Origin of the sequence: Lysinibacillus sp. FSL R7-0073, assembly GCF_038009065.1 — a bacterium.
Lineage (GTDB): Bacteria > Bacillota > Bacilli > Bacillales_A > Planococcaceae > Lysinibacillus > Lysinibacillus fusiformis.
On the sequence record NZ_JBBPAS010000001.1, the window covers coordinates 523,701 to 1,446,446 of the forward strand.

Sequence of the window (922,746 nt, forward strand, 5' to 3'; positions counted from 1 at the left end):
AAAAGGGACAATCCACAGGAAATGTTATTAACCTTCCGACATATGAGCAAGTTCAGAACATGCAAACAAACATCATTAACACTGGTGGTAAGATCGCTGGATCAAACGGTAAAATGTATAAAGCTAAGATGGAGGACTCATTTGTATTTGCAACGGCTGTTGGAAATGGTCAACCTGCTAACTTCTATGAAGATTTAAACGCTGAGTATGTTACCAAATATCCATCAGTAGCGCAATATCTCAGTATACTGAGTGCTATTAAACATCAGATAAACGGCAGTATATTTATGAGTATGAACGGTCCGTACATCGCTTTCTATGACTTAACAACACATAAAATAATCAATTGTGTATACTTGCCAAACTTTAATGATGTCAAATTAGTAACGACACAAGGTGATAATTATCTTGTCGATGATAAATATGTATACATTAGATGTCGTGACAATAATAACTTTACAGCACTTGCAGTATTTGATAAAAATACATGTCAATTTATTAAAAGTATAACTGGTACTGGTTCGTACACGAGTTGGGCTTTGGACTCATTGCTAACTTCGGGCTATCAAATACCGTGCTTAAATGGTGTATTCTTCACCACCCAAACTGCGTGGAGATTTACTGCGGCATATGAAATAATATATGATGCGTCGGGGGTTCCAACAGGATATACTGGTAATACTCAATCAGGCTTCCCAGGAGATTTTCGAGGAAGGGGCGTATTCACAGATGGAGAGTATATATATGACATTTATGTCGCTCATACATCATCTTGGACAATGAGAAAATTATCATACAATAAAAGTACCAAAGCGCTTACAGTAGTGAGTCAATATACTAACACAACCGCGGCTCCTAATGGGGATGCGTCCTTCTCGAAGATTTATAAAAAGATGGATATTAATTTTATGATAGTGCAGTGGGGAGTAAACGGTACTTTAATGGTTATGCGACTTGATCTAATGAGAGAGTATCAACAGTTATTCGTTGGCAGCTTCGGTCCTTATCCGATTTACGATTATGACGATTTATCCACCCTATATACTCAGTCCACTAATGATGGTGTTGGGCGAATTATGCTTAATGGTAATTCGTATGAGAACATGTACAGATTTGATCTAAGAGGTGATGGTACGTATGCTGTAAATACTATAAAAGTGCCAACACGCTTCCAACCACCAACTAATTCTAGTTGGGCAAGTCCACTTAGAGCATTCAGATTAAGTGGTGATGCTATATTCAGTAAGGGTGAGTTATATCTTAAAAAAGATGAACAACAAATGATGAAATTGCAATTGACAAACGTTATAGAATCATGGATGGAGGCATAATTATGGTGTGGATTTATGTTAACGAGGATAAGACATGCGTTGTATTTTATGTAAAGGAAGGGATTCCACAGTCTCTATTAAAAGATATTAAAGAGTTCCCAGAGCTACCACAAGGCGAAGGTATTCTGATGATGGACGATAATGGTGAACTATATTACAAGCCATATCCAGAGGGAACTGAACCGCCTGATATTGAACCACCTATAGAACAACCAACAGAAACCAAGCCACCTGAATTATCCGTAGGGGAAATACAAGCACAAATTTTACTTAACACTGAGTATTTGGTTTCAAGAGCAGAACTAGGATTAGGAGGAATATAAAATGTCAGTATATGAATTATGTAAATATTTAATTGACCGTAAGCGATATGAGTATGACGCAATGGTGAATAAGGTGAATGTCTTTTATGCTAATAATCAATTGAAAGATGATGAATACACACAACTATTCACTGATATGGACGCACAGAAAACGCAGGCATAAGCCTAGCGTTATTTTTTATGCCAAACATGCCTTCCGCAGATAATTGTGGAGGGCTTTTATTATGAAAAAAGGAAGTGTTATATGAAAACAGATACTTTATATACGTCATTTATTGGCGGATCAATGGCGTGGATAGCTTACTTAATGGGTGGTATTGACCATTTGGTTAAAGCGTTGGTTATATTTATGGTTATCGACTATTCATTAGGTTTTATGGTCAGTTTAGTTGTTAAAAACACTGATAGCAAAAAGATGTTTGTAGGATTACTCAAAAAGACAGCAATGGGGTTGATGGTCATTGCAGCAGTACAACTTGACTCAGCAACAGAGAGTGGAAATTTAATGCGTAATGCAATGATCCTCTTTCTAATTGGGATGGAAGGAATAAGCATGATTGAGAACCTAGGAAAGCTGGGTATTAAAGTTCCTAAGTTTTTAGCAAATGCGTTCAAGCAATTACAAAATGATAATGATGATCCTAGAAAGGATGACACTAAATGAGTAAGATTATAGACGTTTCGCACCACCAAGGTGATATTGATTGGTCTAAAGCAAGCAAAGAGGTTGACTTGGCTATTATCCGCACTCAGTATGGGACAAATACAATTGACCGTAAATATATAAGGAATATTGAAGAATGTAAAAAGTATAAAGTGCCGTTTGGAGTATACATTTATGTAACTTTCCGAAATGAAACAGAGGCATTGACGCAAGCAAAAGATTTCTACAACAGAGCGCAAGGGTACAAGCCGTTGTTTTATGTTGTAGATGTTGAAGAAAGTTTCGGTGCGAGTATACAAAATATAGTGAAAGGAACACAAGCGTTCATTGATTATTTGAAAATAAAAGGCGTTAAAGTTGGTTTATATACAGGACACCATTTTTACAAGCCTTACAAGATGGACACGGTGAAAAATTATGATTTTTTATGGATTCCACGTTATAGCGGTACAAGCGCACTAGGAAAGAAACCTGATTTCCCTTGTGACTTATGGCAATTCACAGACAAAGGAAGTGTTCAAGGTATTAAAGGGAATGTAGATTTAAACATACTAAACAGTAATAAGCCGTTGTCTTGGTTTACCAATGTAGTTAATGCAAACGAGGAGGGATTAACAATGGATCAATATAAGGAATTGAAAAAAGAGATGGAGAATTTACGAAAATTAGTTGAGGGAAAGGTTGATCTACAATCTGATTCAAATGTAGCTGCTACTCATAAAGATGCATGGGATTGGGCAATTAGAGAAGGGATTATAAAAGGCGATGGCAAAAATATGAATCCGACAGGGGCATTAACAAGACAACAGATGGCTACAATGCTCAAACGGTACTATGATAAATACTGTAATAACTAAGACTAAGCCTAGGTACTATTAAGTGCCTAGGCTTTTTTTATTTCCACAAATTAATACTTGTCAAAATACAAACAAATGTTCTAAAATAATACAAACAAATGTTCTTATCGAGGGGATGAAGTTGTATGCTGAAACCTGAACAAAGGCGGCTATTTCATAAATATTTAATTCTAGAAATGGCAATTCAATCATTACAACGTGATTTCCTTGTAATTGAAAATTTGAAAATGAGTAAAGTTTATTTATCAATCCTTGATAAGTTATTAAAAGACATAACCCATGATTACTACAATTCAAAAAGGTTATTGGCAAAAGACAAAATAAGATTAGTAAAAGTAGAAAAGATAGACGAGTATTTTAGTGACGTGCATATAGCTACAGCAGGAAATGATGTGGTTCTCCGATATGCAAATATGGCACTAAAAACGCAAGTAGAAAAATTATTAATGAGCCATATAAGTGATGAACAGGTACTTGAATAAGACCTGTTTTTTTATATAAATAAAAAGCCACTCATTTGAGTGACCATTAAACCTTAATTTAGTTTTGCTTGGAAAGTTAAAGTACCTTCCTCATTTTTTGCTCTATAAGCAAAAAGAATATCATTGAATTTATAAGTATCTGTATGATCTAACATCTTTTCATCACCAGTGATGCCGAGTTTATCAAATATTACTAATTGTTGTGTATCTGTGATACTTTCATCTACGCTTTTTATTAAAGCTTGGAATGCTGATTTTAGTAAAACATTATAATTATCAACCGCACTAGACATAGCAGCCAGATTAACCGTAGTTACTTCGCCCTTTTTATTTACGTCTGCAAAAAGCATAATATCCGAATTTAAAATTAAACTGTATCTTCCGTTATCTAATTTTTCCATCTTGCCAAGTGCAATATTTGAATCACCTTTAACTATGTTAAATGCATCAACAAAATTAGATTCATATTGTTCAATTGTGACCGTTGCAGGCTCTTTCTTTTCCTCTGTTTCTTTTACTTGAGCAACAACAGGTTTTTCCTCTTTAGGCTTTGCCTCGTCTTCGCCACAAGCAGCTAGTAGTAATGCTGACATAGCTCCTATATAAAATAATTTCTTCACACATAAAACCTCCCTTGATATTACCATTTTAGGAAACAATCCAATGAAAGTATACAAAAAAACAGACAACATTATTTGTCGTCTGTTCTTTAAGTTATTTTTTAAAATCAATTAATTGTCGTATATCTTCGATTTCTAATGCTTCTGCAATTTTACATAATGTACTTTTTGGTAAGCGTTCAATTTGATTATTTGTAAGCTCTGAAATGGTACGTTGAGTAAGTCCTGTTAAATTTGAAAGTTCAACTTGTTTCATATTTCTTTCAGACAAAAGCTGTTTTAGTTTAACTTCGATTTCCAAAAGTAATCACTCCTCAAAAATAAAACTTCCGATTAGCGGAATATTTATCTTCCGATTAGCGTAATATTTGACTAACAGATGCGATAACACACGAACTAACTACTTAAATACTACTCTATAACTTCTATTTGTTACATGTAAAATCCTTTAATATCAACGGTTTGAATAATGTTTTTAAAATAACAGATACGAGCAACTCTTACTAATGTAAGAGAACCGTGGCACTCATTATTTTTAGAAAGGATGGGAGATTGCTTTTCGAAATAATTACTACTGGTTTGATGGGTGAGATTGCTTTAAAAGCATACTCAAAACAAAAGGGTATGGCAGCAAATGAAAGTGGTAAGGTTCAACGGATTATGTCACTTGCAGGGCTAAATGTTCGTGATGGAAAAAACACATTAACAACTCAATTAGTAAAAAAGAAAAAGTGTGATTGGGGATGGGAATATAAATACAAAATTCCTCTAGGTCGTTGTTTCGAGGATTACTTAGCTAAAATAAATGTCCTACAAGACGGTTTAAATAATCGTAGAAAGCGAGTTACATTTGATGAACTAAAAGCGTTAGAGTGGCAAGGAAGTATTCTCAGTAATTTAAAGGAGTTATGGAAAACGAAGTTAACTGAACTAAAAGTACGCAACGTTAAAACATGTGGCAATAGCTAGTGCAGTACCTAGCATAACAGCTATTGGAGCTGGGTTATTTATGTATAACAATTTCAAAGCATCTTATTCTCCCTCACTTCTTCCTGTAAATGCACAAATTCCACAGCCAATAATTGAGCCTGTTGTAGCGCAAATACCTTCTGTTGTACCTGTTAATGCAGTAGCGCAGCCTGTAGGAATTATTGCTGATAAGTCACTAGAGATATTAGCTACTGCATTAGATCCAGTTGTACAGATATTAGTTGCGATTAGTTTTCCGATAGCCAGCGTCATCATGGTTGGTGCATGTTTCTTTTTTATGCTGGGTAATTCTGAAAAAGCTTGGTCAATGATTATGAATGCAGGCTAGGATATGTTTTGATAAACCTCAGTCCACTATTCCTACAAATTTTAAAGCAAGTAGGCGAGGCTATATAAAAAAGATAATGACCACTCTTTTTCGGAGTGGTCATTAATGAGAAGGTTAATAATTCTTAATTTCTGGGGGTTGGTCTACGTTCACCTTGTGGACGGCGAGTAGGGGTACTACCGCCTCCATTTCTTGGTGGAGGCATATCGCCTTCGTAAGTTCCCCATTCATTAGGTCCAGTACTAGGTCCAAAACCTCCAGTTGTACTAACTGGAGGGTCAACTGAATCGTCGTCTCTGCTATCATGGGTAGGAGAAGTATAATCAGTTGGATCTCTCCTAGTGTCTAGTCCTCCAGTAGCAAATGGATCTCCACTCGAATCTTCGTTCCTCATTTTGTTTTTCATTTTTTTCACTTCCTTTCTCTATATATTCTTCACAAAGTAAGTGTTATATACAAAAAATCAGTAAAAAGGGAAAAGAAAATGACCACCCTAAATAGAGTGGTCATAAATTTTAAATGTGTAAAAAATGTGTAAAACAAAACAGAAACTAAACTCAACTAAATCAAACTTAAATTTGTGCAAAAAGTTGTTAACTGTTGATAATGCTAGGTTTTCATTTTTAATGAAATTACTCAATGCAAGTAAGTTTAGCTCAATTTTTTCGTGGGATGGTTACGAACCACGGTGCTTTCACACAAGTCAATATTTTATTATACATATCTAGCAGAAGTCAAATGTCAGACTTTTTGTCTATATGACTAAATTCGCAAAATTGTCATAAATATTTTTTACTATTTTTTAAAAAGGAATCGAATAACAAAAATAGCGTAGTTTAGCGGTTTAAAGCGCCAAATTAATGGGAATGCTAAAATTTTTTGTGAAATACAAAAGTCAGAACATTCATAATGTTGTTGACGGAGCTCAATAATAACGATAATATAGCGATACATTCACACTTTGTTTGGATAAAGTGTGATAGATATTCCAGAACTTAATCGGGGGGATTAATGGTGAAGAGCAATGTCAAAAAGCTTTCATTCCTACTCTTTGGATTAGTATTACTACTTGCTGCTTGTGATAGTGGTGGGTCTAGTTCAACAGAATCAAAGGGGAATGAAACGAATAATGCAAGTGACAGCGGGAACGCAGATGATAAAACATATAAAATCGGAATTACGCAAATTGTGGAGCATCCATCGTTAAATGCAGCGACAGAAGGCTTTAAAAAGGCGATTGAAGATGCAGGTTTAAAAGTTGAGTATGATCCACAAATCGCACAAGGCGATAATAGTCTTAACACAACGATTGCTAACAATCTAGTAAGTGCAAACGTAGATTTAATATTTGCTAACTCTACACCTTCTGCACAGGCAGCGGCAACAGCAACAAGTGATATTCCAATTATCTTCACATCTGTAACAGATGCTGTAGGTGCTCAGCTCATAGAGTCAATGGAGAAGCCAGGGAAAAATGTTACAGGTACTATCGATTTACATCCTGAAACGATTTCTAAAACAGTGGCATTTTTAAAAGAGCTAGGTGCTAAAAACGTTGGTATGGTCTACAACGCTGGTGAGCAAAACTCCGTAGCACAGGTGAAAGAAGTAAAAAAAGTGATGGCTGAGCAAGGTCTTGAGGTTAAAGAGGCATCTGCAGCAACTTCTGCAGAGGTAAAGCAAGCCACTGAATCCTTAATTGGTAAGGTCGATGCATTCTATATTATTACGGACAATACAGTAGTCTCTGCTTTAGAGTCTGTCATCGATGTGGCGAATGCCAATAAATTGCCTTTAATAGTAGGGGAGCTTGACTCTGTGGCGCGAGGTGGTTTGGCTGCTTATGGTTTTGAATATTCCGATATCGGGTATGAGGCTGGGCAAATGGCAGTGAAAATTTTAAAAGGTGAAGCAACGCCTGCTGAAACACCAGCGCAATATCCACAAAATCTAAAGCTATTAATTAATAAAAAAGTTGCAGATGATTTAGGAATTGAAATTAAAGATTCTTGGGGTGCAGAACTTCTAGAAAAATAACTCGAAGCGGGGGAACCATCCCCGCTTTATCTTCATTTACCAGCAGTAGAATAATAAAGAGATTTAGGAGATGATTCAACGATGTTTTTAGCATTATTTGGCGCAGTGGAGCAAGGAATCATCTATGCAATTATGGCACTTGGTGTATATTTAACATTTCGGGTGTTAGATTTTCCGGATTTAACGGTTGATGGAAGCTTTGTAACAGGGGCGGCAACAGCAGCAACAATGGTTTTGCTTGGCTACCACCCAATCTTAGCGACTTTAGTGGCAATTGTTGCTGGATTTATTGCTGGATGTATGACAGGAATCCTTCACACAAAAGGGAAGATAAATCCACTATTATCAGGGATTTTAATGATGATTGCATTATATTCGATTAACCTACGGATCATGGGGTTAACTGCAGAAAATACGATAGGTCGTCCAAATATTCCATTACTGAACTCTGAAACGATATTTTCAAAGTTTCAAGCGTTTTGGAGTAATTTAGGGATAGATGATGCTCTCAACAGCCTATTAAAAGGTATGGGGATTCAGCAAGTACCAGGTACTTGGAGTGTACTAATTGTCATTGTAATTATTACAATTTTAATAAAATTAGTGGCAGATTGGTTCTTAAAAACAGAGGTTGGGCTTGCTATTCGGGCTACTGGTGATAATAAACGAATGATTCGCAGCTTCTCAGCCAATACAGATACACTCATTATTTTAGGGCTAGGACTTTCCAACGCACTTGTCGCATTTTCTGGAGCTTTAATCGCACAATATTCGAAGTTCGCTGATGTAAGTATGGGAATTGGTATGATTGTGATCGGGCTTGCATCTGTCATTATCGGGGAAGCTATTTTTGGTACAAAGACCATTATTCGTACCACTTTTGCAGTCATCGCTGGAGCTATTATTTATCGTATTATTTTAGCGTTAGCATTACGTGTAGACTTCCTGGATTCAGGAGATATGAAATTAATTACAGCTATCATCGTCATTTTGGCTTTGATCTTGCCTCAATTTATTAACAAGCGTAAGGAACGTAAGCGTAAGGCTAAACGGGCTGCCGAACTTACGCAAGTCAAACCAGTAGAGCAAGGAGGAAAAGGTCTTGCTTAAATTACACGGTATAAATAAGGTATTCAATGAAGGGACACCGGATGAAAAGATCGCTCTAGCAGAAATTAACTTACATTTAAAGCCTGGTGATTTTGTTACTATTATTGGGAGTAATGGGGCAGGTAAATCAACGATGATGAATATGATTTCTGGCGCCTTAACACCAGATTTCGGCACGGTTTCGATTGATGGTAACAATGTTACTCATTTGCCTGAGTATAAGCGCTCGCAATTTATAGGTCGTGTTTTCCAAGATCCAATGGCGGGAACAGCACCTGCTATGACGATTGAAGAGAATTTGGCACTAGCATATTCCCGCAATAAAAGTAGAGGATTGCGAAGAGGCGTTGACAAAAAACGTCGAGAATTCTTTATTGAATCATTAGAGATGCTGGGATTAAATTTAGAAAATCGCCTTTCTGCAAAGGTTGGCTTACTTTCAGGAGGGGAACGTCAAGCGTTGTCTCTGTTAATGGCCACTTTTACAAAACCATCCATATTATTGTTAGATGAGCATACGGCTGCGCTTGATCCATCACGTGCTGAATTGATCACCCGTATTACAAAGTATTTAGTAGAGAAAGATCATTTAACGACATTGATGGTTACGCATAATATGCAACAAGCTTTAGATTTAGGGAATCGCCTAATTATGATGGATAAAGGTCAAATTATTTTAGAAGTTGGAGAAGATCGTAAACATGAATTAACGATACCTGATTTAATGGCTGAATTTGAACGCATTCGTGGAGAGAAAATGAATTCGGACCGTGCTTTATTAGGATAAAGGTATATCGTTCATACATTCGTATGAGTACCAAACTGTAGGCAAACTCAATGACATTTGAGTTTGCCTACAGTTTTTTCTTTTACAATGATTTTGAGGGTCGAGCTGATTTCCTCATTCTATTGCTGCAGGCACCTACATAAATGGTTGAAAAAGATATTGTTGAGGTGATAAATGATGATGACGAAGTCTCTCAAATATTTAAACATAGAAAAAGCCTCACTTACTAGAAGTGAGACTCTTTCATTTACACGAGTAGGCCAAATAGCTGAATATCATTGTTAACTTCTTTATATTTGAAGCCAAATTCGTTCATTCTCGCTAGTAACCCCTCGTAATCTGATCGATCGCCAAGCTCGATGCCGACTAGAGCAGGACCGCTTTCCTTATTGTTTTTCTTAGTATATTCAAAGGTTGTAATATCATCATTAGGTCCAAGCACGCTAGTAAGGAATTGACGAAGAGCGCCTGCCCGTTGAGGGAAGCTGACGATGAAGTAGTAAAGTAAGCCTTCATGAATAAGAGACTTTTCTTTAATTTCCTGCATACGTCCAATATCGTTATTCCCACCACTAATGATAACGACAACAGACTTTCCTTTGATTTCTTCTTTATAAAAATCAAGAGCTGCGACTGACAATGCACCAGCAGGCTCAGCAATAATCGCATGTTTATTGTACAAATCTAAAATGGTTGTACATACTTTTCCCTCAGGTACAAGAATAATGTCGTCTAAATAACGGCGACAAACATCATAAGTATGATGGCCGACACACTTTACGGCAGCTCCATCGACGAATTTGTCAATCCAATCAAGAGCAACTGTGCCACCTTCAGCAAAAGCAGCCTTCATACTACCAGCACCTGCAGGCTCTACACCAATAATTTTGCTTGATGGGGAAAGGTTTTTAATATAGGCAGAAACACCAGACATTAAGCCACCACCACCGATACTGCCAAATACGTAGTCGATTGGTTCTTCCATATCATTCATGATTTCTACCGCCACAGTTCCTTGCCCAGCAATCACATCGAAATCATCAAATGGGTGAATGAAGATTTTACCTTGTTCTTCACAGAAACTTAGTGCACTTTCAGCAGAGTCATCGAACGTATCACCCGCTAAAATAATCTCCACATACTCACGACCAAACATACGCACTTGGTCTATTTTTTGCTTGGGTGTAGTTTGAGGCATAAAAATGCTAGCTTGAATTTTTAATTGGGCACAGGCATAAGCTACACCTTGTGCGTGGTTGCCTGCGCTGGCACAAACAACGCCAACATTACGCGCCTCTTCCTCGATTTTTTTAATTTTATAATAGGCGCCACGAAGCTTGAATGAGCGTACATGTTGTAAATCCTCACGTTTAAAATAAATATTTGCGCCATATTTTTCTGATAAATAGTCGTTTCTTTGTAGAGGTGTATGCACAACTACGTCTTTTAAAAAATGGTGTGCAATGAGGACATTCTCCACTTGCACGGTTCTAGTATCAGCAACTTCCATAGTATTCATCCTCCGTTTTACGTTTAAAACATTTATCTATGATAGCACACTTTTTTTGCTTTTTGGACTTAATTTTTAGTAAATTCTAAATTTTCCGTGTCCATTTCATTATGTAAGCGTTTTATCTTCATTCACCTTACTTTTTGTATGGAAAATGAGGCGTCAAACATAGTAAAGTCTCACTTTTATGGTCCTGTTCCTCCATCAAATAAGGCTTAAAGGAAAACATTTTTTAGAAGTCTATACACAATTATACGGAGGCATCTTTGATCAAAAAAATACAACTTTCATATCAAAATTGGTCAAGCATATACTAGATTAGCTTAGGACAAGTGGGAGGGTAAGCAGTGGAAATCATTCAAGGAATTCTATCTACATATAGCCAGTTTTTCGATTGGGCAATGTGGCAGGAAGTATTAGTGGATCCTGTATCCTGGGGACTAATATTTTCATTAATTATTATAGAAGGATTGTTGTCAGCAGATAATGCACTTGTATTAGCAGTACTTGTCAAACATTTGCCAGATAAGCAACGAAAACGGGCTTTAATGTATGGAATGTTAGGAGCCTATTTTTTCAGATTTTTATTTATTGGAATAGGGGTTTATCTTGTAGAGTTTTGGTTTATTAAAGTATTAGGTGCGTTGTATTTAGGATGGCTCTGTATCGCTCATTTCCTTCAAATCGGAAATGAGGATAGTGTGAAGGTGGTAAAAAAATCAGGCTTAATGGTTCGTTTCTTTGGGACCTTTTGGGCAACAGTTATTTCTGTAGAGCTGATGGATATTGCTTTTTCCATTGATTCAATATTTGCTGCCTTTGCTATTTCAGATCAAGTATGGGTGCTTCTAATTGGAGGTATGTTAGGAATCCTAATGATGAGAACTATTGCGGGTGTATTTTTAATTATGATCGAAAAAATTCCTGAGTTAGAAGCGACTGCTTTCATTATTATTGGGGTTATAGGGTTAAAAATGTTAGTAAGTGTTGTTAATATTCATATACCTCATTATTTTTTCTTCCTGTTTTTATTGATTGCCTTTTCGATCACGTTTATCGTGCATAAACTAAATAAAGTAAAATCTACCTAATTAAAAGAGGCTCTGTTCTCCAATCACGAGAGGACAGAACCTTTTATTTATTTTACATATTTATCAGGATCAACAATGTAGAATCTTTCAACATTTAGCCAGCTTTCGCTCATCGGTTCTCCATCATCAATGCGCTTTTCTGTTTCTTGCATCATCCAACCAGTTTGTGATGCATGTGCCTGTAATGCTTGTAATTTATCCATTCGCATTTCGCGAATATCATAGACCACATGAGGCTCGCCATTTTTTTCAATAGTATCGTTTGCGAAGGCACAGCCAAATACTTGCGGACGTGCAGCCTTAGGCATACGACGTACAGCCTCAACGACAGCACGTGCGGTTGCTTCATGGTCTGGATGTACCGCAAAACCAGGTAGGAACGTAATAATTAATGAAGGCATTAGCTCTTCAATTAAACCTTCTACCAGCTTTACCATTTTCTCATCGTCTTCAAATTCGATTGTTTTATCACGAAGACCCATCATACGTAAATCTTGAATACCCATTGCTTCTGCGGCTGCAATCAATTCTTTACGACGTATTTCTGGTAATGATTCGCGTGTAGCAAAGGGGGGATTACCTAAATTACGGCCCATTTCACCTAATGTTAAGCAGGCATATGTAACAGGTGTATTCATTTTTTTTGTATAGTAGGCAGTCGTGCCAGCAACTGAAAAAGCCTCATCATCTGGGTGAGGGTACACAATTAAAATATGACGTTGTGGTTGTAAATTCAAAGAGTCGTCCCCCTTAGTAAGTAAATGGCGTTTCGCTTATTTCAAGCGCAATCGCCAATTTTCCAGAGTAATCTAAACCAGCCATTAATAAACGGCCCAAATCATCTAATTCATAATGAGTAATGCCTTGTGCATAAACCCAGCCATGAGGTAATTTTAACCCAACACGATGAGGTGTCTTGTCTACAACTTTAGCAAGTTCATAATTAATTTTTGCGTTGCGTATAAAGGCACCTGCATTAAAGAACTTTTCATCATAGTGTGCTGCATAAGATCCGTTTGTCGTCTCAAGATGGATATAAACGTCTTTGTTGGCGAAAGAATTTAGTAATTCTTGCAACGTCTCTACTTGTACTTCTTGCATCTTAACACTCCTCTCGATCATTTCTCCTTTAAGTATAGTAAAAAAAATTAGCAAAGGGAAATTGATTGCTTCATACGTACAAATTAATGAATTGTAAAACTTATACTTTCACATAACGCCACCAAGGTTTTTAGCGTAATCGCCATGCGACTACTCAAAATCTGTGTCTTCCCACAGAGGCTTATCTAGATTCATCCACTACCTTCTAGAGTAGGAAATATTCTACTAAATCAGGGCAAGATGAATCATTAACTATCAATCTATGTCGACTTTCCGAGCAGTATTCTTGAAAAAATTATTGTAATGTATCAATATAAGGGGTGTGAAAATATATGTACAAAATGTGTCGTTTTGTATACGGTTTCACACCTGAAAAGATATTGTAACCATAGCTTCTTCCAAAATCGTGTGTAGACAGCACCATATGCTGAAGGATGGTAAAACTAGGTGAAAACGAATTCTATCTTGGTACAATAGATGACGTTCCTCCAGCATCTTACATCGTGCTGTGTGTAAAAGGGAGAAGAATGAAGCTCATTATCATAGTATAATAAAAAAACGCGTTTCTCTTTATGACGGAGAAGCGCGGTTTTTTATTGAGATTATGGATAGGCTATGTATTTGTTAGTATCGATTAAGCTTTCTTTCGATTGTTTCTAAACGATTATTGACACTTTGCAATTGTTTAAACATTTGTCTCATATAAAGATTTTGATCTTCATTTTCGGTCTTTTTTTCTTGTGCTAGTTCCTCTTCCTCCTGAAGTGCCATTATTGTGGCGAGGGTGGACAATGAGTAGCCGAGTGTTAAGACGATGGAAGCTAGTACTTCTACTTTTGAAGAGGTTATTTCTCCAGCTAATAAACCTGATTCCTCAGTTAAGCCCTCTGCCTTTTGTTTTTTCATCTTTTCCCCTCCCATCTAAAGCTAATATATGGGTGATGAAGTCCTAACGTATCTTGTCCATTTTTTATCTTTATGTTAGTGGAATTTCTAGAAATTAACGCATTATTAGAGGAGCAATGATGTGAACATGATTGAGGTGATTACGAAATTAACCTTTGCAGCATTGAATGAAAACAAGAAACCTCCGTTGGCTCCCCTTGTGAGAAATAGGGAAGTAGTTTTAGGTAAACTTATATCAATGTATGATCAAAAAAGGGATGTCTCCATAATCTTTGAGACATCCCTTTTCTGTGTTAAATTTCTGTAACTGTTATTTGTGGAGCACCAAAGCGAGATTTTGCTCCATGCATGACAGGACCAACATAGTCGTTAAGAGCCCAACCATGTGCAATGGCTGCGGATACAAATTCTTTTGCTTCAATAACAGAATCCATAACAGACAGTCCATTTGCAAGATTTGCAGTGACAGAAGCTGCAAAAGTACAGCCTGCACCGTGGTTATTAGTAGAAGCAACTTTTTCAGATTCTAATAAGTAAAAGGCTTCTCCATCGAAGAATAGGTCCGTTGCTTTTTCTGTAGCTAATGCTTTTCCACCTTTAATGACTACAGCTTTAGCTCCAAGTTCGTGGATTTTTCGTGCGGCTGTTTTCATCTCATCAATTGTTTTTGGCGTACCTGTACCAGCCAATTGACCAGCTTCAAATAGATTAGGTGTTGTGACTGCTGCTAATGGTAAAAGATGTTGTACCATAGCATCTGTATTGCCAGGGTTTAGTACTTCATCGTCCCCTTTACAAACCATAACAGGATCAATGACAACATTTGTAGTCCCTGATTTTGCAATAGCCTCTCCAGCAAGGCGAATAATTTCTTCCGTAGATAGCATGCCTGTTTTAATAGCATCAATTCCTGTTGAAAGGGCAGTATCAATTTGTTTTTGTAGAAGTTCAGTTGGTAATGGTGTGACATTATGTGTCCACCCATTCGGGTCCATTGTTACGACAACTGTTAAAGCCACCATGCCGTATGTACCGTGCTCTTGAAAAGTTTTAAGATCGGCTTGCATACCTGCGCCGCCGGATGTATCAGAACCAGCAATTGTTAATGTTTTTTTTAGAGTCATGAAAAGATCTCCTTTATTATTAAGAGTGTTAAAATTACCATTTAGTATAGACTTATTCTGATTGTATAAAAATAGTCAGAATTTGATATTTTTACAGGGTCAGTTTGAGCTGAGGCTTGAATTCATGGATTATTTTTTGTACCGTTGTAAGAAAAGAAAGGGGCTTAAAGGACGATGAAACAAGTATTCCCGAATGATTGGCAAGAAATACTTGCAGCAGAGTTAGAAAAACCATACTATCACACGTTACGTCAATTTATTGCTAATGAATATTCAATGCAAACTATTTATCCTCCTATGCAGGATGTGATGAATGCATTTTATACAACAGCTTATCAAAATGTGAAGGTCATTATTTTAGGACAGGACCCATATCATGGCCCTAACCAAGCACACGGCTTAAGCTTTTCTGTCAAGCCAGGTATTCCACATCCACCAAGCTTACGAAATATGCTACAAGAGCTAAAAGATGATCTCGGCTGTCCTATTCCCAAAGATGGGACTTTGACGAAGTGGGCAGAACAAGGTGTTATGCTTTTGAATACAGTTCTTACAGTGCGAGCTGGACAGGCGAATTCCCATAAAGATCAAGGTTGGGAGCAGTTCACTGATGCGGTTATCGATAAGCTAGCTAAAAGAGAGGAACCACTTATTTTTGTACTGTGGGGTAAGCCTGCGCAACGAAAAAAACAGTTGATACGTAAACATGACACGCCACATGTCATATTAGAAGCACCACATCCTAGCCCATTAAGTGCTTATCGAGGATTCTTTGGGAGTAAACCTTATTCAAAGATTAATCAACAATTAGTAGAATGGGGTAAACAACCAATAGATTGGTGTTTAGCATAGATTGGCACAAATCGTTTACTTTATACACTACATAAATCGTGATACAGTTAGGATATACGAAAGAGAGGGACAACGATGAAGGCGAATTGTTTTCAATGTCAATTTTTTAAAGTAACCTGGGACCCTCAAAATCCACGTGCCTGTGTCGCATATGGCTTTAAAACAAAGCAGATTCCATCCGTTGTCGTGAAACAATCCTCAGGTACGGAATGTTTAAAATTTGTATCAAAAGTAGAAAGTAGGAGAATGCAATGATTCCTTATCAAGCCGTTATACAACAACTTGAAAAACAATTATCTGGTGCAAAAAATGCAGGGAATGATCAGCAGATCCGCGAAGCTCTTTCAGCAATTCGAGCATTATGTGATGTGGTGTTAGATTCTCCTAGTAATACGCCATCTATCACACCACCTTCTAAGCATTTACCACAAATGCTTGTATCAGAGATGAAGCCATCTAGTTTATCTACATCCAAAATTGAAGAAGATGGAGCAAATGGTGATTCAATTTTTGATTTTTAAACAATATTAAAGGTAGGGTAACGAGCAATGAAAAAATTTATCGTGACAGGGGCTCTTCACGGCCTATTAGCAGTAGCTTTTGGTGCATTTGGTGCACATGCTTTAAAGGAAATTTTAGATGATTATAGTCGAGGTATTTGGGAGACGGCTGTTCAGTATCAAATGTTCCATGCTACTGGTTTGTTGGTAATCGGACTATTAATGAGTTCCAAATTATTTGGTGAAGTAAAGCAATTAAATTTGGCAGGAATTTTCTTTAATCTTGGGATTATCTTCTTTTCTGGTAGCTTATACGTATTAGCAATTAGTGGTATTAAAGTATTGGGCGCGATTACACCAATTGGTGGTGTACTATTTTTAATTGGATGGATACTTATTATTTTATCGGCTTTAAAACATGCTCGTTAATTTTATATTAGGACTCTCTTACATGATTTGTAGGAGAGTTTTTTCTTTATTTTGTAAGATTACGATTTAAATCCTATTCTTTTTGTAAGAATTTATAGTACACTACTACTATTACTTGCAATATTTCGAAAATACAAAAAGAGAGGTTGTGTAGGATGGAAAAGCTATTTACATTAATAGATGAGAATTATGAAGAGATGGTAGGGATTCGTCGTCACTTGCACGAATATCCTGAATTATCCTTTGAAGAAGTGGAGACACCAGCCTATATAGCTGCCTATCATAAAGAATTGGGTCATGAGGTTCGTGAAGGGGTAGGTGGAAGAGGTGTAGTTGCCGTTCTACGCGGTGCAAAGCCAGGAAAAACAGTGGCGTTAAGGGCTGATTTTGATGCATTAGCGATTCAGGAGGAAAATGATATACCTTATAAATCCAAGGTAGCTGGTAAAATGCATGCTTGTGGCCATGATGGTCATACAGCAACATTACTAGGATTAGCTAAGGCACTCAATAAAATGAAATCTGAAATTACAGGAAATATTATATTTATTCATCAGCACGCTGAAGAGGTGGCACCAGGTGGGGCCAAGCCGATGATAGAAGATGGGTGTTTAGATGGTGTAGATGTTATTTTTGGTACGCATCTCTGGGCTCCTACTCCGATAGGGGAAATTTTAGTGAGAGATGGCGCTATTATGGCAGCTGCCGACAAAGTAGAAATTGCCATTCAAGGGAAGGGTGGACATGGTGCAGAACCTCATCACTCCATTGATGCAGTTACCCTTGCATCGCAGTTTGTAATCAACGCACAACAACTTATCTCGCGACGTATTGATCCATTAAAGTCAGCTGTTTTAACAATTGGTCACTTCGAGGCGATTAATCCGTTTAATGTTATTGCTGATCGTGTTAAATTGGCAGGAACCATTCGCACCTTTGAGGAAAGTGTGCGCACACAGATGGAGCAGGAGCTAGAAGCCGTTCTAAACGCCACTTGTCTAGCCTTTGGAGCAAGCTATGAATACCGTTATACAAGAGGTTATCCACCTGTTTATAACCATCAAAAGGAAACGGAATTTGTGGCACAGTTAGCGTCAACTGTCCCAGGTGTAGAGCAAGTGAAAACTTGTCCACCATTTATGGTTGGAGAGGATTTTGCGTATTATTTAGAAAAAGTACCTGGTACATTCTTCTTCACAGGTGCGAAAAGTCCAGAATGGGAAACGGCTTATCCACATCATCACGCTCGCTTTAATTTTGATGAACGTGCAATGCTAATAGCTGCTAAAACTTTAGGAAAAGCTACATTGGAATATTTAAAAGAATATTAATCTAGCGCAAGTTAAAAATCCGCATACTCTCATCGACTGTTGTCAGTGAGAGTATTGCGGATTTTTAAGATACAATATAGCGATTATGGATTTTGATTAAAATAAGCCATTTCTTCATCATATTCAGCAAAATCGAAGTAAATCATTGGGAATAAGAAGCGGTGATTGGATTTGAGTTCACGAATGATAACATGATCTCGCCCAGCAGCCTCTACCACACCACGCACAGTTTTTGTGTTTTTTCCTTGTTCCACTGCATGCTCAAAAGAAAAATGGAAGGTAGCTGGTTTTCCGCGATTCAACCGTAAAATATTTTCTATATAGGACTCTTCACGACCTGGTGGTCGTCCGGTCGGGATTGTGACTGGAGGAGGAGTCATTTGTTGTTGCGTTGTTGGTGTCCAATAATAAGGCATCATCAATAATCAACCTACTTTCTTTTTAAATTTGCGGACAATCTTCTTCAGTTGGCGAGAAGAAGCAATGAGATTTGTATCTGCCTGTATTCCATTGGCCATACCATTGCGCAGGACAATCGCCCGCGGGCATGAAAAACCACAAGGATCGGTTAGCTGGATGAAATCTTTCGCCTTGAATCACCCTTTTGGCTAAACGGATATCTTGATCACGTGCTCGTTGATAAAAATAACTTTTTTGAGTTGCTTCAAAGCCACCTGGACGCTGATAAACCATCTGTTCAATTGTTCGAATATCACCAAAATCTAAACAATCACCCCTTACACGATTAACGCCAACATTCCCAACCATCAGCATGCCTAACTCACCTTCGCCTTCTGCCTCGGCACGCATAAGCCTTGCTAGCAGGGCTGTCTGGGCATCATTCGTCTTAATAACAGCGATTTTCATACCTCCTCGCTGTCAGTATATGCATGATGGTATTGTAGACATGTTCAATTTTGTGAAGAAAGAAATTCACACAACAAAGGTACTACGCATATAGTAGTAATAACGACAAGTCCGTAAAAAATAATCTAAAAGTCATTCATATTAGATAATTTTTATGAAAAATTGGGTAAATAGAAAAAAGATATAGGGAAATAGGAGATCAGTAAATTGCATGTGTAGGCCATACATGTGAGGTGATTACTTATGGAAATAGGGGTATGGTTTGGGATATTACTAAGTGCGGTGCTGGCCTTTTTACTAGGGGATTATTATGGACAGCCGCTCCATTGGTATCTATTTATTTTAATTATAGTGATTGGTTTTTTTATTCAAACGATCATTTTAATTTTACAAGTAAAGGATGAAAGCTCTTAAGGAAATATGAAAAAAATAAATTCAATGATTAAGGAAGTGTCATCGCAGAGGGATGGCACTTTCTTATTTTTATAGATAATTTTGCTTAGTCAGTATAGTAACGATATTCCGAGACATACTAAGGTTGAATTTATTTTTGCTTTCATGAAGGAGCGTTACAATGCGTATTTTTAGTATGTTTGTAGCAATAATTATTAGTGCCTTTATGGCAGTCGGGATAGCAGAATACTATCATCAGCCGTATAATTGGTATTTGGTCTTTCTGATGATTCTTACCGGGTTCTTTATTCATACAATCATCTTAATATTTGAATCCGAGCATGCGGAAGAAAACGAAATTTAAAATGCGAGTCCTCACTAGGGACTCGCATTTTTAAATGTAAGTATTAAACTGTTAAGAATGTCACTAATTTATCGTTATCAAGTAGGTTTCCGACGAAGAATGCACCAAACTCACCATAGCGAGCAGATACTTCATCAAAGCGCATTTCATACACTAACTTTTTGAATTGTAAAACGTCATCAGCAAATAATGTTACGCCCCATTCATGATCATCAAAGCCAACAGAGCCTGTAATAATTTGCTTTACTTTACCAGCATAACCGCGACCAATCATACCATGAGAACGCATTAATGATTTGCGTTCATCCATTGATAGCATGTACCAGTTATCATTCCCTTGACGGCGTTTATCCATAGGGTAGAAGCACACATATTTAGAACGAGGAAGCTCAGGGTATAGACGTGCACGTACATGTGGGTTTTGGTATGGATCTTCATTTGATTCACCAGCTAAATAGTTTGAAAGCTCAACAACAGATACATAAGAATATGTAGGAATTGTAAAATCAGCAATGGCTAATTTATTAAATTCTGCTTCAAGCTCTTGTAGCTCATCCATCGTTTCACGCAATGTCATAATCATAAAGTCAGCCTTTTGACCAACGATTGCATAGAAGGCATGAGCACCTGTTTTAGCGATATCTGCTTCATTTAATTTCCCTAAATAAGCAAGAAATTCTTCTACTGCTGCTTGACGTTCTTCAGCAGAAACGAGCTTCCATGAAGCCCAATCAATCGAGCGAAAATCATGTAAAGCGTACCATCCATCTAACGTAATTGCTGCTTCATTCATTATTGAAAACACTCCTTTATAAGTGAATACTATTCAAAATTAGTTTATCATAGTTTGTGCAAAATCCCTAAGTTCATGAATGGTTTTCACGAATTTGACACCAACTATAGATGATGTATTCTAAAGAGAAGAGATGGAATTAGAGGAGTACCAATATGAAAAGTATTTTACAGCAGCCAATTTGGCGTTATTATGATCAATCAATTAGCGCAAAGCAACGATCTCCGTTAGAATCCTTTGCAACTGATGATACGTTGTGCCAATTAGTTGGACAATTAGTATCACCACCAACTGTCCGTACATGGGTTCACGGGGCATCGGTTGTGCTTGGCATCCAAGATCATCGTTTACCTTATGTACAACAGGGAATGGATTTACTAGAGTCAAGAGGTTATCAACCTATCGTTCGAAATTCGGGTGGGTTAGCTGTTGTCCTTGATGAAGGGGTTCTAAACATTTCCATTATATTATCTGAACAAATGGATTCATTAAGCATAAATGATGGCTATGATGTGATGGTCGACCTCGTTAAAGGTTTGTTTCCAGAGGTGGCTGAGAAGATTGAAGCCTATGAAATAGTAGGCTCATATTGCCCAGGCTCGTATGATCTAAGTATTGAAGGAAAAAAATTTGCAGGAATTTCACAAAGACGTTTACGCCAAGGTGTAGCTGTACAAATCTATTTATGTATTGAAGGTAGCGGCTCGCAGCGTGCTGCACTCATTCGTGATTTTTACGAAGAAAGCTTACAGCAGGAGGAGACGAAATTTACTTATCCGCAAATCATTCCTGAAGTCATGGCATCATTATCGGAGCTTGTCGATCCACATTTAACTGTAGAGGCAGTTGTTATTCGTCTACAGCAATTACTTCATCACCTAGGTGGGGAAGTACATCCAGAATCTTTTCATGACGAAGAATTAACATTATACGGTTTCTATTTAAAGCGTGTTTTTGACCGAAATGCCAAAATGCTAGAACGACATGAATAGAGACTAATATTAACAAACATTAAAAAAAGGCGATGCTGCTAATTAAGCGCATCGCCATTTTCAGGCTGGAAATTAGAACTACTTACTACGAGATTTCCGTTTTTCTCCATTTTAAAAACAGGTGCAACACGTTCTTCCTCTTCATCTAATGTCACAAGTCGTCTAGCACGATTCATAATTTGAACGAATTGTTCATAATCTTTTCGGATTGCTCGGTTTTCTTCTTCTAGCTTTGTAATTGTTTTCTCTAGTTTTTTATTTTTCTCTGACGTTACATGAACAAGCTGTCTCCATTTTGAAGATTCATTGCCTACTTCACCAGAATGCTGTAAACGTAGTAAATAAGCTATAACAATATCAAGAGAAAGAGCAGATAGCGGAATTGATTTTCCTTCTGCAGCACTACTATTTACTGTAAACATACTAGAAGTGCGACGTCTTGCAGGAGCTCCTAACACTCGCATTCTTTCTTTTCTTTCTTTTTTAGCTTCTGCTAATTGTTCTTCATATTCTTTACGAACAACAGCATTCCAACGGAAACCACAGGCTGCAGCTGTACGATTTAACGCATCACCAGCTTCTTCAAAGGCGTTTAGCTGTGTGCTACCCTCCGTTACGTGACGAATTACTGCCTCTGCTAACAATTCATCATTTTCTTCTAACCAAGCATCTTGTCTTATTTTACTCATATTAAAAACCTCCACCTTTTTTGGAACTTGTTATTTAAGATTAGCATGACCAATCTTTTAACCTTTTATTCATCCATGTGAAAGGAATTATGCTTGAATAGAAGGGGAAAAGTACGATACAATACCCGTTGTAGGTTTGTACGTATGCTGCATACTTAAATATGTGAAGGTCATACGTTCCATAGAGCGAGCGATTTTTGTTTGAAAAATACTATATAGAAAGGGTTGTTGACAAAATGGCAAACGAATTTAAAGTTTGCGATGAATGTCAGGCCGTTAACTTAAAAACGTTAATTCCAAAATTAAAGGAAATCGATCCTGATGCAACCATCGAAATTGGCTGTCATTCTTATTGTGGTCCAGGACGCAAAAAAACATTTACCTTTGTAAATAGCCGCCCTGTTGCTGCATTAACCGAAGAAGAACTAATGGAAAAGGTTTTAACAAAATTAAAGAATAAGTAAAACAAAAAGCTGTCTCTACTTGTTGGGGAAAGCTTTTTGTTCATTTATTTATATTAGACCAATAGAAATTTAGAATAATTGTGAATATGATTGAAAAAGGTTGTTAGTATCTATAGAAAAAAGTGAATAAGTATGCTAGTCCTAGATTTATCGCATATAATAGAACTATAACAAAATGGGGGTGCTATACAAATGACATATGCAAACGCTAAATTACAAGAAGAAAAGGTATTTAAAGACCCTGTTCACCGTTATGTGCATGTTCGAGACCAAGTGATATGGGATTTAGTAGGTACAAGAGAATTTCAGCGTTTACGTAGAATTCGTCAGCTTGGTACCACATTTTTAGTCTTTCATGGAGCGGAACACAGCCGCTTTAGTCATTCACTTGGTGTATATGAAATTGTACGCCGTATAGTGGATGATATCTTTGTTGGCCGTCCAGATTGGGATGAGGGTGAACGACTATTAGTGCTATGTGCGGCGCTCCTACACGATTTAGGACATGGGCCATTCTCACATGCATTTGAAAATGTCTTTGAACTGGATCATGAATTCTATACGAGAGAAATTTTATTGGGTGATACGGAAGTGAATGCTGTGTTGAAAAAAGTGGCAGCTGATTTTCCTGAAAAGGTATCTCAAGTAATCGAAAAGACATATCCAAACAAACAAGTCATTAGCTTAATTTCAAGCCAAATTGATGCGGATCGTATGGATTACCTACAACGTGATGCTTATTTTACTGGCGTTAGTTATGGTCACTTTGATATGGAACGGATTTTAAGAGTAATGCGTCCTCGAAAAAACCAAGTGGTCATAAAAGCAACTGGTATGCATGCAGTAGAAGATTATATTATGAGTCGCTATCAAATGTACTTACAAATTTACTTCCATCCTGTGTCACGTAGTGCAGAGGTTATTTTAAATAAAATTTTAAAAAGAGTAAAACAGTTGAGCTTGGAAGGCTATACATTTAAGCATGAACCTACACACTTCCTAGCATTTTTCCGTAACGCAATTATACTCGAGGATTACCTTGCCTTAGATGAGAGTATTCTTTTTACATATTTTCAACTTTGGATGCAAGAGGAAGATACTATTCTAAGTGATTTAAGTCGTCGCTTTGTTAATCGTAAGCTATTCCAATACATTGATTTAGATCCTGGAGTAGAGCTTGATAAATATCAAAAACTACAGGAACTTTTCAAAGAGGCAGACTTGAACCCCGATTACTATCTTGTTCATGATACAACGGCAGATCTGCCCTATGATTTTTACAGACCTGGTGAAGAAGAAGTACGCGTGCCGATTTTCCTAGAAATGAAAAATGGTGAGCTACGCGAGCTTTCGCGTGAATCAATTATTGTTGATTCCATTTCAGGACGGATGAAGCGTGACCATAAAATATATTTCCCTTTAGATTTTTTAGAAGATGATTCTACGCATTCAACCATTAAACAGAGAATATTAACTTTGTTGAGAAGAGACGGAAAATAAAATATGAAATAGAAAGCAGTAAACACGTTCAAAAGAGCGATGTTTACTGCTTTTTTTGTATGTTTAGATAATTGTTTAGAATCTGTTCAGTATATATAGTTATAATGTATCAAAAACATAGAAAGGTGGTGATTGCATTCATTTTAGGCATCCTAAAAGTAATACTTTTAAAATGGGAAAAGGGAAAGGTTATAATTTGTTAATTCCTATGTCCTATGTTAGGATACAATTTGGCTTTTATTCACAAGAATGACAAGTTAATTTTAGGAAAGAGAGAGCGCCTATTGTATGTAGCATGCTTTTTCTAAAAATGGAAAGGGCGCTTCATAGCAAACAGAAAAGGTATCTCTCTATACTTAGAAAAGGAGAGAAGTATGAAGAAATTTAACCTAGCGATTATTATATTGCTACTTGTATTTCAAACAGTACTTTCACCAATTTCGGTGTTTGCAACAGAGAGCGAACCAATAGCATCAAGTGAGGGAAATGATGTTGATACAAGTTCTACAGATGAGACGACAGTAACTTCACCAGTTACATTAGAAAATGAGGAGACTGATAACAGTGAGCCGCCCCATATACCACCAACTACAACAGAAGAGGAAGCTACTAGAGATAACAGTGGTGAAGAACTTCCAAAAGATGGTGTAGAAGAGGGAGTGGATATTCCAGCTGAGGATGCAACAAATGCAGACGATCAAACTCCTCCAATGGTAAAACCATTAAATGAAACTCCAACGGATTTAACAGAATTAGCAAGATTAGATGTATTTGAATTAAAGATTAATGGTGACGCTGTCGTACCCCCAGAATTTACTACTGAACTAGCACAAAACCAACAGGCTCAAGGGAAATTTATATTTAAAGTTGATTTCCCAGATGATGTAAAGGCGGGCGATTTTTTTACTTATGCATTACCTGCTTCGTTAATTGATTTTAATAGTGCATTCAATGGTGAAAGAGGTGCAACTACCGATTCTCCAGCCTTTGAGTGGAATACCGTAGGGAATTTAGTAACAGTTACAATTACTGAGGATCCATCAGCGGACATTGCTGGCTCTATTGATGTTGGTTTTGAAATGAACTTCACATCAGGCTTTAATCTTGCTGGTAATAATTTAGAGCAGGAGTTAGTCATTCCAACAACAGGTAAGGGAACAGATAGTGTTAAGCTTACATTCCTTCCATCTACAAGTGGTGACAAGATGGTATCGAAACAATCTAAAGGTGTAACAATCAATAGTGGTGAGCGAACGATTGATTGGGAAGTATGGATGAATCGAGCGGGTAAAAATCTAACTAATGCAACAGTACATGATACACCAGGTGCAGGGCATGAAATTGTACCAAATTCAGTTACAGTTGAAACTTACGAGGTCGGGTTACATGGTGTAGCATCGACAGCTACTCAAGCTCCGCAAACGAATATTAATTTTGAGGATATTGCCCTTAATGGGAGATATGCTTATAAAATCACGTATCAAACAGTAGTGAACTTACCAATTAATGAGCAGGAAGGTCAAAAAACTTTTACAAACTCTATTACATTAATTGACCCCAATTTTGGAGATTCGGATAGTAAAACAGCATCTACTACGTACGGAAAGGCGTTAGAAAAAAGTAAGGATAGCTCAAAAAACAGTAATAACTATGTATCTTCATGGGAAGTTCGCTATAACTATAATCAAGCAGCTATTGAACAATCTGATGCTTGGATAGAAGATACATTGTCCGATGGTCATGTCATTGATCACGATACTATTAAAGTATATGAAATGACAGTGGATGATACGGGCAATGCAACAGGAGCTGGTACCTTAATCAATGCTACTAACTATACAGTCGATCCTGTAACAAAAGGCTTTAAATTAACATTTAATAATGATATTGCAAATGCATATCGTATCACCTATGATGCAAAGTTGACAGATGATTTTTATAGTGATTCTACTATAACAACGATGACAAACAAAGTTACTAGTGGTACTGTATCGCAAGCAAAAACAGACACACATACTTTAAAAGAGGACATTTTAACAAAGTCACGAACAGTAGATACAGATAAAAAAGAAATTACTTGGACGATTACTATAAAAGCAGATAATAAGTCTAATGATGGAACAGACATACAGGGATTAACAATTTCAGATACATTTACAGAAGGGTCTTATAATGCTCTACATAAATTAGTGGATGCAAATAACGACGGTCAAATAGATGTAGCTGATATTACTGTATCGAATATGGTAGATCAGACAATTGTTTTGGATGACAATGGCTTTACATTAACAGGTGGTACAGTGGCAAAGGGACAAACAGCGGTTATTACCTATAAAACAGCTTACGAAATTTTGCCAGATGGTTCGATCTATGAACAGGGCTATGGGAATACGGCTATAGCAAATTGGACAACTGATAAACTATATTCTATTACAAAGTCGGCTCACTACCGACCGGACAGTAACTCAGTTCATAATGGACGTAAACAAGGTGCATATGATTATATCGAACAAGTTTTCAATTGGGATATTAAGATTAACATTAATAAACAAACTATTAATAATGCTGTATTAGAGGATACAATTGGCGAAGGTCATGAAATCATACCAGGGACATTCTCGATAAAAGAATTTACATTAACAACGCCAAATAATGATGAAATTGGTACTGAAGGCGCCAATTTAGATCCTAGCTTATATACATTGGTTGTAGCTCCAAATAATAAAAGCTTTACAGTTACTTTTGCAAATGATTTGGGAGCAGCGAACAATAAAGTTTATATCATAAAATATCAAACAAAGGACTCTGACAATATCATTGGTATAGAGTCTGATACTAAAGATGATAAAACAAAAGCGTATACCAATACAGCCACCTTTACGACCAATGTAGGTGGAAGTTCTAAAACTTACAATTTACCTGCAACTTCTGTTACACCAGGGTACGTGAACCAGCTTATTACAAAAGGGGCGCCAAGTAGTAATTCATCTACAGAACAGTTAACTTGGACATTGAATATCAATCGTTCACTTTCTTCTTTAGGTGCTACTAAAGTAAGTGATGTACCATCAGAAAATCAACTATTGTTAAAAGATACAATTAAAGTAAAGAAATATAATGTGAGTGCAAGTACAGGAACGTCAGTCCCTAGTGGTATTTGGTTAGATCCAACTGCTTTAGGATTTACTGTAACATTCCCAGCAACAGGTGGCTTTGAAATTGACTTTGGCCAATTAAATAAAGAAGGCTATCAAGTTCAATATCGAACGTTAGTGCTTGGACAGGGAGGAGATCCTTATAGTAACAATGCTAAAATTGACTTTAGTTTTGAAACTGCCAACAATCAAGAAAAGGAAGATTCATATAACGGTAAATTCAGCTTCAGTGCATCTGATGCAGATTTCTCGTTAACTAAAGGGAATTTAAAATTTAATAAGGTTGGCTTAAATTCTTTAACAGGGGTTAAACAACCATTATCAGGCGTAGAGTTTGAATTAGTCAAAATGGTCAAAACAACGCCTTATATAGTTAAGACAGCAACATCTGATAAAGATGGTAATGTACTATTCGAAAATATTAACTATGCGAACTATATAGTTAAAGAAAAAAACGCACCACAAGGCTATATCCTCATGGATGACTATGCAATTAAATTAGATGCCAAGTCTGATACGAAGATAACTGAAAATGCTAAAAAAATTATTGAGCTAGTCAATAACGAGCAGATCGATACAGCAAATGTCTGCCCTGCATTTACATTAACAGTAAAAGATATTGACGGGCATGCATTAGAGAATGAAAGTATTAAATTAGTGAATAGCAATGGTGTAACCATCGATGTAGGAAGTACCGATAACTTAGGGCAAATTACAACGATTAAGCGTCCAGGGACAAATGGCCCAGGAACTACAGTTCAAGCTGGTACTTACACAGTGAAGGATGCACAGGATAACGAATTAGGTACGGTTATTGTGAAGTATGGTCAAAATGAATGTCATGGTGAAATCCAGCCGATCAATTCATGTCCGTTATTTACAATTAATGTGAAGGATAAAAATAATAATCCACGTCCTCACGTAACTGTTAAGCTAAAGGATACAACTAATATTGTTATTACTACAACAACAACTGACAGTAATGGGCAGTTTACGATTGGTAAAACAACACCAGCCGGTAAATATAAATTGTATGAAGGTACACAATATTTAGGTGAGGTTAATGTTACGTATCAAAATGGCAACTGTCAGGATGAAGTCATTCAAGCTCCAAAATGTGAAAAATTTGAGCTAATAATCAAAAATGCAGATGGAGAAGCAGTAGTTGATCATACGGACGTTATTATTAAAGATGTGAATAGTAAAACAATAGCTTCCTTACAAACAAAAGACGGTAAAGTAGAATTAAAAGATTTAGAGCCAGGTGTTTATAGTGTATTTGATAAAGATGGCAATAAAATTGGGGAATTCTCCAGCAATATTAATTGTCAAGCAGAAGTTCAACAAACACCAGCCTGCGAGCGCTTTACAGTAGAGTTAAAGGACGAAAATAATGTCCTAGTTAAGGCGGGGAAAGACGCTGTTATTAAAGATAAACAAGGTAACGTTATTTCAACAGTGATAGAAGCTGATGGAAGTATGACATTTGTTTCTAAAGATGTAGCCGCAGGTAAGTATGATGTTTATGACAATAAAGTTTATTTAGGAGAAATTGTAGTTTCTTATAAACAAATATGTAAGGTAGACTTATCAATTGTCCCTGCGTGTCCAAACTTCACATTAACTATTAACAATATGTATGGTCAGCCTCGTGAAGGTGTCAAAGTAACATTTACAGATGAAGCTGGTGTTGTAATAGAAGAGAATGGTTCAACAGAATTTACAACAAATAATATAGGTCAAATTACTATAAGTAATTCATTAATTAGGCCGGGTAAATATATTGTTAAAGAAAATGGTGCAACACTCCTTGGGACAGTCATGGTAGGTAATACTTGTGAGGCTAAAATTCAGCCTACACCACCTGTAACAAATCCTACAACTGATCCGGATAATCCAACATCAGAGCCAGGGCAGCCGGTTGATCCAAACAAACCAAATCCAGATCCCGAGAAGCCGGTTGATCCAAATAAGCCAAAGCCAGATCCAGAGAAACCAGTTGATCCAAATAAGCCGAATCCAGATCCCGAGAAGCCGGTTGATCCAAACAAACCAAATCCGGATCCGGGGAAACCAGTTGGTCCAAATAAACCAAATCCAGATCCAGAGAAACCAGTTGATCCAAACAAACCAGAACCAGGTACAAACAAACCTACAACTCCTGGCAATGGTGGCACATCAGCACAAAATGTTATTGATCAAGGGAAACAATTACCACCGTATAATCCATCCAACGTAACTAAAGATACGTTAGATGCTTATAAAGATTTCCTGAATAAATATAGTAAGCTATCAAAAGATGAGCAGACTGAGGTGGCTCAAGCTATTGATATTAATAAAATCAAGGCGGATGCAGAGCGCTTAGAAGCACAGCTGAGAGCACAAGGTAAATTACCACAAACAGATGGAGCCAATCAAACAGCTCTTGTATTTGTTGGTTTACTTCTTGTAGCTGGGTCAATATGGTTCATACGTCGCCGTACAACAGAGATATAATCAAAAAAGCGCCATCTTTTAGTGATGGCGCTTTTTGTGTGATTTAAAAGGTTCCTTTGGCATTTTCTAAAGAATAGCTTTGCACAAAATCTGCTTGTAAGGCCAGTCGTTTGGAGCCCTTTTCTGCGCAAGTAATTAAGGTTAACGTCGTCTGATTCGGGATATCATCCACAATGTAAACATCTGTTGCTGCAATAATTTTTTTAGTTGCTAATTTATACTCGTACACATTACTCATGTCTGTGACATAAATAATATCGCCAATTTGTGCTTGATAGAGGGGACTGAATAAAATATCTTTCTCTTCAAAATAATGACCTGCCAAAGCATAGTTTCCTTGACCGAGCTGCTGATTAGGCTTCATCGTACCCGCTCCAATAGCAAGAACAGCATTGCCTACTCCCTTTAAAATAGGAAGCTGCATATGGACACTAGGCACGGCAATACTGCCGATAACTGGCATTTTGCTAGCCTTTATTTGCGCTTGGAGTACTTCGGCGATGGACAGTGATTGCACGGCTTCGAACTCAAAATCCGCATCTAGTTGGTTGTTCTTTTTTATATCGTCAGTGCTGTACTCTATTGCGTTGAATTGGTCACTCATACGTGCAATCAACGCGTTTTGAATAGGTGTGATAAATATTAGTAACAAGCCGATGATAAGCACACATAGAAGTAAGGCAAGTTTAAGTTTATTCTTTTTCATTAATCTTTAATCACATCCTAGCAATAATAACGAAATACTGAAATGTTTAAAAATGGGTAGAGCGTTAGGCGGCTCTACCCAAGTTCAATTTATTTATCACTTAAACGAACGCCTGCAACGCCGTAATGGTTTTTAGACATTTCTTCAATAAAAACTGTTACATTTTCTGCAGGTGCATTCACTGTGCGAGAAACGGCTTCTGTTACTTCCTTTACAAGGGCACGTTTTTGTTCCTCTGTACGACCTTCAAGCATTTTAACTGTTACGTATGGCATAATATTGCCTCCTTTATAGAATAATGTTGTATAGTTAGTTTATAAGAAAGTAGTATAAACTTCTTACTTGCGTTGAGGCATACGTGCCATGATGATTGTGGCTATATGCTTCCTTTTATAATAGCAGAATGGAGGATATTTAAGTATGACAAATGAAGAAAAACCAAAACAAAAAATGGGCTTTACTATTATAAAAAATGATCCAACTGATGGACATAAGGGGTTTGGGATTGGTTCGCTTTCGTTAGAAAATGTATCGCCAGTCATTATAAATGTGGAAGAGGGAACAGCATCTGTTGAGATTGGTGCTATGCATGCACGTAGCGATGTGGAACGCGGAATTAAATTTACAACGGACCGTGCTGATTCTGAGGGTGGAAAGCCATATTGGCTAGTATGGGTGACAATCGATCATAAAGAAGATGGACCTTACTATGCGGGTATAACAGCTTGTGAAATGATAGTGAACCGTGAAAAACGCCGTGGCTATAAAATTTTGGCTGATCATGTGAATAAAATGGATAAATCCATGAAGCGTCATATTATCGTAGAGCATATGGATACACCGTCTAAAAAAGTGTTAGCTACTTTCCTAGAACAACTTAATCCAGACCTGTGGGAGCGAAGTAGTGAGCAATTGCGTCAAGACTTATTTGTCGAATAGCCCTTTAATGATTGAACAAACTGTGACATTTTGCAATCGTTTTCGATATTAGGTTGAAAGTGGGTTTGAAACAAAGTAAACTTGAGGCAGAGCTTACATTTTAGTAAGCTAGGACACTTGGTTTCGCGAAAGTGATGAGCGCTATGCGGCATTTGAACAACCCAAACCCAAGCCAAATGCCCCATGATGCTCATACTTCGCAAACCATAAAAAGAAAAGCTTTCTGTTCCCACGGACACGTCTCCGGGGAAGAGAAAGCTTTTCTTATTTTTCGTATATTTGTTACTTTGTCGAGAGCCTTCATAACTTAAAACGTATTAGGTTTAAAAAGGTTTCCGGATGATTGTTTGTTTATTTTTTAGTCTTTAAATATGGAGAACGGTAGCATATTCCAAAATTCTCCCCATGTATTACTGTCAAGAATGTCGAAGTTTGTACATTTCTCTGTTGGTACATCCTTAGATTCCATATATACAAGACGTTGTTTTGGGCATGCGTCAGTCGCTAATTTACCTGTTTCGATATCGATAACAACACCTTCAACAGCTTTTGGCTTTTTGAAATCTTCATTTTTTGTCCCTTTATGAACAGTCTCCATAAAGTCTATCCATATTTGCTTTGTCGCTGCAGTATCTTCTTTTGTCGTTAGGTTTTTCCCTTGGTCATAGCCGTTCCAGACACCAGCAGTTAGACTTGGTGTAAAACCGATAAGCCACTGGTCACTATTGGTAGACCCTGATTTTGCTGCATAAGTATGGGTCATGCGTGAGCGAATGCTTATTCCTGTTGCAGGTGAGTAATCGCTGAATACTGGGTCAAAAATACCTGTCATCATTTCTGTTAAGATAAATGCATTCTCTTTGGAAATAGCTGTCTCCGTTTTTTTCGTAACACCTTTGTTTTCATAAATGACGTCTCCATTAGCATTTTTTATGGATACAATTGCGGTCGGAGTTGTTTGCTGCCCTTGTGATGCTAAAACGTTGTAGGCATTTGTCATTTCATATAGCGTAGTTTCAATCGTGCCAAGTGCAATTGATAAATTATCCTTTGCGCCAATGCCTACATTAAAACGGTTTGCCATATCGTGAAATTCCTTGAAGCCAATGTCTTCTAAAGTCTTTACAGCATAAATATTATCTGAGATAGCAATAGCTTGCGCCATAGTCATATCGTGATCAGCAAACTGCCCATTCACATTTTTAGGTGCATACGTTCCTCGTCCATTATCATAGGTAAAAGTTGTTTCACCTACATCTAAAAAAGTAAGCGGAGTGTACCCATTTTCTAAAGCCGCCGCATATAAAATAGGCTTGATGGTAGACCCTGGCTGACGTTTTGCCTGTGTCACACGGTTAAATGAACTTACTGCATAGTCACGACCACCTACTAATGCTGTTACAGCACCTGTTTTAGATTCCATACTAACAAAGGCTGTTTGAAGATCATCAGCAGGCATGTTTTTGGCCACTGCTTCTTCGGCTGCTTTTTGATGTTCAAGATTCAAGGTCGTTTGAATCGTCCAGCCACCCTCACTAATATCCAGATTTTTTGATTTTAAAATTTCACTCGCTTCTTGCCAAGCAACATCTAGGAAATAAGGGGCAACAGATTTGGTTGCTACCCAACTGTCATTTTTCAAAACAAGTTGTTCATTTTCTGCACGTGTTTTTTCTTCTTGTGAAATAGCTCCTTGATCTGCCATAAGCTTTAAAATAACATGTTGGCGGTTTGTAGCCTTGTCCAAATTAGCAATTGGCGAATATATACTTGGACCTTTTGGTACTCCGGTTAACATGGCTGCCTCTGCGAGCGTTAAATCACGAGCAGACTTGCCAAAGTAAAATCGACTGGCCGCTTCCACCCCGTACATGCCATGACCGTAATAAACCGTATTTAAATAACCTTCTAATATTTCGTCCTTATCATAAAAAACTTCTAATCTATAAGCATACAGAGCTTCATTTAATTTACGTGTCCAAGATTTCTCATGAGAAAGATAAAGGTTACGCGCATACTGCTGGGTAATTGTACTAGCTCCTTGTACCTTTCCTCCGGCTTTAATATCCACTAAAATTGCACCAGCAATACGTGAATAGTCAAAGCCACCGTGTTTATAAAAATCTTTATCTTCAACAGCTACTACCGCTTCTTTTAAAAAAGGTGACATCTCATCGAGACCAACCCAATAACGTCTTTGATTTGTAAAGTGGTCTCCAATTTGGTTCTCATTTTCATCTAAGAAAATAGAGGCTTTTGGTACGGTTAAAGGCGGTGCACCAGCCACTTGAACATAGATGCGAAGTGCTACAAATGCTACGACAATTGCAGTTGCAAAGGCGACAAAATAAGTAAGTGATTTCCGTGTGCGCTTTACACGCTTTTGCTTTCGATGATAGCTTTTTCGTTTCATCCGACTTTCACCTCGTTTTCTCACAACTTCGAACTTAACGTTAGTATGTGTTCGAACATTCATCTTTAATCGAAATTCTACCTAAAAACTATTGCACTTTATTCAAAAACATCTATACTTTTTTTGTACTACTTGAAACGCTGGCATTCGACAAGAAAATCATACTTTGTAGATTTTAATCGAAATTTGCTAGACGTTCCAATAATGTATACGAGGATAAAAGGATACAGGTTTCATTACAATCCTGTAAGCCATAATAGACGGACTTTAAGATAAGTTGTTTTTCAAAATAATATTTTATTTATAACGGAGGTCTAGCAATGAGATTTGATGAGGCGTATTCAGGAAATGTATTTATAAAAAGTCATCCTACATATGAGGATGCTCAGGCAGTTATTTATGGTATGCCGATGGATTGGACAGTTAGTTACCGTCCAGGTTCACGATTCGGCCCACAACGTATCCGTGAGGTATCAATCGGTCTTGAAGAGTACAGCCCATATTTAGATCGTGAGCTTGAGGAAGTAAAGTATTTTGATGCAGGTGATATTCCACTACCATTTGGAAATGCACAACGTTCATTAGATGAAATTGAAAAATTTATTGAAAAATTACTAGCTGATGGCAAAATCCCTGTTGGTATGGGAGGAGAACATTTAGTGTCTTGGCCTGTCATGAAAGCAGTATCTGCTAAATATGATGACCTAGCTATCATTCACTTTGATGCTCACACAGATTTACGAGTAGAATATGAGGGAGAGCCACTTTCACACTCGACACCAATTCGTAAAATTGCCGAACATATAGGACCTAAAAATGTTTATTCATTTGGTATTCGTTCAGGAATGAAAGAGGAATTTGAATGGGCGAAGGAAAACGGTATGCATATTTCTAAATTTGAAGTACTAGAGCCGTTAAAGGAAGTTCTTCCAACGCTGGAGGGGCGTAATGTTTACGTAACGATCGATATCGACGTGTTAGATCCAGCTCATGCACCGGGAACTGGTACAGTTGATTGCGGTGGTATTACTGCGAAAGAATTATTAGCTTCCATTCATGCCATTGCAGCAAGCGGCGTAAATGTTGTAGGCTTTGATCTAGTGGAAGTAGCACCCATTTATGACACATCTGAAATGACAGCTAACACAGCTTCTAAGTTATTGCGTGAAATGATTTTAGGCTGGGTAAAATAATTTAAACATGATTAGATGGGGGTAGCTTTGGCTAGCCCTATTTTTAATTAGTCGTTTTAAAAAAGTAAAGGTATTATTTGACTCAATATTCCCAATACAAATATAATTTTTTGGAAAATTTCCTTTGGATGAATTTGGGCACAGTGGATATCGGGATTTCAATAATCGCTTGTGTTATCTACTTCATGCAAAGTTGGCTCTCGTTAGATAAAAATCAACCAATAAATATGAAGATTATGATGTTCATTAATCCTATCATGATCCTTATTTTTAGTTTGTTTAATCCAGCGATTATTCCAATATATTGGACCATAAGTGCTTTATTATTAACAGTTCAGTAATTAATAATTAAAAAATGGTATAGATAACTTGCAAAAATCCTCTCTTCATTAGAAGGGAGGGTTTTTTTATTGCTCAATTATCCGTAGTAGTTGCGCTCTAGTTGACTTCTATCTTGAAAAAACAATGGTATTCATCCTATAATAAAAAGGTTATAGTAAAAGACTAAAAAGGGAGCGTCCGTTATGGCGAACGAAGTAAGATCGCAAGTAAACATAAAGCTCATTTCTACGATTCGCCCAAGTGAGGGTGAATCCGAAAGTTATGAAATGCGGCTCAAAGGGCAGCTACTTGAAAAAGCAGGAAGCTTGTATTTGAAATATGATGAGGTGCAGGAGGATAGAACCATCCGCACGACTATGAAGTTAGGCCATGAGAAGGCGCTTATTATGCGTGCTGGAGCTGTCAGTATGCGTTTACCACTGAACATAATTGAACAGCAAAAAGGGCATTATGAAGGTGAGTTTGGCTCCATGCCACTCGTTATCGACACGAAGAAAATGTCGTTTACGAACAGGGTAGTAAGCGGAGATTTCCATGTACAGTACGATTTACTAATGGGTGGGCAATCTGTTGGCAATTATACATTAGATATTACATTTACGGAGGTACAATGATGAACGCAGTAGAACAAGTACAACAGGCTATAAAAGCAGCGTTGGCTCAAGCCGTGAAAAAAGCAGGCTTAGTGGAAGCTGATACAGAATTAACAATTCACCTGGAAACACCAAAAGATAAAGCAAATGGTGACTATGCAACAAACATTGCTATGCAATTAACAAAGTTAGCGAAGAAGCCACCTCGTGCAATTGCGGAAGCTATTTTAGAAAATCTGGATACTGCTGAAACAGATATTGAAAAAATTGATATTGCAGGTCCTGGTTTCATGAATATCACAGTGCGTAAAGATTTCCTAACAGGGGTAGTTACACAGGTTCTTGAGCAAGGCGCAGACTATGGTCGTTCAAATGCAGGCGCAGGGGAGAAGATTCAAATAGAGTTTGTTTCGGCTAACCCTACAGGAGATCTCCATTTAGGACATGCGCGTGGTGCATCTGTTGGAGATTCATTGTGTAATGTATTAGATATGGCAGGCTACAGTGTCTCTCGTGAGTACTATATTAATGATGCAGGGAACCAAATTAATAACCTTGCTTACTCATTAGAAGCACGTTATAAGCAGGCATTAGGATTGGATGCTGAAATGCCAGAAGATGGCTACCACGGCCCAGATATTATTGAAATTGCTGGCAAGCTAGCAAAAGAGCATGGTGATGCAATCCTAAATAAATCAGATGAAGAACGTTTTACATTCTTCCGTCAGCATGGTTTAGCGTTAGAATTAGATAAATTAAAAACAGACCTAGCAAACTTCCGTGTAAACTTTGATGTTTGGTATTCTGAAACGTCTCTATATGAAAACGGAAAAATTGAAGTGGCATTAGATAAATTAAAAGCAAATGGTCACGTGTTTGAAGAGGATGGCGCTACTTGGTTCCGCTCAACAACTTTTGGTGATGATAAAGACCGTGTATTAATTAAAAACGATGGTTCGTTCACATATTTAACGCCAGATATCGCTTATCATGAGGATAAAATTGTCCGTGGCTTTGATAAATTAATCAATATTTGGGGAGCGGACCACCACGGCTATATTCCACGTATGAAAGCAGCCATTCAAGCATTAGGCTATGATCGTGATACATTAGAAGTAGAAGTAATTCAAATGGTTCAGCTTTATAAAAACGGTGAAAAATTTAAAATGTCTAAACGTACAGGCAATGCAGTAACAATGCGCGAGCTTGTGGAAGAGGTTGGTTTAGATGCAGTTCGCTACTTCTTCGTAAAAACAGCAGGCGATTCTCATATGGACTTTGACCTTGACCTTGCCGTATCGCAATCTAATGAAAACCCAGTGTATTATGCACAATATGCACATGCACGTATTTCATCAATTTTACGTTCTGCCAATGAACAAGGTTTTGCTGCTACAAGTGAAAACCTAAACCTGTTAACAGCTGAAAAAGAAATTGATTTATTGAAAAAAATAGGCGATTTCCCACAAGTGGTAGCTGATGCGGCAAAACATCGTACACCACACCGTATCGCAAATTATATTCAAGAAACAGCGGCTGCTTTCCATAGTTTCTATAATGCAGAAAAAGTATTAGATGCTTCAAACAAAGAGCTAACAGAAGCTCGCTTAGCATTAATTACTGCTGTTCGTACAACAATTGCTAATGCGCTTCGTTTAATCGGCGTGTCAGCACCAGAAAAAATGTAATAGTCCATCTTAGCCCCTAACAGGAAAAGTGTTAGGGGCTTTTTTTATTGATAGAAAGCAGGTTAACACATTAAATAATTGGTAGTTAATGATACGAGAGTAATGGCTAATCATTAAAATTTTCTGCTTTGGACTATATTTTTCTGTTTATTTCGAAAATTTTGTTGAAGTTTACGTTAACGTCAATGGTATACTGTTGCCAATCAGGAAGGGGGAGACGATCATGAAGACGATTCAAGAGGTGGCTAAGGAGTTCGAAGTGTCCACACGCACAATTCGCTATTATGAGGAGCTTGGGCTTCTTTGTCCTCAACGTTCATCTACGAATCAACGAACCTTTTCGAAAAAAGAGTTAGCGAAGCTCAAGCTTATTTTCAGAGGGAAGCGTTACGGCTTTTCCCTGGAGGAAATCAAGGAAATGGTGTTACTTTTTGATTTTGACCGCTCTGGAATTCAGCAATTGGAGCGAACCGTTGAATACGGAGAGCAAAAGATTCAAGAGATTGATAGTAAAATAGCTGAGCTTACGCAAATGAGAAATGAATTACAACAAATGCACGGCATGTTTAATGAAAAATTAACGACTTTAAGGGGAGAGATGCACGATGAATAGTTCCAATTTATTAGCACGTAATGCCCGTAAGTATCCAACAAAGGAAGCCGTGATTTGTCATGGTAGGAGGGTGACCTATCATGATTTAGATGAGCAAGTGACCCGTTTTAGTCATGCCTTATTAGAACAGGGTGTAAGGCAGGGAGATAAAGTTCTGATTTTTATGCCTAACGTTGTAGAGTTTGTCGTGAGCTATTTTGCTCTTCAGCGAATGGGTGCTATTGTTGTACCGGTCAATGCTAAGTTTACATTACAAGAAGTAGAGTATGTGGCACAGCATGCTGAGGCAAAAGCGATTATTGCTCATGAAGCCATTTTTGCGGCAGTCCAGCATATTGCCGTAATACCGTTAAAAATTAAAACAGGACAACAATTAGCAGGCTGGCTTCATTATGAAACATTGATTCAAAGTGCCAGTGCCCAACCGATTGAATGTCAGTTAAACGAGGATGATGCTTCGACTATTCTGTACACATCAGGTACGACTGGGAAACCAAAGGGCGTATTGTTTAGCTATCGTAATATTTTAACAGTTGCGCAAATGATTGCAGTTGAAATGGAGGTCAAGCCTGAAAGCCGTATATTGCTAATGATGCCATTAACTCATTCGGCTCCATTGCATTTATTTTTAATGGCAGGTGTATTTGTAGGCTCTACAAATGTGTTAACGCCAACTTTTACACCAGACTTATTAATTGATTCCGTTGAACAGGAAAAAACGACGCATTTCTTTGGCGCACCTGTTGCTTATTTATTAACAGCTCAGATGCCAAGATTGCAATCTGCTGATTTGTCCTCCATGAAATGGTGGGTATATGGAGGTGCACCTTTATCCGAAAACGAAGTTCGTTTTATTCAACAGGCATTCCGCACAACTAATTTAACATGCGTATATGGATTAACAGAGGCGGGACCAAGTGGATCATTGCTATTTGGCAAGGAGCATGAAGGAAAGGCTGGGAGTATTGGACAGCGAGCACCTTTAGGTACAGAGATACGTATTGTTAACGACAGTGGCGAAGATGTACCAGCAGGAGAAGTAGGGGAAATCGTTTTATTTGGTGAGGGTAATATGCTTGGCTACTACAGAGATGAAGCGGCAACCAATGCGGCCTTTATAGACGGTTGGTTAAAAACAGGAGATCTAGCTCGTAAGGATGAAGACGGTTTTATTTGGATTGTTGATCGAAAAAAAGATGTGATTATTTCGGGTGGAGTCAATATTTATCCGAAAGAAATTGAAGATTGCCTTTTAAGCTTTGAGGGGATATTTGAAGCGGCAGTGGTTGGTGTTCCACATCCACAATGGGGAGAGACAGTGAAGGCTGTTTATTCCGCTAAACAGGATATTAATGAAGAGGCTCTAAAAGATCATTTAGAGGGGCAGCTTGCTAAGTATAAAATACCGCGTATTTTTGAAAAAGTGGAAGCGCTACCAAGGAATGCTTCGGGCAAAATTTTAAAACAATCTTTGAAAGGACAAGAGGTGAGATAGCATGAAAGTTTTACAACAGGAAATAGCAGGCACAAGCAATTTCTTTACAGATGATGATACGCTTCAAAAAGTGTTGGAAATGATGCTGGATAAAGAATTTTTATCTTATGCGCATCGGGAATTGATGGACTTTGGTGAGCTATGTGCGGGTGCTATAGACGTGAGAGCGAAACATACTGATCGACAAGGAGAGCCTCGCCTTCAAAGGTATAATGCCTATGGCGAAGAGGTTTCAGAGGTATGGGTCAATGACGGCTACAAAAAAACAATCGAGGAGACATATAATACGGGGATTGTTGGCTATGTACATAAAGATATTCCCCAACTAGGTCACAAAGGGAATTATGTCTATAGTTTTGCACAAGGTTATTTACTGTCACATGCGGAGCCCGGTTTTTATTGCCCTGTGACGTTAACGATGGCCACTGCCTATTTATTAGACCATTATGCAGAGGAAGAAGTTAAGCAGCGCTTCTTACCGCATGTTTGTGCAACAGGCGATATGGAGCTATATGAGGGAGCCACTTTTTTAACAGAGCGACAAGGAGGCTCGGATGTTGGTGCGAATGTAGTAGAAGCAAAACTTGTGGGGAATGAATACCGCCTCTATGGTGAAAAGTATTTTGCCTCCAATGCAGGGATGTGTGGGGTTGCAATGGTATTGGCACGAATAGAGGGTGCACAAGCAGGCTCTAAAGGATTAACTCTATTTGCAGTTCCTTGGCGTAATGAAGATGGATCGGCTAACCATCTTCGTATTCGACGACTAAAGGATAAATTAGGTGTGAAAGCCGTTCCATCTGCTGAGGTTGAGTTTGATGGAGCACTTGCTTATGTAGTTGGTGATCAAAATAAAGGGATTTATTATATGCTGGAGGCGCTTAATTTATCAAGAATTTGTAATGCTGTGGCATCCATTGGTATTATGCGCCGTGGCTTCTTAGAGGCGAAGCACTATGTGTCAAATCGATATGCCTTTGGTAAACCTTTAACACAGTATCCTATGATCCAGGATACATTGGGTAAATATGCCGCTAAGCTGCACGTAGAAGTAGCCACGATTTTTGATCTTATTCAATTATACGATAAAGTGACAAGTGGTCAGGGAACAGAACAAGACATCATCATGAACCGTTTATATATTGCCATTATGAAAAAGGAAACGGCAGAGCAGGCGGTCCATTATGCAAGTGAAGCAATTGAGCTACATGGCGGGAATGGCTATATTGAGGACTTTGTAACACCACGCTTACTGAGAGATGCGCAAGTGTTGACGGTATGGGAGGGTACGGCTAATATACTAGCTTTGGAGCTTATTCGCTTAGTGGATAAATACAGGGCACATGAATTGTTTGTTCAAGAGATGAGCGAGCGATTAGAAGTATTAACAGACCATTCATTAGTGAAAATCGTTCAAGAGCAATTAACTAAACTATCGGCAACCTTACAAGTTTTTAGTGCGCTCGATGAAGCAACAAAAACGTTTGAAGCAAAGGATATTGCCAAAAAAATGGCTCAATTATATGAAAGTATCATAGCAGTTGAGTGGGCACAAAAATTTGGTGGGAAATATGAAAAACTAGCAGATGTTTATTTAGAGCAGACTTGGTCATTACGAACAATTGGTGCTCCGATGAAAACCGTACAGTATTTTGCTGAAATTGTCTAACAACCTTTGGAGTCGCCTTGATATAGAGGCGACTTTTTTTAATTTCATGTATAATAAAATCAACTGAATATTATAAAGGTTCTTTACTTATGTAAAGTGAAAAGGGAAATCGGTGTAACTCCGATGCGGTCCCGCCACTGTAAGTGTGAGTTTTTTCAAATGATGCCACTGAAGCTTTCGGGAAGGCTTGAAAAAATGTAATGAGCACAAGCCAGGAGACCTGCCTTTATAGCATAGACATGACAGCCTACGAGGATAGGATGGTGGATTTTGTATCAGTTTTTTGGTGCGATTTTGACCCCTCATCATTCGAAGATGAGGGGTCTTATTTTGATGAAGAATACTTCTAATACAGGAGCGCACAAATCAACGAAGGAGGATTCACATGAAGAAATTTTGGAAAATAGGGGTATCGGCATTTTTAACGATAGGGTTGCTAGCAGCTTGTGGACAAGAGGCAAAAAAAGACAATTCCACAACTACAGAGGAGCAAACACAACAAGAAACATCTAAGGCGGAAGAAGCAACATTCCCTATGACTATAACGGATGCTATTGGGAAGGATATTACACTAGAGGCTCCTCCTGAGAAAATAGTGTCACTTATTCCAAGTAATACAGAAATATTGTTTGGCCTAGGTTTAAAGGATGAAATAGTAGGGGTTACAGACAACGACGATTATCCACCAGAGGTAGCTGAAAAGGATAAGGTTGGTGGCATGGAGTACAATATTGAACAAATTATTGCCTTAAAGCCAGATATCGTTTTTGCACATGAATCTAGCATGTCTCTTTCGGAATCAGCCATAGCACAGCTTGAATCGGCGGGCGTGAAAGTATTTGTTGTAAAAAATGCCCAAGATTTTAATGAAACCTATACAACGATTGAACAGCTTGGGCGTGCCACAGGGAAATTACCAGAAGCTGAAAAAATCATTGCTGACATGAAAGCGAAAGTGGAAGAGGTACAGGCGAAAGTGAAAGACGTTGAACCTAAGAACGTTTTTGTAGAAGCCTCTGATGAACCTAATATTTATACAGCTGGACAAGGCACATTTATGAACGCAATGCTGGAGATGATCCATGCAAAAAATGTAGCAGCAGACGGTGATAATTGGTATGAAATTGGTGCAGAACAAATTATCACAAAAAATCCAGATGTCATCGTGGTGACATATAGTTATGTACCTGATATTTTAACAAAAATACCGAAGCGTGCTGGTTTCGATACAATAAATGCAGTGAAAAATAATGCTATTGTGCAAGTAGATGAAAGCATAACAAGCCGTCAGGGACCACGTTTAGCGGATGGCCTTGAGGAATTAGCAAAAGCTATCTACCCTGAGGTATTTAAGTGAAAAAAGTAGCAACAGCCTATGTATTAACATGTACGCTTCTTATCATTAGCATCTGGTGTGGCGTCGCTATAGGCTCTGTTCATATTCCGATAGAAGTGCTGTGGAATCAGTCAGTTGATGAAACAGCTGCCAATATCTTTTGGAAAATTCGCCTTCCCCGTGTGCTTTTAGCGGGGCTAGTAGGAGCTTCTCTCGCCATTGCGGGAGCGGCTTTCCAAGGCTTGCTCAAAAATCCATTAGCAGATCCATATACATTAGGTATTTCATCTGGTGCTTCTGTCGGCGCAGTCATGACAATCTTTTTTAGTATTTCTATACCTGTTGTAGGCTTGTATGCCTTACCTACCTTTAGCATGATAGGCGCGATCATTACAATGGTGATAGTGATGAGCTTTGCTAGAGTAGTGGACCGTTCTTTAAAGATGGAAACACTGATTTTAACAGGTGTTATCTTTAGTTCATTTTTAGGGTCGTTAATCTCGTTAATGATTGCTTTATCGGGAGAGGAACTGCGCCAAGTAATCGGCTGGCTACTCGGTTCTGTTTCTATGCGTGGCTGGCCGTATGTTCAAATGATTATCCCATTTGTCATTGGTGGTTCCCTTATGCTGTGGACTCAGAGACGTGAGCTTAATGTTTTGTTATATGGGGAAGAAAGAGCGAAGCATTTAGGTGTCAATGTAAAGCGAAGTAAGTATTTGATTTTAGTAGGTGGCTCCATGCTAACTGGAGCAGCAGTTGCTGTTTCAGGCACAATTGGCTTTGTAGGGTTAGTTGTACCACATATGACAAGAATGATTTGGGGTTCTGATCACCGTCATTTACTTCCTTTATCATTTTTTAATGGGGCAACATTACTTATTATTTGTGATTTAGTTGCAAGAACCATCATCTTGCCAAGGGAACTGCCCATTGGTGTCATTACTGCATTTATTGGAGCGCCTGTTTTTTCCTATATTTTTTATAAGCAACGAAGAGGCAAGGGGGTACGGGCGTGATTGTTGTTGAACATCTATCAGGTGGTTATGAAGACGTACCGATCGTCAAGGATATAAGCTTTACAGTTGAAAAAGGAAAGATTCTTGGCATTTTAGGGCCAAATGGTAGTGGGAAATCCACATTATTAAAGGTAATGAGTGGTATTCTACCAGCAATTGAGGGCACTATTTCTATTGATGGACAAAGCATTCTTTCCTACAATGCCCGTGCTTTAGCAAAAAAAATGGCTGTTTTACCACAGCTCCATGCGAACGCTTTCTCAAACAGTGTAAGAGAGGCTATTTCGCTTGGACGTTATCCACATCAAACAGGCTTTTTTTCAAGTTGGTCTGAGCAAGATGAACAAGCAGTTCAACATGCAATGCTGCAAACAGGCATAAAACGTTATGAGCATACACCGATGGAATTCTTATCGGGTGGTGAACAGCAAAGAGTTTTTGTTGCACAGGCTCTTGCTCAAACTGCGGAAATTTTACTGCTAGATGAGCCGACAAATCATTTAGACATTGCCCATCAGCGGCAAATTTTAGATATGGTGCGGAAGGAAGCTGTGGAGTGTGGTTTAACGGTAGTGATGGTATTACATGATATGAATTTAGCCTCTCTCTATTGTGATGAATTATTGCTCATGGAAAGTGGACAAATGAGAGCTTTCGGGGCACCACATGAAGTATTAATTGCTTCTCAGATCGAAGAAATTTATCAAGCACGAGTAGCTACTTATGCTCATCCAGAAATTCCTAAACCACAAATTACGATGATGCCTGCAGCAAGCGACTATCAACAGCGAGCTGTAATAAAAAAAGAACATTTTATAATAACGGAACACTTTATTCAGCTCCAGTCAGAGATTCCTTTAAAAACGGTATCCTCTGCTGTCCATAACCCTGGAATTGGATGGCATAATTGCTTGTTAAACCGCTCTGTTCCTAGTGATTATGTGATTAGTGATGTAAAGAGAGAAGTTAATGAATTTTTGCAAAGAGGCCATTTTTCTCCTACGAATACAGTTGTCATGCTGACAGCAGTGCCAACAGCTCTTGTGGCGATCAATGAATTGGCTGCACCATTTGGCAGTGTGATAGTAGCTGTTACTGCTGGTGTAGGGAATGCAGTAGATGTATCCCGTGTGCATGAAAGGCAGGGTAAACCATATATTGGTACTATTAATACATGGGTAATTATTAACGGCTGTTTATCGGAGGAAGCATTTTTTCAGGCCATGATGACAGCAACAGAAGCGAAAACGAAGGCTCTGCAATCAGAAAATATTCGTGATGAGCGTAGTGGAACGATTGCTACTGGTACTGCTACAGATAGTCTTTTAATTGCAGCAACTCAAAAAGGGGAAGAAATGTTATATGGTGGTCCCATTACGGAAGTTGGTAAAATGATTGCAAAGGGTGTTTTTGAAACTACGGTTCAGGCTATCAGAAATTACAAAAATCAATTTTAGGAGATGAGCGAAATGAAGCTGTACACAAAAACAGGGGATACGGGTAAAACAAGTCTTATAGGAGGACGCGTTGATAAAGATAGTTTACGTGTTGAAACGTATGGGGCTATTGACGAATTGAATTCTTTTATTGGTAAAGCTGTAAGTGAATTAGATCAAGCGCTATTCAAGGATATTTTAACGGATTTAGAAACTATTCAACATGAACTGTTCGATGCCGGTGGTGATCTAGCAAACGTGATGAAAGAACGACATTATAAGCTTACTGAACAACCAATTGAGGTGCTAGAGGATCGTATTGATGCACTATCAGATGAAGCACCACCATTACAACGTTTTATTTTGCCAGGAGGGGCACCAGCAGCTGCAACTTTACACATTGCGCGTACAGTTGCTCGGCGAGCAGAGCGTGAAATGGTGACGCTTATGAAAGAAGTTGAAGATGTGCCAAAAGTTGTACAAAAATATTTAAATCGATTATCAGATTATTTATTTGCAGCTGCACGTGTAGTAAATGCTCGATTACATGTTGCGGATGTTGAATATATTCGCAGTGGTAATGTTTTTAAAAAATAAAATTTAGTTTTCTACAAAAAGTAAAAAATGCTACTTTGAAAAAATTCAGGGTGGCTTTTTTTCTTGTAAAATGTAAGAATATAAAATTATCAGAAATATTTCCGTTTTATGTTGACTGAATGCTCACTCATTTATTAGAATAGGAATATAATATCGAAGTGATGAACATTTCCGTATGAGCTAGCAAATTTATCACAAAGAGAGAAAAATTACGACAAACAAGGGGGGACCAACCATGAGTCCATTATTAATTGCTAACATTGTCTTAACAGTCGTGGTTGTACTTTATGCAGTAGGATTGTTCTTCTATCTGTTGAAAACACGCTATAAGTATGTGCAATTGGGGAAAAAGGTTGAGTTTGATGAAAGTGTAAAAGAACGTCTTCGCTATATTATGGTCAATGTATTTGGCCAAAATAAGCTATTAAAAGATCCAAAGAGTGGTTTAATCCATGTAATGTTTTTCTATGGATTTTTAATGGTACAGCTAGGGGCAATTGATTTAATTTGGAAAGGATTAGCACCAGGCTCACATTTACCGCTTGGTATTTTCTATGGTGTCTTTACATTCTTCCAAGAACTTGTGGTCTTAATGATTTTAGTAGCGGTTGTCTGGGCATTTTACCGCCGCTATGTTGAAAAGCTAGTACGTTTAAAACGTGGATGGAAAAACGGTCTTGTATTAATTTTCATTGGTGGCTTAATGGTATCGACGTTACTTGCTAATGGTATGGGATTAATTTGGCATGGAGAGGGATTAACCTATACGGAACCTGTAGCTTCTAGTATTGCTGCTATTTTTGGTTTCCTACCTGCGTCAGTAGCTGCTGGTGTGTTTTATGTCATGTGGTGGGCACATTTATTAATTCTTTTAACATTCCTTGTGTATGTACCACAATCTAAACATTTTCATTTAATTGTAAGTCCACTTAATGTTTACATGAATCGTTTAGACCGAACAGGAACTTTAACACCCATTGATTTTGAGGCATTAGAAAATGCTGAAAGTGAAGAAGATATGCCTTCTATTGGGGTGGGGCGCATACAGGACTTCACACAAAAACAAATGCTTGATCTCTATTCTTGTGTAGAATGTGGACGTTGTACAAACATGTGTCCAGCTACAGGGACAGGAAAAATGCTGTCTCCTATGGATTTAATCGTGAAATTACGAGATCATTTAACATTTACAGGAGCTGTTGTCACAAAGCAAAAGCCTTGGGTACCTTATCAATTCTTTGCCAGTACAAAGGGTAATCAGCTTGCGCTGGCAGCTGGTGCTGAAGGTGCAGTGATTGAAGATATCTACAGCCCTTCTTTAATTGGTGATGTGATTACAGAGGAAGAGATTTGGGCTTGTACGACTTGTCGTAACTGTGAAGATCAATGTCCAGTAATGAACGAGCATGTTGATAAAATTATTGATTTACGACGTTATTTAACAATGACAGAGGGGAAAGTAAATCCTGATGCGCAACGTGCGATGACGAATATCGAGAGACAAGGAAATCCTTGGGGATTAAACCGTAAAGAAAAAGAGAATTGGCGTGATTTAGACCCAACAATCCATATCCCAACAGTAAAAGAATTGAAAAAGTCTGGCGAGGAAATGGAATACCTTTTATGGGTTGGGTCAATGGGAGCATTTGATAACCGATCTCAAAAAATTGCATTAGCATTCTGTCGACTATTAAACGAAGCTGGTGTGAAGTTTGCAATTTTAGGAAATAAAGAGAAGAACTCTGGGGATACGCCACGTCGTTTAGGAAATGAGTTCTTATTCCAAGAGCTAGCTACGGCGAATATTGATGAGTTTGTTAAAAATGACGTGAAAAAAATTGTTACAATCGATCCTCATGCATACAATATCTTTAAAAATGAATATCAAGATTTTGGTTGGAAAGGCGAAGTATACCATCATACTGAATTATTAAATCAGTTAATTGAAGAGAATCGTCTAGCATTAAATTACGAGGTACATGAAACAATTGTTTTCCATGATTCATGTTATTTAGGTCGTTATAATGATGTCTATGATGCACCACGAGAAATCTTGCGTGGTATTCCAGGAGTGAAGTTAGTCGAAATGGAACGTAATCGAGAAACAGCAATGTGCTGTGGTGCCGGTGGCGGTCTCATGTGGATGGAAGAGCATGTCGGCAATCGCATTAACGTAGCTCGTACAGAACAGGCTTTAGCAACTAACGCATCAGTTATTTCATCTGGCTGTCCTTACTGCTTAACAATGCTGGAGGATGGTACAAAGGCTAAAGAAGTGGAAGATTCGATTGGCACATTCGATGTAGCAGAGTTATTGGAGCGTTCAGTATTTGGGGAAAAAGTAAAGGTTGTCGACAACTCTCCTGAGGAAGTAGAAGAAACTATGGAAGAAGTTGTGATGACCGTAGAAAATACAAATCAAAACGAGAATACTGAAATAAGCGCAGAAAAATGATTGCTATTGTAGAAATATTTTAGTTATCTGAAAAATATAAATTGCACAATAAAAAATTGTTTTGTAGAATAAGATTAAATGGAAATGGGAGTTGAAATGAAAACTCCCATTTTTCATCGATAGAAGTCGAGCGAGCGTTCAGTCAATAAAATGCTTCACTACTTCATCGAGAACGTAAAACAAAAGGGGTGTTTTACTTGAATAGAGCTGTAATTTTAGCAGGAGCAAGAACAGCATTTGGTAAATTTGGTGGTTCTTTATCGGCAGTACATGCAAGTGATTTAGGTGCCATTGCAATTAAGGGCGCATTAGAGAAAGCCAATATGGGACTTGATGAAGTCGATGAGGTAATTTTAGGCTCGGTTTTACAAGGGGGACAGGGACAAATTCCTTCTCGACAAGCAGCTATAAAGGCTAATTTGCCAATAGGGGTAAAAACAGAAACGATTAATAAAGTCTGTGCGTCGGGGATGCGTGCTGTGACATTAGCAGATCAACTGATTCGTTTAGGGGACGAAGAGGTGATTGTGGCTGGTGGAATGGAGTCTATGTCTAATGCACCATATTATTTGTTAAATGGTCGAACGGGCTTACGAATGGGTGATTCAACGATGGTTGATGGCATGCTTTATGACGGTCTAACATGTGCTTTCGATCCAGTGAGACCACATATGGGCAGCTATGGTAACTCGACAGCTAAAGAATTCTCGCTAAGTCGTGAGGAACAGGATGCTTGGTCAGTTCGTAGCCACGAACGTGCACTAACGGCTATGGATAAAGGATATTTTGCGGAAGAAATCGTTCCTGTTGAGATTCCTCAACGAAAAGGTGAACCACTTGTTGTGAATACGGATGAGGCGCCAAGAGCAGGCACTTCTTTAGAAATACTGGCAAAGCTTAAACCAGCCTTTGATAAGGACGGTACCATTACTGCAGGTAATGCACCTGGTGTAAATGACGGAGCATGTGCGCTCGTAATCATGAATGAGGAACGTGCAGCACGCGAAGGTAGAGAACCATTGGCAATAATTATAGGTCATGAAGAGCTAGCGATTGAGCCAGAAAATTTCCCTCAAACACCGGGACTAGTCATTAATAAACTACTGAAAAAGAAAAATAAATCATTAGCGGATATTGATTTGTTTGAAATCAATGAAGCCTTTGCAGCGGTAGCTTTAGTGAGTAAGCAGTTAGCTGATCTAGATGCAGAAAAGGTTAATGTTAATGGTGGCGCAGTTGCTTTAGGACATCCAATAGGAGCTTCTGGCGCACGAATTATTTTAACGCTTGCTCAGGAATTAAAGCGTCGAGGCGGTGGCGTCGGCATTGCAGCCATTTGTTCAGGTGGTGGGCAAGGCGATGCAATCATGATTGAAGTACCGAAAACAGGGGGACTGAACTGATGGGAATTCAAAAGGTAATGGTCATTGGTGCAGGGCAAATGGGCTCTGGCATTGCACAAGTTTGCGCACAAGCAGGCTTTGACGTGAAATTAAACGATATAAAACAAGAGTTTTACGAGCGTGGACTAGGTGTTATTACTAAAAATTTAGCACGCGATGTAGAAAAGGGTCGTAAAACAGAAGAAGAAAAGGCTGCAATTCTAGGTCGCATTACGATGTCGCTAGATTTACAGGATGCTAGTGATGTAGATATTATCATTGAGGTAGCTGTAGAAAATATGGAAGTGAAGCAATCCATTTTTAAACAGCTTGATCGTATTGCACAGGCACATGCTATTTTAGCTACGAATACATCTTCACTACCTATTACAGAAATTGCCGCTGTAACAAATCGACCAGAGCAAGTTATTGGCATGCACTTTATGAATCCTGTACCTGTCATGAAGCTTGTAGAAATTATCCGTGGTTTAGCTACAACTGATGAAGTGTACAAAGCGGTGGAAGAGATGACCGTCAAGTTAGCGAAAACGCCAGTTGAAGTGAATGACTTCCCAGGATTTATTTCAAACCGAATTTTACTTCCGATGATCAATGAAGCAATTTATGCTTTATATGAAGGGGTAGCGTCGAAAGAAGCGATTGACGATGTCATGAAGCTTGGTATGAACCATCCAATGGGACCGTTAACATTGGCGGATTTCATTGGTTTAGATACATGTCTCTCCATTATGGAGATTTTACATGAAGGTCTAGGAGATAGTAAATATCGACCTTGTCCACTGCTTCGCAAATATGTTGCAGCGGGTTGGCTAGGGAAGAAATCTGGAAGAGGCTTTTACATTTACGAATAATCCTATGGGGATGGGGTTATCGAAGTGCTACAGGACAACTTAGAGGGGTGACATAATAGATGCATTTGCAATTTACAGATGAGCAAATTATGATGCGCGATATGGTTCGTAATTTTGCTCAAGAAAAAATCCAACCATGGGTAGAACGAATGGAAGCGGGGGAGTTTCCACGTGAGCTGCTTCAGCAGATGGGTGAACTTGGTTTAATGGGTATCACAACACCTGAAGAGCTTGGAGGCTCTGGCATGGATTTTACATCGTATATTATTGCGATTCATGAATTATCAAAGGTAAGCGCTGTAATGGGAGTTATTTTATCGGTACATACCTCGGTTGGAACGAATCCAATCATTTACTTTGGGAATGAAGAACAAAAGAAACGTTATGTACCTAAACTTGCAGCCGGTGAATATTTAGGTGCCTTTTGTTTAACAGAACCAGGTGCCGGTTCAGATGCAGGCTCTCTTCAATCGAAGGCAGTCCGTGCTGGTGATGAATATGTCATTAATGGCTCCAAAGTATTTATTACTAATGGTGGGGAAGCGGATGTATATATTGTATTCGCATCAACGAATCCTGCTGAAAAAACAAGAGGCATTTCTGCCTTTATCGTGGAAAAAGGAACACCTGGTTTAATTATTGGAAAAGACGAGCATAAAATGGGCTTGCACGGCTCTCGTACTGTTCAGCTAACATTCGATAATTGCCGCATCCCAGCCGACAACCTTTTAGGGAAAGAGGGAGAAGGCTTTAAAATAGCGATGGCTAATTTAGATGTGGGACGCATTGGTATTGCTGCACAGTCTTTAGGAATAGCTGAAGCGGCACTTGAGGCAGCTACTGCTTATGCTAAAGAACGGGTTCAATTTGGCAAACCGATTGTTGCCCAACAAGGCGTTAGCTTTAAACTTGCCGACATGGCAACAGCTGTTGAATCATCGAAACTACTAGTCTACCGTGCTGCAGATTTACGTGCGAAAGGTTTACCGTGTGGCGCTGAGGCTTCAATGGCGAAAATTTTTGCATCACGAACAGCAGTCCAAACAGCAATAGAGGCTGTTCAAGTATTTGGTGGTTATGGTTATACAGAGGATTACCCAGTGGAGCGATATTTCCGCGATGCCAAGGTAACTGAAATATATGAAGGAACAAGTGAAATACAAAGACTAGTCATTAGTAAACATTTACTGAAATAAAACCTGGTGTAAGCTGATGGTTGTAGCTTATAGAAATGAATCAAACTGCTCCAAAGATGGGAATCGTTCAATATAGTAAGAAAATCACTTAATAAAACGCTAAATCCAACTTAACATTACACAGAACAGAGTCTAATAAAAAGGGGAAATGGACAATGAACTTTCAGTTAACAGAAGAGCATGAGCAATTACGTGAAATGATTCGAGATTTCGCTATCAATGAAGTAGCTCCAACAGCGGCAGAACGTGATGAAAATGAAGAATTTGACCGTGCCATTTTCGATAAAATGGCGGAGCTTGGCTTAACAGGTATTCCATGGCCAGAGGAATATGGTGGAGCAGGATTTGATTATCTTGCATATGTCATTGCTGTTGAGGAATTATCACGCGTGTGTGCATCAACAGGAGTAACATTATCTGCACATACATCACTGGCAGGCTGGCCGCTGTATAAGTTCGGTACAGAAGAACAGAAACAAAAGTATCTACGTCCAATGGCTGAAGGAAAGCATATAGGTGCTTACGGTTTAACAGAACCAGGATCAGGTTCTGATGCGGGTGGCATGAAAACTTACGCAAAACTTGATGGCGATGATTATATTTTAAATGGCTCAAAAATCTTCATTACAAATGGTGGAGTAGCAGATACATATATTGTATTTGCAGTAACAGATCCTGAAGCCAAAAACGGTACATCAGCATTTATCGTTGAAGCTGGATATGAAGGTTTTTCTGTAGGTAAAAAGGAGAAGAAATTAGGGATTCGTTCATCTCCTACGACAGAAATTATTTTCGACAACTGTCGTGTTCCAAAAGAAAACTTGCTTGGAGCTGAAGGGGAAGGCTTTAAGATTGCGATGACGACACTAGATGGTGGACGAAATGGTATTGCGGCCCAAGCTGTAGGAATTGCACAAGGAGCACTTGATGCAGCAGTTGACTATGCAAAAGAACGTGTACAATTTGGTAAACCAATTACTGCAAATCAAGGTGTATCCTTTAAGCTAGCGGATATGGCCACTCAAATTGAGGCATCTCGACTTCTTACATATCAAGCGGCTTGGTTAGAATCTAATAACCTACCATATGGTAAGGCATCGGCAATGGCGAAATTAATGGCTGGCGATACGGCGATGAGTGTAACAACGGAGGCGGTTCAAGTATTTGGTGGTTACGGTTATACAAAAGATTATCCGGTAGAACGCTTTATGCGTGATGCGAAAATTACTCAAATTTATGAAGGTACGCAAGAGATTCAACGTCTAGTTATCTCGCGTATGTTAACTAAATAATTGATGACAGAAAAAGATAAAAGGCCCCAAGTACAGTCAACTGTAAAAGATGAAAATTTAATCGCCATTCGTCGTGAGCAAATGATTCAGGGAGCTATTAAGTTATTCAAAGAAAAAGGCTACCATCGGGCCACAACGAGAGAAATCGCAAAAGCTGCAGGCTTTAGTATCGGTACTTTATATGAGTACATTCGAACAAAAGAAGATGTTCTTTACCTTGTATGTGATAGTATCTATCATCATGCAATGGAGCGACTTTCAAGTTACGAGATTAAAGCAGGGACAATCGAAGAGCTAAAGGAAATGATCCGAGAATATTTCCTGCAAATCGATAGCATGGTTGATGAGCTTACAATCATGTATCAAGAAACAAAATCATTGTCAAAAGAAGCGCAACGTTATGTCTTTAGTAAAGAGTTTGAAATGGTTGCTACGTTTGAAAGATTGCTAAAGCGCTGTGTACAATCTGGTGACATAACAATGACAGACAAGCAAATTCATTTAGCAGCTAATAATTTAGTGGTGTCTGGACAAAGTTGGGCATTCCGCAAATGGGCGTTGCATCGCCAACATTCAATTGATGAGTTTATTGACATGCAAATCACATTGTTCATTTCAGGCATAAAGGGGTTTTAATATTTCGTTAGGGGTTTGTCGGTAATTGCATAGAGCGACATTGCAATTGCCGGCTTTTTTTATTCATTAAAGGGAGAGAGTGGGGATTTCATATGACAAAGGTAGAAGTATATCGTCCAAAAAATCACGTACGTTTTGTGACAGCATCGAGTCTTTTTGATGGACATGATGCTTCGGTCAATATTATGCGACGCATTTTGCAATCGAGCGGTGTGGAAGTAATCCATTTAGGTCATAACCGTTCCGTTGAAGAAGTCGTAAATGCTGCGATACAAGAGGATGCGCAAGGTATTGCTGTTTCTTCTTATCAAGGCGGGCATATGGAATACTTTAAATATATGTATGATTTACTGCATGAAAAAGGGGCACCACATATAAAAATATATGGCGGTGGTGGTGGTGTAATTCTACCACGTGAAATAAAAGAGCTTCATTCTTACGGCATTGCGGGAATATTTTCACCGGAGGATGGTCGCGTTTTAGGGCTTCAGGGAATGATTAATGAGCAAATTAAAGGAACAGATTTTCCTACTGCAACTGGTAGCTATTTAGAAAAATTAGAGTCTTTAACAACAGAGACTCCTGAAATTTTAGCTAATTTAATTACAGCTGCCGAGTCAAATCAGGATGAAGACACAAAAAAAATGCTGGAGGAAGCACGGAAGCGTTCTAAAGGAACACCTGTTATGGGAATTACCGGAACAGGTGGAGCGGGTAAATCTTCGTTAACGGATGAACTAATCCGCCGTTTCTTGAAAGAATTCCCAGAAAAGCGTGTAGCCATTCTGTCCGTCGATCCAACAAAGCAAAAAACCGGTGGGGCATTACTTGGAGATCGAATTCGTATGAATGCCATCTTTAATAACCGTGTCTATATGCGCAGTTTAGCTACACGAGGCTCTCGTACAGAATTAACCGCATCCATTGGGGACGTAATAGATGTAGTACGTGTAGCTGGCTATGATTTAATTATCGTTGAAACAAGTGGTATTGGACAGGGTGATGCCGAGATTACTAAATATACCGATTTATCAATGTATGTTATGACAAGTGAGTTTGGTGCACCAACACAGCTTGAAAAGATTGATATGATTGATTTTGCTGATGTTATTGCTATTAATAAGTTTGAGCGTAAAGGTTCTGAGGATGCACTACGTCAAGTCCAAAAACAATATCAGCGCTCGCGAGAACTTTGGGATGAATCACTTGATAATATGCCGGTATACGGTACAATCGCTAGCCAATTTAATGATAAAGGAACAAATGCTTTATTTGCGGCGTTAGTGCAAATCATTAACCAAAAAACTGGTAGCGATTGGGAAACGAGCTATGAGCAATTTGCTAAAACGCAAAAGCAAGATGTAATTATTCCAAATGATCGTCGTTATTATTTACGAGAGCTGACTGATACAGTTCGTGGCTATCATAAAAAAACAGAACAGCAGGTGGCATTTGCTCGTCGTCTATTCCAATTAGAAGGGGCTCTCGCTGCTGTTAAGGAAAAAGCACCGGATGATGCTCTTATCACATCGCTTAATTCTTTAGCAGAAGGTGTCCGAGACGAATTAACGGCAGAATCCAAGCGTATATTAGAGAATTGGCAAACTTTAAAGGAAGCGTATGCTGGGGATGAATTTGTGACGAAAGTTCGCGATAAAGAGATTCGCACAATTTTAAAGACAATAAGTCTTTCAGGTACAAAAATTCCAAAGGTTGTATTACCAAAATTTGAGGACTACGGTGAAATTTTGCGCTGGGTTTATAAAGAAAATGTGCCAGGCGAATTCCCATATACAGCGGGTGTTTTCCAATTCAAACGAGAGGGAGAAGATCCAAAGCGCCAATTTGCTGGTGAGGGGACGCCAGAGCGTACAAATAAACGCTTCCACTATTTATCGAAGGATGATGACGCGAAACGTTTATCTACAGCATTTGATTCCGTAACATTGTACGGGGAGGACCCAGATTACCGTCCAGATATATATGGTAAAGTTGGGGAATCGGGTGTATCTATCTGTACATTAGAAGATATGAAAAAACTGTATGCAGGCTTTGATTTATGTGCACCATCCACATCTGTATCTATGACTATAAATGGTCCAGCACCTATCATATTGGCTATGTTCATGAATACAGCGATTGATCAGCAAATAAAATTACGTGAGCAAGAGTTAGGACGTACTTTGACAGTTGAAGAATTTACAGAGACACGTGAGAAAACACTACAGGTCGTACGTGGAACAGTGCAAGCGGACATCCTGAAAGAAGACCAAGGTCAAAATACATGTATTTTCTCTACAGAATTTGCCCTACGTATGATGGGCGATATTCAGCAATATTTCATTGACCATAAGGTGCGTAACTACTACTCTGTTTCAATATCTGGCTATCATATTGCGGAGGCGGGAGCAAATCCTATTTCTCAATTAGCTTTCACATTAGCGAATGGCTTTACGTATGTAGAATATTATTTAAGCCGAGGCATGAATATTAATGACTTCGCGCCTAACTTATCATTCTTCTTCTCTAATGGACTTGATCCAGAATATACAGTAATCGGACGTGTTGCTCGTCGTATTTGGGCGATTGTGATGCGCGATAAATATGGTGCAAATGAGCGTGCCCAAAAACTAAAATATCATATTCAAACTTCAGGTCGTAGTCTACATGCGCAGGAGATTGATTTTAATGATATTCGTACAACATTACAGGCTTTAATGGCCTTACAGGATAACTGTAACTCCCTGCATACTAATGCCTATGATGAGGCGATTACAACACCTACTGAGGAATCTGTACGTCGTGCAATGGCTATTCAAATGATTATTACAAAAGAGCATGGCTTAGCGAAAAATGAAAATCCACTTCAAGGTGCATTTATTGTGGAGGAGCTGACAGATCTTGTGGAAGAAGCTGTCCTCGAAGAATTTGATCGTATCAATGATCGTGGTGGCGTGTTAGGAGCGATGGAGACACAATACCAACGAGGGAAAATTCAAGAGGAATCCATGCATTATGAAATGTTAAAACATTCAGGGGAGTTACCGATTATTGGTGTTAATACTTACCTGAACCCAAACCCAGCTTCTGATGCTGATATTGATAATATGGAGATTGCTCGTGCATCGACGGAAGAGAAGGAAACTCAAATTCACAATTTACAAGATTTCTGGAAGGCCAATGAAGCTAAAAGCGAGGCAGCTATTAACCGATTACAAGAGGTAGCTGTCCATAACGGAAATATCTTTGAGGAATTAATGGAAACTGTTAAAGTAGCTAGTTTGGGACAAATTACGAAGGCTTTATATGAAGTTGGTGGACAATATCGTCGTAATATGTAAACAGAGATAGACAATCTCACTAGTTGACCGGCATTTTTTTATGTAATAAGCTTCTCTAGTTTTTAGTGTCTAGTCTTAGGATTAGGCACTTCTTTTTTTTTTCGCTATAATAGAAATGTAAAAAAAAGGGGAGGCGCGGTAGAGGATGAAATCAGCTATTCACTACATAATTGTATTAGCTTTAGTATTGGGAGCCATTTTCCTGTATAATAAGCAAATTGGCGCTATTCCTTTACTACTATTATCTGTCTATTTGTTTTATCTTGGCATAAAAAAAATGCGTAATATAAAAAACAGTAATTGAAGCTAGCAAAGGGGCTAAAACTTTGTATATAATGGGTATTATGCTTATTGTATGGAAAGTACCTTTTGCGTGGCCATTTTTGCTGCGCTTGGAGAATAAAGCACCATGTAATTTTAAAACGTCCATTGTGATGAGGGAAAGGAAGTGCACGAATTGAATTTTCGTGAAATGACAAAGGAACAATTAACTGAAGAGTCGTTAATTAACTTAGCGTATGCAATTTTAAATGAAAAACGTGCCTCAGTAACTTTTAATGATTTGTTAAAAATAATTCAAGAGCTTGTAGGCTACAGTGATGAAGAAATTAAATCGCGCCTACTACAATTTTACACAGATCTTAATGTAGATGGCCGCTTCTTATATAACCAAGAAACAGGCTGGGGCTTACGTGAGTGGTTTAAAGTAGAGCAGATTGAGGAAGAAACAGCACCATCTGTTAAAACTCAAAAGAAAAAATCTAAAGCTTCTGTGGATGAAGATGATGATCTAGAAGAAGATATCGATTTGGATGAAGAAGATATAGACTTCGACGAGGACTATGAAGAATTCGTGGAAGAAGAAGAAATAGACGAAGAAGATGAAGATAAAGAAGATATTGATTTTGATGAAGACGAAGATTTAGAAGACATTGAAGAAATCGATGAAGAGTTTATTGATGAAGACGAAGATGAAGAAGAGTTCGAAGAAGAAGAGGAAGAAATCTAAAACCTTGCTCTTAGAATTTTCTTACTTTTACGCTTGATGTAAAAATTCTTGACTTCTATCACGGTTACGTTTAATCTTTTACTTGGGCTCCTTAAAAAAAGGAGAAAGACCGTGTATATAATACGCTCCCCCTGCAGACCTATGCAGGAGGAGCGTTTTTTTGTTTTTAACTTTATTCAGACCAGCTCTCCCATACTTTTTGTTCGGATATGAATATAAATGTTTTAAAGTATTCATGATGTATAGTAAACGGTGACTGAATAAATGTTAAAGTTTTAAGGTTTAAAGGAAAGTGGAAAAGAGATAGAAACGATGACAGCTTCGAATCGACTACAGTTTTGTAGACATTCTCGGCTTTTCTTTTTTTAGGGTGTTTGACTGTCAGATGTTCTAATCCCTAACAAAACAACTTATCTAGCAATTCTAAAGGAGGAATTTTTTCATGACGAAGTATATTTTTGTAACAGGTGGGGTTGTATCATCACTTGGAAAAGGGATTGTTGCAGCATCTCTAGGCCGTTTATTAAAAAACCGCGGTTTAGAAGTTACGATTCAAAAATTTGACCCATATATTAATATCGACCCAGGTACAATGAGTCCTTATCAACATGGTGAGGTTTTTGTAACAGATGATGGTGCTGAGGCTGACTTAGATTTAGGGCATTATGAACGTTTTATTGATATTAACCTAGGAAAGCATTCTACAGTAACTTCAGGTCGTGTGTATCAATCTGTATTACAGAAGGAACGTCGTGGCGATTACAACGGTGGTACAGTACAAGTTATTCCTCATATTACAAATGAAATTAAAGATCGTATCCAACGTGCTGGTCGTGAGACAAATGCAGACGTTGTTATTACAGAAGTAGGTGGAACAGTAGGGGATATTGAATCATTACCTTTCCTTGAAGCTATCCGTCAAATGAAAACTAATTTAGGTCATAACAATGTCATGTATATTCACTGTACATTAATTCCTTATATTAAAGCAGCTGGTGAACTTAAAACAAAACCAACACAGCATTCTGTAAAAGAGTTACGTTCTTTAGGTATTCAACCAAATATTATCGTTGTGCGTACTGAACAAGAGGTACCACAAGATATGAAAGAGAAATTAGCTTTATTCTGTGATGTTCAACCACATGAAATTATCGAATCTCGTGATGCGGAGCATTTATATGAAGTACCGTTAAACCTACATGCACAAGATATTGATGATATCGTTCTTGACCACTTTGGTATGGAAGCTCCAGAAGCGGATATGGAAGAATGGCGCGAGCTTGTAGATAAAGTGAAAAACTTACCAAACAAAAGAAAAGTAGCGTTAGTAGGGAAATATGTAGAACTACAAGATGCTTATATTTCTGTGGTAGAAGCTTTAAAGCATGCAGGCTATGTTTATAATTCTGATATTGAAATTAACTGGATTAATGCAGAACATGTCAATGCTGATAATGTAACTGCACTATTAAAAGATGCTGATGCGATTTTAGTACCAGGTGGCTTTGGTGATCGTGGTGTGGAAGGTAAAATTTTAGCTACGCAATTTGCGCGTGAAAATAATGTACCATTCTTAGGAATCTGTTTAGGTATGCAGCTTGCGACAATTGAATATGCACGTAATGTGTTAGGGTTAAAAGGTGCTCATTCTACAGAGCTTGATGCAAACACAGAGTACCCAATTATCGACTTCTTACCAGATCAAAATGATAGCGTAGATATTGGTGGAACATTACGTTTAGGGTTATACCCATGTAAATTAAAAGACGGTTCTAAGGCAAGTGAAGCATATGGCAAAGAGCTTGTTTATGAGCGTCATCGTCATCGTTATGAATTTAACAATGAATATCGTGAAGCAATGGAAGCAGCTGGACTTGTTTTCTCAGGCACAAGTCCTGATGGTAAGCTGGTTGAAATTATTGAGCTACCAGAGAATAATTTCTTTGTAGCATGTCAATTCCACCCAGAGTTAGTGTCACGACCAAATCGTCCACAACCACTGTTCCGTGACTTTATCGGCGCAACATTTAAATAAACAAAAAGAGTTGTCTCGAAAAATGAGACAACTCTTTTTAATAGGATTATTACAATTCTTCCTCATCAAAACCAAGCATATCATCATAGGCCATTTTGACAGCTTCATAAACAAAAAGCCCTGCAAGTGCATGTGGTACAACAACCCGTTGACCTAAATCATTTGGCAATAAACCACCTTTAATACGAGTAGAAATATACGTATAGGCTAAGTCTGCAAGAGGATTTTCTGCACCAGCCGGTTCACTTGCAACAGCAGCGAAGGGAATAAATTGAGTATTTAATTTCTGAGCTAAAGCTAGTGATTCTTCATCGTGCGCACTACGAGTAAAAATGCAAACTCGATCGGCTTCTGTTAAGCTTGTATCCGGAGTCCAAGGTGCTAACTTGCTAAATGGTTCTACTGCTTGAAGTGCATTTAATTCCACTGTCTGCATTTCTCCAAAGCAAGCGAAATACACATTACCTTCGCCAATTGCAGCTTGTGCCAATAGCCTTGCAGTCTCCTCGATAGCATCCTCTTCATTTTGTGTAATTCTTTGTAATAATCCACTTAATTGTGTTGTTAGAATTTTTGACATGATCCCACCTCTACCCATATTATAGGGGTGAAAAAGGTAGAAAGCAAAAGCAGATAATTTATAATACTAGAAGGTATTAAGCTGAAAAAGTAGAATTATACATAGTAAAGAATGTTTTTGTGTAAGAATAAAAAATAAAAAGGGCGGAATGGAATGTGAAACGATTACTAATTGTCGATGATCAGCAGGGAATTCGTTTGCTTTTAAATGAAGTGCTGAAAAAGGAAGGATATGTTACATATTTAGCAGCCAATGGTTTAGAGGCATTAAAGTATGCAGATGAACAAGACATGGATTGCGTATTACTAGATATGAAGATACCCGGAATGGATGGTATCGAAATTTTAAGACGTTTAAAAGAAAAGTTCCCAAAACTTCCTGTATTTATGATGACAGCGTATGGAGAGCTAGATGTTGTACAAGAAGCTTTAAATTTGGGAGCGATCCGTTACTTTACGAAGCCTTTTGATATTTTTGAAGTACGTGACGAAGTTAATAAAGTGTTACAAGTTTAAAGAACAGGCAGTAAATACACGGCCTGTTTTCTTTATGCTTAAAAAAGGAGTAAATATTTTCTTAGCGCCGCCGTTACGTTGCCCTACACTTTGGGGGACACTGCCGCTTCGTCCCATTACGCTTTCGTGTAGAAAATAATAGCCCCTGCTTTTCAGGGGCTATTATTTTTGCTATGATTGAGGAGCATATTTATGTAGAAAGAATAGTCCTAAGAGGAGGATTTTTAGTATGGCATTAGTATCTATGAAAGAGATGTTAATTAAAGCAAAAGCAGAGGGTTATGCTGTTGGTCAATTCAACATTAACAACCTAGAGTGGACACAAGCAATTTTACAAGCAGCTGAAGAAGAAAAATCTCCAGTGATTCTTGGTGTTTCTGAAGGTGCAGGTAAATATATGGGCGGATTTATTTCTGTTGTTCACATGGTAAAAGGTTTAATGGAATCTTACGGTACTACAGTTCCAGTTGCCATTCATCTTGACCATGGTTCTAGCTTTGCAAAATGTAAAGAGGCAATTGACGCAGGCTTTACTTCTGTGATGATTGATGCTTCACACCATCCATTTGAGGAAAATGTGAAAATTACTTCAGAAGTAGTAGAATACGCACATGCTAAAGGCGTTTCTGTAGAAGCGGAATTAGGAACAGTTGGCGGAGATGAAGATGGTGTAATCGGTGGTATTATTTACGCTGATCCAGAAGAATGCCGTAAAATGGTTGAGCTAACAGATATCGACTGCTTAGCGCCAGCACTTGGCTCTGTACACGGTCCTTACAAAGGAGAACCAAACCTAGGCTTCAAAGAAATGGAGGAAATCTCTAAATTGGCAGATCTTCCACTAGTATTACATGGTGGTACAGGTATCCCAACAAAAGATATCCAACGTTCTATTTCATTAGGTACTGCAAAAATTAACGTTAATACTGAAAATCAAATTGAAGCAACAAAAGCAATCCGTGAGATTCTTGACAACGACAAAGTTGTTTACGATCCTCGTAAATTCCTTGGTCCTGCACGTGAAGCGATTAAAGCAACTGTTGTTGGTAAAATTCGCGAATTTGGTAGTGCACAAAAAGCATAATTTTTGCATTTAATATGTTACAAAAGCATAGATAAATACACATAATAAGAGAAGTGTTGATGCTTTCAATCGACCTTCTCTTGTTTTTGAAATAAAGAAATTTTGGAAAATATTTAATAATATAAGAAAAATGATCAGGAGGAAATAATATGAAATTTTTTATTGATACAGCAAATTTTGAAGAGATTAAAGAGGCACATGCATGGGGGATATTATCAGGAGTTACAACAAACCCATCACTAGTGGCTAAAGAAGAAAATGTTTCTTTCCATGATCGTCTTCGTGAAATAGCAGAGCTTGTCGATGGCTCCGTAAGTGGAGAAGTTATTGCACTGGATGCAGAAGGAATGATTAAAGAAGGTTTGGAATTAGCTGCTATTGCTCCTAACATTACAGTGAAACTACCGATGACGCCAGCGGGATTAGAAGCTTGTCGTTTCTTTGCAAACAAAGGTATTAAAACAAACGTAACATTAATTTTTAGTGCAAACCAAGCATTAATGGCTGCGCGTGCAGGTGCTACATATGTATCACCATTTATCGGTCGTTTAGATGACATTGGTCAAAATGGTGTAGAACTAATTGAAACTATTGCAGACATTTTCACAATTCATAATATTGACACACAAATTATTGCTGCCTCTGTTCGTCACCCTCAGCACGTTACGGCTGCAGCTTTAGCTGGCGCACATATTTCAACAACTCCATTTAAAGTTTTAAAACAACTTTTCCACCATCCCTTAACGGAAAAAGGAATTGAAGGATTTTTAGCGGATTGGAATAAGAGAAAAGGCGAATAATAAGAACATACAGTGAGCCAATTGCAAAAAATACTACTTTCCAATCATGAGGGAGAACGCAAAATGGATGTTTATAAAATTACTGGCGAAAATCGTCTACAAGGTACAATTAAAGTTAGTGGTGCAAAAAATAGTGCAGTCGCCTTAATTCCTGCATCAATTTTGGCGAACTCTCCAGTGACAATTGGAGGGATACCAGAAATTTCAGATGCATGGACGTTAAAGGCTTTATTAGAGGAAATTGGTGGGGAAGTATCGTTTGACGATGGTAAGATGACAATTGATCCAACAGACATGATTGCATTACCATTACCAAACGGCAACGTTAAAAAGTTACGCGCTTCATATTATTTAATGGGGGCAATGCTAGGACGTTTCAAGAAAGCAGTCATTGGTTTACCAGGTGGCTGTTTCTTGGGTCCCCGACCAATTGATCAACATATAAAGGGCTTTGAAGCATTAGGCGCTAAAATTACGAATGAACATGGCGCTATTTATTTACGTGCAGATGAGCTAATTGGGGCTAAAATTTATTTAGATGTCGCAAGTGTCGGTGCGACGATTAACATTATGTTAGCTGCTGTCCTCGCGAAGGGTCGTACAGTGATAGAAAATGCAGCGAAGGAACCTGAAATTATTGATGTAGCTACACTTTTAACAAATATGGGTGCCAATATTAAAGGGGCAGGTACAAGTGTCATTCGTATTGAAGGGGTAGAAGAACTACATGGTACAGAACATACGATTATACCGGATCGTATTGAAGCTGCGACATTTATGATAATGGCTGCAGCAGTAGGTGATGGTATTACAATTGATAATGTAATTCCACTCCATTTAGAAGCAATTATAGCGAAGCTTCGTGAAATGGGTGTGAAAATTGAAATTGGTGAAGAAAGTATTTATGTACCAAAAACAGACCTCTCAACTTTGCAAGCTGTTGATGTAAAAACATTGGTGTATCCTGGTTTCCCAACCGATATTCAGCAACCACTTGCTGTGTTAATGTCACAGGCATTCGGTTCCTCAAAAGTAACAGATACAATTTATACAGCTCGATTTAAACATATTGATGAGCTTCGTCGTATGAATGCTGATGCTCGTGTAGAAGGCAACACGGCTATTATTAAAGGGCCTAGCAGATTACATGGTTCAACAGTAACAGCTACAGATCTACGCGCAGGTGCAGCTTTAGTTTTAGCTGGTCTACTAGCTGAGGGCGAAACGGAAGTCCAAGATATTTATCATATCGAACGTGGCTATAGCTCACTTATTGAGAAATTACGTGATTTAGGCGCTGATATTCGACGTGAAACAATCCTGGCACGCGTAGCTGAGACAAAGGAATAATGAGAGCTAAAAGTTTTCTCTCAATTATGTTACAATAGAGGTAATTTGAATGTTTCGGTATGAAAAATGGCCGATAACGGGAGGCAAAGCAACAATGGAACGTAGTTTATCGATGGAAGTAGTACGAGTAACAGAAGCAGCAGCAATCGCATCCGGGAAATGGATGGGACGCGGTTTAAAAATTGAGGCAGATGATGCAGCAACAACAGCGATGCGCAAAATGTTCGATACAATTCCAATGCATGCTACAGTAGTAATTGGTGAAGGTGAAATGGATGAAGCACCAATGCTTTATATTGGTGAAGAACTTGGCTTACGAAGTGGTGGTCCAAAAGTAGATATCGCTGTCGATCCATTAGAAGGTACAAATATTGTAGCAAAAGGTACGAATGGTGCAATGACAGTCCTTGCGATTGCAGACAAAGGTAATCTGTTAAATGCACCAGATATGTACATGGAGAAAATTGCTGTAGGGCCAGAAGCAGCTGGTAAAGTAGATATCAATGCATCTGTAACTTATAACTTATTACAAGTAGCAAAAGCAAAAAATAAAGATATTTCAGATGTAGTTGCTACTCTATTAGATAGACCGCGTCACCAAGCAATTGTTGATGAAATTCGTGAGGCTGGTGCACGCATTAAGTTTATCCAAGATGGCGATGTTGGTGCAGCGATTAATACTGCCTTTGATGAAACAGGTATTGATATTATGTTTGGAACAGGTGGAGCACCAGAGGGTGTTATTTCGGCTGTAGCTTTAAAATGCCTAGGTGGGGACTTCCAAGCAAAATTAGTACCAGAAGATGAAGAGCAATTAGAACGCTGCCATAAAATGGGCGTAGATGTTGACAAAGTTCTTTATTTAGATGATCTAGTAAAAGGTGACGATGCTATTTTTGCAGCAACAGCTGTGACAGATTGTGAGCTTTTAAAGGGTGTTCAATATAAAGGTGCTTACGCTTTAACACACTCGGTAGTTATGCGTGCTAAGTCTGGTACGGTTCGCTTTGTAGAAGGCCGTCACGCACTTGAGAAAAAACCTAGATATTAATGATATTTTCTTCTAAAATATACCTAGTACATCTATTGTGCTAGGTACCTTCTTCTTTAAATAAACCATCCCGTAATTTGTAAGGTAATGTTTCATCATATGGTGGACTATGTATTTGTAATTGACCTAATGAGGTAACCGTATAATGTGAACAGAGCCGTTCGTTCGTAAAAAATCTTCGATGATAACCCCAATAATTGTATTATATTTTGAAAAAGACTGGAGTTGTGCATATGTCTGCATTGACAATCGCTCAATTAGAAAACATGACGTTGAAAGAGCTTTACGCTCTTGCACGCCAATATAAAATTTCATATTATAGCAAGTTAACGAAAAAAGAATTAATATTTGCTATTTTGAAAACGCGTTCAGAGCAAGAAGGCTATTTCTTTATGGAAGGCGTACTTGAAATTGTTTCGCAAGAAGGCTTCGGCTTCCTTCGACCAATAAACTACTCTCCAAGTAAAGAAGATATTTATATTTCTGCATCTCAAATTCGTCGCTTTGATCTTCGTAATGGGGACAAGGTATCTGGGAAGGTGCGACCACCTAAGGAAAATGAACGTTATTACGGCTTATTACAAGTTGATGCCGTCAATGGCGAGGATCCTGAAGTTGCAAAGGAACGTGTGCATTTCCCTGCATTAACTCCACTATATCCAAACAGGCAAATTAAACTGGAAACAACTCAGCGTAATTTATCAACACGTATTATGGATTTAGTGGCACCTGTAGGTTTTGGTCAGCGTGGATTAATCGTTGCACCGCCGAAAGCCGGGAAAACATCTTTATTAAAAGAAATTGCAAACGCTATTACGACAAATCATCCAGAAGCAGAGCTAATTGTCTTACTGATAGATGAACGTCCTGAGGAAGTTACAGATATTGAGCGATCTGTAAATGCAGATGTTGTTAGCTCAACGTTTGATGAAGTTCCAGAGAATCATGTCAAGGTGGCAGAAATCGTTTTAGAGCGTGCACGCCGTTTAGTGGAACATAAACGTGATGTCATTATTTTAATGGATTCTATCACACGTTTGGCGCGTGCTTTTAACCTTGTCATTCCTCCAAGTGGACGCACGCTTTCAGGGGGGATCGATCCAGCTGCCTTCCATAGACCTAAGCGCTTCTTTGGATCAGCTCGAAATATTGAAGAAGGCGGTAGCTTAACGATATTAGCGACTGCTTTAGTAGATACTGGTTCACGTATGGACGAGGTTATTTACGAAGAATTTAAGGGGACAGGTAATTTAGAGCTTCATCTAGATCGCCAGTTGGCAGAGCGTCGAATTTTCCCTGCGCTTGATATTCGCCGTTCAGGTACACGTAAGGAAGAGTTATTACTTGAGCCTGAACAACTTGAAAAACTATGGGCGATTCGTAAAACATTCTCAGATGCGCCTGATTTTGCGGAACGCTTCTTGAAAAAACTTCGTACAACAAATTCCAACGAAGAATTTTTTGAAAAACTGAACGAAGATATGAAAAAAGCAACAAAAGGTAAAGGTTTATTATAGAACAGCCATCACCATTGACAAATAATTGTCAGTGGTGATTTTTTTGTATATTTTTAAATGAAGAAATGTTTATTGAAATTGATAATCATTATCAATATAATGAAGTTAATAAATATCTTTTTGAAGGAGATTCAGATGAATTATGATGCCTACATGCTGCTTTGGCAAAATGCCTATGTTCAAATGAAGCATCTCGATTACATAAATAAATCAAAAGTTCAAGTTTCAAAGGTATTAGCCAATAGTTCGTTTCTTATCATAACAGCAGGCGAGGCGCAAATTATCATTGATGAACAGCCTTATTATGTACAGCGTTTCAGTATTTTTCACATTGGTAAATCTCAATGTTTACAAATTACTGCACAACATAGTGTTAGCTACTTCCTCATACGTTATGAAGGAGATGTCATCTATAAAGATGCTTTTATGCAGCATTTACAGATGCAATATCAACCTTTTCAAATAAATTTCTCTTGTGTGCCTGCTAATCCAATAGCCATTCACAACATTCTTCAAGATATGTATAGCAAATGGATATCTGGTTCTATTCAAGAACATTTTTCAGTCAAAGCTTCTTTGTATGAATTTGTGTATCGTGTGTTTCAAGAATTAGTGGATGGGCAGGGGAACCCACATGAAATGGATAAGGCAGAAGTAGCACGCCTGTATATTCATCAGCATCTTCACCAACCATTATCTATACAATCATTGGCAGATACGCTTCATATTAGTCCACGTCATTTATTACGAATTTTTAAAGCGCGCTATGGGGTTGGGCCACAAATTTATTTACAGCAATTAAAAATTGAGCAGGCACAACAATATTTGGTGGAAAATCAATTTGGTATAAAGGAAATTGCTATTTCACTTGGATATGAAGATGAATACTATTTTAGTCGTGCCTTTAAAAAGGCTACAAATATGGCACCAAGTAATTTTAGGCTGAAATATACATCTTATATGTCCGAAATGGCCATTACAAATGAGAATCATTTTCAATACAATGAGAATCAGCTCGCGCAAGCAAACCGATTTGAGAATGGAGAAAATGAAATCATGATGCAAAAGATGATTCAACATATAAAACTGCCTTTTTTCCTGAGCCTGTTTGTTTTATTAGCTGCATGTAATGAAAATTCGGTCTCATCAAAGGTGGACGAACAAACTACTCCAGATACGATAGAGACGAGAATAGTGACAGATGACAGTGGCCGTGAAGTAGAAATTCCAGTGAGAGCCAAAAGAGTCATCACAGACTGGTATCTAGGACAAATTTTAGCGTTAGATGTTGTACCAGTAGGAGGCGTAACAGCTAACCTTGATTATGCTGCGTTTTTAAAACAACACTACAAGGATGGGGAAATTACGAATATTGGTACTGATGGTAAGGTATCGTTGGAAAAAATTATAGAGCTAAAGCCGGATTTAATCATTACATGGAATCCAGAAGATGTAGGCAAGTATGAGAAAATTGCACCTACAATTGTCTTTGCTGAAGATGCTCATTCATCAGTTATAGAGGAAATTAAGGTGATGGGGAATTATTTAGGAAGACAAAAAGAAGCTGAAACATTTGTAACTGAGTTTGAAGATCGAATAGCTAAAGCTAAGGAAAAAATTAACGTTGTGGTTCCAGACGGAGCAACATTTACTATTTATGAAATGTTTGAAAAAAATGCAACAATTGTTGGAAATTCAAGTGTATCGGGTGGTAGAGCACTCTACCAAATTTTGGGCCTGAAGCCTCAGAAAAAAGTGCAGGAGTTATATGATGCAAAAGAGGCGAGTGGTGGGCGTTATGAGATTTCTTATGAGGTAGTAGGCGATTATGTAGGTGACTATAACTTCATGATTAACTTCTTTAACAAAGATGGGAAGTTGCCAGGGACTTGGACAAACTTAGATGTCGTAAAAAATAATCAAATTATAGAGCTTCCATCTGAATATTATTTTGCCTCTGATCCACTTTCGGGTCTCCATCAAGCTGAAGAGCTGGCTGACAAAATAGTAGAGTTTACGAAGACTCAACAAAAATAAATTAGTAGATATGAAGATTGATATTGCAATAGGAGGCTACAACCATGTTATTACAGCGATTTTTCTCGTATTACAAACCATATAAACGCTTATTTATTTTAGATTTTAGCTGCGCCATTTTAGTAGCATTAATTGAATTAGCGTTTCCACTTGTTTTAAATAAAGTAATTGATGATATTTTGCCAGATGGCGAACTAAAGTGGATTATTATGGCGAGTTTATTGTTATTTGTCTTATATATTTTTAACTCCATTCTCCATTTCATCGTGTCGTATTGGGGACATATGCTAGGGATTAATATTGAAACGGATATGAGAAAGGAATCCTTTAGCCATGTACAAAAACTTTCTTTTAGATATTTTGATAATAATAAAACGGGACATCTTGTTTCCCGATTAACGAACGATTTAATGGATATCGGTGAGCTTGCCCACCACGGTCCTGAAGATATTTTTATTGCAGCAATGACCATTATAGGGACATTTGGTGTGATGTTCTACATAGATCCAACCTTTACAATTCTTATTTTCCTACTTGTGCCGATCATCCTAGTTCTGACGATTATTTTCGGAAAATTAATGTCCAAAGCCTTTCGTCAAATGTTTGGAGATATTGCTGATTTTAATGCTCGCGTTGAAAACAATGTCAGCGGTATTCGTGTTGTACAGGCATTTACAAATGAGGATCATGAAATTAAACGCTTTAAGGTAAACAATGAAAGATTCCGAATGACTAAATTGTTCTCTTATAAGGTCATGGCTTGGAATGAAGCCATTTCAGGTATTCTGACAAAGGTATTGTCATTATTTACATTATTTGTTGGAGCTTATTTTGTGTTAAATGGCGATCTATCTAATGGAGACTTTATCGCATTTATTTTACTTTCAGGGATTCTGCTTGGCCCTATTAATAAAATCAACATGTTTATAGAAAGCTATCCAAAAGGTATGGCAGGATTTAGACGCTATATTGAATTTCTTGAAACAGAGCCTGAGATAGCGGATCGACCAGAATCGAAAGATATCGATGAAATTGATGGCGAAATCACATTCACGGATGTATCGTTTGGCTACTCAGATGCGAATCGTGCTTTACATCACATTAATTTACAGGTTCGCCCTGGTGAAACAGTTGCACTAGTAGGTCCATCAGGAGCAGGAAAATCTACAATTTGCAGTTTGCTGCCACGTTTTTATGATGTCAATGAAGGCTCCATTAAAATTGATGGTGTGGATATAAGGGATTACAAATTGCAATCATTGCGTGGTCATATTGGGATTGTTCAACAAGATGTCTTTTTATTTGATGGCACTATTCGTGATAATATCGCTTACGGCAATCTGAATGCTAGCGAAGAAGATATTTGGTACGCAGCTCAGCGCGCACAGCTGACCGATGTCATTAAAGCACTCCCAGAGGGAATGGATACATTAATTGGTGAGCGAGGTGTGAAGTTATCAGGAGGTCAAAAACAAAGACTATCTATTGCACGGATTTTCCTGAAAAACCCAAAAATTTTAATACTTGATGAAGCAACATCGGCATTGGACACTGAAACGGAACAAGCTATTCAACAAGCATTAAACGAGCTTTCTATTGGTCGTACGACGTTGGTAATTGCCCATCGATTAGCAACGATCAAGGATGCAGATAGAATTGTTGTTGTATCGAAAAAAGGCATTATTGAAGAAGGAACACATGAGCAATTAATGGAACGAAAACATGCTTATTATGGGTTGTATACAGCTCAATTTGGTCTGCAAATATAAGGTTGGTTCAAAGCACTCTCAAAAATGAAAGGAAGTTAATTATGTCAGTACTAGAAATAGATCGTGTGGCGATTGGTTATTCCTCGACGCTCATAGTCAATGATTTAAGTGTGGAAATTCCAAAAGGGCAGATTTCCACAATTATCGGTCCAAATGGTTGCGGGAAGTCTACTTTATTAAAGGCAGTGGCCCGTGTACTTCAGACTCAAAATGGGGCGGTTTATTTAGATGGTAAAGCAATTCACCAATTGAAGACCAAGGAAGTAGCCAAAAGAATGGCTATTTTGCCTCAAACGGCAACAGCTCCAGGAGGCTTAACTGTTTTTGAGCTAGTATCATATGGTCGCTTTCCTCACCAAGTCGGATTTGGTACATTGCGCAAGGAAGACTATGAGTATATTCATTGGGCTATTGATGTAACGGGATTAAGGGAGTTTAGTGATCGACCGATTGAAGCATTGTCAGGTGGCCAACGCCAAAGGGTTTGGATTGCCATGGCATTAGCACAAGGCACTGATATTCTAGTACTGGATGAACCAACCACATATTTAGATTTAGCCCATCAGCTAGATATTTTATTGCTTTTACAAAAGTTAAATAAAGAAGAAGGTCGAACAATAATCATGGTATTACATGATTTAAATCATGCATCACGCTTCTCCCACTTTATCATGGCCATGAGAGACGGGAATTTAATGGTGGATGGAAGTCCAGAAGAAGTGATGACAAAGGAAAATTTACAAAGAGTTTTCAATATTGATGCTGAAATGGCTGTTTGTCCATATAGTAAAAATCCAATTTGCCTATCCTATCAGCTATACGATATGAAGAAGTAAAATCTAGTCTGTATGTTTATTGGGAAGTTTATAAGGAGGAAATAAAATGACTACATCGACAGGAGTAGGAGAGCTCAACGATTTAGAGGAGCTACAGAAACGATCTCATCCGATCCGTGGAGTAGTAGCTTTAATTGTAGGAGTTATTGGATTAATTTTAGCTATTGGCTTATCGATCTCTTTTGGTGCAGCAGATATTTCACTGGGTACTGTTTGGACAGCAGTTACCCATTTTTCACCAGAATTAACTACACATCAAATTATTCATGATATCCGCTTACCGCGAGTACTCGGGGCAGCTCTAGTAGGAGCAAGCTTTGCAGTAGCGGGGGCGATTATGCAAGGTATGACACGTAACCCATTAGCAGATTCGGGATTGTTAGGCTTGAACTCGGGAGCCGCATTTATGTTGGCGGTGTGCTTTGCCTTTTTCCCTGGTAAGCCTTACATGTTTTTAATTTTATGGTCCTTTATTGGAGCAGGTCTTGGGGTGGCCATTGTTTATGGTATTGGGTCGCTGTCTAAAGGTGGTTTAACACCTATGCGACTTGTTTTGGCTGGTGCTGCTGTTAGTGCATTGCTTGGAGCGCTAGGAGAAGGGATTGCTCTTTATTACCGTATTGGTCAGGATCTTGCCTTTTGGTATGCGGGCGGTGTTTCGGGAACAAAATGGAGCCATCTACAAATATTATCACCTTGGATACTTATTGCGATGATAGGAGCTCTTATTTTATCACGTTCAATCACTGTGCTGAGCTTAGGGGAGGAAATTGCTGTTGGGCTCGGACAACGTACGGGTGTTGTAAAAGTATGGGGAATGATCATTGTGTTAATTTTAGCGGGTGCGGCAGTTTCTGTTGTAGGAGCAGTTGGTTTTGTAGGCTTAATAATTCCCCATTTAACGAGATACATAGTTGGTCATGATTATCGTTGGATTATCGTTTGTTCGTTAGTATATGGAGGGTTGCTTGTGGTGTTAGCTGATTTAGTAGCACGCGTTATCAATCCTCCTTATGAAACGCCGATTGGTGCTTTAATTGCCTTTATTGGTGTTCCTTTCTTCCTGTATTTAGCACGTAAAGGAGGGAAAGAGCTATGAGTAACAGCTATTTAACGCCAAGTCAGCAGAAGACAAAAAAGAAAAATTTTATCATTATTGCTACATTGCTTGTGTTAATCTTCATTACCTTTGTGATTAGTATGAATACTGGGGTGATTAAGCTAACACCAATGGAGGTTTTTAAGACTCTTTTTGGACAAGGAGATGCACAACAACAATTAATCTTATTTGAATTTAGGCTTCCGCGAATTGTGATAGCTGTATTAGTGGGGATGGGCTTAGCTATATCAGGTGCTATTTTACAAGGTGTTTCCAAAAATGCTTTAGCAGACCCAGGTATTTTAGGGATTAACGCGGGTGCTGGTCTTGCAGTTATGCTGTATATTTCATTTTTTCCAACAACGAAGGCGGCACCTGTCTATTTACTGCCAGTACTTGCCTTTATAGGAGCAGGCTTAACTGCAGTTCTAATTTATTCACTTTCTTATAAACGACATGAAGGTATTACACCAATGCGTTTAATTTTAACAGGTGTAGCTGTAGCAGCAGGTATTAGCTCAGCAATGATTGTGCTAACACTACGCTTATCGCCTGAAAATTATCAGTTTGTGGCAACATGGCTGGCAGGGAGCATATGGGGTTCAAATTGGAGATTTGTTCTTTCATTGTTACCATGGTTAGTGATCTTGTTACCATTTGTTTATGCGAAATCGCGGGTATTAAATATTTTGAATTTAGGTGAATTAACAGCTGTCGGATTAGGTGCCTCGATTGAAAAAGAGCGCCGTTGGTTATTAGCCGCAGCTGTTGGTTTAGCAGGCGCTAGTGTTTCTGTAAGTGGTGGCATTGGCTTCGTAGGACTCATCGCCCCACATTTGGCTCGCCAGCTGGTTGGGGCAAAGCATCAATTTTTACTCCCTGCGGCGGCATTATTAGGTGGTTTTCTCGTATTAATGGCTGATACGATAGGTCGTTCTATTCTCGAGCCTTCAGAAATTCCAGCAGGGATCGTAGTAGCCGTTATAGGCGCTCCTTATTTCTTGTATTTATTAGCACGATTAAAGGAATAAATAGCAAAGGTATCTTAGTGAATAAAATAAGTGGATTAGCCGAGTGTATGTAATATTTATGGATAAAGATGAAGGGGATGGAATCTAAAAATGGAGAAAGAACTATATGATGTAACGATTGTTGGCGGTGGTCCAGCAGGTCTCTATACAGCCTTTTACAGTGGTATGCGAGATTTAAAAACGAAAATTATCGAGTATAGCTCTCAGCTCGGTGGTCGTATGTTAATTTATCCCGAAAAGATGATTTGGGACGTTGGTGGAGTTACACCTATTTTAGGTGGACAGCTTATCAAACAGCTTGTTGAACAAGCTCAAACTTTCGATCCGACAGTTGTTTTAAATCAAAAGGTGGAGGGATTAGAAAAACAACCGGATGGAACATTTATATTAACTTCTTCAACGGGAGAAAAGCATTATTCCAAAACAGTGATTTTGGCAGTTGGTTATGGCGTTCTGACGATGCAAAAGCTTGAAATAGAAGGAGCAGATCGTTATGAAGTGACTAATTTACACTACACTGTACAGGAATTAGAGATTTTCCGGAATAAACATGTCTTAATTTCAGGCGGTGGTAATTCAGCTGTTGATTGGGCGAATGAGTTAGAGCCAATTGCAGCGAGTGTTACAATCGTTCATCGCAGAGAAGACTTTGGTGGTCATGAAAAGAACGTTTTACGGATGAAGGAATCCTCCGTATGTGTAAAAACACCATATGAAGTAGTGCAATTACATAGTGATGGAGATTTAATACAGTCTGTATCGATTATGAATAAAGAGACGGATGAGATAGAGCGAGTTGAAGTAGATGCCGTTATTGTGAACCATGGCTTAAAATGTGATTATGGTGCACTAGAAGAATGGGGATTACATATAAAAGATGGAGTAGCACTCGTCAATGAAAAGAGGGAAACTAATATAGAAGGAATCTATGGTGCAGGTGATTTTATTGATCATCCAAGTAAAGTTAGGTTAATAGCAGGGGCCTTTACAGATGGCATATTAGCGTTAAATAGTGCAAAACTATTAATAGAACCTGATGCACCAAAAGTTGCTTATGTTTCTTCCCATAATATCCGTTTCAAAGAGCGAAATGAAAAAATAGGGTTACAAGACAATGATTATCGTGAAGTTCGTGGATAAAAACTATTGAAAACTTTCTTTTGATATTTTTTTCTTGAAAATAATAAAACGCCTATGCTATACTTCATAAGTATGCAACGTGTACATATATAGCTGATGGTTTCACTCATATTCGGGCTATGTAAGGTACAGTTCGATAATACTCTGTTCCAGATGGTTCAGGGCGAGAGGAGAAAACGAATATGAAACAAGGAATTCATCCAGACTACAAAGAAGCAACAGTAACTTGCTCTTGTGGGAACACTTTCAAAACTGGTTCAGTAAAAGAAAACATCGTTGTCGAGTTCTGCAACGAATGTCACCCATTCTATACTGGCCGTCAAAAATTCGCGTCTACTGATGGTCGCGTGGATCGTTTCAACAAAAAATACGGTCTTAAAAACTAATGTTAGTTTAATACCTGCCAAGCATGTGCTTGGCAGGTATTTTTTTCAGTAAATATGACACGTTGATGCAAGTCTTTTCAAAATACAGATCGACCAAAAGAAAGGGAGAAGACAGTATGGCGCAGCTATATTTTAAACATGGTGCAATGAATAGTGGAAAATCAATAGAGATTTTAAAAGTTGCCCATAATTATGAAGAACAACAGAAACCTGTAATGATGTTTACATCAGGTTTAGACACACGTGATGAGGTTGGCTTTGTTTCTAGTCGAGTAGGTTTAAGACAGCAAGCCATTCCTGTTTATGAAGATACAAATATTTTTGAACTTGTGCAAAACAATGTGGTTAAACCATATTGTGTACTTGTGGATGAAGTTCAATTTTTAAAAAAAGCTCATGTTTTACAATTAGCTAACATTGTGGATGAATTAGATATTCCGGTCATGGGCTTTGGCTTAAAAAATGATTTTCAAAATGAACTGTTCGAAGGCAGCCAATACATGCTTACATATGCAGATAAAATTGAAGAAATGAAAACCATTTGTTGGTTCTGCCATAAAAAAGCAACGATGAATTTACGAGTAGATGGAAATGGACAGCCTGTATATACGGGGGATCAAATTCAAATAGGTGGAAATGATTCGTATTATCCAGTATGCCGAAAATGTCATGCTCATCCTTCGCTATAATGGAAGATCCTAGTATGAAGCACTAAGAAAAAGTGGCGTATATGCGAAAAGTTTTTTATACTAAGTAGTGGACATAAACATTGTAAATAACCATTATGCTTTAGCGTAATTTTAATGGAGAGCTCTTGGAAAATAGGAGCAATTTAAGAAACTAAATAGAGGTGAAATCCATGTTTGATCGATTACAAGCAGTGGAGGATCGCTATGAAAGGCTGACAGAGCTTTTAAGCGACCCCGATATTGTTAATGACAGTAAGAAATTACGTGAATATTCGAAGGAACAATCAGATATCCAAGAAACTGTGGATACGTATCGTGAATATAAAAATGTCAAAGAACAATTAGTAGATACACGTGAAATGTTAGATAGCGAAAAAGATCCTGATATGCATGAAATGGTAAAGGAAGAATTTAACCTATTAAAAGCTCAGCAAGAAGAACTTGAAGAACGTTTACGTATTTTATTAATTCCCAAAGATCCTAATGATAATAAGAACGTTATTATGGAAATTCGTGGAGCAGCTGGTGGAGACGAGGCAAATATTTTTGCTGGTGATTTATTCCGCATGTATTCCCGTTATGCAGAAACACAAGGCTGGAAAATTGATATTATGGAAGCCACTCCAAACCCAATGGGCGGCTATAAAGAAGTGATCTTTATGATTAACGGACAAGGTGCTTATTCAAAGTTCAAATTTGAAAACGGCGCACACCGTGTACAACGTGTACCAGCTACCGAATCACAAGGACGTATCCATACATCTACAGCAACAGTAGCATGTTTACCTGAGGTAGAGGAAGTAGACGTTGAAATTCATGAAAAAGACATTCGTGTAGACACATTTGCATCTTCTGGTGCGGGTGGTCAATCCGTAAATACAACGATGTCTGCGGTTCGTATGACCCATTTACCAACTGGCGTTGTAGTTTCCATGCAGGATGAGCGTTCTCAAATTAAAAACCGTGAAAAGGCAATGAAAATTTTACGCGCTCGTGTAGCAGATATGTATATGCAAGAAGCGCAAAAAGAGATCGATGCCACACGTAAGTCAGCTGTGGGTTCTGGTGATCGCTCAGAGCGAATTCGCACATACAATTATCCACAAAACCGTGTAACAGACCACCGTATCGGTTTAACAATTCAGAAGCTAGATCAAATCGTCGAAGGTAGATTGGACGAAATTATCGATACTCTTATTTTAGAAGAACAAGCATCGAAGTTAGAGCGTTTAAATGATGACTTATAAAAATGTGATGGAGGCCCTTGAGTGGGCTTCTTCTTTTTTAATGGATAATGGTCGGGAGCAAACTGCGGCACGTATTGTTATGCAGCATATACTTGGTACAAGTTATTCAGAGGTTATGCTACATTTACAGGATACATTAACAGAAGAACAGCAAGTAAAATTTAAAGCCCTTATAGAGGAACATGTCAATGGCCGCCCAGTTCAGTATTGTGTGGGAAGTGAGGAGTTTTATGGTCGTTCATTTATAGTCGATGAATCAGTATTAATTCCTCGACCAGAAACGGAAGAACTGATTCTTGGCACTATTAATCGTATGACTAAACTATTTCAACATCATGCATTGAAGGTAGCTGATATAGGTACAGGTAGTGGTGCTATTGCCATTTCAATGAAGCTGGAATGTCCTGCGTTAACGGTAGTAGCTACTGATTTATCCGAAGATGCATTAGCAACAGCACAAAAAAATGCACAGAGATTAGAGGCCGATATTGATTTTAGGTTGGGAGATTTAACTGCTCCGCTCGCAGGTGAGAAATTTGATATTGTTTTATCGAATCCTCCATATATCGCTTTTAATGAGGTACATGCTATGTCAGATGTTGTACTAAAGCATGAGCCCCATAGCGCACTATTTGCGGAGGAAGACGGTCTTATTTTATATCGACAATTAGCAGAGCAATTGCCAACGTATATGAATAGACCCGCATTAATTGGGTTAGAAATCGGTTATACACAAGGTGAAAAAGTAGCAAAGTTCTTTCAAGATAGTTTTCCACAGGCTACGATTTCGATAGAAAAAGATATTAATGGGAAACCGCGAATGATTTTTTGTGAAATTCATGTATAAAGTGTCTTCATCTTGCCAACAATGTTGAGCAAGGAGGGATTTACATGTTAAATGAATACAAGATTATTAGATTGCCTAAACAAAATATCTTTCTAGCGTTTGCTAGATTAGTAGTAGTGGCCATTGCCTTACAGCTATGTGTTTTATATATTCCATCATTAGTAGGTTTTGCAAAAGAGGCTACTAATCAAGAACAAGAAAACGATTTTAGAATTCGGGTAATTGCTAATAGCAATACAGCACAAGATCAGCATGAGAAAGAGCAGCTTGTTGAAGAATTAAAGCCCTATTTTATGCAAGTAGTAACTGCAGGAGTTGCAGGGAATGAGCAAATTCAAACGTTAAAGCAACAAATTGAAGCGGAATTGAGCGAAAATTATCCACAGATCGATACACAGGTAGTGGTTGGGGATAACTTATTTCCGCCTAAAAGACAGGGAGCAGTATTATATCCACAAAATGTGTATCACTCCATTGTAGTTAAAATTGGTGATGCGCGTGGCGATAACTGGTGGTGCAGTATATTCCGATCCATTTGCGAGCCAGAAAAAGAAGAAGTAAAAGCAGAAGAGCCAGAAGAGGAAGAGCAAGTAACATTCTTTATTTGGGAATGGATTAAAGGGCTTTTTGCATGAATTGTTCACAAATTCAGATAACTTATGCACATTTTTTAAGAAGTTATAAACAATATGTGGATAATTCAGTAAGAATCAATAATTGAAGGTAGGTTTTAATCATGGAAACCGTTTGCAAGGTTGTGGACAGTAATGTGAATAGTCAAATTAATTATACACAAGCTGTGGATATCTTAAATGCGGGAGAGGTAGTAGCATTTCCGACAGAAACGGTTTATGGGCTAGGAGCTGTTGCAACAAATGATGTGGCAGTGAAGAAGATATTTGAAGCGAAGGGCCGCCCTTCAGATAACCCTTTAATTGTCCATGTTGGTACAAAAGAGGAAGTAACGAACTATATAGAACATATTTCTGAAATAGCCAAACAATGCATGGATTTATTTTGGCCAGGACCATTAACGCTTGTGATGCCTGCTAAACCAAATATGCTGGCTCAAAGTGTAACGGCTGGATTATCGACTGTCGGCATCCGGATGCCAGACCATCCAGTAGCGCTTGCCTTATTACAGCAGCTACAAAAACCACTTGCTGCACCAAGTGCTAATCGTAGTGGTAAGCCGAGTCCAACAGAAGCTATCCATGTTTTAGATGATTTGGGAGGGTACATACCTTATATTTTAGATGGGGGTTCCACAGGTATTGGGCTAGAGTCCACTGTATTAGATGTGACACATGAGCCTCCGGTAATTTTACGTCCAGGTGGCATTACGAAGGAGATGCTTGAGGCTAAAATTGGCCTGGTTATTCAACCAACAAAAATAGAGCAGAAACTAGAAGAGACACCAAAGGCTCCAGGCATGAAATATACACATTATGCACCAAATGCGCCGGTATACTTAATCAATTGTCATGACAGGGAAGTAAGTGAAGCTGTTCAACAATTACAGCAGCAAGGACATGCCGTAGCACTTCTTGCACCTGAAAATTTCCAACATATTAAAGCTGATTTTTACTTTTCAATAGGTGAAGAGGGAAGTAAAGAAGAAATGGGTGCTTCGTTATACCATGCACTCAGAGCATGTGATAAAACAACAGCTACCGTTATTTTAGCTACGACAACTTCGACGGAAGGCGTTGGGGCAGCTATTATGAATAGACTTGAAAAGGCCTCTGGGGGAAAATGGTATTCATTATAAATAAAGTTGAGTGACAAAAGACATTGAAAATTCACATGTCTTTTGTCCTTTTTTTATATGCATGGTCATATTAATAAAAAGGAAAATCTTATGTGGACAAATATGATAATAATGTATTTTCGAGCATAAAATGATAAAATATTAGGGAGAGAAGGAGTGCATTCTTGCAGGGAATTCTTGCAGGTATATTAACGTCTGTAGATGTTATTGGTCTATATGTATTGCTGCCGAATGTTAGATATCGCTTATTTTTATCATTATGGACGGCTGCGTTGCATATGATTTTTCCTTTATTGGGATTTGAATTAGGAAACTATTTAGTTCGTTTTCTATTAGAATGGGGACAGTGGATATCGAGTATTTTGTTATTTTGCATTGGCGTGCATTTACTATTATTCTCTCATCGGGATGAAAAAGTTACAATTTCCCCCGTACTTTTAGCCGTGACTGCAAGCCTAGATACCTTTTCAGTTAGTGTTTCTTTTGGTATGCTAAACTTAGAAAAAACAATTTTTATTATGAGTGCAGGCTTGAGTGCCTTGATTTGCGCCTATGGGTCATTAGTCATTGCACGTAGGAGCCAAGTCTTTTTTGGGAATAAAATTCAAATCGTTGCTGGCATTATTTTTATAATCATGAGTATCCTAGCTATTCAGCAATAATTCATATAAAAATGGAGAGTGATAAGTGTGAAAATATTATTTGTTTGTACAGGCAATACTTGTCGCAGTCCAATGGCAGAAGTCATATTAAAACATAAACAAATAGACAATTTAGAAGTACGTTCTGCAGGTATTTATGCTATGCCTAATGCCCAAATGTCAGCACATGCGCAACAAGTGTTAAATGATGCCGGAATGTCTCATCAGCATTCTGCAACACAATTATCCATGGTAGAAATGGACTGGGCAGATTTAGTCCTTACGATGACTACCGCCCACAAAGACACTGTCATTTCAAGTTTCCCAGGAACTGATCATAAAGTATTTACATTGAAAGAGTATACGAATGAAGGCAGCCTGGAGAATGTAGTAGATCCTTACGGTGGTAATAGAGCAATATACGAAGCAACATTTGCGGAATTACATGAATTGGTTGATCAATTAATAAAAAAACTAAAATAGAATTGAGGAGCCCTATGAAAAAACAATTTGGTTTACGACTAAAATTGGTGTTATTTGTGAGCGTGCTAGCATTAATTACTTACAGTATCAGTTTTATATTTATTGAATATTTACAACCGACCTTCTTCCCAAGTATTAATGGAAAAGTGTTTCAAGTGGTGACTTATGCATTAGGAATCACATGGTCAGGCATATTGGCTGCCATTTTTAGCGTAATTTTAATTAAACCTTTACAACAACTTGAGCATTCTGCAACTCTAGTAGCAGAGGGAAAAATTGGACAGGATGTTCAAATGCCTAAAACAAACGATGAGATTCGTTCGGTTGCAGAGGCATTCCAACAAATGGTGCTAAATTTACGTCAAATGGTGGAAAGTATTGATCAAAATTTCCAACAGACCAACCAATCGATCATTCAGCTCTCAGATGAAGCGGGAGTCGCAACTCGAAAAGCAGAAGGTATTGCGACAACAGTTAAGCATATTTCGGCAGGTGCTGAAGCATCTGCGACAGCTGTACAAGATACCGCTGAGGCAATTGAGGATGTACGAGCTCTTGCAACAGAAGTAAATAGTAGAGCAGAGGCATCAGCATCACAATCTACAGAGATATTACATAATTTATCGACAACAACAAACGCAATCGAAACATTAGTTAATAGTATTCAACAAATAGCTACTGGTAACAATGAGGCCTTAAAAAGCATCCATGCTTTAGAAGAAAATGCTGGACAAGTGGAGCGCATTATAGGCTTAGTTGGTGATATTGCGGCACAAACAAATTTACTAGCTTTAAATGCATCTATTGAAGCAGCTCGTGCAGGAGATCATGGAAAAGGCTTCGCTGTAGTTGCGGAGGAGGTTCGTGGTTTAGCAGATGAAAGTGCAAAAGCTGTCCAAGGGATTACAGCTCTGATCCAGTCTATGCAGCAAAACGTTGAGGTCGTAGTTAAACAAATGAATGAACAGGTAGCCTTTGCAACGAAGGAAGCAGATCGAGTATCTGAAACAACGACAGCTGTAGAAGGTATGTCATCTAATGTACATGAAATGGCAACAGCGATTGTAGAGATATCTTCACTAATTGAACAGCAAATGCATAATATTGAGACAACTGCACGTCAATCACAAGAAGTGGCTGCAATTGCAGAAGAAACATCAGCAGGTGCACAAGAAGTTCGTAGTGCGGCTGAAGAGCAAGCCTATGCTATTGAACAGGTAGAGCACCTAGCACAAAGTTTAAAAAAGCAATCAGAAGCTTTGCATAAAGTGATTCAACAATTTGATCGTCAGGCTTAGTCCTTAAAGGCTGTTTATAAATGCGATGAAAAATCGGATTTATAGACAGTTTTTTTATTTTTGGAAAAAATAATGCTATAGTTTGTCCACTGTATATAAAAAGTGAAAAAAACTTTAGTAGATAGAATATTACAACAAAAGACCGTTATCCGAATTTATTAACATGATATTCACACTATCCACAGAAAAAACAACTTAAAAGTGAATGATTTTTCACTAGTTAACAATAAATGTTCGTCTTTTAGGAGAAATCAGCATAAAAAAACAAGAAAAATCGTGTTATTCTTCAGAAAGAAGTGGTACACTAAGGTTGACTATAATTCGAAAAGAGGGAACCCAGTGAGAATAGCAATTTCTTCTGATCACGGAGGCAACAACCTACGTCGTGAGATCATGCAGCTACTAGATGAGCTTCATATTAACTACGAAGATTTTGGTCCACAATCTGCGGATTCAGTAGACTATCCGGATTACGCAAAGCCAGTTTCTGAGGGTGTAGCGAACGGAGAATTTGATAAAGGCATTTTAATTTGTGGCACGGGAATTGGTATGTCGATTGCTGCAAATAAGGTGAACGGTATTCGTTGTGCGCTAGTACATGATGTATTTAGTGCAAAGGCAACGCGATGCCATAATGACTCTAATGTTTTAGCAATGGGTGAACGTGTTATTGGCCCAGGTCTTGCACGTGAAATTGTCCAAACGTGGCTAGAAACTGAGTTTGAAGGTGGTCGTCATATACGACGCATCGAAAAAATTACTGAACTTGAGCAATAAATGATTGTTATTCCATCTATGGCATTCTTCAAGGATGTCATATATGGCATGATTTTAATGGATATAGATGAAGGAGCTGAGCTTAATGGTTGTAAAACAAATACGAACGCATTTGACTCAGTTACTCAGTGAATTTGAAGAGCAGGTAACATTACGACCTCATACTATTTTTGTCGTAGGTTGCTCTACATCTGAAGTGATTGGTCAGAAAATTGGCACAGCAGGTGCATTGGAGATAGGAGAAGCGATTTTCGAGCCGTTACAAGAATTTGCAATGAAACACCAGCTACATTTAGCGTTTCAAGGCTGTGAGCATATTAATCGTGCTATTACGATGGAGGCATCAACAGCTGAACGCTTTGGCTATGATCATGTGGCGGTAGTTCCAGTACGTACTGCGGGTGGCTCTATGTCCGCATACGCCTATACGCGTCTTGCTAATCCAGTGGTTGTTGAAACTATTCAGGCACATGCAGGTATTGATATTGGACAAACATTAATTGGTATGCATTTGAAAGCAGTAGCTGTCCCAGTTCGCACATCAGTGAAAATGGTGGGAGAAGCAGTTGTGACGATTGCAACAACACGTCCAAAGCTAATTGGCGGGGAACGTGCTGTATATAAATAATAGAGGATACTAGGAGGCTTTTTCTAACATGGCATATGAAAAATTAGCAGTACAAGACAAAGCAGTATTAGAAGGAATTCTTGCAGAAAAAAAACGTCAACAAGCAAATATTGAATTGATTGCATCTGAAAACTTTGTTTCTGAAGCAGTTATGGAAGCTCAAGGTTCTGTACTGACAAATAAATACGCAGAAGGTTATCCAGGCAAACGCTACTATGGTGGCTGTGAACATGTAGACGTAGTTGAAGATATCGCACGTGATCGTGTGAAAGAGATCTTCGGAGCAGAATACGCAAACGTGCAACCACACTCTGGTGCGCAAGCGAATATGGCTGTATACCACACAATTTTAGAACCAGGTGACACGGTTCTTGGTATGAACCTTTCACATGGTGGTCACTTAACGCATGGATCTCCTGTAAACTTCTCGGGTATTCTTTATAATTTTGTGGAATATGGTGTAACAAAAGACACACAAGTTATCGATTATGAAGATGTGCGTCAAAAAGCATTAGAGCATAAGCCAAAACTTATTGTTGCGGGTGCTTCTGCATACCCACGTGAAATCGATTTCTCTAAATTCCGTGAAATCGCAGATGAAGTAGGTGCATACTTCATGGTGGATATGGCACATATTGCTGGTCTTGTTGCTGTTGGCGAACATCAATCTCCAGTTCCATATGCAGACTTTGTTACATCAACTACACATAAAACATTACGTGGACCACGAGGTGGATTAATTCTTGCTTCGAAAGAATGGGAGCAAAAATTAAACAAATCTGTATTCCCAGGAATTCAAGGCGGACCATTAATGCATGTCATTGCTGCTAAAGCTGTTGCATTTGGCGAAGTGTTACAACCAGAATTTAAAGACTATGCAAAGCAAATAAAATTAAATGCAAAGGCTTTAGCTGAAGTACTTATTGAAGAGGGCGTTGAAATTGTATCTGGTGGTACAGATAACCACTTATTACTATTAAACGTTAAATCTCTTGGTCTAACAGGTAAAGTAGCAGAACATGCATTAGACGAAGTGGGCATTACAACTAACAAAAATACAATTCCTTACGATACGGAGTCTCCATTTGTTACTTCAGGTATTCGTATCGGTACACCAGCCGTTACATCTCGGGGCTTTAAAGAGAAAGATATGAAAGAAGTAGGTGCAATTATTGCAGCTGTTCTTAAAAACCCTGAAGATGAAGCGGTTAAAGCGGACGCAAAAGATCGCGTAAAAGCATTAACAGATAAACATCCATTATACGCTTAATAGCATTTATAGACTGTGTTTAGAGTGGAAATTTCACTTTAAACACAGTTTTTTATTTCAAAACAATAAAATACATATTTTTCTAATTAAGTAGAATAACCATCTTTATTTTGAATAAATTTACATATAATCGATAGAAAGGGATATATTATAGTAGGCTGAGGACGGATAGTGTCCAAGAAAAGAAGTTTTTTTTAATAAAAGTGAAAATTTAATTAAATATTATGTACAATGGAAATGGGATGAAGTGATAGAGACGGAGGGGTAGGATGGTCACTAAATCGATAGGTGTAGATAACGATGTTTTATTAAATAGTATTATTAAATTAGGGGATAATTCTAAGGAAAGCTATGTAATTTTTGATGCAACAAATCATCATATTATAGTAGAATGTAATGAATCTTTTTGTAACCTTACAAATGCTTCGAGGTCACAAATCCTAAAAACAAATTATTTTTCATGGCTATCAGATGAAAAGATGACAACCATTAAAATGATAAAAGAAAAAATACATAACGGTATCATGGTGCAAGCGAAGCTACATCATAAAGGTATCAATAAACCCCTATTTTGGGCAGAAATACAAGCACTACCATTTCGAAATGATGCAAATATTACGCAATATGTGTTAGTCCTTATGAAGGACGTTACATATTATCATACAGAAGATTTCTTAATGCGTTTAGAAAATGATATGTATAAGGCGATAGAGAGAGATAGCTCTTTTGAGCAAAAGATGCATATTATTTGTCGTGGACTTGATGAGTTTTTTATGCCGAATACTTCAAGTATGGTTCTCATCAAAACAGAGAGCAATCTATTACAAGTTTTTACAGATAATTGTAGATCAAAAGATGTACCGAGATGCTGTGAAAATAATGATTTTTTTACGAAGGTTATGCAATCAGAAACCTCTATTTTCATTGAAAACCTGAATGAGATCCATGTTCCGGATGAACATAAACAGTTTGCTGCCTCATCTCACAAACAGTATGGATTATTTATACCTATACGCAATCAACAGAGGCAAGTAATAGGGCTTTTTTCAATATATTATGAGCAAGCACATAATGACTCCGCATATTTCAAAAGTATGTTTCGTAAAATTAGTGCGCTTGTTGCCTTAGCATTTACGTATGCAAGAACACAAAGAAAAATATGGGATCTAGCCTATACTGACATTACAACAGGTTTACCTAATCGTCATAGCTTTGTGAATTTCCTCGAAAAAGAAGTTGAACGTGGACAAAATGGTTATATTAAAATTGTAAAGCCAAGTGAATTTCATCAAGTGGTTGAATTGTATGGGCGAGAATTTGGCGATGAATTATTAAGGCAGCTCGCCAAACGACTAGAGCAAGACAAACAAGCGGATCGCGAATATCTTGCTAGATTTACAAGCTCTAGTCTTATTCTATCCACCATGACTTTCGATGAAAATTTAAATAATTATGAGATGCGTATCAAAGACACGATTCGGCAGCCCTTTATAATTGGAGGAAAGCAAATCTACATCACGTTAAAAACAGGCATTGCTTCCTTTAACGATGACATAAAGATTAATGATGCAATTCGGTTTGCGGATAATGCGCTCTCCTTTGCTACCGATAAACCAGGTACACATACTGAGATTTTTACGACAGAAAAAAATGACGTTCTTGTACAGCAAATGACTGTTTTAAATCATTTGTCACAAGCAATCAAAAATAAAGAAATTACAGTTCATTTACAGCCAAAAGTAGATTTACGGAATGGAGAAATTCAAAGTATAGAGGCACTTGCACGGTGGATATCCCCCAAGCTTGGCTTTGTGTCACCAGCAATCTTTATTCCAGTAGCGGAAAGTGCGGGAAAGGTTAGAGAAATTGACGTTTTAGTTTTAGAAACTGTGCTTTCATGGCTGGCAGAGCGGCAAAAGTTAGGAAAGAAATTAGTGAAAATAGCAGTCAATATTTCACCAGATCATTTTTACTATACACATTTTGTTCAAGATACGCTAAAGCTCGTTCGGAAGTATGGTATAGATCCAAGTAATATTATATTAGAAGTAACAGAAAATATAGGTTTAGTAGATTTCCAATCTGCCTATAAAATTATTCAAGAATTAAAAAGCTATGGTTTCAATACATCCGTGGATGATTTCGGGACAGGCTTTTCTTCATTGAGTTATCTGCAACAATTACCATTCACTGAATTAAAGATTGATCGAAGCTTTATTAATGCCTTAGAGGATCCTGCAACGCTTGCTATTGTACGCTCGATTATACAATTGGCATTAAACTTAGGAATGATTTCTGTGGCAGAGGGAATTGAAACAAAAGAACAGGTTGAAATACTCCGTGCATTAGGTTGTACAGTTGGACAAGGATTTTTCTATTTTAAACCAATGGCAATAGAACAGTTAGATTTCATTCTTAATCAATAACTTACTTTGTTCAAAGAAAATATAATAAAAGGAGTTGCCTTAAATTTATTTTTGAGGCGGCTCCTTTTTTCTGTTATACTAGTTGAGATAAAAATGAAATCCGAACGGTTAGGAGAGAATCCCTTTGAGCAAAGTCTATGTATTTGATCATCCACTAATCCAACACAAATTAACTTATATTCGCGACAAGAATACAGGTACAAAAGAATTTCGTGAGCTAGTAGACGAAGTAGCAACACTTATGGCATTTGAAATTACACGTGATATGCCGGTGGAAGAAATTGAAATTGAAACACCTGTAACGATTGCGAAAACAAAAGTACTTTCTGGTAAAAAGCTAGCGATTGTACCGATCCTACGTGCAGGAATTGGTATGGTAGATGGCGTACTAAAGCTTATCCCAGCAGCAAAAGTTGGCCATATTGGTCTTTATCGAGACCCTGAAACATTAAAACCAGTTGAATATTATGCAAAGCTTCCAGCAGATGTGGAAGAACGTGATTTCATTATTGTAGATCCAATGTTAGCAACTGGTGGTTCAGCAGTGGAAGCTATCAACTCATTGAAAAAACGTGGAGCTAAAAACATTAAATTCATGTGCTTAATTGCTGCACCAGAGGGTGTCAAAGCTATTCAAGAAGAACATTCAGACGTAGATATTTACATTGCTGCTTTGGATGAGAAGCTAAACGATCATGGATATATTGTACCAGGTCTAGGTGATGCCGGAGACCGCCTATTCGGCACAAAATAAAAATGTTGTTATGAATTTCCTCATTTAGGAAACTAATAATTTGTGAAAGCGTCCTTCAAATTAGAAGGGCGTTTCATAGTATGTCTAGGTAAGTACTCCTCATGTTGGACTTCAACTGGTGTGGTGTCCTTTTCATACAATAACAAAAAGGACGGTGCAGATCGTTTTGATGAAAAAATGGAAAGTAATGACGATTTTTGGTACAAGACCAGAAGCAATTAAAATGGCTCCTCTTGTTTTGGAGTTACAAAAGTATCCTGAGCAAATAGAATCTATTGTAACAGTAACGGCACAACATCGCCAAATGCTAGATCAAGTACTTGAGACATTTGAAATAACACCGAACTATGATTTAAATATTATGAAAGATCGTCAAACATTAATTGATGTGACGACAAACGCATTGCAAGGTTTAGATCAAGTAATGAAAGAAGCGCAGCCAGATATCGTTTTGGTACACGGTGATACAGCGACGACTTTCATTGCAAGCTTGGCGGCGTTTTATAACCAAATCGCTATAGGCCATGTTGAAGCAGGACTGCGAACTTGGAACAAGTATTCGCCATACCCAGAGGAAATGAATCGCCAATTAACAGGTGTGATGGCTGATTTACATTTCGCACCAACAGAAGTATCTAAAAAGAATCTTTTAGATGAAAATAAAAACGCTGATACTATTTTTGTAACAGGAAATACAGCTATTGATGCATTGGCAACAACTGTTAGCGAACATTACACACATCCTGTATTAGACAAAATAGGCGAAGATCGCATGATTTTATTAACGGCACATCGACGCGAAAATCTTGGTGAGCCAATGCGTCATATGTTTAAAGCAATTACTAGAATTTTAGCTGAGCATGATGATGTTCAAGTAGTATATCCGGTGCATATGAATCCTGCAGTGAGAGAAATCGCGAATGAAATTTTAGGTGACAATGAACGAGTACATTTAATAGAGCCACTTGAAGTATTTGATTTCCATAACTTTGCAGCGAATTCTTACATGATTTTAACGGACTCAGGTGGCGTCCAAGAAGAGGCACCATCATTAGGGAAGCCAGTACTTGTCCTTAGAGACACAACAGAGCGCCCAGAAGGAATTGCAGCTGGAACGCTAAAGCTAGCAGGAACTGAAGAAGATACTATTTACACTTTAGCTAAAGAATTGTTAACGGATAAAAAGGCTTATGAGGCGATGGCACAAGCATCAAATCCATATGGTGATGGACATGCATCTAAACGAATTGTAGAGGCATTGCTAGGTTTTTTACAAAAAACTAATTAATGTACTATTATTAAATTAAAAAATAAGTCTAATGTACCTGTTGAATTGGGTAAGCTAATTTATGAGCATAATTATGTCGTAAATTAGCTTTTTCTATGAGCCAAGAAAATAAGAACATTTGAAACTATGAAATTTCATACACAAATTTGTCAACAATTTGACAAGAGTATATAGGTTGTGAAGTTTTTCTCTATTACCAATTGACTTCAAATATCACCTATTGTATGCTTACAAAGGGTAAGAATGATAAGGGTTTCAGTCATTATTAGGACGTTGAAACACTTGTTATATCAACTTTCTACTAAATTGACAGTTCAAAATAAAACTGTCGATTTGCAACGTTTTGTGCGTTTCGGTTTTTACCGAGTTGGTAAGGGGTGTAAGTTATTTTTTGGGTATTTACACCTGTAATTGAAATGACTCTCCCATTACTATTCCGCTGTGAGTAGTGCCTTTCACTGCTCTTTTCTGATTTCACATGGTGGTCAGCAAACGCTTTCAATACTCGAAAATTTGATTCAGGAGATTACAACCAATGCTAGATTTGCATCACATTTTTGCTGTGCAGAAGAGGGCGTTATTTTTTTTGCTTGCACTCTGCGCATTAGGCTGGGGATTCACTTCCTTTCAAACTGTATTTGCGGGCATCGCAGTCGGTGCATTCTTTGGTACGTATAATTTTTGGATTCTAGTTCGCCGTATGGAGAAGTTTGACAGGTCCATTAGTGAAGGGAAGAAAATAGGCTCACTTGGTACAGCACTTCGCTTTGGATCAGGTGTTGCGGCAGTCGCAATAGCCATTTCGTTGCCAAACTATTTTCACTTAATTAGCACGGTCATAGGGCTAATGATTCCGTACGTTTTTCTCTTTGTCGAGAGAATTGTGTCACATGTAAGGAACCGCTAATGTGCTTTAAATTAGAAAGAGAGGTGAAAAATAACAATGAATCATGAAGCTCCGTTACTAGAAGTCGGTTTTTTAACATTTAATAAATCGACAGTTATGATGTTACTAGTTGCTGCAATTATCGTATTTTTAATTGCCTTTATTTCAACTAGAAGCTTAAAACTAAAACCAACTGGTATGCAAAACTTCATGGAATGGATTATGGACTTCGTTAAGAATATCATCAAAAGCAACATGGATTGGAAAACTGGTGGTCGATTCCACATTCTCGGTATTACGTTAATTATGTTTATCGCAGTATCTAACTTATTAGGTCTTCCATTCTCGATCGCTTATGGTCATGAACTTTGGTGGAAATCACCAACGGCTGACCCAACTGTAACGATGACGTTAGCAACGATGATTTTAGTTTTATCGCATTTCTATGGTGTAAAAATGAAGGGTACAGGCCATTATGCTGGTACATTCTTTAAACCAATGTCTTTCATGTTCCCACTTAAAATAGTAGAGGAATTTGCAAATACATTAACGTTAGGTTTACGTCTTTACGGTAACATTTACGCGGGTGAGATTTTACTTGGCTTATTAGCCGGTTTAGCATCATCAGGTGCTGTGGGATTCATCGGAGCAATCGTTCCAATGATGGCATGGCAAGGTTTCTCAATTTTCATCGGCTTTATCCAAGCCTTTATCTTCACAATGTTAACAATGGTTTACATGGCTCATAAAGTGAGCGATGACCATTAATATAAAGCATATATCATATGCTTGAACCACAAAAAAAACAAACAATTCCAAGGAGGAAATTTTCAAATGACAGGTTCATTAGGTTTATTAGCAGCAGCAATCGCAATCGGTTTAGGTGCACTTGGTGCAGGTATCGGTAACGGTCTTATCGTATCAAAAACAGTAGAAGGTATCGCTCGTCAACCAGAAGCTCGTGGCGTTCTTCAAACTACAATGTTCATCGGGGTTGCATTAGTTGAAGCCCTACCGATCATCGCAGTAGTAGTAGCATTCATCGTAATGAACAAATAATTCAGTTGAACACTGAATTTTACTAGTGGCGAAGCAGGATTCTCCAGATGAAACTTCGCCCTTCATTTTGGAACGGATAAAAGCTATGTGTAAATATAGCTTTTTAAAATAGGTAGTTTTTTAAGTCCATAAATTATGTTGAAGTTAAAGCTCTTGAAGGGAGTGAAACAATCGTGTTTTTAGATAATCTTGTACTAGGTGCTGGCGCTGGTCAGTTCAACAGCGGAGACATCATCGCAACATTAGTTATCTTTTTAGTATTAATGTTCTTACTTAAGAAAGTCGCTTGGGGTCCACTTATGGGCATCATGCAACAACGTGAAGAGTTAGTAGCGAGTGAGATCGAAGCAGCTGAAAAAGCGCGTAAAGATTCGCACCAATTTTTAGAAGAACAAAAGAGCCTTCTTAAAGAAGCTCGTACGGAAGCACAATCGATTGTTGAAGGCGCTAAGAAGCAAGGCGAACTACAAAAAGATGAAATTCTTACTGCAGCTCGTAATGAAGCAAACCGCTTGAAAGAATCGGCTTTACGTGAAATTGAGTCTGAAAAAGAAAAAGCTATTGCAGCTGTACGTGATGAAGTCGTTTCATTATCTGTACTTGCAGCATCTAAAGTCCTTAGCAAAGAGATTTCTGAGGCAGACAACCGTGCTCTAATTGAAGAGACGATTGCGAAGGCAGGGGAAGCTCGATGAGTAATTCAGCTGTAGCAAAACGTTACGCTCAAGCGCTTTTTGAATTAGCGCAACAAAAAAATATTCTTGCTGAGGTTGGAGCAGACTTAAACGAGTTAACAAAGATTGTTAAAGAATCTCCGGATTTATTAACGCTTTTAAATGCTCCAAAGTTCTCTATCGAACGTAAGAAACAAATGGTAGCTGAAATCTTTGCAGGTGCAACTCCAGAGGTTTTACGCACAGTTCAACTATTAGTTGAGAAAAAGCGTGTAAACGAAGTGAAGCTTATTGCGAATGCATATGCTGAGCTTGCTGCAAAGGCACAAGGTACTGCAGATGCAACAGTATTCTCTACTCGTGCACTTTCTGCTGAAGAAAGCGCTAATATTTCTACAACATTTGCGAAGCTTGTAGGGAAACAATCATTAAACATTACAAACGAAATTGATCCATCACTACTTGGTGGTATTCGTGTTCAAATCGGTAATCATATTTACGATAGCTCAGTAGCGAACAAACTTGAGCGCCTAAAACGTGAATTAATCGGTTAATAATTTAGAAATGTGAGAGGTGACATACATGGGCATCAAGGCTGAAGAAATCAGCAGTCTGATTAAACAACAGATTGAGAATTATGAATCTGAACTTAAAGTAAGCGAAGTTGGTACAGTTATCCGTATTGGTGACGGTATCGCTCTTGCTCATGGCCTCGACAACGCCATGGCTGGAGAACTTCTTGAGTTCTCTAATGGTGTTATGGGTATGGCTCAAAACCTAGAAGAAGGTAACGTTGGTATCGTAATCTTAGGTCCATACACAGACATCAAAGAAGGCGATGAAGTTCGTCGTACAGGTCGTATCATGGAAGTACCAGTTGGTGAAGAACTAATTGGCCGTGTTGTAAACCCACTTGGTCAACCAGTGGATGGACAAGGTCCAATCAACACAACTAAATCTCGTCCAATCGAAAGTCCTGCTTTCGGTGTAATGGCTCGTAAATCAGTACATGAACCATTACAAACTGGTATCAAAGCAATTGACGCTTTAGTACCAATTGGTCGTGGTCAACGTGAGTTAATCATCGGTGACCGTCAAGTAGGTAAAACATCTGTAGCAATCGATACAATCTTAAACCAAGATGGCGAAAATATGATTTGTATCTATGTTGCAATCGGTCAAAAAGAATCAACTGTACGTGGTGTAGTTGAAACTTTCCGTAAGCATGGTGCATTAGATTATACAATCGTAGTAACTGCTGCTGCATCTCAACCAGCTCCATTACTATTCTTAGCACCATTTGCTGGTGTTTCTATGGCAGAAGAATTCATGTTACAAGGTAAGCACGTATTAATCGTGTATGATGATCTTTCTAAACAAGCATCAGCTTACCGTGAACTTTCACTTCTTCTACGCCGTCCTCCAGGTCGTGAAGCTTACCCTGGTGACGTTTTCTACTTACACAGCCGCTTACTTGAACGTGCTGCGAAGTTAAATGAAACATATCAAAATGGTTCTATTACAGCACTTCCATTCGTTGAGACACAAGCTGGGGATATCTCTGCATACATCCCAACTAACGTTATCTCAATTACTGATGGTCAAATATTCTTACAATCTGACTTATTCAACTCAGGTGTACGTCCAGCGATTAACGCCGGCCTTTCTGTATCACGTGTAGGTGGATCTGCTCAAATTAAAGCGATGAAAAAAGTTGCGGGTACACTACGTCTTGACTTAGCTGCATTCCGTGAGCTTGAATCATTTGCTCAATTTGGTTCAGATTTAGATAAAATTACACTAGCTAAACTTGAGCGTGGTAAACGTACGGTTGAAGTTCTTAAACAAGACCTAAACAAACCACTTAAAGTTGAAAAGCAAGTTGCAATCCTTTATGCATTAACTAAAGGTCACTTAGATGATATTCCAGTACAAGATATCGTTCGCTTTGAAAGTGAATTCTTAAGCTGGTTAGATTCAAACCACACAAACGTTTTAGATCACGTTCGTACTACAAAAGAGCTTGCTCCAGATGCGGATTACGTAGCAGCTTTAACGGAGTTCAAAAAAACTTTCGCTAAATCAGAATAAGTTCGAGCTAGTCACTTGATTAAAAAACAAAAGGTGGTGAAATACCAGTGGTAAACTTACGCGAAATAAAAGGTCGTATTAATTCTACAAAGAGTACGAAGCAAATTACGAAAGCGATGCAGATGGTTTCTTCTTCTAAGTTACGTCGTGCAGAGCAAAACGCTAAAGCGTACGTTCCTTACATGGAAAAAATTCAGGACGTAGTAGGCGCGATTGCTTCAGGAACAAAAGACAGTGGACACCCAATGTTAACTGCTCGTCCTGTTAAGAAAACAGCTTACTTAGTCATTGGTTCTGACCGTGGTCTTGCAGGTGCTTACAACTCAAGTATCCTACGTCAAGTACAACGTACAATTGACGAGCGTCATAAATCTAAAGACGAATACGTGATTTTAGCAATAGGTCGTGTTGTACGTGACTACTTTGTGAAACGTGATCATAATGTCATCAGTGATGTTGTCGGTCTTCCGGACCAACCTACATTTGCTGATATTAAAGAAATCGCTCGTAATGCTGTTGGTATGTTCATTGACGGTACGTATGATCAACTTTATATGTACTATAATCACTTTGTCAGCGCGATTGCTAACGAAGTGACAGAGAAAAAACTTCTTCCATTAACAGATCTTGCACCTGCTAGCAGCAATGCTTCTTACGAATTTGAGCCATCTGGTGAAGCAATTCTTGAAGTGTTACTTCCACAATACGCGGAAAGCTTAGTTTATGGCGCATTATTAGATGGAAAAGCAAGTGAACATGCTTCTCGTATGACGGCTATGAAAAATGCAACTGATAACGCATCTGATCTTATTTCAGACCTTTCATTGCAATATAACCGTGCGCGTCAAGCGGCGATTACACAAGAAATTACAGAAATCGTTGGTGGAGCTGCAGCCTTAGAATAGGCCAGCTTCCCAATGTCGTATAAGAATACGATAGGAGGATACACAGTAATGAATAAAGGACATGTTATTCAAGTAATGGGTCCAGTTGTTGACGTAAAATTTGACAATGGCCAATTACCAGCAATCTATAACTCACTAACAGTTAAGATTGAACGTCCTAATGAAGAACCAACAATTCTTGCATTAGAAGTTGCGCTTCATTTAGGTGATGATTCTGTTCGTACAATTGCAATGTCATCTACTGATGGCTTACAACGTGGAGCAGAAGTAACAGACTCAGGAAAAGCTATCTCAGTACCAGTTGGTGAAGTTACTTTAGGTCGTGTATTCAACGTACTAGGTGAAGTAATCGACTTAGGTGAAGAGATTCCAGCTGACGCTCGTCGTGATTCAATTCACCGCGAAGCACCAACATTCGAAGAACTTTCAACTACAGTTGAAATTCTTGAAACAGGTATCAAAGTAGTAGACTTATTAGCACCATATATCAAAGGTGGTAAAATCGGTCTCTTCGGTGGTGCCGGCGTAGGTAAAACAGTATTAATCCAAGAATTAATTAATAACATCGCACAAGAGCACTCTGGTATCTCTGTATTCGCTGGTGTAGGTGAGCGTACTCGTGAAGGGAACGACTTATTCTTCGAGATGAGCGATTCAGGCGTTATCAAGCAAACAGCGATGGTATTCGGTCAAATGAACGAGCCACCAGGTGCACGTATGCGTGTAGCTTTAACTGGTCTTACAATGGCAGAATACTTCCGTGATGAGCAAGGTGCTGACGTACTTTTATTCATCGACAATATCTTCCGTTTCACGCAAGCAGGTTCTGAGGTTTCTGCCCTATTAGGTCGTATGCCTTCAGCGGTAGGTTACCAACCAACACTTGCTACAGAAATGGGTAAACTACAAGAGCGTATTACATCTACGAACAAAGGATCTGTAACTTCTATCCAAGCGATCTATGTACCAGCCGATGACTATACTGACCCGGCTCCAGCTACAACTTTCGCCCACTTAGATGCAACTACTAACCTTGAGCGTAAATTATCAGAAATGGGTATCTACCCTGCGGTTGACCCATTAGCTTCGACTTCACGTGCATTATCACCTGAAATCGTAGGCGCTGAGCACTATGCAATTGCTACTGGTGTACAACGTACAATCCAACGTTACCGTGAATTACAAGATATCATTGCAATTTTAGGTATGGATGAGTTATCTGATGAAGATAAACAAACAGTAGAACGTGCTCGTCGTATTCAATTCTTCTTATCACAAAACTTCCACGTAGCGGAACAATTCACTGGTCAAAAAGGTTCTTATGTACCTGTAAAAGAAACTGTTCGTTCATTCAAGGAAATCCTTGATGGCAAATGGGATCACCTACCAGAAGATGCTTTCCGTCTAGTTGGTTCAATTGATGAAGTAGTTGAAAAAGCGAAAAGCATGGGCGTAGAGGTTTAATACTAGGGACGAGGAGGAAAAAATATGAAGACAGTTCTAGTCAATATTGTCACTCCCGACGGCCCGGTATACGATTCTGAAGTATCAATGGTAATCGCTAAAACAACTTCAGGAGAAATCGGTGTTCTTGCAGGCCATATTCCAATGGTTGCTCCACTTGCAATTGGTGCAGTGAAGCTGAAAAAAGCAGACGGTTCTACTGACATTGTTGCTGTTAGCGGTGGTTTCATTGAAGTTCGTCCAGAAAAGATCTCTATTTTAGCGCCTTCTGCTGAAGTTGCTGTAAATATTGATATTCAACGTGCAAAAGAAGCCGTTAAACGTGCTGAAGGACGTCTTCAAGGTAAACAAGACAACATTGATTTCAAACGTGCTGACCTAGCATTAAAACGTGCGTTGAATCGTATCAACGTTCATGAGGGTAATATCTAATTCATTTTTAACGGGCAGATATAGCATCTGCCCGTTTTTTAAAGTGCTTAAATTATAGGACAGTTGGAGGGGGAAAAATGGAGCTTTATGAAGCAATAGGACAAGAAGCTTTATTAGGCATATTATCGCATTTGTTTTTTATAGCTATTACATTTTACGCATTACAGGCTTTTATGACAGAAAAATTATTCAAGAAGAATAGAGTATTTCAGATTCAACTTATTTATATTTTATTGAGTATTGTAATTGGTTCTGCTGTATCCAATTTCTTTCTACAAATATCTAACTGGTCTGGCAAACTTCCATATTTATTTTAAAGCATCGACCATATCAATTCGAATCTTACACCTCAGCACTACATACTTCAAAGGACTTTATAATAACATTTATGTGGCCCTTTGAACTATGTATAAAAAAACTTCTAAAAGTTGTTTTTTGTTCATACATCTTTGGGTATGTATTAGAAGCGAACTGGTTATTGGTCATTCACAAAAAAAAATTGATAGCGTACAATAAATAAATAGCAAAATATCTAATAATGCCTTAAAATAGTGATTTGGACGCTTGAATGGGCGTTGAAAAAGTTGTACTATAGAGTTGTTTGTTTACTGATTATGACATTATACTTCTTTATTAAAATAAAAATTCGGTAGGTTAATAGATTGAATTCGGAGGGACATAGGGTGGATAAAATAATAGTGACTGGCGGCCAAAAACTACAGGGAAAAGTACGTGTAGAGGGCGCAAAAAATGCAGTGTTACCAATCCTTGCAGCAGCTTTACTTGCTTCAAAGGGAGAGAATGTAATTAAAGAAGTCCCTAACTTAGCAGACGTCTTTACAATAAACGAAGTACTTAAAAGTTTAAATGCAGCAGTTACATATATACCTGAAGATAATGCCGTATATATAGATGCAACAAAAGAACTTTCTAGTGAAGCACAATTTGAGTTTGTTAGTAAAATGCGTGCATCTATTTTAGTAATGGGATCGTTGCTTGCGCGTAATGGCTATGCTCGTGTTGCGTTACCAGGAGGATGTGCAATCGGTTCTCGCCCAATTGAATTACATTTAAAAGGTTTCGAAGCAATGGGGGCGAAGATTTCATTTGGTCATGGCTATGTAGAGGCAAAGACAGAGGGTCGCTTAAAAGGAGCAAATGTATATTTAGACTTCCCAAGTGTTGGGGCGACTGAAAATATTATGACAGCAGCATCTCTAGCAGAAGGGACAACTGTGATTGAAAATGCTGCGAAGGAGCCTGAAATCGTTGACCTTGCTAACTTCATTAATAGTATGGGCGGGCGTGTAATTGGTGCTGGTACAAATACGATTCGTATCGAAGGAGTCGATACATTATATGGAGTAGAGCATCATATTATTCCCGACCGCATTGAGGCTGGTACATTTATGGTAGCAGCAGCTATTACTAAGGGAGATGTGGTCATTGAAAACGCAGTTCCTGAGCATATGACAGCTTTGATTGCAAAGATGCGAGAAATGGGCGTAGAAATTATAGAATTGGATGAAGGTATTCGTGTACGTGTTCCTCAGACATTAAAAGCTGTGGATATAAAAACAATGCCACATCCAGGCTTCCCGACAGATATGCAATCACAAATGATGGCGTTAATGTTGACTGCAGAAGGTACGAGTATCATTACAGAGACAGTATTTGAAAATCGTTTTATGCATGTTGAGGAGTTCCGTCGCATGAATGCGGGTGCTAAAATAGAAGGACGCTCTGTGTTTATTGAGGGGCCAGTAGAACTTCAGGGTGCTGAAGTAATGGCAACGGATTTACGAGCTGCGGCTGCACTGATTTTAGCAGGACTAGTATCAGAAGGAATTACACGTGTTACAAAACTTCACCATTTAGATCGTGGATATGTTGATTTCCATGGTAAATTGGCTTCTCTTGGGGCAAATATTGAACGTATTACGGATGAAGAAGTTGTGACAACTGAAGACATTTCTGTTGAATTACCTGCAAACTAATTTGATGTTAAAACCCTTTGCTTACATAAGCAGAGGGTCTTTTATTTCTCATAACTAAATGGTATCTAGCATATTATTCCTTATGAAAAATTGGATGATTAGTATAGGTGTCCTTTGTTTAATGGGAGTATTATATGTGCTTCCTGTTTTAGGATTAAGCGAAAGACGGGAGGAAGTGCAACCTCCAACAGCGGATGAAAAAGCTTGTGAAATATTTATAGAAGTGGAGGGACAAAAGGAAAAAATCCCTTTAGAGACGTATATAACCGGGGTAGTTGCGGCAGAAATGCCTGTTTCTTTTAAAAAGGAGGCATTGAAGGCTCAGGCGATTGCTGCACGTACTTATGCGTTAAAAACGACAAATTACGGTAAAAAAGCAATTGCACCGACTGTAGCAAGGCAAGTTTTTTATGATGAGAGTCAAAGAAAAGCGAATTGGGCTAGCAATTTCCTGGGAAATGAAAAGAAAATTGTCGAAGCTATCAATGAAACGAAAGGACAAGTTCTTCTTTATAATAATGATTTAATTACAGCTATGTTCCATTCAACAAGCAATGGACAAACAGAAAGTGCCTACGGTTATAGTGGAAATAACATTCCATATTTGCAAAGTGTTGCAAGTATTTCAGATCAAAGCTCTCCGAAATTTGAGGCAGAGCAAGAGTGGTCGCTAGCACAATGGAATAAATTATGGCCAATACAATGGCAAGCTAGTGATTTTAATCGTATACAGCTATTTTACAATGACTCAGGGCGTGTGGAGCGTCTACAGTTAGGGAATAATGTTTGGACAGGGAGAGAGGTTCGAACGTTTCTTGGAATACCATCCACTGACTTTTCAATTGTCTATAATAGTAATACTAGAAAGGTTCATGTGAAAACTAAAGGATATGGTCATGGAGTAGGAATGAGTCAATACGGAGCAGAGGCTATGGCAAATGACGGGAAAACTGCTGCTGAAATTTTACACTATTATTATCAAGATATTGAAATAAAAAAAATAGATGCATGTTTAAAATAACTTCTAGTTGTTCACACTGCAACTAGAGGTGATGAAAATGAGAGAGGATAAAAATAATAAAGCTTCTCAAAACCAGAATCCAAATAAAAAGGAAAATGGTCAGTTACAAAAGAAACCATGGTTTTGGCCAGTAGTTTACACAGGTGGTGCACTAGTTCTAGCAGGATTGTTATTTGGTTACAATAGTCTCGTATCTAAAGTAGAAGAGGCTCCGTTACCAGATTTAGCAGAAGTTGATTCAGGTCCTGTAGTAGAAACAAATGCACGTACCGAAAACATGATGTATCCATTCAAAGAAGAGAGCCTTAGTAAAGTACAAATCTTACAAGAGTTTTATGAGCTAGAAGCGAATGAAGAGTCTCGTGAAAATGCACTAATGGTATTTAATCAAACATTTACAACGTCTTCTGGTATCTCTATTGCTATGAATGGTGAAGAATTTGAAGTACTAGCTGCTATGAGTGGTAAAGTACTAGAAGTAAAACTAGACGCATTTACAGGCAATAAAATTGTTATCGAGCATCCAAACGGCATGCAAAGTCATTATAGCTCTGTAAAAGATATCGCTGTAAAAGAAGGCGATGAGGTTACACAAGGTCAAGCTTTAGGAAAAGCGACTGATAACGAGTGGAATCAAGCAGCTGGCGTCCATATGCATTTCGAAGTAGTTGAAGACGGAAAATATATTAATCCGAAAAAATTACTAGCTTTTTAATTCTAAAAGCTAGTAACGCATAAAAAATCAGCATTTTATTAGGAAAATGCAGAACATGTTCTGAATAGCTTCGTCCTTACATAAGGTGAAGAAATGCGCAAATGTGCATCTGATTGCCAAAGCATTTTGTGAAATTGTGTGGAAAGGACGAAGAACGTGCATGAGCACATTCGGAAGCGCTGCATACGCCTCGGTGAATTACTGATTGAGACGCGTGAGACTGTGCGTGTCCTCGCGAAAATGACTGGTTATTCAAAAAGTACGGTGCACAAAGATTTAACAGAGCGATTACCAACAATTCATGAAGGATTAGCTGACCAAGTGAAGGAAATACTCGCCTACCATAAGGCCGTACGTCATATTCGCGGAGGAGAAGCAACGAAAAACAAGTGGAAAGAAAGAGCGAGTCAAGATTGATTCGTTCTTTTTTGTTGTGTGGACACGCATAAATTAAAATTTTTTAAGGTAAAGTAATACTATATTATTGCCGTCCAGAACATGAAAAGAAAACAGTCTTTATCATTAAATTCAGGGTGAAATTACCAATAGAATATGATAAAATATTCTAGATAAAGAGATAAAATGAACGTTATGTAGTTGGAACTGGCGGGAAGGAGAAATTATAAAATGTTTTCGAAAGATATCGGCATTGACTTAGGTACTGCGAACGTATTAATCCACGTTAAAGGTAAGGGGATCGTCCTTAATGAACCATCTGTAGTGGCTATTGATAAAAAGACAAATAAAGTATTAGCGGTAGGGGAAGAAGCTCGCCAAATGGTAGGGAGAACGCCAGGTAATATTACAGCAATTCGCCCACTTAGAGATGGAGTCATTGCAGATTTTGATGTGACTGAAGCGATGTTAAGACATTTCATCAATAAATTAAATGTCAAAGGATTTTTAGCAAAGCCACGTATTTTAATTTGTTGTCCAACGAATATTACAAGTGTTGAGCAAAAGGCAATCCGTGAAGCGGCAGAGAAATCAGGCGGTAAAAAAGTATATTTAGAGGAAGAACCAAAAGTAGCAGCGATTGGTGCAGGTATGGATATCTTCCAACCAAGCGGGAATATGGTAGTTGATATCGGCGGTGGAACAACAGATATTGCTGTTCTTTCAATGGGTGATATTGTCACAAGTGAATCCATTAAAGTGGCAGGAGATGTGTTTGATAACGATATTTTACAATATATTAAAAAAGAATATAAACTGCTAATTGGTGAACGCACAGCAGAAGCCATCAAAATGACAATCGGAACAGTTTTCAAAGGTAGTCGTAATGATACAATGGATATCCGAGGTCGTGACATGGTGACAGGTTTACCACGGACAATTTCTATTCATTCTGAAGAGATCGAACGTGCATTACACGAATCTGTAGCAATGATCGTTCAATCTGCAAAAAATGTTTTAGAAAAAACACCACCTGAGCTATCGGCTGATATCATTGATCGCGGTGTTATTATTACTGGTGGCGGAGCACTTTTACATGGTATGGATCAACTATTAATTGAAGAATTAAAAGTACCTGTCTTCATTGCTGAAAGACCTATGGATTGTGTAGCTATTGGTACAGGCATTATGCTCGAAAATATAGATCGTGTGCCAGCGTCCTTATAAAAATAAAATGAGGTGATCTCTTTGTTTAAAGGTTTTTATACAGTTGCAACCGGTATGATCACGCAACAAAGAAGAACAGAATTACTATCCAACAATCTAGCCAATGCGAATACACCAGGATTTAAGGCAGACCAATCAACGATTCGTTCATTTCCGGATATGTTGATGTCTAGCATCGGAAAAACAAATGCGCCTGCCAATCAACAAGCTGGTGCCGAATATATGAATCAAGTAGGCGCTTTAAATACTGGGACATATTTACAAGAAACATTACCAAATTACATACAGGGCCAAATCTATAGCACTGATTTTACAACAGATATGGCATTGATTGATGGAAATTTACCACAAAATGAAGAGGGGGTATCTGGCTCAATATTCTTCAGATTAGCACATCCAGATGGTGGAGAAGCCTACACACGTAATGGTAATTTTACTTTGGATGGCCAAGGTTATTTAGTAAATGGGCAAGGCCTTTACGTGTTAAATGATGTTGGACAACGAATCCAGTTACCTAATGATGATTTCCGCCTCGATGAAAGTGGCGCCATATACATTAATAATCAGCAAGTAGCGCGAGTAGGCGTATCATATGCTGCCAATCCGAATATGCTACAGAAACAAGATAACGGTCTTATTCGGACAGAAAATGGCGTAAACCTGCCATCAGCCTATGGCGCGAATGGTGTTTCCTTTACATTACGTCAAAACTTCTTAGAAGGCTCCAACGTAGATTCTGGTCGTGCCATGACAGATTTAATGACAGCGTACCGAGCATTTGAAGCCAATCAAAAAGTATTACAAGCTTATGATCGCAGCATGGAAAAGGCTGTTAATGAAATCGGTAAAATTTAACGCACGAACAGAACAGGAGGCTTTTTATAAATGCTACGTACAATGATTACAGCAACTAATACAATGGGCCAATTACAAAATAAACTTGATACGATTAGTAATAACATTGCCAATAGTAATACAACAGGCTTTAAAGCGAAGGAAGCATCTTTCAATGAGTTACTCTATCAACAGTATAATAATGACAAACTGGATCGTGCTGAACGACAAACACCTGTTGGTATTCGCTATGGATCAGGCGCAATGCTTGGTCAAATTAAATCCAACCAAAAGCAAGGTTCTTTGCAGACGACTAATCGAGATTTGGACTTAGCCTTTACAACAGCAAAGCAATATTTCAATATTTTAATGCCAAATGATGAAAATGGAACCGAAACAGTGTATACTCGACAAGGTGACTTTTATTTATCGCCGCTAAATAATGGAACAGTTATGCTAGTAACGGCTGAGGGATACCCAGTGGCAAATGCTGCTGGACAAGCTATTACATTACCAGATAATGTGCAAAGATTTTCAGTACGAGATGGTGGTATACTAGAAGCATCTTATCCAAATGGCGATATCATTCGTACGGATTTAGCGGTAACAGAATTCCAAAAACCGCAACTAATGGAACATGTTTCAGGTTCTTATGTTGGATTACCAGACAACCTTGCTGAACTTGGCTTTAGACAAGCTGAAGTTTTAACAGAGCTAGTAGGTGCAAACCGCCAGCAAATCGGCCTGCAAGGTGGTACTTTAGAAATGTCCAATGTTAACCTCTCAAAGGAAATGACAGAACTAATTCAAACACAACGTTCCTATCAATTCAATGCAAGAACGGTTACATTAGCAGATCAAATGCTTGGTCTAATCAATGGTATTCGATAGGAAGTCATCCTAAAAAGCAAGGAATGAAGAGGAGTACAATTTATGACAAACGATTCACGTCGACGTTCTGTGCCGACACAAGAAACCGATACGCAACCAGAAAATAAAGAACGCCGCTCAAATGGAGAGCAACGCGAGGTTCGATGGGTGCAAATCCGACTGATTCCGATTTGGTTACGCATTGTAATTGTTCTCATCTTAGTTGTTACTGCCGCAACATTAGGCGCAATGGTTGGCTTTAGTGTTATTGGAGAAGGAAATGCTATGGATATTTTCAAAAGAGAAACATGGCAACATATATTCGATATTATGCATGGTAAAGAATAATTTTATTCTTTACCTTACTTTGTGTATACATACTTTATTTTGAGGGGGAAATGAAATGTTAACAGCAGAGCAAATTCAAGCAATTTTACCACACCGCTATCCATTTCTATTTGTAGATCGTATTATTGAATTAGAAGAAGGAAAACGTGCAGTAGGCTTAAAAAATGTTTCTATGAATGAGGACTTCTTTAATGGGCACTTCCCAGGATATCCAGTAATGCCAGGTGTGCTAATTGTAGAGGCGTTAGCACAAGTAGGTGGAGTAGCTCTTTTAAATGCCGAAGAATTTAAAGGACGTTTGGCATTTTTAACGGGTGTTGATAACTGCCGTTTCAAACGTCAAGTAGTACCTGGGGACCAACTTAAATTAGAAGTGGAGTTTGTAAAACTTCGTGGTTCAATGGGTAAAGGACATGGCGTAGCAACTGTGGACGGGGAACTTGTATGTGAAGCGGATATTCTATTTGCAATTGGGCCGGAGCAGCCAAAGCAAGCATAATTTGCATTTATAGACCAAAAGATATAAAATAGATAAAGTCAAGTCAAAAATTGAGACTAGTAGGTTCTTAAATTGCGATGGCGATTATGCGATTGTGAATTGAAATAGATGTAATTTTAAGGTTTTACGAACGTAGGAGGATTATTAAGATGTATAAGGAATTGTCTTCAGGTATTAAAATTAGCATTACTCGTTCGATTTCAACATCTTTTGAAACATACTTAGCAAGTATTGGTTGGGATGAAGAGCGCTTTTCTATGGAAGACTTCATTGCAAGCTGGCAGACTTATTTCCAAGAGAATGCAGCATGGATCGAAAAAATTCCAGCCGAAACATTAATGAGTGCAGAGTTTCATGAAGAGATGGCACAAAAAATTGATGAGGTCATTGCCAAAATTTTAAATGAAGAACCAACAGCACAGCAAGTTGAAACAATCGAGGCATTGCAAAATGAGCTAGGCACAGACTATAGCTATGACTGTAAAGCAGAAGCAGCATATATTGAACAGTTGTTAAAAGAAAAACAAAAATAGTTTGAACAAAAATCGGATAGTTCCCTCCTTTCTCGGGCAATCTATGTTAGATCACAAATACACATGATGTATTTGATGACATAGTACCAAGAAAGGAGGTTTTTTACTATGTGGAAAATGTCATTTTTAACCATTATTCTGGCTACTGTATTCCTTGGAGGATGTAACTGGGGAAATCGTGCAGTTGAAGATCATCCTGTGAGAGACGCAGAGACTGACGTTCGTAATGGTGTGGATCGTGTCGAGGATGCATTAGATCCGAATAATCGAAACGATGCATACGATCGAAATGTAAATGGTGTTGAACGAGGTACTGTAAATGAAAATACAACATTACCTGAAGCGACAACACCTGGGTCAAATGCTGATATTAACAGCACAAATGGCTATGACAACGTACCAAACGCGAATGGCGTAAACGGTGTTGAACGTAATGACAACATGGTGGATGAAAAAGCCAACGACACTGAGAAGTATCGTGACGGTATGAACAACCGATAATATCAAAAGAGTGTTTCCTACATGGAAAACACTCTTTTTTTATGAGTCAGGGAAGCGAAGTAGTTATATAAATATAATATTTTACGCCATTCATGATCTTGTTCACTAAAAACTTGTGCTTACAAGCCCTCATCTCACAGAAAAATCTCCAAGATTGTGCAAACGTTTCTTATAAAAAAACGATGCAAAAATTTGCATCGTCAGTCATTCTTCAATTTTGGTCGCTGCTTCATATCTTTTGTAAAGCGTTCCAGTAAATGTTCTAAAGAAACACCTTCAGCTAGTAGTTCAGAAAGCAATTGTTCAGCATATTTAGAGCGTTTTATTTTCAGTGTACCTTTTAAAAGTACTGATACATGGTCACCGATTTCTTGAACAGTATGTACGATTACCTGGAAAGGAGCGGGTTCATTATCGGGAAATGAAATAACGGCACGTACATTAAAAATAGTAGCAGTCGCTAAGAGCTCATCAAAGGTTGAGCGATATTGTTTTTCCATAAACGATTCGAGTACCCAAGACTGATGGCTATTTTCCTGATTAATAATAATGCCATCGACTAAAGGGAATGGTTGCACGCCATCTTTTGTGACAAGGTCAAAGGAAAGCATTTTAAATGTTTTCATTATGTATATTCCTCCTAAGTCTGTCATTCTTTTAGTATAACACATAAGGCTACGGTTGTTGGCCATACGCACCTGCTTGTTAATTTCAATAAATGCGAAATTGCTGATTTCATGAAATAGCATTTGCCATTACTGCCTAAAGCATTCTGGTGAAAAAATAAGAAAAAAAAGAAAAATACAACAAGTAATTTACCTATTTTATGCTGAAGTATCGCAGTAAATTATCATTTTTCGGTTTTGCTAATATTGGAATCATTTTGTAAGATGAGAGCAATCCAAAGCAAAGGAGGTGAATGAATGAATCAAGTCGGACTGGTCGGAAGGTTTACGAAAGATCCAGTATTACGCTACTTATCTGGAAATCGTGTGCAGACTCATTTTTCAATCGCCATTAATCGCAATTTCAAAAATATTCATGGGGAAGTAGACACAGATTTCATATTCTGTACAGTTTGGGGAAGGCTTGCAGAACATATTGTCAAATATTGCGGTAAAGGCTCATTAATTGGTGCATATGGCCGTATTCAAACAAGGTCATTTGTAAATGAAGAAAACACTAAAATTTTTATGACAGAAGTAGTGGTCGAAGATGTTCGATTTTATCAGCTTAAACAAAGGGACAGTGACGAAGCTTCTATTGTGACGCCACCTCCTTCGAATGAACAGGAAGACTTAAAAGACTTTGTATTGCCATAGCATGCTACATACGGCGCAGGAAAAATTATTGTCTGATCCGCCATTCTCCTTAAACTTCTTGCACCGTTGTAACAGAAAGGAATGATGTGGACTAACTTTTACCGAAAAGTTGCTGTAGACCGCACAGCAATGAAATTTTTAACACAACTGAATATGAATATGAAGTAAGTAGGGAAGAGAAGAGAAGAGAAGTAAACATGGTTCCACTGAAAAAGCGCCAAGAACTTTTGTCCTTGGCGCTTGTCATTAATATATATCTAATGAAATAAGGTCACGAAGTTCTTGATCCTCCAATTCAGTCAACCACTGGCTTGATTGAATAAGTTCTTCTGATAGCGCTGATTTTTGCGCTAGCATTTTATCTATCTTTTCTTCAATTGTGCCAAGTGTTACAAATTTATGGACTTGCACAAATTGTGTTTGACCGATGCGATAAGCACGATCGGTTGCCTGATTTTCGACAGCTGGATTCCACCAGCGATCAGCATGTAAGACATGATTAGCAGCTGTTAAATTTAATCCTGTTCCACCTGCTTTTAAGGAGAGAATAAATATTGGGAAATCTCCTGCCTGAAACGCCTCTACTAAGCGGTCTCGTTGCTGCTTAGGCATGGCACCTGTTAAAAAAGGTGCATCTACATTGTATAATTCACTTAAACAATGCTGTAGCAATTGTCCCATTCCAATATACTGTGTAAAAATCAGACATTGCTCGCCATTGTCCACAATTTCAGCCGCCATTTGCACAATGCGCTCTAACTTTGCCGAACGTGCAAGCATTGTTTCGGCATCCTCGAAAGGTTCCTTTAAATATAGGGCAGGATGATTACATAGTTGTTTTAATTTACTGAGCATTTTTAAGACGCGTCCCTTTTTTTGAAAGCCTGTTAACTCTTCTAGCTGATCAAGGGTTTCTAAAATATAGCCTTCATAAAGAGAAGCTTGCTCGGCTGTTAATGGGCAATACTCATTTGATTCTAGCTTATCTGGCAAGTTCAGCTGCAAATGCGGATCTCGTTTTGTCCTACGTAATAAGAATGGTTGAATTTTCGTTCGTAGCTTTTGTTTATGGGATTCAGATTCATCTCGTTCTATGGGCAATATAAATTCTTCATTAAAGCGACCAAAGCTACCTAAATAGCCTTTATGAATAAAATCAAAGATAGCCCAAAGCTCAGATAGACGGTTTTCTACAGGAGTGCCAGTCAGGGCAATGTGATGATCACCCAGTAATTTACGAATGGCTTTTGATTGTAAGGTCTGCATGTTTTTAATATTTTGAGCTTCATCTAATACAACAGTTGCCCAGTCAATATTCTGTAAAAATTCAGTATCCTGTGACACAGTACCATAGGTTGATAAAATGACATGTGGCTTATCAATCGATATCATTTTTTGGAAATCATCATCTTTTGCACGGTTAGTTTGGTAATGAGTATGGACAATTAGTGAAGGAGCGAATCGAGCAAGCTCCTTCTGCCAGTTACCAAGCACTGAGGTAGGGCAAATAATAATGGATGGTTTTGTGTAATCAGCTACTGTTTCATATATATGAAGTAAATAGGATATCATCTGAACCGTTTTACCAAGCCCCATATCATCGGCTAGGCATGCACCAAAACCTTGCTGACGCATAAAGACTAGCCATTCAAAGCCATCAATTTGATAAGGACGTAATTCTGTTTGTAATGACTCTGGAATTGGTACAGCAGGTAAACCCTTTTTGTCTAAGAGCTGTTCCATATAAGCCTTTAACGATTGTTGTATCTCCAATGCAAAGATAGGATCATCCCGAAGAGCATCGTCAGCATCCTCTTCTTCAAGAGGTGCAGATAAATCTTCGGGCAATTCCCTGAATAGTAATTCTCGGACAGTCCAGCTCTCATCTTCTGCCTGCTGCATTAGAGCACGCATTTCTTGCATCCAGTTAGCGTCAACACGGAACCATTCTGTACCTATTCGAATAAATTCACGCTTTTCTTCCACCAACTTTTTAAATTGCTCAGGTGAAATCGTCTGTCCATTCATCGAAAATTGCCACTTGAACGTTAAAATATCATCTAATCCAGCGACTTTTTTTGTGGATGCATTGCTAGTTGTAACACGGACCCGGAATTTGGATTGTTTTAAATCCTTTAGCCATGCAGGAAGTACAACATCAAAGCCAAGTGCCTGTAATCTGGCAAGATCCTCACGTAAAAAAGATCGTACCTCCATGTCTTCAAGTGTCACACGAATAAAGGCTTCGCTACTGATAGCATCTTTAGATAGTAGATCGACTATTTGTTGTTGTTGCTGCTCAATTACAGTTGCAAACATTCGCCATTTTGTAGGCAGTGCATCTTCGATAAGTAATGACTGCTTACGAATGGCAGGTGTCCAGTAATTTTTTGTAGTAGCAGTACTAAGGACCGTTTCTAATAGCCAGACATCGGAATCTTCTTCTGGTTCACTTAATCGTAAAGACACTGTGATGGCACCGACTTGGCGAGTTTGATCTAATGGCCAGCCACCTCGTAAGAAAAAGGGCAATAGCTTTGGTAAATCAGAAAATAATAGTCCTACTTGTGAAAGTTTTTGCTGCACCGCCATTTCTAATAATGCAGAATCTATATCATCTATAGGAAAGGTTAGTGTAGAAAAATCTTCTGCAATGACAGCATGTGACCAAAGTGAGGGCTCCTGCCAATAATCTTGTAAAGCCAATACTTTACCTAGCCATTCTTTACTATCTTCATTTACACCAACCCAGCTGATAAAGGGATGTTGATAGCTTGATGAAAAAATATCAAGAAGCTCAGCAGTGGACACCTCAATTGTTAAATCTGCCTGATTTGTTAGTAAGCCATAGATATTTGCCTCATACGTAAAGAACAATGAAGATTTGAATGTTTCTACGTCGATTGTTGTACCATTTTCAGTAAAGCCTCGCAACGTAAAATATCCTTCCCGAGCTACATCAATACGAAGCTGTTGAGTTTTAGAAAAAGGGGAAGGAGAATTGGCATTTATTGTCATCATACTAAGTTTCCTTTCTCGATTTCTTCCTGTAACGCACGGAGTCGTTTATATTCTGAACGGATTGTTTGTATATACGTTTCAAAATAAGCTGTTTTACCAGCGCGTTTTGCGGCACTACGCATACTTTTCCAAATGCGCACTGCCTGTTTATAATTCATGCGTGATTTTTGGGCAATTTCCGCCATTGCATATACATGATATAAAGGTAAAACCGTAGCCGGTTCAACTTGTAACACATCCTTTAATCCACACATCTCTAAATAAGATAGTGAAGAAGGATTTAATTGATGAAGAGCTGCCCAATCTCGATAACGTCCTTTTTTAATTAAGAACGAAGAGAATGGCTGAAGGCCGTAGACTCCAAAGGCGCTGTATAGAATGGCTTCCTCTTCCTCGGTAAGCTGTATTTCATCAAATAAAAGCTGGAATTGACGAACATACTGAGCTCGTTGTACAACTGGCACGACTTCCTGTAAAAAGGCTTCTGTCATTGGCAGTATCGCTCGTAAAATAATAGCCAGCGCATCTGATTCGCCAGCACGTTGAGCAAAAGTAGCGAGTTCAAATAGATCCTGCATATGATGCAAATTAATATGTGTCAAACTTTCAAGCAGTAAGTCCTCTTTTTGTAAGAGTACATAAAATAATAATCTTAATGATTCTAAGGATATTTCTGCTGAAGGGTTTTCAAGATTATTTATATAATCTAATTCCTGCTCACGACGAGGCTTTTCATAAAAAAGCACCGCCCAAAGTAGCATGTATAGGCGAAGTCGATTTGGAAATAATCCATGTCGTTCTAATAAAAACTTTCGTACTTCCTCTTGGAGAGCATCATAAAACGGATCAGTCGCGAAAAGTCGAGAACGATTAGTCAGCTCTGTTAGTATGCTCTCGAAAGATTGACTACTTTGATCAATAAAGTATTTCATATAAGGAGAATCCAATGAATGACCAGGTGTTTCATTTAAATGTCGCCAGATAGAATTGAAAATGGCTAACTCCATATACAGTTTATAAAGAGGTTGCCATTCACGCTCAAAGGGCATATGTCTACGCAGACGGTCCAATGCATCGGTCCTTATAGCAGAAAGGCCATAGCCTTCTAAAACGCGACCCGGTGGCAATAATCGTTTCATTACTTCTTCAACCATCATTGACCAACTTTGAGGGCTACGTTCATCAGCTAATGATTTTAACTGGACAGATTTTTGAACACGCCAAGCACTAGACCAATTTTGAACTGAATCAAAGTACTGGTAGAGAGCAAGTAAAGTACCTACCTGATGTCGACACCATTTTGGCTGAGGACAGCTACAGCGTAACTCTTCCTTGGCGAAATCAATTTCAACAGAAGCGGGTCTGACATCCTGGACAGTTGCATATAATATAGAACTGGCTCCATTAAAACGGTCAAAAATAATGGACTTATTTCTAACCGAAAAGACAGCACGACGGACTAGTTCTTCATCTTCCGTAGAGGAAGGATGTAAATCATGTTCAGCTTCTTTTAATTTAGTTAACACGAATTCTTGATGCTCTTTAGCCAATTGCGATATTGACAATGCCATCACCTCACTCCTTTCTTCATATATGGCTATGTTTAATATGGATTAATTGTAGTAAAGGAAAAAAGACTGTCCTTCCATTATACGATTAAAATGCGGCAATGATAAGCTGAATGATCAGAAAGAAATAAATTGATTCAAAGATAGTTAACAAGACTTTTGATTTGTGTTAAAATCTGAATAATCAGATAATTAGGAGGGATGAAGGATGATGCAAGTTCAATACATGAAGCCGTTTTATACAAAAATTACTGGAGACAAATTACGTCTCGTATTTGCTTATCAATATTTCTCTATTTTAAAAGAGAATGAGATTTTCCATTTCATTCCCATAGAAGGTAAAGAGATGATTATCAACATGAAGACACAGCAAATTGAAAATTTATCTGAGGTGTTTGTTTTCCAAAAGGGCAATCGATTTATTCGATTACCACTTTATCAGCTATTACTTATTACCAACGTCCATGATCATCTGGCACCTATACTTGAAAGCGCTACACCAAAACAACAACTTCCGCTTGTTTCTACAGTGACTGTAGGTGAAATTGATCAACTTATTACAGAGATTGAAATTAGAAATCTAGATAACTTAATCGATCAAGCATTATTAGAGAACAATAAATCACTCTTTTTTAATCTATTACAGCAAAAGAACCATCAACTTGGAGGTTTCACAATTGAATAGATGGTATGCCCATTAAGCGCCCACTTTTCTTACTAGGAGAAGGGGTGCTTTTATTATCAAGGGTAGGTCAAAAGTTTAGGATTAAGAATATTTTTTCTACAAATAGTTAATAAATCCTGATATATTGGAAACTATTTCCGAACTAAGTATTAAAAAAATGGAGGATAGACCGATATAAGTGACAAGAGGGTGGTGAGTAAATGTTAGGTAATTGGTCGGCTACGGGGATGTCGATCCTGAATAATATGAATCGACATTACGGTGCCATGAGTAAGGCAATGCTACGAATTTCTACAGGTTACCGAATTAATAGTGCAGCAGATGATCCAGCTGGTCTTGCCATTTCTGAAAAAATGCGTGCTCAAATTCGTGGATTGAATATGGCGGCAAAAAATATACAGGATGGCATCTCATTAGTGCAGACAGCAGAGGGTGCATTAAATGAGACACATGCAATGATTCAGCGTATGCGAGAACTAGCAGTGGAGGCAGCCAATGATACATTAACGGATGAGGATCGGAAACAACTTGATTTGGAGTTCCAAGAGCTAAAAAAGGAAATTCAACGTATATCAACTGATACCGAATTTAATACAAAAACATTACTGAATGGCGATTATGAAACAAATGGGATTAAAATTCAGGCAGGTGCCAACGCAGGACAGAGCATTGAACTGTTGATCAATGGTGTCGGTTCAGAAGCACTTGGTTTGAAAGATGTTTCGATTGCTACTAGGGATGAGGCAGATAAGGCTATCTCTTCTATGGATGATGCTTTAAAACGCGTATCTAATGAACGCTCTCGTCTAGGTGCCTATCAAAACCGTTTGGAACACGCCTATAATGCCAATGTGAACACCGCAGAAAATTTACAAGCAGCCGAGTCACGAATTCGAGACGCTGATATTGCAAAAGAGATGATGAATATGATAAAAGCCCAGATTTTAATGCAGGCCAGTCAATATATCTTGGCGATGCATATGCAGCAGGCACAGTCCGTTTTAAAATTATTAGAAGTCGGAAAAAAATGATGAATTTCAATTAATATTGAAATTCATCATTTTTTTATGTTTATTTAGAGAAAGTCTCAATCGCTAATTTAGCCGTTGCCGTAGCTTCGTGCTGTAATGGTAGCACAGCCTGACGCATATTTTCTTGAACTGTCGTATACGATTCTAGAATGGCGATAGCTCGTTCGAACAATGTGACACCGTTCCAATCATCCTTCTCGACATGTCCAATAACCGGTTGATCAACAATATCAGCAAACGCATCAATTTTTGGATCATACGAAATGGCGATAAAAGGTGTAGCATAAATGGCTGAAAAGATTAGGGAATGTAGTCGCATCCCAATTAATAATTGTGATTGTCCAATTACAGCAATTTTTTCCTCAATGGATAAATCAGAAGGAGCAATTAAGCTTTTTTCCTGCATGAGTGCTGCCACTTCCTGAGAAGTTTTTAAATCGTGTTCACCATGCATTGGTAAGAAGACGATTTGCTCACCCTGACGTACTAATTGGTCTAAGCTATGTGCAATTTTTTCTTTATACGCTATTGTAGATGGCCAGTCACGAACACTAACAGAAATATAGCTTTCCGCTGTTAGGGATTCTTGATCTAACCATTCACAATGAAAGTCGCCACCATTTAGTCCCATAACAGGATCTGGCACAATTTTAGTCTCTTTACGTACACCAATCTCTGTTAAAAGAGTTTGGGAGGCTTTATCTCTAACCGTAATTTGCTCAACCTTGTTAAAGGTTTTCCGCACGATAAATTTACTAAGCGAGTTGTTGATTGGGCCCATACCTTGGGCGTAAACAAATACTGGCTTCTTCAGCCATTTTGCAATTTGAATCACGCCCGCATAGTAAGGAATAGTTTTCATGCCTGTTTGATCCTGCATTAAACTACCGCCGCCACTAATGAGTCCATCAGCTGTTTTTAGCAATTGACGGATTTCTTTCATTTTCCAACGATTGATGGCTTTAACGCCATACGTTTGCTCAGTAGCAGTTGGGTTATTGGATAATACAGTGATCTCTATATCACTTTGCCATTTCTTTAAAGCTTGAATAATGGACAGCAGAATAGCATCATCTCCGACATTATCGAATCCATAATAGCCAGATAAAACAATGTGCATTATGACCACCTCGCGATTGCCTTAGAAACCCAACGATAACCGAATTTAAAGATAAGGATAAATACTAGTCCTATAACAAAGCCAAGAGATACGCTGTAGAGAGTACGTAATACTGAAACAGCTACTGGGATGTGTAAGTGTGTGAAAGTATTGACGATCGATAAGAATCCTATTACACCTGGTACAAGTAGGATGCTACCCCATTTGCGGTTGATGCCCATTACATATAAAGCTAAAACAAAGAATGGGAAACCAATTAAGAATTCCTTCGTTCTTGGTCGTACATATAAGGTATTTTCTAGCCATTGTCTAAACGCTAATTCTAAATCACTAACTGAGCCAGAGTTACCAGTTCTGCTAATGTAAAATAAACCGATACCCGCCACGACAATTAGTAGGAGCACATGCCAATATTTTAATTCTTTATTTAACAATGTTACGGTATTAGATAAAGATTTTTTAATATTTTGATCAGCTAGTCGGTTCATCTCAATTAATGTAAATAGTAGGACGCCCATAATTGGAATCAGATAAACTAACTTCACGCCTTTGAACGTAGCAAAGCCTGTCATAAAGGCATTGCCATTTAATAAGCCAATGACAATAACAATACCGATAAGGCTAATCGCTACTGCCTTCAAGTATTGCACAAGTATTTTAGACATTTTCGTAGAACCTTGAGCCGATTTAATTACGGCATAGGTAGGTGCAAGAACTGCAATAATTAGTGCAAATGCCTGTAAGAATAGAGTGCTTTTCAGGATAAAGTACGCAATGGCTAGTACTGTCATAAATCCAGCTGCCGCAATTCGTAGAGGCATCCATTTGACTAATTCTGAAACGATAAAGGTAAATAAAATACCTGCTAATAATACTGCTGCTTTGACCCAGGCTGGTACAGCTACCTTATCAAACAGCTTTGGCTCGCCAGGTTGGAAATGATCTGGCATTGCGTCATGTACCCCATTTAAGTAGTCAATTGTTTGCTCCACATTTTCCTTGGCATTACCAGTTGTTTTAATATGGTAGAAGATAGAACGGATATTACGCTCTTTGACAGCTCTTGTTGTACGGTCAATACTTTCATTTAACTTTAATTTCGTTTGTCTGTTGATATTAATACTATGCAAACGAATCATATTGTAATCGGTTATTTGGGCGATTTTACTTTCGCCCTTCAATGGATTACTTTCGATTGTATAGAAGTAATAGCCCGCATCACTTAATTTTTCAACTAATTGATTGCCTTTTTTTTGTCCAAAGCCAATTGCTTCGTCACCTTGGCCAAGCAAGCGACCAGATGAACCATCTTTTAATGCTAGTAATTGATTCACCAATTTATTGTTAGCCAATTCATTATCTGCATTTTCCACTTTAAAGACATAGCCTAGATCATGCTTACTAATCATATCAATAGCAGGTTGATCATAGCCAATTGGCGTTTTTAAATCAAAGTTATGGTTAGAAGTAGGGAGAAAATAAAAAGCCTCTTCTCCTATTTGAACTTCCTCTGGTTCTACACTATCTTTAATCAGTTTTTGATAGTCTGTATTTTCAGGTACTCGAATATAAGAGCCACTCTTTGTAACATCAACAGCATCTTTATAAGGTGTAAATAATAATTGTGCTGCTAAGTCGTTTTCTTTATAGACAGTAATCAAATTTTGTTTTTCCATTTCCTTTAATGTTAAAGGCTCAAGACTAACGGTTGTCAGTCCAGCTTCTTTTAAGGAGGAAAGGATTTCATCCATTGTTAAATCACTGTTTTTATCTACAGTTTGTATTTCATCATAGGGAATCACGATTTCATAAGAATCATTCGATTGCTCCGCATTCCACCTCATCATGATACCTGTGGAGGAAACGACGAGTAAAAGAACAATGATCCCCCAAAGCCATTTCTGTTTCGACATAAGTGTCCTACCTCTCTTATTTATGAAAATCTTTTTCCGATAACAGGGATTTTCTTTAAATCTTGTTTATGAATAGCTTTCATTAGCCATAGTAAAAGGAAGTAAATAGCTCCTCCCACGATGATGGCAATAGTCAGATAGCCCATTGCCCACATACGAGACCAATGTGTAAAATCAAGCCAAAGCGTTGGTAAACCAACGGCTACTCCCATTACGATTGAAGAAACAATCATTTTCACCGTATCTTTTCCAAGAACAGTAAAGCGAATCATACGATATATAAAGACAGTATTCACAATAAATAACACAAAGTACACCAATAATGTTGCATAAGCAGCACCATCTAGACCGAATGCTTGAATGAAGAAGATGTTCGCAAACACCTTCAGAACAACGCCACTTAAAATAATAAGAGCGCCTGTTTTAGCAGCATTCATACCCTGTAAAACGCCTGTTCCGAGAAGAGTCAGAGATGTAAAGACAGAGCTAAGGTTAATCATGGCTAACATTAAGCTTCCCTCTAAGTCCTTGAAAAGAGCTAGATTTAAAGGCAAGGTTAAGGCTAGCAATCCAATAGCAGCTGGCCATGATATAAGATGGGTCATACGATGTGTTTGTTCAATAATACTGCGTGTTTCATCAATTTTACGTTCCGCAATTTTAGTAGTAATCAATGGCACAAGCGGTAAAATAATCGAAGACGCAAATACAGTCGTAATTTGAACTAATGTCAGCCCTCGACCGTATATACCGTAAAGGAAGCTAATTTCACTTGCGTCAGCCCCTGCATTTCTCAACCCATATGTGACGGTAAAGGAATCCACAAAGTTGAAAAGTGCCATTGTAACAGAACCAATTGCAATCGGAATGGAGATCTTTAGAATAGTCTTACTATATGTGGAGAAATCCTTACTCGAATATTTCTCCTTGCTCGTTACTTTTACCGAAGATCGGAAATATTTATAGAGTAAATAAACAAGTGAACCGAGTGCTCCAAGGACAGAACCAGCCATAATTCCACCAGCTACAATATCATTTGAATAATCCATCGCAACTAGGAAATACGCAACAATTAGAATTAATGCAACTCGAACTAACTGTTCAATTACTTGAGAGATGGCAGTAGGTCGCATATCTCCAAATCCTTGGAAAAAGCCACGATAGACGGCCATATAAGGAGCCACAAGTAATGTCAGTGCCACAATAATTAAGGCAATTTCTGTTGATGGTCCACCAAGTGCATTCGCTATCTGTGCTGAAAAACCGTAAATGATTGTAAAACTAATGACGCCAAAGGATAGGGCAAGGATTCTTGCGGTCACATAAATTTTCTTTATTTTGGCAGTATCCTTACTTGAGTTAGCCTCCGCAATCAATTTAGAAATAGCGATAGGGATACCCGCAACAGATAAATACAAAGCCACCATATAGACAGGATAGACAAGACTGAAAATACCAAGTACTTCATCACCAGCAATATTTTGAAGTGGTATACGGAAAATACTACCGATTACCTTAGAAAGTAATGTCGCAATTGTTAAGACGAGTGTACTTTTGACAAATGTTGATTGACTCATTTTGCTGTGCCCTGCCCTCTAAGCTTTAATGAGAAAACCTTTAAAGCAAAACGTGGAAGAACAAGCATTCTTATAAATCGACTTGGCTGACGTAGCAGTCGATAAAGCCACTCAAGATTTAACTTTTGCCAAATGACTGGTGCACGTTTCACGGTTCCCGCGATGACATCGAAGGAGCCTCCTACACCGATAAATACGCCCTTTGAAAACTTGTCCAGGTTTTCAGTGATCCATTTTTCCTGTCTTGGTACTCCTAAAGCGACAAACACCAAATCAGGTTGTAAGGCTGCGATATCGTCCGCGATGTGATTGTTATTCCAATCAAAGAATCCATCATGATAGCCCACGACTTCAACATGGGGATAATTCTTATGAATATTGGCAATGGTCTTTTCAATTGTTTCTTTTTGTGCGCCCAATAAATAAACTTTAAAGCGCTTTTGTTGACCAACCTCCAACAGTTTCACCATGGTATCATAGCCTGTCACACGCTCTGGTAGTGAATCGCCAAGGATTTGAGCAGCCTTAACCACACCGATGCCATCCGCACAAATGTAGGTCGCCTGATTTAAATATCCCTTCACAGTAGGATTTTCATTTGCCTGCATGACAACTTCAGGATTGGCCGTCACAACGAAAGTCTTTTCTTGCTGTTCAATACGATTAACAAGTAGATCTACAAACCCTTGCTGACTAATATGTAAAAAGGGTACGCCCATAATCGTTACATGCCTCATATAGTGTTCAAACCTTTCTGTAATTCCTTTTTCACTGCAATCTATCATACCATAAAAGCAATATTGACAGGAAATTTTCGATAATAGTTTACCTATTGTTGTAGGGTGTATAAACGGGAATTCATCTTCATAAAAAGGAGGATCCTATTGCAAAAAACAAACAAATCACACTTAAAGATGCACTGAATTTTAGAAGGAAACAGAGGTGCTCATAACTGGATAATTTGAGTTTCTTCTATTATATAGTGTTTTTTATTTGTGCAAGGAAGACAACAAAAAAGAGTGCGAAACAAAGTCGCACTCTTTTTTTAGATTATCGCATGAAATCATAATTTTACAATATAATCTCCATGCACCCAGCCGGTTTTGCCGTTATAGATAACCTGATACCAGGCACCATTTTTCACGAATTCACCATTATCATCTACAGCACCGATAATAAAGCCGTTTGGTTTTACTGTACCTAAAATAGCCGCTGTCGTAGACGGTTCACTTCGGACATTGAGCATGATGTTCATGTTGACAATCTGTAAACCATTTTCTAGCTGAACATAATCATCAAATACCCAGCCCTCTTGTCCATCGACGTTTATTTTGAACCAACCACCATTTTCTCCAAGTACTTTGAAGGATGTATCTTTTGGTAAATTTGTCATAATGGATGTAGCATCTGCAGTATTAGGATATGTTCTCATATTGAGATTAGTAGTAGCTTTTCCAGTTGCCCCAGCTATATATGGATCTAAAGCATATTGCTTCGAAGCGTTTGGTAACGATGGAGCGGAAGACTGACCTTGATAAGCAGGAATATCAAACACTAAATTCGTTGTTGTATGTGCACCAATTAATTCATAAATATCATAAATCTTTTTCGCCTGAATCACTGCCCACATAACATGTGTTGCATATTGATGGATGGTTGGATTCTCAGGGTTCCAGCGCATTTTATACAACGTATCTTGTCCTTTACTAATATACTGATCTTTTACAAATTGAGCCCCACCGATAATGGCATCCTGTACGGTAAACCAACCATTTGTATAAGCACGCTCAGCACCGTATTTATTGGCATCAGCATCAATAGCCCCAATACCATAAGTATTATAAGTCTTCTTAATATCCGTTAAACTGTCTCGATTTTCAGGAGTGACCATCACTGGTTTTCCACTCGAGTCTAAGCCAACCTCAATCCCTTTAATGAGGGCAGAGGCACCATTCGCTGTTTCATGTAAAGCATGTGATAACAGATAGATAGCATTTACATTATTATCGACACCCGCCTGAATAAAAGCATCAGCCATACCTGCTAAGCTTCCTTTATTAGCAAGTACCTTTTCATTCAGTTCCTTGGCACTCAAATTATTGACGACAGTTGATAATTTTAAAAATTGATAAAAAGATGGGCTATCCTGCATAACGCTCTTTGGATGTACATAGTATGACACTAGTGCGTCGCTAGCTGTAAAAATGCCAGCACCGTCGACCTTTGGATTATTGGCAGCTTGTTTTTTAACCACCGAAGAGTAGTCATATGAGTAATTCGTCGTTGTATATTGCTTGCCGCCAATTTCAGGTGCTTCCAAATGGATTAAGCGATAGAGCACGGTCGCTGCTTCAGCACGTGTTGTTTGTGCAAGAGGTGCAAATTGATTGTTTGGCTTCCCGACAAGTAGCCCTGATGTTACGACAGCTTGTACATCTGCGTAAGCCCATTTGGCGATACGGGCATTGTCACTAAAGTTAATAGGGGAGGAAGATGTGTTGATGTTTTGATAATTGAGGGCTCTTTTTAACATAGCCGCCATTTCCTGACGATTAATATGTGCGTTCGGGTTGAATTTGCCCTGCTCATCACCTTTAATCAATCCGTGATAGCTTGCTTGCTCGATCACTCCGTAATACCAGTCGCCTTTCTTTACATCTGAGAAGGTAGCTTGACTAGAAGAAGCAGGCAAGTTAAGTGTTCTAACTAGAAATGCTGCAAATTCAGCTCGCGTAACAGCATCATTTGGACGGTAATTGCCAAATTCATCACCCTTCATTAAATCGTTCGTAATCAGATAGTTCATTTCATGATAGGCCCAGTGCTTCGAAATATCTTCTGCTGAAGCGGTAGTAGGGGCAAGATATAGCATTCCTGCAAGCACTGCCCCGTAAAGAGGAAATTTTCGTTTCATTTTTCAAGCTCCCTTCAATAGCTGATAATTGTTCTATCAAACTAACAAAAGTGTAACATAAAAAAAGATAATCTATTATTACAACATAGGGACAGATAGACTTAGCTATTACTTAATAATGAAGAAACTCGAGAAAATGGAAGGATTGAGGCAAAATTCGCTAAAAAACTCTACCTATATTTCTGTTTCTTTACAAATATAACTAATATATTACGGGAGTCTTTAATTTTTGACAATTTAGTAACCATTCCAGAAAATGCTTGGTTATTATTGAGAGTCAGGTATAATAGGAAATGGAACTATATGTTACCAACCCATTCTAGGGGTAATTTAGTTGGTAGAGTAATGGTATCTATTAAATGCCATGGTAAAAAAATCTTCTACATCTAAATTTATGTCCCAATGCTTGAATTTAGGGAGAGATAGTGTTATATTATTGTAGAAAGTGAATAAACTTACTAGAATGGTATTCTACTACGCTTTTTCTAGTAAATTTACTAACAAATTTGCTTTAGTTTTGTATTATTCAAGAAAGCTATAATACATACATTTAGGTAACTAGGCGGTACTATAGTTTTCATTGGATTAATATCAATTTAAGGAATTTTAGGGAGGAATACATTAATGGCAAAGCAAAACAAAGGCCGTAAGTTTTTCGCGGCATCAGCAACAGCTGCATTAGTTGCATCTGCAATCGTACCTGTAGCATCTGCTGCGCAAGTAAACGACTACAACAAAATCTCTGGATACGCTAAAGAAGCAGTACAATCTTTAGTTGATAAAGGCGTAATCCAAGGTGACACTAACGGGAACTTCAACCCACTAAACACTGTGACTCGTGCACAAGCTGCAGAAATCTTCACAAAAGCTTTAGAATTAGAAGCTGACGGAGATGTAAACTTCTCAGACGTTAAAAAAGGTGCTTGGTACTACAACTCAATCGCAGCAGTAGTAGCTAACGGTATCTTCGAAGGTGTTAGTGCAAAAGAATTCGCACCAAACAAATCATTAACTCGTTCTGAAGCAGCTAAAGTTCTTGTAGATGCTTTCGGTTTAGAAGGTGAAGCAGATCTTAGCCAATTTGCTGACGCTTCTCAAGTAAAAGGTTGGGCTAAAGAATCTTTAGAAATCGCTGTAGCTAACGGTATCTTCGAAGGTTCTGATACTAAGAAACTTAACCCTAACGGAGCAATCACTCGTCAAGATTTCGCAGTAGTATTCAATCGTACTCTTAATCTAGGTGATACTGAAACACCAGTTGATGCAGCTATTAAAGCAATCAACAATACAACTGTTGAAGTAACATTCGACGCTGAAGTTGATAACGTTCAAGCTCTAGACTTCAAAATTGATGGTTTAGAAATTAAAAATGCTTCTGTAAAACAAACAAACAAAAAAGTTGTTGTTTTATCTACTGCAGCACAAGAAGCTGGTAAAGATTACACTGTAACTTTAGATGACGAAAAAATCGGTTCATTTAAAGGTGTAGCAGCTGTAATTCCAACTAAAGTTGAATTAGTATCTTCTGCTGTTCAAGGTAAACTTGGTCAAGAAGTTAAAGTTCAAGCTAAAGTAACTGTAGCTGATGGTCAATCTAAAGCTGGTATCCCTGTTACTTTCAACGTACCAGGTAACAACAATGATGGCGTTGTTCCAACATTAACTGGTGAAGCGTTAACAAACGAAGAGGGTATCGCAACTTACTCTTACACTCGTTATAAAGAAGGTACTGATGAAGTAACTGCTTATGCAACTGGTGACCGTTCTAAATTCTCACTTGGTTATGTATTCTGGGGCGTAGATACAATTCTATCAGTTGAAGAAGTAACTACAGGTGGTACAATTAACAACGGTGCTAACAAAACTTACAAAGTTACTTACAAAAACCCTAAAACTGGTAAAGCTGAATCTGGTAGAACATTCAATGTTGGCTTTATTGAAAACATGAATGTAACATCTGATAAAGTAGCAAATGCTACAGTTAACGGTGTTGCAGTAAAACAATTAAACAATTCTACTGCTCCATTAGCAGCTCAAGTTACAACTGATTCTAAAGGTGAAGCTACATTCACAGTTTCTGGTACAAATGCAGAAGTTACTCCTGTAATTTTCGCAGTAAATACTACTACTAATGAAAGTGCTAACCTTTACAAAACTTCTGCTTTACAAGCTACTGCTTCTAAAGTTAAATTTGCAGCAGTACAAGCAGACTACACTATCGAAGTAGCTCGTGATGGCGGCGAAGTAGCAGCAATTTATGCTGATAATGGTCGTGAATATAAAATCACTGTAAAAGATAAAGATGGTAAATTAGCGAAAAATGAAGTAGTTAATGTAGCATTCAACGAAGATTTAGACCGTGTAATTTCAACAGTTACAGATGCTAAATTTATCGATGCTGACAACAGTGTTTACTATCCAAACTCTGGCACAGGTAACACAGCTAAACAAATCTCTGTAAAAACAAATGATAAAGGTGAAGCTACATTTGTTATCGGTTCTGACAGAGTAGATGACTATGCAACACCTGTTGCTTGGATTGACATCAACACTTCTAATGCAAAAGAAGCTACTCTTGATGAAGGTGAACCAAAAGCAGTTGCACCAATTTCTTACTTCCAACGTGCTTACCTTGATGGAGCATCAGTTAAATCTTACGATGCTGCTGGTAAGAAACAAACTAAGTTTGAAGATACTCAAGTAGCAACATTTAGAGCAGAATTAGTAAACCAAAGTAATAGCGTAATCTCTGCTACTACTAAATCTGTATCTTATACAGTATTTAACACAGGTTCAAATGATATTGATGTAGCAGGAAGAACTGTTTCACCAAATCGTAGTATTACATTATCATACCCACGTGAGTTAGCTTCAGCAGATTTACAAGTAAAACTTGTTGATCCAAGTAAATCATCATCTGTACGTGTAATTGCTACTGGTGTTGCAATTAACCCTACTGATAGTAAAGATTTCGCATTTACTGCTAAAGAAGTAACTGCAACATTCACAGCTACAGCTGATGTAACTAACAATTATATTGGTCGAGTTGCGTCAGTAAATACTGCAGACAAAACTTTAACATTTGCTGGTAAAAAAGCAATTTCTTATAAAGATGCTAAATATGTAGCTGAAAATAACGCTTCACTTGAAGATGCAGATGCATTTGTTGCAGAATTGAAAAAATATACTACTAATGCAGCTGAAGTACAATACAGCAAAGATGCAGATGGTAAAGTAACATTTAAAATTGTTCGTACAGCAACTTCTGGTGGTCCAACAATTTTCGATGAATTCTCTTCTGTTTTAACTAAAGCTGTTGAAACTGTAGTTGGCAAAGTTGGTAAATATGCAACTGCAACTATTGACTCTGCTGTTATTGATGCTGCAGATAACAATACATTAGAAGTAGGCGGTGTTAAATTTACTCGTTATACTACGGGAACAGTGACACCTGAATCAAACTTCTATAGTTCTTTAAATGACTTAGCGTTCAAAATTAACAACCGTGTAACAGGTGTAACTGCTACAGTAAATGGTTCTGTATTAGAATTAAAAGCTGTGAAAAATGGTACATTTGATTATGTTGTTAATGGAACTAAATTAACTAGTGAAGCTGGTGAACTAGGTCAAGAACAACAAGTTACATTCACATTCTCTGAAGCATTAAACATTGCAAACGGAGATAAAGTTACAGTTAATAATACAACTGTTGGTACTGTAGCTGCTGTAAAAGATAGCAAGAAAACTGTCGTTGTGAACTTTGCAAGCCCAGGAATTACTGGTGCTGTTACTAAATTCACAGTTGATGATGCTGCTAAAAAGAATACAGTAACTATTGACCCTAAAGGTGTAACTGTTACTAAATAATCTATAATTAATTTTATGAAAAGACTTTGTGGAGCAATCTACAAAGTCTTTTCTGTTGTATGAGATCATGGCATTTTATTACTAAGCCTAATTTGAAAGCGAATACAGTTTTTTCATGCCTCCGGATACGATAGAGTATCAAAATAAAAGAAGGATTTTTTCAATAAGTAAAGTATCCCATTACATCCTCTTTTGCTGGTCACTTATCGGTGATTATCTTTTGTGATCCCCCCTTCAAGAGTTTAATAAGGCAATACTTATAAACTAAATTTGAATTTCACTTTAAACCTTCATCCTATCATTTTTATATTATTTCAAGAGGGTTGTATTCTCGAGAGATTTTATATTCTGTACAAGTAGGTAATCTACAATTTCTTTTATTTTAATTGAATAAAGTAATATCGTTCCAATTTTAATTGGCACTATATCCTATATATGACTGTAATTTTATAGTATAATGATTCTATGTGTAAAAATACATAATTCGAGGAAGGTAGACTTATAATGACATTCACGGAATCCATAAGAAAATATATTTTGTCAGGGATTGTCACATTTGTTGTAGTTGGATTAATAGTGGCGAGCATTTTAGCAAGCAAACAAGATGAAGAATTTTTGATGTCTGAGACTTTATATAATCAAGCTATACAATTACAAACAGATGGTGATTTAGAAGGTTCAATAGCAATGCTTTCAGAAGTATTAAAAAAACAGCCAAATTCAGAAGTTGGTAACTATGTAGCTGGTCTAATAAATGCCCAAAATGGTGATATGAAGCAAGCATCGATATATATGCAAAAAGTTTTAGATATTAATCCATATAAGGTAGAAGACCCGAAGTTTATGCTCCAAATGGGAGAAATATTTTTAGGTGCAGAAAAGTTTGAAGAAGCAAGAATCGTGTTATTACGTTGTCAGGAAGCGCAATGGACATTGGAAGATATTCCTGACTATCAAGAATATGTAACATCATTATTAGCACAGGTTGAAAATTCACAATCAAAGGAAGGTACGGATAATGAGTAAGTTTTACGAAAAAGTTGCCTATCATGATGTTGAGGAGGATATTCAATCACAAAAATCTGTGGATAAGTGGATTTTTGGGTTACTTCTTATTGTAATTGGATTTGTCCCACTAATTGTTTTGGGGAGTGTAATAGAGGTCCAGTCACCATTGATTACAAATATTAGTACATTAATGGGAGGAGAGAAAGGTGATCTTTTCACACACTACAAAGCACTAGTTGTTGTCATTATTACGGTGTTAGCAACATTACTATTAATGGTGAAAATTTTATTTATGAATGGCAGAATTCGAAAAACAAAACTAAATTATGCTATAGGAGCATTTGCTGTAATAATTGTGTTATCAACAATCTTTTCACCAAACATCACTATTGCATTACACGGTCAATATAACCGTTCAGATGGGGCTATTAGTTGGCTTTGCTATTTAGCATTATTTTTTATTGCGATGAATATTGAATATCCGAAAAAGGTAGTTAAATATGTAACTTATGCTTTTACACCATTAACAATCATTAATTTTATCATTATTAGTTTCAATTTTACAGATAATGATCTTTTACAACAAGCATGGATGAAAAAATTAGTAACTTTATTTCTTCCAAGTGATGTGAACCTTTCGGAAGGCTCTCATTTAGTAGGAACATTAAACCATGGTAACTATATGAGTGGAATGTTTGCAATTATAGCAGCTATGTTTTTAGTGAATAGCATAGTAGGTAAAAATATGCTCGATAAAATTTCTAGCTTTGTTTTATCAATTTTGTCAATATTGATTGTATTAATGTCTCTATCAACAAGTGGTTTCTTAACAATGATTGTTATGTTACCTATCATTTTATGGATAGCACTTAAGCATGACAAAAAAATGTTTGCTTTAGGGCAAGTAATTTTATTTTGTATAGCTTCTGTAGCAGGAGTTCATGTGCTTGCCAAGGAAAACGCTAAAGTATGGGATGAGTCATTTGGTTTCTTTATTTCAAGTAATCCATATCAAGAAGAATCAATATCTTTTAATAGTGACATATTTAATTGGGATAATCGTGTATATGCAGCCGATGCTCAATTTGAACTGCCAGCTCCTGCTGAGAGTGGAGTGGGTGCAGGTTCCGGACGTGTTTATATATGGTCTTATATAATGGATTTAGTAAAGGATCGACCAATGTTAGGTTATGGTTTAGACACATTAATTTATAATTTCCCTCACAATAATAAAGATGCAAGAGCGAATCTTGAAACTCAAGAAGTAATTGTAGATAAACCTCATAATATGTATCTGGGTATATTATATGGTACAGGAATTATTGGTTTTGTCGCATTTTTAGCATTGATTTTAATTGTAGTAGGAAGAAGTCTAAAGGCAGTTTTAAACGGTAAGACTAGCACTATTGTATTAGCCGTAGCCACGTTAGCATTTTTGTGTCAAGCCGTGTTTAATGATACATTGCCAGGAACAGCTGCACCGTTATTTATAATTTTAGGTATCATGCAAAAAAAAGGAAGCGAGGATTTAACTTCTGAGCATATCGATGAGGTATAAAAATTATGAGTAATATAAGATTATTAATAGATTTAACTTTAAAAGACTTTAAAAAGAAATATGTAGGTTCATATTTGGGTATACTATGGGCTTTTGTTACACCAATTATTACAATTGGTGTTTTCTGGTTTGTGTTTGAGGTAGGGTTTAAATCTGCTCCAGTAGATAATTTTCCTTTTATCTTATGGTTATCCTGTGGAATGATACCGTGGTTTTTTATAACTGATGTATTAAATAATGGAACAAATTCCGTTATTGAGAATGATTATTTGGTAAAAAAAGTAGTTTTTAAAGTTGAGTTATTACCTCTTGTTAAAGTAATTTCTGGATTAGTTATACATTTCGCTTTCATTATCTTTGTTATTGGGATTTTTCTCTCTTATGGGTATTCTTTGGATTTATATAGTTTGCAAATAATTTACTACTGTTTGGCAGTATGTGTTCTAGTAACGGGGATTATTTTTATTTCATCTGCTTTAATAATATTTTTGAAAGATATAGGTCAAATAATAAGTGTAATTTTACAGTTTGGTTTCTGGCTAACACCTATCTTTTGGTCCTTAGAACAAATTCCAGAGAAGTACAATTTTTATTTAAAATTGAATCCTTTTTATTATATTATTAATGGCTATAGAGAGGCACTTATATATAAAACTTGGTTTTGGGAACATCCTTATTTAACTATTTATTTTTGGACTATTACAATTATCATGTTGATAATAGGTGGAACTATTTTTAAAAGATTACGTCCGCATTTTGCTGATTCACTATAAGGAGCAAATAGAATGGAAAATGAAATTGTTATTAGTATAAAAAATCTTACAAAAGATTATAAATTATATGAAAATAAAATGGACCGTTTGAAAGAAGCTATCTTTATAAATAAAAAAAAATATTATAAAGAGTTCTCCGCTTTAAAAAACGTATCATTAGAAATAAAACGTGGGGAGACAATTGGGCTGATTGGTAAAAATGGTTCTGGAAAATCTACGCTTTTGAAAATACTTACAGGAATAATAACTCCAACAAGTGGAGAGTTAGAGGTTAAAGGTAAAATATCTGCGTTATTAGAGCTTGGGGCGGGGTTTAATCCAGAATACACAGGCCTTGAGAATATTTATTTAAATGCTACAATTCTTGGATTCTCAAAGAAGCAAATAGATGATAAGCTTCAGGAAATATTGGATTTTGCTGATATTGGTGATTTCATATATCATCCAGTAAAACTATATTCGAGTGGTATGTTTGTTAGATTAGCTTATGCAGTACAAGCATGCATAGATCCAGAGATTCTAATAGTTGACGAAGCATTAGCTGTAGGGGATGCGGCATTTTCACTAAAATGCATGAATCATATGAAAAAGTTAGTAGCGAAAGGTGTTACCGTGATTCTAGTAACACATGATGTTCAGGCTATTCGTAGTTTTTGTAGTAGAGTTATTTGGCTTCAATATGGAGAGATTATTAAAGAAGGAAGCCCAAGTGAAATAACATCAGAATATGTAAAAAGTTTATTTTTAGAAGAAAAAGCTGAAAACTTGGCGAATGTTAAAAAGGTAAAGCTCAAAGAAAAAGAGCCTAAAAAAGAACTAATCAGATGGGGAAATCATAAGGTTTTAATTAGGGATTTCAATATTTTTAATCAGTTAGACGAGGATACGGATATTCTATATTGGGGTGAAAGAATCTCAATCAAGCTTATAGCAGAAGTAATAGATACTGATATAGATTTTGAAAATTTAGGGTTTGCCTTTAGCTTTAGAAATAAACATGGGCTTGATTTAATTGTATCAACGACTTTTGATGAAGGAGTTAGTTTTGCAAACCATTCGAATAATAAGTTTGTTGAAGTGCAATTTGAACTTGAAAATATTTTGACACCTGGTGACTACTCACTTGTGTTATCAGCAGAAGATCGAAGCAACAATAATCCGAGTTATTACGATTTTATCGAAAATGCTGTTGTTTTTAAAGTCCTAGGGAATAAAAGGTTCTTTTCATTAGTACAACCTCAGATCAAACAACATGTGAACTTCAAATAGTAATTTATGAAGATGAGGGGGAAAAAATAATGAGTAAATTAGATATTAATAGTAATGAGTATTGGGATGAGAGATTTATTAATGATTGGGAAGAGATGGATGGTCATCAGCAAACAAATTTCTTCGTGGACATATTAATGAATAATTTACCAGAATGGATGAAAAATACGCTACAGGGTGTAACAGTGTGTGATGCAGGGTGTGCAGAAGGTCAAGGTGCCTATAAATTTAAACAGAAATATCAAACTATTGATATTGATGGCATTGATTTTTCAGAGGTTGCAATTGAAAAAGCAAAAGAATTATACCCTGATATCAGATTTTTCAAGGATGATATTTATAATTTGTCTAAATTTTACGATATCATTTTCACTTCCAATGTTTTAGAACACTTCAATAACCCATTTGAATTAGTTGAAAAATTGTTAGAGAAGACAAAACAGCATTTAATTATTATGGTTCCATTTCAAGAGGTAGAGCGCCTAAGTGAACATTTTTATACTTTCAATTATGATAGTTTTCCAATTGGAATAAATGAGTTTGTGGTTTCTTATTTTAAAGAGATTGATTGTCGTTTAATTCAAAACAGTTTATGGGATGGGAAGCAAGCTGTTGTTATTTATACTAAGCAAACCTTATTAACTGAAAAAAACAATATAAATTCTATTGTTACTTTGAGTTCTGATTTAGAGTATATGAAAAGTGTAAACGAGAGACTTCATGAGCAAAAAAGAGAAATTTTGCGATTAAGTGATTGGGGAAGCGAGCTTTCAAGGGAAGTTAAAGAGAAAGATAGTTTGATTGAGGAATTGAATGTGAAAGTTGAGAAGATATCAACATATGTTCAAAAACAACAAAGAGATCTAGAAGAGAAAGACCAATTAATTCTCGACCAAAATCAAAAAATTAATGAGGTTTCCTTGTGGGGGAAATCTTTATATGAACAAATACTCGAGAAAAACCAAATAATTGAAGAATTGAATAAAAAAATTGAAGAAGTTTCAACTTATATAAGAGAAAATATCAATGGCACTGATTAGAAAAGCGGTGAAAAAGTAATGACTAATAATGATAAAATAGATATCCAAGAATACTTAGAATTACACAAGAGGTTGAACGAGCATTATTATCAAAATTCTTTAGACTATAATAATAGACTTGAAGTAGTACAGTCTACTAAAGCCTGGAAATTAATGTGTTTAGTAAGAAGAATTAATGAGCAATTTTTAAAAGGAAATACTAGTGAAAAAAAACAATTTTTGCAGTGGTTGAAACTAAAAATAAAAAAGAGACCAGTGCCAAAAAATTTAGAATTAGCAAGATTTAGTCCCATACAATTACAAAAAATAGAAAATTACAAAATTCCGGATTATACTTTGGAACTTTCATCATCCAGTGAACTCTCTACTATAGATAATAGTGAATTATTTGCAGCATATCCTAAACAAATTGATTTATTTAGGTTTCCTGTAATTGAATGGGATTTTAGGTGGCAACGTCCTCAACAAATATCTGTGCAATTCGAAAAAAATGGACATAGGGTATTTTATTTTTCAATTGAAACCTATGGTTTAAAAAACACCCAGCCTACTATTGAAGAAATAGCTAAGCATACCATTATTAAAGAGTTACAGCCTAATATTTATTGGGTGAAATTATGTTCAAACAACCCTTTAAATGCATATAAGGATAAAATTGAAGGAGAAGACCTTCAAATTATTAATCAATCTATAGAGTATCTAAAGTTAAAATTCAATATTGGTGCAACATATTCAATTCTAGATTTGCCATTTTGGGCAAATGTCTCATTAAGTCTAGATAATAATATTACAATTTATGATTGTATGGATGACCATGAGGGATTTTCAACAAACTCAAGTGAAATGCTATCCAATGAAGAAAATTTGATTTATTCATCGGATATAGTATTAGCTTCATCTCAACGGTTATATGAAAAAATGATACAAAAAAACCCAAATACTCTTCTTGTCCGAAATGCAGGAGAATATAATCATTTTTCAAAAAAAACAACAGATTTTGCTGGTGAAGTGAGAGATTTAAAGGGACCAATTATTGGCTACTATGGGGCTATCTCAGAATGGTTTGACATTGAGCTAATTAGAAAATTAGCAAAACGAAATCCAAGTTGGACATTTGTTTTAGTAGGAAATACTTTTGGTTGTGATGTTTCTCATGTAGAGAAAATGCCAAATGTTATTTTAACAGGTGAGGTTACATATGAAAGCTTACCTAGTTACTTATATAAGTTCGATGTATGTTTAATTCCATTTTTAATAAATAATTTAACATTAGCTACGAACCCTGTGAAAGTATATGAATATTTGGCGGCAGGTAAACCTGTTGTTTCAACAAAACTACCTGAACTGGAATACATGAAAGAATTGGTATACTTAGCTGATACAGTAGAAGATTTTGAGACTAGTATTCAACAAAGTTTAAATGAAAATAATAAGCAATTAGTTGAGGAAAGAAAAAAATACGCTGCTAATAATACCTGGGAAACTAGATATCACGAAATAAAACAATATTTAATAAATCAACAGCCTAAGGTAAGTATAGTGATTGTTACATATAATAATTGGTCATATACGAAACAATGTTTAGAAAGTTTGATTCGTAACAATGAATATTCAAACTTTGAGATTATTATTGTGGATAATAATTCGACAGATGAGACTAAATTACAATTAGCTCGAATTGCAAATCCTAATATTAAGGTACTATTTTCACCAGTAAATTTAGGATTTGCAGGAGGAAATAAAGCAGGCTGTAATTTAGCTACGGGCGAATACATTATTTTATTAAATAATGATACAATCGTAACACAAAATTGGATTGAAAAACTAATTAAGCCTTTAGTAGAAAATCATCATATTGGTATGGCTGGCCCAGTTTCAAATTCTGTAGGAAATGATCAAATGTTAGATTTTTGTATAGCAAATCCTATTTCTGGCCCATCTAATTTATGGCTACAAGATTTTAATCGATTTAATAAGGGGAACTTTAGGTATACAGATTTATTAGGCTTTTATTGTGTAGCTATAAAAAAAGAAGTGTATGAAAAAGCTGGGGACTTAGATATAAATTATGGAATCGGAATGTTTGAAGATGATGATTACTGTGAGAAAGTAAAAAGTTTAGGTTATAAATTAGTAATTGTTGAAGATGTTTTTATTTATCATCATGGTAGTGTTAGTTTCAAAAAATTACAGTCAGAGCATTACAGGAATATTTGGGAAAAAAACAGAAGCTATTTTGAACAAAAATGGAATAAAAACTGGGCTATGCCTAAACCTCCAAATTCCTTATTCTTAAATTTAGTTGATTCAACATCCATTGCTACTAAGGTCAAAGAAATACAAAAAGATCTTATTGTAATTATCGGTGAATGGTCAAGTGACAATTTATTACTTAAACAATTTGTAGAAAATAAAATTGAAGATAATAAGTTAGTGATAGTTGTTACAAAACTATACAATGCTGAAGAGTATCACGGACTTAGAAAGGTGACAGAAAATCTATATATAACTAATACAATTGATCTTATATCAAAAGTTACCTTCCATGAAAAAATTCAATTTAATGATTTTATTGATGCAAGTAAATTGAATGCAATTAAGGAACAGGTTAAAGATATAAAGGATTTAATGTAGCCTAGAATATTTAAATAGAGGTAAAATCTTATGGAATTAATAGAGAGAATATCGAGAGTATTACAAAATAAACCAGAGATAATACAAAGAAAGATTATCAATAAATTGCCTCGTAGTGTTAAAGGAAAAGTTCTAAGATTTCCAAAAGAATCTGTTTTAAAAAACCAAATACTGAATGTTTTAGAGGGGAACAAGGGGAGAATATTTATTTTCCCTTCTCCATCTTGTCCATGGGGCTATATGTTTCAAAGACCTCAACAAATTGCTAGAGCCTTAGCAAAAGAAGGTCATCTTGTTTTTTATATGACAGATACATCATTTCCATATGAGCCAGATTGGTTTGTTCGGGGCTTATTAGAAGTAGAGCCTAATTTGTATTTATTCAATGATAACAATAATGGAACAACATTAATACAAAGTTGTGCAAACGAGCAAGTCTTTGTTTGGCAATATTGGCCACATCAATTAAAAACAATTAGTAATTGGGAAGTGCTATATTCGAATCTATATAAGATATATGATTGCATAGACTATATAGATACATTTGATACTTATGATAACATTTTTATAGATTTTGAGAAATCTGTTGTAGATTGTAATTGTCTATTAGCTACAGCAAAGTCAATAAAAAATGATTTATCTATATTCAATAAAGATGTTTTATACTTACCGAATGCTGTTATGATAGAAGATTTTATGAATTATGATTTATTTGATTGGCCAGAATTAGAAAAAATCAAAGCAGCAGATAAAAAAATTATTGGTTATTATGGTGCGATTGCTGAATGGTTTGATTTTAATACAGTTAAATATATAGCCAAATCTAATCCAGATTGGACTATTGTATTAGTGGGAGAGGTTTATCCTACAGTTGAAATGCAGGTAGAGGAATTAAAGCGAATAGGTAAAGTTAAGGTATTGAAAAGAGTTTCATATAATAAAATACCGCATTTATTAAGCCTGTTTGATGTAGCAATTTTACCGTTTTTAATTAATGAGATAACATTGAGTACTTCTCCAGTTAAAGTTTTTGAATATTTGGCAGGAGGAAAGTGTGTAGTTAGTACACCTTTGCCAGAAGTTTTAGAGATTGAAGGCGTCTTTATAGGAGACACAAAAGAAGAATTTGAAAGACAAATTAAAGTTGCCCTAGACATGGGAGAAGAAAAGAATCATATTGAAATGCATCGTAAAGTAGCAGAGCAACATACATGGCAAAAACGTGTAAAAAAAATAAATGAAATTATTTGAGAGGAAATATGAAAAAAAAAATATTAATTTTTGATCGAATAAATTCTTCAAAATTTCCTGGTGGAGATACCGTACAGATTAATGCTATAAAGGATTTTTTAATCAATCATAATTTTAGTGTAACAGTGAGTGACAATCCATTAGAAAATTTAAGTGGTTATGATTATATTTTTATCTTTAATTTAACAAATCCTTTAGAGGCGTATGCATGTATGAAAGCTTGTCAAAAATATAGCAAGCCATATATCTTGTTTCCAGTTTATTGGAACTTGGATTCGTTGAAAATGCCAGTTCAATTTAATATGAGAATGATAGCAAAAAAAATTATGCCTGATTTTTTAAAATCTTATATAAGGGCTTTTAAATTTTTAAAAAACAATAATGGAATTATAGACTTTTTTATGATTAAAGAAACAGAGTTATTTAAAATAAAACAGTGTATCAGTGATATTATAAAAAATGCATATTATGTTTGCCCTAATTCATATGCAGAATGGAATCATTTAAACGATAATTTTAAATTAGACCAATTAAATAAAAATGTAAAGGTGATTTATAATGGTATTGATTTAAATAAATTAGAGAACATTGAGAAAGATGATTTTATAAAAGAAAAATATAATTTACCTGAAAATTATATTTGCTGTGTGGGTGGTATTGGTCCAAGAAAGAATCAATTAAACTTAGTGAAAGCAGCTAACTTAGAAAATATCAATATTGTTTTAATTGGTAAAACATCTTATGGTTATGAAGATTATTTTAAAACTTTGAAATCTATATCTGGATCCAATATATATTTTTTAGAACACCTCCCTCAAGAAGAAGTTTTTAAAATATTGAAAGGTAGTCAAGGCCATATTCAACCTAGTTTTATAGAAACTCCTGGTTTGGCTTCTTTAGAAGCACTTACTTTAGGGCTACCGATAGCAGTATCGGATACAGAACCTACCAAAGAATACTTTTCGTGTTATGCAGAATACTGTAATCCTTTTTTTGCAGAAAGTATACATGAAAGTTTGAAATTGTTATTGCAAAGACCGTTAGAAAATAATATTGAATGGGTATCACAATATTGTTGGGAAAATGTATTAATAGAGCTTTTACCTATATTAAAAAATTCATGATATATATAAAGGAGTTAAATAAATAAATGAAACAAGCTTCATTGAAATATTTATTAAAAGGAAATATGGGAGATATTACTCTGATATTCATTTGTTACTTTTTGAGCCTTAGATATATTTTCCCGGGGTATTTCAATCCTGTTTTACCTCATCATTCAGATCAAATTGATTATTATAGAGATTTTCAAGGAAATACATTCTGGGATTTTTTTGTTTCATCTAGAGTGGTTGGAGATTTTTTATTAAGTTTAGTGGGTATGGTGAGCTACCAATCTATATTACTTTTCGGTATTGCAGTAACTATTCTTAATATTCTTTTAATATTTAAGATTTATCGAAATATTATTGGAAATAATATAAGTACATATTTGAAACTTATCTTTTTACTATTAATTTTTTCCCACCCAACATTTTACATAAATTATACATATGATATCTTTAGTACAATAGCACTTTTCTTTTTCTTAGTTGCTATTTTAATTTGGTATAAGTATGAAATTAATTTAAGGAAGTCAATATTCATAAGTTTATTTGTATTATTATCGCTATTGACAAAAGAAACTTATGGATTATCAATCATAGTATTTTTCATTTTCCAAGTTCTCATTAATAAAAATAAAAAAAGGAAATATGCTATTTACTTAACAATTTCAAGTAGCTTATTACTAATACTTACGTTAATTAGAAGTAAAATTATTGGAAGTGCATTTGTAAGTTTTAGTCCAGATAAAGACTCTCCTTACTTTGTTTCTTACGATATAATCTCCTTATTTAAAACATTTTTATATTATTTAAAAGGTGGGGTTAATTTCTATATTATTTCAATCATTTTTTTAGTGTTTATGTTATCTATAGTCAAGAAAAAATTTATTTTAGAAATTATAATGATGTTAGCAATAGGTTTATCAGCTTATATTCCTTATTCGGTATTACCTAACCATGTGGTACCTCATTATGTTTGGGTAGCAGTTCCATTAATAAGTTCGGTTATATTAGTTTTATCTTCTATTAATATTGATAAAAGAGTAGTAAATAGTATTTTAACATTGATTTTAATACTGAATTTTACAACTACATTAGGTTACAAAAATGATTATACTGATAACATGTGGGCAGTCTTTCCGGAAAATGTTAATAAAAATATATATAAAAGTTTAAATTTTGTAAAAGAGCATATTGAACCAGAAGATAAAGTATTGATTACAGGACTATATAATACTGAAGAAACTTGGTATAAATCTATGTATTTTGTAAAAGATACTTTCGATATTAAGGTGAATTTAACAGTGCTTAATACGGGGATAGAAGATGATACTAAGTATACAAAGTTGAAAAATATTGGGAATGTAAATATTGAAGAATATAATAAAATCTTTGTTTATGATACTGACGGTATTTTGAAAAAATATTATATCAATTCAAATTCTGAAGAACTAGAGATTATTAAGGAACATAGAGTGCAAATTTTATACCCTGAAATTAATACATTATTAAAGCAACTTGAGGAAAATGATGATTGGTACTTAAACATGGAGTTGGGGAAAAAATACTTAAATATAAAGGATTTTGCAAATGCGGAATCATTTTTACTTAAGGCAGTGGAAAAAGCAAAAGGTGAAAATCCTTATCCAAGTTATTTTATGGGACAGTTAAAAGAAAGTATGGGAGATTATACTATAGCTTTATCTTATTATGAACAGGCTATAAAAATTGATGATAGTAATAATTATTTTTTTGATAGCTTAGAGCGAGTGAAGGCATTATTAAATTAAAATAGTATGGTAATTAGGCTTAAGTTTATTTTTTATTCAAAATATTTGTTGTATAAAATTAAGTATTAAGCAGAGAGATATCAGGTTGCTAGCATAAAAATTCTAAAAAACGGAACTGTAATCTTAGATATTAGTAGGTGAGGGGGCATAGTGATGAACTTAAGTAAAATTTTAGAGATAGATATATTAGGAGACGATCGCGGAAACCTATCAGTTATAGAAAACCAAGTTCATGTACCTTTTGAAGTAAAAAGAATATTTTATATTTATAGTACAAAACAAGGAGTATGTAGAGGCTTTCATGCACATTATAAAACTAGACAAGCATTAATTAGCGTTTCAGGTTCATGTAAAGTATTTTTAGATAATACAATTAGAACAGATGAAGTACTTTTAGATGCACCCAATAAAGTCCTGATTTTGGAACCAAACGATTGGCATGAGATGTATGATTTCTCAGAAGATTGTGTGCTTTTAGTGCTTGCTTCAGAATTATATGATAGTGAGGATTATATTAGAGATTATAATAAATTTTTAGAAGTTTATTCTAAAAAAACACAGGAGGTATAATATGGGGGAATTTTATCAGCACTCCCACGCTTTAATCGAAACCAAAGAGATAGGTGATAATACTCGTGTGTGGGCTTTTGTACACATTTTAGAAGGAGCAAAAATTGGAGCTAATTGTAATATTTGTGATCATTGTTTTATCGAAAATGATGTAGAAATAGGAGACAACGTAACCATAAAATCAGGGATCTATATTTGGAATGGCGTTAAAATCGAAAATAATGCATTTTTAGGGCCTAATGTAGTTTTTACTAATGATTTAATGCCACGAAGTAAGCAATATCCTGAGTCATTTATGAAAACTTTAGTTGCAGAAGGAGCAAGTGTAGGTGCTAACAGTGTTATTATAGCTGGAAATACTATCGGCAAGTTTGCAATGGTAGGTGCAGGTTCAGTTGTAACAAAAGATGTTCCTGCGTACTCATTAGTATTTGGTAATCCAGCGAAATTTAAATATCATATTTGTGAATGTACAGAGAAACTACATTTTATTTCTGAAAAAGCTGAATGTAGTTGTGGCAAAATATATAAAAAAGCTCTTACTGGAGAAGTGATACATTTAAAATGAAGGGTGAATAGTAAATGATTCAATTTTTAGATTTAAAAAAAATGAATGAAAAACATTATGATGCCATTAGCCATGCATTAGATAAGGTTTTAAAATCTGGTTGGTATATTCTGGGTGATTCTGTGCGTGAATTTGAAAAGAAATTCGCAGACTTTTGTGGTACAAAATATTCTATTGGCGTAGCGAACGGATTAGATGCACTTTCTTTAATAGTAAAAGCCTACGATATTGGAGAAGGAGATGAAGTCTTAGTACCATCAAATACTTATATTGCTTCTATATTAGCTATTTCCTCTAATGGTGCTACACCTGTTTTAGTAGAGCCTACTTTAAGTACATATAATATTAATCCTGCTAATATTGAAAAGCATATTACCAATAAAACAAAAGCTATTATGGTTGTGCATTTATATGGACAAAGTTGTGACATGGTACCGATTATTGAAATTGCAAAAAAATATAATTTAAAAGTTATAGAAGATTGTGCTCAAGCGCACGGTGCAGTTTATAGAGGTGGAAAAGTAGGTAATCTTGGAGATGCAGCAGGTTTTAGTTTTTATCCAGGGAAAAATCTAGGTGCATTGGGGGACGGCGGTGCGATAACGACCAATGATGAAGCCCTATATACAAAACTGGTAGCTTTTAGAAATTACGGCTCCCATAAAAAATATGAAAACTTATATAAAGGCATTAATAGTAGACTTGATGAAATTCAAGCTGCTGTCCTTTCGGTAAAGTTAGATTTTTTAGTTAGCGAAAATAATGATAGACGAAAAATAGCAAAATATTATCTCGAAAATATTAAGAATAACAACATAATACTTCCATCAGTTGAAGTTGATACCCAGCATGTATGGCATGTTTTTGTTGTACGTACAAAAGAACGTGATAGACTTCAAAAATATTTGCTCGAAAACTCTATTCAAACAATTATCCATTATCCAATTCCACCTCATAAACAAGAGGCCTATAAAGAATGGAATCATTTAAGCTTTGAAATATCCGAGAAAATTCATAGTGAAATTTTAAGCTTACCAATAAGTCCTGTAATGACCATTGAAGAAGCCAAGAAGGTTGTAGAGGTAATTAATAGCTATGAGTAAAAAGATTTTTTCTATATTAGTTCCAATTTACTTTAATGAATTAAATATCCCATATACAGTACCAAGACTCCAATCACTAAAAGAACTATTCCCAAGTTACGATCTTGAATTTGTTTTTGTTGATGATGGCTCAAAAGATGACTCTTTAAAATTATTACTTGAAGAAAGGAAAAAAGATGCAAGTATTAAAGTAATAAAGTTAAGTAAAAATTATGGATCTATGCAAGCAATTCAGGCAGGATTAAATTACACTTCTGGAGATTGTGTAGGTATTATTTCAGCAGATCTACAAGATCCTCCAGAGTTATTTAAAGATATGATTAAGTGTTGGGAACGTGGCAAAAAAGTAGTAATGGCAACGCGTACTGATCGTGAAGAAAGCTTTTCTCAAAAACTTTTTTCAAACACTTATTACTATTTGATGGATAGATTTGCTATTAAAGGTTATCCAAAAGGTGGTTTTGATTTTGTTCTTATCGATAAACAAGTTGTTCAAGAATTAGTTTTAATTAGTGAAAAAAATACAAATATTATGAGCTTGATTTTTTCACTTGGTCATGATCAAGACTTCATTCCGTATGTTAGACAAGAAAGAAAACATGGTAAATCACGTTGGACTTTTTCAAAAAAAATAAAACTTTTTGTTGACTCATTTGTGAGTTTTTCTTATGCACCAATCCGCTTTATGACAGGGATTGGGTTTGTAGTTGCCTTATTGAGTTTTATCTATGCATTATTTACTATTGTTGCATACTTAGCTGGATATGTAGCCGTACAAGGTTGGACAACTATTATTGCACTAATTACTTTATTACAAGGAATTATTATGATGATGCTCGGGATAATTGGAGAATATTTATGGAGGATCTTAGATGAGACTCGGAAAAAACCAGGTTTCATTGTAGATGAAGTGTATGAATAAGGAATTTATTCGTTTTTTATGTGTTGGTGGTTTTAATACAGTAGCAACTTATTGCGTCTACCTAACGTTACTTTCATATATAGGATATAATTTTGCTTATGTCATTTCTTACATCAGTGGAATTGTTATCTCGTTTCTATTAAATGCAAAATATGTTTTTAATGTTAAACTAACGTTTAAAAAGGCTATTGGATATCCGATAGTGTATATCGTTCAATATATAATAAATGTTATTGTACTTAATTTATTAGTTAAAAATAATATTGTTAATGAGGTTATGGCACCTATCTTAGTTATAGTTATTTCTATACCTTTAACATTTATATTATCAAAATACATTTTGAAAAAATAAGTAATTGCAGGAGAGGAACATTTTGAAGGGAATTATTTTAGCGGGAGGAAGCGGCACACGCTTATACCCCTTAACTCGCTCAGTATCTAAACAATTATTACCAATTTATGATAAACCAATGATTTATTACCCTTTGTCAGTACTGATGCTAGCTGGCATTAAAGAAATTCTTATTATCTCAACACCTGAGGATACCCCGCGTTTTGAGCAATTATTAGGTAATGGGCAGGATTTGGGATTAAGCTTATCATATGCTGTCCAACCGTCACCAGATGGCTTAGCTCAAGCCTTTATCATTGGGGAAGAATTTATTGGATCGGAGTCTGTTGCTTTAATTTTAGGAGATAATATATTCTATGGACATAAATTTACTGCAATGTTAGAACGAGCTGCTTCACGAGAAAATGGAGCTACAGTTTTTGGCTATAATGTTAAAGACCCAGAACGATTTGGAGTTGTTGAGTTTGATAATGAGGGTAAAGCAATTTCCATAGAAGAAAAACCTGAATTACCTAAGTCTAGTTATGCTGTAACAGGATTATATTTCTATGATAATCGTGTAGTTGAAATTGCAAAGTCTATTAAACCATCTCCTCGTGGAGAACTTGAAATTACGGATATAAACAAGGCATATTTAGAGTCTGGAAATCTTCATGTGGAATTATTAGGTCGTGGTTTTGCATGGCTTGATACAGGAACGCATGAGTCTCTTTTAGAAGCATCCACTTTTATCGAAACGATAGAAAGAAGACAAAGTTTAAAGGTAGCATGTTTAGAGGAAATTGCTTTCCGTAAAGGGTATATTTCTAAAGAGCAGTTATTAGAGTTAGCCGAACCGTTAAAGAAAAATGGATATGGTCAATATCTTATTTCATTGGCGAATAAAAAATTATAAGGGGTCCTTTATTGTGGGATTTATTAAGACAAAATTATTAGATGCATATCTTTTTGAGCCAAAGGTATTTGGGGATAATCGAGGCTTCTTTATGGAAACTTATAACGCCCAACTATTTGAAGAAAATGGTTTCACATTTAACTTTATACAAGATAATCATGCGCTATCAAATGAGAGTGGTGTTCTACGTGGTTTACATTATCAATTAGAACCTTTTGCTCAAACGAAGCTTGTACGAGTTACAAGAGGTGCCGTTTATGATGTTATTGTGGATATTCGTCAAGGATCTCCGACGTATGGCCAATGGGAAGGGTTTATATTAAGTGAAGGAAATAAGAGGCAATTACTTATTCCGCAAGGCTTTGCCCACGGCTATTGCACTTTAGTCGAAAATACAGAGTTTCTTTATAAGGTAGATAATTATTATTCTCCAGAGCATGATCGTGGGATTGCTTGGGATGATCCAGATTTAAATATAGCTTGGCCAACGTCAAATCCAATATTATCTGACAAAGATACAAAGCATCCTTATTTAAAGGATTTAGAACGACAATTTATTTTTAAAGGTTAGGAATGATAATATGAAGATTCTAGTAACAGGTGGAGCAGGTTTTATTGGTAGTAACTTTGTTAACTACATGGTGGAAAAATATCCTGAGTATTCGATTGTTAATGTTGATGCTTTAACATATGCAGGTAACTTAGAAAATTTAAAGCCATCTGAAGGCAAGCCAAATTATCAATTTGTAAAGGCTGATATAACAGATACAGAGACGATGGATCAACTAATTGGTGATGGTGTAGATGCTATCATTAATTTTGCAGCAGAGTCACATGTTGACCGTAGTATTACAAACCCAGGAATATTTGTACAAACGAATATTCAAGGAACACAGGTATTACTTGACGCTGCAAAGAAATATAATGTGAAAAAATATTTACAAGTATCAACTGATGAAGTCTATGGCTCGTTGGGGGAAGATGGATATTTTACTGAACAAACACCACTAGCTCCAAATAGTCCTTATAGTGCAAGTAAAGCAGGAGCAGACCTTTTAGTGCTTGCTTATCATGAAACATTTGGTCTACCAGTAAATATTACACGTTGCTCTAACAATTACGGTCCCTTCCATTTCCCTGAAAAACTAATTCCTTTAATGATTATTAATGCTTTAAAGGATAAAAAACTTCCTGTATATGGCGATGGTAAGAATGTCAGGGATTGGTTACATGTAACAGATCATTGCAGTGCAATTGATTTAGTTTTACATAAAGGCATAAATGGCGAAGTGTATAATGTAGGTGGACATAATGAAAAAACGAACTTAGAGGTTGTTAAAGAACTGTTAAAGCAGCTTGATAAGCCAGAATCATTAATCCAATATGTAGAAGATCGTTTAGGTCATGATCGACGTTATGCCATCGATCCGACGAAGCTTCAAAAAGAGTTAGGCTGGGAGCCAAAGTATACATTTGAAACAGGGTTAAAAGAAACTGTACGGTGGTATTTAGATAATAAAGACTGGTGGGAAAACATCATTTCAGGTGATTATCAAAACTATTATGATGAACAATATGGCGGTAAGCTATAATGAAAATTATAGTAACAGGTGCAAATGGGCAGCTAGGACAAGAGTTGGTAAAACAATTAACTGATAGTGAGCACGATTTGTTTGTATTTACTAAAACTGATTTAGATATAACAGATACGGAGAGAGTACTAACCGTATGTAATGATATCAAACCCCAAATTATTATTAATGCTGCTGCCTATACAAATGTTGATGGAGCAGAAACTAATGAAGAGTTAGCTTTTCAAGTAAATGCTGTAGGGCAGCGAAATTTAACTGTTGCAGCAGAAAAAGTTGGAGCAAAAATTTGTTACATTAGTACTGACTATGTTTTCAATGGACAAGCAACTTCTCCATATAATGAGTATATGAATGTAGATCCATTAGGTGTGTATGGGCAATCAAAGTATGCAGGTGAGTTTTTAACACAAACGCTTAACACAAAATATTTTATTGTACGTACAGCATGGGTTTATGGAGAGTATGGTCCTAATTTTGTGAAGACCATGCTAAAATTAGCTGAGGAAAAATCCGAACTGGGTGTTGTTCATGACCAAGTCGGATCTCCTACCTATACAGTCGACCTAGCAGAGTTCATTATTGAATTAGTGCAAACGGAGAAATATGGTATCTACCATTGTACAAATAGTGGAACATGTTCCTGGTTTGAATTTGCTCAAGAAATATTTAAATTAGCTAATAAAGATATCAAAGTTAAACCATTAACTTCAGATCAATTCTCAAGACCTGCAAAGCGTCCTGCTTATTCTGTCTTAGGCGATTTGTCAGTTCGAATAAATGGCTTTATTCCTAGGAGAAGTTGGAAAGAAGCTTTAGATGAATATATAAACAAAAATAACAATCTCCATTAGATTGTTATTTTTGTTTATAAAGCTATAATTAAATTGTATTATAAAAGGAATAGAGGGGTAATTTGGCTAGTATAGCTGTTCAAATAGTTACATATAATAGTGCGGATTATATAGCAGATTGTTTAAATTCAGTGATTTTACAATCATATCCAGTTGAGAAGATAATAGTAATTGATAATGATTCAAATGATTGTATTAAAGACGTTGTTTCTCATTATTCAAATGTTTATTTCGTTCAAAATAGCATAAATAGTGGATTTGTAGGTGGTCATAACCAAGGTTTAAACTACGCTGAGACAGATTATGTTTTAGTATTGAATCCAGATGTGATATTAGATAAATATTATATAGAACATATTATAAAATTTATGCAGCTTAATGAAAAAGTTGGTGCTGCAACTGGTAAATTATATAGAGATTTAGATTCATATATTATTGACAGTACAGGGATTAATATTAAGAAAAGTCGTCGCGCAGTTGATCGGGGAAGTGGAGAAGTAGACCAAGGACAATATGATGATATGATAAATGTTTTTGGAGTTTCAGGTGCTGCAGCGGTTTATAAAAGAGAAATGATTGATATGATTTCAGAAGATGGGCGATTTTTTGATGAGAGTTTTTTTGCTTATAAAGAAGATGTTGATGTAAGTTGGAGAGCAAGGTTAGCAGGTTGGGAAATATGTTTTGTCCCTAAAGCCATAGCACAGCATGAACGTGGTTGGAAGGATAATAAATCAAGGAAGGATATCTCCCTTAAAACCAGAAAGCATTCCTATATCAATAGACATTTTTATATTATTAAAAATGATAACATATTTTACTTTTTATTGCATTTTCCTTTTATTTTTATATATGAAGCATCTTGTTTAGTTTATATTCTACTAAAAGAACGAAAGCTTTTCTATGCATATAAACTTCTTTTTATAGAGTATAAAAGTTTAAAAAATAAGAAAGTGTTTATACAATCCTATAGAAAGGCTCCTTCGAAAAAGATTTATCAATATTTTAAAGGAATATGGTAAAAATTAAAATGGATTTAAGTATAGTAATTGTAAATTATAATACTAAAAAGCTAACAATTGATTGTATTCAATCAGTTATAAAATCAAATATAAGTTTTCTATACGAGATTTTTGTAGTCGATAATGCTTCTTCAGATGGTTCTCTAGTACAAATTCAGAATCTATTTCCTCAAGTGCATACGATATCTAATAAAGAAAATGTCGGATTTTCCAAAGCAAATAACCAAGCAATAAGAGAGTGTAACGGACGTTATGTTTTATTATTAAATTCTGATACTATAGTGAATGAAAATACATTAGATAAAATTATTTGTTTCATGGATAGAGAAACGAATGTTGGTGTTGTTGGATGCGAAGTAAATTTAGCTGATGGTACATTGGATAAGGCTTGTCATAGAGGTTTTCCAACTCCAGAAGCTTCCTTCTATTATATGATGGGCTTAGCTCAAAAATATCCTACTAGCCCTAAATATAATAGCTATCATAAAAGCTACCTAAATATGAAAGAAATACATGACATTGATTGTTTAGTAGGTGCATTTATGATGGTAAGAAGGGAAGTTATTGAGCAAGTGGGGCTTTTAGATGAAGAATTTTTTATGTATGGAGAAGATATAGACTGGTGTTATAGAATTAAAGAAGCAGGATGGCGAATTGTTTATAATCCAACGGTATCTATTACTCACTATAAGGGTGCTAGTAGTAGAAAAAAACCATTTAAAATAGTGTATGAGTTCCATAGGGCCATGTATTTATTCCATAAAAAACATTATGCAAAAAGGTATAACTTTTTTGTTAACAGTGTCGTTTATACAGGAATTACATTAAAACTAACATCGGCTACAATAAGTAACCTTTTGAAAAGAGTACATTAAATTATAAAGTTAAATAGGTGATTAAAGTGATAAGAGGAAAAGAGCGCTTTATTACACAGCTATATATGACAACAGATTTCATCTTTATTCAATTAGCATTTGCTGTTGCATGGTATTTTCGCTTTGTAATTAATAAAGAGCAGCAAGGGTCTTATTTGCCACTAACGGATTATTTCATTTGGAACATTGTTTACTCGGTGGCATTTTTGGCTATAGGCTTTTTGATAGGCTTATACGTACCCAAAAGAAAAATGAAGTTTGCAAAAGAAATTTCTAAAATAATTCAAGTACAAATTTATAGTATGTTTGTTTTATTAAGTGCTTTATTTATTGTTAAAACGATCGATATTTCAAGGATGTTCTTAATCATCTATCTTCTTGTAGGATTTTTGGTAATCGTCGTATATCGATTTTTTGTTAAGCAACTATTAAGAGTGATGAGAAAAAAAGGCTTCAACCAACAGTTTGTTTTAATTTTAGGAGCGGGGTCAGTTGGAAATAGATATATAGAAAACTTAGATAACCACCCCGAATATGGGCTACAAGTAATTGGTTTTTTGGATGATTTTAAACAAATCAATAGTGAACAAAAAGTATTAGGAAAGATAGAAGATCTTCCAACAATACTAGAAAATAAAATAATTGACGAGGTAGTTATCGCATTGCCTTTAACAGTTTTTTCTAAATATCACCAAATTATAGTAGCCTGCGAAAAGGCAGGTGTACGAGTATCTATTGTTCCAGACTTCTATGATATCCTGCCTGCAACTCCATACTTTGAACGATTTGGTGATTTACCAGTTATCAATGTCCGGGATATACCATTAGATGAATATATAAATAGAGTACTGAAACGAATATTTGATATTGCTTTTTCGTTATGTGCAATACTTGTTATATCACCTTTGTTATTATTTATTGCTCTTGGCGTGAAATTAACCTCTCCGGGACCTATTTTATTCAAACAGGAGCGCGTGGGTCTTAATCGGAGAACGTTTTATATGTATAAATTTAGATCGATGAAACACATGACTGTAGAAGACTCTAATACACAATGGACGGTTGAAAATGACCCAAGAAGGACTAAATTTGGTACCTTCCTGCGAAAAACAAGTCTTGATGAATTTCCACAATTTTTTAATGTGCTGAAAGGTGACATGAGTATTGTTGGACCAAGACCTGAAAGACCTTATTTTGTGGATCAATTTAAAGAAGAAATTCCAAAATATATGGTAAAGCATCATGTGAGACCTGGAATAACAGGATGGGCACAAGTATGTGGATTGCGCGGAGATACTTCAATTGAAGACAGAATAGAGCACGATATTCAGTATATTGAAAATTGGACTTTACTATTTGATATTAAAATAATTATGAAGACAATTATCAATGGCTTTGTAAATAAAAATGCCTATTAAATTAAATTCAATAGTTTTCAAATTTGATAGTGTTGTATAACAATGATTTGAAATCATGTAAATTTCTTTAGGAAGTGACGCTCAATGAAAAAAATCCGTAAAGCAATTATTCCAGCAGCTGGACTCGGTACACGTTTCCTTCCTGCTACAAAAGCAATGCCTAAAGAAATGTTACCAATAGTAGATAAGCCTACGATTCAATATATTGTAGAGGAAGCAATTGCATCAGGGATTGAAGATATTATTATAGTTACAGGTAAAGGTAAACGAGCCATCGAGGATCATTTTGATAATGCGTTAGAGTTAGAAACAAATCTACTTGAAAAAGGTAAATTTGATATTCTTGAAAAGGTGCAGGAATCTGCCAATGTAGAGATTCACTACATAAGACAAAAAGAGCCACTTGGTTTAGGGCACGCCATTTGGTGCGCTCGTAAATTTATTGGTGATGAGCCTTTTGCTGTCCTGCTTGGTGATGATATTGTAAAAAGTGAAGAGCCTTGTTTAAAGCAACTCATGAATCAATATGAGAACATTTTATCAAGCGTCATTGGTGTACAAGAGGTGACCAATGAAGACGTTCATCGTTATGGTGTTATAGATCCGGTAAGCATTGACAGCAAATTAATGCAAGTCACTAAATTTGTTGAAAAGCCTGCATTAGAGGAAGCGCCCTCTAACTTTGCCATTATTGGACGCTATATATTGACTCCAGAAATATTCCACTTCTTAGATGAAAAGAAGAAGGGGAAAGGTGGAGAAATTCAATTAACTGATGCAATTGAATCTTTAAATGGTATCCAACGAGTTTTTGCCTATGCCTTTGAAGGAAGACGTTATGATGTTGGTGAGCAATTGGGGTTTATAGAAACAATTATTGATTTTGCATTAGAACGTGATGATTTAAGTGCGGGGATAAAAGAATTTATCTTAAAAAAAGCCAAACAGTTAAGTGGTGAAACGATATGATACTAGTTGTTGGTGGTGCTGGTTATATTGGTAGTCATTTTGTGAAAGAATTAGTGAAAACTCAGGATGTCGTTATACTGGATAATCTAAGCACTGGTCATGGTTGGGCAGTAGATGCAAGAGCTATTTTTATACAAGGTGATTTGGGAGATCCTGCTACTGTTCAACACATATTTGATACTTATAAAATAGAAGCAGTTTTACATTTTGCAGCATATAGCTTAGTCGGTGAGTCTGTAATAAATCCTCTTAAATACTATGAGAATAATGTTGTCGCTACATTAAATTTATTAAAAATGATGAAGCAAAATCAAATTAATAAGTTTATTTTCTCTTCTACTGCTGCAACTTATGGGATGCCGTCAGTTGATATCATTGATGAAGAAACGCCAACTTATCCAATCAACCCATATGGACAGTCGAAGTTAATGGTTGAACAAATACTAGCTGATTTCGCACAAAGCTATGGGATGAAATTTGTTGTTTTACGATATTTTAATGCGGCAGGGGCTTATGAAACTGCTGAAATTGGCGAATGCCATAATCCAGAAACACATTTAATTCCGATTATCCTTCAGCATTTAGGAGGACAAAGAGAATCAATTTCAGTTTTTGGCACTGACTATGATACACCTGATGGGACTTGTATTAGAGATTATATTCATGTCACTGATTTAGCTAACGCGCATTTATTGGCACTCGAGGCATTATTAGAAAATAAAATTGAAACAGCAACATATAATTTAGGTAATGGTCACGGTTATTCGGTGAAAGAAGTTATTGAAACGTGCGAGGGAATTACTGGGAAAAAGGCGAAAGTACAGTATGTTGAACGACGTTCGGGTGATCCTGCTAGGCTAGTCGCCGATGCGAATAAGATTTATTCTGAATTAGGATGGAAGGCCCGATTGGACATACAAGATATCATAAAAAGTGCATGGTTTTGGCATAAAAAACAATTCTAATTACCAATTCGACAGAGTTCGAGTTGGTTTTCTTTTTTTTATATGTCATAATATAGATATCAAAATTTACCTTTAGAAGAGAGGATTCTATAGTGTATACAGAAATTGTAAAAACAACATTGCTGAATTGTTCGCTAAATGATAGCGATCTTATTCAATATAAAGATCGTGTAAAAAAAATCCATAACACTTTGCCACAATTTCCTCTAACAGGCTGGATAGAGTCACCGCTAGAGAATCATGAAGGAATGCTTACTTCTATTGAAGGTGTAGCAAGTGAGATAAGAGCCTGTGCAGATGTTTTGGTTGTTGTAGGTGTTGGAGGCTCCTTCTTAGGTGCGCGTGCGATACAGGAAGCGTTGATGCCTTACTTCGGGCTAGCTAAGGGTGGTATCGAAGTTGTCTACGTAGGTCTTAATATGAGTGGAGCCTATATTAAAGAGCTTCTCGCTTATTTAAATACAAAACAAGTATATGTCAATGTAATTTCAAAGTCAGGTGGGACAATGGAACCTGCGCTCGCCTTTCGTGTCATGCGTTTATATATGGAAGAGCGGTATGGTGAAAAGGCAACAGAGCGCATTATCGTAACGACTGATGCAGATAAAGGTTTATTAAAAGGAATTGCTGATACAGCAGGCTATCGTCAATTTGTCATACCTGCTGATGTGGGTGGGCGTTATTCTGTTTTAACTCCTGTAGGTTTGCTACCTATAGCTGTTGCAGGCGTAGATATTCGTGCTTTAATGAATGGTGCTCGTCATGCTGCAACAGAGCTAGCCGAGGAAGATTTGGCACATAATGATGCCTACAAATATGCGGTGATGCGTCATATGCTCTATGAGCAAGGCTATACGATTGAATTACTGGCTTCGTTTGAGCCAGGTCTCAATAAATTTCATGAATGGTGGAAGCAATTATTTGGTGAAAGTGAAGGGAAAGAGTATAAAGGGCTTTATCCTTCTACTGTCAACTTCTCTACCGACTTACATGCAATTGGACAGTTTATTCAGGAAGGCAGTCGTGTCATGTTCGAAACATTATTACATTTCCATGAGATTGAGGGCGATTTAGCCGTACCTTTTGATGCACGGAATGAGGATGGCTTAAATTATTTGTCGACACGTACTTTTAATGAGATTAATGCTATTTCTAAGCAAGGAACAGCCCTGGCACATGCAGAAGGTCAGGTGCCTGTTATTCAACTAGAATTGCCAAAGCTAGATGCTTATCATCTTGGTTATTTGATTTACTTCTTCATGAAGGCATGTGCGATGAGTGCCTGCTTATTAGAGGTTAATCCATTTGATCAGCCGGGCGTAGAAGCCTATAAAAGTAAGATGCTAGAGTTGTTGCAAGAAGAAAAGGTGATAAGTAAATGATGAATGTCCAAGATTTATATTATCATTGGTTAGCTCAGCCACTTCCGAGTTATTTAGCAGAGGAGCTTATTACTATTGCTCATGATGAACAGGCTATAGAAGATCGATTTTATCAATATGTATCATTTGGGACAGGTGGCATGCGTGGTGTGCTAGGTGTTGGAACGAATCGTATGAACATTTATACGATTCGTCGTGTGGCAGAAGGTCTTGCTCGTTATATTGAGTCTAATGGGGAAGAAGCTAAACAGCGTGGCGTTGTACTTGCATATGATACACGTCATTTTTCCTATGAATTTGCTTGTGAGACTGCAAGTATACTTGGAGCACATGGAATTCGTTCATATGTTTATAAAGAAGCTAGACCAACACCTCAGTTGTCGTTTACAGTTCGTAAATTAAATGCTTATGCTGGTGTAGTGATTACTGCAAGTCATAACCCAAAACAATATAACGGCTTTAAAGTGTATGGTGAAGATGGTGCACAGCTAACGCCAAAGTTTGCAAACGATATTATTCACTATATGAATGACATAAGTGACATTTTTTCTATTAAGATAGAAGAACTTGCAATATTAGAACAGCAAGGGTATGTTACATGGCTTGCGAGTGATTTAGATGATGAGTACTTAAAATGTCTTTTAACTTTAAAAAATAATCAAGATGTAGCTTTACATATGAAGCTTGTTTATACCCCATTGCATGGAGCTGGTTTGGTGCCAGTTAGTGAAGGGTTAAGGGCATTCGGCTTTCAACAAGTGTACATTGTAGAACAGCAAGCTGTGCAAGATGGAGATTTTCCAACAGTTCCTTATCCAAACCCAGAGGAATCGAAAGCTTTTGAGTTAGCTATGAAACTTGGTGGACAGGTTGGGGCAGATCTATTGCTAGCGACCGATCCAGATGCTGACCGTTTGGGTGTAGCTGTAAGAGATGGCGATAATTACGAGCTTTTAACAGGGAATCAACTTGGTGCTTTATTGCTGCATTATATATTGTCGACAAAACAACAACACGGTACATTACCTCAAAACGGAGTTATGCTAAAAACGATTGTTACATCAGAATTAGGTACTCATATTGCTAAAAAATACGATGTAGCGACAGTAAATACTTTAACAGGCTTTAAGTATATTGCTGAAAAGATTGCTGAATACGAACAAACAGGTGAATACTCGTATTTATTTGGCTATGAGGAAAGCTATGGATATTTAATTGAAACATTTGTGCGAGATAAAGATGCAGTTCAAGTTGCATTGAAAGTGGCTGAAATGGCTGCTTTTTATGAGAAGCAGGGCTACACATTGCTGGATCAGCTAGAAAATTTGTATAAGGAATATGGTTACCACAAAGAAACTCTGCTTTCCCAACAATTTGAAGGCAAAAATGGACAAGAAGAAATGCAGGTCATTTTACGACGTTTACGTGAAAATAGGCCAAAGAAAATTGCTGGTTTGGTTGTGCTTCGTACGGAAGACTATTTGGTAGGACAAGCTATATTAGCAAACGGTACAACAGAGAGACTAACCCTTCCAAAAGAAAATGTAGTAAAGTTTATCCTTGAGGACGATTCGTGGATTGCTATTCGTCCGTCTGGCACAGAACCCAAATGCAAGTTTTATATTGGTATAGTAGGGGAAACAGCAGAACAGGCACAGCAAAAGATTGAGCAGGTGAAGCAAGCTGTGCTAGAGATCGTAAGGTAGAAAAACTTAAAAGCGCTCCTTTTTTAATTTGCAAATAAGTAATTAAAGAGGAGCGCTTTATCATTTTGAAATGAATTTTTAGAATAACCTATTAAGAGTCTATTAAATAATTATTGTTTCCCTAATATTTTTCATGTAGTTTAGTCCCTTTATTACCACAGTAGCATTATGAAAAGAGAATAATGCTACCTTATTCTCTACCCAAAACTAGCAAGCCTAGCCCCCTTTATTTTTCGTGCTACCACTATCCTTACAACCATCTGTTTATATCTATTTCAGAATCATAAAATTTAGATTTTTCATTAGTATGTATTTCTTTTTTAAAATAGTGTAAATGTAATGTAACTTTTTTATACGAAAACGAGTCTACTTAATGGAATAATTTGAGGTACTAGCATGAATAGAAACTATTTGTCCATATAGTCAAGGGAGTTTTACAGAAAATGCTCGTGTAAATTAGAAAAATACTTTGCTTATATGAAGCTTTTGAAGTAGAAGGCCTAGAACTCTAGTACCGAATTCTACTTTTTTCGATAAGAATCCCACATTTTGGGGTTTTTTCATGTTAAGATGTTAAAGACTATTGAATGTGAAAAAAAGGAGATTAGCATGTTTAAGAAACTAAGGAATACATGTATTGTATCAGCAGTTGCTTTGGCTACAATATTGCCTGGACAAGCGTCTGCATCAGCAGCTAGTAACAATGGAATTCAGATAAAAAACAATGTTTCGATTACGATTAATGGAGAGACGATTAGTGTCTATGACCCTATTTTAAATAAATCCGATTTCCTATTATTACCAATGCGTGCCTTGTATGAAGCGATTGGTGCGAGTGTTGACTGGAACAAGGAAACATTGACAGCTTCAGCTACTCGCAATGGAAAGATGGTAGATTTAACAATTGATTCAATGACGGCAATAGTAGATGGACAAGAAGTGGCGATGGATGTTGCACCATTTATGTATAAAGATCGTACATATATGCCATTGCGTTTTGTAAGTGAAAACTTTGATGGCAATGTCAATTGGGATCCGGTTACGCAATCAGTAGATATTACGCTATCAGATGAACAACCAGAAACGCCTCTGGAAGATCCTTATATTCTACATATCAATAACAAACGTATCGTGATGAAAGATCCTATTATTATGAAAGATTCAAGATCTTATTTACCAGCTAGCTATATCCATGATTATTTAGATGATTCTGCTGGCACATGGTTACCTGACAAATCCTTCGAACTACAGGTTGCAGGCATGAACTTTGTTTTCAAGGATAATAGTAATGAAGTTCTTGTAAATAACGAGACTGTAACATTAGTAGAAAAGCCATTTATTCAAAAAGGAAAAATGTATGTCCCTATTTCGTTCCTTGTGAATGCGTTAGGCGGGAATTTGCGTTATATCAGCGATAAAAAAGAAATGTATATTTACGTTTATCGCTATATGTTCACTAGCTCCTTCCTTGAAAAATCATATGGCACGACGTCATCACCAACAACTGTTCCTTCAGCTCGTTTAGAGGGGGACCGTGATCTATTTATTAGTGATAATCCAGAGACATTAACACGTAAGCTTGTACCAATGAACAATATGACGCTTGCACAATATGATGTGAAACCTACGGCAACGACGAATAAGCATCGTGTCTTTGGTTGGCATTACAACACGTTAGGCACAGATGTCAATATTGGGATTACGGTTCAAAACAAGTCTACGACAGAAAGCATTAAGGTCACTGATTCAAGAGGTATTAACCAAAAAACAGGTAATAGCTGGGTAGGTCACGATATTGGTTTGACGATTGCGGACGCTACGTTAAATAACAAGCTTAATAAATCGGACAGTAGTGGTATTGTCATTGCACCAGGAGAAACAAAGGTCATTGAAACATACGACCTACACCACGATTATATTATTGGTTTTTTACATGATTTAGATATTCAAGCGATGAATGGTGGAAAACCAGAGTATACGATTCGCACTGTGCTTACAAAGGATAATAGTGATTTAACAACGATTCAATCCGATCAGGTTGCGATTGATGAGTATGCGAAACATCCAAGAGGTGCTTGGCCAAGTGCTACGATTCTAGCAGAACTACCAGCTTATACAGTAGACTCACCTGAGGTAGGCTATAACATTTCTAATGGTCGTACAGATCATCTACAAACGGCTGAAAATTCATTATCACAAATTAATGGAGCAGTCGGAAATCCAGGCCATTTCGGTATGAACTACAAGGTTTCTATCCCAGTTGATAATCCAACAGGCTCAACAAAAACGATTAAGCTGAAACTTGCTGGTCGAGGGGGCTTATACAGTGGTGCTATTAAAGTCAATGGCAAAGTATATTTAGTACCTTCATTAAGAGTAGGGGCGGAGTATGTTGAATTACCTGATTACAAGATGAAGGGTTCAAAAGATACGATTGAATTAGAGCTGATCCATGCTGGTGGGGTCAATCTTCCAGTAGCAATTTATGTAGAAACAAAATAAAGAAGTCACTGGCACGGGTCATTTAGACATGACATCGTGCCATACTTTGATTAATTCGGAGTGAAGAAATTGGCAAGAAAATTAGTATCAATTGTTGTAGTCATGTTTGTGCTTATGTTAACAGTTAGTCCCATCGATGGACAAGCTGCTGGTTTTGGCAATAAGGTAAGTGAAGTGAAAACAGAGGTATCACCACAAGTAAATCACGTACAGCAAACCTATACGTCAGGTTCTATACGTCAGTTTGTAAATGTTTTAGATGTAAATTTAAATAATACATATACAAAACTAGAAATTGGGATGCCAAATCCTATTAATTCCCTCAAAACAACTTCAGCTATGGCAAAGCAAAACACATATGATGGCCATCGTGTTGTTGGAGCTGTTAATGCTTCATACTTTTTAGGAAATGGTATGCCTGCAAATTTATTGGCTGAAAAGAATGAAATTGTCAACTATGGAATTTTAGGAGATACGTTTGATAGCCCGACACAAAAGCCGGTTGCTTTTGGTTTATCTAAATCAGGGAAAGCGATAGCAGATTATTATACTACGAATCTAACTTTCCAAGTAAATGGAAAGAGCTATCCTATTGATCTGATTAATAGTGAACGAGGAACAAATAAAAACGTTTTATATACGTCAGAAAAAAGAACGACTGGAACGAATGCATGGGGTATAGAACTAGTAGTGTCTGGTGCTAGCCAAGATACAAAAACCTTACATTTTGGTGATCAGTTCTCAGGCACAGTTTCTCATGTAACGACGTATGGAGCAGAAGGAAATTCATCTGTACCAGCGGATGGTTTTGTTATTTCTGTACAAAATAAAGAATTAGCCACTGAATTAAGCAAAATCACTGCAGGTACAAATGTGGATGTCAGCTTGTCGATTGATCAAAAATGGATGGATGCTCAATTCATCTTAGCTGCAGGTCCAATGCTTGTGCGCAATGGTCAAGTTGATATTTCAATGCCAACAAATTCCGGTTTTGCTTCAACACGTAGCCCTCGTACAGCAGTAGCGGTAGATGCTACAGGTACGAAGGTATCACTTATTACAATTGATGGCCGATTAAGTGGGCATAGTAATGGTGTTAATTTATCCGATTTAGCTTCACATTTAATTTCAATGGGCGCAACTTCAGCTATTAACTTAGATGGTGGAGGTTCTACAGCGATGGTCGTGCGCAATCCAGGAGGGTATTTCGCCAACCTTGTAAATAAACCATCTGAGGGTAGTGAGCGTCGTGTATCAGCCATTTTACAGGTTGTTAACACAGCACCACCAGGGAACGCAAAATCCATTACCTTAAGTAGTGTTGGACAAGTCATGAAAGGTTCTTCTGTAGATATGCAGGTAACAACTGCTTATGACCAATATTTAAATCCGATGACCATCAACCCAGCGAATATGAACTGGTCAGTTGAAGGAAATATCGGCAAGATGGATGGTGCAACCTTTACAGCTACACAAAAGGGTGAAGGGAAGATTATAGGGGAATATGGTGGTATTCGTACGTCTACAGCTGTGAAAGTAATAGATTTAGCAGAAAAACCTATTGTACTAGATAGCTTTGATAATGCGTCTTCTTGGACTACGGAAGTAGCAAAAGCGAATGCTTCTTTAGCAAACTCTAAAGAGTATGCGAGACAGGGAACAGCAAGTATGCAATTAAACTATGATTTTACTGTAGCGGGCACAGGGACAAAGGCTGCCTATATGGTTGCTAAAACACCAATTGCTATATCAGGTCAGCCAAAAAATATTGGTGTTTGGGTGTTTGGCGATGCAGGTAAGCATTGGCTAAGAGGTGTTGTCGTAGATGGAGCAGGAGCTAAGCACACGATTGATTTTACAAGTCAGGGCGGCTTAGACTGGAGTGGTTGGAAATACGTAACGGCGGATATTCCAAGTAATCTAGCAACACCATTGAAATTCGAACGTCTATATGTTGCTCAACCGACAGCTTCTCTTCAAAAGAAAGGTCAGCTATACTTCGATCAATTACAGGCTGTCTACAAAGATAATCATGAAGAATTGGTTTATACGGATGTGAACCAAGGGCATTGGGCGTTTTCTGAAATCCAAAGCTTATACAATAAATCGCTGATTAAAGGTTACTCTAACGGTACATTTAAGCCAGAAGCGTCCATTACACGTGCAGAGGCAGCTACAATTATTGCCAGAGCACTGAATTTATCAACAACGAAGGATTCTAGCTTTAAAGATGTAAGTAAAGGTCATTATGCATATAGTGCCATTGCAGCAGTCGAGCAGGCTGGCATTATTAAAGGGCAAGAAGCAGGGAAGTTCAATCCAAACGGACAGCTTTCACGTGCAGAAATGGCTGCGATTTTAACAAGAGCATACAAATTAACAGGTACAAGTAAAGTTTCCTTCACAGATGTTAAATCAACGCACTGGGCATACAGCAATATCCAAGCACTTGTGGCGAATGATTTAACAGGAGGTTTCCCAGATAATACATTTAGACCTGATGCACAAATTACTCGTGCTCAATTTGCAAGCTTCTTAAATAGATGCTTATCATTAAAATAACGCACAAAATACCCTCTGTAAAAACTACAGGGGGTATTTTAGTAAAAAAAATCCGCCCGTCTCTAGAGAGAGTGAGGCGGATTTTGCATTTAGAAAACAATGTATTTTACATACTGTTTCCAAGTTAACTCTTTAAACTGCTTCCAGTGTAATTTGTCAATAGGTAAAGTACGGAAGGTATAGGCTTCCATATTGCGCTTCTCATTAGAGAGCATTGGTGTTCCTTCATCGAGATAGTCCGAGAAAATAGCTGATTGAGCCGTACTAAATTCGACATTAATATCTATCAGTTGGATTTTCCCATCCTGATTAATGATATGAAGCTTTTTATTTCCTCTTTTTGTTGTCGCTAACCACGATTTATCGACTTTATAAGAATCGAACGCTTCATTGACAATAATGGAGGCTTTGCCAGTTGTTGAAAACGGTACATCCTCTATTGGCTCATCTTGTTGCAGGACTATTTCATAATTTGTTGGTTGCGGGAGGACTGTTGTTTTGGCTAATTCATTTGCCCAAAATGTTTCATCATCTGTAGCAATCATTTGTTTTTCTAATACGATGCCAGATAATTCATCTTTGACATGTTTCACCTTAAAATCAGCCGTTTGGCCTTCCTGTACTTTTTGCCATTCTTTTTCTGATAAATAAGCATACATGGCTTTTTCATTAGAATAGATTTCAAAGGTTAAAGCACCAGCTTCTTCATTCACCGCTGACACGATACCGTCGATTGGACTGATAATACCTTGGCGAGACTCTATTTGTGTAATTTGCGCTTCAATGAGTGCAATTTGACGATTCGTTTCAGCAATATGTCGATTTAACAGTGCAACTGCTGTCGACAGTGAATTTTGTTGAGCAAGCTCTAATTTTAATGTAACAGACAATCTATCATTGATTTGATCGGTATTAATAGAGCTTTTTGGATTCGAGTCGTCGTAATCATCTTCAATTTGATCAAGTGCATCTAGTAAATCATTTAATTCTGTTTCATAGGCGGTACGTTCTGATTCAAGCTTTGTAAGCTCCTCGTCTACTTCATCTGTTTTAAAGGTAGCGAGTAAATCATTCATCTTTACTTCTTGACCACGCTTTACATTGACAGCGGATAACTTTGTTGCATCAGCTGTAATGGTATATGTTTCGGCAGGTGCAACAATAGTTTCCTTATTGACACGCTCTGTATTTGTGCCGATATAGGCTTTCTGAAATTCGTCAATAAAGTAGGATCGTGTCACGGTGCTATCTTCTTTGAAAACAAAATAAGCATTTATACCGATTATGAGCATCGCCAACACAATACCTATACTTGTCCATGGTTTTGTCTTGATAAATGCCATCATCCTAACCCCCTAGCAATCCATTCTTTAATGGGTAGTACACTAATCATGCCTACAAATAAGGCCATAAATAGTTGTACGCCAATCAATTTGACTACTAACATTTTTCTACTAGCTTCTTCCTCCCATTTCGACAGGAATAGATACTGCACAATAATGATTAAAACGGTCGTTACTGTCAATTGATTGATTGTAAATAATACGAAATCAGTTTCAATGACCTGTAGGGCAGCGGGTGCCAAAGAAAAGAATGAAAACATCGTTGTATAGCCAACGCTATAGAAGACAGCAAACAGGAATGCTTTTTCAATGAGCAGGAAGGCAACAACATAAAGCTGGACTCTTTTTATCCAAGTATAAGGAATGTCCGTTAATAGATGTAATAGATAGGTAACACCATAATAATGGAAGCAAAAATAAATAATCGCCCATAAAATGGCACCAAGCATGGAAAGTACGCGTGCTACATAGTATTCATTTTGTAAATCCATTGCAAATAAGGACGTTAGATTTTCTGTCCCCATTCCCCAATATTCGCGAGCAGCAAACAATAGGATGAAAAGGATGAACACCGTTAATGCACGTTTTTTATATCCAATGATCTCGCCTTTTTCTACGGTGTTTGTAAAGTAGGTAGGATTTTTTAAGCTATGCCAGAACTTATAATGGTAAAACATAAACAGCGTCCTTTCTTCCAAAATAGGATATCAAAGATGTAGTATACACCTTGTAAAGACATTATGACATATGAAAATAGCTGTTTTTTTCCAATAATTTCGTTGAAAAAACGTATTTTGTCATTACATGTCGATGGATGAAAAACATCCTAATACCAATTACACCTCGGCGGATTCGTGTCACATTTTTTCATATTTACTCGAAAGCTCATTTTCAAAAATCTGTATTATCTGCCAGAGGCTTTATTATGATTCTGTAGGCATTCGAAATCCGAAGAATCAAGTTAAATCTATTGTATAGTATAATTGAAATAACTTCCTGTTTTTCTAGCTAGTAATTTTGAAAAACTACTTTTGACGCCCATTATTTTGTAAATATAATAGAATGGCTTGAAAACATGCAATTTACACCGATACTAAAGTAATGATTAATTAATTACGTCACTGCGTAATTATGTCCAGATTTTTTCGGTTTTGCTCGAAATAAATCTCAATGATCTTCGGATGCTTTATCTTGATTGCGCACTTTCCTAAAAAGAGGATTCACATGCCATTTCAAGATAAATGAAAATGAACACAATCATTTTCCTATACATAAAAAATGAAAGGGTGGTTCGATTGAATCGAAAATTGACAGCAGGTGTTATAACAAGTCTATTATTAGCACCAACAGCTATAGCAAATGCACAGGAAAATAATGCACAATCTCATGTCATAGCACAAACGGAGCAAGTTTCCTATGTCAACCCTGTAGCGGCTGCAACGACAAAGGAACAGCTCATTGCCCAATTCGGTAAATTATCAGAGAATTCAACTGCTAATGAGATGGTTATAGCTGATGGTGATATCAAAATTGTACAAAATTCGAATGACCTTGGATTTGATAACAATGAAAAGGCGCTTATTCAAGCAAAATACGACTATGTAGTGGAGCAACGTCGCCTATTAAATGAACTCCAAGCAATTTGGAAGAAAATTAGTGCAGTCTCTTATACTAGTAAGACATTTATAGCCGATGTGAAAGCTGTAGAAACAGAATATGAAAGTTTTTTAGGTAATGAAACGACAAATCAATCATATTTATTTGTACAAAAACAATTTGAAGAAGCTGTCGATGCAGCATTTGCGAATAGTGCTAGCAGCATCACCAATACGGTTCGAGGAACAGTCTTACAATATGGCTATAAAGAGGCTGATCGCAATAACTATTTTAAGGGCAAAGGAGTAGATATTGCGAAATTAGTTAAACTAGTTGGCGATGCAGCAGCAGTAAAAACTACTGCTACAGAGCTTGATGCTTTAGTTGATGTATTTAAGCAAAACCCAACAGATTATCCAGCTATCTCTTCGGTACTAGATAAAGTTACAACAGCTTATAACTTACTAACAACAGATCAAAAGAAAGCGATAGAAGCTTATAATCCAAACAATGATACGGTAACACCTTTTAAAAAATATAAGGATGCTATAGCGGGTCTGTCATCCATAGATAAAGTTTCACAAAGTATTACTCAATTAATAGCTAAAAAACCAGCAGACTTTACTTCAGCAACAAGTTTCATTAGTGCCGTAACAGCTATTGAAAAATCCTACAACGCTTTAGATGAAACTTCACAAAAGTTAGTGGCGAACTATTCTACATTCGAACAATATAAAAAGGCTGCTGATATTTCTAAACGAATTTCAGCGCTGCGTGTATCCAATGAGACTGCTTATCGGACAGAAGTAAATTCGATTAAAGGTATGTATGATTTATTAACAATTGATAAAGAACTTGTAAAAAATACAGCTGATTTAAATATAGCAATAGCAAATATTGCTTCTGCTGAGAAAATTGAAGAACTTATTGTGGCAATTGCAAGTGCAAGTGCTCCAGATAAAGTGAAAGCGATAAAAGATGCTCGTACTGCTTATGATGTGCCACCAGCAACAACTGGCACAGCTATTAACGTGGCGAATGTCAAAAAAATTGTCAATAATCTTGCCGAGCTAACAAAGTGGGAGAAAGTTTACAATGCATCTTTAAGCGTGGATAAATTAATCGATAGTATTGATCCTAAAGCTTCTTCATTTGAGAGCAAAACATTTGCTGCTCAATCGGCTTTTGACAAATTAGCTGTGGAAGAACAGGTGTTTGTGCAAAAAAGTGATCGCTTAAAACTTTTATTCCAATATGCGACTTTATCGAAACAAGCGAATGCCCTAAAACCGACAATGCAAGATTACAAGACTCAAATTACGGACCTGCAATCAAAAGTGGCGGCGTTAAATGCTGGTAATGGTGATGACGCGGCTCCATTGGCGGCAATGAAAAGTAAAATTGAAGAGAAATTATCCAATCTATTAAATGAAGATTTAGTGATAGCAGGTGTAATTGAGCAAATATCAAAACTAAGTCAATCAAATGATATGATCACAGATATTTTAGCTACACGAGCTGCTTATGATGGCCTCCCATCTTCAGCGAAAAGCCGTGTAACGAATATTAAAGTCTTAACAGATTTAGAGAAATCATATAAAACCGTTGTGAGTGTCATCTCACAATTTGAAAAATTGGATCCATCCTCTAAGAGCTATATGTCAAAAGCCAAATCAGCTTATACAGCATACGCTAAGCTAGATGACAAAAATAAGACCTATGTCAAAAATTATAAGAATTTAAAAGATGTTGTACCTGTAATAGATGTAATTGTGAAAATTAATGCATTAAATCCTTCTAAAAAAACGTATAAGGATGATGTGAAAGCAGCGACAGATGCATACACTGCATTAGCAGATCAATCCCAGGTTATTAATTATCCTGATCTTACAAAAGCACAATCCTATATCGATATGGCAAAGGCATTCGATGAACGTGTTCTTGCATTAGCAAATGAGAATCCAGACACATTTGTACAAAAGGTAGCCGAGCTAACAGTAGCGTATAAAGCATTGGATAAAAATGCGCAGAAGCTTGTGGAGCAGGCAAAAACGTTAAGCAATTATGAGAAGAGCAATAAAGCTGTTATCAAGGTTATTCAGCTGATCACTGCCTTGGACCCATCAAGTAAGGATTATACAAAAAAGGTACTTGCCGCACGTAAGGCTTATAATGCCCTTGATGAAGTTTCGAAAAAGCATGTGACGAATTATGCGAATCTTACAGCTGTCGAGGATGTGGCTTCATTAATTGGCCTGATCGCTACGTTAAAGCCAACAAGTAAAACATTCTACCAAGATATGAAAACAGCACGTGAGCTTTACGATGCACTAACGGAAGAGAAGAAAACGGCCATTATCAACTATGATGCACTGGTAGCTGCTGAAAATGAACAGGGGTTAGCTGAGGGCGTAATTGAGCTAATTAAATTAACTGAAGTGCAAGATGCAGACTACTTAACGAAGTTGATGAATGCACGTGTTGCCTATGATAAGCTGTCATCTAATCAAAAGAAATTAGTGACGAATATTAAAGACTTAACAACACGTGAAAAAGAGGTTAAACCTATTTTAACTGTGATGGTACAAATTAATGAACTTGATCCAGAATCGAAAAGCTTTGTTAGTAAGGTCAACTCTGTCCGTAAGTCATATGACAAACTATCGAAAGATCAAAAGAAATACATCAACAATATTGATGTACTCTTAAAATATGAGCCTATATCCAATGTAGTGGAAGTGATTAGTAAACTAAAATCTTCAAGTAATACATTCCTTCAAGATACAGCTAGAGCGCGTTCACTATATGATGCACTACCTGCCGATTTGCAGCAATATGTGTCAAACTACTACTTATTGCAGGCTGCTGAGTCAAGTATCCTAGGTGCTGGCAATGTAATGCAAATGATTGATGCTTTACCATCTGTTGATCCGAAGCAGTATGTTAAACGCATTCAAGAAGTTCGTGCTGCTTATAACGCTTTACCAAAGGATCAGCAACGAGCTGTGCAAAACTACAGAGTATTACAAGACCAAGAAAAGCTGATTAAACCCGTTATAAGTATTGTGGAGGATATTGATCGACTTTTAACAGCCAAGGATATGGATAGTCAATATCAAAAGATTTTAAAAGCTTATGATAAGCTGAATGCAGATCAAAGACGCTATGTGTATAATGACCAATTATTACTATCCTTAGACAACGTGATAAAGGTTTATAATAACATTGCAAAATTGAATCCTAAGGATAAATTCTACTTTGGTATGGTTGAAGCCGTACGTAAAGAATATGATAGTTTGAATACGACAGATAAACAGCGTATCTCCAATTATTCAATTCTATTAGAAGCAGAGAAAAGTATGGCCGATGTCAAAAAGGTCGTTGAATTAATTGCGGGACTTTCTCCAAGCTCCCCAACATATATAGAAGATGTGGCCAATGCCGTGGCTGCTTTTAAGGCACTGGATTCTAAAGTACGGGGACAAGTCATCAATGAAGACTTACTCAAACAGGCTGAAAAAGATGTAGCTGCGGTTCTCAAGGTTGTTCAAGCGATTGGAAATATCGATCCAGATAGCTCATCATTTGAGAAAAAAGTGCTAGCAGCTCAAAAAGACTACAGCTCATTGTCGATAGAGCAACAGGGATTAGTGTATAACTACCGTATTTTAGAAGAATATCTTAAAATGATTCAATAGTATGAGAAAAAAGGAGTTTTCCCAACGAATAGTAAGGGAAAACTCCTTTTATAATGATAGATGATGAATCTATTTATTTTTTTCCAAAAAAAGTGAAACTATCTTATTTGGATTTCGTATCATATAGTATGTATGGTGATTTTTCGTTTCCTGACTTCAGTGATGAAAAAGCGCCGTTTGCTACATATTTGACAGATTGAGGAGGTAGCCCTGTTGAAAAAAATACTGAGTATCGTCGTCCTTTCAATAGCTGCAACCATAGGAAGTTTAACTAGTTTAAGTCAGGTAGAAGCGGCATCTGCCAATGTCGTGGATGTTTCGAATTCATATTGGGCAAACGCTTCAATACAACATATGCTTACAAAACAATATATGACTACATATAACGATAACAAATTTAAACCGGAGCAGGCAATTACAAGGGCAGAGGCTGCTGCTGCTATTGCTCGTTCTATTCAAAGCAATGTAGACATTGCAAATACTGTAAATTTTAAGGATGTACCAGTGACTCATCCTTATTACAAAGAGATTTGTCAGCTTGTTAAATTAGGGGTTATCCAAAAAGGGGAAGCTTTTCATCCTGAGGAGCCGTTAAAGCGAATGCAGGTGGCGAAAATGCTTGCATTAGCGTATCAATTTAAAGTTGACGGCAAAAATAATACCCAATTTGCGGATATACCTGACACGCATTGGGCCCATAATTATATTGAATCGCTTGCAGATATCGGTATTATAAGTGGGGTAGATGTTAAACATTTTGCACCTGATCAGCTAGTGACACGTGCTCAATTTGCGGTGTTTGTTGAACGAAGTATTTATTTTCAGCAAAAAATAAACAAATTGGAAGTGGCCTATGATTATTTGGCAAAGGATTATATTCCAACAGTCAACCTATCTACAGAGTGGTCGAAAAAGGTTATTGAGTTAATTAATGTTGAAAGACAAAAGAAAAAGCTAGAACCTGTTAATTATGATCCCAAATTGACACAAATCGCGATTATTAAAGCGCAGGATATGGTGAAGCGCCATTATTTTGAACATATTTCGCCGTTTTATGGTGCCCCATGGGATTTAGCAACTTTATTTGATTATGACTACACGAGCTTTGGAGAAAATATCGCGAGAAATATCCAAACTCCCGAGATTGCTGTAAAGGCATGGATGGCTTCACCTAGTCATCGGGATAATATTCTGAAAGAACACTATACGAATACAGGTGTTGCAATAGCTCAAGATAGCAAAGGAAATTACTATTGGGTCCAAATGTTTTCTAGTCAATAAGTTGTTATGTAACAAAGAATCTCTAATATTACAGGAATGTTACGAAAGCTCCAAAATATGATAAAAAAGTCTTTCATTTAACGCTGGAAATACCACCAAACGTTGGTATTACAGCGTTTTTTTGCTGTCTAAAACCGTTACACAAATGAAAAATAACAAGTGCTTCTTTTGTGATAGTCTATGTATAGGCAAAAAAGTTTTGAGAGGGGTATAACAAAAGTATGAATAAGAAATGGTTATTACCGATTTTTGCATCTTTTATGTTATTTTCAACAACTCATATAAATACTGCTGAAGCAGCGACAAAAGAAGATGTCACTGATACAGCATCTAAATATTTAGGTATTCCATATAAATACGGTGGTACAACGACAAGTGGTTTTGATTGCTCTGGATTCACTTCTAAAGTATTTTCAGACTTAGGCATTCAATTAAATCGTACATCAGGCTCTCAATATCAACAAGGTAATGCAGTAGCAAAGAGTGATCTACAAGTTGGCGATTTAGTATTTTTCAATACAAGTGGTAGTAGTATTTCACATGTGGGTATATACATAGGTGATGGTAATATGATCCACTCGCAAACGGGTCAAGGTGTTAGCTATTCGAATGTTAACGATCCATACTATTGGGGATCTCGTTATGTAGGGGCAAAGCGTGTGGCAACATTTGATTCACAACAACAAGCTGAAGTTAAAAAAGCTGCAATTGACTTTTCAGTATATGCTTCTCGTGCAGAAGTTGCCGTACAAATTGCAAAAGCTTTAAACTTAGATACTTCTAATACAACTACTAATTTTGTAGATGTAAAACCAACAAGCGCAAATGCAGGTGCTATTGCCGCTGTTGAAAAATTAGGTATCTTTGAAGGTGATGCGAACGGTAAGTTCAACCCGTCGTCACCGATTACACGTGCACAAATCGCTAAAGTTTTAGTACTAGCTTTCGGTCTTGAAAACCAAGGAGAAGCAGTAGCATTCAGCGATGTTCCTCAAAATAACTGGGCTAGTCATTATGTTTCTATCCTTGCTTCTAATGGTGTTACAAATGGCGATGGAGATGGAAGCTTCGGCTCTGATGAATTACTAAAAATCAACCAACTTAAAGTTTTTATTGAAAGAATTCAACAATAAATTTCACATGTAAATTTTGTCATAAATTGCAAGAATTGATCTTTTGAATAGCGTATAATGGAAGAAGGGTTTGCAATCGCAGACTCTTCTATTTTTATGATAACTACTTAGGAGAGGAAGTGATATGGAAAAAATAATTTAACAGTTCTATTGTATGATGCATTATTTAGCTAATTTTGTTAAAATGGACACGTTAAGAGAACAAGAAGGGAGGAAATAAGACATTGAACATCAAAAAAATTAGTCTTATCTTGTGCGTCTTATTCATTTCGGCTTCTATGTTTACGATACATAGTGCAAGTGTCAGTGCAGCTACCAACTCAAATATTACATTTGAAGATGTCACTAAAAATCACCCAGCCTATGAAGAAATTAATTATTTAGTAAGTTTGGGTGTTATCCAAGGCTATTTTGTGAATGGTAAAAGAGTTTTTGGCCCAAATAACAATGTAACGAGAGGACAAGCAGCCAAAATGGTTGTCGTTGCCTCCGGAAACAAACCATTAGTCGTAAATAAATCTAGCTTTTCAGATGTTACAGTAGGCACTGAAATGTCAGGTTATATAGAACGTGCTGTACAATTAGGTTTCTTTGACAAAAATATAAAAGGTGAATTCCTACCAAACAAAGCTCTATCTCGTGGAGAAATGAGTTATGTCTTAACAAAGGCATTTAATTTAGATACAAGTGAGTATGAGGGAATCGATTCACCATTTACAGATGTAGGGATCACACACGAATATGTGAAATATATCAATACAATCTATTATAATGGTATCACTAATGGAACAGGTAAAACGTATTTACCAAACAGTACGGTGACACGTTCACAATTCTCATTATTTGTGTCACGTGCAAAAAGTGAGAAATATCGTTTAGAATTGCCTGTAAAAGGTGTAACTGTACCTGATACATCTCAGGTTATTGGCTTAGTAAAAGTAACTACAGATGGTTTAAATATTCGTAAATCAACGGATAGCGCTTCAACTACGAACATTGTAGGTAAAGTCAATACAGGCGGTAAATTATCAGTATATGCAGTTGAAGGTAATTGGTTAAAAGTATCTTATAAAGGTGCTTATGCTTATATTTTTAAACAATATGCTGAATTTTTAGATGCAGATGGCAATGCGTTAGGAGCAGTCGAAAAAGAAGTAACGACAAAAAATGCTGTTAACTTATATGTGAAGCCAACTTCTTCAGCAAAAGTAATTTCAACGATTAAAGCAAATGTAAAATTACCAGTGTATAAAACAGTAGGTGGCTACTATTTAACACAAGTGAATGGTTTACCAGGGTATGTGGTAGCCAATAGTACAACGGATACGGTTGAAGAAGAGAAACCTAATCCAGATCCAGATCCAGGGACACCACCTGTTACTTCAGGAGATGTACTGGGAAGAGTAACGGTTGCTAATCTAAATGTGCGCAGTCAAAGTAATTCGACGTCAGCAGTACTTTTCAAGCTGAATAAAGGAGAGTATGTCCAAGTTAATAGCATCAGCGGTTACTGGGCAGAAATCTCTTATAATGGACAAACTGGTTATGTTCATAAATCTTATTTAAAACTATTAAATCAGACCGCTAAACCTTTGCAAAATCGCGTTATCATCTTAGACCCAGGTCACGGTGGTAAAGATCCAGGGACAGTAAAAGGTTCTGTTTCTGAAAAGAGCATTACATTAAAGGTCAGCACGCAAGTAAAGCAATTACTAGAGAATGCTGGTGCCAAAGTGTATATGACACGTACTGGTGATACGTACCCATCATTACAAGATCGAGTAGATTTCACGCAAGCAAACTACGGTGAGATTTTTGTTAGTGTCCATGTCAATTCCGCTGCCAATACGTCAGCACAAGGTACTGAAACATATTATGCTATATCTACAGGAGATATGTATCAGGAAGACATAGATTTAGCCACATTTGTAAATAACCAAATTGTTAACAATTTAAATATGAAAAATCGTGGTGTTAAACAAGAACAGTACTACGTAATTCGTAATATGGTCATTCCATCTATTCTAGTGGAGCTTGGTTTCTTAACAAACACTGAGGATCACAATAAAATGACAAATGATCAATACGTGAATCTATTTGCAGAATCTATTTATAATGGTATTTTGCAATACTATAAAAAACAATAAGAGTTGAAGAGGCGATGCCAAAGTTTACTAGCTTTGGGGTCGTTTTTTCTCTTTACTTTTAATAAGTACCCAGTTTTCCAAAAAATAAACAAGGCTACCTCCATTGTTTGATATGCTCCCTATTAGGTAGACAGATGAAAAAATAAAATCTGTTTATCTAAGGGGAGTATTTTTTATGGGGCGAAGCAAACATCCACTCGAGTTGAAACTATATATCCTTCAATTGTTCGAAGAAGGTCACTATTCTATCAATGAATTGTGTGAAAGGTTTTCAATAGATCATCAAACTTTTCATAGATGGAAAATGAAATTTGAGGCAGGTGGACGTGAAGGATTACAAGAAGCTACTTCATGTAAGTTCTATTCAAAAGAGTTAAAATTAGCGGCTGTGGAGGACTACATTCAACGAAATTATTCACAGATGGAGGTGTTGGCGAAATACGAGATTAGCAGTACCTCCGTTTTAAAAAGCTGGGTAAAAAAGTATACTAGTCATAGTGAAATAAAAGATTCAGGTAAAGGAATGAGTCAAGCTATGACAGAAGGAAGAAAGACAACTTTTGAAGAACGTATTGAGATTGTCGAGTACTGTTTGAAGCACCAGAAAAATTATCAGTTGGCAGCGCACACCTATGGTGTTTCGTATCAACAGGTATATCAATGGACGAAGAAATTTGAAACGAACGGTGAAGAGGGATTACGTGATCGTCGTGGTCGCACAAAAGATGAAGTCGAATTAACCGTTGAGGAGAAATTGAAATTAGAGATTCAGCGTATTGAACGTGAAAATGAACGTTTACGTGCAGAAAATTTATTTTTAAAAAAGTTAGAGGAAATCGAAAGGAGGCATCGTTAAGCCAAATACGTCTACAGCAACGCTATTTAGCGATTCAAGAATTACATCGAGAGGAAGAGCTTTCGATTCTTTTACTATGTGAAATAGCTGATGTTTCGCGTGCAGCTTACTATAAGTGGCTAAGTCGCAAGCCCTCTAACAGAGAAGTTGAAAATGAAGCAATTTTAAAGGACATTCATCTCCTTTACCAACAAGTAGATGGTATTTACGGCTATCGTCGTACAACGTTGACCATCAATCGCCAGCGAAAAGAACATAATCAAACGATGGTTAACGAAAAGCGTATTTATCGTCTAATGCAGATTAGTGGATTGAAGTCTGTTATTCGTAGAAAGCGCAAGCCTTATCGTAAATCCCCAGCACATCATGTGGCGGAGAACGTATTAAATAGAGCATTTACATCGAAAAAGCCCAATGAAAAATGGTGTACAGATGTCACAGAGTTTAAGTATGGAAATGGGAAAAAAGCTTATTTAAGTGCAATTATCGATTTATATGATGGTTCAATTGTGAGTTATGTGTTCAGTCATTCGAATAATAATTCCCTTGTTTTCAAAACAATAAAATCAGCTATTCAATCATTACAATCAGGCGAACAGCCATTAATACATAGTGATCGAGGTTTTCAATATACATCAAAGGAATTTAAGCGAATTGTGGAAACTGCCAATATGACACAGAGTATGTCCCGTATTGGTCGATGTATTGATAACGGACCAATTGAATCATTTTGGGGCACATTGAAGTGTGAGAAATATTATTTACATAAGTACGATTCATATGAAGAGTTAAAACTAGCGATTGGTGATTATATTCATTTTTATAATTACTATCGTTATCAGAAAAGATTAAGCGGCTTGAGTCCGTTAGAATTCAGGACTCAAGCCGCTTAATACATTTTTTATTATTTCCACTGTCTACTTGACGGGGTGCAGTTCAGTTAAGAGAGGTAGCCTTTTAGTTTTACTTTACGGTAGCGATGAATTTAATATAATCCTTACTAATAAAAGCGGGTTCTGAGTGCGATCTATCTGAAATAACTTGATACCAACCATTAGCACCTGTATCTGTGACGATAACAGGCATATTACTTTTATTAAAGGTGAATAATGGACTTTGTTGTGTGGATGCATCAGCACGAACATTTAGACCAGCTGTTGTTGTTAGTGCAATTTTATACGGGTTACTAGCATCTTTATAGCCTAATGTTTTTTCTGCACGATAGTAGTGTCCAGCAATTTTGGCACCCCAGAAAGGGTCAGAGGCGTATTTTACGTTAAATCCAATTGCTTTAGAGCCAACGACTGAACCATTTGTATAACGACCACCAGGCATAATGTAATTAGGTTGCAAGAACTTTTCGACAAGCTCATTAATGTTTGCGCCAACACTATCAAACTTTTTGTTTAGTGGATTTGTGTCATACACATATAAACCGAATAGGTTATTCAAATTTTGAGCATGATCACTCATCCCGTAGGCACTCTCATGCTGTGCCAGTGCTAAAATAAGCATGGCGTTAATATGGGCATTCGCTTCGACATCTTTTAACTCGGTGCCTAAACCAATTAGTTTACTTTTTGTCGTAGCGTCTTTGTAAATAGAAGCACCTGAGCTCTCAACTTCAGCTAGTTTTTGCATAATATATTGATCAATTTCTTCAGCTGTATATTGTGTCGTAGCACGAGCAGGTAAGAATTGATAGTAATTATAGCCTTCTCCCTTTGAAGAGCCGTTTACATTCGTAAAAGTAATACCATCCCAGCTAAAGTATTTCTCACCTTGCTTCATAAAGCTAGGTGCTTTGCCGTAGACGTAACTAGATGAGTACTTATTGGTTTTATAATCATATAAGGTATGTTTAATTTCACCATTTTCATTTGTATAATAAGCGCGTCCCTTTACTAAAGCGGAAGGGATCAAGGTAACATCTGCTTGTTTTAAAGAACCAACTTGTCCAGCTAAGCGTACCCTTACTTGAGTCGCATCACTACCTAGATACTCCATTTCTGTATTAGCAGCAACGGCAATTTGATCCTTAATTGTTTCGGAATTTAATGCGACATAATTATTTGTGACAATAATACCGGAAGACATTTTTATAATCTTATTATTTTGAGTAACCACTAATGAACTGTTTGTCATCGCTTTTTCAGCAGCCTCAAAACTAGCATAAGATTGCTTGTCTACGAGATTACCATTTGAGATTTCTTTAACGATAAATGCATTCGCATTATTATTGTTACCTGAGTTATTGTCGTTACCAGAGTTCCCATTATTATTGGAATTTCCATTATTACCATTGTTATCAGTATTCCCATTATTATTTTCAACAGTATCAGCAAGGAGAATTAAGCGAAGTATAAAAGTTGATGCTTCAGCAATTGTTGCATTGTCTCTAGGTAAAAACATGCCGTTAGAGCTTCCTTTAATAAGCCCTAATTGAGCACCTATGGCAATGTCCTGACGAAAATCTTTGAAAATTGTTGCATTGTCTTTAAATGTAATAGAGGAAGTACCTTTTGGGATTTTTAAATAATCCACCGCTCTAATTAACATAACGGCCATATGCTCTCTTGAAATACGTGCATCTGGCTTAAATGTCCCATCTGTGTAGCCGGTAATTATGCCAGCAGTAGCGGCAAGCTTGATTTCATTGGCAAATAAATATGTGTTAGAGACATCTGTAAACGTAATATTATCCTTTGTCTCTAAGTTTAAAGCCTTTGCTATGTATGTGGCGAATTCACCGCGTGTAACAGTATCATTCGGACGATAGCTGCCATTTGCATCTTTCAGCAAGGCTCCTTTGGAAATCAAATAACGCAGACCACTTTCATGCATATGTCCTGATAGCTCATCAGCATAGGCCTTTTGGGGTAGCGAAATGATTACGCTAATAAGCATCATGAGTAACATAAAAATTGATAGTTTTTTCATAGTTTTACCCTCCTAAACTGATATCATTTTAACAAAGTTACAGAATCAAGTTAAGGGGCAAATGTTAGAAATACCATAAAATATACCAGGTTATTATAGGAGAAAAGTATCCTTTTGGCTCATGTAGAGAAATTAAAAGTGGAATCTATGAGGGAAGTGAATCAAAATTCACATGAGTTTCTTCTATTATATATATGTTTGAGATAAACGATAAAAAAATGCCGTACATAAGAAACTATGTACGGTATTTATTATGGGAAATATTATAGCATTTCCGAAGTTGTTTTTGCTTGCATGTGAAGTTGTAGGTAGTCTGGGCCACCGGCTTTTGAGTCTGTACCTGACATGTTGAAACCACCGAATGGTTGGTAGCCAACAATCGCACCTGTACAGCCACGGTTGAAGTAAAGGTTTCCAACATGGAATTCTTCACGTGCTTTTTCTAAGTTCATGCGGTTTGTCGTAATGACAGCACCTGTTAAACCGTATTCTGTATCGTTAGCAATTTCAATCGCATGATCGAAATCTTTTGCTTTTGCAATCGCGACTACTGGTCCGAAGATTTCTTCTTTCATAATTCGTGCAGAAGGCTCTACGTCAGCGAATACGGTTGGTTGTACGAAATAACCTACTGAATCATCAGCTGTACCACCAGCTACTAGACGACCTTCGCCTTTACCGATTTCGATGTATTCCGTAATTTTATTGAATGCCGCTTGGTCAATAACCGTTGCCATGAAGTTGCTGAAATCTGTTGGATCTCCAACTGTTAAAGCATTTGTTAACTCTTCTACACGGTTCACCACTTGGTCATACACATCTTCTACGATAACAGCACGAGAACATGCTGAACATTTTTGACCTGAGAAACCAAATGCTGATTTCACGATCGATTGTGCAGCTAATTCAAGATCTGCTTCTTTATCGACAACGATTGTATCTTTACCGCCCATTTCAGCGATCACTCGTTTGATCCAAATTTGACCATCATTTAGGACAGACGCACGTTGGTTAATACGTAAGCCAACATCACGAGAACCTGTGAAGCTGATGAAACGAGTTTTTGGGTGATCAACTAAGTAGTCGCCCACTTCAGCACCAGAACCTGGTACAAAGTTAACAGCTCCTGCTGGAAGACCTGCTTCTTCTAATACTTCGATAAATTTATACGCCACTACTGGTGTTGTAGAAGCTGGTTTTAGTAATACTGTGTTACCTGTTACTAAAGCAGCTACTGTTGTACCAGCCATGATCGCAAATGGGAAGTTCCAAGGTGAGATAACGATACCAATTCCAAGTGGAATATAGTCATAACGGTTGTATTCACCTGGACGGCTTTCTACTGGTTGACCGTTTTTAATACGTAGCATTTGGCGACCATAGTATTCTAAGAAGTCGATTGCTTCTGCTGTATCTGCATCAGCCTCAGCCCATGGTTTCCCTGCTTCTTTTGTTAATAATGCTGAGAATTCGTGTTTACGACGACGAATAATAGCGGCTGCTTTGAAAAGAACATCAGCACGAATAGCTGGATCTACCTTTTTCCAAGTTTTGAATGTTTCATCTGCTGCTTGCATAGCTTTTTCAGCTAAATCTTTGCTCGCTTTTGACACACGGCCAATAACTTCTGTTTTCTTTGCAGGGTTATACGAAACGATTTTATCTTCAGTTGTAATACGCTCGCCACCAATAATAAGTGGGTAGTCTTGCCCTAAGTAACCTTCAACTTTATTTAAAGCCTCTACATAAGCATTGTAGTTTGCCTCTTGTGAAAAATCTGTGAATGGTTCGTGTTTGTATGGAATCATATCTGTTTCCTCCCCTGGATAAATGGTGCCAAATGATTATGCACCTTTAAAGATTTTGTTAATTATATAATGCAATATAATTTGGCATTAATCAACTCAAATTTTAAAACTTTTTTAATTTTTGCATCTGTTTTTCGTATTGGTGTTAGAATAAGCTTAATGGAATACAGGAGGACAAGATGGATAACAATGTACTACTAAGTATTTATAAATACGTCATTGAAAAAGGTGATATGGGAATTTGCGTTGTCGATACAGAAGGCAAGTTGCTCATATACAATAAAAAAATGAGAGAACTAGAAGGCGTGAATGAGGACGAATATGAGGAGAGGCGAGCGATAGAAATCATCGATTTCGAAATTGAAAAGAGCGATATCTTTAAAGTCCTGAGTTCTGAAACGCCAGTTCTACATGTCAAAAAAACGTATTGGAATAAAAAAAATCAAGAGGTGACCTACATAAGCAATATTTATCCGTTGCACTATGAGGGTGTGTTAGTAGGGGCTGTGGAATTTGCGCGAGATATTACGCAGCTTGAATATATGATGTATCAGCCATTAAGAAGATATGGTGCACCGCTAACATTTGATATTATTACGGCTGTTTCTGCAGTCATGAAGGATGTCATTGAAAAGGCAAAAATTGTTGCATTGAGCAGAATGCCTGTTGTGTTAATTGGTGAGTCAGGCACTGGAATCGATATGGTTGCTGAGGGTATTCATCATGATCTGAAGGTGCAAAATGACATGTTTATCGCTCTAATTTGTCGCCGGGATGAGCAAACAGTGTTGAATCAATTTGAAAAATACATTGTTGAAAAAGAGAGAATTACTTTTTTTGCTGAACGCATCGAATATTTATCACTCGAAGCACAAGAAAAGATTGTCGAGCTTTTCAACAATCATCCAAATCATCAGCATGTTTTAATTGCTAGTGTTGGCAAAGACCCTATAGATTTAATTCAAAAGCAGGAGCTTTCTAAAAAACTTTACCGCTTATTTTCTGGAATCACGATTTATGTACCACCTTTACGTGAAAGAAAAGAAGATATGATGCCATTTATTGATGATTATTTCAAAAGGCATCGTGATAGCTTTGGCTCAACAATCCAAGGTCTTTCGGAAGAAGTTCAAGAGACGTTTTTGAAATATGATTGGCCAGGTAATTTAAAGGAATTAGAAGTATTGCTGGACGAGATCACCTCGCTAATTACCAATGAGACTATCGTTGAATCCCATATGCTACCTGTTCATTTTAAATGGAAAATCCAAAGCACATGTGAGGAAGCAGAAAACGAAGTATCAACGAGTGATTTGTTTGTCATTAAAAATCAGCAAGACATTCGACCATTAGATGTCTACATGAAAGAGGTGGAGGAATATTATATTTCGAAGGCATTAGATTTTAACCAAGGTAATATTTCCAAAACCGCGGCGGCATTAGGAATACGTCGACAAAGTTTACAATATCGCGTAAAAAACTATAAGCTTAATAAAAAAAGCGAAAACATTGATTAACAATGTTTTCGCTTTTTTGCATAGCTTGTGTAGAGTAACTGATAGCAATTTCAAACCGCTAGGCCTCAACTATTATTTTCCTTTTTTTGAAAGGCGACCAAGGGCAAATGCTGCTGCGCCTAAGCCAATTGCTAGGTTTGTTTTTTTGTTAAACACTTGTTTTGTCACAAGTGCTACGTTTTGTGGGCGTTCTGCTAAACGGCGCATAAAGTAACCGTACCAGTCGTTACCAAATGGTAGATATGTGCAGAAATTATAGCCTTCACGTGCAAGGTCTAACTGCATTTCTTTACGGAAACCATAAAGCATTTGGAATTCAAATTTTTCATTTGGAACGTTATGTTGTTTAACGAATTGCTTCACATGATTAATTACATTATGGTCATGCGTAGCGATAGAAGTAAATTTACCATGTAGTAAATGATGTTCAATGAGCTTCAGATAGTTACGGTCGATATCACCTTTTGATTGGTATGCTACACTTTCTGGCTCTTTGTAGGCACCTTTTACAATACGCAAGCGGAAATTTTTGTACTTTTCAATATTTTCTTCCGACTCGAAGAAGTAAGCTTGAATAACTGTCCCCACATTATCAAATTGTTTGTGTAATTCCTCTAGTAATTCAAAAGAGCTGTGTAAACGTTCGTAATTTTCCATATCGAAATTCACGAAAATATTGTATTGATGTGCAAGTTCTACGATTTCTTTTAAGTTTTCATAGCAAAATGCGTAATCAATGTCTAAACCTAATTGGGAAGGCTTAAGGGAAATATGAGCATCTAGTTGCTCATCGTGAATGGCTTGTACAACAGCTAAAATATTATTTTTTGCAGCAGTTGCTTCTGATTTCTCATAAACGAACTCTCCAAGATTGTCGACTGTACAAGAAATATTTGCTTTGTTTAATTCTTTAATGGATTGTACAACTTCAGGTAAGCTAGTGCCTGCCACAACACTTTGAGCACCCATTTTTAAACCATATTTTTGAGCAGCGCTATTTAATATTTTGTTCTCTGATAAGTAAATGAAAAAATCACGTAGTACCATTTATATGCCTCCAAAATTGAAAATTTTAAATTCTTGGCGATTATAACACTTTTTTCGAAAAGTAAAATGGTTTGATTTTTAGAAAAATTTTTTTTGCACGGATGACTGAGGGGGTAAACTATTGGCACAATTGACTTTTCAAATTTAAAAATAGCCATAAAAAATATTTTTTCAAAAAGAAGGACTTTTCAAAATAGTAGTTTTGTTTTATGGTAAAATTTTTGTCTTAAAACAGAAGCTCTACTTTATTGGAAGGAGTTTTTTAATATAATTTTAGCAATCTATTGGAGGATAGAGTGAATGTTTAGGCCAATCTATAAGAGAAACGTAACAAGTGGAATGCTTTCTTGTGAAATATATTGATATAATTTTATAGTGTGGGTAATTGTGATTTTTTGGCAATTAGTTACGAAAAATATGCTTTTTTAGTATGATCATAAATCTATCATTTATAGTAAAAATTTAGAAGGTGTATTATAATACAATGGAGTATAATCATGAATAAAATATGTACTTGTTATGAAAATTTAGTTACTTTTGATTAAGAATAGTGTGTCTATTAATGATGCTAAGGGATTAGGGCGACTATAAACTAAGATAAGGTGGAAAGTATGGCAAGGGGAAGAAAATTTAATTCGAATGGGGAACGAAGCAAACAACTATTACTTGAAAAAGCGATAGAGCTATTTTCAGATAAAGGATATCACCATACAAAAATTAGTGATATTGTGAAGGCTGCTAATGTAACACAGCCTACTTTTTATTTATACTTTAAAAGCAAGGATGCACTTTATAATGATTTAAATGTACAATTTCAGAGTGGCTTTTTTGAAGTGATGAATAGTAAATCCTCTGATAGTGTGGCTAATGGATTAGAAGCATTTATTTCGATTTTAGAACAAAAACTGTCAAATTTATTCTTCTATATAATCGAAAATCCGAAGCTATCAAAAATCGGTTTTATAGAATCTAAGCAGGCTTTTTTAGTAAAATCACAGTTAACGCAACAATTGATCCATCTTATTTATCTTTATGATTGTGACAAGGACTTACAACGTTATTGTGTGGATATTAAAATTTTAATAGATTCTTTAGTTGGATCAATGGAGAGATTGATATTAACCAATTTACTGGAGCAAAAAAGATTGCCTGCAGAACTAGCGAACGATATTGTACAATTATATTTTTGGAAAACTGAAGAAATGATACAAAAATCCTCTCATCAATCGTAATGTAGATCGACGAGAGGATTTTTCTTAATTTTCAAATTTTATATGTTGATAATAGCCTTTTTGTGCCTTGCTTTGCTTTTTCGGATGAATGAGTAGCATATATTCCTGATCGAGTGATAAAGGACTTGTTGGAGTAACAATTAATGTTAGCCCTTCAACTTTAGTCGTTGCTACTACTTCATCAGCTCCTAAAGCGATAAGTTGAACATGCCCCTTATCAATTTGCGATACAAGTGTTGAAGGTAGTTTCATCGTTAAATTTCCTGTTTGAAAGGCCATTTTCCCAATTGAAAGCTTTTGATATTGAGGATATTGCTCCTTTATGGCATCAAAGTGTGCTTGGAAAATAGGCGCCGTTGTTGTTTGAATATTAGGTTTGACACCTACTTCATGAATAGTCTGCTGCGCAGGACCTGTAAATTTGCCTACAGTTAATTTTAAGTAGCTTCCATCATGGAGCATATAAAAACCTTGCATAGCTCCCTTCCCATAAGTGGTTTCACCGTATAAAATAGCGGCCTTCTGGTCTTTTAGTGATGCAGAAAGCATTTCAGAGGCACTAGCACTATAACGATTGACTAAAATACGTGTATTTACTGGAAACTTAGTATTTTGCTTAACGGCTGGTATAGTATAGGAGGAATGTGCTTCCTCTAATAGATACGCAACTTTTGCTGATGGAAATAGCCCTGTAAGTTCTTCCGCTGTTGTAACATAACCGCCACCATTATTTTGTAAATCTAAGATAAACGATTTGGCACCGCGCTTTTTTAAGTCAATCAGTGCTTTTTTGATAAGCTGAGCGCCATCTTCTGAAAATGAAGCAAGTGAAATATAGCCAACGTGTCCAAACAATAATTCAGATTGTACATTTGGCAATGTGAATTTTTTTCGTGTAATGGTTTTCGTAGTTGTCATTTCATTACTATGTTTAAGTGTTACTTTCACCTGACTACCTTCATGACCCGTTAAGAGAGAAGAGGTCTCCTGTGTAGAGCGACCAATAATAGACTCACCATTTACAGCAATGATGATATCTCCAGCCTGTAAGCCTGCATCAAACGCACCACTGCCTTCAATTACTTGTAAAATATGAATCCCATCTTCATGCTCTTCAATAACAACACCAATGCCGATGGTTGATAGATTGATGCTATTCATATAATCCTCGAATTCTTGTTTTGTAAAATAGGTGGAGTAAGGATCCAGCATATCAATAATTTCTGCGATGGATGTGGCCTTTTCTAAGTTCCCATTGATCGTCCCTACATACGTATTCTGAATAATTTCCTTTATTTCTCTTACTAACGATTGTTCCTGGCTAATTGCCTGAGTAGATGTAAGTGGTAGGAGAAAGAAGCCTAGAATAAATACGAACGAACATATTAATTTTTTCATTGGACACCTCTTTTCTAGCACTCAATAGAAATGTATGATCCTGTCAGGTAGTGGATGGATACATTTTACAATTGAGTATCTAGTTTTATTATACATGAACGATAGGAATAGTGGATGAGTTTAATGTAATAGAAAAAGAATCTGCTAGCAATACATGGCTAGCAGATTCCATGGAAGATGTAAGCTCTATTATGCTGAGGCTTGATTGTTAAATAGTTTGTAAATAATAAAGCCGATGAATGCGCCGACAATGGCCGGTGCAAGCCATCCTAAGTTTTGGTCATATAATGGCAAGGCTTGAAGAATATTTTCATATGATGTGATTTCAATTTTCATTTGTTTTAATCCATCATATAAGCTGACAAGGAAAGTAGGGATTAGCGCTAAAATATAAACAATTTGTCCACCTTTATAGAAATGATCCGCTAATGATAGTACCATCAATACCATAGCTATTGGATAAATGATTAACAGCACAGGTAGAGAAGCATTAATAATTGTTGAAAGTCCCACATTAGTAATGGCTGTACTAAAAATAGTAAAAACGATTAAGAATGTTTTGTAGGATATTTTTGGGAATAACTTATGGAAAAATTGTGCATTGGCAGTTAGTAAACCAACAGCTGTTGAAATACAAGCTAGTAAAATAGTCGCAGACAAAATAATACTTCCTAGACTTCCAAAAAGTACTTCTGCTGATTTTGCAATAATATCTCCACCATTAGCAGAAGTACCAATGGCAGTAATACTTGTATTCCCGATATGACCAAGTGAGATATAAACAAAAGATAATCCAATGGCTGCAACGACACCGGCAAATATAGTTGTATTCACTTGTTTTTTCTTATCTGTCATGCCCATATCGCGTAATGCTTGTAAAATAACGATACCGAAAACAAGTGCGCTCAGAACATCCATTGTTAAGTATCCCTGTACAAACCCTTCAGCAAATGGGGAATTAATATAGCTTCCGACCGCGACCCCTGGCTCTCCCATTGGAGAAATAAAGCTTTTGACAGCTAACAATAAAATCACAAGAAGCAGGGCAGGGGTTAAGATTTTTCCTACTCGATCGACAAGCTTCGAAGGGTTAATGGATAAATAAAGAATTAAGGCAAAAAACAAAATAGATGTAATGAAAAGTGGTGCCCAATGGTCCTTCATAACTTCTGGAAGAAAAGGGGCAATTCCAATTTCATAGGACACTGATCCAGTTCGTGGTACGGCAAAGAATGGTCCAATTGCTAAATATACAATAGATGTAAAGAGTATACCAAAAGCGGGACTCACACGATTGGCGAGTAGTTGTAAATCGCCTCCTGCTTTTGCGACAGCAACGATAGCTAATAGTGGTAAACCGACACCTGTTATAAGGAAACCAATCATGGCTACTGTGATATTTTCACCTGCCTGCTGACCTAATAACGGTGGAAAAATAATATTCCCAGCACCCAAGAATAAGGCAAATAGTAGTAATCCTACTGCTAAATTTCCTTTGATGAAATGCATGATGTTTTTCATAAGTATAAAAACTCCTTTAAGATTGAAAAGCTAAAACTTTCTAAAAATTTTAAATACAGATGTGTATGTTATCATAGGAACCAAAATCTTGCAATGAATATACTATTGTAATATAGTCGGATTTCGTCGTTTTCTATAAGTTTGATAAAATGTTTGAAAAATAGTCAGTATTTCCGATTTTTCATACTATAATTATCTAGTATGATAGACACACAAGGAAATATTCTAGCACGAACGGAGGCACTTTGGTATGCAAAAAACAAAAAAATGGAGAATTCTTGTTTTAAGCACTTTAGCCACTTCATTTTTAACTCTACAAACTGCAGAGGCTGCGACTTATACTGTACAAAAAGGCGATACTTTATCTAAAATCGCCCAAAATCATCAAGTAACGATTTCAGAGATTATGAAATGGAATAATCTATCGAAAGATACGATTTATGTAGCTCAACAGCTTGAAATTCAAAAGCAAGCAACGAGTGATAGTAAAAAGCCTTCAGTCCCATCAACATCCACAAAGCCAACAACTACTTCTCATACGGTAGCGAAAGGGGATACATTATCGAAAATTGCTAAGCAATATAATGTGACAATTAAGGATATTATGAATTGGAATAAGCTTGAGAAAGACACAATTTTTATTGGACAAGTGTTAAAAGTGTCTCCAGGCGCAGTCATTCCCGAGGGCGATTCGATACATAATAATGTGACTTCAGATGCGGGTACACCATCAAAAGTAACAACAAATGATCCTACAACTAATGGACAAGCTATTTATAAGAAAACAGTAGAAGTAGCCCAGACATTGGTTGGTACCCCATATCTATATGGAGGAAATACTCCTGTAGGCCTTGACTGCAGTGGCTTTATTTTCTATGCCTTTAATCAGGGCGGTTTAAAAATAGGCAGAGCAAGTAGTGAAGGATATTATAATGGCAATACTACATCTGTACAAATTCCAGTGCCTGGCGATTTAGTATTCTTCGAGAACACGTATAAAGAAGGCATTTCTCATATGGGTATTTACCTGGGGGATAATAAATTTGTCCATGCGGGTACAGATGGTGTAGAAATTTCAGATGTTACGTATCCATACTGGTCATCTAAACTAGTAGCCTATAAACGGTTTGAAAGTGTGAAATAAAAAACAAGCAATTTTTGCTAAGGCAGATCGCTTGTTTAGTGAGAAATTGAAAAAGCCCCCTCTTTTAGAGAAGGGGCTTTTTATTATTGGGTTACACGTGCTGTCCAACGGGAAAGATCCGCGCCTTTTGGATTTACTAACTCAGTGGGGAAAATAAATGTCCAAGGTTTTGTTGAATTAGGTTGGACGGTTAAAATAGGATCCATTTTAAAGGAACCTTTTGCGATTTGTTTTCCTCTAGCGTCAATAATTTCAAGAGGCAGTTGCTCCAAATTTATAGCTTTATTGTGTCCATTTCGAATAAAGATAGAGACGTTTAAACTACCATTATTCATAAATTTAGCTTGCAAACCAGTAAAGTTTACTTCTGTGTCGCCTAATTTCGGTAAAGTTTTAACGATCTTGGCAAGCTCTTCTTTTTGTTCGGCTGGTAGCTGTTCTTCCCATGTAGAATCAAGTTCTAACTGATGTTCGCGTAAGGATACAAGATTGAAAGCCAGTTTCCAGCCTTCTTCTGGTACTTCATCTACTTGAATAACTGATTTTTCAAATTCGAATACCCATGGACGAGCACTTTTAGCAGGGATTGTTCCAAGAGCTTTAAAGTCGAATTTTTTAGAAGCTACAAGCTTATCGTTTTTATCCATAATAAATAGTTCGATCTCTCCAAGCTCAATTGCTTCAGAAAGAGAAGACCGGAAAAATGCACGCACTTGCCATTTACCAGAGCGATCCTCTTCAATACTAATTGAAGAAAGTGATAGTTGATTGGGTTTCAACGGCTCTAGTTCATTTGCAAGAAAATTAAAAATGTATTGTTGCTCTTGAGGGACAACCCAATCTGGGTGGAACGAAAGTTTTGTTTCAACTATCTCAGCGTTGCCATTATTTGTAACCGTACTTCCTAGTAAATCTGCTGAATCGATTGTGTTTTCTTGAACTACTTTATCTGATTTTTTAAAGAACGAAAATAAGCCCATTATTTTTCCTCCTGTTGCTCTTCAATTGTTTTCATGTATCCTATTATTTCTATAATGATAGAACGACGTAAAGCTTGGAAGTTTTTAGCGAATAACTCTAAGCCTTCACGTTGATAAATACGCATAGGATCCTCTTGTTGATAATGACGAAGGCCAATACCTTCTTTTAGGTGGCTCATTGCTTCTAAATGTCTGATCCATCCGTTGTCTATGTTGCTTAGCATGATTTGTGGAATAATACTAATAACTTGATCATTCTCGGCAAAAATGTCCATTTTTGCTGTTAATGCATCCACAGGTTTCTGTAGTGAATCTAAGATAGGTATAACCTTTCCAACTTCTCTATCAACTGAAATAGGAGTTAGGAAGAGGCTATTTAGACTTGTCTCTATACCATCATAGTCCCACTCGAATGAAGGTATATCATCTGGAGTTGCGTCACGTACGGCAAAGTCCACTGTTTCATATAACATTTGTTTTAATTGTTCTAACAAATCTTCCCCAGCTAAAATTTTATCTCGCAGTCCGTAAAGCACAGTACGTTGATCATTAATGACATCATCTAACTTTAAGTTATATTCACGCATGCCATATTGAGATCCTTCGACAATACGCTGAGTACGGTCTATTAGCTCCTGCACCTCTTTATTTTGAATAATGCCTTGTTCATCCACAACCATTTTAGCAGAGAATTTTTCAACTTCTTCTTTTGCATAGCGGCGGAACATATCATCTTCAATAGAGAGAATGAAGCGGCTTTCGCCTACGTCTCCTTGGCGACCAGAACGACCACGAAGTTGATTATCTACACGACGACTTTCATGCTTTTCCGTACCAATGACATATAATCCACCAAGTTCGTGAACATCATCGCCTAGCATGATATCGGTACCACGACCGGCCATATTTGTCGCTACTGTAATACGCCCTTTTTGACCTGCTTGTGAAATAAGCTCAACCTCTTGCTCAACGGTTTTGGCATTTAATAATTGGAATGTTAACTTTTCCTTTTTCAAATGCTCAGCGACTGTTTCAGACTGTAAGATCGATGTTGTACCAATTAAGATGGGTTGTCCTTTATCATGACGTTTTTTAGCTTCAGCAGCCACATACTTATATTTTGCCTCTTGTGTGCTAAAAATAATATCAGGCTGATCGACGCGCTGACGAGGACGGTTGGTTGGGATTTGTATAACTTCCATGCCGTACACTTCTCGGATTTCTTTTTCCTGTGTTTTTGCTGTACCCGTCATCCCTGAAAGCTTCGGATACATACGGAAATAGTTCTGAATTGTGACCTGTGCCATTGATTTATTTTCATCCGTAATCGTAACGCCCTCTTTAGCTTCAATTGCTTGGTGTAAACCGTCAGAAAGTGAGCGGCCTTCTAATATACGACCTGTAAACATATCGACAAGCTCAATTTTGTCATCTTTGACAATATAATCTACATCGCGTTCGAACATTACATGTGCGCGAACAGCTTGGATGACGTAGTGGAAAAGTGTTTGATGTTCTAAATCATACAGATTATCAACATTGAAAGCAGCTTCAACCTTTTCAATACCTTTATCCGTAAGGGAAGTAGCTTTTGTTTCATCATCAAAATCATAATCTTCATCTTTCTTGAAACGTTTAGCTACCATTGCAGCGATGCGATGTAATTCATCATTTGAAGGCATCTTACCAGCAATAATTAATGGTGTTTTAGCTTCATCGATTAATACACTATCCACTTCATCAATAATAGCGAAATGATAAGGACGTTGTACTTTATCTGCTAAGCTATAGGCCATATTGTCACGTAGATAGTCGAAACCAAATTCAGTACCCACACCGTATGTGATATCTGCATTATAGGCTTCTTTTTTCTCATCAGCTTCCATCATCGGAATATTTAAACCAACAGTTAGGCCAAGGAAACGATGAATTTGACCAACAAGCTCAAAGTCACGTTTTGCTAGGTAATCATTGACGGTGATGACATGAACGCCTTTACCTTCTAATGCACGTACATAAGAGGGAAGGGAGGCAACTAGTGTTTTACCTTCACCTGTAGGCATTTCAGCAATATTGCCTTCTGTTAACACTAAACCACCGATAAGCTGCACATCAAAATGACGCATTCCTAATACACGCTTTGAGGCTTCGCGTACAACAGCAAATGCGTCTGGGATGATCGATGTAATAGGCTCACCTTGTTCCAATTGATTTTTGAAAATAAAAGTCATCTCTCTTAATTCAGCATCTGACTTATCAACATACTTTTCTTCAAGATTATTAATTTGATCTACTATTTTGTAGTAGCGTTTTAATTGACGAGCACTTGTTTGCTCTTTGTTACTTTTGAAAATTGAGAACATGAAATATACGCTCCTTTAATGTTGTCTAAATGCTAGACACACCATTATTCTATCAAATTTTACTTAAGGTGACTACAATTGACTATATAGGAATCTATTAATGCTAAAATGTACAAAATATTTGTGAAATCGTGGAAAATGTTTAGAAAAAGTATATTTCAATGCTTGTTCGTGCTATAATCAATTTGGATTTCAATGTAGATTATTTTTTTGAGGAGGAGAGACATGATTTACGTGTCTTTAATAGCAGCATTTGTTGCATCCATTTTGTTAACTCCATTAGTGAAACGTTTAGCGTTTAGAATAGGTGCAGTGGATGCACCAAACTATCGAAAAGTACATGCTCGAATTATGCCAAGACTCGGTGGTTTGGCGATTTTCCTTGCATTTATAATTGGTGTAACAATTTTATATTCTTATTTAATTCAAACTAAAAATGGCAATAGCGATTATTTAATAGCGATTATTATTGGTGCTTGTATTATAGTTGCGACAGGCGTTGTTGACGATATGCGTGAGATTTCTGCTAAAGCAAAAATGCTTGGTCAGCTAGGTGCGGCACTCATTATTGTTTTTGTAGGCGGCATTCAAATTGATATGGTAAACTTACCGTTTTTAGGGACATTAGATTTTGGTTTACTAAGTATCCCATTAACAATCATTTGGATTGTCGGAATAACAAATGCTGTAAATTTAATTGATGGCTTAGATGGTTTAGCGGCTGGTGTCTCCACGATAGCGCTGATTACATTAGCAGTCATGGCATTTATTATGAGTAATATGTTTGTTTTAGCTATAGCAGCCATTTTAGCTGTAGCTTCACTTGGCTTTTTATTTTATAACTTCCACCCAGCCAAAATTTTTATGGGTGATACAGGAGCATTATTCCTTGGATTTATGATTTCTGTGCTAGCGCTACTTGGTTTTAAAAATGTTACGTTCGTTTCTTTAATCATCCCAATTATTATTCTTGGTGTACCGATTTCTGATACGTTCTTTGCGATTGTTCGTCGTGTCCGTATGAAGAAGAAATGGTCTGATCCAGATAAATCCCACTTACACCATCGTTTACTGGATATGGGTTTCACACATCGTCAAACTGTACTTCTTATTTACGGAATTGCCGTGATGTTTGGATTAGCCGCTATTATTTTCTCGATGGCAAAAGTATGGGGAGCAATTTTACTTGTCGCTGTCATCCTAACAGCCATTGAAATATTTGTAGAAATTATCGGGCTTGCTGGTAAAAACTACAAACCATTATTAAATTTTGTACGGAGTTTCAGTAAATAAGGCTTTATGAAATAATACTAAATACTAAAGGCACACTTAATTTTTTGAGTGTGCCTTTAGTATTTTTTCTTTTAACAATGAAAATTTAAGCCTCAGTCCAGAACTTAGACTGGGAGCATAGCAGGTAGCTTAAAAGGACTATGGTTGAAGTTAATATTTGATTTGAGAGCCATATGAAAGAGACGAGAGAACTTCTCGATAGCTTTTGCCTGGGTAAACCGTTGATACGCAATGCATTTGGTGTTATGTTTTTCCATCATTGGCTTCTGAAATTTTATTATGGAGGTTTATTGATTATTAATACTTACTGATAGCTGTTTGAAGTAACGGATTAGAGGGAAAAGAAACAACAACGCTAAAGCTGCTCGTATGGTCGTTAGGGTGTATGGAAAAGAGCAGGAGACTTATACTAAAAATGGCCTTGGCTAGAAGTAAAAAAAGATCATAGACAAAATTTTGTCTATGATCTGAAGGGTCTTATTGTTATACGAACTGATTATTCTACAACTGAATTTTCATCGCTAGCAGCACTATCAGTTCCTGTATTGTTGCTACCACTTGATGTTAGGCTTGATGATTCTTCATTTCGGCCAAGGTGGTTTTTAAATATTTCCTTTGTTTCTTCCACAGAATCCTGATTTAGCTGATAATAATAAATACCAGTAGACATATCATCTGTACCTTCCAAATTTAAAGTGTCGATACGTGGGGCGCCTTTTGATAAGTATGACAAGAAGGATTTCATTTCAGTAAATGTCATATCTGTTTTCATATTATCACCAAGTGCTTTAATCACATCATCATACTTTGTGATGGAACCAACAGATGCTACTTTTTTAATTATAGCTGAAAGAATTTCCTGTTGACGTTTACCTCGTTCGATATCGCTATCTTGTTTACGTGTTCTTGCAAGGGCCAGTGCCTCACTACCATTTAAATGCTGTAGTCCTGGCTGTAAATTGATTGTAAACTTATCAAATTCGTCTAATTCGTGTAGGGCATACGGTACTTCTGCCTCAACACCGCCTAAAGCATCGACAACATCAATGAAGGCATTGAAGTTCATACGTACATAGTAGTCGATTGGGATATCGAATAATTGTTCTACTGTTTCTATAGTAGTAAGCGTTCCACCCATCGCGTGGGCATGAGTAATTTTATCTTTATAGCCTACTTTAGGAATATAAACGTAAGAATCACGAGGGATACTTAACATTTTAATGGTATGTGTTTTATTATTTAACGTTGCTAAAATAAGCGCATCCGAACGTGAATGATCTGAACCTTGTCCGCGATTATCACTATCATCAACTCCGACAAATAAAATAGAAACATTATCATGTACCGGTTCTACTTTTTCCTCACGGAGCTTAGAAACTTCCCGACCTTCTAATACTTCATGGGCTGAGTTTGCCGCATGCTCTACCTGTTTTGTAAGGTAAACACCATAAGCAGTAACACAAATCACTAAGCTAGCAACTAGGAGTAGTGTAACTTTTATAATTAAGGAAGCTTTAGAAGATCTCTTTTTGAACTTATTAACAGATCTTTTTTTCATAATGGATATATTCTCCTCTTATTATTAGGAATAATAATGCAATAAAGCTAAATTTTATTCAATTACTAAAGAAGTAAACGTGTGGTCCATAAAAATAGCCTAACAAAAAAATTATACTATGCATATTTAGTTTCGACAATTAAAACTATTTATTTGACAATAAATTCTATAAATTGAGCATCTTCGAATGTGATGGATGCTTGTCCATTCGTGATTTCTGTCATCCAGCTTCGGAACTGTTCCTCTTCTTCTTTTAGCACAGAGACGATGATTTCGACACCCTCTAAATAACGGATGTCCTCTAACGAATAGGACGAACCTCTTACTTCGTTTTCAACTTTCCCGAGCCATGTGTAATCAATGGCAACTTTCATGAAATGATGAAGCTTGCGCTCAACTACTTGCGCGGCAATAAGACCTTCTGTTGTTGCTTTTCCGTATGCACGTATAAGACCGCCACCGCCGAGTTTAATCCCTCCAAAATAGCGAGTCACAACGACGACCGTATCTTTTAGGCCTTGTTTTTTTAAGACCTCTAACATAGGGACGCCAGCCGTACCGCTAGGTTCCCCGTCATCATTCGCTTTTTGAATGTTATCATGTTCGCCGATTATATAGGCTGAGCAATTATGTGTTGCGTTGTGATGCATTTTTTTTATACGATCTATAAAAGAAATTGCATCCTCTTCCGTTTCTGCACGTTCTATATAAGTGAGAAAGCGGGATTTAGAAATAACAATTTCGCTTTCACCATATCCTTTTACTGTTAAATAGTTTTCTCTCATCCGTATCAATCTCCTTTTAACTAGAGTTCTATTCTATAATTTTCGTAAAGAAAAAGCATTAAATTTTAGCATGGTAATGCTATAATAGGTGTAGACTATGGAATATAAGAATTTGGTCTATTAAAATAGTAAGTAATCATAAGACATTAGACTGGGGAGTATAGTATGTTTTCAAATGATACCTTCGATTTAAAGTCGCTTGATGACATTTTTAATCGAATGTTAGATACAATCATGAGCTCGAAGGATGATATCTTTATTATAAGCGAACAAAGCCGTAGAAGCTTTGAAGATATGCAAAAAGAGCTAGAAATTGTTCGAAAACAAATATCAATTGTAATTGATGAAGGCGATGCATTGGAAAAAAGTACGCAGCTTGCTAAACAAAGACTTGTCTTAGTAAGTAAAGCTTTTGATAATTATACCGAAGAACAAGTTAGAGAAGCATATGAAACTGCACATGATTTTCAAGTAAAGCTCTCCGTTATTAGAACGCAAGAAAAACAGCTACGCGATAAAAGAGATGATCTAGAGAGAAGATTAAGAGGATTACTCGATACGATTGAACGTGCTGATCATATTGTCAATCAGGTAAATGTCGTTTTGAATTACTTAACTTCAGATTTAAAAAATGTTGGTTTAGCGCTTGAACAAGCAAAAATGAAGCAAGATTTTGGGATACGTATTATTGCAGCTCAAGAAGAGGAGCGTAAGCGTTTGTCTAGAGAGATTCATGATGGACCTGCTCAAATGCTTGCAAATGTACTAATGCGCACTGATTTAATAGATAGAACGTATCGTGAAAAAGGCATAGAAAATGCATTAGCAGAAATTGCTGATTTAAAGAAAACGGTGCGAAACGCATTATCTGAGGTGCGACGTATTATTTATGATCTACGACCAATGGCACTTGATGATTTGGGAATTATTCCGACATTAAAGAAGTATTTATCAACAGTCACTGAATATAATCCAGGTGTCGACATTCATTTCCAATCGAGAAGTACAGAAAAACGTATACCTTCCAATTATGAAGTATCCATTTTCCGTCTAGTGCAAGAGTGCGTAACAAATGCCATGAAGCATGGAAAATGTAAAGACATTTGGGTAAAGCTTGAGTGGTTAAAAGATGCTGTTAATATTGTTGTTAAAGATGATGGTATAGGCTTTGACCAACAAGTAGTGAAAGACCATTCCTTTGGGATTTTAGGAATGAAAGAACGAATTGAAATTTTAAATGGTACAATTACTATTACTAGTGAAATCAACCGAGGTACAACGGTGTTATTTAAAATTCCGTTAGAAGTAAAGTAACTGTTGCAGAAATTTAGGGGGTAAAGACAAATGACAAAGATTATTATTGTAGACGATCACCAGCTATTCCGCGAAGGAGTAAAACGTATTTTAGATTTTGAAGATACGTTTGACGTAGTAGCAGAAGGTGACGATGGTACAGATGTGGTGACGTTATATGCTGAAAACGAACCAGATGTAGTACTGATGGATATTAACATGCCAGGGAAAAATGGCGTAGAAGCAACATCGGAGTTAATTAATGAATTTCCAGATGCGAAGGTCATTATGCTGTCCATCCATGATGATGAAACATATGTGACACATGCATTAAAATCAGGCGCTCTTGGCTATATGTTAAAAGAAATGGATGCAGATGAAATCGTGGAGGCTATAAAAGTTGTTGCAAACGGCGGGTCTTACTTACATCCAAAAGTAACGAAAAATTTAGTGGCAGAGTTCAAAAGACTTTCAGAACATGAAAATAAAGGTAACTTCCACCAAACGGAAATTCGCCGTCCATTCCATTTATTAACGAAACGTGAATGTGAAGTATTACAGCTATTAACAGATGGTCAATCAAACCGTACAATTGGTGAGACACTGTTTATCTCAGAAAAAACAGTTAAAAACCATGTATCAAGCATCTTACAAAAAATGAATGTGAATGACCGTACACAAGCCGTTGTAACAGCCATTAAAAATGGTTGGGTTGAAGTACGATAATTGTTAAAACTGTTTTTAAAAGCTACTTTGTATAGAAGTAGTTTTTAAAACAGTTTTTTATTGTTTTTTAGTAACTATTTGAATTGCCTGTTGAAGGTAGTGATTCGCCTTTCACAAATTTGTAACATTGCTCTTTCGTCCTGTTACTAGGTATTAAATATGGAAACTGTCAGATCATGCAACATTTTACTGCCGAATGCGTCATAAGGAAGATGTAGCACCTAAATGTTGAGAAAGCACAACAAAATTCCTACGACAGCATTTATATGCTACAATATGCGCGGGAGGTTTTGTGATGTTAAAGAAAAGTTTTCTAGCAGTTTTAATTTTATTTGTATTCACTTTAACTGCATGTGGTAATAAAGAAGAAAAGATTAGTGACGACGATCGAGAAAAGGTAATAGAGGATGGTACCGTTGGCTTTGAGATGATGGGCGGTAATGTAGAAAAAGCAGAAAACGTACCAGCAACAGATGAAAAAGCTATTTTAGCTTCTTTCGAAGAGTATATTGCAGCCCTAAATGCGGAAGAAATCGACCGCTATATGAAAACAATTTCGAAAAATCCAAAGGGTTTTAAATACGATGAAGAAAAAACATATGCAACAGAAGTGTTCGATCAATTTGATATAAAGCGTGATGTCGAAAATGTAACGATTGCCAAATACGAGCCAGAAGAAGCTCAAGTATTTGCCAACATGAAAATGCATTCTCTTCAACTCGAAACAAATGTCGAGCATGAAAGCGCAGGACGACAGGTAACGGTCTTTGTCAAAGAAGATGATGATTGGAAAGTAACAAGCGTCTTTTATATTGGTGATGACTCACAGTCAAGTACAGGCAATTAAGAGGAGCGATCTTCATTCAATATATAATTGAGTGAAGATACGCCTACTATACATAGGAAATGAATGTGAAATGGAGGCTAGTTTGCTACTAGCTCATTGTCGAATGACCAAAACGTAAAATATACGTTCGTCCTTCATCACATTCATTTCTTTTTTGTTTTTATTCTAAATATGTGAGAAACCCAACAACAATTGCACCAAGATGAAATAGATTGTAAACTATGAATCATAGGAGAGTGGACATAGATGAGGACGGCAATCGTAACAGATAGTACTGCATATATTACGGCTGAGGAACGTGCACGCTTTAACATTCATATGATACCTTTAAGTGTTAATATCTCAGGCCAATTATTTGCAGAAGAAGTAGATATCACAGCATCGGAATTTTATGATAAGGTGCGTGGTGCCAAAGAATTCCCCAAAACAACACAGCCTCCAATTGGAGAATTTGTCGCTCTTTTCGATGAGCTAGCAAAGGATTATGATGAGGTTATTTCCATCCATTTATCGAGTGGAATTAGTGGAACATATCAAGGCGCAGTGCAGGCAGGGGAGATGGTGGAAGGTATTGATGTGTATGCCTTTGACAGTGAAATATCCTGTGCTGTTCAAGGCTTTTACGTTTTAAGAGCAGCTGAAATGGCGAAAGAGGGCTATTCAGCCAAAGAAATACTTGCAGCATTAGCGGACATGCAGCAGTATATTCGTGCTTACTTCATTGTAGACGACTTAGCACATTTACAACGTGGTGGGCGTTTATCTTCTGCGGCAGCCTTAATCGGTGGCCTTTTACAGGTGAAGCCAGTCCTTCATTTTGTGGACAAGGTAATAGTACCTTTTGAAAAAATCCGAACACGTAAAAAAGCTTTAAAGCGTGCGGAGGAACTGTTAGCTGAGGATGCTAAAAAGTATAATGCTATGGATGCTGTGGTCATTCACGGCAATTGCCCAGTAGAAGCGCAAGAATGGCTAGAACAATTAGCTGCAACTTACCCGCACGTCAACTTTAAATTAAGCTATTTTGGTCCTGTTATTGGTACTCATTTAGGAGAAGGATCAATGGGCTTAGGTTGGACAAAAAAATAAACGTAACCGATGAAAGTCTCTACTCAACAGTAGAGGCTTTTTTCCATGAAGGGAGAGTTCATCTTGAGATACAAAGGTTGGCTGTTGCCACCAGCTTTACGTGATTTTCATGAGGGGCGAATTTGGTTAAAAAACCATTCTCCATTTTTAACTGCAGATATCGAAGAAGCAATGAAGCGAAATTACCTCCATATAATAGAGGGAATTCAAATGAAGCCAATCATAAAATGCAATCGTTGCCACAATATAGACCCACATTTATTCACGATATTCGAATGTTCAAAATGTCAGCAGCAATGTTTATATTGTCGACATTGTATTCGAATGGGCAGGGTGAGTAGCTGTGCGCAGTTGATGATTTGGACAGGCCCTCAAGTAATCAAAATGAGAAAGCATACATTAAAGTGGGGAGGGCAGTTGACTAAACTCCAGCAGCAGGCTGCAAGTGAGATGCTAGCAAGTGTACAAGCGAAACGCTCCCATCTTATTCATGCTGTATGTGGGGCAGGAAAAACTGAGTTGCTTTTTCCAACTGTTCATGGTGCATTAAAGCGGGGTTTACGTGTTTGTATTGCTACACCACGCACTGATGTAGTATTAGAGCTATATCCACGCTTTCAACAAGTATTCCCTAAGACAGTTATTCATGCATTATATGGTGGTGTAACGAAGCAGAATGCTTATGCCCAGCTTATTATTGCCACAACTCATCAGCTCTACCGATTTGAGAGCGCCTTTGATGTTATGATCGTAGATGAGGCTGATGCTTTTCCGTATACTATTGATGAAACTCTACAAAGAGCAGTGGAAAAGGCCAAAAAGGAAGAGGCACCTATCGTATTTGTTACCGCAACGCCATCACACAAATTACGCAATGCTTTCCAACAAGAAAGCTATTCATTCATCCCCAAACGCTTTCACAATCATCCATTACCAGTCCCTCAGTTTCGTGCTTTATGGGGCTACAATAAAAGCTTCAAACAAGGAAAAATCCCTAAGAAGTTAATAAAATGGACAGAAGAACGCCTTGAACGAAAGGAACCATTCTTACTATTTTTCCCTACAATCGCCCTCATGCATAAAGCAGCGCCTCTATTTCAGCTAGTAAATGAAAACATACTAGCTGTGCATGCAGAAGATCCGGACCGGAAAGAGAAAGTAGGGATGCTCCGAAATAATGAAGTACCCGGACTTTTAACGACCACCATATTAGAGAGAGGTATTACCATTAGTAATGTGCAGGTGGCAGTTATTGGTGCAGAATCCTCTATATTTACCGCAAGCGCACTAATTCAAATTGCTGGACGGGTTGGACGAAATAGTCAATATCCTAATGGGGACATCGTATTCTTTCACCATGGCATCACGACAGAGATGGACGAGGCATGTGCAAAAATCCTCTTTTATAATAAGGAAGGATTTTCCGAATGAAAAAAACGGAATCGCATTGCTTATTGTGCTCACAGCTATTGAAAACTTCAGTTACTTGGAAAACGCTATTAATAAAGCAATTTACTCCAACTATATGTACAAGATGCACTGCTCGCTTTGAACATTCACAGTCAGCTACTGCACTCTATCAATATAATGTGGCCATGAAAGATTATTTACACCAGTTCAAATTCCTACAAGATGTAGCTCTGGCCAAAGTATTTCGGCAGGAGCTGTATGCTCGTTTCAATAAAGAAAAGGCGATCATTCTACCAATCCCCATGCATCCCATCAAACAACAAGAGCGCACTTTCTCGCATACTAATGAATTATTAAAGGTAGCTGATATACCATATATACAGCTGCTCGAAAAGACAACAACAGAAACACAAGGCTCCAAAAATAGAGAACAGCGCTTATGTGCAGCTCCTCTATTTCGCTTAAAAGCGGGCGCAAATGTAGAACATAAAGATTACCTTCTATTTGACGATATAAAAACTACAGGAACCACATTACAGCATGCTGCAGATGTTTTAATGCAAGCAGGTGCAAAAAATGTCCGATACTTCACATTAATTGAAGGATGAATTTTCCAATGTATTATGTATAATAGATATGAGTTTAGTATGCGTAGATAAGATATTTTGTTAGAGGAGGAAAAAATGGATGGCAGAGGTTCGAAATTGTCCAAAATGTAATGAATTTTTTAATTATACAGGGGTACGGGAAGTTTGTCATAAATGTGCACAATCAGAAGAAGAACTGTATCAGATCGTATATCGCTTCCTTCGTAAACGTGAAAACCGTGCTGCAACAGTGGAGCGAATTGTAGAGGCAACGGGAGCAGAAGAAGAGCTATTATACAGATGGGTTCGTAAAGGTCGCTTGCAACCAGCGATGTTTCCTAACTTAGGCTATCCATGTGATAACTGTGGGCATCTGACGACAATAGGCAAGCTTTGCACAAAATGCCAGGATGAATTAAAAGCCGATTTACGTACTTTTGAAGCGGCTAAGGAATTCCGGGATAGTGTTGAGCAACGCGACCGTGTCACATATCACGCAGACCGAAAACGTTAATAATTGAAGGTGTGTTAATTTTAAACAAAATTAGCACACTTTTTTATATGTGAAAACTTAACATTATGTGAGACAATCCGAAATAATAGTAAGATAAGATTTTTAGATGGGGGGTTTCAAAATGAAAATTACATCTTATGGAATTAATGCAGTGAACGCCTATAAAAACCAAGTACGCAATGTCAAATCCGATACAAACAAAACATCTTTTGCCGATAAAATTGAGATTTCCAAAGCTGCTCAAGACATGAAAAGCGTTTCAACATACAGTACAGAGCGAGCTGACCGCGTACAACAGCTGAAAAAAGACATTGATTCTGGCGAATACAAAGTAGATGCTCGTAAAGTAGCAGAGGATATGCTGAAATATTATCGTTTCTAGGGAATAGCAGAAAGGGTGTTTAGCGATATGTCTATAGAAGCGATTAATTCTACATTAACGATGCTAGAGAGAATGCATAAAAGCTTACTTGAACTAGCCTTAAAAAAAACAGAAATCATTAAAGCTGGCGATATCGAAGCGCTAGACCAATTGCTCAAGGATGAGCAGGCACACGTAGCGGCCATCGATAAGCTCGAACAACAGCGTCAGAAACAGGTAACGGACTACCTTGAAGCAAAGGGACTTGCTTCAACTGACAAAACGACTGTTGCGGATGTCATCGAGGCTGCTGAACAACAAACTGACAAAGCAACACTATCAGCAGTTCGCGAGCGTTTAATGCAAATTATCAACGACTTACGAAACCAAAACGACTTAAATCAAAAACTCGTTTTCCAATCACTACAAATCGTCAACCTAACATTAGATGCAGTAAGACCTCGCACAGAGCAAATGAACTACTCTAGCAAAGAGGTTCACGGCACAAATGATATAGCTAAAAAATCATATTTTGATTCACAAGCCTAATAAGGGAGGAAGAAACATGCGCTCAACATTTATGGGTCTAGAAGCAAGTAAACGAGGCCTCTTCACTCAACAAACAGCTTTATATACAACAGGACATAATATTTCTAATGCAAACACTTTAGGTTACTCTCGCCAACGAGTAAACATGCAGGCAACACCAGGTTTTCCAACAGCAGGCTTAAACCAACCTACTTATCCAGGACATCTTGGTACTGGGGTTGAAGCAAGTTCAATCCAACGTATTCGCAGTGAATTTATTGACCGTCAATATCGTCAAGAGACGAATAAGTTAGGTTATTGGGAATCTAGAACAAATGCTATTGCCCAAATGGAGGATGTTATGAATGAACCTTCAGAATTTGGTTTAGATAAAGCTTTCGAACAGTTCTGGAAGGGACTTCAAGATGTTGCGACAAAGCCTGCAGATGGTGCTTCACGTCGAGTAGCCATTAGTCGTGCGGAGCACTTAGCTGAATCTTTTAATTACCTTGATAAACAATTAAAAATGATTCAAGGCAATCTTGGGAATGAACTTAATGTTTCAACAACTCAAATTAATACCATCCTAAAACAGATTGCTGCTGTAAATAAGCAGATTCAAGAGGTTGAACCTAGTGGACATGTACCAAATGATTTATATGATGTTCGTGATACTCTAGTTGATAAATTAAATGAATATATACCAGTATCAATTGAACGTATCCCTTCTGGTGGTTTAGCATCAGAGGTTGCAGAGGGTAGCTTAAAAATTACATTTAAAGGCGCAGATGGTGTTGTCAGAGATCTAGTAAACGGTAAAGATTTCGCTCAATTTACAGCAATGGGTACAAATGGTACGAAGGTGACAGGCGACGATATTACAAATTCTTTCTCTGAATTACAATTAACAGGATTGGAATCTTTAGATGCGCACGAAGCAGGTGCTGTCACTAGTACACAAACAGCCATTAAACAGCAAGACTTTGAAGCATCAAAAGGGAAATTACTTTCACTTATTAATTCGTTTGGTTATCAAAGTACGGGTGGCGATATTAAAGGATACTACCCAGAAACCTTACAAAAATTAGATCAATTAGCCAATGCATTTATTAAAGAATTCAATGCGCAGCATGCAAAAGGTTATACCCTTGAAGAAAAAGATGCGAATGGAAACATCACCAATGCTTCGAAACCGGGCGGCGTTTTCTTTGAAGGAACTGGTGCTGGTGGAATTAAGGTTAATGAAGATATCTCTAAAAATCCTAACCTATTAGCTGCTTCATCTGACCCAACAGAAGAAGGAAATGGTAAAAATGCTTACGAGCTTGCCAATATGCAACATAAATTATATGCAGATATAGATAATGCAAGCTTACAATCATTCTATCAAGCGATTATCGGAAAAGTTGGTGTAGATGGTGAAGAAGCATTACGTATAGCAGCCTCGTCAGAATCCCAACTTCAAATGGTGTTCAAAAGCCGTGATTCTGTAAGCGCTGTTTCGTTAGATGAAGAAATGACAAATATGATTACTTTCCAACAGGCGTATAATGCAAATGCACGTATGATTACGGTTGTCGATGAAACATTGGATAAAATTATTAACGGTATGGGCCGTGTTGGTTTATAACGATAGAAAAGAATAATTAGTAGTTAAGTTATTGGAGACAACTTTCTCCAACTGATAAGAAGGAGGTTTTTTACAAGATGCGTGTAACACAATCAATGCTATCAAGTAACATGCTACGCAATTTAAATAACAGCTATGGTAAAATGTCCAAGCTCCAAGATCAAATCAATTCTGGTTCAAAGATCACTCGTCCATCTGATGACCCAGTTATAGCAGTAAAAGGTATGGGCTATCGTCGAGATTTAGCTAAAGTAGAACAATATACTCGCAATATGATTACGGCAGGAAGCTGGTTAGATTCGACAGATGAATCTCTAAATCAGGTTGGCGAACAAATGAAGCGAGTTCGCGAATTAGTTATTCAAGCAGCCACTGACACAAATACCCCTGAAGAACGTGAAAAAGTTAAAAGCGAAATTGACCAAATTCGCCAACAATTACAAGATGTAGGAAATACGAATATTGGTGGTAGTTACATATTTAGTGGAACTAGAACTAACGAGCCTTTATTTATAGGGGGTGCCATAAACCCAAATACTAATCAAGAGAGTGTAAAAGTAGAAATATATGATGGTATCCAGCTTTCTGTGAATACCCCAGGGAAAGATCTATTTAATAATATAGATGATATGATGGGGAAAATTTCGGATTTATTAGGCGATCCAACAAAAACAGGTGAAGAAATTGCTAGCATGCTAGGTGGAGTATCCTCATCTACTACAAATGATGATATTACAGCCATGCATAATAAAGTTTTAGAAGCACAGGCAGACATCGGGGCACGGCAAAATCGTGTAGAAATGATGGAAAATCGTTTGGGTGTACGTGAGGTTAACGTAACAAAGCAATTGAGAGATAATGAGTCTGTTGACTATGCAAAGGCCATTACTGAAATGGTGACACATGAATCTATTCATCAGGCTGCACTTTCAGTAGGTTCTAAAATAATTCAGCAAACATTAGTGGATTTTATCCGTTAATATAATTTAGGCGTTTGGACACCTTGTTCAAACGCTTTTCTTGAAAGGAGGGCTAGTATTGTGAGGCTACCACAAATACAAATTCGTACAATCGATGCCAAAATTGATCTTCATATTGGTAAACCTCAGCAGCATATTGAACAGCCAAAAGCGACACAGCATATTGAACAGCCAGCCGCTATTTTAGATATAAATACAACGAGAAGTGTTTTGAAGATTGACTCCTCACAGGCAAGAAGAGACATAGGAATGATCGGTCCTTTAGAATCAAGTGCAAATTACGCTGAAAAAGGGAAACAAGAGGCGCTAAAAGGAATGGCACGAAGAGCAAGAGAAGGACGACAAATTATGGAGAATTCAGGGAAAGATCAAGGGCGTGCAGTAATTCAAAATATCGCTCAACAAAACCACGGTCCCCACCGTGTGCAATTTAATGTTAAATTTGTACCATCAGTAGGATCCGTCAAAATTAATTTCACTCCAGGTACAACAGATATCAATATTCAACGAAGAGAACCAGTAATTGACGCCAAAGTGAACAAACCTATTCATGAATACACACCAGGAAAAGTAACTGGTACAATGATACAAAGACCAGATGTTGACATCGATGTCATCATTTAAAGGAGAGCGCGGAAAATATGAGAATTGCTACAAAGTTTTTAGGAGAAGTTGAAATTGCTAATCAAGATATATTGATGTTTGAACATGGCCTACTAGGCTTAGAGGAAGAAAGAGAATTTGTTTTGTTGCCAATCGATGCAGACCTTCCTCTTGCATTACTACAATCTGTTCAGCATGTCGAAATTGGCTTTGTTGTTGCCTATCCATTTGCATTCAAACAAGATTATAGCTTTGACATTAGCGAAGAAGATCGTGAGCAATTACAAATTGAGAAACAAGAAAATGTTCTTACATATGCCATTGTAACAATGAAGGAAACATTCCAAGATTCTACTATTAACTTGTTAGCACCAGTTATATTAAATATAGAAAAAAAACGTGGGAAGCAAATCGTTCTCCAAGATAGTAAAGCCTACCCGTTACGTTATCCAATGCTGCCATTGGAAGGAAGTGCGAAATAATGCTAGTACTTTCTCGTAAAAAAGATGAGTCTATTATGATAGGCGATCAAATCGAAATAAAAATATTAGCAGTTGATGGTGACCAAATCAAACTTGGTATTGTTGCTCCAAAAACTGTAAAAGTACATCGCTCAGAAGTTTTTGAAGCAATCCAAGCGCAAAATAAAGAAGCACTTTCTTCAAATTCAAGCTTTTTAGAACAGTTAAAAAGAAAATAGTAGTTATTTCTTAATGGTAAATACAAACTTCAAATCTATTACATAAAAAAATAAAAAAACTTTTAAAAAACTATTAAACTTTTCCAACCACTAACGATATATAGATTGTAGGGTAAGGGAAGTACATACATACAACCTAAACCGACAATATTCCACACGGACGTGGAATAAAAAAACACACATTCAAGGAGGAATTCCAAATGAGAATTCAACATAACATTTCAGCTTTAAACACACACCGTAACCTAGCTTACAACAACACTCAAGCTTCTAAAAACCTTGAGAAATTATCTTCAGGTTACAAAATCAACCGTGCTGGCGATGACGCTGCTGGTTTAGCTATCTCTGAAAAAATGCGCGGACAAATCCGTGGTCTTGACATGGCTTCTAAAAACGCTCAAGACGGTATCTCTTTAATTCAAACTGCTGAGGGTGCTCTTAATGAAACACACGCTATCTTACAACGTATGCGTGAATTAGCAGTACAATCTTCAACAGATACAAACGAGTCAACTGACCGTTCAAAATTACAAGATGAAATTACTCAATTAACAGCGGAAATTACTCGTATCGCTTCAACTACTCAGTTCAACAATATGAACGTATTAGATGGTTCATTCACTGGTAAGGTAATTCATATCGGTGCGAACGCAGGGCAAGTTCTAAATGTATCAATTGGTAATATGGACGCTGGTACAATTGGAGTAAGTGGTGTTAACATATCTACTCAAACAGGTGCAGATGCCGCTATTACAACAATTAACACTGCTTTAGAAAACGTTTCTGTACAACGTTCTCAACTTGGTGCATGGCAAAACCGTCTAGAGCACACTATCAACAACTTAGGTGCATCTAGCGAAAACTTAACAGCTGCAGAATCTCGTATCCGTGATACAGATATGGCGAAAGAGATGATGGGCTTCACGAAGAACAACATCTTAATGCAAGCTGCTCAATCTATGCTAGCGCAAGCTAACCAACAACCACAAGGCGTACTTCAATTATTACAATAATTGATAGCATAAAAAAACGACTTCCATTTGGAAGTCGTTTTTTTATAAACTCAGAATACGGTTCTATGAAATTGATTAGGAAAGGTATGTAGTTTGGGAGCATATAAAGGAAGTGTATCTAGAATTAATAAAAGAATGGAGGTTATATAATGAATATTCTAATTGAAGCGTCTAAAATGTCAGTAGCTACAATGAAAATTAATAATATATATGTACACAGTAAGTATAATCCCTTAAAAGAGGCAGACTCCTTTATAGAGAAACAATATGAAATAGGAAAGACATATATTATTTATGGGTTTGGGTTAGGCTATATTGTTGATAGGTTGAAGGAAAAAAGGAAAGCAGATGAAAAGATTGTTGTAATAGACCCTTTTATAAATATAGATCGAGAAGATAGTGCAAATGTTTTTTATTTAGATAAAAAGAGACAGCAACAATTAAAAGCTTACCTTACAGCTATATTAGATGATAAGGATAGTTCAAATATTAAAGTAGTTTGCTCTATCAACTATCAAAATGTGGATTTACTTATTCATGAAGAAACGATGGAGGTACTAGCAGAAACCATTAAAGCGATTATTATTAATTACAATACAATTATGGTGAATTCTTGGGGATGGTACAGAAATCTTATAGATAATTTAAAGTATGCGATGAATGATTTGTCAATTAAAGTATTATATGACAAGTATGCATGCCCGGTTGTAGTTGCAGCTGGGGGCCCTTCACTTAGTAAACAGCTCCCGTTGTTAAAGAAAATCGCGAACAAATGTATTATTATTTGCGCTGGTTCAACAATTGGTACATTATTGAAAAATGATATTAAACCAGATTATATTGTAAATGTAGACGGTGGACAAATGAATCTACAACATTATGAAAAATTAAAGGGTAGTCATATACATTATATATACGGTCTTCAATCTACAGAAGGTATCCGAAGTAATTTTAGCGGTTCATGTTTCTATTTCTCGGCGTATTCTGAGCCATTAAGCGAAGCGTTTAAAACTGAGGTTCTTCCAAATGTAGACAAGATTGAGGGTGGTGTCACAGTAGCTTCCTATGCGCTTATGATTGCTTCTTTGATTACTTCGGGACCAGTCGCATTGATTGGTCAGGATTTGGCTTATACGAATGGTTTATCCCATGCGGAAGGTAATGTACGTAATGAAAAAAAGGAATTAAATGAAGATTATTTTTATAAAAAAATTATAGGTTATGATGGAAATGAAATATTTTCTGATGTGAATTTAATTGCTATGAAACATAATATTGAACAAGTTTTACTAACCATTAAAGAAAAACAGCTAAATCAAATTTATAACTGTACAGAAGGTGGTGCAAAAATTCAATATGTTGAACAAGTAGCATTTGAAGCTTTTGTAGAGCAATTTTTAAAAGAAGATTTGGAAAAAAAACTAATTAATTTTGAAGCATCAAATAATAATTTTAGAGATTATCGGGGGTTTCTAAATTCAGGTATAGAAAAATTGAATATTAGAGTTAAAAATTTAAAGTCCTGGCAGTATAAAATGCGTTCCAATAATTACGACCTTACTAATTTGAAAAAGGAGATTTCGAAATGCAATAAATTGGTGTATGAGTTAAATTTACAAGTAATCGTGAATATGATTTCAGTTAATATGAACAAACAATTTCCTAAAAAAGTATTTGAATCAAAATTAGATGAGGCGCAGTATGTGTTAGATAAGAATAAATTCGTTGTGAACGAATTCATTAGTATGTTTGAAACAACTAGTTTATTATTTAATGAAAAAATAGAAGGGATTAACTGATTAAATTTCATAATATGAAACCTCCTGTTATTAAGGGAGATTTCAACAATTAAAAACAGCCCGATTTATTCAGTATAATTGTAGCGTCTAAAATGAAGTTCTAACCGATTCGGTGGAATGTCTCAAAACTATTTAAAAGTAGAGGTACTTTTTATAAAATATGTTTTGGTATGGCTTTATGTGAGCAGTTTAAGCTTTTGAACAATGTGATGGATGAAATTGTTTCAAAGCACTGTAAAATCAACCTGATTTAACCGATATTAAAAATAGTAGTATAAATATTTTTTAGCAGATAAGGGGTTAGGATAAGAATGCAAGAAGTTATTCAAGAGTCAATGGAAAGTTATAATGAATATATTCGAAATGTGATTCCAGGAACAGTGTCCATTGCAAATAAATTACGTATGGATGAAGCCAAAGAAGCACTAAGTATGATTTCTGATTTTACAGAAGGGGTCATTTGGATGAGTGATATTAATGAAAAACTGAAGGGGCTGGGCTATAGCGTAGAGCTAAATATTAACGATATTCAGGAGTATCTTGAAGAAATAAATGAAGGATTACAAAATCAAGATTTTATTTTAGTTGCAGATATGTTTGAATATGAAATTTCCACATTTTTCGAACAATTAGAGTTATATGAAGTAAAGTAAGACACTTTTTTTACAGGAGAGATATTGAATGAAGGTTTTAGCTATTATTCCTGCGCGCTCAGGCTCGAAAGGTTTGCCCCATAAAAATATAAAAGTATTAAATGGTCAACCATTACTTACATATTCTATTCAGCATGCACTAAATTCTCAATTAATCAATCGAGTAATTGTAAGTACTGATAGCGAGGAATATGCAAAAATTTCTAAGCAATATGGTGCTGAGGTTCCGTTCATTAGACCTGAAAAAATTGCAGGGGATTTTGCTTTAGATATTGAAACTTTCGAACATGCCTTGAACTATTTAGAGGAAACTGAAGGTTATGTTCCTGATATCGTGGTTCATCTCCGTCCAACTTTTCCTATCCGTAATATAGAAGATATTGATACAATGATAAGCATGTTAATTAATGATAAGCAGGCAGATTCAGTTAGATGCATAGCGCCGGTGAAAGAAACACCATATAAAATGTGGCGCAAAGATGAAGCAGGTGTGTTACAACCATTATTAAATGACATTGAAGAAGCCTATAATATGCCACGTCAAGGACTTCCTAAAGTGTATTATCAAAATGCTTGTGTTGATGTAATCCGTCCAGACATAATTAAAAATAAAAAATCGATGACAGGTGAAGTTATACTAGGGTACGAAATGACTGCTAACTATGATATTGATACAGAACAGGATTTTATTAAGGCTGAGCAGTATATAAAATTGACAAATCAAAAAAACCGCTTTGTTATTGATATTGATGGTGTAATTGCCCAATATCGTGCAGATTTAAACTATGAAAATGCTAGACCGAATTCAAAAATGATCGAAACAATCAATTACTTATATGAAAAAGGAAACGAAATCATCTTATTTACAGCGCGTGGATATGTGACAAACAAAGATTGGCGAGCCGTAACAGAAGCACATTTGAGCGAGTGGAATGTAAAATACCATGAGCTGCATTTTGGTAAACCAAATGCAGATTTTTATATTGATGATAAGATGTTCGACATGTTTGAACTATTGAGACAATTTTCTAAAGACGGGAATGAATAATTGTGAGTATTTTTAAAGACTTAATCATTTTTGAAATGGCAAATAGTCATCAAGGAAGTGTAGAGCATGGTATAAATATTATAAAAGAAATGGGTAAAATTGCTCGGAAATATAATATAAATGCAGCAGTGAAATTACAATATAGAGATATCGATAGTTTTATTCACCCTGATTTTAAACAGCGTAAAGATGTTAAGCATATTCCTCGTTTTATGGATACAAAACTTACATTTGAGCAATTTTGTGAGTTAGTTGAAGCTGTAAGAAAAGAAGGGCTTATTTCAATGAGTACACCTTTTGATGAACAAGGAGTAAAATGGTGTATTGAACAAGGGTTAGACGTTATTAAAATTGCAAGTTGTAGTGCGATGGACTGGCCTTTGTTAGAAGAGGTAGTGAAGTCTGGTAAACCACTAATTGTATCTACAGGTGGAAAAACGATTACTGATATTGATAAAATCTATAATTTTTTTACACATCGCCACTGTGAATTTTCATTACTACACTGTGTTGCAGAATATCCGGCGCCATTTGAACGTTTACAATTAGATTTTATTGATCGTATGAAAAAACGTTATCGTGATATTCCAATAGGTTATTCAGGACATGAAAATCCAGATGATAATATTGTCTCTATGCTTACAGTAGCAAAGGGTGCAACCATTTTTGAACGCCATGTTGGTTTGCCAACAGATACGATTTCATTAAATTCGTATTCCATGAATCCAGAACAAGCAGGTCGATGGGTAAAATCTATTGTAGAAGCAAAAGATATGTGTTCTTTAAAAAAGGAAAATACGAAATATATTAGTCAAGAAGAAATTGAATCACTAGATTCTCTTATGCGCGGCGTATATTTAAAGCATTCCATTCAAGAAGGGGACTCAATTAGTCTGGAGGATGTGTTTTTTGCGATGCCTATTCAAGAAGGACAAATGAGTAGTAGTGACTTTTTTGAGGGGCTTATTGCTACAAAAGATTATGAAGTCAACGCACCCTTGAAAGAAAAGAAATATGTTTCAGATGTCAAAAGTGCTCGGAGCGTCATTCACGATGCAAAAGGTATGCTTTTTGAGGCAGGTATTGCATTAGGAACTGATTTTGAGGTGGAATTATCGCACCATTATGGAATGAAAAATTTCCGGCAAACAGGCGCAATTATTATTAATATTGTAAACCGTGAGTATTGTAAAAAATTAATAATTGTTCTACCTGGGCAAAAGCATCCTCGTCATCTCCATAAAGTAAAAGAGGAAACATTCCAACTTTTATATGGTGACTTAGACGTTGAAATTAATGGTCAAAAAAATTCTATGAAGCCAGGAGATATGAAAACAGTGTTTCGTGGTCAAATTCATTCTTTCTCTTCAAAAGCAGGTGCCATTTTTGAAGAGATTTCAACAACGCATGTAAAAGGTGATTCATATTATCAGGATAAAATGATTGCTAAGTTAGATTTGATGGAACGAAAGACCATTATTAAAGAATGGTAAAGATAATTTTGTTATTGTGAGGCTAATTTAAATGAAAGTTATTATTGAAGAAATAACTGATTTAAAAAATTTATATAATGAAATTGGGCAATTAATCAAGCAAAATAAATTTCAGAACGCATTAGATAAACTTGTTGCTCAAGAAAATAAAACTGAAAAATACTTTGTTTTATTAAGTCAAATTTCAATTAAACAAAAAAAATACGCGGAAGCTAGACAAATCCTAGAGAATGGGTTAACAACATATATAAATTCTCACATATTGTATAAATTATTATACGAAGTTTTATGGGAGCTTCAAGAATATGAACAGGCGGTTTATGTATTAGCTCGTTCATATAGATTGAACTTTTCTGAAGAAGAAGGAAATAATATTGTCGAACTATTAAAGGGCTTAGTGGAGAGAGTATTTGATTTGTTAGGCGATAAGAAAGCTACTGAAATTATTAAAAAGTCACAACTAATTTTGGGTGAAGGCGACGAACGAGCATATCCAATAGATAAAAATTTTAAAAGTTGGATAAATAGATGCTTAATTGATAAGAATAAGCAGCAATATAAAGTTAATTTGTATAAAGGTTACAATGCTGAAAATGTATCTGAAGAGGGAAGGTTTTACCTTAAAACTGAAACAATTCGAGGGAAGAGTCACAGATATTGTAAGGTAAATCTAATAGAAAATTGCATTATTCCAATTTCTGCAGACCTAAATGAATCGTCGCTAGAAGTGATAAAAGATAAATCACAAAAGTTTGAACTGACTAAGCGACAATTGCAAAGACAGCGTATAAATTATTTAAACTTCAGTAAAGGCGAATATGTTATTAAGAGTAAAAATGATTTTTTTATGGGGATGCCTATACTAAAGTCTAACAAGCAAAAGAAAAAACATATTATCAATCTTTATATTGATGGTCTTTCACAAGTTTTTTTGGAAGAGAATGGGTTGGAAGTGTTGATGCCGAATACGGCCAGATTTTTTAAAGATGGTTACTACAATCAAAACTGTTATACGACGAGTGATTGGACTTATCCAAGTGTCACGAGTATTTATACAGGTAAAACATTAATGAATCATAAAGTATATCACCCTGATATTAATATAGAAATTAATAAAAAAGGGGATATGGCTACCAATTACTTCAAAGAGGCAGGTTTCTTTACTTGTCAAATTAATAATAATTGGCGTATTACACCGAGCAGTGGTTACATAGAGGGTTTTGATCGAACAGTCTATCAAAATTTCCGTGGTGGATTTGCGATAGCTGAAGTTATTGGGGAAACGATTGAACATATGTCTGCTTTTCCTGATAACGAACATTTTATCTGGGTGGGCATTGAGGACTTACATGATATTGCTGATGGATTCAATCATGATTTGTATCAACAAACGCATTTAACACTTGAGGAACGGCTGTTAAATGAAATGGCCGAAGTATCAGTGAATGCGGAATATGGAGAAGACAAATTAATTAAATATAAAAATCAACTTAACAGAATTGATATATATTTAGAGTCTCTTTATCACTATTTAAATGAGAATTATAAAAATGATGATGTATATGTTAGCATAATTTCAGACCATGGTCAGGGCTATATTGAAGAAACACCTGAATTCTTGAGTGAAGGAAGAAGAAGAGTCCCTTTTATGTTGAAAGGACCAAATGTTCCAAATAAAAATAGCCAGGAGTTAATGTCAATTACTGATTATTTCCCTAATATCTCAAAAGTCACTGGTTATGGCTATGATTTAAATGCGACGGATGCTGTAATTTTAAAAGATTTTGGCGGAGAAGGTCGAGAAATCGCAATTACAGAAACATTACATCCGAAAAATCCTTATCGAATTACGATTACAGATGATGAGCATATCTTTAGATTGAAAACAATAAAAGACACTGAAATGAATGGTTTGATTCATTTTGATGAAATAGAAGTACAATTACTCGATAAGCAAAGTATGAAAAATATTGTAGAAAATTATGAGAAAAAAACTCAGCAATATATAGATTTTGTGTTTAATCGTATAAGACATTATTTATCTATTTAAAGAACTGCCAGTAGACAATTTGTTTACTGGCAGTAATTCATAACTATATTTTTAGTTAAAGTGAAAAAGTAAATTATAAGAAATTAATTATACGAGAGAAATGAAAATTTTACATGAATTGAAAAAAATGTATTCAAATTCACAATAGAAGGGACATTAATATGAAGAAAACAACTCAACTTAAAAATATGTTACTTTCTAATAAAATAGAGTTCTTAATGGAAGCACATAACGGTCTTTCGGCAAAAATTGTCGAAAATGCAGGTTTTAAAGGAATATGGGCAAGTGGCTTATCTATTTCTGCTGCATTAGGCGTTCGTGATAACAATGAAGCTTCATGGACACAAGTATTAGAAGTTATTGAATTTATGAGTGATGCAACGTCGATTCCAATTTTATTAGACGGTGACACTGGCTACGGTAATTTCAATAATATGCGCCGTCTCGTAAAAAAATTAGAACAGCGTGGTATTGCGGGGGTTTGTATTGAGGATAAACTATTCCCGAAAACAAACTCATTTATTAATGGTGAAGCACAGCCATTAGCAGATATCGATGAATTTTGCGGTAAAATTCAGGCAGCCAAAGATGCAGCTACAGATCCAGACTTCGTTGTCGTTGCACGTGTAGAAGCGTTTATTGCGGGGTGGGGAGTAGAGGAAGCACTAAAACGTGCAGAGGCGTACCGTCAAGCGGGAGCAGATGCCATTTTAATGCATAGTAAGCGTTCTGATGCTATAGAAATTAAAGCATTTATGGAAGCTTGGAATAATCGTCACCCAGTAATTATTGTACCAACAAAATATTATTCTACACCAACAACACATTTTAGTGAGTGGGGTGTGAGTGCGGTTATTTGGGCGAACCATAACGTACGTGCAGCGATTACAGCAATGGAAGAAACGACAAAACGAATTTTTGAGGATCAAAGTTTGATAAACGTTGAAGGGAATGTCGCAACTGTAAGTCATATTTTTGATTTACAGGGAGCTAATGAGCTTAAAGAAGCGGAAAAACGTTATCTTCCAACTTACGGTCAAGATTTAAAGGCAATTATTTTAGCAGCTTCAAAAGGCGAAGGATTTGATGAGCTGACACGAGAAATTCCTAAAACATTACTAACTGTAAATAATAAGCCAATACTGAATCATTTAATTGAAGGATTTAATACAGCTGGTATAAAGGATATAACAGTTGTTCGTGGTTTTGGGAAAGATAAGTTCAAGCAGTCATCTATTCATTTTGTTGACAACGATCAGCATGAAATAACAAAGGAAGTATATTCTTTACAATTAGCATTAGAGAATAGTAGTGGCCACACGATTATTTCATATGGCGATATATTATTTAAACAATATGTGTTAAATGAACTATTAATATCTGATGCCGATGTAACGATTATTGTTGATGCAGATATCGAGGAAACTAATGATTATACAGACTTCGTTGTAACGACAGAAAATTATAATAGAAATAAATTTGAACAACGGGTAAATTTAATTAAAATGTCATCTGAATTACAGTCGCAAGAGGCACAAGGTGAATTTATCGGACTATGTAAATTATCTGAGATAGGTCTACAGAAGTTTAAAGAGACAATTCATGAACTTACAACAGAGACACCACTTGAGCAACTTCGATTGAATGAAGTATTCACTAAGCTAACTGAAAAAATTGATGTTAAAGTGAAGTATATTAAGGGTTCATGGACAGATGTAGATAATTTATTAGATTTACAAAAAGCAGGTGATATTTAATGCTATCGATGGAAGTGTTTGGTGATAAATTGGAGGAATTTGGATTTAATTTTTTTAGTGGTGTACCCTGCTCCTTTTTAAAGCCAATGATTAATTATGCGATTAATAAAAATCAATTTGTGATGGCAGCCAATGAGGGGGATGCGGTTGCAATTGCAGCCGGTGCTTATTTAGGTGGTCAAAAAAGTATTTTTCTATGCCAAAACTCAGGTTTAACAAATGCTGTTTCACCACTAACCTCTTTAAATTATACATTTGAAATTCCTGTTTTGGGCTTTGTTAGCTTGCGTGGAGAACCAGGTGTAGCCGATGAACCACAGCATGAACTGATGGGTACAATTACGGATAAGCTATTAGATGTTATGCAAGTAGAAAATACAGTTCTTTCTACTGAATTTGAGGAAGCGATTGAGCAATTAGCATATGCCAATAAAGTAATAGAAGCTGGCAAATCATTTTTCTTTATCGTGCGCAAAAATACATTTGATTCTTTAAAATTAACAGAACAAGCAACAGTTGAAAAATTAGTAACGAAAGTGAGTTTCAGCGCTACTAAGGAGCAAAGTATAAAGCGTTTAGATGTTTTAAACAATTTGCAACAGAAAATTGATAATGATACCCTGCTATTAGCAACTACAGGTGTGACTGGTCGTGAATTATTCGAACTTCAAGACCAAGACAACCAATTTTATATGGTTGGTTCAATGGGGTGTATTAGTTCTGTTGGTTTAGGGTTGGCAATGGTACAACCAAATAAAAAAGTTGTCGTTATTGATGGGGATGGTTCTTTACTGATGAGAATGGGTTCGTTAACTACTAACTCCTATTATGCACCGAATAATCTGTATCATTTACTATTAGATAACGGTGTTCATGAATCAACAGGGGGACAAAAGACAGTATCCTCTAAAGTAGATTTTATGAAAATTGTGGAAGGGGCAAACTATCCGCAAATTGATGAGTTAAAAGATGTAACAGATCTTCAAAATGCGCTAGATAAATGGTATGTTAACCCAAAATTATCGTTTGGCTATATGAAAATCGAAAAAGGGACAAAGGATAATTTAGGCAGACCAACTGTTACACCTGTGCAAGTGAAAGAGCGGGTAATGACATTATTAAAGGGGCAATAATATGAAAACAGCTGTGATTGTAGCGGCAGGTCTTTCGAGTCGCTTGTATCCATTAACTGAAACGACACCGAAATGTTTGTTGCCTATTACAAATGAAAAGATTTTAGAAAGAAATTTACGCCTACTAAAGGCAAATGGAATCGAAAATATTTTTATTGTGACCGGGTACTTAAAGCATATGATTGAAGAAGTAGCAGGTGAGATGGCAACAACGATTTATAATCCATATTTTAAATATTGTAATAATATGGGTTCTTTATATTGTATGAAGAACCTTCTTCAAGAGACACCCTTTATTTATTTACATGGAGATGTTGTATATAGTGAAAAGCTACTTCCGACATTTTTACAAGGGATGGAATCGTCAAATGCGATTGATTTAGCTATAGATTTTAATGAAGTTGATGAAGAAGCGATGAAGGTACGAATCAATGCCAATAATGAATTAATTGAATCAAATAAAGAAATCTCTTTAACTGAAAGTGCGGGTGAATGGATTGGCTTAGCTGCAATTCATAAGCCATATACGGTATTTAATTATATTGAAGAAGCACTAGTAGACGAAAAACTTACAGTATATGATACGTATGCCTTTACGAATATGGCAAGAGACGGTCATAAAATCAAGTGCCACTCAATTCAGGGAGAACCTTGGTCAGAAATTGATTTCATCAAAGATTATGAAAAAGCAAAGGAATTGTTTGCACATGAATCAATATAAGAATCCAGTTCAAATTGAATTTGGACGAGGTGCGATTGAGTTTTTACCTCGCTTTATTCAAAAACGCAGTGCATTACTTATAACGTCGCAAGGTTTTGTTAAACGTGGCGTAGTGGAGCGACTACAAAAGAATAATAGTGAAATAACCCAATTGATTGCAAATATTCAACCTAATCCAACGATTGAACAATTAAAGGATATTAGGACTACCCTAGATTATGAAAAATTTGATGTAATTGTTGCTTTAGGTGGTGGTAGTGTCATTGATGCTGCTAAAGCGATTGCCCCTTTTAAAAAGGAAGATAAGTTGGAATTATTATCATTATTGGAAAATGGTTTAACTTCAGATATAAATGTGAAGCCGATTATTGCAATTCCTACAACGGCAGGGACGGGATCAGAAGTTACTATGTGGGGAACTGTTTGGGATGATAAGAATAAAAAGAAGTATTCGATATCAGATGAACGCCTTTATTGTGAAGTAGCGATTTTGGATGTAGAACTTCATCTATCCATACCAGCCGAAATCACGCTTCAAACAGGATTAGATGCACTGTCCCATAGTCTTGAAGCAATTTGGAATAAAAATAGTAATCAGACTTCAAATTTATATGCGGTTCAAGCAGCGAAAACAATAATAGATGTATTACCTAAATTAATGAGTGATTTATCGAATTTAGAGTTTCGTGAACAAATGTTGATAGCTTCATATCGTGCAGGGCTGGCCTTTTCTAATACGCAAACAGCGATTGCCCATGCAATGTCCTATTATATGACTTTAGAAAAAGGAATTCCTCATGGGATTGCGGCAAGTTTTACGTTGCCGGCTATAACGAAGGTAGCAATGTCTAATCCGGCAATTTCGAATATTCTTGTGGGAATATTCGGTGATAATCCTAGTGAATTTCTTTATAAGTTATTAACACAATTAAAAATTACTTCGGTCTCTCAAGATTATCAACTTTCACAAGAGGATTGGGGAAAAATTTTAGCCTCACTAAGCTCTACAGTTCGATCTAAGAATAGCATGGTGGAGTCAAGCAGGGTTGTAAAACTTTTAATGCAAGAGAGTGTAATGAAAAGTAATAGAATTGGAAAGGCTACAATTAACTAAAACAATTCTTCTCAGGTTGATAATAAAATAAAGTATTACCAACCTGAAGGGCGTGTACCTTATCATTAAGAGATGATGATAAAAAATAGCCTTTATATAAACTATATGAATACGTACTATTTAGGGGCTAAAATAGCTGGTGCAGAATATTATGAGTCTAATAAAATCGCTTTTGATAATGTACCAACACAGGGGTTTAGTCATATTTTTTAACCACTAAAAGGTGGAATGAGCCACATTTATAGAGGGAGCGTTTATGGAAAAAAAAGAAGCATTATTTATATTTACTAAGAAAACTTCTAGTAAATTGAAAGCTGTAAAAAATCTAAAAAAGGGCTTTAAAGAAAATAATATTAAGTTTCACGAAATAGTTGACATTAAAAGGAATATAAATATTTTAACTCTTCAACAGGAGTTAGAGGATCAGGGAATCAATGTGCTAAATATTGATTTAATAACGGATAACTTAGAATTATTAATTTGTAGTTTTAGGATTTATAATAATCATTTTAGAAATTTCATTTATTTATTCAATTATGAAAAGAGCAATGAAGAGAGAGAGGCTATATTAGTTCATAAAGATCTTTTTGAATTTAAAGGAATTGAAAGTGAAAAGATAAATAAGAAGATTTATGTTAATTTAAATAGTGAAAACTATATTGATTTAATGGGAGAAATGATACCATATTTAGATTATATTTCATTTATTGGAAATTATAAAACTGAAGATTTTTTTGATAATGAAAAAATATCGAATAAATTATATTGGTTAAATGAAAAGGATAATATTTTTATCGATTTCGAAAAGGAACAAACCCAAGAAATCTATCTATATGAAAATAGAATAAATGAATTTGAAAGGTTGGGGAAATATAAGTTTGAAAGCGATATAGAAATTGCTTCATATTATGCGCTACATATCATCAATAAAAATGAAATTGAAAATTTTGTGAAAACGATGAAGGAGTTGCAGGGAACATTTAATGATGTTGGGTTTAAACAATTTTTACTAAACTTTATTGAGTTGCTAGATGAAAAAATATCTAACGCTGAAGTGAAAACAGTAATTTATCAATTATTATTTGATTATTCTAGCGACTTCCATGAAATTATATATAGGAAAATAATGCATTATATATATTCAGGGAAATTGAATTGGGATAAATGGAAAAGTTTAATTATAATGTTTTATGCATTTAATTTTGGTGGGAAGTTAAAATTAAGTGATGATGTTTATAAAACAACAAAAGAAGTTAATATTTCAATTGGTGAAATTATAGAAAAAAATCTTAATCTACCTAAAACTGTTAAATTAGAGAGCGATAGTAAAAAGGTTGTTATTTTAATAGATCAATTACTTAGCTTAAAACATTCACCAACACATGTTTTAAAAGTTATAGTAGAAATGCTATTAAATAAGTCTGATTATGAATATCATATTATTGTTGAAGAAAATATGATTCTTTCTAGGGAAGAATATGTATTAAGAATGATTAGCTATTTGGGGAACGAATCGACACATGCTATCGAGATATTTAAGCAATTAATTGATGAAGATCGAGTAAAAATACATTTAGCAAACAAAGAACTTAGTATAATACCAAGAGTTCAATGGATTGTTGAAAAGGTCTTTGAGATAAAGCCACAATTAGTCTTTTCTTTATCCTACTACTCTACTGCACAAAATATTTTGTATAATTATTATCCAGTTTTAAATTTTTCATTTGGTCATGAATATTTACCAGCAAAGGCGCACTTGTATTTATATAAAAATGAGCAGCGTGCTAAAACACTTGCTGAACAATTCAAAGATAGTGTCAATATAGATTATTATATTCAACCTCCAATTATTATTCCAAGAACGACAACCTATAAGAGAGAAGAATTTGGGTATAGGTCAGATGATTATATTATTATTACTTCAGGTAATCGAATTGAAAAAGAAATTGATAATGCTCTTATTGATGAAATGAAAGTAGTTTTAAAAGAAAATAGGAATTTTAAATGGTTATTAGTAGGATCAAATATACCCCCCTATATGTTAAAAACATTTGATGAAACTATGATGCTACAACAAGTTAAGCATATACCTTATGCAGAAGATTTAATTGCCATCAATGAAATTTGTGATATCAGTATAAATCCAAATCGCATAGGTGGCGGTTATTGTGTAGCAAGCTGTTTGGGAGTTGGAGTGCCGGTACTGATGTGTAAATTTGAATCGGATGGGTTAGTGTTTATTGGAGAGGAAAACTCTATAGACGGTAATTATAGTGACTTGGTAAAACAGTTGATATATTTATCTAATCAACCAAAAGAAAGAAAAGAGTTAGCTGATAGGCAGTTTCAAATTACAAAACAAATAAGTAATGTAGAGGATTCTGAAAAATTACTTGAGTATTTTGATGAAACGAAAAGAATTTTTCTGAGAAAATAGTGCTGTTATTAAAGGAATGCCTCCTACCTTAAAAGACATTTTTGAGATGATAATATGAAGGTCATTTTAGCTGGTGGAAGTGGCACACGTCTTTACCCATTAACCAAATCTATTACAAAACAAATTTCACCGATCTAAGATAAGCTGATGATTAACTACCCTTTATCAGTGTTAATGCTAGCAGATGAATCACGATGGGGACTTTCAATTCAATATTCGGTACAAGAACAACCTAGAGGGTTAGCCGATGCATTTATAGTTGGAGAGGATTTCATTGCAAAGGCCTCAGTTCGTTTAATATTGGGAGATAACATTTTCTATGGAAAAGGTTTTACCATTTTACCCAGTTCTACAGCAATAGAAGACGGTGCATTCGTTTTTGGTTATAGATGTAATGGTCCCGGCAGGATTTGGAGTGGTTGAATTTGATGAGAAAAATAAGGCTATTTCTATATAGAAGAAAACTGTATTTTTCCGATAATAATGTTGTATCAATTGCGAAAAATATCAAACCATCTATTCGAGAAGAATTAGAAATTACTGATATTAATAATGAATATTTAAAACGTGGGCAACTAAATGTTCAATTTTTAGGGCGTGGTTTCGATTGGTTGGATACAGGGACATTTGAAAGTTTATTAGATGCAGGTCAATTATTGCGCTAAATAATGGATGGATAACTAAAGTGGACTTAGTGGTGGAAACAGAAAATAATTCTTATCACCAATATGTAAAGCAATTAAAAAATAGTTAATTTGTATATTTAAAGGAAGTGAATAAAATGATTCAAGTAACACAGCCTTTTCTACCACCTAAAGCCGAATACGAAAAATATTTAGGTGATATTTGGCAGGACAAGTGGCTAACTAACAATGGTCAATATGTTCGAGCACTTGAAAAAGAGTTGATAAATCACTTAGATGTTACAAATCTAAAATATTTAACAAATGGTACACTTGCTCTACAATTGGCGATTAAAGCGTTAGATTTAAAAGGAGAAATCATTACAACACCATTCTCATTTGTGGCAACTACAACGTCAATTATTTGGGGAAATTGTACACCTGTATTTGTGGATATTGAACCTCTAACATTAACAATTGATGTTGAAAAAATTGAAGCAGCAATTACAGAAAAAACCACTGCGATAATGCCAACCCATGTGTATGGTATTCCATGCGATGTAGAAGCAATTGAGAAGATCGCAAAAAAACATAGCCTTAAAGTTATTTATGATGGGGCACATGCATTCGGTGTAAAATATAAAGGGCAATCCATTTTTAATTATGGAGATATTTCTACTTATAGCTTCCACGCGACGAAAGTATTTCATACGGTAGAAGGTGGCGGAATTACTTGTAATGGCGACCCAGAACTTATTAACAAGGTAGAATTGCTACGCAGTTATGGTTTTAGGGGAAATGACTTTTATTTGGCTGGTATTAATGCGAAAGGTACCGAATTTCATGCTGCAATGGGACTTTGTAATTTAAACTATATCGATTCAAATTTTAATAAGCGTAAAACGATTAGCGAATTATATAATTCACTTTTACCTAAGGAAATTCAGTTAATTAACATAAGACAATATGTTGAGTACAATTATGCATACTATCCAATTCTGTTGAAAAACGAGGAACAATTAACAGAAGTAATTGAGAGATTAGCTAAAGGTGATATACATACTAGGCGTTATTTTTACCCTTCTTTAAATAAATTACCTTATATTTTAGGTGAATATAAGTGTTCGATTTCAGAGGATATTTCAAAACGAGTACTATGTTTACCTATATATGCCGATTTAGAAATTGAAGAAGTAAAAAGAATAGCAGGTTTAGTAAATTCGATAGTTTCATATAAGATATCAAATAGTAGCTATGTAGGAGACTAAGAGATGAAAGATTTAATTATAGTCGGTGCTGGTGGTTTTGGTAGAGAGCTTTTGAGCTATGCTTTAGATATTGAAAGAGGAGGCATGGTAGAGTGGAAAGTTAAAGGGTTTATCAATGATATACTAGGTGCACTGGATAATTATGAGATAAACTATCCAATTTTAGGCCCTATTAATGGACATATCGTGCAAGAAAATGCTGTTTATATTTGTGCTATTGGAGATAGCAAAGCGAGGTTATCAATAGGGCGTGAACTTCAATTAAAAGGAGCCAAGTTCATTAATCTGATTCATTCAAGTGTAACAATAAGAGAACGCATTGAGATGGGAGTAGGAAATATATTTTGTCCTTACTCAGGGGTGAATCCAGATGTGAAGTTCGGGGATTTTGTTTTAGTTAATGGTGGTTCTTGGTTTGGACATGATTGCATAATAGAAGACGGTGTGACAGTAAGTAGTAATTGTGATATTACTGGAAACTGTATTTTAGAAGAAGGTGTATTTTTAGGTACAAGATCTGTAATAATACCTAAGCGAAAAATTGGTAAATATGCTAAAATAAGCGCAGGAGCCGTCGTTTTTACTCATGTGAAACCCGAAAGAACAATGATTGGAAATCCAGCTAAAATTTTGAAATAGCAGTATAGAATAGGAGAATAGAAAATGACAGAACTAGAAAAATTATCAATGTTAGAGGAAATGCTTGAAGTAGATGAAGGTTCTCTAACTCCAGAAACAATATTAGTGGATTTAGAGGAATGGGATAGTATCGCAATCATTTCATTTATTGCTTTACTTGATGATGAATTCGAAAAAGCAATCAAAGGTTCAGAAATTAAAGAATTTAAAACTGTTGCAGATGCACTAGTTACAATGGGAGCATAATAAGAAAGTAGAAGTGTACTTATTAACCTAAATAAGTGCACTTTTTTATAGTAAATAAACGAATTACAGTAGTATCGAAATTAAATCTAAAGGTAGGTTGATAGTTGTGGCGATAGCAACTTTTAATAATGTTCAAGTGAGTGGAATTGCAAGTGCAGTACCTCAAAATGTTAGATATATCATGGATTTTAAAGGAGAGTTAGAAGAAGCAGAGATAAAAAAATTCACGAAAACAACAGGGGTAGAAAAATATCATTATACGTCAGAAAAGCAGACAACTTCTGATTTATGTTATGTAGCTGCTGAAAAATTAATTGCACATAAACAAATTGAAAAGGACAGTATTGACGCCATTATATTTTTGTCGCAATCTCCAGATTATATTATGCCTGCAACTTCACATGTATTACATAAACGATTAGGTTTGACACAAAATTGTATTGCTTTTGATGTGAACTTAGGGTGTTCAGGTTATGTATATGGGTTGTATTTAGCTGCAACGCTATTACAAAAAGGATCAATAAAACGTGTACTTTTCCTAGCAGGTGACACAGGAGGATATAATCCCGAATTAAAGGCAAAGGATAAAATGTTATTTGGTGATGCGGGAACAGCTACTTTAATTGAGGCTGGTCAGGATGAAATTCAATGTTTATTAAAGTCAGATGGCGCGGGTTATGGCGCAATTATTTCGCCTAAAGGGTCACATAGAAATCCTATTAAGGAACCTCTAAATTATTTTGAAGACATTAAGGGAGAAATGCACGGCGATCAAGTATTTGAATTTACGATTTCAGAAATTCCGAAGGCATTTAAAGAGTTTTTTGAAATCTATGGTGGAGAAATTAATGATTATGATTATTGTGTATTCCATCAGGCAAATCGTTTCATGTTAAAGCATATTGCAAAGAAAATAAAGTTACCAACAGAAAAAATGCCAATTTCAATTGATCGTTATGGAAATACAAGTAGTGCATCTATTCCACTAGGGATTGCCGATATTTGTGAAACGCAGGAAGTGCCAGAAAGATTAAAATTAATTACTTCTGGATTTGGTATTGGACTATCGTGGGGAGTAATGAATTTTGAAGTGAACAAGTCAGATGTATTACCAATAATTTATACAGATGCCTATTATAAGGAGGCTTATAGTGGACAATAACGTAATTCTTAATCCTCTTGAACTTACAAATAAAAAAATCCTTGTAACAGGTGCTTCTTCAGGTATAGGCCGAGCAATTGCAAAATCATTAGCTGAATTGGGTGCGAAAATTGTGCTAATCGGAAGGGATGAGAGACGCTTAAACGAAACGTTAACATCTCTAAAGGGAGGGGATCATTTTATTATTTCGGGAGACTTATGTGATCAAGGAATAATTAAAATGATTTATGAAAAGGCAGTTGAAGATGGTATTAAGCTTGATGGATTAGTTCATAGTGCTGGTGTAATACCGACAATTCCATTGCAACAATTAAAGCGTGAGAAATTACGCCAAGTTATGGATGTTAACTATTATGCTTTTATTGAAATGGTTAAACATTATGAAAAGAAAAAGTATTCAAATGGCGGTAGTATTGTAGCGATTTCGTCTATAGCAAGTGTACAGCCTGAAAAGTGCCAAACGATTTACTCAGCGTCTAAAGCCGCCATGAATGCTTCAGTTCAAGCTCTGGCTCATGAGCTGGCAATGAAAAATATTAGAATAAATGCGTTATTACCTGGTATGACTGATACTGAAATTGTAGTTGGAGCCACAGAACAATTAATTAATCAACAATTTTTAGGCTTAATAAATCCCTCTGATGTTGGATTAGCAACAGCCTTTTTATTAAGTAACGCTTCAAAATATATGACTGGAAGAAATTTATATTATGATGCGGGTAGGTTTAGTTGAATCCAATTTTGAGGAGGCTATAAAACATGGCAACGGCTAACTTTAGTAATATTTGTATTTCTGGAATTGCTTGTGCAGTTCCAAAAAATGTTGTAGATAATGATACATACTCAAGTACACTCGGTGATTTAGAAGTGAAAAAATTTATTGAGAATACAGGTGTGAAAAAAAGATATGTATCTCATAGCAAACAGACAACATCAGATTTATGTTATGAAGCAGCAAGTAAGCTTTTAAAGCATAAAGAACATGATAGCGAAAGTATAGATGCGCTTATATTTATTTCTCAAACTCCAGATTATATTCAACCTGCAACATCCCATATACTTCAAAAAAGATTGGGGTTAGCTAAATCATGTATGTGCTTAGATGTGAATTTGGGATGCTCAGGTTATGTATACGGAATGTTTTTGGCATCAAGTTTAATTCAAAGTGGAGCTGTAGATAGAGTTTTATTATTAGTTGGAGATATTTTAAGAAAAAATCCAGTAACTGAAATTAAAGATCAAATGTTATTCGGTGATGCTGGATCAGCGACAATTGTTGAACGTGGTGAAAATACAGTTCAAGGTATTTTGAACGCGAATGGAGAAGGCTATACTAGTCTTATAACACCGGGAGCTGGGACAAGAAGGGTATTAAAAGAAGAAGAATCCTATTGGGAGATTACTAAACCTGAAATGGAAGGTTCAGAAGTTTTTGAGTTTACGATTAAAGAAATACCAAAAATCTTCAAGCAATTCTTCAATACTTTTGATAAACATATAGATGATTTTGACTATTGTATTTTGCATCAAGCAAATTTATTTATGCTGAAACATATAGGGAAAAAAATTAAAGTGCAACCAGAAAAATTACCAATCTCTATCGATCGATATGGTAATACTAATGGGGCCAGTATACCTATGACTATTGTTGATTTGTGTGATCTAGAAAATATTTCTAAAAACGTAAAATTAATATCATCAGGCTTTGGTATTGGTTTATCATGGGGAATAATTTCATTTGAGGTTGAAGGCAAAGATGTTTTACCGATGATTTATACAGATAACTATTATGAGGAGGCTTACCTTGGAAAATAATCAATTTAACCCATTAGATTTTTCAAACAAGAAAATACTAATTACTGGTGCCTCGTCCGGAATTGGTAGAGCAACAGCTATTTATTTGTCTAAACTAGGGGCACAATTAGTATTAAACGGACGCAATGAGAAAAGGCTGCAGGACACTGTATCAATGTTAAGTGGTCATTCACATAAAATAGTTGTGACAGATTTAGTTGAACAAGAAGATTTAACTGAAATGTTCAATGAAAGTAATAGTGATGGAATTAAACTAAATGGTTTAGTACATTGTGCAGGTATCCCGTCTGTAATGCCATTAAAAGGTCTAAGTAAAAAAAGGCTAGCAGAAGCAATGGAAACTAACTTTTTTACATTTATCGAGCTAGTAAGACAATATTCTAAAAAGAAGCATTCTAGTGGTGGGAGTATTGTAGGGATTTCATCTATTCTTTCTGTACAACCAAGAGCATACGAAACGGCGTATATTGGTTCAAAAGCGGCAGTGAATGCATCGATACATAGTTTAGCATTTGAATTAGCAAATAAAAATATTCGTATAAATGGCATAATTGCAGGTAACATTATGACTGAAATGGTACAAAAAACATTGGAAGAACACGGCAATGAAGAACATTTTCAAAATGTAGTAAATCGTTCTTTATTAGGAGTTGGACAACCAGATGATATCGCTAGTGTCTGTGCATTTTTATTAAGTGATATGTCTAAATTTATTACAGGAAGAAACCTTTATGCGGATGGAGGATTACTATGAAAAAAATTAAATTATTTAAAGATAATAATGGCATCTCGTATACAACAGAGGATATATTAAATAAATTAAAAGAAGTCGGTGCACATGAATGTGACTTATTATTTATTCATACAGATATTACATTCGGTACATTAGAATCAGGTATAAAGAGAAAAGAATATTTATCTTATTTATATGAAATATTAAAAGAGTTGAATGTAAAAACAATGGTATTTCCTACTTTTACATTTAGTTTTTGTAATAAGGAAATTTATGATGTGAATAATAGTAAAACGTATATGGGCGCCTTAAATGAGTATGTTCGTAAGCAGCCAGAGGCAATACGTTCTAAAGATCCATTGCTATCAATGATAGTTGTAGGCGAAAACAAACAGCTATTTGATAGTATCGGGAAAAGTTCTTTGGGAGTTAATAGTGGTTATGATATGGTACATAAACAGAAGAATGTAAAATTCTTGTTCTTTGGTGCCGAAATAGGCGAATGTTTCACTTATATTCACTATATGGAAGAAATTTTAAAAGTTCCATACAGATTTTCTATGCCTTTTGAAGGTGTAGTTGTAGATGCAGATGGGAATCAATATGAAGATCAGTATAGTTTATATGCATCTTGTGCGGGTGTAAAACCAGCGTGTTCATATTACTTTGGAGATTATTTATTTGAAAAAGGGATGTTAAAGAAGACTACTTTAGGAAATAATCCTATAACATGTATCTCAGAAGAAGATGCTTATAGAGAAATAAAAGAAAAAATAGAAAATAATGTTCATTATTTTTTGGAGCAACCATATAAGCAAGAAGATTTGATTTATGAATATACGAAAGGTAAAGATGGAGAGCGTATTATTTCTTGTTGATAATATGAAAATATACCAAGTGAATTTAGGAGATTATATTTTTATAGATTAAGGTGGAATGGAGAATGATTATTAATCTATTAGATTACTTTGAACGTGAAGTGGCGAAACAACCTAATAAAATAGCTATTAAAGAGGTAGAGCGTGAATTATCTTTCTATGAACTATCAGAACTTGCTAAAAAATACGCAACTCTTATTAAATATAGTTGTGATGGGGTTATTCGTAAGCCAGTAGCGGTTTTTTTAGATAAGCAAATTGAGTCAATAGTTGCTGATGTGGCGATTCTTTATGCAGGCAATGCTTATATGAATTTAGATGTTAAATCGCCTCAACAAAGAATAGCTAATATATTACAATTAATACAACCAGAACTCATCATAACAAATCAAAAATATATTGACCTATTAAATACTATTTGGCCAAATGAAAAAATCATTAATTTGGATGCCTTTGATTTTGATGAAATTCATTATTCCCAGAAACAAATTGATAAAACTTTGAGTGCAATTATTGACACAGATCCGTTATGTATTATTAATACATCTGGATCTACAGGAGTGCCTAAGGGTGTTGTACTAAACCACCGTAGCTTTATTGATTTTACAGAGTGGGCTATTGAAGAGACAGGGATAACTGAAAATGAAGTAATCGGAAGCTTGTCACCTCTAGTATTTGATATTTATAGCTTTGAATTATGTATGATGATGAGTTTAGGCAATCAGATTGTCATTGTACCGGAGGGGTTTTCTGCATTTCCTGTAAAGCTTTTGCAATTGCTTGAGCAGAACCTAGTATCATTTATCTTTTGGGTTCCTACGATAATGGTAAACATAGCTAATCTGAATTTATTAGAAAAAATACCTTTATCATATTTGAAATCCGTTTGGTTTGCAGGGGAAGTGTTCCCGACAAAACAATTGAATTATTGGCGAAAGTATCTTGGGAATGCAAAATTTATAAATTTATATGGTCCAATCGAAATCACATTAGACTGTACATACTATATTATTGATAGAGAACTACAGGATGATGAGCCTATACCAATTGGTCGAGCATGCAAAAATACAGATGTGTTTATACTCAATGAAGATAACAAACTGTGTGGAATCAATGAAGAAGGCGAACTTTGTGTAAGAGGGACTTCTCTAGCTATGGGGTATTATAATAATCCTGAAAAGACTGCTGTAGCATTTGTACAAAATCCATTAAATAATTCTTACCCAGAGCTTATTTATCGTACGGGAGATATTGCTTTAATAAATGAAAATGAAGAAATTATTTTTAAGGGCAGAAAAGACTCTTTAATTAAGCACTCAGGTTATCGCATTGAACTAGGAGAAATTGAACATGTAATTATTAATACATTAAATTTAGTGGAAAACGGTTGTGCTGTTTATGACTTTGACAAAAAGCAAATTAAATTTTATTTTGAATCTGATAAAACTATTACAGTTAAAGAATTTAGAGAAGCGTTAAGTAAAGTGTTCCCGAAATATATGTTCCCTAATAAATTTATCCAACTAGAAGAGCTGCCAAGAAATACAAATGGTAAAATTGATCGCTTAAAATTGAGGGAAGTTTATGATTAAAAGTGAGTTTGAACAAGTCGTTGTTATTGGGTCCGGAACAATGACTTCTGAATGTGTAAAAATTTTACAAAAAACAGGTCTACCAATAATAATGTATGACTCTAATTTTACTGAAATGTCTAAAATGAATAAATATTCAGGACTGAATGTGAGCTATATGGATGTAGATAAAGAAACTATATTTACCAAATTGTTAGAGACTACCAAAAAAAGTTTAGTTTGCTTAGTTGTCTGTAATTATTTGATTCCTACCGAAATAATTCGAAAAGAAAATTTATCTATAATAAATTATCATAATGCCCTTTTGCCAAATCATCGAGGGAGAAATGCGGAATCATGGGTATTGTACGAACAAGAGCCTTTAACTGGCGTTACTTGGCATTTTGTCGATAGAGGAATTGATACCGGCGATATAATTGCTCAAAAGGAAATAAAATTACATGAAACGATGACGGCACTTTCTTTATTAAAGTTACAAAATCAAATAGCATTAGATACGTTTAAAGCAATTATTGGCCCATTATTAGAAGAATGTGCTACACGATATAAGCAGCCGACTATTCATTCAAGTAAGCTACACTTATCAAAAAAAATCCCTAATGATGGATTTTTAGATTTTTCATGGGGCATCAATAAAATATGGGCTTTTATACGAGCCATGGATTATGGTGCTTTGCGTACTATGGGGCACCCTAAGGTAAAATATAATGAGAAGATTTACACATGGAGAAAAGCAACTTTACAAGATTATCATGAGGAATTACCGAATATCGTCTTTAATGAACAAGAAGACTATATTTTAATTAATAAAAATGGAAGAGCAATCAAATTAGATAGTATAAGGGAAGTAGGAGGTAATAGGAATAATGGATAAAATTTTATCGATTTTAGTAGATATTAAACCAGAATTTGATTTTAGCTCTAGTGAAGATTTTATTGTGGATGGGATGCTGGATTCTTTCGATATTGTGTCATTAGTAACCGAACTAGAAGAGAAATTTGATATTTTTATAGATGCATTGGACATACTACCAGAAAATTTCGGTAGCGTTGAGGCGATTACTAATGTAATACGTAAAAATGGAGGAACAGTATGAAAACCATTTTTAGAGGAAAGAAAATAACAGGCGTCTTAGGCATTCTTCCTCAAAATGGGATTAAATTTGAGGATGAAGTCCAAAATTATACTTTTCCTGAAAAACAAACTTTGCGCTTAAAAAAGATTATGGGCTATGACAAGCACCACACAGTAAAAAGCACTACATCTAGTTCGGATTTGTGTGTGTTTGGGTTGGAGTATCTGTTTGAAAATAATTTATTGACTAAAGAAGAGATTGGTGCGATTGTTGTGGTTACCTGCACACCAGATCACCTCATTCCACCTGTAAGTAATATTATTCAAGGACATTTTGATTTACCAAAGGATATTTTATGTATTGATATTAACCAAGGTTGTACAGCGTATTTATACGGATTAATGCAATCCTTTATGTTGCTAGAACATCTAGGTGATAAAAAAGTTGTCTTATTTACAACTGATACATTAAGTAAAAAGGTTTCTCCAAAGGATAGGAATAGCTATCCTTTAATTGGAGATGCTGCAGGTATTTCTATTCTCGAAAACGATAAAACTGCTAAAGATATTTATTTTCATTTCTACAATGATGGGAAAGGTAAAGATGCGTTAATTATTCCAGCAGGTGGCTCACGTTTAGCGTATTCGGCAGAAACAGCGTTTGAGAGAGACGAGGATCAAGACGGTAATTTACGAAGTTTAGATAATTTGAAGATGAACGGTTCAGAAGTTTTTACATTTGTGCAAACTGAGGTACCACCATTGATTGAAGAAATATTAGAAGTTAGTCAAAATACTAAAGATGATATTGATTGGTTTTTATTCCATCAACCCAATAAATTCATGTTAAAAAAACTAGCGGAGAAGTTAGAAATACCATATGGAAAAATGCCAATGAATATCGTTGAAAATTTTGGAAATTCTAGTGGTTCGACTATTCCTATTAATATGGTGTATAACTTAAATACAACGCTTCTTGAAAATAAATATAACTGTTGCTTATCTGCATTTGGATCTGGATTAACTTGGGGAGCTATGACAATAGAACTTGGAGGAATGGATTTTTGTGAAATGCTTGTTTCAGATTGCTAATAGTGAATTGTATAGTTATTCGTTTGCACCAATAGATTCTAAGATGTATATATGGCTTTCAGATACTCAAGTGATGGTTATAGATCCTGCTATTAACGACGAAGCAATGGAGTTATTAAATAAGTCTAATGTAGAAGAGCTTATAGTTATTTTAACACACGAGCACTATGATCATATTTCTGGTGTTAATTGGCTACGAAAGTCATTCAAATGTACTGTAATGGCAATTGAAGAGTGTGCAAATAATTTAGGTAATCCTAAAAAAAACGCTTCTGCCCATTTTACTACTTTGTTATCTTTTTCTTCTCAACAAATAAGAGAACAAGTTATTCATGTGGAGCCTTTTATATGCCAAGCTGATGAAATTTTTCAAGAGCCCTTTTATCTAGAATGGGGGAGGCATCGGATTGAAATCATTAAAACACCTGGGCATTCTGAAGGGAGTATTTGCCTGATTGTAGATAACAAATATGTTTTCACGGGTGATAGCTTAATAAAAGACAAACCTATCATTACAAGGCTTCCAGGTGGTAGCAAAAAGCAATACGAAGAAATTACATACCCTTTTTTAAAATCATTGTCGTCCAATATGATTATCTTCCCCGGGCATGGTGAGGCAGGATATTTACATGAATTTAAGTATTTGAGTAAGGATTGAATAGAGATGACAGCTATATTTTTATTGAAACATTCATCTAAAATATCATCCACACAATTTATTGAATATATTTTAAAATATAAATATGCAATGTCAGAAGAGCAAATACATATTCGAGTAGGTTCTTCAGGAAAGCCATTTCTACTAAATAATCAAGGTTTGCATTATAATGTTTCGCATACGAAAGGGGCAATTATTGCGATAGTTGCTTTGGAAAATGTAGGGATTGATATTGAGAGAGTGCGAAAATGGAATAGAAGAATTGTTGAAAAATTTTTTACGGAAAATGAGCAACGGTATATTTTATCCTCAGAAAGCGAGTATGTGCGTAATACTCGCTTTTTTGAAGTATGGACCAAAAAAGAAGCATTTTTGAAATGGTTAGGAACGGGTTTGGACGCTGAGTTAGATTCGTTCGATGTATTTGAACAGCCAAATATTGTTACATGGCATTATAGTGAATTTATCGTTAGCATATGTATGGAATCTAAGAATAGTATCAATGAAAATATAGTTACGATTGAAAATTTTGTTTAGAATGAAAGGGGAAATATGGGTAAAGTTACTATTATTTTTCCGGGCCGGATTATTACCTATTTCTGTAGCAGGAGTTGATACTGAAGCGTTTTTACGCGGATGGCTGCAAGTAGAAAACGATTTTTCAAGTGATGGGGTAACTAATAATGATGCTTATCAGTATGCTTTAGTACACTATTAGATATATAAACAGGGATACAGTGTAGAATTATTAGCCACCTTCCAACCATTCCTAAACAAGCTTCATTAATGGTGACGACTATTTGAAAAAAGTGATGGAAAAGAGCACAAAGGTTTATATCCTTCAACAGATTTACATGCGATTGGTTAGTTTATTCAAGATGGAGTTGTATCAAGATTCCAATTGTTTCGTATAATAAAGATGTCTGGAATTATTTAGTGGACGTTCTTTAGAGGAAGTTGAATGCAATATCCAAAGACGGTGTTGCACTTGCCCATGAAGAGGGAGGCGTGCCTGTTATTAAAATAGCATTGCCGAATCTTGATGCATATCAAGTTGGCTATTTGATGATGTTTTTTGTGGCGAGCTTACTTGAAATGAATCCATTTAATTAACCAAGGGTAGAGGCGTATAAAAAGAAAATGATTCAGTTATTGAAAGGCTCACGAGTACGATAAGATATATTCATTGATAGAATAAAAAGTGTATTTCAATTTAACTGACTCCTCTTTACCATACATAAGTAATCTTAAAAATAAGAATTTCAGTTTTTTTTTGATGATTCCCAGAAAAACTGAAATTCTTTTTTTTTAATCCGATATTATAAACAGAAAGCGCCTGTATTAGATTCAAGGAGGATGGAGAGCATGCGTATATCAAGCAATACGAATTTTGATGCTGCTACGGCAAAGCCAATCAACATGTCGAATTCACCTGTCACTGAGAACGTAGTGAAGCAAGGAAGTGAAACTACTAAAAAACAAATGACAGATGTAACCTCGACGATACAAGTTCAGCCTGCTGATAATATCGAAGAAACGAAGGCAAAGGTTCAAGAGGCAGTTAATAAGATGAATGAAATGCTGGAAGTGAATAATAGCGCCTCGAAATTTATGTATCATGAAGGCCTAGAACGTTATTATGTGACGGTAGTAAATCGTGATACAGATAAGGTAGTTAAAGAAATTCCGCCGAGAAAGCTTTTAGACGCATTTTATGAAATGCAAAAAATGCTTGGCATGATTGTAGATGAAAAAATTTAAAATGGTTTAATATAAGGAGGAAAATAGTATGGTAATGCGAATTGGTGGATTAGCGTCCGGAATGGACATCGATGAGTTAGTAAAAAAACTAATGTCTGCAGAGAAAGCCCCTTTAAATAAGTTATTTCAAAAGAAAACAACATATGAATGGCAACGAGACGCGTACCGTAGTGTCAACACAAAGCTAAAAACATTTGATACGTATATTGCAGATAATTTAGTTTTAAAAACTTTAAATTCAAAAACAGCTGCAAGCTCAAATTCAAGCTTCGTTTCTGCAACAGCAACAGGTAAAGCAACGGGAACATTATCTATTGATGGTGTTTCACAATTAGCAGAAGCAGGCCGTATTACGGGCGGTCAAGTTAATGCGACTGGCTCAACAAAAATGAAGGAATTAGCATCAGACACAATTGAATTTAGGGCAGTTCAAGCTGACGGAACGATGGCTAAAGAAACGACAAAAATCAAAATTACTGAAGATATGACAGTAGATGATTTCGTGAAAAAAGTGAATGAAAGCGGTGCTGGTGTATCCGCAGTGTTTGAAAATGGTCGCTTCTCATTTACTTCAAAAAATACAGGTAAAGGTAGTCTTGAGATTACTGGAGATACATCAGGGCTGAAGCTTACTGAAGGTGAAGGTGCATCAATTCGTGAAGGTAAAAACGCAATTTTCCAAGTAAACGGTATCGCAACAGAGCGTTCGACAAATACGGTTTCAATTAATGGCTATAACATCACGCTAAAATCAACGTTTAACGGTGCCCAATCAACTGCAGAACGCTATAATGCAGCTTATACAGAATGGAAAAATACAACTTCTGCCGAATATGCTCAAAAGATTGCTGATGCACTTGCAGCGAAAAATACTGCAATGGGTGCTTACGATACAGCAAAAGCAGATTATGATGCTGCAAAAAATGTTTTATTTGGTACAGTAGAGCTGTCAAATGCCGATAAAACAACATTTAATAAAATTGGTAACCCACAGTTTGCGCGCAGTTTAACAGAAGCGGAAGCACAAACAATTGCTGGTAAAGAGTTTGCTAATAAAGAAGAATTTGAAACTTGGTTAAATGATGATTCTACAGATACAGATTTAAAAGCTAAGTTAAAAGATACGAATATTAATTTCGATCAATTTAAAGCGATTGGCTCTCTTGATTATGAAAAATTACAAGGATTATCAGCTCAATCGATGTACAATACATTAGGTACATCATTCTTAAATGGTCTGACAGATACAGAAAAAGCTTTAGTAAAAGGTTTACCTACTTCTGAAGAAGACTTTAATAATAAAATTGCTGATTGGAAAGAAAACGGAACTGATGAGCAAAAAGCATTAGCGGAAAAGTTATCGAAATTAAACGATAATCAAAAATCGACTTTACGTCAGCTATCAGACAGTGATATTGATAACATGACGAATTTAGCATCAACTCAAGTGGATCATAATGCAAAGCTTGCAGCTAAAAACATTGCTGAAAATGAGCATACAACGCTTGTAAATCGCCAAACAAAAGCGGAAGAAGATTTTAAGGAGTCTTATAAAAAACAATTTGGAAATGACTATACATCTGGTGATCCAGGTAAAGTTACAGATATCCCAGGTGCTACAGAAAATCCGGTTATATTAACTTCTACTACAAACGTAGATGACATGATGACAAAGATTACAGATTTTGTGAAAACGTATAACGCTTTAGTGAAAGACTTTACAGATCAAACGAAAGAATCTAAATATCGAGACTATGCTCCATTAACAGACGAGCAAAAAGAGGACATGACAGAGAGCGAAATTAAACTTTGGGAAGAAAAAGCGAAGAGTGGGTTACTTCGAAGTGATACACTTATTCGACAAGGTTTAGCAGATATGCGTTCCTTAGTCTATCAATCAAATCCGGGAATGGAAGATTCCAAATATAAGACGTTATTTAGTATTGGTATTACCACATCAAAAAATTACAATGAAGGCGGCACATTGCAAATTGATGAGAAAAAATTACGTGAAGCAATAGAAGCAGATCCAGATGCAGTAGAAAAGCTATTTAAAAATAGCGATGGAAAAAAGGCCGATGTAGTAGATGGTAAAGAGGTCGATACGCGTGGCTATTTAGACAAATTACGTGATTCAATGAAATCGTTTGAAGTTTCTATTGAGAAAAAAGCTGGTCGCGCGACAATGACGGATTCGGAATATTCGATCGGAAAGAGCTTAATTGATGCAGGAAAGCGCATCGATACGTGGAAAATGAAGCTTAAAGACATCGAAGCACGATATTGGAAACAATTTACATCCATGGAGCAGGCTATAAACAAAGCCAATCAGCAATCTAGTATGTTCATGCAACAATAAACTAGAGTAGGAGAATTATATGCAACCAATAGAACAACTACTGCAAGTATCCGCTAATTTGTTTAAACTTCTGGGCGATATACCCAAAGGTGAAGATCGTGATGAATATATTGACAGTATCAATAGCATGTTGGACAAACGTGGACAAATGATTGGAAATTTAACTCAAGAAGGCTTCCGTTACGATAATCAAAATCGTGTTCATAATACCTTGCTCGAATTAGATAATGGTATTAAACAAAAATTGGCTGATGTCATGGAAGCTGTAAAGCAAGATATGGCAAACCTTCAAAAAACGAAAAAAAGCGAACAGCAATATTACAATCCTTACTCGAATGTTCGTGTGATGGATGGCATGTATTATGACAAAAAGAATTAACATTTTATCTCCATTCAGCGTGGTGGAAGCCACCATCTGAATGGAAGATAAAGCCCCAGCGGATGTCAGGGATTTTAAAAAGAGTGAATTGTGATCGCACAATTCGAAATCCCGTCACAATTACGCTTGGGAGTAATTGATCAAATAGCTTTTCTTCGGAAAATGGTTTAAACTAGTAAATAAGTAACCTTTCAAAGGAGTTGTCCTTTATTGGCAGCAAATTTAACAGCACAAAATGCGTACAAACAAAATAGTGTAACCACTGCTTCTCCAGGAGAGCTGACGTTAATGCTTTATAATGGATGTTTGAAATTCTTGAATAAGGCGAAACAAGCTATTCAAGAAAAAAATATCCAAGAAAAAAATACAAATCTTATTAAGGCACAGGCAATTATAAGTGAATTAATGGCAACGCTTAATATGGATATTGAGATTTCGAAACAAATGCTACCTCTTTACGAATATATGAATCATCGTTTAGTCGAAGCGAATATTCAAAATGATGTAGCCATTATTGAAGAAGTAGAAGTGTTAGTGACGGAATTCCGAGATACATGGAAGGAAGTTATTCGCATTAATCGACAACAGCAATTTGGTCAGGGAAACAGCGGACAAATTTAGACACTATTAGAGACCATCCACCAAGATGGTCTCTTTTCTTTAAGACAGAATCATCCGCTAAAAATTATCACTAAATAGTCATAAATTAGGCTGTTCAACGGTAAAATATGTTACTTATTCCCCTAGCTGTAAGATGGGCATCGTGTCATAATCAAAGCAATATAAATGTTTAACAATATACTGGGGTGGGAATATGATTTTTAAGCGTCAAGAAGGTTTCCGATTTAAATTTGAGGAGCCTGTTCAAATAACTTTTGCTGTTTACGAAAATGGGAGAGTTAATTATGGGCAGACGGCTATGGCTGAATTGCTGGATATTAGTCCGCGTGGGTTAAAGATGTATACGGAAGTCGATTTAGGTGTGAATCCTCCACCATTGGATATCCATTTTGTGCTTGATACTCAAGAGGTGCGGGCATATGGTGAAGTGATTTGGAGTCGTCCATTTGGTAGTGGTAAGCAATACGGCGTTTATTTTAATGATCAAGGACGAGTTGAAGAGTTGATTGTAGATGAATTAAAGCTAAGACGTAAAAAGGAAGCGGCAGAGGCGAAAAAGCAAAGCCAATATTAATTTTATAAAAGTTTTTTGTAAAATAAAGAATTATTTTAGAGGAATTTCACACACTTGTGTAGAAATAGATAGTATAGCAGTTATAAAGGAGGAGTTTACATGTTAAACTTTAACATTCGTGGTGAAAATATTGAGGTAACTCCAGCTATTCGAGAGTATGTTGAGAATAAAATCGAAAAAGTTGAGCGTTATTTTAACGAAGATGTTAACGCCAATGCTAACGTAAATTTAAAGGTTTATAATGACAAGCAAACAAAAGTGGAAGTCACAATTCCAATGAAGAACTTAACTCTTCGTGCTGAGGAGCGTCATAATGACATGTATGCTGCGGTTGATCTAATTGTTGATAAATTAGAGCGTCAGATTCGTAAGCATAAAACCAAAGTAAACCGTAAATTCCGTGAGCGTGAAGGTGCAGGCCTTTATTTTGCTGTTACTCAAGCAGTCGCAGATGCTTCTACAGAGGAAGAAGAATATTCCATTGTACGTACTAAGCAATTTGATTTAAAACCGATGGATCAGGAAGAGGCTGTATTACAAATGAATATGTTAGGACATGATTTCTATGTCTTTACAGATGCTGAATCAAACGGCACTAATATTGTGTATAAACGTAAAGACGGAAAGTATGGCTTAATTGAAACAACTTAAACTTCATGATGACAAAGGCTCTCGCGATGGCGAGAGTCTTTTTTGTATGGCTTTCTTATGCAAGTAGGGTGACTGTTTGCATGAAACTGTTACACAATGGTAAAATGAAAGTTGAATCTATATAGGAAGTGAAAAACATTCATGGCAAACCTATTAAATAAATTATTTGATTTCAATAAACGTGAGTTAAAAAAATTAGAAAAAATTGCTGACCAAGTTGAGGGATTCGCTTCTCAAATGGAACAGCTTTCAGATGAACAATTACAAGCGAAAACAGAAGAGTTTAAAAAGCGTTTTGCTGATGGAGAGAATTTAGAATCGATTCGTGCGGAGGCTTTTGCTGTTTGTCGCGAAGCGTCGAAACGTGTGTTAGAGATGTACCCATTCCGTGTTCAAATTATGGGGGCAGCTTCACTTGATGAAGGTAACATTTCTGAGATGAAAACGGGTGAAGGTAAAACGTTAACAGCTACGATGGCGGTTTATTTAAACGCGATTACTGGTAAAGGCGTGCATGTTGTCACAGTCAATGAATATTTGGCTAGCCGTGACGCTGCCGAGATGGGACAGCTGTACAATTTCCTAGGTCTTACAGTAGGTTTGAATTTAAACAGCCTATCAAAAGAAGAGAAGCGTGCGGCCTATGAAGCGGATATCACTTATAGTACAAACAATGAATTAGGGTTTGACTATTTACGTGACAATATGGTTCTTTATAAAGAAGAACGTGTTCAACGTCCACTTCACTACGCTGTCATCGATGAGGTTGACTCGATTTTAATTGATGAGGCGCGTACGCCATTAATTATTTCGGGTCAGGCTGGGAAATCAGCACAGTTGTACAAACAGTCTAATGCGTTTGTACGTATGTTAAGTGCAGAAACAGATTACACATATGAAGAGTCAACAAAAGGTGTTACATTAACGGATGCTGGTGTTGAAAAGGCTGAAAAAGCATTTGGCATTGACAACTTATTTGATTTAACACATGTCCGCTTAAATCATGCCATTAACCAATCGTTAAAGGCACATGTGAGCATGCATAATGATGTTGATTATGTTGTCCAAGAGGGCGAAATTGTGATTGTTGACGGCTTTACAGGTCGTTTAATGAAAGGGCGCCGATATTCGGATGGCCTTCATCAAGCTATTGAAGCTAAAGAAGGCGTTGAGATTCAAAATGAATCAATGACAATGGCTACCATTACGTTCCAAAACTATTTCCGTATGTACCAAAAGCTTGCGGGTATGACAGGTACAGCGAAAACAGAGGAAGAAGAGTTCCGCAATATTTACAATATGAGCGTAATTGCGATTCCTACGAATAAGCCAATTGCTCGTGATGACCGTCCAGATTTAATTTTTGCTTCTATGGAAGGAAAATATAAAGCAGTGGCGGCTGATATTGCAGAGCGCCATAAGGCAGGGCAACCTGTGCTTGTTGGTACGGTTGCAATTGAAACATCGGAAATTATTTCGCAATTGCTTGATAAACATAAAATCCCTCATAATGTACTGAATGCGAAAAACCATGAACGCGAAGCAGAAATTATTGCTAATGCTGGTTCAAAGGGTGCTGTAACGATTGCTACAAACATGGCAGGTCGTGGTACCGACATTAAACCTGGTGAAGGTGTATTGGAAATTGGCGGGTTAGCGGTAATTGGTACTGAGCGACATGAATCCCGTCGTATTGATAACCAGCTACGTGGACGTTCTGGTCGTCAAGGGAATCCAGGGGTGACACAATTCTATCTATCACTAGAAGATGATTTAATGCGTCGTTTCGGTTCAGATAATATGAAGTCTATGATGATGCGTTTAGGTATGGACGATACACAACCATTGCAATCAAAAGTTGTGTCGAGAGCTGTAGAATCAGCGCAGAAACGTGTTGAAGGTAATAACTTTGATGCTCGTAAGCGTTTATTACAATATGATGATGTTCTCCGTCAGCAACGTGAGATTATTTATAAAGAGCGTTATGATGTTCTAGAAACAGAAAATATGCGCGTGCTTGTGGAGTCGATGATTCAAGAGACAATCGACAATGTTGTCGGACTATATACACAAGGTGAGCAAAAAGATTGGAATCTAAAGGCTATTGATGACTTTGTGGCTGCTAATTTGCTAGAGGAAGGTCAACTAAAAGTAGCCGATTTCCAAGGCAAATCTGCTGAAGACATTAACCAAATGATTTCAGAAGCTGTCCATGCTCGATATGATGAAAAAGAAGCTGAGCTTACTCCAGAGCGTATGCGTGAGTTTGAAAAAGTTATTTTATTACGTTCTATTGATACAAAATGGATCGATCATATTGATGCTATGGACCAACTTCGTCAAGGTATCCATCTGCGAGCATATGGTCAAAATGACCCGCTACGTGAATATCAACAAGAAGGTTTTGCGATGTTCGAAGATATGGTCGCTTCCATTCGCGAGGATGTTGCGAAGTATGCGATGAAGGCTGAAATTCGCAGCAATCTTGAGCGTGAAGAGGTGGCGAAAGGTCAGGCAGTTAATCCAAAAGAAGAAGGCGGTCCTGCTCCAAAAAAGCAACCTGTTCGTAAAGCTGAAAATATTGGACGTAATGATTTATGTCCGTGTGGAAGCGGTAAGAAGTTTAAAAACTGTCATGGTGCAGCTCAATAATATAAATGGGAAAGATCATTTTAACTGTATGTTGAAATGATCTTTTTTTGTATAAAAAAATAAAATATTGTAATAAAAGTCATAATTTATAGACAATAGTAAAATATGGGTATACAATAGCTGTAATAATAGGAATTTAGTTTTAGAGAAATCTTCTATTATTATCCTAAATTATTAGGCGTGATGGAGTACTAAGGATTAAGTGACGAAAGATTTTGAGAAGCTGAGGTGTGAGAAATGTGGGGAGAAATAAAGTTTTCCAAGCAATTTCGACTTGTAGAAAAAAGCGGGAATGTACGGACCTTGGTATATTCCTTTTTTATTTAAGCTGAAAACATAAGTGCATAAAGGGGGAATAAGGATGCATAAAAAGGATATTATGAGTAGTGAAACTATGCTGTATATGCCTGTGTATGATTCCTTTGGAAATTTATGTACTCGGGTGATGGAAAAAAGGAACGAATATATTTCTAAATTACCACCAACGAAGTTAATGGACTATAATCTTCGTTATTATGGTTCTAGCTTAAGAGGGGCTTTCGATGGATCGAAAATGATTTTAGGGAAACTTAATAAAAATCCAATCGTTGTGGATGAGCGTGGTAATATTTTATGGTTTCCAAGCAAATCTCCTCTACATCCGGAATGTATATGGTTTGCAGTCCATCATATTGATGAGTATATCTCTGTGGATAAAAAAAGCACAAAGATAATCTTTACGAATGGTCAGGAAATTATTGTAGATGTTAGTGTCAAAACGATAGAGTATCGTATTCAGCGGGCATTTTTATTAAAATATAGATTAGAGAGAAGAACGAAGCATTTACTTGTTCAATATGATCGTGTGAAAGTATTTCAACGTTTTGCACTTGATATGCTTGAGGACGAGACGTAGGATCGTGTTTTTATGTATGTTTTCCTCTGTAAAAACGTTATAATAAACAGATACGGAGCTTTCACAATAGTCTCCATTACTAACGTTCGGAGGATTTTACAATGATTGAATTAGCAGATGTACGCAATGTGTTAGACACTACAGCCAAAAAATTGGTGGACTTCAGGGGGTCTCTTTGACTTAGAAAACAAAGAGGCACGTATACAAGAGCTAGATGAAATGATGCTAGAGCCAGGGTTCTGGGATGATCAACAAGGTGCACAAGTGATCATTAATGAGGGCAATGGTTTAAAAGCAATTGTTAATGAATATAAAGATTTAGAAGAAGTACATGAGAATTTAGATATGACACTGGAGCTTTTACGTGAAGAACCAGATGAAGAATTGCAGGAAGAGTTAGGGAAAGAGCTGGCGGAATTCCAACAAAAAATGGCTGATTTTGAGCTACAATTATTATTGAGCGGTCCATACGATCAGAATAATGCTATTTTAGAGTTGCATCCAGGAGCTGGCGGAACAGAGTCACAGGACTGGGGTTCTATGCTACTACGTATGTATACACGATGGGCTGAGAAGCGTGGCTTTAAAGTGGAAACAATGGATTATCTTCCTGGTGATGAAGCAGGCATTAAATCTGTTACCATTTCGATTAAAGGTCATAATGCTTTTGGTTATTTACAGGCCGAAAAAGGTGTCCATCGCCTAGTGCGTATTTCACCGTTTGATTCATCAGGCCGTCGTCATACTTCTTTCGTTTCTTGCGATGTCATGCCAGAATTTGATGAAAATATTGAAATTGATATTCGTACAGAGGATCTGAAAATTGATACGTATCGTGCGACAGGTGCGGGTGGTCAGCATATCAATACAACAGATTCAGCTGTTCGTATTACACACATCCCGACTGGTACGGTTGTACAATGCCAAGCAGAACGTTCACAAATTAAAAACCGTGAAAAAGCGATGGCCATGTTAAAAGGGAAATTATATCAATTAGAGTTAGAGAAGCAACAGGCACAGCTTGATGAGATCCGTGGTGAACAAAAGGACATTGGCTGGGGCTCACAAATTCGCTCGTATGTATTCCATCCATACTCAATGGTAAAAGATCACCGTACGAATGAAGAAACAGGGAATGTCGGAGCGGTAATGGACGGCGATTTAGATCCATTTATTAATGCTTACTTACGTTCAAAAATTAACTAATCCATCCCCCAAGAGTTGCTCTTGGGGGATTTTTTTAGTTAAAAGGGTGGATGATAGGGTGAGTCTTGACTAAGTTGTTTTCGTTCATTCATGTAATGTTTATAGAGCATAGATGCATTCACAAACTGTTTACTAATAGAAGCATATTGAATAGGTAGCTCAATCTTTTTATCGTTTTTTAATGTGACAACACATCCTGTTTTGCTCGGCGTAATATTGATAATCGCATGGAGCCCTATCCATATATTATGAATGGAATTCGGTGAATAGGTTGGTAGAAAGATGCAAGGAAAACCATAATCAAAGGCCACGACGATTGGTAGCTTATGTTGATTACCAAAAAAGCGTTTAGCAGATTGCTTTGCTGCTTCATAGGTGGAGCCTAATGAAATACAAGATTTTCTCAGTACATGCATCGGCTTCCGAGTAACAATTAGCTCATTATGTTTGTCAATAACATGAGTGAAAACTTTAGTATCATGCTGAACCGGTTGTAGCAAATAAGTGTTAAAGGAAATTAAATAACCATTTACAAATTTAGTAGTCATATTGAAAATGCCTCCCTTTTCTTTTGATAACCGTAGTGTAGTACATAATATGAATTTCAAAAAATATACAAAGTAACGAAACAAGGTTGATAAATGAATGAAATGCTTAGAGAGTTTGCTTTAAACTTTTAGAGTTTACTAGTTAACCCAAGTTATTTTCAAATCGTAAGCATTGCTTTTTAATTTCAATTTTCATATAATTTAGAAAAGGATCGGGGTGAGATCGTTGGATAAATATTATTCGTACACAGATTTTCTAAAAGCCGTTGGTCAGTCAAAAAAAGTTGATGAGGCAGAGAAATTATTAAACGAGATTTATTTAGATTTATTTTTAAATCGTATCCAGCGTATGCATCGACAAGAGCAGCTCATCGTTCTAATAGATAGGGCGCTCGATGAAAAAGATGAAAACGCATTTTATCAATACGCAACCGAACTCAATTCCTTGCAGCAAACAGAAGATGAATCATACTAATAATTCCGCTCTCCTCGACTATGGAGAGCGGGATTTTTGTTTTTGGGAACGATAGAGTGGATGTACTATGCACTTCATTTATGAAAAATGCTGCTCTAAAAATGAGAAAAGACAAGTGGCGACTATCATTCTACAATTGACGTCTCATTAATAGATAAAGCTTGAAAACCTGTCGAAACGGCTATTATGAGAGTAGAGGTTGAGTATTCATCTTCCATTTTAGGGGTAGAAAAAAATTTTACAAACATTCGTTCGTTAAATGTTCGAAATTTTAATATTGCTATGCTAAAATATATGTACAAATTGGAAAGAAAGGACGGGGACAGGTGTGCAAACTTTTGATTTACAAGCGCCATATCAGCCTAATGGGGATCAGCCACAGGCAATTGCGGAATTAGTGGAGGGTGTGAAAGCAGGCAAGCGTCATCAAACATTACTTGGTGCTACAGGAACTGGAAAAACGTTTACGATTTCAAATGTAATCCAGCAGGTTAAAAAACCGACACTCATTATGGCCCACAATAAAACATTAGCGGGCCAATTATATAGTGAGTTCAAAGAGTTCTTTCCAAATAACGCTGTAGAATACTTTGTTAGTTACTATGATTATTACCAACCAGAAGCCTATGTACCGCAGACAGATACTTATATAGAAAAGGATTCTAGCATTAACGATGAAATTGATAAGCTGCGCCACTCTGCAACTTCTGCATTATTTGAGCGTGATGATGTCATTATTATTGCATCTGTATCCTGTATTTACGGTCTTGGTTCTCCTGAAGAATATCGTGAAATGGTTGTATCGATCCGAACGGGTATGGAAATTGAACGTAATCAGCTATTGCGCAAACTTGTAGATGTTCAATATGAGCGTAATGATGTTAGTTTTACACGCGGGACGTTTCGGGTACGAGGAGATGTAGTTGAAATTTTCCCAGCCTCACGTGACGAGCATTGTATTCGTGTCGAGTTTTTTGGGGACGAAATTGATCGCATTCGTGAGGTAGATGCTTTAACTGGAGAAATATTATCAGATCGAGAGCATGTCGCTATTTTCCCAGCATCCCACTTCGTTACACGAGAAGAAAAAATGAGAAAAGCGATTGAAAATATTGAAAAAGAATTAGAGGATCGTCTGGCTTTACTGCGTGCCGAGGATAAATTATTAGAGGCTCAGCGTCTAGAGCAACGGACACGTTATGATTTAGAAATGATGCGTGAAATGGGCTTTTGCTCAGGGATTGAGAACTATTCACGTCACTTAACTTTACGTGAAGCAGGCGCGACTCCATATACTTTGCTTGATTATTTCCCCGAGGACTTTTTGCTTGTAGTAGATGAAAGTCACGTAACTCTTCCGCAGGTACGAGGGATGTACAACGGTGACCAAGCGCGTAAAGGGGTACTCGTAGAACATGGTTTCCGCCTGCCATCTGCGCTAGATAACCGTCCATTACGTTTTGAAGAATACGAAAATCGAGTACATCAAGCTATTTATGTATCTGCCACACCTGGACCCTATGAGTTGGAGCATACACCTGAAATGATCCAGCAAATTATTCGACCTACTGGTTTACTGGATCCATTAATTGATGTCCGCCCTATTGAAGGTCAAATAGATAACTTGATCGATGAAATTCAGGAACGAATTGCACGTGATGAGAGAGTGTTAGTAACAACACTAACAAAGAAAATGTCAGAGGATTTAACGGCCTATTTGAAGGAAATGGGCTTAAAGGTTGAGTATTTGCATTCTGAGATTAAAACATTAGAACGCATTGAGATTATTCGTGAGCTACGGAAGGGCACATATGATGTACTAATTGGAATTAACTTATTGCGAGAAGGACTTGATATTCCTGAAGTTTCACTTGTTGCCATTTTAGATGCTGATAAAGAAGGGTTTTTACGTTCAGAACGTTCCCTCATTCAAACGATTGGTCGAGCTGCGCGTAATGCGAACGGTCATGTCATCATGTATGCAGATCATGTAACAGACTCAATGAAAAAGGCGCTTGATGAAACAAAACGTCGTCGTGAATTACAAATGGCATATAACGAAGAGCATGGTATTACGCCTCAAACTATTAGTAAAAAAATACCAGAAGTAATTCGTGCTACACAAGTGGCAGAAGAGGAAGAATCCTATGTAACAAAGGCGACGAAGGGCAAAAAGCTAACAAAGGCAGAAAGAGAACAGCTCTTAGCTTCTCTAGAAATAGAAATGAAGGAAGCAGCAAAAGCACTAGATTTCGAACGTGCAGCTGAGCTTCGAGATACAATATTTGAATTGAAGGTAGAAGGGTGAATGACTTGTGAAAAATACTGAAATTGTCGTGCAAGGTGCACGTGCTCATAATTTAAAAAATATTAATGTCACAATTCCACGGGATCAATTAGTCGTTTTAACAGGATTATCAGGCTCAGGTAAATCTTCATTAGCGTTTGATACGATCTATGCGGAGGGACAACGACGTTATGTCGAGTCTCTTTCCGCCTATGCGCGTCAGTTTCTTGGGCAGATGGACAAACCAGATGTTGATGCAATCGAAGGATTATCGCCTGCTATTTCAATTGACCAAAAAACGACGAGTCGTAACCCACGCTCTACGGTCGGGACGGTTACAGAAATATATGATTACTTACGTTTACTTTATGCGCGTATTGGCAAGCCGATTTGCCCGAATCACGGGATAGAAATTACTTCCCAAACGATTGAGCAAATGGTTGACCGTTTATTAACTTATCCAGAAAGAACCAAAATGCAACTTCTTGCGCCAATGGTCTCGGGCCGTAAAGGAACACATGTTAAACTGCTAGAAGATTTAAAAAAGCAAGGCTTCGTTCGTGTGCGAATTGATGGAGATTTACGAGATTTAGATGATGCGATTGATCTTGATAAAAATAAAAAACACTCTATTGAGGTAGTGATCGACCGTGTTGTAATGAAGGAAGGTGTCGCTGCACGTTTAAGTGATTCTTTAGAGACAGCTCTTCGTTTAGCGGATGGTCGTGTGCTTGTAGATGTCATGGAGCATGAGGAATTACTGTTTAGTGAACATCATGCCTGTCCAATATGTGGCTTTTCCATAGGAGAGCTAGAGCCACGCATGTTTTCATTTAATAGTCCATTTGGTGCTTGTCCAAGCTGTGACGGCTTAGGCTCGACGCAAGAGGTGGACTTAGATTTAGTGGTGCCTGATTGGGATCGTTCTTTATTAGAGCATGCTATCGCACCTTGGGAGCCAACAAGTTCACAGTATTATCCTCAATTATTAAAAGCAGTTTGTGATCACTATAATATTCCAATGGATGTGCCTGTAAAAAATTTACCAAAAGACAAAATGGACAAAGTGTTATTTGGCTCAGGAAAAGAGAAGATTCACTTTCATTATGAAAATGAATTTGGCAATGTGCGAGACCAAATGATTGAATTTGAAGGTGTTGTCCGAAATGTAGAGCGTCGTTTTAAAGAGACAACTTCAGATTATGTTCGTGAGCAAATGGAAAAATATATGGCACAGCAGGCTTGCCCTTCTTGTAAGGGTTATCGTTTAAAGCCAGAAACATTAGCTGTGAAAGTTGCCGACAAACATATTGGTGAGGTGACACAATATTCAATTCAGGAAGCCGACACATTTTTCAAAGAGCTAGATCTCACAGAGAAGGATATGAAAATTGCTCGTCTAGTTTTACGGGAAATTGAAGAGCGACTGGGCTTCCTTGTTAATGTAGGTTTAGACTATTTAACTTTAAGTCGTGCGGCAGGTACATTATCAGGTGGGGAGGCACAACGTATTCGCCTTGCTACTCAAATAGGTTCACGATTAACGGGCGTTCTATATATTTTAGATGAACCATCGATTGGCTTACACCAAAGGGATAATGATCGCTTGATTAGCACCTTACAAAACATGCGAGACATTGGTAATACACTGATTGTGGTGGAGCATGATGAGGATACGATGCTAGCAGCTGATTATCTGATTGACGTTGGACCAGGTGCAGGTGTACATGGTGGCCAAATTGTTGCAGCTGGTACACCACAGGAAGTCATGGAAAATAATAAATCTTTAACAGGACAATATTTAAGCGGGAAAAAATTTATCCCATTGCCAATTGAAAGACGTCAACCGAATGGTCGTAAGCTTTCGATTAAGGGTGCCAAGGAGAATAATTTACACAATGTCAAAGTCGACGTTCCACTTGGCTTATTTGTCGCAGTGACAGGTGTATCTGGTTCAGGGAAATCCACGCTGATTAATGAAATTTTATATAAATCATTGGCACAGAAGCTGAATCGTTCCAAGGTTAAACCAGGAGAACATAAAGAGGTAACAGGGATGGACGAGCTTGAAAAAGTCATCGATATTGACCAATCTCCAATTGGTCGTACCCCACGCTCGAATCCAGCTACTTACACGGGAGTCTTTGATGATATACGCGATGTTTTTGCTACCACGAATGAAGCAAAGGTACGAGGCTATAAAAAAGGTCGTTTTAGTTTTAATGTCAAGGGTGGTCGCTGTGAAGCGTGCCGTGGAGATGGAATTATTAAAATAGAAATGCATTTCCTTCCTGATGTGTATGTTCCTTGTGAAGTATGTCACGGCAAACGCTATAATCGCGAAACACTTGAAGTGAAATATAAAGATAAAAGTATTGCAGATATTTTAGATATGACGATTGAAAATGCAGTAGTATTCTTCGAAAATATTCCAAAGATTCAACGTAAGCTTCAAACTATTGTTGATGTTGGCTTAGGTTATATGAAATTAGGTCAACCTGCTACAACATTGTCTGGAGGAGAGGCGCAGCGTGTAAAATTAGCATCTGAATTACATCGACGTTCAACAGGTAAATCATTCTATATTTTAGATGAACCAACGACAGGCTTACATGCAGACGATATTGCACGTTTACTTGTAGTGCTACAACGTCTTGTTGAAAATGGTGACTCCGTATTAGTTATTGAACATAATCTAGATGTTATCAAAACTGCTGATTATCTTATCGATTTAGGTCCAGAGGGTGGAGACAAAGGTGGTACGATTATTGCAACAGGTACACCTGAAGAAGTGGCAGAAGTGCCGGGTTCTTATACAGGGAAATATTTGAAACCAATTTTAGAACGTGACCGTATGAGAATGGAAGCAGTATTAGCAGAAGCTTCTAAATCTTAATCCCAGCCTTCAATCGGAATGCGAAAAGCGCAACTCAATCCATAGAATTAAAGAAGAATGGGAGCACATCTTTCGAGCTGACAAGAAGGAAAGCCTTCGTTGAAATAAAAAATCCATTTTATTTCAATTTTGCAGTGAAACTTTTCAAAAAAAGAATCGTATAAATAGTATAACGAACTGAGGGAGGCTATTTAGTTATGCAAAATGAACGTCAACGAATTTTAGAACTTGTAGAAAAAGGTACGATTTCAGCACAAGAGGCGATTACATTATTAGAAGCATTAGAGCAATCTGGCAAATCTACTCAAAATGTTATGGATGATGTGTCTAAAGAGTCACAGTCATTTTCATCTGACAAAGAGTCATTATTTGAAGAAAAGACTAAAGATGGCGACAAGAAAAAAGAAGATTTTATGAAACATTTCCAAGATGAGATGCAAGATTTTCGTAAAGATTTAACGCAGATTGGTTCTCTCTTTATGGATATGATGAATACTGCTGTCAAAAAGGTGAAGGAATTTGATGTAGCTTCTCCGTTTGGCGATAAATTTGAGTTTACCCATACAGAAGAAGTGGCTGCTGCCAATGTAGAAAGCATTATTGCTGAATTACCGAATGGTAACTTTTCATTGGAATCCAGTGAGGGAGATACAATTCAAGTTATTTGCAAGGTGAAGGCACCGCTTATGAATGATAGTGAAGAAGAAACACGCAATCACTTTTTAGAGCAATTTGTCGTGAAAGAAGATGAGCATTCACTACGAATTTTGAGTCAATTAAAGCTTGTTCAAGTCAATGCGAAGGTACTAGTTCCAAAGGATAAACTTGAAAAATTATCTGTTCGACTTATGAATGGTAGTGTTTCATTACAGGATACAGATGTTGAAGAATTAAAAGTGAAAACATTAAACGGTGCTATTAAAGGGACTAAGTTCAGTTTCGGCAAAGCGGAAGTAGATTCCTCTAATGGCTCCATTGAATTAACAAAGGTTCGCGGGAAAGATTTAGAAGCTGAAACATTAAATGGTCGTGTTTATTTAGATGGTGCGTTGGACGAAGTGGAAGCTAAATCTGTTAATGGACATGTTGTGGTGACGACTTGTTCAACAAATTCATCCAAAATAAAAGCTCAAACTGTTGCAGGAGCGGTTGAATTATATGTGCCTCGAACTATTTCATTAAGTGGTAAAGTGGTGACGAATTTTGGGAAAGTAGACGTCGGAATACATGATGTGTCCAAAATGGAGTCGCAGGATCAATTCCTCTCCAAAGTTGTTCGTTTTGATAAAGAAGTTGAACATGCAAATCGCTTATTTATCGAGGGAGAATCAAAAACAGGTGCTGTTTTAATTCGCTACACAACAACAGACGAGCAGCAAGTTTAATACAAAGCATTCAGGCGGATTGCCTGGATGCTTTTTTCTTGTGAAGCAGCAATCGACACTGTATGTCGTCGATTGCTGTTTTTATTTTATGTCATATTTTTAAGGATTATGGCAAGGAAAGAACGAAATAGAAGGAACTGCCACGGATTGAAATGAAACTGTAATAAAAAAACAGAAATAGAGTGCTATAATAGTAAATGAAATACCTCTTACATAGTGAGAGTTTTAGGTGGTTTAATCATGATAGAAATGAAAAATGTGACAAAGAAGTACCCCAATGGCGTTGTTGCGACAAATGGTATTTCTGTAAATATAAAGCAGGGCGAATTTGTGTATGTAGTAGGCCCAAGTGGTGCAGGTAAATCTACATTTATCAAATTGATGTACCGTGAAGAAAAAGCAACGTCAGGGCAGATTATTGTGAATGGTATCGATTTAGCAACGTTAAAGAATAAGAAAGTCCCATATTTGCGTCGTCAACTTGGAGTTGTTTTCCAAGATTTTAAATTATTACCTCGATTGAATGTCTATGAGAACGTAGCGTTTGCGCTAGAAGTAATCGAGGAACAACCTGATGAGATTAGACGTCGCGTTATGGAAGTTTTAGAGCTTGTAGGATTAAAGCATAAAGCTAGAATGTTTCCGAATGAGCTCTCAGGGGGAGAGCAACAACGTGTGTCCATTGCACGCTCTATCGTCAATGTACCAAAAGTTGTGATTGCGGATGAACCTACGGGGAACCTTGATCCTGAAACTTCATGGGAGATTATGAATTTATTTGAAGAAATTAATGCGCGGGGGACAACCATTGTAATGGCGACCCATAACCGTGAGATTGTTAATACGATTCGACGTCGAGTTATCGCTATTGAGGGCGGTTTAATTGTCCGTGATGAACACGGAGGTGAATACGGCTATGAAATTTAGTACTGTAAAGCGTCACTTCCGTGAAAGTATTAAGTCTCTTGGACGAAATAGCTGGATGACCATTGCGTCTGTCAGTGCAGTCACAGTTACACTTATCCTAGTTGGCGTTTTTGCGCTTATTATGATGAATTTAAATAAAGTGGCATCGGATTTAGAAAACGACGTTGAGATTAAAGTATTAATTGATGAAACAGCAGATGAGGCAGCAGAAAAAGCACTCATTGAGAAAATTAAAAAATTGCCTGGAATCTCAGAAATGAACTACTCAACCAAGGAAGATGAGTTAACCAAATTAGTCAAAGATTTTGGTGACGATTTTAAACTATTTGAGCAAAGTAACCCATTACGTAATGTAATTTATGTAAAAGCAACTGAGCCTCAGCAAACGGCAAAAGTGGCGAAGGCGATTGATAAATATGAGTATACATATGACGTTATGTATGGTGAAGGCAAAGTAGAAAAACTATTTAACTTCTTAAATATGAGTCGTAATGTAGGAATCGTGCTTATTTTAGGGTTATTATTCACAGCGATTTTCTTAATTTCAAATACTATTCGAATTACGATTATTGCGCGACGAGATGAAATTGAAATTATGAAACTAGTAGGTGCCACGAACTCATTCGTGCGTATCCCGTTCCTATTGGAAGGTATGTGGCTCGGAATTTTAGGTTCTATTATTCCGATTGCGGTTGTCACAACCCTTTACCACAATATATATAAGATTATTGCACCTCGTTTACAAGGTGAGCTCATTCAAGTATTAGATTTTTCTCCACTTGTGTATCAGGTGAGCGGTCTTCTGTTACTCATTGGTGTGTTGATCGGTATTTGGGGAAGCTTTATGTCAGTACGTAAGTTTTTAAAAATTTAGTTTAGCACTCACAGCGGATATTTGTGAGTGGGAAAATGAATAGTCGAAGGGAGTTCAATCGGTGAAAAGTAAGGCGAAAAATACATTGAAAACACTTGCAGTAGCATCTGCTCTAATTCTTTTTATCCAAACTCCATCAGCGTTTGCAACAAGTTTATCGGATTTAAAAGAAGAGAAAAAGCAAATTGAAACAAAGAAAAATGAATTAAATTCATCCATTTCAAACAAATCAAATGCCATTACAGCGAATCAAGAAAAACAACAAAAAATCATAGATCAAATTCAAGCATTAAACGCTGAAATCGACAAAACAAATAGTGATATAAAAAAAGTACAAGCCGAAATTCATGCAACGAATGAAGAAATAAAAAAACTAGAAGAGTCTATTAAAGAACTATTGCATAAAATTGAAGAGCGCGATGTTTTACTACAAGAGCGTGCTCGAGCAATTCAAGCAGGAGGCTCTGTTAGCTATTTAGACGTATTATTAGGTTCTAATAGTTTTGTAGACTTTATTGATCGATTCTCTGCGGTCAATGCCTTAATGGAAGCGGATCGTCAAATTATTCAAGATCAGAAAGATGATAAGCAAAAATTAGAAGAACAAAAGCAAATTGTAGAAGAAAAACGTAAAAAGTTGGAAGGTCAACGAGCGGAGCTTGAACGATTAAAGGCTTCCTTAAATAGCCAAAAGACTGAGAAAAATAAATTAGTTGACCAATTAGAAAAAGAGCAAGAAAAGCTAAAATCAGAAAAAGTATTACTTGAAAAAGAGTATTCAGAGGCTTTGGAAGTTAGCCAAGAATTACAGGATCAAATTATTTCTGAGCAAAAACGTTTAGCTGAAATTGCTCGTCAACAAGAAGCAAAACGTAAAGCAGCCGCAGCTGCAGCGGCTGCAGCAGCTGCCAACAATGGCGGTGGCGGCTCATCTGGTGGTACAGTCAATGCCCCACAATCGAACGGGACATGGATAAAACCAACGAATGGTCGTTTAACATCACCTTATGGATGGCGGAACCTTGGAGCAGGCCCTGAATTCCATTATGGTGTGGATCTTGCCAATTCAACAGGGACACCAATTTGGGCAGCAGCGGATGGTGTAGTTGCTTATGCTGCACCACTAAGTTCCTATGGAAATGTGGTCATTCTGACGCATTCGGTAGATGGGCAAATTTATACAACTGTATATGCACATTTAAATTCATTTAATGTGAGTGTAGGACAAGAAGTAACGCAAGGTCAGCAAATTGCTGCAATGGGTAGTACTGGTCGCTCTACTGGTCCACACTTACACTTCGAAGTGCACATCGGTCCTTGGAGAGGACAAGCAGTTGGTAGTGTAAACCCGCTAAAATATATACCATTGTAAAATATCAGCTATACATTAGAGCAATCTAGTGTGTAGCTTTTTTTGTCCTTCAGCCTTATGAAGGACCTAAGTATGTTTAGTGCTCAAGCAAAAAAATGAATTAATAGCTAGCCATAACTATTTGATAGACAGCAATATTGTTAGGATGTGATGAACTAGCGAAGCTCCTCACTTTTCCTATTATCAGATTCTATTTAATGTTATGATGAATATATACGTAGTGGGGTATATTTCTTAAGATTTTCTGAACACAGTGTGAAATTGGCTTATGTTGAAAAATTCTATGCTATGCTGTATGTATCTTTCGGAGGTGGATTAGAGAGTGATCAATACAAATTGGTACTCCATCCGAGCACTAACTTTACCAGCAACTGCAATTGCTCTACTTATTACATTTTTCATAGTTTGGCTTATTCTGCGCTTACAATTTTCAAAAAAGTGGTCTGAGGCATATAGTGATGCAGCCTTTACATTTATACTTGTGTGGAAATTTAGCCTGCTTGTCACTGACTTTAAATCAGTGGTGGCGCAGCCTATCTCCTTACTTTATTTCAATGGAGGCACAGTTGGCGTTTTTCTTGGTGCCATCGTTGCATCTTTTCAAATATGGCTGAAGAGACATAAGGTCCCATTACAAGGCCAAAATATAATGGCGTATAGTTGGGCGATCATCTTAACGCAATCCATTTATCAATGGCTGGTTGTGCTGTTTAACGACAACTCTACAACGAGTGAGGTCATTACATTAATGGTACTAAGTGTATTGACCGTCTTCATACTATGGAAAATACAGGAAGTAAAACAAGGCTTAATACTGTATACAACTGGTCTAATCATTGTTGCCTTCTTCCAGCCACTTGGTATATGGCAAACGGCTATAGGTATGAGTTTATTATTGCTTTGTCTTGGTATAGTTTTAGAACAAGTAAAACGAATCATAGTGGGAGGGTAAGAATGAAAAAAAATATTGGACTACTGATTGTCGTGCTTTTAGTAGTTGCGATGATTGGTACATATGTTAGACAGCAAATTAATGAAGACCGAGCTATTGAAAAATCTGCTCTAGGTAAGGATATAGAGGAGCGAAACTTTGGTTTAGGCAATGGAGATACACCGCCTGATTTTACATTAACAAGCTTAGATGGTGAAGACATCACGTTAAGTGATCTTCGTGGAAAGAAGGTTGTATTGAATTTCTGGGCGACATGGTGTCCACCATGTAAGGCAGAAATGCCCCATATGCAAAGCTTCTATGATAAATATGGCCAAGAAAAAAATGTTGAAATCATAGCTGTCAATTTAACATCGGCAGAGCGTGATGTGACAGCGGATGCGAAAGTGGATACGGTGATGACTTTTAGAGATAGCTTTGAGCTAACATTCCCAATTTTATTGGATCCTGAAAATTCAGCAGGCTCAGACTACCAAATTATCACCATTCCAACAACTTATTTTATTGATTCTAACGGCTATATACAGCGTGCCATCAAAGGACCAATGGACGTGGATATGTTAAAAGAATATGTAGATGCATTAGATTAATTCATAAAAAATCTGTTCAGTTTCTATCGTAGAAACGAGCAGATTTTTTTTACGGTGACACCTTGATGGGGAATCTCATCGTGCAGAGAAGTTTTCCACATTTCCACAGAGTAATGCCGATTGCTCGCAAAGTGAGAGAAAGTATCTCCCCAAATCATAATTTTGAAAACTAATCTTGTATGTTTGAAAAAATAGTGTCATACAGTAAAAGAGACGGAGGAGGGAAGATTTGCGCAAATTAACGGCCGGTGTCGGTGTCCTACTTAGTAGTTTAGTGGTAGGCAGTGGTATTTACTTTGATTGGTTTAATATTGGTGATAAAAAGGAGCCTGTTACGGAGGTTGACACAATTGGTGAGGCCATAACCCTCATTGAAGAAAAATCAGTGTACAATACAAAAAAAGATGCATTGGTGGAAGGAGCCCTTCGTGGTATGGCAGATGCCATTAAGGATCCTTACAGCACTTATTATTCCAAGGAAGAGGCTGAGCAACATCGACAAATGCTAGCTGAAGAAAGAGTAGGTATTGGGATTGAACTCTCAGAAAATAAAGGGAAATTTATCGTAGTTTCCCCTGTTCGCTCATCACCAGCAGAGAAGGCTGGAATGCGTTCACTCGATGAAATTGTACAAGTAGATGGTGTTCGTGTAGATGGTAAAACGATGAGCGAATTAATGCATTTAATTCAAGGAGAGAAGGGGACGAAGGTTACCATTGTTGTTTACCGTCCAAGTGAGGATAAGCATATTAAAATGACAATGGAACGGGCCGCGATCTCTAACAAGACTGTCTCAAGTGAAGTTGTAAAAGTAGAGGATACAGCAATTGGCTATGTTTCAATTTCACTGTTTGGTGAGAAGACGGCAAATGAATGGGTTGCTGAAACAAGTAAATTACTTCGGAAAGATGTTGAAGGAATTGTTATTGATGTTCGTGATAATCCAGGGGGGTATTTACATAGCGTCGCAGCGCTACTAAGCACAGTATTAGATAGTGGCAAGGTATTTGCATATATGCAAAATGCTGAAGGTGCTATGGAACCATTAAAAACACAAACAAAAGGTATTGATGAAAAATATTTAGAAAAGATGAACAAAATTCCGATTGTTGTTTTACAAAATCAAGGTAGTGCTTCTGCAAGTGAAGTATTGAGCGGAGCCTTAAAAAGCTGGGGGCGTGCTTCTCTTGTTGGGGTGAAGAGCTTTGGGAAAGGAACTGTACAGGAATCTTGGGAGCTTTCGAATGGTGGAGAGCTTAAATTATCCACAAATAAATGGCTAACACCGAAACGTGAATGGATTCATGGTCAAGGCATCGAGGCAAACTTAGTAATTGAGCAAAATGAATTATTCGCTTTTCAACTACATCCACTGACAGGGAAGTTTAAAGTAGGAGATATGAGCGAGGAAATTTCTTATTCACAAAATGCCTTACAGAAACTTGGCTATCAGATTGATCGCTTAGATGGTTATATGGATGATACAACGGCTGAAGCCGTCAACCTTTATCGTAAACAGAAAAAATTAAAACTAGCAGAAGATGAATTTTATATGGATACGACCTTCTTTAATAGTTTGAATGAAACATTAAAAAATTATAAAGTAGACCGTCAAAACGACCAACAATTCCAAATGGCAACTAGTTTTTTACTACACGCAATTGAACAATAAACTCGCTAGTAGAACAAAAATACCATAATACAGAGCTTTCTATGAGTTTGTACTACGCAAGAGTGTAGTCGTTTGATACAATAAATTCATAGTATTCAAGATAGAAACGGCGGGTGTTCGTATGGTTAGTGATATATTATTAGAAATTGTAACAGCGATTGGCCGCTTTTTACTCAACCCATTACTGTATGTAGCCATCATATTTGCTATTTTATTAGGTTATCGTCGCGTAAAGCAGGAGCGTAAATATTTTAATAGACGGATTATTTGGGGCTGGACAGAGTTAGTCGGACAATGGAAAGATGGATGGCTTTATGCATTGCTTATTTCGCTAATAAGTGTGGTGGCAGGGCTTACCGTTCCAAAAGTTTTTTTAATCATTGTAATAGCGGTCTCGATAGTAGGGATCGTATTGTATTTCCTGAATGTGTTGTCACCTATTTTAACAATGGGTATAGCAACGCTAGCAATATGGGCTATGTCTTACTACAACTGGTCCTTTACTTGGTGGAACATTTCCTTAGCAGGTGTCGATTTAGAGAATGGGGCTATCGTTACCATTTCTATTCTTGTAGGTCTTTGTGTGATTGCTGAAGGTCTTTTAATTCGACGTGCAGCAATGAAGGTCACAACACCTTGTGTGGAAAAAACAAAACGAGGTATGCAGGCGATTGTCTATCGTTCAAGAAATGTTTGGGTACTGCCTATTTTCTTTGTTATGCCTGGTGATGCGATTTCTGCTGTATTCCCGTACTGGCCACAGTTTACGATAGGGGATACTAGCTTTGCACTGGTCCTTTTCCCACTCGTAATTGGCTTTTCGAAGCTGATAAGAAGGGATTTACCTGCTCTAGTATTTCCTAAAATTGGGCGTTCTGTAGTTATACTTGGACAGCTTATTTTAATAGGGGGGCTGGCTGCATATCTTGAACCAATGATCGGTTATATTACGCTTGGGTTGGGAGCAATTATCCGTATCATCATTTCCATCTATTATGCTCAGCAGGATAAAACAGATCATTATGCGGTAGCACCTAGCACAAAGGGTGCAATTATTGCAGCAGTGTTTCCTGATTCGCCAGCTGAGAAAATGGGCTTACTTGCAGGGGAATGTATTCGGAAAGTAAATGGTGTTTCTATTTTTACAGAAAATGAATTATACGAGGCATTACAATTGAATGCCGCTCATTGTCGTCTTGAAGTGCTAGATCGAAACAATGAAATTCGTTTAACGCAGCATGTCATTTATAGTAATGATCATTACCGAATTGGATTACTACTTGCTGAGCCGAGGGATATATAATGGACGTTTTTGGGAAAATGATGTTGGCGCTCTTAATACCTGCTTTATTGGTGCTATTGTTCACAAGAATTACGTATAATCGCTATGTTGCTCTATTATTGGCCATTGCGCTTATCGCTGCATCAGTATATGCAGGATATACATCCCCACCAATTATTTTCGTTATAGATGCATTTTCATTAACAGTGGGCTTTTGGTTAGCAAGTAAAATGAAGAAATAAAAAAGGTCAGTCCTCGTGGGGACTGACCTTTTTACATGAAAAATCGCACAGCTGCCATTATGATAACTCCTGCAACGACAGTAATAGATAAACTTTTTGTAATAAGAGCAATAACTAGCGTTGGCACAAATGTAATAAAGACTGGCCAATCAAGAGTCACAACTTTGCCGCTTTCGGTATCGATTAAATTTTCGATGACAAGAGCACTTAAAATACAAACAGGAATAAAACTAAGCCACTTTAGGACCACATCTGGGAGTGTGACACTGCGTACAAAAATAAAGGGAATGACACGTGGTAGCCATGTGACAAGCGCACAGCCTATAATCAGCCATACCATATAAGCAGTTGTTGTCATTTGTCAGTCACCACCCCAATAGTTGCTACGATCACCGTTGCTAGCAAAACAGCCACATGTGAAGGTACTATATAAGAAAGACCATACATAATAACAGCCATATAGCCGATTAACTTAATATAATGCATGATTTTACTTTTGCCGACACTACTCAATTGTAAAACTAAAAGAGCGACAAACATAGCGACTAGGGCGAAATCTAGTCCCCATTGTTCAGGGTTTGCCACCCATTGCCCTAAGAAGGCACCCGTGACACAAGATAAAATCCAAAAAATATACGCAGTTAAGTTAAGCCCATCCATCCATTTACCGTATAATTTACCCGTTTGCATTTGCTTGGTCACAGCCACCCCAAAGGTTTCATCTGTTAATAAAGTACCGAAGCCTACATTTCTAAGCATCGAATAACGGGTAAAATGAGGTGCTAATGTTAAACTCATTAATAAATGGCGTAAATTGACGACAAAGATGGTTACAATGATAGCAGAAGCAGGACTACTTGTTAAAAGTAGTGCACAAAAGATAAATTGTGCTGAGCCTGCGTAAATCAATATGGTTAAAAGGGCGATTTCAAGTACTGATAGTCCTGAAGCGGAACCTACAACACCGAATGCAAGTCCTATACTAATATAACCGAGTAAAGTGGGTACACAATCCTTCACGCCCTGTATAAAGCTATCGTTGGGAGAGTTTGTTGCCGGTTCATGATGAAGCTCTGTTGTACTTGTCATAAATAGGTCATCCTTTCTTAAAAATTTCCATGTATACTGTTGATGGAATAGTTTGATAGTTCTTGATGTTTATTAAAGTATACATATGTCTGATAAAATAAACAATAGAAAATTGGTGATTAAAAATGGAACAAATGAGCCGAAATTTAGCCTTTCAATTAAAGAAAATTAGACAACAACGTCATTTAAGCTTAGATGATGTTGCTAAAGCAACGGGCGTTAGTAAAGCGCAACTTGCTCAAATAGAAAAGGGAGAAGCGAATCCTACTGTATCAACCATTTGGAAAATAGCTGCTGGAATGCGTATTTCATTTTCTTCTTTATTACAGCCGCCAACAGCTCATTACATGCGTTATAGCAGTAAGGATGTCCCACATGTTGATGAGGATGAGGGACGATATCGTGTCTATTCGATTATTCCGTATAATCCTGAACGAGGATGGGAATTCTACAAGGTTGAAATGGAGCCTGGAGCCATTAGTAGGAGTGAAGCCCACACAGAAGGGGTAGAGGAAACTGTCATGATTATCAAAGGACAAGCTGCTATTTCTGCTGGAGATATGCATGAATTACTGGATGAAGGGGATACACTAGTATTCTCGGGGCATCAACCCCATGAATATCGAAATACATCTGAAGGGTTAACAATTTTTCATTTAATTTTACAGTATAAATAGAGGTGTCGATAGTGAAAGAATGGTTTACAGTAGAAAATATTGAACTTGTTGCGGCGCAGTATCGAACACTCGGCCCCGTCATTGGTTTACTGCTACCTTTTCTAGAAGCGTTTTTACCATTCCTACCATTAGTAGTGTTCGTTGTAGCTAATGCAAGTGCATTTGGTTTATGGCTTGGATTTTTATTATCTTGGTTGGGTTCTGCGGCTGGATCATATGTGGTATTTTTGCTTGTCCGACATTTTGGTAAACATCCAAGGTTGCGATTTATAACTGGTAGTAAGAAAGTACAGAAGCTTATTAAGTGGGTGGATATGAATGGCATAAGCCCTCTTTTTGTCCTCCTATGTTTCCCTTTTACACCTTCTGTCATCGTGAACATTGTGGCGGGTTTATCCCATATTCATAAAAAGTTTTATTTCGTCGTTTTACTAGCAGGAAAGTTCGTTATGATTTTAGGTATGAGTGTATTGGGATATGATTTAAAATCGTTACTAACAAGCCCTGTGAAATTAATAATTGCAGCTGTTGCGATTGTTATTTTGTGGTTTATTGGTAAGCTGATTGAGAAGCGATTGAATGCCCGTGTAGAGAGAGATTTAAAACAAGCGCGAAATTTGACGAAAAATCAGGATCACCATGCAAGATAAAATAGTTGTAGCCTCTTTAATTTGTTGAAGAGGCTGTTTTTTTGTGAAATGAATCATTGGTTTTTATTGTCTATCGAAGGTTGATAGATAGTATTTGCTAGTTTTTTTCGATAGAATTTAAGATAGATGATCAGGGACGTAAATAGCGCAATCACTCTGGCAACGGAATCAGATTAAGTGATGGAAACGATGAAAAATAATCTATATATGTAGGTGAATAGAAGCGAACGCGCAATTAAAATTGTTAGACAGTAATCTATAGAGGAGGGGAAAGGATATGACATTGCAAATTGTTTCGGGACGTTCGGGAACAGGGAAATCAGTATTTATTCATCAAGAAATTGTTGAACAGCTAAAGACTGATCCACTAGGTCATCCTATTTTTGTAATTGTTCCTGACCAGATGTCTTATTCTACGGAATATGAGCTAACGAATAAGCATGGTTTGCAGGGCTTGATTCGTGCGCAAGTGATGACGTTTAAGCGTTTAGCATGGCTTGTTTTACAGGAGACAGGTGGTATTGCTCGTAAAGAAGTGAATGGCTATGGTTATCGGATGCTGATCCGTAAACTTTTGGAGGAACAAAAAAGTGAGTTCTCTTTATTCCGACAAGCTGCTGGAAAACGTGGTTTTACGGAGGAAATTGAAACACTTTTAAAAGAATTTAGTCGATATAGTGTCAATAGCTCTGTTTTAGCTGAGGTAACAGAATCTTTAAAGACCATTGACGCGCCAAATACCTTACAAGCGAAAACCAATGATTTACATGTCGTTTTGCAGGCTTTAGAAGAACGACTTGGTACGACATATGTCGATAGTGAGGGCTATTATCCGATATTAACGGAGCAATTGAAGTATGCTGAAACAATGAAGCAAGCAACCATCTATATTGATGGATTCACAGCCTTCACTGTGCGAGAGTTAGAGCTGGTACGAGAATTGCTTAAGGTAACTAAACAGGTAACAGTCGTTCTTCCGTTTGATCATATAGAAGAAGCTTTTGATGAACAGGCTCTTTTTCATGAAGCAGCGTTAACGAATCAGCGACTACATGATATGGCAAATGAAGAGGGAATAGACATCGAGGCACCTTTACATTTTTATTATACTCAAAGATTTCAATCTGAAGATTTACAACATGTGGAGGCAAATTTTGCTTATATGGTGCCGCAAACGAAAGAAACTTCTGGAGATGTAGTGGTGTTTGAAGCATCCAATCGACGAGCGGAGGTTCACGCGATTGCCCGGGAAATAACAAAGCTGACAAGGGAAGATGGCTATCGTTATCAAGATATTGTCCTTTTATATCGACAAGCAGAACTTTATGATCCATTGATTACAAGTATTTTTCAACAATATGAAATTCCTATTTTTACAAATACTAAAAAAACAATGCTCCATCATCCATTGATAGAGCTTAGTCGTTCGGCATTAGAAATCATGACGTCTAATTGGAAGTATGAACCTGTATTTCGAAGTGTAAAAACAGATTTGTTTTTCCCCTTACAAGCGGAGCTAACCATTTGGCGTGAGCGAGCTGATCGATTGGAAAACTTTTGCTTAGCGCAAGGAATCTATGGTGAACGTTGGTTTGAAGAGGCTCGTTGGTTTTATAAAAAGTATCGTGGGCTTGAATTTCATTCGCGTGTACAAACAGATGAAGAACGTGCCATGCAAGCAGAAATTGAGGCAATTCGTGACGAAATTCGTCAGCCGTTAAAGGTGTTTCAAGACAAACTGAGTATTGCGCCAACGGGTAAGGAGGTTGCCACTGCTTTATTTGAGCTTGTAGAGTCCCTACAAGTATATGAGAAGCTTCAAGCTATGAAAGATCGTGAGCTTGAGCGGGGGGATGCACTGGCAGCGAGTGAACATGAGCAAGCCTGGAATGAATGGATCAATGTATTGGATCAATTTGTCTATATGTTTGGCGAGCAGGAGATGACTGTGGAGGAAGCGGCTAAAATTCTTGATGAAGGTTTTGATACATTAGAATTTTCTCGCATTCCGCCAACATTAGATGAGGTTATGGTAGCGACGGTTGATTTAGCTCGTTTATCCAATGTTAAAGTGGCCTTCGTTTTAGGAATGAATGATGGTGTATATCCAACTCGAATGGAATATGAAGGTTTATTGTCAGATACAGAGCGTGAATGGTTTAGTCAAATTGGTTATGAGCTTGCACCAACCTCTTCTAACCGTTTATTACAGGAAAATTTCTTATTCTATCGTGCTGCTACAACACCCTCAGATAAGCTTTATTTGACGTATCCTACAGCAGATGAAGAAGGAAAGGCACTGTTATCGTCACTATATATAAAAAAATTCATCGGAAATGACAAAACAGCTGGTCTGTTAAGTGGTATTCAAGCGGAGCGGGTTGTAATGGATCCAATTGAATTATTAGATGGAAATGCTTTACCGTATTTACGCCATCCCCGAACAGCATTAGCCCATTTAATGGTGCAACTACGTCAGGCAGAACATAGCCGTGAACTGGCACCTGAATGGCTGGCGTTACAAAAATTTTATCAACAGGACCCTTACTGGGCACTTATCTTTGATCGAGTACATTATCCGATTACTCATAAAAATGAAGCAGAGCCATTGGAAACCTATATAACACAAGAGTTATATGGGCAAAAGCTCACATCTAGTGTATCTCGAATAGAGAAATATTTTAGATGTCCATTTTCTCATTTCACAACGTATGGTCTACGTTTAGAAGAACGTGCGGAGTACCGATTAGAAACGTTTGCAATGGGTGATTTATTCCATGAGGCTCTAAAGTGGATAACAGAGGAAACTCACCGACTGCAGCTATCTTGGATTCGTTTAACAAAACAGCAAATTAAACAGTTGGCACGTCAAGCAGTAGAACAAATTGTTCCTGTCTTCTCCCATCAAATTTTATTATCGAGTGCGCGTTATCGCTATATTCAGCGAAAGCTTATTCGAATTGTGGAGCGCACGATGATGGCATTGACACAGCATGCAAATGTGTCTCACTTTAAACCAATTGCGATAGAGGCTTCGTTTGGCCCAGGACAACATGAACAGCTTCCACCTCTTGAGATTGATTTGACTAGTGGTAAGAAAATGTTTATGCGAGGGCGTATAGATCGAATCGATAGTGCCACGATAGATGACCGTTCTTATTTACGGATTGTTGATTATAAATCATCAGCTAGAGATTTAGATTTAAATGAGGTTTATTATGGATTGTCTTTACAGGTTCTTACTTATTTAGATGTGGCAATGGAAAATAGCTCCTATTGGCTTCCTGGGGAAACGGAGCCAGCTGGGGTACTGTATGTCCATGTCCATAACCCCATGTTAAAACTAGATAAGGATATGACGGATAGTGAAATAGAAGAGGACCGTTTAAAGCAATATAAAATGAAGGGTCTGCTGTCTGAGAATGCTGAGTCCATTTTATCGATGGACGAGCAGTTAGAGGAAAGTAGTGGACACTCAAAAATTATCCCTGTCTATATGAAAAAAGATGGAACACCTTCTGAATCGCAATCTCGCATTGTGCCTGTGAATGATATGAAAAGACTCCAGCATTTCGTACGTCGTAAGCATCAGGAGGCAGGGAATGGGATTTTGTCTGGTGATACTGCCATCAGCCCGTATAAATTAAAATCCAAAACGGCCTGTGATTATTGTCAATTTGCCGCAGTTTGCCAATTTGATCCATCTGATGGTAAACAAAACTACCGTCAGTTGATGCAAGCGAAACCAAATGAAATTGTTGATAAAATTCGGAAGGAGGTAGAGTAGCATGGTCCAAACAATTCCTATAAAGCCGGCGGATGTCTCTTGGACAGACGATCAGTGGAAGGCCATTTACACTAGTGGTCAAGATACACTTGTGTCTGCTGCGGCAGGGTCTGGGAAAACAGCGGTACTGATTAATCGTATGATTGAAAAAGTTATTGCTACTGACAATCCCATCAATGTAGATGAGCTACTGGTGGTGACCTTTACGAATGCTTCAGCAGCTGAAATGCGCCATCGAATGTCAGAAGCTCTAGAAAAGGCTATAGTAGAAAATCCAACTTCCAATCATTTAAGACGACAACTGAGTCTTATTAATAAGGCGCAAATATCCACATTGCATTCTTTTTGTTTAGCAATTGTTAAACAATATGCTTATATGCTCGACATTGATCCTGGATTTCGTATTGCTAATGAGGCAGAGGTAGCCTTATTAAGAGATGATATAGTAGCGGATGTTCTAGAAGGAGCCTATGATTCTGAAGAAGAGACACAGGTACAAGCTATTTATCGACTTGTGGATAGCTTTACGTCGGATCGAGATGATCAGGCTATTGAGACGCTGATTAGTAAGCTTTATGATACTTCTCGTGTGCACGCAGAGCCTCACAGGTGGCTGTGGAGTTTACCGAAAGCTTATGAATTAGCAGAGGAAGTGACGATTGATGATTTAGAGCTATCCCACTATGTTAAATTGACTGTTCGACATAGTTTGGAGGAAGCCTTCGTACTAATTTCAGAAATGCGAGCAATCACCCTCCTACCGGATGGACCAGCCCCATATGCTGAAACGGCAGAAATTGATTTTGCTATGATTCAGGAAGGGATTCGAATAAGTCAGGAAGGGACATGGCAGGAACTCTTTGATTATTTTGCGACCGTCAAATGGTCTACATTAAAACGAGTATCCAAGGATGCTTTAGTAGACGAGGAGCTACAGGAGCTTGCAAAGAAAAAGCGGGAAGCAGCGAAAAAAATTATAAATAAAATGAAAGAAACCTATTTTATTCGCACACCCGCACGTTTGCTAGAAGAAATACGCTTAATGGCGCCAATCATTGGCACATTAGTGGAATTGACAAATATTTTTAGTGAGCAATTCCGACTTGCCAAATTAGAGCGAGGTATTATTGATTTTTCAGATTTAGAGCATTATGCACTGCAAATTTTAACAGTTGAGATAGATGGAGAGCTACAGCCTTCTCCCGTAGCACTGGATTTGAAAAAACGTTTTAAAGAAGTACTTGTGGATGAATATCAGGATACAAATATGCTACAGGAAACGATCTTACAACTTGTCAAATCAGGAGAAGAACAGGATGGTAATCTGTTTATGGTAGGGGACGTCAAGCAGAGTATTTATCGTTTCCGCTTAGCTGAACCTAAGCTCTTTATGAGGAAGTATAGTGAGTTTTTGGAAACGCCTGATGAAACGGGCATGCGTATTGATTTAAATGCCAACTTTCGTAGTCGTAAAGAGGTATTGAACGCGACGAACTATATTTTTGCACAAATTATGGGTGAGCGTGTTGGCGAAATTTTTTATGATGACAATGCGTCATTAAAGCCTGCAGCGCCCTATGATGAAAAAGAAGTACCTGTTGAGCTTGTCGTAATGCACCCTCCACGGGATGAGGAGACAGTAGACGAGCAAGAGGATAAGACTGAAGAAGCGACTGAGCTAGAGGAATTAAAAAAGTCACAATATGAAGCACGTTTTATTATTGATCGTATACGACAACTGATGGAAGATGGAACAACTGTTTATGATACGAAATCAATGACAGAAAGGCCCTTGAAATATAGTGATATTGTTATTTTAATGCGTTCTATGACATGGTCGACAGATTTAGTGGAGGAATTTAAGCTAGCAGGTATCCCACTCTATGCAGAATCATCCAAAGGCTATTTTGATGCACTGGAAGTCATGATTATGTTAAATGTCCTAAAGGTAGTAGATAACCCTTATCAGGACATCCCATTGGCTTCCGTACTGCGTGCACCGTTTGTTGGCTTAACTGAAAATGAATTAGCTAAAATCCGCTTAGCCGATTCAAAGGTGCCTTTCTATGATGCGCTACGACAATTTATTCGAAGTGAAGGACATGGGATACAGACAACTACGTTTGAAAAACTTCAACGCTTTATGCTAGCTTTTGAAAATTGGCGAGATTTAGCACGTCGTGGGTCACTATCAGATTTAATTTGGAAGATTTATTTAGATACACATTATTATGAAATGGTTGGCGCAATGCCCAATGGTAAGCAGCGTCAGGCCAATTTACGCATCTTACATGATCGTGCATTAATGTATGAGCAAACGGCCTTTCGGGGTCTCTTCCGCTTTTTACGCTTTATTGATCGGATGCGTACACGGGGGGATGATTTAGGTACTGCTAAATCAATTGGTGAAAAGGACGATGTAGTACGCCTTGTGACCATTCACTCCTCCAAGGGATTAGAATATCCTGTAGTCTTTGTGGCAGGAATGGGACGTCCGTTTAATAAAATGGATTTTCATAATCCTTATTTATTCGACCAAGATTTTGGACTAGCTGTAAAGGCTATTGACCCAGAAAATCGGATTACTTATACTTCGTTACCGTTTTTGGCGCTAAAAGAGAAGAAAGAGCTAGAAATGCGTGCAGAGGAAATGCGTGTTTTATATGTTGCTATGACACGTGCTAAGGAACGTCTGATTTTAGTGGGCTCCGTGAAAAATTGGGAGAAAACACGGGACAGCTGGCAGGATGCACAAAATATACCAAGTGATGCACCGCTTCAAGAATATTTGCGGGCTAGAGCTAATAGCTATCTAGACTGGGTTGGACCAGCCGTGGCAAGGCATGGTGACTTTGCCCCCCTATCTACCACTTCATATAAAGAATTGGACAGTCCATCCCATTGGTGGATACAGCCGGTTGATACGAGACATTATTCGTATGATATACAGGCATTTGATGATGAAATACAACAACTCCTTTCAACACAAGAGGACGAGGCGCTTTTATCCGAAATAACGACACGCTTTCAAGCGCAGTATACGTATCAAAAATCAACAAGAAAACGTTCTAAAACGTCGGTTAGTGAAATTAAGCGTATAGAAAACTTACAGCGTCAGGAGGAACCAGAATATTATTTTGCGACTCCGGCTAAGCAGACGTCAGCTTCTATTGCACCACGACCAACTTTTTTACAGGATCAACAGCTAACAGGTGCCGAAATAGGAACGGCTGTTCATACAGTGATGCAGCATATTCCACAGTTTGGCTTTGATGATATTGAAGCTGTAAAAAGCTTTGTAGCAGATTTAGTAGCAAAACAGCTACTAACAGAGGCAGAGGGAAAAGTGGTCCCGATAGCGAAAATTTTTCATTTCTTTCATACCGAAATTGGACAACGCTTTAAGCAAGCAAGACAGATACGTAGAGAAATGCCATTTACTATTAGTAGAGTAGATGAGGATGGGGATGCTCAAATCGTTCAAGGGATTATCGATTGCTTGTTTGAGGATGAATATGGCAACTGGGTTTTGCTAGATTATAAGACAGACCGTATTTTGCCTCATTTTGCAAAGGAGCCCTCCCTGACAAAAGAAATAATGGGGCGTTATGCTGTTCAGCTTTGTGTTTATAGTGAGGCTATTGAGTCGATTTTACAAATTAAAGTAAGCGATAAAGTGCTGTATTTATTCGATAATGAACAAACTGTACAGGCGTAAGTTTTTGTTATGGAAAAGCGGAGGAATGCAATTTTTTGCTTGCTCTGCTTAAACCATAGCTGCTATTTAAGAGGAGGCTATTTTGTGGATTTCAAACCGACAATGTTGCAGGATCGACTAGCAACATTAGATATTTTACGAGGTATTAGTTTATTAGGTATTTTGCTCGTAAATATGTATACCTTTTATTTGCCAATGCCGCATATTGATTTAGCATCTTGGTTTACAACACCATCCGATATCGTTTGGCAGAAAAATATAGATATTTATGTACAAAGTAGCTTCTACCCACTGTTTGCGATGCTATTTGGATATGGGCTTGCCATGCAGTGGCAAAAAGCACAAAGTCGTGAGCAAAATTTCTATACGCTAGGATTACGTAGACTTTCTGTATTATTTGCCTTTGGTTTCATACATGCCGTGCTAATATGGTGGGGCGATATTTTAATGATGTACGCATTTTGCGGGATATTTTTAGTGCTTTCACTACGTTTAAGCCCTATTTGGTTATTGGTTAGCGCAGTGATGATTAACGGTTTGATGCAAGTTTTTATGTTATTTGTCATAGGGATTATGCAGTTTACTACGAAGGTGGATGACTATTTAGATATTGTATCTGTAGAGAAGGCGATTACAGCTTACGGTACTGGAAACTGGCTAGATGCTTTTATGCAACGCTTAACAGACTTATCGACGCAAGCAGGTATAGGGATGTGGTTTGCGGCATTGTTTACTATTTTACCATATATGTTAATAGGCGCAGCTGCATCAAAATGGCGTCTAGTAGAGCGAGCAAAAGAATTAAAATGGCTATGGCTAGCACTTGCGATTACTGGGTTGATTATAGGTATAACGATTAAAAGTTTACCAATTATGTTTACACGGACGTATTTATTTGATTATTTCAAGGTATACATAGGTGGCCCCATTCTTTCAGTGGGCTATATCGCGATCATAGTGCTACTTTGCCTGTTACCAATTGTACCTAAGCTACTTAGTCCTTTTGGCAAAATCGGTCGGATGTCGTTAACGATGTATATTATGCAATCCATTATCGGCACGTGTTTATTCTATCAATTTGGCTTTGGCTGGTATGGGAAGGTAAGTGTAGAAACAGGCGTATTCATTGCCATTGGAATAATTGTTGTGCAAATGATCATAGCCGAAATTTGGTTATCAAAATGGAAGCAAGGTCCTTTAGAGGCTTTATGGCGTAAATTAACGTATAAGGAAAAAGTGGAAATACGATAATATATTCCGCTTCACATGCATAATTTATGAATATATAACAACTTATAAAATTATTGTCGCAAAAGTGAGGCAATTTCTATCATATTGTTGTATCATGTAGAAAAAAGAAGGAGCTCTTTCAATCATGAAAATTTTATCATTCAAATTAGGTGGACATGTAAGCTTTGGACCAAAAGTAAAAAAAGAAGAAGCGGTATGGGATGTACTCGCTATTCAAAATGAACTTCAAGTTCTCCCTTCTTTTTCAAGTTCTATTGTAGATGGTATTGCTCTAGGCTTTGATTTTGTTGAACAGATTCGTAAATTAGTAGAAGCAGCTGAAAAATCTGATCGTGCTAATAGTTTTAAACGTGAATTTACAGAAATCGAGTGGCTTTCACCAATTCCACGTACACCAAAAAATATTATGTGTATAGGTAAAAATTATAATGAACATGCCAAAGAAATGGGTGCAGAAGCAGCACCTACGGAATTAATGGTATTTACAAAATCGCCAACGGCTATTGCGGCAGATGGACAAACACTTTCCATTCACGCAGACCTTTCATCGAAAATGGATTATGAAGGGGAGCTTGCTATTGTAATTGGAAAACGTGGTAAAAACATTCCGAAAAACTTAGCATATGATTATGTTTTTGGTTATACAATTGCCAATGATATAACAGCTCGTGATTTACAAGAGAAGCATAAACAATTCTTTTTAGGTAAAAGCTTGGAGGGCACTTGTCCGCTTGGACCATATCTTGTGACAAAGGATGAAATTCCAAATCCTCAGGACTTAACAGTAGTCACAAAGGTAAACGATGAAGTGCGCCAGAATGGCTCGACGAAGGACATGATGTTCTCAGTTGAAACTTTAGTATCTATCCTATCTCAGCATGTAACACTTGAGCCAGGTGATGTTATTTTAACAGGTACACCAGCAGGAGTTGGAAAAGGCATGAACCCGCCACAATTCTTAAAGGCTGGAGATACGGTAAAAGTATCTATTCAAGGCATCGGTACTTTAGTCAACCATTTTGAATAATAATTGGGAATCCGCGTGAGTCTTTACTCCGCGGATTTTTTTATTACTTCACGTGTAAGTTGCTTTTTAGGGAGTTTCTACGTCATAAATGGTGTAAATTATGTGAACACTATTGTAATGTTTGAAACCCTTTCCATCGCATGGTAGGATAGAGTTTGATAGAAAAATGAATGAGGTGGGACAAACATGGGTTTTTTAACTAGCCAAACGCATTTGCATATTACTACGTGGGTAGTAGCTATTGTTATCTTTTTAATCGCTGCGCTAATGGGCAAGCAATCAAAAGGCTTACATATGACATTGCGTCTATTTTATGTACTAATTATCATTACAGGTGGGGCATTATTCATTGAAGGCATGAATTACAACATGGGCATGCTTTACGGCTTTAAATTCATAGGTGGTATTCTTGTAATTGGTATGATGGAAATGGTTTTAGTACGCCAAAAGAAAAACAAACCAACTGGCATGTTTTGGATTTTATTTGCAGTATTCTTATTGATTACATTGTTCCTAGGCTTCAAGCTACCAATGGGTCAAAACTTCTTAGCATAATATTTGGTGAAAGTCGTGAAGTATTTGCTTCGCGGCTTTTATTTTATTAAAAACTGCGATCATACTGAAATGGAAGGGAACGGACACCTTTTTGCCGTAATTCCTTCCGCATTTTCGTAAAATCTTTTGAAAAGATAGCGACGTGACAGTGATATTTGGTAAAATGACGATGGATTGGTTTGAAAGAGAGGGAATAACAGTGAAATTCAAGAAGTGGATAAGTGCGACAGCTGCATCACTTTTACTTGCTACTACATTTGTAAGTGCTACACCTGTAGCGCATGCTGATGAAAAAGCGACAACATCGATTGCAGAAGAGAGCATCTATGATTTACTCGTTGACCGTTTCTTTAATGGCTCGGGCGCTAACGATTTTGATACAAATACGCAAGACCCTTCGAAATTTGCAGGAGGGGATTTTACAGGTTTACAAGATAAATTAAAATTTATCAGTGAAATGGGCTATACGATTGTTTCCATTGGACCTATTTATTCCACAGAGAAATATGATGGATCCATGCTAACAAGCTATTCTACGATTGAACGCCATTTTGGAACAGCAGAAGAATTCCAAAGTGTTGTAGAGGCTTACAAAGCTAAAAATATGTCTATAATGGTGGATTTTCCACTCAATGATGTAAGTCCTAATCATGAATGGGCAAAGGATGCTGCGAAAGCAGACTGGATTGCTTCTACGAATAATGGACAAGTTCAATGGGATTTAACGAATACAGATGTGCAAGAAGCACTTATTCAATCAGCAATCGATTTTGTTTCTACATATGAAATTGGTGGAATTCGATTAACTCATATTTCAGATGCTGATACGGATTTTATCAATAAAATGATAGCAGCATTAAAAGAGACAAAATCATCTCTTTATGTCATTACAAATGAAGCGAGCGAGGCTGATTTTGATGCAACCTTCTCACCAGCGACAGCAGAAATTTATCGCAATATCTTTAAGAATGTTGATATGGACTCATCTAAATTAACAGAGCCGTTTTCAGGAGAAAAACCGACGCAAATTATGGTGGATTCTTTAGAAACCCACCGTTTTACATTCGATTCTGCGAATGAAAACATGTTCCCGCCTACACGTTTAAAAATGGCTATGGGTGCTTTATTTATGATGCCAGGAACTCCAGTTGTCCAATATGGTACAGAAATTGCAATGAACGGGGAAGCTAAACCTGATACACATCAACTTTATAACTTTAAAACAGATGAAGAATTAATTGACTATATTAAAAATGTTCAATCCTTACGAAATCAGTCTGCCACTTTACGTAATGGTGATTTTAACGTCATTACAAATGAAAATGGTCTACTTGTCTTTACGCGTACTTCGGATGAAGAGCAATGGGTAATTATGGTCAATAATACGAGCAAAACACAACGCGTGGACTTAACACCAGAACAACTGGGTGAAGGGAAAATGCTAAACGGGATTTTACATGAGGAAAAAGTTCGTATAAACGAAAAGCAAGTGTATCCAGTCATTTTAGACAGAGAAATGGTAGAGATTTATCAGGTTCGCAATGATGAGGGGCTAAACGTGCCGTATATGGTTGCCCTGGGCTTAGTTTGGGTTATCTTTATTGGCTTTGTTGTAATCATCATTAAACGAGGAAAAGTTCGTCGTCAAGAACAAGACGCTTCTTAATATCTAAAAAAAATAGCATGCTAGGAGTCATCCTAACATGCTATTTTTGTTTTAATTTAGTAATGCTCCAACAGCTCGGCAATTCCGAGCTATCAAGGTTTAGCCTTCATAGCTCTTATTTGTGAAGAAAATCGCGATAGTGCCTGGCCCTACATGCGAACCGATGGCTGAGCCAATCATCGTAATTTGCACAGCCTGAGGAGAAAAACGCTCCTGAATGGATGCTTTTGCTTCATTGGCAAAGGCCATATCATCACTATGACTAATACCAACAATTTTATTCGTAAAGTTACCTCCACGCTCCTGCATTAAATCCAGCATACGATTAAGTGCTTTTTTACGACCACGTGATTTTTCTATCGGTACAAGTTTGCCATCTTCTACATTTAAAATAGGTTTAATGCTTAGAAGGCCACCTAAAAAGGCACTAGCTTTTGAGACACGGCCACCTTTAGCAAGGTAGTCCAAATCTTCAACTGTAAATAAATGCTCTATTTGAGGAGCGAAAGCGCTAATTCTAGACGCTACATCTTCAAATGAGGTACCTAAATTTCTAAGCCGAACAGCTTCTTCCACAACAAGACCATGTCCTAGTGATGCACATTTAGAGTCGATAATGACTAACTTCAATGAAGGATATTGTTCTAATACTTGATTACGAATCATTTGAGCAGTACTATATGTGCCGGATAACTCTGATGAAAAGGCAATATAGATACCTTCTTCTTCATTTTTAGCTAAATCTTCAAAGTGCTTCAAAAAAAGCTCTGGCGACACTTGAGATGTTTTGGGTTGGGCACCTTGACGGATTCCATCATAAACCTCTTTGGAATCAATGGAAATGACATCTTCATATTCTTTGTTGTTCAATTGCACTCGTAAAGGGAGTAGCACGACATCATTTTCTTCATAGTAAGACTTTGGTAGATCACATCCACTATCCGTAAAAATCTTCATTCTCTTGTCCCCCTAATTTCAACTTACTTTTTAAAGCCTTTTTAGCTTTATTCAGTCGGTACTCACTTAAATCAACCGGAAGGGGTACCACTGAATAAAGTTAAACTGGTAAAAATGGTATGGTAACTTGAACTTACTACTTAACTATGATAATTTCAAGCGTTCGATGAGTATTTTTGCAATCCCATCATCATTATTTGTAGTAGTGATTTCATTGGCAATATTTTTAAGGCTTGATATACCATTCCCCATCGCTACGCCAAGTCCAGCATATTCGATCATCTCTAAATCATTGTCTTCATCACCAAATGCAATAATACGTTCACGTGGAAAACCTAAATCCTTCGCTACATGTGCAATGCCTACTGCTTTATTTAATCCACGTCGAACAATTTCTATAATATGAAGAGGTGCGCCCCAACGACGGTGTTCAATAACTTCAGCGTGCACTGCCTGTAAGTGATCGCGGATAATGACAGAATTGGCTTCATTTGCCTGTATCAGTAAACTTGTAGGATTATCTAAGAGATGTGTGTATAAATCCCCAAGTGTAATTTTGGGATTACCCATATTAAAAATATTTAAGATGCGATCATCCTCTGTGTGTACATAAATATCATCCTTTACCTCAGCGATAATATTTTCATACTCATAACTATTAATGGAATTAACGACATCATGGACAACACTTAAATCAATGGGAGTGTGCATATGCTGCCAAGAGGCATTTTTAGGGTGATGCACATAGGCGCCATTAAAGTTGACTATTGGTGTTGTAAGCCCAAGCTCATGATAATAAATATCACTGGCACGGTATGGACGGCCAGTTGCAATCATTACTTGATGTCCTTGTTCTTTAGCCTGCAATAATGATTTTTTTGTTTTTGCGGAAATTTGTTGTTGGTCTGTTAATAAAGTACCATCTAAATCCAATACGATTAAATGCGGTTTCATAGCTCGTTGCCCCTTTCCTATAGTTTGAATAGTATCTCTTTGTCTTTCATTCGTCAAAATTTTGTCACAGTGAAAAAAGTTTGCTAACATAAAGATGAGACAAGAGTTGGGAGTGACAAGAATGTTTGTAGAAAAAGAAATGTGGGGAAATATTCCTTTATTACATATACATACAGACAATATGAATGAAGATACCCCGGTAGTGATCTTTTTACATGGCTTTATGAGTGCAAAAGAACATAACTTACACTATGCATATCAATTGGTGCATAAAGGGGTGCGTGTCCTATTACCAGATGCAAAATTTCATGGTGACCGTAGCGAAGGCCTCTCAGAGATACAAATGAACTTGAAATTTTGGGACATTGTTATAAATTCTATTCATGAAGTGGAACAATTATATAATGAATTAAAGAATAAAAATTTATTAGCTCATCATAAAATTGGCATAGCAGGTACGTCCATGGGTGGTATTGTGACATCAGGCTGTCTTAAGCTTTATGATTGGATTCAAACGGCTGCAATATGTATGGGTGCGCCTGGTTTTATAAAATTGGGTGAATACCAATTGCAACAATTCACAAAAAGTGGTGTCAATTGGCCCATGACAGAGGAAGATATTCAAAAGATTAATGAAGTCCTAGCAACCTATGATGTCAGTCTAACTCCTGAAAAATTTGCGGGACGCCCGATTTTCTTTTGGCACGGTGAATTAGATAAAACCGTACCTTTCCATGAAACATATAAATTTTATGAAACATTACGGGAATACTATCGAGCAAACCCTGAAAATTTAACATTCATGGTGAATAAAAAGGCTGGACATGCTGTACCACGTGATGGAATGCTGGCAGCAACAGATTGGCTTGCAGAGCATTTGGCATAATATGATGCATCTGCTATGATAAGGTTAACACTATGATGGAAGGAGAAATGGGAATGGATCAAGATATGAAAGATAGCATGTTAGGTGCATTAGAAAACGTAATTGACCCTGAGCTTGGAATTGATATCGTCAACTTAGGTTTAGTATATGATGTAGAATTAGATGATGAAGGTGTAGCGACGGTTACAATGACGCTAACATCGATGGGGTGTCCCCTTGGCCCAGTAATTGTGGATCAAGTGAATACAGCATTAAATGAACTTCCAGAAGTGAAAAGTACAAATGTAAACATTGTATGGAATCCACCTTGGTCAAAAGATAAAATGTCACGCTATGCAAAAATGGCATTGGGTGTACGCTAATATTATCTATTAAAAATCCCTGCTTATTATAAATAAGCAGGGATTTAGCATGTAACGAATTAATCGATACGGCATACTTGTAATGGACAATTTTCGCAGGCAATCTCATTTTTTAAAAATTGTAAATCATGAATAGTAATAAAGCCTTTGTCAAAAGTCAAAATGTCATGTTTTTTTAAATCATTCAACATACGATTAATCATTTCACGACTAGTCGCACACAAATTAGCAATTTCCGTATTTGTTAGTTGAAACTCAATAAAAATGGAACCATCCTCTAAAGGTTTACCATACGTATTAGATAGACGAATGAGTGTTGAAAACAAGGCACCCTTTTTCCCATTTAACACTAAATCACGCAAACGACTTTGATGCTTTAAATTTTCTGTTTGTAGCCACTTCATATATTCCACCATGATCGTAGGCTGTTCTTCTAGTAAATGTTCTAATGATTTTCGACTTAAAACATACAGCGTAGCAGATTCTAAAACTTTTGCAGTCATGGAGTTATAGACAAGGTTACAAAATAATGAACCTTCTCCAATGATACTATCAGGACCACATATACGAATCGTCAATTCCTTGCCAGTTTCGGTTTCTTGACTAATCGATATAACACCTGACTTAATATAGTATATTTCCTTTGACCGTTCGCCCTCTAGAAAAATTTTATTCCCTTTAGTTACTTTGATAAAAACACCATGCTTTTGAAAAAGGTCCATAATTTTTTCAAACACATTATCCATTGAAACCATATCTCCAACACATCGCTTTCTTTTTGTAATAAATGGCGATTATTACAAAAGGACAGTGGACTTTTCGATACTAAAACATAGAAACATACAATTATTATAACGTAAATTTTCAAGAATAAGTGTAAAAATTTAGTGCTATTTCTTTGCGAAGAACTGTCGAGTGATGTAAAATAAAGTTAGTCAAAGAAGGTCAAACTTTTAAAAAGAACCACAATGGGTATAAAAATTATGCGAAATATTAAAGTAAAGGAGTGCTAGTTATGCAATTTCAACAAACAGATAATCAAAAGCCATTAGAGCAATTTGGACGTAATCTAATAGAAGAAGTGAAAAATGGCAAAATGGATCCTGTCATTGGGCGCGATGAGGAAATTCGAAATGTCATTCGTATTTTAACGCGTAAAACAAAAAATAATCCTGTATTAATTGGTGAGCCAGGAGTTGGTAAAACAGCGATTGTAGAAGGTTTAGCGCAACGTATTGTGAAGGGTGATGTACCAGAGGGCTTGAAAGAGTGCGTGCTATACGAGCTGGATATGAGTGCCTTAATCGCAGGTGCAAGCTACCGTGGCCAATTTGAAGAGCGTTTAAAAGGCGTGTTAAAAGAGGTTAAGGATTCAGAAGGCCAGATCATTTTATTTATTGATGAAATTCATACAATTGTAGGCGCAGGCAAAACGGATGGTGCAATGGATGCAGGAAATATGTTAAAGCCCATGCTAGCCCGGGGAGAATTACACTGTATCGGTGCCACTACATTAGATGAATATCGTATGTATATTGAAAAAGATCCTGCCTTAGAACGTCGGTTCCAGCAAGTTCTTGTACGCGAGCCTTCAATTGAAGATACTGTGTCTATTTTACGAGGCTTAAAAGAACGCTTTGAATTACATCATGCAGTACGTATTCATGACCGCGCGATTGTGGCTGCAGCAGAACTCTCCAATCGTTATATTACAGAGCGATTTTTACCAGATAAGGCGATTGATTTAATTGATGAGGCATGTGCAATGATCCGTACAGAAATTGATTCAATGCCACAGGAACTAGATGCCGTGACTCGTCGTATTATGCAACTAGAGATTGAAGAACAAGCGTTACGTAAGGAGAAGGACGAAGCGAGTAAAAAACGTCTTGAGCAATTACGAGAGGAATTGGCTAAGTTAAAAGAGTCCTCTGAGGGGATGCGGCAACAATGGGAAGCAGAGAAGGAAAAGCTACATGATATTCAGAAAAAACGGGAGACATTAGATAAATACCGCCGTGATTTAGATGAGGCGGAAAGTAAGTATGATTTAAATAAAGCTGCTGAATTACGTCATGGTAAGATTCCAACACTTGAAAAAGACATTCAGGTGCTCGAGAAAGAATTAGAAAGCGGTGCAGAGACCCGTATTTTACGTGAAGAAGTGACAGCTGAAGAAATTGCAGCAATTGTTTCTCGCTGGACTGGTATTCCTGTGACAAAACTAGTGGAGGGCGAGCGAGAAAAACTATTGCGTTTAAAAGAAACATTACATGAACGGGTAGTTGGACAAGATACAGCTGTTCAATTAGTAACAGAGGCTGTATGGCGTGCCCGTGCAGGTATTAAAGATCCGCATCGGCCAATTGGTAGTTTTTTATTCTTAGGTCCAACAGGTGTTGGTAAAACAGAGCTTGCTAAGGCACTAGCTGCTCAATTATTTGATTCAGAAGATCATTTTATTCGTATTGATATGAGCGAATATATGGAGAAGCATAGCGTGTCTCGTTTAGTTGGTGCTCCTCCAGGTTACATTGGCTATGAGGAAGGCGGTCAATTAACAGAAGCTGTACGTCGTAACCCTTATTCTGTAGTGTTATTAGATGAAATTGAAAAAGCACACCCAGATGTGGCTAATATTTTATTGCAAATTTTAGATGATGGTCGAATTACAGATAGTCAAGGGCGTATGGTCAATTTTACAAATACCGTCGTGATTTTAACATCGAATATCGGCTCTAGTTATTTAATGGAGGCTAAAGATGACGATCCAAGCGTTGAAGACTTGGTTATGACAGCTCTCAGACAGCATTTCAAACCAGAGTTATTAAACCGTATGGATGATATTATCTTTTTCCATGCCTTATCAAATAAGCACTTTACAGCAATTGCTTGGAAGTATGTGGAGCAGTTAATTAAACGTGTGGCAGAACAAGAAATTACATTAGTTGTCGACCAAGAAGTAATTGATTGGGTTGTCCTACAAGGAGCAGATGCTCAATTTGGGGCAAGACCACTAAAACGCTTTGTACAACGACATATCGAAACGGCTGTGGCTAAGGAACTGCTACGGGGCGAGGTATTGCCTGGAGAAACATTGCATGTAAAAATGCATGATGGCCATTGTATAGTGGAAAAATAGCAGAAAAAACCTGTTTCGCATAATGCGGAACAGGTTTTTTCTAGTTGAATTAATGATGGTCTGCAGCCTCTGGTGTAGGATCGTTTGGAATGATTGCTCCAATAATAAAAATTAAGATGGAGAATACAACTGAAACGATTGCCCCTGTCTTAAAATCAAATGGTGCACCAAGTACAGAGCTGACTACATAGTTTAACATAGAAACTAGTAGGAATGACCATACGAACGTTACGATATATTGCATTAATTTCACCTCAACCGAACTTTTTTCATCATAAGTTTTTACTCATATTCATTATCATATCATAACATAAATCGAAAAAAAATGAATCTTTTATGTGAAACATGGCGAATTTGTCACAACAAATACAAGGTTTTGCATTTTATTATTCTCATGTATTTTTTGAGGCATTCAATTTGCCAAAGTATGCAAACCTGAAAAAGGGTATTTGGAAACTCTATAGACTTCACGCTATACGCAGTATAAGCCTAAGCCTACTTTCAATAACAAGAAACGACTCGTTCAACGTACAATAATTTTAAATCATCTTGCGTCATTCCTTGACTATGCGTTATAATTATGACCAGTTACTAATAATTGATAGTAAGAAAGCTGAGGGGTTGCTATATGAACGCTGGTATTTTAGGAATAGGCAAATACGTTCCTGAGAAAGTCGTGACAAATTTTGATTTAGAAAAAATAATGGATACTTCGGATGAGTGGATTCGTACGCGAACAGGCATTGAAGAACGTCATTTTGCGGCAGATGATCAGGAAACTTCAGATTTAGCAGTAGCCGCTGCTAAAGAAGCTATTGCAAAAGCGGGTATTACGCCTGAGGAGATTGGGTTAGTACTTGTAGCAACTGTCACACAGGATCAAACTTTCCCCAGTGTAGCATGTATGGTTCAGGAACAACTCGGAGCAGTAAATGCTGCGGCGATGGATCAAGCAGCCGCATGTGCAGGATTTATATATAGTTTAGTGACAGCTAAACATTTTGTAGAGGCAAACACTTATAAATATGTCTTAGTAGTAGGTGTTGAAAAGCTGTCAAAAGTCATTGATTGGAATGATCGAAATACAGCAGTATTATTCGGTGATGGCGCGAGCGCAGCAGTTATAGGGCCAGTATCTGAAGGTAGAGGTATTTTATCATTTGAGCTTGGTGCAGATGGCACAGGCGGTAAAAATCTTTATTTAACAAAACAAGACACAATTGCCATGAATGGTCGTGAAGTATTTAAATTTGCTGTACGTCAAATGGGTGAATCGGCTGTCACTGTGTTAGATAAAGCAGGATTAACAAAAGAAGACGTAGATTTTTTAGTGCCGCATCAGGCAAATATACGTATTATGGAATCTGCTCGTGAGCGATTAGAGCTACCACCAGAAAAAATGTCAAAAACGATTCATAAATACGGAAATACTTCTGCAGCATCGATTGGTATTTCCTTGGTAGATGAGCTTGAAGCAGGTAAAATTAAAGAGGATGATTTATTAGTCCTTGTTGGTTTTGGTGGCGGCTTAACATGGGGTGCCGTAGCCATGAGATGGGGAAAATAAGTAGGAAAAATGCTTGAGGGGAGTAAGACAATGAGTAAAAGACGAGTAGTAATTACAGGAATTGGCGCAGTTACACCACTAGGGAATAGCATCGAAGAAACATGGGGGAACATTAAAGCTGGTAAATCTGGCATTGGTGAGCTAACACGTTTAAATAAAGATCTTTTTGCAGCCAAAATTGCAGCAGAAGTGAAAGATTTTGATATTGAAAAATATATTGATCGTAAAGAAGCTCGAAAGATGGACCGCTTTACACATTATGCGTTAGCTGCTTCAATCATGGCTATGGAAGATGCACAGCTAACAATTGATGAGGAGCTAGCTCCTCGTGCTGGTGTTTGGATTGGTTCGGGTATTGGTGGAATGGAAACATATGAGCAACAGTTTTTAACATTCCAAGAGCGCGGGGCAAGACGAGTTAGCCCATTCTTCATTCCAATGATGATTCCAGATATGGCGTCAGGTCAAGTGTCGATTCATTTTGGTGCAAAGGGAATTAACTCTTGCTCAGTAACTGCATGTGCTTCTGGCACAAACTCAATTGGAGACGCTTTTAAAGTTATTGAACGTGGGGATGCAGATGTTATGATTTCAGGTGGTGCGGAATCACCAATCGTAACGATGGCTGTGGCAGGTTTCTGTGCCAATACTGCATTATCTTTAAATCAAAATCCACAAGAAGCATGCCGTCCATTTGATAAAAACCGTGATGGATTTATTATTGGCGAAGGTGCAGGTATTGTCATCTTAGAAGAATACGAACATGCAAAAGCTCGTGGTGCTAAAATTTATGCGGAAGTTTTAGGTTATGGTGCAACAGGAGATGCTCATCATATTACTGCTCCAGCTCCAGAGGGTGAAGGTGCGGCACGTGCAATGATGCAAGCATTGACAGATGCTGGTGTAGAGGCATCTCAAGTTGATTATATTAATGCACACGGCACTAGTACGCCATATAATGACTTATTTGAAACACAAGCTGTTAAAACGGCTTTTGGTGACCATGCTTATAACCTAGCTATGAGTTCTACAAAGTCTATGACAGGACACTTATTAGGGGCAGCAGGGGGCGTAGAAGCTATTTTTACCGCTCTAGCACTAAAAGAAGGTATATTACCACCAACAATTAATTTAACAGATCCAGATCCTGATTGTGATTTAGATTATGTTCCAAATGAAGCGAGAGAAGCAAAGATTCAATATGCAATGAGTAATTCTCTTGGTTTTGGTGGTCATAATGCAAGTCTTCTATTTAAAAAATATGAAGCATAAATAGAACATCTAAACTCAAAAAACGTCAGCCAAATTTAAACGGCTGACGTCTTTTTTTATAGTTTTGTGAATAAATGATAAGTAAGAAGAAATAGAAAGGATGCCGTTACATTGTTCCGTCTCTTTTTATTTTTAGTAAGCTATGGTCTCATGATCCTCTCAGTAGGGAATCTTATATTGTATTTAAATTACCGTACGCTAGGTTATTCTTGGAAAGTTGTGTTCAAATTTATTTTTCAAACAACAGAATTTTATATGGCGGTTGGTGCTTGTATCATCATATGCGCTGTCGTTCTTGATATAGGTTTTGATCGAACGTCAGATAAGCTATAAATGATTAGCGGCGTGCACGACCTAGACCCATTGCCTCTTCCATACGTTTTAATGTAGCACTGGCAATTGCATTTGCTTTTTCAGCACCTTCATCAAGTATGAAGTCTAATTCAGAGGATTCTACTAAATGATAGAATTTGTCTTGAATTGGCGTTAGGTGATCGATTACAGCAGTAGCTACACCTTGCTTGAAGCCACCATAACCAATGCCTTCATATTTTTTAACTAGATCATTAATAGAAATACCTGAAATAGCCGATTCAATCGTTAATAAATTTGAAACACCTGGTTTATTTTCAACATCAAATGCTACGATACCATCAGAATCAGTAACAGCTGATTTAATTTTTTTCTCAATGTCTTTTGCTGTATCTAGCAATCTGATTGTCGCCTTTGTATTTGGATCAGATTTGCTCATTTTTTTTGTTGGCTCTTGTAAAGATTTAATACGAGCGCCGGCTTTTGGTAATTGAATTTCTGGAATTGTTAAAACGTCACCATAACGTTTATTAAAGCGTTCTGCTAGATCACGTGTTAACTCGATATGTTGTTTCTGATCATCACCTACTGGGACAATATTTGTGTTGTAAAGTAGAATGTCTGCAGCCATCAATGGTGGATATGTTAAAAGAGCAGCAGAGACGCTTTCTTTACCATGTGATTTATCTTTAAATTGTGTCATACGTTCAAGCTCACCAATAGATGCAACACATTGTAACATCCATCCTGCCTGAGCATGTGCTGGCACCTCTGATTGTATAAATAATGTAGATTTTTTAGGATTGATGCCAGTTGCAATATAAGTAGCAGCAAGCTTACGAATACTTTCACGTAATTCTTTTGGATCTTGAGCGACTGTAATAGCGTGTTGATCGACGATGCAATAAATAGCATCCCCTTCATCTTGAAGGGCAGGGAATTGCTTGAAGGCTCCTAAGTAGTTCCCTAAAGTTACAATTCCTGTAGGCTGTACACCAGAAAAGATGGTTGTCATGAAAATTTCCTCCTCGAATTCAAATAAAAAACATCACGCGTCCTCATTAGACTTTTTCTAATGAAGGGACGAATGATGTTTGAATCCGCGGTACCACCCAGCTTGCCTTAACGGCCACTCAGCTTCGTAACGTGAAGGGACGAGCCTTGCTAGTAGTTTCCATTCATGAAACGTTCACAAAGCTAACTCGGAAGTCCATTCCATATGCCCCACGATCTGTTTTCACCCACCACAGACTCTCTAAACGTGTAATTAACATATGTACTACTCTTCGTCAGCGTTTTTCTCAATTTAAGATTAAATTGATTTTATTGCATTGAATTATATTATAAAGATTTCATTGTGTAAAGTCAGACTTTTGGCGGTGTTTTTTTTAGAGAAAAAAATATATGCTTTTTTTGTTGTGTAAATTTGTTATAAAAAGAAACTTTTTATTAAAATTAACTTGTGGTGTACACGTCGAATTGACAATTTTCTCGTTTATTTTAGGTAAATGAGAACAGCAGAGTGACGTAAAAAGATGTTTAAAATACACTTAAAGTGGGAATAGTAGTAGTAGTTCGGAATGTTGTGAAAAAAGTATATACATTTAAAAGGTATATAAAAAGACAGAAAATTTAGCGAGACGCTCATTCTTTTTTTTATTGGAACTATATTCAAAAACAGCGGAGTGCTGTATAATGGTACTGTGTATTTTACATTACATTAATTCTAATTTAACACACTGGTTTATAGATATGATTACAAAATGAAAGGATGTGTCAGAACGAATGATCGTAACTCTATTTACATCACCAAGTTGTACCTCTTGCCGTAAAGCGAAAGCATGGCTTGAGGAGCACGAAATTCCCTATACAGAACGTAATATATTTTCTGAACCACTAAGTATTAGTGAAATTAAAAAAATCTTACGTATGACGGAAGATGGCACAGATGAAATTATTTCAACGCGTTCTAAAATATTCCAAAAATTAAATGTAGATGTGGAAAGTTTACCTTTACAACGTTTATATGAATTAATTCAGGAATATCCTGGTTTATTACGCCGACCAATCATTCTAGATGAAAAACGTCTACAAGTTGGCTATAACGAAGATGAAATTCGTCGTTTCTTACCTCGAAAAGTTCGAGCATATCAGTTGCAAGAAGCACAAAGAATGGTGAATTAATTTTATCTATTCTGAATAAAATAAGTAGTAGATGTTACAGATGTGAGATGCATATTGTGACATCTATTTTTTTATGTTTTACTTATGTAAAACCTTCTATATAAAGTATAATAATTAATAGGGCAAAGTCATATATTTCCGTTAAAGTATGTTAAACTTGATTTAAGTTAAATAGTTTACTACAATTTCAATAATTCAAATATCTTCTGTGAAACGGTGTATATCCTTTTCATTTTATGACAGAACAGCATACAATAGTGTTAGAGACAACTGTGAATAAAAAATTTTAATGTTTGCAGTTCCTCGTGTGGTTTTACTGGTGTGGTCAAAGGTTGAAAAACAAATGCAGTATGAAGGTTAAAAACAAAGAATAAAAGCATACTAATGAAACAAAACTGTTTTTCGACATATGACAGTGAAGGGAGATGAGGTCTAGTGGACATCGAACGTGTAAATGAAAATACACTTAAGCTCTTTATTACGTACAATGATATAGAGGATCGCGGCTATAGTCGTGAAGAAATCTGGTACAATCGAGCAAAGGGTGAACAGCTTTTTTGGGATATGATTGATGAAGTAAATACGGAGGATTATTTTGATGTAGAAGGTCCGATTTGGATTCATATCAATGCATCTGAAGTAGGCTTAGAAATCATTGTCACACGTGCACATATCTTAAAAGACGGTGAAACATTAGATGGTCATTCGAATTTTGATGAACACAAAGAGATGTTTGCACCATTCGATGAAGTTGGGGATGATCTTCTTAGCCAACTAACTCAATTTGGTGACATGGATGAATCAGAATTATTTATGGATACAGACATTTATGTATATAAATTTAAAGATATTGATGAGTTAATCCCTGTTGCAAAACGAATGACAGACGAATTAGTGGATTCCTCATTATTTAAATATGAAAATTGGTACTATTTAGTGGTTGATTTCGGTAATGCAGATGAAGAGTTAAACCGTCACGATCGAAATGCGGTCATCAAAGAATTTTTAACGCCATCTAATTTTACGATTCATCGTTTAGAGGAGTACGGCGAAAAAATTATGGAATTTAATTGCTTTGAGACAGTTCGAAAATACTTTGCTTAAGCATATGTTTACTTGATTTTTTAGACTGTAGTGAACTCGGTAATTTTATCGAGATTCACTACAGTTTTTTTATACGAAAAGCTCAATAGTGGCATTTCATAAATTTCAAGAAAAAACAGCTTTTAATTTGTGATAGCTACTAATTTTTACTATAGTTGGTCAAAAAGGAGCTGATTTTATGCTGATTGCCTATAATAATCTACAGCAGCTTTTTCACCCATATCAATATACGAGAAAGGTATTGCAGAAATATAGGCGCCATATGACATTTTTTTGTCCTCAATGTCTAGAACCAGTTCATTTAAAAATTGGTTCCTATAATATTCCACATTTTGCACATCATACGAAAAGTCAATGTCCGAAATTATTTGCAGAAGGTGAATCAAAACTTCATTTACAAGGTAAAATTCAATTGTTTGAATGGCTACAAAAACTAGGACATAAAGTGAAGTTGGAGCCCTATTTAACAGAACTTTCTCAGCGTCCAGATTTACTCATTGCTTCAGAGAATAACAACGTCGCACTGGAATTTCAATGTAGCCCAATTACTCATCATAAATGGCAGGAACGGACGACAGGCTATGAAAAAAATAACATTCAAGCAATTTGGCTCTTTTTAACTCCTCAAAGATACGAAGCAATCAATGGAATTCGAAAAATAAGCATTCCTCCATTACTACAAAAGTCATTCATGACCACTTCAACAGGCCTTCCTTATTTAATGACCTATAATGCCAAAACAGCCCATTTTGAATATTGGACGAATCTCCTTCATGTGCATGGGCATACTTTTATAGGTAAAGTCCAAAAAATCTCAATAGATAAGCAACGCTTTCCATTTTATTTACCAACTTGCATTTCCTTAGAAGAATTTCAACAGTATTGGCAGCTATATAAACATGCTTGCCAGGAATTTGCAAATAGGCGCCTCCTACATAGTAAACAAGGCGTGCAGGATTCATTTTTACGAAGTTGTTATGAGGTGAATTTTTCTATTTCGGCAATGCCCTCTTATGTCGGTATACCCGTAAAAGAAGGGACAGCAATTTCGCTATTTGCAAGTGAATGGCAAACGATGCTGTTGCATTTTAGTCAACAGTTAGGTTTAGAGCCATATGACTTAAAAAAACACCATATTCAAGATTTTCTAATACAATCTCATTTAGAATATACGGAACAGGCAGTAAAGGCTGTTCAGCAATATAGCCTAATATTGAAAGTGATAGACCAAGATCAGAAATTAGAGGATATTTGTGAGATAGTGTACGCACAATTATTTGCAATTGCCGCAATATACTGAGAAAATATGAGAGTATAGGGAAAAAAGCACATATAAAGGGGGCTGGCATGCACATGGCTAGTAACAGTAATCAAATTTTAGTACGAAATGAAGTACCTGAAGAATTAACATGGCGATTAGAGGATATTTTTGCATCCGATGCACTTTGGGAAGATGAGTTCAAGGAAGTTGCAGAGCTTGCTAAAAAAGCATCTAGTTTTGCAGACACTTTAAATAATGGAGCACAGGCATTATTAGCGGCTTTACAATATCACGATCATATTTATGAACGCGCGATGAAGCTCTACACATATGCTCATATGCGTTATGATCAGGATACGACAAATAGTTTTTATCAAGATATGAATAGCCGTATTCAAACATTGGCAACTAGTATTTCTGCTGGTCTATCATTTTTAACTCCAGAAATTTTGGCATTAAATGAAGAAACAATTAAAAGCTATTTAGCTGAAAATCAAGACCTACAATTGTATAAGCAATCGTTAAAAGAAATTACAATGGCACGTCCACATGTCTTACCAGCGGAACAGGAAGCATTACTCGCACAAATATCTGAGGTAACAGGCACTGCCTCTAATACATTCAGTATGTTAAATAATGCGGATTTGGAATTCCCTTATGTGAAAAATGAAGAAGGGGAAGATGTACAACTTACGCATGGTAACTATATCAAATTTTTAGAGAGCAAAGATCGCTCTGTTCGTGAAGGTGCGTTTAAAGCCATGTACGAAACATATGGCAAGTTTAAAAATACGTTCTCGTCAACGCTAACAGGGAATGTGAAAAAACATAATGTGAGTGCTCGTATTCGTCATTATGACTCTGCACGTGAGGCAGCAATGTCTAATAATTTCATTCCTGAAAATGTTTATGATCAACTAGTAGAAACCATCCATAAGCATTTACCTGCGATGCAGCGTTATATTTCGTTACGTAAGAAGCTTTTAGGTGTGGATGAATTGCATATGTGGGATTTATTTGCCCCCCTTGTAAAAGAAGTAGAAATGAAGGTTACTTACGACGAAGCTAAAGATATTTTAGTGAAGGCTTTAGCGCCATTAGGCGAGGAATATCAAAATATCGTTCAAAACGGATTAGATAACCGTTGGGTAGATGTTTTAGAGAATAAAGGGAAACGGAGTGGTGCATACTCATCCGGTGCCTATGGAACAAATCCTTATATTCTAATGAATTGGCAAGATAATGTGAATAATCTATTTACGTTAGCACATGAATTTGGTCATAGTGTTCATAGTTATTATTCAAGAAATAATCAGCCATTTGTTTACGGGGATTACTCTATTTTTGTCGCTGAGGTTGCTTCGACATGTAATGAAGAACTATTAAACGACTATTTACTTAAAACCATTGATGACCCTCAACAAAAAATCTACTTGCTAAATCATTGGTTAGACGGTTTCAGAAGTACAGTTTTCAGACAAACAATGTTTGCTGAATTCGAACACCTAATTCATCAAATGGATAAGAACGGTGAGTCTTTGACAGCCGATCGATTGACTGAAGTGTATTATGAACTTAATAAAAAATACTTCGGTGATGATATGGTTGTGGATGAGGAAATTGGTTTAGAGTGGGCACGTATTCCACACTTCTACTATAATTACTATGTTTATCAATATGCGACAGGCAAATCAGCAGCTACAGCATTGAGTAAACAGATTTTAGAGGAGGGTGAACCGGCTGTAGAACGTTATATTAATAACTTCTTAAAAGCAGGTTGCTCGGATTTCCCAATTGAAGTATTAAAGGCAGCAGGTGTTGATATGAACGTTGCTAAGCCAATAGAGGATGCTTGTAAAGTATTTGAAGAGCGTTTGAATGAATTAGAAAAATTATTGTTGAATAACTAATTAATTGGGCTATAGGAATGTTCCTATAGCCTGATTTTTTTTTTAGACAGCTTTAATTGAATGGAAAGAATAATGATTTTTTTTGATTTATAAATACTTTAAAAGAGTGCATCTTGGAAAAATACTGTTTGAAATCGCTTTCTATTTGACAAATTTGTGAATCTAGTATTGGATTCATTGCTAAATATATTATTCCATGATAGAGTAATTCTTGTGAAATAAATCACAAAACAAACATACACCCCTTTGTTTGAACGTGAACATTTCTCCCATCCCCTTTGTGAAAAAGAAGCGTCTCTATCGGTCGAGGATAGAGGCGTTTCTTTGTTTTTATGTAATAAAATAAGGACTCAACTAATGGTTATTAGTTAAGTCCTTAACGTGTATTATTTAAGACGCCATAATGTAGCGTGAGTTGTCTGGATTCGTTCAATCTTTTGTTGCAGCATACGTTTCTTTAGTTCACGTTCGGCTGCTTGTTCTGTTAATGAATAGATAAATGCTATTTCATTTGTAGAAAGTGTATGGAATTGTGAAAATAAGTCCTCTATTGATGGTAAAGGCTGACGTACAAGCTGCTCATTGAGCATTTCTTCTAAAATATGTTCATAAACTTCATAGGCATAGCTACCACTAACCTTTAGTCCCTCATCTTCTATACATTCATTGAAAAATACGATACTTGGGACTTCGTCAACTTCCATTTCACGTTTAATGTATAAATCACATTGGAAAGCTCGTGCTGCTTCCTTGGAGCCGAAGTCAACGGTAAATTCATTCATATCTAGTTGAATATCCTCTGCGATCTTTAAAAGAGTAGCATAGGAGTTTACATCTTGATGGCTTAGTAATACATATTCTTGTAATTTCGATAAATATCGTGCACCTGCGCGTTTGCCCTGTAATTCGGCCGCTTTAATAGCGATAGAAGGTAATACAGGGTGATTAATATCTAACTCTATGCCTGATATACAACCCTTTACACGTTTACTTAAGCAGTTTAAAGAAGTAAGCTCAGTGCTTAGAACAAAACGCCAAGTGAAGTAATGGTTGTATTCAAGCTGTAATTTACGAAGCACAGCTTGCATACTAAAAGCTTCAGGACAAAGTGGATCTACGAAAATATACAATTCAATAGGCTTATTGGCAGTAGAAATCGTTGGCGTTGGTTCTTGTAGCATTTGAATATTATTCACGTAACAATTCCCCCTCATCGTCATTAGGCGTATTAACCATGTGATGAGCTGTTAATACTAAACGTTGATAATAAGTTTCACGGAACTTCCCTTCCAAACCTACTTCATCCATAGCTTCTGACATACATTCCAGCCAAGCTTGTGCGCGGTCTGGTGTAATCGGAAAATTCATATGACGTGCACGCATCATTGGATGTCCATGTTCTTCAGTAAAGAGATTTGGTCCACCTAAATACTGTGTTTGAAATTGAATTTGCTTACGGGCTGTCTCTGTTAAATCCTTTGGAAAGATTGGAATAAGATCAGGATGCTGAGCAACTCTTTTATAGAATGCATGAATAAGCTCTGCCAGTTTTTCAGCCCCCAGCTCCTCATAAGGAACAGTGTATTTTCGACTCATAAGTTATATGCTCCTTTAATCTTTATATCGTAAAGTATCATTTATATACTCCGTCATCATTAAAATGTGAATTTCTTGTGACTACCTTCATTCTATCAACGTCTTTTCGTTTTCACAAATAAAGAGCTCTTTCGAATTGTTGTTCGCTATAAAAGCACAAATTTCACCACAGAGGGTGAAATTTGTTGGAAAAAAGATAGATAGTAAGAATAATGCGATTACACTGTGAAGTAATTCATCACTTTTTTGACATAATTCTGTGTTTCTTTAAAAGGAGGGATGCCTCCATATTTTGTGACACGAGAGGCGCCAGCATTATAGGCTGCCAATGCTAATGTAGGATCATTATTAAACTTATCTAGCATTTGGCGCAAATATTTTGCCCCAGCCATAATATTTTGCTCTGGATCAAAAGCATTGGTAACTCCTAGATACTGTGCTGTTTGAGGCATTAATTGCATCAAGCCCTGCGCTCCTGCATGACTAACTACGGATGGATTAAAATTAGATTCTTGTTTTATAACGGCTGCAATAAGCTTCTCAGGTACACCGTAGGTTACTGAGGCCTTTTCGATAATAGCAGCATATTGATCTGCTCCTGCCAAAGAGTTGGCATAGGCAGTTGAGCCAATAACATTATCTGAAACATAGGAATCGAGTTTTGTATGCCCATAAGAGCTTGCTAATGCCTGCTTAACGGATTCAGGAATGTACACAGCATTAGAACCTTTGTATAACAAAGATTCAAGCGTTCCTTCTGAAGTATTAGCTAACTGATTCAAGATATCAGCGTTCGCTGTGCCTAAACCTAGTAAGCTAGATAATTTGGCATTGCTGGCAGTTGAAGCGTCCCCTAATAATTCTTCCATCATGTCAGAGAAAATAGATTGATTGTCTGTCAAAGCGTTTGTGGATGAACTATCTGTCGATCCAAGTGTTTGTAATGCTTGAATCTCCATTAAAGATCTTAGTGATTGAATATCCAAGAAGTTAGTCACCTTTCTTTTTATACTATTATGAATTTTGCTGCTGTAAAGCCTTCATAAAGCGGGCGATTTTCTTATCAGTTTCTTGCTTTGGAATACCATATTGTTGTAAAAATTCGTCGAAGATTGCTTTTCCTTTAATGGCATCTTTTGCTTCATATTCTACCTCATAATCGTCGCACTGCAAATAGTAAGAATGATCAAAAACAAGAAGACCCTCTTTATACGGAATTTCGACACGATCTGTAGTAAGTGAGCCAAACACCCGTAATTGGTCTAAGGGAATGTTATGAATAGCAAGTTTTTTGGCGACCTCTTCAGCAAAAAAGCCTTCGCCCTCCAGCATTTTCTGAGCTTGAGCCGCTGTTAATTGAGCCGTAGTTTCAAGGTGAGCATGCTCAGCATTTTTTTCTTTAAGTGTACATTCATAATTTTCACCGATTTGCCTAATGCGTAGTCCACTTTGTAGCTTGCGAATTGCATGAGTAGGTGTGTCGAAATAATGATTTGTTTGACGATGAATAGCATTTTTACGAATGTGGAAATCTTGTAATAGTTGCTCGTATTGATGTTTAGTTAGGAGATTTTTAAACTCGATTTCAATTTCTTGTGTCATTTATATTCACCTATTTATTTTTTTATTTTTCATTCGCTGTTTCGCTTGATTTAACATTTACACACTGCAACTATTTACCCTCTGTGCTAAAATAAGAGGAAGAGTACAACGAAAAGGGGAACCGCACGTGCGTAAAATTTATACAATAGATACATCGAATTTTGAACAAGATCAACTTCATTTTAGTTTAAACGACAATGAAGTAAATTTACAGTTAAAACCTGCTGGACAACTTATTGCAGATTCAGATGATTTTGCATTTATTTATTTACTGGATGCAGGCGAAGACTATCATTACTTGCGTTTTCCACCGAGTAGTTGGGAGAATCTTGTACATATTTTACAAAAAAAGAAAGATCCAATACTGCGAATAAATGAAGAAGCAATCGAGCTTACAAATTTCTACGATGAATTGGAAATGCTCGTGTATAATATTGAAGGAAATTACAATTACGGGGCAGAATTTGTCCAAACAGTGGAACAACACTTCAAGGCAATTCTCGCTGAATAGAAAGACAAAACGAACAGACGGTGTTCGATACCGAATGTCGGGAGGTTTTTGTGATGGGACAATGGGAAATATTTTTAAGTCCTTATAAACAAGCAGTAGATGAACTAAAAGTAAAATTAAAGGGCATGCGTTCGCAATTCGGTATTGTTAATGCCAATTCACCTATAGAATTTGTAACAGGACGTGTAAAGCCCTTAGCAAGTATATATGATAAAACATTGGAAAAAGGGTTAGCTTTTGAGCCATCTAAACAACTTGGTGATGAACTCGGTGATATTGCCGGTCTTCGAATTATGTGTCAATTTGTTGATGATATTGCTACAGTAACGGAGCTTATTCGTCAACGAAAGGATATGCGTGTAGTGGAAGAACGCGATTATATTACACATAATAAGCCAAGTGGTTATCGCTCCTACCATATGATTGTTGAATACCCTGTTGAAACGATTCAGGGGAAAAAGGTAGTGTTAGCCGAAATCCAAATACGAACACTCGCTATGAATTTTTGGGCATCTATTGAGCACTCTTTAAATTATAAATATAAGGGCATGTTCCCAGAGGAAATAAAAAATCGCTTGCAAAGTGCGGCTGAGGCAGCATTTCGCTTAGATGAGGAAATGTCATCCATTCGTAGTGAAATTCAAGAAGCACAGGCGTATTTCAGCGAATACAAGGAAGCATCGAATCCTAATTTACTATCGGAGAAGGAGCGTGACTCACAATGAAATTTGCTATTCAATCACGTCGCGATGCACAATCCAATGAGCTAATGGAGCTAGCTAAAACCTACTTACAGGATTTTGGCTTGACTTATGATGAGGAAGCACCTGAAATCGTTGTCTCTATAGGTGGAGATGGGACGCTTTTACATGCCTTTCATCGATATTCTCATTTATTAGATCAAGTGGCATTTGTCGGCATCCATACAGGACACCTAGGTTTTTATGCAGATTGGAAGCCTTCAGAATTAGAAAAGTTAGTTTTGTCCATTGCTAAAAAGGATTTTAATGTGGTGGAATATCCACTGTTAGAAGTGAAGGTGGAGCATCATAATGCAGAATCAAATACGTATCTAGCTTTAAACGAGGCAACAGTTAAATCGCCAGATGTCACACTTGTAATGGACGTCGAGCTAAATGGCAATCAATTCGAACGTTTCAGAGGAGATGGTCTTTGTGTGTCAACTCCTTCTGGAAGTACAGCCTACAATAAAGCGCTTGGAGGAGCAATCATTCATCCAACTTTAGCAGCACTTCAAATTACAGAAATTGCATCCATTAATAATCGTGTATTCAGGACAGTTGGTTCTCCATTAATTTTACCCGCCCACCATCATTGCGTTTTACGTCCAGTAAATGAACAAAACTTTAATATGACTGTGGACCATTTACAAATTACACAGGGTGATGTAAAGGCAATTGTATTTAACGTGGCAAATGAAAGAGTACGTTTCGCACGTTTCCGTCCATTCCCATTTTGGGAACGTGTGCATGAATCATTCGTTGCAAATGAGTAAGATGGATACAAGATTTACATTGCGCTTTATGGCTAAGAAAGAAGGCCAATTATTACGAGAAGCTCTACAAGAATGGCGTATATCTAAGCGAGCATTAACAGCTATAAAGTTCGATGGAGGGTTATTAACGGTGAATGGGATCGAACGTAATGTGAGATATACCCTTCAAGTTGATGATTGTGTGGAGGTGACGTTTCCTCCTGAGGAAAAGAGTGAGGGGCTCACGATCGAGTATGGCGATTTGGCTATTGTATATGAAGATGATACAATCTTGGTGTTAAATAAACCGGCTCACCAAAGCACGATTCCCTCACGTGAACACCCAACCAATAGTATTGCCAATCTAGTTTGCGGCTACTTTGAGCAGCAAGGAATAGCGTCCACTGCTCATATTGTAACGAGACTTGACCGAGATACTTCAGGTTTACTCTGTATTGCCAAGCATGCACATATTCATCATTTAACGGGCTTGGCTCAGCGTAATGGGGAGATTTCAAGGCAATATGAGGCAATTGTCCAAGGACATGTTCACCAGGATAGACAATCAATCGTGGCACCTATTGGGCGGAAAGAAACGAGCATTATTGAGCGAGAAGTTCGTGAGGATGGGCAATATGCTCATACGGATGTAACCGTAATAAAACGTTTTTATTTAGGGACTGAACCGATGACACATATAGGCCTTAAATTGCATACAGGACGTACACATCAAATTCGTGTACATATGTCGTCGTTAGGTCATCCACTTGTTGGTGATGAACTTTATGGAGGAAGTCGACTTCATATGGACCGCCAGGCACTACATTGTGTGTCCTTAAATATGAGACATCCCTTAACATGTGAACATTTGCAGTTCACAAGTATACTTAATGAAGATATGCAAAATTTGCTTAAAGGATCTTCCGATTAATATTATGATAAGGAGATGTTCGCACAACGGGCATCTCCTTATCATTTTTGATAGTAAATAAAGGGTTCTTTACACCCTGTTCATTTGACAAGGACAAATATAGGGTATAGTAAAATAGAAAACGTCATGATTTTTTTAGGAAGGAATACCATTATATAGAAGGGCATGTAAATCCTCGTGGAAATAAACAAAAAAGGGTTTGCAGAAGGGGATAATTCGCTCTATTATATAGAAGGTAGATTTACGGTTTTGCCCGTAACAATGATGGATAGCTCGGAAGGAGGGGACAAGCATGATAGAGGATAGAAATGAAAAGGATGATGTGCAATTTGACGAAGCACATTTACGAGGCATGCTCGAAGCACATAATATTGACGCATTCCGTGATGAGTTTTTAGAACTTCATCCATATGATCAGGCAACGTTTTACGAAAAGGTGGAACCTGATATAAGGAAGATCATCTATTCGTTCTTGTCTCCGACAGAAATGGCTGATATTTTTGAGGCAATCGATATTGAAGATGATGAATATAAAGCATATCTAGCTGAAATGGATCCATCTTATGGGGCAGAAATGCTTTCTCATATGTATGCAGACGATGCAGCCGATGTTTTAAATGAACTGGATATGGAGCAACGTGAAAGTTATCTGGAAATGATGGATGAGGAAACGGCTGAAGAAATTAATGAGCTACTAAGCTATGATGAATATACAGCTGGGTCCATTATGACAACTGAATATGTCGCTATTCCAGAAAACTCTACAGTGCGTTCAGCAATGGCCATTTTACGTAAAGAGGCACCAGATGCTGAGACCATTTATTATATTTTCGTAGTAGATGAAGAGCACCGTTTGACGGGTGTTATTTCATTAAGAGATTTAATTATTGCTGAAGAGGATACACTTATTCGTTCAATTATGAATGAACGCGTCGTTATGGTACATGTAGGAGATGACCAAGAGGAAGTCGCACACATAATGAAAGACTATAATTTCTTAGCGACACCTGTTATTGATGACAAAGGTGAACTACTTGGGATTATCACCGTCGATGATATTATTGACGTTATTGATGAAGAGGCATCTGAGGATTACTCTAAGTTAGCCGGTATTTCTGATATGGATAAATTTGATGTCACACCACTCCAAGCTGCTAGAAAACGTTTACCATGGTTGGTGGTACTACTGTTTTTAGGTATGTTAACAGCCAATTTAATGGGGCAATTTGAGGATACTTTAGATAAGGTTGCCTTATTGGCAGTCTTTATTCCCTTGATTTCAGGAACATCAGGGAATAGTGGAACACAAGCTTTGGCCGTAGCTATTCGAGGGATTGCTACAGGTGATGTAGAAGAACATAGTAAATTAAAATTACTGCTACGAGAAGCTGGCACAGGCTTAATGTCGGGAATTGTTTGCGGCTTAATTGTCATTGGTATCGTTTATTTTTGGAAACAAGAACTAGTACTCGGGATGTTAGTAGGTGCTGCACTTTGTGGCTCGATTTTAGTTGCGACATTGGCTGGTTCATTTATACCTTTGTTAATGCATCGTTTAAAAATTGACCCAGCTGTTGCTTCCGGCCCGTTTATTACAACTTTAAATGATATTACAAGTATTTTAATTTATTTAGGTTTAGCAACAGTTTTCTTAAGTCAAATAGGCTAAGAACCAATTTACTTACTTTCGCATATTGTATGGAAAAAGGGGAAGTGAGTTTGTGGGTCAAGAACCACGATTGTTTATAAAATCACCATCGTATTTTTTAAATATTTCTAAGGTGTTGCATGAACTCGATTTAGATGAAAGTACATCTGTATACGTAAAGGACAATACTTATGTAGAGGATACGGTTGAAGAGGAAGATGAAGTTGTAAAAGATGTGGAAGTGGATCCGTATTTACTAAAACAACTTCAATTTTTAGAAAAGCCATTTCGTCAGCGTGCCTATCAGCCGCTTTTAGTTTGTTTAAAAGATGGTAGAAAATTAACTGGTTCTGCTTCAGATGTACAAAATGATTCTTTAATGCTTACCTCACTAGAATTAAAAACACAGGAAATTATTTATTTTGAAGATATAAAACAAGTCCTTTGGCGGGGAAGACAATTACCATCATTATAAAAAAAGTGTACAGCAGAGGATGCTGTACACTTTTTTTATGTGTGTGTGTCAAAGGTGAAAGAAATTAGTCACAAATCCCTAAGTCAACATCAGCGATACATTGTACAGCACAGAAGCAAGATAAGTCTACAGTAATACAGCTATCTGTTGAGTTCCAATCATCCACTTTACAGATCTTCTTCATATTTACGCAACAGCCGTCACGACTTAATAAATCTACTGTACTTTCGCTAGAATCGAATGTACATAGAGGTTCTAAAACGCGTAAAGTCGCACAACACTCATCAAACATATCTTCAACGCGGAAGAATACGGATGTGCAAATACAAGGATCTGCAGTTGGGGAATTAAAGAATGCTTTGAAAGGAGTACCATCTTTTGTAATTAACATAAATACACGTGTATCTGCTTGAGAGCGAGCAGGACTAACAATCCCGCCTAGTGGTTCTAAGAAACAGTTAGCTGTACATGGAGAACACTCATCTCGCACCGCTTGATTTTGAATATCTAAAATAGCGCGCACTACGTCACAAACGCAGCCTGCTGAATGGATTGGTCCAATAGGATTTGTTGGCTTACCACAACCCATATTGTCACCTCCTTTCCTTGTTACTACTTCTACAATATGTGCTTTTCAAATTTGGACTCGGGCTTTTGTATATATGAATAGTTTTTTTATGTGTGGAGAAACTTTAAAGAAAAGGAGGGTAAAACTTGAGGCTACTTGGAATGACGTTACCTCTCTTAGTCGTTTTGCTATTAAATGGTTGTGCTGAAAAAGAAAAATTTATCGTCTACGGTCCATCTCAAAATGGAAGTGAAGTCGAAGCCCTTATAAAAGAAGAGGACTATGTGGAACGTTCAACCGTTATCCATTATGACGATAGTATGCTTGTTGCAGTACAAATTAAACCATGGGAAAAGTGGAAGAAGACTAAGTTAGAGAAAAAGTTGCAAAAAAAATTTGATGAGAAATATCCAAATAAAGATGTTTTTGTCTCAGCTGATTATAAAATATTTTATGAAGCCAATAAAATAAAAAAGGATCAGATTGAAGATAATAAATTAAGCGATAAAATTAAAGAACTTAAAGAGCTTGCAAAGGAGAAGACATAAATGGAAAAAGAGCAATATCAGCAGTTGGAGCAAAATGTGACACCAAAGCCTCCATATTTAAAGAATGTAGCAAAGGCGTTTTTTGTCGGCGGTCTTATTTGTACAATTGGCCAAGCTGTGTCCCTTTTTTATATTATTTTCTTCAATTTTACAGAAGCGACAGCCGGTAATCCAACCGTAGCTACAATGGTGTTCTTTGCCATGTTGTTAACAGGGCTTGGTCTATATAAAAGAATGGGCCAATTTGCTGGGGCAGGCTCATCAGTGCCAGTAACTGGATTTGGTAATGCCGTTATTTCCGCAGCTATCGAGCATAGATCAGAGGGTTTAGTATTAGGAGTTGGCGGTAATTTATTTAAGCTAGCAGGGTCAGTGGTTTTATTTGGGGTAGTAGCAGCGTTTTTCGTAGCACTTATTAAATATATCTTCGTAATGATAGGAGTGGTTTCATGGTAATTGTTTTTCAATCGAAACCATCCCTATTAGCAGGTGGAGTGGTAGCAGGTCCATTAGAGAACCGAAGTATTTTTAGTCAGTATTTTGATGCAGTGTATGATGATGAACGTTGGCAAATGAAAACCAATGAACAGGGGCATCGTAAAATGATTGAAGAAGCCTGTGATGCAGCCATGAAGAAAATGAACGTACAAAGTGGAGATATTGATTATTTAATGGGCGGAGATTTGGTCAATCAAATGACCCCGACCAATTTTGCAGCAAGAGATTTAGAAATTCCATTTATTGGACTATTTTCAGCGTGTGCCACCTCTGTTTCTTCCGTCATTATTGCCTGTCTTTTAACAGAGTTAGGTGCTGCTAATTATTCATTAGCTGGTGCCTCAAGTCAGCATAATGCGATAGAACGTCAATTTCGTTATCCCATCAATTACGGTGCACAAAAGCCACAAACTGCTCAATGGACTGTAACGGCTGCTGGCTATGCGCTAATCGGTAAACACCGTGAAGAGTATCCTTCCATCGAAGCCGCCACAATTGGTAAGTCTGTTGATTACGGCATGGATGATCCTTTCCATATGGGTGCTGCAATGGCACCTGCCGCCTTTCAAACGATCCAATCTCATTTACAACAACGAAATCAAAAAATTTATCATTACGATTTAATTTTAACGGGCGATTTAGGTCAGCTTGGTTTAAAGCTTTTGAAGGGAATGCTTGTTGAAAATGGTGTGAAAAATGAGGAACTAACTCTTTTACGCGATGCAGGTGCTGAGTTTTATGGGCAAGACGAATCTTTTCAATCAGGTGCAAGTGGTGCAGGCTGTTCGGCAGCTGTTTTTTTTAGTTACGTTCTTCAGCAGATGCGAGCGGGTAGCTATAAGCATGTATTATTAGTGGCAACCGGGGCATTATTATCTCCATTATCGTTTCAACAGGGTGAGACGATTCCATGTACGGCACATGCGATCGAAATTACAATGAAATGAGGCATAAATTATGGTAATGACATTTGTATTTGCATTTATTGTTGGAGGCATTATTTGCGTCATCGGCCAATTATTAATGGATGTCGGTAATTTAACACCAGCCCATACATTAAGTACACTCGTTGTCCTTGGTGCTATATTGGATGGCATGGGGTTGTATGAGCCATTAATTAATTTCGCTGGCGCAGGAGCTACTGTACCCATTACCTCTTTTGGTAATTCCCTAACACATGGGGCAATGGCTGAAGCAGAAAAGCATGGACTGGTTGGCGTCTTAACAGGAATGTTTAAAGTAACAAGCTCAGGAATCAGTGCTGCTATTGTTTTTGCCTTTATTGGTGCATTAATTTTTAAGCCTAAAGGAAATATCGACTAGACGAATACCCCTCCCATTTCTACAACCAAAACATATTATAGGTTGTAGAAGGGAGGGGTGCTTTTATGGGATATCAAGGCTGGTCCTCACAACCGTATGGAAATAATGTTGGTGGGTGGAACAATAGCTATTGCGGAGGCAATAACTATAGTTATTGTGGAGGCAACAACTCTGGCTATGGTTCAACATTTGTTCTAATTGTTGTTCTATTTATTCTTTTGATAATTGTTGGCGCTACTTACATCTAATTTGATGAACATATTGTAAAGGCTTTAACTCTTATTTAGAGGGTTCACATACCTAAATAAAGTTAAGGCCTCCACCATTTGTGAATGCTTCGGGCAAGTCGCAAGGTCAAATTGAGTTTTAATGATAGGAGGGAAAACATGCATCGCTCGTTATTTAATTCAATTGAGCAAAAAACAGGTGTTTCGATGGATGAAATCTTCGCATTAGCCAATGCCATTCAACATGCGGATTTTACAAGTGAAAAACAAGTAAGAAAAATCGTACGACGTGTTGCTAAGATATCTAACAGAACGATTACACAAGAGTTAGAAGATAAATTAGTACAATCTATTATTCAAGATGGAGCATCACTAGATTTCGATAAAATCACTAGAATGATGAAGTAGCGCATGGCATATCTACTTGGCAAAGCAGCTTGTTACGATAGAGTAGATAAATGGTGGCAAGCGGATTTTGGTTTAAAAAAGGGTGTTACGACATTGAACAATATCGTAACACCCTTTCATTAAATTTTTTTCTCCATTGCTCGATGCGGAATACCAGCATCCAAAAATTCTGGAGAAGTTACCGCATAGCCAAGCTTTTCGTAAAAGGGAATAGCATGGCTTTGCGCGTGAAGCTTCAATGTTTCTTTAGGGATAGAAATGGCGTATTTCTCCATTTCCTTCATTAGTAAAGCCCCTAGTTTTTTACCACGTTGAGATTGTAAAATACAAACACGTTCAATTTTTGCTGTATTGCTTTCAATACTACGTAAACGCGCTGCTCCTACAGGCTCATCGTCATCATACATAATAAAATGCGTTGCAGTTGCATCTTCAGCATCACATTCCAAATGGAGTGGAACGCCTTGCTCTTCAACAAATACTTTTTTGCGTACAGTAAACGCATCATCATGTTCTTCCTTTGTTTCAACAATCTTAACGTTATACAATCATCACTCAGCTCCAGACAAACGGAATGTTTCGTATGTTGTCCATGAACCGTCTTCTAATTGATATAGAAGATGAATGCGATCAATTGTATCTTTTTCATCCACACCAGTCATACGTAATTGACCAAAGATGTCGTCATGCTCAGAATCCGACATTTTTTGAGCGATTGTAATATGAGGTACAAATACATGTTTCGATTCCCCATAAGAAATATTTTCTTGGATTTCATGTTGGAAAGCAGCTAATTGTTCAGTTGGTTCAATGCGGAAATAAATGGCATTGGTTGTAGGGAAAAACGAACTGATGCGTGATGCATGAATGTTTAAAGGCGCATATTTAGCAGCAAGTTCATCCAATTGCTTAACGATGGTTTTAATTTCTTCTTCAGACGCATCAAAGCTGTCTTTTAACGTCATATGCGGTGTAATCTTCGCAAAATGAGGATCATATCGTTTGCGATAAGTGTTCGCTAAATCTTGCAATTTTTTTGATGGAAATGCCACAATACCGTACTTCATAGTCCATTACCTCCCGTAAATAAACAAATTTTCTATTTAAGTATATCAGAAAATCCAATTTTCGTAATTTAATCACTCACATTAATTAAAATTTTCAATTAATGCACGTCGAAGGTCTGGTTTCCAATATTTCCATGTATGATTGCCATCAAACTCGTCATAAAATATAGAGAACCCTTTATGGATCATAAGATCATGAAGCTGACGATTAGGTGTTAAAAAATCCTTCACAGATTTATCCATAGTCACTACTTGGTCTTCACCCTTACCAACTATATGGTATATAGAAATGGCTGCTGGATCTTTGAAATTTTCGACTGCCTTCAAAACGTCATCATCCACGTATGGTGATTGAAGAATGACCTTGCCGAAAATACTTGGATACTTTAATGCGGCCATTAAGGAAGCTGTGGCAGCCATCGAATCTCCAATCACCCCGCGACTCATACCCATTTGATACGTGGAAAACTCATTATCTAAATAAGGTACTAGCTCATGTGCTAAAAAGCGGAGATAAGCTTCATGCTGCTCACCACTAGGAATATATTTATGACGTCGATCGTTAATATCTTTATATGGAACAAAAGCAATAATTAAATTTTCGATTTCATAGTCATCAATCAGTTCATCAGCTAGCTTTGTAATACCACCAAGCTGGAAATAGTCTTTACCATCTGATGCGATTAGAATGTTGTATTTGTATAGTGGAGAGTAATTTGCAGGAACATAAATATAGAGCTGTAATTCTTCCTGTAATGCCTCACTATAGAATGTTAAATCCTGTACTGTTCCCTTATCCAATGATGACACTCCTTCTTATGTTTGTAACAAAATTGTACCATATTACGAAAGTAAAGGTATAATAGGTTGGGCTAGCACTATACTAGCAATAAAATCGAAATGAGGGGTAGCTATGCATAATAAAAGTATTCGTGTGCACTCTGAGGAAGTAGCGAAGGCAGCACATGCCGCGTTAATTCGTAGAGGTGTGGCGATCGAGGATATCGCAAAAATTGTTTACGAAATGCAAAAAACCTATAATGAAGGTTTAACACTGGATCATTGTGTTCATTCGGTTGAGCGTGTACTGCGTAAACGAGAAGTGCAACACGCACTTTTAGTTGGAATTGAATTAGATGAGCTAGCTGAGAAAAAATTATTATCATCACCATTACAGCAAATTATAGAATCTGATGAAGGTTTATTTGGTGTGGACGAAACAATCGCACTAGGATCTGTTTTTACATATGGCAGCATTGCAGTAACCACATTTGGTCATTTAGACAAGCAAAAAATTGGCATTATTAAAAAATTAGATACAGAGCCTGGGCATCACGTTAATACGTTTTTAGATGATTTAGTTGGTAGTATCGCGGCTTCTGCAGCATCACGAATTGCTCATCGTATGCGTGATTTAGAGGAAGAGGGCGAGACATTTGCGGATATCGAGCCAGAAGAACTAGGACCAAAGCCAAAATCACATAATGAAATATAAAATGAGTTTCTACTATTAAAAGTGAACCTTCTCAAATACGGGGAAGGGTGGACAAAAGCCATCGAGAATTTACTCTCAATGGCTTTTGTCATTTTTTCTTTTTGAAAAATCCCTTAATTACTTTTTATCGTTATAGGCCTTTAAAAATTTTTTTACTTTTTCGCTATCGGCTTCAAGTTTTAACCCAGTGTCAATTAAAGGAGATACAGTTGATACGGCAGGTTTTTTATTGCCTTGGTAATAACTAATGAACTCGTCTTGGTTGATAGAATACAAAATCGCTTTACGTAAATCAGCTGAATCTGAAACTGCACGACCAGATGTATTCATTTGTAAGTAAGAAACGGCATTGCTATCGGCAGTATTTAATGTTAATTTATCGTCTGATTTCACAATATCCAGTTTTGTTTCTGGAACTGTTTGAAGAACGTGAATTTCTCCATTACGTAATGCTGATAAAGCACTGTCAACATCAGAGATGAAACGAACATTGATTTTCGAAATTTTTGGTTCATACTCACTACCAGCACGATAAGCAGGGTTTTTTACAAATTGTGCTTCATAATCATTTTTCTTTACTAAAATATAAGGACCACTTGCATAAAGCTGGTTGTTGAAAGTTGCAGATCCTTCAGTTATTGTAGCTTGATCACCATAGGCAATATCTTTGTCAGGATCATAGTTAGCTACATCATACGTATTTATACTCGTTACTTGTTTTTCAGATACAATACCACCAGATTGGTGTGCTAAATAGTTTAACACTTGTGGGAATGGTGTTGGTGTTGTAATTTTAACAACTTGGTATGAGCCGGAAGCATTGTTAACAGCCCCTTTGTCCTTTGCTAATTGCGCTACAGAGGCAGGGAGATTTTGTGATAATGCTTCGAGAACTGTTTGATCAGAGCCAGATACTTTTTTCTTTTGTAATTCAGCTAAATCTGAAACAATCTCTACAGTTTCAATATTTTCATGAATACTATAAGTTCGATGATCTGGTACTGAATTAGCGTCTTTAGCACGGTTTAATGAGAAGACCACATCTTCAGCAGACACTAAATCACCTGTATCAACAGCTGCGCCATCTTTCACTGCTGCGAAATGAATATCATCGCGTAAAATAAAGTAATAGTCTTGATTGCCTTCTGCCATTACATGGTTATAAGATAATGAACCATCTGAAACAACGTCATCAGTGTCTGTTAAATTAACAAGACGTACATACATATTTGTATTTAATGTATTGATGGAACCATCATTTCCTTTAATCGGATCTAGAGAAGTAAGAGAATTAATTGTTTGGTGTAAAATTAATGGGTCAGTTGCATTCTTAGCAGAATCATTATATTCGATTTTTTCCCATACTTGCGCACGAGATTTTGGTAAATGTACAGTTTTAGGATTTACTAACTCTGAGTAGATCCCTTGATACTTATTGGAAATATATAAAGGTGCAATATAAGCTTGATCGAATACTAATAATTGCTCTAAATCTTTATATTTAGCCGCTGCTTCTTCACCTGTTAAAGTACTAGCCTCATCGATTAGGGCATCTAATTTTGAATCTGCAACAACACTGTAATCTCCACCAGTTTTAAATAATCCACGAACAGCATAGTCCGGGTTACCTGTTACTGTCGTCCAGCTCGAAAGGGCAAGATCGTAGTTGCCTGCTTCTTTTTGGGCAGAGAATGAACCGTAATCTGGTTGAATATTAAGCTTTACATCAAAACCGTTTTTTACTAATTGGTCTCGAACAATATTCATATCTTCTTCTGAAGAGGCCATGCCTAATACTTCAATGGCTACTTTGCCATTGCTCTTGTCACTATCTTTTGAATCTTTACTTCCTTCTACGTCAGTTTTCGTCTGTACACAGCCAGCTAAAGCTAATACTGCGACGAATAAAAATACAAGTAATTTCTTCATAGGTACCTCCAATTAATTTGTTTTTGGATCTAAAGCATCTCGTAAACCATCTCCTAAGAAGTTAAAGGAGAGGACAAGAAGCATAATACAAAGACCTGGGAAAATCGCAACATAAGAATGAGTTTCCAGGTACGTACTACCAACCTTTAAAATATTGCCCCATTCGGGAATATGTGGCTCAATACCAAGCCCTAAAAAACTTAAACTACTTGTTGAAATAACAGCTCCACCAATCGTAAGTGTTGCTTTGACAATCATGGGTGCTAATGAATTAGGAACAATGTGCTTGAAAATAATAGCCGCATCAGATGCCCCCAAAGCTCGGGCAGATTCCACAAATTCAAAATTTGCTAGCTGCATGACATTTGCCCGCATTGTACGTGCATAGGTTGGGATTGCCCCAACACTAAGTGCAATAATGAGGTTGATCGTGTTAGCACCAAATGCAGCAATAATAGCAATGGCTAACAGAATACCTGGAATAGCATATAAAATATCTAGGCTTCGCATGATGACATTGTCAGTTGTTTTTCCGTAATACCCGGAAAATGCCCCTAACGCTCCTCCGACTAACGCAGGAATAATCGTTGAGAAAAATCCGACGATTAATGAAATGCGTGCCCCAAATACAATACGGGAAAATAAATCTCGCCCGTAATTATCTGTGCCTAGAGGATATTCTAATGATGGTGTTTGCAGCAGGGCACCGTAGTTATTTTCTGTAGCAAAGTCATAGTCAAAAGTCCAAGTGCTTGTGACAGACAATGAAAACATAAAGATAATGAAAAATAACCCGAATACAGCCATCGTATTACGTAAAATCTTTTCCCATATTTTTTGCCACTTTTCAATAGAAGAAGGGTTTGCCTTACGAGCCTTTTGAATAAGACTATAACCTAGTAATGAAGCAAATAGATTACCAGTGAAAGTAGCCAATAGTAATAAAACACCTGGGATAAACATCCATCTTGGAGCCGCTGTAGGTGTGACAAACTTAACGCATAAAATGGTTATCACGATATAAATAAGCGCAAGTATTAAGAAAATACCCATCGCCAGTAAAAAGGTATCTGTTACATAAGGCTTAAATAAGTTCAATGCTGCAATACCGATGATGAATAATTGTGTAATAAAGGCATAAGCAGCAAAAGTATATTCTGCAGTCTTTCTTGTGGACACAAGCATAAACGCAAATGATGTAGAAAAAATATTGCCAGAAAGAACTGTTAATAATAATGGATAGCCGAAAATACGAGTACCTTTTTGGATCTCCCCAAACTTTGCTAAATCTCTTTTTATTCGTAAATTTACAAAAGCCACATAGATCGTAGTAATGGCATAAATAACAAAGAGTAGAAGTACAATTGGCCGCCAGCTATGGGTAGAAAAATTATAGCTGTAGGCTAGAAACAATAAAGAAAACAGTAAGGAAAAGACAAAGGTAAAATGAGAATTGACATATTCCTGTGTAATCTTCAAGAGTAGTTTGACATGTAAGATGTTTTTCACAGGTGATCCTCCTTTAAGACTTCTTCATTTTCGAGCGAATGCGTGGATCAAAAAAGGCATACATGATATCAATCAATAAATTGACAATGGAGATCGTAATAGCGATATAAACAACGCCTCCAAGGATTGCGGGAATATCAGGAATAAATTGTTTATCAACAATATAGCTACCAATCCCACTAATATTGAATACCTTTTCTGTAACAGATGCGCCTCCCAACATACCTCCAAAAAGAAGTCCAATCACCGTAATAATCGGAATCATGGCATTACGAATGGCATGTTTTGAAATTACTTTAAATTCATTCAAGCCTTTTGCCTTAGCTGTAATAATGTAATCCTCGTGGATCACCTCAAGCATACTCGACCTTGTCATCCTAGCTATGGATGCTGTAATGGATGTTCCCAAGACGATAACTGGCATGATAAGGGATAACCAATTTTGGGGGTTATAGGTTGCTGGAAACCATTGTAGCTTTAATGCGAACGTTAAAATAAAAATTAAACCTTGCCAAAAGCTTGGAATGGATAAACCAATTAAAGCAATAAACATAAATGTATAATCCAAATACGAATTTGGACGAACCGCTGAAATAATACCGACTGGAATAGCAATAGCAATAGCCATTAACAGTGATAATACGGCTATTTCAAGTGTGACAGGAAATTTATTTGTAATGCTGTGAGTAATATCTTCTTTGCCTGCAAAGGATGTGCCTAAATCAAAAGTAAAGAGGCCGGATAGTGAATGCCATAATTGAGACAAATAAGGTTGATCTAAACCATGAATGCGATTAAAGTTGGCTATTTGCTCTGCTGTCGCCTCAACACCCAGTAAGTTTCTGGCTGGATCGAAAGGTGATAGATACAAAATTGTAAACACTAACGTTGCCACTCCAACAATGACAATGAAGCTTTGTAAAATTCTTTCAATGATAAATTGCAAAAACGGGTTCGCAAATAAAATTAGCACGACATAAAATAAAACAGCTGGTAGAAAGGTAAGAGCTACAAAATATTTGTTTTTCAGTTGCTGATTAAAAAATTGAACATAAGTTAATGGTTGTATACCTTCATTTTGTAAATCTTGATCTACTTGCTGTTGAAGCCTTTTATTGGCTAATTCATTAGCAGTTTGCTGTATTTGCGATGATGATACAGCCTCTTGAAAAAATGAAGCTTTTGCTATTTCTTGCTGTTCAAATGATTGCTGCCATTGGGCAAATAAACCATTCTTCAAGTAATACTGACTACGCAATTCAGAAGCCTGGTCATAAGTATTTGAACGTTTCTTTTTCCGATAGATAAAGTATGTAAATGGATGAACCAAAATACTTAAAAGAAAAAGTATTATATTGTAAGGCTTTTGGTGCATTAGTTTTTGATAAACCATAGAAAAGAACATAAATTCCTTAGGATTTAAATGATTTTTTGACGTAACCATGCATTTCCTCCAAGCGTTAATAAAATATTTAACACTATATTGTATAATTCCTATCAGTATTGTAAAGTATGGATTATACTTGAAAGTAAGTCAATCACAAATTTTAAAAAGGATGGGTCGAATGAGCGAAAAGCTTTTAGAAATCAATAATCTTAGTGTTTCCTTTATCACTGGGGAGACAGAGTTTGAAGCTGTAAAAGATGTAAGCTTCCATCTAAATAAAGGTGAAACACTCGGAATTGTAGGTGAATCTGGGAGCGGGAAAAGTGTAACGGCACGTTCCATTATGCGCTTATTACCATCTCCACCTTCATTTTTAAAATCTGGCACTATTAAGTTCAAAGGTCAGGAGTTAACGGAATTAGCGGAAAAACAAATGGAAACAATTCGTGGAAAAGATATTAGCATGATTTTTCAGGATCCTATGACATCTACAAACCCTACCATACGAATAGGAGATCAAGTGGCTGAAAGTTTAATCAAGCATCAATCCATGTCAAAGACGGAAGCCTATATGCAAACTATTGAATTATTAAAACTTGTTGGCATTCGGGATGCAGAAGAGCGTTATCGACAATATCCACATGAATTTTCAGGTGGTATGCGACAACGTGTAATGATCGCTATGGCACTTGCATGTAATCCGTCATTGCTGATTGCGGATGAGCCAACGACAGCATTGGATGTAACTATTCAAGCCCAAATTTTGAAATTGATGCGAGATATGCAAAAGAAAATGGGCACATCTATTATTTTAATTACACATGATTTAGGCGTCGTTGCTGGTATGTGTGATCGTCTCATTGTCATGAAAGAAGGAGAAATTGTTGAACAGGGTACGACGGAAGAGATTTTTGCGAATGCGCAGCATCCATACACCCAAAAATTATTGAATGCGCTACCAAAGCTACATGAAAAAAAACAGCCAAAAGAAATTTCCAATATCCAACCAGGTATTGATCCAAATAAACCTTTGATCGAGGTCACACATCTGTCTAAAGAATTTTCATTAGGAAAAGGCCAAACATTAAGAGCTGTCAATGATTTATCGTTCCATATACTCCCAGGGGAAACTTTAGGCTTAGTAGGCGAATCAGGTTCAGGTAAATCTACCACTGGCCGAACAATTCTACAGCTTCATCAACCTACTAATGGAGAAGTTTTATACCAAGGGATTCCTGTAACGAGACTAACGAAAAAGCAGTTGAAGGCGATGCGTCGCCATATGCAAATTATTTTCCAAGATCCCTATTCATCATTAAACCCTCGAAAAAAAATCTTAGATATTATTGGGGAAGCACTTGATATTCATGGTCTAGTGAAATCACATAGTGAAAGACTAGGACGGGTAGAGGAACTGCTTGAGCTTGTTGGTTTGAAGAAAGAACATGCAATGCGTTATCCACATGAATTCTCTGGAGGTCAACGACAACGTATTGGGATTGCTAGAGCATTAGCGGTTGAGCCTAATTTTATAGTTTGTGATGAACCTTTGTCGGCCTTAGATGTATCCATTCAAAAACAGATTGTGGATTTACTAAAGGAATTACAACAAAAGCTTGGGTTGACGTATTTATTTATTGCACATGATTTATCGATGGTGAAGCATATTAGTGATCGGGTAGCAGTTATGTATGCGGGGAAAATTGTAGAATTAGCTGAAAGTGAGGAGCTATATGCTAATCCTCAGCATCCCTATACACGTGCATTATTACAGTCCATACCAATTCCCGATCCAGCGATTGAAAAGCAGAAATATAGTGATGCGGAAAATACAGACGACGTGAAAGTTCACTACGAGGTAGAAAATAGCAAGCTTGTAGAGGTTTTTCCAAATCATTGGGTAGCTGTTTCAACATGATGGCTGTCATATTATAGTACAATAGAGACAGTTAGCAGGTTTCTACTGTAAACGAACAACCTTTAATTAAACTATATTAAAGCATAGGATGGAGTATCTACATTACATGTATATATTTATTTTGCATAAATAAAATGTAGTTGCATATAATGGAAATCTTTTAATACATTCAAAGAATTATAGAAAAATATACATTTGTTACAAGGAGATTATGTAGTTACTGTACATAATCTTTTTGTTTAGAATAATTTTGAATCTATATATAAAGGGCTAGGACATGTTATGATTAGTGTAAATAAATAGCTGAGGGAGATAAAAGTGAAACAATCAGATATTAAAACGCTAATAACTAGTGGAACAATTATTTTGGCTGTTGTTTTATATTTAATATTTAAATAAATATATGTATAAAAGTCTTCAGTTGTTACAATGACTGAAGGCTTTTCATTCGTTACAGGAGCAATCTTGCAATGGGAGAAGGAAACCATTTATGAAAAAATAATTAGTTAACTGCGGAGATTTTTAGTTGTAGGCGATATAAATTAGAAAGTAGTGTGTAAATTTGAAGAAAATTATTTTTGCTTTATTCATTTCTATATTGGTTCTGAGTGCATGCACAGAAGAAACTAGTACGAATATTATTAAGACAGAAGATATAGAAGGTCTAATATCTTCAACGATAGAAACTGCAGAGAAACACGATGTAAGTAAGTTTGAAGAATATGAACTAGAAAGTGTAATTGACGGCGACACAATAAGAATAAAATATAACGGTAGCTCTGAAAAAGTTCGTTTTTTACTTGTTGATACCCCGGAAACTAATCATGAGACATTAGGAGAGCAACCGTACGGACCAGAAGCTAAAGAATTTACTAAGCAACTATTAGCTGGTCAAGATACAGTCTATTTAGAATTTGACGTTTCTTATCGTGATAAATATAAAAGACTACTTGCCTATATTTATACGAAAGAAGGTATAAGTGTTCAGGAGCAGCTATTGAAAAATGGATTAGCACGTGTGGCCTATATATATGATCCAAATACGAAGCATGTAGATTGGTTTAAATCGATTCAAAAAACGGCACAACAGTCAGCTATCGGGATATGGTCAGTTGAAGACTATGTAACGAATCGTGGATACGATAAAAATGTATACTATGCTGCATTAAAAGAAGGAAATCAGTCTAACATAGTTGAGGATAAATCGAATACCAATAACAATAAGGGAAGGTGCGAAATCAAAGGAAATATTAACTCCAAAGGTAATAAAATTTATCATATACCAGGGCAACGGGACTATGATAATACAAAAGCTGAGGAGATGTTCTGTACGGAAGAAGAAGCAGAAGCTGCTGGGTTTATTCCAGCTAAGCAATAAAATCAAGCATTTAAATACTTATAACGGCATGTTCAGTGTTTACGCTAAGAAGTATGAACCAGCACCAGAGAAAACTTAAATGAAAAGAGGAAGATGGTTTCTATGTTGAGAGAAACCATCTTCCTTTGTTTTATATTATTTGTCTAGAGAATACAATTTTATAACCCGTCTGCAGTAATGGGTTTATCAAAAGGTAGAAAACGGCTATAAACTTCTATGAAATTAATATCACCTCAAATTTATCAAAGTTTCGAAGGTATCGAGAATTTCCACTAGACTCCAAGTGGTTTTTCCATCATCCGTATTTTTGTAGGTACTATCACATGTCAAAAAAAAATTTAAAAGAAAGGAATGGAAGATTGAGCTCTTGAAGAAGCGGTATATTTTCTAAATTTTAGGAGGGGTCAACTCATGTGATAGCATTTGGTGCATACAAGCAACCATAATCTAAGGTATTGACATACTAAGTATTGAAATTATATATTTATTCCAGTTAAATTTTTTGAATATTCATTATATACAAACTTGTACCTACAACGTGTTGACGTGTAGTCGTGTTGTTTTGGATAATTTATGTTTTTTTTGCAAGCGTTTACGAAATACAGAGGCACAAGGATGAAACGAGGGGGAAATAAAATGAAAAAAATACGAATAGGTGTTATTGGGGCTGGCTTAAGGGGGGGCTTGGCACAATACTGGCACAAACCTAATGGGGAATCAGAAATAGTGGCATTAGCCGATATTTCTCAAGAACGTTTAGAAAAATTTCAGGAAAAATTTGATACACCATTATTTTTAACAAAGGACTATAAAGAGTTATTAACAAGAGATGACATCGATGCAATCGCGGTTTTATCCCCAGATTATTTACATGAGGAACATATTATTACTTGTTTACAAGCGGGTAAGCATGTGTATGCGGAAAAACCATTAGCCATTACGGTGGAAGGTTGCGATCGAATATTAGATGCTTGGGAAAAATCAGGAAAGCATCTAATGGTTGGCTTTAATATGCGTTATATGAGTATGTATCAAACGATGAAAGGCATAATTGATTCAGGGGCCATTGGAGAATTAAAGGCAATATGGGTGCGTCATTTTGTTGGATTCGGTGGTTATTTTTACTACCACGATTGGCATGGTAATTCAAAAAATACAACCTCTTTACTACTTCAAAAAGGTTCACATGATTTAGATGTCATTCATTGGATTTCAGGGAAATATACACAGAAGGTATCTGCGTTTGGTAGCTTAGATTATTACGGCGGAAATCAGCCTAATACATTAACATGTCCAGCTTGTGATCAGAAAAAAACTTGTCCAGAATATGTTGCCCATACATTTACGGAATGTGCGTTCCGTGAAGAAATTGATGTAGAGGATAATAATATGGTCATGATGGAGTTGGAAGGTGGCATAAAGGCTTCATATTTACAATGTCACTTTACACCTGACTATTCGCGAAATTATACATTTATCGGTACGAAAGGGCGTATCGAAAATGATGATATCAATAATAAAATTTATTTAAAGACACGGAAATCAAATTCTTGGGAGGAATTGAGTGATGTTGTATACGAAATGAAGCCTGAGGAAGGTAGCCATGGCGGAGCTGATCCAAAGATTGCCCAAGATTTTGTAGAACTCATCCTCTACGATAAAAAACCTTTAACAACGCCATTTGCGGGACGTATGAGTGTCGCAGTGGGCTGTGCAGCAACAGAATCTATTCGTAACGGAGGTAAGGTTATTGAGATTAAGCAGGAATCTACCATTTTGCAACATTGATAAATAGGGGGTGTATTTATGACGCTTTTAGATAAAACAACTGTTGAGGAAAAACCATCTAAAACAAAACGTTTTTTCAAAAAGCAATCCAAGGTAAAGAAAAATCACCTGGTAGAGTGGAAAAAATCTATCAAAAAAAATTGGGAGCTCTATTTATTACTAGCCCCTGTTATACTTTACTTTTTGGTTTTCCATTATTACCCACTATATGGATTGCAAATTGCCTTTAAAGATTTTATTGCTACAAAGGGAATTATGGGGAGTCCGTGGGTAGGATTAAAGCATTTTGAACGTTTTTTTGATAGTTATTATTTTTGGCGTTTAATCAAAAATACAATTGGGATTGGCGTATTCACGTTACTTATTTCTTTTCCAATACCAATCATTATTGCATTGCTATTAAATGAAGTGAAAAGTCTTCGCTTTAAGAAATTTGTACAGACAGTCATTTATGCTCCACATTTTTTATCAACAGTAGTAGTAGTTGGGATGCTATTACTATTCTTAAAATCAGACGGGATGATTAACCAAATCATTATGTTGTTTGGGGGTATACCCATTGATTTTATTTCAGAGCCTGCATGGTTTAAATCCATATATGTACTGTCTGATGTCTGGCAAACGATGGGATGGAGTTCCATCATATATATTGCAGCTTTGGCTGCCGTAGATCCAGCACAGCATGAGGCGGCAATGATAGATGGGGCATCAAAATTTCAAAGGATTATTCATATTAATATTCCTGCGATTATGCCGACGATTATCATTTTATTCATCTTAAATGTTGGATCTGTCATGGCCATTGGATTTGAGAAAGTATTTTTAATGCAAAATGACTTAAATATGTCGGCATCAGATGTTATATCCACTTTCGTTTATCGTAGCGGAATTTTAGAAGCACAGTATAGCTTTTCAGCAGCAGTTGGCTTATTCAACTCTATCATTAATTTTATCCTCCTTATTATGGTTAATAGAATAGCCAAAAAAGTGAGTGATACAAGTTTATGGTAAAGGAGAGATTGACATGAAAGAATCAAAGGGCGATCGTGCATTTACTATCTTTAATTATATTTTTTTAGCAATCGTAGCAGTTGTTGTTTTGTATCCACTTATTTTTGTTTTAAGTGCTTCTCTTAGTAATCCGGAGTACGTCATTTCAGGGGATTTATGGTTATGGCCAAAGGAATTTACAGTGGAGGCTTATGAAAAAGTATTCCAAAATCCAGATATTATTAATGGATTTATCAACACTTTAAAATACACATTCTTTGGAACATTACTAAATATCGTGATGACCATTTGTGCAGCTTATCCTCTTTCACGTAGAAACTTAAAAGGGAAGGGCTTTATTATGGCATTTATGGTATTCACCATGTTTTTCAGTGGGGGACTAATTCCTACATATCTATTAATCCGTGATTTGGGAATGATAAATACATTTTGGGTCATGATTATTCCGAATGCGGTAGCTGTCTGGAACATCATTATTATGCGGACATTTTTCCAATCCATTCCTTATGAGTTAGAGGAATCAGCCATGATCGATGGTGCAGGGAACTTCCGTATTTTATGGAGTATCGTTCTACCACTGTCATTACCCGTTATGGCAGTCATGGTTTTATTTTACGCAGTAGGGCATTGGAACTCTTATTTCCAGGCATTGATCTACTTGCAAGACCAAGATAAGTTTCCACTACAACTTATTCTAAGGCAAATATTAATTCAAGGACAAGCTGACGATATGATTAAAGCGACGTCAGAAAGCTTTTTAGCTCAAAAACTTAGCGTTGAAGGGTTAAAATACGCAGTTTTAATCGTTGCTAACCTACCAATGTTAATGCTTTATCCATTCTTACAAAGATATTTTGTAAAAGGTGTCATGATTGGTTCATTAAAAGGTTAAAGAATAGGGGCGATTTTAAGTGAAAATGAAAAAAAAGCGTGTTTATGGTTTTGTAACAAGCCTAATGTTAGCTACAAGTTTGCTAGGAGCATGTTCGGGTGATAAAGAAACTGGTGGAGTGAAAAGTGATAATATCGAAAATTTGAATGCGACCGAGATGCCGATTGCAAAGGAGAAAATTGAAGTAGATGGTTTTGCAGCAAAGTTTTTTGCATCTCAGGATTGGAATCATCTAATGTTATGGGAAGAATACGAGAAATTGTCTAACATCCATATGAATTGGACAACTGTTCAAACGGAAGTATTAGCGGACAAAAAGAACTTACTTTTAGCTTCAGGAAATTATCCAGAAATATTTTTTGCATCAGCATTTTCAAAAACAGATTTAATCAAATACGGTCAACAAGGTGTATTTCTACCGTTGAATGATTACATCGATCAATATGCACCCAATTTTAAAAAGCTATTAGAAGAATACCCATCTGTCAAGCAAGGTGTGACGATGGCAGATGGGAATATTTATGGCTTCCCAACAATTTATGATCCGAAATTTTCATCACTTCGCGTGGGAGCGCCATGGATTAACCAAGAATGGCTTGATAATCTAGGTTTGCCATCACCAGAAACAACAGATGATTTGTACAAAGTACTAAAAGCATTTAAAGAAAATGATCCAAATGGTAATGGTTTACAAGATGAACAAGGCTGGGGAACAGGTTATGGTATTGAACAAATCATTTCTTACTTAAGAGGGTCGTTTGGCTTGAATAAACAAGGGACGATGAATCTGAATTTAGATTTTAAAGAAGGTACTGAGGAATTCCGATTCGTGCCAACGACCGACGAATATAAACAATTACTTGAGTATTTAAATAAGCTTTATAAAGAAGGTTTAATTAATAAGGATGTATTTACGACAGAGCCTCAAAAATTTGCAGCAGAAGCAGCTAAAGGAACGTTTGGCATGCTTAGTGAAGTAGATCCTAAAGAGTTATTTAAACTAGATGGTTATACAGGTGCACAAGTATTAGAAGGACCAAAAGGGGATCGTCAATATACTGCGATGTCTAATGGTCTTGGAAATCTAGGAATGTTTGTAGTAACAGATAAAGCAAAAAATCCTGAAGCAATGGTTCGCTGGATTGACCATTTATATGGTGATGAAGGGGCTAAAATGTTCTTTATGGGCTTTGAAGGTGTCACTTACGAAGAAAATGAGGATGGGACTATTCAATATATCGACAATATTACAAATAATCCAGATGGCAAAAACTTAGATCAAGCAATAAGTGATTATTTAACATGGCCTGGTGGTTATTACCCTGGGATTGTAACGCAAAAGTATTTCCAAGGGGCAGAGGCTAAGGAAAATTCTCTTAACAATGCTAAGCAAGTCATGCCGTATGCTTTGAAAGATGATGACATTATTCCAGGGTTGAATTACACAGTGGAAGAAAATGATCGTGTGTCCGCTGTTTTAACAGATATTCAAACATATGTAAATGAAATGACAGCAAGCTTTATTACAGGAAAAGAAAATTTCGATAAATGGAATGACTATAAGAAAACCATCGAGAAAATGGGCTTGCAAGACTATATGGAAGTAGCACAGGGGGCATATGACCGTTCCAAATAAGGAGGTTCAAATTCTCCAAACTTAACAAGTAGAAGGTCACATAAGCTAAAGATATTACCTTTCATAAATAGGCTTATGTGACGCTCACTTGTTGAACCTTCAATGATTGATGTTGCGAGTGTAAATGAAAAAAATTTATATATAGGAATATGTGAATCGTAGGGAGGTAATGGGCATGGAATTGGAAGGGTGGAAAGGTAAGCTATACTGGTTTGTAGAATGGATAACATTATTAGCAGTGCTACAGTTACTATGGACAGGCTTAACTTTACTTGGACTTTTGTTATTTGGAGTAGCCCCAGCGACTGTTGCCATGTTTACTACTTTACGTAAAAGATTACAAGGAGAAGATGACTTAAAACGATTAGTCAAAATCTATTGGAATACATATAAAGTTGAATTTATTCCATCTAATAAAATAGGTATGATCTTACTGAGTATTGGCTACTTTTTAACGATTAATTTTCAAATTGTTTCATCGTTACATGGCTTACTAGGGTTACTATTACTCACAGCGTTTATTTCGATTAGTATACTTTTCGGTATTATTGTCGTGAATATATTTCAGCTATACGCTCATTATGATCTACCAACACTGCGCTACTTTGCTGCTTCAATCATATTTAGTATAGCGTATCCATTACAAATGATAAGCAATATTGTTGGGCTTATGATTCTTTACAAAATATATAGCTGGTTTCCTGGTTTAATACCGTTTTTCGGTGTTAGTTTAGCTGCATTATTTTTAACGTGGATGTCATCCCATATATTTAAGCATGAAAGAGAGGCAGAGAAACATACTAATCTACCACATTACTCTGCTGGGAGAGAGATTACCTCATGAATAACAAATGGATTATTAATGCGAATATCGTAATGGAAGATCAAATTATTAATAACGGATTCCTAGAAATGTCGGAAGGGAAAATTACAGGAATTGATCAAATGGCAAATTGCCCTTCACTCGCTTTAAGAGAGAATGTAATAGACTGTCAGCAAAAAGGCTTTATCATCCCTGGAATGATCGATATCCATATACATGGTGCTATAGGTCATGATTTTATGGATGCGGACCATATCTGTTATTCGAAAATAGCCAAATATTTAGCTAGTGAAGGAGTCACTGCTTTTTTAGCTACAACGATGACAGGCCCAATGTCGGAGATCAAAGCTGCTGTTGAGGCACTTGCCTATTATTATAAAAATCAACCAACAGCAGTACCAGAGATGTTAGGAATTCATTTAGAAGGTCCATTTATTAGTCAAGCTAAAAAAGGGGCCCAATCCGAAGCGTTTATTTTAAAACCAAATGTTCAACAATTTAATGATTTGTATGATAAGTCTCATCATTCAATTCGTCTTGTCACATTAGCACCAGAGGAAGATAGTGATTTTGAATTACTACGCGAATTAACTAGCAAAGGGGTTATTGCATCTATTGGTCACTCTGATGCTGACTATCAAACAACACAACATGCAATAAAAGCTGGTATTACCCATGTAACACACCTATTTAATGGCATGAGTGGACTGCATCATCGTGATCCAGGTGTTGTGGGAGCAGTACTTTTAGCCGAAGATGTGTATGTGGAAATAATTCCAGATAATATCCATTTTCATAAAGATTTACTACCAATGGTTTACAAGATGACAGGCTTAAATCGTTTGCTCGTCATAACAGATGGTATGCGTGCAAAGGGGATGCCAGATGGTTTGTATCATTTAGGTGGTAATGAAGTAGAAGTATTGAATAAACAATGTGTTCAACGTAAAACAGGATCCTTAGCAGGAAGTGTGTTAAATATGAATACGGCAAGGAAAAACATAGAAGAGTGGCTTACACTTTCACTTGTTGAGCAAATACGTGTTGTTTCTTTAAATCAAGCAGAGCATTTAGGCATAGACAATCGTAAAGGGTCTATAGCACTAGGAAAAGACGCAGATATCGTTTGGTTGAATGAAGAAGGAGAAGTAGAGAAAACTTTTTGCTTAGGAAATCTTGCCTTTGAAAAGGATTGATATATCAATAGGCATCCTATTATATAGATGGTATATTGATTACAAAACCTAGAGAAGGAAGGAAAAAAGATGCATTTATTAGATCAATCTAGTGTAATCCCATTATATCATCAATTGAAACAAATTTTATTTGGAAAAATTCAATCAGGTGAGTGGAAACCAGGTGATAAAATTGACTCGGAAAATCAATTGATGGAGATGTTCCATGTTAGTCGAAATACAGTAAAAAAGGCAATCGAGGAATTAGTAAAGGAAGATAAATTATATCGTATTCAAGGAAAAGGAACATTTGTTTCCAAGCCAAGACTTGAACAATCTCTTGGTGGATTTTATAGCTTTAGTCGCATGATTCAAGAAAAAGGATTTAATCAAAAAGATGAAGTACTAGAAATACAGAAGGTGTATCCATCAACTAAGGTTAGATCCAATTTAGCATTAGAGGAAAATGAACAAGTTGTAGAAATGAAGCGTTTACGATTTGCTGATAATGAGCCGATTATTTTGGAATCATCTTTTTTACCTTTAAGCCTTATTAAGGATATTGAAATATTACGAGAAGTAACATCTTCATCTTTATACAGTTTATTAGCCGAACGTTTTAACATTATTGTTGTAAGGGCGAGAGAAGCCTTCGAACCTGTCCTTATTAATAAAGACGAAGCACCTTTATTGAAAACAGATGCTGGAAAACCAGCTTTGTTGCTAGAACGGACTGCGTTTGATACTTCAGGAAAACCAGTGGAATTCTGTATTTCGATTGTAAGAGGAGATCGTTGCCGTTTTTATACGGAATTAAATTAAAATCTAATAATTTGCTGCATTTATTTTTGTTATATATTATACCAACAACCCATTGAGGGAGGAATTCTATTATGCCATTAGTGACAACTAAAGATATGTTAGAAGACGCTTATAAAAATAATTATGCAATCGGTGCTTTTGGGGCACATAATTTAGAAGTGATTAAAGCTGTAATTGCTGGGGCAGAAAAAGTGGGTGCACCTGTAATTTTGCAAACAACTTCAAGCACTTATAAATATGTAGAGATGCCTTATCTAATTGCACTGGCAAAAACAGCAGCGGAACAGGCAAAAGTACCGGTGGCATTACATTTGGATCATGGCGAATCTTATCATACTGTAATGGAATGTTTACGAGCAGGCTACACCTCTGTGATGATTGATGGATCTTCCTTACCTTATGAGGAAAATATTTTATTAGTAAAAAAAGTAGTAGAAGCTGCAAGTGCGGTAAATGTGCCTGTTGAAGCAGAGCTCGGGACAATTGGTGGTGTCGAGGATAGTGTAAGCGTAAAGGAAGAGAATGCATTCTTTACTGACCCAAAGCAAGCTGAGCATTTTGTGAAGGTTACAGGAATTCAATCGTTTGCCCCTGCTTTCGGTACTGCACACGGTAAATATCAGCAAAAGCCAAAATTGCTATTTGAGCTTTTACAAGAAATCCATAGTTCCACTAATATTCCATTAGTCATGCATGGAGCCTCTGGGGTGCCAGAAGAGGATGTACGTGAATCTTTGAAATACGGAATTGCAAAAGTGAATTTTTCTACTGAGCTTAAAGACTTATTTGCTGAGGAATTAAGAGCTTATTTTAATGATCATCCAACAGAAAATGATCCAAGAAAGTATTTCCTTCCTGCACGTGAATCTTTAATTAAATTAGTAGAGCAAAAGATTGTGATGTTACAAAAATGATTACTACATTAACCTTAAACGCAGCCATTGACCAAGTATATGAGCTGGACTCTTTAATAATTGGTCAGACGAATCGTATATTACAGAAGTCACAACAAGGTGGTGGAAAAGGGGTTAACGTAGCTCGTGTTATTGCATCACTTGGTGGTGAAGTGAATATTGGCGGTTTCGTTGGTGGATTAAATGGCAGTAAAATAGTGCAGCTTTTACAGGAAGAAAATCTCCAAACAGAGTTCATACAAATAAAGGAAGAAAACCGCGTTTGTTTAACGATTATTAATCAGCAAACGAAGGAAATGAGCGAGCTGTTAGAGGCAGGGCCAACCATACATGAGCAAGAATGGATAAACATGTTAAAGTGGATTGAAACTAAAGCAGAACATGCTAGCTATTTTGTATTGTCAGGAAGCCTTCCTCAAGGCATACAAAAAACGGCATATGCAACGATTATCCATTTATTAAAGGAAAAAGGTATTAGAGTCGCACTTGATACAAGTGGCGATGCTTTGAAAAAAGGTATTACAGCAATACCTTTCATTATTAAGCCAAATGAGGATGAAATTACTCAATTAATCGGTAGGCCTGCTTTAACTCATGAAGACTTAGTTCAGGCTGGTATCAAATTTCAAAAATTAGGCATTGAGCATGTATGCTTTTCATTGGGCGAGCAAGGCGCTCTATTTGTTCATCCTTCAGGGGTTTACAAAGTGAATGCACCACGGATAAATGTGGTCAATACAGTAGGAAGTGGTGACGCCTTTTTAGGAGGACTTATTTATAAGCTCTCACATGGTGCAGACCATACAGAGGCATATAAATGGGCTGTTGCATGTGGATCAGCGAATGCAGCACATAAAGAGATTGCAAAAGTCCAAAGAGATACAGTCGAAAAACTCTTAGAGGAGATACAAATTACTAAAATAAATGAGAAGTAGGGGTTTGTTTATGTACACTTACAATGAGATTATGGCACAAGGACAAAAGTTAGAAAGAACAAAAGACATTGTGAAATTAATGACTTTCAATGATGATGCTGTAGATGTAGTGCTTTTCACAGGATGTGGAACATCCTATTATTTAGCGATTGCAGCAGCACGATATTATCAATCTGTTACTGGAGAGTTTGCCATTGCTGTACCCGCATCTGAGTTATTTTTACACACAGATACTTTTATTTTAACGAATAAACAGTATCTTATTATTGGAATTTCACGTTCGGGGACAACTTCGGAAATCATTATGTCCTTAGAGCATTTGAAAGATGCGAAAAATATACGTACTATGGCAGTAACTTGTAACGGTGACACGCCTATGGCTAGATTAACAGATGAATTGATTGCTTTAAATGATATATCAGAAAAAAGTGTGGTCATGACACAATCATTTTCTAATATGCTATACGCCTTGCAATTATATGCTGCGAAAATTAGTGGACGTGCGGATATGCTGGAACAGTTAGAGAAAATTCCCGCTCTTGTTCATTCAGCATTAGGCAATGGACAACAATTAACACAGGTGACAGAAGATGCTTCAAAAAAGCGCTTTATCTTTTTAGGGTCCGGTGCTTATAATGGGTTGGCTAAAGAAGCTACATTAAAGCTAAAAGAAATGACCCAAACGGAATGTGAAAGTTACTCAAATTTAGAATTCCGACATGGACCAATTTCTATTGTTGATAAGGAAACCGTTGTTATTTTATTTACACAAAATGAAACGAAGGAATATGATCTGGCATTAGTAAAGGATATTCAAAAGCTTGGAGGCTTCGTTGTTATTATCGGCATGGCTTCAGAAGAATTAGAAGCGGATTTAATTTTTAAGCTATCAGCAGAAGTAGAAGATTTAAATCGACTTGTTGAAGCAGTCCCTTACTTCCAACTTTTAGCTTATCACCATGCAATATTTAAAGGGCGTAACCCCGATAAACCACGTAATTTAACACAAGTCGTCAAACTTTCATAACAAAAACCTATTCAATAAGTAATAGACATAATTCTATTTTTTACTTTCTGATAATTTTGAATTTAGGTAAATCCTGTGGGGAGAACTGGTGATGTAAAGATGAGTCATATTTTAGTAGCAGATGTTGGTGGAACAAAATTAGCGACGGCTTTGTTCAACCAACATCAGCAGATTTTAATTAAAAGAGAGGTACCAAGTGATATTGCAACAAGAGAAGCTTTATTCCATTGTTTAATTGATAGCTTTGAACTGCTCTGTATGGAAAAGAAGCTCTCTTTTAATGAAGTTTCTAAGGTATGTATTGGTGTACCTGGTATTGTTGATGTTCAAAAAGGTCTAGCTGTCTATCAAAATAATATACCGTGGAGTAACTTTCCAATTTGTGAACGTTTAAATGATTTTTTTCCCCATGCGCAGATTATGATGGATAACGATGTGCATATGGCTACTTGGGGAGAGTATAATGCTAGAGGATTTCGGAAGGAAACGATGGTGTATGTAACATTAAGTACAGGGATATCTTGCTGTACCATTGTCAATGGCGAGTTTTTACGAGGAACAGGATTAGCTGGTGAAATAGGTTTTAATATTGTCGGTCATACTGGTGAAACTTTAGAAGAAAGTGTCTCAGGGCCAGCGATAGAAAAGCTAGGAAGAACATTATTGGGGAATTTGGATATCCGATTAAAAGATATGATGGAGCTCTATTATCAGGGTGACCCTATCATGGAGAAAGTATTGAAGCAAATCATTTATTGCATGGAAAAACAGTTACATCAAATGATTTTACTGCTTGATCCACACTGCATAGTATTAGGCGGAGGCTTTTTTAATCATCACCCGAAAATCATCGAGCAGATTAAAGAAGTAATTCAGCAGCGTCTGTTAAATACTCCTTTTGAAGGGAAACAGAAAATGATAGAGAGTAGTATTCGGAAAGGTGAGACGGGACTGTATGGTGCAGCATTGAAGTAATAAAAAGCAGTGGCGTGATGATTAAAATGGAAAATTATATCGATAAAAATTTCATACAAAAAGACCGACCCAACTTCTTTATATACCTTATATTAAGAAATTGGGTTTTTTCGTCACCATTTTAATTGACGTAAGATAGTGGAGGATAACTAACTGTTAGGAAGTTCTACATGAAAATGGGAGCAAAGCAGCTAGTTAACCAGTGTTTACTGTCAAAAGGGAAACAGACTTTTTATCTGAATCCCTATCAACAAAGCTTTTACTCTAACGAATGCGTTGCTCTGATTCTATGTCAAAGAAATGAGCACGTGACATATCAAATAGTAGGTTTGCTACCTGACCCTGAGTTATTCTAGTATCAGAGTTTACACGTGCAATATAGGGCTGTCCATTTAACTGTGCATGTAACATCAGCTCAGCACCTGTTAATTCGGATACATCGATATTTGCTTCAATGGCTGAAAAGAACGGCTCTGATTTGACAGAAGAATTTTCATAAATATGTTCAGGGCGAATGCCAAGGATCAGCTCTTTTTGTAAATAACCTTGCTCTAATAATAATTTAGATTTCTCTGTTGGAATGGTTAATGTAAGAGATCCTATTTGAATCCCTTCTTCATGGAAAATTCCTTTAAAAAAGTTCATCGATGGTGAGCCTATAAAACCACCAACGAATTTATTTTCAGGTAAACCGTATACTTCTTCAGGAGTACCTACTTGTTGAACAATCCCGTCTTTCATGACGACAAGACGTGTTGCCATTGTCATGGCTTCAGTTTGATCATGTGTTACGTAGATTGTTGTGGTTTTTAATCGTCGATGGAGCTTAGTAATTTCTGCACGCATTTGCACGCGTAGCTTTGCATCTAAATTAGACAAGGGTTCATCCATTAAGAAAATATTCGCATCTCGGACGATTGCTCGACCAAGGGCAACTCGTTGTCTCTGACCACCCGATAAAGCTTTAGGCTTACGATCTAAATACTTTTCTAAATCAAGTATGGCTGCTGCGTTGTGGACACGTTCCTTAATTTGTTGTTTTGAAAACTTTCGGAGCTTTAAGCCAAATGCCATGTTGTCATATACCGTCATATGCGGATAGAGTGCATAATTTTGAAAAACCATCGCAATATCACGTTCCTTAGATGGCACATCATTCATTTTCCTATTGTCAATTAAAAAATCGCCTTCCGAAATTTCCTCTAACCCAGCTATCATACGTAATGTTGTTGACTTTCCACAACCTGAAGGACCTACAAGTACAATAAACTCTCGATCCTGAACAGTTAAATTAAAATCAGATACAGCCGTTACACCGCCATCGTATATTTTATAAATATGATTAAGTACAATTTTCTCCATGTTTAGTCCCCTTTGTCCTTTTATTCAGTGTAAATAAAGTAATGAAGAAAACCAATGTCTAATGTGCATAATTTTCAGTTAATTATTTTTGTGCATTTTGTAAAAATGACCAAAGATAACTAGCAAAGTAAATAAGAATAACACCATCTAAATTTTTGATAGTAATATTGGTGATTTCTTGGAACTTGGATAATCGATAGGTAAGCGTATTACGATGCATATGTAATTTTTTTGATGTCAATGAAATATTGAAACCACATTCACAAAAGGTTTTAACCGTTTCCAGTAATTCCTTGTCAGACTTTAAAGGAATAATAATCTGCTCCTCGATAAATTTAAGAATAGAGGTGGGCAATTGTTCTGTTAGTAAAATAGGGAATATCGTTTGAAATGAATAATAAGGTTCAGCAAATCTTAAATGTAAGCATTCTTTAAACCATTGTGCTTCTCTTTGGAATTTAACTGAAAAATCTTGATTAATTGCATAAAATTCTCCCAAATATAAATGGATGCGAACATAAAAATCTGCTTCTATCGTACGGATAAGGGCAATAAAATCTTCCTTCTCAGTTATTGAACGTTTTTCAGGTTCGATAAGTAAAAAGTGATTTTTAGCAACTTGAAGGAATATCGTATCTTCCTGAAAAAAATTATAAAGCGCTTCTTTTAAAGCTTCTAAAGGAGGGTTTTCGTTTATAAAAGTTATTTGAATAACCCGTGCTTTGTTAAACGTTATTTCGGATGGCATGTCACCATTTGAATAAATAAATTCATACCATAGATCTGATGCCTGAAATAATGAAGAAGTAACTTCAGTATAAAAAACCGTTAACCATTCGTAGTCACGTTGTGAAACCTCATGCTTGGAAATAGAAAACCATTCCTTAGTTTCGTGATGATAAAAAATATGAGAGTCATAAGATAGTTGAGTTGGCTTTGAACGATAATAACGATAGGAAGGAAACAATGCTTTAAGATTTAAGTTCATGAAAGACTCCTTTTCTTTCGATATAAAGTAAAAAATTTAACTGAAAGGGCATTCGGGAAATAATTTCATAAAAGATGTATGATCAAACGTGCTTAAGTTTTTCTATCATTATTAGTAATAATAAATGTTGGGGTTAAAAAAGTTAAGATGTATAAATAAATTCATAGATATGAAGATAATATATTGTGGAGGCCAATAAGAGTAAAAAGAAAGTTTTTATTCATTAAAGCATAGGGTCCAAAATTAGAAACTAGTCTCAAGATGATCATTTCTAAAAGGGGATTCCAGTTAGAAGTAGTTAATGAAAAAGATCCATTTAGGTAGTGACCCCTTAAAGTTAGAGTTTTTATTATGCAGCTAATTGGCTGGCTTGAGTTCGGTATTTTACTGGACTCATGCCAGCCAGTTTTTGTTTAATACGTTCATTGTTATAGTAGTCGATATATCGTTTGATTTTCTTCTTCAATTCTTCATATGAGAATAATATCTCACCGTAATACATCTCTTGTTTGAGTATGCCAAAGAAGTTTTCCATCGCCGCATTGTCTGCACACGTCGCTTTGCGAGACATGCTTTGGAAAATTTTATTTTGCCGTAATGTTTTCACCCATGAATTATGTTGATAATGCCAGCCTTGATCCGAATGAATCGTTGTACGATATGTAGCTTGGTTCTGAATGATTGGAAGAACTTGGTATAGCGATTCTAATACGAAATCCAATGTTGGGCGTTTAGACATACTAAACCCAATAATTTCGCCATTATAGAGATCCATAATTGGACTTAAATAAAGTTTTTCATCTTCTGTACACTTGAATTCTGTTACGTCTGTCACCAGTTTTTGTAAAGTGTTTGGCGTATTGAAACGGCGGTTTAATCGATTATTTGCGACTTTGCCCACCTTGCCCTTGTACGATTTATAACGAGATTTACGAACGAATTTCACACACTTTAAGTCCAATTCCTTCATGATTCGCTGTACTTTTTTGTGATTGATGACGTATCCTTGCGCTTTTAATTCTGCATGGATTCGGCGATAACCATATCTACCTTCATGCTTCTCAAATAGCGCTAAAATCAACGTTTTCCATTCTTGATTGGGATCTTCATTTTTTAACTGTTGAATATGGTAATGATACGTTGCTTCTGGGATCTCAACGATTTTCAATACATCTTTCAATCGGAACCCTTCTTCTTTGAGTTCGAATGCCAACGCTGCTTGTGCTTTTCGAGGAAGGCATCCGGATTCGCCTCGAAAGCGTTTAACTTTTTTAAGTATGCAATCTCTAATCGGAGAAGCTCATTTTCACGTTCTAGCTGTTCTTCACGAGACAATGTGTTTGGTTGTTTGACAGGTTTATTTTTAGGATTATTAGACATAGGTGGCCGTCCCTTCGCTTTTTCTTGCAAGCCTTCTATACCTTCCTTCAAAAATTTACTGTTCCAGTTCGCTATTAACCCTGGATTATTCATGTTAAATTCAATCGCTGTATCTTGATAAGAAGCACCTGTTTGTTTCATAAAGTGTAATACATCGAGCTTGAATTGAACAGAGTAAGCCTGTTTTGTTACTTTTCTATGTAATCCAACTTCTCCAAATTCTTTGAAGGCATGTACCCACCGCTTTATTTGCGAATGATTTGGTATGTCATATTTTTTCGCTAATAATTTATAACCTAAAGGGCCTTTCATATATTCATTAACCACATGTATTTTGAATTCTTCGCTGTATTTCGCCATATAAAAACACCCCTAAAGTTTAGATTTTTGACTCTAACTTTAGGGGTGCAGGACTTTACTAATAATCAGTAAATGGATCTTTTTCATTTATGGTGTCTTTACATCTTTTGTCCATTCGGCTACTTTATCTTGATTATTGTTAATCCATTTTTTTGCAGCGTCTGTGGCACTCATACCTTCCATAATATCAAACATCACACTTTCAATATCTTCGGCAGTCCAATGGAAACGATTTAGGACATCATATGCCTCGGAAGCATCTTCCTTTAATCCTTTACGAGCAAATGTACCAATATATTCTTCCGTACCATATAAACCTTTTGGATCTTCTAAATATTTTAAATCGTAGGCATTAAAGATCCAGTGGGGTGACCAACCTGTAATGATGATTTCTTCATGATTCGAAATGGCTTGACTAAGGGCTGCGGTCATGGCACCAGCAGAAGAGGTTAGTACATTCCAGCCTTTTAGATTGTGATATTCCTTATAGGCATTTTCTGTTGTGGCCATCATATTAGCTCCTGGTTCAATACCTGTAATTGTTTTATTGGCTTGATTTGTTAAGTCTTCAATGGAATTAACGTCCATATAACTTGGAACGACTAAGCCAATTTTAGCACCAGTAAGGTTTTCACCTAAATGCTCAATTTTATCTTTGTATTTCTCTACTTGTGGAGCGTGTGTTTGGGGTAACCAGGCAGATACCATACCGTCAACCTCACCGTTCGCAAGTGCCTCCCACATAATGCCATTGTCTAATGGTGTGAGCGTCACATCATATCCTAAATTCTCTAATACTTGTCCTATTACATGGGTAGAAGCAACCTCTGTATCCCATTCAACATACGCCAAGTTAATTTCTTTTTTATCTTTTGTACCCGCATCAGCAGAACCACATGCAGCTAATACTAGTAGGCATGATAAAGCAAATCCTATCTTCCATACTTTTAAATATCTCATCAAATTCCCCTTTCAATAATTACTTACATCCTAGTGAATAATAAATATTAACAAGTAACAACTTAATTTTATATAGAAGTTGTTACTTTTGTCAAATTGACGATTCATGTAACTCATGCAATAAAATGGAGGATTCATTACGGAAAAGGTTCTGAACAGGGTTCTAAAATGCCCATAGATTTTTAACACGATTACATATGATAGGTGAAAATGGAGACTGGGTTTTGAGGAGGCTTAGTGTGCACTGGATTACTATTATTCTAATAGGAATTGCTGCGAATCTAGATAATTTGGGGATTGGCCTAGCCTATGGTGTCAAGCAAGTTAAAATTCCTATTTTATCGAATGCAGTGATCGCCGGTATGTCAATGATTGTCACATATGTAGCAGTAACAGCTGGCAGCACTGTTGTTGAATATATTTCACCGCATACTGCCAATTTATTAGGAAGTTTACTATTATGTGTTATTGGCATATGGACCTTGATGTCCAATAACTTTTCTAATCAACGAATAGCGGGTAACCCTGAACTATTTGATGAAGATAAAAATTTAGTCATCTCAACTCGAGAGGCAATGGCACTCGGATTTATATTGTCAGCCAATTGCTTAGCAGGAGGTATTGCCATTGGAGCAAATGGCATTTCTGCAATATGGACAGTAATTTCAATTGGTGTCTTTTCATTTGTTACGGTGGGGGTAGGCAGTCAATGTGGCGCATTGCTCTCCAAAACGTTTATTGGCAGGCATTCAACAGCCATTTCAGGATGGCTATTATTGTTGATCGGTATTTTAGAGATTTTTGCTAAATAAAATAAGAGCGAGAATATCACCAAATTTTGGTGATATTCTTTTTATTAGGAGGAAAATTTGACATATTGAGGACGAATTTGGATTAACGGTTGACAGTGACTGGCAGTAACGATTATTCTTGGGAGTAGAATCGTAATTGAGAATTATTTTCGTTTACATGAAAGTGCTTTCGTGGAAGTGAATCTATCAATTAGGATGTTTTATTATGACTAAGGGAGGCGTGCAACACATGAAGAAAATGCTCATGTTGATCATGCTTGTTAGTATTTTTGTCGTTAACTTCGGGTTAACTCAAGCATCTGCTCAACTGGCTGATGGCACTCATTCGATAAAATATCAGGTCAATAAACCTGAGAGTAATTCCGCATCAATTGCTAATGATTATTTTGTAAAACCTGCGAAGGTTACGGTGAAAAATGGCACTGCAGTAGTACAAATTACATTAAAAAACAGTGCATGGATTACTAAGTTTCAACCACCAGGTGGAGCAACTGTAGTAAGTGAAGATCAAGCAGCGGATACACGAACTGTACAATTCACCGTTAAAGACCTAACAAAACCTGTAGTAACAGCGATGAAAATTGATATTGATGACATCAATTATCATCATGAATACAGTGTATCACTTGTATTTGATGCTACATCAATTGCAAGCTCAGCAACTGCTTCTACTCAACAGACAGAATCCAGTAAATCACAACCAACTTCTTCAGCAACTACAACTGAAAGTCAAGTGCCCAATCCACAAACAGGTGATACAACACCTTATCTTTTAATCGTTGCATTAGTGGGGTCAGCATTTTTACTTTATAGAAAAAAACTACAAACAAAAACGGAGGGTCAATAAAATGGCAAAAAAACGTCAATCACGCGCAACTAAAATAGTACTAGCTTCATTGTTAGCAGCATCTCTTACAGTTCCTTCCTTTGCATCTGCGGCAGAATTAGTCACAACAAATACAGAAGTGAAAGCAGAAACAACGAAAGCTGCTAAAACAGATTCAGCTATTAATTTCCAAATTTTTAAAACAGGTACGACAGAAGCACAGCCTGCAATTAGTTCTCATTTAGTACCACAAGGAACAATCGTTGAAAAAGACGGTAAATTTGAAGCTCAATTAACAATTACAGCTAAATCTGCACCAATGATTGCAGGTCTACAAACAAAACAAGGCGATACATTTGTAGATGCTACAGAAGTAAAAAATAGCGATGGTACTATTACATACAGTTTCCCTATTGTTGTTGATGAAGTTAAATCAGCAAAAATCCATGTAGTCGTTCCTTCCGCAAATATGGATAAATGGTATGACTTTGATTTAAAAGCAGTGAAAGAAGTAAAAGAAGAAGTGAAAGTGGATGAAGTTGCTGTTACTGTTTACAAAGATGGTACAACAGAAGAATCAATGATGAAACAATACATCGCGCCAAAGGTAGGAGTTACTGCGAAAGACGGTAAAAATGTTGTGACAATGACATTCCCTCAAGGTCAATATGTAAAAGGTTTCACTGTAGAGGGGAAAGAAGCAACTTTAGTGAAACAAGATGATGCAACAAATTCACGCACATATTCATTTGAAGTTGCAGATTTAAAGAAACTGGTAAATGCTCAATTACACATCGTTGTAAATGAACCAGCACAAGGTGTGAAGTATGATTCGAATCATACAGTACAATTTAGCTTTGCTGTCGAAGGTGCAGTGAAACCGGTTATTAATCCATTTAAGGATATTAGTAAAGATGCGAATAAAGATGCCATCCTATCACTTTACGGCTTAGGAATTGTGAAGGCACAAGACAATTTCAGACCAAATGACAACATTACACGTTCTCAATTTGCTTTAATGGTGGCACGTTCATTGAACGTATCTTCTACAAAAGATGCTGGATTTAAAGATACAGGTAAGCTTAGTGCGGAAGCTGTTCAAGCTATTAATGCATTAGCTGAAGCAGGGATTGTTAAAAAAACTGCAAACTTCAATCCAAATGATACACTTACTCGCCAACAAGCAGCTGTAATGATTTATCGTACAGTAACACATGTAGCAGGAAAAGAAATGAGCTATGGTGACACAAGTCTTTCTTACTATGCTGATGGAGCAAAAGTGAAAGATGAAGAAGCAAAAAAAGCCTTTGCACTTCTGTATGCAGGCAAAGTAATGACTGGTTCTCCAACTGCTGATGGCAAAACAGTTATTGATGCAAATAGTCCATTAAAACGTTCACATATGGCGAAAATTTTAAATGGCTCATTGCAGTATATGAATAAATAATAAAAATTTTTACAGCAACTTCCTTTCTCATATTTTATGGGGGAGGAAGTTCCTATGTGTTTAAAATGGGAGGAAACTATGCAATGACAATCATAAAAAAGCATATTTGTATTTCGGCTGTTTTGGCAGTTCTATTGCTCGTTTTCTCTCCATCCATTTTTCTACAAGCAAAAGCTGAGGACCTTGTCATAATAGATGGTAATTATCAAGTTGAACTAAGTTTTTCTCCAATTGATGGCTTTGAAGAAAATCTTTTTAAACATAAAGCAACTCTTAAGGTTAAGGATGGACAGTATCAATTAACTTTGGTACTTGAACAGCCATATTCTGTACACGACATACATATCGAGCAGCATGGCACTGAGATTTTTTTGACTCAAGATACATTAGAAAATTTAGTTCAGTTTGATGTTTTGGGATTACAAGATCCGATTGTTATAAAGGGTCATGTAGAGCTTGCACCTGAAGAACCATATATTTCGTTCACTCAAGAGATACAAATAGAAATGGCGGGACTTACACCGACAGTTCCTCAGGAAGAAAACAAGACGGATGATGCTGAAAACTTAGTTGTTGAAGAAACAAAGGGACTAGAATGGGCAGTGGATTATGTATTATTAGCGGATGGTAAAAATGAACCTTCTATTATGAATAACTATGTGAATCCAACAGCAAAGGTTATAGAAAGAGATGGTAGATATTATACGCAAATGACCATTTTACAATCAGCTTGGGTGACAGGTCTACAGGTAGTTTATAAAGGGAATCAGATTGAGCCAAAGCAAGTTTCACTTCTAGATAATGTACGCATTGTGGAATTTGAGGTTGAGGATTTAACACAGCCGTTAAAAATCTGGGTGAAGATCGATATTCCTGACATTTCTTATCATCATCAATACTATGTTCAGCTAGCATTCAATCAAAAACAGATCGCATCACTTTTACAAAAATCCTTGAACGAAGAATCTACTAAGCAAGTCGTACATGACAAGCCGGTAGATACGGTTAAGGAGCAGGTACAAAAGCCACCAGTACAAATAAGTAAAGAGAATGTATCTAGCAAAGCCACACAGACATTACCAGCTATTCAATCACCATTGCTTATACCAAAGGAAGAAAAATTAACATTTGATCGTACTCTTGATGAACCTACTGATAAAACTTTAGAAGAATCAGAAGATAGCAAAACGATAGAGGAAACTACGGACAAAAAAGTAGTGAAAAAAACGACTGCAGAACAGCCCATTGAACCGTTAAACATCGTAAAAATTATTGGGCTGATCGTTGTATGTCTCGTATCAGGCTGGTTACTTATTAAGCGTATTAGAAAAAACAAAAATGAGACGACTGAGCAGAAATAAGTGGGGGATGACACAATGAAAAAAGATTGGAAACTGAAGTTACTGTTGTTGACATTACTATCACTAATTCTCGCTGCATGTAGTAGCAGTGATCAAACAGAAAAAAAAGAGACAGTTGCTGATAAAGAACAGGTAACAGAAGATAGTGAACAACGTATCATTGCGGGGACGGTAGTAATAGCAGATATCCTTGATAAGCTGGAACTTGATGCAATTGCTGTACCAGAAACAGAAAAGCAATTAGCAAAACGTTTTGACGGTCTGCCAACAATCGGCAATGCGATGGAGCCAGATATGGAAATTGTTAAGTCATTAAATCCAACAGAAGTATTATCTGTTTCAACTTTAGAATACGATTTACAGGATAAATTTAAACAACTTAATATTCCTGTTGATTTTCTTAATTTTCAAAGCGTTGATGCCATGCTAAAGGAAATTGCATCTCTAGGAGAACGCTATGATCGTGAAGTCCAAGCCGATGTATTAGTAAAAGATCTACAGAAAAATATCGAGGCAGTCCAAAGTGTAGCTGCAAATAAAGAAGGTCCTCGCGTATTAATTTTACTAGGTATACCTGGGAGTTATTTAGTGGCAACAGAAAATTCCTATGCCGGGGATCTTGTGAAACGAGCAGGAGGTATCAATGTAATGGAAGGACAAGATGCAGAATATCTATCTTCTAATACGGAATATCTCCATAATAGTAATCCGGATATTATTTTGCGCTTATCACATGGCATGCCTGATGAGGTTGTGAAAATGTTTGATGAAGAATTTAAAACAAATGATATTTGGAAACATTTCGATGCAGTGAAAAACGATAAAGTCTATGATTTAGAGGAAGAATTATTCGGGACGACATCCTCTTTGCAGGTACCTCAGGCTTTAGGACAGCTGATGGAAATTTTCTATCGTAAATAGTAACTTGAATGTCGCTCGTATGATCAGTATTTTTACTCGTCATAGAGCGTTTTTCTTATCCTATATGGAACAAAAAAAGAAAAAGGAAGTCCGATATGACAAAAAGAATCGTCAGTTTTTTACTTGTAATTTTTCTATTACTTGTGACTGTTATTTATTCAGCCACAACAGGTAGCATTAAAATGGGCTTTTTTGAGTTTATAGGGGCATTATTTGAGGAGGGGAACAGTCAAATGGATGCGATCCGTGATTTACGCTTCCCACGTATCATCGTCGCATTATTTGCAGGTGCCGCACTTTCAGTTTCTGGGGTGCTTTTACAATCGGTGATGCGTAATCCATTGGCAGATGCAGGGATCATCGGAATATCTTCGGGTGCAGCATTTGTTCAATTGTTTATTGTTGCCTTTTTCCCCACATTTTTTTTTATGACACCCGTTTTAGCATTTATGGGCGGAGCCTTAGCCTGTACGCTTGTCTTTGCACTATCTTGGAAATCTGGCTTAAGCCCTCTCAAATTGATTTTAGTAGGGATAGCGATTAACGCTATGTTTACGGGCTTAACCGAGGCTATGATTAGCTTAGGTGGCTCCTTAAATATGTCCGCATCTAGTGTGATTGGTTCTAATTTAACAATGCGAACATGGAAAGATGTTTCCACAATTGTGACATATGGTTCAATTGGATTAATAGGTGCTCTTGCTTTATATAGTTGGTGTAATTTACTCGTATTACAAGACAAAACTGTTAAAAGTTTAGGATTTCAAGTTGCGCGAGCACGGTTATTAATTGCAGCCGTGGCTGTTTTACTAGCAGCTGTTTCAGTTGTTGTTGCAGGTGTTATTTCATTTGTGGGACTATTAGTACCTCATATTGCTCGCAGATTGGTTGGTCATGATCATGCTGTGCTTATTCCGTTTACAGCACTGGCAGGAGCATTATTAATTTTAGTAGCAGATACAATTGGACGTACAATTGTTGCACCACTTGAAATTCCAGCGTCCACAATTATGGCAATTATCGGTGGACCCTTCCTCATATTCTTATTACGAAAAGAGTGACAAACATGGATATACAAAACATCATTGTATCGCATGATCATACACGTAACCATCTAAATGGCGTTTCAACATCCATTACAAAGGGCAAAATTACAACAATTATTGGCCCGAATGGCTGTGGAAAATCGACTTTATTAAGTGTTATCTCTCGTCTTCATTTACCTAAATCAGGGAATGTCCTGTTAGAAAATAAAGACCTACTAAACTATAAGCCTAAGGAATTCGCTAAAAAACTAGCGATAGTGTATCAGCAAAACGATATACCGAAAGATTTAACAATTGAAAAATTAGTCGGCTTTGGTCGTCTTCCCCATCAAACATTGCTGAAAAAAGACAATGAAGGAGATGCAAAAGCCATTGAATGGGCACTGGCTTGTACAAATTTACAACAAAAGAGTACAACAAATTTAGAGGCGTTATCAGGTGGGGAGCGCCAACGTGTCTGGATTGCTATGGCTTTGGCACAACAATCTGAAATACTATGCTTGGACGAGCCGACAACCTATTTGGATATTTATTATCAACTAGAATTATTAGAGCTTGTCAAAACATTAAACGAGCAGCACGGCTTAACGATTATTATGGTGCTTCATGATATTAATCAAGCTATTCGCTATAGTGACCATATTATTTTAATGAAGGATGGTCAACTATTCGCAGAAGGTGCTCCACGTGATGTGATCACGCGAGATGTTATTAAAGAGGTTTATGGGGTGGACGCGGTATTTAATGAAGATAAACAACTTGGCTATTATATGATGCCAATAGGGATATGATTGGTGATAGGATGAAAAAGAAGGCGTCAAAGTTAGTCACATTTCTATATTTAGCGATATTTTTATTTTCTGCATTTTCCCTGGCAAAGTACTTATATACGTACTATGAGACGTCAAAATCACTGAAGGAAGTGCAGGATATATATCAAGCTACATTAAGCACTATTGAGGATCGGCCAGTAAATCAAGAGGAAGAAACTCAAGCTCCTTCAACGATAAGACCTCAATTCCAAGATTTATTAGCAATGAACCGTCAAATTGTGGGATGGATTTCAGTGGATGGAACAAAGTTAAATAATCCAGTACTACAAGCTGACAATAATGAGTTTTATTTAAATCATAATTTTAGAGACGAGGAAAGTCGTGCAGGCAGTGTCTTTATGGATTATCGGAATAATATTCTTTCTATGAATCGAAATACAATTTTATATGGTCATGCTATGAAAAATAATACGATGTTTGGTAGTCTAAAAAATTATTTAAAGCAAGATTATGCGGATGACCATCCAATTATTTATTTAGATACCTTATATGAAGGGTATGATATCGAGGTATTTGCTGCATATGAGACAACTATTGATTTCTACTATATTGAAACGGACTTTACAAGTGACGGAGCTTATCAGCAATTTCTAGAGGACATTCAGAAGCGCTCATCCATACAAATGAATGTCGCTATAAGTCCCAGTGATAAAATACTGACATTGTCTACTTGTAAGGATTCCGTGATGAGTGACGATCATCGCTTTGTTGTGCAGGGTAAATTAGTAAAACGTGGAGAATAAGAATAGTAGGGAAGTACGAAAAATTCGACACCCTTTTATGGAGGAGAACCATTATTGTCAAGGTTCTCCATTTTTTTTTAGCCATAATGTCTACTCTCCATAAGCAGTTGTCTACGTTTAAATGCTACATTATTTCAGTTTCTTTTTATTTGATTTTCTCTCCCAGCTCTAAAATAATTCCCTCTGGACCACGAACGTAACATAATTTATAACTATCTTCATATTGCTGTATCTCACTAAAAATTTCTGTACCCCTTTTTTTCAATTTAGCTATAATACCTTCAATATCTTCAACATTAAAGCAAATATGTCGGATTCCTAGCGTATTGGCAAGAGGTTGCTGAATATCTTTGTCATCTGATGGCGAGTAAAATTTCACTAGCTCTATCCATGTCTGACCGTCAGGCATCCCCAATCCTACACATGCCGTTTTAGCATGATTAAGCCCAACTATTCGGCTTAACTGTTCCCCTTCCAATTCCCATTCTGCTTTTACTTCAAGTCCTAACTCAAGAAAAAATGCTTTAGCCTCTGGAAGATCATTTACGTTTATACTCACATGATCCATTTTATTGATTTTCATATCTTATACCTCCTTGAAATCAAGTTCTTTTAGCAGAATTATACAACTACCTTGATTTTCACAAACTATTTTAAGTATCTGTACAAACGAAGATTCTAAAAAATCTCTTTACCGTCATGCTTTATTTTTTGCTACTACGGCTTTGGATAAACGCATGCACGTTCAGTGGAATAGGATATTTCAGTTTTCAATATGAACTTTTAATAAAAAAATCATTTAATTACTTGACGTAATTTAATTATTAATATATAGTAAGTTACATAAAGTAATCAATTACTTTTTATAACTAAAGTAGTAAAAAAAGATAAGTAACTACAAATGTTTATCCTAAATAATGTTGGGTAACATAATTACTGTAGTTGCTTCATATTTTAAAATATATCTCGAAATCGAGATAAAATCAACTTATTGGAGGAATTTTAAAATGGCAAAATGGAATATTGATTTAGGGCACTCAGCAATTAACTTTCAAGTAAAACACATGATGGTATCAAAAGTGAAAGGTGTATTTGACAAATACACAGCGGACATTGAAGCGGCAGATCTTGCAGACTTAACTACTGCAAACATCAGCTTTACAATTGATCCAGCAAGCATTAATACACGTAGTGAGGATCGCGATAACCATTTAAAAGCAGCAGATTTCTTTGATGCTGAACAATATCCAACAATTACGTTTAAATCAACAGATATTACAAAAAAATCTAGCGATGAATATTCAGTAACAGGTGACTTAACAATTAAAGGTGTAACAAAATCAATAACATTTGATACAGAATTTAACGGCAAAGGTACAAATCCATGGGGTCAAGAAGTATATGGTTTTGAAGCTGAAACAACTATTAATCGAGAAGACTTTGGTTTAACTTGGAATGCTGCCTTAGAAACTGGTGGAGTTCTTGTAGGTAAAGATATTAAAGTATCTGTTGAGTTAGAAATTAACCCGGCTTAATAAAGTGATTTTTCATGCATGCTTGAAGTAATATTCGAGCATGCTTTTTATATGTCCAAAAATAGGCATGTGCTTATGATATATTCTAGTAATGATATTTTGTAAAAAAATCCCACTAAGTATGTTTCTTGCATATTTTTAGCAAATACTGCATATAAATCATCATATTGTTTTTGGGGGCGATAGGATGAATGTATTAGTGACAGGTGGCTATGGTTTTATTGGTAGTGCAGTAGGTAGGCGTTTTTTTGAAGAAGGAGCATCGGTTTATATTATTGATAATTTAAGTACGGGTCACTTACGGAATGTTGACTTTGAGCATAAATCTTATCTTTTAAATGTGGAGGATGAGGTTTGCGAGCATCTTTTTAAAGAGACACATTTCGATGTGGTGATTCATTGTGCAGCACAAACGAGTGTTCAACAATCCTTACAGGAGCCAGTAAAGGATATTTTGACGAATATTGTTGGGCTAAGTCAAATGCTCTTTTTATCATCTAAATATAAGGTAAAGCATTTCGTTTTTGCCTCCTCAGCTGCAGTGTATGGAAATAGTCACTATCCTCCACTAGAAGAGACAGATGTCTGTGAACCGATATCTATGTATGGATTAAACAAGAGCATTGGAGAAACCTATTGTGAGAAATGGCAAAAGGATTATCGGTTACCTATCCTTATTTACAGATTCGCCAATGTTTTCGGTCCAAGGCAACAAATGCAAGGTGAAGCTGCTGTCATCCCAAGTATGTTAAAAAGTAGTATGGAGGGAAAACCCTTTACAATTTACGGTGATGGTGAACAGACACGTGACTTTATTTACGTGGATGATATTGCAGATGCCATTTATGCCGGTGTCCATGCACGATTGCAAGGGATCTACAATGTGTCCACAAATGAAGCATGGTCACTTCATCAAGTTATTTTACTGCTTCAACATTTAAATCATCCACTTGAAATTCAATATGCACCCGTACGAGAAGGAGATATTGAACATTCATTTTTAAATAATGATAAATTAGCCAATGCAATTGGTTGGAGACCCAAAATTTCTTTTGCAGAGGGAATTGAACGTACGCTGAATGCTTTACAAGTTGATAAATTAGCGGAAATTTAACGATATAGAGGATTTGACATATTACACTGTGTAATATGTCTTTTTCTTTGTCTATAGTATAATAATTCATTAAAGAAATGGATGTGGACGGAGGCTTACAAATGCTTGTAGATTTTAGAGTAAACAATTGTTTAAGCTATAAAGAGGATACATTATTTTCAATGGTAGCAGGAAGTCGTCTGCGAAAGTGGAAGGATACCCATACCATGCAATTGGATGATTCACTTCGTATAGTGAAAAGTGCATTTATTTTTGGGCCAAATGGAAGTGGTAAATCTAATCTATTTACCGCAATTAAAGTTTTGCGGTCCTTACTTTTTAACTTTGAGAATTTAAACAATGTTAAACAATTACGTCTGCCTTATCAACCATTTAAGCTAGGAAGTAAGCAGGGCAAACCAACAGAATTTATGATTTCGCTATTTTTGGACGGAGCTTTGTATGATTATGAAATTCAGTACAATGCTTCCTTAGTTTTATATGAGCGTCTTCACAAGACAACTAATAATTTGAAGGAAGAGCTTTTTGTCCGACGATGGGATGGTGTGGACTATTCGTATGAAACAGCTCATTCGACGGCACAGGAATTAACAAAATATACACGTAATAATACAGCCTTTTTATCAGTGCTCCATGTTTTTAATGATTCAGATGCGTTAAAGGTATTCGATTGGTTTTTACATAAAATCCTGTTTCTAGATGAAGCGAATCGGTTATCAAGTCATCCCCTTATTCGTAAACTTGAAGAAGAGCCTTTTAAAAAAGAGGTCATCAAACTGCTGAAAATTGCCGATTTTTCGATTCAAGATGTCACAGCAAGACGTGTGGAACGCAGAGAAAAAAATACAGTTGACTACGAGTTCGACACTCCTGAGATTATTCAAGAAGTTGATATCGATCTGCATTATTTATCATTTGATGAAGCGGGTGCCCCTATCGGGACAGAGACGATCAATTGGACGATGGATTCTAAAGGTACAGTGCGCATGTTGCATTTAGCCTGTGTGATGGTAGATGCTTATAATAAAGGAAAAACTATTTTTATTGATGAATTTGATACAGCTTTTCATGTGTCTATTTGTGAATTTCTAATGGCAATCATGAATAGTAAACGCAATACGAGTAATCAATTTGTCGTGACGAGTCATGAAATAGAATTATTGGATCAGCCATTGCGGTCCGATCAAATTTGGTTTGTTAATAAAACCTTTAAAAATGAATCTGAGCTTTATTCTTTATTTGATTTTGCAGACTTGCAAAAAAAGCGTGGCGACCTTTCATATGCAAAACGTTATTTAAAAGGAGAATTTGGCGCAACGCCAGTTATTAATGAATATTTATCTGAACAATATTTAGAAGAAGCGGAGGTATCTGAGCAGTGAGAGTACGTCAACAAGGAAACCGAACACTGCGGAAAACTATTTTAATTTATTGTGAAGGTGAAACGGAACGTATTTATTTTGAGCAGCTACGTATTTTGAAGCGCTCTAAAATGGTGAGTGTTAAAATAAAAAACGTTAAACGTTCTGCAATTAAGCTTGCTCAACATGCTTATCGGGATTCTAGTTATCAATATTTTGATGAGGTCTGGATTGTTTTTGATAAGGATGATTTAACAGAAAAGCAATTGGAGGAAGTAAATCAATTTTGTGAGGAAAAAGGGATTCAAATTGCCTATTCAAATGAAGCTTTTGAATTATGGTTACTTTTGCATTTTGAGGAAGTAGATAGCTCGGAAAAATACCCCCGAGCAGTCTTAAATGACAAAATGGAACAACACCTTGGCGTGAATCGATATTTCCGTCATAAGGCTGATGAGTCTATTATTGCCCCCATTGCATTACGACATGAGGTAGCGATTAAAAATTGTACAGACATGATGGCTCTTCGTCGTACAGAGAGCCGTGACAACCCTTACTGTAACATACATGAAATGATACGATACATATTTTAAAATTGGTAGGTTCTTTATGTTAAATAGGCCTACTTTTTACTTTAACAGAGATAGATTGTCAAATAAGTGCATGTTTATTCCAAACAAACATATAGTGTCTATTGAGCGAAATCAGTAATAGTATGAAAGGGGATTGCGTGGATAAGCCAAATTCGAATCAACGCAAAAATATAGAGGATAATGCCAAGGATCAGCAACTAGAGCCATTTCGTGTTGATAATGAAGGCACAAAAATGACTACGAATCAGGGCCTTAGAGTGTCTAACGATGAGGATTCCTTAAAAGCAGGAGTCCGTGGTCCGACAATTATGGAGGATTTTCACCTTCGAGAAAAAATTACACATTTTGACCATGAACGAATTCCAGAAAGAGTCGTGCATGCTAGAGGTTTTGCAGCGCATGGTGAATTCGAATTATATGAGTCAATGAGAGAGTATACGAAGGCGAAATTTTTGCAAGACCCGAAAAAGAAAACGCCAGTGTTTGTTAGATTTTCGACAGTGGTAGGTAGTTTAGGCTCGATGGACACAGCTCGTGATGTACGAGGGTTTGCAACGAAATTTTACACGGATGAAGGAAATTATGATTTAGTAGGCAATAATATTCCAGTCTTTTTTATTCAGGATGCCATTAAGTTTCCAGATTTAATTCATGCTGTAAAGCCAGAGCCGCATAATGAGATGCCGCAAGCAGCCTCTGCCCATGATACGTTTTGGGATTTCGTTGCGAACAATCAGGAGATAGCACATATGATTATGTGGCATATGTCTGATCGAACAATACCTAGAAGCTTCCGTATGATGGAAGGTTTCGGGGTGCATACATTCCGTTTTGTTAATGACAGAGGACGATCGAGATTTGTGAAGTTTCATTGGAAGCCTGTACTAGGTGTGCATTCACTAGTTTGGGATGAAGCACAGATAATTGCAGGGAAAGACACTGATTTTCAGCGACGGGATTTATGGGAGGCCATCGAAATTGGAGATTATCCAGAGTTTGAGTTGGGGGTGCAAATACTTGAACCAGAAGATGAATTTAAATTTGATTTCGATATTTTAGATGCAACAAAGCTTTGGCCAGAAGAACTGATACCAGTAAAGAAAATTGGAAAAATGACCTTAAATCGCAATGTGGATAATGTATTTGCTGAAACGGAGCAAGTTGCCTTCCACCCAGGAAATGTAGTACCAGGCATTGATTTTACCAATGATCCACTGTTACAAGGTCGACTCTTCTCCTATTTAGATACACAGTTAATTCGTCTAGGGGGTCCAAATTTTGCGGAAATCCCTATTAATCGCCCTCTTTGTCCTGTGCATAATAATCAACGTAATGGCTTTAGTCGACAGGCAATTAATCTAGGTAGAGTTAGCTACCATAAAAATTCATTAGCCAATAATACGCCTGCAACATCTACAGCAAGGGAGGGAGGATACGTTCATTATGAAGAAAAGGTTGAAGGGCGAATCACAAGAGCGCGGAGTAAATCCTTTGATGATCACTTTTCACAAGCTAGGCTCTTCTGGAACAGTATGTCCCCGCCTGAAAAACAGCATATTATAGATGCTTTTAGCTTTGAGGTTGGAAAAGTAAAAAGTAAATCGGTGCGACAACAAGTTGTGGATATGTTTGTTCGTGTAGATAAAGCAATGGCTACAACTGTTGCAGAAAATGTTGGTGTTAACCCTCCTAGTGGGGAACAGTCCAAGGTAACAGCCTCTTCGCCCGCACTTAGTCAGGCCAATACCATTAAATTGCCCTATACACTTAAGGTAGGCGTTTTAATTGGTGATGGATTCGATGCCAATGAGGTAGGAGAAGTATTAAAATATTTAACAAGGCAAGGTGTGCGCTACAGTATTATTTCTGATCGTCTAGGCGTTGTGACAGGAAATAATGGTGTTCAATTAACGGCAAGCGACACGTTTATTACAACCGATGCCGTTTTATTTGACTCGTTATATGTGGTGGGGGTAAAGGCGAGTAATCAAGCTAAATTTAATACACATATCGTGAACTATATTAATGAGGCATACCGCCATTATAAACCTATTGGGTTTGCTGTTACAGGCACGACGTTTTTCAATATGTCAAATGCGAATGTAGGGCCAGGCATTGTTTTAGCAACCGGAAATAAGGATTTTGCGAAAAAATTTGTAGACGCCATTGCACAACAAAGATTTTGGCAACGAAATATATATTAAGCATAGGAAAAATATAAATGACGAGGCTCAGACTGTAAACATAAGCTATCGAGAAGTTCTTCTCTCGGTGGCTTTTGTTATTTCATTTTTTAAGTTTGGAAAAAAAGAAGTTCTACTTGTCGGGTAATTCTTTAAAGTGCATTTTCCTTTTTCTAAAGGAAACCTTTCTAAGACATTCCTGATCATATTGCATTCAATTTTTCCAAATGATAAGGTGTTACATGAGGTGAAAAATATGGAAAAATTTGATATAGCGATTATTGGTGCAGGACCAGGAGGTTATGTGGCGGCCATTCATGCTGCGAAAAATGGCAAAAAGGTTGCTTTGATTGAACGTGATAAATTAGGAGGAGCCTGTTATAATGTCGGCTGCATTCCATCTAAAATTTTATTGGAGCATAGTAAACTAGTACAGGCAATCAATCAAGGAAATAATTGGGGAATAGAAGCGGACAATGTGAAAATAAATTTTCCTCGATTGATGCAACGAAAAGATGCAATTATTCAAGAGCTTCTAACAAATATTGAGCACTATATCATCAACAACGATATAACTTTATATCGTGGTGAAGCCACATTAACTAAAGACTTGCTGATATCAGTTGGAAATGAAACTTTGACAGCGACGGATATTATATTGGCAACAGGCAGTTATCCATTTGTCCCACCATTTCAAGGTTTAGAGACTGCTACCTACTATACAACAGATACATTTTTTAATCTTAAAGAGCTACCAGCACAGTTAACGATTATTGGTGGTGGTGTCATTGCAGTAGAAATGGCCTTTAGTTTAGCACCTCTAGGAACGAAAGTTACAATGCTTAATCATAGTGAGGATATTTTACAAACGGAAGAACCAGAGGCAAGACCCCTTATTCGAGAAAAGATGATGAAGCTCGGTATTGAGCTTGTAACAGATTTTCAATTTGAAAAATTTGAAGGCCATACCATCCATACAACAAAAGGTACATATACATATGAAAATCTTCTGTTTGCGACAGGGCGTCGTCCTAATACAGAAATCGCTCAGCATTTAGAGTTAGCATTTGAAGGACGTTTAATTGCAGTCAATGAGCATTTACAGACGAGTCAGCCCCATCTTTATGCAATTGGTGATTTGGTCAGTGGTTATCAGCTAGCACATTCAGCAAGTGCAGAAGGAATCTATGCTGTGGATTATATTGTGGGTAATCAACCAACATCAATTGACCAAGCATCTATCCCACGTTGTGTCTATACACATCCTGAGATTGCCACATTTGGTTTACTAGAAGAACAGGTAAAAGTGCCTTACACGATGACAAAAATGCCTTTAAAGACAAATCCAAAGGGTTTAATGGAAGGGAATACAGAAGGATTTGTGAAGCTAATTACAGAAGAGGGTAGCGGTCAAATTCTAGGTGCTTGTGTTGTAGGGGATGGTGCAACAGAAATGCTGAATTCGATATTGGCGGCAAAAAATGCAGGTGGTACAGCTCTTTCATTAGCACAAATGATTTTTCCACATCCGACTGTATCTGAGCATATTGGAGATGCAGCCAAAGCCGTTTTTGGAAAAGCCATTCACCAATAATGAAAAGCTATTGACTTTAAAAAAATATATGTTAGATTAAATTTATAAGAATACTTGGTTTTGAAGTTGACTAGGCATCTAGAGGCTTCTATTTTACAAGGCGGTTTCCGTTTGATTGTAAAATAGGAGTTTTTTTTATGGCTTAAAAAATAAAAGGAGTGGGGAAATGACAAAAGCAGTAATCATTAATGGAAGTAACTCGAAAAGCTCTAGAGTTACGGCAATTCATGAAAAGGTTGTAAATCATCTAATGGCACTAGGAGTAGAAGTCCATTCCAATTATGTTCATGAGCTACCAGCAAAAGATTTAATGACAGCCAATTTTGCAAGTGAAAGTATCCAGTTAGAGAATAAATGGGTCGAGGAAGCACAAATAGTCGTAATTTTAACCCCAATATACAAAGCATCCTTTACAGGGATATTGAAGACTTATTTAGATTTACTACCCCAGAAAGCTCTGCATGAGAAGGTCATACTACCTATCGCTGTCGGAGGTTCTATTGGTCATTTATTAGCTTTAGAGTATGCTTTAAAGCCAGTTTTAGCTGTGCTAGGGGCAACCACAATATCACACTCAGTTTATATTGTGGATAAACAAATTATTCTTCTGGATGAAGGAGGCTTTGCCATAGAAGAAGAAGCGATCAATAGATTGGAAGCAGAGTTAAAGCAGTTACGAGGTGTATTAATTTCTAATTAAATATGATAAAAGCGCATTATAGGGGTATCCTATAATGCGCTTTCTTTTAATTTACTTCAAGATCTTCTTCTGTTTCTACCGGTGCTGTAGAAAGATATAAGAAAGCCTCATCTTGCAAAAGCAATAATTTTTCTTCACAAATCCCATGTGATAATGGTCCTGAAAAAATTGACTCCCACCATGTCGTTGTTGTCATTCATCTACGCCCCCGTTTCGATTAATATGTAGTTGTATATTTCCCGAGATAAAAAATCTAAAACATTTTACATACTCAAATTTCATCCTCCTTGATGTAGAAAGAGGATTTTTCCCTCCTGATGTTGTATCGTATAGACAATGATAGTTTGTTTCGAAATGAAAAAACTATGTATGCCATTTTTGAAAAAGGGGTGCTTTATTGATGAATTTTACGTCTCAAGATGTGGAAAATATGATAACAGAGCAGCGTCAATTTTATTTTTCTCGTGCCACTAAAAGTGTCAAATTTCGAAAAGAGCAATTAAAAAAATTAAAGAAATCCATTTTGAAATATGAAAAGGAAATACTGAACGCCCTATACTTAGACCTTCGGAAAAGTGAGTTTGAAGCTTATGCAACTGAAATTGGCATTGTCTTAGATAGTATTTCTTATATGGTGAAGCATGTGGAAGAATGGATGGAGCCAGAAGCTGTCAAAACACCTATTCAATATCAGATGGGGAAGAGCTTTATTGTTCGTGAACCGTATGGTGTTACATTAATAATTGGCCCGTTTAATTACCCTTTTCAGTTGGTCATGGAACCATTGATAGGTGCTATTGTTGGTGGTAATACAGCTATCGTCAAACCGTCAGAAACATCTGTACACACTGCAGCCATCGTAAAAAAGGTAATTGAAGAAACATTTCACCCATCCTATGTACGTGTAGTGGAAGGGGAAAAAGATGAGGTGACTGCCTTAATCCATGCTTCCTTTGACTATATCTTTTTTACAGGAAGTGTTGCAGTCGGCAAAGTGGTAGCTAAGGCAGCAGCAGAACGATTAACTCCTATTGCTTTAGAACTTGGAGGGAAAAGTCCAGCTATTGTCGATCAAACAGCGAACCTAGAAGTAGCAGCGAAGAGGATAGTATGGGGTAAATTTACAAATACTGGGCAGACATGTGTGGCACCAGATTATTTACTTATTCACAAAGATGTTTATGATCGCTTTATGAAAATTTTAAAAGAAACGATACGTTCTTTTTATGGGAAGAACCCATTAAAAAGCCCTGATTATGGACGCATCGTGAATCTTAGACAGTTTGATCGTTTACAGCAAATTATTAAGGAAGAGCGAGATGCTATAACATTTGGCGGGCGGATAGATCGAGATGATTTATATATTGAACCAACAATCATCGAATATGTAAAGTGGACAAGTCCATCGATGCAGGAAGAGCTTTTTGGTCCTATCCTACCTGTTATGATGTATAACGATTTACCACTAGCTATCCATCAAATTCGCCAATTGCCGAAACCACTAGCGGCATATTTCTTCTCAGAGCACGAAAAAGCGACTCAATACTTTTTGGAGGAATTGCCATTCGGTGGAGGATGTATTAATGATACTATTACACATGTTGGTAACTTACATTTACCATTTGGAGGTGTTGGTCCTTCAGGTGTGAAAGCCTATCATGGTAAAGCGAGCTTTGAAAACTTTACACATTCAAAATCCATTTTAAAGAAATCTTCTAAGCTTGAGACTAATGTACTTTTTCCACCCTATAATCAAAAGGTGAAAATTGTACGCTCTATTATGAAATAGTAAAATGGGGGTATCTTTTTTCAAATGAAGATACCCTCATTCAAAAAACCCCTCCTTTGTATAGAAAGATGTTCCCAAAAATCCCATCCTAGTCGTGTCGAAAAATGCCGATTCGTGATTATTTATGAAAATTTCGAAGAAAACGTGTTTTTTGTTCAAATGTAAGCGTTTTCGTTGAAAAAACAGCACAGAGACATTTTATTTATCACGAAATAAGTAGTAAAATAAGTTCAATAGATCGTGGGGGGATTCATATTGTCGTTTTTTGTCGAATAATCAAAAATGATGACGTGAGTGTAGAGATTGATTGGAGGACTATGAAATGTATGCAGAGGAATTGTTAAGTGCATTACCTTTGAAAAAAATAATTGGCATGCTGCCAGACCAAGTAACTGATATCGTAGTAGATTCAAGAAGTGTACAGCCAAATAGTATGTTTGTTTGTATTAAAGGATATACAGTGGATGGACATGACTATGCTCAAAAGGCTGTAGATAGTGGGGCTACAATTGTTGTAACGGAGCGAAAATTACCGCTAGGTGAGACTATTGCTCAAGTGATTGTGAAAGACACAGACCGTGCAGTAGGCTTATTAGCTGCTAAGTTTTTTGATTATCCTTCCAAAGATATAGCGATGATCGGGGTAACGGGAACGAATGGTAAAACATCTGTGACGGGTATTATTCAAAATATCATGCATGGTATGGGTGAAAAATCTGCCCTATCTGGCACAATTGGCTTTAATTTAAATGGAATTCTATATGAATCTGCCAATACAACGAGTGATGCATTATCCACTCAACAAATGATTTTTAGAGCAAAGATGGAAGGCTGTCGTTTAATGACGATGGAGGTTTCATCCCATGGCTTAGCACTTGGACGTTTAGCAGGTGTTGACTATGATGTTGCTATATTTACAAATCTAACGCACGATCATCTTGATTTCCATGGTACGATGGAGGAATATGGCCATGCTAAAGGTTTATTATTCTCCCAGCTTGGACAAGATTTAGAAAAAAATAAATTTGTTGTGCTAAATGCCGATGATGCATGGTCAGAGCGATACGCAGCTATGACACCATTTCCAGTATGGACATATGGTTTGAAAAATGAAACAGCAGATTTCCGTGCCATTAACTGTGAATATCACGATTATATGACATCCTTTGATGTGGAGATGTCAGAAGGAATTTATCGTGTGAAAATGAATTTATTAGGTGAATTTAACATTTATAATGTGCTAGCAGCAATGGTAGCATTTTATGGTCGTGGGTATTCTATGGAAGCTATTATTGAGCAAATCGAGCAACTCCCACCAGTTAAAGGTCGTATGGAAAAAGTTTGCTCTGACCTACCTGTTCAAATGTTTGTTGATTATGCACATACACCTGATGCCATTGAAAAAGCGATTGAAGCAGCACAACCATATAAAAAGGGCAAACTTATTTTCTTAGTTGGGACAGGTGGTAACCGCGATAAATCAAAACGTCCTGCAATGGCTGAGAAGGCGTCCGCAGCAGAGTATGTCATTCTGACAACAGATGACCCACGCTATGAGGACTATAATAGTATTACAGGTGATTTGGCCAAGGGGATGTTACATGACAATTTTGCTTGCATCGGGGATCGTGCAGAGGCAGTCCGACATGCCATAGAGGTTGCTGAACCAGGTGATATGATAATTTTTGCTGGTAAAGGCCATGAGGATTATCAAATTATTGAAAATACAAAATTTCCACATAGTGATGCAGAAATAGCAATAGAAGCTGGCCGATTGAAATTTGTTTGATGAAATATAAAATCTTAGGAAACCCTTTTAGAAAGTACTAAAGGGTTTTCTTTTTGGCGATTTCATGTAAAAAGGTTGTACGAAAGGCAAGTCTTCTTTTATTATTATTAAGTATGAAAAAAGGAGAATGACGAGATGAATTCAAATTTAGAAAAAGATATACAATCGCGTCGTACTTTTGCCATTATCAGTCACCCTGATGCTGGGAAAACGACGATTACAGAAAAGCTTTTACTTTTTGGTGGCGCCATTCGTGACGCAGGAACAGTAAAAGGGAAAAAAACAGGTAAGTTTGCAACATCTGATTGGATGGAGATCGAAAAACAACGTGGTATCTCTGTTACTTCTTCCGTGATGCAATTTGACTATAATGGCTCACGTGTAAACATCTTGGATACCCCTGGGCACCAAGACTTCTCAGAAGATACGTATCGTACACTAATGGCAGTAGATAGTGCTGTCATGGTAGTGGATGCCGCTAAAGGGATAGAGGCACAAACATTAAAGCTATTTAAGGTTTGTAAAATGCGCGGTATTCCGATTTTCACTTTTATTAATAAATTAGACCGCCAAGGGAAAGAGCCGCTTGAGCTAATTGAAGAGCTTGAGGAAGTACTAGGAATTAATGCGTATCCAATGAACTGGCCGATTGGTATGGGGAAAGAGTTTCTTGGTATTTATGATCGTTACAATAAGCGTATTGAGCAGTTCCGTACGGATGAGACAGAGCGCTTTCTACCAATAGATGAAAATGGTGAACTTGCTGTAGAACATCCAATGAAAGTCACTTCTTATTATTCTCAAGCAATGGACGATATTTTACTACTGGACGAGGCTGGTAATGAATATTCGGAGGAAAAAATTCGTCGTGGCGAATTAACACCAGTGTTCTTTGGTTCAGCTTTAACAAACTTTGGGGTACAAACATTCCTAGAAACTTACTTACAATTTGCACCAATACCACAGCCTAGAATTACGGAAGATGAGCAGTTTATAGATCCACTGGAACAAGAAGAATTTTCAGGATTCATATTCAAAATTCAAGCAAATATGAATCCTGCGCACCGTGATCGTATTGCCTTTGTACGTATTGTTTCGGGTAAATTTGAGCGTGGCATGAATATGACATTGTCTCGTACAGGCAAATCCTTTAAAGTTACGCAATCTACACAATTCCTAGCTGATGATCGGGAGACTGTAGATGAAGCTGTTGCTGGAGATATTATCGGGTTATATGATACGGGGACTTATCAAATTGGAGACACTGTTGTCGGTGGTAAAAAAACATTCCAATTTGAAAAATTACCACAGTTTACACCAGAATTATTTGTCCGTGTAACGGCTAAAAATGTAATGAAATCGAAGCAATTCCATAAAGGTATTTTACAATTAGTACAGGAAGGTGCTATACAATACTATAAAACACTGCACACAGAGGAAGTTATTCTTGGAGCAGTGGGTCAACTGCAATTTGAAGTATTCGAACATCGTATGAAAAATGAATACAATGTAGAAGTAAGAATGGAGCCAATTGGTTCAAAAATTGCACGTTGGATTGAAAATGAAGAGGATGTTAAAGAGTCCATGTCCTCTGGTCGTTCAATGCTGGTGAAAGACCGTTTTGACAACCTTGTGTTCTTATTCGAAAATGAATTTGCCATGCGTTGGTTTAACGATAAAAATGAGAACATTAAACTTTATAGCCTTCTTTAATAGTCAAACACGAATCGACAATTTTGCGATTCGTGTTTTTTTGCAAGGAAATTTGACACTGACTGTAGAATATATACAGTATTAGGAAATTTAAGATTGCCATCACTAGATGGTAGAAAATTAGCCTATTTATAAAATAATCCCCTTTTCGGCTATCATAGAAAGGAAGAGGTAGAAAAAGGAGTTTATAATATGAACATTAGTAATTTTTCAATTAAAAGACCGGTCTTTACAATTGTAACGATGCTTTTTGTCATTTTATTAGGCGGTGTATCGTTATTAAAAATACCAATTACTTTAATTCCGGAGTTAAATCCTCCGATAGGTGTAGTAGTCACCTTCTATCCTGGAGCAAGCCCAACAGAGGTGAATGAGAGAGTAACGAAGCCTTTAGAGGCAACACTAGCCACCTTACCAGGCATTAAGAAACTACAGTCAACCTCGCAAGAAGGAAGCAATTTAATCGTCCTTGAGTTCAATTGGTCCACCAACCTAGAAGATGTCCAACTTGATATTTTACAAAGAATTGATATGACGCCTCTTCCCAATGATGCGGGCAAGCCAAGCTTTTTAAAGTTTGATCCATCTCAATTTCCAATTATTCAGCTATCATTGCGCGCAGAAAATGAAAATGTTGAGGTGCGCTTATTAGCAGAGGATTTAGAAAAAGAGCTTCGACGGACAGAGGGTGTCGCAAGTGTGAATGTTTCGGGGAAGCTTATAGAGGAAATACAAATTACATTAGATGAGGGAAAGCTAGTCGAAAAAGGCTTAACACAGGCAGATATTATTCAAATCGTTCAAGCAAACAATGTATCACTTCCTGGTGATCCTGTTTTAACTGATGATGGAAAAATGTTAACAACACGTATTGTTAGTACATTAACTTCACCTGAAGATATAGCCAATTTAATCGTTTCTGTGAATCCTTTAACAGGTGAAGCGTTAACAGTTGGCAATCTCGCCTCTGTTCAAAGGGCAGAACAGCCATCTTTAACGACAACTCGCGCCAATGAGCATGCAGCAGTTCTTATGTCTGTCATACAGGAGTCGGGTGCGAATACTGCAGAAGTGTCAAAGGAGTTTCAACAAACCTTAAATGAATTGCTAGAGAAAGAGCAATACAGTGGAATAACAGCAGACATATTAGTAGATCAAGGCAACTACGTGGATGTTGCTATTAGTAATATCGGCTCTTCCTTAATTTTAGGAGGATTGTTTGCAATGTTCGTCCTTTTTGTGTTCTTACGCAGTGTAAAGAGCCCTATCATCATTGGTATCGCTATCCCCTATTCAGTTATAGTGACATTTGTATTGATGTTTTTTGCTGATTTTTCACTCAATATTATGACTTTAGGTGCTCTAGCTTTGGGTATTGGCATGCTAGTGGATAATGCAATCGTTGTTATTGAAAATATTGAAAGACACTTAGGGCTAGGAAAAGATCCTATTACAGCAGCACAGGAAGGGACAAGGGAAGTTGCTCTTGCTATCACAGCTTCGACACTAACAACAATAGCTGTCTTTATTCCTGTTATGTTCATCGAAGGATTGATTGGACAAATTTTCACAGAATTTGCTCTCACAATTTCATTTAGTTTAATTGCCTCTTTAGTAGTTGCCCTTACAGTAGTGCCGATGCTAGCGAGTCGTCTTTTAAAAATGAAAAGTATTAACTTTTACGAGCAGCGTAGTAAATCTCAATTTTATAAGCGATACAAGTCGTCTATTGTTTGGGTTCTGAAGCATCGTATGCTCATACTAATTTTCACAGTAGTTTGCTTTGGTCTATCATTATTCGGATTGACTAGAATTGGTACTGAATTTTTACCACCTACCGATGAAGGATTCACAACCATTAGCGTCAATCTTGAAAAGGGTGTAGCTGTATCTGAAACTGAAAAGGTTGTCAGGAAGATCGAGGAACGTTTAAAGCAGGAAAAAGATGTAGATGTTTATGTTAGTCTAATTGGTGGCACACAACAATCTCAATCACGTGGACAAACTAGCCCGAACCAAGCAGAAATATATGTAAAGCTAGTGCCTTTAGCGGATAGAGAACGTTCAATTTTTGAATTTGTTGAAGAGTTAGAGCAAGAATTACAGGGGGAGTTAGAAGATAAGACTGAACTGACATTTAACGTATCGACAGCAACTGGCTCATCACCACATACTTTAACGTTTAGATTAACTGACTCTGATGAAGGAAGGCTCCAACAGGCTGTTAATAAAGTACAACAAGAGCTACAAGCGATTGAAGAAGTGACGAAAGTCTCCACAGATTTAGATAATACGGTTCAAGAAATTCAAATTGAAGTCAATCGAGAGAATGCAAAAGATTATGGTTTTGTACCGGCCCAAATTGCACAGTCTGTCAATCAAATGACAAGAGGGCAATTAACGTCCCAATTAATAGCAGAGGATGGTGCTGTGTTACCTGTCTACACAGGTTTCGGACAGACCTTCAACGATAGTGTGAATTCACTAAAATCAATGCAACTTCGTTCACCTGCGGGCTTGTTTGTGAAATTAGAGGATGTTGCTACAGTTTCTATAGAAGAGGGTCCCGTCTCTATTCGACGTTCTGATCAGGCTGCAGCAGTGGCATTTTTTGTTGAATATGAAACGAAGGAATCTTTAGGCGGAATATCAGCAAAGGTAGATAAAGCAATAGAGAGTGCTCATTTATCACCTACTACGCAAATTGTATTTAGCGGTGATCGAGAGCTTTATGATAGTGCAATCGATGATATGCTACTAGCCGTTATTCTGGCAATTATATTAGTTTACATTGTGATGGCTGCCCAATTTGAATCATTCAAATATCCATTTGTCATTATGTTTACGGTGCCATTAATGATCATAGGGGTAGCGATTGCCATGTTTGCCACAAATACATTAATTGGTGTGACATCTGTAATTGGAATTTTAGTGCTTGTAGGGATTGTAGTAAATAACGGTATTGTGTTAGTTGATTATATTAACCAGCAAAAAGCGAATGGTATGTCAGCGTATGAATCCATTTTACTGGCCACTCAGGATCGTCTCCGTCCAATCTTAATGACCGCGTTAACGACTATTTTAGGATTGCTTCCACTTGCACTTGGCATTGGGGAAGGAACAGAGATGAATCAACCGATGGGAATTGCAGTGATTGGAGGACTTGTGACGTCCACTTTACTAACACTATATATTGTACCGATTGTTTATAGTTTAGTGGATAAGGAAACAAGAAAGATGCGTTAGAATCGAGGGGGAATGGGAGATGAAAGTTCATTTTTTTACTGGTTTTCCTGGTTTCATTTCAAGTCAATTAATTAGGACATTGTTCCAAAAAAAACAAACACAACAGGTTATAGCAATCGTATTAGCTGGCGAAACCATTAAAGCTCATCAAGAGAAAAATAAAATATTAAAGGAGTTTCCTAATGGATCGATTCGTATTGTTGAGGGTGATATTACCTTGCCGAACCTCGGTTTAGATAATCAAGTAATTGAAGAAATCGTACCTCAAATTGAAGTGTTCTGGCATTTGGCAGCTATATACGATTTAGCTGTACCCCGTGATATTGCTTGGAAAGTGAATGTACATGGGACAACAATGGTGAATGAATTTGTGCGCACTTTACCCCATTTAAAACGCTATATGTACTTTAGTACGGCATATGTGGCTGGTACACGTGAGGGGGTACTGCGTGAAAATGAACTGATTCGACCATTCACATTTAAAAATTATTATGAAGAGACAAAATATGAGGCTGAGCTCCGAGTAGAAGATTTAAAATCAAAAATTCCATTAACAATTATTAGACCTGGCATTGTGAGGGGACATTCGGAAACGGGTGAAACAATTAAGTTTGATGGCCCCTATTTCTTTTTAAATTTAATAGAACGATTAAAATGTTTACCTATAATTCCTTATATTGGACAATCTACATCTACGATCAATGTAGTACCAGTCGATTATATATTAAATGCCTCAATTTTTTTGGCATCAGAACAAGAGGCTGAAGGTAAGACCCTTCATTTAACAGATCCCAATCCTCACCCTGTACAGGAAGTATATCGTACTATGGTGAAACTAGTGACGAATGCTTATCCGAAGGGACGTTTACCGTTTGCATGGGCAAAGCTATCCTTGCAAATTCCTTTTATTCGGAGAAAGCTAGGGGTGGAACAGGAGACATTAGATTATTTAACATGGAATGCCACATTCGACACGACTGAAGCCCAGCAAATTTTGCAAAAGGGTGGAATTACATGCCCTGATTTTATTCAGACGATGCCGAGAATGATTGATTTTTATTTAGCACATAAAGAAGATAAGAGCTACCAGATACAAATTAAGTAATGAAAAAACAATATAGATATTTTTGTCAGCTGTAAATGATAGTGCTATAATGTTTGAAAGAAGATACCTTCGACACTTTGTCAAAGGGGAGTAGCTAACAGGTTTTGCAATTTTACCTGGTTTCACATTCGTCAAGACATGGTATTACCATCGGATGTGATAGTGAATAGCTCTATGCGTAAAAAGATGACTGATGACGTGTAGATTGATGTACCAATAAGGTACTAATTTACTTAGCGAGACCTTTGCCTACTTAAGGCAGGGGTTTTTTTCTTTTGTACTTTAGTGGAACTAGTCTTTGGGGTATTTAGAGCTTAGAGGAGGCACTAGCATAAATGGAAGCAATAATATTACAATACGGCTGGGTATTAATTGTCCTAGTTGTATTAGAGGGATTACTAGCAGCTGATAATGCAGTAGTAATGGCTGTAATGGTCAAACATTTACCGCAAGAACAACAAAAAAAGGCGCTATTTTATGGACTATTTGGCGCACTGATTTTTCGATTCGCTGCTCTTTTTGTCATTACAGTTTTAGTAAACTATTGGCAAATACAAGCAGTAGGTGCGGCTTATCTGCTATTTATGTCGGCGAAAAATATTTATGATTTACGTAAACATAAAGATGATGAGGAAGAAGAGACGAGTGAAAAGGCTGGGAAAAAGGGTTCTGGATTCTGGTTAACGGTACTCAAAGTAGAAGCTGCAGACATTGCATTTGCTATTGATTCAATGTTGGCAGCAGTGGCAATCGCTGTCACGTTGCCTCATTTGGGGAATTTTGATATCGGTGGCATTAATGGTGGACAATTCATCGTCATGCTCCTTGGTGGCTTTATCGGGGTTATAATGATGCGTTTTGCTGCCCAATGGTTTGTCAAAGTATTAAATGATTATCCTTCACTTGAAACAGCTGCATTTTTAATTGTAGGCTGGGTAGGTGTGAAGCTCGTTGTCTTAACATTAGCCCACGAAAAAGTAGGGATTTTGCCTGCAGAATTCCCACATTCTACTGCATGGGAGTTAACATTCTGGATTGTCTTACTCGGCATAGCATTTGTAGGTTATCTAGTAGGTGTTCGAAATAAAAAATAGCTTAGATTGATTATCCAGCTGTAGTCAAAAGCCATCGAAAGTTGATCTGACCCAAAAAAGTTAGACATATTTAGTTAAGCAACTGCTAAGACCTGAGTTCGGTACTCCACCGGGCTTAGGTCTTTTAATTTTTCTTTCATTCGTTTGTGATTGTAGTAGTGAATATAGTCGTTGAGTTCCTGTTCAAAATGTGCCATGGATTCAAATTCTTGTAGATACAGGAGTTCAGATTTTAATAAGCCAAAGAAATTTTCGATGACTGAGTTGTCCAAACAATTACCCTTACGGGACATACTCTGCGTAATACCATGTTGCTTTAATGTTTGTTGATACTTTTTCATTTGATAATGCCAACCTTGATCTGAATGAAGAATAACTTGATCACTTGATTCGAGGCGCTCCAATGCTTGTTCTAACATATTATGGACTAGTTTATACACTGGACGCTTCATAACCGTGTATGCAATGATTTCGCCATTACATAGATCAAGGACGGGTGATAAATAGCGTTTCTCACCAAATAGATGGAACTCTGTCACGTCTGTTACCCATTTCTCGTTCATTTTTTCCGCTGTAAAATCGCGTTGTAATATGTTTGGGGCAATTTTTCCGACGTTACCTTTATACGAACGATATTTCTTCATGCGGACTTCACACTTTATGCCAATGGCATTCATCAAGCAGTTAATCGTTTTCGGATCATGGTGAATACCAAATTTTTTTAGTTCTTTGGTGATCCGACGATAACCATAACGTCCCTTATGTTCATGATAAATGGACTGAATTGCGACTTTCACATCAGCGTATTTATCATGACGATTCAAACGCTTTTCCCAGTAATAATACGTACTACGTGGAATATCAGCGACTTTGATTAATTCCACTACTTCATAGATTTCCTTTAGTTCATAAATTACTTGCGCTTTGATTTGATTGGTAATTTTTCTTGCATTTGAACTAAAGTATTCAACTTTTTTAAGTACGCATTCTCCATTTCTAATTGTTTGATTCGTGCTTCTAACGCCTCAACAGATCCTTCAGCTGGTGTTGATTTCGTTGTTCTTTTTGTCTCTTTTTTCATAGATGGATGCCCCTTTTTCTTAGAAACAAGGGCATCATAACCACCAACTTCAAACTTCAACTTCCAATTCCGAATCATGCCAGGAGATGAAATATTGAATAGTGCAGCTGTGTCTCTCGAAGATGTACCTGTCTCGTTCATATAATTAAGTACACTCATTTTATAGTCAGCTGAATATTTTGTATAGGACTTTAAGAAAGTCTCTACACCATTTTTTTGATAACGGCGAACCCATTCACTGACAACCTGAACTGTCACACCGATATCTTTCGCAATTTCAAGCATGGTTTCATATCCATTCAAATATCGTTGAACGGCTTGAATACGTTGTTCAACACTTACTTTTGCCATAAAAAAAACCCCCGTAAAAGTTAGATTGATGTCCAACTTTTACGGGGCAGTTCAAGTATACTCTCGATGGCTTTTGTTATTTCCTTTCTCTATCCCTAAAATGCAAAAAAGCAACCCCCCCTAATTAGTAGCAATACTAATAATCCTCCGATTGTAAAAATAATTATACTCCAAGCCTTTAACCACTATTTAAAACTTCACCTCCAAAATAAAAAAGCGTTTTTTTAGATATCGTCTCATTTCCGAAAAGTATAGTATTAACTATTCCTCTTTCTTTTTTCTTGTATTTTTTCTATACTATAATCTATCTAGTTGGGCATCATATGTAGGAGGGGTTGTTAAAGTGCCTTGGAAAAAAACTTCCAATAGACTTGTCACACCATTTCAGGTACTTGTTTCTTATTATTTTATAGCAATAGCGATTTCCTTCCTGTTATTACGGCTTCCAGGCGTTCATCAAGAAGGAGTAAAGGTTTCCTTTTTAGATAGTCTATTTACGGCAGTAAGTGCAGTAAGTGTAACTGGTTTAACTACCATTAATATTTCTGAAACCTATACGAAATTTGGACTTGTGATGATTCTTGTTATTTTACAGTTAGGCGCAATTGGTATTATGTCATTGGGTACCTTTGTGTGGCTCTTAGTTGGGAAAAAAATAGGGATGCGAGAGCGTCAGTTAATTATGATTGACCACAACCAGTACAATTTGTCTGGTGTTGTGAAATTAATACGTGAAATCTTAAAAATCTTAATTGGTATCGAGGTAGCAGGTACGTTTATTTTAACGCTACATTTTACCAATTATTTTGATACATTAGAAGAAGCATTCTTACACGGAATATTTGCTTCAATTTCTGCTACAACCAATGGGGGATTTGATATTACGGGAATGAGCTTATTGCCATTCCATGATGATTATTTTGTTCAGCTGGTAACAATGGTACTTATTGTGTTAGGGGCAATCGGTTTCCCTGTCTTAATTGAACTAAAAACGTTCTTACTCAAACGTCATGCGAATTTTCGATTTAGCTTGTTTACAAAAATCACTACGTCTACTTATGCCATTTTATTTGTTGTTGGCGCTCTGGTCATTTTACTTCTCGAATCTTTCCATTCTTTCAAGGAAATGTCCTGGCATGAAGCGCTTTTTTCAGCGATGTTTCATTCTGTATCGACAAGATCTGCTGGGCTTACAACATACGATGTGACGACATTTAGTGAGGCGACAGATATTTTTATGAGCTTTCTCATGTTCATAGGTTCTTCTCCAAGTTCAGTGGGGGGAGGAATTCGAACAACTACTTTTGCCATAGCAATTTTATTTTTAATTACATTTGCAAGAGGGAGAGAGGATATCCAAGTATTTGGGCGAGAAATTCATTTAATTGATGTTTTCCGATCCTTCGTTGTAATCTTATTAGCCTTTTTCATGGTTTTAATTGCAACGATTATTTTGCTTATTACAGAGCCACATGCCTCCCTTATTCAAATTATTTTTGAAATCACCTCTGCGTTCGGTACTTGTGGTATGTCATTAGGGATAACTTCAGATTTATCAGTTATTGGCAAAATTATTATTATTATTTTAATGTTCATTGGTCGAGTTGGTTTAATATCCTTCCTGTATACACTAGGTGGCGGTGGTCGAGGAAAGAAATCGAAATTCCATTATCCAAAGGAACGCGTAATAATTGGGTAACACTCACAGAACTTTGATATATAAGGAATTATTGAGGGGGGTAATCATGAGATTGCCCCTTTTTTCTGTAAAAATGTTTAAAACAATCTTCTTTTCGATAACCAGAAATAGCATGAAAGAGTTATTGACTTTCTTCTATTATATAGGGGTAAAAAGAGATAAAATTGTCGAAAGTTGTCATTACAGCTGTATATACATTAAAAAGCAACTATACTAATTCTATACATTTTTTTAGAAAATGAAAATTATCTATTGAAATGGAATAGGTATTTCCAATACAATAAAAAATACATAAAAACACCACGCAAATAAACGTAAAAATTTTGAAGAGAATAAGATGTTTGATATAGGATAAGAGGACTCCATTTGATACCAAAACGCCTAAATGTGTAAGTTGTCACAAAATTTTCGGAAAATTTAAAAATTTATTTCCCGAGTGTGAAAATATTAAGTGGGTATATTTTCAACGTATAGATTGTCAGTCTTTAAGAAATTTGCCCTAAACTTTTTTAGAATTGCTATGATTACTTAACTAATAAATTCAGCATGCAGAAATGCTATAAATAGCTCAACCCTTTTTAGGGCATCTTTAAGAATTGTTTAAGACATTAAAAAAAGCTAGTCCTGATCGTTCTTTACAGGACTAGCGTTTCTTATTAAAGTGTGGGGATTGTTGCAAAGTAAGGAGCTTGACCATGACGGAAATAAGTTAAAAGATAGCCATCTTTTTGTACAATTTTGCCATTCAGGAAATCATCATAATTGAGAGCATGTGGGATTACCAAAGTATGCTTAAACAGCTCTTTCTCAGTAAGTTTGAAGTCTGCAAATGCCTCACCAGCGATAGCCGGATTTTCACGTAATGTCTGGTAGATTATTTTTTGTTGCTCTACTGTTGGACGTTCCTTCCACCATAGTTTACGTGGCTGGAATTGCTGAACCGTTAGATAATCTAGTTGCATTAAGCTCTGAATAATGTTTAAATTCGCGCCTTCCACAGTTTCTAAGAACATTAGTAAACGGCGGAATAAATCTTCTAATTGATGGCCAATACGGGACCATCCCTTAGTTTCCCAATACGTACCAAAGCTTTGGAAAAAGTCAAATGGTGTATCGAAGACCTCGGTTACTAAATATTCGATTGTATGATCCATACGATGATCATTCCAGTATTTCTCTAGAACATCCTCTGCATGTTTAATGCGAACAATATCATCAAATGTAAGGACATTATTAGAAAAGATTTCATAAGGCGCTAAATCGACGTAAGTATAACCAAACTTCTCAGCCTCCACTCGAAGCCCTGTACCACGTAAAAGCTTTAAAAAGCCAAGTTGAAGTTCTTCTGGTCGCATGGCAAAAACATCATTAAAGGTTTGACGGAAGCTTGCGTAATCCTCTTCAGGTAAACCTGCTATCAAGTCTAAATGTTGATCGATTTTTCCACCATCTTTAACCATTGTCACTGTTCGTTTTAGTTTTTCAAAGTTTTGGCGACGCTGTACAAGTGTATTGGTTAAATCGTTAGTGGACTGAACACCAATTTCGAAGCGGAACAAACCTCTCGGTGCATGGTCATTTAAAAATTGGATAACTTCCGGACGCATAATATCGGCAGTAATCTCAAACTGGAATACAACACCTGGTTTATGTTCATCAATTAAAAACTGGAACATTTCCATAGCGTAGCTACGGCTTATATTAAACGTTCGATCCACAAATTTTATAGTTCTAGCGCCATTATCCATTAAGAAACGAATATCTTCTTTAATTTTTTCGCGGTTAAAGTATCGAACACCAACCTCTATAGAAGATAAACAGAATTGGCAGCTAAACGGACAGCCTCTACTTGTTTCAATGTACTGAATACGTTTGCCAAGGTGGGGAAGATCCTCTTCGAAGCGAAACGGACTCGCTAATTCGCGCAAATCTATCTTAGGTGGTTGAGCGTGAATCTTAACTTTTCCATCCTCCAAATAGCAAATTCCAGGGACATCCTCCAGTAATATTTCACCGTGTAAATAACGTAACAATTGCTTAAAAGAAGTTTCTCCTTCACCCATCACTATGAAATCTACTTCGGGTATACGGCGTAGCCAATGGTGAGAATCATAAGAAACCTCAGGTCCTCCAAGCAAAATTTTAACATCTGGACAGACCGTTTTTAACATTTTAATAACATGAATTGTTTCTTCAATATTCCAAATATAACAGCTAAATCCAACTATATCAGGTTTTTTTTGGAACAAATCTGATACAATATTAAAAGCAGGGTCTTTAATTGTATATTCTGCTATAATTGGATTGAATTCGGGTGCAGCGGCACCTTTTAAATAGCGCAATGCTAGGTTTGTGTGTATATACTTTGCATTTAAAGTAGTTAAAATAGTATTCATACAATAATCTTCCTTTCAATATCTAATTGTATCAGTCAAGTATTTGACATACAATATAATTCTTTTTACCTATTTATTTTGTGAACAGTTCGTGAAATAATTTAAAATACTTAAATTTACTAAATTTTGTAATAATAGAATCGTGCTGTCATAATGTATAGTAAAGGCTCAAAATTCGATTTAGAGGTTTTTTACTCTTTTGAAAGGTTCGGTGAGAAAGTTGAAGCAAAATGATATTAATCAATGTTTTGGAAATCTTATGAAAAGTACTTCGTCACCAACACTTATACTCAATAAAGCAGGGAAAATTTTGAACGTCAATGAGGCTGCTATCCAACTATTTAATCTTAATTTAACGTATATTGGCAATTTGGCTATGGACGAGCCTTCTAAATTTAAATGGGCGAAGTTCGTCCAACAATTACAAAAGGATTTACGATCGGAAGAAATTTTTAACATTCGCACAATAGGAAATGAGTATGAAATGTTATCTTTTAAATGTTTCTACGACCCAAATGCTGAAGAAATTGTTGCGCAAATTTCCACATTACATGATGATGTTACCCATAAATTATACGTTAGTCAGGAGCATGAAAGATCCCAATCTTTTAATGCGTATGATTACTTACCGTATGCTGTTATAGTAAGTGACGCTAGCGGTATAATTCTTGGGCTTAATAAGTATGCAGAAATGTTTCTCAAAGTAGAAAGCTCGCAGCTACTCCATAAAGCTCATCAGCATATATTTGATCTATTTACATTGAAAAAAGGGCAAATTACATCCTACCTTTCTAAATTAATGGGTGAAAAACATGCATGTCTTCACGTTGTCGATGAAACACAAGTAAGTAGAACTTGCTACTATGAAATTTCCAGTATCTTTGATGAATACAATAATATTATTGTCACAGTTATTAATGATGAAACAGAGAAGAAGCAACTTCAACATAAAGTTGAGCATCAACAGGCTTTAAATGTTGTTGGACAAATGGCAGCGAGTATTGCGCATGAAATTCGTAATCCATTAACTTCTTTAAAGGGTTTTACTGATTTATTAAAGATAAATGCTGACGATGAATCACGCATGTATCTCTCTGTCATTGATAGCGAACTTCAACGAATGGAACAAATTTTATCAGAGCTTTTAGTTTTGTCCAAGCCATCAACTATGAAAGTAGAGTTATTGGAACTAGATCATATTGTGAAACAAGTTATTGAGTTCATGTTACCAGATGCACTCATGAAAAATATTATGATTCAGTACATTTCAATTCCAAATCAAGTTTATATTGGTGGAAATGAAAATCGATTAAAGCAAGTGTTAATGAATCTCATCAAAAACGCGATGGAATCCATGAATAATGGTGGTACGATTACTGTAGAAATGACAACAAATGACTGCGCGATTGTTGAACTTACAATTAAAGACGAAGGCGTTGGAATGGATAGCACAACCCTTCAAAACCTATTCCAGCCTTTTTACACGACAAAATCAACAGGGACAGGACTGGGCCTTGCTTTCGTGAAAAAAGTTATAGAAGAGCACGATGGAGTTATAGGTGTTAATAGTGAATTACAGAAGGGGACATGCTTCCATCTGCAGTTCCCAATCTATACATTTAACCAAGTGGATACAATGGAAGTATCCACAAAAGATTCTGCCTATTTGGTAACATAAAGAGAGTAAAAGTGATTGGATAACAACAATATAACCTTCTAAATCAGATAATGCTTTTGACAATGCTTTTCTAATATCGCTATAATGTCAAGTATAAAGAGCGAAGTGAGAGGAAAAGAATATGACGTCAGAAGACTTAAAACAATCTTTAAAATTATATATTGTATTGTCACGGGCACTTAAAGCTATCAATGAGACAACACATCAATTATTTCAGGATAATGGTTTAAACCCAACTGAATTTGCTGTTCTCGAGCTTCTTTATCATAAAGGTAGACAGCCATTACAGCAAATTGGCAATAAAATTTTACTTGCCAGTGGGTCTATTACGTATGTCATTGATAAGCTTGAAAAAAGAGGCTATTTATTGCGTGTATCCTGTCCTTCAGATCGTCGTGTGACATATGCAGAAATCACGGATGAAGGCGAAGCATTTATGGGAGAACTATTCCCAAAACACGAGCAGCATTTGCATGAAATAATGAGCGTATTATCTTCAGAAGAAAAAGAGCAAGCTATTACGTTATTAAAGAAAATGGGCCTTTCTATTAAAGATTTATCTTATTAAAAAAGTTGTCTCATTCATTTGAGACAACTTTTTTAGTGTAAAAGGATCTCAAACATACATAAAAAGGACGATAGACAATGCCTTGTCTATCGTCCTTTTTTTATTACGAATTATTATTTTTTAGAAATAGTTGCTGCCATGTTCATCATAGCATTCGTTAAATCTTGCTTATCATTATCGTGAATAGTTAATTTTGTAATGAGACCATCATTTTCAAAAACAACCCCAATTACTTTCTCTGTGTCAAAGTCTACAACATAACCTTCAATATTTTGTACATCCTTGAATACAGCTAATTCATCAGTAGTTAAAGCTACTGTATCACCTACAGCATTCATATAATCTTGCATAGCTGTTTTTACTTCAGTAAAGCTTGATTGTGATGTCTCAATTGTTTCAATACGCATAAACACTTCGTCATCATCATTAGATACTAGCATATCCTTACCTGGCTCTTCTTGCGTTAATGTGAATCCTGGAAGTTGTTGTAGTTTATAGCTTTGGTCAACACTTTTAGATTCAGTTGCCTTTTCTGTTTTATCTACACCATTTTGTTTGTAAGTCACATCATGCTGTGGCTGTTTAGAAGCATCCTCAGTATTTGTTTCATTTGATGCAGGTGTATCTGTACTTTCTTCCTCTTGTGCTTCACCTGCTGTTTCATCGCCAGATGGTTTTTGATCGGCAGCAGTATTGGACGGCTCATTTTGCTGAGCATCTGAATCCTCTGTTTTTTCAGAGGTATTACAACCTACAACTAGTACTGCTGTTAATAATAATGCAAGAATTGAAAATAATTTTTTTTGCATAAAAAACCCTCCTTTTCTAAATTAAACGTTAGTAAAGCTAAAATGTTTCCAAATAATAATGTTATGATGTTAAAGGTAACACTAAAAATAATAATAGTACAAAAACTACATGAGCTACAATAACAAGTGGCATACTTTTCCGCCATTCATACAAGAAGCCCCAAATAATACTTGTCACAAGTGCAGCAACCACGCCTAAAATAAAACCACTTAGGGCAATGGAGATTGCACATAAAACGGCCGTCACTAGGATAGCCAAAGTTGGGCGCATAAAGCGTTTTAATTGTTGCTGAACATAACCACGCCAAAATAATTCTTCGCCGATGGCAACAATAAAAACAAGTAATGCATAGTGCCAAATATTTTGTGGTCCATAATTTGTTAAAAATTTATGAACAGATTGTACTAAGTTATTATTAATAAATGGAGCAAGCCAATAACCGAAGCGAATAATACCATAAGTGATGGTACCGTATCCAATCCCAAAGAGTAAAAATTGCCATGTGGGTAATTGATCTTCAATAGAACCAGCTAATATGGCGATGGCAATACATACTAGTAAAGTAAATGCATACATGTACCAAAATACTGCTTGGTTAGCAAAGGTAAAGGCAAGCATGCCATAAACGAATAATAGAGAAAGGAGTAATAGTATTGTTTGTTTTGAATTTGTTAGCATATACGACCTCCATGCTTTAATTTTATCAAAAAAAAAGCCCCATATCATCTATAAAGACAAATAGGGACTATTCAGACTATTAAGCTTCATTCGTATATAAAATTTTGTAACGTTTATGATTGACGACCGTTTTCTCTTCAATTTCAAGGGAATCAAAATTCTCCATATATGTTAAGTTCACAATCACCGAATTTTCATTTACCTTTTCGACAATACCTTGGAGACCATTTTTAAACTCGATAATATTTCCAACTTCAGCTATTTTCACAGACAGTCAGCTCCTTCATCGACTAATAATATACAGTTTGCACGAAAAAATGGTAAACGTAAAGCTTTTTTTAAATAATTCATAATTTATTACACAAAAGAAGAAAAGAAAGGAATAAAACTAATGGAAAAATACGAAAATATGCTTAAACAATTACAAAATGGGGAAATAGGAAGTATTGAAATTCAAAAGGAAGATTTTTACGAATTTCGAGAAATTCTTGTAGGGCATCCTTTATTTAAACATTTCAGAGGTGAGGCCAAGCAAAATGGACGAATTATCTATACTTATAACGAAATACCTAGGAGTTAATTTGTCGAACATTGTCGTAAGTTAATGCTGTAAGAAATGAAATATAAATGTATAATAATGGTATGATTATTTGTGTGTGGAGGGTTGTATGAATGGTCAATCTACTCTTGAAACAAATGGAACAAACTCGTGAGTTGATGATTCGCTCTGGTGTTGAAAACGGGTTACAAAATGCAAAAACCATTCAACTGAGTCGCAGATTAGACCAGTTAATGAATACCTATTATAGACAGACAGCATTTGATGAAGAAAAAGACCAAGACGAATAAAAAGATTGTTCCAGTATTCAGAGTAATAACATTTTAAAAATAGATGTTTAAAATGCATTTTAATGGGGAATAACTTACTATGAACACAGCAACATTCTCATTTCCCCCTTTAGAGCAGTGATCCCCCAATCACTTGCTCTCTTTTTTTGCTTATTCGGTATATATGCAAGTTATCTATATATTAGTACAAGTTATAGGAAGAGTTTGAATTATTTTATTTATTCGCCTAAACTGAAAACATCAAGTCACTTAGGCGAAAGAAGCCTAACTATATGACAAAGGAGTATGTACATATGAAAAAGCAACGTATTGCATTTATCGGAACTGGCGTAATGGGGACAAGTATTATTAAACACTTATTGAAAAATGACCATGAGGTAACGGTGTATACTCGTACTAAAGAAAAAGCAGAGCCACTAGTAGCTTTAGGAGCATCATGGGCTAGTTCGCCAGCAGAAGCATTTAAACATCAAGACATTGCATTTACAATGGTTGGCTACCCCTCAGATGTTGAAGAGGTTTATTTTGGAGAAAATGGTCTTTTCAAAACAGCTGAACCCGGCAACCTTGTCATTGATATGACGACTTCAGAGCCATCTTTAGCCAAGAAAATATATGAGCATGCACAAACTATTGGTGTAAAGTCTTTAGATGCACCTGTTTCAGGTGGTGATATCGGTGCACAAAATGGTACATTGTCTATTATGATCGGTGGCGATTTAACAACTTACGATAATGTTTTACCGCTGATGAAGCATTTTGGAGAAAATATTGTTTATCAAGGTAAGGCAGGGGCTGGTCAGCATGCAAAGATGTGCAATCAAATTGCCATAGCTTCAGGGATGATTGGCGTATGCGAATCACTTGCTTACGGACTCAATGCAGGGCTAGATTTACCAACCGTATTGCAGTCCATTGCATCAGGTGCGGCAGGTTCTTGGTCTCTAAGTAATTTGGCACCACGCATGATCAAAGAAGACTTTGCACCAGGTTTTTATATCAAACATTTTGTGAAGGATATGAAAATAGCTTTGGATGAATCCGAGAAAATGGGAATTACTTTGCCAGGATTGGCGTTAGCCTATGAAATGTATGAAAAATTGATCGAAGAGGGCTATGGTGATAATGGGACACAGGCTCTTCTTCAGCGTTACAAATAATAAAAATCTTATATGGATAAAAAAGAACCTGAAGTTTCTTCATTTTGGAGAGACTTCAGGTTTTTTGTTACTCTTTCCCAAAAAGTTGGGCGTCTAGTGAAAAGCTAGAAGCACCGGCTAGCGTGAAGTAAAGAGCAATTGCACCCAAGGCTAAATCTAATTCGTATCCGGCTAAACCATCAGCCCCAATAAAGCCAATGCTTAGCTTAGCTGTAAAAATGGCCACAATCATAGTCATTGTTAGTAATGCGCCAAAAATTCTTGTTGCTAAACCTAAAATAAGGGCAATACCTCCCACTAATTCAATAATTGCAACGATATACGCCATAAATCCTGGTATACCTAAACTTTCAAAGAAGTCTGCCGTGTAGCTAATTCCTCCTTGAAACTTTTGAAAACCATGCACGGCAAAAATAGTACCGAGAACGACACGTAAAATAGTTGAACCAATGTTTTGCATTATAAAATATCTCCTTTTCATTTAACTTACAATTCGTAACTTAGTTTATTTTTAAAAACAACTTTTGTCAAGTAACTAAATGTGTTTTAAGAACTGAATGTTGGAAGAAGTGTTATACTGTTGTATATGAACTACTAACAATGGAGGCTTGTAACGTGGATCAAAAAAAAATTTGTCCTCGATTTGAAAAGGCACTAAAAGTATTAAATCATCGCTGGAATACTTTACTTATTTTCCAATTATTAGATGGCCCTCAGCGGTATTCAGTCATTAAAAATCAGTTAAATATAAGCAGCCGCGTATTAACTGAGCGATTAAAGGAGCTAGAGATTGAGGAAATTGTAATACGCACTGTCATTCCTTCTACTCCAGTCATCATTGAGTATGAACTTACGGAAAAGGGATACGCACTTGCACCGGTGCTAAAAGCAATCGAACAATGGTCTTCTGAATGGGTAGCAATAATCGAAGAATAATAAAAAAGATATTCAAGCGAGGGGGCTTGAATATCTTTTTTTTACATAGAAAAAGTTTGAGAAAGGCTGTATTTATCGAACTATTAGCAGTTATGTTTCAATGAATTTACTGTTATATTGTAAATAATATTAATTTTCTTTAAAAAAAGGAATTTTTTATAACGGGAAGAAATTAATTGATTATTATAGAGAATGTAAGGGAGGGTTTTATGAAAAAGAGTTCAGCAATAGATGTCCAGCATCGAAGTCAGTTAGCGATTTACTTATCATTGCCTATACTTTCATGGGCTTTCTATGATTTTGCTAATACAATTTTTTCTTCAAATATTAATACGATTTTTTTCCCGTTTTATATGGATGAGGTATTAGGAACAAATGAAGTCATGCAACAAGTAGCTAGTACATTTATTTCGTATGCGAATGCCATTGCTAGCTTATTACTTGTAGTATTTTCTCCACTTTTCGGAGTGTGGATTGATAATACTGGCTATAAAAAGAGATTTATTGTCTGGTTTGCTTCTATTTCCATTCTTTTTACTTTTATGATGGGGATATTTGCGGATCTACAGACAACCATTCATTACTCAGGCGTACCCCTTAGTTTATTTTTAGTCGTGGCAAGTTTTGTCATTGCAAAGTTCTTCTTTAATTCGAGTCTAGTATTCTATGATTCCATGATGGGAGATTTAGGAACGAAAGAAGAAATGCCACTTATATCTGGCTATGGCGTTGCAATCGGGTATTTGGGTACACTTTTTGGTCTTCTCGTTTATTTGTATGTTGGCAACAGTGGTTTTCATCGCGCATTTATTCCTACGGCCATTTTGTATTTATTATTTTCACTGCCTTTATTTTTGATCAATAAAGATACTCCGATCCCAAAAGCACAGAGGAAGTCTTTAAAATTTTTAGATGGCTATAAAGAAATTATTCAAACCTTTAAGGATATGAAGCAATATAAGGCGATTTTTACTTTTATGATTGCTTATTTCTTTTTGAATGATGCTATCGCTACTACGATTGCAATGATGGCAGTTTACGCGACGGCTATTGTCGGTTTTAGTTCGGGTCAATTTATCATTCTTTATTTAGTCTCTACTGTATCCACGATAATTGGGTCTTTGGCATTTGGTTATATTACAAAATCAGTAGGAGCTAAACGTGCTATTACTATGGTAGCCCTAATTATGATTGTCGCTTTAGTGTTTGCTGTATTTGCCACAGCACAATGGATGTTTTGGCTTGCAGGTAGTCTTTTTGGTATATCACTTGGCTCTATGTGGGTAACGTCTAGGACCTATATAATTGAATTGTCACCAAATGAGAAACGTGGGCAGTTCTTTGGCTTGTTTGCTTTCTCTGGGAAAGTATCATCCATTATTGGGCCAGCCGTATATGGAACAGTTACATTATGGATGAAGGATTACGGTACATTAGCTAGCCGTGTCGCACTATCGACGCTAATCGTAATGACAGTCATCGGCCTATTGGTACATCTAAAAGTTAATGATAAAAATGGAAATAGCAAGTAGGAGAAATGTATTGCCTATGATACAATTGAATTATAAATTGAAGTAGAGAAAGGAGCGGGGTTGCATTGGAACATAAAGGAATATTATTAGAAAGTGGCACAAATGAGCTAGAAATCGTTGAATTTGAAGTGGCTAACAATAAGTTTGGTATCAATGTAATTAAAGTAAAAGAAATCATTCAACCGATTCCAGTAACATTTATTCCACACGCGCACCCGCATGTAGAAGGAATCATTCAATTACGAGGTGAAGTATTACCAGTTGTGGATATGCTACGGGTACTAGGAATTCAGAGTACTGAGCGTAACCCGCAACAAAAATATATTGTTGCTGAATTTAATAAGCAACGTGTTGTGTTCCATGTGGATAACGTGACACAAATTCACCGTATATCGTGGAATCAAATTGAGAAGCCTTCAGATATGTATCAGGGCGGAACATCACAAGTTATAGGTGTTATTAAACAAAACGAGCAAATGATTCTACTACTCGATTTCGAAAGAATTATGGTGGATATTAATCCAGAATCGGGCATAAGTGTGGAATCTGTTAAAAAGCTGGGCAAACGTGAACGTACTGGAAAACGTATTTTAATTGCAGAGGATTCACCACTATTACGGAAGTTATTATTTGATACGATGAATGAAGCGGGCTATGACAATGTAGAGTTCTTTGAAAATGGCCGAGATGCTTATGAATACTTAGAAGGAATTGCGAAGAGCGGTAGTGATATCGCAGAACATATTCAATTAGTCGTAACAGATATTGAAATGCCACAAATGGATGGGCATCATTTGACAAGAAAAATCAAAGAGCATCCTGATCTTCAAAAACTTCCAGTTATCATATTCTCAAGTCTAATTACAGATGACCTTCGTCATAAAGGTGATCAGGTAGGAGCAGAAGATCAAATTAGTAAGCCAGAAATTGCAGAGCTCATCCTACGCGTAGACCAATTAATTCTGTAATAATTGTGCCTTACATGATACTTCACAATTTTAATAATGGGTATCCTGAAAGTATAAATAAATGAAAGTAAAGTCGGATGCCTTTAAAGGCATCCGACTTTTTTGTATAGGTCTACATATTGTGAACAAAATAAACTGAAGATGCTTGAGGGATGTGATTATTTGAATGAACTTAAAACAGCTATTATTGATATCGGCTCCAATACTATTCGCTTAGTGTTATATCAGTACAACAATGAAGAGGGGCTACATGAGCTAGGAAATATTAAAACGGTAGCACGTTTACGTACATATATACAACCCTCTGGTGAGATGTCTGAAGAAGGTATCCATGTGTTAGCCGAGACATTACAAACATTTAAAGCGATGTTAGAAGATTTTGAAGTGACAGATGTGAAAGCTGCGGCAACTGCTGCTATCCGCCAGGCTACTAACCGCGACCAAATAATTGCAGAAATGAAAGCACGAACGGGCATCCAAATTGAGCTTTTATCAGAAGAAGAAGAAGCTTATTTTGGCTTTGTAGCTGTTGCTTATTCCAGTGGAACAAAATCGGGAGTTACGATTGATATTGGTGGTGGTAGTACCGAAATTACGCTATTTAAAAATAAAGAAATTCAGCAATCACATAGTTTTCCATTCGGGACAGTTTCTTTAAAGCAACGTTTTGTGAAGGGGGACCTCATTAATAGCGGTGAAAAGAAGGAGCTTATTGCTTTTATAAAAGAGCAATTTCAAACATTATCATGGATTCAAAATAGTAGTTTACCAATTATTGCAATTGGGGGGAGTGCACGTAATATTGCACAAATTCATCAACAAAAACATGATTATCCTATTGCCAGTGTCCATGGATACGAAATGATAAAAGAAGATTTAGATGAATTAAGCTTATTTTTAGGTCAATTAAGCTTCCAAGAATTGAAGCAGCTGGATGGCCTGTCATCAGACCGTGCTGATATTATTTTACCTGCCTTAGAAGTATTTAAAGTGTTAATGGAGACTGTAGGGAGCAAGTCATTTCAGCTTACGAAGAAGGGATTACGAGAGGGACTGATTATTAAAAAGATCTTGCAAACAGATAGCAATGCCTTTGATAAATATAATGTGTTTGAAGGAAATGCCAGAAGGCTTGCAAGACAGTATGGTCGCACTGAAAAAGAGGTTGATTATTTGATGCATTTAGCTGATCAATTGTATCGCGAATGTTGTCATTTAGGCTATTTACCATATAATGCAGAAGATTTGCAGTTAATAAGAAAAGCAGCAAAGGTTTTTAATATCGGTGAATATATCGAATTAAGCTCTGCAAGCCAACACACCTTTTATTTGATTGCAAATCAATCTATTGATGGTCTAAATCACCTAGAAAGAGTCAAACTAGCCCTTCTAGCCTCTTATAAAAACAAAGATTATTTTGAACGATTTGCTGCCCCGTTCTCCACTTGGATGAATCGTGAGGAGTATCGAAAAATACGAGATTTTGGAGCGTTATTAAAATTTGTCTATGCTTTAAATGTCTCAAAGCGAAATGTTGTACATGCAATTGAGATGCATCCAGAGGAAGATTATGTACAGCTCAATATTTATGTAAAGAACAATGCAGCAGCTGAAAAGTATCAAGCTAATCGACATAAAAAACATTTAGAGCGAGCATTAAAAATCCCAATGACAATCAATTTTATTGAAGAAGGATGGAATACGGATGACAACTGAAATAACAAATAACGAGCTAAATGAGGAAGAGTTTTTAAAAAATCATAGTCGATTATTAGAGGAGATTGCGAAGCCTCAGTACTATAATAATCGAGAGTTAAGTTGGCTTGCTTTTAATGAGCGTGTATTAGAGGAAGCGGAGGATGTGAATAATCCTCTGCTCGAGCGTTTGAAATTTTTAGCTATATTTAGCTCAAATCTCGATGAGTTTTTTATGGTACGTGTCGCTGGCTTACAAGATCAAGTTCGAGCAGGGTTCCATAAAGCTGAGAATAAATCTGGGTTAACACCAAAGGAACAATTAGCTAAAATTGCAGAACGTACACAGGCTTTAGTGCGTCGACAAACTGAAGTATACCGCCATTTAATCTATGATTTATTACCACAGCATAATGTACATATTGCAGACATGAAAGATTTAAATAGCACACAAAAAGCTTTTATTAATGAAATGTTTGCAGAAACTATATTCCCAGTTCTAACACCTGTAGCAGTAGATGCTTATCGACCATTCCCTACATTGCTTGGGAAAACACTCAATTTACTAGTCCTTTTAGAGCAGGATGAATCGGATCTTGAAAGTCGTGAAAAAGTCGCAATCGTTCAGGTGCCATCTGTTTTAGATCGTTATATCAAAGTGCCTTCTGAAGAAGGTAAAACGGTCGTTGTATTATTGGAGGATGTCATTGTAGCGCATATTGAAAAATTATTTTATGGCTATAGTGTAAAATCAGCGCAAGCCTTCCGTTTAACAAGGAATGCAGATTTAACGATCCATGAAGAGGGCGCAAGGGATCTTCTCGTTGAAATTGAAAAAGAGTTGAAGAAACGTAAATGGGGAGTAGGAAGCCGTCTAGAAGTTCGAGTTGGTGAAATGAATGAAGAAGTGCTTCTCTACTTATTAGATGAATTTGAAATTGAAGAAAATGATGTTTTCCATATTGATGGACCTTTAGATTTAACCTTTATGTTCTCTTTTGTTAAAGGTATAGCTGTTGGTCGTGAACATTTGGAATATGAAAGCTTTATTCCACAGCCACCTTTAGATTTACAATCCGATGAAAATATTTTTGAAAAAGCATTAACACAAGATATCTTTTTCCATCACCCATATGAATCATTTGCGCCAATCGTTGATTTTATCTCGGAGGCAGCCACAAATCCGAATGTTTTAGCAATCAAACAAACATTATATCGAGTAAGTGGTAATTCACCGATTATTCAAGCACTGAAGCTGGCCGCAGAAAATGGTAAACAAGTAACAGTTTTAGTTGAACTAAAGGCCAGATTCGATGAAGAAAATAATGTGCATTGGGCAAAACAGCTAGAACAAGCAGGATGTCTTGTTATTTATGGGATGAACAATTTAAAAACACACTCCAAAATCACATTAGTCGTTAGTCGTCGAAATGGCAAAATTGAACGCTTTGTTCATCTTGGCACAGGAAATTATAATGATGCCACTGCAAAAATTTACACGGATATGGGCATAATAACGACAGATAAAGAATTTGGCATTGATGCGACAAACTTCTTTAACTATTTAAGTGGCTATACAGAAAAACCTACATTTAATCACTTAGTCGTAGCACCTTTTGATATTCGAGATGAATTTATTCGATTAATGGATGAAGAAATTGCTTGTCATAAAAAATACGGGAATGGTTTTATTCGAGCTAAAATGAATTCATTGACAGACAAGGATCTTATGATGAAGTTATATGAGGCTTCGATTGCTGGGGTAAAGGTAGAGCTTATAATACGTGGTATTTGCTGTATTAGACCTGGTATCCCTGGCATTAGTGAAAACATTACAGTAACAAGTATTGTAGGTCGTTTCCTTGAACACTCCCGAATTTATTGGTTCCACCATAATGGGGAGAATAGAGTATATTTATCTTCAGCTGACATGATGACACGCAATATGATTAAACGTGTAGAAATTTTATTCCCTGTATATGCAAATGAAGCAAAAACTCGTATTATTGACATAATGAATACACAATTAATGGATACTGCTAAGGCTCGTATTCAAGATTCCAATGGTAAGTATCATTATAAAGATTTTGATCGTAGTGAAGATCCATTGAATAGCCAGGAGATTTTCTTACAAGATGCATTAAAGCCTACGCTAGACGAAGAATAAAAGCAAACACGATACTTAGTGAGGGATAGAATGAAAAATTATAGAGAGAGTGTAGCGCCATTTGCAGATTATCAACAACTCATTCAAATGAATCCGTTTGATGCAGTCGTTTGTTTGATAAAAGTTGATAAAAAGGTGTTCGAAGTCGTTGATTTTAATGATAAGCTATTATCATTTATGGAGCTGCAAGATAAAGCAGCGACGAACGCTGAACGTTTTTTTACCAAGCAATGCTGGCTGCAGTTGTCGAATTTTCTAAACGAAGAAGACCATACACAGCATGTCCTGAAATTAGGTACCGGTTATTATGAACGAGCATTTGCTATTCATGTACAACACTTTTCTAAATCCATGGTTGCGGTTATTTTGAGAGAAACACAGTTAGAAAAAAAACCTTATTTACAATACGTGGAACAACATGTAAGTCCTGTACTAACGGTCGATTTACAAGGCCGAATTATTCATCAAAACATGGCTGTTACGTCAGCACTCTCTAGAGAGCAGCAGTGCCTAATAGGACGAGATATTTTTTCATTATTGGAAAGTAAATATATAAAAGAATTTAAATTATTATTTGCCAAAACAATTGAAGGTTCAGCTTTTGGTATGCCAAAATGCTTATTTAAGGACCAATTGCTAAGTAAAGAGACTTTTTACTTAAGAACGCACCCAACCTATTATAATGGTGAGGTTATAGGTGTCCATTTATTTGTAAAAGATGCAAATTCATTTATGAATGATCATGAGGCATTTTATTACTTAGCGCTAATGGATGAATTAACAGGCATTTGGAATCGTAAGGCATTCAAGGAACATTGGCTACATCATCTAAACGACAAAAAACAAGAGCATAAGCAAGCAGCCCTTATTTTAGTGGATATTGATCGTTTTAAAAAATTTAATGAATCCCTAGGTGAAAGTAAGGGAGATGAGCTTATGCGTATGTTTAGTCAAAGACTTAATGAACTGTGCTATTCAAAATGTACACTTTTTCGCTATAACAGTGATGAGTTTATCTTTGTGCTAAAAGATGCGACTATTCAAAAAATTGAACATACTGCTAATGCCATTTTGGATGTTTTAAAACAACCATTTATGATAGACGGGCAGGAATACTTTATTAGCGTTTCAATCGGTATCTCCCTAAGTCCAGCAGATGGCAAGGATTTAGAGACACTTGTAAGGAAAGCCGATAAAGCATTATTTTCTGTTAAAGAGCATGGACGATCTCACTATCGTTATTATCGTGAAGATATGACGGCAATTTTCCCAAATGAAGCTTTAATGGAGGCTCATTTACGACGTGCTATTGAATTTAATGAACTTAGTCTGCATCTCCAGCCACAGATGGACTTAACAAATAATAGCATCAATAGCTTTGAAGCTTTATTGCGATGGAATAACCGTAAATTTGGTTTTGTGTCACCTGCACAATTTATACCTATTGCGGAGGCTTCAGGATTAATTATTGAAATTGGTGATTGGATTATTGACGAGGTTTGTCGTCATCAAAAAGAATGGCAATCGAAAGGTTATCGTCCTGTACGCGTAGCTGTCAATATATCACCAAAACAGTTTAGAAAAGAAAATTTCGCGCGAAAAATAAAGGCAGCATTAAAGAAATATGAGGTGCCTCCAGAACTTCTGGAGGTAGAGATTACAGAAAGCTCTATGACAAATGTACATGAGACATTTTCGATTCTTACGGAACTGAAGCAATTAGGGGTTTATGTGTCAGTAGATGACTTTGGAACAGGCTATTCTTCATTAAGCTATCTAAAGCGTTATCCAATCGATATTATAAAAATCGATCAATCATTTATTCGAGATATCGCTAAAGATGATAAAAATGAGGCCATCATTAAAGCCATCATTTCGATGTCTCATAACCTAGGGCTAGAGGTAATTGCCGAAGGAATCGAAGAGCCCACACAAGTCGATTTTCTTAAACGCCATCGTTGTCAAAAGGGACAAGGTTATTTGTATAATAAACCTTTACCAGTTGAAACAATTGTACAGAAATATTTCGTCAGCTAGTTAAAAAGCAGCACTCATCATCATAGGATGGAGTGCTACTTTTTTTATTTGACGTTTTTGAGGCCGTTTAACACAATAGCTGTAAATTGATTCATCTCTGCGGCCAAGTTAAAGTCCTCACCGTGGATTAACCAATCATAAACATTGGCACGCATACAACGTTGTATGATGGCTTGCACTTCATTGGCTGATAGATCATGGCTTAGTTCACCTTGTTGTAGCCCTTCCTCAATATATGTATTCATTATTTGAAAAATCTTGCGTTCTGGATTAATTAAATAATGATCCTGTTTTACTTGATTTGTCATTGCAGCAGTATACACAGTGCGTAACAGGTCCTTTCCTACAACATTCGTTAAGTATTTCATTTGTTCTTGATACACTATTAAAATTTTTTCACTTGCTGGTAATGTACGGTCGATATTTTTTTCTACAGTGCTATAAAAATGATCCAGTTCTTTAAATTTTTCTAAAATAACATCATATTTGGATGGGAAATGTGTATAAAATGTACCCTTTGAGACATGACAAGCCTTTGTAATTTGTTCGACAGTAACATGTTCAAATCCGAATTTGTTGAAAAGATCTAATGATGTTTTTAATAATTTATCACGAGTTTCTAATGCCTTTTTTTGCCTGCTTGTTAGAGATTCCATAGTGGTAAATTACCTCCGATATTAAGTATTGTAAAATATTTTCTGGAGTGAAAATTCTGAAAATATAAAATTTTTAATTGACGAGATGGATTTATTTTGATTATGATTTAGTTGACCATAGTCACTGACCGAGGTCAGTGAAGATATCTCGTTATTAATGTTACGATAAAAAACTCTAGTTGGCTAGTAACCATCCAGCACTATTGATGAATTTTCAAGGATTGGGGGATATTCAAATGAATAGAAAATTAGGATTTATCGGGTTAGGAAATATGGGATTACCAATGTCTATTAACTTATTAAAGGCAAACTATGAGGTGTATGGCTTTGATACAAATGCAAAGGCAGTGGAGCTATTTACAGAAGCTGGCGGTATAGGTCTTGAATCAGCAAAGGATGTTGCAAAGCAATGTGATGTGGTAATGACTAGCTTACCAACACCTCAAATTGTAGAAATGGTGTATTTATCAGAAGAGGGCATAATACATCATGCTAAGAAAGGTGCCTTACTTATTGATTTCAGCACGATCAATCCTGACTTAAATGATTCGATACATAAAGAAGCAAATATGTTGGGATTACGATATTTAGGGGCACCTGTAAGTGGAGGGGTCATAGGAGCTGTTAATGCTAGCCTAACAATAATGGTCGGTGGAGACAAGGGCGATTATGATAGTGCAAGCAAAATATTCGGAATAGTCGGAAAAAATATCTATCATCTAGGTTTATCCTCAAGTGTAGGTACACGTCTTAAATTATTAAATAATCTAATGATCGGGTTTTACACAGAGGCTGTAGCTGAAACGATTGTACTTGGTGAAAAAATGGGGATAAATGCGGATACGCTGTATGAGGTATTAAGTAATAGCTACGGTCAAAGTCGGATTTATGAGCGTAACTATATGGAATATATGAAAAATAATAATTATGCACCAGGCTTTTCAACCAATCTATTATTGAAAGATTTAAAATTAGCAAAAGAAATGGCGGATGAAGCTGGTGTATCTCTTCGAATTGGCGAAAAATTGGTGGAACTTTATAGTGAGATTGCTCAGCAGGGCTATGGTGAAAATGATATGTCTGCAGCTTATTTAAGCTTAAAGGATACATGTAAAATAAAACAATTATAAGAGGAGGAAATGATGATGACGATAGCTCAAGAGGTTAAAACATTAACGCATTTTATTGGTGGACAGTTAGTTGAAGGGAGAAGTGGCAGATTTGGCTCTGTATACAATCCAACTACGGGTGATGTCATTGCTAAAGTGCCACTTGCAACAGTAGAGGAGACAAAAGAAGCAATCGAGCAGGCTCAAGCAGCCTTTCCATTATGGCGTGATACATCTGTGGCTAAACGTGCAGAAATCGTCTTAAAGTTCCGCAATCTTATGACAGAAAATATGGAGGAGCTACTACAAATTATTTGTAAGGAAAGCGGAAAAACGTTGGAAGATGCCAAAGGAGAAATTACACGAGGTCTTGAATCTGTAGATTTAGCCATCGGTGCCCCACATCTCATGAAAGGGGAATACTCTGTTAATGTTGGCGGTCAAATAAACGCTTATTCAGCAAAATATCCACTAGGTGTGGTAGCGGCTATTTCACCCTTTAACTTCCCAATCATGGTGCCTTTAGCTCAAACGAGTATGGCCATTGCGGTAGGAAATGCTGTGATTTTAAAAGCATCTGAACGTGTACCAATGACTGCTTTATATGTTAGTGAGCTATGGAAAAAAGCGGGCTTACCAGATGGAATTTGGACAGTGGTGAATGGTGATAAAGATGCAGTCAATGAACTTTTAGAGAATCCAACTGTGCAAGCGATTTCATTTGTGGGCTCAACACCAGTGGCCAAGTATATTTATGAAACCGGTTCTAAGCATGGAAAACGTGTAACGGCACTTGGCGGTGGAAAAAACAATATGGTTGTCATGCCAGATGCAGATCTTGAACAAGTTGCAAACGCCTTTATAGGGGCAGCCTATGGGGCAGCATCTCAGCGTTGTATGGCGATATCCACAATTATGACTGTAGGCAAAAATACTGCTGATCGTCTAGTGTCAATTTTAAAAGGGAAAATTACTAATCTAAAGGTAGGTCCATATACAAATCCAGATTCAGATTTTGGTCCAGTTATTTCTCAACAATCAAAAGAAGCAATACTCGCTGCCATTAATCGTGGAGAATCTGAGGGAGCGTCCATTATTTGTGATGGTCGTGAGTTGGATATTGTTAAAGAGTCAAAAGGTTTCTATGTAGGTCCTACACTATTAGATCATGTAAAGCCAGGTATGGAAATTTATGAGCAAGAAGTATTTGGACCTGTTCGTAATGTTGTGCGCATAGAATCTCTGGAGGAGGCTATTGATCTAATTAATAAGCATGAGCTAGGAAATGGTGTCACTATCTTTACAAATGATGGATTAGCTGCTCGTAAATTCACAACAGAAATAGACGTCGGCATGGTAGGAGTGAATGTACCAATTCCTATTCCAGTAGGCTACCATAATTTTGCTGGTTTTAAAGGGTCTCGTTTTGGTGAAGGGCATATGTTTGGTCCAGATCAGGCGCGATTTTTTACAAAGACAAAGACCGTTTCAGAACGCTGGATGGTAAGTGATACATCCACTGCATCAACATTTGCATTCCCAAGCAATAACGATTAGTACCAACAAAGAGCTGTAGCGATATACAGCTCTTTTTCCAAAAAATGGGGATAGGTGGGGTGTACATGTTGGCGTACATTGGTCTTTTTGGTAGTTTAGCATTATTAGTGTATTTAACAATGAGAGGCGTTAATTTACTTATTTCAGCACCGTTAACTTCACTGTTAGCTGCTTTAACTAATGGTCTTGCGTTTTTTCCACAAACCGCTAATGAAAATCAAGCTAATTTTCTAACGAGCTATATGGATGGATTTACTGGTTTCGTTGGTTCTTGGTATTTAATGTTTATGGCAGGTGCTATTTTTGGGAAAGTTATGGAGGATACGGGAGCAGCTGATAGTGTTTCTAAATGGATTGTTGAAAAAATCGGGGTGAAATATGCAACATATGCGGTTGTATTAGCCGCAGCGGTCCTCACATATGGGGGTGTTTCTGTTTTTATCGTTGCATTTTCTGTTTATCCGATGGCCATCAGTTTATTCAAACAAGCGAACTTTCCACGACGCTTTATCCCCGCTGCACTTGGTCTAGGCTCGGTCACTTTTACGATGACGTCAGCTGGCTCACCTGAAATTCAAAATTGGATTCCAATTCAATACCTTGGAACGACACCCTATGCAGGTTGGCAAGTTAGTATTGTTGTCGCTATTTTTATGGCTGTTGGTGGTTCACTTTGGCTGAATTGGATGATTAAACGAGCTGTGAACAATGGGGAAATATTTATTGAACGCTCAACAGATCCAGTAATTGATGAAACGCGGAAGCTTCCTAGCCCACTTCTTAGTCTAATACCATTACTAGTCGTTTTAGTGATTTCTTTTGCTTTCCATAATTCGCTTGGAACTTCTGCTTTAATTGTCGCTTTGACAAGTGGTTGTATTGTCGCCTATTTAGTGAGTTACAAGTATGCCAAATCCGTTGGAACGACATTAGCAGCGGGAGCAATGGGTGCCATTATTGCCATTGCTAATACAGCGGCTGTAGTAGGGTTTGGTGGTGTCGTAAAAGCAACGCCATCCTTTTTAGCTACGGTAGATGTCATGACAAATATTCCTGGCAGTCCATTAATTGGGGGAGCTCTAGCAATTGCTGTCATAGCAGGTTTAACAGGTTCAGCATCGGGTGGTCAAACAATTGCGATGCCTTTGCTTGCACCTCACTATATTGACATGGGGGTAGATACAGAGGCACTGCATCGGACAATTGCCATTGCATCAGGATCACTTGATTCTTTGCCACATGGTGGTTATGTTGTCACTACCATTAATTCAGTCTGTAATGAAAAGCATAAGGACGCCTATATGCCATTTGGAGCGTTGACGGTTATTATTCCAACCATCGGTACAATAATTGCCATTATATTATTTTCAATAGGGATGTAGGAGGAATGTTGTATGCAAGGAAAAACAGTGTTCATTACAGGAGCAGCCCGTGGTATTGGTCTTTCCATGGCACAAGCATTTACCGAGCAAGGAGCCAATGTCGTAATTACGGATAAAAATGAACAGCTTTTAAAAGAGGCTGTTGAAAACAATCCTTCCTTAATGGCTTATACATGTGATGTGACAGATGAAGAAGCCATACGAGAGGCAATTGAATGGACAATCGATCGCTTTACAACGTTAGATATTTTAATTAATAATGCAGGATTTCAACATGTCTCCCTTATTGAAGACTTTAAGACGGAAATTTTTGAAGACATGCAAAAAGTAATGGTCGTTGTACCATTTATTGCGATGAAATATGTATTACCTCATATGAAGAAAAATCAATTTGGTCGTATTATCAATATGGCCTCCATTAATGGTGTGATTGGATTTGCAGGAAAGGCAGGTTACAATGCGGCAAAGCATGGAGTCATTGGTTTAACGAAGGTAGCTGCGCTGGAAGTAGCAAAGGATGGAATTACGGTAAATGCGATTTGTCCAGGATATGTTGATACCGAACTAGTGCGCCATCAATTTAAAGATTTAGCGAAAACTAGAGGAATTCAAGTAGAAGAAGTACTTGAAGAGGTGCTCTATCCACTTGTACCTCAAAAACGCTTACTGGATGTATCGGAAGTTACAGGGCTTGCATTATATTTGGCGAGTGATATAGCTAAAGGATTAACGGGTCAAGCTATTCTTTTAGATGGTGGCTATACAGCTCAATAGTGTAGGAGGGAAAAAGATGATTCAAACAAAAACAAACTTTACCGTTCATTCACCTGGAACGATTGTGTATGGGCGTGATTCCTTTGAAGAGGTGGGCGAGTATGCGAAAAAACTCGGCACTAAAGCTCTTATTATTAGCGATCCAATTATGGACAGCTTAGGCTTTGTGAAGCAATGTAGAAGCTTGTTAAACACATATGGAATAGAAGCGGTTCAATACTTAGGAGTAGTAACTGAACCGGATGACACGTATGTGGAGGAAGGGCTACATCTTCTTCAGCAGGAAGGTTGTGATGTTATCATTTCTGTTGGAGGTGGAAGCTGTATTGACACAGCAAAGGCAATTGTAGTGGTGGCTACGAACGGTGGCTACATAGGAGATTATATGAAAATGGCAAAAGTGGCAGAGCAAGTGCCAATTCCACATATTGCTATTCCAACGACAGCTGGAACAGGTTCAGAGGCAACAGATGCCACTGTTATTACCAATACAAAGAGTGAAGTCAAAATGATGATTAAGCAGCCTGCCTTTATGCCAACGGTTGCCATTGTTGATCCTATTTTAACGATTACATCACCACCTGCGATTACTGCAGCTACAGGGATTGATGCCTTAAGCCATGCCATTGAAAGTTATTTGTCCCGTTTAGCCCATCCATATTCAAATGTACTTGCTCTTTCTGCCATGGATTTAATCGTCCATAATATTTTGAGAGTTTATGAGCAAGGGGATGATGTAGATGCGAGAGAAGCTATGTCATTAGGTTCCATGCAGGCAGGTCTATCTTTTTCTAATGCCTCGGTTGCATTAGTACATGGAATGTCTCGTCCAATAGGTGCGTTATTCCACGTACCCCATGGTATTTCCAATGCGATGCTTTTACCAGCGGTTTTAGAATTTTCTAAAGAAGCTTGTATAGATCGGTTAGCAGTTTTAGGCCAGTTCTTTCATGAAAAGAATGGAACACTATCACAAGAGGACCTTGCTCAGTTAGCGATTTCTTCCATTAAGGAAATGTGTAAACGAATGAATATTGGAAATTTAAAACAGTGGGGGATAGAGGAAGGAGCGTATTATAAGGCCATCCCTAAAATGGCTGAAGACGCAATTGCAAGTGGTAGTCCTAGCAATAATCCAAAGATACCAACAAAAGAGGAACTAATGGAGTTATATCATACAGCTTATACTTATGAATTCTAAAAAAATTTCCGAGCTATTCATTCATGTGGATGGCTCTTTTATATTTTTATAGAAAATATAAAAAGCAATTGGCAGAATTAATATGACATATTCGAGAAAATATAGTAAAATTTTAATGAATAACGATTCATTTTTAACAAAGGGGGAAATGGAATGTTGCAGGGGAAGACAATTATAATTACAGGTGGATCAAGTGGGATGGGTCTTTATATGGCGAAGCAATTTGTTGCTGAAGGTGCAAATGTTGTCATAACAGGGCGCAACGAAGAACGTTTAGCAGAGGCAAAAAAGTTTATTGCAGAGGCTGGTTCAACGATTGAAACTTTCCAAATGGATGTACGGGTACCAGAACATGCTGAGGCGATGCTAGCATTTGCTGTTGAAAAATTTGGACAGGTTGATGGTCTTGTTAATAACGCAGCTGGTAATTTCATTGTACATGCTGAGGATTTAACACCTAATGGTTGGAAGGCGGTAGTAGATATCGTGTTAAATGGTACGTTCTTCTGTTCTTCAGCAGTCGGTAAATATTGGATTAAAAACAATATTAAGGGCTCTATTTTGAATATGGTTGCTACTTATGCTTGGAATGCAGGAGCTGGGGTGGTCCATTCAGCTGCAGCAAAAGCGGGAGTATTATCATTGACGAGAACATTAGCAGTAGAATGGGGGAAACAGTATGGTATTCGCGTTAATGCGATAGCACCAGGGCCGATTGAACGAACAGGTGGTGCTGATAAGCTTTGGGAATCTGAAGCAGCTGCTGCGCGTACACTGGATTCTGTACCACTAGGACGTACGGGTACACCTGAGGAAATAGCTGATTTAGCTACATTTATGATGTCTAATAAGGCAAGCTATATGAATGGAGAATGTGTGACACTAGATGGTGGTCAGTGGCTCAATCAATATCCATTCTAAAAATGTTTGCATAATGAAGAGCTGGATTGACGCATACTAAGGGTAAAGAAAGGAGTTTTGACAATGGGTATGTGGTTAATACCAGCTCTAATTGCCATCGTAATTATTTCTGTTATTTCGTTTGTATCCACGTTGAAAATTGCAAAGATGACTTCTGAACGGGAGTCTGAAAAGGATACGCCGATTTCAGAAACGGTCGAAGAGTATGCAACGATGCTCAATCCGATCGTATGGGTATACGGAATATTTTTACTTTTTTTAGGGATTATGATTTTTTATTACTGGAGTAAGGTTGGCTATTAGAAATGACTCATCCTCAATCAGTGAAATACTGAACTGATTGAGGGTGTACTTAGTTTTTGTTGAATGGCTCCAAAAAATTCGTTATTCCTGAAAAACTCTTCCCGTCCTGATCATGGTCAGACATAGAAAAGTTGTGATATGATGAAAGGGAAGGACTGTTCTGCACAGCCAGGACAGAAAAGGAGAAGAAGTTCATGATTTCAACTAACAGCAAAGACTTATTAGCAATGCCAATTAGTGATTTTATCATTTCCTCTGAAAAAGTTGCGCATGTACAAAGTGGCAATAGTGCTGAACACGCACTACTTGTACTAACGCGAACAGGATATTCATCCATACCTGTATTAGATTTGAAATATCGACTTCAAGGTTTACTGAGCATGAAAATGATAACGGAATCGATTCTAGGACTCGAGCATATTGAGTATGAAAAGCTTCCTGATATTAAAGTTGACTCTATTATGGAAAAAGAGATCGCTGTATTAAAGTTGTCAGATACATTTCAGCGTGCTTTGGATTTAGTCATTAACCACGCATTTTTATGTGTAGTGGACGAAGATGGTACTTTTGCAGGGATATTAACAAGACGTGTTATTTTAAAGCAATTGAAAAAATATATTTATCAAAAAGAGTAGTAGTTTAAGAGGGAGCTCATATGAAAGTCATGAGGCCCTCTTTGCTTGTAATTGGAGGTTTACAGATTGATGGCAACAGAGGCAGAGATTTTAAAAATTTTAGCTGAGGAACGCAATATGCGAAAAGCAGCTGAACGTTTATTTCTATCCCAACCAGCCCTTTCTCAACGTTTACAAACCATTGAAAAGGACTGGGATGCACAATTATTTATTCGTTCACAAAAAGGTTTAACAGCAACACCTGCTGGTGAACAGGTTATTGCTTATGCAAAGGAAATGCTAGCCAAAAAGGAAGAAATATTTGAAACGATTCAATCCTTAACAACAAAGGTAAATGGTACCTTGAAAATTGCCTGTGCGTCCATTGTTGGTCAAAACTGGTTGCCTAAAATCCTGAAGGAATTTGTATCTAAATATCCCGATGCAAAAATATCTCTTATGACGGGCTGGAGTTCTGAAATTGTGAAAGCACTTTATGAGGGCGAGGCACATATTGGAATTGTACGAGGTCAGGTAGATTGGAAAGGGGAAAAGATTCACCTTTTCAGAGACACCCTTTATTTGGTGGATAAAGAGGTAAAGACAATTGAAGATGTGCTGACGACAGATCGTCCATTTATTCAATACAAAAGTGACTCGAACTATTATCAGGAAATTCAACAATGGTGGCAGCAGCACTTTGCCTCAAATCCAAGAAAACAAATTTTAGTAGATCAAATTGAAATATGTAAACAGATGGCTTTAAATGGAATAGGCTATGCTATACTACCGTCCATTACATTAAATGATCATGATGAAATTCATAAAATACCTTTAACAAACGATGAAAAGGAATTTGGGATTACACGCGATACATGGCTCATTGGCTATGAATCATCTTTTGAATTGCGACAGGTAGAAGCATTTGTAGAAGTAGTGCAAGACCATGCTCGTTGTTTGTTTGACTATACAAAATAAAAAATAAGGCAATTCCAGTCTATCAGGGGATTGCCTTTTCGTTTTGGCTCAGTGATTTCTTAAGAGTTTATGAATATTGATGAAGATATCATAAGAAATGGAACAAAATGCAATTTAAATCGTATAATTATGTAACCATCTACTTACATAAAAAGGGGTTGAGCTTTTGAAAAAGACAAAAATTACGGCACTGACCTTATTAGTTATGCTGATGATGAGCTTTCTGCTGCCTTCTACACAGGCACAAGCTGCTGCACCATTAGAGGTCAAAGCAACAGCTGGTATTTCAGGGAAAGCTAAATATCAATCAGTTGTGCCATTACAAGTGACAGTGAAAAATAACGGTGCAGATTTTTCAGGAGATATGGCAATAAATTCTTCCAATTCTTATGAAGCAGCATCCGCACTTGTCGTTCCAATTGATATAGCAGCAGGAGAAGAGAAGACATTTACCTTCTATCTAGATGGTTTAGCTGACAATGGATATTCGGACGCAGATTTATTTGCCTTTTATGAAGGGAATATTGAAAAGGGGAAAAAGATTGCCTATAAGGGGACCAAGCGCCTACAATCTAATTTTTTAGATCCTACATCAACATTTGTCTATACATTAACAGATAAAAGTGATCGACTATCAGCACTATTACGTTTATCCTCATTTGTTCCTCAAAACAATGTGGAAATATTTAATATTAATCAATTAAAGGATTATACATTCCCAGAGGATGAACAAGGACTTGCCATGGCAAACGTCATCGTCGTAGATGAAGTAGCAATAGCCGATTTGGCACAAAAACAACAAGAGGCATTGCTGAAATGGGTACAAGATGGGGGTACATTACTTTTAGGTGCTACTGATCAAGTAGATGCCACAGCAGGGGTACTTAAAGAATATTTACCAATGTCATTATCACAAGAGATGACAGCTATCTCTGCAGAAACATTAACAAAATTATCGGGCGGTGGTATTTTTACGCAGCCTATTTCGATTCATACAGCTACTAATCATGAAGGAAGTTTACCAGTATTAACGGAGAATAATATAGTACTAGCCTCAAAGAAAAAAGTTGGCAGTGGCGAAATCATTCAAACGGCCTTTTCTTTAGGAGATCAGCCGCTCGCATCAATGGATGGCTATGCAGCCCTTCTAGCAAAACTGATTGATATTCAAAGTATTTCACAGCAAGGAATGATGAGTCAGGGACAATCCCCACTCGATCAAATTTCTTATGAGCTTCGTAACATAAATGAATTATTCCCGTCCTTTGAAGTTTCAGTAAGCTATATGCTTATCGTCATTATTCTTTATATTATCATCATTGGCCCAGTTCTTTATTTTGTCCTGAAAAAGGTAGACAAACGTGAGCATGCATGGTGGATTATTCCAGTGTTCTCGATCATTCTTTCTATTGGTCTTTTCATTGTTGGAGCAAAAGATCGGATTGTTCAGCCACAAGTACAACAATCCGCATTTTATAAGGTCAATGAGGATAGTAGTTTGAATGGGTATTATGTTGAATCAATCTTAACAAATCGTAGCGGGGATTTTGTCGTCAATACGGATAAAAACACAACTGCTGTTGCGATGAGAAATTATAATAATTTCACCGGTACAGTGGGTGATTTACATGAATCTTCTTATATTAAAGAAAATGCCAACGGTTCAACGTTAACATTACGTGATTTAAATTATTGGTCTGTTCAATCATTTGGAGGGAAAACATCTGCTCAAAATATTGGCAAAATGGATGTTGATATAACGTTGAAAAATGAGAAGCTGACTGGAACAATAAAAAATAATTTCCCATTTGAATTAAAAGACGTCACTTTAATTTCTGGTGTGAAGGAAGTAAAACTGGGTGATATTAAAGCAAATGGAACTTTACAAGTAGACAAGGAAATGAAGACAACGGTACTTCAAAAGCCATCTGTTTTTAATAATTATAATTATAGTTACCCATCACAGAAGGATGAGGTAGATCCAATGCGTGTTGAAAGAATGAAAACATTAGCATTGCCACTTGTAGAGAATGATAGACAGCCAATACTTACAGCATGGACAGATCAAGCGATTGTAGGTGCTGAACTTGAAACAAGTGCAAATATGTCTCCAATTACAATGCTTGTTCAACCGTTTAAAGGGAAAGTGGAACTATCAGGACCATTTACAATGAAACGTAATAATTTCACGTACTCATTAAACTCACTATCGGCGAGTGGATACTTCGATAAAATTGATGAGGAATTAAATAACTGGTATCTATCTGATGGTTTATACGAATTAACAATGGCAATGCCTGATCAATTTATAGACGCTGTGGAATCACTTAATGAACTAACTATTTCTAATAAGGATATTAAGCGTATGCAGCTGTCGATATGGAATAATGCGACGAATATGTATGAACCATTAGTTGATACAAAGCAAGTATTTACAGATAACATTAAAAATTATATTAATCAAGATAGTGAAGTTCGACTTGAAATTAAATATGGTCCAGATCCAACTGGTGAACAAACGAAATTACCTGAAATAGAGCTGAAGGGAGTGGCAAAATAATGATTGAAATTCGTGACTTAACGAAAAGATATGGCTCCTTTACGGCATTGGATCATTTAAATTTGTCCTTAGAAGAAGGCATCGTGTTTGGCTTTGTTGGTGCTAATGGAGCAGGTAAATCAACAACATTTTCTATTTTAGCGACATTATTGTCACCGACATCGGGTGATGCGTTGATAAACGGTAAAAGTGTCGTCAAGGAACCGAAAGAAGTACGCAAGCAAATCGGTTATATGCCTGATTTCTTTGGTGTCTATGATCAGCTAAAAGTAGATGAATATTTAGATTTTTATGGGGCTAGCTATGGTATACAACTGGCAGAACGCCAAGTGCTGATTCCGCAGCTTTTAGAACTTGTAAATTTAACGAGCAAACGTTATGAATACGTAGATTTATTATCGCGTGGGATGAAGCAACGTTTATGTCTTGCCCGTGCACTTATCCATGATCCTAAAGTATTGATTTTAGATGAACCAGCATCAGGATTAGACCCTCGCGCTCGTGTGGAAATGCGAGATATTTTACGGAATTTAAAGTCCATGGGTAAAACCATTTTAATTTCTTCTCATATTTTGCCTGAGCTTGCTGAAATGTGTGATGAAATTGGCGTTATTGATAATGGCAAATTAATTGCACATGGAAATGTCGCAGCCATTCAGGCGCAGCTACAGGGAGAAAAGCGTATTGTAATGAAAGTAACAGATCGTATTAACGAAGTACGTGCTTATTTAGAAGAAGATCCCCATATTTCGTCTATTGATGTCCTTGAGCATCGTCTAGAAATAGCCTTTAATTATCGTGGAACAGATGCGGAGCAGGTAGCATTACTGAAAAAGGCCATCCTTGCCGATTTACCAATTTACGCGTTAAGTGAGGAAGAAAAAGATTTAGAGGATGTCTTTATGGCGATTACGAAGGGAGCGGACAGTCAATGATGGAAAGATTTTATAATCCAGTATTTGTGAAAGAGTTAAAGTTACGATTCCGTTCTTTTAAAAGCTTCTCAGGATTAATGTTTTATTTAGCGGTACTTTGTATTTTCATTGCAGGCTTTTTATTGCTTACGACTGAATTCACTGGCAAAGGATTCTTTAGACCAGAAACAAGTTTTATGATGTTTGCTGTATTAACGATTTTACAAATGGCATTAGTTCTATTCATTACACCAAGCTTAACAGCAGGAGCTATCAGTAGTGAGCGTGAAAAACAAACCTTAAATATTTTGCTAACAACGACACAAAGCTCCACACAAATTGTCATTGGAAAATTATTATCATCAGTGTCATTTCTAGTTTTAATGCTCGTAGCAGGATTACCATTATATAGTTTAGTGTTCCTATTTGGTGGGGTTTCACCTTCCCAGCTTGTTTCTATATTTTTATTCTATTTAGTTACTGTTGTAGCAATAGGTAGTATTGGTGTCATGTTTTCAACGATTACGAAAAAAACGATTGTTGCCATGATTGCCACATATGGGTCTATTATCTTTTTAGGCGGGATTACAGCATTCTTCTTCTTTTTAACAATGGCTTTCCATCAAATGGGTAATGCTGTTGGCGCAAGTACCTCCTTTATGACTTATTTTTGGGCTTCAATTAATCCGGGTGCCCTAATGCTGACGCTGATTTCACCTGAGATGGGCAATGCGTTAGCTGAGCTTTCAGGAGTGGAACTACCTGTGTGGATTACTTATTTAATCGCTTATGTATTGATTATTGTACTTTGTTTAACAATTGCGATAAAAAAATTACGTGCCAACATGAAAAGTAACCGATGAGGAGGAATTATTATGGAGCGGCGTAAGCAATTACGAAAATATATTCAGCGTGCAAAGTCGAGTTTAACACTTGAAAAAAGCATCCCTATTGCACAATATGGTCTGTTTTTGGCATTGCTTTCGAGTGCTTCTCTCGTTCTTATTTCAAGATTATTTGTCTGGCCCTATTATCGCCAAATTGCGTTGACTGTCTTTGTTATGCTTATGATTGCAACGATAGTTTATATCTGGTGGAGACGTGTCAAAGAGAAAGAAGCTATGCATACATTGGATCATTATTTTTCACATAATGAGTTGGTTACAGCTTTATCATTGAAAAACGATCAGGACCCACTTGTTCAAGCATTATTATTAAAGGCGATACAAAATGTTGAACAGGCTTTCATAAGCTTTAAGGCTCGGAAGAAAAATTTGTTTCGACCAAAGGCGTTTATTGGACTATTTGGCACTGCTGTCGTCCTAGCAATCCTTTATATGTTCCCAGCGGCGACTCAAATTGAAGCGATAGAAGTTGAAAAAGAGCAAGCTGTAATCGACGATATGAAGAAGGAAGTTGCAGAGCTAGAGAAAAAAGCACAGACAAAAGAAGTGAAAGAGCAATTGCAAGAGCTTCAGAACACGCTTAAGGAAGCAGAAACAGCTGAAGAAGCACTGCGCGAAGTGGTGAAGAAGCAAAAAGAACTTGCTCTTAAGGAGCAGCAACTAAAGGATAAGCAAACGGCAAGTCAAGACGGTGTTACCGACGAACAAGGCTTATCGAAAGCAGAAGTTGAACAATTGAAGGAACTTGCTCAAATGCAGCAAAATCTCACACAAAATGCAAATGCCACACAAACAGCTATGAGTAAACTTGGTAAACCAGCAAGTAATTCCTTACAAAATGCGATTGCTAGTGCTAATAATGCTGGCACTAACAATCAAAATAATAACCAACAACAAGGTAGTCAGCAGTCATCCGGGAATTCCCAGCCAAGCAATCAGCAAGGGCAGGCGAGCCAGTCTGGTCAAAATAATGCTCAAAGTGGTTCCCAACAACAAAATGGTAATAATCAAGGCCAAGGACAGGGTCAAGGTCAAGGCCAAGGCCAAGGACAGGGTCAAGGCCAAGGTCAAGGTCAAGGTCAAGGCCAAGGACAGGGTCAAGGCGCAGGCAGAGGTCAAGGTGGTCGCGATTTATTGACGACACCGAATCGGCTTGGTGGGTCAAACGAGACATCCGTGGATGGGGGCGCATTGGGAGATGGTTCCAATGTCTCTGAGCAACAGGGGAATGGTCCGATAACAAAGGGCACCATTCGACCGTATGAAGAAGTAATTGGCTCCTATAAAGAAAGCTATTTAGAAAGCTCAGAGCGTTTACAATTACCGAAGGATTTACAAAATGTCGTGCAATCTTATTTCACGTCAATTGAGTCGCAGTAGGAGGAAATGAAATGGCATTTACAGAGCAACAGTATGTAGAAATGAGTACAAAATTACAACAAGTAAAAGATGAAATCCATCGCTTTATCGTAGGGCAAGAGGATGCGATTGATTATACTTTATATGCTGTACTAGCAGATGGTCATGCATTATTAGAAGGTTTACCAGGTTTAGGGAAGACGATGTTAATCCGTACAATTTCTGAAGTTCTTGACTTGTCGTTTTCACGTATACAATTCACACCAGATCTTATGCCAGCTGATATAACTGGGACAAGTATGATTGAACGTACCCCAGATGGTAAGCAACAATTTACGTTTCAGCCTGGTCCGATCTTTAGTCAGATGGTGTTAGCAGATGAGATAAATCGTGCTACACCGAAGACTCAAAGTGCTTTGTTAGAGGCAATGGGAGAAAAAACGGTAACGATTTTGGGAGATACAAAAAAAATGGCGAGACCATTTTTCGTGTTAGCAACGCAAAATCCTATTGAAATGGAAGGGACATATCCGTTACCGGAAGCACAGATGGACCGTTTCCTTTGTAAAATTCTTGTCCCCTATCCGGAAAAAAATGAACTAATGGAAATTATGAAACGAACAACAGGTGCTCAGGAAATTGGCTTACAAAAACTGATGAATACTGAGGCTCTAATAGAAGCACAGCAAATGGTGAAAGAAGTGCTGGTTGCCGATGAAATGCTGGAATTTGCAACTGATTTAGTAGTGGCAACGCACCCAGAAAGAGCCGATGCTCTGGACGAGGTCAAGCAATATGCAATGTATGGCAGTGGACCTCGTGGTTTGCAAAGTTTAATAAAATTGGCTAAAGCTAGAGCGTTGATGAATGGTCGGTTCCACGTTTCAGTAGCGGATATTAAATCTGTTGCTAAGCCTGTATTACGTCATCGGATGCTGTTGAACTATGAAGGGGAGGCTTCAGGAAAGACAGCAGATGATGTCATTGATGTTATTTTAGAAAAAGTTCAGCAAGGTGTTAGCAAGTGACAGCCAACTACTTATTGCCCGAAGACTGGTTAGCGAAAATCAGTCGTTTTCAAATAGCGACTGCCTCCAAACTACGCGGGCAGCATAAAGGCTCGCATCGTTCACAGCGCTTTGGGGCTTCCCTCGATTTTTCGGATTTTCGAGAATATCATTTAGGTGATGATGTACGACAAGTGGATTGGAACGTCTTTGCCAGAACGGATAAATACTTTATTAAAAGATTTTTAGATGAACAAGAAATGCGCGTACACATTCTACTCGATACCACAAAATCTATGGGAACAGATGCAAAGTGGATTTTTGCTCGTCAAATTGTGGCATCCCTTGGTTTAATGGTCCTTGGACGAGACGATCGTTTATCTTTTTCATTTTTACAGGATGAAGCAAAGCCACCGTTTCGTCGGAAGGGCGCCATGTATCGCCGAGCATTTTTACAAATAGTGACAGATATAGAGGAAGCGAGTTATTCGAATCCTTTTGCACAGGGTGCCTTAAAAGCTTTACCAAAGGATAGTACAGTGTTATTTATTGTGACAGATGGACTGGAGTCAATCGTGGAATGGGAGCAACTTTTAAAAAGGCTACCACGCTATGCTGGTGATGTCCGTATTTTACAAATTGTGACGCAGGAAGAGCTATCACCAAACTATTCGGGGGATGTTCGTCTTCTTGATCGTGAAACAGGTAAGGAAGTCAATGTGACAATGTCCACTAAAGTTCTAGAAACCTATCATGCAAGACGTTTATTACATGAAGAAGAGTTTGAAGCCATTTGCCGTCGTTTCGGCATTCGGAAATTACAATTGAAGGTGGAAGATGGTTTGCAACAGGCAATCTTTCAGCAATTATTAAAAGCACATTGGATTAGGTGAGGTGAGCCGTATTGGGCTTTAGTCAAATTATATTTAGCTGGACGGCCATCATCCCGGTCATTGTCCTACTCTATTATTTCTTTCGAAAAAAATATACAGATCAGACGGTTTCTTCAACACTTTTCTGGTCTGAGATTATGCAGGAAACACGAGTATCTCCTTATTTAAAGCATTTGCAAAAGAACGCCCTACTTTATTTACAGTTACTAGCATTACTTTTCCTTGTGCTGGCACTTATGAATCCCTATATGAAAAAATCAACGATTGTTGGTGAGCAAACTATATTTATTGTTGATACTTCTGCAACAATGTTAGCTGGTAAAGGGCAATCTACCTTTGATACACATAAACAGGAAATGCTGACGCTTATAGATGAATTAGATGGGAGACCGGTCACGTTAATTACGACTGGTTCAGCACCAAAAGCGATTTTACAGCAAGAGACAAATGTTAAAGATATCGAAAAAGGTATTAAAGACTTACAAGTAACCTATGAAACGGCAGAAATGGATAAGGCGCTTGATGTGGCTCAAGCATTTGTTGGAGATACACCGACTTCAATCTATGTATTTACAGATACACTAGATAAAAAACAACTACCTATGAACAAGGACTCCGTTAAATGGCTAGTAAGAGGTGCTGCGAAAGACTTAACAAATATTGCTATTACTAGATTTGCTGCAACAACAGATGGACAGGCAACAATGGCGCTTGTGCAGCTTCATAATGATACAGACATTGAGCAAAAGGTCACACTAGCATTACAAAATGCAGAGGGTAAAGAGTTGATAGCTGAGAATATCGCTGTGCCTCCAAAGGAAGCAATAACGAAAACCTTCAAGGAATTACCTTTAGAAAAATCAATGACAGCGATTATTGATACGCAAGATGATTATGCAGTAGATAATCAACAAACCGTCTTACTACAAACAGCTACTTCAAAAATTGTGGTTGATCAGGGCATGCATCAAATGATTCAAAAAGGGTTTCAATCTGTAAGTACTGGTGTGAAAATCGTTCCGCCTTTACAAGTAGTAGACAATCAGGAGGCTACGGTGATCACTAATCAAGCTGAATTGCTGGAAAAGATGGATAAACCTCTTGTGTTATTTGGCCGTGATGATGCCGAAAAAGTAGAGGTAAGTGGCATAGTAAGTACTAAAAGTGATGCTTTATTTGCTTTTAGCGAGCTAAAGGATGTTTATGTTAGCGCCTTGTATCCTGGATTTGCAAATTATCAAACTATCGCTACTGTTGGAGAACAGCCTTTTATACAGCGCTCTCCTAAAGGTGATATCGTCGTCTTAGCAGATATTGCAGATACGGATTGGCCACTACATCCATCCTTCCCGTTATTCTTATGGAGTACTGAACAGCAGTTATCAGAATCCATTGGTTCACTCGGTATTTTCACACCAAATGAACAAAGAGTAGTAGCTTTAGCGCAGGAAGACTGGAGTGTATATTCACAAGAAGATGAATTTCTATCATTGGTTACGGATGGTATGCTAACTGCGCCAAAAAAACCAGGCATCTATTTTGTGCGTTCTAATAATGAAGAAAAACATTTTATTGTACAATTACAGGCACAAGAACGTGTCATTGAACAAGGAACAAGCTATACATTAGGGGATATTTCTGATAACGGAAAGGCTGAGATTTCGAAGGCTTCTTTTGTTCCTTGGCTAATTCTTATTATTTTAGTTTTACTTGTTTCAGAGTGGGAGGTGCAACGACGTCGTGGATTTACGAATTGATATGCCATTAGTATTGTTGCTATTACTTCCATTGCTCATCTATTTTGGTTGGACCTATTGGCGAGAACGACAGCGACTAAAAAAGAGTCCTGCTATCGTACTTATAATTCGCATGATAGCGGTAGGCTGTTTAGTTTTTGCATTGGCAGGGCCGTATCTTTTATTACCTATAAAAGAAGAACAAATTGTGTATCTAGTTGACCGCTCAGCTTCCATGAATGGGACTGAAGATGAGATGGTACAGTTTATACAGGAAAGTTTACAATCGAAAAAAGATGAACAGCTTGCAGGGCTGTATTCTTTCTCATCAACATTACAAACAGAAGCCATTATGACTAAAACATTAAAGGAAGTACCAAAGTTTACGGAAATAAAGGCTACTGATCAAACGAATATAGAACAAAGTCTGCAACTTGCAACAGGTATTATAGATCCGAAAAAAGCAACACGCTTTGTGCTTATAACAGATGGCAATGAGACAAAGGGAAATGCTTTAGATTTCGCCACGAAGTTTAAAGGCTCCAATATTAGTGTAGATGTTGTGCCTTTCAGTCAACCTGTTGTGAATGATGTTTCATTAAAAAGCTTTGTGTCTCCACAAGTGGCCTATGTAGGTGAACAGCAACAACTGATAACAGAAGTGCATGCAACTTCAGCTGGTCAAGGCGAGCTATTATTATATGAAAATGATGAACTAATTTATCGTGAGGCAGTTGAGCTAGCCGAAGGAACGAATATGTTTACCTATAAACACGCGGCGACTGGTGAAGGGCTGGTGAAATATGAAGCCGTTGTTCAAGTAGGACAAGACGCAATATTTGAAAACAATAAATTAACAAGTGTCACAATGGTACAAAGCGAACCACATTTACTTATTGTGAATGGCTATGAGACAGCTTCACCTATCGCGGCGGCACTTGGCCAGCAATCAATAGCCTATGATGTAAAGTCACCTGAAAGTTTACCAAATGAGCTCTCCAGTTATTTGCAATATAATGCCATTATTTTTGATAATGTACCAGGACATTTAGTCGGTGAGGCGAAAATGAGTGTGATAGAGCAAGCAGTCAAAAACTTTGGTGTTGGTTTTGCAATGGTCGGTGGAGAAAATAGCTTTGGTTTAGGTGGTTATTTTAAAACGCCAATCGAAACATTACTACCTGTTGAAATGGAGATTAAGGGGAAAGAACAATTACCTTCACTAGGACTTGTTATTGTACTAGATCGCTCTGGCAGTATGTCAGGATCCAAGCTAGAACTTGCAAAGGAAGCGGCAGCACGTTCAGTTGAAATGCTTCGTGATGAAGACACATTAGGATTTATAGCATTTGATGATCGCCCTTGGGAAATTATAGAGACTGGACCTTTGAACAATAAAGAAGAGGCAGTGGATACCATTTTATCTGTTACACCAGGAGGCGGAACAGAAATCTATGGTTCACTTGCAAAAGCATATGAAAACCTAGCAGATATAAAACTGCAACGTAAGCATATTATTCTTTTAACGGATGGACAATCACAGCCAGGAAATTATGAAGATTTAATTGAACAAGGAAAAGATAACGGAATAACCTTATCGACAGTGGCTATTGGTCAAGATGCGGATGCTAACTTATTGGAAGCTCTGAGTGAGATGGGAAGCGGACGCTTCTACAATGTTATCGATGAGCAAACTATTCCTTCCATTTTATCTCGTGAAACAGCTATGATTTCTCGTACGTACATTGAGGATAATCCATTCTATCCAATACTCTATAATGCTGGGGGATGGAATACGCTATTTGCCAATGGCGTTCCACAAATGAATGCTTATATCGGAACAACTGCAAAGCAGGGTGCTACCGTCGTGGCTGAAAGCGAAAAGGAAGATCCGGTGTTAGCACAATGGCAATATGGTCTTGGCAAAACATTTGCGTTTACTTCTGATTCAACAGGAAAGTGGGCAGGCGACTGGGCAAGATGGCAGGACTGGGGCACATTTTGGCAAACGCTTATTTCACAAATGCTCCCAAGTTATAATGATGTTGCCTATGATGTAAGAGTAGAATCAGATGGATCCTTTATGATTACAGATCCTACAAATGAAGCAGCATTTTTAGATATTGTTGCGGTTAATGAAGCGGGTGAAGAGCTAGACACACAGCTTGAAACTATATCAGCTTCTCAGGTGCGAGCTGTAGTACAAGCTGAGCCGGGATTAATCTTCTTCCGTATCGCTGATGAAAAGGAAACGATTTATCAGGCAGGATTAAGTGTTCCCTATAGTGCTGAGTATGAACTTCTTCCTGCTAATGATAAATTAATAGAAGAATTAACCGAACAAACTGGTGGTGCTGTTTTAAAAGAACCACAAGAAGTGTTCCGTGACTTTATAAAGCAAGGGGCGGATCGTCAAAACATTGCGACATGGCTTCTCCTTGTAGGTATGCTCTTATTCTTTATTGATATTACAATAAGACGCTTTGGCTGGAATTTCCTAACGAAGCCGAAGAAAAAGGAGCAACTTGTAGAGAATCACTCCGTACAGGCAGAAGACACGAATGTGGCACAATTATTAAAGGGTATGAAAAAACGTCAATAATTTAATTTAGATGAAAGCAGTGCGAATTATTTCGCACTGCTTTTTGTATATACATGGAGAGAGAAATCCTCTAAGAAATACCAACGACATTATTTAATAAAGAGAGTGGGATTAAAATATTTTTCTAGCACCGTTTTACGCAAACTGCTAGCTATTACAATACCTAAGATTGCTCCAGTTGTACTTGATATTAAAAAGGCGGGCATGAAAAATAAGGCCGCTACGGATGTACCCATAAGTAACATTGCATAGGGAACTGCTACAAGCGATGCGAGAAGACCCGTGCCAATCACTTCACCCACACCAGCTAACCACATTTTACTGCTATATTTATAGGCAAGCCCCGCGCATAATGCACCAATAATACTACCAGGAATGGCTAAGAGAGAGCCTGTTCCTGTAAGGATACGAATGATAGCCGTAATAAAGGCAACTACCACTGTAGGTACGGGTCCAAGTATAATGGCTCCTACTACGTTAATAGCATGCTGCACAGGGTAGGCACGAGCAATCCCAGTTGGAATGGAGATAAACGTAGAACCTGCAACGGCAATCGCTACTAATAAAGCCATAATTGTTAATTTACGAATAGACATGATAGTGCGCTCCTTTTCGTTTTAGCCACTAGAAACATGAAAAAAGCCGCTTCCTTCAAACGACAGGAAGCGGCCTTGCTTATACACTGAAAATAGCAAGAAGCGCCACTTCCCTCCGCTAGCATGAACTAGATCAGGTTCGAAGGGTCCGTATATAACCATATACGTCTCAGCCTTTAAAAGACTCCCCTAGTGGTAAGTATTTTTCTATTTTTTAGAAGTGTAACATACTACAATCAATAGTCAATAAGCTTTGACGATTAGTGTGAATCTGGATGCATAAGCTGTGGCGCCTTTTTCAATGTCCAAATTAGGGCAAGGAAGAAGCAAGCTAATAAGATAATTGCACCAAAAATATAAGGACTGTTCATATTCCAGTCAAATAAGAAACCAGCCAAAGCGGGTCCGATCATATTTCCAAGGCTCATATAGGCATTATTCAAGCCGGCTGCAAACCCTTGCTCTGTTCCAGCAAGTTTGGAGATGAGTGTATTAACAGCTGGACGAATTAACGTTGTTGCCGTAGAGAAGATGGTTGCTACAACTAATATTAGTGCAAAACCTGAAACAAATAATATTAAGAAAATAGCAACGGAAGCAATAAATAAATTGACCAAAACTACTTTCATTTCACCAAAGCGTTTAAAGAGTGGCGTTATGATAAACATCTGTACAATTACCCCAAATGCTCCACCAACCACTAGAATGGTGGCAATATCGCCAGGTGAGTAATTAAATTTTTCTGTCACAAATAGTGATAAGGTTGTTTGGAAGTTAGCAATCCCAAATGAGAATACCATCATAATAATTAACATAACAAAATAAGGCATATGTACAGAGCGAGCCATCTGTTTCACCAGATTATCTTGCTTTTGTCTATTTTGCGCAGTTATTGGCTTTGTAGATGGTAATAAAAAGTACGATAAAATAGACGCTAAAATGGCGGCAGCTCCCGCCATGAAAAATGGAAAATGTAAGCTAACCTTTGCGAGGAAACCACCAATTCCAGGGCCAATCATAAAGCCGAATGACATCGCAGCTCCTAACATACTCATTCCTTTTCCGCGTTCTTTATAAGTTGTCACGTCTGCTACAAAAGCCATAATAGGAGGTGCAACAAATGCAGAGCCAAGGCCACCTAAAAAGCGTGCCAAAAAGAGCATCCAAACATCTGTAGAAAGGCCAAAACCGATTTGTGCAAGTCCTGTTAGTATAAGACCGAAAATAATTAAATTTTTCCGCCCATACAGGTCAGAAAGATTCCCAGCAATTGGAGAAAATACGAATTGTGCCAAGGCGAACGTTGCAATAAGCATGCCTAGAACTTGTCCTGCTGCTCCAAATATTCTTAAATATTCCGGCATTACAGGAATAATAATTCCAATACTCCCCATTGCGATAAACATGTTAAACATTAAAATATACAAAGCCGCCTTATTGGACTTCTGCTGGGTCATCGAAAAACCCCCTTTATGTAATCAAATATAGTACAGTCTATCATAAAGAATTATGGCTGGCTAATAGTTGAGATTGCTGTAACTGGTTCGATCGTTAGAATGGTTTTTTAGAAAAGCTTTTTTCTTGGAAGGCTTCAGATCATTGTGTAATAAAAAAGAATAGTTAGGGGTGTAGAGTGAGGACGAATTGCTTTTTGCTAGAAACAACTATATTGAAATGAAATAGCGCGGGTAAGAGTGAATAATGTTACCACAGGCTACTAGTAGAAATGCTCTTTAAATATAGTAATACAAATGAATGCTTACATAAAAAGAGCGAATTGGTTTTAGACCAATTCGCTCTTATAAATTATCGAATACTCATTTTAAATTCTAAAAACAGTTCATTATATTTACCTAAGTAATCTGGGCCTAAGTTTTTGTAGACCTCTAATGTATCACGTTGCTCTTCAGAAGGGTAATAGCGTTCATCAGAAACTACTTCTGGGTCCATTAAGTCCATGGCAGCGATATTAGGCGTCGAATAGCCAACATAATCGGCATTTTGAGCACCAGATTCAGCGCTTAGCATAAAATTGATAAAGGCATGTGCACCATCAATATTTTTTGAGGTTTTTGGAATAACCATATTATCGAACCATAAATTGGAACCCTCTTCAGGAACAGCAAAGTCCAACTCTTCATTTTCAGACATCATGTCCGCTGCCTGACCAGACCAAGTGAGGGCCACTGTTGCTTCATTATTGATCATTAATGGCGTAATTTCATCCCCAATGATCGCTTTTACGTTTGGCGCAAGTGTGATCAACTTGTCAGTTGCTGCACGCAGTTCATCGTTATCCAATGAGTTCAAGGAGTGTCCAAGACTATTTAAACCCATTCCAATCACTTCGCGAGCACCGTCTACTAAAAATACTTTTCTTTTTAATGAAGGGTCCCATAAATCGTCCCAAGAGGAGAAATCTAAGTTCCCAACTAGCTTTGGATTATAAACAATTCCTACTGTTCCCCAGAAGTAAGGAACTGAATATTGATTGTTATCATCGAATGGTAAATCTAAAAAGTATGGATCTATATTTTTAAAATTCGGGATTTTCGCTTTGTCTAAAGGAATCAATAAATTATCTTCCTTCATTTTTTCAATCATATACTCAGAAGGGACAGCAATATCGTACGCTGTACCACCTTGCTGTATTTTAGTCATCATAGCTTCATTGGAGTCAAATGTTTCGTAAATGACATGAATACCTGTTTCTTTTTCAAACTCTTTCAATAGATCAGGATCAATATACTCTCCCCAGTTAAAGATGGTTAAAGTGTCTTTTCCACTCTTACCTCCACCAGCACTTAAGGCATCAGCAGCATAAAATAAAAGGGCAGAAACAACTAGTATAGCGATGGTCGCTTGAATTAATGACTTCATTGTTGTCCCTCCGTTCTTTTGCTTGTGCGACTTGTAATGAAGTAATAGCCAATCACAACGATAACTGTTACAAAGAATACTAAACCAGAAATAGCGTTAACTGTTAGAGATATTCCCGCGCGAGCCATCGAGTAGATTTCTACCGATAATGTACTGAAGCCATTGCCGGTTACGAAAAATGTCACAGCAAAATCATCTAAGGAATACGTAAGAGCTAGGAAGAAACCTGCAAAAATACCTGGCTGAATATATGGTAAAATGACACGCATCATAACATCCTTTTTGGTTGCTCCTAAATCTAATGCTGCATCAATTAGTGATTTATTCATTTCTAACAATTTAGGTAAAACCATTAACACTACAATTGGTACACTAAACGCTACGTGTGCTAATAATACTGAAGCAAAGCCTAATTTAATGCCCACCATTGTAAATAAGATTAAAAAGCTTGCACCAATGATGACATCTGGACTGACAATTAAAACATTGTTTAAGGACAATAATGTATTACGCATTTTTGAATCCTTGACTGTTACAATACCGATTGCTCCTAACGTTCCAATAATAGTAGAAATTAGAGCTGAAAGTAATGCTACGATAACGGTATTAATTAAAATAACAAGTAGCCTTGAATCTTCAAAAACAGCCTGATAATGCTCTAAAGTAAAGGACTCAAAGTTATTCATGGAGCCACCACTATTGAACGAGTAAAAGATTAAATAGAGAATGGGTGCATACAGAACGATAAAAACAATCGTTAAATAGACTTTGGCTGATGCAGAAAGTTTGTTCATCGCACGCGACCTCCTTTATCTTTTTGTCCCGTAATAAGCATAATGATTACCATAAATAAAATTAAGAACACGGCAATAGTTGAACCCATTCCCCAATTTTGTGTCACAAGGAATTGCTGCTCAATCGCTGTACCAAGGGTGATAACACGATTTCCTGCAATTAAGCGAGTAATCATGAAAAGTGATAGAGCAGGGATAAAGACAACCTGAATACCTGATTTAACACCATCCATTGTCAATGGTAAAACAACGCGACGGAATGTTGTAAAAGCAGATGCGCCTAAATCACGAGACGCATAAATAAGTGTTGGATTTAAACGATCTAAAGAGTTAAAGATCGGTAAAATCATAAACGGAATAAAAATATACACGGATACAAAAACAAAGCTAATATCTGTAAAGAGCATTTGCTTTGGGTCAAAGCCAAACACTTCGATAAATGCATTGATCGGCCCGTATAAACCAAAGATACCGATAAAGGCATATGTTTTTAACAATAAATTAATCCATGAAGGAATAATAATAAGCAATAACCAAAGCTGCTTGTGTTTCGTTTTTGTTAAAAAGTAAGCAGTTGGATATGAAATTAATAATGTAAAGAATGTAATTAAAAATGCATACCAAAACGAGCTTAATGTCATTTTTAAATAAACAGAAGTGAAGAACGCTTTATAATTATCGAGCGTGAAATTGCCATGTAAATCGAGTAGGGAATAATAAACCACGAGTGCAATAGGCGCGATAACAAAAAGAGCAATCCATAAAACATATGGAAATAACGCTGATTTTGATGTTTTAGCTTGCATCTTCGTCGTCTCCGTACGATTCTAATCGTTTATCAAACTCTTCCTCTGTTTCATTTAAGCGCATTACATGAATCGCCTCTGGATCAAAGTCTAAGCCAATTTCTGTCCCTACTTCAGCTTTTTTCAACGAATGGACTAGCCATTCATTGCCATCTTTATCATACGTAGATAGCTCATAATGGACGCCACGGAATAATTGTGTATCTACTTTAACCACAAGTTTACCTTTATCAATAGTCGTCATTTCTAAATCCTCAGGGCGTATAACGATATCAATTTTCTCATTGGGTTTCATACCTTGGTCAACACATTCGAAAATCTTACCCGCAAATTCAACCTTGAAATCTTCAATCATGACACCAGGCACTATATTGGATTCACCGATGAAATCTGCCACGAAGCGATTAATAGGTTCATCATAAATATCTACTGGTGTACCAGATTGTTGAATTTGTCCCTCACTTAAGACAAAAATTTCATCACTCATAGCAAGTGCTTCTTCCTGATCATGAGTAACGAAAACAAAAGTTTTGCCAAGACGTTGCTGTAATTCTCGCAATTCGTATTGCATTTCTGTACGTAATTTTAAGTCTAATGCTGAAAGTGGTTCATCCAGTAAAATTACTTCAGGGTCGTTAACAATAGCACGTGCAATCGCTACACGCTGACGTTGACCACCAGACATTTCGGAGATTTCACGATTGCCATAGCCTGCTAAATTGACAAATTTTAATGCCTCCGCAACTCGTTCTTTAATTTCCTTTTCAGGTAACTTCTTAATACGCAGTCCGAATGCGACATTTTCAAATACATTTAAATGAGGGAACAGCGCATAATCTTGAAAAACAGTATTCACCTGACGTTCATTGGCAGGAACAGAATTTATTTTTTTATCATGGAAAAACACATCTCCTGTTGTAGGTTCTGTGAAACCAGCAATAATTCGTAAAATAGTTGTTTTTCCACAACCAGATGGGCCAAGGAGAGTATAAAATTTGCCCTTTTCAAGCTCCAAGTTAATATTCTTTAAGACAACTGTTCCGTCACTATAAGACTTGGATACATTTTCAAAACGGATAATGGAATTCATTGTCATTGATGTGCCTCCTTAAGCTATAAATATGAATCCGTTGCAACGAGTAAAATTTTCGTTTCAGCAGCATGTGCATTAAAAATTTGATGATGGTCTGTCGCGTCAAAATAAAGAGCATTGCCTTCACTCGCGATATATTGTTCATTCCCTAAAACGAGACGAATACGCCCTTTCACTACATAAATAAATGTTTCCGAAAGTGATGGCTCAAATTGCTTGAATTCGCCATTGGCTTCAAATGTTAAGAAAATAGGCTCCATTTCTTTTTCGTTGGATGTAGGGATGAGCCATTGAATTTCGTATTTTTTTTCTTCATCCGTAAAGACGGACTGATCTTCCTCTGTATAAACAACCTTTTGTTCAGGTGATTCATCATCAAAAAATTCCTTAGGTGTTGATCCTAACACTTCTAATATTGAAAAAAGTGTTTCAATAGAAGGTGAATTTAAATCACGTTCTAATTGGGAAATATAGCCCTTACTTAAATCTGTACGTTCTCCAAGTTCCTCTTGGGTAAGACCTTTTTTTAAACGAAGCGCTTTAATTTTTGCCCCTATTTGCATCTTTTCCCTCCTAGAAGAAGTTTAGCAATCATAAACTTTTGAAATATGAAGTTTACTTTAACGAAACTTTTAGTTTACTAAAACCATTACAATTATACATAATAAATAAAAATTTGCAATCGTTTTTATGAAAAAAATCGCTGTAAAAAGTTAAAAAAAGGGTCATAAATGTAGTGGAGAAAAAAATTGTATAAAGGAGAATATAGTTGTCAAAAATAGCTAATAAATAGGATGTGGCAGAAAGTCCGATTTTGGATTTGACGATTTTTTGTCGACTCACTTCAATCGGATAATTGGGCGGAGCTTACTTGTTTGAAAAACTACGTTTACTCTGCTATCGTAGAAGACGAGTTCGCTTGTGCGAATGGAATATATAAACTACATATTTATTCGGAGGGATTTATTATGGCAGAACGCATGGTAGGTAAACAAGCACCTGACTTTACAATGGAAGCAGTACTTTCAGACAAATCATTTGGTAAAGTATCATTAGAAGATATTAAAGCACAAGATAAATGGACAGTACTTTTCTTCTATCCAATGGACTTCACATTTGTATGTCCAACAGAAATCACTGCAATGAGCGATCGTTATGACGAGTTCGAAGACTTAGATGCAGAAGTAATTGGTGTTTCTACTGATACAATCCACACTCACTTAGCGTGGATTAATACAGACCGCACTCAAAATGGCCTTGGTGAATTAAAATATCCATTAGCTGCGGATACAAACCACCAAGTATCTAAAGATTATGGTGTGTTAATTGAAGAAGAAGGTATCGCGCTACGTGGTTTATTCATCATTAATCCAGAAGGTGAATTAAAATACCAAACAGTATTCGATAATAACATCGGCCGTGATGTGGATGAAACGTTACGTGTACTTCAAGCATTACAAACTGGCGGTCTTTGCCCAGCAAACTGGCGTCCAGGTCAAGCAACTCTATAATAAAATAGAGTTGCGTCATGATGTAACAAATAAAGAGTCCCCACGACATGCTTGTGGGGACTTTTAAGTGAAGTGGCGAGTGCTAATTTACTTTATCTTAGATGGCAATAGAATTTTGGGAGTTTTACCCAACATTTAATGCCTCTAAAGAACAACGATTTAATAGAGGAGGATTTTTCATGAAACTTCGTGAACAAATGCCAGAACTAGTTGGCGCAACAACTTGGTTAAATGGTGAAGTAACAAAAGCAGAACTAGTAGGCAAAAAACCAACATTAATCCATTTCTGGTCAGTGAGCTGTCATTTATGTAAAGAAGCTATGCCAGATGTTAATAATTTCCGTGATCAATATAAAGATGAGCTAAATGTTGTAGCAGTACATATGCCACGTTCTGAAGCAGATACTGATTTAGAGACGATTAAGGCAGTAGCGGCTGAGCATGACATTGCGCAACCAATCTTTGTTGATAGCGAAATGAAGTTAACGGATGCTTTTGAAAACCAATATGTACCGGCTTATTTTGTGTTCGATAAAGATGGTCAGCTGCGTCATATGCAAGCTGGTGGTAGCGGTATGAAAATGTTAGAAAAACGTGTAAATCGCGTACTAGACGAAATGCGTAACGCTGAATAATTATAGTAAGTGATGACGGGGATTTAGGTCCTCGTCTTTTTTATGTTTGCAGCGTTGTCCAACAATGAAGAATAGCGTCTTGTTTTGACAATACATATCGATAAGAATACGCTACAATGATGGTATAGTAGTTTTCGGAGGGATTTTTTATGATGAAAAAAGAGTTTGCGGTCATTGGGCTTGGACGTTTTGGGGGAAGTATTGTTCGTGAATTAATGAGTCAGGGTGCTCAAGTGATGGCAATCGACCATTCCTCAGAGCGTGTAGACGAATTTGCTTCTATTGCTACACAAGCCGTCATTGCAGATTCAACAGATGAATCGGTTCTAAATTCATTAGGTATTCGTAATTTCGAACATGTGATTGTAGCAATTGGGGAAGATATTCAAGCAAGTATTTTAACAACCATTATTTTAAAAGAAATTGGTGTTGAGCAAATTACAGTAAAGGCTCAAAATGATTACCATGAGAAGGTATTGCGGAAAATTGGTGCCGACTTTGTAGTCCATCCTGAAAGAGATATGGGTATTCGTATTGCCAATAATATGCTATCGAATACAGTACTAGATTATTTAGAGCTTTCAGATGAACACTCTATTATGGAATTAAAGGCGAATGATGCTATTGCTGGATATTCGATTATGGATTTAGATATTCGAGCTAAATATGGAATTAACATCGTAGGGATTAAGCGTGGTGCTGATATTATCGTATCACCTCAAGCAAGTGATAAGATTTTATTGGGAGATATTATGCTTGTAATTGGTGCTGATGTTGATATAAATCGTTTCGTAAAAAAGGCATTGAATGGGTAATTGGCAATGACAAAACGAAGATGGAGACTAATTATATTTGCAGCTATTTTTCTGATCGGAATTTTTGTTATGCAATCTCGTGAAAAAAATGAGAAGGAAGCGATTTCTTTTATTTTAGATGAAGCTACAAATATTGATTCAATCGAATTATTCCAAGGGGAACAACCGGTATTTCGAGGGTCTGACGGCGAGGCGAAGAACTTTATTGAAAAATACCCTTTAAGTCATGTAAAGAAGCTTTCTAAAAAAGAACGAGCAATTTTTGAAGAAGAGCCCGCCTATCATATTGTTTATAAAATAAAGGACAAACCGATTTATGAAGTGGACATCTTAAAGGTAGCGATTAGCTCTGAGCTAAGCGAAGAATTGCAACAAATGGTTTTTCCAATCGGCGACGATCAATATATGATTTATTGGGCTCAAGAGAAAAAAGTTTTAGAACAATCAACCAATACTCAACGTTTACTTGAGCAATATCAACATTAATGAAGGTAGTGACACAGCACGTATGGCTGGTCACTATTTTTTTAGTTTATAGGAAAGTAATATTTGGAAAAAATGTTTGATTTCAGTATGGCAGTTCGATTAAACTTTGACATAAAGAAGGGGGTAAATACATGAAGTTTATGTCTAATCGATGTGTCATCGAACGTATACAACCAGAACATTACATGGATATTCAAGGGCTCTACACAAATGAAAGCGTCAGAGAGTATCTTGGAGGAATTCCACAAAAAAATTATATCGAAGCTTCCTTTAGAGGTATGCTAGAGGCACCATTTCCTAATACATATTTTTATATCTCATTAAAGAAAACGGGGGAATTTATAGGCCTTGTATCCATCGATGAGTATCATGAGCAAGAGCTATATGAACTTTCCTATCAATTTTTACCCGAGTATTGGGGGCGGGGGTTAGCATTTGAAGTTCTAACGCAAGTGGTTGAGGAGGGTTTGACGTATTTAAATATCTCCTCCATCGTGGCAGAGACACAAACTGCTAATCGTGCATCTTGTCGACTACTCGAAAAGCTAGGGATGAAAAAAGTACAGGTACTTGAAAGATTTGGTCGGGAGCAAGCGGTCTATGAATTAAAAAAACGAGTGCTGTCACTAGACAAATCGTTGCCATATCAGGCGGAGGATTTTCTCAGCAAATCCCCTCATTTATTGACCATTATATTTTGAGTCAAATTAAGACAACTGAACGCATCAAAATTTGTTTTATTCCAACAGCAAGTAATGATGCACAGGGGTATATCGATAAATTTTATTCAGCTTTTACACATTGTGACGCTACTCATATTTTGCAAGAGGACATGAATGACATACAAATTCGAGAAAAAATATTGGCACAGGATATTATTTATGTAGGCGGAGGAAATACCAAGCTTCTTTTAGATAAATGGCATGCCTATCAATTCGGGGAGCTATTGAAGGAAGCTTATAAAAGCGGTGTTATTTTAGCTGGCATGAGTGCTGGGGCAATGTGTTGGTTTGACAAATGCTTTAGTGAAAATCAACACAATCATTATGAGGAATACAACGGGCTAGGGATATTATCAGGAACATTTTGCCCACATTATGATGATCCTGAACGAAGCATGCTATTTAATAGCTGGCTAAAAAATAATGCAACATTGCAGGCATATACGCTGAATGATGCAGAGACGCTTCATTTTAACAATGAAAAATTAGTTGCTAAAATCCAATGCTATTAAAAGGGAATAAAATTATGCGTCAGGTCAAACATGCTAAAGCTTTAAAAGCAGAAATTGGGGGTTTTAGATAAACTTTTCTAATGGATAAAGACAAAAAATAGAAAGTGAGGTACTTTACATGCGAATACGAGAAGCAACAAGAAATGATAGTGTTCAAATTATAGCAGTTATGACAAATGCGGAGGCATCCAATCTGATGTTATTTGGTCCTGGCGAGCGAAAAATGGAGCCCGATACATTTGCAAGTTTTTTAGAAAAGCTTTATCATAGCCGTCATTCAGCCTTATTCGTAGCTGAAATAGATGACAAGGTGGTGGCTTATTTAATTGCACAAGGGAATGAAGCAACAAGAATTGCTCATCGTGCTTATCTTGTCATTGGCATCCATAGTCACTATAGAGGTAAAAAAATTGGAACAGCCTTATTTAATCATGTTGAAAAATGGGCAAAAGATCATAGTATCCATCGGCTCGAGTTAACGGTTATGGAAAATAATGAGGCTGGAGTTGCTTTATATAAGAAAATGGGCTTTGAGATAGAGGGAACGAAACGGGATTCCTTATATGTAGATGGACAATATATCAATGAGTTTTACATGTCAAAACTTGTATAAGAAAAGGAGTAAAAGATGACGACTATCGGTATTTTTTCACCCTCCTCTCCAGCGACGGTTTCTGCGTCGAAACGTTTTGAGCGTGCAAAAGCATTTCTAGAAGAGAAGAATTTTCATATTGTAGAAGGTTCCCTTACTGGCAAATCTGATTATTATCGCTCAGGCTCACCACAAAAACGAGCAGAGGAATTAAATGAATTACTCCGCAATCCTAGTGTGGATATTATTATCTCTACGATTGGAGGTACCAATTCCAATAGTATGCTGCCTTATATAGATTATGAGGCTTTCCAACGAAACCCTAAAATCATTATAGGTTACTCTGATGCATCAGCCATTCTACTGGCACTTTATGCGAAGACTGGTATTTCAACATTTTATGGTCCAGCGCTCGTGCCATCCTTTGGCGAGTTTGAGCCATTAGTCAACGATACATACAAATTTTTTGAGGAGTATTTCTTGCAGCCTCAAACACTCCCTTATGAAATACAGAAGCCTCCTTATTGGTCAGATGAACCAGTCAATTGGCTGGATAAAACAGTAGAGAAAAAGGTAATCAAGAATGAATGGAAAACCGTTCGAGAGGGAGTTATAGAGGGAAGGCTAATGGGGGGGAATGTTAATGCCATGTATGGTTTTATTGGGACACCTTATTTCCCTGCCATTACTGAAGGAGACATTTTATTAATGGAAGATTGTATGAAAAATGCAGCGATCGTGGAAAAGAATTTTGCGATGCTCAAATTGCACGGAATTTTTGACAAAATAAGTGGAATTATTTTGGGTAAGCATGAATGTTACGATGATCTAGGAACCGGACGCAAGCCATCTGATATTTTATTAGAACAATTGGACGGTATACACATACCTATTTTGGCGGAAGTGGATATTTGTCACACACAGCCTATGCATCCGATAGCAATCGGTAAACGAGTGAGGCTAGATGCTACAGCTAAAAAGATATACTGTATCGAACAATGGTTATAAGTACAAAGCCTTGCTAATTTGGCAAGGCTTTATTTATTATGAGTTCCCTAAGCTTTTGGATTCAGGTATGCAGCTGATAGTAGACATCGTAAATCATACCGAATATGAAAAGAGAGCGTTAACCTATATATTAGTAAGTTCGGTCAAACAATGATAAAGAATCCCACGAAAAAGCAAATTTGTCTGCTTTTCGTGGGATTCTGAGTTGTACGACTTATTTTTTATAAACAGTTTTTTAATGTAAGTACCATTTGGTTTATAAGCATGTCCGAAATTACATGTAGGACCAGTATCTACAGCATACTGAACTTTGTGGTGAGATGTGAAAAGTTCGAAGTAGACGCTTTCGTTTGATGCGACTGGTGTGTTACTTGTGAAATTAACAGTGTAATCTTGCTCCAACTTAAATCCGATTTTAGCTTCGAGACCAGCTTTAGAGGCACCAAAAGTTCCGTCAAAAGTTGATTTAAAACTTTTAGTTTCTGATATTTTAAAGGTATCCGGACCATCTATCATGAAGGTTTTATATGGGTAATTTTCGTTATACCAGCCAGACCCTAAGTCATTCACATAGCATATGTCGCCCTTCGCATACGGAGTAACTACTTGGTCTGATTTACTAAAATCTGTTTCTGAAGGTATATATTCATATTCAATTCTAACAGGAACTTCTTCTAAACCTTGTTCTACTGCAATTTTTTCCAATTCTGAATTATCTGTAATAGTTACAGATTCACCTTCTGGGGATTGTAATTGCGTTTGCATCTCTAGGCTAGAGGGTCTTTAGAAGTCATAGTATCTTCACTTTCAATCTTCATACCATCTAACTTACAATCGGATGAAGAGGTACTCGCAAAAGATGTTGGGACGATTGAAAAACAAAAAATTGACGCTAAAAATAATGAGACAAAAGCTTTTTTAAACATTTTATTACCTTCTTTTTGTATTTCGCTCATATTATAATACATATATTTATACTTTTAATGTAATATATGTAAATAATGAATTTATTAGGAAGGGTTTGGTGTTGATGAAAAAAATTCTACTCTCTATCTATTTTGTAATAATTTCCTACATTGGCATATTGTTCGTACCTGTATCATTAAAGTGGGGCCCTCAACTTGAATTTTATGATAAAAGGTATGTTCCTTTATGGCAATTACAATCTAAGGAACTCCAAGTTGATGATTATTATCTAATTTATGAGCTTGATATTGTGAGAATAGTATATGAAATTGGCATAGTAACTTTATTACTGTTTATAATATATTTAATATCAAAGGAAGTCTTTAAAGCTAAATAGATTGTGTACCAAAATTAAATCGAGTAAAATAAAATGTTTATAAAAACAGCCTGATTTTGAACTGCCACGTAAAAGTTAGACATCAATCTAACTTTTACGTGGTTTTTTTTTATGGGAAAAGTAAGTGTTGAACAACGTATTCAAGCAGTTCAACGATATTTAAATGGATATGAAACCATGCTTGAAATTGCGAAAGATATCGGTGTGACAGTTCAGGTTGTCAGTGAATGGGTTCGCCGTTATCAAAAAAATGGTGTAGAGACTTTCTTAAAGCCCTATATAAAATATAAGTGATCAAGTTATTCTTCATTCAGATCAAGGTTGGCATTATCAAATGAAAAAGTATCAACAAACATTAAAGTAACATGGTATTATGCAGAGTATGTCCCGTAAGGGTAATTGTTTGGACAACACAGTCATCGAAAATTTCTTCGGCTTATTAAAATCTGAACTCCTGTATCTATAAGAATCTGATCCATGGCACATTTTGAACAGGAACTCAAAGATTATATTCACTACTACAATCACAAACGAATGAAAGAAAAATTAAAAGACCTAAGCCCGGTGGAGTACCGAACTCAGGTCTTAGCAGTTGCTTAACTAAATATGTCTAACTTTTTTTGGTCAGATCAACAGGCAGATGAGGGAATATTTATCATCCGTGGCACATCCTCTAGGCAAAATTTCTCTTTACGGATAGCGCTTATCGGTTGCAGAGGAGTCCTTTGTTTTCGTTTTATGCTGTTCATCTTTGACTTTTTCATTTAGTTCTTCGACAGGTATAGGATCAACGGTTTTCATATCCTCATGTTTATCAAAAATACTTTCCTTCCCTGTATCCAACACATCGGGATTGTTTGTATAGCGCGTTTTGGATTGTTTTTTATTAGTCATTTATGATCACCTCTTACTATACACTTTCACCATTTTACTAGAGTTTAAACATAATTGTTTTTCATAGTCTACCCATGGATAAAAAACATAATAAAGGCAGTGAAACAGCCATGGCTGTCATCACTACCCTTTTTCTTAGGATACTATAGTGGCCTTCCCTTGAAGAGCACGTTCTTCCATCGTTACATCAAATTCTTTTTCGGATTTTGATACTACAACACATGCTACACCATTACCAATTAAATTTGTAACAGCACGAGCTTCAGACATAAAACGATCGACACCAATTAATAGTGCTATTCCCTCCACTGGTATCATTGGGAAGGCAGCTAAAGTTGCTGCTAATGTAATAAATCCTGACCCTGTTACACCCGCTGCACCTTTAGAAGTAATCATTAAAATTCCGAGTAGTGTAATGATTTGAATCCAAGTTAGGTCCATTCCGTATGCTTGTGCAATAAATAAGGCAGCCATTGATAGATAAATGGAAGTCCCATCTAGATTGAAGGAGTACCCAGTAGGAACGACTAAACCTACAACCTGCTTCGAGCAACCATAATTCTCAAGCTTTCGCATCATAGATGGTAGAGCTGATTCAGAAGAGGAAGTCCCAATTACTAAGAAAATCTCATCTTTAATGTAAGCAATAAATTTAAAGATATTAAATCCAAAGAACTTTGCAATGCCGCCTAAAATAAAGACAACAAATAAAAACATTGTAATATATACGGCAGCCATTAATAGACCTAGGTTACCTAAAGATTTTAATCCAAAATTCCCAATTGTATAGGCCATTGCACCAAAAGCTCCGATTGGTGATATTTTCATAACCATACTGACAATCTTGAAGAAAATTTCTGCTACTTGCTCAAAGAATGTGATGACTGGTTTTGCAGGTGCACCGATGGAGGCAGCTGCTAAGCCAAATAAAATAGCAGAAAATAGAACGGGTAATAGTTGACCAGTTGCCAATGCGCCAACTACATTTTCGGGAATAATACTAGAGATAAATGCACCTAAGCCCTGCTCAGATTCAGCTGCAGCAGTTGTATATTTCGAAATATCAGCATCAGATGCACCTGATGTATCTAAACCTGTACCAGGACTTACAATTAAAGCAACAGCAATGCCGATTGCTAAGGCAATTGTAGAAACGATTTCGAAGTAAAGTAATGCTTTACCTCCGATTTTCCCAACTTTTTTCATGTCTCCCATACTGCCAATTCCAATAACGACTGTAAGGAAGATAATTGGGGCAATTAACATTTTAATTAATTTAATGAATAGGTCTGCTAGGATTTTTAAACTAGCACCGAACTCAGGGAAAATGGCTCCGACAATAATACCAAGGATGATAGCCACTATAACCTGAACAGTCAAATTTTTCAGTAATTTCATTCTATGCTACCTCTTTTCTAAATTTTCTCTTTGATATCGCTTTCACTAGAATCATCATAGCGAATACATCTAAAAAAAAGAGATTTAGAAAATAAGAAACATAACGTTCATTAAGTACATTTCCTTACATTCCCATATAAATATAGTAATATCAATAACTATCTCTGTTATGGTACGCTATAGTTAATATATTATTGTTATAATACAAAAACATAGGGTAATAAAAAAGTTCATTTTATTTAATCAATTTATAATATTGTTCATTAAATTCAATATTTTCTGCTATTTATATAGACTAAAGGTGTTGTCAAAAGAATTTTTTGCAGATAATCTTAAAACCATATCGTAAAAATGTATGCCACTACTAATGAGAATGCGAATTGGAAAGGAAGGAACTATTGAATGATGAAAATGCCTGTGAACGGCAAAATACTGTTAGTGACATTTTTAATCATTGCACTCTCTTTTTTACTAGGTGGTATTTTTGTACTCGGTAACTTATTATCTGAACAGGAAAAAGATTACGGTCAGCGGGCAATGCTTGTTGCACGAACTGTATCGAATGTACCAGAGTTAAGTGTACATTTGAACAATAACAATATAAAAGAATCCGCAAAAAATATTAATAAAATTGTAGATGGCATTAGGGTGATTAATAAGGCAGAGTATATTGTTGTGATGAATATGGAACGTATTAAACTATCCCATCCAGTAAGTAAGGAATTAGGAGAGCGCAGTGAGTCTCAGGATTTAAATGCAGCATTTAGTGAGCATTATTATGTATCGAAGGCCCGTGGAGAATCAGGTGTTATGATACGCGCTTTTGTGCCCATTATAAATGATAAAAGGCAACAAGTGGGTATTGTAGTAGTTGGCTATTCATTACCAACTTTGCTAGAAATGCTACAAAGCTATGAGCGAGAAATAATGATAACCATTGTTATCTCGCTGATTTTTAGTATTTTTGGTGCATATACACTAGGACGGCATATAAAAAAACAAATGTTTGGGCTTGAACCACATGAAATTGCAAAGATGTATGTGGAAAGAACAGAAACCTTTAATGCCATGCATGAAGGAATTATAGCCGTTGATAAGGAAATGAATATAACGATTTTTAATGAGAAAGCGGCTGTTTTTCTAGGCGTTACTAGGAAAATAGAGGACTGTATTGGACAAAAAATCTATGATGTTTTGCCCGATACCCGTCTGCCTGAAATTGTTGAAACAGCAACCCCTGTTTATAATCAAGAGCTGTACATTAATCATCATAGTATCTTAAGTAATCGTGTACCCATAATTGTGAATGGCGAGTTAGTAGGTGCAGTTGCTATGTTTAAGGATTTAACAACTGTGAAAAAGCTTGCGGAGGAAGTAACAGGTGTAAAGGCCTTTGTTCAAGCATTACGTGTGCAAACCCATGAGCATAAAAATAAGATTCATACAATTGCTGGACTATTGCAATTGGGACATACAAAGCAAGCACTTGAATATGTTACAGTCACTACTGAAAATGAAGCATCCTTGACGAAATTTTTAAACGAACGCTTTCATAACGAAAATATTTCAGGTTTATTATTAAGTAAAGTAAGCTATGGAAAAGAGCTTGGTATCGAGGTTGAGATTGATCGAAAAAGCCATTTTAAACGCTTTCCTCCTCTATTAGATCACCATGATTTTGTTGTGTTACTCGGCAATTTAATCGAAAATGCTTTTGAGGCATTAAATGTCCTTTCGAAGGAAGATAAGTATGTAGCCATTTCTGTAGATGAGCATGATGGCGTCTTAGCGATAGCAGTTTCCGATAATGGAATTGGCATGTCCAAAGAGGTACAGGATCGTATGTTTGAAAATGGATTTTCGTCAAAGGCCAATGAAAATCGGGGCATTGGCTTGCATTTAGTCTATGAAATTGTAAGAAAAGGCAATGGAGATATTGAAGTAGTGAGTGAATTTATGAAAGGAACAAGTTTCTTAATTTTATTTGAGTTAGGAGAAGTATAGATGGATGTAATAAATGTCTTATTAATTGAAGATGATCCAATGGTACGTGAAGTGAACAGGCAATTTATTGAGCAAATCGAAGGTTTTTCATTAGTCGGCTATGCTAGCAATGGTATTGAGGGAATTCAAAAAATTAAGCAATTAACCCCTGAGCTTGTCTTTATGGACATTTTTATGCCAGAGCAAGATGGCATTATTACGTTAGGGAAAATCAGAGAGGAACATCTTCCTGTCGATGTTATCGCTGTAACTGCCGCGAACGATATGCCCACTGTGCAACGTATTTTACACTTAGGTGTATATGATTATATTATGAAGCCTTTTACATTTGAACGGATTGAGCAAACTTTAAAAAATTATCAAAGCTACAGGAAAAAAATAAGCGGTATGCAGGATTTAACCCAACATGATGTAGATCATCTCATGCAGCAACGTCTTCCAGAGCAAGTCGTAGTTACAACTACAGGAACAGAAGCAATGATTATAGCGGAGCTACCAAAAGGGTTTAATCGAGCTACCTTAGATAAGGTACTTGCCTATATTCAATCAAGTGAAGGGGCAGTGTCTGCCGAGGAGGTATCTACTTATATAGGTACAGCACGTGTTACAGCTAGACGCTATCTTGATTTTTTAGAAAAGCAAAATCTATTAAAAGTAGATATCCAATATGGAAGTGTAGGACGTCCTATTCATCGTTATTATATTTAATCATTAGTTATCTAGATTTATAGGCGGAAAAGTAATTCTCTTAACATGTATGTGACTCTGAAAAAATTAGAGCCCATATAGTCATTTTTATTTCTCTAATATATAGAGGGATGAAAATGGCCTTTTTTGATGTTGGCAAATTAGGAGCGTAACGTTGTGCATTAGTTTATTTATTAGTATGAATAGTAGTACCTTACTTTGACAATACATATAGCAAAGAAATACGTTACAATATGGAAATGGTCCGTTACCTTAAAAAGTTAAAATGATTTAGATAATAAAAAATCTTTAAGTTAGCTTATGGGAAGTAGGTTAGGCATATGTTTAACGTTCGAAAAGAGGCACTGTTGAAATTTTTGAAAATTTTATTTCCAGTAATACTTTTGGCGATAGCTATTTATGAAATTCAACAAACAGTGAGTGGGATAGATGTTCATTTACTACAAAAAGAAGTGAATGAGCTCCAGCTATGGGAGCTTTTATTGATTTTTCTAATCACCTTTGTCGCGATTACTCCAATGATATTTTACGATGTTATTTTAGTAAATATATTAGGTATCAATATCAATAAACGCAATTTGCTCAATCATTCATTTATTGTAAATACCTTTTCAAATCTTATTGGCTTTGGCGGGTTAGTAGGTATATTCTTACGTGATTACTTTTATTCTAAATATAAAGAAGATAAGGAAGGCATGATAAAAAGTATTGCTTCGGTAACACTGTTTTATTTAACAGGAATTTCTTTGTTAACGTGGGTTATGTATATATTCTTTTGGGATTTTCCGTTGCTCAAAGAAGAACGATGGTTATCAATAGCTGTTATTATTGTCAGCCTATATGTACTAGCTTTTTGGGCGACGTATCTAATTCGCTATAAAAAGGGTAGTTCTTTAAAACCAAAAATATCACTTCAATTGATGATTACTTCAGTAGCAGAGTGGCTAGCTGTATTTTTCGTGATCTGGGCTTTAACACTTATTTTGAAGATTCCAATTGAATTATCAGCTTTAATACCCATATTTTTAATTGCTTCTAGTGCAGGAATAGTCAGTATGATACCTGGCGGTGTTGGCTCCTTTGATCTCGTTTTTTTATGGGGAACACAAAGTATAGGAATTGCTGATGAAAAAGTGCTGTTTCTATTAATTTTGTACCGTGTAGGCTATTTTGTTCTACCATTTTTGGTTTCCGCACTCTTATTTATTAAAGAATATTGGATGCGTTGGAATGAATCTTGGGATGACCTACCTACTATTATTTTTCAGAAACTAAGCCATACGCTATTAACCATATTGGTGTTTATAGCTGGCATTATTTTATTACTATCTGCAGCTTTGCCAGGGGTGCTAAGTCGTCTAAAAATTGCTCAGGAATTTTTATCCTCACCCATTATGAATGTATCCCATCAATTGACCGTGGCAGCGGGCTTTATACTGTTAGGATTATGTAGGGGAATCAAATACAAAGTAAAAAGGGCATACCAGCTAGCTATTGTTGTGCTAAGTAGTTCAGCGCTATTTTCAATTTTTAAGGGTTTTGATTATGAGGAAGCCATTTTTTTAGTAATTGTCGCAGTGTTATTAATGGTGTCCAAAAAGCAGTTTTATCGAGAAAGTTATGTTTTGACGTGGGGGATTATCATAATTGATCTTGCTGTAGTAACAATTATTACAGCTATGTATGTGGTAATTGGCTATGTCAATTTACCCTCTGCTAAAATTCATTTTCCTAGTGCTCTACAAGACTATATGATAACTGATTATCAGGACCTCTTTAATAGTGCGATTATCGGTATTCTGATCGCCATCGTTATTTTTTATATAGGCTATTTTATACGTACACCTAAGAAAATGGTAAAGCTTTTATCTAAAGAGCAGGAGGAAGCTATTAAAGATCATTTGAAGTCCTATGAAGGAACGGAGTATTCACATTTGATTTTTTTGCATGATAAATTTGTACATTGGAATGAAAAAGGAACTGTTTTATTCTCTTATCAAATTTATGCAGATAAGATTATCGTTCTTGGAGATCCAGTTGGTAATGAATCTGATTTTTTATCTGCTATCCAGGAATTTTTGGAACTGGCTGATCGGCATGGCTACACTCCTGTCTTTTATGAAATTAACAATAAAATTTTCTCTGCATTACACGAGTATGGATATAGTTTCTTTAAGCTTGGCGAGGAAGCCTTTGTAGATTTAGAGAAATTTACATTCACGGGTAAAGAAATGAAGGGCAGTCGAGCGATAAGGAATAAGTTTGAACGAGAAAATTATAAAGTGGAAATAATGAGTCCTCCTTATTCTCAGGAAGTCATGAAGGAATTGAAAGAGGTCTCAACAAAATGGTTGCAGGGAAGGGCAGAAAAAGGTTTTTCACTTGGTTTTTTTGATGAACACTATTTAAGCACTTCCAATATTGCTGTTTTACGTGGCACGCAAGGAACGTTCGGCTTTGCTAGTATTATGCCTATGTATGATCAAGGAGAAAGGATTTCAGTAGATCTGATGCGTTTTAAGCCAGGATCACCATCTGGAACAATGGATTTCATTTTCCTATCACTATTTGAATGGGCAAAATCAGAAGGCTATCTTGTCTTTAATATGGGGATGTCGCCTTTATCCAATGTCGGACAGTCTAGATATTCCTTTTTAAGTGAAAAAATAGCTGCACAAATCTTTCTACACGGACAGCATTTTTATCATTTTAAAGGGTTAAAAAACTTCAAGTTAAAATATGCAGATTTTTGGGTACCCAAATATGTAGCCTATCGGAAAAAATCTTCATTACCATTCACGATGGCACAAATCACGTTATTAATCGGGCAAAAGAGGAAAAAGTAAGTCATGTAAACTTTATAATTTTTTAGCGCGGTATTGAAGCAAGTAAAGCACAAAAGAATTATTCTCTAGAAATGGATAGAGACGAAAAAGCCCTGCATAAAGCAGGGCTTTTTAGCGTCTAAAATATAAAAGCTAAGTTTTAATTATTTTTTATCAACAGCAATCATCTCTTATACGAAGTCTTCACTTTTTTTCTAGCGTTTCAACATCCATAGGCTCAGCAGTAGGTTTGCCAGCTTTTAATAAGACTTTACTGCCCAAAAGGAAAAATCCTTGGATAAATAAGAGGATTCCTGTACCGATAAGTAGCCACTCGATAGCAATAATATCTGCAATTGGACCGAAAATTAGCATACCTAAAGGCATCATAGAGGTAGATATCATACTAAGAATGCCAAATACTCTTCCCATATAATCACTATCCACTTTTTCTTGTAATAACACCGTTGCGGGTGTGTTAAAGATTGGCATAGCTATTCCAGTAACTGTCATGATCATGAGATACAGCCAAAAAACAGGTATGACTCCTAGAGCCATTGTACAAAGACCAAATAATAAAGCAGATAATGTCATCGTATGCACTTTATTTTTAAAGCCACCCCATGTTGCGATTGCAATACCACCAATTAACATCCCAATGGCAAAGGCCATCTCAATGGCAGTCAAACGCCAGACATCATTACCAAAGCTACGAGTAACCTGTAAAGGTGTTAAAAATGCAGCAGGTGCAGCGAGAAGCATGAAAAAGGCAAAGAACAAGAACAAATGTTTTAAGAAAGCATGCTCTTTAATGTAGATAAAGCCTTGTTTCATATCACTAAAATAGCTTGTTGTTTGTGGCTGATTAGCTTTCGCATGTGCAGGAATGTGCAGAAATATTAAGAAGATAGCGATGGCAATAGCAGCCGTCGTAACATCAATAAAGAAAATAGACTCGATTGAAGCCATCGTTAATAATGCTCCACTTGCCATAGGTGCAAGAATCATGATAAAAGCTTGAATACTACTATTTGCACCATTAACTTTCATTAAATGCTCTTCAGGCACAAACTGCGGTAAAATAGCGCCAACAGCAGGTGTTTGAATACCTGCACCAACTGCGCGTACCGCTGATATGACAAATAGTAGCCAGAGCTCATCATAGCCGATTAAAAATAAAATAGCTAAAATGAGCGTGGATAAGGCGATCATGCCATCTGCCAAGATAATAAGCCATTTTCGGTTATAGCGATCTGCCCAGACACCAGCAATAGGTGCTAAGAAGAAGGTTGGTAAAAAGCCACAAATAATCGAAATGGTCATCATGCTACCTGATTGTGTTGTAAGCGTGATATACCATGTAATGGCATATTGCACAAGAGCAGAGCCAAAAAGCGAAATCGTTTGACTACTTAAAAAAAGTATTGTATTACGTTTCCAATGTTCCAAATTCGTCATCCCTTTCTAACAGTAGTGCCTGTGTGGAAAGTAAAAAGACAACAAAAAAAGAAGGGAGTAGAAGTCCCCTCTTTTCTAGTATTCCTAAAACAGACTAGACCTAATTCCATTTTCCTTGCACAGCAGGCAAAGTGTACACATATTTAATTAGTAATGTGAAATCGTAGTCTAATCGAAGCTGTCATTTGGAATACCCTCCGTTCATTATAAGCTGTGTTGATTGTAGCATACAGTTCATGACTGGGTAAAGAAAGAATCAAACAAAAATTAGGTTGAATTTTAAAATAAGGAAAATGTAACAACAAACTTATAAAATTGGAATAATAATGTATATAGGCCCTCTATGTTTTTGAGGGGATTAAAATTATACATATTTTAGGATTATCTAGTTCGTTTATTAAACGAGCATCATGGAAAAGAATTATTTTGTTTCATGCTTCCTGTAAATCAGTGGGAGTAATTAAGATTACATGACTTGAACTATTTAGTGAAGAAGTTGCTTCGGGGACGTGCATATAGAGAGAACTTATCATATACTAAAATAGAAAAATAGCAAATGGAGGAAATATGAGAAAGAAAAATAGTAAATGGAAAATTATTGCTTTAGTCGCTATGATTTTGGTGTTAGGCCTATCGACAATCCCTGCTAATACAGTGAAGGCAAGCACGACACAGCCGAAAAGAGAAATGCGGGCTGTCTGGATTTCAACGGTTCTCAATCTTGATATGAAAGCAGGTATGAATAAAGAGCAGTACACGGCTTGGGCACGCCAAACATTGGATCAATTAAAAGCCAATAAATTCAATACTGTTATTTATCAAGTAAGACCAACAAATGATGCCATGTATGCGTCTGAGCTATCCCCATGGTCGTCCTACATAACAGGGAAAAAGCAAGGTACAAATCCCGGTTACGATCCTCTTGAGATAATAATAGAGGAGTCACATAAACGAGGGATGGAATTGCATGCTTGGATGAATCCTTATCGTGTAACAATGTCTGGACAAAAGCTAACTGATCTTGCTGCCGATAACGTAGCTATAACCCATCCAAACTGGGTTGTTAAATATGGCAAACAATATTATTTAAATCCTGGCTTACCGGAGGTCCAAGACTATTTAGTTCAAATAGTAAGTGAGCTAGTAGCCAATTATGATGTTGATGCCGTTCATATGGATGATTATTTTTATCCATATAAAATTGCTAATGAAGTTTTCCCGGATCAAGCAGCTTACAAAAAATATGGTGCTTCCTTTAAAAAAGTAGAGGATTGGCGAAGAGATAATGTGAACAAGCTCGTAGAAAATCTTTATACAGCCATTAAAGAAACAAAGCCATATGTACAATTTGGTATTTCACCATTTGGAGTATGGCGTAATAAATCATTGGATAACACAGGGAGTGACACACGTGCTGGTGTCAATAATTACGATGATTTATATGCAGACGTCAGAACATGGATTCAAAATGGCACGATTGATTACATTACCCCACAAATTTATTGGTCCAGAACATTATCTGTTGCGAAATATGGGACATTGCTAAATTGGTGGAGCCACGAAGTACAAACATATGCAAAAACGCACCCTGTTCATCTATACATTGGACTGGCTGATTACAAAGTTGGCAATGACAGTGATGCTGCATGGAAAAATAAAATGGAATTGCCAAGTCAGATACTAGAAAACCGTTCAGAAAAGGTAGCAGCCGATGGGCAAATGCACTTCTCGTTAAGAAGTTTTCAAAATAATAAATTAGGCTATGCATCAATTGTTAGTCAACAACTATATAATTATACGGCATTGACACCAGAAACAACTTGGAATGGTGACACAGTACCGAACAAGCCGACTTATGTAGAAGTGACAAAGGAAGCGGCAGGACGTAAGATTGAAATTATTGACGATATTGAAACTCAGCCACGTAAGTATGTTATTTATCGTTTTAAAGGGAACAAAGAAGGTTCTTACCATGACCCTCAACATATAGTTGATGTTGTTTATAATAAGGATGGCATCACTCAATTTGTGGACAAGTCAGCTCTTGCTAAGCAAAACTATACATACGGCATTACGGCTGTATCTGCTACAGGTGTGGAAAGCAAGGAAGCTTTTGTAGTGAAAGAAGATCAATAAATAACAAAACAGCTACTCAAGCGATAGAACCGCATGAGTAGCTGTTTTTAATTAATTTTCTTCCGTATCTTTACGGTTTTTCTTTAACATTTTTGAAAGCATTTCATACACAATTGGTACAACAACCAATGTTAATAGAGTGGAAGATAATAAACCACCAATTACAGTAATGGCTAAGTCTTTTGATATTAATCCACTACCACCTGAACCAAGTGCCATAGGAACCATCGCACCGATTGTTGCAATTGCTGTCATAAGAATTGGACGTAAACGTGTAGCACCAGCTTCTAGAATAGCTTCACGCATGACAAGACCATCATGTTCCATATGAATAATACGGTCAACTAATACGATGGCGTTCGTCACGACGATACCGATTAACATCAGTAGACCCATCATAACAGAAACAGAAATCGTTTGACCTGTTACGAATAAACCAACAAATGCACCGATTACGGCGAATGGAAGTGAGAATAGGATAGCGAACGGAGCTAAACCTTCACCGAACGTAACAACTAAAATGAAGTATACAATCGCTATTGCCGCTAGCATAGCAACACCCAACTTCGTGAATGTTTCTTGCATATCTGCAGCAACACCAGCAACACCTGTTGTTACACCTTTTGGTAAATCTAATTTATCAATTTTTTTATCGGCAGCAGAGGTTGCTTTTGAAATATCATCGCCGATAATCGTACCGGATACAGTTGCGAAGTATTCACCCTTTGAACGAGATAGTGAGTTAAGAGTCGTACCTTCTTCAACGTCTACTAGCTCACCAATAGTCATCGTTGTGCCTAATGCTGTTTTAATTTCAGTTGCTAAAACATCATCAAGCGAAGTTGCAGCTGCTTTGGCATCACGTTGAACAATGACATCAATGTCTTTTCCATCATTTTTTACCGTTGTTAAAACTTCTTGTGATGTATTTGCATTTAAAGCCATCACGATTTGAGCAGTTGTTAAACCATATTGAAGGACATTTTTCTGTTCTACTTTTAGTACATTTTCTACATATGGATCTTCATTATCAGATTTAATATCTTCTAGACCATCCACATCTTTTAAAGCACCTTCAACTTGATTTACAGCATCTCGTAGTTTATCTAAGTCATCACTGTATAGTGTGTAGCTTACTTCGTTTGAAGACATAGACATCGAAGAGAAATTCTGAGATTTCCATTCTCCTGATTGACCGATATTAAATACATAGTCTTCCACTTCTTCACGAGCTTTAGGGAAGTCTTTCATATCTGGATCAAAGATCAGGTACATTAAAGCACCGCCAGCGCCTCCGCCCATCATCATTGCCGATGGATCCACATTGTTCGCATCTGTAATGGAAACTTGTAAAATATCAACATCTTTACGTTTCATTAATTCTTTTTCTACTTTTTCAACATTAGCCGCAGTTTCATCTGCAAGCTCACCAGTTGAAGGGGTATATGTTAGGTACATAACTTTTTCTTCCTGTGATCCCATAAAGCTAAATCCTATTAAAGGAGTTAACGCTAGTGAACCGACAAGTAAGAAAATAGCAATTAGAGACGTAATAATTTTATGATTTAAAGTTTTTTCTAACACACCTTTGTACCATGTTGCTAGTTTACCAACTTCTTTATGCTGGCTTTCTTTTTTCTCACCGTATAATTTCTTACGGAATAAGAAATGAGATAATGCAGGTACAATTGTAATTGCTACTAATAATGATGCACCTAATGCAAACGTCATTGTCAGTGCAAATGGCATGAATAATTCACCAACCATACCACCTACAAAAATAAGTGGAGCAAATACAGCCACTGTCACTAATGTTGACGAAAGAATCGGTTTAAACATTTCAATTGTTGCTTCACGAATTAATGCTCGACCAGTTAATTTTTCTTGTTTTAAATGGATACGTCGATATATATTTTCAACAACTACAATCGAGTCATCGATAACACGTCCGATGGCAACGGTAATCGCACCAAGGGTCATAATGTTTAATGTAATATCCATCCAGTTTAGCAGTAGTAATGCCATGAAAACTGAAACTGGAATCGAAACAATTGAAATAATTGTTGATTTGAAATCTCGTAAGAATAACAAGATGATTAATACAGCAATTGCACCACCAAATACTGCTTTTTCAATCATAGTAAAGACAGAATCTTCAATTGGGGCACCTTGGTCAAGAGAGATATCTACGTTTAGGCCATCTAAACGCTTTTCTTCATCTTTCATAAGGTCTTTAACTGCATTGACAACAGTTACAGTGTTAGCATCTTGACCCTTAACGATTTGAATTGCAATAGCATCTTGACCGTTTGTACGGGACACAGATTGTACTTTACCTTCTACTTCAATCTTTGCAATATCACCTAGACGAACGAATGGTGAAGGATTTGTTGCTGAAGGTGTGACTGGAATTAATAAATCTTTTAATTCATCTACGGACTTTACTTTACCGTCTACGGAAACAGCTTGTTCGCCAACAGCAAATTGATATAAACCAAGTGACAATGACATATCACTTGCTTGAATCATTTGCTTGACTGATTCCTCTGTTAAACCTAATGCGGCCATTTTTTCTTCATCATATTTAAATGATACTTGTTCAATATGCTGACCTGTGATGGTTGCAGAGGCAACACCATCAATTTTTTCAATTTTAGGAAGTAAAACATCTTCTACTGTGGAAGTAAGATCGACAATATCTTCCTTAGAACTACTTACGGATAAAGCTACTACTGGCATCATATTCATGCTGATGGCCATAATAGTTGGCTCCTGAGCACCTTCAGGTAATTTTAAATTATCTAAAGCTGCTTCTAACTGACGCTTTTTTTCATCCATATCAATGCCATAGTCGTATTCAACTTGCACTTGTGCTACGTTGGAAGAGGATGTTGAGTAAACTGCCTTCACATCTTCTAAACTTTCTATAGATTTCTCGAATGGGATGGAAAGCTCATTCATGACTTGTTCAGGCGTTGCACCAGGATATACGCCCATGACAATTAAGTATGGGATCGAGATATCAGGTATAGATTCCATTTTCATTCTTGTACCGGAATAAATACCAGAGACAGTGATGATAATTGTTAATAACCACACTGCCAATTTGTTTTTCAATACGAAATTAACTAAACCTTTCACCTTCACACCTACCCTTTATTGACTAACTAAATTCAATTATTTATACTAATGACTAATCGGTCATTTGTCAACGAAATGCATTAGGAGAGAGTTAAAAATATGTTAAAAAAGCAATTAATTATGGAGAAAGCATTAGAATTATTTTCTGAACAAGGTTTTGAGGCTACATCTGTACAGCAAATAACAGAACGTTGTGGGATTTCTAAGGGTGCGTTTTACTTATCCTTCAAAACAAAAGATGAGCTTGTTATCTCAATGGTTGACTACTATTTACAACACTTCATTACAGATGTTGACCGCGTAGTCAGAGGGACGTATAACAAAGAAACGATGTTGGTTGAATTTTATAAAAGTATCTTCAAGGCATTCAAAGAACATTCTGCGTCTGCTAGGGTATTTTTTAACGAAAAGGTCTTTCTAACAAAAAAAGAGCTTTTTTATAAAATAACAGCGTATGAAGCAGAGATGTCTAAATCTATCATTTATATGCTGGAGCAACTGTATCAGGATAAATTACAAAAAACAAAATACGATGTCATGTATTGTATAAAAGGTTTTATGAAGAGCTATGCGGAACTGTTTATCTTTTCAGATATGCCTCTTGATTTAGATCAACTTGCGAAATCTTTAGCAGAGAAAACAGATATTATTGCACGTCATACGACGATACCATTTATTACAGAGGAACTTGTTACTTTTATTGCGAAGCCTTGCGAACAAGACATTTCACAGGAAATGTTACTGCAATTAATTGAACAAAATATTAATAATATAGAGGTTTCTATAGAAAAAGAATCATTGGAGCTGTTAAAACTCGAAATAGAAAAGCCGACATACAGTAAAGCCATCGTAAAGGGGCTAATAGAAAATTTACGACTTAACCCAGCGTATCATTGGATTGCTTATGTATGTGCAAAATACTTAAATATTTAAAGTAGGATAGAATTGTTCACTTTAGAGTGGTGAACAATTCTATTTTTTATTTTTCTTTCGAATGCATGGAAGATGTTAGTAAATGGGGCGTTGATCGCCACGCTTCTAATGCACTACTAAAAGGTTCTTGAATCCATAATAATCGTTCGAGAAAATCCTTCGTTTCAATTGGTAAATTCAATTCTTGTTGCCAAGAGTCCTCTTTCTTTTTACTTGGTTTAAAATCTGAATAAAGTAAGAACAATAGGAAATGGCCAACGAAATATAGATCGCTAATATGATTTTCAGCTCGCTTCGGGTTTTGTATGGAAGAAAGATCGACTGCCTTTTGTAATGTTGTTGCGAGTCCAAAATCAATAATGTGTAATTGTTGATCGACTAATAAGATATTAGGTATACGCAAATCCCGATGGACAATTCCATGATTGTGTAGCAGGATAATTTGTTCTAAAAGCTGTTTTGTTATTTCAAGTGACTGAGCCACGGTAAATTTAATACCTTCTTGAAAAATAAGCTGTTCAAAGGTTTGACCGTTTATATAGTCCATTATAAAATAAGGCACATCTTGAATAGTTCCAGTCGCATGGATTTTAGGTATATTCGGCAATGATAATTGTTGTAGAATTTGAATTTCCTGCCTGAATTTATGTATCGTTTTTTGGTGATGACGATGCTTAGGACGTAGGCATTTTAAGACGAACAGACCTTTTGATGAGCAATTTTCAATTAAGTACGCACGACCATATGAGCCAAAGCCCAGAAATTTTTTAAACGTGAAATCGGGATGCTCAGCTATGAAAAGCTCTACGGCATGATCAAAGTTGTTTTCTGAAAGTCGTTTCCACCACATTAGCTACTGAAAAAACTTAAAGAGCTGAAAAAACTACGTGAGCTTTTACGAGAACTACGTTTATAATGCTTATGACCATAATAGTTATGGCGTTTAGAATATTTGCGACGACTGCTTGAAGAAGAATAATGACGTTTGGATTTACCATTGAGTAAGGAATGAAGAATTTTATCTAGCATAAAAACGCTCCTTTTTGATGTTGTTATTACTATATACGCAAAAATAAAAAAAGAGGTTTCAAAAAAAGATGAAAATTAAGTAAATTTACAATTCACCTTTTTATGTCCAGCAAAAAGAAAGAAGCTATGTACATAGTACATAGCTTCTTTCCATGAGGCTAAACCTCCATAATAATCGGTAGAATCATTGGACGACGTTTCGTTTTTTCGAAGAGGTAAGGACCTAAAACGTCCGTAATTTCGTTTTTAAGCTCTGTCCATTGAGGAGTTTTGCCTTGAATGGTTTCATTCAGATGACGATTAAGCATTTTTTGAGCTTCATTGATCATCGTACCCGACTCGCGCATGTAGACAAAGCCACGGGAAATGATATCAGGACCTGAAACAATTTTTTGATTTTCCATATCGACACTTACGACTACGATAACTAGGCCTTCTTCAGAAAGAATGCGACGATCACGTAACACAATATTGCCGATATCTCCAATACCATTACCATCGATATAAACATCACCAGAAGGGATGCGACCAGCCACATGTGCCTCATTGGCACTTAATGCTAATACATCACCATTTTCCATAACAAATGTATTTTCAAGTGGTACATCGCAATCTTCCGCTAAGTGAGTATGCATTTTTAACATACGGTATTCGCCATGGATAGGCATAAAAAATTTAGGTTTCATTAAACGTAGCATCAATTTTTGTTCTTCTTGTGAGCCGTGACCAGAAGTATGGATATTGTTTAAAGCACCATGAATAACTTCTGCACCTGCACGGAACAATAAATTGATGATTTTATTGACACTCACAGTATTACCTGGAACCGGTGAAGAAGAGAAAATAACTGTATCACCAGGTTGTATTTGGATTTGACGATGCGTACCATTGGCAATACGTGATAATGCAGCCATTGGTTCACCCTGTGAGCCTGTACATAAAATCATTACTTCATTTGCTGGAAGTCGATTAATGCTTTGAGCATCAATAAATGTATCTTTTGGCGCGTTAATATAACCAAGCTCACGCCCAATTGTAATCGCATTATCCATTGAGCGACCAAAGACAGCAATTTTTCTTCCATATTTTATAGCAGCGTCTGTTGCTTGTTGTAAACGGTGAATATTTGACGCAAAAGTAGCAAAAATAATTCGGCTATCCACTTTACGGAAAATTTCATCGATACTTTTGCCGACTGTTCGCTCTGACATTGTAAAATTAGGCTTTTCAGCGTTTGTACTATCTGATAGTAAGCAAAGTACGCCATCTCGTCCAATTTCGGCCATCTTTGTTAGATTGGCCGGTTCGCCAACAGGTGTAAAGTCGAATTTAAAGTCACCTGTGTGAACGATATTACCAGGTGGTGTTTTAACAACAATTCCATAAGCATCAGGGATACTATGAGTTGTTCTAAAGAAGCTAACAGAAGTTTTTCTAAATTTAATGACATCATCTTCTTTAATTTCGATGAGTTTAGTTGTACGTAGCAAGCCATGTTCTTCTAATTTATTACGTAATAAGCCAAGTGCGAGCTTACCACCATAGACTGGGACATTCACTTGACGTAAAAGGTAAGGAATACCGCCAATATGGTCCTCATGTCCATGTGTAATAAATAGTCCTTTGATTTTATCGACGTTACGTACTAAATACGTATAGTCAGGAATAACATAGTCAATGCCGAGTAAGTCATCTTCTGGAAATTTAATGCCAGCGTCAATTAAAATAATTTCATCTTGAAATTGAACGCCATAAGTATTTTTGCCGATTTCGCCCAGTCCGCCGAGCGCGAAAACAGCTGCTTGGTCATTTTTAACAAACTTCATGTTTGTTAAATTTCCTCCAAGATGAAGTTCGGGCTTGCTTGTTCGTACTCTAAATAGTTACCTTCAAGCAGCTGAACGAACTCGATATTGTAGTTACGGTCTTTTAACTTTTGACGTACTTCTCGTTCTGAAGCAGCTTCAAGGTATAGACTTTTGGTATTTTCGCGAACTGGAATCTCATTTGCTTTTTCTTGATAATAAACTTTGTAAATCATAGTTTGCTCTCCTTTAATTGCGTACAATTTTATTGCACCTTTGACTACTACCACACACGTGCTACAAGAAAACAACGAATTTCTTACAAGAAGAAATGTACGTTTGTAGTCCTTGTATCTCAATACGTCGGTTGTGCACTATGTTATAAAATGAATAGGAAGTAGTGAGACAGTGGTTGCGTATAGCCAAATAAATGCATTTCCTTTATATTATCACGCAGTTCCTCTAAAATAAAGAAAAGCCCTTCAAATAATGAAGGGCAAATGTTAGGCAATTGATTTTTTTCCGAGTACGCCACGAAGTTGCTTCAACAATTTTCGTTTTAGTTTCTTCAGCATGGCACATCACTCCTTAGGATCATTATAATAAAAATTATTGTCTATGTAAAGTCATTCACCTTGATGGGTAATATTTATAGAAAGGGATTATAAAATGAATAAAATATTGTTTTTTGATGTTGATGGCACTCTCTATAACAGCGAAAAAAAATTACCTGAATCTGCAAAAAATGCTCTTTTGGAAGCACGCAGTAATGGCTATGAATTGGCGATTGCTACAGGTCGTGCGCCTTTTATGATTGAATCATTACTAGAAGAACTTGATATTAATACGTATGTGACTTTCAATGGGCAGTATGTTGTTTACAAGGGTGAGGTTGTCTATACGAATGGTATTGAAAAAGAAGAATTAGCTAAAATTATTGCTTTTGGTGACGCACGTAATGAACCAGTAGTGTTTTTAGATGACAAACGGATGATTGCATCTGTCAGTGATCATATGATGGTAGCAGAAAGCTTGGATACACTTAGATATCCTTATCCAGAATTGGATTCATCCTATTATATGCAGAACGATGTATATCAAACACTTATATTTATGGAAGAAAAAGATGAACCTTTATATTGTGAAATGTTTCCGAATGTCCAATTTGTCCGTTGGCATCCGTATTCTTGCGATATTTTGCCAAAGGGCGGCTCGAAGGCGGTAGGAATTGAAAAAGTATTGGATAAAATGGGGATCACATTAAAGGATGCAATTGCTTTTGGAGATGGCATTAATGATATAGAAATGCTGCAAGCGGTTGGGACAGGTGTTGCGATGGGAAATGGTCATGAACGAGTGAAGGCTATTGCACATCATATTGCCGATCATGTAGACGAAGATGGTCTCGCTAAAATAATGCGCAAGCTTGCCATCATATAATAAAGAAACAACTAGTTGTCAAACTTAGCAACTAGTTGTTTTTTTTGCTAAATTACTGGTGTTCTTCAGAAGCGTTCACTAGTTTTATTTCAATACCTTTATCTGAAAAATGTTGAATCGTTTTTTTAGACAGTGCGTTGTCTGTAATAATGACATCTACTTCTTCAAGGGGGCATACTTGAATGGCTACATCCTTGTTAAATTTTGAGGAATCAGTAGCAACATAGACCGTTTGAGAGATGGAAATAATTTTTTTTCTAGTAATAGCTTCTTCTAGATTAAAGTCAGAAATCCCCTTTTCAAGAGATACCCCACTAGCGCAAATAAAAGCCTTATTAATATTTAGGTGTTCGAAGTGGAATAGGAATTCATTCGATGTCACCGATTTTTCGGAGTGACGCACTTTTCCACCGAGCAGTATAACTTCAATATTAGAGCCGATTAGATCGAAAGCTACAGGCAATGAGTTTGTCACGACTGTTAATTTTTTCTTGTCCAATAAAAATGGTGTCATTTGATATGTAGTTGTTCCACTATCGATAAAAATACATTCTCCATCTTGAATAAGAGAAGCACTTGCTTTGGCGATTGCGATTTTTTCTGTTAGCTGTTCATGTAGTCGTTGATCAATTAGTCCCTCTACAGGTTCAATATATTTAATTCCCCCATAAAACTTCTCAATTTTCTTGTCTTGCATTAGCTGTTGAATATCGCGACGAATTGTTTCCATCGAGACATTGAATTCTTTTGTTAGTGTTACTAATTTTACAACCTTATGCTGTCTTACAAATTGTAATATTTGCTGTTGTCTTTCTATCATATACATTTCATCACCTCTATTAGATATTTACTCAAAGTATGCATGACTTTGTCAACAGTTGGTCATAATTTACTCAACATTTACACAAAAACGCATTTTCCTTTACAAATGGTCACTATACTAAAGCTAAGAACTGAGAGAGGTGACCAATTTGTTAGAACTAAAAAATATCTCAAAAAGCTATAAAAATAAGCAAGTTTTAGTAGATATCAATGTAACCATCGAATCAGGTGAAATCATATCTTTATTAGGGCCGAGTGGTTGCGGCAAAACTACTTTGCTTAATATCATCTTAGGTCTTGCAGAGCAAACGGGTGGTCAGCTGATCTACAATGGGCAAGATATATCGAAGCAATCCATGCAAGAAAGAGGCTTCAATATTGTTTTTCAGGATTTTGCGCTATTCCCTCATTTAAATGCCTACGACAACATTGTATATGGGTTGAAAAATAAAAATAGTCAAATGTCAAAAGAAGAGGTACAGGAATATATAGATTTTTTAGAACTGACTCCCCATCTGCATAAAAAGATTCACGAATTATCAGGCGGCCAAAAGCAACGTGTATCTATTGCTAGAACGCTTGTTATGCAGCCCAAAATACTTTTGCTAGATGAGCCGTTAAGTGCACTTGATGGAGTCATTAAGGAATCTATCAAGGAACGTATTAAGTCAATTGCTCATGAATTTAATTTGACGACGATTATTGTGACACATGATCCAGAAGAAGCGCTAACCTTATCGGATAAAGTTTTGATCATAAATGAAGGAACGGTCGCTCAATTCGGCACACCACATGAAATCGTAGAGGCACCAAAAAATTCATTTATTGAGGACTTTATTTTAAGACAGCTTCATATAAAGCGACACAATATCTATCAATTGTTTGGAGAAACATATGCTTAAAACGAATAACATGATGAAATTAATCTTTCTGCCAATTCTATTATTTCTCCTATTCTTTTTAATTGTGCCATTGATTTATATGTTTTGGCAGTCCTTTAAAGTAGGAAATGACATTTCCATTCAACATTATATAGATGCTTTAAAAAATGTAGAAATCCGTGATGCTTTCTTCAATAGCTTTAAAGTATCTTTTGTGGCATCGGTCATTACGACTATTTTAGCTTTTTTATTGGCCTACGCTATTCATTTTACAACGATGCATCGCCATACAAAAAAGCTAGTACAGATAGGTATTACGTTGCCTATGCTATTGCCAACTATCACCTATGGCTTCGTGTTGATTTATACATTTGGTAATCAAGGAATCCTAACAAGATTAGCTGGACAACCACTTTTCACGATTTATGGATATAACGGATTGGTGATAGGCTACATCTTATACACATTGCCAGTCGCTTTTATTCTCATGCAAAACTCTATGCAATATATCGATAAACGATTTTTGCTCGTGTCTATGTTAATGCATGATCGTCCGCTCCGTCGTTTTTATCATACGGTATTCCGTCCGATGCTTGGGACGATTGGTGGTGCATTTATTTTAACATTTATTTTAAGCTTTACAGATTTCGGAATCCCCGCATCAGTGGGCGGAAATTATAGGGTGATTGCCACTGAACTTTATCAAGCTATGCTAGGTTCTATCGTGCATTTTGAGCGTGGTGCAGTTATTTCAGTGTTAATGCTTGTCCCAGCTATACTGGGCGTCGTCATGTTAACGATCTTAGAACGCTTTAATTTTCATTATAAACAGGTGGGGAAAAGTGAACTTGTTAAACATCGTTTTCGTGACGCACTGTTTACGGCCTATTCAATTGCCTCTGTTGCAGTCGTATTGATCATTTTTTCAACCATGTTTATCGTTCCATTTACGAAGGGTTATCCCTATGATTTCAGCTTTACATTTGAACATGTTCAAAATGTGTTAGCGGAGAAAGATTTAACAAAGGTTTATGTTAATTCACTTATCGTGGCAGTTTTAACAGCTGTTTTAGGTGTAATCATCACATTTATGTCTGCCCTTCTTAATGCCAGGACGCCATTGAAAGGAAGAAAAAGCTTAGATCTTGCCTCAATGATCACTAACACAGTTCCAGGTATGGTGCTTGGTCTATCGTATTTGTTTTTCTTTAATGGAAGTTCATTAAAGGGTACATTTCTCATCATTATCGCTTGTAATATTGTGCATTTCTTTACAACTCCTTATTTAATGGCCAAAAATTCATTACAAAAGATGGACCCAACCTGGGAAGTGACAGCGGAGCTATTAAAGGATTCTTGGTTAAAAACAGTCATACGTATCATCTTGCCGAATATTAGACCAACCATTTATCAAATGTTTAGCTACTATTTTTTAAATGCAATGGTCACGGTCAGTGGCGTTATTTTCCTTGTCAGCACAAAGACTATGCTTGTATCGACAAGAATAAAAGAGCTTCAGCATTTCGCAAAATATACCGATATTTTCATACTATCGATATTCATTTTATGTACAAACCTCATTGTGAAATTAGGTTGTGATTATATAACAGCACATAAAGAAAAAGTGGAGGAGATCTCAAAATGAAAAAATCAAAGGTCATGATGTTAGGGACAGTTAGTGTGGCAGCAATAATTTTAACTGCATGTGGAGGGGTAGAAGCAGATTCGAAAGATGAAGTAATTATTTATTCTAATGCAGATGATGAGGCAATTGAAGTAATGGAATCTACATTAGATGAAAAAGGCTATAAAGGAAAATATTTAATTCAATCATTCGGTACTTCAGAGTTGGGTGGAAAAATGATGGCTGAAGGAACAGATATTGAAGCGGATATCGTAACGATGGCTTCTTATTTTATAGAAAGCGCACAAACTTCGAAATCCATGTTTGCGGATATTACTTCAGATTTAAAACCTCTTGAGGGCAATGTTACATATGCATTGCCGATTTTAGGAAATGTAGGATCCATTTTTATTAATACGGATGTTTTGCAACAAAAGGGCTTGCCTGTTCCAAAAACGATAAAAGATTTGACAGACCCTGCCTTTAAGGATTTAGTTTCATTCCCAAATATAATGGATTCCTCAACCGGTTGGCTATTAGTACAAGCAATCATTAAAGAATATGGTGAGCAAGAGGGGCAAAGGGTTTTGGCAGATTTAATTAAAAATGCTGGACCTCATTTTGAAAGCTCTGGGTCAGGTCCAATAAAAAAAGTGAAGACTGGTGAAGTAGCAGCTGGATTTGGTTTACGTATTCAAGCTATTGATGCCAAGAAAGAAGGATTACCAATAGAATATATTGACCCAAAAGAGGGGAACTTTACGCTAACAGAATCAGTAGCTGTTGTAGATAAAGAAGGAGATGAAACATTAGCCAAAGAAATGGCAAAGGTAATTGCAACAGAGGCTCGAAATGATTTATTAGAGCAATATCCGGTAGCACTTTATGAAGGAGAGCAGGTTAAGGCTGAGCATGTGCCAGCACACATTAAAAAGTGGGATACTACATTGACAGTGGACTTATTAGAAAAACATCAAGCTTTCTTTAAAGAAGCGCAAAAATAAGGAGCTATAGAAGATGAGCGACTATAAATTACTAACACCAGGACCATTAACAACTACTAAGACAGTCAAACAGGAAATGTTAAAAGATCGCTGTACATGGGATGACGACTATAAAAATGTGACACAAGTGATTCGGAGACAACTCTTAAATTTAGCGCAAGTCGATGAGTCTAATTTCACAGCAGTACTAATGCAAGGTAGTGGCAGTTTTGTTGTAGAGTCGGTGTTGACAACAGCTATTGGGGAAGATGATAAATTGCTAATTATAACGAATGGCGCTTATGGTGAAAGAATCGTAGAAATGGCTAAAGTGTTGAGGTTGGCACATGTCGTTTATAGTGTCCCTTATAATGAACAGCCATCATCATTAGAAGTTCGAGATTTACTTGAAAAAGATGCAAGCATTACACATGTGGCGGTTGTGCACTGTGAAACAACTACTGGTATTTTAAATCCAATTAAAGAAATTGGAGAAGTTGTTCATTCTTTCAACAAAACATTTATTGTGGATGCTATGAGTAGCTTTGGTGGTGTACCAATGGATGTATCCGACTTGCATATTGATTTTTGTATTAGTAGTGCGAATAAATGCATTCAAGGCGTTCCTGGGTTTGGGTTCGTCATTGCTAAAACAAGGGTATTAGAAAAATGCAAAGGACAAGCTCGCAGTGTAGCATTAGATTTATATAGTCAATGGGAAGTAATGAAAAAGGATGGGAAGTGGCGTTTTACTTCGCCGACACATGTAGTAGCGGCCTTTGCAAAAGCGCTAGAAGAGTTAGTGGAAGAAGGCGGAGTTAACGCACGTTACCAACGATATGCGGATAATAATCAATTACTGCGTTCTCGTTTATCAGTATTAGGGTTCGAAGCATATATTTCTGAAGAGCTACAATCACCGATTATTACAACTTATTTGTTCCCACATCAAGAGTTTTCTTTTGAACATTTTTATCTTGAAATGAAAAAGGAAGGATTTGTCATATATCCTGGTAAGCTGACAGATGTAGATACATTCCGTATTGGTAATATTGGTGATATATATGAAGAAGATATGCAGGCCTTATGTGAAGTCATTGAAAATTACATGGTGGTGAAAAATAATGAAAATTGAAACAGTAATTTTGGATTGGGCAGGTACGGCCGTTGATTTTGGTTGCTTTGCCCCTGTAAATGTATTTTTAACGATTTTTGAAGATGCTGGTGTAACAGTAACCCTTGAAGAAGCTCGTAAACCTATGGGCATGCTGAAAATTGATCATATTCGTAGGATGCTTGAAATGCCAAGGATTAATGAAGAATGGAAACGAGTTCATCATCAGCATTTTACGGAGGAAGATGTACATGTTCTATACAATCAATTTGAGTCGAAGTTAATGGAATCTTTGGCGACCTACACAAATCCTATTCAGCATGTGACAGCGACTGTACAGCAATTAAGAGAATCCGGTATTCGATTTGGTTCTACTACAGGCTACACAGATTCCATGATGGAAGTCGTAACAAAACATGCTGCTACGAAGGGCTATCAACCAGATTTTTTAGTAACTCCGACACAGGTGAGTGATAAGGGGCGACCATACCCATATATGATATTCAGAAATATGGAGGCATTAGGAGCGAAATCAGCCAAGCAAGTTGTAAAGGTCGGCGATACAACGTCAGATATAAAAGAAGCGTTGAATGCAGGTGTTTGGGCTGTGGGTGTTATTATTGGAAGTTCGGAAATGGGACTGGCTGAAGAAGAGTTCCTAGCTTTAACTGCTGAAGAACAACAACAAGTCATTGAAAAAACAAAACGTATTTTTGAGAAGACTGGTGCACACTATACCATTGAAACGATGAAAGACCTACCTATATTAATTAATAAGATAAATGAAGAGCTAGCAAATGAATCGAACGAATAAAAATTGAGAGCATAGAAAAAAACAAACCTCTGCATAAATGCTGAGGTTTGTTTTGTTGATTTGCTTTTAGTCACGCTCATAAGGAATTGACTCTGGAATATCAGCAAATGGATTTTTCTCATTAATACGGTCATAAAACATGACACCGTTCAAATGATCTAATTCATGCTGAAAGGCGATGGCAGGCAATCCTTTAAGGCGCATTTTCTTCTCTTCGCCATTTATGGTTTTAAATTTTACTGTAATGCGTGCATGACGTGGGACGTATCCAGGGACATTACGATCAACTGAAAGACAACCTTCACCAGCAGAAAGGTATGTGTTTTCAACTGAATGGCTGACAATTTTGGGGTTTATGGCTACAAAGCTTAATTGTTCACCAGCATCATCTTGCAAATGAAGTGCAAACATACGCTGTAGACTATTTACTTGATTGGCAGCTAAGCCGATGCCGCTGCGCAAATTATATTTTTCTGCCATTTCAGGATCTTGGCTGTTGATTAAGTACTGAAGCATATCCTCAGCAAGCTGTCTTGTTTCGTCAGATAAAGGGAATTTAACTTCCTCAGCTTTCGTGCGTAAAGTCGGATGACCTTCGCGGATAATATCATCCATTAAAATCATATAGTAATCTTCCTTTCATCTTTGTAGTGCTCTATTTACAAGTATACATCACGTCTAAAAACAATCACATGAAAAAAGACCTTATTTGAATATACTCAAAAAATTTTTCGAATGCTATTAGATTTTCTAGAATGGGGTATTCTACTATTGGAAAACCTGTTGGAAAACTTAACAATTACAAGGTGTAAATATGGTGTTCTAATACAGATTTTTGATATCGGTAATACAGTATAGGACAGGGATGATTAAATGTTATTTTAGAAAAAATCTTTGTTTATAGCCGTAATATATGATTGACCGACAGTATTTTATTCAGTATACTGAGTGTCAAGAATAAGTTGTACTAGTCAAAAAGGTGATTTATTTTAATACAGCTGAAAGGGAGATGTGACAAATGAGCAAGAAAAACAATAATATTTTTGATGCTAAACAAACGCTAACTGAAATCGAAGATAAGTTTGAAATGTTTCAAATTTTGAATGAAGAAGGCGAAATTATAAATAATGAGGCAGATCCTAAATTATCCGATGAAGAATTAGTTGAACTAATGACACGTATGGTTTATACACGTATTTTAGACCAACGTTCAATCTCACTGAACCGTCAAGGCCGTTTAGGTTTCTATGCACCAACGGCAGGTCAGGAAGCTTCTCAGCTTGCTTCACACTTTGCATTAGAACAAGAGGATTGGATTTTACCAGGGTATCGTGATGTTCCACAAATCGTGTGGCATGGCTTACCTTTAGATAAAGCGTTTTTATTCTCTCGTGGACATTTTATGGGGAACCAAGTTCCTGAGGGTGTAAATGTTCTAGCTCCTCAAATTATTATCGGTGCTCAATATATTCAAGCAGCAGGTGTTGCACTAGGTATTCAAAAGCGTGGGAAAAAAGCTGTTGCTGTAACATATACAGGTGATGGTGGTTCATCACAAGGGGACTTCTATGAAGGTATTAACTTTGCAGGTGCATTTAAATCTCCAGCAATCTTCATTGTACAAAATAACCAATATGCAATTTCTACACCGCGTGAACTACAAACTGCTGCAAAAACAATTGCTCAAAAAGGTGTGGCAGCAGGTTTACCAAGTATTTTAGTAGATGGAATGGATGCGCTTGCAGTTTACGTAGCAACTCGTGATGCACGTGAACGCGCTATTAATGGTGAAGGTCCAACGTTAATTGAAACAATGTGTTACCGTTATGGCCCACATACAATGGCTGGGGATGACCCAACGCGTTACCGTACTTCTGATACAGATAATGAATGGGCTCAAAAAGACCCACTTGTACGCTTCCGTAAATACCTAGAAGCAAAAGGATTATGGGATGAGAAGAAAGAAGAAGCAGTAATTGAGCGTGCGAAAGAAGAAATTAAAGAAGCCATCAAAAAAGCTGATGCTGCTCCAAAACAAAAAGTAACAGAGCTGATGGAAAACATGTATAAAGGCGAAATGCCATCTAATTTAAAAGAACAGTATGAAATCTATAAAGAGAAGGAGTCGAAATAACCTATGGCACAAATGACGATGATTCAAGCAATTACAGATGCACTTCGCACAGAATTAAAGAATGATGAAAACGTTCTTGTATTCGGGGAAGATGTAGGTGTCAACGGTGGGGTATTCCGCGCGACAGAAGGCCTACAAAAAGAATTCGGAGTTGACCGCGTTTTTGATACGCCGTTAGCAGAATCAGGTATTGGTGGCTTAGCTGTCGGTCTTTCTCTACAAGGATTCCGTCCAGTTCCTGAAATTCAATTCTTCGGCTTCGTTTATGAAGTAATGGATTCAATTAGTGGTCAATTAGCACGTATGAGCTACCGTAGTGGCGGCGTATATAACGCACCAGTAACAATTCGTTCACCATTCGGTGGTGGTGTGCATACTCCTGAGATGCACTCAGATAGCTTAGAAAGCTTAATGACTGCACAACCAGGTTTAACGGTAGTTGTACCATCAACACCTTACGATGCAAAAGGTTTACTTATTTCATCTATTCGCAACGACAACCCAGTTATTTTCTTAGAACATTTAAAACTTTACCGTTCATTCCGTGAAGAAGTACCAGAAGAAGCATACGAAATTCCACTAGGAAAAGCGGATGTAAAACGTGAAGGTAAAGATTTAACAATTGTTGCTTACGGTTTAATGGTTCATGAAAGCTTAAAGGCTGCAGAAGAACTTGAAAAAGAAGGCCATTCTGTTGAAGTAATTGATTTACGTACAATTCAACCAATTGATATCGAAACAATTATTGCATCTGTAGAAAAAACAGGTCGTGCAATCGTTGTACAGGAAGCACAAAAACAAGCAGGTATCGCGGCAAATGTAGTAGCAGAAATTACTGAGCGCGCAATTTTAAGCTTAGAAGCGCCTGTTCTGCGTGTGGCTGCACCAGATACTGTGTACCCATTCCCACAAGCTGAAGGTGTTTGGTTACCAAACTACAAAGATGTAATGGAAACAGCGAAAAAAGTTTTAACATTCTAATGAAGCTTCTAAACTTGAACATCAGTAAATAGAAAGGATGGGTACACATGGCATTTGAATTCAGATTACCGGATATTGGCGAGGGAATTCACGAAGGCGAAATCGTGAAATGGTTCGTCAAGGCTGGAGATACAGTAAAAGAAGACGATATTCTTTGTGAAGTACAAAATGATAAAGCAGTAGTAGAAATTCCTTCACCAGTTGAAGGAACAGTAGAGGAAGTTTTAGTAGGAGAAGGAACAGTTGCCGTTGTAGGCGATGTTTTAATCCGATTGGATGCACCTGGCTATGAAGACTTAAAGCTAAAAGGTGATAGTCACGCTGAAGAGAAAACTGAAGCACAAGTTCAAGCAACTGCTGAATCTGGTCAGAACGTAGAGAAAGCTCCTGCTAAAGAGGAAAAAGCACCAGAGAAAGCACCTGAAAAAACTGAAACAGATGTTGATGAAACAAAACGTGTTATTGCGATGCCTTCTGTCCGCAAATTTGCACGCGATAACGACGTAAACATCCGTGAAGTAAAAGGTTCAGGTAAAAATGGTCGTATTTTGAAAGAAGATATTACAAACTTCTTAAATGGTGAAGGTACTGTTGAGACAGAATCAGCAACTGGAGTGACAGTTGAAGAAGCGGTTCAACAAGAAACTACTTCAGCAGCACCAGTTGTTCTTGAAGGGGAATTCCCAGAAACTCGTGAGAAAATGTCTGGTATTCGAAAAGCGATTGCGAAAGCAATGGTACACTCGAAACAAACAGCTCCACATGTTACACTAATGGATGAAGTCGATGTAACAGCTCTTGTAGCGCATCGTAAAAAATTCAAAGATATCGCAGCTGAAAAAGGTGTTAAATTAACATACTTACCTTATGTAGTGAAAGCACTTATCTCAACATTACGCGAATTCCCAGAATTTAATCGCTCATTAGATGATGCAACACAAGAAATTATCCAAAAGCATTACTACAATATTGGTATTGCAGCGGATACTGAAAAAGGTTTACTTGTCCCAGTTATCAAGCATGCAGATCGCAAGTCTGTATTTGCAGTGTCAAATGAAATCAATGAGTTAGCGACTAAAGCCCGTGAAAGTAAACTTGCGCCACATGAAATGAAAGGTGCATCTATGTCTATTACGAATATTGGTTCTGCAGGAGGTCAATGGTTTACGCCAGTAATTAACCATCCTGAAGTAGCAATTCTAGGTATTGGTCGAATTTCAGAAAAACCTGTAATAAAAAATGGTGAAATTGTAGCCGCACCTGTGTTAGCATTATCATTGAGCTTTGATCATCGTATGATCGATGGAGCCACTGCGCAAAATGCTTTAAATCACTTGAAGCGTTTGTTAAGTGAGCCAGAATTATTATTAATGGAGGCGTAACAAAAATGGTAGTAGGAGATTTCCCAATCGAAACAGATACTCTTGTCATTGGTTCAGGTCCTGGAGGATATGTAGCAGCAATTCGTGCAGCTCAAACTGGCCAAAAAGTAACAATCGTTGAAAAAAATGTACTTGGTGGTGTGTGCTTAAACGTAGGTTGTATTCCATCAAAAGCATTAATTTCAGTAGGTCACCGTTTTGAGCAAGCAAAACATTCAGATGACATGGGAATCATCGCTTCTGATGTGAAATTAGACTTCTCAAAAGCACAAGCATTTAAAGACAGCGTTGTTAAAAAATTAACTGGCGGTGTTGAAGGCTTACTTAAAGGGAACAAAGTTGAAATTGTACAAGGTGAAGCTTATTTCGTTGACGCTCATTCAGTGCGTATCATCAATGGTGAATCTGCTCAAACTTACACATTTAACAATGTCATTATTGCAACAGGTTCTCGTCCAGTTGAAATTCCTACATTCAAATTCTCTGAGCGCGTACTAAATTCTACTGGTGCACTTTCTTTACAAGAAGTACCTGGTAAATTAGTAGTAATTGGTGGAGGTTACATTGGTACAGAGTTAGGATCTGCTTATGCAAACCTTGGCTCACAAGTAACAATTATTGAAGGCGGAAAAGATATTTTAGCTGGCTTCGAAAAACAAATGACTCAAATCGTGAAAAAAGGCCTTAAAAAGAAAGGCGTTGAAATCGAAGTAAACGCATCTGCAAAAGGCGTTGAAGAAACTGAAAACGGCGTAGTTGTAACTTATGAAGTTGGCGGAGAAGAGAAAAAAGTTGAAGCTGATTACGTATTAGTAACTGTAGGTCGTCGTCCAAATACTGATGAAATGGGCCTTGCTGAAATCGGTGTTGAATTCGGTGAACGCGGTCTAATCAATGTTGATAAACAATGTCGTACAAATATTTCAAATATCTATGCAATCGGTGATATTGTTGCTGGTCCTCAGCTTGCACATAAAGCTTCTTACGAAGGTAAAGTTGCTGCGGAAGCAATTGCTGGTGAAAAATCAGTTGTTGATTATCTTGCTGTACCTGCTGTATGTTTCACAGATCCAGAAATGGCGACAGTTGGTTACAACGAAGAACAAGCAAAAGCAGAAGGTATCGAATACACTGCAGCGAAATTCCCATTCGCAGCAAATGGTCGTGCTCTTGCATTAAACCAATCAGAAGGTTTCGTGAAGCTTGTTGCTCGTAAAGAAGATGGCTTATTAATCGGTGCTCAAATCGTAGGTGCTGGTGCATCTGATATGATCGCTGAAATGGGCTTAGCAATTGAAGGCGGAATGACTGCTGAAGATATCGCATTAACAATTCATGCTCACCCAACATTAGGGGAAATTACAATGGAAGCTGCTGAAGTATTACTTGGCAACCCAATTCACATTGTAGCAAAAAAATAATGTAAAACCGTTTAAACGGCTATAAAGCAAATGCTTTGTAGCCGTTTTTTGTATATTATCTATAATTTTGTTAAAGTAAATATATTGTTACGAATATTCGAAAATATTTGGGGTGATCATAATGGAACTAGGCTTAAAGGGGAAAATAGCAATTATAACAGGATCGAGTAAAGGTATTGGCTATTATACGGCCATGCAACTCGTTAAAGAGGGTGCACAGGTTGTACTTTGTGCACGTGGAGAAAAACAGCTACAGGTGGCCGCTGGATGTATTAAAAATGAAACAGGTGTAGATGTTTTAATTGTTCCAACAGATATTACTAAGGAAAAAGATTGTAAGAATCTAATTGAGCGTACGGTCGAACATTTTGGACACGTTGATATTCTCATTAATAATGCAGGGACGGCTTCAGCAAATCCTTTTGAATCGGTGAGTAGTGAGCTTTGGCAAGCAGATTTAGATTTAAAAGTATTTGGGGCTATACATTGCTCAAAATTTGCTGCACCATATATGCGTAAGGCTGGTGGCGGTGCAATCGTTAATGTGACTGCGGTGATGGCTAAAACGCCTCCTGCAAGCTCGCTTCCTACGACTGTCAGCCGTGCTGCGGGCCTTGCCTTGACAAAGGCGATGAGCAAGGATTTAGGAAAAGATAATATCCGCGTCAATTCCGTATGTATTGGGCTTATTCGAAGTGATCAAATCGAAAAGAAATGGAAAAAGGAAGATCCTAGTTTATCGTGGGAAGACTATTCGCGTAAAGTAGGGCAAGCTATTCCACTTGGCCGTGTAGGTGATACGCAAGAAGCAGCCAACGTCATAACATTTTTAGTATCTGATGCAGCAAGTTATGTTACGGGGTCTTCATTGAATATTGATGGTGGCTCGGGTCACGCATTATAGAGATAAAATCCACTATACTTCCATTGATAGAATGTGTAGTGGATTTTATTGATTATCCTTCTTCATTAATTAGAACATTTTTACCACGCATTTTCATGAACAGCGGTATAAGTAACCAAGAAATAGCAGCTACTAAAAATAGTAATGATAATGGCTTTGCTACAAAAATAGCAAAATCGCCATTAGAAATGGTTAATGCACGGCGCATATTATTTTCAATCATCGGTCCTAGTACAAGTGCAAGTACTAAAGGTGCTACTGGATAGTCATTTTTAGCAAATAGATAACCAAGCACACCACAAGCTAATAATAAAAATAAATCAAAAGTGGCGAATTGTACTGCATACACACCAAAAATTGAAATCGCAACAATAATGGGCAATAAATATTTTTTCGGTGTTTCTATGATTTTTGCAAAAATACGAACAAGAGGCATGTTTAAGGCTAATAACATAAAGTTTCCTATAAACATACTCGCAATTAATCCCCAAGCGACTTGAGGATGCTCATCAAATAATAATGGACCTGGCTGAATATTATACATAATAAGTGCACCCATTAAAATAGCAGTTGTACCTGAACCGGGAATACCTAATGTTAGCAATGGAATCATTGCGCCTCCTGATGCAGCATTGTTCGCTGATTCAGGTCCAGCAACACCGGCAATATGGCCTTTTCCAAACTTCTCAGGTGTCTTACTGAATTTCTTTTCGGTAATATAAGAAAAGAATGAGGCAAGTGTTGCGCCTGCACCAGGTAAAACGCCAATGAAAAATCCTAGTAGTGAACCGCGAGCAATAGGGATAGCGCTTTCTTTTAAATCCTGCTTTGTTGGTAATACACGATTAATTTTTGCTAATTGACCATCTTCTTCATCTCTTTCAAGAATCGTTTTAAATACTTCCCCTAACGCGAATAAACCAACGGCAATTGTTAAAAATTCAATACCTGAGAACAGCATAGGTTGACCAAATGTAAAGCGTTCGATTCCGGATACAGCATCAATACCAACTGTACCGAGCATCAGCCCTAAGGCAGTCATAATTAAAGCTTTTGTAATAGAGCGGCCTGCAAGTCCACTTACTGCAGCAAGCCCTAGTAACATTAATGAAAAGTATTCTGCTGGTCCAAATTTAAGTGCTAATTTTGATAATGGATTCGCTAATAGAATTAGACCAAGTAATGCTATAACACCAGCACAAAATGAACCAATGGCTGCAATAGAAAGAGCACTTCCAGCACGTCCTTGCTTAGCCATTTGGTAGCCATCCAATGTTGTAACAACTGATGAGGATTCACCAGGTGTATTTAATAGAATCGAAGTTGTTGAACCACCATACATGGCTCCATAATAAACGCCTGCAAGTAAGATAATTGAGCTTGTAGCGGCGGCCTCCGTAGGTAATCCCGCTGTAATGGTTGCTGTTACTGGGATTAATAAAGCAACGCCGCTCATTGGACCTATGCCAGGAAGGACACCAACTGCTGTTCCAATTATGACACCAACAAGAGCGAATAAAAGATTTTGCCATTGAAGGGCAATAGCAAATCCATCAGCTAAAAATTGCAATGTCGACATATGTTCACTCCTTTACATTAAAAAGTTGGGAAACTAGGCAATGAACCACCTAGTAAACTTGTAAATAAATAATAGACACCAAATGAAAATCCAGCGGCAATAATAATTGAATAAATAAGCTTAGCTCGTTCCATCGTTTGGAAGCTAATGCATAAAAATAAAAACGTTGTGATCACATAGCCTATTTTTTCTAGGAAGAATACATAGGCAATCGCACTACCAAAAATGATTAAAAATTTCTTGAGCTCAGTAGATGAGGTTTTAGAAGGTGCAGTTGGTCCTCCTGTAATTCTCTCCCTTACAGCATTTTTCCATGATTCATAAAATAGTTGAAGACTTAATAAACCTAAAATAATACCTAAACCTAGTGGAAATATTTTAGGACCGACTGTAGATCCATAAGCACTATCAGCAATTTGCGTTGCTTGAAAGATAAATAAAATGCTAACAGCTAAGAGAATAATGCTAAATGTTTTATCAAATGTGTAATTCAATCGTTATACACCTCCGTTGATAATAATTTAAGGTTGCACAAGTAAATCTTATTGGATGGAAATACTTGTGCTCTTTTTCGACACAGGCTATTCTTTACTTTTGCATACCAAGAGCTGTCAATAGTTCTACGATGATTTTATTCTGATTGTCTAGGTAAGTTGTAAAATCCTCAGCATTGCGGTATTCAGCTTGCCAGCCATTACGTGACACCTCAGCTTGCCATTCTTCTGATTCAGCCATTGCTTGTAATTTATCAGACCAGTAGGTAACCGCATCTTCACTCATATTTTTCGGACCAAAAATACCACGCCAAATAGTAAATTCTTCATCAATACCAGCCTCTTTAAATGTAGGAACTTCTGCTAACTCACCTTCTAATCGTTCAGAGGAACTTACGGCTAATACACGTACATCTCCTGATTTAACATAAGTAGCAATTGTCGAAGCATCTGTTGCAATGACATCAGCGTTGCCGCCTAGTAACGCGGTTACAGCTTCACCACCACCATCGTAAGAAACGTATTTAATTGTTTTTAAGTCTATGCCAGTTTTATAGGCAGGAATAATTCCTACTAGATGATCCATAGAGCCCGGTGCAGAGCCACCTGCTAAAGTAACATCTTTTGGCGAATCTTTTATAGCATTTAATACATCTTCAAGCGTTTGGAATGGCGAATCCTTCTTAACAACAATTGCACCATAGTCACGCGTTAATTGTGCTAAAGGTGTAGTGTCCTTGTAGCCAAATTTGCTATTTCCTTCAGCTTTTTCATGATTAATAAGAATTGGCGGTGATTTAACCATTAACATATAATCATTGCTTGCTTCCTTTGTAGCAAATGTTGCCATGAAGGCAGCACCACCGCCACCTGGCTTGTTTTCAACTTGAATTGATTTATTAATTAAACCTGTATCATTCATTGTTTTTGCTACTGCACGAGCTGTTAAATCCCAACCACCCCCCGCCCCTGATGGAGCAACAATGGTAATATTACTTTTCGGATAATTATTTGCTTTTTTTCCTTCTGCTGTTTCTCCATTTGATGATGAACAACCAACTAAACTAGTAAATAGTAAGCCAGCTATCATAACTTTTGAAATCTTCCTCCACATAAAAATCCCCCTTAAAAATAAAATGATAGCGCTATCATTCGAGCGCTATCATAACTATAACTTATATCAGAATTGTTAAAATATTGTGGTGATATTGTGGATTAACGTCATTTTGTTCATAAAGTTTATGAGAAAATAAAGTATCGCCGTTCAGGACGACCAACTGTGCCATAAGTTAGTTCGATATAGGCCTGCTTTTGTGTGACTAAAAATTCTAAATAGCGGCGAGCAGTGGAACGACTAACACCAATATTTTTTCCTAACAGTTCAGCTGTACTACCTCCTTTCATTGTACTTAAATAGTTGATGACATGATTCATCGTTGTTAAATCAATGCCTTTTGGTAATAGTAGCTGTGGATCTTCAGGGATGGAAGAAGCAGCTTTTGGCCAAAGGTATTGGATTTTTTCTTGTGTAAATTTCTCATTATTTTGGAGTAATAGATGCTTGAAACGGAATTTTTCTATACTTTCTTTTAGTTGATCAAATGTAAATGGCTTTAAAATATAGTCTGTAACATTTTTACGATAAGCTTTTTGGACAATGTGAGCCTCTGTGGCTGCGGTAATCAAAATAATGTTACTGGTTGGGCTAAGTGTATTGATTTTATCAATTAAATCAACGCCCAGTATATCTGGTAAAAATACATCGAGTAATATTAGCTGTGGTGAAAATGATTGAAGCCAATCTAAAGCTTCTTCTCCAGTGTTTGCACACGCAATTACTGTAAATCCTTCAATTTTCTCTAAAAAACGACGATGTACGTCCGCTACACGTACATCGTCTTCAATTATTAGTACTTCAATATTAGTCATTGTTAATAATCCCCCTTTTACTAATAGATACGATAAATAGGGCACCTCCTAAATCTCCTTCCCCAAGAGCGAGTGTGCCATTTAAATCTTGGATGCTGGAAATTACTTTTCTTAACCCATAGCCTCGATGCTTCCTATCTTTGGTTGAAATATTTTCTGAAAATAATACATCTAGTTTTTCTTGTGCTATGCCATTGCCAGAATCCTCGACCTCAAAAATGATTTCTTCTCCATTATCAAATATAAAAAGCCTTACAATAGGCCGTAGCTCTTTATTTCTTTCGACCTCTTCAAAAGCATTGGTTAGTAAATTACCCATAATCGAAATAATAAGACCTTTTTCGATATTTTCAGGAAAGATATCTAAATAACTATCTTCATCAAATATTAGCTGAATCTTTAATTCACGCGCACGATTAAAAAATCCGATAATTAAACCATTTAAGAATGGGTCTTTTACACGGTTTGTAATAAATTGGGTTAAAGAGGAATGTCCTTGTACCTCTTTATGAATAATTGTTAAAGCCTCATCGGATGCATTTAATTGAATAAGGCCAGAAATTGTATAAAGAATATTATTAAATTCATGTGTTTGTGCACGTAAAGCTTCTGTATATTGTTTTACTTGTGTTAATTCTATCGCCATCTGCTCAATTTCTGATTGTAGACGGAAACTTGCTACAGCACCAACAATTTTACCTTTTACCTTCATAGGAACACGGTTTACAATAATTTCATCACCGTTAACAATCATCAATTTATCAAGCTGTTTCTCACCATTTATTAATACATTAAGTAGATGTGTATTTGGAATATGTTGCTTAATATTATCACCAATAATAGAAGCAGAATCTGGTAAATTTAAGATATTGGCGGCCGCGTTGTTTAGCGTTGTAATTTCGCCTTTATCGTTGACCGTAATAATAGCTTCACGCACTGATTCTATTAAAGTATTTTTTTCTGTTAATAGATTGGCAATTTCATTGGGCTCCAAATTGAAAATTTGCTTTTTAATATTCCGGGATAAAATAATAGAGCCGATAATTCCGATGGTGAGCGCAATAATGATCATATAAAAAATATTATCCAAGTATAAAAAATATAAGTTATCTAATTCACTCGTTAAATAGCCAATGGACACAACGCCTAAGATGGAACCATTCGTATCAAAGATAGGCGCTTTCCCACGAATAGATTGTCCCATTGAACCATTGGCAATTGAAATATAAGATTCACCGTTGATCAATGCTTTGTCATTATCATCACCAACCATGGATTTGCCAATACGGTCGGCGAGAGGGTGGGTGTAGCGAATGCCATTTTTATCACCGATTACAACATACGTAGCTTTTGCAGCATCCATAATATCATCGCTAATTTTTTGCAGACTTTCTGATGGGTTGTCAGTGTGAAAGGCTTCTATAACGTCGCCCCTACTTGCAGTTGTTTCCGCCAAGTAAAGTGCTCGGTTACCAATTTGTGTTTGCAATGCATCAGAAATCGTTACGTAAAAGAGTAAACCAGCCAAAGTGACAATAAGAAAAATTAAAAAGCTACTGTAATAAGCAAAGCGAGTTTGGAGTTTCAATGTTTTAAGGATAATAGAAGATCCCACCTTATTGTGTATTATGGAAAATATTGCATTATTAGAAAAATGAGTATCTTTTGTAATTTCCGATTATATAGAAAATTTCTGAGATTTGCTAGCGAGTGATGAAATTTAAATAGATAGTGGATATTCGAAATAGGCAAAGACCGCTATTTGAATAGTCCGAGTGACAAATTACCCTAAATATCGATGAAAAAACTATATATGTATAAATGTGATTTTTGAGAAAATGGAACTTAGCTCTTTCTGATAATGATTATTATTTTTCTAAAATTACAATAGACAGAAAATTCATACAGATGTAGAATGAACGATATAGGGGGTGAAAAGTAGCGAAATGTTCAACGAAAATTTTACTGCGCTGTTGTTGCGAGTTGTTCGGATCATTGTTCAAATTGGCATACTGACCATTTTTTATTATATGGGGGTAGGAATTGTTACTTATTTACACATACCGCTTCCAGGGAGTGTCATTGGATTACTGTTATTAGTACTTTCACTCATTTTTAAAATCATTAAGGTTGAATATATTCAAGATGGTGCAAGTTTTTTAATTGGCGTTTTAACGTTGTTTTTCATACCAGCAACGGTGGGCGTTATTGATTACCCAGAACTCATGTCAATTACTGGCTTGCTTATAATTCTAGCCGTTATTGCTAGTACATTAATCTCTATTTATGTCACAGGTTTACTGACGCAAATAATTGAGAAGAAAGAATTAAAGAAAAAAGAAGAAACGCAGTCTATTGTTGAAGAAGGAAAGGGTGAGTTAACGGTTGATTGAAGCAATTGTTGTTCTGAGCACCATCATTATGTTCATATTATTTACGAAGCTTTATCAGCGATTTCCACATCCTATTATGATTCCTTTAGTCACGACTACTGTTGTTAGTGCAGTGATTTTACTAGTATTTAATATTCCATATTCTACATATATGGTGGGTGGAGAATGGCTTCAGAAAATGCTTGGGCCAGCTGTAGTCGCACTTGCCTATCCTCTTTATAATCAACGAGCTATTATTATCAAATATAAGTATTCTATTTTATCTGGACTTTTCATCGGCATGGTGACAGGATTAGTGACCATTTTCGTGCTGTTAAAATGGATTGGTGTAAAATCTAGCTGGATGCTGACAGCCTTGCCTAAATCCTTAACAACGCCAGTTGGGATGCAGGTCAGCGAAACGATTGGAGGTATTCCGCCACTAACAGCTGTTTTTGTCATGATAGCAGGGTTTGTAGGGGCTATTATAGGCCCATTAGTTATTAAATATGGCAAAATCGACTCGGCCGTTAGTAGAGGAGTGTCAGTGGGGAGTGCCTCTCATGGTGTAGGACTTGTGAAATTAAGGGAATATGGAGAACAGGAATTATCAGTTGGTTCATTATCGATGGGCCTAACAGCTATTATTGGGGCATTTTTCTGTCCATTATTTGTGTATTTATTTTTATGAAAAATTTCCACTTTAGGAGTTGTCTCAAATGCTTTGAGACAACTCATTTATTTTTTCTCAATAATGAATTGAATGGTATGGGCTAGTCCATTGTGTAACGTTCCTTCATAGCGTATTTGTTCACCTGTAAAAAAACGGATAATTTTATGAGGCTGACACCATTGCAGGACATCTTTTGGGTCATATAAAAAATCAAGTTGCTGTGGACCACCGGACGCGTAGGGGAGCTGATAAATGGAATATAACTCCATCATAATCCGTCCGCCTTGCTTCACTGAATCGATAATCTTTTGGATGACAGCCTGCTGTTGTTGCAATGGAAAATGACCAAAAATCATAATAGCCGCATCATAATTATCCACAGGAAGCTCATCTAGTAGTAAATCGGTTAGCCTAGTTTGAACTGACACATGATGTTTCTGTGCTAATTGTTCCGTTTTCACAAGACCACTTTGTGCATAATCATAGGCAGTGACAGTATGGCCCTTTGAGGCTAAAAAAACAGCATTGCGTCCTTCCCCCTCTGCATAGGCTGCGATATTAGGGCATTCTTTCAAAAAAGATACATAATCTTTAATAAAGGCATTTGGTTGTTCACCATAAACGTATTCAGATCCTAGAAAACGTTGATTCCATGTATTCATAAGTCCATTCCTCCTTTTCTCTATTGTAGATAATGTGTATTTGTTATTCTAACTTTTAGCTTATAAAAGCAACTAGCCGTTGCGAAAAAGCAAATAATAAATTCTCGTTTCATATTGAATTGCGATCTATTATGTTATTAATAATAATAATTGGGAGGTAAATAGTATGGATGATTTAGAAAACCGTTTAAAGAAATTAAGGGAACAGCATCACTTTACTCAGGACGAAGTGGCAGAGTATTTAAATATTTCACGGCAGGCTGTGTCAAAATGGGAATTAGGAAAAGGTTATCCTGATATAGATAATTTCATTAAGTTAGGTGAACTGTATCAAATTTCCTTAGATGAACTTATTACAGGGAAAGCGAAATTTTCTAAAGTAGCTACGGTTTCCGTTCCATCTAATCATAAAACAGTTGGAGATTTTTTATGGCATTATTGGTGGTTAGCTTTTCCGATTTTAGCGATACTAACCTCTGTTTTTTATAAATAATGAAAAAGCTAGCTCTTCGAGGAGAGCTAGCTTTTAAGATTAAATAATAGGTTTTCGTTCTTTTATAACACGAATCGTTTTTAATGTTGTATCCTCTGGTCCTTGAACTGGTAAACCCGCCTCAATATTCATTTGAATATAATGAATATTTTCTTGAGTAATTATTTCCCCGGGAATAAAAATTGGAATTCCAGGTGGATATACCATAATAAATTCTGCACAAATGCAGTTATCTGCTTCAGCAAGTGGAACTACCTCAGTATCAGCATAAAATGCATCACGAGGTGACATAGCTAGCGCTGGAATATCTGGGACATTAACTACGGCTTCTGTGATAGCCGCTTCCGAATCAAATGCTTTTGACATACGAGTTAATGCATTTACTAAAAGATTAATTTCTTTTTTCGTATCTCCTAATGTCACTAAACATAAAATATTATAAAGGTCAGACAATTCTACTTCGATATTGGCATTATAACGTAACCATTCCTCAGCTCTATGTCCAGAAATACCCAAATCCTTGACGCTAATAAGAAGTTTTAAAGGGTCCATATCATAAGTAGCAGATGAATGTAGTTTTTCCTTGCCTGCACATTTTAAATGTGGGATTTGGTTGATTCGTTTACGTGCATCCTTTGCTAAACGTAGTGCATCGTCAATTAAATCATATCCGTGAATCGCTAATTGACGTCGAGCTGTGTCAAGGGAAGCGAGCAATGGATAAGATGTGGATGTCGTTGTTAGCATAGAAAAAACAGCTTGTACACGTTTTGCCGAAACAAGTCCTTCTCGAACATTTAAAATGGACGTTTGTGTCATAGAACCACCAAGCTTATGAACACTTGTAGCAGCCATGTCGGCACCTGCCTCCATTGCTGAATAGGGAAGGTCATCATGGAATTTAATGTGTACACCATGTGCTTCATCTACTACTACAGGAATATCACGGCTATGAGTGATTTCGACAATGCGTTTTAAATCTGCTGTGAAGCCATAATAAGTTGGATTAATAACTAGCACAGCTTTTGTATCAGGATAAGCATTTAAAGCTTTTTCGACAGCCTCAGGGGATATGCCATGAGAAATCCCGTATTCACTATCGACTTCAGGATGAATAAAAATTGGAATTGCACCAGCGAAAACTATCGCCGACATAATAGATTTATGGACATTCCGCGGCACTAGAATCTTATCACCTGGACCAACGACGGTCAGAATCATCGTCATGATGGCGCCACTAGTACCTTGAACGGAAAAGAATGTATGATCAGCACCAAAAGCTTCTGCTGCAAGATTTTGCGCTTCTTTAATAGCACCCTTTGGTGAATGTAAATCGTCTAGTGGAGCAATATTAATTAAATCAATTGATAAAACGTTGTCGCCGACGAATTCTCGGAAAGCAGGGTCCATCCCTTGCCCTTTCTTATGGCCTGGAATATGGAACTGAATAGGATGTCTGTTCCGATGTTTAAGTAATACGTCGAACAATGGAGTCTCTAGTTGTGACAACGCAGGTACCACCTCACTTTAAATTATCTAAGAAAACAAATGAATTATAGCACCTAACGCCACGAAAAAATAGACTTTTCATAAAAAATAAAAGGATTTTTTAAGGATATCGAGAAATTAATACCGAATGAAAGGGGAGGTATTATGAGTTGGAATACACGGGTGACAGAGCTTTTACAAGTGAAATACCCAATTATTCAAGGTGGTTTAGCGTATTTAGCCTATGCTGATTTAGCGGCGGCTGTGTCGAATGCTGGAGGGTTAGGTCAAATCACAGCTATGAGTTTACGAAACCCTGACTTATTGCGAGCAGAGATTCATAAAGTACGAACATTAACAGATAAGCCTTTTGGCGTAAACTTTGCTATTGGTATGCATGGTACAGGCTATGAGGAAATGGTTCGCGTTGCAGTGGAAGAAGAAGTACCTGTTGTAACGATGACTGGAGGTAACCCTGCACCCATTTTTGATTTATTAGCAGGCACAGAAATTAAAAAATTGGTACTTGTAGCTGCACGTAGACAAGCGCAAAAAGCTGAACAGCTTGGAGCGGATGCTGTAATGGTTGTTGGGCAAGAGGGTGGCGGACATCTTGGAAGAGATGATGTAGGTACGATGGTGCTCGTCCCACAGGTTGTTGATAGTATAAAAATCCCAGTTATTGCTTCAGGGGGAATTGGCGATGGCCGAGGCTGGATGGCTGCCCATGCACTGGGAGCTGAAGGAATTGAAATGGGTACTCGTTTTATTGCAACAAAGGAATGTGTGGATGCTTCTGCTGCTTATAAAGAGGCACTACTAGCAAGCACAGAGGCTGATACGACGATCATAAAACGTTCTATCGGTGCACCTGCTCGTGCTTTACGTAATGAGTTTACGGCAAAAATTTTAGAGATTGAGGAAAAAGAGCCAACCTATGAAGCGTTAAAGGAATATATAAGTGGATCAGCGAATAAACGTTTTATTTATGATGGTGAACAAGAACACGGCTTTGGTTGGGCTGGACAAGTGACAGGGATGATTCATGATGTTCCAACCGTTGAGGAATTAATCAATCGAATGGTTGCAGAAGCGGAAAGTATCCGGGTAAAATGGGGGCAATAATGTAAAGGTGGTTTTGTCGAATGGAATATTCTTATCCGTTTTCAACAGATTGGTCTACAGAGGAAATTGTGGATGTTGTTCAATTCTTTGAAGGCATTGAACAAGCTCATGAAAAGGGCATCAAGCGTGAGGTCATGATGGCTAAATATCGTCGCTTTAAGGAAATTGTTCCTTCACAAGCGGAGGAAAAAACAATATTTCGTGAATTTGAAGAAGCGAGTGGCTATATTAGCTATCCTGTTGTTAAACAAACAAAAGAAGCCGCAGATGGTACAATGATAAAAATAGTCCCTAAAAAAAGTCGATAAAAAAAGTGGATGTGAGAACAACTCACATCCGCTTTTTATTTTTTTGTGTTAAAAAACGACATTTGGCATACACTACTTCAACAAATAACATGAGGTTAAAGCTTATTTTAGGTCCTTACCAACGATGACGTTGTAAAAAAGTAGTAAGCTGTTGAATGTTTGTTCCGTTAACTGGTGGAATTCACTGGCTGATAATTTGGTTGCTTGGTCTTTTGGAATATGACGACCAATTAAAAACTCACCTTTTTTTACATCTCGCAGGCGTAAAAGTAGTGCCTCAAGCTTGTCTTCTTTCGCTTCTTCAAGTGAAATGGCCTCAGGAGACATATGGTCACCTGACACAATAAAGTCACCAGGTAGCTGCTCAAATAAGGATTGGTGAGCGAGTAAACGTTCAGCCATTACATTTTTTTGAGGAGCTTCATAAATAATAGCTAAGACGATGAATAAATGTGAGTGCCATAGACCAATCTGAAAGTGAGGCAATGATTTATAACCTCTTTTATAGGGGGCGAAGGCAACCCAACTATCTTTTGGAGGGTTGACAGTTCTTCTAGCGTGTTTGGCAACATGAGGGAAGAATTCTTCACCTAGCTGGCTTGAGAAATAGGCAGCAAAATCATCACCAAGCTGATGGAATTTTGGGCGTACATGATCGTTTAATGCATCCATTCTTTGTTCTAAACCGTCTATTTTAAAAACATTAAAATCTTTGTTTGTCCACTTTATTTTCGGCAATTTAATTTTGCTCCTTTCGTTTTATAAGGTTTATTTTACGCTGATTTTGGGAAAAAATCTTATAACAAGAACTTTATCGAATTTGAAAAGTTTTTGTAAAAAAATTAAAAAAAGGAAGTGTTTTTATGAAACCAATCGTAAAAATTATACGTAAAGTTGACATTGAAAAGCAATATGAACACATTTTACAATTAGAATTAGATTATGAATTAGCTTCGCTTTTTGCAGCGATGAATGAAAAAAACGATATAGAAATTGAAAAAAGTAAAAAACGTCTTGGAGAAATCCAGATGGAACTTGAAAGCTTCCACGCCTATGCGTAATCAAAATCTTATACCCATTTAAAAAATCACTTGCTGAATATTCCGACAGCAGGTGATTTTTATTGTGACAAAGGGTAAAATAGATACTATATCATAGCGTAATGAATTTCAGTATTTCTTGAAGTTCATGTTGTATATCGCAATAAAGACAATGGACAAGGTAAAATTAATAAAGAGTGAGGAAAGTAAAGTCTTTTTCTTATATTCGAAGGGTGGGTTTTAATTGGATTTACAACAAATGGATGAATTTGCGAAAAGTATAATCTTTGAAGCTGGAAGACGTATTCGAAAAGCCTTTTCGTATAATTTAGTGATCGAGACAAAATCAGGTGCCAATGACCTGGTAACAAATATTGACCGAGAAACAGAGTTATTTTTTATCGACCAAATTAAAGCTTATAATCCAGCCCACAAAATTTTAGGCGAAGAAGGCATGGGGGAAAAGGTAGAGTCATTAGATGGTGTAGTTTGGATTATTGATCCTATAGATGGCACGATGAATTTTGTCAAACAACATCGTCACTTTATGATTTCTATTGGTATTTTTATTAATGGGGTAGGTAAGTTAGGGTACATATTTGATGTCATGCGTGAGGATTTATTTTATGCGATTGAAGGCCAAGGCGCGTGGTATAACGATTCTCCTCTTCGGAAACTTCAATCTGTTACGATGGAGGAATCAGTCATTGGTATCAATGCACATTGGGTAGCTCCTAATCGACATATTCATCACGAAAAGGTCATTGAAATGGTCCGCAAAGTTCGGGGCACACGTTCCTATGGCTCAGCTTGCATGGAAATCGCATTTGTTGTTAGTGGGAAGTTGGATGCTTATGTTTCCATGCGTTTATCACCGTGGGATATAGCAGGTGGTACCATTATTGCTCAAGAAGTTGGGGCCATCGCCACAAACTTGCACGGAGAAGGCTTTGACTTCATACATCAAGATACTTTTATAATCGCCAATCCTTCCATTCATAAAGAATTATTGGAAAAATATATTGTACCTTATGAATAAAAAGGAGCCGTCTAACTACTAGACAGCTCCTTTTTTAACTACAGTAACCCTTGCATACGTAGTTTACGCTTCATTTTAAAGGCTGTCATGAAAATGACACAAGTAGCCACAATACCTGCTATTGCACCAAATACACTACTAGCCGCCACTGAATAGCCAATTGAACACATTGCTAAAACAGCTGCTAATGCATAAATAGCCATTACGAATTTTGCACGATTCATAGCCTAGCCTCCTATATAAAAAATTTATCAATCAAATATATTTTTTAGAATGATGGAAATTCTAATAAGGACATTTCTATCCTTCTTGTGCTATAATATCACAGTTAAACATTCGAAAAAAGAATATGGAGTGGAATAATGACAAACTTACGTCAAGATCTTCGCAATATCGCAATAATCGCCCACGTTGACCATGGTAAAACTACCTTAGTCGACCAATTACTAAAACAATCAGGTACATTCCGTTCAAACGAACGTGTTGAAGAACGTGCAATGGACTCTAATGATATTGAACGCGAACGTGGTATTACGATTTTAGCTAAAAATACAGCAGTAAACTATGAAGGAACACGTATCAACATCCTTGATACGCCTGGACACGCTGACTTCGGTGGTGAGGTAGAACGTATTTTAAAAATGGTAGACGGCGTTTTACTAGTTGTCGATGCGTATGAAGGTTGTATGCCTCAAACACGTTTCGTATTGAAAAAAGCATTAGAACAACGTCTAACACCAATCGTAGTTGTAAATAAAGTAGACAAAGATTCAGCTCGTCCACTAGAAGTAGTAGATGAAGTACTTGAATTATTTATCGAGTTAGGAGCAGATGACGATCAATTAGACTTCCCTGTTGTCTATGCTTCAGGTGTAAATGGTACAGCTTCTTTGGACGCTGATCCATCTAAACAAGAAGAAAATATGAAATGTCTATTTGAAAAAGTTATTGAATCTATCCCAGCACCAGTTGATAACTCAGAAGACCCATTACAATTCCAAGTAGCTTTACTTGACTATAATGACTTCGTTGGTCGTATCGGAATAGGTCGCGTATTCCGTGGAACAATTTCTGTAGGTCAACAAGTTGCACTGATGAAGTTAGATGGTACAGTGAAAAACTTCCGTGTGACGAAAATCTTTGGTTTCTTCGGTTTAAAACGTGAAGAAGTAGAGACAGCAAAAGCTGGTGATTTAATCGCCGTTTCAGGCATGGAAGATATCAACGTAGGTGAAACAGTTTGTCCTGTTGAGCACCAAGAAGCACTTACACCATTACGTATCGATGAGCCAACTTTACAAATGACATTCTTAGTAAACAACTCTCCATTCGCTGGTCGTGAAGGGAAATGGGTTACTTCTCGTAAAGTAGAAGAGCGTTTACGTGCTCAATTACAAACGGACGTATCTTTACGTGTTGAAGATACTGATTCTCCAGACGCTTGGACAGTTTCAGGTCGTGGTGAGCTTCACCTATCAATCCTTATTGAAAATATGCGCCGCGAAGGTTTCGAATTACAAGTATCTAAACCTCAAGTAATCGTGCGTGAAATCGATGGCGTAAAATGTGAACCATTCGAACGCGTTCAAATCGATGTACCTGAAGAAAATGTTGGTTCAATTATTGAATCGATTGGTACTCGTAAAGGTGAAATGCTTGATATGGTGAATAACGGCAGTGGTCAAGTTCGTTTAACGTTCTTAGTTCCAGCTCGTGGTTTGATCGGTTATACGACTGAGTTCATGTCAATGACAAAAGGTTTTGGTATTATCAACCATACGTTTGATTGCTACCAACCATTACTACCAGGTAAAATTGGTGGACGTCACCAAGGTGTACTAGTTTCTATGGAAACTGGTAAATCAACAACTTATGGTATGATGCAAATTGAAGATCGTGGTACACTGTTCTTAGAGCCAGGTACAGATATTTACGAAGGTATGATCGTTGGAGAAAATACTCGTGACGCTGATATCACTGTAAACATCACAAAAATGAAACAAAAAACAAACATTCGTTCAGCAAATAAAGACCAAACGAATGTTATTAAAAAACCGCGTATTTTATCTTTAGAAGAAGCACTTGAATACCTAGGTGATGATGAGTATTTAGAAATCACACCAGAATCTATTCGTCTGCGTAAAAAAATTCTAGATAAAAATGAACGTGAGAAAGCAGCGAAAAAATTACGTAACGCAGAACAATAATTTTCGCTGACATGAAAGGAAGAGGATGAACGATGTTGAATTGGCTGTTACTCAACTCTATTCAAGCATCTAATATGAGAGAAGGAACAGAGGCTGAAGTATTAGAAGATTTAACAGGTATTAGCCGTTTCATTTATGAAAATGCACCGAATTATACAGTTGCAGGGTATATAGCTTTCTTCTCTGTATTTATTTTATCTGCAATAGTTTATCAACTAGGCTTTGCACGAAAATTAAATTTAAAGCAAAATATTGTTGTGTACCTCTGTTTATTTATTGGATGTATTTTTCTTACTTTCTTCGCCCTATCATTACCAATGATGGAGGGGTTAATTGTTGCAGCATTATTTTTGGGTATTTATAAAATTCGCTTGTCACGTGAAACTCGTGAGACTTAATTAACTATGAGAAGTATTTTATAGCTTTACTTAATTTAATAGCATTTTTAATTGTTTAACCTCGATTTTATAGACACTAACAAGTGGATATAATCGAGGTTTTTCTTTTTACTCCAAGTATATTTATTTATGTATTCCGAAGTCTCTAGAAGAATAACAGTACTTAAAAATCTTTGGTTTTCTCAAGTGTTTAAAACCTTAACCCAATTTCTATATAAATTTGATAAATCGATATTTATTTCTTAAAATTTGATCAAAAGAAAAGCACCTCCAGTTGTTAGATTTATCTAACGATAGAGGTGCAATAAAGACAATTTTGATTTTATCAAGGAGGGATAAATAGTGTTTTAATTGATTTTTTAATTCAATGAGATATTACCCGTTGCACTACATTTATTTACATCGCCAGCACAATATAAATTTAAAGCATGTTTTGTGTTACTTCTTGTATTAATCCAAATTCCCTTAGCTCCACCAGGTGGAATATTTGCAGGTGTATCCATTTCTGCCACATTATTTGGACCAACAACATACCACGCAATAGGTACTGAACCAGTATTTCTAAGCAATACATAAACCCTAGAAGAAGCATTAATATAATTTGATTGTGCAAAACCACTTGATCCTAAAAAAACTGATTCAGAGGTTGATGCAGAGGCATTTTCAGCATTATATCCATAAATGGTAAAAATAAGTACTAAAGGTGCTAGAAATCTAAGTATTTTTTTCAATTGAGTTCTCTCCATTCTAATTAACTTAAAATATATAAATAGAATATAGTAAATATAATAAAAAACAAAAATGTATATTTATCCCTCTATAAATAATTATATCATATTTTGTAAATAATTACTAAATAATTTCTTTTGTTAATATTCTTAATTAATGTAAATGCAAAAGTAAATTGAGGGATTTTCTTTGAATTCACCCTTTTTGTCAATTTAACATACGCTATTTAATGTAAATAGGATCTAGGAGGAGAGAAAAAATATGAATCGTTTAAAATCTGCATTTATATTTAGTCTTGTCAGTCTTTTATGTATATTACTTGTTGGATGTGGAGATAAAGTGATGTCGAAAGTCAAAGTTGGAGAAGTAACTCGTTCGATTTTTTATGCGCCTCAATATGTAGCACTTGAAAAAGGATTCTTCGAGGATGAAGGCCTTTCTGTAGAGCTACAAACGATAGCTGGTGGCGATAAAACCATGACGGCATTGCTGTCAGATGGCATTGATATTGCTTTAGTTGGGTCGGAAACTTCGATCTACGTCACATTACAAGGGGCGAATGATCCAATTCAGAATTTTGCTCAGTTAACTCAAACTGACGGTACTTTTTTAGTCGCAAGGGAAAAAATGGGTAATTTTTCATGGGATCAATTGAAGGGTTCTACATTTTTAGGTCAGCGTAAAGGTGGAATGCCGCAAATGGCAGGGGAATTTGTGTTGAAGAAGCACGGCATTGACCCTGTTCATGATTTAACCCTTATTCAAAATATTGATTTTGCAAATATAGCCACTGCCTTTGCTTCAGGTACTGGTGATTATGTACAGTTATTTGAACCAACAGCTAGCGTATTTGAAAAAGAGGGGAAAGGCTATATTGTGGCATCTTTCGGTACAGAGTCTGGTAATTTGCCTTACACGTCCTTTATGGCGAAAAGCAGTTATTTAAAGGATGATGAGAAGACAGTTCAAGCCTTTACAAATGCCTTACAACGGGCACAAGATTTTGTACAGAATGAAAGTGCCGCAGAAGTGGCAAAAATTATTCAACCTTATTTTGAAAATGTAGATGTTGCGGTTATCGAAACAGTAATCGAGCGTTATAAAGCACAAGGCTCCTATGCATCAGACCCTATTCTCGATGAGGGAGAGTGGGATAACTTGCAAACAATTATGGAGGAAGCAGGTGAACTTCCTCAACGTGTGGAGTATGAAAAACTTGTGAACACAACCTTTGCTAAAAAGGCTGCTGAGTAATATGGAATTTTTACAGCTAGAAAATATTCACCATAGTTATTTTTCAAGCATAAAGGCAAAGGAAGTATTACGTGATATTAGCTTGGCCATTCGTGAAGGAGAATTCGTGTCGTTTATCGGGCCCAGTGGCTGTGGGAAAACGACCTTATTATCAATAATCGCTGGTTTGTTTCCACCAACTGAAGGCAAGGTCTATATAGATGGTGATGAACTATCAGCACATAATCAATCAAGCATTGGCTATATGCTTCAGCAGGACTACTTATTTCCATGGAAAACCATTGAGGAAAACGTCACGATTGGTTTAAAAATTATGGAGCGGAGCAATAATTCACATAAAGTAACGGCCAATGCTCTTTTGCAAGAAGTAGGATTACCCCATGTGGGAAACAACTATCCACGAGAATTATCAGGAGGTATGAGACAACGTGTGGCACTTGCTCGTACTTTAGCAGTAAATCCTAAAATTTTATTGTTAGACGAACCATTTTCGGCTCTTGATTATCAATCGAAATTAAAGCTTGAGGATTTAGTTGTAGAAACATTAAAGACCTATAGAAAGACAGCAGTTCTTGTGACGCATGATATTGGAGAAGCAATAGCTATGAGTGAGCGTGTCTTTTTATTTTCAGCCAATCCAGGGACATTGCATAAAGTGTTTGAAATACCTGAGGCACTTCGTGAATTATCACCGTTTGATGTAAGACAGCATCCTACCTATGCAGATGTATTCCAAATCATTTGGAAGGAGCTGGAGAGCCTTGGATAACACATTATTTAAACAATATCAGCAAATGTTAAAAAAAGAAAAACGCTTTGTACGGCTATATCAGCTTATTATTCTGCTTCTGTTCTTTGGAGGATGGGAGCTGCTTTCTAGATTAGAATGGATCGACCGTTTAATTTTTAGTTCACCAACGCAAGTTTGGCATACATTTATCGAAAAAGTAACTGATGGAACTTTAACTTTGCATGTTGGTGTGACATTAATGGAAACGGTGATTGGCTTTATTGCTGGGACTTTACTAGGGACGTTCATAGCTATCCTATTGTGGTGGTCACCATTTCTGTCGAAGGTACTGGACCCTTATTTAGTTATTTTAAATGCGATGCCAAAAGTTGCATTAGGACCTATTCTTATTGTTGCGCTAGGGCCAGGTTATTTTTCCATCATTGCGATGGGAGCTTTAATTTCTATCATTATTACGACCATTGTGGTATATACGGCTTTTAAAGGTGTCGATCCGAATTATAGTAAGGTTTTACAAACATTTGGTGCTACTAGGTGGCAAATATTTCGGGAAGTCATCTTACCAGCATCTTTTCCGACCATAATTTCGACCTTGAAGGTGAATGTAGGATTATCGTGGGTTGGGGTTATTGTAGGTGAGTTTTTAGTTGCCTCGAAAGGTCTTGGCTATTTAATTATCTATGGCTTCCAAGTGTTTAATTTTAACCTCGTGCTCATGTCCTTGCTCATCATTGCATTTTTTGCAACAATCATGTATCAGGTGGTTGAGTTGATAGAAAAGTCGGTTATTAAAAATAACGGCTAATATAGAAAAGAGGTGTCTCCCGATGGAGGCACCTCTTTTTTGGTTCATCAAACATTAAAATTCTTTATCCATTTGTGGTGAAGTTCTATAAAAACGGAAATTCCCTGTTTCTAATCGTGCAACCGTGTTTTCTTTAATACGATCATGGCAATTGTCACACATATAAGTATGGATTGGACGATTACGTAATTTTTTTGCTAAAGGTAAATTATCGTCTATATTTTGAATCGTATCGCAAATTACGCATTTAACGCGCATTGCATTCCCCCCTATTCAGCGCGAATGGCTATTACGTTTTTAATAGGATTGTCAATATTTGAACCATCTCTCTTTAATACGTGGATGGGACCATCTTCTAAGAGTGGCTTGCCGTCTTGACTATATTTTAAAATAAGTGTAGATGCTTCTTCAATAGAAAAAGGATATTCTTGACCATTCTCACATTCAAAGATAATTTTTGTTGCTTCAGGTTTAATTTCAGCATTTTTCAAGAAATGGCCTAATTCGATACCAAATGTCCCTGTTTCCATTCCTTTACGGTCAAACTTACGCTCTGATTTTAATGTAGGTGGGAATGTAGCTCCCTCCATAATCTCACGAGACCAGTGAGCACCAACCTCACGCATATATTTGATGTCTGAATCTTCCTTAACATCTTGTGTCGTGAAATATGTTTTTAAATCTAATTTACGATCATCGAAAATCCAAACAGTGGGATCTAATGTTAATTGATATGTTACTGCGCCCTTGATAGGAATTATTGTTTCCATGATAGAAATCCTCCTCAAATCTTGTATATCCATGACATAGTATAACGCTAATGCCTAAAAATAATAAAGAAATAAAATTTGAATTCGGTATTTTCCAATGAAGACACTTGCAATTTTAACGACTAGAAGATAAACTTTATTAAGATAGAATCGAAGAAATATCAGATAATGGGGGCGTCCTCATGGATACGAAATCACAAACTTCTTTTCAAGAAAAGGCTTTGGAGCTTTTAGTTGCTGATGCAGATAAGATTGCTCGCCTTATTCGAGTACAAATGGATCATTTAACAATGCCACAATGCCCTTTATATGAGGAAGTATTAGATACACAAATGTTCGGCCTGTCTCGTGAAATTGATTTTGCTGTGAAGCTAGGTCTGATTGAACGTGAAAAAGGCAAGGAAATTCTCGATTCACTCGAGAAAGAACTTTCTGTACTGCACGATGCGTATACAGACAAATAAAAAGAAAAACTCAAACGCTTTTTTGCGCTTTGAGTTTTTTTACTAGAACGAGGTTTTTCAGATGAAACAATACTTAAAACGATATGCACAAAATTTTGATTACCCTTTATTTTTTACTGTCCTATTATTGAGCTTATTTGGATTAATCATGATTTATAGTTCAAGTATGATGGTCGCTATTGCACGAGAAGGAGAAGCACCTGATTATTTTTATCGAAAGCAAATCACCAATTTAATAGTGGCCTTTTTAGGCTTTATTGTTGCAGCATTTTTCCCGTATAAGCATTACGCGAATAAGAATATTATGATGATGCTAACCATCGTATTAGCTGTTCTATTTACTTGGCTAAAGATAGCAGGGCATGGTGCAGAAGATGTAGGGTCACAAAGTTGGATACATGTGCCTGGTTTAGGAAACTTTCAGCCATCTGAATATGCAAAACTATTTATAATTTTATATTTTGCAGCTGCATTTTATCGCAAATCACAAAAATATACATTTGAAAAACTTCAACCGACAGAAATTTTTTATCCGATTTTTCTGTGGATCCTAGTAGTTGCTGGTGTTGCTTTCGAAACAGATTTAGGGGCAGTAATTATTTTATGTGGAATTGCCGTATCTGTCGTTGCTTCTAGTGGCATTCCTTTTAAAACGTTTTGGAAATTTTTTGGTGTATTGGCGGCATTCGGTGCAGCAATTCTTGGTATACTTTTGTTATTCAAGGGAGAACTATTAACGGAGAACCGAAAAGGGCGGATTTTATCTTATTTAAATCCGTTCGAATATGAAAATGGTAGTGGTCATCAAGTGGCCAATAGTTATTATGCAATTGGCGGAGGCGGCTTAGAAGGAAGAGGGCTTGGTCAATCCATTCAAAAATTAGGATATTTACCTGAACCGCAAACAGATTTTATTATGGCTATAATTATGGAGGAATTAGGCATATGGGGAGTTATAATCGTCCTGACTGGTTTAGGATTTATTGTATATAAAGGCTTTTCTATTGCATTGCGAACGAAGGATCCAATGGCACGCATGATTGCGGCTGGTATTGCAAGCTGGATAGGCTGGCAATCGTTTATAAATCTTGGGGGTGTAACCGGGTTAATCCCGTTAACCGGTGTAACGTTACCTTTTATAAGCTATGGCGGTACATCTATAATCATCCTATCTTTAGCGATGGGAATATTAATCAATGTTTCTATGTTTGAAAAGGTAGAGAGGAAAAAAACAGAATCATAAAGGGGGATACCTATGGAATCAATCAACAAAATCCTTGTAGCCAATCGAGGAGAAATTGCAATTCGTATTTTCCGTGCTTGTACGGAGCTGAATATCCAAACTGTTGCTATCTATTCAAGAGAAGATAGTGGTGCTTTTCATCGCTTTAAAGCCGATGAAGCTTATTTAGTGGGAGCGGGCAAGAAACCAATTGATGCCTACTTAGATATTGAAGGTATTATTGCCATCGCAAAAGATGCAGATGTTGATGCGATTCATCCGGGGTATGGTTTTTTATCAGAAAACGTGGAGTTTGCACGTCGCTGTGAAGAAGAGGGTATTATCTTTATTGGACCAACTTCTCAGCATTTAGATATGTTTGGGGATAAGGTTAAAGCACGTTCGCAAGCGATTGCGGCTGACATTCCTGTTATTCCGGGTACAGATGGCCCTGTAGCCAATTTAGCAGAGGTAGAGGCGTTTGCTAGCACATTTGGCTATCCAGTTATGATTAAGGCAGCGCTCGGCGGTGGTGGTCGTGGCATGCGTCTAGTACATGCAGCTGAGGAGCTTGCATCTGCTTATGAACGCGCAAAATCAGAAGCAAAAGCTGCTTTTGGCTCTGATGAGGTGTATGTAGAAAAGGCCATTATTAAACCTAAGCATATTGAAGTGCAAATTATTGGTGACCAGCAAGGCAATATTGTGCATTTATATGAACGTGATTGTTCAATCCAACGTCGTCACCAAAAGGTAGTTGAGATTGCTCCTTCTCATTCGATTTCCGAAGAGTTAAGAAATCGTATTTGTGCTGCTGCTGTGAAAATAATGAAGAATGTCTCGTACATAAATGCAGGGACAGTGGAATTTTTAGTCGCAGGGAACGATTTTTATTTCATCGAGGTAAACCCTCGCATTCAAGTAGAACATACGATTACAGAAATGATTACAGGTGTAGATATTGTCCATACCCAAATTAAGGTAGCAGCAGGTTATGCTCTGTTTAGCGAAGAAATTCATATGCCAAAGCAAGAAGATATGCCAATGATTGGCTATGCGATTCAGGCACGTGTAACAACTGAGGACCCTGCTAACGACTTTATGCCTGATACAGGAAAGTTAATGGTTTACCGCTCTAGTGGTGGCTTTGGAGTCCGTTTAGATGCCGGCAATGGTTTCCAAGGTGCTGTTGTCACACCGTACTACGATTCCTTACTCGTAAAAATCTCTACATCTGGCATGAACTTTAAAGAAGCTGCTGCGAAAATGGACCGAAATTTAAAAGAATTCCGTATTCGCGGCGTCAAAACGAATATTCCGTTTTTAAATAATGTTGTGACACATGAGAAATTTTTATCTGGTGCTTTTGATACAAGCTTTATTGACACTACACCAGAGCTGTTCCATTTCCCAGTACGTCAGGACCGAGGAACAAAGCTATTAAGCTATATCGGTAATGTGACGTTAAACGGATTCCCTGGTGTGGAAAAGCAATCAAAGCCCATTTTTGTTCAACCGAATATTCCTAAAATAGACCGTTTAATTGTGCCACCAGCTGGTACGAAACAAATTTTAGATACCCAGGGTGCAGACGGCTTAGTGCAATGGATTTTAGCACAAGATGATGTGCTATTAACAGATACTACTTTCCGAGATGCTCACCAATCACTTCTCGCTACTCGTGTACGTTCGCATGATATGTATCAAATTGCAGATGCAACAGCTCGTATGATGCATCAGTTATTCTCTTTGGAAATGTGGGGCGGTGCAACGTTTGATGTGGCGTATCGTTTCCTAAAGGAGGACCCATGGGAGCGTTTAGCAAAACTACGTGAGCAAGTGCCAAATGTGTTATTCCAAATGCTTTTACGTGGTGCTAATGCTGTCGGTTACACGAACTATCCTGATAATTTAATCCGTGAATTTATCGCAGAATCAGCTGCATCAGGTATTGATGTATTCCGTATTTTCGATAGCTTGAACTGGATTAAGGGAATGGAAGTAGCTATAGATGCAGCCCGTCAATCAGGGAAAATTGCGGAAGCGGCAATCTGCTATACAGGCGACATTCTGGATGATACTCGTGCGAAATATTCTGTGCAATATTACAAAGACATGGCCAAAGAACTTGAGGCATCTGGTGCGCATATTCTAGCTATTAAAGATATGGCTGGTTTATTGAAGCCTGAAGCAGCGTATCGTTTAATTTCCGAGTTAAAAGAGACGACAAGTCTGCCAATCCACTTGCATACCCATGACACTAGTGGTAATGGTATTTACTTATATGCGAAAGCTATTGAGGCAGGTGTTGATATCATTGATACAGCATTAGGGTCCATGGCGGGTCTCACATCTCAACCAAGTGCGAATTCACTTTACTATGCCATGAAGGGTAGTAAACGTGAGTTATGTGCAGACATCAACGCATTGGAAAGATTGTCTTATTATTGGGAAGATGTGCGTAAATACTATAAGGATTTCGAAAGTGGCATGATCAGCCCGCATTCGGAAATTTATGTACATGAAATGCCTGGTGGGCAATATAGTAACCTACAACAACAAGCAAAAGCAGTAGGCCTTGGCGATCGCTGGGAAGAGGTCAAACGGATGTATTCCCGTGTGAACCTATTATTTGGGGACATTGTAAAAGTAACACCTTCCTCGAAGGTAGTAGGGGATATGGCACTCTTTATGGTGCAAAATGATTTAGATGAAAACACTGTATTAACAAGAGGCCAAACGATTGATTTCCCAGACTCTGTTATTGAATTATTCCAAGGCTATCTAGGACAGCCACACGGTGGATTCCCTGAGGCATTGCAACAAGTAGTGCTAAAAGACCGTAAAGCTATTACGGTTCGACCTGGTGAGTTATTAGAACCTATTCAGTTTGAACAATTGGAGGCAGTGCTAGAGGAAAAATTAAATCGTCCAGTGTCGAAAAAGGACGTATTGGCATATGCCCTTTATCCAAAAGTTTTTGAAGAGTATGCGAAAACAGCAGAATCCTTTGGCAATATTTCAGTTCTCGATACGCCGACATTCCTTTATGGCTTAAAGCTTGGCGAAATCATTGAAGTCGAAATAGAAAAAGGAAAAACGCTCATTATTAAACTGGTATCTATCGGCGAACCGCAACACAATGGAACGCGTGTCTTGTACTTTGAGCTAAATGGTCAATCCCGTGAATTGGTCATTCAAGATATGACCGTGGAGGTAGATGGCAATCTATCATTAAAGGCAGATCCAAGTAATCCAAATCAAATTGGTGCTACAATGCCTGGTACTGTATTGAAGGTCGTTGTGTCCAAAGGAAGCCCTGTTAAACGTGGTGATCATCTATTGATCACAGAGGCAATGAAAATGGAAACAACTGTTCAAGCACCAAAGGATGGTATTATAAAAGAGGTTTATGCTAGTGCAGGGGATGCTATTTCAACAGGTGATTTGCTGATTGAAATTGAATAACTGATAGTGAAAAAGAGGTATGTAGATGCATTTTGAACATCTACATACCTTTTTATTGTGGAAATAAGAAAAATTGTATAAAATTTGATTAACTAATCAAAAAAATGTTCGAGTAATTAAATGGAGAGTTTATGAAAACTAATAAAAGTACCTTTATACAGGAAGCAAGGAAACATCAAATTATTGATGCGACTATAAGGACTTTAAGTGATATTGGCTATGTGAAGTCGAGTTTAGCTCAAATTGCAAAACGTGCTTCTATCAGCACAGCTTTAATTTCGTATCATTTCGCAGATCGACAAGATTTAATTGAACAAAGTCTGCAAGCATTGATTGATCAATCAGCTACATATATTTTGACGAAAACGTATGCTGCGGATGAACCTGCTTCACAATTAGCTAATTTTATTGAGGCGAGTATTGCTTATCAAGCAACACACCCAGAAGAAAATATAGCGCTTCTAGAAATTATTTTTAATGCTCGTACTGCTGATGAGATTCCTTTTTATAAATTGCCAGATGATGGAGAAGATCCTTTATTAAAAGCCTTGAGCAACATATTATCTAAGGGAAAGGAACAAGGGAAATTTACTATCACTTCTGTCCATGTAATGGCAAAGATTATTCAAGGAGCTATTGGGGAGTACATGTTAATTGGGGGACCACTTTCTATAGAAGTAGAACAATACAGTGCAGAGGTCATCAACATCATCTGGACAGCCATGAAAGTAGAGGAAATTAACAATGCTTAAAGCTTTATTTAATTGGATGTTTGTCATTGGCTTAATACTATTAGGCGGCCGTCTTGTAACGGTAATTTGTCGATATTTTGACATTCCATTTACAACATTCTTTAAAGATTACGCCCTAGTATCTATGATTATTTTAATAGTAGGAATTATAGGAACTGAATCTATGAAGAAACAACGATAAGCATAAAAAAGATTCGTTACATCATTGTAACGAATCTTTTTTATTAGACTATTTCATTTTTTCATTGAAGTTACTACGAGCAACGAGCATGATCATGTAACATAATAGACCGAACAATAGAGAAATTAATAATGAATGCATTAAAGCGACTGTTAAGTTCAGCTTCGTTAGGACTACTAACATACCAGCGATCACTTGTAAAAATACTATAGTAAAAGCAATAATCCAACCATAGTAAACCACACGTTGGTTTTTATATTCTTTCACAGCGTGCCAAGTTATGTATGTAATCCAAATGAAAATAATAAGAACAGCTAAACGATGTCCCATTTGCACCCATTCGTACATGTTATTTGGTGATGCTAACGGTGTTTCGTTGTAGCAAAATGGCCAGTCTGGACAGATTAAGCTAGAATCGGTATGTCGAACTAACGCGCCAGTATAAACGACCAAATAAGAATAAATTGTGACAGCAATTGTATGCCAACGTAACTTTTTACCAATAAATACTTTATCGGCATCAAATTTCCGATCGACTTCAAATACAATCATAGAGAGAAGCAGAACCGCAGCAAAGGAAATAAGAGAAATACCAAAATGAAGTGCTAAGATGAAGTCACCTTGCCCCCATAATACTTGAGCAGCTCCAATAAGAGCCTGCGCAATTAAGAAAAACATTGCTAAGAAACCTAAAAGCTTTACTTCACGAATATGTCCGAGCTTACGCCATGTCCAAACTGTTAACACAAGAATTGAAATAGATACGACTCCAGTAACAAGACGATGTGAGAATTCAATAAGGACTTCCGGTGTAATCTCCTTTGGAATAAGAGATCCATTACAATCTGGCCAGTTTCGACCACAGCCTAAGCCACTATCTGTTTTCGTAACGAGAGCCCCACCTAGTAATATAAGGAGCATCCCTAGCGTAGCGGCAACAGCAAACCACTTCAAATATCTGTTGTGTTGCATAAAATGAGTCACCTACTTTATCTATCAACATTACAAGAAAGTAATGTTTCTGCTACTAGATAATATCGAAAATACGTTTAAAAAACAACTTGTAAAGGGAAGGGAGTACTAGATGTCGATTTCATTTCACAAATTGTTCATAATTTCGTGCTTTAACCTTCACAATTCATTTTAGAAAATGTTTTACTATAGATATGTTGTTTTTAATTATATTTCTAGACAAAACTAATTTTTACAACTTCATCTAAATTTCACTTAATGTCTAGAAATCAATCGCAAATTTCGCTATAGTTATTGTTAGCGGAATATGCTTACAAAAATGAAAGGAGAGGTAGAATGTCAAACGGTCGTACACTGGCGGCTACTAGAAATACTGGTCCAGAAACAACATCAGTTGTAAAAGATTTCTTAGCACTAATAAAAATTGGTATTGTAAACTCGAATCTTGTCACAACGTTTACAGGGATGTGGCTGGCTTTTCAATTTACTAGTAGACACTTCTTGCAAGAGCTGGATGTCATCTTATTCACCATGCTGGGTGCGGCATTAATCATTGGTGGCTCAGGTGCAATGAATAACTTTATTGATCAAGATATAGATCCGATCATGAAAAGAACGAAGGCAAGACCAACAGTGACTGGCAGATTCAAGCCAAATTTTGTATTGACCATTGCCCTCTCATTTTTAATTGTAGGTGAAATTTTGTTATTAGCGGCATCGTTTGCAGCCGGCATGTGGGGACTAGCAGGAATATTTGCTTATGTCGTTCTGTATTCAATGTGGTCAAAGAGAAAGCATGTTAGTAACACGGTTGTAGGAAGCATTTCAGGGGCTATTCCTCCTATTATTGGATTTGCAGCAGTTGAGCCTGCTTTAGGTCCAGGAGCACTTGCCTTATTCCTAATTATGTTTGCGTGGCAACCACCACATTTCTACGCGCTTGCTATGAAACGTACGGAGGAATATCGTGCAGCTAAAATACCAATGCTACCTGTTGTAAAGGGATTTAAACGTACAAAGTACTCAATGTTATTCTGGATTCTTTTATTATTACCGTTACCTTTCCTTTTACCGGAGCTTGGAATTGGCTTTTTAACTCTTGCTACTACATTGAACTTGGGTTGGTTAATACTAGCTCTGAAAGGCTTTACAGCAAAAGATGATATGAAATGGGCAAATAGAATGTTTATTTATTCATTGAATCATATGACCATACTATTTGTATCCATCATAATATTTGCGGTGTTTAGCTAAATTTAGGAATTCTTTCTTTTTCTAAAGAATTCATATAGACAGAACTAATGTCCTATGTACACATGAAAATACAACAAAGAAAGAGGGGTTTAATTAAGCTATGATGAAAGGGCTTAAAAAATGGCGTCTTTTTTCACTTCTAGCAGTGATGATGGTTTTCCTTTCAGGTTGTGGTGAAGAGTATCTTTCTACACTAAAACCATCTGGAGAAGTAGGTAAACAACAATTAAACTTATTACTGTTAACTACTGTAATTATGACGCTAGTAGTGGTAATAGTATCCGTTATTTATTTACTTGCATTCCTGAAATACCGTCGTTCACGCGTTGGTGAAAACGTTATCCCTAAGCAAGTAGAGGGTAGTCATACGTTAGAAGTGATTTGGACAGTTATACCAATTATTTTATTATTAATTATTGCTGTACCAGTTGTTACAACTACTTATAAATTTGCAGATGTTGCTGCAATGGATGAGGTAGATGAGGAGGGGAATAAAACTGCCCTAACAATCAATGTAACAGCCAAATTATACTGGTGGGAGTTCGAATATCCTAACCAAGGTATTATAACGGCTCAAGAGCTAGTAGTACCAACAGGTGAAAAGGTTTACTTTAATTTAAAAGCTGCCGATGTTAAGCACTCATTCTGGATTCCTGCTGTAGGCGGTAAAATGGATACAAACGTCGAAAACTTAAACAAATTCTACTTAGTATTTGATAAAGAATCGAAAGATCTAAAAGATGGCGTATTTTATGGTAAATGTGCTGAATTATGTGGACCATCACATGCTTTAATGGACTTTAAAGTAAAAGCTTTAAGCCCAGATGCATTTGACGCTTGGGTTGATGCAATGAAAGCAACTGAAGGACAAACAGCTGACAAAGCTTCAACAGATCTTGGCGAAGCAACTTTTGCTAACAGCTGCTTAGGCTGTCATGCTATCTCTGGTTCAGGAGCAGGCGGTACTCCAGGTCCAAACTTAACTACGTTTGGTGACCGTAACCGCGTTGCTGGTTTCTTAGAACACAATGAAGAAAACTTAAAAGCTTGGATTAAAAACCCTGAGGAATTTAAACCAGGTAACTTAATGATGAATGCTGAGGGTACTGCACCTATATACGGCGATTTATCTGACGAAGAAATTGAAGCTCTTGCAACTTATATCATGGGCTTATCAGTTGAAAAATAATTTCCGTTCTATGTAACAAATTTTTGAGGGAGGTAAAAGTTGTGAGCTCATACACACAGAAAAAGGGCTTTGGAGCAACTGTCTGGGATTACATTACTACTGTTGACCATAAAAAGTTAGCAGTCATGTATTTATTAGCCGGTACATTGTTCTTCGCTATCGCTGGTTTTGAAGCGTTATTAATGCGTATTCAGTTAATGAAACCAAATAACGATTTCGTGTCAGCTGGTTTTTTCAATGAATTATTAACAATGCACGGAACAACAATGTTATTCCTAGCTGCTACTCCATTACTATTCGCATTTATGAACATGCTTGTACCATTACAAATTGGTGCACGTGACGTTGCATTCCCGTTCCTTAACTCATTAGGGTTCTGGTTATTCTTCCTAGGTGCAGTATTCCTTCACCTGTCATTCTTTATGGGTGGCGCTCCTGATGCGGGCTGGACTTCTTATGCATCATTATCTTTATATTCTCCAGGGCATGGTATTGACTTCTATGTTCTTGGTTTACAAATTTCAGGGGCAGGTACTTTAATTTCGGGTCTTAACTTCATCGTTACGATTATCACGATGCGTGCTCCTGGTATGACATTCATGCGTATGCCATTATTCACATGGACAGCTCTTGTATCAAGTGCATTAATTTTATTCGCATTCCCTCCATTAACAATTGGTTTATTAATGATGTTATTTGACCGTATGTTCGGTGGTAACTTCTTTGACCATACAATGGGTGGTAACACAGTTATTTGGGAACACTTATTCTGGATCTTCGGACACCCAGAAGTTTATATCTTAGTATTACCTGCGTTCGGATTATTCTCTGAGATTATCCCAGCGTTCTCTCGTAAACGTTTATTCGGATATTCTTCAATGGTATTCGCAACAATTTTAATCGGTTTCTTAGGGTTTATGGTTTGGGCCCACCACATGTTTACAGTTGGTCTTGGACCAACAGCAAACGCTATCTTCGCTGTTGCAACAATGGCAATTGCGGTTCCAACAGGTATGAAGGTATTTAACTGGATCCTAACAATTTGGGGCGGATCTATTAAAGTTACAACGCCAATGCTTTATGCACTTGGTTTCATCCCGTCATTCGTTGCGGGTGGTGTTACAGGGGTTATGCAAGCATCTGCACCTCTTGACTACCAATTACATGATTCTTACTTTATCGTAGCTCACTTCCACTACGTAATCGTTGGTGGTATCGTTACTGCATTATTTGGTTCAGCACATTTCTACTGGCCAATTTTCTTCAACCGTATGTTAAACGAAACGCTTGGTAAAATTACTTTCTGGGTATTCTTTATCGGATTCCATTTAACGTTCTTCGTTCAACACTTCCTTGGTTTAATGGGGATGCCACGTCGTGTATTCACTTACATGGAAGGTCAAGGTTGGGATCAATTCAACTATATCTCTACAATCGGTGCATTAATGATGGGTGTAGGGGTTATCTTAATGGTAATCAACTGCTTAATGTCTATCAAAGGCAAACCAGCAGGTCGCGATCCATGGGGCGATGGACGTACATTAGAATGGTCAATTCCACAACCAATTCCATTCTACAACTTCCGTCAAACACCTCTTGTTCGTGGTTTAGATCCATGGTGGATTGAAAAACAAGAAGGTAACAAAGAAGTTACATTTGCTGAGCCACTAGGCGATATTCATATGCCAAATAACTCAGCGATTCCATTCGTTATTTCATTAGGTATGTTTATTGCAGCATTCGGTGCACTTTATAATCCTGATGCAGATAAACCTTGGTCAATCTATATTTTAATTGCTGGTCTTGCAATTACATTTGGTGCAATGATTGTCCGTTCTGTTAAAGATGATCACGGCTTCCATTTACACAAAGAAGAAATTCTTGAAATTGAAGAACAACTTTATGGCAAAGGGGGAAATAAATAATGGATTTCAATACTAAATTTACTCCTCATACTTGGCCAGATCATCCTGAACAAGCAACGCTGGAAGGTAAAAACAAAGTCGTTGGTTTCTGGATTTTCCTTGCCTGTGAAGTTGTACTTTTCGCAAGTTTATTCGCTACTTATTTAGCGCTTAAGAACAAAGGGCCAGCTGGCATGGAGTTCACAACTCAAGGGTTATTTGAATTACCATTAGCATTTGCTATGACGATGTTACTTTTAACATCTTCGCTAACATCTGTTTATGCAATTTACCATATGCGTAACTTTAACTTTAAAGGGATGCAAACTTGGTTAGCAATTACTTTAGCTTTAGGTCTTGGTTTCTTAGCTCTTGAAATTTATGAGTTCCAACACTATGTGCATCTTGGTTTTACATTTAACCAATCTGCATTCGCAACTGCATTCTATTCTTTAGTTGGTACACATGGTTTCCACGTAACTTTAGGACTTGTATGGATCGCAACTTTAATGATTCGTAATGCTAAACGTGGTTTAAACTTGTACAATGCACCTAAATTCTTCGTAGCTGCTTTATATTGGCACTTTATCGACGTTGTTTGGGTATTCATCTTTACAGTAGTTTACTTGATGGGAGTGATCGGATAATGTCTTCACACGATACACCTATAGTTGCTAAATCACAGGCACAATATGAGTATGATCGTCATCATAATGCCGTTCATATGCGTAAACAAGTACTCAACTTTGCGATTATGATTTTCTTTACTTTTATCGCATTCGCAGTAGTTGCAGCAGATTTTTCTAAATACTTAATTATGCCATTCGTTTTATTATTAGCGGGTGTTCAAGTTGTACTTCAACTGTATTCTTTCATGCACTTAGAAGACAAAAAAACACACTTCGGTGGAGTTATTGGATTCTTCATGTGGATGGGGATTTTAATTGCATTTACATTCTTCTTAGCATTCTTAACAATTATTTGGTGGTAATCACCAAAAAAAGCACGTTCGTCACTTTGTACGAACGTGCTTTTTGTATTTTAAATTTTAGTGATGGTTGCAAAAAGAAGCAAACACTGGCAAACTTAACATTTGTTCACCTTTCGTTCATTGCAGTATAGCTGTAAGCGTTTTATAATAGGAGTACTGAAGTTTAAAGGAGTGCGTTCTATATGCCACTTAGTATATTTGGTTTCCAAGCGTTATGGAGCCCATATTTAATAGGGGTTCTTGTTTTTATAACAATCGTCTATTTTTTAGTCACAGTAAAGTGGCGTCAGGATTTTAAAGAAAGCGAACCTTTAAAAAAGGGACAAGCAATTTATTTTGTATTAGCGATGATTACCATTTATATCATTAAAGGGTCTCCAGTTGATTTAATGGCTCATATTATGTTTACGATGCATATGGTTCAAATGGCTATTTTATTATTGCTTGTACCGATTTTCTTAATTAAAGGAATACCTTGGTGGGTTTGGAAGGTTGCGATTGAAGCACCAGTTGTTAGAACTATATTTAAAGTACTAACATTACCAGTAGTTGCAGTGTTTGTGTTTATTGGTCTATTTTCCTTCTATCACTTACCGGATGTATTGGATTATATTAAATTAAATGAAACACTACATGGTACCTATACATTTGTCTTATTTCTATCAGCGGTTTTCATGTACTGGCCTTTAATTCAAAATATGCCAGGTAAAGATCAAATGAAGCCCTTGCATAAATTAGGCTATATTATTGCCAATGCCGTTTTAATAACTCCTGCCTGTGGATTGATCATTTTTGCACCTAATGCTATGTATGAAACGTATACGAATGGTGATGCTTGGTTAAAGGCAATGGAGCTTTGTGTTCCGGCCTCTACGTTGTCGGGACTATCATTATCAGGACCTGAGTTATTTACGGATATGAAACCTGTTGCTGATCAGCAATTAGGTGGCGTCCTAATGAAAATCATTCAAGAGCTGATTTTTGGTATCTTATTAGGTGCCATCTTTACAAAATGGTATCGTGCTGAACAAAAAGATCCAGATAAAATTACTGCTGATGCATTAGCTGCCCATCAAAAAAAATGGGAGAGTCAACAGCAACATTAATTAAAAATAGAAATTTACTTTGTATAAGGGGTTTTGATAATGGAATTGCAAATTTTGCCTACTATTAGTACTTCATTTATCGTCATTAGTGCTGTACTAGTAGCAATAGGATGGGGCTTAATTATAAAAAGAAATGTAGAAGGGCATAAAAAGGTAATGCTTGCTGCAGGTGTTGCTGCACTGATCTTCTTTATTATTTATGCTTCCCGTACAGTGTTTATTGGAAATACTGCCTTTGGTGGTGGAGAACATTTAAAACCTTATTATACGTTTTTCTTGATTTTCCATATTATTTTGGCAACTTCTGGGGCCGTATTTGGGATTGTTAGTATAATTTCAGGTCTTAAAACAAATTTAAAATTACACCGTCGTATTGGACCGATTACAAGTATTATTTGGTTCTTCGTCGCTATAACAGGTGTCCTTGTTTATTTATTATTGTATATTTTATTTGAACCGGGCGAAACTACATCGGTTATTAAAGCCATTTTAGGCATATAACAAAAATCTCCCACCTTATTTTTCAGTAGGTGGGAGGTTTTTTGTCGTTGGCTGAATTAATGAGAGAACTACTACAAAAAGTAATGGTCCAATTAAAATACCTAAAAATCCAAAAATTTTAAATCCGATAAACATCGCAATAAAGGTTGAAAGAGGAGAAAGTCCAATTTTATCACCTATTATTTTTGGCTCAATCATACGACGAACTAAAAATTGACCTACTGTTAATACAATTAACACAGCGGCATAAATATAATCACCAGCAAAAACTTGATAGATTGCCCATGGGACTAATAAAATAAATGAGTCAAGAAAAGGAATAAAGTCTAAGACGACAAGCAACAATGCTAATAATAGAGGAAATGGCGTTTTGAGAAAATAAAAGGCTGCGATAGCTAAAGCAAAAATACCTAATCCTACAAGCAATTGTGCTTTCAAAAATCCAAATAAGGCTAGTTTAACTCGTTCACCAATAAACACAATTTTCTGGTGGTAGTGGAAAGGGACGGGCATTAGTATTTTTTGATTAATGGTTGGCAATTCCAAAAGCAACATATACAAGACAATCCAATAGACAAAAATATCAAATAATCGTGTAGGGATATACGTTAATAAGGCAGACCAGACATCGATGTTTGTTAAGGAAAGTGCAAATTTTTCAGTGGAAGCTAAAGCTCTTGCAATCATGGATTGAATTTGTGAAACTAGTTCTACAGGTAAATGATAGGTGTGGTTACTTAGTTTAGATTGCATTTGAATCCATAGTGCAGAAAGTTGATTCAAATAATCTGGAATATCTATAATGAAAGATGAAAATTGTTTCCAGCTTACATAAATAATAAGCGTACATAATAATAAAGAGATACTTAGGAAAAATAAAATAAAGATGGAGACCACTATTTTACGCTTTTTTCGAAAACGTTTGCTCATCCGAACTATAATAGGTTCTAAAAGTAAGGCAGTTAAGTAGGCAAGTAAGATTGGCAATGATATTGAAATAAACCAGAGGAGAAAAACCCCAATTGCGATAACGATAATGGGATGACGAAAAAAAGGACGATTAAAAAATGACAACAATTTTCTCACCTACATCTTGTTCTAGATATAGGTAGTATGAGAAGAAATCAAATTTTTACTCAAAATAAAAAAGACTGGATTACCAGTCTTTTCGTAACAATGAAGCTTTTTAATGCTTTTCTTGCCATCACTTTTCAATTAATAAAGATTAGCGTGCGTTAACAGGTTCAAAGTTATTTTTATTTGTAGGCTCGATTGAGAATTGATCTAATTCTAATTTAACCTTTTTTAAGATTTCTTCACATTTTTTCACAATATGTGCTGGGAAAACTTCATCTTCCCCATATTCAACACCATGTGGATAATAGTACTTACCAAGTGCTGGTTTCATTAATGTAAGGATGGCATCATGTGCACCAACATCACCAGAAATGGCATATGCGAAAACGCGTAGGTAATAACGACCTTCACGAGTATCGAAACGTTTATCGAATGTCATACGTTCATAATCCCAACCGCCATCACATTCTAAACCATGTTTTTTCATAATGCTGACAATTAGCTCTTGATCAGCTGTTAAATTTTCAAGGTTAGTATTTTCAAAATACATGTATAATCCTCCTTTAGGTTCTCGTACAAAGTATACGCTCATTTTTATAATAGAGCATATTCGACATTGTTGCAATGACAACATTGTGTCAACCCAATTACAATTGATATAATAACTTACAATAATGGTGATGAAAGGAGTCCTATATGAAAGCTTTATTCCGCATATTAATGGTTTGTGGTGCAATCGCATTAATCGGCTTTATGTTTTTTAATACCCCTAAGGAAAATGAACCACTAGAAGGCCCGAATACCAATTCAAATATAATCCCTCAAACGGAGCTAAAACAGCCCGATATAGGAGCAATGACACGTCCACAAACGGGTATTTCAACATTAATAGGAAAAGGCACACAAACCGTTTTGGAACAATATGGGGAACCAGGAAGAAAGGAACCCTCCTCGTTTGGGTATGAGTGGTGGGTCTATAATAAAGATGTTTCTACCTTTTTTATGATTGGCGTTGAAAATAACGTCGTCACGCAAGTGTACATAGCAGGGCAAGATATCAATGCATTTCCTTTTAAAGTTGGGCAAAAACGGGATGAAATTTACCGCATGACGATTATTGATTATGAGGTAGCCGCCAATGTTGGTGATAATATTTACATATTCTCGATGAATGAAGAAGATATGCAAACAAGATTATTGATCAAATTTGATGGACTATACGCGCAGCTCTATATTGACCGAGAAACGAGTGAATTACAGGGGATACGATATACTAACAGTAAAACACTTGTCCTTCATCAGCCATATGAAATGAGTTATCAAGGAGAGCTTGTTAGACGTACACCGCCTTCTTCATTTTTACAGCAAGAAATTGATAGGGCGAATGCCAAACAGCTCGATGATTTACTAAATGTAACCCGAGAGCATCATGGGTTGCTGCCTGTAGAGATGAATGAAACATTGGAAAATACAGCGAGAATGCATAGCGAAGATATGAAGGTGCAAAATTTTTTATCACATGAATCTCCCACTTATGGAGATCTTAAAAAGAGGTTACAAGCGCAGAGCATTGACTATAGCGATGCGAATGAAAATCTAGCAACTGCCTATTTTGATGCAATTGAGGCAATGCATGGCTGGACAAATTCCCCCGAACACCGAAAAGTTCTATTAAATGATAAATATTCACAAGTTGGTTCAGGTGTTTTCGTCGATTATTATACACAAATTTATATAGAACCTGCTTCACAGAAGGTGCATAATGAGGAATCAAATAATGAAGAATCTGAAGGTGAAGAACCTGGAGAGGAAGAGAAAACCGACCAAACGCCATAATATAATAAATTTACATGAAGACAAGCATTCGCTGAATGGACTTGTCTTCATTTTTTTGTGCTTCCAGTTGCCCCAAGTGGCTTCTACATTTTTCGTCACACCGTTACAAAGGCCGTCATATGATAGAGAACTGAAAGGGGGAAGAGGGTTGCAATTAGCTGAGTTATTGAAAGACTGGCCATGTAGCGTAACGGGAGGATCGATTCGAACAGAAATTACAGGCGTAGAGGATTATGCACAGGCAGTACAACCAGGCGACATTTTTATTGTACGTAAAGGCAAAAAAACTTCAGGAAGTCGTTTTGTCAAAGAAGCATTGGCCCATGGAGCAGCGGCAATTGTCTCTGAGGAAAGTATTTCCTTGCCAATTATTGATAAAGAAATTCCTTTTGTATGGGTTCCTAATACAGCCTTATTCCTATCGTATGCAAGCGCGAAGTTAGCAGCTTTTCCTGCAGAAGCATTAAGTGTTGTTGCAATAACGGGGACAAACGGGAAGACAACAGTGAGCCATTTTGTCAGTCAGCTTTTAAACGCTCTACATAAAAAAGCGGCAGTTATAGGAACGATTGGGTTTTATCTTGATGGAGAAAAGCAACAAACATCCTACGAGGAACTTACCACATTGCAGGCTAAAGAATTACATCCGATATTAAAACAATGTGTCCGCAAAGGTGTCTCACATGTAGTGTTAGAAGCATCTTCAATGGGGTTACAGCAACATAGACTCGATCATTGTGACATTGATTGCGGCGTATTTTTAAACTTATCTGAAGATCATTTAGAAGATCATGGAGGGTTAGAAGCCTATAAACGTGCGAAGAAAAGATTAGCTGATTTATCTAAAAAGCTAGTATTAAATGGCGATGATAACTTTTGCCGCTCTGTTGGAATTTATGATAAGAAAAAATCCTGCTCATTTGGCTTTGATAATCACAATGATTTACATATCCAAATTGTCAGTGAAACAGTTGGCAAAACAGTGCTTTGCTTACAAACATCCGCGAGTGAGCATATTGTAGAAATTCCTTTTGTAGGGAAGTATCATGTGCAAAATACGGTTGCAGCATTGATGGCAGTATGGCGTTTAGGAATTCCAATGGATGATATAGTCGAACATATGTGGTCCTTAAGGCTTCCGGAAGGTAGGCTCGAGAAGATTGATAACCCAGTAGGAATTGATGTGTATGTAGATTATGCCCATACTGCTGAAGCTCTCCAAGCAGTGTTACAAACATTCGATCGCTCGAAAACGATTTATCTTGTCTTTAGTTGTGGTGGAAATCGGGATAAAGCAAAACGTTTTGCTATGGGCGCTGTAGCAAGTAAATATGCAGATGTTATCTATTTAACAACGGATAATCCTCGAGATGAAGATCCGATCATTATTAACGAAAGTATTATTGCTGGTTTTACAGAGCAACAATACTATGAAATATATTTAGACCGTAAAGTTGCAATCCATCAAGCATTAGCGAAGGCGAAAAAAGGGGACATTGTCCTTGTTGCCGGAAAAGGGCATGAACAAACACAGCAAATTAAAAATCAAAAATTCCCTTTTTCCGATCAACAATGTATTAAGGACTATTTTACAGGTCTACTTACCGACGCTGAATAACAAAAAATGATCCTGTAGCAATGGCTAGCTTGCGTCCTGTCTCATCTTCGATATCACATTCCATTACTAGTGTTTGCCGCCCTTTATGGACAAAACGACCACGCGCAATTAATTCTTTATTCGTTGTTGTGGCAATATACGTGACATTCATATTTGTAGTTACTACATTAAATCCTTCTGGTACAGAACGGGAAGCAAGTCCCCCCATTGCCGCATCGGCTATCGTCGCAATGATGCCCCCGTGTGGCACCTTAATCGTGTTATGAATAACTGGTGTAATTGGAATACGAACCTCACTGACTTCAGGCTCAAACTTGCCAACCATATGTAAGGCAGCGTTAATATAGCGACGATGAATACCTTGCTGTTTTTCTCGGAGCCCGGTTAAAAGATGTAAAAGAACATCTTCATCTTCCTTCGTACTATCTTGTAAAATTGCCCCTAATAATAGATCGATTTGTTCTTTGGGTGTTGTCATCAATTGGAAAAACCTCTTTCATTAATAATCTCATTAATGTAAAATTACCATAAAATCTGTTATGATGGGTAAGAGATTGGGGGAATTAAAAATGATGATGACCTCTGACTGGGTATTCATTTTAGATGAGGCGGAAGCGCTTTGTGAGATGATTCTTTCCTCAGAACCAGCGATGGCGCTTCAGCAAGCGTATGATGCCGTTTATAGTGATACACAAATTGTAGAAGCTATTTACGCGTTTAATCGCATGAAAGAACAGTACGAAGATGTACAACGTTTCGGAAAATATCATCCGGACTACCATACAATTATGAAGTCGATTCGCCAACAGAAAAGGGCGCTCGACTTAAATGAAAAGGTTTCAGCTTTAAAAATTGCTGAAAACGATTTTCAGGACTTGCTTGATGAGATTAGCCTACTTGTAGGGAAAACAGTCTCTGAAGCGGTAAAAGTCCCAGTAAGCAATCCATTCTTTGCATCTGGATCATCTTGCGGAGGAGGATGTGGCTCGGGCGGTTCATGCTCTTGCTCAGCGTAAATTAAGATGTGTTAAAACACGCATCTCTACTAGACTGTACACAACTCAAAAGTAAAATTGAGTTTGTTTACAGTCTTTTTCTATACAATTATATAAGGAGTAAACATACATGAAAACATATCGGATTGCAGTCATACCAGGAGATGGGATAGGAAAAGAGGTAGTACCAGCTGCCATAGATGTACTCAATAAGGTGGCATTATTGGATGGTCGTTTTCAATTCGAATGGACATCCTTTCCATGGGGCAGTGATTATTATTTAGAGACGGGTAATATGATGCCTGAAAATGGGATAGAGATTTTAAAGCAATATGACCAAATTTTCTTAGGAGCGGTGGGCATGCCGGAATTGGTGCCAGACCATATATCCTTATGGGGGCTACTTATTAAAATTCGTCGAGAAATGCAGCAATCTATTAATGTACGACCTGCAAAGCTACTACAAGGTTTACCCTCACCTTTACGTCAACCTAATAAGTTTGATTTTATTGTTGTTAGAGAAAATTCTGAAGGGGAGTATGCGGAAAGTGGTGGGAGAATACATAGTGGGCAAGATGAAATTGCAATCCAAAATGCCATTTTTACTAGAAAGGGTACAGAACGTGCGATGCGGTATGCTTTTGAGCTTGCTAAAGCCCGTCGACAACATGTGACAAGTGCCACAAAATCAAATGGTATTACCTACAGTATGCCATTTTGGGATGAAATATTTTGTGAAATAGGGAAAGAGTATGAAGACGTAGAGAAAATATCCAATCATATTGATGCATTAGCGGCCTTTTTAGTCATGAAGCCGGACAACTTTGATGTTATTGTTGCCTCCAATCTATTTGGGGATATTTTAACAGATTTAGGGGGTGCCATTATGGGGAGTATTGGTATAGCGCCTGCAGCCAACATAAATACAGAGGGCGTGTTTCCTTCTATGTTTGAGCCTGTTCATGGTTCTGCCCCTGATATAGCAGGGCAAGGGATTGCAAATCCAATTGGGCAAATATGGACCGGAAAAATGATGCTTGATTTTCTTGGCTACGAAGAAGCAGGAACACAGATTTTGAACTCTATCGAATTAACATTAACGCAAGGTATAAAAACCCCTGATTTAGGCGGAACAGCAACATTACGAGAAGTAACTGATGCAGTATTACAATATTTAGAATCTGCTTATCAATGAAAGCAGGGTAGGTATTGCTTTCATATAACAAAAGCCATCGAGTAAATTCCCGATGGCTTTTGTCTATAGTAGGTGGGAAGGTACTTACTACTTACTTAGAGCAATAACCCTTCCATGGACTTACTTATTAAGACTCTTGAGTTTGAAATAGCTCTACGGCTATATCTGGACGATCAGTGATAATTCCTTTTGCGCCGTTATTAATTAATTTTTTCATTGTGTCTAAGTCATTGATTGTCCAATAATGAACAGGAATGTTGAGATTATTTAAAAACTGAATAAATTTTGGAGAATCTAAAGCGATGACCCCTGATTTAGGAGGAATTTGGAACACATCTACTTTTGGATGATATAAATGTCCGAATTGACTGGAGAATGAAGCAAATGCTTTTCTCACATCTGATTCTCCTGCACCAAGCGCTACCTGATTTTGGGCATATAAGTTAAAGCGATCTATTTGCTCCCCGTAAAAGCTTGTTACAACGACACGATCCTCTGCTCCTAGTTCTTCAATTAAACGCCAGAGCTTAGAAGGCATTAGACTTCCTTCATAAGTTTCAGGGGCATCTTTAATATCAATATTGATCAACATATGTGGATACGCCTCAAGTAGCTCTCGTAATGTTACAACTTGTAATTTATCCTCACGGTAAGGGAAGGCTCCATCCAAATCTTCAAATTGATAGCCGTGATTTAAGGCATTTATTTCTGCCAAAGTCATATCAGCTATAAGACCATAGCCGTCTGTTGTTCGTTCAACTGTATCATCGTGGAAAACAATAATTTCTTCGTCTTTTGTTAAACGTACGTCTATTTCAAATCCATCAACGCCTAGCTGCGCTGCTTTGTCAAAGGCGATCATAGTATGTTCAGGTGCTAAATGAGCTCCGCCTCGGTGTGCAAGAATGATTGTGCGATCAAATTGTAATGCTTGTTTACCTTCACGTTGCTGTGGTTTAGAAATAGCTTTACTACCTGCCCAAGCTGCCGCACTTGCAGCTGCGATTGCAATTGCTATTTTAGTTTTCTTCCCCATATTCGTCCTCCTTAACAATTTTTTACCTATTAAAGTAAATGGTGAATTCATTGTGCAATGACTAGCTCCCACATCCGTCCGAGAGCTTTATAAAACTAGTAATTAGTTAAGTGAATGATGATTCTTTCATGCTTCCTTGATGGAGGTATGAGGCATTATCATCCTTCAGCAAAATGTACATTCATTCCGTGGAAAAATAATCATGTAAGCTATTTAAAACAACTGATTCGAATTCCTACGATGTTTAACGTAGTATGCTTTTCCATTATAACGGAAAATCGAGTGTTCTGTCAGCTAAACTCTGTTGCTATCATTTTCTGGTCTATGGTATTCTTTTAGGTAAGAAATGAGGGAATCCATTATGAACGAACGACAAGGGCTAATCGTTTACGTCCATCAATTAAAACATGCGAAGTCTCTTCGGAAATATGGTCATGTTCTTTATATTTCTAGAAGACAAAAATACGTAGTGCTGTATTGTAATCGTGAGGACATTGAAATGTTGACAACAAAACTACAACGTCTTCCTTTTGTGAAAGACGTTGTGGAATCTTATCGTCCATTTGTCAAAACTGAATATGAAAATGCAAAGCCGGATAAAGCAAAGGAATATGACTATAAAGTAGGTCTATAATATTATGCTAATGAGGGTATATAGTTATTTAGTCTTAATATGCCAATTAAGTATTGATAAAATAGTTTTGATTCCGAAAATATAGATGAGTGCTTTATTTCTACAACAACTGCTTTTCGGTCTAGTTGTTCTATTTGTGCTTCAAACATTTTTTGTCGCTTAGTTGGTTCATCATCATGATAAGGGATGCCTTCGCGACAAATATATATTGGCATGAATTTACTCTCACCAACTGGTTTGAAGGCAACGGCTAAGGAGATTACCTTTTTATCTCCTTTTGTAGATGTTAGTATAAAGGCCTGATGAAAGCGTTCCTGATTGGTTTTAATAATTTCAAGTAGCTCGTATACATCACCATAGCCTTCTCCTAATTCTATAAATTGTTGTGGCATAATAACTGCACATCCTTTCCAATATCATAGTATCATGCTGCGGGAGGTCAAGCACATGAAATTTGCATTAAGCTTTTTTTCTATTTTAGTACTTATTATTTCAGGAACGTTATTTTTCCAGTATCATGCATACTCATCTGATTTAGAAACCGGCATAGGGGATTTTCATTACTCTCAGGAAATAGAGATTGTTTATCGTGAAAATAGCTTAGATATTCGTCAGCATTTTAAAAATTTACCCAATCAAAAGGTAAAAATTAAATGGCCAGAAAAGGCAACAAACCCTAGTTGCTTTATCGAAAATGAAAAAAGCTGTGATCGATTATCAGATGAGGTCTCTTATTTTGCAAAAGGAGAAACAAAATCACAATCTGTGTCATACATAATTCCGATTGAGGGTGGCTTGAAAAATAAGATGCTCCTTCAAGATGTTTTTGCTACACTAATAAATGGTGAAGCGTCCTATTCAATTGTTCATATTTCTACAGATAGTAAAATTAATGGACAATGGATTACAGGTTTACCATTAGTAGGTCAACAACAGCTATCACTTGTTAACTATACGATGTTTAGAGGCAACGGGACTGTTCATGACCTTTATTGGCAAGCAGGAAAACTCAAAGTACAAGAACAAACGCCTGTATTATCAATTTATGCACAACAGGCTATTCCTAATGATTTCCTAAAATCATTAGAGAATTTACAGTTTTTAAATGATGAACATATTGCAATTATTCAAGAAAAAAGTCCTGTCCCAGTTCATGATGAAAGATTGTTATTTTTACCAACACTTACAGCACAAGCTGTTGAACAGGAAGTCATTTTGTCCCAAATAAAATCGCAATATACATTTGTAGACTCCCCAGAATGGTTGCTTGAAGTTGTCGCATCCTATTTAGTAAACGATCCAATAGGTGGAGACAAAGCAAAGAAAATTGTGAAGACATTAAATGATTATATGACAGATAGCCAACAGCAGGCTTGGCAGGATAAGTTGAAAAAGCTTGGAGATGATCCTATATCTCCAAACACAATGGATGAGTATTTATCGCAAGTGTTAGATGCTAAGACTTCTTACTTTACGTTAAATGCAGCCCAGAAAGACGGAACGTATCCATTATTATTTGAGGATCCTCGAGATGTGTATGTAAATGATGTATTGAAGGAAGACGTTCATGTTATTCTATATGAAGGACAAGCGTTATATACGACAGATACGTTATTACCTTATCTAGGTTACACAGTTGGAGAAGGGAAGAACGGCTATTATGTAAATAGCGAGCATCGTACATTCCGATTCCCTAAAGAACCTGGTTTTTATGTATTTAATCAGCGGAGATATTCAACAATTTCAGAGCCAATTATTAAAATTGCTGATCAATATTATGTGGAAGAAGCTTGGTTACAACGTTTATTCTTAGTTGAATTACAAAAGAAAGAGGAACGTATTCAAGTATTAACACAAGAGCAATAATAACTTTTGCAGCGGAGGGCTTTCCTTTCGCTGCAAAAGTACTTTATATGGATGAAAGTACGGTGATAGATTATATGAGAGTTGTAGCAGGAGAGCGTAAAGGAATGCCGCTAAAGGCAATAGCTGGGAATACGACGAGGCCTACAACTGATAAAGTGAAGGAATCGATTTTTAATATTATTGGTCCTTTTTTTGATGGAGGTACTGCACTTGATTTGTTTGCAGGAAGCGGTGGTTTAGGTATTGAATCGCTAAGTCGTGGTGTAGAGCGTGCTATTTTTATTGAAAAAGATGCAAAAGCCTTTCAGGTGCTGCAAGAAAATATTAAAAAATGCCGTTACGAAGAACATACTGAGCTGTTTCGCATTGATGCAAAGCGTGCTGTGAAAGCGCTATTAAAGCGTGATATTACGTTTTCATTAGTTTTTTTAGATCCCCCTTATCATCAAAAGGAATACTATGACTTAGTACAATTACTCGTTGATAATGAAAAAATACAACAAAATGGTATTATTTTATGTGAACATGCAAAAGAAGTAACATTGCCTCAAAGTTTTGGTGAGTTTGTTTTAAAAAGACAAGAAACATATGGCGGAACAATTATTTCTGTTTATCGCTGTACAGAGGAAGAGGGAGAATAAGTTGTCAGAGAAAATTGCTGTAGTTCCTGGAAGTTTTGACCCTGTGACATTTGGCCATTTAGATATTATTAAACGTGCGGCGGATGTGTTCGATATCGTCTATGTAGCCGTATTAAACAATTCAGCAAAAAATCCGTTGTTTTCTGTAGAGGAGCGTATGGCTTTAATGGCTGAAGTAACAAAAGCGTTACCTAATGTTCGGATAGAAAGTTCTTCAGGACTTCTCATAGACTATGCTAAAGAAAAAAAAGCTAAGGCCATTGTACGTGGCTTACGAGCAGTTTCAGATTTTGAATATGAAATGCAAATTACTTCTATGAACCGTTTTCTAGATGAAACAATCGAAACATTCTTCATTATGACGAAGAATCAATACTCATTCCTAAGTTCCAGTATTGTAAAAGAGGTTGCGAAATATGGAAGTGATGTAAATGAGTTAGTTCCAAATTGTGTTGTACAAGCTTTAAAAGAAAAATATGGTTTTACCCAATAGTGGTTGAAGAGGATGTCGGTAATATACGCTGAACATCCTCTTTTTTATCGGTGAAAACTAATTATTTCAGAAAAAATAGAGCATAAATAGTTGGTACAATGATTATGCTAAGGAGGCGGAATTTTAGATAAGGTCTCACAGAAAGTTTGGCGGATTTAGCAATCACAAAAATTTGTAAATGAATACTTATACTTTGCATCGTTAACAAAATGACAACTAGTAAAGAGGTATACGGGAAATCCGGGAAGGCTGTGACGGTCATTTTAAGACCATTTGTCACTTCTAGGATAGCGGCTAAGGACAGTTCAATCGAATAAGGTAGCTTCGGTATTAGTTGATCTAAGCCCTGTTGCACGATAGTCTGAATGGTTGTGAAAAAGATAATGGTTGTACCCACTAATAAAATGGTTGGGGCAGTTTCTTTAATACTTTCCGAAAAGGGAGCTGTGTACAGTGTAGTGTTGTGTACTGTGATGGTTGGTGAATCCGTTTTGCGGTATAAAAAGTAACCAGTTACTAAGCAACAAATATTAAACGTATGTAGTAAACATAAAAACAACCATCCAAACGTATTACTGTGTAGTAAATCAAGGCTTACAAAACCTAACACGAATAATGGACTTGGTGCATGACAAACGGCTAGTAGAAAATTTGCTTCCTTAGGATGTAATTGTCCACTGTTTTTTAAGTAAACAACAGTAGTCGCTCCAGTAGGATAGCCTCCAAGTGCACTAATAATGTAGGCTTGTACGTATAAAGAAGCTCTTTTTGTTTTTGTACGCATAGGGGCTGTTAAACGCAGGAGCCATTGTGTTAACACCAAATAAGGTAGTAAATACGGAAATAGCGCCTCCATGAAAAGAGATAAGCCTAAATCAGTACCACTATGAGCAGTTTGTGGGAATAACAAGAGTAAGAGAATTAGAATTACGCAGAGCGCTATTTGAATTGTAGCAAACATATGATCATCTCGTTTCAACTTTTTGTCATTCACATAGGCAAATGCTAAAATTAATATATGTGTGAAAGGCAAAAACATGAACGTATGGTTTTGCAAGCGTCCTAGGAGGTGTATTCAAGTGAAGAGAAAAATTGGCATTTATGCGGTGTTAATAGTCGTGATTTGTTCTATGATGTTATACCGACTAGACGCGTATATTATGAAACCTGGTAGTGCCTATGATGTCAGTAAATTTGTTACGGTCGATAGCAAGGAGGCAGATAGTTTGGGGTCTATGAGTCTTATGACGGTCGCCATGCAACAAGCCACACCGCTTTCATATTTATGGGCTAAAACTCAAAAGTATCAAAAGCTTATGGATATTGAACAAGTCCGAAATCCATTAGAGGATGATGAGGAATATAATGTTCGACAGTTAAAATTAATGTCTGACTCCCAATTTAATGCAAAATATGTAGCTTTCCAAAGAGCGGGATTAGAGACAAAAGTTCATTTTAATGGTGTCTTTATCTTAAATGTATTGGATGGTGGCGCTTCAGATGGCATCTTAAAAGCCGGGGATGAAATAATTGAAGTAGATGGTCAAAAAATAACTAATCAGCAAATGCTTGTTGAGCTTTTACAGCCTAAACAGCTCGGGGATCAAGTATCCATTCAATTTATACGTAATGAAGAACAGCAGAAGGCAACGATCACATTGAAAGAAATACCAAATGCACAGGAGCATAGAGCCGGTTTAGGGATTTCTTATACAGAAAGCAAATCGATAGAAACCAATCCACAGGTGACAATGAAGACAGAGGATATTGGCGGTCCTTCTGCAGGATTGATGTTTACACTTGAAATATTAGATCAACTTCTGGATGAGGATTTAACGAAAGGTTATGCCATCGCTGGTACAGGAGAAATGCTAGTTGATGGATCTGTTGGTCGAATTGGGGGAATTGACTATAAGATTATAGCGGCTGATCGTGATGATATGGAAATCTTTTTTGCCCCTGATGATGAAATTTCTCCAGAAATGAAGGTAAAGTATCCAGAGTTAGAATCCAATTATACGACTGCTGTAAAAACAGCGAAGGAGATTGGGACAAAGATGAAAATTGTACCTGTGAAAAACGTGGACGATGCCATAAATTATTTAAAGCAGCTACAATCAAAATAAAAGACGATAAAGGGATGCTAGAACCCATCTAGCATCCCTTTTATGACTTTAATAACGGATTGGTGGTGTTTGATAATCTTTTGGAAGACTTACCGCTGTAACGCCTTGCTCTATACTTAAATTGTATAGCTCTGCAGCATGAATATCGATGGCCAGCATAGCATTATTTGTAGCTGCAACACGGCTTATTAAAGGTAATTCGATATCCTTTTTACGCTTTCCTAAATAAGCTTGGCCGGTTTCGCTCATGCCCAGTAAACGGATAAATGATGGGCCTTCAAAGCTGTGTAGCTGTTCCTTTGTAAATCCTGTATAAATATGTGTGATCATACGTTGAAGGCGGGTCCATGTATAACGTTTAGATTTTATTTTTTCCATAAAGCTGTTAAAGGATGAGCTGTTTTTAGCTGCTTTCATAATAGCATTCTCAATCCCCTCAGTTACTTCTGCATAACGTGTGAGCTCGGAAGGTGTGTGTCTCATAATAGTGAACTGTAATAGTGGCCAAAATGATTCCCAGCTAGCAAATTTTTTATAGTGTCTGTGCCAGTCTGCCAAATAATCAAAAGATTTCTCTGGAACAACCTTTTGAACACTCTGTAAAGAACTTGTAGTTGCTAGGGCTTTGCGTATTCCTGTAGCGCTTGCGATGGATGCATCCTCTTTAAGTGCATCATGATAACCTGCTGCAATACGAGGGATGGTAAGTGGCTGTATGTTACTGTCCAGCGTTCTCGCCGCCTCTAGATAATGAAAGCCAAGAATATTATTGGGTTGTGCAAGATCAATGTATGGAGCAGGGAACTTCTGAGTAAGCTGTTCATAGGCGTAATATAGGCTTTTAGGATAGCTAGCTCCTGTTTTAAGGCTGTCTTTAATAAGTGCGTCATACTCTGTACGGTTATTGTCGATCAACTCAACAGTGTTCAAGAACGGTTGGATAGAGCCATCCTCACTACCAAAAGCAAACGAGTCGCAGCCAACAGCAGTTAATAATGAAATCGCACCCTTTGCGAAATCAGTTGCAGGAGCTGTACTATAGACATAAGGTAGCTCAATGACAATGTCTACACCACCTGCGAGTGCCATTTTTGTACGTGTCCATTTATCAACCATAGCAGGCTCACCGCGTTGCAAAAAAGTTCCACTCATAACAGCGATGACAATATCTGCTTTCGCAACTTTTTTAGCCTGTGTTAAATGATAGGCATGTCCGTTGTGAAAAGGATTATATTCAACAACAATTCCAACTGCTTTCATGCTTTACCTCCTGATCATTTATGTTTTATGGTAAGCTGTTTAGAGAAATATACTTCTTATAGTATATAATTATAGGTAGGTTTTAAAGAGGTGACAAGAAATTATCTTGACATCTAATTTTACACATTATATAATCAACATTGTTGTCTCGAGGTGATTAAACGAATGAAATGGTCAATTCATCAATTATCTAAATACCGCCAAAACGGGATGCCAATCGATGCCTTTGTCCAACTGGACGAAGTGATGGAGCGAAACCAGGATATTCGAGCAATTTCGCCCGTTCATGTAAAAGGGCTATGTACTTTTGGTGCATCGCAAATGACATGTCAGTTAACTGTGACAGCGACGTTAACGCTACCATGTGCTCGCACTTGGGAGGATGTTGAGTTTCCTATCGATGTTGAGACAGTTGAAATTTTCAGCTGGATTGACGAAGAACAACGAGGAGACGATGACGGAGACATTCACTATATTGACGGTGAAGTCATCGACATGAAACCAGTTCTTGAAGAGCTAGTGCTGCTCGAGGTACCTATGCAAGTGTTCAAGGAAAATACCGAAGGACAAGTGCAAGGTGGTAAAAGCTGGTCTTATGCAACAGATGAAGACGTAAAGCTACACAAAAAAGCTGACGAACAAAAAGTGGATCCAAGACTAGCTTCTTTAGCTAAGTATTTTGATCAAACAGACGAATAGACGATCTGTAAGGAGGTGCCATCAATGGCTGTACCATTTAGAAGAACTTCTAAAACTGCAAAAAGAAAGCGTCGTACGCATTTCAAATTATCTGTACCTGGTATGGTAACTTGCCCTAACTGTGGTGAGGCTAAATTATCACACCGTGTTTGCAAAGCTTGCGGACAATACAAAGGTAAAGAAGTAGTAAGCAAATAATACAGTGTTTGCTCACTTAAAAGGCTAGTAGAGAGACCATGGCTCTATACTAGCCTTTTTTTGATGGATTAAAAACAGAATATTGCGTTGATTGTGAAGTTTAATATAATAGTGAAATAATTGTATGATACAATTTGTTCATGGAGACAAAGGGGGTAATAATATGAGTTATATGATCGACAATCTTGATGGTGTTATGACTTTTACAATTAATCGAGAAGAGAAGCGTAATGCTGTCAATGATGAGGTTATGAATGGTCTTCAGGAAGTCATTACGTATATTCGGAAACATGAGGATGTGCGTTTTTTAGTAGTGACAGGTGCTGGAGATAAATCATTTTGCTCTGGAGGGGATTTATCTGAGTTTCATTCGCTGGAGACAGAGGATGAGGCATTTGGTATGTTAAGTAAGATGGGGAAAATATTATATGACCTTGCTACACTCCCGGTGCCCACTATAGCGCTTATAAATGGTACCGCAGTTGGTGGAGGTTGTGAGATTGCCACAGCTTGTGATTTTCGTTTAGTGGCAAACCATGCAAAATGTGGTTTTATTCAAGGGACCTTAGCCATTACTAGTGGTTGGGGTGGTGGTACATATCTTTTTGAACGAGGTTTACGTCATGACCGAGCATTAAAAATGCTTGTGGATGCGAAGCCGTATCCTGCGCAGTTGCTCTATGAAATAGGGTGGGCAATGCGAGTTTTTGAAGGTTCAAAAGATGAGGCGTTAAATGATTTTATTGAACATATGCGAAAAATTCATCCTTCCGTTCATAAAGCTTATAAGGAAATCGAACTTCGTAAATGGCGAGAACGAAATATGTATGAGCGGGTGTTGGAGGAAGTTCGTACGTGTGCAAAATTGTGGGAAAGCGAAGCGCATCATCTGGCTGTTAATAATTTCTTAACAAAGAAGAATAATAAGTGATGTATAAAGGCAGTGATGAAAGAAAAACATAACCACTGTCTTTTTTCATGCAATGATTCTATTTTGCTCGCTACTGCATATAGTAGTAAAAAATGCGAGGGTGATAGATTATGGAATTGAAAAAAAGAAAAGATCAATGGACAAAGGAAGACGATGAAAGACTAGCAGAAATTGTCTTGCATAATGTGCAAAATGGCAAAACGCAGTTGGAGGCTTTTGAAATGGCGGCTGTGGAGCTGGGCCGTACAAAGCAGGCGTGTGGCTTCCGTTGGAATAAAACATTACGTGGTCAATATAGTCAGTCATTATTAGCGGTACGAAATCAACCCCAACAATCTATGCGAAGTCACTTGAAATTGGCATTGACAAGTTTTGATGAATTAACAGATGCTTATCAAACTCTTGAAATGAGACATCGCGAGTTGCAAAATGAACATGAGAAATTAGTGAAGTGGCTACAGCAAGGCTATTCGTTAATGAAAGATTAAACTTCAGTAACTATGAAGAGCATACAATATTTATCTTTCCTAGAGATAAAACCCTTTCTGTATATCGTCAATAATCAGCCAATCTTGTATAATAGAAGAACCTGTTTAGGGGTGCCTTAGAATTTATTCTGAGGCACCTTATTCTTATAGCTTCATAATGTGGAGAGGAAAGGGTGTAAAATGAAATGAAAGTAGCAGTTATTGGTGCGGGAGCGGTTGGTCAATTAACAGCAAGCTTTTTAGCAGAGTCAGGAATGTCAGTATCGTTAGTTACAAGAAAACAGGAGCAGGTAGAAAAGCTAACTACCGATCAATTAACGCGATTGAATGTTGATGGAACTAAAACTGTACAAAAAATTGTTTCTACAACAAAATTAACTGCATTACCACCTCAAGATTTAATTGTGATTGCTGTTAAGTATGTTCATTTACAAAATCTCTATGACCAATTAGCGTCACTATCAAATGAAATACCTTTGCTCTTTATGCAAAATGGCTTAGCTCATTTTGAGGAGGTACTAAGTTTACCTCAAAAAAATATCGCGTTTGGCTCTGTATCTTTTGGTACACAATTGCTGAATCAAACAACGGTTCAACATAGAGGGATTGGTCCTTGTAAAATAGCTATCGAACGTGGGGAACAACCTGTTTTTCTAAAGTTGTTACAATTACAAAATCCATTGTTTCCAGTTGAAATGGTTGATAATGCGGAGAAGATGCTATTTGAAAAAGCAATATTCAATAGCTTAATCAATCCATTAACTTGTGTATTACAAATAAAGAACGGGGAACTAGTGACTAATACACGAGCGTATGCACTTATGGAGAATATTTATCAGGAGTTAACGATTGCGTTCAAAGATCTTGAGCGCACTATATCTTTTGGAGATGTGGTAGACTTATGTAGGCAAACAGCCGAAAATACATCTTCCATGCTTGCAGATCGTATGCAGGGAAGAAAAAGTGAGATTGAAACAATTGTTGGTGCCATTTTGGATAAAGCTTTAACAAATGGTCATCATTTGCCTACTTTGCGTACTTTATATCTCCAAGTACTTGCGATAGAGGAGAGCGGTGAACAAAGTTGAAAGACCTTTTACATATTATTGTTAGTATCGTTATTTTTTGCCCAATTGTACTTTTTATTATAGTCTATCTAATTAGCCGGAAAGTTAAAATACGTGGCACCCATGCATTTGGTGCGGCCTCTGATGTGACAACCTTCTGTTTGTTCTTTTCAGTGCCCTTAAGTGTTGGAGTACTGTGGCAAGTAAATGTAGGGGGACTTTTAGTCATCCTTGCAATAATGATGGCTATGATTTTTACATATATTGATTGGCGGACAAAAAAGGAAATAGAAGTGAAGCCTTTATTAAAGAAAATTTGGCGTTTTTTATTTTTATTACTGAGTACCGCGTATATTGTGATCTGTATGATCGGCGTCATTCAGTCCCTTGTAGACTATTTACAGGTTGCCTAAGCATTTTCTTTTCATGTTGGAGCTATAAGGGTTAAAATAATAGCATTATAAAGTAGATATAAAAAATCATTCTTTATGGATGGGAAACTGATTAAATATTATAAAGCCTAGTGCTAGAAGAATAGTTCAGTAATATTGCACAGTGCTATGTTCATGGTAGGGCAAATGCAATATGGGCTAAAAACATTTACAGCATCATGTGCATAATATGTGAGGAATCAATTTCTCGTTATAAGTAAAATAATGATTGAGTGAGTAGAGGAGCTTATGTTAAATGAAACTGGAGTCTATCCAAGTACCTATAAAAAATAATGTGCTAGCCGATTACTGGTCGCCAAATACTGCCATTCATCAGTTTTTTGAATACAATTTCAATGATCAGGCTTTTGAGAAAAGAGCGAAGCATTTAGCACAACATGCCAGAGATCAAAAAGAGCTGACATCTATCATCCGTCAATTTATGGAGCCACTAGGGCTATCACAAAAAGCGAATGAACATTTGCAACAACTAGAACAAGGAGCTATGGTCATAATCGGTGGCCAACAAGCAGGTATCTTAACTGGCCCTCTTTACTCCGTTCATAAAGCGATTTCAGTCATTGTGTTAGCAAAAGAGCAAAGTGCGAAGCTTCGAAAATCTGTGGTACCTGTTTTTTGGATAGCTGGAGAAGATCATGATTTGGAAGAAATTAATCATACCTATACGGTGCATGGTGAATTATTAAAAAAACGAGCATACAGTGAGCGCTCTAGACGTAAAACAATGGCCTCGGCAACAATGCTAAATAAAGAGTCGATGACACAATTTATCAATACTATTGTTAGAGATATTGGGGAAACCGAGTATACAGAGGCGCTTATTAAACAATTAGTAGATGTGCTAAACGAAAGTGAGACATTTACTGATTTCTTTGCGCGGTTAATGAACCAATTATTTAAAGATGAAGGGTTACTGTTAATTGATGCAGCGGATTATAATTTCCGTCAATATGAAAGTAACAATTTTGCACATCTCATTCAGCATAGTGAAGAAATTGCTAGAGTTGTAACAGAAAAGGAAGAGCTGCTAGAGCAAACAGGCTACGGTAAGCCTATTTTGGCGACACGAGAAGCGGCTAATTTATTCTATGTAGAGGACGGAGAACGTCATCTGTTAGAAAGAAAAAATGATCTATTTATTAATTTAGCGGCAAACCTTAAGTTTACTCGAGAAGAGCTATTAGAGATTGCCAAGAAATATCCAGAGCGTTTGAGTAATAACGTAGTGTCCCGTCCATTAATGCAGGAAATGACGTTCCCTGTACTGGCATTCGTCGGTGGCCCAGGTGAATTAGCTTATTGGGCGACATTAAAAAGTGCATTTTCTATACTAGACCTACAAATGCCTATATTTGCCCCGCGCCTTCATATGACGATTGTGACACGCCATGTAGAGCAATTATTGCGTGAACATCAATTAACTGTTACGGATGTTTGGAATGGCAAAGCTTTAGAAATGAAAGAGCGTTTTATTGATGATGTGCAAGATAGTGAGGCTAAACGCCAAATTCAGGCTATGGAGCAGTTATTAGAAGAAAAGTACAGTGAGCTTGCATCATATTTAGAGGAACAGCATTTAACTTTAGATAAAATCATTGTTAAAAATCAAGAAAATCATGCAAAACAATTTGACTACCTTCAGCAAAAAATTGAGCAAACGGTACTCGACAAGCATGAAACTACTATCCGCAAATTTACGACGCTACAAAATGAGTTGTATCCAAACGAAGGTTTCCAGGAAAGAACTTATAATCCGTATCAATATTTTAATGAGTTTGGACCTATGTTGATTGCTGAAATGTTAAAGCAAAACTATAGTATTGGCAAACACCACTATTTACTTTATTTATAAACCTATGTACCAGGTTCTTTGTGCCTAGTTAATTATTTGATACAATATGGATTTGATGAATTATGTCTATAAAAATAGTATTTAAAGAGCTATCCTCCTAAGGGTAGCTCTTTCTTTGTGTCATTTAGCACATATCAAAAATCCCCATCAAGGTCTAATTGCACATTGAGAGATAAAATGTCAAGTTTTTTTTAAAAAAAGTGGAGGAAAGTGGGGGGATGTGGTACATTATTTAATAAAGTGGGGTGAGTAGTATGTTCATGGGAGAATATCAACACTCCGTTGATGCGAAAGGGCGATTAATCGTGCCGGCAAAATTTCGTGAAGCTTTAGGCGAAGCGTTTGTTGTCACAAGAGGTCTCGATAACTGCCTATTTGGCTATCCTATGAATGAATGGCGAAAACTCGAAGAAAAGTTAAAAGATTTACCGATGACCAAAAAGGATACACGTGCATTTGCAAGGTTTTTCTTTTCTGGAGCAACAGAGGTAGAAATAGACAAGCAGGGGCGAATTAATATTCCAGCTACTCTTATGCAACATGCACATCTTGTTAAGGAATGTGTAGTGTTGGGGGTTTCAAATCGAATTGAGATTTGGGCTAAAGATGCATGGGAAGCCTACTTCAGCGAGTCTGAACAATCTTTTAATGAAATTGCAGAAAATATGATTGGCTTTGATTTTTAACTTTTGATAAGCATGTCAATGCAAAGTTGACATGAGGTTAAGGCCTGAAAGGAGCGAGTGGTATGTTCGATCATACAACCGTGTTATTAAAAGAAACTGTTGATGGGTTGAACATCGATCCTGATGGTGTATATGTGGACTGTACTTTAGGTGGTGCAGGCCATAGTGAATATTTAGTACAGCAATTATCAGATAAAGGTCGTTTAATTTGTTTCGATCAAGACATGACGGCTATCGAAAATGCGAAAATTCGATTAGCGCCTTATATTGAGCGCGTCACGTTTATCCATTCGAATTTCCGGTATTTAAAAGAAGAATTATTGGCTCATGGTTTTGAACAAGTGGATGGTATTTTATATGACTTAGGCGTATCTTCACCTCAGTTAGATACACCTGAACGAGGCTTTAGCTATCACCATGATGCACCACTTGATATGCGCATGGATCAAACGGCAACACTTACAGCTTTTGAAGTTGTCAATCAATGGGCATATGAAGATTTAGTACGTATTTTTTTCCGTTATGGGGAAGAAAAGTTTTCAAAGCAAGTTGCCCGTAAAATTGAAGAGGCGCGTAAATCAGCCCCGATTGAAACAACTGGACAACTTGTAGAGCTTATTAAAGAGGGTATTCCAGCAGCGGCACGCCGAAAAGGTGGGCATCCAGCAAAGCGCATTTTCCAAGCAATTAGAATTGCTGTCAATGACGAGTTAGGCGCGGCAGAGGATTCATTAGTCGATGCGATTGATATGATAAACGTAGGTGGACGCATTAGTGTCATTACGTTCCATTCATTGGAGGACCGCCTATGCAAGACAATCTTTAAGGAAGCGTCATCATTACCGGAATTACCACCAAATTTACCTGTAATTCCTGATGACATGAAGCCAACTTTAAAGCTGATTTCACGAAAACCAATTGTTCCTTCAGATGAAGAATTAGAAGTGAATAATCGGGCGCGTTCCGCAAAGCTTAGAGTGGTGGAGAAAATTAACGACAAAGGGCGTGAGTAAATGGCAGCCGTACGTGTAAGGCAACAGCACCAACATCAACAAGTGCAACAACCGATAACACCACCTAGTCCACAACCCACTATCATACGTCGTAAAAAAACGAACCAGAGGTTTGAGAAGACAATGCTAATTGTTTTAGTTAGCATTATTGCTGTATTAGGAGTCCTAGTATTAAATAAACAAGCAGCTATTCAAACGACAAGCATGGACATTCAAAAGATCGAATCAGAAGCAGATGAGATTGCAAAACAGAATGTTGACTTAACGGTTCGTGTAAGTGAACTTTCTACATACGAAAACATATGGAAAAAAGGAAAAGAACTCGGTTTAACTCAAAATGAGAAAAATGTAAAGGTAGTGCCGGGAGAATGAAAAAAAAGAGATTTCGATTCCAATGGGGAGCCTTTCTATTATTGATTTTTTATGGAGGGCTCTTTTTTCTATTATTCACAAGAATGGTGAACATTCAGGCGACAGGGCAAGTAGAAGGACAGGAGCTTGCAGCAAGAGCAGCTGCTAAGTATGGTAAGGAAAGTGTTATCACAGCAAACCGAGGAAAGATTTATGACCAAAACGGTCAAGTGATTGCAGAAGATACGTTAAGCTATCGTCTAGTTGTTGTCGTAAGTGAAGCAGCTACTACAGATCCAAAGAAACCTAGGCATGTTGTAGATGCTGAAAAAACGGCTCAAGTTTTAGCAAAGTATATTCCGGCAATGCAAGGAAAAGAAGATGAAGTTCTTAAAAAGCTAAATAATCGCTATAGAAGCGATGGTAAACCATTATATCAAGTGGAGTTTGGGAGTTCTGGACGCGGTATTAGTCACGAGGTTATGAGTAAAATAAAGGAAGAAAAATTACCAGGGGTTCTATTTGTTAGTGATTTAAAACGTTATTATCCAAATGGTGTCTTTGCTTCACATTTAATTGGCTATGCATTGAAAAAAGATAACGAGGATGGGACTGTCACAACAAAAGGCGAAATGGGTCTAGAATATACGTATGACAAAGAACTGACAGGCGTTAATGGTAAAATTAAATACGAAACAGACGCTTTCAGTTATTTATTACCCAACAGCGAGAAGATGGTGACACCTGCTAAAGATGGGGATGATATTTATTTAACAATTGATAAAACCATCCAAAGTTTTTTAGAGGAAGCGATGTCATCGGTTGAAAAGGAATACAATCCGGAATCTATGACTGCGGTTGTAGCAGACCCGAAAACAGGGAAAATATTAGCGATGTCCCAGCGTCCTACATTTAACCCAGAAACACGTGATAGTCAAAATATGAAATGGCTGAACGAAGTAATTGAAGAAACGATTGAGCCTGGTTCGACGATGAAAACATTCACACTTGCTTCGGCTATTGATACAAATACGTGGCAACCGAACACTTTCTATCAATCAGGTTCTTATACAATACTTGACCGTACTATTCGAGACCATAATCAAGTCGGTTGGGGCCCTATCACCTATTTAGAAGGATTCCAACGATCTTCGAATACAGCTATGGCAAACTTATTAAAATTAATTGGTGAAGATGTCTTTATTGAGTATTTAGATCGCTTTGGCTTTGGGCATAAAACAGGGATTGATTTACCAAATGAGGCAGCAGGTACAATATTATCTAAATACCCAATCCAACGAGTGACAACAACATATGGACAAGGGTCAACCGTAACACCTATCCAAATGATCCAAGCCATGACTGCTATTGCGAATGATGGTAAGATGATGCAGCCTTATGTGATTGACCGTATTGTTGATTCATCAACAGGGAAGGTTATTCAAAACCATGAACCTGTTGAAAAAGGACAGCCAATCAAAGCAGATACAGCGAAACAAGTACGAGAAATCCTTGCCTCTACACTGACATCAAAATTTGGTACTGCGAAGGATTTTATTCTAGAGGATTATGAGGTTGCAGGGAAGACAGGGACAGCACAAATTCCGAGAGCAGATGGTACGTATGCTTGGGGTGCTAACCAATTCCTATATTCATTTTTAGGTATGGCTCCTGTCGATGATCCTCAGCTTATCATGTATGTCTCAGTGAAAAAACCCAAGTTAAATAATGAGCTTGGGTCAGTACCGGTATCTAAAGTGTTTAACCCTGTTATGTTAAATAGCTTAAAGCACCTTAATATTAATCCAGGTGATGTACAGTATGTGGATAAGGTAGATATTAAGGATTATACAGGTCAAAGTGCTGAGGCGATTGAGGTAGAACTAGGAAATGATGGATTACAGCCTGTTATTGTTGGAAGCGGGGGTAAAATCATAGATCAATATCCGAAAGATACAAAACAACTAGTTAAAGGTAGTTATGTATTTTTGAAGACGGATGGCGATATCATATTGCCAGACTTTACGAATTGGTCATTAAGAAATTTACTTGTTTTCAAATCTATGACAGGGGTAGAGATGGAGATTTTCGGTGAAGGCTTTGTAGCGAGTCAAAGTGTGTCCCCTGGGACTATTATAACGGATAGTTCACCGATTGTTGTTAAGCTCAAAACACCTGCTGAAAGCTTTGTGCAAGATGTAGAGGCAGCTTCTGAGGGTGAAATTGAACAAGTAGAAGATGAATAATACTGAATAGAAGTCCACTTTATTTCATACGTTGTAAAAAACAAGGTGTGATGTCGAATGAAGTGGATTTCTATCCATTCTAAAAAGCGTTTACGTATTTTATATGTGTTGTTTATGTGTGCGGCAGTGGCGATAGTGATTAGGCTTTTCTTTTTGCAAGTGTTGGATCAAAAGGAACTAACAACGAAGGCAGAAGAGAACTGGGACCGAGAAATACCATTTGCTAATGAACGAGGGCATATTACTGATCGAGATGGTGAGAGTATTGTAACCAATAAGCTTGCACCGACATTATATTTTATGCCTTCCCAGAGTAAAGATATTGAAGGGGCAGCTGAAAAAATTGCGCAAGTTCTGGAAGTGGACAAAGAGAAACTGCTAGAGAAGATGAAGAAAAAAGCCTATTTAGTAAAACTAGCGCCTGAGGGGAAAAATATCCCCTATGAAAAAGCAGTGGAATTACAAGGCTTACAAATTGAAGGACTATATAGTGGTGTCGACTACTCAAGAGACTATCCATATGGGACACTTTTATCTCGATTTTTAGGCTTTACAGGGTATGATGCACAAGGTTTAGCTGGTATTGAATATGAATATGATAAGTTTTTGCAGGCTAATTCATCCGCAATTCGCATTTTTACCGATGCGAAGGGCAATAATTTACCGAATGTCGCGAGTGCTTGGAAAGCTGGCGAGGATGGAGCAACTATTGAGCTAACGATTGATGTCGATGTCCAACAGGTCGTTGAACGTGAATTGTCACAGGCTATGAAGCGCTATGATGCGGACCAAGCATTGGCCATTGCTATGAATCCAAATAATGGAGAAATCTTAGCGTTAGCCTCTTATCCAACTTTTAATCCGGCTGAATACCAATTAGTCGAGCCTGCGATTTATAATCGGAATTTACCTGTGTGGATGACGTATGAACCGGGTTCTACTTTTAAAATTATTACTCTTAGCGCTGCATTGGAAGAAAATTTAGTGGATTTAGAGCATGATACTTTTTATGATCCAGGGTATACGATGGTTGCTGGGGCAAGGCTTCGTTGTTGGAAGCGTGAAGGGCATGGACATGAAACCTTCTTAGAAGTTGTGGAGAATTCCTGTAACCCAGGCTTTATTGAATTAGGGCAGCGGTTAGGTAATGAGCGATTATTGCAATATATTAAAGATTTTGGCTTTGGTCAAAAGACTGGTTCCAATATTGCTGGTGAAGCTTCAGGCATTTTATTTTCTAAGGAAGCCTTCGGACCTGTTGAACAGGCTACAACCTCATTTGGGCAAGGAGTAGCGGTAACTCCAATTCAGCAAGTTCAAGCGGTAGCAGCAGCAATAAATGGAGGCAAGCTTTATACGCCTTATGTTGTGAAAAAAGTATTTAATCCCAATACAGGGGAAGTCATACAAGAAACTAAACCGGTTGTCAAAAATCAGGTGATTCGTGAGGAGACTTCTTCAAAGGTTCGGGGCGCATTGGAGTCTGTTGTTGCGAATGGTTCTGGTCGACAAGCCTTCCGAGATGGTTTACGAATTGGCGGTAAAACAGGAACAGCACAAAAGGTTGAAAACGGACGTTACAAAAGTGGAGAATATATCGTATCATTTATTGGCTTTGCGCCAGCTGACAATCCGCAAATTGTCGTCTATGTAGCAGTCGACAACCCTAAAAAGACGACACAGTTTGGTGGCGTCGTAGCAGCACCTATTGTTGGGCAAATTATTGAGGATGTTGCACCGTTTGTAGGTATTGAAAAATCGAAGGAACAGCTTGAAAAGGATTATCGTTATGGTGATCCAATTACTGTGAAGGTACCAAATTTTATTGGTCAGACAAAGGATGATATTGCCAAGCAGTTTTATCCATTCCGTATAGAATGGCATGGAGAAGGGACAAAAATTGGTAACCAATTACCTGAAGTGGATAGTGTTATCAAACAAGATGGTACCATTCATTTATATTTGGAGAACTGAAATAACTTTACCTTTAAAAAATGGGAAAGAACCACTATTATTATGAAGGGTAGTAATAAATAAATGAAAGTTTATGCTTTTTTCCTAACGAAGAAAGTGAAACAAGATTTAAAGGAGATTTTTCAATGAAACTCGCAACAACACTTACCATTTTAGCTCTTGCTTTTATAGTAACAGTTATCCTGGCACCAATTAGTATTCCACTTCTTCGACGCCTAAAGTTTGGGCAAAGTATTCGTGAAGAGGGACCGAAATCACATATGAAAAAAGCTGGTACACCAACAATGGGCGGTATAATTTTCTTAATTTCTATCGTCCTAACAACTGTTGGTGTAGGAAGCTTTTTAGATTTATTAACGACACAGACCGTAGTACTTTTACTAGTATTAGCAGGATTTGGCTTAATAGGTTTACTGGATGATGGTTTGAAGGTTGTATTTAAAAGGAATTTAGGGTTAACTTCTCTTCAAAAATTAATTGGTCAAATTGTTATCGCCATCCTTGCATATTTTCTACTGCATGTTGGATCGTTTGATACAACGCTTGCTATTCCATTTACAGATTGGACAGTTGATCTTGGTGTCTTCTATGTTGCCTTTTTAATTTTTTGGTTAGTAGGCTTCTCCAATGCGGTAAATTTAACAGATGGTTTAGATGGACTAGTGGCAGGAACTGCATCGATTGCTTTTGCGGCATTTGGCGTTATTGCACTTTTCCAAAGCCAAGCTGATATTGCTTTATTTGCATTTGCTGTTACAGGAGCATTATTAGGGTTTTTATTATTTAATGCGAATCCAGCAAAAGTATTTATGGGTGATACTGGTTCATTAGCATTAGGTGGGGCATTAGCCATGGTATCGGTATTAGTAAAAGAAGAGTTTTTACTTTTACTGGTTGGCTTGGTATTTGTCATCGAAACATTATCCGTTATTTTACAGGTAGGAAGCTTTAAACTGCGTAAAAAGCGTATTTTTAAGATGAGCCCAATCCATCACCATTTTGAATTATCAGGTTGGTCAGAGTGGAAAGTAGTGCTTGTCTTCTGGTCAACTGCCCTAGCAGTAGCATTGATTGCAGTCTTATCGGAGGCGTTTTAATGAAAAACTATACAGATTTACAACATAAAAAAGTACTTGTGTTAGGCCTAGCGAAAAGTGGTGTGGCCGCTGCAGAAATTTTGCATGAGCTCGGCGCCTTTGTTACAGTCAATGATTCCAAACCATTTGATGAAAGCCCGGATGCACAGGGGTTATTACAAAAGGGGATTACCGTGATTTGTGGCCGCCATCCTGAGGACTTACTGGATGAAGGTTTTGAATTAGTCGTTAAAAACCCAGGTATTCCTTATAGTAATCGCATTGTAGCGGATGCACTACATCGCGATATTCCTGTGTGGACAGAGATTGAACTTGCTTATTTAATAAGCGATGCACCATTTATAGGTATTACAGGCTCGAATGGTAAAACAACAACGACCACTTTAATATTCGATATGTTAAACAACGGAAGTAAAAATCCATTGATTGCAGGGAATATCGGTACAGTTGCTTGTGGCGTCGCTAAAGAAGCTAGTGAAGAAGACATTATTGTAACGGAGTTGTCATCGTTCCAATTGATGGGGACTAAAACATTTAAACCTAAAATTTCTATTCTAACAAACCTTTATGATGCCCATCTTGACTATCATGGAACATTTGATAATTATGCTGAAGCGAAGTTTGCTGTGACGCGTAATCAAGATGAAAGTGATTACTTTATTTATAATGCTGATCAACCAATTGTAGTTGGATATGCAGCACAATCGAATGCGCAAAAAATCCCATTCAGTTCAAATGGCCGTACTGTCAACGGAATCAGCGCAGACGATACAACGATATATTGGCAAGGGGAACCTTATATGGACCGGGCAAATATCGCGCTACCTGGTAAGCATAATTTAGAGAACATCCTAGCAGCAGTGGCAGCCTGTATTTTAGTTGGCTGTGACAAAGGGAAGATGGAAGAGGTTTTAGCAACATTCGGCGGAGTGAGACACCGTACTCAATTCGTACGCGAATGGAATGGTCGGAAGATTTATAATGACTCCAAAGCTACAAACTGTTTAGCAACAAAAAGTGCTTTAGATGCATTCCAGGCGCCTGTTATTTTGCTAGCAGGTGGCTTAGATCGAGGCCACTCTTTTGAGGAGCTTCGATCAAGTATGAATCATGTCAAAGGCGTCGTCGCATTCGGAGAAACTGGATTACGTTTTGTTGAATTTGCAAAATCGTGTGGTGTCCAACAAACAGTTATCGCTCAAAATGTGGAAGACGCTGTACACTATGCAGCACCGATGTCAGCAGAGGGAGATATTATATTATTATCTCCAGCATGTGCAAGCTGGGATCAATATGACAGCTTTGAAATACGCGGAGATGTTTTTATTGATGCTGTAATGAAGCTGTAATGAGCCTGTAACTATTTTAGAATATACTTGACTTGGAAGGATGGCATTACTGAGAGGGAAAGAAAGTTACTTATTGCTCGTCACAACTTTGATGCTATCAGTAATCGGCATTATTTTCGTCTATTCTGCGGGGACTTATTGGAGTGCCATTCATTATAGTGGAAAAATGCCGTTTTATATGAAGCAAAGCGTATACTTTGTGGTAGCTATAATTGTATTTTTAATCACCATTCGATTAAATATTTTGAGAGAGCAGTCCTTTTGGAAAATGGCCTATATATTTTCGTTAATTTTACTTGTTCTAGTGTTAATACCTGGTATTGGGCTAGTGCGAAATGGTTCGCAAAGCTGGATAGGGGTCGGTCCATTGACAGTCCAGCCAGCGGAGCTAACGAAAATAACTGTCATTGTTTACCTGAGTCATATTTTAGCGCAGCATAAAACAGGGACACCGGTTGTTAATTGGCGCCATGCTTTAATCCTATTAATCCCTGTTGCTTTGATTATGTTGCAGCCCGACTTCGGTTCAGTATTTATACTTGTTGTTGCTGTATTTTTATTGTTTTTTGTCGCTGGGTACCCATTAAAGCTATATGCCATGATTATGTTGGTTGGTATAGCTGGACTAGTTGGATTAATTGCAACTGCACCATATCGACTAAAGCGAATAGAAGCATTCCTCGATCCATGGGCTGATCCCTTGGTAAGTGGGTTCCAAGCAGTGCAATCACTAATGGCAATTGGTCCTGCTGGAATTTTTGGTCATGGTTTTGGACAAAGTCGGCAAAAGTTTCTATATTTGCCTGAGCCACAAAATGACTTTATTTACGCTATTATTTTGGAAGAAGTCGGCTTGATCGGTGGTCTCGTTATTTTAGCACTATTCGTACTGACAATTTATGCGGGCTATAGATTTGCTGTACAGGCTAAAAACCGAACATCCTATTATGCGATTATAGGGCTAGTCACAATGCTGATGGTGCAAGCGTTTCTTAATATAGCTGTAGTAATAGGTTTAGTACCTGTAACCGGTGTTACATTGCCTTTTATTAGCTACGGAGGAACATCTTTAGTCACAATGTGGTTAATAATAGGTATTATTTATCAATTAGCGAAATAAATATAAAGGAGGAGTACTTTTTGGAGAAAGTAATTGATATAGAAGATCGTATACCTACGCTAAAAAAGCGACGAAAAAAGCGTACTAATCGTAAATTTATCGTGCTAATATTACTTTTCTTTATTGTGTTAGCGGTACTCCTTTATTTTCAATCTCCATACAGTAACATCAATAAAATAACAGTCAATGGTGCGAAGTTGGTAGATAATGAACATTATGTGGAGACAAGTACCCTTGCGCTAGGTAAATCAATGTGGGGGTTCAAAATAGAAGACGTGGAGAATCTTCTGTTAAAGGATAAATGGGTAAAAGAAGCACATGTTAAACGTAACTGGCTTCGAGGCGTAACGATTGATGTGAAAGAATGGAAAAAAGTTGCGTATTTAGCTGGGGACGGCACCTATTATCCGTTACTTGAAAATGGTGAACGTTTTGAGCAAAAGGGTAATGATACTCCAATTGATGCACCTGTTTTTATTGGTATTACTGGGGAAAAAACAATTAAAAAACTAGTTGAACAGTTAGCCCAATTAAAACCAGAAGTATTAGCTTTAATTTCTCAGGTTAACACGAATAGTAATGATACAAATCCGAACGCGGTAAAGCTTTATATGAATGATGGCTATGAGGTACGAGCTATTATTCAGACGCTTGCGGATAAGTTAAATTATTACCCCTCCATTGTTGCACAAATAGCAAATTTAGAAAAAGGCGTGATTGATTTAGAGGTCGGTTCCTATTATCGTCCTTTTAACGAGGAGTACAACAAAATAAGCATCGACATGGAAGCTAATGAAGATGGGGAAATGGTTGACCAGGAAGTGACAGAAGATGAACAACAAGAAGAAGAATAGCAAAGGGAGTTTTTTTTCTAGAAAACAATTTGAATTATTGATTGTTTGTGTGACAACAGGGTTTATCATCGGCTATTCATATAATCAAGCAAAAGATAACCGCGAAGCAGGTACAATTAATTCAGAGCTTTTTGAGCAAGAAGATTCTTATCGTGAGGAATTGATCACTCAGCAAGAACGCAATAAAGAGCTAACGGAAGAATTAAATAGCCTACAGGAACAAATTCGAAAGTATGAGAAATCATTTGCTTCTGATGAGAAGGACTATAAGAAGCTTGTTGAACAAGCGGAGGATTTGCGGCTCTTACTTGGTGAGTTGAAGAGTGATGGAAAAGGAATACGGATCACTCTGCAAGATGGCGACTATGATCCAAAATCTTTGAATCCGAATGATTATATCGTTCATGAAAGCCATGTTTTTAAATTGTTGAATGAATTGAAAATTTCGGGTGCTCAAGCAATTGCTATTAATGGGCAACGTGTCATGGCCAATTCCTATATAAGATGTAATGGTCCAGTAATAACTATTGATGGTACACAGCATCCCGCACCTTTTGTAATAGAAGCTGTAGGAGATTCCGATACTTTAATGGCTTCTTTAAATTTAAATGGCGGTGTCGTTGATCAATTATTAAATGACAATATTGTGGTGTCTTTAGAAGAACATCAAAAACTTACAATGCCAAGGGTAAAAGTAGAAAGTTAAGGACAAGTCCTAGTTCATGTTTAAAGTCTAATTTCAGCCTCAAGAGAAGTTTTACATTGATTTCTGAGGGGCATACGATACGTCTAGGAGGGGCTATTTTGCGAAGAAATATGTACACCCGAATAACGATCGTGCTATTTATTATCGGTTTGATGATAGCGGTACAATACAATACCATACAAAAACCAGCAGAGCGAGATACACGAGATATTTGGGCAATAAGAGAGGAATTAGCACAAGAAAAGCAAAGGCATTCCGCATTACTGGCAGAAATTCGCTCACTTCATGAAGTAGTGGATCGCTATGAGCAATCTGAAAAAGTAAATCAGCAAGCAGCTTTACATGAAACATTGAATCGTTTAAAGCAACAGGCTGGACTAACGGAAGTGATAGGGCCTGGTGTCATACTTCGTATTGAACCAGCACCGGAATTAATTGAGATGGGCTATGAAATTAAAGAAATATCGCCCGATTTGTTAACTCAATTATTAAATACGCTGTTTAAAAACGATGCAACTAGTGTTTCTATAGATGGCAATCGTGTTGTTCAAACAACAGCCATTCGGGACATTAATGGGAAGACAACGGTGAATAGTGTACCATTGACGTCACCTAAATTTGATATATATGTTGGGACAAGCGATTATAAAGCAGCACAAAAAATGTATAATTCGCTACAAGCCTCGACGTTTATAGATTCATTTTATTTAGATAATTATAATTTAGTAATTGAAGAGCCAATAGATCAATTACAAATTCCAGCATTTGATCAGCCATTGACAAATGATTACTTAACAGAGGTAAAAAAAGGAGATTAATTTATGTGGCTACCATTTTTAGGTTTGATATTTGGACTTGCCCTTGGCTTGTTAACAAATATACAAATCCCCTCTATGTATGAAAATTATCTGTCAATAGCAGTTTTAGCAGCTTTAGATACATTATTTGGTGGTATCCGTGCTCAATTACAGCAAGTGTACGACGATAAAGTTTTTGTATCAGGATTCTTTTTTAATATAGTTCTCGCAGCAGGGTTAGCTTTTATAGGTGTGAATTTAGGAATAGATTTGTATTTAGCGGCCATTTTCGCTTTCGGAGTACGTTTATTCCAAAATATTGCAATAATTAGGCGTATATTACTAACTCGCTTGGATGAGAAACGTCACAAGAAAGAAAAAACTTCCATAGATTAAGAGAAAAATTGACCAAAATACTCGATTTGCTTAGACATTATGCCAAATTTACAATAGAATGAAAATAAGAGCATTTTTCAAGGAGGTGCAGCGAATTGAATCAGCAAGATTTATACATTTCACTTGATATTGGATCCTCCTCTATCAAGGTATTAATAGGTGAAATGAGTGACGGACAATTACATGTAATTGGCGTCGGAAATGTAAAATCGAATGGGGTTCGAAAAGGAGCAATTGTTGACATCGATGCAACAGTTCAATCTATTCGAAAAGCAATAGAACAAGCCGAACGAATGACAGGTTATCAAATTCAAGAAGTCGTTCTAGGCGTTCCTGCTAACCAAACGATGTTACAGCTAGTTAAAGGTGTTGTCGCTGTAAATAGTGAAAACAGAGAAATTACAGATGATGATTTAGACAGAGTGGTAGAATCTGCACAAGTCATGTCAATACCTCCTGAACGTGAATTAGTTAACATCATTCCAAGACAGTTTATTGTGGACAACCTTGATGAAATTAAAGATCCCCGTGGTATGATTGGCATCCGTCTAGAAATGGATGCGACAATGATAACTACATCCAAAACGCTTTTACACAATGTTCTTCGCTGTGTTGAGCGTGCAGGTTTAAGTATACGAGAAATATATTTGCAACCATTAGCATCAGGCTACTTTGCATTAACTGAAGATGAAAAAAACCAAGGAACTGCCTTTGTAGACATAGGAGGCGGCTCTACTACAATCGCGGTATTTGAAGAGGGATTGTTAACGCATACAGGCGTCCTACCAGTTGGTGGTGATCATATAACGAAAGATATATCCATCGTTTTAAAGACACCAACAGAACAAGCTGAAAATATCAAACACCAATTTGGACATGCCTTTTATGATGATGCATCTGACGATGAAATCTTTGAAGTACCAATTGTAGGAACAGATTCTACTGATCAATATAGTCAACGCTATATCTCAGAAATTATTGGCGCTCGCCTAGAAGAATTACTAGAATTAGTGATTGACGAGTTAGCACGTCTAGGTGTTAGAGATTTACCTGGTGGCGTTGTTTTAACTGGTGGTGTCGCTAAACTTGAAGGTATCGCCCAGTTAGCACGTCAAATTCTACAAACGCGTGTAAGAATTTATACACCCGATTATATTGGCGTTAGAGAGCCTTCATTTGCAACAGCGGTTGGACTTATTCGTTACGCCTATTTAGAAGATGATTTTTACGGTAAAAGTACGAATACGCAACCTGTTGAATATGCAGCTGTAGGAGCTCAAGCAGCTATGCCTAAAAAGCAAGAGTATTCTGCACCTTCAGAACCAAAAGAAAGCGTAATCGGGAGAGCAAAAAAATTATTTGATAAGTTTTTTGATTAACTAGAATGCGTAATGATTGATACAGAGTCGAGTTACCGTGGGAGGAAAAAGAGATGTTAGAATTTGATACAAATGTAGATGAACTTGCAGTAATAAAGGTCATAGGTGTTGGTGGCGGCGGTAACAACGCTGTCAATCGAATGATAGAACATGGTGTACAAGGTGTTGACTTTATCGCAGTTAACACAGATTCACAAGCATTGAATTTATCAAAGGCAGAGGTTAGGCTTCAAATTGGTGCTAAACTGACGCGTGGATTAGGTGCAGGTGCTAATCCAGAAGTAGGAAAAAAGGCTGCTGAAGAGAGCCGTGAGCAATTAGAAGAGGTTCTACGTGGCGCAGACATGGTATTCGTCACTGCTGGTATGGGTGGAGGAACCGGTACTGGTGCAGCGCCAGTAATAGCACAAATTGCTCGTGAGTTAGGAGCACTAACAGTAGGTGTTGTGACACGTCCATTTACGTTTGAAGGACGTAAACGTCAAACACAGGCTATCGGCGGAATCGGTGGTATGAAAGAAGCTGTGGATACGCTAATTGTTATCCCGAACGACAAGCTATTACAAATTGTCGATAAATCAACACCAATGTTAGAAGCTTTCAGAGAAGCAGATAACGTACTTCGTCAAGGTGTCCAAGGTATTTCTGATTTAATCGCAACACCTGGTCTTATTAACTTAGACTTTGCAGACGTGAAAACAATTATGTCAAACAAAGGCTCAGCATTAATGGGTATCGGTATTGCTACTGGTGAAAACCGTGCTTCAGAAGCAGCAAAGAAAGCCATTTCGAGTCCTTTACTAGAATCGTCTATCGATGGTGCTAAAGGCGTTCTTATGAATATTACAGGGGGCTCTAATCTTAGCTTATTTGAAGTACAAGAAGCAGCAGATATCGTAGCTTCTGCATCTGATGAAGAAGTAAATATGATTTTCGGTTCTGTCATTAATGAAAACCTTAAAGATGAAATCATTGTGACAGTTATCGCAACAGGCTTCTCGGAAGAAGCGTTACAACAACAACGTCATACAGTAAAACCGTCACTCAATATAAATAGACAATCTGCTCCACAACAACAAGCACCAATTCGTGAACAACGACAAGAAATGCATGTTCAACAAGAGCAGCCACGTCAAAATCAGCAACATTATGCACAGGATGATATGCTTGAAGTCCCAGCATTTTTACGTAATCGCAAAAATCGTGGTTAATGAAATAAAACAACTTCTAAAAAGCTCGTATTTTACATATGTAAAATATGAGCTTTTTATATTTGTTGTCAAGATGTTCATTTGTGTAAGGAAACCATGTATTTTGTCAAAACATTTTAAGGAAATGATGCGATTGTTTGACAATTTTTGTGGGAGTAACATGCTAACTTTGTAAGTAGGAGGCGGCTGTTATGTATGGAGAATGGCTGGTGCTCATTAATACGCTTTTCAATCTAGCAATACTCACGTTTACGGCAAGAGTAACAAGGGTTTTGGTCAAGAATTCAAGATTATTAATGAGTTCGTTTTGTAGTAGTTTAGTAGCTATAATAGGCAGTCAAATGCTGTGGACAACGGTTCTTAGTTTTATATTACTCATAGGTATAGCTTTTCGCTTTAAGATTCGAAGCTTCCAAAAGCAAGGACCGATCGTTTTAACAGCAACGATCGTTATAGGGGGATTGTTAACAGCACTACAACCTTTTTTAAAAAATCTTTCTGCCACCCATTTTATAATGATTTGTTTTGTACTAGCAGTTTTAAATCTCGTTGCATTCTATAAGCAATGGGGGTTTGTTAAGCTAGAGCGTTTAAGTGGACAATTTGTGTTTGATACAACTTTAAAAATCTTTGGCGCACTAGTACCACTTTCAGCTTTTGTGGATACAGGTAACCAAGCAATTGAGCCACTTTCAGGAAAGCCAGTTCATTTCGTCTCATATACAGCTTTAAGTCCACATTTACCTGCGGATTTTCGCAAATCATTAGTAGAATGGCAAGAAACAGATCCGTACAATGTATCTATGTTTTCAGAAGATTATCAGCGTTTAATACGATTTATTCATATCAATACTGTACAGCAACAAACTGTTGTATTAGGTTTTCGCTTTGATGAATGGCTTATAAAGGGAGAGCCTTCGCAGGTGAAATCGAATGAATATATCGTTTTAACAAAAAAGGCTAAAAATTTTCCACATAGCACAGCAGCAATTTTACATTTTTCAGCGCTTTCAAATAACTCATAGAGGGGGAGAACTATTGCTTCTTAGGCTACTTGCTAGCTTGAAAAAATTTTGGAGTAAGTTTCGTAGTCGTGAAACGTACTATATAGGGGGAAATGATTCATTGCCAGTGCCACTAAGTCGAGAAGAAGAAGTTACAGTCATTGCATCCTTTATGAAAGGTGATTTACGTGCTAGAGACACACTAATTGAACGTAATTTACGTCTTGTTGTTTATATTGCTAGACGTTTTGACAATACGGGGACACCAATTGAAGATCTAATCAGCATTGGTTCTATCGGGTTAATAAAGGCGATTGAAACGTTCAATACAGATAAAAATATTAAGCTTGCAACATACGCATCACGATGCATTGAAAATGAAATTTTAATGCACTTACGAAAAACAAGTCGTATGAAGGGTGAGGTTTCATTAGACGAACCATTAAACTCTGATGCAGATGGAAATGAATTATTACTATCAGATATTTTAGGTACAGAAGAGCACATTATTCTTGATAATGTGGAGAAAAAAATTGAACGTCAACATATGTTCCATGCCATTAATTTATTAGGTGCACGTGAACGGTATATTATGGAATGCCGTTTTGGTCTCAATGGAAAAGTGGAAATGACGCAAAAAGAAGTTGCAGATCATTTAGGGATATCACAATCATATATTTCCCGCTTGGAAAAGAAAATTATTCAAGATTTACGTGAAAATTTAAATCAACCAATTTCTTAGAAAGGGAAAATTAGCCTACCTAAAATTGGTCATAGCTTTTGTGCATATTCTTGTTTCTCTCGGACAAACTGATGTCACGGTTTAGTCAGAGAATAACATCCGGAGGAATCGAATATGCGAACAAAAGTAGATCTTTGCGGCTTAGATACATCGACTTTGCCAATTTTAAAGCACGAGGAAATGAAGGAACTCTTCATTCGTTTACAAGCCGGTGAAACTGAAATCAGAGAAGAGCTTGTCATGTGCAATTTAAGGTTAGTGCTAAGTATTGTCGGTAGATTTGCCTATAGAGGTGAACAGGCAGATGATTTATTTCAAGTAGGCTGTATTGGCCTCATGAAAGCCATTGATCATTTTGATTTAAAGCATAATGTAAGATTTTCAACATATGCTGTCCCAATGATCATTGGTGAAATTCGTCGCCATCTGCGTGATCATCATGCATTACGAGTATCTCGTTCTTTAAGAGATATTGCGTATAAGGCAATGCAGGCAAAAGAACAGTGGATAACCGAAAATTTGCGCGAACCAACGATTGAAGAAATTGCTGACATGATCGAGATGAAAAAAGAAGATGTTTTATTTGCTTTAGATGCTATTCAAGACCCTATGTCATTACAAGAGCCCATATATTCAGATGGAGGGGATGCTGTTTATATGATGGACCAATTACGTGATGATGATGTATCAGAAGATCAATGGGTTGCCTACGTGTCGGTAAAGGAAAGCTTGCAAAAACTAGATGAACGTCAGCAAATGATCGTGGCAAAACGTTTTTATTACGGTGAAACACAAACTGAGATCGCTAAGGAATTAGGGATTTCACAAGCACAAATTTCACGTCTTGAAAAAAATGCAATTGAAACAATGCAAAAAGATTACAAATAAAAAATGCGCATCGAATTATTCGGTGCGCATTTTATCTTCATTCAATGAACGATTGATACATAAATATAAAGAGACAGCAAAGTTTGATGATAGAGAAAAATAATTTAGATGAAAGAGTAATGGATAGAGGAGGTTTTTCATTGCGGTTCTCATTGTTACAACAAAAAGAAGTAATTGAAGCAGGAAATGGACGATTTATAGGATTTGTGGTAGATGCTGAGGTATCGAAAGAAACGGGCTATGTAACAGCATTTTTAATTGCCGAGCCCCGAAAATATCTTGGTTTTTTTAAAGGAGAAGAATCTGTTAGAAAAGTGTATATGAAAGATGTGCTTGTTGTTGGCAAGGATGTCATTTTAGTAAAGGCACTTTCCTAAAAGGCTGACATAGGTCAGGCTATTCATTGATAAATCAAGCATTGCTTGTTACAATAAGAGAAACTAATGTTGTAAAGTTGGGAAAAACAGTGACAAAAATTTTAGCAAATTTAAACAAACTAAATGATTTAATAGCAGCAGCAGAAACAAGAGTCAATTGTGAAGCCAATAATGTCCAAATAATAGCTGTGACGAAAGAGGTTTCTGTAGAAAGAACGCAAGAAGCAATCGAAGCTGGATTGACTCATTTAGGAGAAAACCGACCTGAAGGTTTAAATCGTAAAATATCTTCGATTCAAGCTCATGTCAATTGGCATTATATCGGGTCCCTACAAACACGTAAAGTAAAACAAGTGATTAACAGCATTGATTATTTACATTCATTAGATCGTTTGAGTTTGGCAGAAGAAATTGAAAAAAGAGCAGTAAAACCTGTAAAATGTTTTATACAAGTAAATGTTTCAGGTGAAGAATCAAAACATGGTTTAAGCATGGAAGAAGTTTTACCTTTTGTAGAATCATTGAAAAGTTTTACAAAAGTCCAAGTTGTCGGTTTAATGACAATGGCACCAAATACAGAAGACGAAGCACTTATTCGTTCTGTTTTTAAGCAATTAAAACAATGTCAACAGCAAATAGCCGAGCAAGGATTCGCACACGCACCTTGTACCGAGTTATCAATGGGCATGTCTAATGACTTTGAAATTGCGGTAGAGGAAGGGGCTACTTTTGTTCGAGTCGGAACGGCTCTTGTTGGAAATGAAAGAGGGGAACAGGATGAGCATGAAAAATAAAATTAAAAACTTCTTTTACCTTGAAGAAGAACTAGAAGAAGAAATCACGCAAGCTCCTATTCAGCAGCAACAACCCGTACAACAACAACAGCAACCGATTCATTCAGTAAAGCCTAAAAAAACAATTAAAGAACGTAAGGCATCGATCCATGAAATTGTGCCACAAAGTACAGCTACTCCTAATAATATTGTCAGCTTACAAGCTGCGATGAGTTCCAAAGGAGCAAAAGTTGTCTTAATAGAGCCTAGAGTCTATGCAGAAGCACAAGATATCGCGGAACATTTAAAAAATAAACGTGCAGCTATCGTCAATTTACAACGTATTGAGCGAGAGCAAGGTAAACGCATTATTGATTTTTTAAGTGGCACAGTTTATGCCCTTGCAGGGGATATACAACGTATCGGAAAAGATATTTTCCTTTGCACTCCAGACAATGTAGAAGTGACTGGTGAAATTACAAACTTTATTTTAGACGATAATTAATAGCGAGGATTGTAGTTTATATGACTTTTTTTATAATACTTGGTTATGTATCATTAGCATTTAGGATCTATTCATTTATGCTAATTGCATATATCTTAATGTCTTGGGTGCCTGCCGCTCAAAATTCAGCCATTGGACGAATGCTTGAAAAAGTGTGTGAGCCTTATTTGGGGATATTCCGAAAGTTTATCCCACCGCTTGGTATGATTGATATTTCACCAATTGTGGCAATCTTTATGCTGAATTTTATTGAAAGAGGACTTGTGATAGTCATTCAGAAATTATTTCTTATGTTCGTATAAATATAAAATCCTCACGTTTTAGTGGGGGTTTTTTATTTATATAGAAAATAGAGGAAAAGCAGACGTCGCGAATTTTATAGTGACTATTCGACTGAACTCGAAAAAAATTTAATGCCATGATGTCAAAGTACCAATGATTGGGAATACTATGTTTATCCAATCAATGAAGCAAATAGGAACGATGAAAGAGGAGACAACGAGATGGAGCACTTGATTCAGCATTTTCGGAAAGATGAGCAACCTTTTATTGAACAGGTAATAAGCTGGCAGCGGGAGGTAGAGGATCGCTATGCACCTAAGCTGACTGATTTTCTTGATCCAAGACAGCGCTTTATAGTGACATCTATTATTGGACAGGATGACTCAATGAATACATTATGTGCGGGGCTATTTAATGAGGCGGAGAGACAACGTATGCTCATTTATCCAGCCTACTATGAGCCTACTGATAAAGACTTTCAACTGACAGCTTTTACACTTCAGTATCCCGTTAAATTTGTACAATTACGCCATCCAGATGTTTTAGGAGCCTTGTTATCATTAGGGTTACATCGAAGTAAATTCGGTGATATTCGCGTGAGTGAGCATCAAATCCAATTTGTCGTTGCACGAGAAGTGGCAGAATATGTCCGTTTACATTTAACGGGCATTGGTAAAGTAAAGGTACATATCGAATCCCTTAAAGAACAGGAGCCTCTTCTTATTAATGAAGATGAATGGCTGGAGGAATCTCACACGGTTACCTCCATGCGATTAGATGTTATTATTGCAACCGTTTTGAAAGTGTCTCGTCAAAAAGCACAAGCTTTAATTACTGGTAAAAAAGTGCGTGTAAATTGGACAGAGCGTGATGCCGTTGCTTTTGAATTACAAGAAGGGGATATTTTATCGATAAGAGGGAGCGGTCGTATGAAAATAATTATGACAGAAGGCCGTACAAAAAAAGATAAAATCCGTATACAAGTCGGTCGATTGGCCCAAAAAAGCTAAAAGAAAAGTAAATTTCATTAATTTATACTGCTAAGTTGTCGGAAGAATTGTATAATAGGAAATACGAATGTACACGAAAAGGAGAGAAGGATAGTATGCCATTATCACCTATTGATATACATAATAAGGAGTTTACAAAAGCTTTCAGAGGATATGCTGAAGATGAAGTAAATGAATTTTTAGATCAAATCATTAAAGACTATGAAATTTTGCTGCGCGAAAAAAAAGAGGTTGATAAGCAACTAGAAATGGCCTTAGAACAAGCGAGGCATTTTAGCTCTTTAGAAGAAACTTTACAAAAATCTATTGTGGTTGCACAAGAAGCTGCAGATGAAGTACGTAGAAATTCTCAAAAAGAGGCAAAGCTTATCGTCAAAGAAGCAGAGAAAAATGCTGATCGAATCGTTAATGATGCTTTAACGAAAGCACGTAAGGTTACAATTGAAATTGATGAGCTTAAAAAACAATCTAAGGTGTTCCGTAATCGTTTCAAAATGCTTGTTGAAGCCCAGCTTGATTTATTAAATGCAGACGATTGGGATCATTTGCTTCAGTATGATATCGATTTAACAGAAATTCAAGCATCTGTAGATGAAGCGCAAGAAGCAGAAGATATGTAACTCTCCTTTTCATGGAGAGGATCAAATTTAAATGAAGCTTGACGCGATTGTTTGAATTTCATATACTTTGTAATAGTAATTATTTTGTACAGACATATGCATAGAAGCAGAGACGAAGACAGTATTTGTTAGGCGTGGTGAAGCGATTTGGGGATAGTGGAAGCCCAAACAAGCAACTAACAATGAACATCACTTCTGAGCTAAATAACTGAAAAAAGTAAGTTATTTCGTGATGCACGACGTTAATGTGCTTGAAAGAGGTAGTGCAATCTATTGGATTGTGCTACAAGTAGGGTGGTACCGCGAGTAGAAGCTTCTCGTCCCTTAGTGGATGAGGGCTTTTTTTATTTGTCCGCGAATTGTTTCAGAAAAGTTAGCCCATAACTGTCGTATGAGAAGAGTGTCGATATGCTTGATGTAAAATAAAGGAGGATTTTTTTATGGTGGAATACAAAGATACTTTATTAATGCCAAAAACGGATTTCCCAATGCGTGGAAATTTACCAGCAAATGAACCAAAAATGCAAGATAAATGGAATGAGATGGATATTAACAAATTACAGATGGAGCGTACAGAAGGTCGTCCTGAATATGTACTTCATGATGGCCCTCCGTATGCAAATGGTGATATTCATATTGGACATGCATTGAATAAAGTATTAAAGGATATGATTACACGTCATCGTTCAATGACTGGTTACCATGTTAATTATATTCCTGGCTGGGATACGCATGGTCTACCTATCGAACAAGCATTGACAAATAAAGGTGTCAAACGTAAAGAAATGTCAGTAGCAGCTTTCCGTCAACTTTGTGAAGAATATGCATATGAGCAAATTGACAATCAACGAAATCAATTCCGTCGTTTAGGGATCCGTGGTAATTGGGAAAATCCTTATATTACATTGAAACCTGAGTTTGAAGCTCGTCAAATTGAAGTATTCGGAAAGATGGCGGAAAAAGGATATATTTATAAAGGTTTAAAACCAGTATATTGGTCACCGTCTTCTGAATCTGCTCTTGCTGAAGCAGAAATTGAATATAAAGATATTAAATCGCCTTCCATTTATGTAAGCTTTGCTATTAAAGATGCAAAAGGTGTTGTACCAGCAGATGCTAAATTTGTTATTTGGACAACAACTCCTTGGACATTACCAGCAAACTTAGGGATTTCTTTAAATCCTGAGTTCGTTTATGTTGTCGTTGCAGTAGCAAATAAAAAATTCATCATTGCAAAAGATTTATTAGAAACTGTGGCAACTGCTCTTGAATGGGAAGCATATGAAGTTGTTCAAGAAGTGAAGGGTGAAGCATTAGATCGTATTGTCGCTCAACATCCTTTCTATGATCGTGATTCACTTGTAATGGTAGGGGAACATGTTACTGCTGACGCAGGTACTGGCTGTGTTCACACGGCTCCAGGACACGGGGAAGACGATTATCATATTAGTAAGCAATATGGCTTAGACATTCTTAGCCCACTTGATAATAGTGGCTGCTATACGGATGAAGCACCTGGGTTTGAGGGCGTCTTTTATAATGATGCCAATAAACTAGTTACAGAAAAGCTAAAAGAAGTAGATGCATTAGAAAGTCTTGGTTTCATTTCACACTCATACCCACATGATTGGCGTACAAAAAAACCAGTTATTTATCGTGCCACACCGCAATGGTTTGCGTCTGTTGAAGCGTTCCGTGGAGAGCTATTAGAGGCTGTTAAAGCAACTGCATTTACACCAGCTTGGGGAGAAACACGTCTTTACAATATGATTCGTGACCGTGGAGATTGGGTAATTTCTCGTCAGCGTGCTTGGGGTGTACCAATTCCAATTTTCTACGCTGAAAATGGTGAACCAATTATTACATCTGAAACAATTAGCCATATCTCAGCACTATTCCGTGAACATGGCTCAAATATTTGGTTCCAAAAAACAGCAAAAGAGTTGTTACCAGAAGGCTTTACACATCCGGGTAGCCCGAACGGTGAATTTACAAAAGAAAATGATATTATGGACGTATGGTTCGACTCAGGTTCTTCACACCAAGGTGTACTTGTAGAACGTGGCATGAAATACCCTGCTGATCTATATTTAGAAGGCTCTGACCAACACCGTGGATGGTTTAACTCTTCTCTTATTACATCAGTAGCTATTAACGGCTTTGCACCATATAAAGGACTTTTAACGCATGGTTTCGTTCTTGATGGTGAAGGTCGTAAAATGAGTAAATCATTAGGGAATGTCATCATTCCACAAAAGGTAATGGATCAATATGGAGCAGATATTCTTCGTCTATGGGTTGCTTCTGTAGACTATACTGCTGACGTGCGAATTTCTATGGATATGTTGAAGCAAGTATCAGAAGTATATCGTAAAATTCGTAACACTTTCCGTTTCCTACACGGCAATATTGCTGATTTCGATCCAACAAAAGATCGTGTAGCCTACGCAGAGCTTCGTGAAATGGATCAATATGTGTATATGCGTTTACAGGATGTTTTAAAAACTGTACGTGCTGCATATGATCGTTATGATTTCGCTGCTGTTTATCATGTTGTGAATAATTTTGTAGCAGTAGAGTTATCTTCATTCTATTTAGATATTGCAAAAGATGTAGTTTACATCGAAGGTTCTGACAACAAAGATCGACGAGCAATGCAAACAGTTATTTATGATACATTAATGACTTTAGTTAAAATTATGACACCGATCATCCCTCATACTACAGATGAAATGTGGTCATACTTACATGCTCAAGGTATCGTAGAGGAAGCTTCTGTTCAATTAACGGACTTCCCAGTGGAAGATGTACAAGCTAATTTTGAAAATCTTCGTGCAAAATGGGAGAAAATCATTGATGTACGTGATGATATTTTAAAAGCGTTGGAAGAAGCTCGTAATGCTAAAACGATTGGTAAGTCTCTTGAAGCAAAAGTAACAGTATATGCAAAAGAAGATATTGTAGCATTATTGAACGATGCAAACATTGATTTTGCACAACTATCTATCGTTTCTGCTTTTGAGGTAGCTACAATTGAAGAAGCACCAGCAGATGCTTTGGTACTTGAACATGTATCCATTGTTGTTGAAAAGGCTACAGGTGAGAAGTGTGAACGTTGCTGGTCTATTTCGGAAACAGTTGGTGCGAATGAGGTACATCCGACAGTTTGTGCTCGCTGTGCAGAAGTAGTAGAAAAATATTACGCGTAAGTGGAATCAGTGAATAATAAGAATCTGCATTCTATGTAGCTTATAAGCAAGTCTCCTTTAGGGGGCTTGCTTTTTTCATGTGGTTTTTGCAGATTCTCGAAAAACTACATCCTATTTAAACAAAATTTCTTTCGTATTGCGGTAGTCTGTTGGCGATATTCCAACATATTTTTTAAAGGTTAGACTGTAATAATTCGGTGTATTGAACCCACAGGTAGAGGAAATTTTATCAACCGTATAATCAAACTTTCGTAAAAAGGGTAAAGTTTTGATAATACGTGTAAAGGCAACATAGTCAACAAAATTGCGACCCGTTTCTTTTTTAAATAGCCTGCTAAAATGTGTTGGGCTAAAGCTTATATATTTCGCAACTTCACTTATAGAAAGCTGTTCGTCAAAATGCTCTTCTATAAATTGAATGGCCTTTTGAAGCTGTTGGTGCTTCGTTAAATCTTCGTAATACCGTATATGAATGTTATCAATAGGCGGTTTTCTTCGAGCTTTTCGTGCCTGAGTATAGGACTCCTTCACTTGCATAGCATCCTGAAATACGCCCCCAACCCCTATAAAAAGGTGGATACAATGGTCCTTTTTTAGTGTCTCGATGACCTCTAATAAAGATGCTTTGCCCTCTGACCAATGCTTGAATGAGTTATAGTCTTTAGGAATTCGCAAAAGAAGAAGTAAATAGCGTTCAAAATGTAAAAAGGATAACGGCGCTTTATCTGCAAATTTCTGCTGAATAACAGTTGTGATAATGCTACATGCATCTTGTGGATGAGCTCTCTCTTCATTTACATCAATATAGCCTTGTATTAAGAACACCATATTAGGAATACAGTTAGTCGATAAAAAGGATGCAGATTGTATGATTTCCTGTTCATTATCAATCTCACCGCGTATAAGACGTTTTAAAAAAGCTTCTCGGAAAGGAGAAGTTTGATGTTGGGAAATTTGTTGTGTCAGGTCGAGCATGGTAAGTGTGCTACCCTTTTTCTCCTGATAGGAAGTGTGTAATTTTTTTACAATTCGTAAAAATTTTGATTTTTGTAATGGTTTGATGAGAAGTGCAGGTAAAACTAATTCAATTGCTATACCAGTCGAGTAGGTGAGGTGTTCTGTAACAATTGGGACAATTATACTATTAGGATAATTTCTTTTTAGTCGCTTAATCTTCACCCAATCAAATAACCGATTGACTTCATAGACAATAATGGTGTCATCTTCTGGTTTTGGCTCTTTACACTCCATTAAAGCGTTTGGTAAAACTTCTTCTAACCAATCTCTCATTTGTTGCTTATCCAATGAGCTTTCCATAAACCATACCACCTTTAAAATGCTACCAACCCCCAAGAATAAAAATGATAGAAATATTTTAACTTAAAATAGCATTTTTTTGTACTAATACAGCAATATTTTATATCTATATTGATGTTGAAATAGAATAAAATAATTGTAGTAAATAATAATTTGAAATTTCAGATAATTATTTACTGATACAAATAAAGGGGGAGTTGGCTATGGCAGAAGTAGGGAGTCATGATTATGAATACGTAGAGGCAGGCACCATTGATGTAAAGGATCTTCCACCTCTAGATGCGGAGACCAATAAAATTATGAAAGATGAATTTACAACGGGTTTAGGCTTATCGGTATTTTATTTTATATTAATTTTTAGTATCCCTGTTATGAATTGGTTTGCACCAGCATTTGCCTTTAAGAAAATGTGGGGTGGCATGACGGTAACCTGGTTTGTGACAACTGTTGTCATGATGGCCATGGCATTTATTATTGCTTATGTGCATACTGCCATGTACGAAAAACGCCTGAAAAAATATGATTTAGCCAATAAGTAGTTGAAACAAGGGGGATGAGTTGAATGATGGAAGCTCTTTTAGAACCAAAGATGTTAATGACCATTGCATTAATGGGAACGATTGTATACATTACGTATTTAACAAAAAGAAATGCAACAGCATCGGATTTCTTTGTAGGAGGAAGAAGCTTTGGCTGGTTTACAAATGGTTCAGCAATTGGTGGGGATTATTTAAGTGCAGCCACATTCCTCGGTATTGCTGGATTAACATTTCAACTCGGATATGACGGAGCTTATTATGCTTTTTGTTTCTCAATTGGTTTAACCTTATTAGCTATATTCGTAGCGGGTCCTTTGAGACGATTTGGTGCATTTACGGTAGCGGATTTCTTGGGCTATCGTTTTCATAGTAAACGAGCACGACTAGTAGCGGTTGCGGTAGTATTAGCGATTTCAGGCTTTTATGCGGCTCCGCAACTATTGGGTGCTGCTCAAATTTTAAGTATGTTTTTCGGCACTTCCTATGAATTTGGCATTATCTTTACATGTGTTGTCATGATTTTTTATGTAGGTATTGGTGGAATGAAAGGAACAACCATTAACCAAGCATTGGAGCTGTGGATTCGTCTTGGTGCATTTATTGTGATGCTAGTAGCAGCGGTATATAGTGGCTTACATTACGATAAAATTCTTGCAGCTATTAATTCCTTTAGTGGCCCTATTACAGGCACCTCCCCCTATGCTTTAGATGGGAATGATGTTAATTTTGATGGTGCTGCATGGACAGGGACAGGCTTTTATTTCCCAACGTTTTGGCAAACAATAAGCATGACGATTGGTTTAGCTTTAGGAACGATAGGACTTCCTCATATTTTATTGCGTTTTTATACGAATCCAAGTGCTAAAGCAGCTCGAAAATCAGCGCTAATGGCTATTGGGATTGCTAGTACGTTCTTTTTATTAGCGGTTTATTTGGGTGTTGTTGGTCGTTCAATTTTCATCTCGGGAACAGCTAGTGAAGAGGTTATGCGTGATCTTGTACTTGGCGGAAACAATATGGTGATACCGACTACAGCGCTAGCTCTAGGTGGTAAATGGTTGCTTGGCTTAGTTATAGCGGGGGCATTTGCAGCTATTTTCTCCAATCTTTCCGGGCTCTTTATTACAAGTTCTGGGGCACTCGCTCATGATTTATATGCTAACATTATGAAGAAGGACATTACGCAAAAACAGCGTGTCATTGCTGGAAAAGTAGCTATCGTCCTATTGGGTATTTTGTATGGAGCACTTGGGCTTCTTGTTAAGGATGCATCTATCGGTCATTTAGTGGCGCTCGCCTTTACAGTCGCAGCAAGTACATTTACGCCAATATTCATTTTAGGTATTTGGTGGAGAGGCATGACAGAAAAAGGAGCCATTGCAGGATTACTTATTGGGCTTGGGGTATCCATGTGGATGATTTTTTTACCAGGAACTTTACCGAGTTTCTTACAGTTTAAAATTCCTGGAATTGTGACGGTTCCTGTCGGTTTCTTATCAGTGATTATTGTGTCACTATTAGATCGAAAGGTACCTGCTGATGTCAATGATTTTATGAAGCGGGTCCATTCAAAAGAATCTGAAACAGTATAAAACAATAAGTTTGGCTATTTCTATTGCTCAAAAAGTGATAGAGATAGCTTTTTTGTATGTTCAAGAGATTTGGAATCCGCCATATTTTGATGTGATATTAGTTATTGTGAATGGTGTTGATATGGTAGAATAGGTTAGATGTTGAGCGAACGGAGGAATGTTTGTGTATAAATATTACGGATTGGCTGCCTTTGTCGTATTATTGGACCAATGGACAAAGTGGTTGATTGTGAAAAATATGGAGTATGGTGAACGGATTGCTGTATTAGACCCATGGTTTGGCATTTTATCTCATCGTAATAAAGGTGCAGCATGGGGGATGCTAGAAGGGCAAATGTGGTTGTTTAGTATCGTGACAGTTGCTGTTATCTGTGCCATTGTTTATTTTTATCATAAAGAAGCAAAAGGGAAGCCAATTTTTCAAGTGGGCTTAATGCTATTACTTGGTGGAGCAATAGGGAACTTTATCGATCGTTTATTTAGAGGAGAAGTGGTCGATTTTGTAGATGTTTTAATTCCGATTATTAAGTATGATTTCCCAATTTTTAATGTGGCAGATGCTGCATTGACGATTGCTGTTGTTATACTAATGATTGGCTTAATTATGGAAGATAAAAAAGAGAAGAAACAGGTGAAACAATGACTCAAGTAACATATACAATCGAAGAACAACAGCAAGGAGAGCGCATTGATAAAGCACTTTCAAGCTTACAATCTGAATGGTCGCGCACGCAGATTGGGAACTGGGTTAGTGACGGAAGTATCAAAGTAAATGGTGATGCTGTGAAACCAAAATATAAAGTAAAAGCGGGGGACGTTATTGCTATCGATGTACCAGAAGCTGAACCGCTTGATGTAATCGCAGAAAATCTAGCACTTGATATTGTTTATGAGGATGCTGATGTTCTTGTTGTGAACAAACCAAAGGGTATGGTCGTTCATCCAGCACCAGGGCATTTGACAGGCACGCTAGTAAATGGGTTAATGTATCAATGTAAAGATTTATCGGGTATCAATGGGATTATGCGTCCAGGTATAGTCCATCGTATTGATAAAGATACATCCGGCTTATTAATGGTTGCGAAAAATGATGTAGCTCATGAATCATTAGTGGATCAGCTAGTCAATAAAACGGTTACTCGTAAATATATTGCTCTTGTACATGGGCATATTGCACATGATAAAGGGACTATTGATGCGCCAATCGGTCGTGATCAGAAGGACCGTCAGAAGCAGGCTATTGTTGATAATGGTAAACATGCAGTTACTCATTTCCATGTGGTAGAGCGCTTTGGTGATTATACGCTTGTAGAGTGCCGTCTAGAAACAGGACGAACACATCAAATTCGTGTGCATATGAATTATATCGGCTTCCCGCTTGTTGGAGATCCAAAGTATGGACCGAAAAAGACAATTGATTTTGGTGGACAAGTTCTTCATGCAGCAACGCTAGGCTTCAATCATCCTACTTCAGGTGAATACTTAGAGTTTGAAACACCACTTCCTGCTGATTATGAGCAATTATTAAATGAATTACGAAATAAGCATTGACGTATACGCAAAGAAAGTCTATACTAACGACAGTGAATGAACAACCTAACTAAATATTCACCTTTAATAGCAGTCCAGAGAGGCTGAGAAGGGTCATGTGATAGTGTTGCAAAAAATTTGTGCTGCAAATTTTCCAACATGCTTTTTAAACACGTATACAACCCTCTCAGGCTATTCGCCTCGAGAGGTTTTTTTATGGACATATGGCCACATTAGATTGTAGAGAGGAGGAAACGAACTTGGCTCAAAATGAATTGTTAGATGGCCCTTCAATGGCACGAGCATTAACACGTATTGCTCATGAAATTATTGAACGTAACAAAGGAATTGATGAATGTATTTTAGTTGGCATTAAAACACGAGGTGCTTTTCTAGCCAAACGCTTGGCACAACGAATTGAAAAGATCGAAGGTAAACCGATTCGTACTGGCGAGCTTGATATTACACTTTATCGCGATGATTTAACAATGAAGCATGAAAATGAACAAGCACATGTTGAGCAAGTTGACATTGAGCATGAAGTGAAAAATCAAAAAATTATTTTAGTCGATGATGTTCTTTATACAGGGCGAACAGTTCGCGCAGCACTAGACGCTGTCATGGATTTAGGAAGACCTGGACAAATTCAACTAGCTGTTCTAGTTGATAGAGGTCATCGAGAGTTACCAATCAGAGCAGATTACGTAGGGAAAAATGTTCCGACTTCTGGCTCTGAGCGCATCATTGTCAATTTACAAGATGTGGATGGAGAAGATTGCGTTATTATTTATAAAGAAGACGAACAATAAAGTGAGGAAACAAAATGTCAAATGCAGTATTAGATATTAAGGATAAACCAACCCCACTTCAGCTAGTGACATTAAGTTTCCAGCATATGTTTGCAATGTTTGGTTCAACAATCTTAGTGCCACAGTTAGTAGGTCTTAGCCCTGCAATTGCCCTTTTAACAAGTGGGATTGCAACAATATTCTTCCTATTAATTACAAAATTTCAGGTACCGGCTTACTTAGGCTCCTCCTTTGCCTTTATTGCTCCCATATTATTGGCGGCAGGCGGTTTGAACGAGGATGGCTCCAGTGTAAACCCAGGAAATGCCATGATTGGCGCAATGGCTGTCGGAATCACGTACGGAATCGTATCTTTAATCATTTGGAAAAGTGGTTATAAGTGGATAATGAAAATTTTACCACCGATTGTAGTTGGACCAGTAATTATGGTTATTGGACTAGGCCTATCGGGTACGGCCGTGAATATGGCGATGAACGTCAATGGGGAGTATAGCTTTTTACACTTCTCAGCAGCTTTAGTCACAGTGTTTACAGCGATTATCTTCACGATTTTCTTTAAAGGAATTTTAAGTACAATGCCAATTTTGATGGGCTTAATCGTAGGCTATATTTACTCCATGATTGTCGACATTGTAGATTATACACCGATTGCCAACGCAAAATTCTTTGCTATGCCAGACTTCTTGCTACCTGGTGTGCATTATGAATTTGAAATCACAACAAAAATCCTACTTGTCATGGTACCAATCGTGATTGTAACGATTTCTGAACATATTGGTCATCAGCTTGTATTAGGAAAAGTAGTTAATCGTGATTACATTAAGGAACCTGGTTTGCACCGTTCCCTACTAGGTGATGGACTTGGCACATTTGTAAGTGCATTAATCGGTGGTCCACCTAAAACAACTTACGGTGAAAATATTGGGGTTCTAGCAATTACTCGTGTTTATAGTGTGTACGTTATCGCAGGTGCTGCAATAGTAGCCATATTACTATCATTCTTCGGGAAAGCAATGGCAGTGATTGCAACTATACCAACCGCAGTACTAGGTGGGGTATCCATCTTGCTCTTCGGTATTATCGCAGCTAGTGGTTTACGGATGCTAGTAGATAATCATATTGATTTTGGGAACAGTCGTAATCTGGTGATTGCTTCAGTGATTTTAGTCATCGGGATTGGCGGAGCGAAGTTCGTCATTTCAGAATCCTTGAGTATTGAAGGAATGGCACTAGCCGCTATCATCGGGGTGCTATTGAATGCTATATTACCAGGTAAGAAGGAAGCCGAAAAACCCGTACCATACAATCAAAATAAAAATTCATAGTAGTACCTTTTAATGAATTGTCCAGAGAGGCAAAAAAAGGGAAGTTGTGGATAGGCTAAAGTAAGGATGGTTCCCTGCTGTAGTTTGTCACGCCTCCTTATGCCTCGTTGATGACATCAACGGGGCTTTTACTTTATGAAAAGAACGTCATACATAGACGTTCATGACACACAACCTTATGGGGGTCACATGATGAAGAACTTATTATCGATGGAACATTTAACAACAGAAGAGATTAACCACATCCTAGATCTTGCGCAAGCGTTTGAAAATGGTGAAACATCATCGTTATCTCGGACTTACAACGTTGCCAACTTATTTTTTGAACCAAGTACACGGACAAAATCAAGCTTCGAAATGGCTGAGCATAAAATTGGCTGTCATATTATCCCTTTTGATGCAGGGTTTTCGAGTGTGACTAAAGGGGAGACATTGTACGATACGGTCAAAACTTTAGAAATGATTGGTTTAGATGCAGTCATTATTCGAGCATCAGAAGATGAATATTATAATGAGCTACTAAATGGTATTAATGTAGCTATCATCAATGCAGGGGACGGCGCAGGACAACATCCATCCCAATCATTATTGGATCTATATACAATAAAAAAAGAGTTTGGTTATTTTGAAGGGTTGAATATTACGATTGTTGGGGATATCTCACATAGTCGAGTAGCTAAATCAAATGCCCATGCATTGCAACGTTTAGGGGCAAATGTTCATTTCCTTTGTCCAGAAGAATGGTCAGGAGGATTTGAAGCTCATCATTCTTGGGATGATTTAATCGAAATTAGCGATGTCATTATGCTATTACGTGTGCAACATGAACGTCATAAAGTAAATAAAAGCTTTTCGAAAGAAGGCTACCATCAAGAATACGGCTTAACATTAGAACGAGAAAAGCAAATGAAAGAATCAGCTATTATTATGCATCCAGCACCAGTGAATCGTGATGTAGAAATTGCTTCTGAGCTTGTAGAGTGTGGACGCTCTCGGATTTTCGAGCAGGTGCGAAATGGAGTCTACACACGGATGGCCATTGTGGAAACAATTTTAAGGGGGAGAGAATAACATGACAAAAGTACTTCAAAATGTACAAATATTAAATGAACAAGGTGAGCTTCAAACAGTCAATATCGCCATGGCAGAAGGAAAAATTACAGCAATTGGCCAAGAGGTAACGGTAGTAGATGCAGAGGTCATTGAAGGTAATGGCTTTATTGTAGCACCAGGCTTTGTCGATGTGCATACACATTTACGAGAGCCAGGCTTTGAACATAAAGAAACAATCGCAACAGGGTCTGCCTCAGCAGCAAAAGGTGGCTTTACGACAATTTGCGCCATGCCAAATACAAAGCCAGTACCAGATTCAGTGGAAAACATGCAGCTTATTAATGGGCTGATTAAAGAAAGTGCTGTTATTCGAGTACTCCCATACGGTTCGCTAACAAAGGATATTTCTGGGGAAGTTCGAACAAATGTGGAGGAGTTAAAGGCACATGGAGCTGTAGCATTCTCAGATGATGGCGTAGGAATTCAGCTTGCTTCAACAATGTACGAGCAAATGAAGGAAGCTGCCCAGCACGATATGGTAGTTGTAGCGCATTGCGAGGACAATTCATTAATTTATGATGGGGTTATGCATGAAGGAAAGCGTAATAAGGAGCTTGATCTTCCGGGGATTCCTTCCATTTGCGAATCCGTTCAAATTGCAAGAGATGTACTGCTTGCTGAGGCTGCAGGTGCACGCTACCACGTTTGTCACGTATCAACAAAAGAATCTGTTCGTGCTGTAAGAGATGCAAAGGCAGCGGGAATTCGTGTAACAGCAGAGGTTTGTCCGCATCATTTATTACTAGAAGAAATGGATATTCCATCCGATGATGCGAACTGGAAAATGAATCCACCATTGCGTGGGGCTGATGACAAAGATTCGCTACATGCAGCACTACTTGATGGGACTATCGATTGTATCGCGACAGACCATGCGCCACATACAGTGGAAGAAAAATGCTGTGGTATGGTGGGGGCACCGTTTGGCATTGTAGGTTTCGAAACAGCCTTCCCACTACTGTATACACAATTTGTTGAAACAGGGAAATGGACTTTAAAACAATTAATAGACTGGATGTCCGTGAAAGCAGCTGAAATTTTTGATCTACCCTATGGCACATTAGCAGTTGGTGCTTCAGCGGATATGATTTTAATAGATATTCAAAAAGAACAAGCAATTGATGCGGAAGGCTTTGTATCAAAAGGACGTAATACACCATTTAACGGTTGGGTTGCAAAAGGTTGGCCGGTTCTAACAATTTTTGAAGGAAATATCGTATATCAGGAGGCAGAGTAATGAAAAAACGTTTACTAGTTTTAGAGGATGGCACAGTATTTACAGGTTCAGCATTTGGGAGTGATCGTGCTTCACAAGGTGAGGTTGTATTTACGACAGGTATGACAGGATATCAAGAAACAATTTCAGACCCTTCATTCTATGGTCAAATTGTTACATTGACATATCCAATGGTAGGAAACTACGGCATTAACCGAGATGATTTTGAATCCATTACGCCAGCTATACGTGGATTCGTTGTACGCGAATTAGCTAAAACGCCTTCTAACTTCCGTTGCGATTTAACATTAGATGACTATTTAACATCCAAAGATATCCCAGGTATTGAGGGAATTGATACGCGTAAATTAACACGTATTATTCGTAGTAAAGGATCAGTAAAGGCGATTTTGACAGCAGCCAATGAAGAAGTAAATGTGAGTGAGGTTGTTGCGCAACTGCAAGCGACACCAGCTATAACACACCATGTACGTGAAGTATCGCCAAAAGCGGCCTATCCATCACCTGGACGAGGTAAACGAGTGGTCTTAATTGACTATGGTATGAAACACGGCATCCTTCGTGAATTAAATAAACGAGATTGTGATGTACTAGTAGTTCCTTACAATACGTCAGCTGAAGAAATTTTAGCTTGGCATCCAGATGGCATCATGCTCTCAAACGGACCAGGAAATCCAGAAGATGTCCAAGAAGGTATCGAAACAGTACGTAACTTAATTGGAAAAGTGCCAATGTTCGGTATTTGCTTAGGTCATCAAATCTTTTCGTTAGCTAGTGGAGCCAAGGCCTTTAAACTACCATTTGGACACCGCGGTGGCAATCATCCAGTAAAAGATTTACGCACAGGTCGTACAGATTTAACATCTCAAAATCACGGCTACGCTATCGATATCGAATCATTACAAGATACTGATTTAGAATTGACACATATCGCCTTAAATGACGGTACATGTGAAGGTGTACGTCATAAAAAATATCCGATTTTCACAGTACAATACCACCCAGAAGCATCACCGGGACCAGAAGATTCAAACCACTTATTTGATGAGTTTATCGAAATGATGGAAGTAGAAGCAGGGAAGGGGAAACAACATGCCTAAACGTACAGATATTGAAACAATTTTAGTAATCGGCTCAGGCCCAATCGTCATCGGACAAGCAGCAGAATTTGACTACGCAGGAACACAAGCGTGTTTGTCATTAAAAGAAGAGGGCTACCGTGTTATCTTAATCAACTCAAACCCTGCCACAATTATGACAGATACAGAAATTGCGGATAAAGTTTATATCGAACCGATTTCTCTTGATTTTGTCTCTCGCATTTTACGAAAAGAACGCCCAGATGCTATTTTACCAACGCTTGGTGGTCAAACTGGCCTTAACATGGCGATTGAATTAGATAAATCAGGCATTTTAGATGAGCTTGGTATAGAAATCCTAGGAACAAAACTAGATGCTATTCATAAAGCAGAGGACCGAGATTTATTCCGTAACTTAATGTACGAATTGGGTGCTCCAGTACCTGAGTCTGATATTATCCATTCCTTAGACGAAGCGAAAAAATTTGTAGTCAAAATTGGCTACCCTGTTATTGTTCGTCCAGCCTTTACGCTAGGTGGTACAGGAGGCGGTATTTGCTACAATGATCAGGATTTAGAGGAAATCGTAACATCGGGCCTTAAATATTCACCCGTAACACAATGCTTACTAGAAAAATCAATTGCAGGCTATAAAGAGATAGAATATGAAGTAATGCGCGATGCAGTAGATAATGCCATTGTAGTATGTAACATGGAAAATGTTGACCCAGTAGGAATTCACACAGGTGATTCGATTGTAGTAGCACCAACTCAAACATTATCAGATCGTGAAAATCAAATGCTGCGTAATATTTCCTTAGATATTATCCGTGCGTTAAAAATCGAAGGTGGTTGTAACGTACAGCTAGCACTAGATCCATATAGCTTCAACTACTATGTAATTGAAGTAAATCCGCGTGTGTCACGTTCTTCTGCGTTAGCCTCTAAAGCAACAGGCTATCCAATTGCCAAGCTAGCAGCAAAAATTGCAGTTGGTTTAACATTAGATGAAATTAAAAACCCTGTAACAGGTTCAACATATGCTTGCTTTGAGCCTGCACTTGATTACATTGTCGCTAAAATTCCACGCTGGCCATTCGATAAATTCGAATCAGCAAAGCGTAATCTTGGCACGCAAATGAAGGCTACTGGTGAAGTGATGGCGCTAGGCCGTACATTCGAGGAAGCGATGTTAAAGGCGGTTCGTTCACTTGAAACAGGTCAAGTACACTTAGAGCTAAAGCATGCTGAAGAAAACTCTGACTCTTGGATTGAAAAACGTATCCGTAAGGCTGGAGATGAGCGTTTATTCTTCATCGGGGAAGCGTTACGCCGTGGTGTGACAATTGAACAAATCCATGAATGGTCAGCCATTGACCTATTCTTCTTAAATAAATTTAAAAACATTGTAGATATGGAACGAACGCTAGTTGACCATAAAGATGATCAAGAAGTGCTACGTACTGCAAAACGTTTAGGCTTTGCAGATAAGAAAATTGCTGAGCTTTGGAACACGACAGAAGAAGCAATCTCCGCATATCGTAAAGAGCATGGGATTATTCCTGTCTATAAAATGGTTGATACATGTGCAGCAGAGTTTGAATCTGAAACACCTTACTTCTACGGCACATATGAGGAAGAAAACGAATCGATTAAGTCAGAAAAGCCGTCTGTAGTAGTACTAGGTTCAGGACCTATCCGCATCGGGCAAGGGGTAGAATTCGACTATGCTACTGTCCATTCAGTATGGGCCATTCAAGAGGCAGGCTATGAAGCAATCATTATCAACTCAAATCCAGAAACAGTGTCTACGGACTTCTCAATTTCTGATAAATTATACTTCGAGCCATTAACAATCGAGGATGTTATGCATATTATCGACTTAGAGCAGCCAATTGGAGTTGTTGTTCAATTCGGTGGTCAAACTGCGATTAATCTTGCTGATAAGTTAGCTGCAAATGGTGTGAAAATCTTAGGAACTTCTCTAGAGGATATCGACCGTGCAGAGAACCGCGATAAATTCGAACAAGCTTTACGTGACTTAAATATTCCACAGCCACAGGGTGAAACAGCGGTTTCTACAGTGGAAGCAATTGCAATTGGTGAGCGTCTGGGCTTCCCAGTACTTGTTCGTCCTTCCTATGTTCTAGGTGGACGTGCGATGGAAATTGTTTACAACCAGGGAGAATTAAAGCACTACATGGAGAACGCGGTAGAAGCATCTCCAGATCATCCGGTATTAGTGGACCGTTACCTAACAGGTCAAGAAATTGAGGTAGATGCTATCTGTGATGGAGAAAATGTATTAATCCCAGGTATTATGGAACATATTGAACGCGCAGGGGTACACTCTGGTGACTCTATATCAGTTTACCCACCACAGAAATTAACACAGCATCAAAAAGATACATTAGTAGACTATACAACACGTCTTGCGAAAGGTCTTGGAATCGTTGGCTTAATGAACATTCAATATGTAATTTCCCAAGGGGAGGTATTTGTCATTGAGGTGAATCCACGTTCATCACGCACAGTACCATTCTTAAGTAAAATTACAAATATCCCTATGGCTAATATTGCAACGAAAGCAATTTTAGGGAAATCAATTGTCGAGCAGGGCTATCCAACAGGGTTAGCGCCTGAACAAAAAGGTGTATTTGTGAAAGTTCCGGTGTTCTCATTTGCCAAATTACGCCGTGTAGATATAACATTAGGCCCTGAAATGAAATCTACTGGGGAAGTAATGGGCAAAGATGCAACTTTAGAAAAAGCACTTTATAAAGGTTTAGTGGCAGCAGGCATGGAAATTCGCACAGAAGGAACAGTATTGTTTACAGTATCTGATAAGGATAAAGAAGAAGCAATCGCATTAGCAAAACGTTTCTCAACAGTGGGCTATCGTATTGTAGCAACTGAGGGAACAGCAAAAGCATTTGAAGCTGCTGGAGTGCGCACAGATGTTGTTGGCAAGATTGGGGCGAAGGGACAAACACTGATTGACCTGATCCAAAATGGTGAAGCTCAGCTTGTTGTGAATACATTAACAAAAGGTAAGCAACCAGCTCGAGATGGTTTCCGAATCCGTCGTGAGTCTGTAGAGAATGGCGTTCCTTGTCTCACATCATTAGATACAGCAGAAGCAATGGTACGTGTCATCGAATCTATGACATTTACAGCAGAAGAAATGCCAAAAGCGGAGGTAGTACACTAATATGATACGTCAAGAGAAAATGACGGTCGTCTCTCAAAAGCAAATTGCGACAAACATTTTCGAACTGACACTTCATGGTGAACTGGTTCAGGATATGACTCCTGGCCAGTTTGTCCATGTAAAGGTGTCGGATTCTTTGGAGCCGCTTTTACGTCGACCAATTAGTATTGCAAATATAGATAAAGACAACAATGAATTTACAATGATCTACCGAGCTGAGGGTCGTGGTACCAAAGTGTTAGCGACAAATCGTGAAGGTCAACAGGTCAATGTCCTTGGTCCAATTGGCAATGGTTTCCCAGTAGACGCAGTAAAAGATGGAGGAACAGCCCTGTTAGTTGGTGGAGGAATCGGAGTGCCTCCACTATACGAGCTTTCCAAGCAATTAAATGCTCGTGGTGTTAAAACAATACATGTGCTCGGCTTTCAAACGGAAGATGTATGCTTCTATGAGGAAGAATTCAGTGCCCTTGGAGAAACGCACTATGTAACGGTTGACGGCTCTAAAGGGACAAAAGGCTTTGTGACAAATGTGTTAGAGTCTCGAGCACCTGAATTCGAAGTCTTTTATTCTTGCGGTCCTCTACCAATGTTAAAAGCACTTGAAGGCTTCTATCCAGAAAAAGAAGGTTATTTATCATTTGAAGAGCGTATGGGCTGCGGTATAGGTGCTTGTTTTGCATGTGTATGCAAAACAACTGATGAAGTAGCAAAAGACTATGTCAAAGTATGCTCTGATGGTCCAGTTTTCCCGAAAGGTACGGTGGCATTATGAGTCGTTTAAACATTCAATTACCAGGTTTAGATTTAAAAAACCCTATTATGCCAGCTTCAGGTTGCTTTGGCTTTGGACGTGAATATGCACAGCTTTACGATCTATCCAAGCTAGGGGCAATAATGATTAAAGCAACAACAGTTGAAACTCGTGCAGGTAATCCAACACCGCGTGTGGCTGAAACAGCAGCAGGGATGTTAAATGCAATTGGGCTACAAAATCCAGGCATTGAAAAAGTGATGAACGAGGAATTAAAATTTTTAGCGGGCTATGATGTACCAATCATCGCCAATGTGGCTGGGACGGAGACTGCGGATTATGTAGAAGTAGCAAGACGTATTTCAGCAGCACCTAATGTCAAAGCTTTAGAGCTGAATATTTCATGTCCAAATGTTAAGTGTGGTGGCATTCAATTTGGGACAGACCCTGACACAGCATGTGAGCTTGTTAAGGCGGTTAAAGCTGAATCGAATGTTCCTGTTTATGTGAAGCTATCACCGAATGTAACCAATATCGTAGACATTGCTTTGGCTGTGGAAGCGGGTGGCGCAGATGGTATAACAATGATTAACACATTAGTAGGTATGCGTTTAGATGAGCGGACAGGGAAACCAGTCATCGCGAATGGCACAGGTGGCCTATCGGGTCCTGCTGTAAAGCCTGTAGCCATCCGAATGGTTTATGAAGTATACAAGGCTGTCAAAATTCCGATAATTGGCATGGGAGGTGTAACAGAAGCACAGGATGTCATTGATTTTATGTCCGCAGGTGCTTCGGCTGTAGCAGTAGGAACAGCAAATTTTGTAGACCACTTCGTTTGCCCAAATATTATTGATGAATTACCAGCCAAGCTTGACGCACTTGGGGTAGAACATATTACAGATATTATTGGAAGGAGCCATCGTTGATGAATACTAAACCTATACTAGCATTAGATTTTCCAGGAGAAAAAGAAGTATTCGATTTTTTAAAGCACTTCAATGAGCCTCTTTTCGTGAAAATTGGTATGGAATTATATATGCAAGAAGGGCCTGATATTGTTCACAAAGTAAAAGAATTAGGTCATGATATTTTCCTTGATTTAAAACTGCATGATATCCCGAATACAGTAGGCTCTGCTATGAAGGGCTTAGCAAAACTAGGAGTAAATCTAGTCAATGTCCATGCGGCAGGTGGTCGTCCAATGATGGAGGCTGCCCTAGAAGGTCTAGAAGCAGGAACATCTGCTGGCAAGGAACGTCCAGCATTAATTGCCGTAACACAATTAACTTCCACAACAGAGGAGCAAATGCAGGCGGAGCAAAGAATTGCTTTATCCTTACAGGAGTCTGTTCTACATTATGCGCGTCTAACAAAACAAGCTGGCTTACAAGGTGTCGTTTGTTCAGTACACGAGTCTAAGGCAATAGCTGAAGTGTGTGGAGATCAGTTTCTTCGTGTAACGCCTGGGATTCGTCTAGCAGGTGGCGCTGCACACGATCAAAAACGTATTGCCACACCAGATGGGGCAAAGCGTGATGGTTCGTCACTCATCGTTGTTGGACGTGCTGTAACAGGTGCACAGGATCCAGTAGCGGCATATAAAATCGTAAGTGAATTATGGGAGGCATAAATAATGACATTACAAAATGAAATTGCACACGCTATGCTAAAGGTGGGTGCTGTAGAATTAAATCCAACAGAATTATTTACATGGGCATCTGGAATTAAATCACCTATTTACTGTGATACACGTTTAACAATCTCTGACCCTGTTATTCGTAAGCAACTTGCGAATGGCTTAGCAGCTGTAATTAAAGAGAGTTTTGGTGCGACAGAAATAGTAGCAGGTACAGCAACAGCAGGTATCCCACATGCAGCATGGGTAAGTGATATTTTAGAATTACCAATGGTTTATGTACGCTCTAAAGCGAAAGAACATGGACGTGGTAATCAAATTGAAGGAAAATACGCAGCGGGTCAAAAAGTGGTTGTAGTGGAGGATATCGTCTCTACAGGTGGTTCTTCGATTACAGCAGTTGAAGCATTGCGTGCAGCAGGCTGTGAAGTACTAGGAGTTGTTTGTGTCTACACATACAATCTCCCACGAGCTGAACAAGCATTTGATGAAGCAGGCATCCAATATGTCTCATTAACTAACTTCGATTATCTGATTGAAGCAGCAAATGAATCAGGTGCTATTAAAGAAGAAGATATTCCATCCTTAAAAGAGTGGCATGCGAAATTAAAGGCTGGAGAGCTATAATGAGAAGCTGTTCTATAGGTTATTTGACCTGTAGAACAGCTTTTTTCTTCCTATTTAAATAGGGAGAGGTTATTTAAAATTGAATACTAAAACCATTAAAACGATGTATACCTGTCCCAAAACGTACTAGATTATTCTCTCGAAGTGTAATAACTGCCTTTTTTACCTCTAATAAAATAGAAGGGTCAAGACCTAATGTATGATGTGATCCGAAAATTTTCGTAAGCGAAGATAAGTTAGCTATTTTCTCTAAAGATTGGACTAAGTCCTCAGGGCTAGTAGTTGGAAAAAATGCATAAATAGGAGCTTGATCATATAGTAAGTCCCCTGTAAACAGATAACCATATTTATGATCCAAAAGAGCAATATGGCCAGGAGAGTGCCCTGGCGTGTGGAGAATAGATAATTTTCGGTTTCCTATATTTATAATATCACCATCTTCTAATATACCTGAAGGCTGTCCCTGAAAAGGCTTGTAGTTCGATGGATTAAACGTTTTAGGTGTAGGTAACGTAATATTACGTCCAACATCCGTTCTGATCTGTTCGATAGATAATTTAGGGATACCATGGATTAGCCAATCAACTTCATCCTTATGAACATAAATATCATCAAACGCTCCATGACTACCAATATGGTCCCAATGGACATGTGTTGTAATCACAGAAATGGGCAAAGAGGTTAATTGTTTACTAATTCTTTGAATATTATCGACCCCAAGACCTGTATCAATGAGAACAGCGCGTTTTTCCCCAAGCAATAAAAAAGAATGCACTTTTTCCCAATGACCATATTCACTTATAGCATACGTTTCATTATTGATTTCTTCTACTGTAAACCATGTATCATTAATTTTTGCCATCACAGACAACCTTTCCTTATACTGAAATTAAAAATAATATAATAAAACTTTGTCATTGGAAATTTTAACATAAAAACATGTAATTTCCTTTAAATATATTCTAAATAGTATTTCTATATTGAATATTATATAAAAATTCGTCAATTTGGATTAATTAAGAAGTATGGTAGGTAGCCAAAAACTAAAAGCTTTAAATTGTTTTCTCAAAGTAATTTGAAATATTAGCACTTCAACGCCCGAAATTATTCATTGAAAATAAAAATGTGTGAAATATAACTTTACCATAAAAGTTAACTTTTAATTTTTTGCTATAAATTACTTGTATCCTTGAGATTAAGAGCATTTTATTTGAGGATATAAATTTATGATGTATTTTTTTTATTATATTTACATAATTTTTATTTGTGAAAATTGTAACTTTGTAAAGAAAAAGTAAAATATTTCTTACAGTCAAAATTATTTTTTTGAGGGAGATGTCTGGTGGAAATTTATAAGCCGGATTGAAATAATTTGAAAAAGGGACTTGCGTTTATACATGTTTTCTAGCTAAAATAATAGCACAGTTTAATTTTCAGATAATTCTATTAGTGGATGACGAGTTGAAGGCGAAAAATTTATTAAAATCAAACTTGCCAAGATAAAAATGAGAGGAGAAGAGAGAAAAACTAAATATAATTCTGATATAAAAAGTATCGTTTGTATTTTCAGAATATTGAATTATAGAGGAGAGATTGTTTGAATACAGCAAAAGACTTACTAACAATAACAAATTTGACTACAAGTTTTCGCATAAAAGATACATACCACGCTGCTGTAGATGATGTCTCACTTTCGCTTCAAAAAAATGAGGTATTAGCAATAGTTGGAGAATCAGGTTGTGGTAAAAGTACGTTAGCGACTACTATTGTAGGTTTGCACAATGAAGTAAATACAAAGGTTACTGGTGATATTTTTTATAATAATCAAAATCTAGCTAAATTGAATGACCAACAATTTAATAACTTACGTGGTAATGACATAGGATTTATTTTTCAGGACCCACTTTCAGCACTTAACCCTTTAATGAGAATTAGCGAACAAATTGAGGAGGGGTTAATCTATCATACGAAGCTTTCAAAACAACAGCGAAGTGCAAGAGTATTAGAATTACTAAATCAAGTTGGGATTGCAAACCCAGAACGTGTAGCTAGACAATTTCCTCATCAGTTATCTGGGGGGATGCGTCAGCGTGTCATGATTGCAATCGCCCTATCATGTAAGCCGGCTATATTAATTGCTGATGAACCAACAACAGCTTTAGATGTTACAATTCAGGCTCAAATTTTGGACCTGCTAAAAGCCTTACAGACTGAGACAGAGACAGGCATTATTCTCATTACGCATGATTTAGGTGTTGTAGCAGAGATGGCTGACCGAGTTGTAGTTATGTACGCAGGTGAAGTCGTAGAAGAGGCGCCCGTTCAGGAGTTATTCAACAATCCAAGGCACCCTTACACTCGTTCACTATTAAATTCAATTCCACAAACACATAGCGAAAATGAAAGACTCGAGGTTATTCAAGGAATGGTACCATCCTTAATTAATTTACCTCGAGAAGGTTGTCGTTTTTCAGGACGTATTCCGTGGATTGATGCATCTTCACATGAAGCAAAACCACAATTACATGAAATTGCACCAGGACATTTTGTGAGATGTACCTGCTGGAAACACTTTCATTTCGAAGGTGAAGAAGGGGGCGGGACTGTATGAGCTTTATGCAAATTAAAGATTTAAGTGTTCACTATCCAATACGTGGTGGATTTTTTAATACCGTTGTTGATCGAGTATATGCAGTGGATGGCGTAACAATGGAGTTCGAAAAGGGCAAGACGTATGGGCTAGTCGGAGAATCAGGATCAGGTAAATCAACAACAGGAAAAGCAATCATCGGCTTAGAAAAAATCACCTCAGGTCAAATTTTTTATGAGGGCGAAAATGTGACAAATCAGCAGAGAAAACGGGATTCTGCCTATAACAGAGACATACAAATGATTTTCCAAGATTCTCATTCAAGTATGAATCCTAGAAAACGCGTTCTCGATATTTTAGCAGAGCCTATTCGTAATTTTATGAAGCTTAGTGATCAAGAGGAACGCAAGCGCATTAAAGAGTTGCTTGCTATTGTTGGAATGTCAGAAGATGTTTTATTAAAATATCCCCATGAATTTTCAGGTGGTCAAAAGCAACGCCTCGGTATTGCGCGAGCGGTTGCTTGTAACCCTAAAATGATTATTGCGGATGAGCCTGTTTCAGCGCTTGATCTATCAGTACAGGCACAAGTATTGAACTTTATGAAAGATATCCAAAATGAGTATGGTCTTACATACTTATTCATTTCCCATGATTTAGGTGTTGTTAAACATATGTGTGATCACATTTCTATTATGTATAAAGGACGCTTTGTGGAAACTGGCACAAGACATGATATTTATAAAAATCCGCAGCATATATACACGAACCGACTTTTATCAGCTATTCCAAATATCGAACCAGAGACTAGGAATGAGCGTAAATTAATTCGACAACAAGTAGAAGGAAATTATCAACAAGAGCAACATAAATACTATGATGAGCATGGAAAAGTCTATCCACTGAAATCCATTTCAGACACACATATGGTTGCAATGTCAGGAGGAATGTGAAATGTGGAAAACAATAGCTAGAAGAGTAATTTTAATGATTCCTCAAATGTTTGTGTTAAGCTTAATTATTTTTATTTTAGCAAAACAAATGCCGGGTGATCCTTTTACAGGGTTAATTACACCAGAAACAGACCCTGCACGTATTGAAGAACTTAGAATTCAAGCGGGTTATTATGATCCATGGTATGTACAATATTATCATTGGGTGATCAATGCCTTTCAGGGTGATTTTGGACAAAGCTATACATATAAACTTGCAGTGTCCTCATTGATTGGCGAGCGTGCATTAAACACATTTTGGCTTGCCCTACTTAGTACCATCCTTGTTTATTTAATAGCTATCCCTTTAGGAATGATAGCTGGACGTAAGCAGGATACTTTGTATGATAAGTCAATTACTCTGTATAGCTTTATAAGCTATGCAATACCAACCTTTGTATTGGGCTTAATTTTCTTATATATTTTTGGCTATCGTTTAATGTGGTTTCCAACGAGTGGAACAGTTGATGTAGGTGTAGAGCCTGGAACGCTCGAGTATTATTGGAATCGCTTGTATCATTTAATACTACCTGCAATGACGTATGCCATTTTAGCGACAACGACGATTATTCAATACTTACGTTCAGAAATTATTGATGCCAAAACACAGGATTATGTTAAAACCGCTCGTAGTAAAGGCGTACCGATGAAAAAAATCTATAGAAGACATATTTTCCGTAACTCTTTATTACCAATTGCGGCCTTCCTTGGCTTTACAATTACAGGTTTATTAGGCGGCTCGATTTTCATAGAGACAATTTTTGGCTTCCCGGGCATGGGTCAATTATTCATCCATTCCGTAACAAGTCGCGATTATAGTGTTATTACAGCTCTTGTTATGCTTTATGGCTTCTTAGCGTTATTAGGTAGTCTATTGTCAGATATCATTATGAGCATTGTTGATCCACGTATCCGCATAGACTAACAGTTACATTGAACGCATAAGGAGAGGTGAATAAAATGGAGCAAAAAAATGATGTAGTAAAAGTTGAAAGTATGCCACCAACAGGAATTCAAGTCGTGATCCGTGAATTCAGAAAAGATAAATTAGCGTTATTGTCATTTATTGGAATAACGTTGCTTATAATTGTAATACTGATTATGTCCGCCTTTATGAATCAGGATGAAATATTACGAATTAAATTATTAGAGCGTTTTACAGAGCCTGGTGTTAATGGATATATCCTTGGGGCTGATGAGGCTGGTCGTGATATGTATGGACAGCTAATTATCGGTGCGAAAAATTCTATATTAATTGCAGTTGCTATTACCCTTATTGCAAATGCCTTAGGGATCGCACTAGGTATTATAATGGGCTATTATGGCGGCTTTATCGATAATTTATTTATGCGTATCATTGATTTTCTTATGACCTTACCGACATTAATGATTATCATTGTGTTAGTTACAATTATACCGAAATATGGTGTTTTTGAATTAATTTTAATTTTAAGTGCCTTTCAATGGATAAGTACTGCGCGTCTCGTTCGAAGTAAAGCTTTATCTGAAGGACGTAGAGATTATGTAAGTGCCTCGAAAACAATGGGGACTAGTGATTTTGCCATTATGTTTAAAGGGATACTACCAAATTTAAGTTCGTTGCTAATAGTAGAGTTAACGTTAAACTTTGCAGGGAATGTTGGCATTGAAACGGGTCTATCTTTCTTAGGCTTTGGTTTACCACCATCTACACCTAGCTTAGGGACGTTAGTAAGCTATGCAACAAACCCGGTAGTATTATCTTCAAAATGGTGGATTTGGTTGCCCGCATCATTATTAATTTTAGTATTGATGCTTGGTATAAATTATGTCGGTCAAGCGCTAAGACGTGCAGCTGACGCAAAACAACGATTAGGATAAAGGGGAGGATTTACACATGAAGAAAAATTGGTTATTTTTGTCCATTTTATTTGCATTCATGCTAGTTTTAGCAGCCTGCAGTGGTGGAGGCAATGGGTCTGAAAAAGGCGGAGAAACTGATAACACAGAAAAGTCTGGTGAAACAGAAAAATCCGGCGAGTCTGAAGGAACTAGTGATTCATTATTACCAACGGAAGTAACAAATGAAGGAGACGCAATCCAAGGTGGTACATTACGCGTAGGACTTGTAACAAGCTCTCCGTTCCAAGGTATTTTCAACTGGGAACTATACGAAGATGCTTATGATTCAGAAATTTTAGCCTTTGCGTCTAATGTGCTTTTTGAACAAGATGGAAACTTCCTTGTTACAGACAAAGGTATTGCAAAGTTAGACGTTGATGCTGAGGCAAAAACTGCAACTGTCACAATTCAAGGTGATTATAAATGGTCAGATGGTACACCTTTAACAGCTGATGATCTAATTTTCCCATATGAGCTAATTGGTCATCCAGATTATACAGGTGTTCGTTATGATGATGATTTTAAAAACATTGTAGGTGCAGAAGAATATCATAGTGGTAAAGCAGATACAATTTCAGGTATTACAAAAGTTGATGACAAGAGCATTAAAATCCAACTTAAAAAAGTATCACCAGCTATTTACTCCATTGGTGATGGTTTATGGGCTTATGCTGAACCTAAACATCAATTAGAATCTATTCCAGTGAAAGATTTACTTGCTTCAGATGCAGTACGTAAAAATCCAGTAACACTTGGTGCATTTAAAATTGATAAAGTCGTAAATGGTGAGTCTGTACAGTTTGTAGCAAACGAACATTATTTTAAAGGCAAGCCAAAAGTGGATAAAGTAGTACTTGAGGTTGTTCCACCAACTTCAATTGGTGAAGCATTACGTACTGGAAAATATGATATTGCTACATCATACCCAACTAATCAGTATGATAGTATTAAGGATTTACAAAACATAGCATTATTAGGTCGTCCAGAATTATCATATTCGTATATCGGCTTTAAATTAGGAAAATACGATACAACAAATAAAGTAAACGTATTTGATGAAAAGTCAAAAATGAATAGTATTGAATTACGTCAGGCTGTTGCATTTGCAATGGATGTTGAAGGTGTTGCAGAAAAATTCTATCAAGGATTACGTGAGCGCGGAAATTCTTTAATTCCACCAGTATTTGCATCCTATTATGATGCATCATTAGAAGGCTATAATTATGATCCTGAAAAAGCAAAAGAATTATTAGATAAAGCTGGCTTTAAAGATGTTGATGGTGACGGTATTCGTGAAGATAAAGATGGTAAAAAATTCTCTATTCGCTTAGCTTCAATGGCTGGTTCAGAAACAGATGAAGCGATTGTTGAATACTTCCGTCAAAACTGGAAAGAAGTGGGGTTAGACGTACAATTAACAACAGGTCGTCTTATCGAATTCAATGCTTTCTATGATAAAGTTCAAGCAGATGATCCAGAAATCGATATGTATCAAGCTGCATGGGGAACTGGAACAAATCCATCTCCTAAAGGTTTATATGGTGAAGGTGCTGAATTTAACTTTAGCCGTTATGTATCTCCTGAATTAACAAAATTATTAGACGCTATTGACTCAGAAGAGGCTATGGATCAAGATACACGTACAAAGGCTTTCAGAGAGTGGCAAGAATATATGAGTGAAAAAGCAATGGTAGTACCAACTTTCTTCCGTACAGAAATAATTCCTGTTAATAAACGCGTGAAAAACTGGAATGCAACTTATGAAAATGATACTAATAGTAATCTCCAAACAATTGAATTATTAGCTGATCAACCTATTAAATAGTTTATTATTAATCAAAAAAGCAGCTTTTCTACAAAGAAGAAAAGCTGCTTTTTTAATAATACAATTCAAAAAATACTTAGATTATATTAGGAAATATTCAAAGTAAGGCAATATAGTGAGCTGTTATCTAAAATTGATAGTTAGTTAAGGTCTTTGTAGCAAGGCTTGAAGCCACACTAGAAGGGGAATACTGCTTTCTAAAGAAATACTTATAAGTTCCCACAAAAAGCAAATAAAAGTTTTGATATGTTTTATCATTCTTTTATTAATATCAATAATATATAACCTGATAAATGGAATATAAGTAATATTTTCAATGCTTCATACATATAAATTTATGTACAAACTTATTAGTTATAGAACAAAATGGACAAAGTTTAAAAAAAAACTCCCATCCCAGTATTAAAACTGTAGACAGGAGTTCAAGTTTTATCGACTATTAACCCAAGTTTTAACTAGATCAGCAGTGCCATATACATAGTGTTGGTCGCCTACTTCATGATACGATGCAGTTTCGTCAACTTCAGTATGCTTGTACGGAATACGTTGACGACGTTTCTCTGACATTGGATCAGGAAGTGGGATTGCTGATAATAAAGATTTAGTATACGGGTGGACAGGGTGATTGTAAATATCATCTGCTTTACCGATTTCCATGATTTTACCGCGGTACATTACAGCAATACGGTCACTGATGTATTTTACCATCGAAAGGTCATGGGCAATGAAAAGATATGTTAAGCCACGTTCTTTTTGAAGTTGTTTTAGTAAGTTAACAACCTGAGCTTGGATCGATACGTCAAGCGCAGAGATCGGCTCATCGGCAATGATAAACTTAGGATCTAAGCTTAGCGCACGGGCAATCCCAATACGTTGACGTTGACCACCAGAGAATTCATGTGCGTAACGATTCGCGTGCTCTTTGTTTAAACCAACAGCTTCAAGTAGCTCTTGAATTTTTGCACGACGTTCATTTTTCTCCTTGTAAAGGCCATGGATATCAAAGGCTTCACCAATGATTTCACCGGCTGTCATACGAGGATTTAAAGAAGCGTAAGGATCTTGGAAAATCATTTGCATTTGGCGGTTAAAATTCTTTAACTCACTTTTAGATTTTTTTCCATGAACATTTTCCCCATCGAAAACAATCTCGCCACCTGTAATATCATATAATCGAATGATTGAACGACCCGTTGTTGACTTTCCACAACCCGATTCGCCTACAAGACCAAGTGTTTCACCTTCATAAACATCGAAGCTAATACCATCTACGGCTTTGATTGGATTACTTGGTGATCCAAAATGCTGCTTTAAGTTTTTAATTTCAAGAATTTTTTTAGCACCAGTTTTAGTCATTTTCTTGTGCCTCCTTTGCTAAATACCCTTCAATACGTTTAGCAACTGCTTCAGGAAGAGGAATCTTTGGTGCATCAGGATGCAATAACCACGTTTTTGCAAAATGCGTTTCACTTACTTGGAACATTGGTGGTTCTTGTTCATAATCAATGGCCATTGCGAACTCGTTACGTGCTGCAAATGCATCCCCTTTAGGTGGGTTCGTAAGATCTGGTGGTGAACCAGGGATCGTGCGTAATAACTCATCTGTATCATTATCTAGATCAGGCATAGAACCTAGTAGACCCCATGTGTATGGGTGCTTTGGATTATAGAAAATATCATTAACAGTACCATACTCTACGATTTGTCCAGCGTACATTACGGCAACACGATCGGCAATGTTCGCCACAACACCTAAATCGTGTGTAATGAAAATGATAGATGTTTTCGAGTTCTTTTGAATTTCCTTCATTAGCTCTAAAATTTGTGCTTGAATGGTTACGTCTAGGGCTGTTGTTGGCTCATCGGCAATCAGTAGCTTAGGATCTGCTGCAAGGGCGATCGCAATAACAACACGTTGACGCATACCACCTGAAAATTCATGTGGATATTGATTATAACGTTTCTCAGGGAAGGGGATACCTACCTGTGTTAAAAGCTCAATAGCACGTTTTTTTGCATCTGCTTTAGAAACTTTTCTATGTTGCAAAATTACTTCAGTTATTTGACGTCCGACCTTCATAGTTGGATTCAAACTTGTCATTGGATCTTGGAAAATCATTGCAATTTCATTTCCGCGTACTTTAGACATTTCTTTATCAGTTAACGGAACTAAATCACGGCCATTAAATAAAATTTGTCCTGACTCATAAATACCAGGTGGCTGTGGAATTAGTTTCATTAATGCATTACTCGTAACACTTTTACCCGAACCTGATTCACCAACTATAGCTAGTGTTTCACCTTCCTTTAAATCAAAGTTAACACCACGTACAGCATGAACAAGCCCTGCATAAGTTTTAAAGTTAATTTTTAAATCTTTTACTTCAAGAATTGTTTTACTCATTTCGGCCACCTCCTTATTTACGTAGTTTTGGATCTAGAGCATCACGTAAGCCGTCACCAACAGCGTTAAACGCAAAGATTGTTAGTGAGATAAATACTGCTGGGAAAATCAAGCGCCATGGTGCATTAGCTATAGCCTTATTACCGTCAGAAGCCATTGTACCCCATGAAGCAGTTGGAGCAGGAACCCCAAGACCTAGGTAACTTAGGAATGACTCAGTGAAGATAGCAGATGGAATTGTTAAAGTCATCGTTACTAAAATGGCACCAAGAGCATTTGGAACTAAGTGTTTAATAATTAAATGTCCTGTACTTGCACCTAATGTGCGAGCAGCAAGAACATATTCTTGATTTTTAATAGATAATACTTCACCACGAACGATACGTGCCATATTAATCCATCCAGTGATAGACAAGGCAATAATCATAGGGATTAAACCAGGTTGCATAACAACTAAAAGTACGATTACTACTAAAAGGTAAGGTACAGCTGTTAAAACGTCAGCAATACGCATCATAATGTTATCAACACGACCGCCTGCTAAACCTGAAATACTTCCCCAAATAACACCGATAATTAAGTCAATAATCGCTGCAGCAATTCCAATAAATAAGGAAATACGAGCTCCTTCCCAAATACGAACGAAAATGTCACGGCCAAGATCATCCGTTCCAAACCAAAATTGTGCAGATGGAGGGGCATTGTAAACACCGAGCTGATCACTTGCTTTGTATTGAGATAAAATTGGTACGAAAGTAGCCATTAAAATAACAATGATTAAAATAATTATCCCAATAATGGCCAATTTATTATGAGAGAAACGGAGAAATACTTCTTTCCAAAAGGAGACTGATTTATCAGCTAATTTTTCCGTTGCTTCATGATTGCCACCAACAATTTTAAACTTATCTTTTTCAATTTGTTGCTGTGTCATTATTTTTTCGCTCCTTTCAGTTTAATACGCGGATCAATCACGCTATATAAAATATCAACGATTAATACCGCAAATAAAAGGATGATGGAATAGAACACTGTCGTACCCATAATTACCGTATAGTCACGGTTTGTAATACTTTGAACGAAGTGTTTACCAAGTCCAGGAATAGCGAAAATTTGCTCTACAATGAAACTACCTGTAACAACACCAGCTGTTAAAGGACCAATGTACGTTACAACTGGTAGTAGGGCATTTCGTAATGTATGGCGGAATACGATTGTCCATTTACCAATACCTTTCGCACGAGCCATTTTTACATATTCACTATTGTTTTGTTCAAGCATACTTGAACGAGTTAGCTTTGCAATAAAGCCCATGTGTGAGAGAGCAATTGCAAAGGCTGGTAATATACTATAAACAAAGCCTTTCCATCCACTGATTGGGAACCAACCTAGCTTAAAGGCCAAGAAATACTGCATTAAACCTGCCAAGATAAATGAAGGTACTGATATACCGAGCACCGCAAAGGACGTTGCCAAATAATCCGGGAACTTATTATGATATAGCGCGGAAACTACGCCAATTAAAACACCGAATCCAATTGCTAATAGCATAGCCTCAATCCCTAATGTTAAAGAAACAGGGAAACTTTCAGAAATCATATCATTTGTAGAACGCGCTTTATATTTCATTGACTCACCGAAATTGAAAGTGGCCGTATCGATTAAATAATCTTTATATTGTATATACCAAGGGTTATTTAATCCATACGTTTCGTTTAACTTCTCCTCGATTTGAGGTGGGAAATTACGTTCACTCGCAAAAGGACTACCAGGAGCGAGACGCATTAAGAAAAACGTAACAGTTACGATGACGAAAAGCGCGAGAAGTATATACATCAGCCTTTTCAAAATATATTTAATCACATAAAACTCCTCCTTCTATTTGTCAATTGTCTGACAAATATATGCCTTCGTATTTTAAAAAGAGCTGACTCGCGCCGTAGGGGCTACGAGGCAGCTCTTCGCTGTAGAGCTAAATAAGCGAAATGTTGTTGTTTATTTCTCTACTTTAACCTCTTTAAGAGAGATGTTACCAAGGATGTCTGCCTTCATGTCTTTCACATAATCTTGTACTACAGATAGGTTCGTGTAGTAGTAAATTGGAACAACTGGGAACTCAGAAACAGCAATTGCTTCAGCTTGTTTTAAAAGCTCAAGACGTTTCGCTGGATCTGCTTCCGTATTAGATTGTTCTAATAATTTTTTGTACTCTGCATTTTCCCAACCAGTATCGTTGTTACCGTTTGCAGCAGTGTCATACATTTCTAGGAATGTATAAGCATCGTTGTAGTCACCAACCCAGCCCATACGGCCAACTTGGTAGTCTAATTGGTTAAGTTTTTCTAAGTAAACTTGCCATTCAGAGTTATCTAGACCTACAGTAATTCCAAGGTTTTTAGTCCAGTTTTCTTGTACGAATTGTGCGATAGCAGCGTGTGCTTCACTAGTGTTGTAAGAAAGGTTAATTTTGATATCTGCTGGGTTTGTAATACCAAGTTCTTTCATACCAGCTTCAAGTGCAGCTTTAGCACCTTCGATATCGTTATCTTTGTAGTAACCACGGTCTTCTTCAAAGCCATGAACTGCGGTAGGAACCATACCTAATGCAGGTTTTTGCTCACCTTTAGTAACATTATCAATTAATGCTTGTCGATCTACTGCTAATGCTAATGCTTTACGGATGTTAGCGTTTCCAGTGATCTTATCTTTTGTATTTAGCTTGTACCAATATACAGAAGCTTGGTCATTGATATTTAAAGATTTATCAGCTTTAAATCCATCAATAGCATCAAGTGCTACAGATTGGAATGGTGCTCCAAGGTAGTCAATTTCTCCACCTTTGAACATTGTTACTGCTGTTGCTTCAGATTCAACCATACCAATATTAACAGTGTCTAAAGCCACTTTATCAGCATCCCAGTATTCTGGGTTTTTCTTTAATACGATTGTATCGTTGTGTCTCCACTCACCTAATGTGAATGGTCCGTTTGTTACAAAGTTTTCACCAGCATCTGTATACCACTCATCATTACCTTCAACTACTTTTTGGTTTAATGGTGCGTATGTTTTGAATGCTGTTAATTCTAAGAAGTAAGGTGTTGGGTTTTCTAAAGTTACTACTAATGTTTTATCATCTTCAGCTTTAACGCCTACGTCATCAGCAGAACCTTCACCATTGTTGTATGCTGTAGCACCTTTAATTGGGTAAAGGATTGAAGCATATTCAGAAAGATTGTCTGGGTTTAATGCCCATTTCCAAGCATATTCGAAGTCACCAGCAACTACTGGATCTCCGTTTGACCATTTAGCATCACGTAATTTGAACGTGTATGTTTTTAGATCTTCGCTAACTTCCCAGCTTTCAGCCGCAGCTGCAACTGGACGAGCGTCTGCATCAAGCGATGTTAATCCTTCAAAAGTATTTGTAAGAATAACTCCAGAAGTTGTATCTGTTGCTAATGCAGGATGAAGTGATGGTGGTTCAGAAGCTACTACTACATTTAATTCCCCACCTGAAGCAGCTGTTTCAGATGAACCAGAATCTTTTCCATCGTCTTTTGATTTTTCAGACGAATCTCCACCGAAGCCACATGCAGCAAGTACTAAAGAAAATACTGCAAGAACTGTTAGTAATAAAAACTTTTTGTTTTTATTCATGTGAATCCCCCTTATACAATTTTTAAGCCTTTTGTGAAGCTCCTATTTAATATACCAAAAAAATCATTGTGCACAAAATAAAAAAGATTCAAATTTATATAGTATTATCTGACAGTTAAGAGAATAATAAATTTTTCCGATTTACCACGCTAATGAAACAGAGTGTATGTGTGATAAAAATTTGATGTTTACCTATTCTGAATATCAAAAATAGAATAAAAATAAAAAAATGATTTACTATATAGAAAATTCCTATTTTTTCGATAATAATATCAATATTTGAAAAATGATACAAAAGTCATAGATGTAATACTTTGAGGATATTGTATAGATTTGTAGAAAATCTAAGTAAAACTCAGTTAATTAGATTCATTTGCAGGTGATTTCTTGTAATTTGTGATCTCGAAATATGAATATTTCTATCTATTAATGATATATAAGAAACTTATTTTGTAATTTTCTAGTATTACCCAATTGTGGAGTGTAAATAGAAATAGTAGAGTTAATCTATGAAAAAATGTACCCATACTAAGGAAAAAATGGATTTAATGGAAGGCTGGTTATGTTAAATATATTCTACTGAAATAATTTCCATAGAATATGGTTAGATATGTATATATGCAATCAGGTTAAGTTTTATTCATTAAAGATTAAGTATATAAAAACCTTGAATTCTGTACGCCCTTTGCTAATTTAATCCATTTTATTTGTAGTGTTTTTTTGAGGATGTCATTTGTCTTACTGGCGAGGATTGATTATGCAAATAATTACTAAAAATCTGATTTTTCAATGGTTAATTTCTTTGTCAAATATCTTAATTATGGTATTATGCTTTGTCCTTCAGAAAATTATATAACATAATGAATAAAAAAATAGTGCATTCCAATAAAAAGAATGCACCATTTGCTTCATTAAAGTTTAAACTGATTAATTTGATGCTGTAAATCTAAGGACTTTTCACTTAGATGTGCGGCAACTTGATTGATTTGTTGCATCGTGATTGTTTGTTCTTTGCTAGCGGCGGCCACTATTTGTGTACTATCTGAGCTAGTTGAAGCACCGTGAGCAATTTCTGCGACAGAAGCTGCTACTTGTTCTGCGCTAGCTGAAATTTCTTCAGAAGTAGCTGATATATCTTCTATTTGATCTGTCATTGTATTGATGGCTTTCACGATTGCTTCAAATGCTTGTCCTGCATGTCCAATGATTTTGACGCCGTCTGTAACCGAATGGAGGCCCTCTAAAACAGCTTTTTCTACATTTTGTGTATCTTCTTGAATCTCCTGCGTTAAGGCAACAATTTGATTAGCCGATTGTTTGGATTCCTCAGCTAACTTACGAACCTCATCCGCGACAACCGCAAATCCTTTTCCATGCTCTCCAGCTCGGGCTGCTTCAATGGCAGCGTTGAGTGCTAATAAATTAGTTTGATCCGTAATGGCTGTAATAACAGTAGTGATTTGGCTAATCTCTTCTGATTGTTTACTTAATTTTTGAACAAGATTATTAATTATTTGTGTTGAATCATGGATCACATTCATTTGTTGTTGAGCATTCTCTACGGTACTGTTCCCGTTTGTAGCTAATTCATTTGTTGTTACAGCACTGTGATGAAGTTGTTGCGTTGCTTCTGCTATACGTTGAACACCTACGGCTGTTTCATCCATTGCATGAGCACTTTCATTGGCAGCAACTGTGGCCGCTTTAGCAACATTGGCTGTTTCATTAATACGCACCGTTATCTCATCAGCGGAGGAAGTAATTTCCTCGGTAGAAGCCGAAAGTTCTTCTACTGATGCTGTTAAATGCTCAGCATTGTCTTGAATATGGGTTAGTAAGTCTTTTAGATTGCCTTTCATGGAATTAAAGGCCGTTGAAAGTTGACCAATTTCATCTTTAGAATGGTGAGTGATATCTTGATGGAATAATTCTCCGTTTGCAATTTGGTTTGCCGAATGGACTACCGATTTTAAAGGGCGAGAAATAGTTCGCTGTATATAAACCATCAGAATAATGCCAAGTACAACTCCAATAATGATGGCAATAATTGAAATGATTTGAGAGTTGAACACGGCTTGTTTAGATTCTTGTGTAACCGTTTCAAGTTGTCCCTTTTGATAGTTCGCAATTTTATTGGATATATCTTGGATGCCTTTATTAGCTTGCTGTACTTCACCATTAACCTTTTGCAAAGCTCCTTCTAGGTCGCCAGCTTCAAAAAGTGCGAGTGCCTCAGTAGCTGATTTATTAAAAGTATCATTAAACGTATTTAATTCGTTTGCATATGTATCCATTTCAGAGGAATTTGATTTTTCTTTGATTTCAGCTACTAGCTTATCGAGTAAATTTGCATGTTCTTTAAAACTTTCTTTATTCGCAGGATTGTCTTCGATAATAATGGCACGGATAAATAGACCTTGCATGGCCATTTCAAATTGAATATCATCTGCTAATTCCACAAGGGCTACGTGAACTTCTAATGCATTTTCAATCTTTTTTTCTATGTTTGAAAATAGCATAAACATAATCATTAATGAAATGATTAACGTGAGAATAATGGTAAAGAAACCGAAACTTAATTTTTTGCCTACAGACATATTGATACGCCCTTTCCAAAATGCTATTCAATCTTTTATATTTTGATTTTGCTTTGCTAAAAGGTAGAAGTCAATAACTGTAGTAAGAAACAGTTCAGATGATTCATATGTTTTTTTATTGTTATTATAATAAGGAAGATTGTCTGTAAGAATCAATCAAGATATGGCTGTTTTCATTGTTTTATAGTACGGATTACGTGCTTATCATTAAAAAAAAGAAAAAACCGAGAAAAATTATCTCGGTCTCTATCTTTACGACTGCTTTTTTAATTGTAATATGAGTGCCTCATTTGGATCGATATACAAAGTTTTTTGTTCGAAGTAAATCACAAAACCGGGTTTTGCCCCATTTGGTTTCTTGACCTGACGAATGTCTGTATAATCGACTGGAACAGAAGAAGACTCTCTTGCCTTTGAAAAATAAGCAGCTAATGTGGCTGCTTCACGTAGAGTTGTTTCATCGGGTTCACTAGAATGGATGACAACATGAGAGCCTGGGATATCCTTCGTGTGTAACCAGATATCTGTGCGTTTTGCAATTTTAAATGTCAACATATCATTTTGCTTGTTGTTCTTGCCGACAGAGATGGTAATACCTGTGGAAGAAATATAGCGTTCGGGTTCAGGTTTCACAGGCTTTTTCTTTTTCTTAGAATGGCGTAGCTTTAAGTAGCCCTGTTCGGCTAGTTCTTCGCGAATTTCTTCAATATCCCCTGGTGATGCTTGTTGCACTTGTTGTGCCAGCATTTCAAAGTAAGTAATTTCTTCTTTTGTTTTTTCAAGTTGTTGTTGCACCATAATTAATGCATTTTTGGCCTTAGTATACTTCGTATAATAGCCTTGAGCATTTTCTATAGGTGTTTTACGTTCACTGACGGGGATTGTAATCTCTTCGCTATTTTCGCTGTAGTAATTGATGACCGTTACTTCCTTGACGCCCTTTTCAAAGGAGTAGATATTAGCCATTAACAGTTCACCATATAACTGAAATTGATCGAGCTTTGAGGCGCGCTCAAAGTCCTTTGTTAGCTTTTTCGTTTTTAAAGCAAGTTTATCAATTTCATTTTGTAGCCATCTTTCTAAATCACCTGCTTGCTGCTTGACACGGTCCCGCTCCGCACGTGCAAAGAATACTCGATCAAGAAGTTCGTGTACATTCGGATAAACTGTCATATCTCCATGTAAGTGGGTTAATTCAATTGGTGAGAAGTAAGTTTTGTGATTAGCCAATACATACATTGGGCTCGTTCCACCATTAGCAAAGCTTGCTATAAATTGTTTAAAACATTGTACTCGATTTGATGTTGATGTCATGCGGTACAATAATTCCTCAGCATGAAGAGGTGAAAATCCAGTAAATTGTGTCACAACATCTTTGGCATTTTTAGTTTCCGCAAAAAATGTTGCTAGCTCTTCATCTGTAACTAATAGAGGATTCCATTTATTTTGTGTTGGTGGGGCTAAGTAAGGCTGACCAGGTAATACAGTACGAAAACTATTTACAGATGGTGGCAAGTGCTTTAAACTATCAACAATTTTACCTTGCTCTTTATCAATTAAAAGTAGATTACTATGTCTACCCATAATTTCAGCATGTAGTTGTCTAACAATAGGGTCGCCAATTTCATTTTTACTTTCGATTTCTACTATTATAATACGGTCAAAACCAAGCTGTTTAACGGAGGAAATAAAACCACCCTCTAAATGCTTGCGCAGCAGCATACAAAACATAGGAGGTTCTGCTGGATTTTCAATCGTTTGTTCCGTAAGATGCATTCGCGCATAAGAAGAATGAATAGAAAAAAGCAATTTATGATTTTTCCCATTTGCACGAACATGTAAAACCACCTCTTGAGCGTTAGGTTGATGTATTTTAGTAATTCGACCTGTAACAAGCTGTTGTAGGTCGGCTGTTATTGAATAAGTAAATAAGCCGTCAAATGCCATATGAATTCCTCTTCCCAATGATAACAAGCATCTTGGTACTTTCGTATTTTTTCTTGTTGCATTTGCATTTTGCTATTTCTAAGCTTCCGCAAAGCACTAATTGTATGTTTATCATAGCATTTTTTAGGCGAATATTAAAATATAGCTTCAATTGTGGTAGAATTAGCTCTTATTCGATCCAATTTTTTTTGGAGATTCGTCATATTCGATAAAGCTTATGTTATAATATTCCCAGTATGCAAAGAAAGGTGTGACGAACCTTGGTGCGTAGTATGACTGGTTTTGGCAGAGGTGTCACAACAACTAGAGACTTTCAATTAACCGTAGAAATGCGCTCGGTCAACCATCGCTTTTTAGAAATTAACGCTAAATTTCCGAAAGAATGGCTTGAAGCTGAAATTTTTGCAAAGAAATTTATTTCTCAAGCTTTGTCACGCGGCAAAATTGATGTGATGGTATATGTGAAGGATTTAGAAAATGTAGAGCAATCTATCGAGATTAATTGGTCATTAATTGAAGCGTATCGTAAGGCAAAAGAGCAATTAGCAAGTAAAGTACCACTAGAAGAAAAATGGACGATGCAGGAGCTTTTATCGTTAGAGCAAGCACTCGTACAGCAAAAACCACAATTAACACCTGAGGATTTGCTTAGTGCTGTTGAACAAGCGATTTCACAGGCGATAAAACAGCTCGTACTTATGCGTGAGCGTGAGGGGCAAGAATTGCAGGAAGTTGTTGTACAATATAGGGAACAGTTAAAAGAACAAGTGAACCAAATACGTTCATGTTCATCTCTAGCTGTTGAAAAATATCGTACACGATTAGTAGAACGGATTGCAGAAGTTGCAGATGGAACTTTGTTAGATGACCGTTTACTAGCAGAAGTAGCGATTTTTGCAGAACGCGTTGACATTTCCGAGGAATTAGACAGGTTGGATAGTCATTTTAATCAATTGGAAGAAACGTTACATGAAACGATTTCAGTCGGACGAAAATTAGACTTTTTAATGCAGGAGATTCATCGTGAAATCAATACGATTGGTTCAAAAAATCAATCTACAGAAGCAGCGGTTGCTGTTGTTCAGGCGAAAACAATTTTAGAAAAGATGCGTGAGCAAGTTCAAAATATCGAATAACTTGCACGTGTCTGTTATAAATTAAGGGAGATATAGAGAATAAATGATAAAAGAACGTGGATTATTAATTGTTCTGTCTGGCCCATCTGGTGTAGGTAAAGGGACAGTGCGAAAAGAATTATTTTCTCAGCCGAATACGAATTATGAGTATTCCATCTCGATGACGACACGAAATCCTCGCGAAGGTGAAATCGATGGTGTAGACTATTTTTTCAAGAAACGTGAAGACTTTGAAACGTTAATTGAACAGGGTGGCTTATTAGAGCATGCTGAATTTGTAGGAAACTACTATGGTACACCACTAGCCTACGTGAATGAAACACTGGATGCAGGTCGCGATGTGTTTTTAGAAATAGAAGTACAGGGTGCAGCGCAGATTCGTAAAAAAGCACCAGATGCCTTATTTATTTTCTTAGCCCCTCCAAGTTTAACTGAACTAAAAGATCGTTTAGTTGGACGTGGGACGGAAACAGAGGACATCATAGCAAAACGCATTGCTACAGCAAGTGAAGAGCTTGAAATGATGAGCTTATACGATTTTGTTGTAGAGAATGATGAAGTGACAAATGCCTGTGATCGTATTAATGCGATTATTAAAGCAGAGCATTGCCGTAGAGAACGTGTTGAAAAAAGATATTTGTCAATGTTGAGAGGAGAATAAACAATGTTATACCCATCAGTAGATGCTTTAAAAAAAGAAATCGATTCAAAATATTCACTAGTGAGCCTTGCTTCAAAACGTGCTCGTCAAATGCAAGAAGAGCAAAATACAGAACGTTTACACAAGTACGTATCTCATAAATATGTAGGAAAAGCACTTGAAGAAGTAGCGGCAGGTGTACTTACGAAAGTATCACAGGATGAGTCAACTGTGTACGAAGACGAAATCTAACTTCAAGTTAGTCAGCAGTTGATTTGATTATACAGAATGCCGAGAGCTCCCAGGGAATCATCCTTTGGGAGCTTATCATTTGAAGGGAAGACACCTAGCATGAATAAAAATATTTTACTATGTGTTTCAGGCGGGATTGCCGTATATAAAGCTGTTGCTCTAGTTAGCAAGCTATCACAAGCAGGGGCGAACGTAAAAGTGATAATGACTGCCTCTGCTAGACAGTTTGTGAATCCATTAAGCTTTCAAGTGATGTCCAAAAATGATGTTTATTTTGACACGTTTGATGAAAAAGATTCAAGTGTGATTGCCCATATTGATTTAGCGGATTGGGCTGATTTGATTTTAGTGGCGCCAGCAACTGCCAATATGATTGGGAAATTGGCCAATGGAATTGCGGATGATATGGTATCAACAACCTTACTTGCTACTACTGCGCCTGTGTGGATAGCCCCAGCTATGAATGTACATATGTATGACCATCCAGCAGTAAAGCGTAACTTAGATAGATTAGCAGCAGATGGCTACCAATTTATCGAGCCTTCAGAAGGATTTTTAGCATGTGGTTATGTAGGGAAGGGGCGCTTGGAGGAGCCTGAAAAAATAACAGCTATTGTACAGGATTTTTTTTCGGCGACAGTGACACCAAAACCACTTACAAATAAAACGGTTGTAGTAACAGTTGGTGCCTTGCATGTACCGTTAGATGAAAAGCATATGATTAGACCACAAGCGAATGGTGTCATTGGACAGGCATTGGCTAATGAGGCGAGGACCCTAGGCGCGCATGTGATTCAAATAGAAAATAGTAGTTTGAATGATTTTATGCAACAGCTTGAAAACTATAAAAATCAGGACCCAGAAGTTCTCTTCATTCATGCAGCTAATGTACCGACAATGGAGAAAACACCGCTTATTTCAGTAGAGGGTATCAAGGCTGTCACATTTGGACAAGAAGTGCTTGGCGAACCTATGCTTAACATTGAATCGGAGCGTTGGATTGACTTTAGTGAGGAAGCTCAAATAAATGAGCAGATCATAGCTACAACTAATCCACAGCACTTTGCCCGAACTTTATGGGCTCAAATACTAAAGGGTGAGGAACAATGAGCTTATTAATAGCGGAAGTCATTGTAGACGTCTCGACCTACCATGTTGATCGTCCTTTCGATTATCAAGTACCACCTGAATGGATAAATGTAATAGAAATGGGCTGTCGTGTAAAAGTGCAATTTGGTCCTAGAAATGTTTTAGGCTTTGTAGTGGGATTAAAAACTGAAACAGACGTGCCCCTCAATAAATTAAAATCAATCGCTCAAATTTTAGATATGGAGCCGGTACTAACTGATGAAATGCTACAAATGGCAAAGTGGTTGAAGAATCAAACGATTTGCTATGAAATAGATGCTTTACAAGTAATGTTACCTTCAGCATTACGTGCGAAATATGAAAAAATTATAAAGCTAACCGAAGATCAAAATATCCCGAGTGAAGTACAAGTGATTTTTGGTAAACGACAAAAAGCTAATTTTAAAGAATTTGAACGTGCAGGTTTACTGCCTTTATTAAAGCAATTAGTCGCACAAAATAAGGTGACTATTGATAATGTTGTGAAACAACAGGGTCATGTAAAAGAAATACGAATGGTGAAAATTATAGATGAGCCTAACGTTATTGAAAAAGCGTTAAAGCAATCAACTCGAGCTGTGAAACAACGTCTATTACTAGAATGGATGAGGCAGCATTTAGGTGAAGTTTTGTCACCTCAGCAAATTTGTGAGAAGGCAGGAGTCTCTTCTTCTGTTTTAGAGAGCGTTATTGACAAAGGTGCGGCACAGTTTATTCAAGAAGAAGTATACCGTGACCCATTTACGAAAGAAGTTTCACGTACGCAGGCCTTACAATTAACAGATGAACAGCAAATTGCTTTACAAGCCATTACCGTGGCTATGGAGGAGCAACAAGCGCAAACGTTTTTATTGCATGGTGTAACAGGGAGTGGCAAGACAGAGGTATATTTGCAGGCAATACAAAAAGTATTGAACGAAGGCAAAGAAGCTATTATGCTCGTACCTGAAATCTCTTTAACACCTCAAATGACAGAGCGATTCCGCAGTCGTTTTGGAGAGATGGTTGCGGTTATGCATAGCGGATTGTCTGTGGGCGAGAAGTATGATGAATGGCGCAAGATCCAACAAGGGAAAGTGAGAGTAGTCGTTGGTGCTCGTTCAGCAATATTTGCCCCCTTTACAAATATTGGCCTTATTATTTTAGATGAAGAGCATGAGTCAACGTATAAGCAAGAAGACTCACCACGTTACCATGCAAGAGATGTAGCTATTTGGCGTAGTGAATATTATAATTGCCCTGTTATTTTGGGTAGTGCTACACCAGGTTTAGAATCTTTTGCAAGAGCTAAAAAGGGTGTTTATACCTTACTTTCCTTAAAAATGAGAGCCTTACATCAGTCATTACCAACCGTTTTTATTTCAGATATGCGTGAGGAGCTTCGACAAGGAAATCGATCCATGTTTTCGCAATCCCTTATAGAAGCAATCCGTGTAAGATTAGAGAAAAAAGAGCAAATGGTGTTGTTTTTAAATCGTCGTGGCTACTCGTCTTTTGTCCTCTGTCGGGATTGTGGGACAGTTGTACAATGCCCCAACTGTGATATTTCTTTAACCTATCATCGTACAACTGAAAAATTGAAATGTCATTACTGCGGTTATGAGGAACATGTTCCTCAAATATGTCCACAATGTCAAAGTGATCATATTCGTTATTTTGGTACTGGTACACAAAAGGTGGAAGAAGAAATATATAAGCTGTTCCCAGAAGCAAGAGTATTACGTATGGATGTAGATACGACAAAGCATAAAGGTGCACATGAAGAAATATTAGCTGCTTTTGGAGAAGGGCACGCAGATATTTTACTTGGCACGCAGATGATTGCAAAAGGGCTGGATTTTCCGAATATTACGCTTGTAGGAGTACTTAGCGCCGACACCTCCTTACATTTACCAGATTATCGTGCAGCAGAACGTACATTTCAGCTATTAACACAGGTAAGTGGGAGGGCAGGAAGACATGATAAACCCGGAGAGGTAATTATTCAGACCTATACACCTGAGCATTATGCAATTGAATTAGCTAAAACGCAGGACTATGAGCCATTTTATGAGCGAGAGATGTTTTTACGTCGTCGTTCCAGTTACCCTCCATATTATTATGTGGCACTTGTTCAGATTTCTCACGAGGATGTTATGATGGCTGCTGAATATGCAGGACGTATGGCGGATTGGCTCCGTGGAAATTTATCGAATCAAGCAGCTATTATTGGCCCAACGACTGCAAGTATTGCTCGACTCCAAAATAGATATCGTTATCAATGTTTGATAAAATATAAAATTGAACCAAATCTTATTCCGGTATTACAGCGTCTGCTCGCCATGTATCGAGCAGATTGGATCAAACAAGGAATATTAATGACGGTAGATTTAGATCCGTCTACTATATAAGAGTATAAATACAGTTTTACGAGCATATGACCATATAATAAATAAAATGGTATGGTTCTAGCTAAAAGCAGAAATGAGGACATAAAAATGGCAATAAAAAAAGTAATCGAACACCCAGCACAAGTACTTTCAACACCATGTGCAGAAGTAACAGAAATAAACGATGAACTCATTACATTACTGGATGACTTATATGACACAATGGTGGAATATGATGGTGTCGGCATTGCAGCACCACAAATTGATATAGGGTTACGAGTAGCGATTGTAGAATTGGGTGAGGAACGCGATATTTTAGAAATGGTTAATCCAACTGTTATTGAAACGGATGGTGCAGAAATAGATATTGAAGGTTGCTTGAGTTTCCCAGGATTATATGGCGAGGTAGAACGTCCTAGCTATGTAAAAATTGAAGCATGTGACCGTGAAGGACGTGTCTATGAATTAGAAGCAGGGGGCTTTGATGCTAGAGCAATTTTACATGAAATTGATCATTTAGATGGCGTGCTATTTGATTCAAAAATTAAACGTGTTCTAACAGCAGAAGAACTTGAAGAAATGTACGCAGAAGAGGAGGAATAAAATGACTTCGATTATTTTTATGGGGACACCAGACTTCTCTGCACCCATTTTGCGTATGCTACATGAAGAAGGGTACGATATTAAAGCAGTGGTGACACAACCTGATCGACCAGTTGGACGTAAACGTGTATTGACACCACCACCTGTTAAGGCAGCAGCATTAGAGCTAGGATTACCTATTATCCAACCAGAAAAGCTACGTGGATCTGAGGAGCTACAACAAATTCTTTCGTTACAGCCAGATATAGTCATTACCGCTGCATTTGGACAAATATTACCGAAAGAACTTTTGGATGCTCCTTCACTTGGCTGTATTAATGTCCATGCTTCATTATTACCAAAATATCGTGGAGGCGCTCCTATACACCAATCTATTATAGATGGTGAAAAAGAAACTGGCGTCACAATCATGTATATGGCAGAAAAGCTTGATGCAGGTGATATTATTTCACAAAGAGCTATCCCTATTGAATTAGATGATCATACGGGTAGAGTTTTTGATAAGCTAAGTATGGTTGGTCGAGATTTACTAAAGGACACACTTCCATCTATTATTAATGGAACAAATAACCGTACAGTGCAAGATGAAACGCAAGTTACCTTTGCGAGCAATATTTCGAGAGAACAGGAACGTATTGATTGGACAAATGACGCCACAACTCTTTACAATCAAGTACGCGGGCTTCATCCATGGCCTGTAGCTTATACCACTTTTGAAGATGGTAATTTCAAATTATGGTGGGCGACTATAGGCAAAAGCAAGCATGATACTATTCCTGGTACTGTTGTTGCAATTGCGAAAGACCATTTTGAAGTGGCGGCAGGCAATGGGACAACACTAGCATTATATGATGTACAACCTGCAGGTAAAAAGCGCATGACAGCTGAGGAATATTTACGTGGTACAGGTTCTAAATTACAGATTGGGGACCAATTTAAATGAGTAAAAAAAGTGTAGTTATTTGGGATGGAAATGTGCGAGACGCCGCACTATCTATTCTGTTAGCCGTCGATAAAAATCAAGCCTATAGCAATTTACTTCTCAATGAAACCATTAAACGACATAAGATAGAGGCGAAGGATCGCGCTTTATTAACAGAATTAACATATGGTACATTGCAACATAAAATGACACTTGATTATTACTTAGAGCCTTTTATCCGTGGTTCTATAGATCATTGGGTTCGTTGGTTATTACGAATATCTTTATATCAAATGCAATATTTAACGCGTATCCCAGCGCATGCTGCTGTTAATGAGGCAGTAGAAATTGCGAAGCGCCGAGGGCATCGTGGTATTGCTTCGACGGTCAATGGTATTTTAAGATCTGTCTTGCGTCAAGGTGTACCTGCTATAACTGATATAGAAAATCCAATAGAGCGTCTGGCTATTGAAACAAGTCATCCGATTTGGCTAGTACAACGTTTTGTTGATAATTACGGTCTAGAGGTAGCTACAGGAATGTTACATGAAAATAATGTACCCCCTATGCAAACTGTACGTGTCAATAGAACAAAGGTAACTGTTGAGCAAGCGATAGCGGAACTTGAAGCGGAAGGTTTAACAGCAAAGCAAAGCGATGTAATCCCAGAATGTCTACACTTAACAAATGGTCAACCTGCTCGTACCCATGCATTTAAAGAGGGGCATATTACTATTCAAGATGAGAGTTCAATGATCCCAGCCAATGTTCTAAATCCATCTCCTGGTATGCGTGTCTTGGATATGTGTGCAGCACCAGGTGGTAAAACAACGCATTTAGCTGAAATTATGAAAAATGAAGGCTCTATTTTAGCAACAGACCTTCATCCACATAAATTAGATCTAATCGACCATAATACAGAACGTCTAGGGCTAGATATTATTGAAACAGCCCCAATTGACGGTCGCAAAGCACCTGAATTTTTACAAGCAGAGTCGTATGATGCCATTTTAGTGGATGCACCATGCAGTGGACTAGGGGTTATGCGACGTAAGCCAGATATTAAATATACGAAGCGAGAAGAAGATTTAGAAAATCTTCAAACAATCCAACTAGCATTATTAGATGCAGCGACAAAAGTATTGAAGATAGAGGGTAAGCTTGTGTACAGTACGTGTACAGTCGATAAACAAGAAAATGAAGGCACAGTAAAAGCCTTTTTAGCAACGCATCCAGAAATGGAAGCGATACAACTAGAATCTTTACCAACAAAATTAGCGGAAAAGCAAGCTAATGGCATGCTTCAAGTCTTTCCACAAGACTTTGGCAGTGACGGTTTCTTCGTTGCCGCCTTTCGTAAAAAAGGAGAATCCAACTAATGGTGGATCAAAAGAAATTTAATGAACGTATCAACGATTTAGTTGAAGAGGCAGAAGAAAAGCCAGTTCGACGTGCGAAAAAGGAAAAACCAAATTTAAAGGAATCGATTTATTCATTCCAGCCACATCAATTAGAAGATTGGTTAAAGGAAAATGGAGAAAAGCCTTTCCGTGCAGCGCAGATTTTTGACTGGTTATATAATAAACGTGTTAAGACATTTGAAGAAATGTCAAACCTGTCAAAGGGACTACGGGACAAGCTAACTGCAAATTTTGCATTATCTACCCTGTCAACAATTATCAAGCAAGAGTCTAAAGATGGTACTATTAAGTTTTTATTCCAATTGCAAGATGGTTACTCTATAGAAACAGTATTAATGCGCCATGAATATGGAAACTCTGTTTGTGTGACAACACAGGTGGGATGCCGTATTGGATGTACATTTTGTGCCTCAACTTTAGGTGGCTTGAAACGACATTTATTGGCTGGGGAAATTGTAGAGCAAGTTGTAAAAGTGCAGCAAACGTTGGATGAAGTAAGTGAACGAGTTTCACATATTGTTATTATGGGTATTGGAGAACCTTTCGATAATTATGATGCAATGATGAACTTCTTAAAAGTGATTAATCATGAAAAAGGATTAAATATTGGAGCGCGTCACATTACTGTATCCACATCAGGTATCGTTCCAAAAATTTATCAATTTGCTGATGAACAACTACAAATTAACTTTGCTGTATCTTTACATGCACCAAATCAAGAGGCTCGTCAAAAGCTTATGCCAATTGCGCGTGCCTATAAATTAGAAGAGTTAATGGAAGCCGTTCGTTACTATACTAAAAAGACGGGCAGACGTGTAAGTTTTGAATATGGATTAATGTCTGGCGAAAATGATTCAGTAGAAATTGCAGAAGAGCTTTCTGCTTTAATTAAAGGAATTAAATGTCACGTAAACTTAATTCCTGTTAACTACGTACCAGAACGTGACTATGTTCGTACGTCTCGTAGCCAAATTTTTGCGTTTGAAAAAACATTAAAGAAAAATGGGATAAACGTAACGATCCGCCGAGAGCAAGGTTCTGATATTGCAGCTGCGTGTGGTCAATTACGTGCGCAAGAGAGATCTGAAGAAACGAGGTGACCAGTGTTGGAATACACAGTCGAAAGTGATATTGGTTTAAAACGATCAATTAATGAAGACCGTGCTGCATTATTTAAACGTCCTGACGGGCTTGCACTAGCACTTGTGGCGGACGGCATGGGTGGTCATAATGCTGGAGATGTAGCAAGTGATATGGCAATAAAACAGATGGAGACCTTTTTTTTACAAGCAGACGCACATCATTTTGTATCAACAACATCAAAGAAAGAATGGTTATTACAAACAGTAAAGCAATTGAATAAAAATATTTATGACTATTCTTTATCACACGAAGACTGTAAAGGAATGGGCACGACGTTTATTGCAGTGTTAATAGAAGAACATCATTGTTTCATTGCACATGTTGGAGATAGTCGTGTGTATTATTTCTTTGAAGATGGTGCACAACAAATAACAAGAGATCATTCTTATGTTAATGTACTGGTTGAAAATGGAGAAATTAGTGAAGAGGAAGCTTTGACGCATCCAAAGAAAAATTTCATCTTAAAAGCTGTTGGTACAGAGGAAACAATAGAACCAGATTTCTATGAAGTAGAGTTGGCACCAAAATCGTATTTACTCATTTGTTCAGATGGATTAAGCAATAAACTAAATGTCTATGAAATGGCTTCAATCATTACGTATCCCGATCCTATATTGGAAAAAGGACGTAAACTTGTAGAATTAGCAAATGCCAGCGGGGGAGAAGATAATATCTCCCTCGTGCTACTAACTAAAAAGGATGAGGAGGTGTAAGAATGCTGGTAGGTAAAAGAATTAGTGACCGTTATAAGATTTTAGAACTCATTGGTGGCGGGGGTATGTCCAATGTTTATTTAGCTCATGATATGATTTTAAATCGTGATGTGGCCATAAAAATATTACGCTATGATTTTTCCAATGAGGATGAATTACATCGACGTTTTCAACGTGAGGCACTGTCTGCCACAAGTCTTACACATCCTAATATTGTTAGTGTTTATGATGTAGGTGACGATGGGGATCTACACTATATTGTGATGGAATATGTTCAAGGAAAAACGTTAAAGCAGTACATACAAGAATTTGCACCAATTTCTCCAGCTAGAAGTGTGCATATTATGAAGCAATTAACATCTGCTATTGCTAATGCCCATGAAAATCATATTATTCACCGTGATATTAAGCCACAAAATATTTTGATGGATGCAGAGGGAAATGTAAAAATAACTGATTTTGGAATTGCCATGACGTTAAGCGCTACATCCTTTACTCAAACGAATTCTGTGCTAGGAACAGTGCATTACTTATCACCAGAGCAGGCTCGGGGTGGTACGGCTACAAGTCAATCGGACATTTATGCACTGGGTATTGTATTGTATGAATTATTAACTGGTGAATTACCTTTTTCAGGGGAGTCAGCTGTTTCTATTGCACTTAAGCATTTACAAGCAGAAACACCTTCTGTTCGTGCCTTTGATGGAACCATTCCACAAAGCTTGGAAAATGTGGTGCTCAAGGCTACAGCAAAAGATGCATCTCATCGTTATAATACAGTGGAAGAAATGTATGATGATTTGGAAACCGTCTTATCATCTTCCCGAATAAATGAACCAAAGTTTGTTATTCCAGTGGATAATGATGTGACAAAGGCCATTCCAATTATTAAAGAGGAAGCTCTAAAGAAAGATGAAGATTTAACTAAAACAAGGGTTATTGAACCTATTGTGGAATATAAATCTCCAGCTCAGGCACCCTCTAAAAAAACTGTAGTAAAACCTACTCCTGTTAAAGCAAAGAAGAAAAAATGGCCTAAGTTTTTAGCTGGATTATTGATAGCGGTAATTATCATCTTCTTATTCTTCATATTTGCAGCAGATTTATTTAGCCCGAAAAAAGTGGCAGTCCCGGATGTAATAAATTTGACTGTAGAGGAAGCTACAAAAAAATTAGAAGCAGAGGGATTTGTTGTTGGTGAGGAGCATCAGGAGCGAAATCATGAAGACATTGAAAAGGGTCATGTCATTGAAACCGATCCAGAGAAAAACTCGATGCGAGCAAAAGGCTCAGAGATTGACCTAATTGTTAGTTTAGGTGTGGAAATGACGACTGTTGATAATTATGTTGGACAAAATTATAGTCAAGTAGAGGCTCTAATAAAAGGAAAGTATAAAGAGGTAAGAAAAGAGGAAGTTCCTTCTCGTGAACCTGAAGGCAGAATTATTGAGCAAAGTATTCCGGCAGATACGGAAGTGGTAGCGAAAGAGGAAACGATTACCTTTAAAGTAAGTCAAGGGGTTCGAATGGTCAGAGTAGAAAATGTTGAAAATTATTCGAAAGCGGATATGGATAACTATGTGAATAGAGTAGGTCTCAACTGGCGGGTATCTCGTGAAGACTATCATGAATCGATTCCTGCTGGTAGTGTAATTTCGCAATTGACAAAAGCAGGCACTATGGTGGAGGAAGGTTCTGTTATTTCGGTTATAATTAGTAAGGGACCAGCTAAAAAGCCTGAAAAACTTCTGCTTAAGCCCGTAGTCATTGAGTATAAACCTAAAGAAGAGGGTATACCTCAAAAAGTTCGAATTGAAATACAAGATAAAAATCATACATTTTCTGAACCAGTTACGGAGTTGGAAATTTTAAATGATACGCCTTACAATATACAGCTTGTTATTGAAGAAGGCAAAGATGCGAGTTATAGAATTATCCGTGACTCAGAAATCATCTTAGAAGAAAAAGTTAATTATAACGATGTCAATTAAGGAGGAATTGGATGGCGCAAGGCCAAATAAGAAAAGCGTTAAGCGGTTATTATTATGTTTATGATGGTCATCGACTTATTCAATGTCGAGGACGTGGGGTCTTTCGCAATCGCGGAGAATCCCCACTTGTAGGTGATATTGTAGAATATTCATTGGAAACAGAAGGATCAGATGGCACTATTCAAAAGATTTTAGAACGTCAAAATGAATTGGTTCGGCCGCCAATTGCCAATATTGATCAAGGTATTTTGGTTTTTTCTGTAAAAGAACCTAATTTCAATACTATATTACTCGATCGCTTTTTAGTTGTTTTAGAATCATTCCATGTACACCCTATTATTTGTCTAACAAAAATGGATTTATTAGAGAATGACGAACATGAGGAATTACAGCGTTATATCGCTGATTACGAAAATATGGGCTATACGGTTCTTCAAACTTACAAAGATGAAGAAGAATTAGTGGAAAGATTACAGCCTATTTTAAAGGGGAAAACAACTGTTCTAGCAGGTCAATCTGGTGTTGGAAAATCAACATTGCTAAATACATTAATTCCTGAATTGAATTTAAAAACAGGTATTATCTCACAGAGCCTAGGACGTGGAAAACATACGACACGTCACGTTGAGCTAATTGAGGTCTGTGATGGTTTATTGGCAGATACGCCTGGATTCAGTTCGTTTGATTTTGATGAAATCGAGAAAGAAGAATTAGGCGCTTGTTTTCCTGAAATGATTCGAGTGGCGGATCATTGTAAGTTCAGAGGCTGTTTACATATGAAAGAGCCCAAATGTGCAGTCAAGGCGTCCGTAGAGACAGGGGAAATTCGTGACTACCGCTACAAGCATTATGAACAATTTATGCAAGAAATTATGGATCGAAAGCCGAGGTATTAATGATGATACAAATAGCACCATCAATTTTAGCAGCGAATTTTGCAAAATTAGGAGAAGAAGTAAGAGAAGTAGAGCAAGCCGGTGCAAAACTAATTCATATTGATGTGATGGATGGTCATTTTGTGCCGAATATTTCATTTGGCTCAATCGTATTGGATGCTATCCGTCCATTAACGGATTTACCATTAGATGTGCATTTAATGATTGAAAACCCAGATCAGTATATTGAACAGTTTGCTCAAGCTGGAGCAGACTATATTACCGTACATGTTGAAGCTTGTCGTCACTTACATCGTACAATTCAATTAATCCGTTCGTATGGTATAAAGGCGGGTGTCGTATTAAATCCACATACACCGATAGAATCTATCCAGCATGTTCTTGAAGATATCGATATGGTATTATTAATGACTGTCAATCCAGGGTTCGGCGGACAAAAATTCATTCATTCGGTTGTGCCTAAAATCGAGACTTTATCTACATTGATTAAAGAGCGTGGGTTGGACATCGCCATTGAAATTGACGGTGGCATTACAGCTGAAACGATTGTTCCATGTGCACAGGCAGGGGCGACAATTTTTGTAGCAGGATCAGCCATCTATAGTAAAGAGGATCGAACAGCTGCGCTTCAAGAAATTTTAGCGGCTGGTGAGGCAGCGATTAACGGATGACGACAGTCGTTGTTTGTGCAGGTGGTCCAAAACAAGAGCTGTGTTCATTCACATCGTTTCAACAACAACAGGATGTAGTGTTTATTGGCGCAGATCGTGGTGCTTTATATTTAATAGAGCAGGGGATTACGCCACATGCAATTGTTGGAGATTTTGATTCTTTATCAGAAGAGGAATATCAGCTAGTGATGGCGCGGACAAATGATCAACAACGTTTTCAGGAAGAGAAAAATGAAACGGATACGGATTTAGCCTTACTTAAAGCATTTACGTATGCACCACAAGAAATTATTTTGACAGGTGTTACGGGAGGGCGTCTAGATCATTATGAGGCAGCTGTTCGATCTATATATCGTTTACAAAAAGAGCATCCACACATTGTATTGAAGATTATTAATCATACAAATATGTTACAATTTTTATTGCCAGGTACACATGCTATTTATGCAGATAACCGATACCGATATTTATCTTTCTTTGCTCATGAAGAGCCGATAAAAGATGTGACATTAAGGCAAGTAAAATATGAAACAACGAAAGAAGAAATTTCTTTAGGCACATCCCGATTTACAAGTAATGAAATAATAGGAACTTCAGGGTCTATATCTTTCTCAAGAGGCATATGTTTAATGATAAGAAGCATAGATTAGCGTAAGGGGGAGAGAGTCCTGAAAGTATATACGTTCCAATTGCCGAAATTCGTTAGTAGTATCACGCGCACGTGTATTAACCTATTTAAAAAAGATAAGAAAGTAAAAAAATCCGACTAAAAGTAGTCGGATTTTTTCATTCTTTGCTATATGTAGATTTTTACTGCTGTAATCATTCTATAACCAAAGAAAAAAATCGATTTACGCTCAAAGCGAAATCGATTTTTTAGAAGCGTCGATTAAACGCGCTCGATTTTACCTGATTTTAATGCACGAGCAGAAACCCATACACGTTTTGGTTTACCGTCAACTAAGATACGAACTTTTTGAAGGTTAGCACCCCAAGTACGTTTGTTAGCGTTCATAGCGTGGGAACGGTTGTTACCAGTACGAGCTTTACGTCCAGTGATTACACATTGTTTTGGCATGTTGTATTCCCTCCTTACTGTTGATGCTGAAAGATTATTATATTTCAGTTCGGTATTTCACATACCATAATAATTTAACATACGATGGCGTTCAGTGCAATAGTTTTCACATAACCTTTCAAGAAAAAAACCTTTACAGGCAAAATTGATGAACAAAATAGATTTGCTCTAAGGGAATCGGTTGTTCTAATCTTTTCCTCGATAACCAAGTTTCAGTGAGACGCGTTTACCGGTATTAACCAAACGTTCAATGAGTGTTTGAATGTGCTCTTGAGAAACATTAAAGCTGACGAAACCGATGCTTACTGCTCCTATTACTTCACCAAAACCATCTAAAACGGAAACGGCAATGGAAGAAGTACCAGCCGTTCGTTCTCCGTGACTAATCGCATAACCCTGTTGTCGAATTTGACGAAGTTGCTCCTCCAGTTCAGGCATTTCATCTTGCGTTACTAGCTGTTCTAATATTTCTTTCGATTGTGCGCCAGACATAGAGGCGAGAATGGCTTTATTGGCTGCTCCAATATGTAGCGGTATACGAATACCCAGCTGGTCATAAATACGAATTGGATTGGCAGCGCTATCTATTCTTTCAATAATAATCGTGTCTAAACCTGCTGGCTTACTTAAATAGACACTTTCCTCAACATCTCTTGCTAATCGCTCTAGCTCTGGTCGGATTTTGCTAATATAATCCATCGTATCATAGACTTGTAAACCGAGTTCCATCCAAATGGTCCCGAGCCGATAATGTTTAGTTTGTTCATCTTGCTCAATCATACCTTGATTAATCATCGCTTTTAAAATTCTATGTAAAGTACTTAGAGGTAAATCACATTTTGTTGAAAGCTCCGAAATGGACAAGCTACTTCCATTTGCTTCAGAAGCTAAAACCTTCGCAATAGTCATAGCCCGCTCTAGTAATTGCATTTGTCCTACCTCCTTTTCTCCTATTTTATTTTTATTCTCTACCTACGTCTAGTTCCAATCTTACTCAGACTATGAGTTCATTGAATAAATGATCTTAATACAAAAAGAAAGAGTATACCCATTTAGAAAAATTCAGACTTAATACAACAAGGCATACTAAGAGTAGTTTGAGAAGAAAATGAAAAATAAAAAGTTTTCTAAATATATTGACAGTATAACATAAAACGCATATATTTTTCATATAAACTTTCCTCTAAACGGAAACGTTTTCCACTAAACGGAAAAGGAGTGAAGGGAATGCATTATTGCTCGTCGATGTATACACCTTTAAAACACGTAATAGTAAAACATCCAAAAGATGCCTTCCGAAGTCAGAAACATCTTAGTGATGAATGGAAAACTTTTAACTACTTATCTGAGCCCAACTTTGAAGAAGCATTAAAGGAATATGCAGAATTTGTTGAGATTCTTAAGAAGTATGTTGACACAATTGATTATCTACCACTTTCAGATGAGGTAGGGTTGGACTCGCTTTATGCCCATGATCCAGTCAAATTTACGCCCAAGGGTGCCATTTTATTAAAGTCTGGAAAAAAATTAAGACAGCCAGAAGCTTCCATCTACAAAGAATTTTTAAAGGACAGGGGTATTTCCGTAATCGGAGAACTCACTGGAGATGCAGTAGCAGATGGTGGAGACATTGTTTGGTTAGATGATCGAACACTTGCTGTTGGGAGAGGTTATCGAACAAATGATGAGGCCATTCGTCAGCTAAAAGAAATGACAGCTGAAATGGTAGATGAATTTATAGTGGTACAGCTACCACATGATTTAGGTGAAGCTGAATGCTTACATCTTATGTCTTTCATTAGTATGGTTGATAAAGATTTAGCAGTTGTACATTCCCACTTAATGCCTGTATTTTTCCGCCAACTACTGGTGGAAAGAGGTATTCAGTTAGTGGAAGTGCCAAAGGATGAATACGATACACTTGGCTGTAATGTGTTAGCGCTTGCACCTAGAGTTTGTGTAATTCCTGAAGGAAACACGGTCACAAAACAGCAACTAATCGAAGCTGGTGCAACGGTATTTGAATATAAAGGTCATCAAATTTCTGTGTTAGGAACAGGCGGGCCTACATGTCTGACTTGTCCTGTAATAAGAGCATAAAAGGAGAGAAAAGAATATGTTTAAAAATGTTATTGTTAAAAATCCAGGAAATAGTTTTGTAAACGGTTTAACAACTAGTGATTTAGGAAAACCGATTTTAGAGAAATTATATGAGCAGCATGACAAGTATGTAGAAGCTTTAAAAAAGTGTGGGGTTGAAGTAACTCAATTACCAGCGAATGAGGCATTTCCTGACTCAACATTTGTAGAGGATACGGCTGTTTTAACACCAGAATTTGCTATTATTTCAAATCCAGGAGCTGCTGCTCGTAACCGTGAAATTGAAGATATCGAACCTGCTGTAAAGCAATTCTACGATAAAATTTATTATATTAAAGGATCTGGAACGCTTGATGGAGGTGACGTATTACAGGCTGAAAAGAAATTTTATGTAGGAATTTCAGACCGTACAAATAAAGAAGGGGCACAACAATTTAAGGAAATCGTTGAACAAGAGGGGTATGAGGCGACGATTATCCCATTAAAAGATTTCTTCCATTTAAAAACTGGTATTGCTTATGTAGGTGACAATCGTATGGTGCTAGCTGGTGAGTTCGTAGATCATCCGGCATTTGAAACCTATGAAAAAATTATTATTCCAAAGGAAGATGAATATTCTGCTAACTGTATTCAAGTCAATGATTATATTATTATTCCAGCAGGATACCCAGACACAAATCGTAAATTACTCGATCTAGGTTATCAAACGATTGAACTAGAAATGTCTGAATTTAGAAAACATGATGGTGGCTTAAGCTGCTTATCATTACGTTTTTAAGTAAAACTACTTGAACCCAATCAATTTAAAAAAGATAAATTGGTTGGGTGCTTTCGTTATTTGTATATCAGAATATTCGATATATTCACAATATATGGGAAGGATGGATGAATGTTGGATAAAGGGGATCAAGTTCACAATCAACAATTAAACCGTTCAATGAAAAGCCGTCACTTATTAATGCTTTCTCTTGGGGGAGTTATCGGAACAGGTTTATTTTTAAATGTAGGCTATACCATTAATCAAGCGGGTCCAGGTGGAGCACTTATTGGTTATTTATTTGGTGGGTTAATTTTATTTATGGTAATGAATTGTCTAGGGGAATTAGCTGTTTACATGCCTGTTACCGGTTCCTTTCAAACATATGCTACACGTTTCATCAGCCCTTCAGCCGGATTTTCATTAGGCTGGATGTACTTCGTCGGTTCAGCAGCGACAGCGGGCGTTGAGTTTACAGCCGCCGGAATTTTAATGCAACATTGGTTTCCAGATATCCCTATTTGGATATGGTGTGCAGTATTTATGGTTCTTTTATTTGTCTTAAATGCTTTAACTACAAAGGGGTTTGCTGAAGCAGAATTTTGGTTTGCGAGTATTAAAGTAGTCGCAGTTATTGCCTTTATCATAATAGGTGGGGCTGCTATTTTTGGTTTGGTACCGTTAGCAGATCGTCCAACACCTCATCTCACAAATTTAGCACCGTCTGGCTTATTCCCAGCAGGTATTTCCATTATATTTGTCACGATGATGAATGTTATTTTCTCTTATCAAGGGTCAGAGCTTGTGGGAATTGCAGCCGGTGAAACCGAAAATCCCGAAAAAAATATACCAAGAGCTATTCGGACAATACTTTTTAGAATTATTGTTTTTTATATTGCTTCTATTATTGTGTTGTCGGCCATCTTCCCATCATCAGAGCTTGGTCTTATGGAGAGTCCATTTGTGACGTTGATGAATTTAGCAGGTGTTCCCTATGCAGCTGGTATCATGAATTTTGTTATTTTAACCGCGATTCTATCCGTTGGTAATTCATGCTTGTATGCGTCAACTCGTTTATTGTTCTCGATGTCCCATGAGGGAATGGCACCAAAATTATTCGGTCGTCTTACTAAAAATAAAGTGCCTCTAAATGCACTGATCTTTACGATGGTTTTCTCCCTCTTATCATTACTAACAAGTGTGATGGAAGCAGATGCGGTATTTGTTTTATTAATGTCGGTTGCAGGAATATCTGTCACAATTTCATGGATGGGGATTTGTGCTTCTCAATTAATGTTCCGCTATCGTTATATTAAGTCGGGTGGAAATTTAGCTGATTTAAAGTTTAAGACACCTTTATTTCCATTAATACCAATATTTTGTATTTTCTTTTGTTTAGTGATTTTGATTTTTTTAGCATTTGATCCAACCCAAAGAATCGGCCTATTGTATGGCATTGGCTTCTTTATTGCGTGTATGATTTTTTATCGATTGAAATTAAAAAAAGCACCTATTGCTACTACAGATACCAAAAATGAAGAGTCATTAGATATTCGTTAAAAACCTTTAACGAATGAGATTTAAAGGAGAATTTTTATGGATAATTATATGTGGGATACACCAGAAAAACTGCGAACACTGCTATGTGAAATTGTCAGTTGGGACAGTAGAACATTGACAGAGGGTGAAAATGAATTTGCCTATAAATTGAAAAATAAATTGATGGCGCTTCCATATTTTAATAAGCATCCTGAGTTGATCGAATTGCATGAAGCAGGTCTAGGAAGAAACGCTGTAACGGCATTATATAAACATCCTACAGCAACCGACACAGTAGTGCTAATTAGTCACTTTGATACAGTGCATACTGAAGAATATGGAGAATTAGAGCCTCTAGCTGTTTTCCCTGAGGAATTGACTAAAAAGCTTATGGAGCCTAAGTACAAAAAGGATTTACCAGAAGCTGCTAGATTGGATTTGGAATCAGGCAATTATTTGTTTGGTCGTGGCACAATGGATATGAAAATGGGACTGGCATTACACATGCAGCTAATTGAAAAAGCAAGCTTCGAGCAATGGCCAATCAATCTGATTTTAACAGCGGTTCCCGATGAAGAAGTAAATTCAGCGGGAATGAGAGCTGCTGTAGTAGAGCTTGTAAGAATACGTGAACAATATGATTTAACGTATCAATTATTTTTAAATAGTGAACCATCTTTTTCACAAGGACCTTCTGATACGAATGAATATATTTATTCAGGTACAATCGGTAAGATAATGCCCGCTGCACTATTTTATGGGAAGGAAACACATGTCGGTGAACCTTTAAAGGGAATGACAGCCAATTTTATTGCTTCTTATATGACGCAGCATATGGAGTGGAATCCTCTTTTCCGCGAAACAGATTTAGGAGAGAGCACACCACTACCAGTCTCTTTACAGTTAAAAGATTTGAAAATGGAATACTCTACACAAACGCCATATCGAGCTGCGGCTCTTTACAATGTATTTTTATTAAAACGTACAGCAGCAGAAGTGATGGATATATTTGAACAGGTCGCATTCGAAGCAATGACGGCTTGTAATCAACAATATGTGCAAATTTGCAAACGAGAAAAAGTACAAGGTGTTGGGACAGTCAAAGTACTACGATATGAGGCTCTCTTAGAACATGCCATCCGGAAACTGGGAGCTGCCGAAGTCGATTCTATCAAATCTCAAGTTCTTCAGCATAGTTCGTGGGATGATCGTGAAAAGTCAATACGCATCGTTGATCAGCTTATGATACGTTGCCAGGAATTAGCACCAGCTACTGTCCTGTTATATGCCCCACCTTATTACCCAGCTATTAATTCATCCAATCATCCACTTATTATAAAATCGATTGAATTAATGAAGAAAACGGCGCAAACATTCGATGTTGAGGTGGAGCAAATCCATTATTTTAATGGAATTTGTGATTTAAGCTATGTGAACTATACAGATGAATCAGATGAATGGTTAGCCTTCGAACGCAATACACCTGTATGGGGGGATACGTATAGTATTCCATTTAAAGAAATGACCGCTTTACAAGGGCCGGTCTTAAATGTAGGACCATTTGGTAAGGATGCGCACCAAAAAACAGAAAGATTACATGTGGATAGTGCCTTTAAAGAAATGCCAGTTATGATCGATACCCTTATAAAAAGTTTAATTTAATGCAATAAAAAGTTGATGCTTTCATAGTATCAACTTTTTTATATCTAGAATTGACTGTGATGTTTAACATAAATAAAGAGAGGCCACGTAGGCATATGTCCTAATAAGATTTTTTAGGAAAGGGCATATATAAATGGGCTATGGGCTTGCTGACCAAGCGTTATACTTCATAATACAATTAGGCGGAAATAAATTTTATTGTAAGAACGTCATTTTTGGTGAATTTATAAATACGTCGATTTAAAGTCACAAAACGTTGCTACATAGCCTTTCTTTACCCCCTTAGGTTGCTTAAATTACAACGAAAGTGTTACAATATAGTTTAGTCAAAAAGAGCCAAGGGGGCATTTCTATGTCAATTGAATTAAACAGTGAATTCGGCCAAATTGATATTTCAACAGATGTACTTGCACAAATTGCTGGTGGTGCTGCTGTAGAATGCTACGGGATTGTTGGCATGGCATCTAAACATCAAATTCGTGATGGTCTAACTGATATTTTACGTAAAGAAAACTTCGCAAAAGGTGTTGTGATTCGACAACAAGACGACGATTTACATATTGATATGTACATTATTGTTAGTTACGGGACAAAAATTTCGGAAGTTGCTTACCAAGTACAGTCGAAAGTGAAATATACAGTAGATAAAACATTAGGTATGAGCGTAAAATCTGTCAATATCTTTGTACAGGGCGTTCGTGTAGCGAATTAAGAGGAGGAACTAAATCGAATGCAGTCTTTAGACGGTATAAAGTTTGCAGAAATGGTACAAATGGGTGCGCATCACCTATTCCAAAATGCAAATTATGTAGATTCATTAAATGTTTTCCCGGTTCCGGATGGTGACACAGGGACAAATATGAACTTATCGATGACATCTGGTGCAAAGGAAACGGAGCTTCATGCTTCAGAGCATATTGGTAAAACGGCACAGGCCTTATCAAAAGGTTTATTAATGGGTGCGCGTGGAAATTCAGGTGTAATCCTATCACAATTATTCCGTGGATTTGGAAAATTCATTGAAAAAGAAGCAACAATTGATGCGAAAGGCTTTGCAGGTGCCTTCCAAGCTGGGGTAGATACAGCATATAAAGCCGTTATGAAACCTGTCGAAGGAACTATTTTAACGGTTGCTCGGGAAGCAGCGAAAAAAGGCGTAGAAGTGGCAGAAACTGAAACCGATATCATTGCGGTTATGGAAGCTTTTACTGCAGAGGCAAAGGCATCGCTAGATCGAACACCTGATTTATTACCAGTTTTAAAAGAGGTAGGGGTTGTCGATAGTGGTGGCCAAGGTTTATTGTTTGTATATGAAGGATTTTTATCTTCTTTAAAAGGAGAGCCTCTCCCAGAGAAAAATGATGCGACATTAGATGATTTAATCAATGCAGAGCATCATAGAGCTCAAGACTTTATGAATACCGAAGATATTGAATTTGGCTATTGTACAGAAATAATGGTGCGTTTAGAAGATGGGAAAGAGCCATTTAATGAAGAGCAATTCCGTCAAGAATTAAGTCCTTTAGGTGATTCGTTACTTGTTATTTCGGATGAAGAAATTGCCAAGGTTCATATCCATTCTGAGCAACCAGGCTCTGTTTTATCAATTGGACAAAAATATGGTAGTCTTATGAAAATAAAAGTCGATAATATGCGTGAGCAACATTCAGCTATCGTCGGTGAAGAACATAAGGCACCTACGACAACGAAAAAATTAGAAAAACATCCATATGCTATTGTAACAATTGCGATGGGTGAGGGTGTTGCTGGATTATTGCGTTCGATCGGTGCATCTTATGTCATTGAAGGTGGTCAAACGATGAACCCTTCAACAGAAGATATCGTTAAAGCAGTACAAGAAATTGGTGCAGAGAAAGTTTTAATTCTACCTAATAATAAAAATATAGTGATGGCTGCAGAGCAAGCTGTAGAGCTTTTAGAAATTGAAGCAGCAGTTGTCCCAACGAAGACAATTCCGCAAGGTATGGCTGCGATTTTAGCGTTTAATCCTGAAGCGGCTGTTGACTTAAATAAAAAGACAATGACGGATGCATTTGCAAATGTAAAGACGGGTCAAGTAACTTATGCTGTGCGTGATACATCTATAGATGGTGTTGAAATCCATAAAGATGATTTTATGGCGTTAGCAGAAGGAAAAATTGTCCTTTCTACACCAGCTTTAAAAGATGCAGCTGAAAAAGTAATCGTTGATTTAGTTGATGAGGATGCTGAAATTGTAACAGTCATTTATGGAGAGGATACAACTGAACAAGATGCTACAGAGTTAGTAGCATTCATTGAGAAGAACTATCCAGACGTAGAAGTTGAATTATTTGATGGAAAACAAGGGTTATACCCATATATTATTTCGGTAGAATAATTACATGCTACTTTGCTATTCCGTAAAGAAAGCAGTGCACAAAATGTGTACTGCTTTTGTTTATGCTACAAAGAGAGTATTATCCATATTTAGTCGGAAACATACGTACTATTCATAGTTGAATGTACGTATGTAGAGGATATAAAAAATTGGAAATATTGGAATATCAACGGTTTTCATTATGTGTGCACATGGTATGGACAATGTATAACATATCTCGATTGGCTACAAATTATAGTAGTGGTAATTTTCTGAAAGCTGACAAATTAAATACTTTACTTTTGTGGTAACTATCAAGCATGATATAAGTAAATATAAATATTATTATAGGAATAGAATAGAGGGGTGTTTGTATGAAATTTACTTCGGTTTTTGATATTATTGGCCCCGTCATGATTGGGCCTTCCTCCTCTCATACGGCAGGGGCAGCTCGTATTGGACGAGTTGCAAGGGATTTATTTGGTAGACAACCTAAATGGGCGAAAATTCATTTATATGGTTCGTTCGCAGAAACGTATAGAGGGCATGGGACAGATGTTGCAATCGTTGGGGGCTTATTGAACTACGATACATTTGATGATCGTATTAAAACGGCATTTGAAGATGCAGAAAAGGCAGGGTTGGAATATGAATTTATTCCAGAAACAGCTAACACGGAGCATCCAAATACGGCACGTCTAGTTATTGGAGACGATGAAGGGGAAATGTCTGTCGTCGGTATTTCTATTGGTGGCGGTAAAATAGAAGTAAGTGAAGTAAATGGCTTTAAATTGCGTTTAACAGGTGGCATGCCAGCGATTCTTGTCGTACATGATGACCGTGCTGGCTGCATAGCGAACGTAGCCAATTGCTTAGCGATGCACGAAGTTAATATTGGACATATGGAAGTTTCACGTATAGAACGTGGTTTAACGGCTTTAATGGTTATTGAAGTCGATCAAAATATAGAAGAAAAAGTGCTACAGCAGATTTCATTAATCCCATATATTACAAAAGTATCAAAGATTAATAACTAAGGGGGTGTCCCAAGATGGACGTTTTATTTCATAATGTTCGGGAGCTTGTGGAACGAGCAGAGCAGGAAAATAAATTAATATCAGAAATTATGATTGAACAGGAAATGTTGATAACTGGTAGAACACGAGAAGAAATCATTCAACAAATGGATCGAAACCTAACGGTGATGGAAGAAGCGGTAGAACGCGGCTTACAAGGTGTACAGTCGGTTACAGGTTTAACTGGTGGGGACGCCGTATTACTTCAAAATTACATTGCACAAGGAAAATCACTATCAGGTGATTTATTATTAGATGCAGTAAGTAAAGCGGTTGCAACCAATGAAGTCAATGCAGCAATGGGAACAATTTGTGCAACGCCAACAGCGGGTTCGGCAGGGGTTGTACCAGGAACACTTTTTGCGGTAAAAAATAAACTAAATCCAACGCGTGAGCAAATGATCCGTTATTTATTTACATCAGGTGCATTTGGCTTTGTTGTGGCTAATAATGCTTCCATCTCAGGTGCTGAAGGTGGCTGCCAAGCAGAGGTTGGTTCAGCGGCAGGTATGGCAGCGGCAGCTATCGTTGAGATGGCTGGAGGAACACCGCAACAATGTTCAGAAGCATTTGCGATTACGTTAAAAAATATGCTTGGCCTTGTTTGTGATCCGGTAGCAGGCTTAGTGGAAGTACCTTGTGTTAAACGGAATGCTATGGGTGCTGCTAATTCTCTTGTAGCAGCAGATATGGCGCTTGCAGGTGTGACAAGTCGAATTCCATGTGATGAAGTAATTGGAGCGATGTATCGCATTGGACAATCTATGAGTCCAAACCTGAAAGAGACGGCACGCGGTGGTTTAGCCGCAACGCCAACAGGTAAGGCAATTAGTAAAGCCATTCTCGAAAATGGTGGATTACAAAGTATTAAAGCAATCCAATAAAACATGAAAAACATGCTATCTCATTAGGTGGCATGTTTTTATGTTGGTTCAGTTAAGTTTGTTTTTAGTATAATGAATTGGTAGAGATACAAATCAATAGGATGGGTTTTTAGGGGCATATTAAAGGAGTTTTTTCATGGATATCACTAATTTGAAATGTTTGACAGAACAAGCAATAGAAGATCGTCGTTATCTTCATCAATATCCAGAGCTGTCAGGCGAGGAATATGAAACATGTCAATTTATTCGCAAAAGATTAGAGCAACTTCAAATAAAAATTTTGGATTTTAATCCTCCAAGTGTAGTAGCTATGGTTGAAGGTACGAAAGGTACGAAAACAATCGCCTTACGAGCGGACATAGATGCTCTACCAATAGTAGAAGAAGGAGACAAGCCCTATATCTCTCAACGACCAGGTGTAGCGCATATGTGTGGGCATGATGGGCATACAGCTATCCTATTAGCGGTTGCTGAGTGGATTGCGATGAATAAGGAAAAAATAGAACCGAATGTCATGCTCATATTCCAATCAGCCGAGGAAATTACACCAAGTGGGGCAGATTTTTTAATTCAGAATGGTGTTCTAGAAGGTGTCGATGCAATTTTTGGTATTCATTTATGGCAAGGCTTAGAAAAAGGAAAAATAGGCTTAACATATGGTCCTATGATGGCTTCTGTCGATGATTTTGAAATAGAAATTCAAGGATATGGTGGGCATGGCTCCATGCCGCATGAAACTGTGGATCCTATTTATATTGCGAGCCATGTTATGCAATCTTTTCAAAGTATTATTAGTAGAAATTTAAATCCTATTGAGGCAGGCGTGATTACTGTAGGTAATATTCAAGCTGGTACGACGTATAACATCATTCCAGACTCTGCAAAATTAATTGGGACGATTCGTGCGTTGACACCTGAAACAGTCCATACCATCCAAACAAAGATGGTGAATTTAACAGAAGGAATATGTGGTGCCTTCGGTGCAAAAGGGAAAATCGACTTTATTTTAGGGACGCCTCCTCTTATTAATGATACTAAGGAATCTCACTTTGTAGAGTCTATTGTTCGGGAAAACTTTGGGGAGAATGTATTTAAACTTGTCGATCCTGTAATGGGGGGAGAGGATTTTGCTTACTATCTAAAACATAAACCTGGCGCGTTTATCTTTGTAGGCATGGGTGGAGAAAAAAGCAGATATCCACATCATCACCCGAGGTTTGATTTAGATGAAGATGTCTTCCCTGACGCGATTAAGCTTTTTATTGAAATTATTATGCATTATCAAGCGTAATGAACAGTCCATAAGCATAACCCTATCAGTCAGTGGTAGGGTTTTTGCTAATGATTGTTTATTTACGGCAACGAATGGATTTTATGATACATTGAATAGAGAGTTAGAAATGCTACATAGAAAAAATGTTAAGAATCAATGAAGGGAGTTGAGAGATAAGTGACTGATTTAAATAATCCTGTTACCGAATTAAAAGGTATTGGGAAAGAAACAGCAACGCATCTTGAAACACTAGGCATTGACACGATTGCTGATTTATTATGGACCTTTCCACATCGTCATGAAGATTTTCGTTTGAAGGATTTAGCACAAACACCGCACAATGAGCGTGTTACAGTCGAATGTAAAGTAGAACGTGAGCCTACCGTCTTATTTTTAGGCCGCAATAAATCACGTTTACAGGTAACAGTTTTGGCAGGCCGCCACTTAGTGAAAGTGGTGTTTTTCAATCAAGGCTACTTAAAACAAAAACTTATACCCGGCTCTATTATTACTGTGACTGGGAAATGGGATCGTGGGAGACAGGTCATCAATGGCACAACGGTCACATTTGGCCCTAAAACCGATCAAGTAGACTTTGAACCTGTCTATAGCCTGAAAGGTTTAATTCAACAAAAAAGATTTCGAAAATATATGCGACAAGTATTGGACGATTATGGCGCTAATTTGCCTGATGCTATTCCACAGCATTTGCAGGATTCCTATAAGCTTGTGCCTATACAGGAAGGCTTGGAGGGTATTCATTTTCCGCTAGATGCACAACATGCTAAACAAGCGAGAAGACGTTTTGCCTATGAAGAGCTATTAAATTTTCAACTACGTATGCAGGCGTTACGTAAGGTACGGAAGGAAAATGAACAAGGAACGGTCATTCAATATGATGTGCATCTGCTACGTGAATTTATCGCGGCATTACCGTATGAATTAACCAATGCTCAAAAACGTGTTGTCAATGAAATTTGTAAAGATTTGAAGGAGCCACATCGAATGAATCGCTTATTACAAGGTGATGTAGGTTCGGGGAAAACAGTGGTGGCAGCTATAGGCCTATACGCTGCAGTTTCAGCAGGTTATCAAGGGGCGTTAATGGCTCCAACAGAAATTTTAGCAGAGCAGCACTTGGAGAACTTGCTAGAATGGTTCCAACCATTTGGTGTTCGTGTAGCTTTATTATCTGGTTCAACTAAAACGAAGGAGCGCCGTGCTATACTAGCAGATTTGGCGAATGGAGAGCTCGATATTGTGATCGGTACACATGCCTTAATCCAGCCTGATGTTATTTTTAAAAATCTAGGTTTTGTTATTACCGATGAACAACATCGTTTTGGTGTTGAACAACGTCGCATACTGAGAGATAAAGGGGAAAACCCGGATGTGCTCTTTATGACAGCCACTCCAATTCCGAGAACACTTGCCATTACAGCATTTGGAGAAATGGATGTGTCGATGATTGATGAAATGCCGGCAGGGCGCAAGCAGATTGAAACCCATTGGATGAAAAAAGAACAATTCGGATCGGTTATATCAAAACTAGAAGGAGAGCTAGCCGCTGGAAGACAAGCCTATGCCATTTGTCCTCTTATTGAGGAATCAGATAAACTGGATGTTCAAAATGCAGTTGAAATCTATGAACAGCTAGCCACTTATTTTACAGGACGCTATCAAGTTGGCCTAATGCATGGACGTTTATCCGCTGATGAGAAGGATGCTGTTATGCGCGCTTTTAGTGATGGATCCATACAGGTTTTAGTTTCTACGACAGTCGTTGAGGTAGGGGTGAATGTACCGAATGCGACATTTATGATTGTCTATGACGCTGAACGCTTTGGTTTAGCACAATTGCACCAGCTACGAGGACGTGTTGGACGAGGTGAACATCAATCCTATTGTATTTTAATCGCTGATCCTAAGTCTGACGAGGGGAAAGAGCGGATGCAGTCTATGACAGAAACAAATGATGGTTTCCGCTTAGCTGAGAAAGACTTAGAGTTGCGAGGACCAGGGGATTTCTTTGGACGTAAGCAAAGTGGTCTACCAGATTTCAAAGTAGCTGATTTAGTACATGATTACCGGATTCTTGAGACCGCTCGAAAGGATGCTACTACAATGCTTGAAACCGATGACTTTTGGCATGGTGACGACTATCGGTACTTGAGGAAAATGTTAGAAGATTCTGGCGTTTTGCAAGGGGAGCGCTTTGATTAATAATTGTACGATGATTCATGCGGAGAATGCAGGACTTGATTTCAAAACAAGTCTTGCATTCTTTTTTTAACCTCTATATACTGATATTAGTACCAAGTGCTAATAACAACTCAAAAGGTGGCGAATGATGTTGAGACGAACAAAAAAAGAACGACAGCGGCTACTATCTGAAACGATAGCTGAAAATCCATTCGTCACAGATGAACAGCTAGCAACACAGTTTCAGGTAAGTGTTCAAACAATTCGTTTAGATCGTATGGAATTATCCATACCAGAATTACGAGAGCGTATTAAAGATGTCGCTTCAAAAAACTATGAAAATGAAGTAAAATCTCTACCGATTGATGAGATCATCGGAGAAATTGTTGATATTGAATTAGATAATCGAGCACTTTCGATTTTTGATGTGAAAGAAGAACATGTTTTCCAGCGCAACGGCATCGCACGTGGACATCATTTGTTCGCGCAAGCAAACTCCTTAGCGGTAGCCGTTATTAACGATGAACTAGCATTGACAGTCCATTCTACTATTACGTTTGTGAAACCTGTTCGTGCTGGAAATCGTGTTATTACAAAAGCGATTGTTGTCGGACGAGATGATAAAAATCATCGGACAAAAATCGAGGTAACATCTACTGTTAATGGTGAAACCGTTTTTGTTGGTGAATTTGATATGTACCGTACGAAAGGTAAGGGTGAGTAATAATGAAATTAGCGCTTGATGGAATGGGTGGAGACAATGCACCAAAATCAGTAATTGAAGGTGCACTCTTAGCATTAGAGCAAATTCCAAATTTAGAAATTCAATTATATGGACAGCAAGAGAAGCTCGAGCCATTTTTAAAACAACATGATCGATTAACGATCGTACATTGTGAGGAAGTCGTTGAAGGGACGGACGATCCAGCACGTGCTGTTCGTAGAAAAAAGGATTCTTCCATGGCGCGCATGATGGACGCAGTGGATGAGGGTAGAGCAGATGCTTGTCTGTCAGCAGGAAATACAGGTGCTTTAATGGCAGGTGGTTTGTTTAAAGTAGGTCGTATTGAGGGAATTGCCAGACCAGCTTTAGCTACGACATTACCAACACTTGATGGGAAGGGCTTTTTAATGCTTGATTTAGGTGCAAATGCAGATGCCCGACCAGAACATTTAGTGCAATATGCTATTATGGGCGATATTTATGCGAAGAAAGTTGGCGGCTTACAAAAACCTAGAATCGGCCTATTAAATATCGGTACAGAAGAAAAAAAAGGAAATGAATTAACAAAAGCAGCCTTTGATTTATTAAAGGAAGCGGATTTGAATTTTATTGGTAATGTAGAGGCACGTGATTTACTTGAAGGAGTAGCTGATGTCGTTGTTACGGATGGCTTTACAGGAAATATGGTGCTGAAGTCAATTGAAGGTACGGCAGGTGCTTTATTTTCCATGTTAAAAGAGGCGTTTATGTCTTCAACAAAAACGAAGATCTCAGCTGTTCTTATGAAAAATAATTTACGTGACTTAAAACATAAAATGGACTATACAGAATACGGTGGTGCTGGATTGTTTGGCTTACAAGCACCTGTTATAAAGGCGCACGGTTCATCTAATGCGAAAGCGATTTTTAGTGCTATCCGCCAAGCAAACACAATGGTTGAGCATACTGTTATTTCGACAATTACAGAGACAGTACGCCACATAGAAATTGATTAAACAAAGGGGACTATTCAAATGACGAAAATAGCATTTATTTTTCCAGGACAAGGTTCGCAAGTAGTAGGAATGGGGCAAGAGTTTGTTGAAAATGCTGCGGAAAGTAGAGACTTCTATGATCGTGCAGACCAAGCTCTCGATTTGGAGCTATCTAAGCTTATGTTAGAAGGTCCAGCGGAGGAATTAACATTAACATATCATGCTCAGCCAGCTCTGCTTACTACTGGTGTAATGGTAGCAGAAAAGCTACGTGCAGCAGGAATTCAACCTCATTATGCAGCAGGTCACTCTCTTGGAGAATACGGTGCATTGGTCATAGCGGGTGTCATGTCCTTTGAAGATGCAGTGAAGATTGTGCATAAACGTGGTCTATATATGAATGAAGCTGTACCAGCTGGACAAGGTGCTATGGCTGCCATTCTAGGCATGGAATTAGAAGCGTTAAATGAAGTAACTGAGCAAGTGTCAGCAACAGGGGAACCTGTGCAGGTAGCCAATGTTAATTGTCCTGGTCAAATTGTTATTTCAGGTACAAAAGAGGGTGTTGAGAAGGCATCAAGCGCGGCAAAAGAAGCAGGGGCTAAGCGTGCTATACCATTAGTTGTAAGTGGCCCATTCCATTCTGAGCTGATGCGACCATCGTCTGAGAAGTTGAAAGCGGCGTTGGCGGATGTTACTTTAGCTACTCCGCAAATCCCTGTTGTAGGGAACGTTATGGCGAAGGAGTTAACGGATGTTCCAGCCATTCAACAAGAGCTTGTTGAACAGGTTTATAGTGCAGTTCAATGGGAGGCCTCTATGCGAGAAATGATTGCACAAGGTGTGGATGTCTTTATTGAATGTGGCCCAGGTAAAGTATTAAGTGGTCTCTTGAAAAAAATCGATCGCTCTGTTGCTGCCTATTGTGTTTATGATGAGGCATCGTTAGAAGCGGTTTTAGAAGCGTCAAAGGAGTGGTCAATCAATGCGTAAACTTGATGGAAAAGTAGTTGTTGTAACAGGAGCTTCACGAGGGATTGGTCGTGCTATTGCATTAAAGCTTGCTGACGAGGGTGCAAAAGTTGTCGTGAACTATAGTGGTTCGCAAGCAAAAGCTGAAGAAGTTGTTGCTATGATTCAAGAAGGCGGTGGCGAGGCAATTGCTGTACAAGCTAGCGTCTCTCAAACAGAAGAAGTGACAGCATTAATGGATACAGCTGTGAAAACATTTGGCTCCCTTGATATTTTAGTGAATAATGCTGGTATTACAAGAGATAATTTACTTATGCGCATGAAGGAAGATGAATGGGATGATGTATTAGATACGAATCTTAAAGGTGTTTTCCTATGTACCAAAGCGGTAACACGCCAAATGATGAAGCAACGTGCCGGCCGTATTATCAATATTTCATCGATTGTTGGCGTAGCTGGAAATGCGGGTCAAGCAAACTATGTCGCAGCTAAAGCAGGTGTTATTGGGTTAACAAAAACAACTGCGAAGGAATTAGCGTCACGTAATATTTTAGTCAACGCTATTGCACCTGGCTTTATCGAAACAGAAATGACTGATCAGTTACCAGAAGATATTAAACAAGGGATGTTAACACAAATTCCACTTGCGAAACTAGGGCAACCGGAAGATATTGCAAAGGCAGTCGTTTTCCTTGCATCTGATGATGCTAACTATATGACAGGACAAACACTTCATATAGACGGTGGTATGGTCATGTAATTTGAATTAGGCATAGGCGCTAATTTTTTGTATAATCATTTGAGGGGAGGTGAATCATTTGTCTACAGTATTAGAACGCGTAACAAAAGTAATCGTGGACCGTTTAGGTGTTGAAGAAAGCGAAGTAACACTTGAAGCTTCTTTCCGTGATGATTTAGGTGCTGACTCATTAGACGTAGTTGAGCTTGTAATGGAGCTTGAAGACGAATTCGATATGGAAATTTCTGATGAAGATGCTGAAAAAATCTCAACAGTAGGTTCTGCAATTTCATACATCGAAAGTAAAATAAACTAATTTCGTTTATACTTTATTTAGCAGAAATTTATCACCCTTATAGGTGTAATGGTTATCGTAATTATACAAATGGTATTTATGGTTGGTTGAATAAAGGAGAAATAGTTTACTGCTTTTCTTTACAGATGAAGCAGATCTAATAGACAAGATGTATTCAAAGGGGACGAAATAGATCGGTTTACGATCTATAGACGTCCCCTTTTTGTTTCAATTTTACAGTGGATTTTTATTCCGAAGATCGATTCGGACGCAAATGTGCCAAGGCTTAATTGATTTTAGAAATAAATATTCTAATAATTTTCCAAAATATTGTGTTTACGCCGAAATACTTTTGCATAAACGCTTTGAAAAAGGTACACTAAAACGGTAGAAACTATTAGGAAGGCAGATTTGTTCAATGGCTATGAAAAGAAAAGGAACTATGCAGAAATCTGGCGTACTTCCTGAAAAAGTACGCAATCAATTCGAGCTGTTACAGCATGAATTAAATATCACATTTATTAATAAAAATTTATTGTATCAAGCATTCACGCATTCATCTTATGTGAATGAGCATCGCCGTAAGTTATTTACGGATAATGAGCGTCTTGAATTTTTAGGAGACGCAGTACTTGAACTGTCTGTTTCTAAATATCTTTTTGAGAAATACCCAAGTATGAGCGAGGGTGAGTTAACAAAGTTACGAGCATCCATTGTTTGTGAACCATCTCTAGTTATTTTCGCGAATGAACTAGGCTTTGGTCGCTTTGTTTTACTTGGAAAAGGTGAAGAATTAACAGGTGGACGGGAACGCCCAGCACTACTTGCAGATGTGTTTGAGTCATTTGTAGGTGCCCTATATTTAGATCAAGATTTACAAACGGTCGTGTCATTTTTAGAACGTATCGTGTTCCCAAAAGTAGAAGTCGGTGCTTTTTCGCATGTGATGGATTTTAAAAGCCAACTGCAAGAAATGGTACAGCAAACGAATAATGGACTTCTTCATTATGAAATCATTGATGAAAAAGGACCTGCACATAATCGTACCTTTGTATCAAGCGTCTTACTGAACGGACAAGAGCTTGGTATAGGTCGGGGAAAATCGAAAAAAGAAGCCGAGCAGCAAGCTGCACAATGTGCGATGCGTATGATGCGAGAAGAAGCTGCGAAAGAGGAGGCTTAATAGATGTTCCTAAAACGACTAGAAGTGATTGGCTTTAAATCATTTGCGGAGCGCATTGGTATTGATTTTGTACCCGGTGTTACAGCGGTTGTGGGACCAAATGGCAGTGGAAAAAGTAATGTCACAGATGCAATACGTTGGGTACTTGGTGAGCAATCGGCAAAGTCGTTACGTGGATCAAAGATGGAAGATGTAATTTTTGCAGGGAGTGACTCTCGGAAGCCACTCAACTTTGCAGAGGTAACACTAATATTAGATAATACCGACGAGCAACTTGCTTTTTCCTATACAGAAGTCAGCGTAACAAGACGCGTATACCGTTCAGGTGATAGTGAATATTTATTAAATAACCAGCAGTGTCGCCTGAAGGATATTACGGACTTGTTTATGGATTCAGGGCTTGGAAAAGAGGCATTTTCTATAATTTCACAAGGTCGTGTCGATGAAATTTTAAATAGCCGACCTGATGACCGTCGTTCGATTTTTGAAGAGGCAGCTGGCGTATTAAAGTATAAAATAAGAAAGAAAAAAGCAGAGCATAAGCTTGTTGAGACAGATGAGAATTTATATCGTGTATTAGATATTCTCCATGAATTAGACAGTCGACTTGGACCGCTTGAAATGCAAGCATCTAGTGCAAGAGACTATGTACAAATGTCTACTGAGCTAAAAGATTTTGATATTGCCATTCTTGTGCATGATTTTAATAATTGTGCACAGTCTTTGCGTGCGCTTAAAGAAGAGTACACAAACCTATCTGAGATAGAGCAAAAGCAAGCTCAAGATATTGCTACTTTCGATAAACAGACAACTAATATTCGCAAGCTATTAAAAGAACTTGATGAATATTTGGATGTTTCTCAAGCTGACCTAGTCAATGCAACAATGGAGGTAGAACGTTGGGATGGACGAAAGGCGCTAATGGCTGAAAAGCGTCAAAATGCGTCCAATCAATTACAGCAGCTGAATACGTCATTACAAGAAGCCAAAGCAGAAGTAGAGGCACTGTTTATGCAGGAGCAGGAGAAAAAAGACGTATTCTCTGAAAAACAACAAGCCGTGTCGGTGCTAAAACAAAGCATTAAACAGTTAGAGCAATCTTTAAATCGCTCCGTAACGGAAATCGAACAAGAAATTGAGGAGCAAAAAAACCGATATATCGATTCGTTGAATGAAGAAGCGACCATCAAAAATGAGTTGAAAAATATCGATCAGCAGTTGGCTCAACAAAAAGCTATGGCAACACGAATGTCCGACCAAACTGATGAAATTGGGCAAGAGCTTATGCAAATTGTTGCTGAAAAAGAACATCTAATAGCTGCACATACTTCAACAACAAATGACTTACAAGAAAAGCTAGAACAATATGAAGCTTTACAAATACAGTTGAAAAATGTTAATTCTACCTTTACTGAAAAGCAAGATATGCTATATAAGGCTTATCAGCATCAGCAGCAACTAAAAGCTAGAAAAGATACGTTAGCGGAGCTTGAAGCTGACTTTTCAGGGTTTTTCCAAGGGGTTAAAGAAGTACTGCTAGCACGAGATAAAGGTGAATTACAAGGTATTGAGGGTGCTGTAGCTGAATTAATTCAGGTTGAGGGGAAATACTCACAAGCAATAGAAACGGCTTTAGGAGCTGCCTCTCAGCATATTGTCACAACTAATGAACGCCATGCTCAACAGGCTATTCATTGGCTGAAGCAAAAGCGAGCTGGGCGTGCTACTTTTTTACCGAAAACGGTAATGAAATCACGTAAAATTAATTTAGCGACTATCCAATTAGCAACTGAGCACCCAGCATTTATTCGAATGGCGGATGCATTAGTGACTTTTAATGAAGATAATCGAACGATTGTTGAAAATCTTCTAGGCAATGTCATTGTGGCAGCAAATCTTGAAGGTGCAAGTCAAATTGCTAGATTATGTGGGTTCCGTTATCGAGTGGTTACACTTGATGGGGATATTGTTAATGCTGGGGGCTCATTAACGGGTGGTGCCCTGAAACAGCAATCTTCACTCTTTACAAGAAAAGCGGAATTAGATGGTTTAATTCTTAAGTTAGAGTCATTGCAAGCTTCTATTTATGGTGCAGAACAGGCTGTTGCAACGGAAAAAGAAAAGCTAGCAACACTTCGAGATCAAGTAGAGCTATTGAAGCTTGAAGGGGACCAATTACGAAAAGATGAGATGCAGCAGGCAGGTCGTTTACGTGAGCTAGAGGCTGTAGAAAAAAGCTTATCGGCTAGAGTAACCTTTGCTTCGACTGAAACACAGGATGTTAAAACACGAGAAGAATCATTATTGGCTCAAAAGCAAGAAGCAGAGGAACGTTTAAGTGCGCTTGCAGGAGAATTAATCGAAATCAATGAAACTGTTGAGCAATTAAGTAAAGTTAAGCTACAAAGTGAGACAGAGAAAGATGTATTACGTGAGCAATTGGCAGAAAAACGCTCACAATTAGCTGTTATGCAAGAACAAATGTCACAAGTTCAAATAGCTACAGCTGACTTAGCCCTACAATTAAACAAAGCTCAACAAAAAGTCGAAAATATTTCTCAGGAAATATCGTGGCTTCAATCTGATGAATCGACAAATTATTTAAGTGATGAAGAGGTCGATGAACAGGTGTTGTCATGGAAGACCAGAAGAGATGCGCTACAAGAGGTAATTTCTCAGAAAAAAGAGGAAAAAGTAGGGCAACAGGATGAACTTTCTTCGTTAGAGGTTCAGCTGAAGGAATTACAACGTATCCATAAAGGGTATCTTGAAGCGATACGTGCAAATGAATTGAAACGAAATCGTGTCGAATTTGAAATGGACAATTTCACAGCTCAGCTCGAGGAGAATTATCAGTTAACATTTGAAGAGGCAGAAGAAGAAGCACAAGCTATAGAAGATGAGGAATTTGTACGTCGACGTGTTAAACTGCTTAAAAAATCAATTGAAGAGCTAGGACCTGTTAATTTAAGCGCGATTGAAGAATATGATAGAGTGCTTGAACGACATACTTTCTTAACTGAACAGCGAGAGGATTTACTTGCGGCGCAAGAAACATTGCATGAAGCCATTAAAGAAATGGATGAAGAAATGACAATGCGTTTTAGCGAAACATTCTATGCGATCCGCGAACAATTTAGACGTGTATTCCGTGAATTGTTTGGTGGAGGGCAAGCCGATTTAGTGCTAATTGATCCGGAAAATTTACTAGAAACTGGAATTGACATTGTTGCTCAGCCTCCAGGGAAAAAATTACAAAACTTAAGTTTACTTTCTGGTGGTGAACGTGCGCTAACGGCGATTGCTTTATTATTCTCCATCTTAAATATAAGACCTGTCCCATTCTGTATTCTCGATGAAGTGGAGGCGGCCCTAGATGAAGCAAATGTTGTGCGATACAGCCAATATTTAAAGAAGTTTAGTGGTGAAACACAATTCATTGTCATTACACATCGTAAAGGAACGATGGAGGGAGCGGATGTCCTGTATGGTATAACAATGCAGGAGTCAGGCGTATCGAAACTTGTATCAGTAAAATTAGAAGACGAACCCGTACTTGCGGAGCAAAGGAGCAAATAAGGATGAGCTTTTTTAAACGTATAAAAGATAAATTGATGGGAAATCCAGCGGACGAAGAAAAACTAGAAGCCGCTGAACATGATTTAGCTTCTCATCCACAGGAATTAGAAGAAGGCAGTGAACCTGCCACTACTGAGACTGTTGTTGAAGAACCTTCTGAGCAATTCGAGCAATCCTCACCAATTGAAGATACTAAAGAATCCGAACAATCGACGGACATCGAAGGTACAAAGGATCTAGAGCTTTCTCCAATTGAGGAAGAAGAGCAGCTAGAGGTACAAGTTATTGAGGAACAACCAACTGAGGAGAAAAAACCTTCTGCTTGGTCTATTACGCAAAAATTTAAAGCGGGTCTTGAAAAAACACGTAATTCCTTTACATCGAAAGTCAACGACCTTGTTGCGCGTTATCGTAAAGTGGATGAGGATTTCTTTGAGGAATTAGAGGATCTTTTATTACAGGCCGATGTTGGTTTTGAAACAGTCATGGAACTTATGGATAAATTACGTTTCGAAGTACAACGTAAAAATATAAAAGATACAAATGGTATCCAAACTTTAATTTCTGAAAAGCTTGTAGAAATTTATGAGCAAGGTGAAGAAGATTTAATTGAATTAAATCTGCAACCTGATGGTGAACTGACAGTCATTCTATTTGTTGGGGTGAATGGTGTAGGGAAAACAACGACAATTGGTAAACTTGCTCGTCGTCTAAAATCTCAAGGCAAAACAGTCGTTTTAGCTGCGGGCGATACATTCCGTGCAGGTGCTATTGATCAATTACAAGTATGGGGAGATCGTGTAGGCTGTGAGGTTATTAAACAATCTGAGGGCTCTGATCCAGCAGCAGTTATGTATGATGCAATTCGTGCTGCGAAAAACAGAAAAGCAGATGTGTTAATTTGTGATACAGCTGGTCGCTTACAAAATAAAGTGAATTTAATGAACGAGCTTGAAAAAGTACATCGTGTCATTTCCCGTGAAATCCCAAGTGCTCCACATGAAGTGTTATTAGCGTTAGATGCTACAACTGGTCAAAATGCCCTTGTTCAAGCACAAACATTTAAAGAAGTAACGAATGTGACAGGTATCGTTTTAACAAAGCTGGACGGTACAGCTAAGGGCGGTATTGTGCTTGCAATCCGTAACAAATTACACATTCCTGTGAAATTTGTAGGTCTTGGGGAGAAAATGGACGATTTACAGCCATTTGATGCAGAGCGATATGTCTATGGATTATTTGCTGACGGTTTAGATAAAGAATTACAAAATAATGAAGAATAACAGTGAAATTGGCAGTGTCATTTTATCTTGATTTAGCATTCATCTCCTTCATGTATCGGAGGGGATGAATGTTTGTTTTGTTTTTTATGGATCTTTCATTTTAGGTTAGCCTCTCCATGCTTAATATTAAGAAATATGATACCAATCCACTGAGTGTTATGGAGTAGAAACGCTCGACTGTGATAAGTTGAATTGACTTGTTGGAAAGTGTCATACAAGCTACAGGCAAGAAATGCCCAAAAGTAAGTAAATTAGGCTTTTAGACAAGGAGATTACCTTGACACAGACGGGCGCTTTTCGTTATGATACAAATGACTAAATAGCGGGAGGAGAAACATTCGATGCTACTTGAAAAAACAACACGCATGAACTTTCTCTTCGACTTTTATCAAGCATTATTAACAGATAAGCAAAGAAGTTATATGGAACTATACTATTTGGACGATCACTCACTAGGTGAAATCGCTGAATCGTATGGTGTGTCACGCCAAGCTGTCTACGATAATATTCGTCGAACAGAAGCAATGCTTGAGGAATATGAAGAAAAATTATGTTTACTTGAAAAATTTCAACAACGTACCCAAATGCTTTCACAGCTAACTATGGGGATAACAGAACAAAGTATGACGGCTGAAGAGCAGTTAGCGCTTATCGAACAGCTGAAAGAATGGGATTAGGAGGCGAAAGCAATGGCTTTTGAAGGATTAGCGGAACGACTCCAAGGAACGATCCAGAAAATTAAGGGCAAAGGGAAAGTATCGGAGCAAGACGTCAAAGAAATGATGCGTGAAGTCCGATTTGCTTTAATTGAGGCGGATGTTAACTTAAAAGTAGTCAAGGAATTTGTAAAAAAGGTTAGTGAACGCGCTGTTGGCGTCGATGTTATGCAAAGCTTAACACCAGGTCAACAAGTTATTAAAATTGTACAAGACGAATTAACAGAATTAATGGGTGGCGAGCAAAGCCCAATTAAATTTAATACGAAGCCTCCAACTGTTATTATGATGGTCGGCCTCCAAGGGGCAGGGAAAACGACAACTTCAGGTAAATTGGCAAATGTTCTACGGAAAAAATATAATCGTAAACCATTGTTAGTGGCAGCCGACGTTTATCGTCCAGCAGCTGTTCAACAATTAGAAACATTAGGTAAACAACTTTCATTACCAGTTTTTTCGTTAGGCACTGATATTTCCCCTGTAGAGATTGCACGTCAGGCAATTGAAAAGGCAAAAGAAGAGCATCATGATGTCGTAATTATCGATACGGCCGGTCGTTTGCATATCGATGAGGATTTGATGCAAGAATTAAAAGATATTCGCGCATTAAAAGAGCCAGATGAGGTCTTCCTTGTTGTTGATGCAATGACAGGTCAAGATGCTGTAAACGTAGCAGAAAGCTTTAATGAGGCTATTGGTATTACAGGGGTTGTGTTAACGAAACTTGATGGTGATACTCGTGGTGGTGCGGCATTATCTATTCGTTCTGTAACGCAGAAACCAATTAAGTTTGTCGGTATGGGCGAGAAAATGGATGCGCTAGAACCTTTCCATCCTGAACGTATGGCGTCTCGTATTTTAGGTATGGGAGACGTTCTATCGCTGATCGAAAAGGCCCAAGCCAATGTAGATGAAGCAAAAGCCAAAGAGTTAGAAGAAAAATTCAAGACTCAAACCTTTACATTTGATGATTTCGTGGAGCAATTGCAGCAAGTTAAAAAAATGGGACCTCTAGATGAAATTTTAAAGATGCTCCCTGGTGCAAACAAAATCAAAGGCTTAGATAATGTCAAAGTTGACGATAAGCAAATGGGACGTGTAGAGGCTATTATTTACTCGATGACGCCTGCAGAAAAGACGAATCCTGAATTGATTAATGGTAGCCGTAAAAAGCGTATTGCTAAAGGTTCAGGGACTTCTATTCAAGAGGTGAATCGTCTGATTAAGCAATTTGATGAAATGAAAAAAATGATGAAGCAAATGACTGGAATGGCTAGTGGTAAGGGCAAGAAAAAAATGAAATTACCTGGCTTTGATTCATTGTTTAAATAATAATTTTTAGGTGTTAAGAAAAAACACTTTACAAACAACCTAAACATTGATAATATACTATCTTGTGTGAAACTTATTCGGAGGTGCTATTAAAATGGCAGTTAAAATTCGCTTAAAACGTATGGGAGCTAAAAAATCTCCTTTCTATCGTATCGTAGTTGCAGACGCTCGTTCACCACGTGACGGCCGTCAAATCGAAACAGTTGGTACTTACAACCCACTAACTCAACCAGCTACTGTAAACATTGATGAAGAGAAAGCTCTTAAATGGTTAGCTGACGGTGCAAAACCATCAGATACAGTACGTAACCTGTTCTCAGAACAAGGTATCATGGAAAAATTCCATAACCAAAAATTCAGTAAATAATCGGGGGCGACGTCTTTGAAGCAGCTGATTGAAGCAATCGTTTTACCGTTAGTCGATTATCCAGAAGAAGTTCGTATTGAGACGGATGAAAATGCAAATCGAATTGTTTATAAACTTTTTGTTCATCCAGAGGATCGAGGGAAAGTCATAGGCAAGCAAGGGCGAGTAGCGAAAGCGATTCGTACAATTGTTTATTCAGCGGCAGGTAGTCACCATCAAAAGAAGACCTACGTCGATATATTGGATTAATAGAAAAGATTTTCGCGCTCTTGCAACGAGTACAATTGAGTCCTGATAGGTGTGTTTACATGTCGCTTAGGAATTCGAAGTGGCCTTTAGCATGAAGCGTAATGTCTGGACTAAGAAGGAGGGAGCTTGTAGGTTCCTTCCTTTTTTCTTTATTTCACCTAGGGTTGTTCTTTTTATTTTGGACAAACAGGGCATATAGCTTTAACAAAGATTATAGCTATAGACAATTGATTATATTAATATGGACGAGACAATTGATTGTCTTAGGTGAACCTACATTCTTTCAAAGTGAATTTGCTTATTATTACGAGAAGAGTAAGAGAATAAATGCAATGGGAGAGAGTAGTACGTTTTGAATGAGGTGATAGTTGAATGGAATGGTTTAATGTAGGTCGAATTGTCAATACACACGGTATTCGAGGAGAAGTGCGTATATTATCGACAACAGACTTTGAAAAAGAACGTTTTGCGGTAGGGAATAAGCTTGCTGCCTTTAAAAAGGACGATAAAAAACCAACTTGGGTAACGATTCAATCTGTGCGTCGTCATAAAAACTTTATTTTATTAACATTTGAAGGTATGAATAACATCAATTTGGTCGAGCCATTTAAAGAAGGTTTGTTAAAAGTGACAAAAGATCAAATGACTGACGATCTCCTTGAAGAAAATGAATTCTTCTTCCATGAGATTATAGGTTGTACAGTTGTTTCTGAAGAAGGCGAAACAATAGGTGTTGTGAACGATATTCTACAAACAGGTGCTAATGATGTATGGGTGGTTAAAGGCTCGAAGAAAGAGCATTATATCCCTTATATAGAAGATATCGTGAAAGAAATTGATGTGGATGAAAAGAAAGTTGTCATTCACGTAATGGAAGGTTTATTATGATGAATATCCATGTGCTGAGCCTTTTTCCTGATATGTTCTCTGGTGTTTTTGGAGCTTCTATTTTAAAGAAAGCTCAAGAAAAAAATGCGGTCAAGCTGGAGGTAACGGACATCCGTACATTTTCGGGAAATAAGCACAATCAAGTTGACGACTATCCATATGGTGGAGGAGCAGGCATGGTTTTAAAGCCTGAGCCGATGTTTAGCGCTGTAGAGGCAATCAGTGCAGGAAAACAACCACGCATCATTTTAATGTGCCCTCAGGGAGAACGATTTACCCAAAAAAAAGCAGAAGAATTATCACAAGAGAAGGAATTAGTCTTTTTATGTGGTCACTATGAAGGCTATGATGAACGTATACGCCAACACCTTGTAACAGATGAAATTTCTATTGGAGATTTCGTTTTAACTGGTGGAGAACTAGGAGCAATGACGGTTATCGATAGTGTTGTACGCCTATTACCAGGTGTATTAGGGCAAGAAGATTCACATATACAAGATTCCTTTTCAACTGGTCTCTTAGAGCATCCTCATTATACTCGACCGGCAGAATTTCGAGGAATGAAGGTGCCAGATGTTTTATTATCGGGCAATCACGCAAAAATTGAGCAATGGCGTGAGGAACAATCGTTGAAAAGAACCTTTGAACGTCGTCCTGATTTACTTGATCAATATCCTTTAACTGACAAGCAAAAATTGTATTTAGAAAAACTTAAAAACAATCAACAAGATGCTTGATTGCCTAGTATATTTATGATAACATTTAATCTGTACTTCTATGTGAAGTACTGAATTACGGTGTTCCGCTGTGGCATAGATTGCGTGCAAGAGCATCTGTCTAAGGAGAGAAAACAATGTCAAACATTATTACAGAAATTACAAAATCTCAACTTCGCACTGATCTACCTGCTTTCCGTCCTGGTGATACTGTTAAGGTACACGTGAAAGTAGTAGAGGGTACTCGTGAACGTATCCAGCTTTTCGAAGGTGTAGTAATTAAACGTCGTGGTGGCGGTATTAGCGAAACTTTCACAGTTCGTAAAATTTCTTACGGTGTAGGTGTTGAGCGTACATTCCCTGTACACACACCAAAAATCGCTAACTTAGAAGTTATACGTCGTGGTAAAGTACGTCGTGCTAAACTTTACTACCTACGTAACCTACGTGGTAAAGCTGCTCGTATTAAAGAAATTCGATAATTATGACTTAAAAGTGAGGGGCTTGTACGCAAGCTCCTTTTCTTTTTGCTTGTCATCTTAATTCCCTATCAACTAAAATAGTGTTAGACAAGGGGGCATTTCTCAATGGAAAAACAGGTGAAAGAAAAGAATGAATTATGGGAATGGACAAAAGCGCTATTAATTGCATTTGCGATTGCTGCAATCATACGATATTTTTTATTTACACCAATTGCAGTTGATGGTGAGTCCATGATGCCAACCCTTGAAGATGGCGACCGCATGATTGTGAATAAAATTGGTTATAAAATAGGTGAACCAAAACGCTTTGATATTGTTGTATTTCATGCGCCTGAACAAAAAAATTACATTAAACGTGTAATTGGATTGCCAGGAGATTCACTGGAATATAAAGACGATCAATTATATATCAACGGTGAGCCAATTGATGAGCCCTATTTAGATGCTTATAAAGCTCAAATCACAGGGGGAACATTAACAGAAGACTTTACCTTAAAAGACATCGATGTTTCTTTAGATGAGATTCCAAAAGGGTATGTTTTTGTCATGGGGGATAATCGTCGAAATAGTAAAGACAGTCGACATATTGGTCTTGTAGATCAAAAGGAAATCATCGGCAACACAAGTTTGATTTTCTGGCCGTTTAATGACATAAAAATTGTAAAGTAATGCAAGAAAGGGAGCGTTCATGAACTCCCTTTTTCTTTTAGTTTAGGAGGCACAGCAGTGACAATTCAATGGTTTCCCGGGCATATGGCAAAGGCCCGACGTGAAGTAACAGAAAAATTAAAGCTTGTTGATATTATATTTGAGTTAATAGACGCACGTTTACCTTTATCGTCTCGTAATCCAATGATCGACGAAGTCATCAATCAAAAACCTCGTCTTTTAATTTTGAATAAGGCAGATATGGCAGACGAGCAAGAAACGCGCAAATGGGTAGATTATTTTGCGCAGCGTGGTCATAAAGCAGTAGCCATTAACTCACTTGAGGGTAAAGGCTTACAACAAGTAACGAAGGCAGCACAGGAAATATTAAAAGAAAAGTTTGATCGCATGAAAGCAAAAGGGATGAAGCCTAGAGCTATTCGTGCAATGATTGTTGGAATACCAAATGTTGGGAAATCAACACTGATTAATCGCTTGGCAAAAAAAAATATTGCTAAAACGGGAAATACACCGGGTGTAACAAAAGCACAGCAATGGATTAAGGTCGGGAAAGAACTTGAGCTATTAGATACACCAGGGATTTTATGGCCAAAATTCGAAGATCAAGAAGTGGGCTTTAAATTAGCTTTAACAGGAGCTATTAAAGACACCATTACAAACATGGAAGACTTAGCAGTATACGGCTTACGTTTCCTATCAGTTCATTATCCAAAGCGTATGGAGGAGCGTTACGGCTTTGAGTTGGTCCATGAAGATTTGGTTGAAACATTTGACCATATTGGAAAACTTCGACGCGTGTTTGGCACAGGTGGAGAAATTGATTATGATCAAGTAGCTCAACTAATCGTTCGAGATATTCGAGGCTTGCAATTAGGCAAATTAACATTTGATTTTGTTGATGAACAATTAGAAAAAGAATCAGAACAATAAAAAGTATTGGAAACTGTCACACCTTCTTTGTGGCAGTTTTTCTTTTAGGAATGAAATTTCCTACCGATAATAATTATATAGAGGAAAAATATGAAGCTACATAATTACTGGAATTGATATAGGTTTAATAAGTAGAGGCAAGAAGGAGTAAGAAATGAGAAGTATTAAAGAAATTACAGTTGCATTAAAAGATGCGGAAGAATGGCAAGAGTGGATGTCTGGTATTGTAGAAGATGAACGAATAGGTGTCCAAAAGGCTTGGCTTTCTTGGCAAAAGAAACAAGAAAAAAAGCACCAATTACTTCAGGAACATCAAGCAAAAGTGGCATTTGATTTAAGCTATGGGGGAATAGATGTATTAATTGCAGGTGTAGATGAAGCGGGGCGTGGTCCTCTAGCGGGGCCAGTCGTTACAGCAGCTGTAATTTTGCCAACAAATAGTGAGGCTCTTGTTGGTTTGAATGATTCTAAGCAATTATCGAAGGATAAACGAAATGCCTTTGCTGCTTTAATTAAAGAACATGCCATTAGCTATTTTATTCACTTCCAACCGGCTCAACAAATAGACGAACTTAATATTTATGAGGCGACCAAACAATCTATGAAGGCAAGTGTGGAATCATTATCGAGAAAACCTGATTACGTTTTAGTAGATGCCATGACATTACCTATGGCTATACCTCAGGATTCCATCATTAAAGGGGATGCCAAAAGCTTAGCAATAGCAGCAGCCTCCATTCTAGCTAAAACAGCCCGAGATGATTACATGGAACAATTAGATAAAGATTTTCCAATGTATGGTTTTGCACAACATGCAGGCTACGGTACAAAGCAGCATTTAAAAGCACTAGAAGAATACGGACCAACGATTCACCATCGTAAATCGTTCGAACCGATTAAATCCATGTTTGAATAATACGTTAGCACCAATTACCGAAGGAGTAATTGATGAAAGGAGTATATATATGACAGCCACATCATTTAATCCGATACAAATGCAACAAAACCCAATAACTGCAAATAATCAACCGCAGTCTTTAAAACAGGGACAAGTATTTCATGGAACGATTAAGAAATTATACCCTGATCAAATGGCAGAGATACAAGTAGGAAATCAAAAATTTATAGCTAAACTTGAAGTTCCATTAAAAGCTGGAGATGCCCATTTTTTTCAGGTAACAGGAACGGATCCACAAGCAGAATTGAAAGTGGTGTCAGGGCCTATGACGCCAACCACTTCACCAAGCCAACAAATTAATCAGCTATTAGAGTCTATGAATTTACCTAAATCTGCAGAGATGCAGCAATTATTAGGACATTTTATGAAGGCAGAGCTACCGATTTCAAAAGATCAACTTTTACAAGCTGAAATGTGGTTAAAGGCATTACCAGAGGGTATATCTAGAATAGATGCTTTGCAAACGATTCAAAAAATGATAGAGCTTAAAATGCCCATGACTAATGAAGTGTTTCAAGCGCTAATGAGTGGACAAAAGACTTCTGGTATGGCGGCTATTATGGAAAACTTTGCACAGCTTCTAGCAAAAGATACAGCCTTGCCTGAACAGCTTAAACAAAATCTAATGCAACAATTACAAGCAATTGCAAAGCCATTTGAAGTGGAAACGGGTAGCGTGGTTCTTGCAAAAGTTCTAGAAAGTTTAACAAATAATGCTGCTACAACTAGTGAAAAAATGCAAGCCTTGTCGATCTTAAAGGAGTCGGGGATAATTCCGAATCAGGCAACATTGCAAAATTGGTCGAGTATGAATGAGGGAAAAACTGCTCAGCAAATGCAGCAAGCGGGTCAAGTCGTTCAGTCTATCCTAACAACGAAGCCTGAAAATGCCGCTCAACTGATCGAACAGCTTAAATCTTGGACAACAAATCAACAATTTTTAACAAATGATCAAAAGCAACAGATTAATCAGTTGATTGATCGTTTTAATCAATTACCTGTCACAAAGCAAACAGTAGATATTTTTGCTAAACAAATGCAAGATCAATTATTAAAAGCCTTTTCTCAAAATACGTCCAATCATTTATTTACACAGGATATAAAAGGACTGGCAGTAAAAGATCATCTATTGTCCTTATTGAAGCAAGAGGTAGCTTCTCCCTTACAAAATGAAGCCTTTATGCGTAATCTTGTAAAAAATAGCATCGCTTCTTCACAGCCCTTCATTCAACAAATAGTGACACAAGCAGACGCTCTTGTACAAAATTCGATGGATAGTAAGGCAATGGAGCATGCGATGAAAACAGTATTAAAAAATTTAGGGATTAGCTATGAGGCGACACTCGGAAACAAATCAGCGGATTTACAAATGATTGCACATCAATTAAAACCGCAGCTTCATACATTATTGCAGGAAACTAATATGACACCGCAATTGAAGGAAGCGGCAGAAATGCTAATGACACGAATGAATGGGATGCAGCTATCATCAGGCGAAAATGGACACCAACATCAATTGATTATGCAAGTTCCGCTTGAATTTTTCGGTAAGAGAATGGATGCTACATTGCAATGGAATGGTCGCATGAAGGATGATGGTAAAATTGATGCCAACTATGCAAGGGTATTATTTTATTTACAAATGGCATCCATGCAAGAAACGGTCATTGATATGCAGGTTCAAAATCGAGTAGTTACAGTAACGGTCTTTAATGAACATCTGGAGATTCAATCGCTTGCAGAACCACTAAAAGCAGCATTAAAAATAGGGTTGGCAGAAAAAAATTATCAACTATCAGGCATTTTTATGAAACAATTTGACAAGGGGCAGGCGGTCAAAAATAGTCCTGTAGTAGAACAGCAAGAGGAACAGAGTGGGGTGGATATCCGCGTATGAGCGAAGAAAAATTTACCCGTAAAGAGGCAATTGCGCTAACTTATAAACTCGGTCAATTCGATAGTCCGACTGTTGTAGCAAAGGGAAAAGGGAAAATTGCCGAGAACATTTTGGCAAGAGCAAGTGAGCATAATGTGCCGATTTATGAGGATCCTAACCTTGTGCAGTTGCTTGGTCAATTAGATTTAAATGAGTCTATCCCTGAGGAATTATATCAGGCTGTGGCAGAGGTCTTTGCTTTTATTTATCGTTTAGATCAAGAACATGCTCGAAAATATAGAAAAAATGAAGTATTCTGATTATTTTACAAGCTGTTTTAGTACACAAAATAGAAGAATATGTCATAATAATAGAGAAAATTCGAACAAAAGACAAAGTGTAGACTTTATCAGAATGTTTCGTTAGAATAGACTATGTTAGTAAAACAATTTTATGCAAATGTTTGATGGGAGGATGTATTATGAATATCCATGAATATCAAGGGAAAGAGATTCTGAGAAAATATGGTGTAGCTGTACCAAACGGAAAAGTTGCTTTTTCCCCTGATGAAGCAGTGAAAGTAGCGAAGGAACTTGGCTCTAATGTAACTGTAGTCAAGGCGCAAATTCATGCAGGTGGACGCGGTAAAGCAGGTGGTGTAAAAATCGCTAAAAACCTTGACGAGGTACGTACGTACGCAAAAGAATTATTAGGGAAAATTTTAGTGACTCATCAAACAGGTCCTGAGGGAAAAGAAGTAAAACGCTTGTACATTGAAGAAGGTTCTGATATCCAAAAAGAATACTATTTAAGTTTAGTTTTAGACCGTGCAACTTCCCGCGTTACAATGATGGGATCTGAAGAAGGCGGTATGGATATTGAAGAAGTAGCGGAAACAAATCCGGAAAAAATCTTCAAAGAAGTAGTTGATCCAGTTGTTGGATTAACAAGTTTCCAAGCACGTCGTATGGCGTTTAATATGAATATTCCAGCAAACCTTGTAGGGAAAGCTGTTAAATTAATGTTAGGTTTATATCAAGCATTTATCGACAAAGATGCATCAATTGTTGAAATTAATCCACTTGTTGTTACTGGACAAGGCGAAGTAGTGGCACTAGATGCTAAGTTCAATTTTGATGCGAATGCATTATACCGACATAAAGATATTGTCGAATTACGCGATTTCGATGAAGAAGATCCAAAAGAAATTGAAGCGTCAAAATATGATTTAAGCTATATTTCTTTAGATGGTAACATTGGCTGTATGGTTAATGGTGCTGGTCTTGCTATGGCGACTATGGACACAATTAGCTACTACGGCGGTAGCCCGGCCAACTTCCTTGATGTAGGGGGCGGTGCAACAGCTGAAAAAGTAACAGAAGCTTTCAAAATTATCCTTTCTGATCCACACGTAAAAGGCATTTTTGTAAACATTTTTGGCGGAATTATGAAATGTAACATTATCGCTGAAGGCGTTGTGACAGCTGCAAAAGAAATCGGTTTAGCTGTGCCATTAGTTGTACGTTTAGAAGGTACAAATGTAGAACTTGGAAAAGAAATTTTAAATGCATCTGGTTTAAACATCGTTGCAGCGGATTCAATGGCTGACGGTGCACAAAAAATTGTGGGACTAGTAGGCTAAGGAAGGCAGGGAGAACAATGGCTGTATTTATTAACAAAGATACGAAGGTAATTGTACAAGGGATTACGGGCGAAACAGCTCTTTTCCATACGAAGCAAATGCTTGAGTATGGTACTAAAATCGTAGCAGGTGTAACACCAGGTAAAGGTGGACTTGAAATCGAAGGTGTTCCTGTTTTCAATACAGTGGCAGAAGCTGTAGCTGCAACAGGCGCGACAACTTCAGTTATCTATGTTCCTGCTCCATTTGCAGCAGATGCAATCTTAGAAGCTGTTGATTCTGAATTAGAATTAACAATTTGTATTACAGAACATATTCCTGTTCTTGATATGGTGAAGGTTAAACGTTACATGGAAGGCAAAAAGACTCGCCTTGTAGGTCCAAACTGTCCAGGTGTTATTACAGCTGATGAATGTAAAATCGGTATCATGCCTGGTTATATCCATACAAAAGGCCATGTAGGAGTTGTATCTCGTTCAGGTACATTAACTTATGAAGCAGTGCATCAATTAACACAAGCTGGTATTGGTCAAACAACAGCTGTTGGGATCGGTGGAGACCCTGTAAATGGTACAAACTTCATCGATGTTCTTGAAGCGTTTAATAATGACCCAGAAACTTATGCAGTAGTTATGATTGGTGAAATCGGTGGTACAGCTGAGGAAGAAGCAGCTGCATGGATTCAAGCGAATATGACGAAACCTGTCGTTGGCTTTATTGGTGGACAAACTGCACCTCCAGGCAAACGTATGGGGCATGCTGGTGCTATCATTTCTGGCGGTAAAGGAACAGCTGCTGAGAAAATTAAAGCTATGAATGCGGCAGGCATTGAAGTAGCAGAAACACCATCTGTTATTGGTGAAACACTGATTAAAGTAATTAAAGAAAAAGGGCTATACGAAAAGTGTAAAACCCATTAAAATGGAAGATGTAGCACATAGTGGCTACATCTTTTCCTTATTTATAGACTGTTTATCTTCCTTCATTAAACAAATTCCTATTTACTGTACTGGAAATTACATCACGAAGTTGTGTTCAAATCATCTTGCGGTCATTTACTTTCTTCTATTATAAAGGAGGTTTGTAGAATGATCCTTGCAGTAGATACACAGAGATTACTAGCTTTGCATTATGTATATCCTTTACCTCTTCAAAAACTTCAACGATTATTGTCCCCAGTGAACGTTTTAAACACTTTTGAAGAAGCTCATTATGATGAAATAGCAAATGTTTTACAAATATCGCCACATAAAGCATTGCAAATTTCTCAAAGCTTTCGACAAATTATGACAATCCCGTTTGAAGAAGCTTATGCACGGGCCGATATTTTCCCCATCCCTTTTTATCATCCCTATTTCCCGGCGCAATTATTTGAAATATCCAGTCCTCCTACTGTATTGTATGTGAAAGGTCAGTATTCCCTGTTAACAAACAAGAAACAGATAGCTATTATAGGCTCTAGGAAGGCTACAGCGTATTCGAAAAGAGCATTAGACCTAATTCTCCCATCACTTGTTCAATGTGGGTATACGGTCGTAAGCGGGCTAGCTAGAGGCGCTGATACAATGGCACATAGGGCAACAATCGATATGGGTGGGCACACAATGGCTGTGCTTGGGCATGGTTTTAATTATCTCTATCCAAGAGAAAACCAAATATTGGCGAAGGAAATGGCAAATCAACAGTTATTAATAACTGAGTATCCTCCGTATATGAAGCCCGAAAAATGGCATTTCCCTATGCGTAATCGAATCATTAGTGGTTTAGCTCAAGCGTTAGTTGTTACAGAAGCAGCGTTAAAAAGTGGTACGCTTATTACAACAGAGCTTGCGTTAGAGCAGGGGAAGGATGTATTTGTAGTACCGGGACCTATTGATGCAACACAGTCCAGGGGTACCAATCAATTACTTGTGGATGGAGCGATTCCAGTAATGAATGGTCATCAAATCGTTGAAACACTGGACCTGTTTTCTAACAAAAATTGAAAAAAAGTTGCATTATCTTAAAATCTGTTATACATTTTGCAACAGGTAACTTAAAAATTTAGTAAAAGACCTCGCTAAGGGGGAGACATAGATGGCGGATTATTTAGTGATTGTAGAATCACCAGCAAAAGCAAAAACAATTGAACGTTATTTGGGAAAAAAATATAAGGTGAAAGCATCAGTTGGACACGTACGAGATCTTCCACGTAGCCAAATGGGTGTGAGTGCTGAAAATAACTTTGAACCTAAATATATAACGATTCGTGGTAAAGGACCTGTTTTACAGGAATTAAAATCTGCGGCTAAAAAGGTTAAGAAAGTTTATCTAGCAGCCGATCCAGACCGAGAGGGAGAAGCGATTGCTTGGCACCTTGCGACTGCATTAAATATCGATATAAACTCGGATTGTCGAGTTGTATTTAACGAAATTACGAAAGATGCGATTATTGAGTCTTTTAAAAACCCACGTCCTATTAACATGGATTTAGTAGATGCACAGCAAACAAGACGTATATTAGATAGACTTGTTGGTTATAACATCAGCCCAATTCTTTGGAAAAAGGTGAAGAAGGGTTTATCAGCAGGTCGTGTACAATCTGTAGCGCTGCGTATGATTATTGATCGCGAAAATGAAATTAAAAACTTCCAACCAGAAGAATATTGGACGATTGAAGGTACTTTTGAAAAAGGTAAAAAATCGTTTGATGCACTTTACTATGGAAATGGCAAAGAGAAAATTAAGCTAACAAATGAGGAACAAGTAAAGACCATTTTAAAAGATGTCAAAGGGACAGACTTTAATGTTGTTAATGTTTCTAAAAAAGAGCGTAAACGAAATGCTGCACCAGCCTTTACAACATCTTCGTTACAACAAGAAGCAGCGCGAAAATTAAATTTCCGAGCAAAGAAGACGATGATGCTTGCACAGCAATTATATGAAGGTATTGATATTGGTAAAAAAGAGGGAACAGTCGGGTTAATCACTTATATGCGTACCGATTCCACACGTATTTCTGAAACGGCAAAAACAGAAGCAATTGCTTTCATCGAGTCAAAGTATGGAAAAGAGTATATTGCAACAGAAATAAAGCCGACGAAAAAGGCTTCAAATGCGCAGGACGCCCATGAGGCAATTCGTCCAACAAGTACGATGAGAACACCAGAGGAATTAAAGGCAGTCCTTAGTCGTGATCAGTTGCGTTTATATCGCTTGATTTGGGAGCGCTTTATTGCAAGTCAAATGGCCCCGGCTATACTTGATACTGTGGCGGTAGATCTTCAAAATGGAGATGTTTTATTCCGTGCGAACGGCTCACAAGTTAAATTTGCAGGGTTTATGAAGCTTTATATCGAAGGTACCGACGATCAAACGGAGGAAACGACAAAGCTTTTACCTGAGATGGAAATTGGTGATCAAGTAAAATCGCTTGAAATTGAACCTAAGCAGCATTTTACACAGCCACCACCACGCTATTCAGAGGCGCGACTTGTTAAAACGATGGAAGAATTAGGTATAGGTCGCCCGTCCACATATGCACCGACCCTCGATACAATTCAGCGCCGTGGCTATGTTGTGTTAGATGCAAAACGCTTTATGCCAACAGAGCTAGGCGAAATCGTACACCAACTCGTACTAGAATTTTTCCCAGATATCATAAATATCGAATTCACTGCACAAATGGAACAAGATTTAGATGATATTGAAGAAGGTAGTCGTCAGTGGAAGAATATTGTGGAAGAGTTTTATAAAGACTTTGAAGTCCATGTTAAATATGCAGATGAGGCTATGGAAAAAGTAGTAATAAAAGATGAGCCGGCTGGAGAAGATTGTGAGCTTTGTGGATCACCAATGGTCTATAAGCTAGGTAGATATGGTAAATTTATGGCTTGCTCAAATTTCCCAGATTGCAGAAATACAAAAGCTATTATGAAACCTATTGGTGTAAAATGTCCATCGTGTGAAACGGGCGAAATTGTGGAGCGTAAAAGTAAAACGAAGCGTCTATTCTACGGATGTAATCAATATCCGGAATGTGAATTTGTATCTTGGGACAAACCAATTAGTAGACCGTGTCCGAAATGTAGTGCATTATTAGTAGAGAAAAAGATTAAAAAAGGTGTCCAAATTCAATGTACAAAATGTGATTATGAAGAAGCACCAACACAATGATAGGAAGATGGTAAAATCATGACTGAACAAGTAGTAAATGTAATAGGAGCGGGTCTGGCAGGTAGTGAAGCAGCTTGGCAAATAGCAAAACGCGGTGTGAAAGTAAGACTTTATGAAATGCGTCCAGTAAAGCAAACGCCTGCCCACCATACAGATAAATTTGCAGAGCTTGTTTGTTCTAATTCGCTACGTGCAAATGGCTTAACAAATGCTGTAGGTGTTATTAAGGAAGAAATGCGTATTTTAGATTCTGTCATTTTAAAGGCAGCAGACCAATGTTCTGTACCTGCTGGAGGAGCATTAGCAGTAGACCGTCATGAGTTTGCAGGTTATGTGACAGAGGCAGTGAAAAATCATCCATTGGTGGAGGTTATTCATGAAGAAGTGACTGAAATTCCTGAAGGTATAACAGTTATTGCTACAGGCCCTTTAACTTCGAAGGCTTTGGCTGAAAAAATTCAAGGTTTAACAGGTCTGGATTATTTATACTTTTATGATGCTGCTGCACCAATTATTGAAAAAGATAGTATAGATATGGATAAGGTTTATTTAAAATCTCGTTATGATAAGGGAGAAGCGGCTTATTTAAACTGCCCAATGACGAAGGAAGAGTTTGATCGTTTCCGTCAAGCATTAATCGAAGCGGAAGTAGTACCTTTAAAAGAATTCGAGAAAGAAATCTACTTTGAGGGCTGTATGCCAATCGAAGTTATGGCAGCTCGTGGAGAGAAAACAATGTTATTTGGCCCAATGAAGCCAGTCGGACTTGAAGATCCGAAAACAGGGAAACGTCCATATGCCGTAGTACAACTTCGCCAGGATGATGCTGCTGGTACTCTTTATAATATTGTTGGTTTCCAAACACATCTTAAATGGGGCCCTCAAAAAGAAGTATTACAGCTAATCCCAGGATTAGAAAACGTGGAAATTGTACGTTATGGTGTTATGCACAGAAATACTTTTATTAATTCACCAAAAGTATTAGAGAAAACATATCAACTTCGTGAACAAAAGAATATTTTCTTTGCAGGTCAAATGACGGGTGTTGAAGGGTATGTTGAATCAGCTGGAAGTGGATTAATAGCCGGAATAAATGCAGCTCGTTTAGCATTGGGACAAGAGCCAATTACTTTCCCATTCGAAACGGCGTTAGGAAGTATGGCGCGTTATATAACAGAAGCGCAATCGAAAAACTTCCAACCAATGAACGTTAACTTTGGTATTTTCCCTGAATTACCACCAGGTCGCCGTTCAAAACCGGAGCGCGCTGAAATGCATGCAACACGCGCAATAAGCGTGATTCATAATTTTGTGAATTCACAAACAATTTAATTGCCAAAAGCCTCTAAAAGTTGTTATACTCTTAGAGGCTTTTTCTTTTTGTAGATAAAATGCTTGCTTAGACATGTTTTATTATTTTGTATGGAGATTTTCTCAAAATATAACTAATTACACTTGCTATCTTACAAAGATAGGTATAGTGTCAGTATGTATGTTTATTAATGATGGTTTACGATACAAACTTGTAAGAGATGACAAAGAATAATTTATCCGTTATATTACAAGTGTCAGTCATTTGAGAAAATTATTAATAAATTATTGGTGGTGAATCTTTCTATGTTAGTTTCGTCCCAAGATGCACTCGAACAGTTCATGCTTTACATCCAAGTTGAAAAGAACTTCTCTGTTCATACAGTGCGAGAATATGAATCAGACCTGCTGGATTTTTTGACCTTCTTGCAAGGGGAGGGAATTAATGATTTAGCGAGTGTTGAATATATACATGCACGTCTTTATGTAACAAAGTTGTATGACGAAAAAAGAGCAAGGGCTTCTATTTCTAGAAAAATATCCTCCATACGCTCCTTCTTCCGCTTTCTAAATAGACAGTATGGATTTGATGATGGGGCATTTCGTTCTCTTTATCATCCAAAAAAAGAATCTCGTTTACCTAATTTCTTCTATGAAGAAGAATTGATGCAGTTATTTAACGCGAATACCGGGGATGATTTGAAATCATTGAGAAATATGGCTATATTAGAGCTGTTATATGCGACAGGTATTCGTGTAAGTGAGCTAACTTCCATTCAGGTTAAGGATGTAGATTTTCATTATTCCATCATACGAGTTATGGGAAAAGGTCGGAAAGAACGAATTATCCCATTCGGTCAATTTGCGAGTTTAGCAATGCTGGACTACATAGAGCAGGCTCGTCCTAGATTGATGAAAAAGACTAATCATCAGCAATTGTTTGTCAATATGCGAGGTGGGGAACTTACTCCACGAGGGGTACGTCATGTTTTAAACGAAATGATTGACAAGGCCTCACTGCATACGAAAATTTACCCACACATGCTTCGCCATACTTTTGCCACACATTTATTAAACAATGGCGCGGATTTGCGAACAGTGCAGGAGTTATTAGGCCACTCGCATTTATCTTCTACACAGGTTTACACACATGTAACAAAAGAGCACCTACGTCAAACATATATGAATGCTCATCCAAGGGCATAATAGAGTTAAGGAGGAAAGCAGATGGGACAAATTCATGCGACTACGATATTTGCAGTTCATCATAACGGAGGCTGTGCCATGGCTGGTGATGGTCAAGTAACATTAGGAAATGCAGTTGTGATGAAAGGTACAGCGAAGAAGGTCAGACGTCTGTTTAATGGGCAGGTTCTGGCAGGCTTTGCAGGCTCTGTTGCAGATGCATTTACACTATTTGAGATGTTCGAAGGCAAGTTGAATGAATATAACGGTAATTTACAACGTGCTGCAGTAGAGGTTGCCAAGCAATGGCGCGGAGATAAAATGCTACGCCAACTAGAAGCAATGCTATTAGTCATGGATAAAACAACACTGCTACTTGTTTCTGGTACTGGTGAAGTCATTGAACCTGATGATGGAATTTTAGCTATTGGTTCTGGTGGAAATTATGCTTTATCAGCGGGTAGAGCATTAAAAAAATATGCAGGTGAAACGATGACTGCTCGTGAAATTGCTGAAGCAGCATTAGAAACAGCTGCTGAAATCTGTGTATTTACGAATCATAATATTATCGTGGAGGCGCTGAGCTAATGACGCAAAAAAATTTAACGCCAAGACAAATTACTGAGCATTTAGATCGTTATATTGTTGGGCAAAATGAAGCTAAGCGAGCTGTAGCCATTGCTTTGCGAAACCGCTATCGTCGTTCATTGTTAAATGAAGATATGAAGGCAGAGGTTATTCCTAAAAATATCTTGATGATTGGGCCAACTGGTGTCGGAAAAACGGAAATTGCCAGAAGAATTGCGAAGCTTACAAATGCACCTTTTGTAAAAGTGGAAGCGACAAAATTTACAGAAGTAGGTTATGTAGGTCGTGATGTTGAATCAATGGTACGTGACTTAGTAGAAGCTTCTCACCGTCTTGTAAAAGAAGAGATGATGGAATCTGTTAAGGAACAAGCAGAGCAATTAGCAAATGAAGCGATTGTGAAACTTTTAGTCCCGTCATTGCGTAAGAAACAGAGCATGCAAAATCCATTTGAAATGTTATTTGGTGGGAAAGAACAAACTTCAACGGACGATACGTCAACTGAGGAAACAGAAGTACGCTCTAAACGTGCACAAATTGCTATTGATTTACGAAATGGCAAATTAGAAAATGAATGGGTTACGGTAGAGGTAACAGAACAAACTCCATCCATTTTTGATGCGTTACAAGGCACGGGAATGGATATGTCAGCTAATAATGGTATGCAAGATATGCTATCTAGCTTAATGCCTAAAAAACAGAAAAAACGCCGTGTGCAGGTAAAGGATGCACGTCGTATTTTAACAATAGAAGAAGCAAATAAGTTGATAGATGCAGATGAAGTGGCACAGGAGTCAATTGTTAGAGCAGAGCAAACTGGTATTATTTTTATTGATGAAATCGATAAAATAGCTAGTAAAGAAGGAAATTCTTCTGCGAATGTATCTCGTGAGGGTGTACAACGAGACATTTTACCAATAGTAGAAGGTTCGACTGTAACTACGAAGTATGGCGCTGTGAAAACTGATTACATGCTATTTATAGCTGCAGGCGCGTTCCATATGTCGAAGCCTTCAGATTTGATTCCAGAATTGCAAGGGCGTTTCCCAATTCGTGTAGAGCTTGAAAAATTAACAAAACAAGATTTTGTCCGTATTTTACAAGAACCAGATCAATCGCTCATTTTACAGTATAAGGCATTGCTAGAAACGGAAGGTGTGGAAATCAATTTCACATCTGATGCCATAGAACGTATTGCGGAAATAGCCACAGAGGTTAATCAGGAAACAGATAATATCGGAGCTCGCCGTTTGCACACGATTTTAGAACGTTTACTAGAAGAGCTGTCGTTTGAAGCAGCTGAAATTGCACCAGCGAGTATACCGATCAACGCAGCCTATGTAGATCAAAAACTCGCAGGTATCGTAAAAAACAAAGATTTGTCACAGTTTATATTGTAAGATAAAGCTGATCAGTATCATTCAGTAGTAAAAAACTTTAGAATATTAAGTGAATACTCTTCGGATTATTTATAGGAGGAACATATAATGAATTTATTAGGAAAAACACGTAAAATTAACTCGATGCTTCAAGCTTCTGCAGGTAAGCCTGTAAACTTTAAGGAAATGGCTGATACACTAGGCGATATTATTGATAGTAATGTCTATATTTTAAGCCGTAAAGGTAAATTATTAGGTATTTCAATTCACCAACAAATTGAAAATGAGCGTATGAAAAAAATGTTTGAAGAGAGACAATTCCCTGAAGAATACACACATAGCTTATTTACAATCTCAGAAACATCGTCTAATTTAGATATCCATAACGAACATACTGCTTTCCCTGTGGAAAACAAAGATCTTTTCCAAAACGCATTAACAACAATTGTACCAATCGTTGGTGGTGGTGAACGTTTAGGCACATTAATCCTTGCACGTTTATCTTCTCAATTTGAAGATGATGATTTAATCCTTGCAGAGTATGGCGCAACAGTAGTAGGCATGGAGATTTTGCGCGAAAAGTCTGAAGAAATCGAAGAGGAAGCTCGTAGCAAAGCGGTTGTACAAATGGCCATTAACTCACTTTCTTACAGTGAATTAGAAGCCATTGAGCATATCTTTGAAGAGCTTGATGGTAACGAAGGTTTACTTGTTGCCTCTAAAATCGCAGACCGAGTGGGAATTACACGCTCAGTGATCGTCAATGCATTACGTAAACTGGAGTCAGCGGGTGTTATTGAGTCTCGCTCTCTAGGTATGAAAGGAACTTATATTAAAGTGTTAAATGATAAGTTCTTAAATGCATTAGCTGAAATTAAAATGAAATAATTCTTCTTGAAGAAGATAAAGAAGGCGTCTAGGTAAAACTAGATGCCTTTTTGTATGCATTTCACTAGACATTTAACGATACAATTGATCGTTGTTTTTTTGTATAAATACAAATTTGGAGAATATTGATGCTTTTTTGTTTCTTTTAACCTAATGTCGTTCATAAATTTGTCACTACAATTAGCATATAAAAATGAAATGTGTGTTACTTTAGAATAATGGTGAATAAACTGTTAATTGCCTATATTAGAATATTCAGCTATTTGTCGAACTAGTAAAATGGAACCTTAAATTAATTTCGTTTTAAAAGGCGATAAAGCTCATAAAAAGGCAAATTTAATACTAAAATCGTAAACACTGTCGAAATAGTGTAAAATAACTAGGTGGTAACCAACCTTTTATGAAGCCTAGAGCTACAAGGGATGCAGAAGTATTGTCCCGGTTGAGACGTTGAAAAAATAGGGCGTATATACTATTAAAAAGTGACAAAAGACAATAGACACTAGGTAGCATCTTAATTACAATTGTATTATTGAATATATTAACAAGTACATAGAATTTAATAAAATGAGGTGAACAGTTTTGAATTTATTTGGAGGAACTATTAGTAGCTTGGAAAATGGACTTTCCTATGCAACTTTGAATCATAAAACAATCGCAAACAATATTGCGAATGTCGATACACCTAATTATAAGGCGAAAAATGTTAGTTTTAAGGATATGTTGGCGGAACAAAAGGATATCTCTATTTCTGCCTATAGAACTGACAATAGACATTATGATTTCACAATTCGACAATCTACACCTGGTGTCAATAATATAGAAAATCTAAGATACCGAAATAATGGCAACGCAGTAGATATGGATGCTGAACAGGCAAAATTAGCAGAAAATCAAATTTACTACAATGCTTTAATTGATCGTGTAAACGGGAAATTAAACACATTAAACACAGTTATTAAAGGAGGTAAGTAATAGATGTCTATTTTCCATGGGATGAATACCACTGCCTCGGCTTTAACTGCACAACGCTTACGCATGGATGTCATTTCTTCTAATATGGCAAACATGGATACAACTCGAGCTCGTCAAGTTAATGGGGAGTGGGAGCCGTATCGACGGAAGTCCGTAACGTTTACAGCACAAGAAGGACAATTTTCAAAGTTTATGAATGTAGCACTTGGGAAAGACGCCAAAAGCGGTGTTGGAAATGGTGTGAAAGTTACTCGTATTTCAGAAGACCGAGAAACACCTTTCAAACTTGTTTATGACCCAACTCATCCAGATGCAAATGCAGATGGTTATGTCAATTTGCCGAATGTCGACCCATTAAAAGAAATGGTAGATTTAATGTCAGCCACTCGTTCTTACGAGGCAAACGTAACAGTATTTAACGCAAATAAATCTATGCTTACAAAGGCATTAGAGATTGGTAAATAAATAAGAAGAAAGGAAGATACATAATGACAATTTCGTCCGTTTCGCTAATGACACCTACTCAGGTTGTAAATGAAACAAATAAACTTAATACGACACCTTATGAAGCACAACAAAGCTTCGCGAACTCGTTAAAAGAGGCAATAGCCAAAGTTAATGACCAGCAAATCACATCCGATAATTTTACTCAAAAGCTAATTAAAGGTGAAAATGTGGAATTGCATGAGGTAATGATTGCTTCACAAAAGGCGAGCATTACATTAAACGCAACAATTGAAGTTCGCAATAAGGTGATTGAAGCTTACCAAGAAATAATGCGAATGAGCGTTTAATCTTTGATTGGGGGGGAGAGCCCCTCTCGATAAAAGATTAATGACCACTTAAATGGTGGGCTCTTGAAGTTCGCAAATTATTGATGGCTAGGTTATTCACTATAACCGGAGGATTCATAATGAATGAACGATTGACGAAAATAAAAAACGACACCAGTCAATTTTGGAAAAGTCGAAGTAAAAAGCAAAAAATAGTTATGATTGGCTCCTTGGTAGGTGTCATCGCTCTTGCGGCAATTGTAACGTTTTTCGCTTCAAAAACTACATATGTTCCACTTTATAAAGATTTATCAACAAGAGAAATTGGACAAGTAAAAGAAGCACTGGATTCACAAGGTGTAACATATCAAATTGCGCCAGGCGGAACATCTATTTTAGTGCCTGAGGAGCAAGTTGACTCCTTATTAGTGCAATTAGCATCAGAAGGATATCCACAAACGGGTACGATTGATTACTCATTTGCAAACAGTTCAGGGTTTGGGATGACAGATAATGAATTTAATCTATTAAAAAAAGCAGCTACTGAAACTGAAATCGCTAAGCTTTTTAGAAACCTGGAAGGCGTTAAAGATGCAAAGGTAATGATTACTGTTCCTGAAGAAGGGGTCTTCGTAACAGATGTGAAAGAGGATGCAACTGCATCTATCGTATTAAATACAGATCCAGGATATAAATTTACAGAACAGCAAATTACAACTATGTATAATTTGGTGTCAAAAAGTATTCCGAATTTAAAAACTGAAAACATCGTAATCTCTAACCAATTCTCAGAGTACTTTGACTTGAATGCAGCCACAACAGATGGAACATCTACAACAACGGCTGAAGGTCAATTGCAAATGAAAAAATTAGTCGAACGTGATCTACAACGTCAAGTGCAAAATATGCTTGGTACATTGATGGGACAAGATAAAGTGATGGTTTCTGTCACTACGGATATTGACTTCAAGAAGGAAAATCGTGAAGAAAACCTTGTGACACCTGTTGATGAAGAAAATATGGAAGGAATCGCCATTAGTGCTCAAAGAATTACTGAGCAATATTCTGGAACAGGGGCGGCAGCAGCTACTGGAACACCTGAAGCTGAAACAACTACTGATAACTTTACTACTTATAATGAAGGTACATCGGGTAACGGCGATTATGAACGTACGGAAGAAACTATTAACAATGATGTGAACCGTATACGTAAAGATATCCAAGAAGCTCCTTATAAGGTGCAAGATATTGGAATTCAAGTAATTGTTGAACCACCAACAGCAACAGATGCAGCGTCATTACCTGACGGTGTCCGCGAAGATATTGAGAAAATTTTAAGTACAATCGTTCGTACAACGATTTCAAAAGACGTGGCAGCTGAGCTTACTCAGGAGCAAATTGATGAGAAAGTAGCCGTATCTGTACAGCCTCTATATGGTAAGGCCACACAAGTTGCTGATGAAAAACCAATAATTCCTTGGTGGGTTTGGGTTATTGGCGGTATCTTATTAGCTGTTATTTTATTGTTAGCATTCTTCATTATCCGTTCTCGTAAGCGTGCGCAGGAAGAAGAAGAGCTAAGTATCCTAGAAGAACAAGAAGATTTAATGATTGACGATATTAATGAAGAAATTGAAACGGAAGCTACAATGCGTCGTAAGCAGCTAGAAAAAATGGCAAAAGATAAGCCAGACGATTTTGCGAAGTTACTGCGTAGTTGGATTGCTGAAGACTAACTAGGAGGTTCGGCTGTGTCCAAGAAAGATAAGGAATTAACCGGAAAACAAAAGGCCGCTCTCTTGTTAATTTCATTAGGACCTGAAGTTTCAGCTTCAGTCTATAAACATTTAACAGAGGAAGAAATTGAACGTTTAACATTAGAAATTTCAAGTGTTAAAAAAGTAGAATCAAACGTCAAGGAAGAGATTATAGAAGAATTCCACAATATTGCGCTAGCTCAAGACTATATCACGCAAGGTGGTATTGGTTATGCGAAAACAGTATTAGAAAAAGCACTTGGTGTAGAACAAGCTCAGACAATCATTAATCGTTTGACATCTTCGTTACAAGTGAGACCGTTTGATTTTGCACGGAGAGCTGATCCATCACAAATTTTCAACTTTATTCAAAATGAACATCCACAAACAATTGCCCTAATTCTTTCTTATTTAGAAGCGGGGCAAGCGGGAGTGATTTTATCTTCATTACCACAGGAAGTACAGGCTGACATTGCAAAACGTATAGCAGTTATGGAATCGACTTCACCAGAAGTAATTAGTGAAATTGAATCGGTGTTAGAGCGTAAATTATCATCTACAGTTACCCAAGATTACACTGAAACTGGTGGTATTGATGCGGTCGTTGAAGTACTGAATGGTGTTGATCGACAAACTGAGAAAACGATCCTTGATGCACTTGAAATTCAAGATCCAGAGCTTGCAGAAGAGATCAAAAAACGCATGTTTGTATTCGAAGATATCGTTACACTCGACAATCGTTCCATTCAACGTGTTATTCGCGATTGTGAAAACGAAGATTTACTGCTTTCAATGAAAGTGTCAAGCGAAGAGGTAAAAGATATTATTTTCCGCAATATGTCTCAACGTATGGCTGAAACATTTAAAGAAGAAATGGAAATTATGGGACCTGTACGTTTACGTGACGTAGAGGAGGCACAATCTCGAATAGTTGCTGTTATTCGTCGCCTAGAGGATGCTGGTGAGATCATTATTGCACGTGGTGGAGGAGATGACGTCATTGTCTAGAATCATCCGTTCAATTTACACTCAATCCACTAGCGATAATGTAAAAGAGATACAAATTCGTGATATGTTTGAAGGACTTGATTTGGAAAATGGTGATGATGCTTCATCCCAACATCAATTAACAATAGAAGAAATAATGGCTGAGCGAGATCGTTTACTTACAGAGGCTAGAGCTTCTTTACAAGCAGAGCGTGAAGCATTTGAGCAAGAAAAGCACATGCACTATCAAGAGATTGAGCATTTGAAGTTAAGTTGGGAAGAAGAAAGACCGAATCGAGTTCAAGAAGCCTATGACGAAGGCTTTGGACAAGGCTATGAAGACGGTGTGAACAAATCCACAGAAGCAATGGCCGAGTCACTTAAAATTGCGAATGAAGTCATTAATCAGGCAAAAGAAAATGCAAAAAAATATATTGATGATCAAGAAGCTGTGGTATTAGAGCTTGGCCTAACGACAGCGGAACGAATAATTGGCACATCTTTAGAACGTGATCCTGATCTATTTGTGTCGATTGTTCGTAGAGGCTTAAAAGAAGCGAGAGAGATGAAAGAAATTAAAATTTATGTGTCGCCAACCTATCACGCTTTAATTACTGCTAATCGTGATGAATTAGCGGAAATGTTCCCGGTTGATGTACCATTTATGATTTTTGTTAATGAAGATTTGAACAATGAAACAGATTGCTATATCGAAACAAATCATGGACGTATAGTAGTGAGCATTGATGAGCAATTGAACGAACTAAGATTAAAGCTTCATGAAATATTGGAAAGTAGGGAATGATCTAGATGAAGACGGCTCAATTAATCGAACATATTCCTCATATGCCAACTTTTAAAAAGTTTGGTAGAGTCACTAGAGTTGTCGGCTTGATGATTGAGTCGCAAGGTCCGGATAGTTCCATAGGTGATGTTTGTAAAATTCATGTGGAAACTGTAAACAATGGTCACCAAATCATTTTAGCTGAAGTTGTGGGCTTTAAAGATGAAATTGTTGTTTTAATGCCTTTCACTTCTTTAAGAGAAATATCTATTGGCTGTCTTGTTGAAGGGACGGGGGCTCCACTAGAAGTAAAAGTGGGCCCAGAGCTAATAGGAAAAGTGTTGGATTCAATGGGAAATCCTATTGATGGCACATTATTACCAAAAGGGCTAATGACGGTTCCGACAGAGCAAGATCCGCCAAATCCACTAACACGTCCGCCAATTAATGAAAGACTTGAGGTCGGCGTTAAAGCTATTGATGGAATGTTAACTGTTGGTAATGGCCAACGTGTCGGGATTTTCGCGGGTTCAGGGGTCGGAAAAAGTACACTTCTTGGAATGATTGCAAGAAATACGCAGGCAGATTTGAATGTTATTGCGCTGATCGGAGAACGTGGGCGTGAGGTTCGTGAATTTATTGAACGTGATTTAGGTACTGAAGGTCTAAGTCGCTCTATTGTTGTGGCTGCTACTTCTGACCAACCGGCATTAATGAGGATAAAAGGGGCGTTTACTGCAACAGCAATCGCCGAATATTTTAGAAATCGTGGTTTAAATGTCATGTTGATGATGGACTCTGTTACACGTGTTGCCATGGCTCAACGTGAAATTGGACTAGCCACAGGTGAGCCACCTGCACAGAAGGGGTATACACCGTCTGTATTTGCGATATTACCTAAATTATTAGAACGTACAGGTACTAATGAAAAGGGTTCTATCACTGCATTTTATACGGTCTTAGTAGATGGTGATGATATGAATGAACCAATCGCTGATACGGTGCGAGGGATATTAGATGGTCATATTGTGCTTGATCGAAATTTAGCTAATAAAGGTCAATACCCTGCTATAAACGTTTTAAAAAGTGTTAGTCGTTTGATGAATCATGTAGCAGAACCTGAGCATAAAAAAGCTGCAGAACGATTAAGAGAACTCTATTATACATACGACAAATCTGAGGATTTAATCAATATTGGCGCTTATAAACGAGGCACATCTAAAGAAATTGATGAAGCTATTCATTATGAACCGCTCATTACTGCTTATCTCAAGCAGGGCTATTTGGACAAAGTGACATTGGAAGAAAGTGTGAATGAGCTAATATCCTTATCGAACGGTGGTGTGAACTAGATGGTTAGCTATGTGTATCGTTTTGAAAATGTGTTAACAATTCGTGAGCAAGAAAAAAACGAAACTGAAATGGCCTACAAGGAATCTGTCCGTTCTTTTGAGGAAGTGGCTACGAAGTTATATGACTTGCTTAAAAAGAAGGAAGATTTAATTGCCTTCCAGCAGGATCGTTTAACTGTTGGTTCATCTATTGATGAAATTCATCACTACGCACGTTTTATTGATAGTCTTGAAAAAACAATTGCAGATGTTCAGCAGAAAGTGATACAAGCTCGTGCAAAAATGAATTGGCACGAAGATAAATTATTAGAAAAAAACTTGGAAGTACGTAAATTTGAAAAAATGAGAGAAAAGGATTTTAAGCTTTTCCAACAAGAGCAGGATCGTATAGAAAGCCTTTTTTTAGATGAAATTTCATTATTAACGTATAACAAGAGAGAAATCAGGTGATTTCATGGTGAGAAAAGATAATCGATTGAAAGCGGAATTAGTAGAACAGCCGCCTAAGAAAAAAACGGGAGGCTTTCTAAAGTTTTTTACTTGGATCGTACTGCCACTTATGTTTGTAGTAGCAGTTTTACTTGTTGTGGCTACATTAATGAATACAAATGTTTTTGACTTAGGAAAAAAGGCAATTGGCAATTTACCTTTTGTTCCGTCAGAAGAACAGCAAGCGAAAGATGCTGTCGTAAACAATGACTCGAAAATAGTTAATTTACAGGCAGAGATTCAAGAAAAAGAAGCAGAAATTACACAACTACAAAAAAAGTTGGATACAACAACAACTGAAAAAGAGAAGCTCATGACTGAAAAAGAGCAACTTCAATTTGAAATTGAAAAATTAAATCGAGAACAAGATGATGTAAAACGTGATTTCAACGATATATTATCAACTTTTGATAAAATGTCTCCAAAATCTGCTGCACCTGTATTAATCAATATGAGTGATACAGAAGCATTACGCATTTTAACCAATTTAAAACCTGATAAACTAGCAGCAATTTTAGAGAAAATGGATGCTAAAGATGCAGCGAAATATACGGAACTCATGGCTAAACAATAGAGTTCATGAAAGGAGGTGAAAAGAGTGGATATAGCGATGATGAAAATGATAACTCAATCAGTACCGACCAAAACTGCGGCAACGAAAGCTACAACAAGTAATAGCACTGATGGGAAGATCGAAGGAACATCGAAACAGGAGACTTTATCGAAATTCGGCTCTGTTTTTGGACAAGTACTTTCATCCTCAACCCAATCAAATCAATCTTCTCAAGCTACTCCAAATAATGAGCTGGCTGATTTACAGCAGGTTTTAAATGCTGATTCATTGGAAGAGGTACTTGATTTATTAGGAATCCCCCACGATGATGGTTTGTTAATCCTTCAACTTGGAGAAGACGGTAAAGCAGTGTCTATGGACGAAATGCTGGATCTGGACAATATACTAAATGCATTAGGTATTGAGGATGAACAGCTTCAAAAAATAGTCCAACAGCTATTAGGAGAAGAAAAAGAAGCTAGTGATGTTTGGGAGCTATTATCATTAGTAGATGCCCAAGCGCCAATTCTACAAGCGCAAATAGGTGCAGCGTTGCAAGGAGAAGGTCAAGTAACACCAAAAGAAGCGACGCAATTACTTCAAGTGTTAAAGCTAGCGCAGTTAGTAGGACAGAAATCGGACTTAACAGCTCCACAAGAAAACTTATTAACAACCGTTAAAAGTCTTTTAACGACATTACAAACGCAAGTCGAAACTATACAAGTAACAACAACCAAATCAACAGGAACATTTTCATTACAGGGCTTCCAGCAAGTCCAAATGACTAAGCAAAGTGAGACAAGTTCTAATGAAATGGTGACACCGCAAACGGTACAAACCAAACCGGATACGTTCCAGATAACATTACCTACTGCTAAGCCTGCGCAGTCAGAGGCTTTATTAAAAGAAATGCAAGCCATAATTAATAGAGCCCAAATTTCTAACGCACAAGGAATAACACGATTAACGATTAAATTGTATCCAGAAAATTTAGGAACAATTCGTATAGAGCTTGTGCAAAATGATGGCGTACTGACAGCACGTCTACTAGCTTCTACAGCGCATGGACGTGAGATGCTTGATAGTCAAGCTCATCAGCTAAAACAGGCGTTTGTTCAGCAAAACATTCAAGTAGATCGTCTTGATATTGCACAATCATTACAGGATGCAGATCGCCAGCAACGTGATCAAAACTTCTTTAATAATTTCTTTAGGCAACAACAGGATGAAGAACAGCACCAAAAAACTGAGGATGACGATGAAGAGATGTCATTTAGTGACTATTTATTAAGCGAGGAGGTATAAATGATGGCTGATTCAACGGCTAAAGTAGCCAATACATCCATAACGGACGATCTTTACTATTCGAATTATAGAAAACCAACCAAACAAACAGGGAATAGTGAACTAGGGAAAGATGCCTTTCTCCAACTGTTAATTACTCAATTACAGCATCAGGATCCAACAAATCCAATGGATGACCGAGAGTTTATTTCACAAATGGCGCAGTTTTCTTCTTTAGAACAAATGCAAAACATGACAAAGGCAATAGAATCATTACTAGCATCACAGCAACAAACACAAATGATGAATTATGCAACCTTTGTTGGTAAAGAAGTCAAATGGCATGAAATTACAGATAAAACAGATGAAAAAGGAGATCCAGTTGTAAATGAAGGAACAGGTGTGATTGAATCCTTGAAGTTTGTAGATGGTAGTGTTGTCTTCATATTAGCAGATGGGAAAGAAATAACGCCTGGTAATATTTCTGGAATCCTTGGCTCTGGAACAAGTTCAAATGGAAATAATCCTGTGCCAGAATCTCCACTTGTTCAGGCTAGTAAATTGATAGGTAAAAAAGTTACATATCAAGATGGCGAGCAGGAATTACAAGGGCGAATCGTCTCTGTTTCCAATAAAGATGGCGTTATTTATTACGTATTAGACAATGATAAAAAAATTACGGATAAAGATTTTACAGTTATTAGCGAATAAAGGTGGGGAAAAGTGATGGATAAGTTTTCAATTCATCGTGTACCCTTGCATCCATCTATTCGTGCAACTCAACCTACGCCCATTCATTCACAGCAATCCTTTAAAGCCCATTTACAGGAAGCATCAAAGCAAGAGCTAAAGGTGAGCAAACATGCACATGAACGAATCATGGAGCGTAAAATTGACATCTCTGAACAAGAATGGCAGGTTGTCTCGGATAAGGTATTTGAAGCTCACTCAAAAGGTGTTAAACAGCCATTAGTCTTGATGGATCAAGCAGCTTTAATTGTCAGTGCTAAAAACGCTACTGTCATTACAGCAATGGATCGCACGGAAGCAAAACAACAGTTATTTACAAATATTGATGGCACGATCGTGCTTTAAGGCTGGACCTTCTTATGAAAGGAAGCCTTCGTGATGCTGATTGATAGAAGCACACAAATAAAAAATGAAGGGAGAACGAAAACTTATGTTACGTTCTATGTATTCAGGTATTTCAGGTCTTAAAAACTTCCAAACAAAGCTAGATGTTATTGGTAATAATATTGCAAATGTTAATACTGTTGGCTTTAAAAAAGGGCGCGTTCTTTTTAAAGATTTAATGTCTCAAACACAAGCCGGTGCATCGGCAGCAACAGCTACACGAGGTGGTGTCAACCCACAACAAGTTGGTTTGGGTTCACAATTAGCTGCGATTGACACGATTCATGGGGGCGGTTCCTTACAGAGTACAGGTCGTGGACTTGATTTAGCTATTGAAGGCGATGGCTTTTTCATGGTAGCTGATGCAAATGGTGCTCCTGATCCAGATAGTGGTTTCATAGACGAAGAAGGCTTCAACAATACTCTATTTACTCGTAATGGTGTTTTCTACATGGATAGCAATGGCTATTTAGTGAATGCTGACGGTAAATATTTAGTAGGTGTTTCTGCTGGAGAGGATATCGTAATGGAAGCTGATGATGATGGTATCAATCCAGAGGATGCACCAATTGCTTCAGGGGATGAAGGCGCAAACTTATTTGATGATGATGGTGTACTAGATCCTGATGAGGGAGAAGTAGGTCCAATTCGTATCCCAACGACTGCTAAAGAGATTAGCATTGGACCTAATGGTACGGTTGAGTATGTAGACCTAAACGGTGAACGTAAATGGGCAGGGCAGCTGATTATGGCTAAATTCCCTAATGCTGGTGGTCTTGCTAAGAATGGTGGGAACTACTATCAACAAACAGCGAACTCTGGTGCTGCATATGCACAAGTGGCAACTGTTGCAGGGATGGGGAAAGTAGTGCCTGGAGCAGTAGAAATGTCCAACGTTGACTTATCAGAAGAGTTTACAGAGATGATTGTTGCACAACGTGGTTTCCAAGCGAATACTCGTATTATTACAACATCAGATGAAGTGTTACAAGAGCTAGTAAACTTAAAACGTTAATGATTGAATAGTCCTTTAATTCATAATGGACGTTTTAACAAACATATTTTCATATGAGGGAGGGTCGGGCCGGCTCTCATGCTAGACCCGGCCCTAATTCAATGATTGAACTAACACGTCTTAATGGCAAAGCATTTACATTAAATGCTTTATACATAGAAACAGTCGAATCATTTCCAGATACGACTATTACTTTAACAACTGGAACAAAATTAATTGTTTTAGAGAGTGAAGATGAGGTGCGACAAAAGGTAACTGCCTTTTATAACAATATACAAATACTATCCAACCCGCATCTACGAGGTGAAAAAGATGAAGAATAATAAAATGTTAACAATGATTATTATTTTGCTAGTAGCAGTCATACTGATCGGGGTTATCTTGTTTGTATTGCTAACACAATTTAATAAACCGACAGGAGCTATTGAACCAACCATTGATGAAATTGTAGAGGCAACAGTGGAGATTCCGGAAATCACAACGAATCTTGCAGATAAACGAGTAGTACGCTTGTCATTAAAAGTTCAAACGACAAGCAAAGATGCTGCTGCAGAATTAACAAAGCGTGTTTTCCAAGTGCAAAACATTGCTATACAAGAACTTTCTGAAATGGAGCAAAAAGATTTAGAAGGTAAACAAGGAAAGCAAATTTTCCAAAAATCATTAAAAACTAGAGTAAATGAATTGATGCAAGAGGGAGAAGTCCAGGAAGTATATTTTACCTCCTTCATCACTCAATAAAACAGAAACTGCTTGAAATGGAGGTGGGCAAATGGCAGGAGATGTGTTATCTCAATCCGAGATAGATGCGCTGCTTTCCGCTATATCGACTGGGGAAATGTCAGCAGATGACATAAAAAAGGAGGATGAGGGACGCAAGGTTAAAGTTTATGACTTTAAACGAGCGCTTCGATTCTCAAAAGATCAAATCCGAAGTTTGACCCGAATACACGAAAATTTTGCACGACTATTGACAACCTTCTTCTCTGCACAGCTTAGAAGCTATGTGCAAATTACGGTTGCGTCAGTAGACCAAATACCATTTGAAGAGTTCGTTCGTTCGATTCCGAATATGACGCTCATTAATGTGTTTGAAGTGCCACCATTAGATGGTAATATATTGATGGAAATAAATCCGAACATTGCCTATTCCATGCTAGATCGTTTAATGGGCGGTAGTGGGGCGAGTCATAGTAATGTAGATAATCTAACTGAAATTGAAACAAAAATTATGACAAACCTTTTTGAACGCTCATTCGACAATTTACGCGAGGCGTGGGAAAATGTAGCGGAAATTGATCCGATTTTAGTGGAGCTTGAAGTTAATCCACAATTTTTACAAATGATCTCACCTAATGAAACAGTAGTTGTCATTTCATTAAATACGATCATTGGTGAAACAAGCGGTATGATCAATATTTGTATTCCGCATGTTGTATTGGAGCCAATTGTTCCAAATCTTTCTGTTCGCTACTGGATGCAAACAAATACGAAAGAAATGTCTCCAGAGCAAACAAAAATGCTTGAAACACGCGTAAAACAAGCAAAATTACCTCTTTCGGTTGAATTAGGGCTAACGGATATCACTATCGAGGATTTCCTTACAATGCAAGTTGGTGATGTTATACAGTTAGAGCAAAAAATTAATGATCCGCTTCTATTAAAGGTAGGGACATTACCAAAATTCACTGTTCAACCAGGTAAGCAAGGCAAAAAATTAGCAATCCAGATTATCGACCCTTTGAAAGGAGGAGACGAAGATGAGTGATGAAATGCTCTCCCAAGAAGAAATTGAAGCGTTATTAAGGGGCGAGACGTTGGAAGATAAAAACAGCGGCACTGAAGCTTCTTCAATTGATGAAACAAATGATATACGAGTAGAGGATTACCTTGATTCGTTTGCACAAGATGCATTAGGTGAGGTAGGCAATATTTCCTTCGGGAGCTCTGCCACAGCACTTTCGGCATTATTAGGACAAAAAGTAGATATTACTACCCCAAGTATATCAATGATTAATCGAAACAAATTAGAAGAGGAGTTTCCACATCCTTATGTAGCTGTACAAGTGGAATATACGATTGGCTTAACAGGCATGAATTTACTTGTTATTAAACAATCTGATGCAGCAATTATTGCAGACCTAATGTTAGGTGGCGATGGATTAAATCCGAAACCTGACTTAGGAGAAATTCAGTTAAGTGCTGTTCAAGAGGCAATGAATCAAATGATGGGCTCAGCGGCTACATCTATGTCGACAGTATTCAACAAAAAAGTAGATATTTCGCCTCCCACAATTGATTTAATGAATATTTCTCAAAATGAAGGTCGAGAAAATATCCCTGAAGATGATTTGCTAGTCAAAGTATCTTTTAGATTAAGAATTGGTAATTTAATTGATTCGAATTTAATGCAATTATTACCGCTTAAATTTAGTCAAAACATCGTAAAATCTCTATTAGGTGAGACTGAATCAATTGAAGAACCTGTGGCTGCAACGATTGCACCTGAGGCACCGCCAATTGCAGCACCACCTGTTCAACAACAAGCGCCTGTTATGCCACCGCCTGCACAGCCTGTTTATCAGCAGCCGGAAGCAACTATGCAGCAACCTGTTTATCAGGAACCACAGCAGTTTGCGCAACCAGCGAGAGCTGCACAGCCAGTGAATGTTCAACAAGCACAATTTGCTAGCTTTGATTCAAATGTAATCTCTCAATCTGAAGCTAGAAATTTAAATATGCTACTTGATATTCCATTGCAAGTTACTGTAGAGTTAGGACGTACGAAACGTTCTGTTAAAGAGATTTTAGAACTATCAAGTGGTTCGATTATTGAGTTAGATAAATTAGCAGGGGAGCCTGTTGATATATTAGTTAATAGTCGTTTAATCGCTAAAGGTGAAGTCGTTGTTATTGATGAAAACTTTGGTGTACGTATTACAGATGTTTTAAGTCAAGCAGAGCGTTTAAATAATTTAAGATAGTTTCAATTGGAGGAGTTAACCATGTCTAAAAGAATTTTGATTGTAGACGACGCTGCATTTATGCGTATGATGATCAAGGATATTTTGTCGAAAAATGGATTTGAGGTTGTTGGAGAAGCGGCAGATGGATTACAAGCTGTTGAAAAGTACAATGAATTAAAACCAGATTTAGTAACAATGGATATCACAATGCCAGAAATGGATGGTATTGCGGCTCTTAAAGCAATTAAAGGATCAGATCCAAGTGCAACTGTAATCATGTGTTCAGCAATGGGACAACAAGCAATGGTAATCGATGCAATTCAAGCTGGTGCGAAAGACTTTATTGTAAAGCCTTTCCAAGCAGATCGAGTAATTGAAGCGATCCAAAAAGCGCTAGGATGATTGCATGAAAATGTTAAAATCATTTCGTTTCACGATGATTTTTGCATTTCTTGTATCCTTCCTGTTTTTGTACCCGACACCAACTTCGGTCTATGCAGACTCTGATACGAATAGTGTGACAGATTGCATTAAAGACCCAGAAGCTTGTTATGGAGATACTACCGATCCAGCTGCTAAACAAGAACCAAGTGTATCAGCAGCTGGAGATATATCTGCATGGGAATACATAAAAATGGTTTTAGCGCTTATTTTTGTTGTAGCTTTGTTTTATGGTTTAATGAAGTTTTTAAATAAACGTAATTTAAACTTTCAACGTAATCAAATGATACAAAATTTAGGCGGTTTATCGTTAGGTGCACAAAAATCAGTACAGCTTTTACAAGTAGGTAAAACAATGTATTTAGTGGGTGTCGGTGAAGACGTTCAGCTATTACGTGAAATTACTGATCCAGAAGAAATAGAAGCGCTGTTAGCACTTTATAACGAAAGGCAAGAACTTGCAGCAACATCACCGTATATTGCAGAAGTATTTTCTAAGTTTAAGAAAAAAGATAGAGTGAATTTGCAAAATGAACAAAAGCAAGAGACATTTGGCAAACTCTTTGAAAAAAAGATATCCGAAATTAAACAGGAGCGCAGTGAAGAGATTGAGAGATGGAAGCAAAAGGAGAAGGATGATAAATGAATGATTTAATCAATATTTTTTCCAATAGCGATCCAACAAACGTCTCCACTTCCGTTAAGCTCTTACTACTATTAACCGTTTTATCACTGGCACCAAGTATTTTAATTTTAATGACATCCTTTGCTCGTATTGTCATCGTTTTATCCTTTGTGCGTACGGCACTGGCTACACAACAAATGCCACCTAATCAGGTGATTGTTGGTTTAGCCTTATTTTTAACGTTCTTTATTATGGCCCCAACCTTTCAGGAGGTCAATAAAGAGGCTTTGCAACCATTATTTTCTGAAGAAATTGGTTTAGATGAAGCTTATGATCGGGCAAGCTTGCCATTTAAAGAATTTATGAGTAAGCATACAAGACAAAAAGATCTTGACTTGTTTTTATCGTACAATCAAGCAGAAAAACCAGCATCAGTGGAAGAAATCCCACTGACAATGCTTGTGCCAGCATTTGCTTTAAGTGAAATTAAAACAGCATTTCAAATAGGTTTTATGATTTTTATTCCATTCCTAGTGATCGATATGATTGTTGCGAGTACATTAATGTCGATGGGGATGATGATGTTACCGCCAGTAATGATTTCATTGCCATTCAAAATCTTATTGTTTGTTCTGGTCGATGGCTGGTATCTCGTCATGAAATCGCTACTACAAAGTTTTTAGGGGATGATACAGTATGACAGGTGAATTGGTTATTTCCGTTGCAGAACGTGCCATTATGATTATCCTTCTAACAAGCGGTCCGTTATTATTAGTAGCTTTAATCACTGGTTTGGCTGTAAGTATTTTTCAAGCTACCACTTCGATTCAAGAGCAAACATTAGCCTTTGTACCGAAAATTATCGCCGTCTTAGTGGCCATTGTATTCTTTGGCCCATGGATGTTATCTCAAGTTACTAGCTATGCGAGAGACATTTTTGAGAATTTAACACGTTATATAGGGTGAGTCCATGAATGAATTAATTCCGCATTTAACGGTTTTCTTATTGGTGCTTGTGCGTGTTTCAGCATTTTTTGTTACGGTTCCTTTTTTTTCCTATAGAACCATACCACCACAAGTCAAAATTACTCTCGCACTGGTTTTAGCTTGGATGATGTATTATACAATTGATGTTGAGCCATTTGCATTCAATGATGAATACATATTATTAGTGATGAAAGAAGCACTTGTTGGACTGTTACTCGGTCTAGTAGGTTATATAATCATGTCTGCCATTCAAATTGCAGGGAGCTTTATTGATTTTCAAATGGGTTTTGCCATTGCCAATATTATTGATCCGCAAACAGGAGCTCAAAGTCCATTAATCGGTCAATTTTTTAATATGTTAGCATTCCTTTTATTGTTAGCAATTAATGGCCATCATATGATTCTTGATGGAATATATTATAGTTATCAATTTTTGCCTATGGATCAATTCCCTAGTTTTACAAATGAAGGCTTTCCCAAATTTATCATCACAACATTTACAGCTGTTTTTGCTATTGCATTTCAGATGGCTGCACCTGTTGTGGCTACCTTATTTTTAGTCGATTTAGCTTTAGGAATAACTGCGAAAACAGTACCACAATTAAATATATTTGTTGTTGGTTTTCCTATTAAAATAGGAGTTAGTTTTTTAGTGTTATTTACAATGATGGCTGTAATGATTCAAGTCATTCAAAAGTTAATCACTATTATGATTTACGGCATGCGTGATTTAATGGCCATTTTAGGTGGTGGATAACATGAAACTACTACTGAATTTAGATATCCAGTTTTTTTCAGGAGAAAAAACTGAGAAGGCGACGCCAAAGAAACGTCAAGATGCTCGAAAAAAGGGACAAGTTATTAAGAGTCAAGATGTAACAAGTGCCATCGTTATGCTGATGGTCTTTATCTTCTTATTTTTCTTTGCAGGTTCTTTACGGGATGAGCTATTAGCGTTTTTTAGACAAACGTTTATCCATAACATACGCATCGAAACACTAACCATTGATAGTGTGATGCACTTATTTATAGAAACATTAATACAAATGGCTTTCATTATTGTACCGATTATGGCGATAGCAGTTGTTGGAGCACTTGCAGGTAACTTTTTGCAGTTTGGCTTTTTATTTACTTTGGAGCCAATGAAGTTTGATTTGAAAAAGATGGACCCTATAAAAGGGTTGAAAAGGATGTTTTCGGTTAAGGCAATTGTTGAGTTGCTGAAATCGGTTTTAAAGATTGGCTTTATCGGTAGTGTAACGACAATTATTATCTGGACAAACTTGCCAGAGGTTTTAGCTTTATCCTTTAAAAGTCCATGGATGACGCTCATTACAGTCGGAAAGCTAGTCGGCATTATGGGCATAGCAGCATCTTTAGTTTTACTTTGTGTATCCATTTTGGATTGGATGTATCAAAAATTTGATTATGAAAAAAATCTTAAAATGTCTAAGCAAGATATTAAAGATGAATATAAAAATAGTGAGGGTGACCCGCTGATTAAATCGAAAATCAAACAACGTCAGCGCGAAATGGCGATGCGTCGTATGATGTCAGAGATTCCAAGTGCAGATGTGGTGATTACCAACCCTACTCACTATGCGATTGCGCTCAAATATGACGAGGAAAGTATGGATGCACCCCGCGTAATTGCAAAGGGTACAGACTTTATCGCTCAAAAAATAAAGCTGATTGCCAAGGAGCATGACGTCATTATGGTGGAAAATAGACCATTAGCTCGTGCCATGTATGATCAAGTTGAAATTGGTGATCCCGTACCAGAAGAATTTTTCAAAGCAGTAGCAGAAATACTCGCTTATGTTTACCGTATTAAACGTAAAATTTAAAGCTTTTTAGTAGGAGGGACACAAATGAAAGTTCGCGATATTGGGGTTTTAGGTGCGGTTATTTTAATCGTTGCGATGCTCATCATCCCTCTTCCTCCGTGGATGTTAAGTTTCTTAATTGTCATTAATATTACATTAGGATTAATTGTACTGCTAACAGCAATGAGTATGAAGGAAGCTTTAGACTTTTCCATTTTTCCTTCGGTTATTTTACTTTTAACCTTATTCCGATTAGGGCTGAGTGTTTCCACAACACGTGCGATCTTAGCAAATGGAGATGCGGGCTCTGTTGTAGAAACGTTTGGTGATTTCGTAGTAGGTGGAAATATTCTCGTAGGTTTAGTTGTCTTTTTAATTCTAGTATTAATTCAGTTTATTGTTATTACAAAGGGTGCAGAGCGGGTAGCTGAAGTAGCAGCTCGTTTCACACTTGATGCGATGCCAGGTAAACAAATGAGTATTGATGCTGACTTAAATGCAGGAGTAATTTCCGAAAAGGAAGCACGCGAACGACGTGAAAAAGTAGCGGGGGAAGCGGACTTCTACGGAGCGATGGATGGTGCCACGAAATTCGTAAAAGGGGATGCCATTGCCTCAATGGTCATGGTTATTATCAACTTATTATTCGGAATCATCATCGGGGTAGTACAAATGGGTCTCCCATTTGCTGAAGCAGCAACTCATTTTTCTAAGCTAACCGTTGGAGATGGTATTGTTTCACAAATTCCTGCCTTGCTTATTTCAACAGCAACAGGGATTGTGGTAACTCGTGCCTCTTCTAAAGGAAGTCTTGGTCAAGATATAACAGGACAATTATTTGCTCAAGCAAAGTTACTCTATGTAGCTGGAGGTACCATTGTATTACTAGGGTTATTTACACCAATCCCTAACTGGGTAACACTCCCAATAGGTCTTTCCCTAATTGCTGGGGCTTATATGATGGAACGTAAGAAACCAGAGGATGAAGAGGAATTACTTGAAATTGAAGAAGAAGTGGCAACAGATGGCATGAAGAGCCCTGAAAATGTTGTGAATTTATTAAATGTGGACCCAATCGAATTTGAATTTGGTTATGGATTAATTCCGTTAGTAGATGCTGCTCAAGGTGGGGATTTATTAGATCGTGTCATTATGATTCGTCGACAGTTAGCACTAGAATTAGGAATTGTCATCCCGGTTGTTCGTATTCGAGATAATATTCAGCTTCAACCAAATGAATACCGAATTAAAATAAAAGGGAACGAAATGGCAAGAGGTGAGCTATTACTAGATCATTATTTAGCTATGAGCCCAGGTGATGATGATTCTATTGAAGGAATTGATACAGTGGAACCATCATTTGGATTACCAGCTAAATGGATTACTGAGCAAGTAAAAGAAGATGCTGAAATTTATGGCTACACTGTTGTAGACCCACCAAGTGTGGTATCCACGCATTTAACTGAAATAATTCGTGCAAATGCTCACGAATTATTAGGTCGTCAAGAGACGAAGCAGTTAATAGATCACTTACGTGAAACCCATCCTATTTTAGTAGAAGAGCTGACACCGGCACCTTTATCAACTGGAGAAATCCAAAAGGTTCTTGGTAAACTACTACGAGAAAATGTTTCTGTTCGTAATTTACCAATTATTTTTGAAACTTTAGCAGACTATGCAAAGGTAACTAGCGATACAGATATTTTAACTGAGTATGTTCGTCAATCATTGGCACGTCAAATTACTGCCCAATATGTGGGAGATAGTACGGCATTAAAAGTTATTACAGTTTCAGGTAAAGTAGAAAAAATGATTGCTGATAGTATTCAGCAAACAGATCACGGAAATTATTTAGCAATGGATCCTCAAGATTCCCAAACGGTACTAGAGACGATTGCAGCAGAAATAGAGCGTGTGTCCTTTATGGAACAATCCGCTATTATTTTATGTTCTCCGGCTGTGCGTATGTATTTAAGACAACTGACGGAGCGTTATTTCCCGCAAATTCCAGTTCTTTCTTATAATGAGTTGGATGCTTCTATTGAAATTCAAAGTGTTGGGGTGGTGAATGTTTAATGAAAATGAAAAAATATTATGCATCTTCCATACCAGAGGCTATGAAGCAAGTGCGTGCAGAACTAGGTGAGGACGCTGTTATTTTGAATTCTAAAGTAGTCATCACTAAAAAATTTTTCGGTATGATTAAACAGAAAAGTTTTGAGGTAGTTGCCGGAGTGGATGGAATGGAGCCAAATCAAGTGGCTCCAGTACCAACGCCTGCATCATTACCTATCACAACTAAGGAAAATGCGAGACTACAAGATATTACAAATGCAATTCAAGTAAAAATTCACCAAGATCAACCATCGCATGATGTAGTTAAGCCCGAGGACACTGGCATTTCTGAAGAATTGAGGAAGGAAATTGCAGATTTAAAATCTTTAATGCAATCGATGCATAAAAAGACTACCCAAGCTCAATATCCCGATGAACTCTTACCCTTCATTGAATACTTAAGACAGCAAGAGCTAAATGAAGAGCTCATCACAACGATAGGTGATGAGCTTTTTATGCATTTCAAAGAAGCGTCAGAAATAAATTTCTCACAATGTAAAATGGTGACGAAAAATTTACTACGTAAGAGATTAGAAAGCCTGCCTATCGGAGGAATGTCCTATGAAAGAAAATATATCAACGTATTAGGTCCTACAGGTGTGGGTAAAACAACGACCATCGCCAAAATGGCAGCTAGAGCAGTTTTAGAAAAGAAGAAGAAAATTGGATTTATTACGACAGATACGTACCGAATCGCAGCAATTGAACAGCTAAAAACGTATGCTGGTCTTTTACAGGCACCCGTTGAAATTGCTTATAACGCAACAGATTTCGAACAAGCTATCCAAAGATTATCGCATTTAGACTTAGTGTTTATCGATACAGCTGGTCGAAATTATAAAGAGGTAAAGTATGTAGATGATCTCCAACGTCTCATAAAATTTGATGATCAAGCAGAATCCTATTTAGTACTCGCGATGACTACAAAAGAAAAGGATATGGCGAACATTATCGACCAATTTAATCAGTTACCAATTGAAAAATTTATCTTCACAAAGATTGATGAAACAAATTCTATTGGCACAATGCTCAATTTAATGATTAAATATAATAAAGGACTTGCTTACTATACGAATGGTCAAGAAGTACCAGAAGATATTGAAGAAGCTGATTTAGAAGCAGTGCTTAATTTGTTTTTTCAAGGTGAAGAGAAATGAGAGACCAAGCTGAAACATTACGCTTGAAAATGATGAGACAGCAAGGCGATTTAGGTCGGGCAATTGCAGTGGTCAGTGGCAAAGGTGGGGTTGGAAAAAGTAACTTCACGATGAATTTTGCCTTGTCTTTGTCCCAAAAGGGAAAAAAGGTTGTCATTGTAGATATGGATATTGGGATGGGAAATATCAATATTTTAATTGGGAAAAATGCTTCCAATAGTTTGAAAGATTACTTAGAAGGAAATAAACTACTAGATGAGGTAATATTTGAGGGTCCCCATGGTTTAAGGTATATATCAGGTGGGTCGGGAATGACAAATATTTTTAATTGGTCAGAGATGATGTTTGAACAGCTTATTCATGCATTTGAACAGCTTCAGAAAAATTATGATTATATTTTATTTGATATGGGGGCGGGTGCGACAAATTGGTCGTTAGATTTACTCACATCAATAGACGAAATTATTGTTATTTCAACGGCAGAGCCGACCGCAATTACGGATGCCTATTCGATGATGAAATATATTCATATGCGGGATGCTGATAAGCAATTTTATGTCCTTTGTAACCGTGCATTTAGTAAAGAAGAAGGCATCGAAACAAACGAGCGTTTAAAGTTAGCCATGAAACGTTTTTTAGACAAAGAAGTCACGATACTCGGTTCATTACCCGAAGATTCGATTGTGCGAAAGGCTGTGCGTGAGCAAGTCCCATTTTCACTTGCTTATCCAGACGCACTGATTTCTAAAACATTACAACTCATAGTGATTCGTTTTATGGAGCATCGTGTGGAGGAAATACATGCACATGATCAGACAGCGAAGAAATTTTTAACGAAACTAAGAAGTATTTTTTCGAAAGGGCGTGATTAATTGGACTTTTTACATAAAAGCAAGCTATTAGTTGTGGATGATTCTGCTTTTATGAGAAAGCTAATTAGTGACTTTTTTGTTGGCAACTCGAAGGTGGAAGTAGTTGGAACTGCACGAAATGGAAAAGATGCAATCAAAAAGATACAATCTTTGAAGCCATCAGTTGTGACAATGGATATTGAGATGCCTGAAATGAATGGGCTAGATGCATTAAAAGAAATAATGATACAATGTCCAGTTCCTGTAATCATGCTCTCTAGCACCACTCAGCGTGGAACAGAAAATGCTATAGCAGCTATTGAAAGTGGCGCTGTAGATTTTGTCGCAAAGCCAAGCGGAACAATATCTCTTGATTTACATAAAATCCAAAGTGAGCTTGTTCATAAAGTAGAGCAAGCTGCAATGGTGCCAATATCCAAATTGAAAAAACCTTCTGGTAGCAAACGACAACAAGATTCAGTGACAAAAGTGAGTACCGTAAAAAAGGATTTACAACAACATGGTCAAATACCTATTCCTATGAATGCCACTGCTACTAAAGTAGCTGTAACGAAATCGCATGCTGAATGGAATAAAGCAGGTAAAAAGATTGTGCTAATAGGTACATCTACAGGAGGACCTCGTGCGCTTCAGGAGGTCATTACAAAAATTCCTAAGACTATTCAAGCCCCTATCCTCATCGTTCAGCATATGCCTGCTGGATTTACGAAATCACTTGCTACTCGTCTCGATCAGCTCAGTGAAATTGTTGTGAAGGAGGCTGAACAAGGCGATATTTTACAAAATGGGGTAGCCTATATTGCCCCAGGTGGCTATCACTTAAAGCTTAGGAAAGTAGGGACAACTTTTGGTATTGTTCTTGATAATCAAGAAGCACCAAGGTCAGGCCATAGACCATCTGTAGATGTGATGTTTGAAGATGTTAGTCAATATAAGGATTTTGATAAAGTAGCAGTTATTATGACAGGTATGGGGCATGATGGTTCAAATGGACTAAAAGCACTGAAAAAGACTGGTAATGTCATGGCAATTGCTGAGTCAGCAGAAACTTGCATTGTATATGGTATGCCAAAAGCAGCGGTAGAAACGCAACTAATTGATGAAGTTGCCGATGTAGATGATATAGCACTAACAATAATGAAATATTTGCCTTAAAAGGGGTGTCCTCTTATGGAAGTCAATCAATATTTAGAGATGTTTATCGAAGAAAGTAAAGAGCATTTACAAGCATGTAGTGAACATTTATTAGAATTAGAAAAAAATCCAGATGATTTGGCAATTGTTGGGGAAATATTCCGATCTGCCCATACTTTAAAAGGTATGTCTGCCACAATGGGTTTTGAAGATTTAGCTGATTTAACACATAAAATGGAAAATGTTTTAGATGCAATTCGTAATGAAAAAATCCATGTAACACCAGAAATTTTAGATGTGGTCTTTGAATCTGTTGACCATTTGGAAGAAATGGTCATGGATATTGCGAATGGTGGAGATGGGAAGCGTGATGTGTCAGCAACAGTTGCTCAACTTAAGCGCATAGAATTAGGTGAGGAAGCAGTACCAGAGGTGGCTGCAACCGTTGCAGGACCAGCAGCCGTGGAAAGTGTTTTAGAATATGATAGCTTTGAACAAACAGTTATCGCACAATCATCTGAACAAGGTTTCCATGCATATGAAATTTCAATAAAATTACGAGAAGATTGCCTTTTAAAGGCTGCACGTGTATTTATGGTCTTCGAGATTTTAGAAAAAGACGGAGAAGTTATTAAATCGAGCCCATCTGTTGAAAAGCTAGAAGACGAACAATTTGATCAACAGTTTTATGTAGCCTTTGTGACAAAGGAATCAGCAGAAGATATGCAGAAAAAGATCATGAAAGTTTCTGAGATTGAAGAAGTTGTTGTAACAACAATTGACCAAAAGAAATTTAGTGAAAGAGAATATAAATCACAACAAGAAGTAGCTGCAACTGCAACTGCATCGGCTGTAGCGGAAGTAGAATCTACACCTGCTACTGTACCTTCTAAACCTGAACCAGCCGCACAGTCTGCAAAAACAGCCACACCAGCAAAGGCTGAAAAAAATCACGCACCTGTTGGGAATAAAACGATTCGTGTCAATATTGAACGTCTTGATATTTTAATGAACTTGTTTGAAGAACTTGTTATTGACCGTGGACGATTACAATCTATAGCCACAGAAGTAAACCATGGTGAGCTAAACGAAACTGTGGAGCGAATGAGCCGTGTAATGGGTGACCTGCAAACAATTATTTTAACAATGCGCATGGTGCCAGTTGAAACAGTGTTCAACCGCTTCCCAAAAATGATTCGTCAGCTATCACGAGATTTAAATAAAAAAATTAATCTTGAAATCATTGGTGCTGAAACAGAACTAGATCGAACAGTTATCGATGAAATTGGTGATCCACTTGTTCACTTAATCCGAAATTCTGTGGACCATGGCATTGAGAATCCAACATCTCGTCGTGCAAAAGGCAAGCCAGAAGAAGGAACGGTTGTCCTACGTGCTTACCATAGTGGAAACTATGTCTTTATTGAAATTGAAGACGATGGTGCAGGAATTAATCGTGATAAAGTACTAGCGAAAGCTATTGCAAAAGGCATTGTGACACAAGAACAGTCTTATTCAATGTCTGATAATCAAATCAATGAGCTAATTTTAGCCTCAGGCTTCTCGACTGCAGATGTCATTTCGGATGTATCTGGCCGTGGAGTAGGATTAGATGTTGTTAAAACAACGATTGAATCACTTGGTGGTAATATTTCAATTGAATCCACACAAGATGTTGGTTCCATCTTTTCTATCCAACTACCACTAACATTATCGATTATTTCTGTCATGCTTGTGGAAATTGAAAAAGAAATTTATGCAATTCCATTATCATCTATTATTGAAACATCTATTATCCGTTCATCGGAGATTATGAATGCGCATAATCAAAAAGTAATCGACTTCCGTGGCAAGGTGGTACCATTGGTATTCTTAGAGGAAATCTTTGAAGTACCTCGTACAGAGCCACAAGATGAAGAATTCCATTCAGTAGTGATTGTTCGTAAAGGTGAAAAACTTGCTGGTTTAGTGGTGGATTCCTTCATTGGACAACAAGAAATTGTCTTGAAGTCTTTAGGAAATTACTTAACAAATATTTTTGCTATTTCAGGTGCAACTATTTTAGGAAATGGTAAAGTAGCCTTAATTGTAGATTGTAACGCATTAATAAAATAAGGTGAATGAATAAGAGAGGTGTAAAAGATGACAAACGCAGTGGAACAAGAAAGTATTAAAGTAATTGTATTTCAATTAGCGAATAAAGAATATGCTATTCCCGTATCCCATGTTCAAGGTATAGAAAAGCTAATGCATATTACGCGCGTACCGAAAACGGCGAAGTATGTAAAAGGTGTTATCAATCTTCGTGGTGTCGTAACGCCGATTGTAGATTTACGTGAACGCTTTGAATTACCTATTTCAGAACATGAGGAAACAACTCGCATTATCATTATCTCACTAGAAGATATGGAAGTAGGCTTTGTTGTTGATTCAGCAAACGATGTAATTGATATTCCTGCAAGTGCGATTGAACCACAACCAGAAGTTGTTGGCTCACTAGAGGAAGAATTTATTTCAGGTGTTGCTAAAGTAGAAAAACGATTATTAATCTTATTGCATTTAGAAAAAGTATTAAATCCACTAAAGTAGGGATCGATCATGACATTTAATCAAAAGATTACCTCGCTACATTTAGATGTATTAAAGGAAATTGGCAATATTGGTGCTGCGCATGCCGCGACAGCACTTTCCAATTTACTTGGGAAAAAAATTGATATGCGTGTCCCAAAGGTAGAAATGGTGTCCTTTAACGATATGATGGAATTGGCTGGCGGATCAGAAAATGTCGTTGTTGGTATTTACCTTCGCATTGAAGGTGATGCAGAAGGAAGTATGTTCTTTATACTACCTATTGAACAGGCAAACCGTTTTATCCGTCGTCTCATTCATGATGAAACATTTGATTTTAAAAAACGACCTGTTTCTGAACTGGGATTATCTGCTATGCAAGAAATGGGAAATATTTTATCAGGTTCTTATTTATCTGCCTTATCGGACTTTACCAATTTGAAAATTTATCCAACTGTACCAGGGCTAAGCGTTGATATGTTTGGTGCAATTATAAGTATTGGTTTAATAGAATTATCACATGTAAGTGATAATGTCATTGTTATAAATACATCCATTTTTGAAGAAGGTGTAGAAGACCATGAAACAGTGAGAGGTCATTTCTTCCTATTACCAGATCCTGACTCATTTGATGCTATTTTTAAAGCATTAGGGGTTTCCTAATGATGCTAAGCAGTAGTAGTGGGCAAGTGGTTAAAGTAGGAATTGCACAAATGGATGTAGTAAAGCTACCTAACACGATTCGAACTTCTGGTCTGGGTTCTTGTGTTGGCGTTATTTTATATGATGAGTCAAAAAAAATTGCTGGTTTAATCCATGTGATGTTACCAGATTCAAGCTTGGGAAGATCTGAGTCAATCAATGTGGCGAAATTTGCAGATTCTGGAATAGCAGCAATGATTGATCTATTAAAATTAGAGGGCGTTCAAAAGTTTAAACTAAAGGCAAAAATTGCTGGGGGCGCACAGATGTTTCAATTTACTTCGGACAAAGATTCGATGCGCATCGGTCCTCGTAATGTAGAAGCTGTCAAAAATGAATTGAAAAGGCATGGAATTCCTTTAGTAGCCGAGGATACTGGTGGAAACAGTGGTAGAACGATAGAATTTAATCCTGCCACATCGTCATTACATATTCGAACAGTTAACCAAGGAGTGAGCGAAATCTAATGTTTGGTTCCATATTTTATAATCTATGGGGAGCATTAATGGCTTTTACTATTTATTTTTTTAGTACATTTCTAAAGCCTTACACGCCCCTTCGAATCATTATCGGATCTTTTGTTACAGCAATCATTGTTTTCCTTGTAATGTATATTGTACGTTTTTTAATAGCATACATTTTGTATACGCCAGAGGTAGATGAGGAAGCAGTTGAAGGTGAACTAGCAGAAAATGAACAAACTACTCCTGAAGGCACGAATCAAGAAGCAGCTTCGGCTCATTCAACCGTTGAATTTCAAGATGAGAACTCAGAGGAGATTGCACAAGTGGTTCGGACGATGATGAATCGAGAAGAAGAGCAACAAGTGAATGCTTAAAACAGAGAGTCGCTAGGAGCGGCTCTTTTTTATTTGGCCATTCAAGAAACTTTATTATAGGGAAAACTTAAGTGAAATTTACTTTTTTTATATTATTCATATAGTATTCTTCGTGTTAGCATATTTGTATAAAGGAAAAGTAATGAAGGGACATTATTATATGAAATTGCAGCGGGAATCCTAGATTCATTATTTATGTCTCATAGAACTGATTTAAAAGACTGAATATTCTGCTTATGATATGGTGATTCCTAAAACACTAAGTCTATAGGATCGTAATGATCGTTGAAATAGCCTATTAGAGTAAAAGTTAGTATAGTCACAACTCCGGAAACGTTGGTTAAAAAGGATTTGGCTACTGGTCATCATTCATATCATTTTACAGGTATTAAAGTGATATATATCTGCTTTTACTAGGAGGAATAGAATATGAATCAACATGAATTTATGAGAAAAGCGCTTGATTTAGCAAATGAAAATGCACTCTCACAAAACGGTGCGCCATTTGGTGCGATTGTAGTAAAAAATGGGCAAATTATTGGTTCGGGTGTTAATGAGGTTGCCAAAACAAATGATTTGACGAATCACGCAGAAATTCAAGCGATTCGCCAAGCTTGCCATACTTTTCAAACAACTAATCTCGAAGGCTGTGAAATGTATGCAAGTACAGAACCTTGTCCGATGTGTTTAAGTGCCATCTATTATGCCAAATTAACAACAGTCTATTATTTTCATGCTAGTAATACTAGCCAAGACTATGTCTATCATCAACTGTCCTTACCACATATAGAGAGGAACATTCAGATGGTTCAGCTTGAAGAAAAATAAAGGAGGTTCAAATAATGAAACCATTAACATATTGGCTCATTAACGTACGACTAGAAACAGGTTTTCATTACAATCATACTACTGTAATTGGAACACAAACCGAGCTTTTTAATATACAAATCGAAAAGGGAAAAATACAGCAAATTAAACGTGGAAATCAACCACTAGAGACGGATTTACCTCAATTAGATGCACAAGGCTACCTCATGTTACCATCTTTTAGGGATATGCATATCCATCTTGATAAAACATATTTTGGTGGCCCATGGAAGGCACCTACCATTCCAACAGAGGGTCTTATAACTAGATTAAAAGAGGAAGAATTACTCCTCCCTAGTTTATTACCTGTGACAGAGGAAAGAGCAAAAAAACTAATAGACCTATTATTAAATGCAGGTTCCACACATATTCGTACACATTGTAATATTGACCCATTTATCGGTTTGAAAAATTTGGAAGCGATCTTAAGAGCAAAAGAGGCTTACAAAGATAAAGTTGCTATGGAGATTGTAGCATTCCCACAGCAGGGGTTATTACGTAGTGATTCGGTTTCTTTAGTAAGAGAAGCATTACGTAACGGGGCATCTCTTGTAGGAGGTGTTGATCCAGCAACAATCGATGAAAATATTGAGAAATCATTACAAACCGTGATGGAATTAGCGGTAGAAGCAAATGTAGATGTAGATCTTCATATTCATGATCCTGGCCATCTCGGCATTTTTACGTTTAAACGACTAGCAGCGTTAACAGAAGCAGCAGGTTGGCAAGGAAGAGTGACTATTAGTCATGCCATGGCTCTTGCAGATATTCCTACTAGTGAAGCGAGTGAAGTAGCAGAATTACTTGCGCATCTTGGCATAGCTATTACTTCTACTGTGCCAATTAAGCGCACTATCCCTATTCCTCTCTTAGATCATAAAGGGGTAAACATATCTCTTGGCGATGATAGTATTACCGACCATTGGTCACCATTCGGCCAAGGGGATAGTCTAGAAAAAGCAGGAACACTTGCAGAACGATTTGGTTTAAGTGATGAGCGTTCACTTGGTCAAAGCCTAAAATACATTACAGGCGGTATTACACCTCTAAATAAGGAAGGTCATCAAATATGGCCGAATGTCGGAGATGAAGCAAATATAGTTTTTGTTGAAGCAACTTGTTCGGCAGAAGCAGTGGCTAGAAGGGCGAAAAGAGTGGCAGTGCTCTTTAAAGGAAAAATAGTTTCTGGTGAACTTTAAAATTGAAAATAGAAAGGATTTATTTAAAATGCATGCTACTTTTTGGTTAACCAATGTACGACTTGAAACAGGCTATCATGTTGAAAATGGTATGGTTGCACAGACAAGAACGGCTTGCTCACATCTCCTCATTAAGGATGGGAAAATTGCAGATATTGTTTCAGCAGAAATGCAATTGAATGATCATTTCCCTAAAAAAGATATGAAGCAACTATTAGCGCTACCATCTTTCATTGAAAAACATTGTCATTTGGATAAAACACTTTTAGGTGATCAGTGGCGTGCTGTCACACCAGTGAACAATATTTTTGAACGTCTGGAAATAGAAAAAAAGGTACTTCCTACCTTACATACCACAACACAACAACGTGCGGAAGAGTTGCTTACACATTATGTACAGTCTGGCGTTACCCATGTTCGTACTCATGTAGATTTGTATCCCGAGGTGGGCTTAAAAAATTTGGAGGAAGTTCAAAAGGCTTTACAAACTTTTGAAGGAAAGTTGTCATATGAAATCGTAGCCTTTCCGCAGCACGGACTGTTGCAAACGATAGCGACAAATATAATAAGAGAGGCCCTTCGTATGGGCGTAGGCTTAGTAGGTGGTGTTGATCCAGCTACTGTGGATGGAGATATTGAGGCATCCTTACAACAAATGGTGGAACTTGCTGTGGAGGGGAATGCTGGGATTGATTTGCATTTACATGATCCAGATCAATTAGGTACCTTTACAATGAAAAGATTAGCCCAACTAACGAAGGAGGCTGGTCTGCAAGATAAGGTGGCGATAAGCCATGCATTCGGACTAGGGGATGTTTCGCGAGCTGAAGCAGAGGAAATGGCTGACATATTAAATGATGCAGGGATTACGATAGTGACTAGTGTACCCATTCGTAGAAAATTTCCTCCAGTTGGATTATTACATGGCAAAGGGGTACCCGTTGCAATTGGTTGCGATAATATTTTTGATGTTTGGTCTCCATTTGGAAACGGAGATCTTTTAGAAAGAGCCGGTCGTTTAGCTAATAGTTCTGGGTGGAGAGATGAATATTCATTAGCGCAAACTTTGCAATTTATTACAGGTGGGAAAACACCGCTTGATCAAGTAGGTGAACAAATCTGGCCAAAGGTTGGAGATAGTGCCAATATAGTTTTAGTGGATGCTTCTTGCGCTGCTGAAGCAATCGCCCGCAAAGCTCAACGTAAGGCAACCATCTTTAATGGTAATATCGTTTCTAGTTTGATTTAAAGCAATATTTTCGAAAGGGTGGTACTATTTCGCTTCGGTCAAATAGCCATCTTTTTTATGCTAAAAAGGTTGAGAAATTGAGGCAAGATTCGAAACAGTATCATTTAGTTCGATAGTAGATGATTAAAAAATTTCTGTGGACAAATGGTGAGAACGCTACTTTGTTGGGGGTATTTATACCTAGCGACCTTGGTGAAGAAAGAGCAAAAGCACGCTAAATGAGATTCATAACTCCTACAAAAAGAACTAACAAAATTAAAAAGTAAAAGCTTAATAATTTAGACATATTTTTAAACTGTATCCTAGGTTAATGTATAGCTAGGGTACAGTTTTAATTTGTTTGTACAAAATGAAGAGAGACTAACAGAAACAAATGAAATTATAGTCGATTTTTGTTATAATAGTAGGAAAGATGGCAATGATTTATCCATTTTTTTACTCTGTTGGGTTACAGTAAGAGTTCCCCAGATATAGATTTTAAAAAAATTATGGAGAAATCCTTATGAAAGAATAGTTTTATGAGCGCAAGTAGTCAGTAGCAAACGGGCGCGTAAAGGCGTTTTTAGAGAGGTGGATTTCATGACACAACCAATTCTGAACGATGAGCAAAAACTGTGGAATCGCTGGATACATGAGCGTGATCCAGATGCTGGTGATTTACTCATAAAAAAATATATTTCTTTAGTATCTTATCATGTTCAACGTATTAGTGCGGGATTACCAAAAAGTGTATCGCGAGATGATTTAACGAGCTTAGGTATGATAGGACTTTTTGATGCATTAAATAAATTTGATATTAATAGAGATTTGAAATTCGATACATATGCTTCATTTAGAGTAAGGGGAGCCATTATAGATGGGCTTCGAAAGGAAGACTGGCTACCACGCTCAGCGCGAGAAAAAGCCAAAAAATTAGATGCTCAGATTGAGCAATTAGAGCAAAAATATATGCGTCATGTGACACCTGAGGAACTTGCGAAGCATATGGAAGTACCCGTGGAGGATGTTTATCAGACAGTACAAGAGCATTTTTTTTCCAATGTTCTTTCCATTAATGAACAACAAGACCAAGAAGAGGTAGATGGAAAGTCGTTTGTCATTCGAGATGATACGACAAAAACTCCTGAACAGTCGGTGGTTAAATCTGAATTACTAGATGATTTAGCAGAAAATATTCAGAAGCTAAATGAAAAGGAACAGTTGGTTCTAAGTTTATTTTACACGGAGGAACTGACGTTGACTGAAATAGGTGAAATGCTTGAATTATCGACATCACGTATTTCTCAAATCCATTCCAAAGCGCTTTTAAAGTTACGTAAATTATTATCTAGCGAAATGATGAATGCGTAAATATCCTTGAGGGAGAGATTCCGATGAGTTTAAAAGGGGTTGAATTGCAAATTGCGATTCCTAAAACATTTGAAGCTGGGAAAATAGCTGATCAAGTACAGCAACAAGCTTTAGCTCAACAAGCACATGCCAATGAAGCGTTAAAAAAGGAAATAGAGCGCAAGCAAAAAATAGTAAATACATCAGAAGGTATGGATGAAATAAGTGAGGATGAAGATGCAGGTGGCGAATACTTAACGGATACTTACAAAAAGAAGAAAAAGCAACAAGATCAACAAGAAAAACAGGCACAACATCCGTTTAAAGGCAATTTCGTGGATTTTAGTGGATAGGAGTTTACAATGACAACCATACTAATAGCGGTACTATTCTTTTTACAGCTACTTACATTTTACTTCCTTATTATTTTAAATACTAAGTTAGCAAAATTTAAGGATTTAGAAAAGAAGCAAGAACGCTTAATGAGTGAAATGGACGATACCATTAGTGTCTATTTAACCGAAATGAAAGATGAAAACGACCGTCTTATTAAGGAGCTACAAAATGTCTCACCATCAGACATAGCAGCGACTAGTGTTCAACAAACCGTAAGCAATGAGTCACAGCAAGATCAGGTTTCTTCGCCCACAGAGCAAGTGCTGAAAAATGACAGTCCATTAAGTTTAGATAAAGATACTCGTATCTATGTACCTAAAAATATTGTAGCCAATGCTTACTCGCGTCAGCAACAGACAACGGCGACAGTAGCACCCTCACCAACGCCTTTAAATGTAGAGCAAAAGGAACAGGTTAACGAGCTTACAATAGAGCAACAGGCATTAAATTTAGCAAAGCAGGGTAAATCAACAGAAGAAATAGCGAAACAGCTGCAAAAGGGAAAAACAGAAATCGAGCTTTTACTGAAATTTCATCACTAAATTGTTGCTAACCAGGAAAAGCTATGATATAGTTGCAAATGGTGTTATTACTACACACGCATTTTGATGTAGTAAGTGGTGCTCTAAGATTAGGGTAGCTTGTTGCAGAAGATAAATGCGGAGGATAAAAACCAAACATACTAGGAGGAAATTCACATGTCAGTAATTTCTATGAAACAATTACTTGAAGCTGGTGTACATTTCGGTCACCAAACTCGTCGTTGGAACCCAAAAATGAAGAAATATATCTTCGTAGAACGTAACGGGATCTACATCATCGACTTACAAAAAACTGTTAAAAAATTAGAGGAAGCTTATGACTTCATGCGTCAAGTTGGTCAAGACGGTGGTAAAGTTCTTTTCGTTGGTACGAAAAAACAAGCACAAGAAGCGATCAAAGATGAAGCTGAACGTTCAGGCAACTACTACATCAACCAACGTTGGTTAGGTGGTACTCTTACTAACTTCGGTACAATTCAAAAACGTGTTGCACGTATGAAACAAATCGAAAAAATGGAAGAAGAAGGTACTTTCGAAGTTCTTCCTAAAAAAGAAGTAATCCAACTTAAAAAAGAACACGAGCGTCTAATCAAATTCTTAGGCGGTATCCGTGATATGCACGATCTTCCAGACGTAATGTTCGTGGTTGACCCACGTAAAGAACGTATTGCGGTTGCTGAAGCTCGTAAATTAAACATCCCTCTAGTAGGTATTGTTGATACAAACTGTGATCCAGATGAAATCGACTACGTAATCCCTGCTAATGATGATGCTATTCGCGCTGTTAAACTTTTAACTGCTAAAATGGCTGACGCTTTAATCGAGTCAAAACAAGGTGAAGAAGAAGCTCCAGCTGTAGAAGCTGCTGCTGAGTAATTCACGTTTACAAAAAGGTGATAAGTGGCTCAAAACCCTTATCACCTTTTTTAGAACCTATCATTAAAACTATGTTCAAACAATTTGAGGAGGAAACACTAAATGGCAAACATTACTGCACAATTAGTAAAAGAATTACGCGAAAAAACTGGCGCTGGTATGATGGATTGTAAAAAAGCGTTAGTACAAACTGATGGTGATCTAGAAGCTGCAATCGATTTCCTACGTGAAAAAGGTCTTTCTTCAGCTGCTAAAAAAGCTGACCGTATCGCTGCAGAAGGTACAACTTACATTTTAGAACAAGGTAACGAAGCAATCATCCTTGAAGTTAACGCTGAAACTGACTTCGTTGCAAAAAACGACAAATTCCAAGTATTAGTTTCATCTTTAGCAGAGCAATTACTTACTGCTAAACCAGCATCTGTTGAAGCTGCTCTAGAGCTTACAAATGCTGATGGTGTGAAAATTGAAGATCAAATTTCTACAGCTGTTGCAACAATTGGTGAAAAAATCACACTTCGTCGTTTTGAAATCAAAACAAAAACTGATGCAGATTCATTCGGCGCTTACTTACACATGGGCGGCCGCATTGGAGTATTAGTAACTTTAGAAGGTTCTACTGATGCATCAGCAGCGAAAGATGTTGCAATGCACATTGCTGCAATCAACCCAACTTATGTTTCTCGCGATGAAGTTTCGGCTGAAGAAGTTGAACGTGAGCGTAAAGTATTAACTGAGCAAGCTCTTAACGAAGGTAAACCAGAAAACATCGTTGCTAAAATGGTTGAAGGTCGTCTTGGTAAATATTTCGAAGATGTTTGCCTACTTGATCAATCATTCGTTAAAAACTCTGATCAAAAAGTACGTGATTTCGTAGCTTCTACTGGTGGTTCAGTAAACGGCTTTGTACGTTATGCTGTTGGTGAAGGTATCGAAAAACGTGAAGATAACTTTGCAGAAGAAGTAATGAGCCAAGTTAAAGGTAACTAATTTAGCGGGCATTTGATCCTAATCAAATAATATCTAGATTTTCTAGACAAAAAAATGGGGAACACAACATAGCGTGTTCCCTATTTTTCCGAAATGAACGAAAATAGCAATAGAATTTTCTATTCTGCCTTATTCACAACTAGCAATTATTGTTAGATATACTATAATGGAAAAGGGAATAGAGATTTTTTAAATAAAGTCTTACGGAGGTTTACAATGAGTGTACCGCAATATAAACGAGTAGTTATTAAACTAAGTGGTGAAGCGTTAGCTGGAGAAGCGGGCTTCGGTTTATCACCAAAAATAATCAAGTCTGTTGCAGAAGAAGTAAAAGAAGTAGTGGATCTTGATGTAGAAGTTGCTGTTGTTGTAGGTGGCGGTAATATATGGCGTGGAAAAATAGGTAGTGAAATGGGGATGGATCGTGCTGCAGCTGACTATATGGGCATGCTTGCAACAGTAATGAACTCCTTAGCTTTACAAGATGCTCTTGAAAAATTAGGCATTGAAACACGTGTTCAATCTTCTATCGTGATGACTCAAGTAGCGGAGCCATACATTCGTCGTAAAGCAGTTAGACATCTTGAGAAAAAGCGTGTCGTTATCTTTGCAGCAGGGACAGGTAATCCGTTCTTCTCAACTGATACGACAGCGGCATTACGTGCAGCAGAAATTGATGCAGATGCGATTTTAATGGCTAAAAACAATGTTGACGGCGTTTATTCAGCAGATCCAAAAGTGGATCAAACTGCCGTTAAATATGATACACTCACATACTTAGACGTTATCCAACAAGGCTTACAAGTAATGGATTCAACAGCTTCTACCCTATGTATGGATAACGATATTCCACTAATTGTTTTCTCAATTACGGAACCAGGCAACATTAAACGTGCTGTACTAGGCGAAAAAATCGGAACAGTTGTTAGGAGGAATGCATAATGGCAAAACAAGTATTAGAACAAGCAAAAGATAAAATGAACAAAACAATTGCAGCTTTCACACGTGAACTATCTTCAATTCGTGCAGGTCGTGCTAACGCATCATTATTAGATCGTATTATGGTTGATTATTATGGAGCTCCAACACCAATCAATCAACTTGCGGGTGTTTCTGTACCAGAAGCTCGCTTATTAGTGATTACACCTTACGATAAAACAATTTTAGGTGAAATTGAAAAAGCAATTATGAAATCTGATATCGGTATTACACCAACAAATGATGGCTCTATCATTCGCTTAATGATTCCTGCTCTTACTGAAGAGCGTCGTAAAGATTTAGTGAAGCAAGTGAAAAAAGAAGCAGAAGACGCAAAAATTGCTGTACGTAATGTACGTCGTGATGCGAATGATGATTTGAAAAAACTTGAAAAAGCTGGCGAAATCACAGAAGACGATCTACGTGGCTATGGTGATGATATTCAAAAATTAACAGATGAATTTATTGTCAAAGTTGATCAAGTAACGAAGGATAAAGAAAAAGAAATTTTAGAGGTGTAAAACAAACGTTTTATATGTCTATGATGGAACTTTTTGATGAGATGAAGGCGTCCTATACTTTACAGGACGTCTTTTCTCTTTACCGTTCGAATATGAGCTGAATCATAGAGAAAAGCATAGATGAAATATACAATGATATGCATCACATAAATATTGATTAATTTTTTAACAAACTTATTCTTTAAAAATGTGTATAGTTCTAAAATACGCTAGTACATACATAGTCAATTTAGAGGGGAAAAAAAAGACAAAAAGCGCTTTTGTTTGTTATGATAGGTTAGTATACGTCCGATTAGTTGTAGTGGGGGAGTTAGCATGTTTAAAAAGCTATTAGGTAAACAAATAAATATGGATACACTATCATTGGAGGAGCGTGTGGCCCTAACTAAAAGCGAGCCGATTCCTGCCCATGTAGCGATTATTATGGACGGAAATGGACGTTGGGCAAAAAAACGAGCTATGCCACGTGTTGCTGGTCATCATGAAGGAATGAAGACAGTACGTAAGGTCACGAGATTTGCGTCAGATTTAGGCATAAAGGTATTAACCGTATATGCATTTTCCACTGAAAACTGGAAACGCCCAAAACCCGAAGTAGATTTTCTGATGCGGCTACCAGTCGAGTTTTTAGGTTCCTTTTTACCCGAGATGATGGAACGTAATGTACGTGTCGAAATGATTGGAGATCCATCTTTATTACCTGCCCATACACAAAAAGCGTTGTATGAGGCAATGGAAGAAACGAAGCATAATACAGGCCTTATTTTAAATTTTGCGCTGAATTATGGAAGTCGTTCTGAGATGGTTAATGCCATGAAAATGATGCTTCAAAAAGTGCAGGACGGTCAATTAACAATGCAAGACCTAACAGAAGAATGCTTAACGTCTCATTTAATGACGGCCCATTTGCCTGAACCGGATTTATTAATTCGTACAAGTGGTGAAGTACGCTTAAGTAACTTTATGCTTTGGCAGCTTGCCTATACAGAATTTTGGTTTACAGATACATTGTGGCCAGATTTTAGTGAGGAAACCTTACTGGAAGCGGTGGAAAACTATCAAAAGCGTAATCGCCGTTATGGTGGGTTGAAGGGAGAAGAAACAACTTGAAACAACGAATTATTACCGCAATAATTGCAGCAGCACTTTTCATTCCATTTGTTATTTATGGAAAAGTACCATTTGCCATACTTGTGCTAGCAATGGCTGTTGTCGGTTTTTATGAAATATTAAAGATGAAAGGTATTTCGATTTTTTCTGTGCCTGGCTTCTTAGGGCTGGTCACTTTAATCTTACTTGTAATACCAAAGGACTGGAGTGAAAAGGTTGTAGAATTAATAGGCTATTCGTCTAATCTAATGGTAGTCTATGGTCTAATGATGTTACTCCTTATTTACGTGGTTTTAGTTAAAAATAAAATAACTTTTGATGAAGTTGGTTTTATTTTATTAGGTGCATTTTATGTGGGCTTAGGGTTCCATTACCTAATTGAAACAAGGAATGTAGGCTTAGAGTACGTTGTCTATTGTTTATTAGTCGTTTGGACAACGGATTCAGGTGCTTATTTTGTCGGAAGAAAATTTGGTAAGAATAAGTTATGGCCTGAAATCTCACCTAAGAAAACGATTGAAGGCTTCATCGGTGGAATTGTCATTGCCGTCATTTTCGCTGTCTGTATGCAACTCATTTACCCATTCGAAGATGGTTATATATCACTTGTAGTCGTAACAATTTTCGCCTCCATTATTGGTCAGATGGGCGACTTAGTAGAATCTGCTATTAAGCGTCATTTTGATGTAAAGGATTCAGGTAATATTTTACCAGGGCATGGCGGGATATTAGATCGTTTCGATAGTCTATTGTTCGTCGTGCCTTTGCTTCATTTTTTACATTTGTTTGGTAATTAATCCGAACTTTTAAGGACATCTATTCATACATTTGCTTAGATAGAAAAAGGGGACAATGTGTTGTGAAAAAGATTAGTTTATTAGGTGCAACTGGTTCAATCGGTTGGCAAACCTACGATATTTTAAAAGAACAACGTGAAGCTTTTCAATTAGTAGCTTTCTCTTCAGGGAAAAATATAGAGAAAACGCGAGAGATGATTGATAACTTAAAGCCCGAATTGGTTTCTGTGCAGCTAGAAGAAGATGCGCTGCTGCTTGCTAAGGAGTATCCGACAATTCACTTTACATTTGGCGCAAAAGGCTTAGTGGAGGTTGCTACACATCCAGATTCGACGATTCTTGTCAATGCAGTGCTCGGAAGTGTTGGGCTGGAATCTACTTTAGCAGCCATTCGAATGGGAAAAACAATTGCTATTGCTAATAAAGAAACACTTGTGACAGCCGGGCATTTAGTGATGGCTGAAGCGAAAAAATATAACGCAACTATTCTGCCTGTTGATAGTGAGCATTCAGCTATCTTCCAATCGATGAATGGTGAAGACCCAAAAAATATTGAACGTTTAATTATTACTGCTTCAGGTGGCAGCTTCCGTGATAAAACAAGGGACCAATTAAAACATGTGACTGTCGCTGACGCACTGAATCACCCGAATTGGTCTATGGGCGCAAAGATTACAATAGATTCTGCAACAATGATGAATAAAGGTTTAGAAGTGATTGAAGCGCATGTTTTATTTGATATGCCATATAAAAAAATTGATGTACTTTTGCATAGAGAAAGTATTATTCACTCTCTAGTTGAGTATCATGATACTAGTGTGATTGCTCAATTAGGTACACCAGATATGCGCGTTCCTATCCAATATGCTTTAAGTTATCCTGATCGAATCCCGTTACATAATGGTCAGCGACTGAATTTAGCGCAAATTGGTCAGTTACATTTTCAAGAAATGGACTTTGAACGTTATCCAGCATTGCGATTAGCATATGAGGCTGGCCGTACTGGTGGTACCATTTTAACAGCAATGAATGCAGCGAACGAAGCAGCAGTTGCAGCTTTTTTACAAGGGAAAATAACATTTCTTCAAATCGATGAGACGATTGAACGTGTGATGCAAGCACACCAAAACATTGCAATACCAGATTTACAAACGATTTTACAGGTGGACAGTGAAACAAGAAAAATAGTGTTAGACATGGTAAAATAACGAGAGCAATGTATCGTTAACTAATCGCTTTTAAAGGTGGGGTATTATGCAAACAGCCATTGCATTTATTTTAATATTTGGTTTGCTCGTCTTCTTCCATGAACTTGGACACTTCTTATTCGCCAAACGAGCAGGTATTCTAGTACGTGAATTTGCCATTGGAATGGGACCCAAAATTTATGGGAGAACACATGGAGAAACAATGTACACTGTTCGTTTATTGCCTATCGGGGGATATGTACGAATGGCTGGCGAAGATATGGATGGCACTGAATTACAGCCAGGATATCGAATAGGGCTTGTTGTCAATGAAGATAATGTTGTTAAAAAAATCATTTTCAATCAAAATAATAAGCAATTACCAGATTTATTATTTTTAGAAGTTGAACGTGCTGATTTAGAAAAAGATTTGTTTGTAGAGGGCTATGATGAAGAAGAACAATTAGTTCGTTATCAAGTAGCGAGAGATTGTGTCCTTGTGGAAAATGGACGAGAGCTTGTCATTGCACCTCATGATCGTCAATTTAATTCTAAAACGGTTGGCCAACGAGCGATGACTATTTTTGCAGGTCCATTTTTTAACTTTATTCTCGCTTTCGTGATTTATTTAGTTATTGGATTAATTCACGGAGTTCCAACATATGAGCCAGTTATCTCGGAAGTAGTAGAAAATAATCCAGCTGCGGAGGCTGGGATGCTTGCCGGTGATAGAGTTACAGCCATTGATGGACAAGCTGTTGAAAAGTGGCAGGATTTAGCTGCAATTATTCAGGATCATCCAAACGAAGAGATTATGGTGACCGTAGATCGAGATGGACAATCTATCAACTTAAATATGACTGTGAAGGAAGTCCAACAGGATGGAGAAAAGTATGGTCAAATTGGTGTGCTTTACGATAGCCCGAGAGAATTTAATCCACTAAAGGCTGTTGTCTATGGGGCACAAGAAACCTATAATATGACTGTTAAAATATTTGAGCTTCTAGGTATGCTGATTACTGGTAAGTTTACAATAGACGCGTTATCTGGTCCTGTAGGTATTTATAAAGCAACAGAGCAAGTAGCTCAGTATGGTATTATGAACTTAATGAATTGGGCTGCAATGTTAAGTATAAATCTAGGAATTATGAACTTACTTCCATTACCTGCTTTAGATGGTGGTCGCTTATTATTCTTTGGTTTTGAAGCTTTACGTGGAAAACCAATTGACCGTCAAAAAGAAGGAATTGTTCATTTTGTAGGAATCGTTCTACTAATGATTTTAATGGTAGTTGTCACATGGAATGATATACAGAGATTTTTCTTTTAATCAATGACTAGCAAATTCTAACTTTACAATTAAAAGGAATTTTATTTATAGCTTTGGGCGCAATTTCTACGAAACATTGCGCTCAAAGCTAAATTTGTTTATGCTATTGAGAGTATAAACTTATCTATTAAAAAAGGTGGAACACTGAATGAAGCAAAGTAAAACATTTATCCCAACATTACGTGAAGTACCTGCTGATGCTGAGGTAAAGTCACATAAGCAATTACTACGTGCAGGGTTTATTCGTCAAAATACAAGTGGGGTATACTCGTATTTACCGCTTGCAAAACGTGTGTTATCAAAAATTGAAACAATTATTCGAGAAGAGATGGAGGCCATCAATTCGATTGAGCTGTTAATGCCATCTCTACAATCTGCTGAGCTTTGGCAAGAGTCAGGTCGATGGGAAAAATACGGTCCAGAATTAATGCGCTTGAAAGACCGTCATGACCGTGATTTTGCATTGGGGCCAACACATGAAGAAGTAATTACAACATTAGTGCGTGATGAAATTAAATCATATAAAAAATTACCGTTAACACTTTATCAAATTCAAACGAAATTCCGTGATGAAAAACGTCCTCGCTTTGGTTTACTACGAGGAAGAGAATTTATTATGAAGGATGCATATTCCTTCCATGCATCTCGTGAAAGCTTAGATGAAACCTATGATGATATGTACCGTGCTTATTCTAATATTTTCTCACGTCTTGGCTTAAACTATCGCGCTGTTATCGCTGATGCAGGTTCTATCGGCGGAAAAGGTACACATGAGTTCATGGTACTTTCTGAAATTGGAGAAGATACAATTGCCTATTCAGATACATCTGACTATGCAGCAAATATTGAAATGGCTGAAGTCATTGCAGATTACCAGACATCGGATGAAGCATTAAAAGAAGTTGAAAAAGTAGCGACACCAGATCAAAAAACAATTGAGGAAGTTTCAGCATTCCTACAAGTAAAATCTGCCAATGTTATAAAGTCTCTTGTCTTTGATGTAGATGGAGAGCTCGTAGTTGTTCTTGCGCGTGGAGATCATGAAATTAATGATATTAAATTGAAAAATGCTCTTGAAGCAGGTTCTGTAGAGCTTGCAAGTGAAGCAGCGATTCGTGAGCTATTAGGCTGTGGTGTTGGTTCAATTGGGCCAGTGAAGTTACCTGTAGATGTAAAAGTAGTGGCTGATCATGCGATTAAATCTATTCATAATGGTATTGCAGGTGCGAATGAGGATGGATTCCATTTAGTAAATGTTAATCCTGAGCGTGACTTTGCTGTGAATGACTACTTAGATATTCGTTTTATTCAAGAGGGAGATCCTTCTCCAGATGGACAAGGTACTATTAAATTCGCGGAAGGCATCGAGGTTGGTCATATTTTCAAACTAGGTACTACATATTCTGCTAAAATGAATGGTACTTTTTTAGACGAGCAAGGGAAATCCCAACCATTTATTATGGGTTGCTATGGTATTGGTGTTTCTCGTATTCTAGCTGCGGTAGCTGAGCATTTCCAAGATGAAAATGGCTTTACATGGCCAACGCAATTAGCTCCGTACGATATCCATGTTGTTCCTGTAAATACTAAAGATGAAGCGCAAGTATCGTTAGCAGATGAGCTTTACGGCTTATTAAAATCATATCGCTATGATGTACTACTAGATGACCGAGCTGAGCGTGCTGGCGTTAAATTTGCGGATGCTGATTTAATTGGTTTACCTGTTCGCGTAACAGTTGGTAAAAAAGCAACAGAAGGTATTGTGGAAGTGAAATTCCGACAAACTGGAGAAACATTTGAATGGAAAAAAGAAGAAGTGATTGACCGCTTAAATGAATTTTTCCGTAAAAATTAATAACCTGTCATGATTGGTTTTAAATGGAAGTGAATACTTCTAATAGAGGCTTTCATGTAATTTTGATAAAATAGGAATAAATAAATTCGCGACAATTCTGCGGGACGGTGAGCCAAGCATAGAAAAACAGATAGTCTAGACTCTCTGTTAAGCTTGAAGAGCGCCCGCAGTGAGGGAGCGAATTTTTTTCTGGCATTCTTGTCCTATGTTGAAGATGAATAAGAATATGAGGCTTAAACAGACTGCCTCCTCCTGAAAGTAGGTGTCGATAGATTGGAACAGCAACAAGAGGCAAGAACGAGATTTCGAATGCTTTTGCAGCAATTAGAGTTAACAGATGATGTGTACATGTCATTTTTTGAAGAAGGTGAGTTATCACGGCTAACGGTCCATAAAAAAGATAGACTATGGCATTTTACTATTCAATTACGTGATATACTGCCATTTCCGCTTTACCAGCTTTTCCGTACCCATTTAACAGATAAATTCTCAGCAATCGCACAAGTTTATACAACCATTGAGACACAAGAGAAAAGTGTGACAGAGGAACTTGTCCAAGCTTATTGGCTAAATGTTGTTGAGCAAATTGATGAGATGGCACCAACATTGAAAAATTGCCTTATCTCACAAGTTCCGATGTGGAATGGTCAGAAAATAACATTAGCCTGTATGCAGGAAATGGAATTCATGATGTTAAAAACGAAGTATGCCGACAAGCTAGCAGAAAGCTATTGTCAATTCGGTTTTCCAAAAATGGCGATAGACTTTGTGCTTCAAGAACAAACGGAAGAAATGATTGCTGCTCAGGAAGCGTTTATGGAACAAAAGCGTATGGAAGAAGCAGCTTTATCTCAGCAAGCGATGCAGGATTTCCAAAAACGAGAACAAGAGAAGAAGGACAATCCAGCTATTGCGAACCTCGGTGATCGTCCATTCCAGCTTGGTATGCTTATTAAAGACGATGAAATAATGGAAATTAAACGCATTGTTGAAGAGGAACGCCGTGTGATTGTTGAGGGCTTTGTCTTTGATACGGAAATTAAAGTACTGAAAAGTGGACGTTCTTTATTACAAATTAAGATTACTGACTATACGGACTCTATCATCGTCAAAATGTTCTCACGTGATAATGACGATGCCGAATTGATGCAGCATCTAAAAAAGGGAATGTGGGTTAAAGTTCGAGGCTCCGTCCAAACAGACACATTTATTCGTGATTTAATCGTCATGGCAAATGATATTAATGAAATAAAAAAAGAAACACGTCAGGATCTGGCACCAGAGGGTGAAAAGCGAGTAGAGCTACATTTGCATACACCAATGAGCCAAATGGACGCTGTGACGCCTGTTGATCGTCTAGTTGCGCAGGCAGCAAAATGGGGTCATCCAGCAGTAGCTATTACAGATCATGCTGTTGTACAATCCTTCCCTGAAGCATATGCAGCAGGGAAAAAACATGGCATTAAAGTAATTTATGGCTTGGAGGCTAATTTAGTTGATGATGGTGTGCCTATAGCTTATGCACCAGAGCACCGCTTATTAGAAGAAGCCACTTATGTTGTCTTTGACGTGGAAACGACCGGGTTATCAACTGCTTACGATACAATTATTGAACTGGCGGCAGTAAAAATTAAAGATGGACAAGTCATCGATAAATATGAAAGCTTTGCAAACCCGCATCATCCGCTTTCAGCAACGACCATTGAATTAACAGGTATTACGGATGATATGGTTCGTCATGCACCAGAAGTAGAGCAAGTTATAAAAGAGTTTCATGCATTTATTGGTGATGGGATTGTTGTTGCTCATAATGCGTCATTTGATATTGGTTTCTTATATACGGGCTATAAAAAATTCGGTCTTGAAGGAACAACACATCCAGTCATCGATACATTAGAGCTAGCTAGATTGCTGTACCCAACAATGAAAAATCACCGTTTAAATACACTTTGTAAAAAATTCAATATTGAATTAACACAACATCACCGAGCGATATACGATACAGAGGCGACTGGCTATTTACTATTACAATTATTAAAAGATGCCGATGAATTAGTCATTAAATACCATGATGATTTTAATAAGCATATTGGTGGAGGGGACGCCTATAAAAAAGGGCGACCAATGCATTGTACTATTTTAGCTGTTGATAATGCGGGCTTAAAGAATTTATTTAAAATTGTTTCACATGCTCATACAAAGACATTCTATCGAGTTCCTCGTGTGACAAGAGCTGTTCTAGAGCAATATCGAGAAGGTTTACTAGTCGGTTCTGGTTGTAGTAATGGTGAATTATTTGAAACGATGATGAATAAATCACCTGAGGAAGCCGAACAAGTGGCTAAATTCTATGATTATATTGAGGTACAACCGAAAGCGGTATATGCACCATTAATTGAACGTAATGTCGTGCGTGATGAATGGACATTAGAGGATATCATTCGAAAGCTTGTTAAGTTAGGGAAGAAGCTCGATAAACCAGTTGTGGCAACAGGAAATGTTCACTATTTAGATCCGACAGATGCTATGTTTAGACAAATACTCGTTGGCTCTCAGGGTGGTGCAAACATCTTAAATCGATCCAAGCTACCTGAGGTGCATTTTAGAACAACAGATGAAATGCTAAAAGAATTTGATTTCTTAGGACCAGATCTGGCTAAAGAAGTTGTTGTGACGAATGCACAAAAAGTCGCTGATAGCATTGGGGATGTTAAGCCAATTAAGGATGACTTATATACGCCAAAAATTGAAGGCTCTGATGATGAAGTAACCAATTTAACGTATGAAATGGCTCATCGTATTTACGGTGAGGAGCTACCCGAAATTGTAAAAGCTCGAATTGAAAAAGAACTAAAATCTATATTAGGACATGGTTTTGGTGTAATTTATTTAATTTCGGCCAAGCTGGTGAAGAAATCTTTAGCTGATGGTTATTTAGTAGGTTCTCGTGGTTCCGTTGGTTCCTCATTAGTCGCAACCTTTATGGAAATTACGGAGGTTAACCCACTACCTCCGCATTATGTTTGTCCAAATTGTAAGCATTCCGAGTTTTTTGACGATGGTTCGGTTAGCTCAGGCTTTGACTTACCCAATAAAGACTGTTCAGAATGTGGAACACCTTATAAAAAAGATGGACAAGATATCCCATTTGAAACCTTCCTTGGCTTTAAAGGAGATAAGGTACCCGATATCGATTTAAACTTTTCTGGTGAATACCAGCCTAAAGCACATAATTATACAAAGGTATTATTTGGTGAGGATTATGTGTACCGTGCCGGAACAATCGGTACGGTGGCGGAGAAAACAGCATATGGTTATGTCAAAGGCTATGCGAATGATCACAATCTACATTTCCGCGGAGCTGAGGTGGATCGTTTAGTGCAAGGATGTACGGGGGTTAAGCGAACTACCGGACAACACCCTGGAGGAATTATCGTAGTACCTGATTATATGGATATTTTTGATTTCTCTCCAGTACAGTTCCCTGCTGATGCTCAGGATGCAGAATGGCGCACAACCCATTTCGACTTCCACTCGATTCATGACAATATTTTGAAGCTAGATATACTTGGACACGATGATCCGACGGTTATTAGAATGCTACAGGATTTATCAGGAATAGATCCGAAAACGATACCTACTGATGATCCTGTCGTGATGCAAATTTTTAGTTCACCTGAAACGTTAGGTGTCACAGAAAAGCAAATTGGCTGTAAGACGGGAACATTAGGTATTCCAGAATTTGGTACTCGCTTCGTACGGCAAATGTTAGAGGATACAAAGCCTTCTACATTCTCAGAGCTTGTGCAAATTTCCGGATTATCTCATGGGACAGACGTATGGTTGGGTAACGCACAAGAATTAATTCATAACGGGACATGTGTCCTGAAAGAAGTAATTGGTTGTCGTGACGATATTATGGTGTATTTAATTTACCAAGGTCTAGAGCCATCGTTAGCATTTAAAATCATGGAGTCTGTACGTAAAGGGAAAGGCTTATCAGAGGAATTTGAAGCAGAGATGCTCGCCAATAAAGTACCAGGCTGGTATATCGAGTCATGTAAAAAGATAAAATATATGTTCCCGAAAGCCCATGCTGCCGCATACGTGTTAATGGCGGTCCGTATTGCTTGGTTTAAGGTCCATTTCCCAATCCTGTACTATGCAGCATATTTCACAGTTCGGGCAGATGATTTTGATTTAATTGCTATGGTTCAAGGTTCACAAATGATTCGTGCACGTATTGACGAAATCAATTTAAAAGGTCTAGATGCCTCTACAAAAGAGAAAAACTTATTAACAGTAATGGAGCTAGCACTAGAAATGTGTGAGCGAGGCATGAGTTTCCAAAAAGTTGACTTGTATCGTTCGCAGGCAAGCGAATTTGTCATTGAAGGCAATACATTAATCCCACCTTTTGATGCTATCCCAGGACTTGGTACGAACGTGGCTAAAACAATAGTAGCTGCTCGAGAAGATGGGGAGTTTTTATCGAAGGAGGATTTACAGCAACGCGGCCGTGTTTCGAAAACACTGATTGAATACATGGATCAGCTGGGCTGTTTAGAGGGCATGCCTGATGCCAATCAGCTATCACTCTTTTAAGAATGAATGAGCTGCTGATTCATTCAAAGTTTAACCTGCAAAATCATGGTGATTTCAAAATCCTGTCACAATATGGTTATCCTTAATGAAGGAAATTTGCATTATACCAAGAACTATGCTATTCTAATGGTAATAATTTGTTGATATTTTTCCAGCAAAAGAGTGGGGCTTACCCGCTCTTTTCTGTTGTTATACCGTAGCAAACAAATTTTGACTAACAGCAGGTAAGACCGTAAAATTTCACCAAAGTAACTGGTGGAATTTCTGTTTTATTATGGTTCATTACACTACCAATACTGTAATGAATGATTAACACGCTAGCATAGATACAGGAGGAAATAATGAGCAAAGTACCATCTTTAATTGAAGAGCTCGCTAAACCAATAGTAGATGAGTTAAATCTGGAGTTAGTGGATATTGAGTTCGTAAAAGAAGGGCGTAACTGGTTTTTACGCGTCTATGTTGATACACCAGAAGGTAGCATCGACATTGACCAATGTGCTCAAGTAAGCGAACGACTAAGTTTGTTATTGGATGAAAAAGATCCAATTACACAAAACTATTATTTAGAAGTTTCATCACCTGGAGCGGAGCGTCCATTAAAAAAGGATGCTGATTTTGAAAAGGCAATTGGTAAGTTTATTTATGTAAAAACCTATAAGCCCATTAAGGACATGAAGGAATTCCAAGGCTACTTAACATCCTACGAGGAACATACATTAGTGATGGAAGTGCGCATTAAAACGCGTAAAATTACAGTAACAATAGAACAAGAGAAAATCGCATTGGCACGATTAGCCATCGATTTTTAAGCATAATGCATATTTAGGAGTGAAAACAAAATGAGTAGTGATTTGTTAGATGCGCTGAATGCGCTAGAAGAACAAAAAGGAATTTCAAGAGATGTGTTAATTGAAGCAATTGAAGCGGCATTAGTCACAGCTTACAAACGCAACTTTAACCAAGCACAAAATGTTCGAGTGGACTTAAATTTAGATAAGGGCTCTATTCGCGTGTTTTCACGTAAAGATGTAGTGGAAGAAGTAGAAGACGATCGTCTACAAATTTCTTTAGAGGACGCAAAGGTTATTAACCCTGCTTATCAATTAGAAGATATCGTGGAACAAGAAGTAACGCCACGTAACTTCGGCCGTATTGCTGCACAAACAGCTAAACAGGTAGTAACACAACGCGTACGTGAAGCGGAACGTGGTTTAATCTACGAGCAATATGTCGATCGTGAAGATGATATCGTAACAGGTGTTGTGGAACGTTTAGATGCGCGAAATATTTATGTAGGTTTAGGGAAAGTAGAGGCTGCATTGCCAGTCAATGAGCAAATCCAAGGCGAAACTTATCATCCACATGATCGCATCAAAGTATATATTACAAAAGTTGAACGTACAACACGCGGTCCACAAGTGATTGTATCTCGAACACATCCTGGCTTATTACGTCGATTATTTGAGATGGAAGTACCTGAAATTTACGAAGGAATTGTAGAGATTAAATCGATTGCTCGCGAAGCAGGAGATCGCTCAAAAATTTCCGTCTTTGCACACAACGAAGAAGTTGATCCAGTAGGTTCTTGTGTTGGTGCTAAAGGTGCTCGTGTACAAACAATTGTTAACGAATTAAACGGCGAAAAAATCGATATCGTAGAATGGTCGGAAGATCCTGTTGTATTCGTTGCTAATGCACTTAGCCCATCGAAAGTTTTAGATGTTCAAGTAAACGAAGAAGAAAAATCTACAACGGTTGTTGTACCAGATTATCAATTATCACTAGCTATTGGTAAACGTGGGCAAAATGCGCGTTTAGCTGCAAAACTTACTGGCTGGAAAATTGATATTAAGAGTGAGACAGATGCTCGTGAATTAGGTATCTATCCATCTGCTACAAGCACTTTCGTACCTGCTGAGGATGAAGAAAGTGATTTTGATGAAGTGGCAGTAGATTTATATCAAGACGACGAAGAATAAGTAAGAAAGCCCGTGTGACGAGTTACCTGACAGTATTCAGTGGGCCCCCTACGCCGACTGAATACTGTCAGAGCGTCAAGTAGAGCACGACTTGTCCACCTCTTACGACAAGCTTCAGAGAGGAATGGTGATTCTTATGGCTGTTAACAAAAAAATACCTCTTCGTAAATGCGTAGCAACTGGAGAAATGCTACCAAAGAAAGAAATGATACGTGTTGTTCGTTCAAAAGAGGGCGAAGTAAGTGTAGATATCTCCGGGAAAAAACCTGGGCGTGGTGCCTATGTCTCTAAATCAGAGAAGGCAATCGATATCGCTCGTAAGAAAAATGTATTGGGGCACCAACTTGATGTGAAAATTCCTGAAGAAATTTACGAGGAGCTTATTTTGCTAATTCGTAGGGAGTCAATTTTATGATTAATCAAGCAATATTTAATTTGCTTGGAATTGCGGCAAGAGCCCGTAAAGTGATTTCAGGAGAAGAGTTAGTAGTAAAGGAAGTCCGCAATGGCAATGCTAAGTTAGTACTGCTTGCAAACGATGCTTCTAAAAACTCAAGTAAGAAAATTCAAGATAAGTGCACGTACTACAACGTTGAGTATCATGTAATTGGAGATCGTTACGATCTAGGACATGCTACAGGTAAGGAGGCCCGAGTGGCTTTAGCGATTACCGATAAGGGTTTTGCAAGTAAATTGTCTAGTCTACTCAACGAAAAATAATCGGGGGTGAGCAGATGACCAAAATCAGAGTTCATGAATATGCGAAACAAGTGAATAAAACGAGTAAAGAGGTTATTGAAGCACTTAGTAAATTAAATGTGAGTGTAACTAATCATATGTCTATGTTAGAGAGAGACATCGTGTCAAAGTTAAACCAAACATTTAAAGCAACACCTGAGAAAAATGTAGGAAAACAAGCAACTCAAAACATATCACAAAAACCTCAATCGAATGGTCAACAAAACCATTCGGTGAAAAAGCAAGAAGGTCAAAGGCAGCAATCTGCTACTTCTAAGCCTAAAGCAAATAATCAGCAACACTCAAATTCGTCTAACGAAAAATCTAAGAATACAAAAGGTAATCAAAACAGAAATATGACACAAAATAATAATAATAATAACAATAATAATAATCGTAGAGGTGGCGGTGGTTACAACCAACGTCCAAAACCAGGGATTCATGGAGGCAAACGTCGCCATCCGAAAACGCATCAACCATCAATACCACTTAAACAAAAGGAACTTCCAGAAAAAATTACTTTTGTTGAATCATTATCAGTGGCAGAATTAGCAAAAAAATTACACCGTGAGCCATCTGAAATTATTAAAAAATTATTCATGCTTGGGGTAATGGCAACAATTAACCAAGAATTAGATAAGGATGCAATTGAATTAATTTGCACAGACTATGGTGTAGAAGTGGAAGAAGAGATTCGTGTAGATATTACGGACTTAGAAACACACTTCGAGCAGACAGAAGAAGTAAATGAAGCTGAATTATCAGAACGTCCGCCAGTTGTGACAATTATGGGTCACGTTGACCACGGTAAAACAACATTATTAGATTCAATTCGTAATACTAAAGTGACTGCAGGTGAAGCTGGGGGCATTACACAGCATATTGGTGCCTACCAAGTAACAGAAGGTGACAAGAAAATCACTTTTCTTGATACACCAGGACACGCTGCTTTCACAACAATGCGTGCACGTGGTGCAAAAGTAACAGATTTAACAATTTTAGTAGTAGCTGCTGATGATGGTGTAATGCCACAAACAGTAGAAGCAATCAATCACGCAAAAGCAGCAGAAGTACCAATTATTGTAGCTGTGAATAAAATGGATAAACCGTCTGCAAATCCAGATCGTGTGATGCAAGAATTAACTGAACATGGCTTAGTTCCTGAAGCATGGGGTGGCGAAACGATTTTCGTACCAATTTCTGCATTAAAAGGTGAAGGCATTGACACATTACTAGAAATGATTTTACTTGTTGCAGAAGTAGGAGAACTAAAAGCAAATCCTGACCGTTTAGCTCTTGGAACAGTAATTGAAGCTCAGCTAGACAAAGGACGTGGTTCAGTTGCTACGCTGTTAGTGCAAGATGGTACATTAAAAGTGGGTGACCCGATTGTTGTCGGTCATACATTTGGTCGAGTTCGTGCAATGGTGAATGATAAAGGCCGTCGTGTGAAAGAAGCTGGACCATCAACACCAGTAGAAATTACAGGTTTAAATGATGTACCTCAAGCAGGGGACCGTTTTGTTGTCTTTGAAGACGAAAAAACAGCTCGTCAAGTTGGGGAAACTCGTGCGATGTCAGCTATCCAAGCACAACGTTCTGAAAAACAACGTGTAACGCTTGATAACTTATTTGAGCAAATGAGCCAAGGCGAAATGAAAGAGCTGAACTTAATCGTTAAGGCAGACGTACAAGGTACTGTAGAAGCAATGGCTGCTTCATTAATGAAAATTGATGTAGAAGGCGTAAATGTGAAAATTATTCACACTGGTGCAGGTGCCATTACGGAATCTGATATTTCTCTTGCTGCCGCTTCCAATGCTATTGTTATTGGTTTCAATGTACGTCCAGATGTCAATGCAAAACGTGCTGCAGAAGAAGAAGGCGTAGATATTCGTTTACACCGTATCATTTACAAAGTAATTGAAGAGATTGAGCAAGCAATGAAAGGTATGCTTGATCCTGAATTTGAAGAAAAAATTATTGGGCAAGCAGAAGTTCGCCAAACAATTAAAGTATCAAAAGTTGGTACAATTGCTGGTTCGTATATAACTGAAGGAAAAGTAACACGCGATTCAGGCGTTCGTGTAATTCGCGATAACGTAGTTATTTTTGAAGGTGAATTAGATACGCTTAAGCGTTTCAAAGACGAAGTAAAAGAAGTAGCAAGAGGATACGAATGTGGTATTACGATTACAAACTTCAACGATATTAAAGAAGGCGACATTATTGAAGCCTACATTATGGAAGAAGTTAAACGAGTATAATGATTGTATACGCAGAGGTTGAATTTATCATTCAAACTGCCCATTCGTTAAAAGAAAAACGTGCTGTCTTACAGCGTATGATTACCCGCACTAAGCAGAAGTTTAATGTTTCTATTGCGGAAATTGACCATCAAAACGTATGGCAGCGCACAAAATTAGCACTTGTAGCTGTTTCTTCATCGAAAGAAGCAGCTGAACGGGAAATTAATCACGCGCTCCACTATTTAGAGTCAAATCCGTCATGGGAACAGCTTAATGTGTGGCGAGACTATTTATAAGGAATAGTAGGTAGTTGAGATAGCTAAGTAGCATGAAAAGATCAACTATCTGTACATCGAAATAGAGGTGACAAATTATGTCTCTACGTTCAAACCGTGTTGCTGAGCAAATGAAAAAAGAGCTTGGTGATATTCTTGGCCGTAAAATTAAAGATCCGCGTGTTGGTTTTGTTACTGTTACAGGTGTTGAGGTAACTGGTGATTTACAGCAAGCGACTATTTATATTACATCTTTAGGCAATGAACGTGAACGTGAGGAAACGCTTAAAGCTTTAGTAAAAGCTTCAGGTTTCATTCGATCAGAAATTGGTTCACGTATTCGTTTACGACGCACACCAGAATTAATCTTTGAATTCGATTCATCGATTGAGTACGGAAACCGTATTGATACATTGCTAAAAGGTTTACACAAAGAATAAGCTGATAAAAGTCTGCCACTTGCATGTTCATGCAGGCAGGCTTTTTATCTTCATAAAGAAGATTTTTGACTTGGTAATAATGCTAGGTATATTTTATTTTAAAGGCAATTTGGGAGGATTTATATGAACGGTATTTTACCGCTTTGGAAAGAAAGAGGCATGACAAGCCACGATTGTGTCTTTAAGCTACGCAAAATTTTACGTACAAAAAAGGTCGGACATACAGGGACACTGGATCCAGGTGTGGAGGGTGTACTACCAATTTGTATTGGCCAAGCTACTCGAATTGCAGAATATTTAACAGATGCAGGGAAAACCTATGAAGCTATTATTTCCATTGGTCGTACAACGACAACGGAGGATGCAGAGGGCGAAACGGTTTCACAGGATCCTTCAGTTAAAAAGGTTTCTCGTGAGCAATTGCAAGTGGTTTTAGCTTCATTAACAGGTGTTATTGAACAAACTCCACCAATGTTTTCGGCTGTCAAGGTAAATGGTAAACGTCTCTATGAATATGCTCGAAAAGGAGAAACAGTTGAAAGACCGACTCGTCAAGTTACCATTTATGCTTTAGAGCTTCTCGATGAAAAAGAATCCTACGAGGGGCAGGAGATAACATTCCCAGTTCGTATCGCTTGTAGTAAAGGAACTTATATCCGTACATTAGCTGTCCAAATTGGGGAGGCACTTGGTTATCCAGCACATATGAAAGAGCTCGTACGTACTGCTTCAGGTACCTTTACGCGTGATAACTGTTTTACGCTAGCACAGGTGGCGGAGCTTATGGATGCAGAGCAGGTGACTACTTGTATTTTACCTGTCGAGTATGCATTAACAGACTATCCATATATTGAGATTACTTCTGCCAATGAAAAAGAAATTTTCAATGGACAAGTGCTTCCCGCAGATACATTGTTAAAGATACATGATAAAATTGTCTTTGGAATCAGTGGAAAGGCAGTTGCGGTTTATCAAGCTCACCCTACAAAGGCAGGTTTGATGAAACCACACAAGATGTTTCCGACGATAGAGTAGGAGGATTTTTCAATGGAGGTCATTCATTTAAAATACCCACATCAATTACAGCAAAGAGAAAGCATGCAGCCCTATTCATTAGCGCTTGGCTTTTTCGATGGTGTACATAGAGGGCATCAGGCTGTTATTAAGGCGGCAAAGGAAGAGGGAGAAAAGCGTCAAATTCCAAGCGCAGTAATGACATTTGATCCGCATCCATCATTAGTCCTTGGAGGGCGTAACGAAAAGGTTTTTTATATTACACTCTTACAGCAGAAATTGCAGCTTTTTGAAGAACAAGGCGTAGATACAGTATTTGTTGTCCATTTCACTTCTGATTTTGCTAAGCTATCTCCAGCCGCATTTATTGATACATTTATTCGTGGATTAAATATTCAACATGTGACAGCTGGCTTCGATTATTCATTCGGGGCATTTGGTAAAGGGACAATGGAAGATATGCGTGCATTAAGCAATGGTGATTATGGTGTGACAATTGTTGAGAAGAGAACGGATGATGTGGAGAAAATCAGCTCAACCCGTATTCGCCAACTTTTACAAGAGGGTGATATGGAAGCAGCGAGAACATTATTAGGACGACCATTTGAAATTAACGGAATGGTTGTACATGGTGATAAACGTGGTCGAACAATTGGCTTCCCGACTGCAAATGTCCAAGCTTTAGAAGGTACTTTTATTCCGGCAAGTGGGGTCTATGCTGTTCGTCTGCTAGTCCAAAATGCTTGGTATGATGGTGTCTGCAATGTAGGCTACAAACCAACGTTTAAAGATCCAAACGATAAGCAATTGTCCATTGAGGTTCATATTTTAAATTTTGATAAAAATATTTATGGCGAAGAAGTACATGTAGCTTGGTATAAACGTATTCGAAGCGAAAGAAAATTTGACGGTATTGATGCTTTAAAAACGCAAATCGAAAAAGATAAACAAGAGGCTATACAATATTTTAATGATCTACAATAGAGTCAACTAAGTAACGGTTTTTACTTGCTTGACCCAATCATTTATGGTAACATTCATAAGTGCATAATGCTCAACCTTAGCTCGGTATATCGAAGACTCCAACGTTTACTGTGCTAATGGGGATAAATAATTTTTCTTAGGAGGTCCATACAAATGGCTATTACAAAAGAACGTAAAAACGAAATTATCGCTGAGTACCGTACTCACGAAAGTGACACTGGTTCACCAGAAGTACAAGTTGCAGTATTAACAGCAGAAATCAATGCTCTAAATACTCACTTACGTACACACAAAAAAGATTTCCACTCTGAGCGTGGTCTTCTTAAAATGGTAGGTCGTCGTCGTCACTTATTAAAATATCTTCGTGAAACTGACGTACAACGTTACCGTGAACTAATCAACCGTTTAGGCTTACGTCGCTAATTACAGCGGGCTGTAGACAAACTTATGTTTTGTCTACAGTCTTTTTTTATTGAAAAATAGAAATGACCTTCTAGGGTAGTTCACTTCTCGTCTCCATTTTTATTTTGTTCGATAATAAGCCATAACTTTTTTACGCTCCGGTGAACGAGCTAGAAAAAACATGTTCTAACCAATAAAAGGGTGATATATTCTAATCACATTTCGCAACCAAATTCAACCAGACTATGTGAATCTGGCTTTATTGACCATGCGACAAAAGAAATAGAGTCGAATCAATGAACTAATTGAATAGTAGTTGTTTTTATTTAGCCATGAATGGCCTATAACAGCTTACTTCAGCTTGTGAAATGTGAAAACAAAATTTTATGGTGAGAAGGTGCAGTTGGATGGTTAACAAAATATTAAGAGAGAATAATATTGTTGCAGGGATTTTGACAATTATTCGCATCTATCTAGGTTGGCATTGGCTAACAGCCGGTTGGGGAAAATTGATGAATGGATTTGATGCATCTGGTTTTTTAGCAAATGCGATAGCAAATCCAGTGACTAGCGGTGAGGATTTAGCATATCCACTATACGTAAAGTTTATTGAAACATTTGCTTTACCCAATGCTGAAATCATTAATTTTCTTATCCCTTGGGGAGAGTTTTTAGTCGGCCTAGGGTTAATACTTGGATGTTTAACAACATATGCTGCATTTTTTGGGATGGTCATGAACTTCGCATTTTTAATGGCAGGTACTATATCAAGTAACCCTTGGGATATTTTACTCGCTATCTTTATAGCAGCAGCTGGTTTCAATGCCGGTAAGTTTGGATTGGATCGTTTCGTCATACCAGCTATCAGCAATAAGATCCAAAACGTAAAAAACAAAGATAAAATAGCTAGACCGCTGTCTAAAACTACATAATTTACATAAAAATATTGAAATGCCCCGTGAATGCTAGTTTGATGGGGCATTTATTTTAATTTTTCCCTCTTGACACACTTAAACTTTACTACATACTTAACTTTCTTTATACTAGTAGGATGTTGTATGACAAGTACCGTGTTATAATAAATCTATTGTGTATAGCCTGCACTTGAAATAATAATGTGAAGAAGCTTATATCTATTTACATACATTACTTTTCGTCAGGAAGGAATCAATTTAAGTCAATTCCATATAACAAAAGTATAAAAATGTTTTTTCAATAAAATATAGAAATAAATCTTAAATAAATTGGCAATAACTGAATTTAAATGTATGATTATTTCAAGAAATATTTTTTAGCATAGAACAAGCATTTTTGGTACACTTACAATTAGTACATACAGACGAAGTAAGTGTTTTTATAATAGAGAGGGGTTCATTGAATGAACGAAAAGAAAGTCTATTCCTACGAATGGGCTGGCCGTCCACTTGTAATTGAAGTTGGACAGTTAGCAAAACAAGCAAACGGAGCTGTATTAGTACGCTATGGCGATACTTCTGTTTTATCTACAGCCACAATGTCAAAATCACCAAAACCACTTGATTTCTTCCCATTAACAGTAAACTATGAAGAACGTCTATATGCTGCAGGTAAAATTCCTGGCGGCTTTATTAAGCGTGAAGGGCGTCCATCTGAAAAAGCTATATTGGCGAGCCGTTTAATCGACCGTCCGATCCGTCCGATGTTCCCAGATGGTTTCCGTAACGAAGTTCAAGTAATCTCTATGGTTATGTCAAATGATTCTGACTGTACGTCTGAAATGGCAGCAATGGTTGGTTCTTCATTAGCATTAGCTATTTCTGATATTCCATTTGATGGGCCAATCGCAGGTGTACAAGTTGGTTATATTGACGGGGAGTTCATTGTTAATCCAACAGTGGACCAATCGAACCAATCTACAATTCATTTGTCTGTAGCTGGGAACAAGGACGCTATCAACATGGTTGAAGCTGGCGCACTTGAAGTTCCAGAAGAAGTGATGTTAGAAGCGATTATGTTTGGGCATGAGGAAATTAAAAAAATTATCGCATTCCAAGAGCAAATTGTGGCTGAGGTAGGAAAAGAAAAGAAACCAGTTACATTATTTGAAATTGATGAAGCAATCCAAGCGGATATAAAGGCTGCTTGTGAGACTGATATGCATGATGCTATTCAAACTGCCGAGAAACATGCTCGTGATGAAGCGATTCAAGCTGTAAAAGATCGTATTATTGCTTCCTATGAAGAGCAAGAAGCAGATGATGATACGATGAAGCAGGTTTATACAATACTTGATAAGATGGTAAAAGATGAAGTACGCCGTCAGATCACTGAAGATAAAATTCGTCCAGATGGTCGTAAACTAGACGAGATTCGACCACTTTCTTCTGAAACAGGAATATTACAACGTACACACGGTTCAGGTCTATTTACACGTGGACAAACTCAAGCACTTTCTATTTGTACGTTAGGTGCGCTAGGCGATGTGCAAATTATTGACGGTTTAGGTGTCGAAGAATCAAAACGCTTCATGCACCACTATAATTTCCCTCAATTCTCGGTTGGTGAGACAGGACCAATTCGTGGGCCAGGTCGTCGTGAAATTGGTCATGGAGCTTTAGGAGAACGTGCACTGGAAGCAGTCATTCCTGATGAATCTGTTTTCCCATATACAATTCGTTGTGTATCAGAAGTACTTGAATCAAATGGTTCAACATCTCAAGCTTCTATTTGTGCATCCACATTAGCTATGATGGATGCTGGTGTTCCATTAAAAGCACCAGTTGCAGGTATTGCAATGGGCCTTATTAAAAAAGGTGAACATTATTCTATTTTAACGGATATTCAAGGTATGGAAGATCATCTAGGTGATATGGACTTTAAAGTGGCTGGTACAGCTAAAGGTGTAACTGCTCTACAAATGGACATTAAAATCGATGGTCTATCACGCAATATTTTAGAAGAAGCATTGACACAAGCTAAAGTAGGTCGTATGCATATTTTAGAATCAATGCTTGCGACACTTGCAGAGCCACGTGAACAATTATCTGAATTTGCACCAAAAATCGTGATTGTTAAAATCAATCCAGATAAAATTCGCGATGTTATTGGACCTGGCGGAAAACAAATTAATAAAATTATTGAAGAAACGGGCGTTAAGATTGATACAGAACAAGATGGTACAATCTATATTTCTTCTGCCAATGAAGAAATGAATGCACGCGCAAAACAAATTATTGAAGATATCGTACGTGAAGCTAAAGTAGGGGAGTACTACTTATCGACAGTGAAGCGTATTGAAAAATTCGGTGCGTTTTGTGAAATCTTCCCAGGTAAAGATGGCTTGCTTCACATTTCTGAAATTCAAGAGGAACGTACAAAGCAAGTGGAAGACGTCTTAAAACTTGGCGATCAATTATTAGTAAAAGTAATTGAAATTGACAAACAAGGTCGTGTGAATTTATCTCGCAAAGTAGTACTACAAGAGGAAAAAGAACGCGCTGAACAACAAAAATAATAAAGATAAAAGGCTGCGTCGAATGCGCAGCCTTTTTAAATAGCTTATCCATATAAAGAAATATATAGTTGGGGGAGATTTTTTGGTTCAAGTACATACATGTCAGAATGGTGTTCGTATTGTGTCAGAGCAAATTAACCATGTAAGATCTGTTGCTTTAGGTATTTTTGTTAATGCGGGTTCACGCTATGAACTGCCTGAAGAGAACGGTATTACACATTTTATAGAGCATATGTTGTTTAAAGGAACAACAACTCGTTCTGCTCGTCAAATTGCGGAAGAATTTGATCGGATAGGTGGAGAATTAAATGCTTTTACATCTAAAGAAAATACGTGTTATTATGCAAAGGTTTTAGATCATCATGCAGAGCTAGCAGTCTCCATTTTGGCTGATATGTTTTTTAATTCTACATTTGCAGAAGAAGAATTAGAAAAAGAAAGACAAGTGGTATTAGAGGAAATTTTAATGAGCGAAGATGCTCCGGACGATGATGTGCATGAAAAGCTGTGGAGTGTCATGTATCCAAATGATGCACTGGGCCGTCCGATATTGGGTAGTGCAGCTACATTAAAGACATTTACTGCAGAGGCGATTCGCCATTATATGGCCAAACATTATGGTCCAGAGTCAGTTGTTATTTCGATTGCGGGCAATATTTCACCTCAACTCATGGCAACGATTGAACGGTTATTCGGACAATATCAGCCTTCCGCAGTTGCGATTGCGCCTGTGCTGACAAATCCTTCATTTCATCCTGGAGAAATCTCGAAAATCCGAGATACTGAGCAAGCTCATTTAGCTATATCCTATCCGGCTATTGGTGTAAAGGACCCTAATATGTATAGTTTTATTGCGTTAAATAATATTATTGGTGGCAATATGAGCTCACGACTGTTTCAAGAGGTGCGTGAAGAAAGAGGACTAGCTTATTCTATTTTCTCTTACCAATCCTGTTATGCAGATGTTGGGGCGTTCACCATTTATGGCAGTACTAGCCGTCAGCAATTATCACAACTACAACATACAATTGATGCTACTTTACTCGATATTGTCGCAGGTGGTGTCACAGAAGAAGAGCTTGATAATGCAAAAGAACAGCTGAAAGGTAGCTTTGTTCTAGGGTTAGAGGGAACTGGTGCACGTATGAATCGAAATGGTACAAGTGAACTTGTTCATCGTAGACATCGTACAGTAGACGAGGTATTAGCGTCTATAGATGCTGTATCCATGGACTCAGTGGATCGATTGATTGCTAAAATTTTGAAAGCAGAGCCGGCTATTTCAATTATTGGACCAAGTGAATAAAATACCTCATCGTATGGTCTTAAAGGAGGTGTCTCAAATGATTATTGAGACACCTCCTTTTTATTTGTATTATCAATTAGACATTGTAATTATCAATTAACTCTGTTAGTATGAGTGATATTGAAAATCATTTTCATTTAAGCGGAGGAAATAGTAGATATGAAAAAATGGCTATATGTTAGTACACTTGCATTATCACTAGCACTGGTTGGATGCGCAGAACAAGAAGAGAAAGGTGCAGGCAAAGAAATTCAAAAAGAAGAAGTAACAAAGCAAGAAGAAGCTGCAGGTACTTCGACTGTCAAAAAAGATGAATTTCAAGATGGTGTTGATGAAGAAGCCTTTCAGAAGGCATTAGCAAGCTTTCCTACAACAGTCCCAGAAAAAATTGTGACGACATCAGTTCCTTTAACAGAAATGCTACATCTTTTGGAGATCACACCAGTAGGAGTACCAACATCGACAAATCCGATACCGTCAGACTTTGATTCCATTACTAAAATTGGTTCGCCAATGTCACCAGATTTAGAAGTTATTTCGAGTTTACAAACAGATTTGATTCTTGGAGCTTCTTCTTTACAAAGCTCATTAGATCAAGCACTACAGGGAATGAATCTCCCAACAGCTTATTTACCAACAGATTCGTATGATGACTTAAAATTGAGTTTTAAGGTGCTAGGTACATACTTTGGTAAGGAAGACAAAGCAAATGAAATATTGCAAAATCTTGTAGCAAAAGAAAAAGAGCTGGAGGAGCAAGCACAAGGAAAAGAACTACCATCTGTTATGCTCGTTATCGGAACATCTGATTCCTTTATGGTAATGAACGACAAATCCTATTTAGGAAGCTTAGTCGAAAGATTGGGAGCAGATAATATTGCGAAATCAGTATTAAAAGCAGAATCTACTTATTCACCAATGAATTTAGAAGATATTGTTGTAGCAGATCCAGATATTGTGTTTGTCTTAGCGTCTGGCGATCATGGAGCGAATGAAGATAAATTTAAACAAGAAATTGGAAAAAATAGTGCTTGGCAACAATTATCAGCATACAAAAATGACAAAATCTATATGCTTGATTACAGTATTTTCGGTGTCACATCTATTACAAATGCTGAGACAGCACTAACAACAGTTGCAGATTATTTCTATAAATAAGTTCGTGAGGTAGAGGTATGATTCATACAGCAAGAAGTCGCATGATTATTATCACGACATTTGTGGTAACCATATTAGCCGCAGTAATAGCAATTGGATTAGGTAGTGTCCATATTTCTATACCTAATATTTTATCGACCCTTATCAATGGTCGTGGTCAAGAGGGGGTATATACAACAATTATATGGGATATCCGCCTTCCCCGCGTGTTACTAGCTTTAATTATTGGCGCAAGTATAGCTATATCAGGGGCATTACTGCAGGCAGTCATGGGAAATCCATTAGCAGATCCAGGTTTAACAGGGGTAACAAGTGGTGCTGCAGCATTTGTATTGCTTATCCTTTTAGCAAATCCAGAATTAACTCATTTGATTCCTATCGCAGCCTTTATTGGTGGTTTAATTGCCGCAGCAATTGTCTATGCACTTGCCTGGAGACGGACAGGTATTACCCCAATCACCATTATTTTATCAGGGGTTGCAGTAAATGCATTGTGCGGGGGCGTCATTGGATTTTTATCGATTCTATATAGTGATCGTCTACCATCGGCAGTACAATGGATGAATGGTAGTCTCGCTGCAAAAGGAAATGCATCGCTGCATATGATTTATTTGTACGCCATTATAGGCTGGATACTATCCATTTTTGCGATTCGTAAAGCTAACATTATCCGTTTGGGTGATCAGGTCGCTACTAATTTAGGGGAAAGTGTAACACGTATTCGTATTCTGCTATCAATTCTAGCTGTCTTTTTAGCAGCGATATCTGTTGCTGCAGTGGGGATGATCAGTTTTGTTGGATTAATTGTACCTCATATGGCGAGATTATTAGTTGGTTCTGATTATAAATACATGTTGCCTATGAGTATGGCCTTGGGGGCGATTGTTTTATTGGTTGCCGATACGGGCGGGCGGACATTATTTGCACCACTTGATATTCCGGCAGGTATTTTAATGGCGGTAATCGGTGGACCTTACTTCTTATACTTAATGAGAAAGAGGGCGTTTTAATGTTAAAAATTGAACAGCTATCCATCAGCTATGAACAAAAGGAAGTTGTCCATAATTTTTCATTTGAAGTGGAACAAGGCGAGATTCTATCGATTATTGGACCGAATGGCTCTGGAAAATCAACGATATTAAAGGCGATTGCACGGATGCAGCCGTACAGTGCTGGGAATATCCTATTTGAAGGAGAAAATATGCGTCGACTATCCTCAAAGGAAATCGCACGCAAAATGTGTATGCTGAGTCAGCAAAACCAAGCTCCGAGCGATATTTCTGTCAAAAGTTTAGTGGCCTATGGTCGATATCCGCATAAAAAGTGGTTTGAACGCCTGAATGCAGAGGATGAGGCAATTATTGATTGGGCATTAGAAAAAACCTATCTTTCCCATTATAAAGAAAAACCAATAGCCGCTTTGTCTGGTGGCGAGGCACAGCGAGCATGGATTGCCATGGCTTTGGCACAACGGCCACAAGTCTTATTATTGGATGAGCCCACGACCTTTTTAGATATTGCTCATCAGCATGAAGTGCTAGAATTAGTACGGGAGCTTAACCGTGATATGGGTATGACAGTTGTAATGGTGCTCCATGATTTGAACCAAGCCTCTAGTTACAGCGATAAAATCGTCGTTGTAAAGGATGGTAAGCGAGCACATATAGGGACACCGGATGAAGTTATGACTGAACAAATGATCCAACAAATATATCGTATGGAAGCTGAAATTCAATATGTATCTTGGGATAATGCTCCGAGAATTCAATTAAAAAATACGGTTAGAGTATAGGGGGAAATAATATGCCAAAAGCAATTGATATTGAACAAGTAAAACAAAATTATGAAAGCTTTATACAAAGTAAAAAAAACTGTGTGTTAAGCTTCGTGAATGGGGAAGGGAAGCCTTTTAGTAGTACTACGCCTTTTGTGCGACTCAACGGAAAGTTTTATGTTTATATTAGCCAAGTAGCAGAGCATTACCAACTCATGGATCAATCGGAAGTGGTTGATTTAATATGTGTAGCAGATGAGGCCGTAACAGCCAATCCATTTGCTCCAGAGCGAGCACGTTGGCAATGTGTACCGAAAAAATTAGGGAATGAAGGTCATGAGGATATATTTGCGACATTCGATCAACTGTTTAATGCAAAAATGATGGAGTTGTTGCGTTCACTTGATTTTTCATTATTCGAACTAACGCCAATAGAGGGGCGCTATGTTGTTGGATTTGGGAAAGCCTTTACGATTGATATTGCTAATGACACATTAATTCATGTAGTTGTAGATAAAAAATAGGTTGCCTTAAGGGCAGCCTATTTTTTTGAATGCTTAAAATATTTCTCGTGTCATCAATAAATGAAGACATTTTTGAAAAACTAACCAGCTACTAATGATACTTATAAGCGTTGGGATTAACAAGATGATAAGATTCCCTGCTACTAGTGATAAATAAAAATGAACAACCGAATTAAGAGTTATAATTAGCACTGTAGCTGTAAGCATCCGTAAAGATCGCATTTTCTCCGTTTCCTCGAGCTGTTGAATATAAAATTGACTAGAAAGAAGAAAAAAAGAGCTACTGATAAAACCAAAATACATGGCAAAATGGCCAATAAAATTTGTAGACGCTTCAGTCTGTGAAAAGTACAATGGTGCAATTAAAATATAGAGACTTAAAACAAAGGCATAGCAAAAAAGGAAATCCGACTGTAATTGGACTTTCTTTGAGAGAGGCAAGTTATTAACATAAACTTCCCATTTTACTTGACGATCCCCTTTATATAAATTTTCAACAAGGCTAGCGGAAACAATTACAACAAATAGACAAATGAATGGGCTATCTAAATAAGGCAAGCGTATGAAATAAAGAACGAAACAGATAGTGATTGCAAAAAGGATAGTCCATCTTTGTACGATAAGTCTTTGTACGAATAAGGCACGCATGGAATCCCCCCTAGAATTCTTTTCGTTTATAGATTTCTGTAGAAATGAGTGAGGAAAGCCACAGTAACAGAAGTCCAGCGAAAGGTGTAAAATAGATTAATTGCTTTAAATCTAAAAATGTCATAATTATTGTGGGTATAGCCCCTTTAAACATCCCCACTAAAAAGCCAGGGATAAAACAAAGTGCAATCAGAACCATTCTTCCTTTGAGAGAGCCATATTTAATATAAATAGGTAAAAAAACGGCTAACAGACAAAGGGCCGATGTTACAATCATCATAAACGTAAGGAAAAATTGAGCAGTCATCTCATTATTGCTCAATTGATGAATAAGAAAAATGATTGGTAGAGCAATGACAAGACCGATTAGCATTAATAACACACTTAGTAAGTATTTACTAAGCACAATATCAGCTTTTGTAATTGGAAATGTATTAGCGTATTTATCCCAGTTGCATTGTTCATCATACGCAAGGGCAGTGATGGCTTGAATGGTAACAATAAAAACAATAACAGCTAAAAGCATAGAAGTTTCTCGCATAAGAATAGCCATAATAAGGAGAAAAAGTATGACAAATAATTGTGACTTCATTTGACGCTGAATGGTCATAAAATCTTTTACTAGTAAACCAATCATAATTAAATACACCCTTTCACGAAAAATAGCATAATATCTTCGATAGAGGGTCTTTCAAGTTTAAAAATCTCATTTACTTCCTTTTTAAGTACTAATGCCTCGATTCCAAATACGCCATTGCGCTTTCTTATAATCGCATGCTCAGGTAATTCGTTTACCTCCTCAAGACTTCCTTTGAAAATGCCATACTCATATAAAAGGGCATCTTTACTTTCACTCAATAAAATTTCTCCATTATGAATAAGGGTGATATGGTCGGCTATTTTTTCTAAATCACTTGTAATATGGGAGGAAAAAAGAATACTGTGTGTTTCATCCTGCATAAATGCTAAAAATAAATCTAAAATTTCATCGCGAATAATGGGGTCCAGACCACTTGTTGGTTCATCTAAAATTAAGAGTTTCGGATGATGGGACAATGCTAAAGCAATTGATAGCTTCATTCTCATGCCTCGCGAAAGTTCCTTTATTTTTTTCTTCTTTGGCACGTTAAATTGAGCTAATCGTTCAAAGTAGTAATCTGTATCCCATGTTTTAAATACCTTTTTCATAATTTTGTCAAGCTGAGTCGCAGTCAACGTTTCGGGTACGTGTAATTCGTCAAAAACCACGCCAATGTCATTTTTTATCGATTGTTCATGTTCGACATGATCTTTATTAAAAAGTAATATATCGCCGTATTCTTTTTTTACTAAATTAAGCATGCACTTAATCGTTGTGGATTTTCCAGCACCATTTTCTCCAACAAAGCCCATTACTGTTCCTTGAGGTACTGAAAAACTTACATCTTTTAGTGAAAAACCTTCAAATCCTTTATGTAAGTCATGAATTTCAATGGCATTCATCTTAATGATCCCCCTCTAACATTAAAGTGACTAAATCTTGTAATTCTTCATTTGATAGACCAGCTGTTTTCGCTAATTTTACGGCTTTCAGCACATGTTCCTCTACTTGTCGCAAGAGCTCCTCACGAAGGAAATCCTGGTTACGTTCCGTTACAAAGCTTCCCTTCCCAGCGACTGTTTCAATAAAGCCATCCCGTTCTAAGTCGGCATAGGCACGTTTGGTAGTCATTACGCTTATTTTTAAATCTTTAGCTAAAGCACGAATGGATGGTAGGGCATCACCTGCTTGCAATTTATTAGCTAGAATGGCTTCTTTGAGCTGGATGGTGATTTGCTCATATATGGGCTTATCACTGGCATTGCTTAAATGGATATGCAAAATCCTCACCTCTTATAACTGTATATACACACTATATACAGATTGGGGCGGAAATGCAATATATTCCTACTTTTGGTAGGGGGCACGATTTACAAAAACTCGGCATATATTGAGGTAACGGCTCAAGGAGGGAGATGAGAAATGCTACTATCTGAGATGGTGGATAAAGAGTTAATTCAAATTGAGGGTGGTGTACATTTTGGCATCCTGGCTCATACAGAATGCCTATTAGATGTGCAAACAGGAAAAATACATGGTTTTGAGATTGTCAAAGATAAATTACCTTTCCAAAAAAAGAAAATGAAGGTTAGTGAAATGATACCTTGGCACGAAATTATATTAATTGGTGAAGATCGAATTTTATTTAACAAGACATCTACAGTACAGTCAGAATATTTACAGTGAGGTGAGCTTTTGGAAAACGAAAAATGGCTCGTTATCGGTGAGGACTCCAGATTAAAAGAACTAGCAACAATGTTAAGAAGTCCATCGAGAACAGTGTTTTATAAAAGAACGACAGTTTGGAACGAGGAGTTAAATAAACTTGTTTTAGAATTTCAACCAAATAAAATTATTCTACCTATCCTGCCTTTAAAAATAGAAGTAGAACAGCTATATGGTATATCACAGGTTAAATTCTATACAGGTCGTTTAACTATGCACTGGAAGCATCTGCTAGAAAAAAATGAATCCCTTTGCTATTTGCAACAAGAATCGTTTATTTGGCAAAATGCTAGATTAACAGCAGAGGGGTTTATCGCCACGTTTTACGGACTCGAGCAAAAATGTATTTACGGACAAAACTTTACAATTGCAGGTTTCGGACGTATCGCAAAAATGCTCGCTTCTTTACTAGTTAAAATGGGGGCAAATGTTCATATTGTTGCACGTTCGGTTGTACAAGTGAGTGAAGCTAAAGCATATGGCTATAAAGCTACGGACTTAGATGATCGTTTATGGTCAATTAATGAAGGTACATTTATTAATACCATTCCAGCTAAATGGATTACAGAATCGTTTAAAGATCATGTTCCAGCAGTTTTATATGATTTAGCCTCAGAGCCAGGCTGTTTGGATATAGATGCTGAGCAACTTCAAACATATGTACTGTTGCCATCATTGCCTGGGAAATACTTTGCACATGATGCTGCTGAAATTCTGTGCAAGGCCATAGAGGAGGAAGAAAATTGTTAACGGGGAAACGAATTGGCCTAGGTATTACAGCCTCTCATTGTACGTATGAAGATGTCATACCTAAAATTCAAAATTTTATGGATGTTGGTGCAACGGTTATACCAATCATTACCCATTCCGTTTTACATGCAGCTACACGCTTTGGTACAGGGGAGGAATGGATTGCAAAAATAGAAGCTTTAACTGGAGAAAAAGTTATTTCTTCTATAAAAGAAGCGGAGCCATTTGGTCCATCCAATCCACTGGATGCAATGGTAATCGCTCCAATGACAGGTAATAGTATTAGTAAGTTTGCCAATGCGGCTACAGATAGCCCTGTTCTTATGGCAGCAAAGGCAACTTTACGTAATGGATCACCTGTAGTGTTAGGAATTTCAACAAATGATGCACTCGGCTTAAATGGAATAAATATAATGAAGTTGTTAAATGCCAAAAATATTTACTTTATCCCATTTGGTCAGGACTCTCCTCACTCCAAACCAAATTCTCTAATTGCTGATTTTGACCAAATGGTAGATACTGTTCATGCAGCAATTACGCAGAAAAAGCAATTACAACCGCTGTTGATACAATATTTCAAATAAATCATAGATTACACACAATTTTCAGTATTTTTGTGATACAATAGCACACATTATGGAACTTGTATTCAAGGAGAGATGACAGATGACAAAGCAGTTAACAGTTGCGGTTGTTGGAGCAACAGGAGCAGTAGGATCAAAAATGATGGAGCAATTAATCAAACGAAAATTTCCAATAGGGAACATTAAATTTCTAGCATCTGCACGTTCAGCAGGAAAATCAATCGAGTTTAATGGTCAAACATATACAATTGAAGAAGCGACACCTGAAGCTTTTGAAGGCGTCAATGTCGCTTTATTCTCAGCTGGTGGTTCAGTATCAGCTGTGCTTGCACCCGAAGCAGCAAAGCGTGGTGCGGTAGTTATTGATAATACGAGCCATTTCCGAATGGATCCAGAGGTACCACTTGTTGTACCTGAAGTGAATCGAGGCGATCTGGCGAAGCATAAAGGGATTATTGCAAATCCAAACTGCTCGACAATTCAAATGGTAGCTGCACTTGAGCCAATTCGTAAAGCATTTGGATTAACAAAAGTGCTTGTTTCAACGTATCAGGCGGTTTCAGGTGCAGGTATTTCTGCTATTGAAGAATTAAAAACACAAAGCGCAAACTGGGAAGCAGGTAGGGATGTAGAAGCAAATATTTTACCATCTGGTAGTGATAAGCGCCATTACCCAATCGCTCGTAATGTCATTCCACAAATTGATAAATTCACAGATAACGGATTTACATACGAAGAAATGAAAATGATTAATGAGACGAAAAAAATTATGCATGCACCAGAGCTAAAAGTTGCTGCTACTTGCGTTCGTGTGCCGGTCGTTTCAGGTCACTCAGAGTCTGTTTATATTGAGGTAGAGAAAGAAACATCAATCCAAGAGATTTTTGACGTATTACGCAATGCACCAGGTATAGTATTACAAGATGATATTGCAACACAAACCTACCCAATGCCTATTTATGCAGAAGGGGAAGACGCTACTTTTGTAGGACGTATCCGTCAAGATTTAGACAACAAAAAAGGATTCCATCTATGGATCGTTTCTGACAATCTATTAAAAGGCGCTGCATTAAACTCTATCCAAATTGCAGAAGCAATGCTTGAGGATAACTTACTATAAGAGGGGTGTAAGGATGAATTTAGGTCGAATTGGAACGGCTATGATTACGCCGTTTAAAGATGATGGCACGATAAATTATCCAGAATTAGAACGTATTATTAATCATTTGATCGACAATGGTACAGATTGTATTGTTGCTTGTGGTACGACTTCTGAAAATCCAACAATGTCTACTGAAGAAAAAATAGAGGTTGTTCGTTTTACAGTAGAAAAGGTAGCTGGTCGTGTGCCAGTTATTGCTGGTACAGGGGACAATGAAACAGCATACTCTATAGCCATGACCCATAAAGCAGAAGAAAATGGAGCAGATGGCATAATGCTTGTAGCTCCTTACTACAATAAACCAAATCAACGTGGGATCTTTGCTCACTTTGAAACGATTGCTAAACAAACGAGTCTACCAGTTATGCTTTATAATGTCCCTGGGCGTACTGGTGTGAATGTGGCCTATGAAACTTCTGTTGCATTAAGTAAGATTCCTAACATCGCTTGGATTAAAGAAGCAAGCGGCAATTTGGATCAGATGGGTGATGTTATCGAAAATGTTGATCCAGATGATGATTTCTTAGTGTATAGCGGAGATGATGGCCTAACATTGCCACTAATGGCGATTGGCGGGGCAGGCGTTATTTCTGTTGCTGCTCATGTAGTAGGCAATGATATGCAATTAATGATTAAAGCGTTTGAAGAAGGAAATCATAAGCTAGCAGCCAAAATTCACCGAGCATTATTACCTCTTGTACGTGCGCTGTTCGCTCAACCGAACCCTTCACCTATTAAATATGCGATGACAAAACTAGGCTTTGATACACTCAATGTTCGTTTGCCAATGATGGAAATGACTGATGAAGAGAAGGTAAACTTTGACAACATTTGGGATACGTATCAAGAAAAAGCGAGAAGTTTTAGATAAATAAAAACGAGGCTGATCATTCAAATCAGCTTCGTTTTTTATTTCAGAAATCCATAACTTCTCATCCTCAAAAATACTCTAATGACTCTATTTATATAAGGAATCCAATATCTGCCTTTCCATCTACTAGGAATAATGAAAAGATAAGAAAATATATTTCTGATGTGAAACATGTATTTTTAATTTGTGCAAAAGCTTAGCAAACCGTATAATAAATGTTAAGTGGTTGCTGTTCGGGATATTTTTTAGGAGGAAATAAATTGACAAAAAAGAAAAATGAATTGATTCGAATCATCCCTCTTGGGGGTGTGGGCGAAATTGGAAAGGCAATGTACGTAGTAGAAATTGATGAAGAGCTATTTGTAGTAGATAGTGGATTAATGTTCCCAGAGGACGAGATGCTAGGCATAGATATCGTGATCCCTGACATTACGTACTTAGAAGAAAATAAAGAGCGTGTGAAAGGTATATTCTTAACACACGGACATGAAGATGCAATTGGCTCTATTGCCTATGTATTGCAAAAAATAAAGGCACCAGTGTACGGCTCAAAATTAACAATTGCTCTAGCAAAGGAACATTTGAAAGAATTACCTGCACCACATCAGGTAAAGTTTTTTGAAGTAACAAACCGTAGTCGTATGAATTTTAACTCAACGTATGTAACATTCTTCCACACAACACATAGTATTCCCGATTCGTTAGGGGTAGTGTTCCATACATCTGAAGGCGCGATTGTTCATACAGGAGAGTTCAAATTCGATCAATCGGCGACAGGTAAATTTAAACCTGATTTAGCGAAAATGGCCCAGTTAGGGGAAGACGGCGTCTTTATTCTATTATCTGAGTCTTGCGAAGCTGAGCGACCAGGTTATACGACATCGGAAATTGTTATTGAAGAACAATTATCAAAAACATTCCATTCAGCACCAGGTCGGATTTTAGTAGCTGTTTATGCATCGAATTTTATCAGAATTCAACAAGTATTTGCTCAAGCTCAAAAATCATTCCGTAAAGTAGTGATTGTCGGGAAGCCATTAGAAAAGGCTGTAGATTTAGGTGTACAGCTTGGCTATTTAACGGTCGAAGAAGATACCATTATTTCCATTTCAGAAATGCAAAAATATCAAGACGATGAAATTATCATTATTACAACTGGTAATAAAGGGGAGCCTTTAGATGCTCTAGAAAAAATCGTACGTAAGCATCATCGTGACATTAAAATTAAGCAAGGTGATACAGTTTTAGTTACATTTACGCCTTCTCCTGGTATGGAAGTGCAGATGGCTAATACGATGAACTCCATTTCTAAAGCTGGGGCTGAAATTCTAACTTCTAGCAAAAATGTGCACGTATCAGGTCATGGTAGCCAAGAAGATTTAAAGCTTATGTTAAATTTAATGCAGCCAAAGTATTTTATTCCTGTTCAAGGGGAATATCGTATGCTGATTGCTCACTCTAAGTTAGCTCAACAGCTGGGCATGCAAAAATCCCAAATATTTATCGCTGATAAAGGGGATATTGTTGAATATAAAAATAATAAAATGCGCATGAGTGGACGTGTACAAGCTGGTAACGTCTTAATTGATGGAATCGGTGTTGGCGATGTGGGGAATATTGTTCTTCGTGATCGTAAATTATTATCACAGGATGGTATTTTCATTGTGGTCGTGACATTAAATCGTGCTCAAAAGAAAATTGCGTCTGGTCCAGAAATTTTATCACGCGGCTTTGTATATGTTCGAGAATCAGAAGAGTTAATGGTCGAGGCATCGGACATCGCAAGAACTGTCATTGAAAAATATGTAGGGAAAGATACATTTGAATGGACGAATATTAAGCAAGAAATTCGTGATACTTTAAATACGTACCTATTCCAGAAAACAAAGCGTCGTCCAATGATTATCCCAATCATTATGGAATATTAATACAAATGACTCATCGTCAAGACTTTGAGGAAAAGTAAATGGAAAAGGATTTTCTCCCAATTGCGGTGGAAAATCCTTTTTTTGAAATGTTCGAGTTCTACATGGTATGATTCGCTACATATATAAAATGGATTGCAGAAGAAGGTGATAGAGATGGCGGTTAGTAAAAGAAAAAAGGTTACTAAAAGCAAAGCAACAACAGAAAAGAAAGAAATGTCTCCACTTATGTTTGAAATTCTAGGACTGCTCTTAATTGCGCTTGCGGTCATCATGATTTTTGAATACGGTATGATCGGGCGTACGCTACAAACTTTCGCAATGTTTCTTTTAGGAAATTTACATTTTGCGGTTCCATTTATGCTAATATTTGTTGCGTTATTAATGATGATTGGTCGTAAAAAAGTCGGTATGAAAGACCGCTTAATTCTAGGCATGCTCCTTATTATTATGAGCTTAACTATTTTTAGTCATGGCATATTATTTGAACAATTATCAAAATCAGGTGGCTTATTATCTGATTCGGTTCTCCGTGAATCATGGCGAATTCTCATCAATACCGAGGGGATTATTCATCGCAGTAATGCACTAGGTGGTGGAATGATTGGTGCCCTATTATTTAGTGGTCTTCACGTTCTATTTGAAGCATCAGGGGCGAGAGTCGTTGCATGGGTTATTTTCTTTATCGGCTTGATTTTGGTTACTGGAAAAGCATTAGTGCCATATTTGGCAGAGAAAATGCCAGATATTTTTGGTAAATGGAAAAAGAAACATCGTGATAAGAAGAAAAATGCACCTAAAAAGCCAAGCAATCGTCGTTCTAGAGCAGAAAGTGTGGACGAGATTGCAGCGGTCAATCAAACTACGGATATGTCTGAGCAAGAGGAAGAAATACATCATGAGCCGATAATTTCTGCATTTACTCAAAATGTGTCTCAGGAAAGAACTATATTTGATCAGGCAGATATAGTGGAAAATGAACACGATGAAGCCATGGATGAGGTCCATATTCAAGGGACAGATACTGTAGAAAATGCAGACTATCAGCTTCCATCTTATAATCTATTACAATTACCACCACAACATGACCAAAGTGGAGAATATTCCGTCATCCAGGCGAATGCCAAAAAGCTTGAACAAACATTGCAAAGCTTTGGTGTAAAGGCAAAGGTCACACAAGTTCATTTAGGACCAGCCGTTACGAAATACGAAATTTTACCTGATATTGGTGTCAAGGTAAGTAAAATTGTCAATTTGCAAGACGATCTAGCATTAGCGCTGGCTGCCAAGGATATCCGCATGGAGGCACCAATCCCTGGCAAATCTGCCATTGGTATTGAAGTGCCAAATAGTGAGGTAGCCATTGTCACTTTACGAGAGGTATTAGAATCGAAGGATGGCGCTAAGCCGGAAGCATTGTTGCAGGTAGCATTTGGACGAGATATTACGGGACAAGCTGTGCTAGCAGAGCTCAATAAAATGCCGCATTTGCTAGTAGCGGGTTCAACAGGTAGTGGGAAAAGTGTCTGTATAAATGGCATAGTAGTATCCATACTAATGCGTACAAAACCACATGAAGTAAAGCTCATGATGATCGACCCGAAGATGGTGGAGTTAAATGTTTATAACGGTATTCCTCATTTATTGGCGCCTGTTGTGACAGATGCACGAAAAGCTTCTCAAGCCTTGAAAAAAGTTGTTTCTGAAATGGAACGCCGTTATGACCTGTTTTCACATACTGGAACACGAAATATTGAGGGCTATAATAATCATGTACAAAAGGTCAATGAGCAGACAGATGAAAAGCATCCTAAGCTACCTTATATTGTAGTTATTGTAGATGAGTTAGCAGATTTGATGATGGTCGCATCTAGTGATGTGGAGGATTCAATTACCCGTTTAGCCCAAATGGCACGTGCAGCGGGAATCCATTTGATTATTGCAACGCAAAGACCAAGTGTAGATGTTTTAACAGGTGTCATTAAAGCTAATATTCCATCCAGAATTGCTTTTGCAGTTTCTTCAGCTATTGATTCGAGAACGATTTTAGATATGGGTGGAGCAGAACGATTACTTGGTCGTGGGGATATGTTATTTTTACCAGCCGGTGCATCAAAACCAAAACGGGTACAAGGAGCCTTTTTATCAGATCAAGAGGTTGAGGCTGTTGTGAATTTTGTTATAGAACAGCAAAAAGCACAGTATCAAGAGGAGATGATTCCTACTGAAGAAGAAACTATTTTAGAGGAAACCGATGAATTATATGACGAAGCAGTGCAATTAGTTGTTAGTATGCAAACAGCATCTGTCTCCATGCTTCAGCGTCGCTTCCGAATTGGATATTCAAGGGCTGCACGTATTGTTGATCAAATGGAACAACGAGGTATTGTCGGGCCTCCCGAGGGCAGTAAACCTCGTCAAGTGCTTATTCATCAATACGACAATTAAACATTAAATGGTTGTTCATTTCTGTATATTTGTCTATTTATTTGCAATGAATTTGAAGAAAGAATGAATTCTATAACAGATTTTATTTAAAACTGTTTATTTCATTCTGCAAAAATGTTATATTTATGAACGATTAGTAGGAATGTTGTACATCAGATGTCTGATCTCTGATTTTGGTGGTGATATATGTGACTATTAAAGCAGATCATCGTCATCTCTATCTTCAAGTAATCGATCGTTTAAAATCTGACATTGAGGCTGGCATTTTTAAAGAAAATGAAAAGCTGCCTTCAGAATTTGAATTATCGAAATCACTCGGAGTCAGTCGAGCAACACTTAGAGAAGCACTTCGACTGTTGGAAGAGGAAAATGTGATTGTGCGCCGACACGGGGTTGGGACTTTTGTCAACCCTAAGCCGTTGTTTACATCAGGCATCGAGCATTTATCGAGCATTTCTTCTATGATCGAGGCAGCGGGTATGGAGCCTGGTTCGCGTTTTTTAAAGGCGGCCGAGCACATCCCTTCTGAGGAAGATTTAAAACGCTTCCAATGTGATGGCGACGATAAAATACTCACAATTGAACGTGTCAGAACAGCGGACGGTGAGCCCGTAGTTTACTGTATAGACAAGCTACCCGCAAGCTTCCTGCCTACTGACTTTGTCGAAAAAAAAGAAGTTTCACTGTTCTCTGCTCTTGAGCAATCTGGAAAAATTCATGTGGCCTATGCGGTTACGTACATTGATCCAGTTGGGTATCATGAACAAGCTTCACCGATTTTAAACTGTGGACGTGAAACAGCTCTTTTAGTGTTAAAGCAGTTGCATTACGATGACCATGATCAAGTAGTGCTCTATTCAAAAAATTATTTCCGAGCTGATAAATTCAGCTTCCATGTAGTTCGTAAACGGGTGTAGAACATTTCTAAATTTTTTTCCTGCTAATTACAATACCTTTGGGGGGTTAATTAAATGAAAAAACGTAAATTTGGTTTAGTATTAACATCAGTATTAGCGGCAAGTGCAATTTTAGGTGCTTGTGGTACAAAAGACGAAAAACCTGCAAAAGAAAATGACAATGCTTCAGGTGGAGAAACATCAGAAGAATCATTTTCAGTAGCAATGGTTACTGACGTAGGTGGCGTTGATGACAAATCATTCAACCAATCTGCATGGGAAGGTGTTCAAGCTTACGGAAAAGAACACGGTCTTAAAAAAGGTGATGGTTTTGACTACCTACAATCAAAATCAGATGCAGACTATGATTCAAATTTAAATGCATTATTACGTCGTGACTTCAATTTAATTTTCGGTATTGGTTATATGATGGAAGATGCAATGGCTGCAATTTCTGAAGAAAATCCAGATGGCCAATTTGCAATCATTGATGCTGAAGTAAAAGCTGACAACGTAGTATCAGTATTGTTCAAAGAGCAAGAAGGTGCTTTCTTGGCAGGTGTTGCGGCAGCTAAAATGTCTAAATCAGGTAAAATCGGCTTTGTAGGTGGCGTAGATATTCCAGTTATTAATCGCTTTGAAGCTGGATTCATTGAAGGGGCAAAAACTGTTAACCCAGATATCGTCATCGAAAATAAATACACTGGCGCATTCGATAAAGCTGATGTTGGTAAAATTACAGCAAGTGGTATGTACTCTTCAGGTGTAGATGTAATCTTCCACGCTGCAGGTGCAACTGGTAACGGTGTATTCTCTGAAGCAAAAGAACGCAAGAAAAAAGATCCAGAGGCAAATATTTGGGTAATCGGTGTAGATGCTGACCAATACGATGAAGGTAAAGTAGATGATAAAACAAACGTAACTTTAACTTCAATGCTAAAAGGTGTTAACACAGCAGTAATAGATATTTCAAACAGAGCGAAAAACGGTGACTTCCCTGGTGGAGAAACACTAGTTTATGGTTTAGCTGAAGATGGGGTTAAACTTGCGGATTCTCGCGGTGCAATTCCAGAAGATGTACAAAAAGTAATCGAAGAATATAAAGAAAAAATTGCTAAGGGTGAAATCGAAGTTCCAGAAAAAGTGGAAAAATAATTCATCTTTTGATCATCATAAGGGACTTTTAAGAAGGACCTTATGATGATTTTTCAATCCATCGTTATATTTAGATTATTCGCAATTCTCTATTTAACTAGATTTATATGAACCTTTTAGAGGTAGTATTTAATGATTTTCATAATGATGGTAACAAGTTAATAGAAGAAAGGTTTCTAACGATGACCTTTCCTGTATTAATTTAGCAAAACACCTACCTCTATAGGTGGGATTAATCAGTAAATAAAAGATAGCCTTTGGTAACGAAAGCGGTCTAAAGAATTAGTGAACTGTAGCAAAAAAAGCTCTAACGGTCATCTAGTTTATGTACATTTCGAATACTGGATGTATTGCTAATCTGTGCCATCAGTCATAGTAGAGGCAGATACGAAACGCTAAGGCGGAATTACTTTATAAAAGTGCCTATTAAGGGAGTGACAATATTGGAATATGTGATTGAAATGCTAGGAATCCGGAAAGAATTCGGTAATTTCGTGGCGAATAATAATATCACCCTCCAACTGAAACAAGGCGAAATCCATGCATTGCTTGGAGAGAATGGTGCAGGTAAATCGACTTTGATGAACGTCCTTTTTGGTTTGTATCAACCAGAGGGTGGCGAAATTCGCGTTCGTGGGAATGCTGTAAAAATTACAAACCCAAATGTTGCCAATGATTTAGGGATTGGTATGGTGCATCAGCACTTTATGTTGGTAGAGAATTTTACAGTAACAGAAAATATTATTTTAGGCTCCGAGCCAACTAAAATGGGTATTGTCAATATAAAAGATGCATCTAAAAAAGTACAAGCCCTTTCTGAGAAATATGGCTTGGATGTTGATCCTAATGCCAAAATTGAAGACATCACTGTTGGTATGCAACAACGTGTTGAAATATTAAAAACATTATACCGTGGTGCTGAAATTTTAATTTTTGATGAACCAACAGCCTCTTTAACACCACAAGAGATTACGGAATTAATTCAAATAATGCGTCGTCTTATTGCTGAGGGGAAATCTATTATTTTGATTACCCACAAGCTAAAAGAAATTATGGAAGTGTCCGATCGTGTAACGATTATCCGTAAAGGTGAAGGAATTGGCACTGTTGTAACCGCTGACACAAATCCTGATCAGCTAGCTGAAATGATGGTTGGCCGACAAGTTGAATTTAAAACAGAAAAAACGGATGCGAATCCAACTGATGAAGTACTTGCTATCCATGACTTAGTCGTTACGGATTACCGTGATATTGATAAGGTAAAAGGTCTGAACTTAAAGGTTCGCAAGGGTGAAATCGTCGGTATAGCAGGTATTGATGGAAATGGTCAATCAGAATTGATCGAGGCGATTACAGGTCTTCGTAAAATTAAAAGTGGTACTGTTGAATTAAATGGTAAAAATATTACAAATTTGAAGCCTCGTAGTATTACAGAAGAAGGCGTTGGGCATATTCCGCAAGACCGTCATAAGCATGGTTTAGTACTAGATTTCCCGATCGGTCATAATATTGCGCTACAAACGTATTACCAATCTCCTATAGCTAAAGGCTTTGTCATGGACTATAAAAAAGTGTCGGAGAAAGCCAATCAAATTATTAAAGAATACGACGTACGTACAGGTAATGGTGAAATGACACCTGCCCGTGCATTATCTGGTGGTAACCAACAAAAGGCTATTATTGGTCGTGAAATTGATCGTAATCCAGATTTATTAATTGCCGCTCTACCAACACGAGGTCTTGACGTAGGGGCGATTGAATTTATTCACTCGCGTCTTATTGAGCAACGTGATAAAGGGAAAGCAGTTCTGTTAATTTCCTTTGAATTAGATGAGGTTATGAATGTATCGGATCGCATTGCCGTTATTTATGATGGTCAAATTGTGGACGAATTAAATCCTAAAGAAACAACAGAACAAGAGCTTGGATTATTAATGGCCGGTCAAAGTAAAAAAAATAACAAGCATGATGCGAAGGAGGGGAACGACTAATGTCAAATCGTGTCATTAATATACTCGTTCCTATCATCTCTATCATTATCGGTTTAATTGTAGGGGCTATCGTCATGGTAGTCAGTGGCTATGACCCAGTACAAGGTTATATCGCTCTTTGGACAGGTATTTTTGGAGATTCATATTCAATAGGGAACACAATTCGTCAAATTACACCGTATCTATTAGCAGGTCTTGCAGTAGCATTCGCCTTCCGTACAGGACTGTTTAATATTGGTGTTGAAGGTCAGCTTATTTTAGGTTGGTTAGCAGCAGCTTGGGTAGGTTATGCATTTGAGCTACCTAAAGTTATACACTTACCATTGGCATTACTTGCAGCCGCCGCCGCAGGTGCATTCTGGGCCTTTATTGCAGGTTTCTTAAAAGCGAAATTTAAAGTGCATGAAGTAATTGCGACAATTATGCTTAACTATACGGCGTTATATATTGCAAACGCGGTCATTAAAAAATTGTCAGATGGTAGCTTTAAAACAGAACGTATCCATGAATCCGCTTCATTACGTTCTCCGTTTTTAAGAGAGCTTACAGACAACTCAAGTCTTCACTATGGGATCATTGTTGCACTATTAATGGTTGTTGTTATGTGGTTTATTCTAGAAAAAACAACTCGTGGATATGAGCTGAAAGCTGTAGGGTTCAACAAAAACGCTGCAGATTATGCTGGTATGAGCGTTAACAAAAACATTATTTTAGCGATGACTATTTCAGGTATGTTTGCAGGTCTTGGAGGAGCGATGGAAGCTCTAGGTACGTTCCAAAACGCATCTATTAAACCTGGCTTCACTGGAATTGGTTTCGATGGTATAGCCGTAGCCTTACTTGGTGCAAATACACCGCTTGGCGTAGTATTCGGGGCATCACTCTTTGGTTCATTAAAATATGGTGCTTTAAATATGCCAAATGCTGCTGGTATACCGGAAGAAATTGTATCGATTATCATCGCGTTAATTATCTTCTTCGTAGCATCAGGCTATATTATTCGAGTAGGCTTACAGAAGCTGAGCAAGAAAAAGGAGGGACAATAACATGAGCTTTTTAGAAATGTTATATTTCATCATCCCTTCAGCGATTCTATATGCAACACCTTTGATTTTTACAGCCATCGGTGGGGTATTCTCTGAACGCTCTGGTGTTGTCAACATCGGGCTAGAGGGCTTAATGATTGTTGGTGCTTTTGTTGGTATATTTATCAATTTAGAATTTGCTTCATCATTAGGTGCGGCAACGATTTGGGTAGCGATGTTAGCAGCGATGATTATTGGTGGGATTTTCTCACTTTTCCATGCCATTGCGTCTATTTCTTTCCGTGCCGATCAAACAGTTTCAGGGGTAGCCATCAACTTACTTGGATTAGCAGCTACTGTATTCTTAGTTAAAATGATTTATGATAAAGGTCAAACGGATATGATTACCCGTCCAATCGACCGTTTTGGTATTCCTTATCTAGAGGATATTCCGTTTTTTGGTCGTTTATTGTTCCATGATGTATATAGCACATCTATTTTAGCGTTTGTAGTAGCATTTGGTGCTTGGTTTGTTATTTATAAAACACCATTCGGCTTACGCCTTCGCGCTGTAGGTGAACACCCAATGGCAGCAGATACAATGGGGATTAACGTCAATAAAATGCGTTATATTGCGGTTATGATTTCTGGGGCTCTAGGTGGACTTGGTGGTGCAGTCTATGCACAAACAATTACGCACGACTTCTCACATGCAACAATTGCTGGTCAAGGTTTCATGGCAATCGCTGCTATGATTTTCGGGAAATGGCATCCAATTGGTGCGCTAGGTGCAGCCTTATTCTTCGGTTTAGCGCAAACATTAAGTATTGCAGGGAGTCAAATTCCATTCATAGAAAATGTACCAGCTGTTTATTTGCAAATCTTACCGTATGTACTTACAATACTTGCTTTAGCAGGCTTTATTGGTAAAGCAAATGCTCCTAAGGCAAGTGGTCAACCATATATTAAAGGTAAGCGTTAAAATAAGTCATGATCAAAGACTGAGTGAAATATGCTCAGTCTTTTTTTCCATGTTGAATTCATACATTTTATAATTTTTCCCATACATACTTTGGATTCTTTTTGCAATTATAGACAGTAGACATGTATAGTATGTGTAGTACATCGTTATATTAAGAAGGATAGGAGGGTTTCATATGTTTAAAACTATACCTTTTGCCAAAGGTGTCAATTTGCATATCCGACAAACGACCCAATTTAAAACCGTAAATTTTTCAATTAAATGGAGAAGAGCATTAACGGCTAAAAGTGCATCGGAACGTACTGTGTTAACCAATGTACTGCAGCATAGTAATGCTAAATATAAAACAACTGCTGCTTTCAGAAGCTTCTTAGATGATCTATATGGCACTGTTTTATATTTTGATACGTCTAAACGAGGTAATGAACATACAGTGCTCATGAATGTGGAGACTGTAAATGATCATTATTTAGCAAATACAAGTGTATTAAATGACATGCTTGGTTTATTGCACACGGCTATTTTTGAGCCTAATTTAGAAAATGGGGTCTTTAAGGAATCCATTGTGGAACGTGAAAAGAAGACCGTTATACAACGGATTGAATCTATTTTTGATGATAAATCTCGTTTTGCTCAATTCCGCTTACAACAAATCCTAAGACCAAACGAACCAGCATCTATTTCGGCAAATGGTAGTGTCGAGGAAATTCAAAAAATTACCCCTTCCTCCTTATTTGAGGCTTATCAATCAATGCTAGCTAACGATAAAATAGATATTTATGTTGCTGGGGATATTAATGAAGAGGAAATTGTAGCGAAATTAAAAAAAGCGCTACCATTTAATGATCGTACACCTGAGGAAGTGCCAGCTGTTCTACCGCAACAGCATCCTCAAAACGATTATGTTCGAGAACAGCATGAGATGAAGCAAGGTAAGCTTCACATTGGCTTTAGTACGCCTGTAAGATTTGGTAGTCCAGACTTTGCTAAAATGCAGATTTTTAATGGTATTTTCGGCGGCTATCCACATGCTAAATTGTTTATGAATGTTCGTGAAAAAGAGAGTTTGGCTTATTATGCTTCTAGCTCCTATGCTTCTCATTATGGTCTTGTATTTGTAGTTTCTGGTATCGAGGCTAAAAATGAGGAAAAGGCGTTATCATTAATTAAAGAACAGCTTGCGACAATGCAGTCTGGTAACATTACTGATTTAGAGCTAGAACAAACAAAAGCAATGCTCACAAATCAATTAAAAGAGTCCTTGGATTCTGCTCGTGGACAAATTGAAATTTTTGATCAATATAAAGATTTACCAGAAGAGTTCTCTGTGGAATCTTGGGCTAATAAGTGGAAAGCTGTGACGAAGGAAGATGTTGTGGATATGGCGAAGCAAGTGCAGCTTGAAGCGGTCTATTTCTTAAGTGGAAAGGAGCAAGCCGCCCAATGAAAACAATTGAATTTAAGCAACTAGATGAAACCCTTTATTATGAAAAGCTTGAAAATGGATTAGATGTATATATCTTGCCGAAAAAAGGTTTTTCTAAAACATTTGTTACATTTACAACGAAGTACGGTTCTATTGATCGCACTTTTGTACCAATAGGTCAAACAGAAAGCATTACTGTGCCAGATGGAATCGCTCACTTCTTAGAGCATAAAATGTTCGAAAAAGAAGATGGCGACGTCTTCCAAAAGTTCAGTGAATATGGAGCCTCTGCTAACGCCTTTACATCATTTACGCGTACAGCATACTTATTCTCTTCAACTGATAATATTTATAAAAGTACCGAAACATTATTGAATTTTGTGCAGGAGCCTTACTTTACAGAAGCGACTGTCAACAAAGAAAAAGGAATTATTGGGCAAGAAATTACAATGTATGATGACCAACCAGATTGGCGCCTATATTTTGGCACGATTGAAAATATGTATCATCATCACCCTGTAAAAATTGATATTGCTGGTACTATTGAATCGATTGATGGCATTACGGCCGATCATTTATATACGTGCTACAATACGTTTTATCACCCATCTAATATGCTTTTATTTGTGATTGGTGCAGTGGACCCTGAGGAAATGATGACTTTTATTCGTGATAATCAAGGGAAAAAAGAGTTCTCAGAACCGGCATCCATTCAACGTTTCTTTGATGAAGAACCAACAGAGGTAGCGATAAACGAGCGGACATTAAACATGGATGTACAAAAGCCTAAAGTTTATGTTGGACTGAAGGCAAAAGAAACCAATTTGTCAGGTCGAGAAATGTTAAAGCATGAGCTATCTGTTCAAATTGCACTAGAACTTATTTTTGGACGTACATCTAATTTTTATGAACGTGTTTACGAGGAAGGTTTAATTGATGAAACGTATGCGTTTGATTTTACATTAGAAAATGGTTTTGGGTTTGCTATGATCGGTTCTGATTCTTCAGAGCCTGATAAATTAACATCTGCAATTAAAGAAGAGTTGGCTAAATTTGAAGGAAATTCACAATTTGAAAGTGCTGATTTAGAACGTATTAAACGTAAAAAAATTGGTTTCTTTTTACGCGCTTTGAATTCTATTGAGTTTATCGCCAACCAATTTACTCGTTACTCCTTTAATGATATGAATTTATTTGATGTTGTACCAGTTCTTGAGGAATTAACAATTGATGATTTATACAAAGCGTTTGCCTCAGTTCAAGGTGAATCTCAACAAACCGTGTTTAAAATTTTACCAAGTAAGCAGGATGCCTAGTGAAAAAGTTTGCTCTTGTACTAGGTGCTTCAGGTGAGATTGGTCACGCTATTTGTCATAGCTTGGCTGAAGAAGGTTGGTCCATCTATTTACATTATTCAACTAATAAAAATGCTGCAGAAACTTTATGTCATACACTTTCTAAAACTTTCCCTGCTCAAGAATTTATGCTTGTACAGGGGGATTTTTCAATTGAAACAGGAGCAGAAATGGTAGCCGCACAGATTTTTAATGTGCAGGCTATTATTTTCGCAAATGGACAAGCGCATTATTCGCTGCTAGAGGATACAACAGTAAAAGATATGGACGCATTATGGCGAGTGCATGTTCAAAATCCGATGAGGCTGACAGCTTTACTTTCTGAAAAGCTTCGTCAGCATGATGTCAGCTATGTTTTATTTATTGGCTCTATATGGGGCGAAGCTGGGTCAGCTGGTGAGGCGTTGTATGCAACTGTAAAAGGAGCACAACATGCATTTGTTAAATCATATGCAAAGGAAGCGGCATTATCTCGTATTCGAGTAAATGCCATTGCTCCAGGCTTCATTAATACATCCATGAACAGTCATTTAAGTAAAGAGGAGCTTAATTATATTTTGGAAGATATTCCTCTAGGCTCAATAGGGCAAACAACAGATGTGGCTGAAATGGTTCGCTTTTATTTGTCTGGGAAGGCTGATTATGTGACTGGACAAATCATTCGATTAAATGGTGGTTGGTACATATAATATTCTTTTTTACACATACTACATGTGTAAAGGAGGAGGAACATATGACCATTTTAGAAAACTGGCAAAAATGGACATCGTTTTTAGGACAAAACGTTATGCAAGCTGAATCAAGTGGTATGCCTAAGAAAATGATTCAAGCAGCTGCTGTCCAAATTGGTGAATATTTAGCTTCAAATGTAGATCCTAAAAACGAGCAAGAGCGAGTGCTGTCGGATTTATGGGGCGTTGCCTCAGAAGATGAAAAGCATGCATTGGCGAATTGTGTCGTTAAGCTTGTCCAAAATAAGCATGTGCAATAAAAAAAAGAGGAGAGCTTATCTCCTCTTTTTTCTATATAAAAAATTTATTTTTTAGTGAAAACGGGAACGTATGTAAGCCTTATTTCTATGCATTCAAAAAAATTAGTAAGTTTTTAAAAATAACGCCGTAATTCCATGTATTCTAACTTTCCATTACATAAAAAATCAGCTATGATGGAACTTATAAAGGATTTTTTACGTTAACTAATAGGAAGGGAACGAGTGTGTTGAGCGATTGGTACTTTGAATATGAAATTCAGGTGAATCGCCCTGGATTATTAGGAGATATTGCTTCACTTTTAGGGATGCTACGTGTCAATATTATTTCAATTAATGGTGTCGATGAGGGTCGACGTGGTATGTTAGTGCATACAGACAACGATGAGGCAATTGAACGTTTTCGTACAATTGTTTCGACAATGGAACATATTAACGTGACCAAATTTCGACAACCGAAACTTCGAGACCGCTTAGCTATTAGACACGGTCGTTATATTCCTCGAGATGCAGATGAAAAAAACACTTTCCACTTCGTAAGAGATGAACTTGGTATTTTAGTCGATTTTATGGCCGAACTCTTTAAAAAAGAGGGGCATAAGCTGATTGGTATTCGTGGCATGCCACGCGTTGGTAAAACGGAGTCTATAGTAGCAGCAAGTGTTTGTGCCAATAAAAAGTGGATTTTTCTATCGTCCACAATGATAAAACAAACAGTTCGTAATAAACTAGTGGGGGATGAATTTAGTCGTAATAATATTTTTATTTTAGATGGTATTGTGACTCGTCGCTCCTCTGATGAGCGACATCTACAATTAGTGCGTGAAATGATGAATATGCCATGCATTAAGGTTGTAGAGCATCCTGATATGTTTGTTCAGCATTCCGAATATAAAATAGAGGATTTTGATTATATTATTGAATTACGTCATCACACAGATGAAGAAATTACTTATGAAATAATGGAAAAAAATCATATGTCCGAATCCGATTCATTTGGTGGATTTAATTTTTAATTTGATGTTAAAGTAGGTGTTATTAGTGGCAGAATTAGGGACTCGACTGAAAGAGGCGAGACTGTCTAAAGGCTACAGCTTAGACGATTTACAAGAAATAACGAAAATTCAAAAGCGTTATTTAGTAGGAATTGAAGAGGGCAATTATTCCATTATGCCTGGCTCGTTTTATGTACGAGCTTTTATTAAACAATATGCAGATGCTGTTGGTTTAAACGCGGAAGAAATTTTAGAGACTTATAAAAAAGAGCTGCCAAGTACTCCGAATGATCAAGTAAGTCAATCCATAACGAATAGTCCAAGCAGAAGAAAGGTCACAAAAGGCCCTTCCAATAAAATGATGGAGGCAATGCCAAAAATCATTGTTGGGTTATTTATTGTTGTGATCATTGTGGTAATTTGGGTGCTATGGCAATCAAAAAACAGTCCAGGGACAAGCGAGGGCAACACAACATCCCCTGAAATTGAATATGATACAAATGCCAAGCCTATCGATAGTGCCAAAGATAAGAAAGAAAAAGAAGAAAAAGATGCTCTGAAAAATGACCAAAAAGATACAGACTCTAAAGAAGAAACACCAACTGATGAAGATCAAACTGATCAAACTGAAGAGATCAAGCAAACCATTTCCGCAGGTACTGTTGAAGCAGATGGAGCAACAACTTCTTACACGTTAACAGGTACAGATACACTGAAACTTAAAATCGAAGTTTCAGGTCCTACATTTGTTGGTATTCGTAATCAGCAGCAACAAGAATTATTAACGGATACTCGTGTTTATAATGCTGGTGAAGTGGTAGAATTCGACGCGACGACTGAAAATTATGTTCGTATCCGTCTTGGTAATTCTACGCAAGCTAAAATCTATATTAATGACGAGCTTCTCACGTATGCACAGCAAGTTGTAACTCAAAATATCGTCATCAATTTCAATAAAGAACAGTAGTCATCATGTGATGGCTACTTTCTTTCATCATGAAAGGTGTTAGAAAAATGAACATACCAAATAAAATTACCATCTCACGAATCTTGCTTATTCCATTTTTTGTCATTGTTATGATGTTTGATTTCGGCTGGGGAACATTGACTCTATTTGGGGCAGAGATGCCAATCCATCATTTTATAGGTGCACTTATTTTTATTTTAGCTTCGACAACTGATTGGGTAGATGGTTACTATGCACGTAAGTATAATCTTGTGACTACATTTGGGAAATTTTTAGATCCCTTAGCTGATAAATTACTTGTGTCAGCAGCTTTCATTTTAATGGTAGAGCTTGATATGGCACCAGCCTGGGTGATTATCATTATTATTAGCCGTGAATTCGCTGTTACGGGTTTACGCCTTATTTTGGCAGGTGGGGGAGAGGTCGTTGCGGCCAATCAGCTTGGAAAAATTAAGACTTGGGCACAAATTGTAGCAATCGCTGCCGCTCTTTTACACAACACAATTTTTACACTCATTGGTATTCCTTTTGATATGATTATGCTATACGTAGCATTGTTCTTTACGCTATGGTCTGGGTGGGATTACTTCTACCTTAATCGACGTGTTTTACTTGAGTCTAAATAAGAAAGGTCTTGTGAATCATGAATGCTGAAATTCTTGCGGTTGGCTCAGAGCTATTATTAGGCCAAATTACGAATACGAATGCGAGATTTATCTCGAACCAGTTATCCGAGCTAGGCATTAATGTTTTTTACCATACAGTAGTGGGTGATAATGCAAAACGATTAGAGCAAGCTATTGAAGTGGCAGAATCTCGTGCAGACTTAATTATATTTTCGGGAGGACTAGGACCTACGAAAGATGATTTAACAAAAGAAACGATTGCTCGCCATCTCGGTGTTTCTCTTGAATTTGATGAAGTTGCATTAACTTATATTGAGCAGTTTTTTGCCAAGCGAGGACGTCCTATGACGGAGAATAACCGAAAACAGGCTTTAATTCTAGCTGGAAGCGAAATACTAGCCAATCATCATGGAATGGCGCCTGGTATGATTTTCAAAAACAATAACCGTACGTATATCTTACTCCCAGGGCCACCTAAGGAGCTTGAGCCTATGTTTCAATTTGAGGCCAAACCTAAGCTTGCTTCGATGCTTAACGATGGAGGGATCATTGCCTCTCATGTGATGCGTTTTTATGGGATTGGTGAGGCCGAACTTGAAGTCCAGGTACAGGATATTTTAGATGCCCAAACAAATCCAACAGTCGCTCCACTTGCGTCGGATGGTGAGGTAACATTACGCGTAACAGCCAAAGCAGAAACCGAACAACAAGCCCAACAACTTATTGCCGCCAAAGTAGCACAGATACAAGCCCTTGTTGGTGACTATCAATATGGTGTGGATGATGACTCGCTTGTTTCAAAGACAGTTGAAATGCTAGTAGACAATAATCTAACTATTTCTGCTGCGGAAAGTTTAACGGCAGGGTTGTTTCAATCAGAGCTTGCGGAAATTCCAGGGGTAGGTAACGCACTTCTTGGTGGCGTAGTGACCTATGCGGCAGAAGCAAAAGTAAAGCATCTTGGTATTTCACAAGAATTAATAGATACACACGGCGTTGTTAGCGGTGAATGTGCTGCTGCAATGGCAAGTGCAATTCGAAAACAATTTGGGACAAATATCGGCATTGGATTAACAGGAGAAGCAGGGCCTACAGCACATGATCATCAGCCAGTAGGGACGGTTTGGATTGGTATTGCCATCAATGATGAGGAGCCACTTACATACTTACTTCATTTATCTGGTATGCGTAATACAAATCGACTCCGTGCAGTGAAATTTACATGCCATTATTTAATGCAGCGTTTGGAAGAACGCGGCTATACAAAACGATATTAATATAGAGTGAAAAATAGGAATTTGGGTAGAGGAAAACTATCCAAATTTTTATTTTGTAGAAAAAACGAATAAATGTTCGCTTTTTTCTTGCGTGTTTTCTCAAAAACAAGTATAGTAGAGATAGACAAAAACAGTGAACAGTTTTCGAAGGAGGAAAATGAATGAGTGATCGTAAAGCAGCCTTAGAACAGGCTTTAAAACAAATTGAAAAGAATTTTGGTAAAGGTTCAATCATGAAACTCGGTGAAAAAACCGACTTACAAATTGCGACATCTTCAAGTGGATCACTAGCACTTGACGCGGCCTTAGGCGTAGGTGGTTATCCACGTGGACGTATTATTGAAGTGTATGGTCCTGAATCATCAGGTAAAACAACAGTTGCTTTACATGCTATTGCTGAAGTACAAGCAAAAGGTGGACAAGCAGCATTTATCGATGCAGAACATGCATTAGATCCAATATATGCTCAAAAATTAGGTGTCAACATTGATGAGTTATTATTATCACAGCCAGATACAGGGGAACAAGCACTTGAAATCGCAGAAGCACTAGTTCGTAGTGGTGCAATTGATATCATCGTTATTGACTCCGTTGCTGCTTTAGTGCCAAAGGCTGAAATTGAAGGGGATATGGGTGATTCTCATGTCGGCTTACAAGCCCGCTTAATGTCACAAGCATTACGTAAACTTTCAGGTTCTATTAACAAATCAAAAACGATTGCTATTTTCATTAACCAAATTCGTGAAAAAATTGGGGTAATGTTCGGAAATCCAGAAACAACACCAGGTGGACGTGCCCTTAAATTCTACAGCTCTGTACGTTTAGAAGTTCGCCGTGCAGAAGCTATTAAGCAAGGTAATGATATTGTTGGTAACCGTACGAAAATTAAAATTGTGAAAAATAAAGTAGCGCCGCCTTTCCGTACAGCTGAAGTTGATATTATGTATGGAGAAGGTATTTCTAAAGAAGGCGAAACAGTTGATTTAGGTGTAGAATTAGACATCGTGCAAAAAAGTGGATCTTGGTATGCATATGGTGATGAGCGTCTAGGTCAAGGACGAGAAAATGCAAAGCAATATTTAAAAGAAAACTCTGCTGTTTTGGAAGAAATCTCAAACAAAATTCGATCTTCTTATGGTATTGCTGCTAATTCTTATACAATTGCTGCACATGAAGAAGACGAGATGGATGAAGAATTAATGTCACTTCTTGATGAAGAATAATCAAACGATTGCATTGTTCCCAATTTATTACGGGAACAATGCTTTTTTTGTCTATAATCTAAAATTTTTACACATAATAAGATAGAAGCTATATGCCTCGGAAATTATTTCTTATGTACTGGGTTAACGTAAAAGGTGTAAAAGGTGAATTTTTTACTAGTGTAAAAGTAATAGGGAAAAAATCCGCTGAATGGATAAGACTTACTTTTTTTCTTTTCAAAGGGCGAACAGGTGCCCGACTATCCTTGACAGAGCTGATGGCTAGCTATACAATTAAATATGTATAATTTCTGAATTATGACTTTAAATAGGCAGTACATTTTATCTTCATTTAGCAAAAGTTTTATAGTTACATGTCCTTTTCGAAGGATGTCAAAACGCCTACTGAATGCAGATAATACCTTTGGCCAATTAGACAAGTTTTGTGTGAAGACTAACAAAATATTGCGCGATTTGCCAAGGCGACATAGATGTATGCGCCGACTGAAACTGTAATACCCAAATAGCAAGAGGAGGTGTTCATATGGATGGAATTACTATCATCTCCGCTTTGCTTGGACTCATCGTTGGTGCCGCTGTTAGCTATATCTACATGAAAAAAGTGAATGACTCAAAAATCACTGGTGCTAAACATGTCGCTGAAACAATCGTTGAAGAAGGAAAACGAGAAGCGGAGGCATTAAAGAAAGAAGCACTACTTGAAGCCAAAGATGAAACTCACAAATTTCGTACTGAAGCCGAAAATGACATTCGTGAACGTCGTTTAGAACTTCAAAAACAAGAGAACCGTTTATTGCAAAGAGAAGAGAATCTTGATCGCAAGGATGATGCTCTAAATAAGAGAGAAGCAAGCTTAGAGCGTAAAGAACAAGCTCTAGCTGAAAGACAACAGCATATTGAACAGATGGAGAGCAAAGTGGACGAGCTCGTTGCATCACAAAAAACAGAGCTAGAACGTATTTCTGCATTAACTAGAGAAGAAGCGAAATCAATTATCTTAAATGAAGTAGAAAAAGAGCTAGCAACTGATATTGCTGTGATGACGAAGGAAGCTGAAACACGTGCAAAAGAAGACTCAGATAAAAAGGCGCGTGAAATCTTATCGTTGGCACTACAACGATTTGCTGCAGATCATGTAGCTGAAACAACCGTATCTGTTGTGAACTTGCCAAATGATGAAATGAAAGGTCGAATCATTGGTCGTGAAGGCCGTAATATTCGTACATTGGAAACGTTAACAGGCATTGATTTAATTATTGATGATACTCCAGAAGCGGTTATTTTATCAGGCTTTGATCCAATACGTCGTGAAACGGCTCGACTTGCACTTGAAAAACTTGTACAGGATGGCCGCATTCACCCAGCACGTATTGAAGAAATGGTGGAAAAATCTCGCCGTGAAGTGGACGAACAAATCCGCGAAACTGGTGAGCAAACTACATTTGAAATTGGCATTCATAACTTACATCCAGATTTAATGAAAATTTTAGGCCGCATGAAATATCGTACAAGCTATGGACAAAACGTCCTAAAACATTCAATTGAAGTCGCGCATTTGGCAGGTTTACTGGCAGCTGAATTAGGTGAAGATGTAGCATTAGCTCGTCGCGCAGGCTTATTACATGATATTGGTAAAGCCATTGACCATGAAGTAGAAGGTAGCCATGTTGAGATTGGCGTGGAATTAGCAACAAAATACAAGGAACATCCAGTCGTTATTAATAGTATTGCTTCACATCACGGTGATACAGAAGCAACATCTGTTATCGCGGTATTAGTCGCAGCAGCTGATGCTTTGTCAGCAGCTCGCCCAGGTGCACGAAGTGAAACACTTGAAAACTATATCCGCAGACTTGAAAAATTAGAGGAAATTTCAGAAAGCTATGATGGCGTAGAAAAATCTTATGCAATTCAAGCTGGACGTGAAATCCGAATAATCGTACAACCTGAAAAAATTGATGATTTAGCTTCTCATCGTCTTGCTCGTGATATTCGCAAACGTATTGAGGAAGAATTAGATTATCCAGGTCATATAAAAGTAACAGTCATTCGCGAGACTCGTGCAGTTGAGTACGCGAAATAATATTGAAAGTTAGAGGTTTCTCTAGATTCATATCTAGAGAGCCTCTTTTTTAATTTAGCAAGAGTCATGTTTAAGGAACATCCATCATAAAAAAGAAAAAGGCTAGAATTTCTGCAGATGGATTAAAGAGGAAAGATGTGATCAAAATGATAGATCTTCATGCTCATATATTATTTGATGTGGATGATGGCCCTAAAGATAGAACAGAATCCTTAAACATGTTGAAGCAAGCTGCACGGGAGGGGATAACAGATATTGTCTGTACCTCGCATGCTATGCATCCACAATATCATGTTCAATATAGCAAGGTACAAGCGCTAGTCCATGATCTACAACAGTTACTGCTGCATCACCAAATTCCAATCACCATCCACACAGGACACGAAGTTCGTTTAAATGATGAGCTTTTAGTACATCTTCAGCAGAAGCAACTCCATACATTAGCCCACACTGACTATATTCTATTAGAACTTCCTTCAAATACAATCCCTGCCTATACGAAAGAGATGATTAGACGTTTAAAATGTGCTGGATATACACCGATTTTGGCACACCCAGAACGAAATCTTGCCATTAGAGAAAATCCAAAAAGACTCGATGTCCTTATCCATGAAGGTGCGTTTACACAAATAACGACAGGTAGTTTAACGGGCTTGTTTGGTAAGGAGGTACAGCGTTTATCATTAGCTTTAGTAAGAGCAAATTACATTCATACAATAGGCTCTGATGCCCATAATGTAAGCACAAGAAAGTTCTGCTACCAAGAGGCACTCCAATATTTAGAGAAAAAAAATGAAATGGAGATGATTGAGCGGCTCCTCATGAATAATGCAAATGTTATAGCTAACAAGCCTATCATGCGATTTGAACTAGAGGATATTGTTGTGAAGAAGCGATGGCTTATATTTTAATCTCCTATGTAGAATTGAGTGTGAATATAATATGAAACTATTCATCACATTAGTGTTTAGCGCGCTTATTTTTATGAGCCTTATGCAGCCCGTCGATGGAATTTACCATAAATTATCTTTAGTTTTTAGCCTTTTCCTTATTATGATCTCTATACTTCAGCATAAAAAAATTATTATTCAAAATGTACAAGCTAGTGTTTTTTTTAGTATGTATACATTTTTTTGTGTCATTGCAGCAGGGGTAAACCAAGATATGAATTTATTGAAAAATAGTCTTCAATTATTTTGCATGTTTTTAGCAGTTTCTATTTTCTTTAATGATCTTGTGAAAGAGCATGTTATGGAGATTGTTGTAAATAGTGTTTTAATAGCCTATGTGCCATTTATATTTATATGTTTTCACCAAGCGCGCTATATGTTTGGGGGCTTTGCAGGTGTATTTGAAAATCCCAATACAATGGGGTTTTCTATGATTGGATTAATGGTTGTCGTACTTATAAGGCTATATCACCTTATCATGAAAATATTACATGAACGACAACAGCCAAAATTAATTTTATTATTTGTTTTTTATACGACCATATATTTAATATGCTTGTATATTATACTACTTTCAAATGCACGTACTTCATTGTTAACCGCTGCACTAGTGACGATTGTAGTGATTGTTTCTAGTATTAAAAGTTTGAATAAAACCTTCCTGCCATTCCTAAAGTTTAGTGCTCTTTTTGCGGGCACTGTTTTAGTTGTATTAATAGCTTTTATGAAAATGAATAGGATGCAAGATGCCGTACAAAGTATTTTATTAAAAATGGAAAAAAAATCCACTAATATAACAGATGGTCGTCTTGAAATTTGGCAATATGTTTTTGAGCATGTTCAATTTTGGGGACATGGTGTGGAATCATTATGGTCTATAGGTGTATCTCATGCACATAATACATTTATTAATATTTTACAGGAGGCAGGTCTACTGGCATTGATTAGCTATTGCTGTTTTCTGCTAGCCATTGCCAAAGGCTATCGTCAAATGAATGACCAGCTTGCCGTTCTAATGGCGTTAATTATAGTTGCGATGTTAGGGGTTTCCACGTTTGAAATTCTTTATTTTAACGTGCTTCATATTCTTGTGTTTGTTGTCAGTGGTAGCTTGAGAGATACGGACAAAAAGACAATATTGACCGAATAAGCGATAGGCTTGTTTAATATACTTTATTAGCATTGCAGTTATCTGCCTATATTAGGAGGGATCCATTTTGTGAATGAAGAAATGACAATCCAAAGTCTAGTAAAAGTATTGCAAAAGCGCTGGTTCTTCATCCTAATACTGATGATGCTGTCGATCGGCATTGCCGTGTTCATTAGCTATCTTCTTCAAACGCCTATTTATGAGGCCGAAACTCAATTATTGGTCAATCAAAAAAGCTATGAGAATCAGCAACTAATAGGGGCACAGAATGTTGATACGGACCTTCGTTTAATAAATACGTACAATGTTATTATCAAAAGCCCTGTTATTTTAACAAAGGTTATCGATGTCCTGGCACTAGATACAACTCCAGAAACTTTAATGAAGCAAATTGAGGTTTCAAGCGCCAATAATTCACAAGTAGTGAATATTCGTGTACAGGATGAGGATGAAGCAAGGGCGGTGAAGATTGCCAATACGATAGCGGAGATTTTTAAAGAGGAAATCCCTGTTTTAATGCATGTGGACAATATTAATATTCTCTTTATTGCCCAATCCAGTGAACATCCAGTACCGGTGAAACCAAATAAATTGCTGAACATCCTAATAGCAGCTATCAGTGGTTTCAGTTTAGCACTCGTACTCGCCTATTTTTTAGAAACGCTTGATAGGACTATTAAAACAGAGCAGGATATTGAGGAGATATTATCATTACCGGTGATTGGTGTAGTCAGTAATATAGAATTACTCAATAGTAAAAAATCAAGAGCTAGGGGGACCTCCTAATGCTATTCAAAAGAAGAACAAAAAGAATCCCGATGGCTCGCAAGCTGATTACCGTTTCCGATATGATGTCCATTCCTTCGGAGCAATATCGCACCATTCGCGCGAATATTAAATTTTCACAACCCAATCAAGATGTCAAAACTATTCTAGTAACCTCCTCTATCGCTGGTGAAGGAAAATCGACAAATGCCGCGAATATCGGTGTTGTATTTTCACAGGAAGGGAAACGTGTCCTCATTATTGATGCTGATATGCGTAAGCCTACACTTCATCATACATTTTATCTAGATAATATTTTTGGCTTATCTTCTGTGTTATCACGGCAAGCAACTTTACAAGAGGTGATTCAAGAAACCTTTGTAGAAGGTGTGGATATCATTTCGAGTGGCGCTATTCCTCCTAATCCAACAGAATTATTAGCCTCTGAAACAATGACCTTCTTATTGCACGAAGTGAAAGAGCGGTACGATATTGTGATGATTGATGCCCCACCGTTGCTTTTTTTATCGGACGCCCAAATTTTATCTAATAAATGTGATGGTACTCTTTTAGTTGTAAATACGGGGGCTGTAGGAAAAGCAGCTGTCGTAAAATCAAAATCCATCTTAACGATTTCCAAGGCCAATATATTAGGTGTCATCTTGAACAATTATAAAATGAAGGGCAGTACGTATGAGCAGTATTATGGAAAAGAATAAAGGTGGAGGATGACAGTGAAAAAGATTCTGCATATTATCCCTACTACTGATTTTGGTGGTATAACGACCATGATTGTAGATACTTGGATGAATGTTAATAAATCTTCGTACCATTTTGATTTTGTGTCATTTAATAAAGGTACTTACCATGATATTCTCTTACAGCAAGGTTCGAAAATATTTTACGAAACGTATATTACCGAGCAAGGCCCACTTTCTTATATGCGAAACGTTTATCGGATCATCAAACACTATCAATATGATGCCGTTCATGATCATACAGGCTACCGCGCAGTTTTTACCATGCTAGCAGCTCGTTTGGCCGGTGTATCATGCCGTGTATTACATAGCCATACGAATGTTGCTGAAGAATGGAACAATAAAGCCCTGTTAGCATTGTTGAAAAGGCTAAGTGTTGGAAATGCAACGAGACTGGTAGCGTGTAGTCAAAAAGCGGGTGAGTTTTGCTTTGATAAAAGATCCTATGAGGTTGTCGCTAATCCAATCGATATGCAGAAAATAGAGCATTTATCGCCAGAAGAAAAGAAGAGTTTAGCTGAAGGTCTAGGGATTCAAGATGGAGATTTAGTTATAGGGCATATTGGTCGTTTTGCACCTGTGAAAAATCATCCCTTTTTAATTGAGCTTGCTGCTACATTAAAGCAAGAAGGAATTCCATTCAAATTGCTTTTGATAGGGGATGGCCCCTTAGAGCAGGAAATTCGCCTTCTCGTCAAGCAACGAAAAGTAGAGAGTTATGTTCGATTTTTAGGCCCACGTGCGGATATTATTAAGCTCCTTCAGCTCATGGATAAATTTATTTTACCGTCTCATTTCGAGGGCTTTGGCATTGTATTATTAGAAGCTCAAATTTGTGGTACACCAGCTATCGTTTCTTCCACACTGCCAAAAGAGGTAGATCTTAATGTAGGATTATTACAATATTTAGATCTACATGGAGAGATTGATCATTGGCTGCGAGCTATTTTGGAAAATAATGTGAAGCTAGATCCGCAAATTATTAGGAAGAGTCTTAAAAATAAAGGTCTTGATGCAGAAGAAATAGCAACTAGATTATGCGCTCTTTATACTTAGCAAGTAAACTAATTCAAAGGATGAGACTATCCAAAAGAAAATTAAAATTACTCATATCATCACTACGATAGGTCTTGGCGGAGCAGAAGCAATGCTTTATCGTCTCTTACAAAACGTCGATAGGGACATGTATGAGATAGAGGTTATTTGTCTAACAGAGATGGGAACTTATGGTGAGTTTATAGAACAGCAATTAAACATCAACGTAACTATATGTGATATGCGACGGAATAGGGGCAGTGCCTTTATTCATTGTTATAAACAATGTCGAGAGAGTGATATTATTCAAACTTGGATGTATCATGCTAATCTTCTTGGATATATTCTTTCAAAATTACTTAAAAAGAAATTAATTTGGGGTATCCATCATAGTAATTTAAATAAGCATGACAATAAACGAAGGACAATTTTTATTGCAAAGCTTTGTGCTAAATTATCTAAACATGTGGATGCTATTATTTCTTGTGGTCCAAAGGTGAAAGAAATCCATGAAGCGATTGGGTACAAAAATATGCAGCACCGAATTATTGTAAATGGTGTAAACACTGATTTATATAAACCTAGTAAAAAGCGCCAATATTATATGGAACGATTCAACATCCTGAACCAACCTATTTTATTGCATGTTGGTAGATGGGATCCTTTAAAAGATTATGGAAATTTGCTGGAAAGTTTGAAGCGATTAAGGCAGAAACGACAAGATTTTTATATGTTTTTAGTTGGCTATGAGATAGATGGCTCCAATGAGGTATTGCGGCAAATGATTGAGAATGCGCAATTAGAGCATTTTACATTCCTAATAGGTAGTAGAGACGATATTCCACAATTAATGGCAGCAGCAGATCTATTCATTTTATCCTCTTCGGGGGAAGGGCTACCGAATGTGCTGGTAGAGGCACTTGCCAGTGGCACTTGCTGTGTGACTACAAATGTTGGGGATTGTGAATATTTAGTAGGAAATTACGGGGAGGTTGTACCAGCCAAAGATGCGGTAGCTTTATCGCAGGCCATCAATAGGGCATTAAATTACGATTCAAAGCAATATGAACATAAAGCTAATCTTGGTCGTGCACACGTTTTAGCAAATTTTGAAATTAAGCATGTTGTGGAGCAATATCAATCTCTATATCCAGCTATTATTGATAGGAAAGATGGAAAAGCTAATCCTTACTAACAGAAAGGTGTGCTCATGAAAGAAATTAAGATTGGAGCCATTCTTTCGTATCTGACAATCGGCTGCACGATGATTTCTTCCCTTCTTTTTACCCCCTTTATGATTTCGCTTCTTGGACAGAAAGAATTTGGATTATATTCCTTAATGATTGTCCTTGTTGGCTATCTTTCTATTTTAGATTTGGGGTTGGGCAATGCGATTGTACGCTATATTGCTAGAAATAGAGCAATAGCAGATAAGGCATTAGAGGCATCATTAAACGGATTTTTTTTGAAATTATTTATGGGTATTGGCTGTCTTACATTATTGATAGGCTTTTTCCTATTTTCACAAGTACATATTATTTTTGGACAAAGCTTATCTGGAGACCAATTAGCCAAAGCCAAAGTAATGGGCTATATCATGACGATTAGTGTAGCGGTTCAATTTCCACTAGGTGTATTTACTTCCATCTTACAAGCATATGAAAAATTTATTTTTATCAAATTAACAACATTACTACAGGTGATTGTACAGCCTTTGACAATGTTGTTTTTTCTGTTACAGGGAACCGATGCGGTGACATTAATCTATATTATCGCTATTTATAATATTCTCTTTTTAGTATTGGATGTCATTTATTGTATAAGAGTCCTATCCATCCGATTTACATTTACTTTAAAAAACATCAAGCTTATAAAGGAAATTTTTATCTATTCTTTTTTCATTTTCATTACAGTCATTGTCGATAAAATCTATTGGCAAACGGACCAAGTGTTATTAGGCATATTAAAAGGTACTGAGGATGTGGCAATTTATGCGGTAGCTATGCAAATAGTGCTCATATTTATGTCACTTGCGTTAGCCATAAGTGGACTATTTCTACCTCGTATTTCTATGCTTGTTACAAAAGAAGATGGCTTATTAGAAATTAACCAATTATTCATTAAAGTGGGCGCCATTCAGTTTTTAGTAGTTGGCTATATACTAGGCGGATTTTTTCTGTTTGGAAAAGAATTTTTATTACTGTGGTTAGGCAAGGATTTTATGGCCATCTATGCAATTGTCCTTATTATTATGGTGCCATTCAGTATTGATCTCATACAAAATTTGGGTATTAATGTGTTGAAGGCGAAGAATCTTTTTAAATTTAGAACCATTTTGTTAATGATAGTGGCGGTGGTCAATATAATTGTTTCCATACCGGCTATTTATTTTTATGGAAAAATGGGCACAGCGATTATTACGGCATGTTCATTATTGATAGGAAATGTAGTAATCATGAATATTTATTACTATAAAAAAATTGGTTTGGATATTTTGGGTTTTTGGCGGACAATTAGCAGGCTGGTTCTAGCATTTATATTGGCTATTTGCTGTAGTCAGCTTTTATGGGATTTATCGAAACCTCCCATTACTTGGATCTCTATCATCCTTTATATTTTTTATTATACAGTTCTGGCAGGTGGGAGCCTTTTCTTTATTGGCATGACAAAAGAGCAGAGAAGAAAGTGGATAGAGTTATTACGTAAAGGAGGGGCAAAATCTTGGTCTTAGTGAGTGTGATTGTCCCTGTCTATAATGCCGAGAACTATTTGAACAAATGTCTTACAAGTATTTGTCATCAAAGTTTAAAGGACATTGAAATTATTACGATTAATGATGGTAGCGAAGATCAATCATTGGCGATTTTACAAAATTTTGCACAGATGGACGCTCGTATAACTGTTTTAGATATAGACAATGGTGGTGTTAGTAAGGCAAGAAATTTAGGAATGGAACAGGCCAAAGGACAATATATTACTTTTGTTGATGCGGATGATTGGCTAGAGCTAACTATGCTGGAAGAAATGTTTCACGCCTGTAGGCTGACAGGTAGCAATATTGCCAAATGCGATTTATATTGGCAGGAGAAAATGGGAAATAGGCAGCTATATTATCCCTCAAAGACATACTTTACTTATAGCGCAACCGTTTGTTTAAATAAATTATTTACAGAAATAGGTGAAAAGCATTTTGGTTTTGCCAGCTGTAAACTATATAAAAAATCCTTTATAGATTTGCATAAACTAAAATTTGATGAAACGATGAATTTTGCAGAAGACACAGTGTTTCTAACGAGAGCTGTTATAAAAAATCAATCTATCTGCTATGTCCCAAGACAGCTTTATTACTATAATGTAGGCAATCTAAATTCCCTCACAAGTAGAGCTATGAGCAATGTAAGAAACAATTATGATTTGTTGTATAAAAAGCTTTTTGAGGAATTACAAAGTGGAGAGGTTTATGAGAAAGTAAAAAATAGCTTTTTAAATTACCAATTTGAAGGGCTCCTTGTTATTCTTCATCAATGTCCAGCTAAACCACAGGCCATTAAAAATGCCCTTCAATCCTTTTTACAAGCGTATCCAGACGTATTGAAGGTGAAGCTTATTAACCGTACACTAAAACAGTTTATTTTTTTAAAGCTCATAAAAATGAATTGGCTTACTTTATCCTCTACATTAATCTACATGAAGGTGAAAAGAGCACTATAATGGCAGATATTTATTTTATTTTGCTTAATCCTCCACCTAGCGTTACAATTAATGGTGTTATTCAAGGTACGTAAAGTCTGTTATTTAGAGACGTATTGGAAAGAAAGAGTGGTTGAAAAAATGAAAGTTTTATTTATCGGCGATATTGTTGGTTCAATTGGTCGGGATGCGGTAGAGAAATATTTACCTCGTTTAAAAAAGAAATATAATATTGATGTTGTCATTGCCAATGGTGAAAATGCTGCGGCAGGACGTGGAATTACACGTAATATTTATAATGACCTGCTACAAATGGGTGTAGACGTTATTACGATGGGTAATCATACATGGGATAATAAAGATATATTCGATTTTATTGATGATGCTGATTATTTAGTACGTCCAGCCAACTTCTCAGAAGAAGCGCCAGGTAAAGGTATGGTGCAAATTTCTAAAAATGGCGTGACATTATCTGTCATTAATTTACATGGTCGTGTGTTTTTACCACCACATGAGGATCCATTTGCGATGGCAGAAAAATTGATTGAAGAAGCTCGTCAAACGTCACCGCTTGTATTTGTAGATTTCCATGCGGAGGCAACTAGTGAAAAGATCGCTCTTGGCTGGCACTTAGATGGAAAGGCTTCTGCGGTTGTTGGGACGCATACACATGTGCAAACTGCGGATGCACGTATTTATCCAAATGGAACAGCTTATATTACGGATGTAGGTATGACAGGTCCGTATGATGAGATTTTAGGGATGACGAAGGAAAGTGTTATTTATAAATTCCAAACAAATATGCCTTCTCGTTTTGAAGTACCGAAAAAAGGCCGAGAAGTATTGAGTGGTTTCTTTGTAGAGATTGATAATCAAACAGGGAAGGCTAAATCCTGCGAACGCATTTATATAAATGAGGATTATCCATTTCAAGGATAAAAAAGTCGAAGAATGTTGATTTACAGCGCTTTTACCGAGGAAACAGGATTCTTTGTGAAACTAGTCTATTTCCGTCTTGCGGAGCATAAAATGTGCTACGGACAATAACTTGAGGTCCAAAAAGGGGGACATGAGTTGTTGAGCGTAAACACTATTCGCGAAACGGGGAGGAATAATTGTGGATTCATTAAAAGTATCATCACGCTCTAATCCAAATTCAGTTGCAGGTGCATTAGTCGCGGTAATCAGAGAAAAAGGGCAAGCAGAAATGCAAGCAGTTGGGGCAGGTGCACTTAACCAAGCCGTGAAAGCAGTGGCCATCGCACGCGGATTTGTAGCGCCAAGTGGCACAGATTTAATTTGCGCGCCGGCGTTTGCCGATATTTTAATTGCTGGTGAAGAACGAACAGCCTTGAAGCTGCTAGTGGAAAAACGTATTCGATAAAAAAGTAATAAGTAAAATGCCTTGTCACATAATAAAGTGACGGGCATTTTTTCGTTTTCCTATTTACATATGATAGATGTCACTTGAAATAGGTGCGTTATTTTGCTTAGTTTTGAAAATTACAACTTTATGAACATGATTTTCAGTCAAAGGTCTGATTTTCGCCTAAATCGTTGAGAAACAATAGTGCAGAAGGTTTCTTCGTGTTAAACTTATGAAGGAAAAATAATAGTACACATTGGATTTAAGGAGTTGTTGACATGTTACATCAGCTTTCATGGAAAGTCGGTGGGCAACAGGGTGAAGGGATTGAGAGTACAGGTGAAATCTTCTCAATGGCAATGAATCGTTTAGGGTATTTCCTATACGGTTACCGTCATTTCTCTTCTCGAATTAAAGGTGGCCATACGAATAATAAGATTACAGTTCGTCCAACAGAAGTACGTGCAATTGCGGATGATTTAGATATTCTAGTAGCATTCGATCAAGAAACAATCGATGTCAATTATAAAGAGCTTACAGAAAACGGTATTATTTTAGCGGATGCCAAATTTGATCCTGTTAAACCAGAAGATTCAAAAGCACCATTGTTTGCAGTACCATTTACAGAAGTGGCAGCAGAACTAGGCACTTCATTAATGAAAAATATGGTGGCAATTGGAGCAACAGCATCGTTACTAAATTTAGAGGACGCAGTGTTCCAAAATGTTGTCGATGATATCTTTGGTAAAAAAGGTGAAGAAGTCGTTCAAAAAAATATGGAAGCTATTACTCGCGGACGTCAAATTATGAATGAGCTTTTAGGTGATCGTATTGGCGAATGGGCGCTTGCGCCAGCAGATGGCAAACGCCGTATGTTTATGATTGGTAACGATGCTGTGGCGCTTGGTGCATTAGCAGCTGGGACACGCTTTATGGCTGCCTACCCAATTACACCGGCTTCTGAAATTATGGAGTATCTAATTAAAAAACTTCCAAAATTCGGTGGCACAGTCATCCAAACAGAAGATGAGATTGCCGCAGCAACAATGGCGATTGGCGCTAACTTTGGTGGTGTTCGATCCTTTACAGCATCGGCTGGTCCTGGTCTTTCATTGATGATGGAAGCAATCGGTCTTTCAGGTATGACAGAGCAACCATTAGTGGTCGTTGATACACAACGTGGAGGTCCATCAACTGGATTACCAACAAAACAGGAACAATCAGACTTAATGGCTATGCTTTATGGTACACATGGGGAAATCCCTAAAGTAGTCATTGCTCCTTCAACAATGGAGGAAGCATTCTTCGATACGATACAGGCGTTTAACATTGCAGAGGAACTACAATTACCGGTAATTTTAATGACGGATTTACAATTATCGCTAGGGAAACAGTCTGTTGAACCATTTGATTACAATAAAATTGAAATTCGTCGCGGTAAAATCGTCATGGACGATTTAGAAGAAGCGGCAGACAAAGCTTATTTCAAACGCTATGAAGATACTGAAGATGGTATTTCACCTCGTGTATTACCAGGGAAATTACATGGTATTCACCACGTTACTGGTGTGGAACATGACGAAACAGGTAAGCCATCTGAAGCTACGGGTAATCGTCAAGCTCAAATGGATAAACGTTTCCGTAAGTTAGAGAATTTGAAATTTGATAATCCCGTGTTTGTGAATGCTCCACATGAAGAGGCGGATATTTTATTAGTTGGCTTTAACTCAACTAGGGGTGCAATTGAAGAAGTTCAAGAACGACTAAATGCGCAAGGAATGAAAGTTAATCATGCGCATGTTCGCTTAATTCATCCATTCCCATCTGCGGAAATGGCACCACTTGTAGCGAAAGCGAAAAAAGTAGTCGTTGTGGAAAATAACTATACGGGTCAATTGGCAAATATTATGAAGATGAACATAGGTGGTCACGATAAAATCGCGACAATCACTAAATATAACGGTACACCATTCTTGCCAGGTGAATTAGAAAATCGTGTGAAGGAGTTGACTCACTAATGGCAACATTTAAGGATTTTCGTAATGCAGTAAAGCCAAACTGGTGCCCAGGTTGTGGAGACTTCTCTGTACAGGCAGCTATTCAACGTGCTGCTGCCAATGTTGGAATTGAACCAAATGAACTTGCAGTAATTTCTGGAATCGGTTGTTCAGGTCGTATATCAGGTTATATCAATTCTTATGGATTCCATGGTATTCATGGTCGTGCACTACCCATTGCACAAGGATTAAAAATGGCCAATCGTGATTTACATGTTATTGCTTCTGGCGGTGACGGTGATGGATTTGCGATCGGTATGGGGCATACGATTCATGCCATCCGTCGAAATATTGATATTACGTATATTGTCATGGATAACCAAATTTACGGCTTAACAAAGGGCCAAACATCTCCACGTTCTGCTGCTGGATTCATCACTAAATCCACACCAGGTGGAGCAATTGAGCCATCGTTAAAACCTTTAGAAGTTGCATTAACAAGCGGTGCTACATTTGTGGCACAAGGCTTCTCAACAGATATTAAAGAATTAACGGCTTTAATCGAAGCAGGGATCAACCATAAAGGCTTCTCATTCATCAATGTCTTTTCACCTTGTGTCACATATAACAAAGTGAACACTTACGATTGGTTTAAAGAGAACTTAACAAAATTAGCGGATGTTGAAGGTTATGATCACTCAGATCGTGGTATGGCGATGCGTACAGTGATGGAAAATGAGGGCTTAGTAACAGGAATTATTTATCATGATACAGAAACAACATCTTATCAAGAGAAAGTACCTGGCTACTCCGAGTTACCATTAACAGATATCGATATTAAAATGAGTGAAAATGATTTCAATGAGCTAGTAAAAGAATTTATGTAAAATGATAGAGTCAAAGCATTTGGACTGGTAATAGTCCAAATGCTTTTTTTGTTGTATGGATGAATAGCTTGTTAAGACAGTAAACGTAAGCACTGACACCTATATATGTGAAGAACAATTTAAAACCTTATAAAAACCTTATAATCATTTTTTACACTAAGGTCATCGAAAGGATGATGACTAATAATGAAAGATATGATATTGAAAACAGAAAGTCTTACTAAAACATTGAAAGGGCAAAAAATTGTAGACCAACTAGCGCTAGAAATTCAACGAAATACGGTTTATGGTTTGCTTGGACCTAACGGGGCAGGGAAATCAACAACATTAAAGATGATTACAGGTATGCTACGTCCCAATACTGGATCAATCATTTTTAATGGGCATACTTGGACACGAAATGATTTACAAGACATTGGTGTCTTAATCGAAACACCGCCACTATATGAAAATTTGACAGCTAAAGAAAATTTACAAGTCCGAACAATAGCCTTAGGTTTACCAAAGAGTCGTATCGAAGAAGTTTTAAAGGTTGTAGATTTAACGAATACAGGTAAAAAACGGGCAGGACAGTTTTCTTTAGGGATGAAACAAAGACTAGGGATAGCGATTGCACTGTTAAACAAACCAAAGCTATTAATTTTAGATGAGCCAACAAATGGGCTAGATCCAATTGGTATACAGGAGCTTCGTAAGCTTATTCGTTCTTTTCCAGAGCAAGGCATTTCGGTCATATTATCCAGTCATATTTTGTCTGAGGTGGAACAAGTCGTCGATGATATTGGAATTATCGCTGATGGGAGACTCGGTTATCAGGGCCCAGCACCACAGGGGCAGGAATTAGAATCATTATTTATGCAGGTTGTGTCTGCTAATAGAAAGGGAGGCCATTAACATGCTATCCATCCTGAAAGCAGAACAATTAAAATGGAAGAGGACTTTTATTCCAGCCTTACTTTGGCTTACTCCCTTAGTAACATGGCTTTTAAGTGCAGTACTTATGGGTGGTTCGTATTTTCAAACAGGTGCATATAACTGGTGGTATACGATGCTACTTCCAGGTGCTTTAACGATTTGCTGCGCATTAGTAGTGGAAACAGATAAGAAAATGAAATATCAAAGTATACTTGCACTGCCTCTTGATCTAAAAAAAATCTGGCTGGGCAAGATACTTTCATCCAGTGTGTGGCTACTTTTTATCTCTGTCATTTTCTTTATTGGAATTACGGTAGGGGGCTGGCTTTTCGGTCATAGTTTATCGCTATATAGCAGTATGATAAGTACTATAGTCATTTTCATAGCGTTTTTGTGGCAAATTCCTTTATGTCTTTTCCTAGCGGCGAAATTAGGCACATATTTAGCTATTTTATTCAATTTAGTTGCCAATATAGTAGGAATTGTTGTGTTTGCAGATGGGGAATTATGGTACAGCTATCCGTTTGCAATAGGAGCGCGTTTAATATGTTCCACAATAGGTATGTTACCGAATGGTTTACCAGTACCAGAGGGAAGCCCTTTATTGAATACAAATGTTATTTTCCCAGGCATTATTATGGCATTAGCTTGGTTTATAATAGTTTGTTTCCTTACTGCCAAGTGGTTTCAAAAAAGGGAGGCCAAATAGCGGATGGACATGTTACGATTATTGAGAGCAGACTGTTTAAAAATAAAACGAACACCATTTTTACTCACACATTTAGTTGTTCCCATTGTTATTTCAGCACTCTTTTTAGCCTACTATTCTTATTCACCATGGGATTTTAAAGGGAAAGTAATGGCGTATTTCCAGGGGATTGCATGTGGCTTACCCATTATTATTGGACTAGTGTGTGCTATGGCATCTGAACAGGAGGCAAACGCAGGTCAATTCCAGGTCATGTTAGCAACAACAAATAGGAAAATGAAGACATATGTTAGTAAGCTATTACTGTTATTGCTGTATAGCTTTGGGGCAATTTTCTTATCTATAGCCATCTTTAGTATTGGTTTTATCGAGCTATTACACGAAGAAGATTTTAGTTATTCATTTTATAGTATGGCTGCGTGTATTCTCTTTGGAAGTCATGTTTTTATATATATTTTACATTTATATGTGAGCTTACAATTTGGAAAAGGTGCTTCGATCGGGTTGGGTATAGTGGAGGCTCTTTTGGTTGCTCTATTGCTTACAGGCTTAGGGGATCATATTTGGCCCTTTTTACCTTATGGGTGGAGTGGACATTTTGTCTCTTTATGGATCATAAAGTCGACAGGAGTGAATATGGCTCTACTCGAAACAAGTATGCTTACAGGAATCGTTTGTTGTTTGGCAGGCAGTGTATTTGCCTTTATTTTGTCGTGTCTATGGTTTGGAAAATGGGAAGGTAGAAGAACGAAATAGTAGGAATAGATAGTTGAGGGTGAGTTATGGCAAACATATTAGTCGTTGATGATGAAGAAGATATTTTAATATTAGTCAAAAATGCACTGCGTAAAGATGACCATTTAGTAACCGTTGTTTCTGAATCTACAGAAGTTTATAAGATGAATCTTGGTTCCTTTGATTTGATTTTATTGGATGTTATGATGCCAGCTATTGATGGTTTCACATTATGTGGGCAAATTCGTCATGCTGTAGATTGCCCTATTCTCTTTCTCACTGCTAAGTCATTAGAGGAAGATGTGATGTATGGTCTAGGATTAGGAGCAGATGATTATTTGATTAAACCTTTTGGGATTGGGGAGTTACGTGCAAGGGTGAACGCTCATATTCGACGTGAACGAAGAGAGAAGCGGAGCATCCTTTATATCGATAAGGTTCATTTTAATCTATCTGGGAAAGAGCTTTTTGTGAGTGATGAGCGAGTCATGCTCACAAAAAGTGAGTATGAGATATGTGAATTTTTAGCACGACATCGAGGGCAGGTCTTTTCAAAAGAACAAATATACGAAACAATTTTTGGATTTGATGGCAAAAGTGACAGTACAGCTATAACAGAGCATATTAAAAATATTCGCTCGAAGCTACATGCTTGTGAAATAGATGCTATTGAAACGGTTTGGGGGATCGGCTATAAATGGAAACCATAAAACCGGGGAAGGGAACACGCCTTCATACATTTTTCCTTAGGTATTTATTATTTTTGTGCTTGGGAATTATTTTATTAGTAGCCATGCTTATGGGACTATTTATGTTTGCCTTTTCAGCAAATATTATTTTGCCAGCAAATTATGCGGAAACGCAGATTGCTTTAGCTAAGAATCAGATTATTTCTAGCAAGTCAGTTACTGCCGAAATGATCCCAGAGCTTGTGGACTATGCGGTGATTTCTAACAAGGGGGAATTCATATCAGGTAATTTAACAGAAAAAGAGGCTTTTGATGCGTGGCATTTGAAGCAAAAGGGAGAGACACAGGCTAATTCACGATTTTATGCGTTTATAGAGCGAGAACAAGAATTTTGTATTTTACGCTATAGTTTAGTGCCAGAATATAGCTCTGCTATCTTGAGAAAGTATATGCCAAATCCGCAATTATCTGTCTTACTATTATTTATTTTTGGGGTTATCATACAAGCTACGGTGCTGGCTATTCATTTTGGCAGAAGGCTCAAGCAAAAAATGAAAGGCTTACAAGACGCCATTGAGAAGATACAAAATCAAAATTTAGATTTTCATTTAAAACCATCAGGTATTCAAGAAATAGATGATATTGCAATTTCCTTTGAACATATGAAGGAAGCCTTAAATTCCTCATTGAAACAACAATGGGAGGCAGAAAAATCACGTAGAGAACAAATTTCTGCACTTGCCCATGATATAAAAACCCCTCTCACCATTATAAGGGGGAATGCAGACCTTTTACTGGACACCGTTCAGGATGAAACACAAAGAGAATATAACGATTATATATTGAAAAATACCCTTGAAATTGAAAAGTTCATCAAACAACTAATGGATATATCCAAAATGGAGCAAAGCGCTGCTAGTGAAAAAATAACTGTAGATATGTGTACTTTTATTCAGCAACTTGAACATCAAATGAGGGCCCTCTCTTTAGAAAAAAACCTTGAAGTAATGGTAGAAAAAAACGAATTGCCAAATTCAATTGTTGTAGAGAAAGAGCTTTTTTATCGGGCACTATTAAACCTGATTGTCAATGCTGTAGAGCATACACCCAATAACAGTAAAGTTATTTTGTCTGTTCAAGGAGAGAATAACGTTGTTCATTTTACTGTGACGGATAGTGGCACAGGTTTTTCACCGCAAGATTTAAAGGAAGCAACGAAACAGTTTTATCGAGGTGATCCAAGTAGAAATTCAGCGAATCATTATGGTATGGGGCTCTATATTGCTCAATCCATCATTCAAAAACATGGTGGCACATTGATACTAGATAATGATTCATTGACTGGAGGAGGAAAAGTGACCATCACTATTGTGACGTCTGGATGATCAGGCGTCTTTTTTGATTTCCGTTTATACGTCTTGTAAGTATATCAAGGGAAAATAGGAGGGGTTAGTAGGGGCATTAGCCCTTTAAAAAATGCTACAATAAAAGAAAAAAAGAGGCGATGCACGTGAATAACGTCATTGATTTTATTGCAAAGAAAAAAGAACGTGAAGAAAGGCAGCGTGCTCAGGATTTAGAGCGTTATGTTGCGACACACTGTAATTTCCAACAACCTGAAAATATTGACGCGCTAGTAGAGGGTAAACTGATAGAAGTCAAAGATCATACGTTATTTCTAGGCTTTCTGTCCATTTTAAAGGATGAGCAAATAGAGCCGATGACTATTTTTCAGGATGTCTTTACGTTAGAACCCGCTCGTTTTGAAATGTCTTACAATATGAGATGGTGGTCTGTTGTTCAACTAGCGTTTACATTTTTAACAATTTTAAAGGAAAATGAGCCGCATACATATGCTGATTTTTTAGGTCTCTCCAAATAATCTCAGTATGTGTACGTCTGGTCAAACACACGTACACATACAACATCCCTATGTTCTTCAATTAATTTTTAACTCTCTATCCATCATTCTATCCATTCATAGATATTTATAATTTCTCAATAATTTTTACTAAATATTTTAACGACCTCCATACTTGCTTAATGTTTGTTTTATACCATTACAGGTGTAAGCAAATAAAAATAAACAAAAACAAATGGAGGGTCCAACACATGGCAATTCAAAAGTTGTGGAAAAAAGGCTTAATTGGTGCATTAGCTATTTCCATGTTGGCAGCTTGTTCAGACAGTTCATCAGGTGCAAATGAGGTAAATGAAGATGTAACGCTTGAAGAAATTACAACAAAAGCAAAGGAAGAGGGAACTGTCAATTCTGTTGGTATGCCTGATACATGGGCGAACTGGGTGGAAACTTGGGAGGAGCTAGGAACTGAATATAGCATTAAACACAAAGATACAGATATGTCGAGTGCTGAAGAGCTAGCGAAGTTCGAAGCGGAGAAAGATGATGCTACAGCAGATATCGGTGATGTAGGGATTGCATTTGGTCCAATTGCCAAGGACAAGGGTCTAACATTACCATACAAAACTTCTTACTGGGATGAGATACCTGATTGGGCTAAAGACGATGAAGGCCATTGGATCGTTGGCTATACAGGAACTATTTCATTTTTAACAGATAAAAATAATGTAAAAGATGCCCCTAAATCGTGGGAGGATTTAAAAAATGGCAATTATACAGTCAGCATTGGGGATGCATTAACAGCTAACCAAGCACAGTTTGCTATTTTAGCAGCTGCTATGGCATTTGGTGGGGATGAATCCAATATTCAACCAGGGATTGATTTTTTTGCAGAGTTAGCGAAGCAAGGTAGATTACAGGGTGATCCATCGGTCGCAAGCTTAGAAAAAGGAGAAATTGATGTCGCTATCTTATGGGATTTCAATGCATTAGGCTATCGTCACCAAATTGATGAGGACCGTTTTGATGTAGTGATACCAAATGAGGGATCTGTTACTTCAGGCTATGCAACGATCATTAATAAGTATGCGAAAAACCCACATGCGGCCATGCTAGCACGTGAATATATTTTATCCGATGCAGGTCAAGAAAATTTAGCAAAAGGCTATGCAAGACCAATTCGAGACAAAGTGGACCTACCACAGGATGTAAAAGATTTATTATTACCAGCTGATATGTATAACAATGCTCAGCCAGTAAACGATCAAAAGAAATGGGAAGAAACAACGAAGCAAATTCCACAATTATATCAAGAGCAGGTGTTAATCCATGCAAAATAAGAAAATAGTTCTTATTGTCGTTGACGCACTACGCTTTGATACTGCTTGTAGTCATATGGGATTTTTACACCATTTAGTAGAGCGAAAGGTAGCAGCGCGCTATAAAATTTGTTCAGAGGTTCCAGCGTTATCCAGACCATTGTATGAAACCATTTTAACAGGGACACCCCCCATCGTTCATGGTGTCACAAGCAATATGACCGTCCGTTTATCGACTCAAAAAAGTGTCTTTCATGTTGCGAAGGAGCACGGATTGTCTACTGCAGCCTCAGCCTATTATTGGGTAAGTGAACTTTATAACAGAGCACCATTTAACCATATGGCTGACAGAATTCAACTGGATACATCCTTACCAATTGACAATGGATTGTTCTATTTTGAGGATCATTATCCGGATAGTCATGTATTTGCGGATGCAGCGTGGTTAATGGATGAAAAGCAGCCAGATTTCCTTTATATTCATCCGATGAATGTTGATGATGATGGTCATAAATTTACTGCAGATTCCGCACAATATCGCAATCGTGTTTTAGCGATGGATGCCTTATTATCATTATTCATCCCAAAATGTATGGCGCAAGGGTATGAGGTCATTGTTACAGCAGATCATGGCATGACGAGTGATGGCAATCATGGAGGAACAACGGATGAGGATCGTTATGTTCCACTGTTTGTGATAGCCGATTCTGTCAAGGCAGGGATAAATGAGGGTGTTGTTTCACAATTGCAAATTGCACCCCTATGCTGTCATTTATTGAATATGGAGCCTACTGATGAGATGGTGCCACTTTTGCTTGAAGGTGTGTATGCAGCAAAAGAGGTTTAACTAATAATAGTCGCTCCTTTTAGACTGGAGCGACTATTAACCCCATGAGCAGCAGTAATTAATAGAAAGAAGTGATTGTGTTGAAATCGAAGCGGCAATCCATTGCCTGGCTTTCTCCTTTTCTAGTATTACTAGTATTATTTTTCCTTGTCCCTTTATTGTATATGCTTCTAACTAGCTTTCAAAATAGTGATGGCTTTACGCTGACGCAATACAAGGCTGTCTTTACAAACGGCTATATTTTACAAGGTTTTAAAAATAGTATTACCTTATCCGTCATTTCAGCTATTATCGCGTTAATGGTTACATTGTTCGCGGTCTATGCCATGATGAAGTTTTCTGAGCCAGTAAGGGAGAAAATTTTAATACTAACAAATTTAACATCGAATTTTTCGGGTATTCCGTTAGCTTTTGCTTTTATCGTGTTACTTGGCAATAGTGGTTTATTTACCCTGTTATTTGAAAAATGGGACATCGATGCACTATCATCATTTTCACTTTATAGTTGGGGTGGCCTTTTATTAATATATATTTACTTTCAGCTTCCGTTATCGCTTATGCTGTTATATCCGATTTATGATGGAATCCAGCTGCAGTGGAAGGAGGCAGCAGCACTTTTAGGGGCATCCAGTTGTCAGTTTTGGATGAAAATTGGTCTACCAGTTATGCTACCAGGGATTGTCGGAACATTTAGTGTATTATTTGCTAATGCCATGGGGGCGTATGCCTCTGCCTATGCACTGACGAGCAGTAATTATAACTTAGTGGCGATTCGTATTGGCTCATTAATTAAGGGTGATATCTTTGCCCAACCAGAGCTAGCAAGTGCGATTGCGGTCATTTTAGCCGTATCAATGGTAACGGCTATGTTAATTAGTGAGTGGAGCATCTCAAAAACAAGGAGGAAACTTAAATGAAGAAGCGGGGCTTGGCCGATTTATTTTTCCTCCTGTTAGTTGGGTATCTTATATTGCCCGTTCTAGCAACGATGCTCTATGCTTTTGCATCAAAATGGAATAAAACTATATTACCCGAAGGATTTACATTAAAATGGTTTTTCACTTTGTTTCAGGATAGTGATTTTATTCAAGCATTTGGACGTTCAGTATTATTAGCAGGTGGTGCTGTTAGTATCGCACTCCTCGTTATTGTGCCAGCCATCTTCGTTATTGTCTTGTACTTTCCTAAGTATGAAAAATGGATACAGATGGCCGTTGTCATGGTCTATTCTTTCCCAGGAATCATTTTAGCGGTCGGACTTATCCGCGTTTATAGCCAAATAGGGATACCGATGATTTTCGTTGTTTTAGGGGCCTATGTTGTTGGAATTCTACCTTATATCTATCAGGGCACACGAAATAGTTTGCGAAATATAGATGCAAGGCAACTTCTTGATGCAGCTCAATTACTTGGCTCCTCTAAAAGGCAAGCATTCACAAAAATTTTACTGCCTACAGTTTATCCAGGCTTATTTGCAGGTGCGCTGTTATCTTTTTCTGTTTTATTTGGTGAATTTGTCTTAATTAATCTTGTTGTTGGCTCTCGCTTTGAAACAGTTCAAATTTATTTAATGAAAAAACTTAGTACAAGTGGACATATTGCTAGTGCAGTAGTTTTCATTTATATCGTGCTGATGGGTTTATTAACATTTGTCATTGCAATAGTAACGAAACGATCGAAAGGTGCTACAAATCTATGAGTTATCTTGTTATTGAAGGGCTTCATAAAAACTATGGGTCATCTACTGTTTTATCGAATATTAATATGAAAATTGGAAAAGGTGAATTTATTACTTTATTAGGACCAAGTGGCTGTGGAAAGAGTACGATTCTTCGTATTGTCGCAGGCTTAACGGATGCAACAGCAGGCCAAATTTCCATTGAAGGCAAAGATATGAATGGTGTACAACCGAAGGATCGCCTAGTAGGGATGGTTTTTCAATCCTATGCACTTTTTCCGAATATGACTGTGCAAGAAAATGTCGCCTTTGGTTTGCGTATGCAAAAAGAGAATTCAGTTGAGCTAGAACAGCGCGTTCAAGACATGTTGGAGCTTGTTCATTTAAGCGAAAAAGCGCACGCTTATCCGAAAGAACTATCGGGAGGTCAACAACAACGTGTTGCACTAGCGCGAGCGTTAATTGTCCGACCTAAAGTGTTGTTATTAGACGAGCCACTTAGTGCGCTAGATGCTCAAATACGTAAGAAGCTTCAGGCAGATTTACGGGCCATTCAACGGAAGCTCAATATGACGATGATTTTAGTAACGCATGATCAGGAAGAGGCCATGGCTGTTTCAGATAGAATATTTGTAATGAATAATGGCAGTATTGCGCAAAGTGGGACACCAACTGAGATTTATACAAGACCTGATAATGAATTTATTGCTAATTTTATCGGGCATTATAATGTTTTTTCCCGACAGGTATTACAGCAAATGCTCGGAGAACCTTTGCCAGAGCCATACCGTAAATTTGCGATTCGTCCTGAAGCTTTGCATTTCGATAAAAGAAACGGTGATCTGAGTTTAACAGGAATAGCGAAACAATCGTTAATGAGTGGTAATATCATTCGAACAACGTTTGAGGGGGAGGTCTTATTTACAATGGAGCAGCTGCATCAACAGGGCTATTCAATTGAAATGGGAACAACCTATAATTGTTATGTCTCAAAAGAAGATGTGATTGCATTATCATGACTTACGCAAAACTAGAAAGATTCGAATTTATATTAAAACAATTAGATTACGAAGGGAAAATAATTGTTACAAATATTGCTGATGCTCTTCAAGTAGCCCCTGAAACAATACGAAGAGATTTTGATGAATTAGAGCAACAGCGTTTATTAACAAGAGTTCATGGAGGAGCTATTAAATATACGAATGTACGGAATGAGCCTGCCTTTTTGCGTAAGCTACAAATGCAAAAAGAGGCTAAGCGTCAAATTGCTCGTATGGCCGCAAAACGCATTGGTGATGGAGATACGATAGCAATTGATACGGGGACGACAACGGTCCATATTGCAGATTTTCTACTAGCTGTTGACGATATAACAGTTGTTACGAACTCGATTGCAGCAGCTGTCCAGTTCAATTTAGCGATAGAGGAAAGACGCATGACTGGGAAGGTTATTTTACTAGGAGGTACTGCGAATCCTCGACAATCCTCTGTCGCAGGTGCCATGACTTTGGAAATGTTAGATAATATGAATTTTGATAAAGCATTTATCTCATGTGGTGGCATTAGTGATGGTGTCGTGTACGATTATGATTTGGATGAATCTCTCATTTCAAAAAAAATGCAAAAGCATAGTAAGGTTAATTATTTATTAGCGGATGCATCGAAAATTAATGGGAAATCATTTTTTCAAATCTGTCATCTTGAAGAATGTACGGAAATTTTTTGTGAAAATACTTGTCCATTAGAGTGGCAGGCTTATGAAGAAAAATGGACAGTATGTAATGGAGGGAAAAGTTGATGACAATTGATTATCATGTACATTTAGAAGAGGGACCTTATTCATCTCGCTGGCTAGAGCGTACATCACAGGCGCTTGAGTTTTTTCAACCTGTGGATGCTACTTCACAAGGTTCAAAGGAGGAGATGACCTTTCAGCTACAGAGGTTAACAGAGAGGGTTCAAAATGGCTGCTATAGTGAGGAATGGTTGGATTTATATCTTCAACAAGCAAAGCAGCTTGGTTTACGTGAGGTCGGCATTGTTGATCACTTATATCGTTTTAAGGAGACGCGCGCTTACTTCGAGCGCTTTATGAAATTGGACGATAGTGAGATTGGTCAATTACAGCGATATTGGCTAGATCGTGTCATGACAGAAAATATCGATACTTTTGTCTCTACCATTCAGCAGGCTAAAGAAAAATGGCACCGAGAAGGCATTGCCTTGAAGTTAGGTATAGAGGCAGATTATTTTATAAGTGGGGAGATGGAGCTGACTTCATTATTAGCAGACCACCCATGGGATTATGTAATCGGTTCAGTCCATTTTGTGGATGGCTGGGGCTTTGATAATCCCCAAACAGAACATCTATTTAAGCAAATGAATCCGCAAGCATTACAAGAAAACTATGAGCGCTTTTTTATGACTGTTGAAAACATGATTCAGTCCAAACTATTTGATGTTGTTGCACATCTTGACAACTTTAAAGTATTTAATTATCAGGTAGAGGATCAGGCATTTCTAAAAGTTTGGTATGAACGTATCGCACAAGCTTTAACGTCAACTCAAACTGCTACTGAGATCAATGCCGGGTTGTATTATCGTTATCCTGTAAAAGAAATGTGCCCTGGCCCTCGTTTTTTACAAACCTTACTTGACTATGGGGTTATTTTTACAATATCCTCAGATGCCCATTTCCCTGATGATTTAGGAAAGTATACATTTGCCAATACAGACTTACTCAAGAGCCATGGGGTTCAATCCATCGTCTCTTTTGAACAACGCATTAAAAAATTTATAGAAATATAGATACTGGAGAGGGCACTAAAGTTTTATATTAGTGTCTTTTATTCGTGCTACATATGTTCAATCTAATTTGCATACAAATGAATAAATTCATTTTTACTAGAGAGGCGATCGAATTGTCATACCTACATGAACAACCATTTTTGCCTATTGTTATACAGTCAGGACAGCATGCTTACGGGGTAGCCCGCTCTTTTTATGAGGCGTATAATATTAAGAGTTTTGTCATCGAGCCAGCTAGAAAACGAGGGAATTTCCGATCATTTTTATCCAGTGGTACGCAAGGAATCGCCACACAAAATAGTGGTATCCTTGACTTTCAATATGTAGAGCATTTAGATGATCCTAACCATTTTGTACAAGTGCTGCTGACGCTGGCAAAGCAGTTTCAGCATCAACGATTGATTTTATTAGTTTGCGACTGCTTCTACGCAGAGCAGATTATTAAAAATAAAGAGGAGCTAGAAAAATATTTTATTTTACCCTATATCGATCAAGTTTTGCTAAAGAAGGTTCAATCGAAGGAAAAATTTTATCAACTATGTGACTTGTATAAGTTAAAATACCCCCAAACAGTGACTGTCACAAAGGAACAACAGACAAACTGCGTCATACCATTCCATTACCCAATCATTATTAAACCTTCAAATTCTGTGGCGTACGCTAGCTGCTCCTTTCCTGAGAAGAAAAAAATTTATCTAGTCCATAATGACTGCGAGATGCAACAGATTGTTCGCAGTATTTATCGCTCAAGCTATCAAGATACCTTAATTTTACAAGAGTTTATCCCCGGTGATGATTCGTTCATTCGCGTATTAGACGTTTATGTAGGGAGAGATAAAAAAGTGAAATTGATGTGTTTAAGCAATAAGCTTTTTGAGGACCCCTCCCCGCAAAACAAAGGCATCTCTTTAGCTGTCATGATCGATTATGATGAGCCATTGATGGATACAATACGGCATCTGTTAGAGGACATCGGCTATACGGGCTTTGCCAATTTTGATATGAAATATGATCCGCGTGATGGGGAGTATAAGTTATTTGAGCTAAATTTACGAGCCGGTTCTTCCAGCTATTATGTAACAGCGAGCGGCCATAACTTCATGCAATATGTTGTGGATGATTATCTATTCCACATCCCCCTTGAACGAACGTATGTCCAAACTAAGCATTTGTGGTCACTACTGCCTCCAAAAACTTTATATAAATGTATGGGGAATGAAAAATTAAAAATTGAAGCAAAACGATTAGTGAAACAAGGCCAATATACAAATGCTTTATTTTATAAAGAGGATATGAGTATGAAGCGTTGGGTCAAGCTGAAATTATACAATGGATACTTATATATAAAGCATAGGAAGTATTTTATTGATCGTGACGTTTAGCTCTCTTATTAGATAAGATAAAACTTGAAATTGGGCGGATTAATCCTTTCAGCTACTTGTAATTAAGTCGAAACCACGACATTTGAAGCGCAAGCCTTGTAGGAAGTATCAACTATTCAGTATAATAGTAAGATGGAAATTCAAGTGCATGGATTTCGTTTGAAAGGAGTTACCTGATTGCGATGAATGAGGAACAACGCTTAGCTAATCAACAGGTCAATCAACCAAAAAAAGAAGACAAGCCTGAAAAGGATTACAGTAAATATTTTGAGAAGGTCTTTACGGCACCTTCCTTAAAAGATGCTAAAAAACGTGGTAAAGAAGATGTGAAATACCATAAGGATTTTAGCATTGACGAACAATTTGCAGGGATGGGTAAAGATCGTACTTTCTACATTCGTACTTATGGCTGCCAAATGAATGAGCATGACACAGAAGTAATGGCTGGTATTTTTATGCAGTTGGGTTACACACCAACTGAAATAATTGAAGAGGCTGATGTCGTCTTGCTGAATACATGTGCCATTCGAGAAAATGCAGAAAACAAAGTATTTGGAGAACTTGGTTTCCTGTTGAAATATAAACGAAAAAACCCAGAGATGCTAATCGGGGTTTGTGGCTGTATGTCGCAAGAGGAATCGGTTGTAAATAAAATTTTAAGAAGCTATCCACATGTCGATATGGTTTTTGGAACGCATAATATTCACCGTCTTCCAAACATTCTTAAAGAGGCTTATATGTCGAAAGAAATGGTCGTAGAGGTTTGGTCTAAAGAAGGCGATGTGATAGAAAATCTGCCGAAGAAACGTCTTGGTTCCATTAAAGCATGGGTTAATATTATGTATGGTTGCGATAAATTCTGTACGTATTGTATCGTACCGTATACACGTGGAAAAGAGCGGAGTCGTCGTCCAGAGGAGATCATTGCTGAGGTCCGAGAGCTAGCGGCAGCGGGCTATCAGGAGATTATGTTGCTTGGTCAAAATGTCAACGCTTACGGGAAAGACTTTGAGGATATCGAATATCGTCTTGGCGATTTAATGGATGCTTTAAGAAAAATTGATATTCCACGTATTCGTTTTACAACGAGTCATCCTCGAGATTTCGATGATCATCTAATCGAAGTACTTGCAAAACGTGGTAATTTAGTAGAACATATTCATTTGCCAGTGCAATCTGGCTCTAATGACATTTTAAAAATTATGGCTCGTAAATATACACGTGAGCATTTCCTGACATTAGTAGAAAAAATTAAAGCTGCCATTCCTGAAGTAACATTAACGACAGATATTATCGTTGGCTATCCAAATGAAACAGAGGAGCAATTTGAGGAAACGCTTTCCTTATACCGTGAAGTTGGCTTTGAGGCAGCATTTACGTATATTTATTCTCCTCGTGAAGGGACACCGGCTGCGAAAATGGTCGATAATGTACCTGAAGAGGTGAAAAAAGAGCGACTCAAACGTTTAAATGAAGTTGTGGGTGAGTATTCTCGCAAAGCCTTAGAACGTTTAAATGGTGAGGTTGTCGAAGTATTAGTTGAAGGAACAAGTAAACGACGAGATGATGTGCTAGCAGGCTATACGCGTAAAAATCGTCTTGTCAATTTTAAAGCACCAGCAGAAGTAATTGGTCAATTAGTAAAAGTTAAAATTATAGAGACTACATCTTATTCACTTACTGGTGAGTTTTTGGAAGTCGTAAAAAATGAAAAGGTGGAAGCGTAAATGACACAAATCTTATACACAAAAGAAGATTTAATTAAAAAATCACATGAAATTGCACATATGATTGCAAATACACCAGAGGTTGAGTTTTTCAAAAAGGCAGAAGCACAAATCAATGAAAATCAACAAGTACGTGAACGAATTGCTAGTCTAAAAAGTTTACAAAAACAAGCGGTTAATTTCCAACACTTAGGAAAAGAAAAAGCGCTAAAAATGATTGAAGATAAAATTGCTAAAATCGAAGAAGAAATTAATGACATCCCAGTTGTTCAACAATTTAAAGAATCACAAGGCGATGTAAATGATTTATTGCAATTAGTATCAAATACGATTGCTAATAATGTAACGAATGAAATTATCCGCTCAACAGGTGGCGATGTGCTACGTGGTGAAACGGGTTCATATGTAGATAATTCTCAACCAGGTAGCTGTTCTTAACAGATTATAGAAGTAAAGCTCGAATGACAGCATTCGAGCTTTTTTATGTTCATTTCTATGGAGGAATGCTCACGCTATAGCAGTCATCTTTCGAAAGGAGTTCTGGAGGAATCATTTAATTCTCTAAAATATATGTTCACCCAATGGGCGCTACCTGCATATGATGGAGTGAAAAGAGTCGAAGGAGGAATTGCGCTGAAACGTTTACGACAAATCGTGACGAAAGCAGTAGTTGCCAAAGGGAAGAAGAGAACGGAAGAGCGTGTAACATTATCACCAACAAATAAACCGACAAGTATTTTAGGATGCTGGGTAATTAACCATACTTGCTCTGCTAAAAGAGTCGGGAAATTTGTAGAAGTAACAGGGAAATTTGACGTCAATGTATGGTATGCCTATAGTAATCATTCGAAGACAGCTGTGTTTTCGGAAACAATTCACTATAAAGACAAAGTGAAGCTTCACTATCGAGAAGGAGAAATTAGCGTTGGTGATGATGTTCGTGTACGGGTAATACAAGAACCAAATTGTATTGAAGCAGTAATTTCTTCATGTGGTACGAAATTTGAAATTGTAGTAGAACGTGAAGTGATTGTGGAAGTAATGGGTGAAACAACAATTTGTATTAGTGTACATCCGCTAGATTATGAAGAAGACTGGAGCTTAAATGATGAGAGTTCATCATCATCATCATCATCTAGCTCGAGCTCAAGCTCATCTTCAAGCTCTGATGGAGAAGGTAGGTATGTATTAGAGTCATCATCGTTTCCTGATGAACGACCAAGATAATTTTAGAAACCATCATTTTTCGATACATGCGAAACGCTAGCATCTTAAAAAAGGTGAAGGAAGCGTTTCGCATGTATCTTTTGTTATAATAAAACTATCTATAGGTAAGAGCGAGGTAAATATTTATATGACAACATATACACCAATGATGCAACAGTATCTACAGGTTAAAGAAGATTACAAGGATGCCTTTTTATTTTTTAGATTAGGTGACTTTTATGAAATGTTTTTTGAGGATGCCATTAATGCCTCACAAATTCTAGAAATTACATTAACGAGCCGGGATGCTGGCGCAAAAGAACGAATTCCAATGTGTGGTGTGCCGCATCATTCGGCTAAAAATTATATTGAAACACTTGTGCAAAAAGGCTATAAAGTGGCTATTTGTGAACAAACAGAAGATCCAAAGCAAGCAAAAGGCGTGGTCAAACGTGAAGTGGTTCAACTCATCACACCCGGTACAATTATGGAAGGTAAGACACTTGAAGGGAAATCCAATCATTTTATTGGAGCAGCCGAACAACTGGATGACACAACATTTGGCTATGCATATCTAGATTTATCAACAGGTGAAGCCGTGGCTTCGTCCATTGAAGGTGATGGCAAAGCATTATTAATGCAAATGCAGGCTTATGGTATTCGGGAACTTATTGTAACGGATGGTTTACAGTTATTGTTAGCAGAACATGCTGCAAATGCCGCCATTGTACTGTCAGTGGAAGCCGATGAAATGACGGTGGATCAAGCAGCTAGCTATGTAGAAGCTGTTCCACCAGCCCTACAAATTTCATGCCTTCGATTATTGGCCTATATAGATAAAACACAAATGCGTTCGTTATCACATATTCAAGCATTTACGTTTAATGAAATGAAACATTATTTACGCATTGATTCTAGCTCAAAGCGAAATTTAGAGCTAATTCAATCCATTCGCGGTGGAGATCAAAAAGGGACACTGTTATGGTTGCTCGATGATACTGTCACAGCAATGGGTGGCCGTAAATTAAAACAATGGCTACATCAGCCGCTTGCCACACGCTCAGCTATTGAGTCTAGACTAGCGATTGTGACTGATTTATTAGAAGAATATTTTGTTCGAACAGAGTTACAAACTGCTTTAAAACAGGTATATGATTTAGAGCGGCTAGCTGGTCGCGTTGCTTTTGGCAATGTAGGTGGCCGTGATTTAGCGCAATTACGTGATTCGTTGCGCCAAGTGCCAGCTATTCAGCAGCAGTTAATAGGTGCGGGTAAGGAGACACTCCAACAATTAGGGGCAGCTCTCGATACATGTACAGCTGTTGAGGAGCTTTTAGCAAATGCCATAACGGATAATCCACCAATTACCATTAAAGAAGGGGATGTGATTCGAGATGGCTATCATGAACGATTAGACGAGCTTCGATATGCTGCTCGCAATGGTAAGGATTGGATTGCTCAGCTCGAGCAAGAAGAGCGTTTGAAAACAGGCATTAAAAACTTAAAAATTGGCTATAATCGCATCTTTGGTTATTATATTGAAATTACAAAATCTAATATCCATTTAGCAGATTTAACTCGTTATGAGCGCAAACAGACGCTAGCTAATGCAGAGCGCTATATTACACAGGAATTAAAAGAAAAAGAAGCATTGATTTTAAATGCTGAGGAAGAAAGCCTAACACTAGAGTACAACCTATTTGTAGAAATTCGAGATGCATTAAAGGAATTTATTCCACGTGTACAAGCACTAGCAGCGAGCATAAGTGAGTTAGATGTTTTACTAAGCTTTGCTAGCATCTCAGAAAAATATCGTTTTACAAAACCACAATTCCATAATGGACGAGCGCTTGAAATCATTGAAGGTCGCCATCCTGTTGTGGAAAAAATGTTGAACAAGCAAATGTATGTACCAAACGATTGTGTGCTAGAAGAACAGAATAATATGATGCTTATTACTGGGCCGAATATGTCTGGTAAAAGTACCTATATGCGTCAGGTAGCATTAATTGTCGTCATGGCACAAATGGGCTGCTATGTACCTGCTGAAAAGGCAAAGCTACCGATTACTGACCAAATTTTCACGCGCATCGGAGCAGCTGATGATTTAGCAGCAGGGCAATCTACATTTATGGTAGAAATGCTTGAATCTCAACACGCCATTATGCATGCCACAAAAAACAGTTTAATGTTATTTGATGAAATAGGCCGTGGAACCTCTACTTATGATGGGATGAGTTTAGCTCAATCCATGATGGAATATATTCATGACAAAATCGGTGCCAATACGTTGTTTTCTACGCATTATCATGAATTAACAGCTCTTGAAAAGGATTTACCACGCTTACAAAATGTACATGTCGCAGCGACCGAAAAAAATGGCATGGTTGTGTTCCTGCATAAGGTAAAAAAAGGTGCTGCTGATAAATCATACGGTATTCATGTGGCACAATTAGCGCAATTACCAGAAGAAATTTTGGCAAGAGCACGTGTGCTATTGGAAAACTTTGAGGCTGGGAACGAAGTAGTGGCTGAAACACAGAAAATAGCAGAACCGCCACTGCAAATGTCCTTATTTACTGAAGAAGAGCCAATTGCACCAGCTGGGGCAGAGGTGTTAAAAAAATTAGAGAAAGTTAATATTTTAGGAACTTCACCAATGCAGGCAATGAATATTTTATATGAGTTACAGCAAGAGTTATTAAACATGAAAAAATAAAGGAGTGATTCGTTAGTGGGAAACATACAAATTATGGACGAATGGCTCTCCAATAAAATAGCAGCAGGAGAAGTAGTTGAAAGACCAGCTTCAGTTGTCAAAGAGCTAGTAGAAAATGCGATTGATGCGGGAAGTACGTCCATTGATGTTTTTTTACTAGAAGCGGGTCTCACTTCCATTCAAGTAATTGATAATGGTAGCGGTATGGATGAAGAGGATGCCATCATGTCATTCTCTCGCCATGCAACGAGTAAAATCCATCAAGAGCATGATTTATTTCGTATTCGGACATTGGGCTTCCGTGGTGAGGCATTAGCATCTATAGCTTCTGTTTCAAAAATGACTTTAATTACATCGAACGGTGAATCCGGTACACATTTAGAGCTGGAGGGTGGTCATATGTTGACGCATAAGCCCGGCCCTTTACGTAAAGGGACAGATCTGACGGTATCACAATTATTCTTTAACACTCCTGCTCGCTTAAAATATATGAAAACTATTCAAACTGAACTTGGGCACACTATAGACTTAATGAATCGTCTTGCCCTTAGTAACCCACAAATTGCTTTTAGATTACTGCATAATGGTCAAATATTACTCCAAACAAATGGACGAGGAGATGTGCAACAAGTGCTTGCTGCCATCTATGGAGTACATAATGCCAAGAAAATGGTGTCTTTCCAAGGAGAATCACACGATTATCGCATTTCTGGCTATGTGACTCTACCAGAGGTGACGCGTGCTTCAAAAAATTATATGTCTCTATTCGTCAATGGTCGCTGGGTTAAGCATTATTTAGTACAAAAAGCTATTGTTGATGCCTACCATACGTATTTACCAATTGAACGTTTTCCTATTGTCGTTCTTTATATAGAGGGAGATCCATTTTTGACAGATGTCAATGTGCATCCTGCGAAACATCAAATTCGTTTAAGTAAGGAGCCAGAGCTTTTAAAATTAATCGAAGAAACTATCCGTGAAAGAATACGTAGCGTTATTCGCGTTCCACAAATGGAGAAAAAAGAAAAAATCGTCAAACCAGCTACAGAGCAATTAAATATTTGGAAGCCTACACCTAAGATAGATGTGGAGAAAATGAACGCAATTGTAGAGAAGTTATATGATGTGCAAACTGTTCAAGAAAACAATCGAGAAACTACAGTAGAGCCAGAGCCTGTTTCTACTATTGTGGAGGATTACGTGCAGCCAACTCCGCCATTAAAGATTGAAGAAATAGAAGAAGTACCTGTTATGGAGCAACATGAGGAATTAGCAGATAAGACGGCTAATGAGCCGTTCCCTGAGCTAGAAGTAGTAGGGCAAATCCATGGCACATACATTGTCGCCCAAATGGAGGATGGTTTTTATTTAATTGATCAACATGCTGCACAAGAGCGAATTAAATATGAATTTTTCCGAGAAAAGGTCGGTCAAGTTAATCCACATGAACGTCAGGCATTACTGCTTCCACTAACATTCCACTATGCGGCCGATGAGGCTCTTTTATTACGAGAACACAAACATGAATTAGAAGCAGTAGGCGTATTTTTAGAGGAATTTGGACAATCTTCCTTTGTTGTACGCGAGCACCCTAGTTGGTTCCCTAAAGGTGAGGAACAGGAAATCATTGAAGATTTAATTGAACAGGTGCTGACGACTAAAAAGGCAGATGTTAAAAAATTACGTGAAGCCGCCGCGATTATGATGAGCTGTAAAAAATCTATTAAGGCCAATTATTATTTAACGAAAGAACAAATGGAAATTTTGCTGAGAGATTTACGCAAAGCTGATAATCCATTTACATGTCCACACGGACGTCCAGTGCTCATTCATTTTACATCGTATGAAGTGGAAAAAATGTTCAAACGGGTCATGTAGTGAAAAGGGGGAAAATAATGGGCGAATTTATTTTAGCAATTGATCAAGGCACAACAAGCTCAAGAGCTATCTTATTCAATAAAAAAGGTGAAATTGTTCATGTAGCACAAAAGGAGTTTCAGCAAATTTTTCCGAGGGCTGGCTGGGTAGAACATAATGCCAATGAAATTTGGGGTTCGGTCCTTTCAGTAATTGCAACCGTCTTAACAGAAAGTGGGCATGATGCTAGTGCGGTCCATGCTATTGGAATAACGAATCAGCGAGAAACAACCGTAGTGTGGAATAAACATACAGGACAGCCTATTTACAACGCCATTGTCTGGCAGTCGCGTCAAACGCAGGAAATCGTGAATCACCTGAAAGAACAAGGGCATGAGAAGCTTTTTCAGCAAAAAACGGGATTACGTCTAGATGCTTATTTTTCAGCCACAAAAATTAAATGGATGTTAGATCATGTAGAGGGTGCACGTGAAATGGCTGACAATGGAGATTTATTATTTGGCACGATTGATTCTTGGATTGTTTGGCGATTATCAAAGGGAAAGGCTCATGTTACCGATTATTCAAATGCGGCTCGAACGTTACTATACAATATTCATGACTTACAATGGGATGCGGAACTTTGTCAGCTATTAGATATTCCGATGTCGATGCTTCCTGAAGTGAAAAATTCATCAGAAATTTACACTGAAACGGCAGCAAGTATTTTCTTTGGCGAAAAAATTCCGATTGCAGGTATTGCCGGTGATCAGCAGGCGGCACTTTTTGGTCAAACTTGTTTTACAAAGGGAATGGCTAAAAACACGTATGGTACTGGCTGCTTTATGTTATTGAATACAGGGCAACAGGCAGTAAAGTCGGAAAATGGGTTATTGACGACAATTGCTTGGGGAATAGATGGTAAGGTGACCTATGCATTAGAGGGAAGTGTTTTCGTAGCAGGCTCAGCGATCCAATGGCTACGAGACGGACTACGTATGATTCGGACTGCTGAGGATTCAGAAACCTATGCTAAAAAAGTAGCCAATACGGATGGTGTCTATGTTGTACCTGCCTTCGTTGGACTAGGTACACCTTATTGGGATACAGATGCTCGCGGTGCCATTTTTGGATTAACGCGTGGCACTTCTAAAGAACATTTCATCCGTGCGACACTTGAATCATTGGCCTATCAAACGAAGGATGTACTCGATGCTATGGAAGAAGCCGCGGAGGCACCTATTGAAGTACTCCGTGTAGATGGTGGTGCTGTAAAAAATGAGTTATTAATGCAATTCCAAAGTGATGTCTTACAGTTGCATGTAGAACTGGCAAAGCTCAATGAATCAACAGCACTAGGTGCAGCTTATTTAGCAGGACTTGCTACAAATTTTTGGCCAAATCAAGAGGTTTTATCAGCACTGTGGGTAAATGGTCAAACCTACCAGCCAAAAATGGAAAAAGACCAAGCGACAGCTCTTTATGCTGGCTGGCAAAGAGCTGTAGAGGCAACACGAATTTTTAAATCTTAGCTATTGGGGGAAAAAGGTATGTTTTCATATGAGCATCGTCCAAAAATTTTATATTATTTAGAGCACTATAGTTTTGACGTTTTAGTCATTGGTGGAGGCATTACGGGTGCAGGTATTGCCCTGGATGCTGCATCAAGGGGACTGTCCGTCGCTTGTATCGACATGCAGGATTTCTCTGCTGGAACATCGAGTCGATCAACTAAACTCATCCATGGTGGACTACGATATTTAAAGCAATTTGATGTAGGAGTTGTAGCAGAGGTGGGACGTGAACGTGAAATCGTCTATGACAATGCTGTTCATGTGACAACACCAGAAAAAATGCTTTTGCCTTTATATAAAAAGGGTTCCCTTAGCCCGATGACAACATCTCTAGCCTTAAAAGTTTATGACCGTTTAGCAGGTGTCAAAAAACAGGAACGTAGAACGATGCTAAATGCGCAAGAGACCTTAGCATTAGAACCTTTACTCAATCAAGAAGGACTTGTGGGTGGAGGATATTATGTTGAATATCGTACGGATGATGCGCGTCTTACAATTGAAGTATTAAAGAAGGCTATTGAATATGGGGCACTTTGTCTTAATTATGCGGAGATGAAGGAATTTATCTACGAGAAGAAAAAGCTTGTTGGAATTAAAGTAGAAGATCATTTAACAGGACGCATTTTAAATGTACATGCTGCACAAATTGTCAATGCTACAGGTCCTTGGGTGGATGATGTACGACAAAGGGATAAAGTAGCTGATAATAAGCAATTAAGATTGACGAAGGGTGTTCATATTGTCCTGAATCAAAAAGATTTTCCATTAAAGCAAGCAATTTATTTCGATATTGCTGATGGGCGTATGGCATTTGCTATTCCGCGTGATGGTAAAACCTATGTAGGTACAACCGATACTGTCTTTGAGGGCAATCCAGTACATCCTATTGCAACACAGCAAGATGTGGACTATTTAATAGAGGCAGCAAAGAAAGTCTTTCCTACAGCTAATATTACAAGAGCTACAGTTGAATCATCGTGGGCAGGCGTTCGTCCATTGATTTATGAAAAAGGAAAGAATCCTTCAGAAATTTCAAGGAAAGATGAAATTTGGACGGCTCCGAGTGGTTTAATGACGATAGCAGGTGGCAAGCTAACAGGCTACCGACAAATGGCAGAATCGATTGTAGATAAAATTGTAAAAACCCATCGTTATAAGCATGCGAGTGCATCCATAACTCGAGAATTATCACTGTCAGGTGCAAAGGGTATTAACGCTATCAATTTCCCTGATTATATTGCCTATAAAGCTCGAGAGGGTGTTCAGTATGGTTTAAATTATGATGAAGCCAAGCAACTTGTCCAAAAATATGGCACGAATGTGGATGCTTTATTTGATCGTGTAAAATACTTACATGAGCATGGTAGTACAATGCCACTTACTTTACATGCGATGCTATTATATGGCTTAGAAGCTGAGATGGTCTATACGCCAAGTGACTTCTTTATTCGTCGTACTGGCATGCTATATTTTGACATTGAAGCAGTCAAGCTCTATAAGCAACAAGTGCTTCAAGTGATGCAACAACACTTGAATTATACGGAGGAACAACGAGATGCTTATATGGCTGAATTAGATCAAGCCATCATGGATGCCACTATTTTCGTGAAAGAAGGGGAGTAAGCGATGGAGCGTTATATTCAAATGTCGGATGGACATTTTGTATTCACACGAACATTAGAATCTAAAAGGCCATGTATTGGACATATCCATATTTTACACGGCATGGCCGAGCATAGTGGTCGTTATTTAAAATTTGCTCACACTCTTCAAAATGCCGGCTATGTAGTGACGATGCACGATCATCGTGGACATGGTGAAACAGCTGCTTATAATGGAACTTTGGGCTTTTTTGCAGAAAATAACGGCTTTGAACGTGTTGTAGAAGATGCACATGAAGTCATTACTCAATTACATGCACCATTTGCCGACAAACCGTTCATTATTTTTGGTCATAGTATGGGCTCATTCATTACGAGACGCTATATCCAACGGTATGGGGAACAGGTTGACAATGTTGTGCTCTGTGGAACTGGCAATGTTACAGCTTTACATGCAATTGGTAATATCGTATCCAAGGCTTTAGCAAAAGGTCTTGGTAAAGAGACAGAAAGCCGGCTCCTCAATCAATTAAGTTTTGGTAGTTTTAATAAGCAGTTTCCAAACCCGAAGACTGCCTATGATTGGCTATGCTCCGTACAGGTAGAAGTTCAAAAGTATATAGATGATCCATATTGTGGCTTTATTCCAACCAATCAATTTTTTGTAGATTTGACAACAGGCTTTTCAACCTTGAACCGCAAAAAAGAAATTGCCAAAGTAAGAAAGGATCTTCCAATACTTTTGATAAGTGGCAGTAAAGATCCTGTCGGTGAAAAAGGACTAGGAGTGTACGCAGTGGCTGAACAATTAGCAACTGCTGGTGTAGAGGATGTCACTGTTTATTTATTTGAAGATAAGAGACATGAAATTTTAAATGAAGACAATCAAGAAGCAGTTTTTCAAGTATTATTACGGTGGTTAGAAAAATATGATAGAAAATAAATTACAGCAGGCAGAGGTCGTAGCAATAGTAGGACCAACTGCTTCTGGAAAAACAGCGTTAAGTATTGAACTTGCCAAAAAGTATAATGGAGAGATCATTAACGGTGACTCCATGCAAGTTTATAAAGGGCTAGATATAGGTACAGCGAAAATTACGGAAGAAGAGATGGAGGGAGTCCCTCATCATTTACTAAGTTTTCTGGAGCCGACAGAATCATTTTCAGTGGCCGATTATCAAAAGCTAGTAAGAGCAAAAATTGCTGACATACAAGCTCGTCATAAGCTACCAATTATAGTTGGTGGCTCAGGCTTATATGTACAAGCTGTTCTGTTTGATTTTCAATTTACTGATGAAAAAGTGGATGAGGCAGCACGTCAAGCCTATTATGATGAATTAGCGAAGCTTGGTCCTGAGGCAATGCACGATAAATTAAAACAACTAGACCCTCAAACTGCAGAGGCCATTCATCCAAATAATACACGTCGTGTCATTCGCGCATTAGAGATGCTAGAATTAAGCGGTGTATCGAAGGCAGCTGAAGCTCAAAATCGAGGCGAAGTGCCTCTCTATAATCACTTGATCTTAGGGCTAGGTCAAAATATGTCACGAGAGGTGCTTTATGACCGTATTAACCGCCGTGTCGATTTGATGATGGAGAATGGTCTTTTAGAAGAGGTCAAAGGGCTATGGCAACAAAATATCCGAGGTGTGCAGTCTATACAAGCCATTGGTTATAAGGAATTATATGATTATTTAGATGGTAAATGTTCGCTAGAAGGCGCTATTGACAGCTTAAAACAAAACTCTCGCCGCTATGCGAAAAGGCAACTTACTTATTTCCGCAATAAAATGGATGTCCATTTTGTGATGACAGGTGAGCAATTATAAAATTAAAGAAAAATTTCTAAAAATTACTAATTGATAAATTGGTAGAACGTGCTACTATAGGAATGAAGAGGTAGAAAGTTAGTAGGGAGGCTATTTGATGAAATCAATCAACTTGCAAGATACGTTCTTGAACCAACTACGTAAAAACAGTGTTTTTGTAACTGTATTTCTATTAAACGGATTTCAGTTAAAAGGGACTGTGAAATCATATGATAATTTTACAGTTTTATTATTGGATGCTGATAATAAACAGCACCTGATTTACAAGCACGCTATTTCTACATTCGTTCCAGCTAAACAAATAGAATTTTTAGAGACAGAAGCATAAAAAGATTGTTAAACAGTTAGTGTTCTCACACTGGCTGTTTTTTTTGCTTCAGGCTATAATGATAGAGGAAATAGATATTTGGAGGACGAGTTTGATGAAATCAATGGAAACAACACAATTATTAGAACTATTAGATGCAAATGAAGACCTATATATTATTGATGTACGTGAAGAGGATGAAGTAGCACATGGCATGATTCCTGGTGCTCAACATATTGCTCTTGGCACAATCCCAGAACGTCTAGAGGAATTAGATGAAACTAAGCCATATATTATCGTTTGTAAGGCTGGTGGCCGTTCAGCTAATGCTTGTTCTTATTTAGAGGCACAAGGATTTGATGTGACAAACCTTGAAGGCGGCATGTTAGCTTACGATGGCGAATTAGAATTTAAATAATGACATAATGAAAAAAGAAAGAGTATATACTCTTTCTTTTTTCATGTGCTTATTTTTGGAGTGAGTCCATGATGAGGCTAAAGTTTTTTTCAAAGTTCATGTACGGGTTCACGTTTTTTTGCCCACGAACCTTTGAAGCATAGCTGGCAAAATTTAAACCAGCACCGTATATTTGTAAAGCGCCATTCGCAAGATCTCCCTTTTGTAAAAGCTCAATGCCATCCTTTAAGAAATTTTCACTCTCATCGAAGTGACATTCCGCCATATATTTATCTCCACTATAAAATAATTTCAAATTTTCCATAATGACATACGCTGTTTCTGCACTGATGGAAGCATCAACATTTATTAATAACTGATTAATCGGTTTCACTAACTGAGCGTAATGACTATCATAATTTTCACAAGTATCCGCAATAGCGTTTCTTAATTCTCTTGCGTTCATTCTAACTCCTCCTTAAAGAAAATTTTAGGCTTACCTTATGAAGTAATTAGCCATTCCTTTTCCCTGTATCTATAAAACGTACTCTTTAATTTTCAGAAATATGTTACAATTATATCGATGAAGGAGGGATTTTGTATGTTTCGTTCAATAGCACCCCCAACAATGTCTTTACAGTAGAATCTACTGTTAAGGCATACGATAACAGTTTGCTCATTTTCAATAGATTCTACTGTATAGATTAAAACTTATACGTAGAAAGTAGGAATTGTAATGAGCGGAAAATTAGCGTTTATATTATCCATGATTATTTTTGGCGCAGTTGGTGTTTTCGCCAAGTATATACCTTTAACTTCAAGTGAAATCGCTTTTTGGATGAGTTTAATTGGTGCTTGTTTTTTGATAGTGATTTTTATTTATAAAAAGGAAAGCTTTACGAAAAGAAGTATTCTCAAAAATAAGTGGAAATTAGTACTTTCTAGTGTTGCCTTATGTGGGAATTGGATTTTCTTATTTCAGGCTTATAAAGAAACAACAATTGCTAATGCTGCACTTAGTTATTATTTTGCACCAGTACTTGTTATCAGCTTATCTCCAATTATCTTAAAGGAGAAGCTAGTTGGCAGAAAAATACTGTATATCTGTGTGGCCCTTATCGGACTATTTTTGATAGTCCAAAGTCAAGGCACTGGGGACAGTAAACATTTTATTGGTATTGTCTACGGTCTTATTGCTGCATGCTTTTACACAGCTCTAACATTTACAAATAAATGTATATGTGGTTTAAAAGAACCGGAAAATACAATAATTCAACTATCTTTAGCAGCATTTTTCCTTTGCTTTTATATATTTGGAACAACAGAATTTCAGGTCATGACAATCAGTTTTAAGTCAGTCCTATTATTAATTTCATTAGGTATTGTCCATGCAGGGGTTGGATTTTTATTGTTCTTTTGGGGCATGTCAAAGCTGAAAGGGCAAAGTATAGCCATTCTTAGCTATATAGATCCACTGACATCATTAGTCATTTCAACGATGATTATTGGAGAAAAAATGACACTTCTACAAATAATAGGAGCGGTACTATTATTAGGGTCAACATTGCTAAGCGAGCTAGAAAAAGAGCCAAAGAAATAGTACAAGTAACGCATTCAAATGTTGACAGAAAAAATATGCTGTCGTAGATTAAAAGTAGCTTAATACAAGCATTAGGTGCCCATTTAGGGAGAATAGGGAATAAAGTGAAAAGCTTTAGCGGACCCGCCACTGTAAAAGGGAGTTTAATAGTGAAGACCACTAGCAAATTGCTGGGAAGGTACTATGAAATGTTGAACTTAAGCCAGGAGACCTGCCTATTTGCTTTAAGAGGATATAGATGATGGAAAAGTCTGTAGTTTATTTGTCATGACAATAAACTACAGACTTTTTATTTTGTCTTCATGAAAAACGAGAGGAGAAGTGACAATGCAATTATTACAGGACACGATTCAAAACATTCAAGGCGCTGATAAGAATAGTATGGAGCAAGCGAGGCGTCGAATAGATATTCTTTGTAAGCCGCCAGGTAGCCTAGGTAAATTAGAGTCCATTGCTGTGCAACTTTCTGGGATTACAGGACAATTATATCCGGTGATTGATAAAAAGGTGATGATTGTCTGTGCAGCAGATCATGGAGTTTGTAAGGAAGGTGTGACGACGAACCCACAAGATGTTACTTTATTTCAAACATTAAATTTTCCAAAGGGAGGTACAGGCGTTTGTGCGATTGCAAGTGTGACTAATACGAAGGTTGTAACGGTAGATGTTGGAGTAAAGGAAGATATTCCTCTCGATGCGGGCGTAATTGTTCAAAAAGTAAAATATGGTACAGATAACATGGCACAAGGCCCTGCTATGTCTAGAAAGGAGGCCATTCAATCTATTGAAGTGGGGATTCGTGTGGCAACAGACGAAATCACAAATGGAGCTAATCTAATTGGAACAGGTGAGATGGGCATTGGTAATACAACGCCGAGTACTGCGATTTTAGCTGTTTTGACTGGCTATGACCCAATTGAAATAACAGGATTTGGAGCAGGCGTTGGTCAAGGAGGAATTGCTCATAAAGCAAGGGTCATTGAAAAAGCAATTACGCTCAACAAACCCAATCCTACCGATATCATTGATGTTCTAGCTAAAGTTGGAGGGCTAGAGATCGGGGCTATGGCTGGTATCATACTTGCTGCCGCAAGTCACCGAAAACCTGTTGTCATTGATGGATTTATTTCAACGATTGCTGCGCTTATTGCTTATCAAATTGAACCGAAAGTAAAGGACTTTATCATACCTTCTCATGCATCGGAGGAGCCAGGAGCTAAAATAGCCGCTGAATTACTCGGAGTGGAACCGATGCTGCACATGAATATGCGCCTAGGAGAAGGTTCTGGTGCAGCCCTAGTCTTTCCTCTATTAGATGCTGCTTGCTCGATGATGAAAAATATGGTGACGCTGGAAGAAGCAATGAATCTTTTGGCTAAATAGTTACTGAAAAACAATTAAGCGCAAATAGTTAAGGAACTATTTGCGCTTATTCATTTTTTTAATCTATGATAGACTCTATGCCCGATTCAACCTTCGCAAAGGTAAACGCCATTTCATCATATAGGAAAGAATGCGTAAGGATGTTATTACCGCAAATAAAATATAAAGGAAGATATCTCCTGTAAAAACTTCAAATCCAATAACAAGCCCTGCGAGAGCAGCCCAAACACCATAGACTTCGTCACGAAGAACAAGTGGTTTTCGTCTAGCTAATAAGTCACGCACGATACCACCACCTGACCCTGTTAAGACCGCAGCTACAATGACAGCGCTAATCGGCATATCTAGCTTTACGGCGTAGAGTGCGCCTTGAATAGCAAATGCTGATAAGCCAATTGCATCTGTGAAGTTGCCCCAACGATGCCAGTGTTGAATCAAATGATGAGGAAAAATAAAAAATATGGTAATGGCAGCAAGTGCAATTTGAAACATCATATCCTGTCCCCATAATGTTGTGACAGGTAGCCCGATAAGTAAATTTCGAATAGCCCCTCCACCAAAAGCAGTGACGATACCGAGTATATAAACACCGAATAAATCGTATTCCTCTTCCATTGCAATAATTGCCCCAGAAATAGCAAAGGCAATTGTACCGATAATACTAAAAACTTCCCAAGCCATCCCTTTCACCCCTTCTATAAATAAATGAATCTCATTCCTAAAGCTGAAAGATCCTGTAAGTAACAAAATCTATGAATTTAATAGCCAAAATTCATCATTAAATACTCTTCTTGAAATAAGTACGCACATTAGCTTAGCCTAAATTTCGCTGAGAAACAATAGGCAAGTTTTACAGGGGCCTATACAAATTGATAAGATGTTAATGAAATAAAGAAAAACATCTGTCATAAGCGTTCATTACAAGTAGACGATTAAGAAATTCAAGGATAATCGAGGTTCATTTAGATATTGAATAAAGTTTACGGAATAATATGCATGACAATTGTGAAATGGAGAAGAAAAAGAATGACGTTTACATCTAATTTATCAGCATCGACGCTATCTTTAGCGGCAACAATAGAAGAGAGAGTGAGACCTTTTCATGCTAAGGTGGAAGAGATGGCGTTTTATAACCAGCAAAAAGTGCTAGCGGCATTTCGAAAACATCAAGTTAGTGATTATCATTTACACCCATCCAATGGCTATGGCTATGACGATGAGGGACGCGATAATTTAGAGCGTGTCTATGCTGAGGTATTTGGAGCAGAGGCTGCCATTGTTCGACCGCAAATTATTTCAGGGACACATGCAATTACGCTTAGTCTATTCGGTGTGCTACGTCCCGGTGATGAGCTGCTTTATATTTCTGGTCAGCCATATGATACGTTACAATCCATTGTCGATGGTGGTGACAAAGATACAGGTTCCCTGAAGGATTATCAAATCGGTTATTCACATGTTGATTTGCTGGATAATCAAACCATCGATTGGGCCGGTGTGAAAGGAGCCATAACAACAAAGACGAAAATGATTGCCATTCAACGATCAAAGGGCTATGCAACACGCCCATCCTTTTCTATTGCAGAAATTGCTGACATGTGTGCAAAGATTCGTGAGTTAGCACCGGAGGCCATTATTTTTGTTGATAATTGTTATGGTGAATTTGTAGAAAAGCAAGAGCCTACAGAGATTGGTGCTGATTTAATGGCGGGCTCCCTCATTAAAAATCCAGGTGGAGGATTAGCGAAAATTGGAGGCTATATCGCAGGCCGAGCAGATTTAGTGGAGAAATGTGCGTATCGGATGACATCACCAGGAATCGGGGCAGAAGCAGGAGCGACATTAAATACATTAGGTGATTTTTATCAAGGGTTTTTCCTAGCTCCACATGTTGTATCACAAGCATTAAAGGGCGCCATTTTTACGGCAGCTATGCTGGAGGAAATCGGGATGAATACATCTCCAAGTTACCAGGCACATCGGACAGATTTAATACAATCGGTTTCTTTCCAAAGCGCACTGCAAATGATTGCCTTTTGTCGGGAAATACAAACCAACTCGCCAATTAATGCTCATTATGCACCAGAACCTGCCTATATGCCAGGCTATGAAGATGATGTCATTATGGCAGCGGGAACATTTATCCAAGGCTCCAGCATAGAACTTACAGCAGATGGTCCAATACGTCCGCCCTTTACAGCCTTTATACAGGGTGGACTAACATATGAGCATGTGAAATTTGCAATTTGTAGTGCGGTACAAGCTATTCAAAAATAGAGATGAGAAAATGGACAAACCGTAAATTTGAATAGTTTTTTACAATTTTCTCTCGGATTGAAAAAAATAGTACCAACCATGTTAGGAAACCTTACATGGCTGGTTGACAGTGAAAAAATTTCGTTATATGATAAGCGGGTATTGGAGGAGGACTTAAATGAGTCGTGAAATTAGACGAACTATGCCGTTATTATCAATGAGTATTGTAATGCAATTAACTGAGCTCTCGGCACGACAAATTCGTTACTATGAAGAACACCATTTAATTGAGCCGCACCGAACAGAAGGCAACCGTCGAATGTTTTCTTTAAATGACGTCGACACATTGCTTGAAATTAAAGACTACTTAGAACAGGGTATGAATATGGCGAAGATTAAAAAAATATTTGCTAAAAGGAAAGATCCTGTTGCTACAATTGAAGAACAAGATTTAAGTGATTCTGAATTACGTCAAATTATGCGTGAAGAAATGCGTCAAGCACAGCGCATGCAAAAATCATCCATCCGACGAGGGGATTTATCTCGATTCTATTAAAAATAGGGTAGGGTAAACATAAAAGCTAGACAAATTATAGGAGTGTGGAAAACTGTGGGTAAATACACAAAAGAGGACATTAAACGTCTCATCGAAGAAAAGAACGTAAGCTTTATTCGTTTACAATTTACAGATATTCTTGGCACAATCAAAAACGTTGAGATTCCTGTAAGTCAATTAGACAAAGCACTAGAAAATAAAATGATGTTTGATGGCTCATCTATTGAAGGCTTCGTTCGAATCGAAGAATCAGATATGTATTTATATCCTGATGTTGATACTTTCGTAGTATTCCCTTGGACTTCTGAAAAAGGGAAAGTAGCCCGTCTTATCTGTGATGTATACACTGCGAAAGGCGAACCGTTTGCTGGTGACCCACGTAACAACCTAAAACGTATTCTTAAAAAAATGGAAGATATGGGCTTCTCAAGCTTCAATTTAGGGCCAGAGCCTGAATTCTTCTTATTCAAATTAGATGCAAAAGGCGAACCAACATTAGAAGTAAATGACCATGGCGGTTACTTCGACTTAGCTCCAACAGATCTAGGTGAAAACTGCCGTCGTGATATCGTATTAGAGCTAGAAGAAATGGGCTTTGAAATCGAAGCTTCTCACCACGAGGTTGCTCCTGGACAACATGAAATCGACTTTAAATATGCGGACGCTGTTACAGCTTGTGATAACATCCAAACATTTAAATTAGTAGTGAAAACAATTGCTCGTAAACACGGTTTACACGCTACATTTATGCCAAAGCCATTATTTGGTGAAGCAGGTTCTGGTATGCACTTTAACGTGTCACTATTTAAAGGTAAAGAAAATGCATTTTATGATGAATCTACAGAATTAGGACTATCAAATACAGCTATGCAATTTATGGCTGGTGTCCTTGCACACGTACAAGGTTTCACGGCTGTTACAAATCCAACAGTTAACTCTTATAAACGTCTAGTACCAGGTTATGAGGCACCATGTTATGTAGCATGGTCAGCACAAAACCGCTCACCACTAATTCGTATTCCATCAGCACGTGGCCTTTCAACTCGTGTAGAAGTACGTTCAGTGGACCCTTCTGCAAACCCATATTTAGCAATGGCTGTTATTTTAGAGGCAGGTCTAGAAGGTATCCGTCAAAACTTGACGCCACCAGCAGCTATTAACCGCAACATCTATGTGATGTCGGAAGAAGAGCGCCAAGCAAATGGCATTGAAAACCTACCAGCGGCACTTGATGATGCTTTAACATTATTGGCTAAAGATCAAGTAGCACAAGCAGCTTTAGGTGAGCATATTTACGCTAACTTTAAAGAAGCAAAAGAAATCGAGTTTGATATGTATCGTACAACTGTACATCAATGGGAACGCGATCAATATTTAAAAATGTATTAATAACGCATAAAACCGAGTACCTCTGAGAGAGGCTACTCGGTTTTTTTGTTTAAAATAATAAAGGGGCATTACTCGCCCCCACATTATCTATTAATAGCCCATATGTTTATGGGGATGATGCGGCATATGACAAGGGTTAGGTGGCATACCGCACATTGTATGTGTTTCACAGCATTCATTAACAACTGACTCTGTGCATGGGAAGTAGTATTGATGATCAATCATATGTTTGTTCACTGTTGTGACATGTGCTGGTTGTACATGTGGAACAACTGTGTGGATATAATTTGTACGAACATATTGCTCTGGTGGTAAAAATTGTGGTGGATCAAATTGCATTGGCATTGTTTGTGGCGGACAGCAGTGTGGACCTTTTGCCGGATGGCGTCTTCGGTGAAACATGTTATAACCTCCTGTTTTGATAAGTTGTCGTTCATTATTAAGATATGAGATAGACGTCAATAGGGACTATTTATTTGCCTATTATTGAATAGGTAAATCTAACAAGTCGCTGAAATGGTAGAAAATCTAATGTTGATATGCCTACAAATTAGGTGAAAGAATGATCTACCAAAAGCTTTTTTCACATTCTACAGTTGTCACAATGATTGAATCGACCTAATGTTTAAATAATAATCCTCTACAGCTTGGCAGAATTGTGTCGGAATTTTTACAAGTAAATAAAAAACCTAATGCTTCTAAACTATAGATAATCGAGCTGGAAGCGAAGTGAGCATAAAAAATTAATAAAAAAGTATATTTTTTGAAAAAATAGATATTGTCAATAAAACAGTCATACAGTATACTCTTTAATTGATAATGATTATCGTTATTGATTATAACTTAGGAGGAAATGTATGTCGAAATTATCACTACGTAATAAAAATATTTTTATTCTTTTTGCTTTATTATCAATATTATCTCTCTTGATGGTTGGATGTGGAGATAAAGCAACCAACGCTAGTAGTTCACAAGAAACTGATAAAGCCGAAGAAGGTAATACCGAATCTTCTAGCCGTGAAATTACACACGCTATGGGCACTACGACAATTGAAGGAACACCTACAAAAATCGTTACTCTATACCAAGGGGCTACTGATGTAGCAGTAGCAATGGGCATTAAGCCAGTAGGTGCAGTAGAATCTTGGGCTGAAGCACCTTTTTATAATTATTTGAAAAAAGATTTAGATGGTGTTGCGGTTGTTGGACAAGAAACACAACCAAATCTTGAAGAAATTGCAAAGCTTAAACCAGATCTAATCATTGCATCGAAAGTTCGTCATGAGGAAATTTATGATCAGCTATCACAAATTGCACCAACTGTTGCTCATGAAACGGTATTTGATTTCAAAGGTACAGCTGAAATGATGGGTCAAGCAATGAATCAGGAAGAAAAGGTTAAGGAGTTATTTGGAGAATGGGATACGCGAGTTGCTGATTTCCAAACAAAAATTAAAGAGAAGCTTGGCGATAAATGGCCATTCCATGTTTCGGTTGTCAATTTCAGAGCAGACCATGCACGTATTTATGTAACTGGATATGCAGGTTCTATATTGTCGGAGCTTGGCTTCCAAGGTCCTAAAAATTTAACGGATGACTCATTGGAGATCGTCAAGCTAACGGATAAAGAAAGTATTACGCAAATGAATGCTGATGTCATTTATATGTTCATGGAAAATGATGAAGCAGTGAAAAAGAATTATGAAGAATGGACAAATCATCCGTTATGGAAAGAGCTTGATGCTGTGAAGGCAAATCAAGTTTATCAAGTAGATGAAATCAATTGGAATCTAGCTGGTGGATTTATTAGTGCTAATTTAATGCTAGATGATATTTATGACAAATTTGAATTAGATAAATAGAGAAAGTGATTAGGGCTGTTTAAAGAGTTTGAGAATGCTTGAAGGACAGCCCTCTCCTTGTAGTGTTTAACCTATAAAAACCTGCAACTTTTCTCATAAGTTAAAATGTGGATCAAGAAAGTTGGCGCAAAATGAGAATTTTTCTTTCTACTACCTTGATGAAACAAATAGGGTTGTTCATCAGTTGTTTGATCCTTTTGCTGACGTTTATGTTCAGCATAACTATTGGCCAAACATCCATTCCCTTCTCGTCAATCTATGATGCCATTTTTCATTATGATGCTGCTAATAAGGAGCATGTCATTATTCGAACATCTAGATTTACAAGAGCTGTGATCGCTACAGTAGTTGGCGCAAGCCTTGCTATATCGGGAGCATTAATGCGTGCATTAACAAGAAACCCTTTAGCAGCTCCTGATATTTTAGGTATTAATGCAGGAGCAATATTTTTTATTGTCAGTGCCATTACTCTTTTTTCTGTTAATTCCTTAATGAGTTATATGTGGATTGCCTTTTTAGGTGCTGGTGCAGCGGGAGCTATGGTGTTTTTCCTTGGATCATTAGGAAGAGATGGTTTAACACCTATTAAAATAGTGTTAGCTGGTGCAGCGATTACAGCTCTATTTGTCTCGTTTACGCAGGGGCTTTTAGTGATTGATGAGCAAGGTTTACAAAGTGTACTCTTTTGGTTAGCGGGGTCAGTATCTGGTCGAAGCATTGACATGCTTATACCTGTCCTACCATTTATTTTAGGAGGCACAGTCGTGGCAATAGGTATGGGGCGTTCAATAAATATTTTACAATCAGGTGATGATATTGCAAAAGGCTTAGGACAACGAACAATGTTGACGAAACTTACACTCGGTATCATCATTATTATTCTTGCAGGTAGCTCAGTTGCTGTAGCAGGTTCAATTGGCTTTATTGGTTTAATTGTCCCTCATATTGCGATTCATCTTGTAGGTATGGATTATCGTTGGATTATACCGTACAGTGCGGTATTAGGAGCTATCTTGCTGCTGCTTGCAGATATAGCAGCAAGATACGTAATTATGCCATTAGAAATGCCAATTGGTGTAATGACTGCATTAATTGGTGCTCCTTTCTTTATTTATATTGCACGAAAGGGGTTAGCGAAAAATGTCTAACTATAGGACGATTCGAACGAAATCCGATCGCATATCTTTTCAAATCGCCAAAAGAACTTGTTGGATTATACTACTATTAAGCTTATTATTAGTCATCATTACGATTATTGGCTTATCTGCAGGTAGTGATTTTATCCATCCTTTCATAGTAGTGAAGGAATTATTAGGCTACGGGAACGGAGAGTACGATTTTGTCTTACATACATTAAGGCTCCCACGTATATTGATGGCCTTATTAGTTGGTGCTGCGCTAGGAGTTGCTGGTTTAATTTTACAAGGGATCATACGCAACCCTCTAGCTGCTCCAGATATTATTGGTGTAACGAGTGGGGCGTCCATGGGTGCGATTATTTTTATCGTGTACTTTATGGGATCAGTAGGCATTCAATTTTTACCGTTAGCGGCCATTTTAGGTGCCGCTATTATCTCCTTTATCATTTACCTGCTGTCATGGAGAAAAGGTGTCACACCTATTCGCATGGTGCTTATTGGAATTGGGATTTCCGCATTAGCAAAGGCAGTTGTCACTATGCTGCTGGTCATCAGTGAGGTAGCCGCAACAACGAAGGCCTATCTATGGCTCACAGGTAGTTTGTATGGGGCGAATATGACAGATGTCTATTTGCTTTTACCATGGGTGGCTCTTTTATTACCTCTAACATTTGTTTTAGCGAGAACAGTCAATGTGAAGGAATTAGGAGATGATATTGCGATAGGGCTGGGCGTAAAAGTTCAAGTGTACCGTTTGCTTTTTTTACTCATTAGTGTCATGCTAGCTGGTTCTGCGGTTGCTTTTGCAGGTGGAATTGCCTTTGTTGGATTAGTAGCCCCTCATATGAGTAGACTGCTTGTAGGGCGTTCTTTTGCAGGGTTAATACCCGTTACTGCTATAATAGGTGGCATTATTGTCATTGTAGCTGACATAGTTGCACGAACAGCCTTTTTACCAAAGGATTTACCAACAGGTGTCTTTACGGCTGCTATTGGAGCACCATTCTTTATTTATTTACTATTTAGAACGCGCAATCAATAATGTCTAATGATAAATGAGTTAAAAGCGTGAGAGAAGAAGGTGAAGGAATTGTGAAAAACGTCTTAGAAGTACAAAATCTAGATGTTAGCTATGGTGAAAATCTTATTTTGGAAGATTTGAATCTTCAAATACCAAAGGGGAAAATTACGGTACTAGTAGGTGCCAATGGTTGTGGAAAATCCACGCTCCTAAGAACGTTTGCCCGACTGCAAAAACCAAGGTCGGGTGAAATTTTTTTAGAAGATCATCCACTAGATGCCATTTCAACTAAAGAGGTGGCAAAACGTTTAGCCATTCTCCCACAGGGACCTGTTGCGCCAGAAGGATTAACTGTTCAACAATTGATTAAACAAGGTCGTTATCCTCATCAAAGCTGGTTAAAGCAATGGTCTACAGAGGATGAAAGTATCGTGAACAATGCTCTTGAGGTGACACAGATGACCGAATTTGCAGATCGCCCAGTAGATGCTTTATCCGGAGGTCAGCGCCAGCGTGTGTGGATTGCTATGACATTGGCTCAAAAAACAGATCTTATTTTACTAGATGAACCTACAACCTATTTAGATATGGCTCATCAAGTAGAAATTTTAGATTTACTATTTGATTTAAATGAAAATGAAGGCCGTACAGTTGTTATGGTGTTACATGATTTAAACTTAGCCTGTCGTTATGCTCATCATATTGTAGCTGTGCGAAATAAACAGGTGTACACACAAGGTAAGCCAGAGGAAGTGGTAACACCTGAGATGGTACAAGCTGTCTTTCGGATGGACTGTACCATAATGAGGGACCCTCTATTTGGAACGCCATTATGTGTTCCGCATGGTAAGGGGCGTACAGTTCAGATGGAAGCATTTGAGGAGGTAGCGGCCACTTGAACAACAAGCTGTCAGCTGAAGAAATATCAATACTATTAAGCGATTATCGATTGACGTTTGAGCCGGCAATAGACGCTACTTACTCCATAAGTGCCGAAAATTTATTGGACTCTGAACAGGCTCTAGTCTATTTACAAACAATCGCGCCCTTTTTTCAATCTCCCTCTTTATTAGTGACGGCATCGTTATTTGGAAAACGCTATAGTGTCTTGACGATGGCTTCAGCATTCTATGCCATGTCGAGATATGATAAAGGGCTACAAGTTGCTATCGAAAATATTTGGGTGGAAGCAGAAGGTCATGCGAAACCGTGGCTGCCTAAGGTTCGGTACATTGATCATGCAGTGTCAGTACCAACAACAGATCGTAACGCATGGCGAGACGAGGTGCTCAAAGGGATTTTTGCAGATAATCTAGCAAAAGTGTGGCAATCATTAACGAAAATAAGTAAAATCCCAAAAACAATTTTATGGGAAAATACCGCTATTTATGTCAATTGGCTATACGAAACGAAAATTAGAGAAGGGGCCAATGAGCAAGAAATCATTCGCCTACAAGAGGATTATGACTATATTGTAAATCAGGCACCAGGTTCTCTCTTTGGCGAGAAGAAAAATCCTTTGACTAATTATTGTGGACCTAAAGTGACGATAAAGGAATCCGAGCAACCTATACGCTTAAGAAAAACATGTTGTTTCTATTATCATACATCTGACGAAACAAATGATTATTGTATCTCCTGTCCTAAAATCAAAAGGCTCGTCTAACCTCATAAACTATATAATTCCTCAAAGTGAATAAATGACGTGTTTATTCACTTTTTCTTACTTTAAAAATTTCTGTTTGTTATCTTATATAATTGTTATACTTGATTGAAGCATTTGTTGTCTGTATAAAAATTCAGAAAAATGTGAGATTGAACCAATGGTTTTATAGCATTTAAAATAGTTTTATAACACAGTAATGTTATAAAAACATGAATAATGTGAGTATTTTTCTGTTTAAAACTCAAAACCCTATTGTTTTTGTAATAGTACTATAACAGGTTGTGAGGGGAGGTTTTGAATGAACACAACATCTAGAGCTCATAGAACGGTAGATTGGGAAATAGATCAAGTTGCAATTTCATGCTTAATAGAAATGAGGTTTTAATCAAAAAATGAAAAAGTATGCTGTTTCTACATATGTTTATTTTATTATCCCTTCTTTAATTGGTATTTTTCTATTTATGACACCTGTCTTAACAGAAGAAGGCTGGAAGGTACCGATTGCGATTTTAGCAAATGTTTTAGCAACTATTGTTGCTCCTATCATTAGTTATTTTACAATTCTTATGTTTGTCATTTCAGCAATTGGTGCACTTATGGCTAAATTTATTCCTCGTAAAAACGTGAAAGAGCCAAGTATTTTAGATACATTGTTTTATGTTAATTGGTTTTGGACGATTACCCGCTGTATCGGCTTAGTTTTTGCTTCAATGGTTGTCTTTAACTTTGGTCCTTTTGCTATCAACAACGAAAATACTGGTGGACTACTGATGGATCCTACTGATGGATCCTACTGATGGTCTTGTGACATTTTTATTTACCATCTTCTTGTTTGCTGGATTCCTCTTGCCGTTTTTAACTAATTTCGGGCTTCTTGAATTTTTCGGTACAATGATGGTGAGAATTATGCGACCCTTATTTAAAAGTCCGGGACGTTCTTCCATTGATGCCCTTACATCATGGGTCGGTGATGGAACGATTGGTGTGTTAATGACAAGTAAACAATATGAAATGGGGAACTATACCAAAAAAGAAGCAGCTATTATTGCAACAAGCTTCTCGGTAGTATCTATTACATTTTGTATCGTAGTATTGGATACGGTTCATTTGGCACGCTATTTTATTCCATATTATTTAACAGTTGTCTTTTGTGGAATTGTACTAGCGATTATTATGCCCCGTATCTATCCACTTGCACAGAAAGAAGATACATATATAGATGGTACGCCTGTAGACTATTCACGTGAGGAATTACCAGAGGGCTATAATTTAGTCTCACATGGCTTAGAGAATGCACTTGCTGTTGCCCATGCCAATCGTGATCCACGCAAATTTATAAAAGATGGATCTAGAAATGTCATTGATTTATGGGTTGGTGTTGCGCCTATCGTAATGGCTTTTGGGACGATTGCCCTGATGCTAGCTGAATTTACTAGTATCTTTGTGATTTTAGGCAAACCCTTCGAGCCTATTCTAACAGTACTTGGCTTACCAGAAGCGGCAGAAGCTGCACAAACAATGGTTGTGGGCTTTGCAGATATGTTCCTGCCTTCTATTTTAGGTGCGGGTATTGAATCTGATACCACTAGATTCGTCATAGCAGTTGTTTCTGTCACGCAGTTAATTTATATGTCTGAGGTGGGTGGACTTATTTTAGGTACGAAAATTCCGTTGAAATTTTTCGATTTAGTGGTGATATTTATATTACGTACACTTATCTCACTTCCAATTGCTGCATTAGTGGGACACCTTTTATTCTAATCAAAATGCCAAGTCCTAGACGGACTTGGCATTTTTCATGAAATTAATAGCATAGGATTGCTTTACTTGCTTCCATAAAACAAGCGTATAGACAAATAACACTAAGATAATAAGATAACCACTAAGCGTAGGGCTCTCTACATTTCCCATAAAGTTAAAGAAATTATTTAAGCCATGGAAAAGAATCGTAATAATGATCGATTGCCCATCTAAAATAAGTAAAGAAAGAACAAGGCCCACTAAAAGGGCATAGACGATTTGAATAATAGTATCTTCAAGCGATTGCCCACCAAGTAATTGTAAAGCATGTGTAATGCCAAACAATAAACTAGAAATTAATACCGCTGTAAATGCACCTTTGGCAAGAAGCATCCGCAGCATAATGCCCCTAAATACGGTCTCTTCTATAAATGCTACAATAAACACTTGTATTAATAACATAAAAATAAGATCGCTAATTGATGTAAAATTTAATCCTTTTGTACTTACAATGATGATTCCTAAAACGAAAAGTAGCGGTAAAATCATTAATAAATGATTCTTTTTAATGGGATGAAAGAAATACATTTGCCAGTTTTTTTTCATGGCAATATAAAAGAAGAGTCCCAATGCTAGCGGAACTAACATAACAAACTGTAACAAAGGGCCTGATGGTTGTTTAATAGAAACAAAAGCTCCGTTACCAACATAGAAAAGTATGATAAGAAATTCTAAGCCAATTATTTTTGCAATCACTTTTTGTTTCATTTTGTTCATTTCCTCCTAATCATGCTAGCAGTAATTAATAGGAAGACACTTAAAAAGAGAGTGCTTCCGAAAAGAATAGGTAAATACATTCTAAAATGATGTTAAAATCCTCAACATGCAATAAACCGGAATCATTTGATGTGTACTCGGAATAATTAATGAACTATTATCCATTGTAGCAAGTTTTTACCTTAATCACGGATTGGCTTTTTTTGGTGAGATTTACCGATCAAATATGCACTAAAGGGAAGAAAGGAAATAATTTTTATGAGCAGCATACAGACGAGTAAAGTAGCTAGAAAAAGTGAAATAACTTGCAGTGAAGTAGTAGGGAGTAAGGCACTATAGGGTGCTAAATATTCTTGAATAAGCCAGTGAATTAAGAAGATACCAAAGGAATAACGGCTTATGCTATGAATGAAGGACAGCTTAGGCAAAATTTGAGCAAACGCTAAAATAAAAATCGTCATCGCCAACACAAATAGCATCATATCCATTCTTCGTGATGTAATTTGCTGGTCGCCCAAATAGTAATTTATATAGATAATGACTGTTGCAAGTATGACCGATAAAACGGTAAAAAATTTATATTTAACGACATAATACGTGAATCTTTCATAATGACGACCAATGAAATAGGCAAATACAAAATAAGGAAGCCAGCCTACGAAGAGCAGTCGCATAAAATGATCGTTTTCAACGAAATAATCTATATTTAATTTTGCTAATGTCATATAGAGAATCCCCAGTAAGAACATAATAGGAGCAAACCATGTACTGGATAGCTGATATTTTTTCACAATAAAGAAGAGAATATAGAGCTGAAAAATGGTCATGACAAACCATCCAGAAAAATCGCCCAAAATAATGTGGCGATACAAGGCATCCCAAAAATTTTCGTGATAATGAAAGGCTGCATTAGCCGCATATAAAATACCAGCAGCTATAAACGGCATGACGATAAACTGAAATCGATGCCATAAAAAATGGATAGGTAGTTGGTGTTGATAGCGATTAGCTAATATTAAAATGGATAATAAAATGAAAATGGGTGTGGCGGCACATAGCAAAAGTCTAAAAAATTGATAGAATGGTTGATCAATAAAGCCATTAATAATTTCAATATTTGTCGTTGCGTGCAATAGCACAATACTTAAACAAGCAATAGCTCTCAATGCGTTCCACTCGTACACCATCTCAATCACCCTCGATTTCAGTAAATTGGCGGGCATCTCCTGCCAGGATGCAACCTAACTAACTATATGAATTTGGCATTATGGTTACAACCACTCTGCCTTGTCGCTCGAAAATAGTTTAGTTCGCAAATTATTATTAAAAACACCTAGTAAACTTGTCAAAAGCTCCATTTTTGCATATGTGTCACATAACCTCCTTGCATATACTGGGGCAAGAGGGGGGGAGGTGAGCTTTTATGAGAATTAACTGGAAGGTTCGTCTTCAACATATACCATTTTTACTAGGGCTATTTTCATTGTTACTCTTACTCGCACAACAAGTAGGGGCGATTTTCGGCTTTGATTTGACAGCTGCAATGAGTGAGCAAATTGCATCTATTTTAAATACAGTTTTATCTATTCTTGTATTAATGGGTGTCATAGTGGACCCAACGACAAAAGGTACAAGTGATAGTGAAAAGGCATTAATGTATAGGAGACCACGATAAAGTGTTCGAAAAGTGTAATTTTACAATAAGGATAAATATGTTATAATGTTAGAAAATTGATACAGTGGGGAGGATGATTGAATGTCCCTTGAAATGGAACGAAGAGTGGCTAAACTTGAGGAGGAAATGGCGGATTTACGTCAGGAGTTAAGTGAATTAAGGCGAATTCAAAGCAACGAAAAAATAAATACTCTTGATGCTAGACAGTCAATGATTGAGCAATCGGTTCCAATAAAGCCAACACCAACACCAACACCAATACCAAAAGTAATGGTGGAGCAGAAGTCTACCCCAGTCAAAACAGCACAAAAAGAGGTGCAACCACAGCCATCGATGGAGGAACGTGTTATGTGGGCACTTCCAAAAGTATTCATGGTTATTTTAGTTATGGGGGTACTTTGGGGTCTCAAACTTGTTAGTGACTATGGTTATTTATCGAATGGCGTGAAAATCATCCTTGCCTATTCATTATCGGTAGGATTAGCGATTATCGCTTATATTCTGGAACGTAGAAAAGTAGGCTCACCCGCTATTACGGTGTCATTATATGGTGGAGCATTCATTGTTGGTATTTTAACGACTGCAGCTAGTGCCATTTTATACGAAATCATCCATCTCACACCTGCGCTTGGCATTACAATTCTTTATATTGGCTACGGTATTGCCATAAGTTACTTAAAGAAAAATGAGGCATTAACTATTTTTGTTGCTTTTACCTCGTTATTACTACCTTATTTATTAGAATATATGGACTTTAGTGCCGTCATTATTTTACTATTTGTTATCGTTTTATTTGCCATGCTGCAATTGGTTGTCCTACAGCACAAGCAAAAGCTTGCTCTTTATATTTCAACCTTTTTCTCAGTGCTGGCAATAGGTGTTGTAGCATTTATGAATCATGATAAGCAAGTTGTCTTTGCTTTTGGTTTACTTGCTATACTAGCAATCTTTTATGTAAGCTGGTGTCGATTATTTAATGCACAATCTAAATGGAAACCTCTTCATATTGGTCTCCAATTTTCGTTAGGGTCATTTAGTTTATTGCTGATGAACCTGATCATACGTTCACTGGAATATGGAGAAGCAGTGCTACTTATTTTCATTGGTTTATTAATAGCATTAGCGTTTTATAGTTATCGTCAAAAGTGGCAGGAAGTTTTTGATAGTGCTATAACACTCGCATTTATTGCCGTATGTAATACGATACTTATTATGAATATACCTGATAAAGTGGATGATTTACTGTATCCATTGATCGCATTTGCAGGTGTAATGATGAGCTTACGATTACGTGCCAGTATGATGAAGGTAGTCACATCATTTTTCCTTGTGATTACATTGTTGCTAAACTTCATTTTCCATGAACCGACACCATTTATCAGCTTTGATCATTTAAGTCTGTTCATGCCAATTGTTTATCTTGTAGTCATTTATTTGTATGCTAGACGCCCAAAAGAAACGTTATCACCTTTTGAGAAAGTCATGAAGGATTTATATGCTATTGATATTTTAGCAGTAATCGCCACAGGCTACTTCTTAGCTTATATTAGCAAACTAGATACAGCCTATTTCGCGGCAACAAATGGCATTCAGTATTTGATGTGTACCGCACTAGCTGCTTTGTTTGCAGGATCTCTGCTCGTGTCAGAGAAATTCAAAGGGCGTGCTCTAACACCTGTCCTTGGAGCATTCTTTATAGTATTTTCTTTGACGATCAGCACGAAGCCATCTATGATGGATAGCTTAAATATGATGACCAGATTAGTTTATATAGCAGTAATTATGGCGATTATTGTGGACGTTCTAGTAAAGGGTCGTATTTATCGGCTGTATGAAGAGCGAATGGGGAAATATATAGACGCTATTGTTAGCTCAGGTGTCGTTCTCACAATGATCTCGATGTGGGGGCTCGTTCATCAATTTACGTATAGTCATCTACTTGATTGGAAACTAAGTATAGCTCTTACAACGATTACATTATTCCTTACAGCGAGTATTTCGCTATGGCTTAGTTCCACGCAACAATTAAAAACGCTTCGTACAACAGGTTTTGTTATCTTAGTCATTGCGTTTATCAAGCTTATTTTCTTTGACTTATCGGCCCTTGATTTATTAATTAGAGCTGTTCTATTTATAACAATTGGTGGCATTGGCATGCTGTTGTCAGGTAGGTTACTGAGGAAATGAATTGAAGGGATTCCAATTATTTTTGGAATCTCTTTTATATTGTGCTAAACTGATAATACTCTTACTCTACTCCTTCTTTCTTCGTACCGTATGACTTCAAATCTTTTATGAAATATTTTTCAAATACATCACTCATTATCTATGTTCATTGCTTTGAATAACATTCGTTACGTATATTGCCGAGCAAGAATACAATATTTATATGGATAGGCGCATCATACTTATTGTATGGGCGCCTATTGGTTTAGGAGGACATAAATTTGGAAATGGCTTATACAATTATCATTTTTTTAGTTGGTATAGTCTTTGGCTCTTTTTATAATGTAGTTGGCTTACGTGTGCCGCGGAAGGAGTCTCTTGTATATCCTTCCTCCCATTGTATAAACTGTCAGAGACAATTGTCGGTTCTTGATTTAGTGCCAGTATTGTCTTATCTCTTTTTAAGAGGAAAATGTCGAGGCTGTGGCTATAAAATTTCTTTTGTATATCCAGCGATAGAATTGTTGACTGGGGGATTATTCGCCCTTGCTTATTTTGAGCTAAACTGGAGCTTAGAATTTATAGTAGCCTTATCGTTCATCTCATTGTTAGTCATTATAGTTGTTTCAGATTTTACTTATCTGTTAATTCCAGATAAGATTCTTTTATTCTTTTTGCCTTTTTTGGCCATAGGACGTGTACTGTCACCTTTAACACCTTGGTGGGACAGCCTAGTGGGTGCACTCGTTGGTTTTGGCATATTATATAGTATTGCGGTTTTATCGAAAGGTGGAATGGGAGGAGGCGATATTAAATTATTCTTTTTAATTGGCCTCGTTCTAGGTATTATTCATACGCTGTTGACTTTATTTTTTGCTTCTATCATTGGTATGATAGTCGGAATAGTTGTCTTATTGAAGCGTAAACAGGGAAGAAAAACACCTATTCCCTTTGGTCCATCTATTGCATTAGCCGCTTCTATTGTTTATTTCTACGGAGATTCGTTCATCAATTGGTATTTAGGTTTTTGGTAAGTGTTTAATCTTCAATTTTATGGAGGGGAATCAAGTGAAGCCGATTATTGGAATTACAGCTTTTGTAGAAGATGATTTATCAGCTCATTTAAATGCTGCTTACAGCAAAAGTATTATTGAGGCGGGCGGTATCCCCCTCATTATTCCGGTAGGTGTGGAGGAAGATGCTGCTCAAATTTTAGCCCTTACTGATGGCTTATTGCTATCGGGAGGCTATGATGTACATCCTTTTCTATTTGGAGCGGAGCCTTCACCAAAGCTAGGTAAAATTCATCCAGCTAGAGATGCCGTGGAATTAGCATTAATTGAGGCCGCATTTGTACGGAAAATGCCTATTTTCGGTATTTGTCGGGGTATCCAAATATTAAATGTTGCATTAGGTGGGACGTTATATCAGGACATTGATAGTGACCATTATAGTACGAAGCTGATCAAACATATGCAACAAGCTGGTAGGTCAGTAACGACGCATTATGTACAAATTATTGCGGAGAATTTATTAGCGACTATTCTGGAACAAGAGAAAATCGCCGTCAATTCTTTTCATCATCAGTCAGTGAATGTACTAGCGGAGAATTTAAAAGTTGCAGCGAAATCCAGTGATGGCATTATTGAAGCAGTGGTGCATGAGGAATTACCATTCTGTTTGGCTGTCCAGTGGCACCCAGAGGAATTAGCTATAGCGGGAGATCAGCATGCACAAAAGTTATTTGCAGCTTTTGTTGAAGCGAGCTTGAAATTTAAAAAAGAGGCATAGAGAGGTCATTAAAAAAAGAATCCAATAGTTTGTGGATTCTTTTTTTGCGTAAAAAAGAGGATACATGCTCAGTGAAGGAACACAATCCTCAAACTCTCATTTAATTAATGTACACGGCGATAAAGACCAACAACTTGTCCCAAAATTGATACTTGATCAACGATAATCGGTTCCATTGATGAATTTTCAGGCTGTAAACGGAAATGGTTTTTTTCCTTAAAGAAGCGTTTTACAGTAGCTTCATCCTCAGCTGTCATGGCTACAACAATGTCTCCGTTATTGGCGGTTGACTTTTGCTTCACAATCACTAAATCACCATCTAAAATTCCCGCTTCAATCATCGATTCACCCATAATTTCTAGCATGAATAACTGATCCTCACTCGTGCCATATGTATCTGGCAGTGGGAAATACTCTTCAATATTTTCGATAGCTGTAATAGGAGAACCTGCTGTAACCTTCCCTACAAGTGGTACATGGATGACATGTTGCTTTTGGATGGATTCTTCAGGCTCAAGAATTTCAATAGCACGTGGCTTTGTTGGATCTCGACGAATAAAACCCTTTTGTTCTAATCGAGCCAAATGACCATGAACAGTTGAACTTGAAGCAAGTCCAACAGCTTCCCCGATTTCACGGACTGATGGCGGATACCCTTTAGCTCGTACCTCGTCTTTAATGAACGCTAGAATGTCCTCTTGTCTTTTCGATACTTTTTTCATGATTGCTCACCTCTTTTTTCTAATATCATTCTTCTTATTTGATAGTATAACAGAATGCGAACATGTATGCAAACATAGGTTCGAAAAGTGTTTGACAAAAACGTTTGTTCGCTTTATTATGAGAACATACATTCCGAACAAACATTCTAGAAATGAGGTTATTATGATGACATGGTTAAAGAAAAATACACATATCACTATATTATTAGGTGCTTGTTTACTCTTCGCAAGTTACCTTTACATCACTGATCCGGGGGATGTTAATTACGCTGAAATTCAAATCGAACATGGGGATAGCTTGTGGTCGTTAGCCGAACAATACCGTGGTAAAATGAGTAAAGAAGATTGGATTAAGCTTGTCAAATCAGAAAATGAGTTAGCAGATATTAAAATCGTGGCAGGTAAATCTCTAGTCATTCCAGTTTTGAGTGATCAAGCCAGTCCCATCAAAACCATTGAAATTGCGAGAAATGAACAATGAAAATTAACCAAATGACGGCTGTTGTCTATTGCCGAGTAAGTACTGAAAAAGAAACGCAAAGCTCCTCATTAGAGCGCCAACAAGAAGAATTAGTGCGCTATGCTAAAGAGCAAGGCTATGAAGTAAAGGGTGTTTTTAAAGATAAACATAGCGGTTATGATGTTGAACGAGAAGGCTTACTTGAAATGCTTGATTTTATAAAAGAGAAGGAAATAAAAGCTCTTTTTGTACAAGATGAAACTCGTATAGGTCGTGGAAATGCAAGGATGGCAGTATTGCATTTATTACAAAAATCAGCAACAGATGTTTATTCGATGCGTGACGCAGGACCAGTCCAATTAAACGAAATGGATACGATGCTACTAGAGATTTTAGCAATTGTAGAGGAATATCAACGTAGAATCCATAATGCTAAAATCCGCAGAGGGATGCGACGTGCTGTTGAAAATGGCTATCGCCCTGAAAATAACCTATCCAATCGTGGCAATCCAAATGGTCAGGAACGGAAGGAACTCCCTGTTGATGAAATTGTGAAGCTACGTAATCGTGGTTTTACCTTTGAAGAAATTTCCATTACGCTTAGAGGACTAGGCTTTGAGGTAAGTAAGGCAACGGTACATCGCCGATTCCAAGAGCATCAAGAAAGATTAGCGGGCAAATAATATAGCCCGCTAATTTTTTTAATACAAGCTTTCTATAATAACATTTTGGGGTAGTTGAAAAGGATTATCTTTATTCATTCGATCATAAAACATAATACCATTTAAATGATCGATTTCATGTTGTACAACGATAGATTCATAGCCTTTTAAAGACATAATAAATTCCTGTCCATCAATATTATAGGCTTTTACTTTAATTCGTTCATATCTTGGTACAAAACCGTGAACAGGTCGATTAACAGACAGACAACCTTCTCCCTCAGGCAAATAGATCATATTTAAAGAATGGCTCATTACTTTTGGGTTAATGAACATCATTTCGTGTTTTTGGTTGTGATCCTTAAAAATTACAGCAAACATTCTTTTATCTACGCCAATTTGATTTGCAGAGAGGCCACTCCCAGGACGTAGTTTATACTTTTTTATTAAATTCGGATCTTGGCTGTTTTTTAAATACTGAAGCATAGATAATAATGTATGTCGATCCTCTAAGGGAACTGGTATGGCAACGTCTTGCGTTTGTTTTCGTAATAGGACTGAGTGTTCTTTTACAAAATCTTTCATAGTAATCATGTAATCAGGATGAAATTTTGCCATCGAAAAATACCTACTCAATAGGACTTCTTCAGAAGTTTCCTCAAGCTAAATTGTATGGTCAGATCATACATCATTGATGCAGTGCCTAATAATGTTTATAGGAGCCCATTTTCACGAGTTTTAACGTTCTTCTAACCTTCTAATAAATGGCTCCAATCCTCACGTAAGACTGCGTAATAGTATTCGTCCCACCATTCATCCCCATACGGTATACATTTTTTAAAATATCCTTCACGCCTCATTCCGATCTTTTCCATAACTTTATAGGAAGCGATATTTTCGGGCTGACACGTTGCAATAATTCTATGAAGATTCTTTTCATTAAATCCATAGTCTAATACAGCACGAGCAGCTTCAGAAGCAAAGCCTTGATTTTGATAAGCTGGATTTAGTACCCAACCGATTTCATAAGTATGATTACCGAAACAAGGATGGAAAACAATATGACCAATCACTTGCTCGGAATTATTTGAAACAATAGCAAAATGTTTTGCTTTGTCGTTACTATTTTCTGCAATAAATTTCTTGGCCTGATCTTCATTAAAAACACCTTCAGGCATATAGTGCATCACTTTTTCATCTGAAGTATAGCTATAAACAGCTTCCCAGTCCTGCTCTTGAAATGTTCGAATGAGTAATCGCTTAGTTGTCACGTTCACATGTATGTCCTCCAATGTATAGTTAAATTTTTCCTTCCATATAATATTTATACACTTCAAACATCTGGAAGTCATGTATTTTTTTATTTCAACAGCTTGAATTAGGGTTGGTATAACTGCATTTAATGGGAAACCATGCTATACTTTGCATACCGAAATTAATAAGATAGGTACTGAAAGGTGTGTAACTATGTTATCAAAAGAAAAAATTAACCGTATAAATGAACTTTCTGCTAAAGCGAAAAGTGGTCAACTAACGGATGAAGAGGCAAAGGAGCGAACAGCGCTTCGTAAGGAATACTTAGATACATTTAGAGCAACAATGCGTGATACGATTGAAAACGTAAAAGTGGTTGATGCAGAAGGAAATGATGTTACCCCAGAGAAGGTAAGACAAGCAAAAAAAAATAAATTTCTAAATTAATGTGACACAATTCAATAAAGTATGTATGAAAATGCAAATAGTATAACAAAAGCATTGTTTTCTAAAGCAATGTTGACTAAACTGTAGAAGTACAATTATAGGACGAGAAAGGATGTCACAATATAATGACTCAACATGCGGATTTACTAGCAATAAATGCTATCCGAACTTTGTCAATCGATGCTATTGAAAAAGCAAATTCTGGTCACCCAGGTTTACCAATGGGGGCAGCGCCAATGGCTTATACGCTTTGGACAAAACAATTACGCCATAATCCAGCGAACCCAAAATGGTATAATCGCGATCGTTTTGTATTATCAGCTGGTCATGGTTCCATGCTTCTATACAGCCTACTTCATCTAGGCGGCTATGGTTTACCAATGGAAGAAATTCAAAACTTCCGCCAATGGGATTCATTAACACCAGGACATCCTGAATATGGTCATACAGTAGGTGTGGAAGCAACAACTGGTCCTCTAGGACAAGGTATTGCCATGACTGTAGGTATGGCAATGGCTGAGCGTCATTTAGCAGCTACTTACAATAAGCCAGGTCATGACATCGTTGACCACTATACATTTGCATTATGTGGTGATGGTGACTTAATGGAAGGCGTTGCAGCAGAGGCTATTTCATTAGCTGGTCACTTAAAACTTGAAAAATTAATCGTGCTTTACGATTCTAATGATATTTCTTTAGATGGTGACTTAGAAAAGTCATTCTCAGAAAACGTACAAAAACGTTTTGAATCTTATGGTTGGAATTATTTAAAAGTTGCAGATGGCACAGATGTTGATGCGATTAATGCAACTATTGAAGAAGCTAAAAAATCAACTGGCAAACCAACATTGATTGAAGTGAAAACAGTGATTGGTTTTGGTTCTCCAAATAAATCGGGTAAAGCGGATTCTCATGGTGCACCACTTGGTACAGATGAAGTGGTATTAACAAAAGCTGCTTATGAGTGGGCACACGAGCCTTTCCAAATTCCTGCTGAAGTATATGATACTTTTAATGCTGCAGCTGAAGTGCAAGGAGCACAGTCTGAAGAAGCTTGGAATGCGAAATTTACTGCTTATAAACAAGAATTCCCAGAGTTAGCTGCTCAATTTGAACATGCTATGAATGGTAAATTACCAGCAGACTTCGCTTCTGAATTACCAGTGTATGAAGCTGGTAAATCTGTAGCAACACGTTCTTCTTCTGGTGATGCGATTAATGCTATTGCTAAGAAAACACCATCATTCTTTGGTGGCTCTGCTGACCTTGCTGGCTCAAATAAAACAACGATGAAGGGTGCAGGCGATTTCTCTGCAGACGATTATGCTGGTCGCAACATCTGGTTTGGTGTTCGTGAATTTGCAATGGGCGCTGCTTTAAATGGTATGGCTCTTCACGGTGGTTTAAATGTATTTGGTGGTACATTCTTCGTGTTCTCAGATTATGTTCGTCCGGCAGTTCGTCTTTCAGCATTAATGGGTCTTCCTGTAACGTATGTATTTACACATGACTCGATTGCTGTAGGAGAAGATGGTCCAACGCATGAACCAATTGAACACCTTGCATCATTACGTGCAATGCCTAATTTATCTGTTGTTCGTCCTGCGGATGCAAATGAATCAGCTGTTGCATGGGAGCTTGCCGTTGCATCAGAAAATACGCCAACAGTATTAGTATTATCACGTCAAAACTTACCTGTTCTTAACGCTTCTATTGAAACAGTACGTGAAGGTGTGACGAAGGGTGCTTACACAGTATCTCCTGCTACAAAAGAAGTAGCGGATGCTATTTTAATTGCAACAGGCTCAGAGGTTTCGCTTGCTGTTGAGGCACAAAAAGCTTTAAAAGCTGAAGGCATGGATGTAGCTGTTGTTTCAATGCCATCTATGGACCGCTTTGAAAAGCAAGATGCTGCTTACAAAGAATCTGTTTTACCAAAAGCTGTAACTAAACGTCTTGCGATTGAAATGGGTGCATCATTCGGCTGGCATAAATATACGGGCTTTGAAGGTGATGTGCTTGCGATCGATAAATTTGGTGCATCAGCTCCAGGTGAAGTTGTAATGGAAAAATACGGATTCACTGTAGAAAATGTTGTAGCGAAGGTAAAAGCGCTATAATATTTTTAATAAAATACCGCAACACTCAGCGTACGTATCAATTCGCTGGGCGTTGCGGTGCTTTTTTTTGCTATTGGGTGACGTATCACTAAAGGAATGGACAAATACATCCGATGACAATGATCTTCTAAAATATGTCTAATCAAAAAAACTGCATAACCATACGCAGTTTTTTTAGTAGAAATTATTTGGCAAGCCCATTCTGAAAGGCATAGACAACGGCTTGTGTGCGATCTTGAACCTCAAGCTTTGCTAGAATATTGCTTACATGTGTTTTAACAGTTTTTAAAGCAATATATAGCTCGTCAGCGATTTCCTGATTGGCTTTGCCTTGTGCCATCAGCAATAAAACTTCCATTTCACGGTCAGTAAGATGGTCGTAAAGAGGTGTATTATTGCCGTGGCGCATACGGTGCATCATTTTAGATGTAACTTCTGGCTCTAATACCGTTTCGCCACCCATTGTTTTACGAATGGCTTCCGCAATTTGTTTAGCATTAGATGTTTTTAATATATAACTCACTGCCCCTGCCTCTAAAGCAGGGTAGACTTTGTCATCATCTAAAAAGCTAGTCACCATCATGATTTTTGCCTCTGGCCATGAGGCTAAAATTTCTGCTGTTGCCTCAGCGCCAGTCATAATGGGCATAACATTATCCATTAAAATAATATCAGGCTTTAGGGCAAGGGCACGCTCAACTGCTTCTTGCCCGTTTTCAGCCTCTCCCACAACTGTAATATCTGGCTGTGCGGATAAGTACGCAGAAACGCCGATACGCACCATTTCATGATCATCCACTATGAGCACTTGTATCATTGTCATTGACCTCCTCTTTATGTAGTGGAATTTTAACTTCGACAATCGTTCCTTCTTCAGGGACTGACACAATTTTATATGTGCAGCCAATTTCAACAGCTCGTTCAGCAATATTTTGCAAGCCGTAAGAAGTGGATTTATCTGCCTCTACATCAAAGCCTAAACCATTATCTTGAATGCGTAAAATGGCTAAGTCATCTCGTGCAACAAGCAACAATTCAACCTCACTTGCTTTGGCATGTCGAAGTGTATTAGAGAGGGCTTCCTGGGCAATGCGGAATAGGTGATCTTCTTCTGCTTTCGTTAATGCCATTTCTTCTAGTTCATATTCAATATGGAAGTAAACCTTTTGCTGAAGCTCAATAATTAATTCCTCTAAGCCTTGGGCAAGTGTTTTATTGCGAAGTGCAACAGGTCGTAAGTGTAATAATAATGCACGCATTTCGAGCTGTGCTTGCTGAACTATTTTTTCCACTTGCTTTAAGCTAGTCGCATTTTCGTCATTTTCCGTTAAAGCAGAAAGCAACATGGAGGCCGCAAATAATTGCTGCGACACAGAATCATGTAATTCTCTAGCCAGACGTTGACGTTCAGCAATGATGCGTTCCTGTATAATTTTGTCATGAGCTTCTGCCCGTTCATTGGATAAGCGCTGTAGACTTTTACGCTGTGTATCTATTAATTCACTTGTTTGCACAAGTGCTTTTTTTAATGGTTTCGGAAGGGCTTGCTTTTTAGAAAGTACAAAATCAGGTTCGATTAACTGCTTTACAATTTTTGTTGCTTGAGCCTCTCTGGCACGAGCAGTCATACTAATCCAACTGGCAAAGAGGAAGCTAAGAGCAAATAGGCTGACTACAATAATTCCGCCAAGAGGAAAATTATCATAATTTTGTCGCCATAAAGGTTCCCAAGTTTTCTCATCAGGATTTCCCCATACTGCAACAAGCAATCCGAATGTAGCACTCATTAAAATGAATAATAAGGTAAATAATCTTGAGATAAAGGCAATCATTTACGCAGCACCTCCAAATCTCCAAGCCATGTTGCAACATGAATAATTAAAATGCGTTTTGCATCTTCAGGATTTCCATCAGAAAAGCTAACACTTTCATTTAAAATACGTTGTGGACCCACATGTAAGCAAGTAAGCTCACCAAATAGGGTCGTATAGTGTATACGAAAAGGTATTTCATATGGGATATAGATTTGAACTTTACCGATCCCTTGACGAATCGTAATTAGACTTGTGCCAGCAGGCAAAATCGTTTGAGTCGTATCAACTGTGATATCTCCTGCTAAACGTTGAATTTGCACATCTTGCCATTTGTATGCTTCAGTTGGTGCTGGTATGGTGCCAATTAAGTCATTTTTCGAGGTAGATAGTTTTTCAAAAAGCTCAGCACCAACTATTTTTGGTTCATTTTCTCGTTGTAAGTATTGATAAAGCATATATAAGAGCATAATTACAATGAATAGACGGAGGCTCCACATTGTGAATAATGCAATCGCAATGAAGAATATGCCGGTCCATTTAAAAAAGCGGACTTTTTTAGAAAAGCTTAAATAAAGCAGTACGGCCCCAATCAATAAACAAAAGGCGCCACCATTATTAAAAATAGTAAGCTCCACAAAAACGAGTAAAAAGAAGCATAGTACCCAAAATGTGAGCTTATTTGTAGTGAAATTTTGCAAGAGGGTCACCCTTCTTTCTACTAATAGTATAAAAGAGGGAATGGGACCCTCTGTTTTAAAACGTGAAAGAATGCGCCGGTTAGAGTTGGCGCATTGCTTCCATTATAACATGTTATTTATTTTCAATTAGCAGTGGAGAGCTTTCCTCTGAAGCTTTTTTTTCTAATTGTGCCAATCTTGCTTCAAATGTTGTAACTTCATGATCTTTGTCAATTTGATAAGCCAATTTATCAATATAAGCTTCCAAATCTTCAAAATTTGTTTTATTGTTTTTGGCAATCATACCATCCATTTGATGATGGGCACGAGTGACGTTTTCTTTGCCCATTAACTGTAATTGACGAACTTTCATGTCTTTAATTTTATGTTTCATGGTTTCGAATTTACGCTCTAGCTCGAAATATTCACGTGTACTTGCTTCAATACTCGCTTGTAACGTATGATTACGGGCAGTGTAAGCTGTCACTTCATCCGTTGCGAAATCAATTAAATCTTGCTCGCCACTAGTTTGCGCTAATGTCAGTTGAGATTCACGTTTAGCAAGTAAATTTGCATTTTGTTGATATTCTTGCTCAAGCTTTTCTTTTAATTGTCCTTGACGTTCTAATAATTTACCTGTTTCTTCCGTTTGCTTTTCAGCTTCACGGATGTACTGGTTTAACATAGCAATTGGATTTTTTTGTTCCTTCTTATCAAATAACTGATGTAAGTCTGCCTCTACTGTGTATCTAAAACGTTGAAATAAATTCATATTCATTCTCTCCTTTTATTTTGTTAAATTTGACCATTCTTTTTCGAAGTTTGTAAATGGATCTTCTTCTTTTTTACTTTCAATTGTTGGAATTTTTACATTTTCGCCATTCCATTTTTTATAAATGACATAGACAATAGCGATTGCTGCAAGACCAATCATTGCAGGAATGTTCGATACTGCTGATAGGATACCGATTAGACCAACCGCAAACCAAAAGATTTTACCGAAATTTGACTTGCTCGCCATGTAAAAATGCATCCCTAGTGCTACAAATAATCCGGAGAATAGTAAGCCTGCCAATGGTCCGATTAAGGCAAGTGCAACACATGCTGCGATAACGCCTCCAGTTAATAAAAGAAATTTTCTCATTTGTTTTAGCTCCTTTCGTTTGTACCTTTATGTTACCTATTTACAAGATTGTCTAAAACGGACTCGAAATTGATTTTCTACTAGGTCTTGAGGCTGAGAACTATCTAGGCTGCAACAAAAGTGGGTTTTTGGCGTACACAATGAGTGTATATTGCTTGTTTTCATTGAAAAATAGCAGTTCATTTTAAGAGCTAATTATCATCTGCCATAAAGTAATTTTTAGATCCTAAACTAGAAGCTTTTCGACAAAAATAGAAGATGAAAACTTCCTCCGTTTGACAAATTAACAAGATGGGATGAGCTATACTTATGGAAAATAAACTGAGCGAAGGAGGATTTCTGGTGAGAACCTATTCCATATATAAGATAAAAGAAGAGCATTTAACGTTTATTTTTGGCAGAGAGCGAAAGTTGTTAGAGATGATGCAAGGCTGTGAAGACGCCAATGAGAAATCCTTAAAAGAGCTTGCGTATATATGTGAATCCGTTCGTTTTGATGAAATAGCAGCAATGTTGGAGCATCAACTTGATTCCAAATATGCACATTTAGAAAGAGCTCGTAATGCTTTGTTTTTAGAACATCCGATAAAAGGCAAAATGGCTATTTATTTAGTCGATCGTAAGATTTGTGTTTATTGTGAAGGTTCACGAATGCTAGATTTGGATTTATTTCAAATGCTTGCCAAGATGAGTGAACGATTTATTGCTTTCAATAAACAAGATAATGAATGTGGGTGGTTGAAACCTATGAAGTATACAATGCACTAGGAAATTTCACTACAATATATAGTAACATGCTATCATTTGGTGTATAATGGAGCGTGGAGAGTTTTTTCTCGGTATATTGTAGTGGAGGAGGTTGGTTGTATGCCTACATGGGGCTGGATTATTATCGTAATTATCGCATTAGCAGCGGGAGCGGCACTTGGTTTCTATTTCGCTCGTCAAGCTATGATGAAATATTTAAAAGAAAACCCACCTATTAATGAGCAAATGATTCGTATGATGATGGCACAAATGGGTCGTACGCCGTCTGAAAAGCAAGTACGTCAAATGATGGCACAAATGAATAAATTCCAAAAATAATTGGGGTTTTTAAGGAGCAGCTGGTTAAGGTAACTGGTTGCTTTTTTCATGGAGTCATAAAAAGGGGATGTCTCAATAATTTTTGAGACATCCCCTTGTTTTTAGTTACGAGAAACGCTCAACCCGTTCATTGCCCTATGTACAACAACTGCCACTCCTTTACTCACCGACAATTTCTTTGACAAAAGAGGCTTACAGAAGACATGTATTAGTCTTCTAGAAACAAGAATAAAAAAATCTTACCTCTATTCGTTTGAAATATTCTATGAAAACATAAAAAAACTAGCAATTTAAAATATTCCCACTAATTTTGAAAAAACTAGCTATAATAAATAGTATTCATAGAAAAGGAGCTGTTAAATATGGAACGCGAAAAGACAAATGTAGAAAGCTTTGATCTAGATCATACAAAAGTAAAAGCCCCGTATGTTCGGTTAGCGGGAGTTAAAGCAGGGAGAAATGGCGATGAAGTGTACAAATATGATATTCGCTTGAAGCAACCTAACAAAGAGCATATGGAAATGCCTGCTTTGCATTCTTTAGAGCATTTATCTGCGGATATTATTCGTAATTATTCTGATCATATCGTTGACTTCAGTCCAATGGGTTGCCAGACTGGCTTCTATGTATCCCTTATTAATCATCAAGATTATGAGGACCTATTAACTATTTTAGAAAAAACATTTACTGATGTGACAAAGGCGACAGCAGTGCCTGCATGCAATGAGGTACAATGTGGCTGGGCTGCGAGTCATAGCTTGGAAGGAGCACAAGCATTAGCGAAGGAATTTTTAGCGAAACGAGAGGAATGGCATATCGTTTTTGAAGAATAAATATAGAAAAAACCTTGCGGGAATAATAAAAGCAAGGTTTTTATTTGCGTTAAAAATGGAATGGAATGACGTTGGAGGAGGAAGAATCCCGATTGATTTTTTGGTAAATAAAACTTTCTAAAAAATCATGAATTAAATCTTCATATTCATCCATATTTTCATTAAAGGATTGGGCATGTGCACCAGCATCAAAAAGCTTTAATTTTTTAGGACCTACTTTTTTATTGTAAAGGTCTAGTGACATGGACGCTGGAATAAATGAATCAGGAATACTATGGATAAAAAGTACAGGTTTTTCAATATGGGTCACTGCTTCGGCAGGGGTCACACTTTTGAAGGAGTAGCCGTCCCGGAGGCGGACAAAGAAATCAGCAAAACGGATGGGAATAATAGAGCCATATTTAAATTCAGTTTTGGCAATTTGCTTGAGCAACATGGAAAAATCGGAGAATGCACAATCAGAAATATAAAAATCAGCACCATCTTCTACCGTACCTGCATAAAGTAACATTGTTGCTGCACCCATAGATTCTCCATGAATGCCTAGTATTGCATCTTCACCAATCATGGCTTTCACTGTATTAACTACAGCATCAAGATCATTTTTTTCATAGTGACCATAGCTAGTTGTTTTGCCACCAGATTCGCCATGACGCCGATGGTCAAAGATGACCGAATTATAGCCAAGCCTTTCAAATAGCCTAGCGTATTTAACGGAATTTATTTTATTTTCGGTAACGCCGTGACATATGATGATCGTGTTATTGGTTTGCAACGGCTGAAGCATAATTCCTCGAATCGTATAACCATTAGGAGAATCAATATTTAATTCGCATTTCAAGTTTTTATTGTACCAAGCCTCATCAAAGCGTTTAGCTGTCGTTTCTCGTTCACGAACAAATTCAGGATCTTTTTGTTGAATATACATTAATTTATTGGAAAGCGCGAAGCCGAACAGACCAGTAGCTGCTGCGGCAAGCGTTGTTGTAATACCAGAGAATAAAAGCATCTTCTTTTTCATCATAAAACACCTCCACATGCTGTTTCTTATTTGTAATGTTCCCAACTGAGATTGTTTAAAACACGTCAACATTTTACAATAACTTTGGCAAAACTGCGATTATTTCTATTATCGAAAATCGTCAAAATATTTGTTAAAATATACATATCTGCTAGTAGCATATGCAGCAGTGTTGATTTTTGAACGGGGAGAAGGGGAGAATGGACATGATAAATGAGGTAGTAATCGTGAGTGCTGTACGAACAGCTATAGGCTCATTTCAGGGGACACTAAAAGACGTACCAGCTGTAACTTTAGGTAGCATTGTTATTAAGGACGCTTTAACGCGTGCAGGAGTAGCAGGGGAACAAGTCGATGAGGTCATTATGGGGAATGTGTTATCGGCTGGTCTTGGACAAAATCCAGCTCGTCAGGCAGCGATAAAGGCTGGTTTACCACATGAGGTATCAGCATTAACAATTAATAAAGTATGCGGATCAGGTTTAAAAGCTGTGCATTTAGCAACGCAAGCTATTTTAGCAGGTGATGCTGATATTATCGTGGCTGGTGGCTTTGAAAATATGAGCCAGGCACCTTATGTTTTAAAAAATGCGCGTGAAGGCTTCCGAATGGGCGATCAAAAGGTAGTGGATACTTTGATCCATGATGGTCTATGGTGTGCTTTTAATGATTATCATATGGGAATTACAGCTGAAAATTTATGTGATATGTATGAAATTTCAAGAGAAGAACAGGATGCTTTTGCAGCTCGTTCTCAGCAACGCGCAGAGGCAGCAATTGCAGCAGGCAAGTTTGAAAGTGAAATCGTCGCTGTTGAGATTCCACAGCGTAAGGGAGAGCCTATTGTATTCGCCAAGGATGAATTTCCACGTGCAGGTGTAACAGAAGAAACTCTAGGTAAACTACGTCCCGCATTTAAAAAAGATGGCTCCGTAACAGCAGCTAATGCTTCAGGTATTAACGATGGGGCAGCGGCAGTTGTTGTGATGTCGAAGAAAAAGGCACAAGAGCTTGGTATACAACCAATGGCGATTATTTCAGCCAATGCAAGCGCAGGCGTAGATCCTGCAATTATGGGAACTGGTCCAGTTAAAGCAGTCCAAAAAGCACTGGCAAAGGCAGCAGCGACATTAGATGAAATAGATGTAATTGAAGCAAATGAAGCATTTGCAGCACAATCGATTGCTGTTGATCGTGAATTACGCTTTAATCATGATAAACTAAATGTTAACGGGGGCGCGATTGCTCTTGGTCATCCGATCGGTGCGAGTGGTGCTCGTATTTTGGTCACACTCTTACATGAGATGGAAAAGCGTGATGCGAAATTGGGCTTAGCCACATTATGTATCGGTGGTGGTCAAGGCGTAGCCACAGTAGTAAAGCGTCCTTGATGTCAATAAGAAGGTGAATGAAATGGGAAAGAAACGAAAACAACAACAGACAAGCAATAGCATGACAGCAAGCTTGCCAAAGCAGGAGGCAGTCACATTAGCAGACCAGCTAGGTGGCGATGTGCTAGCTAAATTAAAAGCGGCAAAGCAAGATTTAACCGTGAAAGAACAGGCTGCAGAAGAAGAACGCCAAGCAAAACTAGCTTTTGAACGTAAGCAACGAGAAAAAAATAAATCGTTTGAAGAATTATTAAACGAGTATGGCGATAAAGGCACGAAATATTAACAAGAAAAACAGTGAATTCGCGCATGTGGGTTCACTGTTTTTGGATAATAGAAAAGTCGATATTATATAAGTAACAAATCATGACGTGGGAGACGCTGCCAATAACATATACCTTATTATAGTTTAGTAAATAGATTAAATTATGATAGGAGAACAATGATGTTTGAATTATATTCTAAAAGATTAAGATTAATTCCTTTAAATGCTAAGTATTTACAATTGCTAATAGAGCATGAGAATGAATTAGCAATTGAACTATCTTTACATAAGCTAGAGGGGATTATGGATGATGAGCTAAAACAGGCATTGCACTATAGACGCTCCAAAGTTTTGGAAGATGAAGAAAATTATTTTTGGCATACGAATTGGTTGATAGTATGTAAAGAACAGAATTGTGCTATTGGAGGCATTATGCTAAAAGGGATGCCAAATGAGAGGCAGGAAGTGGTGATTGGTTATTATACCTTTCCTAGTTTTCAAGGACGTGGTTATATGACAGAAACCATTATAACAATGATAAACTGGCTACATCATCAACCAAATGTTCAGTATATTATTGCAGATACAGAAAAAGATAATTTCGCTTCCCATCGAGTTTTAGAAAAAGCAGGGGCTACCTTATATAAAGAAACTGAGTCTCTTTATTATTGGAGATTCCTATAAGGTTTATATATTTAAGACAAAAGGCTAATATAGTGCCTTTTGTCTTTTATTGTTCAACAATTTCCTGAAGACCATAACGACACCAACAAAAACAATGGCTCCAGCTGTATCTACAAGCACATCTTGACCGCTCATTGTCCGACCTGGTGTAAAGCTTTGACGAAGTTCATCAAGCATAGCAATAAAAGCCGTTCCAGCAATAGCAATAGTTGCTGCAAAACGGCGTCTACCCCATGCAAAGTACAAACCAAGCGCAATGCATCCAAATCCGATAAAATGTGTTAGTTTACGAATTAAAAATTCGACAAATGGAAAATAACCACGTTCTTCAACTGATACGACTTTGTCCCAATAGGGGATTTTTAAAACAGATAGTTGTTTTTCAAAAGGTTTATTAGCTAATAAATCTTTAAGCTCTGGTAAAATACTTTGTTGTTCGTAAGTCATGCTGGAGGAAATGATAAGCACAACTAGACAGATGATGAAGATTAACCACTTTTTCATTGATGTTCTACATATTGTTCATTTTTTGTTAACGTATTTGCTGCTTCATAATCGGTTATAGTAGCCATGTTTTCATAGGCAGAGAGGGTCTGAGCTAGTTGCTCCTGTGAGCTTGCTCCAATCACTGTAGAAGCGATTGTAGACTCTTTTAAATTAAAGGCTAGTGCCAGTGCATGTAAATCATTATACTGTGAAGCTAAGTTTGTTAACGTTGTTGTTAGCTCTTCTGAAGAATAGTTGTTAAAACCATTTACTCGTTGAAGACGTTGCTGCCAGCTATTTGTTAATAAGCCCTTTGCCACTGTGCCACGAGTTACAACAGAAGCACCTTCGTTCGCAATAAAGTCAAACCACTCTTCGGGTCGGCGATCTAATGCACTATATTGCATCATGACACTTTTAGCTGAGCTTGCAGGTAAAAAACGTTGCAAAACATTTGGACGAATCGAGGAAATGCCATATTCACGGATAAGTCCTTCTTTTTTCAAACTCTCAAAAGTGTCGATAATACCATCCCAGTCATCTTCGATTGTACCACCGTGTAACTGATAAACATCAATATAGTCCGTTCCCAAACGTTTCAAACTAGCATGAATAGCTTGTTTTACATAGGATGGTGAAGCATCCCAATGCCAGCCTTCTACACCTTCAGTCCAGCGATTACCTACTTTTGTGGCAAGGATGATCTCTTGACGACGTTTTCCTAATGCTGCGCCGATGATCTCCTCATTAGCCCCAAACTCATATAAATCGGCAGTATCAATATAATTTATGCCCGCATCTAATGCCATATCAACAATAGTAGCAGCTTGCCCTTTATCTGTCGAAAGTGACATGCCTCCTAAACTAATTTCAGAAATGAATAATTCACTAGTGCCAAGCTTCCTCTTTTTCATGAAACGACCTCCTTCGATTTCTTTACTTGTAATGGTACAATGAACATATCTGAAGGACAAGCGAGGTTATCGTCTATGAAAAAGTTTGAGGAAAAAACGACAAAAACGACACCAATCTATGACGGAAAAATTGTAAAGCTACAGGTTGATGATGTCATGTTGCCAAATGGTCAGGCTGCAAAGCGCGAAATTATTAAACATCCTGGAGCGGTTGCGGTAATTGCCGTGACGGATGAGGGCAAATTAGTGTTAGTGGAGCAATATCGTAAGGCACTTGAACGTTCTATTGTTGAAATTCCAGCAGGGAAACTTGAACCTGGTGAAGAACCAGCGATGACAGCTCGCCGTGAATTAGAGGAAGAGACAGGCTACGGCGCGCACAGCTTTACATATTTACAAACATTTGCAACGTCGCCGGGATTTGCAGACGAGGTCATTCATCTATATGTAGCGAAGGATTTGTATATTATCGACAATAAAGCAGCGTTAGATGAGGATGAGTTTGTCGAACTTTTAGAAGTTTCGTTGGAAGTAGCACAATCAATGGTCGCGGATCAACGTATATTTGATGCTAAAACTGCATTTGCTGTACTTTGGCTTGCTGCCCATTTAGAAAATAATCTTTAGCATAATAGAGACGGACGAGCATAAGCTGTACAAACCTTGATAGAAAAGGAGCATGTTTATGTCTCGTACGGTGTCTATATTTTATCACGCTTCCATCATTGCCGTTAGCTTTGTTTGTGGCGTTATTTTCTTTCATATTTTTGGTGGACCAAAAGCGGAACCGTTTATTTTATTTATAGAACCTCGTTTAGCCGATGGGGACAGGCATTCGATTTTTCGTTTAGTGCTTCCTGTCGCCATTTCCATAGGTCTTGTATTATTACTAGCAACTCACAGTGTTTTAAAAGTTTTAGTACGTGTAACTGTAGCCATGCGTGCCACTTTTTTTGGCTTTAGTTCTGTTTTTTTATTACAAAAACTTGAAGCTTTTTGGCTTTATACGATTTGGTGGTTTCCATTTCAGCTTATCTATTGTATATTGTTGCTAGTCCTATGCAATTTACTTGTACCTGCTTGGTCAAAGCGAAAAATCGGGAAACAAGTATCTGGTCGGACAATTTTGTTGAATTTTATCGCATTTTTCATCATAATAGTTGCTGAGTTTATTGTTGTTTCTTATGTGTTAAAATGATGGGTTTAATAAACAGAAATTGTGATCAGATAAAAAAGTAGAAGCATGTTAGAAATCTATTCACTATCTTGTAATAGGATTTACTCCTTTGGTATAATGGAAAGAGTTTAGGGGGGCGTCACATGGAGAGCCGAATTGATCGTATAAAAAAACAGTTGCATAGTGCTAGTTACAAGCTGACGCCGCAGCGAGAAGCAACAGTTGCTGTCTTGCTTGAGCACGAAGAAGATCACCTAAGTGCTGAGGATGTATATCTTTTAGTAAAAGAAAAAGCACCAGAGATCGGTCTAGCTACTGTTTATAGAACGTTAGAATTATTAACTGAGCTCAAAATTGTCGACAAAATCAACTTTGGCGATGGCGTGTCGCGCTATGACCTACGCCAAGAGGGAGCTGCCCATTTCCACCATCATCTAGTTTGTATTGAATGTGGAGCTGTTGATGAAATTCAAGAAGATTTACTTGAAGATGTGGAAGCCGTTGTTGAAAAGCGTTGGAACTTTATCATAAAGGATCACCGACTAACTTTCCACGGCATATGCTGGCGCTGTCATGATAAAAACGACGAATCGAATGAAGAAAATTAACGAAAAGCTGTCTGTTTTAATCTCTGATATAGATTAAATCGGGCAGTTTTTTGTTTTTTTATGAAATAATAAAACCTTATTACCGTTGGTTTATGTCGAATGGAGGAGGCTTTAGCACATTTCTAATAGCCATGCTAAAATAGAAAATAATTGACAGTAAGGGGGCGTTGTGATGAATGAATTTCAATATGCAGTAGAGGATTATATCCATTTTATCCAAGTGGAACGGCAGTTATCTGTTAATACATTAGCATCCTATCGCCGAGATTTAGAAAGCTATGTAAATTTTTTGCAAAATGCAGAAGGTATGGCTGATTTTAATCGTGTAGAAAGAACGACCATACTACGACATTTAGAGCAACTACGTGCTCAAGGGAAGACAAGCCGTACGATTGCTCGCCATATTTCATCTATTCGTAGTTTCCACCAATTTTTACTCCGAGAAAAACGTGCGGAATCAGATCCAACGGTACATTTAGAAATGCCAACAATTGAGCAAAAATTACCGAATATTTTATCTATAGAAGAAATTGAAGCCTTATTGACTGCACCGAATCGAAGTAAACCACAAGGTATCCGTGATTTAGCGATGCTGGAATTATTATATGGCTCGGGTATGCGAATCAGTGAGCTTATTGCTTTAGACTTAGCAGATATTCATTTAACAATGGGTTTTGTTCGAGTGTTTGGGAAGGGTGGAAAAGAAAGAATCATTCCCCTTGGTAAAAGTGCATTATCAGCCATAAGCACCTATTTAAACAATGCTCGTGGTCAATTACAGGGAAAATATCCAAAAACTGAGGCGTTTTTTATTAATCAAAGAGGGAAACGTTTAACAAGACAAGGTTGTTGGAAATTAATGAAGGAGCATGCTTTAAAAGCTGGCATCCAACATGAGTTAACACCACATACATTGCGTCACTCTTTTGCTACTCATTTAGTCGAAAATGGGGCTGATTTACGTGCCGTACAAGAGATGCTTGGTCATGCAGATATTTCAACAACGCAAATATATACACATATTAGTAAAACAAGATTATCGGAAGTATATAAGCAATTTCATCCCCGTGCTTAAAAATTTCAGAAAATTTTTTTCGGTCGGATGTCTGACCTTTATTTTTCGCGTTTTTTTGGTAAAATAGAGTCATGAGATTGGAGGCAATAATAATGAATAAACCGTTTAACAAAATCCATGTAGTTGTAATGGACTCTGTAGGAATTGGTGAAGCGCCAGATGCTGCAAATTTTGGCGATGTAGGATCACATACATTAGGACACATCGCTGAAAAAATGAATGGGCTTACAATGCCGGTAATGGAGTCAATGGGTTTGGCAAATATTGAGCCGCTGCAAGGTATGCAAGCGACAAACGAGCCGCAAGCTTTCTATGGAAAAATGCAAGAAGCTTCAGTCGGAAAAGATACGATGACAGGACATTGGGAAATTATGGGATTAAACATTGATAAGCCTTTTAAAGTGTATCCTGATGGATTTCCAGCAGAGTTGATTGCTGAGCTAGAAAAACGTACGGGTCGTAAAGTACTCTGCAATCAACCAGCAAGTGGTACGCAGGTTATAGAAGACTTCGGTAAAGAGCATATGGAAACTGGAGCAATTATTGTCTATACTTCAGCTGATCCAGTTTTACAAATTGCTGCACACGAGGAAATCATACCATTAGATGAATTATATAAAATCTGTGAAATTGCACGTGAATTAACATTACAGCCTGAGTATTTAGTGGGTCGCGTAATCGCACGTCCATTTATAGGTACTCCAGGGGACTTCTCTCGTACTTCAAATCGACATGACTATGCGTTAAAGCCATTCGGTCGTACAACGATGAATGTATTGAAAGACGCAGGCTTAGATGTAATTGCAATTGGTAAAATCTCTGATATTTTCAACGGTGAAGGTGTCACAGATGCTGTACGTACTAAAAATAATACGGATGGAATGGACAAATTTGCTGAAGTTGTCCGCCGTGATTTCCATGGAATGAGCTTCTTAAACTTAGTAGACTTTGATGCTAATTTTGGACACCGCCGTGATCCTCTAGGCTACGGACAAGCTCTAGAAGAATTCGATGCACGACTACCAGAAATTATGAGTGCAATGTCAGAGGATGATTTATTAATTATTACAGCAGACCACGGGAATGATCCAACCTTCCATGGCACAGATCATACACGTGAATATGTACCGTTAATTGTCTATTCTCCACGTTTTAATGGTGGAGCTGAATTAGAGCTTCGTGAAACTTTTGCAGATATTGCAGCTACAGTGGCTGAGAACTTCCAAGTAGAGGCACCAGCATTCGGCAAAAGTTTCTTACAAGAATTGAAATAAGGGGGATTTTCGAATGAATATGGTGCAATTGTTTGAAAAGAAAAAACAAGGATTAGAGCTCTCACAAGCTGACATTCAGTATTTTGTAGATGGCTATACGACTGGTTCGATTCCTGATTATCAAGCAAGCTCACTCTTAATGGCGATTCGACTTTTAGGAATGTCTGATGATGAAACGTTTTATTTAACAAAAGCAATGATTGAATCAGGAGATGTCATTGATTTAACGTCTATTGATGGTTTTAAAATTGATAAACACTCAACAGGTGGCGTTGGAGATAAAGTAACACTTGTGGTCACACCTATTATTGCATCACTAGGAATTCCAGTAGCCAAGTTTAGTGGTAAAGGTCTAGGTATTACAGGTGGTACAATCGATAAATTAGAGTCAATCCAAGGCTTCAAAACAGAGCTTTCCTCACAGGAATTCATTGACAATGTCAATCGACATAAAATTGCAGTTGCTGGGCAAACAGGCAATCTTGTACCAGCCGACAAAAAGTTGTATGCATTAAGAGACGTGACAGGAACGGTCGATTCGATTCCATTAATTGCTGCATCCATTATGAGTAAAAAAATTGCTAGTGGTGCGGATGGCATTGTGTTAGATGTTAAATGTGGGTCAGGTGCGTTTATGAAAACGCAAGAAGAAGCTCAGCGATTAGCTGATACAATGACAGCTATTGGGGAAAAACTTGGGCGCAGAGTCGTTGCCCATATTAGTGATATGGATAATCCACTAGGTAAAATGATTGGCAATAAGCTTGAGGTATTGGAAGCCTATGCATTATTAAGTGGTCGTATGGAAGAAACACATGAGGATTTACTAGATGAATGTGTAGTCATTGCTTCTTTAATGTATCAAGTTGCCGCAGGTGTTGATGAAACGGATGCAACTGCCGCTGTTAAGCGCGTACTGGCAGATGGTTCTGCCGCTGCTAAATTTGAGGAATTTATTGTTGCGCAAGGTGGAGACGTATCTGATATCGTACAAAATGAAACGGCCCATAAAGTTTCAGTAACGGCAGTGACAGAGGGTACTGTGGAAACAATTAATGCCCTTTTAGTTGGTGAGGCTAGTGTTAGTCTAGGTGCTGGACGTTTAACAAAGGAATCCGCGCTGGATTACGATGCAGGCATTCAGCTGATTGCTAAAAAAGGTGATCGTGTAAAAAATGGGGATATCATTGCTTATTTATATTCCAATAACCAAATCGATCAAGATACGATTCATAAAATACAGCAAGCTTATACAATTGCATAACATTTTATTTGCGAGAGCTCTCACATACGAGGGTTCTCGCTTTTTTTGTCGTTCCACCATTAAACCTATGAAATGTTTACATTTTTGTAGAAATTTCATATTGAGATAACAGCAACTTGTTTAAAACACGTTCACTTATCCCATACTGCACTTAAACCTAAAAAGCTATAAGTATGTCGATTTGACACTATTTCAGAAGACTTTGCACTAGTTCTGTCAGCCGCAAGGATTCAGCGTATTAAATGTGGAATTGCACGAGGAGGAGGCGATGTTCATGCATTTTCAATTAGAAATGGTCACAAGAGAGACAGTCGTTATACGTTTATTTGGGGAGCTCGATCATCATGCAGTTGAGCAAATTCGAGCGAAAATTTCTGCAGCAATTTTCCAAGGCACTGTGACGACCATCATATGGAACTTAGAAGGGCTATCCTTTATGGATAGTTCGGGAGTAGGCTTGGTGCTTGGTCGTATGCGTGAGTTAGAAGCAGTTGCTGGGCGAACTATTTTATTGAATCCATCGCCAACCATGCGAAAAGTTTTTCAATTTTCAGGTTTAGGGCCTTGGATGATGGATGCAACAGAGGAACAAGCGATTGATCGCGTAAGGGGGATTGTAAATGGATAACGAAATGACATTAACTTTTTTAGCAATTAGTGAAAATGAAGCCTTAGCTCGTGTAGCAGTCACTGGCTTTATTGCTCAATTAGATCCAACTATTGATGAGCTATCTGAATTTAAAACAGTTGTCTCAGAAGCAGTTTCCAATGCCATTATTCATGGCTATGAAGAGGATGGCAAGGGTGTTGTTACTGTTCATGCTAAACGTGAAGATGACATTGTAACGGTGTCTGTGATGGATAAAGGGGTAGGAATTGAAGACGTGAGTCAAGCAATGGAGCCGTTATTTACAACAAAAAGTGTAATGGAGCGCTCGGGTATGGGCTTTACGATTATGGACAGTTTTTCTGATCAGCTAACAGTTATGTCCAAGTGGCGAGAAGGAACAACTGTAACATTTACGAAGAAATTTTACACAGTTCGCACAGCGGTAATGTGAGGGTATCATCGTGAAGCCGTTAGAACAGTCGTCCGAAAAGCTTTTGTCTCAGGAGGAAATGCGTGATTTAATAGCACGTGCACAGCAGGGCGATCATGAGGCTCGTAAACGAATGGTAGAAGGCAATACGAGGCTTGTGTGGTCCATTGTTCAACGTTTTACAACGAGAGGTGTTGAGCTCGAGGATTTATTCCAGATAGGCTGCATAGGACTCATGAAATCAGTAGATAAGTTCGATTTATCGTATGAAGTTAAATTTTCAACCTATGCAGTACCTATGATTATTGGTGAGATTCAACGCTTTTTAAGGGATGATGGCATGGTGAAGGTGAGTCGCTCTATTCGGGAGCTGAACTTTAAAATCCGACATGCTACAGACGAATTTATTAAAAAGAATGAACATCCGCCAACGATACAGGAGCTGGCTCAAGTACTTGGTGTGACAACCGAGGAGATCGTGACAGCATCAGATGCATTAAGAGATCCAGCATCTCTACATGAGCAATTGTATGAAAGTGAAGGAGATTCCATCACATTGATGGATCAAATGAAGGATGAAAAATCCGAGCAGCCATTTGATTATATCCCCCTTAAAGAAGTGCTTACAAGGCTTGAACCGAGAGAACAGTCTATCATTTATTTACGATATTTTTCAGATTGTACGCAAACAGAAATTGCAAATAGGTTAGGTATATCACAGGTACAAGTATCCCGTTTGGAGAAAAAAATTCTTGCTCAATTAAAAAGCTGGATGGCTACAAGCGCAACTGTAGAGCAAGAAGCAATAAAAAAAGACATCTAAGAAAATGGTGACAGCATGACAAATAAATTATTTAGCAACTTAGAAGCAGCCGAAGATTTTCTTAAGGAGCAATTTGGTGACGGCGAATCATTTGACGTTGGGATTAAGCATTTATTTGTCAAAGATTTGCCGGTTCTTTGCGCCTATATTAGTGGCCTTGTGGATGGAGAAGCCCTAACACAATTACTTTCGAGCATGCTCCCAGATGAGGATTATGAAATCGATGTGGAGGATGAGAAGGAGTATTTTGAGTCTTATTTTAACTTTCACGGACGTTCTGAGGAAACCGAGCGTAAAGCTTATTTATTAGCCATTTTAAGCGGGCAAGTGACCTTTATAACTAAAAGTGGCTATTGCTACGTTGCCGAGCTCAGAAACTATCCAGGACGTTCCCCTGAGGAGCCCGACAATGAAAAGGTAATACGTGGCTCAAGGGATGGTTTTACAGAAGGGATATCTCAAAATACGGCTTTAATTCGTAGGAGGATTCGCAATAGTAATTTACGTTTCGAGCTACATAAAATATCCAAAATCGGCCAAACCGACGTTGCCATAGCGTATATGAGGGATGTTGCCAATGAAGATATGCTCGAAAAATTACGACAGCGCCTTGACCAGATTAACCATGATGGTTTGACAATGGCTGATAAATCATTAGAAGAATGGCTGTTTAAGCAAAAATTCCATCCAGTTCCGTTTGTCCGTTACACGGAAAGGCCAGATATTGCGGCAGCGCATTTACTAGAAGGGCATATCGCCATAATGGTAGATACTTCACCGTCTGTTATTCTTGTGCCAATTACGATTTTCCATTTACTACAGCATGCGGAGGAATATAGACAGGCGCCACTAGTTGGTACATTTGTACGTTTTATGCGGTATTTCGGCGCCATTATGGGTTTACTTTTATTACCTTTGTGGTATGTATTTGCAACAAATGAATCATTGCTTCCAGATGCTCTTTCTTTTTTAGGGACTCAGGAGAAATCGCATGTACCCTTATTACTGCAAATACTTATTGCAGATATTGGTATTGAATTTTTGAGGATGGCCGCCATTCACACTCCGACACCACTGTCTACTGCGATGGGCTTGGTTGCGGGGGTAATTATTGGTCAAATTGCGATCGATGTGGGACTATTCTCAGCAGAGGTTGTGCTCTATACAGCGGTTGCAGCTATTCTCATCTTTATTATCCCGTCCTATGAGCTAAGTATCTCCATAAAAATATTTAGGCTGTTCTTATTAATTATGGTAGGTATTTGGGGCGTTAATGGTTTATTCATAGGCATATTCTTAGTGTTTACGTATTTATGTTCATTACGACCAATGCAGGCACCATATTTTTGGCCGCTTGTTCCATTCTTCCCAATGGCGATGCTACGTGTCCTTATTCGTTTCCCAATGACGGCAGATGCATTAAGACCTTATGTAGTCGCTTCCAAACAGCGAAAAAGATCATAGGAGCCGTTGCACTCGTTTTTTTCATGTGATAAAGTTCACATATAGTATTTTGTGATTTTTGCAAAAATTATTTTCATTCAGCAAAAAGGAGGTTTTATACATAGGCCTCTTGAAGCTGATTGTAATAAATTTTTGATGGGACTACTCTATTTCCAATGGTAGATCCTATCATATTTCTGTAAAAGTGACAGAATGGAACGAAGTGAAAAGGGAGAGATGCACATGCATTTATATGGAACACAAGCGATTTCTGAGAATGGTCATTTAACAATTGGACAGGTAGACACACTAGAGCTTGCCAAAGAGTACGGTACACCACTTTTTGTGTATGATACTGCACTTATTCGGAAGCGTGCTCGCAGCTTTATTGATACGTTTAAAAAACTAGGCGTAAAAGCAGAAGTAGCTTATGCTTCAAAGGCATTTGCATGTGTAGCTGTGTATCAATTAGCAGCAGAAGAAAACTTATCATTGGATGTTGTATCAGGTGGAGAATTATTTACAGCAATAAAAGCAGGTTTTCCAGCTGAGCGCATTCATTTCCATGGCAATAATAAAAGCATTGCAGAATTAGAGCTAGCTTTTGACTCCAAAATCGGTTGTATTGTTGTAGATAATTTCTATGAGATTCAGCTTTTAAAAGAAATATCTGAACGTCGCCAACAAAAAATGCGTATATTACTACGTGTTACACCAGGGGTTGAAGCACATACGCATGATTTCATTACGACAGGTCAAGCTGATTCGAAATTTGGTTTTGACTTAAACAATGGTCAAGCGGATGAGGCATTCCAACAAACATTTAACCATGAATTCTTAGAGCTATTAGGCTTACATTGTCACATTGGCTCACAAATTTTTGACACTGCTGGCTTTGGGTTAGCAGGAGAAAAATTGATTGACAAAATTTCTGATTGGAACAAGGCTCACGGATTTACATGTACTGTGTTAAACTTAGGTGGGGGCTTTGGTATTCGTTATACTGAAGAAGATGCACCGCTTGAACCACAAGTATATGTAGAGGACATGATTACAGTAGTGAAAAACAAAGCAACTGTACTTGGACTAAAAATGCCAGAAATTTGGATTGAACCAGGTCGATCACTTGTCGGTGATGCAGGAACATCTCTTTATACAATCGGATCACAAAAAACAGTACCAGATGTGCGAAAATATATTGCTGTTGATGGTGGGATGAGTGATAACATCCGCCCAGCATTATACGACGCTAAGTATGAGGCAATCATTGCAAGTAAAGTGAATGAGCCGAAAAATGAAATTTATACGGTTGCTGGTAAATTATGTGAATCTGGCGATAAATTAATTATTGATGCTAAGCTACAAGACGCAGCTTCAGGTGATATTTTAGCCATTTTCTGTACAGGCGCATATGGTTATTCTATGGCAAGTAACTATAACCGTGTTCCTAGACCTGCTGTTGTATTTGTAGAGAATGGACAGCATCAATTAGCTATTCGCCGCGAAAGTTATGAAGATATTGTGCAAAACGATCTCCCGCTAACTTTAAAAAAGGGTGAGTAAATTTGAGAAAGAATAAATGGGTATTACTAGCATCCATTTCAACTTTTATTGTGTTGTGGGGTATTGTCTATTGGGTGTTGGCGTCTAAAGGAATTCTCGGACCTGGTTCGTAAGACAGAAATTGGCTTGCGGTAAAAGTACAAATCGTGTAGGATAGTCAAAGATTATGTACAGCTAGAAAAAGAGGGAATAGACAAATATGTTAATTCGATATAAAAAAGCTTTAGAGAAAATAGCAATGGGGCTACTTTCGTTTATGCCGAACGAAAAAGACGTAAAAAAGCTTACCGAGACCATCCACTCCTATGAAAATGATGATAATTGGGTTTTATACTTATGGAAAAAAAATGATGAGTATGTTGGCATTGTTGGGCTTGTAACGGATGAGAATAATACTGCTACGATCCAACATGTATCTGTTGTGCCTTCCTATAGAGGCGAGGGTGTTGCGAAGGAAATGCTTCAGGAAATAGGAGAGCTAGGCCAATATGAAAATGTACGTGCGACAGATGAAACACGTCAATTAGTTCAAAAATGTATCAATTGCATTGATAAAAAAGCAGACGAGTAACATCGTCTGCACATACTGTAGACAAAAACCATCGAGAGTAAACTTGAAGTGACCCCTAAAAGTTAGACACGGTTATTTCATTTAGGCAGCTTGGGTAAACTGAGTTCGGTATTGTACCGGACTCAGTTTTAATTTTGCCTTAATTCGTTTCGTGTTGTAATACGTTATATAGTTTTCGAGCTCCAATTTAAAATGCTCAATACTTTCAAACTCCTTTAAATAAAGGAATTCCGATTTCAAAATCCCAAAGAAATTCTCCATCACCGAGTTGTCATAACAGTTGCCTTTACGTGACATACTTTGCACAATGCCTTTTGATGCAAGCGCGTGACGGTATTGCTTCATTTGATAATGCCAGCCTTGATCGGAATGCATCAGTAATTGGCGTTCCTCTGGTAACTTCTCTAATGCTCTCTCCAACATTTCTGAAACAAGTGAATACGTTGGTCGATGACCAATTGTGTAAGTAATAATTTCTCCGTTAAATAAGTCTAGAACAGGAGATAAATAGAGTTTTTCACCAAACAATTTAAACTCCGAAATATCTGTTACCCACTTTTCATTAGGGGCTTCAGCTGTAAAATTGCGGTCTAAAATATTCGGTGCGATTTTACCGACTGCCCCTTTATATGATTTATACTTTTTCATTCTGACTATGCACTTTAAATTAAGTGTTTTCATGATACGTTGTACCTTCTTATGATTCACTCTTCGTCCACGATTTGCGAGTTCATCACGAATGCGACGGTATCCGTAACGGCCTTCATGTTCGTTATAGATGGATTGAATTTCGGCCTTTAAGTCGGTATCTGGATCTGGACGATTCAGTTTCTTCACTAAGTCATAATATGTACTACGTGGAATCTGTGCGAATGCGACAAGTGCCTTCACCAAGTATTTATGCCTTAATTCATAGATGACCTTTACTTTGTCTTCTTTGGTGATGTTTCCTTGGCTTGAACTAAGGCGTTCAACTTTTTTAAATACTCGTTTTCCATTTCAAGCTGCTTGATACGATCTTGAAGTGCTTCCGGTGAGCCTTCTACTGGTGTTTGTTGTGGTTGTTTATTGGTTTCTTTTTTCATGGATGGATGCCCCTTTTTCTTTGATTGAAGGGCATCGAATCCTTTTGTTTCAAACTGTTTTCGCCAATGAATAATGGACGATGGAGCTGCTATACCAAAGATAGCTGCTGTTTCTATTAAGGACGTACCGTGTTCAATCATGTAGTTTAGTACGTCTAGTTTAAACTGTGCTGTATAGTTTGTATACGATTTTATAAACGCTTTTACACCGTTATACTCATATTGTTTAGCCCAAATAAGAATTGCCTTATTATCTGTCCCGATCGATTTAGCAATTTCATGTGAACTTTCTTTGCCTTCTAAGTATCGTAAAGCTGCTTGTAATTTTTCCTCTGCAGTATATTTAGCCATTAAAAAAACTGCACCTCCAATTGTTAGATGTGTCTAACAATTGGGGTGCAGTTCAACTTATCGATGGTTTTTGTGTTCTATATGTGGACAATTATTAATTAACCACGTTCATTCATTCAATACCCAGCTATTATTGGTTAGCATCGCCAAAGTTTAGTTGAACGGAACAAAAGCCTGTGACACCTGCGGGAAAAGCGAAGAAATTGAGTTCCTGGTCAGTAGGGACCCTAGGGAAGCAATGAAATCAGCTCATCTCCACAAGCCGAAAGTGTCTGCCCATAGTGGAAATTAACGTCTGCTTTTTCTTTGTTTGCTTTCTTGTCGCTCTGCAAGTATATGTGAGCGATCCCTTAGCATATGCTTATGAAGAAGATAGTTTGAGTTACTAGGTGGCATAATTTGTATACGCGCTAGTGCTAATTCCAGCAACTTGGGTGAAAGGGGGAGCTGGAATGCATGGAAGGACTTGCCTGCTTGGATCCCGGCGAGACTATTTTTAATTTCTGTCAGGAGTTGATAATAACTAATTTCATGGAAAAAGATATGACCTTCATTTTGTTGAAAATTATGAAGTGCTTTTTCTAAAATTCGTATAGCGCCAGTATCATTACCACGCCGCCAATGGTATAAGCCTGTTGCGAGCTGTACATAGCCAGCCAATGGGTGCATTTTATCACCAGGCGCGATTTCCTTCCAATATTCCTCAAGCACTTCATGGCATTCAAAAAAATCCTGATTGCCATTAAAATAAGCGCAGTAATCGATAAATAAAGTATGATGCTGTGGATGCATTTTGAACTCCTTTCCACTATACTATAAGAACATAGAATCTCAGGGTGGTAAAATAATGTCTTATGAAGTAAAATTAGATGCCTTTTCAGGGCCTCTTGATCTATTATTGCATTTAATTCACAGGTTGGAAATTGATATCTATGATATCCCAATGGCCGAAATCACACAACAATATATCGACCATATACATGCCATGCAAGTATTGGAGTTAAATGAAGCAAGTGAATATCTAGTAATGGCCGCAACACTGCTGGCGATTAAAAGCCGAATGCTATTACCTATTCATGAGGGTGAAATGGAAGATGCCGAATTGGAAGTAGATGGCCCTGACCCACGTGAGGAACTGGTACAGCGGTTAATCGAGTATAAGAAATACAAGGAAGCCGCTAGCAATCTGCAAGAGCTTGAAACAGATCGAGCGCAAGTATTTACAAGGCCGCCAGCTGATTTAACTGGTTTAGCATCAGATGAACAAATGGCTTTGTTTGATTTGAATGTGAATATTTATGATATGCTTGGAGCATTTCAAAAATTGATGCGTCGAAAGAAATTAAAGAAGCCTCTAAAAACGACGGTAACGAGGCAAGAACGGTCAGTGAAGGATCAAATGCGTTCGGTTGTAGATACTTTACGATCAACAGGTGGACGTGCATCATTTTTCGAGCTTTTTCCCTATGAAGATAAGCCGACTCTTATTTTGACATTTGTATCCCTTCTTGAATTGATGAAACGTCAGGTCGTCATCGTAGAGCAAGATGGTAACTTTGAAGAATTAATGGTTACCCTACAGAAGGAGGAATGGGAAGATGACGAAAACATCGATGTTACAAAGTAGAATTGAAGCCTTATTGTTCGTTGTCGGTGATGATGGCTTAACAATTAAACAACTTTCTCAGCTGTTAGGAGAACAAGATGAGGTTATTATACAGGCAATGGATGCCTTGCGAAAAGTCTATGATGAAGATTTAGCTAGAGGAATAACTGTGAAAGAAATGGCAGGCGTTTTCCAGCTTATTACAAAATCCGATTTAGCAGATACTATTCAAAGATTAGTAGAAAACCCAACAGCACAATCATTATCCCAAGCATCTCTTGAGGTATTAGCAATTGTAGCTTATAAACAGCCAATTACTAGGGTAGCTATAGAAGATTTAAGAGGAGTTAAATGTGAAAGACCCATTCAGACTTTAGTGTCTAGAGGATTGATAAAAGAGGTAGGACGTTCAGAGGGAACTGGTCGTGCTATCCTATATGGAACAACTAAAGAATTTTTACACTATTTTGGTTTAAACAGTGTAGAGGAAATGCCACCTCTGCCAGATGAAGAGCTTGCAGAAAATGAACAAGAAACCGATTTATTTATGACTAAATTCCAAGAAGCTTTTAATGGTGCAAAGTAATGTATAGGAATAGAGCATAACGACCAACATAAATATAAATCTATACTTTCCTATCATATTGAATAAGGAGTGGCTCGTTGCTTCGGTTATTTCGATTAATAATGTTGATGATCATTGTGTTAATGGTAATACTTCCGCAAACAAGCTTTGCGAGAGGTGGAAGTGGCTACGCGGTTTTAGATGGAGATACAGGTCGCGTGTTAATAGGTTCAAATAGTAATGAACGGCTACCAATTGCTAGCTTAACGAAGATTTGGACGGCCCTTGTGGCCATCGAAAATAGTGATTTGCAAGAGGAAGTTGTCATTTCACCTAAGGCTGCCATGGCTGAAGGGAGTTCCATCTATTTGCAGGCAGGCGAAACGGTAACCGTAGAAACGTTATTATATGGTTTAATGCTGCGATCAGGCAATGATGCTGCGACAGCTTTAGCAGAGCATGTAGGTGGTTCTGTAGAAGGCTTTGTCAAATTAATGAATGAAAGAGCTGTTATTGCGGGTCTTACCAATACGGTTTTTATGAACCCCTCTGGCTTACATCATGAAGAGCATTTATCTTCTGCAAGGGATACGGCCGAGATGCTGAGAGTTGCCTTGCAAAATAAAACATTTGAAAAAATCGCTTCAACGGTTCTTTATCGAGCGAATACGGTGAACGGAATGCTATGGGAAAATAAGCATCGACTATTAAGAGAAGGCTCAGGAGTGGCTGCAGAAATTGATGATGAGACAGAGCAGCCTGTGAGTTCTTTAAAATCTGCTACTGGAGTTGCTTATGCAGGTAAAACAGGTTTTACAAAGGTAGCTGGTCGTACGCTTGCAACAGCCTTTCAAAAGGACGGGCAAACCTGCATAGTTGTCACGTTAAATGTATCGGATGATTGGAATGTTCATCGAAGCTTTTCCAATCAAGTGTGGACAGATTATGATCTTGAAACAGTGGTAAAGAAGGGCAAATACAACGTAAATAAAAAGTTGGCTATTCGATTAGAAGAGCCAGTTCGCCTGCAGTTAAATAAAGAGGAAAAAGCGCAAGTGCGGCAAGTTTTACATGTTTCAAGAAAGCGTCAGGAAGCTGTCTTGTCCATCTTTCTAGGCGAAGAACGTATTTATGCAGTACCAGTAAAAGTTGAATCAGCGGATCGTTGAAAAAACGATTTGCTGATTTTTTTGTTCTACAAAAATTCCCTCTAAAACGGAGTGCAAACAGAAAATATAAACATTTTTTAAAACGATTTGCTTTTTGGTAAAAAGAGTATACTACTAGCATGGTACAAGGAAAATTCTATTCCTAATATTGAACAATGCGCTAATGAAAAAGTATTACGAATACTCCAACAATGAATGTGAAATTTGTTTTTCTTTAATATTACGCTAAAGTATGACATAATTTTCACAGATTAGCGGGAAAATTAACCCTATTCAATTGAACGAGAAATCGATTTTCGACGAAATTGTTAATGTGAAAGAAAACTAGAGGTGAAGAAATGGAAAGATTACAGAAAGTCATTGCCTATGCGGGGATTGCTTCAAGGCGAAAAGCAGAGCAATTGATACTAGAAGGTAAAGTTAAGGTGAACGGTAAAGTTATCCGTGAATTAGGAACAAAGGTGTCTAACTCAGATACAATTGAAGTGGAAGGCGTAAAGCTTGAAAAAGAAGATAAAGTTTATTTCTTACTGTATAAACCACGCGGAACAATTTCGGCCGTGACTGATGATAAAGGACGCAAAACTGTCACAGATTTATTTCATCATATTCCGCAACGTATTTTCCCAGTTGGTCGTCTTGATTATGATACATCTGGATTATTGCTATTAACAAATGATGGAGAATTTTCCTATATGTTGACGCATCCGAAATTTAAAATTGACAAAACGTATATCGCTCGTGTCAAAGGTATTCCAACAATTGAAGGTCTGAAAAAGCTTCAACGTGGTATTAAATTAGAGGATGGCAAGACTGCACCTGCCAAAGTAAGTATGACGTCCTTTGACGAAAAAGCTGGCAAGGCAATTTGCGAAATTACAATTCATGAAGGCCGTAATCGCCAAGTTCGACGTATGTTTGAAGCAATTGGTACACCTGTTGTCAAATTAAAACGTGAACGATTTGCCTTTTTAGATTTATTTGGCCTTGCTCCAGGTGAATTCCGTGAATTGTCGAAGCATGAAGTCAAGCAATTGCGCGTGTTAGCAGAAACAGGGAAACTGGATTAAATAATTTGCCAGAAGAAAGTGATAGTACCTTGAACGGTAATAAAAACTATATTCACTTTCTTTTTGGTGAAATCGTTCATAAATCATTCATAATTAATAGCTAAGTGTTTTTGTATCATTTTGCTATAATAGGTGAGAATAGTACACCTAGTTACATTTTAGCCTGAAGAGCTTAGCACATCGGTGACGTACAATTTTCATAGATGTTTTTACATACGTAAAGACGTTTATAAAATGAAAAAGTTCTATGCTAAAGTCTTTATAATGTAAAAAGCTTCATGTCTACAATGTTTACGCAAAGTCGTAAATGATAGGGGGTTTATTAACTTGGAGAAAAAGAAAAAGCGTCTCGTACTACGGACTGTCATTTTAGCAGTATTAGCCTTGGCAATCGGGTACACGGTATATGGAACAGCAACAAAGGAAAAAGTAGAGTTAGTAGCAGTTGGCTCAGAAGCACCTGACTTCACGTTAGTAGATTTAAACGGTGAAAAACATAAATTGTCGGATTATAAAGGACAAGGGGTATTTTTAAATTTCTGGGGAACTTGGTGTAAGCCATGCGAAAAGGAAATGCCTGCGATGGACAGACAGTATCAAATATTTAAAGATCAAGGTGTACAAACTTTAGCGGTCAATATCGCTCAAACAGATTTTGAAGTACAGAATTTTGTCGATCGATATAAATTGTCTTTCCCAGTAGTCATTGATAAAACAAAAAGTGTTATGACTGCCTATAACGTAGGTCAATTACCTGCTACGGTGTTAATTGATCCAGAAGGAAAAGTGGTAAAAATTATTACTGGTGAAATGACAGATGCAAATATTGCTTCGTACATGGAATTAGTGAAGCCGAAATAAGGAGTAAATGACGATGGAAAAAATCATTTGTGCTTGTGGTCATAGTAATCCTTACGGCACGAAGCTCTGTGAGAAATGTGGTCGTCCTTTAACGGAAGAAGAGAAGCAAAATAAAGTTGTCGATATGCGCTATGATGGTACTGCCATTCGTTCTAAGACTTATAATAAATCGATTGTCGACAAAATTTGGAATTTCTTCTCGAGTGTTAAAGTTGGTATATCTTTAATTATTATCACATTGATTGCTGCTTCAATTGGAACATTACTACCACAAGAGTTTTACGTAAAAGCCTCTGATATGGAGAAAGGCGCTTATTACGCTGACGTATATGGTACGTTTGGTAAAATTTATTACACGCTAGGACTCTCAGATTTATATAGTTCATGGTGGTTCCAAATTTTAGTTGGCATGTTAGCTGTGTCAATTATTGTAGCGAGTCTGGACCGAGGCATCCCGCTCTATAAATCTCTAAAGAATCAACGTGTTAAAAGACATGAAAGCTTTATGAAGCGTCAACGCATTTTTGGTGAGGGTCAAATAACGGCTGACGCCGAGGAAACGCTTGATAAAGTGGCTCAAAAGATGACTGAAATGAGATACTCTGTCCGTCGAGATGGTAGCGCTCTCTTAGCTGAAAAAGGTCGCTTTTCTCGTTACGGTCCGTACATAAACCATGTTGGTCTCATTATCTTCATAAGTGGGGTTATGTTACGTCTTGTACCAGGCTTCTATGTGGATGAGTCGATATGGGTCCGCGAGGGAGAAACACGTGCTATTACTGGCATGGACGGTTATTTCATTGAAAACAGAGATTTTGTTTTAGAAACTCATGATAATGAACCCCAAGGAGAGCAAGTAAAGCAAAATGTTAATGTTGTTGCAAAAAACTTCCAAACTGACATTACGCTTTACAAACAGCCTAAAGATGCAATCCCGGGTGATACGGAAAATCTGGAAAAAGTTAAAGATTATTCGATTCGTGTCAATCACCCATTAAAAGAAGATGGCTACGCTCTTTATCAAATGGATTATCGTCTGAATGAATTAAAGCAAATGAATTTTGAATTAATTAATAAGGCGAGTGAAAAATCACTTGGTAAAGTGGAAATTGATTTAACAAATCCTAAAAAAGAATATGATTTAGGTAATGGGTCTTCCGTGCAAATTCTAGTTTATACACCAGATTTTGATGGCTTTGAAAATGGAGAACCCCAAACAAAAACATCAATTCCAAATAATCCAGCATTTTTATTTAAAATGACTACGCCAGAAACACCAGAAGGCGAAGTAAGTTTTGTGGAAATTATGCAGCCACCACTAGAACCGCTAGGTGAAAATCAATACAGAATGAAATTTGCTGCAGCAGAGATGCGTGATATGTCTGGTATTACGGTCCGTAAAGATAGTACAATTCCTATCTTATTTGTTGGTGGAGTTATCTTTATGCTTGGTGTCGTAATTGGATCATACTGGAATCACCGTCGTTTATGGCTTCAAGTTGAGCCGGATGGCCGTGTTTTAATGGCTGCCCATGTTAATAAAAATATGTTCAGCATGAAAAAGGATTTAGATGCTGTTACAGCATTTGCTGCATTGCCTCCATACAAAGATCAGTTAGAGAAAGAAGAGGCTGGCGAAGAGTCCACGGATGGTGGCATTAAAGAAAAGGAAGGTGACAACACCTTATGAGTTTGATTGACATAAGTGGAAACCTGTTATTTGTAGCTTTTATTGCTTATTTAGTTGCGACGTTATTATTTGGTGGTTCCATTAAGCAAGCGAATGCTACGGGTAAAAACACTGGTAAATGGGGTAAACTTGCCATTGTCGTAACAATTATTGGATTTGTATCACAGCTTGCCTACTTTATTACACGATGGATTTATACTGGACATGCGCCAGTAAGTAATATGTTTGAATTTACAACTGCCTTTGGTATGTTCATTGTTGGTTCGTTTATTTTAATTTACTTTATTTATCGTTTATCTGCACTTGGATTAGTAGCATTACCAGTAGCACTTTTAATTATCGCTTATGCTTCAATGTTCCCGAAAGAAGTAAGTCCATTAGTGCCCTCATTACAAAGCCATTGGTTAACAATTCACGTGATTACAGCGGCATTAGGGCAATCTATTTTAGCGATCAGTGCTGTGGCTGGACTTATTTACTTATTAAAGGTTGTAGATTTAACGAAGCCTTCTAAACAACGATTTTGGTTAGAAGCCGTTATGTACTGTCTTGTAGTAGTTGTTGGGTTTGTCGCTGTGACATCTACATTCAGTGCAATGGATTATGAATCTAGCTACAATTACGTGGATAAAGAAGGAACAACGCGTAAAATTATTTACAATTTACCACCAGTTTTCGGTATGAATGAGTATGAGGCGGTTGAAGAGCATGGCATGTCACCAATAGTAGAAATGCCAGCATTAATTAATGCGAAGAAATTAACAACTGTCTTTTGGTCTTTATTAGTAGGGTCTGTATTGTATTTATTAATTCGCTTAATTGCACGTCGTCGAATAAGTGCTATTTTCCAACCACTTGTGAAGCGTGTTAATTTACAATTACTAGATGAAATTGGCTATCGTTCAGTGTTAATTGGTTTCCCTGTATTCTCCCTAGGCGCTTTAATCTTTGCGATGATTTGGGCGCAAATTGCTTGGAGTCGTTTCTGGGGTTGGGATCCTAAGGAAGTATGGGCTCTTATTACATGGTTATTCTATGCGGCATTCCTACATTTACGTTTATCAAAAGGCTGGGAAGGTCAAAAATCTGCTTGGTTAGCATTAATTGGTTTCGGTATTATATTATTTAACCTAATTGCTGTTAACTTAATTCTTGCAGGTTTACACTCCTACGCATAACCTGTGAAACAACAAGCCTTTTCGCTCTAGCGAAGAGGCTTTCTTTTCTTTTCAATATGTGTCGCACCATGTACAATAGAAGTTAGAGAAAGATTGGAAGAGAGGGATCGTGAAAGTGTCAGAAAATATTTCAGTATTAGTAGTAGATGACGAGGATCGAATTCGCCGCTTATTAAAAATGTATCTGGAGCGAGAAGGATACCTTGTTGACGAGGCAGAAAATGGTGAACAAGCGATCGAAAAATCTTTAGAAAAAGAATATCACTGTATTTTACTTGATATTATGATGCCTGAAAAAGATGGGCTAGAAGTGTGTGCAGAAATTCGTGAACGCGCTGCAACTCCTATTATTTTATTAACTGCTAAAGGCGAGGAAGCTAATCGTGTTCAAGGCTTCGAACTAGGAGCAGATGATTATATTGTAAAACCATTTAGTCCTCGTGAGGTAGTGTTACGTGTGAAGGCCATTTTACGTCGTTCACAGGCATTCTCACCAACGACAAATGCATCCTCTTCAAAAGATTTAGTGGTGTTCCAGCATTTGATGATCGATCATGATGCACACCGTGTAACGGCAGAGGGCATTGAGGTGAATTTAACACCAAAAGAGTATGAATTACTTTACTTCTTAGCGAAATCGCCAGACAAAGTATTTGACCGTGAACAACTACTAAAAGAGGTTTGGCATTACGATTTCTTTGGTGATTTACGTACAGTTGACACACACGTAAAGCGTTTACGTGAAAAACTCAACCGTGTTTCTGAAAACGCTGCTAAAATGATTGTGACGGTTTGGGGCGTTGGTTACAAATTTGAGGTTGTCAATGAATAGAATATGGAATAGTGTTGTCGGGAAGCTATGGGTAACCATATTGCTTCTCGTTTCATTTGTATTATTTGTTTTCACGGTATTAATGCTGGAATTTCTTCAAAACTACCATATGCAGCAAGCGGAAATATCTTTACGTCAAACCGCTGCCACTGTGGCAAGTATAGTGGATGACAATGAAACAGCTGAATCGACTTCGGAATTATTAAAAGATATTTTACCTAAAGGCACCAACGCACTAATCGCAATCAGCCATGTAGAGGTATCCTTTGCTATGCAAGAGGGACTCAATAAAAAGGAAATTCAAGATACTATTTTGGCAAATAAATCTTTCCGTGAAGTTTTTCAATCAGATGAACCAATTACTAAAGAAATGATGATGCCCTCCTCTACAGATCAAGAGAAAATGGAATCTTACGTTGTGCTTGGTTTCCCATTAAATGTAGAGAATGCTGTACATGGAGCAGTTTTCATCTATCAAAGCCCCGATGCCCTACATAAAACGTCCAAGGAAACGACGAAAATTGTCTTTTTGGCAGCTTTCATAGCATTTGTCTTGACTACATTTTTTGCGTTCTTCTTGTCTTCACGTATTACTTCACCACTTAGAAAAATGCGTGAGCTGGCATTTGAAATTGCAAAAGGGAATTTTGAAGCGAAAATGCCTACGACTCAAAATGATGAAATTGGACAGCTGGCAGTTGCTTTCAATCAAATGGGTCGTCAATTAAAGCATAATTTAGAGGTCATCAATCAAGAGAATGAACAGCTATCCAATATTTTGACATCCATGACAGATGCAGTGATCACATTTAATCGCGACCGTACAATATTATTAAGTAATCCACCAGCGGAACGTCTGATGCAAAAATGGTTTGTAAACAAAGGCTCACAAAGTGCTAAGCCAATACCGCCAGAGCTGTATCATATGCTGGACCATGTACTAATGTTTGAGGATAAGCTAGAAGAGGAAATTGAAATGGATGGTAATTACTATACGTTTACAATTAGTCCTCTTTATAGTGGAGAAATCATTCGTGGTGCAGTCGCTGTTATTCGTGATATGACTGAACAACACCGCCTAGAAAAACTTCGATCCGATTTTATTGCGAACGTCTCTCATGAATTGCGGACTCCAATCGCCATGCTTCAAGGCTATTCTGAAGCATTGATGGATGATGATTTTATTCAAGATCAGGAAGAACGTAATGAAATAACTAAAATTATTTATGATGAATCCAAACGAATGGGTCGCCTTGTCACGGATTTATTAGATTTAGCACGCATGGAATCGGGACATATGACGCTCTATAAAGATGAATTACCAATTAATTCTACATTCGAACGTATTACTCACAAATTTGCACAGGTTGCAAAAGAAAAGCATATTCGTCTACTATTTGATAGTGAATTTAATGACGATGCGATGATTAATATAGATGAGGATCGCATTGAGCAAGTACTCACAAATTTAGTCGACAATGCACTAAGACATACGGACGAGGGATCTGTCACAGTAAAAGTGGAGCAGGAGCCAACATTCGCTAAAATTTCTGTTCAAGATACAGGACATGGCATTCCTCAAGATGATTTACCTTATGTCTTTGAACGCTTTTATAAAGCAGATAAGGCACGTACTCGATCTAAGGGGGGTACGGGACTTGGCTTAGCCATTGCACGAAATATTATAAAGGCACACTCAGGAAATATTATGGTAGATAGTGTGCTTAAGGAAGGTACTACCTTCACATTTTATTTACCATTCGATTAATAACATGGTTTGTTATTAGTTGACTGTAACTTCTGCGAATGTAAGACGACAAATAATATAGAACGGGGGTGGAGTGCATTGAATGACTCCGTGTTCCATCGACTATACGATGCCTATCATCAAGATGTGTTCCAGTTTCTAATCTATCTAGTAAAAAACCGTACACTTGCTGAGGATTTAGCGCATGAAGTTTATGTAAGGGTATTGCGCTCATATGATCAATTTGCAGGCAATAGTAGTGAGAAAACATGGCTTTTTGCAATAGCCAAAAATGTTGCGATTGATCATTTTAGAAAGCAAGCTGTGCGTCAGAAGCATTCGCTTGATTTCTTTGACTGGGAAACGGAACAGCTCCATTCAAACACACCATCACCGGAGGAAATGCTACAGGCCAGTGATGAATTTATGCAAGTAGAGTCAGCATTAGAAAACTGTACTGGCGATCAAAAAATGGTCATTATTATGCGCTATTTCCAGGATTTATCGATTGCAGAAACGGCGCAAATACTTGATTGGACAGAAGCGAAGGTAAAAACAACCCAGCATCGAGCCATTAAATTTTTAAGGCAACAGCTACAGCCGATCAGAGAACAGGAGGCGAAACGGCAATGACACATAAGCCATTTGATGATGAGCAGCTTGAACATGTACTGAACAATGCCCCTAAGCTTTCTGACCACCGTTCGAAAGAAGATATATTAAATCGGTTAATGGCGGATGCTCGCTTGCAAGATAATATCCACCTTCAAGAAGCTATGCAAGAACCTATAGAAGATGAACCATCTCAACAGGAAGATGCTATCATTAAAAAGCCTGCGACAAAATCAAAAGTACGTAATATGCAGATTTATATGAGTGTAGCCGCAGTCTTTGTGCTAACAATACTAGTTAGCACAATATTGAAGAACAACCAAGGTGAGCAAAAAGATCAAGCGAGTATTCCTGAAACGGCACAGTATTCTACGATGCAAGAGGATTCAGCAGCAAAGGAAGCGGCAACGCAGGATGAAGTGCTGGATTCCAAAAGTATTGTCGCCGAACATGAGCGCATTTTATCTTTACGTACATCTGTCTATGAGGAGGATGTAAAAGATGCTGTCGTATTCCGTATTGGTTTGGCAGGGCGTGATGCGGAAAGTGTTCCTATGACGTATGTGATACCAAATGAACGTGTGGCTACTGATTTTGGAGAAGAGAAGCCTTCTACCCTACGGATGTATGAAAAGTATGCTCCTCAAATTGACGAGGAGGCTAAAGGATTTACAGAGTATCATCCTTATAAAGGAGAGCTGAAGGAAAAGGAAGATAAGCTCATCCATGTCTTGCCAAAAGGGAATGACTATGATGTTGCCTCTGCTACAGTGAATGAATATAAAGGCACAATGGAAGATACATTCTCGGACTCTGAATATACCGAAGTAGAAATCCAAAATGAAGATGGAACCCTATATGAGTTTTCTCAAGAAGGTGAGCCAAGTCAAGCAATGTCCTTAACGAATGCAAAGAACTTTAATTATTACTTGTACCATGATACCAATGGTGCAGAATATTTATCACCAGATTTCCGTCAATCTTTTGAGACAGTCACAGAGGCACTTACAATGATGAAAAATAAAAATGATGATGTCTATACATCCGTAGTGCCTGAAAATGTAACATACACAGTCACTGAACAAGCGGAAGGTGTAGTTGTTACTTTTGATATTCCACTTGATTTAACATCTATGGAACCAATACAAGCAACTCAATTAATTGAGGCCATGATGTTAACTGCTGCTAGCTTTAATCAACAGCTACTTTTAGATAATGTTGTGCAAGAAAGCTGGGAAGGGTTTGATTTGAAGGGTTATTTACCAAAGCCAGTGGGACCGAATAAACAGTTTTTACCATAGTCGAAGGAAGAAAAAAACAAGAGAGGCATTCCTGCATGGCGGGAGTGCCTTTTCTATTTATAAAACATAGCAATTTAATCGGATTTTTTTGAGCAGAACTATTTACTTTTACTTCGTAATTCTTTATAGTAAAGCTGTAGAATAAAATAATATGATTCATCTTCGGGGCAGGGTGAAAATCCCGACCGGCGGTAATAGAGTCATAAATCGCTAGTGAATACATTCATTAGCTCGTTTGATTTATGTTAAACTCTTCAGCCCGCGACCTGTGCGAATTTTCGCATGGCTGACTTGGTGAAATTCCAAGGCCGACAGTTAAAGTCTGGATGGGAGAAGATGAAGGTACGATCGTCATTCATTGTCATGAAATGAACTATGACCGAGCGCTTTTTTGTATGGCTTTTCAAACAGTGCTCAAAAATAGTTAATGAGGACGCTTATTCGTTATGCCTTTCTCCCTTATGCTTTATTAAATGCATAAGGGTTTTTTCATGAAACAATTGAAAGATCGTCACCTTTCTTCTTGCGAGATTGAATCAGCAAAGAGGAGAGAGTTTTCTATGAAGAAAAATGTCAAACTTCAATCGTTTATTACGATTGGTATGCTGAGCAGTATTTCGTTTTTATTAATGCTTTTTAATTTCCCAATTCCGCCATTCCCAGCATTTTTGGAAGTGGACTTCAGTGATATGCCTGCCTTACTTGCAGCAATCACGATGGGACCTGTAGCTGGTATTTTAGTAGAATTGTTTAAAAATGTGTTGGATTGGATTTTCTCAGGCACTCCAACAGGCGTTCCGGTAGGGCATATGGCTAATTTTGTAACAGGTATTTTATTTATCTTGCCAGTAAGCTTTATTTTTAATCGCTTTAAAACAATCGCTGGTCTTGTTGGAGGTTTAGCAATGGGAACAGTTGTGATGGCAGTAGGAATGAGTGTTTTAAACTATGCTGTATTTTTACCAATGTACACTTACTTCTTAGGGATGGAGCCTGTTGTAGGTGATTCACTTTATAAAATGATTGTCGCTGGTATTTTACCATTTAATATTGTCAAAGGTATTTTATTAACGGGAATTATGGCGTTATTATTTACGACGATGCGTAAATGGATTGACCGCCAGCGTTCTATGTATATAACAAAATAAATTGTACTAAACCTCGAGGGATCAACTCGAGGTTTTTTTTATGGGGTGGAATGTAGAAAGAAAAATAGAAAAAGGTAATGGGTTGTCAAATTAACACTAGTTCTTTTTTAGTAAAACCTAGTCGAAAGCTATATTTTCATGTAAAATTAGAGAAGAGTTTAGAAAGTTTGAGGAGTTTGAAGAGATGAGTGGAAAAAAAGGACAGTGGTCTAGTAAGTTAGGATTTATTTTAGCATCAGCAGGTGCTGCAATTGGACTAGGAGCGATTTGGAAGCTCCCGTATGTAACTGGGCAAAGTGGCGGTGGCGCGTTTTTCTTAATCTTTGTACTGTTTACATTGTTAATTGGGCTCCCGATGCTATTATCTGAGTATATTTTAGGACGAGGTACACAGTCAGAGGCAATCACTGCCTATAAAAAAATTGCTCCTACGAAAAAAGGATGGGCATGGATTGGCCGCATGGGTGTTCTCGGATGTTTTTTATTACTAACATTTTATAGCGTTGTCGGGGGCTGGATTTTTATTTATAGTGGGCTAGGAGTAGCGGGTGCTGTCATTGATCCGGCTATTGATCCTGGAGAACTATTTGGAAAAATAATTGGTACACCTTGGATTACACTTGTAGGTTTGGCTTTGTTTACATTAGCAAACGTACTTGTAATTTCATTAGGTGTCCAAAATGGTATTGAAAAGGCGAATAAATGGATGATGCCATTGCTCTTTATTATGTTCATTGTCCTAGTGATACGTGCTGTCACATTAGATGGCGCCATGGAAGGGGTAAAATTCTTTTTATGGCCTGATTTCTCGAATATTACCGGAAAAGCCTTATTAGAAGCTTTAGGGCAATCATTCTTTGGATTAGCAGTTGGATTTTCTTGTCTTGTTACATATAGTTCTTACCTCAAAAAAGATGTGAGTCTACCGAATTCAGCAGGCTCCGTGGTTATGCTGACGGTACTTGTTTCATTTTTAGCTGGACTAGCTATTTTCCCGGTCGTATTTGCTTTTGATTTAGAGCCGGCAGCTGGGCCGGGCTTGTTATTTATGGTGCTACCGACAGCATTTAGCCAAATGCCATTTGGGGAAGTATTTTTAGCGATGTTTTTATTATTATTCTTATTTGCCACATTAACGTCCTCGTTTAGTTTATACGAAATTATTGTTGCGGCATTTATGGAAAATAGTCAGAAGTCTCGCTTGGTATGGACTTCATGTCTTGGTGTAGTCGTCTTTCTTGCGGCCATTCCAGCATCTCTTTCCTCTAGCCTGCTAGCGGATGTATCCGTTTTTGGAAAGAATATTTTTGATGCAACTGATTTTTTAGTATCAAACTTAATGCTACCATTGGGGAACTTGTTCATTGCAATCTTTATTTCATATGTCGTGGATAAGGAATTTGTGAAAAGAGAACTGCTAATGGGAAGCCAAATGGGTCAAGGGTATTATTCAATTTACAGGATATTAATGTTAGTCATAGTACCAGTTGTCATTCTCGTAGTGTTCGTAAATATGCTATTACAATATTAAATATATATAAAAGGTGTATCCATTTAGTAAATGGGTACGCCTTTTTTATGTATCGAAAATCAAGATGAATATATTCTAAAAAAACGATGTTATAAAACCTCACATATATATTGCTAAAAAAAAAAAAGTGATGTATTTTAAAAGCAGTCATAAAAAATGTGTTAACTAAATTTACATTGGAGTGGTGGAAAATGAAACATTATACAAAAGAAGGTATTATACGCCGAGTAAAGGAAGAAAATGTGAAGTTTATTCGCCTACAATTTACTGATATATTAGGAACGATTAAAAATGTAGAGATACCTGTGAGTCAATTAGAAAAAGCTTTAGACAATAAAGTCATGTTTGATGGCTCTTCGATTGAAGGCTTTGTACGTATAGAGGAGTCAGATATGTATTTAAGACCAGATTTCAATACATTCGTAATTTTTCCTTGGACAGCTGAAAAGGGTAAGGTGGCACGTCTTATTTGCGATATTGCAAGGCCAGATGGCTCACCATTTGAAGGAGACCCACGCTCTAATTTAAAGCGCGTTTTAAAGGAAATGGAGGAGTTAGGCTTCACTTCCTTTAACTTGGGCCCAGAGCCAGAATTTTTCCTTTTTAAGCTAGATGAAAAGGGGCATCCGACGCTTGAGCTAAATGATAGTGGAGGTTATTTTGACTTAGCACCGACAGATTTAGGGGAGAATTGTCGTCGGGATATTGTTTTAGAGCTAGAGGGGATGGGCTTTGAAATTGAGGCTTCTCACCATGAAGTAGCACCTGGGCAGCATGAAATTGATTTTAAATATGCTAGTGCCATTGAAGCATGCGACAATATTCAAACATTTAAATTAGTCGTAAAAACAATCGCTGCACAGCATGGGCTACATGCAACATTTATGCCAAAGCCACTATTCGGAGTTAACGGCTCTGGCATGCATTTTAATCTATCGTTATTTGAAGGGGATAAAAATGCATTCTATGATGAACACGCAGAACTTCAATTAAGCGCTACAGCACGTAGTTTTATGGCAGGAATTATCCAGCACGTACACGGATTTACGGCAATTACGAATCCACTTGTTAATTCTTATAAACGATTAGTTCCAGGCTATGAGGCTCCATGCTATGTTGCATGGTCTGCTCAAAACCGTTCACCACTTATTCGTATACCAGCAGCTCGAGGATTATCCACACGAGTTGAATTGCGTTCAGTTGATCCAGCGGCGAATCCTTATTTAGCAATGGCTGTGATCTTGGCATCGGGACTTGATGGCATACGCAAGGATTTAACGCCTCCAGCAGCGGTAGATCGAAATATTTATAAAATGACAGGTCCAGAGCGTGAATTAAATGGCATTGATAGCTTACCCTCTTCATTAGAACATGCGTTAATTGAATTAGAAATGGATTCAGTTGTACGAGACGCTCTAGGTGATCATATTTATGAAAAGTTTAATGTTGCTAAAGAAATCGAATGGGATAAATACCGCACACGGGTCCATAACTGGGAGCGTGAAGAATATTTAACGATGTATTAAAAAATATTGGAGCTAAAAAGCTCCAATATTTTTTTACTGACTTTAATACCCTTTTGATCTATCATTAAGGAAAAGGGGTGTGGGAAATGACACAAACGACTCAAGTTGTGACAATTCAAAACAACGATATTGTGCAATTTGAACATGATATTAATCGGGCTTTATTAGATTTAAGTTACTTTTTCATACTTGATATCAAATACAATACCCTCTATATCGGAGAACAGACGGTCATCCATTCTGCCTTAATTATTTATCAACATCAAGACGAAAACAGCCAGTAATTTTATATGTAAAAAGATGGTCATGTCGAGAGGACGTGACTTTTTTTATGGAAATAAAGATAAGAGATGGTCGATCTTCTGGGAATGTTATTGGTAGTCGCGCGAAGATCCCAGCATTACCCTCCCTTTATTTAAGGACAATAAAGGTCTTGTCCGTTATATAAATATATCATTGTTATTTTTTAATATATTTTGATATTTAGTACAATGGAATTTAGAGGAGAAAGAGTAAAAAACGTATGTAAAGTACGGAATTAGGAAATGTCATAGTGATGTTAAACTGCTTCTAAATGTACCTGTCCAAAGTTAGCATAAAAAGACAGGCTGGAAAGCATGAACTATTTTAAGATGGTATCAGGGAGTGAGAGCAATGAGTTGGATTGAGTCGATTCAAAAAGTCATTAATTTTATGGAAGATCATTTATTAGAAAACATAACCATTGAACAAATTGCACAGGAGGTTAATTCATCTGTCTTTCATTTTCAGCGAACATTTGCGATTTTAACGGATATGTCCATTGCGGATTATCTAAGACGGAGGAGATTAACATTAGCAGCCCAGGAATTAATGGATACAGATCAAAAAATAATCGATCTCGCCTACAAATATGGCTATGAAACTCCTGAAGCTTTTACAAAAGCGTTTCGTAAACAGCATTATGTAACGCCGAGTGAAGCGAGAAAGAGGCAAGGACCATTACAATCATACAATCGCCTGGTTATTCAGGTAAGCTTGAAGGGAGCAGAACCAATGAAGTATAAAATCGTAGAAAAAGACAAGTTTCAAATTGTTGGTGTAAAAAGAACTTACAATTGCCAAGATGGAGAGAATACTCGAGAAATCCCATTATTTTGGCAGGGAATCAATGAGAGTGGCTTCGATCAGCAGCTATATCAATTAAATAATGGCAATATCAATGGGGTACTGGGCGTTTGTGTACCAAATACAAGCCAAGGACAACAGGGGTTCATTGATTACTGGATTGCTACAAATCATGAAGGGGATGTAGGCGAAGATCTATTAACAATGGAAGTACCTGCATCAAAATGGGTTGTATTTGAGGTACATGGCCCTATGCCAGATGCCATGCAAAATACGTGGAAACAAATATATTCAGAATGGTTCCCATCCAATCCATATGAGCCAGCAGGAACAGCGGAGCTTGAGGTGTACCCTGAAGAAGATGCATATAGTCCTGATTCATACTCAGAAATTTGGATTCCGATTAAATAACGATAAAGTAAAGCCAAGAATGCTAAACAAATGCATTCTTGGCTTTAATTATTGTCGAAAGAAAAAATATCCTTTTTTTAGGTATCATAAAGATTTAAAATATATATATGTTTTAGATTAAATGATTTTATTTTAATCGTTCCATATTTTGATGAGGGGGTTAAAGTATGAAAAGAGGTATGATTCAAAACAAACGGGTAGAAATTTCTAATGATGAAGCACAACAATTTTTGAAGATGGGGAAAGTAGCGCATGTTGCGACGGTTGATGAAGAAGGATATCCTTATGTGATTCCATTTGTTTATGTGTATGAAGGAAATGACAAACTTTATTTGCATATCGGTAATATTCGAGAAAGCCATTTTTGGTCCAATATTAAACAAAACCCTAAAATTAGTATAGAAGTAAGTGAAATGGGCGATTTACACCCTGGGAAAAAATATGCTTGTCAATCTGCACTTGTCTACCAAAGTGTAGTGCTATTTGGACAAGTTGCAAGAATTGAAGAGGAGTCAAAGAAGGAATGGTTCTTTGATGTGCTTTTAGAGAAATATGGTAATCCCGAATGGACATTTGAAAAAGAGGGCTATCCAATTATGCCTAAAATAGAGTTATTCGAAGTACAAATAGAAAAGTTAACGGGGAAAATTAATCACGGCATGTATCACTAAGCAAAAAGCTAAGAATGGTTAGGTAGCCATTCTTAGCTTTTTATATTACCCTTTACATAGTACGTATACTTGTAAATTTTCTTCAGTACTATCATAGCCCTGCAAAATAAAATTCAATTTCTGCAAGACTTTGATGGAATTAATATTCGCGGCATCGACCTTTGCTACAATTGTCGTCATCTCCAAATGTGTAAAAGCAACATCGATTAAAGCAATGATAGCTTCTGTGGCGTAGCCCTTTCCCCAATGAGTCTTCGCCAAGTCATAGCCAATTTCTGCGGTAGCATTATCGAAGTCAACGTTATTAAATCCACAGGAGCCAACGATATTATTACCTGTCTTTTCAATGATAGAATAGCGAATGGCAGTATGTTCATTAGCTAATTGATTTAGTAATTTAATCATTTCTAGCGCCTGTTCTTCGTGAGTAAAGGTTGAGATATTCATAAATTTGGTCACAACAGGGTCTGACCAAATCGCCCATAAACTTTTAGCGTCAGCACTAGCAACTTTTCGTAATAATAATCTTTCTGTGTCCATACATTCAATCAATACTTTTACCTCCAAGATTTTAATCATGTTGGATGAAAAATATTGCTATCTGTGCATTATTCAGTCCCTTCAACTAGATCTATATTTTATTATAGAATATAAGGTACTTAATGCCAATAAAAGGGGGAAACATCGTGATAAAAGTTACAGTAAAACATTATCCAATTATTAAACAAAACATTCAAAGGGCACCAACATTTGTTTATAGTATACTCGATCAATTAATAGAAGGGACAGTCTATACAGATACAGCTACTTTTCAAACGCTACTAATACACACAAAATCAGGAATTTATTTTGTATATGGTGATTCCACTACAACTGAGATTGACCGTCAGCTTGCCATTTGCCTCGAGCTATCTATAGAGCAAGGGAAGCGCTTTACCTTATTTTCTTATTCAAAACAATGGAATACAAAAATTGAACAACTTTTAAATGGGCAGCTAAGAAAAATAGAGCGCTATACCTTTACATTTGATAAAAGCTTGTATGGTAGGAAGGAGGAGCAAGAAGTATCCAATTTTGAGGTGATGCCAATTGCTCAACTACATATAAAAAACGCAATGGAGTTTACATATGCTTACTATGATGAATATTGGGATTCTACGGCTAATTACCTGACAAATGGTTTTGGTTTTTGTTTAATACATAAGGAGCAAATCGTCAGTGAAGCTGTCTCTATTTTTAAATCAAATGAATATGCGGAAATTGATATTATGACAGATTCGAATTTTAGAGGTCAGGGATTGGCTAGTTTGATCGCGACAACATTTATCAACCATTGTTTGGCAAACGAGCTAAAGCCTTGCTGGGATAGTGATATCTCAAATACAGCATCGATTTATTTAGGGACAAAGCTTGGCTTTACAGATCCTCAAAAATATGCGATTTATACAAAAAAGTAGCCCCCGCTGTTTTCAACACAACGTGAGCTTCATTATTAAAAGAATCGATTACGTAGTTCAAATACCCGATTGAATAGTCTTGCATCTCTCGCCATCTTATTGGGTGCATGCATGTGAGGTCTGAGGCATTGCTGAAACAGTTCATCACAATATCTGATGCTACCGTAACGATCATAGCATTCATCATGTAGTTTACAGCAATTATCCACTGCATTTGTGGGCTCACCTGGTCCTGAGCAACCAGGTCCACAGTATCGATAGCCAGGGTAACAAAAACCAAATTTGCGATTTCTTTTCATGGGAGAAACCTCTCTTCTGCTATGTTCTTACTATAAAGTATGTTATTTTTTTCGGGAGAATCGGATAAAAAACTATAAAGTTAATCTTTTGATTTGTAAGGTTCCTGTAAGCTTAAAAAAAAATAGTTGTAAGGATGAGGAGTTATGCTAGCTATAGCATAAAAGATAAGGAGTTATTTGAACATGAATCCATCCGTTACACAAAAAGAACGAATTCTTTCCTTGGACATTATTCGAGGATTAGCGTTATTTGGCATTTTATTTATTAATGTAGGAGCCTATCAGGTCATTATAGAGGGCGGCCCTATGCCTGATTATAGTGGCATCAATGGAGTGATCGATTCACTTATTGATATCTTTATTGAAAAGAAATTCTTTTCAATCTTTTCCTTCCTATTCGGTGTTGGTTTTTATATTTTTGCTTCTCGGGCAGAAGCTCGTGGAGATAAACCAAAACGACGCTTTGCAAGACGTTTAGTTGCATTATTGATTATTGGTATCATTCATATTTTCCTGTTTTGGGGTTCAATCTTAGCAATCTATGCAATTATTGGATTTTTATTGCTACCATTTTACTCTGCGGAAATTTCAACAATTTGTAAATGGCTTTTTACAATCATTACACTTCATATTCTTGCTATATTAGGTCAATTGTATATGCCAACTAATTCGATAATGGCCACTATTTTAGGTCTTTTAGGGAATGATGCTATCGCTATATTTATCATGTTTTTAAGTGGATTTTTAGTAGCGAAAGCTGGTTGGATTGGTCATATTGGAGCTCATATCAAAAAAATAAAATGGCTGCTTCTTGTTACAGGCCCATTCTTTATTGGTTTTTCACTATGGATATGGTTTGCCTCACAAGCTGATGACCAACAGTTACAATCTATTATTGGTTTAGGAGTAGTTCCGACAACATATTTTTATGTAGCTTGTTTATTTATTATCTTAGAAAATCGTCAAATAGCGAAAGTTCTTCAGCCTATCGGACGAGTGGGACAAATGGCATTTACCAACTATTTAGCCCAAAGCTTTATTGGTATGGCAATCATCTCGATTATGGACTTAGAAGTCGTTTCACCATCAGATATTGTAGTAATCGCAAGCATTATATTTATCATCCAAATTATTTTTAGTATGATTTGGTTCAAATTCTTTTCCATTGGACCATTTGAAAAACTATGGCGCTATATGACATATGGTAAAAAGATGGTGACAAAACAATCATAAAAGCTCTATGAATTTTTTCATTGATGAAAGAGAATAGAAAAATAACTACAACAAAAATCGGTGAGACTGTGGAAAAGTTTCACCGATTTTTGTTCGTCTATTCATTCCAGCCCTTACAGACATCAATCCATTCTTCGTATGGCGTATAGGTTTCAAGCTCAGAAATAGTAACCTCTATCGCGGAATTACTACTGCCACATGCAGGAAAAACCGTTGTAAATCGTTTAAGGGATTCATCTAAATAAATGGCAACACCTTCATTCGCGCCAAAGGGACAAACTCCACCGATATCGTGACCAATCATAGCTTCCACATCATCTTTGCCTAGCATCTTTGCTTTTGTCCCAAACACTGCTTTATATTTGGCATTATCGATTTTTGCATCACCGGCTGCCACAATTAATATAGCGCCATCATTAACAAGAAAGGATAAAGACTTTGCTATGCGGGCAGGCTCACAGCCAAGTGCCTGAGCTGCTAATTCCACAGTTGCAGAGCTCTCTTCTAATTCTTGTATTTTGTGTTCCACATGCCATTGGGCTAAATGGCTGCGTACTTTTTCTATTGCCATATGTACATTCCTCCTATTCATTCCTGTTGTGCCTTGATAGCCAGCATAGGCACGATCTTGTTCCAAACAGGTGTCGAATCAAGATAAATTTAATTTTAACATAATTTTCAGAATATAATGTTGCGAATGCCTGCTTTTTCTAGTACGATTAATTTGAAAGTGTAAAATTACACTGGAGGGGTGCATCTTGATTAAATTTTTACAAATCGTGAGCGTTATGATTGGTTTATCAGTAGTGACATTAATGGTAGCACTTATTGTCATACTGAATGGTCATCTGCATTTTCTGCAACTAGTTTATACAGTTCCAGTTTGTTTATTTGTGTTGTTTGTTTGTGGAATATTTAATTGGATACATACAAAAAAGAAAAAGAGATGGTTAATGAGTGTATTAGGTGTAGCAATAGTGATTGCTTTAATTACTCCTATTCAACATTATTATAAGCTGAGTATTCCCACTGTAGATGCAGAAATTGATATATCTGCTTATCAACCATTTACGCGGGGCAATCAAGTGGTAAAGCCTGACGAAAAAGCCTCATTACATTTGACAGAGTCATTACCGCGTTTAGATGGAGCCACAGCTATGTATCCTTTATATGCAGCTTTTGTGGAGGCTATTTACCCTAAAGGAGACTACCAGCCATATAATAGTAAGGTCCAAGTGAGCCGTACGCCAGAAGCCTATCAAAATTTAATAGTAGGAAATGTGGATCTTATTTTTGTGGCAGCACCTTCTGTCTCGCAAGAATGGCAAGCAGAAAAGGAAGGTCTTACGTTTGATATGACACCAATTGGGCGAGAGACATTTGTTTTTTTCGTCCATCATAAAAACAGTGTAGATAATGTTACATTGGAACAGGTGAAGAAAATATATGCTGGTGAAATTACCAATTGGCGTGATGTAGGCGGTAAGGATGAAGCTATCCGTGCTTTCCAACGTCCGGCGGATAGTGGAAGTCAAACGGCACTAGAAAAACTAATGGGCAACATGCCGATTATGAAGGCACCCTCAGAAAATATTGCCTCAGGAATGGGTGGCATTATCCATGAAGTATCACAATATCGAAATTATAAAAACGCGATGGGCTATACGTTTAGATATTATTCGACAGAGATGGTTCAAAATAAAAAAATCAAATTATTATCCATTGATGGAGTGGCTCCAACTAAAGAGAATATTCGAAATGGAACTTATCCTTTAGTATCCGAGTTTTATGCAGTCACAGCAGGGACAGAAAATGAAAATGTTCAAAAGCTAATCGATTGGATACTTACCGATGAAGGTCAAGCATTAGTAGAAAAAGTCGGCTATGTTCCAGTGGAAAATTATTAAATAGTTTGCTATACTAAGCTTAATAAAATATTGTAAAGTTTTCTAGGGTTCCGTAGCTGATGCTAGTCTGGTCCGAGAGAAAACCACAATTTTTTTTGTGACACGGAGGGATAAAAGCCTGGGAGATACTGTCGAAGGACAGTTTCTTCTAGGCTTTTTTGCTTGGCTAAAATCATGCAATTTGGCGAAAGCTGAGAAAGGATAGTCATCAAGGTAGTATTCATCGTGTCCTATAAAATGGAGGGATTTTTTATGAATAAGCATTGGTTAAGTGTCATTATCGCTGCTTGCTTTGAAGTAGGTTGGGTCATTGGTTTAAAGCATGCTTCAACTGTGTGGGAATGGATAGGCACTGCAATTGCAATCTATGTTAGTTTTTATTTGCTTATTAAAGCGGGAGAGCACTTACCAGTTGGTACGGTATATGCGATTTTTGTAGGCTTAGGGACAGCCGGCACAGTATGCGCGGATAGTTTGCTGTTTGGAGAGCCATGGAAGCTAGCAAAAATACTATGTATTGTTGTTTTATTGGCAGGGGTTGTAGGCTTAAAGCTTGTGACAGGAGAGCCGAAGGAAAAAGAGGTGACTGAATAATGGCATGGATGGCATTAATAATTGCAGGCCTATGTGAGATGATGGGTGTCTATATGATTAGTAAATATAATAACGAAAAAAATAAAAAAAACTTGGGATTATTGATATTTGCATTTACATTAAGCTTTGCAGGCCTTGCGTATGCTATGGAAACCTTACCAATGGGTACTGCTTATGCAATTTGGACAGGAATTGGTGCGGCTGGAGGAGCCGTGCTAGGAATGTTCTTCTTTAATGAATCAAAGGATTGGAGAAGAATTGTTTGTATAGTGCTTGTTCTAGGAGCAGCCGTCATGTTGAAAATATTGTCATAAAAGAAGCATATAAAAAATGCACTTCCAGTTGAAACAAAGGAAGTGCATTTTTTTACATTATTTTTTTACATCTTTTGTCCATTCAGCTACTTTTTCTGGATTTGCTTCAATCCATTCTTTAGCAGCGTCTTTTGGATCTTTACCATCCATTACTTCTAGCATAACGCTTTCTAAATCTTCTGCTGTCCAGTGAAAGTTGTCTAACACTGAATACACTTCAGGTAAATCCTCTTTTAAACCTTTACGAACAAAAGTATTGATTGTTTCTTCGCCACCGTAAACACCTTTTGGATCTTCTAAATATTTAAGATCATATTTAGCAAATTTCCAGTGTGGTGACCAACCAGTAACAATAATTTCTTCCTTTTCTTTCAAAGCTTTAGCTAAAGAAGTAGTCATTGCACCAGACGAAGAAGTAACAAAATTCCAATCTGCTAAACTATCATATTCATCTAATGCTTTTTCAGTTGCTGCTGTTATACCAGCACCAGGCTCGATACCAGTAATTGTACGATCAGCTTCATCTGTTAAATCTTCAATAGAGTTTGCTTTCATATAGCTTGGTACAACTAAGCCGATTTTTGCGCCAGCAAGGTTTTCGCCAAGCTCATCTAATTTATCTTTATATTTTTCATATTGTGATTCATGTGTATGTGGTAACCATGCAGCGACCATGCCGTCTGCCTCGCCTTTAGAAACTGCTTCCCACATAATGGCATTATCTAAAGGAGTTAATGTCACATCATAGCCTAAATCTTCAAGGACTTGCCCCACTACATTTGTAGAGGCGATTTCAGTATCCCACTCTACATAGGCTAAATTTACCTCCTTAGAATCACTATTTTTTCCAGAACCCGAGTCTTCTCCACTACATGCAGCGAGCATGAAGCCTAAACCTAAAGCCATTCCTAATTTCGATAGTGTTTTCAGTTTCATCTAATCTCCCTTTCTGTACATCATTTCTATCTATTAAACTGCCTTCATGGCAAGAAAATAAACTCTAATAAACTCTAATTTTATAAGGCTTTCTTTTTATTGAAGCTTTGTGTTAAACGGTCAATAATAATGGCAAAAATAACTAAACCTAAGCCTGCAACGAAACCATTCCCAACCTGTGTACGTTGTAGGGCTGTTAAGACTTCACGTCCTAAACCTGGAGCACCAATCATCGAGGCGATGACTACCATAGAAAGGGATAGCATTACAGTTTGGTTAATACCTGCCATAATTGTTGATTTAGCAAGTGGGATTTCTACTTTAAATAGTTTTTGACTAGCCGTACTACCGTAAGAGTCTGCGGCTTCCACTAATTCTTTAGGTACCTGACGAATACCAAGGTTCGTCATACGTACAGTTGGTGGTAAAGCAAATATAACGGATGCGAAGACACCAGGTACAATTCCTATGCCGAAAAAGGCAACGGCCGGGATGAGGTAGACAAAGCCAGGCATTGTTTGCATGAAATCGAGTATTGGTTTAATAATACTTTCAGCGATTGTAGACTTCGACATGAGAATCCCAAGTGGAATACCAATGATGATGGAAATAATACTTGAAAAGATGACGAGCGTGGTTGTTTCCATCAGATTTGTCCAAAGACCTTGATTATAGATAAACAACAAGCCTATTAATGAAAATGAGGCAAGCCCGAATTTTTTACCAGTTGCATAAAAGGCAAAAACAACGACAAGTAAAATTAAAATAATGGCTGGGATACTATTTAACAAATCAGTGACCTGATTCATGAGTAGTTTTCCAAATTGCTGAATCGAGTTAAAGAACGCTGAAAAATTACTCGTCAACCAGTCCATAGCTGATTCTACCCATGGAGCTAGTGGTATTGTTGGAATATTATCTAAAAAATTATTCATGTACATCGGCCTCCTCATCACTCGTTGAAAGTGCTTGGATGACAACGCCTCTAATCAGTACACCAAGCAAGCGACCATCTTTTACAACGGCAATAGGAGTAGGTGAATTATAAATCATCCCTAATATATCCTGTAATAGCATGTCTGGCGGAACTGTTAACACTTCTGATTGCACAATCGAATGAACGGTTTGCTCTTGCTTCTTAGCTGAAGCTAATGCGTCGTCTGCTGTAATAAAGCCTTTTAAATGTCGGTTTTTGTCGACGGCCATTAATAAACTAACAGCTTCTTGTCGCATACGTTTTAGTGCTACTTTAGGGCCGTCTAAATCTACGTTGACATACACAGGTCGCACCATGACATTTTCAGCCGTCAATACTTTAGAGCGGTCCACATCTTCCACGAATGTTTTGACATAATCATTTGCTGGGTTGGTTAATATTTCTTCTCCCGTACCAATCTGAATGATAGAGCCATCCTTCATAATAGCGATTCGATCCCCAATGCGTAATGCTTCATTCAGATCATGAGTGATAAATAAAATTGTTTTTTTGACCTTTTGTTGTAGGTCGAGTAGCTCATCTTGCATTTCTTTACGAATCAATGGATCTAATGCTGAAAAAGCTTCATCCATTAATAAAATTTCAGGATCATTGGCAAGAGCACGCGCTAATCCAACACGTTGCTGCATACCACCCGATAATTGACTTGGGTATTGATCTTTATAAGCGAGTAATCCAGCATTTTCAAGAGCTTGTTCTGCTTTTGCTTGGCGTTCTTCCTTTGAAATGCCTCGGATTTCAAGGCCGTATTCGGTGTTTTGAAGTAATGTACGATGAGGGAATAAACCGAAGTTTTGGAAAACCATGCTCATTTTGTTTCTTCTTACAGTCCGTAAACTTTCTTTACCCATTTTAGAAATATTTTCTCCATCGATATATATATTTCCGCTCGTTGGTTCAATAAGGCGGTTTAAGAGCCGTATTAATGTTGATTTACCGCTTCCTGACAATCCCATAATAACGAAGATTTCTCCTTCGTTAACTGTAAAGCTTGCATCGTATACACCAACAGTTGCACCTGTTTCTTTTAAGATATCAGTTTTACTTTTTTGTTTCTTGACGAGTTCTAGTGCTTGGGGAATATGTTTGCCAAACACTTTAGATACGTGTTCTACTTTTAATTTTTCCATAGAAGCACTCCTTTCGTAGATTATTACTATTTGAGGATAGTGATACCCAAAAATAAACAAGTAACAACCTTACTGTAACAAAGAGTTGTTACTTTTGTCAAACTGACCAATAAGAAAAAAACCGCTTAAACGCTGTGATATCAGCGCTTAAACGGTTTTTAATTTGGGTATAAAAAGCTTTGTACTCTAGCGAAGCTTTCATCATTTCCAACAAAATAAATAATGTCACCTTCTTCGAATGATACATAAGGACCAGGTGATAGTAATAATTCATTACCGCGACGAATACCGACGATAGTACTTGATGTATTTTGCCAAAAGTTTAAGGCTTGTACAGTTTGATGAATGCCTGGGCTTTCAGCAGTCATTTCCAATTGATAAGGAATAAATGGATTTACTGAACGGAAATGCTCCGTACGACTAATTAGCTGCTTTGCCTTGTCTTGTAAATTTATTAATTCATGCTGTTGCTTTTGAATACTTGTCAGAAGGTCATTTTGTATTTCGTGAATGGATTGAACGTCATGAAATTGTCGGACAAAATGCGCTGCTTTTTCATACGACTTAATAATTACACCGCTACCTTTCGATGCCTCTACAATTTCTAAGTCTTGTAAAACAGCGATTGCTCTTCTAGCAGTCTCAGCAGACACATTATATTGACTTGCAAGAGAGGATCTTGCATATATTTTATCGCCGATGCGGTATTTTCTTTCTACGATCTTGGAGGCAAGGTCGATAGCAATTTGTTGATATTTTGGCTGCTTCAGTTGCACAGTTTTTTCTAAGTTCATTTTAAACTTCCTTTCGTCATTACGGTACCACAGCTTATTATAGACTAGCCTGCACAGAAAAAATAGCATCTCCATAAGCTAGTAGTATATGATAAAAAAGTAATGCTAAAATTTTTGTATCTACTATTAAAAATCATAGGATAGTAGCCGTTGTTTGACACTTTTTAGTTATTATTATAAACTAAGTTACGTTATGTAAGCGTTGTGAAAATACATGTGCTCAGTTGGTGTTTTTAACCAACTGTTTCCTATAGAAGGTTGGAGATTAATATGACAATTACTACTAAAATTATGGACATAGTGAAAGATAAAATGACAGTTATAAAGCACACGAATACAGAAAATATTTGCCTAGTTGGTCCTGTGAATTTGCCCGTTAAACAAGGTGACTTTTCTGCTACTTTTCAGTGGTATAACTGGCTTACAGTAGATGTGAATGTATCAAAAGAAGAAATCATTGATGGCTTAGCTACAGCCAATTTGGCTTTTTTACAGCAATCATCAGTTCTTGTATATGGTGATTTTACCCATTCAGAAGATGCTTTAATCCGTATGCATAGTATTTGTCACACAGGTGACATATTTGGCAGTCAGCGCTGTGATTGTGGGTATCAATTGCATGAATCTATGAAAATGATTGTAGAGCACGGCTGTGGAGCTATTTTTTATTTAGCTGATCATGAAGGGCGAGGCATTGGTTTATTCTCTAAATCACTCGCTTATTTATTACAAGAAGAAGGGCTAGATACAGTAGAGGCAAACCATGCACTCGGCTTCCCTGATGATACTCGTTCATATGAAGAAGCACTTGCAGTTTTAGCTACTCTACGTGCAAAGCCTGTGACGCTTATTACAAATAATCCTAAAAAATTGGCTGCTTTACAGGCTCGAGGCTTGGCGGCAGAAGGGCATGTTCCTTTATGGGGTGGCTTAACGGAAACGAATCGTTTTTATTTGGAAACGAAGGTTGAGAAATCTGGACATTTACGAGAAAAACAATAAGTGGAGGTGGCGACCATGACTAATAAAGACGAAAAATACATGCAACTAGCTCTAGACCTAGCAGCTAGTGCAAAAGGTAATACAAACCCTAATCCACTTGTCGGGGCGGTAATTGTCAAAAATGACATCATTGTAGGTACTGGTTTACACAGAAAAGCAGGCGAACCACATGCAGAAGTTCATGCTTTTCGTATGGCTGGCGAACATGCACAGAATGCTACACTATATGTCACGCTTGAACCTTGTTCACATTTTGGTAAAACGCCTCCTTGTGCGAATCTAGTGAAGGAATCGGGCGTTAGTCGAGTTGTGGTTGCCATGCAAGATCCTAATCCTACTGTAGCAGGTCGTGGCATTCAATTGCTGCGCGATGCAGGTATAGCAGTGGAGGTCGGTGTTTTGGAGCAACAAGCACGCCGTTTAAATGAACGCTTTATCCATAACATGCTAACTAAAAGACCGTTTGTAATTTCAAAATTTGCTATGACTGTAGATGGGAAAATTGCTACGCATACAGGTCATTCTAAATGGGTAACAGGTGATGCTGCACGTGAGGATGTCCACCATATTCGCCACGAGGTAGATGGCATTCTAGTTGGTGTTGGTACAGTCATCGCTGACAATCCATCTTTAACAACAAGATTAAGCGATGGCTTTGGGAAAAACCCAACACGTATCATTATGGATAGTTTATTACGTACACCGCTTGATGCGAATGTGATCAATACGGAAGAAGCCCCAACAATTCTAGTTTGTAGCAATGAGGTTAGCCAAGAAAAGGTCGATTCATTTACTAATAAAGGCCTCGCAGTTTTACCTATTGAGAAGAACGAACATGGGCTAAATATTGATGAAATGCTTGCAAGACTTTATGAACACGGCATTACAGATATTTTGCTAGAAGGTGGTAGTAAAGTGAATGCTTCATTTTTACAGCAAGGTGCCATTGACAAGTATGTGATTTATATAGCGCCAAAGGTTCTAGGAGGGAATTTATCCTTAACGCCATTTGCGGGCTATAACCCCTCTTTAATGAGCGAGGCATGGGATATTGAATTCGCCTCATTTGATAAGGTAGGCGAGGATTTACGTATCATCGCTTATCCAAAGCAAGGTGAAGGAAATTGAGCTATGAAGCGGATGTTTGTATAGTAGGGGCTGGACCAGCTGGGGCACTTTTATCTTATTTACTGGTCAAAAAAGGGCTTTCGGTCATTCTACTAGAGCAAAATGCGGCCTTAGGTAAGTCTTTTCGTGGCGAACATTTAAATGAAGAAGGCGAGGCTGTTTTAAAAAGTCATCAACTTTTCGAAGCAGTCGAGTCGCTTGGCTTATTACGTATGGAGAAGCTAGAATATTACGCAGATGGTAATGCCTTTAAAACAATTTTTCCTAATGACTCAGTCGGTCATCTTGGAATTCATGTACCTCAAGCAAATTTATTAAAGGGAATTTTACAAAAAGCGCTGCTATACTCTCACTTTACTTGCCTGCTACATACGAAGGTAACGGAGCTCATTCAGGACGCACCAGGTAATTATAAAGGCGTCATTGCAATAAAAGATGGAACAACCATAAAGATCAATAGTCAACTAATAATTGGTGCTGATGGACGCTATTCTACGATTCGTAAGGCAGCACATATTGATGTTCAAAAACAAAAACATGGCTTTGACTTACTATGGGCTAAAATTCCAGCTCCTTCAGGCTGGGAGCCCTCTATTAAAATGGCATTAATCGGAGATAAGCAACTATCATTGTTCACGCAAGTTGGTGGCTTTATTCAAATTGGATGGAATATTGAACAGGGGAGCTATTCACAGCTCCGAAAACAATCATTTACACCTTTTATCCAACAGCTTACCATGCAATTTCCTGCATTATCTGAGCCAGTAAGGGAGCATATTCAGTCTTGGAAAGATTTTGTGCTGTTAGATGTTTTCAGCTGCCACTGTAGCTGTTGGGGTACGCAAGGTCTTGTGCTATTAGGTGATGCGGTCCATACGATGACGCCGACCGGAGCATTTGGCCTGAACAGTGCGTTAAAAGATGCTGATTGTTTGGCATCTCTATTAAATAAAGATTCATTAGCTCATTTTAATGTTCAAGATTTTCAGCTTATGCGAGAGCAAGCTATTGAGGATGTTTTAGCAGTACAAATAGAGAGGGAACAAACTTTTTCTGCTCATTTTGTCAATAGAGCATCATGAAAGGAAGTAACACCTAATGAAATTTGGTTTTGACATTGATGATACACTAATAGATTTACGGGCACATGCCTTTGCCATTTACAATAAAAAAATGGGAAAAAATATTCCAATTGATATTTTTGATACGCTAAAAAGAGTTGAAATTCATGAGCCATTTGGCTTATCAGATGCAGAGGGAGCAGGGATGTGGAACAGTTCATTAGAAGAGATTTATTTTACGAACTGTCCTTCTTTTGAAGGGTCATTAACAATGTTGCAAGCTTTAGCGGATCATGGCCATGATATTTACTACATTACCTCTCGTCCGAAGCAATTTTGTAAGCAAACAAAAGAATGGATGGAAGCACAAGGATTTCCGATAAAAGAGGGCCATTTTTTCTGTGGCATGCAAGATGCCGAGAAGGTAGCGATAATAAAAGAGCTTGCTTTAGATGTTTATGTAGATGATAAACCAGCAGTGCTGGAAACACTTCACAATATACAGACAAAAGTAATTTTAAAAAATCAATCTTATAATCAGCATGTTGAGTTACCAAGATTGCATCATTGGCAGGATTTTTTAGCACTTATTGAAGCGTAAGATTTTTTATATGGTTGAACCCCAAATAGTGACTGATAAAGTTACCTGTTTGGGGTTCTCTTTAGTCAATAAAAATGAAATAGTAGATTGATTTAGAATGAAATAGAGTAACGTCGCTCATTTCCACGACTGGGATTGCTGCCTTACGTCCCAATCTGCTTTATGACGAAGCATCCAATTAATGCCGGATATTGATTTTTTCCTACATGTATTCAAAATTAATGAAATCGATTAAGCTGGAAGCGTGTTAAATTTTGCTTACATTCACCATGTAACGTTAATTCTGCGAGAGCTTCTCCAACGGCACTGCTAAATTTAAAGCCATGACCTGAAAACCCTGCCGCAATTATAATATTTTGATGAGTAGGTAAGAAATCAATGATGAAATCTTCATCTGGCGTCATGGAATATTTGCACGTTTTCCCGTATTTTAATGCTCCATGCCGAGGCATAAATTGCTGAATGAAATGTTGTAAATCTGCACGATCATTGTCATCGAATGGATGAAGAGGCCTATTTGGATTTATTTCTTCGCCACCATCATGTCGACCTAGCTTTAGTCCTGCACCATCAATACTAGGGAAGCCATAGTAAGAGGAATCGGCGAATTCAAAGCAATAGGCTGGAAAGACCCCTTCACTATAAAGCTGTTCATCCGCTTCGAACCATGCAAAGGTTTTTCGCGTTGGTGTAACAGGAAGGGCGATGTCCAGCGTTTGAAGTAGCTCGGTTGCCCATGCCCCTGTAGTGACAATTAATTGCTTTGCCTCATAGACTTGATTGGCCGTTTGAACTTGCACAATTTCTCCAGCTTGGATGCCAACAACTTTTTCATTTGTCTGTAAGTGTGCCCCAGCTTCCAAAGCTAGCTTTTTATAGGCTCGAATACATGCTTCAACTCGAAGGACACCAGCTGTCGGCTCAAAGCATGCCACCAAATTGGCCGATAAAGATAATCCAGGCCACTTGTTCATGGCTTCAGCTGCTGAATAGTGTTCGAGTGCTAATTCATGAAGTGTAGCACTGGCTTTTACATTTTGAATAAAACTGCAGGTTGGTTCTCCGATATTTACTACCCCAGTTTGTAAAAATAAGTTTTCATCTGCTAAAGATTCGAGCTCCTGCCATAGCTCACCGGCTCTTTTAACGAAAGGTACATAGCTAGCTCCCTCCCCATAGGCAAAGCGAATAATTCTTGTCTCTCCATGATGGCTACCTTCCTCATGTGGGGGATCAAAAGCATCCAGCATCAAGACATTTTTTCCTACCATCGATAAATAATAACCTGCCGCCATCCCCATAGAGCCTGCCCCAACTATAATGACATCATATACCATAATAATCCCTACTTTTTTGCTCAAGTATAACAGATTGCTAGAAAATGAAACAGAAATTTTTGAAAAATTAAACATGTACAACCCCTCGCTCACCAATAGTGAAAGTGGGTTGTACATGTTGATTATTTTGAGCGTGGTAGTATTTTATTGAGGACAATGGCTACAAGTGCAGCTGTGGCAATTGGTGAGCCGAATAAATATTGAACAGTTGTCGGTAATGAATACAAGAAATCATCTGGTAATAATGTCAGTGCTAACGTTAAAATGACTGGAATAGCAATTACATACATTTCCTTTTCGCCAATATGTTCATTTTTCATGACCTGTAAACCACTAATAGCAATAATGCCGCATACAATGACAAACACTCCTCCGATGACAGCAGATGGAATTGCTGAAATGAGCGCTGCTAATTTACCAGAGAAGCCAAAAACAATAAACCAAATACCCGCAGCGATAAATACGCGACGACTAGCAATTCCTGTAATGGAAATTACCCCTGCATTTGTTGAGTAACCAGTTACTGGTGTAGAACCTAGTAATGAAGCAATAAAACAGCCAATACCTTCACCGACAACACCGCGATTAATTTGCTTATCTGTTAAAGGTTTGTCGATGACATTACTAATAGCAAACCATGTTCCAGTTGTTTCCGCCATTAAGACAATATAAATAATGACCATTGTAACAATGGCAGAAATATTAAAACTAAAGCTGAAATCAGCGAAAGGAATTTGAGGCATACTAAACCATTTTGCTTGTGAGACAGCTGATAAATTTAAAACTCCCATCATATTTGCAGCAATACTACCGACTATTAAAGCAATAATAACGGAGCCAATACGGAATAGGCGCCCCTTTTGATGGAAGACTGTACCTAACATCACACAAATCATTAATACAACTGCTGAAATCAACGCTAAATAAATATTTTGTTGAATGGATGCACCTGCTCCATTAAAAATATTATCGCTTAAACCGACAGGCATTAACGATAGACCAACAACAAAAATAATTGTTCCCCCTACAATTGGCGGAATAAATGTTTGTACAATTTTATTGAAGATACCTGTGTAGCCTAAAATAATTACTAAAATGGCACCAACTAAGCTTGCGCCTAATATTGTGCTCCATCCTAAATCCCCACTACCACTTGCTGCGTAAATACCAACGATGGCTCCTAGCGGAACATAAGAAGGACCTTGTGCCATTGGTAATTTCATGCAGAAATGTGTTTGTATAATAGTTGCAAGCCCTGCAGCAATAAAGGTTGATTGGATTAATGCACTGGCTTGACCAGTTTGTAAGCCAATTAGCATGGCGATTAAAAATGGGACAACGTAAACATCCATTGCCATGACATGCTGTAAACCTAGTAGCGCTGTTTGACCAATCGAAACTTTTTCATCTGGTAGTACGGTTAATTTTGTTGTTTTTCTCGTTGTATTAGTTAGTTTGCTTTGTTGCGTTTCCACGAAGATGTGCACCTCATAATGATAAATTTTTAATAGACAGTTGGTGAATCATTAGTCCCTTGAATGAACTTTATTCCCTTGGACCCAAACTTCACGGATATTTTCAGGACGGACAAGATACATCACTTTTTGGAAAATCTCGTGTAAAGCTTCTTGACTATCAAAAATCGGAAGCTTTGCAGAATGGGTCTTTGTATCTATGATTTGTGCATCCCATGTATAATTTTCCTGTAAACGACCAATTGGTAGGCTTAAGCTTTCACCGCCACCAGCTGTCGCTAGATAAAAGGCTTCATTAATCGTAATACGTGAATTTGGAACACCACGTTTATTGGCTGCGATTGCTGTATCTACACCATCCTCAAGCATTCTTGATGACATGACAGCCTGTCTTGCATTATCGAAAAGGCTAGGCGAAAATCCGCCTGATATATCTGAACCTAATCCAATATCAACCCCGAGTGCATGGAATCGGGAAATGGGAATAACGCTATTGGCAAAATAGGCATTAGAAATTGGGCAATGACCGATAGCTGTGCCTGTCTCTGCAAATAATCGTGCATCATCATCGCTTAGAAAATTACAATGGGCCATAACAGATTTGTCGCCTAATAAACCAAAATCATGGAGAGCTTCAGCATCATTTTTGTGGAATCTTTCCTTGACGTAGCCATGTTCCCAATCACTTTCGCTACAGTGAGATTGGATATGTGTATTGTATTTTGCTGCTAATTCCCCTAAGCCCTTTAAAGCATTGTCGGTACAACTTGGAATGAAGCGAGGAGTGACAACAGGATATACACCTTGCTTAGTTGTCTTTGCCAATTCCTTAACAGCTAAAATGAATTCTTCTGTATCAGCAAGAGCTGTTAGTGTAGTAGCATCTCGGTAAAAATGAGGATTTTGTTCAGGATCATCCATCACCACTTTTCCGACTAATCCTCGTTGCCCCTTTTCAGCACAAATTTTTGCTAAAAGAATACTAGCCTCTTTATGAACCGTCGCGAAATATAAGGATGTTGTAGTGCCGTTAGCAAGGAGTGTGCTCACTAAGTCTTCGTATACCTCTTGAGCAAATACTAAATCCGAAAATTTTGATTCGATAGGGAAGGTGTATGTGTTCAGCCAATCGTAAAGTGGTATGTCTAAAGCTGTACCAGATTGCGCCCATTGTGGTGCATGTACATGCAAGTCGACAAATCCTGGTAAGAAATATTGACCTTCATCTAATTGATGAAAATGTTTATGTTGTTGGTATGTAGTTAATAGTTGTTGGTAATCAGCATGTTCAGGAGAGACTGTTTTTTCAATCATGCCATCTGCATTAATGAAAAATAAATAATCTTTTAAAATCTGAACTTCAGTAGCAGATTTACTAGTAAAAGCTGTTCCTTTGAAAATTTGCGTATATTCAGCCATAAAAACCACCTTAATGTTCGTTTATTGATAATAACACGGATTATTATAGGCTATTTAAACTATTAAGTCTATAAAAAAACGAATAATAATAGCGGATAGTTAGAGGTGAATGGATGGCTCAGCCTACATTTTTACAGCTTTGACAGACGATGAAAGATAGAAAAAAGGCACTCTTTTTTGGTGCCAGAGTGCCATTTCTCTAAGAGATTGTTTCATTAATGATATGAAGAAAGTTATTAAAAGAAGAAGAATGATGTTGTTCATTTTTCCGTGTACAAAGATAAATCGGGCGCTGAATGTCTATTTCTTTAATCAACACTCGTGCTATTTGTTGCTGCTGAATAAAGCTGGATGCTGCTATAGACGGGGCAAGCATCGTCCCGAAACCAGCTGCAATTGCATGAATGGACTCATTGATTCCATCTAGTTGTAGTCCCACTTTAGGTGGGGGTATCTTATGTACTTTACATAATGCATTTAAATATTCCTTTGTGGAGCTACCATCTTCTCTTGTGACAAAGGGCTGTTGCATGAGTTCGGAAAGTGAAACCGTTTGACCGGCTAATGAGTGATTGTATGGCACAATAAACCAATAATCTAAATTCATCAGAAATTGGTAATGAATATCAGGGTGATGACCATCTTCTTTAACGATAAAGGCTAAATCTGCTTTATAATGGAGTAACTCCTCTATTACTTGCTGTGAATTAGCTGTTTTTAAATGAATATGCGTAGTTGGGTAGACTTGTTTAAAATGGGCTAATAATTTAGGTAATAAAAAATGAGAGGGCACATGTGTGGAAGCAATTTGTAATTCCTCATGGCCGGTATTTTTTAACTGTTCTACTTTATTTTCGATATCTATTTCTAAATCAAATAAGCGCTGTGCTTGTTTATATAAAAAGGCACCGCTCTGAGTTAGTGTAATACCTCTACCTTTTGATTCTAGCAATGTTAAACCTAGTTCTTTTTCTAAATTTCTAATTTGAATGGTTACAGCGGGCTGACTAATCATAAGGGCTTGCGCAGCTTTGGAAACACTATTGAGCTCGGCTACCTTTGTAAATAACCGCAGTGCATGTAGATTCATGATAGACACACCTTTTATAAATTATTTTTATGATTTTATATAGATTATATATTAGATTTATTAATTTTGGCTCGGTATCCTGTATATTACAATAGGGAAAAGGGGGGGGCACTATGAATCGCCAACATATGGGAATTGTTTTGGGAGGAATTTTATTACTCGTCATCGCTATGGGGATTAGTCGATTTGCTTTTACGCCGATTCTACCGTTTATGCGACAGGATGTAGGATTTTCTTTAGAAGTTGCTGGGTTTTTAGCTTCAAGTAATTATATTGGCTATTTCATTGGGGCACTATGGGCAGGCTTTATTCATCGTCAGCGTAAACAATTTTTAATGGTATGTGTTATTTTTAATGTCCTATCAGTTGGATTAATGGGTTTGATTGATCTGTATAGTATATGGTTAATTCTCCGATTAATCGCTGGTATTACAGGTGGACTAATTTTTGTTTTAACGTCTAGTATTGTCATGGATTATTTGGCGAAACACTCACTATCCCGATGGTCGGGCTATGTATTTAGTGGTATAGGGCTAGGGATTGCCATTTCAGGTATATGCGTTCCTCTTATTGAAGCGAGACTTGCATGGCAAGGAACATGGTTAGGACTAGGCATACTATCAGTTGTTTTTTTACTGATTACTACTATTTTATGGAGAGGTTTAGAGATTCAAGATACTTTAAAAGTAGCACAATCTTCTAATACGAAAATGACAAAGGGCTTTATGCCATGGCTTATTCTGTCATATGGACTTGAGGGGCTTGGCTATATTATTACTGGTACTTTTTTAGTTGATATTATTCATAATATTCCTTCTCTCCAAGCGTACTCCTCGTATAGCTGGGTCATTGTAGGATTAGCGGCAATACCGTCAGCACCTGTTTGGACGATCTTATTAGAGAAGTTTTCAGCAATAAAAATTTTATTTGTGGCATACATACTTCAAGTAGTAGGCATCTTGTTACCTGTATTTTCACAAACTGTATGGAGTGTATTGCTAGCATCATTTTTATTCGGTCTAACCTTTGTAGGTATTGTGACACTGACTACTTCCTATGCACGGCAACTTTTTCCTACACAGAGCGGATTTGTTGTATCATTACTAACAACGTTTTATGCATTTGGACAAATAATTGGACCTATTGTCGCAGGACAGTTGGTCGATATTTATACTAGCTATAAGGCAGCACTAGTCTTTGCGGGAATAATCGTCTTTTTGGCATTACTTGTGATGTTAGTGGGCAGATGGCTAACCATTAAAAAAGAAGCCGTTGCTGAACATACCATTTCTATATAAAGCATAAAAGCCAGAAATCCTATATGGATTTCTGGCTTTAGTCATTTACTTAAAGAAGGCGTGCCTCTATCTAAATGATATTAAAAAATTAAATAAAAGTCTATATATTTTTTTCTTTATATGGAAAAATAGACAAGTGCACAAGGGACGTAACGTTACGAATTTACATTGAAAAGAGGTATTTTTATGGATACAGAACAAGCCATTAAACGTTGGAATCAATATGCGGAAAGGTATACGGCTAATTATAATGAGTATGGTGATACTCATCGTGAAGTACTATTAAATCCCACTATCTTTTCTTTACTGGAAGAGGTGAATGGAAAGCATATATTAGATGCGGGGTGTGGCGAAGGATACTTAAGTAGATTACTAGTGAAAAAAGGGGCTATCGTAACGGCTGTTGATTTTTCACAAAAAATGCTGGACATTGCTATGGAAAGAACACCGCAGCAGTTGCCAGTCCAATTTTTTTATGGTAATTGTGAAAATTTAGCGTTCTTAGCAGACAACCAATTTGATCGTATCGTTTCAAATATGGTTCTCCAAGATTTAGAGGATTATCGTGCCACAATACGTGAGATGTATCGTCTTTTAAAGCCGAATAGCACTTTTATTTTTTCAATATTGCATCCCTGCTTTGTCACGCCAAATAGTGGATGGATTAGACATGAGCAGCTGGATCAGCAGTATTGGAAGGTACAGCGTTACTTTTATGAAGGCGTTTATCAACAACTATCTTCTGACCCACCGCTTATATTGTTTCATCGCACACTAACAAGCTATGTGGAAGCAATTACGGAAGCTGGCTTTCATATAGAAAAAATTGTAGAGCCCAGACCGTCACAAGAGATGCTTGAGAAGTATCCTCAATTTGAGGAGGATTTGCATTGTGCTGATTTTATTGTATTTAAGTTGAAAAAATAAGGAGGAGAGCCCATGAGATTATTTCATGTTAGTGAAGACCCTACGATAACGATTTTTCATCCTCGTATACCTGAGCGACCAGATTTAGATGCCAGTAAAGGTCTTGTATGGGCGATCAACGAGAGATGCTTGCCTAATTATTTAACTCCGAGAGATTGTCCGCGTGTTTGTTTTCGTGCTGGGAGTCAAACTACAGAGCAGGACAGACAGCATTATCTCACAACAGCGCCTCATGTCGTGGTTATTGAACGCAAATGGTTGGAGGTATTGAAAAATACAAGACTATACTTATATGAGTTTGAGGGAGACGGATTTACGCTACAGGATGAAAATGCGGGCTATTCGGTTAGTGAAACTGCTCAAATTCCTATTGCGTTATTTGAAATCGATGATATATGTAGTGCATTGCTAGAACGTAATGTCGAATTAAGAATAGTAGATAGCCTATGGGACATTCATGATGAAATTCAGCATACAACGTTACATTGGTCAATGTGTCGAATGCGTTTCGCAAAGCCAAGATATTAAGTAAACAAGCCTCGTCATGTACTTTTTACATAGACGGGGCTTAGTAATTTATTATACTTTAGATGTTTGTTCAATCGGTGTTGAAGAGATATTGACTAATTTTTTGTCTTGATAAGTAAAGATGTATTCGTAGTTCGTTGGTTCATTAAGCATTGTAGGCAAATAATACTTTAAATCCGCAATGCCTACATTTTCAGGGTGGAAAATCCATTTAAGCTCTTTCCAATCAAGAATGCCCTCTGCAACCTTTATCGGTGTAACATATGTAAATGAATCAGGAATTTCTGCTATAAACGCATACATACAGCCATAATCAATGACCCCATCTGTCCATGTGATTTTACCTTTATAAGTAATATCCTCAACCGTAATACCTGTCTCTTCTTTAATTTCTCTTAGGGCACCAGCTAAAGGTGTTTCATTTTGTTCAATTTTACCACCTACACCATTCCATGCGCCCATCCAAGTTGGATAGTCTCTATTAAGTAATAGGATGTGCTCACCCTTTTTTAGAAAACAAATCGTAAATTCCACGAAAATCTACTCCTCCTTCTTTTCTTTATAAATTCCTTTTCAATTTCTTAGAAAGCAATATCGATGGCTAAACCCTATTTTAGAACTGCTTTGATAAGTATTGTATCAGAGAAAATGCTAGGCCACTTGGTAATTTTTCAGCGACACATGTTAAAATGATGTTATTCAATATAAACGATGATCCTAGAGGGGAGAGGGCTAGCAGTGATTTTAATAAGTGCTTGTTTAGCAGGATTAAATGTTCGTTATAACGGAACGAACTGTATAGATGATAGAGTACAAAAGCTTGTGTTAGAGAAAAAGGCTATCACCGTTTGTCCTGAGCTAATGGGAGGTTTTTCAACTCCTCGTGAGCCTGCTGAAATAGTGGGAGGCAATGGAGAAGATGTTCTTGATGGCAAAGCTACCGTTATTGAAAGGTCTGGCCGTGATGTCACAGAGCTTTATATAAAGGGGGCATATGCGACCTTACAGAAAGCGCTAGAGGTGGGGGCGACACAGGTTGTCTTGAAGGAAAATAGCCCGTCCTGTGGCAGTGCAGCGATTTATAATGGTGAGTTCAATGGTATGAAAATAGTAGGGGAAGGCGTAACCACTGCCTTACTCCGAAGAAATAATATTGTCGTGCTATCGGAAGTAGATGTTTAGTGAATTACGTTTCCTCCAGAAATCATTCCATGAAAATGGCCCCTAATTTGTAGGGGCCAATTTTATTCCACAATTAATAATCGAGGCGAAGTCTTAGCTATAACTTTGGTAGAGACCCAGCCGCCAAAACAAGCTGCTATAACACTTACCAGGCTTATTCCGATACTCATCGGCCAGTTGATCACAAGTGGAAGTTCAAGTAAGCCGTATTCTAAAATGATCGAATGAAGAGCAAGTGGAATTAATTTTATACCGATAATAATTCCTCCGATTGCCCCGAATATAGAAAGGATTAAAATACCGGATGTAATCGACCACCTAATATTTGGAGAGGTCATTCCAATGGACTTATAAATTCCATACGTACTACTTTCTTTTCTAACATTAATTCTCGATACACTAAAAATAATGATGCATGTGACGATGATAAATAAAATGCCAACGGTTGAAAGTGGGATGATTAATACTGCTACAACTTCTTTAAAAACAGCATCTAGTAATACTTGTTGTGTGACTGCTGATATAGAACTTTTAAAGTGAGCATTCAAATCCTCGGCAATTTGAGGAGCGGATGTATCATCAAATAGATTCATCATACTAATTTCAGAAGCAGAATAGGTAGCGTTATAAACTTTAATAACATCTGCTGAAATTCTCGCCGAGTTCGACATATTTGCTATAGATTGATAGATGCCTGTAATGATCAGAAAGTGCTGCTTCCCCTCAATGTAAACTTCTACAATATCTCCTGTATTTTTATTTAAAGATCGCGCGACATTAATGCCGATAGCTATCTCATTTTTACTTATAGGATTACGTCCAAACATGGTTTCGTAGCCAACGGTATCAAAGCTACCCTCGATTACATTAACACTGATATTTAATGGCGAATTGTTGTCGTTAGGAAGTACTCCCGTGAATTGATCCAACCATGCATAATCTTTAATACGTTTATCTTCCATTAAAAAATCTTCAAATTGTTGTTTTGAAAATGTCTCTTTATTAAAAACAGTTACTATTACATGTGATGCATCATACCCCCACGAAGGTGAAGTTTCTTTGATAGAGATAAAACTATTCAATATGACCACACTAAAGACGAGTATGGCAGACGTTATAGAGGTAAGCGCTATAATAAGGATGGAACTTTTTAAATTCTTTGTTAGGCTTTTCAGTCCAATTTGAAGTTGAATGGGTAGATTAGATAAACGAAATAGTCTACTCGAGCTGCTTCTACGGCGATTTATTTTACTATTTGCACTTTCCGACATGCCATACTTGATTGCTTGGACAGGTTCCACCTTCCGCGCCTTGTTCGAGTAGAAATAGGCGGTGAGTAGCACAATACCAAATAGAATGAGGGCAATCAGCACGGTAAGTCGAGTATCTTGGTAAATTGCTAAAAGATTTCCGGCTTTAAGATACGATAAGGAGCTTTCTATAATGATTCTGGACAAAAATTTACTTACGATGAGTCCAGGAATGATCGAGAAAGCAGACAATAAGCCAAATTGCAATACGTAAGTAGCACTTATCTTTTGAGACGATAGACCGAGAGATTTCATAACACCAATTGTTCTGTAGTTCGTTAAAATGGCGTCAGAAATGCTAAAACCAATGATAAATAAAGATACTAAAAGCATAGCTATACCAAAGGCAATCATAATAAAGCCAATGATTTTATTAATAATTAAATAAAAAGAAGCTATTTCTTCATATTCCATTTTAGATTCAAGATAAGGTCCTTGCAGATAGTTTTCAAAATCACGCCAATAGTTGGAGCTTTGCTGATAATCGTCAAAGCGTAGTGCCATCATGTATTGTTCAGAACCGATCATAGAGGTTAAATGCAGCTGGTAGTCAGTATTGTTCATCCAAATACGAGCGTTTGTTGTAAAGGGTCCACCATACGGCATATCTACTACAATACCTGAAACCATTAAGCTAAACGTTCTCTCACCTGTATTAAATTCAATTGCATCGCCGAGTGAAATGTGAGCACTTGTTGCCAATGAGGTAGGAATCCATATTGTCCCTTTAGGTGGAGATGTTTGCTTTTCTCCCTCAGAAAATAATAATTGATCAATCATTGAAGGCGTTCTTGGTGTATCCATCATAAATAAATAGAGATTGGGCATTTCTTTCCCTTTGAAAGTGATTCCAGATAAATTTCTATAGGGTATTAAACCGGAGGAAGTTACCCCTTGCTGCTCCTGCCACCAATGGTTTACGGCAAAAGGGTTATGAACATCTTCACCCATTGTTAAAATTTGATGGGCACCATTTGAATCAGAATGGGCTTTTTCAAAAATATTGTTCGTATTACTTAGTATGGTTACAGAAGTAGCGAGTAAAAGCGTTGATAGGAAAATAAGGACAACCATCAGACTATTTTGCAATTTTCTTTTTCTTAAATAGGAGGAACAAAGAGTAACAATTGCGTACATCGACTACTCCTTTCCAGCAACATAAGAAAAGATAATATGTTCTCGCTCTTGTATGTTAAGGTGATCATATTTTTCGAAGTTTAATATCCCATCTATTTTTCCATCTTGAATGATAATAAGACGATTCGCACGACAAGCCGCCTTCATATCATGTGTTATCATAACAACAGATTGCCCATTTCTATTTAAATTAGTTAAAATATCTAATACGGCTACACCTTGATCGTAATTTAAACTACCAGTTGGTTCATCCGCAAAAAGCACTTCAGGATTATTGACCAATGCTCTAGCAATAGCAGCTCGTTGTTGCTGACCACCTGATGTTTGAGAAGGTAAACGATTTCGTTGATTGTCAAGACCCATTAAATGTAATAGCTGTTCTGCTTTTTGGATAATTACTTTTTTATTTGTTTTGGCGATGTATCCAGGGAGAGCGATATTTTCAAGCAGCGTCAAATCAGGAATGAGATTGCTATTTTGATAGATATAACCAACCTTCTTTGAACGAAAAGTCGCTAACTTTCTTTCTGAAAAGGTATCTAGTTTCTCACCCTGAAAGTAAATTTCACCTGCCGTGATCGTATCAAGCCCACTTAAAAGATAAAGAAGAGTTGACTTACCAGACCCGGAATTCCCCATAATAACAGTGAAATCCCCCTTATAAATATCAATATTCATATTTTTAATGGCATGGAATTGTTCGCTACCGGTTGAATAGGTTTTACATACATTTTGTGCTCGTATCAGTACTTCTTTTTCCATAGTATGGGCTCCTTTTGATTCATTTTCTTTAGTGTAATATGTAATTATTAGTAAGTCCTTATGAAATTATTAATAAATTCTTACAGTCGGAGTAACCTTTTCAACTAAAAAACGTTGTAATAATCGATTTGAAAGATGTCATAAAAGGAGATGGAAGTTATGCCATTAACATTTGCTCATCCAGCAGCGGTCCTACCTTTTTCTCGAAAAAGTAACTATATTCATTTTTCTGCCTTGGTATTAGGTAGTATGTCTCCAGATTTCGAATACTTTTTAAGGGGACGGCCAATAGGAGAGATTGGCCATACATTTGCAGGGTTCTTTTTATTCAATCTTCCACTCGTTCTAATAATCTACTTGATTTATCATCGGTTTATCCATCAGCCAATCATGAGCCATTTACCAGAATTTTTACAGGATTTTAATAGCAATCAAGTGGCAGGGACTAAAACATGGAAAACTATTGTTTTTTGTTATTCAGCATTATTAGGTATGCTAACCCATGTCATATGGGATTCATTTACCCATCAAAATGGGCTTATGGTGACCAATCTTCGTTTTCTTTCTCAAACATTTACTTTATTTGGATTTCATATCCCCATTTATAAGTTTTTACAGCATGGAAGTACATTGTTAGGCATGACGCTTATTTTTGGATATATGTATTACAGGGCATCTTTAATCAAACATAATAAAGTGCCCACGGTATCTCCTCAGAAAAAATTTGCTTTTTGGAGTGTACTAGCTTTACTAACGTTTGTTTATGTATGTCTTTGGCAGTTGATCAATGGTATTCCTTTAAGCAGCTATGGCGTATGGGTTGTCCGTATCATCGATTCATTTTTTGGTAGTGTACTGACCCTTTCAATCTGTTTAGCATATAGGAAAAGAGCGATGAACGATAAAAAGACTACCTAAAATGGGAGTCTTTTTACGAGATAGGGAGTGTTAGTGTAAAGGTAGTGCCTTCCTCGTGCTTGCTATGAAATGAAATTGAACCATAATGTTCCTCCATAATATGCTGGCAAATGGATAGGCCAAGCCCCGCTCCTTCGTTTTTAATAGCAGATTCTCTTTCGGGTTGATGACCTCTAAAGTAACGTTCAAAAATAAAGGGCATATCTTCCGGAAGCATCCCATTGCCATTATCTATTACTTGGATATAAAGTGTTTGATTTTCAATATAAGTAGTAATAGTTATGGTATCTCCATTGGAGGTATGCTTTAGTGCATTGGTAACAAGGTTGGATATAACCTGCTCTAGCCGACCCTCATCTACTTGAATAAGGACATTAGGAATCATTGCAGGTTTTATAAAATGAATATTGGTTGTTTGGACATAATATTGAATCGGCTGCAAAATGTTTGTAAGGACGTCTCGGCTATATTGTTCATTTAAATGGATGGGGATGTGGCCGAGTTCCTTTAAGGCATGAATAAATAAATCATCAATGAGCCTCGACATTTTTTCCGTATTCGTCTGCATAATATGAATGTAGGACATAAGTGAATCTTCATTTCGGCAAACGCCCTCAGATATAGCGTCCAAATAAGCTTTTATGGTAGTTAGAGGTGTTCTCACATCATGAGAGATACTTGATATGAGCTTTTTTTGATTTTGCTCTTGTTCATTTTGGAGGATGACTAATTGTTTAATCTCTAATCGCATTTGATCAAATACGGCATACAATTCACCAAGCTCATCTAATTTCGGATAGCTACTCATTTGTTCGTAATTCCCTTTGATAATTTCCTCGGTGTTTTTTTTCAGCTCATGTAAAGGTGTTAAAATGTCTTTCTGTACCTTCCTGTTCATATATAAGACTAGGCAAATAATAAAGAAGCTCAGAGCGCCTATCAAAATTACTAAGAAGAAGTAATTTGAATTTGGTTTGGAAGGGAATAGACTATCTTTGTTTAGAGAAAAAATAGCATTCCCTATCTGTTCATGGCTCACATCATTAACGATAGGAAAAGCAATATTAATTTTCCCTGGTTCTTGTTGTGATGTAAATAAATCATAATGTATATCATTTTTGATTTGAATCGTAGATGTAACGTCTTTCTCGATGGAATGGAACATTACTTTTCCATCGAGGTGAAGTACTGTAATTTCAATTTCCTGGTCATCGCTCATTTGTTGCAGCTTGCTACGTATCTCGGAATCTCGTTCTAAAATTGAAAAATGATCTTCTATGTACAATAATAGCTGATTCACGGATAATCGAATTTGATTAATTACATATTGATCCTCTGATACTTCTTGAGATTTGTGAGTAGCAAAGAATAGTATAAGGGTTGCTATAAACAATAGTCCAACACAGATGATAAGCATCCATATCCATTTGTTGATCCAATTTTTTAAGTACATTTGATTCTCCTATACGTGATTGGATGTACTGAATTTATAACCAACTCCCCAAACGGTTTGAAGATAAACAGGATGAGAAGGATTGATTTCAATTTTTTCTCGAAGCCGTCTAATATAGACTGTAATTGTATTTTCATCTCCATAGGTGTCATAACCCCACACCGCATCAAGCAACTGACTTTTGGAGAAGACTTGATTTCTATTTTTAGCTAGAAAAAATAATAACTCAAACTCTTTTGCTGACAGGGAAATAGGCTTGTTATCGCGCAAAAAAAGATATTCCTGCTTATTAATAACGAAATTATCAATGTGAATGACATCCTTCTGAGCGTCATGTTCTTGAAGCCATCTATCCTGCCTTCGTAAATGAGCATTAATTCTTGCGACTAGCTCACTTAGTGAAAATGGTTTAGTCATATAATCATCCGCACCAAATCCTAGCCCCAATACTTTATCGGTATCACTCCCTCTAGCACTTAAAATGAGTATCGCCACATTACTAAGTTCACGGATTTTACGGCATATTTCGATCCCATCACAATCGGGTAGAGAAAGATCAAGGATCACGAAATCTGGAGTGGATTCTTGCAAATAAAGGATAGCTTCATGGCCAGTTCTTACGATATGTGAATCGAACTGATGAACGCTTAAGTAATCCTTTATAATATTGGCAATATCATTTTCGTCCTCCACAATTAGAACGTTGATGTTCTTCATTAAAACGATCTCTCCTTAATAAAAAGTCTAAATCATTTACTTCTCCGGTTAACGAGGAAGAAAAATAATGCAATGATAAGGAATGCGTAAATGATTATCCAAGCAAAATGCCAGTAAAATACGTTAGGGACTACTTCTATTTGATCGCCAACGTTCATCATTTCTAGTGAAAAATGAACAGGCGGTAGTAGCCACAGGAAACCAGCGTGAATATTATTTTTTAAAGTAGCGATAACGACAGAAATAATTAGGATACTTATGACACCCCACCAAGTATTTTGCCTATTTTTTACAATCTCTCTTGTGAACAAGGCAGTGAGTGCAATAGCAAGAATCGATAAGCTAAAATGAGATAAGAAACCTAATACTATATGTATTGGTTTGGGTTTTTCGAAAAATGCATCAATTAGAATCGGGTAGAAGACGGAAACACAACTTAAGCTAAAAGCAATTAAGCCACAAATAATGAAAACGCCAATATTGTAGTGTGTTGGACCTTTGGCATGAAGAGTAGTAATCAACTTTTGCCCCTCATCCTCAGCATGAAATAACGTAACAGTAAACCAGCCCATTAAAAAGAACAGAATAAGCGATGTAAATGAATAGCTATCTAATATTGGATTAGGCACAAACGTATAGTTAACGACAAGACATAGGATGAAAATTGTAAAAGGTGGAACGTATTGATAGGTTCTTAAATAATTGATAAATTGATAGCGCAATAAACTGCTCATCTTTTTCGATACCTCCTATTAAAAATGAGAAGAGAATTGTTCTTTTTTGTGATGGACATTAGCCAAATATTTAATAGAGGCATTTTTTTGTAGTAGTTTTAGCAAAATTTGATCTGAATCCTTTGCCTGCACAAATGTTATGATTTCAAAATGCCCATTCGCTAAAGGTTGTTTTTGTTGAATTTCCATCAAAGGTAAAATTTCATCGAGTAATGCTAGGCTCGCAATGTCAAATATTAGTCGATGTACAGGATGGCTATCCAAATCCTTTGTATGAATGATTTGATTTTCTTGAATAAGCAAAACTGAATCGACAAGATTTTCGAGTAATTTCGTTTCATGGCAAGTTAGGATGATGCTTAGACCTTTATCTCTTACTGTGGCCAATATTTGTTCGAAATCATTTTGTGCTTTGGCATCAAGCCCTGATAATGGTTCATCCATTATTAGTAAATCTGTTTCTTCCAGCATTGCCTGCATGATCATCACCTTTTGCCTCATTCCTTTAGAGAAGTGGATGATCCTTGTATTTTGAGATTCTTTTAATTGGAACATCTCAAGCAATTCTTTTATCTTCTGCAAAAGATGCTTTTTAGGCATACCTCGAATCCGGCCCATATGATAAAGATATTCTTGCGGTGTAAATAAAATATGGGAAGGGGTGACTTCTGGGACATAACCGACTTTTAGCGAAGTTTTATGCGTCACAATTTTACCGCTGTCTGGTTTAATGAACGCCGCAATAATTTTGAGTAAAGTGCTTTTTCCAGATCCATTTTTTCCGACCAGCGCAATAATTTCATTGGCTGCAATCGAAAACGATGTGTTATCTAAAACTGTTTTCCCATTGAATTGTTTACTAACGTTTTGTACTTCCAAAATAGTAGCCATCTTCACTCACCTTTTTTCTTTAGATAAATCTCGACCATAAAATTATTATAAAGAAATTTGGTCTTTCACTTCAATGAAATTGGATAATTTCCCTGTATTTAGATATTATTATTATTATTATTATTATTATGCCTGCAATAAAAAAGTTCTGCTCTATTCGGCAGAACTTTTAACGGTTCATTATAAGGAACGATATTTTTTTAAACTAATAATATTTAAAGTGATGAAAACAAGGGCGAAACAAGCAAGTATGCTCAGATTCAGAATAATATCTGGGAAGGAATACCCTTTATACATAACGCCATTCAATGCGTCTGCTGCATAGTAAAGGGGCATGATTCGGCCGATATTTTGAAGCCATTCAGCCATACTATCAAGTGGGAAAATGCCCGAAAAGAATACTTGTGGAACAATAATTAATGGTATAAATTGCATCATTTGAAATTCGGAAGCGGCAAAGCTTGATAATAGCGCACCCAATGATAAGGATACAAGAGCGACTACCATATTAATGAGTAAAACAAGCCAGATAGAGCCTACATGGACAATATCAAGTACATAAATACCAAACAACACGATAATAATCGTTTGTAGAAAGGCAAATAGACCATAGCCAACCATATAACCTGCTACAATTTCAGAACGCTTAATCGGTGTTGCGAGTAAACGTTCCAATGTTCCAGTGGTGCGTTCCTTTAACAGGGCAATGCCAGTAATTAAAAAGACAAAGAAAAAGACAAAGAAACCAATGAGCATGGTACTAAAAATATCAAAAATGGCAGTATCTTCATCACCATAGACATAGTCTGTTTTCAAGCTCCCGAATGCAGCTTGTGATGGCTGTAAAATTTGCGTAAGCTGCATGGTTAAAGCTTTTGACTGGGAAGGATCATCATTTAATAAGGTTAATTTACTACTATTTGGCTCTATTGTTAGCCATCCGTCATACTCTTTATCCTGCAGTTGTTTTTTCGTAAAATGATCATCTACAACAACAGAAAACTCCGCATTTTTTAATTTCTCTATTAAGGGAGCGGGGGCATCGGAGACAACTAGTGTGATCGTAGCTTCGTTACTATTAAAAATAAAGTACATTAATGACAGTACAAGCAATGGGGCAAAAAACAATAATGCAAGTGTCCGTTTATCTCGTTTCATTTGTTGGATGATTCTTGTTACAATTGCACCTATTCTCATAGTACGTCCCCTCCAGCCATTAAAAATACTTCATCAAAATCTTTTGCCTGATAATGATCCTTTAATGTTTGGGGTGTACCGTGTGCAATAATTCGGCCATTTCTCAGCATAGCTAAATGATCGCATCTTTCTGCTTCATCCATTGCATGAGTCGTTACTAAAATGGTTTTCTGTTCTTGATCTTTTAAACGAATGAGCTCTTGCCAAATTTCTTTTTTGAGGACAGGATCAATACCTACTGTTGGTTCATCTAAAATCAATAGCTTAGGATCTTGAATAAGGGCAATCGCTAACGATAATCTTCTTTTCATTCCGCCAGAATAATTCCCCACTTTACGTTGTAAATCATCCGTCAGACGGACAAGATTGGCAGCATAGGCTACACGTTCCACTCGTTCTGCTTTCGATAAGGGATAAAGCTTAGCGAAGAAATGTAAATTTTCCTCCCCCGTTAAATCTGTATAAAGAGCATCTGATTGTGCCATATAGCCGATATCTTTCAATAATTGTTGATGGGGAACAACCAAATCTAATACTTCAACTGTGCCGTTATCAGGTTTCAGCATGCCCATTATCATTTTAATTAACGTTGTTTTACCACAGCCTGATGGACCAAGTAAGCCCATTAATTGCCCCTCTGGAATATTTAAAGAAAGGGGGGCAATAACCTGTTTATGTTGAAAACTTTTTTCAAGGCCCTTTATAGAGATGGCATGGTTTACCATATGAATTTCACTCCTTCACTGAACACAATGTTGATTTGATAAAAATTTTAAGGTAGCATGTGAGCAAATACAATAAACAGTTTGCCAGTATGTGTTAAGTATATGGAGGGAAGCCCATTGTCCGTACATGACAAGATGAATTTTGAAACAAAACAAGCGATTAAATCGGCATTGATCCAACAAGTGGAGAAGGTGGGCTTTGAACGTGTGACAGTAAAAAATTTAGCACTAATAGCCCAAATTAATAGAGGAACCTTTTACTTGCATTACTCAGATAAATATAAAGTAATGGAGGATTTGCAGCAGGAACTTTTGATGGAATTAGAACGCTATGTGAAGCATGTACAACCAGTAGATGCTTTTCAAACATTAAAAATGGGACAACTATATCAACCGTTCATCAAGGTTATCATCTGCATAAAAGAGCATGTCCCCGCCTTTCGTATGTTATTAGGTGAACAGGGAAGTCCTAGCTTTACACAAAAGATGAAAACCATATTCGGCCATCATATTTTGGACAGATTATCGGTAGTTCGCGAAGAAGTGAAGGACCCGGAATTTCAACAATACTTACAAGCCTTTGTAGCATCTGCCATTTTAGGAGTGATTCAAGAATGGTTAGAAAAGGGCAATGACAATTTAACGGTAGAAGAAATGGTCACGTTACATTTTCGGTTAATGCGATTTTTAGGGAATGTACTAGCTAGCAGTTAAACATAAAAATCTACATAGCGTAGAATGAGCCATGTAGATTTTTGCTCCTTATAAAAACTCGAATAATGCTAAGTATGGGAAATAGAGCACAATGGGAAAATGAAAAAGAACATGATTGGCATCATTCACAGCCTTACTCATGTTCTAATTATGCGTATTCAAATTTATTTTCCATAATAATCATTTAATGCAACTTCCAAGCGTTCTTCTAAATGAGTAGAAATATAATTTAAAACGAATTGCTCTTTTTCCATTTCAATTTGAGAGGATCTGAACATCCTTTTGAAAAAACTAACTTGATTATTCATTGAAAATTGCTGTAATGCTTCCGTACGTAAGGTAGAAACGATTTCATTTTCGATATGACGCTCTCTAATTTTCTGTACTATATCCTTGACACTATTTTCTTGTAGCTCGGTAATCTGTTGTTGGAGATTTTCATTTTCCTGTTTTAGTTCAGATGTTTCTTTTTGAATTTCCTCAAACTGAAGGGCAGAATCGGAGGATAATCGTTGAATGTTCTCGGCAAGAAATTCCTGATTAATGTTAACTTGTAATGTTCCATGCTTCTCATCTGGCAAAATCTGAAAGAGCCCTGTTTGAATCATTTGCTGGAGGACATTTCCAAGAACATCAATTTTATGAGATAAATCCCCGGAATCCATAGTCGTTGCCGTAATTTGATGCCTCAACAGCTGACCATTATCATCAATACCAAGCAATAATTTTATACCCTTCACACGATATTCATCCTTTAATAATAAAATCATTCTTAGCCTTAATATAGCTGGTAAGTCTAAACGGATATTTCCATGCTCATTCGGTGTAGCATTGTCGAAAATATACTGCTCAAACGGCTTTAAATAGTAGCGAAGCATGGCATCTGTAATATCGAACCAGCCAGCGATTTCTGCTATCGTATAGTGATTAGTTTCATCGATGTCCGCTAAATAATCATCATTGTATAGGCTCTCCTCTAAAGGCGTATGCTGTAGCGCAACAAACAATGGGTCATCTTGCACAATTCCAAGTACCATCTCTTTTGCATTATTTACTTTAAGCATCCTTTCACACCCCACTTTATTTTTCCCATAATAAAATGTTCCCTATATAGGTTTCTATTCGATTGGTAGCAATTGTATGCCTAATTTGTGTAGTAAATAATCATTAGAATAATGTACCTTTTAACCTTTTATGACTCTTTAGAAAAAAATAAATCGTACTAAGTGGAGATGGGTTGATGCATAGGAGTAAGGGAGTTATCCATTAAATAGCTACCTCAGAATCCAATAAATCATTAAAACTCAATAATGTGTCCATTATTTTTTAATTTCCTTCACTTCTCCTCTTAAAAAGTGAATATAAACTTTAAGACTATTTTTACTGAGGCCCTTTCACTTTATGAACCGGAACTAATATCTCCTGTAAACCTAATCACCCAAACATTTATATACTCACTTGTAATAATGATTTCCTATTCTGAATTTATTTATATAGATCTTATTATTTAATTCACACAAGCTCATTTACCTAATTTTTTACCACAATAAATACACCTAATATATAAAATTAGAGATAAATATATGGATTTATTGTAGAATTTTCCAACTCTGCAAGCTATAATGAAATTGGAAGTTTAATAAAAAATATAGTAAGGAGATGGAGAAACGTTTTGAGGAATTTAACTAAAATCATTATTACTTTTGTTCTTATGCTAGTGGCTACTGCTTCAGCCTTTAGTCAGCCTGTGGATGCGGCTAATGAAAAAGTTTCCAAAATACATAGAGTATCAAATCCAGAGTTTTGTAAAAACAAATTTTTCCCATTGGAACTGACCAACGGATTGTCGATTGGAGTGTATAGAGGTGAGTCAAACAACTTATGCCAGCCAATACTCCTAAAAGGTAAGAATGAAGTATATTCTTTCGGAGGTCCATTTATGGAAGGGTATATGCAGTTCACAATTACCGGAAACAAAGATACATTTATGTATTATAGAGATTCTGGCCGTGGCGGTGACACCCTCCAATTAGTCGGAGTACGTCCAAATGGGGAAATTTTCCTAGAAAAAGAGATTGCTAATGGTACTGGCATCAACGCCGAATTCCTTTCACCTAATATAATTGAAATAGGCATAGAGGGGTATAATGAAGATTATGTTGCCATGGCCGATAAATTTACGGGGATATTCGATACAAAATATTTTTCACTTACTAAAGAAGGCGAGATAAAAGAAATAGATTATATCGATAAAGAATTTGCTGATGTAGCGAAGAAGGGGCAGTTAAAATGGGTGCCAGGGCATTTAGGCATGCAATATAAATCTTTAAAAGCCAATATACAAGGCACGCTTGATTATGGCGAAATTCCTTTCTATAAGACACAAAAAGCAGCTTACAGCTTCCCTCCTAAAAATAAGCTTGACGGAATGGAAGTAGTTAATACTATCAGCAAAGTAGATTTAATAATGGGCTCGCGAAAAGAGCTAAATGAAAAGCTACAGTCATATTTCGGCAAGCCTATAGCAGAAAATATACATGGTGATAGCTATGTGTATGCATACAAAGCCGGTCAATATTATGTAGTGATAGCAGGGGATGCTCAAAGCAAAGAAGCGTATCTTACGATTGGGACAAAGGTCGGTATTAATATTTTATTTTGGCCATTTAGTGGAGGCATAAAATAATCTGAGTATTGCAGACTCACTATTTCGAATAATAATTTTAGAACATGTTAAGACAAATGAGCCATTTAAAGGTTCAAAGATCTTAGCGTGTTCTTTTTTATTGTCAAAAAATTTATATGAGGGGAACAAAAGTTGGTCACAATTTTTTTCATAGGGGCTGGGTTCAAGGAATCTAAAACTGGCGATAAATTTTATGAATCTTCATGGAGACGAAAAGGCATGGGGCTACATTATATTTGCTAAAGGGAAGATGCGTTTAATTAAAAAATACCCATCCGTAGATAGCCCAATATAAATACAACTAAATAATGTAAACTCTTAAGGAAATATTAAGAATTCTCCTCGCAATTCTTTAAGAAATTCTCATTATAGTTAGAACCATCAACGATTAAAGCAAAGCGGGGAGAGTAAACATGAATTTCATCACGTTTCTTACTGAATTTATAAAACATCCAAAAACAATTGGTGCCATTTCACCTAGCTCCAAAAAATTAGCTTATAAAATGATACAACCTATTTGTTTTGATAATGCTCATTGTATTGTCGAATTGGGGCCAGGAACGGGATCTTTTACAAGAGAGCTTGTGAAAAGAAGAAATCCAGAAACATTGCTTGTTCTCATTGAACATAATACAGCTTTTTGTGAAAAACTACGGCAAAAATTCGCAGTGGAAAAGAATGTTGTGGTCATAAATGGTTCGGCAGAAAATTTGATGCAGTATATGGCCGAGTTCCGTATTGAAAAAATTGATTATGTCATCTCAGGACTCCCCTTTACTTCCTTAGAGGCTGAGGTATCATGCAGTATTTTAAAAAATGTGCAGGGTTGTTTGCACAATGGAAAATTTATTACGTTCCAATATTCACTTGTGAAAAAATCATTTTTTCAAAAATATTTCGGGGATATCTCCCATGAAAAAGTTTGGAATAATATGCCACCAGCCTATGTACTTAGCTGTAAATTAGGAAATAAGAGGATCGGTTAATGGAGCTACAGGATCTTTTATTAGTTATTGAACGATATGGCTATTTTTCATTGTTTTTTAGTTTATGGCTAGGCATCATCGGCATGCCTCTGCCAGATGAAATGATTGTGATGAGTGGTGGCTTTTTATCTACATTAGAGACGATGAGTATATGGAAATCTTTTTTGGTTACCTATTTAGGTGTCGTTTCGGGTCTATCGATTGGGTATGTCCTAGGTAGACTATTCGGTCATCAAGTACTCGATAAATTGCTTAAAAGAAAAAAGGCAAAATATTTATTGAAGTCCAAAGAACTGCTTGATAAATATGGCCATTTTGCATTAGTTTTTAGTTACTTTATCCCGATTGTCAGGCATATTCTTCCGTACTTGGTGGGGATGAATAATATGTCGTTTAAAACATATGCGTTGTTTTCCTACACAACGGGATTTGTATGGACATTTATTTATTTCACACTGGGTTTATTGTTTGGGAGCCACATTGAGCATATTTCTATACTGGCTACGAAATATGGAATCTATTTGGGCATGATTATTGTCATTATCAGCTGTCTTTATTATTTTTATATACGAAAAATGAAAATATAGTTAAAATAGGAACGTTCATATTGGTAAATATTTGAATGGTGGGGTTAGATGAGTAACGAAACAATTCTAATTGTGGATGATGAAAAGGAAATTAGAAATCTTATTGTGATTTATTTAAAAAACGAAGGCTATCAAGTGCTCGAGGCATGTGATGGTGAGGAGGGTTTACAGCTATTAAAGAAACAGGAGATACATTTAATCGTTTTGGATCTAATGATGCCGAATGTGGATGGTATGGAAATGTGTATGAAGGTAAGGGAAATAGCAGAAATGCCTATTATTATGTTGACTGCTAAATCTCAGGATATGGATAAAATTATGGGCTTAACAATAGGAGCAGATGATTATGTCACCAAGCCCTTTAACCCATTAGAGCTAGTCGCAAGAATTAAATCACAGCTTCGGCGCTATCTAAAATTAAATGGCTTGAATAAAAGTAACAGTGATGAAATTGAAATTGGAGACTTACGAATCAACACAGCGACACATGAGGTCTTGGTTAACAATGAAAAAGTAAAGCTAACGCCAAGAGAGTTTGCTATTTTAGAATTACTTTCAAGTAATCCAGGAATTGTGATGAGTGCGGAGCAAATCTATGAAAGAGTTTGGAAAGAGGAAGCATTTCAATCAGAAAACACAGTGATGGTACATATTCGAAAAATTCGAGAGCGCATTGAAACGAATCCAAGAAATCCTCAATATATCAAAACCGTATGGGGAGTAGGGTATAAAGTTGAAAAGGATCTTTAGGCTATTTTTCAAGCTAGTAGGGTTAATAACCCACATTGGTGAAAAAATTAAAAACAATATTCAACGTAGTATTAGAATACAACTATTTACGACATTTATTTTATGTGCTCTTGGAAGTTTTTTAGTGTCCCGTGCAGTTCTTCCATTATTTGAAAATATTAATGAGAGCGCTATTATTGATTATAGTTTCAGTATGAGGGTGATGTATTTTCAAGCACTCGATATAGCGGAGTTAGCGATTCAAGAAAACAGTGTTGATTCATTACGTCAATCAATCGACCAAGAAAATGAAAAAATGGAGAGCCATCAGAATACGTTAAAGATGATCGTAACGGATGAGGTTGGTGAGGTTTTATACAAAACAAAGCAAGTAAAAGAAAAACACATCGATTTACATGAAGAAATTAGGAATGCCATGAATTTTACGATGAATCAGCCGTTTGAAGAAGCGCCTCCCAACATGGTAACTTCACGTGAAGAATTTTCTACCTTAGTACCGCTGACCTTGCAAGATAAAAAATACTATTTCATTGTAAGTGGACTTCCGCAAGGAGAAGTGATAACGAGCACTAGGGAAGGACCTATACCATTTTTCATTGGGGTTATTTTGTTTATCTTGTCGTTTTTCTATATAACGAAACGTAAAATGACGCAAATAGAATCCTTGGTTGAGGGGGTTATGGAAATCGCAAAGGGTGATTTAGCTTATCGTATCGAGAAAAAAGGGCAGGATGAAATTGCCTTATTGACGGATAATATCAATCAAATGGCAGAAGAAATTATGACCAGCATTGAAATGGAAAGAAAAGTTGAGCAGCAAAAGAATGACCTCATTACAAACGTTTCTCATGACCTAAGAACACCGCTTACCTCTATTATGGGCTACTTGCGTTTATTAAGAGAAGAGAAGTATGAGACAAAAGAACAGTATGAAGAATATTTGAAGATAGCCTTTTCTAAATCTGAGCAATTGAAAAATTTAATTGATGATTTATTTGACTATACGAAGTTAATGAATGATAAAAATATGTTAGTACGACAACAGGTTTGTTTGAACGAGCTGCTTGATCAACTGATGGAGGAGTTAGTGCCCCTAGCAGAGCAAAAACAACGTCTTTTTATCAAACATTTTCCAGAACATCGTATTTTTGTGGCACTGGATTCTGAAAAAATGGTTCGAGTATTTGATAATCTATTAATCAATGCTATAAACTATAGCGCTGGTGACGGGAAAATTTTAGTTTCACTTGAGGAGCAAGACGACCTAATTCGAATTTGTGTGGCCAATGAAAGTGATGCATTTACCGCAGAGGAACTTGATAGTTTATTCGAAAGATTTTATAAAAAGGATCAATCAAGAACAAATGTGACGGAGGGCTCAGGGCTTGGACTAGCGATTGCCAAAAGCATCGTGGAACTTCACGGAGGTAAAATTCACGCAAAATACAAGAACGAGACATTGTACTTTATTATCTCATTGCCATTTACGGCGTAACAAATCTGTTTAAAGCGAGTAAATAGTAATAGCGTGATGTTTTTGTTCATAGCTTGCAAGCATATCTTGCATAGCAGCTAAAAAAGCAGTGTCTTTAATTAATATTTGAATTTCTGTCTGTTTGTATTGCTTTTGAAAATCAAAAATATAATCTCTAATGATCGCTAGGTTGTAGTGACTTTTAATTTCTACCTCAACGAAAAATGGCAATGTTAAATCAGGAAGCTTGGTACTACCGCCACGGCGAATCCAAACAGCTTCTTGCACATAATAACGGATGGGTAGTTGACGGTTACTGGCAATAAACATATCCATAAAAAGCCCCCCTTCTCAGTCTATTTCAAGCCTATAGGAAATTTTCTCAGTCGTCAAAAGAAAACATGTGGAAATCCTAATAGCGATTTCTCACATGTTTTTTCTGTTTGCTTTTTGTTGAATACTATTTGTTTTTGTCCGTTTTTTGGACTAATTGTAAAGGGAGTGTAAACATTTATTTAATCCATTGTAAATGATATATACAGCAAGCTTAAAACTATTAATAATAAAGTCTGACAACAAGGAAGGGACTGAATGGATTGGATATCAATATACAGGAGATGATTTTCCAATTTCTTGGAGGGTTAGGCTTATTTCTTTTTGCTATTAAATTTATGGGGGATGGTTTGCAGAAGGCTGCTGGTGACCGTCTACGAGATATTTTAGATAAATTTACAACAAATCCATTAATGGGTGTACTAGTTGGTATTATTGTAACGGTTCTTATACAGTCCAGTTCAGGAACTACTGTTATTACAGTAGGACTAGTTAGTGCAGGACTTATGAAATTGCGCCAGGCGATCGGCGTAATTATGGGTGCCAATATTGGAACAACTATTACAGCATTTATAATAGGGATTGATGTAGGCGCATATGCATATCCCATTATGGCAGCCGGTGCCATTTGTTTATTTTTCTTTAAGAAAAGTATCATTCAAAATATTGGACAAGTACTGTTCGGGTTTGCCGGTTTATTTATTGGTTTAGAGCTTATGAGTGGCGGAATGAAGCCACTTCGAGATTGGCAACCATTTTTAGATTTGACTGTCCAAATGTCTGATGTCCCGATTTTAGGTGTAATAGTAGGTACGATATTTACTTTAATTGTTCAATCTTCCTCTGCTACAGTAGGTATTTTACAAGGACTTTATGCTGAAGATTTAATTTCTTTACACGGAGCATTACCTGTTTTGTTTGGTGATAATATTGGAACAACCATTACTGCCATCTTAGCTGCCTTAGGTGCTTCTATAGCAGCAAAAAGAGCTGCTGCCACTCATTTACTGTTTAACGTGGTAGGTACAATTATCTTTATGCTGATACTTGGCTTATTTACGAACTATGTAGAATGGATTGCTGGGTTGCTTAATTTAGAACCAAAAATGCAAATAGCCTTTGCTCATGGAACTTTTAATGTCATTAATACACTTATTCAACTACCATTTATTGGCGTTTGGGCATATGTTGTAACAAAATTAATTCCTGGTGAAGATTCAGCCATCGAATATAAACCAAAATTTTTGGATAAAAATTTAATTGTTAAATCACCTTCCATTGCACTAGGCCAAGCAAAAATGGAAGTTGTACGTATGGGAGAATATAGTATTCTAGGTCTAGAAGAAACGTTAGCGATCTTAAAAACAGCTGACACAAAATTGGTAGGCAAGGTCGAACAATTAGAAGAAGCTATCAATAACTTAGATCGTAAATCCACAGAATATTTAATAGAGTTATCAAAGCAGTCTCTATCGAACCAGGATTCTCAACTGCATCACGCTTTGTTTGATAATATTCGAGATATCGAGCGTATTGGTGATCATGTAGAAAATATTATCGAGCTTCTTCAATACAAAGATAGTAATCGCGTCCGATTAAGTGACCAAGCGCTGAAAGAGTTAGAAGATATGTTTATTTTTACATTAGAGACTGTAAAAATGGCTATCGAATCTCTCGACAATCAGGATCGATCTTTAGCACAGCAAGTAGTAGAAAAAGAAAATGAAATAGATAATATGGAGAGGCGTTTACGTAAATTGCATATTCAGCGATTAAATGAAGGCGTATGCTCAGGTTCAGCAGGCATTGTATTTGCAGATATCGTAAGTAATTTGGAAAGAATCGGAGATCATGCATCCAACATAGCAGAAACTGTTATTTCCTAAAATTAAGCTGTTCAGAGAGTAAAAAACTACTGAACAGCTTTTTTATAGAATGAATAGATTTTCATTCAAATGCGACGGATAGGACACCAAAAGTAATGGATAAAACTATGAAAGTGACGGATAGAACCTCAAAAGTGACGTGTAGCCCCACAAAAGTGCCGGAGAAATACGAAAAATCCTAGATCCCTTAACAAGGATGATAAGCTTCTATAGATTCTATAAAATATTGGAGGATGGGTGATTGTACTTCATCCTTACGATAAATAAAACATGTAGGAATTTGGGCTTGCTTGGTTGTTATTTCATGTAGCTTTAATGGATAGGCTGCCATATATTTTTCTGCTATGGCGCGGGGGAGTAAGGTAATACCTAGACCAGCCGCCACACAGCCAATAATTCCATCAAGCGTACCAAATTCCATTCTATTTTTTGGCTGTACGCCGTCCTCATGTAACCAATGCTCGAAAACGGCTCGGTAGGAACAGCCATGTCTGAACGAAATTACTGTACTGTCCTCGATATCACGCAAATCGAGGATAGGTTTATGGTTGCTTGATGTAATGATGACAAGCTCTTCGTTGACAAATTCCTTGATCAATATATTTTCTTTATAAACGGGCCCAGTCACAAAGGCACCATCTATTTCATAGTTTATTAAACGGTCAATATTGTACTGAGATGGACTTGTTAAAATAGTAATATCGATCTTTTCATGAGCTTGATGAAATGTCGTCAATAGGGTAGGTAAATGCAAGGCGGCTGTTGTTTCCATTGAGCCAATCCGTAAAACGCCACTCGAATTCTCATCATCTTGTAAAAGTTCAAAGGATTTCTCATAGAGATGAAGCATTTTTAAGGCGACCTCGTAAAATTGTTCCCCTTTAGCTGTTAGCTGAATACCTCGATGTCCCCGATAAAATAATGTTGTATTATACATAGCCTCAAGATTTTGAATTTTCATAGAGATATTGGATTGTGTGTAATTAAGTGTTGCAGCTGCTTTAGAAAAACTTCCTGTTTGAACGACTGTTCGAAAGATAGTCAGATCATTAATATTCATATGCCCTCCAGCTATCATTTTTTTTGATATCAATTATAACCAATTAAGTGTATTTGTGATACCTAAAGATTCGATATAGTGGAGAAGAGAAGGAGTGGTACTATGCAAAAGCAAACGATCCACTATTTAATAGGTGGCGTATTCGCTTTAATGATCGCGATGGGAATCGGACGTTTTTCATACACAGTCATTCTACCCTATATGCAAGAAGCATCAGGGTTTAGTCGTGCTACGGCAGGCTATTTAGCAACCAGCAATTATTTAGGCTACCTGATTGGGGCATTAGTAGTGGGACGATTACCAATTGAACAGAAACGTGTTCCCTTTTTACAAGCAGGTCTTATAATTAGTATGCTGACTACGGCCTTTATGGGTTTTACGGAAACGATCATTATATGGTATGTCCTCAGATTTATTTCTGGGGTGATGAGTGCTTTTATTTTTGTAGTTATTGCTAGTCTAGTCCTTGATCAATTGGCGGATAGTAATAAATCGCATTTATCAGGGCTTTTCTATAGTGGTGTAGGAATTGGAATAGCCATAAGTGCCATCATAGTTTCGCCCATTCATGCAATCTTTAAGTGGAATGGAACATGGATAGCTTTAGCTTTGTTGTGTGTTCTATTATTTGTCTTTATTGCTTTATTCATAAAGCCTATTCCACGGAGTAAAAAACAGTGGGGGAATCAATCCATACCATTACCAAAAATGCCACCTAAGTCATGGATGAAATGGTTAATTATCTCCTATAGTTTAGAGGGGCTTGGCTATATTGTCACAGGAACTTTTATTGTTTCGATTGCACAGGAATCAACAAGCTTTCATGGAAATGCAGCACTGGTATGGTTTGTAGCTGGTTTAGCTGCTATTCCATCGTGCATCGTATGTTCCAAGCTAGCACAGCGCTATGGATATGTGAAAATATTACTGATTTCTATGGTTGTTCAAGCAGTTGGAATAGCTCTACCGGCATTTGCAACAAATTCAATTATGCTTTATATAAGTGCCTTTATTTTTGGGGCAACCTTTATGGGTATCACTACAATTGTCACAACACTAGCAAGGCGCATTGTGCCAGTAAACAGTCACCAAATTTTAGGCTATTTAACAGCTGGCTATGCTTTAGGTCAGATGGTAGGACCTACTGTAGCAGGGGTACTTGCTAACGCTACTAATAGCTACCAATATTCATTAGTTGGTGCAGCGACAGTTGTAATCATTGGGGCGTTGAGTTTATTAGGTGGGGTAAAATACGAAAAAAGTAAGTAAGACATGTTGGCGTCTTACTTACTCTTATTTTAATGGATATCTCGTTTCTTAAAGTTCCCGCCACGAACTTCTGAAACATCAGAAATCACAACAAAGGCACCTTCATCGATATCTTTAATAATAGAAACTAACTTGTTTTCTTCCATACGGTTAATGACACAGTTTAAAATTTCAGTTGGTTCATTGGAGAAGCCGCCACGTCCATGTGTATAGGTAACACCACGTCCGAGACGAGCTTGGATTGCGTCCCCAATCTCCTCAGATTTAGCACTAACTACACGGACTTCTTTTGATTTCTCTAAACCAACTTGGATAATATCGATTACATTTTTCGCAATATAATACGTTAACGCTGAGTATAAAGCGCTCTCTAAGCCAAAGATAAAGCTTGCCCCTAAGAAAATAAAGGCGTTGATAAATAAGATAATATCGCCGACTGAAAATGGAATTTTACGTGATAGTAATACAGCTAAAACTTCCGAACCATCTAAAGCACCACCATTACGTAAGACAATCCCGATACCTACCCCAAGCAGCATACCACCAGATAGGACAATTAGTAAGGGATCATTTGGGCCTAAAATGGTTTTGACATCATGTAAAAGAACTGTTGATATGGATAATGCTGCGATCCCAGCACTACTCATTAAGGCAAAGGTTTTTCCAACTTGCTTATAACCGATATAGATGAACGGAATATTTAAGACAAAGAGCAGTAAGCCTAATGGGAGTCCAAATAGGTGTGCCCCCATAATACTGAGACCCGTTACACCACCATCAATGACAGCATTTGGAATTAATACAGCTTCTAGTCCGTAAGCAGCAATAACTGCCCCAATAATAATCATAATGAATTTTCGAGTGTTTTCTAGTGACTTTCCTTTTTTCATAAATCTTCTCCATTTCTTTACGTAAAATACTACCTAAGGTTTTGGAATAATATTTATTGCAATTGTTTTAGTCTCCGAACCTTTACTTGAGTCGGCCATATTATAGTATTTAGTTAATAAGTCGTTCAATTCATATTCAAAGCTCTTAAATTGATCAGCTGTTAACGATAAGTCAATGAAAGAAAAAGTAGCTAAATCTGTAATACTTTCTTTTTCATCAAGTGAATGTAAATAATTTTGATATTGAGATAATAGTGCTAATTGATAGTAGGAAATGTAATTTAATTTTTGCTTAGTTGTGAGCTGTGTCCAATCCTCCTTACTAAGTTTTGCTGCTCCTTCATTTAATGCATAAAACTTCTCTGTAACAGAACGGACTTTTCGCTCCTTCACAATTTTTATGATGTTTTCGTCCACTAAAATTTGGATATGTCTATATAAAGTAGCTTGCGGTACATCCTTAATGACCGAAATCATCTCCAAAGTGCTTAAACCTTCTTCTTTATTGTGCATCAGAGCTTGTAAAATTTTCATTCTCACAGGGTGCATTAATACCTCTGCTTTATTGCGCATAAACCGATCCTCCTAATAAAATAATGAGATGGTATCAAGGAAAGCATTTGAATGTTATCAAAATGAGAACATTATCAAAAAATATACTATAGATATTTTTTGAAGATGTACAGTAAAAAGGTAATGAAAATTTTTAACAACTTTGTTATCATTATTGATAATGATAATGATTGGAGGTTTTAGCAATGAAATTACACTATGGTTTTGATGAAATCAGTCAACTCGATTGGACGAGTATACTTCCTATTCTTTTGCCATTTTTATTAGTGGGATCTATCCTCATTCTAATTGCATTAATTGATTTATACCGCAACAGAAATAGGAGAGAACACGTACTAATGTGGACAATTATTATTGTGTTTTTTAATACAATTGGTCCTGTTTTATACTTCATGATTGGTAGAAAGGATGTCAATACACGTGCGCTTAGAAATTAAAGGCATTACAAAAAGGTTTAAACAAAAAACGGCGGTGAATGATTTTTCAATGGTCGTTGATGCGAATGAGTGCGTCGGATTAATTGGACCAAACGGAGCAGGGAAATCGACATTGATTCAAATCATAGCGGACATTTTATATGCAGATGAAGGAAAAATCCTTCTCGATGGTCAAGAAATTACAAGGATGAAAAATCAGATTGGCTATTTACCTCAATATCCTAATTTTTTCTCCTGGATGACAGCATTTGAAACATTATCCTTTATGGGAACACTTTCTGGTTTACCAAAGAATGAATTACAGCACGAAATTCCTTTGCTTTTAGAAAAAGTTGGATTAGGGAAAGAAGCACATTTTCAGGTTGGAACTTTTTCTGGTGGTATGAAGCAACGACTTGGCATCGCACAAGCTTTATTGCATAAACCAGCTTTGATGATTATGGATGAGCCAGTATCAGCTTTAGATCCAATTGGAAGGCGGGAAGTGTTGAATCTTTTAAAAGAGATTAAAAAAGAAACGACCATCTTACTTTCAACCCATATATTGAGTGATGCGGAGGAAATTTGTGAACGCTTTGTCGTCATTCAAAATGGTCACAAAATAGAGGACGCTACAAAAGATCAGTTGCTGGAACGTCACCAAGAATCTGCCATCTATTTGATGATTCGCCAAGAAGACTTTGATTGGGTAACAATGGTTGAACAGTTATCCTATGTCAAGAAAGTCGAAAATGAAAGAAATGGCTTTAAAATACACGTCCATCATTTGGAGGAAGATGCTCAAAGATTGGTACAGTATGCGATAGACTCAAATGTCATGTTGTTAAAGTTTGAAATGGGCATTCATGAAAGCTTAGAAGAAATATTTTTAGAATTGGTGGTGTGAGATTGTGAATACTTTTTTGGCATTAAGTAAAAAAGAAATAACTCAAATGACGAAGGAATTTAAAATTGTCTGGCTACCAATTGTCTTTATTTTACTTGGGTTAACACAGCCGATTATGATGTACTACATGCCGGTTATTTTGCAATCAATGGGTGGTGTAGAGGGTATAATGATTGACCCAACCTTGGCAAAGCCGGATGGAAGCGAAGTATTGGCCACAACCCTAAGTTCACAGTTTGATCAGTTAGGTATTATTATTTTAGCAGTTGCAGCGATGAGTATTATACAAGGTGAAAAAGCGAATGGAATGATGGCATTTATTCTTACAAGACCAGTATCTATCTCATCCTACTTAAATAGTAAAATTATTGTCCATTATCTAGTTGCTGTTTTCTGTATAGCTCTAGGCTTTGGTATGTCCTATGGCTATACATCCTATTTATTTACGACGGTACCAGTGACGCATGCTTTGCTGGCTTTACTATTTTATTGTGTGTGGCTTTTGTTTGTTATTACGTTTGTTGCCATGATGAGCACGTTTTTTAATAGTACGGCTTTTATAGCGTTAGTAAGTATTGTCGTCCTATTTATCTGCCGTTTTATTGCTGGTTTACATCCGCTCTTGGATGTTGTTAATCCCGCCAGTAATAGCTTGCATGCTACTACTATATTGATGTCAGGGGATATAAAAGCTTGGTATGGTTTCCATATTGCATTTACGATGCTCCTAGTTGTATGGTTGATTGCTACCATGCGCCATTTCATTGCAAGAAAGAAGTTTTAAATGGGAGGAGGTAGAAATTGTTAAAGGTAGAAAATTTACATAAAGCATATGGATCACATGAGGTTTTAAAAGGCGTAGAGTTAAAGGTAGAAAAGGGAGAGATAGTTGGGTTCGTTGGTGGTAATGGGGCAGGGAAAACAACCACATTAAATTGTATAATTGGATTAGTAGAACAAGATAACGGAAAAGTGACAATTAATAATGTACCGAAATCACAGTCACTGAATTATAAAAAGCAATTCTATTTTATACCGGATACGATTCATGTGTTTTCAAACATCACTGCGTATGATTGGATTCATTTCGTTTTAAAACTGTATGAAAAGAAGGAAGAATCTAAACTGCAAAGACTTATTACGAGCTTTGGAATGGAGGCAAGTATTAATAAACCTTTGGGAACGTATTCATATGGAATGCTTCATAAAATGGCATTAATTACTGCATTTACAATTTGTCCACCTCTCCTTATCATGGATGAGCCCTTAAATGGTTTGGATCCTCTCGCTGTGGTTGCGTTTAAAAATTGTATCAAGGACTATATAGATAGTGGGGGGACTATTTTATTTTCAACCCATTTGTTAGATGTGGCTGAAAAAATTTGTCAATCCATTGCATTTTTAAAAGATGGGAAAATTATATTGCATGAACGTTTGGAAAATTTATTGGTAGATGGAAGCCTTGAGACTATATTTTTGGAGAAGCAAACCAATGACAGCTAATCATTTATTAATTAAGTTCTTCTTAACATCTCTTTATGCAAAGCCAAAGCAACCAATAATCCAGGTTCTTTTCATTCTTGCCATCCTTTATGTATCCATCCAATACGTGATACTCACCTTCGTGATGTACTTTATGGTGACCCCAGAGATATTTTTATTTTATAATATGCTTCTTTCAAGCGGTGTCACCTATATTTTAATCGTATATTTTGCTGTTTCGGTAGTGTTTAGTCAAAATGATTTTTTTATTATGGGTCATTTACCTATTTCTTCGAAGCATATTATCATGTCGAAAATAGTCAGTGGGGTTGTATTGCCATTAGTGGTAGTTAGTATTCTATCAATACCTACATTTATCTTAGTCTGGATAGAGTGGGAGCTAGGAATAGCGATCAAAACAATACTGTTTATATTGGCCATGAATGTATTTCTTACACTGTTCCTTTTATTTATATTATCCATTTTCAATCATTTTCGAACTGTATTTAATGAGACATCCGTGTATTTGCTGAGAATCATCGTTATCTTAGTTCTTGGAATAAGCCCAATCTTCTATTTTGTGATGAGAAATTATCCTGCAATTAGCGTTGCTATGGAGAAATTGGATACTTCCACACTCTCATCTTTAAGGGCATCAATCTCTACGATATTCGAGATAGGCTATCGTTTTACCATGCAACAATCATTGGTAGAGGCACTGTTTCCAATGACTACTATACAAAGCTTCATCTATTTCACTGCAATCATCATCCTATGCTATGTATTGTTTAAAGCAACCATTATAATCAATGCAGTTAAGTATTATGAATATGGCTTACTTGTAAACAAGAGAGAAAAAACGACCAAGGTTTGGGGAAGTGGTATAAAAGGATCTTGGGTCTATTATTTGCAACGTGAATATTGGATTTTACAATCGGAATCATATTATAAAATGCAAGTTATTATAGGATTCATGTTAACACCTATTTGTACGATTATTTTCTTACTAAGTATTCAAATGAATATATTAAAATCGGATTGGCTGATGAATGATGAAAGATATCTATTTGTCTATTTAGTTTTGCTGATGAGTTGTATAAACAATATTAGTGGAACACCCTATTCAAGAGAGGGAAAATACTATGCATCCAGCATAACGCTTCCATTTAATCCACGGAAAATTTATATGGCCAAAGTTATTGTATCCTCCTGCATAAGTGTAGGAGCGGTCTTAATAAGTTACATAATCTATACGTTATTTGGCAAAGGGGATGTGATGACGGTTTTGTTTTTAGCAATGACCATATTTATAGTCATTGCTTATAATGTCGTGACGCCACTTTATGATAAAAAACATCCATTCCTTGCATGGTCAAACCCATCGGAAGCCATTAAATCCAATCCAACTGTATTAATAAGCTTATTATACGGAACACCTGTTTTAATCGTCACTCTGCTTCTTCATTTCTTTCTATTGTTTGTTGGAATTCCCTCATTAACAGCAACCATTATTATTTCGTTCATTGCATTACTATGTACAATTACATTAATTTACGGAGTCATTTCTAAAATGAAGGGATAGTTGGCAATTGAATTTGAAAGTAAATAGTAGAAGTAAAGTTCCATTTTATCAGCAGCTCTCTCAGCAGCTGCTATTAGCCATAGTGACTGGGAATCTAAAAAAAGATGACTATTTGCCATCCATTCGAAATTTAGCAATCCAAACAAATCTTAATCTTCATACTGTTCATAAAAGCTACAAGGAACTTCAGAAAAAAGGGATCATCACCATTAAACCTCATTCCAAAGCAATTGTTATTGTTGATTCTGGGGAAGCAATAAATATATATCTTCAACAAATATCTATAAGTATTGAGCAAATACTTATAGAATCTTCTATTTTAGGGATTAATGAAATTCACCTAAAACAGATGTTCGAAGGAGTTTTACAAAAATATTATACAGAGCGTTAAATTAAAAAGAGAGGGCTCCTATTCCTAAAAGAGCCACCTCTTTTTTTATTATATTTAAATCAAAAACACCGCTACAATCGTCGTCACAACAAGCCCAATGACTACAGGGATTAAGTTCCGCCTTGCGAGCTCGAATGGGCTCACATTACAAATGGCAGCTGCTGGAATTAATGCCCAAGGAATCAGTGTTCCTCCGCCAACCCAAATAGCAGTAATTTGCCCTAAAGCAGTTAAAGTAGCAGTTCCTTCGCCTATTGCATTACCAAACAAGCTTCCGACAGAGCCCGCTAAGGAAATTCCTGAGAAGCCCGAGCCATCTAATCCAGTAATGGCACCAACTACTGCCAAAGTGATTACTGCAATATCCTTCGTTAAAGGGACTATTGCTGCAAGACCGACACCGAGATCATTGACAATACCGTGCGAGGTAGCGGGTAAATGATCTCCGAGAATTTGCGTGAAGCCTGCATCTCCTAAATAGAAGAAAGCTGCAATCGGGATAACAGGTCCGAAGACTTTAAAGCCGAATTGAAAGCCTTGAATTAAATAGCTTGTTGTTTTTTCAAGTCCTTCTGTTTTATGGGCTACGATACTAAGCAAAAGTAATATGAAAACGGAGGTTCCACCAATTAAAGCAGTTGCATCGCCACCCTGTAATTTGAAAACCGACATGGCGATGACATCTAAGATAAAAGCAATCGGAATAAGCACAGCGAAGAAACGTTTTTGCCCAATTGACAGTAAATTTTCTACCGATTCTTGTTCACCGTTTTCTTCAGTAGTATTTGCTGTGTTTAGTAAAGTTCCACGTTTCATGTCCCGACGCAAGAAAATATAAGCAACGATGGTTGTTACAACCCCCATAGTAATGACGAGCGGAATACTAGCAGACACAACATCCCCAACAGGAATGCCAGCAGCATCTGCTGTTAGCTTCGGTGCCCCCTGGATGACAAAATCACTCGATAATGCTATCCCATGACCAAATAAGTTCATCGCCATCGCCACTCCGAGTGCTGGCAAACCTGCTCGAATGGCAACAGGCAAGAGTACTGCCCCTAACAATGCCACTGCAGGTGAAGGCCAGAAAAACCAAGAAATAATCATCATTAATAGGCCAATCGTCCAATAGGCAAGAGCTGGTGTTTTAATGATTTTCGTAAATGGCGCAACCATAACCTCGTTAATTCCTGAAGTCATCATGACCCGGCTCATAGCAACAATAATAGAAATGATAAGAATGGTAGATAACAACTCTGTAATGGCATAAATAAAGCTATTAAATACACCACTAATGGATGAAGTTAAATCGCCAGTCGCAACAATTGCTAGCATGAATATGCCTACTACACAAATGAGGGTGGTATCGCGACGTTTAACCATAAATCCAATGATAAGCACAATAAAAATAACGTAAATCCAATGGAGAGCAGTAAATTCAACCCCCATACGTTTCCCCCTCAATATTCAATCTGATTCTATAGAATATGAAGGGGAAAAAAGTTGGTGATAAATTTAAAAAAATTTCAGTCTAAGTGAAGGAAAATGTGATTTGCTAATTGGCAATAAAACAATCAATACATATAGGGGATTACCATTACAGGAGGTACTTTGATCAATCTTAATGAATTGTATAAATAAAAGGGGTACTAATTGTTTACAGCCTTGTGTTACATAACTTCTTAACTATCTCCATGAAAGTAATCAGCGTAATAACCACTCCATTAGTAGATTTGAATTTCTCTCCTACCCAAAACAAGATAATTGAAAGATTTGGATTTTTATAATAGAATACTTTTATAGATTATCGATAATCTATAATCCATAATATATAACACCTGTAGCTAATCACTCTATACACTGAACTATGTTAAAATAAAACATATAAATTTATTGGAGTGGTTTAATGGGGTTTGATGAAAATTCAATTTCAAAAAAGACAATTTCTGAGCAAATAGCTGAACAATTATTATTTCGCATATTTTCTGGCTATTATGAACAAGGTCAGCGCTTAATAGAAGCGGAAATTGCAAAAGAGTTACAAGTAAGTCATGCACCTGTCCGTGAGGCGCTTTATCTTTTACAAAAAGATGGTGTAGTTGAAAAAGTACAACATAAAGGTGTAAGAGTGAAGACCATATCTGATCAGGAATTGAAGGATTATTTGGAAGCGCTTTATAACCTTTTGGATTTTGCACTGACAAAATGTGAAGCTAAATGGACGGACGATTTGCAAAATGAACTTTTATTTCGTTTTGAAGCGATGAAGCAAAAAAAGTCTGCTGAAAATATTTATGAATATGTTGTTTCGTTTGCTCACTTGTTACAATTGTTTTTTGATGTTTCAGGAAATATTGCGATGCTACGATTTTTTAAAGAAACAATCTTTGTTACAAATGTAGCTGCCCAAACAAAATGGAAAATGAATCTAGTTGAATCCTACCATATGTCCATCAATACATTTATCAGATGTATAGAAGCGTCGGATTTTGATCATGCACGAGTAGCTATTAAAGATGTTATTTTATGGTACCAATTTAAATAATTTTATGGGGGTAACATAAATGAAAGCTGCAGTTTGGCATGGTGTGAAAGATATTCGAGTAGAAGAGGTTGAATTACGCGCTTTACGAGAAGAAGAAGTGAAAGTAAAAGTAGCATGGGCAGGTATTTGTGGAAGTGATTTGCATGAATACGAAGAAGGTCCAGTTTTCGTACCTGTTGATGTAAAAGCAGATTTAACTGGTGAAGTTGCCCCGTTGACAATGGGTCATGAATTTGCTGGTATTATTGAAGAAGTTGGCTCTAACGTTAAGGACTTAAAGGCAGGAGACCGAGTTGTCATCAATCCTACTTTAACTTATAGAAACAAACATGAAGATGTCGATCGCTATGATGGATTTAACTTTATTGGATTACATGGAGATGGTGGATTTGCCGAATATGTTAATGTTCCTGTAACAAATATTCACCGTTTAGCAGATAACTTAACATTACAAGATGGTGCATTAGTAGAACCGATGGCTGTTGCTGTACAAGCTGTCAAAGATGCTGGGGTTACATTAGGAGATTCGGTTGCAGTATTTGGGGCTGGACCTATTGGGTTATTAACAGTAATCGCTGCAAAAGCATCTGGCGCAAGTAAAGTTATCGTATTGGATTTATCTGATGACCGATTAGAAAAGGCAAAAGAATTAGGTGCAACACATGCTATTAATTCAGGTAAAGAAAATCCTGTACAAGCAGTTCGGGCAATTGTTGCAGATGGGGTGGATGTATCCTTTGAGGTTGCGGGAGTTGCTCCTACCTTTAAGCAAGCAATTGATGTAACAAAACCTCGAGGTAATATGATGATTGTTTCGATTTTTGCTAGACCAATCGAATGGAATCCAATGCAACTTACAAATACAGGTGTTAATATACTATCCTCCATTGTGTATACACCGTCAATTTTCCAAAGAACAATTGATGCAATGAGCTCGGGTCAACTAAATCCACAAGGTATCATTACAAGCCAAATTGAACTAGATGAAATTGTTGACAGAGGATTTAAAACATTAACAAGCGACAAAACGCAATCTAAAATTTTAGTTGCAATTAGTGGAGAAAACTAACAGATTTATATATTCCTATTTTTAAAAAGGGAGCATGGGTAATTACAGCCATGCTCCTTTCCTATATCTTTATACATGAAGCCCTCAGACCTTCACCAGCAATCCCAGCATCCCCGCTTGCACAAACAGCAAAGAAGCTGCACCTTCGAAAGTAAGCCCCCAGAAACTAAGTAAAGGAGCTCCGTCCGTAGTAATACGTAATAATTTAATTGCATTTACCTAGGTTCATATTCTTCTTCAATAAATCGCTTTGTTTTGGACAAGTATTGACATTTATACAAAGAAATCGTTGCGTTTTTTTCATTGTTTCCCCTTTTCACACAAATTATAATAATGTTGTAAATGATAATCATTTTCAATTAAAGGCCGAAAGGAAAGGAGCAACAAATGTGACAAAACAACGTGGAAAGAAAATAATACGATGGGTAGGGGGAGTCCTCCTGTTGTTAATCATATCAGCATGCAGTACTTCTAATGCTAATAGCAATGTGGCTGATGAACAGAAGGAGGAAGGTGAGAAAACAGTACATTATACAACGATTACTGGTGAACAAGTTGAAGTACCTGCTGATCCAAAACGAGTGGTTTATATTGGTCAGACGATTGGTGATTTCTTGGCGATGGATATTCCAGTTGTAGGTAATAATCTTCCGAAAGATCCAGCTAGTTACTATGAAGGTAAACTCGAAGGAATCGTTGATATTGGAAATCCTGCTGACTTAGAGACGATTCTGACTTTAAAACCCGATCTGATTATTAATGGTTATTACAAGGCGGATCCAAATTTTAATGAAGAATTGGCGAAAATAGCCACTACGATTCCCTTCAATCCAGCTCTTCCTTATACAGAACGTGTAAAGGAAATGGGGAATATATTGGGCAAGCAGGAAGAAGTAGATCAAGTGATTGCTAAATTTGAAACACACTTTAAAGAAATGTTTGAAAAGATTCAATTAGCAGAAGGGGAGACTGCAACGGTTTTCTATCAGTTAGGTAAAACGCTTTATGTTATGGGCGATCGTAGCCTTGGTGCTATTATTTATGGAGAAAATGGCTTTGCTGTCCCTCCAGCAGTACAGAAGAATATTATTGATGTAGAAGGTGTGTCTTTCGTTACGGTTTCAGAAGAGGTACTTTCAGAGTTTGCTGGTGATCATTTGTTTGTCATTGTACAAGAGGATGATGAAAGTGAATCAGAAGCTGACCGGCTGCTACAAAGTCCAATATGGGGAACATTGCCTGCAGTCCAAAAAGGAAATGTTTATGTTGTTGCTAATGAGTGGAATACAGATGAATTGCTAGCTTTGGAGCAATTATATAAAAAGCTACCAGAATGGATGCACAAGCAGTAAAAATTGTATCTATTCAATCAATTTTTGTAACTGCTAGTTTGCTAAAATAACGAATCCTCGAACAATCGTTGATAGTGAATCAATCTATGTTATAATTATAACGATAATGATAATCATTTTCAATTGTTGGAGAGTTGCTTATGAATTTTGCATGCCTGTATACTAGGCTACAACACTATGAGAGTTTTCAAGTTAATCAGCAGACGGCAGCGATGAGCTATAAAAAGAGGAATGACACTGAAACGAATTTGTGCACATTATTAATAGCACTTAGTCATGGCATACGCCTCTTTGTAGACAAAATTGCAATTGATCTAAGACAAGGGAGCTGCATTCTAGTTTTACCAGTACAACGCTACACTGTGGAATCAAGTACCGGAGAGGCACAGCTTGCACGTTTTACCTTTGAAACCTTTGAAGTAAAAGGAAGGGCTTTACATCCGGTTGCTCATCCACCCTTGCTTTGTGGTTATCCTTATAGGCTATTATATTCTCAAGTTAAGCAAGTATTAGGGAATGAAGTGTGGATGAAGAATCAATTTTGCTCCTCTCTATCCTCATCAGAAATGGCTATGATGCAAGGTAGACTTCAACTGATTCTAGGGATGATGGGCCAGTTAGATCAGCAAGCTATCGATTTTCAGAACGAAGAAAAGACAAAAATGATTCAACATACTATCCAGTACATGGAACAGCATTATGATGAAGATTTGACGGTAGAACAGCTAGCGAATATGGCTGGAATGGTCAGGTGGCAGTATAGTCAACAGTTTAAAATGTTGACAGGCAAAAAACCAACTGATTATCTAGTCCATTTACGAATAAACCAGGCAAAAGAACTTCTATGTAATTCCACCGAGCCATTGAACAAAATAGCTCGACAAATTGGATTTAAGGATGAATATTATTTCAGTAGGTGTTTTCATAAATTAACTGGCAACACTCCACGTGAATATGCGAATATCCAACTCCGTACACAGCAAAGAACAGTTATCGATTCACTTGGTAGAAAGATTCTTGTTCCTCAAGATGCCACACGTATTGTGACAGATGGCAAACATACACTTGGCGAATTATTAGTTTTAGGTATTTCCCCAATAGGAGCGGCCATTTCTATCATGAAAGATAACGTAATTTATCATAATAAGCTACGCAATATTCAGAGTATCGGGTATTGGGCCGATCCAGATAAAATAGCACAGCTGCAGCCTGAATTTATATTACTTAGCTATTATCCAAAAGATTTGCAGGAACTAAATGCGCTTGCTCCAACGGTTGTACTGGACAAAAAGTTTAGACTATTTGAGCGGTTACGGTATATCGCCAAACTTTTTGAACGTAGTAAGGCTGCAGAGAAATGGATTACTACATATGAAGACAAAGTAAGATTGGTGCGGAGACAATTAGCAGATGCCTATGTAACTGGAGAAACAGCTACTGTTTATCTAAAGTTAGGTGAAAAGCTTTATATTATGGGCATGAATGGATTGGCGAGCTCTTTATATGAATCACTGGGCTTTCGTCCCTCAGAAAAAGTGATGCACCTAATCGAGGAAGGGGAGGCATGGATAGAAATTCAGCACCAGCAAATAAGCCACTATGCTGGAGATCGTAATTTTGTCTTAGCTTCTCGTAAGGAATTACATACTGTCTCTCACTGTCCACATATTTTGGCTTTAGCCGAGTTAAGTCCTGGTAAGACTCATTTTTTAGATGCTATATGGAATTATGATGACCCGATTACTCGGGGACGGTTACTAGAAGAACTACCAAATATTTTTAAGAGGATGATATGAAGAAGAGGGATAGGTCACCAACCTTCAAAAGCTTACTATCATACAAATATTTATTTTACAGCTATCGAGAAGTACCCTCGATAGCTTTTGTTATTTTTCTCTAAAAGTTGATTGGAATGAAGAGCCACGATTTCTGCGTACTTCCTTCACCAACTTAACCGGAGTGTAGGGTCAAAAAAGATGCAGGTGGCCAAATTATTTATTAGCCCCTTCATCCTTTATGAAAACTTTTATATTAAATTTTTTAATTGAATTTTCATTAATTGAATTTAATTTATCTACAGTCCATGATTGGGGCTTGAAGCGATAAGCTTTTTCTGAAAAATTGAAGACATCAGAGTTTATTTCCAACCCTTTATTAAATGTACTTTGAAACTGTGATAAAAAAATATTTTTAATATCATTTTCAATTGTTTTTTTTTCAATATTTTTTGGATTTTCTCTGATTGAAGCTTTTATTTCTAAATTGATAATATATTTAGGAATTGAATTATCCACAATTTCTATATGATAATCTATATTATCTATAAACATCGAAACTGACTTATCCTTTATTGATAATTTCATGTTATTAAAATCCTTATTAAACCAATCTAGCCCTGAAAGTTCTTCTTCCTTTATCCAACCATTGAATTTTTGACGTGAAAGAAAATAAGCACCATTTATTTTTAATATATTTTTAGATTTATTATCCTCCATCCAATAATCTTCACTAACTTTTATTGTAGGAACCATAATTGATCCAACTGGTTCATAATATCTTTTAATCATATCTTGTACAGTACTGGTTGAGATGAATGAATTAAAGAATAATTGTTCATTTGGATCATAAGGAAATGTTAATATAGGCGGTTTATAAAAGAGACCATGTACATTCATTATCTCTTTAATATCATCTTCATATCCATAAGCTAAAGTATTGTAACGCAGATAATAATCCCTACTAAAAAAATCAAAAAATTCATCCAAATGACCATCCAATACATTTTTGGAAATAAAGAAAGTTTGTATATGTCCATAATACAAAGGGTTAACAGAATTTTTTTCTATATCATCGATTGCTCCCTGAATTGTTTCACCTTCTCCATGTCCAACAACAATTGGAGCTGGCTCAGATGCAATGCTAGGATCTGAGCCCGCAACATTCGTAAATCCGAAAGCTTGAAAATATAAATGATACACATCATTAGAATAATCAATACCAAGAGCGGTAATATAAACTTCACTTTGTATTTCCTTCGTACCTAAACAGCCGCCTAGAATAAATAATAAAGGAAAAATTAATGTTATTTTGAATATGGAAGTATAGTAATGGGACATTTATAATCTCCCCTCTGCTGAAAAAGCAGTCAGTCTTTTATTTTAATTCTAAATGGCATTTTTAAAAAACCTTTAATAAGATTGGGTATACTTACTTTATAAAATGTAGAAAGGTAAGAATGTCCGAAACTTTCTAATGACGAGATATATGTTAAGAAAAATAAGACGCTTAAAACAAAGCCATACATTCCAAAAAAGGAAGCAATTATTAATGATGCAACTCTTATTAAAAATACATTTCCTAGTATATTTTGATTAATTAATGTATAGCTAGATATAACGGTAAGTGCTCCAATTACTAATGTTGATGGTGATGTAAACCCTGCTCTTATGGCAGCATCACCAACTATTAAGCCTCCTAAAACTGCAACAGTTTGCCCTACAGCTTTAGGTAAACGTATTCCCGCTTCTCGAAAGAGGTCAAAAAAAATGAGCATAATGAGAATTTCGAACGAAGAAGAGACGGGTAGTCCAATTTTAGATGCAGAAATTGATACTAGTAAGGGAAAGGGTAACTGGTTAAGTTGATGGACAGTTAATGCAATCCAAAACCCAGGTAAAAATATACTTGTTAATAAAGAGGTAATCCTTAAAATTCGTGAAAAACTCACAAATAAAAAATTAGTTTGATCATCTTCAGGTGCTTTCAAAATAAGTAATAAATTTACTGGTCCAATTAAACAGCTTGGACTTCCATCTACCAATATGACAAAACGGCCTTTATTGAGGGAACTTACTACAAAATCGGGCCTTCCTGAATAATCAAGGAGGGGGAAGAGTGTCAACTTATCATAAAGTAATTCTTCAATATGATAACTACTTGCAATATTATCTACTTTTATTTTATTTAGTTTGGTTTGTACATTCTTTAAAGTGTTTTGATCAATATAGTTCTCAATGTAGATCAATAAAACTTTTGTTTTACTGGTGTCGCCAATTGTAAAATTGTCACTGGATAAATTTTTACTTTTTAATCTCATTCTTATTAAAGAAAAATTGGTATCTATATTTTCAACAAACCCGTCTCTAGGCCCTCTTAATGAGACTTCCATATTTGATTCTTCAATGGATCGTTCAGGTAGTTTAGCTAAATTGGTTGAATATAAGCTATTCGATGGAACATGATAAAAATATAAAAAACCTGAGAAAATTTTGCTATTTATTTCATCTGTCTTCATTCTGTACTCTTTGATCTCCTGTACTTCTAAATAGCGATTTATAATTTCGACATCATATAAACTACCTTGTTCAGCCAAACATCTAATATTTGGTAATAATGAATTCAAAAAAAGTACACTATCAATTAAACTATGGCAATAGATAAATATAACTTCATGTTTTTCGTTATTAAACATATAGAATTTACTACTTACCGTTATATCTGACTGGTGGCCTAATTCTTTATAAAAAAAATCCTTATTTTCAGTCAAGATGCTGAACTCCTTTTTGCTTTTTTGCTAATACGTAGAAAACAGTCATAAAAAAGAATAAAAATGAAAAAATAGAAAGAAGATAAGTGCTTTTTATAAATGACAAAAAATCAGAAACAGTCCAAGGAATTAATAATCCTATTGTTAAGCATAGATAACCAATAATTAATATAAATTTTGGATTTTTAAAAAAGGATGACACAATATACATAAATAAACATATACGAATAAAAGCCATTGATAATATTTGGAGAACAGATAAAGAATCTAAAATCTAATCTTGTAAAGTACTTACCAAATGACAAAACTCTCCATTGCTCGTTTATAGGAAAGAGCATTTTTTTAGTTAGATAAATGCCAAATTCAGATACAGTAGTCACAATAGCGATAAAAACTAATAAGACAAACAGAGTAGAGAAAATGAGTATGCCTGTCCTTTTCATTTGCTCTTTTACATAACTATTTAAAACGATTAAAATAAAGCCCATTTCTAAAATTCCAATACATATGTATAATATTCCCCATAAAATGGACGGAGTATTACTTGTATTTACTGGTAATAATAGTTCGTATTCATTGTTCATCGAGTTCCCTAAATTGAGGAGTACAAATAAAAAAATGTATAGTGAACAAATAATCAATGACAGGATAGCAATGGTTTTGAGCCCTTTTAGGGAACCATAAAAGCATAATAATATAAATAAAATAACTGTAATAAAATATGGATAATCAGAATTAAAACTTTCTTCTGCCCAAATAATTGTAAATTTGAGTGAGACGAACGTTGCTGAAAACAAATAAACGATATAGGAAGTAACGATAAATAAATAAAGTGGTCTATTAATTTGGAAAGATTGTAGTTCAAAAAATGAAGTATTATTGCATGAATTGGTAAGTCTAGAAATAAATAATGCGAAAAGTAATATCGGGATTAAACTTACCAAAGCACTTATCCATGCTTCACGTTCGACCACTGTGAAAATTGTCGGAATTAAAACGAAATGTGCTAAAAAACTAACTGATAAAAATAACAAACTATATACATGGATTGGTTGTATAACTTTATTCATTTGATCTTAACCCTCCTTCTAACAATATTGCCCATGTTTGTTGCCATCTAATCTAAGTGGGGCGTTATTATTGCCACCCGAAGTTCCTCTTAATAAAAACGTTATTCATTTCTTACAATATTTTAGGCCCATTTATTGCTCACCCCCAAACTAGTTTCATAGACAGCCTAGCAGTGATCAAAACACGTAAAAAAACAATCAAGATAGATTTTGATTGTTTTTCATTATATCTTTCTAATTTTGAAGAGCTGTCCAATAATTCACATACCTTAAAACATGTGAAATAGTTTTAAAAGACATGGCATATATTGAACTTTAATTCTCAAAATAGGAGTGGAGCAAGTGGATGATAGGATGTTATTTTTAAAAAAACTACTGGACTTTGATAAGAAATTTCAGTTCATTATCCAGCAAAATAAGGAGCAGCAACGGATTAATTATTTTGAGCTGTGTGAAATAATGGATGAATATTCTTCTTTTATAATAAATCGTGACAATGAAGAACAGTGGACGAATATCAAGGAATCGATAGAGATCCTATTATTAACCGATAGTTTAAGAATGAACGCGTCTGTTTGTGTGCAAATCTTGGAGAAATATCGAGCGTTATTACTCAGTCATGAACAGGAAGCGGTCACGGATTATTTTCGTAACATAGAAAATTGTATTGGTAGGGAATTTGGTGATTTTGAAATAACTAGTCAGTCGAAGGTACTTTTAATTGGATCTGGGTCTTTTCCGATTACCTTATTAATGGTTGCGGAGCGCACAGGAGCAGACGTTTTTGGAATAGATATTGATGATGAAGCGATTCGATTAGGAAAACATGTAGTCAATAAATTAGGGAATCATTTGTCCATTCAAATTGATAAAAAGACTGTAGGGGAACTTGCAGTAATAAAACAAGTTAGTCATATTATATTTAGTTCAACGGTCAGCAATAAATATGACATGTTAGATCAATTATACGATATAACAAATAAAGATGTGCTTGTTGCAATGCGTTACGGAAATGGGTTAAAGTCTCTATTTAATTATCCCATGCAGAAGGTAGACGATACCAAATGGCATATAGTAGAAGAAATTAAGCATCCTCAGCATGTATTTGATGTTATTTTATATCAAAAGGGTTAATGAAATAGATAAATGTGAAGAAAGCAAACAAGAAATGGATTTGCGTTTTGATTTTAGCAAGGGAAAGAGAATTCTCATATGGAAAATGATTAGAAGGCATTTTGATTACAATAGGTCGTTCATATAGCCGCATTAACGGTCGTGTGAAAACTAAGATCAATTTAGACATGGTTCTATGTTCAAGCTTTTCATGCGGAGTGCAAGCCACCAATTAGTAGAAGGGTGGTTATATTTCAAATTGACAATGATAATCATTATCGATAAGGTGAGGATAGGCGAAAGTCGTCATCCCACCTTTTTTCATTTCAGAGAAAAGGGAACTAACCTTACAACGGTTTTTATGACCCTATCTCTTAGTTGGAACAGATGCAACTGGAAATTATGTATATATTCAGAAGTGCACAGAACGTACAGCTAGGATTCTATTGTTACAGATGGTAACCACAATTTTGAAATGAGGTAATTAATTTGAAAATCGATGTTGAGCAATTAGCAGAGCATTTAGCATATATTCCATTTCAAGTACAGGGGGTATACCGATATGCAAAAAGCACTGGTGTACCCTATGCTGAATTTACAGATTCTTTTCCTGGATTCGTTTTCCCCCTTTCTGGAAAAATACAGTTTCAATTTAATGGCACCCCGTATATCTTTTCACCAGGAAAAATTGTGCATGGCGCTGCAAATATGAAACTAGATCAAAAACATTTTGAATATGCAAACTGGGAATATATTCTTGTTCAATATCAAATATGTAACGCAGAGCTACAAGAGTCCAGCTTTTCTCATCAACATTTTGAATTATTGACTGGCCAATCTCCACGTCTTATCGAATTAATTATGCGTCTTTGGCAGGTGTACAATCAGCGCGGTGGTATTTCGAGGTTTCAAACCGAAATGCTATTTCGTGATGTATTGAATGAAGCCTTATTATGTGTGGTGAATAGGCAAAATAGCTGTGAATCACATACTTTATTCGAACGGGTATGTAACTATATTCATGAGCACTATTATCAAAGCCTTACCATATCTTCGCTTGCAGAACAAAATGATGTTAATCGAAATCGACTTTCTTATGTATTTAAAAAACATGCAGGGATAGGACCAGCAGAATATTTATTAAAATATCGGATAAACATGGCGCAAAAAATGCTATATACAAGTGATGCCCCGGTACAACAAATTGCACAGGCTGTTGGAATTAATGATCCTTTTTATTTTAGTAGAGTGTTTAAAAAACAATTTGGTAGATCCCCTAAAGAGTATCGAGAGAAGTTCATCAATAATCCATGCTAGTTTCAACAAGCATCCATTCAAAACTATAAATCATTTTACTATACTAATGGCATATCAAAGATAATATGTTGGAGGAATTTTGGATGCAAAAGATGAAAGGACTATGTTTCTCATTACTATTATTAGCAGGCATACTAGGAGGTTGTCATGAAACACCTGCTGTAAATAAAGAATTATCTAAGAAAGAAGAAGCATCTTTTTCAACGATTCAAGTGAATGCCAATGATTGGCCAAGAACAATTAAGGATGCCTTAGGGAAAGAAATAGTGATCGAGAAGAAACCTGAAAAAATAGCTTCCCTTTGGTATTTTTACCCGGAAATATTAGTGGCATTGGGTGAGCCACCTGCAGCTTCTACAGATAAAGAATATCTATCTTCTTTAGCATATTTATACGGAAAGCTAGATTCAACCGAAGAATTAGGAGATAAATTGTCTCCTAGTATTGAAAAAACTCTATCGATTGAGCCTGATTTTATTTTAGCAACAGAACATCATGAAAAACTGTATGAATCACTAGAAAAAATTGCGCCAGTCATTACTTTTAAATACCAGGATATTTATGAAGATTGGCAATATGGTCTTCGTACAGTAGCTGAGATTATTGGCAAAGAGGACGAAGCTGAAAAAGTAATTGAAAAAATGATGCAAGCAATTACAACTGGTCGTGAAGATTTAAAAACGATTGAAGGAGAGTCAGTAGCGCTTATCGTGTCATGGGATGGAAAAACTTTTAATGTTTTAGGTGAAGATAATCCTGTTTATACACTTGCGTTTGATAAAGAAAGGGGGTTGGGGCTTTCACCAGATACCACATTTAATGGGAAGAGTAATCAGTTTTCTGCGTTCGAGGGAATTTCAACTATTCGAGCAGATCACATTTTCCTTATAGGTGACATAACAAAAAAAGAAACATTGATGAGTGAATTAAATCAAAATAATGTTTGGAATAATATGAACGCAGTAAAGAAAGGGAATATTTATTTGATGGATACGTCTGCTATTACTGGTGGTCCATTAGCAATCGAATACGCTTTGCAAAATATAACTAATGCTCTGCAAAAGCACTAAAAACAATGTAGAATTCCATCGAAAACAAATAAAACAATAGGGAGAGATGTATATGTATTATCAAGCTATTAATCTTAATGAGAGTGCAGCTCAAATAAAAGAACTTTGGTCTCCGAAAGTTGTTGGTGAAATACACGATTTCCAATTCAAGCTGGTTAAGATTGATGGGGAATTTATGTGGCATGAGCACCAAGGCGCTGACAAAGTATTTATCGTGCTCGAAGGAGAACTATTTATCGCCTTTCGCGATGGCCAAGTGAAAGTTTCACAAGGGGAGATGGTGATTATTCCTGGAGGACCCGAGCATAAGCCTTTCGCCGAAAAAGAATGTCATATCATGTTAGTGGAACCAAAGGACATAATAAACACGGATAGTAATTAAAGTAACATGAGTCTTGAGCTGCATAGTCAGCTCTTTTTTTATTGAATACATGAGGCAGGTCCAAAAAGGGAGCCTATCTTCAATTAGTTACAGTAAACCATATCATAATTAAGTACGCTGACGAGTTGATGATACTCATCAGTTTTTTTACGATTATAGAAATTATCGCATTGTAAAAAAATTATGAGGAGAATGTGTGCCTACGTCTTGGCAAATGTCCCAACTCTGGACATCTAATATTTGTCAGAACTTGGCGGCACATTTACGCGTTTGATCATATAATATTTACCGAATTGAAAAAAAGCCCTGTTATTACTGCTCATATTCATATTGTAAAAGTTTAATATGTACTATTTTACATAGTATTTAGAATATTAATAATAAATTAGAATGTTTTTATTATTTTTCTGTTAAAATTATTATGTTAACCAATATTTTGGTAATGTTAATTTAACCTATAAAATTGGATTTAAAATTTTTCTTATTAAATAGGAATGGGGAGGTATTACTCTAAGCATGAGTAAACGGAGGAATTCGAAGTATTTAAAAGCAATAACAGCAATGGCATTAACGGCTTCAACAGTAGTGGTGGTAGCACCGATTGTATCAGAAGCAAGTAGCTTCAAGGATGTACATCGAACGCATCCATTTTATGACGACATTAAAAATTTAAATGATCGTGGCATTATTAATGGGTTCCAAGATGGCACATTTAAACCTGAACAAAACTTAACACGTGGACAAGCTGCTAAAATTATTGCAAGTGTATTAGGACTGGACACATCCAATGTTAGCAATCCCAACTTTAAAGATATTCCTACTACTCATCAATATTTTGGAGCTATTGCTGCTTTAAAGCAAGAGGGGATTATTGATGGCTACGAAGATGGCACATTCCGTCAGGGCGCTTATATTCAACGTAACCATGTAGCAAAGATTTTAGCGAACGCCTTTCATTTAAAAGCTTCGAATACAAATTCATTACCATTCACCGATGTGCGTGCTGATTACAAAGAAGCGATCGCTGCTTTATATGAAAACAACATAACGAATGGCAAGTCAGCTACATTATTTGATGGTTCTTCAAATGTAACACGAGGGCAAATGGCTGCATTTATTACTCGTTCAGAAGCTGTTGGTCATCCAATTTCTCAACCTTCTCAAAGTGTAACGTTTAAAGTTGAAGAATATGCGGCGAATGAAATTAGTATTAATGGTAAGATATATTATTTTGATGATTCAGTAAAATCGATTTTTACCACTGAAAATAAACCCGCACTTACGGGGGCAGAAATTACAGCAACCATTAAAAATGGTGTGATGACAAAAGTAAATAATGTTGTTTTAAATAACGCAGGTTCAGCAGAGAAGGAAGTTGTATTCAATACAAATGCAACGATCGATTCAATAACAATTAATGCAGATGGTGTGGCAGTTAAAAATGTATCGATTACAGGAAATGCAACCATTAGCTCAAACGTTAAAACAAAAGTGACATTTGATGGTGCTACAATTACTGGTGATTTAATTTTAGCTGAAGCCATAGATAGAGCAAATGCTTCATTAGACAATAATAATGCAAGTCAAAGTATACCTGTATTGACAATCAAAAATACACAAACAGGAAAAGTCCATGTCAAACGAAATAATACTTCGATTGTGTCGAATACTGTTATTCCAGAAATTGTAATGACAGCTACTATATCTGCTATAAATATTGAGGGAGCAGCAACGAAGGTAACAATAGAATCTACGGCCAAACTTAAAATGACCGGAAATGTAAAGATTGAACGACTATTGCTTTCAACGGCCGTGGAATTAGCGTTGAATGTTGGTGGTGTAGTTAATTATTTAACGGTTCTAAACGCCGATGCTCGAATTACAATCGGTTCAGGTTTACTAATAAATACGTTGTCGATTCCAACGGGTTCAACTGTAACGAAGATTATTACTAACTATACAGCAGTTGCTTCCCAAATTAAGGCCATTATTGGAGGTTCTTCGCCAAGTATTGGGGATCCAAACACAGGTGGAGGAAATGTAGCACCCGATCCAGTTATTCCACCAGAAAAAGTGAATGAATTTAATGTCAAGAATGCTGAAGAATTAAAACAAGCATTAAAAAAAGCAAAAGCAGGAGACTTAATTAAGTTAATGGCTCCAGTGACTACAGATATAACGTTAACAGATTTAGTAATAATTGATTTGAATGGTCATACCTTGAACGGAAATGTAACGATAACAGCTCCAACAGCTAAAGGGAGATATTCTTTAATGCCAACTGGTAGTACTGGTATTATTTCAGGTGATTTAATCATTGATGCACCAAATGTAAACATCAGTTTAGATGGGTTAACTGTTGAAGGAAACACAGTAATTGAATAATAACTTTCACGTAAATTACTTTGCAAGATAGAGAAAAGGATGAAAGATAAAAAATCATAAGGAGCTAAACGAATGAAGAAAAAAGAATTTAATTTCGTTTCCAAAATAGCTTTATCATTTTTACTTATAATGTCTATAATTTTTCCTTACTTAACAGTTGTAAAGGCGGAAACGACAGAAGCCACTTCAGTTGACTTTGTTGGACTTGATCCAACAGAACCGACTGAGCCGACTAATCCTTCAGTCACTGAAGGAACAATTGCCGAAGCTCGTGCAGCTGTTGGAACAGACCGCACATTTCAAATTCAAGGGACGGTTACGACAAAACCTGGTAGCTGGGGAGGCAAGGCCTTCTATGTACAGGATGAGTCTGCAGGGGTATATGTTTTCTCTAGTTCTACAGAAGCGGGGAGCTTAGCTGCTGGGGATATTGTCAAAATCACAGGGAAAACGAGTTTATATAGTGGAGAAGTTCAATTTAATTCACCGACAATTGAACGCATTTCTACAGGGGCAGCACCATCCCCGCAAATAGTGAATCTACCACTTGAAGACAGCTTACAAGGTAAATTAATTACACTTGAAAATGTGAAGATTAAAGATTTAGCGTCATCTGGTACGTATGGAACATTTGAGTTTAAAGCAGTTGATGCAGAAAATAAAGAGCTAGTAATTCGCCATGATAACCGTACAGGCTACCAGTTCTCTCAATTTGAAGCAGATGGGTTCAATAACAATGATGTGATCACAGTGACAGGAATTGCATCCATTTTTAACGGGACATATCAATTAAAAACTTTAAATGCGGAAAGCTTCCAATTAGTATCAAACTATGAGCCTACACAAGTAGCGAATGTTAAAGCATTTCCAGCAACGGGTGAAGTTTTTGCAGGGTCAAAAGTAACATTGTCTACAGATACACCAAGCGCAACAATTTATTACACGATAGATGGTTCTGAACCGTCAACAGCTAGTGAGATTTATGATGCAGCAACGGGCATTGTTGTAAATGAAGCAATAACAATCAAAGCATTTGCTACAGCAACGGGCTTAAACGATAGCGAAATTATGTCCTTTAATTTTACAGTTAAAGATGCGCCAGCCACTATTTCAATAACGGAAGCACGTAATAAAGAAATAGGACAAGTAGTAATCGTATCGGGTATTGTAACAGCAAAATTAGAAACTGCTACTGCTCACATTCAAGATGAAGAGGGTGCGGCGATTGCAATTTACCCTGTAGATAGTCTTACTGCAAATGTCGGCGATTTGGTGACGGTGCAAGGTCAAGTTGCTGAATATAGCGGACTAAAGCAATTAACGAATATTTCGCTTGTTGGCATGCCTATTCCTTCTACACTACCAGGGGCACACATTATTAAAAGTAGTGAGGTTGCAGAAGACAATGAATCGAAATTAGTAACGGTTAAAAATGTAGCCATTACTGGTTCAGGTCAAAATTTTACCGGAACTGATGATGTAGGCACATTTGCTATTTACGATAAAACACGTGACTCAGGTTTAGTAAGTGGAAAAACGTATGGGGAAATTACCGGTATTGTTGGTCAATATACAAATCATCAGTTACTCCCGATTCGCATTATTGAAGATGTAACAAAGGTTCAGGATATTAAAGCTTCTCACGTAGGTGGGGTAACAGCCGATACAAAGGTTACACTTTCTACCATGACAGAAGGTGCAACGATCTATTACACAATGGACGGCTCAACACCCACTACAGCTAGTACAAAGTATACAGGGGAAATTCTTGTTAATAAACCGTTGACGATTAAAGCGATTGCGGTGAAAGAAGGTTTAACGGATAGTGCGATTGCTACATTTGTTTATGAAATTATTGATACTGAAAATGCCACAATTAGCAATATTCAAGGGGCAAGCCATATATCACCTTATGTAGATTTAACAGTAAATGATGTAGAAGGAATTGTAACATTCGTTATTAATTCAAGTAGCTTCATTATGCAAGAAGGCGATTCGGCATTCGATGGCGTAAAATCAACAGCGATCAAGGTAAATAAGTCGGCACATAATGTAGCGGCAGGGGACGTTATTAAAGTATCAGGAAATGTAACTGAAGTGGGTGGAAACTCTCGATTGAGAGATACGCAAATTTCAGCAACGACTATTACAAAAACAGGTACAGCAGAAATTCCAAAAGCTCTAGTTATAGGGGAGGACCTATCCCCGCCAAATAAAATTATCGATAATGATGGCTTTGCAATTTTTGATCCACAAGAAGATGGTATTGATTTTTGGGAATCCATTGAGTATATGCGGGTATCATTCCCTGATGCGAGAGTGATTGGACCAATTTATAATAATGATTCACCAATTGTTGTACCGAGCACAACAAATAATACATTTAATATGAATGGCGGTTTAAATATTGCAGCCGACGATTATAATCCAGAAAAAATTATGCTTGAAGGGGTAGCAGGAAAAAATTATGATTCGGGTGACCGTTTTAATGAACCACTTATCGGATTTGTAGAAAACTTTACAGACGGCTATCGACTGAACACGAATAAAGTCTTACCTGATGTGACAAAGGCAAACCTTCAGCAAGAAGTGACGCATCTTGAACCAGTAGCGGACAAGTTAAATGTCGCTTCTTATAATATCGAAAACTTCTCGAATAATCCTGCCAATACATCTAATGAAAAAGTAGACAGAATTGCAGCGACATTTGTGAAAAATATGAAGTCACCAGATATTATTACATTAGTCGAAGTACAAGATAATGATGGACAAATTGATTCAGGAAATGCTGATGCATCTGAAAGCTATTTGAGATTAATTAATGCGATTAAAGCTGCAGGTGGTCCTGCTTATGATTGGATTGACGTGATGCCTATTAACAATACAGTAGGTGGTGCACCTGGTGGTAATATTCGTGTAGGCTATTTATACAATCCGTCACGAGTTTCTTTAGTGACAGGTATAAAGGGATCGGGTGACCAAGCGAATGGGTGGACAGCAGATGGAAGCCTTGCTTTAAATCCAGGCTTTGTTGATCCAACTAAATTTGCAGATACACGCAAACCAATTGCGGCAGAATTCGAATTCCAGGAAGAGCATGTAGTCATTATAGGAGCTCACTTAAATTCTAAAGGAGGGGATGGCTCACTTTGGGGACCAACTCAGCCGCCAGTATTAGAATCAGTAACAAAACGTCTTCAGCTTGCTCAAGCCATCAATGATTTTATCCATGAAGGTCTTGCCATCAATCCGGATATAAATATCATTGTAGCAGGGGACATGAATGACTTTGAATTCACTCCAGCACTTGAAACATTGAAAGGTGATGTATTAACGAACATGGTGGATAAAGCCCCAGAGACAGATCGTTTTACGTACTTCTTCCAAGGGAACAATCAAGTGTTGGATCATATTTTAGTTTCGAATAATCTTGCTGACGTTACAGAAATAGACTTGATTCATATTAATGCGAACTTTACAGAAGCACAAGGGCGAGCATCGGATCATGACCCTGTATTAGTTCAAATTGATTTGAAAGCAGGAAAAGAAGAAATACCAACACCAATAGTACCTGAAAATGTATATAGCTTTAATAACTATAAGACTGGTAAATTAATAGTGAATCGTCCAAGCATTTCATTAACGTTAGGAAAAAATACCAATATTAAAAATGGAATTGCAGTATTTAGTCAATATGCAGAATTCCATGGTGAAGGATTTGCAGACAAAACTGTAACGATCAGTCCTAAAAAAGGAAATGCGATTATTGATTTTAAAGGTACGAAAATGGGCGAAATTATTATCGAAGGAAAACATGTGAAAGAAATCCGTAATTTACCTGATGGAGCGACCATAACGTATACAAAAGGGGCTTCGGCTGAAGAAATTGAATTTAAGTAACGACTACTAGCAGAAAGAATGTAAAACATATGCCAATCATTTAGGGCTTGTTAAATTAAACTGCATGGACAGTATTCATGAAGATCAGTATTATAGAAAAAAATTGCCATTCCACATTTGGAGTGGCTTTTACTTTTCTCTCCTCAAACATTGAAAAATGGATATTAGGTTAATTTCCATAAAGTGGATAAAAAGTTACTTTTATAAAATGAGTAAATGTACTTAACCTAACGGTGATTAGTCGGTATTTCAAACATGAAAACGAAAAATTTGACGAAAAAAAAATAAATAGATATTATGGATATGTTAAGTCTTTAATTCAGACAAGCTAAACGTTATTTAAGCTTTGTCATCCTTATTGAGATAGCTAACATTAAGGTATCAATGACTCATATTTTGTTGGCTTAACAAATGAAAAAGATATCATACATATAATTTGCGATGTCTTTTGCCTTAATTACGGATATTAAAGGTCTGTAATGTATTGTGATGTGGAGGGAAATAATGATGAATAAATATGATTGTATGATTATAGGTGGAGGCCCTGCTGGGTTAAGTGCTGCCTTAACATTAGGAAGGGCGCGCAGAAAGGTTGTACTATTTGATAATGGAACAAATCGAAATCGTGTAACTCAGGAGTCACATGGCTTTTTAACAAGAGATGGGATAAAGCCACAAAAATTTAAGAATATCGCAAGTAAAGATATAGAATCCTACCCTTCTATAACAATGATGGATCAAACCGTCATCGAAATAATTAAAGATGATATAACTGGTTTATTTCTAGTCAATACTTCGGAAAATAAATCCTATGTATCTGAAAAAATACTGTTAGCTACTGGAATACAAGAGGAATTTCCTCTACCGCAAATCAGACAATATTATGGTAAAAGTTTGTTTAGCTGCCCTTATTGCGATGGTTGGGAGCTGAGAGACAAGCCATTGGCTATCATAGCAGAAAACGAGGAGCATATTTGTCATATGACGAAATTGGTTTTTAATTGGTCACAGGATTTAATCGTTTTTACGAATGGTCATCAACTTTCCGATAAGGTTCAAAATGATTTTGAACATAAAAAAATTAAGGTGTATACAAATGCTATTAAAGATTTACATGGAGATGATGGTAACTTATATAGTGTTGAATTAGAAACAGGTGAAAATATTTTAAGAGCTGGTGGATTTGTTGTGCCAAGTTTTTATCGTCCAAATAAATTTGCTAAACAGCTAAATTGTCAAGTTGATGAAAACGGATCAATTATGACTGATGGGGCTGGACGAACAACAGCAGCTGGAATATATGTTGCAGGTGAAACGGAAAAGGGTGGTCCCTCTTCTTTAATGATTGCTGCTGCGGAAGGATTTAAGGCTGCTTCAAGCATAAACATGGATATAACAATAGAAAGATTTTAAGTCAATGCTTAGCTGATGAGTACATGAAATTCATCAGCTATTTTTAATATGACTAGTCAAGCTGGAGGAGAATGAACTTGGTTATGTTATACTATAAATAAATATAGAATAACTAGAAAATGTACACATTCATTATAAATTAGTTTAAAAGGGAAGAACGGTTGGTTGCCTCTCACCTGTTTGTTGAGCACATATTAGTAGTCGGCGTTATGTTATGACGAAGGAAAATTTGTGATGATCGTAAGGGAGGAGTCCTACTTTAGACTCGTACAACGAAAAAATCTACGAGGATAGGATGTATGGAGTAGGGTGCATGATTTACATCATACTCATAGCTTAAGTCATAATTGCATCTTTACTGTAAAGGAAAGATGCCTTTTTTATGAATAAAATTTCTTTAGGGCAACGTTTTTAGGTAAATAAGCGACTATTATTTTACTTCCTATTTTTTAATAAAATAATGCTATCGCTTACATAGTTCTATTTTTATATAATTATGTTTTAGTTCTTTCGTTCAAGGTTATGTCAGAAAATACGAATAGTCTCAAATTGATGAACTTTTATTTCTCGATTTACTTTTTATATAAAGGATGGTACACTTAAAACTATCGAAAAACAATATATTGTGTTCGTTTTATGTGGGTACTACTATATGTAGTTTAATAGGGAAGTTCGGTACTATTCCGACGCTGTCCCCGCAACTGTAAAGCTGACGATGATTGTAACCACTGTGCATTCGCATGGGAAGGAAATCAGAGATTGAAGCAAAGCCAGGAGACCTGCCTATATAAAACAAATTTATCATTTCTTCGGGGATTAAGAGATGGGAACGTCAGTATTTTTAGTATGTTAACGTTTCCATTTAAGCTATCTCTCTAGTAGAGGTAGCTTTTTTATTTTATGAAAAGAGGGATTACTATGAAACTTTATACGAAAACAATCTGTCCAAAATGCCTTTGGGTAAAATCTGAATTACAACGAGCAGGACTTGAAGCAGAAATTGTTAATATTGATCATGATGAACAAGCTAAACAAACAATTATAGATGCAGGTTTTTTAAGTGTGCCTGTTTTAGAGGTGGATGAAACATTTATAGGCGATGTGCAGGAAATTGTTTCTCGTATTGAGATGATTACACTATGATCGTTTACGCTAGTCGTACAGGAAATGTCCGTAATGTAGTATCTAAATTAAGGGCAGAATCTATTGAACTCTCTGAGGAATTAAGCTTGAATAAGCCTTACCTTTTAATTACATATACAGATGGCTTAGGTGACATTCCAGCAAAAGTGCAACGTTTTTTAGAAAAAAACAGAGATTTTTGTAAAGGAGTAGTTGCTAGTGGCAATAGTAACTTCGGACATAATGTATTTGGCGGTGCTGGGGAGAAAATTGCTACTACCTATCATGTACCCTTAGTGAGGAAATTAGATTTACGTGGCAATCAAACAGATTATGAAGCAATACAAACGTTTTATGAAAAGAGGGTAATGGGATGAAAACATATTTAAAGCTTAATAATGACGTTCTGAATCGTTATAGTACAACGGGGCTACTAGAGTTAGAAAAGGACCGTGAGGCTACTCGCCGCTACTTTTTAGAATATGTCAACGTACGTTTACGTTATTTTATAGATATAGAGGAAAAAATCCGCTATTTAGTTGATGAGGGATACTACGAAAAGGATTTTATCGACTTGTACGAGATGGATTTTATAAAGAAGCTGTACAAAAAAGCATATGATTATAATTTCCGTTTCCCATCATTTATGAGTGCTAGCAAATTTTATGACAGCTATGCTATGAAAAGTCGTGATGGGGAAGAAATTTTAGAAAAATATGAGGACCGTATTGTCATTATTGCCTTGTACTTAGCACAAGGGAACACTGTACTAGCAAAACGTTCTGTAGAAGCGATGATGGAAGCCTATCAGCCTGCAACACCTACTGCCTTAAATAGTGGGAAAAAAGCCCGTGGTGAATTAGTAAGTTGCTTTAAATTATCAATGGATGACTCTATGAATAGTATTGCTGAAAATATTGGTTATTGTTTAGAGCTATCACGTCTAGGCGGAGGGGTCGGGGTCAACTTAACGGATTTACGTCCTTTGGGTGATCCAATTAAAGAAATACTAAATCGTGCAAGTGGTGTTATCCCAGTTGCAAAACTATTAGAAAACTCATTTAGTTATTCCAATCAGCTCGGTCAACGAAATGGCTCAGGAGTAGTTTATTTAAATATTTTCCATGCAGATATAGAGAATTTCATTTCATCAAAAAAACCAAATGCTGATGATAAAATTCGCCTCGCAACACTATCAACAGGAATAATTATTCCAAGTATATTCTTCGATCTGATGAAACGTGATAAAGATATAGTGTTATTTAGTCCATATGATATTTATAAAGTTTATGGTAAACGAATGTCGGAAATTTCAATTTCAGAAATGTACTATGAACTACTTGATAATCCTAAAATCCGTAAAATTAAACGTTTGAATGCGCGTAGACTCTATACTGAGGTGAAAAAAGCTCAATTTGAATCAGGTTATCCTTTCGAAATTTTTGATGATAATGTCAATGACGTACATCCACTAAAAAATATCGGTCGCGTAAAAATGTCAAACCTATGTACTGAAATCTTGCAAGTGCAAGAAACTAGTATCATTACAGATCAAGATCAACCGAACGAATATGGGTTAGATGTGTCGTGTAATTTAGGGTCAATTGATATTCATGCAGCGAGTAAAGTAAATGATTTTGAAACATTAATCGATACAGCTATGCACTTATTAACGAATGTGTCACAAATGACATATATTAAAAATGTCCCATCGGTGGCAAAAGCGAATCGATTAATGCACTCAGTAGGGCTAGGTTGTATGAATCTCCATGGACATCTTGTTACGGAGGGCATCATGTATGGCTCGAAAGATTCTATTGATTTCATGGATCGCTTTATGGAAGCAATGAACTATTATTCTCTTAAATCATCGATGGAAATGGCTAAAGAAAAAGCAGAAACGTTCTACCGATTTGAAGATAGCGATTATGCTTCAGGTAGCTATTTTGATCAATATGTAAATAAGAATGAGGAAGAGCTATCACCTGCTGTGTTAAAAGCACTTGGGAACATTCCAATCATCACTAATAAAATGTGGGAATTATTAAAGGAAGATGTAATGAAATATGGTCTATTTCATTCATATCGTTTAGCTATAGCACCAACTGGCAGTATTTCGTATATTCGTAGCTGTACGGCATCCATCTCTCCTTGTACAGAGCGTGTCGAGGTTCGTGATTATGCAGATAGTCGAACAATTTATCCAATGCCACATTTAACAAATGAAAACAGTCATTTATATGTAGAGGCATATGATGTGGATCCTTATGATTTAATTGATTTATACGCAGCTTCTCAAAAACACGTTGACCAAGGTATTTCAATGACTCTTTATGTCACTGACAATTGGACAACAGAACAACTAGCTAAAGTATACATTTATGCATGGGTTAAAGGGATTAAGTCCGTTTACTATGTTCGTCAACGATTACAAAGCTTAGAGGAGTGTGTAGCATGTCAAATATAGTGTATGAGGCAGTCAACTGGAACAAGGCAACAAGTGAACTTGCCCAAATTTTCTGGGACCAGCAATGGAAGCAAATTTGGTTTCCTGAAGAAATTGCAGTGAGTAAAGATATTAAACAGTGGAAAAGTTTTGAGCATCAGGACACGTATAAAAAAGTGTTTGCAGGATTAACTTTGCTTGATACCGTTCAAACGAATATAGGGATGAATCGTGTTGCTGCTTATACAGACGATCTACAGGAAAAGGCTGTATTAACCGTTTTTGATGCATTTGAGGCAATACATGCTAAATCATATTCTTATATATTTACAACGCTTTGTACAAACGAGGAGATAGACGAGCTCTTTGAATGGGTAAAGAAAAATGAATATTTACAATATAAGGCAAATAAAATTGCGGATATTTATAATAGTATTGAAGAAGGGGACTCTGAGAGCTTATGGAAAGCGATGTTCTCATCCGTTATGCTTGAATCTTTCCTTTTCTATTCTGGCTTTTTCTACCCATTATACTTAGGTGGACAAGGTTTTTTAAGAAACAGTGCTGAAATTATTTCACTCATTTTGCGCGACGAATCCATTCATGGAGTAGCAGTAGGTTTTTTTGCTCAAAATCTATATAAGCAATTTTCTAAAGAAAAACAAGAAGCTTTACAATTATGGGGTTATGAATTACTGCTGGACTTATACCAGAATGAAATGAAATATACAGAGGATATTTATGCGGAGACAGGATTATCGCCTGAGGTAAAAGCCTACGTGCGTTATAATGCTAATAAAGCCTTAATGAATGTCGGCTTTGAAGCCATGTTCCCTGAAGAAGAAGTGAATCCGATTGTCATGAATGGAATTCGTAATGAGGGCTCCACATATGATTTCTTTTCACAAAAGGGGGCTACCTATGCCAAAGCAAAAGTAGCGCCAATTACAGATGACACATTTAATTTTAATCGTTAGGATGAAGAACAATGAACGTAGAAGTAAAAATTAAAAGAATGCATGCAGATGCAATACTACCAATGCAAGCTAATCCTGGTGATGCTGGGATGGATCTCTATTCCATTGAAACTGTAGAGATACCCGCTGGTGGGACTAAATTAATTAAAACAGGAATTCAAATAGAATTACCTAAAGGAACGGAAGCACAAATTCGACCAAGAAGTGGACTAGCCTTAAAACATAGTATTACAGTGCTCAATAGCCCAGGAACAATCGATGAAGGCTATAGAGGGGAAATCGGTGTTATTTTAATTAATCATGGTCAAGATACGTTTTTAGTAGAAAAATCTATGCGAATTGCCCAAATGGTGATTCAATTTGTCCCTACTATTCAACTTCTTGAAGTCAACGAATTATCTCAAACGGTTCGTGGAACTTCTGGATTTGGAGCGAGTGGTACAAAATAAGATTAAGTTTTGAATAGGCCTATGTCAGGATTGAGTTTGGTATGTACTGAACTCAATCTTTTTTTTGATCCAATCAATTATATTCAAACAACCACTTAAATTGTCACATTCGTGTAACGTAAGTTCAGTAGAATTTACATGAGGTGATAATATGAGAGAAATAAATCATAGGAAAAGAATGAAAAATAAGTTCAACATGATAGTTTTCCTCTGGTGTGCTTTAATAGTCGTCTTTGCTACTGGCTGTAGTTCAGTGGAGCAAGAAGAGAAACAGGCAATGCCAAAGTTGCAAAATGATTTTTGGAATGAGCAAAGAAAAGGTACAAATTTTATGAACTCCACTTCTCTGCCAGAAAATTATGAAGAGGCTAATGAATTCAATATTGAATTTATTCGTTTAGCGCCTGATAAATGGGCAAAAGAAAGAGATTTTTTATTTGATGATAAACCTGATGCTAATTCTAATAAAGATTTTTTAATCGGCAATGCAGATCAGTATGAGGGAATTGTTGAAAATGATTTTAAGATGTTAAAAGAAGATTTAGATGCAGCATATGCAAGAGAATCAAAAGTTGTACTGACTGTTCTTAGTCTTCCGGGAAACCGTTGGAGACAGTTTAATAACTATGAAAATGATGACCGAATTTGGCAAGACTTTAAATATCATGAGCAAGCAGCGCTTTTTTGGAAAGATCTTGCCGTGCGTTTAAAAGAACATCCCGCAGTGGTAGGATATAACGTAATTAATGAACCACATCCTGAAACAGCTACAGGTTTTAATAATTTTTGGACAGAAGACTATGACAGATGGTACAACAAGGTAGAAAACACTCCAGCAGATTTAAATAGGCTTTATGGAACAATTGTAGATTCTATACGATCCGTAGATGCGGATACACCTATTATTTTAGATTCCGGTTTATTTGCTACACCATGGGCAATAAACTATTTAAAACCAATAGAAGACAATAATGTACTGTATGCTTTCCATATGTATGAACCGTATGAAATGACAAGCCAAAATCGAAAAAAAGGATTCACATACACTTATCCTGGTAAGGTCAAAGTCGGGAATGATCAAAAAGAAAAAATATTTGATAAAACTTCATTAAAAGATTTTTTAGAACCCGTTGCTGAATGGGCTGAAAAGCACAATATACCAAACAACCGAATTATTGCAGAAGAGTTTGGCATTAACCGAATGGTTGATGGAGCGGATCAATATATCAAGGATTTAATTGATATTTTTAATGATTATGGCTGGCACTGGGCATTTTATGCATTTCGAGAAGACACATGGGATGGTATGGATTTTGAATTAGGTAATAAACCTGTCAAGGAGGCATATTGGGATGCGCAGGCTAATGGAGAACTACCTGATAGAAAAGCAATAGAAGTAGATAATTCTATTTGGGATGTCCTGAAAAAAGATCTGAACAAGTAACATGGTTGTTCTTCGCTAAGATCAAATAGAAATTATATGTAGTAGTACAAACCATCGCTTGTACTACTTTTTTGCCTGACACACAGCGCTTTAAATCAGTACAACTTTCATCAATATCTAGATGTTGCCGTTGATAAAAGATAGTAAATTGCATGTCATTTAGTTTCGAAAATAGTTACGCGCTAGTAGAGTTGCAGAATTATATTCAGCAGGCAATTCATCCTCAAAAAAAATAGCCTCTACAGGGCAAACTAATTCACAAGCGCCACAATCAATACAAATATCAGGGTTAATGACATATTGGGTATCCGTATTCACAATGCAATTTACGGGACAGACATCTAAACAAATGGCTGCTTTTTCATCCCTACATAATTCTGTAATTACAAAAGCCATTATAAATCCCCCCATAATTGATGTTTTAATTCTTCAGGTGAGTGTGTCCAATACTGTTGATTAAATTCAGATAAAAATTGGGAAAGTAGTTTTTTTGATTTTGTATCGATATGATTTAGGAGAAATTTCCCTTTAAGTGCTTTATCTAAATAATTTACTTGCTCTGGCAACGATTTATAGCCAAGTTTAATGCGGCGTTCTTCTTTTGATACCCGTACTTCACTTGCGGTACATCCCGCATAATAAGGTCCATTTTCCCCTACCTGAAGAGCTACCCAAACGATCCAATACCGATTATAATCGTCACTAGCATGAGCTAAATCTGGTGAAAAACGCACTTTTTTTTCAATAATACTTCGCCCATGTAATGCTTCTAAGTCTATAAATACGTGTTCTTTTTCACCATCTATAATAATAGGCGTTACATTATTTAAATCAAGGGTACCTACTCCGTAGCCTCCATCTCCGTCTGTTGAATCATTACTTAAGATGGTAAAATGTATCTTTTCTTTCATAGAAAACACCCCCACACTCTTTTTACAACATTTACAGGTGTCGCAAATAGAAACAATTTATAGTATTAAAATAGCAAATTCATTACGTATAGCTTTTATAAATTAATCTAATTGAACGTTTTAGTAGTAATTTTTATACTATACGTAATGGTTGCCAAGGATTTCTCCTCATACTTTTTTAATTCAAAAGTATAACTGAAATATACAACTTATTATCCTTTGTTGTCTTCGGACTTACGTCTGAATTGTTATGAATTGGTAACTTATCTATATGCAGTGATCTTTTATTAATGAGGTTCACTTAAAATTTTATGGAACTTTACATATACTCAATTTTATGTTAAATTACTCCATAATAAATTTGACAAAGGAGGTACAAGCAATGTTGACTGTTTTTAGAATTTTGTTTGGTAAAAATGTAAAAATTGGAAATGATTTAGCAGACAAAGGGAGTAGTCTGTCCTTTTTTATGCTATACAAATATAGTTATCGGAGCTTTGCCTATTTGCCAATTAATTATAAGGTAATGACTTAGGATCCTTATTTATTTGAGCATATTTTTTATTTTAAGTTAGGCACCGATAACTCTATTGGTGCTTTTTTGTGTTTAATTTTTAATGGATAGACAACTCCTTTCTCTATACTCCTATAAAACTAGAGAGTCATAAGGAAGGATGAGAAAGATGCAATTAAAAGAAAGAAATAAGTATATAAGAATAAAAGACTTTTTAAGGGAACATGGTTACCCTAATTTCAGAATGAAACAAATATTACATGCTATTTTTAAAGAAAGAATAGGTAAGTTTCATGAAATGAATGTACTTCCTAAAACATTAAGAGAGAAGTTAGTTGAAGAGTTTGGGGAGACTATTTTAGATGTTGTTCCTTTAATGGACCAACATTCCGAGCAAGTTACAAAAGTCTTATTTGGCATTACAGGAGACGACAAAATAGAGACAGTAAATATGAAATATAAAGCAGGTTGGGAGTCATTTTGTATATCCTCGCAGTGTGGTTGTCATTTTGGTTGTAAATTTTGTGCAACTGGTGATATAGGTTTAAAACGCAACTTAACGTCAGATGAAATTACTGATCAAGTTTTGTATTTTCACTTAAAAGGACATGCCATTGATAGTATTTCTTTTATGGGGATGGGAGAAGCATTGGCTAATGTACAAGTTTTTGATGCTTTAAATGTACTGACAAACCCAGAGTTTTTTGCCTTAAGCCCTCGCAGGTTATCTATTTCAACTATAGGCGTTATTCCAGGCATTAAAAAAATGACTCAAAACTATCCACAAGTCAACTTGACGTTTTCATTACATTCTCCTTTCAATGAACAGCGAAGCAAGTTAATGCCAATTAATGAACGCTACCCATTAATAGATGTAATGGACACATTAGATGAGCATATACGGATGACCTCAAGAAAAGTTTATATTGCTTACATTATGTTGCCAGGAGTTAATGATTCTGTGGACCATGCAAAAGAAATTGTAAATCTTTTAAGAGGTAGGTATAAAGGAGGGAAATTGTTCCATGTAAACATCATTAGATATAACCCAACTATTAGTTCTCCTATGAGGTTTGAAGAAGTAAATGAAAATCAGGTTGTAAACTTCTATAAAGAATTAAAGTCAGCGGGTATTAGTGTTACGATAAGAAGTCAATTTGGCATAGATATAGATGCTGCTTGCGGGCAATTGTATGGAAATTATCAAAAAAACAACATCCAATAAATGTAGGTGAGAGTAATGTATAGAACGTGGGAAGTACCGTAATAGCCTATTACAATATAAAAAATAAATTTGAATGATAAAAGAGTAAAATGGCACGTGGGTTTAGTGAAAATAGAAATTGTTAAAGTGGAAGATTATGTTGTCTTTAAAAGTTTTTAGTAGAGATAATGGCTGTTATAAGATTGCCCTCACTAACGCATCACCGGAGCAATAGAATTTTCGAGAGATATTTTATGTAAATTGGCTGTCTTAGAAAGTAAAGAACTAAAGGAATGGTATGATTTATTTAAAAAAGGATTTATTGTTTAATGGTCATCAGGTTACTATTAAAATTTGAAAAGTCATTTAATATGCAATTCTTCTATAACTTTAAAATAATAATATAGGAATAACCTTCTACATCTAAGGATAGTAGGAGGTTATTTTTTCCTTTGATGTTATATATTTTTTATATTAATCCATAGTTAATAATATATTATCCGTTATAATACATGGCTTTTATAATGAAGATGCCATATAAAAGGAGGGTCTAGTATGGAGTTTAATAAATTTGGCAATGGTGGGTTATCCATCAGTAAGATTGCCTATGGAAACTGGATAAATCATGGCGGAAAAGTGAATGAGGAGATGGCACATGCATGTGTAAGAGCAGCATTAGATGTTGGTATTACAACATTTGATACCGCTGATGTTTATTCAGACACGAAAGCAGAGGAAATACTTGGTCGCTCATTACAAGGTGTGAGGAGAGAGAGCATTGAACTATGTACGAAGGTGTGCCATCCGACTGGTAATGGGCCAAACGATAAAGGTTTATCTCGAAAACATTTTCTAGAAAATTGTCATGCTTCTTTACGTCGGTTACAAACCGACTATATTGATGTCTATTATGCACACAAGTACGATACAACTACTCCTCTCGAAGAAACGATGTTAGCATTCTCAGATCTTGTAAGACAAGGTAAAGTACTTTATATCGGTGTAAGTGAGTGGACGGCAGAACAAATCACTAGGGCTGCAGCTCTTGCACGAGAATTGCATCTTCCTCTCATCGCTAGCCAACCACTCCAATATGAATTTGTTTTTCATAGAGTGCTGCAAATTGCTGTTCTGTTGTCATTTCACGTAATGTAAGATGAACTTGAGGAAAACGTGTTCTAAATTTATTAAGGATTTTTATAACGATTTCTGTTGAATCGACAAAACCAATGATTAAGCTCCCATTTCTCTCTTCAGTTTCTAGTTGTGTTTCCTCTATTGTTTTTTCATGAGGGTTTGCCTAAAAATCATTGTAAAAATATCTTCCCTGCATCCGTTAGCTCAACCATTCTCCTTGACAGATGAAAAAGTTAACGTCCAGCTCTTCTTCTAATTTACGAATTTTTTGGCTAAGGGAAGGTTGTGCCATCCGAAGAAGTTTTACTGCACGACTAAAATTCAAATCTTCTGCCACCATTATAAAATAGCGCATCTTTCTAATATCTATTTTCAATCACCCCTTCTAAAAACGATATATTATTAATAGGAGAAATAATGATTATAGTTAATTTTAACAATTTATATTTTATTAACATAGAATTTAAACTGTTAAAGCTTTACATTTATAAAGCTATATAATTCATCAAACATACTATTATATCAAAAAAATAAATGGAATCCAAAAAAAGGAAATAAAAGTTTCCAGCTATAAATAAATGTTTTTATCTGCATTTTGTCTTCGTTTCTCTAATTATTGGGAATTAGTTATGTAATAATTACCTATGTAACCAATTTAGTATTAATATTACCTTATTTTTAGCGTTTATTTATTGGTAATGTAGTTATATTATTGTCTTGTAAAGCAAATTTAAGATTGATTGGTATTTTTCATCATGAAAAATTTTGAAGGCTGCTTTATCCATAACTATTTGTAATTATTATTTGAGAGAACGTATTATACATATCATTAAAATTTAATAGAGCGGTAATATTGTTCTCACAGAATAATATAATTTATTTGAATTCTGGAGGAATATTAAAATGACGAAACAAAACAAAGGTCGTAAATTTTTCGTAACTACTGCTACAGCAGCACTTGTAGCATCAGCAATCGTACCGGTAGCATCAGCAGCTGAATTTAATGATGCTAATAGTATTTCATCATGGGCAAAAGAAGCGGTACAGTTTTTAACTGACAAAGGTTTCATCCAAGGTGATGAAAAAGGAAACTTCAACCCAGCTGGTACACTTACTCGTGCTGAAGCTGCTGAAATTTTATCAAAAGCATTAGACTTAAAAGCTACTGGAACAGAAGATTTTACAGATGTAAATGAAAATGACTGGTTCTATAATGCAGTGCTTGCTACTTCACCAGAATTATTTGACGGTATGGGTAATGGTAAATTTGAGCCGAAAGCACAATTAACAAGAGAACAAGCTGCTAAAGTTATCGTTCAAGGTTATCAATTAACTGGTAAAGCAGACCTTAGCCAATTCTCAGATGCTTCTAAAGCTTCTAAATGGGCTGTATCTTACTTAGAAACAGCTGTTGAAAATGGCGTAATCAATGGTAAAGGATCATTATTAGCGCCACAAGATAAAATTAGCCGCGAAGAATTCGCTACTATGGTAAAACGTACAATTGATGCAGTTAAAGAAGTAACACCAGCAGTAGAATCTGTAAAGGGACTTAATGCAAAAGAATTTGAAGTGAAGTTCAACACAGCTGTTGATGCAAAAGATGCTGCTGTAACAGCGAAATATGCTATTGACGGTGTAACGATTACGAATGCAAAAGTATCTGAAGATGGTATGACTGTTACTTTAACAACTGATAAAGAAATTAAATTAACAAATGGTAAAGTGACTGTAAACCCAATCAAAACAAAAGCAGATGCAAAAATTTTAACTGAAGAGTTTAATAAATTAATCACATTTGCTGATACAACTCCTGTAAGCGTAAATTCTGTTGAAGCAAAAGGCACAACAGCAGTAATCACTTTCGATGAGCTTGTACAAAGCGAAGGAACAGTAAGCTTAAATGGTACTGAACTTGCTAAAGATCGATATACATTATCTGGAAAAACATTAACAATCAAAGGTTTAACTGCTGAACAAACTTATAAAGTAGATATCGTAGGTGCAACTGACTTCGCTAATAATATCGCTAATCCGATTGCAGTGAACTTCACGGTTCTTAAAGCAGACGTTGATAATTCTAAACCAACTGTTTCTACTGCAGTGAATGGCACAGAAATCACGTTTGATTTCTCTGAAGAATTAATGAAGCAAAATCTTGATGCAGATGCTGGTGCTACTGCTGAAGAATATGCAAAAGTAACAGTTGGTTCTACTGTCTACTACTTAAAAGATGCTGATATGAAAGATACAGAGGATAAAACTGTATTTACTATTGATGCAAAAGCTGCATTAGGTACAGCTACATTCATTAATGCGGACGTTAAAGTAGAAGGACAAAAAGATTTAGCTGGTAATGCTGGAGATGCATTTGAGTTCAAGGCTATTCTATCTAAAGATTTAACGCCTGCTACACTTGTATCTGCTTCTACTAAAATGTTAGTAGCTGACGATGTTAATGCTACAACTGATGTAGATGCTCTATACCTTACTTTTAGCGAACCAGTAAAAGTAGATGGTAAATTAACAGTTAAAACTCAAAATGGTATTGCTTACACTACTGGAAAAGAAACAGCTGTTAAAGCAGATGCTGGTTACGATGTAGATGGTAACGGTAAAATTGAGGGTGCAGAGAAAAACACTGTGAAAGTGGACATTGATTTAGATAGTAATTCAACATATACATTTGAAATATCTGCTAAAGCAGTTGCTGATTTAGCTGGCAATGTAACTGCAGATACAATCACATTCAATGTGACAACTGGCACGTATGAAGCTGCACCTGAAACTACTACAGATTCATTAGTATTTGGAGTTACACCTGTTGTAGTAACAGATAACAATGTATTCACAGTTGAGTATGCTGCTGATGTAACTGCAACAGCAACAAACGCTTCTAACTACACACTTGGAGGAAAAGAGCTACCTGCTGGCACTCAACTTCAATTTGTGGATGGTACTAAAAAAGTAAGATTTACTTTACCAGAAGGTTCTATTACTGCAAATGGTAATTATGTATTTGAAGCTAAAAATGTAGTAGATACAAAAGGTAACACTCTTAAAAATGGGAAAGCTACAACTCTAGTAGCTCTTAAAGAAAATATTGTGCCTGTAGCTTCTAAAGTAACAGTAGTAGATAGCAAAACATTTACAGTTGACTTCACTGAAAGTATTGCTGATCAAGCTACACCAACAGGTTTAACAGTTAAAATTGCTGGCTCAACTGTAGAAATTGCTTCAGCTGCTGTAGCTAATGGTAAATTAACTGTGACAACTAAAGCTGACTATGCTTTAACTGACAGCATTGTAGTTGAATTTAAAGCAACAAACCTTGTTGATGCAAATAACAACAAAGTAAAAGACGGTTCAGTTTCAAAATAATTAAGCTGATCATTTAAGAAAGCCTTGTGGACGATTTCCACAGGGCTTTTTTGTTAGTCCACATAGTTTCTACTATTATAATAGTCAACATTTATTTATAAGGAAACTCTTTCGGAATAGGACCGAATGCAATCCAATGATATTTAATATATTTTCCCACCAAAAACACCACAATCCACGTAACAAATAGAGCAACAATAAAACCTCCCACACTCCAAACATGAAATAAGAGACTATTGCCATTTACAGGAATTAGACGATAAAGGAAGAGGAAAAAAGGATGCAATAGATAAATGCCAAATGATAGTGTGCCTAGGTTAATAAGGGCATTTACAAAGGCTTTTTTCCCTCGATCATAGATCCAGAAAGAAAACTGTAACAATACCATACAGGCTGTTAAAGATTGTAGCTGAAAGACTAGTTCAAACACGATACTGTTGGCTAAATAACTTTGGGATGAGTAAACAAAATAATATAGATAAATATTATAAATAGTAGAAAATAACCAAATAGCCCAAATGAAATATATAGAAACAGGAAAGTTTTCTTTTGTTAGCTGGAGCCATCGTTTATACTTTTCAAAATAAATCCCTAAAAATGCACCAGCTAAGAAATAAAGGATATAAGAGAATGAGATACTCCCTCTGTAAGGATACTGCCAAACCTCAGCATTTAATTGGATAAAAATCCATTGAAGAGCTAGTCCTATCCATATCAGGTGAGGTGATAGGGCAGGTTTTTTCTTTAAAATATATAAGAATAACGGGAACAATAGATAGAACTGCACCATAATAAATATATAGTATAAATGAGTATATGCTTTTCCAATTAATAGTTTCTCAAGAAATTCAACACTAAAAAGGGCGTGCCATGTTAATGAAAAATCGTGCGTCACATAAAATTGCATGGTCGCATAATAAAAAACGGAAAAAAAGAGATAGGGAATAAGTATTTGGGTGACTCTTTTTTTATAAAAACGAACAATCAGTTTTTTTGTGAAATCCTTTTGTATATAGTTGTAAAATAATACAAACCCACTTAAAAAAATAAAAACAGGGACAGCGAATTTGGGGAAAATATTGAAAAATACATAAATGGAGTAGAGTCTTGATTCACTGGACAAAGCTGATACTGGTGTACTAGTAGAATGGATAAGAAGTACAGCTAGTATAGCTAAGGCTCTAGTAATATTTAATTCATCAATATGTGCTCGTTTCATATGATCATCTCCAAAAATAGTTGATAGTTTTTGAGTTCCCTGAATTTAATGCTCATATACATTAATGGTATGTTTGGGAACACGAATTTAGACAATTTTTTATAAAGCTTGTCCAGATACCTTACTAGAATCAACTAGTGATACGTTCATGGCTTACTATAAAGAGCTTTTATATCAGGCGGATGTCCAAATAATAAAAAAACCACCATGCCGATGCATAGTAGCTTGAAATAATGACAGTAGTATTTTAAAAGCCTTCCTACATTCATATGTAAGAAGGCTTTCGTTCACGCTTTTTATAGGAGTATCTATTTATAATTTCACAAGGAATCTACCTCTTGCTTGACCTTTCAGTAACATAGGTAAAACATTTGGAAGTTGTTGTAATGTTACCTCCTGATGAATGAAGCTTTCAAGGATTGCTGGTTTAAAATCAGTCGCTAAACGATTCCATATTTTCAATCGTACATCCATCGGACAATAAACAGAATCAATTCCAAGTAAATTCACGCCTCTTAAAATGAAGGGGAAGACACTTGTAGGAAGGTTTGTTCCTGCTGTTAATCCACTGCTAGCAACCGCACCTCCATACTGAATTTGGCTTAATAAAGAGGCAAGTGGCTCTCCTCCAACAGAATCGACAGCTGCAGCCCATTTTTGTTTGCCTAACGCTCTAATTTTCCCGTCAAATACCTCTCCACGATCTACAATTGAAGTGGCTCCAAGGTTATTCAAGTATTCATGTTCTGAATCTTTTCCTGTACTTGCTTCTACTTGATAACCTAGTGTTGAAAGAATCGAGACAGCAAAACTACCTACACCACCAGTTGCACCCGTAACAAGGATTTTTCCTTTCTCAGGATTAATGGCATTTTCTTCGAGTCTTTGGATCGACAAAGCAGCTGTAAATCCGGCTGTTCCAATTATCATCGCCTCTTTGAGAGATAGACCGCTTGGAAGTGGAACAATCCATTTAGAAGGGATACGAGCGTATTCACTAAATCCTCCAAAGTGGGCTACGCCAATTTCATAGCTTGTTGCAATTACCTCGTCACCTTCACGAAAGCGAGGATCTTCAGAGGATACAACAATCCCAGCTAAATCAATACCTGGTACGAAAGGATAGGAAGTAACGATTTTACCATCCGGTATAGTTGCCAAACTGTCTTTATAATTAATGCCAGAGTAGCTTACTTTAATTAATACCTCACCATTCGGAAGATCATTTAAAGTAAGATCATTAACTTTCACTGTAAAATTTTCATCTTGATTGACTACCAACGCTTTAAAGTTTTCTAATGTCATCGTAAACATCCTCCTACAATCTAATTCCATTAAACAGTATCAAAATTATTCTGACCGGTCAACATAAAATTGGAAAATGCACTCTGTTCATGTATAATGACTTGTATCAAGTCATTGGAGGCTTCTATGAAAAAGAAAGAGGAAGAACGAAAGAAACAAATTATGAAAGCAGCCTTTGATGCTGTTTCAAATTTAGGCTATGATAATGTTACATTACAAGATATTGCCAATCATGCAAATGTTTCGAAAGGTGTAGTTCACTATTACTTTACGAGCAAGCAAAACATATTATTAGAATTACTGGAATCCACAACAAACAAAATCTACAGTTTTGAAATAAAAGAAATTGCGAAATACGAGACGGCTATAGAAAAACTTCATGCCTATATAAATGCTGTTTTTGTATCCCCTCAAGACAATAAAAAATTTTACAGAGTGTATTTAGATTTTTTAGCCCAAGCGAATGGAAATGAAGCGTATAAAAAAATAAACTTAAAATTTTATGAGAATTGTTGGGGGATTGGACAAGAAATTATTGAGTTAGGACAACATGAAGGCGTGTTTTGTGAAGATATGGATTCCTTCGCAAGTGCAAAAATGGTGAGGGCGATGATTGATGGTTCCTTGATACAATGGTTAACCGATGATTTAGAAGAACAGCATCAATATTATAAAGAAACATGTTTGAATAGTATTTTAAAATTATTAAAAACTTAGAAGTTTTAAAGCCTTATTAGCTATGACATAGGGCTTTTTTTTGTCCAAAAATGACAAGTAATCTCCTAAAGCTATTTTAAATAGAACTTTTGGTAGTATACAAAAGAGCTCCTAACCTAAACAAAATAGTATATATTTTCAATATTATGTCATTAAATAGTATTAAAACCTTAAATTACATTGAAAATTTTCGAAAAAAACAATAAAAAAAGAATAGTTTTGCTGTTTCCTTTTTGAAATTTCTGACAATAAATGATGTAAAATTGTAAAATATTGTTTTTGTATTCATTGTTTTGGTGTTTATGCATTCATTTATGCATGATAAAATCTATGTTTTTAATAATCCAAACTGTATAAAAATTAAAAATAATGTCGAGTTGAGTCAATTTTTCATTTTCTTTATACTGTGAAAGTAATTATTGGAGAGGAGAAAATTATCATGCGCAAAGAAGTTACAATTATTGGGGTGCCAATGGATTTTGGACAAACGAGAAGAGGAGTTGACATGGGGCCGAGTGCAATTCGATATGCCGGGCTAACAGATCGACTTGAGGGTCTTGGATATTCGATTCAGGACGAAGGGGATCTGACTATCGAACTCGTTAATAAAGATGTAGAAATAGAGGCAACAACTAACTTAAAAAATTTAAAAACTGTAGCTGATGCTAATGACAAGCTTGGTCAAAAAGTAGATCATGTTATTTCCTCAAAACGCTTTCCTTTAGTTTTAGGTGGAGATCATAGTATTGCCATTGGTACATTAGCAGGTGTTTCCAAACATTATGAGAATCTAGGCGTTATTTGGTATGATGCCCATGGTGATTTAAATACAGGTGAAACATCACCTTCAGGTAATATTCATGGAATGTCTTTGGCAGTAAGCTTAGGACTTGGTCATCCGGCACTTACTAGTATTGGTGGCTATGCACCAAAAGTTAAGCCTGAAAATGTTGTTATTATTGGGGCACGTGATTTAGATCCAGGTGAGAAACAACTAATTAAGGAAATTGGCATTAAGGTGTATACGATGCATGAAATCGATCGTTTAGGCATGACGACAGTAATGTCTGAAACGATTGAATATTTAAAGGAACGCACTGACGGTGTCCATTTATCTTTAGATTTAGATGGCCTTGATCCGAATGATGCGCCAGGTGTAGGAACTCCAGTGGCAGGTGGTATTAGCTACCGAGAAAGTCATCTAGCTATGGAAATGCTATCGGAAGCAAATATTATTACTTCTGCAGAGTTTGTAGAGACAAACCCAGTTTTAGATAAATATAATAAGACAGCTATTGCTGCCGTAGCTTTAATCAGCTCACTCTTTGGCGATACATTACTTTAAGCAAACGATTGGGAAGATGAATGAGCCTATAAGGAAGAACTTTTTTAATAAAATTAGGTCGCCACAACCGAATATTAGAAAATTGCTCTCCCTAATTATAGTTTACAATAGAACGAATTAATGCTCTAGACTAAACGGGAACTTTTATTTGTCAGAAAATTGACTGTTCACAAAATAGATTAAATTTTATAAATCAAATCTATTGATATTTCTACTAGTTACCTATTTGCACTTACAAAAGTAAGTGCTTACAAGGTAATAGCATAAGGGGTTTTTTTATGGCATCAGAACAATATGAATTAAAAAGAAGTATGAAAGCTAGACACTTGTTTATGATCTCACTTGGGGGATGTATAGGAACGGGGTTTTTCCTTGGATCAGGTTTTACCATTAATCAAGCCGGACCAACGGGTGCCATTCTTTCTTATTTAGTAGGCGGATTAGTGATGTATCTAACGATGCTTTGTTTAGGTGAATTATCAGTGGCTATGCCAGTATCTGGTTCATTTCAAACATACACGACGAAATTTATTGGTCCTGCTACTGGCTTTGCTGTTGGCTGGCTCTATTGGTTAGGCTGGGCAGTAACTGTTGCCCTTGAATTTTTAGGCGCTGGACAACTTATGCAAAGATGGTTTCCTGAATCGCCAGTATGGATGTGGTGTTTAATTTTTGGGGCCTTGCTCTTTTTATTAAATGGTTTATCAGCAAAGGCATTTGGTGAAGCAGAGTTTGTCTTTTCTAGCATTAAAATTTTGGCCATCATTATGTTCCTAGGAGTTGGGGGAGCAGCTATGTTTGGCTTGATCGATATGAAGGATGGAACGGAGGCCCCATTCCTTACTCATTTTTATGAGGGTGGACTATTTCCAAATGGTGTAACAGCATTGCTCATAACGATGATTACTGTGAATTTTTCATTCCAAGGGACAGAGTTAATTGGTATTGCTGCAGGGGAAAGTGAAAATCCGGAAAAAACGATTCCTAAATCTATTAAACAAACCGTATGGCGTACGCTTTTCTTCTTTGTTCTATCTGTGGTTGTGCTTGCAGGTATGATTCCTATGGATAAAGCGGGAGTTGTTGAAAGCCCTTTTGTAGTTGTCTTGGATAGTATAGGAATACCTTATGCGGCAGACATCATGAACTTCGTTATTTTAACAGCTTTATTATCGGTTGCAAACTCGGGTCTATATGCAGCAACGCGTATGTTATTCTCTCTTTCCGTTGAAAAAATGGCTAGCCCAGTTTTAGGGAAGGTTAATAAAAGAGGGATTCCTATGAACGCATTATTAATAACACTTGCTGTAGCTGGATTATCACTTTTGTCTAGTGTTTTCGCCGCAAAAACAGTTTTTGTTTGGCTTTTATCGCTAGCAGGTTTAGGCGCTCAAATAGGCTGGATTGCAATTACGGCATCACAAATCGCCTTTAGACGATCCTATGTACGACAAGGTGGAAAAGTGGCGGATTTAAAATTCAAAGCTCCACTTTATCCAATCATTCCAATTATCGGTTTAGTAGCAAACTGTATTGTTATGGCGAGCTTGGCATTTGATCCATCGCAACGATTAGCACTTTATTGTGGTGGAGCATTCTTTATTGGCTGTTACATTGTTTATTACTTAAAAGTGAAGAAGACTAAGGCGATAAAAATAAGCCAACAAGAAGTACAGTTAAAATTAGATCAAAAAATGTATCTTTAAGTATGGGGAGTAGCTGCTAAGACGGCTACTCTTTTTTATTTCCCTCCTAAATCCCACAAATTTAGAAAAACGAAGGACGTATTTCATAAAAAATTGTTCCAATAAAAAGCGGAAAAATTTATCGTTTTTCGATAAAAAAATATTGAAATAAGATAATATATCGTATATTCTTCATACAAGAAGAATTTAGTTTTGCAAGCTAAGTTCCTCAAACTTTGTATCATTACTGAGGTGGATGAATGATGAAGAATTTTTTGAAAGACTTAGGTTACTTTACGTACCATCAATCATTATCTTGTATTTTTCCTGTAGTAATATTTATTACTCTCGCGTTCTCCAAAGTAATTCATATACCAGGCGTTGCAAGATACGATTTCATTTTAATAATCTGTCTTGTGACACAATACTTGATGTATAAATTTGGTCTAGAAACGAAAGATGAAATAAAAGTGATCTGTCTGTTTCATATTATTGGGCTTGTTCTTGAACTTTATAAAGTGAATGTTAATTCTTGGTCTTATCCAGAAGAGGCTTGGTCAAAAATTGGAGGTGTGCCATTATACAGTGGCTTTATGTATGCAAGTGTAGCCAGCTATATTTGCCAAGCGTGGCGCAGGTTTGATTTAAAGATTGTCAATTGGCCAAAGAGTTATATAGCTATTCCACTAGGGGCCATGATTTACTTGAATTTTTTCACACACCATTTTATTTATGATTTAAGATGGCTGTTAATGGCGTTACTTTTCATTGTATTTTATCGTACAATTGTCAAATTTACAGTACGCAATAACATCTATCAAATGCCGATTGTAGTATCATTCTTTTTAATTGGGTTTTTCATTTGGATTGCGGAAAATATCGCTACATTTTTTGGTGCATGGTCATACCCTAATCAAGAGGTAGCCTGGACGATTGTTCATTTTGGGAAAATCAGTTCTTGGTTTTTACTTGTCGTTATTAGCATTATGATTGTGGCACAGCTAAAGTTATTTTATCGAGATTCGAGTGAGTAAATGAGGAAATAGAATCTCTTTAAATTAAATATTTTGAAGTTGTACCCACCGGTTTTCATCAAACTGTCCCTTTTTTAGGCGCCCTTCCTGCTGTAGACTCCTTTGTAGAAGAGAATAGGGGGTTAAAAAATGAAAACGGACATTCGAATGCATCTAAGAGCATGTACAGATGACAATCATGTAAAACTATTTTTAGAAGACGCACAAACTGCTTTTCTTGGGTTAGTGGATGAACATATGCCATATGTTATTCCATTTAATTATGTCTTTAAAGATGGCTATTTTTATTTTCATGGAGCAAATGAGGGGAGAAAAATAAATATTATTGAGACCAATCCAAATGTATGTATTACAGTATGTGAAACTTTTGGAACAATGGTAGATCCCATTCCTGGTGAAACGGATACAGCATATATGAGTGTTGTTGCGAATGGTCAAGTGGAAATAGTAACAGATTTAAATGAAGCAACTGCTGCCATGCAGGCAATGCTTGATAAATATGTACCAAGCTATTACCATACTCGATTATCAAAAACGCATATCGAAAAGTATCAATCTTCTTTAGGGAGTAAAACACTTGTATTGAAAGTGAAACCTATTACGATAACAGCAAAAGAAAATAACTTAAATGAACAAATGAAATTTTATCCAGGGAGAATAGTAAAACAAGATATGTCCCAAAAATCTTCTCCAACTGCCAACCATTCATCAAATTAATGCACTATAAAACAATTAGTTTTACAGTATGGGAAGGTTAATAACTTTATGATTCAGTAATTTAAGGTGAAATTGAAGCAAAGCGAGGAGCGCCACTCGATTCCGCCTACGGGAATGCACAGCTTTACTATATTTCGTTATAAAAAAGATTTGGATATATGTTATTTCCGAATCTTTTTTTATTTGGTTCTGAAAATAAACTATTCTTATTTATAGATATAGCAATAAGGAAGTGCTATAATGCGTGTGAAAAATCATAGGAAATTCGAGGATAGAAGGAGGAGCAGTTCGTTTGAACATTTTAGTAGTTGACGATGAAAAAGAAATTGCAGATTTAATTGAGCTTTATTTAAAAAATGAAAATTATGATGTATTTAAATATTATACAGCTCAGGAAGCATTGGCTTGTATTGAGCGTGAAGGTTTGGATTTAGCTATTTTAGATATTATGATGCCAGATATTGATGGCTTTACCATTTTGCAAAAAATACGTGAAACCTATAATTTTCCTGTCATTATGCTGACGGCTAAGGAAGAGGAAATTGATAAAATAAATGGATTTTCTTTAGGAGCAGATGATTATATTACAAAGCCTTTTCGACCATTAGAGTTGGTTGCTCGTGTTAAGGCACAGTTACGAAGATTTACGTTATACAATCAAAGCTCGAAGCCACATGAGGATACGATTGATTTTGCAGGTTTAATGATTAACAAAAATACGAGACAAGTCTTGTTAAATGAAAAACAATTATCCCTTACACCTACAGAGTTTTCTATATTATGGTACTTAAGCTCTAATAGAGGTAAGGTTATTAGCTCAGAAGAGTTGTTTCAGGAAATTTGGGGAGAAAAATATTTCAATAGCAATAATACGGTTATGGTTCATATTCGGCATTTGCGTGAGAAAATGAAAGATTCTGTAGAGAACCCCAAATTTATTAAAACGGTTTGGGGAGTGGGGTATACAATTGAAAAATGAGTTTGGAAGACTGAAGAGGAAAATGATTATACAAATTATTTTTATTCTTGTCGTGGCCATTATATTCGGTCTTATTATCAACTTCGCCCTCATCGATGGTGTTTTGCAAGCGCCTTTCGCTAATGCTTTTATGTCTTTCTGTGAAAATGTTTTACAATTAGATTATTATGCAGCCCAACAAGCTTATTTTGTATTATTCCAACAAAATAAACCCCTTTGGCTAACGATAGGATTCATTTTATTACTTCTCGTTATTTTTTATATGGCCTTATCTCGTTTTACTCGTTATTTTCATCAAATTAGTTCAAGTATCTCCATGCTTTCTGATGAGTCAGAACAGGAAATCCACCTACCTTCTGAGCTAGATTTTTTGGAGAAAAAATTAAATGATGTAAAAAATAAATTAGAAAAACGGGCAAGAGATGCGCAAGAAGCGGAGCAACGGAAGAATGACCTTGTTGTTTATTTAGCACATGATATTAAAACCCCTTTGACTTCGATTATTGGCTACTTAAGCCTTTTAGACGAGGCTAAGGACATGCCTGTGGAGCAAAAAGAAAAATATGTAACGATTACGCTTGAAAAATCTTATAGGCTTGAGCACTTAATTAATGAGTTTTTTGAAATCACCCGATTTAATTTACAATCCATTATTTTAGAAAAAGATTCAATTCCTCTAAACTATATGTTGATGCAAGTCGCCGATGAATTTTACCCATTGCTAGCACCTAGAGGTCAAAAGGCTATCGTCCATATAGATGGAGAGATTACTATTTATGCAGATGGAAATAAATTAGCAAGAGTATTTAATAATATTTTAAAAAATGCAATGGCCTATAGTGATCCTAATAGTACAATTGAAATTAGTGCTAAAAAAGAAAATAATGAGACATTTATTTCGTTTTCAAATACAGGAAAGACTATTCCTCCTGAAAAACTAAAGATGATATTTGAAAAGTTTTATCGTTTAGATAATGCAAGATCAACACAAACTGGTGGTGCGGGACTAGGTTTAGCTATTTCAAATGAAATTGTACAAGCCCATGGCGGAACAATTACAGCTACTTCTAGTAACGAAAAAACGATCTTTACTGTCATGATTCCGAGTAATTCTTAAGAAACCTTAAGAATTCACTAATAGTTAATTAAAATAAAGCTCCTCTTTTTATGTTTGAATAAAGACATAATGAGAAGGAGTTGTTTTTATATGTTTAAGAGAAAAGGTATTTTTACTATACTATTCATTTTCGTCATGCTGTTTGTTTATTTTATATGGGCTAAAGAAAAGCCTGTTTCCTTACAAGTCAACACGCAATCGTTTGACACGCCAACAAAAAGTGGCGATATGATGAATGTTAATTTATATAGCTCAAATGCTATTTTAGTGAATTTGGATGAAAATAAAGTTCTGATAGATAAAAATAGTGAGGAAGTTATATACCCTGCATCATTAACAAAAATGATGACGGTTTTAGTTGCTATCGAACAGATTCCTAATTTACAGGAAGAAATTGTTTTAGGGAACAATATATTTAATAATTTATACGAAGCGAACGCATCACTTGCTGGCTTTCTCCCAAATGAAAAGCTTACGCTAGAGGATTTATTATATGGTTCTATGCTTCCATCAGGGGCCGAGGCTTCCATCGGTTTAGCTGAATATATTGCTGGTTCGGAAAGGAAATTTGTAGATCTAATGAATGAAAAGGCCCAGCAGTTAGGCATGAAAAATACTCATTTTATGAATACTACTGGATTGCATCATTCAGATCATTATACGACTGTCAAAGATATGTCTTTACTTTTGCAATATGCATTAACAAATGATGAGTTTCGTCAAGTTTATACAGCGGAAAGATATTCTATCAAACCTACAAATCGTCATCCAGAGGGGATAACTTTTACAAATAAAATGTTTCAAAATATGACAACAAGAGCATTACCAGGCGGAGAAATTTTAGGTGGGAAAACAGGTTATACAGACGTCGCGGGTTTATGTTTAGCAAGTTTAGCCACAATAAATGGACAAGAATACATTCTGGTAACAGTAGGGGCTGAAGGAAATTCTCGAACAGAACAATATAATATAACAGATGCATTTTCCGTGTATAGTCAATTATAAATTAATTTAATGTAGCAAGATTATCCTTTAGAGACTGTCTAAAATCAAATAATATCGAATTAGTAGAAAATTAAAAAATATTTTATTTTTCATCCTGTAAAAAATGCTTTATAGTAAATGTATTCAAACATTTGCAACGAAGGAGGATACAATGGGGAGATTAGTTCATTTTGAAATTCATGTAAGTGACATGGAGAGGGCAAAGAATTTCTATGGGAACGTATTTGGCTGGTCATTTCAAGATTGGAGTAATTACGCGGGAATGCCATATTTTGGGGCAGTAACAGGTGGTGAGGATGAGCATGGCATTGATGGCGCTTTAATGCAACGTCAGGGTCCTCCTCCAGAGACAAACCAAGCTATGAATGGATTTGCTTGTACGATGGGCGTAGAAAGTTATGATATAACAGAAGCAAAAATTCTAGCAAACGGTGGCCAAGTAGCCATGCCAAAGTATGCATTACCAGGTATGGCGTGGCAAGGGTACTATAAGGATACGGAAGGCAATGTATTTGGTATTCATCAGCCAGATAAAAATGCAAAGTAAGAATGAATGATGTAGCATTTGCTATGTAAGTAGGGATGAGTGCTTTAAAGCTAATTGAATTTCAGCGGAAACCCATACTTAATCAAAACTAACCATCTAAGATACCAAACTAGTAAGACTTATGTTCCTTTACGGACATAGGTCTTTTTTTGATTGGGTGACATTGCATCAACAAATGGGATAATAAATGGTGAAATTTTCAAGTTAGTAATGTTTTATTTTGGTAAATTTGATATGGTTAATTAAGGAATTTTAAATGCTGCATAATGATCGAGGAGTAATCGTGATGAAAATAAGAAAACGAATGTTATTTTTGGTGGCGCCCCTATTACTTTTAAATGCTTGTAATAGTGAGATGGAGAGGGACACGAACAATGAGAAAAAGTATATATCGTCTATTCAAAAAAAGGAAACATATGAAACTCAACAACCTGTTAAATTTAATATTGCTAGAGGCGCCATAATCCAGAATATGAATAATGGATTAAATATGAATGAAATAGAAAGAGGCTTAATGGATTTATCAGTCAATCAATTTTCGACTGAGAAGTTTTATATGCAGGAAGGTCAATATGTAAGTGATAAAATGATTAGTCAATGGCTAAGTAGAAAAACAAATGATGATATGGGTTTAAACCCTGCTATCGAAAACAAAACCGATAACGTTTTAGAGGATGAAAAAAAGTATCCCTTAATCCTTTCCCATGTATTGGAACAAAATTTTATTACTAAAGAAACTAGTAAAATAGAAGGCATGTCGATCGCAATTTCGTTAAATGAATATTATGACATACGAGTAACTGATGATAAAGGTTTAATTTACACTGGGCAAGTGAAAGTAGACCAAAACGACGATGAAATCAATGATGTCAAAAACTTTGGTAAAAAAGTAGCTGAAAAGATAGTTAAAGATATTAGGGAAAATGTAAAAATACCAAATGTTCCTATTTACCTTACGTTATTTCAGGAATCGAATATAAATGATATTATTCCAGGGGTATTTTTAGCAGAAACGTTTATTCCTCAGGGGGAAGCTACCATTACAAAATGGGCTGAAATAGATAAGAAATTTTATATATTCCCCTCGGAAGCTTTATATAGTTTAGACCAAAATATGTATACTAAATTATTGCTTTTCAAAGAGGACATTCAGGAAGGATTTAAACATTTAAACCTAAAAATATTTGGCAAGCTACGATATGAAGAAGGCAAATTAACAGACATTCAAATAGAGGTAAACGCTCCACTTATAAATGAACCAGAGTTGATTGGTCTATTACAGCTGATAAGTACCAATTTAAATAGGATAGTAATTGATTATATTCCCATTACAATACGGATCATCGATCAGCAACAAGATGTAGGAATTGTTCTTTGGGACCCTATTGAAAAACAAATTTTTGCAAAGCCTATTTAATTTCTCCACATCGTAAATGCTTATTTATAACTAGTATTTGCAGGAGAAACCATCCATACTATCAAAGCTCATGATCCATAGGCTAGCCGTTAATAAAGAGGTCAAGCTTTTTAAGGATACCACTGCCTTCGATTATATCTTTTATCATGATAATATCTATCTATTCCTTTATAGGAAGTGTTTAAAGTAATAACGTTTAGGTGCCCATTCAACTGTGGCACCTTTTTTTATTGCAAATGGCATTGCAATCTTTAAAATGAATGAGTATGATGAAAATGATAATCATTTTCATTTAAAAAGGAGTAGAGTATTCATGAAAAGACATCTCATTATTGGCATGCATCTAGCTGTGCAAAACAAACATGGTGAGAAAGATGTGTTGATTGATGAGCATATTGCATTCGCGAAGCGTGCTGAGGCGGCTAAATTAGATTTTTTATTTAAAGCAGATTACTTAATGGCTCATCCAGAATTAATGGCTAAAACAAAAGGTACAGTTGGGTTAGACCCAAGCTTTTTATTGACAGCAGTGGCAAGAGAAACGAAGCAAATAGGTTTAGTAACTACCATTTCTACATCCTTTATACCACCCTATTTGATTGCCCGACAATTACAATCCTTGAATTGGATTAGTGGGGGACGTGTAGGATGGAATATCGTGACCTCCATTGATGGTGCCTATAATTTTAGTAACGAGCCTATGCCTTCCTCAGAGGAGCGTTATGCAAAAGCAGCTGAATGTACTAAGGTTGTGAAGCAGCTATGGCATAGCAATCCGTATGAAATGTTAGAAACAGATGGCAATATAGAGAAAATAAAAGAACTTATGAAGCCAATCAATCATGAGGGAGAGTTTTTCCATATAAAGGGGCCGTTAAATATACCGATGCATCCGGCGGGAGAAATTCCATTATTTCAAGCAGGAGCATCAGACGTGGGGCGACAATTTGCAGCAACCGTATCCAATGCCATTTTTGCGGCGACACCAGCTATGGAGGTTGGTATTGAGATGCGCAATGATTTACGGAAACGAGCTGTTAACGTGGGACGTAAAGCAGATGATATACGTTTATTACCAGGACTCTATTTCTTTATTGGAGATACATATGAAGAAGCATTAGACATGTACCATCGTGCACACGCACATTTAACCCTGGAGCGTCGTTACGATGCTTTAGAGTCAGTCATTGGTTTGAATGTTCGACATATGGCACTACATGATCCTGTAACAGTGGATTTGTTACCACCCGAGAATCAAAAAGTACGCAGCCGAACACATGCTGATCTTGTTCGTCGTTACATCATGGAAAATGAACCATCTGTTGAGGTACTGCTTGCTCGTCCAGAAGTAATTGGTTCAGCACATCTTGTAGCAATCGGCACACCACAGCATATTGTCGATCAAATTGTTACTTTTTATGAGAAGGGGGCATTGGATGGCTTTATTGCTGTTCCAGGTGGTCCTGCGAAATCTTTGGATTTATTCTTTAGCGATGTTATCCCTATGTTAGTAGATCGTGGGTTATTCCGGGCTGAATATGAAGGTAGCACATTAAGTTCCCATTTAGGCTTAAACGTGCAATTATCTAATAAATAAACGTAAAAGGGCAAACAAATAGTTTTGCCCTTTTTTGCTAGAAGCTCATCCGAATATTAATAGGATAAAGATAGGGTGATTCGGGTTGTTCAATTGTTACCCAATTATCAATATGGATGACAGGTAAGCTTGCCCCCTCATAAGTTGTTTGACCAATTGTGCCGACTACTTCGAGCCATGTATCTTCTGTGAGCGTAGGTGCCTCAGAAAATTCTGTCAGAAACCCTACGATACTTGCATCAGCGACACAATGGGTAATCAGAAATCTTGAAATAACTAGCTGCTGCTCTGTAAAGCTTTCCTCTTTTAAAACAAAGCCCTTTATTTGAATTTTCTTCCCTAAATAATTAAACAAATTTTGATTGATCTCTTCATAGTAAATGGTATAGTCCTCATCGGTCATTTTCAGCATAGGCTGTTGTGAGAGCTGTTGCTTTAATTGTTCATATTGTTTTTTCGTCATCTCCTGTTTTTCCTCCAGAAGTCGGGGATCAGCATCATGTTCATCGTAAATATTTTCATCGATCATTTCATTAGAAGTCAGGTAATCCTCTATTTTTGATGATTGATTTTGCTGGGTGATAATAAAAGCACCACCCTTTTTATCAGCGATGGCAGCATCTAAAATTTTTGCTGGTACGAAGAAGCCTGTCATAATGGGGGTCATGATAATAAGGTAGGCTAGCCATTTTTTTCGTATAGAGGGAGAGTGACCATGGTCGTGATTAGAGCAGCAAGCTTGTCCGATTGGGTTACATGGATTGGAAGCATTGGTCAAAGATATAACTCTCGTTAATTGCACAAGAAATAGTATAAAAAATAAAAGGGCAGCTGTTTTACTAAGGCCTTCATATTTAGGGTTGATGAATTTTGTTAGTTCACGGGTCCAATGCAGATTGGCTATCATAGCCGAAAAAGCGAGTAGCATTAAGGCTCTTAGTGCTTGTTGCACGTGAAATTTCATTGTTTACCCCCTTAGAGATACGCTGAAAGAATCCATATACTAATGTAGACAACTATAGCCACTAAGGCGATTAACGAGAAGACAAATTTTAAGCGAAATACGCTCATTAACATTATGGTATTTTTCAAGTCAATCATGGGGCCGAAAATAAGAAATGCAAGAATGGATGGTGTAGAGAAAACAGCGCTAAAGGATGCACCAATAAAGGCATCGGCCTCCGAACAAAGAGATAAAATGAAGGCTAAGCCCATCATGACCAAAATAGAAGAGGATACACCATCTCCAATTTCGATGAGTGTTTTGGTAGATACATAGGTTTGCACAAAGGCAGCTAAAAATGCCCCAATAATGAAGTATTTGCCCACATCAAAAAATTCATCAATGGCATGTTTAGACATATTCATTAGTTTTGTGACGAAGGATGTTTGTTGAGTAGTAGTTGTGAATGAAAAGGGCTGTAAAGAACTTTTAAATTGTGAGCCTTTAAAAAACAAGCTGATGAGTAATGCGACTACAATGGCAATGACAAAGCCAACTAGCATTCGAAGGCTAGCTATTCTTAAATCATTGCCAAATGCCATATAGGTAGAAAGAATAACGATTGGATTAATGAGCGGACCAGTTAACATAAATCCCATAGCTGCATGAATAGGTACACCTTTGGCAATCACTCTCTTAACAATCGGAACAATTCCACATTCACAGGCTGGAAATAAGGCTCCTACAAGACAGCTCATAACAACGGCCATGAGAGGGTTTCGGGGGATCCACCTTTGGATATGTTCCTCTGTAATAAAAATTTGAATAAAGCCAGCAATGAGTATCCCAATTAAGACAAATGGTAATGCCTCAATTAAAATACTTAAAAAAATGGTGTTCAAACTGAGTAAAGAGGAACTTAGATTGTTCAGTGCAGAGATGTTGAACAAGAGTAGTGATAGAAAGCTAATAAATAGAATGAAGAGGAGCCAAAAATTCAATGCATATTTAGAGAAAGAGAGACGTTCCACAAATACCTCCTTAAAGTGTAATGATTACGTTTTAATATAAGGTATGTTATAAAAGTTTTTCTTAGTACTGTCAAAAAAGAAAGAGAAAATAAAAGCTAGTTCCTCCCAACTTATTACTTTTCTCCTCTGTTGAATTATTTATGAGAATATTTAGTTCTATATTGCTTAGGGGTAATACCCGTAAATTTCTTAAAAACTTTAATAAAATAGCTTTGGTCTGTGAAATTGAGTAAAGAGCCGATATCTAAAATTGGATAGTTTGTAAATGTTAAGAGCTTCTTCGCCTCATCAATCCTTTGTTGCTGAATATATTCAGTAAAGGAAATCCCAACTTCCTTTTTAAATAACGAAGAAAGATAATTAGGGCTTAAATGGCAAATAGCTGAAAGTTGATCGAGTGTTATATCCCCGTATAATTGATTTTCAATAAAATGAATACAAGTAGTAATGGGGGCTGAATATTTCCTTGTTTTGGCTTGTGCAACACGGCTTGTATAGTCGTAAATAGCTTCCTCCATTAACGAAAGAATGTCGATTAAACTATTTTGATCCTCTAGTTTTTGAATGTAAAAATCACTTAATGTAAAGGCTGTTTCTTCGTTTAATCCCCCTTCAATCGCTGCACGACAAATTAGGGCAATCCCTGTAATCATCAAATATTGTACACTTTTTAAATTATTACGTTTTGAAAGTACTCCGAGTTCCGCTTGCTCAACAATGGAATAATTCAAGACTTCTGTTAATTTCTCCATACGCCCATTTTTCACATTGTCTAATAATATTTTTTCATAGTAAAGATTTGTATGAACGATATCATTTCTTCTGGCATTCGAAAGTTCAAGCGCTGTATGTCCCTCATGACGAATAAGAGGCTTTAGCTCTTGGTTGTAATGAATTACCGATGTTTTATTTAATTTCCGCTGATAGATGGAATAATAAACAAATAAACTAATAGCTAAGCATTGCTGATAATGAAGAGTAGGAATCGGCTCGTGCTCTTGATAAGTGGTTTCCTCCATTAGTGGTGAAAGGGAAGGACCGACAATTATGGCTCCTAAATGCTGTTTGTTTATGATGAGGTTGATAAAGAAGAAATTAAAATTAGCGATAGTGAAAAAAATCGGATAGTCCGATGAAGACGTATGGTAAGGATAAGTTTTCAATTGTTCCTTTATAGAATGATAGGATGGATGATTGAGACATTCCGCTGATGCATATTCAAAAATTATTTCTCCCGATGCATGAATATAAGAGACAGGAAGATGATGTGTTTCATAAACGAGTTGACTTATGTATTGAAGGTCGATAGTGGATATTTTCATGTGTTACACACCTCAGTTCTTCATGGTGCTTTCAAAATGAAAGCAGTTACAATTTTTATGGACAGACAATGGGAAAGTACTATTTTGTGTAAAATAATACAATAAAAAAGGGGAAAGTAGCAATAAAATAGACCATGTAGTCAACATACTAGGGAGGAATGGAAGATGGATCTTTTAAATAAAATTGCCGTAGTAACGGGTGCTGGAAGCGGTATTGGAAGAGCAAGCAGTTTAAAGCTTGCTAGCAACGGTGCAAAAGTTGTGATCGTTGATTTCAATAAGGAAACGGGAGAAGAAACGTTAAACTTGTGAAAGAACAAGGCGGAGAAGGAATCTTCGTTCAGGCTGATGTTTCGAAAAGTGAAGATGTAGAGAAATATGTGGATACTGCCGTTGCAACATATGGTCGTATTGATGTATTTTTCAATAATGCAGGAGTGATTCAAAAAATTTCCCCATTAACAGAGATTGCTGATAATGAATATGATCGTATTATGTCAATCAACGTAAAAGGAGTTTTTCTTGGCTTAAAACATGTGATTAAAGTAATGGAAGGACAAGAAAGCGGCTCTATTATAAATACCGCTTCAACTGCTGGTGTTCGTAGCGAGCATAGTATGGCTGTTTATTCTGCAAGCAAACATGCAGTTATTGGTTTAACAAAATCTGCTTCATTAGAGTATGTGAAAAAAGGTATTCGTATCAATGCGATTTGTCCTGGCGGAGTGGAAACAGCGTTAACAAACAGTGTAACTGCTATGTTTGAAACAGGTGGCTATATTCCAGAGGAAATTCCAAATATGAGAATGGGACGTTATGCTAAACCAGATGAATTAGCAGAAATGGTTGTTTTCCTAGCATCAGAAAAAGCAAGCTATATGACAGGGTCTATCGTAGTAGTTGATGGTGGCTTAACATTATAAAATGAAGAAATCCAGTGAACAACTTGTCACTGGATTTCTTATGTTTGGTTGACAAACTATAAAGTAAACTTTTTTAGCTCATTCATTAATGTGTCTGTCATTTTTTGAAGATCGACGATTTTTGTATTTATTTTTTGGAAGGATACTAGTTGTTCCTGCGTTGATGCTGAAATTTCCTCAGTACCTGCCGCCGTTTCTTCTGTAATCGCAGAAATATTTTCAATCGTACCATTCACTTGCTGGCTCATTTCATTTGTTTGCATCATTTCCTTAGTGAGATGCTGTAAATCATGATGGATATCAGTAATATGATTAGTAATGGCTGCAAATGAATGTTCCGTTTCTAGCATTGATTGTGCTTGCTCATTTGAAAGCTCATGCCCTCTTTCAGCCGTAGCTAGGATGTGATCTATACCATCTTGAATATGAGTCACCATCGAAGAAATTAAATTTGTTGCATGTTCCGTTTCAGAAGAAAGCTTTTTAACCTCATCAGCTACGACGGCAAATCCTTTTCCTGCTTCGCCAGCACGGGCTGCTTCAATAGCCGCATTTAGAGCTAACAAATTTGTTTGACTGGCAATTGTATGAACAGCATTAGCTGCTCCTTCGATTTCCGTTGTAAATTGAGAAAATTGAGTAACAGCATTTTTAATTGCTAGTGAAGCACCTTGAATATCCTTCGCAATGGTAGATTGTTTTTCCAATGTATATTGCCCATTTTGAACAGCATCCAATGCCTGTTTACCATGTATAGCTGATTGCTCTGTTGTGTGTGCAACGGATTTAAATTGATCCGACATATTATTCATGAGAATCGCGACCGATTGAATATCTTCTGACATTGTGTAACTACCCTTTGCTAATTCGTCAGTAGATACTGCTACTTGATTGCTACCTTCATTAATATTTTGCATATGGCTTGTTACATCCTGTGTAAATAAATTAACATCCTTACCTATTTGATCGATGGACAACACGGTGCTCTTTAAATTCGTCATCATTTGTGAAAAACTTTCAGTCAATCGATCAATCTCATAACGACTATTTGATTGATAGGAAAGGGTGGAGGTATCTATCGTGAGATCCCCAGTAGCCGCACTCTGCGCACATTCTACAATTTGGTTGATTGGTTTGGTAATTCTTTTAGCAGCTACATAGGAATAAACAATCGTTGCTAAGATTAGTAGGGCACTGCCTATGATAGCTGTTGTAATAATAAAACCAATTTTTTGCTTTGTTACTTGTATCATTTCTTGATACCATTCATTCGTTTCTTTTTTCAGCAAATACATATCATTTAAAATGCCTTTAATTCGAAGAGATTGCTTTTTGATTTCTGGACGATTGTCCTCTTGCAGGCCTGCTTTTGTAGCTTTTTCGAGCGCTGCAAATTTATCGGTAATTTTATTGATTAATTTCTGATGTTCAGGAATTTTCGTCAAAGATGCTAATGCATCTAAATTAACTTTTGTTTCTTGTAATATAGCAAGCGCTTCGTTTTTATTGGCCTCACTATCTAAATAGGTGTAGTTATTTAATGATTGGCTAGCAACTACTAAGCTTTGTTCAAGCTCTTTCACTGAGAGTAATAGTGCGGTATCGTCTTGTGCCGTTGTTTGAATGGAAAATGTTTGAACAATAATAAAACCGATCATCCCCATTGCCAGCAAGATGGGGATCAATGTGTTCATAAATAATTTCTTTCGAAGTGTCACTGGCTATCCCTCTTTTCTGCAGAAACTTTTATCGAGCCTGAAACAATTGCTTCACGGGCTTTTTCAATAGTGGCTTGTTGATCAGACGTTAATGTAATCACACGGATATCAGCTAGTCCTACACCTTGCTCGGCTAGCCCTAGAGCCAAGGATTTTTCAGTTAATTTCCCTTCATCCACCAAGGTTTTTGCGAGTTGAAAAACGGCATGGTCAACATTCTTTAACATAGAAGTGACGACTGTTTTTTCAGCGATATAAAATTGATCGATATCAACCCCAGCTGCATAAATTCCCATTTCCTCAGCTTTTTTTATCGCTCCAAATCCTGTAAAACCGGCAGCGTGGTAAATAAAATCAACTTGATTTTGGATATATTTATCAGCAATCGCCGCACCAGCTTGAGTATCATCAAAGGTACCTGCATAGTCACTCATAATTTCAATATTTGGGTTTACATAGCGAGCTCCTTCTATAAAACCATTTTCAAAGTGATGGATAACAGGAGCATCTGCTCCACCAATAAAGCCGATTTTTCCTGTTTTGCTTGTCATAGCAGCCACCATACCCACTAAGAAACTTCCTTCTTGCTCCATAAAGGTAATAGAGATAATGTTGTTCACATCTGACTGTCCATCAATCAATACAAATTGTTGCTCAGGGAATTGCTTCGCAGTCTTTTCTAGTGCCTCTTGTACAGAGAAACCGAGACCAATGATAATATCATATTTTTCTTCTACAAGTTCCTGTAGCTTTTCCTCATAATTTCCATCTGGTGCCTCTTTATAATCAAATAAAATACCAAGTTCATCTCGCGCCTTTTCAAGTCCTTTAAAAGCAGAATCGTTGAATGATTCATCTCCTAGTCCGGCATCCGATAGTAAAACTCCTATCTTATAACCTTCCGTGGATGTTTCTGTCTGAGCAGATGAACAGCCGGCTATTAATAGAGCAATCAAAAGACAAGCCACCATTAATTTCTTCAAAATATGTACCTCCTGTTGTTTCCTAGTTATAAAGTATATATCGGCAAAAATTTAATATTTTTAGTCTGATGTCAGACGACGAATAAAATAAATTTCTGTAGAATCTGTAAGAATATATATCCAAATCTATATACATAATAAGTTAATAATATAAAGCTAGATGACTAATCAAATAATAAATTTATTAAAGTTTCCCACTTTTCCTTGTACGTACAATAACAAAAAAGCCCAACGCAATTTGCGTAGGGCTTTTATCTAGATTTAAACAGCTCCAAATAATTTTAATAAATTGATAATAATAATGCCGATAACACCAAAGTCTGAATCACCAAATGTCGTACCTTCATAACCGATGTCTCCCATAAAGATTAGAAGTATCGCGGGAATAAAGCTAATTAATAAACCGTTAGCAAAGGCACCTGACATGGCACCAATTCTGCCTCCAGTAGCATTGCCAAAGACACCTGCTGCAGCGCCAGTAAAGAAGTGGGGAACTAGCCCTGGAACAATCACTTTCAGTCCGATGAAAGGCAGTATAAACATTGAAACAAGTCCAGCTAAAAAACTAAATAGGAAACCAATGATAACAGCATTCGGGGCAAATGGGAAAATAGTTGGGCAATCGAGTGCAGGTTTAGTATTTGGCACAAGCTTATCAGCAATGCCTTTAAAGGCTGGAATAATTTCAGCAATTAACATCCGTACACCAGCTAAGATGATATAAACCCCAGCAGCAAATGTAACCGCTTGCATAATGGCGAAAATAATGAAGTTAGATCCACCAGATAATTGTGCCTCTATATAGGAAGGCCCTGCGAATAGCGCTACAATGACAAAGAATACACTCATAGTTAAAGAGATAGCGACAGATGTATCTCGTAAAAAGCCAAGTGACTTAGGTACCTGAATATCTTCTGTTGATTTTGCTTTATTACCAACGAGCTTTCCGATTTTAGCAGATACATAGTAACCAACACTACCAAAGTGGCCTACAGCAAAATCATCACTGCCTGTTATTTGGCGGACAGTTGGTTGCAAAATAGCAGGGAACACCACCATACAAAGTCCGAGTATAATAGAACCGACGATTATAAGAGGTGTCCCACTCATTCCACCAACAGATAAAGAAGCAGCGATTAAACAAGCCATGAATAATGTATGATGTCCAGTTAAAAAGATATATTTTAATGGCGTAAATCGCGCAAGTAATAAGTTCATAATCATCCCAAATACCATAATGAGTGCAGTGGCTGTTCCAAAATTAGTTTGAGCAGCTGCTACGATGGCCTCGTTGTTAGGAATTACTCCCTGTACTTGAAAAGCATGATCGAACATTTTACTAAAATGATCTAACGAGCCAATTAGGACAGTTGCTCCTGCCCCAAGGATCACAAAGCCCATAATTGTTTTTAAAGTACCAGAAAGAATAATGGAGCTTGATTTCTTTTGAATTAATAAACCAATAAAAGCGAATAGGCCGACTAATATAGCTGGTGTTCCTAAAATGTCATGCATGATAACATCTAACATACCAACACCTCATCCTATCCAAATTTTTTTTGCTTAAAGCCAAGGTTCCAGCTTTTCCTTAATTTCCGATATATTCATCATGTTGACGATACTCACAATGATTGCGTTGTCTTTCGCTAATTCATTCACAATATCAGACGCACCTAAATAAATATCAGCCATCTCCGCCTTGGCGGATGCTAAATCCGTATGTGTTACCTCAGCCTCTTTGCCCATAGCCTCTAATGCCTTTTTTACATTTAATTCTAAAATAAAGCTACTTCCTAATCCGCTACCGCACACGACTAATATTTTCATCCTGCTGACTCCTTTGTCGTATATTGTTGGATCTTCTCTCTTATGTCTTCTTCATGCTGACAAGCAATAAGGCTATCGATCTGATCCGGATGTTGTAGCACTAATGTTAGATCAGCCAATACCTGTAGATGTGAAGTATTGTCGATCGCAGCTAAAATAATAATTAAAAAGACAGGTTGATTAGGGCTGAAAAAAACAGGCTGCTGTAAACGTAGCAAACTTATTGCTAAGGCATGAACACCGTCTATTGGCCGTGCATGTGGAATAGCGACTTTCGGTGTAATAACGACATAAGGACCATATTGCTCAATGGATTGAATCATTGCTTCGATATAGCGTTGTTCAATTTTATTTTGACGTATTAATGGGTTGGCAGCTAAACGAATGGCTTCTTGCCAGGACTGAACAAAATTTGCAACTTGGATACAATCCTTTGTCAGCAATTTGATTAGCAAATACATTCCTCCTTTCTAATAAATATATCCCCATTGCATTTTATTACGGCGATCTGTGGAATTATGTCAGAACTGAAGACATTTTTAATCGCTGCGCTACACCGTAAATCGACATTTTGACAAACTCATCAATGGCATTATCTAACCGCGTTTTAGGATATATAAATTGAATCTTTCTCCTAAGCGACACATCTTGTAAATCCTTTTTCATTAGTACACCCGATTTTAATTCTTCTTCAATTAAGGCAGCGGAAACGAAAGCCAAGTTCTTTCCGAAGGTCAGCATTTTTTTTATTGTACTTACCGAATCCAATTCGATGGTATAAGTAGAAGGCTGAAAGGGGTCCATCCACTTTTCGATGAAGTGATTCGTTGAACTAGAAGAAGTATGCAATAACAGTTTATTTTTAAGAACATCCTCTTTGGTAATGTTCTCTTTAGATGCGAGTTCATGTGTTGGGCTAAAAGCTAAAACAAGGGCATCTTCTCCAATTGTCTCGTAATGAAGGGCGGTATTTTCCTGTTTAGTCTCCATAATGAGCCCACAATCTAACTCTTGAAGAGCTACTTTATTTTCAATTTCAGGAGCTGTTTTCACCTCTAAAGAAATACGAATTTCTGGATAAGCCAATGAAACTTGATGGATTAAATCTGGCATGAAAATATGTGCGGGTAATCCACTTGCTCCAAGTCGTAGGGAGCCAATATGCCCAGCTAATAGGTTTTCAATAAAGCGATTCATATCCTTTTGGAGCTGTACAATTTGACGGGCATAATGATAAACACCCTCGCCCGCTTCAGTTAAGCGGTACCCGCCTGCATTTGTGCGAAATAATCGAATACCATATTCCTCCTCAATTGAACGAATATGAAAGGACACAGTTGGTGCTGTAATGCCAAGTTCTTTGGCGACAGGAGCT

Annotated in this window: 863 protein-coding genes, 7 pseudogenes, 6 riboswitches and 2 other annotated features (2 of these 878 running past the window's edge); of the genes and pseudogenes, 689 read left to right on the forward strand and 181 right to left on the reverse strand. The window is 37.1% G+C overall.

Annotated features, from left to right (window positions below; genetic code table 11):
- The 6 genes from MKY88_RS02525 to MKY88_RS02550 form a co-directional block, all read left to right on the forward strand.
- Positions 1–1,331, forward strand: the 3' portion of a protein-coding gene (locus tag MKY88_RS02525; protein ID WP_340812949.1) for a hypothetical protein. Its footprint begins 889 nt before the window's first position; the window shows 1,331 of its 2,220 coding nt (coding positions 890–2,220); the start codon falls outside the window, past its left edge; its stop codon occupies positions 1,329–1,331.
- A gap of 2 nt (positions 1,332–1,333) precedes the next feature.
- Positions 1,334–1,654 carry a hypothetical protein gene (locus MKY88_RS02530; protein WP_340812950.1) on the forward strand — a complete coding sequence of 107 codons (321 nt, stop codon included), beginning with the start codon at positions 1,334–1,336 and terminating at the stop codon, positions 1,652–1,654.
- A 1-nt stretch (position 1,655) separates the two neighbouring features.
- Positions 1,656–1,817, forward strand: a complete 162-nt coding sequence (locus tag MKY88_RS02535) for a hypothetical protein (RefSeq protein WP_340812951.1) — start codon at positions 1,656–1,658, stop codon at positions 1,815–1,817.
- A gap of 81 nt (positions 1,818–1,898) precedes the next feature.
- Positions 1,899–2,318 (forward strand): phage holin family protein, encoded by a 420-nt coding sequence (locus MKY88_RS02540; RefSeq protein ID WP_340812952.1) that lies wholly within the window; start codon positions 1,899–1,901, stop codon positions 2,316–2,318.
- On the forward strand, positions 2,315–3,175 hold the full coding sequence (locus MKY88_RS02545) for a GH25 family lysozyme (RefSeq protein WP_340812953.1): 861 nt from the start codon (positions 2,315–2,317) through the stop codon (positions 3,173–3,175). Before MKY88_RS02540 ends, MKY88_RS02545 begins: the two co-directional genes overlap by 4 nt.
- A 125-nt stretch (positions 3,176–3,300) precedes the next feature.
- The gene (locus MKY88_RS02550; protein ID WP_340812954.1) at positions 3,301–3,657 is read left to right on the forward strand and encodes an aconitate hydratase; all 357 of its coding nucleotides are present in this window, start codon (positions 3,301–3,303) and stop codon (positions 3,655–3,657) included.
- A gap of 53 nt (positions 3,658–3,710) precedes the next feature.
- On the opposite strand, the gene MKY88_RS02555 is transcribed toward MKY88_RS02550, so the two are convergent.
- Both MKY88_RS02555 and MKY88_RS02560 read right to left on the reverse strand, forming a co-directional pair.
- Positions 3,711–4,277, reverse strand: a complete 567-nt coding sequence (locus MKY88_RS02555) for a hypothetical protein (protein ID WP_340812955.1) — start codon at positions 4,275–4,277, stop codon at positions 3,711–3,713.
- Between the two features lie 94 nt (positions 4,278–4,371).
- Positions 4,372–4,578: a helix-turn-helix domain-containing protein gene (locus MKY88_RS02560; RefSeq protein ID WP_340812956.1), complete on the reverse strand. Its 207-nt coding sequence runs from the start codon at positions 4,576–4,578 to the stop codon at positions 4,372–4,374.
- A 251-nt stretch (positions 4,579–4,829) separates the two neighbouring features.
- Here MKY88_RS02560 and MKY88_RS02565 point away from each other — a divergent pair, with 251 nt between their 5' ends.
- Entirely contained in the window at positions 4,830–5,246 is a 417-nt protein-coding gene (locus MKY88_RS02565) for a hypothetical protein (protein ID WP_340812957.1), read from the forward strand.
- A gap of 40 nt (positions 5,247–5,286) precedes the next feature.
- On the forward strand, positions 5,287–5,595 hold the full coding sequence (locus MKY88_RS02570) for a hypothetical protein (protein ID WP_340812958.1): 309 nt from the start codon (positions 5,287–5,289) through the stop codon (positions 5,593–5,595).
- A gap of 124 nt (positions 5,596–5,719) precedes the next feature.
- Here MKY88_RS02570 and MKY88_RS02575 read toward each other — a convergent pair whose 3' ends face one another.
- Positions 5,720–6,001 carry a hypothetical protein gene (locus MKY88_RS02575; protein ID WP_340812959.1) on the reverse strand — a complete coding sequence of 94 codons (282 nt, stop codon included), beginning with the start codon at positions 5,999–6,001 and terminating at the stop codon, positions 5,720–5,722.
- A gap of 608 nt (positions 6,002–6,609) precedes the next feature.
- Between MKY88_RS02575 and MKY88_RS02580 the strand changes: the two genes are divergently transcribed.
- From MKY88_RS02580 to MKY88_RS02590, 3 genes are all read left to right on the forward strand, one after another.
- Complete coding sequence (locus MKY88_RS02580; RefSeq protein ID WP_193830854.1) at positions 6,610–7,632, forward strand: ABC transporter substrate-binding protein; 1,023 nt, start codon at positions 6,610–6,612, stop codon at positions 7,630–7,632.
- An 81-nt stretch (positions 7,633–7,713) separates the two neighbouring features.
- Positions 7,714–8,742, forward strand: a complete 1,029-nt coding sequence (locus tag MKY88_RS02585; protein WP_069479941.1) for an ABC transporter permease — start codon at positions 7,714–7,716, stop codon at positions 8,740–8,742.
- Complete coding sequence (locus MKY88_RS02590; RefSeq protein ID WP_069479942.1) at positions 8,735–9,529, forward strand: ABC transporter ATP-binding protein; 795 nt, start codon at positions 8,735–8,737, stop codon at positions 9,527–9,529. The genes MKY88_RS02585 and MKY88_RS02590 overlap by 8 nt, the downstream gene beginning before the upstream one ends.
- Before the next feature lie 247 nt (positions 9,530–9,776).
- On the opposite strand, the gene ilvA is transcribed toward MKY88_RS02590, so the two are convergent.
- Complete coding sequence (gene ilvA / locus MKY88_RS02595; protein WP_012292690.1) at positions 9,777–11,039, reverse strand: threonine ammonia-lyase IlvA; 1,263 nt, start codon at positions 11,037–11,039, stop codon at positions 9,777–9,779.
- Positions 11,040–11,386: 347 nt separating this feature from the next.
- Between ilvA and MKY88_RS02600 the strand changes: the two genes are divergently transcribed.
- On the forward strand, positions 11,387–12,130 hold the full coding sequence (locus MKY88_RS02600) for a TerC family protein (RefSeq protein WP_025115444.1): 744 nt from the start codon (positions 11,387–11,389) through the stop codon (positions 12,128–12,130).
- Between the two features lie 47 nt (positions 12,131–12,177).
- Here MKY88_RS02600 and bshB2 read toward each other — a convergent pair whose 3' ends face one another.
- The 4 genes from bshB2 to thiD form a co-directional block, all read right to left on the reverse strand.
- The gene (bshB2, locus tag MKY88_RS02605; RefSeq protein WP_008176035.1) at positions 12,178–12,867 is read right to left on the reverse strand and encodes a bacillithiol biosynthesis deacetylase BshB2; all 690 of its coding nucleotides are present in this window, start codon (positions 12,865–12,867) and stop codon (positions 12,178–12,180) included.
- A gap of 13 nt (positions 12,868–12,880) precedes the next feature.
- On the reverse strand, positions 12,881–13,231 hold the full coding sequence (locus tag MKY88_RS02610; RefSeq protein ID WP_008176033.1) for a YojF family protein: 351 nt from the start codon (positions 13,229–13,231) through the stop codon (positions 12,881–12,883).
- A 624-nt stretch (positions 13,232–13,855) separates the two neighbouring features.
- A complete protein-coding gene (locus MKY88_RS02615) occupies positions 13,856–14,137 on the reverse strand; it encodes a hypothetical protein (RefSeq protein WP_193830855.1) in 282 nt (93 codons plus the stop codon).
- A 293-nt stretch (positions 14,138–14,430) separates the two neighbouring features.
- A complete protein-coding gene (gene thiD, locus MKY88_RS02620) occupies positions 14,431–15,261 on the reverse strand; it encodes a bifunctional hydroxymethylpyrimidine kinase/phosphomethylpyrimidine kinase (RefSeq protein WP_193830856.1) in 831 nt (276 codons plus the stop codon).
- A gap of 174 nt (positions 15,262–15,435) precedes the next feature.
- Here thiD and MKY88_RS02625 point away from each other — a divergent pair, with 174 nt between their 5' ends.
- The 5 genes from MKY88_RS02625 (at position 15,436) to MKY88_RS02645 (ending at position 18,373) form a co-directional block, all read left to right on the forward strand.
- On the forward strand, positions 15,436–16,113 hold the full coding sequence (locus MKY88_RS02625) for a uracil-DNA glycosylase (protein WP_069479947.1): 678 nt from the start codon (positions 15,436–15,438) through the stop codon (positions 16,111–16,113).
- A gap of 75 nt (positions 16,114–16,188) precedes the next feature.
- On the forward strand, positions 16,189–16,368 hold the full coding sequence (locus MKY88_RS02630; protein ID WP_069479948.1) for a uracil-DNA glycosylase: 180 nt from the start codon (positions 16,189–16,191) through the stop codon (positions 16,366–16,368).
- Complete coding sequence (locus MKY88_RS02635; RefSeq protein WP_193830857.1) at positions 16,365–16,634, forward strand: YwdI family protein; 270 nt, start codon at positions 16,365–16,367, stop codon at positions 16,632–16,634. The genes MKY88_RS02630 and MKY88_RS02635 overlap by 4 nt, the downstream gene beginning before the upstream one ends.
- A 27-nt stretch (positions 16,635–16,661) precedes the next feature.
- Positions 16,662–17,042 carry a DUF423 domain-containing protein gene (locus MKY88_RS02640; protein ID WP_193830858.1) on the forward strand — a complete coding sequence of 127 codons (381 nt, stop codon included), beginning with the start codon at positions 16,662–16,664 and terminating at the stop codon, positions 17,040–17,042.
- A gap of 155 nt (positions 17,043–17,197) precedes the next feature.
- On the forward strand, positions 17,198–18,373 hold the full coding sequence (locus MKY88_RS02645) for an amidohydrolase (protein WP_340812960.1): 1,176 nt from the start codon (positions 17,198–17,200) through the stop codon (positions 18,371–18,373).
- An 83-nt stretch (positions 18,374–18,456) separates the two neighbouring features.
- On the opposite strand, the gene gerQ is transcribed toward MKY88_RS02645, so the two are convergent.
- Both gerQ and MKY88_RS02655 read right to left on the reverse strand, forming a co-directional pair.
- The gene (gene gerQ, locus MKY88_RS02650) at positions 18,457–18,792 is read right to left on the reverse strand and encodes a spore coat protein GerQ (RefSeq protein WP_008176019.1); all 336 of its coding nucleotides are present in this window, start codon (positions 18,790–18,792) and stop codon (positions 18,457–18,459) included.
- A gap of 22 nt (positions 18,793–18,814) precedes the next feature.
- The gene (locus MKY88_RS02655; RefSeq protein WP_008176016.1) at positions 18,815–19,240 is read right to left on the reverse strand and encodes a cell wall hydrolase; all 426 of its coding nucleotides are present in this window, start codon (positions 19,238–19,240) and stop codon (positions 18,815–18,817) included.
- A 243-nt stretch (positions 19,241–19,483) separates the two neighbouring features.
- Here MKY88_RS02655 and MKY88_RS02660 point away from each other — a divergent pair, with 243 nt between their 5' ends.
- Together MKY88_RS02660 and MKY88_RS02665 are read left to right on the forward strand one after the other, a co-directional pair.
- Positions 19,484–19,654 carry a hypothetical protein gene (locus MKY88_RS02660; RefSeq protein ID WP_193830860.1) on the forward strand — a complete coding sequence of 57 codons (171 nt, stop codon included), beginning with the start codon at positions 19,484–19,486 and terminating at the stop codon, positions 19,652–19,654.
- Between the two features lie 160 nt (positions 19,655–19,814).
- Entirely contained in the window at positions 19,815–19,997 is a 183-nt protein-coding gene (locus tag MKY88_RS02665; protein WP_069479952.1) for a hypothetical protein, read from the forward strand.
- Between the two features lie 43 nt (positions 19,998–20,040).
- Here the strand turns inward: MKY88_RS02665 and hemQ are convergent, their stop codons facing one another.
- The gene (gene hemQ / locus MKY88_RS02670; RefSeq protein ID WP_193830861.1) at positions 20,041–20,790 is read right to left on the reverse strand and encodes a hydrogen peroxide-dependent heme synthase; all 750 of its coding nucleotides are present in this window, start codon (positions 20,788–20,790) and stop codon (positions 20,041–20,043) included.
- A gap of 155 nt (positions 20,791–20,945) precedes the next feature.
- On the opposite strand from hemQ, the gene MKY88_RS02675 reads away from it, so the two are divergent.
- Positions 20,946–21,782: a lipoate--protein ligase family protein gene (locus tag MKY88_RS02675; RefSeq protein WP_258269907.1), complete on the forward strand. Its 837-nt coding sequence runs from the start codon at positions 20,946–20,948 to the stop codon at positions 21,780–21,782.
- Between the two features lie 38 nt (positions 21,783–21,820).
- On the opposite strand, the gene MKY88_RS02680 is transcribed toward MKY88_RS02675, so the two are convergent.
- Entirely contained in the window at positions 21,821–22,471 is a 651-nt protein-coding gene (locus MKY88_RS02680) for an RsfA family transcriptional regulator (protein WP_025115432.1), read from the reverse strand.
- 236 nt (positions 22,472–22,707) lie between these two features.
- Here MKY88_RS02680 and MKY88_RS02685 point away from each other — a divergent pair, with 236 nt between their 5' ends.
- The 3 genes from MKY88_RS02685 to MKY88_RS02695 all read left to right on the forward strand — a co-directional run bounded on the left by MKY88_RS02685 (position 22,708) and on the right by MKY88_RS02695 (position 30,086).
- Positions 22,708–22,935, forward strand: coding sequence for a DUF1450 domain-containing protein (locus MKY88_RS02685; protein WP_008179127.1), 228 nt, complete (start codon positions 22,708–22,710; stop codon positions 22,933–22,935).
- A 192-nt stretch (positions 22,936–23,127) separates the two neighbouring features.
- Positions 23,128–24,435, forward strand: coding sequence for an HD domain-containing protein (locus MKY88_RS02690; protein WP_340812961.1), 1,308 nt, complete (start codon positions 23,128–23,130; stop codon positions 24,433–24,435).
- Between the two features lie 374 nt (positions 24,436–24,809).
- Positions 24,810–30,086 (forward strand): collagen binding domain-containing protein, encoded by a 5,277-nt coding sequence (locus tag MKY88_RS02695; RefSeq protein ID WP_340812962.1) that lies wholly within the window; start codon positions 24,810–24,812, stop codon positions 30,084–30,086.
- A 43-nt stretch (positions 30,087–30,129) separates the two neighbouring features.
- Here the strand turns inward: MKY88_RS02695 and MKY88_RS02700 are convergent, their stop codons facing one another.
- Both MKY88_RS02700 and MKY88_RS02705 read right to left on the reverse strand, forming a co-directional pair.
- Positions 30,130–30,792 carry a class A sortase gene (locus tag MKY88_RS02700; RefSeq protein WP_069479957.1) on the reverse strand — a complete coding sequence of 221 codons (663 nt, stop codon included), beginning with the start codon at positions 30,790–30,792 and terminating at the stop codon, positions 30,130–30,132.
- 89 nt (positions 30,793–30,881) lie between these two features.
- Positions 30,882–31,067 (reverse strand): 2-hydroxymuconate tautomerase, encoded by a 186-nt coding sequence (locus tag MKY88_RS02705; RefSeq protein ID WP_012292709.1) that lies wholly within the window; start codon positions 31,065–31,067, stop codon positions 30,882–30,884.
- A gap of 145 nt (positions 31,068–31,212) precedes the next feature.
- Here MKY88_RS02705 and MKY88_RS02710 point away from each other — a divergent pair, with 145 nt between their 5' ends.
- Positions 31,213–31,731, forward strand: a complete 519-nt coding sequence (locus MKY88_RS02710) for a YwhD family protein (protein ID WP_193830864.1) — start codon at positions 31,213–31,215, stop codon at positions 31,729–31,731.
- Positions 31,732–32,089: 358 nt separating this feature from the next.
- On the opposite strand, the gene MKY88_RS02715 is transcribed toward MKY88_RS02710, so the two are convergent.
- A complete protein-coding gene (locus tag MKY88_RS02715; protein ID WP_069479959.1) occupies positions 32,090–34,144 on the reverse strand; it encodes a transglycosylase domain-containing protein in 2,055 nt (684 codons plus the stop codon).
- Positions 34,145–34,464: 320 nt separating this feature from the next.
- Between MKY88_RS02715 and speB the strand changes: the two genes are divergently transcribed.
- The 19 genes from speB (at position 34,465) to MKY88_RS02810 (ending at position 60,343) form a co-directional block, all read left to right on the forward strand.
- Positions 34,465–35,337 carry an agmatinase gene (speB, locus tag MKY88_RS02720; RefSeq protein WP_036122947.1) on the forward strand — a complete coding sequence of 291 codons (873 nt, stop codon included), beginning with the start codon at positions 34,465–34,467 and terminating at the stop codon, positions 35,335–35,337.
- Between the two features lie 524 nt (positions 35,338–35,861).
- Positions 35,862–36,293, forward strand: coding sequence for a DUF1934 domain-containing protein (locus MKY88_RS02725; RefSeq protein ID WP_340812963.1), 432 nt, complete (start codon positions 35,862–35,864; stop codon positions 36,291–36,293).
- Positions 36,293–37,960 carry an arginine--tRNA ligase gene (argS, locus tag MKY88_RS02730; protein ID WP_193830866.1) on the forward strand — a complete coding sequence of 556 codons (1,668 nt, stop codon included), beginning with the start codon at positions 36,293–36,295 and terminating at the stop codon, positions 37,958–37,960. Before MKY88_RS02725 ends, argS begins: the two co-directional genes overlap by 1 nt.
- A gap of 223 nt (positions 37,961–38,183) precedes the next feature.
- A complete protein-coding gene (locus MKY88_RS02735; protein WP_340812964.1) occupies positions 38,184–38,573 on the forward strand; it encodes a MerR family transcriptional regulator in 390 nt (129 codons plus the stop codon).
- The gene (locus MKY88_RS02740) at positions 38,566–40,068 is read left to right on the forward strand and encodes a class I adenylate-forming enzyme family protein (RefSeq protein ID WP_340812965.1); all 1,503 of its coding nucleotides are present in this window, start codon (positions 38,566–38,568) and stop codon (positions 40,066–40,068) included. Before MKY88_RS02735 ends, MKY88_RS02740 begins: the two co-directional genes overlap by 8 nt.
- A 1-nt stretch (position 40,069) precedes the next feature.
- Complete coding sequence (locus MKY88_RS02745) at positions 40,070–41,737, forward strand: acyl-CoA dehydrogenase family protein (protein WP_328204748.1); 1,668 nt, start codon at positions 40,070–40,072, stop codon at positions 41,735–41,737.
- A gap of 59 nt (positions 41,738–41,796) precedes the next feature.
- Positions 41,797–41,979, forward strand: a riboswitch (cobalamin riboswitch).
- Between the two features lie 143 nt (positions 41,980–42,122).
- Positions 42,123–43,094 carry an ABC transporter substrate-binding protein gene (locus MKY88_RS02750; RefSeq protein WP_328204747.1) on the forward strand — a complete coding sequence of 324 codons (972 nt, stop codon included), beginning with the start codon at positions 42,123–42,125 and terminating at the stop codon, positions 43,092–43,094.
- Entirely contained in the window at positions 43,091–44,092 is a 1,002-nt protein-coding gene (locus MKY88_RS02755; RefSeq protein WP_193830871.1) for a FecCD family ABC transporter permease, read from the forward strand. The genes MKY88_RS02750 and MKY88_RS02755 overlap by 4 nt, the downstream gene beginning before the upstream one ends.
- The gene (locus tag MKY88_RS02760) at positions 44,089–45,549 is read left to right on the forward strand and encodes an adenosylcobinamide amidohydrolase (protein ID WP_340812966.1); all 1,461 of its coding nucleotides are present in this window, start codon (positions 44,089–44,091) and stop codon (positions 45,547–45,549) included. Before MKY88_RS02755 ends, MKY88_RS02760 begins: the two co-directional genes overlap by 4 nt.
- Positions 45,550–45,561: 12 nt before the next feature.
- Complete coding sequence (locus MKY88_RS02765; protein ID WP_193830873.1) at positions 45,562–46,125, forward strand: cob(I)yrinic acid a,c-diamide adenosyltransferase; 564 nt, start codon at positions 45,562–45,564, stop codon at positions 46,123–46,125.
- A gap of 235 nt (positions 46,126–46,360) precedes the next feature.
- Entirely contained in the window at positions 46,361–48,580 is a 2,220-nt protein-coding gene (locus MKY88_RS02770; protein WP_340812967.1) for a heterodisulfide reductase-related iron-sulfur binding cluster, read from the forward strand.
- A gap of 197 nt (positions 48,581–48,777) precedes the next feature.
- Positions 48,778–49,983 (forward strand): acetyl-CoA C-acetyltransferase, encoded by a 1,206-nt coding sequence (locus tag MKY88_RS02775; RefSeq protein ID WP_340812968.1) that lies wholly within the window; start codon positions 48,778–48,780, stop codon positions 49,981–49,983.
- A complete protein-coding gene (locus MKY88_RS02780; protein ID WP_340812969.1) occupies positions 49,983–50,834 on the forward strand; it encodes a 3-hydroxybutyryl-CoA dehydrogenase in 852 nt (283 codons plus the stop codon). The genes MKY88_RS02775 and MKY88_RS02780 overlap by 1 nt, the downstream gene beginning before the upstream one ends.
- A gap of 59 nt (positions 50,835–50,893) precedes the next feature.
- Positions 50,894–52,030, forward strand: coding sequence for an acyl-CoA dehydrogenase (locus tag MKY88_RS02785; RefSeq protein ID WP_069479972.1), 1,137 nt, complete (start codon positions 50,894–50,896; stop codon positions 52,028–52,030).
- A gap of 155 nt (positions 52,031–52,185) precedes the next feature.
- Positions 52,186–53,322, forward strand: coding sequence for an acyl-CoA dehydrogenase (locus MKY88_RS02790; protein WP_193830876.1), 1,137 nt, complete (start codon positions 52,186–52,188; stop codon positions 53,320–53,322).
- Positions 53,323–53,325: 3 nt separating this feature from the next.
- Positions 53,326–53,958: a TetR/AcrR family transcriptional regulator gene (locus MKY88_RS02795; protein ID WP_025114794.1), complete on the forward strand. Its 633-nt coding sequence runs from the start codon at positions 53,326–53,328 to the stop codon at positions 53,956–53,958.
- A 92-nt stretch (positions 53,959–54,050) separates the two neighbouring features.
- On the forward strand, positions 54,051–57,299 hold the full coding sequence (gene icmF, locus MKY88_RS02800; protein ID WP_340812970.1) for a fused isobutyryl-CoA mutase/GTPase IcmF: 3,249 nt from the start codon (positions 54,051–54,053) through the stop codon (positions 57,297–57,299).
- A 457-nt stretch (positions 57,300–57,756) separates the two neighbouring features.
- Positions 57,757–58,308, forward strand: coding sequence for a DNA-directed RNA polymerase subunit delta (gene rpoE, locus MKY88_RS02805; protein ID WP_175422977.1), 552 nt, complete (start codon positions 57,757–57,759; stop codon positions 58,306–58,308).
- 442 nt (positions 58,309–58,750) lie between these two features.
- The gene (locus tag MKY88_RS02810; RefSeq protein ID WP_193830878.1) at positions 58,751–60,343 is read left to right on the forward strand and encodes a CTP synthase; all 1,593 of its coding nucleotides are present in this window, start codon (positions 58,751–58,753) and stop codon (positions 60,341–60,343) included.
- Between the two features lie 49 nt (positions 60,344–60,392).
- Here the strand turns inward: MKY88_RS02810 and MKY88_RS02815 are convergent, their stop codons facing one another.
- Positions 60,393–60,923 carry a DUF2529 family protein gene (locus MKY88_RS02815; protein ID WP_340812971.1) on the reverse strand — a complete coding sequence of 177 codons (531 nt, stop codon included), beginning with the start codon at positions 60,921–60,923 and terminating at the stop codon, positions 60,393–60,395.
- Between the two features lie 155 nt (positions 60,924–61,078).
- Between MKY88_RS02815 and MKY88_RS02820 the strand changes: the two genes are divergently transcribed.
- The 48 genes from MKY88_RS02820 (at position 61,079) to MKY88_RS03055 (ending at position 106,109) form a co-directional block, all read left to right on the forward strand.
- Entirely contained in the window at positions 61,079–61,438 is a 360-nt protein-coding gene (locus MKY88_RS02820) for a response regulator (RefSeq protein ID WP_069479978.1), read from the forward strand.
- 229 nt (positions 61,439–61,667) lie between these two features.
- Positions 61,668–62,522 carry a class II fructose-bisphosphate aldolase gene (locus MKY88_RS02825; RefSeq protein WP_036123008.1) on the forward strand — a complete coding sequence of 285 codons (855 nt, stop codon included), beginning with the start codon at positions 61,668–61,670 and terminating at the stop codon, positions 62,520–62,522.
- Between the two features lie 149 nt (positions 62,523–62,671).
- On the forward strand, positions 62,672–63,322 hold the full coding sequence (gene fsa, locus MKY88_RS02830; RefSeq protein ID WP_004269447.1) for a fructose-6-phosphate aldolase: 651 nt from the start codon (positions 62,672–62,674) through the stop codon (positions 63,320–63,322).
- 63 nt (positions 63,323–63,385) lie between these two features.
- On the forward strand, positions 63,386–64,672 hold the full coding sequence (locus MKY88_RS02835) for a UDP-N-acetylglucosamine 1-carboxyvinyltransferase (protein ID WP_193830881.1): 1,287 nt from the start codon (positions 63,386–63,388) through the stop codon (positions 64,670–64,672).
- Between the two features lie 94 nt (positions 64,673–64,766).
- Positions 64,767–65,723 (forward strand): class II fructose-bisphosphatase, encoded by a 957-nt coding sequence (gene glpX / locus MKY88_RS02840; RefSeq protein WP_008179010.1) that lies wholly within the window; start codon positions 64,767–64,769, stop codon positions 65,721–65,723.
- Between the two features lie 233 nt (positions 65,724–65,956).
- The gene (gene rho / locus MKY88_RS02845) at positions 65,957–67,240 is read left to right on the forward strand and encodes a transcription termination factor Rho (RefSeq protein WP_328204728.1); all 1,284 of its coding nucleotides are present in this window, start codon (positions 65,957–65,959) and stop codon (positions 67,238–67,240) included.
- Positions 67,241–67,375: 135 nt separating this feature from the next.
- Positions 67,376–69,277 carry an AraC family transcriptional regulator gene (locus MKY88_RS02850; RefSeq protein WP_340812972.1) on the forward strand — a complete coding sequence of 634 codons (1,902 nt, stop codon included), beginning with the start codon at positions 67,376–67,378 and terminating at the stop codon, positions 69,275–69,277.
- Between the two features lie 44 nt (positions 69,278–69,321).
- A complete protein-coding gene (locus tag MKY88_RS02855; protein ID WP_340812973.1) occupies positions 69,322–71,046 on the forward strand; it encodes an ABC transporter ATP-binding protein in 1,725 nt (574 codons plus the stop codon).
- Positions 71,047–71,087: 41 nt separating this feature from the next.
- Positions 71,088–71,882 carry an ABC transporter ATP-binding protein gene (locus MKY88_RS02860; RefSeq protein ID WP_008180587.1) on the forward strand — a complete coding sequence of 265 codons (795 nt, stop codon included), beginning with the start codon at positions 71,088–71,090 and terminating at the stop codon, positions 71,880–71,882.
- 46 nt (positions 71,883–71,928) lie between these two features.
- Positions 71,929–72,981 carry a FecCD family ABC transporter permease gene (locus MKY88_RS02865; protein ID WP_340812974.1) on the forward strand — a complete coding sequence of 351 codons (1,053 nt, stop codon included), beginning with the start codon at positions 71,929–71,931 and terminating at the stop codon, positions 72,979–72,981.
- Positions 72,978–74,012 carry a FecCD family ABC transporter permease gene (locus tag MKY88_RS02870; protein ID WP_025114782.1) on the forward strand — a complete coding sequence of 345 codons (1,035 nt, stop codon included), beginning with the start codon at positions 72,978–72,980 and terminating at the stop codon, positions 74,010–74,012. Before MKY88_RS02865 ends, MKY88_RS02870 begins: the two co-directional genes overlap by 4 nt.
- 90 nt (positions 74,013–74,102) lie before the next feature.
- Positions 74,103–75,152: an NAD(P)/FAD-dependent oxidoreductase gene (locus MKY88_RS02875; RefSeq protein ID WP_193830886.1), complete on the forward strand. Its 1,050-nt coding sequence runs from the start codon at positions 74,103–74,105 to the stop codon at positions 75,150–75,152.
- Positions 75,153–75,334: 182 nt separating this feature from the next.
- Positions 75,335–75,538: a 50S ribosomal protein L31 gene (rpmE, locus tag MKY88_RS02880; RefSeq protein ID WP_025114780.1), complete on the forward strand. Its 204-nt coding sequence runs from the start codon at positions 75,335–75,337 to the stop codon at positions 75,536–75,538.
- Between the two features lie 116 nt (positions 75,539–75,654).
- The gene (locus MKY88_RS02885; RefSeq protein ID WP_193830887.1) at positions 75,655–76,227 is read left to right on the forward strand and encodes a thymidine kinase; all 573 of its coding nucleotides are present in this window, start codon (positions 75,655–75,657) and stop codon (positions 76,225–76,227) included.
- Between the two features lie 170 nt (positions 76,228–76,397).
- Positions 76,398–77,474 carry a peptide chain release factor 1 gene (gene prfA / locus MKY88_RS02890; protein ID WP_012292750.1) on the forward strand — a complete coding sequence of 359 codons (1,077 nt, stop codon included), beginning with the start codon at positions 76,398–76,400 and terminating at the stop codon, positions 77,472–77,474.
- Positions 77,461–78,321: a peptide chain release factor N(5)-glutamine methyltransferase gene (prmC, locus tag MKY88_RS02895; protein WP_340812975.1), complete on the forward strand. Its 861-nt coding sequence runs from the start codon at positions 77,461–77,463 to the stop codon at positions 78,319–78,321. The genes prfA and prmC overlap by 14 nt, the downstream gene beginning before the upstream one ends.
- 44 nt (positions 78,322–78,365) lie before the next feature.
- Positions 78,366–78,956, forward strand: a complete 591-nt coding sequence (locus tag MKY88_RS02900; RefSeq protein WP_340812976.1) for a stage II sporulation protein R — start codon at positions 78,366–78,368, stop codon at positions 78,954–78,956.
- Between the two features lie 101 nt (positions 78,957–79,057).
- Positions 79,058–80,092 carry an L-threonylcarbamoyladenylate synthase gene (locus tag MKY88_RS02905; RefSeq protein ID WP_328204715.1) on the forward strand — a complete coding sequence of 345 codons (1,035 nt, stop codon included), beginning with the start codon at positions 79,058–79,060 and terminating at the stop codon, positions 80,090–80,092.
- A 164-nt stretch (positions 80,093–80,256) separates the two neighbouring features.
- The gene (locus tag MKY88_RS02910; RefSeq protein ID WP_025114775.1) at positions 80,257–80,754 is read left to right on the forward strand and encodes a manganese efflux pump MntP; all 498 of its coding nucleotides are present in this window, start codon (positions 80,257–80,259) and stop codon (positions 80,752–80,754) included.
- A gap of 27 nt (positions 80,755–80,781) precedes the next feature.
- Entirely contained in the window at positions 80,782–81,216 is a 435-nt protein-coding gene (locus MKY88_RS02915; protein WP_193830890.1) for a low molecular weight protein arginine phosphatase, read from the forward strand.
- Between the two features lie 14 nt (positions 81,217–81,230).
- The gene (locus MKY88_RS02920; protein ID WP_328204712.1) at positions 81,231–82,514 is read left to right on the forward strand and encodes a methyl-accepting chemotaxis protein; all 1,284 of its coding nucleotides are present in this window, start codon (positions 81,231–81,233) and stop codon (positions 82,512–82,514) included.
- A gap of 339 nt (positions 82,515–82,853) precedes the next feature.
- On the forward strand, positions 82,854–83,291 hold the full coding sequence (rpiB, locus tag MKY88_RS02925; protein ID WP_328204710.1) for a ribose 5-phosphate isomerase B: 438 nt from the start codon (positions 82,854–82,856) through the stop codon (positions 83,289–83,291).
- A gap of 85 nt (positions 83,292–83,376) precedes the next feature.
- Entirely contained in the window at positions 83,377–83,919 is a 543-nt protein-coding gene (locus MKY88_RS02930; protein WP_340812977.1) for a TIGR01440 family protein, read from the forward strand.
- 28 nt (positions 83,920–83,947) lie between these two features.
- Entirely contained in the window at positions 83,948–85,189 is a 1,242-nt protein-coding gene (gene glyA, locus MKY88_RS02935) for a serine hydroxymethyltransferase (protein WP_193830892.1), read from the forward strand.
- A 269-nt stretch (positions 85,190–85,458) separates the two neighbouring features.
- Entirely contained in the window at positions 85,459–87,615 is a 2,157-nt protein-coding gene (locus tag MKY88_RS02940) for an EAL domain-containing protein (protein ID WP_328204707.1), read from the forward strand.
- A gap of 124 nt (positions 87,616–87,739) precedes the next feature.
- Complete coding sequence (upp, locus tag MKY88_RS02945) at positions 87,740–88,369, forward strand: uracil phosphoribosyltransferase (RefSeq protein WP_008180557.1); 630 nt, start codon at positions 87,740–87,742, stop codon at positions 88,367–88,369.
- 166 nt (positions 88,370–88,535) lie between these two features.
- Positions 88,536–89,657 carry a non-hydrolyzing UDP-N-acetylglucosamine 2-epimerase gene (wecB, locus tag MKY88_RS02950; RefSeq protein WP_328204706.1) on the forward strand — a complete coding sequence of 374 codons (1,122 nt, stop codon included), beginning with the start codon at positions 88,536–88,538 and terminating at the stop codon, positions 89,655–89,657.
- A gap of 535 nt (positions 89,658–90,192) precedes the next feature.
- The gene (locus tag MKY88_RS02955; protein ID WP_008180553.1) at positions 90,193–90,564 is read left to right on the forward strand and encodes an ATP synthase subunit I; all 372 of its coding nucleotides are present in this window, start codon (positions 90,193–90,195) and stop codon (positions 90,562–90,564) included.
- Between the two features lie 36 nt (positions 90,565–90,600).
- A complete protein-coding gene (atpB, locus tag MKY88_RS02960; protein ID WP_193830894.1) occupies positions 90,601–91,311 on the forward strand; it encodes a F0F1 ATP synthase subunit A in 711 nt (236 codons plus the stop codon).
- Between the two features lie 66 nt (positions 91,312–91,377).
- Complete coding sequence (gene atpE, locus MKY88_RS02965; RefSeq protein ID WP_004269474.1) at positions 91,378–91,602, forward strand: F0F1 ATP synthase subunit C; 225 nt, start codon at positions 91,378–91,380, stop codon at positions 91,600–91,602.
- 173 nt (positions 91,603–91,775) lie between these two features.
- Positions 91,776–92,297, forward strand: a complete 522-nt coding sequence (gene atpF / locus MKY88_RS02970) for a F0F1 ATP synthase subunit B (RefSeq protein ID WP_008180548.1) — start codon at positions 91,776–91,778, stop codon at positions 92,295–92,297.
- The gene (locus MKY88_RS02975) at positions 92,294–92,830 is read left to right on the forward strand and encodes a F0F1 ATP synthase subunit delta (protein ID WP_193830895.1); all 537 of its coding nucleotides are present in this window, start codon (positions 92,294–92,296) and stop codon (positions 92,828–92,830) included. The genes atpF and MKY88_RS02975 overlap by 4 nt, the downstream gene beginning before the upstream one ends.
- Before the next feature lie 28 nt (positions 92,831–92,858).
- On the forward strand, positions 92,859–94,367 hold the full coding sequence (atpA, locus tag MKY88_RS02980; protein ID WP_008180544.1) for a F0F1 ATP synthase subunit alpha: 1,509 nt from the start codon (positions 92,859–92,861) through the stop codon (positions 94,365–94,367).
- A gap of 47 nt (positions 94,368–94,414) precedes the next feature.
- The gene (gene atpG, locus MKY88_RS02985) at positions 94,415–95,272 is read left to right on the forward strand and encodes an ATP synthase F1 subunit gamma (protein ID WP_008180542.1); all 858 of its coding nucleotides are present in this window, start codon (positions 94,415–94,417) and stop codon (positions 95,270–95,272) included.
- Positions 95,273–95,320: 48 nt separating this feature from the next.
- Positions 95,321–96,736: a F0F1 ATP synthase subunit beta gene (gene atpD / locus MKY88_RS02990; RefSeq protein ID WP_025114766.1), complete on the forward strand. Its 1,416-nt coding sequence runs from the start codon at positions 95,321–95,323 to the stop codon at positions 96,734–96,736.
- 24 nt (positions 96,737–96,760) lie between these two features.
- Entirely contained in the window at positions 96,761–97,168 is a 408-nt protein-coding gene (locus MKY88_RS02995; protein WP_193830896.1) for a F0F1 ATP synthase subunit epsilon, read from the forward strand.
- Between the two features lie 77 nt (positions 97,169–97,245).
- Positions 97,246–97,485 carry a DUF1146 family protein gene (locus tag MKY88_RS03000; RefSeq protein WP_340812978.1) on the forward strand — a complete coding sequence of 80 codons (240 nt, stop codon included), beginning with the start codon at positions 97,246–97,248 and terminating at the stop codon, positions 97,483–97,485.
- A gap of 366 nt (positions 97,486–97,851) precedes the next feature.
- Positions 97,852–99,165: a UDP-N-acetylglucosamine 1-carboxyvinyltransferase gene (murA, locus tag MKY88_RS03005; protein ID WP_193830897.1), complete on the forward strand. Its 1,314-nt coding sequence runs from the start codon at positions 97,852–97,854 to the stop codon at positions 99,163–99,165.
- Between the two features lie 82 nt (positions 99,166–99,247).
- Positions 99,248–100,186, forward strand: coding sequence for a stage II sporulation protein D (gene spoIID, locus MKY88_RS03010; protein ID WP_445669164.1), 939 nt, complete (start codon positions 99,248–99,250; stop codon positions 100,184–100,186).
- 37 nt (positions 100,187–100,223) lie between these two features.
- Positions 100,224–100,901 carry a M23 family metallopeptidase gene (locus MKY88_RS03015; protein ID WP_340812980.1) on the forward strand — a complete coding sequence of 226 codons (678 nt, stop codon included), beginning with the start codon at positions 100,224–100,226 and terminating at the stop codon, positions 100,899–100,901.
- A 156-nt stretch (positions 100,902–101,057) separates the two neighbouring features.
- Positions 101,058–101,318 (forward strand): sporulation transcriptional regulator SpoIIID, encoded by a 261-nt coding sequence (locus MKY88_RS03020; protein ID WP_025114760.1) that lies wholly within the window; start codon positions 101,058–101,060, stop codon positions 101,316–101,318.
- A 210-nt stretch (positions 101,319–101,528) separates the two neighbouring features.
- On the forward strand, positions 101,529–102,524 hold the full coding sequence (locus MKY88_RS03025) for a rod shape-determining protein (protein ID WP_008180529.1): 996 nt from the start codon (positions 101,529–101,531) through the stop codon (positions 102,522–102,524).
- 21 nt (positions 102,525–102,545) lie between these two features.
- Entirely contained in the window at positions 102,546–103,379 is an 834-nt protein-coding gene (locus MKY88_RS03030) for a flagellar hook-basal body protein (RefSeq protein ID WP_069480002.1), read from the forward strand.
- A 30-nt stretch (positions 103,380–103,409) separates the two neighbouring features.
- Positions 103,410–104,249, forward strand: a complete 840-nt coding sequence (locus tag MKY88_RS03035) for a flagellar hook-basal body protein (protein ID WP_340812981.1) — start codon at positions 103,410–103,412, stop codon at positions 104,247–104,249.
- A gap of 42 nt (positions 104,250–104,291) precedes the next feature.
- Positions 104,292–104,576 carry a DNA-directed RNA polymerase subunit beta gene (locus MKY88_RS03040; RefSeq protein WP_193830900.1) on the forward strand — a complete coding sequence of 95 codons (285 nt, stop codon included), beginning with the start codon at positions 104,292–104,294 and terminating at the stop codon, positions 104,574–104,576.
- 55 nt (positions 104,577–104,631) lie between these two features.
- Positions 104,632–105,075: a 3-hydroxyacyl-ACP dehydratase FabZ gene (gene fabZ / locus MKY88_RS03045; RefSeq protein ID WP_031418516.1), complete on the forward strand. Its 444-nt coding sequence runs from the start codon at positions 104,632–104,634 to the stop codon at positions 105,073–105,075.
- A gap of 149 nt (positions 105,076–105,224) precedes the next feature.
- Positions 105,225–105,608, forward strand: coding sequence for a hypothetical protein (locus MKY88_RS03050; protein ID WP_340812982.1), 384 nt, complete (start codon positions 105,225–105,227; stop codon positions 105,606–105,608).
- Between the two features lie 108 nt (positions 105,609–105,716).
- The gene (locus MKY88_RS03055) at positions 105,717–106,109 is read left to right on the forward strand and encodes a hypothetical protein (protein ID WP_340812983.1); all 393 of its coding nucleotides are present in this window, start codon (positions 105,717–105,719) and stop codon (positions 106,107–106,109) included.
- Between the two features lie 200 nt (positions 106,110–106,309).
- On the opposite strand, the gene MKY88_RS03060 is transcribed toward MKY88_RS03055, so the two are convergent.
- The gene (locus MKY88_RS03060; RefSeq protein WP_340812984.1) at positions 106,310–106,735 is read right to left on the reverse strand and encodes a YwpF family protein; all 426 of its coding nucleotides are present in this window, start codon (positions 106,733–106,735) and stop codon (positions 106,310–106,312) included.
- Positions 106,736–107,032: 297 nt separating this feature from the next.
- Between MKY88_RS03060 and MKY88_RS03065 the strand changes: the two genes are divergently transcribed.
- On the forward strand, positions 107,033–107,431 hold the full coding sequence (locus tag MKY88_RS03065; RefSeq protein WP_069480009.1) for a single-stranded DNA-binding protein: 399 nt from the start codon (positions 107,033–107,035) through the stop codon (positions 107,429–107,431).
- Positions 107,432–107,677: 246 nt separating this feature from the next.
- Here MKY88_RS03065 and MKY88_RS03070 read toward each other — a convergent pair whose 3' ends face one another.
- Both MKY88_RS03070 and MKY88_RS03075 read right to left on the reverse strand, forming a co-directional pair.
- Positions 107,678–110,452, reverse strand: a complete 2,775-nt coding sequence (locus tag MKY88_RS03070) for a DEAD/DEAH box helicase (RefSeq protein WP_340812985.1) — start codon at positions 110,450–110,452, stop codon at positions 107,678–107,680.
- Positions 110,449–112,023 carry a hypothetical protein gene (locus tag MKY88_RS03075; RefSeq protein ID WP_340812986.1) on the reverse strand — a complete coding sequence of 525 codons (1,575 nt, stop codon included), beginning with the start codon at positions 112,021–112,023 and terminating at the stop codon, positions 110,449–110,451. The genes MKY88_RS03070 and MKY88_RS03075 overlap by 4 nt, the downstream gene beginning before the upstream one ends.
- A gap of 205 nt (positions 112,024–112,228) precedes the next feature.
- Between MKY88_RS03075 and MKY88_RS03080 the strand changes: the two genes are divergently transcribed.
- Both MKY88_RS03080 and MKY88_RS03085 read left to right on the forward strand, forming a co-directional pair.
- Positions 112,229–112,705 carry a transcriptional regulator gene (locus MKY88_RS03080; RefSeq protein ID WP_069480012.1) on the forward strand — a complete coding sequence of 159 codons (477 nt, stop codon included), beginning with the start codon at positions 112,229–112,231 and terminating at the stop codon, positions 112,703–112,705.
- A gap of 200 nt (positions 112,706–112,905) precedes the next feature.
- Positions 112,906–113,736, forward strand: a complete 831-nt coding sequence (locus MKY88_RS03085) for a flagellin N-terminal helical domain-containing protein (protein ID WP_340812987.1) — start codon at positions 112,906–112,908, stop codon at positions 113,734–113,736.
- Positions 113,737–113,776: 40 nt separating this feature from the next.
- Here the strand turns inward: MKY88_RS03085 and csaB are convergent, their stop codons facing one another.
- The 5 genes from csaB to MKY88_RS03110 all read right to left on the reverse strand — a co-directional run bounded on the left by csaB (position 113,777) and on the right by MKY88_RS03110 (position 121,260).
- Positions 113,777–114,856, reverse strand: coding sequence for a polysaccharide pyruvyl transferase CsaB (gene csaB, locus MKY88_RS03090; protein ID WP_340812988.1), 1,080 nt, complete (start codon positions 114,854–114,856; stop codon positions 113,777–113,779).
- Entirely contained in the window at positions 114,856–116,769 is a 1,914-nt protein-coding gene (locus MKY88_RS03095; RefSeq protein WP_340812989.1) for a DUF5693 family protein, read from the reverse strand. Before MKY88_RS03095 ends, csaB begins: the two co-directional genes overlap by 1 nt.
- 20 nt (positions 116,770–116,789) lie before the next feature.
- Positions 116,790–118,346, reverse strand: coding sequence for a putative polysaccharide biosynthesis protein (locus MKY88_RS03100; RefSeq protein WP_340812990.1), 1,557 nt, complete (start codon positions 118,344–118,346; stop codon positions 116,790–116,792).
- Positions 118,343–119,083, reverse strand: coding sequence for a WecB/TagA/CpsF family glycosyltransferase (locus MKY88_RS03105; protein ID WP_232540439.1), 741 nt, complete (start codon positions 119,081–119,083; stop codon positions 118,343–118,345). The genes MKY88_RS03100 and MKY88_RS03105 overlap by 4 nt, the downstream gene beginning before the upstream one ends.
- 326 nt (positions 119,084–119,409) lie before the next feature.
- Positions 119,410–121,260 carry an S-layer homology domain-containing protein gene (locus tag MKY88_RS03110; RefSeq protein ID WP_340812991.1) on the reverse strand — a complete coding sequence of 617 codons (1,851 nt, stop codon included), beginning with the start codon at positions 121,258–121,260 and terminating at the stop codon, positions 119,410–119,412.
- A 624-nt stretch (positions 121,261–121,884) separates the two neighbouring features.
- Between MKY88_RS03110 and MKY88_RS03115 the strand changes: the two genes are divergently transcribed.
- The 28 genes from MKY88_RS03115 to MKY88_RS03250 all read left to right on the forward strand — a co-directional run bounded on the left by MKY88_RS03115 (position 121,885) and on the right by MKY88_RS03250 (position 157,810).
- Positions 121,885–125,127 carry an S-layer homology domain-containing protein gene (locus MKY88_RS03115; protein ID WP_340812992.1) on the forward strand — a complete coding sequence of 1,081 codons (3,243 nt, stop codon included), beginning with the start codon at positions 121,885–121,887 and terminating at the stop codon, positions 125,125–125,127.
- Positions 125,128–125,631: 504 nt separating this feature from the next.
- On the forward strand, positions 125,632–126,153 hold the full coding sequence (locus MKY88_RS03120) for a tetratricopeptide repeat protein (RefSeq protein WP_340812993.1): 522 nt from the start codon (positions 125,632–125,634) through the stop codon (positions 126,151–126,153).
- A complete protein-coding gene (locus MKY88_RS03125; protein WP_340812994.1) occupies positions 126,146–127,693 on the forward strand; it encodes an O-antigen ligase family protein in 1,548 nt (515 codons plus the stop codon). Before MKY88_RS03120 ends, MKY88_RS03125 begins: the two co-directional genes overlap by 8 nt.
- A 5-nt stretch (positions 127,694–127,698) precedes the next feature.
- The gene (locus tag MKY88_RS03130; RefSeq protein WP_025114739.1) at positions 127,699–128,466 is read left to right on the forward strand and encodes an ABC transporter permease; all 768 of its coding nucleotides are present in this window, start codon (positions 127,699–127,701) and stop codon (positions 128,464–128,466) included.
- A gap of 12 nt (positions 128,467–128,478) precedes the next feature.
- Positions 128,479–129,735, forward strand: a complete 1,257-nt coding sequence (locus MKY88_RS03135; RefSeq protein WP_069480023.1) for an ABC transporter ATP-binding protein — start codon at positions 128,479–128,481, stop codon at positions 129,733–129,735.
- 29 nt (positions 129,736–129,764) lie between these two features.
- Positions 129,765–130,775, forward strand: coding sequence for a class I SAM-dependent methyltransferase (locus MKY88_RS03140; protein WP_340812995.1), 1,011 nt, complete (start codon positions 129,765–129,767; stop codon positions 130,773–130,775).
- 18 nt (positions 130,776–130,793) lie between these two features.
- Positions 130,794–133,409, forward strand: a complete 2,616-nt coding sequence (locus tag MKY88_RS03145) for a glycosyltransferase (protein ID WP_340812996.1) — start codon at positions 130,794–130,796, stop codon at positions 133,407–133,409.
- Between the two features lie 30 nt (positions 133,410–133,439).
- Positions 133,440–134,660 (forward strand): glycosyltransferase, encoded by a 1,221-nt coding sequence (locus MKY88_RS03150; RefSeq protein ID WP_340812997.1) that lies wholly within the window; start codon positions 133,440–133,442, stop codon positions 134,658–134,660.
- An 8-nt stretch (positions 134,661–134,668) separates the two neighbouring features.
- Positions 134,669–135,784, forward strand: a complete 1,116-nt coding sequence (locus tag MKY88_RS03155; protein WP_193830914.1) for a glycosyltransferase — start codon at positions 134,669–134,671, stop codon at positions 135,782–135,784.
- 26 nt (positions 135,785–135,810) lie between these two features.
- Positions 135,811–137,556 (forward strand): tetratricopeptide repeat protein, encoded by a 1,746-nt coding sequence (locus MKY88_RS03160; protein ID WP_193830915.1) that lies wholly within the window; start codon positions 135,811–135,813, stop codon positions 137,554–137,556.
- A gap of 153 nt (positions 137,557–137,709) precedes the next feature.
- On the forward strand, positions 137,710–138,126 hold the full coding sequence (locus MKY88_RS03165; RefSeq protein ID WP_193830916.1) for a sugar 3,4-ketoisomerase: 417 nt from the start codon (positions 137,710–137,712) through the stop codon (positions 138,124–138,126).
- Position 138,127: 1 nt separating this feature from the next.
- Entirely contained in the window at positions 138,128–138,694 is a 567-nt protein-coding gene (locus MKY88_RS03170) for an acyltransferase (RefSeq protein ID WP_193830917.1), read from the forward strand.
- 14 nt (positions 138,695–138,708) lie between these two features.
- Positions 138,709–139,797, forward strand: coding sequence for a DegT/DnrJ/EryC1/StrS family aminotransferase (locus tag MKY88_RS03175; RefSeq protein ID WP_193830918.1), 1,089 nt, complete (start codon positions 138,709–138,711; stop codon positions 139,795–139,797).
- A complete protein-coding gene (locus MKY88_RS03180; protein WP_193830919.1) occupies positions 139,790–140,719 on the forward strand; it encodes a glycosyltransferase family 2 protein in 930 nt (309 codons plus the stop codon). The genes MKY88_RS03175 and MKY88_RS03180 overlap by 8 nt, the downstream gene beginning before the upstream one ends.
- Positions 140,712–141,071, forward strand: coding sequence for a GtrA family protein (locus MKY88_RS03185; protein WP_232540440.1), 360 nt, complete (start codon positions 140,712–140,714; stop codon positions 141,069–141,071). The genes MKY88_RS03180 and MKY88_RS03185 overlap by 8 nt, the downstream gene beginning before the upstream one ends.
- Positions 141,072–141,093: 22 nt before the next feature.
- Positions 141,094–141,966, forward strand: coding sequence for a glucose-1-phosphate thymidylyltransferase RfbA (gene rfbA / locus MKY88_RS03190; RefSeq protein ID WP_025114727.1), 873 nt, complete (start codon positions 141,094–141,096; stop codon positions 141,964–141,966).
- 13 nt (positions 141,967–141,979) lie between these two features.
- Positions 141,980–142,537 carry a dTDP-4-dehydrorhamnose 3,5-epimerase gene (rfbC, locus tag MKY88_RS03195; RefSeq protein ID WP_232540441.1) on the forward strand — a complete coding sequence of 186 codons (558 nt, stop codon included), beginning with the start codon at positions 141,980–141,982 and terminating at the stop codon, positions 142,535–142,537.
- A 10-nt stretch (positions 142,538–142,547) separates the two neighbouring features.
- Positions 142,548–143,558, forward strand: a complete 1,011-nt coding sequence (gene rfbB / locus MKY88_RS03200) for a dTDP-glucose 4,6-dehydratase (protein ID WP_193830921.1) — start codon at positions 142,548–142,550, stop codon at positions 143,556–143,558.
- Positions 143,558–144,409 carry a dTDP-4-dehydrorhamnose reductase gene (gene rfbD / locus MKY88_RS03205; protein WP_291755375.1) on the forward strand — a complete coding sequence of 284 codons (852 nt, stop codon included), beginning with the start codon at positions 143,558–143,560 and terminating at the stop codon, positions 144,407–144,409. Before rfbB ends, rfbD begins: the two co-directional genes overlap by 1 nt.
- A 62-nt stretch (positions 144,410–144,471) precedes the next feature.
- Positions 144,472–145,431 (forward strand): glycosyltransferase family 2 protein, encoded by a 960-nt coding sequence (locus MKY88_RS03210; protein ID WP_340812998.1) that lies wholly within the window; start codon positions 144,472–144,474, stop codon positions 145,429–145,431.
- An 8-nt stretch (positions 145,432–145,439) separates the two neighbouring features.
- A complete protein-coding gene (locus MKY88_RS03215; protein ID WP_340814796.1) occupies positions 145,440–146,306 on the forward strand; it encodes a glycosyltransferase family 2 protein in 867 nt (288 codons plus the stop codon).
- A gap of 26 nt (positions 146,307–146,332) precedes the next feature.
- A complete protein-coding gene (locus MKY88_RS03220) occupies positions 146,333–147,724 on the forward strand; it encodes an undecaprenyl-phosphate glucose phosphotransferase (protein WP_258270593.1) in 1,392 nt (463 codons plus the stop codon).
- 84 nt (positions 147,725–147,808) lie between these two features.
- Positions 147,809–148,693 carry a UTP--glucose-1-phosphate uridylyltransferase GalU gene (gene galU / locus MKY88_RS03225; protein ID WP_340812999.1) on the forward strand — a complete coding sequence of 295 codons (885 nt, stop codon included), beginning with the start codon at positions 147,809–147,811 and terminating at the stop codon, positions 148,691–148,693.
- The gene (gene galE / locus MKY88_RS03230; RefSeq protein WP_340813000.1) at positions 148,690–149,658 is read left to right on the forward strand and encodes a UDP-glucose 4-epimerase GalE; all 969 of its coding nucleotides are present in this window, start codon (positions 148,690–148,692) and stop codon (positions 149,656–149,658) included. Before galU ends, galE begins: the two co-directional genes overlap by 4 nt.
- A gap of 92 nt (positions 149,659–149,750) precedes the next feature.
- Positions 149,751–151,040 carry a glucose-6-phosphate isomerase gene (locus MKY88_RS03235; protein ID WP_193830927.1) on the forward strand — a complete coding sequence of 430 codons (1,290 nt, stop codon included), beginning with the start codon at positions 149,751–149,753 and terminating at the stop codon, positions 151,038–151,040.
- A complete protein-coding gene (locus MKY88_RS03240; protein WP_340814797.1) occupies positions 151,040–152,746 on the forward strand; it encodes a phospho-sugar mutase in 1,707 nt (568 codons plus the stop codon). The genes MKY88_RS03235 and MKY88_RS03240 overlap by 1 nt, the downstream gene beginning before the upstream one ends.
- Positions 152,747–153,355: 609 nt before the next feature.
- Positions 153,356–155,248, forward strand: a complete 1,893-nt coding sequence (locus MKY88_RS03245) for a stalk domain-containing protein (RefSeq protein ID WP_069480041.1) — start codon at positions 153,356–153,358, stop codon at positions 155,246–155,248.
- A 60-nt stretch (positions 155,249–155,308) separates the two neighbouring features.
- Entirely contained in the window at positions 155,309–157,810 is a 2,502-nt protein-coding gene (locus MKY88_RS03250) for an S-layer homology domain-containing protein (RefSeq protein WP_340813001.1), read from the forward strand.
- Positions 157,811–157,899: 89 nt separating this feature from the next.
- Here the strand turns inward: MKY88_RS03250 and MKY88_RS03255 are convergent, their stop codons facing one another.
- Both MKY88_RS03255 and MKY88_RS03260 read right to left on the reverse strand, forming a co-directional pair.
- A complete protein-coding gene (locus MKY88_RS03255) occupies positions 157,900–159,156 on the reverse strand; it encodes an HlyD family secretion protein (RefSeq protein WP_340813002.1) in 1,257 nt (418 codons plus the stop codon).
- Positions 159,153–159,830 carry a hypothetical protein gene (locus MKY88_RS03260; protein WP_069480044.1) on the reverse strand — a complete coding sequence of 226 codons (678 nt, stop codon included), beginning with the start codon at positions 159,828–159,830 and terminating at the stop codon, positions 159,153–159,155. The genes MKY88_RS03255 and MKY88_RS03260 overlap by 4 nt, the downstream gene beginning before the upstream one ends.
- Before the next feature lie 609 nt (positions 159,831–160,439).
- On the opposite strand from MKY88_RS03260, the gene MKY88_RS03265 reads away from it, so the two are divergent.
- The 5 genes from MKY88_RS03265 to MKY88_RS03285 all read left to right on the forward strand — a co-directional run bounded on the left by MKY88_RS03265 (position 160,440) and on the right by MKY88_RS03285 (position 170,757).
- A complete protein-coding gene (locus MKY88_RS03265) occupies positions 160,440–164,447 on the forward strand; it encodes a cell wall-binding protein (protein ID WP_340814798.1) in 4,008 nt (1,335 codons plus the stop codon).
- Positions 164,448–164,660: 213 nt separating this feature from the next.
- On the forward strand, positions 164,661–165,728 hold the full coding sequence (locus MKY88_RS03270) for a CAP and S-layer homology domain-containing protein (RefSeq protein WP_193830932.1): 1,068 nt from the start codon (positions 164,661–164,663) through the stop codon (positions 165,726–165,728).
- A 221-nt stretch (positions 165,729–165,949) separates the two neighbouring features.
- Positions 165,950–166,861, forward strand: coding sequence for a C40 family peptidase (locus tag MKY88_RS03275; RefSeq protein WP_069480047.1), 912 nt, complete (start codon positions 165,950–165,952; stop codon positions 166,859–166,861).
- 224 nt (positions 166,862–167,085) lie between these two features.
- Positions 167,086–169,008 carry an N-acetylmuramoyl-L-alanine amidase gene (locus MKY88_RS03280; protein ID WP_328204646.1) on the forward strand — a complete coding sequence of 641 codons (1,923 nt, stop codon included), beginning with the start codon at positions 167,086–167,088 and terminating at the stop codon, positions 169,006–169,008.
- A gap of 175 nt (positions 169,009–169,183) precedes the next feature.
- A protein-coding gene (locus MKY88_RS03285) for an IS3 family transposase (protein WP_340813003.1) occupies positions 169,184–170,757 on the forward strand; the annotation gives its coding sequence in 2 pieces (ribosomal slippage) (positions 169,184–169,826 and positions 169,826–170,757; 1,575 coding nt in all).
- A 70-nt stretch (positions 170,758–170,827) separates the two neighbouring features.
- Here the strand turns inward: MKY88_RS03285 and MKY88_RS03290 are convergent.
- Positions 170,828–172,804, reverse strand: coding sequence for an S-layer homology domain-containing protein (locus MKY88_RS03290; protein WP_340813004.1), 1,977 nt, complete (start codon positions 172,802–172,804; stop codon positions 170,828–170,830).
- A gap of 263 nt (positions 172,805–173,067) precedes the next feature.
- The gene (pruA, locus tag MKY88_RS03295; RefSeq protein WP_012292396.1) at positions 173,068–174,612 is read right to left on the reverse strand and encodes an L-glutamate gamma-semialdehyde dehydrogenase; all 1,545 of its coding nucleotides are present in this window, start codon (positions 174,610–174,612) and stop codon (positions 173,068–173,070) included.
- A gap of 179 nt (positions 174,613–174,791) precedes the next feature.
- Between pruA and MKY88_RS03300 the strand changes: the two genes are divergently transcribed.
- Positions 174,792–176,129 (forward strand): helix-turn-helix domain-containing protein, encoded by a 1,338-nt coding sequence (locus MKY88_RS03300; protein WP_340813005.1) that lies wholly within the window; start codon positions 174,792–174,794, stop codon positions 176,127–176,129.
- Positions 176,130–176,201: 72 nt separating this feature from the next.
- Here MKY88_RS03300 and MKY88_RS03305 read toward each other — a convergent pair whose 3' ends face one another.
- A complete protein-coding gene (locus MKY88_RS03305; protein ID WP_069480051.1) occupies positions 176,202–177,176 on the reverse strand; it encodes a proline dehydrogenase family protein in 975 nt (324 codons plus the stop codon).
- A 611-nt stretch (positions 177,177–177,787) separates the two neighbouring features.
- On the opposite strand from MKY88_RS03305, the gene MKY88_RS03310 reads away from it, so the two are divergent.
- Entirely contained in the window at positions 177,788–178,408 is a 621-nt protein-coding gene (locus tag MKY88_RS03310) for a TetR/AcrR family transcriptional regulator (RefSeq protein ID WP_069480052.1), read from the forward strand.
- Positions 178,409–178,432: 24 nt separating this feature from the next.
- On the opposite strand, the gene MKY88_RS03315 is transcribed toward MKY88_RS03310, so the two are convergent.
- Entirely contained in the window at positions 178,433–179,806 is a 1,374-nt protein-coding gene (locus MKY88_RS03315) for a S41 family peptidase (RefSeq protein ID WP_328203295.1), read from the reverse strand.
- A gap of 189 nt (positions 179,807–179,995) precedes the next feature.
- Positions 179,996–181,327, reverse strand: a complete 1,332-nt coding sequence (brnQ, locus tag MKY88_RS03320; protein WP_340813006.1) for a branched-chain amino acid transport system II carrier protein — start codon at positions 181,325–181,327, stop codon at positions 179,996–179,998.
- A gap of 250 nt (positions 181,328–181,577) precedes the next feature.
- Between brnQ and MKY88_RS03325 the strand changes: the two genes are divergently transcribed.
- Positions 181,578–182,471 (forward strand): C40 family peptidase, encoded by an 894-nt coding sequence (locus MKY88_RS03325; protein ID WP_069480055.1) that lies wholly within the window; start codon positions 181,578–181,580, stop codon positions 182,469–182,471.
- Between the two features lie 83 nt (positions 182,472–182,554).
- On the opposite strand, the gene MKY88_RS03330 is transcribed toward MKY88_RS03325, so the two are convergent.
- Entirely contained in the window at positions 182,555–183,451 is an 897-nt protein-coding gene (locus tag MKY88_RS03330) for an accessory Sec system S-layer assembly protein (RefSeq protein ID WP_069480056.1), read from the reverse strand.
- Entirely contained in the window at positions 183,451–185,814 is a 2,364-nt protein-coding gene (gene secA2, locus MKY88_RS03335) for an accessory Sec system translocase SecA2 (RefSeq protein ID WP_193830938.1), read from the reverse strand. The genes MKY88_RS03330 and secA2 overlap by 1 nt, the downstream gene beginning before the upstream one ends.
- Before the next feature lie 225 nt (positions 185,815–186,039).
- Here secA2 and MKY88_RS03340 point away from each other — a divergent pair, with 225 nt between their 5' ends.
- Positions 186,040–187,107, forward strand: coding sequence for a glycosyltransferase family 4 protein (locus tag MKY88_RS03340; RefSeq protein WP_025116707.1), 1,068 nt, complete (start codon positions 186,040–186,042; stop codon positions 187,105–187,107).
- A 496-nt stretch (positions 187,108–187,603) separates the two neighbouring features.
- On the opposite strand, the gene MKY88_RS03345 is transcribed toward MKY88_RS03340, so the two are convergent.
- Positions 187,604–188,665: an LCP family protein gene (locus MKY88_RS03345; RefSeq protein ID WP_193830939.1), complete on the reverse strand. Its 1,062-nt coding sequence runs from the start codon at positions 188,663–188,665 to the stop codon at positions 187,604–187,606.
- A gap of 149 nt (positions 188,666–188,814) precedes the next feature.
- Positions 188,815–189,450, reverse strand: a complete 636-nt coding sequence (locus tag MKY88_RS03350; RefSeq protein WP_069480059.1) for a YigZ family protein — start codon at positions 189,448–189,450, stop codon at positions 188,815–188,817.
- A 165-nt stretch (positions 189,451–189,615) separates the two neighbouring features.
- Between MKY88_RS03350 and MKY88_RS03355 the strand changes: the two genes are divergently transcribed.
- The 51 genes and pseudogenes from MKY88_RS03355 (at position 189,616) to prfB (ending at position 238,815) form a co-directional block, all read left to right on the forward strand.
- Positions 189,616–190,764: a sensor histidine kinase gene (locus MKY88_RS03355; RefSeq protein ID WP_025116710.1), complete on the forward strand. Its 1,149-nt coding sequence runs from the start codon at positions 189,616–189,618 to the stop codon at positions 190,762–190,764.
- 30 nt (positions 190,765–190,794) lie between these two features.
- Positions 190,795–191,469 carry a response regulator transcription factor gene (locus MKY88_RS03360; protein ID WP_008178876.1) on the forward strand — a complete coding sequence of 225 codons (675 nt, stop codon included), beginning with the start codon at positions 190,795–190,797 and terminating at the stop codon, positions 191,467–191,469.
- Positions 191,470–191,764: 295 nt separating this feature from the next.
- Positions 191,765–192,316, forward strand: a complete 552-nt coding sequence (locus tag MKY88_RS03365; RefSeq protein WP_069480060.1) for a DUF3225 domain-containing protein — start codon at positions 191,765–191,767, stop codon at positions 192,314–192,316.
- 246 nt (positions 192,317–192,562) lie between these two features.
- A complete protein-coding gene (locus tag MKY88_RS03370) occupies positions 192,563–193,405 on the forward strand; it encodes a DegV family protein (protein ID WP_193830941.1) in 843 nt (280 codons plus the stop codon).
- 45 nt (positions 193,406–193,450) lie between these two features.
- A complete protein-coding gene (locus tag MKY88_RS03375) occupies positions 193,451–194,836 on the forward strand; it encodes a DEAD/DEAH box helicase (RefSeq protein ID WP_193830942.1) in 1,386 nt (461 codons plus the stop codon).
- Positions 194,833–195,423, forward strand: coding sequence for a ComF family protein (locus MKY88_RS03380; protein WP_340813007.1), 591 nt, complete (start codon positions 194,833–194,835; stop codon positions 195,421–195,423). The genes MKY88_RS03375 and MKY88_RS03380 overlap by 4 nt, the downstream gene beginning before the upstream one ends.
- Before the next feature lie 79 nt (positions 195,424–195,502).
- The gene (locus MKY88_RS03385; RefSeq protein ID WP_144788495.1) at positions 195,503–195,916 is read left to right on the forward strand and encodes a TIGR03826 family flagellar region protein; all 414 of its coding nucleotides are present in this window, start codon (positions 195,503–195,505) and stop codon (positions 195,914–195,916) included.
- Between the two features lie 121 nt (positions 195,917–196,037).
- The gene (flgM, locus tag MKY88_RS03390) at positions 196,038–196,298 is read left to right on the forward strand and encodes a flagellar biosynthesis anti-sigma factor FlgM (protein WP_054611536.1); all 261 of its coding nucleotides are present in this window, start codon (positions 196,038–196,040) and stop codon (positions 196,296–196,298) included.
- Between the two features lie 27 nt (positions 196,299–196,325).
- Entirely contained in the window at positions 196,326–196,826 is a 501-nt protein-coding gene (locus tag MKY88_RS03395) for a flagellar protein FlgN (protein ID WP_328203282.1), read from the forward strand.
- Between the two features lie 16 nt (positions 196,827–196,842).
- Positions 196,843–198,435, forward strand: coding sequence for a flagellar hook-associated protein FlgK (flgK, locus tag MKY88_RS03400; protein ID WP_328203280.1), 1,593 nt, complete (start codon positions 196,843–196,845; stop codon positions 198,433–198,435).
- A 77-nt stretch (positions 198,436–198,512) separates the two neighbouring features.
- A complete protein-coding gene (flgL, locus tag MKY88_RS03405) occupies positions 198,513–199,415 on the forward strand; it encodes a flagellar hook-associated protein FlgL (RefSeq protein WP_328203279.1) in 903 nt (300 codons plus the stop codon).
- Between the two features lie 60 nt (positions 199,416–199,475).
- The gene (locus tag MKY88_RS03410) at positions 199,476–200,039 is read left to right on the forward strand and encodes a DUF6470 family protein (protein ID WP_328203278.1); all 564 of its coding nucleotides are present in this window, start codon (positions 199,476–199,478) and stop codon (positions 200,037–200,039) included.
- 17 nt (positions 200,040–200,056) lie between these two features.
- Positions 200,057–200,500 carry a flagellar assembly protein FliW gene (gene fliW / locus MKY88_RS03415; protein WP_328203275.1) on the forward strand — a complete coding sequence of 148 codons (444 nt, stop codon included), beginning with the start codon at positions 200,057–200,059 and terminating at the stop codon, positions 200,498–200,500.
- The gene (gene csrA, locus MKY88_RS03420; protein ID WP_328203273.1) at positions 200,500–200,718 is read left to right on the forward strand and encodes a carbon storage regulator CsrA; all 219 of its coding nucleotides are present in this window, start codon (positions 200,500–200,502) and stop codon (positions 200,716–200,718) included. The genes fliW and csrA overlap by 1 nt, the downstream gene beginning before the upstream one ends.
- Positions 200,719–200,918: 200 nt before the next feature.
- Positions 200,919–201,731: a flagellin N-terminal helical domain-containing protein gene (locus tag MKY88_RS03425; RefSeq protein WP_328203271.1), complete on the forward strand. Its 813-nt coding sequence runs from the start codon at positions 200,919–200,921 to the stop codon at positions 201,729–201,731.
- A 149-nt stretch (positions 201,732–201,880) separates the two neighbouring features.
- Positions 201,881–203,530, forward strand: coding sequence for a motility associated factor glycosyltransferase family protein (locus MKY88_RS03430; RefSeq protein WP_340813008.1), 1,650 nt, complete (start codon positions 201,881–201,883; stop codon positions 203,528–203,530).
- A 311-nt stretch (positions 203,531–203,841) separates the two neighbouring features.
- Entirely contained in the window at positions 203,842–204,183 is a 342-nt protein-coding gene (locus MKY88_RS03435; protein WP_328203265.1) for a hypothetical protein, read from the forward strand.
- A gap of 28 nt (positions 204,184–204,211) precedes the next feature.
- A complete protein-coding gene (locus MKY88_RS03440) occupies positions 204,212–205,231 on the forward strand; it encodes an acylneuraminate cytidylyltransferase family protein (protein WP_328203263.1) in 1,020 nt (339 codons plus the stop codon).
- 2 nt (positions 205,232–205,233) lie between these two features.
- On the forward strand, positions 205,234–206,724 hold the full coding sequence (locus MKY88_RS03445) for an N-acetylneuraminate synthase family protein (protein WP_328203260.1): 1,491 nt from the start codon (positions 205,234–205,236) through the stop codon (positions 206,722–206,724).
- 31 nt (positions 206,725–206,755) lie between these two features.
- Positions 206,756–208,774, forward strand: a complete 2,019-nt coding sequence (locus MKY88_RS03450) for a sulfatase-like hydrolase/transferase (RefSeq protein WP_328203259.1) — start codon at positions 206,756–206,758, stop codon at positions 208,772–208,774.
- Between the two features lie 161 nt (positions 208,775–208,935).
- Positions 208,936–210,531, forward strand: a complete 1,596-nt coding sequence (gene aepX / locus MKY88_RS03455) for a phosphoenolpyruvate mutase (protein WP_328203257.1) — start codon at positions 208,936–208,938, stop codon at positions 210,529–210,531.
- A complete protein-coding gene (gene aepY / locus MKY88_RS03460; RefSeq protein ID WP_328203255.1) occupies positions 210,531–211,664 on the forward strand; it encodes a phosphonopyruvate decarboxylase in 1,134 nt (377 codons plus the stop codon). Before aepX ends, aepY begins: the two co-directional genes overlap by 1 nt.
- Before the next feature lies 1 nt (position 211,665).
- On the forward strand, positions 211,666–212,385 hold the full coding sequence (locus tag MKY88_RS03465) for a phosphocholine cytidylyltransferase family protein (protein WP_328203254.1): 720 nt from the start codon (positions 211,666–211,668) through the stop codon (positions 212,383–212,385).
- Complete coding sequence (locus MKY88_RS03470) at positions 212,372–213,499, forward strand: phosphonoacetaldehyde reductase (RefSeq protein ID WP_328203252.1); 1,128 nt, start codon at positions 212,372–212,374, stop codon at positions 213,497–213,499. The genes MKY88_RS03465 and MKY88_RS03470 overlap by 14 nt, the downstream gene beginning before the upstream one ends.
- Before the next feature lie 256 nt (positions 213,500–213,755).
- Positions 213,756–215,936: a hypothetical protein gene (locus tag MKY88_RS03475; RefSeq protein WP_328203250.1), complete on the forward strand. Its 2,181-nt coding sequence runs from the start codon at positions 213,756–213,758 to the stop codon at positions 215,934–215,936.
- A 54-nt stretch (positions 215,937–215,990) separates the two neighbouring features.
- Positions 215,991–216,595, forward strand: a pseudogene (locus MKY88_RS03480) (sugar phosphate nucleotidyltransferase); the annotation flags it as partial.
- Positions 216,596–216,717: 122 nt separating this feature from the next.
- Entirely contained in the window at positions 216,718–217,827 is a 1,110-nt protein-coding gene (locus MKY88_RS03485; protein ID WP_328203247.1) for a DegT/DnrJ/EryC1/StrS family aminotransferase, read from the forward strand.
- A gap of 3 nt (positions 217,828–217,830) precedes the next feature.
- Positions 217,831–218,466, forward strand: a complete 636-nt coding sequence (locus MKY88_RS03490) for a NeuD/PglB/VioB family sugar acetyltransferase (RefSeq protein WP_328203246.1) — start codon at positions 217,831–217,833, stop codon at positions 218,464–218,466.
- Between the two features lie 24 nt (positions 218,467–218,490).
- Positions 218,491–218,712, forward strand: a complete 222-nt coding sequence (locus tag MKY88_RS03495) for an acyl carrier protein (protein ID WP_328203244.1) — start codon at positions 218,491–218,493, stop codon at positions 218,710–218,712.
- A gap of 106 nt (positions 218,713–218,818) precedes the next feature.
- Complete coding sequence (locus tag MKY88_RS03500; protein WP_340813009.1) at positions 218,819–219,874, forward strand: 3-oxoacyl-ACP synthase III family protein; 1,056 nt, start codon at positions 218,819–218,821, stop codon at positions 219,872–219,874.
- The gene (locus MKY88_RS03505) at positions 219,864–220,607 is read left to right on the forward strand and encodes an SDR family NAD(P)-dependent oxidoreductase (RefSeq protein WP_328203240.1); all 744 of its coding nucleotides are present in this window, start codon (positions 219,864–219,866) and stop codon (positions 220,605–220,607) included. The genes MKY88_RS03500 and MKY88_RS03505 overlap by 11 nt, the downstream gene beginning before the upstream one ends.
- Positions 220,608–220,633: 26 nt before the next feature.
- Positions 220,634–221,689, forward strand: coding sequence for a 3-oxoacyl-ACP synthase III family protein (locus MKY88_RS03510; RefSeq protein ID WP_340813010.1), 1,056 nt, complete (start codon positions 220,634–220,636; stop codon positions 221,687–221,689).
- A complete protein-coding gene (locus MKY88_RS03515) occupies positions 221,679–222,443 on the forward strand; it encodes an SDR family NAD(P)-dependent oxidoreductase (protein ID WP_328203236.1) in 765 nt (254 codons plus the stop codon). The genes MKY88_RS03510 and MKY88_RS03515 overlap by 11 nt, the downstream gene beginning before the upstream one ends.
- Positions 222,440–223,300 carry an AAC(3) family N-acetyltransferase gene (locus MKY88_RS03520; RefSeq protein WP_328203234.1) on the forward strand — a complete coding sequence of 287 codons (861 nt, stop codon included), beginning with the start codon at positions 222,440–222,442 and terminating at the stop codon, positions 223,298–223,300. The genes MKY88_RS03515 and MKY88_RS03520 overlap by 4 nt, the downstream gene beginning before the upstream one ends.
- A gap of 65 nt (positions 223,301–223,365) precedes the next feature.
- On the forward strand, positions 223,366–224,892 hold the full coding sequence (locus tag MKY88_RS03525; protein ID WP_328203232.1) for an amino acid adenylation domain-containing protein: 1,527 nt from the start codon (positions 223,366–223,368) through the stop codon (positions 224,890–224,892).
- The gene (locus MKY88_RS03530; protein ID WP_340813011.1) at positions 224,885–225,766 is read left to right on the forward strand and encodes a formyltransferase family protein; all 882 of its coding nucleotides are present in this window, start codon (positions 224,885–224,887) and stop codon (positions 225,764–225,766) included. Before MKY88_RS03525 ends, MKY88_RS03530 begins: the two co-directional genes overlap by 8 nt.
- The gene (locus tag MKY88_RS03535) at positions 225,759–225,989 is read left to right on the forward strand and encodes an acyl carrier protein (protein WP_328203228.1); all 231 of its coding nucleotides are present in this window, start codon (positions 225,759–225,761) and stop codon (positions 225,987–225,989) included. Before MKY88_RS03530 ends, MKY88_RS03535 begins: the two co-directional genes overlap by 8 nt.
- Positions 225,986–227,059, forward strand: coding sequence for a 3-oxoacyl-ACP synthase III family protein (locus tag MKY88_RS03540; RefSeq protein ID WP_328203225.1), 1,074 nt, complete (start codon positions 225,986–225,988; stop codon positions 227,057–227,059). The genes MKY88_RS03535 and MKY88_RS03540 overlap by 4 nt, the downstream gene beginning before the upstream one ends.
- Entirely contained in the window at positions 227,034–227,717 is a 684-nt protein-coding gene (locus MKY88_RS03545) for an MBL fold metallo-hydrolase (RefSeq protein WP_328203223.1), read from the forward strand. The genes MKY88_RS03540 and MKY88_RS03545 overlap by 26 nt, the downstream gene beginning before the upstream one ends.
- A 6-nt stretch (positions 227,718–227,723) precedes the next feature.
- Complete coding sequence (locus tag MKY88_RS03550; protein ID WP_328203220.1) at positions 227,724–228,254, forward strand: 4'-phosphopantetheinyl transferase family protein; 531 nt, start codon at positions 227,724–227,726, stop codon at positions 228,252–228,254.
- Positions 228,247–228,435 (forward strand): hypothetical protein, encoded by a 189-nt coding sequence (locus MKY88_RS03555; protein WP_340813012.1) that lies wholly within the window; start codon positions 228,247–228,249, stop codon positions 228,433–228,435. The genes MKY88_RS03550 and MKY88_RS03555 overlap by 8 nt, the downstream gene beginning before the upstream one ends.
- A gap of 239 nt (positions 228,436–228,674) precedes the next feature.
- Positions 228,675–228,830, forward strand: coding sequence for a hypothetical protein (locus MKY88_RS03560; RefSeq protein ID WP_340813013.1), 156 nt, complete (start codon positions 228,675–228,677; stop codon positions 228,828–228,830).
- A 252-nt stretch (positions 228,831–229,082) separates the two neighbouring features.
- Complete coding sequence (locus tag MKY88_RS03565; RefSeq protein WP_328203217.1) at positions 229,083–229,478, forward strand: flagellar protein FlaG; 396 nt, start codon at positions 229,083–229,085, stop codon at positions 229,476–229,478.
- A gap of 28 nt (positions 229,479–229,506) precedes the next feature.
- Positions 229,507–231,837, forward strand: a complete 2,331-nt coding sequence (fliD, locus tag MKY88_RS03570) for a flagellar filament capping protein FliD (protein WP_340813014.1) — start codon at positions 229,507–229,509, stop codon at positions 231,835–231,837.
- A 19-nt stretch (positions 231,838–231,856) separates the two neighbouring features.
- Entirely contained in the window at positions 231,857–232,216 is a 360-nt protein-coding gene (locus MKY88_RS03575) for a flagellar protein FliT (RefSeq protein ID WP_328203211.1), read from the forward strand.
- Between the two features lie 210 nt (positions 232,217–232,426).
- Positions 232,427–232,837 (forward strand): flagellar export chaperone FliS, encoded by a 411-nt coding sequence (gene fliS / locus MKY88_RS03580; RefSeq protein ID WP_328203208.1) that lies wholly within the window; start codon positions 232,427–232,429, stop codon positions 232,835–232,837.
- Between the two features lie 193 nt (positions 232,838–233,030).
- Positions 233,031–233,411, forward strand: a complete 381-nt coding sequence (locus tag MKY88_RS03585; RefSeq protein WP_069480108.1) for a PilZ domain-containing protein — start codon at positions 233,031–233,033, stop codon at positions 233,409–233,411.
- A 99-nt stretch (positions 233,412–233,510) separates the two neighbouring features.
- Entirely contained in the window at positions 233,511–234,062 is a 552-nt protein-coding gene (hpf, locus tag MKY88_RS03590) for a ribosome hibernation-promoting factor, HPF/YfiA family (protein WP_193830981.1), read from the forward strand.
- 141 nt (positions 234,063–234,203) lie between these two features.
- Positions 234,204–236,714 (forward strand): preprotein translocase subunit SecA, encoded by a 2,511-nt coding sequence (gene secA, locus MKY88_RS03595; RefSeq protein WP_193830982.1) that lies wholly within the window; start codon positions 234,204–234,206, stop codon positions 236,712–236,714.
- A 361-nt stretch (positions 236,715–237,075) separates the two neighbouring features.
- On the forward strand, positions 237,076–237,609 hold the full coding sequence (locus tag MKY88_RS03600) for a competence protein ComK (protein ID WP_193830983.1): 534 nt from the start codon (positions 237,076–237,078) through the stop codon (positions 237,607–237,609).
- Between the two features lie 101 nt (positions 237,610–237,710).
- Positions 237,711–238,815, forward strand: a protein-coding gene (prfB, locus tag MKY88_RS03605; RefSeq protein ID WP_372427840.1) for a peptide chain release factor 2 whose coding sequence is annotated in 2 segments (ribosomal slippage) — positions 237,711–237,785 and positions 237,787–238,815 — 1,104 coding nt in all. Because the reading frame shifts where the segments join, the coding sequence is not laid out codon by codon here.
- Between the two features lie 38 nt (positions 238,816–238,853).
- Here the strand turns inward: prfB and MKY88_RS03610 are convergent.
- Complete coding sequence (locus MKY88_RS03610) at positions 238,854–239,363, reverse strand: competence protein ComK (protein ID WP_069480111.1); 510 nt, start codon at positions 239,361–239,363, stop codon at positions 238,854–238,856.
- 226 nt (positions 239,364–239,589) lie between these two features.
- Between MKY88_RS03610 and MKY88_RS03615 the strand changes: the two genes are divergently transcribed.
- The 12 genes from MKY88_RS03615 (at position 239,590) to MKY88_RS03670 (ending at position 254,317) form a co-directional block, all read left to right on the forward strand.
- The gene (locus tag MKY88_RS03615) at positions 239,590–239,838 is read left to right on the forward strand and encodes an IDEAL domain-containing protein (RefSeq protein ID WP_069480112.1); all 249 of its coding nucleotides are present in this window, start codon (positions 239,590–239,592) and stop codon (positions 239,836–239,838) included.
- A 328-nt stretch (positions 239,839–240,166) separates the two neighbouring features.
- Entirely contained in the window at positions 240,167–242,146 is a 1,980-nt protein-coding gene (uvrB, locus tag MKY88_RS03620) for an excinuclease ABC subunit UvrB (protein WP_069480113.1), read from the forward strand.
- 7 nt (positions 242,147–242,153) lie between these two features.
- A complete protein-coding gene (gene uvrA / locus MKY88_RS03625) occupies positions 242,154–245,021 on the forward strand; it encodes an excinuclease ABC subunit UvrA (protein ID WP_328203192.1) in 2,868 nt (955 codons plus the stop codon).
- A 197-nt stretch (positions 245,022–245,218) separates the two neighbouring features.
- A complete protein-coding gene (locus tag MKY88_RS03630; RefSeq protein WP_036225930.1) occupies positions 245,219–246,406 on the forward strand; it encodes a DUF4097 family beta strand repeat-containing protein in 1,188 nt (395 codons plus the stop codon).
- 240 nt (positions 246,407–246,646) lie between these two features.
- Positions 246,647–247,333, forward strand: coding sequence for a cell division ATP-binding protein FtsE (gene ftsE, locus MKY88_RS03635; protein ID WP_008178797.1), 687 nt, complete (start codon positions 246,647–246,649; stop codon positions 247,331–247,333).
- A complete protein-coding gene (ftsX, locus tag MKY88_RS03640; protein ID WP_036123380.1) occupies positions 247,323–248,207 on the forward strand; it encodes a permease-like cell division protein FtsX in 885 nt (294 codons plus the stop codon). Before ftsE ends, ftsX begins: the two co-directional genes overlap by 11 nt.
- 61 nt (positions 248,208–248,268) lie before the next feature.
- Positions 248,269–249,579 carry a murein hydrolase activator EnvC family protein gene (locus MKY88_RS03645; RefSeq protein ID WP_193830986.1) on the forward strand — a complete coding sequence of 437 codons (1,311 nt, stop codon included), beginning with the start codon at positions 248,269–248,271 and terminating at the stop codon, positions 249,577–249,579.
- A gap of 322 nt (positions 249,580–249,901) precedes the next feature.
- Positions 249,902–250,531, forward strand: coding sequence for a hypothetical protein (locus MKY88_RS03650; RefSeq protein WP_340813015.1), 630 nt, complete (start codon positions 249,902–249,904; stop codon positions 250,529–250,531).
- Positions 250,532–250,533: 2 nt separating this feature from the next.
- On the forward strand, positions 250,534–251,121 hold the full coding sequence (locus MKY88_RS03655) for a redoxin domain-containing protein (RefSeq protein ID WP_193830988.1): 588 nt from the start codon (positions 250,534–250,536) through the stop codon (positions 251,119–251,121).
- A 229-nt stretch (positions 251,122–251,350) separates the two neighbouring features.
- Positions 251,351–252,793 carry a S41 family peptidase gene (locus tag MKY88_RS03660; protein ID WP_193830989.1) on the forward strand — a complete coding sequence of 481 codons (1,443 nt, stop codon included), beginning with the start codon at positions 251,351–251,353 and terminating at the stop codon, positions 252,791–252,793.
- A gap of 121 nt (positions 252,794–252,914) precedes the next feature.
- Positions 252,915–254,096 carry a PDZ domain-containing protein gene (locus MKY88_RS03665; protein ID WP_193830990.1) on the forward strand — a complete coding sequence of 394 codons (1,182 nt, stop codon included), beginning with the start codon at positions 252,915–252,917 and terminating at the stop codon, positions 254,094–254,096.
- Positions 254,096–254,317: a DUF2198 family protein gene (locus MKY88_RS03670; protein ID WP_340813016.1), complete on the forward strand. Its 222-nt coding sequence runs from the start codon at positions 254,096–254,098 to the stop codon at positions 254,315–254,317. Before MKY88_RS03665 ends, MKY88_RS03670 begins: the two co-directional genes overlap by 1 nt.
- 31 nt (positions 254,318–254,348) lie before the next feature.
- On the opposite strand, the gene MKY88_RS03675 is transcribed toward MKY88_RS03670, so the two are convergent.
- Both MKY88_RS03675 and MKY88_RS03680 read right to left on the reverse strand, forming a co-directional pair.
- Entirely contained in the window at positions 254,349–254,675 is a 327-nt protein-coding gene (locus MKY88_RS03675) for an AzlD domain-containing protein (protein WP_036123398.1), read from the reverse strand.
- Positions 254,672–255,406: an AzlC family ABC transporter permease gene (locus tag MKY88_RS03680; protein ID WP_036123399.1), complete on the reverse strand. Its 735-nt coding sequence runs from the start codon at positions 255,404–255,406 to the stop codon at positions 254,672–254,674. The genes MKY88_RS03675 and MKY88_RS03680 overlap by 4 nt, the downstream gene beginning before the upstream one ends.
- 125 nt (positions 255,407–255,531) lie before the next feature.
- Here MKY88_RS03680 and MKY88_RS03685 point away from each other — a divergent pair, with 125 nt between their 5' ends.
- From MKY88_RS03685 to MKY88_RS03720, 8 genes are all read left to right on the forward strand, one after another.
- Positions 255,532–256,083, forward strand: a complete 552-nt coding sequence (locus tag MKY88_RS03685) for a helix-turn-helix domain-containing protein (RefSeq protein ID WP_025116785.1) — start codon at positions 255,532–255,534, stop codon at positions 256,081–256,083.
- 11 nt (positions 256,084–256,094) lie between these two features.
- Complete coding sequence (locus tag MKY88_RS03690) at positions 256,095–256,733, forward strand: TVP38/TMEM64 family protein (protein ID WP_258267807.1); 639 nt, start codon at positions 256,095–256,097, stop codon at positions 256,731–256,733.
- 277 nt (positions 256,734–257,010) lie between these two features.
- A complete protein-coding gene (gene addB / locus MKY88_RS03695) occupies positions 257,011–260,520 on the forward strand; it encodes a helicase-exonuclease AddAB subunit AddB (RefSeq protein WP_193830992.1) in 3,510 nt (1,169 codons plus the stop codon).
- Position 260,521: 1 nt separating this feature from the next.
- Positions 260,522–264,238: a helicase-exonuclease AddAB subunit AddA gene (addA, locus tag MKY88_RS03700; protein WP_193830993.1), complete on the forward strand. Its 3,717-nt coding sequence runs from the start codon at positions 260,522–260,524 to the stop codon at positions 264,236–264,238.
- Positions 264,239–264,322: 84 nt separating this feature from the next.
- Positions 264,323–265,489: a DUF418 domain-containing protein gene (locus MKY88_RS03705; protein WP_340813017.1), complete on the forward strand. Its 1,167-nt coding sequence runs from the start codon at positions 264,323–264,325 to the stop codon at positions 265,487–265,489.
- A gap of 124 nt (positions 265,490–265,613) precedes the next feature.
- Positions 265,614–266,516, forward strand: coding sequence for a fumarylacetoacetate hydrolase family protein (locus MKY88_RS03710; protein WP_025116790.1), 903 nt, complete (start codon positions 265,614–265,616; stop codon positions 266,514–266,516).
- Between the two features lie 186 nt (positions 266,517–266,702).
- Entirely contained in the window at positions 266,703–267,071 is a 369-nt protein-coding gene (locus MKY88_RS03715; RefSeq protein WP_012292941.1) for a YisL family protein, read from the forward strand.
- Positions 267,072–267,270: 199 nt separating this feature from the next.
- A complete protein-coding gene (locus MKY88_RS03720) occupies positions 267,271–268,737 on the forward strand; it encodes an alpha-amylase family glycosyl hydrolase (protein WP_328203168.1) in 1,467 nt (488 codons plus the stop codon).
- A 99-nt stretch (positions 268,738–268,836) separates the two neighbouring features.
- Here the strand turns inward: MKY88_RS03720 and MKY88_RS03725 are convergent, their stop codons facing one another.
- Both MKY88_RS03725 and MKY88_RS03730 read right to left on the reverse strand, forming a co-directional pair.
- Positions 268,837–269,694 carry a DegV family protein gene (locus MKY88_RS03725; RefSeq protein WP_069480125.1) on the reverse strand — a complete coding sequence of 286 codons (858 nt, stop codon included), beginning with the start codon at positions 269,692–269,694 and terminating at the stop codon, positions 268,837–268,839.
- A 144-nt stretch (positions 269,695–269,838) separates the two neighbouring features.
- A complete protein-coding gene (locus tag MKY88_RS03730; RefSeq protein ID WP_193830995.1) occupies positions 269,839–270,648 on the reverse strand; it encodes a Cof-type HAD-IIB family hydrolase in 810 nt (269 codons plus the stop codon).
- A 121-nt stretch (positions 270,649–270,769) separates the two neighbouring features.
- On the opposite strand from MKY88_RS03730, the gene MKY88_RS03735 reads away from it, so the two are divergent.
- Both MKY88_RS03735 and MKY88_RS03740 read left to right on the forward strand, forming a co-directional pair.
- Positions 270,770–271,534, forward strand: a complete 765-nt coding sequence (locus tag MKY88_RS03735; protein ID WP_193830996.1) for a prolyl oligopeptidase family serine peptidase — start codon at positions 270,770–270,772, stop codon at positions 271,532–271,534.
- A 53-nt stretch (positions 271,535–271,587) separates the two neighbouring features.
- Positions 271,588–271,896, forward strand: a complete 309-nt coding sequence (locus tag MKY88_RS03740; protein WP_036123413.1) for a metal-sulfur cluster assembly factor — start codon at positions 271,588–271,590, stop codon at positions 271,894–271,896.
- Positions 271,897–271,955: 59 nt separating this feature from the next.
- On the opposite strand, the gene MKY88_RS03745 is transcribed toward MKY88_RS03740, so the two are convergent.
- Positions 271,956–272,642 carry a Crp/Fnr family transcriptional regulator gene (locus MKY88_RS03745; protein ID WP_193830997.1) on the reverse strand — a complete coding sequence of 229 codons (687 nt, stop codon included), beginning with the start codon at positions 272,640–272,642 and terminating at the stop codon, positions 271,956–271,958.
- Positions 272,643–272,911: 269 nt separating this feature from the next.
- Here MKY88_RS03745 and MKY88_RS03750 point away from each other — a divergent pair, with 269 nt between their 5' ends.
- Positions 272,912–275,038 carry an ATP-dependent Clp protease ATP-binding subunit gene (locus MKY88_RS03750; protein ID WP_340813018.1) on the forward strand — a complete coding sequence of 709 codons (2,127 nt, stop codon included), beginning with the start codon at positions 272,912–272,914 and terminating at the stop codon, positions 275,036–275,038.
- A 49-nt stretch (positions 275,039–275,087) separates the two neighbouring features.
- On the opposite strand, the gene MKY88_RS03755 is transcribed toward MKY88_RS03750, so the two are convergent.
- On the reverse strand, positions 275,088–275,282 hold the full coding sequence (locus tag MKY88_RS03755) for a YjzD family protein (protein ID WP_025116798.1): 195 nt from the start codon (positions 275,280–275,282) through the stop codon (positions 275,088–275,090).
- A 384-nt stretch (positions 275,283–275,666) separates the two neighbouring features.
- Between MKY88_RS03755 and MKY88_RS03760 the strand changes: the two genes are divergently transcribed.
- A complete protein-coding gene (locus MKY88_RS03760) occupies positions 275,667–276,605 on the forward strand; it encodes a beta-ketoacyl-ACP synthase III (protein WP_340813019.1) in 939 nt (312 codons plus the stop codon).
- Between the two features lie 30 nt (positions 276,606–276,635).
- Complete coding sequence (gene fabF / locus MKY88_RS03765) at positions 276,636–277,877, forward strand: beta-ketoacyl-ACP synthase II (RefSeq protein WP_193830999.1); 1,242 nt, start codon at positions 276,636–276,638, stop codon at positions 277,875–277,877.
- 337 nt (positions 277,878–278,214) lie between these two features.
- On the opposite strand, the gene trpS is transcribed toward fabF, so the two are convergent.
- Entirely contained in the window at positions 278,215–279,204 is a 990-nt protein-coding gene (gene trpS, locus MKY88_RS03770) for a tryptophan--tRNA ligase (RefSeq protein WP_340813020.1), read from the reverse strand.
- 61 nt (positions 279,205–279,265) lie between these two features.
- Positions 279,266–279,491 (reverse strand) — a binding site (T-box leader).
- Between the two features lie 486 nt (positions 279,492–279,977).
- Between trpS and spxA the strand changes: the two genes are divergently transcribed.
- From spxA to pepF, 4 genes are all read left to right on the forward strand, one after another.
- Positions 279,978–280,373: a transcriptional regulator SpxA gene (gene spxA, locus MKY88_RS03775; RefSeq protein ID WP_025116803.1), complete on the forward strand. Its 396-nt coding sequence runs from the start codon at positions 279,978–279,980 to the stop codon at positions 280,371–280,373.
- Positions 280,374–280,808: 435 nt separating this feature from the next.
- Positions 280,809–281,477 (forward strand): adaptor protein MecA, encoded by a 669-nt coding sequence (gene mecA / locus MKY88_RS03780; protein WP_008181512.1) that lies wholly within the window; start codon positions 280,809–280,811, stop codon positions 281,475–281,477.
- A gap of 178 nt (positions 281,478–281,655) precedes the next feature.
- Positions 281,656–282,777, forward strand: coding sequence for a competence protein CoiA (locus tag MKY88_RS03785; protein ID WP_340813021.1), 1,122 nt, complete (start codon positions 281,656–281,658; stop codon positions 282,775–282,777).
- A 53-nt stretch (positions 282,778–282,830) separates the two neighbouring features.
- Positions 282,831–284,648, forward strand: a complete 1,818-nt coding sequence (gene pepF, locus MKY88_RS03790; RefSeq protein ID WP_340813022.1) for an oligoendopeptidase F — start codon at positions 282,831–282,833, stop codon at positions 284,646–284,648.
- A 386-nt stretch (positions 284,649–285,034) separates the two neighbouring features.
- Here pepF and MKY88_RS03795 read toward each other — a convergent pair whose 3' ends face one another.
- The 4 genes from MKY88_RS03795 to MKY88_RS03810 all read right to left on the reverse strand — a co-directional run bounded on the left by MKY88_RS03795 (position 285,035) and on the right by MKY88_RS03810 (position 287,846).
- Positions 285,035–285,844: a DsbA family protein gene (locus tag MKY88_RS03795; protein ID WP_069480134.1), complete on the reverse strand. Its 810-nt coding sequence runs from the start codon at positions 285,842–285,844 to the stop codon at positions 285,035–285,037.
- Positions 285,837–286,244 (reverse strand): globin domain-containing protein, encoded by a 408-nt coding sequence (locus tag MKY88_RS03800; RefSeq protein ID WP_031418760.1) that lies wholly within the window; start codon positions 286,242–286,244, stop codon positions 285,837–285,839. The genes MKY88_RS03795 and MKY88_RS03800 overlap by 8 nt, the downstream gene beginning before the upstream one ends.
- Positions 286,245–286,462: 218 nt before the next feature.
- Complete coding sequence (locus MKY88_RS03805; RefSeq protein ID WP_269780949.1) at positions 286,463–287,230, reverse strand: lytic transglycosylase domain-containing protein; 768 nt, start codon at positions 287,228–287,230, stop codon at positions 286,463–286,465.
- A 28-nt stretch (positions 287,231–287,258) separates the two neighbouring features.
- The gene (locus tag MKY88_RS03810) at positions 287,259–287,846 is read right to left on the reverse strand and encodes a CYTH domain-containing protein (RefSeq protein WP_193831003.1); all 588 of its coding nucleotides are present in this window, start codon (positions 287,844–287,846) and stop codon (positions 287,259–287,261) included.
- A 127-nt stretch (positions 287,847–287,973) separates the two neighbouring features.
- Here MKY88_RS03810 and MKY88_RS03815 point away from each other — a divergent pair, with 127 nt between their 5' ends.
- The 6 genes from MKY88_RS03815 (at position 287,974) to MKY88_RS03840 (ending at position 292,906) form a co-directional block, all read left to right on the forward strand.
- The gene (locus MKY88_RS03815; RefSeq protein ID WP_069480137.1) at positions 287,974–288,357 is read left to right on the forward strand and encodes a UPF0738 family protein; all 384 of its coding nucleotides are present in this window, start codon (positions 287,974–287,976) and stop codon (positions 288,355–288,357) included.
- Positions 288,358–288,410: 53 nt separating this feature from the next.
- On the forward strand, positions 288,411–289,082 hold the full coding sequence (locus MKY88_RS03820) for a GTP pyrophosphokinase (protein WP_008181494.1): 672 nt from the start codon (positions 288,411–288,413) through the stop codon (positions 289,080–289,082).
- On the forward strand, positions 289,079–289,873 hold the full coding sequence (locus MKY88_RS03825) for an NAD kinase (protein WP_025116813.1): 795 nt from the start codon (positions 289,079–289,081) through the stop codon (positions 289,871–289,873). The genes MKY88_RS03820 and MKY88_RS03825 overlap by 4 nt, the downstream gene beginning before the upstream one ends.
- Positions 289,848–290,783, forward strand: coding sequence for an RluA family pseudouridine synthase (locus MKY88_RS03830; protein WP_340813023.1), 936 nt, complete (start codon positions 289,848–289,850; stop codon positions 290,781–290,783). Before MKY88_RS03825 ends, MKY88_RS03830 begins: the two co-directional genes overlap by 26 nt.
- 292 nt (positions 290,784–291,075) lie before the next feature.
- Positions 291,076–292,452: a magnesium transporter gene (mgtE, locus tag MKY88_RS03835; protein WP_025116815.1), complete on the forward strand. Its 1,377-nt coding sequence runs from the start codon at positions 291,076–291,078 to the stop codon at positions 292,450–292,452.
- A gap of 52 nt (positions 292,453–292,504) precedes the next feature.
- Entirely contained in the window at positions 292,505–292,906 is a 402-nt protein-coding gene (locus MKY88_RS03840) for a hypothetical protein (RefSeq protein ID WP_340813024.1), read from the forward strand.
- 64 nt (positions 292,907–292,970) lie between these two features.
- Here MKY88_RS03840 and MKY88_RS03845 read toward each other — a convergent pair whose 3' ends face one another.
- Positions 292,971–293,495 carry a CotY/CotZ family spore coat protein gene (locus MKY88_RS03845; RefSeq protein ID WP_008174263.1) on the reverse strand — a complete coding sequence of 175 codons (525 nt, stop codon included), beginning with the start codon at positions 293,493–293,495 and terminating at the stop codon, positions 292,971–292,973.
- Positions 293,496–293,620: 125 nt separating this feature from the next.
- On the opposite strand from MKY88_RS03845, the gene MKY88_RS03850 reads away from it, so the two are divergent.
- The 6 genes from MKY88_RS03850 to MKY88_RS03875 all read left to right on the forward strand — a co-directional run bounded on the left by MKY88_RS03850 (position 293,621) and on the right by MKY88_RS03875 (position 296,478).
- Positions 293,621–294,022 (forward strand): YhcN/YlaJ family sporulation lipoprotein, encoded by a 402-nt coding sequence (locus MKY88_RS03850; protein WP_225316259.1) that lies wholly within the window; start codon positions 293,621–293,623, stop codon positions 294,020–294,022.
- Positions 294,023–294,478 carry a stage V sporulation protein AC gene (spoVAC, locus tag MKY88_RS03855; RefSeq protein ID WP_069480139.1) on the forward strand — a complete coding sequence of 152 codons (456 nt, stop codon included), beginning with the start codon at positions 294,023–294,025 and terminating at the stop codon, positions 294,476–294,478.
- Positions 294,472–295,467 (forward strand): stage V sporulation protein AD, encoded by a 996-nt coding sequence (locus MKY88_RS03860; protein ID WP_069480140.1) that lies wholly within the window; start codon positions 294,472–294,474, stop codon positions 295,465–295,467. The genes spoVAC and MKY88_RS03860 overlap by 7 nt, the downstream gene beginning before the upstream one ends.
- 16 nt (positions 295,468–295,483) lie before the next feature.
- Positions 295,484–295,843, forward strand: a complete 360-nt coding sequence (gene spoVAE / locus MKY88_RS03865; RefSeq protein ID WP_008174255.1) for a stage V sporulation protein AE — start codon at positions 295,484–295,486, stop codon at positions 295,841–295,843.
- 65 nt (positions 295,844–295,908) lie between these two features.
- Positions 295,909–296,091 carry a YjcZ family sporulation protein gene (locus MKY88_RS03870; protein ID WP_012292972.1) on the forward strand — a complete coding sequence of 61 codons (183 nt, stop codon included), beginning with the start codon at positions 295,909–295,911 and terminating at the stop codon, positions 296,089–296,091.
- A gap of 138 nt (positions 296,092–296,229) precedes the next feature.
- The gene (locus MKY88_RS03875) at positions 296,230–296,478 is read left to right on the forward strand and encodes a stage VI sporulation protein F (RefSeq protein WP_008174251.1); all 249 of its coding nucleotides are present in this window, start codon (positions 296,230–296,232) and stop codon (positions 296,476–296,478) included.
- Positions 296,479–296,597: 119 nt separating this feature from the next.
- Here MKY88_RS03875 and MKY88_RS03880 read toward each other — a convergent pair whose 3' ends face one another.
- The 3 genes from MKY88_RS03880 to MKY88_RS03890 all read right to left on the reverse strand — a co-directional run bounded on the left by MKY88_RS03880 (position 296,598) and on the right by MKY88_RS03890 (position 298,346).
- On the reverse strand, positions 296,598–297,026 hold the full coding sequence (locus MKY88_RS03880) for a GNAT family N-acetyltransferase (protein WP_193831006.1): 429 nt from the start codon (positions 297,024–297,026) through the stop codon (positions 296,598–296,600).
- Between the two features lie 3 nt (positions 297,027–297,029).
- Positions 297,030–297,545, reverse strand: coding sequence for a YjcG family protein (locus MKY88_RS03885; RefSeq protein ID WP_069480142.1), 516 nt, complete (start codon positions 297,543–297,545; stop codon positions 297,030–297,032).
- Between the two features lie 81 nt (positions 297,546–297,626).
- Positions 297,627–298,346 carry an alpha/beta hydrolase gene (locus MKY88_RS03890; RefSeq protein WP_069480143.1) on the reverse strand — a complete coding sequence of 240 codons (720 nt, stop codon included), beginning with the start codon at positions 298,344–298,346 and terminating at the stop codon, positions 297,627–297,629.
- A gap of 112 nt (positions 298,347–298,458) precedes the next feature.
- Here MKY88_RS03890 and MKY88_RS03895 point away from each other — a divergent pair, with 112 nt between their 5' ends.
- Positions 298,459–299,040, forward strand: a complete 582-nt coding sequence (locus MKY88_RS03895) for a phosphatidylglycerophosphatase A family protein (protein WP_069480144.1) — start codon at positions 298,459–298,461, stop codon at positions 299,038–299,040.
- Positions 299,041–299,157: 117 nt separating this feature from the next.
- On the opposite strand, the gene MKY88_RS03900 is transcribed toward MKY88_RS03895, so the two are convergent.
- From MKY88_RS03900 to MKY88_RS03910, 3 genes are read right to left on the reverse strand one after another with little or no spacing between them, the layout of a single operon-like run.
- Positions 299,158–300,969: an ABC transporter substrate-binding protein gene (locus MKY88_RS03900; protein WP_340813025.1), complete on the reverse strand. Its 1,812-nt coding sequence runs from the start codon at positions 300,967–300,969 to the stop codon at positions 299,158–299,160.
- A gap of 12 nt (positions 300,970–300,981) precedes the next feature.
- The gene (locus MKY88_RS03905) at positions 300,982–302,478 is read right to left on the reverse strand and encodes an ABC transporter permease (RefSeq protein WP_340813026.1); all 1,497 of its coding nucleotides are present in this window, start codon (positions 302,476–302,478) and stop codon (positions 300,982–300,984) included.
- A gap of 13 nt (positions 302,479–302,491) precedes the next feature.
- On the reverse strand, positions 302,492–303,922 hold the full coding sequence (locus MKY88_RS03910) for an ABC transporter permease (RefSeq protein WP_340813027.1): 1,431 nt from the start codon (positions 303,920–303,922) through the stop codon (positions 302,492–302,494).
- Positions 303,923–304,043: 121 nt separating this feature from the next.
- Here MKY88_RS03910 and MKY88_RS03915 point away from each other — a divergent pair, with 121 nt between their 5' ends.
- The 13 genes from MKY88_RS03915 (at position 304,044) to MKY88_RS03975 (ending at position 319,159) form a co-directional block, all read left to right on the forward strand.
- Complete coding sequence (locus MKY88_RS03915) at positions 304,044–305,783, forward strand: ABC transporter ATP-binding protein (protein ID WP_340813028.1); 1,740 nt, start codon at positions 304,044–304,046, stop codon at positions 305,781–305,783.
- Positions 305,784–306,345: 562 nt separating this feature from the next.
- Positions 306,346–307,161 carry a thermonuclease family protein gene (locus MKY88_RS03920; protein ID WP_340813029.1) on the forward strand — a complete coding sequence of 272 codons (816 nt, stop codon included), beginning with the start codon at positions 306,346–306,348 and terminating at the stop codon, positions 307,159–307,161.
- Positions 307,162–307,797: 636 nt separating this feature from the next.
- The gene (locus MKY88_RS03925; RefSeq protein ID WP_258267828.1) at positions 307,798–308,949 is read left to right on the forward strand and encodes a Gfo/Idh/MocA family protein; all 1,152 of its coding nucleotides are present in this window, start codon (positions 307,798–307,800) and stop codon (positions 308,947–308,949) included.
- Positions 308,950–308,967: 18 nt separating this feature from the next.
- The gene (locus tag MKY88_RS03930) at positions 308,968–309,960 is read left to right on the forward strand and encodes an ABC transporter permease (RefSeq protein ID WP_340813030.1); all 993 of its coding nucleotides are present in this window, start codon (positions 308,968–308,970) and stop codon (positions 309,958–309,960) included.
- Between the two features lie 13 nt (positions 309,961–309,973).
- A complete protein-coding gene (locus MKY88_RS03935) occupies positions 309,974–310,852 on the forward strand; it encodes a carbohydrate ABC transporter permease (RefSeq protein ID WP_069480153.1) in 879 nt (292 codons plus the stop codon).
- A 25-nt stretch (positions 310,853–310,877) separates the two neighbouring features.
- Complete coding sequence (locus tag MKY88_RS03940) at positions 310,878–312,488, forward strand: extracellular solute-binding protein (RefSeq protein WP_328205547.1); 1,611 nt, start codon at positions 310,878–310,880, stop codon at positions 312,486–312,488.
- 175 nt (positions 312,489–312,663) lie between these two features.
- Positions 312,664–313,332: a YesL family protein gene (locus MKY88_RS03945; RefSeq protein ID WP_258267829.1), complete on the forward strand. Its 669-nt coding sequence runs from the start codon at positions 312,664–312,666 to the stop codon at positions 313,330–313,332.
- Positions 313,329–314,507 carry an N-acetylglucosamine-6-phosphate deacetylase gene (nagA, locus tag MKY88_RS03950; protein ID WP_340813031.1) on the forward strand — a complete coding sequence of 393 codons (1,179 nt, stop codon included), beginning with the start codon at positions 313,329–313,331 and terminating at the stop codon, positions 314,505–314,507. The genes MKY88_RS03945 and nagA overlap by 4 nt, the downstream gene beginning before the upstream one ends.
- A gap of 69 nt (positions 314,508–314,576) precedes the next feature.
- Complete coding sequence (locus tag MKY88_RS03955; RefSeq protein WP_025116834.1) at positions 314,577–315,308, forward strand: GntR family transcriptional regulator; 732 nt, start codon at positions 314,577–314,579, stop codon at positions 315,306–315,308.
- Between the two features lie 71 nt (positions 315,309–315,379).
- Positions 315,380–316,222, forward strand: a complete 843-nt coding sequence (locus MKY88_RS03960; RefSeq protein ID WP_069480156.1) for a class II fructose-bisphosphate aldolase — start codon at positions 315,380–315,382, stop codon at positions 316,220–316,222.
- A complete protein-coding gene (pfkB, locus tag MKY88_RS03965) occupies positions 316,219–317,157 on the forward strand; it encodes a 1-phosphofructokinase (protein ID WP_340813032.1) in 939 nt (312 codons plus the stop codon). Before MKY88_RS03960 ends, pfkB begins: the two co-directional genes overlap by 4 nt.
- 10 nt (positions 317,158–317,167) lie before the next feature.
- Positions 317,168–318,184 (forward strand): SIS domain-containing protein, encoded by a 1,017-nt coding sequence (locus tag MKY88_RS03970; protein ID WP_328205528.1) that lies wholly within the window; start codon positions 317,168–317,170, stop codon positions 318,182–318,184.
- A 99-nt stretch (positions 318,185–318,283) separates the two neighbouring features.
- A complete protein-coding gene (locus MKY88_RS03975) occupies positions 318,284–319,159 on the forward strand; it encodes an ROK family protein (protein WP_328205526.1) in 876 nt (291 codons plus the stop codon).
- A gap of 264 nt (positions 319,160–319,423) precedes the next feature.
- Here the strand turns inward: MKY88_RS03975 and MKY88_RS03980 are convergent, their stop codons facing one another.
- From MKY88_RS03980 to MKY88_RS04000, 5 genes are all read right to left on the reverse strand, one after another.
- Positions 319,424–320,521 carry an ABC transporter ATP-binding protein gene (locus tag MKY88_RS03980; protein ID WP_025116839.1) on the reverse strand — a complete coding sequence of 366 codons (1,098 nt, stop codon included), beginning with the start codon at positions 320,519–320,521 and terminating at the stop codon, positions 319,424–319,426.
- Between the two features lie 82 nt (positions 320,522–320,603).
- Positions 320,604–321,509, reverse strand: a complete 906-nt coding sequence (locus MKY88_RS03985; RefSeq protein ID WP_328205522.1) for a PucR family transcriptional regulator — start codon at positions 321,507–321,509, stop codon at positions 320,604–320,606.
- A 349-nt stretch (positions 321,510–321,858) separates the two neighbouring features.
- The gene (locus MKY88_RS03990; protein WP_328205647.1) at positions 321,859–322,800 is read right to left on the reverse strand and encodes an IS3 family transposase; all 942 of its coding nucleotides are present in this window, start codon (positions 322,798–322,800) and stop codon (positions 321,859–321,861) included.
- The gene (locus MKY88_RS03995) at positions 322,686–323,249 is read right to left on the reverse strand and encodes a helix-turn-helix domain-containing protein (protein ID WP_328205645.1); all 564 of its coding nucleotides are present in this window, start codon (positions 323,247–323,249) and stop codon (positions 322,686–322,688) included. The genes MKY88_RS03990 and MKY88_RS03995 overlap by 115 nt, the downstream gene beginning before the upstream one ends.
- An 87-nt stretch (positions 323,250–323,336) precedes the next feature.
- On the reverse strand, positions 323,337–324,209 hold the full coding sequence (locus tag MKY88_RS04000) for a glycine betaine ABC transporter substrate-binding protein (protein ID WP_328205643.1): 873 nt from the start codon (positions 324,207–324,209) through the stop codon (positions 323,337–323,339).
- Positions 324,210–324,448: 239 nt separating this feature from the next.
- Between MKY88_RS04000 and MKY88_RS04005 the strand changes: the two genes are divergently transcribed.
- From MKY88_RS04005 to srtB, 8 genes are all read left to right on the forward strand, one after another.
- Positions 324,449–325,021, forward strand: a complete 573-nt coding sequence (locus tag MKY88_RS04005; RefSeq protein WP_069480162.1) for a manganese efflux pump — start codon at positions 324,449–324,451, stop codon at positions 325,019–325,021.
- Between the two features lie 229 nt (positions 325,022–325,250).
- Positions 325,251–325,868 carry a heme uptake protein IsdC gene (gene isdC / locus MKY88_RS04010; RefSeq protein WP_232540451.1) on the forward strand — a complete coding sequence of 206 codons (618 nt, stop codon included), beginning with the start codon at positions 325,251–325,253 and terminating at the stop codon, positions 325,866–325,868.
- A 1-nt stretch (position 325,869) separates the two neighbouring features.
- Positions 325,870–327,294, forward strand: coding sequence for an NEAT domain-containing protein (locus MKY88_RS04015; protein WP_328205640.1), 1,425 nt, complete (start codon positions 325,870–325,872; stop codon positions 327,292–327,294).
- Between the two features lie 83 nt (positions 327,295–327,377).
- The gene (locus MKY88_RS04020; protein ID WP_340813033.1) at positions 327,378–328,655 is read left to right on the forward strand and encodes an NEAT domain-containing protein; all 1,278 of its coding nucleotides are present in this window, start codon (positions 327,378–327,380) and stop codon (positions 328,653–328,655) included.
- Between the two features lie 15 nt (positions 328,656–328,670).
- A complete protein-coding gene (gene isdE / locus MKY88_RS04025) occupies positions 328,671–329,576 on the forward strand; it encodes a heme ABC transporter substrate-binding protein IsdE (protein ID WP_328205637.1) in 906 nt (301 codons plus the stop codon).
- 95 nt (positions 329,577–329,671) lie between these two features.
- Positions 329,672–330,637, forward strand: coding sequence for a FecCD family ABC transporter permease (locus MKY88_RS04030; RefSeq protein ID WP_328205636.1), 966 nt, complete (start codon positions 329,672–329,674; stop codon positions 330,635–330,637).
- Between the two features lie 5 nt (positions 330,638–330,642).
- Entirely contained in the window at positions 330,643–331,413 is a 771-nt protein-coding gene (locus MKY88_RS04035) for an ABC transporter ATP-binding protein (protein WP_328205634.1), read from the forward strand.
- 11 nt (positions 331,414–331,424) lie between these two features.
- Complete coding sequence (gene srtB, locus MKY88_RS04040) at positions 331,425–332,198, forward strand: class B sortase (protein ID WP_328205632.1); 774 nt, start codon at positions 331,425–331,427, stop codon at positions 332,196–332,198.
- A gap of 145 nt (positions 332,199–332,343) precedes the next feature.
- On the opposite strand, the gene MKY88_RS04045 is transcribed toward srtB, so the two are convergent.
- Positions 332,344–332,781 carry a VOC family protein gene (locus MKY88_RS04045; RefSeq protein ID WP_069480170.1) on the reverse strand — a complete coding sequence of 146 codons (438 nt, stop codon included), beginning with the start codon at positions 332,779–332,781 and terminating at the stop codon, positions 332,344–332,346.
- A gap of 424 nt (positions 332,782–333,205) precedes the next feature.
- Between MKY88_RS04045 and MKY88_RS04050 the strand changes: the two genes are divergently transcribed.
- The 7 genes from MKY88_RS04050 to ssuE all read left to right on the forward strand — a co-directional run bounded on the left by MKY88_RS04050 (position 333,206) and on the right by ssuE (position 341,278).
- Positions 333,206–333,733 (forward strand): YceI family protein, encoded by a 528-nt coding sequence (locus MKY88_RS04050; RefSeq protein WP_069480171.1) that lies wholly within the window; start codon positions 333,206–333,208, stop codon positions 333,731–333,733.
- A 187-nt stretch (positions 333,734–333,920) separates the two neighbouring features.
- On the forward strand, positions 333,921–334,847 hold the full coding sequence (locus MKY88_RS04055; protein ID WP_069480172.1) for an NAD-dependent epimerase/dehydratase family protein: 927 nt from the start codon (positions 333,921–333,923) through the stop codon (positions 334,845–334,847).
- A 101-nt stretch (positions 334,848–334,948) separates the two neighbouring features.
- Positions 334,949–336,229 (forward strand): AAA family ATPase, encoded by a 1,281-nt coding sequence (locus MKY88_RS04060; protein ID WP_340813034.1) that lies wholly within the window; start codon positions 334,949–334,951, stop codon positions 336,227–336,229.
- Entirely contained in the window at positions 336,226–336,801 is a 576-nt protein-coding gene (locus tag MKY88_RS04065) for an RloB family protein (protein WP_069480174.1), read from the forward strand. Before MKY88_RS04060 ends, MKY88_RS04065 begins: the two co-directional genes overlap by 4 nt.
- Positions 336,802–336,923: 122 nt before the next feature.
- Positions 336,924–339,005, forward strand: coding sequence for a catalase (locus MKY88_RS04070; RefSeq protein ID WP_328205628.1), 2,082 nt, complete (start codon positions 336,924–336,926; stop codon positions 339,003–339,005).
- 235 nt (positions 339,006–339,240) lie between these two features.
- Positions 339,241–340,578 (forward strand): dihydrolipoyl dehydrogenase, encoded by a 1,338-nt coding sequence (gene lpdA / locus MKY88_RS04075; RefSeq protein ID WP_340813035.1) that lies wholly within the window; start codon positions 339,241–339,243, stop codon positions 340,576–340,578.
- Between the two features lie 166 nt (positions 340,579–340,744).
- Positions 340,745–341,278 carry an NADPH-dependent FMN reductase gene (gene ssuE, locus MKY88_RS04080; protein ID WP_258267848.1) on the forward strand — a complete coding sequence of 178 codons (534 nt, stop codon included), beginning with the start codon at positions 340,745–340,747 and terminating at the stop codon, positions 341,276–341,278.
- A gap of 46 nt (positions 341,279–341,324) precedes the next feature.
- On the opposite strand, the gene MKY88_RS04085 is transcribed toward ssuE, so the two are convergent.
- Complete coding sequence (locus MKY88_RS04085) at positions 341,325–341,474, reverse strand: hypothetical protein (protein WP_175422982.1); 150 nt, start codon at positions 341,472–341,474, stop codon at positions 341,325–341,327.
- A 204-nt stretch (positions 341,475–341,678) separates the two neighbouring features.
- Here MKY88_RS04085 and MKY88_RS04090 point away from each other — a divergent pair, with 204 nt between their 5' ends.
- The 6 genes from MKY88_RS04090 to MKY88_RS04115 all read left to right on the forward strand — a co-directional run bounded on the left by MKY88_RS04090 (position 341,679) and on the right by MKY88_RS04115 (position 352,014).
- Positions 341,679–343,067, forward strand: coding sequence for an aldehyde dehydrogenase (locus MKY88_RS04090; RefSeq protein ID WP_340813036.1), 1,389 nt, complete (start codon positions 341,679–341,681; stop codon positions 343,065–343,067).
- Between the two features lie 322 nt (positions 343,068–343,389).
- Positions 343,390–344,856 (forward strand): UDP-N-acetylmuramoyl-L-alanyl-D-glutamate--2,6-diaminopimelate ligase, encoded by a 1,467-nt coding sequence (locus MKY88_RS04095; RefSeq protein ID WP_328205624.1) that lies wholly within the window; start codon positions 343,390–343,392, stop codon positions 344,854–344,856.
- A gap of 135 nt (positions 344,857–344,991) precedes the next feature.
- A complete protein-coding gene (locus MKY88_RS04100; RefSeq protein WP_008174169.1) occupies positions 344,992–346,569 on the forward strand; it encodes a peptide chain release factor 3 in 1,578 nt (525 codons plus the stop codon).
- Positions 346,570–346,761: 192 nt separating this feature from the next.
- On the forward strand, positions 346,762–349,815 hold the full coding sequence (locus MKY88_RS04105) for an efflux RND transporter permease subunit (protein ID WP_340813037.1): 3,054 nt from the start codon (positions 346,762–346,764) through the stop codon (positions 349,813–349,815).
- Between the two features lie 19 nt (positions 349,816–349,834).
- Positions 349,835–350,920, forward strand: a complete 1,086-nt coding sequence (locus MKY88_RS04110) for an SDR family oxidoreductase (RefSeq protein WP_328205621.1) — start codon at positions 349,835–349,837, stop codon at positions 350,918–350,920.
- A 335-nt stretch (positions 350,921–351,255) separates the two neighbouring features.
- On the forward strand, positions 351,256–352,014 hold the full coding sequence (locus MKY88_RS04115) for a TerC family protein (protein WP_258267852.1): 759 nt from the start codon (positions 351,256–351,258) through the stop codon (positions 352,012–352,014).
- Positions 352,015–352,088: 74 nt separating this feature from the next.
- Here MKY88_RS04115 and MKY88_RS04120 read toward each other — a convergent pair.
- A protein-coding gene (locus tag MKY88_RS04120; protein ID WP_340813038.1) for an IS3 family transposase occupies positions 352,089–353,446 on the reverse strand; the annotation gives its coding sequence in 2 pieces (ribosomal slippage) (positions 352,089–352,993 and positions 352,993–353,446; 1,359 coding nt in all).
- Between the two features lie 343 nt (positions 353,447–353,789).
- Between MKY88_RS04120 and MKY88_RS04125 the strand changes: the two genes are divergently transcribed.
- Entirely contained in the window at positions 353,790–355,145 is a 1,356-nt protein-coding gene (locus MKY88_RS04125) for a TrkH family potassium uptake protein (protein ID WP_193831039.1), read from the forward strand.
- A 656-nt stretch (positions 355,146–355,801) separates the two neighbouring features.
- On the opposite strand, the gene MKY88_RS04130 is transcribed toward MKY88_RS04125, so the two are convergent.
- On the reverse strand, positions 355,802–357,541 hold the full coding sequence (locus MKY88_RS04130; protein WP_193831040.1) for a B12-binding domain-containing radical SAM protein: 1,740 nt from the start codon (positions 357,539–357,541) through the stop codon (positions 355,802–355,804).
- Between the two features lie 310 nt (positions 357,542–357,851).
- Here MKY88_RS04130 and MKY88_RS04135 point away from each other — a divergent pair, with 310 nt between their 5' ends.
- Positions 357,852–359,219: an ATP-binding protein gene (locus tag MKY88_RS04135; RefSeq protein ID WP_328205514.1), complete on the forward strand. Its 1,368-nt coding sequence runs from the start codon at positions 357,852–357,854 to the stop codon at positions 359,217–359,219.
- Between the two features lie 121 nt (positions 359,220–359,340).
- Complete coding sequence (locus MKY88_RS04140; protein ID WP_008174146.1) at positions 359,341–359,787, forward strand: MarR family winged helix-turn-helix transcriptional regulator; 447 nt, start codon at positions 359,341–359,343, stop codon at positions 359,785–359,787.
- A 113-nt stretch (positions 359,788–359,900) separates the two neighbouring features.
- On the opposite strand, the gene MKY88_RS04145 is transcribed toward MKY88_RS04140, so the two are convergent.
- From MKY88_RS04145 to MKY88_RS04155, 3 genes are all read right to left on the reverse strand, one after another.
- Positions 359,901–360,596: a hypothetical protein gene (locus tag MKY88_RS04145; protein WP_193831042.1), complete on the reverse strand. Its 696-nt coding sequence runs from the start codon at positions 360,594–360,596 to the stop codon at positions 359,901–359,903.
- Between the two features lie 61 nt (positions 360,597–360,657).
- Entirely contained in the window at positions 360,658–361,275 is a 618-nt protein-coding gene (locus MKY88_RS04150; protein WP_069480187.1) for a CPBP family intramembrane glutamic endopeptidase, read from the reverse strand.
- Positions 361,276–361,354: 79 nt separating this feature from the next.
- Positions 361,355–361,543, reverse strand: a complete 189-nt coding sequence (locus tag MKY88_RS04155; RefSeq protein WP_004224583.1) for a YkvS family protein — start codon at positions 361,541–361,543, stop codon at positions 361,355–361,357.
- Between the two features lie 123 nt (positions 361,544–361,666).
- Between MKY88_RS04155 and MKY88_RS04160 the strand changes: the two genes are divergently transcribed.
- From MKY88_RS04160 to MKY88_RS04170, 3 genes are all read left to right on the forward strand, one after another.
- Entirely contained in the window at positions 361,667–361,855 is a 189-nt protein-coding gene (locus MKY88_RS04160) for a hypothetical protein (protein ID WP_008174143.1), read from the forward strand.
- A 92-nt stretch (positions 361,856–361,947) separates the two neighbouring features.
- Positions 361,948–362,124, forward strand: coding sequence for an aspartyl-phosphate phosphatase Spo0E family protein (locus MKY88_RS04165; RefSeq protein ID WP_008174142.1), 177 nt, complete (start codon positions 361,948–361,950; stop codon positions 362,122–362,124).
- A 293-nt stretch (positions 362,125–362,417) separates the two neighbouring features.
- Complete coding sequence (locus MKY88_RS04170; protein WP_340813039.1) at positions 362,418–363,284, forward strand: NAD(P)-dependent oxidoreductase; 867 nt, start codon at positions 362,418–362,420, stop codon at positions 363,282–363,284.
- 67 nt (positions 363,285–363,351) lie between these two features.
- Here MKY88_RS04170 and MKY88_RS04175 read toward each other — a convergent pair whose 3' ends face one another.
- Positions 363,352–363,744, reverse strand: coding sequence for a DoxX family protein (locus tag MKY88_RS04175; protein WP_069480189.1), 393 nt, complete (start codon positions 363,742–363,744; stop codon positions 363,352–363,354).
- Positions 363,745–363,899: 155 nt separating this feature from the next.
- Between MKY88_RS04175 and MKY88_RS04180 the strand changes: the two genes are divergently transcribed.
- From MKY88_RS04180 to MKY88_RS04205, 6 genes are all read left to right on the forward strand, one after another.
- A complete protein-coding gene (locus tag MKY88_RS04180; RefSeq protein WP_340813040.1) occupies positions 363,900–364,220 on the forward strand; it encodes a winged helix-turn-helix transcriptional regulator in 321 nt (106 codons plus the stop codon).
- 209 nt (positions 364,221–364,429) lie between these two features.
- Complete coding sequence (locus tag MKY88_RS04185) at positions 364,430–365,752, forward strand: MFS transporter (RefSeq protein WP_328205507.1); 1,323 nt, start codon at positions 364,430–364,432, stop codon at positions 365,750–365,752.
- A 65-nt stretch (positions 365,753–365,817) separates the two neighbouring features.
- The gene (locus MKY88_RS04190) at positions 365,818–366,720 is read left to right on the forward strand and encodes a chemotaxis protein (RefSeq protein WP_008174137.1); all 903 of its coding nucleotides are present in this window, start codon (positions 365,818–365,820) and stop codon (positions 366,718–366,720) included.
- A gap of 162 nt (positions 366,721–366,882) precedes the next feature.
- Positions 366,883–368,436, forward strand: a complete 1,554-nt coding sequence (locus tag MKY88_RS04195; protein ID WP_340813041.1) for a Ppx/GppA family phosphatase — start codon at positions 366,883–366,885, stop codon at positions 368,434–368,436.
- Positions 368,426–370,582 (forward strand): RNA degradosome polyphosphate kinase, encoded by a 2,157-nt coding sequence (locus MKY88_RS04200; RefSeq protein ID WP_340813042.1) that lies wholly within the window; start codon positions 368,426–368,428, stop codon positions 370,580–370,582. Before MKY88_RS04195 ends, MKY88_RS04200 begins: the two co-directional genes overlap by 11 nt.
- Before the next feature lie 30 nt (positions 370,583–370,612).
- A complete protein-coding gene (locus MKY88_RS04205) occupies positions 370,613–372,619 on the forward strand; it encodes a putative bifunctional diguanylate cyclase/phosphodiesterase (RefSeq protein ID WP_328205504.1) in 2,007 nt (668 codons plus the stop codon).
- Positions 372,620–372,663: 44 nt separating this feature from the next.
- On the opposite strand, the gene MKY88_RS04210 is transcribed toward MKY88_RS04205, so the two are convergent.
- Complete coding sequence (locus MKY88_RS04210) at positions 372,664–373,275, reverse strand: TetR/AcrR family transcriptional regulator (protein ID WP_258267859.1); 612 nt, start codon at positions 373,273–373,275, stop codon at positions 372,664–372,666.
- Positions 373,276–373,511: 236 nt separating this feature from the next.
- On the opposite strand from MKY88_RS04210, the gene MKY88_RS04215 reads away from it, so the two are divergent.
- From MKY88_RS04215 to MKY88_RS04295, 17 genes are all read left to right on the forward strand, one after another.
- Complete coding sequence (locus MKY88_RS04215; protein ID WP_340813043.1) at positions 373,512–374,405, forward strand: NAD(P)-dependent oxidoreductase; 894 nt, start codon at positions 373,512–373,514, stop codon at positions 374,403–374,405.
- Between the two features lie 15 nt (positions 374,406–374,420).
- Complete coding sequence (locus MKY88_RS04220) at positions 374,421–375,941, forward strand: CoA-acylating methylmalonate-semialdehyde dehydrogenase (protein ID WP_340814799.1); 1,521 nt, start codon at positions 374,421–374,423, stop codon at positions 375,939–375,941.
- A gap of 65 nt (positions 375,942–376,006) precedes the next feature.
- Positions 376,007–377,323, forward strand: a complete 1,317-nt coding sequence (locus tag MKY88_RS04225; protein ID WP_340813044.1) for a GntP family permease — start codon at positions 376,007–376,009, stop codon at positions 377,321–377,323.
- A 12-nt stretch (positions 377,324–377,335) separates the two neighbouring features.
- Positions 377,336–378,097 (forward strand): 3-hydroxybutyrate dehydrogenase, encoded by a 762-nt coding sequence (locus MKY88_RS04230; protein WP_340813045.1) that lies wholly within the window; start codon positions 377,336–377,338, stop codon positions 378,095–378,097.
- Between the two features lie 16 nt (positions 378,098–378,113).
- Positions 378,114–379,298 carry an iron-containing alcohol dehydrogenase gene (locus tag MKY88_RS04235; RefSeq protein ID WP_328205496.1) on the forward strand — a complete coding sequence of 395 codons (1,185 nt, stop codon included), beginning with the start codon at positions 378,114–378,116 and terminating at the stop codon, positions 379,296–379,298.
- A gap of 153 nt (positions 379,299–379,451) precedes the next feature.
- Positions 379,452–380,219 carry a 2,4-dienoyl-CoA reductase gene (gene fadH / locus MKY88_RS04240; RefSeq protein ID WP_008174119.1) on the forward strand — a complete coding sequence of 256 codons (768 nt, stop codon included), beginning with the start codon at positions 379,452–379,454 and terminating at the stop codon, positions 380,217–380,219.
- 63 nt (positions 380,220–380,282) lie between these two features.
- Positions 380,283–380,522, forward strand: coding sequence for a hypothetical protein (locus MKY88_RS04245; protein ID WP_036123559.1), 240 nt, complete (start codon positions 380,283–380,285; stop codon positions 380,520–380,522).
- 194 nt (positions 380,523–380,716) lie between these two features.
- Positions 380,717–381,157 carry a cyclic-di-AMP-binding protein CbpB gene (gene cbpB / locus MKY88_RS04250; RefSeq protein WP_008174114.1) on the forward strand — a complete coding sequence of 147 codons (441 nt, stop codon included), beginning with the start codon at positions 380,717–380,719 and terminating at the stop codon, positions 381,155–381,157.
- 69 nt (positions 381,158–381,226) lie between these two features.
- Complete coding sequence (locus MKY88_RS04255) at positions 381,227–382,114, forward strand: LysR family transcriptional regulator (RefSeq protein ID WP_328205520.1); 888 nt, start codon at positions 381,227–381,229, stop codon at positions 382,112–382,114.
- A 166-nt stretch (positions 382,115–382,280) separates the two neighbouring features.
- On the forward strand, positions 382,281–384,674 hold the full coding sequence (locus tag MKY88_RS04260) for a hypothetical protein (RefSeq protein WP_340813046.1): 2,394 nt from the start codon (positions 382,281–382,283) through the stop codon (positions 384,672–384,674).
- Positions 384,674–385,609: an ABC transporter ATP-binding protein gene (locus MKY88_RS04265; RefSeq protein ID WP_036123563.1), complete on the forward strand. Its 936-nt coding sequence runs from the start codon at positions 384,674–384,676 to the stop codon at positions 385,607–385,609. The genes MKY88_RS04260 and MKY88_RS04265 overlap by 1 nt, the downstream gene beginning before the upstream one ends.
- The gene (locus MKY88_RS04270; RefSeq protein ID WP_069480202.1) at positions 385,606–386,451 is read left to right on the forward strand and encodes an ABC transporter permease; all 846 of its coding nucleotides are present in this window, start codon (positions 385,606–385,608) and stop codon (positions 386,449–386,451) included. The genes MKY88_RS04265 and MKY88_RS04270 overlap by 4 nt, the downstream gene beginning before the upstream one ends.
- A 12-nt stretch (positions 386,452–386,463) precedes the next feature.
- Positions 386,464–387,873 (forward strand): hypothetical protein, encoded by a 1,410-nt coding sequence (locus MKY88_RS04275; RefSeq protein WP_340813047.1) that lies wholly within the window; start codon positions 386,464–386,466, stop codon positions 387,871–387,873.
- 11 nt (positions 387,874–387,884) lie between these two features.
- The gene (locus MKY88_RS04280; protein WP_069480204.1) at positions 387,885–388,880 is read left to right on the forward strand and encodes an AAA family ATPase; all 996 of its coding nucleotides are present in this window, start codon (positions 387,885–387,887) and stop codon (positions 388,878–388,880) included.
- Positions 388,877–389,752: a DUF58 domain-containing protein gene (locus tag MKY88_RS04285; RefSeq protein ID WP_328205490.1), complete on the forward strand. Its 876-nt coding sequence runs from the start codon at positions 388,877–388,879 to the stop codon at positions 389,750–389,752. The genes MKY88_RS04280 and MKY88_RS04285 overlap by 4 nt, the downstream gene beginning before the upstream one ends.
- Positions 389,753–389,763: 11 nt before the next feature.
- On the forward strand, positions 389,764–391,509 hold the full coding sequence (locus MKY88_RS04290; protein WP_340813048.1) for a vWA domain-containing protein: 1,746 nt from the start codon (positions 389,764–389,766) through the stop codon (positions 391,507–391,509).
- On the forward strand, positions 391,493–394,090 hold the full coding sequence (locus tag MKY88_RS04295) for a VWA domain-containing protein (RefSeq protein WP_328205488.1): 2,598 nt from the start codon (positions 391,493–391,495) through the stop codon (positions 394,088–394,090). The genes MKY88_RS04290 and MKY88_RS04295 overlap by 17 nt, the downstream gene beginning before the upstream one ends.
- An 89-nt stretch (positions 394,091–394,179) precedes the next feature.
- Here MKY88_RS04295 and thiW read toward each other — a convergent pair whose 3' ends face one another.
- The 7 genes from thiW to MKY88_RS04330 all read right to left on the reverse strand — a co-directional run bounded on the left by thiW (position 394,180) and on the right by MKY88_RS04330 (position 400,822).
- Positions 394,180–394,686, reverse strand: coding sequence for an energy coupling factor transporter S component ThiW (gene thiW, locus MKY88_RS04300; RefSeq protein ID WP_340813049.1), 507 nt, complete (start codon positions 394,684–394,686; stop codon positions 394,180–394,182).
- 93 nt (positions 394,687–394,779) lie between these two features.
- Positions 394,780–394,887, reverse strand: a riboswitch (TPP riboswitch).
- A 59-nt stretch (positions 394,888–394,946) separates the two neighbouring features.
- Entirely contained in the window at positions 394,947–396,143 is a 1,197-nt protein-coding gene (locus MKY88_RS04305) for an MFS transporter (protein ID WP_328205485.1), read from the reverse strand.
- 349 nt (positions 396,144–396,492) lie between these two features.
- Positions 396,493–397,566, reverse strand: a complete 1,074-nt coding sequence (locus tag MKY88_RS04310) for an ABC transporter substrate-binding protein (protein WP_328205484.1) — start codon at positions 397,564–397,566, stop codon at positions 396,493–396,495.
- A complete protein-coding gene (locus tag MKY88_RS04315; RefSeq protein ID WP_193831067.1) occupies positions 397,563–398,360 on the reverse strand; it encodes an ABC transporter permease in 798 nt (265 codons plus the stop codon). Before MKY88_RS04315 ends, MKY88_RS04310 begins: the two co-directional genes overlap by 4 nt.
- A complete protein-coding gene (locus tag MKY88_RS04320) occupies positions 398,357–399,166 on the reverse strand; it encodes an ABC transporter permease (RefSeq protein WP_025113756.1) in 810 nt (269 codons plus the stop codon). The genes MKY88_RS04315 and MKY88_RS04320 overlap by 4 nt, the downstream gene beginning before the upstream one ends.
- Positions 399,156–400,262, reverse strand: a complete 1,107-nt coding sequence (locus MKY88_RS04325) for an ABC transporter ATP-binding protein (RefSeq protein ID WP_043989687.1) — start codon at positions 400,260–400,262, stop codon at positions 399,156–399,158. Before MKY88_RS04325 ends, MKY88_RS04320 begins: the two co-directional genes overlap by 11 nt.
- A 17-nt stretch (positions 400,263–400,279) precedes the next feature.
- Positions 400,280–400,822 carry a helix-turn-helix domain-containing protein gene (locus tag MKY88_RS04330; RefSeq protein WP_069480211.1) on the reverse strand — a complete coding sequence of 181 codons (543 nt, stop codon included), beginning with the start codon at positions 400,820–400,822 and terminating at the stop codon, positions 400,280–400,282.
- A gap of 405 nt (positions 400,823–401,227) precedes the next feature.
- On the opposite strand from MKY88_RS04330, the gene MKY88_RS04335 reads away from it, so the two are divergent.
- The 8 genes from MKY88_RS04335 (at position 401,228) to MKY88_RS04370 (ending at position 406,540) form a co-directional block, all read left to right on the forward strand.
- Positions 401,228–401,770, forward strand: a complete 543-nt coding sequence (locus MKY88_RS04335) for a peroxiredoxin (protein ID WP_008174083.1) — start codon at positions 401,228–401,230, stop codon at positions 401,768–401,770.
- Between the two features lie 179 nt (positions 401,771–401,949).
- Positions 401,950–402,405 carry a TlpA family protein disulfide reductase gene (locus tag MKY88_RS04340; protein ID WP_025113759.1) on the forward strand — a complete coding sequence of 152 codons (456 nt, stop codon included), beginning with the start codon at positions 401,950–401,952 and terminating at the stop codon, positions 402,403–402,405.
- Between the two features lie 152 nt (positions 402,406–402,557).
- Positions 402,558–403,220, forward strand: a complete 663-nt coding sequence (locus MKY88_RS04345; protein ID WP_004224679.1) for a potassium channel family protein — start codon at positions 402,558–402,560, stop codon at positions 403,218–403,220.
- 6 nt (positions 403,221–403,226) lie between these two features.
- A complete protein-coding gene (locus MKY88_RS04350) occupies positions 403,227–403,706 on the forward strand; it encodes a hypothetical protein (protein ID WP_340813050.1) in 480 nt (159 codons plus the stop codon).
- A 131-nt stretch (positions 403,707–403,837) separates the two neighbouring features.
- Positions 403,838–404,407: a GNAT family N-acetyltransferase gene (locus MKY88_RS04355; protein WP_340813051.1), complete on the forward strand. Its 570-nt coding sequence runs from the start codon at positions 403,838–403,840 to the stop codon at positions 404,405–404,407.
- Positions 404,404–404,940: a Type 1 glutamine amidotransferase-like domain-containing protein gene (locus MKY88_RS04360; RefSeq protein WP_340813052.1), complete on the forward strand. Its 537-nt coding sequence runs from the start codon at positions 404,404–404,406 to the stop codon at positions 404,938–404,940. Before MKY88_RS04355 ends, MKY88_RS04360 begins: the two co-directional genes overlap by 4 nt.
- A gap of 118 nt (positions 404,941–405,058) precedes the next feature.
- Entirely contained in the window at positions 405,059–405,553 is a 495-nt protein-coding gene (locus tag MKY88_RS04365; RefSeq protein ID WP_258267876.1) for a GNAT family N-acetyltransferase, read from the forward strand.
- Between the two features lie 15 nt (positions 405,554–405,568).
- Positions 405,569–406,540 carry a S66 family peptidase gene (locus MKY88_RS04370; protein WP_258267877.1) on the forward strand — a complete coding sequence of 324 codons (972 nt, stop codon included), beginning with the start codon at positions 405,569–405,571 and terminating at the stop codon, positions 406,538–406,540.
- A 123-nt stretch (positions 406,541–406,663) separates the two neighbouring features.
- On the opposite strand, the gene MKY88_RS04375 is transcribed toward MKY88_RS04370, so the two are convergent.
- Positions 406,664–407,305 carry a hypothetical protein gene (locus MKY88_RS04375; RefSeq protein ID WP_340813053.1) on the reverse strand — a complete coding sequence of 214 codons (642 nt, stop codon included), beginning with the start codon at positions 407,303–407,305 and terminating at the stop codon, positions 406,664–406,666.
- A gap of 649 nt (positions 407,306–407,954) precedes the next feature.
- On the opposite strand from MKY88_RS04375, the gene MKY88_RS04380 reads away from it, so the two are divergent.
- Together MKY88_RS04380 and MKY88_RS04385 are read left to right on the forward strand one after the other, a co-directional pair.
- Positions 407,955–408,137: a helix-turn-helix domain-containing protein gene (locus tag MKY88_RS04380; RefSeq protein WP_340813054.1), complete on the forward strand. Its 183-nt coding sequence runs from the start codon at positions 407,955–407,957 to the stop codon at positions 408,135–408,137.
- Positions 408,136–408,443 (forward strand): annotated as a pseudogene (locus MKY88_RS04385) (transposase); the annotation flags it as partial. The gene MKY88_RS04380 and the pseudogene MKY88_RS04385, both read left to right, overlap by 2 nt.
- Positions 408,444–408,533: 90 nt before the next feature.
- Here the strand turns inward: MKY88_RS04385 and MKY88_RS04390 are convergent.
- On the reverse strand, positions 408,534–408,737 hold the full coding sequence (locus MKY88_RS04390) for a hypothetical protein (protein ID WP_012293071.1): 204 nt from the start codon (positions 408,735–408,737) through the stop codon (positions 408,534–408,536).
- A 135-nt stretch (positions 408,738–408,872) separates the two neighbouring features.
- Positions 408,873–410,135: a dicarboxylate/amino acid:cation symporter gene (locus MKY88_RS04395; protein WP_036123616.1), complete on the reverse strand. Its 1,263-nt coding sequence runs from the start codon at positions 410,133–410,135 to the stop codon at positions 408,873–408,875.
- 402 nt (positions 410,136–410,537) lie between these two features.
- On the opposite strand from MKY88_RS04395, the gene MKY88_RS04400 reads away from it, so the two are divergent.
- The 3 genes from MKY88_RS04400 (at position 410,538) to mprF (ending at position 415,693) form a co-directional block, all read left to right on the forward strand.
- Positions 410,538–412,139 (forward strand): ATP-binding protein, encoded by a 1,602-nt coding sequence (locus tag MKY88_RS04400; RefSeq protein WP_258267880.1) that lies wholly within the window; start codon positions 410,538–410,540, stop codon positions 412,137–412,139.
- A complete protein-coding gene (locus MKY88_RS04405) occupies positions 412,140–412,847 on the forward strand; it encodes a response regulator (protein ID WP_069480220.1) in 708 nt (235 codons plus the stop codon). It abuts the gene before it with no gap.
- Between the two features lie 320 nt (positions 412,848–413,167).
- Positions 413,168–415,693: a bifunctional lysylphosphatidylglycerol flippase/synthetase MprF gene (gene mprF, locus MKY88_RS04410; protein WP_340813055.1), complete on the forward strand. Its 2,526-nt coding sequence runs from the start codon at positions 413,168–413,170 to the stop codon at positions 415,691–415,693.
- A 183-nt stretch (positions 415,694–415,876) separates the two neighbouring features.
- Here mprF and MKY88_RS04415 read toward each other — a convergent pair whose 3' ends face one another.
- Positions 415,877–417,130 (reverse strand): MFS transporter, encoded by a 1,254-nt coding sequence (locus tag MKY88_RS04415; protein WP_069480222.1) that lies wholly within the window; start codon positions 417,128–417,130, stop codon positions 415,877–415,879.
- A gap of 567 nt (positions 417,131–417,697) precedes the next feature.
- On the opposite strand from MKY88_RS04415, the gene MKY88_RS04420 reads away from it, so the two are divergent.
- Complete coding sequence (locus tag MKY88_RS04420) at positions 417,698–419,266, forward strand: glycoside hydrolase family 10 protein (RefSeq protein WP_340813056.1); 1,569 nt, start codon at positions 417,698–417,700, stop codon at positions 419,264–419,266.
- A 51-nt stretch (positions 419,267–419,317) separates the two neighbouring features.
- On the opposite strand, the gene MKY88_RS04425 is transcribed toward MKY88_RS04420, so the two are convergent.
- The gene (locus MKY88_RS04425) at positions 419,318–422,407 is read right to left on the reverse strand and encodes an efflux RND transporter permease subunit (RefSeq protein WP_258267883.1); all 3,090 of its coding nucleotides are present in this window, start codon (positions 422,405–422,407) and stop codon (positions 419,318–419,320) included.
- Positions 422,408–422,506: 99 nt separating this feature from the next.
- On the opposite strand from MKY88_RS04425, the gene MKY88_RS04430 reads away from it, so the two are divergent.
- Entirely contained in the window at positions 422,507–423,340 is an 834-nt protein-coding gene (locus MKY88_RS04430) for a TetR/AcrR family transcriptional regulator (RefSeq protein WP_340813057.1), read from the forward strand.
- 46 nt (positions 423,341–423,386) lie between these two features.
- Here MKY88_RS04430 and MKY88_RS04435 read toward each other — a convergent pair whose 3' ends face one another.
- The 3 genes from MKY88_RS04435 to MKY88_RS04445 all read right to left on the reverse strand — a co-directional run bounded on the left by MKY88_RS04435 (position 423,387) and on the right by MKY88_RS04445 (position 426,410).
- The gene (locus MKY88_RS04435) at positions 423,387–424,190 is read right to left on the reverse strand and encodes a serine/threonine protein kinase (RefSeq protein ID WP_340813058.1); all 804 of its coding nucleotides are present in this window, start codon (positions 424,188–424,190) and stop codon (positions 423,387–423,389) included.
- 337 nt (positions 424,191–424,527) lie between these two features.
- Entirely contained in the window at positions 424,528–426,195 is a 1,668-nt protein-coding gene (rnjA, locus tag MKY88_RS04440) for a ribonuclease J1 (protein WP_025113774.1), read from the reverse strand.
- Positions 426,196–426,200: 5 nt separating this feature from the next.
- Positions 426,201–426,410 (reverse strand): DNA-dependent RNA polymerase subunit epsilon, encoded by a 210-nt coding sequence (locus tag MKY88_RS04445; protein ID WP_008174035.1) that lies wholly within the window; start codon positions 426,408–426,410, stop codon positions 426,201–426,203.
- A 433-nt stretch (positions 426,411–426,843) separates the two neighbouring features.
- Here MKY88_RS04445 and MKY88_RS04450 point away from each other — a divergent pair, with 433 nt between their 5' ends.
- Positions 426,844–427,614 (forward strand): Cof-type HAD-IIB family hydrolase, encoded by a 771-nt coding sequence (locus MKY88_RS04450; protein WP_069480228.1) that lies wholly within the window; start codon positions 426,844–426,846, stop codon positions 427,612–427,614.
- A 52-nt stretch (positions 427,615–427,666) separates the two neighbouring features.
- Here the strand turns inward: MKY88_RS04450 and MKY88_RS04455 are convergent, their stop codons facing one another.
- Complete coding sequence (locus tag MKY88_RS04455) at positions 427,667–428,434, reverse strand: DeoR/GlpR family DNA-binding transcription regulator (RefSeq protein WP_193833595.1); 768 nt, start codon at positions 428,432–428,434, stop codon at positions 427,667–427,669.
- Between the two features lie 151 nt (positions 428,435–428,585).
- Here MKY88_RS04455 and MKY88_RS04460 point away from each other — a divergent pair, with 151 nt between their 5' ends.
- From MKY88_RS04460 to phnX, 5 genes are read left to right on the forward strand one after another with little or no spacing between them, the layout of a single operon-like run.
- Positions 428,586–429,338 carry an ABC transporter ATP-binding protein gene (locus MKY88_RS04460; RefSeq protein ID WP_193831085.1) on the forward strand — a complete coding sequence of 251 codons (753 nt, stop codon included), beginning with the start codon at positions 428,586–428,588 and terminating at the stop codon, positions 429,336–429,338.
- The gene (locus MKY88_RS04465; protein ID WP_340813059.1) at positions 429,331–430,962 is read left to right on the forward strand and encodes an ABC transporter permease subunit; all 1,632 of its coding nucleotides are present in this window, start codon (positions 429,331–429,333) and stop codon (positions 430,960–430,962) included. Before MKY88_RS04460 ends, MKY88_RS04465 begins: the two co-directional genes overlap by 8 nt.
- On the forward strand, positions 430,959–431,945 hold the full coding sequence (locus MKY88_RS04470) for an extracellular solute-binding protein (protein ID WP_340813060.1): 987 nt from the start codon (positions 430,959–430,961) through the stop codon (positions 431,943–431,945). Before MKY88_RS04465 ends, MKY88_RS04470 begins: the two co-directional genes overlap by 4 nt.
- Before the next feature lie 13 nt (positions 431,946–431,958).
- Positions 431,959–433,059 (forward strand): 2-aminoethylphosphonate--pyruvate transaminase, encoded by a 1,101-nt coding sequence (gene phnW / locus MKY88_RS04475; protein WP_340813061.1) that lies wholly within the window; start codon positions 431,959–431,961, stop codon positions 433,057–433,059.
- Positions 433,049–433,852, forward strand: coding sequence for a phosphonoacetaldehyde hydrolase (gene phnX, locus MKY88_RS04480; RefSeq protein WP_328205452.1), 804 nt, complete (start codon positions 433,049–433,051; stop codon positions 433,850–433,852). Before phnW ends, phnX begins: the two co-directional genes overlap by 11 nt.
- A gap of 66 nt (positions 433,853–433,918) precedes the next feature.
- Here the strand turns inward: phnX and def (MKY88_RS04485) are convergent, their stop codons facing one another.
- Positions 433,919–434,476 carry a peptide deformylase gene (gene def, locus MKY88_RS04485; protein WP_340813062.1) on the reverse strand — a complete coding sequence of 186 codons (558 nt, stop codon included), beginning with the start codon at positions 434,474–434,476 and terminating at the stop codon, positions 433,919–433,921.
- A 394-nt stretch (positions 434,477–434,870) separates the two neighbouring features.
- Here def (MKY88_RS04485) and pdhA point away from each other — a divergent pair, with 394 nt between their 5' ends.
- The 5 genes from pdhA (at position 434,871) to MKY88_RS04510 (ending at position 440,674) form a co-directional block, all read left to right on the forward strand.
- A complete protein-coding gene (gene pdhA, locus MKY88_RS04490; RefSeq protein WP_012293093.1) occupies positions 434,871–435,986 on the forward strand; it encodes a pyruvate dehydrogenase (acetyl-transferring) E1 component subunit alpha in 1,116 nt (371 codons plus the stop codon).
- A gap of 3 nt (positions 435,987–435,989) precedes the next feature.
- On the forward strand, positions 435,990–436,967 hold the full coding sequence (locus MKY88_RS04495) for an alpha-ketoacid dehydrogenase subunit beta (protein WP_012293094.1): 978 nt from the start codon (positions 435,990–435,992) through the stop codon (positions 436,965–436,967).
- A gap of 47 nt (positions 436,968–437,014) precedes the next feature.
- Entirely contained in the window at positions 437,015–438,349 is a 1,335-nt protein-coding gene (locus MKY88_RS04500; RefSeq protein WP_328205451.1) for a dihydrolipoamide acetyltransferase family protein, read from the forward strand.
- Positions 438,350–438,354: 5 nt separating this feature from the next.
- Positions 438,355–439,770, forward strand: coding sequence for a dihydrolipoyl dehydrogenase (gene lpdA, locus MKY88_RS04505; protein ID WP_008174014.1), 1,416 nt, complete (start codon positions 438,355–438,357; stop codon positions 439,768–439,770).
- A gap of 121 nt (positions 439,771–439,891) precedes the next feature.
- Positions 439,892–440,674, forward strand: a complete 783-nt coding sequence (locus MKY88_RS04510; protein WP_340813063.1) for an SDR family NAD(P)-dependent oxidoreductase — start codon at positions 439,892–439,894, stop codon at positions 440,672–440,674.
- Between the two features lie 52 nt (positions 440,675–440,726).
- On the opposite strand, the gene MKY88_RS04515 is transcribed toward MKY88_RS04510, so the two are convergent.
- The 5 genes from MKY88_RS04515 to MKY88_RS04535 form a co-directional block, all read right to left on the reverse strand.
- Entirely contained in the window at positions 440,727–442,253 is a 1,527-nt protein-coding gene (locus MKY88_RS04515) for a tripartite tricarboxylate transporter permease (protein ID WP_328205449.1), read from the reverse strand.
- 17 nt (positions 442,254–442,270) lie between these two features.
- Positions 442,271–442,747, reverse strand: coding sequence for a tripartite tricarboxylate transporter TctB family protein (locus MKY88_RS04520; protein ID WP_328205447.1), 477 nt, complete (start codon positions 442,745–442,747; stop codon positions 442,271–442,273).
- Between the two features lie 94 nt (positions 442,748–442,841).
- Positions 442,842–443,861: a tripartite tricarboxylate transporter substrate binding protein gene (locus tag MKY88_RS04525; protein ID WP_193831095.1), complete on the reverse strand. Its 1,020-nt coding sequence runs from the start codon at positions 443,859–443,861 to the stop codon at positions 442,842–442,844.
- Positions 443,862–443,986: 125 nt separating this feature from the next.
- On the reverse strand, positions 443,987–444,676 hold the full coding sequence (locus tag MKY88_RS04530; protein ID WP_069480240.1) for a response regulator: 690 nt from the start codon (positions 444,674–444,676) through the stop codon (positions 443,987–443,989).
- Positions 444,669–446,264, reverse strand: a complete 1,596-nt coding sequence (locus MKY88_RS04535) for a sensor histidine kinase (RefSeq protein WP_340813064.1) — start codon at positions 446,262–446,264, stop codon at positions 444,669–444,671. The genes MKY88_RS04530 and MKY88_RS04535 overlap by 8 nt, the downstream gene beginning before the upstream one ends.
- A 358-nt stretch (positions 446,265–446,622) precedes the next feature.
- On the opposite strand from MKY88_RS04535, the gene MKY88_RS04540 reads away from it, so the two are divergent.
- Both MKY88_RS04540 and MKY88_RS04545 read left to right on the forward strand, forming a co-directional pair.
- Positions 446,623–447,069 (forward strand): CidA/LrgA family protein, encoded by a 447-nt coding sequence (locus tag MKY88_RS04540; protein ID WP_232540457.1) that lies wholly within the window; start codon positions 446,623–446,625, stop codon positions 447,067–447,069.
- Positions 447,062–447,739: an LrgB family protein gene (locus MKY88_RS04545; RefSeq protein ID WP_193831099.1), complete on the forward strand. Its 678-nt coding sequence runs from the start codon at positions 447,062–447,064 to the stop codon at positions 447,737–447,739. The genes MKY88_RS04540 and MKY88_RS04545 overlap by 8 nt, the downstream gene beginning before the upstream one ends.
- Before the next feature lie 47 nt (positions 447,740–447,786).
- Here MKY88_RS04545 and MKY88_RS04550 read toward each other — a convergent pair whose 3' ends face one another.
- Positions 447,787–448,383 (reverse strand): class I SAM-dependent methyltransferase, encoded by a 597-nt coding sequence (locus tag MKY88_RS04550; protein WP_069480241.1) that lies wholly within the window; start codon positions 448,381–448,383, stop codon positions 447,787–447,789.
- A 166-nt stretch (positions 448,384–448,549) separates the two neighbouring features.
- Between MKY88_RS04550 and MKY88_RS04555 the strand changes: the two genes are divergently transcribed.
- Positions 448,550–448,876 carry a helix-turn-helix transcriptional regulator gene (locus tag MKY88_RS04555; protein ID WP_340813065.1) on the forward strand — a complete coding sequence of 109 codons (327 nt, stop codon included), beginning with the start codon at positions 448,550–448,552 and terminating at the stop codon, positions 448,874–448,876.
- Between the two features lie 39 nt (positions 448,877–448,915).
- On the opposite strand, the gene MKY88_RS04560 is transcribed toward MKY88_RS04555, so the two are convergent.
- A complete protein-coding gene (locus tag MKY88_RS04560) occupies positions 448,916–450,385 on the reverse strand; it encodes an aminotransferase class I/II-fold pyridoxal phosphate-dependent enzyme (protein ID WP_069480242.1) in 1,470 nt (489 codons plus the stop codon).
- 144 nt (positions 450,386–450,529) lie between these two features.
- Here MKY88_RS04560 and MKY88_RS04565 point away from each other — a divergent pair, with 144 nt between their 5' ends.
- Both MKY88_RS04565 and MKY88_RS04570 read left to right on the forward strand, forming a co-directional pair.
- A complete protein-coding gene (locus tag MKY88_RS04565; RefSeq protein WP_340813066.1) occupies positions 450,530–451,489 on the forward strand; it encodes an NAD(P)H-dependent flavin oxidoreductase in 960 nt (319 codons plus the stop codon).
- 20 nt (positions 451,490–451,509) lie between these two features.
- Positions 451,510–451,797: a UPF0223 family protein gene (locus tag MKY88_RS04570; protein WP_025113798.1), complete on the forward strand. Its 288-nt coding sequence runs from the start codon at positions 451,510–451,512 to the stop codon at positions 451,795–451,797.
- 102 nt (positions 451,798–451,899) lie between these two features.
- Here MKY88_RS04570 and MKY88_RS04575 read toward each other — a convergent pair whose 3' ends face one another.
- Positions 451,900–452,535, reverse strand: a complete 636-nt coding sequence (locus MKY88_RS04575; protein WP_258267900.1) for a YktB family protein — start codon at positions 452,533–452,535, stop codon at positions 451,900–451,902.
- A gap of 125 nt (positions 452,536–452,660) precedes the next feature.
- Between MKY88_RS04575 and MKY88_RS04580 the strand changes: the two genes are divergently transcribed.
- Both MKY88_RS04580 and MKY88_RS04585 read left to right on the forward strand, forming a co-directional pair.
- Positions 452,661–452,858: a hypothetical protein gene (locus tag MKY88_RS04580; protein WP_008173987.1), complete on the forward strand. Its 198-nt coding sequence runs from the start codon at positions 452,661–452,663 to the stop codon at positions 452,856–452,858.
- 223 nt (positions 452,859–453,081) lie between these two features.
- Entirely contained in the window at positions 453,082–453,876 is a 795-nt protein-coding gene (locus MKY88_RS04585) for an inositol monophosphatase family protein (RefSeq protein ID WP_340813067.1), read from the forward strand.
- Between the two features lie 38 nt (positions 453,877–453,914).
- On the opposite strand, the gene MKY88_RS04590 is transcribed toward MKY88_RS04585, so the two are convergent.
- Positions 453,915–454,100: a DUF5325 family protein gene (locus MKY88_RS04590; RefSeq protein WP_008173985.1), complete on the reverse strand. Its 186-nt coding sequence runs from the start codon at positions 454,098–454,100 to the stop codon at positions 453,915–453,917.
- Positions 454,101–454,238: 138 nt separating this feature from the next.
- Between MKY88_RS04590 and typA the strand changes: the two genes are divergently transcribed.
- Together typA and MKY88_RS04600 are read left to right on the forward strand one after the other, a co-directional pair.
- The gene (gene typA / locus MKY88_RS04595) at positions 454,239–456,083 is read left to right on the forward strand and encodes a translational GTPase TypA (RefSeq protein ID WP_008173982.1); all 1,845 of its coding nucleotides are present in this window, start codon (positions 454,239–454,241) and stop codon (positions 456,081–456,083) included.
- A gap of 32 nt (positions 456,084–456,115) precedes the next feature.
- The gene (locus tag MKY88_RS04600; RefSeq protein WP_232540458.1) at positions 456,116–456,481 is read left to right on the forward strand and encodes a YlaH-like family protein; all 366 of its coding nucleotides are present in this window, start codon (positions 456,116–456,118) and stop codon (positions 456,479–456,481) included.
- A 359-nt stretch (positions 456,482–456,840) separates the two neighbouring features.
- On the opposite strand, the gene MKY88_RS04605 is transcribed toward MKY88_RS04600, so the two are convergent.
- On the reverse strand, positions 456,841–457,212 hold the full coding sequence (locus tag MKY88_RS04605; RefSeq protein WP_069480247.1) for a hypothetical protein: 372 nt from the start codon (positions 457,210–457,212) through the stop codon (positions 456,841–456,843).
- A gap of 259 nt (positions 457,213–457,471) precedes the next feature.
- Here MKY88_RS04605 and MKY88_RS04610 point away from each other — a divergent pair, with 259 nt between their 5' ends.
- From MKY88_RS04610 to MKY88_RS04620, 3 genes are read left to right on the forward strand one after another with little or no spacing between them, the layout of a single operon-like run.
- Positions 457,472–458,464: an ABC transporter substrate-binding protein gene (locus tag MKY88_RS04610; RefSeq protein WP_193831105.1), complete on the forward strand. Its 993-nt coding sequence runs from the start codon at positions 457,472–457,474 to the stop codon at positions 458,462–458,464.
- Between the two features lies 1 nt (position 458,465).
- On the forward strand, positions 458,466–459,233 hold the full coding sequence (locus MKY88_RS04615; protein ID WP_193831106.1) for an ABC transporter ATP-binding protein: 768 nt from the start codon (positions 458,466–458,468) through the stop codon (positions 459,231–459,233).
- Positions 459,226–460,020 carry an ABC transporter permease gene (locus MKY88_RS04620; RefSeq protein ID WP_193831107.1) on the forward strand — a complete coding sequence of 265 codons (795 nt, stop codon included), beginning with the start codon at positions 459,226–459,228 and terminating at the stop codon, positions 460,018–460,020. Before MKY88_RS04615 ends, MKY88_RS04620 begins: the two co-directional genes overlap by 8 nt.
- Before the next feature lie 54 nt (positions 460,021–460,074).
- On the opposite strand, the gene MKY88_RS04625 is transcribed toward MKY88_RS04620, so the two are convergent.
- Together MKY88_RS04625 and MKY88_RS04630 are read right to left on the reverse strand one after the other, a co-directional pair.
- The gene (locus MKY88_RS04625; protein WP_012293117.1) at positions 460,075–460,278 is read right to left on the reverse strand and encodes a YlaI family protein; all 204 of its coding nucleotides are present in this window, start codon (positions 460,276–460,278) and stop codon (positions 460,075–460,077) included.
- 11 nt (positions 460,279–460,289) lie between these two features.
- Positions 460,290–460,790 (reverse strand): peptidyl-prolyl cis-trans isomerase, encoded by a 501-nt coding sequence (locus MKY88_RS04630; RefSeq protein ID WP_340813068.1) that lies wholly within the window; start codon positions 460,788–460,790, stop codon positions 460,290–460,292.
- Positions 460,791–460,972: 182 nt separating this feature from the next.
- On the opposite strand from MKY88_RS04630, the gene MKY88_RS04635 reads away from it, so the two are divergent.
- The 5 genes from MKY88_RS04635 to MKY88_RS04655 all read left to right on the forward strand — a co-directional run bounded on the left by MKY88_RS04635 (position 460,973) and on the right by MKY88_RS04655 (position 466,877).
- The gene (locus tag MKY88_RS04635) at positions 460,973–461,254 is read left to right on the forward strand and encodes a YlaN family protein (protein WP_004224778.1); all 282 of its coding nucleotides are present in this window, start codon (positions 460,973–460,975) and stop codon (positions 461,252–461,254) included.
- 61 nt (positions 461,255–461,315) lie between these two features.
- Positions 461,316–462,497, forward strand: a complete 1,182-nt coding sequence (locus MKY88_RS04640) for an FtsW/RodA/SpoVE family cell cycle protein (protein WP_069480251.1) — start codon at positions 461,316–461,318, stop codon at positions 462,495–462,497.
- Between the two features lie 12 nt (positions 462,498–462,509).
- A complete protein-coding gene (gene pyc, locus MKY88_RS04645) occupies positions 462,510–465,944 on the forward strand; it encodes a pyruvate carboxylase (RefSeq protein ID WP_340813069.1) in 3,435 nt (1,144 codons plus the stop codon).
- Between the two features lie 131 nt (positions 465,945–466,075).
- Positions 466,076–466,696: a TetR/AcrR family transcriptional regulator gene (locus MKY88_RS04650; RefSeq protein WP_258267905.1), complete on the forward strand. Its 621-nt coding sequence runs from the start codon at positions 466,076–466,078 to the stop codon at positions 466,694–466,696.
- Positions 466,689–466,877: a hypothetical protein gene (locus MKY88_RS04655; protein ID WP_069480254.1), complete on the forward strand. Its 189-nt coding sequence runs from the start codon at positions 466,689–466,691 to the stop codon at positions 466,875–466,877. The genes MKY88_RS04650 and MKY88_RS04655 overlap by 8 nt, the downstream gene beginning before the upstream one ends.
- A 48-nt stretch (positions 466,878–466,925) precedes the next feature.
- On the opposite strand, the gene MKY88_RS04660 is transcribed toward MKY88_RS04655, so the two are convergent.
- Positions 466,926–467,849: a COX15/CtaA family protein gene (locus MKY88_RS04660; protein WP_340813070.1), complete on the reverse strand. Its 924-nt coding sequence runs from the start codon at positions 467,847–467,849 to the stop codon at positions 466,926–466,928.
- A 336-nt stretch (positions 467,850–468,185) separates the two neighbouring features.
- Between MKY88_RS04660 and cyoE the strand changes: the two genes are divergently transcribed.
- From cyoE to MKY88_RS04695, 7 genes are all read left to right on the forward strand, one after another.
- Positions 468,186–469,103 carry a heme o synthase gene (cyoE, locus tag MKY88_RS04665; RefSeq protein ID WP_193831110.1) on the forward strand — a complete coding sequence of 306 codons (918 nt, stop codon included), beginning with the start codon at positions 468,186–468,188 and terminating at the stop codon, positions 469,101–469,103.
- 100 nt (positions 469,104–469,203) lie between these two features.
- Entirely contained in the window at positions 469,204–470,292 is a 1,089-nt protein-coding gene (coxB, locus tag MKY88_RS04670; protein ID WP_069480257.1) for a cytochrome c oxidase subunit II, read from the forward strand.
- Positions 470,293–470,333: 41 nt separating this feature from the next.
- Entirely contained in the window at positions 470,334–472,217 is a 1,884-nt protein-coding gene (gene ctaD / locus MKY88_RS04675; protein WP_069480258.1) for a cytochrome c oxidase subunit I, read from the forward strand.
- The gene (locus MKY88_RS04680) at positions 472,217–472,843 is read left to right on the forward strand and encodes a cytochrome c oxidase subunit 3 (protein ID WP_008173951.1); all 627 of its coding nucleotides are present in this window, start codon (positions 472,217–472,219) and stop codon (positions 472,841–472,843) included. Before ctaD ends, MKY88_RS04680 begins: the two co-directional genes overlap by 1 nt.
- Positions 472,843–473,187 carry a cytochrome C oxidase subunit IV family protein gene (locus MKY88_RS04685; RefSeq protein ID WP_012293127.1) on the forward strand — a complete coding sequence of 115 codons (345 nt, stop codon included), beginning with the start codon at positions 472,843–472,845 and terminating at the stop codon, positions 473,185–473,187. Before MKY88_RS04680 ends, MKY88_RS04685 begins: the two co-directional genes overlap by 1 nt.
- A 182-nt stretch (positions 473,188–473,369) precedes the next feature.
- Positions 473,370–474,293 (forward strand): cytochrome c oxidase assembly factor CtaG, encoded by a 924-nt coding sequence (ctaG, locus tag MKY88_RS04690; protein ID WP_008173948.1) that lies wholly within the window; start codon positions 473,370–473,372, stop codon positions 474,291–474,293.
- Positions 474,294–474,332: 39 nt separating this feature from the next.
- Positions 474,333–474,794, forward strand: a complete 462-nt coding sequence (locus MKY88_RS04695; protein ID WP_069480259.1) for a DUF420 domain-containing protein — start codon at positions 474,333–474,335, stop codon at positions 474,792–474,794.
- Positions 474,795–474,809: 15 nt separating this feature from the next.
- Here the strand turns inward: MKY88_RS04695 and ytvI are convergent, their stop codons facing one another.
- Together ytvI and MKY88_RS04705 are read right to left on the reverse strand one after the other, a co-directional pair.
- Positions 474,810–475,868: a sporulation integral membrane protein YtvI gene (ytvI, locus tag MKY88_RS04700; protein ID WP_340813071.1), complete on the reverse strand. Its 1,059-nt coding sequence runs from the start codon at positions 475,866–475,868 to the stop codon at positions 474,810–474,812.
- Between the two features lie 151 nt (positions 475,869–476,019).
- The gene (locus MKY88_RS04705) at positions 476,020–476,421 is read right to left on the reverse strand and encodes a YugN family protein (protein ID WP_042737480.1); all 402 of its coding nucleotides are present in this window, start codon (positions 476,419–476,421) and stop codon (positions 476,020–476,022) included.
- 146 nt (positions 476,422–476,567) lie between these two features.
- Here MKY88_RS04705 and MKY88_RS04710 point away from each other — a divergent pair, with 146 nt between their 5' ends.
- Both MKY88_RS04710 and MKY88_RS04715 read left to right on the forward strand, forming a co-directional pair.
- The gene (locus MKY88_RS04710) at positions 476,568–477,707 is read left to right on the forward strand and encodes a CAP domain-containing protein (protein ID WP_340813074.1); all 1,140 of its coding nucleotides are present in this window, start codon (positions 476,568–476,570) and stop codon (positions 477,705–477,707) included.
- A 148-nt stretch (positions 477,708–477,855) separates the two neighbouring features.
- The gene (locus tag MKY88_RS04715) at positions 477,856–479,325 is read left to right on the forward strand and encodes a UDP-N-acetylmuramoyl-L-alanyl-D-glutamate--2,6-diaminopimelate ligase (RefSeq protein ID WP_069480262.1); all 1,470 of its coding nucleotides are present in this window, start codon (positions 477,856–477,858) and stop codon (positions 479,323–479,325) included.
- On the opposite strand, the gene MKY88_RS04720 is transcribed toward MKY88_RS04715, so the two are convergent.
- Positions 479,309–479,803 (reverse strand): PaaI family thioesterase, encoded by a 495-nt coding sequence (locus tag MKY88_RS04720; protein WP_175422986.1) that lies wholly within the window; start codon positions 479,801–479,803, stop codon positions 479,309–479,311. The two genes, MKY88_RS04715 and MKY88_RS04720, sit on opposite strands and share 17 nt — an antisense overlap.
- Before the next feature lie 91 nt (positions 479,804–479,894).
- On the opposite strand from MKY88_RS04720, the gene MKY88_RS04725 reads away from it, so the two are divergent.
- Together MKY88_RS04725 and MKY88_RS04730 are read left to right on the forward strand one after the other, a co-directional pair.
- Positions 479,895–480,341 carry a YlbF family regulator gene (locus MKY88_RS04725; RefSeq protein ID WP_025113823.1) on the forward strand — a complete coding sequence of 149 codons (447 nt, stop codon included), beginning with the start codon at positions 479,895–479,897 and terminating at the stop codon, positions 480,339–480,341.
- Positions 480,342–480,450: 109 nt separating this feature from the next.
- Complete coding sequence (locus MKY88_RS04730) at positions 480,451–481,515, forward strand: tartrate dehydrogenase (protein ID WP_340813077.1); 1,065 nt, start codon at positions 480,451–480,453, stop codon at positions 481,513–481,515.
- Positions 481,516–481,642: 127 nt separating this feature from the next.
- On the opposite strand, the gene MKY88_RS04735 is transcribed toward MKY88_RS04730, so the two are convergent.
- Complete coding sequence (locus MKY88_RS04735) at positions 481,643–482,551, reverse strand: glycerophosphodiester phosphodiesterase (protein WP_258267909.1); 909 nt, start codon at positions 482,549–482,551, stop codon at positions 481,643–481,645.
- A 361-nt stretch (positions 482,552–482,912) separates the two neighbouring features.
- Here MKY88_RS04735 and MKY88_RS04740 point away from each other — a divergent pair, with 361 nt between their 5' ends.
- Positions 482,913–483,185: a YlbG family protein gene (locus MKY88_RS04740; protein WP_036123750.1), complete on the forward strand. Its 273-nt coding sequence runs from the start codon at positions 482,913–482,915 to the stop codon at positions 483,183–483,185.
- Between the two features lie 2 nt (positions 483,186–483,187).
- Here the strand turns inward: MKY88_RS04740 and MKY88_RS04745 are convergent, their stop codons facing one another.
- Positions 483,188–483,577, reverse strand: a complete 390-nt coding sequence (locus MKY88_RS04745) for a DUF7147 family protein (protein WP_328203137.1) — start codon at positions 483,575–483,577, stop codon at positions 483,188–483,190.
- 55 nt (positions 483,578–483,632) lie between these two features.
- Between MKY88_RS04745 and MKY88_RS04750 the strand changes: the two genes are divergently transcribed.
- The 3 genes from MKY88_RS04750 to coaD all read left to right on the forward strand — a co-directional run bounded on the left by MKY88_RS04750 (position 483,633) and on the right by coaD (position 486,185).
- Complete coding sequence (locus MKY88_RS04750) at positions 483,633–485,051, forward strand: RNA polymerase II (RefSeq protein WP_340813080.1); 1,419 nt, start codon at positions 483,633–483,635, stop codon at positions 485,049–485,051.
- 74 nt (positions 485,052–485,125) lie between these two features.
- Positions 485,126–485,692 carry a 16S rRNA (guanine(966)-N(2))-methyltransferase RsmD gene (gene rsmD / locus MKY88_RS04755; RefSeq protein WP_036162598.1) on the forward strand — a complete coding sequence of 189 codons (567 nt, stop codon included), beginning with the start codon at positions 485,126–485,128 and terminating at the stop codon, positions 485,690–485,692.
- A 1-nt stretch (position 485,693) separates the two neighbouring features.
- Positions 485,694–486,185 (forward strand): pantetheine-phosphate adenylyltransferase, encoded by a 492-nt coding sequence (coaD, locus tag MKY88_RS04760; RefSeq protein WP_069480268.1) that lies wholly within the window; start codon positions 485,694–485,696, stop codon positions 486,183–486,185.
- Positions 486,186–486,246: 61 nt separating this feature from the next.
- Here coaD and MKY88_RS04765 read toward each other — a convergent pair whose 3' ends face one another.
- Positions 486,247–487,146, reverse strand: a complete 900-nt coding sequence (locus MKY88_RS04765; protein ID WP_254664228.1) for a hypothetical protein — start codon at positions 487,144–487,146, stop codon at positions 486,247–486,249.
- A 118-nt stretch (positions 487,147–487,264) separates the two neighbouring features.
- Between MKY88_RS04765 and MKY88_RS04770 the strand changes: the two genes are divergently transcribed.
- A complete protein-coding gene (locus MKY88_RS04770; RefSeq protein WP_083244611.1) occupies positions 487,265–488,311 on the forward strand; it encodes a SepM family pheromone-processing serine protease in 1,047 nt (348 codons plus the stop codon).
- Positions 488,312–488,359: 48 nt separating this feature from the next.
- Here the strand turns inward: MKY88_RS04770 and MKY88_RS04775 are convergent, their stop codons facing one another.
- Positions 488,360–489,571 carry a nucleotidyltransferase gene (locus tag MKY88_RS04775; RefSeq protein WP_340813083.1) on the reverse strand — a complete coding sequence of 404 codons (1,212 nt, stop codon included), beginning with the start codon at positions 489,569–489,571 and terminating at the stop codon, positions 488,360–488,362.
- A 165-nt stretch (positions 489,572–489,736) separates the two neighbouring features.
- Between MKY88_RS04775 and MKY88_RS04780 the strand changes: the two genes are divergently transcribed.
- The 31 genes from MKY88_RS04780 (at position 489,737) to ileS (ending at position 519,847) form a co-directional block, all read left to right on the forward strand.
- Positions 489,737–490,270: a YceD family protein gene (locus MKY88_RS04780; protein WP_340813084.1), complete on the forward strand. Its 534-nt coding sequence runs from the start codon at positions 489,737–489,739 to the stop codon at positions 490,268–490,270.
- A 24-nt stretch (positions 490,271–490,294) separates the two neighbouring features.
- The gene (gene rpmF, locus MKY88_RS04785) at positions 490,295–490,468 is read left to right on the forward strand and encodes a 50S ribosomal protein L32 (RefSeq protein WP_004224819.1); all 174 of its coding nucleotides are present in this window, start codon (positions 490,295–490,297) and stop codon (positions 490,466–490,468) included.
- Positions 490,469–490,631: 163 nt separating this feature from the next.
- The gene (locus MKY88_RS04790) at positions 490,632–491,399 is read left to right on the forward strand and encodes an enoyl-CoA hydratase/isomerase family protein (protein WP_069480273.1); all 768 of its coding nucleotides are present in this window, start codon (positions 490,632–490,634) and stop codon (positions 491,397–491,399) included.
- Between the two features lie 110 nt (positions 491,400–491,509).
- Positions 491,510–491,887, forward strand: coding sequence for a transcriptional regulator (locus tag MKY88_RS04795; RefSeq protein WP_036123766.1), 378 nt, complete (start codon positions 491,510–491,512; stop codon positions 491,885–491,887).
- A 185-nt stretch (positions 491,888–492,072) separates the two neighbouring features.
- Entirely contained in the window at positions 492,073–492,975 is a 903-nt protein-coding gene (locus MKY88_RS04800; protein WP_340813085.1) for a ketopantoate reductase family protein, read from the forward strand.
- Complete coding sequence (locus MKY88_RS04805; RefSeq protein WP_069480275.1) at positions 492,972–493,367, forward strand: DUF3397 domain-containing protein; 396 nt, start codon at positions 492,972–492,974, stop codon at positions 493,365–493,367. Before MKY88_RS04800 ends, MKY88_RS04805 begins: the two co-directional genes overlap by 4 nt.
- A gap of 274 nt (positions 493,368–493,641) precedes the next feature.
- A complete protein-coding gene (gene bshC / locus MKY88_RS04810) occupies positions 493,642–495,258 on the forward strand; it encodes a bacillithiol biosynthesis cysteine-adding enzyme BshC (RefSeq protein ID WP_340813087.1) in 1,617 nt (538 codons plus the stop codon).
- A 254-nt stretch (positions 495,259–495,512) separates the two neighbouring features.
- Entirely contained in the window at positions 495,513–495,944 is a 432-nt protein-coding gene (gene mraZ, locus MKY88_RS04815; RefSeq protein WP_008173894.1) for a division/cell wall cluster transcriptional repressor MraZ, read from the forward strand.
- Positions 495,945–496,006: 62 nt separating this feature from the next.
- The gene (gene rsmH, locus MKY88_RS04820; protein ID WP_025113838.1) at positions 496,007–496,957 is read left to right on the forward strand and encodes a 16S rRNA (cytosine(1402)-N(4))-methyltransferase RsmH; all 951 of its coding nucleotides are present in this window, start codon (positions 496,007–496,009) and stop codon (positions 496,955–496,957) included.
- On the forward strand, positions 496,958–497,329 hold the full coding sequence (gene ftsL2 / locus MKY88_RS04825) for a cell division protein FtsL (protein WP_340813089.1): 372 nt from the start codon (positions 496,958–496,960) through the stop codon (positions 497,327–497,329).
- Positions 497,326–499,554: a penicillin-binding protein gene (locus tag MKY88_RS04830; RefSeq protein WP_258267917.1), complete on the forward strand. Its 2,229-nt coding sequence runs from the start codon at positions 497,326–497,328 to the stop codon at positions 499,552–499,554. Before ftsL2 ends, MKY88_RS04830 begins: the two co-directional genes overlap by 4 nt.
- Positions 499,555–499,611: 57 nt before the next feature.
- Positions 499,612–501,528, forward strand: coding sequence for a stage V sporulation protein D (locus MKY88_RS04835; protein ID WP_291757503.1), 1,917 nt, complete (start codon positions 499,612–499,614; stop codon positions 501,526–501,528).
- Positions 501,529–501,653: 125 nt separating this feature from the next.
- Positions 501,654–502,625 (forward strand): phospho-N-acetylmuramoyl-pentapeptide-transferase, encoded by a 972-nt coding sequence (gene mraY / locus MKY88_RS04840; RefSeq protein WP_025113842.1) that lies wholly within the window; start codon positions 501,654–501,656, stop codon positions 502,623–502,625.
- Positions 502,625–503,974, forward strand: a complete 1,350-nt coding sequence (murD, locus tag MKY88_RS04845; RefSeq protein WP_069480280.1) for a UDP-N-acetylmuramoyl-L-alanine--D-glutamate ligase — start codon at positions 502,625–502,627, stop codon at positions 503,972–503,974. The genes mraY and murD overlap by 1 nt, the downstream gene beginning before the upstream one ends.
- Before the next feature lie 40 nt (positions 503,975–504,014).
- Positions 504,015–505,094 carry a putative lipid II flippase FtsW gene (gene ftsW, locus MKY88_RS04850; protein ID WP_328203109.1) on the forward strand — a complete coding sequence of 360 codons (1,080 nt, stop codon included), beginning with the start codon at positions 504,015–504,017 and terminating at the stop codon, positions 505,092–505,094.
- A gap of 20 nt (positions 505,095–505,114) precedes the next feature.
- Positions 505,115–505,948, forward strand: coding sequence for a cell division protein FtsQ/DivIB (locus MKY88_RS04855; protein WP_193831123.1), 834 nt, complete (start codon positions 505,115–505,117; stop codon positions 505,946–505,948).
- On the forward strand, positions 505,926–506,654 hold the full coding sequence (locus MKY88_RS04860; RefSeq protein ID WP_193831124.1) for a DUF881 domain-containing protein: 729 nt from the start codon (positions 505,926–505,928) through the stop codon (positions 506,652–506,654). Before MKY88_RS04855 ends, MKY88_RS04860 begins: the two co-directional genes overlap by 23 nt.
- 98 nt (positions 506,655–506,752) lie before the next feature.
- Positions 506,753–507,472 carry a DUF881 domain-containing protein gene (locus tag MKY88_RS04865; protein ID WP_069480284.1) on the forward strand — a complete coding sequence of 240 codons (720 nt, stop codon included), beginning with the start codon at positions 506,753–506,755 and terminating at the stop codon, positions 507,470–507,472.
- A 3-nt stretch (positions 507,473–507,475) separates the two neighbouring features.
- Positions 507,476–507,847: a small basic family protein gene (locus MKY88_RS04870; RefSeq protein ID WP_008173872.1), complete on the forward strand. Its 372-nt coding sequence runs from the start codon at positions 507,476–507,478 to the stop codon at positions 507,845–507,847.
- 95 nt (positions 507,848–507,942) lie between these two features.
- Entirely contained in the window at positions 507,943–509,226 is a 1,284-nt protein-coding gene (ftsA, locus tag MKY88_RS04875; RefSeq protein ID WP_069480285.1) for a cell division protein FtsA, read from the forward strand.
- A 53-nt stretch (positions 509,227–509,279) separates the two neighbouring features.
- On the forward strand, positions 509,280–510,437 hold the full coding sequence (gene ftsZ / locus MKY88_RS04880) for a cell division protein FtsZ (protein ID WP_069480286.1): 1,158 nt from the start codon (positions 509,280–509,282) through the stop codon (positions 510,435–510,437).
- Between the two features lie 191 nt (positions 510,438–510,628).
- The gene (locus MKY88_RS04885) at positions 510,629–511,462 is read left to right on the forward strand and encodes a sigma-E processing peptidase SpoIIGA (protein WP_340813094.1); all 834 of its coding nucleotides are present in this window, start codon (positions 510,629–510,631) and stop codon (positions 511,460–511,462) included.
- Between the two features lie 13 nt (positions 511,463–511,475).
- Entirely contained in the window at positions 511,476–512,183 is a 708-nt protein-coding gene (gene sigE / locus MKY88_RS04890; protein WP_025113851.1) for an RNA polymerase sporulation sigma factor SigE, read from the forward strand.
- Between the two features lie 114 nt (positions 512,184–512,297).
- Positions 512,298–513,071, forward strand: coding sequence for an RNA polymerase sporulation sigma factor SigG (gene sigG, locus MKY88_RS04895; protein WP_025113852.1), 774 nt, complete (start codon positions 512,298–512,300; stop codon positions 513,069–513,071).
- A 140-nt stretch (positions 513,072–513,211) separates the two neighbouring features.
- Positions 513,212–513,448: a PRC-barrel domain-containing protein gene (locus MKY88_RS04900; protein WP_025113853.1), complete on the forward strand. Its 237-nt coding sequence runs from the start codon at positions 513,212–513,214 to the stop codon at positions 513,446–513,448.
- 89 nt (positions 513,449–513,537) lie between these two features.
- Positions 513,538–514,242, forward strand: a complete 705-nt coding sequence (locus MKY88_RS04905; protein WP_340813095.1) for a YggS family pyridoxal phosphate-dependent enzyme — start codon at positions 513,538–513,540, stop codon at positions 514,240–514,242.
- Positions 514,226–514,726 carry a cell division protein SepF gene (locus MKY88_RS04910; RefSeq protein ID WP_036226338.1) on the forward strand — a complete coding sequence of 167 codons (501 nt, stop codon included), beginning with the start codon at positions 514,226–514,228 and terminating at the stop codon, positions 514,724–514,726. The genes MKY88_RS04905 and MKY88_RS04910 overlap by 17 nt, the downstream gene beginning before the upstream one ends.
- Before the next feature lie 20 nt (positions 514,727–514,746).
- The gene (locus tag MKY88_RS04915; RefSeq protein ID WP_008173852.1) at positions 514,747–515,028 is read left to right on the forward strand and encodes a YggT family protein; all 282 of its coding nucleotides are present in this window, start codon (positions 514,747–514,749) and stop codon (positions 515,026–515,028) included.
- Positions 515,029–515,229: 201 nt separating this feature from the next.
- Positions 515,230–516,018 (forward strand): YlmH family RNA-binding protein, encoded by a 789-nt coding sequence (locus MKY88_RS04920; RefSeq protein ID WP_340813098.1) that lies wholly within the window; start codon positions 515,230–515,232, stop codon positions 516,016–516,018.
- Positions 516,019–516,113: 95 nt separating this feature from the next.
- Complete coding sequence (locus MKY88_RS04925) at positions 516,114–516,638, forward strand: DivIVA domain-containing protein (protein WP_036226342.1); 525 nt, start codon at positions 516,114–516,116, stop codon at positions 516,636–516,638.
- A gap of 100 nt (positions 516,639–516,738) precedes the next feature.
- Positions 516,739–516,966 (forward strand) — a binding site (T-box leader).
- A gap of 112 nt (positions 516,967–517,078) precedes the next feature.
- Positions 517,079–519,847, forward strand: coding sequence for an isoleucine--tRNA ligase (gene ileS / locus MKY88_RS04930; RefSeq protein ID WP_340813099.1), 2,769 nt, complete (start codon positions 517,079–517,081; stop codon positions 519,845–519,847).
- A 111-nt stretch (positions 519,848–519,958) separates the two neighbouring features.
- On the opposite strand, the gene MKY88_RS04935 is transcribed toward ileS, so the two are convergent.
- Positions 519,959–521,164, reverse strand: a complete 1,206-nt coding sequence (locus MKY88_RS04935) for an AraC family transcriptional regulator (RefSeq protein WP_193831127.1) — start codon at positions 521,162–521,164, stop codon at positions 519,959–519,961.
- A 203-nt stretch (positions 521,165–521,367) separates the two neighbouring features.
- Between MKY88_RS04935 and MKY88_RS04940 the strand changes: the two genes are divergently transcribed.
- The 14 genes from MKY88_RS04940 to pyrE all read left to right on the forward strand — a co-directional run bounded on the left by MKY88_RS04940 (position 521,368) and on the right by pyrE (position 536,619).
- A complete protein-coding gene (locus tag MKY88_RS04940; protein ID WP_036123805.1) occupies positions 521,368–521,703 on the forward strand; it encodes a hypothetical protein in 336 nt (111 codons plus the stop codon).
- 23 nt (positions 521,704–521,726) lie between these two features.
- Positions 521,727–523,295 carry a sodium/solute symporter gene (locus tag MKY88_RS04945; RefSeq protein WP_036147375.1) on the forward strand — a complete coding sequence of 523 codons (1,569 nt, stop codon included), beginning with the start codon at positions 521,727–521,729 and terminating at the stop codon, positions 523,293–523,295.
- 163 nt (positions 523,296–523,458) lie between these two features.
- Positions 523,459–523,938 carry a signal peptidase II gene (lspA, locus tag MKY88_RS04950; RefSeq protein ID WP_269780954.1) on the forward strand — a complete coding sequence of 160 codons (480 nt, stop codon included), beginning with the start codon at positions 523,459–523,461 and terminating at the stop codon, positions 523,936–523,938.
- Complete coding sequence (locus MKY88_RS04955; RefSeq protein ID WP_328203092.1) at positions 523,935–524,846, forward strand: RluA family pseudouridine synthase; 912 nt, start codon at positions 523,935–523,937, stop codon at positions 524,844–524,846. The genes lspA and MKY88_RS04955 overlap by 4 nt, the downstream gene beginning before the upstream one ends.
- A 239-nt stretch (positions 524,847–525,085) precedes the next feature.
- Positions 525,086–525,634, forward strand: a complete 549-nt coding sequence (gene pyrR, locus MKY88_RS04960) for a bifunctional pyr operon transcriptional regulator/uracil phosphoribosyltransferase PyrR (RefSeq protein ID WP_025113865.1) — start codon at positions 525,086–525,088, stop codon at positions 525,632–525,634.
- A gap of 14 nt (positions 525,635–525,648) precedes the next feature.
- Positions 525,649–526,959 (forward strand): uracil-xanthine permease family protein, encoded by a 1,311-nt coding sequence (locus tag MKY88_RS04965; protein WP_031418932.1) that lies wholly within the window; start codon positions 525,649–525,651, stop codon positions 526,957–526,959.
- 192 nt (positions 526,960–527,151) lie between these two features.
- Positions 527,152–528,030 (forward strand): aspartate carbamoyltransferase catalytic subunit, encoded by an 879-nt coding sequence (locus MKY88_RS04970; protein WP_193831131.1) that lies wholly within the window; start codon positions 527,152–527,154, stop codon positions 528,028–528,030.
- Position 528,031: 1 nt separating this feature from the next.
- Positions 528,032–529,309 carry a dihydroorotase gene (locus tag MKY88_RS04975; protein WP_340813104.1) on the forward strand — a complete coding sequence of 426 codons (1,278 nt, stop codon included), beginning with the start codon at positions 528,032–528,034 and terminating at the stop codon, positions 529,307–529,309.
- Entirely contained in the window at positions 529,309–530,409 is a 1,101-nt protein-coding gene (locus MKY88_RS04980) for a carbamoyl phosphate synthase small subunit (protein ID WP_340813105.1), read from the forward strand. The genes MKY88_RS04975 and MKY88_RS04980 overlap by 1 nt, the downstream gene beginning before the upstream one ends.
- On the forward strand, positions 530,402–533,599 hold the full coding sequence (gene carB / locus MKY88_RS04985; RefSeq protein WP_193831134.1) for a carbamoyl-phosphate synthase large subunit: 3,198 nt from the start codon (positions 530,402–530,404) through the stop codon (positions 533,597–533,599). Before MKY88_RS04980 ends, carB begins: the two co-directional genes overlap by 8 nt.
- Before the next feature lies 1 nt (position 533,600).
- Positions 533,601–534,374, forward strand: coding sequence for a dihydroorotate dehydrogenase electron transfer subunit (locus tag MKY88_RS04990; protein ID WP_193831135.1), 774 nt, complete (start codon positions 533,601–533,603; stop codon positions 534,372–534,374).
- A complete protein-coding gene (locus MKY88_RS04995) occupies positions 534,371–535,282 on the forward strand; it encodes a dihydroorotate dehydrogenase (protein ID WP_069480298.1) in 912 nt (303 codons plus the stop codon). Before MKY88_RS04990 ends, MKY88_RS04995 begins: the two co-directional genes overlap by 4 nt.
- Complete coding sequence (gene pyrF / locus MKY88_RS05000; protein ID WP_069480299.1) at positions 535,282–535,986, forward strand: orotidine-5'-phosphate decarboxylase; 705 nt, start codon at positions 535,282–535,284, stop codon at positions 535,984–535,986. Before MKY88_RS04995 ends, pyrF begins: the two co-directional genes overlap by 1 nt.
- A 3-nt stretch (positions 535,987–535,989) precedes the next feature.
- Entirely contained in the window at positions 535,990–536,619 is a 630-nt protein-coding gene (gene pyrE, locus MKY88_RS05005; protein WP_069480300.1) for an orotate phosphoribosyltransferase, read from the forward strand.
- Positions 536,620–536,692: 73 nt separating this feature from the next.
- Here pyrE and MKY88_RS05010 read toward each other — a convergent pair whose 3' ends face one another.
- Positions 536,693–537,481 (reverse strand): MBL fold metallo-hydrolase, encoded by a 789-nt coding sequence (locus tag MKY88_RS05010; RefSeq protein ID WP_258267932.1) that lies wholly within the window; start codon positions 537,479–537,481, stop codon positions 536,693–536,695.
- 735 nt (positions 537,482–538,216) lie between these two features.
- Here MKY88_RS05010 and MKY88_RS05015 point away from each other — a divergent pair.
- Genes MKY88_RS05015 through MKY88_RS05035 form a run of 5 tightly spaced genes read left to right on the forward strand, consistent with a single transcriptional unit; the run spans position 538,217 to position 543,907 of the window.
- On the forward strand, positions 538,217–539,230 hold the full coding sequence (locus MKY88_RS05015; protein WP_258267933.1) for an ABC transporter ATP-binding protein: 1,014 nt from the start codon (positions 538,217–538,219) through the stop codon (positions 539,228–539,230).
- On the forward strand, positions 539,227–540,162 hold the full coding sequence (locus MKY88_RS05020; RefSeq protein WP_012293193.1) for an ATP-binding cassette domain-containing protein: 936 nt from the start codon (positions 539,227–539,229) through the stop codon (positions 540,160–540,162). The genes MKY88_RS05015 and MKY88_RS05020 overlap by 4 nt, the downstream gene beginning before the upstream one ends.
- 1 nt (position 540,163) lies before the next feature.
- Complete coding sequence (gene opp4B, locus MKY88_RS05025) at positions 540,164–541,126, forward strand: oligopeptide ABC transporter permease (protein WP_008173810.1); 963 nt, start codon at positions 540,164–540,166, stop codon at positions 541,124–541,126.
- 35 nt (positions 541,127–541,161) lie between these two features.
- Complete coding sequence (locus tag MKY88_RS05030; protein WP_204162639.1) at positions 541,162–542,061, forward strand: ABC transporter permease; 900 nt, start codon at positions 541,162–541,164, stop codon at positions 542,059–542,061.
- A 16-nt stretch (positions 542,062–542,077) separates the two neighbouring features.
- Entirely contained in the window at positions 542,078–543,907 is a 1,830-nt protein-coding gene (locus MKY88_RS05035) for an oligopeptide ABC transporter substrate-binding protein (RefSeq protein ID WP_340813109.1), read from the forward strand.
- Positions 543,908–544,336: 429 nt separating this feature from the next.
- Here the strand turns inward: MKY88_RS05035 and MKY88_RS05040 are convergent, their stop codons facing one another.
- From MKY88_RS05040 to MKY88_RS05070, 7 genes are all read right to left on the reverse strand, one after another.
- Positions 544,337–545,263, reverse strand: coding sequence for an ABC transporter ATP-binding protein (locus MKY88_RS05040; protein ID WP_069480304.1), 927 nt, complete (start codon positions 545,261–545,263; stop codon positions 544,337–544,339).
- Entirely contained in the window at positions 545,256–546,311 is a 1,056-nt protein-coding gene (locus MKY88_RS05045) for an ABC transporter ATP-binding protein (protein WP_036123858.1), read from the reverse strand. The genes MKY88_RS05040 and MKY88_RS05045 overlap by 8 nt, the downstream gene beginning before the upstream one ends.
- Positions 546,312–546,324: 13 nt before the next feature.
- Entirely contained in the window at positions 546,325–547,245 is a 921-nt protein-coding gene (locus MKY88_RS05050; RefSeq protein ID WP_258267935.1) for an ABC transporter permease, read from the reverse strand.
- A complete protein-coding gene (locus MKY88_RS05055; protein ID WP_031418948.1) occupies positions 547,245–548,174 on the reverse strand; it encodes an ABC transporter permease in 930 nt (309 codons plus the stop codon). The genes MKY88_RS05050 and MKY88_RS05055 overlap by 1 nt, the downstream gene beginning before the upstream one ends.
- A gap of 132 nt (positions 548,175–548,306) precedes the next feature.
- The gene (locus MKY88_RS05060) at positions 548,307–549,968 is read right to left on the reverse strand and encodes a peptide ABC transporter substrate-binding protein (RefSeq protein ID WP_258267936.1); all 1,662 of its coding nucleotides are present in this window, start codon (positions 549,966–549,968) and stop codon (positions 548,307–548,309) included.
- Between the two features lie 911 nt (positions 549,969–550,879).
- Entirely contained in the window at positions 550,880–552,565 is a 1,686-nt protein-coding gene (locus MKY88_RS05065; protein WP_340813111.1) for a methyl-accepting chemotaxis protein, read from the reverse strand.
- A 252-nt stretch (positions 552,566–552,817) separates the two neighbouring features.
- Positions 552,818–554,512 (reverse strand): Rqc2 family fibronectin-binding protein, encoded by a 1,695-nt coding sequence (locus MKY88_RS05070; RefSeq protein WP_340813113.1) that lies wholly within the window; start codon positions 554,510–554,512, stop codon positions 552,818–552,820.
- 260 nt (positions 554,513–554,772) lie between these two features.
- On the opposite strand from MKY88_RS05070, the gene MKY88_RS05075 reads away from it, so the two are divergent.
- From MKY88_RS05075 to spoVM, 15 genes and pseudogenes are all read left to right on the forward strand, one after another.
- Positions 554,773–555,648, forward strand: a complete 876-nt coding sequence (locus MKY88_RS05075) for a YicC/YloC family endoribonuclease (protein ID WP_193831143.1) — start codon at positions 554,773–554,775, stop codon at positions 555,646–555,648.
- Between the two features lie 43 nt (positions 555,649–555,691).
- Complete coding sequence (gmk, locus tag MKY88_RS05080) at positions 555,692–556,309, forward strand: guanylate kinase (RefSeq protein ID WP_193831144.1); 618 nt, start codon at positions 555,692–555,694, stop codon at positions 556,307–556,309.
- Between the two features lie 3 nt (positions 556,310–556,312).
- Positions 556,313–556,540 carry a DNA-directed RNA polymerase subunit omega gene (gene rpoZ / locus MKY88_RS05085; RefSeq protein ID WP_008173785.1) on the forward strand — a complete coding sequence of 76 codons (228 nt, stop codon included), beginning with the start codon at positions 556,313–556,315 and terminating at the stop codon, positions 556,538–556,540.
- Positions 556,541–556,639: 99 nt separating this feature from the next.
- Positions 556,640–557,341, forward strand: a pseudogene (gene coaBC / locus MKY88_RS05090) (bifunctional phosphopantothenoylcysteine decarboxylase/phosphopantothenate--cysteine ligase CoaBC); the annotation flags it as partial.
- A gap of 305 nt (positions 557,342–557,646) precedes the next feature.
- On the forward strand, positions 557,647–560,058 hold the full coding sequence (gene priA / locus MKY88_RS05095; RefSeq protein WP_340813116.1) for a primosomal protein N': 2,412 nt from the start codon (positions 557,647–557,649) through the stop codon (positions 560,056–560,058).
- Between the two features lie 87 nt (positions 560,059–560,145).
- Positions 560,146–560,640: a peptide deformylase gene (gene def, locus MKY88_RS05100; protein WP_340813117.1), complete on the forward strand. Its 495-nt coding sequence runs from the start codon at positions 560,146–560,148 to the stop codon at positions 560,638–560,640.
- A gap of 1 nt (position 560,641) precedes the next feature.
- Positions 560,642–561,583 carry a methionyl-tRNA formyltransferase gene (gene fmt / locus MKY88_RS05105; protein ID WP_340813118.1) on the forward strand — a complete coding sequence of 314 codons (942 nt, stop codon included), beginning with the start codon at positions 560,642–560,644 and terminating at the stop codon, positions 561,581–561,583.
- A complete protein-coding gene (rsmB, locus tag MKY88_RS05110; protein ID WP_069480314.1) occupies positions 561,580–562,941 on the forward strand; it encodes a 16S rRNA (cytosine(967)-C(5))-methyltransferase RsmB in 1,362 nt (453 codons plus the stop codon). Before fmt ends, rsmB begins: the two co-directional genes overlap by 4 nt.
- A complete protein-coding gene (gene rlmN, locus MKY88_RS05115; protein WP_083244613.1) occupies positions 562,941–564,083 on the forward strand; it encodes a 23S rRNA (adenine(2503)-C(2))-methyltransferase RlmN in 1,143 nt (380 codons plus the stop codon). The genes rsmB and rlmN overlap by 1 nt, the downstream gene beginning before the upstream one ends.
- 6 nt (positions 564,084–564,089) lie before the next feature.
- The gene (locus tag MKY88_RS05120; protein ID WP_193833598.1) at positions 564,090–564,839 is read left to right on the forward strand and encodes a Stp1/IreP family PP2C-type Ser/Thr phosphatase; all 750 of its coding nucleotides are present in this window, start codon (positions 564,090–564,092) and stop codon (positions 564,837–564,839) included.
- A 2-nt stretch (positions 564,840–564,841) separates the two neighbouring features.
- Complete coding sequence (gene pknB / locus MKY88_RS05125; RefSeq protein WP_340813119.1) at positions 564,842–566,830, forward strand: Stk1 family PASTA domain-containing Ser/Thr kinase; 1,989 nt, start codon at positions 564,842–564,844, stop codon at positions 566,828–566,830.
- Between the two features lie 11 nt (positions 566,831–566,841).
- A complete protein-coding gene (rsgA, locus tag MKY88_RS05130; protein ID WP_258267943.1) occupies positions 566,842–567,726 on the forward strand; it encodes a ribosome small subunit-dependent GTPase A in 885 nt (294 codons plus the stop codon).
- A gap of 2 nt (positions 567,727–567,728) precedes the next feature.
- Positions 567,729–568,397, forward strand: coding sequence for a ribulose-phosphate 3-epimerase (gene rpe, locus MKY88_RS05135; protein WP_291760529.1), 669 nt, complete (start codon positions 567,729–567,731; stop codon positions 568,395–568,397).
- Entirely contained in the window at positions 568,394–569,047 is a 654-nt protein-coding gene (locus MKY88_RS05140) for a thiamine diphosphokinase (protein WP_193831151.1), read from the forward strand. The genes rpe and MKY88_RS05140 overlap by 4 nt, the downstream gene beginning before the upstream one ends.
- Positions 569,048–569,065: 18 nt before the next feature.
- A complete protein-coding gene (spoVM, locus tag MKY88_RS05145; RefSeq protein ID WP_099805045.1) occupies positions 569,066–569,167 on the forward strand; it encodes a stage V sporulation protein SpoVM in 102 nt (33 codons plus the stop codon).
- Positions 569,168–569,286: 119 nt separating this feature from the next.
- Here spoVM and rpmB read toward each other — a convergent pair whose 3' ends face one another.
- A complete protein-coding gene (gene rpmB, locus MKY88_RS05150; RefSeq protein WP_004227417.1) occupies positions 569,287–569,475 on the reverse strand; it encodes a 50S ribosomal protein L28 in 189 nt (62 codons plus the stop codon).
- A 186-nt stretch (positions 569,476–569,661) separates the two neighbouring features.
- A complete protein-coding gene (locus tag MKY88_RS05155) occupies positions 569,662–570,405 on the reverse strand; it encodes an IclR family transcriptional regulator (RefSeq protein ID WP_258267945.1) in 744 nt (247 codons plus the stop codon).
- Between the two features lie 297 nt (positions 570,406–570,702).
- Between MKY88_RS05155 and MKY88_RS05160 the strand changes: the two genes are divergently transcribed.
- From MKY88_RS05160 to MKY88_RS05675, 104 genes are all read left to right on the forward strand, one after another.
- A complete protein-coding gene (locus MKY88_RS05160) occupies positions 570,703–571,575 on the forward strand; it encodes a dimethylarginine dimethylaminohydrolase family protein (RefSeq protein ID WP_340813122.1) in 873 nt (290 codons plus the stop codon).
- A 16-nt stretch (positions 571,576–571,591) separates the two neighbouring features.
- Complete coding sequence (locus tag MKY88_RS05165; RefSeq protein ID WP_193831153.1) at positions 571,592–572,353, forward strand: dimethylarginine dimethylaminohydrolase family protein; 762 nt, start codon at positions 571,592–571,594, stop codon at positions 572,351–572,353.
- Positions 572,354–572,464: 111 nt separating this feature from the next.
- Positions 572,465–573,892, forward strand: coding sequence for an amino acid permease (locus MKY88_RS05170; protein ID WP_193831154.1), 1,428 nt, complete (start codon positions 572,465–572,467; stop codon positions 573,890–573,892).
- 36 nt (positions 573,893–573,928) lie between these two features.
- Complete coding sequence (locus MKY88_RS05175) at positions 573,929–575,533, forward strand: M20/M25/M40 family metallo-hydrolase (protein ID WP_193831155.1); 1,605 nt, start codon at positions 573,929–573,931, stop codon at positions 575,531–575,533.
- 352 nt (positions 575,534–575,885) lie between these two features.
- Positions 575,886–576,245, forward strand: a complete 360-nt coding sequence (locus MKY88_RS05180; protein WP_008173742.1) for an Asp23/Gls24 family envelope stress response protein — start codon at positions 575,886–575,888, stop codon at positions 576,243–576,245.
- Between the two features lie 18 nt (positions 576,246–576,263).
- On the forward strand, positions 576,264–577,913 hold the full coding sequence (locus MKY88_RS05185) for a DAK2 domain-containing protein (RefSeq protein WP_340813123.1): 1,650 nt from the start codon (positions 576,264–576,266) through the stop codon (positions 577,911–577,913).
- 353 nt (positions 577,914–578,266) lie between these two features.
- On the forward strand, positions 578,267–578,929 hold the full coding sequence (gene sdaAB, locus MKY88_RS05190; RefSeq protein WP_031418969.1) for an L-serine ammonia-lyase, iron-sulfur-dependent subunit beta: 663 nt from the start codon (positions 578,267–578,269) through the stop codon (positions 578,927–578,929).
- A gap of 14 nt (positions 578,930–578,943) precedes the next feature.
- Entirely contained in the window at positions 578,944–579,852 is a 909-nt protein-coding gene (sdaAA, locus tag MKY88_RS05195) for an L-serine ammonia-lyase, iron-sulfur-dependent, subunit alpha (protein WP_069480326.1), read from the forward strand.
- Between the two features lie 136 nt (positions 579,853–579,988).
- Positions 579,989–581,143, forward strand: a complete 1,155-nt coding sequence (locus tag MKY88_RS05200; RefSeq protein ID WP_340813126.1) for a M20 metallopeptidase family protein — start codon at positions 579,989–579,991, stop codon at positions 581,141–581,143.
- A 159-nt stretch (positions 581,144–581,302) separates the two neighbouring features.
- Positions 581,303–583,348, forward strand: a complete 2,046-nt coding sequence (gene recG / locus MKY88_RS05205; RefSeq protein WP_340813128.1) for an ATP-dependent DNA helicase RecG — start codon at positions 581,303–581,305, stop codon at positions 583,346–583,348.
- 130 nt (positions 583,349–583,478) lie between these two features.
- Complete coding sequence (gene fapR, locus MKY88_RS05210) at positions 583,479–584,051, forward strand: transcription factor FapR (RefSeq protein WP_069483258.1); 573 nt, start codon at positions 583,479–583,481, stop codon at positions 584,049–584,051.
- A 2-nt stretch (positions 584,052–584,053) separates the two neighbouring features.
- Entirely contained in the window at positions 584,054–585,046 is a 993-nt protein-coding gene (gene plsX, locus MKY88_RS05215; RefSeq protein ID WP_193831160.1) for a phosphate acyltransferase PlsX, read from the forward strand.
- A gap of 18 nt (positions 585,047–585,064) precedes the next feature.
- Positions 585,065–586,018: an ACP S-malonyltransferase gene (gene fabD, locus MKY88_RS05220; RefSeq protein ID WP_193831161.1), complete on the forward strand. Its 954-nt coding sequence runs from the start codon at positions 585,065–585,067 to the stop codon at positions 586,016–586,018.
- Positions 586,011–586,757: a 3-oxoacyl-[acyl-carrier-protein] reductase gene (gene fabG / locus MKY88_RS05225; protein WP_193831162.1), complete on the forward strand. Its 747-nt coding sequence runs from the start codon at positions 586,011–586,013 to the stop codon at positions 586,755–586,757. Before fabD ends, fabG begins: the two co-directional genes overlap by 8 nt.
- Before the next feature lie 58 nt (positions 586,758–586,815).
- A complete protein-coding gene (acpP, locus tag MKY88_RS05230; RefSeq protein ID WP_008181678.1) occupies positions 586,816–587,052 on the forward strand; it encodes an acyl carrier protein in 237 nt (78 codons plus the stop codon).
- A 397-nt stretch (positions 587,053–587,449) separates the two neighbouring features.
- A complete protein-coding gene (gene rnc / locus MKY88_RS05235) occupies positions 587,450–588,214 on the forward strand; it encodes a ribonuclease III (protein WP_069480332.1) in 765 nt (254 codons plus the stop codon).
- Positions 588,215–588,217: 3 nt separating this feature from the next.
- On the forward strand, positions 588,218–591,793 hold the full coding sequence (gene smc / locus MKY88_RS05240; protein WP_193831163.1) for a chromosome segregation protein SMC: 3,576 nt from the start codon (positions 588,218–588,220) through the stop codon (positions 591,791–591,793).
- Positions 591,794–591,795: 2 nt separating this feature from the next.
- Positions 591,796–593,076 (forward strand): signal recognition particle-docking protein FtsY, encoded by a 1,281-nt coding sequence (gene ftsY / locus MKY88_RS05245; protein ID WP_328203020.1) that lies wholly within the window; start codon positions 591,796–591,798, stop codon positions 593,074–593,076.
- Between the two features lie 341 nt (positions 593,077–593,417).
- The gene (locus tag MKY88_RS05250; RefSeq protein WP_012293242.1) at positions 593,418–593,753 is read left to right on the forward strand and encodes a putative DNA-binding protein; all 336 of its coding nucleotides are present in this window, start codon (positions 593,418–593,420) and stop codon (positions 593,751–593,753) included.
- A gap of 12 nt (positions 593,754–593,765) precedes the next feature.
- Positions 593,766–595,124 carry a signal recognition particle protein gene (gene ffh, locus MKY88_RS05255; protein WP_069480335.1) on the forward strand — a complete coding sequence of 453 codons (1,359 nt, stop codon included), beginning with the start codon at positions 593,766–593,768 and terminating at the stop codon, positions 595,122–595,124.
- A 94-nt stretch (positions 595,125–595,218) separates the two neighbouring features.
- Positions 595,219–595,491, forward strand: a complete 273-nt coding sequence (gene rpsP / locus MKY88_RS05260) for a 30S ribosomal protein S16 (RefSeq protein WP_004269411.1) — start codon at positions 595,219–595,221, stop codon at positions 595,489–595,491.
- A 15-nt stretch (positions 595,492–595,506) separates the two neighbouring features.
- Entirely contained in the window at positions 595,507–595,740 is a 234-nt protein-coding gene (locus tag MKY88_RS05265; protein WP_004269410.1) for a KH domain-containing protein, read from the forward strand.
- Positions 595,741–596,112: 372 nt separating this feature from the next.
- Positions 596,113–596,628, forward strand: a complete 516-nt coding sequence (rimM, locus tag MKY88_RS05270; protein WP_193831165.1) for a ribosome maturation factor RimM — start codon at positions 596,113–596,115, stop codon at positions 596,626–596,628.
- On the forward strand, positions 596,628–597,365 hold the full coding sequence (trmD, locus tag MKY88_RS05275; RefSeq protein ID WP_193833600.1) for a tRNA (guanosine(37)-N1)-methyltransferase TrmD: 738 nt from the start codon (positions 596,628–596,630) through the stop codon (positions 597,363–597,365). Before rimM ends, trmD begins: the two co-directional genes overlap by 1 nt.
- A gap of 116 nt (positions 597,366–597,481) precedes the next feature.
- Positions 597,482–597,826 carry a 50S ribosomal protein L19 gene (gene rplS, locus MKY88_RS05280; protein ID WP_069480337.1) on the forward strand — a complete coding sequence of 115 codons (345 nt, stop codon included), beginning with the start codon at positions 597,482–597,484 and terminating at the stop codon, positions 597,824–597,826.
- Positions 597,827–597,931: 105 nt separating this feature from the next.
- On the forward strand, positions 597,932–598,495 hold the full coding sequence (gene lepB, locus MKY88_RS05285; protein ID WP_012293246.1) for a signal peptidase I: 564 nt from the start codon (positions 597,932–597,934) through the stop codon (positions 598,493–598,495).
- 57 nt (positions 598,496–598,552) lie between these two features.
- Positions 598,553–599,425 (forward strand): ribosome biogenesis GTPase YlqF, encoded by an 873-nt coding sequence (gene ylqF / locus MKY88_RS05290; RefSeq protein WP_340813132.1) that lies wholly within the window; start codon positions 598,553–598,555, stop codon positions 599,423–599,425.
- A gap of 154 nt (positions 599,426–599,579) precedes the next feature.
- On the forward strand, positions 599,580–600,341 hold the full coding sequence (locus MKY88_RS05295; protein WP_193831167.1) for a ribonuclease HII: 762 nt from the start codon (positions 599,580–599,582) through the stop codon (positions 600,339–600,341).
- A gap of 49 nt (positions 600,342–600,390) precedes the next feature.
- Positions 600,391–602,280 carry a hypothetical protein gene (locus tag MKY88_RS05300; protein WP_340813134.1) on the forward strand — a complete coding sequence of 630 codons (1,890 nt, stop codon included), beginning with the start codon at positions 600,391–600,393 and terminating at the stop codon, positions 602,278–602,280.
- A complete protein-coding gene (locus MKY88_RS05305; protein ID WP_193831169.1) occupies positions 602,277–602,579 on the forward strand; it encodes an EscU/YscU/HrcU family type III secretion system export apparatus switch protein in 303 nt (100 codons plus the stop codon). The genes MKY88_RS05300 and MKY88_RS05305 overlap by 4 nt, the downstream gene beginning before the upstream one ends.
- 161 nt (positions 602,580–602,740) lie before the next feature.
- Positions 602,741–603,901, forward strand: coding sequence for an ADP-forming succinate--CoA ligase subunit beta (sucC, locus tag MKY88_RS05310; RefSeq protein WP_025113922.1), 1,161 nt, complete (start codon positions 602,741–602,743; stop codon positions 603,899–603,901).
- A 17-nt stretch (positions 603,902–603,918) separates the two neighbouring features.
- Positions 603,919–604,821 (forward strand): succinate--CoA ligase subunit alpha, encoded by a 903-nt coding sequence (gene sucD, locus MKY88_RS05315; protein WP_069480341.1) that lies wholly within the window; start codon positions 603,919–603,921, stop codon positions 604,819–604,821.
- Between the two features lie 168 nt (positions 604,822–604,989).
- On the forward strand, positions 604,990–605,886 hold the full coding sequence (dprA, locus tag MKY88_RS05320; protein WP_328203011.1) for a DNA-processing protein DprA: 897 nt from the start codon (positions 604,990–604,992) through the stop codon (positions 605,884–605,886).
- A gap of 91 nt (positions 605,887–605,977) precedes the next feature.
- A complete protein-coding gene (gene topA, locus MKY88_RS05325) occupies positions 605,978–608,056 on the forward strand; it encodes a type I DNA topoisomerase (protein ID WP_340813135.1) in 2,079 nt (692 codons plus the stop codon).
- 18 nt (positions 608,057–608,074) lie between these two features.
- Positions 608,075–609,388 (forward strand): FADH(2)-oxidizing methylenetetrahydrofolate--tRNA-(uracil(54)-C(5))-methyltransferase TrmFO, encoded by a 1,314-nt coding sequence (gene trmFO, locus MKY88_RS05330; protein WP_340813136.1) that lies wholly within the window; start codon positions 608,075–608,077, stop codon positions 609,386–609,388.
- Positions 609,389–609,673: 285 nt separating this feature from the next.
- Positions 609,674–610,573 (forward strand): tyrosine recombinase XerC, encoded by a 900-nt coding sequence (gene xerC / locus MKY88_RS05335; RefSeq protein ID WP_193831171.1) that lies wholly within the window; start codon positions 609,674–609,676, stop codon positions 610,571–610,573.
- A 21-nt stretch (positions 610,574–610,594) separates the two neighbouring features.
- Positions 610,595–611,140: an ATP-dependent protease subunit HslV gene (gene hslV / locus MKY88_RS05340; RefSeq protein ID WP_008181271.1), complete on the forward strand. Its 546-nt coding sequence runs from the start codon at positions 610,595–610,597 to the stop codon at positions 611,138–611,140.
- A complete protein-coding gene (hslU, locus tag MKY88_RS05345) occupies positions 611,140–612,540 on the forward strand; it encodes an ATP-dependent protease ATPase subunit HslU (RefSeq protein WP_069480346.1) in 1,401 nt (466 codons plus the stop codon). The genes hslV and hslU overlap by 1 nt, the downstream gene beginning before the upstream one ends.
- 87 nt (positions 612,541–612,627) lie before the next feature.
- The gene (gene codY / locus MKY88_RS05350) at positions 612,628–613,407 is read left to right on the forward strand and encodes a GTP-sensing pleiotropic transcriptional regulator CodY (RefSeq protein WP_025113928.1); all 780 of its coding nucleotides are present in this window, start codon (positions 612,628–612,630) and stop codon (positions 613,405–613,407) included.
- A 582-nt stretch (positions 613,408–613,989) separates the two neighbouring features.
- On the forward strand, positions 613,990–614,382 hold the full coding sequence (flgB, locus tag MKY88_RS05355; RefSeq protein WP_008180790.1) for a flagellar basal body rod protein FlgB: 393 nt from the start codon (positions 613,990–613,992) through the stop codon (positions 614,380–614,382).
- A gap of 3 nt (positions 614,383–614,385) precedes the next feature.
- Positions 614,386–614,847: a flagellar basal body rod protein FlgC gene (flgC, locus tag MKY88_RS05360; protein WP_012293259.1), complete on the forward strand. Its 462-nt coding sequence runs from the start codon at positions 614,386–614,388 to the stop codon at positions 614,845–614,847.
- 23 nt (positions 614,848–614,870) lie between these two features.
- Positions 614,871–615,176: a flagellar hook-basal body complex protein FliE gene (fliE, locus tag MKY88_RS05365; protein WP_025113930.1), complete on the forward strand. Its 306-nt coding sequence runs from the start codon at positions 614,871–614,873 to the stop codon at positions 615,174–615,176.
- A 119-nt stretch (positions 615,177–615,295) separates the two neighbouring features.
- Entirely contained in the window at positions 615,296–616,891 is a 1,596-nt protein-coding gene (gene fliF / locus MKY88_RS05370) for a flagellar basal-body MS-ring/collar protein FliF (RefSeq protein WP_069480347.1), read from the forward strand.
- Positions 616,892–616,906: 15 nt separating this feature from the next.
- A complete protein-coding gene (gene fliG / locus MKY88_RS05375; RefSeq protein ID WP_193831172.1) occupies positions 616,907–617,920 on the forward strand; it encodes a flagellar motor switch protein FliG in 1,014 nt (337 codons plus the stop codon).
- Positions 617,913–618,704 (forward strand): flagellar assembly protein FliH, encoded by a 792-nt coding sequence (gene fliH, locus MKY88_RS05380; RefSeq protein WP_340813138.1) that lies wholly within the window; start codon positions 617,913–617,915, stop codon positions 618,702–618,704. Before fliG ends, fliH begins: the two co-directional genes overlap by 8 nt.
- Before the next feature lie 5 nt (positions 618,705–618,709).
- On the forward strand, positions 618,710–620,035 hold the full coding sequence (gene fliI / locus MKY88_RS05385) for a flagellar protein export ATPase FliI (protein WP_069480349.1): 1,326 nt from the start codon (positions 618,710–618,712) through the stop codon (positions 620,033–620,035).
- Positions 620,036–620,485 (forward strand): flagellar export protein FliJ, encoded by a 450-nt coding sequence (gene fliJ / locus MKY88_RS05390; RefSeq protein ID WP_069480350.1) that lies wholly within the window; start codon positions 620,036–620,038, stop codon positions 620,483–620,485. It abuts the gene before it with no gap.
- 4 nt (positions 620,486–620,489) lie between these two features.
- Positions 620,490–621,098, forward strand: a complete 609-nt coding sequence (locus tag MKY88_RS05395; protein ID WP_069480351.1) for a MotE family protein — start codon at positions 620,490–620,492, stop codon at positions 621,096–621,098.
- A gap of 24 nt (positions 621,099–621,122) precedes the next feature.
- Entirely contained in the window at positions 621,123–622,382 is a 1,260-nt protein-coding gene (locus MKY88_RS05400; RefSeq protein ID WP_340813139.1) for a flagellar hook-length control protein FliK, read from the forward strand.
- 3 nt (positions 622,383–622,385) lie between these two features.
- Positions 622,386–623,072 (forward strand): flagellar hook assembly protein FlgD, encoded by a 687-nt coding sequence (gene flgD / locus MKY88_RS05405; protein WP_069483260.1) that lies wholly within the window; start codon positions 622,386–622,388, stop codon positions 623,070–623,072.
- A gap of 15 nt (positions 623,073–623,087) precedes the next feature.
- Positions 623,088–623,456: a TIGR02530 family flagellar biosynthesis protein gene (locus tag MKY88_RS05410; RefSeq protein ID WP_025113938.1), complete on the forward strand. Its 369-nt coding sequence runs from the start codon at positions 623,088–623,090 to the stop codon at positions 623,454–623,456.
- A gap of 85 nt (positions 623,457–623,541) precedes the next feature.
- On the forward strand, positions 623,542–624,510 hold the full coding sequence (flgG, locus tag MKY88_RS05415) for a flagellar basal body rod protein FlgG (protein ID WP_069480353.1): 969 nt from the start codon (positions 623,542–623,544) through the stop codon (positions 624,508–624,510).
- Positions 624,511–624,611: 101 nt separating this feature from the next.
- Positions 624,612–624,833 (forward strand): flagellar FlbD family protein, encoded by a 222-nt coding sequence (locus MKY88_RS05420; RefSeq protein ID WP_008180764.1) that lies wholly within the window; start codon positions 624,612–624,614, stop codon positions 624,831–624,833.
- Positions 624,823–625,251 carry a flagellar basal body-associated protein FliL gene (fliL, locus tag MKY88_RS05425; protein WP_008180761.1) on the forward strand — a complete coding sequence of 143 codons (429 nt, stop codon included), beginning with the start codon at positions 624,823–624,825 and terminating at the stop codon, positions 625,249–625,251. The genes MKY88_RS05420 and fliL overlap by 11 nt, the downstream gene beginning before the upstream one ends.
- Positions 625,252–625,282: 31 nt before the next feature.
- Positions 625,283–626,278 carry a flagellar motor switch protein FliM gene (gene fliM / locus MKY88_RS05430; RefSeq protein ID WP_008180759.1) on the forward strand — a complete coding sequence of 332 codons (996 nt, stop codon included), beginning with the start codon at positions 625,283–625,285 and terminating at the stop codon, positions 626,276–626,278.
- Complete coding sequence (gene fliY / locus MKY88_RS05435; protein ID WP_025113940.1) at positions 626,271–627,494, forward strand: flagellar motor switch phosphatase FliY; 1,224 nt, start codon at positions 626,271–626,273, stop codon at positions 627,492–627,494. The genes fliM and fliY overlap by 8 nt, the downstream gene beginning before the upstream one ends.
- 21 nt (positions 627,495–627,515) lie before the next feature.
- Positions 627,516–627,878, forward strand: coding sequence for a response regulator (locus tag MKY88_RS05440; protein ID WP_008180756.1), 363 nt, complete (start codon positions 627,516–627,518; stop codon positions 627,876–627,878).
- Between the two features lie 10 nt (positions 627,879–627,888).
- Positions 627,889–628,563, forward strand: coding sequence for a flagellar biosynthetic protein FliO (locus tag MKY88_RS05445; protein ID WP_328202992.1), 675 nt, complete (start codon positions 627,889–627,891; stop codon positions 628,561–628,563).
- A complete protein-coding gene (gene fliP / locus MKY88_RS05450) occupies positions 628,560–629,225 on the forward strand; it encodes a flagellar type III secretion system pore protein FliP (protein ID WP_025113942.1) in 666 nt (221 codons plus the stop codon). The genes MKY88_RS05445 and fliP overlap by 4 nt, the downstream gene beginning before the upstream one ends.
- Before the next feature lie 13 nt (positions 629,226–629,238).
- Positions 629,239–629,508: a flagellar biosynthesis protein FliQ gene (fliQ, locus tag MKY88_RS05455; protein ID WP_025113943.1), complete on the forward strand. Its 270-nt coding sequence runs from the start codon at positions 629,239–629,241 to the stop codon at positions 629,506–629,508.
- 4 nt (positions 629,509–629,512) lie between these two features.
- The gene (fliR, locus tag MKY88_RS05460; RefSeq protein WP_069480356.1) at positions 629,513–630,286 is read left to right on the forward strand and encodes a flagellar biosynthetic protein FliR; all 774 of its coding nucleotides are present in this window, start codon (positions 629,513–629,515) and stop codon (positions 630,284–630,286) included.
- Between the two features lies 1 nt (position 630,287).
- Positions 630,288–631,376 carry a flagellar biosynthesis protein FlhB gene (gene flhB / locus MKY88_RS05465; protein ID WP_025113945.1) on the forward strand — a complete coding sequence of 363 codons (1,089 nt, stop codon included), beginning with the start codon at positions 630,288–630,290 and terminating at the stop codon, positions 631,374–631,376.
- 24 nt (positions 631,377–631,400) lie between these two features.
- Positions 631,401–633,431, forward strand: a complete 2,031-nt coding sequence (gene flhA, locus MKY88_RS05470; protein WP_069480357.1) for a flagellar biosynthesis protein FlhA — start codon at positions 631,401–631,403, stop codon at positions 633,429–633,431.
- Positions 633,431–634,627 carry a flagellar biosynthesis protein FlhF gene (gene flhF / locus MKY88_RS05475; RefSeq protein WP_340813140.1) on the forward strand — a complete coding sequence of 399 codons (1,197 nt, stop codon included), beginning with the start codon at positions 633,431–633,433 and terminating at the stop codon, positions 634,625–634,627. The genes flhA and flhF overlap by 1 nt, the downstream gene beginning before the upstream one ends.
- Positions 634,624–635,499 carry a MinD/ParA family protein gene (locus MKY88_RS05480; protein WP_258267970.1) on the forward strand — a complete coding sequence of 292 codons (876 nt, stop codon included), beginning with the start codon at positions 634,624–634,626 and terminating at the stop codon, positions 635,497–635,499. Before flhF ends, MKY88_RS05480 begins: the two co-directional genes overlap by 4 nt.
- Positions 635,500–636,654, forward strand: a complete 1,155-nt coding sequence (locus tag MKY88_RS05485; protein WP_258267971.1) for a protein-glutamate methylesterase/protein-glutamine glutaminase — start codon at positions 635,500–635,502, stop codon at positions 636,652–636,654.
- A gap of 15 nt (positions 636,655–636,669) precedes the next feature.
- On the forward strand, positions 636,670–638,748 hold the full coding sequence (locus tag MKY88_RS05490) for a chemotaxis protein CheA (protein WP_340813143.1): 2,079 nt from the start codon (positions 636,670–636,672) through the stop codon (positions 638,746–638,748).
- Between the two features lie 27 nt (positions 638,749–638,775).
- The gene (locus MKY88_RS05495) at positions 638,776–639,222 is read left to right on the forward strand and encodes a chemotaxis protein CheW (protein WP_008180734.1); all 447 of its coding nucleotides are present in this window, start codon (positions 638,776–638,778) and stop codon (positions 639,220–639,222) included.
- Positions 639,223–639,231: 9 nt separating this feature from the next.
- Complete coding sequence (locus MKY88_RS05500; protein ID WP_012293284.1) at positions 639,232–639,864, forward strand: chemotaxis protein CheC; 633 nt, start codon at positions 639,232–639,234, stop codon at positions 639,862–639,864.
- Positions 639,864–640,370, forward strand: a complete 507-nt coding sequence (locus tag MKY88_RS05505; RefSeq protein WP_008180730.1) for a chemotaxis protein CheD — start codon at positions 639,864–639,866, stop codon at positions 640,368–640,370. The genes MKY88_RS05500 and MKY88_RS05505 overlap by 1 nt, the downstream gene beginning before the upstream one ends.
- Positions 640,371–640,408: 38 nt before the next feature.
- A complete protein-coding gene (locus MKY88_RS05510; protein WP_232540462.1) occupies positions 640,409–640,741 on the forward strand; it encodes a hypothetical protein in 333 nt (110 codons plus the stop codon).
- 429 nt (positions 640,742–641,170) lie between these two features.
- Positions 641,171–641,569: a nucleoside deaminase gene (locus tag MKY88_RS05515; RefSeq protein ID WP_193831181.1), complete on the forward strand. Its 399-nt coding sequence runs from the start codon at positions 641,171–641,173 to the stop codon at positions 641,567–641,569.
- Positions 641,570–641,583: 14 nt separating this feature from the next.
- On the forward strand, positions 641,584–642,807 hold the full coding sequence (locus tag MKY88_RS05520) for an amidohydrolase (protein WP_193831182.1): 1,224 nt from the start codon (positions 641,584–641,586) through the stop codon (positions 642,805–642,807).
- Between the two features lie 28 nt (positions 642,808–642,835).
- A complete protein-coding gene (locus MKY88_RS05525) occupies positions 642,836–644,056 on the forward strand; it encodes an amidohydrolase (protein ID WP_340813146.1) in 1,221 nt (406 codons plus the stop codon).
- Positions 644,057–644,635: 579 nt separating this feature from the next.
- A complete protein-coding gene (locus tag MKY88_RS05530; RefSeq protein ID WP_008180720.1) occupies positions 644,636–645,406 on the forward strand; it encodes a FliA/WhiG family RNA polymerase sigma factor in 771 nt (256 codons plus the stop codon).
- A 23-nt stretch (positions 645,407–645,429) separates the two neighbouring features.
- A complete protein-coding gene (locus MKY88_RS05535; RefSeq protein ID WP_069480363.1) occupies positions 645,430–645,738 on the forward strand; it encodes an RNA polymerase subunit sigma in 309 nt (102 codons plus the stop codon).
- A gap of 9 nt (positions 645,739–645,747) precedes the next feature.
- Positions 645,748–646,323: a hypothetical protein gene (locus MKY88_RS05540; protein ID WP_340813148.1), complete on the forward strand. Its 576-nt coding sequence runs from the start codon at positions 645,748–645,750 to the stop codon at positions 646,321–646,323.
- A 156-nt stretch (positions 646,324–646,479) separates the two neighbouring features.
- Positions 646,480–647,199: a 30S ribosomal protein S2 gene (rpsB, locus tag MKY88_RS05545; RefSeq protein WP_004269262.1), complete on the forward strand. Its 720-nt coding sequence runs from the start codon at positions 646,480–646,482 to the stop codon at positions 647,197–647,199.
- Between the two features lie 102 nt (positions 647,200–647,301).
- Positions 647,302–648,189, forward strand: coding sequence for a translation elongation factor Ts (gene tsf / locus MKY88_RS05550; RefSeq protein ID WP_069480365.1), 888 nt, complete (start codon positions 647,302–647,304; stop codon positions 648,187–648,189).
- Between the two features lie 216 nt (positions 648,190–648,405).
- The gene (gene pyrH / locus MKY88_RS05555) at positions 648,406–649,131 is read left to right on the forward strand and encodes a UMP kinase (protein WP_069480366.1); all 726 of its coding nucleotides are present in this window, start codon (positions 648,406–648,408) and stop codon (positions 649,129–649,131) included.
- Entirely contained in the window at positions 649,131–649,688 is a 558-nt protein-coding gene (gene frr, locus MKY88_RS05560; RefSeq protein WP_008181402.1) for a ribosome recycling factor, read from the forward strand. The genes pyrH and frr overlap by 1 nt, the downstream gene beginning before the upstream one ends.
- 315 nt (positions 649,689–650,003) lie before the next feature.
- Positions 650,004–650,798, forward strand: a complete 795-nt coding sequence (locus MKY88_RS05565; protein ID WP_008181400.1) for an isoprenyl transferase — start codon at positions 650,004–650,006, stop codon at positions 650,796–650,798.
- Entirely contained in the window at positions 650,795–651,595 is an 801-nt protein-coding gene (locus tag MKY88_RS05570) for a phosphatidate cytidylyltransferase (protein WP_193831185.1), read from the forward strand. Before MKY88_RS05565 ends, MKY88_RS05570 begins: the two co-directional genes overlap by 4 nt.
- Before the next feature lie 62 nt (positions 651,596–651,657).
- Positions 651,658–652,803 (forward strand): 1-deoxy-D-xylulose-5-phosphate reductoisomerase, encoded by a 1,146-nt coding sequence (gene dxr, locus MKY88_RS05575; RefSeq protein ID WP_193831186.1) that lies wholly within the window; start codon positions 651,658–651,660, stop codon positions 652,801–652,803.
- Positions 652,804–652,849: 46 nt separating this feature from the next.
- Positions 652,850–654,112: an RIP metalloprotease RseP gene (rseP, locus tag MKY88_RS05580; protein ID WP_193831187.1), complete on the forward strand. Its 1,263-nt coding sequence runs from the start codon at positions 652,850–652,852 to the stop codon at positions 654,110–654,112.
- Positions 654,113–654,260: 148 nt separating this feature from the next.
- Positions 654,261–655,967 carry a proline--tRNA ligase gene (locus tag MKY88_RS05585; RefSeq protein ID WP_193831188.1) on the forward strand — a complete coding sequence of 569 codons (1,707 nt, stop codon included), beginning with the start codon at positions 654,261–654,263 and terminating at the stop codon, positions 655,965–655,967.
- A gap of 273 nt (positions 655,968–656,240) precedes the next feature.
- Positions 656,241–660,572 (forward strand): PolC-type DNA polymerase III, encoded by a 4,332-nt coding sequence (locus MKY88_RS05590; protein WP_139133716.1) that lies wholly within the window; start codon positions 656,241–656,243, stop codon positions 660,570–660,572.
- A 341-nt stretch (positions 660,573–660,913) separates the two neighbouring features.
- A complete protein-coding gene (gene rimP / locus MKY88_RS05595; protein ID WP_069480371.1) occupies positions 660,914–661,384 on the forward strand; it encodes a ribosome maturation factor RimP in 471 nt (156 codons plus the stop codon).
- 30 nt (positions 661,385–661,414) lie between these two features.
- A complete protein-coding gene (gene nusA, locus MKY88_RS05600) occupies positions 661,415–662,554 on the forward strand; it encodes a transcription termination factor NusA (protein WP_193831189.1) in 1,140 nt (379 codons plus the stop codon).
- 136 nt (positions 662,555–662,690) lie between these two features.
- On the forward strand, positions 662,691–662,969 hold the full coding sequence (gene rnpM / locus MKY88_RS05605) for an RNase P modulator RnpM (RefSeq protein ID WP_036124041.1): 279 nt from the start codon (positions 662,691–662,693) through the stop codon (positions 662,967–662,969).
- The gene (locus MKY88_RS05610; protein ID WP_008178997.1) at positions 662,966–663,274 is read left to right on the forward strand and encodes a YlxQ family RNA-binding protein; all 309 of its coding nucleotides are present in this window, start codon (positions 662,966–662,968) and stop codon (positions 663,272–663,274) included. Before rnpM ends, MKY88_RS05610 begins: the two co-directional genes overlap by 4 nt.
- Positions 663,275–663,288: 14 nt before the next feature.
- Positions 663,289–665,559 (forward strand): translation initiation factor IF-2, encoded by a 2,271-nt coding sequence (gene infB / locus MKY88_RS05615; protein WP_069480373.1) that lies wholly within the window; start codon positions 663,289–663,291, stop codon positions 665,557–665,559.
- Positions 665,559–665,837, forward strand: coding sequence for a DUF503 domain-containing protein (locus MKY88_RS05620; protein ID WP_008178987.1), 279 nt, complete (start codon positions 665,559–665,561; stop codon positions 665,835–665,837). Before infB ends, MKY88_RS05620 begins: the two co-directional genes overlap by 1 nt.
- Positions 665,838–665,914: 77 nt before the next feature.
- On the forward strand, positions 665,915–666,256 hold the full coding sequence (gene rbfA, locus MKY88_RS05625; RefSeq protein ID WP_069480374.1) for a 30S ribosome-binding factor RbfA: 342 nt from the start codon (positions 665,915–665,917) through the stop codon (positions 666,254–666,256).
- 123 nt (positions 666,257–666,379) lie between these two features.
- Positions 666,380–667,291, forward strand: a complete 912-nt coding sequence (gene truB / locus MKY88_RS05630) for a tRNA pseudouridine(55) synthase TruB (protein ID WP_340813152.1) — start codon at positions 666,380–666,382, stop codon at positions 667,289–667,291.
- A 12-nt stretch (positions 667,292–667,303) separates the two neighbouring features.
- The gene (ribF, locus tag MKY88_RS05635; RefSeq protein WP_008178983.1) at positions 667,304–668,254 is read left to right on the forward strand and encodes a riboflavin biosynthesis protein RibF; all 951 of its coding nucleotides are present in this window, start codon (positions 667,304–667,306) and stop codon (positions 668,252–668,254) included.
- A 153-nt stretch (positions 668,255–668,407) separates the two neighbouring features.
- Positions 668,408–668,677, forward strand: coding sequence for a 30S ribosomal protein S15 (gene rpsO / locus MKY88_RS05640; RefSeq protein WP_008178982.1), 270 nt, complete (start codon positions 668,408–668,410; stop codon positions 668,675–668,677).
- A 386-nt stretch (positions 668,678–669,063) separates the two neighbouring features.
- Positions 669,064–669,588 carry a DoxX family protein gene (locus tag MKY88_RS05645; protein WP_340813153.1) on the forward strand — a complete coding sequence of 175 codons (525 nt, stop codon included), beginning with the start codon at positions 669,064–669,066 and terminating at the stop codon, positions 669,586–669,588.
- A gap of 446 nt (positions 669,589–670,034) precedes the next feature.
- Positions 670,035–672,149: a polyribonucleotide nucleotidyltransferase gene (gene pnp / locus MKY88_RS05650; protein WP_069480377.1), complete on the forward strand. Its 2,115-nt coding sequence runs from the start codon at positions 670,035–670,037 to the stop codon at positions 672,147–672,149.
- Between the two features lie 82 nt (positions 672,150–672,231).
- Positions 672,232–673,455 (forward strand): M16 family metallopeptidase, encoded by a 1,224-nt coding sequence (locus MKY88_RS05655; protein WP_069480378.1) that lies wholly within the window; start codon positions 672,232–672,234, stop codon positions 673,453–673,455.
- Positions 673,456–673,614: 159 nt separating this feature from the next.
- A complete protein-coding gene (locus MKY88_RS05660) occupies positions 673,615–674,613 on the forward strand; it encodes an ABC transporter substrate-binding protein (protein WP_193831193.1) in 999 nt (332 codons plus the stop codon).
- A 17-nt stretch (positions 674,614–674,630) separates the two neighbouring features.
- Positions 674,631–675,623, forward strand: a complete 993-nt coding sequence (locus MKY88_RS05665; RefSeq protein ID WP_340813156.1) for a FecCD family ABC transporter permease — start codon at positions 674,631–674,633, stop codon at positions 675,621–675,623.
- The gene (locus MKY88_RS05670) at positions 675,623–676,405 is read left to right on the forward strand and encodes an ABC transporter ATP-binding protein (protein WP_258267986.1); all 783 of its coding nucleotides are present in this window, start codon (positions 675,623–675,625) and stop codon (positions 676,403–676,405) included. The genes MKY88_RS05665 and MKY88_RS05670 overlap by 1 nt, the downstream gene beginning before the upstream one ends.
- A gap of 11 nt (positions 676,406–676,416) precedes the next feature.
- Positions 676,417–676,911, forward strand: coding sequence for a pyridoxamine 5'-phosphate oxidase family protein (locus MKY88_RS05675; RefSeq protein WP_069480382.1), 495 nt, complete (start codon positions 676,417–676,419; stop codon positions 676,909–676,911).
- A gap of 33 nt (positions 676,912–676,944) precedes the next feature.
- Here the strand turns inward: MKY88_RS05675 and MKY88_RS05680 are convergent, their stop codons facing one another.
- Genes MKY88_RS05680 through MKY88_RS05695 form a run of 4 tightly spaced genes read right to left on the reverse strand, consistent with a single transcriptional unit; the run spans position 676,945 to position 679,420 of the window.
- A complete protein-coding gene (locus MKY88_RS05680) occupies positions 676,945–677,559 on the reverse strand; it encodes an ABC-2 transporter permease (protein ID WP_340813157.1) in 615 nt (204 codons plus the stop codon).
- A gap of 10 nt (positions 677,560–677,569) precedes the next feature.
- On the reverse strand, positions 677,570–678,196 hold the full coding sequence (locus MKY88_RS05685; RefSeq protein WP_328202954.1) for an ABC-2 transporter permease: 627 nt from the start codon (positions 678,194–678,196) through the stop codon (positions 677,570–677,572).
- 2 nt (positions 678,197–678,198) lie between these two features.
- Entirely contained in the window at positions 678,199–679,041 is an 843-nt protein-coding gene (locus MKY88_RS05690) for an ABC transporter ATP-binding protein (protein ID WP_069480385.1), read from the reverse strand.
- Between the two features lies 1 nt (position 679,042).
- Positions 679,043–679,420 (reverse strand): GntR family transcriptional regulator, encoded by a 378-nt coding sequence (locus tag MKY88_RS05695; RefSeq protein WP_008178959.1) that lies wholly within the window; start codon positions 679,418–679,420, stop codon positions 679,043–679,045.
- A gap of 141 nt (positions 679,421–679,561) precedes the next feature.
- Here MKY88_RS05695 and MKY88_RS05700 point away from each other — a divergent pair, with 141 nt between their 5' ends.
- From MKY88_RS05700 to MKY88_RS05990, 59 genes are all read left to right on the forward strand, one after another.
- Positions 679,562–679,825: a hypothetical protein gene (locus tag MKY88_RS05700; protein ID WP_004224966.1), complete on the forward strand. Its 264-nt coding sequence runs from the start codon at positions 679,562–679,564 to the stop codon at positions 679,823–679,825.
- A gap of 9 nt (positions 679,826–679,834) precedes the next feature.
- Positions 679,835–680,614 (forward strand): NAD(P)-dependent oxidoreductase, encoded by a 780-nt coding sequence (locus MKY88_RS05705; protein WP_008178957.1) that lies wholly within the window; start codon positions 679,835–679,837, stop codon positions 680,612–680,614.
- Entirely contained in the window at positions 680,608–681,198 is a 591-nt protein-coding gene (locus MKY88_RS05710; protein WP_008178956.1) for a dipicolinate synthase subunit B, read from the forward strand. Before MKY88_RS05705 ends, MKY88_RS05710 begins: the two co-directional genes overlap by 7 nt.
- 82 nt (positions 681,199–681,280) lie before the next feature.
- Entirely contained in the window at positions 681,281–682,318 is a 1,038-nt protein-coding gene (locus MKY88_RS05715; RefSeq protein ID WP_036124081.1) for an aspartate-semialdehyde dehydrogenase, read from the forward strand.
- Between the two features lie 13 nt (positions 682,319–682,331).
- Positions 682,332–683,231: a 4-hydroxy-tetrahydrodipicolinate synthase gene (dapA, locus tag MKY88_RS05720; protein ID WP_069480387.1), complete on the forward strand. Its 900-nt coding sequence runs from the start codon at positions 682,332–682,334 to the stop codon at positions 683,229–683,231.
- Between the two features lie 260 nt (positions 683,232–683,491).
- Positions 683,492–685,159: a ribonuclease J gene (locus MKY88_RS05725; RefSeq protein ID WP_069480388.1), complete on the forward strand. Its 1,668-nt coding sequence runs from the start codon at positions 683,492–683,494 to the stop codon at positions 685,157–685,159.
- A 153-nt stretch (positions 685,160–685,312) separates the two neighbouring features.
- Positions 685,313–687,604: an FtsK/SpoIIIE family DNA translocase gene (locus MKY88_RS05730; protein ID WP_328202946.1), complete on the forward strand. Its 2,292-nt coding sequence runs from the start codon at positions 685,313–685,315 to the stop codon at positions 687,602–687,604.
- Between the two features lie 188 nt (positions 687,605–687,792).
- Positions 687,793–688,521 (forward strand): GntR family transcriptional regulator, encoded by a 729-nt coding sequence (locus tag MKY88_RS05735; RefSeq protein WP_008178950.1) that lies wholly within the window; start codon positions 687,793–687,795, stop codon positions 688,519–688,521.
- A 54-nt stretch (positions 688,522–688,575) separates the two neighbouring features.
- Positions 688,576–689,655 (forward strand): BMP family lipoprotein, encoded by a 1,080-nt coding sequence (locus MKY88_RS05740; RefSeq protein ID WP_069480390.1) that lies wholly within the window; start codon positions 688,576–688,578, stop codon positions 689,653–689,655.
- A gap of 443 nt (positions 689,656–690,098) precedes the next feature.
- The gene (locus MKY88_RS05745; RefSeq protein WP_193831201.1) at positions 690,099–691,646 is read left to right on the forward strand and encodes an ABC transporter ATP-binding protein; all 1,548 of its coding nucleotides are present in this window, start codon (positions 690,099–690,101) and stop codon (positions 691,644–691,646) included.
- Positions 691,646–692,692, forward strand: coding sequence for an ABC transporter permease (locus MKY88_RS05750; protein WP_069480392.1), 1,047 nt, complete (start codon positions 691,646–691,648; stop codon positions 692,690–692,692). Before MKY88_RS05745 ends, MKY88_RS05750 begins: the two co-directional genes overlap by 1 nt.
- Before the next feature lies 1 nt (position 692,693).
- Positions 692,694–693,653: an ABC transporter permease gene (locus MKY88_RS05755; RefSeq protein WP_069480393.1), complete on the forward strand. Its 960-nt coding sequence runs from the start codon at positions 692,694–692,696 to the stop codon at positions 693,651–693,653.
- Between the two features lie 175 nt (positions 693,654–693,828).
- Positions 693,829–695,100, forward strand: a complete 1,272-nt coding sequence (yfmF, locus tag MKY88_RS05760; RefSeq protein ID WP_069480394.1) for an EF-P 5-aminopentanol modification-associated protein YfmF — start codon at positions 693,829–693,831, stop codon at positions 695,098–695,100.
- Positions 695,097–696,395 carry an EF-P 5-aminopentanol modification-associated protein YfmH gene (gene yfmH / locus MKY88_RS05765; RefSeq protein ID WP_193831202.1) on the forward strand — a complete coding sequence of 433 codons (1,299 nt, stop codon included), beginning with the start codon at positions 695,097–695,099 and terminating at the stop codon, positions 696,393–696,395. Before yfmF ends, yfmH begins: the two co-directional genes overlap by 4 nt.
- Positions 696,395–697,123, forward strand: a complete 729-nt coding sequence (ymfI, locus tag MKY88_RS05770; protein ID WP_258267995.1) for an elongation factor P 5-aminopentanone reductase — start codon at positions 696,395–696,397, stop codon at positions 697,121–697,123. The genes yfmH and ymfI overlap by 1 nt, the downstream gene beginning before the upstream one ends.
- Positions 697,124–697,167: 44 nt before the next feature.
- On the forward strand, positions 697,168–697,425 hold the full coding sequence (locus MKY88_RS05775; RefSeq protein WP_008178933.1) for a DUF3243 domain-containing protein: 258 nt from the start codon (positions 697,168–697,170) through the stop codon (positions 697,423–697,425).
- 227 nt (positions 697,426–697,652) lie between these two features.
- Positions 697,653–698,438 (forward strand): DUF3388 domain-containing protein, encoded by a 786-nt coding sequence (locus tag MKY88_RS05780; protein ID WP_069483265.1) that lies wholly within the window; start codon positions 697,653–697,655, stop codon positions 698,436–698,438.
- A gap of 16 nt (positions 698,439–698,454) precedes the next feature.
- Positions 698,455–699,384, forward strand: a complete 930-nt coding sequence (locus MKY88_RS05785; protein WP_175422988.1) for a helix-turn-helix domain-containing protein — start codon at positions 698,455–698,457, stop codon at positions 699,382–699,384.
- Between the two features lie 47 nt (positions 699,385–699,431).
- Positions 699,432–700,010, forward strand: coding sequence for a CDP-diacylglycerol--glycerol-3-phosphate 3-phosphatidyltransferase (pgsA, locus tag MKY88_RS05790; protein WP_025113992.1), 579 nt, complete (start codon positions 699,432–699,434; stop codon positions 700,008–700,010).
- A 17-nt stretch (positions 700,011–700,027) separates the two neighbouring features.
- A complete protein-coding gene (locus MKY88_RS05795; protein ID WP_328202933.1) occupies positions 700,028–701,287 on the forward strand; it encodes a competence/damage-inducible protein A in 1,260 nt (419 codons plus the stop codon).
- Between the two features lie 161 nt (positions 701,288–701,448).
- Positions 701,449–702,510, forward strand: a complete 1,062-nt coding sequence (gene recA / locus MKY88_RS05800) for a recombinase RecA (protein ID WP_069480398.1) — start codon at positions 701,449–701,451, stop codon at positions 702,508–702,510.
- Positions 702,511–703,033: 523 nt separating this feature from the next.
- Positions 703,034–704,593 (forward strand): ribonuclease Y, encoded by a 1,560-nt coding sequence (gene rny, locus MKY88_RS05805; RefSeq protein ID WP_008178918.1) that lies wholly within the window; start codon positions 703,034–703,036, stop codon positions 704,591–704,593.
- A gap of 146 nt (positions 704,594–704,739) precedes the next feature.
- Positions 704,740–705,504 carry a tyrosine-protein phosphatase gene (locus MKY88_RS05810; RefSeq protein WP_328203303.1) on the forward strand — a complete coding sequence of 255 codons (765 nt, stop codon included), beginning with the start codon at positions 704,740–704,742 and terminating at the stop codon, positions 705,502–705,504.
- Positions 705,505–705,757: 253 nt separating this feature from the next.
- A complete protein-coding gene (locus MKY88_RS05815; RefSeq protein WP_328202931.1) occupies positions 705,758–706,693 on the forward strand; it encodes an O-antigen ligase family protein in 936 nt (311 codons plus the stop codon).
- A gap of 69 nt (positions 706,694–706,762) precedes the next feature.
- A complete protein-coding gene (locus tag MKY88_RS05820) occupies positions 706,763–707,479 on the forward strand; it encodes a YveK family protein (protein WP_193831205.1) in 717 nt (238 codons plus the stop codon).
- Positions 707,479–708,177, forward strand: a complete 699-nt coding sequence (locus MKY88_RS05825; protein ID WP_258268000.1) for a CpsD/CapB family tyrosine-protein kinase — start codon at positions 707,479–707,481, stop codon at positions 708,175–708,177. Before MKY88_RS05820 ends, MKY88_RS05825 begins: the two co-directional genes overlap by 1 nt.
- Positions 708,178–708,186: 9 nt before the next feature.
- A complete protein-coding gene (locus tag MKY88_RS05830) occupies positions 708,187–709,272 on the forward strand; it encodes a glycosyltransferase (RefSeq protein WP_340813159.1) in 1,086 nt (361 codons plus the stop codon).
- A gap of 67 nt (positions 709,273–709,339) precedes the next feature.
- Entirely contained in the window at positions 709,340–710,446 is a 1,107-nt protein-coding gene (locus MKY88_RS05835; protein ID WP_340814800.1) for a glycosyltransferase, read from the forward strand.
- 15 nt (positions 710,447–710,461) lie between these two features.
- On the forward strand, positions 710,462–711,982 hold the full coding sequence (locus MKY88_RS05840) for an oligosaccharide flippase family protein (protein ID WP_340813160.1): 1,521 nt from the start codon (positions 710,462–710,464) through the stop codon (positions 711,980–711,982).
- Positions 711,982–712,962, forward strand: a complete 981-nt coding sequence (locus tag MKY88_RS05845; protein WP_328203300.1) for a glycosyltransferase family 2 protein — start codon at positions 711,982–711,984, stop codon at positions 712,960–712,962. Before MKY88_RS05840 ends, MKY88_RS05845 begins: the two co-directional genes overlap by 1 nt.
- A 120-nt stretch (positions 712,963–713,082) precedes the next feature.
- Positions 713,083–713,880: a TIGR00282 family metallophosphoesterase gene (locus tag MKY88_RS05850; protein WP_258268004.1), complete on the forward strand. Its 798-nt coding sequence runs from the start codon at positions 713,083–713,085 to the stop codon at positions 713,878–713,880.
- Positions 713,881–714,058: 178 nt separating this feature from the next.
- On the forward strand, positions 714,059–714,325 hold the full coding sequence (locus tag MKY88_RS05855; protein ID WP_004224903.1) for a stage V sporulation protein S: 267 nt from the start codon (positions 714,059–714,061) through the stop codon (positions 714,323–714,325).
- Between the two features lie 260 nt (positions 714,326–714,585).
- Positions 714,586–716,325, forward strand: a complete 1,740-nt coding sequence (locus MKY88_RS05860; RefSeq protein ID WP_328202920.1) for a 2-oxoacid:acceptor oxidoreductase subunit alpha — start codon at positions 714,586–714,588, stop codon at positions 716,323–716,325.
- On the forward strand, positions 716,325–717,191 hold the full coding sequence (locus tag MKY88_RS05865; RefSeq protein WP_025114005.1) for a 2-oxoacid:ferredoxin oxidoreductase subunit beta: 867 nt from the start codon (positions 716,325–716,327) through the stop codon (positions 717,189–717,191). Before MKY88_RS05860 ends, MKY88_RS05865 begins: the two co-directional genes overlap by 1 nt.
- A gap of 186 nt (positions 717,192–717,377) precedes the next feature.
- Positions 717,378–718,085 carry a lantibiotic protection ABC transporter ATP-binding protein gene (locus MKY88_RS05870; protein WP_340813161.1) on the forward strand — a complete coding sequence of 236 codons (708 nt, stop codon included), beginning with the start codon at positions 717,378–717,380 and terminating at the stop codon, positions 718,083–718,085.
- Between the two features lies 1 nt (position 718,086).
- On the forward strand, positions 718,087–718,815 hold the full coding sequence (locus MKY88_RS05875; protein ID WP_340813162.1) for a lantibiotic immunity ABC transporter MutE/EpiE family permease subunit: 729 nt from the start codon (positions 718,087–718,089) through the stop codon (positions 718,813–718,815).
- 3 nt (positions 718,816–718,818) lie between these two features.
- A complete protein-coding gene (locus MKY88_RS05880) occupies positions 718,819–719,571 on the forward strand; it encodes a lantibiotic immunity ABC transporter MutG family permease subunit (RefSeq protein ID WP_340813163.1) in 753 nt (250 codons plus the stop codon).
- 26 nt (positions 719,572–719,597) lie between these two features.
- Positions 719,598–720,260 carry a response regulator transcription factor gene (locus MKY88_RS05885; RefSeq protein WP_340813166.1) on the forward strand — a complete coding sequence of 221 codons (663 nt, stop codon included), beginning with the start codon at positions 719,598–719,600 and terminating at the stop codon, positions 720,258–720,260.
- Positions 720,248–721,624 carry a HAMP domain-containing sensor histidine kinase gene (locus MKY88_RS05890; RefSeq protein WP_340813168.1) on the forward strand — a complete coding sequence of 459 codons (1,377 nt, stop codon included), beginning with the start codon at positions 720,248–720,250 and terminating at the stop codon, positions 721,622–721,624. Before MKY88_RS05885 ends, MKY88_RS05890 begins: the two co-directional genes overlap by 13 nt.
- Positions 721,625–721,743: 119 nt before the next feature.
- Positions 721,744–722,121, forward strand: coding sequence for a 2-oxoglutarate ferredoxin oxidoreductase subunit beta (locus tag MKY88_RS05895; protein WP_340813169.1), 378 nt, complete (start codon positions 721,744–721,746; stop codon positions 722,119–722,121).
- A gap of 230 nt (positions 722,122–722,351) precedes the next feature.
- The gene (locus tag MKY88_RS05900) at positions 722,352–723,440 is read left to right on the forward strand and encodes an ABC transporter substrate-binding protein (RefSeq protein WP_340813171.1); all 1,089 of its coding nucleotides are present in this window, start codon (positions 722,352–722,354) and stop codon (positions 723,438–723,440) included.
- On the forward strand, positions 723,430–724,266 hold the full coding sequence (locus MKY88_RS05905) for an alkaline phosphatase family protein (protein ID WP_258268011.1): 837 nt from the start codon (positions 723,430–723,432) through the stop codon (positions 724,264–724,266). The genes MKY88_RS05900 and MKY88_RS05905 overlap by 11 nt, the downstream gene beginning before the upstream one ends.
- 71 nt (positions 724,267–724,337) lie before the next feature.
- On the forward strand, positions 724,338–725,183 hold the full coding sequence (locus MKY88_RS05910; protein ID WP_340813174.1) for an ABC transporter permease: 846 nt from the start codon (positions 724,338–724,340) through the stop codon (positions 725,181–725,183).
- Positions 725,180–725,965 carry an ABC transporter permease gene (locus tag MKY88_RS05915; protein WP_340813175.1) on the forward strand — a complete coding sequence of 262 codons (786 nt, stop codon included), beginning with the start codon at positions 725,180–725,182 and terminating at the stop codon, positions 725,963–725,965. The genes MKY88_RS05910 and MKY88_RS05915 overlap by 4 nt, the downstream gene beginning before the upstream one ends.
- On the forward strand, positions 725,962–726,963 hold the full coding sequence (locus MKY88_RS05920) for an ABC transporter ATP-binding protein (protein WP_258268013.1): 1,002 nt from the start codon (positions 725,962–725,964) through the stop codon (positions 726,961–726,963). Before MKY88_RS05915 ends, MKY88_RS05920 begins: the two co-directional genes overlap by 4 nt.
- Positions 726,960–727,742 (forward strand): DeoR/GlpR family DNA-binding transcription regulator, encoded by a 783-nt coding sequence (locus MKY88_RS05925; RefSeq protein WP_340813177.1) that lies wholly within the window; start codon positions 726,960–726,962, stop codon positions 727,740–727,742. Before MKY88_RS05920 ends, MKY88_RS05925 begins: the two co-directional genes overlap by 4 nt.
- Positions 727,742–728,752 carry a histidinol phosphate phosphatase domain-containing protein gene (locus MKY88_RS05930; protein WP_193831223.1) on the forward strand — a complete coding sequence of 337 codons (1,011 nt, stop codon included), beginning with the start codon at positions 727,742–727,744 and terminating at the stop codon, positions 728,750–728,752. Before MKY88_RS05925 ends, MKY88_RS05930 begins: the two co-directional genes overlap by 1 nt.
- Positions 728,753–728,829: 77 nt before the next feature.
- Complete coding sequence (locus tag MKY88_RS05935) at positions 728,830–730,134, forward strand: carboxylate--amine ligase (protein WP_340813178.1); 1,305 nt, start codon at positions 728,830–728,832, stop codon at positions 730,132–730,134.
- 182 nt (positions 730,135–730,316) lie between these two features.
- Entirely contained in the window at positions 730,317–731,861 is a 1,545-nt protein-coding gene (miaB, locus tag MKY88_RS05940) for a tRNA (N6-isopentenyl adenosine(37)-C2)-methylthiotransferase MiaB (protein ID WP_328202898.1), read from the forward strand.
- Positions 731,862–732,299, forward strand: coding sequence for a RicAFT regulatory complex protein RicA family protein (locus MKY88_RS05945; protein WP_012293354.1), 438 nt, complete (start codon positions 731,862–731,864; stop codon positions 732,297–732,299). It begins immediately after the preceding gene.
- A 132-nt stretch (positions 732,300–732,431) separates the two neighbouring features.
- On the forward strand, positions 732,432–733,088 hold the full coding sequence (cotE, locus tag MKY88_RS05950; protein ID WP_232540466.1) for an outer spore coat protein CotE: 657 nt from the start codon (positions 732,432–732,434) through the stop codon (positions 733,086–733,088).
- A 127-nt stretch (positions 733,089–733,215) separates the two neighbouring features.
- Complete coding sequence (gene mutS / locus MKY88_RS05955; protein ID WP_193831226.1) at positions 733,216–735,786, forward strand: DNA mismatch repair protein MutS; 2,571 nt, start codon at positions 733,216–733,218, stop codon at positions 735,784–735,786.
- Between the two features lie 15 nt (positions 735,787–735,801).
- The gene (mutL, locus tag MKY88_RS05960; protein WP_340813180.1) at positions 735,802–737,664 is read left to right on the forward strand and encodes a DNA mismatch repair endonuclease MutL; all 1,863 of its coding nucleotides are present in this window, start codon (positions 735,802–735,804) and stop codon (positions 737,662–737,664) included.
- Positions 737,665–737,681: 17 nt separating this feature from the next.
- Positions 737,682–739,175 carry a glycerol kinase GlpK gene (gene glpK / locus MKY88_RS05965; protein WP_340813181.1) on the forward strand — a complete coding sequence of 498 codons (1,494 nt, stop codon included), beginning with the start codon at positions 737,682–737,684 and terminating at the stop codon, positions 739,173–739,175.
- Positions 739,176–739,193: 18 nt separating this feature from the next.
- Entirely contained in the window at positions 739,194–740,840 is a 1,647-nt protein-coding gene (locus tag MKY88_RS05970) for a glycerol-3-phosphate dehydrogenase/oxidase (RefSeq protein WP_340813182.1), read from the forward strand.
- A 3-nt stretch (positions 740,841–740,843) separates the two neighbouring features.
- Positions 740,844–741,761 (forward strand): alpha/beta fold hydrolase, encoded by a 918-nt coding sequence (locus tag MKY88_RS05975; protein ID WP_193831230.1) that lies wholly within the window; start codon positions 740,844–740,846, stop codon positions 741,759–741,761.
- The gene (gene miaA, locus MKY88_RS05980) at positions 741,748–742,650 is read left to right on the forward strand and encodes a tRNA (adenosine(37)-N6)-dimethylallyltransferase MiaA (RefSeq protein ID WP_328202884.1); all 903 of its coding nucleotides are present in this window, start codon (positions 741,748–741,750) and stop codon (positions 742,648–742,650) included. Before MKY88_RS05975 ends, miaA begins: the two co-directional genes overlap by 14 nt.
- 97 nt (positions 742,651–742,747) lie before the next feature.
- Positions 742,748–742,978 (forward strand): RNA chaperone Hfq, encoded by a 231-nt coding sequence (gene hfq / locus MKY88_RS05985; protein ID WP_069480426.1) that lies wholly within the window; start codon positions 742,748–742,750, stop codon positions 742,976–742,978.
- Between the two features lie 94 nt (positions 742,979–743,072).
- On the forward strand, positions 743,073–743,375 hold the full coding sequence (locus MKY88_RS05990) for a rhodanese-like domain-containing protein (RefSeq protein ID WP_025114024.1): 303 nt from the start codon (positions 743,073–743,075) through the stop codon (positions 743,373–743,375).
- 49 nt (positions 743,376–743,424) lie between these two features.
- Here the strand turns inward: MKY88_RS05990 and MKY88_RS05995 are convergent, their stop codons facing one another.
- Entirely contained in the window at positions 743,425–743,820 is a 396-nt protein-coding gene (locus tag MKY88_RS05995) for a hypothetical protein (protein WP_340813183.1), read from the reverse strand.
- Between the two features lie 270 nt (positions 743,821–744,090).
- On the opposite strand from MKY88_RS05995, the gene MKY88_RS06000 reads away from it, so the two are divergent.
- Positions 744,091–744,954 carry a DMT family transporter gene (locus MKY88_RS06000; protein ID WP_340813184.1) on the forward strand — a complete coding sequence of 288 codons (864 nt, stop codon included), beginning with the start codon at positions 744,091–744,093 and terminating at the stop codon, positions 744,952–744,954.
- Positions 744,955–745,010: 56 nt separating this feature from the next.
- Positions 745,011–745,187, forward strand: a riboswitch (cobalamin riboswitch).
- 94 nt (positions 745,188–745,281) lie between these two features.
- Positions 745,282–746,337, forward strand: a complete 1,056-nt coding sequence (cobT, locus tag MKY88_RS06005) for a nicotinate-nucleotide--dimethylbenzimidazole phosphoribosyltransferase (protein ID WP_340813185.1) — start codon at positions 745,282–745,284, stop codon at positions 746,335–746,337.
- 75 nt (positions 746,338–746,412) lie between these two features.
- Here cobT and MKY88_RS06010 read toward each other — a convergent pair whose 3' ends face one another.
- Positions 746,413–747,018, reverse strand: coding sequence for a trimeric intracellular cation channel family protein (locus MKY88_RS06010; protein ID WP_069480430.1), 606 nt, complete (start codon positions 747,016–747,018; stop codon positions 746,413–746,415).
- Between the two features lie 345 nt (positions 747,019–747,363).
- On the opposite strand from MKY88_RS06010, the gene MKY88_RS06015 reads away from it, so the two are divergent.
- The 3 genes from MKY88_RS06015 (at position 747,364) to glnA (MKY88_RS06025) (ending at position 750,538) form a co-directional block, all read left to right on the forward strand.
- Positions 747,364–748,614, forward strand: coding sequence for a methionine gamma-lyase family protein (locus MKY88_RS06015; RefSeq protein ID WP_340813186.1), 1,251 nt, complete (start codon positions 747,364–747,366; stop codon positions 748,612–748,614).
- 157 nt (positions 748,615–748,771) lie between these two features.
- A complete protein-coding gene (locus MKY88_RS06020; protein WP_008174727.1) occupies positions 748,772–749,149 on the forward strand; it encodes a MerR family transcriptional regulator in 378 nt (125 codons plus the stop codon).
- Positions 749,150–749,203: 54 nt separating this feature from the next.
- A complete protein-coding gene (gene glnA, locus MKY88_RS06025; protein ID WP_193831236.1) occupies positions 749,204–750,538 on the forward strand; it encodes a type I glutamate--ammonia ligase in 1,335 nt (444 codons plus the stop codon).
- A 90-nt stretch (positions 750,539–750,628) separates the two neighbouring features.
- Here glnA (MKY88_RS06025) and MKY88_RS06030 read toward each other — a convergent pair whose 3' ends face one another.
- The gene (locus tag MKY88_RS06030) at positions 750,629–750,940 is read right to left on the reverse strand and encodes a CotD family spore coat protein (protein WP_069480433.1); all 312 of its coding nucleotides are present in this window, start codon (positions 750,938–750,940) and stop codon (positions 750,629–750,631) included.
- A gap of 455 nt (positions 750,941–751,395) precedes the next feature.
- Between MKY88_RS06030 and MKY88_RS06035 the strand changes: the two genes are divergently transcribed.
- From MKY88_RS06035 to MKY88_RS06060, 6 genes and pseudogenes are all read left to right on the forward strand, one after another.
- Positions 751,396–752,400, forward strand: coding sequence for an ABC transporter substrate-binding protein (locus tag MKY88_RS06035; RefSeq protein ID WP_340813187.1), 1,005 nt, complete (start codon positions 751,396–751,398; stop codon positions 752,398–752,400).
- 131 nt (positions 752,401–752,531) lie between these two features.
- Entirely contained in the window at positions 752,532–753,548 is a 1,017-nt protein-coding gene (locus MKY88_RS06040) for a FecCD family ABC transporter permease (protein WP_328205410.1), read from the forward strand.
- Positions 753,541–754,581 carry a FecCD family ABC transporter permease gene (locus MKY88_RS06045; RefSeq protein ID WP_193831238.1) on the forward strand — a complete coding sequence of 347 codons (1,041 nt, stop codon included), beginning with the start codon at positions 753,541–753,543 and terminating at the stop codon, positions 754,579–754,581. Before MKY88_RS06040 ends, MKY88_RS06045 begins: the two co-directional genes overlap by 8 nt.
- A 26-nt stretch (positions 754,582–754,607) precedes the next feature.
- The gene (locus tag MKY88_RS06050; RefSeq protein WP_258268024.1) at positions 754,608–755,459 is read left to right on the forward strand and encodes an ABC transporter ATP-binding protein; all 852 of its coding nucleotides are present in this window, start codon (positions 754,608–754,610) and stop codon (positions 755,457–755,459) included.
- Positions 755,456–756,226, forward strand: coding sequence for an IucA/IucC family C-terminal-domain containing protein (locus MKY88_RS06055; protein ID WP_328205408.1), 771 nt, complete (start codon positions 755,456–755,458; stop codon positions 756,224–756,226). The genes MKY88_RS06050 and MKY88_RS06055 overlap by 4 nt, the downstream gene beginning before the upstream one ends.
- Positions 756,227–756,618: 392 nt before the next feature.
- Positions 756,619–757,987, forward strand: a pseudogene (locus MKY88_RS06060) (YjiH family protein).
- 15 nt (positions 757,988–758,002) lie between these two features.
- On the opposite strand, the gene MKY88_RS06065 reads toward MKY88_RS06060, so the two are convergent.
- Together MKY88_RS06065 and MKY88_RS06070 are read right to left on the reverse strand one after the other, a co-directional pair.
- Entirely contained in the window at positions 758,003–758,734 is a 732-nt protein-coding gene (locus tag MKY88_RS06065) for a CPBP family intramembrane glutamic endopeptidase (RefSeq protein ID WP_328205405.1), read from the reverse strand.
- Positions 758,735–758,925: 191 nt separating this feature from the next.
- Positions 758,926–759,930, reverse strand: coding sequence for an acyltransferase family protein (locus MKY88_RS06070; protein ID WP_328205403.1), 1,005 nt, complete (start codon positions 759,928–759,930; stop codon positions 758,926–758,928).
- Between the two features lie 236 nt (positions 759,931–760,166).
- Here MKY88_RS06070 and MKY88_RS06075 point away from each other — a divergent pair, with 236 nt between their 5' ends.
- From MKY88_RS06075 to MKY88_RS06090, 4 genes are all read left to right on the forward strand, one after another.
- Complete coding sequence (locus MKY88_RS06075; RefSeq protein ID WP_025114039.1) at positions 760,167–760,418, forward strand: phage holin; 252 nt, start codon at positions 760,167–760,169, stop codon at positions 760,416–760,418.
- An 81-nt stretch (positions 760,419–760,499) separates the two neighbouring features.
- Positions 760,500–762,605, forward strand: coding sequence for a DUF2339 domain-containing protein (locus tag MKY88_RS06080; RefSeq protein ID WP_340813190.1), 2,106 nt, complete (start codon positions 760,500–760,502; stop codon positions 762,603–762,605).
- A 260-nt stretch (positions 762,606–762,865) separates the two neighbouring features.
- On the forward strand, positions 762,866–763,618 hold the full coding sequence (locus MKY88_RS06085; RefSeq protein ID WP_328205400.1) for a prepilin peptidase: 753 nt from the start codon (positions 762,866–762,868) through the stop codon (positions 763,616–763,618).
- 34 nt (positions 763,619–763,652) lie between these two features.
- A complete protein-coding gene (locus MKY88_RS06090) occupies positions 763,653–764,375 on the forward strand; it encodes a gamma-glutamyl-gamma-aminobutyrate hydrolase family protein (RefSeq protein WP_069480444.1) in 723 nt (240 codons plus the stop codon).
- Between the two features lie 104 nt (positions 764,376–764,479).
- On the opposite strand, the gene lexA is transcribed toward MKY88_RS06090, so the two are convergent.
- Positions 764,480–765,097: a transcriptional repressor LexA gene (lexA, locus tag MKY88_RS06095; RefSeq protein ID WP_031419079.1), complete on the reverse strand. Its 618-nt coding sequence runs from the start codon at positions 765,095–765,097 to the stop codon at positions 764,480–764,482.
- Between the two features lie 163 nt (positions 765,098–765,260).
- On the opposite strand from lexA, the gene yneA reads away from it, so the two are divergent.
- Positions 765,261–765,578 carry a cell division suppressor protein YneA gene (gene yneA, locus MKY88_RS06100; RefSeq protein WP_225316244.1) on the forward strand — a complete coding sequence of 106 codons (318 nt, stop codon included), beginning with the start codon at positions 765,261–765,263 and terminating at the stop codon, positions 765,576–765,578.
- Positions 765,575–766,240, forward strand: coding sequence for a YneB family resolvase-like protein (locus MKY88_RS06105; protein ID WP_069480445.1), 666 nt, complete (start codon positions 765,575–765,577; stop codon positions 766,238–766,240). Before yneA ends, MKY88_RS06105 begins: the two co-directional genes overlap by 4 nt.
- 18 nt (positions 766,241–766,258) lie before the next feature.
- On the opposite strand, the gene def (MKY88_RS06110) is transcribed toward MKY88_RS06105, so the two are convergent.
- The gene (gene def, locus MKY88_RS06110; RefSeq protein WP_328205395.1) at positions 766,259–766,837 is read right to left on the reverse strand and encodes a peptide deformylase; all 579 of its coding nucleotides are present in this window, start codon (positions 766,835–766,837) and stop codon (positions 766,259–766,261) included.
- 131 nt (positions 766,838–766,968) lie between these two features.
- Positions 766,969–767,496 (reverse strand): GNAT family N-acetyltransferase, encoded by a 528-nt coding sequence (locus MKY88_RS06115; RefSeq protein ID WP_328205393.1) that lies wholly within the window; start codon positions 767,494–767,496, stop codon positions 766,969–766,971.
- A gap of 190 nt (positions 767,497–767,686) precedes the next feature.
- Between MKY88_RS06115 and MKY88_RS06120 the strand changes: the two genes are divergently transcribed.
- Positions 767,687–767,920, forward strand: a complete 234-nt coding sequence (locus MKY88_RS06120; RefSeq protein ID WP_008174688.1) for a DUF896 domain-containing protein — start codon at positions 767,687–767,689, stop codon at positions 767,918–767,920.
- 125 nt (positions 767,921–768,045) lie between these two features.
- Positions 768,046–770,040: a transketolase gene (gene tkt / locus MKY88_RS06125; RefSeq protein WP_328205391.1), complete on the forward strand. Its 1,995-nt coding sequence runs from the start codon at positions 768,046–768,048 to the stop codon at positions 770,038–770,040.
- A gap of 184 nt (positions 770,041–770,224) precedes the next feature.
- On the opposite strand, the gene MKY88_RS06130 is transcribed toward tkt, so the two are convergent.
- The 5 genes from MKY88_RS06130 to MKY88_RS06150 form a co-directional block, all read right to left on the reverse strand.
- Entirely contained in the window at positions 770,225–770,857 is a 633-nt protein-coding gene (locus tag MKY88_RS06130; RefSeq protein ID WP_328205389.1) for a response regulator transcription factor, read from the reverse strand.
- A complete protein-coding gene (locus tag MKY88_RS06135; RefSeq protein ID WP_025114050.1) occupies positions 770,832–771,872 on the reverse strand; it encodes a sensor histidine kinase in 1,041 nt (346 codons plus the stop codon). The genes MKY88_RS06130 and MKY88_RS06135 overlap by 26 nt, the downstream gene beginning before the upstream one ends.
- Positions 771,869–772,552, reverse strand: coding sequence for a cell wall-active antibiotics response protein LiaF (gene liaF, locus MKY88_RS06140; protein ID WP_043989784.1), 684 nt, complete (start codon positions 772,550–772,552; stop codon positions 771,869–771,871). The genes MKY88_RS06135 and liaF overlap by 4 nt, the downstream gene beginning before the upstream one ends.
- Before the next feature lie 112 nt (positions 772,553–772,664).
- The gene (locus MKY88_RS06145; protein WP_328205387.1) at positions 772,665–773,303 is read right to left on the reverse strand and encodes a PspA/IM30 family protein; all 639 of its coding nucleotides are present in this window, start codon (positions 773,301–773,303) and stop codon (positions 772,665–772,667) included.
- A gap of 15 nt (positions 773,304–773,318) precedes the next feature.
- The gene (locus MKY88_RS06150) at positions 773,319–773,675 is read right to left on the reverse strand and encodes a lmo0954 family membrane protein (RefSeq protein WP_069480450.1); all 357 of its coding nucleotides are present in this window, start codon (positions 773,673–773,675) and stop codon (positions 773,319–773,321) included.
- Positions 773,676–774,017: 342 nt separating this feature from the next.
- On the opposite strand from MKY88_RS06150, the gene sirA reads away from it, so the two are divergent.
- The 3 genes from sirA to MKY88_RS06165 all read left to right on the forward strand — a co-directional run bounded on the left by sirA (position 774,018) and on the right by MKY88_RS06165 (position 775,594).
- On the forward strand, positions 774,018–774,443 hold the full coding sequence (sirA, locus tag MKY88_RS06155) for a sporulation inhibitor of replication protein SirA (protein WP_025114054.1): 426 nt from the start codon (positions 774,018–774,020) through the stop codon (positions 774,441–774,443).
- A gap of 99 nt (positions 774,444–774,542) precedes the next feature.
- Positions 774,543–774,761 (forward strand): YneF family protein, encoded by a 219-nt coding sequence (locus MKY88_RS06160; protein ID WP_004232154.1) that lies wholly within the window; start codon positions 774,543–774,545, stop codon positions 774,759–774,761.
- Between the two features lie 362 nt (positions 774,762–775,123).
- The gene (locus MKY88_RS06165; protein WP_193831249.1) at positions 775,124–775,594 is read left to right on the forward strand and encodes an S-ribosylhomocysteine lyase; all 471 of its coding nucleotides are present in this window, start codon (positions 775,124–775,126) and stop codon (positions 775,592–775,594) included.
- Between the two features lie 49 nt (positions 775,595–775,643).
- Here the strand turns inward: MKY88_RS06165 and MKY88_RS06170 are convergent, their stop codons facing one another.
- Entirely contained in the window at positions 775,644–776,615 is a 972-nt protein-coding gene (locus MKY88_RS06170; protein WP_328205420.1) for an alpha/beta hydrolase, read from the reverse strand.
- 206 nt (positions 776,616–776,821) lie between these two features.
- Between MKY88_RS06170 and MKY88_RS06175 the strand changes: the two genes are divergently transcribed.
- The 3 genes from MKY88_RS06175 (at position 776,822) to MKY88_RS06185 (ending at position 778,955) form a co-directional block, all read left to right on the forward strand.
- On the forward strand, positions 776,822–778,006 hold the full coding sequence (locus MKY88_RS06175) for an acetyl-CoA C-acetyltransferase (RefSeq protein ID WP_328205418.1): 1,185 nt from the start codon (positions 776,822–776,824) through the stop codon (positions 778,004–778,006).
- 22 nt (positions 778,007–778,028) lie between these two features.
- The gene (locus MKY88_RS06180; protein ID WP_008174653.1) at positions 778,029–778,292 is read left to right on the forward strand and encodes a YqkE family protein; all 264 of its coding nucleotides are present in this window, start codon (positions 778,029–778,031) and stop codon (positions 778,290–778,292) included.
- 156 nt (positions 778,293–778,448) lie between these two features.
- Positions 778,449–778,955 (forward strand): GNAT family N-acetyltransferase, encoded by a 507-nt coding sequence (locus MKY88_RS06185; RefSeq protein WP_328205385.1) that lies wholly within the window; start codon positions 778,449–778,451, stop codon positions 778,953–778,955.
- Between the two features lie 24 nt (positions 778,956–778,979).
- Here MKY88_RS06185 and MKY88_RS06190 read toward each other — a convergent pair whose 3' ends face one another.
- Complete coding sequence (locus MKY88_RS06190) at positions 778,980–779,459, reverse strand: VanZ family protein (RefSeq protein ID WP_340813193.1); 480 nt, start codon at positions 779,457–779,459, stop codon at positions 778,980–778,982.
- Complete coding sequence (locus MKY88_RS06195; RefSeq protein ID WP_328205381.1) at positions 779,456–780,355, reverse strand: aldo/keto reductase; 900 nt, start codon at positions 780,353–780,355, stop codon at positions 779,456–779,458. The genes MKY88_RS06190 and MKY88_RS06195 overlap by 4 nt, the downstream gene beginning before the upstream one ends.
- A gap of 75 nt (positions 780,356–780,430) precedes the next feature.
- On the opposite strand from MKY88_RS06195, the gene MKY88_RS06200 reads away from it, so the two are divergent.
- From MKY88_RS06200 to MKY88_RS06255, 12 genes are all read left to right on the forward strand, one after another.
- A complete protein-coding gene (locus tag MKY88_RS06200; RefSeq protein ID WP_258268038.1) occupies positions 780,431–780,982 on the forward strand; it encodes an NUDIX domain-containing protein in 552 nt (183 codons plus the stop codon).
- A 58-nt stretch (positions 780,983–781,040) separates the two neighbouring features.
- Positions 781,041–781,553, forward strand: a complete 513-nt coding sequence (locus tag MKY88_RS06205; RefSeq protein ID WP_025114062.1) for a hypothetical protein — start codon at positions 781,041–781,043, stop codon at positions 781,551–781,553.
- A gap of 122 nt (positions 781,554–781,675) precedes the next feature.
- A complete protein-coding gene (gene fur / locus MKY88_RS06210; protein WP_008174639.1) occupies positions 781,676–782,140 on the forward strand; it encodes a ferric iron uptake transcriptional regulator in 465 nt (154 codons plus the stop codon).
- Positions 782,141–782,312: 172 nt separating this feature from the next.
- On the forward strand, positions 782,313–783,215 hold the full coding sequence (gene xerD, locus MKY88_RS06215; RefSeq protein WP_258268040.1) for a site-specific tyrosine recombinase XerD: 903 nt from the start codon (positions 782,313–782,315) through the stop codon (positions 783,213–783,215).
- Positions 783,216–783,307: 92 nt separating this feature from the next.
- Positions 783,308–784,489, forward strand: coding sequence for a phosphopentomutase (deoB, locus tag MKY88_RS06220; protein ID WP_328205378.1), 1,182 nt, complete (start codon positions 783,308–783,310; stop codon positions 784,487–784,489).
- 13 nt (positions 784,490–784,502) lie between these two features.
- Entirely contained in the window at positions 784,503–785,753 is a 1,251-nt protein-coding gene (locus MKY88_RS06225; protein ID WP_069480459.1) for a thymidine phosphorylase, read from the forward strand.
- A 274-nt stretch (positions 785,754–786,027) separates the two neighbouring features.
- Complete coding sequence (spoIIAA, locus tag MKY88_RS06230) at positions 786,028–786,381, forward strand: anti-sigma F factor antagonist (protein ID WP_025114066.1); 354 nt, start codon at positions 786,028–786,030, stop codon at positions 786,379–786,381.
- Complete coding sequence (gene spoIIAB, locus MKY88_RS06235) at positions 786,374–786,814, forward strand: anti-sigma F factor (protein ID WP_069480460.1); 441 nt, start codon at positions 786,374–786,376, stop codon at positions 786,812–786,814. The genes spoIIAA and spoIIAB overlap by 8 nt, the downstream gene beginning before the upstream one ends.
- Before the next feature lie 58 nt (positions 786,815–786,872).
- Positions 786,873–787,616, forward strand: coding sequence for an RNA polymerase sporulation sigma factor SigF (gene sigF, locus MKY88_RS06240; RefSeq protein WP_372428013.1), 744 nt, complete (start codon positions 786,873–786,875; stop codon positions 787,614–787,616).
- Between the two features lie 15 nt (positions 787,617–787,631).
- Positions 787,632–789,080, forward strand: a complete 1,449-nt coding sequence (locus tag MKY88_RS06245) for a spore germination protein (RefSeq protein WP_328205375.1) — start codon at positions 787,632–787,634, stop codon at positions 789,078–789,080.
- A gap of 222 nt (positions 789,081–789,302) precedes the next feature.
- Positions 789,303–790,622, forward strand: a complete 1,320-nt coding sequence (gene lysA, locus MKY88_RS06250; RefSeq protein WP_193831256.1) for a diaminopimelate decarboxylase — start codon at positions 789,303–789,305, stop codon at positions 790,620–790,622.
- Between the two features lie 199 nt (positions 790,623–790,821).
- Positions 790,822–791,193 (forward strand): GNAT family N-acetyltransferase, encoded by a 372-nt coding sequence (locus MKY88_RS06255; protein WP_008174622.1) that lies wholly within the window; start codon positions 790,822–790,824, stop codon positions 791,191–791,193.
- A gap of 81 nt (positions 791,194–791,274) precedes the next feature.
- On the opposite strand, the gene MKY88_RS06260 is transcribed toward MKY88_RS06255, so the two are convergent.
- Positions 791,275–792,629 (reverse strand): IS3 family transposase gene (locus tag MKY88_RS06260; protein ID WP_156314004.1). Its coding sequence is split into 2 segments (ribosomal slippage): positions 791,275–792,176 and positions 792,176–792,629, totalling 1,356 coding nucleotides; the frame shifts between segments, so codons are not numbered across the junction.
- Between the two features lie 288 nt (positions 792,630–792,917).
- Positions 792,918–793,421 (reverse strand): DUF309 domain-containing protein, encoded by a 504-nt coding sequence (locus MKY88_RS06265; protein ID WP_069480463.1) that lies wholly within the window; start codon positions 793,419–793,421, stop codon positions 792,918–792,920.
- 55 nt (positions 793,422–793,476) lie between these two features.
- Between MKY88_RS06265 and MKY88_RS06270 the strand changes: the two genes are divergently transcribed.
- The 17 genes from MKY88_RS06270 to MKY88_RS06350 all read left to right on the forward strand — a co-directional run bounded on the left by MKY88_RS06270 (position 793,477) and on the right by MKY88_RS06350 (position 811,654).
- Positions 793,477–794,256 carry a segregation/condensation protein A gene (locus MKY88_RS06270; RefSeq protein WP_069480464.1) on the forward strand — a complete coding sequence of 260 codons (780 nt, stop codon included), beginning with the start codon at positions 793,477–793,479 and terminating at the stop codon, positions 794,254–794,256.
- Complete coding sequence (gene scpB, locus MKY88_RS06275) at positions 794,228–794,821, forward strand: SMC-Scp complex subunit ScpB (RefSeq protein WP_328202830.1); 594 nt, start codon at positions 794,228–794,230, stop codon at positions 794,819–794,821. The genes MKY88_RS06270 and scpB overlap by 29 nt, the downstream gene beginning before the upstream one ends.
- A gap of 101 nt (positions 794,822–794,922) precedes the next feature.
- Positions 794,923–795,969 (forward strand): D-alanyl-D-alanine carboxypeptidase family protein, encoded by a 1,047-nt coding sequence (locus tag MKY88_RS06280; protein WP_419182581.1) that lies wholly within the window; start codon positions 794,923–794,925, stop codon positions 795,967–795,969.
- Between the two features lie 338 nt (positions 795,970–796,307).
- On the forward strand, positions 796,308–797,039 hold the full coding sequence (locus tag MKY88_RS06285) for a pseudouridine synthase (RefSeq protein ID WP_008174614.1): 732 nt from the start codon (positions 796,308–796,310) through the stop codon (positions 797,037–797,039).
- 327 nt (positions 797,040–797,366) lie between these two features.
- Positions 797,367–797,900 carry a thiol-disulfide oxidoreductase ResA gene (gene resA, locus MKY88_RS06290; RefSeq protein ID WP_069480468.1) on the forward strand — a complete coding sequence of 178 codons (534 nt, stop codon included), beginning with the start codon at positions 797,367–797,369 and terminating at the stop codon, positions 797,898–797,900.
- A gap of 13 nt (positions 797,901–797,913) precedes the next feature.
- Positions 797,914–799,590 carry a cytochrome c biogenesis protein ResB gene (resB, locus tag MKY88_RS06295; RefSeq protein WP_328202823.1) on the forward strand — a complete coding sequence of 559 codons (1,677 nt, stop codon included), beginning with the start codon at positions 797,914–797,916 and terminating at the stop codon, positions 799,588–799,590.
- Positions 799,587–800,768 carry a c-type cytochrome biogenesis protein CcsB gene (gene ccsB, locus MKY88_RS06300; protein ID WP_328202820.1) on the forward strand — a complete coding sequence of 394 codons (1,182 nt, stop codon included), beginning with the start codon at positions 799,587–799,589 and terminating at the stop codon, positions 800,766–800,768. The genes resB and ccsB overlap by 4 nt, the downstream gene beginning before the upstream one ends.
- A gap of 115 nt (positions 800,769–800,883) precedes the next feature.
- A complete protein-coding gene (locus MKY88_RS06305; protein WP_004232215.1) occupies positions 800,884–801,600 on the forward strand; it encodes a response regulator transcription factor in 717 nt (238 codons plus the stop codon).
- Positions 801,593–803,368, forward strand: coding sequence for an ATP-binding protein (locus MKY88_RS06310; protein WP_069480470.1), 1,776 nt, complete (start codon positions 801,593–801,595; stop codon positions 803,366–803,368). Before MKY88_RS06305 ends, MKY88_RS06310 begins: the two co-directional genes overlap by 8 nt.
- Positions 803,369–803,446: 78 nt before the next feature.
- Entirely contained in the window at positions 803,447–803,980 is a 534-nt protein-coding gene (sigX, locus tag MKY88_RS06315; RefSeq protein ID WP_036124281.1) for an RNA polymerase sigma factor SigX, read from the forward strand.
- Positions 803,977–805,260 (forward strand): RNA polymerase subunit sigma, encoded by a 1,284-nt coding sequence (locus tag MKY88_RS06320; protein ID WP_328202815.1) that lies wholly within the window; start codon positions 803,977–803,979, stop codon positions 805,258–805,260. The genes sigX and MKY88_RS06320 overlap by 4 nt, the downstream gene beginning before the upstream one ends.
- Positions 805,261–805,414: 154 nt before the next feature.
- Positions 805,415–805,602, forward strand: a riboswitch (FMN riboswitch).
- A gap of 218 nt (positions 805,603–805,820) precedes the next feature.
- Positions 805,821–806,408 (forward strand): ECF transporter S component, encoded by a 588-nt coding sequence (locus MKY88_RS06325; protein ID WP_069480472.1) that lies wholly within the window; start codon positions 805,821–805,823, stop codon positions 806,406–806,408.
- Between the two features lie 184 nt (positions 806,409–806,592).
- Complete coding sequence (locus tag MKY88_RS06330; protein WP_340813195.1) at positions 806,593–807,939, forward strand: sodium-dependent transporter; 1,347 nt, start codon at positions 806,593–806,595, stop codon at positions 807,937–807,939.
- 191 nt (positions 807,940–808,130) lie between these two features.
- Positions 808,131–809,465, forward strand: coding sequence for a type I glutamate--ammonia ligase (gene glnA, locus MKY88_RS06335; protein WP_036124288.1), 1,335 nt, complete (start codon positions 808,131–808,133; stop codon positions 809,463–809,465).
- A gap of 86 nt (positions 809,466–809,551) precedes the next feature.
- Positions 809,552–809,749 carry a hypothetical protein gene (locus MKY88_RS06340; protein WP_069480474.1) on the forward strand — a complete coding sequence of 66 codons (198 nt, stop codon included), beginning with the start codon at positions 809,552–809,554 and terminating at the stop codon, positions 809,747–809,749.
- 370 nt (positions 809,750–810,119) lie between these two features.
- Complete coding sequence (locus MKY88_RS06345; RefSeq protein WP_328202809.1) at positions 810,120–810,983, forward strand: AraC family transcriptional regulator; 864 nt, start codon at positions 810,120–810,122, stop codon at positions 810,981–810,983.
- A gap of 167 nt (positions 810,984–811,150) precedes the next feature.
- On the forward strand, positions 811,151–811,654 hold the full coding sequence (locus MKY88_RS06350; RefSeq protein ID WP_340813197.1) for a pyridoxamine 5'-phosphate oxidase family protein: 504 nt from the start codon (positions 811,151–811,153) through the stop codon (positions 811,652–811,654).
- Positions 811,655–811,699: 45 nt separating this feature from the next.
- On the opposite strand, the gene MKY88_RS06355 is transcribed toward MKY88_RS06350, so the two are convergent.
- Positions 811,700–812,206, reverse strand: a complete 507-nt coding sequence (locus tag MKY88_RS06355; protein ID WP_340813198.1) for a GNAT family N-acetyltransferase — start codon at positions 812,204–812,206, stop codon at positions 811,700–811,702.
- Between the two features lie 134 nt (positions 812,207–812,340).
- Here MKY88_RS06355 and MKY88_RS06360 point away from each other — a divergent pair, with 134 nt between their 5' ends.
- A complete protein-coding gene (locus tag MKY88_RS06360) occupies positions 812,341–813,111 on the forward strand; it encodes a GNAT family N-acetyltransferase (RefSeq protein ID WP_328202803.1) in 771 nt (256 codons plus the stop codon).
- Positions 813,112–813,146: 35 nt separating this feature from the next.
- Here the strand turns inward: MKY88_RS06360 and MKY88_RS06365 are convergent, their stop codons facing one another.
- Positions 813,147–813,410 (reverse strand): Parvovirus coat protein VP1-like protein, encoded by a 264-nt coding sequence (locus tag MKY88_RS06365; RefSeq protein ID WP_083244617.1) that lies wholly within the window; start codon positions 813,408–813,410, stop codon positions 813,147–813,149.
- A gap of 183 nt (positions 813,411–813,593) precedes the next feature.
- Between MKY88_RS06365 and MKY88_RS06370 the strand changes: the two genes are divergently transcribed.
- A complete protein-coding gene (locus MKY88_RS06370) occupies positions 813,594–814,643 on the forward strand; it encodes a DUF418 domain-containing protein (RefSeq protein ID WP_328202800.1) in 1,050 nt (349 codons plus the stop codon).
- 97 nt (positions 814,644–814,740) lie between these two features.
- Here MKY88_RS06370 and MKY88_RS06375 read toward each other — a convergent pair whose 3' ends face one another.
- A complete protein-coding gene (locus tag MKY88_RS06375; protein WP_340813199.1) occupies positions 814,741–815,214 on the reverse strand; it encodes a YbaK/EbsC family protein in 474 nt (157 codons plus the stop codon).
- 187 nt (positions 815,215–815,401) lie between these two features.
- On the opposite strand from MKY88_RS06375, the gene MKY88_RS06380 reads away from it, so the two are divergent.
- From MKY88_RS06380 to MKY88_RS06390, 3 genes are all read left to right on the forward strand, one after another.
- Complete coding sequence (locus MKY88_RS06380; RefSeq protein WP_328202795.1) at positions 815,402–816,550, forward strand: PstS family phosphate ABC transporter substrate-binding protein; 1,149 nt, start codon at positions 815,402–815,404, stop codon at positions 816,548–816,550.
- A gap of 31 nt (positions 816,551–816,581) precedes the next feature.
- Positions 816,582–816,677: riboswitch (guanidine-I (ykkC/yxkD leader) on the forward strand.
- Between the two features lie 125 nt (positions 816,678–816,802).
- Complete coding sequence (locus tag MKY88_RS06385) at positions 816,803–817,144, forward strand: DMT family transporter (protein ID WP_036124306.1); 342 nt, start codon at positions 816,803–816,805, stop codon at positions 817,142–817,144.
- Entirely contained in the window at positions 817,144–817,458 is a 315-nt protein-coding gene (locus tag MKY88_RS06390; protein WP_328202791.1) for a DMT family transporter, read from the forward strand. The genes MKY88_RS06385 and MKY88_RS06390 overlap by 1 nt, the downstream gene beginning before the upstream one ends.
- 57 nt (positions 817,459–817,515) lie before the next feature.
- On the opposite strand, the gene MKY88_RS06395 is transcribed toward MKY88_RS06390, so the two are convergent.
- The 4 genes from MKY88_RS06395 to MKY88_RS06410 form a co-directional block, all read right to left on the reverse strand.
- On the reverse strand, positions 817,516–818,394 hold the full coding sequence (locus tag MKY88_RS06395; RefSeq protein ID WP_328202789.1) for a glycine betaine ABC transporter substrate-binding protein: 879 nt from the start codon (positions 818,392–818,394) through the stop codon (positions 817,516–817,518).
- Positions 818,395–818,474: 80 nt separating this feature from the next.
- Entirely contained in the window at positions 818,475–819,329 is an 855-nt protein-coding gene (locus MKY88_RS06400; protein ID WP_008174570.1) for an ABC transporter permease, read from the reverse strand.
- Positions 819,322–820,521, reverse strand: a complete 1,200-nt coding sequence (locus MKY88_RS06405) for a quaternary amine ABC transporter ATP-binding protein (RefSeq protein ID WP_069480485.1) — start codon at positions 820,519–820,521, stop codon at positions 819,322–819,324. The genes MKY88_RS06400 and MKY88_RS06405 overlap by 8 nt, the downstream gene beginning before the upstream one ends.
- A gap of 158 nt (positions 820,522–820,679) precedes the next feature.
- A complete protein-coding gene (locus MKY88_RS06410; protein ID WP_258268054.1) occupies positions 820,680–821,315 on the reverse strand; it encodes a TrkA C-terminal domain-containing protein in 636 nt (211 codons plus the stop codon).
- A gap of 270 nt (positions 821,316–821,585) precedes the next feature.
- On the opposite strand from MKY88_RS06410, the gene MKY88_RS06415 reads away from it, so the two are divergent.
- From MKY88_RS06415 to MKY88_RS06430, 4 genes are read left to right on the forward strand one after another with little or no spacing between them, the layout of a single operon-like run.
- On the forward strand, positions 821,586–822,317 hold the full coding sequence (locus MKY88_RS06415; protein WP_069480487.1) for a GTP cyclohydrolase II: 732 nt from the start codon (positions 821,586–821,588) through the stop codon (positions 822,315–822,317).
- 15 nt (positions 822,318–822,332) lie between these two features.
- Positions 822,333–823,445, forward strand: a complete 1,113-nt coding sequence (gene ribD / locus MKY88_RS06420) for a bifunctional diaminohydroxyphosphoribosylaminopyrimidine deaminase/5-amino-6-(5-phosphoribosylamino)uracil reductase RibD (RefSeq protein WP_340813201.1) — start codon at positions 822,333–822,335, stop codon at positions 823,443–823,445.
- Entirely contained in the window at positions 823,442–824,527 is a 1,086-nt protein-coding gene (locus MKY88_RS06425; RefSeq protein WP_340813202.1) for an FAD-dependent monooxygenase, read from the forward strand. Before ribD ends, MKY88_RS06425 begins: the two co-directional genes overlap by 4 nt.
- A 16-nt stretch (positions 824,528–824,543) precedes the next feature.
- Entirely contained in the window at positions 824,544–825,107 is a 564-nt protein-coding gene (locus tag MKY88_RS06430; RefSeq protein ID WP_328202780.1) for a 5' nucleotidase, NT5C type, read from the forward strand.
- 218 nt (positions 825,108–825,325) lie between these two features.
- Here MKY88_RS06430 and solA read toward each other — a convergent pair whose 3' ends face one another.
- The 4 genes from solA to MKY88_RS06450 form a co-directional block, all read right to left on the reverse strand.
- On the reverse strand, positions 825,326–826,444 hold the full coding sequence (gene solA, locus MKY88_RS06435) for an N-methyl-L-tryptophan oxidase (protein WP_340814801.1): 1,119 nt from the start codon (positions 826,442–826,444) through the stop codon (positions 825,326–825,328).
- A gap of 122 nt (positions 826,445–826,566) precedes the next feature.
- Complete coding sequence (locus tag MKY88_RS06440; protein WP_340813204.1) at positions 826,567–827,919, reverse strand: uracil-xanthine permease family protein; 1,353 nt, start codon at positions 827,917–827,919, stop codon at positions 826,567–826,569.
- Between the two features lie 51 nt (positions 827,920–827,970).
- Complete coding sequence (gene guaD / locus MKY88_RS06445; RefSeq protein WP_340813205.1) at positions 827,971–829,338, reverse strand: guanine deaminase; 1,368 nt, start codon at positions 829,336–829,338, stop codon at positions 827,971–827,973.
- 199 nt (positions 829,339–829,537) lie between these two features.
- Positions 829,538–830,428 (reverse strand): LysR family transcriptional regulator, encoded by an 891-nt coding sequence (locus tag MKY88_RS06450; RefSeq protein WP_340813206.1) that lies wholly within the window; start codon positions 830,426–830,428, stop codon positions 829,538–829,540.
- 113 nt (positions 830,429–830,541) lie between these two features.
- Between MKY88_RS06450 and MKY88_RS06455 the strand changes: the two genes are divergently transcribed.
- The 3 genes from MKY88_RS06455 (at position 830,542) to MKY88_RS06465 (ending at position 833,181) form a co-directional block, all read left to right on the forward strand.
- Positions 830,542–831,726 carry a YbfB/YjiJ family MFS transporter gene (locus tag MKY88_RS06455; protein WP_340813207.1) on the forward strand — a complete coding sequence of 395 codons (1,185 nt, stop codon included), beginning with the start codon at positions 830,542–830,544 and terminating at the stop codon, positions 831,724–831,726.
- 186 nt (positions 831,727–831,912) lie between these two features.
- Entirely contained in the window at positions 831,913–832,653 is a 741-nt protein-coding gene (locus MKY88_RS06460; protein WP_340813209.1) for a class I SAM-dependent methyltransferase, read from the forward strand.
- Between the two features lie 12 nt (positions 832,654–832,665).
- On the forward strand, positions 832,666–833,181 hold the full coding sequence (locus MKY88_RS06465) for a DUF6886 family protein (RefSeq protein WP_340813210.1): 516 nt from the start codon (positions 832,666–832,668) through the stop codon (positions 833,179–833,181).
- 51 nt (positions 833,182–833,232) lie between these two features.
- On the opposite strand, the gene MKY88_RS06470 is transcribed toward MKY88_RS06465, so the two are convergent.
- Positions 833,233–833,715 (reverse strand): NUDIX hydrolase, encoded by a 483-nt coding sequence (locus MKY88_RS06470; RefSeq protein ID WP_069480498.1) that lies wholly within the window; start codon positions 833,713–833,715, stop codon positions 833,233–833,235.
- Between the two features lie 204 nt (positions 833,716–833,919).
- Between MKY88_RS06470 and MKY88_RS06475 the strand changes: the two genes are divergently transcribed.
- The gene (locus MKY88_RS06475; protein ID WP_291757874.1) at positions 833,920–834,363 is read left to right on the forward strand and encodes a DUF523 domain-containing protein; all 444 of its coding nucleotides are present in this window, start codon (positions 833,920–833,922) and stop codon (positions 834,361–834,363) included.
- A gap of 62 nt (positions 834,364–834,425) precedes the next feature.
- Here the strand turns inward: MKY88_RS06475 and MKY88_RS06480 are convergent, their stop codons facing one another.
- Both MKY88_RS06480 and MKY88_RS06485 read right to left on the reverse strand, forming a co-directional pair.
- Positions 834,426–836,810, reverse strand: a complete 2,385-nt coding sequence (locus tag MKY88_RS06480) for an ABC transporter permease (protein WP_340813211.1) — start codon at positions 836,808–836,810, stop codon at positions 834,426–834,428.
- A 3-nt stretch (positions 836,811–836,813) separates the two neighbouring features.
- Positions 836,814–837,572, reverse strand: a complete 759-nt coding sequence (locus MKY88_RS06485; protein ID WP_328202757.1) for an ABC transporter ATP-binding protein — start codon at positions 837,570–837,572, stop codon at positions 836,814–836,816.
- A 159-nt stretch (positions 837,573–837,731) separates the two neighbouring features.
- Between MKY88_RS06485 and MKY88_RS06490 the strand changes: the two genes are divergently transcribed.
- Entirely contained in the window at positions 837,732–838,490 is a 759-nt protein-coding gene (locus tag MKY88_RS06490; RefSeq protein ID WP_328202756.1) for a DUF4184 family protein, read from the forward strand.
- 13 nt (positions 838,491–838,503) lie between these two features.
- On the opposite strand, the gene MKY88_RS06495 is transcribed toward MKY88_RS06490, so the two are convergent.
- From MKY88_RS06495 to MKY88_RS06520, 6 genes are all read right to left on the reverse strand, one after another.
- On the reverse strand, positions 838,504–839,943 hold the full coding sequence (locus tag MKY88_RS06495) for a HAMP domain-containing sensor histidine kinase (RefSeq protein ID WP_340813213.1): 1,440 nt from the start codon (positions 839,941–839,943) through the stop codon (positions 838,504–838,506).
- A gap of 9 nt (positions 839,944–839,952) precedes the next feature.
- A complete protein-coding gene (locus tag MKY88_RS06500; protein ID WP_258268070.1) occupies positions 839,953–840,660 on the reverse strand; it encodes a response regulator transcription factor in 708 nt (235 codons plus the stop codon).
- 32 nt (positions 840,661–840,692) lie between these two features.
- Positions 840,693–841,394 (reverse strand): ABC transporter permease, encoded by a 702-nt coding sequence (locus MKY88_RS06505; RefSeq protein ID WP_328202753.1) that lies wholly within the window; start codon positions 841,392–841,394, stop codon positions 840,693–840,695.
- Between the two features lie 18 nt (positions 841,395–841,412).
- On the reverse strand, positions 841,413–842,285 hold the full coding sequence (locus MKY88_RS06510; RefSeq protein WP_328202751.1) for an ABC transporter ATP-binding protein: 873 nt from the start codon (positions 842,283–842,285) through the stop codon (positions 841,413–841,415).
- A 180-nt stretch (positions 842,286–842,465) separates the two neighbouring features.
- Positions 842,466–843,482: an ABC transporter permease gene (locus MKY88_RS06515; protein ID WP_340813215.1), complete on the reverse strand. Its 1,017-nt coding sequence runs from the start codon at positions 843,480–843,482 to the stop codon at positions 842,466–842,468.
- Positions 843,479–844,207, reverse strand: coding sequence for an ABC transporter ATP-binding protein (locus MKY88_RS06520; protein WP_340813216.1), 729 nt, complete (start codon positions 844,205–844,207; stop codon positions 843,479–843,481). The genes MKY88_RS06515 and MKY88_RS06520 overlap by 4 nt, the downstream gene beginning before the upstream one ends.
- 117 nt (positions 844,208–844,324) lie before the next feature.
- Between MKY88_RS06520 and MKY88_RS06525 the strand changes: the two genes are divergently transcribed.
- Positions 844,325–844,921 carry a TetR/AcrR family transcriptional regulator gene (locus tag MKY88_RS06525; protein ID WP_340813217.1) on the forward strand — a complete coding sequence of 199 codons (597 nt, stop codon included), beginning with the start codon at positions 844,325–844,327 and terminating at the stop codon, positions 844,919–844,921.
- A gap of 164 nt (positions 844,922–845,085) precedes the next feature.
- On the opposite strand, the gene MKY88_RS06530 is transcribed toward MKY88_RS06525, so the two are convergent.
- Positions 845,086–845,985 carry a hypothetical protein gene (locus MKY88_RS06530; protein WP_069480509.1) on the reverse strand — a complete coding sequence of 300 codons (900 nt, stop codon included), beginning with the start codon at positions 845,983–845,985 and terminating at the stop codon, positions 845,086–845,088.
- Between the two features lie 608 nt (positions 845,986–846,593).
- Between MKY88_RS06530 and MKY88_RS06535 the strand changes: the two genes are divergently transcribed.
- The 5 genes from MKY88_RS06535 to MKY88_RS06555 all read left to right on the forward strand — a co-directional run bounded on the left by MKY88_RS06535 (position 846,594) and on the right by MKY88_RS06555 (position 851,425).
- Entirely contained in the window at positions 846,594–847,607 is a 1,014-nt protein-coding gene (locus MKY88_RS06535) for a hypothetical protein (protein WP_193831291.1), read from the forward strand.
- Positions 847,608–848,020: 413 nt separating this feature from the next.
- On the forward strand, positions 848,021–848,593 hold the full coding sequence (locus MKY88_RS06540; RefSeq protein WP_328202745.1) for a class I SAM-dependent methyltransferase: 573 nt from the start codon (positions 848,021–848,023) through the stop codon (positions 848,591–848,593).
- Positions 848,593–849,180 (forward strand): DedA family protein, encoded by a 588-nt coding sequence (locus MKY88_RS06545; protein ID WP_340813218.1) that lies wholly within the window; start codon positions 848,593–848,595, stop codon positions 849,178–849,180. The genes MKY88_RS06540 and MKY88_RS06545 overlap by 1 nt, the downstream gene beginning before the upstream one ends.
- Positions 849,181–849,228: 48 nt before the next feature.
- A complete protein-coding gene (locus MKY88_RS06550) occupies positions 849,229–849,930 on the forward strand; it encodes a response regulator transcription factor (RefSeq protein WP_340813219.1) in 702 nt (233 codons plus the stop codon).
- The gene (locus MKY88_RS06555; protein ID WP_340813220.1) at positions 849,914–851,425 is read left to right on the forward strand and encodes a sensor histidine kinase; all 1,512 of its coding nucleotides are present in this window, start codon (positions 849,914–849,916) and stop codon (positions 851,423–851,425) included. Before MKY88_RS06550 ends, MKY88_RS06555 begins: the two co-directional genes overlap by 17 nt.
- A 9-nt stretch (positions 851,426–851,434) precedes the next feature.
- Here MKY88_RS06555 and MKY88_RS06560 read toward each other — a convergent pair whose 3' ends face one another.
- Complete coding sequence (locus MKY88_RS06560) at positions 851,435–851,740, reverse strand: hypothetical protein (RefSeq protein WP_193831295.1); 306 nt, start codon at positions 851,738–851,740, stop codon at positions 851,435–851,437.
- Positions 851,741–852,021: 281 nt separating this feature from the next.
- Here MKY88_RS06560 and MKY88_RS06565 point away from each other — a divergent pair, with 281 nt between their 5' ends.
- Complete coding sequence (locus MKY88_RS06565) at positions 852,022–853,623, forward strand: Na/Pi cotransporter family protein (protein WP_328202872.1); 1,602 nt, start codon at positions 852,022–852,024, stop codon at positions 853,621–853,623.
- 187 nt (positions 853,624–853,810) lie between these two features.
- Here MKY88_RS06565 and MKY88_RS06570 read toward each other — a convergent pair whose 3' ends face one another.
- Complete coding sequence (locus MKY88_RS06570) at positions 853,811–854,683, reverse strand: LysR family transcriptional regulator (RefSeq protein ID WP_340813221.1); 873 nt, start codon at positions 854,681–854,683, stop codon at positions 853,811–853,813.
- 102 nt (positions 854,684–854,785) lie between these two features.
- On the opposite strand from MKY88_RS06570, the gene MKY88_RS06575 reads away from it, so the two are divergent.
- On the forward strand, positions 854,786–855,952 hold the full coding sequence (locus tag MKY88_RS06575) for a YbfB/YjiJ family MFS transporter (RefSeq protein WP_340813222.1): 1,167 nt from the start codon (positions 854,786–854,788) through the stop codon (positions 855,950–855,952).
- A 29-nt stretch (positions 855,953–855,981) separates the two neighbouring features.
- On the opposite strand, the gene MKY88_RS06580 is transcribed toward MKY88_RS06575, so the two are convergent.
- Together MKY88_RS06580 and MKY88_RS06585 are read right to left on the reverse strand one after the other, a co-directional pair.
- Positions 855,982–856,842 carry a YitT family protein gene (locus MKY88_RS06580; RefSeq protein WP_036226711.1) on the reverse strand — a complete coding sequence of 287 codons (861 nt, stop codon included), beginning with the start codon at positions 856,840–856,842 and terminating at the stop codon, positions 855,982–855,984.
- A gap of 33 nt (positions 856,843–856,875) precedes the next feature.
- Positions 856,876–857,415: a transcriptional regulator gene (locus tag MKY88_RS06585; RefSeq protein WP_036147586.1), complete on the reverse strand. Its 540-nt coding sequence runs from the start codon at positions 857,413–857,415 to the stop codon at positions 856,876–856,878.
- Between the two features lie 185 nt (positions 857,416–857,600).
- On the opposite strand from MKY88_RS06585, the gene MKY88_RS06590 reads away from it, so the two are divergent.
- From MKY88_RS06590 to MKY88_RS06615, 6 genes are read left to right on the forward strand one after another with little or no spacing between them, the layout of a single operon-like run.
- Positions 857,601–857,852 carry a PLD nuclease N-terminal domain-containing protein gene (locus tag MKY88_RS06590; RefSeq protein ID WP_340813223.1) on the forward strand — a complete coding sequence of 84 codons (252 nt, stop codon included), beginning with the start codon at positions 857,601–857,603 and terminating at the stop codon, positions 857,850–857,852.
- On the forward strand, positions 857,836–858,738 hold the full coding sequence (locus MKY88_RS06595; protein WP_328202733.1) for an ABC transporter ATP-binding protein: 903 nt from the start codon (positions 857,836–857,838) through the stop codon (positions 858,736–858,738). Before MKY88_RS06590 ends, MKY88_RS06595 begins: the two co-directional genes overlap by 17 nt.
- A gap of 4 nt (positions 858,739–858,742) precedes the next feature.
- A complete protein-coding gene (locus MKY88_RS06600) occupies positions 858,743–859,522 on the forward strand; it encodes an ABC transporter permease (protein WP_328202730.1) in 780 nt (259 codons plus the stop codon).
- A 17-nt stretch (positions 859,523–859,539) separates the two neighbouring features.
- Entirely contained in the window at positions 859,540–860,241 is a 702-nt protein-coding gene (locus MKY88_RS06605) for an ABC transporter ATP-binding protein (protein ID WP_328202729.1), read from the forward strand.
- Positions 860,231–861,802 (forward strand): hypothetical protein, encoded by a 1,572-nt coding sequence (locus MKY88_RS06610; protein ID WP_340813224.1) that lies wholly within the window; start codon positions 860,231–860,233, stop codon positions 861,800–861,802. The genes MKY88_RS06605 and MKY88_RS06610 overlap by 11 nt, the downstream gene beginning before the upstream one ends.
- A gap of 7 nt (positions 861,803–861,809) precedes the next feature.
- Complete coding sequence (locus MKY88_RS06615; RefSeq protein WP_328202725.1) at positions 861,810–862,193, forward strand: GntR family transcriptional regulator; 384 nt, start codon at positions 861,810–861,812, stop codon at positions 862,191–862,193.
- A gap of 54 nt (positions 862,194–862,247) precedes the next feature.
- Here the strand turns inward: MKY88_RS06615 and MKY88_RS06620 are convergent, their stop codons facing one another.
- Positions 862,248–863,642 (reverse strand): hypothetical protein, encoded by a 1,395-nt coding sequence (locus MKY88_RS06620; protein ID WP_340813225.1) that lies wholly within the window; start codon positions 863,640–863,642, stop codon positions 862,248–862,250.
- Positions 863,643–864,099: 457 nt separating this feature from the next.
- On the opposite strand from MKY88_RS06620, the gene MKY88_RS06625 reads away from it, so the two are divergent.
- The 4 genes from MKY88_RS06625 to MKY88_RS06640 all read left to right on the forward strand — a co-directional run bounded on the left by MKY88_RS06625 (position 864,100) and on the right by MKY88_RS06640 (position 868,955).
- Positions 864,100–864,738, forward strand: coding sequence for a GntR family transcriptional regulator (locus MKY88_RS06625; protein ID WP_089985464.1), 639 nt, complete (start codon positions 864,100–864,102; stop codon positions 864,736–864,738).
- A 19-nt stretch (positions 864,739–864,757) separates the two neighbouring features.
- Positions 864,758–865,807 carry a 2,3-butanediol dehydrogenase gene (locus MKY88_RS06630; RefSeq protein ID WP_193831305.1) on the forward strand — a complete coding sequence of 350 codons (1,050 nt, stop codon included), beginning with the start codon at positions 864,758–864,760 and terminating at the stop codon, positions 865,805–865,807.
- Positions 865,808–866,196: 389 nt separating this feature from the next.
- On the forward strand, positions 866,197–867,159 hold the full coding sequence (locus MKY88_RS06635) for an ABC transporter substrate-binding protein (RefSeq protein WP_193831306.1): 963 nt from the start codon (positions 866,197–866,199) through the stop codon (positions 867,157–867,159).
- Positions 867,160–867,299: 140 nt separating this feature from the next.
- Positions 867,300–868,955 (forward strand): AraC family transcriptional regulator, encoded by a 1,656-nt coding sequence (locus MKY88_RS06640; protein WP_340813226.1) that lies wholly within the window; start codon positions 867,300–867,302, stop codon positions 868,953–868,955.
- A gap of 195 nt (positions 868,956–869,150) precedes the next feature.
- Here MKY88_RS06640 and MKY88_RS06645 read toward each other — a convergent pair whose 3' ends face one another.
- The 3 genes from MKY88_RS06645 to MKY88_RS06655 form a co-directional block, all read right to left on the reverse strand.
- Positions 869,151–870,275: a Ger(x)C family spore germination protein gene (locus MKY88_RS06645; protein WP_193831308.1), complete on the reverse strand. Its 1,125-nt coding sequence runs from the start codon at positions 870,273–870,275 to the stop codon at positions 869,151–869,153.
- Between the two features lie 29 nt (positions 870,276–870,304).
- Positions 870,305–871,705 carry a spore germination protein gene (locus tag MKY88_RS06650; RefSeq protein WP_193831309.1) on the reverse strand — a complete coding sequence of 467 codons (1,401 nt, stop codon included), beginning with the start codon at positions 871,703–871,705 and terminating at the stop codon, positions 870,305–870,307.
- Positions 871,706–871,890: 185 nt separating this feature from the next.
- Positions 871,891–872,775, reverse strand: a complete 885-nt coding sequence (locus tag MKY88_RS06655; protein ID WP_340813227.1) for a GerAB/ArcD/ProY family transporter — start codon at positions 872,773–872,775, stop codon at positions 871,891–871,893.
- 342 nt (positions 872,776–873,117) lie between these two features.
- Here MKY88_RS06655 and MKY88_RS06660 point away from each other — a divergent pair, with 342 nt between their 5' ends.
- The 13 genes from MKY88_RS06660 (at position 873,118) to MKY88_RS06720 (ending at position 890,793) form a co-directional block, all read left to right on the forward strand.
- Positions 873,118–873,909 carry a nicotianamine synthase family protein gene (locus tag MKY88_RS06660; RefSeq protein ID WP_328202597.1) on the forward strand — a complete coding sequence of 264 codons (792 nt, stop codon included), beginning with the start codon at positions 873,118–873,120 and terminating at the stop codon, positions 873,907–873,909.
- A 468-nt stretch (positions 873,910–874,377) separates the two neighbouring features.
- Positions 874,378–875,205 (forward strand): helix-turn-helix transcriptional regulator, encoded by an 828-nt coding sequence (locus MKY88_RS06665; protein WP_328202594.1) that lies wholly within the window; start codon positions 874,378–874,380, stop codon positions 875,203–875,205.
- 83 nt (positions 875,206–875,288) lie between these two features.
- Positions 875,289–876,275 (forward strand): ABC transporter substrate-binding protein, encoded by a 987-nt coding sequence (locus tag MKY88_RS06670; RefSeq protein ID WP_328202591.1) that lies wholly within the window; start codon positions 875,289–875,291, stop codon positions 876,273–876,275.
- A gap of 52 nt (positions 876,276–876,327) precedes the next feature.
- Positions 876,328–876,657: a cupin domain-containing protein gene (locus tag MKY88_RS06675; RefSeq protein WP_258268096.1), complete on the forward strand. Its 330-nt coding sequence runs from the start codon at positions 876,328–876,330 to the stop codon at positions 876,655–876,657.
- Between the two features lie 516 nt (positions 876,658–877,173).
- The gene (locus MKY88_RS06680; protein WP_340813229.1) at positions 877,174–879,042 is read left to right on the forward strand and encodes an S-layer homology domain-containing protein; all 1,869 of its coding nucleotides are present in this window, start codon (positions 877,174–877,176) and stop codon (positions 879,040–879,042) included.
- 72 nt (positions 879,043–879,114) lie between these two features.
- Entirely contained in the window at positions 879,115–882,942 is a 3,828-nt protein-coding gene (locus MKY88_RS06685) for a chitobiase/beta-hexosaminidase C-terminal domain-containing protein (protein ID WP_340813230.1), read from the forward strand.
- 507 nt (positions 882,943–883,449) lie between these two features.
- Positions 883,450–884,355: an NAD(P)/FAD-dependent oxidoreductase gene (locus MKY88_RS06690; protein ID WP_258268685.1), complete on the forward strand. Its 906-nt coding sequence runs from the start codon at positions 883,450–883,452 to the stop codon at positions 884,353–884,355.
- Positions 884,356–884,978: 623 nt separating this feature from the next.
- Positions 884,979–885,156, forward strand: a riboswitch (cobalamin riboswitch).
- 117 nt (positions 885,157–885,273) lie between these two features.
- Positions 885,274–885,498 (forward strand): glutaredoxin family protein, encoded by a 225-nt coding sequence (locus MKY88_RS06695; RefSeq protein WP_031417836.1) that lies wholly within the window; start codon positions 885,274–885,276, stop codon positions 885,496–885,498.
- Positions 885,495–885,854 (forward strand): class Ib ribonucleoside-diphosphate reductase assembly flavoprotein NrdI, encoded by a 360-nt coding sequence (gene nrdI, locus MKY88_RS06700; protein WP_340813231.1) that lies wholly within the window; start codon positions 885,495–885,497, stop codon positions 885,852–885,854. Before MKY88_RS06695 ends, nrdI begins: the two co-directional genes overlap by 4 nt.
- Positions 885,851–887,944 carry a class 1b ribonucleoside-diphosphate reductase subunit alpha gene (gene nrdE, locus MKY88_RS06705; RefSeq protein ID WP_069480596.1) on the forward strand — a complete coding sequence of 698 codons (2,094 nt, stop codon included), beginning with the start codon at positions 885,851–885,853 and terminating at the stop codon, positions 887,942–887,944. The genes nrdI and nrdE overlap by 4 nt, the downstream gene beginning before the upstream one ends.
- Positions 887,932–888,900, forward strand: coding sequence for a class 1b ribonucleoside-diphosphate reductase subunit beta (gene nrdF, locus MKY88_RS06710; protein ID WP_025114203.1), 969 nt, complete (start codon positions 887,932–887,934; stop codon positions 888,898–888,900). Before nrdE ends, nrdF begins: the two co-directional genes overlap by 13 nt.
- A gap of 11 nt (positions 888,901–888,911) precedes the next feature.
- Positions 888,912–889,349, forward strand: a complete 438-nt coding sequence (dut, locus tag MKY88_RS06715; protein ID WP_069480597.1) for a dUTP diphosphatase — start codon at positions 888,912–888,914, stop codon at positions 889,347–889,349.
- A gap of 277 nt (positions 889,350–889,626) precedes the next feature.
- Entirely contained in the window at positions 889,627–890,793 is a 1,167-nt protein-coding gene (locus tag MKY88_RS06720) for a glycoside hydrolase family 5 protein (RefSeq protein WP_340814802.1), read from the forward strand.
- Between the two features lie 159 nt (positions 890,794–890,952).
- Here MKY88_RS06720 and MKY88_RS06725 read toward each other — a convergent pair whose 3' ends face one another.
- A complete protein-coding gene (locus MKY88_RS06725) occupies positions 890,953–891,189 on the reverse strand; it encodes an indolepyruvate ferredoxin oxidoreductase subunit alpha (RefSeq protein ID WP_036124417.1) in 237 nt (78 codons plus the stop codon).
- Positions 891,189–891,704 (reverse strand): YwhD family protein, encoded by a 516-nt coding sequence (locus MKY88_RS06730; protein ID WP_328202577.1) that lies wholly within the window; start codon positions 891,702–891,704, stop codon positions 891,189–891,191. Before MKY88_RS06730 ends, MKY88_RS06725 begins: the two co-directional genes overlap by 1 nt.
- Positions 891,705–892,086: 382 nt before the next feature.
- On the opposite strand from MKY88_RS06730, the gene MKY88_RS06735 reads away from it, so the two are divergent.
- From MKY88_RS06735 to MKY88_RS06750, 3 genes and pseudogenes are all read left to right on the forward strand, one after another.
- On the forward strand, positions 892,087–892,239 hold the full coding sequence (locus tag MKY88_RS06735; RefSeq protein WP_175422997.1) for a hypothetical protein: 153 nt from the start codon (positions 892,087–892,089) through the stop codon (positions 892,237–892,239).
- Between the two features lie 148 nt (positions 892,240–892,387).
- Entirely contained in the window at positions 892,388–893,443 is a 1,056-nt protein-coding gene (locus tag MKY88_RS06740) for a Cfr family 23S rRNA (adenine(2503)-C(8))-methyltransferase (protein ID WP_069480599.1), read from the forward strand.
- A 534-nt stretch (positions 893,444–893,977) separates the two neighbouring features.
- Positions 893,978–894,556: pseudogene (locus MKY88_RS06750) on the forward strand (aldo/keto reductase); the annotation flags it as partial.
- Here the strand turns inward: MKY88_RS06750 and MKY88_RS06755 are convergent.
- Positions 894,504–894,929: pseudogene (locus MKY88_RS06755) on the reverse strand (LysR family transcriptional regulator); the annotation flags it as partial. The pseudogenes MKY88_RS06750 and MKY88_RS06755 sit on opposite strands and share 53 nt — an antisense overlap.
- Positions 894,930–895,462: 533 nt before the next feature.
- Between MKY88_RS06755 and MKY88_RS06760 the strand changes: the two are divergent.
- Positions 895,463–897,940 (forward strand): S-layer homology domain-containing protein, encoded by a 2,478-nt coding sequence (locus MKY88_RS06760; protein ID WP_193831314.1) that lies wholly within the window; start codon positions 895,463–895,465, stop codon positions 897,938–897,940.
- Between the two features lie 91 nt (positions 897,941–898,031).
- Here MKY88_RS06760 and MKY88_RS06765 read toward each other — a convergent pair whose 3' ends face one another.
- Positions 898,032–899,159, reverse strand: coding sequence for an acyltransferase (locus MKY88_RS06765; protein WP_328202570.1), 1,128 nt, complete (start codon positions 899,157–899,159; stop codon positions 898,032–898,034).
- Positions 899,160–899,471: 312 nt separating this feature from the next.
- Entirely contained in the window at positions 899,472–900,464 is a 993-nt protein-coding gene (locus MKY88_RS06770) for an NADPH:quinone oxidoreductase family protein (RefSeq protein WP_328202567.1), read from the reverse strand.
- A 126-nt stretch (positions 900,465–900,590) separates the two neighbouring features.
- Between MKY88_RS06770 and MKY88_RS06775 the strand changes: the two genes are divergently transcribed.
- From MKY88_RS06775 to MKY88_RS06825, 11 genes are all read left to right on the forward strand, one after another.
- On the forward strand, positions 900,591–901,181 hold the full coding sequence (locus MKY88_RS06775; protein ID WP_069480604.1) for a TetR/AcrR family transcriptional regulator: 591 nt from the start codon (positions 900,591–900,593) through the stop codon (positions 901,179–901,181).
- Between the two features lie 439 nt (positions 901,182–901,620).
- Positions 901,621–902,526 (forward strand): arginase, encoded by a 906-nt coding sequence (gene rocF, locus MKY88_RS06780; protein WP_328202563.1) that lies wholly within the window; start codon positions 901,621–901,623, stop codon positions 902,524–902,526.
- A 278-nt stretch (positions 902,527–902,804) separates the two neighbouring features.
- The gene (locus MKY88_RS06785; protein ID WP_258268108.1) at positions 902,805–904,232 is read left to right on the forward strand and encodes an amino acid permease; all 1,428 of its coding nucleotides are present in this window, start codon (positions 902,805–902,807) and stop codon (positions 904,230–904,232) included.
- A gap of 239 nt (positions 904,233–904,471) precedes the next feature.
- Positions 904,472–905,245: a DUF817 domain-containing protein gene (locus MKY88_RS06790; protein ID WP_258268109.1), complete on the forward strand. Its 774-nt coding sequence runs from the start codon at positions 904,472–904,474 to the stop codon at positions 905,243–905,245.
- A gap of 129 nt (positions 905,246–905,374) precedes the next feature.
- On the forward strand, positions 905,375–905,962 hold the full coding sequence (locus tag MKY88_RS06795) for a pyridoxamine 5'-phosphate oxidase family protein (RefSeq protein ID WP_328202557.1): 588 nt from the start codon (positions 905,375–905,377) through the stop codon (positions 905,960–905,962).
- 292 nt (positions 905,963–906,254) lie between these two features.
- Positions 906,255–906,941 carry a VanR-ABDEGLN family response regulator transcription factor gene (vanR, locus tag MKY88_RS06800; RefSeq protein WP_069480609.1) on the forward strand — a complete coding sequence of 229 codons (687 nt, stop codon included), beginning with the start codon at positions 906,255–906,257 and terminating at the stop codon, positions 906,939–906,941.
- A 22-nt stretch (positions 906,942–906,963) separates the two neighbouring features.
- Positions 906,964–908,058, forward strand: a complete 1,095-nt coding sequence (locus MKY88_RS06805) for a sensor histidine kinase (RefSeq protein ID WP_328202555.1) — start codon at positions 906,964–906,966, stop codon at positions 908,056–908,058.
- A 90-nt stretch (positions 908,059–908,148) separates the two neighbouring features.
- Positions 908,149–909,063, forward strand: coding sequence for a D-alanyl-D-alanine carboxypeptidase family protein (locus tag MKY88_RS06810; RefSeq protein WP_069480611.1), 915 nt, complete (start codon positions 908,149–908,151; stop codon positions 909,061–909,063).
- A gap of 151 nt (positions 909,064–909,214) precedes the next feature.
- Positions 909,215–909,610, forward strand: coding sequence for a VOC family protein (locus tag MKY88_RS06815; protein WP_328202553.1), 396 nt, complete (start codon positions 909,215–909,217; stop codon positions 909,608–909,610).
- A gap of 286 nt (positions 909,611–909,896) precedes the next feature.
- On the forward strand, positions 909,897–911,027 hold the full coding sequence (locus MKY88_RS06820) for a CamS family sex pheromone protein (RefSeq protein ID WP_328202550.1): 1,131 nt from the start codon (positions 909,897–909,899) through the stop codon (positions 911,025–911,027).
- A 313-nt stretch (positions 911,028–911,340) separates the two neighbouring features.
- Positions 911,341–912,624 (forward strand): NtaA/DmoA family FMN-dependent monooxygenase, encoded by a 1,284-nt coding sequence (locus MKY88_RS06825; protein ID WP_445669165.1) that lies wholly within the window; start codon positions 911,341–911,343, stop codon positions 912,622–912,624.
- A gap of 37 nt (positions 912,625–912,661) precedes the next feature.
- Here MKY88_RS06825 and MKY88_RS06830 read toward each other — a convergent pair whose 3' ends face one another.
- From MKY88_RS06830 to MKY88_RS06840, 3 genes are all read right to left on the reverse strand, one after another.
- The gene (locus MKY88_RS06830) at positions 912,662–913,588 is read right to left on the reverse strand and encodes a TIGR03943 family putative permease subunit (RefSeq protein WP_328202547.1); all 927 of its coding nucleotides are present in this window, start codon (positions 913,586–913,588) and stop codon (positions 912,662–912,664) included.
- Between the two features lie 11 nt (positions 913,589–913,599).
- Positions 913,600–914,598: a permease gene (locus tag MKY88_RS06835; protein WP_340813233.1), complete on the reverse strand. Its 999-nt coding sequence runs from the start codon at positions 914,596–914,598 to the stop codon at positions 913,600–913,602.
- A gap of 134 nt (positions 914,599–914,732) precedes the next feature.
- A complete protein-coding gene (locus tag MKY88_RS06840) occupies positions 914,733–915,920 on the reverse strand; it encodes a helix-turn-helix domain-containing protein (protein WP_340813234.1) in 1,188 nt (395 codons plus the stop codon).
- A gap of 165 nt (positions 915,921–916,085) precedes the next feature.
- Here MKY88_RS06840 and MKY88_RS06845 point away from each other — a divergent pair.
- Positions 916,086–916,843: pseudogene (locus tag MKY88_RS06845) on the forward strand (SDR family NAD(P)-dependent oxidoreductase).
- A gap of 56 nt (positions 916,844–916,899) precedes the next feature.
- Here MKY88_RS06845 and MKY88_RS06850 read toward each other — a convergent pair.
- The 6 genes from MKY88_RS06850 to MKY88_RS06875 form a co-directional block, all read right to left on the reverse strand.
- Entirely contained in the window at positions 916,900–918,561 is a 1,662-nt protein-coding gene (locus tag MKY88_RS06850; protein ID WP_340813235.1) for a methyl-accepting chemotaxis protein, read from the reverse strand.
- Entirely contained in the window at positions 918,558–919,544 is a 987-nt protein-coding gene (locus tag MKY88_RS06855; RefSeq protein WP_340813236.1) for a BMP family lipoprotein, read from the reverse strand. Before MKY88_RS06855 ends, MKY88_RS06850 begins: the two co-directional genes overlap by 4 nt.
- 261 nt (positions 919,545–919,805) lie before the next feature.
- Positions 919,806–921,074, reverse strand: a complete 1,269-nt coding sequence (locus MKY88_RS06860) for a PTS ascorbate transporter subunit IIC (protein ID WP_328202531.1) — start codon at positions 921,072–921,074, stop codon at positions 919,806–919,808.
- 33 nt (positions 921,075–921,107) lie between these two features.
- Positions 921,108–921,371 (reverse strand): PTS sugar transporter subunit IIB, encoded by a 264-nt coding sequence (locus tag MKY88_RS06865; protein ID WP_069480620.1) that lies wholly within the window; start codon positions 921,369–921,371, stop codon positions 921,108–921,110.
- Positions 921,368–921,832 (reverse strand): PTS sugar transporter subunit IIA, encoded by a 465-nt coding sequence (locus MKY88_RS06870; RefSeq protein WP_328202527.1) that lies wholly within the window; start codon positions 921,830–921,832, stop codon positions 921,368–921,370. Before MKY88_RS06870 ends, MKY88_RS06865 begins: the two co-directional genes overlap by 4 nt.
- A gap of 55 nt (positions 921,833–921,887) precedes the next feature.
- Positions 921,888–922,746: the 3' portion of a LysR family transcriptional regulator gene (locus tag MKY88_RS06875; protein ID WP_328202524.1), read on the reverse strand. The gene runs 53 nt beyond the window's last position; the window shows 859 of its 912 coding nt (coding positions 54–912); the start codon falls outside the window, past its right edge; its stop codon occupies positions 921,888–921,890.

Coding starts and splice junctions, on each gene's coding strand:
- MKY88_RS04965 (WP_031418932.1), top strand. CDS start 525,649: ATGTCAAATGCAGTATTAGATATTAAGGATAAACCAACCCCACTTCAG.
- MKY88_RS03260 (WP_069480044.1), bottom strand. CDS start 159,830: ATGTTTTACCATTATAAGTTCTGGCATAGCTTAAAAAATCCTACCTAC.
- MKY88_RS04345 (WP_004224679.1), top strand. CDS start 402,558: ATGAAAAAAGAGTTTGCGGTCATTGGGCTTGGACGTTTTGGGGGAAGT.
- secA (WP_193830982.1), top strand. CDS start 234,204: ATGGCAAACCTATTAAATAAATTATTTGATTTCAATAAACGTGAGTTA.
- MKY88_RS04245 (WP_036123559.1), top strand. CDS start 380,283: ATGGGTATGTGGTTAATACCAGCTCTAATTGCCATCGTAATTATTTCT.
- MKY88_RS04920 (WP_340813098.1), top strand. CDS start 515,230: ATGGAGCACTTGATTCAGCATTTTCGGAAAGATGAGCAACCTTTTATT.
- MKY88_RS04035 (WP_328205634.1), top strand. CDS start 330,643: ATGGATATACAAAACATCATTGTATCGCATGATCATACACGTAACCAT.
- MKY88_RS06040 (WP_328205410.1), top strand. CDS start 752,532: ATGAGAATTTTTCTTTCTACTACCTTGATGAAACAAATAGGGTTGTTC.
- MKY88_RS03375 (WP_193830942.1), top strand. CDS start 193,451: ATGAAGGGAGAGTTCATCTTGAGATACAAAGGTTGGCTGTTGCCACCA.
- MKY88_RS05505 (WP_008180730.1), top strand. CDS start 639,864: ATGATGCTAAGCAGTAGTAGTGGGCAAGTGGTTAAAGTAGGAATTGCA.
- MKY88_RS06805 (WP_328202555.1), top strand. CDS start 906,964: ATGATTATACAAATTATTTTTATTCTTGTCGTGGCCATTATATTCGGT.
- MKY88_RS06410 (WP_258268054.1), bottom strand. CDS start 821,315: ATGAACTTAGAAAAAACTGTGCAACTGAAGCAGCCAAAATATCAACAA.
- rpmE (WP_025114780.1), top strand. CDS start 75,335: ATGAAACAAGGAATTCATCCAGACTACAAAGAAGCAACAGTAACTTGC.
- fliJ (WP_069480350.1), top strand. CDS start 620,036: ATGGTTAGCTATGTGTATCGTTTTGAAAATGTGTTAACAATTCGTGAG.
- MKY88_RS02610 (WP_008176033.1), bottom strand. CDS start 13,231: ATGCAAGAAGTACAAGTAGAGACGTTGCAAGAATTACTAAATTCTTTC.
- fabZ (WP_031418516.1), top strand. CDS start 104,632: ATGTTAACAGCAGAGCAAATTCAAGCAATTTTACCACACCGCTATCCA.
- MKY88_RS06400 (WP_008174570.1), bottom strand. CDS start 819,329: ATGAATAATTTTTTAGATAATATTCCAACAATACCACTAGCTCCATGG.
- MKY88_RS06830 (WP_328202547.1), bottom strand. CDS start 913,588: ATGAAATTTCACGTGCAACAAGCACTAAGAGCCTTAATGCTACTCGCT.
- MKY88_RS06540 (WP_328202745.1), top strand. CDS start 848,021: ATGAATTTCATCACGTTTCTTACTGAATTTATAAAACATCCAAAAACA.
- MKY88_RS06195 (WP_328205381.1), bottom strand. CDS start 780,355: ATGAAAAAGAGGAAGCTTGGCACTAGTGAATTATTCATTTCTGAAATT.
- MKY88_RS04335 (WP_008174083.1), top strand. CDS start 401,228: ATGGCAGAACGCATGGTAGGTAAACAAGCACCTGACTTTACAATGGAA.
- MKY88_RS05585 (WP_193831188.1), top strand. CDS start 654,261: ATGAAGCAAAGTAAAACATTTATCCCAACATTACGTGAAGTACCTGCT.
- mutS (WP_193831226.1), top strand. CDS start 733,216: ATGACAACATATACACCAATGATGCAACAGTATCTACAGGTTAAAGAA.
- MKY88_RS06015 (WP_340813186.1), top strand. CDS start 747,364: ATGACGTTTACATCTAATTTATCAGCATCGACGCTATCTTTAGCGGCA.
- MKY88_RS04830 (WP_258267917.1), top strand. CDS start 497,326: ATGAAAAAAAAGAGATTTCGATTCCAATGGGGAGCCTTTCTATTATTG.
- MKY88_RS05445 (WP_328202992.1), top strand. CDS start 627,889: ATGTTAAAATCATTTCGTTTCACGATGATTTTTGCATTTCTTGTATCC.
- MKY88_RS06170 (WP_328205420.1), bottom strand. CDS start 776,615: ATGAAAAAGAAGATGCTTTTATTCTCTGGTATTACAACAACGCTTGCC.
- MKY88_RS05520 (WP_193831182.1), top strand. CDS start 641,584: ATGAAACCATTAACATATTGGCTCATTAACGTACGACTAGAAACAGGT.
- MKY88_RS03525 (WP_328203232.1), top strand. CDS start 223,366: ATGATTATTAATCTATTAGATTACTTTGAACGTGAAGTGGCGAAACAA.
- MKY88_RS06810 (WP_069480611.1), top strand. CDS start 908,149: ATGTTTAAGAGAAAAGGTATTTTTACTATACTATTCATTTTCGTCATG.
- MKY88_RS02795 (WP_025114794.1), top strand. CDS start 53,326: ATGACAGAAAAAGATAAAAGGCCCCAAGTACAGTCAACTGTAAAAGAT.
- MKY88_RS03330 (WP_069480056.1), bottom strand. CDS start 183,451: ATGGGCTTATTTTCGTTCTTTAAAAAATCAGATAAAGTAGTTCAAGAA.
- MKY88_RS04565 (WP_340813066.1), top strand. CDS start 450,530: ATGAGTTGGAATACACGGGTGACAGAGCTTTTACAAGTGAAATACCCA.
- MKY88_RS06265 (WP_069480463.1), bottom strand. CDS start 793,421: ATGCATCCACAGCATCATACTTTATTTATCGATTACTGCGCTTATTTT.
- prmC (WP_340812975.1), top strand. CDS start 77,461: ATGATGACTTATAAAAATGTGATGGAGGCCCTTGAGTGGGCTTCTTCT.
- mprF (WP_340813055.1), top strand. CDS start 413,168: ATGTTTAACGTTCGAAAAGAGGCACTGTTGAAATTTTTGAAAATTTTA.
- MKY88_RS05490 (WP_340813143.1), top strand. CDS start 636,670: ATGGAAGTCAATCAATATTTAGAGATGTTTATCGAAGAAAGTAAAGAG.
- icmF (WP_340812970.1), top strand. CDS start 54,051: ATGACAAAGGTAGAAGTATATCGTCCAAAAAATCACGTACGTTTTGTG.
- MKY88_RS04780 (WP_340813084.1), top strand. CDS start 489,737: ATGAAATGGTCAATTCATCAATTATCTAAATACCGCCAAAACGGGATG.
- ftsX (WP_036123380.1), top strand. CDS start 247,323: ATGAAATTTAGTACTGTAAAGCGTCACTTCCGTGAAAGTATTAAGTCT.
- MKY88_RS06370 (WP_328202800.1), top strand. CDS start 813,594: ATGAATCCATCCGTTACACAAAAAGAACGAATTCTTTCCTTGGACATT.
- MKY88_RS04160 (WP_008174143.1), top strand. CDS start 361,667: ATGGAAAAATACGAAAATATGCTTAAACAATTACAAAATGGGGAAATA.
- MKY88_RS04090 (WP_340813036.1), top strand. CDS start 341,679: ATGAATTTTACGTCTCAAGATGTGGAAAATATGATAACAGAGCAGCGT.
- MKY88_RS04100 (WP_008174169.1), top strand. CDS start 344,992: ATGAATTCAAATTTAGAAAAAGATATACAATCGCGTCGTACTTTTGCC.
- MKY88_RS06340 (WP_069480474.1), top strand. CDS start 809,552: ATGACACAAACGACTCAAGTTGTGACAATTCAAAACAACGATATTGTG.
- hfq (WP_069480426.1), top strand. CDS start 742,748: ATGAAATCAATCAACTTGCAAGATACGTTCTTGAACCAACTACGTAAA.
- MKY88_RS02570 (WP_340812958.1), top strand. CDS start 5,287: ATGTATAACAATTTCAAAGCATCTTATTCTCCCTCACTTCTTCCTGTA.
- MKY88_RS04975 (WP_340813104.1), top strand. CDS start 528,032: ATGACAAAAGTACTTCAAAATGTACAAATATTAAATGAACAAGGTGAG.
- MKY88_RS06035 (WP_340813187.1), top strand. CDS start 751,396: ATGTCGAAATTATCACTACGTAATAAAAATATTTTTATTCTTTTTGCT.
- glpK (WP_340813181.1), top strand. CDS start 737,682: ATGGGCGAATTTATTTTAGCAATTGATCAAGGCACAACAAGCTCAAGA.
- MKY88_RS06580 (WP_036226711.1), bottom strand. CDS start 856,842: ATGAAAAAAGGAAAGTCACTAGAAAACACTCGAAAATTCATTATGATT.
- addB (WP_193830992.1), top strand. CDS start 257,011: ATGACATTGCAAATTGTTTCGGGACGTTCGGGAACAGGGAAATCAGTA.
- MKY88_RS05070 (WP_340813113.1), bottom strand. CDS start 554,512: ATGGCATTTGACGGCTTATTTACTTATTCAATAACAGCCGACCTACAA.
- MKY88_RS06430 (WP_328202780.1), top strand. CDS start 824,544: ATGAAATTTGGTTTTGACATTGATGATACACTAATAGATTTACGGGCA.
- MKY88_RS03935 (WP_069480153.1), top strand. CDS start 309,974: ATGAAAGAATCAAAGGGCGATCGTGCATTTACTATCTTTAATTATATT.
- MKY88_RS04885 (WP_340813094.1), top strand. CDS start 510,629: ATGTATGGAGAATGGCTGGTGCTCATTAATACGCTTTTCAATCTAGCA.
- MKY88_RS02770 (WP_340812967.1), top strand. CDS start 46,361: ATGAGTCCATTATTAATTGCTAACATTGTCTTAACAGTCGTGGTTGTA.
- MKY88_RS06375 (WP_340813199.1), bottom strand. CDS start 815,214: ATGGCAATAGAAAAAGTACGCAGCCATTTAGCCCAATGGCATGTGGAA.
- MKY88_RS04610 (WP_193831105.1), top strand. CDS start 457,472: ATGAATCGTTTAAAATCTGCATTTATATTTAGTCTTGTCAGTCTTTTA.
- isdE (WP_328205637.1), top strand. CDS start 328,671: ATGAAAAAAGATTGGAAACTGAAGTTACTGTTGTTGACATTACTATCA.
- MKY88_RS05815 (WP_328202931.1), top strand. CDS start 705,758: ATGAATTTATTGAAAAATAGTCTTCAATTATTTTGCATGTTTTTAGCA.
- MKY88_RS04355 (WP_340813051.1), top strand. CDS start 403,838: ATGAAGTTTATGTCTAATCGATGTGTCATCGAACGTATACAACCAGAA.
- MKY88_RS02835 (WP_193830881.1), top strand. CDS start 63,386: ATGGATGTTTATAAAATTACTGGCGAAAATCGTCTACAAGGTACAATT.
- MKY88_RS06775 (WP_069480604.1), top strand. CDS start 900,591: ATGAAAAAGAAAGAGGAAGAACGAAAGAAACAAATTATGAAAGCAGCC.
- MKY88_RS06820 (WP_328202550.1), top strand. CDS start 909,897: ATGAAAATAAGAAAACGAATGTTATTTTTGGTGGCGCCCCTATTACTT.
- MKY88_RS03730 (WP_193830995.1), bottom strand. CDS start 270,648: ATGAAACCGCATTTAATCGTATTGGATTTAGATGGTACTTTATTAACA.
- MKY88_RS02975 (WP_193830895.1), top strand. CDS start 92,294: ATGAGTAATTCAGCTGTAGCAAAACGTTACGCTCAAGCGCTTTTTGAA.
- MKY88_RS05300 (WP_340813134.1), top strand. CDS start 600,391: ATGACAGCCACATCATTTAATCCGATACAAATGCAACAAAACCCAATA.
- MKY88_RS06415 (WP_069480487.1), top strand. CDS start 821,586: ATGACAATTACTACTAAAATTATGGACATAGTGAAAGATAAAATGACA.
- MKY88_RS04045 (WP_069480170.1), bottom strand. CDS start 332,781: ATGAAAATCAATAAAATGGATCATGTGAGTATAAACGTAAATGATCTT.
- MKY88_RS06770 (WP_328202567.1), bottom strand. CDS start 900,464: ATGACATTAGAAAACTTTAAAGCGTTGGTAGTCAATCAAGATGAAAAT.
- MKY88_RS05715 (WP_036124081.1), top strand. CDS start 681,281: ATGACAAAGCAGTTAACAGTTGCGGTTGTTGGAGCAACAGGAGCAGTA.
- MKY88_RS02645 (WP_340812960.1), top strand. CDS start 17,198: ATGGAAAAGCTATTTACATTAATAGATGAGAATTATGAAGAGATGGTA.
- MKY88_RS03585 (WP_069480108.1), top strand. CDS start 233,031: ATGATTTTTAAGCGTCAAGAAGGTTTCCGATTTAAATTTGAGGAGCCT.
- dut (WP_069480597.1), top strand. CDS start 888,912: ATGAACGTAGAAGTAAAAATTAAAAGAATGCATGCAGATGCAATACTA.
- MKY88_RS06550 (WP_340813219.1), top strand. CDS start 849,229: ATGAGTAACGAAACAATTCTAATTGTGGATGATGAAAAGGAAATTAGA.
- coxB (WP_069480257.1), top strand. CDS start 469,204: ATGATGAAAGGGCTTAAAAAATGGCGTCTTTTTTCACTTCTAGCAGTG.
- MKY88_RS03060 (WP_340812984.1), bottom strand. CDS start 106,735: ATGAAAACATTTAAAATGCTTTCCTTTGACCTTGTCACAAAAGATGGC.
- MKY88_RS03120 (WP_340812993.1), top strand. CDS start 125,632: ATGACATTCACGGAATCCATAAGAAAATATATTTTGTCAGGGATTGTC.
- spoIIAA (WP_025114066.1), top strand. CDS start 786,028: ATGCATTTTCAATTAGAAATGGTCACAAGAGAGACAGTCGTTATACGT.
- MKY88_RS06725 (WP_036124417.1), bottom strand. CDS start 891,189: ATGGCTTTTGTAATTACAGAATTATGTAGGGATGAAAAAGCAGCCATT.
- sucC (WP_025113922.1), top strand. CDS start 602,741: ATGAATATCCATGAATATCAAGGGAAAGAGATTCTGAGAAAATATGGT.
- MKY88_RS06325 (WP_069480472.1), top strand. CDS start 805,821: ATGAAGAAAAATGTCAAACTTCAATCGTTTATTACGATTGGTATGCTG.
- MKY88_RS05840 (WP_340813160.1), top strand. CDS start 710,462: ATGAAAGAAATTAAGATTGGAGCCATTCTTTCGTATCTGACAATCGGC.
- MKY88_RS05395 (WP_069480351.1), top strand. CDS start 620,490: ATGGTGAGAAAAGATAATCGATTGAAAGCGGAATTAGTAGAACAGCCG.
- MKY88_RS06130 (WP_328205389.1), bottom strand. CDS start 770,857: ATGATACAAGTGCTCATAGTGGATGATCATGAAATGGTGCGTATCGGC.
- MKY88_RS04420 (WP_340813056.1), top strand. CDS start 417,698: ATGAGAAAGAAAAATAGTAAATGGAAAATTATTGCTTTAGTCGCTATG.
- MKY88_RS05540 (WP_340813148.1), top strand. CDS start 645,748: ATGACAACCATACTAATAGCGGTACTATTCTTTTTACAGCTACTTACA.
- MKY88_RS04330 (WP_069480211.1), bottom strand. CDS start 400,822: ATGCAAATAGGGGCAAAAATTAAAGCGCTTCGTTTAAAAAAAGGTCTT.
- MKY88_RS05295 (WP_193831167.1), top strand. CDS start 599,580: ATGAGAAGTATTAAAGAAATTACAGTTGCATTAAAAGATGCGGAAGAA.
- MKY88_RS04685 (WP_012293127.1), top strand. CDS start 472,843: ATGTCTTCACACGATACACCTATAGTTGCTAAATCACAGGCACAATAT.
- rpsB (WP_004269262.1), top strand. CDS start 646,480: ATGTCAGTAATTTCTATGAAACAATTACTTGAAGCTGGTGTACATTTC.
- MKY88_RS06135 (WP_025114050.1), bottom strand. CDS start 771,872: ATGATTGCCTTTATCTCAAGATTATTTACCTTATTATTCATTTTAATG.
- MKY88_RS05870 (WP_340813161.1), top strand. CDS start 717,378: ATGAAAGATATGATATTGAAAACAGAAAGTCTTACTAAAACATTGAAA.
- MKY88_RS06045 (WP_193831238.1), top strand. CDS start 753,541: ATGTCTAACTATAGGACGATTCGAACGAAATCCGATCGCATATCTTTT.
- yfmH (WP_193831202.1), top strand. CDS start 695,097: ATGAAAACAATTGAATTTAAGCAACTAGATGAAACCCTTTATTATGAA.
- MKY88_RS05930 (WP_193831223.1), top strand. CDS start 727,742: ATGACAATTGATTATCATGTACATTTAGAAGAGGGACCTTATTCATCT.
- MKY88_RS04540 (WP_232540457.1), top strand. CDS start 446,623: ATGTTCAACGAAAATTTTACTGCGCTGTTGTTGCGAGTTGTTCGGATC.
- MKY88_RS03870 (WP_012292972.1), top strand. CDS start 295,909: ATGGGATATCAAGGCTGGTCCTCACAACCGTATGGAAATAATGTTGGT.
- MKY88_RS04870 (WP_008173872.1), top strand. CDS start 507,476: ATGTGGCTACCATTTTTAGGTTTGATATTTGGACTTGCCCTTGGCTTG.
- MKY88_RS03670 (WP_340813016.1), top strand. CDS start 254,096: ATGGACGTTTTTGGGAAAATGATGTTGGCGCTCTTAATACCTGCTTTA.
- MKY88_RS05795 (WP_328202933.1), top strand. CDS start 700,028: ATGAATGCTGAAATTCTTGCGGTTGGCTCAGAGCTATTATTAGGCCAA.
- yfmF (WP_069480394.1), top strand. CDS start 693,829: ATGTTTAAAACTATACCTTTTGCCAAAGGTGTCAATTTGCATATCCGA.
- MKY88_RS05740 (WP_069480390.1), top strand. CDS start 688,576: ATGAAAAAACGTAAATTTGGTTTAGTATTAACATCAGTATTAGCGGCA.
- MKY88_RS04955 (WP_328203092.1), top strand. CDS start 523,935: ATGACTCAAGTAACATATACAATCGAAGAACAACAGCAAGGAGAGCGC.
- MKY88_RS05925 (WP_340813177.1), top strand. CDS start 726,960: ATGACTTACGCAAAACTAGAAAGATTCGAATTTATATTAAAACAATTA.
- pyc (WP_340813069.1), top strand. CDS start 462,510: ATGGAATCAATCAACAAAATCCTTGTAGCCAATCGAGGAGAAATTGCA.
- MKY88_RS04550 (WP_069480241.1), bottom strand. CDS start 448,383: ATGAATACATGGAATCAACGTTTTCTAGGATCTGAATACGTTTATGGT.
- rsmH (WP_025113838.1), top strand. CDS start 496,007: ATGTTCGATCATACAACCGTGTTATTAAAAGAAACTGTTGATGGGTTG.
- spoVAC (WP_069480139.1), top strand. CDS start 294,023: ATGGAAAAAGAGCAATATCAGCAGTTGGAGCAAAATGTGACACCAAAG.
- MKY88_RS03825 (WP_025116813.1), top strand. CDS start 289,079: ATGAAATTTGCTATTCAATCACGTCGCGATGCACAATCCAATGAGCTA.
- MKY88_RS04910 (WP_036226338.1), top strand. CDS start 514,226: ATGAGCATGAAAAATAAAATTAAAAACTTCTTTTACCTTGAAGAAGAA.
- addA (WP_193830993.1), top strand. CDS start 260,522: ATGGTCCAAACAATTCCTATAAAGCCGGCGGATGTCTCTTGGACAGAC.
- galE (WP_340813000.1), top strand. CDS start 148,690: ATGATACTAGTTGTTGGTGGTGCTGGTTATATTGGTAGTCATTTTGTG.
- MKY88_RS03160 (WP_193830915.1), top strand. CDS start 135,811: ATGAAACAAGCTTCATTGAAATATTTATTAAAAGGAAATATGGGAGAT.
- MKY88_RS03885 (WP_069480142.1), bottom strand. CDS start 297,545: ATGAAGTACGGTATTGTGGCATTTCCATCAAAAAAATTGCAAGATTTA.
- MKY88_RS03245 (WP_069480041.1), top strand. CDS start 153,356: ATGTTTAAGAAACTAAGGAATACATGTATTGTATCAGCAGTTGCTTTG.
- MKY88_RS03735 (WP_193830996.1), top strand. CDS start 270,770: ATGTTTGTAGAAAAAGAAATGTGGGGAAATATTCCTTTATTACATATA.
- MKY88_RS04315 (WP_193831067.1), bottom strand. CDS start 398,360: ATGAACAAACTTTCTGCATCAGCCAAAGTCTATTTAACGATTGTTTTT.
- MKY88_RS05880 (WP_340813163.1), top strand. CDS start 718,819: ATGGACATGTTACGATTATTGAGAGCAGACTGTTTAAAAATAAAACGA.
- MKY88_RS05945 (WP_012293354.1), top strand. CDS start 731,862: ATGACACAAATCTTATACACAAAAGAAGATTTAATTAAAAAATCACAT.
- MKY88_RS03430 (WP_340813008.1), top strand. CDS start 201,881: ATGAATATTCTAATTGAAGCGTCTAAAATGTCAGTAGCTACAATGAAA.
- MKY88_RS02750 (WP_328204747.1), top strand. CDS start 42,123: ATGAAGAAATTTTGGAAAATAGGGGTATCGGCATTTTTAACGATAGGG.
- def (WP_328205395.1), bottom strand. CDS start 766,837: ATGGCAAAATTTCATCCTGATTACATGATTACTATGAAAGATTTTGTA.
- MKY88_RS06280 (WP_419182581.1), top strand. CDS start 794,923: ATGTTGATGATCATTGTGTTAATGGTAATACTTCCGCAAACAAGCTTT.
- pruA (WP_012292396.1), bottom strand. CDS start 174,612: ATGATTCCATACAAACACGAACCATTCACAGATTTTTCACAAGAGGCA.
- rpsP (WP_004269411.1), top strand. CDS start 595,219: ATGGCAGTTAAAATTCGCTTAAAACGTATGGGAGCTAAAAAATCTCCT.
- glpX (WP_008179010.1), top strand. CDS start 64,767: ATGGAACGTAGTTTATCGATGGAAGTAGTACGAGTAACAGAAGCAGCA.
- secA2 (WP_193830938.1), bottom strand. CDS start 185,814: ATGTTCTCAATTTTCAAAAGTAACAAAGAGCAAACAAGTGCTCGTCAA.
- rpe (WP_291760529.1), top strand. CDS start 567,729: ATGATACAAATAGCACCATCAATTTTAGCAGCGAATTTTGCAAAATTA.
- MKY88_RS02695 (WP_340812962.1), top strand. CDS start 24,810: ATGAAGAAATTTAACCTAGCGATTATTATATTGCTACTTGTATTTCAA.
- recA (WP_069480398.1), top strand. CDS start 701,449: ATGAGTGATCGTAAAGCAGCCTTAGAACAGGCTTTAAAACAAATTGAA.
- rsmD (WP_036162598.1), top strand. CDS start 485,126: ATGAGAGTTGTAGCAGGAGAGCGTAAAGGAATGCCGCTAAAGGCAATA.
- MKY88_RS03110 (WP_340812991.1), bottom strand. CDS start 121,260: ATGAAACGAAAATTTCCTCTTTACGGGGCAGTGCTTGCAGGAATGCTA.
- typA (WP_008173982.1), top strand. CDS start 454,239: ATGACAAACTTACGTCAAGATCTTCGCAATATCGCAATAATCGCCCAC.
- infB (WP_069480373.1), top strand. CDS start 663,289: ATGACCAAAATCAGAGTTCATGAATATGCGAAACAAGTGAATAAAACG.
- fur (WP_008174639.1), top strand. CDS start 781,676: ATGGAGAGCCGAATTGATCGTATAAAAAAACAGTTGCATAGTGCTAGT.
- MKY88_RS03725 (WP_069480125.1), bottom strand. CDS start 269,694: ATGAAGATTTTTACGGATAGTGGATGTGATCTACCAAAGTCTTACTAT.
- MKY88_RS06675 (WP_258268096.1), top strand. CDS start 876,328: ATGTATTATCAAGCTATTAATCTTAATGAGAGTGCAGCTCAAATAAAA.
- MKY88_RS02690 (WP_340812961.1), top strand. CDS start 23,128: ATGACATATGCAAACGCTAAATTACAAGAAGAAAAGGTATTTAAAGAC.
- pknB (WP_340813119.1), top strand. CDS start 564,842: ATGCTGGTAGGTAAAAGAATTAGTGACCGTTATAAGATTTTAGAACTC.
- MKY88_RS05660 (WP_193831193.1), top strand. CDS start 673,615: ATGAAAAAATGGCTATATGTTAGTACACTTGCATTATCACTAGCACTG.
- MKY88_RS03440 (WP_328203263.1), top strand. CDS start 204,212: ATGAAGGTTTTAGCTATTATTCCTGCGCGCTCAGGCTCGAAAGGTTTG.
- gmk (WP_193831144.1), top strand. CDS start 555,692: ATGATAAAAGAACGTGGATTATTAATTGTTCTGTCTGGCCCATCTGGT.
- MKY88_RS04255 (WP_328205520.1), top strand. CDS start 381,227: ATGGCAACAGAGGCAGAGATTTTAAAAATTTTAGCTGAGGAACGCAAT.
- MKY88_RS04305 (WP_328205485.1), bottom strand. CDS start 396,143: ATGACCCAGCAGAAGTCCAATAAGGCGGCTTTGTATATTTTAATGTTT.
- MKY88_RS03760 (WP_340813019.1), top strand. CDS start 275,667: ATGAACGCTGGTATTTTAGGAATAGGCAAATACGTTCCTGAGAAAGTC.
- MKY88_RS03050 (WP_340812982.1), top strand. CDS start 105,225: ATGTATAAGGAATTGTCTTCAGGTATTAAAATTAGCATTACTCGTTCG.
- MKY88_RS04280 (WP_069480204.1), top strand. CDS start 387,885: ATGGCATTTACAGAGCAACAGTATGTAGAAATGAGTACAAAATTACAA.
- MKY88_RS06000 (WP_340813184.1), top strand. CDS start 744,091: ATGAGCGGAAAATTAGCGTTTATATTATCCATGATTATTTTTGGCGCA.
- MKY88_RS04735 (WP_258267909.1), bottom strand. CDS start 482,551: ATGGGGAAGAAAACTAAAATAGCAATTGCAATCGCAGCTGCAAGTGCG.
- MKY88_RS06505 (WP_328202753.1), bottom strand. CDS start 841,394: ATGAGCAGTTTATTGCGCTATCAATTTATCAATTATTTAAGAACCTAT.
- MKY88_RS02810 (WP_193830878.1), top strand. CDS start 58,751: ATGACGAAGTATATTTTTGTAACAGGTGGGGTTGTATCATCACTTGGA.
- MKY88_RS06730 (WP_328202577.1), bottom strand. CDS start 891,704: ATGAAAGAAAAGATACATTTTACCATCTTAAGTAATGATTCAACAGAC.
- MKY88_RS04340 (WP_025113759.1), top strand. CDS start 401,950: ATGAAACTTCGTGAACAAATGCCAGAACTAGTTGGCGCAACAACTTGG.
- cobT (WP_340813185.1), top strand. CDS start 745,282: ATGCAATTATTACAGGACACGATTCAAAACATTCAAGGCGCTGATAAG.
- sigG (WP_025113852.1), top strand. CDS start 512,298: ATGCGAACAAAAGTAGATCTTTGCGGCTTAGATACATCGACTTTGCCA.
- MKY88_RS06565 (WP_328202872.1), top strand. CDS start 852,022: ATGATTTTCCAATTTCTTGGAGGGTTAGGCTTATTTCTTTTTGCTATT.
- MKY88_RS03655 (WP_193830988.1), top strand. CDS start 250,534: ATGAAAAAAAATATTGGACTACTGATTGTCGTGCTTTTAGTAGTTGCG.
- MKY88_RS05680 (WP_340813157.1), bottom strand. CDS start 677,559: ATGCGTGCCTTATTCGTACAAAGACTTATCGTACAAAGATGGACTATC.
- MKY88_RS03150 (WP_340812997.1), top strand. CDS start 133,440: ATGGAATTAATAGAGAGAATATCGAGAGTATTACAAAATAAACCAGAG.
- phnW (WP_340813061.1), top strand. CDS start 431,959: ATGAGCGACTATAAATTACTAACACCAGGACCATTAACAACTACTAAG.
- MKY88_RS03530 (WP_340813011.1), top strand. CDS start 224,885: ATGATTAAAAGTGAGTTTGAACAAGTCGTTGTTATTGGGTCCGGAACA.
- MKY88_RS06480 (WP_340813211.1), bottom strand. CDS start 836,810: ATGTACGCAATTGTTACTCTTTGTTCCTCCTATTTAAGAAAAAGAAAA.
- MKY88_RS02680 (WP_025115432.1), bottom strand. CDS start 22,471: ATGAGTAAAATAAGACAAGATGCTTGGTTAGAAGAAAATGATGAATTG.
- MKY88_RS06460 (WP_340813209.1), top strand. CDS start 831,913: ATGGATACAGAACAAGCCATTAAACGTTGGAATCAATATGCGGAAAGG.
- MKY88_RS04435 (WP_340813058.1), bottom strand. CDS start 424,190: ATGTGGTGGAAACGACTTTCAGAAAACAACTTTGATCATGCCGTAGAG.
- MKY88_RS02685 (WP_008179127.1), top strand. CDS start 22,708: ATGGCAAACGAATTTAAAGTTTGCGATGAATGTCAGGCCGTTAACTTA.
- MKY88_RS06320 (WP_328202815.1), top strand. CDS start 803,977: ATGACACATAAGCCATTTGATGATGAGCAGCTTGAACATGTACTGAAC.
- MKY88_RS03465 (WP_328203254.1), top strand. CDS start 211,666: ATGAAAACAGCTGTGATTGTAGCGGCAGGTCTTTCGAGTCGCTTGTAT.
- MKY88_RS04495 (WP_012293094.1), top strand. CDS start 435,990: ATGGCACAAATGACGATGATTCAAGCAATTACAGATGCACTTCGCACA.
- MKY88_RS04580 (WP_008173987.1), top strand. CDS start 452,661: ATGAAACCAATCGTAAAAATTATACGTAAAGTTGACATTGAAAAGCAA.
- def (WP_340813062.1), bottom strand. CDS start 434,476: ATGATTTTAATGGATGATATTATCCGCGAAGGTCATCCGACTTTACGC.
- MKY88_RS05700 (WP_004224966.1), top strand. CDS start 679,562: ATGCTACTATCTGAGATGGTGGATAAAGAGTTAATTCAAATTGAGGGT.
- rny (WP_008178918.1), top strand. CDS start 703,034: ATGGATGGAATTACTATCATCTCCGCTTTGCTTGGACTCATCGTTGGT.
- MKY88_RS04030 (WP_328205636.1), top strand. CDS start 329,672: ATGACAAAAAGAATCGTCAGTTTTTTACTTGTAATTTTTCTATTACTT.
- MKY88_RS04395 (WP_036123616.1), bottom strand. CDS start 410,135: ATGAAATTACTGAAAAATTTGACTGTTCAGGTTATAGTGGCTATCATC.
- ileS (WP_340813099.1), top strand. CDS start 517,079: ATGGTGGAATACAAAGATACTTTATTAATGCCAAAAACGGATTTCCCA.
- MKY88_RS06270 (WP_069480464.1), top strand. CDS start 793,477: ATGTCTTATGAAGTAAAATTAGATGCCTTTTCAGGGCCTCTTGATCTA.
- ftsY (WP_328203020.1), top strand. CDS start 591,796: ATGAGCTTTTTTAAACGTATAAAAGATAAATTGATGGGAAATCCAGCG.
- MKY88_RS05830 (WP_340813159.1), top strand. CDS start 708,187: ATGACAGTGAAAAAGATTCTGCATATTATCCCTACTACTGATTTTGGT.
- MKY88_RS04145 (WP_193831042.1), bottom strand. CDS start 360,596: ATGCAAAAAAAATTATTTTCAATTCTTGCATTATTATTAACAGCAGTA.
- MKY88_RS04680 (WP_008173951.1), top strand. CDS start 472,217: ATGGATTTCAATACTAAATTTACTCCTCATACTTGGCCAGATCATCCT.
- fliI (WP_069480349.1), top strand. CDS start 618,710: ATGAAGACGGCTCAATTAATCGAACATATTCCTCATATGCCAACTTTT.
- murD (WP_069480280.1), top strand. CDS start 502,625: ATGAAAAACTATACAGATTTACAACATAAAAAAGTACTTGTGTTAGGC.
- MKY88_RS05810 (WP_328203303.1), top strand. CDS start 704,740: ATGATAGATCTTCATGCTCATATATTATTTGATGTGGATGATGGCCCT.
- hemQ (WP_193830861.1), bottom strand. CDS start 20,790: ATGAATGAAGCAGCAATTACGTTAGATGGATGGTACGCTTTACATGAT.
- MKY88_RS03145 (WP_340812996.1), top strand. CDS start 130,794: ATGACTAATAATGATAAAATAGATATCCAAGAATACTTAGAATTACAC.
- MKY88_RS04365 (WP_258267876.1), top strand. CDS start 405,059: ATGCGAATACGAGAAGCAACAAGAAATGATAGTGTTCAAATTATAGCA.
- MKY88_RS06870 (WP_328202527.1), bottom strand. CDS start 921,832: ATGTATTTGCTAATCAAATTGCTGACAAAGGATTGTATCCAAGTTGCA.
- MKY88_RS05165 (WP_193831153.1), top strand. CDS start 571,592: ATGTTTAAAAATGTTATTGTTAAAAATCCAGGAAATAGTTTTGTAAAC.
- MKY88_RS06345 (WP_328202809.1), top strand. CDS start 810,120: ATGAGTTGGATTGAGTCGATTCAAAAAGTCATTAATTTTATGGAAGAT.
- MKY88_RS03345 (WP_193830939.1), bottom strand. CDS start 188,665: ATGAAAAAAAGATCTGTTAATAAGTTCAAAAAGAGATCTTCTAAAGCT.
- ssuE (WP_258267848.1), top strand. CDS start 340,745: ATGACAAAAGCAGTAATCATTAATGGAAGTAACTCGAAAAGCTCTAGA.
- MKY88_RS05250 (WP_012293242.1), top strand. CDS start 593,418: ATGCTACTTGAAAAAACAACACGCATGAACTTTCTCTTCGACTTTTAT.
- MKY88_RS02825 (WP_036123008.1), top strand. CDS start 61,668: ATGGCATTAGTATCTATGAAAGAGATGTTAATTAAAGCAAAAGCAGAG.
- nrdI (WP_340813231.1), top strand. CDS start 885,495: ATGATCGTTTACGCTAGTCGTACAGGAAATGTCCGTAATGTAGTATCT.
- fliP (WP_025113942.1), top strand. CDS start 628,560: ATGAATGATTTAATCAATATTTTTTCCAATAGCGATCCAACAAACGTC.
- MKY88_RS05990 (WP_025114024.1), top strand. CDS start 743,073: ATGAAATCAATGGAAACAACACAATTATTAGAACTATTAGATGCAAAT.
- MKY88_RS03435 (WP_328203265.1), top strand. CDS start 203,842: ATGCAAGAAGTTATTCAAGAGTCAATGGAAAGTTATAATGAATATATT.
- MKY88_RS04085 (WP_175422982.1), bottom strand. CDS start 341,474: ATGACAACAACGACATGGTGGGAGTCAATTTTTTCAGGACCATTATCA.
- rseP (WP_193831187.1), top strand. CDS start 652,850: ATGCAAACAGCCATTGCATTTATTTTAATATTTGGTTTGCTCGTCTTC.
- MKY88_RS02855 (WP_340812973.1), top strand. CDS start 69,322: ATGTTATTACAGCGATTTTTCTCGTATTACAAACCATATAAACGCTTA.
- priA (WP_340813116.1), top strand. CDS start 557,647: ATGAGCTTATTAATAGCGGAAGTCATTGTAGACGTCTCGACCTACCAT.
- MKY88_RS04110 (WP_328205621.1), top strand. CDS start 349,835: ATGAAAGTTCATTTTTTTACTGGTTTTCCTGGTTTCATTTCAAGTCAA.
- MKY88_RS03810 (WP_193831003.1), bottom strand. CDS start 287,846: ATGACACAAGAAATTGAAATCGAGTTTAAAAATCTCCTAACTAAACAT.
- MKY88_RS06495 (WP_340813213.1), bottom strand. CDS start 839,943: ATGTACTTAAAAAATTGGATCAACAAATGGATATGGATGCTTATCATC.
- cyoE (WP_193831110.1), top strand. CDS start 468,186: ATGTCAAACGGTCGTACACTGGCGGCTACTAGAAATACTGGTCCAGAA.
- MKY88_RS04995 (WP_069480298.1), top strand. CDS start 534,371: ATGAGTCGTTTAAACATTCAATTACCAGGTTTAGATTTAAAAAACCCT.
- fliL (WP_008180761.1), top strand. CDS start 624,823: ATGAAGAATAATAAAATGTTAACAATGATTATTATTTTGCTAGTAGCA.
- MKY88_RS06510 (WP_328202751.1), bottom strand. CDS start 842,285: ATGGCTACTATTTTGGAAGTACAAAACGTTAGTAAACAATTCAATGGG.
- spoVAE (WP_008174255.1), top strand. CDS start 295,484: ATGACATTTGTATTTGCATTTATTGTTGGAGGCATTATTTGCGTCATC.
- MKY88_RS04320 (WP_025113756.1), bottom strand. CDS start 399,166: ATGCAAGCTAAAACATCAAAATCAGCGTTATTTCCATATGTTTTATGG.
- MKY88_RS03565 (WP_328203217.1), top strand. CDS start 229,083: ATGCGTATATCAAGCAATACGAATTTTGATGCTGCTACGGCAAAGCCA.
- MKY88_RS03325 (WP_069480055.1), top strand. CDS start 181,578: ATGCAAAAAACAAAAAAATGGAGAATTCTTGTTTTAAGCACTTTAGCC.
- scpB (WP_328202830.1), top strand. CDS start 794,228: ATGACGAAAACATCGATGTTACAAAGTAGAATTGAAGCCTTATTGTTC.
- MKY88_RS06630 (WP_193831305.1), top strand. CDS start 864,758: ATGAAAGCTGCAGTTTGGCATGGTGTGAAAGATATTCGAGTAGAAGAG.
- MKY88_RS04225 (WP_340813044.1), top strand. CDS start 376,007: ATGTTGGCGTACATTGGTCTTTTTGGTAGTTTAGCATTATTAGTGTAT.
- frr (WP_008181402.1), top strand. CDS start 649,131: ATGGCAAAACAAGTATTAGAACAAGCAAAAGATAAAATGAACAAAACA.
- MKY88_RS02640 (WP_193830858.1), top strand. CDS start 16,662: ATGAAAAAATTTATCGTGACAGGGGCTCTTCACGGCCTATTAGCAGTA.
- nrdF (WP_025114203.1), top strand. CDS start 887,932: ATGTCAAATATAGTGTATGAGGCAGTCAACTGGAACAAGGCAACAAGT.
- glnA (WP_036124288.1), top strand. CDS start 808,131: ATGAAACATTATACAAAAGAAGGTATTATACGCCGAGTAAAGGAAGAA.
- MKY88_RS06840 (WP_340813234.1), bottom strand. CDS start 915,920: ATGAAAATATCCACTATCGACCTTCAATACATAAGTCAACTCGTTTAT.
- MKY88_RS05180 (WP_008173742.1), top strand. CDS start 575,886: ATGTCAATTGAATTAAACAGTGAATTCGGCCAAATTGATATTTCAACA.
- MKY88_RS03025 (WP_008180529.1), top strand. CDS start 101,529: ATGTTTTCGAAAGATATCGGCATTGACTTAGGTACTGCGAACGTATTA.
- MKY88_RS02655 (WP_008176016.1), bottom strand. CDS start 19,240: ATGAAAATCGCTGTTATTAAGACGAATGATGCCCAGACAGCCCTGCTA.
- MKY88_RS05895 (WP_340813169.1), top strand. CDS start 721,744: ATGCACGTGAATAACGTCATTGATTTTATTGCAAAGAAAAAAGAACGT.
- rho (WP_328204728.1), top strand. CDS start 65,957: ATGTCTGCATTGACAATCGCTCAATTAGAAAACATGACGTTGAAAGAG.
- fmt (WP_340813118.1), top strand. CDS start 560,642: ATGACTTCGATTATTTTTATGGGGACACCAGACTTCTCTGCACCCATT.
- MKY88_RS02575 (WP_340812959.1), bottom strand. CDS start 6,001: ATGAAAAACAAAATGAGGAACGAAGATTCGAGTGGAGATCCATTTGCT.
- MKY88_RS06120 (WP_008174688.1), top strand. CDS start 767,687: ATGTTATCAAAAGAAAAAATTAACCGTATAAATGAACTTTCTGCTAAA.
- MKY88_RS03130 (WP_025114739.1), top strand. CDS start 127,699: ATGAGTAATATAAGATTATTAATAGATTTAACTTTAAAAGACTTTAAA.
- MKY88_RS05975 (WP_193831230.1), top strand. CDS start 740,844: ATGGAGCGTTATATTCAAATGTCGGATGGACATTTTGTATTCACACGA.
- MKY88_RS06860 (WP_328202531.1), bottom strand. CDS start 921,074: ATGTTAGATGTTATCATGCATGACATTTTAGGAACACCAGCTATATTA.
- MKY88_RS06695 (WP_031417836.1), top strand. CDS start 885,274: ATGAAACTTTATACGAAAACAATCTGTCCAAAATGCCTTTGGGTAAAA.
- MKY88_RS04400 (WP_258267880.1), top strand. CDS start 410,538: ATGATGAAAATGCCTGTGAACGGCAAAATACTGTTAGTGACATTTTTA.
- xerC (WP_193831171.1), top strand. CDS start 609,674: ATGTTAGTTTCGTCCCAAGATGCACTCGAACAGTTCATGCTTTACATC.
- MKY88_RS06330 (WP_340813195.1), top strand. CDS start 806,593: ATGAGTGGAAAAAAAGGACAGTGGTCTAGTAAGTTAGGATTTATTTTA.
- MKY88_RS02870 (WP_025114782.1), top strand. CDS start 72,978: ATGAGTAACAGCTATTTAACGCCAAGTCAGCAGAAGACAAAAAAGAAA.
- pnp (WP_069480377.1), top strand. CDS start 670,035: ATGAACGAAAAGAAAGTCTATTCCTACGAATGGGCTGGCCGTCCACTT.
- MKY88_RS03490 (WP_328203246.1), top strand. CDS start 217,831: ATGAAAGATTTAATTATAGTCGGTGCTGGTGGTTTTGGTAGAGAGCTT.
- rimM (WP_193831165.1), top strand. CDS start 596,113: ATGGAATGGTTTAATGTAGGTCGAATTGTCAATACACACGGTATTCGA.
- MKY88_RS05665 (WP_340813156.1), top strand. CDS start 674,631: ATGATTCATACAGCAAGAAGTCGCATGATTATTATCACGACATTTGTG.
- solA (WP_340814801.1), bottom strand. CDS start 826,444: ATGGTATATGATGTCATTATAGTTGGGGCAGGCTCTATGGGGATGGCG.
- MKY88_RS04060 (WP_340813034.1), top strand. CDS start 334,949: ATGCTTGTAGATTTTAGAGTAAACAATTGTTTAAGCTATAAAGAGGAT.
- MKY88_RS04710 (WP_340813074.1), top strand. CDS start 476,568: ATGAAAGCTTTATTCCGCATATTAATGGTTTGTGGTGCAATCGCATTA.
- lysA (WP_193831256.1), top strand. CDS start 789,303: ATGCATTTATATGGAACACAAGCGATTTCTGAGAATGGTCATTTAACA.
- MKY88_RS03105 (WP_232540439.1), bottom strand. CDS start 119,083: ATGAGGCATGTAACGATTATGGGCGTACCCTTTTTACATATTAGTCAG.
- MKY88_RS04725 (WP_025113823.1), top strand. CDS start 479,895: ATGATGATGACCTCTGACTGGGTATTCATTTTAGATGAGGCGGAAGCG.
- MKY88_RS04500 (WP_328205451.1), top strand. CDS start 437,015: ATGGCATTTGAATTCAGATTACCGGATATTGGCGAGGGAATTCACGAA.
- miaB (WP_328202898.1), top strand. CDS start 730,317: ATGAATGAGGAACAACGCTTAGCTAATCAACAGGTCAATCAACCAAAA.
- rbfA (WP_069480374.1), top strand. CDS start 665,915: ATGTCTCTACGTTCAAACCGTGTTGCTGAGCAAATGAAAAAAGAGCTT.
- MKY88_RS03755 (WP_025116798.1), bottom strand. CDS start 275,282: ATGCAATATATCGTAACGTTCGTATGGTCATTCCTACTAGTTTCTATG.
- MKY88_RS04430 (WP_340813057.1), top strand. CDS start 422,507: ATGTTAAAAAAGCAATTAATTATGGAGAAAGCATTAGAATTATTTTCT.
- ctaG (WP_008173948.1), top strand. CDS start 473,370: ATGCCACTTAGTATATTTGGTTTCCAAGCGTTATGGAGCCCATATTTA.
- MKY88_RS03095 (WP_340812989.1), bottom strand. CDS start 116,769: ATGTCGAAACAGAAATGGCTTTGGGGGATCATTGTTCTTTTACTCGTC.
- glyA (WP_193830892.1), top strand. CDS start 83,948: ATGGCATATGAAAAATTAGCAGTACAAGACAAAGCAGTATTAGAAGGA.
- MKY88_RS06585 (WP_036147586.1), bottom strand. CDS start 857,415: ATGCGCAATAAAGCAGAGGTATTAATGCACCCTGTGAGAATGAAAATT.
- MKY88_RS03860 (WP_069480140.1), top strand. CDS start 294,472: ATGGTAATTGTTTTTCAATCGAAACCATCCCTATTAGCAGGTGGAGTG.
- carB (WP_193831134.1), top strand. CDS start 530,402: ATGCCTAAACGTACAGATATTGAAACAATTTTAGTAATCGGCTCAGGC.
- MKY88_RS04115 (WP_258267852.1), top strand. CDS start 351,256: ATGGAAGCAATAATATTACAATACGGCTGGGTATTAATTGTCCTAGTT.
- MKY88_RS03715 (WP_012292941.1), top strand. CDS start 266,703: ATGGGTTTTTTAACTAGCCAAACGCATTTGCATATTACTACGTGGGTA.
- MKY88_RS05140 (WP_193831151.1), top strand. CDS start 568,394: ATGACGACAGTCGTTGTTTGTGCAGGTGGTCCAAAACAAGAGCTGTGT.
- MKY88_RS04630 (WP_340813068.1), bottom strand. CDS start 460,790: ATGGAAACAATAATTCCTATCAAGGGCGCAGTAACATATCAATTAACA.
- MKY88_RS04635 (WP_004224778.1), top strand. CDS start 460,973: ATGGATACGAAATCACAAACTTCTTTTCAAGAAAAGGCTTTGGAGCTT.
- ccsB (WP_328202820.1), top strand. CDS start 799,587: ATGAGTTTGATTGACATAAGTGGAAACCTGTTATTTGTAGCTTTTATT.
- MKY88_RS03370 (WP_193830941.1), top strand. CDS start 192,563: ATGAGGACGGCAATCGTAACAGATAGTACTGCATATATTACGGCTGAG.
- MKY88_RS05050 (WP_258267935.1), bottom strand. CDS start 547,245: ATGACACAGCAACAAATTGAAAAAGATAAGTTTAAAATTGTTGGTGGC.
- MKY88_RS04450 (WP_069480228.1), top strand. CDS start 426,844: ATGAATAAAATATTGTTTTTTGATGTTGATGGCACTCTCTATAACAGC.
- ribF (WP_008178983.1), top strand. CDS start 667,304: ATGGAGGTCATTCATTTAAAATACCCACATCAATTACAGCAAAGAGAA.
- MKY88_RS02550 (WP_340812954.1), top strand. CDS start 3,301: ATGCTGAAACCTGAACAAAGGCGGCTATTTCATAAATATTTAATTCTA.
- MKY88_RS06105 (WP_069480445.1), top strand. CDS start 765,575: ATGAAAATTAACCAAATGACGGCTGTTGTCTATTGCCGAGTAAGTACT.
- MKY88_RS03955 (WP_025116834.1), top strand. CDS start 314,577: ATGCATTTATTAGATCAATCTAGTGTAATCCCATTATATCATCAATTG.
- speB (WP_036122947.1), top strand. CDS start 34,465: ATGAGATTTGATGAGGCGTATTCAGGAAATGTATTTATAAAAAGTCAT.
- prfA (WP_012292750.1), top strand. CDS start 76,398: ATGTTTGATCGATTACAAGCAGTGGAGGATCGCTATGAAAGGCTGACA.
- MKY88_RS02930 (WP_340812977.1), top strand. CDS start 83,377: ATGGTTGTAAAACAAATACGAACGCATTTGACTCAGTTACTCAGTGAA.
- MKY88_RS05510 (WP_232540462.1), top strand. CDS start 640,409: ATGGCTTTTACTATTTATTTTTTTAGTACATTTCTAAAGCCTTACACG.
- MKY88_RS06245 (WP_328205375.1), top strand. CDS start 787,632: ATGACAAATAAATTATTTAGCAACTTAGAAGCAGCCGAAGATTTTCTT.
- MKY88_RS06070 (WP_328205403.1), bottom strand. CDS start 759,930: ATGGTGTACGAGTGGAACGCATTGAGAGCTATTGCTTGTTTAAGTATT.
- fabG (WP_193831162.1), top strand. CDS start 586,011: ATGCGTAAACTTGATGGAAAAGTAGTTGTTGTAACAGGAGCTTCACGA.
- MKY88_RS04050 (WP_069480171.1), top strand. CDS start 333,206: ATGGCAAAATGGAATATTGATTTAGGGCACTCAGCAATTAACTTTCAA.
- MKY88_RS06150 (WP_069480450.1), bottom strand. CDS start 773,675: ATGAGAAAATTTCTTTTATTAACTGGAGGCGTTATCGCAGCATGTGTT.
- MKY88_RS03510 (WP_340813010.1), top strand. CDS start 220,634: ATGGCAACGGCTAACTTTAGTAATATTTGTATTTCTGGAATTGCTTGT.
- MKY88_RS06795 (WP_328202557.1), top strand. CDS start 905,375: ATGAAAACGGACATTCGAATGCATCTAAGAGCATGTACAGATGACAAT.
- MKY88_RS04525 (WP_193831095.1), bottom strand. CDS start 443,861: ATGTGGAGGAAGATTTCAAAAGTTATGATAGCTGGCTTACTATTTACT.
- MKY88_RS03240 (WP_340814797.1), top strand. CDS start 151,040: ATGAATGTCCAAGATTTATATTATCATTGGTTAGCTCAGCCACTTCCG.
- hslU (WP_069480346.1), top strand. CDS start 611,140: ATGACGCAAAAAAATTTAACGCCAAGACAAATTACTGAGCATTTAGAT.
- MKY88_RS05825 (WP_258268000.1), top strand. CDS start 707,479: ATGCTATTCAAAAGAAGAACAAAAAGAATCCCGATGGCTCGCAAGCTG.
- MKY88_RS06030 (WP_069480433.1), bottom strand. CDS start 750,940: ATGTTTCACCGAAGACGCCATCCGGCAAAAGGTCCACACTGCTGTCCG.
- MKY88_RS02660 (WP_193830860.1), top strand. CDS start 19,484: ATGGAAATAGGGGTATGGTTTGGGATATTACTAAGTGCGGTGCTGGCC.
- MKY88_RS05010 (WP_258267932.1), bottom strand. CDS start 537,481: ATGGCAAAAATTAATGATACATGGTTTACAGTAGAAGAAATCAATAAT.
- MKY88_RS05970 (WP_340813182.1), top strand. CDS start 739,194: ATGTTTTCATATGAGCATCGTCCAAAAATTTTATATTATTTAGAGCAC.
- MKY88_RS04095 (WP_328205624.1), top strand. CDS start 343,390: ATGTATGCAGAGGAATTGTTAAGTGCATTACCTTTGAAAAAAATAATT.
- MKY88_RS05420 (WP_008180764.1), top strand. CDS start 624,612: ATGATTGAACTAACACGTCTTAATGGCAAAGCATTTACATTAAATGCT.
- MKY88_RS03665 (WP_193830990.1), top strand. CDS start 252,915: ATGGTTAGTGATATATTATTAGAAATTGTAACAGCGATTGGCCGCTTT.
- MKY88_RS03035 (WP_340812981.1), top strand. CDS start 103,410: ATGCTACGTACAATGATTACAGCAACTAATACAATGGGCCAATTACAA.
- MKY88_RS03365 (WP_069480060.1), top strand. CDS start 191,765: ATGTTAAAGAAAAGTTTTCTAGCAGTTTTAATTTTATTTGTATTCACT.
- ribD (WP_340813201.1), top strand. CDS start 822,333: ATGACTAATAAAGACGAAAAATACATGCAACTAGCTCTAGACCTAGCA.
- MKY88_RS04455 (WP_193833595.1), bottom strand. CDS start 428,434: ATGATAGAAAGACAACAGCAAATATTACAATTTGTAAGACAGCATAAG.
- MKY88_RS05875 (WP_340813162.1), top strand. CDS start 718,087: ATGCTATCCATCCTGAAAGCAGAACAATTAAAATGGAAGAGGACTTTT.
- ftsZ (WP_069480286.1), top strand. CDS start 509,280: ATGTTAGAATTTGATACAAATGTAGATGAACTTGCAGTAATAAAGGTC.
- MKY88_RS02955 (WP_008180553.1), top strand. CDS start 90,193: ATGCTAGATTTGCATCACATTTTTGCTGTGCAGAAGAGGGCGTTATTT.
- MKY88_RS03745 (WP_193830997.1), bottom strand. CDS start 272,642: ATGGATAATGTGTTTGAAAAAATTATGGACCTTTTTCAAAAGCATGGT.
- MKY88_RS03630 (WP_036225930.1), top strand. CDS start 245,219: ATGCAAAATGAACGTCAACGAATTTTAGAACTTGTAGAAAAAGGTACG.
- MKY88_RS04375 (WP_340813053.1), bottom strand. CDS start 407,305: ATGCAAACGCAATTACAATCCCCAGAAGGTGAATCTGTAACTATTACA.
- MKY88_RS03675 (WP_036123398.1), bottom strand. CDS start 254,675: ATGACAACAACTGCTTATATGGTATGGCTGATTATAGGCTGTGCGCTT.
- MKY88_RS06160 (WP_004232154.1), top strand. CDS start 774,543: ATGCCTACATGGGGCTGGATTATTATCGTAATTATCGCATTAGCAGCG.
- galU (WP_340812999.1), top strand. CDS start 147,809: ATGAAAAAAATCCGTAAAGCAATTATTCCAGCAGCTGGACTCGGTACA.
- fliR (WP_069480356.1), top strand. CDS start 629,513: ATGAATGAATTAATTCCGCATTTAACGGTTTTCTTATTGGTGCTTGTG.
- mraY (WP_025113842.1), top strand. CDS start 501,654: ATGAAACTCGCAACAACACTTACCATTTTAGCTCTTGCTTTTATAGTA.
- fliE (WP_025113930.1), top strand. CDS start 614,871: ATGACAATTTCGTCCGTTTCGCTAATGACACCTACTCAGGTTGTAAAT.
- MKY88_RS02725 (WP_340812963.1), top strand. CDS start 35,862: ATGGCGAACGAAGTAAGATCGCAAGTAAACATAAAGCTCATTTCTACG.
- MKY88_RS06205 (WP_025114062.1), top strand. CDS start 781,041: ATGTCTCGTACGGTGTCTATATTTTATCACGCTTCCATCATTGCCGTT.
- pyrE (WP_069480300.1), top strand. CDS start 535,990: ATGACATTACAAAATGAAATTGCACACGCTATGCTAAAGGTGGGTGCT.
- argS (WP_193830866.1), top strand. CDS start 36,293: ATGAACGCAGTAGAACAAGTACAACAGGCTATAAAAGCAGCGTTGGCT.
- sigF (WP_372428013.1), top strand. CDS start 786,873: ATGCGTGATTTAATAGCACGTGCACAGCAGGGCGATCATGAGGCTCGT.
- MKY88_RS04020 (WP_340813033.1), top strand. CDS start 327,378: ATGACAATCATAAAAAAGCATATTTGTATTTCGGCTGTTTTGGCAGTT.
- MKY88_RS03520 (WP_328203234.1), top strand. CDS start 222,440: ATGAAAAAAATTAAATTATTTAAAGATAATAATGGCATCTCGTATACA.
- MKY88_RS05480 (WP_258267970.1), top strand. CDS start 634,624: ATGAGAGACCAAGCTGAAACATTACGCTTGAAAATGATGAGACAGCAA.
- MKY88_RS04970 (WP_193831131.1), top strand. CDS start 527,152: ATGAAGAACTTATTATCGATGGAACATTTAACAACAGAAGAGATTAAC.
- MKY88_RS04990 (WP_193831135.1), top strand. CDS start 533,601: ATGATACGTCAAGAGAAAATGACGGTCGTCTCTCAAAAGCAAATTGCG.
- pgsA (WP_025113992.1), top strand. CDS start 699,432: ATGAACATACCAAATAAAATTACCATCTCACGAATCTTGCTTATTCCA.
- MKY88_RS04205 (WP_328205504.1), top strand. CDS start 370,613: ATGAAAAATTATAGAGAGAGTGTAGCGCCATTTGCAGATTATCAACAA.
- MKY88_RS04380 (WP_340813054.1), top strand. CDS start 407,955: ATGGGAAAAGTAAGTGTTGAACAACGTATTCAAGCAGTTCAACGATAT.
- miaA (WP_328202884.1), top strand. CDS start 741,748: ATGATAGAAAATAAATTACAGCAGGCAGAGGTCGTAGCAATAGTAGGA.
- MKY88_RS04555 (WP_340813065.1), top strand. CDS start 448,550: ATGGATGATTTAGAAAACCGTTTAAAGAAATTAAGGGAACAGCATCAC.
- flgG (WP_069480353.1), top strand. CDS start 623,542: ATGTTACGTTCTATGTATTCAGGTATTTCAGGTCTTAAAAACTTCCAA.
- MKY88_RS06865 (WP_069480620.1), bottom strand. CDS start 921,371: ATGAAAATATTAGTCGTGTGCGGTAGCGGATTAGGAAGTAGCTTTATT.
- atpA (WP_008180544.1), top strand. CDS start 92,859: ATGGGCATCAAGGCTGAAGAAATCAGCAGTCTGATTAAACAACAGATT.
- MKY88_RS05690 (WP_069480385.1), bottom strand. CDS start 679,041: ATGAATGCCATTGAAATTCATGACTTACATAAAGGATTTGAAGGTTTT.
- tsf (WP_069480365.1), top strand. CDS start 647,302: ATGGCAAACATTACTGCACAATTAGTAAAAGAATTACGCGAAAAAACT.
- pdhA (WP_012293093.1), top strand. CDS start 434,871: ATGAGCAAGAAAAACAATAATATTTTTGATGCTAAACAAACGCTAACT.
- MKY88_RS03925 (WP_258267828.1), top strand. CDS start 307,798: ATGAAAAAAATACGAATAGGTGTTATTGGGGCTGGCTTAAGGGGGGGC.
- trpS (WP_340813020.1), bottom strand. CDS start 279,204: ATGACAACCATCTTTTCTGGTGTACAGCCTACAGGAATTGTAACTTTA.
- MKY88_RS06200 (WP_258268038.1), top strand. CDS start 780,431: ATGAAAAAGTTTGAGGAAAAAACGACAAAAACGACACCAATCTATGAC.
- MKY88_RS05525 (WP_340813146.1), top strand. CDS start 642,836: ATGCATGCTACTTTTTGGTTAACCAATGTACGACTTGAAACAGGCTAT.
- MKY88_RS06075 (WP_025114039.1), top strand. CDS start 760,167: ATGAGAATTAACTGGAAGGTTCGTCTTCAACATATACCATTTTTACTA.
- MKY88_RS03380 (WP_340813007.1), top strand. CDS start 194,833: ATGAAAAAAACGGAATCGCATTGCTTATTGTGCTCACAGCTATTGAAA.
- MKY88_RS06765 (WP_328202570.1), bottom strand. CDS start 899,159: ATGAAACGAGCACATATTGATGAATTAAATATTACTAGAGCCTTAGCT.
- MKY88_RS06165 (WP_193831249.1), top strand. CDS start 775,124: ATGGAACGCGAAAAGACAAATGTAGAAAGCTTTGATCTAGATCATACA.
- MKY88_RS04795 (WP_036123766.1), top strand. CDS start 491,510: ATGGAATTGAAAAAAAGAAAAGATCAATGGACAAAGGAAGACGATGAA.
- MKY88_RS03820 (WP_008181494.1), top strand. CDS start 288,411: ATGGGACAATGGGAAATATTTTTAAGTCCTTATAAACAAGCAGTAGAT.
- MKY88_RS04510 (WP_340813063.1), top strand. CDS start 439,892: ATGGAACTAGGCTTAAAGGGGAAAATAGCAATTATAACAGGATCGAGT.
- MKY88_RS04765 (WP_254664228.1), bottom strand. CDS start 487,146: ATGTTTGCTACAATTCAAATAGCGCTCTGCGTAATTCTAATTCTCTTA.
- MKY88_RS03875 (WP_008174251.1), top strand. CDS start 296,230: ATGCATCGCTCGTTATTTAATTCAATTGAGCAAAAAACAGGTGTTTCG.
- MKY88_RS03710 (WP_025116790.1), top strand. CDS start 265,614: ATGAAAATTTTATCATTCAAATTAGGTGGACATGTAAGCTTTGGACCA.
- MKY88_RS06655 (WP_340813227.1), bottom strand. CDS start 872,775: ATGAATAAAGTTATACAACCAATCCATGTATATAGTTTGTTATTTTTA.
- MKY88_RS05185 (WP_340813123.1), top strand. CDS start 576,264: ATGCAGTCTTTAGACGGTATAAAGTTTGCAGAAATGGTACAAATGGGT.
- MKY88_RS03290 (WP_340813004.1), bottom strand. CDS start 172,804: ATGAAAAAACTATCAATTTTTATGTTACTCATGATGCTTATTAGCGTA.
- MKY88_RS03125 (WP_340812994.1), top strand. CDS start 126,146: ATGAGTAAGTTTTACGAAAAAGTTGCCTATCATGATGTTGAGGAGGAT.
- MKY88_RS06530 (WP_069480509.1), bottom strand. CDS start 845,985: ATGCTTAAAGTAAATAATGCAAAAGAGATGGTACTTGGAATTGTGCAA.
- dprA (WP_328203011.1), top strand. CDS start 604,990: ATGATCCTTGCAGTAGATACACAGAGATTACTAGCTTTGCATTATGTA.
- MKY88_RS02675 (WP_258269907.1), top strand. CDS start 20,946: ATGAAAAGTATTTTACAGCAGCCAATTTGGCGTTATTATGATCAATCA.
- nrdE (WP_069480596.1), top strand. CDS start 885,851: ATGAAAACATATTTAAAGCTTAATAATGACGTTCTGAATCGTTATAGT.
- MKY88_RS03155 (WP_193830914.1), top strand. CDS start 134,669: ATGAAAAAAAAAATATTAATTTTTGATCGAATAAATTCTTCAAAATTT.
- MKY88_RS04350 (WP_340813050.1), top strand. CDS start 403,227: ATGACAAAACGAAGATGGAGACTAATTATATTTGCAGCTATTTTTCTG.
- MKY88_RS04465 (WP_340813059.1), top strand. CDS start 429,331: ATGCTTAAAACGAATAACATGATGAAATTAATCTTTCTGCCAATTCTA.
- MKY88_RS03800 (WP_031418760.1), bottom strand. CDS start 286,244: ATGAGTCGAAAATACACTGTTCCTTATGAGGAGCTGGGGGCTGAAAAA.
- rimP (WP_069480371.1), top strand. CDS start 660,914: ATGAGCAAAGTACCATCTTTAATTGAAGAGCTCGCTAAACCAATAGTA.
- MKY88_RS02715 (WP_069479959.1), bottom strand. CDS start 34,144: ATGAAACGAAAAAGCTATCATCGAAAGCAAAAGCGTGTAAAGCGCACA.
- pyrH (WP_069480366.1), top strand. CDS start 648,406: ATGAGTGTACCGCAATATAAACGAGTAGTTATTAAACTAAGTGGTGAA.
- MKY88_RS02705 (WP_012292709.1), bottom strand. CDS start 31,067: ATGCCATACGTAACAGTTAAAATGCTTGAAGGTCGTACAGAGGAACAA.
- flhB (WP_025113945.1), top strand. CDS start 630,288: ATGAAACTACTACTGAATTTAGATATCCAGTTTTTTTCAGGAGAAAAA.
- MKY88_RS02700 (WP_069479957.1), bottom strand. CDS start 30,792: ATGAAAAAGAATAAACTTAAACTTGCCTTACTTCTATGTGTGCTTATC.
- MKY88_RS04745 (WP_328203137.1), bottom strand. CDS start 483,577: ATGCCACAACAATTTATAGAATTAGGAGAAGGCTATGGTGATGTATAC.
- MKY88_RS05020 (WP_012293193.1), top strand. CDS start 539,227: ATGAGCTTTATGCAAATTAAAGATTTAAGTGTTCACTATCCAATACGT.
- MKY88_RS04000 (WP_328205643.1), bottom strand. CDS start 324,209: ATGAGATATTTAAAAGTATGGAAGATAGGATTTGCTTTATCATGCCTA.
- MKY88_RS04105 (WP_340813037.1), top strand. CDS start 346,762: ATGAACATTAGTAATTTTTCAATTAAAAGACCGGTCTTTACAATTGTA.
- MKY88_RS04405 (WP_069480220.1), top strand. CDS start 412,140: ATGGATGTAATAAATGTCTTATTAATTGAAGATGATCCAATGGTACGT.
- MKY88_RS02815 (WP_340812971.1), bottom strand. CDS start 60,923: ATGTCAAAAATTCTAACAACACAATTAAGTGGATTATTACAAAGAATT.
- MKY88_RS02920 (WP_328204712.1), top strand. CDS start 81,231: ATGAAAAAACAATTTGGTTTACGACTAAAATTGGTGTTATTTGTGAGC.
- MKY88_RS06395 (WP_328202789.1), bottom strand. CDS start 818,394: ATGAAACTGAAAACACTATCGAAATTAGGAATGGCTTTAGGTTTAGGC.
- MKY88_RS04235 (WP_328205496.1), top strand. CDS start 378,114: ATGATTCAAACAAAAACAAACTTTACCGTTCATTCACCTGGAACGATT.
- MKY88_RS05515 (WP_193831181.1), top strand. CDS start 641,171: ATGAATCAACATGAATTTATGAGAAAAGCGCTTGATTTAGCAAATGAA.
- MKY88_RS02740 (WP_340812965.1), top strand. CDS start 38,566: ATGAATAGTTCCAATTTATTAGCACGTAATGCCCGTAAGTATCCAACA.
- MKY88_RS06625 (WP_089985464.1), top strand. CDS start 864,100: ATGGGGTTTGATGAAAATTCAATTTCAAAAAAGACAATTTCTGAGCAA.
- guaD (WP_340813205.1), bottom strand. CDS start 829,338: ATGGCTGAATATACGCAAATTTTCAAAGGAACAGCTTTTACTAGTAAA.
- MKY88_RS03140 (WP_340812995.1), top strand. CDS start 129,765: ATGAGTAAATTAGATATTAATAGTAATGAGTATTGGGATGAGAGATTT.
- MKY88_RS06020 (WP_008174727.1), top strand. CDS start 748,772: ATGAGTCGTGAAATTAGACGAACTATGCCGTTATTATCAATGAGTATT.
- MKY88_RS02850 (WP_340812972.1), top strand. CDS start 67,376: ATGAATTATGATGCCTACATGCTGCTTTGGCAAAATGCCTATGTTCAA.
- MKY88_RS03310 (WP_069480052.1), top strand. CDS start 177,788: ATGGCAAGGGGAAGAAAATTTAATTCGAATGGGGAACGAAGCAAACAA.
- phnX (WP_328205452.1), top strand. CDS start 433,049: ATGAAAATTGAAACAGTAATTTTGGATTGGGCAGGTACGGCCGTTGAT.
- MKY88_RS06570 (WP_340813221.1), bottom strand. CDS start 854,683: ATGAATATTAATGATCTGACTATCTTTCGAACAGTCGTTCAAACAGGA.
- MKY88_RS04775 (WP_340813083.1), bottom strand. CDS start 489,571: ATGAAAGCAGTTGGAATTGTTGTTGAATATAATCCTTTTCACAACGGA.
- MKY88_RS04265 (WP_036123563.1), top strand. CDS start 384,674: ATGATTGAAATTCGTGACTTAACGAAAAGATATGGCTCCTTTACGGCA.
- brnQ (WP_340813006.1), bottom strand. CDS start 181,327: ATGAAAAACATCATGCATTTCATCAAAGGAAATTTAGCAGTAGGATTA.
- MKY88_RS04600 (WP_232540458.1), top strand. CDS start 456,116: ATGTTGAATTGGCTGTTACTCAACTCTATTCAAGCATCTAATATGAGA.
- nagA (WP_340813031.1), top strand. CDS start 313,329: ATGAATAACAAATGGATTATTAATGCGAATATCGTAATGGAAGATCAA.
- MKY88_RS04185 (WP_328205507.1), top strand. CDS start 364,430: ATGAAAAAGAGTTCAGCAATAGATGTCCAGCATCGAAGTCAGTTAGCG.
- thiD (WP_193830856.1), bottom strand. CDS start 15,261: ATGACTCTAAAAAAAACATTAACAATTGCTGGTTCTGATACATCCGGC.
- MKY88_RS02765 (WP_193830873.1), top strand. CDS start 45,562: ATGAAGCTGTACACAAAAACAGGGGATACGGGTAAAACAAGTCTTATA.
- MKY88_RS04325 (WP_043989687.1), bottom strand. CDS start 400,262: ATGACAATGAATTCCATTATCCGTTTTGAAAATGTATCCAAGTCTTAT.
- MKY88_RS04470 (WP_340813060.1), top strand. CDS start 430,959: ATGAAAAAATCAAAGGTCATGATGTTAGGGACAGTTAGTGTGGCAGCA.
- MKY88_RS04275 (WP_340813047.1), top strand. CDS start 386,464: ATGGAGCGGCGTAAGCAATTACGAAAATATATTCAGCGTGCAAAGTCG.
- MKY88_RS04625 (WP_012293117.1), bottom strand. CDS start 460,278: ATGCGCGTTAAATGCGTAATTTGCGATACGATTCAAAATATAGACGAT.
- lepB (WP_012293246.1), top strand. CDS start 597,932: ATGGAAAAACAGGTGAAAGAAAAGAATGAATTATGGGAATGGACAAAA.
- MKY88_RS06465 (WP_340813210.1), top strand. CDS start 832,666: ATGAGATTATTTCATGTTAGTGAAGACCCTACGATAACGATTTTTCAT.
- flgD (WP_069483260.1), top strand. CDS start 622,386: ATGGCTGATTCAACGGCTAAAGTAGCCAATACATCCATAACGGACGAT.
- rocF (WP_328202563.1), top strand. CDS start 901,621: ATGCGCAAAGAAGTTACAATTATTGGGGTGCCAATGGATTTTGGACAA.
- MKY88_RS02860 (WP_008180587.1), top strand. CDS start 71,088: ATGTCAGTACTAGAAATAGATCGTGTGGCGATTGGTTATTCCTCGACG.
- MKY88_RS04530 (WP_069480240.1), bottom strand. CDS start 444,676: ATGACTAATATTGAAGTACTAATAATTGAAGACGATGTACGTGTAGCG.
- MKY88_RS02710 (WP_193830864.1), top strand. CDS start 31,213: ATGACAAATGAAGAAAAACCAAAACAAAAAATGGGCTTTACTATTATA.
- MKY88_RS06825 (WP_445669165.1), top strand. CDS start 911,341: ATGAAAAGACATCTCATTATTGGCATGCATCTAGCTGTGCAAAACAAA.
- xerD (WP_258268040.1), top strand. CDS start 782,313: ATGAATGAATTTCAATATGCAGTAGAGGATTATATCCATTTTATCCAA.
- MKY88_RS03930 (WP_340813030.1), top strand. CDS start 308,968: ATGACGCTTTTAGATAAAACAACTGTTGAGGAAAAACCATCTAAAACA.
- MKY88_RS04750 (WP_340813080.1), top strand. CDS start 483,633: ATGAAATTTGCATTAAGCTTTTTTTCTATTTTAGTACTTATTATTTCA.
- rsgA (WP_258267943.1), top strand. CDS start 566,842: ATGGCGCAAGGCCAAATAAGAAAAGCGTTAAGCGGTTATTATTATGTT.
- MKY88_RS03000 (WP_340812978.1), top strand. CDS start 97,246: ATGGAGCTTTATGAAGCAATAGGACAAGAAGCTTTATTAGGCATATTA.
- MKY88_RS04140 (WP_008174146.1), top strand. CDS start 359,341: ATGACGTCAGAAGACTTAAAACAATCTTTAAAATTATATATTGTATTG.
- rlmN (WP_083244613.1), top strand. CDS start 562,941: ATGGTGGATCAAAAGAAATTTAATGAACGTATCAACGATTTAGTTGAA.
- MKY88_RS06545 (WP_340813218.1), top strand. CDS start 848,593: ATGGAGCTACAGGATCTTTTATTAGTTATTGAACGATATGGCTATTTT.
- ffh (WP_069480335.1), top strand. CDS start 593,766: ATGGCTTTTGAAGGATTAGCGGAACGACTCCAAGGAACGATCCAGAAA.
- MKY88_RS05160 (WP_340813122.1), top strand. CDS start 570,703: ATGCATTATTGCTCGTCGATGTATACACCTTTAAAACACGTAATAGTA.
- MKY88_RS06815 (WP_328202553.1), top strand. CDS start 909,215: ATGGGGAGATTAGTTCATTTTGAAATTCATGTAAGTGACATGGAGAGG.
- MKY88_RS05500 (WP_012293284.1), top strand. CDS start 639,232: ATGACATTTAATCAAAAGATTACCTCGCTACATTTAGATGTATTAAAG.
- MKY88_RS04015 (WP_328205640.1), top strand. CDS start 325,870: ATGGCAAAAAAACGTCAATCACGCGCAACTAAAATAGTACTAGCTTCA.
- MKY88_RS03550 (WP_328203220.1), top strand. CDS start 227,724: ATGACAGCTATATTTTTATTGAAACATTCATCTAAAATATCATCCACA.
- fabF (WP_193830999.1), top strand. CDS start 276,636: ATGAGTAAAAGACGAGTAGTAATTACAGGAATTGGCGCAGTTACACCA.
- MKY88_RS06620 (WP_340813225.1), bottom strand. CDS start 863,642: ATGGGGGTTGAATTTACTGCTCTCCATTGGATTTACGTTATTTTTATT.
- MKY88_RS04170 (WP_340813039.1), top strand. CDS start 362,418: ATGAAAAAGCAACGTATTGCATTTATCGGAACTGGCGTAATGGGGACA.
- MKY88_RS06560 (WP_193831295.1), bottom strand. CDS start 851,740: ATGGATATGTTTATTGCCAGTAACCGTCAACTACCCATCCGTTATTAT.
- MKY88_RS04310 (WP_328205484.1), bottom strand. CDS start 397,566: ATGAAGTCATTAATTCAAGCGACCATCGCTATACTAGTTGTTTCTGCC.
- MKY88_RS05045 (WP_036123858.1), bottom strand. CDS start 546,311: ATGAGTAAAACAATTCTTGAAGTAAAAGATTTAAAAATTAACTTTAAA.
- MKY88_RS03040 (WP_193830900.1), top strand. CDS start 104,292: ATGACAAACGATTCACGTCGACGTTCTGTGCCGACACAAGAAACCGAT.
- MKY88_RS03535 (WP_328203228.1), top strand. CDS start 225,759: ATGGATAAAATTTTATCGATTTTAGTAGATATTAAACCAGAATTTGAT.
- MKY88_RS05850 (WP_258268004.1), top strand. CDS start 713,083: ATGAAAGTTTTATTTATCGGCGATATTGTTGGTTCAATTGGTCGGGAT.
- ftsL2 (WP_340813089.1), top strand. CDS start 496,958: ATGGCAGCCGTACGTGTAAGGCAACAGCACCAACATCAACAAGTGCAA.
- MKY88_RS04945 (WP_036147375.1), top strand. CDS start 521,727: ATGATGGAAGCTCTTTTAGAACCAAAGATGTTAATGACCATTGCATTA.
- MKY88_RS05530 (WP_008180720.1), top strand. CDS start 644,636: ATGACACAACCAATTCTGAACGATGAGCAAAAACTGTGGAATCGCTGG.
- MKY88_RS05900 (WP_340813171.1), top strand. CDS start 722,352: ATGGCAATTCAAAAGTTGTGGAAAAAAGGCTTAATTGGTGCATTAGCT.
- MKY88_RS02540 (WP_340812952.1), top strand. CDS start 1,899: ATGAAAACAGATACTTTATATACGTCATTTATTGGCGGATCAATGGCG.
- MKY88_RS03495 (WP_328203244.1), top strand. CDS start 218,491: ATGACAGAACTAGAAAAATTATCAATGTTAGAGGAAATGCTTGAAGTA.
- MKY88_RS06685 (WP_340813230.1), top strand. CDS start 879,115: ATGAAGAAAAAAGAATTTAATTTCGTTTCCAAAATAGCTTTATCATTT.
- MKY88_RS05645 (WP_340813153.1), top strand. CDS start 669,064: ATGGTTAACAAAATATTAAGAGAGAATAATATTGTTGCAGGGATTTTG.
- MKY88_RS06720 (WP_340814802.1), top strand. CDS start 889,627: ATGCCAAAGTTGCAAAATGATTTTTGGAATGAGCAAAGAAAAGGTACA.
- MKY88_RS06680 (WP_340813229.1), top strand. CDS start 877,174: ATGAGTAAACGGAGGAATTCGAAGTATTTAAAAGCAATAACAGCAATG.
- MKY88_RS06385 (WP_036124306.1), top strand. CDS start 816,803: ATGAATAAGCATTGGTTAAGTGTCATTATCGCTGCTTGCTTTGAAGTA.
- MKY88_RS06785 (WP_258268108.1), top strand. CDS start 902,805: ATGGCATCAGAACAATATGAATTAAAAAGAAGTATGAAAGCTAGACAC.
- MKY88_RS04210 (WP_258267859.1), bottom strand. CDS start 373,275: ATGGAATCTCTAACAAGCAGGCAAAAAAAGGCATTAGAAACTCGTGAT.
- MKY88_RS04720 (WP_175422986.1), bottom strand. CDS start 479,803: ATGACAACACCCAAAGAACAAATCGATCTATTATTAGGGGCAATTTTA.
- rfbB (WP_193830921.1), top strand. CDS start 142,548: ATGAAGATTCTAGTAACAGGTGGAGCAGGTTTTATTGGTAGTAACTTT.
- MKY88_RS06080 (WP_340813190.1), top strand. CDS start 760,500: ATGTCCCTTGAAATGGAACGAAGAGTGGCTAAACTTGAGGAGGAAATG.
- cbpB (WP_008174114.1), top strand. CDS start 380,717: ATGATTTCAACTAACAGCAAAGACTTATTAGCAATGCCAATTAGTGAT.
- MKY88_RS06640 (WP_340813226.1), top strand. CDS start 867,300: ATGAATTTTGCATGCCTGTATACTAGGCTACAACACTATGAGAGTTTT.
- MKY88_RS05410 (WP_025113938.1), top strand. CDS start 623,088: ATGGATAAGTTTTCAATTCATCGTGTACCCTTGCATCCATCTATTCGT.
- MKY88_RS06740 (WP_069480599.1), top strand. CDS start 892,388: ATGCAATTAAAAGAAAGAAATAAGTATATAAGAATAAAAGACTTTTTA.
- MKY88_RS06760 (WP_193831314.1), top strand. CDS start 895,463: ATGACGAAACAAAACAAAGGTCGTAAATTTTTCGTAACTACTGCTACA.
- ilvA (WP_012292690.1), bottom strand. CDS start 11,039: ATGGAAGTTGCTGATACTAGAACCGTGCAAGTGGAGAATGTCCTCATT.
- MKY88_RS05915 (WP_340813175.1), top strand. CDS start 725,180: ATGAAGAAGCGGGGCTTGGCCGATTTATTTTTCCTCCTGTTAGTTGGG.
- MKY88_RS03750 (WP_340813018.1), top strand. CDS start 272,912: ATGCAATTTCAACAAACAGATAATCAAAAGCCATTAGAGCAATTTGGA.
- MKY88_RS03170 (WP_193830917.1), top strand. CDS start 138,128: ATGGGGGAATTTTATCAGCACTCCCACGCTTTAATCGAAACCAAAGAG.
- flgL (WP_328203279.1), top strand. CDS start 198,513: ATGCGTGTAACACAATCAATGCTATCAAGTAACATGCTACGCAATTTA.
- hpf (WP_193830981.1), top strand. CDS start 233,511: ATGTTAAACTTTAACATTCGTGGTGAAAATATTGAGGTAACTCCAGCT.
- MKY88_RS04165 (WP_008174142.1), top strand. CDS start 361,948: ATGGTCAATCTACTCTTGAAACAAATGGAACAAACTCGTGAGTTGATG.
- csrA (WP_328203273.1), top strand. CDS start 200,500: ATGCTAGTACTTTCTCGTAAAAAAGATGAGTCTATTATGATAGGCGAT.
- MKY88_RS04590 (WP_008173985.1), bottom strand. CDS start 454,100: ATGAATCGTGCAAAATTCGTAATGGCTATTTATGCATTAGCAGCTGTT.
- MKY88_RS05170 (WP_193831154.1), top strand. CDS start 572,465: ATGTTGGATAAAGGGGATCAAGTTCACAATCAACAATTAAACCGTTCA.
- MKY88_RS03215 (WP_340814796.1), top strand. CDS start 145,440: ATGGATTTAAGTATAGTAATTGTAAATTATAATACTAAAAAGCTAACA.
- MKY88_RS05670 (WP_258267986.1), top strand. CDS start 675,623: ATGTTAAAAATTGAACAGCTATCCATCAGCTATGAACAAAAGGAAGTT.
- MKY88_RS05305 (WP_193831169.1), top strand. CDS start 602,277: ATGAGCGAAGAAAAATTTACCCGTAAAGAGGCAATTGCGCTAACTTAT.
- MKY88_RS06365 (WP_083244617.1), bottom strand. CDS start 813,410: ATGAAAAGAAATCGCAAATTTGGTTTTTGTTACCCTGGCTATCGATAC.
- MKY88_RS03685 (WP_025116785.1), top strand. CDS start 255,532: ATGGAACAAATGAGCCGAAATTTAGCCTTTCAATTAAAGAAAATTAGA.
- MKY88_RS02900 (WP_340812976.1), top strand. CDS start 78,366: ATGTTAAATGAATACAAGATTATTAGATTGCCTAAACAAAATATCTTT.
- MKY88_RS05200 (WP_340813126.1), top strand. CDS start 579,989: ATGGATATCACTAATTTGAAATGTTTGACAGAACAAGCAATAGAAGAT.
- MKY88_RS03085 (WP_340812987.1), top strand. CDS start 112,906: ATGTTAGGTAATTGGTCGGCTACGGGGATGTCGATCCTGAATAATATG.
- MKY88_RS06515 (WP_340813215.1), bottom strand. CDS start 843,482: ATGAGAATAGGTGCAATTGTAACAAGAATCATCCAACAAATGAAACGA.
- def (WP_340813117.1), top strand. CDS start 560,146: ATGGCAATAAAAAAAGTAATCGAACACCCAGCACAAGTACTTTCAACA.
- rpsO (WP_008178982.1), top strand. CDS start 668,408: ATGGCTATTACAAAAGAACGTAAAAACGAAATTATCGCTGAGTACCGT.
- MKY88_RS03475 (WP_328203250.1), top strand. CDS start 213,756: ATGGAAAAAAAAGAAGCATTATTTATATTTACTAAGAAAACTTCTAGT.
- MKY88_RS03900 (WP_340813025.1), bottom strand. CDS start 300,969: ATGAAGAAATTACTTGTATTTTTATTCGTCGCAGTATTAGCTTTAGCT.
- fadH (WP_008174119.1), top strand. CDS start 379,452: ATGTTGCAGGGGAAGACAATTATAATTACAGGTGGATCAAGTGGGATG.
- MKY88_RS03915 (WP_340813028.1), top strand. CDS start 304,044: ATGAGCGAAAAGCTTTTAGAAATCAATAATCTTAGTGTTTCCTTTATC.
- MKY88_RS03165 (WP_193830916.1), top strand. CDS start 137,710: ATGAACTTAAGTAAAATTTTAGAGATAGATATATTAGGAGACGATCGC.
- MKY88_RS03340 (WP_025116707.1), top strand. CDS start 186,040: ATGATTTACGTGTCTTTAATAGCAGCATTTGTTGCATCCATTTTGTTA.
- MKY88_RS06390 (WP_328202791.1), top strand. CDS start 817,144: ATGGCATGGATGGCATTAATAATTGCAGGCCTATGTGAGATGATGGGT.
- MKY88_RS05610 (WP_008178997.1), top strand. CDS start 662,966: ATGATTAATCAAGCAATATTTAATTTGCTTGGAATTGCGGCAAGAGCC.
- sucD (WP_069480341.1), top strand. CDS start 603,919: ATGGCTGTATTTATTAACAAAGATACGAAGGTAATTGTACAAGGGATT.
- MKY88_RS03945 (WP_258267829.1), top strand. CDS start 312,664: ATGGAATTGGAAGGGTGGAAAGGTAAGCTATACTGGTTTGTAGAATGG.
- rpmF (WP_004224819.1), top strand. CDS start 490,295: ATGGCTGTACCATTTAGAAGAACTTCTAAAACTGCAAAAAGAAAGCGT.
- pepF (WP_340813022.1), top strand. CDS start 282,831: ATGGCTAGTAACAGTAATCAAATTTTAGTACGAAATGAAGTACCTGAA.
- trmFO (WP_340813136.1), top strand. CDS start 608,075: ATGACTGAACAAGTAGTAAATGTAATAGGAGCGGGTCTGGCAGGTAGT.
- MKY88_RS05885 (WP_340813166.1), top strand. CDS start 719,598: ATGGCAAACATATTAGTCGTTGATGATGAAGAAGATATTTTAATATTA.
- aepX (WP_328203257.1), top strand. CDS start 208,936: ATGAAGAAAACAACTCAACTTAAAAATATGTTACTTTCTAATAAAATA.
- MKY88_RS03015 (WP_340812980.1), top strand. CDS start 100,224: ATGAGAGAGGATAAAAATAATAAAGCTTCTCAAAACCAGAATCCAAAT.
- atpD (WP_025114766.1), top strand. CDS start 95,321: ATGAATAAAGGACATGTTATTCAAGTAATGGGTCCAGTTGTTGACGTA.
- MKY88_RS04215 (WP_340813043.1), top strand. CDS start 373,512: ATGAATAGAAAATTAGGATTTATCGGGTTAGGAAATATGGGATTACCA.
- MKY88_RS04230 (WP_340813045.1), top strand. CDS start 377,336: ATGCAAGGAAAAACAGTGTTCATTACAGGAGCAGCCCGTGGTATTGGT.
- MKY88_RS03075 (WP_340812986.1), bottom strand. CDS start 112,023: ATGGCATTGTCAATATCGCAATTGGCTAAAGAGCATCAAGAATTCGTG.
- MKY88_RS06450 (WP_340813206.1), bottom strand. CDS start 830,428: ATGAATCTACATGCACTGCGGTTATTTACAAAGGTAGCCGAGCTCAAT.
- MKY88_RS02995 (WP_193830896.1), top strand. CDS start 96,761: ATGAAGACAGTTCTAGTCAATATTGTCACTCCCGACGGCCCGGTATAC.
- sdaAA (WP_069480326.1), top strand. CDS start 578,944: ATGGACGTTTTATTTCATAATGTTCGGGAGCTTGTGGAACGAGCAGAG.
- MKY88_RS05040 (WP_069480304.1), bottom strand. CDS start 545,263: ATGACTAAAACTGGTGCTAAAAAAATTCTTGAAATTAAAAACTTAAAG.
- ftsE (WP_008178797.1), top strand. CDS start 246,647: ATGATAGAAATGAAAAATGTGACAAAGAAGTACCCCAATGGCGTTGTT.
- MKY88_RS03895 (WP_069480144.1), top strand. CDS start 298,459: ATGCATAATAAAAGTATTCGTGTGCACTCTGAGGAAGTAGCGAAGGCA.
- bshC (WP_340813087.1), top strand. CDS start 493,642: ATGAAACTGGAGTCTATCCAAGTACCTATAAAAAATAATGTGCTAGCC.
- MKY88_RS03975 (WP_328205526.1), top strand. CDS start 318,284: ATGAGTCATATTTTAGTAGCAGATGTTGGTGGAACAAAATTAGCGACG.
- fabD (WP_193831161.1), top strand. CDS start 585,065: ATGACGAAAATAGCATTTATTTTTCCAGGACAAGGTTCGCAAGTAGTA.
- MKY88_RS05935 (WP_340813178.1), top strand. CDS start 728,830: ATGAATAAATTCATTTTTACTAGAGAGGCGATCGAATTGTCATACCTA.
- MKY88_RS05890 (WP_340813168.1), top strand. CDS start 720,248: ATGGAAACCATAAAACCGGGGAAGGGAACACGCCTTCATACATTTTTC.
- fliY (WP_025113940.1), top strand. CDS start 626,271: ATGAGTGATGAAATGCTCTCCCAAGAAGAAATTGAAGCGTTATTAAGG.
- MKY88_RS05440 (WP_008180756.1), top strand. CDS start 627,516: ATGTCTAAAAGAATTTTGATTGTAGACGACGCTGCATTTATGCGTATG.
- lpdA (WP_008174014.1), top strand. CDS start 438,355: ATGGTAGTAGGAGATTTCCCAATCGAAACAGATACTCTTGTCATTGGT.
- MKY88_RS02585 (WP_069479941.1), top strand. CDS start 7,714: ATGTTTTTAGCATTATTTGGCGCAGTGGAGCAAGGAATCATCTATGCA.
- flhA (WP_069480357.1), top strand. CDS start 631,401: ATGAAAGTTCGCGATATTGGGGTTTTAGGTGCGGTTATTTTAATCGTT.
- MKY88_RS03300 (WP_340813005.1), top strand. CDS start 174,792: ATGGATAACAATGTACTACTAAGTATTTATAAATACGTCATTGAAAAA.
- fliW (WP_328203275.1), top strand. CDS start 200,057: ATGAGAATTGCTACAAAGTTTTTAGGAGAAGTTGAAATTGCTAATCAA.
- MKY88_RS06405 (WP_069480485.1), bottom strand. CDS start 820,521: ATGGAAAAATTAAAAGTAGAACACGTATCTAAAGTGTTTGGCAAACAT.
- MKY88_RS04640 (WP_069480251.1), top strand. CDS start 461,316: ATGAAACAATACTTAAAACGATATGCACAAAATTTTGATTACCCTTTA.
- MKY88_RS04175 (WP_069480189.1), bottom strand. CDS start 363,744: ATGCAAAACATTGGTTCAACTATTTTACGTGTCGTTCTCGGTACTATT.
- deoB (WP_328205378.1), top strand. CDS start 783,308: ATGAATAAACCGTTTAACAAAATCCATGTAGTTGTAATGGACTCTGTA.
- MKY88_RS03100 (WP_340812990.1), bottom strand. CDS start 118,346: ATGAGTCAATCAACATTTGTCAAAAGTACACTCGTCTTAACAATTGCG.
- fliM (WP_008180759.1), top strand. CDS start 625,283: ATGGCAGGAGATGTGTTATCTCAATCCGAGATAGATGCGCTGCTTTCC.
- csaB (WP_340812988.1), bottom strand. CDS start 114,856: ATGCACATTGTTTTATCTGGCTATTATGGATTCGATAATGTCGGAGAT.
- truB (WP_340813152.1), top strand. CDS start 666,380: ATGAACGGTATTTTACCGCTTTGGAAAGAAAGAGGCATGACAAGCCAC.
- MKY88_RS06485 (WP_328202757.1), bottom strand. CDS start 837,572: ATGGAAAAAGAAGTACTGATACGAGCACAAAATGTATGTAAAACCTAT.
- MKY88_RS04570 (WP_025113798.1), top strand. CDS start 451,510: ATGGAATATTCTTATCCGTTTTCAACAGATTGGTCTACAGAGGAAATT.
- MKY88_RS05175 (WP_193831155.1), top strand. CDS start 573,929: ATGGATAATTATATGTGGGATACACCAGAAAAACTGCGAACACTGCTA.
- MKY88_RS03540 (WP_328203225.1), top strand. CDS start 225,986: ATGAAAACCATTTTTAGAGGAAAGAAAATAACAGGCGTCTTAGGCATT.
- MKY88_RS03175 (WP_193830918.1), top strand. CDS start 138,709: ATGATTCAATTTTTAGATTTAAAAAAAATGAATGAAAAACATTATGAT.
- MKY88_RS04835 (WP_291757503.1), top strand. CDS start 499,612: ATGAAGTGGATTTCTATCCATTCTAAAAAGCGTTTACGTATTTTATAT.
- MKY88_RS06735 (WP_175422997.1), top strand. CDS start 892,087: ATGTTGACTGTTTTTAGAATTTTGTTTGGTAAAAATGTAAAAATTGGA.
- MKY88_RS03610 (WP_069480111.1), bottom strand. CDS start 239,363: ATGACTACTAAATTTGTAAATGGTTATTTAATTTCCTTTAACACTTAT.
- MKY88_RS02785 (WP_069479972.1), top strand. CDS start 50,894: ATGCATTTGCAATTTACAGATGAGCAAATTATGATGCGCGATATGGTT.
- MKY88_RS04790 (WP_069480273.1), top strand. CDS start 490,632: ATGAGTTATATGATCGACAATCTTGATGGTGTTATGACTTTTACAATT.
- tkt (WP_328205391.1), top strand. CDS start 768,046: ATGACTCAACATGCGGATTTACTAGCAATAAATGCTATCCGAACTTTG.
- MKY88_RS02865 (WP_340812974.1), top strand. CDS start 71,929: ATGACTACATCGACAGGAGTAGGAGAGCTCAACGATTTAGAGGAGCTA.
- MKY88_RS04860 (WP_193831124.1), top strand. CDS start 505,926: ATGAACAACAAGAAGAAGAATAGCAAAGGGAGTTTTTTTTCTAGAAAA.
- rplS (WP_069480337.1), top strand. CDS start 597,482: ATGTCAAACATTATTACAGAAATTACAAAATCTCAACTTCGCACTGAT.
- dapA (WP_069480387.1), top strand. CDS start 682,332: ATGAATTTAGGTCGAATTGGAACGGCTATGATTACGCCGTTTAAAGAT.
- flhF (WP_340813140.1), top strand. CDS start 633,431: ATGAAAATGAAAAAATATTATGCATCTTCCATACCAGAGGCTATGAAG.
- MKY88_RS02625 (WP_069479947.1), top strand. CDS start 15,436: ATGAAACAAGTATTCCCGAATGATTGGCAAGAAATACTTGCAGCAGAG.
- MKY88_RS03910 (WP_340813027.1), bottom strand. CDS start 303,922: ATGGTTACGTCAAAAAATCATTTAAATCCTAAGGAATTTATGTTCTTT.
- sdaAB (WP_031418969.1), top strand. CDS start 578,267: ATGAAATTTACTTCGGTTTTTGATATTATTGGCCCCGTCATGATTGGG.
- rpmB (WP_004227417.1), bottom strand. CDS start 569,475: ATGCCAAAACAATGTGTAATCACTGGACGTAAAGCTCGTACTGGTAAC.
- MKY88_RS03360 (WP_008178876.1), top strand. CDS start 190,795: ATGACAAAGATTATTATTGTAGACGATCACCAGCTATTCCGCGAAGGA.
- MKY88_RS06500 (WP_258268070.1), bottom strand. CDS start 840,660: ATGAAGAACATCAACGTTCTAATTGTGGAGGACGAAAATGATATTGCC.
- opp4B (WP_008173810.1), top strand. CDS start 540,164: ATGTGGAAAACAATAGCTAGAAGAGTAATTTTAATGATTCCTCAAATG.
- MKY88_RS03960 (WP_069480156.1), top strand. CDS start 315,380: ATGCCATTAGTGACAACTAAAGATATGTTAGAAGACGCTTATAAAAAT.
- MKY88_RS03680 (WP_036123399.1), bottom strand. CDS start 255,406: ATGACAAGTACAACAGAGCTTCATCATGAACCGGCAACAAACTCTCCC.
- MKY88_RS06190 (WP_340813193.1), bottom strand. CDS start 779,459: ATGAAAAAGTGGTTAATCTTCATCATCTGTCTAGTTGTGCTTATCATT.
- MKY88_RS02780 (WP_340812969.1), top strand. CDS start 49,983: ATGGGAATTCAAAAGGTAATGGTCATTGGTGCAGGGCAAATGGGCTCT.
- rnpM (WP_036124041.1), top strand. CDS start 662,691: ATGGCTGTTAACAAAAAAATACCTCTTCGTAAATGCGTAGCAACTGGA.
- MKY88_RS05675 (WP_069480382.1), top strand. CDS start 676,417: ATGCCAAAAGCAATTGATATTGAACAAGTAAAACAAAATTATGAAAGC.
- lpdA (WP_340813035.1), top strand. CDS start 339,241: ATGGAAAAATTTGATATAGCGATTATTGGTGCAGGACCAGGAGGTTAT.
- MKY88_RS05685 (WP_328202954.1), bottom strand. CDS start 678,196: ATGATTGGTTTACTAGTAAAAGATTTTATGACCATTCAGCGTCAAATG.
- MKY88_RS02545 (WP_340812953.1), top strand. CDS start 2,315: ATGAGTAAGATTATAGACGTTTCGCACCACCAAGGTGATATTGATTGG.
- MKY88_RS03425 (WP_328203271.1), top strand. CDS start 200,919: ATGAGAATTCAACATAACATTTCAGCTTTAAACACACACCGTAACCTA.
- rpoZ (WP_008173785.1), top strand. CDS start 556,313: ATGTTATACCCATCAGTAGATGCTTTAAAAAAAGAAATCGATTCAAAA.
- MKY88_RS03980 (WP_025116839.1), bottom strand. CDS start 320,521: ATGGAGAAAATTGTACTTAATCATATTTATAAAATATACGATGGCGGT.
- MKY88_RS03575 (WP_328203211.1), top strand. CDS start 231,857: ATGCAACCAATAGAACAACTACTGCAAGTATCCGCTAATTTGTTTAAA.
- lexA (WP_031419079.1), bottom strand. CDS start 765,097: ATGAAAAAAGTATCGAAAAGACAAGAGGACATTCTAGCGTTCATTAAA.
- MKY88_RS06790 (WP_258268109.1), top strand. CDS start 904,472: ATGATGAAGAATTTTTTGAAAGACTTAGGTTACTTTACGTACCATCAA.
- MKY88_RS06285 (WP_008174614.1), top strand. CDS start 796,308: ATGGAAAGATTACAGAAAGTCATTGCCTATGCGGGGATTGCTTCAAGG.
- MKY88_RS03315 (WP_328203295.1), bottom strand. CDS start 179,806: ATGAAAAAATTAATATGTTCGTTCGTATTTATTCTAGGCTTCTTTCTC.
- MKY88_RS05035 (WP_340813109.1), top strand. CDS start 542,078: ATGAAGAAAAATTGGTTATTTTTGTCCATTTTATTTGCATTCATGCTA.
- isdC (WP_232540451.1), top strand. CDS start 325,251: ATGAAGAAAATGCTCATGTTGATCATGCTTGTTAGTATTTTTGTCGTT.
- MKY88_RS02735 (WP_340812964.1), top strand. CDS start 38,184: ATGAAGACGATTCAAGAGGTGGCTAAGGAGTTCGAAGTGTCCACACGC.
- smc (WP_193831163.1), top strand. CDS start 588,218: ATGTTCCTAAAACGACTAGAAGTGATTGGCTTTAAATCATTTGCGGAG.
- MKY88_RS06180 (WP_008174653.1), top strand. CDS start 778,029: ATGGGAAAGAAACGAAAACAACAACAGACAAGCAATAGCATGACAGCA.
- MKY88_RS04650 (WP_258267905.1), top strand. CDS start 466,076: ATGAAAACTAATAAAAGTACCTTTATACAGGAAGCAAGGAAACATCAA.
- MKY88_RS04415 (WP_069480222.1), bottom strand. CDS start 417,130: ATGACGAATTTGGAACATTGGAAACGTAATACAATACTTTTTTTAAGT.
- aepY (WP_328203255.1), top strand. CDS start 210,531: ATGCTATCGATGGAAGTGTTTGGTGATAAATTGGAGGAATTTGGATTT.
- spoIIAB (WP_069480460.1), top strand. CDS start 786,374: ATGGATAACGAAATGACATTAACTTTTTTAGCAATTAGTGAAAATGAA.
- MKY88_RS03600 (WP_193830983.1), top strand. CDS start 237,076: ATGCATAAAAAGGATATTATGAGTAGTGAAACTATGCTGTATATGCCT.
- MKY88_RS04800 (WP_340813085.1), top strand. CDS start 492,073: ATGAAAGTAGCAGTTATTGGTGCGGGAGCGGTTGGTCAATTAACAGCA.
- MKY88_RS03065 (WP_069480009.1), top strand. CDS start 107,033: ATGAATCAAGTCGGACTGGTCGGAAGGTTTACGAAAGATCCAGTATTA.
- MKY88_RS05920 (WP_258268013.1), top strand. CDS start 725,962: ATGAGTTATCTTGTTATTGAAGGGCTTCATAAAAACTATGGGTCATCT.
- gerQ (WP_008176019.1), bottom strand. CDS start 18,792: ATGATGCCTTATTATTGGACACCAACAACGCAACAACAAATGACTCCT.
- MKY88_RS05030 (WP_204162639.1), top strand. CDS start 541,162: ATGGAGCAAAAAAATGATGTAGTAAAAGTTGAAAGTATGCCACCAACA.
- MKY88_RS02635 (WP_193830857.1), top strand. CDS start 16,365: ATGATTCCTTATCAAGCCGTTATACAACAACTTGAAAAACAATTATCT.
- MKY88_RS05750 (WP_069480392.1), top strand. CDS start 691,646: ATGTCAAATCGTGTCATTAATATACTCGTTCCTATCATCTCTATCATT.
- resB (WP_328202823.1), top strand. CDS start 797,914: ATGGAAAAAATCATTTGTGCTTGTGGTCATAGTAATCCTTACGGCACG.
- MKY88_RS04615 (WP_193831106.1), top strand. CDS start 458,466: ATGGAATTTTTACAGCTAGAAAATATTCACCATAGTTATTTTTCAAGC.
- MKY88_RS02905 (WP_328204715.1), top strand. CDS start 79,058: ATGGAAACCGTTTGCAAGGTTGTGGACAGTAATGTGAATAGTCAAATT.
- MKY88_RS04730 (WP_340813077.1), top strand. CDS start 480,451: ATGAAAACATATCGGATTGCAGTCATACCAGGAGATGGGATAGGAAAA.
- MKY88_RS04515 (WP_328205449.1), bottom strand. CDS start 442,253: ATGTCGACATTGCAATTTTTAGCTGATGGATTTGCTATTGCCCTTCAA.
- flgC (WP_012293259.1), top strand. CDS start 614,386: ATGTCTATTTTCCATGGGATGAATACCACTGCCTCGGCTTTAACTGCA.
- MKY88_RS04055 (WP_069480172.1), top strand. CDS start 333,921: ATGAATGTATTAGTGACAGGTGGCTATGGTTTTATTGGTAGTGCAGTA.
- spoIID (WP_445669164.1), top strand. CDS start 99,248: ATGAAAAATTGGATGATTAGTATAGGTGTCCTTTGTTTAATGGGAGTA.
- MKY88_RS04980 (WP_340813105.1), top strand. CDS start 529,309: ATGAAAAAACGTTTACTAGTTTTAGAGGATGGCACAGTATTTACAGGT.
- MKY88_RS05060 (WP_258267936.1), bottom strand. CDS start 549,968: ATGAATAAAAACAAAAAGTTTTTATTACTAACAGTTCTTGCAGTATTT.
- MKY88_RS03055 (WP_340812983.1), top strand. CDS start 105,717: ATGTGGAAAATGTCATTTTTAACCATTATTCTGGCTACTGTATTCCTT.
- MKY88_RS03995 (WP_328205645.1), bottom strand. CDS start 323,249: ATGGCGAAATACAGCGAAGAATTCAAAATACATGTGGTTAATGAATAT.
- MKY88_RS05730 (WP_328202946.1), top strand. CDS start 685,313: ATGGCGGTTAGTAAAAGAAAAAAGGTTACTAAAAGCAAAGCAACAACA.
- MKY88_RS02885 (WP_193830887.1), top strand. CDS start 75,655: ATGGCGCAGCTATATTTTAAACATGGTGCAATGAATAGTGGAAAATCA.
- MKY88_RS05905 (WP_258268011.1), top strand. CDS start 723,430: ATGCAAAATAAGAAAATAGTTCTTATTGTCGTTGACGCACTACGCTTT.
- MKY88_RS02535 (WP_340812951.1), top strand. CDS start 1,656: ATGTCAGTATATGAATTATGTAAATATTTAATTGACCGTAAGCGATAT.
- rsmB (WP_069480314.1), top strand. CDS start 561,580: ATGAGTAAAAAAAGTGTAGTTATTTGGGATGGAAATGTGCGAGACGCC.
- MKY88_RS03180 (WP_193830919.1), top strand. CDS start 139,790: ATGAGTAAAAAGATTTTTTCTATATTAGTTCCAATTTACTTTAATGAA.
- MKY88_RS05860 (WP_328202920.1), top strand. CDS start 714,586: ATGTTACATCAGCTTTCATGGAAAGTCGGTGGGCAACAGGGTGAAGGG.
- MKY88_RS06690 (WP_258268685.1), top strand. CDS start 883,450: ATGAATAAATATGATTGTATGATTATAGGTGGAGGCCCTGCTGGGTTA.
- MKY88_RS03070 (WP_340812985.1), bottom strand. CDS start 110,452: ATGATGACAATAAATGCCAATTCTCCTTCCCCTTTTTCTAAAACTCAA.
- MKY88_RS05495 (WP_008180734.1), top strand. CDS start 638,776: ATGACAAACGCAGTGGAACAAGAAAGTATTAAAGTAATTGTATTTCAA.
- MKY88_RS06185 (WP_328205385.1), top strand. CDS start 778,449: ATGATGTTTGAATTATATTCTAAAAGATTAAGATTAATTCCTTTAAAT.
- MKY88_RS04915 (WP_008173852.1), top strand. CDS start 514,747: ATGACTTTTTTTATAATACTTGGTTATGTATCATTAGCATTTAGGATC.
- MKY88_RS04740 (WP_036123750.1), top strand. CDS start 482,913: ATGAACGAACGACAAGGGCTAATCGTTTACGTCCATCAATTAAAACAT.
- MKY88_RS06520 (WP_340813216.1), bottom strand. CDS start 844,207: ATGGTAAACCATGCCATCTCTATAAAGGGCCTTGAAAAAAGTTTTCAA.
- MKY88_RS06490 (WP_328202756.1), top strand. CDS start 837,732: ATGCCATTAACATTTGCTCATCCAGCAGCGGTCCTACCTTTTTCTCGA.
- thiW (WP_340813049.1), bottom strand. CDS start 394,686: ATGTCTATTCGTAAATTAACAATTATGGCTTTATTAGTAGCGATTGCC.
- MKY88_RS03830 (WP_340813023.1), top strand. CDS start 289,848: ATGAATCATTCGTTGCAAATGAGTAAGATGGATACAAGATTTACATTG.
- MKY88_RS02530 (WP_340812950.1), top strand. CDS start 1,334: ATGGTGTGGATTTATGTTAACGAGGATAAGACATGCGTTGTATTTTAT.
- atpB (WP_193830894.1), top strand. CDS start 90,601: ATGAATCATGAAGCTCCGTTACTAGAAGTCGGTTTTTTAACATTTAAT.
- MKY88_RS04200 (WP_340813042.1), top strand. CDS start 368,426: ATGACAACTGAAATAACAAATAACGAGCTAAATGAGGAAGAGTTTTTA.
- MKY88_RS04660 (WP_340813070.1), bottom strand. CDS start 467,849: ATGCAACACAACAGATATTTGAAGTGGTTTGCTGTTGCCGCTACGCTA.
- MKY88_RS06575 (WP_340813222.1), top strand. CDS start 854,786: ATGCAAAAGCAAACGATCCACTATTTAATAGGTGGCGTATTCGCTTTA.
- MKY88_RS05995 (WP_340813183.1), bottom strand. CDS start 743,820: ATGAACGCAAGAGAATTAAGAAACGCTATTGCGGATACTTGTGAAAAT.
- MKY88_RS03845 (WP_008174263.1), bottom strand. CDS start 293,495: ATGGGTTGTGGTAAGCCAACAAATCCTATTGGACCAATCCATTCAGCA.
- ftsW (WP_328203109.1), top strand. CDS start 504,015: ATGGCATTACTGAGAGGGAAAGAAAGTTACTTATTGCTCGTCACAACT.
- MKY88_RS03470 (WP_328203252.1), top strand. CDS start 212,372: ATGAATCAATATAAGAATCCAGTTCAAATTGAATTTGGACGAGGTGCG.
- MKY88_RS04655 (WP_069480254.1), top strand. CDS start 466,689: ATGCTTAAAGCTTTATTTAATTGGATGTTTGTCATTGGCTTAATACTA.
- fliF (WP_069480347.1), top strand. CDS start 615,296: ATGAATGAACGATTGACGAAAATAAAAAACGACACCAGTCAATTTTGG.
- MKY88_RS03115 (WP_340812992.1), top strand. CDS start 121,885: ATGGCAAAGCAAAACAAAGGCCGTAAGTTTTTCGCGGCATCAGCAACA.
- trmD (WP_193833600.1), top strand. CDS start 596,628: ATGAATATCCATGTGCTGAGCCTTTTTCCTGATATGTTCTCTGGTGTT.
- MKY88_RS03970 (WP_328205528.1), top strand. CDS start 317,168: ATGTACACTTACAATGAGATTATGGCACAAGGACAAAAGTTAGAAAGA.
- MKY88_RS05865 (WP_025114005.1), top strand. CDS start 716,325: ATGGCAACATTTAAGGATTTTCGTAATGCAGTAAAGCCAAACTGGTGC.
- atpE (WP_004269474.1), top strand. CDS start 91,378: ATGACAGGTTCATTAGGTTTATTAGCAGCAGCAATCGCAATCGGTTTA.
- MKY88_RS04070 (WP_328205628.1), top strand. CDS start 336,924: ATGAAAGGGGATTGCGTGGATAAGCCAAATTCGAATCAACGCAAAAAT.
- MKY88_RS06010 (WP_069480430.1), bottom strand. CDS start 747,018: ATGGCTTGGGAAGTTTTTAGTATTATCGGTACAATTGCCTTTGCTATT.
- MKY88_RS03135 (WP_069480023.1), top strand. CDS start 128,479: ATGGAAAATGAAATTGTTATTAGTATAAAAAATCTTACAAAAGATTAT.
- MKY88_RS03985 (WP_328205522.1), bottom strand. CDS start 321,509: ATGAACTTAAATCTTAAAGCATTGTTTCCTTCCTATCGTTATTATCGT.
- MKY88_RS02665 (WP_069479952.1), top strand. CDS start 19,815: ATGCGTATTTTTAGTATGTTTGTAGCAATAATTATTAGTGCCTTTATG.
- rfbD (WP_291755375.1), top strand. CDS start 143,558: ATGAAAATTATAGTAACAGGTGCAAATGGGCAGCTAGGACAAGAGTTG.
- mgtE (WP_025116815.1), top strand. CDS start 291,076: ATGATAGAGGATAGAAATGAAAAGGATGATGTGCAATTTGACGAAGCA.
- codY (WP_025113928.1), top strand. CDS start 612,628: ATGAATTTATTAGGAAAAACACGTAAAATTAACTCGATGCTTCAAGCT.
- MKY88_RS02790 (WP_193830876.1), top strand. CDS start 52,186: ATGAACTTTCAGTTAACAGAAGAGCATGAGCAATTACGTGAAATGATT.
- MKY88_RS06670 (WP_328202591.1), top strand. CDS start 875,289: ATGCAAAAGATGAAAGGACTATGTTTCTCATTACTATTATTAGCAGGC.
- MKY88_RS04925 (WP_036226342.1), top strand. CDS start 516,114: ATGCCATTATCACCTATTGATATACATAATAAGGAGTTTACAAAAGCT.
- MKY88_RS05755 (WP_069480393.1), top strand. CDS start 692,694: ATGAGCTTTTTAGAAATGTTATATTTCATCATCCCTTCAGCGATTCTA.
- MKY88_RS06225 (WP_069480459.1), top strand. CDS start 784,503: ATGAATATGGTGCAATTGTTTGAAAAGAAAAAACAAGGATTAGAGCTC.
- MKY88_RS03275 (WP_069480047.1), top strand. CDS start 165,950: ATGAATAAGAAATGGTTATTACCGATTTTTGCATCTTTTATGTTATTT.
- fliD (WP_340813014.1), top strand. CDS start 229,507: ATGGTAATGCGAATTGGTGGATTAGCGTCCGGAATGGACATCGATGAG.
- mraZ (WP_008173894.1), top strand. CDS start 495,513: ATGTTCATGGGAGAATATCAACACTCCGTTGATGCGAAAGGGCGATTA.
- MKY88_RS06310 (WP_069480470.1), top strand. CDS start 801,593: ATGAATAGAATATGGAATAGTGTTGTCGGGAAGCTATGGGTAACCATA.
- MKY88_RS04445 (WP_008174035.1), bottom strand. CDS start 426,410: ATGATTTACAAAGTTTATTATCAAGAAAAAGCAAATGAGATTCCAGTT.
- MKY88_RS02615 (WP_193830855.1), bottom strand. CDS start 14,137: ATGAAAAAACAAAAGGCAGAGGGCTTAACTGAGGAATCAGGTTTATTA.
- MKY88_RS05620 (WP_008178987.1), top strand. CDS start 665,559: ATGATTGTATACGCAGAGGTTGAATTTATCATTCAAACTGCCCATTCG.
- MKY88_RS04150 (WP_069480187.1), bottom strand. CDS start 361,275: ATGCTAACAAATTCAAAACAAACAATACTATTACTCCTTTCTCTATTA.
- topA (WP_340813135.1), top strand. CDS start 605,978: ATGGCGGATTATTTAGTGATTGTAGAATCACCAGCAAAAGCAAAAACA.
- cotE (WP_232540466.1), top strand. CDS start 732,432: ATGTTCACCCAATGGGCGCTACCTGCATATGATGGAGTGAAAAGAGTC.
- MKY88_RS03940 (WP_328205547.1), top strand. CDS start 310,878: ATGAAAAAAAAGCGTGTTTATGGTTTTGTAACAAGCCTAATGTTAGCT.
- MKY88_RS06350 (WP_340813197.1), top strand. CDS start 811,151: ATGAAAAGAGGTATGATTCAAAACAAACGGGTAGAAATTTCTAATGAT.
- fsa (WP_004269447.1), top strand. CDS start 62,672: ATGAAATTTTTTATTGATACAGCAAATTTTGAAGAGATTAAAGAGGCA.
- srtB (WP_328205632.1), top strand. CDS start 331,425: ATGAAAAAGAAGGCGTCAAAGTTAGTCACATTTCTATATTTAGCGATA.
- plsX (WP_193831160.1), top strand. CDS start 584,054: ATGAAATTAGCGCTTGATGGAATGGGTGGAGACAATGCACCAAAATCA.
- rnc (WP_069480332.1), top strand. CDS start 587,450: ATGGCTATGAAAAGAAAAGGAACTATGCAGAAATCTGGCGTACTTCCT.
- nusA (WP_193831189.1), top strand. CDS start 661,415: ATGAGTAGTGATTTGTTAGATGCGCTGAATGCGCTAGAAGAACAAAAA.
- flgM (WP_054611536.1), top strand. CDS start 196,038: ATGAAAATTACATCTTATGGAATTAATGCAGTGAACGCCTATAAAAAC.
- MKY88_RS06065 (WP_328205405.1), bottom strand. CDS start 758,734: ATGAAACAAAAAGTGATTGCAAAAATAATTGGCTTAGAATTTCTTATC.
- MKY88_RS03740 (WP_036123413.1), top strand. CDS start 271,588: ATGGATCAAGATATGAAAGATAGCATGTTAGGTGCATTAGAAAACGTA.
- MKY88_RS06645 (WP_193831308.1), bottom strand. CDS start 870,275: ATGTCCCATTACTATACTTCCATATTCAAAATAACATTAATTTTTCCT.
- MKY88_RS03185 (WP_232540440.1), top strand. CDS start 140,712: ATGAATAAGGAATTTATTCGTTTTTTATGTGTTGGTGGTTTTAATACA.
- MKY88_RS06145 (WP_328205387.1), bottom strand. CDS start 773,303: ATGAATTTATTTCAACGTTTTAGATACACAGTAGAGGCAGACTTACAT.
- MKY88_RS03485 (WP_328203247.1), top strand. CDS start 216,718: ATGATTCAAGTAACACAGCCTTTTCTACCACCTAAAGCCGAATACGAA.
- pfkB (WP_340813032.1), top strand. CDS start 316,219: ATGATTACTACATTAACCTTAAACGCAGCCATTGACCAAGTATATGAG.
- MKY88_RS04695 (WP_069480259.1), top strand. CDS start 474,333: ATGGAATTGCAAATTTTGCCTACTATTAGTACTTCATTTATCGTCATT.
- MKY88_RS03305 (WP_069480051.1), bottom strand. CDS start 177,176: ATGGTACTACGTGATTTTTTCATTTACTTATCAGAGAACAAAATATTA.
- MKY88_RS05535 (WP_069480363.1), top strand. CDS start 645,430: ATGAGTTTAAAAGGGGTTGAATTGCAAATTGCGATTCCTAAAACATTT.
- MKY88_RS02630 (WP_069479948.1), top strand. CDS start 16,189: ATGAAGGCGAATTGTTTTCAATGTCAATTTTTTAAAGTAACCTGGGAC.
- MKY88_RS04270 (WP_069480202.1), top strand. CDS start 385,606: ATGATGGAAAGATTTTATAATCCAGTATTTGTGAAAGAGTTAAAGTTA.
- MKY88_RS03355 (WP_025116710.1), top strand. CDS start 189,616: ATGTTTTCAAATGATACCTTCGATTTAAAGTCGCTTGATGACATTTTT.
- MKY88_RS03785 (WP_340813021.1), top strand. CDS start 281,656: ATGCTGATTGCCTATAATAATCTACAGCAGCTTTTTCACCCATATCAA.
- MKY88_RS05065 (WP_340813111.1), bottom strand. CDS start 552,565: ATGTCTGTAGGCAAAAAATTAAGTTTCGGTTTCTTTACCATTATTCTC.
- MKY88_RS06175 (WP_328205418.1), top strand. CDS start 776,822: ATGATAAATGAGGTAGTAATCGTGAGTGCTGTACGAACAGCTATAGGC.
- MKY88_RS06610 (WP_340813224.1), top strand. CDS start 860,231: ATGACAGCTAATCATTTATTAATTAAGTTCTTCTTAACATCTCTTTAT.
- MKY88_RS03450 (WP_328203259.1), top strand. CDS start 206,756: ATGAAAGTTATTATTGAAGAAATAACTGATTTAAAAAATTTATATAAT.
- MKY88_RS04220 (WP_340814799.1), top strand. CDS start 374,421: ATGACGATAGCTCAAGAGGTTAAAACATTAACGCATTTTATTGGTGGA.
- MKY88_RS03395 (WP_328203282.1), top strand. CDS start 196,326: ATGTCTATAGAAGCGATTAATTCTACATTAACGATGCTAGAGAGAATG.
- MKY88_RS02745 (WP_328204748.1), top strand. CDS start 40,070: ATGAAAGTTTTACAACAGGAAATAGCAGGCACAAGCAATTTCTTTACA.
- MKY88_RS02940 (WP_328204707.1), top strand. CDS start 85,459: ATGGTCACTAAATCGATAGGTGTAGATAACGATGTTTTATTAAATAGT.
- MKY88_RS04705 (WP_042737480.1), bottom strand. CDS start 476,421: ATGTATTTTGAAAATACTAACCTTGAAAATTTAACAGCTGATCAAGAG.
- MKY88_RS03350 (WP_069480059.1), bottom strand. CDS start 189,450: ATGAGAGAAAACTATTTAACAGTAAAAGGATATGGTGAAAGCGAAATT.
- rnjA (WP_025113774.1), bottom strand. CDS start 426,195: ATGAAGTTTGTTAAAAATGACCAAGCAGCTGTTTTCGCGCTCGGCGGA.
- MKY88_RS04390 (WP_012293071.1), bottom strand. CDS start 408,737: ATGACTAATAAAAAACAATCCAAAACGCGCTATACAAACAATCCCGAT.
- MKY88_RS04935 (WP_193831127.1), bottom strand. CDS start 521,164: ATGGAAAGCTCATTGGATAAGCAACAAATGAGAGATTGGTTAGAAGAA.
- MKY88_RS05775 (WP_008178933.1), top strand. CDS start 697,168: ATGACCATTTTAGAAAACTGGCAAAAATGGACATCGTTTTTAGGACAA.
- MKY88_RS04940 (WP_036123805.1), top strand. CDS start 521,368: ATGGCAGAAGTAGGGAGTCATGATTATGAATACGTAGAGGCAGGCACC.
- MKY88_RS04130 (WP_193831040.1), bottom strand. CDS start 357,541: ATGAATACTATTTTAACTACTTTAAATGCAAAGTATATACACACAAAC.
- hslV (WP_008181271.1), top strand. CDS start 610,595: ATGGGACAAATTCATGCGACTACGATATTTGCAGTTCATCATAACGGA.
- MKY88_RS03080 (WP_069480012.1), top strand. CDS start 112,229: ATGATGCAAGTTCAATACATGAAGCCGTTTTATACAAAAATTACTGGA.
- MKY88_RS06455 (WP_340813207.1), top strand. CDS start 830,542: ATGAATCGCCAACATATGGGAATTGTTTTGGGAGGAATTTTATTACTC.
- yneA (WP_225316244.1), top strand. CDS start 765,261: ATGATGACATGGTTAAAGAAAAATACACATATCACTATATTATTAGGT.
- MKY88_RS05155 (WP_258267945.1), bottom strand. CDS start 570,405: ATGCAATTACTAGAGCGGGCTATGACTATTGCGAAGGTTTTAGCTTCT.
- MKY88_RS05565 (WP_008181400.1), top strand. CDS start 650,004: ATGTTTAAAAAGCTATTAGGTAAACAAATAAATATGGATACACTATCA.
- MKY88_RS03385 (WP_144788495.1), top strand. CDS start 195,503: ATGGCAGAGGTTCGAAATTGTCCAAAATGTAATGAATTTTTTAATTAT.
- MKY88_RS02875 (WP_193830886.1), top strand. CDS start 74,103: ATGGAGAAAGAACTATATGATGTAACGATTGTTGGCGGTGGTCCAGCA.
- flgK (WP_328203280.1), top strand. CDS start 196,843: ATGCGCTCAACATTTATGGGTCTAGAAGCAAGTAAACGAGGCCTCTTC.
- MKY88_RS06255 (WP_008174622.1), top strand. CDS start 790,822: ATGTTAATTCGATATAAAAAAGCTTTAGAGAAAATAGCAATGGGGCTA.
- MKY88_RS03255 (WP_340813002.1), bottom strand. CDS start 159,156: ATGATGGCATTTATCAAGACAAAACCATGGACAAGTATAGGTATTGTG.
- MKY88_RS04370 (WP_258267877.1), top strand. CDS start 405,569: ATGACGACTATCGGTATTTTTTCACCCTCCTCTCCAGCGACGGTTTCT.
- fliQ (WP_025113943.1), top strand. CDS start 629,239: ATGACAGGTGAATTGGTTATTTCCGTTGCAGAACGTGCCATTATGATT.
- MKY88_RS06590 (WP_340813223.1), top strand. CDS start 857,601: ATGAAATTACACTATGGTTTTGATGAAATCAGTCAACTCGATTGGACG.
- pyrF (WP_069480299.1), top strand. CDS start 535,282: ATGAATACTAAACCTATACTAGCATTAGATTTTCCAGGAGAAAAAGAA.